The following is a 710,917-nucleotide window of genomic DNA, read 5'->3' on the forward strand; positions in this document are numbered from 1 at the left end:
CCGTGTAAGAAGCGGTGTGGGCGTGGGACCACATGACAGTGCCCAAAGTTGCGGCACTTGTCATCCGGTTCATGTTCCAGCCTACGAGCGCCGGCGTGACCGCACGTGAACGCGGGCCGCCGGGAAGCACCGGCAGCGCCTGCTGGCGCCGCCGGAGACAGCGCGGATTTATCTGCCAGGCGCCCGGGGCGGTCAGGCGGCGACGCCTGCGCCGGCGGCCTGCTGGTCGGCGTGGTAGGACGAACGCACCATCGGGCCGGAGGCCACGTGGCTGAAGCCCAGCTCGTAGCCGTAGACCTCCAGCGCCTTGTACTCCTCCGGCGTCCAGTAGCGCATCACCGGGTGGTGGTGCGGGGTCGGCTGCAGGTACTGGCCGATCGTGACCATGTCCACGTCGTGCGCGCGCAGGTCGCGCAGGGTCGCCTGCACCTGCTCCAGGGTCTCGCCCAGGCCGAGCATGATGCCGGACTTGGTCGGGATCGACGGGTGCTGCGCCTTGAACTGCTTGAGCAGGGTCAGCGACCACTGGTAGTCCGCGCCCGGGCGCACGTTGCGGTACAGGTCCGGCACGGTCTCGATGTTGTGGTTGAACACGTCCGGCGGATTCTGCGCCAGGATCTCCAGCGCGCGCTCCATGCGGCCCTTGCCGCGGAAGTCCGGCGTGAGGATCTCGATGCGGGTGCCGGGCGAGCGCTCGCGGATCGCGGCGATGCAATCGACGAAATGCTGGGCGCCGCCGTCGCGCAGGTCGTCGCGGTCGACGCTGGTCACCACCACATACTTCAGGCCCATGTCGGCGACGGTGTTGCCGAGGCTGGCCGGCTCGTTCGGATCCGGCGGCTTGGGCCGGCCGTGGGCGACGTCGCAGAACGAGCAGCGGCGGGTGCAGACCTCGCCGAGGATCATGAAGGTGGCGGTGCCGTGGCCGAAGCATTCGTGGATGTTCGGGCAGCTGGCTTCCTCGCAGACCGTCACCAGGCGGTTCTCGCGCAGCTTGGCCTTGAGGTTGGCCACCGCGTTCCCGGACGGGATGCGCACGCGGATCCACGAGGGCTTGCGCAGCACCGGCGCGTCGGCGAACTGCACCGGCGAACGGCTGATCTTGTCGCCGCCCAGCTGCTTGGCCCCGGCCTGCAACGGAGCGGACGGGGCGGTCTCGGTCGAGACCACCTGCAAGGGAATGGAACGGCTGATCGGCTGGTTCATGGCGATATGCGCGGCCAGGCCGCGTCAGGAAATTGGGACCCCGCACGTGGACGTGCGGACTCTTGCGAGGGACTCGCATCTTGAATCCCTGCACATGGATGCGCAGGCTCTTGCGAAGGACTCGCCAAATCGACCGGCTCGGGAGCGTCGCGCAGCTCCAGGCCGAACTGGCGGCCCAGCTGCTCCAGCAGCACGCGCTGCACCGCGTCCATCCCGGAGGGGCCGCCCAAGTCTAGCACCGACGTCACCTGCAGGCCCTGGTAGCCGCAGGGATTGATGCGCTGGAACGGCTCCAGGTCCATCGCCACGTTGAACGACAGGCCATGGAAGGTGCAGCCGCGGCGCACGCGGATGCCGAGCGCGGCGACCTTGGCGTCGCCGACGTACACGCCCGGCGCGCCCTCGCGGCGCACCGCCTCGATGTTCCATTCGGCCAGGGTATCGATGATCGCCTGCTCGATCCGGCAGACGTACTCGCGCACGCCGATCTTCAGCCGGCGCAGGTCGAGCAGCGGATACACCACGATCTGGCCGGGGCCGTGGTAAGTCACCTGCCCGCCGCGGTCGACGTGGATCACCGGGATATCGCCGGGAGCCAGCACGTGCTCGGGCTTGCCGGCCTGGCCCAGGGTGAACACCGGCTCGTGCTCGACCACCCACAGCTCGTCGGGCGTGTCCTCGCCGCGCGCGTCGGTGAAACGCTGCATGGCGCGCCATACCGGGACATAAGGCTGGCGGCCGAGCCGGCGGACCCGACCCGGCAGGACCGCCGCACCGCGCCCGGCGGCATCGCAGGCGGCTACAGCGTCCACTTCACTTCCGGATGGTCGCGCAGGGCCTGGTGGGCCGCGTCGTACTGTTCGCGCGATTCGGCGCGGAAGCCGATGCGTACCGAGACGTACTTGCCGTTGCTGGAATGCTTCCAGCTGATGCTCTCTTCCAGCAGTTCCACGCCGGTGGAGGCCAGTAGCCGGGGCAGTTCCGTCTCAAGGCCCTTGTCGGCGCCGCCCATCGCGCTCAGTTCGAACACGCCGGGAAACTGGAAGCCGTGCTCGGGGTTGTCGGATTTGATCTCCATGCGGCCCATTATCGGGCCGCCCCCGGCCAAACCCAAGCCCGGGACGCGGAAGGGCCGCTTGCGCGGCCCCTCTGCACGGCGTCGGCGGCCCTTACTTGGACAGTTCGACCAGGGTGGACGACACCCAGCCCTTGTTGCCCAGTTCGTCCTCGACTTCCCACATCACGCCGTCCTTGTTGCCGGTCGGGTAGAGCATCATGCCCGGGTCGAGGCTGCGGACCGGGGCGCCCGAACCCTTGGCATTGGCCAGCAGGCGGCCGGGCTTGGTGACCGTCACGGCCTGCTGCGCATTGGTCGCCGCGGGGTTCTCGGACAGGCCGCCCAGCTGGCCCACGATGTCGGTGAAGGCCTGCAGGTAGGCCAGCGTGATCACCTGGCCGATCTCGGTGTTGGCGTAGCCGCCGGCGCCCATCCCGCCCAGGCCGCCGCCGCCGAACAGGCCGCCGCCGGCGCCCCAGCCCAGGTCGGTCTTCTTGGCATTGCCCTCGGCCGTCGCGACCTGCTCGGACGAGCGCACGTCGGTGACCGTCAGGGTCACGTCGGCGGTCTTGCTCTTGAGGTTGAGGCCGCCCAGCAGCGCCCCCGCCTTGCCGCCGACCAGGCCGCCCAGCAGGCCGCCGATGGCGTTGCCGCCGGCATCGCTGTTGTGCGAGATCAGGTCCGGGACCATCACGTAGTCGGCCGCCTTGATCTGGCCCTTGCCGACGTTCGACTTGACCCGCAGGTCGCCTTGCGCCGCCAGGTCCCGCTCGTACTGCGCGGCCGCCATGCCGGCGCCGCGGTCGACCAGGGTGAAGCAGCGGGACTTGCTGACGAAGACCTTGATCAGCTTGGACGGCGCCGGCAGTTGCTGCCCGGTCCACCAATCCACGCCGTCCTCGGGCTCGATGATCGAAATGCTGCCCAGGTTCTTGCTGCAAACCGGGATTTGCGCTTCCGCCTGCTTGCGCTGCTCCTGCGCGGTTCCCTTCTTGGTGAATGCATCCTTGAAACCGGCCGACGCCGGGGGGCTGACGGCCGCCAACACGACGCCCAGCACGCTGCCCATCAGCGCGGCCGAAGCGGAGATGCTCCTGCTCATTTTGGTGTTCCCCTAGAGAGTACCTACGCCCCTTTCCGGGGCGCGATCCGTTGGTAGACGAGGGCTCCCGCAGGAGCCCGGTTCCTTGGAACGTGCGTTCCGGGCGCGATCATACGCATGTGAGCCCGATCACGCCACAGCCCGCCGGGGCGAGGGCACCGGCAAAACGATGTGTGCCCGTCCCGGCCTCGTCCCCGGGCATCGCTTGCCACTAGCATTCGTTGTTTGGCACGCCGGCCACACCGCTGCCATAGACTCGTGGCGTACAGGCCCATTGCCCCCTCCCCCGCCCCCCCCAACAGGAACCGTCATGCCCGTGCTGCGTACGTTGGTCCCCCTGCTCGCTGCGGCCCTGGCCGTCCATGCCCCCGCCGCCCTGGCTGCCGACGCCGACCAATGCCGGGAAAGCACCCTCCGCCAGACCCCGCCCGCGATCAATTTCCGCGTCGACAACGACCTGTTCGGCGGCGAACACCAGGACGAGGGCTATACCAACGGCGCGGTGCTGACCTTCGTCTCGCCCAACCTGGCCGACTACACCCAGGACCCGTGCCTGCCGGCGCCGGCGCGGTGGATCAACCGCTACCTGGAGAAGCTGCACCCGGGCGAGTTCGAGCAGCAGAACATGGTGTTCTCGATCGGCCAGGGCCTGTTCACGCCGAAGGACTTCACCCGCCGCGACGTGATCCCGGACGACCGCCCCTACGCCGGCATTCTGCTGGCCAGCTTCGGCTACAACGCCCGCAACGGCGACCACCTGCGCACCACCCAGCTGCAGCTGGGCATCGTCGGCCCCTGGGCGCTGGGCAAGCAGACCCAGGACGCGGTGCACGACGTGCTGGGCGACGAGAAGTTCGAGGGCTGGGACAACCAGCTCCACAACGAGCCGCTGATCGGCCTGGTCCACGAGCGCATGCGGCGCTGGCCGCGCGATGCCACCCTCAATGCCGGCGGCTGGGGCTGGGATGCGATCACGCACTGGGGCGGGACGGTCGGCAACCGCGCCACCTATGCCAACCTCGGCGGCGAGGTGCGCTTCGGCTGGAAGCTGCCGGACGACTTCGGCAGCACGCCGATCCGCCCGGCCGGCGAGAACACCGCGCCGAGCCATGGCGGCCGCCCCAGCGGCTGGTCGGGCCACTTCTTCATCACCGCCGACGGACGCTGGGTGCTGCGCGACATCACCCTGGACGGCAATACCTTCCGCGACAGCCACAGCGTGGACAAGCGCCCGTTCGTGGCCGACCTCGGCTACGGCATCGCGGTGATGTACGGCCGCTGGAAATTCGCGATCGCGCGCTACCACCGCACCCGCGAGTTCGACACCCAGAAGGAGACGCCGGTGTACGGCAGCTTCACGATCAGCCGGATGCTTTGAGGGCCGGGATTCGGGATTCGGGATTCGGGATTCGGGATTCGGGATTCGGGATTCGGGATTCGGGAAAGCGTCTTCGCCCGGGCTCGGCCGTCAAGCGACCCGATGCTTTCCTGCAGGCTTCTCGCTTTTCCGTGGGAGGGACTTCAGTCCCGACGGAGGGCCGGCAAAGCCTCGCCGGGACCGAAGTCCCTCCCCCGGCGACATTCGATCCGGAACAAGAAAAAAGCCGGCTTGCGCCGGCTTTTTTCGTTCACTCGGATTCCCACCACATCCAGAAGCTGTCCCACAGGCGCTTGAAGAAACCGCCTTCCTCGACCGCCGCGGTGGCGACCAACGGCGATTGCGCCACGACCTTGCCGTCGAGGGTGACCTTGACGGTGCCGATCTGCTGGCCCTGCTTGATCGGCGCGATCAGCTGCTTGGGTACCTCGATGCTCGGCTTGAGCGCGTCGTAGCGGCCGCGCGGCACGCTCACCAGCAGCGGCGCGGCCACGCCCAGCTGCACCTGGTCGCCCTTGCCCTTCCACACCTTCTGCTGGGCCACGACCTTGCCAGGCTCGTACAGGCGGTGGGTCTCGTAGAAACGGAACGCCCAGTTCAGCAGCGCCAGCGAGTCGGTGGCGCGCTGCTTCTCCGAGGTGTCGCCGAAGATCACGGTGATCACGCGCTGGTCGCCGCGGATCGCCGAGTTGATGATGCAGTAGCCGGCTTCGGAGGTATGGCCGGTCTTGATGCCGTCCACCGACGGATCGCGCCACAGCAGCAGGTTGCGGTTGGGCTGGGTGATGCCGCCGACCGTCAGCTCCTTGATCTTGTTGTAGGCGTAGGTCTCCGGGAAGTCGCGGATCAGCGCGCGTCCCAGCAGCGCCATGTCGTAGGCGCTGGAGTAATGGCCCTCGGCCGACAGGCCGGTGGCGTCCATGAACTGCGAATCCTTCATGCCGATGCGCTGGGCGTAGCTGTTCATCAGCGCGACGAACGCTTCCTCGCTGCCGGCGACGTGTTCGGCCAGGGCGATCGCGGCATCGTTGCCGGACTGCACCACCATGCCCTTCTCCATGTCCTCCAGGCGCGCGGTCTTGTTGACCGGGAAGCCGCTGTAGCTGCCGTCGGTACCGGCCCCGCCCTTGCGCCAGGCGTTCTCGGTCATCATCACCTGGTCGTCGCGGCTGATCTTGCCGTTCTTCATCTCGGCGGCGATCACGTACGAGGTCAGCACCTTGGTCATGCTGGCCGGCGCGAGGCGCTCATGGATGTTCTCGCCCGCCAGCACCTGGCCGGAGGCGTAGTCCATCACGATCCAGGCCTTGGACACGGCCGGCGCCGGCGCCGGCGGGATCTGGACCTGCGCAGGCGCGGCAGGCTTGGCGGCGGCAGGCTGCGGGGTCGGGGTCTGCGCGGAGACCAGGCCGATGGCCAGGGTGGCCAGGGCGACGCCGGCGAGCAGCAGAGTCCGCGCACCCGGGCGTGCGCGCTTGCGGAGGGATGCGACGTGCTCCTGTGAGGGACTCGCAAAACGGGATTTCATCGAAGAACAACTCCTGGGGCCTGGCGGCCTGGCTGACTGGTGGGCCGGAAGGCCCGGGCGGAAACGATCATTGTAGGCCGGCCGCTCCGGTGCAGCGCGGCGTGCGAGCGATTCAGGGCGCCACGATCTGCGGGCGCCCGAATCCCAGACCCGCGATGCGGCTGGCAAGTTCCGTCGCGTTGTCGTGGTCGCGCGCGTTCACGCGCAACCGCCACAACGTACGGCCGCCGCTGGCGATGTCGCTGATGCTGGCGCCGACGATGCCGGCCGAGGCCAGCTGCGCCAGCGCGCGGTTGGCATTCTCGCGGCTGGCGAAGCTGGCGACCTGCAGCAGGATGCTGCCGAGCGCGGCCTCGGCCATGCCGGGCTTGTCCGCGGCAGGCTCGCCCGCGGCGGCAACGGCGGCCGGCCTTTCCGCGGCGGCGACGGTCGCGGCCGCGGCCGCGGCCGGCGCACGCGCCGTCGAAGGCGCCACCGCGGCCGGCTTGCCGGTGGCCACGCGCACGCCTTGCGCCTTCATCCAGGCATCGAAGTTGTCGGCACTGCCCGGCGTCTTGGCGTCGGCGACCCGGTAGCGCCAGCGCTCGGCGGAAGAGGCGCCGGCCGTCGCGGCCGCCACGGCCGGCGCCGGTGCCGGCACCGGCTTGGCCGGCAACTTGCCGACCAGCTTATCGATCTCGCTGTCCTTCGGCTTCGGCTCCACCTTGGCCACCACCGGCGCCGGCCCCGCGGCGCCACGGCCCTGGCGCCGCGCCAGCAGCATGGGATTGTCGGCCTCGGTCAGCCCGCGCACCTCGACGTTGCCGGTGCCGCGCGCGGTGATGCCGAGCTTGACCGCCGCGGCATAGCTCAGGTCGATCAGCCGACCGTCGTGGAACGGACCGCGGTCGTTGACGCGCACCACCACCGACTCGCCATTGTCGAGGTTGGTGACCAGCGCGAAGCTCGGCAGCGGCAGGGTCTTGTGCGCGGCGGTGAAGGCGTACATGTCGTACACCTCCTTGTTGGAGGTGAGCCGGCCGTGGAACTTGGCGCCGTAGTACGACGCCGTGCCGCGCTCGACGTAGCCGTCGGCATCGTCCATCACCTTGTACTTCTTGCCCAGCACCTCGTACGGCGACTTGTTGCCTACCGGCGAGCGCGGCTCGCGGGTGACCAGCGGCTCGGGGATGCAGGCCACGTTGGGCACGTAGTCCGGGGTGGAATCCTTCACGCCCGGCTTGTACAGCCCGCCGGCTACGTAGTCGCCGCGCGTGGAAGGATCTTCCTTGGCGGGCGCGTACGGCGAGGTCGACGGGCATCCCGTGGCGACGTGCGCCTGGCCCCTGCCCTCCACCTTCACCCCCTTGCCGGCGGAGGCCGGGGCGGGCGATTTCTTCGGCGCGCTGCTGCACGCCGCCAAGCCCAGGATCATCAGGATCGGAACCAGCGCCTTGGTGTTCATGCCGGAGGTAGCTCCTTGCCGGCGATGGCCTCGGACAGTTGGAACACGGCCATCGCGTACATCTTGGAGATGTTGTAGCGGGTGATCGCGTAGTAGTTCTGGAAGCCCAGCCAGTACTGCTTGCCGGCGCTGCCGTCCAGGCTGACCGGCGTGGCCAGCGTGCCGGCCACCACCGGCGCGGCCGGGTGGTAGCCGCGCTGCGACAGCTGGGCCAGCGTCCAGGTCGGGGTCCAGTCGGTCGGGTTGAATTCCTCGTGCCCGGGCGCCAGCGTGGCCGGGACCGCGACCTGCCCGCCGCGCACCCAGCCGCCCTTCTTGACGAAGTAGTTGGCGATCGAGGCGAAGGCGTCGTCGAAGCTGTTGAACAGGTCGCGGCGGCCGTCGCCGTTGCCGTCGACCGCGAACTGGCGGTAGCTGGACGGCATGAACTGGCCCAGGCCCATCGCGCCGGCGTAGCTGCCGGTCAGCGTGGCGATATCGAGCTTTTCTTCCTTGCCGAGCGCGAACAGCTGCGCCAGTTCGTCGCGGAAGAACAGTTCGCGGCGCACCTCGCGCTCGAGCTTGGCCGGGTCGCCGCTGCGCGGATAGCGGAACGCCAGCGTGTACAGCGCATCGAGCACGCGGTACTTGCCGGTGTTGGCGCCGTAGCTGGTCTCCACGCCGATGATGGCGACGATCACCTGCGCCGGCACGCCGGTGGCGGCTTCCACGCGCGCCAGCTCGTCGCGGTGCTGCGCCAGGAAGCGGCGCCCGCCGTCGATCCGCGCCTGGGAGATGAAGATCGGCCGGTACTCGCTCCACGGCTTGACCCGCTCGGCCGGGCGCGACATCGCCGCGACGATCGCGTCCTTGAACTGCGCCTGCGCCAGCGTGGCCTCGATCGTCGCCGGGTCGATGCCGTACTTGGCGGCGGTATCGCGCACGAAGTTGGCGCGTGCGGTCTCGAACGGCACCGGCGTGAGATCGACCGGCGGCAGCGCCGGAGCCTCGGGCGCCGCCTCGGCGGGCACGGCCGCCGGGCGGCCGGAAACGACGGGAGCCGGGGGCGGCGACGGCGGCTTGGCCTGGCTGGCGCAGGCCGCCAGCGTCAGGGAGGTCAGGCAGATCAGGGCAGGTCGGATCATGCACCGGAGATTAGCAGGTTAAAGATGAATTACCAGCAATAAGGCCATGAAACAAAAGAACTTTGTCGGCCAGCAGGCAATTCGACCCGCGCTCCCGCATTCAGCTCGCGCCGGCATCGCGCCGTAACAGGTGAAGCCTCCGCCCGGGATCAGGCACGCACGCAAGGCGGCCACGGGCCGGATCAGTACCCGCCATGCACCGGCCGGTGCGTCTTCACCGCCATCACCAGGCCCAGGCCGGCCAGCAGCGAGACCGCCGAGGTACCGCCGTAGCTCATCAGCGGCATCGGCACGCCGACCACCGGCAGCAGCCCCGAGATCATGCCGCCGTTGACGATCACGTAGACGAAGAAGGACAGGCCGGTGGCGCCGGCCAGCAGGCGCGAATAGGTGTCGCGGGCCTGCGCGGCGATCCACAGGCAGCGCGCGATCACCACCAGGTACAGCGCCAGCACCGTGGCCACGCCGATCCAGCCGAACTCCTCGCTCAGCACCGAGAACGCGAAGTCGGTGGTCTGCTCGGGGATGAAGTTCAGGTGCGACTGCGAGCCCAGCCCCCAGCCCTTGCCGCTCAAACCGCCCGAGCCGATCGCGATCTTGGACTGGATGATGTTCCAGCCGGCGCCGAGCGCGTCGTTCTCGGGGTTGAGGAACATCATGATGCGGTCCTTCTGGTAAGGCCGCAGCAGCCAGAACCACGCGACCGGCGCCACCGCCGCGACGCCGCCGACGCCGATGCCGACCCACCACCAGGGCAGCCCCGCCAGCAGCAGCACGAACACGCCGGACGCGGCGATCAGCACGCCGGTGCCGAAATCCGGCTGCAGCATGATCAGCGCGGTCGGCACGCCGATGATCACCGCGCTGGCGAGCACGGTCGGGATCCGCGGCGGCAGCGGCATGCGGTGCAGGTACCAGGCCACCATCATCGGCAGGCTGATCTTCAGCAGTTCGGCCGGCTGCAGGTAGAACAGCTTCAGGTCCAGCCACTGGCGGCCGTACTTGCCGGTGCCGAGCACGAACACCGCCAGCAGCGGCAGCATCGACAGGGCATAGACCAGCGGCGTCCAGGCGCGCAGGCGCAGCACCGACACGCGCGAGATCGCCCACATCGCCACCAGGCCGATCGCGAAGCGCACGCCCTGCGCGGCGACCAGCCGCCCGCTGCCGCCGGTCGCCCCGCCCGCGCTGTGCATCACCATCAGGCCGATCGCCATCAAGGCGCCCAGCGCCAGGCACAGCGGCCAGTCGAGCGTGCGGGCGAAGCGCGCGCCCAGGTCGAGCAGCCAGCGCAGGAAATCCTTCATTGCCCGTCCTCCGGCACCGCGTCCGGGATCGGCGGCGGCTCGGCCGGCCCCGCCGGGGCCGGCGCCGGATCCAGGCGCAGCCGGGCCGTGCCGACGCTGACCGGCAGCGGCTCCAGGGCCAGCGCGGCCTGGTCGCCGGCCTGGCGCACCTGCGGCGCCTCGGCGTCGAACTGCACCACGCCCACCGCGGTGCTGCCGCGCTCGGCGTCCAGCGGCTCCAGGCCGTCGGGCAGGCGGCCGAGCAGCCAGGCATCGAAGATCTTGCGCGCGATCGGCGCGGCGGTACTGACGCCGTAGCCGCCGCCTTCCACCGCGATCGCCACAGCGATGGTCGGGTTGTCCGCCGGCGCGAAGCCCTCGAACAGCGAACGGTGCCGCAGGTGCATCGGCAGGCTGCGCGGGTTCACCGCGGCGGTGCCCTTGCGGCTGACCACCTGCGCGGTGCCGGTCTTGCCGGCCATCTGGTAGGGGGCGCCGATCGCCACGGAATAGGCGCCGCCGCCCGGGCGCATGGTGTCCATCATGCCCTCGCGCACCCATTGCAGGTTGCCCGGGTTGTCGCTGATCGGCTTGGTCGGGCCGGGCGGCAGCGGCGTCCACGGCTGGTCGAAGCCGCCGCGCTGGGCCATCACCAGCCGCGGCGTGCGCAGCTGCCCGTCGGCGATGCCGCCGACCGCGCGCACCAGCTGCAGCGGCGTCACCTTCCAGTCGCCCTGCCCGATGGCGATGTTGACCGTGTCGCCGGGATACCACGCCTCCTTGCGGGTCTTCCGCTTGTAGTCGGGCGAGGGCACGATGCCGCCGGTCTCGCCGACCAGGTCGATCCCGGTCGGCGAGCCGAAGCCGTACTTGTACATGTACTTGTCGACCTGGGTGATGCCCATGTCGAGCGCCAGCTTGTAGTAGTAGGTGTTGACCGACTGCGCGATGGACTTGCGCAGGTCGGTCCAGCCGTGGCCGCCGCGGTGCGAATCGCCCCAGCCGCGGCTCACGCCCGGCAGGTAGAACATGCCGGTGGACAGGATCTTGTCCTCGGGCCGGCGCGCGCCGCTGTCCAGGCCGGCCAGGCCCATCAGCGGCTTGATCGTCGAGCCGGGCGCGACGCCGCCCAGCACCAGCCGGTTGAACTGCGGCCGCGACGGGTTCTCGTTGAGCGCCTTGAAGTCGGCGTGCGAAATGCCGTTGACGAACAGGTTGGGATCGTAGGACGGCAGGCTGACCATCGCCAGGATCTCGCCGGTGCGCGGATCCATCGCGACCGCCGATCCCTCGTACTCGCCGAACGCGGCCACCATCGCGCGCTGCAGGTCGGCGTCGATCGACAGGCGCAGGTCGGCGCCGGACTGCGCCGGAACCCGCCCGACGGTGCGGATCGCGCGCCCCTGCACGTTGGTCTCGACCTGCTCGTAGCCGACCTTGCCGCGCAGTTGCTGCTCGTAATAGCGCTCCAGCCCGGACTTGCCGATATGGGTGAGCGCGGCATTGCCCTCGCCCAGCGTCTCCAGGTCCTTCTCGTCGACCCGCCCGACGTAGCCGATCACATGCGCGAACAGGTCGCCGAACGGGTAGCGCCGGGTCAGGTAGGGCTCCAGCTCCACGCCCGGGAAGCGCCAGCGCTCGACCGCGAAGCGCGCCATCTCCTCGTCGCTCATGCGCAGCTTGATGGTCACCGGCATGAAGCTGCGCCGCCCCTTGCGCTCGCGCTTGAAGCGCTCCAGGTCCTCCGGGGAGATCGCGATCACCTTGCCCAGCTCGGCCAGCATCGCGTCCATGTCGGCGACCTTGTCCGGGGTCACGTCCAGGCGGAAGGCCGGCACGTTCTCGGCCAGCAGCCGGCCGTTGCGGTCGTAGATCATCCCGCGCCCGGGCACCACCGGGCGCAGCTTGATCCGGTTCGCCTCCGAGCGGGTGGCGTAGACCTCGTGGTCGAGCACCTGCAGCTTGAAGTACCAGCCCGCCAGGCCGGCCAGGCACAGCACGACCGCGGCGAAGCCCAGCACCGCGCGGCGGCGGAACTGTTCGGCCTCGGCATGCGGGTTCTTGACCTGGCGGCGGGAGGACATCGGCGCTACCTGCGGGCCCTAACCGCGCTTGCCCAGGCGCAGCGCATCGAGCAGCACGAACAGCGGCAGCCACAGCAGCATGCCCAGCAACGGCGCCCACCAATAGCTCCATGGCAGGGTGGGTTCGCCCACCGCCAGGTGCACCGCCGCCGAGACGATGCGGTCGTTGACCAGCAGGCCGCCGATCGCCAGCGCCTGCTGCGACATCGGGAAGAACCGCAGCCGCGCGCGGAAGCGCTGCAGGATGAAGGTCATGATCACCAGCCGCAGCGCCTGCTCGCCCAGCAGGGTGCCGTAGACCATGTCCGCGGCCAGCCCGGCGATGAAGGCCAGGCCGAGCCCGGCCTGGTCGGGCTCCTCGATCACCCAGTAGGTCAGCACCAGCGCCAGCCAGTACGGGCGCAGCGGCTGCACCGGCAGCGGCAGCGGCAGCAGGCCCAGCAGCAACGCCACCACCAGGCTGACCGGCAGCACCCAGGCCTTGCGCTGGCGGCTCATGGTTTCGGCTCCCTTGGAGCTGGGGATTCGGGATTCGGGATCGGGGAAGGCGCCTCCTCGCCCTTGGCCGGCGGTCGGCCCGCCAGGATCGGCGCAGGTGCGGCACTCCCGCTTCCATCGGCTCCCGAATCCCGGATCCCGAATCCCGCTGCTGCGGAACGCAGCAGCAGCACGTCCCGCCCGCGGTCCAGCTTGGCCGCCGGGGTGATCTCGCCGACCAGGAAAGCATGCGAATCGTCCGGCCGCAACGCCGAGACCGTGCCGACCGGGAACCCGGCCGGGAAGCGCCCGCCGAGGCCCGAGGTGACGATCTGGTCGCCGACCTCGATGCCGGCGCTGAGCGGGATGTCGCGCAGCTCCAGCCGGTCGCCGCGGCCGTAGACGATCAGGCGCACGCCGGTGCGCGCGACGCTGACCGGCACCGCATGGTCAGGATCGGTCAGCAGCAGCACGGTCGAATGCAGCACGCTGACCTCGATCACCTGGCCCATCAGGCCGCCGGCATCGATCACCGCCTGGCCGACCTTCACGCCGTCGCGGCTGCCGGCATCGAGGATCAGGCGCTGCCGGGTCGGGTCGAGGTCGACGTCGAGGATCGGCGCCAGTTGCACGTCCAGGCCGTTGCGCTCGGCGACGTTGAGCAGTTCGCGCAGCTGGGCGTTGTCGAGCGCGGCGGTGCGCAGGCGGGTCAGGCGGGCGTTGGCGATCAGCAGCTCGTTGCGGAGCCGGCGGTTCTCCTCGACCAGCTGCGCGTGGGTCGCCGCGTTGTCCTTGACCTGGGTCCCGATCCGGCCTGGCAGTCCGGCCAGCGCCCAGACCGGCTGCACCAGCACGTTGGCCTGCGCGCGCAGCAGCGACAGCCAGCCGCCCTGGCTGTCGAGCGCGATCAGCACGATCGCCGCCGCCAGGTAGGCGAGCAGACGGACGGTGCTGGCGACTTCGCCGCGGGAGGCAACGGGAGGACCGGCGTAGGGAGGCATCTTTCGTGATTGGTGATTCGTGATTTGTGATTCGCAACTGCTGCCGGCGATCCGCTACCCGGGAAGAAGCGGCCTTGCCGCCCCGGACCGGTCACGAATCACCAATCACGAACCACGGCTTCACTCGGGCGCGAAGAACTCGTTGCCGTGCATGTCGACCAGCTCCAGCGCGCGGCCGCCGCCGCGGGCCACGCAGGTGAGCGGGTCGTCGGCGACCTGCACGTGCAGGCCGGTCTCCTCGGAGATCAGCCGGTCCAGGTCGCGCAGCAGCGCGCCGCCGCCGGTCAGCACGATGCCGCGCTCGGCGACGTCCGCGCACAGCTCCGGCGGGGTCTGCTCCAGCGCCAGCTTGACCGCCGAGACGATGCCCGACAGCGGCTCGTGCAGCGCCTCCAGCACCTCGTTGGAGTTGATCTTGATCATCTTCGGCACGCCCTCGGCGAGGTTGCGGCCGGAGATCTCCATCTCCTGCACCTCGGTCTGCGGGTAGGCGCAGCCGATCTCCAGCTTGATCCGCTCGGCGGTCGCCTCGCCGATCAGCATGCCGTGGTTGCGGCGCACGTAGTTGGTGATCGACTCGTCGAAGCGGTCGCCGCCCACGCGCACCGACTGCGAGTAGACGATGCCGTTCAGCGAGATGACCGCCACCTCGGTGGTGCCGCCGCCGATGTCGATGACCATCGAGCCGCGCGCCTCGGTCACCGGCATGCCGGCGCCGATCGCCGCGGCCATCGGCTCCTCGATCAGGTAGACGTCGCGGGCGCCGGCCTCCTCGGCCGACTCCTTGATGGCGCGGCGCTCGACCTGGGTCGAGCCGGCCGGCACGCACACCAGCACGCGCGGGCTCGGGCGCAGGAAGCGCGACTTGTGCACCTTCTTGATGAAGTGCTTGAGCATCGCCTCGGTGTAGGTGAAGTCGGCGATGACGCCGTCCTTCATCGGGCGGATGGTGGTGATGTGGCCCGGGGTGCGGCCGAGCATCTGCTTGGCCTCCGCGCCGACCGCCGCCACCGAGCGGGTGCCGCCGATCGCGCGGTCCTGCCGCACCGCCACCACCGACGGCTCGTTCAGGACGATGCCCTGGCCGCGCACGTAGATCAGGGTATTGGCCGTGCCCAGGTCGATGGACAGGTCGTTGGAAAACATGCCGCGGAGCTTCTTGAACATCTGGGAGGTCGGTCCTGAGGAGAGTGCGCGCCGGAGTGCCGAGTGGCGAAAAAATGGGCAGAAAACGAAGTCGGCTAGCCTAACAATCCCCCTGCATGCGGGCAAGGAAAAATCCGGGGAAATCCGCGCTTTTCCCGGCCCGGCCCGGCCCGGCCGGCGTCCGCGGTTCTGGCCCTCGACCGCCCCACCCGTTAACCTTTGCGCCGCGGCGCGCCCGCCGCCCCCTGGCCACGTCCCACGGCCGGCGGGATTTCCCATTCGCAAAGGCCTGCTCGATGTCCGCTTTGATTTGTGGTTCCCTTGCCTACGACACCATCATGGTGTTCCCGGACCAGTTCAAGAACCACATCCTGCCGGACAAGGTGCACATCCTGAACGTGTCGTTCCTGGTGCCGCGGATGCGGCGCGAGTTCGGCGGCTGCGCGGGCAACATCGCCTACAACCTGCACCTGCTGGGCGGCAAGCCGATCCCGATGGGCACGGTGGGCTCGGACTTCGGCCCGTACCGGGCGCACTTCGAGGCGCTGGGCATCGACCTGTCGCGGGTGAAGGTGATCGAGGAGCTGTTCACCCCGCAGGCCTTCATCACCACCGACCACGACAACAACCAGATCACCGCCTTCCACCCGGGCGCGATGATGCGCAGCTACGAGAACCACGTGAAGGACGTGCCGGGCGTGACCATCGGCCTGGTCGGCCCGGACGGGCGCGAGGGCATGCTGCAGAACGCGGCCGAGTTCCGGGAGATGGGCGTGCCGTTCATCTTCGACCCGGGCCAGGCGATGCCGCTGTTCAACGGCCCGGAACTGCGCGAGTTCATCGAGCAGGCCGACTACGTGGTGGTCAACGACTACGAGTCCAACCTGCTGCAGGAGCGCACCGGCTGGTCCGAGAAGGACATCGTGCAGCGCGTGCAGGCCTACATCACCACCCAGGGCCCCAAGGGCGCGCTGGTGCACACCCCCGGCAAGACCTACGACATCCCGCCCGCGCACGAGCGCCGCGTGGTCGACCCGACCGGTTGCGGCGACGCGTTCCGCGCCGGCCTGCTCTACGGCATCGAGAAGGGCTACGACTGGCTGACCATCGGCCGCATGGGCAACCTGATGGGCGCCCTGAAGGTCGAGCATCCGGGCACCCAGAACCAGCGCTTCGACTTCGCCGAGTTCAACGACCAGTTCCGCCAGCAGTTCGGCTACTCGCTGTAGCCGCGCCTGCCCCCTCCCCCGTCGGGGCGAGGAGGCACGGCTTGCGCGCCCTTGGCGCGCGTGCCCTCGGGGCGGGGACGGGCAAAGCCCCTTGCGATGCCCGACTGCACGAGGCTCCCCCCTCGTCCGCCCGGTCCGGGGTTCCGCGCCTTCGCGCTCCCCCTCCGGCGGACCAGGGGAAAACGCTCACCACCCCGGCATCTGCGTGCCGTCCACGCCCGCCGTCTCGAACACCGCGGTACGCGTGCCGCCGGCCTTGACCGGGAAAGTAATGGACAGGGCCTTGGCCTGGCGGGCCAGCTTCCACAGGGCCTTGTCGTCGTCGATGAACATCGCGATCGCCTCGTCGGTGTCGGGGCGGTGCGCGGGCAGGGCCCGGGGCTTGCCCCCGTCGACCGCGACCTGCACCTTGCAGCCGCGATAGCAGTCGAAATCCCCGGCCTGCAGCACCAGGTAGGCGTGGCGCTTCCATTGCGGGTGGTCGCGGAACACCAGCTGCACGCGCTTGGCGCCGCTGCCGTCCACGTCGACCGGCTCCTTGGCGTCGATCATCGCCGAGCGCTGGGTACCCCCCTTCACCGCCACCTGGTTGTACTGCCACAGCGCCTGCAGGCGGCGCTGCTCGCGGGCCTCGTCGCCCTTGGCCTTGACCTCGGCGTAGCCCGGCTCGACCTTCCGGGCGGCCTCGGTACCGGGATAGCTCTGCAGCAGGTCGGCGCCATAGGAGCGCGCCATGTCCCAGTTGCGGTCCTGCACCGCGCGGTCGTAGCGCTGCGCCAGCTCGGCGGCGGCCTGCTCCTTCCGTTCGGCCTCGGCGGCCAGTTGCGCCTGGCGTTGCGCCTCGCGGTCGGTACAGGCCGACAGCAACAGCAGGGACAGCACGGCAACGGGCAGGTATTTCATGGCGTACTCCGGCGATAGACGATGTCGAAACGGCAGGAGAGACTGCGTGGGAGGGACTTCAGTCCCGACCGGCCTTGCCGGTACCGCCTGCGGGGACCGAAATCCCTCCCACGGATGGCAAGGAAGCCTTTACTGCGCCGGCTTCTCCGCCTTGGCCAGCATTTCCTCGACCGAGGCGGTGGTGATCGGGTGGTAGCCCGGCCTGGCCTTGGCGAAGGCCTGCTTGGCGAAGGCCAGCCCTTCCGGCGTCTTCACCAGTTCGGCGTAGACCGGCAGGATCAGCTTGCGGCGGCCGACCCGCTCGATGAACTCGCCCGCGGCCGGCCAGACCTCGGTGTAGCCGCTGCGGATCGCCAGCGGGTACCAGCGCATGGCGATCTCGCCGTTCGGGGTGCCGGTGAAGTGGTAGGCGGCGTCGAGCTGCTTGAGCTGCTCCGGCTTGAGCGTGGCGCCCATGCCGCTGAGGAAGTGCACCCACTGCTGGGTCACCCACTCGCCGGTGACCTGGCTGCTAGGCAGCGTGCCCGACCCGGACCAGGCGATGCGGGCGGTGTCCACGATCGCGAAGCCGCGCGAACGCGCCTTCTGCGCGAACGCCGGGATGCCCGGCTGGTTCAGCCAGGCGTCCAGCTCGGCCGGGGTGACCGCGTTGGGGCTCTTCGGCAGCAGGTGCTTCTTGAGGTAGTCGACGAACTGGTCGGTGGTCGCGCTCTGGAACGCGTGGTCGTCGAACCAGCCGCGCAGGAACGGATCGAACGTCTCGCGGCCGAAGCGCTGCTCCAGGAACTGCAGGAACCAGGCGCCCTTGACGTAGGCGACGCTGCTCAGCGCCTCGTCCGGGTCGCGCTCGGTCAGCGGCGGCAGCGCCAGCGCCTGGTCGGCCGGGCTCATGTCCTTCACCTCGGCCAGCAGGTCGGTCTGGTCGATCTCGCGCTCCATCTCGGCCATCTCCTGGCCGTACAGCGCCTCGGTGATGCGGCCCTGCACGTAGGTGGTGAAGCCCTCGTTGAGCCAGATGTCCTTCCAGCTGGCATTGGTCACCAGGTTGCCGGACCAGCTGTGCGCCAGCTCGTGCGCGACCAGCGACACCAGCGACTTGTCGCCGACGATCACGGTCGGCGTGGCGAAGGTGAGGGTCGGGTTCTCCATGCCGCCGAACGGGAACGACGGCGGCAGCACCAGCATGTCGTAGCGGCCCCAGCGATACGGGCCGTACAGCTGCTCGGCCGCGCCGATCATCTTCTCGGTGTCCTCGAACTCCTTGGCGGCCTTGTCCGCCATCGCCGGCTCGGCCCAGACGCCCGAGCGCGCCGAGATCGGCTTGAACACCAGGTCGCCGGCGGCGATCGCCAGCAGGTAGGACGGGATCGGATGCTCCATCTTGAAGCTGTAGTCGCCGTCGCGCGCCGCATCCGGGTCGCTGTTGGCGCTCATCAGCACCATCACGTCGGGGCGGCTGGTCACGTGCGCGCTGTAGGTGAAGCGCACGCTCGGCGTGTCCTGCAGCGGCACCCACGAACGCGCATGGATCGCCTGCGACTGGCTGAACATGAAGGGCAGCTTCTTGCCCTCGGTCATCGACGGCTCCAGCCACTGCAGGCCGGAGGCGTCGGGCGAGGTGCGGTAGGCGATCTGCAGCTTGGCCGGGCGGTTCGGCGCCTCGATCGTCAGCTTGCTGCCGAACACCTTGTCGGCCGGCGCCAGCGCGTACTGCAGCGGCGCCAGCGCGCCCTTGCCGTCGTCGCCCTGCACGCTCTCGATGGCCAGGTCGCGGGTATCCAGCACCAGTTGCGTGGCGGAGCGGTCCTTCCAGTCCAGCGTGTAGGTCGCGGTGCCGGCGATCTCCTTCTTGTCGAAGTCGATCTTCAGGTCCAGCGCCAGGTCCTTGATGACGGCCTTGTCCGGCTCGGCGTAGGAACTTTCGTCGTGGCCGCGGACGGGCGCCTTCGCGGCGGCGGGCTTGGCGGGCTGGGATTCGGGCATGGACGCCGGGTCTTTGGAACACCCGGCCGCACCGACGGCCATGGCCAGGGACAGCAACAGGAACGAGGAGCGCATGGGAAGAACCAGGACAGGAAAGCCCGGAATTCTACCCGGAGAGCCGGGATTGGGGATTCGGGACCGGGGATCCGCAAGAGCGCCCTGCCCTGGCGAATCCCCGGTCCCGGCCTCGATCAGACCTTGTAGCCGGAATGGATCGCGACGATGCCGCCGGTCAGGTTCTTGTAGTGGCAGCGCGCGAACCCGGCGTCGGCCATCATCCCCTTCAGCTCGTCCTGCGGCGGGTGCTTGCGGATGCTCTCGGCCAGGTACTGGTAGCTGTCGGCGTCGCGGGCGAACAGCTTGCCCAGCCGCGGCAGCACCTGGAACGAGTGGAAGTCGTAGATCGGCTTGAACCAGTCGGCGGTGACCTCGGAGAACTCCAGCACCCGCGCCTGCCCGCCGACCTTGAGCACGCGGTACATCTCGCGCAGCGCGGCGTCCTTGTCGGTGACGTTGCGCAGGCCGAAGGAGATCGTCACCAGGTCGAAGCTGGCGTCCGGGAACGGCAGCGCCTCGGCGTTGCACTGCACGTAGTCCAGGCCCGAGACCAGCCCGCGGTTGGTCAGGCGGTCGCGCCCGACCGAGAGCATGCCGGCGTTGATGTCGCCCAGCACGATCGAACCTTCCGGCCCGACCCGGTCGCGCAGCAGCACCGCGATGTCGCCGGTGCCTCCGGCCAGGTCCAGCACGCGGTCGCCCGGCTTCACCTGCGCGGTCGCCACGAAGTAGCGCTTCCAGGCCCGGTGGATGCCCAGGCTCATCAGGTCGTTCATCAGGTCGTAGTTGCGCGCGACCGAGGTGAACACCTGGCCGACCAGCTTCTGCTTGTCCTTGGCGGCGACGTCGCGGAAGCCGAAATGGGTGGTGCCGGTCTTGTAGGGGGATTCGCTCATGGGCCGGATTATCGCACCGCTGACGGGATCGTGACCGGCCCGTGCCACAATCGGCCGCACTGACCGCGATCCAGGGCCTGGACCCGCCGTGAGCGACAAGTACGTCCCGCGCCAGTGGCAACCCCACGAGAAGCCGACGCTGCCCGGCTCCGCCTCGACGCCGCTGCACCCGGTCCCGCGGCGGATCGCCTACGGGCTGGTCGGGATCGTGGTCGCGCTGACCGGCGGGCTGAGCAACGCGCTGGTCACCGCCAACCTGCCCTACCTGCAGGGGGCGCTGGGCGCCTACGCCAGCGAGATGGCCTGGCTGCCGGCGGCCTACGTGATGACCAACATGTCGGCCAACCTGATCCTGGTGAAGTTCCGCCAGCAGTTCGGCCTGCGCAAGTTCACCGAGATCTTCCTGTGGCTGTACGCGCTGATCGCGCTGGCGCACCTGTTCGTGCACTCGCTGGGCTCGGCGATCGCCGTGCGCGCCGCGCACGGGCTGGTCGGCGCCGCGCTCAGCTCGCTGGGCCTGTACTACATGATCCAGGCCTTCCCGGCCCAGCACCGGCTCAGGGCGGTGGTCACCGGCCTGGGCCTGACCCAGCTGGCGCTGCCGCTGGCGCGGGTGTTCTCGACCGAGCTGCTGGAACTGGGCGAATGGAACGGCCTGTACCTGTTCGAGTTCGGCCTGGCGATGTTCGCGCTGGCCTGCGTGATCGCGCTCAAGCTTCCGCCCAGCGATCGCTACAAGGTGTTCGAGAAGACCGACTTCGCCACCTTCGCGCTGTTCGCCGCCGGCGCGGCCGGGCTGGCCGCGGTGCTCTCGCTCGGCCGCTACCTGTGGTGGACCAGCACGCCCTGGCTGGGCGTGGTGCTGGCCGCCTCGATCGCGCTGCTCGCGGCGGCGGCAGTGATCGAGCACAACCGCCGCAACCCGATGATCAACACCCGCTGGCTCGCCAGCGCCGACATGCTGCGCCTGGGCATCGCGATCCTGCTGATCCGGCTGGCGCTGTCCGAGCAGAGCACGGGCGCGCTCGGCTTCTTCCAGGCGCTGGGCCTGGGCAACGAGCAGATGCACGCCCTGTTCTGGCTGATGCTGCTCGGCGCGGTATGCGGGGTCGTCGCCAGCGCGCTGTTCATCAAGCGCGAGCACATCACCCAGCACCTGGTGGTCGCGGTGGCCGCGATCTGCATCGGCTGCTTCCTGGACGCGCGCTCCAACAGCCTCACCCGCCCCGAGCAGATGTACCTGAGCCAGTTCCTGCTGGCGTTCGGCGGCACCTTCTTCGTGGCCCCGGCCATGGTGGCCGGCATCAGCCGCGTGGTGACCCAGCCCGGCAACCTGATCAGCTTCATCGTGCTGTTCGGCATGGCCCAGAACCTGGGCGGGCTGGTCGGCAGCGCCTTCCTCGGCACGCTGCAGATCGTGCGCGAGAAGTTCCACTCCAGCCAGCTGGTCGAACACCTGGTGCTCACCGACCCGCAGGTGGCCGCGCGCGTGCAGGCCTACGCCGGCACCTACGGGCGCGTGGTCGGCGACCCTGCCTTGCGCCAGGCCGAGGGCGTGCGCCTGCTCGGCAGCGTGGCCACCCGCGAGGCGACCGTGCTGGCCTACAACGACGTGTTCCTGGTGATCGGCAGCATCGCCATCGCCACCCTCGCATGGTTCCTGTGGTACCTGTTCTGGCGCCGCCTGCACGGTACCGACGCCGCACCGCCCGTTCCGACACCGACCACGACCCGATGAACACACCCGCCACCGCACCGCCCGCCGGCGACCGGCGCAAGCGCATCGCCGTCAGCGCAGGCATCGTCCTGCTGGCGCTGGCCGGCATCGCCCTGGTGCTGTACGCCTGGCGCCTGCCGCCGTTCACCAGCGCGATGCAGTCCACCGAGAACGCATTGGTGCATGGCCAGGTCACGGTGATCGCCCCGCAGGTGAGCGGGTACGTGGTCTCGGTGGACGTGCAGGATTTCCAGCACGTGCAGGCCGGGCAACTGCTGGCGCGGATCGACGAGCGCATCTACCGCCAGCAGCTCGACCAGGCCCAGGCGCAGTTGCAGACGGCGCAGGCCAATCTCGCCAACTGGCAGCAACAGCTGCGCAGCGCGCAGGCGGGCGTGGCCGAGGCGGAGGCCGGGCGCGCCAGCAACCTGGCCGCGCGCGACCGCACCCGCTCGGCGCTGCGCCGCGCCGAGGCGCTGGCCGACCGGCAGCTGGTCTCCGAACAGGACCGCGAGACCGCGCGCGCGAGCGCGGCGCAGGCGCAGGCCGCGCTGCGCCAGTCCGAAGCGGCGGTGCAGGCCGCCACCGAGCAGGCGCGCAGCGTCGAGGTGAACCGCCAGGCGCTGGAAGCGGCCGTCGCCAGCGCCACCGCCGCGGTGGAGCTGGCCCGCATCAATCTCGACAACACCCGCATCGTCGCGCCGCGCGCCGGCCAGCTCGGCCAGCTCGGCGTGCGCCAGGGCGCCTACGTGACCAACGGCACCCAGCTGATGTCGCTGGTGCCGGACACCCTGTGGGTGGTGGCGAACATGAAGGAGACGCAGATGGCGCACGTGCGCATCGGCCAGCCGTCGAGCTTCACCGTCGATGCGCTGGACGGCGCGCGCCTGCACGGCCACGTGCAGGAGATATCCCCGGCCACCGGCTCGGAATTCGCCGTGCTGCCGGCGGACAACGCCACCGGCAATTTCGTCAAGATCGCCCAGCGCATCCCCGTGCGCATCGCCATCGATCCCGGCCAGCCCCTGGCCGGCCGCCTGCGCCCCGGCATGTCGGTGGTGGTCTCGATCGACACGCGCGACCGGCGCGGAGAGTGAACGGGCGACGCTATCATGCGCGCATGCCCGCCACCGCTCCCACCCTGCACTGGCAGACGCTCGCGTTCGATGCGCTCGACGCGCGCCAGCTCTATGCCCTGCTGAAACTGCGCTCGGAGATCTTCGTCGTCGAACAGGCCTGCGCCTATCTGGATCCGGACGGCAAGGACACCCATCCCGACGCGCTGCACCTGCTCGGCCACCACGGCGACGCGCTGGCCGCGTACCTGCGCATCCTGCCCGCCGGGGTCGGCCACCGCCACCCCAGCATCGGCCGGGTGGTGGTCGCCCCCGCCTGGCGCGGCACCGGCGTGGGCCATGCGCTGATGCGCGAGGGCGTGCGCGCGTTGCTGGCGCGCTGGCCCGGCAGCGAGATCCGGCTGGGCGCCCAGGCCCACCTGAGCGGCTACTACGCCGCGCACGGCTTCGTCCCGGCCTCGCCGATCTACGACGAGGACGGCATTCCCCACGTCACCATGCGGCGCGACCCCGGCGTCGCCCTCGAGGACCCACGATGATCGCCACCCCCGACTACCGCGCCCTGCTCGACACCGCCATCGCCGAGGCCCGCCAGGGCCTGGCCGAGGGCGGCATCCCGATCGGCGCGGCGCTCTACCACAACGACGGCCGCCTGCTCGGCTGCGGCCACAACCGCCGCGTGCAGGAAGGCGATCCGTCGGTGCACGGCGAGACCGACGCCTTCCGCAAGGCCGGCCGCCAGCGCCGCTACAAGGACACCATCATGGTCACCACGCTGGCGCCGTGCTGGTACTGCAGCGGACTGGTGCGCCAGTTCGGCATCGGCACCGTGGTGGTCGGCGAGTCGGTGACGTTCCGGGGCGGCATCGACTGGCTGCGCGAGAGCGGCGTCGAGGTGATCGACCTGCACAGCCAGGAATGCATCGACCTGCTCGGCGGCTACATCGCCGCCAATCCCGAGGTATGGAACGAGGACATCGGCGAGGATTGATCTCCATCAATCCGCCTTGACGCCGGCTGCACTAGCATCGATCGCGACCGCGCATGCGGGGAACAGCGCAGCGATGCAACGCGACCAGGGAAAGCCATGTCGTCCCAGCCGGCCACCATAAGCCTCGACGTCGTCAGCCTGACCGGTTCGCTCTGGAGCGGCCAGGTGCGCGAAGTCAGCCTGCCCGGCCGCGAAGGCCGCTTCGGCGTGATGGCCCGGCACGTCCCGATGCTCGTCCTGCTGCGCGAGGGCATGCTGCACCTGCAACCGCTGCAGGGCGAGCCGGAGGACATCTACATCTCGGGCGGCTACGTCGAAGTGCAGCCCGACCGCGTCCTGGTGGTGGCCGACCTCGCCGAGCGCAACGAGGACCTCGACGCCGCCCGCGCCCAGGCCGCCCGCGACCGCGCGGCCTCGCTGATGGCCAGGAACTTCACCGACGAGACCTACGCGCAACTGCACATGGAGCTGCTGCACCGCTACAGCGCGAACCTGCGATACCCCACGCGCCGGTAGGACGCCGAGCAGGCAACGGCACGCACGATGGACGCAGGAACGGCGCAAGCCGCGAGAGGACTTGCCCGTCTGAATCCGCGTAGACATCCTGCAGAAACCCTCGCGGCCGAAGCCGCTCCCGCAGGAAACAGAGGTTCGCAAGCCCCCGGGACGACATGTCCCAGTTGGACATCCGAGCTTGCGAATCCCTGATCAAAAATCTCGCGGAAGCTAGGTTTTGCAGTTGCCGTTGCTCCTGCTTTTGCCCTTGACCTACCGGGGCCCCTCCGAAGCGGCGGAGACGGCGGGAAAAACCCGAAGGGCGACGCACATGGATGTGCGTCGTTTTTCGCCGCGACAGGATGTCGCGTCGAAAAATCCCACCGGCTCCGCGGACCCGCAGCAAAGCTGCGGGCGCAAAGGCGGGGTGTGCTTTCTTTGGGTTACCTTCTTTGCACAAGCAAAGAAAGGTAACTCGCCGTAGGCGAAAGCTTTGAGCTTTCTCGTCAAAGCCCTGAAAGCCCCAAAGTAACGTCCCTGGATCTTCGATCCCCGGCCATCGGGCATAGCCCGATGGCGTTCAGCGCCACGCGAGCCAATGGCTCGCAAACAGTGGCGCTTCACCCCCGCCTTCGCGGGGACGACGGTAGAGGGATGGCGGGAAAGTTCGACATCCTGCATCCCCACACACCTCAACACTCCGCCAGAGCGGTCGCAACGACTTCATCGCCCCACGTCACGCCCAAACGCCAAAACCAGGAATCACAGAATGTAACGACTCAGGTCCGGATCCTGCACCAGCTCGCCCAGGTGCGAATCGACATAGGCCCGATCCACCGTGATCGACTGCCCGTCCCGGTCCGGCGCCTCGTAACTGAGCGTATCCAGCAGGCGCTCCAGCACCGTATGCAGGCGCCGCGCACCGATGTTCTCCTGGCGCTCGTTGACCAGGAACGCGATCTCGGCCAGCCGGTCGATCGCGTCCGGCGCGAACGTGATGTCCACGCCTTCGGTCTTCAGCAGGGCCTGGTACTGGCGGGTCAACGCCGCCTTGGGCTCGGTCAGGATGCGCACGAAGTCGGCCTTGGTCAGCGCCCCCAGCTCGACCCGGATCGGGAAGCGGCCCTGCAGTTCGGGGATCAGGTCGCTCGGCTTGGCCAGGTGGAACGCGCCGGAGGCGATGAACAGGATGTGGTCGGTCTTCACCGTGCCGTACTTGGTCGACACGTTGGACCCTTCCACCAGCGGCAGCAGGTCGCGCTGCACGCCCTCGCGGCTGACGTCGCCGCCGCCGATGGTGTCGCTGCGCTTGGCGACCTTGTCGATCTCGTCGATGAACACGATGCCGTGCTGCTCGCAGGCCTCGATCGCCTGGGAACGCACGTCGTCCTCGTTGACCAGCTTGCCGGCCTCCTCCTCGATCAGCAGCGGGCGCGCCGCCTTGATCGTCAACTTGCGCTTCTGCGACTTGCCGCCGCCGAGGTTGGAGAACATCTGGCGCAGCTGCTGGCCCATCTCCTCCATGCCAGGCGGGGTCATGATGTCCATGCTGACGTTGACCGACACGTCCAGCTCGATCTCGCGCTCGTCCAGCTCGCCGTTGCGCAGCATGCGGCGGAACTTGACGCGGGTGTCGTTGTCCTGCGCCGACGGCTCGTTGCGCGCGGCCTCCGGGTCGAAGCCGATGCCGCCGCTGCGGCGCGGCAGCAGCGCGTCGAGGATGCGGTCCTCGGCGCGCTCCTCGGCCTGGGTGCGCACGCGCACCTTGGCCTGCTCGCGGAACATCTTGACCGCGGTGTCGGCCAGGTCGCGCACGATCTGCTCCACGTCCTTGCCGACGTAGCCGACCTCGGTGAAGCGGGTCGCCTCGACCTTGACGAACGGCGCGTTCGCCAGCGTCGCCAGGCGGCGCGCGATTTCGGTCTTGCCGACGCCGGTCGGGCCGATCATCAGGATGTTCTTCGGCATCACCTCGTTGCGCAGCTCGTCCGGCAGCTGCATGCGGCGCCAGCGGTTGCGCAGCGCGATGGCGACCGCGCGCTTGGCGTCGTGCTGGCCGACGATGTGGCGGTCGAGTTCCTGCACGATCTCGCGCGGGGTCATGGTGGAAGAAGAGCCGTGATTGGTCATTTGTGATTCGTGATTCGTAGTTGGATGTCGGAAGGATCGGGATGCGTCGTGGCTGGCCGTGAATCGCTCTTGCGAATCACCAATCACGAATCACAGCTCTTCGACCACCACGTTGCGGTTGGTGTAGATGCAGATGTCGCCGGCGATGCCGATCGCCTCGGTGGCGATGGTCCTCGCGTCCAGTTCGGTGTGCGCCAGCAGCGCGCGCGCGGCCGACAGCGCATAGCTGCCGCCGGAGCCGATCGCGATGATGCCGTCCTCCGGCTCGATCACGTCGCCGGTGCCGCTGATGACCAGCGAGGTCTCCTTGTCGGCGACCGCCAGCAGGGCCTCGAGCTTGCCGAGGCGGCGCTCGGTGCGCCAGTCCTTGGCCAGCTCGACCGCGGCACGGGTCAGCTGGCCGTGCTTCTCCAGCTTGGCCTCGAACAGCTCGAACAGCGTGAAGGCGTCGGCGGCGGCGCCGGCGAAACCGGCCAGCACCTGGCCGTCGCGGCCGAGCCGGCGCACCTTGCGCGCATTGCCCTTCATCACGGTGTGGCCGAGCGTGACCTGGCCATCGCCGGCTATGGCCACCTTGTCGCCGCGGCGGACGCAGACGATGGTGGTGGCGTGGAACACGTGGGGATTCTGGCTGGGGTCCATGAGGGGCTCCGGAAACGTTCTTCCTCAGGTGGGGACGCGCCCGGAAGGTTCAAGCACTGCGACACAAGCGCGCAGTCAGCGGCGGTTGCCTCCCGCCTCCGGACCGATGCGGGACAATATCCGTCCCCCCTGGCCCGATTCCGTGGATGAATACGATCGTCACCGAACCCTGCTGCAGCGAGGACGAGGTGGTCCGGCTGGTCCACGCGTTCTACGCCCGGGTCCGCCGCGACCCCGAGCTGGGACCGATCTTCGAGCGCCACGTCGCCGACTGGGACGCGCACCTGCGCCACCTGGTGGATTTCTGGTCGGCGATGCTGCGCGGCACGCGCCGCTTCTCCGGCGCGCCGATGGCGCGCCACCTCGCCCTGCCCGGCCTGAGCGCGGACCTGTTCCGGCGCTGGCTGGCGATCTTCGGCGAAACCACCGCCGGGCTCGGCAACCCGGCGATGAAGGCCCAGGCCGATGCGCGCGCGGCGCAGATCGCCAACCGCTTCTGGCAGCACTACCAGCTCAACCGGCGCGCACCGGCCGGCTGAGCCTCAGGGCGCGGCGCGCTCGGCCCTGCAGGAATAGCAGCCATGGCGCGCGCTGTGCAGGTGCACGTAGGCGACCGCGGGATCGCCGAACGCCTGCCGCAACCACGCCGCCATGTCGCGGCCCTCGCGCACCTCCGCCTCGACCATCATCCCGGCCGCGTCGTAGGCCCGCAGCGACATCAGCCGCGTCGACACGCAGGGAGGCACCTCGTCCACCTCCGGCCGCGCCGTCGCCGCGCCACGGCGCACGAAGATCGGGCCGCTGGCGCGATACGGCGACGCCACCGCGTGGTGCTCGAACGGCAGCAGCAGCACTTCCTCGCCGATGCGGGCGTTCTCCAGGCTGACCCGGCACGGCGTGCCGCGCTCGGAGGCGACGATGCGACGCACGATGCCGCGCGCCCCCAGCGCGGCATCGTCGAGCGCGAACAAGGGAGCGAACAGCGAGGCATCGAGCGCGTACAGGCGGAAGGCGGTCATGGGCAACTCCACGGGAAACGGCCTGCATGTTCGCCGCCGGCGCCACCGGCCGCCCGCCGTTCCCGGACATCGCATTCCGTCGCCGGCCATGGCCGGCGGCGCCCTCAGGGGCCGCCCTTCTTCCGCTTCGCGCGCGGGTGCGCGGCGTCGTAGACCTTGGCCAGGTGCTGGAAATCCAGGTGGGTGTAGATCTGGGTGGTGGCGATGTCCGAATGCCCCAGCAGCTCCTGCACGCCGCGCAGGTCGCCGGAGGATTCGAGGATGTGGCTGGCGAAACTGTGCCGCAGCATGTGCGGGTGCACGTGCTTGAACATGCCCTGGCGCAGCGCCAGCTGCTTGACCCGGATCTGCACCGCGCGCGACGTGATCGCCTTGCCGCCGCGCCCGGGGAACACGTGGCCGTCCGCCGTGCCGCCGCTGTCGGCCTTCCATTCCTGCAGCGCGCGCAGTGCGTGCGATCCGACCGGTACCTGGCGCTGCTTGCTGCCCTTGCCGAGCACCGTCACCGTCGCGCCGGCCAGGTCCAGGTCGCGCCAGCGCAGCGCGCACAGCTCGCTCAGGCGCAAGCCGGAGGAGTAGAACAGTTCCAGCAATGCGCGATCGCGCAGGCCGAGCGGGGCATCGGTCGGCACTTCGACCAAGCGCACCGCCTCGTCGGCATCGAGCACCTGCGGCAGCTTGCGCGGCGCCTTGGGCGCGCGCAGCTTGGCCGCGGGACTGGCGGCGATCCGCCCCTGCTTCAGCAGCCAGGCATAGAAACTGCGGCAGGCCGACAGGCGCCGCTGCAGGCTCTTGGGCGAGAGCCCGCGCCGGTGCTCGGCGCTGGTGAACTCGCGCAGGTGCGAAGCGTCGAGCGCGGCCACCTCGCCGGCGCCCGCCGCGGCGGCCCATTCGGCCAGCGCCGCCAGGTCGCGGCGATAGGCGTCGAGCGTGTGCGGCGACATGCGCCGCTCGACCTGCAGGTGCGAGAGGAAATCCTGGATCGAGTCGGGGCCCGGAGGGGCGCCGGCATGTTCGCCGGGAACCGACTGCTTTCCCGGCTCCCGGCTCATTCCCCGAACCGCTGCAACGCCACCGCCAACGCTTCGCCCATCATGCGCAGGAACAGCGTGCCCATGCCGGGATAGAACCGGTTCGGGTCGCGGCTGCCGACGGCGATCAGGCCGACGCCGGGCAGCGGCAGCAAGGCGGTGGACTGCACCTCCGCGGCCTGCCCGCCGTACAGCACCGCGTGCTTCTCGGCCTGCAGCCGGCCGCAGATCGGCTCGCCGTCCTTCAGGCAATCGCGGAACGGCGCCATCCGCGGATCGTCCAGCGCGATCGCCTGCAGCCACTCCGCCTCCTCCAGCCCCGCGACCGGTTCCAGCAGCACGATCCGCACCAGCTCGCCGTTGAAATCCTCGGCCAGCGATGCCGCCATCGCGCGCAAGGTATCGGCGGCGGTGGCCTGCTTCATCAGCGCCAGCGTCAGCTGGTGCGTGCGCACCGCCAGCCGCTCGTTGACCTGGGCGTTGCCGGCCAGCTCGGACAGCCGCCGTGCCAGCTCGCGGTTCTTGTCGCGCAACACTTCCAACTGGTAGCTGGCGAGCGAGGCGGTCGGGCCATCGTCGCGCGGCACCACCAGCGTCAGCGCCAGGTCCGGGAACTGCTTGAGGAAGGCGGGATGCCGCCGCAACCAGACGGCCACCTCGTGCGCGCCGATCTTGTCCTGTGTCTCGCTCATCCGATCCACTCTCCGTCGAAGACGAATGTCGCCGGCCCGGACATCACCACCTGCGCATCCGGCGCCGGCCAGCGCACGCGCAGTTCGCCGCCGGGCAAGGCGATGCGCACGTCGCGTTCGACGCGGCCGCGCTGCATCAGCGTCACCGCGGCGGCGCAGGCGCCGCTGCCGCAGGCCAGGGTCTCGCCCGAACCGCGCTCGTACACCCGCAGCCGGACATGGCCAGGATCGACCACCTGGGCGAAGCCGACGTTCACCGATTCCGGGAAGGCCGCGTTCTGCTGCAGCAGCGGGCCCAACCGCTCGACCGGCGCGGCATCGACCAGGCCGACCTCCAGCACCGCGTGCGGGTTGCCCATCGAGACCGCGCCGAAGCGCACGCTCTCGCCCTGCAGCGGCAACAGGTACTCCTCGCGAGGATGGGCGAAGCCGGCCAGCGGGATCTTCGCCGGCTCGAACTCCGGAACGCCCATCGCCACGGCGTAGTCGTGCTCGCCGAGCCGGTCCACGCGATGCGCGGTGACCGGGCTGTCGATCACGAAGCTGTCGCCCTGCGCGGTGCCGTCGCGCACCAGCCACGCCGCCACGCAGCGCGCGCCATTGCCGCACTGCTGGGAGTGGGAACCATCGGCGTTCCAGATCCGGTACGAAGCCACGGCCTGCCCGCTGCGCGGCGGCTCGATGGTCAGGATCTGGTCGCAGCCGACGCCGAAATGGCGGTCGGCCAGCTTCGCGGCGAGCGCCGCATCGGGCGCGGGAGTGCCGTCGCGCAGGTCCAGCACCACGAAATCGTTGCCGGCGCCGTGCATCTTGGTGAAGCGCAGGCGCCCGGCGGAAGCGGAACCGCTCATTGCCCGTCTTTGCCGTCGACCGGCGCCGGCGTGCCGTCGGTCGGCGCCGGGGTCGTCGGGCTGGCCGGCTCGGTCTGCGTCGGCTCGGTCTGCGTCGGCTCGGCCTGCGCCGGCGGGGTCTGCTCGGGCACCGGCGTCGCCGGCTGGGCCTCCACCGGCACCGGCTTCTGCGGCATCACCAACGGCCCCTTGTTGCCGCAGGCGGCCAACGCGAGGAAGGTCGCACCGGCCAGTGCGATACGGACGGAGGAAGACTTCGTACTCATGCGTCGAGTATAGCCACAAGGCCATGAACCCCGCGTTCCGCGCGGGGCCGGCGCACGCTTCGCGGGCGGCTACGGCCCATCGCGCCTTGGCGGCTCGGGGCGCAGCCACAACCAGATCGCGACCACCGCCATCGGCCCGATCGACACCGCCCACACCCACGGCCTGTTCACGAACGCCAGCACGATGGCCGCGCACGCGGCCATCGCCAGCGAGGCCATCCACTTGCCGCGCCGGCTGACCGCGCCATGGTTCTCCCAGTCGAGGATCGCCGGGCCGAAGCGCGGGTGGGTGACCAGCCGGTGCCGCAGCTTCTCCGAGCCGCGGGTCGCGGCCCAGGCCGCGACCAGGATGAACACCGTCGTCGGCAGGCCCGGCACGAAGATGCCGACGATGCCGGTGCCCAGGCTGGCGTACGCCAGCAACCACCACGCCCAGCGGAAGCGCACCGGCCGCACCGCCGGAGGGCCGGAATCCGGGGCGGGAGATCCGGGATCGGTCATGGCCCTGGCGTCCTCACCCGCCCTTTGCCCGGGTCACGGCTCCTTGACTTCGAGCTGGTCGAGCACGAACGCATACGACTCGGCCAGCTCGCGATAACGGCGGAAACGGCCGGACTTGCCGCCATGGCCCGCCTCCATGTTGGTGCGGAACACGATCGGCCGCTCGCCGGTGTTGTCGTCGCGCAGCTTCGCCACCCACTTGGCCGGCTCCCAGTACTGCACCTGCGAATCCCATAGGCCGGTGCCGACGAACAGCGCCGGATAGGCCTGGCGGCGCACGTTGTCGTAGGGCGAATAGCCGAGCATGTAGTCGTAGAACGGCTTCTGCTCGGGATTGCCCCACTCGTCGTATTCGTTGGTGGTGAGCGGGATGCTGGGATCGAGCATGGTCGTCACCACGTCCACGAACGGCACCTGCGCGACCATCACCCGGTAGTCCTGCGGCGCCATGTTCGCCACCGCGCCCATCAGCAGGCCGCCGGCGCTGCCGCCCATCGCCGCGACCCGGCCCGGCGCCGCGTAGCCCCGCTTCACCAGCGCCTCGGTGACGTCGATGAAGTCGGTGAAGGTGTTCTTCTTGTGCAGCAGCTTGCCGTCGTCGTACCACTGCCGGCCCATCTCCTGGCCGCCGCGGATGTGCGCGATCGCATAGACCACGCCGCGGTCGAGCAGGCTCACCGCCGGCAGGTTGAAGGCCGGATCGGACGAGATGCCGTAACTGCCGTAGGAATACTGGTACAGCGCGGCGGTACCGTCCTTCTTGAAGCCTTTCCTGTAGACCAGCGACACCGGCACCTTGGCGCCGTCGCGCGCGGTCACCCAGACGCGCTCGGTGACGTACCGCGACGGGTCGTAGCCGATCACCGGCTGCTGCTTGAGCAGGCGGCGCTCGCCGGTGGCGACGTTCAGTTCATAGGTCGTGGCCGGCGTGGTCAGCGAGGTGTAGCCGTAGCGCAGCCAGGGCGTGTCCGGCTCGGCGTTGGTCGACAGCCCCATCGAATAGGCCGGCTCGTCGGCCTTGACGTACTCGTGGCTGCCGTCGGCCTTGAGCAGGCGCACCCGCTCCAGCCCCTGCGAACGCTCCTCGATCGCGGTGAAGCCGTCGAACAGCGCGTAGCCCTCGATGAACACCGCGTCGTCGTGCGCGACCCAGTCCTTCCACTGCTTGCGCGAGGTGCCGTCGCTCGGCGCGGTGACCAGCTTGAAGTTCTTCGCGCCATCGGCGTTGGTGCGGATCACCCAGCGCCCGTCGAAATGGTCGGCGCCGTACTCGACGTCGCGCTCGCGCGGCGCCAGCACCACGAAGGCCCGCGGATCCGACGCCGGCGCATAGCGCAGCTCCGAGGAGACCGTGCTGTCCAGCTCGATGGTGATGTACTTGTCGTCGCGGGTGCGGCCGACGCCCATGTAGAAGCTGTCGTCGTGTTCCTCGTACACCAGCGCGTCGTCCTTGGCCGGCGTGCCGAGCACGTGCTTCTTCACCCGCACCGTCAGCAGCGTCTCCGGGTCGTTCTCGACGTAGAACAGGGTCTTGTTGTCGTCGGCCCAGACCAGGTTGGGCGACACGCCGCGGATCTCGTCCGGATAGACCTCGCCGGTTTCCAGGTTCTTGAAGCGGACCGTGTACTGGCGGCGGCCGACGTCGTCCTCCGCCCAGGCCAGGATGCGGTTGTCGCGGCTCACCTCGGCATCGCCGACGCTGAAATAACCCTTGCCCTCGGCCATCGCGTTGACGTCCAGCAGCACCTGCTCGCTGGCGAAATCGCCGGCGGCATTGGCCTGCTGGATCGAGAGGGCATCCACGCCGGTGCCGTCCTTGCGGCGCGCCTGGACCGGGTAATCCTTGCCCTTCTCGAAGCGAGTGTAGTACCACCAGCCGCGCTCGCGGTACGGCACGCTGGCGTCGTCCTGCTTGATGCGCGCGACGATCTCCTCGTAGAGCTTGTCTTCCAGCGGCTTGAGCGGGGCCATCACCTGGTCGGTGTAGGCGTTCTCGGCCTCCAGGTAGGCCAGCATCGCCTTGTCCTTGCGGGTGTCGTCGCGCAGCCAGTAGTAGTCGTCCTGGCGGGTCGCGCCGAACGGCGCCTTGACGACGTGCGGACGCTTCTCGGCATCCGGCGGGGTAAGGGCGGCGGCAGCGGCGGAACTGGCGGGAAGGCTCATCAGGCTGGCGATCAAGAGCGGAAGGGCGTTTCTCATGTTGGGGATTCCCTGGACGAACGCAATGGCGTCCCTGCCCGCCCAGTCTGTCCACAGGCTCGGCCCAGGAGCAAGTACCGCAAGTACCGGGCGCGCGCCCCCCCGCGGAGCCCCAAGCCACCGGCATTTCGGCCGGCGCTGCCCGCTTCTGCCCTCGTCTTGGTTTTTCGCTTCTCCGGGCCCCATTCGCAGCGGCGGAGCCAGCGGAAAACCCGAAGGGCGACGTACATGCCGGAGCGCAGCGCAAAGACCCGGGGCGTGCTTGACCAGCCGTCCGGCTGCTGCGAAGCGCTTCTTCTGGTTACTTTTCTTTATGCGGCACATCCATGTGCCGCACTCTTCGGCTCCGCCGTGCGGCGCCGCTTCCGCGGCGCGCGTGCACGAGCAAAGAAATTGATTCGCCCGCAAGGCCGAAAGCTCCTTGCTTCTAGAGCCGCTCAAACAACACCGGCAAAGCCCGTCGGGACTGGCGTGGAAGTCCTTCCACGGGAGCCTCGCCCGGGACGCGATACCCGTGCCGCAGGCGTCGTTATCAATCGCCTAATCCACCCCGATCGGCGCGAACCGACGGACCGAACGGCCATCGACCAAGACTTCCTCGCAGAACATCGCATACGGGCGCACCCACAACCCGCCCTCGCCATAGAGCGCGCGATAGACCACGACCGGTTCCAGCGTCTCGCTATGCCGCGCAACCGCCACCACGTCGTACTCGTTGCCCTTGTAGTGGCGATAACGGCCAGGCTGCAGCGGCGGGAGCGGAGGGAGATCGGACATGGACGCGGACCGGCATCGTTTCGGCGCACGAGTATGCGGCATCCGCGCGGCCGGAGCGCCAAGTGGCCTAACATCCACACATGGACATCCGCACCGCACCGCTGCCCGGCTACAGCCGGCGCAGCCAAGAGATCGCCCCCTTCCACGTGATGTCGCTGCTGGCGCGCGCGCAAGCGCTGGAAGCCGCCGGCCACGACGTCATCCACCTGGAGATCGGCGAGCCCGACTTCACCACCGCCGCGCCCATCATCGCCGCCGGGCAGGCCGCGCTCGCCGCCGGGCACACCCGCTACACGGCCGCGCGCGGCCTGCCGGCGCTGCGCGAAGCGATCGCCGGCTTCTACGCCACGCGCTACGGCGTGTCGATCGATCCCGAACGCATCCTGGTCACGCCCGGCGGCTCCGGCGCGCTGCTGCTGGCTTCCAGCCTGCTGGTCGACCCCGGCCGGCACTGGCTGCTGGCCGATCCGGGCTATCCCTGCAACCGCCACTTCCTGCGCCTGGTCGAAGGCGCCGCGCAGCTGGTGCCGGTCGGCCCGGACAGCGACTACCAGCTCACGCCCGAACTCATCGCCCGGCACTGGAACGCCAGCAGCGCCGGCGCGCTGGCCGCCTCGCCGGCCAATCCCACCGGCAGCGTGCTTTCGCGCGACCAGTTGGCGGCACTGTCGCAGGCCCTGCGGGCGCGCGGCGGGCACCTGGTGGTCGACGAGATCTACCACGGCCTGACCTACGGCATGGACGCGCCGAGCGTGCTGGAAGTGGACGACGACGCCTTCGTGCTGAACAGTTTCTCCAAGTACTTCGGCATGACCGGATGGCGGCTGGGCTGGCTGGTCGCGCCGCCGGCCGCGGTGCCCGAACTGGAAAAGCTGGCGCAGAACCTGTACATCAGCGCGCCGTCGGTCGCCCAGCATGCGGCGCTGGCCTGCTTCGCGCCGGACACCATCGCGATATTCGAGGCCCGCCGCCACGAGTTCCGGCAACGCCGCGACTACCTGCTGCCGGCGCTGCGGGCGCTCGGCTTCCGCATCGAGGCCGAACCCCAGGGCGCGTTCTACCTCTACGCCGACGTCGGCGGCTTCACCGACGATGCCCAGGCGTTCTGCGCGCATTTCCTCGAAACCGAGCACGTGGCGTTCACCCCGGGCCTGGATTTCGGCCACCATCGCGCGAACCAGCACGTGCGCATCGCCTATACCCAGGCCTTGCCGCGGCTGCAGGAAGCGGTGGAACGGATCCGGCGCGGGCTGGCGCGCTGGCCGGGCTGAAACGCACGGGGCCGGCGATCCGCCGGCCCCGTGCGTTCGGGCATGGCGACCGCTTACTTCGCCAGCCGCTCCCACAGGAAGCTGTACGCCAGCGCCGACATGTGCGCGGCCTGCGCGTTGTCGGCCGCGCCGCCGTGGCCGCCCTCGACGTTCTCGTAGTAGGTCACGTCCTTGCCGGCATCGATCATCTTCGCCGCCATCTTGCGGGCATGGCCCGGGTGCACGCGGTCGTCGCGCGTGGAGGTCAGGAAGATCACCGGCGGATAGGTCTTGCCGGGATCGAACAGGTGGTACGGCGAGAACGTCTTGATGAACGCCCAGTCGGCCGTGTCCGGATCGCCGTACTCGGCCATCCACGAGGCGCCGGCCAGCAGGTGGCTGTAGCGCTTCATGTCGAGCAGCGGCACCTGCACGACGACCGCGCCGAACAGTTCCGGGTACTGGGTCAGCATGTTGCCGGTCATCAGCCCGCCATTGCTGCCGCCCTGCACGCCCAGGTGCCGGGGCGAGGTGATCTTGCGCGCTGCCAGGTCCTTGGCGACCGCGGCCATGTCCTCGTAGGCCTTGTGGCGGTTCTGCTTCAGCGCGGCCTGGTGCCAGCGCGGGCCGTACTCGCCGCCGCCGCGGATGTTGGCGACCGCGTAGACGCCGCCCTTCTCCAGCCAGGCCCGGCCGAGCCCGCCGGAGTAGCTCGGGGTCAGCGAGATCTCGAAGCCGCCGTAGCCGTACAGCAGCGTCGGCGCGGTGCCGTCGAACTTCAGGTCCTTGGGACGCACCAGGAAGTACGGCACGCGCGTGCCGTCCAGGCTGGTGGCGAAGTGCTGCTCGATCGCGTCCTTGCTGGCGTCGAAGAACGCCGGCATGGTCTTCAGCGTCTCCGGCGCCTGGCCGATCTCGGCCAGCGCGAGCGTGGTCGGCGTCAGGTAGTCGGTGACGGTGAGCCAGACCGCATCGGATTCGTCGCTGTCCACCGCACCGACCTGCACGGTGCCGAACTCGGGGGCGCCGGCGAAGGCGCTCTTCTTCCAGCGGTCCCTGGACGCGCCCTGCGCGTCGCCGGGCGTGAGCACGCTCAGGCGGCTCTTGACGTCCTCCAGCACGTTCAGCACCAGGTGGTGCCGGGTCCAGCTGAAGCTCGCCAGCGAGGTGGTGTCGGTCGGCTCGAACAGCACGTCGAACTCGCGCTTGCCGGCCATGAAGTCGTCGAACTTCGCCGCCAGCAGCGAACCGGCCTTGTAGGTCTTGCCGCCGACCGTCCACGGCTCGCGCAGTTCCAGCGTCAGCCACTCGCGCTTGACGCTCTTGTTGGCCGAGTTCGGCGCATCGACCTTGGCCAGCGTGCCGTCCGCTTTGCGCAGGTAGAGCTCGTCGTTGTAGAAGGCCAGCGTACGGCTGACGAAATCGCGCTCGAAGCCCGGCGTGTCGTCGTGCATCGCCGCGATGTACATGTCGGTCGGCTTGCCCTCGTACACGACCGCGGCCGAATCCAGCGGCGTGCCGCGCTTCCAGCGCTTGACGATGCGCGGGTAGCCGGAGCTGGTCATCGAGCCGTCGCCGAAGTCGGTATAGACGTAGACGGTGTCCTGGTCGATCCAGCCCAGCCCGCCCTTGGCCTCGGGACGGAAGAAGCCGTCCTTGACCCACTGCTTGCTGGCCAGGTCGAACTCGCGGGTCACGTCGGCATCGGCGCCGCCGCGCGAGAGCGCGATCAGGCAGCGCTGGTACTTCGGGCGCAGGCAGTCGGCGCCGTGCCAGACCCAGTTCTCGCCCTCGGCCTTGTTCAACGCGTCCAGGTCCAGCACCGTTTCCCACTGCGGATCGGCCTTGCGGTATTCGGCCAGCGTGGTGCGGCGCCACAGCCCGCGCGGGTGCTGCTTGTCCTTCCAGAAGTTGTAGTAGTACTCGCCGATCTTCTGCACGCCGGGGATCTTGGCGTCCGAGTCCAGCACCTCGCGGATGCTCGATTCCATCTGCTTGAACGCCGGGGTGCTGGCCAGGCGGGCCTCGGTCCGGGCGTTCTGGGCCTTGACCCATTCCAGCGGCTTCTCGCCGGTGACGTCCTCGAGCCAGGCATAACGGTCGTTCTGCACGGCATCCTCCGCGGCGACGGCTCCGGTGGTGATCAGGCCTGCCACCAGGCAGGCCGAGGCGAGTTTCGACATTGACGCTCCAAAGGCGGACTACAAACCGTGGACGCTAGCACAGCCCCCGGAGACGGCCTTATGCCGAAGGTCAGGCCGTGCGGGCGGAAACCGTCTGGACCGTCCGGCGCCGCCAGCGCCGGGCCTGGGGCGCGCGCCGGCGGCGCTCCGGCGCGCGCAGGATCGTCCGCCCCAAGCGCGGGAGCGGGAACCCGTACAGGGCCCACCAGGCCATGCACGGCATGCCGACCAGCCACAACGGCAGCCAGCCCAACCATAGGGCGTGGCCCCGCGCGGCCGGCCAGACCATCACCAGGGCCAGGCCGGCCAGGGCGAGCTGGCGCACGGGGCGCAGTACGCGCGGATCGGGGCGACGGGCCGGGGAACGGGGCGTGGAACGCATCGCAGGTCTCCAGGGTGAACGTGGGGATCACCTTCCCCCATCGCCATCTCACCGATTGCGACCTACCATTGCCATGAACTTCACTCCTGCACCGTATAAGGTGCGGGCCTACCGTTCCAACCGACCTTCGCGATGCGCCTGACCGCCCGGATTGCCCTAGCACTGTTGTTCGCCGTCATCGCTCTGCCCCAGGCGCAGGCGCAGGAAACCCCGTCTTCCTCCGAACAGGCGCCGCTGGACCTGCAGAAGCTGATGGGCACCTGGTACGTGATCGCCCGCACCCCCAATCCGCTCGAGCGCGGGCACGTCGCCAGCCGCGACGAGTACACCCTGCGCGAGGACGGCAAGGTCGGGATCCGCTATGTCTACCGCGAGGGATTCGGCGAGCCGGAAAAGGAAACCCGCGCGCGCGCCTCGGTCGCCGAGGACAGCGGCAACCGCGACTGGCGGGTGTGGTTCTACCGGATCGTCCCGACCCGCCAGCGCATCCTGGAAGTGGCGCCTGACTACTCGTGGATGCTGCTGTCCTGGCCGGGCCGCGACCTGGCCTGGGTCTTCGCCCGCTCGCCGGACATGGGCACCGAGCAGTACCGGCAGCTGGTCGCCAAGCTGCGCGACGAATACGGCATCTACACCGACAAGCTGCAGCGCGTGCCGCAGCGCCCGGACCAGATCGACAAGCTCGGCTTCGCCGCGCCCAAGAAGCTCTGAAGCCCCTCGCCCGCCGGGGCGGGCGAGCGCGGACGGGGGATTAGGCCGCTGACGGACCCGCGGGTCGCGAGCAACACGCCCCTCCCCGAGGGGGGCGACAACACCCTTCCCTATTCGTAATTGCTCAACGCCAGTTGCAGCAACGCCTTGGCCTGCTCGCGCAACGACCTGGGCTCGACGATCTCCGCGTCCGAGCCGTAGTGCAGCACGTCCATCAGCAGCTCGCGCGAGACGCTGTACGGCACCTTCAGCTCGTAGCGGCCGTCGGGCAGGAAGCGCCCCTGCTGCTTGGAATGCCAGTGCTCGTCGGCCACCCAGCGCGCGGCCTTGGCGCTGAACACGATGGTCGCCCAGCCCTTGGGCGCGCCGGAGAAGATGCCGTAGCTGGCCGCCAGTTGCTCGTCCAGTTCGCTGTCGGGCACGTCGCGCGCGGGCGCATCGAGCAGCCGCGCATGGTGGATGCGGTCCACGGCGAAGCTGCGCACGCCCTCGCGCCCGTGGTCCCAGGCGTCCAGGTACCAGTTGTCGCGGTAATGGGTGATCCGCTGCGGCGAGACGGTGCGCTTGGTCGCCTCGTCGGTCGAGCGCGCCCGGTAATCGAAGCTGAGCTGCTTGCGCTCGAGCACCGCCGAGGCGACGGTACGGAAGCTGGCCTCGTCGAGCTTGCGGCCGCGGTGCGGCACCACCCGTACCCGCTCCACCGGCCAGCTGGAAACCCCGGCCTGCGCGGCCAGCAACGATTCGATGCGCTGCTGCAACGGCGCCAGCATCGAGGACAGCACCCCGCCGCCGGTACGCGCGAGCAGCTGCTGGGAAGCCAGCAGCGCGTGCAGTTCCTCGGAGCTGAGCCACAGCCCCGGCAGCTCGAAACGGTCGCTCTCGGCGGCGGCATAGCGGAAGCCGGCCTCGCCGTCGCCCTCCACCGGCGCCATCAGCGCATCGCGCAGGAAGGCCAGGTCGCGGTAGACGGTGGCGCGGGAACAGCCGAGTTCCTCCTGCAACCGCGCCACCGTGATGGGGTAGCGGGCCGCCTTGAGGTGGCGGTGCAGTGCGTTGATGCGTTCGTAGCGGTCCATGCGCCGATTATGTCCGACTCGTGCGGCAATGGCGTGGCCGGAGCGGCCGATCGCTTCGGCTATCCTGGGCCGCCCGCCCCCCGTCGTGCCGACCATGCCGATCGCCCGCCCCGCCATCTTGCTCCTGTGCCTGGCCCTGGCCGCCTGCTCCCGGGCGCCGCAGGCCGGCGCGCCGTCCGCCGCGCTGCCGGCGGCCGCGGTCGAGCGGAACGCGGCCGATGCGGTGCTCGCCTCGATGGACCGCTTCCTCGCCGCGCGCAGCTTCCACGCCAGCATGCGCCTGGACGGCGGGCCGCAGCCGGTCCGCAGCGAGATGGATTTCGTCGCGCCCGACCGCTACCGGCTGCAGCTGCCGCAGGGCACCCAGACGATCATCGGCAACACCCTGTACCTGGAAGCCGGCGGCAAGCGCCAGACCTTGCCGCTGCCGGAAGGCACGCTCGCGCAATGGCGCAACCCGTTGAACCTGGACGAACGCCGCGACGGGCTGAAGGCGACGGCGCTGGGAGAGGACCGCATCGGCGGGCAGCCCGCGCGCAAGTACCGGATCGAGCAGGCCGATGCCGGCCAGCCGGGCATGCTCTACTGGATCGGGAACGACGGCCGGCCGCTGCGCATCGTGCAGGCCGGACAGACCGGGCAACATGCCTATACGGTCACGATCGACTACTCGCGCTTCGACGATCCGGGCATCGCGATCGCCGCGCCGTGAGCGTGCGCGATCTCCGCGAGCCATGCGGCGCCAGCGCATTCATCATGCCTTGCCGGCCGAACGGCGCGTGAAAACCCGCGGTTCGTGCCGCGGGAGCGGCATGAAGGTTCCGTTATGATGCAAACGCTTCCACATTCTCGTTCCTGAACCGCCCGGGGGAAATCTCGCCATGTCACGTCGCGTTCCGCTGTCCGTCCTTTCGTTGCTGCTCGTCGCGCCGGCCGCCTGGTCGCAGGTCGTGGCACCGGCGACGCCTACGGATCCGGCCGCGGCGGTGATGCCTTCCCCCTGGAGCGGCAGCAGCGGCGAACTCGGCTATGCCTCCGCGCACGGCAACAGCACCACCGACAGCCTCAACGGCCGCATCAAGCTGCGCTACACCGACGGCGACTGGATCCACAGCTTCGACGCCACCGCGCTGCGCTCCAGCGCCGAGTACACCACCACCAACGACGACGGCAGCGTCACCCGCAACCGCCAGACCACCGCCGAACGCTATACCGCCGCCGCCGGCAGCGCGCTGCAGCTGGGCGAGCACCGCCAGCTCACCGCCAGCGGCCGCTACGAACACGACGACTTCGCCACCTACGACCGGCTGGCCACCTTCGGCATCGGCTACGGCACCCGCCTGATCGACCGCGAGCGCTTCTACCTGGACGCGCAGCTCGGCCCGGGCGTGCGCCGCGCGCACAACCGCGAGGACGACCGCGAGGAAACCGGCCTGATCGGGCGCGGCCTGTTCGACCTCAAGTACGCCATCACCGACAACACCGACCTGACCAACACCTTGCTGGTCGAGTCCGGCAGCTACAACTCCTACGCGCAGAACGACTTCGGCGTGCAGGTGGCCATGAACTCGCATTTCGCGCTGAAGGCCGCATGGCAGATGCGCCACAACAGCCACGTCAACGACGACGACAAGAAGACCGACACGCTGACCACGGTCAACCTGGTCTATACGTTCAAGTAGGCCCCGGATCCGCGGGCCGGCCCGTCCACCCGCCCGGCCGGCTCAGTCCGCCGGCAGGCTCCCGCCGAGGAGATCGCCGGCCCCCGCGGCCAGCAGCTGCCGCGCGACCTCGCGACCGAGCCGTTCCGGATCGAGCCCCAACCCCTCGGCGCGCACCAGCGTGCCATCGGTCGCGTCCCCGACCAGGCCGTGCAGGCGCAATCCGTCCGCATCCGCCTGCGCGAACGCCGCCACCGGCACGTGGCAGCTGCCGTGCAAGGCGAGGTTCATCGCCCGCTCGGCCTCCACGCACAGGCGCGTGCCGGCGTCGTCGAGCACCGCCAGCAGCGCCCCGACCTGCGCATCGTCGCCGCGGCATTCCACCGCGATCGCGCCCTGCGCGGGCGCCGGCAACCACGCCGGCGGCGCCAGCCGGGCGCTGATGCGCTGCCCCAGCCCGAGGCGCTGCAGGCCGGCGCAGGCCAGCACGATCGCGTCGTAGCTGCCGTCGTCGAGCCTGGCCAGGCGGGTGTTGACGTTGCCGCGCAGGTCCAGCAGCCGCAGGTCCGGGCGCAGCGCCCGCAACTGCGCCTGGCGCCGCAGCGAGGACGTGCCCACGCGCGCGCCGGGCGGCAACGCCTCCAGCGAGTCGTGGCGATTGGAGACCAGCGCATCGGCCGGATCGGCGCGTTCCAGGATCGCCGGCAGCGCGAACGGCGCTTCCAGCTCCATCGGCACGTCCTTCAGCGAATGCACCGCGCAATCGGCCTCGCCGCGCAGCATGGCCAGCTCCAGTTCCTTCAGGAACAGCCCCTTGCCGCCGATCGCGGCCAGCGAACGGTCCAGCACCTCGTCGCCGCGCGTGCTCATCGGCACCAGCACGACTTCCAGGCCGGGGTGATGGAGCCGCAGCCGGGCGGCGACGTGCTCGCTCTGCCAAATGGCGAGCGGGCTCTTGCGGGTGGCGATGCGCAGGATGCTCATCCGCGCATTATCGCCGAGCGCGGCCTAGACGTAGCGCAGCTGCTCGCGCAGGACGGCCACGCAGCGCCGGCTCACTTCCAGCGGCTGCGCGACGTTGCGCAGCACCGCGTGGGTCTGCCCGTCCGCGCCGCGCCGCAGTTCCACCAGTTCGCTGCGCGCCACCAGGCAGTTGCGGTGGATGCGCACCAACCGCTCGTGGAACTCGTCCTCCAGCGCCTTGAGCGACTCCTCGATCAGGTCCTCGCCGCGGGCGTGGTGGACGACGACATATTTCTCCTCGGCCTGCAGGTAGCGGATGTCCTCGACCGGGATCAGGCGCAGGCTGCCGCGCAGGCGCGCGCACAACTGGGTGCGCGGCCGCGCCGGGCCCGCCGGCGGCGGGGAAGGTTCGCGCCCGGCCAGGAAGGTGCCGGCGCGGTCCAGCGCCGCCGCCAGCCGCTCCGGGCGCACCGGCTTCATCAGGTAGTCGATCGCCGCCGCGTCGAACGCCGACAGCGCATGCTCGTCGTAGGCTGTGCAGAACACCACCGCCGGCCGCGGCTGGACGCCGAGCAGGCCGTGCGCGGCCTGCAATCCGTCCAGCCCGGGCATGGCGATGTCGAGCAGGACCAGGTCCGGCCGCTGCTGCTCGCACAGCCGCAGCGCCTGGTCGCCGTTCTCCGCCTCGCCGACGACCTGGACCCGGGCATGCGCCGCCAGCAGCGAGCGCAAGCGCTCGCGCGCCAACGGTTCATCGTCCGCGATCAGCACCCTCAACGGTTTCCCCTCGTTTCAGCGGCAACACGATCTCGCAGGCATAGTAGCCGTCGGTCCAGCCGGCCGTCATCCTCGCCAGCGGCCCGAACCGGTAGGCCAGGCGGTGCGCGATGCTGGCCTGCGCGTGCCCGGCTCCCTGGGCCAGCGCCGGCGGCGCCTGCGGCGGGGGCGCGGGATTGACGATGCCCACGTACAGGCGCTCGTCCGCCGCGCGCAGGCGCAGGCTCACCGTCCCGCCCTCGGGCAACCGCGAAATGCCGTGCAGGACCGCGTTCTCCACCAGCGGCTGCAGCACCAGCCGCGGCATCGCCAGCGACCACGGCAGCGGCTCCTCGCGCTGCCAGTCCACCGCCAGGCGCCCGCCCAGGCGCAGCGATTCGATCGCCAGGTAGCGCTCGGCCAGCTCGCATTCCGCGCGCAACGTGGAGTTGCCCTCGCCGGCGCCCAGCGCGGCGCGGAACAGGTCGGACAGGTCGAGCACCGCCTGCTCGGCCACCTCCGGGTCGCGGCGCAGCAGGCCGGCGATGAGGTTCATGCTGTTGAACAGGAAATGCGGGCGGATCCGCGCCTGCAGCGCGTCCGCCTCGGCGCGCGCGATCGCCTGGAGCTGCGCCACCGAACGGTCGCTGACGTAGAAGTGGCGCAGGGCCAGCGCCACGATCAACATCACCGTGGAGGCGCTGCCGACGACGAAGCGCGCCAGCCCGACCTGCGCCCCCAGCGGCGCCTGCCCGACCGCGCTGTAGAGCGCATGCACGACGCCGGCCGCGAGCATCGCGACCAGCCCGGCCATCGCCACCGCCAGCAGGGCGCCCAGGCGCTGCGGCAGCGAGGACAGCCAACGCCGCGACAGGCACAGCAACGCGGCCACGACCAGCGCCAGCCAGAGCGCGAACCCGCTGGCGGACAGGAACCGCCCGATCGTCCAGACGCGCGCGCCATCCGGCACCAGCGCCACCACCAGTACCACCAATTCGGCCAGTCCCAGCATCGCCGCGATGCGCGGCAACCGGCACAGGTCCGGCATCCACGGCTGCGGGCTGGCCGGCACGGACATCGGCTATGCGGCGGCGAAGCGCCGCTCCATCCAATCGCCGAGGGCCCCGATCTCCTCGGCGCAGACCTGGTGCGCCATCGGGTAGTCGTGCCACTCCACCTCGAACCCCAGCGCGCGCAGCGCCGCCACGCTCCGTTCGGCATGGGGGTAGGCCACCACCGGATCGCCCTTGCCGTGCGCCATGAACACCGGCTGGCGCTCGCTCCCCGGCACCCGCCACTTGGCCGCGCCGGCGGCATCGGGAAGATAGGTCGACAATGCGATCAGGCCGGCCAACGGCGTCGTCCGGCGCAGCCCGGCCGCGAGCGTCACCGCGCCGCCCTGCGAGAATCCCGCCAACAGCAGCCGCTCCGGCGGAACGCCGCGCTCCTGCTCGCGCGCGATCAACGCCTCCACCTGCGCCACGGACTCGTCGATGCCCTTCGCGTCGGCGCGCGTGGCGAAATCCATGCCCACGATGTCGTACCAGCCGCGCATCCGCACGCCGTTGTTGATCGTGATCGGCCGCACCGGCGCGTGCGGGAACACGAACCGCAGCGCCGGCCACTGCGGCCGCACCAGCTCCGGCACCAGGGGCGCGAAATCGTATCCATCGGCACCCAGGCCATGCAGCCACACCACGCTCCACGCCGGCGCAGGCCCGGTCTCGCGCTCAAGCACTTCCAGCATTCGGATTTCCCGGAGATCAACCAGGCCGGATTATGCCTGTGACCGAGAGGGCAGTTCATTCCGGCCTGTCATTGACCGCCCCAACGGGATGCTAAGGGTGTTGCTGTTGCTCGTGATTTTGCGCGAGATGGGCAGCACCTCCCGCGCGGCGGCGCGCCAACCTCCATGGCCTACGAATGTCACTGCGGCGCGGCCCCTCCGAAGCGGCGGAGACGGCGGGAAAAACCCCGCAGGGGCGACGTGCATGGGCTCGCCGGAAAAAGGCGAAGCACTGCTTCGCCCCGGCGGGCGGGCATTCGCCGCGCGGCGATGCCCCGGACTCGGCCGCGTAGCGGACGAGCCCCGTCGAAAAATCCCGCCGGCTCCGCGGACCCGCAGCGCAGCTGCGGGCGCGAAGGCGGGGTGTGCTTGATCAGCCGTTCGGCTGCTGTGAAGCGCTTCTTTTGGTTACTTTTCTTTGCACAAGCAAAGAAAAGTGACTCGCCGAAGGCGAAAGCTTTGGCCTTTATTGCTATTGCCAAAGGCTCCAAGAGCCAAAGCAACGTCCCTGGATCCCCGCCTTCGCGGGGATGACGTTAGTAAAGAGCGCGAGGCTTCGCCCGTACCCCTCATCCGCCCCTCCGGGGCACCTCGCTTCGCGCCCCGGCCTGGCGTAGCGCACCAGGCGTTCAGGCGTATGCGAACCCGTGGTTCGCATGCAACACGCCTTCACCCCGCAGGGAGAAGGGAACAGTCGCTAGATCTTCGATCCCCGGCCATCGAGCATAGCCTGATCACGCTTAGTGCCGCGCGAGCCAGTGGCTCGCAAGCAGCAAGCCCTTCGCGGGGACGACGGTACATGACGGGTCGAACCATCGAGAAATCCCCGATTCAACCGGGACGCCCGACTCCCCCCTTAAAACAACGGCGGCAACCGCGCAGCCTCCCTGCGCAGCTCCGTCGCCCGCACCAGCACCTTCGGCGGCGCGGTCTCCTCCGGGATCCGGAACACCCCCCACCGCGACAGCGCGTCGCCGACGCTGCGCAACGACGTCAGCGCCACCACCGGGATCGACAGCACCATGCCGATGATCACCGGCGCCATCCACGCCGCCAGCGCCGGCGAGACCTCGTAGGCCATCCACCCGACCATCAGGCCGAACAGGGTCAGCCCGCCATAGCTCTGCACCAGCGCCGGCCAGGAAATCTTGCCGTCGTCGCGCTGCTGCGCATCCCAGCCGGAGTCCTTGCCGGCCAGCACCTCGGCGACGCCGCGCGACTGCCGGTACATCACCACCGGCGCCATCAACGCCGCGAGCAAGGTCTCGATCAGGATGCTCAGCAGCGCGCGCACCGCGCCGCCGCAGGCGCGGCGCTCGTTGCGGTCGACCAGCAGGGCCAGGTAGCCCAGCACCTTGGGCGAGAGCAGCACCGCCATGGTGAACACGAACACCCACATCACGCCGCCGTCGCCGCGCGAATGCCAGTAGCGCAGCGGCGAGAACGGCAGTTCGGCGGTGAGGTCGAGGGCGCCCTGTCCCAGCAGCGGGATCGCGATGCCGATCAGCATCAGCATCGCCCACATCGGCGCGGTGAAGTAGTGGCCGATGCCGATCATCATGTGCATGCGGCTGACCCAGTGCAGGCCCGGCGCGGCGACGATCTTGGCGTGTTGCAGGTTGCCCTGGCACCAGCGGCGGTCGCGGATCAGCAGGTCGGTCAGCGTCGGCGGGCCCTCCTCGTAGCTGCCGGACAGGTACGGCACCATGTGCGTGGCCCAGCCGCCCCGGCGCATCAGCGCGGCCTCGACGAAGTCGTGGCTGAGCACGTGCCCGCCGAACGGCCGCCGCCCCGGCAGCGCCGGCAGGCCCGCGTTCTCGGCGAACGCCTGGGTGCGGATCACGGCGTTGTGGCCCCAGTAGTTGCTCTCGGCGCCGTGCCACCAGGCCACGCCGTAGGCCACCACAGGCCCGTACACGCGCCCGGAGAACTGCTGCATGCGCGCGAACAGGGTGCGTCCGTTGACCACCTCGGGCAGGGTCTGGATCAGGCCGACGTCCGGGTTGCGCTCCATGCCGTCCACCAGCCGCACGATGGTGTCGCCGGTCATCAGGCTGTCCGCGTCGAGGATCAGCATCTGCGGATAGGCCGCGCCGAAGCGGCGCACCCAGTCGGCGATGTTGCCGGCCTTGCGCCCGCCGTTGTCCGCGCGGCGCCGGTAGAAGATGCGGCCGTGGCCGCCGACCGCGTCGCACAGCTCGGCGTAGACCTGCTCCTCGGCGCGCCCGATCGGCTCCTTGGTGGTATCGCTGAGCACGAAGAAATCGAAGCGGTCGAGCTGCCCGGTGTCCGCCACCGACTCGTAGATCGCCCGCAGGCCGGCGAGCAGGCGGCGCGGGTCCTCGTTGTAGGTCGGCATCAGCAGCGCGGTGCGCGTGCGCAGCCGCGGCAACGGCGCGTCGGGATCGATGCCGAGCTTGCGGCCGGCCCCGACCACCACGGTGACGAAGCCCGCCAGCGCGCTGGCGAAGGACATCGCGATCCAGGCGAACAGCGGCACGAACAACACCAGCAGGCAGGCCTCGAGCACGTTGATGCCGCCGGGCCACATCACGTTGAGCATCATCCAGCTGGCCACGGCGGTCATCGCCGCGGTGCCGCCGACCAGGTAGAAGCGGCGCAGCGCCATGCCCGGCGGCGAGGTGCGCTGGTGCGGCACCCGCAGCTCGCCCTCGCGCAGCGATTGTTCCGGCATCTCCAGCGGCGCTTCCGACGGAAGCACCGCACGCCCGGCATCGAGGCGCCGGGGCTCGGCCGTTGCCGACGGGCTCCCCTGTTCCATCACGGCACTCCTCCAATCACGGCAGGTGCCAGCATCGCATCGTCGCCGGCAGGCCGCCAGGCGCGCGGGACATGCCGGCATCGCAGGCCGGCCCGGACAGACGCTTCACCACTTCGACGCACACATGCTCCTCGAGCGCGACACGGAATCGCCGCCCATCCTAAGTACTCGATCGTAAGACGGACGCGAAACGCCGCGCCGCCGCCGCGGAGCTCCCCTCCCCGGCGCTCCGCGCGGCAGACTACGCCCGATTGCCCAAACGCTGCCCCAACGCGGCGATGGCGGCATCGCGCGGCAGCACCCGGCAACGCTGCGGAGCCGGCGGCGCGATCGCGCATTCCCCCGATGGAAACCCCTGGGCCCGGCACCTTCGCCGTCCATCTCCTGGCCGCAACGACCGCGGCAGCGCTGGCCGGCATGTGATGCGGCAACACCGTCATGGTCATGGACGGCCTGCCGTTTCCCCGACCGGCCCGGGCGGCGCTACACTCGGGCCTCCAGGCGGGCGGCCATCGTCCTTCCGACGGGTCGCAGTTGCAGGTCTGCACCGATCCCGCGCCTGGCCCGCGGCATGGCGCCCGATGCGCGCCACGCGCGCCTCTCACCAGCGAGCCGATCACGGCCGAGGTCCGGCCGTTCCTGCCCATTGCTGCCTGGAGATCCCATGACGCCATCGTTCCTGCAAGCGCTCGAATCCATCGTCCGCGACGTGATAGCTCCCGCCGCCGAGGCCACCGACCGCGAGGCGCGTTATCCGCGCGCGGCCCTGCAGGCGCTGGGCCAAGCCGGATTGCTCGGCCTGCTGAGCGCGCGGGACGTGGGCGGCCAGGGGCTGGGCCTGGCGGAAGCCTCGCAGGTGGTGCAGCGCATCGCGCAGGACTGCCCCTCCACCGCGATGGTGCTGACCATGCACTACGCCGGCACGGTGCTCATCGAGAAGTACGGCCCCCGCGACCTGCGCGAAGCCATCGCCGCCGGCCGCCACGTCACCACGCTGGCATGGTCGGAAACCGGATCGCGCAGCCATTTCTGGGCACCGGTAGGCAGCGCCCGCCTCGAGGGCGACGAGGTGGTGCTCGACGCGTCCAAGAGCATGGTCACTTCCGCCGCGGAAGCGGATTCCTACGTATGGTCCTCGCGCCCCGTCCAGGGCGAGGAGGCGTCGAGCATCTGGCTGGTCGACAGCAGGCTGCCCGGCCTCGCCCGGCCGCAGCCGTTCGACGGCCTCGGGCTGCGCGGCAACGCCTCGGCCCCGGTCAGGGCCGAGGGCGTGCGGATTCCCCATGCCAACCTGCTCGGCGAGGACGGCAAGGGCGGCGACCTGATGAACGCCGATACGTTGCCGGTGTTCGCCACCCTGGTCGCTTCCGGCTGCATCGGCATCATGGACGGCACGCTGGCGCGCGCGGTTGCGCACGTCGCGCGCAACCGCTTCGCCGAAAGCGGCACGTCGTTGTCCGAACTGCCCACCATCCGCGCCTATCTCGCGCGTGCGCAGATCCGTGCCGACCAGGCCCGCACGCTGCGCGACGACACCCTGGCCGCGATCGCCGGCGGCCGCGCCGATACCCTGCTGCGCGTGCTGGAAGTGAAGGCCAGCGCCGCCGAGGCCGCGCTGGAGGTCACCGACATCGCCATGCGCGTCTGCGGCGGTGCCGCGTTCCGCAAGGACGTGGGCATCGAGCGCCTGTTCCGCGATGCGCGCGCGGCCTCGATCATGGCCCCCACCACCGACGTGCTGTACGACTTCATCGGCAACGCCTTGTGCGAAGCCGCGGCGGCGCAGTGAACGGGAGCCCGCGATGACCCGCCCCTACATGCTCGGCGCCGTGGCCTACGCGCCCAAGGTCGTCACCATCTGGGAAGGCTTCAAGGCCTACCTGAGCCAGCGCGGCTTCGCGCTGGACTACCTGCTCTATTCCAACTACGAGGCCCAGGTGGAGGCCCAGTTCGCGGGCGACATCGCCTTCGCCTGGAACTCGCCCCTGGCATGGGTGCGCGCCGATCGCATCGCGCGCGCCCGCGGCCAGGCCGTGCAGTCGCTGGCGATGCGCGACACCGACCAGGACCTGCAATCGGTGCTGGTGGTGAAGGCCGACAGCCCCGTGCGGACGCTCCCGGACCTGCGCGGCAAGCGCGTGGGCTTCGGCGCCATCGACTCGCCGCAGGCCACGCTGATCCCGCTGGACCACCTGCAGCACGAAGCCGGCCTGGTCCCCGGCCGCGACTACGAGGTGCGCCGCTTCGACGTGCTGGGCGGCAAGCATGGCGACCACGTCGGCGGCGAGCGCGATGCCGCCGCGGCGATGCTCGCTGGCGAGGTGGAGGCGAGCTGGATGATCGCCGGCAACCACCTCGCCTTCGCCAGGGAAGGCCTGCTGCCGGCCGGCGGCACGCGCGTGCTCGCCACCACCGGGTCGTACGACCATTGCACCATGACCGTCAGCCCCGGCGTGGACGCCGAGGCCGCGCGGCGCTTCGGCGAGCTGCTGCTGGCCATGGACTGGAACGACGCGCAGGTACGCCCGCTGCTGGAACTGGAAGGACTGAAGCAATGGCGCAACGGCCGCACGCAGGGATTCCGCCTGCTGGAACGCGCCGCCACCGAACAGGGGTTCTATGACGAGCGTGGGCACATCGTCGCCGCCGACTATCGATATTGAGTCGCTGGGGTTCGACGCCGGCGCGCACCTGCTGGTCAAGCACGCGCTGGCGGCCCTGGCCCCGGGGCAGGCGCTGCGCGTCGTCGGGCACGCTCCCGGCTGGCAGGCGCACCTGGCCGACTGGTGCCGCGCGCAGGGCCACGCCTTGCAATGGGAAGACGACCTGCGCCGCCAGGCCCGCGTGGTGCGCGGCGATGCCGAGTCCGGACGCTGGCACGATGCCGCGCACACCGGCCACGCCGACCCGCGCCTGCCCGGTGCCGTGGCCGAGCGCGCCGCGCCCGGATGGGGACTGGCCGCGCGCGGTGCGCGGGTGGAGGCGGGCTCGCCCGCGTTCGCCTTCCGCCTGGACCGCAAGGACGAACTGTGGACCGACAATGCGGCCATGCTGTACGCGCAGGCGGTGAGCGCGCAGTGGGATCCGGAGACGGCGCTGGACTGGAACGTCGCCTTCGCGCATCCGCCGGAGGTCGAAGCCGCGATCCGCCAGGTCATGACCTACATGGTCGAGAACGAGAACGCCGCGCTGCTGGTGCCGGCGCGTTTCCTCGGCCAGATCCACCCGCACTACCGCGAGCTGCAGGCCGCCTTGGCCATCCAGGTGGCCGACGAGGCGCGCCACATCGACGTGTTCACGCGCCGCATCCGCATGGGCGGCGCCGAACCGGCGCTGTCCACCGCCGGCGGCCAGGCCTCGCTCAAGAGCCTGCTGGACGAACCGGACTTCTCCGTCGCCGCCTTCCTGCTTTCGGTGCTGGGCGAAGGCACCTTCGTCAACCTGCTGCACTTCCTGCGCGAGTGCGCGCCGGACCCGCTGACGCGCGACATCGCACGGCTGGCCGCGCGCGACGAGGCGCGCCACGTCGCGCTGGGCATGGCCCACCTGCAACACCGCCTGCAGCAGGAACCCGCCTTGCGCATCCGGCTGGCGCGCGCGATCGAGCAGCGCCACGAACACCTGTCCGGCACCGCCGGCCTCAACGAGGAAGTGTTCGACGCCTTGATCCTGATCGCCGCCGGTGCGTTGGCGCCCGCGGCGATCGCGCGGGGGTTCGCGCAAGTGCAGGCCCTGATGCGCGAAATGGCCGACGGCCGCTATACCCGGCTGGTCCGGCTCGGCTTCGAACCCGCCGAAGCCGAACGCCTGGCCGCGTTGCACACGCGCAACTTCATGTAGCGCCGCATGAACGCTTCACGCGCGCGATGAACCGGCGGCCATGCGCGGCGTGCGGACGAAGCCGGCGACCGTCATCATGGGATCGGATCCCGTACGTCTTTCCGAACGCCGGTTCTGTTGCAGTGCATCGAGAAACGCCTCCGTCCGCATCCCGCTCGATGCTTGCCGTCCGCGAACGCCGCGCTCCCGCGTCGATCGGCATGCGCGCCCGCGCGCGCGCCACCATGCGTTCGCCCGCGTGTCGCCTGCATCGAACCGCGCAGGATGTTGTGCTTTGCAGCACAAAGTCGCGCCTCGCAGGCCTTGCAATCGGTCGTTTCGCTGCTTATCGTGCAATCGATTGCATCCAGACGAATTCACAGGATTCGCGCCGGTTGGGAGGCCGGTAGCCGATGGATATCCGTTCGACCCGCTCCACCCATCGCATCCAGCGCCAGGCCCCGCCCGGTGCCCTCGCACGATGCTTCCTTCGCCGATCGAGGAAACCGGGATGAGCTTCTCCGAGCATAGAACCACGCGCCGCGACGCCCTGCGCGCGGCGGTGATCGGCGGCCTCGGGCTGACCATGGCCGGGGCGGTCCCCGGGATCGCCGCCGCGAAGCCGCTCAAGGGCAACCTGAAGCATTCGGTCGCCCGCTGGACGTTCAACCAGCAATCGATCGCCCAGCTTTGCCAGACGGTGAAGAGCCTCGGCTTTTCCGCCATCGACCTGGTCGGCCCGGAAGACTGGCCCACCTTGAAGGCGCACGGCGTGGTCAGCTCGATGTGCAATGGCGCCGAGCTGGGCCTGGACAAGGGCTTCGCTGCCACCCAGTTCCACGACCAGCTGGTGGAGCGCTATACCCGGCACATCGACCTGGTCGCCGATGCCGGCTATCGCAACCTCATCTGCTTCTCCGGCAATCGCAACGGCATGGATCCCCAGGAAGGCCTGGCGAACGCCGAGGCGGGGCTCAAGCGCATCCTCGGCCATGCCGAGAAGCGCGGCGTCGTGCTGGTGATGGAGCTGCTGAACTCCCGGGTGGACCACCCCGACTACCTCTGCGACCACTCCGAGTGGGGCGTCGAGCTGTGCAAGCGGATCGGGTCGAGCCACTTCGGGTTGCTCTACGACATCTACCACATGCAGATCATGGAAGGCGACATCATCGCCAGCATCCGCCGGAACCACCAGTACTTCGTGCACTACCACACCGCGGGCGTGCCGGGCCGGCACGAGATCGGCGAGAACCAGGAGCTCTACTATCCCGCCATCTGCCGTGCGATCCGCGAGACCGGCTTCGACGGCTACCTGGCGCAGGAGTTCATTCCCGAGGCGCCGGATCCCGTCGCCTCGCTGCGCGAGGCGATACGCCTCTGCGACGCCTGACACCACGTATCCACCAGGGAAACACACCCATGGCAGACAATCACTACGACGCAATCGTCGTCGGATCGGGCATCAGTGGCGGTTGGGCCGCCAAGGAGCTGACCGAGAAGGGGCTCAAGGTCCTCATGCTCGAGCGCGGGCGCAACATCGAGCACGTCAAGGACTACGTCAACGCGATGAAGGAGTCGTGGGACTACCCGCACCGCAACGTCCCGACCCAGGCCATGAAGGCCGACTACCCGGTCCTGAAGCGCGACTACGGCCTGTCCGAAAGTACGCTGGGGATGTGGGCCAACGAGAAGGAATGCCCCTACACCGAGACCCAGCGGTTCGACTGGTTCCGCGGCTACCACGTCGGCGGCCGCTCGCTGTTGTGGGGCCGGCAGAGCTACCGCTTCTCGAACATGGATTTCGAGGCGAACGCCAAGGAGGGCATCGCCATCGACTGGCCGATCCGCTACCCCGACCTGGCGCCCTGGTACGACCACGTGGAGAGGTTCGCGGGCATCGCCGGCACCGTCGAGGGCCTGGACGTGCTGCCCGATGGCCAGTTCCTGCCGCCCATCCCGTTGAACATCGTCGAGAAGGACGTGGCGGCGCGGATCAAGAAGGCGTTCGGCGGCACCCGCCACATGATCCACTCGCGCACCGCGAACATCACCGAGCCCAAGGTCGAGCAGGGCCGCGTCAACTGCCAGTACCGCAACAAGTGCGTCCTGGGCTGCCCGTTCGGCGCCTACTTCTCGACCCAGTCGGCGACGCTGCCGGCGGCGATGAAGACGGGCAACCTCACGCTCCGCCCGTTCTCGATCGTCAAGGAAGTGCTCTACGACAAGGACCGCAAGCGGGCGCGCGGGGTCGAGATCATCGATGCCGAGAACGGCCAGACCTACCAGTACACGGCCAACGTCATCTTCCTCAACGCCTCGGCCTTCAACTCGACCTGGGTGCTGATGAACTCGGCCACCGACGTGTGGGAGGGCGGCCTGGGCTCGTCTTCCGGCGAACTGGGCCACAACGTGATGGACCACCACTTCCAGGTCGGCGCCTCCGGCGTGGTCGAGGGCTACGAGGACAAGTACTACTTCGGCCGTCGTCCCTGCGGTTTCTACATTCCGCGCTTCCGCAACGTCGGCGGCGACAAGCGCGACTACCTCCGCGGGTTCGGGTACCAAGGCGGGGCCAGCCGCGCCGGCTGGTCGCGCAGCGTCGCCGAGCTCAACGTCGGCGCCGGACTGAAGGAGGCGCTCACCATGCCCGGGGACTGGACCATCGGCATGACGGCCTTCGGCGAGATGCTGCCCTACCACGACAACACGATCAGCCTCGACCGGACCCGCAAGGACAAGTGGGGCCTGCCCGTGCTGGCGATGAACGTCTCCATCCGCGAGAACGAGCGGGCCATGCGCAAGGACATGGGCGCCGATGCCGCCGAGATGCTGGAGGCCGCCGGCGTCAAGAACGTCAAGGCGTACGAGGGCGACTACGCCCCGGGCATGGCCATACACGAGATGGGCACGGCGAGGATGGGCCGCGACCCCAAGACCTCGGTCCTGAACAAGCACAACCAGGTCTGGGACGCGCCGAACGTCTATGTGACGGACGGTGCATGCATGACGTCCAGCTCCTGCGTGAACCCATCGTTGACCTACATGGCCATGACGGCGCGCGCCGCGGACCATGCCGTGCGCGAACTCAAAGCGGGGAACCTGTGATGGAACGTCGTGAGCTCCTGAAAATGATCGCGGCCGCCACCGGCGCGGCGATGATCGGCCTGCCGGCCTTCGTCTACGGGCAGTCGCCCCTGCCCAACGGCAAGCCTGCGTTCTCCGAGCGCGACGTCGCCCTGCTCGACGAGATCGCGGAGACGATCCTGCCGCGGACCCAGACGCCGGGGGCGAAGGATGCCGGCGCGGGCCTGTTCATGGCGCAATTCGTGACCGACTGCTACACGCCCGAAGACCAGGCGACGTTCCGCGCCGGCCTGGCCGATATCGACAAGCGCGCCGGCGGCCGCTTCATGGCGATGGCGCCGGAAGCCCGCACCGCGCTGCTGAGCGCGCTGGACAGCGAGGCCAAGGCGCCCGCCGGCCCGGGCCAGGCGAAGCCGCACTACTTCACGATGATCAAGCAGCTGGTCATCTTCAGCTTCTTCACCTCCAAGGCGGGAGCGACCGAGGCACTGCGCTACGTCGCCGTGCCCGGGCGCTACGACGGGGACCTGGCCTACGAACGCGGCACGCCGGCCTGGGCGACCAGCTGAGGAAAGCCGGCTACCCGCGCGATTCGATTCTCCTGGAGGGAAAAGATGCTGAAGAAACCTGTCGTGATGGCGGCCTGCGTCCTGGCCGCGGCCCCCGTGTCCGCCCAGGTACCGGGCGATCCGGCCAAAACCGAGGTCTGGAAGCCGGTGCCGGCGGTGGTGGCCACGCCCGAGGGCGCCGCGCCATCCGACGCCGTGGTGCTGTTCGACGGCAAGGACCTCTCCGCCTGGGAGAGCGAACAGGGCGGCAAGGCGCCCTGGACCGTGGCCGACGGGGCGTTCACCGTGGTACCGGGCAGCAAGGGCATCCGCACGAAGCAGCGCTTCTGCGACATCCAGCTCCACATCGAATGGCGCAGCCCCACCCGGACCAAGGGATTCGATGGCCAGAACCGCGGCAACAGCGGCATATTCCTGCAGGAGCTCTACGAGCTGCAGGTACTGGACAGCTACGACAACCCGACCTACTCCAACGGCCAGGCGGCCTCGATCTACAAGCAGGCGATCCCGCTGGTGAACGCCTCGCGCGCCCCGGGCCAATGGCAGGCGTACGACGTCATCTGGAAGGCGCCGCGCTTCTCCGAAGGCGGCGGGCTCGTCTCGCCCGCCCGCATCACCGTGTTGCACAACGGCGTGCTCGTGCAGAACGACACCGTCCTGTCGGGCAAGACCGAATACATCGGGGCGCCCTCCTACGCGCCGCATGGCTGCGCTCCGATCTATCTCCAGGACCACGATTCCAAGGTCAGCTTCCGCAACATCTGGGTGCGCGAGCTGTAGGAAGGAAGCCCCGCCGTTCCCGCTTCCGCGGGAATGGCGGCGAAGCTGATTTCCGGCATCCGCCGGAGACGGAGGGCGAGGCGCGCGCCTCGCTCCCGTTCACTGCTTCAGGAAGGCCGTGATGTCCTCGACATCCTTTTCCGACAGTTGGGGGAAGGGCGGCATCAGCCCGCCGCCCTTCCTGATCTTTTCCTTCATCTGCTTCGGGTCGAGCCGCTTGCCGACGTCGGTCAGGGCCGGGAACGTCCCGGCCATGCCGCTGCGATCGGCGCCATGGCAGGCGGAGCAGTTCGACGCGTAGAGCTTGGCGCCCGCCGCGGCATCCTGCGCCGAGGCAGGCATGCTCGCGAGCGTCGTGGCGAGGGGCAGCAGGATCGCTGCCAGGATCGGCTTCAACATGGCATTCCCCACGGCGTCAGCGTCCCGCGCCCGCGGGCAGGTGTTGTTCGAGGTAGGCCGCGCCGGCCTTGATGACGGCGGCCGGATCGCGCGGCTGGTCGTGCTCGATGATGTACCACTTCCCCCCTGCCTTGGCCGCGGCGGGGAGGATCGCGTTCCAGTCCAGGACGCCCTTGCCGACGGCGGCGAAGCCTCCCTCGTCCTTGGCCTGCCCTTGCGGGGCGTTGTCCTTGGCATGCACCGCGAACACGCGCCCGCGCAGCTCGCCTAGCAGTGCCACCGGATCGTGGCCGGCACGCCCGACCCAGGCCAGGTCGAGCTCGGCTTTGACGCCGGGACCGGCCGCCTCGAGCATGTGTTCGAGTGCGGTCTTGCCGCCGAAATCGACGATCTCGAAATCGTGGTTATGGTAGGCGAGCGTCATGCCCGCGGCCTGGACCTTCTTCGAGATCTCGCCCAGCTCCTTGCCCAGCGCGGCCCAGCCGGCGGCGTCGCGCGGGCGCTCTTCTTCCTGCAGGTACGGCACCACGAGCGTGGCGTTGCCGATCGCCTTGTTGAACGCCACCACGCCATCGAGGTTGCCGCGCAGCTCGGCCAGCTGCACGTGGGCCGAGATCGCCTTGATCGAATACTTGTCCAGCAGCCGCTTCAGCTCGCCGGCGGAGACGTTCTGGGTGCCGACGGTCTCCACCGCGCGGATGCCCGCGTCGTGGACGATCTTAAGCTGGTCGTCGAGCGAAGCGACGTTGCGCAGCGTGTACATCTGCACCGCGATGGGCTTGTCCTTGGCCCCGGCGTCCTTCGCGAAGACAGGCAGCGCGACGCAGAACATGAGTACGGCGGCCGCGAAGCTGCGCGGCAGGGTGATCGTCATGGTTTCCTCCCGAGATTCTGATGACGGTGATGGCTCGCGTTCATGGCGTAGGAGTGGTCGTCGGCGCGTTTCGGCCCGCTCTCGCGTTCGGTGGCCGGGTCAACGCTGGCCGTGGTCCGCGCCGGCGATCGGCGTCCACGCGCGCGTCCTGGACGATGCGATGACGCCGTCGACGATCAGGGCCGAGCGCAGCCCGTCGTCGAACGTCGGCAGCCCTTCCGGCCGCTCGCCCGCGATGGCGCGGTAGGTGTCCTGGACGAAGGCCTCGAAGCAGTTGCCGTAGCCTTGCGCGTGGCCGGCCGGCAGCACCGCGAGCCTGCGCTGTTCGGCGCTTCCCGCGCCCGGGCCGCGGACGAAGACCTCCTCGCGCTGGTCGGGGAAGCCCATCCAGAGCCTTTCGCTGTCTTCCTGGTCGAACGCCACGCTGGACTTGGCGCCGTCGATCTCGAACCAGAGGCGGTTCCTGCGCCCGGCCGAGACCTGGCTCACGGTCAGCGACGCCAGGACGCCGTTGCCGGTCTTGAACATGGCCGCCGCCACGTCTTCGCTCGACACGGCGTGCTTCTCGCCGCCGGCCGCCGGCGTCGTGAAGCTCTTGCTGGTGGCGGCGCCCCGCTCGGCGATCACGGTCTCGAACACGGCGCTGACCTCGGCGAACCGCTCGCCGGTGAGCCATTCCACCAGGTCGCACCAGTGCGAGCCGATATCGGCGAACACGCGCGAAGCGCCGCCGAGCGCCGGATCGACGCGCCAGTTGTTGCTGGCCGGGTCCAGCAGCCAGTCCTGCAGGTAGCTGCCGTGGATGAGCCGCAGCGGGCCCAGGTCGCCCTGGGCGATGCGCGCGCGCGCCTCGCGCACGACCGGGTGATAGCGGTAGACGAAGGGCACCGTGGCCACCAGCCCGGTGGATGCGGCCAGCTCCGCCAGCGCCCGCGCATCCTGCGCGGTCGTGGCCAGCGGCTTTTCGCAGACCACGTGCTTGCCCGCCTCCAGCGCGGCCTGCGCCATCGCCCGATGCAGGTGGTTGGGGGTGCACACGTGCACGACCTGCACCTGCGGGTCGGCCACGGCCTCCTCGATGTCGCGATAGGCGCGCGGCACGTCCCAGGCCTGCGCCACTTCCCGGGCGCGCTCCGGCGACGAGGCGCCCACGCCCCTGACGACGGCGCCGGCCAGCAGCGCCGCGCGGCGGTGCACGGCGCCGATCATCCCGGTGCCCATGATGGCGATTCCAAGCTTGCTCATCGATCCGGATCCTCAGTGCGCGGAAGGCGTGGACGGCGCGGCGGCGGCGGCCGGCCGTTCGCGGAACAGGAACAGGAAGGCGACCAGCACGACCAGCGCGACGCTCGCCGGGAACAGCCAGATCTGCCGCCAGTCCGGGCCGGCCGCGGTGGTGTAGTGCTCCACCACCGCGCCGGACAGGAAGGTGCCGATCAGCATGCCGACGCCGTACGTCGCCAGCGTGATGAAGCCCTGCGCGCTGCTGCGCGAGTCGGGGCCGGCGTGGGCGTCGGTGTAGATCTGGCCGGTGACGAAGAAGAAGTCGTAGCAGATGCCGTGCAGCACGATGCCGATCACCAGCAGCGCGAAGCCGGAGCCGGCATCGCCGTAGGCGAACATGCCGTAGCGCAGCACCCAGGCCCCCATGCCCACCGCCAGCATGGTCTTGACGCCCAGCCGCGCGAACAGGAACGGCATGGCCAGCATCAGCAGCACCTCGGACACCTGGCCCAGCGACTGCAGGCCGGCGGCGCCGCGCACGCCGAGGTCGTTGAGATAGGGATTGGTGAAGTTGTAGTAGAACGACAGCGGGATGCAGATCGCGATCGAGGCCAGGAAGAACACCAGGTAGGAGCGCGACTTCAGCAGGCGCAGCGCGTCCAGCCCCAGGATCTTGCCCAGGCCCGCGTTGCGCTGCTGCGCCAGCGGCGGCGTATGCGGAAGGCTGAGCGCATACAGGCCGAGGACCAGCGAGGCGAGCGCGGCCATCCGGAAGGTGAGTTCGAGCCGATGCGCCTGCTCCCAGCCCAGCCAGCCGATCAGCACGCCGGCGACGATCCAGCCGATGCTGCCGGCCACGCGCACGGGCGGGAACTGCTTCTCCGGCGCCTGCATGTGCCGCATCGCGATGCTGTTGGCCAGCGCCAGCGTCGGCATGAACAGCAGCATGTAGACCATGACGCAGGTCGCGAACGTGCCGAAGTCGGTCGCCGTGGAGGCGATCCACATCAGCACCGCGCCGGCCAGGTGCAGCACCGCCAGGATGCGCTGCGCGGCGAAGTAGCGGTCGGCGATCAGCCCGACCAAGAACGGCGCGACGATCGCGCCGATGGACTGGCTGAGGAAGGCGGTCGCCACCTGGCTGGCGCTGGCCTGCAGCGGGCCCTGCACCAGGTACGTGCCCAGGGTCACGAACCACGCGCCCCAGATGAAGAACTGCAGGAACATCATCGCGCTCAGGCGCGACATGGCGAACGTCATGACTTCCCCTCCCAGATCGGTATTGGTTCAGATCCCCAGCACGCCGCGCAGCGCTTCCGGGCTGGTGCCGCTGCCGGCGAAGTCGTCGAAGGCGCGCTCGGTCACGCGGATGATGTGGTCGCGGATGAAGGCGGCGCCCTCCCGTGCGCCGTCTTCCGGATGCTTCAGGCAGCACTCCCACTCCAGCACCGCCCAGCCCGGGAAGTCGTACTGGGCCAGCTTGGAGAAGATCGCCTTGAAGTCGACCTGGCCATCGCCCAGCGACCGGAACCGCCCCGGGCGATCGATCCAGTTCTGGTAGCCGCCGTAGACGCCGCTGCGCGCGCTGGCGCGGTATTCGGCGTCCTTGACGTGGAAGATGCCGATCCGCTCGTGATAGCGGTCGATGAAGCCCAGGTAGTCCATCTGCTGCAGCAGCAGGTGGCTGGGGTCGAAGAGGATCTTGGCGCGCGGGTGGCCGTCGACGGCTTCGAGGAACCGCTCGAAGGTCGCGCCGTCGTGCAGGTCTTCGCCGGGATGGAGCTCGTAGCACAGGTCCACCCCGCAGGCATCGAACGCATCCAGGATAGGGCGCCAGCGGCGGCCGAGCTCGGCGAAGGCCTCTTCCACCAGGCCGGCCGGCCGTTGCGGCCACGGATAGAAATAAGGCCACGCCAGAGCGCCGGAAAAGGTGGCGTGCGCGGCGAGCCCCAGGCGCTGGCTGGCCTTGGCCGCGAGCATCAGCTGCTCGACCGCCCAGCCCTGCCGGGCGGCGGGATCGCCGCGCTTTTCCTGCGGGGCGAAGCCGTCGAACAAGGCGTCGTAGGCCGGGTGGACCGCGACCAGTTGCCCTTGCAGGTGCGTGGACAGCTCGGTGATCCGTATGCCGTGCCCGGCCAGCATGCCGGCGATGTCGTCGCAATAGGCCTGGCTCTGCGCGGCCTGGGCGAGATCGAAGAGGTGCGGCGCGTTGGTGGGCACTTGTACGCCAGAATAGCCAAGCCCGGCGGCCCATCCGGCCAAGGTGCCCAATCGATCGAACGGAGGCTTGTCACCGATGAACTGCGCGAGGAACAGCGCCGGACCCTTGAGCGTTTTCATGCCATTCCATCTTGATGCAATCGATTGCACGATCCTAGCATGGGAACCCCGGAACAATCGTTGTGCACCGCATCGACGGAGGCCAGACTAGGGCATGCCCACCATCTACGACATCGCAAGGCATGCCGGAGTCTCGGCAGGCACCGTGTCCCGCGCGCTCTCCCGGCCGGAGAAGGTCCTGCCGGCCACGCGGCAGCGCATCGAGCAGGCCGCCGCCGTGCTGGGCTATGTCCCCAACGCGGCGGCCAGGACCCTCAAGACCCAGCGCAGCGGCAAGATCCTGGTCACGGTGCCCGACATCGCCAATCCGTTCTTCGCGCAGATCCTGCAGGGGGCCGAGGAAGCCGCGCAGGCGGCCGGCTACGCCGTCCTGCTCGGCGATACCCAGCACCTGCCGGAGCGGGAGGAACGCTACGCGCAGATGCTCCGCCGCAACGAGGCGGACGGCCTGATCGTGCTGGGGCACCGGCTGCCACCGACGGCGCGGGAGATCGTCAGGCAGTTCGGCGCCACCGCGCCGGTCGTCAACGGATGCGAGTTCGACCCGGCGCTGGGCATCCCCAGCGTCCATATCGACAATGCCGCGGCCTCGCGCGCCGCGATGGAACACCTGTACGCCCTTGGGCATGAGCGGATCGCCGTGGTCGGCGGTCCACCCGACAATCCGCTGCACCAGCAACGGCTGGAAGGCGCCCGGGCCGCCGCCAGGGCGCGCGGCCGGCTGCGCCTCATGACGACCGTGCCGGGCGACTTCTCGGTCGAATCCGGCTACGCGGCGGCACGCAAGCTGCTGGCCCAGTCGCCCGCGCCCACCGCCGCGTTCTGCTTCAGCGACCAGATGGCGCTGGGCGTGCTCGCCGCGTGCCGGGACCTGGGCATCCGCGTGCCGGAGGACTTCTCGATCGTCGGCTTCGACGACCTGGCCTCCTCGCGCTACCTCACGCCGCCGTTGACGACGATCGCCCAGCCCATGCGCGAGATCGGCATCCGGGCCGTCAACCTCCTGCTCGCCATCGTCGAGGCCGTGGAAGTCCCCCACCAGCAGACGCTGGATTTCAACCTGATGCTGCGCGGGTCGACCGCGGCGCCCAGCCAAGCATCCTCAAATTCGGCGTGAGGCCTGACAGAACGGCTGTCCGGCCGATGGCTTGAGCGTCGTGATGGCGACCAAGCGGCACAGGCCCCGCTGCCGGCGCAGTACGCATGAGGTTGACGGGGGCCTGCTCGGAGCGCGCGTTATCGGTTGCGATGGCTCTGTGATGCTGACCGGTCGGCTACCGCCGCCGTCAGTACCGGGTCCATCAATACTGCCATCGCACTGAAAGCCTCGGTCAGGCAGGTGGGCTCGACGGCGCGCTCTTCGTTCGATGCCAAACGGCGCAACACATGAAACACTCCGCGAGATCCACCTTCGCGGCAAGGTCTTCCATCGGCATTCTCCAGCAAGAGGGATCTGTTCGAACTGCTCGCGATGGATGTCACTGGAATAGCGGAATCCCATTGCCTCCCGATGTCGTTGGCACTTGCGTGCCGTTGCTGCTCGACTCGCTGGCCAGCGCGACGGACACGAACGTTCTGTCCGTTGTAGACGGGGTCTGCCAAAAGGAGCCGGCGCCCGTACGCTTGTCGAGCATGAACACATCGAAGGACGAGGTGACGAACTTGTCGGCCGCGCTCTGTTTGGCATAAAGCGTACTCAGCAGCTCAATGTGATACCGGTTGAAGGCATCGATATCCTCGAAGAAGCATGACGGCCGCAGGAGGCCGTTGATCGATTGGTAGGCACTTTCGTCCAACGCGGCTTCTTTCCGCAGCGAAAAATGCGTACTGATCGGCTCGATGATCTCCAGGCTGATGGTGTCCCGCTCTATGCACAGGCCCTCCAACCGGAAGCCTTCGCTTGTAGGCAAAGTAAAGAAGATGTTTCCGGTGGATTGGTCTGGCGTGATCCCGTTCAAGGAACGCGCCGCCTTCGCTTTCCGGGCGATCCGCAACACATCGAGGGGGAGCCCTGACGCATCGTGCCGCAGAAGCAACCGGTGGAAGTACGCCATCATGAATACGTCACCGGAGGCAACGATACCCCCGTACTTCCAGGGATGGACTTTCCTGTAATTATCCAGCACCAGGTCCGGCAAGCCCTGGTTTGACACCCGCGAGAGCACCGCGCAATGATCTCCGGCCAAGATCAGGTGGTCTTGCACGTCAGCGGCTACGATCAGCGTCATTGCTGGCCATTCTCCATGGAAGTCACATCGCGATAAGGGACTATCACGTGCCAGGTAACTTCATCGTCAAGGCGTCCCAGCACCCCTTCCTTGCCGGGGAGTACAAAGCCGCCGAAATTCCGGCGCTACCAGTCGGACTGACTCCGAAGGTTCTCGAACTCAAATACGCCTACAAGGATCTGAAGCCCGTTGTGGACGCACCTTACCTGGTGCTGTTCGACAACGGTACGCAGAACGCGGGCACGCTCGATGCCAACGGCGAAGCCAAGATCCCCAATCCCCCCGGGCCCGGCAAGGTGTTCTTCGGCTACGACCAACGCGATGCCTTCCCGTATCCGGAGCGGCCCGCAAACCCGATCCTCGGGTTCAAGCCGACTTCATGGAGGACAACTATTTCCCGGACGAGGTGGCCGCGATCTACAGCGGCGAGGAAGACTACGATGACCTGCTGTCGGACTACGAGTACGACAGCGAGTCGGTCATCGAGGAATTGGACGACGCGACGCCAGGGAAACATGACGAAGTAATGCTGGACGACCACGGTACGGAGGGCGTCGCATGAGCGCCAATGTCGCCCTGCAAAAGGCCGAGGACGACACCCTGGCCGAAATCCTCTCCTGGGTACAGGAAGTCGTCGAAGGACGCGGCAACTCCGCCGCGCAGATGATCGTGACCGTCGTGCTGGGCTGTGTGCCTTATGTCGGCCAGGCGATCGACGCCTACAACATCCTGCGCTCGCTCTATGCCCTCACCAAGGCTCCCTCCGACGCGAACAACTGGATAGGGCTGGTGCTGTCGCTGGTTGCCCTGGTGCCGCTGTTCGGCGATGCGCTGAAGAACGTATTCATGATGATGCGCAACGGCAAGAAGATGGGGCGCATCCTCGACAGCCTGCCCAACAAGGTGCGCGGCAACGTCGAGAAATGGTTCCGGGAGCTGAACTGGGTCCAGTACACCCGGGAACTCTCGCGTTCGGTGGACGACATCCTGGCCGGCATGATCGACGTTCTGGAATACCAGGTCACGCGCTGGGTGCTTGGCCGCCAGGGAGTGCAGCGGCTGATCCGGCAGCTCGATGATCTCAAGCAGATGGCCGCGCGCAAGATCGACGAGGCGATGGATTCCCTGCGCCAGTTGCACCAGCAGGCATTGCGCGATCCGCTCCCCAGCACCGCCGGACACGCGCCCGCACTTCCCGGCCGCGCGCCCAATGCCCGCCCCACACCGGGAACGCAGGCGCCTGCCACCGTTCGGAGAACCACGGCAGGCACCGACACGCCAGCCAGCGGCACCGCCACCACCAGCAAGCGCCAGAGCCAGCGTTCGACGCAGAACCGGACACAAACGGGGGTATCAGGCGAGCATATTGCCGATTACTACTTCGCCCGCCGCCAGCGCAGCCGCGAGAAGGTCAGCCACCAAGGCGTGCTGTTCGAGATGAGGCAACCCGGCCACACCGGCATCGATCATGTCTGGCATGGCAGCCGGCTACCCCATGGCTACCGGGTGAGCGACACCAAGGGTACCGCCGGGGCGTTCCACAAGCTGGAAACCGCCAAGGCGGTGTGGGAGGCCCTGGAATATGGCATCGATGCCTACCTGGGGGATGAGGAGGAAGCCAAGGCACGCGGCGCGGTGAACTCGAAATCGACCCGAAGCGGCAAGCAGATGAGTCATCGCTGGATTGCCGACAGGATCGATAAGTGTGGCTTGCTTCCACAACATGCGGCAATGCTAGAACCGCATGTCGAGGCGTGGGAACGCAATAGTTTCAAGCTCGGTGCGCAGACCACCTTCGAGAACGGGCAACTGCAGCGTAGCCTGGTGAAATGCCCTTACGACCGCAGCATCATCACCGTGGTCGGCCCCAATCTCAATCAGCACGAAAGAGCCAGGGGGGCGGTGTCCGGTCGATGCGCAAAACCGGCATCCAGCCACCAGATCGGCACTGAGTTCGTGCTGCCCAATACCATTTTGCTGGAGTAACTCTTCATGTCCCTTCCGATGCCGGACTGGCAACAATGGTTCTCTTGGAAGATTCCTGAAGCCTCGTTTGAAAAGCGGCGGGAGCCATATCTGCGCTTTACTGTCTACGACAAACGGTTCAACGACAAACTGGGCGGCATCGCCATGGTCACCACCGATCTGCCGAAATATCTTGGCAAAGCAGATAAAGGCGGGTTGATGACCTCCACTCGGCGACGGTTATGGGACGCGATGGATTGGATGAGCTACCAGTACTCCGCCGGCGCCCCCGTATCCCAACTGGCTGAAGTGTGGCCCTATGCGCTGGAGTGGGCCGAGGAGTACGGTCGCTTCCATGAGGCGTACCACCAGTCACCGGAAAACAAGTCGGGGGACCGCACCCCGCACGTCGCACTGGAAGAAAACGAATACTGGCGGGCCGCCTTGCGCCCCGTATGCTTCGGGCTGTTGACCGGACACGCGCAAGAGATGCCGAGGGTCATGGCGTTCCTGGATTACGTCAACGCCGAGCTTGGCATCCACGATGGCCTGCTGGAGCGCCTGGTCGCCCCCTGGGTACCGGGCCGCCCGATCCCGGACAAGGCCACCCGCCATCTGCCGTATCGCAAGCTGTTCAAGGTATTCGATGCCGCGCCGGAGGACCGGCCGGCCCTGATGGCCAAGTACCTGGATGAGTGGTATCACGCCAGTCGCCGTGAGCCCTATGAAGGGCAACATGAAGGAGCAGGCGTATCCTTCTACGGTTACTGGTCCTGGGAAGCCGCCGCCACGACGTTCGTGCTCGGCATCGACGACAGCCGCTACCGCGACATGCCGTTCTATCCCAGGGACCTGGCCGACTATGCCCGGCAGCACGCCGCCGGCGCGGCAGAACATGCTGCCCAAACACCCGGCCGCGTGCCCGCCGGTGATCCGGTTCCGCAGACCGGCTGGTGGTACACCCCGGCCCAGATCGGTTCACGCCGCCATTTCAAGCAAGGCGAGGTGTTCCCGGAGATCGAGGGCACCGACTACGGCAGTACCTTCTGGCTATGGAGTCCGGATCAAACGACGCCGAAGCTGGCCTGACGGCAGATGCCTGGGCAACCGCCCAGGCCCTCCCGCAGGCATTGCGCGATCCCTTCAGCGGAAGAGCTTCTGCGCGAAGTAATAGAGATTGTTGGCCCAGCTGTCGCCGTCGTGGCCGTGGTCGTCGACGTTCCAGACGTGCGGGATGCGGTGCTGCTTCAGGTAGGCCTGCACGCCTTGCGCAACGTTGATCAAGCCATCGCGGTTGCCGCACGACAGGTACAGCAGCGCGAACCGCGAGCGCGCATCCTCCGGATCCGGCAGCAGCTCCGCCGGCGGCCGCGTGTTCGGGGCCGGCGAGAACGCGCCGATCCAGGCGAAGGTATCGGGATGCCCGAGGCCGAAGTTCAACGCCTGCCCGCCGCCCATCGAGAGCCCGGCGATCGCGCGGTGTTCGCGGTCGGCCTGGACCGGGTACTTCGCCTCGATCGCCGGGATCAGGAAGTCGAGCAGGTCGCGCTCGAACCTGGCGAAACCGGCGGCGTTCTCCGGGGTGAACACGCGGTCTTCCGGCGGGCTGCGATCGTCCGGCAGCGCGCGCCCATTGGGCATCACGACGATCATCGGCACGGCCTTGCCGTCGGCGATCAGGTTGTCCAGGATCGCTTGCGCGCGCACATAGCCCCGCCACTCGTCCTGGTTGCCGCCGATGCCGTGCAGCAGATAGAGCACCGGGTATTTGCGCTTGGCCGAGTAGCCGGCCGGCAGGTAGACGTTGGCCTGGCGCGTGGTGCCGGTAACGCCGGAGTGGTAGGCGAAGGTCTCCACCCTGCCCCGTGCGATGCCGGCGCGCTCGTCGCGGAACCCGGCCGGGGCCTCGGGAAACGCGCGTACGTCGTCCGGACCGAGCACGATGGGCCGGGCGAAGTTGGCGCGCGCCTGCTCGGGCGTGACCTGTACTTGATCCGGCGCGCGATCCTGCGCGAACGCGGCACCCGCGATGGCGAACAGGCAACAGGCCAGCGCCGCGATCACCCGCATGGACCACCCGGCGATCGGGGACGCGCTGGAGAACGCGATGTGTACTGAACGGTTGTGCATGTCGGAACCTCATTTTTCGGGCAGCGCTATCACCCGCACCTCGCTCAGTGCGGCAGGGTGCTCGGGCGTGACGTCGGGGAAACGGATGCGCAGGAAGGCCGCGGCGTGAGGCTTGTCGAACAGCGCGAAGTCGTAGCTCCTGCGCCCGCCCTTGCCCTCCCCGACCTGTTGCCATTCGGTGTTGTCCTTGCTGATCTCGACGACAAAGTCGGCGCCCTGGTCGTCGGGCATCACCAGGGCCAGCCAATGCAACGCGTAGACGTTCTCCAGGTGGATCAACCAGAAGGCGGAACCGTCCTTGGCGCTGGCCTTCCACCAGGTCTGCTCCTGGTCGTCGTTGGCCTTGGGGCCTTCGTGGCCGGGCTCGGCGCCGCTGCTGGCGGTCGGCCGGTTGATCGCGACGTTGACCGGATCGCCCGGGAACGCGATGCGGGTAAACGGCGGATAGGCGACGACGGGCTGGTCGGGGGCGAGCGGCGACTGGCCGGGAACGAAGCGGTCCGGCCCGGTCGTCGTGATCGTCATGCGTGCCGGCTTCAGGCCCGGCGAGGTCGCCTCGATGACGCTCTCGCCGGCGTAGTAGGAGCGGAAGCTGATCGCAGCCTGGCCGTCGCGGATCGCGACCAGCGACTTGTTGCTGAAGGCGATGCGGCGGCCGGTGGGGAACTTGCCCGGGCCGCTGACGATGGCCAGCGTCACGTCCGGCGAGTTGCTGAGCGCACGGCCATGCTCGTCCTGCACGGTGACGACGAGCTGGGTATCGTCCAGGCCTTGGGTGCCATGGATGACGGTCTGGCTGGCGCTCAACTGCAACTGCGCGGGCGTGCCGTCCACCGGCCAGGCCGGCGGCGGCACCCCCGCGTAGGTGCTGCGGTACCAGTAGTACTGGCGCTTGGGCAGGCGGAAGTAGTCGATGAAGCCCATCGAGCCGAACTCGATGGAGGCGATGGAGCCGTGGTCGAACGCGCACCACAGCGCTTCGCCCGAGCGCCAGGGATAGCGCCACGCGTACGGCCGGGGGTTGTCCTTCTGGTCCGGCGTATCGGGCATGAGCCCGAAGCCGGGCGCGTAGTCGCCGGGACGGTTGACCATGGTGGAGCCGTATTCGGACACGACCGAAGGCACGCCGGGATCCAGGAACAGCGTTGCGCCGTCGCCGTTGTAGCCGGCCACGTCGCCCAGCTTGTCGATCCCGCCGCGTTGCGCGCCGCCGATGGCGACCGGCCGCGTCGGGTCGATGCGGTGGAAGAACGCCACCTCGCGCTTGAGGAAATCCCGCATCGCCTCCATCGCATCGCCCTTGGTGAAGAAGGGTTCGTTGCTGGCGCTCCACACGAAGACCGACGGGCGGTTGCGGTGGATGCGCACCATCTCCTCGACCTGCTGCAACACGCTGGCCTCGAACGCGGGCCTGTCCGCCGGGTCCGGCGGATAGGCGCTGGACAGCCAACTGCCGTCGGCGCCGAAGCCGCCGATGCCCCAGAACGGCGCTTCCGACCAGAACAGGATGCCAAGTTCGTCCGTCGCCCTCGTGAAGGCCGGCGAGTGCGGATAGTGCGAGCCGCGGATGAAGTTGAAGCCGGCGTCCTTGACCATCTTCACGTCGCGCCGGGCCGCGCCGTCGGTCACGCCGTCGCCCCAACCGGCCTGGTCCTGGTGCACGTTGGCGCCGACCAGGTAGAGATGCTTGCCGTTGAGGAAGAAGCCCTGGTCGGCGGTGAACTTGACCGTGCGGATGCCGAACGGCGTCTCGAAGCGGTCGACGAGCCGGCCGTCCACGTAGAGCTGGCTGAGCAGCATGTACAGATAGGGCTGGTCCGGCGACCACAGCCGCGGCCGGACGATCTCGGGCAGGGTCTGGTCGTAGTCGAACATGCCGGTGGCGGGCACGGCCTGCTCGCTGCGCTGCGTGGCGACGCGCTTGCCGGTGGCGTCCAGCACGTCCGAGACCAGGGTCACCCGGGCTTCCCTGTCGCGTCCGAGTGGGTGGAAGGAAAGGTGAGAGGGCGCGCTTTCGCGATGGCTTCCCGCGTGCTGGGCACCGCGGCTCCACGCAACGCGTGCGTCGTTGTTCCGGGCATGGTCTTCAATCGCCCCGCAGCAAGCGCAGGTCGAACAGGCCGCTGGTGCGCCGTCCGGGCGAGGCGACCAGCTTCACTTCGATGCCCTGGCCGAACGCCGCCCGGGCCAGGTCCTGTGGCAGGGCGATCCTGCGCTCGACGAACGTGCCGCTTGCGCCGCCTTGCAGCGCGATCGTCTCCAGCCTGCGCCCGTCGACCAGCAGGTCGAAGCCCGGGTTGCGGTCTCCCCCGTCGAAGGCGAGCAACAGTTCCACGGCGGCAGCCGGGGCGCTGCCGTCCCGCGCCTTCAATCGATAGGAAATCCACCGCCCCGTATCGCGCCAATGGCGCCCCAGGTGGATGCCGGTGTTGCTGTCCTGGCCTTGGTACCGGTGCTCCACCTCGGGTTGCTGCTCGCCGGGCGCCACGTGGTCCAGGGTGCGATCCTCCAGCGCCTGCCGCTGGCGTTCGTCGTCCTCGATCCTGCGCAACAGCGCCGGATAGGCGGACGCGGTGGCGGTACGCCAGTACACGACGTATCGCGCGTCATGCACCTGCGACAGGGGCTCCAGCCGCAGCGACTTGAAGGCGGCGGGCTGGATCAGCTCGCCGGCCTCGAAGGTGAGCGGGCGCCCCGGCACGGGCCTGACCCGGGCCGCCAGTTCATCCCGGTCGCCGACCAGCATCGGCGCGCGATCCAGGGACAGCAACGGACCCGCCGCGACGTGGCTGCCGCGGCCATCGTCGGCGATCAACCCGGCCAAGTCCTCGGTACCGGTGCGCGCGGCCAGCACGACCGGGCCGTGCAGGATCGCCACGTAGTCCGAGCCATCCGGCAATCCCTCGATCCGGGTGCGCATGGGCAAGTCGATCTCGACGACGTCTCCGTCGGCCCACTCGCGCTCGATGCTGGCATAGGAGCAAGGCGTGGACTGCAGTGGCCAGGGCTTGCCGTTGACGCGCACATCGAGCGGCCCTTCCAACCAGTGCGGATGGCGCAGGCGCAGCCGGAAACGCTGCGGCTTGCGCAACTGCAGCGACAGCCGGCTCGATGGCGCTTCCGGGAAGCGCGTGTCCTGGCGCACGACCAGCCCGCGCTCGCGCCACTGCAGCTGCGAGGCCATGTACAGGTTGACGGTCAACGCGTGCGCGTCGTGGGCGTAGGCGAACGCACCGTGGCGGCCGTGGTTCTCCATGCCGGTGCCGACGCAGCACCAGAAGCATTCCTGCGGCTGCGAATAGACCCGGTAGTGGCGCGGGCGGATCGGCGTGAAGTAGACCAGCCCGCCATGCCGCGGATGCTGGCTGGAGAGGATGTGGTTGAACAGCGTGCGCTCGTAGAAATCGGCATAGCGCGGCTGCGGGTCCAGCCGGTACAGCTGCATGCTCAGGCGCAGCATGTTGTAGCTGTTGCAGGTCTCCGGCCCTTCCGGCGATGCCACCATCGTGCCGAAGTCGCCGACCGGATTGAAATGCTCGCGCGTGCTGTTGCCGCCGAAGGCGATGCTGCGCCGCTGGACCACCGTGTCCCAGAAGAAGGCGGCCGCGTCGATCCAGGCCTGGTCGCCGTCCAGTTCGCCGATGCGGGCGAAGCCGATGACCTTCGGGATCTGGGTATTGGCGTGCAGGCCGTCCAGCGCGTCCTCGCGGCGCAACAGCGGATCGAGCAGCGCACGATGCGAAAAGCGGCGCGCCAGCGCCAGGTAGCGCCGGTCGCCGGTGATGGCGAAGACGTCGGCCAGCACCTCGTTCATGCCGCCATGCTCGGTGGCGAGCAGCGCCTGCATCTGCCGGTCGTCGAGCCCGGCCACCAGGCGATCGGCCCAGTCGGCGAAGGCGATGAGCATCTCGCGGGCCTGGCGCTGGCCCGCATGCAACCAGGCATCGCGCAGGCCGGCGAACATCTTGTGCAGGTTGTAGAACGGCACCCACGCGTTGCCCAGCGAGAAGGAACCGGCATCGATGGTGCCCGCCGCGACGCTGCTCCACAGCGCGCGGCCGTTGGGCACGGCGCCGACGTAACCGTCGCCGTTGGCCTGCTGGCAGGCCGCCAGCTCCGCCACCATGTAATCCAGGCGCCGGCGCATCTCCTCGTCGCCCTGGGCGGCCTCCTGCGCCAGGGCCGACAGGTAGTGCCCGGCCGTGTGCCCTTCCAGGCCCATCGACTCCCAGTTCGGATACTTGGGCGCGCGCGGCGCCAGCGCCGCTTCGATCCGGTAGGGCGCGACCAGGCGATCGACCTCCAGCGCGGCCAGGTAGCGGCGGTTGAGCGCATGCGAACGCGCGAACACGCCGTCGCCGAGCTGGACGTCGGCGAGCGCGAACATGCGGACGCCGCCGCCCGCACCGCCGGCATCGCCGGCCCACGCGAGGCGCGGGATCGCCGCGGCCAGAGCCACGGACTTGACGAAGTCGCGCCGGCTGAGCCCGTGGGTGCGATCGACGTTCATGGCAACCGATGCCGCAAAGGACGGCGGCCACCGATGGCAAGCGCCGCTGCGCGTGCCCCCCACATGGGCAGCGTGGCCGCGACGGCGGCGGACTGAACGAAAGATCGGCGGGACAGCTTCATGGTAAGAAGAGTGCCTCCTGGCGAATGCGCAGACGCCCGTGCGACTGAAACGCCGCTGAATTCTGTGGCCTGCATGCATATGCCACAAATGCGCAAATGTCGGGCACATATACATAAACCCATATACGCCGTGGTCTTCGATATTCGCGGCTCGACGATGTCCGCATCGATGGGAACGATCCCGTTTTTTATTTTTCAAATATCCATATCGTCACTAATGCATCGTTGCCGCGCGAGATCTGCGGCTATGTCGGCCGTTCTCCCCGCGCGCCGGTGCGATGGAGCGCATCCGCTTCGCGATGTTCGCTTGCGCAGAGCGCCCCATGGATTTTCGTTCGGCATCGGCGCTGCCGCTCTCGGGTGGCAGGCTTGTTCCGCGATGCCTTGGCGATCTGCGATCCGATCGTTCTTTGCCTGCTTGCCGCGACGGAAGGCATCGAATCCGATCCCCAAAACAAAAGAGCCTTGGTTTCCCAAGGCTCCAGTGCTTCCTGCAAGCGCGAAGTATCCGCGTATCAGCGCTCCGCTTCATCGGCGGCTCGGCTTCCTCACTCATGCACGGCCGCGGCGGCGTAATCCATTCGTTTCAGGTCGTCGATCAGCCCCGGTCCTTCGGGCCGCCAGCCGAGCCGTTCGCGCGTCAGCGCGCTGGAAGCCCGCAGGTCGAGACCGACGAACATCGCCAGCCAGCCGAAGTGCTCGGCCGCCTTTTCCGGTGCGAGGGAGACCACCGGGACCCCGAGGCCTTCGCCGAGCACCTGCGCGATCTCGCGCACCGGCACGCCTTCCTCGGCGACCGCGTGGTAGCGCGCGCCGGGCTCCCCTTTCTCCAGCGCCAGGCGATACAACCTCGCCACGTCGAGCACGTGCGCCGCCGGCCACCGGTTCGTGCCTTCGCCCAGGTAGGCGACGACGCCCTTTTCGCGCGCGAGCGCCACGTAAGGCGTGACCAGGCCCTGCTTCACCGTGTCGTGGACCTGCGGCAGCCGCACGACGGATACGTTGACGCCCGCTTCCAGCAAGGCGGCACCGGCCAGTTCGGACGCCACGCGCGGATTGGGATGTTCCGTGTCGAAGACGTCCTCACTGGCGAGCCGCCCGGCACCGGCACCGCCCATGCCGGTGCCCGAGGTGATGAGCAGCGGTCGGTTCGAACCCTTGAGCGCGGAGCCGAGCGCCTCGATCACGCGCCGGTCCTTCTCGCAGTTCGCGACGAAGTTGGAAAAGTCGTGGTCGAAGGCCGTATGGATCACGGCATCCGCCGCGTCGGCGCCGGCACGGAGGCTGCCCGGATCCTCCAGCGTGCCGCGGTACGCCTTCGCGCCGGCCGCGGCCAGCAGACGGGCCCCTTCCTCCGACCGCGTCAGGCCGACGACCTCGTGCCCGGCCGCCGTCAGCTCGGGCACGATGCGGGACCCGATGAAACCCGTGGCCCCAGTGAGAAATACGCGCATGCAGATGCTCCCGGTGTTGTACGGACGGGCACTATCGGCCTACGCTGGATCCCATAAAAGCAGTGTCTTTATCATGGTATACCGACTAACAGGTTGCGCATGAGCACCGATTCCGGCCACTCGCTCGGCCATTTCCTGCGCGAACGCCGCACCCGGCTCGATCCGGCCACGTTCGGCTTCAACGGCGGCCGCCGGCGCACGCCCGGGCTGCGGCGCGAGGAGGTCGCGCAGCGCGCGAACATCAGCCCGACCTGGTACACCTGGCTCGAACAGGGCCGCGGCGGCGCGCCTTCGCCCGAGGTCCTCAATCGCCTGGCGGCCGCGCTGATGCTTACCGAGACCGAACGCGAGCACATGTTCATGCTCGCGCTCGGGCGCCCGCCGGAACCGCGCTACAAGGGCTTCGACGGCGTCGCGTCGCGGCTGCAGAACGTGCTCGACGCCATGCCCGCCAGCCCCGCCATCCTCAAGACCGCGACCTGGGACGTGGTGGCCTGGAACCGCGCGGCCGCGACGCTGCTGACCGACTACGGCAAGCTTCCGCCGGAACGCCGCAACATCCTGCGCCTGATGTTCTCGGATGCGCGCGTGCGCGCCGCGCAGGAGGACTGGAGGAGCGTCGCCCGCTTCGTGGTCGGCACCTTCCGCGCCGATGCCGCGCGCGCCGGCGCCGGCGCCGAGATCGACGATCTGGTCGAGGAACTCTCGCGGACCAGTCCCGAGTTCGAGGCGCTGTGGCGCGACCACGACGTCGCCGACTACAGCGAGGGCCGCAAGCGCCTCCACCATCCGCAGGCGGGCCGGCTCGAACTGGAATTCTCAGTCTTCGCCGTCGATGGCCGACCGGACCTGGCGATGATGGTCTTCAACCCCGCCACGCCCGCCGACGCCGAACGGATCCGAGCGCTCCTGGCCTCGCCTCCCGCCCAGGAATCCTGATCCGCGGACACGCGCCTCCGGCGCGGCCAGTGGAAGGAAGTGAACCTGGAACTGTTATTTCCCTGGCTCTGCGATGCGCCCGCGCAGTGTCGAGGAGAAAGGCGTCATTGCCCATGATCTTGTCGACCAGGTGTGGCCGCTGCTTGCGCAAGGAGTGGCGCGCCCGCAAATCGCACGCGTGTTCGAGTTGAATCAGGTGGCGGAGGCTCACCGCATGATGGAAGCCGGTGGTTATGTGGGGAAAATCGTGATGCGAGTTTCGCACTGATGTTCCCCCTCGGTTCACTGGCCGATAATGCCGTTGCGGATCGCCACCGTGACCGCTTGCGCTGTGGTGGCCACACCAAGTCGCGCACGAATGCGCCGCAGGTGGTTCTCAACCGTGCGCTCGGATAATGCGAGCGTCGCTGCTACATCGCTCTGCCGCCTGCCGCCCGCGATCAGCGACAGCACTTCCTTTTCGCGCTTCGACAGCGTTACTTTCCTTTCCGCAACCTCACCCGGAGCCAGGAGTTTGCGCGTAGTGCGGAAGGCGGCTAGCGCCACCAACTCCATTCCGAAGCGAGCCCCCGGCGAGGCATCGATGCGCTCGCCACCAGCGCTCATAGCACCTTCCAGGCCTGCCGGGCCGAATACCGGCACCTGAATGCCATGGATGCCCTCGCCGCGTGGGCTAGCGGTTATGCGATATCGCTCACCGTTCGATCGCCACACCTTGGTCCAGAAAAACGGCTCAGTGGCCGCCGCTACATGCCTCGTGACCGGGCAGTGGCGGATGTATGTCTCCATATCTACCGCCTCGCCGGTGCCCAGCCAGTCCCCATCGACCCAATAGATCTGTTCCACGGCCCCTTCGTCCAACCCCGAGGCCGAATACAAGACAAAGCGGTCGTATCCCCACTGGTGACCAGTCGTGCGTACTCGTTCGTGGATGTCCGACATCCGACGGCAACGTTCGATTGCGAGGGCCGAGGACAAGGCGTCCATACGGTGATCAAGCCTTGGCCACGGCATCCAGCAGGGTTTGGGCTGCAAGCTTGCCCAGCGCATTGCCCGCCAACGGGCTGTCGCCGGTCAGCAGATCGCGATCGCGATGCACCTGTCCCGAAATGTCGCTATTGAGGATCTTCAGGCCCATGCCCTCCAACGTCTCGCCGAACTTCCAGGTGAGATGGCCGGGCATGTAGCCGATGTCCGGAGTCTTCGCATCCAGCGCATCGGGGAACGCGCAGATCTCGTAGCCGCTAAAGATATTCTTTCCACTTTCGTCCACTGCTGCGATCAATGCAGCCGGACCATGACACAACGAGATAGTGAACTTGCCGGCTGCATGCGCCCACTCCAGCACCTTCCTCACGTCCGGGCTTGCCGGCAATCCGATCAATGCACCATGGCCCCCAGGAATAAACACGGCGATATAGTCGGAATCGTCGCCAAGGCCCTGTTCGACGACATCGGAAAGCTTCTTGGGCTGTTTGAACTGCTGGTGGTATTTGGTAAATAGCCCCTTGACCTCTTCATCTTCCGATGGCATTGCCCAGAACTCGAACTTGACCGGGTTGCCGGACACGGTCGCGATGTCAAACGTGAACCCCGCCTTGTCCAAGTGGTACATCGGCAGCAGAGTCTCTACCGGATGGTTGCCAGTCGAGAAAAAGGCACCATTGTCGGTCATCAGGTAGCGCTCATCTGCTCCGATCACCAGAATCTTCCAACGCCCCCCAGTGTAGGGCTTCGGATAATCCGCACCCGAGAGATCGGACTTGGGCCTGGTGAATTGACTAAGCGAATAAGGGGAGGGGAAAAAGGCGTTGTTCTCCGCCGGATCCGGCTTCGGTCGCTTGTCGTTCTTGTCGTGGTCAGTCATGGGGGGGCGTCCTCTGGTTGACGGTTGCCGTCTTATGCTAGCCCCATCGGAGCACCCCACAATGAGGGATTTCCCGCAATGCTGTGCCCTGAGTTGGCGAAGGAACGGTTCCAGGTTGACTTATCCTCCCACCAAGGAAGGGCAGCTTTGGGTCGGAACGGCCATACGCGTGGGATGCGTGCGCTATCGACTTCGACACAAGAACTTCAGTCCAGCAGGGGCCGTTTGGCTTGCATGCCGCCATTGCTCGCCTTAGCGTTTGCATAGGCTGTCTAGGCGTGAGGTGGCGAAAATATTGAAGAGTGCGAGTGATTGCGCTTGTCGGGGCCGATGCCAACCTTGTCCCGCGGTCGCCGCACCGGCCCCCTGTCGCGGCCTGACGGACAACTTATGCTTACAAGAACAAGACGAGGCAGCGCCTGCGAAGCAGTGGTGGGCCCACCAGGACTCGAACCTGGAACCAAAGGATTCGCTTGTTCCGGAGTTTCCCCCGGCGCGGACTATCTCTTCACCCGCAGCTTGCGCTGGTGGGGTGCGGGACGCTCTAGCCTGTCATCAAGGGCACTGTAGCCCTCAGGTAGTCTCTGCACCTTCCGACGGTGTACCGCCGGCTTGGCTCAGGATTGCCGCCGGCCAGACCGCTGCGGTTCCCCTGAATTCATCCCGTTTTTCCACCGGCCCTTTCGATGCCGGGGTCACCTTTCGATGAGTCCTCTGCTCTAACCATTGAGCTATAGGCCCGTAACGACATCCTACCAATTTGTTGTGATAGGGGCATCCCTTTTACCGGGGACGCTTATGATCCTCGAATGAAATCCGATAGGCTTTGCGTTATCTGTGACGTCCCACTCAGCGGACGCCAGCGACGCTTCTGCTCGCTCGCCTGCAAGAACGCCGACACCAACAACAGGCATCAGAACTACGTAGCGCAGAGCGCACGAGGCTTACGCCGCAAGCAGGAATTGCTAAAGGAAGCAGCCGGCCCCTGACAGCACTGCGGCCGCATACGCGGCCGCAATGTCGATCAGAAAGCGAAGAGCAGAATCAATCGATGTCGAGGAAACTGCGCAGCTGCTCCGAGCGGCTCGGGTGACGCAGCTTGCGCAGCGCCTTGGCCTCTATCTGGCGGATGCGTTCGCGGGTGACGTCGAACTGCTTGCCGACCTCTTCCAGTGTGTGGTCGGTGTTCATGTCGATGCCGAAGCGCATGCGCAGCACCTTGGCTTCCCGCGGGGTCAGGCCGGCCAGCACTTCGCGCACGGTTTCCTGCAGGTTGATGTTGGTGGTCGTGTCGATCGGGGACTCCACGTTGGTGTCCTCGATGAAGTCGCCCAGATGCGAGTCCTCGTCGTCGCCGATCGGGGTCTCCATCGAGATCGGCTCCTTGGCGATCTTCATCACCTTGCGGATCTTGTCCTCGGGCATGTCCATTTCCTTGGCCAGCTCCTCCGGGGTGGCCTCGCGGCCGAACTGCTGGAGCATCTGGCGGGAAATGCGGTTGAGCTTGTTGATCGTCTCGATCATGTGCACCGGGATGCGGATGGTGCGCGCCTGGTCGGCGATCGAGCGGGTGATCGCCTGGCGGATCCACCAGGTGGCATAGGTCGAGAACTTGTAGCCGCGGCGGTACTCGAACTTGTCCACGGCCTTCATCAGGCCGATGTTGCCTTCCTGGATCAGGTCGAGGAACTGCAGGCCGCGGTTGGTGTACTTCTTGGCGATGGAGATCACCAGGCGCAGGTTGGCCTCGACCATTTCCTTCTTGGCCTTGCGCGCCTTGGCCTCGCCGTAGGCCATCGCGCGGCTGATCTCCTTGATCTCGGCCAGGGTCAGGTAGTTGGCCTTCTCCAGCTCGATCGAGGCCTGCTGCTCGGCGATGATCTGGTCCTTGACCTCGCGCAGCGCCGAGGACCACTTCTGCTTGCGCTTGAGCGCGTCGTCCACCCACTCCAGGTTGGTCTGGTTGCCTTCCCAGGAACGGATGAAGTCCTTGCGCGGCATCTTGGCGACGTTGGTCGCCAGGTGCAGCACCTTGCGCTCGTGGTCCTTGATCGCGTTGACCTGGCCGCGCAGCTGGTTGACCAGGGTGTCGGTCAGGTTGAGCGGCAGCTTGAGGGTGACGAAGATCGCGGCCACGTCCTCGCGCGCCTTGGCCACGGACTTGTGCTCCGGGCCGTGCTTGGCATAGGCCTTCTTGAACTTGGCGTACTCGGTGCCCAGCGCCTCCATGCGGACGGCGACCTCGGCCGGGTCCGGACCGGTCGGCGCGGCATCCTCGTCGCCGCCGCCGACGTCGTCCTCGTCCTCGTCGTCATCGCTGTCGGCGTCGGCCGAGGTGTCCTCGGCCAGTTCGGCGGCGGCCGCCGCGGCGGCATCGGCCTCCTCGATCAGGTCGTTGAAGCCGACGATGACCTCGGCCAGGCGCTTGCGGCCTTCCTTGTGCTCCTCGTAGTCGCTCAGGAGCATCTCGATCGACAGCGGGAAGGTGCCGAGCGCGGCCTGGACCTGGCTCAGGCCCTCCTCGATGCGCTTGGCGATGGCGATCTCGCCCTCGCGGGTCAGCAGCTCGACCGTGCCCATCTCGCGCATGTACATGCGCACCGGGTCGGTGGTGCGGCCACCCTCGGTGTCGAGCGCGCTCAGCGCGGCCGCGGCTTCTTCGGCCGCGGTGTCGTCGACCTCGCGGCCGCCGGTGTTGCCGTCGTTCAACAGCAGGGTTTCGGCATCGGGCGCAACTTCATGGACATCGATGCCCATGCCGTTGATCATGCCGATGATGTCCTCGATCTGCTCCGGGTCGACCAGGTCGTCGGGCAGGTGATCGTTGACTTCGGCGTAGGTCAGGTAGCCCTGTTCCAGGCCCTTGCTGATCAGTTGCTTGATATCGGATTGCTGGGCAGGACGTTCGTTCGCCATGAGTGATCGCGCCACCGGCTGGGAAGAAATAAGGAGAACCTAGCATTATACCGCGCCAGGCGGAGAATAGTTCATCAACAAACCGTCCCCGCCGCCGTGCGCCGGAATGCAGGGCGACTGGGCCATCCCCCTTGCGGCGTTTCAGGGCCGCAACAGGAAGGTCACCGGGCCATCGTTGACCAGGCTGACGACCATATGGGCACCGAAGCGTCCGGTTTCCACCCTGCCGGCGTGTTTTTCGCGGCAGATCGCCACCAATTCATTGAACGCGCGTTCAGCCTCGGCCGGCGGGGCGGCGGTGCTGAAGCCCGGGCGCATGCCGGAGGAGGTATCCGCGGCCAGGGTGAACTGGCTGACCAGCAGCAAGCCGCCCCCGGTATCGGCCAGCGAGCGGTTCATCCTGCCCGCGTCGTCGGCGAACACCCGGTAGCCCAGCAGCCGCTCGGCCAGCCTGCGGATGCGGGCCGGATCGTCGCCGGGCTCGACGCCGACCAGGGCCAGCAGCCCCGGCCCGATCTGGCCGACGATGTGCCCGTCCACCTCCACCGAGGCCTGCGACACGCGTTGGATGAGGGCAAGCACGGCCTGGCTCCTGTGCATTCCGGGCCGGCAGCATGCCGATGCGAGCGGCGACTGTCACGCCCGCGCCGGGGCCCTGTTTAGAATTCGCGGATGAAAGCCGAATTCAGTGCCCGGTGGCTGTACCGGGGCGTCTCGTTGCTGGCCCACCTGCCCTGGTCGTGGCTCAAGCGCCTGTCCGACCTGCTGGCCTGGACCTGGCTCACGCTGAATACGCGCGAGAGCCGCGTCGTCCGCCGCAACCTCGAACTGGCCTACCCCGAGCTGCCCCCCGGCCAGCGCGAGGCCCTGCACCGCGACATCCTCTACTCGACCGCCCGCCAGGCGCTGGAAATGCTGCGGACCTGGACCTGGCCGGCCAAGGACAACCTGGCGCGGCTGAGCCGCCACAACCAGGACCTGTACGACGCCGCGCTGGCGGCCGGCAAGGGCGTGATCGTCGCCGCCCCGCACTTCGGCAACTGGGAACTGCTGAACCAGTGGCTGGCCGAGCGCGGACCGATCGCGATCGTGTACCGCCCGCCCGAATCGCCGGCCTGGGACGGCTTCCTGCAGATCGTGCGCGGCGCCGACAACGTCACCCAGGTGCGGGCGGAAGGGCCGGCGGTGCGGCAGCTGTTCAAGGTGCTCAAGGCCGGAGGCGCGGTCGGCATCCTGCCGGACCAGCAACCCAAGGTGGGCGACGGGGTGTTCGCGCCGTTCTTCGGCGTGCCCGCGCTGACGATGACCCTGGTCAACCGGCTGGCCGAGCGCACCGGGGCCGCCGTTCTCTACGCGTGGTGCCAACGCACCAGCCCGGAACTGGAGTTCGCCCTGCACGTGGAGCCGGCCTCGCCGCTGCTGGCGGACCCGGACCCGGTCGTGGCTGCGACCGCGCTCAATGCCGGGATCGAGCACATCGCCCGGCGCGACCCGGCCCAGTACCAGTGGACCTACAAGCGCTACACGCTGCGCCCGCCGGGCAGCGGCGAGCCCAACCCTTATGCCACCGAACGGCACCCGCACTGACCGGCGGCCCGGCGATTGCGGTCATGCGCGCGACGCAGTGTCACGGCAGGCTGATACCGATCACGATTGAGACCGGCCTCCGGCGCCCTCATCAGGAATCCCGATGACGACTTCCCCCTCCCCTTCGTCCCATCCCGCCGCCTTCGGCGACCCGGCGGCGATCCGCGCCGAACGCGCTGCCTCGGAACTGCGCGCCGGCCGCCCGGTGATCGTCACCCACGCCGGCCAGGCGCGCGCGGTGCTGGCGCTGGACAGCAGCACCGAGCGCAGCTACCAGGCCTTCGCGCAGGCCGCCGGGCAACGCCACTACCTGTACCTGACCCCGACCCGTGCCGGCGTCCTCGGCCTGGCCGCGCCGCAGGGCGCCCGCATCGGCCTGGCGGGCGTCTCCTACGACCGGCTCGCGTCGCTGGCCTACCTGCGCGACGCCCAACTGCCGCCGCAATGGCATCCGGGGGACGCGCTCGACGCCGGCGCCGCCGAGGCCGCGCGCCTGGGCCTGCTGCTGCCGGCGATGCTGGCGGTGGAGATCGCCGCCGACGATGGCGCCTTCGCCGGCTGCCAGCAGCTCGCCCTCGCCGACCTCGACGAAGGCTGCGCCAAGGCGGCCGCCAGCACGTACGAACTGGTCATCCGCACGCCGGTGCCGCTGCGCGACATCGGCACGAGCGAGTTCGTGGTGTTCCGCGGCGGCGTGGCCCAGCGCGACCAGGTGGCGATCGTGGTCGGGCAGCCCGACCTGTCGCAACCGGTGCCGGTGCGCGTGCACTCCTCGTGCCTGACCGGCGACCTGTTCGGCTCGCTCAAGTGCGATTGCGGCGACCAGTTGCGGAACGGCCTGGCCAAGCTCAAGGAACTCGGCGGCGGCGTGCTGCTGTACCTGGACCAGGAGGGGCGCGGCACCGGCATCGCCGCGAAGATGCGCGCCTACGGCTACCAGCACGCCGGGCTCGACACCATCGATGCCGATGCCCAGCTGGGTTTCGGCCCCGACGAACGCCGCTACGGCAGCGCGGTGGCCATGCTGCGCGGCCTGGGCATCGCGCGCATCCGCCTGCTGACCAACAATCCCTCGAAGGTGGAGCGCCTGCGCGCCGCCGGCATCGAGGTCACCGAGCGCGTCCCCGTCACCGGCGAGATCACCCAGGAAAACGAGCAGTACCTGCGTACCAAGGCCGCCCGCGCCGGCCATGCGCTCGACGTCGACGCGCTGATCCTCGCCTCGCAGTAGCCGGTCCGCCGCCGCGTCGGGCACGCGTGCCTTCGCGCGCCGACGTTATGCTGTGCGCACCTTCGCGAACCTGCGGCGCCACGTGCACCCGACGTCCGATCCGGTCCTTCCCATTCCTCCGCCGCTGCCCGATGGCGACGTGGGCTGGCATGCGCTGCCGGCGCAGAGCGTGCGGCTCGCCGCCGCTGGCGGCGCGCTGTCGGCCGGCGCGTTCGCGGCCATCGCCTCGACCGCGCTCCTGCTTTCGCTCGCGCCGCGCCTGTGGTGGCTGATCCCCGTGCTCGCGCTGGCCGGGGCGGCCATGGGCGGCTGGCTCGCCGGCAAGCGCCAGCGACTGACGCGCTGGCGCCTGGATGCGGACGGGCTGGCGCTGCGCCGCGGACGCTGGTGGCAGACCGAGACGCGCGTGCCGATCACGCGCGTGCAGCACCTCGACCTGCGCCGCGGGCCGCTCGAACGGATCGCCGGGCTGACCACGCTGGTGGTGCACACCGCCGGCACGCGGCTCAATACCGTCGCCATCGCCGGGCTCGACCAGCACGACGCCGAACGCCTGCGCGACCGCCTGGCGCGCCAGCTCGACCAGGACGACGACGCGCTGTGAGCGCCCTCCCCCCCGACGCCGCCCCCGAACAGCGGCTGCACCCGTTGTCGTGGCTGTTCGTGCTGCTGCAGCAGCTGAAGCAATTCCTCGTGCCGATCGTCGCGCTGGTAGTGTTCGGCGGCCGCGGCGAGCGCTACGAATGGATCTCCCCGCTCGTCACCCTGGCCGCGATCCTCGGGCTGGTCGCGGTATCGGTGCTGCGCTACCTGACCTATCGCTACCGCATCGACGCCGACGGCATCGCCATCCGCAGCGGCTGGCTGCACCGCAGCCGGCGCGACATCCCGTTCGCGCGCATCCACAACGTGGGAGTGCACCAGTCCGCGCTGCACCGCCTGTTCGGCGTGGCCGAGGTGCGGCTGGAATCGGCGGGCGGCGACAAGCCCGAGGCGGAAATGCGGGTGCTGCGCCTGGACCAGGCGCTCGCACTGGAACAGCTGGTCCGCCATCGCGGCCAGGCCGCGCCCGCGGAAGGAGGGCAGGCGCCGGGCGAGGAACTGCTGGCGCTGTCCCCCGGCGAGATCGTGCGGCTGGGCCTGATCTCCAATCGCGGCATGGTGGTGGTGGCCGCGGCGTTCGGCGTGCTTTACCAGATGTTCCCGGAACGGCAGATCTCGGACTTCGTCGAGCACCATGGCGAACAGGCCTACCGCTACGTCGAACAACTGCATCCCGGCATGGAGGCCACCGCGCTCTTCGCCGCGTTCGCGCTGGTCGTCGTGCTCGCACTGATGCGGCTGCTGTCGGTGATGCTGGCGTTACTGCAGTACCACGGCTTCCGGCTGAGCGAATCGGAGCGGCGCCTCACCGTGGAGCGCGGCTTGCTGACGCGGCTGCGCACCAGCGTCGCCCGCCGCCGCATCCAGGCCTGGACGTTGCGGGAAGGCGTGCTGCACCGCCTGTTCGGGCGACGCCAGCTGCGCGTGGACACGGCCGTATCGGAAAGCCAGGGCGAAGAGGGCCGCGCGCTGAAGGAACTCGCCCCGATCGCCACGCCGCAGGCCTGCGACGCGCTCGTGCACCGCCTGTTGCCGGGCGCGCACTGGCCACCGCCGTCGTGGCACCCCGTGGCGACGCGCTGCTGGTGGCGGCTGAGCCTGCCCTCGCTATGGCTGCTGCCGCTGGCCGCCGTGCTGTTCCTGCGCTTCGGCGCGTGGTCGCTGCTGGTGCTGGCGTGGTGGCCGTGGTCGATGTTCCGCGCCTGGCACCAGGTCCGGCGCATGGGTTATGCGCTGGACGAGCGCTATGTCGCGGTACGTGGCGGCTGGTGGACCCGCTGGTGGCGCTTCGCCGAGATCGGCAAGCTGCAGGCCCTGCGGCTGGTGCGCTCCCCGCTCGACCGCCTGACCGGCACCGCCACGCTATGGCTGGACACCGCCGGCGCCACCGGCAACGTGCCACCGCTGCGCCTGCGCTTCATCTCCCTGGCGGAAGCGCAGGCACTGTACGCACGCCTCGGCACCAGCCTCGCACGCCGCCGGCTGGAATGGTGACAGCGGCTGTTGCTGTTGCTGTTGCTGTTGCTCGTGATCTTGCTTTGGATCGGGTAACGCCTCCTCGCGCGGCGGCGCGCCAACCTCCACGGCCCACGAATGTCACTGCGGCGCGGGCCCCTCCGAAGCGGCGGAGACGGCGGGAAAAACCCGAAGGGCGACGTGCATGGGCTCGCCGGAAAAAGGCGTCCAAAGCAACGTCCCTGGATCCCCGCCTTCGCGGGGATGACGGTAGATAGATGGCGGAGAACAGACCGATAGCGTGAAAGGCAAAGACGCTAGGTCCCCGCCTTCGCGGAAACGACGGTAGTAAGGATCGGTGAGGCTTCGCCCGTACCCTCATCCGCCCCTTCGGGGCACCTTCCCCCCAAAAGGGGGCTGATGTCCCGGCGGGAGAAGGCCCCCCCCCCTTCCTTCGCGGGGACAACGGCGGCAGGGACTGCGCAAAGGAATCACAGACTCCGATTCCCACGCCCAAACCACACAACGGCAGCGAAAACGCCCCGCTAGTACCCCGCCCGCCCCCAATACCCGATCCGCTTGCGGATCTTGAGCTTGCGCCAGAGATTGGCAGGCTTCGGCTTCGGATTGCGGCCGCCCGCCGCGACGAACTCGTCGATCGCCTCCAGCACGCGCTCGCTCGAACGCCCGTCGCGGTACGGATGCAACTGGTCGGCGAACTCGCGGATCGCCGCCATCAGTTCCGGCGGCCGCCTCAGCGCGCGCCGGATCGCCGGCTCGAACTGCGCCGGATCGTCGATATCGATCAACTGCGGTCCTGGCCGGCGGTTCTTGAACGTCACCACCGGCTTGTAGGTCAGCAGGAACTCGTTGAGCGCCGACGACGTGTCCGAGCACATCATGTCCACCTGCGGGAACAGGTCGAGGATGTTGTCGTTCTCGGCGAAGGTCAGGTACTCGTTCTGCAGCGCCTTGTACCGGGCGACCATCTCCGGATCCATCTTCGGGTGGAAGGTCACGATCCAGCGGAACTCGCCGGTGCGCGACAGCCGCTTGACCTCGTCGTACAGGATCCCCGCCGCGCTCCACGACGGCGAGAACGTGGAGTGGTACAGGATCACCGGCGGCTGCCGCACCGGCTCGGGCGCGTCGCCGAGCCGGCTCATGAACGGATCGATCTTGGGGAAGCCGGTTTCCCTGACCGCGAAGTGCCCCAGCTCGCGCGCCAGCGCGCCGAACGCGGCCGTGTCGCGCGGACCGGTGGTGCAGTACAGGTCGAAGAAACCGCGGATGTAGATGTGGCGAGGCTTGCCGGCATCGAAGCCATGGAAGGTCTCGACCTTCACGCCCGGGAAGAAATGCGGTACCGCGTTGCTGGAGGTGATCACCGCATACGGCTTCCACTCGCGCACCTGGCGCACCGTCAGCAGCGTCTCGTCGGGCGCGAGGTCCTCCGCACCCGGGCCGTCGAAGAACCAGGCCGCCTCGTCGCCGCGCGCGCGGATCGCCGCCTGGATCGGGCGCAGGATCGCCAGTGCGTAGCGCTCCGAGCCGTAGAGAAGGTAGTGCTTGGGACTTGGCATGGGCTTTCTCACGAAATGCGTTGGTCGTCGGCGGCACCGGGCCGGTGCTGCATGGTGCGGCCTGGGCGGGCAACCGGGGCAAGCGCGCGGTGCCGGGCGACCAATCCGCCGGGAAGCCGTCCGGGGCGCGCCGATACTGCGTCACGCCCCCGCCCGAATGGCTTCGCACCTTGGGAACAATCCACGCCGCGCTGCATCGTCAACGTTCCAGATCGTGCTTGCGCAACTGCGCGGCGGCGAGTTTGACCGACTCGGGGTTGCGGCGCATCTCGTAGTAGCGCATGCGCTTGTAGACCGCATAGCTGGCCGCGGTCTGCGCCACCACGTAGCCGCGCCAGCCGTCCAGCATGCCCAGGCGGACGACGTAGTCCTTGAAGAAGGCGGCGGCGAACACGAACGGGCACTGCCACATCCGCACCGGCTTGCCCTTGTCGCGCCAGTCCAGCGCCTTCAGCTCGGCGTAGCGCAGCACCTTCAGGTCCTTGTGCACCAGGGTCGGGTTGTGCAGGTGGTTGAACGGCACGCGCAGTTCCTCGCCGCGGCCCTGCATCTGCAGCGATTCGTGCACGCGCGCCTCGCTCCAGCGCGCGCGGCCGCGATGGTAGATCCGCGCCAGCCGCTCGCCGACCATCGGCCGGTACCAGCGCATCGGCGCGCCCATGTACCAGGTGCTGCGGCGCATCCACACCGCCGCGGCGTCGCCGGCGAGGATCGCCGGCAGCCGCTGACGGCATTCGCGCACGCCCGCTTCGGACAGGAACTCGTCGGCATCCAGCACCAGGATCCAATCGTGCGCGGCCTGCGCCGAGCCGAAGTTGCGCTGCGGGCCGAAGCCGAGCCACGGCTGCACGACCACGCGCGCGCCATGCGCCCGCGCGATCGCCACGGTGTCGTCGTTGCTGCCGCAGTCCACCACCAGCTTCTCGGCGGCGAACGGCACGCTGTCCAGGCAACGGGCGATGTTGTCGGCCTCGTTGTAGGTCATCACCACCAGGCTGAGCGGAAGCCGCTCGCCCTCGATGCCGGTGCCTTCGTGCATGCTGGGAATCCGTCGCGCCGCGCCGCGGCCTAGGGCCTGTTAACGCTATTGGGGCAGGTCACGTTGCCGTGCCCGGCGCCCAGGCGGTCGTGCGTGGCGCCGCGGCAGGCTGGCCGCCTGCTCAAGCCGCGCGCGGCCGCCTGGGCGCCGGGCACGGCAACCCGAAGGGCCGCGCCTGGGCACGCACGGTGCCGCGTCATCACTCGGTCTCTTATCGACATAAGCTTCCTCGTCCTTCCTTGCCCCGCACGCGTCCAGGCGCGGCGCGACCTGTCTCAATAGCGTTAACAGGCCCTTGGCGCATTATAGGTTCGGCGCCCGCGCCGCGGCCCGGCGGTCGTGCACCTCGCGCAGCGCCAGGCCGGCCAGGAGGCCCACCAGCGAGACGTACAGCCCGGCGGTGAGATGGTGCGCGAACATCGACTGGGTCATGCCGCACAGCACGTAGCCGATCACCACCATGGCCCCGGCCGCGGCGGCGCCGCGGAACCTCGGCGACGGCCCGCGGGCCCGGTGCAGCCGCAGCAGGAGCAACAGCGGCAGGCCGTACACGCCGACCAGCAGCAGCAGGCCGGGCACGCCCTGGGTGGCGCTCCACTCGGCCAGGTCGTTGTGGGCGTGGCCGAGGTTGCAGTACTCCAGCCCGGGATCGGCACGGCATGCCGGCTGCGCCCTCATCGCATCGTCGAAATGCCCGATCCCGATCCCGGTCAGCGGATGCGCCAGGAATTCCTCGTAGGCCACGTGCCACAGCTCCAGGCGCGCGCCGGCCGAGGAATCCACGTCGCCATGCTCCATCCGCTGCACGTCGGACTGCAGTTCGACCAGGCGCATCTGCCGGCTCAGGCCGGGCACGGTCAGCACCAGCGTGGCCGCCAGCACCGCGGCCCCGCTCAGCACCAGCAGGCGGCTGCGGCCATTGCGCCAGCGCGCGTTCCAGGCCACCACGACCAGCAGGCACAGCAGGCCCAGCCAGACGCCGCGGCTGCCGCTGAGCACGATGGTCACGCAGCCGGCCAGCAGCGCCAGCACCAGCAGCGGCCAGCGCCCATGCGGGCGGCAGAACACCGCCAGCATCATCAGCACCAGCACCACGTCCGCGAACACGATCGCATTGGTCCAGCCTTCCGCGCGCGGCGCGCCGTCCAGCACCTGCCACAGCGCGAGCGCCAGCGCGCCGGCGATGCCGGCCAGCGCCCCCCACCACAGCCACACCAGGCGCGGGCGCAGGCTGTAGGCCCAGATCGCCGCCCATGGCAGCACGATGAAGCGCGAACGGTTGTCCACGTCGCGCAGGCCGTGCTCGAACAGCGCCACCGACACCAGCGCCATCGCCATCACCACCAGGGCGAGCCAGGTCATCCAGCGCAGCGGCTGCCCCATCGCGCGGGCGCCGCAGCGCAGCGCCCCGAAGGCCAGCAGCGAGGAGCCCAACAGGCACAGGCCGAACGGCAGCAGCCCGCCCGGCATCGCCAGCGAGGTCGCCCCCAGCGCGAACAGGCCGAATTCCGCCACCCCGACCGCCACGCGCGAGCCGCCCTGGGCGAGCGTCGCGGCATCGGAGGGGCGGGATTCGAACAGCATCATCGGCGGGGCGGTCGGGAACGGAGGGGGCTGATCTTCGAGGGGTTTCCACTAACGGCAGCTAAGCGGCGATCCATGCCCTGCCCGGCCGGGACGTCGCGCTGCATGGGCATCATTCCTGGTCGATCTTGCCCTGCTCGCGGCGTTCGCGTTCGCGCTCTTCCGCGTTGGCCTCGCAAGCCCCCCGGATCGCGCCGGCCGGTACCAGCCACCAGCCGCGCCGGTTGGCCACGCCGACCAGGCTCGCGCGCTCGCGATCCACGCAATGCAGCAGGGCCGCTTCCTGCACCAGCAGCCAGCGCCGGTCCGGGCGCTGCGCCTGCCAGGCCACGCCGCGACGCAGTTGTTCCTCCCACGGCACCCGGAAACCGAACGTCTCCACCGGACGCGGCGACATCAGCAGGTTCTGCTCCTTCCACGCCACCAGCCCGAGTTCGCCGTCGGCCGGCACCCGTTCGCTGGCCAGGCGCATGACCCCGCGCGCCGAACTGGAGTCGTTGAGCACCGGATAGATCGCCAGGCCGTAGGCCACCCAGAACGCGGCCAGCAGCGAGGCCACGCCGATCGCGCTGCGGCGCACGCGCCACAGCAGCAGGCCCGCCACGCCCCAGGTGCCGACCGCGGCCGCGATCCAGCCCAGCGTATGCGTCACGTCCGAGCCCACGCCGCGGCTGTCCATCAGCTTCTGCTCGAAGCCCGGATGCCCCAGCAGCATCGCCAGGCCGCCACCGATGAAGGCGCACGACAGCAACGCGGTGAACGCGAACAGCAGCCACTGGTATCCGCGCTTGCGCATCAACCCCGGCAGCAGCGGCGCGAGCGCCAGGCACACCATCGGCAAGGCGGGCAGGATGTAGACGTCGCGCTTGCCGCTGGGGATCGAGAAGAACAGCACCACCATCGCCCACCACGCCAGCGGCAGCAGGTAGCGCGCGTCGCGGCGGCGCAGCCGCCGGCGCCAGGCCGGGATCGCCCAGGGCAGCGCCAGCACCGTCGGCACCCACATCGTCGCGATCGTGCCGAAGTGATACCACCACGGCTGCGCATGGTCCCAGGACTTGGCGTAGCGCCCGGCGGTCTGGCGGAACAGGATGTCGTCGAGATAGGCGCGGTACTCCGGCGCCTGGGTCGCCAGCGCAGCGGTGACCACCGGCACCAGCCAGGCCAGGATCGCGGCCAGGAACGCCACCGGGCCCAGCCAGAAGCGCGGGTCGCGCACGTGCAGGCGCACGCGCCGCCACTGCATGGCCGATGCCGCCGCCGCCGGCAGCAGCACCAGCAGCGCGATCACGCCCACGCCCTTGGTGATCACGCCCAGGCCGGCGGAGAACCAGCCCAGCAACCACCAGCGCCAGTTCGGCCCCTGCAGCAGGTGCCGCAGCAGGCCATAGTTGGCCAGGGTGATGAAGAACACGACCAACGGGTCGATCTGCGCCTTCTTGGCCTGGAAGGTGAAGTGCAGCGTGAACAGCAACGCCCAGGCGGCGTACAGGCCTACCCGGCGCGTCCACAGCCGGCGGCCGAGGTCGTACACGCAGGCCAGCGTGCCGAGCGCGGCCAGCAGCGAAGGCAGCAGGAACGCCACCCGCCAGTCGCGCAGCAGCGTGTAGAACGTGGCCTGCAGCCACATCAGCATCGGCGGCTTGTCCGAGTACAGCTCGTGGCCGCGGTGCGGGAACAGCCAGTCGCCGCTCTCCACCATCTGCTTGGCGACCAGCGCGAACCGCGGCTCGTCCGACGGCCATGGATCGCGCAATCCCAATCCCGCCCCGATCACCAGCAACGCGGTGATCGCCAGCAACCAGAACTCCCTGGACGAACGTGTCTTCAGCATGGGCGCAGATGATAGTGGACGGTCCATCCGGAAATATGCGGATTCTCAACCGATCCTGGCGAGACTGGCATAGAAGAAACCGTCGCAGCCATCCTCGCCGGGCAGCCGCTGCCGGCCGGCGCCGCTGGCATGGCCGAAGCGTTCGGGCAACGGGCGCACCGCCGCGTCCGGCGTGCGTGCCAGGAAGGCCTCGACCTGCTCGCGGTTCTCGCGGGCCAGGATCGAACAGGTGGTGTAGAGCAGCTGCCCGCCCGGGCGCAGCGTGGTCCACAGCGCGTCCAGCAGCCGCGCCTGCAGCGCGACCAGCGCGTCCACGTCGCCGGGCCGGCGATGCAGCAGCACGTCGGGCTGGCGGCGCACGATGCCGGTGGCCGAGCACGGCGCGTCCAGCAGCACCGCATCGAACGGCACGCCGTCCCACCAGGCGCGCAGGTCGGCGGCATCGGCCGCCTTCAGCTCCACCCGCGCGCCGGGGCAGGTCCGCGACACCGTCTCGCCGACCCGCCGCAACCGGCGCGCGTCCACGTCGAGCGCGACCAGGCGCAGCGCCGGGTCGCGCTCGAGCAGGTGCGCGCTCTTGCCCCCCGGCGCGGCGCAGGCGTCGAGCACGCGCGCGCCGGGCGCCGGCGCCAGCGCATCGGCGACCTGCTGCGCGGAGCCGTCCTGCACCGAGGCCAGGCCGGCATCGAAGCCCGGCAACTGCGCCACCGCGACCGGCGCGTCGAGCAGCACCGCATCCGGCAGCAAGGCCGAGCCCTGGCCGGACAGGCCGGCCTCGGCCAGCGCCGCGACGTAGTCCGAGGGCGTGCCGTGGCGGCGGTTCACCCGCAGCCACATCGGGGCCGGCAGCGCGCTCGCGGCGAACACCGCCTCGGCGCGCTCGCCCCAGTCGGCGCGCACCTGCCGCCGCAACCAGTCCGGCCAGGCCGCATCGGCCGGCACGTCCGGGAAGCCTTCGCGCAGCGCGCGGCGCAGGACCGCGTTGACCATGCCGGCCTGGCGCGGGCGGCCCAGCGCGCGGCAGGCCTCGACCGTCGCCGACAACGCCGCGTGCGGCGGCAGCTGCAGTACGTCGAGCTGGGCGAAGCCCGCCATCAGCAGCGCCTGCAGGTCGGCATCGCGGCGGCCCAGCGGGCGCTGCAGCCACCCGGCCAGGGCGGCCGCATACGCCGGATGGCGGCGCAGCGCGCCCAGGCAGATCGCCTCGGCCAGGGCGCGGTCGCGCGCATCGGCCAGGCCCGGCAGCGACGCCGCCAGCTCGGCCTTGAGCGAGCGGCCGTGCGTCATCACGGCCGCCAGCACGCGCGCGGCGATCAGCCTGGGCGCGACGCCGGCGGGCAGGGCGGCGCCCGCCATCAACCCGCGACCGGCACGTCGCGGCGCGCGTTGAGGTAGTCGGCGGCGGTGATCGCCTTGCCGCCCTCGCGCTGCAGCACGCGCAGGCGCAGCGCGCCTTCGCCGCAGGCCACGTCGATGCCTTGCTTGGACGCGGCCAGCACCGTGCCGGGAGCCGCGGGAGCCGTCCGTTCCAGCGCCACCGCGGCATGGATGCGCACGCGCTCGCCCGCGAGCTGCGCCTCGGCCACCGGCCACGGGTTGAACGCGCGCACCTTCCGCGCCAGCACGTCCGCCGGCTGGCTCCAGTCCAGCCGCGCCTCGGCCTTGTCGAGCTTGTGCGCATAGGTGACGCCCTCGGCCGGCTGCGGCCGCGGCACCGGGCGGATGCCGGCGCGCAGCAGGCCCAGGCCGTCGGACAGCACCTGCGCGCCCAGTCCGGCCAGGCGGTCGTGCAGCTGGCCGCCGGTCTCGTCGGCACCGATCGGCGTGCGCTGCTCCAGCAGCACCGGGCCGGTGTCGAGCCCGGCCTCCATCAGCATCAGGCCCACGCCGGTCTCGGCATCGCCGGCCTCGATCGCGCGCTGGATCGGCGCCGCGCCGCGCCAGCGCGGCAGCAGCGAGGCGTGCACGTTCCAGCACCCGTGGGTCGGGATGGCCAGCACCGCTTTCGGCAGGATCAACCCGTAGGCGACCACCACCATCAGGTCCGGCGCGAGCCTGCGCAGGGCGTCCTGCGACTCGGGCGACTTCAGCGTCTCGGGCTGCAGCACCGGGATCCCGCGCGCGATCGCCTCCAGCTTCACCGGCGAGGGCGTCAGCCCGCGGCCGCGGCCGGCCGGGCGATCCGGCTGGGTATAGACGGCGACGACTTCATGGCGCTGCGCGGCGGCGCGCAGCGAGGGCACGGCGAATTCCGGCGTGCCGGCGAATACGATTCTCATGGGGAGCTGTGATTCGTGATTGGTGATTGGTGATTCGGAAAGGCGGCTTCATGCGGGCGCGAGCAGCCCAAGGCCAACCGCTTTGCCCGATCGCGAATCACCAATCACGAATCCCGGCTTTTCAGGCCACGTGCCGGCGCGCCTTGGCCAGCTTCTTGCGCACCATCTCGCGCTTGAGCGGCGAGAGGTAGTCGATGAACAGCTTGCCGTCCAGGTGATCCATCTCGTGCTGGATGCACACCGCCAGCAGGCCGTCGGTGGTCAGTTCCTGCGCCTGCCCGGTGCGGTCGAGGAAACGCACGGTGATCGAATCGGCGCGGGTCACGTCGGCGAAGATGCCGGGCACCGACAGGCAGCCTTCCTGGTAGACCTGCCCGCCCTGCTTGTCGACGATCTCCGGGTTGATGAACACCTGCGGGCTGTTCTTCTCCTCGCTGACGTCGATCACCATGAAGCGCTTGTGCACGTCGACCTGGCTGGCCGCCAGGCCGATGCCGGGCGCCTCGTACATCGTCTGGAACATGTCGTCCAGCAGCGTCTGGAACGCGGGCGTGCCCACCTCGGCGGCATCGACCGGGACGGCCTTGGTGCGCAGGCGGGGATCGGGGAATTCGAGAATGGGGAGCAGGGCCATAGCATTACCCATGTAGGGACGCCGGCACGATCCGGCAAGGCCTTCCAATTCTACCGCCAATGCTTGCGCGGCGCCCCGGTCCCTGGACTATAGTGCGCGGACCTGTTGGGGAATCAGGCAGACCGAAATCATGTTCAACCGACTTCGTACGGTCGTCGCCGCGGCGATGCTGACCGTAGCGACCTACGCCGCTGCCGTGGAAATGGCCGGCGACCACCCGGATACCTATGTCGTCAGGAAGGGCGACACGCTGTGGGACATCGCCGGGCGTTTCCTCGGCAAGCCGTGGCTGTGGCCGGAGATCTGGCAGGCCAACCCGCAGGTCCAGAATCCCCACCTGATCTATCCCGGCGACGTGCTGAGCCTGGCCTACCTGGACCGCGTCGGCGTGCAGCCGGGGCCGCGCCAGGAAGCCCCGATCGACGCGATCCCGCTGGCCGAGGTCGAGCCGTTCCTGAAGAACCTGCGCGTGGTCGACAGCTTCAAGGAGCTGCCGTACGTGGTCGGCTTCGAGGACAACCGCCTGCGCGGCAGCGATGGCCAGCTCGCCTACGTCAAGGGCCTGGCCGGCGCGCAACCGGGCCAGCGCTACGCGGTGGTGCGCCCGACCGTGCGCTTCGCCCTGCCGCGCCTGGCCGAGGACCTGGACGCGCGCGGCGACGTCACGCCGGGCACCGGCAACCTGTGGAAGGACTACGTCGCCCCGGACGCGCGCCGCGAATCGCTCGGCTACGAACTGGCGCAGGTCAACGTCGGCACGATCACCGGCGGCAATGCCGAGGTGTCCACGCTGCTGCTGCAGGATAGCGGCCGCGAGGTGCGCGCCGGCGACCGCCTGATCGCGGTCCAGGCGCAGCCGTACGACCTGCAGTTCGTCCCGCACCCGCCCTCCGCGCAGGCCGCCGAGGCGCAGCTGCGCGTGCTGGCGGTGGCCGACACCTTCACCTCCGGCGGCCCGCGCGACGTCATCGCCATCTCCGGCGGCAGCCGCGAGGGCATCGACAACGGCACCGTGTTCTCGATCTGGCGCCAGGGCAGCCGCGCCAGCGATCGCATCGCGCACAAGCACTTCTCCCGCGCCGACGACGGCTACACCGGCGGCAAGCAGACGACCGTGGGCCTGCCGGACGAGTACGCCGCGCACGCGATGGTGTTCCGCACCTACGACAAGGTCAGCTATGCGCTGGTGATGGAAGGCGTCAAGCCGGCCCGGGTCGGCTACGCGCTCAAGCACCCCGATGCGCAGTAGGGCGAATCCCTACAGGTGAACCGGACGGCGCCCTAGGGCGCCGTTCTTCGTCGCGGCCTAGCCTGCCGCGATGGACATCCCGCCTCCCCACGACCCCGAATCCACCCGCGCCCTGCTCGCCCTGGTCCTGGCCGAAGGACCGCTCGCGCCGCGGCGGCACTTGCTGGAACGCCACGGCGACCCTCGCCAAGCGTTGCGCGAGGGCGCCTCCGCAGGGACCGCGGCCGGCTGCGACACCGGGCAGGTCGCACGGCTGCGGCAGCCCGACCACGCCGCGATCGACGCGATACTCGCCTGGCGCGACGGCGGCCGGCGGCATGTCGTGGGCCTGCACGATCCCGACTACCCGGCCCTGCTGCGGCGGACCGCCAACCCGCCGCTCGCCCTGTTCATCGAGGGCGACCCGGCCCTGCTCTGGCACCCGGCGATCGCGGTGGTCGGCAGCCGCTCGCCGAGCGCGGGCGGGCGCGACCACGCCCGCAGCTTCAGCCGCGCGATCTGCCGCGCCGGGCTCGCCATCGTCAGCGGCATGGCCGCCGGCATCGACGCCGCCGCCCACGGCATCGCGCTGGACATGCACGGCACCACCGTGGCGGTGCTCGGTACCGGCCCGGACGTGGCCTATCCCGCCCACCACCACGAACTGCGCGAGCGGATCGCCGCACAGGGCGCCATCGTCAGCGAATACCCGCCCGGCACCGGCCCGCGCACCGGGCAGTTCCCGGCGCGCAACCGCATCATCGCCGGGCTCGCGCTCGGCACGCTGGTGGTCGAGGCCGCGCACCGCTCCGGCGCGCTGATCACCGCGCGCCTGGCCAGCGAGGCCGGCCGCGAGGTGTTCGCCATCCCCGGCTCCATCCACAACCCGATGGCACGCGGCTGCCACCGGCTGATCCGCGACGGCGCCACCCTGGTCGAACAACCCGGCGACGTCCTCGACGGCGTGGCGGCCCTGTCGGCCGAACTGGCAGCGGCGCTGCAGGACCGCCTCGACGAAGCTGAACGGGCCCTCACTCCTAAGCCGGCGGCGCCGGCCTTCCCCGACCCGGACTACCACACGTTGTGGACGGCCCTGGGCCACGACCCCACCCCTATGGATTCATTGGTCGAGCGCACCGGATTGACGGCTGCCACGCTGTCCTCCATGCTGCTGCTCATGGAACTAGAAGGGAGGGTAGTGGTCGAACACGGCCGTTACGCGCGTCATTCCTAGTTTCTTCACCTCCACAGCGTCCCCAGCGACGCAGGCCGAGGGCAATGAAAGAGAGCATTCTGGATGTCCTGCTGTACCTGTTCGAACACTACTTCAGCGAGGATGCGGATCTCGTCCGCGACCGCGACTCCCTGCAAAATGGCCTGATCCAGGCCGGATTCAGCCCCTCCGAGATCAGCAAGGCGTTCGACTGGCTCGATGCGCTGGCCGAGCAGCGCCCGAGCGTGGCCACGCCGAACGTGGACGGCCCGGTGCGCGTCTACCACGGGCCGGAGCTGGACAAGCTCGACGTCGAGTGCCGGGGCTTCCTGCTGTTCCTGGAACAGCACGGCGTGCTCGACGCCGACCAGCGCGAACTGGTACTGGACCGGGCGATGGCGCTCGACCAGGACGAGCTGGACCTGGACGACCTCAAGTGGGTCGTGCTGATGGTGCTGTTCAACCAGCCAGGCGCCGAGGCCGCCTACGCCTGGATGGAGACCCAGATGTTCGTCGACGAGCCCGAACCCGTACACTGACGCGGACTTTTTCGCTCGCGCGGGGACAAGGATGACGAACGGGTGGTACTACGCCGAGGGCAATCGCCATCGGCAGGGGCCGTTGCCGCCGGAAAACATCGTGGAGCTGTACCGCTCCGGGCGGATCGGGCTGGATACGCTGGTCTGGCGCGATGGCTGGGCGCAGTGGCAGCCCCTGGCGGAGGCCGCCGCCGAACTGGGCATCGCCATGCCCGCCAGGGACGCGGACACGCCGCCGCCGTTGCCCCCGCCGCCCGCGCAGCCGACCGCCACCGCACCCTCCACGACCGCCCCGCCTCCCAGGAAGGGCCTGTCCGGATGCGCGATCGCCGCCATCGTCGCCGCGGTCGCCGGGGTGTTCCTGATGATCCTGCTCGGCATCCTCGCGGCCATCGCCCTGCCCGCCTACCAGCAGTACGTCCTGCGCAGCAAGACCGCCGGCGCCGTGGAGCTGATGCGGGCGCACGAGGACGCCATCGCCGGGTTCCATGCCCGCGAAGGCCGCTGCCCGGTCAACGGCGACGAAGGCTTCGGCGCGCCGGAAAGCTACGCCGACAAACCGCTGGGCGCGCTGCGGATCGGTCGTTTCGACGACGGCCACTGCGGCATGGAAGGCCAGGTCGAGGCGGCCGGCGAGGCGGAGATCGACGGCAAGGCGATCTGGCTGGATTACGACGAGAGCACCGGCAACTGGCACTGCAGTTCGGAGATCGACGACCGCTACCTGCCCAGCCAGTGCCGCGGATGACCGGGCATCGCTGAAGACCGCCGGCCGGCCCGCCCGGCCATGCTGCGGCGCGGACGGGAACGCCGTCGCGCCGATGCGACATGGCCACATCGGCGAGCACGAACGAAGCGCACGAATCGACGCAGATCAGATGGACGCACCATGACGAACTGGTACTACGCCGACGCCTGGCGTCAGCAGCAAGGACCGCTGGACGGAGACGAACTGCGGGCCCGTTTCGAACGCGGCGAGCTGGACCGCACCAGCCTGGTCTGGCGCACCGGCATGCCGGGCTGGCAACCTCTGGCGGCCTGCGCGGCCGAACTCGGCATCGCGTTGCCGTCCGCCGAAGCCCTGCCCGCGGCGGACGGGACCACCCTCGTCCGTGCCGCGGACGAGGACGTGGTGTATGCCGGGCTCTGGCGGCGCGCGGCCGCCAGCATCATCGACGGCTTCGTCACCTCGATGCTGACCTATGCCCTGCTGATCCCGCTGGTGCTGGTGCTCGGCCTGGGCCTGGGAACGCTGGCCGGGCAGGCCGGTTCGCCCCCGGACGCCGCCACGCTGCTGTTCGGCGGACTGGCCTACGGGCTCGGCCTGCTGATACCCGCGGTGTACTTCGGCTGGATGCAGGCCACGCGCCACCAGGCCAGCCTGGGCAAGCTCGCGGTGGGCATCAAGGTGGTGCGCGGCAATGGCGAACGGATCGGGTTCTGGCGCGGTTTCCTGCGCTACGTCGCCTACGTGCTGGTGACGGTGCTGACCTGCGGCATCGGTATCGTGGTGACCGCCTGCATGGCCGGCCTGACCCGGCGCAAGCAGGCCCCGCACGACTTCTTCTGCGACACCCTGGTGGTCGACCGCTGGGCCTATACCGACCAGCCGCAGCACCAGCAGCGCGGGTTGGACACGGTGACGATCGTGGTGCTGGGCCTGTACGCCGTGCTGTTGCTCGTGGCCATCGTCGCCTTGATCGCGCTGGCGGTGCTCGTGCACGCGTCGCGCTGACCCGGCCGCCGCGGCCGGGCCGGGCCGCTTGACAGCCGGCGACCGGCCGTGATTTGACTATAAATACCGCGACAGCGTGCGCCCGGGGCCTGGCCGCCCCGGGCGTCTACGTCTGCGAAACACGCGTTCTGCTTCCCTCCACGGGCCAATTAGGCCACCCTACCGCCCCCGCCGGGGCGTCCGCCCCCTTCCAGAACCCGCCTCCACCATGCCCAAGCACCTGCTCATCGTCGAATCGCCCGCCAAGGCCAAGACGATCAACAAATACCTCGGCAAGGACTTCACCGTCCTGGCCTCGTATGGGCACGTGCGCGACCTCGTCCCCAAGGAGGGCGCGGTCGATCCGGACAACGGGTTCGCGATGCGCTACGACCTGATCGACAAGAACGAGAAGCACGTGGAGGCGATCGCCAAGGCGGCCAAGGCGGCCGACGACATCTACCTGGCGACCGACCCGGACCGCGAGGGCGAGGCGATCAGCTGGCACATCGCCGAGATCCTGAAAGAGCGTGGGCTGCTGAAGGACAAGCCGATGCAGCGCGTGGTGTTCACCGAGATCACGCCGCGCGCGATCAAGGAGGCCATGCAGAAGCCGCGCGCGATCGCCGGCGACCTGGTCGATGCGCAGCAGGCGCGCCGCGCGCTGGACTACCTGGTGGGCTTCAACCTGTCGCCGGTGCTGTGGCGCAAGGTCCAGGCCGGCTTGTCGGCCGGCCGCGTGCAATCGCCGGCGCTGCGGATGATCGTCGAGCGCGAGGAGGAGATCGAAGCCTTCGTCGCGCGCGAGTACTGGAGCATCGCCGCGGAATGCGCGCACCCGTCGCAGCCCTTCAGCGCCAAGCTGGTGAAGCTGGACGGGCAGAAGTTCGAGCAGTTCACGATCACCGACGGCGAATCGGCCGAGGCCGCGCGGCTGCGCATCCAGCAGGCCGCGCAGGGCCGGCTGCACGTCACCGACGTGGCCAGCAAGGAGCGCAAGCGCCGCCCGGCCGCGCCGTTCACGACCTCCACGCTGCAGCAGGAGGCCTCGCGCAAGCTCGGCTTCACCACCCGCAAGACCATGCAGGTCGCGCAGAAGCTGTACGAAGGCGTGGCGCTGGGCGAGGAAGGCAGCGTCGGCCTGATCACCTACATGCGTACCGACTCGGTCAACCTGTCGCAGGACGCGCTGGCCGAGCTGCGCGACGTGATCGCGCGCGACTACGGCACCGGCGCGCTGCCGGACAAGCCGAACGTCTACACCACCAAGTCGAAGAACGCGCAGGAAGCGCACGAGGCGGTGCGCCCGACTTCGGCGCTGCGCACGCCCTCGCAGGTCAACCGCTACCTTTCCGACGACGAGCGCAAGCTCTACGAGCTGATCTGGAAGCGCACCGTCGCCTGCCAGATGATCCCGGCCACGCTCAACACGGTCAGCGTCGAGCTGGCCGCCGGCAGCGCGCACAGCTTCCGCGCCAGCGGCACCACCGTGGTGGTGCCGGGCTTCCTCGCCGTGTACGAGGAGGGCAAGGACAACAAGTCCGCCGAGGACGAGGACGAAGGCCGCAAGCTGCCGGCGATGAAGCCCGGCGACAACGTGCCGCTGGAGCGCGTGCTCACCGAGCAGCACTTCACCCAGCCGCCGCCGCGCTACACCGAAGCGGCCCTGGTCAAGGCGCTGGAGGAGTACGGCATCGGCCGCCCCTCGACCTACGCCTCGATCATCCAGACCCTGCTGTTCCGCAAGTACGTGGAGATGGAGGGGCGCAGCTTCCGCCCGACCGACGTCGGCCGCGCCGTGTCCAAGTTCCTGGCCGGGCACTTCGCCCGCTACGTGGACTACGACTTCACCGCGCGGCTGGAGGACGAGCTGGATGCGGTCTCGCGCGGCGAGGAGGAATGGATCCCGCTGATGGCCAAGTTCTGGGGGCCGTTCAAGGAACTGGTCGAGGAGAAGAAGGATTCGCTCGACAAGACCGATGCCGGCAGCGTGCGCGTGCTGGGCACCGACCCGGCCAGCGGCAAGACGATCAGCGCGCGCATCGGCCGGTTCGGGCCGATGGTGCAGATCGGCACGGTCGAGGACGAGGAGAAGCCGCGCTTCGCCTCGCTGCGCCCGGGCCAGAGCATCTACACCATCAGCGTGGAGGAAGCGCTCAAGCTGTTCGAGATGCCGCGCGTCCTCGGCGAGAGCAACGGCGAGCAGGTCAGCGTCGGCATCGGCCGCTTCGGTCCGTTCGCCAAGCGCGGCAGCACCTACGCCTCGCTGAAGAAGGAGGACGATCCGTATTCGATCGACCTGGCGCGCGCGGTGTTCCTGATCGAGGAGAAGGAAGAGATCGCGCGCAACCGCGTGATCAAGGACTTCCCCGGCAGCGACATCCAGGTGCTCAACGGGCGCTTCGGCCCGTACATCAGCGACGGCAACCTCAACGGCAAGATCCCCAAGGACCGCGACCCGGCCTCGCTGACGCTGGCCGAGGTGCAGCAATTGCTGGCCGAGACCGGCAAGCCCGCGCGCAAGGGATTCGGCGCCAAGAAGGCCGCCGCCAAGAAGGCGGCCGCCAAGGACGAGGCACCGAAGAAGACCGCCGCGAAGAAGGCCCCCGCCAAGAAGGCGGCAGCCAAGAAAGCGGCCAAGTCGCCTGCGAAGAAGACCGCAAGGAAGACCGTGGCGAAGAAGGCCGCCAGCTGACCCGCCGGAGCCGACCGCAACGCTTCCATCTCGCTTCCACGCCATGACCGACCACGCGCTTTCCCTGGATGCCGCCGTCGCCGCCCTGCATGCGGGCGGCGTGATCGCCTATCCGACCGAAGCCGTCTGGGGCCTGGGTTGCGACCCGCGCCAGGAACCGGCGGTGATGCGACTGCTGCAGATCAAGCGGCGGCCGGTCGAGAAGGGCGTGATCGTCGTGGCCGACGACCTGGCCACGCTGCACGACTGGCTCGACCTGGCCGCCCTGCCGCCGGAACGGCTCGCGGTGGTCCGCGCCAGCTGGCCCGGCCCGAACACCTGGATCCTGCCCGCTAGCGCGCAGGCGCCCGCCTGGGTCACCGGCCGCCACCCCGGCATCGCCGTGCGCATCAGCGCGCACCCGCTGGTCGAGCGGCTCTGCCGCGCCTGGGGAGCCCCCCTGGTATCCACCAGCGCCAACCTGGCCGGCATGCCGCCGGCGCGCAGCCGCGGCGAACTGGACCCGGCCCTGCTGGCCAGCATCGACGGCCTGCTCGACGGCGAGACCGGCGGCCTGGCCCAGCCGACGCCGATCCGGGTCGCGCTCACCGGCGAGGTCCTGCGCGACTAGGCCTGCCTCCCGGGGCGTCCCGGGCGGCCTCCGCGCTCTCTGGAAGGCTTCCGGGACCCGCGCAGGCACTTTGCTTCGGCGCGCGTATTGCGCACCATGCGCGCATGTGCCTCCTCGCCGTCCTCGTGCCGTTGTTGCTGCTTGCCGCGCCGCAGGCGCGCGCGGCCGATGCGGACAGCGTGCGCATCTACCGCTGCACTTCCAGCAGCGGCGCGGTGGCCCTGCAGAACACCCCGTGCGACAACGGCCGGCAGCAGGTCCTCGACATGCAGCGGCCGAAGGACCCGCCGCCGCGGGCGGCGGCGCCCGAGCCGGCAAGACCGGCGCCGGCGCCTGCCGTGCGCGAGATCCGCATCGTCGGCGTGCAGCCGCCGCAACCGATGTACGAATGCGTGTCGGCCGACGGCGATCGCTATACCAGCGACACCGACGAAGGCAATCCGCGCTGGGTGCCGGCCTGGGTCCAGGGGCACGTAGCGGGACGCCCGCGGCCGGGCCCTGCGTATCCGCCGCCCGCACGTCCCGGCAGGCCCGACGGCTTGGTGTCCGGCGTGATCGTGCCCTACGGCAGCGTGCTGGTCCGCGACGCCTGCCATGCGCTGCCCCAGCGCGAGGTCTGCGCCCGCCTGTCCGACCGGCGCTGGGAGCTCATCAGGCGCTACAACAGCGCCCTGCAGAGCGAGCGCGAGCAACTGGTGCGCGAGCAGCGCGGCATCGAGGCGCGCATGGAGCAGGATTGCGGCGGTACCTGAGGCGCGCGGGACCGCCAGGTCGTCCACCGTCGCCGCGGCACCGCCGCGATGCCGGCGGCGTCAGAAGCCGTAGCGCAGGAATCCGCCGTCGACCGCGATGCATTCGCCGGTGACGTAGCTGGCGGCCGGCAGGCACAGGAACGCCACCGCCGCGGCCACTTCCTCCGGCTCGCCGATGCGCCCCATCGGCGTGCGGTCGATCACCTGGTCGTAGTAGTCCGGATCCGACAGCGGCCCGGAGGTGCGGCGGGTACGGATGTACCACGGCGCGACCGCGTTGACGCGGATGCCGTCCTCGGCCCATTCGCAGGCGAGGTTGCGCGTCATCTGGTGCAGCGCCGCCTTGGTCATGCCGTAGGGCGCGCCGCTGCGCACGTGGACCAGGCCGGACACGCTGCCGACGTTGACGATCGCCGAGGACGCGTGCCGCGCCAGCAGCGGGTGCGCGTAGCGCGACAGCTCGAAGGCGGAGAACAGGTTGGTCTCGAAGATCCCGCGCCATTCGTCCTCGGTGTAGTCGATCGCGGCGCGGGTGACGTTGCCGCCGGCGTTGTTGACCAGCAGGTTCAGGCCGTCGGCATGGTCCTCCACCCAATCCAGGATCGCGCGCCGGTCCTCGTCGTCGGCCACGTCCGCGGCCAGCCCGTGCAGCTCGCGCTCGGGGAATTCGTCGGCCAGCTCGTTGCGGACCTGTTCGAGCAGGTCGGCATCGCGCGCGACCATCAGCAGGTCGGCGCCGAAGCCGAGCAGCTCGCGCGCGATCGCCAGGCCGATGCCGGCGCTGGCGCCGGTGATGAGGGCGGTCTGTCCGTCCAGACGCCAGCGGGATGAGGTCATGTGATTCTCCAGCGAGGGCCGTGCCGCGAGCGCGTCTCATCGCCCATACGGCATGCGGCGTAGGATAACGCCACACCGCATGAGGGTCCGCCGATGAACAAGATGCTGTGCATGGGTTTGCTGATCTTGCCGTTGCTGGCAGCGTGCAAGCGGCCCGAGCCGCCATCGCCCGAACGCCCGCCGGAGCCGCAGGCGACCGCGCTGCGCGATGCGATCCGGCAACCGCTGGACAAGGCCAAGGCGGCGCAGCAGGTCACCGATCAGGCCGCGGAGCAGCAGCGCGCGGCGATCGATGCGGCGACGCGCTGAGGCAGGCTTTGGATCCCTTCGGACGCCTGATGGGCGTCGCGCGCGAGCTGCCTGAAGCCCCTCTCCCGGAGGGGAGAGGGGCTTCAGGTGCTTTTCAGAACCCGCAGAAGCAGTAAGCCAGCGCCTTCACCGGCGCGCCGCCCTGCTTGGCTTCGCCGACCGCGTCCTCGACGAAGCGCAGCTGCGTATCCATCTCCGGCAGCGAGCGCGCCAGCATCGCGCGGGCCAGGCCGGAGTCGCCCAGCATCCAGGCGCCGATGCGGCTGCCGGCGAAGCCCTGCATGAACTGCGCGAACGGAGAGGCCGGCTTCTCGACGTAGCGCACGCGGAACTTGCCCTGGGACAGCTTGGCGCGGGCAGCGGCATCGGCCACCGCCTCCTTCATGCCGCCGAACGCATCGACCAGGCCGCGCTCCTTGGCCTGCGCGCCGCTCCACACGCGGCCGCGCGCGACCTTGTCGATCGCCTCCACCGGCTGCTTGCGCGCCTGCGCGACCTTGCCGGTGAAATCGGCGTAGCCCTTGTCGATCACCGACTGGATCACCTGCCCGACCGCCGGATCCAGCGGCCGGCTGATGTCGAATGCGCCGGCGAAGCGCGTGGTGCCGACGCCGTCGGTATGCACGCCGATCTTGCCGAGCGAACGATTGATGTTGGGGATCAGCCCGAAGATGCCGATCGAGCCGCTGATCGTGGACGGGTCGGCATAGATGCGGTCGGCATCCATGCTGATCCAGTAGCCGCCGGAGGCGGCCAGGTCGCCCATCGACACCACCACCGGCTTGCCGGCCTGCTTCAGCGCGACCACCTCGCGGCGGATCTGCTCGGACGCGAACACCTCGCCGCCGGGCGAATCCACGCGCAGCACCACCGCCTTCACGTCCTTGTCGTCGCGCGCCTGGCGCAGCAGCGCCGCGGTCGACTCGCCGCCGATCTTGCCGGCCGGCTGTTCGCCGCCGCTGATCTCGCCCTCGGCCACCACCACCGCGACCTGCGGGCGCGTGTCCATCGCCGAACGGCGCGCGTCGAGCTGGGCCAGGTAGCCGTCGAAATCGACGCTGCGGAAACCGGCGTCCGCGTCGTCGTCGGCCACGCCGCGCTCGGCCAGCAGCTTGTCGATCTCCTCGCGCGTCTTGAGCCCGTCCACCAGCTTCTGCCGCAACGCGTACTTGGCCAGGTCGCCACCCGAGGCGGCGATGCCCTCGGGCATCGTGTCGATGCCGGCGGCGATCTGCGCCGGGTCGAGCTTGCGCGCCTTGCCGACGTCGGCCAGGTAGCGCTGCCACACGTCGTTCATCCAGAACAGGTCGGCTTCCTTGGCGTCGGCCGAGGCGGCATCGAGGATGTACGGCTCGGCGGCGGACTTGTACTCGCCCACGCGGAACAGGTGCACGTCCACGCCGAGCTTGTCCTGCAGGCCCTCGCGGAAGTACTGGCGGTAGCGCCCGAGCCCTTCCAGCACCAGCCCGCCCATCGGGTCGAGGTAGACCTCGTTGGCCTGCGCGGCCAGCAGGTACTGGGCCTGGGTCATGTTCTCGCCGAAGGCGACGACCTGCTTGCCCGAGGCCTTCAGTTCCTGCAGCGCCGCGGCGACCTCGCGCAGCGAGGCGAAGCCGGACGGCTGCAGCTTGTCCACGTCCAGCAGCACGCGCTCAATCTTCTTGTCGTCCTTGGCCGCCTCGATCACCCGGACCAGGTCGCGCAGCTGGATCTCCTCGGCGCCCTTGTCGCCCACCGCCTTGGCCAGCGCGCGGCTGACCGGGTCGGCGCTGAACTGCTCGACCAGCTTGCCTTCCGGCGCGATCACCAGCGTGGTGCGGTCCTGCAACGGCTTGACCCCGTTGCCGCGCGCCAGCGCCGCCACGAACACCAGCAGCATCAGGAACAGCAGGCCGAAGAACAGCAGGTTCAGGATCAACCGCCGGGTGAAATTCATCACATTCCACAGGCCGACGAAGAAGACGGCGATGGGATTGCGACGTGCGGGTTGGTTCATGGAGGGCTCCATCCAGGGAAACGTCTTGGGGACACCGGCACGCGGACGTGCCGCGTCCCTTGCGAGGGACTCACGACAGGGTCAACGCCCCGCACACGGATGCGCGGGCTTTCGCGGGCGACCCGCGAAAGATTCGGGGCCAGCATAGCCCCACGCAAGGGGGCTGGCATGCGCTGGAAGTCAGGGCCGGAACGTGCCAAGCCCTTCGCGGCGGCCGCGACGCGGCCCGGGCCGCTCTTCCGGCAAGGTCGGCCACCAGCGGCACGGGCATGGCCGCGCTAGGCGGCCAGCAGCCGCCGGCTGCTGACCCGGAAGCGCCAGCCCATCAGCACCGCGGCGGCGGTCAGGCCGAGGATCAGGCCGATCCACATGCCCTGCGGCCCCCAGCCCAGTCCCAGCCCGAGGCCGGCACCGAGCGGCATGCCCAGGCCCCAGTAGGCGAACATCGCGATGAACATCGGCACGCGGGTGTCCTTCAGCCCGCGCAGCGCGCCGGCCGAGAGCACCTGGAGCCCGTCCGGGAACTGGAAGGTCGCCGCGAACAGCAGCAGCGTCGAGGCCAGCGCCGCCACCGCGATGTCGTCGGTGTAGACGCCGACGATGGCGTCGTGGCCGAACAGCAGCGTGGACGCCGACAGCGCCTGCGTCGCCAGCACGATCGCATAGCCGGCCCAGGCCGCGCGGCGCACGCCGAGCGGGTCGCTGCGGCCGACCGCATGGCCGACCCGCACCGTGGTCGCCTCGGCCACGCCCATCGGGATCATGAAGCACAGCTGCGAGACGTTGATCGCGATCTGGTGCGCGGCGGCCTGCAGCGCGCCGAGCCGGCCGATCAGCAGCGCGGTGACGATGAACAGGCCGCCTTCCATTAGCACGGTGATGCCGATCGGCAGGCCGGTCCGCAGCAGGTCGCGGATCGGCTTCCAGCGCGGCGGCTCGAAGTGCGCGAACAGCTTCAGGTGCGCGAAACGCTTGGCGCGCCACAGGTACAGCGCGAACGCCAGCGCCTGCACCCACATCGTCGTGGCCGAGGCGATGCCCAGGCCCTCGGCGCCGTGCTCGGAAAACCCGAAGCGGCCGTAGGTCAGCGCATAGCCCAGCGGCGCCAGCACCAGCAGGCCGCCGAAGCCGAGCAGCATCGTCGGCAGCGTCCAGTGCGTGCCTTCGCTCAGGTAGCGCATGCAGAAGTACAGCGTCAGCGCCGGCACGCCCCAGCGCACCGCGTGCAGGAAGGCGGTCGCGCCCGGCACGATGTCCGGCGCGATGCCGAACGCCGGCAACAGCGGCGGCACCAGCGAAAGGAAGGCGAACATCGCCGCGCTCAGGCCCAGCGAGAGCCACAGCGCCTGCCGGAACAGCGGCGCGATCTCGTTCTCGCGGCCGGCCCCTTGCAGTTGCGAGACCGAGGCGGTCAGCGAGATCAGCGTGCCGATCGGCACCAGCATCGGCAGCCACAGCAGTGCCGTGCCGATCGTGACCGCCGCCAGCGTGTCGGTGCCGTGGTGGCCGGCGATGACGTTGTCGACGAAGCCGATCAGGCCGGTGGAAACATGGCCCAGCACCAGCGGCAGGGCGAGCAGGAGGGTGGCGCGCACTTCGCTGCCGAAGCGTGGCGTCGCCGGAAGGGATGCAGCAGACATGGGAAACACGGGCGCGTACTGCGGCCGCGCCGGGAGGGCGCTCGTACCGGGTAGCGTGAACCGTCTATTGTACCGCCGCTCGGCGGCCGGCCGGTGACACGGCTTCGCACGCCGGCTGCCGTTGCGGCGTGCCCGGCCCGCAGGCGGCGACACGAAGCCGCACGCAAGGCTTTCGCGCCGGTCAGCGCCCGAGCTTGCGACGCAGCCACGCCGCGCGCGCGGCCGGGGCCTGCGCGAGCAACTCGTTGCGCAATGCATCGCGCTCCTGCGGCGGGGTGCGTTGCGAGATCACCGCCAGTTGCTGCAGCTGTTCGGCATCCAGGCTGCGCAGCAGGCCGAGCAGCACGTCGCGCTGCGCCGGCGGCACGTAACCGAACAGCGGCTGCAGGTGCGCGTAGTGCGCGCCCAGGGTCGGGCCGAGCCGCCAGCCATCGCGGTACAGGCGGTCCATGGCGTCGAACCGCACGCGCTGCGCGCGTTGCTGCTCGGCCGGCAACGCGGCCAGGCGGTCGCGCGCCTGTCTTATCCGCGCACGCTCGGCATCGTCGAGCTCGCGCCAGGCGCGGTAGCGCGCGCGCAGGTCGGCGCGCTGCGCCGGCGTCATCGCTTGCCAGTCCACGCGCGGCGATGCCAGGGCGCCGCCGGCGTTCTCGTCCAGCGGTGCCGGCAGGGCCTGGGCGATGGCCGGAGCGACGGGCAAGCCCAGCAGCAGCCCGACAGCCGCCGCGACGGCGCGCGATCCGCGCCGGTGCCCGGGATCGCGGCCGGCGCCCCGCGGGAGGCCCGCGCGATTCCCCGTCCCGCTGCCTGCGCGGAAGAAAAGCCGCCGGCTAGTTTTCGTCATCGACCGTCTCCAGTCCTGCCGAAGCCGGCTCGCCGGCGACCGGGCGGGCTTCGGACTCGTCCGCGGGTACCGGCCCGCCGGCGGCGGCCCAGGCGTAGAAGTCGGCCTGCCGGGCCAGCCCGAGTTCGGGATCGGCCAGCATCGCCGCATCGGCCGGATCGATCGCCGATACCGCTTCGGATGCGGGGCGGTCATCGTCGGCCGGCAGTTCCTCGACCAGGACCGGACCGGCATCGACGACGTGCAGCGCGCCCGGCAGCGCCTGCGAGGCCGGCTCCGGCGGCAGCACCGGCGCCTGCCGCTGCCACCACCACCACCCGCCCAGCGCCGCCAGGCCCGCCAGGACGACCACGATGGCCGCGACGGCCCAGCCCGTGCGGCCGCGCCGCACCTGGCCGCGGCGCGGCTCCGCCCGGCCGGGGGCCGGTGCCTGGCGCGCAGGCGCGTGGGTATCCGTTGCCGCCATCGCCGGGGCGCCGGCCAGGGCCGCCTCGCGCAGCCGCACCAGGCGCTCCAGTTGCTCCGGGGCCAGGTCGCGCACCCGGGCTTGCGCGGCCTCGGCCAGCGCGCGCCACGCAGCGGCATCGGGTTGCCCGGCCGCATTGCGCGGGCAGGCGCGTCCGAGTGCGGCGCGGTAGTCGTCCTCGCTCACGCCGAGCACGTCGGACGCCATCGGCTCGTCGAGCCCGGCCACGATCCGCAACAACAGGGCCAGCCGGTCCTCCGGCGTCGCCGTCGCCAACGCCGCGAACGGCTCGGGCCAGGTCCCGGCATGGGCATGGCGCAGGCCCGGGGTCGCCGACAACAGGCTCCAGAAACGCACCGGCCAGGCGGCCATCAGCTCTTCGTTGGCGTGGTTGCGGAAGGCCCGCTGGGCGGCGGCGAGCGCGCGTTCCGCCAAGGCCCCGTCCCCGCCCTGCAGCAGCGCCACCACGAAGCCGCGCCGCTCGACGCCGCGCAGGAAAGCCGACAACGCCGCAGGGGTGACGGAAGGTTCGGAAGGCGGCGTTGCGGTCATGGGTACTCCGTCATCGGACGGCATGATAGCGGCGGCCCAGGCGTTCCTGCCCCCTTGACAGGCGGCTTCGCTCACGGCCCGCTCACGTACCGGACGGCGGCAGGTTGTGCACAGCAGTAAAGATCGGCCCTCACAAATCCTCGCCAAGCGCGGAAAACCCTTGTTTCAGCGATATTTCACCACTAAGTTCCTGTTTCCAAAGAAAATTTGTGCAGTGGCGAAAATTTGTCCAACTTGTGGCAGAGGCCGATGGGCGCGCCTTTGCGGGCAGCAGTGCAGGGGAAACCCACAACCTTATCCACAGCCAGTGTGGATAACGCCAATTCCCCAACCGGGACGTGGATTTACATCCCATTTATCAAACCCCGGCACAGGAACAGGGGCCAAGGGGCCGGCGCCACGGGCGGCGCAGGCCGCCCCGGAACGCCCTCTTCGTCCGGCCGCACACCGTGCCGCATGAGGATTGACGACACCCCTAAACTGGTCCGATGCCGATCCGCACCCTCCAGGTCGCCCTGCCGGTCCCGTTGCCGCAGCTGTTCGACTACCTGCCGCCGTCCGGCACCGCCGTCCCGGACGACGCGATCGGCCGCCGGGTCGGCGTGCCGTTCGGCCCGCGCGAACTGGCCGGCGTGGTGGTCGGCCTGGGCGAGCAGGCGGCCCCGGACGGCCTGCGCGAGATCCTGGCCTGGCACGACGACGTCCCGCTGCTGACCGGCGAACTGCCGCGGTCGCTGCAATGGCTGGCGCGCTATACCCATGCGCCGCTCGGCGAGGTGCTGGCCACCGCCCTGCCCGGCCCGCTGCGCCGCGGCGAGGCCCTGCCGGATACCCGGACATGGGCCTGGCGGCTGACCGAAGCCGGCCATACCGGCCGGCCGGGACTGCGCCGCGGCACCCGTCCGGCCCGGCTCGCGGAGCTGCTGGCCGCCGCCCCCGTCGACGAAGACCGCCTGGACCTGCAGTTGGAAGGCTGGCGCGAAGCGGCGCGCAGCCTGTCCAGGCGCGGCCTCGCCGAGCGCGTCGCGGTAGCGCCACCGCCGCCCGATGCGATCCGGCCGGGACCGCCGCTCAATTCGGAACAGCAGGACGCGGTGGCCGCGATCGCCGCCCAGTCCGGCTTCGGCACCTTCCTGCTCGACGGCGTCACCGGCAGCGGCAAGACCGAGGTCTACCTGCAGGCGATCGCCGATTGCCTGGCACGCGGCCGCCAGGCGCTGGTGCTGGTGCCGGAGATCGGCCTGACCCCGCAGACGCTGGCGCGCTTCCGCGCCCGCCTCGGGGTGACGGTGCACGCCTTGCATTCGGGATTGCCAGATGGCGAGCGCGCGCGGGTGTGGACCGCCGCCGCGCGCGGCGAGGCACGGCTGGTCGTGGGCACCCGCTCGGCCGTGTTCACGCCGCTGCCGCAGGCCGGGCTGATCGTCGTCGACGAGGAGCACGACGGCAGCTACAAGCAACAGGACGGCATCCGCTACCACGCCCGCGATTTCGCCCTGGTGCGCGCCAAGGCGCTGGACGTGCCGGTGATCCTCGGCAGCGCCACGCCGTCGCTGGAATCGCTACACAACGCGCTCGGCGGCCGTTACCGCCACCTGCGCCTGTCGCGCCGCGCCGGCGAGGCCAGGCCGCCGCGCGTGCGCGTGCTCGACGTGCGCAAGCGCCTGCTCAAGGACGGCCTGTCGCCGGACGTGCTGGCCGGCATCGGCGAGGCGCTGGCGCGCGGCGAGCAGGTACTGGTGTTCAAGAACCGGCGCGGCTATGCCCCGGTGCTGCTGTGCCACGACTGCGGCTGGACCGCGCCGTGCAACCGCTGCAGCACACCGCTGCATGCCACGCCGATGACCGTGCATGCCGGCGGCCGGCGCCTGCAGTGCCACCACTGCGGCGCGCGCCAACCGGCACCGCTGGCCTGCCCGGCGTGCGGCAGCCTGGCGCTGCAGCCGCAGGGCATCGGCACCGAGCGGCTCGAGGAAAGCCTGGTCGAGGCGTTCCCGGGCCAGCCGGTGGTGCGCATCGACCGCGGCACCACCCAGCGCCGCGACGCGCTGGAAACCCAACTGGCCCGGCTCGGCGATGCGCCCGGCATCCTGGTCGGTACCCAGATCCTGGCCAAGGGCCACGACCTGCCGAAGCTGACCATGGTGGTGGTGGTCGGCATCGACGAGGGCCTGTTCTCGGCCGATTTCCGCGCCGCCGAGAAACTGGCCCAGCAGCTGATCCAGGTCGCCGGCCGCGCCGGCCGCGCCGAGCGTCCCGGCGAAGTCTGGCTGCAGACCCATCATCCGGAACACCCGCTGCTGCAGACCCTGATCAACGGCGGCTACCACGCCTTCGCCGAGGCCGAACTCGCGCAGCGCGAAGGCGCCGGTTTCCCGCCATCCGCGCACCTGGCGCTGTTCCGCGCCGAGGCCAAGCACGTGGAGGCGGCCAACGACTTCCTGCGCGCGGTGCGCGGGCTGCTCGGCCACGGCGCGGTCGAGGCCTACGGCCCGATGCCCGCGCCGATGCCGCGCCGCGCCGGCTTCCAGCGCACCCAGTTGCTGCTCTCCTGCGCGCAGCGCCCGCCGCTGCACGCGCTGCTCGACCAGGTATTGCCGCAGGTCTACGCACTGCCGCAGGCACGGCGCGTGCGCTGGTCGCTCGACGTCGATCCGATGGACCTGTATTGACGGCATCGGCCTGTGGATGCCGTCCCGCATAGCGGGCCCGGTCGGCAAGCGGATCAATTGGGCGCAGTAAGCGAACGAAAGATCCTGAGGCTTCGCCCGTACCCTCATCCGCCCTTCGGGCACCCCGCTACGCGCCCCGGCCTGGCGCAGCGCGCCAGGCGTTCAGGCGTGTGCGAGCCAATGGCCCGCAAGCAACACGCCTTCACCCCGGCGGGAGAAGGAAACCGCAGCGCCTCAAACAACACCGGCGAAGCCCGTCGGGCTGAAGTCCCCCCTACAGGAAAAGCCATCGCCGCCGCAACAACGGCGGCGGCGCGCCATCACTCACCAAGTACGCCGCAACGGATGCGCCTCGGTATTGAACACCACCCCGTCGAAATCCAGCGCGGTCTTCGGCGCGAACAGCAGGTAGTAGTACTTGAAGGTTTCCGCGAACAGGAAGCTCTCCATCGAATCGTCCTTCTCCTTGCTGCGCACGTCCTTCAGCGCGGCGAAGCCGTGCTCGGTGCGCGTATCGCGCACGAAGTCCTCGAAGAACACCTTGCCCATGCCGCGATACCGCGCATCGCCCGTGTAGTGGTACAGGTAGTAGGCCGATTCGACGATCTCCGGGCGCAGCGCATAGCCCGGCGAACGCACCTCCATCGCCGCGTAGTCCAGCGATTCCGGCTCGATGCCGTGCAGGCGCCACATCTTCAGCCCCGACTCCTGCAGGCGCTTGGCGCGGTCCAGGTCGCCGCCCAGCGCCAGCAGGCCCGGCATGAAGGCATCCAGCGCGCCGTACAGGGTGGCGGTGCGCTTGCCGCTGTCCATGTCGGCATGGCCGTACCACAGCTCGCCCCCGCGCACCTCGTCGGCCAGGTAGCGGTTGACCGGCCCGATGCTGTCCTCCCACATGCGCTTGCAGTCCTCGTCGCCGAACAGCTTCCAGCACTTGAGCAGGTACTCGTAGTACGAATCGATGCCGCCGGCGATGGACGCATCCTTGTTGGTCCATTCGCCGGTCTCCACGTCGATGTTCAGCCCGACCAGGCCAATCTTGGAGCGGCGCTTGTAGGTCTCCACCAGCGCGCGCTTGGCCTTGTCGTAGTACTCCTGCTTGCCGGTCAGCTTGGCCAGGGTGCCGAACTCCAGCAGCAGCGTGCCGGTCTCGGCCGGGTTGCTGATCTTGCCGCGGGTCTTGCCGGTGCGCAGGTTGACGTGGGTGTACGGCAGCCCGGTGGGACTGTCGAACACCGGCGACAGGCGCCGCCCCAGGTCGTCGGCGAGCTTGAGCAGGCGCTCGTCGTGGGTCATCTGGTAGGCCGACAGCAGGCCGCCGAGTAGGCGGATGGTCACCTCGAAGTTCTGCACTTCGATGTCCTGGTCGAACGACAACTGGCCGACGATCAGCTCGCGCGCCTCGTTGGCCTCCTTGTCCAGGCCGAGCAGCAACAGCGTGTCGAGCGCGTCGACCGGCGACATCAGCAGCGGCACCGGATACCAGTCGCGCGGCTTGCCGCTGAGCGGCTTCAGGTCGTCGTGGCCCTTGGCGTACTGCATGTAGCCCTGCCAGGCATGGCGGGTCTGCTCGCGCACCTGCTCGGCCAGGCGCGCGGCCTCGGCGTCGTCCACGGCCGGCACCTCGGCCGGCGTGGCCGGGCTGGCCGCGGCCGGCGCAGCGGCGGGGGCGGCATCGGCAGCGGGCGGGGCCTGCTCGCCGCCGCAGGCGGACAGCGCCAGCGACAGGGCCGCGATCAGGGGAGCATTGCGCAGGGCACGGATCATCATCGAGTCCTCAGGATGGAAGCGTCGTCTGGTTCGGTAAAGAGGCGTCGTCAGCTCGGCCGGGCCGCGCTGCTCTCGCGGATGCGCAGCTGCACCGGCGCGACGGTCCGCATCGGTGGCGCATCGGGGTTTTCCACGCGCTGCAGCAGCAGCGCGGCCGCCTGCCGCCCGCGTTCGCGCGGATCGGCGGTCAGGGTGGTCAGCGGGGGCACCGCCATGGCGGCCTCTGAAATGTCGTCGAAGCCGGTGACCGCGAAATCGCCGCCGGGGCGGATGCCGCGCGAGGTCAGGCCCAGCATCAGGCCCAGGGCCACCGTGTCGTTGTAGCAAACCGCCGCGCTGGGGTGTTCGCTTCCCGCGAACAGCTCGCCGGTGCGCGCGGCCGCCTCGAGCCGGTTCGGGGCCGACTCGATCAGCCATTGCGGATTCGCCTGCAATCCCGCTTCGGCCAGGGCCTGCTGGTAGCCCGCGCGGCGGTGGTGGCAGGAGCTGGAGGTGGCGTGGCCGCCGAAGAAGGCGATGCGCCGGTGCCCGCGCTCGATCAGGTGCCGGGTGGCCATGTAGGCCCCGTTGCGGTTGTCCAGCGTCAGGAAGTCCCACTCGGCGCCCGCCAGTTCGCGGTTGAACAGCAGCACGTTGGCATGGGCGCCGAGCACCTGCTGCAGCTGTTGCGCATCGCTGCCCTCGGCCGGCGAGAGGATGAACCCGGTGGGCGTGTGCTCCATCAGCGTGGACAGCACGGCCTGCTGGCGCTGCGGCGATTCGCCGGTGCTGCCCAGCAGGGTCACGTAGCCTTTCGCGCCCAGCGCCTCGTCCACGCCGGAGGCGAACTCGGCGAAGAACGGGTTGGACAGGTCGTTGATCACCAGCGCGATCGAGGACGACGTGCGCCGGCGCAAGTTGGCCGCGGTGCGGTTGTACACGTAGCGCTGGCGGCGCAGTTCGGCCTCGACCTTCGCGCGCGTCTCGACATTGACCAGCGGGCTGCCGCGCAGCACCAGCGAGACCGTCGCGCGCGACACGCCCGCCGCCTGCGCGATATCGGTCACCGTGACCGCGCGCTTGCCGGCCTTGCGCGGCGCCTTGCCGATGCCTGACGTCTTTTCGTTCATCGCCTCATCCATTCGCGCAGGTATGCCACATCCGGGGAATCGCCGCGACGCCGGCCGCACCCGCGTTCCATCGCGAGCGGCGCCGCATGCGTCATTGCAGGGCCGTGCCTGGCGTGGCGCAGTACGATGCCGGCAGGTCGGCGACCGCCGTCCCCCAGCCCTGCACCGGCGCCTCGTCGCCCAGTTCGAAGCGCAGCGTGCCGCCTTGGCGCAGGCGTTGCCAGTCCAGCCACACCGCCTGTTGCGGCTTGCCGTCCAGGCGCACGCCCTGGATGTACTGCAACCGGCGTCCATCGGCTCCCGGCGCCTGCAGGCGCAGGCGGCGTCCCTCGCCCAACGCGACCTCGACCTCGGGGAAGCGCGGCGCGTGCAGCAGCAACTGGCCCGTGCCCGGCACCGCCGGGTACAGCCCCAGCGCGCTGAACAGGTACCACGCCGACATCGTGCCCAGGTCGTCGTTGCCGGTGACGCCGTTGGGCGCGTTGACGAACAACTGCTGGGCGGCGCGGACCACCACGGCGGTCTTCCAGGGCTGGCCGATCAGCGTGTACATCCAGGGCGCGTGCAGGTCCGGCTCGTTGTTCGGGTTGTAGCGGTACTGGCTGTAGTAGCTGTACGGGCCGACCACCCATTCCTTGCGCGCGGCGGTGAGCGGCGACCGCAGCAGTTCGTCGTAGGCGAAGAACGCATCCAGGCGCCGCGCGGCCTGCTCGCGGCCGTGCATGGCCGCGACCAGCCCCGGCACGTCCTGCTGCACCAGCCACTGGTACTGCCAGGCGGTGCCTTCGTGGAAGCCATGCTCCGAGCGCGGGTCGTAGTGGCCGTTGGCCGGCGTGTACCACTGCCCGTCCTCGCCGCGCGGCCGCGGGAAACCGCCGAAGCCGGTGCCGGCATCGCGCACGTCGGGGTCCCACACCTTGTGCCAGTTGCCGCCGCGTTCGCGCAGCAACCTGGCGTCGTCGGCGTGGCCGAGGCCGGCGGCCATCTGCGCCAGCGCGCAGTCGGCCAGCGCGTATTCCAGCGTCGCCGAGCCTCCATGGCGCGGGTCCACGTCCATGCCCTTGGACGGGAAGGCGCGGTCGTAGGCCACGTAGCCATTGGCCAGGTAGTTGGCATTGCCGGAGCGGCCCGCATGGCGCGAGTTCAAGGGCGGCATGCCGAAGGCATTGCGGCGCAGCGCCGCCCAGGCCTCGGCCTCGCGGCCCGCCAGCGCGCCGAAGCGCCACAGGTCGACCAGGAACGGCGTGACCGGATCGCCGGTCATGACGTTGGTCTCGAAATTGGCATAGCCCCAGCGCGGCAGCCACCCGCCTTGCGCGTCGATCGCCAGCACGCTGCGGGCGATGTCGCGCGCCACGTCCGGGCGCGTCATCGCCAGCCACTGGTTCTGCGCGCGATAGGTGTCCCACAGCGAGAAGTACTCGTAGTAGGTCCAGCCATCGGCGCGATGGATCGCGTCGTCGTAGCCGCGATAACGGCCATCGGCATCGCTGCCGGTCAACGGCTGCAGCAGCGCGTGGTACAGCGCGGTGTACAGCACGGTGCGATCGTCGCGGCTGCCGCCGGCCACGCGCACGCCCTCCAGCTCGCTTCGCCATGCCTGCTGGGCCAGCGCGCGCATGCGTTCGAAACCGAGAAGCCTGCCGTCCTGCATGCCGTCCGCGCGCAGGTTGTTGCGCGCGCCTTCGGCGTCGACGTGCGAGATCGCGCTGGTGGCGGTGACCGCCTGGCCGTCGGCCAGGTCGAAGCTCAACCACGCCCCGTTCGGCTTCAGCTCGCCTTCCATGCTGTGGCGCGCGCCCGGCACGCCGCCTTCTTCGCCCCAGGTGCCGAACGCCTTGAACGGCCGGTCGAACTCGATGCGGAACCAGGTGGTGTACTGGTGCCCGCCGCAGAAGCTCTGGGTTACCAGCCGCCCCTCCACGGCGCGGTCGCCGACGACGTCGATCACGCTGCCCACCACCGTATGGCGCTCGTTCGCCTGGCCGACGTTCACCAGCACATGGCCCTGGCCCCGATGGGCACTGAAGGTGTAGCGCTCCGCGGCGGCGCGCGGGCGCGCGGTGGCCTCGACGTCGATGCCGCCGTAGTCGGTCAGCCGCACCTTGTAGTAGCCGGCCTGCCCGATCTCGCCCTCGTGGGTATAGGACGACGCGTAGTTCCTGTGGTCGAAGCGCTTGGCATCGCCGGTATCGAAATCGCCACCGGGCCCGATGCTGCCGGTGACGGGCAGCACCGAGACCTGCCCGCCCTGCTCCCAGCACCCGGCGCCGGACAGGAACGAGTGCCCGAAGCCGCGGATCTTCTCGTCGTCGTAGCGCCAGCCAGCGTAATGGCTGCCGATCGGGCTAACCTGGATCATGCCGAACGGCGCCGACGCGCCCGGGAAGGTATTGCCCTCGTCCTTGCTGCCGATGAAGGTGTTGACCTCGCGCTCCAGCGCGACCGGCGCGGCCTGCACCAGCGGCGCGATGGCCAAGGCCAGCAGGCAGGCCAGGCCTGCCAGGGGACGGCGCGGAGAACGAGGGGCGATGAGGGGCGGCAATCGGCTCATTGATGGTCCTGCGGGTCGATGTCGTGTGCTGCGGAGGCCGCCCGGCGGCAGGTGCCGGACGGCGTGGAGGACGTTGCGGACGGCAGGGTCGCGGAGCCGCCAAGGAGCGGGCCGGCAGGCACGGAAGGGCGAAACGCCCCGGCGGAAACCCCTTTCCCCATCGTCCCAAGTCCACTGCGCTTGGTTTAGATCGATCCAAGTAAATCACGCCCCTTTTCGAAAATGCATTCCGCGCTGCACCATCGGCGGCCCTGCGACCGCCGGAAAGCCGCGCCTACCCGCATGGCCCTGGCCTGCGCCAGGTATTCCCAACGCCACGGTTTCGTATTGCGCAGCAGCATGCGTCCCCTCGTGCCCTGTGTTAAAAATTTATTGCCGATTGTTTAGATCGATCTAAACCAAGGAGATCGCGGAGTCGTGGGCGGGACGGAGGGGCGTGCCGCGAGGCGCACCGGCCGTTGGGAAATCGGCAAATTTTGGATCGATTCAATTCCAGCGATTTCAATCAGGTGAGGGAGAAAGAAATGGGGTACATGTCACGCTTGCACGGCCGCGACGGTCTGTCCGCGGCCATTGCCATCGCGCTGGCCGCGGCCATCGCGCCGGCCGACGTTCTCGCACAACAAGCCGGCACCGCCGCGTCGACGACGACGCCGCCACCGGACGCGACCACGCTCGACAGCATCACCGTCACCGGCTATCGCTACGCGATCGAGAAGAGCCTGGACCAGAAGCGCGAAGCCAACGCCATCGTCGACGTCGTCAACGCCGAGGACATCGGCAAGTTCCCGGACAAGAACGTCGCCGACGCGCTGCAGCGCGTGCCGGGCGTGATCGTCAGCCGCGACGGCGGCGAGGGCAAGAACGTCAGCGTCCGCGGCCTGTCCTCGGAACTGACCCTGACCGAGTTGAACGGCAACTACATCGCCACCGCCGAATCCAACGGCGATCCCACCCGTTCGTTCAACTACACGCTGCTGCCGTCGAACATGCTCTCCAGCGCCGAGCTGTTCAAGTCGCCGGAGGCGCGCCTGGACGAGGGCGGCATCGGCGGCACCGTGATCCTGCACACGCGCCGTCCGCTGGACATGGAGGCCAATACCGGCTTCGTTTCCGTCGAAGGCACCCGGGCCGACACCACCAAGAAGACCGACGGGCAGTTCTCCGGCTCGTACGCCTGGCACGACAAGGACGACCGCTTCGGCATCTTCGTCGGCTACACCCAGCAGAAGCGCACCACGCGCACCCTCGACGCCAGCACCGAGAACTGGCAGTGGTACGGCGACGACTACGACGGGCATCCGGCGACCGACGTCAACGGCCGTCCCTCCGGCATGACCAGCTACTGGTGGGGCGAGTCCGGCTTCTACGACCAGGGCGGCCGCTACTACACCAACTTCATGATGCCGACCTCGGTCAACCTCAACGTCAAGGAGGAAGAACGCGAGCGCAAGGGCGGGCAGGTCACCCTGCAATTCAAGCCGAACGACAACCTGACCTTGACGGCGAACTACTTCCGCTTCGACCTGTCGCAGGACTCGCAGACCAATACGCTGAAGATCCCGGAGTGGAACCTGGCCCGCTACAACGGCGACGGCAACTGGCCGGGCGGCCGCATGCTCGACGGGCTGGCCCTCGACCGCAGCGGCACCATCGTCACCGGCGCGCAGTACAGCGCGCACGCCGGCAAGACCTACTACTGCAGCGAGGCCGCCGCCGCGGCGGGCGGAATGGCCCCGGGCGGCTGGGGTCCGGACGACTGCACCATCCCGACGCCGCAGATCACCGGCAGCTACAACCTCGAGAGCGCGCTGTCGCAGACCGCCGACTTCGAGGCCGCCTGGCGCGGCGAATCGATGGACATCACCTTCAAGGGCGGCCGCACCTGGGCCAAGGGCGGCCCGGACCTGCAGTTCGCGGTGCCGCTCAAGCCGCGCCGCCAGAACGCGGACGGCAGCTGGACCCTGGGCAACTACGCCAGCGCCTGGGACGTGACCGGCACGCCGACGATGGCGTTCTCGCCGGAGCTGATGCAGAACCTCAAGGACGGCATCCTGCAAGTCGACCTCGGCTCGACCGGCTCGTCCTGGACCCGCAACACCACGCAGCAGAAGTATTTCCAGCTCGACACCACCTGGTACAACGACGAGGGCTTCCTCGACTCGCTGCAGTTCGGCGTCAAGTACCGCGACGGCGGCATCCATCGCAGCACCGGCAACAGCTATTGGGTATGCCCGGGCACCGATCCGGGCGACTACGAGAACCGCTACTGGAACGGCCGCTGCAACAGCCTGGCCACCCAGTTCTCGCCGGACTTCCTCTACGCGATGGGCAACCTGGCGGGCGGCATCGACGCCAGCGCGTTCCCGGCGATCAACTACCCCGCCTACATCGCCTACCTGAACCGGACCTACGGGCCGATGCAGACCCGCAACGAGGACAACTTCGTCTACAACGTCGACGAGAAGATCTACGCCACCTACCTGCAGGCCAACTTCAGGACCGAACGCCTGCGCGGCAACGTCGGCGTACGCGTCGTCAGCACCCGGCAGCATGCCGACTCGACCGACAAGGTCACCTCCTACAACGACTACTTCTACGACGGTGCCGACGGCAATCCACTGGCGTGCCAGGAAGGCGCCAGCGTGCCCGGCGGCGCGCCCGCCGACACCTACTGCGGCACCGAAGGGTATTGGAGGCTTTCGGACAGCCAGCAGCGCGTCGAATCGTTCGCGATCAGCTCGCTCGACCGCAGCTACACCGACGTGCTGCCGAGCTTCAACCTGGCCTACGACCTGACCGAGAACCTGCTGCTGCGCGCAGCGGCCTCCAAGGTGATCTCGCGCCCGAGCTACAGCGACATCGCCGCCCCCGGCAACCTGGAATACTTCAGCCAGGAGTACATCAACGACCGCCGCCTGACCGGCGGCGCCGACGAGGCGGGCTGGTACGGCTCGGGCAGCAACAAGAACCTGGAGCCGTACAAGGCCACCCAGTACGACATCGGCCTGGAGTGGTACTTCCATCCGGGTTCCGTGGTGGGCCTGGACCTGTTCCGCAAGGACGTCAGCAACTTCTCGGTGCCGGTGGTCCAGAACGTGTCGATGGACATCGGCGGCGAGACCGTGACGGTGCAGAACTACTCCACCACTGCCGGCGGCCGCGACGCGGTGTCGGAGGGCGTGGAGTTCTACGCCCAGCACACGCTGGACTTCGGCCTCGGCTTCCAGCTCAACTACACCTACAACAAGACCAACGAAGCGGCCATCACCCTCGAGGACGGCACCGAGATCGGCAAGTCCCCGCTGGTCGGCAGCGCCAGGAACCAGGCCAACTTCACCGTGTTCTACGAGACCAGCAAGTGGTTGCTGCGCGCTTCGTACAACCGCCGCGGCGAGGTGGTCGACGGCTTGGTCAACGGCCTGAACGTCTACGAAGAGCCCTACGAGCAGATCGATCTCAACGTGGCGTACAACATCACCCCGGACCTGAGCCTGACCGCCTCGGTGCTGAACCTGACCAAGGAAGAACAGCGCATGCACCTGGGCAACGACACCAAGGACCGCTTCTACTCCAACAGCTACGCCGGCCGCGTCATGTACATGGGCCTGACCTACAAGTTCTGAGCCTGCCCGGTCCCGGCACCACGGATACGCCAGCCGCATCGTCGCGATGCGGCTGGCGTTCTGCTTGTGGGCTCCCGTATCAGCGCGCCGCGTTCGCGCTCATCGTCGCGTTCCGGCTCGCGTCGAGGTATTGGGCCGGGTCGCGCATCCCGGTGGTATGGCACTGCCCCGTGGTATGGCCCATGTTGTTGCCGCCGGGCAATTGCGCATTGACCTGCTCTACCGTGCCGTCCTCCGGATCGCTCAGCACCAGGTCCGACGCCGCATTGCAGTAGTCGTTGGTCCACCAGTTCGTCGAAGCGAACGAGGTCGTGTAGTAGTAGACCTTCGCGCGCGCCGATGCCGGGATGCCGGCCAGCCACGCCTTGGCGCCGTCGTAGGTGAGGTCGGTATTGCTGCCGCAACCGACGCCGAACCACGAACCGACCGTGGCGATGATGCCCGCCAGGTTGGTGCCCTGGTAAGGCGTGCCGACCGACTGCAGCAGACGCGCGCCGGTCGCGTTGTCCAACCCGCTCCAGTAGTACGCATACAGGTGCAGCGCGGCCATGCCTCCCTGGCTGTGCGCGACCATGCCGAACGAATTCCACTGGCTGCCGAATTGCGCCAGCAACTGCGCGAACTGGTCGTTGCTGCGGCTCTGGTTGGCATCCAGGAACGCAGAGGCGTTGCCGAACTGCGCGACCGGCCACACCCCGCCGGAACAGTAGCCATGCACCAGCACCAGCCGCGAACCGGTCGCCTGGATCGTCGCATCGGCCGTCGCCTGCCGCAGCGACGCCGGGCGCGGGCCCATCCGCATCGCCTCGTCGATCGCGATCGCATTCGCCGGGTTCGCGCTGGCCAGCGCGCGCAGGCGCGTGGCCGGCAACGGCAATGCCAGCTCGGCCTTCTCGAGCAACGGAACGTAGTGGTCCGGATCCTCGATGCGCAGGTTGCGCAGCGCGAACGGCGCACGCGCACCCGAACGGGCGATCCAGCGCTCGTCCAGGCCCAGCGACAACCGGCCGTCCGCCGGCGCGACCATGCCGCCCACCCAGGCCACCGGCACGTCTTCGCCCGTCGCGCCCTTGCCCCATACCTCGGCCAGTACGCGATAGTGCGAAGGCGCATCCGCGCCACGCGCGGCCACCGGCAGTTGCAACGCCAGGCGGCCGGCCTGGCCCGGCTGCACGCCGATGCCGCCCACCAGGCGGAGCCGCGCATCCAGCACCGGCAGCACGTGCTCGGCGGTACGCACGAACGGCTGGCCGTCGCGGTCGCGGCCGTGCACCACGGTCTGCGCGATCCATGTGCCGGAGCGATCCGGAACGAACCCCGCGCCGTACACGCCGTCGCCGGCCGCACCATCGCTGTGGAAACCGTCGTCGGCCATCGCGACGGTGGAGAGGCTGCCATCGGGCGCGACGATGCGCAGCTCGGCGCGCTCGATGCGGCCTGCATCCATCCCGAGGCGCGCCTCGCCCGCGGCACTGTCACCGGTCAATACCGCATTGAGCGCAAGCGGACGGCCGAGCTGACGCTGGCGATCGCGCGGATAGGACGCCAACTGCGTGCGCTCGTCGCCCTCCAACAACACGTAACCGCGCTGCGCCTGTGGCGTCGACGCGCGCAACTGCAGGTTCCACTGGCCGTTGCGCGCCCCCTCGAGCGCGTATCGCACGCCCCTGACCGAAGACGCCTGCATGCCCAACGTGGCGGCCGCCGCCTGCAGCGGTGCCGCATTGGCGGCATCGGCGCGCAGCGTGCCGCCCGGCTCGCCCGCGGCGACCTGCCAGCCCGCGCCGTTGTCGAGCACCATGAAGCGCAACCTGCCGTTCTCGACCGGCAGGTTGCCGCGCCACTGCGCTCCCCCGGCCTGCGGGGCCAGCTCCACCGGCAACAACGCACTCTTGGACAGGATCGCCGCCGACGCCGGATCGGGGACCCGCATCTGCGCGAACTCCTCCGGCGGACCGGCCAACTGCTTGGGAACCAGCTCTGCAGCGTGACCGCTGCAGGACCACCACGACAACGCGGATACAACGAACAGCGTCATGGACCTGGACATGCCGTCTTCCTCCTTGGACGTTGCGGAATGCAACGCAGGCCCACGCCCCCTATTCCAGGCATCCAGCCCACGCCGCGAATCGCCCAGCGCCCCCTCGCCGCGACGTGCCTGGTTTATAGCGCCGCCATATGACCAAGCCACGACGCAGCGCAGCAGCGCGGTAATGCTGTTGCTGTTGCTGTTGCTGTTGCTGTTGCTGTTGCTGTTGCTGTTGCTGTTGCTCGTGATTTTGCTTTGGATTGGGTAACGCCTCCTCGCGCGGCGGCGCGCCAACCTCATGGCCCACGAATGTCACTGCGGCGCGGCCCCCTTCGAAGCGGCGGAGACGGCGGGAAACACCCGAAGGGCGACGTGCATGGGCTCGCCGGAAAAGGTGAAGCACCGCTTCGCCCCGGCGGGCGGGCATTCACCGCGCGGCGAATGCCCCGGACTCGGCCGCGTAGCGGACGAGCCCCGTCGAAAAATCCCGCCGGCTCCGCGGACCCGCAGCACAGCTGCGGGCGCGCAGGCGGGGGGTGCTTGATCAGCCGTTCGGCTGCTGTGAAGCGCTTCTTTGGGTTACTTTTCTTTACGCGGCACATTCCTGTGCCGCGCCCTTCGGGCGGGTTCGCCGTGCGGCGCTGCTCATGCAGCGCGCGTGCACAAGCAAAGAAAAGTAACTCGCCAAAGGCGAAAGCTCTGGCCTTTCTCGCCAAAGCCTCAAGAGCCCAAAGCAACGTCCCTGGATCCCCGCTTTCGCGGGGATGACGCTAGAGAGACTACGTGAGGCGGTGAGATAGCGTGGACGCCGGTCCGTCGGCCATTGGGCATAACCCGATACCGCTAACCCACTACCCCCGCCCCACCTTTCCCCGCACCCGGGGCTTGTCCCGGATCCAGATCACCAATCCATCCTGCCTGATCTCGAACAACCCGATCGCCTTGACCAGGTCGCTCAACTTCCGGTACCCGTAATTGCGCGGGTCGAACGACGCCTGGTTGGCGATCTGCTTGCCCACCGCCCCCAGGTGCGCCCACCCGTCGTCCTCCGACTCCGCGTCCACCGCCCCGCGCAACAACTGCACCAGCCGCGCATCGTTGCGCAGCTCCTTCTCGCCCCTGCGCGTCGAAGTCGCATCCTGCTCGTCCACCGCATCCGCGCCCAGCGCCTCCAGGTAGGTGAACTTCGAACAGGCGTTGACGAACGGGGACGGCGTCTTCTTCTCGCCGAAGCCATAGACCTTCATGCCGTCGGTCAACAGGCGCATCACCAGCGGCGTGAAATCCGCATCGCTCGACACGATCGCGAAGGCGTCGAGGTTGCGCGCGTACAGCAGGTCCATCGCATCGATCACCATCGCCATGTCCGAGGCGTTCTTGCCGCTGCTGTAGGCGAACTGCTGGATCGGGCGGATCGCGTACTCGTGCAGCACCGACTCCCAGCCCTTCAGGTGCGGGCTCTTCCAGTTGCCGTAGGCGCGCCGCACGTTGGCCACGCCGTAGCGCGCCACCTCGGCGAGCACCACGTCGATCTTCGCGGCCGGCGCATTGTCCGCATCGACCAGCAGCGCGATACGCGTCTCGGATCCGTTGCCCGATGCCATCGGCCATGCTCCTCGCACGGGCGCCATGCCCGTCCCGCGGCCGAGCATACACAGGCGGCTCGCCCGCGCATGTGCACGCGGCGCGAACACCCCGCGGTTCCTCCCGAGCTGCTACGTTAGCGGGCGGTCGCGGCGGCCAGCCGGCCAGGCCGCTCCCACGATCCTCCCTTGCCCGATACAGCACGATGGCTCCCACGCTCCCCCATCTGATCGTCATCGGCGGCGGCTTCGCCGGGCTCTGGGCGACCCGCGCCCTGGCCGACGCGCCGATCCGCATCACCCTGGTCGATCGCCATAACCACCACCTGTTCCAGCCGCTGCTGTACCAGGTCGCCACCGCCGGCCTGTCCGCCCCGGACATCGCCGCGCCGCTGCGCCATATCCTGCGCGGACAGCGGAACGTCGAGGTCCTGCTCGGCGAGGTCGACGCGGTCGACCCGGACCGGCGCCAGGTCGCCCTCACCGACGGCCACCGCCTCGGCTACGACTATCTCCTCCTGGCGACCGGGGCCACCCACGCCTACTTCGGCAACGACCAGTGGGCCGGGCACGCGCCGGGCCTGAAGACGCTCAACGATGCGCTGTACCTGCGGCGCAAGCTGCTGGTGGCGTTCGAACGCGCCGAAGCCGAGCCCGATCCCGCCGCCCGCGCGGCCTGGCTGAACTTCGCGATCGTCGGCGGCGGCCCGACCGGCGTCGAGCTCGCCGGCACGCTGGCCGAGATCGCCCGCCACACGCTGAAGGACGAGTTCCGCAGCATCGATCCGCGCGACGCCCGCGTGCGCCTGATCGAAGCCGGCCCGCGCGTGCTGCCCTCCTTCCCCCCCGACCTCACCGACAAGGCCGAGCGCCAGCTGCGGAAGCTCGGCGTGGAGGTCCATACCGGCACGCCGGTGACGCATATCGACGAGCACGGCTACCGGCTGGGCGACGAGTTCGTGGCAGCACGCACCGTGGTATGGGCCGCCGGCGTGGCCGCCTCGCCGCTGGCGCGCACCCTCGGCGTGCCGTTGGACCGCGCCGGCCGCGTGCTGGTCGAGCCCGACCTCAGCGTGCCCGGCCATCCCGAGATCTTCGTCGGCGGCGACCTGGCCTCGGTGCAGCAGGACGGCAAGCCGGTGCCCGGCGTCGCCCCGGCCGCCAAGCAGATGGGCCGGCACATCGCCGCCACGCTGCGCGCCCGCCTCGCCGGCCGGCCGGCGCCCGCGTTCCGCTACAAGGACTACGGCAACCTCGCCACGATCGGGCGCATGGCGGCGATCGTGCACCTCGGCCGGCTCAAGCTGTCGGGGCCGCTGGCCTGGTGGTTCTGGCTGGCCGCCCACGTGTTCTTCCTGATCGGCTTCCGCAATCGCTTCGTGGTGCTGGTCAACTGGGCGATGGCGTACTGGAGCTATCAGCGCGCCGCGCGGATCATCTTCGGCCGCCCGCACGAGGAAGACCCTCCGCAACGCCCCTGAGGCCGGTGCCGCCGGCCCGGCATCGCCATGAACGCGAACGGCCCGGATCGCTCCGGGCCGTTCGTCCATTGCCGCTGTCGTGCCGGTCAGGCGGCGAACAGGGCGCGCATCTTTTTCAGCGCGTTCGCCTCGATCTGGCGGATACGCTCGGCCGACACGCCGTACTCGTCGGCCAGCTCCTGCAGCGTCACCTTCGACTCCGAGTCCAGCCAGCGGCGGCGGATGATGTCGCGCGAACGCGCATCCAGCCCGGCCATGCCCTCGCGCAGCAGCTCCAGCTGGTGGTCCTCGCTGTCGGCGCGCTCGTAGGCCATCGACGGATCCTCGTCGTTGGCGACGAGGTAGCTCACCGGCGACGGCGGCGCGTGCTCGTCGTCCTCGTCGGACGGCGCATCGAAACCGATGTCGCGGCCGGCCAGGCGCGATTCCATCTCCAGCACCTCGCGCTCGGACACGTTCAGGTCCTTGGCGACGGCGCTGACCTCGGAGGCATTCAGCCAGCCCAGGCGGGTCTTGGACTTGCGCAGGTTGAAGAACAGCTTGCGCTGCGCCTTGGTCGTGGCGACCTTGACGATGCGCCAGTTCTTCAGGATGAACTCGTGCATCTCGGCGCGGATCCAGTGCACCGCGAAGGACACCAGGCGCACGCCCATGTCCGGGTCGAAGCGCTTCACCGCCTTCATCAGGCCGATGTTGCCTTCCTGGATCAGGTCGCCCATCTGCAGGCCGTAGCCGTTGTAGCCGCGGGCCACGTGCACGACGAAGCGCAGGTGCGAGTGCACCAGCTCGCGCGCGGCGTCGAGGTCCTCGTGGTCGCGGTAGCGGCGCGCCAGCTCCTGTTCCTCATCGGCCGACAGCACCGGGATCTGGTGCACGGCATTGATGTAGGCATCCAGCGAACCCAGCGCGCTGGGGACGGGGAGGTTGTTTGCCACAAGGGCAGTGGAGGCGTTCTGGCTCATAGGACCTCATCTTAGCAGTCGGGCTATTGGACTGCCGGGTACAGAAAAAGTTCCAGCGTTCCATGAATGGAATGGTTAACCGGGCTTGGCCTTTTCCGTTCTGCCGCCGTCCTCGGGAAACCCCGGCCGCCACCCTATCACCGTTCCGGCGGCGGCGCCGTGACGGTCTTGGGTCCGTTGGCGTCGACTCAGGTTGTCCCGTCCAGCGCCTGCCGGGGCGGCAGCCGCCAGTCGATCGGCGTACCGCCGTGCCGGGCCAGGTACTCGTTGGCCATCGAGAAATGCCGGCAGCCGAGGAATCCCCGGTGCGCCGACAGCGGCGAGGGGTGCGGCGCTTTCAGCACGCGGTGGCGGCGGGTGTCGATCACCTTGCCCTTGGCCTGGGCATAGCTGCCCCAGAGCATGAACACCAGGCCCTCGCGCTCCCGGTTGAGGGTATCGACCACGTGGTCGGTGAAACCCTCCCAGCCCCGGTTCTGGTGGCTGCCGGCCCGGCCTTCCTCCACCGTCAGCACCGCGTTGAGCAGCAGCACGCCTTGCCGCGCCCACGGCATCAGGTAGCCGTGGTCGGGGCGGGGAATGCCCAGGTCGTCCTCGATTTCCTTGTAGATGTTGACCAGCGACGGCGGGGTGGGCACGTCCGGCAGTACCGAGAAGCACAGCCCGTGCGCCTGGCCGTAGCCGTGGTAGGGGTCCTGGCCGAGGATCACGACCTTGACCTGCTCGAACGGGGTGGCGTCGAAGGCGGCGAAGATCCTCGGCCCGGGCGGGAAGATCCGCGCGCCGGCCGCCTTGCGCTGGCGCAGGAACGCCGACAGCTCGCGCATCTCCGGCCGCAGCAGCCAATCCCCCACCCGCGCCTTCCACGAAGGCTCCAACTGGATCCGCGACTCCGCGGCCTCGTTCACGACTTCGTTCATAGCGTTACGGCCCGGTCTTCCAGCCGTGCCAGCCTCAGCTGGAACAGCACCTTGGTCACCAGCAGGCGCTCCTCGATCGGTTTCTGCACCAGGTCGTTGGCGCCGGCCTTGAGCAGTTCGGACTGGTTGTGCGCATTGCCGTCGCCGGTCATCACCAGCACCGGCAAGCGGCGCTTGCCGTAGGCGAAGTCGACGCGGATACGCTGCACCACGTCGCGGCCGTTGAGCTCGCCCTTCAGGGTCACGTCGGTGAGCACCAGGTCGATGCGCCGCGGGGTGCGGCCGAGGGACTCGGCGGTCAGCAGCGCGAACGCCTCTTCGGCGGTCAGCACGTGCACCACCTGCAGCCCCTGGCGCTCGAGCATGCGCTTGGTGGCCTCGGCGACGACCCGGCTGTCCTCGATGTAGAGCACGCTGGCGCCGGGGACCGGCTCGGGTTGCACATAGCCGCGGATGAAGGTCGCCAGCGCTTCGTGGCCGAGCGCCTTGTCGAAGTAGTCGGTGACGTACTCGGTGAAGCGCCGCTCCACCAGGTGCTGCTGGGCGTCGCCGGACACCACGATCACCGGCACGTAGGCCTGCCCGGCCGCCTCGCGCACGCTGCGCGCCAGCGCCAGGCCGTCGCCGTCCGGCAGCGCCAGCGAGGTGGTGACCAGGTCCACCGAGCCGGCCTCCAGCGCTTCGCGCGCCTCGGCGATGCTGGCGCACCCGACCACCTGCACCGCCGGCAGCTCGCGCGTGAGCACGTCCGCGATCAGCTTGCGCACCAGCTTGGAGCCGTCCACCACCATCACGCGGGGCGCCTCGTTGACTAGGTGCTTGAGGTCGGGCGTGCGCATGGGGCTAGGGCCTGTTGGCGCTGTTGGGATGGGCCACGTTGCCGCGTGCGGCAACACGAAGGGCCGCGCCTGGGTGCGCACGGTGCGGCGTCATCACTCGATCGTTTATCGACATGAATTCCCTCGTTCTTCTTTGCCCCGCACGCACCCAGGCGCGGCGTGGCCCATTCCAACAGCGCCGAACAGGCCCTAGGTCTCGGTCGGGCGGGTCTGGCGCAGGAAGTGCCCGGTCACCAGCCAGGCCCCCAGCCAGCCGAGCACCAGCGTGCCGACCAGCACGAAGCCGGAATGCAGCAGGTCCAGCCCATGCAGCGCGAAGCTGCTGCCGTAACTGTCGGCCAGCGCCGCCAGCGGCCCGCGCAGCGCCAGCCCGGACAGGCCGACCAGGCCGAGCGCTACCAGCCCCGCGCCCAGTCCGTACCAGGCGCCCAGGTACAGGAACGGACGGCGGATGAAGCCGTCGCTGGCACCGAGCAGCTGCAGCACGCCGATCTCCTCGCGCCGCGACTGGATGTCCAGGCGCACGGTGTTGCCGACCACCAGCACGGCACCGGCGCCGAGCAGCGCCGACAGCACCTGCACCAGCCGCTCGCCGAACTTCAGCCAGCCCTCCAGGCGCTTGCGCCACAGCGCATCGTGCTGGACCTGGTCGACCTGGGCCATGCCCTGCAGCGACTCGGCCAGGCGCGCATCGTCGCCGTCGGCGGCCGGGGTGACGATCAGCAGCGTCGGCAGCGGGTTGTCGCCGAGCGCGTCGATCGCCGCGTCCAGCTTCGCGCTTTCGCGCAGCTCGGCCAAGCCCTGCTCCGGCGTGCGCAGCGCCACCGCCGCCACATCGGCGCGGCCGCGCAGCGACTCGGCCAGCAGGCTGGCGGCGGATCCGTCCACGCTGGTCTTCAGGAACACGTTGATGTCGCGCGACTGCTGCACGCTGCCGGCCAGGTGCTTGAGATTGTCCAGCGCGATCGACAGCCCCAGCGGCAAGGCCAGCGCCAGCGCCATCACCAGCACCGTCAACAGCGTCGCCCACGGCTTGCGCAGCGCGCGGCCGAGGCTGAAGACGATGCTGTGGAGGTGGTGGTCGAACCAGATCCCCAGCCTCGACGGGGCACGGGCCTCGATGTTGTTGGGCTTGTTCACGGGCGCGCTCACTCCGCCAGGTCCTGTGGCGAGATGTCGTCGGCCAGGCGCCCGTGGTCGAGGATCAGCACGCGCTTGCGCATCTTCTTGAGCAGCGCCAGGTCGTGGCTGACCACCAGCACGCTGGTGCCACGCGCCGGCAACTCTGCGAACAACTGCATGATCTCGGCCGCCAGGGTCGGGTCGAGGTTGCCGGTCGGCTCGTCGGCCACCAGCAGGCTCGGCTCGCCGACGATCGCGCGGGCGATGCCGACGCGCTGCTGCTCGCCGGCGGACAGTTGCGAGGGCAGCGCCTTCTCGCGGTGCGCCAGGCCGATCCGCTCCAGCGCCGAGCGCACCCGCTTGCCGATCTCGCCGCGGCGCGTGCCGCGCAGGATCAGCGGCAGGGCGACGTTCTCGGCGATGCTGCGGTCCATCAACAGGCGGTGGTCCTGGTAGACCACGCCGACCTCGCGCCGGTGCAGCGGCACCTTGCCGCCGCGTACCTTGAGCAGGTTGCGCTCGCCGAAGATCACCGCGCCGCGGGTCGGGCGCTCGCTGAGATGGATCAGCTTCAGCAGCGTGCTCTTGCCGGCGCCGGAGTGGCCGGTGACGAAGAGCATCTCGCCCTGGGCGACCTCGAAGCTCACGTCCTCCAGCGCGGTGTGCCCGCCCGGGTACTGCTTGCTGACATTGTCGAATCGCAGGACGCTCATTCAGCAATTATGCCGGAGCGCTCCATGAATGCACCGCCGACGGTCGGCCCGGCGGTGCATTCGTCGCGCCCCGGCTCAGCCGCCGGAGACCAGCGCGCGGATCTTGCGGCCCAGCCGCGACAGGAACGAATCGTTGGCCGCGGCCTTGACCGGCGTGGCGACCACCTGGACCGGCCTCGGCGCGGCCGCCGGTGCCGGACCGGCGGCGGCCTCGCCCGCGCCCTCGACCGGACGGCCGCGACGGCGGCGCCGGCGCTTGCGCGGCGCGCGCTCCTCGCCCCCTTCGGCCACGACCGGCGCCGGGGCGCTGGCCGGCCTTGCCGGCTCAGCCGCCGCGGCCGCCTGCGCCTGCCCCTCGCCTTCCGGCTTCGGCTTGCGGCGGCGCGGACGGCGCTCGCCCTCGCCACGCGCGCGTTCGCCGCTGCCGGAACGGCCACCGCGGCCACCGCGGCGCTGCTCGTCGGCGGCGCGCTGTTCGCGCGCCTCGCGGAAGATCTCGCCGACGCTCTCGGCCTCCTCGCCCTCGGCCGGCGCGGCGCGCTCCGGGCGCGGCAGCGCGGTCAGCAGCTCGGTGGTGACCGCCTCGACCGGGATCTTCTGCTCGATGTAGGCCTCGATGTCCGGCAGGCTCATCGCGTAGCGTTCGCAGGCGAAGCTGATCGCGTCGCCCTCCTCGCCCAGCCGCGCGGTGCGGCCGATGCGGTGCACGTAGTCCTCGGCGTCGAACGGCAGGTCGTAGTTGTAGACGTACTTGACCCCGTCGATGTGCAGGCCGCGCGCGGCCACGTCGGTCGCCACCAGGATCTCCAGCTGCCCCTTCTGGAAGCGGTTGAGCAGGGTCTCGCGCTTCTTCTGCGGCACGTCGCCGGAGAGCACGCCGACCCGGTAGCCGGCCTTCTCCAGCGCGCGCGCCACCCGTTCGACGAACGCCTTGGTGTTGACGAACACCATCGTGCGCGCGCCCTCGCCGCGCGAGAGCAGGCCCAGCAGCAGCGGGATCTTCTCCTCGTCGGCCGGGAAGTAGATCTTCTGGCGCACGCGCGCTGCGGTGACGGTCTCGGCCTCGACCACGAGCTTCTCCGGCTCGTTCATGTGCTCGTAGGCCAGCTCCAGCACGCGGTGGCTGAGCGTGGCCGAGAACAGCAGGGTCTGGCGGGTGCCGCGCTCGGGCATGCGCCGCAGCAGGAAGCGGATGTCCTTGATGAAGCCCAGGTCGAACATCCGGTCGGCCTCGTCCAGCACGCAGATCTCGCACGCGTGCAGCGAGACCACCTTGTGCTGCTTGACGTAGTCGATCAGCCGGCCCGGGGTGGCGATGATCACGTCCACGCCCTTCTGCAGCAGCTCGCGCTGCTTGTCGTAGTCCACGCCGCCGTAGACCAGCGCGAAGCGCAGGCCGAGGTCGGCGCCGAACTTCATGGCGTCCTTGTGGATCTGGATCGCCAGCTCGCGGGTCGGCGCCAGGATCAGCGCGCGCGGGTCCTCGGGCTTGCGGTCGGCCAGCGCCGGGCGGCTCAGCAGCCGGTTCACGACCGCCACCAGGAACGCCAGGGTCTTGCCGGTGCCGGTCTGGGCCTGGCCGGCCACGTCGCGACCGGTCAGCGCGACCGGCAGGGTCAGGGCCTGGATCGGCGTGCAGCGGGTGAAACCGGCCCCGTCCAGCCCCGCGAGCAGCGAGGGGTGCAGCTCGAACGAGGAAAAAGTCAAATCTGTCAGCGGTTTGTCGCTCATCATTCCATCTTCGTGGGGCGCCTGGGGCCACCCCGGCGCGGCTTGCATCGATCCCGGCAGCGTCGCACACTGCGGCCCTTGCGCCGGACAGCGCGGCTTCAGGAGATGCCATTGAATCCGCCGCGCAATGCCCCAGTTTAACGCAATGCGGCGGCAAGCCCGTTTTCCGGGTTCCGCCAGGGTTCCAGGAGACCGAAAGTGAGCAACAAGGTTCTGCACGTCGGCGATGCCGACTTCGACGCCGCCGTACTCAAGTCCGGGGAACCGGTGCTGGTGGATTTCTGGGCCGAATGGTGCGGCCCGTGCAAGATGATCGCGCCGGTGCTGGACGACCTGGCCGACGCCTACGACGGCAAGCTGAAAGTGGCCAAGGTCAACGTGGACGAGAACCGCGCCCTGGCCGTGAAGTACCACGTCCGCTCGATCCCGATGCTGTTGCTGTTCAAGGATGGCCAGGTCCAGGCCACCCAGATCGGCGCGGTCGGCAAGGGCCAGCTGACCCAGATGATCGACAAGAGCCTGGGCGGCGCGGTCGCCTGAGCCGTCGCGGGGGGGCTGCCGGCCGACGGTCGCGCGGTCCCCCGGGTTTGCTGGCAGTTGAACCGCCGCGCCCGGCGCGGCTTGCGCCGCTCCGCGGGCGAGTGTTAGTGTCGATCCATCCGGCCGCCTTCCCGGGCGCCGCGTCCTCTAGAACACCTTCTAGACCTCCATTTCCCAACCACTGTCCGCCCTGCCGGGCGCTCGCATCTCACAGCGAGGAACCAAGCACTTGTCCGAGAATACTTCTTCCGAAACCGGGAGCGTCGACGCCCCCGTCGAGAAGCGCGTGCGCAAACCCCGTGTTGCCAAGGCCGCCCCCGCCGAGGGCGCCGATACCGCTACTCCCCAGACCCACCTGCCGTTGCCGCCGACCCCGGCGCCCGAGTCCTCCGGACCTGCGCCGGCCGCGACGGCTTCCAATCCGCCCGCGGCCGCTGCCGGCGGCGAAGGCGGCGGCGCCGAACCGGCGCAGCAGCGCGAGGGCGGCCAGTCCGGCCAGTCGCAGCAGCACCGCTTCAACAACCAGAACCAGCAGGGCGGCCAGGGCAACAACCGCCGCGACCGCTTCCGCAACCGCCGCGACCGCAATCGCGAGCGCTTCGGCAACAACAACGACGGGCTGCCCCAGGACAACGGCAACGAGCCGTTCGTGCCGCGCCCCCACCCCAGCGTGCCGGAAGGCTTCCCGCAGTACTCGCTGAGCGACCTGAAGAAGATGCCGGCGCACAAGCTGCTGGACATCGCCGAGCAGCTCAGCATCCACGACGGCGTCGCCCGCGCGCGCAAGCAGGACGTGATCTTCGCGCTGCTGAAGGTGCTGACCCGCCACGGCGAGGGCGTGGCCGCCGATGGCGTGCTGGAGATCCTGCCGGACGGCTTCGGCTTCCTGCGCGCCGCGGAGGCCAGCTACCTGGCCGGCCCGGACGACACCTACATCTCGCCCAGCCAGATCCGCCGCTTCAACCTGCGCACCGGCGACTACCTGTCCGGCCGCATCCGCTTCCCGAAGGACGGCGAGCGCTACTTCGCGCTGTCGACGATCGACACCATCAATGGCGAGCCGCTGGAAGCGTCCAAGAACAAGGTCCTGTTCGAGAACCTGACCCCGTTGTTCCCGCGCAAGCGCTTCCGCCTGGAGCGCGGCGACGGCTCGACCGAGGACATCACCGGCCGCATCCTCGACCTGATGGCGCCGCAGGGCAAGGGCCAGCGCGCGCTGATCGTCTCCCCGCCCAAGGCGGGCAAGACGATGATGATGCAGCAGGTGGCGACCGCGATCACCACCAACCATCCGGAAGTGCACCTGATCGTGCTGCTGATCGACGAGCGCCCGGAGGAAGTGACCGAGATGCAGCGCACCGTGCGCGGCGAGGTCATCTCCTCGACCTTCGACGAGCCGGCCGCGCGCCACGTGCAGGTCGCCGAGATGGTGATCGAGCGCGCCAAGCGCCTGGTCGAGCACAAGAAGGACGTGGTGATCCTGCTCGACTCGATCACCCGCCTGGCGCGCGCCTACAACAACGTCGTGCCCAGCTCCGGCAAGGTGCTGACCGGCGGCGTGGACGCCAACGCCCTGCACCGCCCGAAGCGCTTCTTCGGCGCGGCGCGCAACGTCGAGGAAGGCGGCTCGCTGACCATCATCGCCACCGCGCTGGTCGATACCGGCAGCAAGATGGACGAGGTGATCTACGAAGAGTTCAAGGGCACCGGCAACAGCGAAGTGCACCTGAACCGCCGCATCACCGAGAAGCGCGTCTACCCGGCGATCGACATCAACCGTTCCGGCACCCGCCGCGAGGACCTGCTGATCGAGCCGGAACTGCTGCAGAAGATCTGGATCCTGCGCAAGCTGCTGCATCCGATGGACGAGATCGCGGCGATGGAGTTCATGCTCGACAAGATGAAGAACACCAAGTCCAACGACGAGTTCTTCGCCTCGATGAAGCGGTAAGGCGCTTCCCCACAATCCGACGATAGCGAGTTCGGTGCCCTCGACCGGGTACCGGAGCAAGCCGAGCCCCACGACACAAAAGGGCCGGAGTCACGCACGCGAAAGCGATGCCGACTCCGGCCCTTTTCGTTTTTCCCTTTCCTGCCGCCCTCCCATGAACAAATCCCTCCTGGTCATCTTCGCCACCATCCTGCTCGACGCCGTCGGCATCGGCCTGGTGTTCCCCATCCTTCCCTCGCTGCTGCGGGAGGTCACCCACGACGCCGACGTCGCCCCTTGCATCGGCCTGCTGGTCGCGCTGTACGCGGCGATGCAGTTCGTGTTCGCACCGCTGCTCGGCGCGCTCAGCGATCGCCTCGGCCGCCGTCCGGTGCTGTTGGTCTCGCTTGCGGGCGCCGTGGTCAACTACCTGTTCCTGGCCTTCGCACCGAAACTGTGGATGCTGTTCATCGGCCGCGCCATCGCCGGCCTGACCAGTGCCAACAGCTCGGTCGCGCAGGCCTATCTCACCGACGTCACGCCCGAGAACGAGCGCGCGCGCCGCTTCGGCCTCTTCAACGCGATGTTCGGCATCGGCTTCATCCTCGGCCCGGTGCTCGGCGGCGCGCTTGGCGACGGATGGCTGCGCCTGCCCTTCGTCCTGGCGGCGGCACTGAACGGTTGCAATCTGCTGCTGGCGCTGTTCGCGCTGCCCGAGTCGCGCACGCCGGTCCGCGAGCCGCTCGCCCTGGCCTCGCTCGATCCGCTGCGGCCGCTGCGGCCGCTGCGCTGGGCGTTCTCGATGAAATCCCTGTGGCCGGTCATCGCGATCTATTTCCTGTTCAGCGCCACCGGCGAGGCCTACGGCACGTGCTGGGCACTGTGGGGCAACGACGCATTCCACTGGAACGGATTGTGGATCGGCCTTTCGCTCGGAACCTTCGGCCTTTGCCAAGCGTTGGCGCAGGCTTTTCTTCCCGCTCCGGCGGTGCGCCTGTTCGGCGAACGCGCCAGCATCCTGGTCGGCCTCGCCGGTGCGGGCATCGCGCTCGTGGTCATGGCGTTCGCCCGCCAAGGCTGGATGGTCTTTGCGATCATGCCGGTGTTCGTCCTGGGCGGCATCGGCGTCCCGGCGCTGCAATCGCTGGCGACGCGGCAGGTCGACGAAGCCCGGCAAGGCCAGTTCCAAGGCGTGCTGGCCTCGACGACCAGCCTTGCATCCGTGATCGCACCGCTGGCGTTCTCGTCCCTGTATTTCGTCCTACGCCCGCAATGGCCCGGCGCGATCTGGCTGACGGTCCTCGTCCTCTACGCGCTCGCGGTGCCGATGGCGCTCGGCCTGGAGCTGCACAGGCCGGAACGTTGAAGCGTGAAGGTGCTCCCCGCAGGAAGGTGCGGGTACGAATCCAGGCCAGCTTCGGCGCGTCGGCACAGGGCGTCGCGTCCGGACAGTCGTCCTCGCGCAGGCGGGTTTGCGGATCGCATCACCACGACGGATCGAACAGGTCGGCGTGGACGCGCGCACCGCTTCCAACTGGAGGCAGGCAGTCCATGAACACTCCGAGCCGGTCGCAGTGGAACGCGACGGCGCGCTCCAGGCCCGCGACCGACAAGGCGAGATGGTGGATCCCCTCAACGCCGGGTGGCGAAACCGTCAGCCGCCCTGCAGCGGCGTCAGCAGGCGCGGGCCTTCCTGGTTCGCCATGTAGACGCCGCCCTCGGCCAGCGCATCGGGCGAGAAACCTGCTCGATCGTCTTGCGAGCCCCAGGACACAGGCTCACGCGGTCCCGGCACGTAGCTGTTCCAGCGTCCGTACTCGTCGAAGCGGGTCTCGCTGTTGAGCCGATAAGAAATAGGCATGCGCACCACCCAGAAGGGGGCATCGGCGCGTTTGCCTTCCGATGGGGGATGGAACGTCCAGAGCCGCGCGGCCGCGATGGAGCTATCGGCGAACACTTTCCTCAGCTTCCGCATTTCGCCCTCTGAGGCCACGATGCGCAGGTTGACCTGCTCGGCCACGACGTCCTGGACGGCTCCGTCCCGGCCCACCTTGACCAAGAGGTACACGTCGCCGCCAATACCCGCCTTCGCCGGTCCCATCGGATAACGCGGCGGGACCATCACGTTCTTGGTAATGCTTTCGCGGCTATCAGGATCATAGGTCTCGAAGCTGGCGCTGCGTATTTCGATCTTGTACCTGTCGTCCTGCAACTTCTTGGCGACCACGCGCACGTTCATGGGCGCACGCGCCCTGGTCGGCCGGCCATCCACCACGATCGGCTCGAACTTCCATTGCAGCGCCGAATCGCGCACGAATCCCACCACGCCTTCGGGCAGCTTCTCCTGTTGTTCGAAAGTGACGTTCGACACGGAGCCGTCCGGTTCGATATCGATCTTCCCGGCCACCAGCAGACTCGACTCGATCTGCTTGCGTACGGCGCCGGGCCCGTTCGCCATGGCCGGCATCGCTCCCACCGCAAGCGCGACCAGCAACAGCCCGCTCCGCCACATCTTTGCATTCCGCTCCTTGTTCCCCATGCGGCACTCCTTGTGTGATGGAAGCGGATTAGACCCTACTCCAGTCCGCCCAGGCAATCAGGCCAGCTTCAGCGCGTCGGCATAGGGCGGCGTGTCCGGATAGTCGTCCTCGCGCAGGCGGGCTTGCAGATCGCGCCACCATTGCGGATCGAACAGCTCGGCGTGGACCGCGCGCACGGCTTCCAACTGGGCGGCAGGCAGGCCCATGAACAACGGGAAACGCTCGGGGAACACGTCGCGCGGGGCTACGTGGAACCAGGGCTCGGCCGCCATCTGCTCCTCGTACGTGGTCGGCCTGGGCCAGTCGCGGAAGTTGCATTCGGTGATCAGGCACAGCTCGTCGTAGTCGTAGAACACCGCGCGCTGGTGGCGGGTGATGCCGAAGTTCTTCAGCAGCATGTCGCCGGGAAAGATGTTGTTGCGCGCCATGTCCTTGATCGCCTGCGCGTAGTCGATCGCCGCGGCACGCGCGCTCTCGGCCGGCTGCTCGCGCAGGTACAGGTTGAGCGGCCGCAAGCGGCGCTGCACGTAGCACAGGGCGATGATCAGGTCCTCGCCATCCTCGGCGATGCTGCCGGCGCAACTGCCCAGCAATTCCTCCAGCAGCGCCGGGGCGAAGCGCGCGCGCGGGAAGCGCAGGAAGTGGTATGGCTGGGCGTCGAGCAGGCGACCGATGCGGTCCAGCTGGAAGACCAGTTCGTACTTTTCCTCGACCTGTTCGCGGCTGACCTGCTTGGGATAGGCGAAGCGGTCGCGGATCACCTTGAACACCAGGGGATAGCTCGGCAGGGTGAACACCACCATCACCATGCCCGGCGTGCCCTCGGCATGCACCAGCTGCTCGGCGGCGTTCGCCTCGAAATGCCGGAAGAACGTGCGATAGCGCTCGGTCTTGCCCTGCTTGGCGCGCCCGAGCATCGTGTACAGCTCGTCGATCGGCTTGTGCGCGAGCAGGCTGCGCAGGAACACCACCGCGTCGCCGACGGTTCCCAGGTCCGCGTGGAAGTAGCTGCGCGAATTGCTGAACAGCTGCGCGACGTCGCTGCGGCGCGTCAGCACCGCCTCCGCGCGCAGGCCGCGCTCGTCGTTGACGAGCGCGATCACGAACGGCGAGAAGCGATGCTCGCCGAACACCCGCCCGACCAGGTAGGCACGGCGCTCGCGGTAGAACACCGTCTCCAGCAACTCCACGCTGCGCACCGGGTGTTCGCCCCAGTGCGCCAGGTCGTCCTGCAGCCGTACCGCGATCGCCGCCGCGCAGCGCGTGCGGTGCGCATAAGGCTCCTCGAACGGGTAATCGCCGAGCACCCGCACCAGCATTTCGGTCAATCGCCCGGGCGAGACCGCGTACGCATGGCGGGCGACCGGGTGGGTGATCGCGTCGGTGGGCTCGATGTCGAGCGCGACGAACTCGATGCGCGGGTCGACGCCGCGGGTACGGAAATAGCGCCGCGTCAGCGTGTTGTAGAAGGTCTTGTAGAGCTCCTGGTCCAGCAGCGACGCGATCGACGCCTGGTAGTGCTCGCGCGCGCGGATCCACAGCGCGCGGTCGTGCGCTTGCCCCATCAGCACCGCGCGCAGGCGCAGCATGCATTCGGCGATGCACTGGTCGTACAGGGCGATGCGCTCCACCGCATCCTCGCGCGCCCCGCTCCAGTCGCGGGTCTCGAAACGGCGCCGGGCCCGCGCGGTGATCTCGGAGAAGCGCGCGTTGTAGTCCTCGAACGCCTCGAAGATCGCCCGGCCGATGGCCTCGGCACGGCGTTCGGACTGCGGCGGGATCGGCGCGAGGTTCATGCCGGCAGTGTACTAGGCCGTGCCGACGTCCACGGATGGCCAGCGCGGCCATCCGTGAGCTCGCCGCGCCCGGGAAAATACCCGCGTCCGCCTCCTGCGGCCCCGTCCACGACCCCACGCCCCTTCGCCTAGCGCCGGCGTGGACGCGACGGCTTTCGCACCGGTTCCTGCATGTGCCGCGCATGCTCGCGCGCCTGCGCGTGCAACCACTCGCGGAACGCCATGAAGCCCCGGTGCCCGGCCGAGCGCGGCGGATAGACCAGATAGTGCGACCAGGCGGTCTTCAGCCGCTGCGGCGAAAGCGGCACCAACTGCCCGGATTCGATCAGCAGCCGCGTGCGCGTCACTCGGCCCAGCGCCACTCCCACGCCCTCCATGGCCGCGCGGTGGTGCGATTCGGAATCGTCGAACACCGCGGCATAGCGCGCCGGCGCCTTGCCGCCGAACTCGGCGAACCAGCGCTCCCACTCGCCGTCCGGATCGCCCAGCAACGGCCATTCCGAAAGCGGCCGCTTGCCGATTCCGCCCATGCGACGGACCAGCGCCGGGCTGGCCATCGGCACCAGCCAATCGTCGAACAGCGGCTCGGCGGTGACGCCCGGCCAGCGCCCGCCGCCGATGCGCAGCGCGGCGTCGACCTGCAGTTGCCGCTCGAAATCCACCAGGTGCTCGCTGGAGAGCAGGTTGATCTCGACCTGGGGATACGCCGCCAGGAAATCGCCCAGGCGCGGCACCAGCCAGGCCGATGCCATCGACGGCACGATGCTCAAGGTCAGCACGTCGTCGTGCCGCGCCGCGAACGGACGGAACGCCTGCGCGATCGCGTCCAGGTGCGGCGCGACCTGTTCGAGCAGGCGCTGGCCCTCCGGCGTGGGCGTCACGCCGCGCGCCTGCCGCACCAGCAACGGATAGCCCAGCCGTTCTTCCAGGCCGCGCATCTGGTGGCTGAGCGCGCTGACCGTGAGGTTCATCGCCTCGGCCGCCCGGGAAAGATTGCCCAGGCGCGCGGCGGTCACGAATCCCTGCAAAGCGTGGAGCGGTGGTCTGGCCATGGCGAGCCTTGAGCCGTCTTCAAGTATGGGTTGCGCAATTGTCGCTTTTTGCCTGCCAAGCGTGCGCTTATCGTCGATTCCACTCAAGTGGAGGCAAGGACATGGGCATCTTCAGCGGATTGCTTTTCATGCACGGCCATATCGCCAGCGCCGAGCTTGCGCGCCAGCTTGCCGAACCCTCGGGCCTCGCCGGCGAGCGCGAGCGAGGCCGCGCGCGGCGGCGTCGCGAGCGTGCCCAGCGGCGGCGCGCGGCGCTGCTGGTCCGTGCGATGACGGCGCTATCGCCGTTCCGGTGAGCAGTAGCGGCGACACGGAAGGGAGCCGATTCGCCCGGCAACGCGATGTGGGAGGGACCTCGCCCGACGCCTTGTCGGCAGGGTCGTGGCATCGATCGAGAGCGGCCCAAAGAAAAAGCCCGCCTCTTTGGAGAGGCGGGCTTTCCCGTCCGGCGCATCCGGCGAACGACGCCGGATCAGCCCTCGAGCGTCGCCAATGCGGCGTTGAGGGTCCGGCTCGGACGCATCGCGGCCGCGACCTTGGCCAGATCGGGGTGGTAGTAACCGGCGATGTCCACAGGCTTGCCCTGCGCGCCATTGAGTTCGCCGATGATGGCCTGCTCGTTGTCCGCGAGCGTCTTGGCCAGCGGCGCGAACTTCGCCTTCAGTTCGGCATCCTGGTCCTGCGCGGCCAGCGCCTGCGCCCAGTACAGGGCCAGGTAGAAATGGCTGCCGCGGTTGTCCAGCTCGCCGACCTTGCGCGCCGGCGACTTGTTGTTGTCCAGGATCCGGCCGTTGGCCGCGTCCAGCGCCTGCGCCAGCACCTTGGCGCGGGCGTTGCCGCAGGTTTCGCCCAGGTGCTCCAGCGAGGCGGCCAGCGCCAGGAACTCGCCGAGCGAATCCCAGCGCAGGTAGTCCTCCTCGACGAACTGCTGCACGTGCTTGGGCGCCGAGCCGCCCGCGCCGGTCTCGAACAGCCCGCCGCCGGCCATCAGCGGCACGATCGACAGCATCTTGGCGCTGGTGCCCAGTTCCATGATCGGGAACAGGTCGGTGAGGTAGTCGCGCAGCACGTTGCCGGTGACCGAGATGGTGTCCTGGCCCTTGCGGATGCGCTCCAGCGAGAACTTCATCGCCTCCACCGGCGGCAGGATGCGGATGTCCAGGCCGGCGGTGTCGTGGTCCTTGAGGTACTTCTCGACCTTGGCGATCACCTGCGCGTCGTGGCCGCGCTGCGGGTCCAGCCAGAACACCGCCGGGGTGCCGCTCAGGCGGGCGCGGTTGACCGCCAGCTTGACCCAGTCCTGGATCGGCGCGTCCTTGGTCTGGCACATGCGCCAGATGTCGCCGGCTTCCACCGCGTGCTCGAAGACCGTCGTGCCGGCCTCGTCGACCACGCGCACCACGCCGTCGCGCGGGATCTGGAAGGTCTTGTCGTGGCTGCCGTATTCCTCGGCCTTCTGCGCCATCAGGCCGACGTTGGGCACGCTGCCCATCGTGGCCGGGTCGAACGCGCCGTGCAGCTTGCAGTCGTCGATCACCGCCTGGTAGATGGTGGCATAGCTGCGGTCGGGGATCAGCGCCAGCGTGTCCTGCAGCTTGCCCTCGGCGTTCCACATCCGGCCGCTGTCGCGGATCATCGCCGGCATCGAGGCGTCGACGATCACGTCGCTCGGCACGTGCAGGTTGGTGATGCCCTTGTCGGAATTCACCATCGCCAGCGCCGGGCGCTTGGCGTACTCGGCCTGCACGTCGGCCTTGATCGCCTCCTGCTGGTCGGCCGGCAGCGCGGCGATGCGCGCGTACAGGTCGCCGATGCCGTTGTTGGGGTCGAAGCCGACCTGCCTGAGCACGTCGGCGTGCTTGGCCAGCACGTCCTTGTAGAACTCGCCGACCACCACGCCGAACATGATCGGGTCGGAGACCTTCATCATCGTCGCCTTCAGGTGCAGCGACAGCAGCACGCCCTGCTCGCGCGCCCGGGCGATCGCATCGTCGACGTACTGGGCGAGCGCCTTGCGGCTCATCACCGCGGCATCGACGATCTCCCCGGCCTTCACCGCGGTCTTCTCCTTCAGCACGGTGACGACGCCGTCGCTGCCGAGCAGCTCGATGCGCAGGCTACCGGCGCTGGCGAGCGTGGCCGACAGCTCGCTGCCGTAGAAGTCGCCGCCGGCCATGTGCGCCACCGCGGTCTTCGAGGCCTTGTCCCAGGCGCCCATGCGGTGCGGGTGCTTGCGCGCGTAGTTCTTCACCGACAGCGGCGCGCGCCGGTCTGAGTTGCCTTCGCGCAGCACCGGGTTGACCGCGCTGCCCTTGACCTTGTCGTAGCGGGCCTTGACGTCCTTCTCCCTGTCGTCCTTCGGCTCGTCCGGATAGTCCGGCAGCCGGTAGCCCTGCGCCTGCAGTTCCTTGATGGCCGCCTTCAGCTGCGGCACCGAGGCGGAGATGTTCGGCAGCTTGATGATGTTGGCTTCCGGCCGGGTCGCCAGTTCGCCCAGCTCGGCCAGGTGGTCGCCGATCTTCTGCGCGTCGTCCAGGTAGTCGGGGAACTGCGAGAGGATGCGGCCGGCCAGCGAGATGTCGCGCGTTTCCACCGCGATGCCGGCGGTGCCGGTATAGGCCTTGATGATCGGCAGCAGCGACTGCGTCGCCAGGAACGGTGCCTCGTCGGTGAGCGTGTAGATGATCTTCGGGGTATTCGACATTTCTGCGTGGACTCGTACTGGTTCGGGAGGGAAACCGCGGCGAAGGGATGGAGCTGCTGCACCGGGCCGCGGAGGCGTTGCCGTCTGCCTGCCGCTTGTGCCCGCCGTGCCGGCCGCAGCCGGGAACGGGGTCGATCGAGCGTTTCATTGTCGCGTCTGCGGGGCGATGGGGTAAAGCCGAGTCCGCCATGAACCCAGCGTTCCATCCATGCGGATAGGTTGCATCGAAAACCGATCCGCGGCCCTGAAGCGCGAATGCCCCCGTACTTCACCGTAGGTCCCCGCCCATGGACGCGTGGGCTTCGCGAAGGGATCGCACGAACGATCCATAAAAAAGAGGCGCAGCTTGCGCTGCGCCTCCAGCCGAGAACGCCCGCCGGGAGAGAGACGGCGGGCGTGCTGCTCCCTGAGCCCTACTTCACCTCGAACTGCTGGCTGCCGGCCGGCTTGCCGTCCACGGTCACGTCGGCGGTGTACTTGCCCGCCGGCCAGTCGCTGGCCTTGGTGAACTCGACGTTGGTGGTTTCGGCACCGGTGGCGTTGATCGTGGCGTTCTGCTCGCCGGCGACCTGGCCGTCCTGGTAGGTCAGCTTGACGGCCACCGGCACGTTGTTGGCGGTACCGTCGGTCTTCACCGAGACGATGATCTTGTCCTTGGCGCCGAGCGTGGCGACCGGTGCGACCGACTTGTCGGCGGCGGCGTTGTTGCCCACGGTCACGCCCGTGACGCTCACCGCCGCCGCGGCCGGTGCGGGCGCGGGCTCGGACGGTGCAGGCGTCGCCGGCTGGCTGGCGACCGGGGCGGTGCTGTCGACGTTGGCCTCGTCCTTCTTCTTGCAGCCTGCCAGGGCCAACGCGGCGGTCAGGCCCAGGATCACGGCGCCGGAAAGCGGGGTCTTCTGCATGGTGGTTCTCCTTGAGTGGTCGGATCAGGACTTCGCGGGGATGCGCAGGTTCTGGCCGGGGAAGATCTTGTCGGGATCGTCGAGCACGTCGCGGTTGGCCTCGAAGATGCGCTTCCAGGCGTTGCCGTCGCCGTAGAAGTACTTGGCGATCTTCGACAGCGAATCGCCCTTCTGCACGGTATAGGACTGTTCGCCCACGATTTCGGCGGTGCTGTCCACCCGCGCGGAGACATCGGAAAAATCGGCCTTCTGCACTACTTGGGCGGTGCTGTCGACCTTGGAGGTGACATCCGAGAAATCGGCCTTCTTGTCGTTGCTCATCGCCAGCGGTTCCTTGTTACCGGACTGGCGGGTACGGTCGCACGGCGGATGTTAAGAAGGGATCGCGCCGGCGTGAAACCGGCTTACCGCGCATGCCGGCCGCTCACCCGGCCGGCATGCGGGGACCGCCGGTCATTGCCGGGGGTCGCGGAACGCCGGCAGCGGCGAGGCCAGCTGCGGGCTGGCTCGCAGCGGATTGATGTCCAGGCCGCCGCGGCGGGTATAGCGCGCCTCCACCGCCAGCCATTGCGGCCGGCAACGCTGTTGCACGTCGTGGAAGATGCGCTCGACGCACTGCTCGTGGAACTCGGCATGGTCGCGGAAGCTCACCAGGTAGCGCAGCAGCCCCTCGCGGTCGATCCGCTCGCCGCGGTAGCGCAGGGACACGCTGGCCCAGTCCGGCTGGCCGGTGACCGGGCAGTTGGATTTCAGCAGGGCCGACACCAGCGTTTCCTCGACCGTGCCGCCGGTGGGATCGGTGTGCAGGTAGCCGGCATTGGGCGGGCCGTAGTCCTCGATGGCCACGTCCAGCGCGTCGATCGACTCGCCCTCGCCGACCGCATCCACCGGCGGCAGGCCGAACTCGACGATCACCTCCCGGCCGGCGCGCGCCGACAGGTCGGTGGCGATGCGCGCGCGCACCGCTTCGGCGCTGTTGAAGCGCTCGCCGTTGAGGGAGTTCAGGTAGAGCTTGAGCGACTTGGACTCGATCAGGTTGGGCGAATCGCACGGCACCTGTAGGGTCGCGGTGGCGACGCAGGGCTTGCCGCGCGCGTCGAGCCACCCCAGTTCGTAGGCATGCCAGCGATCGTGGCCGGAGAACGGCAGCGCCGCGCCGATACCGATCTCGGCGCGGGCCGCGGCGCGCGGGATCGGGAACAGCAGGGCCGGATCGTAGCGGTCCGGGTACGCGACCTCGCGGCCGAGGCTGGAATCCTGGGGGGTGTTCATCCGCCGATTCTACGGGGCGGCGGCTGGCCGGAAGGTGTATGGAACGCTTGAACCGTGGGGGCGGCCTACCTGGCCTCGGGCCATCGGCCGCGACGGGCTTTCCCCTTGAATCGCCCGCACATGGACGTGCGGGCCTTGCGTGAAATTCGCACGAAAGCCCATCGCGGCCGGAGCCGCTCACGCGAGGTGCCGACTCAGCCCGGCCGGGCGCCTTCCAGGTAGTCCAGGGAGACCTGCAGCAGCGCGCGCAGGCCCACGTCCAGGGCCTTCTCGTCGAGCAGGAACTTCGGCGAGTGGTTGCTGGGCGCGGTGGCCGGGTCGATGCCGGGGCTGGTGGCGCCGACGAAGAAGAACAGGCCGGGCACCTCGCGCGCGTAGAACGAGAAGTCCTCGGCCCCCATCTGCAGCGGCGGCTCGTAGACGTTGTCCTTGCCGACCACGGCCTGCAGGCTGGGCAGCATCCGGGCGGTCAGCGCCGGGTCGTTGACCGTGGCGGGGTTGCCGTCCTGGTCGGGCACGTGGGCCTCGGCGGTGGCGCCGTGCGCGGCCGCGGTGTGCTCGGCCACGGTCTTCAGGTCGGCGAAGATCTGCTGGCGCATGCCCTCGTCGAAGGTGCGGATGGTGCCGACCATCTCCACGTCGTCGGGGATGATGTTGTAGCGGATGCCGCCCTTGATCGCGCCGAAGCTGACCACCGCCGGCTGCCTGGCGATGTTGGCGCGGCGGCTGACCACGGTCTGCGCGGCGCCGATCAGGTCGGCCGCGGCGACGATCGGGTCGATGCCGTTCCACGGCGCGGAACCGTGGGTCTGGCGTCCGACGACCTTGATGTTGAAGCGGTCCGAGGCGGCCATCAGCGGGCCGCCGCGCACCGCGATCTGGCCGGCCTGGACGCTGGAGAACACGTGCAGGCCGAACACCGCCTCCGGCTTGAAGTCGGCGAACAGCCCCTCCTTGAGCATCAGCGACGCACCGCCTTCCTCGTTGCCGGGCGCGCCTTCCTCGGCCGGCTGGAAGATCAGCATCACCTCGCCCGGCAAGCGTTCGCGCATGGCGACCAGCGCGTCGGCCACGCCGAGCAGGATCGCGGTATGCGCGTCGTGGCCGCAGGCGTGCATGACCCCGACCGTCTCGCCCCGGTACTCGGACGTGGCCTTGGAGGCGAACGGCAGGCCGGTCTGCTCGGTGACCGGCAGCGCATCCATGTCCGCGCGCAGGGCGATCCTCGGGCCGGGCCTGCCGCCCTTGATGATCGCCACCACGCCATGGTGGGCGATGCCGGTCCGCGGCTTCAGCCCGAGCTTGCGCAGGTGCTCGGCGACCTTGGCCGAGGTCCGCACCTCGCGGTTGGACAGTTCGGGGTGCTCGTGGAAGTCGCGGCGCCACTGCACCACCTGCGCCTGCAGCTTGTCGGCGGCGGCGGTCACTTCGGGGCGCTCGGCGGACTGGGCCAGGGCGAGCGAGGGGGCGGCCAGCAACAGCGAGCAGGCCAGCAGACGAGAGGGACGCATTCGGGCTCCTTGGGGTGGCAAGCCGCTCCACTGTAGGCCATGTCCGAAACCGGCCATAGACCGGCGTCGCTCTGTGTCTTGCCCGACATCGCGGCGCAAACGGCTTCGGTCACCATGGGGCTCGGTGGAGCCCGTCGCGGCCTGAGCCGCTCCCATGGGTCGCATCCCCCGCCGTCCCGGCCGTCAACCGATGCCGCAGCGATGCGTTTGTCGGGTGCCGGTCCACGGCTGAACCAACCCGGCGGATGGAGGTCTACGGCCTATCCCATCCGTCATGGTCCAAACGACGGGGGCCGACGATATGCTTCCACCGCCCAGCCAGCCGGGCCGTGCCGATCGCGCGTCCCCCCCGCCATCAGGAGTTGTCGAATGTCGCGTTTCTGGAAGATCTCGCTGCTGGTCGTGGCAGTGGTCGTCGTGCTGGCCGTCGGCGCGCGGATGCTGCGTGGCGGGCCCCAGGGCAAGCCGCCGGGCGCGCCCGACGCCAGCGGCGACCAGAACTCCGCCCCGGTGCCCGTCACCGCGGTGGCGGCGACCACCCAGGACGTGCCGGTCTACGCCACCGCGCTGGGCACGGTGAAGGCGCTCAACACCGCCACGGTGACGCCGCAGGTGGGCGGCCAGCTGCTGAGCATCAACTTCAAGGAAGGCCAGGAAGTGAAAAAGGGCGACCTGCTCGCGCAGATCGACCCGCGCACCCTGCAGGCCAGCTACGACGAGGCCGCCGCCGCCAAGCGCCAGAACCAGGCGCAGCTGGCCACGGCCCGGTCCAACTACGCGCGCTCCAGCGCGCCGGAGTACCAGCCCTACGTGGCCAAGACCGACCTGGACACGCTGCGCAACCAGGTCAGCCAGTACGAGGCTGCGGTGGCCGCCAACGACGCCTCGATGCGCGCTGCGCAGGTGCAGCTGCAGTACACCCGCATCACCGCGCCCATCGACGGCATCGCCGGCATCCGCGGCGTGGACGTGGGCAACGTCGTCTCCACCAGCTCCACCATCGTCACCCTGACCCAGATCCACCCGATCTACGTCTCCTTCAACCTGCCCGAGAACCAGTTGCAGGCGGTGCGGGACGGCCAGGCCAAGGCGCCGCTGCCGGTGGCCGCGCTCGACCGCGGCGACGCCCACGTGATCAGCGCGGACGGCAAGCTCGACGTGATCGACAACACCATCAGCAGCGACAGCGGCACCTTCGCCGCGCGCGCGGTGTTCGCCAATGCCGACAACGCGCTGTGGCCGGGCCAGTTCGTCAACGTGCGGCTGCAGCTGCGCACGATCCCCGGCGGCGTGGTGGTGCCGGCGCAGGCCGTGCAGCGCGGCCCGGACGGCGACTACGTCTACGTCGTGCAGCCCGACAACACGGTCAGGATGCAGACGGTGGTGCAGGGCGTGGAGGTCGACGACAGCCACGTGCAGATCGCCAGCGGCCTGAAGGCCGGCGACAAGGTCGTCACCGAAGGCCAGTTCCGCCTGAAGCCGGGCAGCAAGGTCAACGCGCTGGCCCCGGGCGAGACGCCGGCGCCGCCGACCGAGGCCGAGCTGAAGGCCGCCCAGCAGAAGCAGGGCCGCGGCCCGGGCGGCCGCCGTGGCGGCGGTGGCCCGCGCTGATTCCCTCCCGGCGGCGGCGCGCAGCGCCCCGCCCGCGTGCCGGCGCCATGCGCGCCGGCCCCGACTGACGTAAGGACGAGCCACGTGGGCTTCTCGACGATCTTCATCCGCCGACCGATCGCCACCTCGCTGCTGATGGCCGGCGTGCTGCTGCTGGGCATCCTGGGCTATCGCCAGCTGCCGGTCTCGGCGCTGCCGGAAATCGACGCGCCGAGCCTGGTCGTCACCACCCAGTATCCCGGCGCCAACGCCAGCACGATGGCCTCGCTGGTGACCACGCCGCTGGAACGCCAGCTCGGGCAGATCTCCGGGCTGGACATGATGACGTCCGACTCCTCGGCGGGGCTGTCGACGATCATCCTGCAGTTCTCGATGGAGAAGGACATCGACATCGCGGCGCAGGACGTGCAGGCCGCGATCCGTCAGGCCACCCTGCCCTCGTCGCTGCCGTACCAGCCGGTCTACAACCGGGTGAACCCGGCCGACGCGGCGATCCTCACCCTCAAGCTCACCTCCGACACGCTGCCGCTGCGCGAGATCAACCGCTACGCCGACGCGATCCTGGCCCAGCGCCTGTCGCAGGTGCCGGGGGTGGGCCTGGTCTCGATCGCCGGCAACGTGCGCCCGGCGGTGCGCATCCAGGTCAATCCCGCGCAGCTGTCGAACATGGGCCTGACCATGGAGTCGCTGCGCAGCGCGCTGACCCAGACCAACGTCAGCGCGCCCAAGGGCTCGCTCAACGGCAAGACCCAGTCCTACAGCATCGGCACCAACGACCAGCTCACCGACGCGGCCGAATACCGCGACACCATCATCAGCTACAGCAACGGCCGCCCGGTGCGGCTGTCGGACGTGGCGCAGGTGGTGGACGGCGTGGAGAACGACCAGCTCGCCGCCTGGGCCGACGGCAAGCAGGCGGTGCTGCTGGAGATCCGCCGCCAGCCCGGCGCCAACATCGTGCAGACCGTCGAGCAGGTGCGCGCGATCCTGCCGCAGCTGCGCGCGGTGCTGCCGGCCGACGTCAAGCTGGACGTCTTCTCCGACCGCACCGAGACGATCCGCGCCTCGGTGCACGAGGTGAAGTTCACGCTGATCCTCACCATCGGCCTGGTGGTGGCGGTGATCTTCGTGTTCCTGCGCCGGCTGTGGGCCACGATCATCCCGTCGGTGGCGGTGCCGCTGTCGCTGGCCGGCACCTTCGGCGTGATGGCCTTCGCCGGCATGTCGCTGGACAACCTGTCGCTGATGGCGCTGGTGGTGGCGACCGGCTTCGTGGTCGACGACGCGATCGTGATGATCGAGAACATCGTCCGCTACATCGAACAGGGCAAGAGCGGCCGCGAGGCGGCGGAGATCGGCGCGCGCCAGATCGGCTTCACCGTGCTGTCGCTGACGGTGTCGCTGGTGGCGGTGTTCCTGCCGCTGATCCTGATGCCGGGCGTGACCGGCCGGCTGTTCCACGAGTTCGCCTGGGTGCTCAGCATCGCGGTGGTGATCTCGATGCTGGTGTCGCTGACGCTGACGCCGATGATGTGCGCCTACCTGCTCAGGCCCGACGCGCTGCCCGAGGGCGAGGACGCGCACGAGCGCGCCGCCGCGGCCGGCAAGACCACGCTGTGGTCGCGCACCGTGGCGCTGTACGAGCGCACCCTGGACTGGGTGCTGGGCCGCCAGCGCCTGACCCTGTGGGTGGCGATCGCCACCGTGGCGCTGACCGTGCTGCTGTACGTCGTCATTCCCAAGGGCCTGCTGCCCGAGCAGGACACCGGCCTGATCACCGGCGTGGTGCAGGCCGACCAGAACGTCGCCTTCCCGCAGATGGAGCAGCGCACCCAGGCGGTGGCCGAGGCGTTGCGCAAGGATCCCGCGGTGACCGGCGTGGCCGCCTTCATCGGCGCCGGCTCCATGAACCCGACCCTCAACCAGGGCCAGCTGTCGATCGTGCTCAAGGAGCGCAGCGAGCGCGAGGCGCTGGAGGACATCCTGCCGCGGCTGCAGGCGGCGGTGAAGGACATCCCGGGCGTGGCGCTGTACCTCAAGCCGGTGCAGGACGTCACCCTGGACACCCGCGTGGCCGCCACCGAGTACCAGTTCTCGCTCTCCGACGTGGACAGCGCCGAACTGGCCGAGTGGGCGACGCGGATGACCGAGGCCATGCGCAAGCTGCCGCAGCTGGCCGACGTCGACAACAACCTGGCCAGCCGCGGCAACGCCCTGGAAGTCACCGTCGACCGCGACAAGGCCAGCATGCTCGGCGTGCCGATGCAGACCATCGACGACACGCTCTACGACGCCTTCGGCCAGCGCCAGATCTCCACCATCTTCACCGAGCTCAACCAGTACCGCGTCGTGCTGGAGGTGGCGCCGGAATTCCGCACCAGCACCGCGCTGATGAACCAGCTCGCGGTGGCCAGCAACGGCACCGGCGCGCTGACTGGCACCAACGCGACCAGCTTCGGCCAGGTGACCTCGTCCAACTCCTCCACCGCCACCGGCGTGGGCGAGCGCAACACCGGCATCACCGTCGGTTCGGGCAGCATCATCCCGCTCTCGGCGCTGGCCACGGCGAAGATGGCGAGCACGCCGCTGGTGGTCAGCCACCAGCAGCAGCTGCCGGCGGTGACGATCTCCTTCAACCTCGCGCCGGGCTATTCGCTGTCGCAGGCGGTCAAGGCGATCGAGCAGGCCAGGCAGGACCTGAAGCTCCCGACCCAGGTGCACGCGCAGTTCGTCGGCAAGGCCGCCGAGTTCACCGGCAGCCAGACCGACGTGGTGTGGCTGCTGATCGCGGCGATCGTGGTGATCTACATCGTGCTCGGCGTGCTCTACGAGAGCTACATCCACCCGTTCACGATCATCTCCACGCTGCCGCCGGCCGGCGTCGGCGCGCTGCTGGCGCTGATGCTGTGCGGTCTGAGCCTGTCGGTGGACGGCATCGTCGGCATCGTGCTGCTGATCGGCATCGTCAAGAAGAACGCGATCATGATGATCGACTTCGCGATCGAGGCGCGCCGCGCCGGCGCCAGCGCGCACGACGCGATCCGCCGCGCCTGCCTGCTGCGCTTCCGCCCGATCATGATGACCACCGCCGCGGCGATGCTGGGCGCGCTGCCGCTGGCGCTGGGCACCGGCATCGGCTCGGAGCTGCGCCGCCCGCTCGGCATCTCGATCGTCGGCGGCCTGCTGCTGTCGCAGCTGGTCACGCTCTACACCACGCCGGTGATCTACCTGTACATGGAGCGCTTCTCCGAGCGCGTGCGCGCCTGGCGCGCGCGGCGCGCGCCGGTGCCGGCGGAGGGACGGGCATGAACACGGTCGCCGGCGGGACCCGGGGCCCGGCTTCCCCGCGGGTCCTGGCCCCATGAACCTCTCCGCGCCCTTCATCAAGCGCCCGATCGGCACTTCGCTGCTGGCGATCGGCCTGTTCGTGATCGGCCTGATGTGCTACCTGCGCCTGAGCGTGGCGGCGCTGCCGAACATCCAGATCCCGGTGATCTTCGTGCAGGCCACGCAGGCCGGCGCCGACGCGGCCACGATGGCCTCCACCGTCACCGCGCCGCTGGAACGCCACCTCGGGCAGTTGCCCGGCATCGACCGCATGCGCTCCTCCAGCTCGGAGAGCCGGAGCATGGTGTTCATGATCTTCCAGAGCAACCGCAACATCGATTCGGCCGCGCAGGACGTGCAGACCGCGATCAACGCCGCGCAGGCCGACCTGCCCTCGGGCCTCGGCACGCCGTCGTACCAGAAGGCCAACCCGAACGACGACCCGGTGATCGCGCTCGCGCTCACCTCCGACACCCAATCCGCCGACGACCTGTACAACGTCGCCGACTCGCTGCTGGCGCAGCGCCTGCGCCAGATCACCGGCGTGGCCTCGGTCGACATCGCCGGCGCGTCCACGCCGGCGGTGCGCGTGGACGTGGACCTGCGCGCGATGAGCGCGATGGGGCTGACCCCGGACGACCTGCGCAACGCGGTGCGCGCGGCCAACGTCACCTCGCCGACCGGCTTCCTGTCCGACGGCAAGAGCACCACCGCGATCGTGGTGAACGATTCCGTCGCCAAGGCCGCCGACTTCGCCCAGCTCGCCATCGCCAGCCAGTCCAACGGCCGCGTGGTGCGTCTGGGCGACATCGCCCGCGTCTACGACGGCCAGCAGGACGCCTACCAGGCCGCCTGGTTCGGCGGCAAGTCGGCGGTGGTGATGTACGTGTTCACCCGCGCCGGCGCCAACATGGTCGAGACCGTGGACCGCGTGAAGGCCGCCATCCCGGAGCTGCGCACCTACCTGCAGCCCGGCACCACGCTGACCCCGTACTTCGACCGCACTCCCACCATCCGCGCCTCGCTGCACGAGGTGCAGGCCACGCTGCTGATCTCGCTGGCGATGGTGGTGCTGACCATGGCGCTGTTCCTGCGCCGGCTGGCGCCGACGCTGATCGCGGCGGTGACCGTGCCGCTGTCGCTGGCCGGCTCGGCGCTGGTGATGTACGTGCTCGGCTTCAGCCTCAACAACCTCAGCCTGCTGGCCCTGGTGATCGCGATCGGCTTCGTGGTCGACGACGCGATCGTGGTGATCGAGAACATCTCGCGCCACCTCGACGAGGGCATGCCGCGGATGCAGGCCGCGCTCGCCGGCGCGCGCGAGATCGGCTTCACCATCGTCTCGATCACCGCCTCGCTGGTTGCGGTGTTCATCCCGCTGCTGTTCGCCAGCGGCATGATCGGCGCGTTCTTCCGCGAGTTCACCGTCACCCTGGTGGCGGCGATCGTGGTCTCCATGCTGGTTTCGCTGACGCTGACCCCGGCGCTGTGCAGCCGGTTCCTGTCGGCCCATGCCAGCGCCGAGCCCGGCCGGGTCGGCGCGTGGCTGGAACGCATGCACCAGCGCATGCTGCGCGTGTACACGGTGGCGCTGGACTTCTCGCTGCGGCACGCGCTGCTGCTGTCGCTGACCCCGCTGGCGCTGATCGGCGCCACCGTGTTCCTGTTCGGCGCGGTCAAGAAGGGTAACTTCCCGCCGCAGGACACCGGCCTGGTCTGGGGCCGCGCCAGTTCCAGCGCCACGGTGTCCTTCGCCGACATGGTCGAGCGGCAGCGCCGCATCACCGACATGCTGATGGCCGACCCGGCGGTGAAGATCGTCGGCGCGCGGCTGGGTTCCAGCCGCCAGGGCTCCAGCGCCTCGTTCAACATCGAGCTGAAGACCCGCGCCGAGGGCCGGCGCGAGACCACCGACCAGGTGGTGGCGCGGCTCAGCGCCAAGGCCGACCGCTATCCCGACCTGGACCTGCGCCTGCGCGCGATCCAGGACCTGCCCAGCGACGGCGGCGGCGGCACCAGCCAGGGCGCGCAGTACCGCGTCTCGCTGCAGGGCAACGACCTGGCGCAGCTGCAGGAATGGCTGCCCAAGCTGGTGGCCGCGCTGAAGAAGAACCCCAAGCTGCGCGACGTCGGCAGCGACGTGGATACCGCCGGCCTGCGCCAGAACATCGTCATCGACCGCGCCAAGGCCGCGCGGCTCGGCATCTCGATCGGCACCATCGACGGCGCGCTGTACGGCGCGTTCGGCCAGCGCTCGATCTCGACGATCTACTCGGACATGAACCAGTACAGCGTGGTGGTCAACGCGCTGCCGTCGCAGACCGCCACGCCGGCCGCGCTGGACCAGATCTACGTGCCCAACCGCAACGGCGAGATGGTGCCGATCACCGCGGTCGCGCACCAGGAACCCGGGCTGGCGCCGCCGCAGATCACGCACGACAACCAGTACACGACGATGGACCTCAGCTACAACCTCGCCCCGGGCGTGAGCATGGGCGAGGCGCAGGCGATCATCGACGCGACCGTGAACGGGTTGCGCATGCCCGGCGACATCCGCATCAGCGACGGCGGCGGCTTCAACGTGCAGCTCAACCCGAACTCGATGATGGTGCTGCTGCTGGCGGCAATCCTCACCGTCTACATCGTGCTCGGCATGCTCTACGAGAGCCTGATCCACCCGGTCACGATCCTCTCCACGCTGCCCGCGGCCGGCATGGGCGCGCTGCTGGCGCTGTTCGTCACCAATACCGAGCTTTCGGTGATCTCGACGATCGCGCTGGTGCTGCTGATCGGCATCGTCAAGAAGAACGCGATCATGATGATCGACTTCGCGCTGGTGGCGCAGCGCGAGCACGGCAAGAACCCGCGCGAGGCGGCGCGCGAAGCGTCGATCGTGCGCTTCCGCCCGATCATGATGACCACGATGGTGGCGATCCTGGCCGCGGTGCCGCTGGCGGTCGGCCTGGGCGAAGGCGCCGAGCTGCGCCGCCCGCTCGGCATCGCGATGATCGGCGGCCTGCTGATCTCGCAGAGCCTGACCCTGCTCAGCACCCCGGCGCTGTACGTGATCTTCTCGTGCCTGGCCCAGCACTGGAAGGATTGGCGCGCCCGCCGCCGCGCACGGCGGCAGGCAAAACTGGCACTGCAGAACTGATGCAGCCACGGCCGCCCAAGAGCGGCCGTTTTTTGCTTGAGATGCCCTGGTCTTGGGTGTTTTTTTCGTTCCCGTGTGAGTGGAACGCAATGATGCTTGCGACCAAGCCGGCGAAAGCCGCTGGGTCTGCGCCCCCGGCCCTCGCACATGGCGCTCCGACGTTCAGACGGGTGCAAGCGTAATGGTTGCGGCTGCGGCAACAACTGCGATTGCAGCTGTTGCCGTTGCCGTTGCCGTTGCCGTTGCTCGTGATTTTGCTTCGAGCTTTTGACTTTGACTTATCGGGGCCCCTCCGAAGCGGCGGAGACAATGGGAAACACCCGAAGGGCGGTGCACAAGGATGTGCGCCGTTTTCGGCCGCGACAGGATGTCGCGTCCGAAAATCCCATTGACTCCGCGGACCCGCAGCAAAGCTGCGGGCGCGAAGGCGGGGTGTGCTTTCTTTGGGTTACCTTTCTTTGCACAAGCAAAGAAAGGTAACTCGCCGCAAGGCGAAAGCTTTGGGCTTTACTCGCCAAAGACCCAAAAGCCAAGAGCAAAGTCCCTGGATTCCCGCCTTCGCGGGAACGACGATGGAGAGATTCCATAGAACGGTGAGATTGCGTGGGCCGGCCAGATAACGTCAAAGTCGCTGGATCTTCGACCCCGGTCATCAGGCATAGCTCGATGGAACTCAATGCTGCCCGAACCAGTGGCTAGCAAACAGCGACCCTGCGCCCCGCACCCCACATTCGCGGGGACGACGCCAGAGACGGCCAAGGACGGACCGATCACGCCCTAACGCGATCGCCCTGCCCCAGTGCCGCCAGCGAATCGCGCTCGATCCCCGCATAGATCGCGAACTCGTCCGCCACCGGCGCGCCCAGCGCCTGCTCGAACGCCTCGCGGTTGGCGTGCGCCGCATACGCACGCTGCTCGGTACCGCCGAGATTGGACTGGAAGATGCCGGCCGCGCTGACCGGCAGGAAATCCTCGTAGACCACCGGATCGGCGCCGACCAGCCCCGCCGCGATCGCCGCCTCGGCCGGCAACGCCGCCGCGGCGGCGGGATCGGCCCGGCCCGCCTCGGTGAGCCGATAGCGGAAATAGCCCAGGCCTTCGCGGCGCAGCGTGTCGTAATCGTCCGGGAAACCCGCGAACGCGCTTTCCAGCCGGGCCACGTAGTCGTCGCCGGTGCTGCCGGCGCGGCCGGCGTCGCGCGCCTGCGCCAGCAGCGCGTCGTACAGCGCGCGTCCCTTCGGCGTCAGCGCCAAGCCGCGCTGCTCGATCTCGCCGAAGCGCGCGGTATGGGTACCGGCGCGCGCGCCGCCCGATTCCGGGAAGTCCACCGCCTCCTCCAGCGCCTTGAAGCTGGTCTGGCGCAGCAGGATCGGGCAACGCCGGCGCGGCGGGCCTTCGATCACCGCCTTGGCATCGATGCCGCGGCGCTGCATTTCCGCCTGCGCGGCATCGATGTCGAGCGTGCGCGGGGTGAGATGGTTGATGTGCGGGCCATGGAAGCAGACCACGTCGGCGATCAGCCGGTGCGCATCGCTCAGCGCGCGGTAGGTCTGCAGCGAGACCGTCGCGTCGCGATGCCAGCGGAAGGTCTCCAGCGCCTCGGCGACGAACCGCTCGGCGTCGCCGCGACGCAACCCGCCCTCGCGCTCGGCCTGTTCGACCAGCGCCAGTGCGCCGTCGGTGAAGATCCGGCGCTTGGCCAGGATCGCCGCCGCCTGGGCGCGCAATGCCTCGTCCTCGATCAGCTCCAGGCGCAGCAGCGAGGTGAACACGCGGAACGGATTGCGCGCCAGCGACTCGGCCCGCACCGGGCGGAACGCGGTGGAATGCACCGGCACGCCGGCCACCGACAGGTCGTAGTAGCCCACCGGCTGCATGCCCATCACCGCGAACAGCCGCCGCAGCGTGGCCAGTTCCTGCGCAGTACCGACGCGGATCGCGCCGTGCCGCTCCAGGTCCAGCCGCGCGCGCTCGTCGTTGCGCTGCAGCCGTTCCGCCAGCGCCGGGTCGGACGCCAGGGTGTCGGCGTTGACCTGCGCCACCAGTTCCAGCAGCGTGCCGTACAACGGCACTTCGGCACGGTACATGTCCGACATCGCCTGCGCGAACAGGCTGCGTATCTCGTCGGGGGAAACGAAGGAGGTGTCGCTCATCGAACCACTCGGGCGAAGCCGGATATCCGGCAGGGACCGCCATTTTCGCCGAGGCGGCCGCGGCCGGGCCAGCCGCACAGCAGCAAACCCGGCCCTAGAGCCTCTGCTTGTCGGCCGCCTCGGCGGCCTGGGCCGCCTGCCGGGCGCGTTCGAGGCGCTGCGCATGGTCGCCCAGCTGGCGCAGCAGCACCGCATCGAGCCGGATGGGGCGGTCCCAGCGGTCGTAGCTGGCGACGATGGCGTGGCGTACCGCGCGGTAATGCAGGTTGTCGGGCGCGATCGGCAAGCGCCCGACCACGCCCTTCCAGCCATCGCGATGGTCGCGGCTCCAGGCGCGCACCGTCTCGCGGCAGGACAGGTTCGTCGCGAACGCCCAGGCGCAGGCGAAGTAGATGTCGCCCGGCGGCCAGCGCTGCTGCTCCAGCAACGCCTCGACGTAGCCGCGGCGGACATTGGCGTAGCGCGCCACCTCGTCCAGGAAACTGTCCGGATAGCGGCGCGCGTAGGCGTCGATGTCGCCGAGCTGGCGGTCGATCCAGGCGTCGCCGGTGTCGGGCGCGTAGATGGCTACGGGCGCCGGCGTGGTCCCTGCCGTGGCCTGCTGGGCCCACGACGCGCCCGGAGCGGACGCCAGCGCGAGTGCGGACACGACGGGAAGCATGCGGAAGCTCATGTAGCAATAATGCCGCACGAACCGCCGGGTGTAAGCCTGGAGCCTGTCCTGGACTCGGGGATGGGGAAAGCGGCCTGGGGCGTATCGGCGCAACAACCCAGGCTGGCCGCCTGGCAAGGCGCGCAACGCAGCATCGGCACGCCCAGGCCACTTCCCGGAGGGCGGGACATCGGCGGAGCCCGCGCCGCGCGACTCGCCTGGCCGCCGGCCAGGCCGCACCACGCGACATCGGTCCCGCACTGCCGACGCCCGCGCATCCCGCCCCGAAAGTTCATGACACGCCCCGGAGCGCATCCATCGCCGATCCGCTTCGTGATCTGCCGTTTCCCAACCTGCGCGCGCCCCGATTCCCCGCCTGCCGAACCGTGATGACACTCACGGACACTTGCAGACCAGTGTGCGGGCCGTCGCGTTATTGCATTCATGCTTCGTGCTATTTCTTACGGCGCTGCGAAGGAGCCGTTTTTCTACAGAAACGCGCGGCGCAGGCGGCGCCCCCACGCGGGTGTGGCGTACGACACGGGGAATCATGGACAAGCTCGTCGATATAGAACTGAAGATCGTTTCCGATCGTCGGGATGGTTTGCTGATAGCGCTGGGCGAGGTACTGATCGCCAATCGCTTCAACCTGCTGCGCCACCGCCGCGCCAACACCGAGACCGGCGTGGTCATGATCATGGTCGTGCAGGGGCCTGAGGCCAATCTCATGCAGATGGAGGAACAACTGGGCACGCACTGGATGGTGCAGAGCCTGGAGGCCAACGCCTACGACGCCAGTGCTCCGGCCACCTTGCAGGCAGCGTCGCCGCTGCACAGGGAAGCCCCCGTTGCGGCTGCCGTGGCGCCTGCCTCGCCCCCCATGCAAGCCCAGGCCTCGGCCAAGATGGCCTTCGACCAGAGGCGGGTCGAGTCCCTGTTGCAGCAGATCGCCAAGGACTATCCGCAGGTGTTCGGCCAGGTACTGAGCCTCGAGCGCAGCCTGGAGCCGGCCCAGCGCGAATCGACCCTGCGCTATATGGGCACCCGCGTCGGCGCCTGGGTGTACAAGCGCGATTTCGCCCTGGGCGCACGTCTACCGATGGCCGGTTCGATCCGCCACATCGCGTTGCCGGCGCTGCGCCAGTTGCTGCCCGCAGAGCTGGAGGAAGACGCGCTGAGGACCCACAGCAGTCCGTTCGCCATCCCGGGGCCGGCGGTCACCGCGCCGCAATGCCATTTCCTGCGCGGCTTCCTCGAGGGCGCACTCAACGAGGCCGGCAATCTGGGCCTGGTGCGGGTCAGCGAAGTGTCCTGCCGCGCCAACGGCGCGAGCTGCTGCAAGTTCGTATTCCACGTCTGACCAGGCCTGTCCCTGGCCAGCCACCACCGCAACGAGCCGAGGGGAAATCCACCATGCCGCACGACCATGCGATCCACTGCGTCCACGATCCGATCCTGATGCTGTTGTCGTACCTGGTTTCGGTCCTCGGCTCGTTCACCGCGCTGCAGATCGCGATCGGCATCCCGGCCGCGCGGACCGGTGCGCAACGCTGGCAGGCGGTGACCGCCAGCGGCGTGGCGTTGGGCGCCGGCGCGATCTGGGCCATGCACTTCATCGCCATGCTGGCGTGCCGGATGGAAATCCAGGTGACTTACGACCTGGGCCTGACCGCGCTGTCGGCGGTGGTCGGCATCGCCTCGTGCATGGTCGGCCTGGTCCTGGCGGGCTCCGGCGTATTCGGCTGGGGCAAGCTGCTGATGGCGGGACTGTGCATGGGCCTGGGCGTGGCCGGCATGCACTACACCGGCATGGCCGCGATGAAGATGCCGGCAACGACCCATTACGACATGGGCATCGTCGGCGTGTCCGTGGTCATCGCCGTGGTCGCCTCGACGGTGGCGCTGTGGCTGGCCTTCAACCTGCGCGGCTGGGTGCAGATGCTCGGCAGCGCGCTGGTGATGGGCGTGGCCGTGTGCGGCATGCACTACACCGGCATGTACGCCGCGAGCTTCGTGCCCAATGGCGAGGATGTCGCGCTGAGCACCGCTGGCGGGCTGGGCGGCGACTACCTGGGCATGGGCATTTTCGTCGTGGCCACGGCCTTGCTGACGGTGATGCTGCTGATGACCATGCAGCGCCGGCAACAGCGCGCCTCGGTTTCGATCTGATCGGCTTGCTTGCGGCGCGCGCCGTCAGCCGCATCGTCGACGTTCGTGACGCATCATGCGCCTGTCGAACCAGGCGCTCGACGATGACACGCCGACGGCGAGTGCTTCCGGGCTCGGCGGCCGAATGCATTTGCCCGGCGGCCGGCGCCGCTGCTCCGGCAAGGCCTGGACATAGCCGTGGCGGACACTGGCATAACGCGCCGCCTCGTCCGGGAAGCTGTCCGGATGGCGGAGAGCGTAGGCGTTGATGTCGCCGAGCTGGCGTCGATCCGGGCATCGCCGGCGCCGGGCGCACCGGCCTGCGCCGGCAGCGGGGCGCGCGGGGATCATGGCCGATGATGCCGCAGCCCGCGCGTACGGCCAGTCCCGCGCGGGCGCCGATGCCAGGACCTCAGTACGGATATCCGTAGACCGGCACCAGGTAGTGCACCTCGCGGCACCCCCGCCAGTCGCAGCTGCCGTAGTAGCCCGGCCCGGAGTAGTGCTTGCGCGCGTCGCGGTTGTAGGGGCTCTGGTAGTAATCCGGCCCGTACAGGCCGGCGCCGTAGTAGCGCACGCGGCTGCTCGCGCGACCGGCGGCGAAGCCGCGGATCGGCGTCTGCGGCGACACGTAGTTGCCGTCGGCGGCGATGCTGCGGCCGTCCTGGTCCACGTAGCCTTCCTGCGCGTCGTAGCGCACCAGCCGGTAGTAGATGGTCTCGCCGCCTTCCTGGCGCGTCTTCAGCCGTACCGGCCTGCCGCCTTCGTAGTAGACAGGCACTCCCTTCTCGAAGGTGACCTCGCTGGGGTTGACCCGTTCTTCTTCCAGCTCCGCCGCCCACAACGGCTGCACCAGGGCGATCCCCAGCAGCAACGTCCATATCCTTGCCATGGCATTCTCCGTCTGTCTTCCATTACGCGGGCCGGACGTGCGCCGGCCTCGGCATCCTTCGGTTCGGGCGTGCGGCTCAGCCGCCGGACGCCCCGGCCGCCAAGTCTAGCGCATGTACGGCCGCGGGCCAGCCCGAGGCGGCAGGCACCTCGCGCAGGCGCGGGTCGCCGGCGACCACGCCATGCTCGCTCTCGTGCGCCCAGGTGACGTGGTAAGGGGTATGGATGCCCCACCCGCCCAGCGCCAGCACCGGCTCGATGTCCGAGCGCAGCGAGTTGCCGATCATCGCGAAGCGCCGCGCCGGCAGGTCGAACTCGGCCAGCACCCGCGCATAGGTCTGCGGGTCCTTTTCCGATACCACCTCGATGCGCCGGAACAGGTCCGACAGGCCGGACTGGGCGATCTTCTGCTCCTGGTGGAACATGCACGTTCCGTATGTTGCTGATTTTGCAATCGTTTCAGTGTACATTTCGGTAATCGGGGCAAATCTGGGGCAACATCGTGACACGTCCTTCCAAGGCTGTTATGGCTGCCAGGGCCAAGTCCAAGGCGCTACTGGCTCAGGATTGGCAGTCATCCGTACCCGGCGTGTTCTTTATAGCCGTTGGCGAGCCCCGATGGGCTGCCCGTATCCGGTGGCAGAAGGACAATGCCGTTTATCGCGACAAGACCCATGTCTGGAAGCTGTCGATCAGCCCCAAGACCGGAGGCTACACCGAAAAGGACCTGCTCCATTGGCAATCGCAAGCCGAAGCGTGGGCCAAGGCCGAGTGGTATGCGTTGGAGAAGTCCGGCAATGAACCGCTACTCGGCCATGCGTCGCAGTGAGGCGGTCAAGCTGGACTGGGAACGGGTCGCTGCGGACAACACGTTCGCCAAACTCACGAACACCAAGAGCCGACGGGTCAAGGGCGTGGAGCTGAGGCGCGAGCGCACCGTTCCTTTCGCCCCTGCCGTAGTCGAGATGCTGGCGCGTCGCCGCGAAGCCAGCGATACCCAAACCGGTGCTGTGTTCTTGACTGCTGCTGGCAACCGTATCTGGCCGGACGCCGTCACCAAGGCCTGGGAGCGCGCACGCCGACGCGCCGCCAGAAAGCACAATCGCCCAGACATACTGAACAAGCGGCTGCACGACCTGCGGCACACCCGCATTACAGAGCTGGGCGAAGACATGCCGGCTGCCATGATTGCAAAGATGTCAGGGCACGACGACTTGGCGTCCTTCATGAGGTACTTCAACCCGAAACCGGAAGCCATCCGGCGCAAGATGGCCGAAGCTGACCGCAGGCGCCTGGCTGCAGGTGGTACGGCGGGCCCATCAGCGGTTGAGACGGCATTGGCCGTGTTGTCGGAGCTGTCGCGCGACGAAATGGCCCAAGTCATGGCCACACTGTTTACCAAGCAGACTGCGGCGTAAGCCCTACTTCTTCTCGATCCACTGCTCAATCAGATCACTGATCCGCGCCTGCTCCTTCGGGGGGAGGCGCCCCACCATCAGGATGATCTTGGCCAATGGGTCGGACGTGGCATGGAAGTAGGCCACCGGCAGGCCCAAAGCCTCAGCGATCTTGACCATGGTTTCCTGGTCGGGCTCATGCCGACCGGTCTCATACCGACTGACGCGCGGCGCGCCCGTATTCTGGTCGTCCAAGCCCAGCACCCTTCCCAAATCTGCCTGCGTCAAGCCAGCAGCCACCCGCGCCGCCCGAAGGCGACGGCCGAATAGCGTGGCGGGAGACTTGGGCTGCATGGGCGGACGACAGGAGGCGACCGCATAGCCTGACCCAAACCCCCGGTAAAGGTCATTTGCGATTATCGCAAATTGCATGCGACGATTCCCTCTGAGCTACTACCCAAGGGGGAACCATGAAATCAGTTGCTCTTACGCCCGTACTTCTTGTTTGCTTCCTAGCCGCTTGCGGCAAGCCCGAAACTGCCGCCTCCGCCTCACAGCCCGAAGGCAAACCAGACGCCCCGGTGGCCAGCCATGCTCCTAAGCCCAAGGCAGCCACGAACGTGCCGCTGGAGCAGTACGTCGAAGTGTCCAACGGCATCTACAGCTTCACGCCCGAGCAGGGATTTGAGGTCATCGCCTTCAATGCGGCCATCTCACAGGTCGATCCAGATCGGGGGCGTAGGTTTGAGCGTTCACCGCGCCGGCCGTCAGACCAAGCGCCAAGAGAAGTGCAATCTTTTTCATGGGGAAGGGAATGTGGGGAGACCACACCCAACCTAGAAACGATGCCGATTTCGGCAACCCCTTCCAAACGAAGGGGCGGTCGTTCCGCCCCTCGTTCTCCCAGTTCTGCGAACCCATCCGTCAGAATGGAATGTCGTTGGATTGCTCCCTGCCCTTATCTTTGGCCTTGGCCTGCGACCGTTCGCGCTTCGGACGTGGCTCACTGGCGGGCTTGACCGGCTGTTGCGCCATCTCCTTCCTGGGCACGCTCGCGTAGACCAGCGGCTCGATACCGACCTCCTTCAATGCCGCATAGGCGTCATCCAGGGCACGAACGACTTCCTGAGGGTGGGGCCGGTGCTCGATGAAGGGCTTCAACTCCCGGGCCAGCTCGGGTTCGACTTCCCGTGGCAGCCCTAGCCGAGCTTGCCCAGTCATGATCGCGTACTCGCGGCGCAGAGCCATTCGGGCGTTGTCCTGCACGTCCTCTTGGGCCGGAAACTTCTCGGCCATGACTTCCTTGAGGCGAGCGTTGTACTGCTCGATCGTGGGCGTCTTCTTGCGCGGCGCAATCAAGGCATCCAGCCCGGCTTGCCGCGTGGCTTGCTGCTCGGGCGTCAGACCTTTTTGCCTGGGCAGGTTCAAGCCCTTGATCTGGTCAGCGTTGAACACGGTAGCCGGCACCCGCTCGGACAGCTGGCCATCCTTGCGGATCCATTTGAGGATCTTCGTGCCGACTTCGCCCTTGCGGATATAGCCGCCGGCCGCGTTTGCCTCCTCGGTGGACAGCCAGTAGGGGCTCTGGAAGCCCGTGCCTTAGCGGCCATGGCCAGCTGCAGGGCGTTGTCGGCTTCAAAGCAGTAGCCCGACACACCGCGAGGCTCGCCACCGATCTGCGGCAGTGGCGTATCAGGGTCTTGCCATCGAAAGAGCGGAGGTGCCACGCCCTCCCGCAGATTGTCGTAGAAATTCTTGGCTTGCAGCCTCTGGTATTCGTGTCGATCCATCTTTCACCTTCCACTTGATGTGTACGTCATACCCTCGCTCTAACGCGGATCTGGCGTACTTGCAGCACGTCTCGATGGTCGAGTGGTGCTTGCCCGGCACGAACCATTCGTCAGCCAACTGCATACGGATCGTGTGCTTCTCGCACACGATCTCGAAGCGGTCGGCCGCCATCAGGATTTCGTCGTCGGTGAAGTTCGGATCAGACATGGGACGGGTTCTTCTATGCCCCGTCCAGTCTGCGGCACGTTGGCGGGCACGCAAGTTGAGGAATGCGAACCGGTACGGCTTCACGCCAGTGAAGTGAGTACGGTGGCGGCGCTATCGCGCCGTGGACGGCCGCCTACGGCGTCCGGTGATCTGGGAAGGGCAAGGGACCTGGCGGCGCGGCCGCGCCGCGGCTACGCCCTGGGCTGGTGTGGTGACTGCGCCATGTTTCAGGCCGTAGGCAGATGACGTAACGTTTCTTGCGCACATTTGACGAAGGCGGTGGCCCACGATGACGTTTGGGACTGCGACGTTCCAACCACCAACGAGGACCACCACCATGAACGAGTCTACGCCCGGACTGGGCAAGGTGATCAAGATCGACGAGGCCCGGATCCAGGACCACCTCGGACAGGTCGTGCGCAGTACGATCGAGGAGACGTTGAACGGGCTGCTGGATGCGGAGGCCGACCGGGTGTGCGGCGCCGGGCGATACGAGCGCAGCCAGGAGCGGCGGGACACCCGGGCCGGTCACTACGAGCGGACGCTGCACACCCGGGCCGGGGAAGTGCGGTTGAAGGTGCCGAAGCTGCGCAAGCTGCCGCTGGAGACGGCGATCATCGAACGCTACCGGCGGCGGGAGGCGTCGGTGGAGGAGTCGCTGATGGAGATGTATCTGGCCGGGGTGTCGGTGCGGCGGGTGGAGGACATCACCGAGGCACTGTGGGGCACGAAGGTCAGCGCCGGGGCGGTGAGCCGACTGAACCAGAAGGTCTACGCACGGATCGAAGCTTGGCGCAACGAGCCGATCAGCGGCCACTACCCATACGTGTACCTGGATGGGATCGTGCTCAAGCGCACGTGGGCGGGCGAGGTGCGCAACGTCTCGGTGCTGGTGGCGATCGGGGTGGATGCCGAGGGCTACCGCAAGGTGCTGGGCGTGGCCGAGGGAGCCAAGGAGGACAAGTCGGGCTGGAGCGGCTTCCTGGCCTATCTGAAGGGCCGCGGGCTGGCCACGCCGGCGCTGTTCGTCTCCGACGCCTGTGCCGGACTGGTGGAGAGCCTGGGCGAACACTACCCCGAGGCCCGCTGGCAGCGCTGCGTGGTGCACTTCTACCGCAACGTGTTCAGCGTGGTGCCCAGCGGCAAGGTGCGCGAGGTGGCAGCCATGCTCAAGGCGATCCACGCGGCCGAGGATATCGAGGCGGCGCAGCTCAAGGCCGATCAGGTCGTGGCCAAGTTGCGGCAGATGAAGCTGGGGGCGGCGGCGGACAAGGTCGAGGCCCACATCGCCGAGACGTTCGCCTACTACGCCTTCCCGGAGACGCACTGGCGACGGATCCGGACCAACAATCCACTGGAGCGGATGATGCGCGAGATCCGGCGACGCACCCGCGTGGTCGGTGCGTTCCCGGACGGACATGCCGCCCTGATGCTGGCCGCGGCCCGCCTGCGCTATCTGGCCGGCACGCACTGGGGCGTCAAGCGCTATCTGTGCATGGAGGAATTGAACAAGCGCCAAGGCCTCGCGACCGTCGCAGCGTGAGGGGGCGGGGCCACCGCCAAGCCAAAGTGCGAAAAAATCGTTGCGCTACCCGTAGGCAGGCCGCCGCCAGGCGGCCAAGGTCCTGGCCCCAAGGCCAGTGGTCCGCGCCCATAGGGCGCGTTGGAATGAAGCAGACACATCCGCTCCGCAGGCCGGCGGGGCGAAGCCCCCGGCGCTGTTGCTGTTGCTGTTGCTGTTGCTGTTGCTCTTGGCTTTTCCTCAGATCCGAAAGGATCCGTGCGCCTAGGGCGCACCCTCAACCTTTAGGTTCCAAAAGCCTAAAGCTCTAAAGCCTAAAGCCTGTAGCTGATTTCGGCGGGCGCTTGGCACAGATTTCTTTCGTTGAATCAACGTGTTGCCGCGACTCAGCTAAAAATCTAGCGTCATCAATCACCGCCCCATCTGTCACTGATCACCGCCCCTCGGTGTCACCGATCACCGCCCCTGTCTTGGAGAAGTGTCACTGATCACCGCCCCATTCGTCACTGTGACCTGAGTATGGAACTTGTAGCCAATCAGGCAGTGAGTCCGGGGTTGATGGTATCGGGTTTCGACCAGTTCCGGCGAACGCTCGCCGGGGGTTTGTAACCATGGGCGCTGTGCGGCCGCTGCTCGTTGTAGAACTGCCGCCAGCGTTCGATCAGTACCTTCGCCTCGGCGCGGCTGCGGAACCATTCGCGGTTCAGCAGCTCGTCCCGCAGCTTGCCGTTGAAGCTCTCGACGAAGCCGTTCTGCCACGGGCTGCCCGGCGCGATGAACGCCGGGCCGATCGCCGCGTCGCGCAGCCAGCGCATCACCTTGGCTGCGGTGAACTCGGCGCCGTTGTCGGAGCGGACAAAGGCCGGCTTGCCGTAGAGCCGCATCAACCGCGACAGGGTCAGGATCACGTCCTGCGCCCGCAGGCTGGCCCCGACCTCGATGGCCAGGCACTCCCGGGTGTATTCGTCGATCACGCACAGCATCTTCAAGGCGCGCCCGTCGACCATCTGGTCGTGGACGAAGTCGTAGCTCCAGACGGCATTCGGGCGAACCGCGCCCGGAAGGCGGATATCGTTGCCGGATCGGCGGCGACGCGGCCGGCGGCGGGGAATGTTCAAGCCCAGCCGACGCCACAGGCGCCGCACCCGGGCCTCGCCCAGGTCCAGCCAGGCCGCCATCCGGCGATACCCGAACCGCGGCACCTTCGGCGACGCGGCCAGCAAGCGCTCGGCCACCGCCTGGTCCTTGGCGGCCTGGCGCGGGGCGTAGCTGGCGATGCGGCGGCTCAAACCCAGGTAATGCAGGGCCTTCCGCTGCGAGATCCCCCGACGGACCAGCACCTGGACCGTGTCGCGTCGTTCCGACGGGGTCGTCATTTTTTTCGGACGATCTCCTTCATCCCGTCGATGACCAGCATCTGCTCGGCCACCAGCCGCTTGAGCCGGGCGTTCTCGGACTCCAGGTCTTTGAGCCGGCGGGCGTCGGGTACATCCAGGCCGCCGAACTTGTTGCGCCAGCGGAAAAAGGTCTGCTCGGTCAGGTTGTGTTTCTTGCACAGCGCCTTGATCGACATGGCGCCGACCTCGGCCTCACGCAGGATGCCGATGATCTGTTCGTCGGTGAATCGCTTCTTCATGGAGCTCTCCTTGCCTGTTAAGGGTAGAGAACTCACCAGCCAACTGGCTACACGATCCGTCTCAGGTCATCCCCCCTGACCACCTATCAATATCCACCTGACTCCATGGTCAGCTTCGATAATCAGCCTGTTCGCCGGTAACGAGCGCGTCGCCAAGGTCAGGGGATATGATCAGCTGGAATTTCTGTCGCGGCATATCAACTTCAAGGCGATTGCACGTGCTGCGGATGCGGAGCTATATCGGGCCGGAGGCCCAAGGTGACCGCCCGGCGTGGCCGACAAAAGAGATGGTTCGGCTGCCGTTGCCGCAGGAGTTGCATAACCTGTCCGACGAGTCGCTGAAGTACCAGGTGCTGGATGATCGCAGTTCTGTGCGCTTGGCTTGCAGCACAGCGGCAAGGTGCCGGACGCGAAGGCGATCTGGGTGTGGCGCGAGCGTTCGGAGGCCAAGCACGTGATGGGCGAGGTCAAAACGGCGATTAGGGACCAGTGGCGCGCGATGGCTTCATTGCGCGCAACAGTCAGATCATTGAGGCAAGCGGCATCAGCGACCCATCCAGCGCACGCGCGAGGAGATCGCGCAGTTCAAGCAGGATGAAGTGCCGCAGGGTTGAAACGCCACCAAGCGTGCGCAGAAAGACGTGGACGCGCGCGGGGTGTAGGAGCCAGGCAAGTAGTCCTATGGCTAGGCGCTGCATGCGAGCACGGAACGGCACTGGCGCTTCATCCGCACGCACCAAGTGAGCGAGGATTGGATGATAGAATGCCGAAGAAGCCGGAGGAAGCTGATCGATGCGCTACGACGCCGACCATAAACAACGGACGAGAGAGCTAGTCTTGAAGGAGGCCTCCAAGGCGATCCGCCGGGATGGCCCGGGAAAAGTAGGCGTCGCAGCGCTTATGGCGAAAGCCGGATTGACCCATGGCGGGTTCTATGCGCACTTCGAGTCAAAGGATGATCTGGTACGCGCAGCGATAGCGTATATGTTCGACGAACAATACGTGCGTCTTTTGCAGCGCATAGAGAACGAGCGTCCTGAAGAAGGATTGAGGGATTTTATCGTTCGTTACCTGAGCCTGGCCCATCGCAATCACCCCGAGAAAGGGTGTCCCGTAGCAGCTCTATCGAATGACGTCGGACGCATGAGTGCGGTAATCCGCAAGCAATTCGATGCCGGGATGGCCAGGATGCTTGGTGTGGTCGCTGGAGCGCTCCGTCATTTATCGGTGCCGAGTCCGGATGTCTTGGCCGCGTCTATCCTTGCCGAGATGGTGGGAGCCATAGCTATGTCGCGCGCGCTCAAGGACGAGGAACTTTCAGAAGCTGTACTTTCGGCATCGCGCCAGAGCATCCTTGAGCGAGTGGGGATTGGCTGATTTGGTCGATCCAACCGGGAGGGCGCGATCGTTCTATCCCTGTGATGCTTGATGACCCCATCTCGTCGCCGGACCGGCGGTTTGAGGAGGCGGTGCATCGAGCGCATTCGCGTTGAGCTCACGCAACTCGTTGCTCGCTTATAGCTTTTTCAACAGCCGTAATGCCATGGATCGTCTGGCATTTGAGAGCCCATTGGAACGGTGGGCTCACCGGGCTTGAGAATCAATGAGAGCGGTCCTCTGTCGTGAATTCCTGATTGGCCCGGTTGGCCAACGATTTCCGATGGCGTCGAGCACTTCGGTACAACCACGAAGTCTAAACAGTCCACGCGGCAGCAGAACGCGCACATGGGCCTCGGGGTAATCGCGCAGATTCTTAACGACCATTTTCAGCTCTTCGCCCAGCATGGCCTCCCGAACCAATGCTTGCCGTCCTCTCATTGTGCTGCTCAGCCTGGACAAAGCAGACATGCCAAGGTGCCTCCCAGTAGGCCGCTCGGAAGAGGGGGCCAGCCCCTGACCGGCGACCGCGGCACCGACTGCAAGTTCTACAGTGAGCAACCTTGCGGCCGAATGAAAGCCATCGGTCGCATACGTGGTCGCCGCCGCGCCCCCGGGAAGACTCAAGTCCCGCCCGATGAGGCCGGACTGCTCCAGCTTCTTGCCGAGGTAATCGCGGTCCCGAAAGGTTGACCGCAGTGCCCCAAGCACGGTGGGCACCCACTGCACGGCACTGGCCTATGACATCTCGACCAACGCCGCAGGCCGGTCCTGCAATGGGCCGAGCGCTCTTTTCTTGATACCTCCCCCCCGAGCGTGATCGAACCTCAGCCCTAACAGACAGTCGCTTCAAGCTAACGAGCGCCGTTGGCATGCCTTCCGATCGACCGAATTTCCATACCAGCGTCTCGAACCGTCGCAACAACACTTCGAGTCAACTTCCGACTACGCGACATGGCGCAACTCCGTCGGATCACCGAATCTCGCTTCCGAGATCGTGTCGTTACAGTTACCGCACCAAGGATCGTCATGGACCTCGAGCAGAATCCAACGCTCTTCCTCGGCGTCCCACTCAACTTGGCCGTCGAACGAAACATCCGTACTTCCGCAATTCGGGCAGTAGTAGGTGTGCTTGGGATTGCAGTTACGTTGCATGGCGCACGTCCTCCATCCGCTGGTTGAACAGCTCCGTGTTCAGGACCCTCGGGTGATGAACCACCATCGGCGCTTTCGTCTGGTACTCCGTGATCGCATTGGCGTGCCAGATCGAGACGTGCGCGATGGCCACTTGGTGGATAAGGCAGTTCCAAATGACCTGAACCGCCGTTGCCCGTGCCATGCCCACATCCAGATCCACCGCATACACGCCCACCGACGGAAGCAACTCTGGCGCATGTTTACGCAGCTCATAAAGAAGTGCCAAAAGAAGCGAACCGGTTCCCGAACCCGTCGGATCGGACACTTTCACCAGTTCACCCGCTGCGGCTTGCTGCCGCAACTTCGGCAACTGGCCGCTCAAAGCCAACTGAGCGGTCAGCAAAGCGAGATCCCGAGGCGTAAAGAACTGACCCATCGCCTCACCACCCCGCCCCATGAATTCACTGGCCAGGTCGGTCAGCACGTCATGGAACGGCTGGTTGGCCTTCACCACTTCGAGATAGGCTGTCGTCATGGCCGAAATCGACTCGATTTCCTTCATGCGCTCCGGTGCCTTGAAGTTGACGTAGTAGCTCTCGTCGATGGTGTGATACATCGACAAGGGCCGGCACCCCAGGATGTTGAACAGCCCCGCGATCATGGTGTTCAGTGCTTGAGCGGGCGAACGGTCAAGCTTGGACACGCGGGCGTGATAACGGATGGCATCAGACAGCGCCTTGCGAGGATTACGCGACATGACTCACCTCCTTCCGCAGCGGCGCGGTGGTGCGCTTCGATCGACCGGACAACAGCTTCGCGCCGCCCCGGACGGTCTCCATCCGTGGCCTTGCTTGGCGATAGGCCTGCGTAGGCAGCGGATCCGGCCTGCCCTTGTGCGCGCAACGGATCCGGCGACGTGCAATGGCCATGTACTGGGCGTCAAGCTCAAAGCCGATGAAGTTGCGCCCGCACCTCACAGCTGCCACGCCCGTGGTACCCGAGCCCATGGTCAGGTCAAGCACCGTGTGCCCCGGGTTGGAGTAGGTCCGGATCAACCACTCCATCAACGCCACGGGCTTTTGCGTGGGGTGCCATCCGCGTTCCCAAGAAAAGAACTGGACGGAACGCGGATACCGCGTGCCGGTGTTCTTGGCAGCCTTGCGCGGCATACCCGCCATGCCGCCAGCCTCCCCGCCCTTGAACATGCCGGTCGAGCCGGCAAACGGCTTGCCGGAAACCATCTGCGGGTTGTAACGCGCCTGCTTGCGGCAGAACACCAGGATGTCTTCGTGCACTTTCATCGGCTGGCGCTTGGCCAGCAGCGGATTGGTGCCGTTGGACTTCTCCCACACGATCGTGTGGCGCAGGTGCTTCAACCCGTAAGGGTTGGACTGGGCCAGAACGAAGGTGAAAGGAGTCTGCGCCGTGAAAACGAACACGCATTCGGGCGTGCCCACGCGATACAGCTCACGCCACATGGTGGCCAGGTCGATGACCGTGTCCCATTTGCAGCCCGTGGTGCCATAGGGCAGGTCGGTCAGCACCAGATCGACCGAAGCGTCGGGCAGCTTTTTCAGCTGGGCGAGGCAATCGCCCTTGGTCAGGTGAATGGATGAGCCACCGCGATGGGTGGAGCGACGGGCAAAGTGAGAAGTGATCTCCACGAGTAAGGGCCTTAGATCGACCCTCCGCGCTTTGGGCGGAGGGGTCCCCGCCTTTCAGCGAGGGGAGCGATCTAGGCAATCGCGGAATGGGCATTCGCCCTTGCTGGTGAACTGGCCAGCCGCCGTTAGCGCCTCGTCATTAGCCGCCCTTACGGGTTCCGGACATGCCTACCTTGCGGTGTGGGCGCGGCGCCCCATGCGTCGCATTGGTTCCCCTGTGGGGTGCCAACGGATGGAATGCTACGCCTGTTCAGGATCGGATTTCCACCACCCCGCCAGCAGATCGTTGCGGAAGGGCGAAACACCGTTGTTCTGTAATAGGGTCAGCGTATTTTTCAGGCCTGAAACAGGGTGCAACTCAATGACTTACGCAAGACGCAAACAATTCATGGGCCGTTTATCTTGGCCCTCAAAAGAGGGCCAGTTGCGGCAGGGCCAAGCGGTCCTGCTCGGCCGAGAGCCACGCGATCTGGGCCCTCACCCGACCGATGTGGTTGCGCACCGCGTCCAAGGCCTGGAACAGGCCGTTCTCGGGGCCAGCCTGGCGGTAGGCAATGCCTAGGTCGTAGTTGGATAGTGCATCCAGCCGGCGTGTCCGCAGGTCATCGTACCGGCGGATGTAGCGCCGCAGCTCGTCCTGGTACTCGTCCAGCACTGCGGGGATCTGTGCCCGACGGGTGTCCTCGTACTCGGACAGCTCTGGCCACAGCAGCGAGTTGAGGTGAGCCCATGGCTCGATGTCGTTGGCGGGACCGTAGTAGCCCACGATCTGATCCAGCACGGCGCTATTGGCGTTAGCCCGAAGGTTTGAAACGTCTTGCTCGAAGGTCATGGTGCGTCTCCTGGGTGGGAGACCCAACAGGCTCGGGCGAGCCAGGGCGGGCGCACCGCAGGGGGAAGCGAAGTGGACCAGGCGCAAGCCTTGCGCCCGAACGCGACCGGGCCAGGGTGTGGTCAAACCCCAGAACGAACCAGGGTCAATAGGCGCGCCGATAGAACAGCGCCATGGCCAGCGCCGCAAGCCAGCCAATGCCGGTCCAACCGAGGAAGACATTGAGCATTGAAATGCGGGTGCTATGTCCGGCCCCACGGTGTGCGCCAATCATCGACGGCAGGAGGTACATCCCGCCCGCCCAGGCGACGAACAGGCCCGCCCAAGAGTCGTTGTAGCCGGCCTTGGTGGTCAGGCCCAACAGGCCACCGGCCCAGACGAACCAGATCAGGAAAAGGTAGTAGCAGAGGAAGAAGATGTGCTTCATGGGGAAGTAGACGGTGGATGACATCACCAACATCCGTGATGTGTCATTCCCGTCAAGGACCCATGTGCGAACGATTACAGCGTGCCGCTAGCGCTTCGCGGATGTTGGCTTCGGCCAGATGGACCGTTCTTTGTGACTGGGCCACGGCGTCTGTCAGGTCGCTGCTGGGCCCCCAGACACCAGGCCGATACTGGCTCTTTTGCAGCAACCTTGTGCGATGGGTCTTGATCTCCGCAAAGCACAGCGCGCCAACTCGTCCACGCGTACTGAGCAGCCCGTCCGCTCGCTTTCCTGGGCCTACCACGCTTGCCCCGGCCACCACACGTTCCAGCTTGCCCTCATCGATTGCGCCTGCTGCGTTGAAAAACAGCGAGCCGCCAAAGATCCAGTGGTTGGCCTCAAAGAACCGCTGCCAGACCTCCTCGGGGCCTCGCACCTGGCTTGCTTGCTCGTCGAAGAACGTGTCGTCGGACAGAAGTCGCTCGAACAGGTCGAGTTGCCGGCGCCTGTAGGCAACGGTGACCAGATCACGCTCAGTGACTTCGCTGGTCAGGATGTCTTCCAGCAACTGCTCGTTCTTGCCGATGAGCTGCTTGGCTGCGTCCCTGGATAGCGTGAAGCGGCTGAGTTGATCGATCCCGATCCTGAACTTGTCTTCGGCCCGGAACTCGGCGTTGACGGCAAGCATGGCCAGCTCAACCAGCTCATCGATCTCTTTGCCCGTGATCAGGAAGTGCGCATTCCGGCTCGGGCTATCCTTTCCTTCGCTCATGTCAAACGACTGCAGGAGGATCGACTTGATCCGCCGGGGGTCCTCCACCAGCAGCATTTTGATCTGCCTTTTGCCGGTTGGCGTGGTCCGAAGAACCACCTCGTGCTTGACCACTCCAAGCGCGTCGCCTTCGATGTCGGGGAAGACCCTATCCAGGTACCGCAACTTCCGAACCACCTCCGTGAAGCGCTCGCCGTCCTTGACCAGCCCCTTTACGGGGAACGCGGACGAACCATAAATGCGCCCCGGCACCTTGTTGGCAACGTAAATTCCGTCTTCCTCGCTCACACCTGGCCCTCCTGACTCGCCGTGTATCGTCCCGCCCAAGCGCCCCTGACGTCAGTCAGCTTTCTATGCCGCCTCTTTCACTAGCTCGTAGTAGGGGTGACGTACGGCCAATGGAAGATCCTGATCCTTGACTTCGTTCTTCGGGAAGAAATATGCCGCAAAAAGCAGACCGTCAAACCGGTCACCCAATCGCAAAGGGTCCTTCCGGGCCGTCAGAACCGCCCTCTTGTAGCTATCTTCCGGCGAAAGTCATACCAAGTTCTTCCCTTCAACCATCATTTGCAGCCCTGTCGTTAGGCCATCTACTTCCGCTCGCTCAAAGGCGGCAGAGCCTCGTCGCAGACAATCAGGTCGAACTCCCCTACCCCGTGCTTCTTCTGGGCCTGGGAAATGACATCGATCGATTGGTAGGTGGAGAAGATCACCGTGCGGCGCGTGTCTGCTGCAGGCCGCGTGGCCATCACCTGACCCAACCGCTGCGCGTCGGTGGTGGCTGGGAATGCCAAGTCGTGGACAGCGATGTCCTCGCTGTGCTTGCCGACCTTGGTGTCCGAGCACACGGCGAAGGCCCGGATCTCGTCGGTGGCCTGCGCCGTCCATTCCTTGAGCGTCTGGGACAGCAGCGAAATGGAGGGCACCAGGAACAGCACCAGGCCGTTGCTGGGCGTTTCCTGCTCCACGATTTTGAGCGAGGTGAAGGTCTTGCCCGTGCCGCAGGCCATGATCAGCTTGCCGCGCTCGTGATTCTGGAAACCTTCGTGAACCGCCTTCAGCGCAGCTTGCTGGTGGCGGAACGGCTTCTTCTTGGTGCGCAGCACCACCTGGTCAGGCTTGGCCAGGCTGAACTTGGACCAATCAACGGCACTGTCTTCCAGGTCCGCCACGCGCAGGCGGGCGCACGGGATCTGCTGGGCTTCCAGGGCGTCTTCGGCGTGCTTGCTCCACTTGTCGGTGGTAGACACGATCAGGCGGCTGGCAAACGGCGACTTGCCCGACGCGGTAAAGAAGCTGTCGATGTCGCCCTTCTGCAGCGTGTAGCTGGGCGCATAGAACTTGCATTGGATGGCCACCAAGGCACCCGTATCGCGCTCCTGGGCCACCAGGTCTATGCCGGTGTCAGCCTTGCCCTTGCGGTCGGGCCACTCGTTCCACAGCCACACCTCGGAGAACCGCGACACGTACAGGGGGTCAGTGAGGAAGTACGCCTTCATCAGGCGCTCGAACTTCCCGCCCTTGTCGCGGTGGTCGGTGGCGGCCTCGGCAAGCTCGTCGAGGATGTGGTGGATGGTGGTTTCGGCCATGGTGTCCCCAAAAACGGTGGGGGACCGGCGCATGGTCTTTCGGCCCCCGAAAACAGTGAGCGCAAGGGCGGGGCGTAGCCGTCCCTAGAGCGTGTTATGAACTTTGATCCGGCTCGGCTATCGTAAGCGGATGAAGCCGCCACGCCCGTATCCGACCGACGTCACCGATGAAGAGTGGGCGTTCGCCGCGCCCTACCTGACGCTGATGGACCCGCAAGCACGGCAGCGCAAGTACGAGCTGCGCTTGATGTTCAACGCGTTGCGCTGGATGGCCCGGGCCGGCGCGCCCTGGCGCTTGATTCCCCATGAGTTTCCGCCGTGGGAAGCGGTCTACCAGCAGACCCAGCGCTGGCTGCAGGCGGGCTGCTTCGAGGCCATGGTCAACGACCTGCGTTCGGTCTTGCGGGTGGCGCAAGGCAAGCAAGGGCAGCCCAGCGCCGTGATCCTGGATGGCCGCACGCTGCAGTCCACGTGCGAGAGCGGTCCGCGGGCCGGCTACGATGGCTACAAGCGCAAGAAGGGCAGCAAGGTGCACATGGCGGTGGACACGCTCGGCCACCTGCTGGCGGTGCAGGTCACGCCGGCCAACGCGCAGGAGCGGGCCCAAGTGCGATCGCTGGCGCAGGAAGTCCAGCATGTCACCGGCGAAACGGTGAAGCTCGCCTTCGTCGATCAGGGTTACACCGGCAAAGACCTGGCCGAAGCCGCGCAGGAGGAAGGCATCGAACTGCACGTGGTGAAGCTGCCGGAGGCCAAGAAGGGCTTTGTGCTGCTGCCACGCCGCTGGATCGTGGAACGCAGCTTCGGCTGGATCAACCGCTTCCGCCGCTTGGCCCGTGACTACGAACGCCTGCCTGAAACCCTCGCAGGACTCCACTTCGTCGTCTTCACCATCCTCATGCTCAGTAATGCCGCTTCGATACTTCAAAGTTCATAACACGCTCTAGCGTTGGGCGCAAGAAGCCGCCCGGTCAGGGCCAAATCATCGCCGCGAGGCGGACTGCCTACAAGTCGCCAGGCGATTCGCTAGACGCCGCAAGACCTCTGGCCCGCCTGGCTGTGCCCGCCAATAGCAATCTGCGCCGCTCAGCGCGCTCAACCAGGTACTCCCGTACCTCGCCGTCGTACAAGTCCTGAGCCGCTTGATCCAGCATATCGGCGGTCTCCATGTCGCCCAAGGCACGGGCCACCTGCGCCCAGAAGCGGTCGCGGTGGTAGTTCATGACGACCGCCTTGCGGCGTCGGGCGCCGCCCACGATGACTGGAGGCGACGGGATCTGTGGCGCCTTGGGCGTGGGCTCCAAATGCTCGGCCAGGTCAGGAAGCGGCATCTTCCAAGTGCCATCGCGCTTCACGGCCCCTGGAAGCTCGCCGTTACGCATCCGCTCGCGCACCGTGTACGGGTGCTGCATGAGAACCTTGGCCGTCTCTTCTGCCGACAAATGCGTCTTTCCCGGCCATTGCCGGATCAGCAGATCGAGCATGCGTTCGGACATCAGGCCCCCGACATCATCCTGTCCAGAGCCTCGCTGATCCGAGCTGCGCCGTCCACTTCCACAACACGGCCCGCCCCGTCGAAGTCGTGCAGGACCTCATGCTCCCAGGTGGCGTGATACGGCATGTACACGCCCCATCCGCCCAACTCGACCACGGGTGCGATATCCGATTTCAGGGAGTTGCCCACCATGGCGAACTCGTGGGGCTGGACCTCGAACTCTTCCAGCAGCCGGCGATAGGTGGCCACGTCCTTCTCGGACACGATCTCTATGCGCTGAAACGCGGTCAATCCGCACAGCGCCACCTTCCGCTCTTGGTGAAACAGATCCCCCTTGGTGATCAGGACAACGCGGAAACGCTGGGCGACCTGCTCGACGGCTTCGGCAATCCCCGGCAGCAACTCTACGGGGTGAACCAGCAGGTCCTTTCCCATGTCCATGATCGTGCGGATGTCCTTGGCTTCGATCCGCCCACCCGTGAGGTCAATGGCCGCTTCGACCATCGACAGGATCATGCCCTTCACGCCATAGCCGTACTGGGCCAGGTTGCCGCGCTCGGTGGCCAGAAGCGTTGCGCGCAGTCCCGCGGAGTCCAGGTCAATGTAGCGGGCGATGATCGCCTCGAAATCCAGCTGCGCCTGGTCGTAGAACTCCTGGCTGCGCCACAGGGTGTCGTCCCCGTCGAACCCCACGATCCGGATCATGCCGCCCCCGAAATCGTGGCAAAACCGAGGCAATTTTGGCTTACATCGGGCTCCATCGGACTACATGAACGCCTTTGTTTCCGGCGCCCTTGCGCGATGTAATCCTTCCTATTCAATAACTTGCACTGATTGGCACGCCTCCTGCTTGGGGGTGCCTTTCGTTCCTGGTGGAACAGGTCGCCCTTGGTGATCAGCACCACCTCGAACTCGCGCGCGATCTCCGCCACCGCCTCGCGCACGCCGGCGATCACCTCCACCGGGTGCTGCAGCGTGGCGCGGCCGATCTCCAGCACCTTCTGGATGTCGCGCGCGGAGATGCGCGCGTCGGTCAGCTCGATCGCGGTCTCGATCATCGACAGGGTCATGCCCTTGGCGCCATAGCCGAAGATCTTGAGGTTGCGCCGTTCGACCGCGAGCAGGTGCTGCTGCATGCGCTGGTCGCGCAGGTCGATGTAGTGGCCGAGCACGGCCTCGAACTCCGCCTCGGCGGTGCGGTAGTAGTCCTCGCTCTTCCAGAGCGTGTCGTCGCCGTCGAAGCCGACCAGTTGGATCGCGTGGCCGTCGCGTGTGCCGATGCTTTTCATCGGTCCATTGTAGGGCGCGGCCCCGCGCGCGGGGAGCCGATGGCGATCCCGGGGCGGGCCGGCGGAAAAAAAGGGAGTGGCCAGGCCACTCCCGTTCGATCCTCCTGGGCCCGGGGAATCAGTTCTGCTGCTGCGGCGGCGCGCTGTTGTCGCCGCTCTGCTGCTTGGCGACGAAGGCCTTGTACTCGTCCGGCGTCAGCTTGCCGTCGCCGTTGCTGTCGGCCTGGTCGAAGATCTGCGCGAGGCCGGCGTTGACCTGGGCCTCCTGCTTGCTGATGGCGCCGTCGCTGTCGGTATCGACGCTGGCCCAGGTCTGGCCGCCACCCGAGGACTGGCCCGACTGGGCCGACGCCGCCGCAGCGGCCGGATCCTGTTGGGCGGTGCTCTGGGCCATGGCCGGCAGCGCCAGGGCCGCGGCCAGCGCGGCGGTGATGGCGATCAGCGACTTGCGATTGCGGGTGTTCATAGGTGGTCTCCTTCGATTCGTGGAATGCACGGCGGCCGTGCACGGGAGCAACGTACCGCCCGCGCATGAACGTGCCTTGCTGCCCGGTCGAAGGCAGAACAGGGTTTTAACCACCTCGCCCGCGAATGCGGCTAGGCCGAAGTTAGCGACAGGTGAGCCATCGGTAACGCGCGCATTCAACGCTTCCGCAATTGCGAGCCGGCGCGCATTTTTCCAGGCCGGATTCCGCCCTTTCAGCGTTCGTCGGTTCCTGATCGGGCACTGAACAAGCGCCAGCCGAGGGCGACGCCGGCGAGCGCGCCGATCACTTCCAGCACCACGCGCGCGCCCAGTTCGTCCGGGTCGTGGATGCTGGCGAGCGCGATGCGGGCGTACAGCGGCGACTCCAGCCGCACGATGCTGGTGTAGAACAGGTTCCAGATGTCCCAGCCGGCGGCGATCGCGGTGGCGATCACGCAGGCCCAGCCGAGCGCATGCCCGTGCGAGAGCCCGGTGCGGCGGCACAGCCGTTCCCACAGGGCGAACACCAGCAGCCCGACCAGGAAGGCGATCAGGCCCGCTTCCAGCGATCCGAGCAGGCCATAGTGCAGCGGCAGGTTCATTCGCGAGCATCCGGAGGGAGGAACGCCATTGTAGGGGCGACACGCGGCCGCGAGGCTCAGGCGTCGTCTTCCGAACGCGCCGTCACCCCGATCTCGCCGTCCTCGTCCACGGCCACGTCGACGACCATCGGCCGGCAGCACACCTGGCAGTCCTCGATGTAGCGCTGGCGCTCGACCGAGGCATCGACGGCGATGTCGATCGACTCGCCGCAGTACGGACAGGAAATGGCAACGAAGGCGTGCATGCCAGGCATGGCGGTCACCGGATCGGGAAGTCGTAGGCGGTATCCGGCGCCGGTTCCGGCCTGTAGGTGAAGTGCCACCACTCCATCGGGTAGTTGACGAAGCCCTCCGCCCGCATCGCCTCCAGCAGTTGCCGGCGATGGCGATGCTGCGCGGGCGTCGCGCGCGGCGAGTCGGTGTTGGCCAGCGGATCGAAGAAATCGAAGCCGGTGCCCATGTCCACGTCGCGGCATGGCCCCTGCCGGCAATCGAGCAGGCCGAGGTCGACGGTGGCGCCGCGGCTGTGGCCGGAGGTTTCGGCGATGTAGCCGCGGGCGAACAGGTCGCGCTTGTCCACCCCGGGATAGTGCACCGCCTTGGCGGCCCGGTCGTCGGGCGCGCGTGCCCAGGCGACGAACGCCTGCACTGCGCGCACCGGCCGGTAGCAGTCGTACAGGCGCAGCGCATAGCCCTGGGCCTGCAGCGTGCGCTGCACGCGCGCCAGCGCCTCGGCCGCGGGCTCCAGCAGCAGGCAGCGCGGCGCTTCGTAGCCCGGCACGGTGCGGCGGGTGAAGTTGTCCGGCGTGGCATAGCGCATGTCGACGACGAAGCCGGGTGCGAGCGTGGTCACGTCGAGCATGCCGGCCTGCGCGGCGTCGCGCGCGGGCGAGACCGCCGGCGCTGCATGGGCCGCACCGGCGAGCGACAGGGCGAGAAGGTAGCCGGCACAGGGACGTGCCGCGCTCTTGCGGAGGATCCGCATGCTAGGGGCAGTCCGCCACGCGGGTGAAATGCAGGTCGGCATAGTCGTAGCTGAAGTCGGCGTCCGGATCGATCGCGGCGAGCCTGATCGTAGCTCCCGACGAGGCATCCGCGCCGGCGAACGCCAGCCACGGCTCCGCATCCACGCTGGCCTCGTCCCAATCCACCAGCCAGCGCCCGCCCGAGCGCATCACCTTGCCGCGCAGCATCGGCGAGCGCACCGCGGCGAAGCGTACGCCGCCGCCGGCGGGACACAGCGAGGCCTCGCCGAACCAGGGGTCGCGGTACACGCCCTGCCAGCGCGCGAGTTCGGCCGGCGTCGCATCGCGCCGGTCGGAGATGTCGGGCGCCCGCGCCGCGGCGGGCTTCGGCGCCTCGCGCTCGGCGCGCAGCAGGCGCGCATAGTGGCGCACGTCCAGTTCGGGCGAGCCGGGCCGGGTGAAGGTCTTCTGCAGGGCTTCGCCGAGCGCGGTGCGCGCCGCCTCGCCCTCGCCGTTGATCAGGATCACGAAGCCGCTGCGCCGGTCCGGCAGCAGCACCAGCGAGGAATACATGCCCATCAGCGTGCCGGTGTGCGCGATCTTCCACTCGCCGTCCACGTCCGAGAGCCGCCAACCGTAGCCATAGCCGTACAGGCGGGTGCCGTCCCAGTCGCGCATGCGCTGGCTGATCGGCATCGGCGTGGCCAGGCTCCAGACCGCGCGGCGCTGCGCCTCGGAGAGCCAGGGCGCGGCCGGGTCCGGTGCCAGCCAGGCACGCCGCATCCAGGCCAGCATGTCGCGCAGGCTGCAGCGGATGCCGCCCGCCGCCATCGACGGCATGTCGGGGATATGGGCCCCGTCCACGCGCACCGGCACGTTGCGCGCGCCGTCGCGGCCGTGCGGCTGGGCGACGTTGCCGACCGCGTCGCGGTCCCAGGCGCCGACCTGGCAGCGATCCATCCCGAGCGGGCCGAACACCTGTTCGCGCACCAGCCGCTCGTACGGCTGGCCGCCCGCCGCCGCGGCGACTTCGCCGGCGACCACGTACAGCAGGTTGTCGTAGGCGTAATGCGCGCGGAAGCTGTGGGTCGGCCGGAGGTGGGCGAGCCCGGCGAGGATGTCGGCCCGGGTGAAGTCGTTGGGCTCCGGCCACAGCATCAGGTCGCCGGCGCCGAGGCCCAGGCCGCTGTTGTGGATCAGCAGGTCGCGCACCTGGATGTTGCGGGTCACCCACGGGTCGTACATGCGGAACCGCGGCAGGTACTTGGTCACCGGATCGTCCCAGGCGAGCCGGCCCTGGTCCACCAGCCGCGCCAGCACGCCGGCGGTCATCGCCTTGCTGTTGGAGGCGATCTTGAACAGCGTATCGGCATCGATCGCCTCGCCGCTGCCGGCGACGCGCTCGCCGGCGGTGTGCTGGTAGACCACGCGTCCGTCCTCGATCACGCCCACCGCCAGGCCCGGCAGGCGGTACTCGGCCATGGCCTGCTCGAACAGGCGGTCGTACGCGGCGGTGCGCCCGGGACCGGCCATGGCCGTCGCCGTCGCGGCCAGCGCCAGCAGTCCCGCCCAGGCGTGCCGGTACCGGCGCCGGCGTTCGGATGCGCTCATCTTCGTCCTTTCCCGCGGAGGCCGCCGGACGATAACCCGCCGGCGGCCGCCGCGCCCGCGCTCAGTAATCCAGCGACACCACAAGTTGCGCGTAGCGCGGCGCCTGGAAGCTTTCCGGATACAGGAACAGGGCATTGCGGCCACCGACCGCGCCTTCCAGTTCCTGGTTCACCGACAGCTTCTTCTGCTGGTTGGTGAGGTTGTAGACCGCGAACTTCACCTTCAGGTCGGCCTCGCCGAACGACTTGAGCCAGGTCACGCTCGCGCCGAGCTCGTAGCTCCAGGGCAGGCGGCCGTAGCCGCCGCGGCCCGAATGCGCGTAGACGCGCTCGGCCGAGTACGGCGAATCGCAGTTCTCCACGCACACGTAGTAGCTGTGGTAGACCGTGGCGTCGTAGGGATTGCCGACGCCGAAGCCGGTCACCGGCCCGCCCGAGCGCGCATCCAGCGTGGCCCCGACCAGCCAATGGTTGGTGATGGCATAGGCGCCGCGCAGCTTGACCTGGTGGCGGCGGTCGTTGGCCAGGTAGCCGTAGCCGCGGAGGTTGACGAAGGGATCGTCGAAGTTCTCGGTGCGGCCGGTGTCGGCGAAGTCGGTGTCCGAGTTGACCGGCCCCTCGGCGTTGCCGCGGCCGTAGGCCAGCGTGTACGAGGCGTTCATCGACCACTTGCCGTCCCAGGCGCGGTCCAGTTGCAGTTCCAGTGCCTTGTAGTCGCGCCTGGGCTTGTCCCAGCCGCGCTGGCCGATGTAGGTCATGATCGGGTCGCCGTCGGCGTCGACGCCGTCCTGGCGATACATCGCCCAGCCTTCCTTGGCCGTGTCCACGGTGACCCAGCCGTCGGCATCGCCATCGCAGTTGGTGTCGCCCCAGACCGTGACCTTCTTGCCCGGGTTGGCCATCACCCAGCCGATGTAGCCGTCCGGCCCGCAGGCGCCGGTGGCGCTGATCTCCATGTCGTCGATGGCGTTGTGCAGCTTGCGGTAGATCGCGCGCACGCCGTACGACCAGGCCTCGTCGATCGATTGCTGGAAGCCGAGGATCGCCTCGTCCTGGTAGACCGGGTCCATGTCGCGGTCCACTTCCGAGCGCAGGTCGCCGACCGTGCCGTCGCCCTGCGAATCGTCGACCGGGCCGATCTGCGCGCCCAGCACCGGCACCTGGTAGCGCGAGCCGTTGAGCTCGCGGGTCTCCCAGCCGGCCAGCGCGTAGTAGGTGCGTTCGTCGAGCAGGCCGCCGGCCTGCTTGATGTTGATGACGTTGGCGACCGGCAGGAAGTAGCGGCCGACGTTGCCGAACAGCTTCATCGTGCCGTCGCCGCGGATGTCCCACGAGGCGCCGAAGCGCGGCGCGATCATGTCGTCCATCTTGATGTAGCTGCGGCCCTCGCTGTCCTTGTTGTCGAACTGCTCCAGGCGCACGCCCAGGTTCAGCAGCAGGTTGGGCGTGACCGACCAGTTGTCCTCCAGGTAGTAGGCGGAATTGTCGGTCTCGAACTCGCCGGCGATCTCGTAGCGGCGCGCGCGCACGTAGGCGTTCACGCCGGCCGGCACGGTGCCGCCGTTGACCAGGGTGGCGCCGGGGCTGGTGCCGTACACGTTGTAGTAGAACCCGCCGGGGCCGGGATACCGGCGCTGGTAGTCGGAGGTGTTCTTCTCGCGGTCCAGGCCGAAGCGCAGCAGGTGGTCGCCCAGCGTCCACTCGAAATCCAGGCGCGCGGCCTGGCGTTCGTCCAGGCGCGATTCCACCGCCGAGTTGGTGGTGCAGCCGAGCGGGATGCCCGCCGGCGCGATGCCGGATTCGGAGACCACGCGGTTGCACTCGATGTCGGTCTGGCTCTTGTTCGAGTAGTCGCGCTTGTTGTCGCCCACCATCGCCTTCATGACGAAGTTGTCGCCGAGCCGGCCGTTGTAGGTGAGCGCCCAGTTGTTGCCGCCGGTGTTGGTGTAGATCCGGTTGCTGAGACCGCCCTTGGTGGCGGTCGCGTAGTCGTAGCCGTAGACCTCGGCGGTGGTCTCGTTCTTGTCGGAGAAGGCGAGCAGCGACAGGCTGTGGTCGTCCGTGATCTGCCAGTCCAGCTTGCCGCCCCAGAAGCCGTTGTCGGCGCTGGCGTCGTTGAAGGTCGCGCCGTCGTTGCTGGTGTTGAAGTCGCGGTTGTCGCGCGCCTCGTACATGCCGAAGAAGAACAGGCGGTCCTTGACCAGCGCGCCGGAGGCGTAGACGTTGAGCTTGTTGTGGGTACCGCCGTCGCGGCTGGAGATGTAGTAGGGCTCGCCGTTGTCCAGGAAGTAGTCGCGCCCGCCCAGGCCCCACGCGCTGGGCTCGGCGGTCATCTCCACGCCGGCATGGAAGTCGTTGGTGCCCGAGCGGGTGACCGCGTTGATCACGCCGCCGGTGGTGCGGCCGAATTCCACCGAGTAGCCGCCGGTCTTGACCTGGAATTCCTGGAAGAACGCGAACGGCGCGGAGGAGAAGCCGACCCGGTTGTAGAAGTCGGTGACGTTCAGGCCGTCGATGTAGACCGAATTCTCCGCCACCGAGGAACCGCCGAAGGAGATGCCCTGCGCGCCCAGCGAGGACTTGCCCGACACCACGCCCGGCGCGAGCATCGCCACCGACTTCAGGTCCTGGTCCACCGGGATGCGGGCCACGTCCTGCCGGCTGACGTTCATCGCCGACTCGGTCGAGCTCACGTCCACCATCGACACCACCTGCGGCGCGCGCACCTCCACCGCGCCCAGCGTGCTGATCGCGCCGACCGGCACGTTGACCGTGGTCGCGTTGCCGAGCGTGACCGTGACCTCGCCGACCGCGACCGGCGCGGCGCCGTCCACCGACAGCGTCATCCGGTAGCGGCCCGGCGAAAGCGCCGGAATGCGGTAGCTGCCGTCGGCATTGACGCTCGCGCTGCGCGCGAACCCGGTGGCCGGGTTGCTCACGGTGACCGTGGCCCCGTCCAGCGAGCGCCCGCTCTCGTTGAGCAAACGCCCGATCACGGCGCCGTCCTGGGCGGCGGCCATCGGCGCGACCGCCCCCAGACATGCCCCCAGCGCGACGTACAACGCCGCCTTGTGCAAACGCTTGCCGTTCATCCCCTGCTCTCTCCTGCAGTCGTTGAAGTGGTGGCCGTCGCCGGCCCTAGCCGCCCGGCAGCAGCTGCCAGTCGAAGTGGTAGTCCCACTGGTCGAAATAGAGGTTGCCGCCGCGCCATTCGGCCTCGCCGCGCTGCGAGTCGACGTCGTCGGAGCGGAAATGCGCCTTGGCCGGCCACAACGGCTGGCCGTAGTCGTCGTTGAAGGCGATGCGGAAGCCATCCAGGCCGCCGAAGTAGAAATCGCGCAGTGCCGGATCGTCGCTGTCGAGCGCGCCGGTGGTCACGTCCATCGGCACCCAGCCGTAGGGCGCCAGGTACAGCCAGCCCCAATCGTGCAGGTTCGCGTAGCCGGTGGCGTTGTCGGAGAACGTCCATCCGGACTGCCAGCGCGCCGGGATGCCGTTCATGCGCAGCAGCGTCATCAGCAGCAGGGTCTGCTGGCCGCAGTCGGCATGGCCGGCATGCAGCGCGTAGTCGCTGATGTTGCTGATCGTCGAGTACTCGCGTGCACCGGCCCAGGGGATGCGGTCCACCGCCGCGAACAGCTTGCGCGCGATCCGGTAGGGGTTGGTCTCCCCGCCCACGACCTGCCGCGAGAACGCGCGCAACGCCGGGGTGAACACGATGTGCGGCGGGCGCTCGGCCAGGTAGGGCCGCAGCGCGGGATCGGCCGGCGTCGCCTGCACCTTGCCAGGATCGATCGCGAAGCGGCGCGCCTGGATCGTCGCTTCGTAGCTCACCGAGAACTCGGTAGGCGTGCCGGCCACGGCCTTGCGCTCCAGGTAGGCGGTGCGCTGCATCGCCGTATCGGGCGCCACGCGCGCGTCGGCCGGCACGCTGGCGAGGAAGCGGATGTCGTCCTGCTGGCCCGGGATCGCGCGCGGATACGGGATCCAGGCACGGATCGTCTCGCCGGCCGGCACCGCGTCGGCCTTCACCGTCAGCGACTGGGTGATGCGCACCCGCTGCGGCAGCACGCTGGTCGCGCCCGGCCGCGCGGCCGCCGCCGCGACCACCGTGCGGTGATGCGGGTTCAGGCGTTCGTAGGGGCCGTCGGTCATCTTCGGCGCGTCCGGTCCGCGCCGCGCGCGCGCCGCCGCGTCGAGCCGGAACAGGTTGGAGGGCGCGCGGTTGAAATAGCGGCGCTCGCCGTCGATGTCGAGGTGCTCGAGCAGGCCGGCGGCATCCCAGGCCGCGAAATCCGAATCGCGGAAATCCGGGATCCACTTGCGCAGGCGCTGCTTGACCGCCGCCTCGTCGAGGCCGAAGTCCAGCCGCATCCGGCGCATGCGCTCGCGCTGGAACAGATAGGCGTCGCGCTGCGCCGCGCTCAGCCCGGGCTCGGCCAAGGCCTGCTCGATGCGCGCCTCGGCCTCGCGGAAGTGGCCGGCATCGACCCGCGCCACCAGCTCGGCCGGCGCCTGCGCCCCGGTGGCTCCCAACGGCGCCGCCGCCAGCAGCAGGGCGCAGCCCAGCGCACGGATTCCGCGCAGGGCCGGTGGGCAATGCTGGTCACGACGCAGATCCACGACGACACTTCCCCGGTGCAGGTGGTAACGGCGGTGTAACACGCACCGGCACCGCTGGTCAATAATTTATTCTTGCAATTACAGAAGTATCGAATAAATATTCTTGAACACGCTTCGGGGGCTGCCATGACGATTCAAGCGAAACCACGCCGCGGGATCCTCCGTTGGACGCGCGCGGCGGCCGGATGGCTGCTGGCCGCCTGCCTGCTGCCCGCCAGCGCCTGCCAGGCCGCCGTCCCGGCGCCGGCGATCGATCCGGCCACCGGCGTGGTGGCGGTCGCGCCCGCGCAGCTGTCGCCGGACTACTGGATCGCGCGCCAGCCCGAACCCGACCGGGTGATCCTCGACCGCGCCGGCATCGCCGCGCAGAACGCGCGCATGCGCGAACGGGACCCGGCCATCCACGACCTGCGCGCGCTGCCTTCGCCGCTGCCGGCGGCCTGGGTGCGCGAACAGGTCGGCAAGCTCTCCGCGCGTCCCGCACGCACGCTCTACGACGCGCAGGGCCGGCCTCTGGACGCGGCCACGCTCGACGGCCTGGTCGACGCGCTGGCGCTCGACGCCGTGCCCGCCGCGCGCCCGCTGCAATACGGGCTGGTGACGCGCCGCGCCGCGCTGCGCACCTTCCCCACCGCCCTGCGGGCGTTCAGCCGCGTCGGCGACACCGACATCGACCGCTTCCAGGAATCGGCGCTGTTCCCGGGCGATGCGGTCGCCGTGCTGCACGAAAGCCGCGACGGCCAGTGGCTGTTCGTCGCCAGCGAGCGCTACTTCGCCTGGACCGAGAAGCGCAACGTCGCCCTCGGCAGCGCCGAGCAGGTGTTCGGCTACGGCCGGCAAGGCCCCTACCGCGTCGTCACCGGCGCCACCGCGTTCACCGCCTACACGCCGGAACAGCCGCAGGTTTCGCGCCTGCAACTGGACATGGGCGTGCGCGTGCCGGTGCTGGCCGATTGGCCACCCGGGCAGCCGATCAACGGGCAGATGCCCTACACCTCATGGGTGATCCAGCTGCCGGTCCGCAACGACGACGGCAGCCTGGCCTTGGTGCCGGCGCTGCTGCCGCGCACCGCCGACACCGCCGCCGACTACCTGCCGCTGACCCCGCGCAACCTCGTCGCGCAGGCCTTCAAGTTCCTGGGCGAGCGCTACGGCTGGGGCCACGACTACGGCACGCGCGATTGCAGCGGCTTCGTCTCGGAGATCTACCGCAGCTTCGGCGTGCTGATGCCGCGCAACACCAGCGCGCAGGCGGTCAGTCCGGCGCTGGACCGCATCGCCTTCGACAAGCGCGACGGCAAGGCCGTGCGGATGGCGGCGGTGAAGCGCCTCCAGGTCGGCGACCTGGTCTACATCCCGGGGCACGTGATGGTCGCGCTGGGCCACGATGGCGGCCTGGCCTACATGATCCACGACACCGCCGGCGGCGGCTGGGCCGGCCCGGACGGCAAGCGCGTCGCCGGCCACCTCAACGGCGTGTCGGTCACCCCGCTCGAGCCGATGCTGGCCAGCGACACCAGCGACTACGTCGACCTCATCACCAACATCCAGCGCATCCGACCCCGCACCCACGAATGAAGATCACCGACATCCAGCTCGGCATGCTGCGCGTGCCGCTCAAGACGCCGTTCAAGACCGCCCTGCGCACCGTGGAAACGGTCGAGGACGTGGTGGTGCTGATCCGCACCGACAGCGGCCATGTCGGCCATGGCGAGGCGCCGCCGACGCCGCCGATCACCGGCGACACCCTGGGCTCGATCGTCGAGGCGATCGAGCGCCACATCAAGCCGCGCCTGATCGGCCAGGACATCGCCGACCTCAACCGCATCACCGCGCTGGTGCAGTCGTCGATGGAACGCAACACCAGCGCCAAGGCGGCGGTGGAGATCGCCGTCTACGACCTGTGGGCGCAACTGTACGGCGCGCCGCTGTACCGGATGCTCGGCGGCGGCGACCCGGTGATCACCACCGACATCACCATCAGCGTGGACCACATCGACAAGATGGTGGCCGACTCGCTGTCGGCGGTGGAGCGCGGCTTCGACTCGCTGAAGATCAAGGTCGGCAAGGACATCGGCCTGGACGTGGAACGGGTCAAGGCGATCCACGCCGCGGTCGAGGGCCGCGCCCTGCTGCGGCTGGACGCCAACCAGGGCTGGACCGCCAAGCAGGCGGTGCACGCGATGCGCGCGCTCGAAGACGCCGGCGTGGTGCTGGAACTGCTGGAGCAGCCGGTCAAGGCCGCCGACATCGACGGGCTCAAGTACGTCACCGAGCGCGTCAACACGCCGGTGATGGCCGACGAGAGCGTGTTCGCGCCGCAGCAGGTGTTCGAGCTGATCCGCAAGCGCGCCGCGGACATCATCAACATCAAGCTGATGAAGACCGGCGGGCTGTCCAACGCGATCCGCATCGCCGACATCGCCGGCCTGTACGGCGTGCCGTGCATGATCGGCTGCATGATCGAGTCGAGCATCAGCGTCGCCGCGGCGGTGCACCTGGCGGTGGCCAAGTCCGACGTGATCACCAAGGTCGACCTGGACGGCCCGTCGCTGGGCCAGTTCAATCCCGTCGAGGGCGGCGTGATCTTCAACGAATCGGAGATCAGCATCACCGACGCGCCGGGCCTGGGCATCCGCGAGATCCGCGGGCTGGAGATGTTGAAGCCGTGACCTAGCCGCGCCCGTAAGCCGCATGCTGCGAGCGCGCAGCGCAGCGCTGTTGCTGTTGCTGTTGCTGTTGCTGTTGCTCGTGATTTTGCTTTGAGCTTGTGACTTGCCAGGGCCCCTCCGCAGCGGCGGAGACAATGGGAAAAACCCGAAGGGCGGGACACATGGGCTCGCCGGAAAAGGCGAAGCACTGCTTCGCCCCGGCGGGCGGGCATTCGCCGCGCGGCGAATGCCCCGGGCTCGTCCGCGTAGCGGACGAGTGCGCCGTTTTCGGCCGCGACAGGAGGTCGCGTCCGAAAATCCCATTGACTCCGCGGACGCGCAGCACAGCTGCGGGCGCGAAGGTTGGTTACTTTTCTTTGCACATGCAAAGAAAAGTGACTCGCCGAAAGGCGAAAAAGCAGTTTCATCGACTACGACGCCGCTGCCGCGGAAGATAAGCAACAGCGATACCACCAAAACCGTTAGATTGACCCGATGCCACGCGGAGACCCCATCCCTCCCATGCCGCCCCTGGTGAAAATCCGCTCCGAGCGCGACGGCATGTCGGCGATCGAACGCCGCATCGCCGATTTCATCCTCGACAACGCCCACCTGCTGCGCGACTACTCGTCCCAGCAACTGGCCAGCGCCCTCGGCATCAGCCAGTCCAGCGTGGTCAAGTTCAGCCAGAAGCTCGGCTTCAAGGGCTACCCCGACCTGAAGTACTCGATCGGCGAGGCCGTCGCGCGCGCCGGCAACCCGGCGCCCGGCCAGGCCGCGCGCGAGGAGAACGGCGACGCCTACCACCGCCTCGACCTGGCCTTGCGCGAGAGCAAGGCCGCCTCCGAGGAAGAAACCCGCCTGCTCAACCCGCGGCCCGACGTCGAGGCCATCGTCGGACTGCTCGACCGGGCCGGCAAGGTGTTCGTCTGCGGCATCGGCGACGACGGCCTGTTCGCGCGCGAGTTCGCCATGCGCCTGTCGCTGCTCGGCGTGCTCAGCGTGCACCACGCCGACCCGATCCTGCTGATGTCCAACCTCTCCGCCGTGCGCGACGGCGACGTGCTGCTGATGTTCTCCGAATTCGGCCAGCTGCCCCAGCTCACCCACGTCGCCCGCGAGTTCAAGGCCGCCGGCGGCAAGCTGGTCTCGATCACCCGCCACACCGCCAACCCGCTGCGCGCGATGGCCGACGCCTCGCTCGCGGTCTCCGCGCACGACCCCGCCGCGCACATCGCGCAACTGCTCTATCGTGCCTCCCTGCAATACCTGCTCGACTTCGTGTTCGTGCTGCTGTGCCAGGCCAACCCGGGCCGACACCACGAACTGGCCACCAACCTGGCGCGGGTACAGCGCCTGCTCGAATCCTGACGCCCCGGAGCCCGCATGATCCGCCACGCCTTCCTGCTGCTGCGCCTGCTGGCCCCGCTGGCGATGCTCGCCTGCGCCCCGGCCCTGGCCGCCACCGCGCCGACCGCGGCCGCCCGGCAACTCGTGGTCGTGGTCACCACCGATTGGGACGCGCCCCGGGGCGAGCTGCATGCCTTCGAGCGGCAGGGCGACGGCTGGCGCGCGGCGGCCCCGGCGTTCGCGGTGGCGGTCGGGCGCAACGGCAGCGCCTGGGGCGACGGCGTCCACCCGCCGCAGTCCAGCGGCCCGCGCAAACGCGAGGGCGATGGCCGCAGTCCGGCCGGCGTGTTCGATCTCGGGCCTGCGTTCGGCTACGCCGACCGCATCGACAGCGCCATGCCCTACCAGGCGATGCGGGCCACGCACTGGTGCATGGACGTGCCGGATTCGCCGCTCTACAACCGCATCGTCGATGCCGCGCAGGTGGGCGCGGATGCGGTCGAGGGCTCCAGCGAACCGATGCGGATGGACCTGCACCGCGACGGCGACATCCGCTATCGCGAAGGCTTCGTGATCCAGCACAACCCGCGCGCCGTGCCCGGCCATGGCAGCTGCATCTTCGCCCACCTGTGGCGCACGCCCGGCGAGGCCACCGCCGGCTGCACCGCGATGGAACCGGCCGACATGCAGCGCCTGCTCGCCTGGCTCGACCCCGCGGCCCGGCCGCGCTTCGTGCTGCTGCCGCAGGCCGAATACAGGCGGCTGCAACGCGCCTGGGCGCTGCCGGCGCTGGAGGCCCGGCCATGAGCGCCCCCGCCACCGGCGACAAGCCGCAACTGCTGCGCGCGGTCAGCCGCTGGCAGATCGTCGGGCTCTCGATCAACGACGTGATCGGCAGCGGCATCTACCTGATGCCGGCGCTGGTGTTCCTGCACCTGGGCGCCTTCAGCCTGGCGTCGGTGGTGCTGGCGGGGCTCGCGGTCGCGCTGCTGGTGTCGTGCTATGCGCAGGCCGCCAGTTATTTCGACAAGCCCGGCGGCAGCTACCTGTACGCGCGCGAGGCATTCGGGCCCTTCGCCGGCTTCCAGGTCGGCTGGACCATCTGGCTGACCCGCATCAGTTCGGCCGCCGCGCTCGGCAACGCACTCGCCGATGCAGTCGCGCGGTTCTGGCCGGCCGCGGCCGAGGGCGGCGGCCGCCTGCTGGTGGTGGTCGGCTCGCTCGGCGCGCTGACCGCGATCAACGTGATCGGCGTGCGCTCGGCCGCGCGCACCGGGGTGGTCCTCGTGATCGGCAAGCTGGTGCCGCTGCTGGTGTTCGTCGCGCTCGGGCTGTTCTACGTCGATTGGGGGCAGGCGCTGGGCGGGCCGCGCCCGGACCTGCACGACTACGGCAATCTCGGCCAGGCCGCCTTGCTGCTGCTGTTCGCCTATGCCGGCTTCGAGAACATCCCGGCCGCCGCCGGCGAGTACCGCAATCCGCGCCGCGACGTGCCGTTCGCGCTGATGGTGATGATCGTCACCGTCACTTCGCTCTACGTGCTGGTGCAGGTGGTCGCGCAGGGCACGCTGCCGAACCTGACGGACTCGGCCACGCCGCTGGCGGACGCCGCCGCGCGCTTCGGCGGCGAAGGGCTGGCGCTGCTGCTCACCGTCGGCGCCACCATCTCGATCCTCGGCACCACCAGCAACACCGTGATGCTCGGGCCGCGCTTCCTGTTCGCGCTGGCGCAGGACGGCTACGGGCCGAAATGGGTGGCGGCGGTGCACCCGCGCTTCCGTACGCCGTACGTGGCGGTGCTGATCCAGTTCGCGATCTCGCTGGCGCTGGCGCTGAGCGGTTCCTTCGAGCAGCTCGCGCTGCTGTCGATGGTCACCCGGCTGCTGGCCTATCTCGGCACTGCCGCGGCGGTGCTGGTGCTGGCGCGCCGCTACCGCGACCGCAAGGACGCGGTACGCCTGCCGGGCGGCCCGCTGATCCCGGTGCTGGCGCTGTTGCTGACGCTGGCGCTGCTGGCCAGCGCGAGCTGGCAGAACCTGCTCGCCGCCGCCGTGGCGATCCTGGTGGGGACGGTGATCTACCTGTTCCCGCGGCGCTAGGCCCCGGCGCCCTCGCACGGGGCTCACGCCGCATCACGGGCCGGTAACCCCGCGCCGATGAAGGTGGCCGCATCGTCCCGATGCGGAGGAGCCTCGATGAAGACCCGCCGTGTCTACAGCGCACCCGACGTGGACACCGCACAGCGCGCGTTGCAGTCGGCCCGCGAGGCGGGCGTGGACAACGACGCCCTGTCGTTGATCGCACGCTCGAACATCGAGCTGCAGGCGATACCCGACGACCGCAAGGAAGCCAGGACGGATTTCCTGCCCGCGGCGTTGCGCGGCGCCGCGGGCGGCGGGGCCGCAGGCCTCCTGGCCGGGCTGGTCGCGGTGGCGGTCCCGCCACTCGGCCTCACCCTGGCCGGGGTCGGCGTGATGACCCTGGCCGGTGCCCTGGTGGGCACCTGGTCCTCGGCGCTGGTGGGCGCGACCGTCCCCGATCCGGTCCGGCGCCGCTTCGAGGGCGAGATCGAAGCCGGCCGCATCCTGCTGGTGGTGGACGCCGAGGACGACGTACTCGCGTCCGCCGAGCCGGCGATCCTGTCCGCCGGCGCCACCGCCTTGCCCTACGAAGCCGCCTCGGCCGCTACCTGACCGCGGCCAGCGCCCGCATCCGGCCCAGCAGGCCGATGCACTGGGTCAGCGAGTAGGCGACCAGCGCCGTGGCGAGCGCCAGCGTCAGCGGGCTGGCCTGCGCAGGCTGCTGCAGGCCGCCGGACAGCTCGCCCTGGCTCCAGCGCCAGGCCAGGCGCGCCAGCAGCAGCACGCTCAGCGCACCGCCGATCCACGGATTGGGCGTATAGCCGGGCACGCCGTCGCGCAACTCGACGCGGGTATGGCGCAGGGCCAGCAGGCCGAGCGCCACGCCCGCCAGCGCGCCCAGCGCCATGCCGGGCACGAGGCGCGGCAGCGCCCAGCCGACCAGCGCCAGGCACACGATCACCACGCCCAACAAGGCCACCCGGAACCAGGTGCGCCGCGGTTGCCAGCGCTGGTAGCCGAAATGGCGCCGCAGCCGGCGGTAGTACAGCCAGCCCACGCCGGCCATGGCCAGGTACGGCGTCAGCATCGTCAACGGTTGCGCAGCCATCGCGGAATCCTCGGGCGGTGCGGCGATGCTACGCCGACCGGCCGCCGCGCGCCCGCGGGCTTCATTGCGCCGTCACCCGTCCTGCCGCCGGGTTTAACCACCGGCCCTCTAGGGTGGAAGCCCGTCCTCGCGGAGGAATGCCGCCATGAATGTTTCCTACCAGGTCCCCGGGCGCGTGCCGGAAGACGGCACCCGCGAACTGGTGTCGCGCTACTGGCGCGAACGCTTCAACGGCGAGCCGTACTACACCGACGGCGAACTGTTCGAGGATTACGAGCCGGCCTACCTGGCCGGCCACGAGGCGCGCATCCGGGGCTCGGAGCGCGCCTACGACGAGATCGAACCGGAACTGCACCGCAACTGGGATGCGCAGCGCGGCCCGCGCTCGCTGTCGTGGAGCAAGGCCCGCCACGCGGTCCGGCGGGGTTGGGAGAGCGCCCGCGAGATCGCCGGGCAGGACGGCCGGCGCTGAGCCGGCCGGATCCTCCGGCTCAGTCCAGCGGCGGCGATACGCGCTGCGCCGGCTCGCCTTCTTCGCGCTGCGCTAGCGCGTCGCGGGTGTTCTTCTGCACGGCCACCGCACCGAACAGCGCCAGGGCGAAGGACATCGCGTAGAAGCCCTTCTCGCTCGGCAGCAAGGTGGCGTTGAACAGGCCGATCGCCAGCAGCACCAGCGCCGCGAGCAGGCCGAACCAGCACAGGGCGTAGTAAAGGGCGGTGACCGGCACGCCCTCCAGCCGGTCGCGCACGCTCTTCTGCAACGACACGGCGGCGAACAGCCCGAACAGCAGCAGAGTGAAGTAGTAGCCCTTCTCGTTCAGCTGCATCTGGGCGTTCCACAGGCCGACCAGGTAGGCCACGCTGCCCAGCAGCAAGGCGACCCACGAGGCGGCGATGAAGGCCGGCGAGGTCCGTGACACGTTCTGCATGATCGAAACTCCGTTTTCCGTGGCCGATGCCGAGGCCTCACGGGCCCGGCGGGGCGTGTAAGGTAAACCACCTCCCCTGCCGGCGCATCCGTCGCCGGCGTCGCGGCCGCCCCGTCCGCCAATCCATCCCTTGATTGCCTCCGGAGAGACCATGACCCGCGCTTCGATCATCGCCTTGTCCGCCCTGCTTGCCCTGTCCACCGGCGCCTGCGCCGCCGAAACGGTCGCGCCGGCCGCGGTGGCGCGCGCGCAATGGCCGTTCGCCGCCACCGAGTTCGGCAAATTCGACGAGCCCTGGGCGATGAGCTTCCTGCCGGACGGCACGCTGCTGGTCAGCGAGAAGCGCGGCGCGCTCAAGCGTTTCGACCCGGCCACCCGCCGTACCGGCGAGGTCACCGGCGTCCCGGAGGTGGCCTACGGCGGCCAGGGCGGCTTCGGCGACGTGCTGCCGCACCCGGACTTCGCCCGCAACGGCTGGATCTACCTGAGCTACGCCGAAGCCGGCGAAGGCGATACCCGCGGCGCGGCGGTCGCCCGCGCCAGGCTGGCCTTGGACGACGCCGGCGGTGGCGCGCTGTCGGACCTGCAGGTGATCTGGCGGCAGGTGCCCAAGGTCGAGGGCCGCGGCCACTACGGCCACCGGCTCGCGTTCGGCCCGGACGGCAAGCTGTGGATCACCTCCAGCGAGCGGCAGAAGTTCGACCCGGCGCAGGACATGGGCGGCAACCTCGGCAAGATCGTCCGCCTCGAGGACGACGGCCGGGTACCGGCCGACAACCCGTTCGCGTCCCGCGGCGGCGTGGCCGCGCAGGTCTGGTCGCTGGGCCATCGCAACGCGCTCGGCATCGCCTTCGACGCGCAGGGCCGGCTGTGGGTGCACGAGATGGGGCCGCAGGGCGGCGACGAGCTCAACCTGATCGAGCGCGGCGCCAACTACGGCTACCCGATCGTCTCCAATGGCGACCACTACGGCGGCCGCCCGATCCCCGACCACGACACGCGTCCGGAATTCGCCGCGCCGAAGATCACCTGGAACCCGGTGATCTCCCCGGCCGGTTTCGTGATCTACAGCGGCACGCTGTTCCCGCAATGGAAGGGCGATGGCTTCATCGGCGGCCTGTCCTCGCAGGCGCTGGTGCGGGTGGCCTTCGATGGCGAGCAGGCGCGCGAAGCCGAACGCTACGACATGGGCGCGCGCATCCGCGAGGTCGAGCAAGGCCCGGACGGCGCGCTCTGGCTGCTGGAGGACGAACGCGACGGCAGCCGGGGGCGCTTGTTGAAGCTCACGCCGAAGGCCCGAACCACGTAGGAGCGGCACGCGCCGCGACGAGCCTTGCCGGTGCCCGGCCCGCGAACCGGCCGTAGTCTCCCGCGCGCGCCGGCCCATGGGCCGGGGCGGACCTCGAGAGCGGTCTTTCCTGCACATGCGGGAGCGGCGTCGGCATTGTCCCGCTCCGGACCGCGGGCGCGGTTTACGCCGCGCCCGCATTGCGGCGCGGCGACCGCCCGCCTCACTCGGCGAGCAATTCGAACTGCACCGGCTCCCCGCTCTTCGACGAGGCGCACACCCACAGGTCGAACACGCCCGGCTCGGCGCCGGACTCGCCCTTGGGGTTAGTGAATGCCAGCGCGTGGCGGTCCAGCGAGAACACCACCTCGGTGCTCTCGCCCGGCTGCAGCAGCACCTTGCGGAACGCCTTCAGCTCGCGCACCGGCCGCACCCGGCTGGCGACGCGGTCGTGCACGTACAGCTGCACCACTTCCTCGCCGGCGCGGGCACCTGTGTTGGTCAGGCGCGTGGTCACCACCAACGTGTCGTCCCAACCCAGCTTCTCGCTGGACAGCCGCGGGACGCCGTACTCGAACGTGGTGTAGCCCAGGCCATGCCCGAACGGGTACAGCGGCTCGTTCGACATCTCGCGCCAGCGTGCCTTGTACTCGGACATCGTCGGCAGTTCCGGACGGCCGGTGCGCATGTGGTTGTAGAAGAACGGCTGCTGGCCGGTCGCCTGCGGGAAGCTGACCGGCAGGCGGCCGGAAGGGCTGTAGTGGCCGAACAGCACGTCGGCCACGCCATGGCCGGTCTGGGTGCCCAGGTACCAGGTCACCACGATCGCGGCGGCGTTGCGCACCGCGCCGGCCAGCGCCAGCGCGCGGCCGTTGCGCAACAGCACCACCACCGGCTTGCCGGTCGCCGCCACCGCCTCGGCCAGCGCCTGCTGCACCGGCGGCAGCACGATGTCGGTGCGCGACTGCGCCTCGCCGCTGTAGCGCTGCGGCTCGCCCAGCGCCAGCACCACCACGTCGGCCGACTGCGCCGCCAGCACCGCCGCCTGCAGGCCGCCGTCGATCGCCTCCTCCATCCCGCAGCCCGGCTCGATGATCAGGTCGGCCGGGTCGCCGATCGCCGAGCGCATGCCGGCCTCCAGCGTCACGTAGCGCGACTTGTCGCCGAACAGCGTCCAGCAGCCTTCGATGTTGTCGCGGTCGCGCACGAACGGGCCGATCAGCGCGATCTTCTGGCCGCTCGACCTCAACGGCAGCACGCCGCCTTCGTTCTTCAGCAGCACGATCGACCGCTTGGCCGCCTCGCGCGCGAGCAGGTCGTGCGCCGGGATGTGCGAGGCGTCGGCTTCGCGCGCCGGGTCGAGCGAGCGGTACGGATCGTCGAACAGGCCGATCCGCTCCTTGAGCCACAGCACGCGGCGCACTGCGGCATCGAGGGCTTCCATCGGCACCTCGCCGCTCTCGACCAGGCCCGGCAGGTGCGCGGCGTAGAACCCGCTCTGCAGGCTGATGTCCAACCCGGCCAGGAACGCCTTCCGGGTCGCGTCGCGGTCGTCGGCGGCATAGCCGTGCGCGACCAGTTCCATGTCGGCCGTGTAGTCGGAGACCACCACGCCCGGGAACTTCCATTCGCCGCGCAGGATATCGGTCAGCAGCTCGCGGTTGGCGCTGGCCGGCACGCCGTTGATGTCGTTGAAGGAGGTCATCACCGCGATCGCGCCGGCATCGAAGGCGGCCTTGAACGGCGGCAGGTGCACGTCGCGCAGGGTCTGCGGGGCGATGTCGACGGTGTTGTACTCCATGCCGGCGGCGACCGCGCCGTAGGCGGCGAAGTGCTTGGGGGTCGCCAGCAGCGAATCGGGCGCGCGCAGGTCCGTACCCTGGAAGCCGCGTACGCGCGCGACCGCGAACGCGGCGCCCAGCACGGTGTCCTCGCCGGCGCCCTCGGCACCGCGGCCCCAGCGCTGGTCGCGGGCGATGTCCACCGCCGGCGCGTAGGTCCAGTGGATGCCGGCGGCGGTGGCCTCGACCGCGGTGGCGCGCGCGGTCTTCTCGGCCAGCTCCGGCTCGAAGCTGGCGGCCTCGCCGAGCGGGATCGGGAACACCGTGCGCATGCCGTGGATCACGTCGGCCGCCAGGACCACCGGGATGCCGAGCCGGCTCTCCTCCACCGCCACCTTCTGGATCTGCCGCCCCAGCTCGGCGCCCACGCCATTGAACAGCGAGCCGACCCGGCCGGCACGGACCTGGGCCAGCACCTCGTCGGCATTGCGCACGTTGGCCTCCGGGTTCACGTCCGGAGCGAACGGCCGCACCATGTCGGCGAATGCCCCCAACTGGCCGACCTTCTCCTCGACGGTCATGCGGGCGATCAGGGCTTCGATTCGGTCAGCAGCAGCCATGGCTTCCTTGAGAAAACGTTTACATGGCCGCCGATTCTAGCCTTCCGGGCAGGCCAAGGGGTGAATTGTGTTCGCCTTTCCGGCCCCCGCCGGCGGGCGGCGGACGCAGGGCAACGCAGCCGTCCAGCATACGCTTACGCACTGAGCGGCATCCAGATGCCGGGCCGGACACCGGAAGCCGGTCCTCGGGGGCAGCGCTCCCGTGGGAGGGACTTCCGTCCCGACAAGGGCGTTCTCGACCAAGGCTCCCACCCACCGAACGCCACAGGTGCAAAACGGACCCCGGCTCGTCCCCGCGCGCCTACGAACTGAAGTACGCCTCGGCGATCGCCCCGTGCAGCTCGCCCAGCCGCAGCTGGATCTCGTCCATGAACACCGTCGGCTCGTGCGCCGCCAACCACACCGGATCGGCGTTGCGGATCATCCCCGACACCCGCATCAATGCGCGCTCGACCGCGGGCCGCGGCGGCATGCCCGGCAGGATGTGCGCCGCGCGGCTCAGGCAGAACTGCACGCTGCGCGGGAATTCGTTGTTCTGCAGCAGGAAGCGCAGCGCCTGCTCGCCGCTGACCCGCTGGCGCACGTGGCGGCGGTACATCTGGTAGGCCGCCAGCGCGCGCAGCGCGTTCATCCACTGCATGTTCCGGTACGCCTCGCGATCGTCCGCCTGGCGCGGCGTGACCAGGCCGGAGGCGGCCGCGTCGATGATGCGCGTGGTCATGTCGGCCTGTTCGATCGCCGTGCCCAGGCGCATGAACTGGAAGCCGATGTCGCGGCTGACGTTGGCGGTCAACAGCCCGGACACCTTCAGGCAGGCGTCGGTGATGCGATTGAGGAATTCCATCCGGTAGCGCCGGCCGACGCAGCGCTCGCCCTCCGCGCCGATGTGCAGGTGCAGGTCGTTGACCGCCTCCCAGGCCTCCTGCGGCAGCGTGTCGCGGATGCGGCGCAGGATCTCCCGCGCGTTCTCCAGCGAGCTGCGCAGCGAGGAAGGATTGCGCTCGTCCAGCAGCAGGAATCGCACCACGTCGGTATCGCCGACGTCGTCGCCGGCGTTGGGAAACCACAGGTTGAACAACTCGCCCGCGCCGACCGTATCGATCATGGGCCGCCACGCGAAGCGCACCGAGCGCGGCAGGTCCAGCTGCAGCAGGCTGCCCACGCTGACCAGCCGCGCGGTGTTCTCGGCGCGGCGCAGGTAGCGGCTGAACCAGTAGAGGTTGTCGGCGACGCGCGAAAGCACCGGCTCAGCCCCCTTCCTCTTCGTCCAGGTCGACCACCCAGGTGTCCTTGGCGCCCCCGCCCTGCGAGGAATTCACCACCAGCGAGCCCTCCTGCATCGCCACCCGGGTCAGCCCGCCGGTGGTCACGTAGGTGTCCTCGCGCGAGAGGATGAACGGGCGCAGGTCCAGGTGCCGCGGCGCCGGCCCGTCCTCGGTGACGATCGGCGCGGTGGACAGGTTCAGCGTCGGCTGCGCCATGTAGTTGCGCGGGTCGGCCTCGATCAGCCTGCGGAACTGCTCGCGCTGGCGCTTGGTCGAGCGCGGCCCGATCAGCATGCCGTAGCCGCCGGATTCGTTGGCCGGTTTCACCACCAGCTCCTCCAGGTGTTCGAGCACGTATCGCCGGTCCTCGTCGTCGTGGCACAGGTAGCTCGGCACGTTCGGCAGGATCGGTTCCTGGTCGAGGTAGTAGCGGATCATCGCCGGCACGTAGGCGAACACCACCTTGTCGTCGGCCACGCCCGCGCCGGGCGCGTTGGCCAGCGCCACCTTGCCGGCGCGCCAGCTGCGGATCAGCCCCGGCACGCCCAGCACCGAGTCGGGCCGGAACGCTTCCGGGTCGATGAAGGCATCGTCGATGCGCCGGTAGACCACGTCGACCCTGCGCGGGCCGTACACCGTGCGCATGTAGGTGCAGTCGTCGTCGGCGACGAACAGGTCGTCGCCCTCGACCAGCTCGATGCCCATCGCCTGCGCCAGGTAGGCATGCTCGAAATAGGCGCTGTTGAACACCCCCGGGGTCAGCAGCGCGATCACCGGCACGTCGCCGGGACGCGGGCTGAGCGCGGCCAGCGTGTCGTACAGCTGCGACGGGTACTCGTCGACCGGCAGGATCGCCGTGGTCTCGAACAGTTCCGGGAACACCCGCTTGGCCACCTGCCGGTTCTCCAGCATGTAGCTCACCCCGGAAGGGATCCGCAGGTTGTCCTCCAGCGCATACAGGGTGCCGTCGGCATCGCGCACCAGGTCCGAGCCGCAGATGTGCGCCCACACGCCCAGCGGCGGCGCGATGCCCACGCATTGCGGGCGGAAGTTCACCGACTCGGCCAGCAGCATCGCCGGGAACACCTTGTCCTTGACGATGCGCTGCGCGCCGTACAGGTCGCCGATGAACATATTGAGCGCCTGCATGCGCTGCTTCAGCCCGGCCTCGGTGCGGCGCCACTCGCTGAGCGGGATGGTGCGCGGGATCAGGTCGAACGGCAGCGTGCGATCGACGTTGCGGCCGTCGGAATAGACCGTGAAGGTGATGCCCATGACCCGCGCGGCGACGTCGGCGGCGAGCTGGCGTTCGGAGATTTCGCGCCCGGAGAGGCTGGAGAGGTATTCGACGACCGGCCGGGCGGCCGGGCGCGAGGCGCCGTCGGCCTGGATCAGCTCGTCATAGGTGGCCGTACGGTACCTGCTCCAGTCCATCGCGCCCCATGCTGTCCGCATCCGGCGGCGCGGTGCCGCGCGGCATGCTGTGCTGCAACATGCACCTTGCCCGCCGGAGCGTCAAGAGCCGGGCGCGGCGGCCTGGACCCGCGCGCCGGCCATCAGCATGGCGTCGCTGGATTCCTGGAACACGCGCAGGCCGAACAGCGGCAGCATCGCCAGCAGGTGGTCGAAGATGTCCGCCTGGATCTGCTCGTACCGGGCCCAGCGCGTGTCGTTGGCGAAGCAGTACACCTCCAGCGGCAAGCCGGTGGTGGTCGGCTGCAGCTGGCGCACCAGCAGGGTCATCTGCGGATGCACCTGCGGGTGCGCGCGCAGGTACTGCTCGACGTAGGCGCGGAACGTGCCCAGATTGGTGACCCGGCGCGCATTGACCCGGGCCGCGCCGCGGCTGTCCAGCTGCGCGTTCCACTCGGCGATCTCGCCGCGCTTGCGGTCCAGGTAGTCGCGCAGCACCTCCAGCTGGCGCATCCGCTCGACCTCCTCGTCCTCGAGGAAACGCACGCTGTGCTGGTCCAGGTAGAGGGAGCGCTTGATCCGCCGGCCGCCGGCCTCGGTCATGCCGCGCCAGTTCTTGAACGAATCGCTGATCAGCTTCTTGGTGGGGATCGTGGTGATGGTCTTGTCGAAGTTCTGCACCGTCACCGTGTGCAGGGCGATGTCGATCACGTCGCCGTCGGCGTTCTGGCTCGGCATCTCGATCCAGTCGCCCAGGCGCACGCGGCCGTCGTTGCTGATCTGCACGCTGGCCACCAGCGACAGCAGGGTGTCCTGGAACACCAGGATCAGCACCGCGGTGATCGCGCCCAGGCCGGTCACCACCTTGGCGAAGTCCACGCCCGCCAGCGTCGCCACGATCGACAGGCCGACCAGGGCGAACAGGATGATCTTGGCCACCTGCAGGTAGCCCTTGATCGGCCGGTCGCGCGCGTCGGCACGGCGTTCGTAGGCCTGGTTGGCCACGTCCAGCGCGCGCGAGATCGCCAGCGCCACCGTCAGCACGATGAAGGCATGGCACAGCTTCCCGACCGCGGCCACGACGATCTCCGGCAGGTGCGGCGCCGCGCCGATGCCGGCCGACAGCACCAGCGCCGGCACCACGTTGGCCAGGCGCGGCACCACCTGCAGGCGCACGCCCTGGTCGTGCTGCGAGGCGCCGCCGGCGATCCGGCTCAGCAGCTTCTGCAACCCGCGCAGCAGCACGCGCTTGGTCAGCCAGTTGGCGCCCCAGGCCAGCAGCAGCAGGCAGGCGACCACCAGCGCGTCGTAGGCCCAGGGATAGGGCGCGAGCCATCGTTGCAGGCGCTCCAGGCCGTGCACGGGCATGGCGATATCCAGCATGAAAACCTCCTTTCCTCGCCCGCCTGCCGCGCCATTGCAGCCGGGCGGGCCGATGATGCCTGGCGCCGGCGGCGCCTCTCGGGCGGGTCGCGGCCGGTCGGCCGCGGGCGTCAGTCGCGGCTGCGCTCGATGACCACGCCGACCGCGCTGGCGCCGCGCACGGCGCCGGGCTTGCTCAGCTTCAACCGCAGCCAGCGCACGTCGAACTCGTGCAGCACGATCTGCGCGCACCGCTCGGCCAGCGTTTCCACCAGGCCGAAATCCGATCGTTCGACGAACTCGACCAGGCGTTTGCTCACCGCCTTGTAGTTGAGCGTGTCGGCGATGTCGTCGCTGGCCGCCGGCCGGCGGTTGTCGAAGCCCATCTCCAGGTCGAAGCGCAGCGTCTGGCGGATGCGCCGCTCCCAATCGTAGATGCCGATGAGTGCGTCGATTTCGAGACCTTCGATGAAGACTTTGTCCATGGGGAGCAGGGATTGGCAGACTCGGGATTGGAGAGGGGACGAGGGCAGGAGCGGAGCGTTCTACGAATCACGGATCCCCGGTCCCGTATCCCCTGCCGCCAACGGCGGCAGCATCGCCATGTCCCAGCGCGGCGTGACATGGATCGCCGCATCGTTGCGCTGGCCCGCCTGCAGGCGCAGCGCGCCGGCGAAGGCGATCATCGCGCCGTTGTCGGTGCACAGCGACGGCCGCGGGAAACAGGCGCGGCCGCCGCGCTGCGCGCACATCGCCTGCAGCTTCGCGCGCAGGCGCTTGTTCGCGCCGACGCCGCCGGCGACCACCAGCGTGTCGCAACCGGCTTCGTCCAGCGCGCGCTCGCACTTGATCGCCAGCGTATCGACCACCGCGTCCTCGAAACCGCGCGCGATGTCGGCCCGGGTCTGCTCGGCCTGGTCGCTGGCCTGCCAGGCCAGCAGCACCTGGGTCTTCAGCCCCGAGAAACTGAAATCCAGCCCCGGCCGGTCGGTCATCGGCCGGGCGAAACGGTACTTGCCGGGAGTGCCGCGCTCGGCCAGCGCCGCCAGCTGCGGGCCACCCGGGTACGGCAGGCCCATCAGCTTGGCGGTCTTGTCGAAGGCCTCGCCAGCCGCATCGTCCAGGGTCTCGCCGAGCAGGCGGTAGCGGCCGATCGCCTCCACCGACACCAGCTGGGTGTGCCCCCCGGAGACCAGCAGCGCCACGAACGGCGGCTCGGGCGGGTCGTCCTCCATCAGCGGCGCCAGCAGGTGGCCCTCCATGTGGTGCACGCCGATCGCCGGCAGCTCCAGCGCCCAGGCCAGCGACCGCGCCACCGCCGCACCCGCCAGCAGCGCCCCGACCAGGCCCGGGCCGGCGGTATAGGCCACGCCGTCCAGCTCGTGGCTGCCCAGCCCGGCATCGGCCAGGGTCTGCCGCACCAGCGGCAGCAGCTTGCGCACGTGGTCGCGGCTGGCCAGTTCGGGCACCACCCCGCCGTACTCGGCGTGCAGGGCGATCTGACTGTAGACGTGGTGGGCCAGCAGCCCTTGGCCGGGGGGCTGCGCGATGTCGTAGACCGCCACGCCGGTCTCGTCGCAGGAGGATTCGATGCCCAGGACTCTCATGGACGCCATTCTGGACCGGTTCGCCGCGTGCGCCAAACCCGGGCGCTTGCAGTGGCGGTGCGAGCCGCTATAATGCACGGCTCGCCGGGGAAACCCGGACATTTTCGTCATGCGAGTCCGCTCGCACCGCCCGGCCCGCCGGTCGGATATGCCATCCCTGGAGAACCCATGCCCAGCGTCAAAGTCCGCGAGAACGAGCCCTTCGAGTTTGCGCTCCGCCGTTTCAAGCGCACCTGCGAGAAGGCCGGCGTCCTGGCCGAGACCCGCAAGCGCGAGTTCTACGAAAAGCCGACCCAGGAGCGCAAGCGCAAGGCCGCCGCGGCGGTGAAGCGCCAGCTGCGCCGCTCCTCGCGCGACGTCACCAAGCGTCAGCGCCTGTACTGATAGACCCGCCGTCACGGCACGCGTCGCGCGATCCGCGCGGCACGACCGTCGAGCGACGCCAAGGGGCCGGCACGCGCGAGCGTCGCCGGCTTTTTGTGTTCGTACCTTCCGGCCATTGCGCCTTTCCGAACCCAGGAAAACACCCATGAGCCTCAAGCAGCAGCTCACCGACGACATGAAGGCCGCCATGAAGGCCGGCGACAAGCAGACCCTGGGCGTGATCCGCCTGATCAACGCCGCGATCAAGCAGCGCGAAGTGGACGAGCGCATCGAGCTGGACGATGCCGCCGTGGTCGCCGTGCTCGACAAGATGGTCAAGCAGCGCAAGGACTCGGTGTCCCAGTACGAGGGCGCCGGCCGCGAGGACCTGGCCGCGATCGAGCGCGACGAGATCGTGGTGATCGAGCGCTACCTGCCGGCCAAGCTCGGCGAGGCCGAGATCGCCGCCGCGATCCAGGCCGCGATCGCGCAGACCGGCGCCACCGGCCCGGCCGACATGGGCAAGCTGATGGGCGCGCTGAAGCCGAAGCTGGCCGGCCAGGCCGACATGGGCCTGGTGTCCCGGCTGGTCAAGCAGGCGCTGGCGGGCTGACCCCCGCCCCGGTGCGCGGCGCCGCGGCCTGCGGCGCGATGACGCTGCCGCCGGCCCCACGACCAGCGACAACAAGAATCATTATCATGTAAAATTTCCGTGATGGACGCCGGCACGGCCGCGGCGTCTGGCCCACAACCCATCCGGAAATCCCTCCATGTCCGTTTCCTCCCCCCGTACTGCCGGGCTGCCGCGCGCGTCGCTGCTGGCCATCGCCCTGCTGGCCGCCTTCCACGCCCACGCGCAGACCGCCGCGAACGCCACTCCCGCCGACCTGGATGCGGTGCTGGTCGTCGCCCAGCGCGCCGAGCGCGTCAGCAACGGCGCCACCAACCTCGACCTGACGATCAAGGACACCCCGCAGTCGATCAGCGTGGTGAGCGGCGAGCAGATGCGGCAGTTCGGCGCCACCAGCGTCAACGACGCGCTGAAGCTGGCCACCGGCATCCAGGTCGATGAGTGGGAAACCAACCGCACGACCTATTCCTCGCGCGGCTTCGACATCCAGAACACCCAGATCGACGGCGTCGGCCTGCCCAACGGCTGGGGCATCGCCACCGGCGCGCAGGACGCCTACGGCTACGAGAAGGTGGAAGTGATCCGCGGCGCCAACGGCCTGCTCACCGGCGTCGGCAATGCCGCCGGCACCATCAACTACGTGCGCAAGCGCCCGACCAACGAGGAACAGGGCGAAGCCGGCATCAGCTACGGCTCGTGGGGCACCGTGCGCGCGCAGGCCGACTACTCCTCGCCGCTGACCCAGGACGGCCGCTGGGCCGCGCGCTTCGTCGCCGCGCATGAGGACGGCGAGTCGTACCTGCGCGCCAACGAGAACAAGCGCGACTTCTTCTACGGCGTGGTCGACGGGCAGATTGGCGAGAACGGCACGCTGACGCTGGGCTATTCGGCGCAGAGCGCCAAGTCCGACGGCATCATGTGGGGCGCGCTGGCCTGGATCTACAGCGACGGCACCCAGGCCGAGTGGCCGACCAGCGCCACCACCACCCAGGACTGGACGTTCTGGAACACCAACAACCAGAACGGCTTCGCCGAATACACCCACCAGCTCGGCGAGGACTGGCAGTTGAAGGTGGCGTACAACTACCGCCGCAGCACCGGCACGGAAAAGATGTTCTACGCCTACGATGGGACCGGCACCGGCCTCGATCCGGAGACCAACCAGGGCTTGGTCGGCTATCCGTGGGCGGGCAGGGACAGGGTGGTCGCGCACCTGGGCACGGCGACCTTGAACGGGCATTTCGAGGCGTTCGGCCGTGAGCACGACGCGATGCTGGGTGTCAGCCTCGCCCGCAGCGAAACCAACAACTGGGAGCGCAGCGCGCTGGATTACGCCTGGGGGGAACTCCTGCCCAGTTTCCCGTACGCCACCAGCGCCATCGCCGAGCCGACCTGGAGCGATGAGGCGCTCTATGCCGAATTGACCCAGCGCCTGAAGCGCGCGTTCGGCGCCACCCGGATCGCGCTGAACGACCGGCTCAAGGCCATCGTCGGCGTCAACTACGCCGAATACATCCGCGAGGGTGTTTCCTCGGGAGTCAACGCCGACCTGACCACCAGCCACACCAGCCCCTACGGCGGCCTGACCTTCGATTTCAGCGACAACGTCCTTGGCTACGTCAGCTACTCCGATCTCTACCAGCCTCAGGACCAGGTGGGCGCGGATGATCGCTACCTCGATCCCAGCAAGGGCGTGAACTACGAGGTCGGCGTCAAGGCCGACTGGCTGGACAAGCGCCTGCTGACCACGCTGGCCGTGTTCAAGGCCGACCAGGAAGGGCTGGCCACCGCGACTGGCGAGTACAACGAATTCGGCCAGAGCATCTACGCCGGCGTCGACGTGAAGTCCAAGGGCGTCGAGTTCGAGGCGGTCGGCAAGCTCACCGACGACCTCGACCTGGTCTTCGGCTACACCGCACTGAAGCTGGACGGCCTGAATGGCGACGACACCTACTCGTGGGTGCCGCGCCGCACCGCCAACCTGCTGCTCAGCGGCCGCCTGCCGAACTACAAGGCGCTGTCGCTGGGCATCGGCGGGCGCTGGCAGAGCGAGATCTTCAACGTGGAATCCAGCGGTCATACCGTGCGCCAGGGCGGCTACGCGGTGCTCAACGCGTTCGCCGCCTGGGACTTCCTGCCCAATGCCACGGTCCAGGTCAACGTCCACAACATCACCGACGAGAAGTACATCAACACCCTGCGCTACAGCGGCTACTACGGCGCACCGCGCAACTACACGCTGAGCCTGAACTGGCGTTTCTGAGCGGCGGCCGGGGGCGCGAACCCGGGCTTCAGCCATCCCCTGTGGGAGGGGCTTCAGCCCCGACAGACGGCCGGGAAAGCCTGTCGGGGCTGAAGCCCCTCCCACAATCGGCGCCAATCGAGTGCGCGAAACCCGCCATCCCGGCGGGTTTCGTGCTTCAGGCGCGATTTCATCCGCCCTTGTGCCCGCTCCTGCTAGAACCTGCACGTCGCCCGCTTTCCGGTTTCGCGCATGGTTCCACGCCTGTCCCCGCGCCTGCTGCGGCTTTCCGAGCGCGCCCGGCGCAGCCTCCCGGCCGCGCTGGCGCAACGCTTCGCCGAGATCGACCTGATGACCCAGGCCGCCTCGCTGTCGTTCTACGCGCTGCTGTCGCTGGCGCCGCTGCTGGTGCTGCTGCTGTGGCTGACCGCCTCGCTGTATCCGCCGGCGCAGCAGTCGCTGGTGGAGCAGATCGGGCAGATGGCCGGCGCCAACGCCGCCGCGGTGGCCGCCACGGTGATCCGCAACGCCACCGAGCGGCCCGGCGTCGGCACCCTGGCCGGGCTGTGGAGCACGCTGCTGCTGTTCGTCGGCGCCACCGTGGTGTTCGCGCAGCTGCAGGGCGCGCTCAACCTGATCTTCCGTTCCGACCGCCAGCAGCTCAACGGCCTGAAGGCCTGGCTGAAGAAGCGGGTGTTCTCGATGGGCGTGGTGCTGGCGCTGGGCTTCCTGCTGATCGTCTCGATGATCGCCACCACCGCCCTGCAGGTCGCCTTCGCGCGCCTGCCCTCGCTGCTGCCGGCGCTCGGCTACGCCACCACCCTGCTGCTGTACGCGGCCGCGTTCGCCTTCCTCTACCACTACCTGCCCGACCGCCGCGTGGCCTGGCGCCAGGCCCTGCTCGGCGGGGCGATCACCGCGGTGCTGTTCGCGCTGGGCCGCTACCTGATCGGCCTGTACCTGGCGCAAGCCGCGCCGGGCAGCGCCTACGGCTCGATGGGCGCGCTGGTGCTGCTGCTGGTGTGGCTGTACTACGCCGCCCTGGTGTTCTTCGCCGGGGCGCTGATCACCGCGGTGATCGACGAAAGAACACTGGCGCGGGCCGAGGCGCCAGCGGAGCCGGCGTAGGAGCGACGTGAGTCGCGAGGGCTTTCCCGGGAAAGCTCCATCGCGGCTCACGCCGCTCCTACCGACATGGCATCCTATCGGCCTGCATGGCACGTATCCCCGACGCTTTCATCGACGACCTGCTGGCCCGGACGGACATCGTCGAGGTCATCCAGGCGCGCGTGCCGCTCAAGCGCCAGGGCAAGGAGTATTCGGCGCGCTGCCCGTTCCACGACGAGCGCTCGGCCTCGTTCACGGTCTCGCCGACCAAGCAGTTCTACCACTGCTTCGGCTGCGGCGCGCACGGCACCGCGATCAGCTTCCTGATGAACTACGACCGCCTCGAGTTCCTCGACGCGGTCGACGAGCTGGCCAAGCGCGCCGGCATGGAAGTGCCGCGCGACACCCAGCAGCGCAACGCCGCGCAGCAGGACGACGGCCGCGAGCTGTACCTGGCGCTGGAGGCGGCGTCGAAGTTCTTCCAGCGCCACCTGGAAGGCAGCGACAAGGCGCGCGCCTACCTGGACGAGCGCGGCGTCGATGCCGAGAACCGCGCGCGCTTCCAGATCGGCTACGCCCCGGACGGCTACAGCGCGCTCAAGGACGCGCTGGGCACCGACGAGCGCCGCATGAAGCTGCTCGACCGCGCCGGGCTGTTCTCCAAGAACGACCGCGGCCACGTCTACGACAAGTTCCGCGACCGGGTGATGTTCCCGATCTTCGACCGCCGCGGCCGCGTGATCGCCTTCGGCGGGCGCGTGCTCGACAAGGACGACGGCCCGAAGTACCTCAACTCGCCCGAGACCGCGCTGTTCCACAAGGGCCGCGAACTGTACGGCCTGTGGCAGGTCAGGCAGGCGCACCAGAAGATCGAGCGGCTGGTCGTGGTCGAGGGCTACATGGACGTGGTCTCGCTGTTCCAGTTCGGCGTCACCCAGGCGGTGGCGACGCTGGGCACCGCGACCACGCCCGAGCACGCCGAGCTGCTGTTCCGCAACGCGCCGGACGTGTACTTCTGCTTCGACGGCGACAACGCCGGGCGCAAGGCCGGCTGGCGCGCGCTGGAATCGGTGCTGCCGCGGATGAAGGACGGGCGCCAGGCGTTCTTCCTGTTCCTGCCCGAGGGCGAGGACCCGGACACCATCGTGCGCAAGGAAGGCAAGGACGCGTTCGACGCGCGCCTGAAGCAGGCCACGCCGCTGTCGCAGTTCTTCTTCGACGAGATCGCGCGCGAGATCAACCTGGCCACGCTCGACGGCAAGGCGCGCCTGGCCGAGCGCGCGCGCCCGCTGCTGGCGCAGATCCCCGATGGCGCCTTCGGCGACCTGATGCGCCAGGAACTGGCGCGGCTGACCGGCGTCGGCGCGCCGGTCCCCGGCAATCCCGCGCCGCCGCCGGCGCGCGCGCCGCGCGCGGTCGCGCCGGCGCAGAAGCGCAGCCTGGTGCGTGCGGCGATCGCGATCCTGCTGCAGAAGCCTTCGCTGGCGCTCGCGCTGGAAGGCCACCATGCCTTCGCCGGGCTGCGCCTGCCGGGCGTGGAGCTGCTGATCGAGCTGCTGGAACTGGTCGAGCAGCGCCCGGACATCAGCACCGGCGCGCTGCTGGAGCACTTCGCCGGGCGCGAGGAACAGGCCGCGCTGCACAAGCTGGCGGCGCAGGCACTGCCCGGCGACGAGGCCAGCTGGTCGCAGGAACTGCACGACGCGATCGCGCAGCTGGAGCGCCAGCTGCTGCAGCAGCGCCTGGAGGAGCTGCAGGCCAAGCAGCGCACGCAGGGCCTGGACGAGACCGACAAGTACGAGCTGCGCGAACTGCTCAAGGCCCGCGCGAACCAGCGCTGAGGAACGGGCTCGCCCTGCACGCCCGCGCCGCAGGAAAGGCGCGGGAAAGAATGGCCTTTAGAATGCCCGGACCCCGTACCTCCAAGGACGCCCGATGAAGAACTGGCTGGCGCGGTTGCGCATCGATTCCTTCACCCTCGCGCTGCTGTGCACGATCGCCCTGGCCTCGCTGCTGCCGGTGTCCGGGCGCGCCGCCGTGGCGATGGACGGCTTCACCGACTTCGCCATCGCCGCCCTGTTCTTCCTGCACGGCGCGCGCCTCTCGCGCGAGGCGGTCAAGGCCGGCGCGCTGCACTGGCGGCTGCACCTGGTCATCCTGGCCTGCACCTTCGTGCTGTATCCGCTGCTGGGGCTGCTCTCCAAGCCGCTGTCGCACGCGCTGCTCACCCCGGACCTGTTCGTCGGCGTGCTGTTCCTGTGCGCGCTGCCGTCCACCGTGCAATCCTCGATCGCGTTCACCTCGATGGCCGGCGGCAACGTGCCGGCGGCGGTCTGCGCCGCCTCGCTGTCGAGCCTGCTCGGCGTGTTCCTCACGCCCTTGCTGATGACCCTGCTGGTCGGCGCGCAGGGCAGCATGGAGCACCCGGCGCAGGCGATCGGCAAGATCCTGCTGCAGCTGCTGGTGCCGTTCCTGGCCGGGCACTTCCTGCGCCCGTGGATCGGCCGGTGGGTGGAACGCCGCCGCGCGATCCTGCGCTACACCGACCAGGGCACCATCCTGCTGGTGGTCTACACCGCCTTCAGCGAGGCCGTGATCGAAGGCCTGTGGCACAAGACGCCCCTGCCTGCGCTGCTGGGCGTGCTGGCGGTGGCGGCGGTGCTGCTGGCGGTGGCGATGGTGCTGATCACCTGGATCGCCCGCGGGCTGGGCTTTGCGCGCGCCGACGAGATCCCGATCGTGTTCTGCGGCTCCAAGAAGAGCCTGGCCACCGGCGTACCGATGGCCAAGGTGATGTTCGCCGGCGGCAGCCTGGGCGCGATCGTGTTGCCGGTGATGATCTACCACCAGCTGCAGTTGATCGTCTGCGCGTTCGTGGCCGCGCGCTACGCCCGGCACAAGGCCTGACGCCGCCGGGGGCTCAGGCCAGCGCCAGCAGCCAGTGGTCGACCAGCAGGAACGCGAACAGCGCCATCAGGTACACCACCGAGTAGCCGAACGTCTTCATCGAGAACAGCTCGTCCGGCGGATCGAGCATGCGCCAGGCATACCAGAGGAACACCGCGTCCAGCACCAGCGCGCCGCCCAGATAGAACACCCCGCTCATGCCGGTGGCGACCGGCAACAGCGTCACCACCGTCAGCCCGATGGTGTAGGCCATGATCTGCCGCCGCGTATGCTCCACGCCATGGGTGACCGGCAGCATCGGGATCGCCGCCTTGGCGTAGTCGGCGCGGCGGAAGATCGCCAGCGCCCAGAAATGCGGCGGCGTCCACACGAAGATGATCGCCACCAGCAGCGCCGAGTTGATCCAGTCCGCCGCGCTCGGCAGCCCCGTCACCGCGGCCCACCCCAGCATCGGCGGCATCGCGCCGGCCAGCCCGCCGATCACGATGTTCTGCGATGTCGCCCGCTTGAGGTACACGGTGTAGATCACCGCATAGCCGATCAGCGAGGCGAAGGTCAGCACCGCGGTGATCGTGTTCACCCACAACACCAGCATCGCCATCGAGACCACGATCAGCACGCTGGCGAACACCAGCACCTGCCACGGCTTGACCTTGCCCACCACCAGCGGGCGCCACGAGGTGCGCGCCATCTGCGCGTCGATGCGCGCATCGAGCAGCTGGTTGATCGCCGCCGCGGCCGCCGCCGCCAGCCAGATGCCGAAGAAGCCGACCGCGCCCGCACGCGCCTGCTGCGCGCTCGGCATGCCCGGGATCGCCAGCGCCATGCCCACCAGCGCGGTGAACACGATCAGGCCGACCACCTTGGGCTTGGTCAGGTCCCAGTAGTCGCGGACGCTGGCGCTCATGCCGGCTCCGGCGCGCGCAGCCGTGCCACCAGCGACACCAGCACGAACATCAGCGCGACCGCGCCCCCGTTGTGCATCACCGCCACTTCCAGCGGCAGCGCCAGCTTGACGTTGAGGACGCCCAGCGCGACCTGTACCGCCACCAGCAACGCCAGCGCCACCGCCCAGCCCCGCAGGCCCGGCTGGCGATACAGCCGCCATGCCAGCCACCACAGGTACAGCGCGGTCGCCACCGCCCACAGCCGGTGCGCCATCTGGATCGCGATGCGCGAGGCGCCATCGAGCACGCCGCCTTCGTAGTCCACGCCGATGCCGCGCCACAGGGTGAAGCCTTCGGCGAAGTCGTGCGGCGGCCACCACTGGCCGACGCAGCGCGGGAAGTTGTCGGCCGACCAGGTGCCGCCGCCGCAGGCCAGCGCCGCGTAGTTCGCGCTGACCCAGCCGCCGAGCGCGATCTGCAGCGTCAGCACCGCGATGCCGGCGCGCACCAGCCACTTCAGTCGCCCGGCATCGGCCACGGTGATCGGCAGGTGGGTCGCGCGCCAGGCCATCCAGACCAGCAGCCCGAACATCAGCAGGGCGCCCAACAGGTGGCCCATCACCACGATCGGCTTGAGCAGCCAGGTCACCGTCCACATGCCGAGCAGCGCCTGGAAGATCACCACCGCCAGCGTCAGCACCGCCGCGCGCGCCATGTCGATGTTGGACCAGCGCAGCGCCGCCAGCAGCAGGATCGCCTCGCCGGCGATCGCCAGCGCACTGGCGGCGACGTGATCGCCATGCATGTAGATCGGGATCGCCGCCGCCACCAGCAGCGAGGCGGCCACCACCTGGGCCACGCCGAAGCGCCGCCGGCGCACCGCCAGCAGGGTGATCGCCAGCACTTCGATCCCGAGCGACCCGGCCAGGAAGCGGTGCACCTGCTCGCGCCAGGCCTTGTGCGTCTCCAGCGGGCGGATCCTGGTCGCCGCATGGTCGGCCACCTCGGCCGGCGCCGCCGGCCAGGTCGCGCGGCCGTAGCAGGTCGGCCAGTCCGGGCAGCTCAGTCCGGCATCGGACAGGCGCACGAACGCGCCGAACATGATCGTGGAGGCCGTGAACAGCGTCGCCAGCCAGACCATGCGGTGGAAGTGCCGGGCCAACGCCGGACGGGAAATCGGGTTCATCGCGGGAGAGGGCTCACATCAGTTTCAACAGCTTCGCCAAGTCCGCGCGCAGGCCGGCCGGGTCGAAGCCGGGCGCATAGCGCAGGATCACGAAACCGTTGGGGTCGATCACGTACACCGGCACGCCGCCGGCCTCGTCCAGGCGTGGCAGTTGCCGCCGCAGGCGCGGATCGTCGCGCACCACGCGCAACTCCGGCAGCGCCGGCAGGCCCGCCGGCGGCGTCCCGATCCACAGCACGTGCACCTTGTCGGCATTGTGGCCGAGCAGCTGCCATACCTTGTCCAGGTCCTCCGCCAGCGCCAGGCAGGCCTGCACGCAGTCCGCCGGCGGCGCCAGCGCGATCCGCCACAACCGCTCGGACGGCGCCCAGGCATAGTCGCCGCCGCCGGCCAGCTGCGGGGTCAGCGCACGCAGGTCGCCGGGCGGCGACAACAGTTCGCCGTGGTTGCGCATGGCCGCCGGCTGCCAACCCGAGAAGCGCAGCGCCCCGGCCACGAACATCGAGCCGAAGAACAGCACGAACAGGGCGATCAGCATCCTGCGGCCGCGCTTGACCGAACGCGGCATGGCCGTTGGGGAGGAAGTCATGCCGGGGATTTTCTCATGCCGTGGATTTCGCCGCCCGCCTCGCCTGGCGCCGCCGGCGCCCCTCCAGCACGCCGGCGGTGACCAGCACCGCCAGCGCCAGGCCGAACCACTGCACCGCGTAGGCCAAGTGCCGCGCGGGCGGCAACGTGTTGGGCAGCAGGTCGAGGTCGCGCGCGTAGCCGAGCGGCAGGGCCGGATCCAGGCGCAGCACCTGCGACGAAATGTCGCGCCCGCCCAACGCCTGAGCGACCGCGTCCGGGTCGATCCGCGTCGCCAGCCAGGTGGACGCCTGCCCGGCCGGGGCCATCGCCGGGCCCAGCGCCAGCCCGGCCGACGGCGGCGGCGCCAACAGGCCGCGCAATTCGGCCGGCCCCGCCACGGGCGGTATCGAAGGCAGGCGCCGGTCCGGCGGCAACGCCAGCCAGCCCAGGTCGACCAGCACCAGCGCAGGGGCGCCTTGCACCTCGAACGGCTGGTAGACACGCACGCCGGCCCGCCCGTCGCGGGTCTGGTTGTCCAGCAGGATGCGCTGCGGCAGGAACCGGCCGCGGCCCTCGACCCAGGCCAGCGCCGGCGGTCGCGCCAGCGCCTGCGGCAACGCCACGGTGCGGTCGCGCACGTGCGCCGCCGTGTCCAGCAATCGTTGCTTGGCCTGCATGCGCTGCCACTGCCAGTGGCCGAGCCCGGCGAACCCGGCCGCCACCGCCAAGGCCAGGAGCCACAACCCCATGCGCGTGTGCTGGCGCATCATGACAAACGTCCCGAAAGCGGCTGCAATGGCTCCACCGCACCGGACACCGGGACCACCGTGAACGATTCGCTCAAGACCCTGCTGATTGTCGCGTTCCTGATCGCCATCGTCTGGAACCTCGGCGCCGGCCTGTACTACCTGCTCAACGACCGCGGCCAGACCAAGCGCACGGTCAGGGCACTGACCTGGCGCATCGGCCTCTCGGTGGCGCTGATCCTGCTGGTGGTGCTCGGCATCTATACCGGCTTGATCAAGCCGCACGGGATCGGCGGCTGAAGAGGCCGCCGGCGGGGCGGGCGCAGGGATCCGCCAGAGCGCTTGCCGTCTTCCATCCCGTATTCCCGGCCCCTGCCCTCAAAGCACGTACACGAACAGGAACAGCGCCAGCCACACCACGTCGACGAAGTGCCAGTACCAGGCCGCCGCTTCGAACGCGAAGTGGTTGTCGCGGGTGAAATGGCCGCGCGCGGCGCGCAGCCACATCACGATCAGCATGATCGTGCCGAGCGCCACGTGCATGCCGTGGAAGCCGGTCAGCATGAAGAAGGTCGAGCCGTAGATGCCCGAGCCCAACGTCAGGTTGAGCTCCTTGTAGGCATGCATGTACTCCTCGGCCTGGAAGTACAGGAAGACGCAACCCAGCAGCACCGTCGCCGCCTGCCACACCAGCAGCTTCGTGCGCTGCCCGGCCTTCAGCGCATGATGGGCGATGGTGAGCGTCACGCCGGAGCTGAGCAGGATCAGCGTGTTGACCAGCGGCAGGCCCCAGGCCGGGATGGTCTGGAACTGCCCGCCGATCTGCCCCGGCCCGTTGGTTGGCCAGGCGGCCGAGTAGCCGTTCCACAACAGCTCGTTGGTCATCACGCCGTCGCCGCTGCCGCCCAGCCAGGGCAGCACGAAGGTGCGCGTGTAGAACAGCGCGCCGAAGAACGCGCCGAAGAACATCACCTCGGAGAAGATGAACCACACCATCCCCATCCGGAACGAACCGTCCACCTGCCGGTTGTAGGCGCCGGAATTGGATTCGCGGATCACGTCGCCGAACCACATGAACAGCGTCGCCGCCAGCATCGCGATGCCGGCGAAGAACGTCCAGCGCCCCCAGGCCGCATCGTTCAGCCAGCTCGCCACGCCGATCATCGTCACGAACATCGCGATCGAGCCGACGAACGGCCACCGGCTCTGGCTCGGTACGAAGTAAACGTTGGCGTCGGAAGTGTGCTGGGCCATGGTGGTTCCCGGTTCGGTCTGCATCCGTGGTGGTCAGGGCGCCGCCTTCGGCACGCTGCCGGCGTTGCCGCCCTGCAGCTCCGAGGTCAACGCGTCGTTGCGGTAGAACGCGTACGAAAGCGTGATCGTCTTGACGTCGTCCGGCAGGTTCGGATCGACGATGAAGCGCAGCGGCATGTCGCGCGTCTCGCCAGCCTGCAACGTCTGCGCGGTGAAGCAGAAGCATTCGGTCTTGCTGAAGTAGCCCGAGGCGCGCGCCGGCGCCACCGACGGCGCCGCGCTGCCGACCACCGCGTGGTCGCTGTCGTTGCGCGCGAAGTACAGCGCCTCGTTGAGCTCGCCGGGCACCACTTCCATCGACTGCTGCTCGGGATAGAACGACCACGGCAGGCGCGAGTTGACGCTGCCGTCGAACTCCACCCGCACCGTGCGCTTGCCCGCCAGCGGCTTGCCGGCCTGGTAGGCGCCCGGCCCGCGCTCGATGCGGATCCCGAACACCTTCTCGCAGGCGATCCGGTACAGCGGCACCAGCGAGAACGTCAGCACGAACACCGCCAGCACCACGCCGAGCAGCCGCATCAGGCCGGCGGTCGGGGAACGCGGCGCGGGCTGCGGCGCGTTCATCGCCCGATCACTCCCGAGAGGATGAAGCCGGCGTAGATCGCCAGCGCGACCAGCCCGACCGCCCATGCCGTGCGACGGGCCGCGCGGCGCTGCTGCGCCTGCCGTTCCGCCGCCGAGAGCAGCCTCGTCACCGTGCTCGCCTGCGCGGGCGCGTCAGTGGCCGACGTCTTCATGCGCGAGGTCTCCCGGCTTGATCACCGGCGGCACGGTGAAGGTATGCGCAGGCGCCGGCGAGGGCACGGTCCATTCCAGGCCGCGGGCGCCTTCCCAGGCGCGGTCGGAAGCCTTGGCGCCGCCGCGCAGCGAGGACAGCAGGATGCCGGCCATCAGGAACGGCGTGACGAACATGCCGAACGCGCCGATCGAGCTGACCAGGTTCCAGTCGGCGAACACCACGTTGTAGTCCGGGATGCGGCGCGGCATGCCGGCCAGGCCGAGGAAGTGCTGCGGGAAGAACAGCAGGTTGACGAACACCACCGTCCACCAGAAGTGGAACTTGGCGGCCGCCTCGTTGTACATGCGCCCGGTCCACTTCGGCCACCAGTAGTACACCGCCGCGATCAGCGCGAACACCGCGCCGGTGACCAGCACGTAGTGGAAATGCGCCACCACGAAGTAGGTGTCGTGGTACTGGAAGTCCGCCGGCACGATCGCCAGCATCAGGCCGGAGAAGCCGCCGATGGAGAACAGGATCACGAACGCCACCGCCCACAGCATCGGCGCCTCGAAGGTCAGCGAGCCCCTCCACATCGTGCTGACCCAGTTGAACACCTTCACGCCGGTCGGGATCGAGATCAGCATCGTCGCGAACATGAAGTAGATCTCGCCGCCCAGCGGCATGCCCACGGTGAACATGTGGTGGGCCCAGACGATGAAGCTCAGGAACGCGATCGCCGCGATCGCGTACACCATCGCCTGGTAGCCGAACAGCGGCTTGCGGCTGAAGGTCGGGATGATCTCGCTGATCACGCCGAACGCCGGCAGGATCATGATGTAGACCTCGGGATGCCCGAAGAACCAGAAGATGTGCTGGTACATCACCGGGTCGCCGCCGCCGGCGGCATTGAAGAAGCTGGTGCCGAAGAACTTGTCGGTCAGCAGCATCGTCACCGCGCCGGCCAGCACCGGCATCACCGCGATCAGCAGGAACGCGGTGATCAGCCAGGCCCAGCAGAAGATCGGCATCTTCAGCAGGTCGATGCCGGGCGCGCGCATGTTCAGCACCGTGGCGATGATGTTGATCGCGCCCATGATCGAGCTGATGCCGGCCACGTGGATCGCGAACACCGAGAACGCCACGTTGTAGCCGCCCTGCAGCGACAGCGGCGGGTACAGCGTCCAGCCCGCGGCCGGCGCGCCGCCGGGCAGGAACAGCGTCAGCAACAGCAGGGTGAACGCCACCGGCAGCAGCCAGAACGACCAGTTGTTCATGCGCGGCAGCGCCATGTCCGGCGCGCCGATCTGCAGCGGGATCATCCAGTTCGCCAGCCCGACGAACGCCGGCATCACCCCGCCGAAGATCATCACCAGCGCATGCACGGTGGTCATCTGGTTGAAGAACTCGGGCCTGACGTACTGCAGGCCCGGCTGCATCAACTCGGCGCGGATCACCACGCTCATGGCCGCGCCGATGATGAACATCACGAAGGAGAACAGCAGGTACAGCGTGCCGATGTCCTTGTGGTTGGTGGAGAAGAACCAGCGCTCGAAGAAGCCCTGCTGGTGGTGCCCGTGGTGATCGACTGCGGTATGTGCCATGGCGTGCGACTACCCTTGCGAAGTCGGAGCGTGCGGAGAGGGGATCAGGTGCCGGTCGGTTCCGGCGCGGGAGCGTCCGGCGCCGCCGGCTGCGCCGCGGGGGCCGCCGGGGCGGCCTCGGCGGGCGCCGGCTTGCGCGCGGCCAGCCAGCGCTTGAACTCGTCCTTCGGCAACGCCTCGACCACGATCGGCATGAAGCCGTGGTCCTTGCCGCACAGTTCGGCGCACTGGCCGCGATAGACGCCGGGCACCTCGATGTTGGTCCAGGCCTCGTTGATGATCCCGGGGATGGCGTCCTGCTTCCAGCCCAGCGCCGGCACCCACCACGCGTGGATCACGTCGTCGGAGGTGATGACGAAGCGGATCTTGGTATCCACCGGCAGCACCAGCCGGTTGTCCACGTCGAGCAGGTAGTGCGGCTGCGAGGCCGCGGTCGGCCGCTCGCCGCTCTGGCGGATGCGGTCGGATTCGCGCGCCAGGCGGCTGGTGAACTCGACGTTCTCGCCCAGGTACTCGTACTTCCACATCCACTGGTAGCCGGTGACCTTGATGGTCATTTCCGAATCGCGCGTGTCGTACATCGCGATCAGCTTGGCGGTGGCCGGCCAGGCCATCGCGATCAGGACCAGCACCGGGATCACCGTCCAGACGATCTCGGCCTTGGTGTTGTGGCTGAACTGCGCGGCGACCGCGCCCTTGGACTTGCGGAACTTGAAGATCGCATAGCCCATCGCGCCGAACACGATCACGCCGATCACCACGCAGACCCACAGCGCCACCATGTGCGCCTCGTAGGCCATCCGCGCCGTATGGGTCACGCCGCGGCCCATGTTGAGCTGCCATTCCTTCGGGTCGGCGGCCTGCGCCCATGCGCCCGACGCCCACGACGCCAGCCCCGCCGCGATCACCGCCCTTCCCCACCTGCCGCCCCAGCCGTTGCGTTGCTTCATTGCCTAGACCCTTGCGTCATCGGTTGCGGCCATCGGCGGCCGCGAGCAAGCCTTCAAGCGTTGTCGCCAGTTCGCTGCGTTCGGCCGGACCGAGGAAACTGCCGACCTCGACCTGCCTCCCGCTGCTCACCAACACCAGTTTTTCGTCACCTTCCAACTGCAGCCGCACCCAATGCGGATGCGCCCGGAACGTGGGGGGAGATCGGGGGGGCTGGAAGACTTCGACTACGGCCGGCCCCACCCGGATCGCCTCTTCACGCTCGCCACTGCGCCACAGTTCGCGCAGTGCATATGCCACCAGGACACTGTGCAGCAAGGCGAAGAGCGGCGCGAACACGTTGCCGGCCCACCAACCCAGGCCAGCCACCAGCCACATCGCCCCCGTCAGGGCGGCAAACAACATGACGAACTGCCGGGCCGTCATCGCCCGTGGGGGCCGCAGCCGCAGCTGCGTACCTGATCCATCCGCTGATACGGGCAGCACCTCGATCATGTCGCAACCGCGCTTGCCGCGGGAAACGGGTTCGATGTTAGCCCCGGCTGAACACGCGGGGCAAGGCTCCGGGGCCGCTTTTCCATGCTGCACCGCAACCAGAAACCCGCCGCGAATCAGTGCTTTCCCCGGCGGCCCGCCTTGCGCCCCGGGCGCGGGCGCCATGCACAAAACGTCAGGAAAGCTGCCGTTTCCGCACAAGTGGAGGCCGCGGCCCCGGTCCTAGAATTGCGCCCATTCCATTGGCGGTTTTTCGCATGAACGCATTGCCCGAACCCGGCGCGCCCCAGCCTGGCGCCCCGTCTGCCCTGCTCGCCCCCGAGCTCTCCCCCTCCCCGCCGGCGTTGCGCGCGGCGATCACCGCGGCCTGGCTGAAGGACGAGACCGAACACGTCCGCGAACTGCTCGAGCAGGCCCGCCTCCCCGCCGCCGAGCAGGCCAAGGTGCAGGCGCTCGCCGCCGACCTGGTCACCCGCGTGCGCGCCCGCGCCGCCAACCAGAGCGCGGTGGAAGCCTTCATGCGCCAGTACGACCTCGGCAGCGAGGAGGGCGTGCTGCTGATGTGCGTGGCGGAGGCGCTGCTGCGCATCCCCGACCAGGAGACCGCCGACAAGCTGATCCGCGACAAGCTCGGCGACGCCGACTGGAAGAAGCACCTCGGCGGCAGCGATTCGGTCCTGGTCAACGCTTCGACCTGGGGCCTGATGCTCACCGGCCGCATCGTACAGATCAACGACCTCACCCGCGCCGACGTGCCGGGCGCGTTCAAGCGCCTGGTCGCGCGCATCGGCGAGCCGGTGGTGCGCCTGGCCGTGCGCCAGGCAATGAAGATCATGGGCCACCAGTTCGTGATGGGGCGCACCATCGAGGAAGCCCTGGCCCGCTCGCACAAGGGCGAGAACGCCAGCTACCGCTATTCGTTCGACATGCTCGGCGAAGCCGCGCTGACCATGAAGGACGCCAAGCGCTACCTCGACGACTACCGGCGCGCGATCCACGCGATCGGCAGCGACAACCTCGCCCGCGGCGGCAAGGCCGATGGCGACGTGACCGCCTCGCACGGCATCTCCATCAAGCTGTCCGCCCTCTACCCGCGCTACGAGCACGCCCAGCGCGCCCGCGTGATGCGCGACCTGGTGCCGGCGGTGCTCGAACTGGCCCGGCTGGCCAAGTCCTACGGCATCGGCTGCACCGTCGACGCCGAGGAGACCGACCGCCTGGAGCTGTCGCTGGACATCATCGAGGCCGTGGTCAGCGATCCGTCGCTCGCCGGCTGGGAGGGCTTCGGCGTGGTCGTGCAGGCCTACCAGAAGCGCACGCCCTACACGATCGACTACCTGGCCGACCTGGCCCGCCGCATCGGCCGGCGCCTGCAGGTGCGCCTGGTCAAGGGCGCCTACTGGGACGCGGAGATCAAGCGCGCCCAGATCGAAGGCCTGCCCGGCTACCCGGTGTTCACCCGCAAGCAGAACACCGACGTCTCCTACCTGGCCTGCGCCAAGCGCCTGTTCGGCCACGCGGACGCGATCTACCCCATGTTCGCGACCCACAACGCCCACACGATCGCCGCGGTGCGCACGATCGCCAACGGCCGCACCTACGAGCACCAGAAGCTGCACGGCATGGGCGACGACCTGTACGCCGAGGTGGTGCCGGCCGACCGCCTCGACCTGCCCTGCCGCGTCTACGCGCCGGTCGGCTCGCACGAGGACCTGCTGCCCTACCTGGTGCGGCGCCTGCTCGAGAACGGCGCCAACTCCAGCTTCGTCAACCGCATCAGCGACGAGAAGGTGCCGATCGAGGACCTGATCCGCGACCCGGTCGAAGCCGTGTCCTCGTTCGCCTCCATCCCGCATCCCAAGATCCCGCTGCCGCTCGACCTGCTGCGCAGCCAGAACCAGAACAGGAAGAACTCCATGGGCGCCAACCTCGCCAACGACAACGAACTGCGCCAGCTCGCCGAGCAGCTCAACGCCGCGGTCAAGCCGTGGAAGGCCGCTCCGCTGGTGCCGGGCGCCGTCGTCGCCACCGACGCGCAAACGGTCACCAGCCCCGCCGACCGCCGCCAGGTCGTCGGCCATTGGCAGCCGGCCGATCCCGCCACCGTCGAGAAGGCCCTGGTCAACGCCGTCGCCGCGCAGCCGGCCTGGGACCGCACCCCGGCCGCCAGCCGCGCCACCATCCTCGAGCACGCCGCCGACCTGCTGGAGGCGCGCATGCCCGAGTTCATGGTCCTGTGCGTCAAGGAAGCCGGCAAGACCCTGCCCGACTCGGTGGCCGAGGTCCGCGAAGCCGTCGATTTCCTCCGCTACTACGCCGGCCAGGCCCGCGCCCAGTTCGGCACCCCCGAGCGCCTGCCCGGGCCGACCGGCGAATCCAACGAGCTGCAGCTGCACGGCCGCGGCGTATTCGTCTGCATCAGCCCATGGAACTTCCCGCTGGCGATCTTCCTCGGCCAGGTCAGCGCCGCCCTCGCCGCCGGCAACGGCGTGATCGCCAAGCCGGCCGAGCAGACCAACCTGGTCGGCTTCGCCGCGGTCAAGCTGCTGCACGAGGCCGGCGTACCGGAAGCCGTGCTGCAGTACCTGCCCGGCGACGGCGCCACCGTCGGCGCCGCCTTGACCCGGGACCCGCGCGTGGCCGGCGTCGCCTTCACCGGCTCGACCGAAACCGCACGCGCGATCAATCGCGCCATGGCCGCGCGCGACGCCGCCATCGGCGTGCTGATCGCCGAGACCGGCGGCCAGAACGCCTTCATCGCCGACTCCTCCTCGCTGCCCGAGGCGGTGGTCAAGGACGCGATCGCCAGCGCCTTCATCTCCGCCGGCCAGCGCTGCTCGGCCGCCCGCGTGCTGTTCGTGCAGGACGACATCGCCGACAAGGTGATGACCATGCTGGCCGGCGCGATGGCCGAACTGAAGGTCGGCGATCCCGGCCTGCTGTCCACCGACGTCGGTCCGGTCATCGACGCCGATGCCCTGAAGATCCTGCAGGACCACGCCGCGCGCATGGACCGCGAGGCCCGCCTGATCGCCCAGGCCCAGGCGGGCGACGAGCTGGCCCACGGCACGTTCTTCGCGCCGCGCGCCTACGAACTGCAGTCGCTCTCGCAGCTGCAGCGCGAGGTGTTCGGCCCGATCCTGCACGTCATCCGCTGGAAGGCCGACCAGCTCGACGCGGTGATCGACCAGATCAACGCCACCGGCTATGGCCTGACCCTCGGCATCCACTCCCGCATCGACGAGACCGTCGAGCGCATCGCCAGTCGGGTCGCGGTCGGCAACGTCTACGTCAACCGCAACCAGATCGGCGCCGTGGTCGGCGTCCAACCGTTCGGCGGCCAGGGCCTGTCCGGCACCGGCCCCAAGGCCGGTGGCCCGCACTACCTGCAGCGCTTCGCCACCGAAAAGGTCGTCACCATCAACACCACCGCGGCCGGCGGCAACGCCTCCCTGCTCACGCTGGGCGACTGAAGATCCCACCGCCGACATCCAGGGGCGGGACCACCATCCCGCCCCTTTTTTGCGCCGTGCTTTTGTACCTCAGGGAATCAACAACTTACCGAGGCCATCCGCAAAAGGGTTCTCGCGCTCCCGACACCTTCAAAGCTAAGATCCACAAGGTCCTGACAGCAATGACGCTCTAGTTCACTGCCGCATAGGCAGCTCAGAAAAAAGGCCGTGGGGGCTGGAATGATCCCGAAGTGTTCACTGCCGCATAGGCAGCTCAGAAACCCTCGAGGCAGCCCAACTTGCGTGCCAGCAGGTTCACTGCCGCATAGGCAGCTCAGAAAAACTCGGCGACCAGGACGCCGGACACCGGCTCGTTCACTGCCGCATAGGCAGCTCAGAAAATCCAGTCCGCGCGAAAGGCCCGCAAGCGGGAGTTCACTGCCGCATAGGCAGCTCAGAAAAGGCGTCGATCAATCAGTCGCAGACCATTGCAGTTCACTGCCGCATAGGCAGCTCAGAAAAGGTCGAGGATCGCGTTCACGACCTTCGCCGTGTTCACTGCCGCATAGGCAGCTCAGAAATATCGCCGGCACCGTCACCAGCCGCGCGGACGGTTCACTGCCGCATAGGCAGCTCAGAAATGCACGCCGAATGTGCAGGTCGATGACCTGGCGTTCACTGCCGCATAGGCAGCTCAGAAACATGAATCCTCGCGCCATCTTTGCCCGCTTCAGTTCACTGCCGCATAGGCAGCTCAGAAAACGTCCTCAGCGTCACGCCGATCTGCTGTCGAGTTCACTGCCGCATGGCAGCTCAGAAATTCCAGTCCCGGCGGAAGTTTGACGGGTCCTTGTTCACTGCCGCATAGGCAGCCCAGCAACCGCGGCTCGGCATCAGGCGCGAGATGTGTCTCTGGCACGCTCTGCCATGTAGATGACACGCGACCTGCGCGAAGTGTTTTTAATATTAAAGTGCGGGAGGGGTTGGTGCTGTTTTTGTTTTGCGCAAAGAACAACCCCCCAGCTTTAGGGCTGGGGGGTTGTGGGGTAAAGCCCCTGGCGATGACCTACTCTCGCATGGTTTAGACCACACTACCATCGGCGCGGCTGCGTTTCACTTCCGAGTTCGGGATGGGATCGGGTGGTTCCACAGCGCTAATTTCACCAGGGAGACGGTTGGAGCGTCGCCAGAGTTTGCTTCCATCCTCGGGGAAGGGAAGCGCATACGGCGCTCGGTCTCGCATGGGGACTTGTGACGTAGCGTGCATTGGGTATCTACCAACGTGTTCGTTGGGACCAAGGCAACTTGAGGTTATATGGTCAAGCCGCACGGATCATTAGTATCAGTTAGCTCAACGCCTTGCAGCGCTTACACACCTGACCTATCAACCACGTAGTCTACATGGTTCCTTTAGGGGGCTTGAGCCCCGGGAGATCTCATCTTGAGGCGCGCTTCCCGCTTAGATGCTTTCAGCGGTTATCGCTTCCGAACATAGCTACCCGGCAATGCCATTGGCATGACAACCGGAACACCAGAGGTTCGTCCACTCCGGTCCTCTCGTACTAGGAGCAGCCCCTCTCAAATCTCCAACGCCCATGGCAGATAGGGACCGAACTGTCTCACGACGTTCTGAACCCAGCTCGCGTACCACTTTAAATGGCGAACAGCCATACCCTTGGGACCGACTACAGCCCCAGGATGTGATGAGCCGACATCGAGGTGCCAAACACCGCCGTCGATATGAACTCTTGGGCGGTATCAGCCTGTTATCCCCGGAGTACCTTTTATCCGTTGAGCGATGGCCCTTCCATACAGAACCACCGGATCACTAAGTCCTACTTTCGTACCTGCTTGATCCGTCGATCTTGCAGTCAAGCACGCTTATGCCTTTGCACACAGTGCGCGATGTCCGACCGCGCTGAGCGTACCTTCGAGCTCCTCCGTTACTCTTTAGGAGGAGACCGCCCCAGTCAAACTACCCACCATACACGGTCCCCGACCCAGATCATGGGCCCAGGTTAGAACGTCAAGCACGACAGGGTGGTATTTCAAGGATGGCTCCACCACAGCTGGCGCCATGGTTTCATAGCCTCCCACCTATCCTACACAGACGAACTCAACGTTCAGTGTAAAGCTATAGTAAAGGTTCACGGGGTCTTTCCGTCTTGCCACGGGAACGCTGCATCTTCACAGCGATTTCAATTTCACTGAGTCTCGGGTGGAGACAGCGCCGCTGTCGTTACGCCATTCGTGCAGGTCGGAACTTACCCGACAAGGAATTTCGCTACCTTAGGACCGTTATAGTTACGGCCGCCGTTTACTGGGGCTTCGATCAAGAGCTTCGCCTTGCGGCTGACCCCATCAATTAACCTTCCAGCACCGGGCAGGCGTCACACCCTATACGTCCACTTTCGTGTTTGCAGAGTGCTGTGTTTTTGATAAACAGTCGCAGCGGCCTGGTCACTTCGGCCTTCGTCAGCTATAGCCCGCATGGGCCACCAACAAAGGCGCACCTTCTCCCGAAGTTACGGTGCCATGTTGCCTAGTTCCTTCACCCGAGTTCTCTCAAGCGCCTGAGAATTCTCATCCTACCCACCTGTGTCGGTTTACGGTACGGTCTTCGTGAGCTGAAGCTTAGGAGCTTTTCCTGGAAGCGTGGCATCAGTGACTTCGCCCAAAAGGGCTCGTCTCGGTGCTCGGTCTTGAAGGATCCCGGATTTGCCAAAGATCCAAACCTACCGCCTTTCCCCGGGACAACCAACGCCCGGTACACCTAGCCTTCTCCGTCCCTCCATCGCACTCACGCGAGGTGCAGGAATATTAACCTGCTTCCCATCGACTACGGCTTTCGCCCTCGCCTTAGGGGCCGACTCACCCTGCGCCGATTAACGTTGCGCAAGGAAACCTTGGGCTTTCGGCGTGCGGGTTTTTCACCCGCATTATCGTTACTCATGTCAGCATTCGCACTTCCGATACCTCCAGCGAGCTTCTCAACTCACCTTCGCAGGCTTACGGAACGCTCCTCTACCGCGCATACGAAAGTATGCACCCCAAGCTTCGGTTCTGTGCTTAGCCCCGTTAAATCTTCCCCGCAGACCGACTCGACCAGTGAGCTATTACGCTTTCTTTAAAGGGTGGCTGCTTCTAAGCCAACCTCCTGGCTGTCTGTGCCTTTCCACATGGTTTTCCACTTAGCACAAAATTTGGGACCTTAGCTGTGGGTCTGGGTTGTTTCCCTTTTCACGACGGACGTTAGCACCCGCCGTGTGTCTCCCATACAGTCCGTCTCGGTATTCGGAGTTTGCAATGGTTTGGTAAGTCGCGATGACCCCCTAGCCATAACAGTGCTCTACCCCCGAGAGGATACATATGAGGCGCTACCTAAATAGCTTTCGAGGAGAACCAGCTATCTCCGGGTTCGATTAGCTTTTCACTCCTAATCACACCTCATCCCCTACCTTTGCAACGGGAGTGGGTTCGGGCCTCCAGTTGATGTTACTCAACCTTCACCCTGGGCATGACTAGATCACCCGGTTTCGGGTCTACTGCCCGCGACTATGCGCCCTTATCAGACTCGGTTTCCCTTCGCCTCCCCTATACGGTTAAGCTTGCCACGAACAGTAAGTCGCTGACCCATTATACAAAAGGTACGCAGTCACCCTTGCGGGCTCCTACTGCTTGTACGCACACGGTTTCAGGTTCTATTTCACTCCCCTCTCCGGGGTTCTTTTCGCCTTTCCCTCACGGTACTGGTTCACTATCGGTCGGTCAGGAGTATTTAGCCTTGGAGGATGGTCCCCCCATGTTCAGACAGGGTTTCACGTGCCCCGCCCTACTCGTCTTCACTGCCATGGCCCTTTCGAATACAGGGCTATCACCTTCTATGGCCGGCCTTTCCAGACCGTTTTCCTAAAACCATAGCAGCTTAAGGGCTAGTCCGCGTTCGCTCGTCGCTACTGACGGAATCTCGGTTGATTTCTTTTCCTCTGGTTACTTAGATATTTCAGTTCACCAGGTTCGCCTCCAGCAGCTATGAATTCACTGCAGGATACTGCCGAAGCAGTGGGTTTCCCCATTCGGACATTGCCGGATCAAAGCTTGTTGCCAGCTCCCCGACACTTTTCGCAGGCTGCCACGTCCTTCATCGCCTCTGACCGCCAAGGCATCCACCGTGTGCGCTTATTCGCTTGACCATATAACCCCAAGTCGCCTCGGAGTCATCTGTGCCGTGGGGTACAACGCCACGACGCGAATGTAACGACTCAATATTAGGGACTTTCGTCCCCGCCTTAGCCTCAACGACACGTTTAGATAGATATCTCAAACGCTCGCTACGTCACAAGTTATTAAAGAACACGTACCGGCCTCAACGCCGATCCGTCTAAATTCTTCGTGTGCGCCATACATTCAGAGTGGTGGGTCTGGGAGGACTCGAACCACCGACCTCACCCTTATCAGGGGTGCGCTCTAACCACCTGAGCTACAGACCCAAAGTGCTGCTTTTCCTTAGAAAGTCCGCACATGGATGTGCGGGCTCTTGCGGAGGGATCCGCATACTGGTGGAGCCTGTCGGGATCGAACCGACGACCCCCTGCTTGCAAAGCAGGTGCTCTCCCAGCTGAGCTAAGGCCCCGTGACGGGACTATCGGCACCGGCCCTGGCCGGTACTGAACTCTGAATGCAGGTAACTTGTGAGGACGCCCGACAGGACGATGCTGTCATGCTCAAAAGGAGGTGATCCAGCCGCACCTTCCGATACGGCTACCTTGTTACGACTTCACCCCAGTCATCGGCCACACCGTGGCAAGCGCCCTCCTTGCGGTTAAGCTACCTGCTTCTGGTGCAACAAACTCCCATGGTGTGACGGGCGGTGTGTACAAGGCCCGGGAACGTATTCACCGCAGCAATGCTGATCTGCGATTACTAGCGATTCCGACTTCATGGAGTCGAGTTGCAGACTCCAATCCGGACTGAGATTAGGTTTCTGGGATTGGCTCACCCTCGCGGGATTGCAGCCCTCTGTCCTAACCATTGTAGTACGTGTGTAGCCCTGGTCGTAAGGGCCATGATGACTTGACGTCATCCCCACCTTCCTCCGGTTTGTCACCGGCGGTCTCCTTAGAGTTCCCACCATTACGTGCTGGCAACTAAGGACAAGGGTTGCGCTCGTTGCGGGACTTAACCCAACATCTCACGACACGAGCTGACGACAGCCATGCAGCACCTGTCTCACGGTTCCCGAAGGCACCAATCCATCTCTGGAAAGTTCCGTGGATGTCAAGACCAGGTAAGGTTCTTCGCGTTGCATCGAATTAAACCACATACTCCACCGCTTGTGCGGGCCCCCGTCAATTCCTTTGAGTTTCAGTCTTGCGACCGTACTCCCCAGGCGGCGAACTTAACGCGTTAGCTTCGATACTGCGTGCCAAGTTGCACCCAACATCCAGTTCGCATCGTTTAGGGCGTGGACTACCAGGGTATCTAATCCTGTTTGCTCCCCACGCTTTCGTGCCTCAGTGTCAATGTTGGTCCAGGTAGCCGCCTTCGCCACGGATGTTCCTCCTGATCTCTACGCATTTCACTGCTACACCAGGAATTCCGCTACCCTCTACCACATTCTAGTGACCCAGTATCCACTGCAATTCCCAGGTTGAGCCCAGGGCTTTCACAACGGACTTAAATCACCACCTACGCACGCTTTACGCCCAGTAATTCCGAGTAACGCTTGCACCCTTCGTATTACCGCGGCTGCTGGCACGAAGTTAGCCGGTGCTTATTCTTTGGGTACCGTCAGAACAACCGGGTATTAACCGATTGCTTTTCTTTCCCAACAAAAGGGCTTTACAACCCGAAGGCCTTCTTCACCCACGCGGCATGGCTGGATCAGGCTTGCGCCCATTGTCCAATATTCCCCACTGCTGCCTCCCGTAGGAGTCTGGACCGTGTCTCAGTTCCAGTGTGGCTGATCATCCTCTCAGACCAGCTACCGATCGTCGCCTTGGTGGGCCTTTACCCCGCCAACTAGCTAATCGGACATCGGCTCATCTAATCGCGCAAGGCCCGAAGGTCCCCTGCTTTCACCCGTAGGTCGTATGCGGTATTAGCGTAAGTTTCCCTACGTTATCCCCCACGACAAGGTAGATTCCGATGTATTCCTCACCCGTCCGCCACTCGCCACCCAGAGAGCAAGCTCTCCTGTGCTGCCGTTCGACTTGCATGTGTTAGGCCTGCCGCCAGCGTTCACTCTGAGCCAGGATCAAACTCTTCACTTAAAACTGCATGCCCGAAGGCAAAAGCTTTTAGCTGCAGATGTCCAATCTCTGGCAACGTATCGCTTGCAAAGCAATTGACTTGTTGCTTGATTAAACGTCTGCAAGATGGACAATCATCCTTCCTGCAGGCGTCCGCACAAATTACCTGCGCACACTTTCAAAGAACCTCGGGGCCGGCCTCAGCGCCTTTCCCGCATGCCCCGAAGTTTCCTTCGAAGCGAGCCGCCCATTATAGCCGGCTTTTCGTTTCCGTCAACACCTCGTTGCGGGCGCCGACTTCAACCTGCCGCCCCAGCCACCCGAAGGTTTTTGCCGAAGCGAGCCCGCCATCATAGCGGACTTTCCTACCTCGTCAACCCCTCGTCGCCGAGGAGGTTGCCGCCACTTCAATCCGGTCCGAAGACCTCTCGAAGCGAGCCGCTCATTCTGCGGCCACTTCCTCGAATCGTCAACACCTTTGTCACTGAAGTCGTTGATTCGAGGACCCTTCCGTTTGCCGCGCTTTGCGAGGCGCCCGTGTCGGGAGGAGCGGAAGTATGGGCGCTTTTGCCGCGCTTGGGAAGAGGCGGCGGGAAATATTTTTCCGCGCCGCCCGCCGCTCAGCCCGCCACCAACGCCACGCGCGCGAAATTGCGCTTGCCGACCTGGATCACGCCCTCGAAACCCGGCGCGAACTGGCGCTGCGGATCCTCGACGACTTCGCCCTCGACCCGTACCGCGCGCTCCTTGAGCTTGCGCATCGCCTCGGAGTTGCTGGGCGTCAGCCCGGCGGCGGTCAGCAGCGCGGCGATGCGCAGGCCTTCGGCCGGCACCTGGACCTGCTGCAGCGGCAGCAGCGAGGTATCGCCCTGCCCGGTGACCACCGCATGCCAGCCGGCGACGGCCTGCTCGGCGGCGGCCGCGTCGTGGAAGCGCGTGGCCAGTTCGCGGGCCAGGCGCAGCTTCACGTCGCGCGGGTTGAGCTGGCCGCTCTCCACGTCGCCGCGCAGCCGCTTGGCCTCGGCGGCGGAGATCTCGAAGCTGAGCAGTTCGATCCAGCGCCACATCAGGTCGTCGCCGATCTTCATGGCCTTGGTGACGATGTCGATGGCCGGCTCGCTGATGCCGATGTAGTTGCCCAGCGACTTGCTCATCTTGTTGACGCCGTCCAGGCCTTCCAGCAACGGCATGGTCAGCACGACCTGGGCAGGCTGGCCATGGTGCTCCTGCAGCCCGCGCCCCATCAGCAGGTTGAACTTCTGGTCGGTGCCGCCGAGTTCGACGTCGGCCTCCAGGGCGACCGAGTCGTAGCCCTGCACCAGCGGGTAGAGGAACTCGTGGATGGCGATCGACTGCTGCGCGGCGAAGCGCTTGGCGAAGTCGTCGCGCTCGAGCATGCGCGCGACGGTGTGCTGCGCGGCCAGCTTGATCATGTCGGCCGCGTTCATCCGGCCGAACCATTCGGAGTTGAAGCGGACCTCGGTGCGCCCGCGGTCCAGCACCTTGAAGACCTGCTCCTCGTAGGTGCGGGCGTTGGCCAGCACGTCCTCGCGGGTGAGCGGCTTGCGGGTGACGTTCTTGCCGGTGGGATCGCCGATCATGCCGGTGAAGTCGCCGATCAGGAAGATCACCTGGTGGCCGAGGTCCTGGAACTGCCGCATCTTGTTGAGCAGCACGGTATGGCCCAGGTGCAGGTCGGGCGCGGTGGGATCGAAACCGGCCTTCACCCGCAACGGGCGGCCGCTTTTCAGGCGGGTTTCCAGCTCTTCGGGCTTGAGGATCTCGTCGGCGCCGCGGCCGATGAGAGCGAGCGAATCTGCGATCGAGGACAAAGGAGGGCTCCAGCGGCGCTGCGCCGCACAAAATCGCCGGCGATGTTAAACGGGGGTTAATTCGACGACAAGGCAAAAAATGAACAGGCTCAATGGTTTGACGCGCTGTTGATGGGTCTCTATGGTACCGGCGTTTGAGCTCGCGCTTCGAGCAGAGGAACCGGTAGATGCATAACTCCGAACAGGGCCGCGCACGCAAACAGCGCATCCGGGAACGCCTCCACGTCCTCCACGACACGGCCCTGCATCGAAGGCTCAAGCAGCATCTCCCCGCCGCATTCAACGAGCGCTGGACGCGCCGCCACTGGATCCACGCCAGCCTGTTCGCGACCATCGGGGCCCTGGTGGCGACGATCGTGCCGGGCTTCTCCAACGCGATCGACCCGTCGCTGGCCAGCCGTTCCACGCTGCCGCTGCCGTTGCCGCCGCTGTCGCTGGCCGAGAAGGCCCCGGCCCACGGCGACAGCTGGCAGATCGTCCACATCAAGCCGGGCCAGACCCTGAGCAGCCTGTTCGGCGAGCTGGGCATCCCGACCGTGGTGATGTACCAGGTGCTGGAGCACCCGGGCGTCCGCGACGTGCTGACCAAGCTGCGCCCCGGCGCCGAACTGGCGTTCGACCTGCCCAAGCAGGGCCAGTTGCGGGCGCTGCGGTTCGATCGCGATCCCAGCCACCGGATCGAGCTGCAGCTGCAGGGCGACGCGATCCGCGAGAAGGTGACCGAGCGTGCGACCGTGACCCGCACCGTCGTCACCAGCGGCGAGATCACCAGTTCGCTTTACGCCGCCGCCGGCAAGGCCGGGTTGCCGCTGTCCGCGGTGGCGACGATGACCGACGAGATCTTCAAGTACGACATCGACTTCGACAAGGATCTGCAGCCGGGCGACCGCTTCAGCGTGGTGATGGACGAGACCTGGCGCGAAGGCGAGCGCATCGACACCAGCAAGATCCTGGCCGCCACGTTCACCACGGGCGGCAAGACCTACACCGGCTTCCGCTTCGAGCGCGCCGGCAAGCCGGCCGAGTACTTCGACATCAACGGCCGCCCGCTGAAGAAGAGCTTCATCCGCATGCCGGTGGCGTACAGCCGGATCAGCTCGACCTTCGGCGCGCGCAAGCACCCGGTGCTGGGCACGATGCGGATGCACAAGGGCATCGACTACGCGGCGCCGTCGGGCACGCCGATCATGGCCGCCGGCGACGCGCGCGTGCAGTTCGTCGGCCAGCAGCGCGGCTACGGCAACGTGGTGATCCTCGACCATGGCCGCGGCTACAGCACGCTGTACGGGCACATGTCGCGCTTCGGCAAGGTCAAGGCCGGGCAGCGCATCAACCAGGGCACGGTGATCGGCTACGTCGGCATGACCGGCCTGGCGACCGGCCCGCACCTGCACTACGAATTCCGCGTCAACGGCACCCAGCGCAACCCGGCGTCGGTGACGATGCCGCCACCGGAGCCGCTGAAGGGCGCCGAGCTGGCCGCGTTCCGCGCCCAGACCACGCCGGCGATGGCCCGCATCAAGGGCATGGAGCAGTTGATGTTCGCCGACGCCGGCGGCGAGAAGCCGGCCCGCAAGGGCGAGAAGAGCCGCGGTTGAAGAGCCGCCGGGCGCAGCGCGCGTCCGGTGCTTGCCGCCATCCGCCGCGATTGACCCGAGGCGCGCGCGGGCCGAAGCTGCGCCGTCTCCCCTGCCCGGTCCACGCATGCCATCCGCTCCCTTCTTCATCGGCCTGATGTCCGGCACCAGCGCCGATGGCATCGATGCCGCGCTGGTCCGCTTCCACGAAGGCGACGGTCCGCGCTGCGAACTGGTCGACGGACTGACCGCGCCCTGGCAGCCGGCGCTGCGCGAGGAACTGGTCGTCCTCGGCCAGGGCGGCGATGCCGGCTCGCTGGACGTGCTGGGCCGGCTCGATGCGCAGGTCGGCATCGCGTTCGCCGATGCGGCGAACCGGTTGATCGCGCAGAGCGGGGTGGACCGCGCGCGCATCCGCGCGATCGGCTCGCATGGCCAGACCGTGCGGCACCGCCCGCTGGCCGATCCGGCATTCACCTGGCAACTGGGCGATGCGCACCGCATCGCCGAGCTGACCGGGATCACCACGGTGGCCGATTTCCGCCGCCGCGACGTCGCTGCCGGCGGCCAGGGCGCGCCGCTGATGCCAGCCTTCCACCTGGCGATGCTCGGGGCCGCGGACGAGGACCGGGCCGTGCTGAACCTGGGCGGCATCGGCAACCTCACCCTGATCCCGCGCACCGGCACCGTCCTCGGCTTCGACACCGGGCCGGCCAATGCCTTGCTCGACAGCTGGTGCCAGCGGCATCTCGGGCAACCATTCGATGCCGGCGGCGCGTTCGCGGCCAGCGGCCAGGTGGACGAGGCGCTGCTGTCGGGCCTGCTCGCCGATCCCTGGTTCGCACTGCCGCCGCCGAAGAGCACCGGCCGCGAACAATTCCACCTGGACTGGGTGGAGGCGCGCCTGGGGGCGACGCCGCGCGCCGCCGCCGACGTGCAGGCGACGTTGCTGGAACTCACCGTGGCGACCGTCGCAGAGGCCTTGCACCGGCAGCAGCCGGATACGCGCCGGGTCCTGGTCTGCGGCGGCGGCGTGCGCAATCCGGTGCTGATGGCCCGGCTGGCGGCCCGGATGCCGGGCACGGTGGTCGAGTCGAGCGCGGCGCACGGGCTGGACCCGGACTACATGGAGGCGATGGGCTTCGCCTGGCTGGCCGCCGAGGCGCTGGCAGGACGCCCGGCCAACCTGCCTTCGGTCAGCGGCGCGCGCGGGCCGCGCATCCTGGGCGCGATCCATCCGGCCTGAGCCGCGCCGGGCCGGATGCGCAATGGCCCGTCCCTGCCCGCGCAGGGACCGCACGGATCAGAAATCGCTGCCGGCCGGCAGGGCCTTGAGCGCGGCGATCGCCTCGGCGAGGGCATCCACTTCCGGGTGCCGCAATCCGCCATGGACTTCCTGTTCGCTGGCGAACAGCCCTTGTTCGAGCAGATTGACGACCGTCTGGTACTGGGTCCAGCCCCGCGCCACGGAAATGCGCCGGATGCGGTCCACCAGCATCGGGTCGATGTCGCGCAACACCAGATCGGTCATGTCACTCCCCAGCGACGACGTACCGGATCCCCCGGTGCGCATGATCGGCAACTGGGCAGCGTCTTTCAATCCGCCACCTCGCCGGGCGAAGAGCGTTCGCGGATATGCGGCCACAGCCACGCCAGCAGCAGCAGCGTGGGGATCACTGTCAACGCGCTCAGGACGAAGAAGGTGCTGTAGGAGGTCGCCTCGACGATGAACCCGGACGCGCCGCCAACGAACTTGCCGGGCAGGTTGGCCAGCGATGCCAGCAGGGCGTACTGGGTCGCGGTGAAGTTGCGGTCGGTCAGCGACGACATGAACGCCACCAGCACCGTGCCGGCGAACCCCTGCGACAGGTTGTCGGCACCGATCGCCGCGAAGAACGCCCACTCCTGGCCGGGGTGCTGCGCCATCAACAGGTAGGCCACGTTGGACAACGCCACCGCCAGGGCCGCGACCAGCAGCATGCGGCGGAACCCGAACGCCGCCAGGCACACGCCGCCGGCGAAGGCGCCGACGATGCCGATCCACACGCCGAACAGCTTGGAGACGGTGGCGATGTCGGCCTTGGTGTAGCCCGAATCCAGGTAGAACGGCCCGGCCATCACCCCGATCACCTGGTCCGGGAACTTGAACAGGCCGACGAACAGCAGCAGCGCCAGCGCCAGCACCACGCCATTGCTGCCGAAGAAGCTGCCGACCGGCTGCCAGAACGCGCCGACCACGTCGATCCGGCGCGCCACCGTCGCCTCCGGCGCGACCGGCTCGCGGCAGGCCAGGGTAGTGGCGACCGGCAGCAGCATCAGCCCCGACATGGCCACGTAGGCCCAGCTCCAGCCGAGGAACTCGGCCAGGTACAGGGCGCCGGCGCCGCCGAGGATCAGGCCGATCCGGTAACCCAGCGTATAGGTGGCGGCCAAAGCGGCCTGGGCGCTTTCCGGGGCGATCTCGATGCGGTAGGCGTCCACCACCGCGTCCTGGGTCGCACCCCAGAACGAGGCCACCAGCACCCAGGCCACCAGCCCGGCCACGCCCAGGTCCGGCCGCGAGAACGCCAGCGCGAACAACCCCGCCATCACGCCCAGCTGCGATACCAGCAGCCAGGAGCGGCGGCGCCCCAGGAACGCCGTGAGCGGGAAGGCGTAGCGGTCGATCAGCGGCGCCCACAGGAACTTGAGCAGGTAGAAGAAGCTGGCGAGGCTGATCAGGCCGATGCTGCCCAGGTCCAGGCCGACGTCGCGCAGGCGCGTAGACAGGGTCTGCGAGGCGATCAGCAGGAACGGCAGGCCGCTGCCGAAACCGAGGAAGGCCATGGCCGCCGCGGACGGCGTGGCGAAGGCACGGCGGATGCCCTGCCAGCCCTTGTAGGAGACCGGCTGTGCGCCCCCGGCGGGATCGGCTTGGCTCACGGCGCGTAGTCCACCGTGAACGGCGCATGGTCGGAGAAGCGCTGCTCGCGGTAGATCGAGCAGCTCCGCAGCCGCTCGCGCAGCCCCGGGGTCACGAACTGGTAGTCGATGCGCCATCCCACGTTGTTGGCGCGCGCCGCGCCGCGGTTGCTCCACCAGGTGTAGTCCTCGCCGGTGGGATGCAGCGCGCGGTAGCTGTCGACCCAGCCGCGCCCGGCGGCGAGGTCGGCCTGCTCCGGGAGATCGGCGCAGAGGCCGTTGAGCCAGTCGCGCTCGGGCGGCAGGCAGCCGGAGTTCTTCTGGTTGCTGGTCCAGTTCTTGATGTCGAGCCGGCTGCGCACGATGTTCCAGTCGCCGCACAGCACGTAGTCGCGGCCGCTGGCCAGCCATTCGTCGAGGATCGGCCTGAGCCAGTCCATCACCTGGAACTTGTAGCCCTGGCGCAGCTCGCCGGAGGACCCGGACGGGATGTAGAACGAGACCACGCTCAGGTTGCCGAAGCGCGCCTCCAGGTAACGCCCCTCCTCGTCGAATTCCGGCCAGCCCAGCGCGGTGCGCAGCTCGTCCGGCTCGCGCTTGGCATAGATCGCCACGCCGCTGTAGCCCTTCTTGGTGGTGGCGTCGCGGAACCAGGCCTTGTAGCCGGCCGGCAGGAATTCCGGGCCGGCCAGCTGGTGCTCCTGGGCCTTGGTCTCCTGCACGCACAGCACGTCGGCCTGCTGGCCGGCGAACCATTCGAAGAAGCCCTTGCTGGCGGCCGAGCGCAGGCCGTTGGCGTTGAAACTGATGATGCGCATGGGGACGGCGATTGGAGATGGGGATTCGCGGAAGCGTACCCCATTCGGCCCCCGGCGCCCGGACCCGCTATGCTTTCGCGCATCCAGAACCCCACTCCGGAATTCTCCTCCATGTCCGACCACCGCCACCGCTTCCTGCAGCTGGCCCTGGACGCCGATGCGCTGCGCTTCGGCGAGTTCACGCTGAAGTCCGGGCGCGTCAGCCCCTACTTCTTCAATGCCGGGCGCTTCGACTCCGGCGCCCGCACCGCCGCCCTGGCGCAGTGCTACGCCGACGCGATCGACGCGGCCGGGCTCGAGTTCGACCTGGTGTTCGGGCCGGCCTACAAGGGCATCCCGCTGGCCACCGCGCTGGCCTGCGAATACGCCCGGCGCGGGCGCGACCTGCCGTTGGCGTTCAATCGCAAGGAGGCCAAGGACCATGGCGAAGGCGGCACCCTGATCGGCGCGCCGCTGGCCGGGCGCAAGGTGCTGATCGTCGACGACGTGATCACCGCCGGTACCGCGATCCGCGAAGCGCTGGCGATCATCCGCGCCGCCGGCGGCACCCCGGCCGCGATCGTGGTCGCGCTGGACCGGCAGGAGATCGCCTCCGAGGACGACCGCCGCTCGGCGGCACAGGCGGTGGCGGCCGAGGCCGGCATCCCGGTGGTGGCGGTCGCCAACCTGGGCGACCTGCTTGCATTCGCCGCCGGAAACGCCGACCTTGTCGGCTTCCGCGAGCCGCTGCTGGCCTACCGCGGGCGCTACGGAACCGACGCGTAATCGCGCGTCCCGCGCATCCGTGCGCGGGGACGCAAACCGACAGACAGCAGGGGGCTGCCATGAAGTCGAACCAATCCCGCCGGGCGGCGCTGGGTGCCGCGCTGGCCGCCTGCATGGCCGTTCCCGCGGCCGCGCAGGACAAGCCGGCGGCGAACAAGAAGCTGTATTGCTGGAACCAGGACGGTCAGCGCATCTGCAGCGACACCCTGCCCCCGGAAGCCGTGAACCAGGCCCGCGACGAGTTCAACGCCAGGAGCGGCCTGCGCAGCGCCGAGGTCGAGCGCGCGCTCAACGCCGAGGAGCGCGCCGCCGCCGCCGCGGCCGAAGCCCAGCGCCGCGCCGACGAGGCCGCCGAGCAGACCCGCAAGCGTACCGACCAGGCGATGCTGATGTCCTACCAGACCGAGGACGACCTGCGCCGCGTGTTCAACGAGCGCACCACCATCATCGACAACAACGTGCGCACCGCGCGCTACAACGTCGCCAGCCTGCGCGAGGGCCTGGTGACCCTGCTGCGCAGCGCCGGCGAACGCGAGCTGGCCGGGCAGAAGGTCAGCGACAAGCTCGCCGGCGACATCCGCCAGCGCCATGCCGCGCTGGTGTGGCAACAGCAGATGCAGGCGAATTTCGAGCGCCAGCGCCGCGAACTGGATGGCGAGATCGACGGCATCCTGCAGCGCTACCGGGCGTTGAAGGGCGCGTCGGCCGGAATCCCGGACGTGCCTGCCCGGGGCTAGGCGCCGTTCGCGACGACCGGGAACCGCAAGCAGGAGCCCCGGCGTCCTCGCGAGAACGGGAATGACGGCGAGAGAAGGCGTGGGCGGTAGGAGTGCGTGAAAGACGCGGGATCTTCGATCCCCGGGCATCGGGCATAGCCTGACGACGCTCGCCGTGCGAGCGAGTAGTTTGCAAGTGGCGATCCGCCTTCGCGGGAATGGCGGTAAAGGGATCGCGTGCGAACTGAAGCACACCCGCAATCCCCCGCCGCACTCAGAACATCACCGCCCCGTCCGGCAACAGCGGCCGCAACTGCGCACGGAACACCTCCTGGATCCGCGCCAGTGCCGTCTCGTCGTCGGCCTCGAAGCGCAGCACCAGCACCGGCGTGGTGTTGGAAGCGCGCAGCAGGCCCCAGCCATCGGCGAAATCGGCCCGGAGCCCGTCGACCGTGGACAGGCGCGCACCGGCGAACGCGCCTCCCTCCTCGGCGCTGGCCGCAGCGACGAAGCGCTCCACCAGCACATGCGGAGACGCCTCGACCGGCACCTTGATCTCCGGCGTCGCCACGCTCGACGGCAACTCGGCCAGGATCTCCGACAGCGGCTCCTCGCGCTGCGCCAGGATCTCGAGCAGGCGCGCGGCCGCGTACAGGCCGTCGTCGAACCCGTACCAGCGTTCCTTGAAGAAGAAATGGCCGCTCATCTCGCCGGCCAGTTCGGCGCCGGTCTCGCGCATCTTGGCCTTGATCAGCGAGTGGCCGGTCTTCCACATCATCGGGCTGCCGCCGTTGCGCAGCACGAAGTCGGTCAGCCTGCCGGTGCACTTCACGTCGTAGATCACCAGCGCGCCGGGATTGCGCTGCAGCACGTCGGCGGCGAACAGCATCAGCAGCCGGTCCGCGTACACCATCGCGCCCTCGCGGGTGACCACGCCCAGGCGGTCGGCGTCGCCGTCGAAGGCGATGCCGAGGTCGGCGTCGAAGCGCTGCACCATCTGCGCCAGGTCGTCGAGGTTGTGCGGCTCGCTCGGGTCGGGATGGTGGTTGGGGAAGGTACCGTCGATGTCGCAGTACAGCGGAATGACGTCGGCGCCGATCGCCTCCAGCAGGCGCGGCGCGATCTCGCCGGCGGCGCCGTTGCCGGCATCGGCCACGACCTTGAGCGGGCGGTCCAGCTGCACGTCGTCGGCGATGCGCTGGATGTAGTCGTCGCCGACGTCCCGCTGTTCCAGCGCGCCCGGTTCTTCGGCGCGATGAAGGCGGCCCTCGCTGATGCGCTGGTACAGCTCGGCGATGGCCTCGCCGGCCAGGGTCTCGCCGCCGACCACGACCTTGAAGCCGTTGTATTCCGGCGGATTGTGGCTGCCGGTCACCGCCACGCAGCTGCCGGCATGCAGATGATGGGCGGCGAAGTAGACCACCGGGGTCGGCGCCAGGCCGATGTCGATCACCCGGCAGCCGGCACGGCGCAAGCCTTCGATCAACCCGCCCGACAGCTCCGGCCCGGACAGCCGGCCGTCGCGGCCGACCACGACTTCGCGCAGCCCTTGCGCCTGCATCACGCTGCCGATGGCCTGGCCGATCAACGTGGCCACGCCCGCGGTGAGTTCCTTGCCGACCACGCCGCGGATGTCGTACGCGCGGAACATGCCCGGCTCCACCTGCACCGGCGCGGGCGCCGGCTTCTGCTCCGCCTCGGGAGCGCCGGCGGCAGGCGCCGCCGGTATTTCCTGCATGGCCTCGCGCAAGGTCGGTGCATCCTGGTCGCCGCCCGCGTCCGGACGGCCCCGCGCCAGGCGGATGCGGCCGCGCTCGAGGGCCATCACCAGGACCGCCACCAGCACCAGCAGCGCGGCGACGACCAGGCTCGGGAGCGCGCCGATGCCCAGCGGGCCGCTGTCGGGTTCTTCGGTCGCCGCGGCGATGCGCAGCCCGCTCTTGCCGACCGGGCGGGCCATCGATTCGCCGCCGGCCCCGAGGGCGGCAACGCCCTTTTCCACCACGTTGTAGCCGCCCTGGCGCAGCGCCAGGTAGGCCTGCGACGGCAGATCGACCCCTTCCAGCGGGGCGGTCAGCTTCGACAGCGGCAGGCGCGCGTAGACCAGCGCCGGCGCCGATCCCAGCGCGACCGGCGCCGCCACGCCGAGTTGCGCCTTGCCGCCGTCGCGCACTACCTGCGCCAGCGCCTGCCCGCTCGCCTGCGCGCCTTCCAGCAGCGCCAGCCGGGCATAGCCGAAGCGCTCGGGCTGGGCGTAGGCATCGGCCAGGTCGGCCGGCAGCACCTGCACGTCCTGGACGCCGGGGAACCCGCCGTGGATCGCGGCGGCGGCGGCCGCGGCATCGCCGCCGGCCAGCGCCGCCGCCACGCGGGCGTCCTTGAGCAAGGCATCGAGCTGGCGGGTCTGCGCGGCCAGGGCCTGCGCGACGCCGTCCACGGCCTGGTCGCGCGCCTGCCGGACCCGCTCGGCGGTCGCGTCCGCGCGCCATTGCGCGTAGCCGCTCCAGCCCAGCCAACCAGCCAGCAACACCAGCAGCACCGCCAGCAGCGGCGCAGCCTTGCGCAACTCAGCAGGCCGGAGCCTGCCTTCGTGTGCCTTGCTCATGGTGACGATCCCCTGTCAGCGCACGCCGGTGTGGCCGAATCCACCCGCTCCTCGTGCGCTGTCGGCGAAAGTATCCACCACCTGCAAGGCAACGCGCACGATCGGCATCACGACCAGCTGGGCGATGCGGTCGCCCGGCTCGATCGTGAAGGCCTCGCGGCCGCGGTTCCATACGCTGATCAGCAGCGGCCCCTGGTAATCGGCGTCGATCAGGCCGGTGCCGTTGCCGAGCACGATGCCGTGGCGGTGCCCGAGCCCGGAGCGCGGCAGCACGATCGCGCACAAGCCGGGGTCGGCGACATGGATGGCGATGCCGCTGGGAACCAGCGCGGCGTCGCCCGGCTGCAACGCCAGCGGCGCCTCCAGGGCGGCGCGCAGGTCCATGCCGGCGCTGGCCTCGGTGGCGTAGGCCGGCAGCGGCCAGGCGTCGCCGAAGCGCGGGTCGAGCAGCTTGACCTGCAACGGCTGGGGCGCGCTCATGCCTGCAGCCTCTCGGCGATCAGGTCGAGGAGCCGCTCGGCCAGTTCGGTCTTGCTGCTGCTCGGGAACGCCCGCTCGCCCCCTTGCCAATAGGCCGTGGCGGCGTTGTCGTCGCTCTCGAAACCGCCGCCGGCGATGCCGACCTGGTTGGCGATGATCAGGTCCAGGTGCTTGGCGGCCAGCTTGCCGCGCGCGTACTTCTCCACGTCGTGGGTCTCGGCGGCGAACCCGACCACCAGCTTGAGCGTGCCGGTCTGCGAGGCGACCTCGGACAGGATGTCGGGGGTGCGCACCAGTTCCAGCGTCAGCGTGTCGCCGGTCTTCTTGATCTTCTGATCGGCCACGCGCCGGGGGGTGTAGTCGGCCACCGCGGCCGCGCCGATGTAGATGTCGGCCGGCAGCGCGCCGAGCACCGCCTCGCGCATCTGCGCGGCCGAGCGCACGTCCACGCGGGCCACGCCGGGCGGCGTCGGCAGGTGCACTGGCCCGCTCACCAGCACGACCGTGGCGCCCTGCGCGGCGGCCGCTCCGGCCAGCGCATAGCCCATCTTGCCGCTGCTGCGGTTGCCGACGTAGCGCACCGGGTCTAGGTCTTCGTAGGTGGGGCCGGCGCTGATGACCACGCGCAATCCCTTCAGCCGCCCCGCGGGTGCGGCGGGCACCGACGCGGCCTTGGCCGAGGCCGCGTCCGCCAGCGCGGCCACGATCGCGTCCGGCTCGCTGAGCCGGCCCGGGCCGGATTCGCCTTCGGCCAGCGGGCCGTCCTCCGGCCCGACCACCTGCACGCCGCGCGCGCGCAGCGTGGCGAGGTTGGCCTGGGTCGCCGGATGCAGCCACATGCGGTGGTTCATCGCCGGGCACACGGTCAGCGGCGCGGTGGTGGCCAGGCACAAGGTGGTCACCAGGTCGTCGGCCAGGCCGTGCGCCAGGCGCGCCAGCAGGTCGGCGGTGGCCGGCGCGACCACCACCCGGTCGGCCCAGCGCGCCAGTTCGATATGCCCCATCGCCTGCTCGGCCGCGCTGTCCCACAGCGTGGTGCGGGTCGGCTGGCCGGACAGGGCCTGGAAACTGAGCGGGGTCACGAACTGCTGCGCGCCCTCGGTCATCGCGACCTGGACCTGCGCCCCGGCGTCGCGCAGGCGCCGCACCAGTTCGAGGGATTTGTAGGCGGCGATGCCGCCGCCGACGCACAGCAGCACGCGCTGTCCGTCCAGTGGGCGTGCCTGAATGGAGCCGGTCACGTCGGGGATTTCCTACCGTTTCAAGGACAACTAGATTAGCCCAAGCGCCATGGCGGCCTGATGCCCCGGGCGCATGAGCAGCGGCAATCTGGCCATATGCACATCCGCGACTGGCCCTCCACCGAACGTCCCCGCGAAAAACTGCTGGCCCGCGGCGCCGGCGCGCTGTCCGACGCCGAACTGCTGGCGATCTTCCTCGGCTCGGGCCTGAAGGGCCGCGACGCGGTGCAGACCGCGCGGGACCTGCTGCAGGCGCACGGCCCGCTGCGGCGGCTGCTCGATCGCGCCCCCGCCGAACTGGCCCGGTTGCCCGGGCTGGGCCCGGCGCGGGCCTGCAAGCTGGCCGCGGCGCTGGAACTGGGGCAGCGCCACGTGGCGGCCGAACTGGAACGCGGCAGCACCCTGAATGATCCGTTCAGCGCCGGCCAGTACTTCGCCCGGCGCCTGCGGGCGCAACCGCAGGAGGTGTTCGCCGGGCTGTTCCTGGACAACCGCCACCGCGCCCTGGCCTTCGAGGAGATGTTCCGGGGCACGATCGACGGCACCGAGGTGCATCCGCGCGAGGTGGTGCGCCGCGCCCTGGCCCACAACGCCGCGGCGGTGATCGTCGGCCACAACCACCCCTCCGGCAACCCGGAGCCGTCGGCGGCCGACCGCGCGGTCACCGAGCGGCTGCGCAACGCCCTGAACCTGGTGGACGTGCGCCTGCTCGACCACTTCGTGATCGGCGACGGCCCGCCGGTGTCGATGGCCGCGCGCGGCTGGATCTGAAGGTGCCGGGGCTCGAGGCTCGAAAAGCAAAAGCCCGGGGGAGCAGTCTCGCTCTCGATTCCCGGGTCCCCCGGCAGCTGAACCGTCCCCCGGGCCCCGCCTCGCCCGGTCGGTTAAAATCTCCCGTTTCTTGCTCCAAGCAGACCCCGACGTGAAACCCCAACTCCGCGCCCTGATTGGCCAAGGCATCGAAGCCTTGCGCGCCAATGGCACCCTGCCCGCCGACACCCTGCCGCCGGACTTCGTGGTCGAGCGCCCCAAGACCCGCGAGCACGGCGATTTCGCCACCAATGCCGCGATGCTGCTGGCCAAGGCCGCCCGCACCAATCCGCGTGCCCTGGCCCAGGCGCTGGTCGATGCGCTGCCCGCCAGCGACGACGTGGCGCGCGTGGAGATCGCCGGACCGGGCTTCATCAATTTCCACCTGGCCCCGAGCGCCTACCAGCGCGAGGTGGTCACGGTAATCAAGCAGGGCCACGACTACGGCCGCGGGCTGGCCGGCAAGGGCCATACCGTCGGCGTGGAATACGTCTCGGCCAATCCGACCGGGCCGCTGCACGTGGGCCACGGCCGCGCCGCGGCGATCGGCGATTCGCTGGCGCGCCTGCTGGAAGCCAACGGCTGGAACGTCAAGCGCGAGTTCTACTACAACGACGCCGGCGTGCAGATCGAGAACCTGACGCGCTCGGTGCAGGCGCGCGCGCGCGGCCTCAAGCCCGGCGACGCCGACTGGCCGGCAGAGGCCTACAACGGCGAGTACATCGCCGACGTCGCCCGCGCCTACCTGGCCGGCGAGACGGTCGACCTTGAAGGCATGCTGGTCACCGGCGCCAGGGATCCGGAGGACCTCGAGGCGATCCGCCGCTTCGCCGTGGCCTACCTGCGCAACGAGCAGAACCACGACCTGGCCGCGTTCCGGGTCGATTTCGACATCTACTTCCTGGAAAGCTCGCTGTACAAGGACGGCAAGGTCGAGGAAGCGGTGCAGAAGCTGATCGCCTCCGGCCACACCTACGAGGAAGGCGGCGCCCTGTGGCTGAAGACCACCGACTTCGGCGACGACAAGGACCGCGTGATGCGCAAGTCCGACGGCACCTACACCTACTTCGTGCCGGACGTGGCCTACCACCTGACCAAGTGGCAGCGCGGCTACGAACGCGCGATCACCGAACTGGGCGCCGACCACCATGGCTCGCTGGCGCGGGTGAAGGCCGGCCTGCAGGCGCTGGAGGTCGGCATCCCGCAGGGCTGGCCGGAATACGTGCTGCACCAGATGGTGACGGTGATGCGCGGCGGCGAGGAAGTGAAGCTGTCCAAGCGTGCCGGCAGCTACGTCACCCTGCGCGACCTGATCGAGGAGACCAGCGCCGACGCGGTGCGCTGGTTCCTGATCGCGCGCAAGCCGGACTCGCAGCTGACCTTCGACATCGACCTGGCCCGCCAGCAGAGCAACGACAACCCGGTGTTCTACGTGCAATACGCGCATGCGCGCGTGTGCAGCCTGCTGCGCCAGGCGCAGGAGAAGGGCCTGGACTACGACCAGGCAGCCGGCATCGCCGAGCTCGCGCGCCTGGACGACGAGACCTCGCTGTGGCTGATGATCGAGCTGTCGCGCTACCCGGAAGTGGTCGAGGCCGCCGGCCAGGCCCTGGAACCGCACCAGGTCGCGCAGTACCTGCGTGAATTGGCGCATGCATTCCACACGTGGTATCACGGCACCCCGGTGCTGGTGGACGATGCCGGCGAGCGCAACGCCAAGCTCACGCTGGCGCTGGCCGCGCGCCAGGCGCTGGCCAACGGCCTGGAGATCCTCGGCGTCAGCGCACCGGAAAAGATGTAACGGGCCGCGAGGCCCTTCGCAGTGATCGGAGAGAAAGCGAGTCATGGCAGCACGACGCGGTAAGAGTCAGGCACGGCGCAATACCGGCAACGGCACGCCCGCCTGGGTGTGGCTGGTCGCCGGCGCGGCGATCGCCGCGGTGGTGTTCCTGGCCGCGCCCGGGTTGTTCAAGAAGGAAGGCGACGGCTTCCTGCGCGCCGGCCCACGCCCCAATCCGGACGCGCAGCCGGCGCCGGTGGCCGATGCCGACGTGGACGCGCCGGCCGAACTGCCCAAGCCGGCGGTGACGCAGCCCGCGAAGCCGGCCAGCGGCCAGCCGACGCAGTACGACTTCTACACGCTGCTGCCCGGCAAGGAAGTGCCGATGTCCGATGCCGAGCTGGCCGCCAGCGCGCGCGCCGAGGAGGCGGCACGCGCCAAGGCGGCGCTGGAAGGTAAGCCGGTGTCGCCGTCGCCGGTCGCCGCGGCCTCGACCGCGCCGGCCCCGATCCCCGAGACGCCAGCCAACGCCGCACCGGCCCCGCAACCGGCACCGGCACCGGCCCGTACCGCCGCCGCCACGCCCGCATCGGCGGCTTCCGGCCCCGCGGCCACGAACCCGCCGGCGGCCCCGGCGGGCAGCCCGGCCGCGCCGGCCGACAACGCGCGCTACATCCTGCAGGCCGGCTCGTTCGGCGCGTCCGGCGATGCGGAGTCGACCAAGGCCAAGCTGGCGATGCTGGGCCTGGCCGCGCGCGTCGAATCGGCCGAGATCGGCGGCAAGACCGTCTATCGCGTGCGGATGGGGCCGTACGGCACTGCCAGCGAACTGGCCGAAGCCAAGCAGAAGCTCGCCGGCACCGGGCTGCCGGCGATCGCGATCAAGGCGCAGTAACACCGCCTTGGCGGTGTTACCCCAAGGTTTGCGGAGCAAACCTTGGGCCCCATGCCCTTTATCCCCATATCCCCGCGCCTGTCGGCGCGCCCCCTTGACTCAAGGGGGCTGTTTCCTCGATTGGCATGCAGGGGGAACACCGGGAAAACTTCCTGTAGGACAGTGGCCCCATGGGACCGCCGTCCCGCAATGGTGAGAGAATCGGCGGGTTTCTCCCACAAGGAATCCGCGATGACCAAGACCGCTTTCATCACCGGCGCCACGTCGGGCTTCGGCGCCGCCGCCGCGCGCCGCTTCGCTGCCGCAGGCTGGAACGTCGTCGCCACCGGCCGCCGCGCCGAACGCCTGCAGGCCCTGGCCGCCGAGCTGCCGCCGGGCCAGGTGCACGTCGCCGCGTTCGACATGCGCGACGGCGACGCGCTGGAAGCGGCGATCGCCGGCTTGCCGGACGCCTTCGCCGGCGTCGACGTGCTGGTCAACAATGCCGGCCTCGCGCTGGGCACCGCGCCGGCGCAGCAGGCCGACCTGGCGCAGTGGCGGCAGATGATCGACACCAACGTGACCTCGCTGGTGACGCTCACCCACCGCCTGCTGCCGACCCTGATCGAGCGCAAGGGCGCGATCGTCAACATCAGCTCGGTCGCCTCGACCTACCCCTATCCCGGCGGCAACGTCTACGGCGGCACCAAGGCCTTCGTGAAGCAGTTCTCGCTGGGCCTGCGCTCGGACCTGCACGGCACCGGCGTGCGCGTGACCAGCATCGAGCCCGGCATGGCCGAAACCGAGTTCACGCTGGTGCGCACCGGCGGCAACCAGGCCGCTTCCGACGCGCTGTACCGCGGCGCCGACCCGATGACGGCCGAGGACATCGCCGAGCAGATCTTCTACGTCGCCACGCTGCCGCCGCACCTCAACATCAACCGGCTGGAGATCATGCCGGTCAACCAGTCGTTCGCTGGATTCCAGGTCGCAAGAGAGAACGTCTGACCGCGTGGTTCCGGGCACCTTCTTCCACCTATGGGAGAAGGTTGTCTTGGCCGTGGCAACATCGGCAAGGCCCGTCGGGACTGAAGTCCCTCCCACAAACCGAAGTCTGTCCACAAAAGGCCGGCTTCAATCCGGTCCGCCCCGCCCCCTGTCGGAACCGGATCACCCGGTCTACGCAGGCTGCGCCGACGCATCGATTTCCGCCGGCGATGCCGCTTCCTGCGGCTGCCGGGCCGGCAGCAAGTTCCAGCGCTGCAGGTGCCCGATCGCGGTGGCGACGCCGTCCTCGGCGCGGATGCGCTCGCCCAGCTGCCGCGCGGCCTCGCGCATGCCGGACCGCAACGCCTGGCGCAAGGCGATCGCCAGCGCCGGCGCGTCCAGCTTGCGCCGTTCCAGCGCCGGTGGCGCGACGCCACGCTGGGCCAGGCAATGCGCCCAGAATGGTTGATCGCCGTAGAACGGCACCACCACCGAGGGAATGCCCGCCGCCGCCGCCGCGCCGGTGGTGCCGGCACCGCCGTGGTGCACCGCCACGGCCATGCGCGGGAACAGCCAGTCGTGCGGCGCGTGGTCGATGTGCAGGACCTGCGGGTCGGCCTGCGACGTCGCGCTCAACCCGCCCCATCCGCTGGCCAGGACCGCGCGCACGCCGCAGGCGCGCACGGCCTCGGTCACCACCGACGTGAGCGCATCGGCGTCGCGGCTGGTCATGCTGCCGAAGCCGACGTAGACCGGCGGCTCGCCCGCGTCCAGGAACGCCTGCAACGCCGGCGGCGGCGTCCAATGCGCGTCGCGCAGCTGCCAGTAGCCGCAGACCTGCACGCTTGCCGGCCAGTCCTGCGGGCGCGGCAGCACCTGCTCGCTGTAGCCGTACAGCACCCGCATCGACTCGGGCCGGCTGAAGTACGGTCCATACCAGGGATAAGGGCGAAGCCCGAGCTGAGGCCGCACGATCCCGTCGATCGCCGGACGCATCGCCTGCCACGCCAGCAGGCGCAGCAATTGATAGGCACCGGCGTTCAACAGGCCAGGCAACCGTTTGCCGGCCAGCGCCACCGGCGGCAGGTGGCGCGAGGGCGTCAGCGGCTGCAACTGCGTGAACGCGACCGGGATCGCGTACACCTCGCCCAGCGCGGCGGCGAGCAGGCTGGCGCTCCCGGTGCCGAGGATCAGGCCGGCGTCGGCGCAGGCGGCGCGCCCCTGCTCGGCCCAGTCCCGCGCCCAGGCCGACATCTGCGCGCGGAACACGCGCAGCATCGCGCCCATGTCCAGGCCGCGCTCGGCGATGCTGCGGTCGCCACCCAGCAATGCCTGGAAATCGCCGGTGAGCGGGCAGAACTCGATGCCGTGCGAAGCGATCATGCCGGCGAAGTTGGCGCTGGTCAGGATGCGCACCGCCTGGCCGTGGCGCTGCAGCCCGCGCGCCAACGCGAGCAGCGGCCGGATGTCGCCCTGGGTACCCAGCGTGATGATGACCACCGGCCCTTCGCGCTGCGCCATCGTCGCGGACTCAAGCATAGGACACGTCCGCGATGGCTTCGTCCGCCGCCGGCACCGCGGCGGTGGCGGCCTGGCGATCGTCCTGCCGGGGCCGCTGCAGGTGCTCCCGCACGAACCCGGCGATCGCCGGCGCGTGCTGCGGGCCGAGCATCGACTGGTGGTCGCTGTCGATGGCGCGGCTGCTCAGCGAACGCACGTGGCCGCGCCAGGCGTCCGGGCGGTAGTCCATCGCCGCGGACAGGTCGATCTGCGGGCGTACCGCCGCTTCGACGAACAGCAGGTCCACGTCCAGCCGCGCCGGGCGATAGCGCCGGGCCAGATCCAGGTGGCGGTGGGTGAGCGTGCCGATGTTGTCGAGCAGTTGCGGTTCGCGTTCCAGCAGTTGCCGTACCAGCGGCAGCGACAGGAGCCCGTAGTGCTCGCACACCAAGGCGGCCATCTCCGCGGTGGTGGCCGGCACCGGCTGCCCGGGCGCGGGCTGCAGCCCGAGGAAGCGCACCGCCGCCTGCACGCGCTGCGATTCGTCCAGCGCCTCGGCCTGCTCCAGGTGCGGGTAGGCGTCCAGCATCGCCAGCAGCTCAACCTCTTCGCCTTCGGCGCGCAGCAAGGTGGCGATCGCGTGGGCGATCAGGCCGCCCAGCGACCAACCCAGCAAGCGGTAGGGACCGCGCGGCTGCACGCCGCGGATCCTGGCCAGATAGTCGGCCGCGATGTCCTCGATGCGCTCCGGCAGCGCCTCCACGGCTCGCAGGGCGGGCGACTGCAGGGCGTACACCGGCCAATGCGCGTCCAGCGAGCCGAGCAGGGTGAGGTAGGACCAGCCCAGGCCCACCACCGGATGGATGCAGAACAGCGCGGTACGCCCGGGCTCGCCTTCGCGCAGCTTGAGCACGCCCGCGAGCGGGTCGCCCTGCGGGCCTTCCGCGCGCCGCATCGCCGCGGCCAGGCCCGCGATCGTGGAAGCGTGGAACAGGCTGCCCAGCGGCAGCTCGACCCCGAACCGGTTCGGGAACTGCGCCAGCAGCTCGGCCGCGGTGAGCGAATCGCCGCCCAGCTCGAAGAAGCTGTCGTGGATGCCGATCCGCTCCACGCCCAGCAGCGACTGCCACAGCTCCGCCAGCTGCCGCTCCAGCGCGTCGCGCGGCGCGACGAAGCTGCGCACCTCGCTGCGTTCCGGCGGCGGCAAGGCCTTGCGGTCCAGCTTGCCGTTCGGCGTCAGCGGCAGCGCCGGCATCGGCACGAACGCCGAGGGCACCATGTAGGCCGGCAGCTCGCCCTGCAGGTGCGCGCGCAGCGCTTCGGCGCTCGGGGCCAGGCCGTCCCTGCCGACCACGTAGGCCACCAGTTGCTGCGCGCCCTGCCCGTCGCCGTGCCCGACCACCAGCGCGGCGGCCAGTTGCGGGTGGCGCAGCAGCACGCTCTCCACCTCGCCCGGTTCGACCCGGTGGCCGCGGATCTTGAGCTGGGCGTCGGCGCGGCCGACGAATTCGAGCACGCCGTCCTCGCGCCAGCGCACCAGGTCGCCGGTGCGGTACATGCGGCCCTCGCCGCGGAACGGGTCGGGCAGGAAGCGCGCCTGGGTCAGTTCCGGGCGCCGCCGGTAGCCGTGCGCCACGCCCTCGCCGCCGATGTACAGCTCGCCCACCGCGCCGGGCGGCAACAGGCGGCCGCCGGCATCGAGCACGTACAGCCACGTGTTGCGCAGCGGCCGGCCGATCGGCGGCAGCGCCGCGTCGATCGCCTGCAACGGCATGATCGTCGACCAGATGGTGGTCTCGGTCGGCCCGTAGAGCTGGGTGACGCGCGCGGCGCGCTGCAGCAGCCGCGTGGCGAGTTCGCCGCTGAGGGCCTCGCCGCCGACCAGCGCATGCACCGCTCCCAGCTCGGCGTCCTCGTTGGCCAGCAGGATGCGCCACAGCGACGGCGTGGCCTGCACGAGGCTGATGCGTTCGCTCGCGAGCAGGCGCGCCAGCGCGCGCGGATCGTGCGCCAGCGCGGCCTGCGCGATCACGGTGCGCGCGGCAGTCAGCAGCGGCAGGTACAGCTCCAGCCCGGCGATGTCGAAGGTGATGGTGGTCAGCGCCAGCACGCGGTCGTCGGCGTCCAGCGCAAGGTCCTCGCGCATCGACAGCAGGAAGTTGGCCAGCGCGCGATGGCCGACCTCCACGCCCTTCGGCGTCCCGGTCGAGCCCGAGGTGTAGAGCACATAGGCGACGCCGTCGGGGTCGGCGCGCAGCGGCGCGACCTCTTCCGCGTCGCTGCGCAGGTCCAGCCATTCGACGCCGCCTTGCGCATAGCGCTCGCTCAACGCGGGTTCGCACACCACCGCGATCGCGCCGGCATCGGCCAGCATCCGGCGGTTGCGCTCGACCGGTCCGTCCGGGTCCAGCGGCAGGTAGGCGGCGCCGGTCCACATCACCGCCAGCAGCGCCACCAGCAGGGACTCGCCGCGCGGCAGCATCACCGCGACGACGTCGCCGGGCTGCACGCCGTCCTCCATCCACTGCGCGGCCAGGCGCCCGCCGCGCTCGTACAGCGCGCGCCGGCCCAGCGTGCGCTCGCCGTCCTGCACGGCGATCGATTCCGGATCCGCCGCCACCTGCCGCTCGAACAGGTGCAGCAGCGTGGCCGGCTCCGGCAGCGCGGCGGCGGTGTCGTTCCAGTCGTGCAGCAGGCGGCTGCGCTCGTCCTCGCCCAGCAGGTCGATCGATCCCAGCGGCTGGCCGGCGTCCTGCAGCACCGCATCGGCCAGGCGGACCAGGCGATCGCAATGCGCGTCGATCTCGGCGCGCTCGTACAGCGCCGGGTTGGCGTCCAGGTCGAAGCGCAGCGGCTCGCCGTTGCCGCGCTCGTAGAAGAAGATCGTCAGGTCCTCGGCCGAGCCGTTGGAGAGGTTGTGCGGGATGGCGCGCGCACCGCCGAAATCCAGCGCGTAGTCGAACGCCTCCACGTTGACCGCCAGACGCGCCAGCTGCTGGTCGTAGCCGACCAGGCCCAGGTCGCGGCGGATGTCCTCGTAGCGGTACTGCTGGTGGCGCAACGACTGCCGCACCACCGAGGCGACCTGTCCGAACAGCGCATGGAACGGTTCGTCGGCGCGCATCGCCAGGCGGATGAACACCGCGTTGGCGACCATGCCCGGCGTATTGCGGTACTGCGCGTTGACGCGACCGGTCACCGGCATGCCGAAGATCAGGTCCTCCGCGCCGGTCAGGCGGTGGTAGTACGCCCCGACCAGCGCGATCAGCACTTGCGGCAGGCTCGCCCCGTGCGCGCGCCCGAGCTCGCGCAGCCGCTCGACCTGGTCGCTGGAGAGATGGCCCGTACCGCGCAGCAGCCCGCCCTTGGTGAAGTCCTGCCGCCGGGCCAGCGTGACCGCCGGGGGAGGATCGGCCAACTGCTTCAACCAGTATTCGCGATCGCGGCGATTGCGGTCGGAGGCACGATACGCCTCTTCCAGCTCGACCAGCCCGGCCATCGGCAGCGCGGTGCACGGCGGCGGCTCGGCGTCGGCGACCAGCGCGCTGTACACCTCGGCCAGGCGCTGCGCCACCATGCCGCCCGCGTAGCCGTCGACGACGAGGTGGTTGACGATCTGCACCCACAGGTAATGCTCGTCCCCGAGCCGGAACAGCGCGCAGGTCCATAGCGGGCCGTTCCGCAGGTCGTCGGCGCGTTCGAGTTCCCCGGCGATCCAGCGCTCGGCCGCCGCGCGCGGCCTGGGCTCGGTGGACAGGTCGAAGTACGGGAACGTATGCAGGTACTCCGGATCGACGATCTGCCGCGGCACGCCCTGTTCTTCGACGATGCGCACGCGGATGTTGTCGAACTCGTCGGCCACCCGGTGCGAGGCGCGCAGCAGCAGTTCGGGGTCGATCGGCCCGAGCAGCTCGAGCGCCTCGGCCATCTTCAGCGACGTGGCCGGATTGATTTTCTGCCCGACCCATAGCCCGCGCTGGGCCGTCGTCAAGGGCAGGGAAGCGCGGTGAACTCCGTTCATGGGGCGTCCTCGTATGTGCGGGGGGAGAGATGGCCCGCACCGGCCCCGACGCACAGCCTTCTCTGCAATGCGCATCGCGCACCGGCTCGATCATCCGTGTGGCATTCGCGAACGGAATGGCACCACAAGCATGGGCGCCGGCGCCCCGGCGAGGCGCCGCACGAAAACGTTCAAACCCATTCCCCGAAGCATCATTCTGCGCCCAGCCCTGGCGCGCGGATGCGGCTTGGCCTGGAGCACGCTCGCCACCAGATCATCGATAGCGGGTCCGCTGGATCGAAGCACGCCGGCGACATCGGCAATGTGCATTTTCGGCAACGCCATCCGCGCCTCCCCAGTTAAGGACGAGGCCGCGATCGCAGTCACGATTTCGCCGGCCGTGCTGCACATTCGAATGCGGCATTGCGTCGATCAGTCACTGTTTTTTCGTGCTTTTTTCGCGCGCATCGCGCCGGCGCGCGCAAGCTTCACGCCGCTGTCACGCGCCATCCGCGTCGTGCCGGGAACTTCGCGCCATGCCAGTCGCGCGCACGGCACGACCTCGGTCGCGGACGGCGAGATGCCCACGGCGAACCGAGGAACAACGGGTGCGATCTTCGCGTTGGACGATGCGCTTCCGGCCGTCCCCCGTTCAAGGGGATCGGCGCAGCGCCTAGAGATAGCGCAACCAGGCCAGGTCGCGCCGGCGCGCCTTGAACTGGGCGAAGGCGCGCGCCGGCCAATACAGCGCCAGCGCCAGCAGCAACGTGCAGGCCGGCAGTGCGGCGATGCCTTCGAACCCGTACTGGCCGCCGTGGTTGGCCCCCAGGACGGCTTGCGCCCCGAGTTGCAGCAGCCTCAGCACGTACAGGTGCAGCAGGTAGAAGAACATCGGCGCGGCGCCGAACAGGGCGAGCCAGCGCTGGCGCTGCAACGGCGCCCACTCGAACACGCACAGCGCCAGCAGCACGATGCCCAGGGTGAGCGACAGGAACAGCAACGACGGCGGGTACTTGGTGACGTTGAAGAAACTCATCGCCGTGCGCACCGGGTCGGCAAAGGTGGTCCATGGCTGGTCGCCGTAGCCGTTCCAGGCGCGCACCAGCACGAACACCGCTAGCGCCGCCACGCCGGCGGCGAGCAGGCGGCGTTGGCGCGCCCGCGGCGCCGGCATGGCGTACCAGGGTCCCATCGCATAGCCGAGCGCGATCACGCCGATCCAGGGCAGCACCGGGTACGAGGTGCGCAGGCGCACGCCGTCGGCCAGCACGATCCAGTCGCGCTGGTGCAATACCTTCCAGAGCACCGCCAACGCCCCATCACCCTGCACGCGCACGCCGTCCAGCAGGTTGTGCCCGGCCACCAGCGCGAAACCGAACGCCGCCAGCCAGGGACGCGGCATCCACAGCAGCACCGACAGCGCCAGCATGCTCAGGCCGATCGCCCAGATCACCTGCAGGTAAACGGTCCGGGGCGGGAAATCGAAAGTCCAGGCGAAATTGACCAAGGTCAGTTCCAGCACCACCAGGAACAGGCCGCGCTTGGCCAGGAAGATCGCCGTGGCGCGGCACGGATCGGCCTGGCGCTGCCCGTACAGCCATGCCGACAGGCCGGTGAGCAGCACGAACGCCGGCGCGCACAGGTGCGCCAGCAACCGGCACAGGTACAGCGCGGGCGAGACCGTCTCCACGTCCATCGGATCGGCGACCTGCTGGTGCAGGTAGAAGGTCTCGCGCACGTGGTCGAGCAGCATCAGCAGCATCACGCTGCCGCGCAGTTGGTCGACGGAAGCCAGGCGCGGGGAGCGAGGGGTCGTGTCGGGCATTACGGCAGGGCAGTCTCTTATTGATACTTTATAACATGTTTACGGTGTCGCCCGGCATGCCGCCCTGCACCTTGCCCGACCTGCGGAAATGCCCCGGGTTGCCGCGCAGCGCCACGCCGTGCGCGCCCGGCCCTGAAACCGGGCACGCATGCACCCGCGATGCCACGCGCCGTCGCGGTTCTACGCGTACTGCGCCTCCCCCAGCCCGAACGACCAGTTCTCCCGCGAGGTCTCCACCAGGTTGATGAACACGTCCTCCGCCCGCAGCCCGGGCGACTGCACCAGCTTCTCGACGATGCGCCGGTACAACGCCTTCTTCTGCGTCACGCCGCGCGACGCCGAGCACGTGATGCGCACGAACACCAGCTCATCGCTGCGCTGGATGCCGAGATAGCCCGGGTCGTAGAAGAATTCATCCGCCTCGTGCTGGTTCACCACGACGAAACGATCGTTTTCCGGCACCTCGAAGGTTTCCCGCAACGCCGCGTAGACGCCCTCCTGGATCGCGTGGAGGCGCTCGGAGGTGGTGCGGCGCAGGTCGATCTGGATCAGGGGCATGGTCGTGACTCCGTAAGCAGGAACGAAAGGAAGGGGAACGTTCAGCGCGCCTCGGCATCCGCCGCCGCGAGCCGTTGCAAGGCCGACACCGCCGCAGGCCACCCCGCATAGAAGGCCAGGTGGGTCATCGCCTCGCTCAGCTCGGCACGGGCCAGCCCGTTGCGCTCGGCCAACTCCAGGTGGAACGGCAACTGCGCGGTCCGCCCCAGCGCCGCCAGGGCGGCCACGGTGACCAGGCTGCGATCGCGCGGCGACAGCCCGGGCCGCTGCCAGACTTCGCCGAACAGCACGCGCTCGCTGAGGTCTATGAAGGCCGGCGCGAGCGTGCGCAGCGGTTCCAGGGAAGGGGATGTGGCCGGAGGGGACATGGCAAACGCTCGGTGGATGGGAGAGCCACGTTAGGCCTGGCCAAACGTCCTGTAAAACGGATAATTCTGAAGACAATATTCCGAAAAACGGGATGATCGATGCGAGAGCCCACCCTGGACCTGGACGCCTTGCGCAGCTTCGCCACCGGCATGGCGCTGGGCAGCTTCGCCCGCGCGGCCGAGCGCCTGCACCGCTCGACCTCGGCCGTCAGCGCGCAGCTCAAGAAGCTGGAACAGCAAGCCGGCGTGCCCCTGCTGGCGCGCCAGGGCCGCGGCCTGGCGCTGACGCCGGCCGGCGAGACCCTGCTCGGCTATGCCCGGCGCCTGCTCGCGCTCAACGACGAGGCGATGGAGGCCCTGGCCGGCCCGCGCTGGCATGGCCAGATCCGGCTCGGCCTGCAGGCCGAGTTCGGCGAGCAATTGCTGCCTGCCGTGCTCGGCCGCTTCGCGCGTGCGCATCCGCAGCTGCAGGTCGAGGCGCAGATCGGTCGCGGCGCCGCCTTGCTGGAAGGCGTGGCGGCGGGGCGCTTCGACCTGGTGCTCGCCTGGCACGACGAGACCGCCGGCCCGGTCGTGCACGACGATGCCCAGGTCCTCGCGGACGTGCCGATGTGCTGGATCGCGGCGAGCCCGCCGGCTTGGCAGCCAGGCACGGCGTCGCCGGTGCCGTTGGCAATGCTCGACGCGCCCTGCCCACTGCGCAGCGCGGCGATCGAAGCGCTCGACCGCGCCGGCCTGTCATGGCGGCTCGCCTTCGGCAGCGCCAGCCTGGCCGGGGTCTGGGCGGCGATCGAGGCGGGCCTGGGCATCGGCCTGCGTACGCCGTTGTGCCTGCCGCCCGGGCTGCGCCCGCTGCCGCCGGCCGCGATGGGCCTGCCGCCGCTGGGTTCGATCAAGCTGCGCCTGCACCGTGCCTCGGGCGCACCGGCGGTCGCCCATCTCGCCGAGCTGATCCGGCAGGCGGTGGGCGATCGTTTGGAACGGGACATGCCGAAGCAAGCGCCGGGTCTCGCTTCCACCGCGTCTCCCGCGCCGGCCAGCGCCCATTGACGTCCGTCGCGGCCCCGTCGTTCCCGCCGGGACGGGAACGACCATCGAAGCCGCCTGCGCTCGCGCGACTCCCGGGAGCGCGCCGGCCGCCGCTCAACCCAGCGGTTCGTCCGACAGGTAGGTGTAACCGGTCAGCCCGGCCTCCAGCGCGGCGGCCAGTTCCTGCGCCTGCGCGGGCGGCAGCTGCGCGGCGGCCACGCGCGCGGCATAGGCCGCGCGCAGCTCGTCCAGCTTGTAGCCGACGTAGTCGAGCATCACGTCGGTGGTGTCGCCGCGACGCTGCTGCGAGATGCGGTAGCGCCCGTCCTCGACCGTGACTTCGACCGCGTCGGTATCGCCGAACAGGTTGTGGATGTCGCCCAGGATCTCCTGGTAGGCGCCGACCAGGAAGAAGCCGATCCGGTAGCTCTCGCCGTGCCGCAGCGCGTGCAGCGGCAGCGACGAGTCCAGGCTCTCGTTCTCGACGTAGGTCTTGACCATGCCGTCGGAGTCGCAGGTCATGTCGCAGACCACGCCGCGGCGGTCCGGCGCCTCGTCCAGGCGCTCGATCGGCACGATCGGGAATACCTGGTCGATCGCCCACACGTCCGGGATCGACTCGAACACGCTGAAGTTGACGAAGTACTTGTCGACCAGCCGCTCGTTGAGCTCGTCCAGCAACGGCCGGTGGCTCTTTTCCTCGTGACTCAGGCGCGCGCGCACGCCGTGGGCGATCGCATAGAACAGGTCGTCGATGCGGGCGCGGTGGACCAGGTCGATCTGCCCCAGCGCGTAGGCCGCCAGGCCTTCGGCATGGAAGTGCTGCGCCTCGTGGAACAGCTCCACCGCCGGGCGCACGTCGAGTTCGTCGTGGATCTCGCGCAGGTGGCGGATCGCCGCCGGCTCGTCGGCGTGCGCGTCCGGCACGCGTCCTTCCGGCGCCTGCTCCACCTCCGAGACGTTGGCGATCAGCACCGCATGGTGCGCGGTCATCGCGCGCCCGCATTCGGTGACGATGCGCGGCGGCGGCAGCCCGTGCTCCTCGCAGGCGCTGGCCAGCGGCTGCACGATGTTGCTGGCGTAGGCGTTCAGCCCGTAGTTGATCGAGCAATAGCTGCGCGAGCGCGTGCCCTCGTAGTCGATGCCCAGCCCGCCGCCGACGTCGACGTGGCTGATCTTCGCGCCGAGCCTGGACAACTCGACGAAGTAGCGCGTGGCCTCGCGCATGCCGTTGGCGATGTCGCGCACGTTGGAGATCTGCGAGCCCATGTGGAAGTGCAGCAGGTTCAGGCACGGCGCGTACTCGGTGTCGCGCAGGCTCTTCCACAGGTCCAGCACCTGGCGCGGCGACAGCCCGAACTTGGCCTTGTCGCCGCCGCTGTTCTGCCACTTGCCGGCGCCCAGCGAGGCCAGCCGCATGCGCACGCCCAGGCCGGGCAGCACGTCCAGCGCCCTGGCTTCCTCCAGCACCAGCTTCAGCTCGGAAGGCTTCTCGATGACGATGAAGGTCTGCAGGCCCAGCTTGCGGCCGATCAGCGCCAGGCGGATGTACTCGCGGTCCTTGTAGCCGTTGCAGACGATCAGCCCGCCCGGGCGCGACAGCGCCAGCACCGCCATCAGCTCCGGCTTGCTGCCGGCCTCCAGGCCGAAGCCCTCGCCCTGGTGGCCGGCCAGGGTGCCGGCCACGCCGCGGTGCTGGTTGACCTTGATCGGGTAGACCGCGGTATAGCCGCCGGCGTAGTCCCAATCGGCCTGGGCCTGGGCGAAGGCCGCCTGCAGCTTGCCCAGGCGCTGGCCGAGGATGTCCGGGAAGCGCACCAGCAGCGGCAGCTTGGCGCCGGCCGCGCGCGCGGCATCGACCACTTCCGGCAGCGACACCGCCGGGCCGTCGCCGCCGGTCGGCCTGACCACGACATGGCCGGCGGCGTTCACGTCGAAGTACCCGTCGGCCCAGTGCGGGATCGAGTAGGTCTTGCGGGCTTGGTCGGCGGACCAGGTACGGCTGGGGGTCATGGCTATTCGCTGTGGCAGGCGCGTGGCGGCGCGATGATGATGCGATTCCCTCGCAGGAACCCGCACATCCCGTGCGGGGGATTCGTTTCCATTGCCGCAGCGGAAGGGCCGGCGCGGCGCGGACGCGCATTCTACAAGCAGCGGTCACGCGCGGCCGTTACAATGCGCGCCCGCTGAAGCCCCTCTCCCCCCCGGGAGAGGGGCTGGGGTGAGGGTCGGGCCAAGCCCCTTGCGATGCCAGGCGGCACAAGGCTTCGCTCGTACCCTCATCCGCCCCTTCGGGGCACCTTCTCCCGGAGGGAGAAGGGAACGCATCCCACCTTCCTCCAAGGATCATCCGCAATGACCACCAACGACAACTGGTACATCGAACACTTCCAGCCGACCGGTTCGGCCATCGGTTTCCGCATCACCGGCAAGCTGGACGAAGTGCAGTCGCCGTTCCAGAAGATCGAGATCTACGACAGCACCGATTGGGGCAAGCTGATGGTCATCGACGGCGCGATGATGCTGACCAGCAAGGACAACTTCTTCTACCACGAGATGATCAGCCACCCGGTGCTGTTCACCCACCCGGCGCCCAAGCGCGTGGTGATCATCGGCGGCGGCGACTGCGGCACCCTGCGCGAGGTGCTCAAGCACCCGGGCGTGGAGAAGGCTACCCAGTGCGACATCGACGAGCAGGTCACGCGCATGTCGGAGAAGTACTTCCCCGAACTGTGCGAATCCAACGGCGACCCGCGCGCCGAGCTGCTGTTCGACGACGGCGTGGCCTACATGGCCAACTGCGAGCCGGGCAGCGTGGACGTGGTGATCGTGGACTCCACCGACCCGGTCGGGCCGGCCGAAGGGCTGTTCAACAAGGCGTTCTTCGAAAGCTGCTTCCGCGCGCTCAAGGACGACGGCCTGCTGGTGCAGCAGTCCGAATCGCCGCTGGCGCTGCTCGACCTCATCAAGGACATGCGCGCCGAGATGGGCAAGGCCGGCTTCCGCTCGTTCAAGACCCTGCCGTTCCCGCAGCCGTGCTACCCGACCGGCTGGTGGAGCGTGACCCTGGCCAGCAAGCAGGCCGGCTTCGGCTTCGGCTTCCGCGAGGCCGATGCGCAGGCCAAGCCGTTCCAGACGCTCTACTACACCGCGCACCTGCACACCGGCGCCAGCGTGGCGCCGCCGTTCGTCGCCCAGGCCCTGGGCGAGTGATCCCCCGCGAGGGCCCGGGAAACCGGGCCCTCGTCCGTTCCGGGGGCGCCCGGGGCGCTTCGACGCCGGCACGGCCGGGCCGCCAGGGGTTTTTTCCAGGCCGGCCCGGCACTAAGGAGCCGTTCCTGGCCGCGCCGGGGAGAGTGCGCGACCGAGCTCTGCCGGGGACCAGGGACGCCTCGGCGTTCCAGCAGCGGAACATTTCATTTTTTTAACAATAAGCATTCCAATACTGGCAAGTTCTAAAATTCTCCGGCGCCTTCCTCGCATGGACCGCGCCTCGACCCGCCGCCGTGACGAACCCCGGCCGGGTCCCCTGGAGAAAACCGCCCATGAACGCCATTCCCAGCGCCGGCCAGGCCGTCGCCCCCCTGGACGCCCCCGTCCTGCTCAAGCAAGGCACCCGGCTCCTGGAGCCGGACGTCTATCGCACCCACCTCAACGGCCAGCTGGCCGTGGTGAAGGACTACAGCCGCTACAAATGGACGCCGCTGGCGCCGATCGCCCGCCTGATGGTGCGCCACGAGGCCAAGATGCTGCGCCGCCTCAGCGGCTGGAAGCATGCCCCGGCGCTGCTCGGCACGCTCGGCGGCCTGGCCCTGGGCATGGAGTTCATCCCCGGCGACACCCTGAGCGCCAGCGCCGCGGTCGGGCAGGATGTCTTCCAGCAATTGCAGGTCGCGCTGCGCAAGCTGCATTCGGCCGGCATCACCCACAACGACCTGCACGGCACCAACGTCGTGGTCAGCGCGGGCGTGCCCGTGCTGATCGACTTCACCTCGGCGATGCGCGTGCCGCGCTGGCTGCGCCGCAACCCGATCTCGCGCCAGTTGCTCCGCGGCGACGTCGCCAACTTCCAGAAGATGCGCCAGCGCCTGGCCGGCGTCGCCCCGACCCCGGAAGAAGCGGCGATGGCCGCCGAACCCCGCTGGGTGCGCGGCATCCGCGATGGCTGGAAGCGCTTCTACCAGCGGATCAAGCGCGGCAGGCCCTGATTCGGGACTCGGGACTCGGGACTCGGGACTCGGGACTCGGGACTCGGGACTCGGGAAAAGCATCTTTGCCCGACTTCGGCTGTCAATCGATCTGATGCTTTTTGCGGCTGTTTGCTTTTTTGTGGGAGGGACTTCAGTCCCGACAGAGGGCCGATAAAGCCCGTCGGGACTGAAGTCCCTCCCACATCGCCACCCGATCCGAAGCAGGCTTGTTGCTTTTCCGGGTCCCGGGTCCCGGCTTCCTTGGTAAAGCCCGTCGAGGCCGAAGCCTCTCCTACAACGGCACGCGATCCGAAGCAGGCTTGTCGCTTTCCCGGGTCCCCGGTCCCGGGTCCCGAGCCCCGGCCTCACCAGCGCATCACAGCGCGTCGGCATCCAATTCGCCGGTGCGGATGCGCACCACGGTGGCCAGGTCGTAGACGAAGACCTTGCCGTCGCCGATCTTGCCGGTGCCGGCCGCGCGCACGATGGCCTCGACCACCGCGTCCACCTGCGCGTCGGTGACCGCCACCTCGATCTTCACCTTCGGCAGGAAATCCACCACGTACTCGGCGCCACGGTACAGCTCGGTATGCCCCTTCTGCCGGCCGAAGCCCTTGACCTCGGTCACCGTGATGCCGGCCACGCCGCAGCCGGCCAGCGCCTCGCGCACGTCGTCCAGTTTGAACGGCTTGACGATGGCCATGATCATCTTCATCGCGTAATGCTCCGTAGTTCGAACCTCCCGCGCGAACGCGCGGGCGCTTGCGAGGGTTCGCCCGGTCGGCGCCCGCGCAGGACATGGAGGCGCTCGCGGAGGGCTTGCGCCAGGCCGGCAGGATAACGTGCCGCCGCGCAAGTCTCATCACGCCGCGCGGCTAGGATTATCCTTACCTGCGGAAGCACGACTTGCCGATGGTCCGCGTGGCAGGCACCGACTAGCTTCGTTGCAGGACCCGGAGAACCCAGATGATCGACCTCAACCACATCGACGACCTCGCCCGCCGCCTCAGCGACCTGGTGCCGCCCGGCCTGCGCCAATCGCGCGAGGAGCTGCAGAGCACCTTCAAGGGCGCCCTGCAGGCCGGCCTGGCCAAGCTCGACCTGGTCACCCGCGAGGAGTTCGAAGTGCAGCGCGCGGTGCTGCTGCGCACCCGCGAGAAGCTGGAAGCCCTGGAGAAGACCGTGGCCGCGCTCGAAGCGCGCGCCGCCGGCGACATCCCTCCCGCCGCCTGATCCCCGCCACCATGAGCCTGGCGCTGGTGCACAGCCGTGCACGGGCCGGCGTGCATGCGCCGGCGGTAAGGGTCGAGGTCCATCTCGCCGGCGGATTGCCGGCCACGCAACTGGTCGGCCTGCCGGAAGCGGCGGTGCGCGAGTCGCGCGAACGCGTGCGCGCCGCGCTGCTGTGCGCGCAATTCGAATATCCCGCGCGCCGCATCACGATCAACCTCGCCCCGGCCGACCTGCCCAAGGACGGCGGGCGCTTCGACCTGCCGATCGCGCTGGGCATCCTCGCCGCCAACGGCCAGATCGACCGTGGCGTGCTGGACGGCTACGAATTCCTGGGCGAACTCGCGCTGACCGGCGAGCTGCGCGCGGTCGACGGCGTGCTGCCTGCCGCGCTGGCCGCCGCGCGGGCCGGCCGCAAGCTGGTGGTGCCGGCCGGCAACGGCGCCGAGGCGGCGATCGCCGGCAACGTCGAGGCCCATACCGCCCGCACCCTGCTGGAAGTCTGCGCGGCCCTCAACGGCCAGGCCGAGCTGCCGCGCGCGCAGCTCGCGCACCCGGCCGGGCCCGCCACGAACGCGATGCCCGACCTTGCCGACGTGCGCGGCCAGCCGCATGCGCGCCGCGCGCTGGAGATCGCCGCGGCAGGCGCGCACCACCTGTTGCTGCTCGGCAGCCCCGGCTGCGGCAAGACCCTGCTCGCCTCGCGCCTGCCGGGCCTGCTGCCGCCGGCCGCGGAATCCGAAGCGCTGGAAACCGCCGCGATCGCCTCGGTCAGCGGCCGCGGCATCGACCTGGGCCGCTGGCGCCAGCGGCCCTATCGATCACCGCACCACACCGCCAGCGCGGTGGCGCTCGTGGGCGGCGGCGCGCAACCGCGTCCCGGCGAGATATCGCTGGCGCACAACGGCGTGCTGTTCCTCGACGAACTGCCCGAATGGAACCGCGCGACGCTGGAAGTGCTGCGCGAACCGCTCGAGTCCGGCGTGGTGACGATCGCGCGCGCCGCGCACAGCACCGACTTCCCCGCGCGCTTCCAGCTGGTCGCGGCGATGAATCCCTGCCCCTGCGGCTGGGCCGGCGACGCGAGCGGGCGCTGCCGCTGCAGCCCCGAGGCGATCCGGCGCTACCGCGGGCGCATCTCCGGCCCGCTGCTCGACCGCATCGACCTGCACGTGGAGGTCCCGCGCCTGCCGCCGCACGAACTGCGCACCGGCGCGCCGCCGAGCGAGGACAGCGCCAGCGTGCGCGAACGCGTGGACCACGCGCGCCGGATCCAGTTGCAGCGCGCCGGTCGTCCCAATGCGCAGCTCGACCAGGCCTCGACCGACCGCGATTGCCGGCTGGCGCCCCCCGACCAGCAGCTGCTCGAACGCGCGATCGAGCAGCTCCAGCTCTCGGCGCGCTCGATGCACCGGATCCTGCGCGTGGCGCGCACCATCGCCGACCTCGCCGGCAGCCAGGACATCGCCACCGCGCACCTCACCGAAGCGATCGGCTACCGGCGATTGGAACGCGGCGGCTGACGCGACTCAATGCGGCCGCGCGACGCCCCGCGCGACCACGCCGCAGGCCATGTCCTCGCTGTGCGCCATGTTCGAGAGCGAGACGATGCCGACCAAACGCTTGTCGCGATCGACCACCGGCAGGCGGCGGATCTGCAGCGAGGCCATGTTGGAGGCGATGCTGTCGACGTCGTCGTCCTCGAAGCAGTACTTGATCGAGCCGGACATGGCTTCGCGCACCGGGCTGTCGGCGCCGGAACCGGAGGCGAGCGCGCGCACCACGATGTCGCGGTCGGTCAGCATGCCCACCAGGCGGTCGTGCTCGCCGACCGGCAGGCTGCCGATGTCGTTCTGCCGCATCAGCACCGCCGCTTCGCGCAAGGTCTGCTCGGGGCCGATCACGGTCACGTCCCGGCTCATCACGTCTTTGATGATCATGTGTGGTTACCTGCTTGGCTCAGGAACCATGGACGCTAGCGCCGGCGTGCTTCGACCCGGGTGAAGCCGGCGTGGCGGGCGGCTTCACGCCGAATTCGCGAATGCCGTATTCAGCCGGCCTGCGTCGCCAGCGCCCGCACGGCGCGGCGCGGCCGGCTCGGGAACGCGTGGCGCAGGATCCGCCACGCCACCTGGCCGAACTGCCGCGGCAGCGAACCGGTGTTGTAGTGCTGGCCGTAGCGGGCGCAGATCGCCTTCACCTCGACCGCGATCTCAGCGTAGCGGTTGGCCGGGATGTCCGGGTAGAAATGATGCTCGATCTGGTGGCTCAGGTTGCCCGACAGCACGTTCATCAGCCAGCCGCCGGTGAGGTTGGACGAGCCGCGCAGCTGGCGCAGGTACCAGTGGCCGCGCGATTCGTCGCGCAGGCATTCCTTGGGGAACGTCTCGGCATCGGCGGTGAAGTGGCCGCAGAAGATGATCACGTAGGTCCAGACGTTGCGCAGGCCGTTGGCGGCCAGATTGCCGAGCAGCACCGGCAGGAAGAACGGGCCGGCCAGCAGCGGGAAGAACACGTAGTCCTTGAACAGCTGCCGGCCCATCTTGGCGCCGACCGGGCGGAACGCGCGCCACAGCTGCTGGCTGCTCATCTTGCCCTTGAGCCAGCGGCCCAGGCGCAGGTCCTGGATCGCCACGCCCCATTGGAACAGCAGCGCGAACACCGGCGCGATCAGCGGCTGCAGCAGGTAGAACGGCCGCCAGCGCTGCTCGGGGAAGATGCGCAGCAGGCCGTAGCCAATGTCGTCGTCCATGCCGCGCACGTTGGTGTAGGTGTGGTGCCGGAAGTTGTGCGTCTTGCGCCAGTTGTCGGCGGTGGCGACGATGTCCCACTCGTAGGTGTTGCCGTCCAGCCGCGGATCGCCCATCCAGTCGAACTGGCCGTGCATCACGTTGTGGCCCAGTTCCATGTTCTCCAGGATCTTGGACAGCGCCAGCAGCAGCACGCCGGCGATCCAGGCCGGCACCAGCGCGCCGTGCACGAACGCGCCGAGGAACAGCAGCGCGCGCCCGAGCAGCCCGGCCCAGCGCACGGCGGCGGCGACGCGGCGGATGTAGCGGGCGTCGCGCGCGCCCACGTCGGCCAGCGTGCGCGCGCGCAGCGCGTCCAGTTCGTCGCCGAACGCCTGCAGCTCGGCCGGTGACAGGGCGCGGTTGTGGGGGCGGCTCATGCGGTGTTCCTCACAGGTCCAGGATCAGGTCGGTGCTCGGCGCGTTCACGCACAGGCGCACGGGTACGGCGGGTTCGTCGCTGCGCTCGCCGGTCAGCACGTGGCGGGTGGTACCGGTCTGGCGGCCGCAGGCGCAGCTGTTGCAGATGCCCATCCGGCACCCATGCTTGGGCTTCAGGCCCTGGGCCTCGAGCCCTTCCAGCAGCGACAGCGCGCGCGGCAGGCGCAGGCGCCGGCCGCTGCGGGCCAGCTGCACTTCGACCTCGCCGTCCTCGCCGGCCAGCGGGGTTTCCGGCGTGAACGCCTCGGCCTGGAAGCGGGCCACCTGCCCGTCCAGCGCCTGGCGCGCCGCGGTCGCGAAGCCAGCCGGTCCGCACGCCATGGCGTGCCGGCCCGACAGCCCGGCCACGCGCTCGAACGCGTAGCCGCCGATCCTCGGCGCCGATGCCTGCGCGTCGCGCGTGGCGAGCAGCTCCAGGCGCAGGCGCGGATGGGCCCTTGCCAGCGCCTGCAGCTCGTCGGCGAAGCAGAAATCCTCGCGGGTGCGCGCCCAGTACAGCAGGTCCACGTCCACCGGCATGCCGCGCGCGGCCAGCTCGCGCAGCAGCGCGCGCATCGGCGTGATGCCGCTGCCGGCGGCGAGCAGCAACAGCGGCGCGGGCACGTCGGGCAGCACCATGTCGCCGAACGCCGCTTCCAGCGTGAACACCTCGCCCGGCACGGCCCGCTCGACCAGGTGGCCGCTGACCTTGCCGCCCTCGACCGCCTTCACGGTGATCGCGACGTGGCGCGCGTCCAGCGGCGTGGGGCTGTAACTGCGCAGCAGCCGGCGGCCTTCGATCTCCACGCCCAGGTTGACGTGCTGGCCGGCCCGCAGGCCTTGCCAATGGCGGTTGGTCCGCAGCACCAGCGTCGCCGCGCCGCGGCCGGCCGGCTGGCGCTCCACCAGGCGCGCGAGCGGGCGGTCCAGCGACCACAGCGGGTTGACCTGGCCGGCCCAGAAGTCGAACAGCTTGGGCGAGATCCAGCGCTGCAGGCCTGCGGGGCGACGGGAGCGGGGGGAGGGTTTCATGACGATGCACTATACACATGAGAGTACATGTGTGTATACAAGTGTATATTCAGGGACCGAGGGTATGATTCAGCCAGCCCGCCATGACCTGCCCATGACTTCGACCGCCCTGTCCCCGTCCGACGACTCCGCCCCGTCCCGCCGGACGGTCACGCGCGAGGACTTGCTGGCGGCCGCACTCAAGCTGATCGGCCCGCACCGCAGCCTGTCCACGCTCAGCCTGCGCGAGGTCGCCCGCGAGGCCGGGATCGCGCCGAACAGCTTCTACCGGCAGTTCCGCGACATGGACGAGCTGGCGGTCGCGCTGATCGACCTGGCCGGCCGCTCGCTGCGCACGATCATCGGCCAGGCGCGCCAGCGCGCGACCTCCACCGACCGCAGCGTGGTGCGGGTATCGGTGGAGACCTTCATGGAACAGCTGCGCGCCGACGACAAGCTGCTGCACGTGCTGCTGCGCGAGGGCGCGGTCGGCTCGGACGCGTTCAAGCACGCGGTCGAGCGCGAGCTGCACTATTTCGAGGAAGAGCTGCAGCAGGACCTGGTGCGGCTGGCCGCCGCCGATGGCGCGGTGCTGCACGAGCCGGCGCTGGTGTCCAAGGCGATCACCCGGCTGGTGTTCGCGATGGGCGCCACCGCCATGGACCTGCCACCGGAAAAGGATCCGGAACTGGTCGAGCAGATCTCGACGATGCTGCGCATGATCATCGTCGGCGCGCGCACGATGGGCGCGCAGGGCGACTGACGCCCGGGCGTTTCGCCGGCGTGCACGTTCCGTGCACCGCCTGGCCGCGCTCCTCACCGGAGGCCGGCTAACCTGGCGGCGTCCGCTTCCCGGAGCCGCCGTGACCCGCTCGCCTCCGATCCCGCTCGCCAAGCCGGTCGACGAAGTGCCCGCCGGCACGTTGGCTGCGCTGCGCCGGCAAGCCCGCGACTGCCGGCGCTGCCCGCTGTGGCGGGACGCGACCCAGACCGTGTTCGGCGAAGGCCCGCCGCATGCCCGGCTGATGCTGGTGGGCGAACAGCCCGGCGATCGCGAGGATCGCGAGGGCCATCCCTTCGTCGGGCCGGCCGGCCAGCTGCTGCGCAGGCTGATGCTCGAGGCCGGACTGGATCCCGCGCAGGTGTACCTGACCAACACCGTGAAGCACTTCAAGTTCGTGCCGCGCGGCAAGCGCCGGTTGCACCAGCGCGCCTCGGCCGGAGAGCAGGCCGCCTGCCGCCCGTGGCTGGCGGCGGAGCTGTTGAGGGTTCGGCCGCATGCGGTGATGGCGCTGGGGGCGATGGCGGCCCAGACCCTGTTCGGCGCCGGCTTCCGCATCAGCCTCGAGCGCGGCCGCTGGCGCGAACTGCCCGGCGGCGTGCAGGCGCTGGCCAGCTGGCATCCGTCGGCGATCCTGCGCATGCGCGAGCCGGAGCGCGAGGCCGCGCAACGGCAGTTGCTGGCCGACCTGCACGCCGTCGCGGCGCGCGGCCAGGCCGCTTCGCGCCCGCCTCGGGACGCGTCCTAGGACGCGGGCACCGGCCCCACCGAGCCGCGCAGGCACATCGAGTGCGGCATCCGCACCATCGTGCCCGAGCCGGGCGCACGGATCGACTTGATCAGCTCGATGGTCACCACCCGGCCCATGTCGCGAGCCGGCTGGTGCACCGTGGTGAGCGGCGGGAATATCTGCCGCGACACCGGCATGTCGTCGAAGCCGCAGATCGAGATGTCCTGCGGAATGCGCAGCCCGCGCTGCTGGACCGCGCTGAACACGCCGGCGGCCATGTCGTCGTTGGCGGCGAAGATCGCGGTCGGCGGGTCGGGCAGGTCCAGCAGCCGCCGCGCCGCGTGCACGCCCGAGTCGAACGAGAACTCGCCCGGCACCACCAGCGCCGGATCGAACGGCAAGCCGTGTTCGGCCAGCGCGTCGCGGTAGCCGTCCAGCCGCCAGGCGCTGGCGCCGTGTTCCGGATGTCCCTGGATATGGCCGATGCGCCGGTGCCCGTGCGCGACCAGCAGGCCGACGATCTCGTGCACGGCCTGGCGCTCGTCGAGGGTGGCGCCGATGTTGCTGTCGCAATCCTTCGGCGACACGCAGGAAAAGGCGATGCCGGCTTCGCGCAGCGCGCCCAGCAACGCGTCGCTGTCGGTCAGCGGCGGCGTCAGGATCAGGCCGTCGAGCTTGGAGAAATCGACCAGCGCCTTGATCGCCTGCACGAAGTCGGGCCGCTTGAACGAGACCGGCTGCACCAGCATGCCGTAGTGCAGTTCCTCGCAGGCTTCGACCACGCCGCCGATCAGTTCCATCAGGTAGTTCGCCGACGGATTGTCGTAGACGAAGCCGACCAGGTACGAGCGCTTGCCGGCCAGCCGCCGCGCCGACGGATCCGGCCGGTAGTTCATCGACCTGGCCACCTCGTTGACGCGCTCGCGGATGTGCGGTCGCACGCCAGGCTCGCCGTTGAGCACGCGCGACACGGTCTTCATCGACACCCCTGCCGCGAGCGCCACGTCCTCGATTCTTACCCGCACAATCCCCGCTCCCTTGACTCCCTTGCCAAGCATACCGGCCGGGAGCGCGGCCGCCGAGCAGGGCCAAGGCCGGCTCCGGCGACGAACCGTGTCCGCCGTCGCTATCCGGGCGCCGCGTGCCCCTCCCCCGTCACTTCACCGACACGGCGAACACCACGATCCCCACCGCCACCAGGACGACCGCGAGCACCGAGCGGAACGCATGCGACGCCATCAGCGCCCGCCACCACGTCGCCGCCTCGGCCACGCCACTGCTGCGTTTGTCGCCCTCGCGCCGGTCATCGGCCATGCATACCTCCCACCCGGTGCCGCCCATCGCGGCATCGCCATGCACGGCCGACCTTCGCTTGCGGCCCGTTAGCACGATGTTTGGCGGGACTTGCGATTGCGCTAATCAGTGCGGTGCCTCACATACGACCGATCACGACGCTGACGCGTTCATGCGCTCGACGAGGCGTATGCAGCGAAAACGACTTTCCGATGATCTCCCGTTGACGCTGCGCTCGCTACGGTGATGGGCCATCGCCCACGACCTCAAGGAGGCACAAGGCCATGAACAGAGACCCCGCCGTCATCGACGTACAGGCAGAAATCGCGCATTGGCAATCGCGCCATGCGGAGGGCAACCTCGGCATAGGCAAGTTCAGCGAGCTGTCGCCGGTGGTGAAGATGGCGTGCGACATCTACCTGCAGGCGCCGCATTCGAGCGAAGTGGAGCGCCTGCGCTTGTTCCGCCGTCGCATCGAGCACCATTTCATCTCGTCGAGCACGCAGGAGAACTACGAGCAGCTCGCTACCGACTGCTGGCAGCGGCTCAGCCGGCGCAGCGCCTGACCCACGCCGGGCCGGACCGCCATGGAGCAGGCCCGCCACGACGTCGAGCAGGAACCGGCCCGCCTGGAGCGGCGGATGTCCCGTTTCGCCGGCGACCGGGCCGCCAGGCCCGCCCGGCGCTGCCGCGGCGCAGCGGCCACCCCGATGGCACGGCCGGCCTGACCGGCACCGTACTGCGCCGCACGCGGTATCCTCTCCCCGGTTCCTGGGAGGGAAAACCATGCAGACCAGCGCGCGTCCGATCGAGCGGTATTTTTCCAGCTACTCCGGCGACCACCGCAACGCCACCAACCAGTCGATCCACGTGGTCGCGGTGCCGGCCATCCTGTGGTCGGTGGTGGCCTTGCTGTGGTGCATCCCGGTCGGCGGCACCTGGTTCCGCAGCGGCGTGTGGGCGGCGCTGGCGATGTTCGCGGCGTGGATGTTCTACAACCGCCTCTCGCGCCCGCTCGGGCTCGGCATGCTGGCGGTGTTCTTCTTCTGCGGCTGCCTGTGCCGGCTGCTGGAAGCGAACCTCGGCATCGCCGGCCTGCTGGCCACCGCCGTGGGCGTGTTCGTGGTCGCCTGGATCGCCCAGTTCATCGGCCATCACATCGAAGGACGCCGCCCGAGCTTCCTCACCGACCTGGTCTACCTGCTGATCGGCCCGATCTGGGTGCTGGCCAAGTTCTACCGCCGGATGGGCTGGCGCTACTGACGCGCCGGAACGATCCGCCGCGCTACGCGTGCACGCCGAGCTCGCCTGCGGTGGGGGCGAACGCCCGCGGCGCGTAGCCGAAGTCCCGGCGGGCCGGCTCCAGGTCGAACACCAGGTCTTCCCGCATCCGCTGCAGGGCGGCCGCATTCATGCCTTGCAGGCGGCCCAGCGCGTGCGCGCCGTGCAGCGCGGAGGCGAACAGCCAGCGCGGGATGCGCCACAGCCTGGCCGGCCGCGGCAGCGCCGCCAGCACGCGCCCGACCATGTCCTCGTACGCCAGCACCTCGCCGCCACCCAGCGCATAGCTGCGCCCGTGGGTCGCCGGTGCGGCCAGCACCGCGCACGCGGCCCCGGCCAGGTCCTCGACATGCACCGGCTGGCGCCGCCCGGTCGCCCCGCTCGGCAACGCGAAGTGGCCGGTGCGCTGCGCCAACGCGGCGATCCGGCTCAACGTCAGGTCGCGCCCGGCGCCGTAGACCAGGGTCGGGCGCAGCACCGTCGCCGCCGCGCCGCGCGCCCGGGCCGCGGCGAACAACTGCTGCTCCGCATCGGCGAGGCGGCGTGCCAGGTCGCGCTCGTGCGCGTCGCCGGAGGCCTGCTTGACCTGCAGGCTGGTCGAGCCGAAGGCGACGATGCGCGCGGCTTCCGTTTCCGCCCCGGCATACCAGCGCGCGAAATGGTCGAGCGGACCGCAGCTGACGATGGCCGCGAACGGCCCCGGCGGCGGCGGCATCGAGAGATCGCTCTGCAACCAGGCCAGTCCGGGCCGCGACGCGCGCGCCTGGCGCGACACCGCGACGACCTCCCAGCCTTGCCTGGCCAGCCGCTCGAGCACGCGCTCGCCGATCTGGCCGCTGGCGCCGAACACCAGCGCGCGGCGGGACGGGGTGGAATGGGACGGAACCTGGACATCGCTCATCCGGCAAGGATACCGGTTGGCTCCGCACAGCCTCCCGCCGCTCCGGCAAAGGCAGCGGCCGCCCAACCCGAACGGCCGTTCATCTGGCGGACCAGCCATGTGAAGGTGTTTGTTAGACTCGGGCATCTGCTCGCGAATCCCGGATTCCCTGCATGATCCTCCTCGACCTCCTGCTGGCGCTGCCATTCCTGATGGCCGCCGCCGTGGCCGCGCTGCGCCATGTATCCCGCGCCACCACCGCGTGGCTGGCGGGCAGCGCGCCGTTGCTGGGGCTGGGATTGCTGGCGGCGATGACGCCGGCCGTGCTCGCCGGGGAAGTGCCGCGCGTCGTCCACGCCTGGCTGCCGCAGATCGGCCTGGACTTCGCGCTGCGCCTGGACGGGCTGGCCTGGATGTTCGCGCTGCTGGTGCTGGCGATCGGCGCGCTGGTGGTGATGTACGCGCGCTACTACCTGAGCGCGCGCGACAGCGCGCCGCGCTTCTACGCCTACCTGCTGCTGTTCATGGGCGCGATGCTGGGCCTGGTGCTGTCCGGCAACCTGCTGTTGCTGATGATCTTCTGGGAACTGACCAGCATCAGCTCGTTCCTGCTGATCGGCTTCTGGTCGCACCGCAAGGACGCGCGCGACGGTGCGCGCATGGCGCTGGTGATCACTGGCGGCGGCGGCCTGGCGCTGCTCGGCGGCGTGCTGTTGATCGGGCGCATCGTCGGCAGCTACGACCTCGATGCGGTGCTGGCCGCGGGCGACGTCATCCGCGCCAGCCCGCTGTATCCCTGGGCGCTCGCGCTGGTCCTGGCCGGCGCGTTCACCAAGAGCGCGCAGTTCCCGTTCCAGTTCTGGCTGCCGCACGCGATGGCCGCGCCCACGCCGGTGTCGGCGTACCTGCACTCGGCCACGATGGTGAAGGCCGGGGTATTCCTGCTGGCGCGCCTGCATCCGGCGCTGGCCGGCAGCGACCTGTTCTTCTACACCGTGACCTCGGTCGGCGCGGTCACGCTGGTGATCGGCGCCTGGTACGCGATCTTCCAGCACGACCTGAAGGGCCTGCTGGCCTACTCGACGATCTCGCACCTGGGCCTGATCACGATGCTGTTCGGCCTGTCCACGCCGATGGCCGTGGTGGCCGGCGTGTTCCACGTTCTCAACCACGCGGTGTTCAAGGCCTCGCTGTTCATGGCCGCGGGCATCATCGACCACGAGACCGGCACCCGCGACATGCGCCGGCTCGGCGCGTTGCGGCGCTACATGCCGTTCACCAGCGCGCTGGCGATCATCGCCTCGCTGTCGATGGCCGGCATCCCGCTGCTCAACGGCTTCCTGTCCAAGGAGATGTTCTTCGCCGTCGCGCTGGAGACCCAGGCCTCGCAGCCGATGCGGGTGTTCGCCACCGTCGCGGCCCTGCTGGCCGGCGTGCTCGGCGTGGCCTACAGCCTGCGCTTCGTGCACGACACCTTCTTCGCCAAACCGGCGCGGCCGCTGGATCCGGTGCCGCACGAACCGCCGCGCTGGATGAAGATCCCGGTGGAGGTGCTGGTCCTGATCTGCGTGATGGTCGGCATCGTCCCGGCCCTGACCGTCGCCCCGGTGCTGCGCGCTGGCGCCGGCGCGATCCTCGGCGATGCCCTGCCCGACTACAGCCTGGCGATCTGGCACGGGTTGAACTGGCCGCTGGCGATGAGCGCGCTGGGCGTGGTCGGCGGCGTAGCGCTGTACGTGTTCCTGCGGCGGGTACTGGACCTGCATGCGGTGGAGACGCGCTCGCAGGGGCGCTCGCTGTTCGATTGGCAACTCCGCTCCCTGTTCGGCCTGGCCTCGCGCTTCACCGACGGCATCGCCAACGGCAGCCTGCAGCGCATGCTGATGCTGCTCGTGCTCGCCTCGATCGCGGTGGCGGCGGCGCCGTTCCTGGAAGGCGGCTCGCTGCCGGCCTGGGGCGAGCCGCAGGCGATGCCGCTGCTGGGCTGGGCGCTGTGGCTGCTGATGATCGTCTGCGCGATGGCCAGCCTGTTCCTGTACCGGCAGCGCCTGCTGGCGGTGCTGGTGCTGGGCGGCACCGGACTGGCGGTGAGCCTGGCCTTCGTGTTCCTGTCCGCCCCGGACCTGGCGCTGACCCAGTTGCTGGTGGAGATGGTGACGCTGGTATTGATGCTGCTGGCGATGAACTACCTGCCGGAGTTCTCGCTGCCCGAGCGCGGCCGCCTGCGCCGCTGGCGCGACGCCGCGCTCGCGATCGCCGCCGGCACCGGCATCGCCGTGCTCGCCTACACGCTGATGACCCGCCCGGGCAGCACGATCGCCGGCGAGATGCTGGCGCGCTCGCTGCCGGAGGCCTTCGGCCGCAACGTGGTCAACGTGATCCTGGTGGACTTCCGCGGCTTCGACACCTTCGGCGAGATCACCGTGTTCGCCATCGCCGGGCTGGTCGTGCACGCGCTGCTGCGGCGCGCGCGCATGGCGCCGGAGCGGGTGATGCCGGGGGGGCCGGTCAAGCTGCCGGTGCCGGCGGACCTGGCCCAGATCATGTTCCCGCTCACGCTCACCGTGTCGCTGTTCCTGTTCGTGCGCGGCCACAACGCGCCGGGCGGCGGCTTCATCGCCGGCCTGGTGCTGGCGGTACCGCTGCTGATGCAGTACGTGATCCAGGGCGCGGCCTCGGTGGAATCGCGCTTCGGCTTCGACTACATCCGCCTGGTCGGCGTGGGCCTGCTGGTGGCGATCGCCAGCGGCGCGGCCTCGATGCTGTTCGGCGTGCCGTTCCTGACCAGCGGCCATGCCACGCTGCACCTGCCGCTGATCGGCGAGATCGAGCTGGCCAGCGCGATGGGCTTCGATACCGGCGTGTACCTGGTGGTGTTCGGCTCGGCGATGCTGATGCTGTCGATGCTGGGCACGATCAAGCCCTCGCGCACGCGCGATTCGCTGCGCGGCGCGCTCGATCCCAGGCAGCGCTCGGCTCGGACCGGGGAGGCGCACTGATGGCGCGATCCGCGGCCGGCTCCATGCGCGTCGTTCCCGCGCCGGCGGGGACCCGGCGACTTTGGGCGCCCGTGGGAAAGCCAAGGCACGAGGTCCCCGCCGGCGCGGGAACGACGGCAGATGGATTCGGAGGCATCCCCTGATGGAACTGGCCCTGGCAAGCGCCATCGGCGTGCTGACCGCGATCGGCATCTACCTGCTGCTGCGCGCGCGCAGCTTCGACGTGATCCTCGGGCTCACGTTCCTGTCCTACGCCACCAACCTGCTGATCTTCGCCGGCGGCCGCCTGCGCGTCGGGCAGGCGCCGGTGCTGCGCGACGGCATCCCCGCGACGCTGACCGAGCACACCGATCCCCTGCCGCAGGCGCTGGTGCTGACCGCGATCGTGATCGCCTTCGCGATGACCGCGGTGAGCCTGGTGCTGGCGATGCGCAGCCGTGCCGACAACCGCAGCGACCACGTCGACGCGCACGAGGACGATCCTGACGCCACCGCGCCGGTAGGCGAGGCGGAGGCGCGCGAATGAGCCACCTGCCGATCCTGCCCATCCTGATCCCGATGCTGGGCGCGGCGGCATCGCTGTTCGTCGAGCATCGCCGGTACGGCCACCGCGCGCGCCGCACGGCCGCCTGGATCGCGCTGGCCGCGCTCTCGGCGGCGGTGCTGGCGCTGTTCGCGCGCACCGCGGACGGCGCGATGCAGGTCTACCTGCTCGGCGACTGGCCCGCGCGGCTCGGCATCGCGCTGATGGCCGACCGCCTGTCGGCCTGGATGCTGCTGACCACCACGCTGCTGGCGGCGGCCTGCCTGCTGCACGCCTGCGCCGGCTGGGACCGGCGCGCCCCGCACTTCCACGCGCTGTTCCAGTTCCAGCTGATGGGCCTCAACGGCGCCTTCCTGACCGGCGACGTCTTCAACCTGTTCGTGTTCTTCGAGGTGATGCTGATCGCCTCCTACGGCCTGCTGCTGTCGGGCGGGCGCGGCCTGCGCATGCGCATCGGCCTGCACTACGTGGTGTTCAACGTCGCCGCCTCGACCCTGTTCCTGATCGCGCTCGGGTTGCTGTACGGCCTGCTCGGCACGCTCAACATGGCCGAGCTGTCGCTGCGCATCGCACAGACGCCGGCGCACGACCTGCCGCTGCTGAAGGCGACCCTGGGCCTGCTCCTGCTGGTGTTCTGCAGCAAGGCGGCGCTGTTGCCGCTGTACCTGTGGCTGCCGGAAACCTACTCGCGCGCGCCGGCGGCGATCGCCGCGCTGTTCGCGATCATGACCAAGGTCGGCCTGTACGCGGTGCTGCGCGTGTCTTCGCTGTGGTTCGGCGACCAGGCCGGCGCGATGGCCGGCTTCGGCCAGGTGGCGCTGCTGTGGGCCGGCATCGCCACGCTGGTGCTGGCCGGGCTCGGCGTGATGGCCGCGGCGCGCCTGCGCGTGCTGGTGTCGTACCTGGTGATCTTCTCGGCGGGCACGCTGTTCGTCGCCTTCTCGCTCGGCAATGTCGGCGCGATCGGCGCAGGCCTGTACTACCTGCCGCACAGCACGTTCATCGCCGCCGCGCTGTTCATGGTCTCCGACCTGATCCGCCGGCGCCGCGGCAGCGCCTCCGACCGCAAGGAGATCGTCGCGCCGCTGCCGGGCCGGGCGCTGCCGGGCACGATGTTCCTGGTCGCCGCGATCGCGGTGGCCGGGCTGCCGCCGCTGTCGGGCTTCCTGGCCAAGGCGGCGCTGCTGCAGCACGTGCCGGACGCCTGGCTGCCGCCGGTCTGGGGCGCCGTGCTCGGCGGCAGCCTGCTGGTGGTGATCGGCCTCTCGCGCGCCGGCGTGCGCCTGTTCTGGCGCGTCCCCGCCTCGGCCGAGGACGAACCCTCGCGCGCGCCGCCGCGGCGCGCGCGCATGCGTCCGGTGGAAACCGCCGCCACCGTGCTGCTGCTGGGCTACGTGCTGGCGATGACCGTCGCCGCCGGCCCGCTGATGCGCATGGCCGATGCGGCCGCGCAGCAGCTGCGCGATCCGGGCCGCTATTTCGAGCAGGTCCGCGACACCACGCCGGAAGTGAGGGTGCCATGAGCCAGGACCGCAAGCCGCTGCTGCGCCGCCTGTTCCCTTCCCCGCCGCTGAGCGCGACGGTGTTCGTGTTCTGGCTGCTGCTGAGCGACAGCCTCGGCCTGGGCGCGGCGGTGGTGGGCATGCTGCTCGGCGTGGCGGTCCCGCTGGCGGCGGCGCGGCTGGACCGCGAGTTCGCCCGGATCGGCTCGCTGCGCTCGGTGCCGAAGATGCTGTGCGTGGTGGCCTGGGACATCGTGCGCTCCAACGTGAAGGTCGCCACGCAGGTGCTGGGCCCGGAGTCGCGCATCCGGCCGGGCTTCATCTGGATTCCGCTGGACATCGGCAACATCCACGGCATCACCGCCCTGACCAGCATGATCACGCTGACGCCCGGCACGGTGTCGGTGGCGCTGTCGGACGACCGCAAGTACCTGCTGGTGCACGTGCTGCACCTGGACGACCCGGACACGCTGATCGCCGAGATCAAGCACCGCTACGAGAAACCGTTGATGGAGATCTTCCCATGACCGGCCACATGTTCATCGAGACCACGATCGTCGTGTGCATGCACGCGGTGGGCGTGGCGATCCTGCTGGCGCTGTGGCGGCTGCTGCGCGGGCCGACCGTGCCCGACCGCATCCTGGCGCTGGACACGCTCTCGATCACGGCGATCGCCGAGCTGATGCTGTTCGGCATGCACCTGGACTCGCCGATCTACTTCGAGGCCGCGCTGGTGATCGCCATGCTCGGCTTCGGCAGCACCGTGGTGCTGAGCAAGTACGTGCTGCGCCGGGACATCGTCGAATGATCGCCTTCACCGAATACCTGCTCGGCGTGCTGCTGATCGTCGGCACCTTCTTCATCGTGATCGGCGCGCTCGGGCTGGTGAAGCTGTCGGACTTCTTCAAGCGCCTGCACGCGCCGACCAAGGCCAGCACGCTCGGCGTGGGCTGCGTGCTGCTCGCCTCGGTGGGCTACCACCTGTTCCTGGGCGAGGACCCGCAGCCGCGCGAGCTGCTGATCACCGCGTTCCTGTTCATCACCGCCCCGATCAGCGCGCACCTGATGGCCAAGGCGGCGCTGTCGCTGATGCTGGCCGACCGGCCGCAGGACCCGCGCGGCGACGATCGCGACGGCGGCACGCCTCCGCCGCAGGAAACCTGACCGCGCCGGCGATCACGGCTCCGCCGGCGCGGCCGCGCGCGCGTCGCCGCGTTCGCGCAGGCGGTCGAACGCCAGCAGCAGCGCCAGCAATGCCAGCGCGTACAGCGCCTGCCAGCCGAGCATCGCCAACACCGCCAGGCACAGCACCGCTCCCAGCAGCGCCAGCCCGCGCCAGGCGCCGCGCAGCAGCCGATAGCCGCTCGCCATGCTGAGCAGGTAGATCACCACGAAGCTGCCGTTCGCGTAGCGGATCAGGCGATCCAGCGACAACCCGAGCGCATCGGCCGCCAGCAGGCTGCAGGCGCAGACCGCGACCACCAGCAGCAGCGCCCGCCCCGGAACGCCGTGGCCGTTGAGCCGCGCCAGCACCGGCGGCAGCTTGCCCTCGTCGGCCAGGCTCCAGATCAGGCGGGCGAATCCCTGCAGGTAGATGTTGATCGAGGCGAAGCACGCCAGGTAGCCGACCAGCGCCATCCACCAGGCCGCGTGCGGCCCCAGCAGGCGGCCGAACAGCCTGCCGACCGCGCTGGCGTCGGCCACCGGATCGCCATAGCCGCCGAAGGTGAGCAGCGCCACCGAGCAGGCCCAGTACAACAGCCCCGCCAGCAGCACGCCGGCGATCAGCGCCAGCGGGAAGTCGCGCTCGGGGCGGCGGAATTCCTCGCCCATGTGGCTGAACGCCTCCAGCCCGACGAAGCACCAGAACATCACGCCCAGCGCCGCCGGCAGCAGGTGCCAGGTGCCGTCCAGCGAAGGCAGCAACGGCTGGTCCGCGCGCGGCAGTCGGCCGGCCCACCAGATCGCGGCGATCGTGGCGACGATCGCCACGGCGATCAGGCCCTGCACCAGCCCGGTGGCCCTGGCCGGCCGCTGCCCCAGCACCAGCACCACGAGCAATGTGCCGAGCTGCACCGCGAGCGCCTGCAGGCTGCCCAGCGCAAGCACCGATTGCCAGAAGCCCACCGCGATCTTCAGCGCCGCCGGCACGCCGACCGGCATCACCGCCAGGAACAGCATCGCGCTCACTCGTTCCAGCCGCGTGCCGAACGCCCTGCCGATCAGGTGCGGAGCGCCGCCGGCATGCGGGAACCTGCGTCCCAGCTGCGCGAAGGTGAAGGCGATCGGAAGCACCAGCACGATCAGCAGCAGCCAGGCCCACAGCGACGCGGCGCCGGCCGCGGTCGCCGCCAGCGCCGGCACCACGAACACGCCGGTGCCGAGCAGCGACGTGCTGAGCAGGGCCATGCCCTGGAACAGGCCAAGCTGCTTTTCGAGTCGACTCATTCGGCTATGCTCTGCGCGATCCGGGGCGGGAATTCTAGAGCGTGTTATGAACTTTGATCCGGCTCGGCTATCGTAAGCGGATGAAGCCGCCACGCCCGTATCCGACCGACGTCACCGATGAAGAGTGGGCGTTCGCCGCGCCCTACCTGACGCTGATGGACCCGCAAGCACGGCAGCGCAAGTACGAGCTGCGCTTGATGTTCAACGCGTTGCGCTGGATGGCCCGGGCCGGCGCGCCCTGGCGCTTGATTCCCCATGAGTTTCCGCCGTGGGAAGCGGTCTACCAGCAGACCCAGCGCTGGCTGCAGGCGGGCTGCTTCGAGGCCATGGTCAACGACCTGCGTTCGGTCTTGCGGGTGGCGCAAGGCAAGCAAGGGCAGCCCAGCGCCGTGATCCTGGATGGCCGCACGCTGCAGTCCACGTGCGAGAGCGGTCCGCGGGCCGGCTACGATGGCTACAAGCGCAAGAAGGGCAGCAAGGTGCACATGGCGGTGGACACGCTCGGCCACCTGCTGGCGGTGCAGGTCACGCCGGCCAACGCGCAGGAGCGGGCCCAAGTGCGATCGCTGGCGCAGGAAGTCCAGCATGTCACCGGCGAAACGGTGAAGCTCGCCTTCGTCGATCAGGGTTACACCGGCAAAGACCCGGCCGAAGCCGCGCAGGAGGAAGGCATCGAACTGCACGTGGTGAAGCTGCCGGAGGCCAAGAAGGGCTTTGTGCTGCTGCCACGCCGCTGGATCGTGGAACGCAGCTTCGGCTGGATCAACCGCTTCCGCCGCTTGGCCCGTGACTACGAACGCCTGCCTGAAACCCTCGCAGGACTCCACTTCGTCGTCTTCACCATCCTCATGCTCAGTAATGCCGCTTCGATACTTCAAAGTTCATAACACGCTCTAGGCCGCCGGTTGCCGCCATTGCGTCGGAACACGCCTGCGTTGCGTCGGATGATCCCGTCCTTTCTGCCGCCGAGCCCCATGGACAAGTTCGATCAACGGATCCTGGCCCTGTTGCGCCAGGACGCGCGCATGCCGGTCAGCCGGATCGCCGAAGAGGTCAGCCTTTCGCGCCCGGCGGTGAGCGAGCGCATACAGCGCCTGGAACGCAGCGGCGTGATCCGCGGCTACCACGCCCGCGTGGCGCCGGCCGGGGAATCCTCGGTCAAGGCCTTCTTCGAGATCTTCCACCAGCAGAACCAATGCCAGGACTACGTGGAACGCCTCGGCGCGTTCCCGGAAGTGCGCCATTGCTACGGCATCAGCGGTGAGACCGACATGCTGATCCAGGTCGAAGCGGCGACGATGCAGCGCGTCAACGAAATCCTCGAGCAGATCGAACGCTTCCCCGGCATCCGCCGGGTCCGCACCCACATGGTGATCCGCGACTGGCCCTTCTAGGGCCTCGCGACCAGGACCCGCGATGCCCGTCGCCGCTAGGCGGCCAAGGCCAGCTCCAGCCCGATCCAGCCGCAGAACGCCGCCAGCAGGACCGCGCCCTCGCCGCGGCTGACGCGCAAGTCGCCGCGCAGCATCGGGTACAGCATCAGCGCGAGCACGATTGCCGCCGGCAGCTCCAGGCGCACGAACGAGGCCGGCAGCGGCAACGGCCGCAGCGTGGCCATGCCTCCGACCACCACCAGCAGGTTGAACACGCTCGAACCGATCACGTGCCCGGCCACCATGTCGCCCTAGCCGCGGCGTGCCGCCGCGATCGCGGCCGCCGCCTCGGGCAGGGCGGTACCGATCGCCACCGGCAACAGGCCCATCAGCAGCGGGCTCCACCCCCAGATGCCGCCCAGCGCGACCGCCGAATCGACCACCCAGCGCGCGCCGAACCCCAGCAACAGCAGCGCGATCGCCAGGCGCTGGAGGTTGAGGCCGAGCCCGGTCCTGGTGACCGCATAGCCGCCGACCGCGGCCTGCACCCCGTCGCTCTCGCGACGCGCCCGGCGCACCAGGAACGCCAGCACGCCGGCGAACCCGGCCAGCATCGCCAGTCCCTCGATGCGGCCGATCGCACCGTCCAGCCCGAACCCGATCAACGCCAGCGAAGCGACCACCAACACCACCAGCAGCGGCGCCAGCAATCTCATCCCAAGCAGCAACGGCGCGGCGAGCGCGGCCAGCGCCAGCGTCAGGCCCACGTTCGCGATGTTGCTGCCGACCGCATTGCCCAGGGCCAGCTCCTGCGCCCCGACCATGAACGCACGCACGTTGACGGCCAGTTCCGGCAACGAGGTGCCGAATGCCACCAGCAGCAACCCGGCCATGAACGACGACGCACCCCAGCGCTGCGCCAGCCCGGAGGCCGCCTTGATGATCGAATCGCCCCCCAGGCCCAGCAGCACCAGTCCCAGCACCAGCCATGCGATCGCAGCTGCCATGAGCGTCCCCTCCCTCGCCTCGATGGGCCGATTCTATGCGCCAGGACGCCCGCGGGCGTCTACGGTCCGGCCCGGTACGGCGCTGTCATCGGCGTTTAACCGCCCGCGCGCAGCCTGATGGACGTTCCGGAAGTCCCCCCATGCATCCCCGCAAGACCGATCTCGCCCGTCGTGCGCTCGACTCGCACCGCACGGCGCTGGACCTTCGCCAGCGCCGCACGCTGATCCTGTGCGACGGGCAGCGCAGCGTCGCCGAGCTGACCCGGCTGCTGGGACCGGAAACGCCGGCGCTGGTGCGGCAATTGCGCGAACACGGCTACCTGGAGGGCGGCGACGACGCGCCCGGCGCCCCCTCCGCCACGGCGCCCGCCGCGCAATCCGGCGGCGCACCGGCGCGGCGGCGCTCGCTCGGCGCCGCGCGCATCTACGTGCAGGACATGCTGGAGCTGCAGCGCAACGAGGCCGCCCAGTCGCTGCGCCGGCGCCTGATGATGGCGCACGACGAACCGTCGATCGTCAGCGCGCTGCTGGAGGCGCTGGCCGAGCTGCCGCGCATGACCGCGGCCGGCTACGCGCGGCGCGTGCGCGAACGCGTCGCCGAAGTGCTGCCGGAACCGCACCTGCCGGCACTGGCCGCGCTGGAAGCGCGGCCGGGATCGATCGGCACGTAGCCGGACGGCGCGGCCCGTGCCTCACGGCGCGCGGAAGTGCTTGCGCAGGCCCGCCCAGCACTGCTGGTAGTCCGCCTGCCGGTGCGGCGCGGCCAGCGCCTGCCGGGTCGGGCGCAGCACCGTGCGCGTCTCGAACATGAAGGCCATCGTGTCGGCGATCACGTCCGGCTTCGACAGGTCGGCCTGCGAAGCCTTTTCGAACGTCGCCGCGTCCGGGCCGTGCCCGCTCATGCAGTTGTGCAGCGACGCCCCGCCCGGCACGAACCCCTCGGCCTTGGCATCGTAGGCGCCGTGCACCAGCCCCATGAACTCGCTGGCGACGTTGCGATGGAACCAGGGCGGACGGAACGTGTGCTGCGCCACCAGCCAGCGCGGCGGGAAGATCGCGAAGTCCATGTTGGCCGTGCCCGGAAGTTCGCTCGGCGAGGTCAGCACGGTGAAGATGCTCGGATCGGGATGGTCGAAGCTGATCGAGCCGATCGCGTTGAACCGGCGCAGGTCGTAGCGGTACGGCGCGTAGTTGCCGTGCCAGGCGACCACGTCCAGCGGCGAGTGGTCGATGTCGGCGCGCCAGAGGTGGCCGTCGAACTTGGCCACCAGCTCGAACGCGCCGTCGAGCGCCTCGTAGGCCGCCTGCGGCGTCTGGAAGTCGCGCGGGTTGGCCAGCCCGTTGGCGCCGATCGGTCCCAGGTCGGGCAGGCGCAGCAGGCCGCCGAAGTTCTCGCAGACGTAGCCGCGCGAGGGCCCGTCCGGCAGTTCGACGAGGAAGCGCACGCCGCGCGGGACCACCGCGATCTGTTGCGGCTCCAGCTCGATCACGCCCAGCTCGGTGCGCAGCACCAGCCGCCCCAGCTGCGGCACGATCAGCAGTTCGCCGTCGGCATCGTAGAAGTAGCGCCCCTGCATCGAGGCGTTGGCCGCGTACAAGTGGATGCCGACGCCGGCGTGCGCGCCCGGCGCGCCGTTGCCGGCCACGGTGTAGAGGCCGTCGATGAAATCGGTCGGCGCGTCGGGGAGCGGCAGCGGGCTCCAGCGCAATTGGTCCGGCGGCACCGGGCCGCCATCGCCGAAGTCGTTGTGGAAGCGCGGCTGCGCCAGCGGCGAGAAGGCGCCGTGCACGGCGGCCGGCCGCATGCGGTACAGCCAGCTGCGCCGGTTCTGCCCGCGCGGCGCGGTGAACGCCGTGCCTGACAGCTGCTCGGCATACAGCCCATGCGCCACGCGCTGCGGCGAGTTCTGCCCGGCCGGCAGCGTGCCCGGCACGGCCTCGCTGGCGAACTCGTTGCCGAAGCCGGTCATGTAGGTGGATGCAGTGTTCATGGATATCTCGCTCTTTGAGCCCCTCTCCCCCGGGAGAGGGGCTAACTGCATTGCCGGCATCTTCCCCACGTGGGCATCAGAGCACCCCGCGCTTGATCTGGTCGCGCTCGATGCTCTCGAACAGCGCCTGGAAGTTGCCCTCGCCGAAGCCCTCGTTGCCCTTGCGCTGGATGATCTCGAAGAAGATCGGGCCGATGCAGTTCTCGGTGAAGATCTGCAGCAGCTTGCGCTTCTTGGTGTCCGGGTCGGCGTCGATCAGGATCCTGTTGCGGCGCAGCCGTTCCACGTCCTCGCCATGCTCGGGAATGCGCAGGTCGATCACGTCGAAGTAGGTGTCCGGCGTGTCCAGGAACACCACGCCCGCCTCGCGCATCTTCTCCACCGTCGCGTAGATGTCGTCGGTGAAGCAGGCGATGTGCTGGATGCCCTCGCCGCGGTACGCGTCCAGGTATTCGTTGATCTGGCTCTTGGGGTCGGAGGACTCGTTGAGCGGGATGCGCACGATGCCGTCCGGCGCGGTCATCGCCTTGGACACCAGGCCGGTCTTGGCGCCCTTGATGTCGAAGTAGCGGATCTCGCGGAAGTTGAACAGCCGCTCGTAGTAGTCCGACCACTTCTGCATGTTGCCGAAGTAGAGGTTGTGGGTGAGATGATCGATGAAGGTCAGCCCGAACCCGGCCGGATGCGGCTCGGCGCCCGGCACCGGCTCGAACTCCTCGTCGTACACGCTGCCGGCCTCGCCGTAGCGGTCGACCAGGTACAGCATGCAGTCGCCGATGCCCTTGACCACCGGGACGGACACCGCCCGCGTGCCGGCCTTGTGCGCGACCGCCTCGCCGCCGTTGCCGACCACCGCCTCGAACACCTCGCCGGCCGGCTTGCGGAAGCGGATCGCGAAACCGCAGGCGCACGGGCCGTGCTGGGCGGCGAAATCGGCGGCGAACGAATCCGGGTCCTCGTTGACCAGGAAGTTCACCCCGCCCTGCCGGTACAGGGTGATCGGGCGGCGCTTGTGCTTCATCACGGCGGTGAAGCCCAGCTTGCGGAAGTAGTCGTGCAGCTGCCCGCCCTGCCCCGCGGGGGCGGCGAACTCGACGAACTCGAAGCCGTCGATGCCCATCGGGTTCTCGAAGGTGGTCACCTGCATGCCCGGGTCGGGCCGGACGCCGGCGGTATGGGGTTGTGCGCTCATGGTTGTTTGCTCCTCTTCCAGGCCGCCAGGGCTATGCGCGGCGGCAGAAGACCCGCGAGAATGGCAGGCCACGTGCCCTTTGTAGTTTCATATGAAACCACCATCAAGACGCAGCGCAGCATGAGCGAATCCGACTACTCCGCCTCCAGCCACCATCCCGTCCTGATCAACCTGGAACAGTTCCTGCCGTTCCGGATCAGCGTGCTCTCCAACCGGGTCAGCGCCAACATCGCCAAGATCTATGGCGATCGTTACGGCATTGCGATCCCGGAGTGGCGCGTGATCACGATCCTGGCGCTCTACCCGGGCTCCTCGGCGAGCGAGGTGTCCGACCGCAGCGCGATGGACAAGGTGGCGGTGAGCCGGGCGGTGGCGCGGCTGCTGGAACGCGGCTTCATCCGCCGCGAGACCCACGGCGACGACCGCCGCCGCTCGATGCTGGCGCTGTCCTCGGCCGGGCGGCAGGTCTACGAGACGGTGGCGCCGCTGGTCAACGAGATGGAGCGGCGGCTGATGTCGGCGCTGTCCGAGGAGGAGCGCCGCACGCTGGAAAGCCTGATCGACCGGCTGGCGAAGGACGGCCTGCCGCGGATGGTGCAGAAGGGCTGAAGCGGGCCCGCGCATTTCGCGGGAGCGGCTTCGGCCGCTCCCGCTCCCCCGGGCCCGGGGCTCACGCCTTCGGCGGCGCCCACTGCTTGAGGAAGTCGAAGAACTTCTTGCGGTCGTAGCCCTTGCCCTTTTCCAGCTCGGCGGTGAACTGCGAATGCAGCAGCTTGCCGTCGTTGTCGAGCACGAACAGGTGCGGATAGCCCTGGATCGCCGGGTACTGCGAGAGGAACGGCTTGTTCTCGTTCTCCTCGCTGTAGTTGACCTTGAGCCAGACGTAGTTCTCGTCGCGGAAGCCGCGGATCTCCGCGTCGCCGCCGATGAACTCGTCCAGGGTGTGGCACCACGAGCACCACTCGCCGCCGACGTCGATCAGGATGCGCTTGCCGCCGCGCTTGGCCTCGACCTTGGCGGTCTCCAGGTCGGCGAACGGGTCGCGCGCAGGATCGAAGCCGGCGCTGAGCGCGGCCACCGCGGCGATGTCCGCGGCGGCCGGGGTGTTGCCGGAGGCCACCGGCTGGGTCGGATCGGGCGATGGCGGTTTCTGGACCGAGGTATCGAGCGGCCGCGGCGCGGGCGGCTCGGGAGCCTGGCCGCAGCCGGCCAGCACGGCCGCGCACAGGGCGGCGGCCGCCAGTGCGCGGACGGTGTGCGGGGTCTGGTTCTTCGCCATCGTGGGGGTCCTCACTAGGTCACTTCACGCCATGCATCAGCCTGTTGATCAGCGGGGCGATCAGGAACAGCAGCGCGCCGGCGCCCAACAGCAGCCAGAACCCGAAGGTATAGCCTGCGAGCGAAGATTGCACGGTCATGCCGCCCTCGCCGCTGACGTGGCCGGCGAAGATGCCCGACAGGTTGTTGCCGATGCCGGTGGACAGGAACCAGCCGCCCATGCCGAAGCCGACCAGGCGCAGCGGCGCCAGCTTGGTCACCATGGACAGGCCGATCGGCGAGAGGCACAGCTCGCCCACCGACTGGATGACGTAGACCATGAACAGCGTCCAGAACGGGATCTTGCCGATGTCGCTGACCAGGGAGGACAGCGCGAACATCAGCAGCAGGAAGGCCAGGCCGTTGAAGATCAGGCCCAGGCCGAACTTGCGCGGGATCGACGGATTGGCGCGGCCCATCCTGACCCACAGCCAGGCCAGCAGCGGCGCGATGGTGATGATCGCCAGCGAGTTGACGGACTGGAACCAGGCCACCGGGAAAGTCCAGTCGCCGAACTCGCGGTTGACGATCTTCTCGGCCAGGAAGGTGAACGAGCTGCCTGCCTGTTCGAAGAACATCCAGAACAGGATGTTGAAGACGAAGATCACCAGCATGGCCAGCGCGCGGTCGCGCTGCACGGCGCCCTCGCGGATGCCCTCGGCGACGATCAGCGCGCACAACAGCAGGAACATCGGGGTCAGCACCCACCAGTTCAGCGTTGCCGCCTCGATGGTGAGCAGGAAGTACACCGTCGGGATGGCGACCAGCGCGCCGATCAGGGTGTACAGCACGCGCGCGCGGCCTTCGCCGCCGGCCGGCGGACGGCCGATGCCGGCCAGCTGGCGGCGGCCGAACCAGAACCACACCAGGCTCAGCAGCATGCCCACGCCGGAGGCGATGAACACCACCTTGTAGTCCGGCATCGCCTCGGAGCCGAACACCTTGCTGGCCAGCGCGCCGGTGAGCACCGGCGAGATCATCGCGCCCAGGTTGATGCCCATGTAGAAGATGGTGAAGCCCGAGTCGCGGCGTTCGTCGCCCACCTTGTAGAGCTTGCCGACCATGGTCGAGATGTTCGGCTTGAACAGGCCGTTGCCGGCGATGATCGTGGCCAGGCCGAGCTTGAACAGCTCCTGGCTGGAGGTGGCGATCAGGAACAGGCCTGCCGACATGATCGCCGCGCCGAGCAGGATCGAGCGCTGGTAGCCGATCACCCGGTCGGCCACGTAGCCGCCGAAGATCGCCGCCGCGTAGACCAGCGCCAGGTAGGCGCCGTAGAGCTGGTTGGCCGGCTGCTCGCCGGTGCCGCTACCGGCGTAGAACTGCTGCACGATGTACAGCACCAGGGCCCAGCGGATGCCATAGAACGCGAAGCGCTCCCAGAACTCCGTCATGAACAGCATCCACAACGGCTTGGGATGGCCGAGGAGGGTCTTGAACTCGGGGATCTGCGGGGGCGTTGGGGTGGCGGGGTTCGGCGCGGCGGCGTCGACGCTCATGAAGGGTTCCCTTGCGTATTCAGTCAATGGCTTGCACGCCCGCGGGCGGGCCGGGGCGACGGGCGAGGATCACCGACCGCGGTCTTCACGTCAAATTGATGTCAATTGAGACGGATGCCGGCGACGTTGGGGGCCTTTACCGGCAAAGCCCCGTCGCGGCTGAAGCCGCTCCCACAAAAGCCGCTCCTACGGGGAAGGCTCCGGCGGCATGCCGATCGAGGTTCTTACCTCGAACAACTCGGGGAAGAACGTCAGCTCCAGCGCCTGCCGCAGGAAGCCCACGCCGCTGGAGCCGCCGGTGCCGCGCTTGAAGCCGATGATGCGCTGCACCGTGCGCATGTGGCGGAACCGCCACAGCTGGAACTGGGTCTCCAGGTCCACCAGGTCCTCGGCCAGCGAGTACTCGCGCCAGTAGCGGTCGGTGTGCTCGTAGATGCGCTCGAACACCGGCCGCAGCGCGGGGTCGGAGACGTGCGCCAGGGTCCAGTCGCGCTGCAGGTGCTGCGGCGGGATCGCATGGCCCCAGCGCGACAGGTAGAGCAGGAACTCGTCGTACAGGCCCGGCGCCTCCAGCACCGAGCGCAGCTTCGCCTGGCCGGCCGGGTCGTGCTCGAACACCCGCAGCATCTGCGCGTTCTTGTTGCCGAGCAGGAACTCGATGTAGCGGTACTGCAGCGACTGGAAGCCCGAGGCCGGCCCGAGCGTGTCGCGGAAGCCCATGTACTCGCTCGGCGTCAGCGTCTCCAGCACTGACCACTGCTCGGTCAGCAGCCGCAGCACCTGCTTGCTGCGCGCCAGCACCTTGCGGCACTGCCACACCTCGTCACGCTGCAGGTGGCCGATCGCCGCGCCCAGTTCGTGGGCGAGCAGCTTCAGCCACAGCTCGGAGGTCTGGTGCTGGATGATGAACAGCATCTCGTCGTGATGCGGCGGGTCGGACAGCGGCTGTTGCGCCGACAGCAGCTGTTCCAGCCGCAGGTAGCCGCCATAGGTCAGGCGGCCTTCCAGGTCGGTGTGGATGCCGGCTTCCAGTTCACGCAGGTTCTTGTCGACGGACATGGCCGGGAGGCAGGGCCGGGTTCGGGGTCGGCAAGGGTAGCGCAACGCGGCCGCTGTCACGAATGCGTCAGGAACCCGACGCACAGTGCACAATCCGGCCGGGAGCGGCAGGGGGGCCGGCTCCGGCAAGGCAGCTTCATCCTTCTCGAGGATTCCTGGGGGAACCACATGCATCACAGACTGCTTCGAGCCGCGGCGCTCGCGTGCGCGCTGGCGTACGCCGGCAGCGGCCAGGCCCAGGTCGTCATCAGCCAGGTGTACGGCGGCGGCGGCAACAGCGGGGCCACCTACAAGAGCGACTTCATCGAGCTGCACAACAACGGCACCAGCGCGGTCGACCTGGCCGGCTGGTCGGTGCAGTACGCCTCGGCCGCCGGCACCAGCTGGCAGGTGACCCGCTTGTCGGGCAGCCTCGCGCCCGGCGCCTACTACCTGGTCAAGCAGGCCGACGGCAGCGGCGGCAGCGTCGACCTGCCCACGCCGGACGCGACCGGCACCATCGCGATGAGCGGCACCGCGGGCAAGGTCGCGCTGAGCCGCTCGTCCACCGCGCTGAGCGGCGCCTGCCCGACCGGCAACGTCGACCTGGTCGGCTTCGGCGGCACCGCCAGCTGCGCCGAAGGCAACGCGCCCACCCCGGCGCCGAGCAATACCCTGGCGGTGCTGCGCGGCAACGGCGGTTGCACCGACAGCGACAACAACGGCGCCGACTTCGCCACCGGCGCACCCACGCCGCGCAACAGCGCCAGCAGCCTGCACCCGTGCGATGGCGACGGCACGCCGGTGCTGACCGTGGCCGATGCCTCGGCCGCCGAGAACGCCGGCTCGCTGGTGCTGCAGGCCGTGCTGAGCCGGCCCGCGGGCAGCGGCGGCGTCCGCGTGGCCTATGCCACCGCGGACGGCACCGCCACCGCGGGCAGCGACTACCAGGCCGCCTCCGGCACGCTGACGATCCCGGAGGGCCAGAGCAGCGCCACGCTGGCGATCGCGCTGGTCGACGACACCCTCGTCGAGGGCAACGAGACCTTCCGCGTCGACTTCAGCGACGCCAGCGGCGCCCGCCTGGGCACCACGCGCGCCACCGCGACGATCGTCGACGACGACTTCGACCGCATTCCGATCCACGCGATCCAGGGCAGCGGCGCCCGCTCGCCGTACGAGAACCAGGTGGTGGCCACCTCGGGCATCGTCACCGCGCGCCGCGGCAGCGGCTTCTTCCTGCAGGCGCCGGACGCCGAGGCCGATGGCGATCCGCTGACCTCCGAGGGCATCTACGTCTACACCGGCAGCGCGCCGCCGGATGCGGCGATGGTCGGCAACCGCGTCACCGTGCAGGGCACGGTGCAGGAATACGTGCCCAGCGCCGATCCGGCGCAGCCGCCGCTGACCGAGATCGGCGGCTCGCCGACCGTGGTGCTGCAGTCCACCGGCAACGCGCTGCCGGCGCCGGTCGCGCTGACCACCACCTTCCCGGACCCGAATGGCGCCTACGACCAGCTCGAACGCCTGGAAGGCATGCGCGTCACCGCCGCCAGCCTGACCGTCAACGCGCCCACCGGCGGCGGCGTCACCGAGTCCAGCGCGACCGCGACCAGCAATGGCGTGTTCCATGCGGTGGTGACCGGCCTGCCGCGCGCCTGGCGCGGCTCGGGCGTGCAGATGCCCGATCCGCTGCCGGCCGGTTCCCCGGCCGGCGTGCCGCGCTGGAACACCAATCCGCAGGTGATCGCGGTCGCCAGCGCCTCGCTCGGCGGCGCGCGCATCGACGTGGCCTCCGGTTGCATCGTCACCGGCGTCACCGGCCCGCTCGACTACAGCTACCGCCGCTACACCATCGCGCCGGAAAGCGCCCCGCAGGTCGATTGCAGCCGCGCCGGTCCGACCCCGGCGCCGCAACCGTCGGCCGACGACGTCAGCGTCGCCACCTACAACATGGAGCGCTTCTTCGACGACCAGAACGACCCGGCGATCGGCGAGCCGGTGCTCAGCAGCACCGCCTACCAGGGCCGCCTCAACAAGGCCTCGCTGGCGATCCGCTACTACCTGCACCTGCCGGACATCCTCGGCACGGTCGAGGTCGAGAACCTGGCGGTGCTGCAGCAGATCGCCGCCAAGGTGAACGCCGACGCGGTCGCCGCCGGCCAGCCCGACCCGCAGTACGCGGCGTACCTGGTCGAGGGCAACGACGTCGGCGGCATCGACGTCGGCTTCCTGGTCAAGCAGGCCGAAGTCGCCGCCGGCCTGGCGCGCGTGGAGGTCAAGGCGGTCAGCCAGCAGGGCAAGGACGTCACCTGGACCGAGCCGAGCGGCACCGTCAGCCTGCTCAACGACCGCCCGCCGCTGGTGCTCGAAGCGGTCGTGCACTTCGCCGACGGCCGCCAGCTGCCGCTGACCGCGATCGTGGTCCACCAGCGCTCGCTCAACGGCGCCGAGACCAACGACGCGGCCGGCCAGCGCGTGCGCGCCAAGCGCCAGGCGCAGGCGGAATGGCTGGCCAACCTGCTGCAGGCCCGCCAGCTCGCCGACCCGGGCGAGAAGGTGCTGGTGATGGGCGACTTCAACGCGTTCGAGTTCAACGACGGCTACGTCGACGCGATGGGCACCGTCACCGGCAAGCCCGCGCCGGACGAGGAGACCGTGGTGGCCGGCGACGGCGCCGACCTGGTCACGCCGGACTACACCGACCTGACCTGGCTCGACACGCCCGACCTCAGCTACTCCTACGCCTACGACGGCAACGTGCAGTCGCTGGACCACATCCTCGCCAACCACGCGCTGATGAACGCGCAGGACGTGGCCACGCTGGTGCTGGGCCATGCCCGCATCAACGCCGACTTCCCGGAGACCGCGCGCAACGACTTCGCCGCGCCGACCCGGCTGTCCGACCACGACCCGGCCCTGGTCCTGCTCCGGCTCAAGCCGGTGCAGCGCGCGGACCTGGGCGTGGCGGTGAGCGCGGCCAACGATCCGGTCTACGCCGGCGACGCGGTGTTGTTCACCGTGGATGTCGCCAACCGCGGGCCGGAGGCGGCCGAGACGGTGGCGGTGGCGTTCGCGATCGATGCGCAGGTCGCGCCGGCCGTGACCGCCGCGCCGGGCTGGAGCTGCCAGGCCGCGCAGCCGGAAGGCGCCAACACCAGCGTCACCTGCACCATCGCCCGCTTCGCCAGCGGCGCCGCGCAGTCGTTCGCCATCAGCGTGCCGAGCGAGGCGACGATGGCCGGCCGCGCGCTGACCCTGGCCGCCTCGCTGCGCTCGCAGACCCAGGACCCGCAGCCGGACGACAACGAGCACCAGGCCACGGTCACGCTGCAGGCGCGCCCGGCCGGCAACCTCGCGGTCGCGATCCAGGGCCCGGCCACGCTGCCGATCAATGCGGTCAGCGCGCAGTACGCGATCACCGTGGCCAATCGCGGCACCGCGCCCGCGCGCGGCGTCGGCCTGGACGTGGAAGGCGACACGCTGTCGCTGCTGTCGAGCCTGGCCGCGCCGCGCGGCTGGACCTGCCAGAAGCAGCTGCAGGGCGGGCCGCGCTCGGCACGCTTCCAGTGCGTGGCCGCGCGCGACGTGGCGGTGGGCGCTTCCGTCTCGTTCGCCCTGGTCACGCCGATCGTGCCGCCGCCGGCCGACGGCGTGGTGACGATCCGGGCGAGCGCGCATTCCCGCTCGGCCGATGCCGACCCGAGCGACGATGCGGCGAGCTGGAGCACGCGGATCCAGCGTCCCGGCCGCGGCCGCTGAGCGAGCGGCGTGGGTCCGAAGGGGCGCGGCGCGAGCCGCGCCCCTTTTCTTTGGGCGTTTGCCCTGCGCCTTGTCGACGGCGTATTCCGCGGGAGGGACTTCGTTCCCGACGAGGCGTCACCGGCACGGCCTCGTCGGGACTGGAGTCCCTCCCACAAGGGCATCGCCAGCTGGTCCGGCCCGCAGGGGATGGTGCGAAGGCCCGCGGCGCATGCCAGCTCTTTGCAAGACTCCCCTGCTCGATACCTGACCATCCGAGGGTGGGAGTGCACGATGGGAGTGCATTTTTGGGACTTCAGTCCCGACGGAGCCTTACCGGTCACCCTGCCGGGTTGGAGCCCTCTCGCGACCCGTGCCCTGCCCGCCAGCACCAATGTGCCGGGCATGGCGTATCGTGCCTCCGAACGCCGCAGCGCAGCACGGCGCAACTGCCTGCGCCGCCGGGATCGCGCGCGCGAAACCGGCCCATTCATGGTGCACGCCAGCATGAAAACGTGCTGCAGCGCAGGACGGGTTCCCGCTACGAGTTCCTTAACATGGCACTTCATATCATCTGAAACTTCTTGATGAAGGTGCCGTACGCAATGACCGTTGCCGCGCAGTTCGAGATCGAGTTTCTCCAGTACCTGGACGCGGACGGCAGGCCGCTCCGCGACGACCTCCCCGCCGATGCCGCCAACCCGCGCCGGCTGGTGGAGCTGTTCAAGCGGATGCTGTACGTGCGCACCTTCGACAGCAAGGCGATCGCCCTGCAGCGCACCGGCAAGCTCGGCACCTATGCCGCCTGCCTGGGCCACGAGGCCTCGCACGTCGGCATCGGCGCGTCGATGAAGGACGGCGACGTGTTCGCGCCGAGCTACCGCGAATACGGCGCGCTGTTCGAACGCGGCGTGCGCCCGCGCGACGTGCTGTTGTACTGGGGTGGCGACGAGCGCGGCAACGACTTCCCGCACGACACCCCGGCCGGCATCGACTTCCCGTTCTGCGTGCCGATCTCCACCCAGTGCCTGCACGCGGCCGGTGCCGCGCTGGCGTTCAAGCTGCAGAACAAGCCGCAGGTCGCGGTGGCGGTATGCGGCGACGGCGGCAGCTCCAAGACCGATTTCTACGCCGCGCTCAATTCCGCCGGCGCCTACAAGCTGCCGCTGATCCTGTGCGTGGTGAACAACGGCTGGGCCATCTCGGTGCCGCGTTCGGCGCAGACCGGCGCGCAGACGCTGGCGCAGAAGGGCATCGCCGGCGGCCTGCACTGCCTGCAGGTGGACGGCAACGACATGATCGCGGTGCTGGAAGCGATGCGGCAGGCGCGCGAGCGGGCGCTGGCCGGCGAAGGCGGCACCGTCATCGAGTTCCTCACCTACCGCCTGTCCGACCATACCACCGCCGACGACGCGCGCCGCTACCGCGACGACGCCGAGGTCAAGGCGGCCTGGGCGCGCGAGCCGATGCACCGCCTGCGCAACTACCTCGTCGCCCAGGGCGCCTGGGACCAGGCGCAGGAAGACGCGTGGAAGGCCGATTGCGCCGCGCGCGTGGACGAAGAGGTCAATGCCTATCTCGCCACGCCGGTGCAGCCGGTCGAGGCGATGTTCGACTACCTGTATGCCGATCCGCCGCCGGAGCTGTTGTCCCAGCGCGCCGCGGCCCTCGCACTGGAGCAACGCCATGGATGATCTGAAGCAGCGTCCGAACGACAGCCACGCCCCGCACGACGCAGGCACTTTCGACAGCGCCGCCGGTGCGCGGGGAGAGACCCAGATGACCACGACCCCCATCACCCTCATCGAAGCGATCACCCAGGCGCTGGCCTGGGAACTGGAACACGACCCGTCGGTGCTGGTGCTCGGCGAGGACGTCGGCGTCAACGGCGGCGTGTTCCGCGCCACCGCCGGCTTGCAGCAGCGCTTCGGCGCGCAGCGCGTGCTGGATACCCCGCTCGACGAGACCACCATCGCCGGCCTGAGCGTCGGCCTGGCCGCGCAGGGCATGAAGCCGGTGGCCGAATCGCAGTTCGACGGCTTCGTCTACCCGATGCTCGACCACCTGATCAACCACGCCGCGCGCCTGCGCAACCGCACCCGCGGGCGCCTGCATTGCCCGATGGTGCTGCGCGTGCCGTGGGGCGGCGGCATCCGCGCGCCGGAGCACCACAGCGAGGCCAACGAGGCGCTGTTCACCAACGTGCCGGGCCTGCGCGTGGTGATGCCGTCCTCGCCGCAGCGCGCCTACGGCCTGCTGCTGGCGGCGATCCGCGACCCGGATCCGGTGATCTACTTCGAACCCAAGCGCATCTACCGCCAGTACAAGGAAGTGGTCGCCGACGACGGCGAGGCGCTGCCGCTGGACGTGTGCTTCGTGCTGCGCGACGGCACCGACGTGACCCTGGTGGCCTGGGGCGCGCAGGTGAAGGAAGCGCTGGAAGCGGCCGACAAGCTGGCCGGCGAAGGCATCAGCGCCGAGGTGATCGACGTGGCCACGCTGCGCCCGCTGGACTTCGACACCATCGCCGAATCGGTGGCCAAGACCGGCCGCTGCGTGATCGTGCAGGAAGCCCCGCGCACCGCCGGCTTCGGCGCCGAGATCGCCGCGCGCCTGGCCGAGCGGTCGATGTACGACCTGCTCGCCCCGGTCGAGCGCGTCACCGGCTACGACACCCACATCCCCCTGTTCCGGCTGGAGATGAAGTACCTGCCGAGCGTGGAACGCATCGCCGCCGCCGCGAGGCGGGCCGTGGCCGCGGGATAGCGCGTGGCACGCTCCGACATGCTGCGCGCCCGACTGCTCTGCGACTACCGCACGTCCTATCCCAATCCGATCCGCTTCGACGCCGGCCAGGTGGTCGAAGTGGGCGTGCGCGACGAGGAATGGCCGGCGTTCGCCTGGGTGCGCCTGGACGGCGGCAACGCCGGCTGGGCGCCGCATGCCTGGCTGCGCCCGCTCGGCGACGGCCGCGCCGAGGCGTTGCGCGACTACGATGCGCGCGAGCTCGACGCCGACCGTGGCGACACCGTGCTGCTGCATCACGAACACGGCGGCTGGTGGTGGTCCGAACGCGCCGACGGCGCGTTGGGCTGGCTGCCGGAAGCCGACCTGGAACTGCTCGAAGAACCTCTGCTGGAATGCGAAACACCATGAGCGAGACCAAGAATTTCAACCTGCCCGACCTCGGCGAAGGCCTGCCCGACGCCACCATCGTCGAATGGTTCGTCAAGGAGGGCGACACGATCCGGCTCGACGAGCCGCTGGTGTCGATGGAGACCGCCAAGGCGGTGGTGGAAGTGCCCTCGCCGGTTTCCGGCAAGGTCGTCAAGCTGGCCGGCGCGGCCGGCGACGTGGTCGTCACCGGCGCGATGCTGGCGCAGTTCGAGATCGACCCGAACCTGCCGCAGCGCGCCGAGGGCCAGGACACCGGGCACCACCATGGCGGCGCCTCCGCCACGCACCAGGACCCTGCGGGAGGGGCTTCAGCCCCGACGGCGCCTTCCCGGGAAAGCACCGGCGCCGAGACGGAAGCGGCCGACGCCGGCACCGTGGTCGGCGCGATGCAGAGCTCCAACGCGGTGCATGCCGAACAGGCGGTCGCGGTCGGCGGGATCAAGGCGATGCCGGCGGTACGCGCGATGGCCAGGAAGCTCGGCGTCGACCTGGCGCGCGTGCGCGCCAGCGGTGCCGACGGCACGGTGACGATGGCGGACGTGAAGCAGGCGGCAAATGGCGGTGCCTTGCTCCCCTCGCCCTCCGGGGCGACGGCGCATGGCTCGCGCGCCACTGGCGCGCATGCGTCGGAGCGCTCGCGCGACGAGCGCGAGCCGGGGCGCGGAGCGGGGGTCGGGGGTGAGGGTGCGGCTGCCCGTATCGCCCCCGTGTCCACCGAACCCTCGCCCCAACCCCTCTCCCGGGGGGAGAGGGGCTTGGAAGCGCAGCGCCCGCCCCTGTCCGCCTCCGGCAAGCCGATGCGCACCCAGCCGCCGGGCGTGGCCGCCAAGGGCCAGCCCGAACCGCTCAAGGGCGTGCGCCGCAACATGGCGCGAGTGATGGCCGATGCGCACAGCAAGGTCGTGCCGACCACGCTCAACGACGATGCCGACGTACACGCCTGGCTGCCGGGCAACGACGTCACCGTGCGCCTGGTGCGCGCGATCGTCTCCGCCTGCCAGGCGGTGCCGGCGCTCAATGCCTGGTTCGACGGCGAGACCCTGACCCGTACCCTGCACGGTCATGTCGACGTCGGCATCGCCGTGGACACCGACGACGGCCTGTTCGTGCCGGCGCTGCGCAATGCAGACATGCTCGACGCGCGCGGCATCCGCGAGGGCGTCAACCGCCTGCGCGAGCAGGTCGGCAACCGCAGCATCCCCGCCTCGGAGCTGACCGGCTACACGATCTCGCTGAGCAACTTCGGCATGTTCGCCGGCCGCTATGCGACGCCGGTGGTGGTGCCGCCCTGCGTGGCGATCGTCGCGGCCGGCCGCGCCCGCCACCAGCTGGTGCCGGTGATGGGCGGGATCGAGACGCACAAGGTGATCCCGCTGTCGCTGACCTTCGATCATCGCGCCTGCACCGGCGGCGAAGCGGCGCGCTTCCTGCGCGCCTTGATCGACGATCTCGCGCTGGCACAGTAACGGCCGATTCCTCGTCGGCAGGGCCCGGGCATCGCGCGATGCCCGGGCCCTTTTTCATCGCGGGCGCGGTTCAGCGCGCCGGCGCGGCCAACGGCTCGCCCAGCTCGAACCGCATGCTGCGGAAATCCAGCGTCCAGCTGTCGAACGCGTTGAGCATGTCGCCGCCCAGCACGCCCTGGCTGCGCGCCTGCACGTCGGTGGAATCGCGCAGCGCGACCGGCAGCGAGCCCAGGCGGTGGCGGCGCCCGCCGACGGCGACCTCGACGTCCTTCCATTGCGCGACTTCCTGCTCGGTGGCACCGCCGGCGCCGGCAAGCCGCTGGCGGCTGCGCGGCAGCGGCCGCACCAGCTCCGGGTGCAGCGCGGCGAAGCGCGCCGACAACGACGAGCCGTTGCCGCCACTGTCCAGGTGCAGCGGCACGGCGATGCCGCCGACGCCCGCCTCCACGAACAGATCGCTGCCGGCCAGCGCCAGCGGGCTCCCGGCCACGGGGCCGGCGTGCTCGCCCCCCGCGCTCAGCACGCCGTCGTGGCCGAAGCGCACGCGCTGCATCGCGCGGAACACCGGGAAGCCGACGATCGCGTCGATGCGATAGCCGCCCGGGACCGGCATCTCCAGCTGTGCGTCCTCCAGCACCAGGAAGACCACGTGCTCGAGCACGAGCCCGGCCAGTTCCAGGCGATCGGCCACCGCCACGCGGGTCGCGATCGAGCTGCGGCTCGACGTCCCCACGCGGGCCTGGCCGAGTTCGCGCAATCCCAGCCGGGCCGCGGTCGAGGCCGACACCACCGACAGGTTGGCGCCGGTATCGAGCACGGCCTCCTGCGCATGGCCGTTGATCGCGACCTGGGCGCGCGGCAGGCCCACCTTGTCGCGCGCGAATCGCGCCTGGCCGGGCTCGAACGCCACCACCCGCTGCGCAGGCGCCGCGGCGAGGCTGCCCGCCAGGCCGGCCAGCGTACTCGCCCCCTCGATCTGCGCCGCGCCGCCATCGCAGCGCCGCAGCAGGGCCAGGCGCGCGCGCCCGGCTTCGGCGGCACGGGCGTACGACCCGGCGGCGAATGCGGCATCGGCGATGACGCCTTGCGCCAGCGCCGCGTCGCATCCCTCGCCGTCGCGGCGCAGGAAATCCTCGGCCAGGGCGATGGCATGGCGCTCGTCCAACCGTGCGGCGGCCAAGCGGGCCTGCGCCAGGGACTGCCAGCGCGGCTCCAGGGAGGGCGCGGAGGCGGCCAGCGCGGCCACATCGCCGTCCGCGGCCTGCTGCAGGAGGGTGCGCGCTCGTGCGTCCGCGTCCGCCGGCGGAATCGCCCAGGCGGCGCAGGTCATCGCTACCAGCATCGCGAACAGGCCGGCACGGACCGGCCGGATGGTACGAGAGGACATATAGGGGTATCCTGATTCAAGACAATTGCTTTCTGTAAAACAGAAATTAATATGCAAAATACGAAAAAGTCAATGCAGCTCATCCGGGCCGCGCGCCGGCTGCGCTGGGCGGTCTGGCTGGGCGTGGTCCTGGCGCCGCTGCTGACGCTGTCCGGCGTGATCGGAGCCTGGCAGGGCGGGGCCGGCTGGGGTGGCGCGACGCTCCATCCGGGCAACCTGAGCCTGGGCTGGGCCACCGCGCTGGCGATCGCGCAGGGCGGCCTGGTGGCAGGCGCGCTCCACCAGTTGGCCGTGCTGCTGGGCCAGGTGGCGCCCGGCCAGGTGTTCCCGCCCCAGGCGGCGCGCCGCTTCGGCCGCTTCGCGGCGCTGCTGTTGTGCGCCGTGCTGGTGCACGGGGTGCTGTCGGCGCTGCTGGAGGGCTGGTCGGCCTATGCGCGCGACGGTGGCCGGCTGGTGCTGGACATCGATGCCGCCGACCTGCTCGCGTTGCTGGTGGCGGCGGTGTTGTGGCTGGTGGCGCGCTTCTTCGCCGAGGCCTCGCGCCTCGAAGAAGACCAGCGCTCGATCGTCTGAGGCGCGCGGGCATGGCCATCGTCGTGCGCCTGGACGTGATGCTCGCGCTGCGCAAGGTCCGTTCGCGCGAGCTCGCCCAGCACGTGGGCATCACCGAGTCGAACCTGTCGCTGCTCAAGTCCGGGCGCGTGCGCGGCATCCGCTTCGAGACGCTCTCGAAGATCTGCGAATACCTGCAATGCCAGCCCGGCGACCTGCTGGTCTACGAGCCGGGCGACGATCCGCCCGGCGACTCCGCCGGCGAGGATTGACCCGGGGCCCGTCGACGCGACGCGCCCCCGGCTACCCCCTCGCGCCGGCAGGCCCTGGGCTCAGCCCACCACGCGCACGGGCGCATGCACTTCGCGCCGGTTCGCCGCCCCGCCGGCATCCTCGAGCAGGTGCCGGACCAAGCCGCGCGCCGCGACGCGCAACTCCGGCACCGCCGTGATCTCCCACAACGCGCCGCGCAGCAGCGGGCCGACGCAGTACAGTCCTTTCACCGGCGCGCCCGCGGCGTCCAGCACGTGCAGCGACGGGTCCACCTCCAAGCCGAGGCCGAGCGGATCGGGCCGCACCAACCCGCCCTCGCGCAGGCTCGAGACCAGCGGATCGCTGGTGCGATCGACGTCGGTATCCAGGCCGGTGGCGCGGATCAGCACGTCGTAGCGCTCGGCCACGGCCTGCTCGCGGCCGCGCTCGCGCAGCACCGCTTCCAGCCCGTCCTCGACCAGCCGGGCGCGCAGCAGGCGCGCCGCGCGGATCTGCAGCCGGCCCAGCTTCTGCAGGATCTGCAGCCGCGCGTACGCTTCCGGCGCGACGCGGTGCCGCGCGACCTCCCAGTACGGCCGCAGATGGCGCAGGAAACGCGCCCGTTCCGGCTGCCCCAGCCCGCGCCAGAACGGTTGCAGGTACGGGCGCAACGCATCGATCACGCGGCGCCAGTCGTCCAGCACCGCCATCAGCTGGCGCACCCCGCGCAGCACGCCGGCCAGGTCGTGCTCGCGCAGCGCGCGCAGCACGTTCGGCGGCAGCTCCAGCGACGGCGCCGGCAGCGCGGTATGCGGTTGCGGCGCCAGTCCCCGCCGCGAGATCGCCGTGATGGTGCCGCGGTGCCCGCGCGCCGCCAGCGTCGCGGCCACGTCCACCATGGTCAGGCCCGCCCCGACCACGAGGATGCGCGCGTCCGGCGCGATCGCCTCCAGCACCGGCCCCTGCCACGGCCAGCCGATGTAGCGCGGATGCACGCCGAGGCGCGGGCCGATGCCGGGCAGCGATTGCGGCGGCAGCGCGCCGAGCGCGAGCACCACCACGTCGCTGCGAAGGCCCTCGCCGCTGGCGAGGAAGATCCGGAAGCCGCCGCCCGGCGCCCGCTCGATCGCCACGGCCTCCTCGCCGATGCGCTCGACCTCGAACGGCGCCTGCTCCACCGCGGTTTCCAGGTGCGAGCGCAGGTAGTCGCCATAGGCCAGGCGCGGCAGGAACTCCAGGCGCCCGCCCTCGCCCAGCTTCAGGAAATCGGAGAATCCGCCGGGCTCGTCCGGATCGATGCCCAGGTCCTTGGCGCGGACGTTGAGCAGGTGCTCGGGCCGCGCGGCGCCGTAGGCCACGCCGCTGCCGAAGGTATCGGCCACGCCGACCAGGCTGACGCGGATGCGCGCGCCCTGCGCCTGGCGAGCCAGCTCGCGGACCAGCGCGGTGCCGCAGAAGCCTGCGCCGATGATCGTGACATGGGTGGTCATGCGTATTCCCCGTCGTTGGACCGGCGGACGTTTTCGCCCGATGCCCAAGGCGATGTGTAAAGCACGGGTTAATGCCCGGCTGGCGATCGATCATGAGCTTATGCCGCATGGCGATGAGCCTGCCGCGGCAAGGCCCGCCCGCGCGCGGATCGCGCCGGCGGCGATAATGGCATTTGGCTATCTGGACCGAGGTACTGCATGAATCCAGCTTCCCTGCACGGACTGCGCGCGCTCGTCGCCGGCGGCAGCCGCGGCATCGGGTTCGCCATCGCCGATGCGCTCGCCGATGCCGGCGCGGCGGTATCGATCTGCGCGCGCGACCGCCAGGCGCTCGGCACCGCCGGCGAGCGCCTGCTGCGCCACGGCCGGCAGGTGCACTGGCATGCTTGCGACCTCGCCGACGACGCCCAGGTCCAGGCCTGGATCGCCGCGGCGGCCGACGCGCTCGGCGGCATCGATGCGGTGGTGAACAACGCATCCGGCTACGGCAACGGCAGCGACGACGCGAGCTGGCGCGCCGGATTCGAGGTGGACCTGATGGCCGCGGTGCGCGTCAACCGCGCGGCGCTGCCGCACCTGCGCCGGGGCCATGCCGCGGCGATCCTCAACATCAGCTCGATCAACGGCTCGCGCCCCACGCCGCGCGCGACGGCCTATTCCACCGCGAAGGCGGCGCTGAACTACTACACGGTCACGCTGGCGGCCGAGCTGGCGCGCGAACGCATCCGGGTCAACGCGATCGCGCCCGGCTCGATCGAATTTCCCGGCGGGCTGTGGGACCGCCGCCGCGAGCAGGAGCCGGAGCTGTACGCGCGCATCCGCGCCAGCATCCCGTTCGGCAGCTTCGGCGCGGTCGAGGACGTGGCCGATGCCGCGCGCTTCCTGCTGTCGCCGCAGGCGCGCTGGATCACCGGCCAGGTGCTGGCGGTCGACGGCGGCCAGTCGCTCGGCGCATAGGACGAGCAGCCGCGGGAGACGGCACCGGAGCGTGCGCGCTCAGGCCAGCGCAGCCGATCCGATCACCTCGACGCCGGGCCTGGGGGCCAACGCGGCCGCGACCATGGCCGCGGCGATGCGCGGCGCGGGATTGATCCGCCATGCGCGCGGCAGCAGCGGTCCCAGCGCGCCCAGCACGAGGCCCGACACGCGCTCCAGCGTCCTGGGCCGCTCGCGCTCGCCGCCGATCAATCCCGGCCGCACCAACGTCAGCGAATCGAAGCCGAGCGCGCGCAGGTCGCGCTCCAGTTCGCCCTTCACCCGGTTGTAGAAGAACCTCGAGCCCGGATCGGCGCCCATCGCGGAGTTCAGCACGAAGACCGGCACGCCCGCTTCGCGCAGGGCCTGCGCCAGCCACAGGGGATAGTCGTGGTCGATGCGGAAGAACGCCTCGCGCGAACCGGCCTGCTTCATCGTGCTGCCCAACGCGCAGATCGCCGCGTCCGCCTGCCAGTCGCGCGCCGCCGTGCGTACCCGCTCGAAGTCGATCACCGGATTGCGCAGCTTCGCCGCCAGCGGCGGCGGCAGCGCACGGCGGGTCGGCGCGATCACCTCGGCCACCCGCTCGTCGGCCAGCAATCGCGCCAGGACATGGCCGCCGACCAATCCGGTGGCTCCCGCCAGCACGATCCGCTTCGCCACCGGTGCGATCTCAGGTCAGCGGGGTCATCACGCCGGCCCGGTAGGCCGGCCGCTGCACGAGCCGTTCGTACCAGGCCTGCAGGTGCGGCAACTCGGGACGCTCGATCGGCATCCCGAACCAGGCATAGGCGAATGCTCCCAACGGGATGTCGCCCATGGCGAAGCGCTCGCCCGACAGCCACGGCTGCCTGGACAACGCGGCATCGGCGCGGGCGAGCAACTGGCCCGAACGCTCCAGCGCCGCGGCGATCGCGGCCGCGTCCCGCTGCTCCGGCGCGGTGCGCAACACGCCCCAGAACAGGTCGCGGAACGCCGGCGCGAAGCTCGAGGTGGTCCAGTCCATCCACTTCTCGCCGATCGCGCGTTCGGCCGGATCGGAGGGGTACAGCACGTCGAGCGCGTAGCGCGCGCAGAGATAGCGCACGATGGTGTTGGACTCCCACAGCGGCAGGCCGTGGTCCTCGATCACCGGCACCAGGCCGTTGGGATTCATCGCGCGGTAAGCGGGCTCGTCGGTGCCGCCGTATGCGCCGCCGACCTGAACCGATTCGTACGGCAGGCCGATTTCCTCCGCGCACCACAACACCTTGCGCACGTTGCTGGAATTGTGACGTCCCCAGATCTTGAGCATCGTTTCGCCTCCAAATGCCGGATTCTAGACGCAGAAAGGCGCCGCGCGGACCATGTTCCATGCTGTCTGGCGCCTGACTTCGGCGGCCGCCCGCTCACATGCCCTCAAGGAAACGGCATCGAGAATGGCATCACCGATCCAGCAGGAAACGTTGATGGCCCGCGAGAGCCGCTACGAAATCGAGACCTATCTGCTGCACGACATCCGCGTGCGCGCGCACCGCGAACGCGCCGGGGATGCATGGCGCGTGCGCGTCGACGTGCGCCGTCCCAATGGCGAGCATTGCCGCCGCATCGAGGACGACACGCCATGGCCGCAAGCCGAACAGGCCGTACTGGAAGGCTTCCGCCTCGGCCGGACCCTGGTGAACAACGGCGAATGCTGAGCATCCGCACCGCGGCCGCCGCCTGAGCGGAACGGACGCGTACGCGTTCCGCGCCGGGTGCCACCGTACCCATCGCATCGACAAGCAAGAACGACGCTGCTGGAGCCCCTGCGTCCTGGATCCGAAGAGCCAGCCGCTTCCGTGGCGGAACGCCTAGCTTCCACTGCGGCTCGACACCACCTTCGCCGTGCTCGCGATGCGGTCGCGCTCCACCGCCAGCAGCACCAGCGCGCGCGACGCCACCGTCAACACGCTGCCGCCGGCCACCGCGCGCCCTCCGTGACGCGCGGTATCGACGAGCACCTTCCAGTGCTCGTCGTGCATCGCCGGCAGCGTGAAAGACAGTTCCTCCTCCGACGCGTTCAACAGCATCAGCAAGGTCACGTTGGCGGCGATCTGGCGCAGCCCGCTGGCCGGGGCGCGGCCGTCCAGGCGCACCATCAGCGCGCGCTGCTCGCCATTGCGCCAGTCCGCGTTCCGCATCTCCTCGCCATCCGGGCGCAGCCAGGTGACGTCCTTCAATCCGAGCGCCTCATCGTACTCGCCGTCGAAGAAGCGCGAGCGGTGCAGCAGCGGATAGCGCCGCCGCAGCGCCAGCAACCGGCGCACGAATCCCGACAGGTCCGAGGCCGGCGGCCGCGCGGCGGCCTCCCAGTCGATCCAGGTCAGCTCGTTGTCCTGGCAATAGGCGTTGTTGTTGCCGGCCTGGCTGTGGCCGAACTCGTCGCCGGCCAGCAGCATCGGCGTGCCCTGCGAGAACAGCAACGTCGCCAGCAGGTTGCGCATCTGGCGGCGGCGCAGGGCGTTGATGGCGACGTCGTCGGTCTCGCCCTCCACGCCGTGGTTGCAGGACAGGTTGTGGTTGTGGCCGTCGCGGCCGTCCTCGCCGTTGGCTTCGTTGTGCTTCTGTTCGTAGGTGACCAGGTCGTGCAGGGTGAAGCCATCGTGCGCGGTGATGAAGTTCACCGACGCGGTCGGCCGGCGGCCGCGGTGGTCGAACAGGTCGGCCGAACCGGTCAGGCGCGTGGCCAGCTCGGCCAGCGTGCCCCGGTCGCCGCGCCAGAACGCGCGCACGTTGTCGCGGAACTTGTCGTTCCACTCGGCCCAGCCGGGCGGGAAGTTGCCGACCTGGTAGCCGCCCGGGCCGATGTCCCACGGTTCGGCGATCAGCTTGACCTGGTTGAGGACCGGGTCCTGGCGCACGGCGTCGAGGAAGCTGCCGGACGGATCGAAGCCGTAGCGCTCTCGGCCGAGGATCGTCGCCAGGTCGAAGCGGAAGCCGTCCACGTGCATTTCCTGCACCCAGTAGCGCAGCGAGTCCAGGACCATGCGCAGCGCGCCGGCGTTGGTCAGGTCGAAGGTGTTGCCGGTGCCGGTGTCGTTGATGTAGAAGCGCCGCTCGTCGGCCAGGCGGTAGTAGCTGGCGTTGTCGATGCCGCGGAACGACAGCGTCGGGCCGAGTTCGTTGCCCTCGGCAGTATGGTTGTAGACCACGTCGAGGATCAGCTCCAGCCCGGCCGCATGCAGGCGCGCGACCATTTCCTTGAACTCGGCGACGGTGTGGGTGGAGAGATAGCGCGGCTGCGGCGCGAAGAACCCGATCGTGTTGTAGCCCCAGTAGTTGCGCAGGCCTCTTTCCAGCAGCGGCTGGTCGTCGACGAAGGCATGCACCGGCAGCAGTTCGAGCGCGGTGACGCCGAGCTCGCGCAGGTGGCCGACCAGCGCCTCGTGCTTGAGCGCGGAGAACGTGCCGCGCTGGTCCTGCCCGATCTCCGGGTGGCGCATGCTCAGGCCCCGCACGTGCGCCTCGTAGATCACCGTGTGGTTCCACGGCGTGCGCGGCGCGCGGTCGGCGCCCCAGGTGAACGCAGGATCGACCACCACGCTGCGCGGGACGAACGGCGCGCTGTCGCGGCGGTCGAAGCTCAGGTCCTTGTCCTTGTGCCCGAGCGTGTAGCCGAACACCTGCGGCGCCCATTTCAGGTGGCCGACGATCTGCTTGGCGTACGGATCGAGCAGCAGCTTGTTGGGGTTGAAGCGATGGCCGGCATCCGGCACGTAGGGGCCGTGCACGCGATAGCCGTACCGCAGGCCCGGGCGCGCTTCCGGCAGGTAGCCGTGCCAGACCTCGTCGGTGTACTCGGGCAGCACGATGCGCTCGGTCTCGCGGCCGCGCACGTCGAACAGGCACAGCTCCACCTTGGTGGCGTTCACCGAGTACAACGCGAAGTTGACGCCCAACCCGTCCCAGGTCGCACCGAGCGGGAACGGCCGGCCTTCGCGGATGCGCGAGCGCTGGCCCAGCTTGCGCGGCGGCATCTCAGCGCTCTCCCGGCGGCGGCGCGGCGTCCTGCTCGGCCGCGCGGATCTCCGCGTCCACCAACCGCTCGGCCATCGCCCAATGCCGCAGCTCCTGGCCGTCCGGGCGGCCCTCGGCCTCCCATATTTCGCGCGCGAGCTGCTGGATGCGTCGCTTCCGTTGTTCTGCGTCCATCGGTTTTCCCGTCATGTCGAAAGCAACACGGCGACCGGCCCGCCCGCGAACAGCGCCGGGGCGGCGAGCCGCCCGCCACGCGCGTCGAGCTCGGTGCCGGCCAGCACGTGGCGATAGCGCCCCGGCGGCAACGCCAGCCGGGCGTCGCCCCAGGTCCTGGCCGGCAGCGGCAACGCGGGATCGGCGCCGGCGCCGCTGGCGCGCGCGACCGCCACCACCAGGTCCCGGCCGCCCTGCCGGCGCCGGAACGCCAACAGCTGCGCGCCGGCGATGCGCGGCGTGGGCAGCGGTTGGTAGTCGCCCTGCGAGAATAGCGCCGGATGGTCATGGCGCAGTCGCAGCAGCCGCGCGACCAGGCGCGCCTTGACCGCCCCGTCACGCCAGTCGTGGAGCAGCGCGCTCCAGCCACGCTCGTCGTGCAGCCAGGCCTGGCGCAGGCCGTAGTCCACCGCGCGGCGATTGTCGGGATCGACCAGCGACAGGTCCCATCCCTCGCAGCCCTGGTAGAGATCCGGCACGCCCGGCACGGTCAGGCGCAGCGCCGCCTGCGCCAGCCCGTTGCATGCACCGGCCGGGCCGATCGCCTGCGCCGCCCGCCACAGAGCGCGCCGCAACGGCTGTCCGCGCGGCTCGCACAGCAGGGCTTGCACGCCCGCTTGCGCGGCCCGTTCGTAATCCGGGCACGGATCGATCCAGCTGGTGGACAGCTTGGCCTCGCGCAAGGCCTTGCGCTGCCATGCCACGATGCGCACGGCCAGATCGCGCAGCGCGTCCGGATCGTCCGGGCGCAAGGGCGGCGGCCAGGCCGCCACCAGCGTCTGCCACAGCATCCAGCGGTCGCCGCCGTGCAGCGCCTGGAGCCCGCAGCTCGCCGCCAGCGCTTCGAAGCGCTCGACCTGCCCGATCCACCAGCGCGGTCGCGCGGACAGCACCGCCAGGCGCGCACGCACGTCCTCGCCGCGCTTGTGGTCGTGGGTGGCGGTGGTCAGCAGCGCGCGCGGATGGCGCTTGGCGCGGGCACGGCAGGCGGCATGGAAACCCGCCGCGTCCAACGCGAAGTTCGCCGCGTCCGGCAGGCTGCCCACCTCGTTGCGCGAGAGCAGCACGCCATGGCGGTAGTACGCGGTGTCCTCGATCGCCTTGGCGTTGAGCGCGGTCGCGAGCTGTTCGATGCGCAGGCGCGCGGCGCGGCGCGATGCGACCTGCGCGGCGGGCGCGCCGTCGTCGCCTTGCAGCCACGGCAGGACCGCCGCGATGGCGGCGCGCACCGCTTCGGGCATGCCCTCGCCGACGGCACGAGCGGCCGCCTGCAGCCGCTCGCGCGCGTCCGCGGCCAGCCCCGCGCGTCCATCGGCGCGGTATCCGGGCACTCCGCACAACAGCGTGGCCAGTCCGCGCGCCAGCATCTGCGGGCTGAAGTCGCGTGCGTCGGGCTGGTGCCGCGCCGCCGCCGACAGCGCCGCCACGGCGCGCATGAACTCGGCCTGCAGCGGGCCGCGCAACAGCTCGGCGCGCGCCTGCCGCACTTCCGCGTCGAAGTCGCCGTCGCGCCCGCTGAGGCGGCGCCACGCGGCGGCGAGCGGGGCCCGGCCGGAGGCGGCATGCAACCAGCCGCCGACCTGGTCCATGAAGTCGTAGCCGGTGGTGCCGTCGCAGCGCCAGCCCTGCGGCAGGTCTTCGCCGCGGGGCAGGATCTTTTCCACGTACAGCGCGATGCTGCCGGCGGGCAGGCCCCGCCCGCGGCCGGCCGCATCCAGCGCGGCGCGCAATCGCCGCAGGTACCGGCGCGGATCGGCCAGGCCATCGATATGGTCGATGCGCACGCCATCGACATGGCCCTCGGCCACCAGCCGCAGCGGCAGCGCATGCACGGCCTCGAACACCTCCGCCCGCTCCATCCGCAACGCGACCAGCGAGGCGATGTCCAGGAACCGGCGGTAATTGACCAGGTCGCTCCCGGCGCGCCACCACAGCAACCGGTACGGCTGCCGCTCGATGAGTTGCCGCAGCCGCTCGCCGTCGACGGGCATGCCGGCCCCGTCCGTCTCCAGCGGGAAGCGCTGGTCGTCGTAGGCCAGCTGCACCTGCCCGTCCGCGTCCACTGCCTGCAGCCGTCCTTCGCGCAGGGCCTGGGCCAAAGGCCGGTCGAGCACCGGCAGCAGCAGCTTGCCGTCGCAGCCGGGCGCCTGCCAATCGATGTCGAACCACTGCGCGTGGCGGCTACGCCGGCCGTGGCGCAGCACGTCCCACCACCATGGATTGGTCGCGTGCGTGGCCATGTGGTTGGGCACGATGTCCAGCAACAGGCCCATGCCATGCGCGCGCGCCGCCCGCGACAAGCGCACCAGGCCCGCTTCGCCGCCGAGCTCGGGATTGACCGTGCCCGGATCGGTGTTGTCGTAGCCATGCGTGGAGCCGGGCACGGCCTGCCCGATCGGCGAGAGGTACAGGTGGCTGACGCCGAGCGCGGCGTAGTACGGCACCTGTGCGGCGGCGGCATCGAAACCGAAGGACGCCTGCAGTTGCAGGCGCGCGGCGGCACGCAAGGGGATCATCGGGTCGCCTCCTCCGGCAACGGCAGGCGCCGGGCTTCGGCGAAGGCCTGCACCGCGGCGTGCAAGGTTTCCGCCGGCACGGGATCGGGCAGGCGCCGGCGCCAGTTGGGATGGCCCGCCACGGTGCCGGGCAGGTTGGGTTGCTCGGGCAAGGCGAGCGCGTCCTCCACCGGCAGCAACGCCAGCGGAGCCGGTCCGCGCGCGGCGTAGGCCAGCGCATCGCGCCAGGGATGCCCGGTATCCAGGCCGGCCAGCGCGATCGCGCGTTGCAGGGCGACCAGGTCGGCCTGGCGCCTGCGCGGCGCGTCGTCCGGCTCCGACAGGCCCAACCGTTCGCGCCAGGCGATGTCCACGCCCTGGCGCCAGCCGACCAGGGTCGGCAAGTCGTGCGTGGTGGTGGTGGCGACCGCGTCGGCGCGCCATTGCGCCGGCGGCAGGAACGCGCCGTCGGCGGCGCGGGTGAACATCAGCACGTCGATGCCCATCACGCCGCGCGCCGACAGCGCCTGGCGGATGCCGGGCGGCACCACGCCCAGGTCCTCGCCGATCACCACCGCCCGGTGCCGCCACGATTCCAGCGCCAGCAGGTTGAGCAGGTCGTGCAGGGGGTAGTCGAGGTAGACGCCGTCGCCGGAACCGGCCCCGTCGGGCACCAGCCACAATCGCTGCAGGCCGAGGATATGGTCGATGCGGATCCCGCCGCGGTCGCGCATGACCGCTCTCAGCAACGCCAGGAACGGCGCGTACCCGGCATCGCGCAGGGCATCGGGCGAATAGGTGGCCAGGTTCCAGGCCTGGCCGTCGGCATTGAACGCATCCGGAGGCGCGCCCAGGCCGACGCCGCGCAGCACCTCCCGCGGCCAGGCCGCGGCTTCGGCGCCATGCGGATCGAAGCCCACCGCCAGGTCGGCGATCAGCCCGATCGCCATGCCGCGCTCGCGCGCGTCGCGCTGCACGCCCTGCCAGCTGCGCGCGGCCAGCCATTGCCCGAACGCATGCAGCCCGGGATCGCCATCGCCGAAGTCGGCGGCGGCGAAACCGGCGTAATCGGCCAGCGCCGGCCCGGCTTCGCGCCGGAACGCGGCCAGGTCGTCGCGCAGGACCGGCGCGGCTTCGCCGAAGGCGGCATGCAGCGCGCGCAGCCATCGCCCCTTCGCATGCGCCGCGCGCGGCCAGTCGATCAGCTCCGCGTCCTGCAGCTGCCGCAACGCCGAGGACAGGCCGGGATCGCGCGCCAGGACGTCCTGCGCGAGCCTGCCGAGCACGCGGCGCGGCGCGGCATGCAGCGGATCGAGGAAGCGCCGGTCGCTCGGCGAATACGGGCTGTAGGCGGTGCGTATCGGCCGGGCCGCATGGACCGGGCTCAAGGCCAGCGCATCCGCGCGTGCGAGCGCGGCGCGGCGCACCCAGTCGTCGGCCCCGCCGGCGTCGCCGATCCCGCCATCGCCCTCGCTGCGCGCCGAATAGACCTGCAAAGCCAACCCCCAGGCGCGCGCCGGCGTGCTGCCGCAGGCATCGGCCACCGAGAAGCAGCGCGCCGGCGCCACCGCCACGGCCTGCGCCTGCGTGCCGTGCAGCAAGGTCCAGTAGCCGGGGCATGCGGGCGCGCGCAGGGCACCGCCGGCATCGCGCACCGCATCGCAGGCGTTGCCGTCCTCGTCCACCCATTGCGCCGGGGTGCCGCAGGCGAGCTCCAGCGCGGCCCCGGCCTGCACGGTCGGCAAGGGCGGCGGCGTGGCGGCACCGCCGAGCCTGCGCAGGCTGTCGCGGCATTGCCGTGCATCGCGTGCGGGCCGGCCGAGCGCTTCGAGCACGGCCCGCAACGTCGGCGGCGCGACCCGGCGCGGGCGGCCGTCCACGTCGGTCCAATCGACCCGCAGGCCGGCCGCGCGTGCCAGGGCGTGCAGGTCGTCGGTTTCGCTCATCGCGTGGCTTCCTGGCGGATTCTTTGCCCGTGCCCCGATCCGTCATTCCCGCCGGGCGGGAAGGATGGATGCCGACGTTCCGCGCGGCACGGCACTATCTCTCCGCCTGCAGGTACAGCGTCGCCAGCGGAGGCAGCTGCAGTTGCAGCGATTGCGCATGGCCGTGCATCGGCACCGGCTCGGTGCGCAGGCCGCCGCCGTTGCCGGCGTTGCTGCCTCCGTAATGGCCGCTGTCGGTGTTGAGGATCTCGCGCCAGAGCCCGGCGCGCGGCACGCCGACCCGGTAGCCGTGGCGCGGCACCGGCGTGAAGTTGCTCACCGCCAGCAGCGGCGGCGCGGCGCCGTCCGGATCGTGCCGGACGAAGGCGAAGGCGCTGTTGGAATGGTCGTCGCCGACGCTCCAGTCGAAGCCCTCCGGCAGGTGGTCGCCGCGGTGCAGCGCGGGATGCCCGCGATAGACGCGGTTGAGGTCGGCCACCAGCCGGCGCAGCCCGGCATGCGCCGGGTGCGCCAGCGCGCCCCAGTCGAGCGTGCCGTCGTGGTCCCATTCGCGCCACTGGCCGAACTCGCCGCCCATGAAGAGCAGCTTGCTGCCCGGGTGCGCCCACATGAAGCCGAGGTAGGCGCGCAGGTTGGCGAAGCGCTGCCAGTCGTCGCCCGGCATCTTGGCCAGCAGCGCGCGCTTGCCGTGCACCACCTCGTCGTGCGAGAGCGGCAATACGAAGCGTTCGGAGAACGCGTACACCAGGCCGAACGTCATCTCGCTGTGGTGGTGCGAGCGGTGCACCGGGTCGCGCTGCAGGTACTGCAACGTGTCGTGCATCCAGCCCATGTTCCACTTGTGGGTGAATCCCAGCCCGCCGCGCGCGGTCGGCGCGGTGACGCCCGGCCAGGCGGTGGACTCCTCGGCGATCATCATCACCCCCGGGAAGCGCCGCGCGATCTCGTCGTTGAGCCTGCGCAGGAAGGCCACCGCCTGCAGGTTCTCGCGGCCGCCATGCTCGTTGGGGATCCATTGCCCGTCCTCGCGGCTGTAGTCGCGGTAGAGCATCGAGGCGACCGCATCCACGCGCAGGCCGTCGACGTGGTAGCGCTCGATCCACTCCAGCGCGCTGCCGATCAGGTAGGCGGCCACTTCGTGCCGGCCGTAGTTGTAGATCAGCGTGTGCCAGTCGCGGTGGAAGCCCTCGCGCGGATCGGCATGTTCGTACAGCGCGGTGCCGTCGAAGCGCTGCAGGCCGTGCTCGTCGCCGGGGAAGTGCGCGCTCACCCAATCCAGGATCACGCCGATGCCGGCCTGGTGGCAGGCGTCGACGAACCGCGCGAACGCCTCCGGCGAACCGTGCCGCGCGGTCGGCGCGTACATGCCCAGCGGCTGGTAGCCCCACGAACCACCGAACGGATGCTCGGTGACCGGCAGCAGCTCGATGTGGGTGAAGCCCAGCTCGCGCACGTACGGCACCAGTTCCGCGGCCAGCGCATCCCAGTCCGGCAGGCCGCCATCGGCGGCGCGGCGCCATGAGCCTGCATGCAGCTCGTACACCGATAGCGGCCGCCGGTCGAAGCCCTGCGCGCGTGCGTCCAGCCAGTCGCCGTCGCGCCAGGCGAACGCCTCGCCGGCCGGCACCACCGAGGCGGTCGCGGGCGGCGCCTCGGCCTGCCGCGCGAGCGGATCGGCCTTGTGCGGCAGGCGGCTGCCGTCGGCCGCGGTGATCTCGTACTTGTAGCGCGCGCCGGCGGCCACGCGCGGCACGAACAGCTCCCACACTCCGGCGGTGTGGCGCAGGCGCATCGGGTGGCGGCGCCCGTCCCAGCCGTTGAAGTCGCCGACCAGCGCGACCCGGCGCGCATTCGGGGCCCACACCGCGAAGCGCACGCCGGGCACGCCGTCGCGCCGTTCGTGGTGGGCGCCGAGCGCGCGGCGCAGCGCTTCGCCGTCGCCCTGCACGATCCGCTGCAGGTCTTCTTCGGCGATCACCGGGCCGTAGGCGTAGACGTCCTCGATTTCCTCCACGGCGTCCGGCCAGACGATCCGCAGGCGGTAGCCGGCCGGCTCCCGCAGCACGCCCTCGAACAGGCCCGGGAACTCGCCCGGGTGCAGCCGCGCCAACAGGCGGCCCTGCGCATCGACCAGGCCGACCGCCTCGGCTTCCGGCAGCAGCACGCGCACCTTGAGCGTGCCGTCCTCCTGCCCGTGCGGTCCCAGGAACGCGAACGCGTCGGCGGGCTCGCCGCACACCAGGGCCCGCAACGCCGCAGGCGGGGCCGCCGCGCCGTCCTGCCCGATCGCCACCATGCCCGCCTCGCCCTCGCCGCCCACCGTCCCCTGCTCGCGCTCGCTCATGCGTCCACCGCGGTCGTGCGTTCGTACAGGGCGATGTACTTGCTCGCGGCCACGTCCCAGCCGCTGGGACGCAACATCGCCGCGCGCCGCATGGCGCCCAGCAGGCTGGGCAGGCGGAAGGTGCGGAACGCGCGCTGCAGGCAGCGACGCAGCGCGTCGGCGCTGGCGCCGTGGAACAGGAAGCCGGTGACGCCGTCGTCGACGGTGTCGATCAGGCCGCCGGTGGCATGCGCGATCGGCAGGCAGCCGAAGCGTTGCGCGTACATCTGGCTCAGCCCGCACGGCTCGAAGCGCGACGGCATCAGCAGGAAGTCGGCCCCGGCGAACATCCGCCGCGCCAGCGCCTCGTCGAAGCCGATGTAGGCGCCGACGTGACCCGGATAACGGCGCGCCAGCGCCGCCACCTGCTGCTCGATCTGCGGTTCGCCGCCGCCGATGACCACGATCTGGCCGCCGGCCGCGACGATCTGCGGGGCGACCTCGCAGATCAGGTCCAGCCCCTTCTGGTGCACCAGCCGCGACACCACCGCGAACAACGGGCCGTCGCCCTGCGGCAGGCCGAACGCCTGGCGCACTTGGCGCGCGTTCTCGTTGCGGCCCTGCCACTGGTTGACGCTGAAATGGCTGTGCAGGTGGCCGTCGGTGCGCGGGTCCCAGCTGTCGTCGATGCCGTTGACGATGCCGGACAGCGCGCCGCTGGCGGCGCGCCCGGCGAGCAGGTCGTCCAGCCCGCAGCCCTGCGCCGCGCCGGTGATCTGCGTGGCATAGCTGACGCTGACCGTGTTGACGTGGTCGGCATGCACGATGCCGCCGCGCAGGAACGAGAGCTGCCCGTAGAACGCGAGTTCGTGCACGTGCTCGGGCGGGATGCCGAGCACCGGCGCCAGCGAGTACGGGAACAGGCCCTGGTAGGCCAGGTTGTGGATGGTCAGCAGGCACGGCGTGGTGCCGCCGGCCCAGCGCACGTAGGCCGCGGCCAGCGCGCACGGCCAGTCGTTGAGGTGCAGCAGGTGCGGTTGCCAGTCGAGCCCGGCATGGCCGGCGGCGATCTGCGCGGCGGCGTGCGACAGCGTGGCGAAGCGCACCGCGTTGTCGTCCCATTCCTGGCCGTCGCTGGCGACGTAGGGCGAACCCTCGCGCTCGAACAGCACCGGGCACAGCAGGATGTAGACCGGCAGGCCGTCGGCCTGCTCGATGCGCCCGATGTCGCAGGCCGGCAACCCGGCATGCGCCACCACCCGGCCGACCACCTCCACCCGCCCGGCGCGCGCCAGTACCGCGCGGTAACCGGGGATCAGCACGCGCACGTCGTAGCGCCGCCGGAGTTCGCGCGGCAGCGCGGCGGCCACGTCGCCGAGCCCGCCGGCCTTGACGAAGTCGGCCATCTCCGACACCACGAACAAGGCGTTGCGGGTATCGGGCTGCGGGGGCGGCAGGGCCTCGTGGTGGCGGACGAAACGTCCGCGCGCATCGCGCGTGCGCGCCGTCGGCGGAGGCGACGGGGGAGCGTCGCGCAGCAGCGCGACGGAACTGTCGAGCGTAAACAGGGCGACCATCACTACATCCGTCAGTGTGGGGGAAAGACGGAAACAGCCGGTGCAACGGTGGAGCAACCGCCATCGCCGGCCTTGCGGGCGGGCGATCTGGATCGAGTAACGGGTGGAGGGCCGGCCGGTGGACACCGCGTGCCCTCTGTCGGCGAATCTACCGGAGAACGCGAAAGAATGCGTGAAGCGCGGCGCGATGAATGCGACGCCCGCTCCACCCGCCTTGTGTCAGAACGTCGCCCCCATCGCCGCGACCAGGTTGTCGTGGTCGGCCAGCACGTCGTATTCGTTGTCGCCGAGATAGCGGGTGTAACCGAGGCTGGCGAAATAGCGCCCGGACTTGCCCGCCACGCCCACCGTGACGACGCGGCGATGCGCGACCAGCGCACTGTCCACCGAGTAACCTCGCACGTCGTGGCCCCAGGCCAGGCTGGGCGAGACGGTGGCGCCGCCGACCGCGTAGTCGAGCTGCCCCTTCAGCCGGTAGCCCCACGCCACCCGGGTGAAGTAGCCCTCGTTCACGCACCCGTCCGGGTTCTGCACCGCCGCGCAGCTGCCGTCGAAACCCTGCGGCGAGTACCCCCAGGCGAAGCCGCGCCCGTAGCGCGCCACGCCCAGCGACGGAAGGTCCACGTGCTGCCAGGCGACCTCGCCGGCCAGCATGCCGCCCCGTGCCCCCCACAGCGGGCCGAGCGTGCGGGTGGCGTTGAACTGCAGCTGCACCTTGCGGAACCGGTCGTAGCCCTCGAGCAGGAAGCCGCCGGGCTGGCCAAGCGTGCGCGCGCCGATCGGGCCGCCGCTGACGGTCAGCGCGCGGAACATGTCGGCGGTGTTCAGCTGCACCGGCAGGTCGTTGGCGAGGCTGGCCTCGGCACCGAACTTCCATTGCCGCCAGTGCGTGGACGCGGACAGCCCGAACAGGCGGATGCCGCCCGGGTATTGCCACGATTCGGTGATCGTGGACAGGCGCGTGGACAGCTGCGCATAGGCCGGCGGCACGCCGGCGGCGACCAGGCGCGCGGCCAGGCCGGGCTGGACCAGCGCGGCGTCGGGCGTGGTCGCGTCGAGGATCGGCGTGCGCGCGTTGTAGCGCATGAAGTAGGCGCCGAACTCGGTGCCGAGCGCGGCCGCGTCGTAACGCAGCGCCAGCCCGAACTGGCCGCCGTCCTTGCCGGGGATGTCGGTGCCGCGCGGCAGGTAGGCGCCCGCTGCGTTCATGAAACCGTCGCTGAGCCACGGCCCGGCCTCGGCATGGCCGGCGTTGATCGGGTAGTAGGCATTCGATTGCAGGCCGGCGCAGCCGGCGTCGATGCCGATGTCGGTGCCCGACCAGAACGTGCCGCACGGGTCGAGTTCGGCGGCACGCCACTTCCACTGCCAGAACCCCTCCACGCTCAACCCGTTGTCGAAGGCGAAGCGGTTCCAGACCATTTCCACCGGCAACTGCGCCTCGCTGGCGGCATCCGTGCCCGGCCGGCGCAGGGTCGTGTAGTCGAACGGGTTGGCCTGGTCGATGCCGGCGAAGAACAGCCCCTCGCCCCACTTGATGCGCTGCCGGCCGATGCGGGCGTCCCAACGCACCGACGCGCCGAGCGGGCGGCCGCCATGGACATAGGCGTCCAGCAGCATGACTCCGGAGAACCGGTTGGACGTGGAGAAGCCGCGGTCGCCGAGCGGCGCGTCCGGCCTGAACCCGTTGGCGACGTTGCCCTGCGGCACGTCGCCGTCCTTCTGCACCGCGTCGTACCAGGCGCGGCCGCTCACCGCCAGGCCGAGATCGCGCCAGCGCGCCTCGATGCGGCTGCTCAGCTTGAACAGGCCCGAGTAGGCGTCGCCGGCACCGTAGTTGAGGTTGCCGTCGTCGGAGGTGTCGCTGCCGTCGCCGCCCTTGGGCACGCCATCGGAACGGAAACCCTTACCGACCAGGTGGCGCGAGGCGCCGGTGGTGCGGATGCCGGCACCGGCCACGGCGCGGGCGGTCCAGGTCAGTTTGCCTTCGCCATCGGCGAAGTCGAATTCGGCCGCCTGCAGCGGCAGGCTCGCGAACAGGCAAAAGCACGGCACGGCGCCAAGCAGCGCACGGGAAGGGAACAGCGTCACAGCGGGGGACGTCCGACGTCGGGGGCCGGCGTTATACCACCCCGGTCCGCCCGCGGCACCCGTTGCAGCTGCAAGCATCCCGCCGCGCGGGGGCTCAAGTCCGCGCGCGCATGGCCGATCACCCGATATCGGGCGCATGGCCCGGTTCTTTCCCCGCCAGACCCCGCCTGCCATGTCCGACCGACGCGAATCTCCCCCCGGCACACGGCGCGGCCTGCGTCGGCTGTTGCCCTGGGGCAGCACGGGCGGGCCATCGGTGCATCCGCGCCACGGCGAGGCCGATGCACCGCCGGAGGCGGACTACCGGCCGCTGCTGGCGCCCAAGACTTCCCTGCCCGCCGACCCGGCGGCCGCCACCGCGCACCTGATCCGGCTGTTCGGCCACGTGCACAGCCCGGAGGCGCTGCTGCTCGCCTTCGCCGAGGGCCTGGCCAGCCTGCACGGCGAACTGCGCGACCTCGGCAAGCGCCTGCTCGCCGCCTACGCGGCCGCCGACTGGCCCGGCTATGGCCGCGCCATGCGCCAGCTGATCGACAAGTACATCCGCACCATCGACATCGCCGACTCGCTGGCCGATGGCCGCACCGAGGCCGAGCAGCTGCGCGACCTGCTGCGCCATGCGCTCGGCAACGCGATGGTGATCCTGCTGCAACGCACGCCGCAGCTCGCGCGCGAGGCCGACACCCTCGCCGCGGCGCTGCGCCACTGGCGTCCCGGGCACGAGCTGGTGACGCTGGAGCACCGCCTGCGCGAGCTGACCCACCAGATCGGCCTGCGCGTGGACGACGCCGCCGAGCAGCAGAACATGCTGCTCGGCCTGTTCGACCTGCTGCTGGAGAACGTCGGCGAACTGCTCGACGACCGCAGCTGGCTGCAGGGCCAGATCGGCGCGGTGCGCGAACTGATCGCCGGGCCGCTCGACAACGGCGCCATCGAACAGGCGCGCGGCCGCCTGCGCGAGGTGATCTACAAGCAGGGGCTGCTCAAGCAGGGCATCGCCGACTCCAAGCAGGCGATGCGCGAGATGATGGTGTCCTTCGTCGAGCGCCTGGACGGCATGGCGGCCAGCACCGGGCAGTACCACGAGCGCGTCGCCGGCTACTCGCAGGCGATCGGCCAGGCGCGCAGCATCGCCGACCTCAACCGCCTGCTGCAGGAAGTGCTGCAGGACACCGCGACGATGCAGGCGCAGGCGCTGGGCGCGCGCGACGACCTGCGCCTGGCGCAACGCCGCGTCGAGGAAGCCGAGCAGCGCATCGCCACGCTGGAGCGCGAACTGAAGGACGTCGCGGTCCTGGTGCGCGAGGACCCGTTGACCGGCGCGCTCAACCGGCGCGGCTTCGACGACCTGTTCCGGCGCGAAGCGGCGCGCATCCGGCAAGGCGGCCAGCCGCTGTGCGTAGCCCTGCTGGACGTGGACGACTTCCGCCACGTCAACCGGACCCACGGCCACGCCGGCGGCGATGCCGCATTGAAACACCTGGTGGAGGTGGCCCGCACCGTACTGCGCGCCACCGACGCGATCGCCCGCCTGGGCGGCGAGGAATTCGTACTGCTGCTGCCGGACGCCACCATCTTCGAGGCCGCCGCCGCGGTGGGCCGGCTGCAGCGCGCCCTGTTGCAGCGCTCGCTGGTGCACGACGACGTGCGCGTGATGCTCACCTTCAGCGCCGGCGTGGCCATGAGCCGCCCCCACGAAACCCAGGACGAACTCCTGAAGCGCGCGGACCACGCGATGTACGAGGCCAAGCGGGCTGGCAAGAATCGGGTCGTGAGTGCGGATTAGGGAGATTGGGCGTTTGAGTCGCGCTGAGCGCGATGTTTGCGCAGCCTGGGCCTAATGGTGTGCGCGCCAGCCGGATCAAGAACGGCTGAGCCAACGACTGCAATCGTTGCTGTTGCTGTCGATTCTGCGTTGGGCTGGGCAACGCTTCCTCGCGCGGCGGCGCGCCAACCTCCACGGCCTACGAATATCACTGCGGCGCGGCCCCTCCGAAGCGGCGGAGACAATGGGAAAAACCCGAAGGGCGGCGCACATGGGCTCGCCGGAAAAGGCGAAGCACTGCTTCGCCCGGCGGGCGGGCATTCGCCGCGCGGCGAATGCCCCGGGCTCGTCCGCGTAGCGGACGAGTGCGCCGTTTTCGGCCGCGGCAGGATGCCGCGTCCGAAAATCCCATTGGCTTCGCGGACCCGCAGCAAAGCTGCGGGCGCGCAGGCGGGGTGTGCTTGATCAGCCATGACCAGCCATTCGGCTGTTGTGAAGCGCTTCTTTTGGTTACTTTTCTTTACGCGGCACATCCTTGTGCCGCGCCCTTCGGGCCGGCTTCGCCGTGCGGCGCCGCTCCTGCGGCGCGCGTGCACAAGCAAAGAAAAGTGACTCGCCGTAAGGCGAAAGCTTTGGCCTTTATTGCCAAAGGCCCCAAAAGCAAAAGCAAAGTCCCTGGATGATCAGCCGTTCGGCTGCTGAACAGCGCTTCCCGCCTTCGCGGGAATGACGGTAGATAGATGGCAGAGAACGGACTGATAGCGTGAAAGACAAAGACGCCGGATCTTCGATCCCGGCCATCGGGCATAGCCCGATGGCGCTCCGTGCCGCGCGAGCCAGTGGCTCGCAAGCAGCGGCCCTTCGCCCCGCCTTCGCGGGGACGACGACGACACGGATTCAATGCTCCCCAGAACGCCCCCGGACCTTCTGCAGCAGCATCACCATCCCCAGCACGATCATCCCCGCGACCAGCCCCGCCACCAGATTGCCCAGGTTCGAGACCAGCACCCCGACCGCCCCCGGCGGCGCGATGGCCTCCACCAGGTGGTGCACCACCGGAATGTTGTGCACCAGGATGCCGCCGCCGACCAGGAACATCGCCAGCGTCCCCACCACCGACAACGTCTTCATCAACCACGGCGCCGCCGCCAGGATGCCGCGCCCCAGCGCCGCCGCTGCCCCGCCCTTGCGCGACAGCCACAGGCCCAGGTCGTCCAGCTTCACGATCCCGCCGACCAATCCATAGACGCCGGCGGTCATCGCCAGCGCGATCAGCACCAGCACCAGCACCTGGTTCAGGAACGGCTGCGGCGTGCCCGCGGTCATCACCCCCAGCGACAGCACGATGATCTCCGCCGACAGGATGAAGTCGGTGCGCACCGCCCCCTTGATCTTGTCCTTCTCCAGCGCGACCAGGTCCACGCTCTCGTCGGCCAGCGCCTGGCGCTGGCGGGCATGCGCCCGCTCGTCCTCCTCCTTGGAGTGCAGCAGCTTGTGCGCCAGCTTCTCCACGCCCTCGTAACAGAGGAAGGCGCCGCCGATCATCATCAGCCACGGGATCGCCGCCGGCAGCCAGGCGCTGATCGCCAGCGCGGCCGGCACCAGGATCGCCTTGTTGACCAGCGAACCCTTGGCCACCGCCCATACCACCGGCAGTTCGCGGTCGGCCCGCACGCCGGTGACCTGCTGCGCGTTCAGCGCCAGGTCGTCGCCGAGCACGCCCGCGGTCTTCTTCGCGGCGACCTTGGTCATCACCGAGACGTCGTCGAGCAACGTGGCGATATCGTCAAGCAGGGTCAACAGGCTGGCACCGGCCATGCGCGGCTTCCGTTCGAGGGGATCCAGCCCGGATTCTCGCCGATCGCGCGCGCCCGTGGCATCCCCGCCGCGCCAGTTCACCGCGCCACCACCGGCGCCCGGCCACACTCCGGTCTCTTCCACCCCGTGGAGGCGATCTTGACCGCACCATCCGACCTTCCCCGCAACGGGGCCGAGCACGGCGCCGTCGTCGGCGGGATGAGCCGTCGCACGCAGATCCTGCGCCTGCTGCTGCGCTACCGGAACTCCGGCGTGTTCTCCGGCATGAAGCTCGAACCCGGGATCGAGCACGAAGTGCCGGCCGACGGCACGCCGGAGCAGTTCGTGCGCGACCTGGAAGCGCTGGGGCCGACCTTCGTCAAGCTCGGGCAGATGCTGTCCACGCGCCCGGACATCGTGCCGCCGGAGTTCGCCACCGCGCTGGAGCGCATGCAGGAACAGCTCGCGCCGGTGCCGGTCGAGCGCATCCGCGCCACGTTCGAGGAGGAACTCGGCGTCTCGGTCAGCCGCGCCTTCGTCGAGTTCGACGAACGCCCGGTCGGCAGCGCTTCGCTGGCGCAGGTGCACCGCGCGGTGCTGCGCAGCGGCATCGAGGTCGCGGTGAAGGTGCAAAAACCCGAGGTCGCCGCGCAGGTGCGTTCGGACCTGGAGGTGCTGCGCAGCTTCGCCAGCGCCGCCGACCGGTTCACCGGCATCGGCCGGCGCGTGCACTTCGGCGACTGGCTGGGCGAGTTCGCCAAGACCCTGCTGGCCGAACTCAACTACCAGATCGAGGCGGAGAACCTGGTGCGCTTCGGACAGCACCTGCTGCCCTTCCCGGAGCTGTGGATCCCGCAGCCGGTCTGGGACTTCACCAGCCGCCGCGTGCTGACGCTGGCGTTCGTGCAGGGCGTGCGCGTGGACGCGATCTCCGGCTTGCGCCGCACCGAGCAGCCGATGGCGCCGCTCGCCAGCGCGCTGATCCGCGGCTATCTCGACCAGATGTTCGTGCACGGCGAGATCCATGCCGATCCGCATCCGGGCAACCTGCGCGTCACCCCCGACGGGCGCCTGGCGATCTTCGACCTGGGCATGGTCGCGCACGTGCCGCCGCGCCTGCGCGAGCGCCTGCTCAAGCTGCTGTTCGCCGCGGTGGACGGACGCGGCGAGGAAGTGGCCGACGAGACCATCGCGCTGAGCACGCGGCTGGAGGACTACGACGAAGAGCGCTACCTGCGCGAGGTCGGCCAGATGATCGCGCGCTACGCCGCGCACGCGGCCACGACCGAAGGCCAGGTGGTGCTCGAGCTGGTGCGCATCGCCACCGCGACCGGGCTGCGCACGCCGCCCGAGCTGAGCCTGCTCGGCAAGACGCTGCTCAACCTGGAAGCGGTCTGCCGCGCGCTCTCGCCGGAGCTGGACATCCGCTCGGTCGTCGAGAAGCACCTGCAGCACGTCATGCGCGCGCGCCTGAAGAAGTCCCTGTCCGCCGCCAACCTCGCCAGCGAGGCGATGGAGGTGCAAGCGTTGCTGCGCGAGGGCCCGCGCCGCGTGACCGACATCCTCTCGCTGCTCGCCGAGAACCGCCTGCAGATGCGCGTGACCGGACTGGAGGAGTCGCGCCTGATGGAGAACCTGCAGAAGATCGCCAACCGGATCGCCGCCGGCGTGGTCACCGCCGCGCTGATCCTGGCGTCCGTCCAGATGATGCGGATCGAGACCGGATTCAGGCTGTGGGGCTATCCGGCCTTCGCGCTGGTGCTGTTCGTGCTCGCGGTGGCGCTGGGGCTCGGGCTGGTGGGGAGCGCGCTGCTGTTCGATCGGCGCGCACGGGCGCGCGAGGAGCGCGGCCACCGCTGAGGCCGGTCCGTCCTGCTTGCCCGCACGGGCAAGCCGATTTGTTGCGTCCGTGTCAACGCGCCAACAAACATTTCAGTCAGGTTCGCCGCGGCATATTCCGTCATACGGCGGTCATGCAATCGTGCTTGGCGCCGATGGACCTGGCGAGTGTTGCGGGATTGCGGGCTTGCCACCCTTTTCACCGGGAGCAGGCCCCATGTCGTGGATTCTCGCGCTGTCGCTGCTGTTGCTGTTCTGGTTGCTGCTCGCCTCGCCGCGGCCGGCCTGGATCAAGGCGGGCCTGTTGTCGTTGCTGCTGTTGGCGTTGAGCGCGTGGAGCCTGATCGACCGGCTCAGCGGCGACGGCATCAACGCCGCCACGCTCTACCACCTGCGCTCGGACATGGAGGGCGCGGGCGTCGGCGATTTCCGCGGCTACATCGCGGTGTTCCTGGCGATGGCGCTGCTCTCGCTGCTGCCGTTGGCGCTGGTGAAGGTGAAGCGGTGGCGCTGGCGACGCTTCGGCGCGGCCGCTTCGGCGGGATTCGCCATGGCGTTCGTGGCGGCCCTGGTCGCAAGCCCGCTCTACGCCGACGGCAAGCGCCTGTGGTACCAACTGCGCCCGGTCGACTACGCCCGCATCGCGCCGGAGTACGAAGTGCCGCAGCGGCCGCTGCAGCAGCGCAGGAACATCGTCTGGATCTACGGCGAGAGCCTGGAGCGCACCTACTTCGACGAGAAGACCTTTCCGGGCCTGATGCCCAACCTGCGGCGCCTGGCCGGCGAGGGCCTGGATTTCCGCGACATCGCCTCCCCGGACGGCAGCGGCTGGACCATCGCCGGCCTGGTCGCCTCGATGTGCGGCGTGCCCCTGACCACCGCGCCGGGCGACGAGAACAGCATGGACCGCATGGGCCGCTTCCTCCCGGAGGCCCAGTGCCTGGGCGACTACCTGCGCACGCAGGGCTATCGCAACGAATTCGTCGGCGGCGCCAACGCCGCCTTCGCCGGCAAGGGCCAGTTCCTTACCAGCCACGGCTTCGACGTGGTGCGCGACGTGGCCTACTTCCAGCAGAAGGGCATCGCCCGAAAGCATTTCTCGGCCTGGGGCGCGCACGACGACGTGATGCTCGAGGAAGCCTGGGACAGCTTCCAGCGCCTGTCGCGCGCCGGCCAGCCGTTCATGCTGACCGCACTGACGATGGACACGCACCATCCGGCCGGGCACCTGCCGCTGGCGTGCAAGGGCCAGCACTACGACAGCGACCTCGGCCGCATCGGCATGCTGGACGCGCTCAAGTGCAGCGACCGCCTGATCGGCGAGTTCGTCGAGCGCGTGCGCTCCAGTCCCTACGGCAAGGACACGCTGATCGTGATCGCCTCCGACCACCTGGCGATGCCGAACGATCTCAGCGACGTGCTGGCCCGCGAGAAGCGCGAGAACCTGCTGCTGTTCCTGGGCGAGGGGATCGAGCCGCGGCAGATCGCCGCCAAGGCCGGCAGCACGCTCGATTCCGGCGCGACCCTGCTGCAGCTGCTGGACCCGGGTTTCCAGGCGCTCGGCTTCGGACGCTCGCTGCTGGCGGACCACGCCGCGCCCAGCGCCAGCGCCGCCGCGATGCGCGAACACGGCAAGGATTACCCGCGCTACCTGGCCTTCGCGCGCACGCTGTGGACCGGCGGCGACACCCACAGGCTGCGCATCGACGACAGCGGCCAGGTGCTGGTCGGCGTGCAGCAGGTCAGGCCCCCGGTGCTGCTGGAGTACGACCGCAAGTGGAACCTGAAGTCGGTGTACCTGGAGAACACCTCGCGCAAGTTCGACAATGCGCGCCCCAAGAACACCTTCGCCTACGTGGACCGCTGCACCGCCTTCGAGGACGGCTCGGCCGACGGCGACTGGTGCGCGCTGCTGGTCAACCGCGAAGGCGGCATCAGGCTCTACCGCGACCCCGATCTCCGCCAGGGCATCGCGGTGGACGCGCCGCTGGACGGCAAGCTGCAAGGCCCGCCCCCGCGCGTGCGCCAGCCGATCATGCTCACCCGCGAGAGCCGCAAGACGCTGCCGGGCCAGTACGTCCTCGACATGTACGCCAAGCGCCTGCCCTCGCGGCCGTTCTGGGTCGAGGCGGTCGCCTCGGGACGCAACGTGGTGCTCGCCCAGCAATGGGTACAGCCCGACGCCGACGGCCGCATCCGCATCCCGCTGGGCGTGGACCACGAAGTCGACGACCTGGAAATCCGCGCCTGGCTGGACTACACCGAAGCCGTGACCCCCGACGACGTGGCCCTGGCACTGGTACGCACCGCGCGGGGCGGCAAGCGGTCGTGACGGCCGGAAGCGGACAGTAGCGGCGCTCTGTTGCTGTTGTACGAGATGGGCAACATCTCCTCGCGCGGCGGCGCGCCAACCTCCATGGCCTACGAATGTCACTGCGGCGCGGCCCCTCCGAAGCGGCGGAGACGATGGGAAAAACCCGAAGGGCGGCGCACAGGGGCTCGCCGGAAAAGGCGAAGCACTGCATCGCCCCGGCGGGCGGGCATTCGCTGCGCGGCGAATGCCCCGGGCTCGTCCGCGTAGCGGACGAGTGCGCCGTTTTCGGACGCGGCAGGATGCCGCGTCCGAAAATCCCATTGGCTTCGCGGACCCGCAGCAAAGCTGCGGGCGCGCAGGCGGGGTGTGCTTGATCAGCCATGACCAGCCATTCGGCTGTCGTGAAGCGCTTCTTTTGGTTACTTTTCTTTACGCGGCACATCCCTGTGCCGCGCCCTTCGGGCGGCTTCGCCGTGCGGCGCTGCTCCTGCAGCGCGCGTGCACAAGCAAAGAAAAGTGACTCGCCGCAAGGCGAAAGCCATTGCTTCCTGAAAAAAAAGCAAAGCAAAAGCAACGTCCCTGGATCCCCGCCTTCGCGGGGATGACGATAGAGAGATGGCGTAAACCGGATGGATGGCGAAGAAGTTACTGGATGATCAGTCGTTCAGCTGTTGAAAATCGCCCCCCGTCTTCGCGGGAATGATGGTAGAGAGATTCCGCAGAACAGCGAGATTGCGTGGGCTGGACAGATAACGTCAAAGACGCTGGATCTCCGACTCCCGGCCATCAGGCATGGCCCGATGGCGCTCGGCGCCGCGCGGACGACTGGCCCGCAAGCAGCAGCCCTTCGCACCGCTCACACCACCCAGCTCACTTCTCCCCAACCACCCCGTCGTCAACCCGATGGATCCGCACGTCCTGCGGCGACTGCAACGCGATCCCCTCCTCGGCCATCCGCCGCAACAACGCGAAGAACAGCTGGCTGCGCACCCCGTACGCCTCGCGCGGACTGCCCACGTAGACGAAACTGTTGAAGTTCGCCATCCCGTTGGCCAGCGAATCGATGAACACCGACGGCGCCGGCTCGCTCAACGTCCGCTCGTGCGCCGCATAGATCTCCAACAGCAGCGAGCGCACCCGTTCCATGTCCTCGCCCAGCGGCACCGAGAACTGCAGCTGCACCCGCCCGAGCGGATTGGACAGCGTCATGTTGCGCACGCTCTTGGTGATCAGCTCCGAGTTCGGCACGATCAGCGTCGAGCGATCGCCGACCTGGATCTCCGTGGCGCGCACGTTGATCTTGCGCACGTCGCCCTCCTGGTCGCCGATGCGCACCCAGTCGCCGATCTTCACCGGCCGTTCCGCCAGCAGGATCAAACCCGAGATGAAGTTCTGGGTGATCGCCTGCAGGCCGAAGCCGATGCCCACCGACAGCGCGCTCACCACCAGGGCCAGCTGGCCCACGCCCACGCCCAGCGCCGTGAGCGTCCACAGGCCCACCGCCACCCACCCCACATAGCGCGCCACGGTGCTCACCGAATTGCGCGAGCCCGCTTCCAGCTCGGTCTTCGGCAGGTAGGTGTGCACCAGCCAGTGCTGCACCATGTGCACGATCCACAGGCCCACCGCCAGCACCAGCGCGGCCCGGCCGAGCTTGACCGGGGTCAAGGTGAACTCGCCGATCGTCAGCCCGTGCGCCAGCACGTCCAGCCAGCCGGTGAACACCGCCAGGTTGGTCCCGTACGGCGCCACCAGCGCCATCAGGCTGGCCAGCACCAGCACCACCCGCAGCACCGCCGACAGCAGCACGCCGGCCTGCTCCAGCCGTCCGCTGCCCACGCCCAGCGCATGCGACAGCGCGCGGCTGAAACGACCGTCCGGCTTGAACAGCCATGTCGCCAGGTCGTCCACGAAGGCCATCAGCAGGCCGGCGAAACCCACCACCACCGCCACCCAGATCACCTGGCTGACCAGCAGCAGCGCCAGGTTGAGATAGCCGAACAACGCGGCGGCCAGCGCGGCGATCACCACCAGGTGGCCGAGCAGGCGCACCAGCACGATCACGCCGCTGCGGCGGCTGGTGACCGGCGCAGGCCCTTCCTTCCCTTCCGTCCCGGCCTGCGTCGCCGCCGACGAACGCGCCAGGCTCGACAGCGCCGACAGGATCAAGCCGACGTACAGCAGCGCGGCCACGCCTTCGATCGCCACCGTCAGTGCGGTGCCGGTACGGGCCGAGCGATTGAGTTCCAGCGCCAGCGTGCTGGCCCATGCCAGCAGCGCGGTGGCATGGCAATACCAGCGCAACCGCCGCGCGATGTCGTCGTCGAGCGGGAACAGCCGCCACGACGGGGTTTCCGGCATCAGCAGGCTGGTGCTGAGCGAGCTGATGAACGCGGCGATGAAGCTCGCCACCACGAAGGCGTCGGCCATGTCCGACAGCGATTCCGGCACCGCATCGATCGCATGCAGGCATTGCACGAGCACCAGTGCGGCCAGGCCCAGCGTCATCGTGCCGACGGCCAGGAACCACAGCGCCAGGCCGGACCGGCGCAGTCGCCCGCCGGGCGCGCGCGAGGCCGCGTAGCGGCGGCCCAGGTGGCGCAGGAACAGCCGCAGCGGCAACACCAGCACCAGCGCAATCGCCAGGCCGGTGATCAACAGCCCATAGCCGCGCGTGGCCACCGCGTCCTGCCCGGTGCGGACCGCCTGCGCGTACAACCGCAGCAGCTTGCCCCAGTCGTCCGGGAAGTTCCGCGCCAGCTGGCTCCACAACGCCGGCGACAACGGCGAGGCCACGCGCGTGGACAGGCGCTCGCCGAACTGCTGCGCATGCGCGCGCTCGATGTCGTCGAGGGTCTGCTGCGCCTCGGTGGCGACCAGGTTGGCGCGCTTCAGGGCCGAATCCAGCGCGCTCTGCTGGCTGGCCAGGTCCTTGCGCTCCCGCGCGATATCGGGGGCTTCCTTGACGCCTTCCGGTACCGGGCCGAGCTGGGTCAGCCGCGCCTTGATCTGGTCGAGCTGCGGCGCGATCGCCTGGGCAGCGGCCTGCGCATCGCGCTGCGCCGCCAGCGTGCGCGCGGAGAGCTCGCCGAAGTCGTCCTCCTTGGCACCGTTCTCCAGCTTGGCGCGAACGTCGTCGAGCGCCTTTCCCGCGCCATCGAGCAGCGCCTGCGGGTCGTCCTGCGACGGCTCCGGCTGGGCCTGCGCGGCGGCCAGCCACAGGCCCAGCAGCAAGCCCAACGAAAGGCGGGTCAACAGGGAACGGAACCGGATGCGGGGCACGGGCGGGACGTCGGGAAGCGCGGACCACCGCGCGTGGCGCGCACTATATGCCAGCCCGCCGGAACGGCGCGACGACGCGCCCGGCTCAGTAGTGCAGGTTGAACTCCGGCACCTGCGGGCGCACCGCGGCGTACAGCGCCTGGAACTCCTCCTCGTTCAGCTCGTCCGGCGCATAGACCGCGACCGGCTCCCATTCGCGGTCGGTCGGCAACGGCGTGCGCGGCCCCGCGCGCAACGAATAGCTCACGCCCTCGTGATCGATCAGTTCCGGCGCATCCTCGCGTCGCTCGCGGCTGAAACGCGTGCCGCCATGCAACAGGATCAGCTGGATCATGCCCATACCTCCGACCTGAAAGATGCATGCAGGTTAACGCGGTGCCCGAGCTTTGTGGGAGACGGCGGCACCACGGGCATCCGCTCCGGGACCGCAGTTCCTTCCGCAGGAGGAAGGCTTCTCCCGGGAAAGGAACTCGCACGCGCACGGCTGCAGCCGTGCGGCATCCCGATCATGAGAGGCCAAGATGCCGGCAGCACCGCGCCTGCGCGGTACTTCCGCTGCGCGTGGAAACAGTTGGCCAGCGCCTCCATGTCGCAGCGCGTCACCGCTGCGTGCAGGTGCGCGATCGCGCGCTCGATGTCCGCGACCGAAACCGCGCGGCTCCCCCGCAGGATCTCGGGATGGCCCGTCGCGCCCGGGCCGCCTCCGCGGAACATCGCATCGCGATGGAGGCCGGCGCGAGCCAACAAAAAAGCCGGACTCCCGGGTATCGCGGGTCGTCCGGCCTCTTTCGTGCCGCAGGGACTTCGATGGCGCGCCCGGAGGGATTCGAACCCCCGACCAATGGCTTCGGAAGCCACTACTCTATCCGGCTGAGCTACGGGCGCGTGGCCGGCCATTATGCCAGAACCTGGCCCGCGCGGGCCATGCACCCAGCGAACCGCCGCCCGGCGCACCCCGCCGTGCCCGATGGAGCCCTCGACCGCCGCGCCGTGGCCGCTTCGGGCATGGGCTGCTACGCTTTCGCGATGGCTTACGAACGTTTCGAAACCGCTCCGCCGCCGCAACCGTACTGGCGGGACCGGCTCGGGCTCTACTGGAAGCTGGTCCGTGGCGACCGCCCCATCGGCAGCCTGCTGTTGCTGTGGCCCACCTGGTGGGCGCTTTGGCTGGCCTCCGGCGGCGTGCCATCGCTCTGGACGCTGTTCGTGTTCACCGCCGGCGTCTGGCTCACCCGTTCGGCCGGCTGCGTGATCAACGACTACGCCGACCGCTGGCTCGATCCGCACGTCGAGCGCACCCGGCAGCGCCCCCTGGCGACCGGCGCGGTGTCCGGGCGCGAGGCGCTGGTGGTGTTCGCGGTATTGATGCTGGTCGCGTTCGCGCTGGTGCTCACGCTGAACCGGCTCACCGTGCTGTTGAGCGTGGTCGGCCTGTTCCTCGCCGCCACCTATCCGTATCTCAAGCGCTACACCTACCTGCCCCAGGTCTACCTGGGCATGGCGTTCGGCTGGGGCATCCCGATGGCGTTCGCCGCGGTACAGGGCGAGGTGCCGGTGGTCGGCTGGCTGTTGTACCTGGCCAACATCCTGTGGTCCACCGCCTACGACACCTGGTACGCGATGGTCGACCGCGACGACGACATCAAGATGGGCTCCAAGTCCACGGCCATCCTGTTCGGCGACCTGGACCTGGTCGCGCAGGGCGTGCTCTACGCGTTGACGTTCGCGGCCGTGGCGCTGGTCGGCCAGCGCATGCAGCTCAACCTGTACTTCTGGATCGGCCTGCTGGTCGCGATCGCCCTGGTGGCCTACGAGTTCGTCATTGCCCGCCGGCGCGAACGCGGCCCCTGCTTCCGCGCCTTCCTGCACAACAACTGGGTCGGTGCCGCGCTGTTTGCCGGTATCGCCGTGGCACTCGCGACGGCCTGACGCCGCCCCCGTTCGACCGAAGCCGCAACGGCCCCGGCCGCAGGAGCCGCGCTCTTGCAGGAAGGACATCGGTCCCGACCAGGCCGCACCGGCAAGGCATCGGACGCGGATGAAACCGCCCCGATCCGATCACGGCACCCGCGCACAGACCCAGGCATCCACGCGCTGCACACCCGCCTTGCGCAGCGCGCGCGCAGCCGCATGCAAGGTGGCGCCGGTCGTCATCACATCGTCCACCAGCGCCACGTGGTCCGGCAGCGCCGCCTGCACCCCAAACGCGCCGCGCACGTTGCGCGCGCGTGCGCCGGAGCCCAGTTCCGATTGCGGCCGCGTCGCGCGGATCCGCACCAGCGCCGGCACGCAGGGCAGGTCGAGCGCACGCCCCAATGGCCGCGCCAGTTCCAGCGCCTGGTCGTAACCGCGCTGGCGCAACCGGGCCACATGCAGGCTCAACGGCACCAGGGCTTGCGGCCGCGGCGCCTGCCGGCAGCGCTCGGCCAGCAACTGCGCCAGCAATCGCCCGGCCGCGAGATCCTGGTGGAACTTGAAGCGCCGCAGCAGGCCATCGACCGGCCAGCCATAAAGGAACGCCGCCGTCGTGGCCTCCAACGGCGGCGGCGCGCGTTGGCAGCCGCCGCACGCGGTCGTCCCCTGCTCCGCCGGCCCCAGCGGCAACGCACAGCGCGGGCAGGCGGCCTGCAGCCAAGGCATCGCGGCCAGGCAGGCCGCACAGGCGTCCTGCCCTGCCATGCCGGCCTCGCCGCAGACCAGGCAATGCGTCGGCATCCAGGCCGCGATCCGGCGAGCGAGCCAACCGTAAACCAACCACACCTCCGCCAGGTTGACAGACATTCCCGTGCCCACCAGACTGCCGCGCTTCCGAGCCGCTTTCTGTCAGGAAACCCCGATGTCCGCTGTCATCCGCCACGACTGGCAAGCCCAGGAACTGCATGCGCTGTTCGACCTGCCCCTGACCGAACTGCTGTTCCGCGCCGCGGCGGTGCATCGCGAACACTTCGACCCGGCCGAAGTGCAGGTTTCCACGCTCCTGTCGGTGAAGACCGGCGGCTGTCCCGAGGATTGCGCCTACTGCCCGCAGGCCCAGCGTTACGCCACCGGCGTCGACGCGCAGAAACTGATGGACACCGAAGCCGTGGTCGCCAAGGCCCGCCAGGCCAAGGCCGCCGGCGCCTCGCGCTTCTGCATGGGCGCCGCCTGGCGCTCGCCCAAGGATCGCGACATCCCCAAGGTGGCGGCGATGATCGCCGAAGTGAAGTCGCTGGGCCTGGAGACCTGCGCCACCCTGGGCATGCTCACGGCCGGGCAGGCCCAGGCGCTCAAGGATGCCGGCCTGGACTACTACAACCACAACCTCGACACCTCGCCGGACTTCTACGACTCGATCATCCACACCCGCCAGTACCAGGACCGCCTGGACACGCTCGGACACGTGCGCGAGGCCGGCCTGAAGACCTGCTGCGGCGGCATCGTCGGCATGGGCGAGACGCGCGAACACCGCGTCGGCCTGCTGCTGGCGCTGGCCAACCTCCCCGCACATCCCGATTCGGTGCCGATCAACCGCCTCGTACAGGTCGCCGGCACCCCGCTGCACGGCACCGCCGAACTGGATCCGTTCGAGTTCGTGCGCATGATCGCCGTCGCCCGCATCGCGATGCCCAAGTCGATGGTCCGCCTCTCGGCCGGCCGCGAAACGATGAGCGACGAACTGCAAGCCTTGTGCTTCCTGGCCGGCGCCAACTCGATCTTCTACGGGGAAAAGCTGCTGACCACCGGCAACCCCGACACCGAACGCGACATGGCCCTGTTCCAGCGCCTGGGCCTGCGCCCCATGCAGGTGACCGTCGAGGCGGATCACCACGACCATCCCGGCACCGTGCATGCGGATATTACCTGTCCGACGGAGTGCGGAAAGGCAGCTTAGCCGGCGCCTCGGTTCGTGGAATCGCATGGATTCCGACGCTCCATGTGCCCATGATCACGCCGGACAGCGCATCATCGTGATGCCACGATGGAGCTGCACATCGCCACGACTGACGTGGATCGACCTCACAAATGTCCATTCGGCGCTGGTTCGTCGCCACCGATCAGCATCGGCTCGGGCCAGCGCGATCTTTCGCTCGTCTCATTGGTTGCATCGAACAATTCCGCGGGCCAATGCGGCATTCGACAGGTCTTGAAAATCAGCCAGCGCCAAGCCGTCATGATCGTCAGCACTGTGTAATAAAAGGGAGCCAGAACGTAGCGCAATCGCGCTGCTCCCTCGCCCAGCATCAGCAGCTTCCAGCGCCAGCAATTCCGCCAGCTGGGCCGGACCGACAGATCGATTCTGGGGGCCACACCACACGCGGCCAGCGCGTCCGGCCCCCCCTGCATGTAGGTGCAGATGAACGACCACAGCGAGCGCACCCGCTCCTCGCCATTAGCTTCGAAATACTGACCCACCGCGAACATATGCACGATGCGGTCTCCTTCTAGCACCGCACCCCGCAAGTCGTACAGAAAGTCCATGCGCTCGCCACGGCCGATGAACCAGTACACCTCGTCGAACGGCACAGAAAGCACCCCACCCTTGCCATTATGGCGAAACACATGCACCTGCTTCCGGACACGGTCGAACCGCACCGGATAATAGACGTACGCAAACAGCTCACGCCCCAGACCACGGCGCCACAAACTGGTCAGGATGAGGGCAAACACCACCGTCATTATTGAAACCATCGTAAGCAACGTGCCGGCACTATGCAGCCCCTGCCTGTTGAGTCCCCACACCACGCTGACGACATATACAAAAGCGCCAACGATGATTGATGAACAGGCCAGCGCAAAAAGGGTCACCACGCTTCCACGCATGCGAAAAGCACGATCGATGAACTCTGCGAACGTGCCGTTGAGTTTGACCAGGCTTAATTGCTCGTCCGGCCCCGCACACCACACATCGGCACTGGTCAACGCAGCCTTCCGCTCCTGCGGCGTCAGTGGACGCTGGGTATCGAACGGTTTCAGCCATCCAGTGAACATCACTTGCTCCTATCAGTTGCTAATGCATACATCTCGCCCCATGACATCTCTCATCCCACCAATGGCCAGCCCCGCCAAGGCAGTACAAGATTCTTGCTAGAGCGTGTTATGAACTTTGATCCGGCTCGGCTATCGTAAGCGGATGAAGCCGCCACGCCCGTATCCGACCGACGTCACCGATGAAGAGTGGGCGTTCGCCGCGCCCTACCTGACGCTGATGGACCCGCAAGCACGGCAGCGCAAGTACGAGCTGCGCTTGATGTTCAACGCGTTGCGCTGGATGGCCCGGGCCGGCGCGCCCTGGCGCTTGATTCCCCATGAGTTTCCGCCGTGGGAAGCGGTCTACCAGCAGACCCAGCGCTGGCTGCAGGCGGGCTGCTTCGAGGCCATGGTCAACGACCTGCGTTCGGTCTTGCGGGTGGCGCAAGGCAAGCAAGGGCAGCCCAGCGCCGTGATCCTGGATGGCCGCACGCTGCAGTCCACGTGCGAGAGCGGTCCGCGGGCCGGCTACGATGGCTACAAGCGCAAGAAGGGCAGCAAGGTGCACATGGCGGTGGACACGCTCGGCCACCTGCTGGCGGTGCAGGTCACGCCGGCCAACGCGCAGGAGCGGGCCCAAGTGCGATCGCTGGCGCAGGAAGTCCAGCATGTCACCGGCGAAACGGTGAAGCTCGCCTTCGTCGATCAGGGTTACACCGGCAAAGACCCGGCCGAAGCCGCGCAGGAGGAAGGCATCGAACTGCACGTGGTGAAGCTGCCGGAGGCCAAGAAGGGCTTTGTGCTGCTGCCACGCCGCTGGATCGTGGAACGCAGCTTCGGCTGGATCAACCGCTTCCGCCGCTTGGCCCGTGACTACGAACGCCTGCCTGAAACCCTCGCAGGACTCCACTTCGTCGTCTTCACCATCCTCATGCTCAGTAATGCCGCTTCGATACTTCAAAGTTCATAACACGCTCTAAGAGTCCGCAACCATCCCAACCTTCCGGTTGCCACGCGACTCAGCATCAATCTCCATCGGCCATCTGACCTCGGGCGCAACACGCATCGCGATATAGTGACCGATTCCAGAAGGAATAAACAACCAGAATCCTGCCACAAAGATCGGAATATTTACCAGCCAGTCCCATATACTCATACGCGAACGTACTTTCCGCCCTTCCTCCGTCGGGTCGAGAAATCGGATGTGCTCGAATAGGCTACGCCGGAACGAAATTCCCTGTGGGCGTGGCGCATACTGTGGAACCTCGTTAATTCCGCATTTCATATAGGCCTGGCAATACGCCCACGTATTATATAGCTCCGCTGTTGTTGGCATATTTCCTTTAAGAGCGGCTAACAAAACCGCCTTGTACACCTGAGCGGTGATGACAAAATCGCCTGCATGGCACGTCGCAAAGAGATTCCCGCCGCGCTGTGGAAGCGCATCGAACCTTTGATCCCGCCCGTGAAGCCCTCGCCCAAGGGAGGGCGACCGCGCGTGAGCGACCAACAAGCCCTCAACGGTATCGTCTATGTCCTGCGCACCGGCATCCCGTGGGAGGAGTTGCCCCAGGAACTGGGCTACGGCAGCGGCATGACCTGCTGGCGGCGGTTGCGCGACTGGCAAGCCGCCGGGGTCTGGCATCGTCTGCATCAGGTCCTGTTGGCCGAACTGCGCCGGGCCGACAAGCTGGACCTGAGTCGAGCCAGCCTGGACGCGGCCAGTGTGGCCGCCCCCCCGGGGGGCGCCTACACCGGGCCGAACCCGACCGATCGCGGTAAGCTCGGTAGCAAGCGGCACCTGATCACCGACTGCAACGGCATTCCCTTGGCGTTCTGTGTCACCGGAGCCCACCGGCACGACTCGGTGGTATTCGAGGAGTTGGTTGATGCACTGCCCCCGATCGCTGGCAAGCCGGGGCGTCCGCAACGCTGGCCGGGCAAGCTGCACGCCGACAAGGCCTACGACATCGACCGCTGCCGCGATCACCTCAACCAGCGAGGTATCACCCCGCGTATCGCCCGCAAGGGGATAGAACGCAACGATAGGCTGGGACGCTATCGTTGGGTAGTCGAGCGCACTCATGCTTGGTTCGCGGGCATGGGCAAGCTGCGCATCCGTTTCGAACGCCGGATCGATATCCATCTGGCCCTGCTGTCTCTCGCCTGCTCGGTCATCTGTCTTCGCCATCTTCCCGGGTTTTGTTAGCCGCTCTAAATATAAAGCTGGGCACTGGCGCCGGCACCCGCGCTGACCGCCACATCCAGGCTCAACTTCGCGAAGCTCACCGGCTTGGTCTGCTGTGGCGGTAGCCACTGCAGTTCACCGGAGGGGGTGATACCGCCTTCCGCGCCGGCGAACGCCTCGGCGGTGAGGCTCATGCCGTTGATGTCCTTGGGCGGAGCCTCGTTCAGGGCAGCCGGCACGATCCTGGAAGATTTCGCACCACCCGGTGGCGGCGGATCTCCCATGTCGGCCCTGGGCAGGCCCCTTCTCTCGTCGTAGTTGGCAGCCAGGCTGTCCGTGCGGTCGCGCGCCTGTGGCACGATTTTCGCCTTGCCGCCCTGGATGGAGATGCCCACTGCACCGGTAAGCGATGCCTTGGCTCCAACGAAGCCGTACAGCTCGCATGCCAGCTGGAACACGATGGCGCCCAAGTCGATGCCGCCATAGTTCATCTGCCACCCCTTGGCCGAAGGAATGGACCAGGTGTGAATCCACTTGCCTTCGAACAGCACCAACTTGGCCTGCGCGTTCGCCGAAGCCTGGGCGCTGACCGTACCTTTCTTGGGATCCCAGTTGGCTTCCGCGCTCGCGCCCGCACCCGCCACGCAGCGCATCCACTGGGCGGCCTTGTCGACCGAGTAGCTATCGGACTTCTTGACCGTTTCGGCGAACTCGTTGCCGCCGATATCGATCATGTCCCAGACCCATGGATCGGTCTGCGTGCTTCCCTTGGCCTGCACCTTGAGTTTCGACAATGATTCCCTGAACTTCTTCGCGTCGAAAGTCTTGCGGTCAGAGCGCTCGCCCTTGCCCTCGTACTTGGCCGAGGCGGCTCCGTCCTTGACCTTGGCCGAAACGCTCATCTCGAGCTTGGTCGGTATTCCCTTCAGGCGACGACTCTTGTACTGCTCATACTTCTTGCGGGGAATGTATCGCCGCCGCATGCCGACGCGATCAGCCCCCACCTTGCCGGAATGCGCACCCTTGTCGTAGCTCTCGAAGGTCACTACTTCCACCAAATCCGCCTTCTTGGCGAAGTCCTTGTTCAGCAGTTTTGCGACCTTGTCTTCGGCGAGCCCGAGGTCCTTCTCCGCTTGCCGGATCGCTTCGGCACTGCGCGCCTGCAACGCGTCGCTCAGGTTCTGGCGTGCACGATGCACGCCCGCCATCGTGTTCTCGATGTAACCGCTGACGGCTTCGAACTCCTTCCAAACATCGGGGGTGAGCAACAGCAGCTCCTCATCCTCTGCGTTGAGGATGACGGGCGCGCTGACCTTGCCCGATACATCGGCCACCTTTCCCTTGCCAGGCGCGCTCACGGCGACTTGGCCCTTGGCAGTGACCTGCTGCAACTGCACGGCCGCCCCCGATACGACGGGTTCGACGGCCTTGCTCATAAACTCTGCCTGGGTACCGGGCAGATTGAACACGAACCATGCCTTCTGCTCGCAATAGATCCGCGGCGTCTGCCCAGAACGGTTGGTATTGCCCTTGATCGGCTTGCCGTCGATGTCCACGGCCGCGACCTTCCTGCCGTCCTTGTCGTAGGTGTAGGCCACGTACGGCGCATTCGGCAGCCGCTTGCGCGACTGCTGCATCATGAACTCGAACTGGTGGTATGGCTTGAGGCGCAATGGCTTGACCGTCGCGCCCTGCATCAGCGCCCAGGCGGCCGGCAGGTTATCGGTTCGGCTGCTGACGGGTAGATCAAGCTGCGCGTTGCGTGTTTCCGGATGCAGCACGGGTTCGATCCACTTCCCGGTGATCGAATCCCTGACCTGGAGAACATAGCGGTTGCTGTGCAATGGCAGGAGCGGCGCAGGCCGATATCCCTGCCCTCCCATCGCTGCCGCAGGCATCGGCGTACCTGCGCCGGCCTGCTGCTGTTGCGCCCGAGCAACGACGGTTGCGGTATACCCGTTCTCGTCCGTGATCCCGAACGTGGCAAGAGTACCGTCCATGACGCTCATGATCCGGTAGGTAATGCCGCTGCAAGGCACATCGTTGCCCGCCGCATCCTTGCGATAGAGTTGGAACTTTCCGGAAGACATCAGGCCGCTTCCTCACCACACGGTAGTTTTCGGGGACAGCTCGGTCCAGCTGCGGATCCGCTGTTACTTTTCTGACAGGTAATAACCTTCATGGCCCCCGTCCTGTACGAACAGGTCGATGGCTTCTGGTCCGGAGGTCACGACCTCCTCGGTCTCTCCCGCTCCATTGGTCCTGCCGGAGCGGGTCGTACCATCTCCCATGACCAAGGCGTATGCCGCGTTCTGCATGGGCTTGCCTTGATGATCGCGCAGGACGTACTTGAGCTTGTACGGGGCAGTGCCCGGCGTCGGCAGCGGATAGTCCTGCTGCGCCGGTCCCAGGAACGACTTCTTGGCGGCATGCACGGTGATCTTGCCCGGGCAGGCGATGCTGATGTTGCCGCCCTCGATCGTCACGCTCGCCCCGCCCGCCGTCGCCAGCCGCATCCGCTTGCCCGCCGCCAGTTCCACCGCCGCGTTCGCGCTGACGACCTTCAGCCCCTGCCGCGCCTGCAGCCGCACCTCGTCGTTCTGCGCCTGCAACTCCAGCTCGCCCTCGCCGCTGACCACGCTCAGGGTGTGGCCCTGCGTGTTGCCGCCTTCCACCGCCGCCGCCAGCACCCCGATCGCCTGGCCCGCATGCAGCCGCGCATCGCCGGCCACCGCCACCTCGCTGCCTCGCCCACTCGCCAGCGTCAGCGTCTCCCCCGCGCTCCAGTGCAGCGCCTGGCCCGCCACCAGCCCGATCCCGGCCGGGGCCGCCAAGCCCAGCAGCGGATCGCCCGTGTGCGGCACCCGGTCCGCCCCGGGGCTGGCGCTGCGCTCGTGCGCCGCCCCTTCGGCCTCGCCGTAGGCCGTGCCCGGCACCGTCGTCGACACGCTCGTCAGCGTCGCCTGCAGCGGCGCCTGGTCCGGGACCAGCTGCGACACGCCAGCCTGCTTGACGCCCTCGGCCGCCGCCAGCCGCGCGGTCTGGTGCGTGCCGGCCGCCTGGGTGAAGGTCTTGCCCAGGGTCTGCAACTGCTTCAGCAACGCCGCCGGTTGCGCCGCCGTGCCGGCCGGACGGGTTCCGTCATGGCCGTACGCGCTCAGCCACAGCCCGCGTTCGGCCCGGACCGCGCCCCACGCGTCGGTGCGCAGTTCGAAGCCTTCGCCGCGGAAGCTGCCGCGGTAGTTGTCCGCCTGGTGGATCAGGTGCCCCAGGTTGAGCTGGCTGGCGTACTGGCTGCTCGACAGCTGCAGGCGCAGCTGCCCGTCGCTGTCGTCGAACAGCAGCCGGTTGTGGCCCGACCCGCCCCATTCCTTGGACTGCACGCCCCACAGGGCGCCGGCATGCCGGTGCGCCTGCTCGCCACCGCCGGCCGCATGCCAGGCCGGGGCGTGGCCGCCGGCCAGGTTGGCCTGGGCGCTGGCGCGCGCATCCGTGGCCTGGGCGTACAGGCTGGCCGGGTCCTGCCCGGCCGCCTCGCTGCGCCCGCCCGGCGTGGCCGCCACCCCGGCCTCGCCGCGGCCGTTGTACAGCGCGCCCAGCACCACCGGGCGGTCGATGTCGCCTTCCAGGAACCCCACCAGCACTTCCTGGCCGATCCGCGGCAGGAACTGGCTGCCCACGCCCGGGCCGGCATAGCGCTGGCTCACCCGCAGCCATGCCGTGTCGCGGTCGTCCGCCGCCTGGCCCTGCTGGAAGTGCAGCTTCACCCGGATCCGGCCCTGCGCATCGGCATACACCTCCTGCGCGCCGTTCGGCGTGGTCGCCCCGTCCGGGCCGACCACGATCGCGCTCTGGTAGCCCGGCGCGGTCGGCCGCGGGTTCGTGCGGGCGCCGGTCTCGTCCTCCAGCACCGGCCGCCATGGCCGGTCGCGCTCCACGGCCTGGAACCGGTGGGCATAGCCGACCCGGGCCGCCAGCGCTTCCACCTCGGCCGGCACCGCCAGCGGCGGCGTGGCCGGGGGCAGGGCCTGCTCGAGCGCTTCGCGCGCGTCGGTGGGCAGGTTGTTCACGCCCACGTGTTCGATCCGGCTCAGCCACAGCTGCGCGGCCCCGCCCGGCCACTGGCTCACGGCGAACCACTGCCCGGCGGTGAAGCTGCGCACGGTGCCGCGTCCTTCCCAGGCCGACCAGGACGCTTCCTGCGCCTGCGCCATCAGCCGGGCGTAGCGTTCGGCCTCGGCGCTGCTGGCGTAGGCGTATTGCCCGGCCGGCTCGTACAGCTCGCGCGGCGTGGCGTCCCCGCCGGCCAGCGGCAGCTGCGCGCTCAGCGCCCGGCTGCTGCGGTAGTCGTGGCTGAGCACGGTCAGCTGGCTCGAGCCCAGCGTGCGCCGCCGCCCCAGCGCCAGCACGCTGTCGCTCGCCTCGGTCGCATCGCCGCGGTGGAAGCGCACCCCGCCTTGCGCCGCCGAGGCCGCCTCCTGCGGTTGCTCCCCGCTGGCGGCGAAGATCACCAGCCGGTGGCCGCTGGCCGCCTCCCCGTCCGTCTCCCAGCGCCAGCCCAGCCCTTCCTCGGCCAGCAGCCGCGCCACGAACGCCAGGTCGCTCTCGCGGTACTGCACGCAGTAGCGGCGAGGCCGCGCCTCGGACAGGAACCCGGCCACCTCCTCGCTCCAGCGCCAGCTCGCCTGCGGCGCATACCCGGCGAACACCGCCTCGACGATCTCCACCACGCTGCGGTCCTGGAACACCCGGCTGTGGCGGCCCTGCGAGAGCCACCAGGTCCAGCCCACCAGCCGCACCCGGTAGCGCGCCAGCCCGCCTTCGCTGTCCAGCAGCGTCGCCTCGTTCACCAGTCCGCTGCGGGCGACCTGCCCGCCCCGCGCATCGCGCGTGTACAGCGTCGCCCGCTGGCCCAGCCAGCCCTCCAGCGCCAGACCCGCGTCCGCGGACAGCACGTCCACCCAGTAGTCGTACCCCCGCGAGACCTCCTCGCGCCCGTACCACCGCTCCACCACCTGCGCCGGCAACCCCGCCAGCTCCAAGCGGTGCAAGCGGCTCGCGTCGGTCAGACGCGCCGACTGGGCCAGCAACTTCTGCAGCGATTCCATTTGCTCCACCTGACTGTCCGGGCCAGACGAGCGCCGGCCGATCCTGGTCCTCATGCCTGGGAAAGCGGCGCCCCAGGCACCTCCATCCGCCGAACCATGCCTGGTCGGCCGGCGCGGCAACCTGCGCTACACCGTTCGGGCACATCCTTTCATGGCCCCCGGCAGGCATGCGCCATGCCGTTTGGCCCAAGCCTTGCATGATACTGGATGGCGGCCGATCGCACAGGCCACGACAGGCTAGAATCGGCGCCTCCGTTCCCTGTGAGACCCGCCATGCTGGATCTGGATGCCCTGCTGGCCCCGATTTCGGACGACGCCCCTGCGGGGCAGGACCTGTCCTTCTCCACCGAGTTCGACCGCATACAGGAGTACCGCCGCGCGGACGACCCCACGCTCGACCAAGGCGAGTGGCAGACCGAGATCAAGTACGCCGACTGGTCGAACGTGCTGCGGTCCTGCACGGAGCTGCTGCAGACCCGGACCAAGGACCTGCGCCTGGCAGGCTGGCTGGCGGAAGCCGCCACGCAGGTCCGTGGCTTCCCCGGCCTGACCGACGGCTACCGGCTGATGGCCGGACTGTGCGAGCGCTATTGGGACCAGGTGCACCCGGTGGCCTACGACGGCGACCAGGAGGAGCGCATCGGCAACCTGAGCTGGCTGTTGTCGAACTCCCTGCAATGGCTGCGCAACGTCCCCATCGCCGCCGCGCCGCAAGGCCGTTTCTCCCTGGGCGACTTCGAGGCCGCCCACTCGCGCCATGGTCACGAGGATGCCGGCGACGGCCGTCCCAGCCTGGAGCAGTTGGACGCGGCGCGCCGCGACACGCCGGCCGAGTTCTACCGGCAGGTACTGGCCGCGCTGCCCGAATGCGGCCAGGCACTGGCGGCCCTGCAGGCGGCCGTGGACGAACGCCTGGGGCTGGATGGCCCGAGCTTCAGCGCGGTGCGCGAGCAGATCGAGCATCTGCAGCGGACCGTGCAGCGGTTCGCGCGCGAATCCGGCCTGCTGCTGGATGGCGACACCGGCGCGGACGAAGCCGACGCGGATTTCGCGTTCGCGGGATCGGCCGCGGACGAAGCCGCGCCGCCGGCACCGGCGCGCGGCGCGGCGCGGCGGGAGCGCCGACCACGCGCAAGGAGGCCTTGGCGCAGTTGCGGCAGGTCGCCGAGTTCTTCCGCCGCACCGAACCGCACAGCCCGGTGGCCTACCTGGCCGAAAAAGCCGCGCGCTGGGGCGAGATGCCGCTGCACGTCTGGCTGCGCCGCGTCATCAAGGACGACATGGTGCTGAACCAGATGGAAGAGATGCTGGACCTCGACCAGAACCGCGACGGCCAATAGGCGCCGCGACGGGGTGCAGGCCCGCTGCCGGAGCGGTGCTGCCGGCAGCGCCGCCGTTGCCCGGCGGGGCCGCGCTTCTACTGCACCTTGAACTCGATACGGCGGTTGCGTGCGCGCCCGTCGGGAGCGTTGTTGTCCGCGACCGGCTCGTCCGGGCCCTTGCCGAGCACGTCCATGCGGGCACCGGCGATGCCCTTCTGCACCAGGTAGGCCTTCACCGCCTGGGCGCGCGCATGGCTGAGTTCGAGGTTGCTCTCGCGCAAGCCGACGTTGTCGGTGTGGCCGATGATCAGGAAGCGCGCATCCGGCATCTGCGACATCTTCTCGACCATCTCGTCGAGGATGCGCATGCCCAGCGGAGTCAGGCGGGCGCTGCCGCTCTGGAACTCGATGATGCGGTTGGCCAGGGTCTGGTCGAGCACCTCCTGCGCCGAGCCGTCCGCGCGCAGTGCGTTGGTGACGGTATAGGCGGTGTTGCTCGCCAGGCTCAGGTCGCTGGCGACCTGCTGGCGCTGCGCCTCGTTCACCACCTGCCCGCTGATGCGCACGGTCTGGCCGTTGACCTCCAGCTTGCCCGGCGAGACGCGGCGCAGGCCGGGGGTGATCATCGCCCCCACGTACTCGCCCCAGTTCGGCGGGGTGGGAATGGATTCGACCTGCACGCGGTCCACCACGCGCGCGTCGCCGTAGACGCTGCGCAGGTTGCCCAGGATGCGCTCCTTGGTGGCCTGGTCGGGCACGACGCCCTCGGCTATGACCGTGCGTTCGCCGCTGCCGGCGGCGGTCTGCGCGTGCGCGGCCGGCAGCCACGTCACGGACAGGAACAGGGCGGTGAGAAGGTGGAGTCGCATGCTCATGTTCCCAGGAAGGTTTCGCCGAACAGCTTGCGGGCGGTACCCAGCGCGAGCGTGTCGCGCTCGAGGTAGCTGGCGAAGCGGTTGAGGTTGTAGTCCGCCTGCAGGTAATCCTCGACCCACTCCGCGGCCTGCACTTGGATCAGGAAATCGCCGGCCTCGCGCGGGTCCAGCGCTGCACGCAGGACCTGGTGGTCGGCGCCGTTGAAGCCGACCAGCATGCGCGGCGCCACATCGTTGCGGATCAGCACGGCCAGTTCGAAATCGCCGCGCGCGACGAAGCAGGCGACCACGTCCAGCCAGAATGCGGCCACCAGCGGCCGATACAGCGGGTCGCGCGGCAGCGGGAAGTCCAGTGCCTTGTCCACGCTGACGTTGCCGCCGGCCAGGATCGGCTGCAGCAGCAGGCCCAGGGCGGGCAGGACCTGGCGCAGTTTCACGTCCGTGTGGCCTGCCGCGTGCAGCAGGCCCTCGAGCGAACCCAGCGTCTGCATGTCGAGGAAGTCGGCGAACGTGGCGTTGTACGCCTTCGCGTCGGGGTTGAGCACGAAGCGCGTCTCGGCCATCTCGGCCAGCACCGCGGTGGCGTCTTCCTGCGCCACCGCTTGCGCGGCCAGGCGCGAAAGCCCGGCCCAGGCCTTGTTCATCGCCAGCGGCGCGCGGCCGATGAAGGCGAGCGGATCGCCCACTTCCAGGCGTACCGCCGACAACAGCGGGAACCGCCGCTGCGAGGCGTCGCGGCTGGGTTGCAGCTGCCCGCCCAGCACGGTGCGGCTGCGCGATCCGAGGAAGGCGAAATGGATGTCCGCCGCGTCGTCGTAGATGCGCTTCCAGTCCGGGTTCTGGCTGAGCAGTTCCACGCCCAGTCCCGCCCAGCGGTCGAGCCAGGCCAACAGCTGGTGGTTGTCGGCGGCGCGCACGAAGTCGCCGCGCGAAGGCACCTTGCCGAAATAGGAAACCGCCGCGCTCACGTCCCGGCTCACCGGCCACCTCCGCGGGTTGCCTCGGTCGGCGCGGAGGCCGCGGGCGCCTGCGGCGCCGGAGCGGCCGCCGGCGAACCGGCCACCGTGGCCGGCAACTGCAGGCCCTTCTGCCAGTCCGAACCGCCGCCACCGTTGTCCGACGGCTTCTGCACGATCCGCATCTGCACCGGCACGGAGATGCTGTCCGTCGACCAGGTCATGTTGTAGGTCGAATCGCCGGCACCCTCGGTCTTGGCGGCCTGGAACAGCTTGCTCAGGCCCTGGCGGCCAGGACCGTCGAACACCGTGATCGTCCGCCCGTCGGTGCTGACGGCGGTGATGCGCGCGCCCGGCGCCCCGGTGGGATTGGGGTACTGCATGGTCATCGGCTGCGGCGGCGTGTTGCGATAGCGCAGCACCTGGCCATCGATCTCGATGGTGTACTCGATCGCGCCGACCGCCGGCGAAGGCGTGAGCTGGAAGATGTAGGTGTCGTTGGCGCCGGCGCCGCCCTGGCTGCTGACCCAGTTGCCGTAGTTGGCGATCAGCTCGCTGGACAGCGTGATTCCCATCCCGGCCCAGCGGCGCGGCTCGAGCAGGCTGCCGCGCTGCAGGACCAAGGTGCCGAGCGCGTCCTTGTTGAAGGCCGAGATCGCGCCGCTGCTGCCGAAGATCGTGGCGATGTCGCTGGCGGCCGCATCCACGTCGCTGTTGAGGTTGAACGGGTATTGCTTGCCGATGCCGTTGCGGAACGGGTCGTACACCTGGGCCACCCAGCCGCGGTTGATCTCGGCCTCGGTCGGCGGCACCAGCGCGGCGAAAGTCTGCGTCAGCGGCCGCAGCAGCAGCGGCCGGATCGCTTCGCGCTGGTCGTCGTCCAGCCCGGTCAGCACCTGCTCGTCGACCAGCGCCTGGGCGGCGCTGAGCTCGGAGCCCTCGTTGCCGAAGGTGTCCTGCATCAGCTTGCGCGTGCCCACGCCGACCTCGCCCTGATTCTTGATCGCGTTCAGGCGGGTGCGCAGCTTGGACAGCGTCTGGAAGTAGGCATCGATCACCGCGGGCTGGTCCTGGCGCGGCGTGGTCAAGCGGGCCAGGCCGTCGAAGGCCTTGCCGATCGGGCCGACCGGCAGTTGCTGCGCGGCGGCCTCCGGATCGCGGCGCAGGATCGTGCGCTGGAACCAGGCGACGAAGCCGCTGGCGGCCTTCTTCGAACGCGCCTCGGCGATCGGGTTGTCCCAGACGGTCTGCTCGTTGATCTTCTGCAACAGCAGCTTCAACGGCGAATTCGCCGGGTCGCCGATGCGGTTCATGCGCTGCACCGCCTGGTCGAAGTCGCCGAACGACGCCACGCTCAGGCCGGCGACGAACTTGCGCCATTCCTGCGCGTATTCCTGCTTGTACAGGCCGACCAGTTCGCGCGCGATGTGCTCGGGACTGCCGGCCAGCGACAGGTCGCTCTGCTCGGTGGTGCCCAGCACCCAGTCGGTGGTCGACAGCTGGGTGTTGGAAGCCTCGCTGATCGCGTCCTTGACGTACTCCTCCCAGGCCTGGCGCGAGAACGCACCGGAAATGGCGTAGCTGCCGGCGATGGCGTCGCCGTTGCGCTCGTCGCCGATCAGCGAACCGACGGTGATGGTGGGGAAGCGGGCCGCCGCGCGCGCCTTGATCTGCGCGAACACCCGCTGCATCGCCGGCTGGCCCTTCATCACCTGCGCCAGCGCCTCGCGGCTGTCGTTCACCAGCGCGACCTTGGTCTGGACTTGCGGCCAGGCCGGGTCGTCGGCATGCGCGACGTAGAAGGTCATCAGCTTCTCGCCGGCGCGCAGCATCTCCTCGCGCGTCATCTGGCCGCGGTTGGCGTCGAGCCAGTTGCGCCAGAACAGGGTCAGCTGCTGGGCCAGGTGGGCGCCTTCGACGTACTTGCGGTTGCCCAGCATCAGGTAGGTCTTGAGCGCGTTGTAGGCGTCGTTGGTGCTGGTGGGCGAAGCGTCCTGGTAGAGCGTCTCGCTCTCGGCCGCCTTGGGCGTGGACTGGCCGAGTTCGGCGCGATGGCTCACCACCTGCGACAGGAAGCTTTCCAGGTTGGCCACGGCGGGATCGAGCATCACCTGGCGCATGCCCTGGTAGTACTCGGCCATCAGCTTCTTCTCGATGTTGCCGCCCTGGTAGAGGCCGAGGCTGGTGGTGATGCCGCCCTTCTCGCGGTAGCGCTGGAGCTGTTCAAGGCGATCCTGCAGCAGCAGCAACGCATCGATGCGGGACTTCAGGTCGACCCGGCCTTCCTGCAGGCGCACGGCCTGCTGCAGGTCCTTGGTCGCGTTCTCCACCAGTTGCGCGTTGGTGGTGTAGGACCAGGTCCACAGGCCGAGCGCCAGCGCGAGCACGCCGACCGCGCCCAGGAACACGCCGTAGCGCAGCCGGTTCTGGTGCGGGCTGGAGTACTGCCGCACCAACTGCTTGTCGGCGAAGACGACCTTGCGGAACAGGTCCTTGAGGAAGTACGCGGTCTGCCCGCTCGGCGCCACGTCGGCGCTGTTGCGGCCGGCCTGCAGCGCGAACTGGCGGCCGACGCGCTCGGAGGCGTGGTGCACCGACTGGCCCTCCTGCAGGGCGCTGCTGAAGTAGAAGCCGCGGAACACCGGCTTGAACTGGTACGGGTTGTCCTCGAACAGCGTGGCGATGAACGTGCGCAGCGCCGGCTTGATGCCGACGAACTCCAGCGGCAGCGTCAGCAGGCCCGGCGAGACCTCGCGGCCGCGCTGCATCGCCATGTGCGACAGGCTCATCTCCTTGACGCCGTCGGCCAGTTCGTCGAAACCGGCGTCGAAGGCCGCCAGCGCATCGGTCTGCGAGTTCGGGTCGTACGGCAGGGTGGTGCCCCACACGCTCTCGCGCTCGGACGGGTCCAGGTGCTGGAAGAACTCGGTGAATCCGGCGATCAGGTCGGCCTTGGTGAACAGCACGTAGACCGGCGCGAACACCTCCAGGCGCTCGGTGATCTCCTGCACGCGCTGGCGCAGGCTCTTGGCCAGCTCGATCGCGAACTCCGGCTTGCTGCCGGACAGCTCGGCGATGCTCGCGGCGATGATGATGCCGTTGATCGGCGCGCGCGGTCGGTTCTTCTTGAGCAGGCTGAGGAACGTCAGCCACTCCATGCGGTCCTCGACGCTCACCGAGTAGCGGCCGGCGGTGTCGAGCACGATGCCGGTGGTGGTGAAGTACCAGTCGCAGTTGCGGGTGCCGCCGATGCCCTGGATGACGTTGCTGCGGTTGTCCTGGAACGGGAACTGCAGGCCGGAGTTGAGGATCGCGGTGCTCTTGCCGGCGGCCGGGTTGCCGATGATCACGTACCAGGGCAGTTCGTAGAGCGCGGCCTTGCCCTTGAGCACGCCGATGCGAGAGGACTTGATCGCCTTGACCGCCTCCATCATGCGCGTGCGCAATGCCTCGGTGTCCGCGCGCTGCGCCGGCTGCGCGGCGGCCACGGCCTTGTCGGCCTGGTCCTGCACCATCGCGTCGAGGCGCTTGGCCGCGCGCCGCGCCAGCAGGCGCCGCACCAGCCATACCAGCAGGGCGACCAGCAGCAGCGCCGCCAGCGCGATGGCCGCCCAGACGCCGATCTCGCGCAACCCCTCCGCGCCGAAATAGGCCATCGCTCCCGCGCCTATCAGACCGAGCACCATCCACATGCGGTAGTCGCTGAGGTAGTACCTGAAATTGCTCAACATCGCTTGGCTTTCCGGGTTAGGCGGCCTCGGCCTGCTCGGGCCGGACGTGCGTTTCGGGGGAAGAATAAGGGTGGAGGACGGTCGCCCAGCGACTGTCCGGATGATCGACGCCCAGCACCAGCACGGCACCGCCGGTCTGCTGCTGGCGGGCGTGCGCGATGGCCAGCAGGGCCAGCGGCGAGGCCAGTTCGATCGCGCCGGTGCTCGCCGGCAGCGACAGGCATTGGCTGGGGATGTCCAGGTCGGGACACAGCGAGTGCGCCACCTGCCCGGCCTCGGCCGCCTGTTCGGCCTGCGCGCCGGCGTCGCTGACCACGAAATCCACCGCCTGGGCGTCCAGCGCGATGGCCTCCAGCACCTCGCCGGCCAGCTGCACGCCCAGGCGCGCGCGCTGCAGCACGCTGGCCGCGGCCTCGCCCGGGACACGGCCGTCGGGATGGCGGTTCCGGTACAGCTTTCCCTGCAGTTGCCAGCGTTCGATCACGTCCGGGTCGATCGCCGAATAGGCCGACAGCAGCAGGTGCCAGCGCGGCACGCCGGCATCCTCGTCGGCCAGGCGCTGCAGTCGCTCCCACACGCGGTTGGCGTCGTAGGCCGGCACCACCTCCACGGCGTAACGCCGCGGGTCGACGCCGGCGTCGGCCAGCTGCTGCGACAGCCAATCGTGCAGTGCCGCGCGCAGCGGCTCGTGCATTTCCGGCTCGACCAGGCATTCGACCGACAGCGTGCGGTCCACCGCCATGGGCCGCTGCTGGCGCCAACCGGCCACGACCCGCTCTTCCGCCTCCGGCAGCGACGGCAACGCTTGCAGCACCTGCAGCAGCAACTCGTCCAGTACCGGCTCGAGCAATGCCATGGCACGGCGCAGGCGCGGTGCCGCCGCATGGTCCGGCGGCAGCGCCGATGGATCGGGCAGGTCGGCCACGTAGCCGGCGAACACCGGCAAGCCGTCATGGTCCTTCAAGCGCGGATGCAATCCCGGGCGGGGTGCGGCCACCGGTTGCGACAACAGCACGGGCACGTCCAGGCCATCCGGCAGGCGCAGTGCCGAGCCCAATACGGCCAGGCCGGTCGCTGCGGGCGTGGCATCGCCGGCGGCAGGATTGGGCGTGGCGCGCGCCGGCTCGCCCTCGCCCTCTCCTTCGGCGATCCGCGCAGCCGCGCGCTCGGCCGCACGCGTGGCCATCGAGCGCACCATCCAGCCACCGCCGAGCAGGCGGTAGCGCAACGATTTTTTCGCACTTTGGCTTGGCGGTGGCCCCGCCCCCTCACGCTGCGACGGTCGCGAGGCCTTGGCGCTTGTTCAATTCCTCCATGCACAGATAGCGCTTGACGCCCCAGTGCGTGCCGGCCAGATAGCGCAGGCGGGCCGCGGCCAGCATCAGGGCGGCATGTCCGTCCGGGAACGCACCGACCACGCGGGTGCGTCGCCGGATCTCGCGCATCATCCGCTCCAGTGGATTGTTGGTCCGGATCCGTCGCCAGTGCGTCTCCGGGAAGGCGTAGTAGGCGAACGTCTCGGCGATGTGGGCCTCGACCTTGTCCGCCGCCGCCCCCAGCTTCATCTGCCGCAACTTGGCCACGACCTGATCGGCCTTGAGCTGCGCCGCCTCGATATCCTCGGCCGCGTGGATCGCCTTGAGCATGGCTGCCACCTCGCGCACCTTGCCGCTGGGCACCACGCTGAACACGTTGCGGTAGAAGTGCACCACGCAGCGCTGCCAGCGGGCCTCGGGGTAGTGTTCGCCCAGGCTCTCCACCAGTCCGGCACAGGCGTCGGAGACGAACAGCGCCGGCGTGGCCAGCCCGCGGCCCTTCAGATAGGCCAGGAAGCCGCTCCAGCCCGACTTGTCCTCCTTGGCTCCCTCGGCCACGCCCAGCACCTTGCGGTAGCCCTCGGCATCCACCCCGATCGCCACCAGCACCGAGACGTTGCGCACCTCGCCCGCCCACGTGCGCTTGAGCACGATCCCATCCAGGTACACGTATGGGTAGTGGCCGCTGATCGGCTCGTTGCGCCAAGCTTCGATCCGTGCGTAGACCTTCTGGTTCAGTCGGCTCACCGCCCCGGCGCTGACCTTCGTGCCCCACAGTGCCTCGGTGATGTCCTCCACCCGCCGCACCGACACCCCGGCCAGATACATCTCCATCAGCGACTCCTCCACCGACGCCTCCCGCCGCCGGTAGCGTTCGATGATCGCCGTCTCCAGCGGCAGCTTGCGCAGCTTCGGCACCTTCAACCGCACTTCCCCGGCCCGGGTGTGCAGCGTCCGCTCGTAGTGACCGGCCCGGGTGTCCCGCCGCTCCTGGCTGCGCTCGTATCGCCCGGCGCCGCACACCCGGTCGGCCTCCGCATCCAGCAGCCCGTTCAACGTCTCCTCGATCGTACTGCGCACGACCTGTCCGAGGTGGTCCTGGATCCGGGCCTCGTCGATCTTGATCACCTTGCCCAGTCCGGGCGTAGACTCGTTCATGGTGGTGGTCCTCGTTGGTGGTTGGAACGTCGCAGTCCCAAACGTCATCGTGGGCCACCGCCTTCGTCAAATGTGCGCAAGAAACGTTACGTCATCGAGCAGGCCGGCCGGGAGCAGGCCCAGCATGCCCAGGATCTCCATGCCGCCGGGCGTACTGCCGCTCTGGCGCCAGTACGCGATCGTGCCGGCCCAGGTAAGGCCGAACACCAAGACGACCGAAGCAGCCCTGCGTATAAAAGCGGACATGATGATCAAAAGCGCCTGTCAGGGTGCTGGAGGGCAGCCGGGCACGATGCAGCGTTCGGCACGAATGATGAACAAGCCCCCTTCATCTTGCATTTCCCGGTGCGACCGGTGAGCCGAACAGACGATGACAGGTCGCCGCTGTGATCGCGCCAGGCGTCCGCGGAACTTGAACCACCTGCAAACCATCGTCCATGTGCCTTATACAGAACTTACCATTGTAGTTACGAGTACCGTACTTCCCCACCTGGGGCGACCTAATGCTAAAAGAGTAGGGCCACCCATCCTTCAAGCCAGCAGGTTGGACCGTATCGACATAACCGGGTGGCAGTCGATGGGATGCCAAACATTCGCCAGGCCCAAGCCGCAAAGGGGGGCTCCCGACATCCAGGACTATTTGCCATGAAATTACTCCCCGGTGATCGCCTTCCTCGCCGCCCGAAATGATTCCCGCAGCATCAATATCCACAGAATCTCCCTCATCCCTGGGAATGCATGCAAGTACTGTCTCGCCTTCGGCTCGGATATCCAGAGACCTTGCACCCTTAGAAGTAGCACATGTTGACCCTGTCGAGAGCAGAAGCGCCAGTGCAATGCCCATGCGCGATGTGCGGGCAATCGTAACCTTCCTGTGAATGAAACCAGACATTCTCAGTCCCGATTCTTCTTCATTCACCGCTCATCGCATCGGGTGGCAACAGAACGAGAGAACGGCACTCGTTCGCCACGCACCCCCAATAACGCACTTCGCCAGCAGCCTTCCATTGGGCCATGCCTCCACCATTAATTTCGTAGTCCCATACGCGACCTCCAACCTGGAGCTTGCCGGTGATGGAGCACTCCACCTGATAAAACTCCTCATACGGACTTTCCTTGTACGAATTGCTTAACTGGAAGAAGCGCTTCACATCAAGCTTGGAAAGCGACCAGCCGCCGCAAGCCTTCTGCAAGGAATCGCCTTCGCGTCCGGTGTAACTAGGCGCATTGACTTCAAGGACCTCGACCCCCCCATTTTCATGGGACTGGCTTGCCAGGCTGCACGAGAGAAGCAGCCCCGACAGCATCAATGCTGTAAAGCCCTTCCCCTTCTCCTGAAGTCTTGTATGAAATCTTGTCGTGTTCATAGATGTCACTATCCTGGATCCCATACTCCGCTTTGAGAACAGAGATCACATGTCGGATCGATTTCGATTGTTCCGCTGTCGGCGCCTCCCACTTGGAACCGTCGTGATCTGCAACCACTTCAATCCCGACGCTGTCCTCGTTCATTGGATAGCGCGAGGGGTAGTCCTTCACCTTTTCGTGGTCATGCACTTTTGTCGGCGCCCATCCCCACGACTTGATCAACTTCGCTTCATCGGCTGGGCAGGCACCGCCCTCATAACAGCGTGATTTTATTTTCCCGACGTGATGAGTCTTCTTAAGCAAACTCGCGGTTTGATAGACAGTCCCGTCCTTGTCGACTATGAAGTGTGTACCGATACCCTTTTCGAATGACTGCAAGGGCGACGCCAGCGTTTTCGAATCGGTGCGATGGAGCACAATGGCCTTTGGTCCATCCATGCTCCCTTTTTCCAGTGCAGGAATCTTCTTCAGAACAAAACCGGCGTTTTGGACATACCCGTTCTCGTCGACGTATGTTTCAACGTCGATTGTGGCTCTTTCAGCTTGTGCGACTGGCGTCGTAGTCGCCTGCCCTACGGGAACGGATTTTGTGCTCATGTCGCCTGCTCCTCCAATAACTCAACACGGAGTACCTGAGGGAGCTCGGTCGCCACCAAATGTGTTCTTCCCCCGTCATCCGTTACACCCTCCTCGACTCCCCCGTCTTCACGAAGAATTCGATATTGCCGATTTGCAAGAGGTTTTCCTGTCAGCTTTGACTTGAGAATAAATCCCTCGTCGTATTGACCTTGCTGGATCGCCGCCGCGCCGGCCGTCGCAACGGAAGCCACCGCGGCCGCGGCCGCCGCTGTACTCGAACCGCCCTTTCCGGCGCCGCCGCCACTGCCTCCACCGCCGCCACCCGAATCGACCGTGGCGACCATCTGCGAGGAGATCAGGGTGCCGCCGCAGGCGGTCTTGTCGCCATGGCGGGCCACCGGGCTACCGTCGATGAGCAAGCTGCCGTCCCCGCTGACGATGGAGGTCTGGCCGTGCTTGCTGCACACCACGCGGTCGCCCACGCGGGCCACCTGCTTGCCGGCCACGTCGGTCGCGCCCGAGCCGGAAACGACGCTGCCGCCGTGGTCGAGGCGGTCGCCCACAAGAATGAAGGGTCGTGACATCGGCAATGCTCCTTGTTCGAATCTCCCCGGCCATCCATCGCCAGCCTGAGTCACGGCGATCCGGTGAGGCGTAAACGATACCAGCCCACCCGGGCCACTTCACCCCTGGGCCTGCCCGGCGCGCCGCGCGGCGCGGGCGGCCCGGCAGGCCGAAGCCATTTCCACGTGGACGTAGTCCTTGATGCTGCGCCAGTCGCCGCCCCACTCCAGGCCGGCCTGGCGGGCGAGCTCGCCGTACAGGTGGTAGCCCCGGCGGGTCCATTCGTCGCCCATGTCCCATTGCAGCCGCCCGTCCCGGATCGGCGCGCTGTCGACCGCCAGGCCGTACTGGTGGCAGCTCTGCCAGGCGCCGGCCCGGGTCGCCTTGCCGGCCCCCATCAGCTCGGCCTGGCGCTCGGGGCTGCGGTAGCCCTCGACCAGCACCATCTCGTAGCCGTACTGGCGGCGCATGACCTCGTAGATGGCCAGCACCCGCTGCTGCAGCGCCGGGTCGATGCGCTCCCAGCGCCGGTCGGCGGTCACGACCTCGGGGCGTTCGCGCCGGATCTCGGCGGTGGTGAACACCTCCGGCGGCGGCGGCGGCGGCGGCACCAGGCGTTCCCCGCGCAGCAGCTGGGCGATCATGGTGCGCGACTCGGACAGGTCCTCGCCCTGGAAGTCCTCTAGCACCACATGGCGGCGCAGCGACAGGATCAGCAGTGGCGGCACGACCAGCAGCAGCAGCGCCGCCACCAGCACCCAGCGATGCCGGGACACCGAATCGCCCAGGTCGCCCACCGCCGTCGCGACGCCCGCCGCGCGACGGCCAGGACGCGGTCGCCGCCAGCCGTCCAGGCGCGCCCGTACGCGCCGCAGCGCCTCCGATACGCGCTCGGCCAAGCCCGGAAACAGCAACCATGCGCATAGCGCCGCGAACGCCAGCACGAACGCGACCGCCATCAAGACCACCCCGACCATCCTTACCCGCCCGGCTCCTTTGGTTGACGCCCCCAAACCAGCCAATAGAATGCGGAAGGTTCGGGCATCGGTCCGACAATCCCCTTCTGCAAGGGCTGGAAGCGCTTGAATAATGGCGGAATGAATCGTCCAAGTCTCCTCTCGGGGAACTCGACCGGCACCGGCCCGGGCGCTCCCAGCCGGATTCTTGCGGACATGGAAGGTCGCTCGGTCGAACGCACCGCGCCGGCCGAGGCCGTCGCGCGGATGCGCCAGGCCTCCTGGCGGCTGCCTGCGCTGGCGGCCGGCGTGGTGCTGGTCCTGCTCGCGATCTGGTGGTGGAGCCGCAGCGGCGTGCCCTCCCATGACGACGCACCCGCGGCCTTCGCCGGGCCCTCGGCCGCCGCTCCCACGGCGCCTGCACCGGCCCCGGAGGCCGGCGGCGCCATGATCGTCGATGCGCCCGAGGCAGCCCCGGCGGCCCCGCACGCGGGAACGGCGAACGCGCCCGCCGCGACGCCTGCGGCCGCCGGCCCGGGCGCGGCGCCGGCCTCGCAGGCGCCGGCTTCGGCGTCCGTCGCGGCCTCCGCCGCCGCATCGGCCACGGCCAGCACGACCGGCAAGCCACGCGCGCAGGCATCCAGCCGTACCGACGGCGCCCAGGCCCGCCGCACCGGTGCCAAGGACGAGGAAGACCTGCTCGGCACGCTGATCGGCATCATCAAGCAGAAGCCCGGCGAGTCGCAGCCCGAGTCGATGGACGCGCTGATCGCGCGCATCCAGGCCGAGAACAACGCCGAGGCGGCCAACCGCAAGGCGTTCGACACCATCGACCAGAGCGCCTCCACCCAGTCCAACATCCAGGTGCAGCTGCGCCGCTGCCCGGCCGCCAATACCGCGCAAGGCCTGGAGTGCCGGCGCAAGATCTGCGCGAAGATGGCGGGCAAGGATCCCGCCTGCCCGGCACGCTGACGCCATCCGTCCCCAGGAACCTCCCGTGGCCCGACCCGACCTGCACGAACGCATCCATGCGCTGCGTGCGCAGCGCGCGGCCCAGCAGCGGATCCGGGTGCGCCGCGCGATCGGGCGCCGCGACGGCGTGCGCCTGGAGGTCGACGGGCGCTGGCTGACCGGGTTCTGCTCCAACGACTATCTCGGGCTCGCACAGCAGTTCGAGGTGGTGGCCGCGCTGCAGGACGCCGCTGCGCGCGAAGGGGCCGGCTCCACCGCATCGCACCTGGTCTGCGGCCACCATGCGCTGCACGAGGCCCTGGAACGCGAGATCGCCGACTGGCTCGGTTACCCGAGCGCGCTGCTGTTCGGCAGTGGCTTCATCGCCAACCTCGCCGTGCAGCAGGCGCTGCTGAGCGACGAGGACGACGTGTGCGTGCAGGACCGGCTCAACCACGCCAGCCTGCTCGATGCCACCCGGCTGGCCGGCGCGCGCCTGCGCCGCTACCCCCACCTGGACGCCGAAGGCGCGATGCGCCAGCTCAAGGGCGCCGCCGAGGGCGCGGCGATGCTGGCCAGCGACGGGGTGTTCAGCATGGACGGCGACGTCGCGCCGCTGCGCTCGCTGAGCCTGGTGGCGCGCATGCAGCAGGCGCTGTTCTACGTCGACGACGCGCACGGCGTGGGGGTGCTCGGCCCGCAGGGCCGCGGCAGCGTCGCCGAAGCCGGATTGGGCGTGCAGGAAGTGCCTTTGCAACTGGTCACGCTCGGCAAGGCGCTGGGCAGCTACGGCGCCGTGGTGGTCGGCGAGGAGACCTTGGTGCGGCACCTGGCCGAGACCGCACGCCCCTACATCTACACCACGGCCCTGCCGCCGGCGCAGGCGGCCGCGTCGCTGGCGGCGACCCGGCTGGCGCGCCGCGACGAGTGGCGCCGCGAGAAGCTCCGCGCGCTGATCGCCGCGTTCCGCGAAGGCGCGCGCCGCCATGGCCTGGAGCTGATGGCCTCCGATACCCCGATCCAACCGCTGCTGTGCGGCGACGAATCCACGACGATGGCCATGTCGGCCGCGCTGGAGAAGGCCGGCTTCCTGGTCGGCGCGATCCGCCCGCCGACGGTGCCGGAAGGCAAGGCACGGTTGCGCATCACGCTCTCGGCCCTGCACGCGCCGGCGCAGGTCGAAGCGCTGGTGGAGGCCACCGCGCGGGCGCGCGACGAGGTGCGACAGCCGCGGCAGGTGGCCGCGCTTGGCGGCTGATGGCCGCGGAAGCGGCATGCTGCGCCCCTTCATCCGTCCTCCTGGATCTTCTCCCGCGAGGGAAGAGGTGATCCGGCGCGGCTCTCGATCTATCCCGGAACGACCACGATGCATATCGAAACCATCGGCCAAGGCCCGGCACTGGTGCTGATCCACGGCTGGGCCCTGCACGGGGGCGTGTTCGCCCCGCTGGCCGAGCGACTCTCCCCGCACTTCGAACTGCACCTGGTGGACCTGCCCGGCCATGGCCACAGCCGCGACGATGCCACGGCGTTGTCGCTGCCGTTCGTGGTGCACGACATCGCCGCGGCCACGCCGCCGGCGGTGTGGCTGGGATGGTCGCTGGGCGGCCTGTTCGCGTTGCAGGCGGCGGCCACGCTGCCGCAGGTGCAGGGCCTGGCGATGATCGCGGCCACGCCGCGCTTCGTGCGCGGCGAAGCGTGGCCGGACGCGGTCGAACCGAGCGTGTTCGAGCAGTTCGGCCGCGATCTCGCGCAGGACTATCGCGGCACGCTGGAACGCTTCCTGGCCCTGGACACGCTCGGCTCAGAACATGGCCGTGCCGAACTGCGCACGCTCAAGGACATGCTGGTCGCGCGCGGCGAGCCGGCCCCGCGCGCGCTGCAGGAAGGGCTCCGCCTGCTCGAACGCAGCGACCTGCGGCGCGCCCTGCCCGGCCTGCGCAAACCGAGCCTGTGGATCGCCGGGCAGCGCGACCGGCTGGTACCGGCGCGCGGCATGCAGGCCGCGGCCGCGCTGGCGCCGGGCGCGCAGGCGATCACGATTGCCGGTGGCGGCCACGCGCCGTTCCTCGGCCATGTCGACCAGGTGGCGGAGGCGGTGCGGGGTTTCGCCGCCGCGCTGTACTGAACTTTGTGGGAGGGACTGAGGTCCCTCCCACAACGAAGCTTCCCTGTTCATCACGAGGAACGACATCATGGATCTTGGGATCGCCGGCCGATGGGCGCTGGTGTGCGGCGCCAGCAAGGGCCTGGGACTGGGCTGCGCCCGCGCGCTCGCCGCCGAGGGCGTCAACCTGGCGATCGTCGCGCGCCATGCGGAGGACCTCGCCATCGCCGCCGCCGGCTTGCGCGAACTCCCCGGCGCACGCGAGGTGCGCACCGTCGCCGCCGACATCGCCAGCGAGGCCGGGCGCGCCGCGGCGCTGGCCGCCTGCCCGCGCGTGGACATCCTGGTCAACAACGCCGGCGGCCCGCCGCCCGGCGACTTCCGCGACTGGCGGCGCGAGGACTGGCTGGCTGCGATCGAGGCCAACATGCTCGCGCCGATCGAGCTGATCCGCGCCACCGTGGATGCGATGCAGGCGCGCGGTTTCGGCCGCATCGTCAACATCACCTCCAGCGCGGTGAAGGCGCCGATCGACATCCTCGGGCTCTCCAACGGCGCGCGCGCCGGCCTGACCGGCTTCGTCGCCGGACTGGCGCGCAAGACCGTCGCCCGCAACGTCACGATCAACAACCTGCTGCCCGGTTCGTTCGACACCCAGCGGTTGCACGCCACGCTGGTCGCGCGCGCCCGGGCGCAGGACCTGAGCCTGGAGGACGCCACCCACCAGGCGCAGGCGAAGATCCCGGCAGGCCGCTTCGGGCGCCCGGACGAGTTCGGCGCCGCCTGCGCGTTCCTGTGCAGCGCGCAGGCCGGCTACATCACCGGGCAGAACCTGCTGATCGACGGCGGCACGTATCCCGGCACGTTCTGAGGGGCCGCCACGCAAGGCTCGCGCCGGTGCCGGCAAACGCGCGACAATAGGCCGGCAATGACCCCGATCTTCGATTCCCGCCACGTCCGCCGCGCGTTCTCGCGCGCCGCCGGCAGCTACGATGCCGCCGCCGCCCTCCAGCACGAAGTGGAAAAGCGCCTGCTCGAGTCGCTCGACTACCTCGACGGGCGCACGCCGCAGGTCGTGCTCGACGTCGGCGCCGGCACCGGGCATGCCACCGCCACCATGAAGAAGCGCTGGCCGAAGGCGCAGGTGATCGCCATGGACATGGCATTGCCGATGCTGCACGAGGCGAAGAAGCAGGCAGGCTGGTGGAAGCCGTTCGCGCGCGTGTGCGCGGATGCGCGCGCGCTGCCGGTCGCCGACGGCAGCGTCGACGTGATCTTCTCCAACCTGTGCCTGCAATGGGTCGAGGACCTGCCGGCGGTGTTCGCCGGGTTCCGGCGCGCGCTCAAGCCGGGCGGCCTGCTGCTGTGCTCCACCTTCGGCCCGGACACGCTGGTCGAACTGCACGAGGCGTTCTCGCAAGTCGACCCGGTCCCGCACGTCAGCCGCTTCGCGCCGATCGCGCAGTTCGGCGACGCGCTGATGCTGTCCGGCTTCCGCGACCCGGTGCTGGACCGCGACCTGTTCACGCTGACCTACGACGACCTGCCGGCGCTGATGCGCGAGCTGCGCGCGATGGGCGCCACCAACGCGCTCAGCGCGCGCCGCGGCACGCTGACCGGCAAGGGCCGCTTCGCCGCCGCCGCTGCCGCCTACGAGCCGCTGCGCCGGTCCGACGGCAAGCTGCCGAGCAGCTGGGAGGTCATCTACGCCCACGCCTGGGCGCCCGACCCCGGCGCCCCGATCCGCGAGCGCGGGCAGGACGTCGCCTCGGTACCGGTCGGCTCGATCCCGATCCGGCGCCGTCCGCGCGACTGAGCGTTGCCGGCCGGGCGGCAGTCAGCCAGCCGCCGCCGGAAGGACTAGAATCGCCCGGCTGGCGCCTCCGCGCCCCTCCATCGGTTCCCCTGCATGATCAAGTGGCTCATCATCGCGCTGTTCCTCGCGTCGGCGCTCTACATCCATTTCCGCGGCCGCGTGCGGCACCGGCTGAGCCGGCAATTGCTGGACCACTCCACCTTCATGGCGCCGATCAACGCGCTGATGTACCTGTGCTCGCGGGTGCCGACCACGCCGTTCATCGATCCCGGCAAGGAATTCCCCGAGCTGGCGCCGCTGCGCGAGCAATGGACGGCCATCCGCGACGAGGCGGTCGCGCTGGCCGAACTGAAGAAGATCAAGGCCGCCGACGGCTATACCGACGTCGGCTTCAACTCGTTCTTCCGCCGCGGCTGGAAGCGCTTCTACCTGAAGTGGTACGGCACAGCGCATCCGTCCGCGGCCGAGCTGTGCCCGCGCACCACCGCGCTGCTCGCCTCGATCCCGACGGTCAAGGCGGCGATGTTCGCCGAGCTGCCGCCGGGCAGCGAACTGCGCCCGCACCGCGACCCGTTCGCCGGCTCGATGCGCCTGCACCTGGGCCTGGCCACGCCGAACGACGACCGTTGCTTCATCGAAGTGGACGGCCAGCGCCACAGCTGGCGCGACGGCGAATGGACCATGTTCGACGAGACCTACATCCACCACGCGCGCAACGACACCGACCGCGACCGCATCATCCTGTTCTGCGACATCGAGCGGCCGATGCGCTGGCGCTGGGCGCAGGCGCTGAACCGCGCGGTCGGCAAGACCCTGCTCGCCGCGGGCGCCTCGCCCAACCAGGACGGCGACAAGACCGGCGGCATCAACCGCCTGTTCCGCTACTTCTATGCGGTGCGGCTCAAGGCCAAGGCGCTGAAGGAACGCAACAATCCGCTCTACCAGACGCTGAAGTGGGGCATCTTCGCGCTCGTCGTGGTGGCGATCATCTACCTGTGATCGCCTCCGGGCGTTCCGGCTTGCGCACGACCTCGAAGAACAGCCGGCCGTAGTACGGCCGGCCCAGCGTGCGGGCACCGTAGCCGCGCGCATGCAGCGCCGCCAACACCTGGGGCCAGTCCTGCCGCTTGCAGATCCACAGCTGGTCCGGCTCGTGTTCGGCCAGCTCGTGGTCCAGGTCCGAGTCGTATTCCGGATTGAAGCGCCCCCGCGGCGGCCATGGCGCCAGCGAGATTTTCTCGACCTCGGCATCCAGTTCCAGGCGCAGGCCGTAGCGCGCCATGTCCTGCACGAACACCACCTCGCGCAACGGTGCCGGATGGATGCGCCGGATTTCCCGCGCCCAGGCCGCCGAGTCCTTGTGCGTGGGCATCCACGCCACCGCCAGCTTCAGCCCGAGCAGCAGCGCGCCCCAGGCGAACAGCCAGCGCCAGCGCGGCAACGTCCGCCCGTCATGCTCGCGCTGCACCGCCACCAGCAGCGCCAGCGGCGCGAACAGCGGCAACAGGTACAACGGCAGGCGCGAGCGCGCCAGGCAGAACACCGCCAGCGGCAACAGCCACCACAGCGCCAGCAACAACCGCGCCGCCTCGCGCTCGCGCAGCCGGCGGTCGCGCCATGCGTCGCGTGCCAGCCGCGGCAACGCGCGGACGGCACGCAGCAGCGGCCAGGTCCACGGCAGCGTACCCAGCAGCAACGTGGGCAGGTAGATCTTCAGCCAGCCATACCATTCGCCGTTGCGGCCGAAGTCGTCGGTGGCGATGCGGCCGACCACCTCGTCGCCGGCCAGGTAATGCAGCAATCCCGGCGTATCCAGCACCACCGCGACATACCACGGCAGCGCCAGCAGCACGAACACGGCCAGGCCCGAAACCTGCAGGGTGCGACGCCTCGGCCCGGGCATCAGCGCGTTGTAGACCAGCATCACCGCCAGCGGCAGCAAACCGGGCGGCCCCTTGGTCAGGAAGGCCAGGGCCAGGCCGGCCCACATCAGCGCGGTCCAGGCCCGGCCATGCACGGGCGAAGGCGCCGTGCGCGCGCGGACGAAGGCCCACATCGCCAGCGTTTCCCACAAGGCCAGCAGGTAATCGGTGGTGATCTGCTGGGACGCCGCGAACGGCATCAGCATCGTGGCGTAGATCGCCGCGGCGGCCAGTGCCAGCGGTCGACGCCCGGGGAACAGCGCGCGCGCCAGCGCGAACACCAGCCCGATGCAGCCCAGATAGGCCAGCGCCGCGGGCAGCCGCGCCGCCCATGGCCGCTCGCCGAACGCACCGACGCTGGCGGCGATCGCCCAGTAGGTCAGCGGCGGCTTGGTCCAGTGCCCGGTCTCGTGATTGCGGCGCGGCGTCAGCCAGTCGCCGCTGTGCAGCATGTTCAGGCCGACGTTGGTATAGCGCCCTTCGTCGGGCTCCCAGATGCCGCGCGCGCCGAGAAAGGCCAACGCGAGCAGGCACGACAGCACGGCCAGCGTCGCGACCGGTGAGCGCAGGGACAGGCGCATGCGGGATTCGGCAGGGGGAGCCGCATGCGACCGTAGCCGCCGCCGGGTCGGAGAATTGTCGAGGACGCCGGTGCCGCTACGCCGCGGCGGAGACCTGCTCGATCCAGTCCTGCAGGTTGTAGTAGTTGGTCACGCGGGCGATGCGGCCATCGCGGACGTCGAAGAACGCCCCGCCGGGCAGCACGTAGCGCTGGCCGCGCGCCTCCGGCAGGCCCTCGTCGGTACGGTGGTACTGGCCATGCACGACGTATTCGGCGCCGACCCGCGTGCCATCCGCGTTCGCCATCAGCGCGATGTCGCGCAGTTGCTCGCTGTAGCAGGCATTCATCCGCTCGAGGAAGGCCGAGAACGCCGCCCGGCCGGTCTCGCGCGGCCCCTGGTTGAGATCGTGCGCCACGTCGTCGGCGAGGCAATCGAGCATGCCGTTCCAGTCGCCGCGGTTGAAGGCGTCGTAGTAGCGCTGCACCAGTTCGAGGGCGGCTTGCCGGGTCATTGTCGGGAGCATTCCGGGGAGAACCGCCATCATAGTGACGATCCAGGAACCGTGCACACGCGCTCTCCCGCCTCCAACGATGCGACCGGAGCAGACGCCACTTCAGTAAAGGGGCGCGCCGGAGGGGACTGGAAGCCGCGCCATCCCCGCGGTTGCGATCTCAGGCGGCGCGAAAGAACAGGTCCCGGTGGAAGAAGTAGACCTCCTGCAGCAGGAACCGCCAGCTGGTATGGAAGCTGCGGAAGCGCGTGCTCGGCGTGGACGAGGCGAGCGCGTCGATGCCCAGCTCGCGGCACAGCCGCAACGCGCGCGCCATGTGCAGCGGGTCGCTGACGATGATCGCGCGGTGCATGCCGTGCGCCTGCATCAGCGCGCGCGCCTGTTCCAGGTTCTGGCGCGTGGTGCGCGACACCGTCTCGATCAGGATGTCCTGCTGCGGCACGTCGTGGCGCAGCGCATAGCGGCGCGCCACCTGCGATTCGGAGAAGCGCGCGCCGCTGCCGCCGAATCCGCCGGTGAAGATCAGCTTGGGCGCATAACCGGCGCGGTACAGGTCCAGGCCGTGGCGGATGCGTTCCTCGAACACCGGCGAGGGGCGCGCGTCGTAGGCGGCCGCGCCGAGCACGATCACCACGTCGGCCTGCGCCGCCTGGTCGCGCTCGCCCACCCACACGATCCAGACCGCGACGCCCAGCAGCCACAGCACCGCCAGGACCAGCAGGCGCCACAGCCAGCCCCAGGGCCCGAGCCGCTTGCGTGCTGCCATCACGCCGCGGCCGCCCATGGCAAGGCGTCGAGGTCGACGTTGCCCCCCGACAGCACCAACCCGACCCGACGCCCGGCGAAGCGTTCGGGCACCGACAGCACCGCCGCCAGCGCGATCGCGGAGGACGGCTCCACCACCTGCTTGAGCACCTGCCAGAGCAGGCGCATCGCCTGGACCGTATCGGCATCGGCGACGGTGACCACCTCGGCCCCGGCCGCCTGCAGGATCGAGAAATTGGGCCCGCCGAGCGTCCCGCGCAGGCCGTCGCAGACGGTATCGGGCACGAAATCGATGCGCCGCTCGCCCGCCGCCAGCGAGCGCGCGGTATCCGCCGCACCGGCCGGTTCGGCCAGCACGAGCTCGCACCCGGGGGCGGCGCCGCGCAGCGCCAGCGCGGCGCCCGAGGCCAGCCCGCCGCCGCCGACGGGCACCACCAGCACGTCCAGGCCATCGGCCTGGCCCAGCAATTCCAGCGTGGCGGTGCCCTGTCCGGCGATCACGGCCGCATCGGTGTACGGATGCACCAGGCAGGCGCCGGTATTGGCCTGGACCTCGGCGCAGGTGCGCTCGCGCGCGGCGATCGACGGCTCGCACCGCCACAGCGTCGCTCCGTGGCGGACGATATTGCTCAGCTTGGCCGCGACCGCGCCGTCCGGCACCACCACGTGGCAACCGATGCCGCGGGTGCGCGCCGCCAGCGCCAGCGCCGCGCCATGGTTGCCGGACGAATGGGTGACCACGCCCCGCGCGGCCCGTGCCTCGTCCAGCGACCACACCGCGTTGCAGGCGCCGCGGAACTTGAACGCCCCGCCGCGCTGCAGGTGCTCGGCCTTGAAGTGCAGCCGCGCCCCGCTGAGCGCGTCCAGGGCCCGTGATCGCAGTACCGGCGTGACCTCCGCATGGGGGGCGATGCGCGCCGCCGCCAGCAGCACGTCGGTGAAATCAGGCAATCCGGGTTCGATCATCCGCCAAGGTTAACGTATCGTCCCCGGACGCCAGGAGCCCGGCGCGGCGCCCGCCGCCACCGGGCGACATGAAACATTCATCGCGACAACGGGAAGTTAAGGACGGATTCAATGCGTTACGCCGACATTGGCAGCATGCTCAAGAGGAGGGGTCCACCAATGAAAACCCGCATGCTCCTGGCCGCCGGGATGCTGGCCCTCCTCGGCGGCTGCGCGACCTACGACTACACCGGCGGCGCCAGCGGCGGCTACTACCGCGGCACGCCGAGCGTGCAATACCGCTATCCGCCGGGCTACTACGGCGGTTACTACGGTGGCTACGGCCCGTACTACGGCCCCGGCTGGATAGGCCTGTACGACTATCCGGCCTATCCGGGCCGCTACTACTACCGGCCGCCGCCGGTCCGCCGCCCGCCGCCGGGCAATGCCGGCCCGCGGCCGCCGCGCCCTTCGCAACCGGCCCCGCCGCGTCCGAGCGTGCCGCGGCAGTCGTCGCCCTCGCCCTGGCGCGACCTGAACCGGATCAAGCAGCCGGGCCGATCGGGAGTGCGGACCCAGGAACCATAACTTTCGGGACTTGCGACGACAGCCACAATTCGTGTTGCGGAAAAGCTTGCTTTTGATCGGCGCTTGGCGCGAAGCTACGCCTCGGTCGTGACGCGACGCGTCGCATTCTGACGCGAGCCGTTACACAGCCGTTTCAATGTCGATGTCCGACAGGGAAATCTGGATCCCCCCTGTTCCGGCCCTGTCGGATATCGGCGCCTACAACGCGAAGCCCCGGCCCTGCCGGGGCTTCGTCTTTGGGTTTCCCGCTCCGGCGGAATCCCGGCCCCATGCCCCTCCGGTGCGCGGGATTTCCCTCCGGATCCGCGCAATGGCCATACGGGCTTGCGAAGGATTCGCGCCAAAGAAAAAGGGCCGGCAGTCCCCCGACTACCGGCCCCGTGCTACCCCGGGGTGCGCATGGCTGGCCCCTGTTCCAATTCCAGCCGTTTGCGCCATGCAGGCGCAGTGCCACACCAGGTGCAATCGGGTTATCTGCACGAAGCATGCCAGCTTGAGGGTGCGTTGCTTAAAATGCGAACCAGCGCCCAGAAATCCCCCTCGCCGCGGTCGGCCGCGGCCCCTCCGTCCACCTCCGTACCCGTTTGCCATGACCCGCTCCTTCCATCGCCATGACGTGATCGTGATCGGCGGCGGCCATGCCGGCACCGAAGCCGCGCTGGCGGCCGCGCGTGCCGGCGCGCGCACGCTGCTGCTGACCCACAACATCGAGACCGTCGGCGCGATGAGCTGCAATCCGGCGATCGGCGGCATCGGCAAGGGCCACCTGGTCAAGGAGATCGATGCCCTGGGCGGGGCCATGGCGCACGCGGCCGACCTGGCCGGCATCCAGTGGCGCACCCTCAACGCCTCCAAGGGCCCGGCGGTGCGCGCCACCCGCTGCCAGGCCGACCGCGCGCTGTACCGCGCCGCGATCCGCCGCATCGTCGAGGCGCAGCCGAACCTGACCGTGTTCCAGGCCGCGGTCGACGACCTGGTCATCGAGGGCGACGCGGTGCGCGGGGCGATCACCCAGACCGGCCTGCGCTTCGAGGCCGGCGCGGTGGTGCTGACCGCCGGCACCTTCCTGGCCGGCAAGATCCACATCGGCCAGACCCAGTACACCGCCGGGCGCATGGGCGATCCGCCGGCCACGACCCTGGCCGCGCGCCTGCGCGAACGCCCGTTCGCGATCGACCGGCTCAAGACCGGCACGCCACCGCGCATCGACGGCCGCACCCTCGACTACGCGGTGATGGAGGAACAGCCGGGCGACGACCCGCTGCCGGTGATGTCGTTCCTCGGCCAGGTCGCCGAGCATCCGCGCCAGGTCAGTTGCTGGATCACGCATACCTCCGAGCGCACCCACGAGATCATCCGCGGCGCGCTCGACCGCTCGCCGCTGTACACCGGCCAGATCGAGGGCATCGGCCCGCGCTACTGCCCGTCGATCGAGGACAAGGTGGTGCGCTTCGCCGAGAAGACCAGCCACCAGATCTTCGTCGAGCCGGAAGGGCTGGACGTGGTCGAGATCTATCCGAACGGCATCTCCACTTCGCTGCCGTTCGACGTGCAGCTGGAACTGGTGCGCTCGATCCGCGGCTTCGAGCAGGCGCACATCACCCGGCCGGGCTACGCGATCGAGTACGACTTCTTCGATCCGCGCGGGCTGAAGGCGACGCTGGAGACCAAGCTGGTCGAGGGCCTGTTCTTCGCCGGCCAGATCAACGGCACCACCGGCTACGAGGAAGCCGCCGCGCAGGGCCTGCTGGCCGGGCTCAACGCGGCGCGCTTCGTGCGTGGCCGCGACGGCTGGTCGCCGCGCCGCGACGAGGCCTACCTGGGCGTGCTGGTGGACGACCTGATCACCCACGGCACCACCGAGCCGTATCGCATGTTCACCAGCCGCGCCGAATACCGGTTGCAGCTGCGCGAGGACAATGCCGACGTGCGCCTGACCGCGGCCGGCCGCGAACTGGGCGTGGTCGACGACCGCCGCTGGGCCGCATTCCAGGCCAAGCAGGAAGCGGTCGAGCGCGAGAGCCAGCGCCTGCGCGCGCTGTGGGCGACGCCCGGCAACGCGCTCGGCCGCGAGGTCGAGGCGACGCTGGGCGTGGCGGTCAGCCGCGAGACCAACGTGCTCGACCTGATCAAGCGCCCGGAGCTGGACTACGCCAAGCTGATGACGGTGCCCTCGCTCGGCCCCGGCGTGGACGACGCCAAGGTCGCCGAGCAGGTCGAGATCAGCGTGAAGTACGCCGGCTACCTCGATCGCCAGCGCGACGAGATCGCGCGCCAGCAACGCCACGAGGCCACGCCGATCCCGGAGGGTTTCGACTACGCCGGCGTGCGCGGGCTCTCGGCGGAAGTGCAGCAGAAGCTGGAACGCGTGCGCCCGCAGACCATCGGCCAGGCCCAGCGCATCCCCGGCATGACGCCGGCGGCGATCTCGCTGCTGCTGGTGCACCTGGAACGCGCGCGGCGCGTGGCGTAGCGCGCCCGTCCACGCGGCGGCTCGACGCGATCCTCACGGTACCGGCGGGGGCGCCAGCCTCTCCTTGAAGCGGACTGCACGCCGCCCGGACGCGGGAATCACGATCCGCCGGGCACGCTGGCCCCACCTTACACCGGAGGGGCCGCCATGCCTGCCCGTACTCTCGCCAGCACGCTGTTCGTTCTCCTCGCCGTGACCGGAAGCGGCGCGGCGCAATCCCCTTCCAGCGCCCGCGGCGCGGCGCTCGATCAATCCGCCGCGCTCGGCGTCCTGAGCGCCATCAACACCTCGGAGATCGACGCCGGCAACCTGGCGTTGCAGAAGCAGGTCACCGGCCCGGTGCGCGAATACGCGACCCGCATGGTCAAGGAACACGGCGAGAACAACCGCAAGGTGGCGCTGCTCGAACCGGACCTCGCGGCCGCGCCGGCCAAGGCGCAGATGGCGAAGGGCCAGCAGGAGCTGGCCACGTTGAAGGCGCTCGACGGGGCGGCCTTCGCGCAAGCCTATGTCGCGGCGATGGTGAAGGACCACACCGAAGCGCTACGGGCGCTGGACGCCCAGCTGATCCCCGCGGCGTCGACGCCCGCGGTCGTCACGCACCTGCAGACGACGCGGCACCATGTCGCCGACCATCTCGAGGCGGCCAAGCGGCTCCAGAGCGGGGACAGGTAGGCGCATCAGGCGCCGGCCTGCAGGAAGTCCTGCAGCACCCGGTTGAAGTCCTGCGGCGATTCCAGGTTGCACAGGTGCCGCCCACGGACCTTGCAGAAGTGGCCCGCGGCCACGTTGTTGGCGACGTACTGCAGCTCATGCGGCGGGCACACCGGATCGTCGTCGCCGGCGATGGCCAGCAAGGGCGCGGCGATGCCTGGCAGCGCGTGGCGGAAGTCGGCCTGGGCGACCGCGTGGCAACCGCCGATGTAGCCCTCGCGCGAGGTCTCCAGGAAGCTGGTGACGACCTCGTCGATCACCAGCGGATGGGCGGCGATGAAGCCCGGGGAGAACCAGCGCTGCACGGTGCCGTCCACCAGCGCGGTGAGCCCGTCCTGCTGCACCTGCCGGATCCGCTGCGCCCAGGTCTCCGCCGTGCCGATCTTGGCCGCGGTAGAGCAGACCACCAGCCGCTGCAAGCGCGCGCCGGCGTTCAGGCCCAGCCATTGCCCGGTCAGGCCGCCGATCGACAGGCCGCAGAAATGCGAGCGTTCCACGCCGAGCGCATCCCATAGCGCCAGCACGTCGCGCCCCAGGTCGGCGACCTCGTAGGGCCCGGGCGGCGTGTCGGACTGGCCGTGCCCGCGCCGGTCGTAGCGCAGGACCCGATAGTGCGGCGCCAATGCCTCGACCTGCGGATCCCACATGTGCAGGTCGGTGCCGAGCGAATTGCAGAACGTCAGCCATGGCGCATCGTCGCGCCCCTCGATGCGGTAGTGCAGGCGATGGGTGGGCAACTCGATCAGCGGCATGGGCGGGACTCCGTGGGCAGGAAGCGACGTGCCGAACAGAGACCAGGAACGCAACCGAAGCCTGTCCGGGAAGCGAAGCATGCCGGACGAGGAGTTAGAAGCGCGTGGCCGGCCTTGGCAACCGTGCACGCCGTCGCTGTTTCCGCCGCTCGCGCGAACCGCGCGGCGGCGATGCGCATGCCAGGCGTTCCACAAAGCGCCCGCGCATGCCGGTTATCATCATGCCGTACCGCCCCGTATCCGGAGAACGCCGTGCCCTCGATCCGCCCCTTCCTCGACAAGGTCCCGCGACTCGGCGCGCGCGTCTACGTCGACGATGCCGCCACCGTGATCGGCGACGTGGTGCTGGGCGAGGACGTCTCGGTGTGGCCGGGCACGGTGATCCGCGGCGACGTCAACCACGTGCGCATCGGCGCGCGCAGCAACCTCCAGGACGGCACCATCGTCCACGTCAGCCACCACAGCCCCTACAACAAGGCCGGCCATCCGACCCTGGTAGGCGAAGGCGTCACCATCGGCCACGGCTGCATCATCCATGCCTGCACGATCGGGGACTACAGCCTGATCGGCATGGGCGCGTGCATCCTCGACGGCGCCGTCGTGGAGAAGCACGGCTTCGTCGGCGCCGGCGCGGTGGTCGGGCCCGGCAAGGTGGTGCGCTCGGGCGAGTTGTGGCTGGGCAACCCGGCGCGGCCGGCGCGGCAGCTGTCCGACCAGGAGATCGAGAGTCTGCACTACTCGGCCGACCACTACGTGCGGTTGAAGGACAAGTACCTCGGCATGGAGGCCGCGCGATGAGGTTCGAAGGCACCGCGCGCTACGTCGCCACGCCGGAGCTGATGCAGGCGGTCAACGCCGCGATCGCGCTGCAGCGCCCGCTGCTGGTCAAGGGCGAGCCCGGCACCGGCAAGACCCTGCTCGCCGAGGAGGTGGCGGCCGCGCTCGACGCGCCGCTGCTGACCTGGCACGTGAAGTCCACCACCAAGGCGCAGCAAGGCCTGTACGAATACGATGCGGTCAGCCGCCTGCGCGACTCGCAACTGGGCGATCCGCGCGTGCACGACATCGCCCACTACATCCGCAAGGGCAAGCTGTGGGAAGCGTTCGAGAGCGAACGCCGCGCGGTGCTGCTGATCGACGAGATCGACAAGGCCGACATCGAGTTCCCCAACGACCTGCTGCACGAACTGGACCGCATGGCCTTCGACGTCTACGAGACCGGCCAGAGCGTCGTCGCGCGGCACCGTCCGGTGATCCTGATCACCTCCAACAACGAGAAGGAACTGCCGGACGCGTTCCTGCGCCGCTGCTTCTTCCACTACATCGCGTTCCCGGACGAAGCCACGCTGCGGCGCATCGTCGACGTGCACTTCCCCTCGATCGACCGCACGCTGGTGTCGCGCGCGCTGCGCGCCTTCTTCGAGTTGCGCGAGGTGCCCGGCCTGAAGAAGAAGCCCTCGACCTCCGAGCTGATCGACTGGCTGCGCCTGCTGATGGCCGACGAACTCGCCGCGCGCCAGCTGGCCGACGCCGAGCCCTCCAAGGCGCTGCCGCCGCTGGCCGGCGCGCTGGTCAAGAGCGAGCAGGACGTGCAGCTGCTGGAGAGACTGATGTTCCTGCACCGGCGACAAGGGCGCTGAACCATGCAGAAGATCGCGTTCGACAAGGACGAGAAGGCCGCGCTGGTGGGCAAGCTCCAGCGGTACTTCGCCGAGGAGCTGCGGCAGGACATCGGCCGGTTCGATGCCGAGTTCCTGCTCGATTTCGTTTCCGGCGAACTCGGCGCGCACTACTACAACCGCGGCCTGCGCGACGCCCAGGCCGCGTTGGCGGCGCGGCTCGACGAGATCCAGGACGCGATCCACCAGCTGGAACGACCGACGGACCACGCCAGGTGAACACGCCCATTCGCCCGCACGATACTCGCCGGGGCCATGCCGCCCCTGCCGGTTGAGCGGGAGGCACCGCGATGTTCCTGCGCCTGTTCCATGCCTTGCGCGCCGAACGCGTCCCGGTCACGCCGCGCGAATGGCTGGACCTGCTCGGCGCGCTCGAGGCCGGCGTGGCCGATCCTGAGCCGCAGGCCCTCTATGCCCTGGCTCGCACCGCGCTGGTCAAGGACGAACGCCACTACGACCGCTTCGACCGGGCCTTCGGCCGCTACCTCAAGGACGTGGCGGCCGCGCCGGCGCAGGCCTTGCAGGCGGCGATCCCCGGCGATTGGCTGCGTGCCGCGCTCGGCCGCGAGCTGACCGAAGAGGAGAAAGCCGGGGTGCAACGGCTCGGCTCGCTGGAAGAGCTGATGCGGCGCTTCCTCGAGCGCCTCGGCGAGCAGCACGAACGCCACGAAGGCGGCAGCCGCTGGATCGGCACCGGCGGCACCAGCCCGTTCGGCAATGCCGGCCATCACCCCGGCGGGCTGCGCGTCGGCGGCGAAAGCCGCGGGCGCATGGCGGCCAAGGTGTGGGAGCAACGCAGCTTCCGCGAACTGGACGGCGATGCCGAGCTCAGCCCGCGCAACCTCAAGCTGGCGCTGCGGCGACTGCGCCGGTTCGCGCGCAGCGGCGCCGCCGACGAGTTCGACCTGGAAGCCACCGTCGCCGCGACCGCCCGCGAGGGCGGCCTGCTGGACGTGCGCATGCGCCCCGAGCGGCGCAATGCGGTCAGCGTGATCCTGCTGCTGGACATCGGCGGTTCGATGGACGACCACGTGCATGCCGCCGAAGCCCTGTTCGGCGCCGCGCGCGCCGAGTTCAAGCGGCTAGAGCATTTCTACTTCCACAACTTCCTCTACGAGCACGTGTGGACCCATGCGCGCCGGCATCCTTCCGATCGCGTCGCCACCTGGGACCTGCTGCATCGCTATCCCGCCGGCCATCGCGTGATCGTGGTCGGCGACGCCTCGATGCATCCCTACGAGATCAGCCATCCCGGGGGCGCCAGCGAATCCTGGAACGCGGAATCCGGCGCGACCTGGTTCCAGCGCCTGGCGGCGCACTTCCCCCACCTGGCCTGGATCAACCCGCTACCGCGCGAACGCTGGGACTGGACGCCCTCGGTCGGCATGGTCCGGCACCTGCTGGAGGAGCGCATGTTCCCGCTCACCCCGGACGGCATCGGCGATGCGATGACGCGGCTGTCGCATTAGCCCGCCGGCATCGCCGGCAAGCATCGCGCTCTCCCCGCGGCGCATTGTCCGCGCCGCGCATTTGCGCGACACTGCGCGCCTTGGCGTGGGGACGCCGGCGAAAGGAATCACCGATGAAGACATCGACGTTGGGCCGCGGCCTGCTGGCCGCCTGCGTGTTCGCCCTGTCCGCCTCCATCGCCTCGGCCGAGCCGGCCGGCGAAGGCGAAATGACCGCCGAGCAGTTCCTGCAGTCGTTGCACTTCCGCGACGGCCACATCGAGATCCCGCAGGCCAAGGCGCACTTCGACCTTGGCCAGGAATTCCGCTACCTCGACCAGGCCGACGCCCGCCGCGTCCTGGAGGAGTTCTGGGCCAACCCGCCGGACGAAAGCGTGCTGGGCCTGGTGGTACCGCGCCATCCGGCGCTCGACGAGGACGGCAGCTGGGCCGTGGTCGTCACCTATGCCGACGATGGCTACGTCTCCGACGCCGATGCGGCCAAGATCGACTACGACGAGCTGCTGTCGGACATGAAGCAGGGCACCGCCGAGGACAACCAGGCGCGCCGGGAGCAGGGCTATGGCACCGTCGACCTGGTCGGCTGGGCCGTGCCGCCGCGCTACGACGCCGGCAGCAAGAAGCTGCACTGGGCCAAGGAGCTGCACTTCGAAGGCCAGCAGGACAACACGCTCAACTACGACATCCGCGTGCTCGGCCGGCATGGCTACCTGAGCCTCAACGCGATCGCCGACATGAACGAGCTGGAGCAGGTCCGCGAAGGCATGCAGAAGCTGCTGCCGATGACCGGGTTCGACGAAGGTGCGCGCTACGCCGACCACAATCCCTCCACCGACAAGATCGCCAGCTACGGACTGGCCACGTTGATCGGCGGCGGCCTGGCCGCCAAGGCCGGGCTGTTCGCCAAGCTCGGCCTGGTCCTGGCGAAGTTCTGGAAGCTGCTGCTGATCGGCGTGATGGCGGTGGGGGCCGGTATCCGCAAGCTGTTCGGCGCGCGCAAGGAACGGCAAGGCACCGTGCGCTGACGCGGCGGGAAAGCGGCGCACCGCAGCATCCCATCGCTGCGCTTGCGGGGGCGTACCGGGCCGCCTACGGTACGTCCGCCCAGCCGTGGAGGAATAGCCGATGTCCCAGTCCGCCCATCCCGATGCCGGCCGGCGCCGGTTCCTGCACGGCGCGGCGATGGCCGGCATCGCGCTCGCCCTGCCCTGGGACGTGCGGGCACGCACGCCTGCCCGCACATCGCCGATCGACGACGCCATCGACCGCGCCCTCGCCGAGCACCGCCTGGTCGGCACGGTGGTGCTGGTACGACGCGATGGCAAGCCGTTCCACCAGCGCATCGCCGGGTTCGCCGACCGCGAGGCGAAGCTGCCGATGCGGGCCGATGCGCTGTTCCGCTTCGCCTCGGTCAGCAAGCCGGTGGTGACCACCGCGGCGATGGCGCTGGTGGCGCGCGGCAAGCTCGAACTCGACGCGCCGGTGGCGCGCTGGCTGCCGGAGTTCCGCCCGGCGCTGGCCGATGGCAGTCGTCCGGACATCACCCTGCGCCAGTTACTCGTGCATACCTCCGGGTTGACCTATCGCTTCGAGGAAACCGGCGCGGATCGCGCCTATGCCAGGCTCGGCGTATCCGACGGACTGGACCGGCCCGGCTTCGACCTGCAGGAGAACCTGCGCCGGCTCGCGCAGGCGCCGCTGCTGTTCGCGCCCGGCACGCGCTGGAACTACTCGCTCGGCATCGACGTGGCCGGCGCGGCGATCGAGCGCGCCTACGACGGCACGCTGGCCGAGGCGGTGCAGCACCTGGTCGGCAAGCCGCTGGGCTGGCGCGACACCACGTTCCACGCCACCGATGCCAAGCGCCTCACCACCGTCTACGTCAACGACGGCCAAGCGCAACCGCACCGCATGGCGGGACCGGAGCACGTGCCGCTGGTGCCCGGCGCCGAGGGCGTGTCGTTCGACCCGGCGCGCGCGCTCGATCCGGCCGCCTATCCCTCCGGCGGCGCCGGCATGGTCGGCCGCGCCGACGAATTGATGCGGTTGCTCGACACCCTGCGCAGCGGCGGCGGCGACGTACTGCCCGCCAGGCTCGCCGCGGAGATGGGGCGCGACCAGGTCGCGCCGCTCGAAAGTTCGCCGGGCACAGGCTTCGGCCTCGGCTTCTCGGTGCTGCGCGACCCGGCCGCGGCGAAGTCGCCCGAGTCCCCCGGCACCTGGCGCTGGGGCGGCGTGTACGGCCACAACTGGTTCGTGGATCCGGCACGCAAGCTGAGCGTGGTCGCACTGACCAACACGCTGTACGAAGGCATGTCCGGCCGCTTCGTCAACGACCTGCGCGATGCGGTGTACGCGCAGGTGGGCAGGGCTTAGCGCGGGAGTCGGGAGTCGGGAGTCGGGAGTCGGGAGTCGGGAGTCGGGAGTCGGGAGTCGGGAGTCGGGAGTCGGGAGTCGGGAGTCGGGAGTCGGGAGTCGGGAGTCGGGAGTCGGGAGTCGGGAGTCGGGAGTCGGGAGTCCAAAACAGGCTCTTTGACCTCGATTACCTGTCAAGTGTTTTCAGGTTTTTTGCGCTGATTTTTGCTCTTTTGTGGGAGGGACTTCAGTCCCGACAGAAGGCCGGTAAAGCCTGTCGGGACTGAAGTCCCTCCCACAACTGCACTCGGTCCGAAGTGAGCTTGTCGCTTTTCCGGGTCCCCGGTCCCGGGTCCCGCGTCCCGGCTTCTCCGATAAAGCCCCATCGCGGCTGAAGCCGCTCCCACAAAAAAGCCGCGCCTGCGTATTTCTACTCAATCCGGCTGCGTCGCCCGCTCCAATTCGCCCAGCAACCGCAGCGCCTCCTCGCGCGAGCCGCCGCACATGTCCGGCGCAGGACGCAGCCGCCCGCAAAAACCAGGCCGCTCCGGCTTGCCGAACACCTTGCAGCGCATCTGCGCATCGAGCTGCGCGCAAGCCACGCCCGCGGGCTTGCCACCCGGCATGCCCGGCAAGGGCGAGGCGATCGACGGCGCGATGCAGCAGGCGCCGCAGCCGTCGCGGCAGCTCAGGCAGGCGTCCACGGCAGGCCGTGGCCCCGCGGGAGGGACCTCGATCCCTTGCATCGGATACCGCTCACGCATACAGCGTCGCCGGCGCATCGTCCTCGACGATCGCATGCGGCACGAAGCGCGCGCTGTCGCGGGTGATCGGGCTGTCGTCCTCGCGGATGCCGATGCCGCAGGCGCTATCGCCGACGATCCAGCTGCCCACCAGCGGATAGCCGCCATCGAAGGCCGGCAGCGGATGCGCCGCCTGGCGGATGCACGGGCCCGCGTACGGCCCGTCGCTCTCCAGCCGGCGACCATCCGCGAGGTGCATCGCGACGTTGGCGCCCTCGCGCGAATGCAGCGGCTTGCGCACCCAACCCGGCGGCAGCGCGCCGCCGTCGTCGAAATGCGCCTCGAGCAGGTTGGGATGGCCACGGTGGCGTTCCCACAGCAGCGGCAGCACGCCCTTGTTGCTCAGCAGCGCCTTCCACGGCGGCTCGAGCAGGCGCAGCCCGGAGCGCGGCAGGGCGCGGCCGAACTCGTCGGCGAACAGGTCTTCCAGCGGATACAGCTTGAACAGCGAGCCGATCACGACGTCGTCCAGGTCGGTGAAGCGCCCGTCCTCGGCCAGCCCGACGTCCTCGATCGCGATCGCCGCGCCATGCAGGCCCGCCTGCGCCGCGCAATCGCGCAGGTAGGCCACGGTGCCCTGGTCCTCTTCCGATCCGCGTACCGCGGCGAAGTACAGCGGCGGCGGCAACTGCGCCGACAGGTCGCCGAAACGGCCGACCAGCGCTTCGTGGATCCAGTTGAACTGGTCCGCCCCCGCCGGCAGGCGCCCGGCGCCGCGCTGGTCCTCCAGCCACTGCCACTGGAAGAACGCCGCCTCGAACAGCGAGGTCGGCGTGTCGTAGTTCAACTCGTACAGCTTGGCCGGGCCACGGCCGTCGTAGGCGAAGTCGAGGCGCCCGTACAGGTGCGCTTCGCCGCGGCGCCAGCTGTCGGCGATCCAGTCGCGGAACGGCCCGGGGATCGCCAGCCGCGCCATCAGCGCCTCGCTCGCGACGATCTCGCCGACCAGGTCCATCGCCATCGCGTGCAGCTCGGCGCTGGGGTCCTCCAGGTCGTCCTCGATCTGGCGCAGGCTGAACGCGTAGTACGCGCGCTCGTCCCAATAGCGTTCGCCGTCGATGGTATGGAAGCGGAAGCCGCACTCGGCCGCCAGCGCACGCCAGTCGCCGCGCTCGATGATGGGAACGCGCCGCATCAGGACGCGCCCTGCCCGTGAACCGCCCGCACGCCTCAGCCGCCGGAACCGATGCGGCTGCCGCTGCTGCCGCCGAAGCCGCCGCGGCTGACGGTCACCGCGCGGTTGGGCGTGCTGGTGAACGGCGTCAGCGCCGACTTGCCGGTGCCGATCCCGCTGGCGGTGTTGAGCCCCCCGGTCCCCGGCGCGGTGGCCGGGCGCGCCCAGCCGGCGTTGCGGTCCTGGTACGCCGGCGCGGCCGCGGGCTGGGCCAGGCCGGCGCGGTTGTTGAGCATCTGCGACATGAAGAAGCCGGCCATCATCGGGCCGATGAAGGAGTGGCCCGCGGAGGTGCGCTGCTCCACGCACTGGTCGGGCGGGTAGTCCTTCTCGCACTCGGCGCGGCTGGCGTACTTGGGCGCGGCGTCGGCGGATTGCCGGCGCGCCTGCTCGAACGCGGTGCGGCAGGCCGACGGATTGCCGGTGGCCTCCACGCAGCTCTCCACGGAGGTATACAGCCCCTCCTGTACCTGAACCGGCTGCTCGCGCTGGCAGGCGGTGAACAGCAGCGGCGCGGTGCTCATCAGCAGCAATGCGGTGGTCTTCGATCGCTTCATGCGTCTGTTCCTGTCGTTCCAGCCGCACATGATGCCCGTTCCTCCCCGGGCACGCACTTCGCGCGGCCCGCGGATGCGCCACGCCGGCGAAGTTGCAGGCGCAACCAAGGAAATCCCGTATAAAGGACCGGTATTTCCCGCCAGCCACTGGCCCGCCAGACCGCAGCACCCATGCCCGAGTATCGCTCCAGGACCTCCACCGCCGGCCGCAACATGGCCGGTGCCCGCGCGCTGTGGCGCGCCACCGGCATGAAGGACGACGACTTCCACAAGCCGATCGTCGCCATCGCCAACTCCTTCACCCAGTTCGTGCCCGGGCACGTGCACCTGAAGGATCTCGGCCAGCTGGTCGCGCGCGAGGTCGAACGCGTCGGCGGCGTCGCCAAGGAGTTCAACACCATCGCGGTCGACGACGGCATCGCGATGGGCCACGACGGCATGCTGTACTCGCTGCCCAGCCGCGAGATCATCGCCGACGCGGTCGAGTACATGGTCAACGCGCACTGCGCCGACGCGCTGGTGTGCATCTCCAACTGCGACAAGATCACCCCCGGCATGCTGATGGCCGCGCTGCGGCTCAACATCCCGACCGTGTTCGTCTCCGGCGGCCCCATGGAGGCCGGCAAGACCCGGCTCGCCGACCACAAGCTCGACCTGATCGACGCGATGGTGATGGCCGCCGACCCGAACGCCAGCGACGAGCAGGTCGCCGCGGTGGAGCGCAGCGCCTGCCCGACCTGCGGCTCGTGCTCGGGCATGTTCACCGCCAACTCGATGAACTGCCTGACCGAGGCGCTGGGCCTATCGCTGCCGGGCAACGGCACCGTCGTGGCCACCCATGCCGACCGCGAACAGCTGTTCCTCAAGGCCGGGCGCACCGCGGTCGAGCTGTGCCACCGCTGGTACGGCGCCGAGGACCCGACCGCGCTGCCGCGCGGCATCGCCACCTTCGCCGCGTTCGAGAACGCGATGACGCTCGACATCGCCATGGGCGGTTCGACCAACACCATCCTGCACCTGCTCGCCGCCGCGCAGGAAGCCGAGGTGCCGTTCACCATGCGCGACATCGACCGCCTGTCGCGGCGCGTGCCGCAGCTGTGCAAGGTCGCGCCGAACACGCAGAAGTACCACATCGAGGACGTGCACCGCGCCGGCGGCATCATGGCGATCCTCGGCGAGCTGGCGCGCGGCGGCCTGCTCGATACCGGCGTGGCGACCGTGCATGCCAGGACGCTCGGCGACGCCATCGCCCGGTGGGACGTCGCGGCGACCCAGGACGAAGCCGTGCACACGTTCTACAAGGCCGGCCCGGCCGGCATCCCGACCCAGGTCGCCTTCAGCCAGTCCACCCGCTGGCCGAGCCTGGACGCCGACCGTGCCGAAGGCTGCATCCGCGACGTCGAACATGCGTTCTCGCAGGAAGGCGGCCTGGCCGTGCTCTACGGCAACATCGCGCTGGACGGCTGCGTGGTGAAGACCGCCGGCGTGGACGAATCGATCCACGTCTTCGAAGGCACCGCGCGCGTCTACGAAAGCCAGGACGCGGCGGTCAAGGGCATCCTCGGCGACGAAGTGCAGCCGGGCGACGTGGTCGTGATCCGCTACGAGGGCCCCAAGGGCGGCCCCGGCATGCAGGAGATGCTGTATCCGACCAGTTACCTGAAGTCCAAGGGCCTGGGCAAGAAGTGCGCGCTGCTGACCGACGGCCGCTTCTCCGGCGGCACCTCCGGCCTGTCGATCGGCCACGCCTCGCCCGAGGCCGCCGCCGGCGGCGCGATCGGCCTGGTCCGCGACGGCGACCGCATCCTGATCGACATCCCCAAGCGTTCGATCGACCTGCTGGTCCCCGACGAGGAACTGGCCGCGCGCCGCGCCGAGCAGGACGCCAAGGGCTGGAAGCCGGCGCAGCCGCGCGCGCGCAAGGTCAGTACCGCGCTGAAGGCGTATGCGCTGCTGGCCACCAGCGCCGACAAGGGCGCGGTGCGGGACCGGGCGCTGCTGGACGGCTGAGCCCCCCCGGCTCAGCGCCCGCCACGGTCGAGCGGGCTGCGTACCGCACTGGCTCCCCGACCAAGCACATGCGTATACAGCTGGGTGGTCGCCACATCCTTGTGGCCGAGCAGCTCCTGCACCGTGCGGATGTCATGGCCGGCTTCCAGCAGGTGCGTGGCGAAGGAATGCCGCAGCGTGTGGCAACTGCTCGGCTTGTCCAGTCCCGCCTGCCGGCAGGCCGCCTTGACCGCGCGCTGCAGCCCCTTCTCGTCCACATGATGCCGCCGCACCGCGCCGCCGCGCGGATCGACGCTGCGCCGTGGTGCCGGGAACAGGTACTGCCAGCCGATCTCGCGCGCCGCGTTCGGATACTTGCGCGCCAGCGCATGCGGCAGCCAGACCTCGCCGAAGCCGGCCTCGATATCGCGCGCATGCACGCGCCGCGCCTCTTCCACCTGTGCCAGCAAGGCCTCGCGCAACGACTGCGGCAGGATCGTGCGGCGATCCTTTCCCCCCTTGCCATCGCGCACCACGATCTCGTATCGGCCGAAGTCCACGTCCTTGATGCGCAGGCGCACGCATTCCATCAGGCGCATGCCGGTGCCGTAGAGCAGCGCGGCCATCAGCCAATGCCGCCCGTCCATCTGTTCCAGCAGCATGCCCACCTCCGCCTCGCTCAACACCACCGGCAGCCGGCGCGGGCGCTTGGCGCGCTGGATCTCGTCCATCCAGGGCAGCTCTCGCCCCAGCACCTCGCGATACAGGAACAGCAATGCGGCCAGCGCCTGGTTCTGCGTGGAGGGTGCCACCTCGTCGTGCACCGCCAGCCGGGTCAGGAACGCCTCCACTTCCTGCGCCCCCATCGTGTCCGGGTGGCGCTTGCCGTTGGCGAGGATGAAGCGGCGTATCCAGCCGACGTAAGCCTCCTCGGTCCGCTTGGCCCTGCCAAGCCGCCGCAGGCGCTCGCGCACCTGATCGAGCAGCCTCGGCGGCGGCCCGGCCGCCGAAGAACGCGAGCGTGCAACATCCTTGGCGAGCGCCTGATCCGGGTGATACCGTGACATCCGAGCCTGTCCACAGGGAGGAGGCGACATGTTTACGCACGGGGGTTACACACCACAGCCAGCGGAATGCCAGGCAGGGCGTGGGGGGCGGATGGAAAATCAGGTAGGGATTCCCGGACCACACACCGGGGCTATTCCCAATTTTGTCTTCGAATAGTAGTTAGCGCTCATGAAAAGCACCGCCACGATTTCCGAATGCCAGAAATACCGCTATGAGTTGCGCCGCATCTGGGACTCATCAAAGCCTCCCGTTCTGTTCATCGGTCTGAACCCATCTACCGCTGACGCGGAAACAGATGACAACACTTCACGCGTTTGCATCAACTACGCAAAGCGTTGGGGATATGGCGGCCTGCTGCTTGGCAACTTATTTGCGTTCCGCTCTACAGATCAGTCGGCTTTGTTCACCGCCAAAGATCCTATCGGGCCTGACAATGACAAATGGCTTCGCAAGCTTCAATCAGAGGCACCGGTAGTTGTTTGCGCCTGGAGTGCAACTGGCAGCTATCTGGGCAGGGACAATCAGGTTCTTAGCTTCATCAAAGCGCCGCATTGCCTAACTAAGCTAAAAAGCGGCCACCCGGGTCATCCTCTTTATAAAAGTGCAGCGCTCCAACCTATTCCGTATGAGCGCTAACAATTCATTCAAGCCGACGCCGCTTCGCGGCGCGGCTTAATTCAGGCGTTAGCGAGCAAAGGGGGAGATCATCGCATGTTGAAAAATTGTCCAGAGTGCGGCGGCACCACATCAGATCAAGCTACGAGCTGCCCACATTGCGGCCACCCACTCATCCCATCGTCGCCGCCCATACCACCGGCACCGGCACCGGCACCGGCACCGGCACCGATTAAAATCACTCAAAATCGAAGCCCGGTATTTACCGTTCTTGCTGCGTTCGGCCTTCTTCTCTGTCTATTCACTCCACGCCTAATCCTTGTCTTACCGCTCTTCGGAACAATCGCTTGCGCAGTCATAGCTCTGTTCCGCCGCGAGCGGGCGCGCGCCGCCTCAATTATTGTTCTTTTGTTAACGCTTGGACTATTTCTGCTGAGTGCCATTGACTCCCCTTCCAGCAGTACGCGCAATTCCACTGCCTTGTCTTCGGTCAAGATTGAAGATTGGAACTGGAGTGTAGATCCAGACTTTGCCGGGAGAGGAACAGTCAAATGGAACGTAAGTGTCCGCAATTTAACAGATAAATATATTGACAATGTCCGGGTAGAACTAACCACTTACGACAAGGATGGAAAACTCATCACGACTAGCTTTACATACGTTGGAGCAATTCCACCTAGCGGCACACGCAACACAGAAAGTTTCGCGAACTACTATGGGACAGAAGAAAAAGCATCCATTCAGGTCACAGATGTCCGATTTGCTCGCTAACAATTCATTCAAGCCGACGCCGCTTCGCGGCGCGGCTTAATTCAAGCGTTAGGCAGCAGACCAACTTATTAGCGCCATAAAGGAAAGCGAAGATGACCGACTGTGTACCGGATGATCAAGGCAATATTACTTGTCCACACTGCGGCAACGTTTACCCTAGTGACGACAATTGCCATTCAACTCCAGCACCAAGTGGGAGTGGTGGCTGCACCAAAAGATGCCATTGTCCAGCTTGTGGCGAGACTTGTTGCATGGAACGTGATCGTCCAAGGCCTAGGCCTTAGTAACGCATCTTCTGCCTAACAATTCATTCAAGCCGAAGCCGCTTCGCGGCTCGGCTTAATTCAGGCGTTAGCCCTCTTATGAAGCTCCGCGCCACTCATGACCAAGCCGTGATCGATCAGTGGGCCGCAAAGATTGCTGCGCATGACAAGGGTCATGGCCGCATCCAGATCATCTTGCTTATCGCTCTGATGGCCGGCTTTATCTCTATGTTCATTTGGCCGAGTGCACCACTGTTCATTGCCACGTGCGTCATTTTCTTCTGCGCCTTCATCAGCCAGATCACCGAAAAAGCAGCCCTTACGTGTCCCCACTGCGGCAATCCGCCCGTGACCGGCCGCTCATCCCCACGCAGCGCTGATTTCTGCGCCCACTGCTACTATTGGCTTAAAAGCCCCTTTGGCCAAGGTGATCGGTCAGAGGGCTAACAATTCATTCAAGCCGAACCCGCTTCGCGGGTCGGCTTAATTCAGGTGTTAGGTCACAATGGAGTTCACTCGCAAATGAAGCACTATTTCTTAGGAATCGCCGCATCCATTGCATTGTCCGCATGCTCGGCACCTCAAGAGCCACAGCAGCCCATCCAATCGCAACGAGCAGCAGAATCGCAGAGTGTAGAGCCTTCGCCTCAGCCGGTTCCAACTGAAGTTAATAGCATGAGCGACTATGAAAAGATTGAGCAAGCTGCTCTTTCTGGCGATTATCAGGCTCAAAGAAATCTGGCTTATACCCTTACTACCAGCATTCCTCACGATCCAATTCTCGGTTGCGCCTGGCGCATCGTTATCGTTGAATCTGGCTCAGAACAAGTTGACCAGAGCGACACTGGCAATAAAGCTTCTGACTGCGATCAGAAGTTGAATGCTGATGAGTTGACCGCGGCCAAGGCGCAGGCAAAAAAGTTGCAGGCGCAGATTGCTGGCAAGTGACCTAACAATTCATTCAAGCCGAAGTCGCTTCGCGGCTCGGCTTAATTCAGGCGTTAGGCGCCATGAACAAGATCATTTGGCCTTTGATGTTTACGGCAATGCTCCTAGCGACGCCGCGCGCGTTGCCCCAGGAAACCGGACCCGTGGCGTCCATACGGAACGCAACGTGGGAGGCGTACAGCCATGAGTATCCCGGCAGCCCTCTGTGCACTAAGGAAGAGATCACCCTCTGGTCCTGCTCGGCGGGCAAGCGGGAGTATTCGCTCTGCGCCTCGCGTGTGGTGAACCGCACACAGGGCTACATGCAGTACCGGGCATCCAAGGCAGGCAAGACCGTGTTTACGTTCCCGGCAACTAGGCGCCCACCGGCAGGAGCGTTCACATACACCTCGTACGCGAACGGCAACGCGTCCGTGGAGTTCGTGAACCAAGGCTACCGCTACACCTTGTCGGACCCGCTGAGGAGCGAGTCCTCCATACTGGTCGAGGCGCGGAGCGGGAAGACCACCGAGGTCAGTTGTGGCGGCAACCAGACCCTGCAGGTCAACTACACAATGCGACTCATGTATGACTCAGGCGTATGGGACAGGTAGCAGGCATGGCGCCTAACAATTCGTCCAAGCCGACGCCGCTTCGCGGCGCGGCTTAACTCAGGTGTTAGGCCTTCCAACAAGGTGCCATGTGGCAAGAAGGAACAATCCGCTCGGAGGGAGCTTTCTCAATCGGCTTTCCTTCTTCAATTCCAAGCCAATTGATCGTGATGCACGCAAGCTGGTTGAGCCACTTGATCCGTCACGTAAGAAGAAGAAAAAGTCGAAGCCCCAAAAAGCCAGACCCGAAAAGATTGAACGTGCAGACAGGCAGCCGCCGCTAGAGAGCCCCCGCAAGCAGGTCTTTAAGAGGAACGGATCCATTGTCAAAGTGCCCGAGAGAAAGGCCTAACAATTCATTCAAGCCGACGCCGCTCCGCGGCGCGGCTTAATTCTGGCGTTAGGGCTTACAGGAGAGATCATGGTTGATGAAGCATGTGAGCCGCCAAAAAAGCCGCCCGGCGAGTATCGGCAATGGTTGATAAGCGCTGAGCAAAAGGCTCAGGATGACTTTGACAAGGCAGTTCTATCTCTATCGGGAGGCGCCTTGGGCATATCGTTCGCCTTTGTCAAAGACATCATAGGTCCCGGTGCAATCCATCACCCCGCATGGGTCCTTATAGCATGGTTCTCATGGGCGCTTAGCTCGCTGGCCATTCTCTCCTCATTCTTTGCAAGCCACCTCGCATTGAGACAGGCAATCCAACAATGCGATGATGGAAGCATCTACAAGCAAACCCCCGGTGGCATATTTTCAAAGATCACACGAAATTTGAATGCCTCTGGAGCGTTGCTGTTCGTGGTAGGCGTTTGTTTCATGGCAGCGTTCATTTATTCCAACCTATCAGCAAGGGATGCCGCACATGTCAGACAAGAGACCCAGCAATCCACCAAGCAGGCCGCCCCCGTCACCGCCGACGCCGCCAAGCCGTCCGCCGGGCGACAGACCAAATGATGGTGCACGCACTCCGGGCAAAGGCTATATACCGCCGCCTCCACCGCGTAAGCCCTAACAATTCATTCAAGCCGACGCCGCTTCGCGGCGCGGCTTAATTCAGGCGTTAGGTGTCACATGAGAAGTCTGTCGAAGCTTCGAGAATGGATAAACCGTGATGACGGCCGCCTCTTCCAAGTCGGCAACGAGTCAATTGGTGTCTGGACAGTTATCGGGGCGCTTTCTCTCGTTGGCGCTTTGGTTCTCTGGCAGCTTCACACTCATGTCGGGGTCAATAGTGCTTGGGCTATCGTTGACCTGAGTATGGAACTTGTAGCCAATCAGGCAGTGAGTCCGGGGTTGATGGTATCGGGTTTCGACCAGTTCCGGCGAACGCTCGCCGGGGGTTTGTAACCATGGGCGCTGTGCGGCCGCTGCTCGTTGTAGAACTGCCGCCAGCGTTCGATCAGTACCTTCGCCTCGGCGCGGCTGCGGAACCATTCGCGGTTCAGCAGCTCGTCCCGCAGCTTGCCGTTGAAGCTCTCGACGAAGCCGTTCTGCCACGGGCTGCCCGGCGCGATGAACGCCGGGCCGATCGCCGCGTCGCGCAGCCAGCGCATCACCTTGGCTGCGGTGAACTCGGCGCCGTTGTCGGAGCGGACAAAGGCCGGCTTGCCGTAGAGCCGCATCAACCGCGACAGGGTCAGGATCACGTCCTGCGCCCGCAGGCTGGCCCCGACCTCGATGGCCAGGCACTCCCGGGTGTATTCGTCGATCACGCACAGCATCTTCAAGGCGCGCCCGTCGACCATCTGGTCGTGGACGAAGTCGTAGCTCCAGACGGCATTCGGGCGAACCGCGCCCGGAAGGCGGATATCGTTGCCGGATCGGCGGCGACGCGGCCGGCGGCGGGGAATGTTCAAGCCCAGCCGACGCCACAGGCGCCGCACCCGGGCCTCGCCCAGGTCCAGCCAGGCCGCCATCCGGCGATACCCGAACCGCGGCACCTTCGGCGACGCGGCCAGCAAGCGCTCGGCCACCGCCTGGTCCTTGGCGGCCTGGCGCGGGGCGTAGCTGGCGATGCGGCGGCTCAAACCCAGGTAATGCAGGGCCTTCCGCTGCGAGATCCCCCGACGGACCAGCACCTGGACCGTGTCGCGTCGTTCCGACGGGGTCGTCATTTTTTTCGGACGATCTCCTTCATCCCGTCGATGACCAGCATCTGCTCGGCCACCAGCCGCTTGAGCCGGGCGTTCTCGGACTCCAGGTCTTTGAGCCGGCGGGCGTCGGGTACATCCAGGCCGCCGAACTTGTTGCGCCAGCGGAAAAAGGTCTGCTCGGTCAGGTTGTGTTTCTTGCACAGCGCCTTGATCGACATGGCGCCGACCTCGGCCTCACGCAGGATGCCGATGATCTGTTCGTCGGTGAATCGCTTCTTCATGGAGCTCTCCTTGCCTGTTAAGGGTAGAGAACTCACCAGCCAACTGGCTACACGATCCGTCTCAGGTCATCCCCACTGCGGCAATCCGCCCGTGACCGGCCGCTCATCCCCACGCAGCGCTGATTTCTGCGCCCACTGCTACTATTGGCTTAAAAGCCCCTTTGGCCAAGGTGATCGGTCAGAGGGCTAACAATTCATTCAAGCCGAACCCGCTTCGCGGGTCGGCTTAATTCAGGTGTTAGGCCGCGCACTAATGAATATGGTCAATCAGCCATCGCTCTACTTCGCCCTAAGCTTCGTAGGCATGTTCATTTGCGCGTGGCTTTTTGACCACGCTCAAAAACGCTATTTGCCTGACGCAGGCGACAAACCGGAGTCAGCAAAGCCCTCTCTCCTCCGTGCATTGCTTTACATGGCCAGCGCGATTGCTGGAGCAATCACTCTCTGGCTCGCCCTTTACAAGACTAATCTAGTCATTGCGGACGCCCTTCTTGTGGCGGCGCTTGTATGTGCCGCTGTTGGTTCGTATAGGATTCGCCTGCGTCCACTACTGGCTCACGGGCTGACTCGCCCGCACCTTGCATTGTTGGTTGCTGCCCTTTGCTTGTGGGGCGTTCCAATCTTATGGTTCATGCACCTACATTTGGCCGCATCGTATGGCGCGGCCTAACAATTCATTCAAGCCGAACCCGCTTTGCGGGTCGGCTTAATTCAGGCGTTAGGGCGCATGGGCAACATTTCCTGCACATTGAAGTCAGTTCAAGGCGACACCTCGCTCACGCTCTCGGACTTCCATCCCGAGTATCAAGACGCGGGTGCCGACGTCTTCATTGTTTCGGTCGTCTCTGGCTCCTGGCGCGGAGAGATTCGTGCTTCCACGTTCATGGCGGCCGACTTAGGTGACTTCTTTCGCGATCTGGCGCTTAGCTGGAAAGGCTGGGATGGAGAGCGCCACTGGAGCACCTTAGAAGGAGAGTTCTCCCTTTGCGCAACTTCAGACCATCTCGGGCACATCCGGCTGGCCTTTGTTCTTACACAGCCGCACACTGGGCTTGAGTTGCAGCTAAAGGGAGCCTTGGAGCTAGAGGCCGGCATGCTGGACTCGATTGCAAATCAGGTGTCGGCCGCTTGGCGTCAGAATGCAGCCTAACAATTCATTCAAGCCGAAACCGCTTCGCGGTTCGGCTTAATTCAGGCGTTAGACCGTGGTGCAATACGTGCGGTGCGGCTTCCCTCTTCGGCAATCTCACTGGCGCTTTGGCGGTCGGCCCCGGGGCGCCATCCTCTCGTTTCCCGCCATCGGGTTGGCCACCGTGCCCGACAGGCGTCGCTTGCCGGTTGCGCGCTGTTCCTCGTGTACCTCGCATTGCGCTACTTTGCGTAGGTACCCGGCGGTTGTTCCAGGCCGAGCCTCGCTTACCGCCCGGGCCAGGAATCGAGGCGATATCGCGGAGCTCGTTTGGTCTTCGGCTTGTTGATCGCAAAGGACGAGTATCGACAATGAAAGCGCTGCTTGTTTTTCTTTCGGCGGCCATCCTGGCCGGGTGCGCCACTGCCAAGAACTGGGCGGCAACCGGCGGCAGTCGCGCGGATGCGACCGTAACGAATACGGCGCGCTCGAGAAGCCCCGCGCGGACGAGGCGCAGGCCCGCGAACTCGCCTTGGCACGTTGCCGGGCCTGGGGTTATACCGGGGCGGAAGCTTTCGGCGGGGCCATACAGCAATGCAACCTGCCGGACGGTACAGGTGGTTGCAATCGTTGGCTCGTCACCAAGGAATACCAGTGCACCGGCCCCGGATTGCCGGAACAAACCGGCAGGTGAGACGCCACCGGCATCCAGACTGACGCTGCTTGGCCGCCAGGGTCCGATTGGCAACCCGACGACGAAGAGCGTTCATGGAAGCCAGGATGTTCGTCACCTTCGGTTGGCCGGGCGACCAGGGAGGATCTCCGCAGCGCACTGGCCTCCGCCGGGCGGTGTTCGCCGGCCACGGGGGTCCAACGGTTCACGCGCGAGTTCCAGCGCAACGCACGGGATGCGGCGGCGCACCTTCGTCCGTGGCCGACTCCTGGATCACTCGAACAGTTCTCGACCGACTCGGCATTGATCATGGCTCAGGTGCAGATCCGCCCCTACCTTGCAGAAGACTGGCCGCGCTTGTGCGCGATCCATGACGCGGCCCGGCTCGACGAGCTGCGCCTTTCCGCGGGCGAGGATTCCTTTCTCACCCTGGAGCAGACCGCGGAGAACGAGGGGCTGTTTGCCGGAGAAGTGGCCGTGGCGCTCGTGGACGGCGAAGTACAGGGCTTCGTCGCCTACAGGCCGGACGAGCTGAGCTGGCTCTACGTGTCCCCGGCGGCCTATCGGCGCGGCGTGGGCCGCGCCCTGGTCCGGCATGTCCTATCCGCGTCGCGGCAACCGCTGACCGTCGAGGTCCTCGAAGGCAACGAGCCCGCCTTGTCGCTCTATCTCTCCGAGGGCTTCACGGTCGAGCGCAGGATTGCAGGCCGGCTCGAGGGCAACGAAGCATTCCCCGCCGTGGGGTTGGTGCTGCGGCATCCAGGGCGCAGCGGCGACGAACCGGACGCGGCCATCCTGCCGTAGGATCCGGTGATGCCGTCCGTTTTCCTCTCACCCAAGCGATGACCATGACCACGATGCATGGACCGGAGGATGCGCCCGCCGCGTTCCAGGCTGCCTGGAATGCCCATGACATGGAGGCGCTCGGCCGTCTTTTCGATCGGGATGCCACGTTCGTGAATCGTTTCGGGCACTACGTCCGGGGCGTCGACGAGATCGTGGCGCTCCACGCTCCAATCCACGAAACGATCTATAGCGACTCCACGCTAGAGAACGAGCTGATCGATGTCGTCCACCTGGCGGATGGCGTCGCGGTCGTCCATTTCTGGAGCCGCCTGGCGACCGGCGCCGCACACCCGGCCGGCGCGCACCAGGTGGATACGCTGATCCTCGCGGTGCTGAGCCGGCAGGACGGAACCTGGCGCATCCGCGCCCTGGAGAACGTGACGCTCACGAATCCCAGGACCGGGGAGGCGATCTTGCGGGACTAGCAACGATCTCCGGCCCCTCCGGTGGCCGGGCACGCACCTCGGCTCCCGATCGGCCATACTCGAACGGCCCGGCGTCTTCGAGGCCTCGTCTGCCGCTTCCGTCGTGGCTGCCGTTTACCGACCTCAGGCAGGCTTGGGGCGTATTGCCTACCAGGCCGGACGCACGGCCCGGGCATCAGGTTCACAGGAGGATTCATGCCGATCCATTGGACGCAGTCCACCGACACGGTCGACTGGGACGAGCTGTCCGAGCTCTATCGCATCGCGCCGCTCGGGACCAAGAGCGGGGAGTGGCTGAGGACTGCCTATTCGAACAGCATGTTCAAGTGCATGGCGTTCGACGAGGACAAGGTCGTCGCGGCCGGGCGCGCCGTGGCCGATGGCGTGGACTGCTCCTATCTTTGCGACATCGTGGTCCATCCCGCCTACCAGGGTTCCGGGCTCGGCAAGGAGCTCATCCGCAAGTTGATCGAGCTCTCCAAGGGCCACCGCAAGATCATCCTGTACGCGGTCCCCGGCAGGGAACCGTTCTACGAGAAGTTCGGCTTTCGCCGCATGAACACCGCCATGGCCATCTTTGCGGACCCGGCAAAGGCGGCCGCGGACGGGTATACGCAGTGACGCCCGTGGGCCCGGCCGGCGGGCGGCATCCCTCGGCTCGCGCCCGTGCGCACGTCGGCATGGCGTCGTCCCGAAGAAGTCCCCCCGGGCTCGCTCAGGAGCCCGGGCCGATGCTCCGGCGGTCTTCGCGAACATGCGGGGTAGCGGATGTTCGCGGCCCTGGCCACCGTGCCTCGGAAGGTTGTTGGGCCACGAGGACATCATCCCGCGATCGCCAACCGCTCCTGGTGGTAGCGGCGCACCGCGGCGTACCACAGCACCGCCGCCAGGCCGAAGCCGGCGACGAGGTAGACCGCCCAGGTCTGGCCGTCGATGGCTTCGTGGCGCGTCACCTTGAGCAGCATCTGGTTCTGAGCCAGGAACGGCACGGCGAACTGCCACAGCTGGGTCTTCAGCGGATACACCATCAGCGCGTAGCCGGGCAGCATCGGCAGCAGCATCAGCCAGGTCATGTGGCTCTGCGCCTCCTTCATGCTCTTGGCCGCCGCGGCGAGGAAGGTCAGCAGGGAGGTGCCGATGAACACCATCGGCAGCAGGATGAAGAGCATCTGCACCATCGCCAGGTAGCCGACGTTGAGCTGGCGGCCGATGCCGGTGGCAAACTGCGCGCTGAACTTGAAGGCGAGCAACGTCAGCAGCAGCGAGGCCATGCCGATCACGCAGGCCGCGGCGATCTTGCCGCTCACCACCGCGCTGCGCGGCGCGGGGGTCGCCAGCAGCGGCTCCAGCGAATGGCGCTCGCGCTCGCCGGCGGTGGCGTCCAGGATCAGGTAGGCGCCGCCGAGGAACGAGGTGATGATCAGCAGCACCGGCAGCAATGCCGACATCAGCGCATTGCGCTTGGCCTCGGCGGTGGCGAGGTCCTGGGTGGCGATGTCGACCGGCCGCGCGATCTGCGCGTCGATGCCGCGCGCCAGCAGGCGCAGCGCGCCGACCTGCTGGCTGTAGGCCGACAAGGCGGTCTGCAGGCGCGTGGTGGGGATGTCGGCGTCGCGGCGGGTGCTGTCCCGGATGATCTCGACCAGCGCCGGGCGGCCGTCGCGCCAGGCCTGCGCGTAGTCGTCGCTGATGCGCAGCGCCACGTCCACGTCCTGGTTGCGGATCGCGGCGGTGAGGTCGGACGGGGGATCGACCGCGTTCAGCCCCTGCGAGGCGAGGAACTGCACCAGGTTGGGGGCGTTGGCCTTGCCCACGACCGGGATGTCCAGCGGCTTGTCGACCTGGGTCTGCACGCGGCTCTCGGCCAGCCTGCCCATGCCGAGGATCAGCACCGGGTAGAGCAACGGCGCCAGCAACAGCGACAGCATCAACGTGCGATGGTCGCGCGAGATGTCGCGCAGTTCCTTGCGCATGACGGTCCACAACGTCGAAAACAGACTCATGCGTGCAGTCCCTCGTCGGAGCCGATCGCCTTGACGAAGGCGTCTTCCAGGTTGTCCTCGCCGGTGTAGCGGCGCAGTTCGTCGGCGGTTCCCGCGGCCACCACGGTGCCCTTGGCGATGATGACGATGCGATCGCACAGCGCCGCCACCTCCTGCATGATGTGGCTGGAGAAGATCACGCAGCGCCCTTCCTCGCGCAGCTCGTGCAGGAATCCGCGCAGCGCGCGCGTCGTCATCACGTCCAGGCCGTTGGTGGGCTCGTCGAGGATGACGTTGCGCGGGTCGTGCACCAGCGCGCGCGCGATCGCGGTCTTGGTGCGCTGGCCCTGGCTGAAGCCCTCGGTCTGGCGGTCGAGGATGTCGTCCATGTCTAGCGCCGCGGACAGGATCCGCGTGCGCTCGGCGATCTGCTCGCGAGTCATGCCGTGCAGCTCGCCGAAGTAGGCGATGTTCTCGCGCGCGGTGAGGCGCTTGTACACGCCGCGCGCGTCCGGCAGGACGCCGAGCCGGCGCCGCACCGCGATCGGGTCGCGGGCGGCATCGATGCCATCGACCGCGACCTGGCCCCGGTCGGGCGACATCAAGGTGTAGAGCATGCGCAGCGTGGTGGTCTTGCCGGCGCCGTTGGGGCCGAGCAGGCCGGTGATCTGGCCGTCCGCGGCATGGAAGCTGACGTCTTCCACCGCCTTCACCAGCCCGGTCCGGGTCTTGAACGACTTGTACAGGTGTTCGGCCGCGATCATGCGGTGGCCTCCTGGGCGACGAGGGCGGTCATGGTTCCCACCCGTTGAACGAGGTGAAGGCGGGCACGCGGCTGAGCGTGCCCACGCACTGCGCGTCGAGCGACTTCGCGTCGGCCTGGTCGATGAACTGCCCGATGAGCTTGGGGATGCAGCCCAGCGCCATCACGTTGTGCCCCTGCCCCGGCGCCACCAGGTGGCGGCCGTTGGGCAGGCCCTCGAGCACCCGCTCGGCATAGCGCGGCGGCGTGACCGGATCGAGCTCGCCCGACAGCAGCAGGGCCGGCACGTCGCTGCGCAGCGGCTCGGTGAATCCGGCCGGGCGCGTGCCGATGGGCCATGCGGGGCAGGCGGCGAAGAACATCTTGGCCACGTCCGGGCCGAACAGGGTCTGTTGCGCGCCCTCGGGGGCGCGGTAGCGATCGGCGTCCTCGGCGCAGATCACCGACCATTGCATCGCGCGGTTCATGGTGTCGCCGAACTGGCGGCTGGCCAGGCCGGCCAGCGACATCAGCGGCCCATAGCGCCCCTGCGCGGCTTCGTCGAGGATCAACGGCAGCAGGGAAGCGGTCTGCGGCGCATACGAGAACGCGAACGCCAGCCCGGTCACGGTGTCGGCGGTGACCTTGCCGCGTTCGATCTCCCCGGTGCCGGGATTGCGGTATTCCACATCGACCGGCGCCTGCCGCAGGCGCGCCATCACGTTGCGCAGCTGCTCGCGCGTATCGGTGGGAAAGCGCTTGGCGCAGGCCGGGTCGGTCCGGCACTGCTCCGCCTGCAGGCGGATCGCGTCCTCGAACGTGGTGGCGAACTCGCCGCCCACCACCAGGTCGTTCGGCGCCACGCCGTCGATCACGATCGCGCGGATGTGCCGCGGATGGGCCGCCGCATAGTGCTGGACCACCCGCGTGCCGTAGGACACGCCGATCAGGTCGATGGTCTCCGCGCCTATCGCCCGGCGCACGGCATCGAGGTCGCCGACCGCTTCCGTGGTGGTGTAGAAGCGCGGGTCGGCCCGGCCCTGCAGCGAAGCCGCGCAGCGCCTTGCGTAGTCGGCGACCGCCTCCGCCGAGGCATCCTCCTCGTCCGGCAGCGACAGCGGCTTGCCGTCGGCGCCAGTGCAGGCGAGCGCGTTCGAGCCGCCGGTGCCGCGCTGGTCGACCAGGAAGATGTCGCGCTTCTTGCGCACCTCGGCCAGCGCCGGTGCGACCAGGCTCGCCGATTCAGTGGCCGACTGGCCCGGCCCGCCGGCGATGAAGAACACCGGGTCGGCCTCGCCGGGGCCGTCGCTGTCGGCTTCAAGCCAGGCGATCTTCAGGGCGATGCGGCGCCCTTGCGGCGCGGCGGGATTCTCCGGCACCTGCAGGGTCGCGCACTTCGCTTCGACGTTGCCCGGCGCCTGCGGATGGGTGAGCGTGCACGGCTGGAACTCCAGCGCGCCATGCCTGCGGGCGGCCTGCCCGGCCGCCGCACCGGCAGCGTCGGCGGCGGGCCTGGCCGTGGGCGGCGGCGCATGCGCCTTCCAGTAGCGATGGCCGACGAAGGCCACCACCACCAGCAGCGCCAGAACGAGCCTGATCTTCTTCGACATCTCCCGCGTTCCCCCTCTGCAGATTCCACAAGCCATGACGCGCAAGCGCGCCGGACGTGACGGCGCCACACCGCCCTTTATCGCTCAATCCCCTCCGTCGAACAGGAATATCCGTTCGATCGGCTCGCCGAACAATGCTGCGATGCGGAAGGCCAACGGCAGGCTCGGATCGTACTTGCCGGTTTCCAGCGCATTGACGGTCTGGCGCGACACCGCCAGCCGCTCGGCCAGTTCCCCTTGCGACCAGCCGCTGGCCTCGCGCAGTTCGCGCATGCGGTTGTTCACGCGTAGCGGCTCGCGATGGCGATCTTGATGAAGCCGTAGCCGACGCACAACATCGGGAACACCCACAACATCGCCACGCTGGCCGGTATCGCGATCAAGCCCGCCGATTGCAGGAACCCCCCGGCCATGTAGACCGCGGCCACGCCCCCCGCGGCGATCGCCACCGATTCCAGTTCGATGCGACGCTGCATCTCGTCGGCATCGCGCATGAAGCGCGCCACCGCGCGGATCGCCAGGACCACCAGCAAGGCCGGCAGCAAGGCCACCACGACGCGCAGCCAGGTCGGCCCGACGGCGTCGAGCAGGGGCCGCCACGTCGGCATGACGGCCACGTAGGCCAGCATCGGGGGCAGGAAATCGCGGTAGTAGCGCCGCACCAGCGCCGGTGGCGCGGCGTCGCGCAACCATGCCGGCGCTCGCCACATCATCGCCGCCGCGGCGAGGAGGCCGATGCCGGCCCCGATCAGGCCGGCGCCTCGGCCGCTTCCCGGTGCGAGGTCCGCAACGCCGAAACCGAGCACCGCCAGCCCGGCGGCGAGCATCGCGATGGCGCCCCGACGGCCGGCGCTCACGAGCGTCGCTCCCACACGGCCCCGTGGAAGCCCGGTCCGGACAAGGCCATGCCGGCACCGGACGGCGCCGGCGGGCGCGATCCCGCGGCGATGACGACCTCGCCTGCCGCCCGCGGCCACCCGGCCGCGACGTTGCCCGACGAACGATGCTTCATGGGACCTCCCTGTCAAGCGTACTTGACACGGAGGATGGGGCGGGATCGCCATCCTGTCAAGCGACCTTTACACCAGGTCGCCCCGGGAACGGCCAAGGCCGGCGCGCCTACTTGTTGCTGACGTACTTCTCGCGACGGATCTGCGCGTTCGGCAGCCCCGCCTGCTTCAGCGCCTCGAAGCAGGCGTCCACCATGTCCGGGTTGCCGCACAGGTAGGCGATGTCGCGCTGCGGGTCCGGCGCGAGTTCCGGCAGGAACTGCTGCACGTAGCCATGGCGCACGCCGGGGTGCGGGTGCTCCGGCAGTTCGCGCGAGAAGCACGGCATGTAGCGGAACCCGGGGTGCGCGTCGGCGAAGGCGCGGAAATCCTCGCCGTACAGCAGGTCCTGCGGCGTGCGCGCGCCCTGCAGCAGCACGACCTCGACGCCGCGCTCGCGCATCGCCTCGGCCAGCAGCGGCAGCATCGAACGGTAGGGGGTCACGCCGGTCCCGGTCGCGATCAACAGGTAGCGGCGGTTCTGGTCGCCCGGCATCAGGCAGAAGCGCCCGTACGGGCCGCTCGCCGACAGCTCCTGCCCGATGTCCAGGCTCTCGAACAGCGCGGTGGCCGCCCCGCCCGGGACGAAGCTGACCGCGATCTCCACGGCCTCGCCCGGCCCGAGCGCATGATCGTGGATGGTCGCCAGCGAATAGCTGCGCTTGGCCGCGGCGCCGTCGGCGTAGTGGAAATGCACCTGGATGAACTGGCCGGGCTGGAAGTCCAGCGGCTGTCCGTCGGCGCGGACGAACTGGTAGTGGCCGACCGTGGGCGCCAGCATGCGGCAGCCGACGAGCTTGATGGGGAATTGGGCGAGCACTGGAGAGGTTGGGACAGTCTGTTTCCGGGGCCGGGCCCGCGTGGCCTTCTATAATACCGGCTGCATTCCGGCGGCGCCGCCCATCCGGCGCGAGGACAACAGATTGAATTCTTCTATCGCAACCGGCGCGCCAGCGTTGCGCGTGCGCGACCTGCGCAAGACCTACGACAACGGCGTACAGGCCCTCAAGGGGGTCTCGCTCGACGTCGAACCCGGCGATTTCTTCGCCCTGCTCGGCCCGAACGGCGCCGGCAAGTCCACCCTGATCGGCATCGTCTCCTCGCTGGTGAACCTCAGCGAGGGCTCGGTGCAGGTGTTCGGCACCGACCTGTCGGCGCATCGCAGCGAGGCGATGCGGCTGATCGGGCTGGTGCCGCAGGAGATCAACTTCAACCTGTTCGAGAAGCCGTTCGACATCCTGGTCAACTACGCCGGCTTCTACGGGATGCCGCGCGCGGAGGCCAGCCAGCTGGCCGAGGCCGAGCTCAAGCGCGCGCACCTGTGGGAAAAGGCCCAGGTGATGAGCCGCACGCTGTCCGGCGGCATGAAGCGCCGGCTGATGATCGCCCGCGCGATGATGACCCGGCCGAAGCTGCTGATCCTGGACGAACCCACCGCCGGCGTGGACATCGAGATCCGCCGCGACATGTGGCGGGTGCTGCGCGAGATCAACGCCGCCGGCACCACCATCATCCTGACCACGCACTATCTCGAGGAAGCCGAGAGCCTGTGCCGCAACCTGGCGATCATCAACCACGGCCGCATCGTCGAGCAGGGCCCGATGCGCGCGCTGCTGGCCAAGCTCGACGTGGAGGGCTTCCTGTTCGACATCGACGGCGAGCTGCCGGCGCAGCTGCCGGCCATCGACGGCACCTCGCTGGTCGCGCTCGACGCGCACACGCTGGACCTGGACATGCCCCGCGCGATGGACCTCAACCGCGTGTTCGCCGCGCTCAACGCGGCCGGCATCCGCGTGCGGTCGATGCGCACCAAGAGCAACCGGCTGGAGGAACTGTTCGTGCGGCTGACGGGCGAAGGCCGTGATTCGTGATTCGTGACGGGTGATTCGCAAAAGCAGCCTCCCGCCACCTGACCGATCTCCACCGACGACGATGAACACTACGAATCACGAATCACGAATCACGAATCACGGTTCCCGCAACCTGACCGCGCTGGGCACCATCGTGCGCCGCGAGGTGCAGCGCATCCTGCGCATCTGGGGCCAGACCCTGGTGCCGCCGGCGATCACCATGACGCTGTACTTCCTGATCTTCGGCGGGCTGATCGGCTCGCGCGTCGGCGAGATGGGCGGCTTCTCCTACATGCAGTTCATCGTCCCCGGGCTGGTGATGATGAGCGTGATCCAGAACAGCTACGGCAACATCTCCTCCTCCTTCTTCGGCGCCAAGTTCGGCCGCCACGTCGAGGAGTTGCTGGTCAGCCCGATGCCGAACTGGGTGATCCTGTGGGGCTACGTCGCCGGCGCGGTGATGCGCGGGCTGATGGTCGGCGTGATCGTGCTGGTCATCGCGATGTTCTTCACGCCGGTGCGCATGCCGCACCCGCTGGTGACGCTGACCACGGTGCTGCTGGGCGCGACGATCTTCTCGCTGGCCGGCTTCATCAACGCGGTGTACGCGAAGAAGTTCGACGACGTGGCGATCGTGCCGACCTTCATCCTGACCCCGCTGACCTACCTGGGCGGCGTGTTCTATTCGGTGAAGCTGCTGCCGCCCTGGGCCGAGGCGGCCACCCACGCCAACCCGATCTTCTACATGGTCAACGCCTTCCGCTACGGCCTGCTCGGCAGTTCCGACGTGCCGCTGTGGGTGGCGTACGCGCTGATGCTCGGGTTCGTCGCGGTGCTCAGCGCGCTGGCGTTGTGGCTGCTGCGGCGCGGCGTGGGCCTGCGCAGCTGACCGGCACCGCAACGACGAAGAGAGCGACATGCGTATCCTGATCCTTGGCGCCGGCGGCACCGGCGGCTACTTCGGCGGGCGCCTGGCCCAGGCCGGCGCGGACGTGACGTTCCTGGTGCGGCCCGCCCGCGCCGCGCAACTGCAGGCGGACGGGCTGAAGATCCGCAGCCCGCTCGGCGATGCCGACCTGGCGGTGCGGCACGCCGTGGCCGGGGCGTTGCCGGCGCTGGTCGCCGAACGCCCGTTCGACCTCGTGATCCTCAGCTGCAAGGCCTACGACCTGGAGGCCTCGATCGAGGCGATCGCCCCCGCGGTCGGCGCGGACACCACCGTGCTGCCGATCCTCAACGGCCTGCGCCACTACGACGCGCTGGATGCCCGCTTCGGCCGCGAGCGCGTGCTCGGCGGCTTGTGCTTCATCAGCGCGACCAAGGGCGAAGGCGGCGAGATCCTGCACTTGGGCAAGCCGGCCTCGATCACTTTCGGCGAGCGCGACGGCGGGGCCGGCAGCGCCCGCGTGCGCGCTTTCGCCGCGGCCTGCGCGCAGGCCGGCATCGACCACACGGCCTCGCCGCGGATCGCCCAGGAGCAGTGGATCAAGTACACGTTCCTGTGCGCGCTGGCCGCGGCCACCTGCCTGGCGCGTTCGCCGGTCGGCCGCATCGTCGCCACCGAGGACGGCCGCGCCTTCATCAACGGCCTGTACAACGAGTGCCTGATCGCCGCCGACGCGGCCGGCGAACCGGTGCCGCTGGCCGCGCGCGAGAAGGCCCTGCTGACGTTGCTGCAGCCCGGCTCGGACCTGAAGGCCTCGATGCTGCGCGACCTGGAGGCCGGCCAGCCGGTCGAGGCCGAGCACATCGTCGGCGACATGCTGGCGCGGGTGCGCGAGACCGGCCGCAACGCGCCGTGGCTGATGGCCGCGAACGTGCACCTGCAGGCGTACCAGCTCGCGCGCGGCGGCTGAACCGCGCGCCGGGCCGACGGCCCGCGGGCCCGGGCGCGGCCCGGCCTTCGCGCGGTACTGACGGGCCCGGCCGGATGCTCTGGCTTCCTTCCGGTTGGGCCCGGCCATGAAGTTCCTGAGCGTCCTGTTCCGCGGCGGTCACGTGGTGATCCTGGGCTTCTTCGTGCTCTGCGCCGCGGGCCTGGTGACGATGGCCGCGATGGAGCTGTGGCACGGGCTCTCGCCCGGCGGCGACATGGCGGTCCGCATTCGCTTCAACGTGGTGCTGGAGGCGATCGGCCTGCTCACCGTGGCGCTGGTGACGCTGGAACTGGGCCAGACCATCTTCGAGGAAGAAGTGCTGCGCGACGTCAAGGTCAGCGGCCCCACCCGCGTGCGGCGCTACCTGTCGCGCTTCTTCGTGGTGATCGTGATCGCGCTGGCGATCGAGACGCTGGTGTCGATCTTCGAGCTGATGCACGACGATCCCGCCAAGCTGCCGTACGCGGCCACGACCGGCCTGTGCGCGGCGATGCTGCTGCTGGCCTGGGGCGTGTTCGTCCGGCTCAACCGCAGCGCCGAGGAGCTGGAGCCGGAAGCGATGGAGGAAGCCAAGCGCGAGGACCGCGACGTGGCCGAGTAGCGCCGTCGCCCCGCGGCGCGGGGCGGCTCAGGCCCCTGCGGCGGGCAGCGGCCTCACCGGCGTCGGCTTGCCGTCCGGGCCGAGCGCGATCATCACGAAATGGCCGCGCGTGCACAGCTTGCGCTCGCCGCTGAGCAGGTCCTCGGCGATCAGCTCCACTTCCACCCGGATCGAGCTGCGCCCGACCCCGACCACGCGGCCGATCGTCTCCACCATCTGGCCCTGGCGGATCGGCAGCTCGAAATCCACCTGCTCCGAGCGCGCGGTCACCACGGTGTGGCGCGAATAGCGCGCCGCCGCCAGGAACGCGGCCTTGTCCATCCACGCCAGTGCCTGGCCGCCGAACAGCGTGCCCATGTGGTTGGTGTTGTTCGGGAAGACGATTTCCGCCATCCGCACCTCGGTGGGCGGCGCCTGTTCGGGGGTGTCCATGCGATGGGCCCTGGATCGGAGACGCTACGAGCTTACAGGCTGCCGCGCACGGCCGCCTCGACCTGGGCCGGCGACTGGAAACCGGGCAGCCGCGCGACCTCGGCCCCGTCCTTGAACAGCGCCAGCGTCGGGGTCTGGCGCAGGCCCAGGCCGCGGAAGAAGTCCTCGCCGATGTCCTCCAGCTTCACCTTCAGCAGGGTCAGGCCGTTAGCGGCCTCGCTGGCGGCGAACTTATCCAGGGACATGTCGAGCATGCGGCAGCCCGGGCAATTGTCCTTGTTGAAGTCCACCAGCAGGCGCGGATGGGCCGCGAGCGCGGCGGCGTAGTCGTCAGGCGACGTGGCGGTAATGGTCTGCATGTTCGTGTGTGTCGTTGTTGTCGGGGCAGGTGGCGAGCACCTGCGCGATCCAGCGGTCGATGGCCTCGGCGTCGCGTTCGCCGTGCGGCATCTGCTCGATCGCCAGCCGCGGGAACGGGCTGGCGAAGAAGGCGGCCATGCGGTGCACGGCGCCGCAGAAGTATTCCTCGCCCCACTGGGTCTCGCCGGTACCGAACACCGCCACCCGCGGCGGCTTGCCGGCCGCCTCTACCAGTTCGGCGATGAAGCGCTTCATCTCCGAAGGCGTGCGGCCGGCGTTGTCGGTCCAGGAGCCGAGCAGGAACAGGTCGTAGGCCTGGGCCGGCAAGGACGCGTCGGCCAGCGACTGCAGGTCGGTCTCTATCCAGTCCAGCGCGTGCCCCGCCTCCTCGCAGCGCGCGCGCACCCGGCGCGCCACTTCGCGCGTGTTGCCGCTGAGCGAGGCGAGGGCCAGCAGGATGTTCATAGGGGCGTGATTTGTGATTCGTGATTCGTGATTCGTAAAAGCCGATCCGGACGGCCGGTGCTTTTGCTCCTGCCCTTGCCAATCACGAATCGCAAATCACGAATCACGGCTCCTCAAAGATCATCGAATCCGTTGTCCGAGTTGGTCTTCTTGTAGCTGGCGTTGCGCATCTCGAAGAAGTCGGTCTTGGTCTCGGTGAAGTTGTCGGCGTAGGCCTTGATCCACGGCATCACGTTGTCGGTGGTCTCCGCGTACAGCTTCTCGATGCCGAGCATGCCGGCCATCTTGTTGGCGCGGTACTTCACGTAGCGGATCATCTCGTCCACGTCGATGCCGTCGATGCCGTCGAGCACCTCGCCGGTCCACTGCGTCTCCAGCTCGATCGCGTGCGCGAACGCCTTGTGCACGTAGTCGGTCAGCTCGTTGGTCTGCAGCTCCGGGTTCTCGCCGACGATGGCGCGGATCACCTCGCTGATGAACTTGGTGTGGGCCAGTTCGTCGCGGTTGATGAAGCTGATGATCTTGCCGGTGCCGGTCATCCGGTTCTGGCGCACCAGGTTGTAGAAGTAGGCGAAGCCGGAATAGAAGTTGATGCCCTCCAGGATCGAGGACTGGATCAGCGAGCGCAGCAGGGTCTCGGCGGTCTTCTCGCGCATGAAGTCGTCGTAGGACGCCATGATCGGCGCGTTGCGCCTGAGGATCGTCGGGTGGGTGCGGGCGATCTCGAACACCCGGTTCTGGTTGTCCAGGTTGGTGATCGAGGCCAGCACGTAGCTGTAGCTCTCGTTGTGGATCACTTCCTGCTGGCCGATGATCGCGGCGTTGGCGTGCGCGGCCGGGTCGGTGATGTACTCGGCGACGTTGTAGATGAAGCGCGTCTGCGGCGAGTCCAGCGTCGCCAGCAGGCCGATGATCGAGTCGTAGGCGTTCTTCTCGCGTCCCGACAGCTCGCCGTACTGGCGCGCGTCGATCTTCATGTCGACCTCGTCGGGGATCCAGAAGTTGGTCGACAGCTCCTTGTACGCCCGGTAGAAGGACGGGTACGGGATGTCGTTCCAGTTCAGGATGCCGCTGGTCTTGCCGTTGATGATGCCGGTCGAACGGTTCGGGTTGCGCGGCTCGAGGATCTTGATGCGATCGAGCGGGGTGGAGGTGACGGACATGATGGCTTCTCGTGTTTCTTCTACGCAGCGCCGCGGGACGTTCTGGAGAAAAGCCCCCCTGAGTCAGGGGGGCGCGCCGCAGGCGCGGGGGTGTGGGTGCAAGGTGAAGCAGGGTCCAAGGTTCGCAACGCGAACCTTGGAAGCGACAGCGCGAATGCGATGTCAGCTACTGCACCATTCGCACTCGCTGATGTCGATGTCGTTGGAACGCACGTAGTAGGTGGTCTTCAGGCCTTCGCGCCAGGCGGTCATGTGCAGCTCCAGCAGGGTGCTGGCGCGGATGGTCGACGGCACGTAGAAGTTGAAGCTGATCGACTGGTCGACGTGGCGCTGGCGGCGCGCGTTCTGGCGCACCGAGGCGAACTGGTCGACCTTGTAGGCGCCCTTCTCGTAGTACGGCCAGGTCTCCAGCGACAGGCCGGGCGCGGCGACCGGGCGGCGGAAGTCCTTCTTCTCCTCGTAGTAGAACGCCGAGTAGATCGGGTCGATCGAGGCGGTCGAGCCGGCGATCTGCGCGGTGCTCATGTTCGGCGCGACGGCGACCATGTAGGCGTTGCGCACGCCGTTGACCGCCACCTGCGCGGCCAGGTCCAGCCACTGCGGGCTGTTGTAGCCGCGGTCGCGGAAATAGGCGCCGGTATGCCAGTCGCTGCCGCGGAACACCGCGTAGGTGCCCTTCTCCTTGGCCAGCGCCATGCTCGCCTGGATGGTCAGGTAGTTGATGCGCTCGTACAGCTCGTCGCTGAACTGCTCGGCTTCCGGCGAGTTCCAGTGGATGCCCTTCTGCGCCAGCAGGTGGTGCCAGCCGAAGGTGCCCAGGCCGATCGCGCGGTACTTCTGGTTGGTGATCGTCGCCTGCGGCACCGGCAGCAGGTTCAGGTCGATCACGTTGTCGAGCATGCGCACCTGGATCGGGATCAGGCGCTCGAGCACGTCGGTGATCAGGTCGCCCTGGCCCGCCTGCGGCACCACCGCCCGGCCCAGGTTGACCGAGGACAGGTTGCAGACGACGAAGTCGCCGGCCTGCTTGGTCGTGACGATCTGGTTGCCGCTGATGATCTCCTGCATCATGCGCGTGGGGCTCATGTTCTGCAGGATCTCGGTGCACAGGTTGGACGAGTACACCATGCCGACGTGCTTGTTCGGGTTCTTCCGGTTGACCTCGTCGCGGTAGAACATGAACGGATTGCCGGTCTCCAGCTGGCTGACCATGATCCGCTTGAAGATGTCGATCGCCTTGACCGTCTTGCGGCTGATGCGCTCGTCGGCGACGACTTCCTCGTACTTCTTGCGGAAGCTGCCGTCGCCCTTCTTCTCGTCGTAGAAGTCCTGCAGGTACCAGCCCTTGATCCGCTTCACCTCGTGCGGGTCGAACAGGTACCAGTCGCCGCGGCGCTCCACCGTCTCCATGAACAGGTCGGGGATGCACACCGAGGTGAACACGTCGTGCGCGCGCAGGCGCTGGTCGCCGTTGTTCAGGCGCAGGTCCAGGAACGCCTCGATGTCGCGGTGCCAGATGTCCAGGTACACGGCGATGGCGCCCTTGCGCTGGCCGAGCTGGTCCACCGACACGGCGGTGTTGTTGAGCTGCTTGATCCACGGCACCACGCCGCCGGACGAGTTGGCCACGCCGCGGATCGCCGAGCCGGAGGAACGCACGTAGCCCAGGTACGCGCCGACGCCGCCGCCGTGCTTGGACACGCGCGCCACGTCGGTGTTGGAGTCGTAGATGCCCTGCAGGCTGTCGTCGACCGTGTCGATGAAGCAGCTCGACAGCTGGCCGCCGACCTTGCCGGCATTGGCCAGGGTCGGGGTCGCCACGGTCATGTACAGGTTGGACAGCGCCCAGTAGGCCTCGCCGACCAGCTGCATGCGGCGCTCGCGCGGCTTCTCGTCCTGCATCAGGTACAGCGCGATGGTCAGCCAGCGCTCCTGCGGCAGCTCGAACACGCCGCGCGAGCTGTCGGTGGCCAGGTAGCGCGTGGCCAGCAGGTACAGGCCGTTGTAGGCGAACAGCTTGTCGCGCTCCGGGTCGATCATGCGCCCGGCTTCCTGCAGTTCGTCCTTGGAATAGGAGCGCAGGATGTCGTTGGAGTAGACGTTGCGGTCGGCCAGGCTCTCCTGCAGGCCGACGAACGAGCCGTACTTCTGGCTCGCGTCGTAGAAGCGGTTGCGGCTGGCGCGCTTGTACAGGCGGCGCAGGTACAGGCGCGCGGCGAAGAACTCCCAGTCCGGCGCGGTCAGGTCCACGCGCGCCTCGGCCTCGCGGATCAGCAGGTCGACCAGGTCGTCGGCGTTGACGCTCTCCTTGCGCTCGACGAAGCCGAACACGGCGCGCTTGTAGTCGCTCACGTCCAGGTGCGGGAACTCGGCATGGACCGAATCGATGCTGCGCTCCAGGCGCGCGCGATCGAACGGGATGCGGCGGTTGCCGGCTTCCTTGGTGATCCAGGTGGAGACAGCGGATTCGTCGAGGGTCTGAACGGGCATTGCGGCTGCTTGTGGGGGCGGCGGAACCAGGTCCGCGGAATCGGGGGTGGTCTCGGCCGCGGCGGGGGGAGCGACGCGGGTGGGTGCGGCGGGGGTGGACTGCGAAGAGGTGGCCGCGGCGGCGGCGAGGATGTCGTTGCTTGTCATACGTCCTCCATGTGGTGCACGGACCCGCCCTTCGCAGGCGAGGCGGGCCGTGTCGGCGGAGCGGACGGCGGTGTCGCGGGGGCCGCGGCGCGCGCGGGCCCAGGCCCGCGGGCAGCTCCCGCTTCACCGGCCATCCCCCTCCGGGGACGTCACGGCCGGCACCGCGCGATGTGCATGCGCGCGGCTGTCGGCAGGTCTTCGGACTGATGGGTACGGCCGACGCGAGGGTCGGCCACCTCGGCCGTCGCTTCCCGGGAGGATCCCAGTGCGTTGACGGCGTCGTTCCCAATTACCGCTGCGGGGCAGTGCCGGAGTGGCCCATCGGGGGCGTCACCGGCTTCCCTCTTCGCCTCCGCCCTCGTGAGCGGAGACACCGACCGCCCCAAGATAGTGGGGTCCCCACCGGGGGTCAACACGAAATATAGGCAAATTCGGAAAAGCCTTGTGGGACAAGCGCGCGGCCGGAAATCCCCGTGAACCGTTTCCAGCGCGCGGCCGGGCACGTCCAAAAACACTGCGCAGTCAAGCACCGGAGGGGCGGTTCCCGGGGCGGGGTTCCGGTCCGTTTGGGTCGTGGGGCGCCCCCCCCTGGACCGGAATGGAAAACGGTGTTCCGCGCCCCGTGCCTTTGGCCGGCGCTATTGCCAGTGCACCGCGTCCAGCGCCTGGTGCAGCCGCGCCACCGCGGTGCCCGTGTCGAACGGCGGCTTGCGCGGCGGGTCGTAGACCTCCGGGCGGGTGCCGCTCACCATCAGGTCGATCGCCACGCAGCGGCCGTTGCGCACGCTGCGGTAGCCCTCGACCTGCAGGAAGTGGCTCATCGCCGCGTCGCCGGCGCGGAAGTGGACGAAGGCCACCCCGCCGATCTCGACCTGGTCCGGGTCGCCCTGCGCCTCCGGCGGCGGCTCCAGGCAGCGCGCGGCCTCGCGCAGGCTGTCGCTGCTGCCGATGCGCAGTTCGGCGGCGGCGAGATCGTTGGAACCGTCCAGCACCAGCGCGGCCAGGGGCTTGCCCTCGCTGTCGCCGGGCGCGAACGCCTTCCAGCCGTCGGTATCGAGGTACTCGCGGTCGAAGTCCCGCTCGAGCGTGGTGCCGGGCACCGGCATCAGCCGCAGGCCGATCGACGCATCCGTGAACACCGGTGCGGGGCCCGCCGGCGGCGACGGTGCCGGATCGGCGGTGGCATCCGCTGCCGGTGGCTGGCGCCCGCAGGCCGCCAGCGCCAGCACGACCGGTAGGCAGACGACGGACAGGATCGGGCGCTTGGACATGCGGGCGGGCTCCGGGCGGTTCGGTGCCGCCCATGCTGCACCCGGCAAGGTGAATGGCGCTCCACGCCACGCCGGCCAGGCCCCGCGCGCGGCATGCGGGCACGCTGTCGCGTCGCCGGCAAAGCCCCGCGGGGACCGGAGCCCTGCCCGCGGGAACGACGGCCACGCCGCGGCGCCGTTCAAGGACGCAGGGATCCCGTCCCCACCGGCAGCAGCACGTTCATCAGCGACGCATCCTCCGGATCGGGCCTGACCTGGAATCCCAGGCTCTCGCACATCGCCAGCATCGTGCGGTTCTCGCGCAGCACCTGCCCCTCCACCGCCTTCAGGCCGAGCCAGTGCGCGTACTCGATCATGATCCGCATCAGTTGCCAGCCGATGCCGTGGCCCTTGAGGTCCGAGCGGATCAGGATCCCGTACTCGCCCTTCTCGTAGTCGGCGTCGGCGTGCAGCCGCACCGCGCCGAGCATGTCGCCGCCCTTCGGGTCGATCGCCACCAACGCGATCGAGCGGGCGTAGTCGAGCTGGGTCAGGCGCGCGATGAACTCGTGGCTGAAGTGCTTCACCGACTGGAAGAAGCGCAGCCGCAGGTCCTCGTCGGTGACGCGGGCGAAGAACGCGCGGAACAGCGCATCGTCCTCCGGCCGCACCGGGCGCAGCCATGCGGTGGATCCGTCGCCGAGCACCAGGGTGCGCTCCCACTCCTTCGGGTACGGGAAGATCGCGAAGCGCGGATGCCCACGTCCCTTGTGCAGGATGCGCGAACGCGCCACCGCCACGCGCGCGTCCAGCGCCAGCACGCCGTCGCGGTCGGCCAGCAGCGGGTTGATGTCCAGCGCGCGGATCTCGGGGATGTCGGCGGCCAGCTGCGCCAGCTTGACCAGCACCAGCGCCACCGCGCGCTCGTCGGCGGCCGGCACGTCGCGGTAGCCCTTGAGGATGCGCGAGACGCGGGTGCGGCCGATCAGTTCGTGCGCCAGGCGCAGGTCCAGCGGCGGCAGCGCCAGTTCGCGGTCGTTGATCACCTCGACCGCGGTGCCGCCGCGGCCGAACACGATCACCGGCCCGAACACGGGGTCGTCGGCGATGCCGGCGATCAGCTCGCGGGCCTTCGGCCGCAGGATGGTCGGCTGCACGATCACGCCGTCGATGCGCGCCTGCGGCCGCACCCTGCGCGCGCGCTCCAGGATGCCTTCGGCCGCCAGCCGGACCGCCGCCACGCTCGGCAGGTTCAGGCGCACGCCGTCCACGTCGGACTTGTGGCCGATGTCGGGCGAGACGATCTTCACCGTGACCGAGCCGCCCGCGGCCAGGATCGGGTCGGCCAGCAGCGCGGCTTCGTTGGCCGTGGTGGCGACCTGCAGCGGCACGCACGCGATGCCGTAGGCCTCCAGCAGGCGCTGGGTCGCCACCGGGTCCAGCCAGGCCTGGCCCGCGGCGAGCGCCTGCTCGACCAGCGCGCGCGCCGTCGCGGCATCGACGACGAAATCCTCCGGCAGGCTCGGCGGGGTCTCCATCAGCGCGGCCTGCGCCTCGCGGTAGCGGACCATGTGGGTGAAGCCGCGCACCGCGTCGGACTCGGTCGCGTAGGTCGGCACGCGCGCGGCGTTGAGCGCGGCGATGGCCGCATCGTCCTGGCCCAGCCACACCGCGAACACCGGCTTGTCGCGCGCGTGCTGGCCGCGCGGGCCGAGCGAGCGGGTCAGCGCCTTGGCGGCGTCGGCCGAGGAGGTGAAGGCGGTCGGCACGTTCACCACCAGCAACGCGTCGTTGCCCGGGTCTTCCAGCAACGCCTCGATCGCGGTCGCGTAGCGCTCGCCGTCGGCATCGACCACGATGTCGACCGGGTTCTCGCGCGACCAGCCCTGCGGCAGCGCGCGGTCCAGGCGTTCGATCGTCTGCGGCGACAGCGCGGCGAGCGTGCCGCCGCGCAGGGTCAACTGGTCCACCGCCAGCCGGCCGACGCCGCCGCCGTTGCTGAGCACCGCCAGCCGGCGCCCGGGGAAGGTGCCGATCCGGCCCAGCGTCTCGGCCGCGGCGAACAGCTCGTCGAGCGCGCCCACGCGCAGCAGGCCGGCGCGCGCGAAGGCCGCGCCGTAGACCGCATCCGGGCGCGCCAGCACTTGCGAGTGGGTGTCGGCATTCGGATCCGGGCGCGCCTGGCGCCCGGACTTCACCACCACCACCGGCTTGGCGCGCGCCGCCGCGCGTGCGGCCGACATGAACTTGCGCGCGTCGCGGATCCGCTCGACGTAGAGCAGGATCGCGCGGGTGCGGTAGTCGGTGGCGAAGTAGTCGAGCAGGTCGCCGAAGTCCACGTCCACCGCGTCGCCGAGCGAGACCACCGCGGAGAAGCCGACCGAGCGCGCCACGCCCCACTCCACCAGCGCGGCGGCGATCGCGCTGGACTCGGAGACCAGCGCGAGGTCGCCGGCCTGCGGGCAATGCGCGGCGATCGAGGCGTTGAGCCGCGCATGCGGCGCGATCACGCCCAGGCAATGCGGGCCGAGGATGCGCAGGCCCTTGGCGCGCGCGGCAGCCTCGGCGCGCGCGGCCGGCGAGCCGGGCCCCTCGCCGAGGCCGGCGGTGAGAATGATCGCCGCGGCCACGCCCTGGCGCGCGGCCAGCGAGACCACCCGCGGCACCATCCGCGCCGGCGTGGTGATGACGACCAGCTCCGGCACCCAGGGCAGGTCGGCCAGGCGGCGCACCGTGCGCATCCCGTCGATTTCCGGATAGCGCGGGCTGACCCAGCCGATCTGGCCCGGGAACCCGGCCGCCCGCAGGTTGCGCACCACCGCGCGCCCGGCCGAGCGCTCGCGCGGGCTGCCGCCGACGATCGCCACGGACTTGGGCCGGAACACGGACTGCAGGTGGTAGGTACTCATGCAACGGGCGGTTGTCGGCGAGGGATCCCACGGTACACGGCAGTCCCGGGACGCGACATGACGCAACGCAATCGCGGCAGCGCTTCACTTGTTCATAACGATTCTCATTTGCGGTAGAATCGCGCCGTCAGCCAGCACGCGACGCCCGTCCGGCCAGCGATCTTCGACTACGGACCGGGGAACCCCATGAAACCGCTGACCCTGCTGGCCGCCGCCGTGCTCGGCGCCACCTCCATCTTCGCCGCTTCGGCCCACACGCCCTACCTCGTCCCCAGCGACTTCGCGCCGCGCGCGGGCCAGACCGTGGCGCTGGACGCATCCTTCGCCGAGACCTTCTTCGTGCCCGAGGCGGCCTTCGACGACAGCCGCTTCGTCATCGTCCGGCCGGACGGCGGCAGCGCCGCACCGGACGCGGTGCACGCGATGAAGACCCGCACCGTCGCCGAATACACCCTGCCGCCCGGCACCGGCACCTACCGCCTGAGCACCGGCCCACGGCTGGGCGCCCGGTTCCGCACCTGGGAGGTCGACGGCAAGCGCGAAAGCTCGCGCGATGCGTCGGCGAAGATCCCGGCCGGGGCCAAGGTGGTTTCCGATTTCCAGTCGCTCACGCTCGCCGAGGCCTACGTCAGCGTCGGCGCGCCGGACCGCACCGCGCTGGCCGCGCGCGGCCGCGGCCTGGAGTTCGTGCCGGTCGCGCACCCGAACGACCTGTACGTGGGCGAGCGCTTCGAGTTCATCGTGCAGTACGACGGCAAGCCGCTGGCGAACCAGAAGGTCGAGGTCACCGAGGCGGTATGGACCTCCGACCGCAAGCCGCAGGTGGACACGCTGCAGACCGATGCCGAGGGCTGCGCCCAGCTCGACCTGAAGCGCGCCGGCACCTTCGTGGCCCTGAGCCGGCATCGCGCCCCGGCACCGGCCGGCGCGCCGGTGGCCGAGTACAGCCACAGCTACACGCTCGCCTTCCGCGTGCTCGAGCCGTAAGACTTCTTTCCAACCCCGGAGACATCCCATGAAAACTGGCGTACTCGCCGGCGCGTGCCTGGCCGCGTTGCTCCCGCTCGCCGCCCGGGCGCAGACCCCTTCCGCGGCTCCCCGTCCCCTGGTCGGCGGCCACGGCGACAATGTCGCGGCCTTCATCGCCGAACACGACGCCGATGGCGACGGCAAAGTCGGCTGGGCCGAGTTCGAGGCGTTCCGGCGCGCGCGCTTCGACGCCACCGACCGCAACCGCGACGGCGTCGTGGACGAGGCCGAGTATGTGCAGGAGTTCGATGCGCGCCTGCACGAGCAACTCCGCCGCGAGCGCGCCGCGCAGGTCGAGCAGGCCCGCACGCGCTTCGCCGCGCTCGACGCCGACCAGGACGGCAAGGTCTCGCGCCGGGAATTCGACCAGGCCGGCGGGAAGACCTGGGAAGGCGGCCAGCGGGCGCTGGCGGGCGAAGGCAAGGCGGCCCCGGCGGACGCATCGAGGACGCGTTCCGGCCAGGCCGGCCGGTTGCTGCGCATGCCGACCAGCCACACCGCCGAGGGCTTCCTGGCCCTGTACGACGAGAACGGCGACGGCAAGGTCGAGCGCGCCGAGTTCGACCGCGTGCGCGACGCGCAGTTCGACCGCGCCGACGCCGACCGCGACGGCGCGCTGGCGCTCGACGAATACCTGGCCGAGTACGAGGCGCGGCTGGACGAACGCATCGCCACGCTGACCCGGCGCGAGGATCGCCAGGTGCGCGTGCGCTTCGGCGTGCTCGATGCCGACAAGGACGGCCGGATGACCTTCGCCGAGTACCAGGTCTCCGGCAAGCGCCTGTTCGAGACCGCCGACCGCAACCGCGATGGCGTGGTGGATGCATCCGACCTGCACGTGCCGGCCACCGAACGCCGCCGCAGCGACTGATCCGCGCCTGCCGCCGGGCGCCACCCGGCCGCCCGGCGCCGCCATTCCCGTCCATGCCGCGGCCCCGGCCGCGGCTCGATCTTCCTTCTCCTAGCGACGCACCGCGCACATGCGCCCGCAGCCAGGTCCGCGCCAGAACGGCGCCCCGTCCTTTTCCTGACTGTGGAGAGAAATGCCATGAGATCCACCCACCACGCGCTGGCGCTGGCGATCGCCGCCGGCCTGGCCTTGCCTGCGCATGCCGGAACGCCCGCCGACGCCCGCGACTTCGACCCGGTCGAGGTGCGGGCCAAGCGCGAGAAGCAGGCCTCCGCCAACCAGAACGTCACCGTGATCGGCGCCACGCAACTCGAGCAGGAGCAGGCCGAGAGCATGGAGGACGTGGTCCGTTACGTGCCCGGCGTGAGCATCGCCGACCTGGGCCGGTTCGGCGACAACGGCTTCAACATCCGCGGCATCGAAGGCGACCGGGTGGCGATGACCCTCGACGGCCTGCCGATGGCCGAGGGCCTGGAGACCGCGCGCAGCTACGAGTTCTTCCGGGCCGGCCGCGGCGGCGTGGACATCGATTCGCTCAAGCGCGTGGAGATCGTCAAGGGCGCCGACTCGATCGGCGCCGGCAGCGGCGCCCTCGGCGGCGCGGTGGTGTTCACCACCAAGGACCCGCACGACTACCTCGCGCCGCAGGGCGACGATCGCTACTTCGGCCTGAAGACCGGTTACACCGGCTACAACGAGCAGGCGCTGGGCAACGTCACCTTCGCCAACCGCACCGGCCGGATCGAGTCGATGCTGACCTATACCAAGCGCAAGGGCCACGAGGCCGAAGGCTGGTACTCGGATACCGAGGTGGCGACCGGCAGCGGCCGGCGCACGCCGGACCCGATCGACCACGACAGCGACAACGTGCTGGCCAAGGTCGATTTCGTCGCGGACGAGGCGCATCGCATCGGCGTGGTCTACGAGCGCAACCGCGCCGACAACACGGTCGACAACCTCAGCCGGGTGGCCTCGCCCGGCTACCTGACCCGCGTCGGCGACGACAGCAACGACCGCGACCGCTATGGCCTGCGCTACACGTGGCGGGCCGGCAACGCGCTGTTCGACACGCTGGAAGCGCACGCCGACCACCAGAAGACCGCCAGCCGGGGCATCACCCGCATCAGCGCCGGCAGCGGCACCTCCGCCAATCCCACCGCCAGCGCGGTCACCACCGCCTGCACGCCGGCGCTGCCGTGCCAGCGCGCCGAGGACCGCCGCGACGAGCAGAAGCTCGACCGCATCGCGCTGGACCTGGACAAGGCGCTGCAGGGCGAGGGTTGGCGCCAGTCGCTGCTGTACGGCGCGGCCTGGCAGCGGCGCAGGATCGACTACACCGCGATCGACTACCGCTGGAACAACGCCGGCGTGCTCGACAGCGCCACCGTCGACCCGGCGCAGGTGCCCAGGACCGACGCGACCTCCTGGAACGTCTACCTGCGCGACCGCATCGGCCTGTACGAGGACCGCCTGCAGCTGACCCTGGGCGCGCGCTACGACCATTACCGCTACTCGCCGAAGCTGGACGACACCTTCGTCGATCCCACCGGCACGGTGCGCGCGGTGAGCTTTTCCTCGCCGACCTGGCAGGCCGGCATCAGCTACGCCTTCGCCCCGCGCCAGACCGTGTGGTTCCAGGCCGGCCGCGGCTTCCGCGCCCCGACCACCGGCGAGATGTACGCGCCGACCAGCACCACCACCCTCACCGAGGCGGATACCGGCGCGAGCGTGACCGTGCCCACCGTCGCCGCCAACCCGGACCTGGACGCCGAGAAGAGCCTCAACCTGGAACTGGGCTGGCGCTGGGAGAGCGAGCGCGCCCGCATCGGCCTGTCGGTCTTCCGCGACCGCTACGACGATTTCATCGATACCGTCACCCTGACCGCGAACGCAGGCACCCGGTACCTGAGCTGCACGCGCGGCGCGTGCTCCACCCGCAACGGCTACAGCTATACCTCGGTGGTCAACGTCGGCGAGGTCACGGTCAAGGGTGCCGAACTGGAAGGCTTGTGGAAGCTCGGCGAGGCCTGGCTGCTGCGCGCGGCGTGGTCGCACAACGAGGGCGAGCAGAAGGACGGCCGCCCGCTGGACAGCATCAACCCGGATCGCGGCGTGCTCGGCGTGAGCTGGCAGGGCCTGGACGAGCGCCTGCGCATCACCGGCAACCTGACCCACTCGCTGGCCAAGAAGCGCAAGGACGTCGATGCCGTGACCACGGTGTTCGGCACCGAGGCCGAGCCGTTCCTGAGCGATGCCTACACGGTGTTCGACCTGTTCGGCAGCTACCGCGTCAACGACCGCCTGCGCATCAACGCCGGCATCTACAATCTGTTCGACGAGCGCTACTACCAATGGGCCCGCATCCGCAACGTGGTCCGCGGCGACTTCTACCTGTACGGCTACGCCACCGACTACGGCATCGGCCGCTACAGCGAACCGGGCCGCAATTACCGGGTGACGCTGTACTGGACGTTCTGAGCATGCGCCGCCTTGCGCCGCGCCGGTGACCGGCCTTCCCCGCGTGCCGGGGAAGATGCCCGGAGCGGCGTTGCGGGAGACGGCCGCTTCCGCCGGGGCAGCCTGCCCCGGCGGGAAATCCCGGGGCACGGATGAAGGGCTCCGCCCGCTACAGCAAGGTGCCGCTGAGGATCAACGCCGCGATGCTGAAGTAGATCACCAATCCGGTCACGTCCACCAACGTCGCCACGAACGGGGCCGAGGCGCTGGCCGGATCGAAGCCGAGCCGCTGCAGCACGAACGGCAGCATCGAGCCGGACAGCGAACCGAACATGACGATGCCGACCAGCGCCGCACCGATGGTCAGCGCGACCATCGCCCAGTGCGGGCCGTAGTCGTAGAAACCGGCGTTCTGCCAGACCGCGATGCGCACGATCGCCAGCACCCCGAGGATGCCGCCGAGCACCGCGCCGGTCGGGATCTCCCGCAGCGCCACCTTCCACCAATCGCGCAGGCGCAGCTCGCGCAAGGCCAGCGAGCGGATCAACAGCGACGTGGCCTGCGACCCGGAGTTGCCGCCGGAACTCATGATCAGCGGGATGAACAAGGTCAGCACCACCGCCTTGGCCAGCTCGTCCTCGAAGTGCTGCATCGCGCTGGCGGTCAGCATCTCGCCGAGGAACAGCACGCTCAGCCAGCCGGCGCGCTTGCGGATCATCTCGCCGAAGCCGATCTGCATGTACGGCTTGTCCAGCGCCTCCACGCCGCCGAACTTGTGCACGTCCTCGGTCGATTCGGCGATCAGCGCATCCAGGATGTCGTCGACGGTGACGATGCCGAGCACGTGGCGCTGCGCGTCGACCACCGGGATCGCCAGCAGGTCGTGGCGCCGGATCAGCCGCGCGACCTCCTCCTGGTCCAGCTGCGCATCGACGGTGATGGGCGGATTGACCTGGGCGACGTCCAGGATCGGCGCGTCCGGCTCGCCGGTGATCAGCCGGCGCATGGTCACCACCTGCACCAGCGTGCGCTCGCGCGGGTCGAGCAGGTAGATCGCGTAGACCGTCTCGCGGCTGCGCTCCACCTCGCGCACGTACTGCAGGGTGCGGCCGACGGTCCAGTCGGCGGGCACGCCGACGAACTCGGTGGTCATCAGCGCGCCGGCGGTGTTGGGCGGGTAGTGCAGCAGCTTCTGGATGGCGCGGCGGGTCTCCGGGCCGAGCCGCCACAGCAGCTGGTCGCGGTCGTCCTCGTCCAGGTCCTGGAAGATGTCGGTGGCCCGGTCGTCGGCCATCAGCCCGAGCAGCTCGGCGGCGCGGCCGGCGTCCTGCATGGCCACCAGCGCGCTGGCATCGCGCAGTTCGGGTTGTTCCAGGATCTTGACCGCGCGCGGCAACGGCAGCACCGCCAGGATGGCGGCCACGTCCTCGCGGTCGATGCCGTTGAGGTATTCCACCGCGTCGGCGGTGTTGAGCTCGGCCAGCGGCGCGATCAGCGCATCGGCCGCCTCGGGGGGCAGCCGCAGCAGGTTCTCGTTGTTCATGGGGGTTCGCCTCGTTTCGGCCACGGCCGATGCAGCGGCGGCGAACCGGTCCCGATCGCTCAGGCGGTCGCCAGCCCTGTCATCGACCCCGGTCTAGGGTGACTGTCGCTGGACATGGTGTTGGGACTCCAAAGAGGGATGCCCGCACCTCGGAGGCGCGGCGCCTTGGCGGGGGACCCGCAAGACGCGCTGGCGGGTTCGGCCGCCGGCGGCGGCGCGAAGTCTGCGCCGATGGGCCCGCAGGGTCAATGGGATGGCCGCACGCGCGGGCTCCTGCGAGGGCGCACGCGGCGAGCGCCGGCCGTGCAGGCCGGGGTCGCGCGCGCGGAGCGCCATACGCGAGCCACGAGGGACGATGCCGCCCATAATGGGCCACCCGATGGAGAACGCAGATGCATAGCGGCGGCCTGGAACTGGCCTTGGTCCTGATGCTGGCGGCGATCGTCGCCGTGCCGGTGTTCAAGAAATTCGGCCTGGGCGCGGTCCTGGCCTACCTGATCGCCGGCCTGGTGCTCGGCCCGGACGGGCTCGGTTTCGTGCAGGACACCAACCGCATCCTGAGCGCGGCCGAGATCGGCGTGGTGATGCTGCTGTTCGTGATCGGCCTGGAACTGTCGCCGGCGCGCTTGAAGCTGATGCGGCGCTCGGTGTTCGGCGCCGGCACCGTGCAGGTGGCGCTGACGGCGGTGGTGCTGGGCGCGATGCTGATGGCCGACCACTTCGGCTGGAAGAGCGCGCTGATCGTCGGCCTGGCCCTGGCCCTGTCCTCGACCGCGGTCGGCCTGCAGGTGCTGTCCGAGCGCAAGGCGCTCAATACCGACTACGGCCGGCTGGCGTTCGCGATCCTGCTGTTCCAGGACCTGATCGCGATCCCGCTGCTGGCGGCGATCCCGCTGCTGGGCGGGGCGAAGAACGATGCGCTGGAGTGGCAGGACGTGGCCAAGGCGCTGGGCGCGCTGGCGCTGGTGGTGCTGTGCGGGCGCTTCGTGCTGCGCCACCTGTTCCGGATCGTCGCGCGCACCCGCATGCCCGAAGTGTTCACCGCCAGCGCGCTGCTGGTGGTGCTGGGCACGGCCTGGTTCATGCAGGAGGCCGGGCTGAGCCCGAGCCTGGGCGCGTTCCTGGCCGGCGTGCTGCTGGCCGACTCGGAGTTCCGCCACGAGCTGGAATCGCAGATCGAGCCGTTCGAAGGCCTGTTGATGGGCCTGTTCTTCATCGCCATCGGCATGGGCATCGACCTGGAGCGCGTGACCCGCGAGCCCGGCCTGATCGCCGGCGGCGTGGCGTTGCTGCTGCTGGTCAAGTTCGCGCTGCTGGTCGGGGTCGGCCGATGGGCGAAACTGCCGGTGCGCAGCTGCCTGATGCTGGGCAGCGTGCTGTGGCTGGGCGGCGAGTTCGCCTTCGTGGTGTTCAACGAGGCCCAGCGCGTGAACCTGCTCGGCGCGGCCGACCATGACCGGCTGATCGCCATCGTCGGCGTGTCGATGGCGCTCACGCCCGTGGTGTTGCTGGCGATGCAGCGCATCCTGGTCGGCGCCGAGCGCGCGGCGGCGCCGAAGGACGACAAGCCTTTCGACACGATCGAGATCCAGGCGCCGCAGGTGCTGATCGCCGGCATGGGCCGCTTCGGCCAGATCGTCGCGCGCCTGCTGACCGCGCAGCACATCCCCTTCGTCGCGCTGGAGAACAACCCGGAGACGGTGGAGGACCTGCGCCGCTTCGGCAGCCAGCTGTACTACGGCGACCCGACCCGCCCGGACCTGCTGCGCGCGGCCGGCGCCGAGCGCATCAAGGTGTTCGTGGTGGCGATGGACGATCCGGACACCAACATCAAGGCGGCGCGGCTGATCCGCCGCCTGTATCCGCAGGCCAAGGTGCTGGCGCGCGCGCGCAACCGCCAGCACGCCTGGAAGCTGATGGACCTGGGCGCGGAACCGTTCCGCGAACTGTTCGGGTCCAGCCTGGAACTGAGCGAGCAACTGCTGGTGGCGCTGGGCATCGATGCCGGCCTCGCGCGCGATCGCGTCGAGCGCTTCCGCCATCACGACGAGGAGCTGCTGCGCCGGCAATACCTGGTCTACGACGACGAAGCCGCGGTGATCCAGGCCTCGCGCGATGCGCGCACCGACCTGATGAAGCTGTTCGAGGCCGACGTGGATGCGGAAACACCTACCGCCGGAACAGCCCGGGGACAGGCCGGCACAGGACAGAACGCGCCCGGCTGACGCCGGGTTTCCATGCCGGGCCGCGCGTCGCCGGATGCCCGCCGCGGTTCCGGGCGCGCATGGCGTGCTGGACGCCGGCGCGCCTGCGCACTCGACGGACTTGCCTCTGCTTCGGAAACGAGAGCCTCTGCCTCTCTCCAGCTATCGCTTCTTCGCCGCCTTGGCCGTCCGCCTGCGCGTGGCTCCCTCGGCCTTCTTGGTCCCGGCCTTGGCCGGAGCCCGCGCCTTCTTCGCCGGTGCGGGCTTGGCTGCCGACCGGCTCGCCGGCGGCGGCCGCCGTCCCGGTGTCAGCGGCCGCCAGGCATGGCCGCCGTTCAGGGCCAGCAGCGCGTCCGCCGCCGCAGGACCGGCGCTGCCCGCGGCATAGTTGGGAAAATCGTTCGGCGGCTCCTTCCAGGCATCGAGGATCGGCTGCACGATGCGCCACGCGCCCTCCACCATCGCCGCATCCTGGAACAGGCCGGACTCGCCGTTCATGCAGTCGCGCAGCAATTGCTCGTAGCCGACGGTGTATTCCTTAGGGAACCAGTCGCGATAGCGGAAATCCATGCGCACCGGCGCCAGCGCCACCTGCGGGCCGGGGCGCTTGACGTCGAACTGCAGCGAGATGCCCTCGTCCGGCTGGATGTGCAGCACCAGCCAGTCCGGCCCGTAGCCGCCGATCTCGGTGCTGCGGAACGGCGCCAGCGGCGCCGGCTTGAAGCGGATCGCGATCTCCGTGGTGCGCTCGCGCATGCGCTTGCCGGTGCGCAGGTAGAACGGCACGCCGGCCCACCGCCAGGTGTCCACCTGCAGCTTCATCGCCACGTAGGTCTCGGTGTTGGAATCGTCCGGCACCGTGTCCTCCTCGCGATAACCACATACCGCGGTGCGGTTGACCGCCCCGGCGGCGTACTGCCCGCGCACCACGTCGGCCGGCGTCAGCGGCCGCACCGCCTCGATCACCTCGGCACGGCGCCGGTGCATCGCCTCGGTGGTGAACGCCGACGGCGGTTCCATCGCGATCATCGCCAGCAACTGGAACAGGTGATTGGGCACCATGTCGCGCAGGCAACCGGTCGGATCGTAGAAGCGCCCGCGCCCTTCCACCCCGATCGTCTCGGCGACGGTGATCTGGATGTGATCGATGCGGTCGCGGTTCCATACCGGCTCGAACAACCCGTTGGCGAAGCGGAACGCGAGGATGTTCTGCACCGTCTCCTTGCCGAGGAAATGGTCGATGCGGAACACCTGGTCCTCCTCCAGCACGCGCGCGACCACCTCGTTGAGATGGCGCGCGCTGGCGACGTCGTGGCCGAACGGCTTCTCGACGATCACCCGCCTCCAGCCGCCTTCTGCGCGCTGCTTGGTCAACCCGGCCTGCCCCAGGTTGAGCAGCGCGGTCTCGAAGAACCGCGCGGCCGTGGCGAGGTAGAACAGCACGTTGCCTTGCGCGCCGTAGCGCGGCTGCAACTTGTCCAACAGCGCGCCGAGCCTGGCATAGGCCCCCGGATCGGTGAAATCGCCGCGCAGGTAGTGCATGCGCTCGCGCAGCCAATCCCAGGCCTGCTCGTCGAACCCGTCCGACTGGAACTCGGCATCGCGCGCACCGATCAACCCGCGCATGGTGCGGCCGATGTCGGCCCGCCAGGCCCGCTCGCTGACATCGCCGTGGTCGACGCCGACGATCGCGAAGTGGTCGCTGAGCCCGCCGGAGCGCCGCAGGTTGTACAGCGCCGGCATGACCAGGCGGCGGGTCAGGTCGCCGCGCGCACCGAACACCACGACGATGCAGGGCGGGACGGATGCGGGATCGCTCATGGACGACGCTCCTTCCGGCCATCGATAGACAAGTATCGGAAGCATCAGGCCAACGATGTGATCGCCCGGTCAATCCCGCTACCAGGCCAGTCGCCTCCATCTGGATGAGGCACTTCCATCCGCTTCCGCGCCTCAATCTCGTGTAACTCTTCGACGTTATGGAAAAGGTGATCGCTGTTAGCGTTCCATCGCAAGCGCCGCAAACAGATGGGTCAAGGCTGGCCCCCCAGCCCACCCGGGAAGTCATCCACAAGCTGGCGCTGGCCTTGGCCGTGCCGGCCGATGCGCTGGTATTAGACTCGGACGAACGCGGGCCAGCGATGATCTCAAACTGCAATCGAGGCGGTGCGGCATCTGCCGCCCGAAGATCAGCAGGCCATCAAGGCCATGCTCGACGGCATGATCGTCGAGCATCGCACCAAGCAGATCGTTGGCGAACTGCGCAGCTGACAGCAGCGGCTACCGTCGGGTTAGGGCGGCGGGACTTCGGTGGGCTAATTCCCTCTGCATATCTCAGCTTGATCTGGATAGTTTGAGCGACACCATTCTATCCACTTATCGCGATTCTCTTCGCGCTCTTGTGGCGTGGCGCCGTTGTAAACAAAGACGAAGTTCTGACCAGTGATCTGATTGAGGATTGCAGCTAAGGCATCGTGCACCGTTCGAGGGCCGTAGTGCCGCGCTCCTTCAAAGGCGTCCGATGCTTTGTTCTCAAAGCTGATTTCTTGTGCAGCCAAAGGCCGCATGTCACCAAGATGGCCGACTAAGTACGGCACGGCTTGGTTCCCAAGGGATTCCAACTCACTAAACGCCTTCCTCTCCGTCCTTTCTGATTTCGTCGTTTGGTCGACGAGCTTAGAGATACGGCTTTCAAACGATTCATTACCACGGCCGCTGGCACAACCAGGCAAAAGGCCGAGAATGGCCAGAGCAATAGCACCATGCCTGAAGATACTCATTGGCCACCACCGCATTGGCAATTGCAACCAAGTGCATCCAGCACACCCTGACGATCTGCTGGGGTTACTGCACCCATATGCTGGGCCATGATCGTTCCTTCCCAGCCCGGCTGGGGAACAGTTGTCCCGCGAACAGGCTCGGTGTATCGATCATCCAGCTTCATGAGATGGCCAGCTTCGTGCGCTGCCACCCATGGGTCTTCACCTCCGTACCAGGTACCGCCATTTCCGCGCACAAACGAGCGGCCATTTCCTGCCGGGACGTTGATCTTTGATGCGCCCCAACCGCCGATGCTTGTCGTGACAGTGAAGCCGCGAGCTGACCAACGACTTTCAATTGACGATCGCATTGCCGAGACCACATCCGGCGTAGCGCCATCGCCCTTAAACTTGAAATTGATGTTGATCTCTGCGCCGTTTTCCGTGCACTTGCACACAGCCCTCAATCCAAGTGGATCGATGCGCGATATTGGATTCCCCCCGACATAGGCATATGTATTGAGCCCCCCACTCAATCCAATCGGGTCACTCTGCAAATACCGTCCAATGCCCGGATCGTAATCCCGGAATCCGTTGTACCAGAGCCCTGTCTCCTTGTCGTAGTACTGCCCCGGGAAGCCCAGATTGAGTCCGCCGATGCTGTCCTGCTGCACGGTACGACCATAGGCGTAGTTGTAGGCACGCCACACCACCGTCTTACTCGCATTGGTGGCGATCTCCGGTCGGCCCAAATGGTCGTTATGCGTCCAATAGGTCTGTCCGTTACGTACCACGCCCACTAACTCATCGCCCAGCCAAAGATAGTCCACCCACCCGCCACCGGGCTCCTTCTCCGTGAGCAGTTGGTTCTGGCCCAGATAGCTGTAGTAGCTGGCACTCCCACTCGAGGCATTGACCTTGCCTACGCGTTGCCCAAGGGCGTTCATCCGGTATTCGGTCGTCGAACCGTTCACGGTTACGGACTTGAGTCGGTTGAAAGGGTTGTAAGCATAAGTGCGTGCGTCGCCCGGAGCTTGCTCGCTGATACGATTGCCGAGCACATCGTAACCGTACTGGCGGTTGGTATCGCCAGTCTTGTTGCTGGTATAGCCGAGCAAGCGGTTGTTGTTGGCGTCGATGTTATAGCTGCGTACGGAACTGCCCTCGTCGTAGATCGTCCAGTTGCCATTGGCATCATAGGACATGGCGTGCGTGGCGCCATTGCGCTGCAGTTGCGCCAACCGGCCTAACGCGTCATAGCCGATGTCCTGGGTCAGGGCCCCGTTGACGGCATCGGCAATGCGGGTGATCTCGTCGCTCTTGCTGTACCCGTAACTGAGTTGCTGCACGACCTGGCTACCGTTCTTCACCGTGAACCCTTGCAGCCGCATATCCTGATCGTAGGCAAGTTCCTTCACCAGACCGTTGCCATAGGCCTGCCTGAACGGAGACTCGCTCATCGCCACGTACTCGACGGAATTGACCACATGGGTGACCACGCCGTCCTTGCTCGTGCTCAATGCGGAAAGGCGCCCGTCCTTGTATCCGTATCCGACGGACAGGCCACTCGGATAGGTGATGCTGCTCAGACGTCCCATGCCGTCATAGGCATAGCTACTCCTGAGCTGCTGCACCGTCGAACCGATCTGGACGTTGTCTATGTGCTCGGCGATCGCCCCCTGGGGCGTATAGGCAAAGGTGGCCGACTCCAGCGGGCTTTCCGCCTTGCATAACCGCCCCTTGCCATTGCTGCAGGCATCGTAAATGAATGCCTGCCTCTGGCCGCCCGCCGTGACGCTGGTCAAGCGCCCCAAGCCGTCATATCCGTACTGAGTGACGGCATTGTCCGCGCGGGTCATGGAAACGCGTTGGCCGACGGCGTCGTAGGCAAACGCGGTCTTCCCGGTGTCCGGGCTGACTTGCGACCACAGCTGGCCAAAGCCGTCGTAGCTGTAGCTCGTACTCTTGCCACGGGGATCGACCACCTGAGTGATCCGGTCGCCCTTGTCGTACGAGAACGTGGTGGCCTTCCCCGCGGGATCGGTCACTTTCGTCAACCGTCCGCGCGCATCGTACTCCATGGTCGTGCGCCGTCCCTGCGCATCCGTGGACGCCGTGCGTCGCCCTTCCTGGTCGTACTCGTAACGATATTCCTGGCCATTGTTGCCACGCTCCGCGATCACGCGACCAAGCTCGTCGTATTCGGTGGTCGCGCTAAAGACCACCGCCGCGCCCAGCATCATTTCCGTGATCATTGCGCACCTCCTTGCGCGTCCAGGATGATCTTGTCGCCCGTCGATGAAGGTCGAGTGCACCGAACCCCGGTGCATCCGCCGCTACCACCACCGCCTGCGCCGCCTCCATCGACACTGATGGATTCGGAAGCCACAGGTCCCCACGCCACGCCATCCGTCGCCATCTGGCCCGTCATCATGTAACGCGTGGTGTTCACTGGCCTGGTGGCAACAAACACCCAGGTAAATGTTGTCTGCTGACCGGGTGCTACCCGGCCACTCAGTCCATTGGTCGCACTGCTATCCATGGGAGCCGTGGTCGTACCGATGGAGTACGTCCTGCGCGCGAGATACGTATTGCCTGAGCCCTCGCTGCCCCATACCACATTGCCGGTATTGCGGATCGTCAGGGAAACGGTCGCGCTATCCCCGGGGGTCAGCATGCCACCACCCTGCCAGCCAACGATCTCGGCAGACCATTGCACAGGTGGAACGCTCTGGCTTCCGGAATTGGCCAACGATTGATCACCAATATTTCCATTGGGAGCTTTGCCTACCAGGAAGATGCCCTTGCCCGCATGGGCTCCACGCAACCCGATCCCCAAGGGAATCCGGAACGCTCGCGCCTGGCTCGGCGTTTGGCAATTGGTTGCCACCGCTGCGTCGGCAGGTTGATCCGCACGCACGCTGGCCACATACGTACCGACTCCTGCACCGCCCCCCACAAAAGCCTGCACTTCGATGGCGCCTTGCTCGCCTACCGCACATGCCCATCCTTTGGCGAAATAGTTCCAATCGGCATCCCGTTCGACACCTTGGAACTCTCCGATCACCGGAGCAGCCGGGATCTTGTATGTACCGGAGTTTCCAATCGTCAAGTTGCCGCTTCCGGCAGGCGAAATTCCGTGGACGTAGATCGATTTTCCGCCAAACCGCTGCCGCGCATCCAAGCTCAGTGGAATACGGAACCGATATGCCGTGCCATTCGTTTGGCAACGCTGTGCCACCGCAGGCTCGCTGGCGAGATTGGCCCGCGCCGAAGTCACCATCTGCCCGCTTCCGGCAGCGCCTCCCGCGTACAGGTGAACATCGATCTGGCCGGCGTAAGCCGTCGAACATGCCCAGCCCGACACGTACCAATTCCAGTTGCCGTCGTGATCGACACCGTCAATGTTGCCGACGATCTGCGTATTGCCGGGATAAGCCGTGTCCAGTATCTCGACACGTACCGGCTGGGATGCATTGTTGTACTGATAGCGTTTGCGTTCGTACGCCGCTCCCCCGTTCCTGGCCTGGAACTCCTCGGTCACCCTCAGCGCGGCATCGTAGAGATACTGCCGCGCGACCCCATCCGGCTGGCGGACGGCGGCGAGTTTGCCGGCGCCCGTATAGCTATAGCTTGTGGTCTGGTCCACCCCATTGACCACGTCGGCCCTTGCCGTCACGCGGCCACGTGCGTCGTAACTGTACTGCGTGACATCGCCATTGGGTCCCGTCACTTTTCCAGGCAGGCCAAGCCCGTTGTAGTTCTCGTACGTGGTCTTGTGGCCAAGCCCGTTGGTGATGCCGACAAGATCACCGGTGGGCGAATAATCGTACGTGATCGCATCGGTGCTACCGGGCAGCGGCCCATCGATGACCACCCTGGAAAGCAGACCGTTACTGTGCTTGCTGTAGCCATAGGTCGTGACCTGGGAGCGCCCTTGACCATACTGGGTCAGGTCGGCGACCGTCTTCTTGGCTACTCGGCCATCACTGGTGTACTCATAGCGAACCTCGTGATCGCCAACGACGGTTTCACGCACCAATCGATTGTTCGTCGTATCCCAGGCATACGTGGTGGTGCGCTCGGCACTGGTTCCCTTGGCCTCCACCTTCTTCAGTAGGTGGCCTTGCGGGTCGTAATCGAAGTCGGTGTAGTTATCCGAGAAATCGCTGACGATGTCCTCGTAACCGTTGGCGTCGTACGTCTTTTCCTTATAGCTGGCTGGGCAGTGGCTGGTGGCGTTACCACTCACCTCGGTCAGCCTGTCGTCTACGTAAACATAGGTCGTCTCACGACCCAAGGGGCTGGTTTCGGTCACCGACAGCTTCTTTGGGATGTCCTTGGTCGTGCTGGTAGCCGCAGCACTTGCCTGCAAGGACATCGGCACAGCCCCCCCAACCGACTTCGGCTGGTAACAGACCCTTCCACCAGTCGGTTTGTAATCGCAGTAGCCATTCGATTCACCAGAGACGAAGCCGCCAGGCGGCGTCGGCTTCGGTGGCGGTGTCACCGCTTGGGTCGAAGCCACGACGTAACGGAACGAGAAACGTTCCACACCACCAGCATGCTCGGTCGAAACCGCTCTGCCCTGGTCGTCGTAAGCGAATGTGGAATAGCGTACGCCATTGAAGGATTTGCCAGTCAGCGCGCCTGGGAAGCGGCTATCTTCATAGTGATAGCTGATCGTGGTTTCAGGCGTTCCCGGCAGCGTCGCGCTTGCCAAGCGGCCCTGCCCCGTCCCGCTACCGAACACGTTGGCAACGTAGGAGTAGCGATAGACGTTTCCAGCAGGATCGATGACTTGGCTTACCACGCCATCGGACCAGACGAACTTGACCGTCCGGCCGGAGCTGTGGACTACCTGCTGCAGGTAGTTATTGGAGTACGTGAAGTTCCAGCCGACGCCCTGCTCGTTGCGAAGGGACAAGATATAACCGGCAGCACTGTAGCGCTCGATACCATTGTCTTCGTTATGGAGCTGGTAGCTACCATCGCCTTCTCGAATTACATAAGCGATCGGGCCCGCCTTCTCCTCCAGGTAATGTCCGCTGGCATCGTCCAGCAAGTACTTGATGCGCCGCCCGTCGGGACGCTGCGCCCATAGCATCCTCCCATCGCTGGATGGCACAAGCGTATAGTCGAAGTTGCTGAGCCAGTAATTGCCGAACAGACCGCGCGCGCCCCAGTAGGCGTTGTAAGTGCGCTGCAAATAGAGCCCCATTTCGCCACCGATGGAGAAATCCAGCTCCGGCTCGACCTTGTTTCCCGTGGAGAGAACCACGGGATTACCACTGACATTGCCGCCCCCGCAATCCGCCTCTTTGTCTAGCTTCGACTGAGTCTGCTGTTCCTTGGCGCTGGGAGTACGGACGCGGCCAATATCTTCCCGATAACTGCGCCTTACCCCTTCAAACGGCCCACCCGCGCTTCCACCAAAGACGGGTCCAGCCACGTACTGCCAATCAATCGGTGGTCGCACGGTTATCCTATCCAAGGTTTTCTGAGCCTTGGCCGGTGCGACACTCAGAAGAATTATCAATGGCAACGCGAGCCCTGCTGCCACTCCCTTGCAGCAGCGAGTTTTATTTGCCGTTGAACCGAATACTTTGCATACCCCGCGGCCGACCGTCGTCTTAGCCGGTTCACATCGCCCCAATCGCATTCAATTCTCCTTTCCCGGAGCGATCCTCGCTCCTATCCTTGGTGTCTCCTACTCGGATGCGCCCCTGCGCACGCGTCCAAGTGAACGATCCATGATGTATCGCAATCCGGTTGAATGTCACCCATTGACAAGATGAAATAGATCGGTCCAACACTTCGACTACAAGAAGTAGACCATTTCAAGTCAATGGGGCTGCGCATGGAGTGGTACAGCAATCCATGTCCCTATCGAAAGGAATCGACCGGAACGCCATTGGGCGAGTTGCGCGGCTGTGAGACCCAGGACTCCGGCGCCGTGATGTCCGAAATGCACCACGGCGTCCTGGCTTAGAGCGGCTAACAAAACCGCCTTGTACACCTGAGCGGTGATGACAAAATCGCCTGCATGGCACGTCGCAAAGAGATTCCCGCCGCGCTGTGGAAGCGCATCGAACCTTTGATCCCGCCCGTGAAGCCCTCGCCCAAGGGAGGGCGACCGCGCGTGAGCGACCAACAAGCCCTCAACGGTATCGTCTATGTCCTGCGCACCGGCATCCCGTGGGAGGAGTTGCCCCAGGAACTGGGCTACGGCAGCGGCATGACCTGCTGGCGGCGGTTGCGCGACTGGCAAGCCGCCGGGGTCTGGCATCGTCTGCATCAGGTCCTGTTGGCCGAACTGCGCCGGGCCGACAAGCTGGACCTGAGTCGAGCCAGCCTGGACGCGGCCAGTGTGGCCGCCCCCCGGGGGGCGCCTACACCGGGCCGAACCCGACCGATCGCGGTAAGCTCGGTAGCAAGCGGCACCTGATCACCGACTGCAACGGCATTCCCTTGGCGTTCTGTGTCACCGGAGCCCACCGGCACGACTCGGTGGTATTCGAGGAGTTGGTTGATGCACTGCCCCCGATCGCTGGCAAGCCGGGGCGTCCGCAACGCTGGCCGGGCAAGCTGCACGCCGACAAGGCCTACGACATCGACCGCTGCCGCGATCACCTCAACCAGCGAGGTATCACCCCGCGTATCGCCCGCAAGGGGATAGAACGCAACGATAGGCTGGGACGCTATCGTTGGGTAGTCGAGCGCACTCATGCTTGGTTCGCGGGCATGGGCAAGCTGCGCATCCGTTTCGAACGCCGGATCGATATCCATCTGGCCCTGCTGTCTCTCGCCTGCTCGGTCATCTGTCTTCGCCATCTTCCCGGGTTTTGTTAGCCGCTCTTAGTGAGTGCGTAAGTTACCGCTTGGTAGTCAACGAGTGCAGTGTCCTCCATCGAGTGCCGCAGCAATCCAACCACATCGTGACCTTGGAGGTTCTCTAAGATGTCTTGGATTTCTTCTTCCGAAGGCTCCTCCGCGTCTCCATAAAGATCGCCCGCGTCTCGGAACATCTGAACCACGGCATCTCTGTCAGTCAAAAGATCCTCATGCCCAACGAGATGATCTTCCCTGTAGCGGCCGATCGGAATGATTTGGGTCTTTGCAGACTGAAGCGTTAGGCCGTGCCTGGTGTAGAGCCACTCCCCTAGGGTAAAGAGAACGGATTGAGCTTCGTACTCGCTCTTCGTGAACATGACGAAGTCATCGACCCAGCGCGCGAACTCGATCTTTGCCGTATCTAGCTGCGTATCTACGTCAATGAGTAGCGCCTCAGCGAGAAGTCTCGACGCATACGGCCCCACAGGTATGCCATAGCTATCTTTCCCCATCAGGTTGCCGATCAACTTCCTGACGAGAACTCTTGCGACGTCACGTACGCGCTGCGTGGTTGCTACGCTTTCAATTACATTCTCGAGCCTATGCTGATAAATCCTAGCGTAGAAGTCCGCTATATCCGCTATGGCGACATATTTGAACGCAGGCCGCTGCGCTAGCTCTGCAAGTCTGCGTTTAAGAGCGGCTAACAAAACCCGGGAAGATGGCGAAGACAGATGACCGAGCAGGCGAGAGACAGCAGGGCCAGATGGATATCGATCCGGCGTTCGAAACGGATGCGCAGCTTGCCCATGCCCGCGAACCAAGCATGAGTGCGCTCGACTACCCAACGATAGCGTCCCAGCCTATCGTTGCGTTCTATCCCCTTGCGGGCGATACGCGGGGTGATACCTCGCTGGTTGAGGTGATCGCGGCAGCGGTCGATGTCGTAGGCCTTGTCGGCGTGCAGCTTGCCCGGCCAGCGTTGCGGACGCCCCGGCTTGCCAGCGATCGGGGGCAGTGCATCAACCAACTCCTCGAATACCACCGAGTCGTGCCGGTGGGCTCCGGTGACACAGAACGCCAAGGGAATGCCGTTGCAGTCGGTGATCAGGTGCCGCTTGCTACCGAGCTTACCGCGATCGGTCGGGTTCGGCCCGGTGTAGGCGCCCCCCGGGGGGCGGCCACACTGGCCGCGTCCAGGCTGGCTCGACTCAGGTCCAGCTTGTCGGCCCGGCGCAGTTCGGCCAACAGGACCTGATGCAGACGATGCCAGACCCCGGCGGCTTGCCAGTCGCGCAACCGCCGCCAGCAGGTCATGCCGCTGCCGTAGCCCAGTTCCTGGGGCAACTCCTCCCACGGGATGCCGGTGCGCAGGACATAGACGATACCGTTGAGGGCTTGTTGGTCGCTCACGCGCGGTCGCCCTCCCTTGGGCGAGGGCTTCACGGGCGGGATCAAAGGTTCGATGCGCTTCCACAGCGCGGCGGGAATCTCTTTGCGACGTGCCATGCAGGCGATTTTGTCATCACCGCTCAGGTGTACAAGGCGGTTTTGTTAGCCGCTCTTAATCCCTACCGACCCTCGCGCAGGAACCGCGCCATCGACGATACGCCCGGCACGGTGGGTTCGAACTGCCCGGCGACGTCGATGAAACCGCGCATGATCGCGATCTCGCGCGGGGTGCGGTTGAGCGCGTCGCGGCGGTCGGGGTCGGCGCCGGCGCGCAGCAGCCGCTGCACCAGCAGCGGCAGGCCGTGCAATGCGGCCAGGTGCAGCGGGCCGAAGCCGCGCGGGTCGGCCACGTCCAGCGAGACGTCCTCGTCGAGCAGGCGCTCCACGCCGGCCAGCACGACCTGTTCTTCGCACGGCGTGCCCGGTTCGGCGCGCGCGCCGAGCAGCAGCAGCAGCGGGCTGACCTTGCCGGCGGCCACGGCCTCGGGGTCGGCGCCGGCCAGCAGCAGCGTGTCCAGCAGCGCCAGCAGGCGGGCCTTGTCGCGCGCGGTGAAGCCGTACAGGGCGGCGCAATGCAGCGGCGACAGCTCCTGCGCGTCGCTGGCATGCACGTCGGCGCCCGCGGCGAGCAGGCGCGCGACGATGTCCGGCAGGCCCAGCGCGCTGGCCAGCATCAGCACGGTCACCCCGCCCGGCAGGCGGTGCTCGATCTGCGCGCCGGCGGCGAGCAATGCGGCGACGATGCCGGCATTGCGCATGCTGACCGCCGCCGACAACGGCGTCGCGCCGCTGTTGGCGGCGTGTTGCGGATCGGCGCCGCGCGCCAGCAGCAGGTCGACCACGGCGATGTGGCCGCCGCCGGCGGCGCGCAGCAAGGCGGTGCATCCCTGCGCATCGATGGCATCGACCGGCAGGCCGAGGTCGATCAGGCGGCGCACCGCGTCGGCATCGCCACTGGTGGCCGCGGCGGGCACGTCGGCCGGGCGCAGGGTGCGACGCGGCAGCGTCCAGACCCGCCAGTCCAGCCAATCGGCCAGGTCGCGGCGGCCGCTCGACAGGGCCACGCCCAGCGGGGTCTGGCCGTCGGCGGCGCGCGCTTCCGGCGAGGCGCCCTGCACGACCAGCAGCTTCAACGAGGCTTCGCGGCCGAGCGCGGTGGCCAGGTGCAGCGCGGTCATGCCGTGGCTGTCGCGCGCCTCGCGGTCGACGCCCCGCTCCAGCAGGGCCTGCTGCAGGCGCAGCCAGCCCAGCCGCACCGCCAGCGAAAGGGGCGGGTCGCCGGCCGGCGACGGCGCGAACGGATCGGCGCCGCGCTCCAGCAGTTCCAGCGCGAACTGTTCCAGCCCGCGCGAGGCGGCGTCGTGCTGCACGCAGGCGGCCAGGAACCGGCCCAGTCCGCCGGCGCCGGCCGGCGACACGCCGTGGCGCAGCAGCACCTGCAGCACCGGCACCGCGTCCACGCCGCGCGAGAGCAGCGCGAACATCGGCACGTCGCCGCAGGCGTCGCGCACTTCCGGCTGGGCGCCGTGGCCGAGCAGCCAGTCGACCGCCTCGGGATTGAGCGCCAGGTGCGGGTCGTGCAGCAGCCCGCCCATCTCCTGGGGATCGCACAGCCGGGCCAGCGCGGACAGGCCATCGCGCTGGCCGAGCTGCAGGCCTTCGCGCAGCAGGACCAGCGGCGGGCGGTCCGGCAGCGCGCGTGGCGCGGTGCCCGGCGCGGGCTCGGCATCGCCGCCGGCGTCGGCGACCGCGCTCGGCAGCGGATAGCCGGGATCGAGCAGCGACACGATCGCCCAGCGGCCGGCCTCGGCGGCCAGGTCGACCGCGCGGCGCCCGGCATGGTCGGGCTGGTCGGCGGGAATGCCCAGCTCCAGCAGGCGCTGCACCAGCGCCGGCGGGACCTGCTCGGCGCCGCAGGCCAGCAGCACGGCGTTGCGGCCTTCGGCATCGACGGCGGTGAAATCGGCCTTGCGCGCCAGCAACGCCTCGATCACCGCGCCGCGGGCGTTGCGCGCGGCATCCAGGAACGGGGTGCGCGCCAGCGTGTCGCGCGCCTCGATGTTCGCGCCGGCGGCGAGCAGCGCTTCGACGATCTCGCCGTGCCCGGCCAGCGCGGCCTCGTGCAGGGCGCTGCGGCGCTGGCGGTCGCGCGCGTCGATGCGGGCCTTGTGCTTGAGCAGCAGCTGCACGCCGGCCGGATCGTCCTCCTCGGTGCCGGCCGCGGCCAGCAGCACCGGGACGCCGCCTTCCGGCTCGGGCCGGGCGCCGCGTTCGAGCAGGAACTTCGCCAGCCGCCAGTTGCCGACCTGGCAGGCGGTGGCGAGCGGCGAATGGCCCTCGTGGTTCAGCGCATCCAGCTCCGCGGCGGCATCGCGCAGCAGCGCGGCCACGCCGGGGTCGGAGCTGCGCGCGGCGTGATGCAGCGGGGTGTTGCCCTCGGCATCGGTGGCGCGCGGATCGGCCCCGTTGGCGAGCAGGGTCATCACCGCCTCGGGGCGGCCGTGCCAGCTGTCGCGGGTGGCGGCCAGCAGCGGGGTCATGCCGCGATGGGCATGGTTGACGTCGACCCGGCGCACGATCAACTCGCGCAGCAGGCGCAGGTCCGGGAGCACCGCGGCGAGCACCGCCAGGCTGCGCTGGTCGCGCGCGTCGGGCGGCGGCAGCGCATGCGGGTCGGCGCCGGCTTCGAGCAGCTGCAGCGCGCGATCGACGCGGCCGTTGCGGGCGGCTTCGTACAGTTCCGGCAACAGGCGCTCGCGCGCCATCGGCTCCAGCGGCTGCGGGGCGCTGGCCGCCTCTTCCAGGAGTTCGTGCGCCTGCGGGCGGCGCGGCGCCTCGGGCGCAGGCGCGGCCACGACCCGCTGCAGCAGGCCGTGCGCGAATGGCAACAGCACCGCGGCGGCGATCGCCAGGGTCCAGCGCGGGGTTGGCGGGAGCAGCGCGGGCCAGGCCAGCGCGACGCCGCCGGCGCAGGCGGCCAGCACCAGGGCGGCCACGCCCAGCCCCGGCCAGGATTGCAGTTCCTGCCCGGCCAGCGCCTGCCAGCGCGTGCGCAAGGGGCCGGCCTCGCGTTCGGCGCCGCTCCACAGCGGCCAGGTGCGCCACAGCGCGAGCAGCGCGGCGCTGACCGCCACGCTCAGCGCCAGCGCGGCGGCCAGGCTGCCGCTTTCGCGCAGCGCCGCCAGGGGCCAGGTCACCAGCAACGCCAGCGCCGCCAGCGCCGCGCCCCACAGGCCGAGCAACGGCAGGACGTCCTGCGCGAGCGCGCGAGGATCGGACGGCAGCGCGCGGGTACCGCGGCGCCAGGACACCGCCAGCGCGAACGCCGGCTGCGCCAGCCATGCGGCGAGCGCCGCGGCCACGCCGCCGAGTCCGGCCAGCAACGACAGCGCCACGCCGGCGGCCAGGGCCATCGCGGCGGCGCGCGAACGCCGGGGAGCGCCGTCACTCATCGCCACGCCCGATGCCGGCCAGCGGCGACGGCGGGAACTGCACGAAGAAACCGCGCTCGGCCAGTTGGCGGCGCACCTGCTCCGCGTCGGCCTGCGCCAACCGCCGCTCGGGGGTCAGCGCCACCTCCAGCACGAACGCGAACGGCGCCAGCTGCGCGTGCATCGGCGCGGGCATCGTGGCGAAGTCGTCGCGCCGGGCGAGGTAGACGTAGGTGTCCTGTTTGCGTTGGCTTTTGTAGACGTAGGCTTGCATGCGCGCGGGGCCGCGCCCGGCGTAGGGAGATCGAAGTGGCTTGAGATTGTGTCGGAAATACGGCACTGGCGAAAGCTTCGCCAGCATGGGCGCCATTCATCTGGCGCGACGTCACGTGAATGTCATCGACGACGGGAGCTTGATGCACCGCCGATATACTCCCCGCCAGCTTTTCCGACGCGAGCCACGAGTGAACCCAGCGCTGTCGCCGACCCGCATGGTCCCCCTCCCCATCACCGCCTTCACCGCCACCACGGCGCTGGGGGCGGGACTCCAGGCGCAGGCACGAGGCCTGCGGGAACGGCGCAGCGGATTGCGACCCAACGATTTCGGCACGCAACCGCTGCCTTGCTGGATCGGCCGGGTCGACGGCTTGGAAGAACTGCGCCTGCCCGATGCGCTGGCCGAATGGGACTGCCGCAACAACCGCCTGGCCTGGCTGGCGCTGCAGCAGGACGACCTGCGGGTGCGGCTGGAGGCGGCGCTCGCCCGCCACGGCGCCGATCGCGTGGCGCTGGTGCTGGGCACCTCGACCTCCAGCATCGGGGCGACCGAAGAGGCCTATGCGCGCCTGGAGCCGGACCGCGAGGGCACGCCGCATTTCCCGGCCGACCTGGCCCGGCCGGCGCTGCACACGCCGCACTCGCTGGGCATGTTCGTGCAGGCCGCCACGGGCGTGCGCGGGCCGGCGGCGACGGTGGCGACCGCCTGCTCGTCCAGCGCCAAGGTATTCGCGCAGGCGGCGCGGCTGATCCAGGCCGGGCTGGCCGACGCGGCGCTGGTCGGCGGCGTGGATACGCTGTGCGGCAGCGTGCTGTTCGGGTTCAACTCGCTGCAGCTGGTCGCGCCGGATCCATGCCGGCCGTTCGACGCGCGCCGGGTCGGGCTGTCGCTCGGCGAGGCTGGCGGCTTCGCGCTGCTGGAACGCGATGGCGAGGCGCTGGCCCACCTGTGCGGCTACGGCGAGTCCAGCGACGCGCACCACATGTCCGCCCCGCATCCGGAAGGCCTGGGCGCGCGCCTGGCGATGGCCGAGGCGCTGGCGCGCGGCGGCGTCGAGGCGGCGCAGGTCGGCTACCTGAACCTGCACGGCACCGCCACGCCGGCCAACGACAGCGTGGAGGCGGCCGCGGTCGCCGCGCTGTTCCCGGATACGCTGCACGCCAGTTCGACCAAGGCCTGGACCGGGCATACGCTCGGTGCCGCCGGCATCGTCGAATCGGTATTCGCGCTGCTGGCGCTGCGCGACGGCGAACTGCCGGGCACGCTCAACAGCGAGCAGCCGGACCCGGCCTGCGGCCCTCAGATCCGCTTCGCCCCGGCCGCGCGCCGGATCGACCATGCGATGAACAATTCGTTCGGCTTCGGGGGCAACAACTGCACGTTGTTGTTCGGCCGCGCATGAGCCGGCCCGCCTCGCTGCTGCAGGCCACCGTCGCCGGCGTCGGTTTCTGGACGCGCGGCCTGCCGGACTGGGCCGCCGCGTGCGCCTTCGCCCGGGGCGAACCCGCACCGGCGGACGCCCCCGCCCGACCCTCGCCGCAGTTGCTGCCGCCGAACGAGCGCCGGCGCGCGCCGGAGACCGTGGCGGTGGCGCTGGAGGTGGCCCTGGCGGCCTGCCAGGCGGCCGGGCGCGATCCGGCCTCGCTGCCGTCGGTGTTCGCTTCCAGCCACGGCGACCTGGCGATCACCGACTACATGGCGGCGACGCTGGCGGCCGAACCGCTGGCGCTGTCGCCGACGCGCTTCCACAACTCGGTGCACAACGCCGCGGCCGGCTACTGGACCATCGGCACCGGCGCGACCCTGCCGGCCACGGCGATCAGCGCCTACCGCGCCAGCTTCGCGCAGGGCCTGCTCGAAGCGCTGGTGCAGCTGCACGCGGGCGCCGACGCGGTGCTGCTGGCCGGCTACGACGGCGGCGGCAGCGGCCCGCTCGGCGAGATGGCGCTCAGCGACGGCCTGCTCGGCGGCGCGCTGGTACTGGCCCGCGACGGCGAAGGCCCGCGCCTGCACGTGCAGTGGCAGGACGGCGAAGCCGACGCCGCGCCCGGCCCGCTCGCCGCGTTCGCGGCGGGCAACATCATGGCGACGATGCTGCCGCTGTTCGACGCGCTGGCGCTGCGGCGGCCGCAGGCACGCCTGCATGCCGGCCCCGGCCGGGTACTGGCCCTGGGCCTGGCATATGACTGAGCCCACGCCCGCCCGCGACACCGTGGCGGTGGTGATCCCCGCCTTCAACGAGGCGCTGCGCATCCGCGAGGTCGTGCAAGGGGCGCTCGCGCAGATGCCCCAGGTGATCGTGGTCGACGACGGCTCCGAGGACGCCACCGTGGCGCAGCTGGAAGGCCTGCCGGTCACGTTGCTGCGGCATCCGCGGCGGCGCGGCAAGGGCGCGGCGCTGCGCAGCGGATTCGCCGAGGCGATGCGGCGCGGCTGCGCGGGCGTGCTGACCATGGACGGCGACGGCCAGCACGATCCGGCCGACCTGCCGCGGCTGCTGCAGGCGGCGATCCGGCATCCGCGCTGCATCGTGATCGGCGCGCGCCTGCGCCAACGCGCCCAGCAACCGCGCCACCGCCGCATGGCCAACGCCTTCGGCGACTGGGGCATCGGCTGGGCCTGCGGGTTCCGCATCGCCGACAGCCAGAGCGGCCAGCGCTACTATCCGGCCGACGTGTGCCGGCTCGGCGACATCCCGGGCGAGGACTTCGTGTTCGAAGCGCAGTTGCTGATCTCGGCCGCGCGCGAGCTCGGCCTGGGCGTGGTGTCGGTGCCGATCGAGACCCGCTATGGGCAGGCCGCGGCCAAGGCGCAGTTCCGCCGCAGCCACTTCCGTCCCCTGCGCGACCTGTACCGCATCACCTCGCACGTGGTCGGGCAGGTGATCGCCTATGGCCACGTCGGCGCCCGCTACCGGCTCACCCGCGACACGCCGGCCCGCATCGACGATCTCGGCGAAGAGCGGCCGGACATCGGGATCCAGGCCAAGGAGCATCGCGGCTGAGGTTCGCCGCGATTGCGATGCCGGCAAGGCCGCGGGACCGAAGTCCCTCCCGCAGCGGGGGGAGCCTCCGCAGGCACGCTCCCGCCAAGGCGCCTCATCCCATCCCGCCGTTGACCCCGATCACCTGGCCGTTGACGTATCCGGCCAGGTCGGAGCACAGGAAGCCCACCAGCGCCGCCACTTCCTCCGGCCGGCCGGCCCGGCCCGCCGGCACCATCTGCTTGATCGCCTCCGGCGCGAACGCCTGCGCCGCCATCGCGCCCTCGATCACCCCGGGCGCGACCACGTTGACCGTGACGCCGCGGCTGGCCATCTCGCGCGCCAGCGATTTCGACGCGCCGTGCAACGCGGCCTTGGCCGCCGCGTAGTTGGTCTGCCCGCGATTGCCCAGCACCGCTGCCACGCTGGAAACGCTGACGATGCGCCCCCAGCGCGTGCGCACCATCGGCAGCAACAGCGGCTGGGTGACATGGAAGAAGCCGTGCAGCGACACGTCGATCACCCGCTTCCACTGCGCCTCGCCCATGCCCGCCATCGGCGCGTCGTCGTGGATGCCGGCGTTGTTGACGACCACCTGGACCGGCCCGCCCTGCAGCAGCGCCTCGATCGCCGCGGCGCTGGCGGCCGCGTCGGCCACGTCGAACGCCACCGCGTGCGCGCGACCGCCAGCGGCCGCGATCTCCCCGGCCAGGGCCTGCGCGCGGGCGAGATTGCCGTTGGCATGCACGATCACCTCCAGGCCGTCGGCGGCGAGCCGGCGGCAGATCGCGCCGCCGATGTCGCCGCTGCCGCCCGTGACGAGCGCGCGCCGGATCGTCTGGTTCATCGTGGGTTCTCCGGTTGCAGGATCACCGCCGCGCGCCCCTCGGCGAGCAGCCGTCCTTCGTGGTAAATGCGGAACAGGTATTGCTGGCCGTCCTCGCTGGCGACGAGTTGCTCGGCCTCGCCGAGCAACTCGCCTTCGAGGTCGTCGATGCGGGAGGCATGCAGTTCCACGCCGCGCAGCGACACCAGCATGCCCGGGCGCGGCGCGCGGCCGTGTTCCTGCCCCAGCAGGCCGCCGTGCACCGCCATCGCCTGCGCGCCGTACTCGCACAGGTGCACCGCCGAGAGCCGCCCGGCGCGCCGCAGCGGGTGCGCGCGGTCGCGGTGGTTGCGCGCGGCCAGCACGATGCGCCGCGCGTCCCACGCGCGCACCTCGTCCCACAGGCACATCGCGCCGGCATGCGGCACCAGCGCCAGGATGCGATCACGCCCGAGCATCTTCGATCTCCTTGGCCGGATGCCGCGACACCAGCAGCGCCAGCACGAAATTGCCGACCACGCCCAGCGCGACGGTGGTGCCGATCGCGCGCAGCACGGGGATCGACGACCATCCCAACAGCGCGAACACCACCAGCGTCATCACGCTGCACACGACCAGCCCGTGCAGCGTGCGCAGCTGGTCGGCGCGGCCGTCGCCGGCGTGCTCGAAGAACAGGCCGTAGTCCAGCCCGAGCCCGGCGCCGAGGATCAGCCCGATCAGGTGGAACAGGTTCAGCTCCACCCCGGCGGTGCGCAACACCGCCAGCGTGAGCAGCGTGGTCAGCGCCATCGGCAGCAGCACCCGCGCCACCCGGCGCGGCGAGCGCAGCGCGATCCACACCGTCGCCACCAGCAACAGCGCGGCGACGCCGAGCGCGAGCAGCAACCGCACGCGGTAGGCGGCCACCAGCGATTCGGAGGCCTGCTTCAGGTCGATGAGTTCGGCGCCATGCCGCGCGGCCAGCGCCGCCAGCGCCGCCGGATCGGACAGCGTGCCCAGCGACACCAGCGCGGTGGCGTGGTCGCCCGAGCGCAGCAGCAGGCCGTCGATCACGCTCGCCAACGGCGTCCGCGCGAAGTCCTGCGCGCGCAGCGGCGGCGCGGTACGGGCGCGCTCGATGTCGGCCAGGAAATCCTCGAACGCATCGGCGCGGAAGGGCGAGTCGGCCACCGCCTGCGCGAGCGCCGCGCGCAGCATGTCCGGCGCCGGCAACGCCGCCTGGCGCGCCCGTTGCGTGGCCGCGCTCGGCAGGTAGCGCGCGGCCATGTCGTAGCCGCCGAGCCGGCCGGCGGCCACTTCCCGGTCCAGCCACGGCCGCAGGCGCTCGGAGGCGGCCAATGCGCGTTCGGCGTCCGCACCGCGCAGGGCCAGCACGTAGCGCACGTCGGGCGCGCCCAGTTCGCCGCGCAGTCGTTCGTCGCGCAGCAGGTCGGCGCGATCGACCGGGGTCAGCCTGGACAGGTCGTTCTCCCAGAACGGCTGCGGCGCGCGCCATGCCAGCGCCATCGCGACGAGCGCCAGCGCCAGCAACGACCAGCGCGGGCGCGGCAGCCGTTCGATCCGCGTCCACAACCGCGACAACCGCGCCGAATCGGCGAGGTCGCGGCGCGCCGGGTCGACCAGCGCCGGCAGCAGGAACCGCGTCGCCAGCGCGGCGGCGGCCAGCGCGGCGATCGTGAACACCGCCAGCTGGCGCAGGCCGTCCACGCCGGAGAACAGGAAGGTCAGGTAGGCGATGCACGTGGACGCCACGCCGGTGCCCAGCGTCGGCCACAACTGGCGCACGTTGCTCCACGCCGATTGCCCGGGGCGCTGGTGGCTGAGGAAATGCACCGGATAGTCCTGCACCACGCCGATCAACGTGAAGCCGAACGCGATGGTGATGCCGTGCACGCCGTCGAACAGCGCCGCCACCGCGGCCAGCCCGGCCAGTCCCGCGCTGGCCAGCGGCAGGAAGCCGAGCAACGGCGCCTTCCAGCTGCGATAGGCGAGCAGCAGCAGCAGGATCATGCCGACCGTATCGAGCGTGCCGATCGTGCCGGCCTCGCTGCTGGTGCGCTCGCTGATCTTCACCGCGAACGCGCCCGGGCCGGTCATCTCCAGGCGGCTGCCGGTCCCGGCCGAGATCCCGGCGAACGCCTGCCGGATCGCCTGCACCGCCTCGGCCTGCCCGCTCGGATCGAACCCGGGCGCACGCGTCTGCACCAGCAGCAAGGCCTGGCGGCCGGCGCGGTCGAACCACACCCCATCGACCTGCTGCGGCTGCCGTGCCGGCTGCAGCGCCTGCGCGACCTTGAGCGTCTGCAGGGTCGGGTCGCGCCCGAGCAACGGCTCGACCAAGTCGCCCGCCGGCGATGCCAGGTCCTGCACGCGCGCCTGCAAGGCCTCGCGCAATGCGGCGGCGGAGAAATCGCCCGGCTGCGGCGCCGGCGCCAGCAGGTAGCGATAGGCCAGCAGCGCCTCGGGGACCGCATCCAGCCCGGGCGTTTCGCCGTTGGACACCCCGACGAACAGCAGCTGCGCCTGCAGCGCGGTACGCAGCGCACGCGACTGCCCGGCCAGTACGTCGGGCGAAGCGCCGGACAGCGCCAACAGCAACAGGCGCGAACCCGGGCCTTCGCCGAGCTCGTCGATCAACAGCTTCTGCGCCGGCGTACGCGCCTCGGGCATGAACTTGCGCAGATCGCCCGACAGCGTCAGCCGCGTACCGAGCCACCACCCGAGCACGCCAAGCAGCACAAGCCACAGCAACGCCAGCGAGGTGCGCTGCAACGAAGTCAGGCCGGATCGCATGGTGCCACCGCTGTTGCTCGTGATTTTGCCCCGGATCGGGCAACGCCTCCTCGCGCGGCGGCGCGCCAACCTCCGTGGCCTGCGAATGCCACTGAGGCGCGGGCCCCTCCGAAGCGGCGGAGGCGATGGGAAAAACCCGAAGGGCGATGTGCATGGGCTCGCCGGAAAAAGGCGAAGCACCGCTTCGCCCCGGCGGGCGGGCATTCGCCGCGCGGCGAATGCCCCGGACTCGGCCGCGTAGCGGGCAAGTCGCGTCGAAAAATCCCGCCGGCTTCGCGGACCCGCAGCAAAGCTGCGGGCGCACAGGCGGGGTGTGCTTTCTTTTGGTTACTTTTCTTTACGCGGCACATCCCTGTGCCGCGCCCTTCGGGCGGCTTCGCCGTGCGGCGCTGCTCCTGCAGCGCGCGTGCACAAGCAAAGAAAAGTGGCTCTCCAAAGGCGAAAGCTTTTGCCTTTCTCGACAAAGGCCCCAACAGCAACGTCCATGGATTCCCGCTTTCGCGGGAATGACGATAGAGAGATGGCGTTGGTCGGACACGGAATGGGAAAGACACTGGGTCCCCGCCTGCGCGGGGACGACGGTAGAAAGACAACGTGGATCGGGTAGAGGGCGGAAAAGTCGCTGGATTCCCGCTTTCGCGGGAATGACGATAGAGAGATGGCGTTGGTCGGATACGGAATGGGAAAGACACTGGGTCCCCGCCTGCGCGGGGACGACGGTAGAAAGATAACGTGGATCGGGTAGAGGGCGGAAAAGTCGCTGGATTCCCACTTTCGCGGGAATGACGATAGAGAGATGGCGTTGGTCGGATACGGAATGGGAAAGGCACTGAGTCCCCGCCTGCGCCGGGACGACGGTAGAAAGACAACGTGGGTCGGGTAGAGGGCGGAAAAGTCGCTGGATTCCCGCTTTCGCGGGAATGACGATAGAGAGATGGCGTTGGTCGGATACGGAATGGGAAAGGCACTGGGTCCCCGCCTGCGCGGGGACGACGGTAGTAAAGACCATGAGGCTTCGTCCGTATCCCCATCCGCCCCTTCGAGGCACCTCGCTCCACACCCTGCCCCAAAGGGAGAAGGGAAAAGGCACTGCGTCCCCGCCCGCACGCCAGCAAGGCTTCCAGTCCCGCCGCCACTCAGCCATCACTCCCGCACAACGCCCGCAATGCCCCCGCATCCAGCGACGGCGGCGCCGCCAGCGCAGCGCCGCCCAGCAAGGTGCGCTGCACCTCGCCGCGCGCCGGCGTGGTCTCGATGCAACGCAATTCGTTGCCGGCCCCGTGCAGCGCCACCTGGCGCACGCGCCTGGCGAGCGCGGCGTCCTGCGGTTGCAGCGTCAGCGTCCATCCATGTGTCCCGCCCGTCGCCTGCACCCGGTACTCGCGCTGCAACGCATCCGCGTCGCCGGCCAGCAACGCGCTGAAGCTGGCCTGCAATCCCGCCAGCTCCGGCACCCGCGCCAGGTCGAAGCGCTGCGCCGGCTTTCCGTCGCGCTCGATCGTGGCCTGGCCGCCCCGGATCGTGGTGGTCTCGTGGTAGGGCGCGCGCACCTCGCGCACCAGCGTGTCGGCATCGGGCCGGCGGTACTCGCCGCTCACCCGCAGCGGCTGCTTGAGCAACGCCGAGCCGCGCAGTTCGACGAACGCGGTCGCGCTCGGCGCGGGCCGCGCGAGCGCATGCACGATCGCGCTCGCGTCGGCGCCGTCAGCCGCTGCGGCGGGCAGCGGTGCGGCGGCGCAGATCAGCATCGGCGTGAACAGGCGGCGCATCGGTCGAACCATCGTCTTGCCAATAGTCGTAGAAGTTGAACCAGTTGAACGGCGCATCGAGCGCGCGCGCCTGCAGCACGCCCGCATAGCGGCGCATCACTTCGGCCAGGCGCTCGGCGCGGCGCTCGCGCGGCAGCGACAGGGCGTCGCAGAACGGCTCGAACGAGAGCTCGTAGCGATTGCCGCCGCGGTACACGCCGAACGCCAGCATCACCGGCACGCCGAGCGTGGCGGCGATCAGCCAGGGCGTGGTCGGCAGCGGCGCGGCCTTGCCGAGGAACGGCAGCCACAGCGCCGGCTCGCCGGGCTGGGCGCGATCGGCCAGCATCGCCACCAGCGCGCCCTCGTCGACCGTCTGCTTGATCGCCAGCGCCACGCTGGCGCCGTCCTGCCCGGCGTCGATGATGCCGGCGGCCAGCGCGGGATCGAGCGCGTCCAGGGCCTGGCTGATCGCGGGGTTGTGCTTGCGATCGAGCACGACGCGCAAGGCGATGTCGCCGCGCAGGCGCTTGAGCACGCGCAACGCGTCGAAGCTGCCCAGGTGCGAGCCGACCAGCAGCACGCCGCGGCCGCGCGCAAGCGCGTCCAGCAGCGTCTCGGCGCCGCGCACGTCGATGTCGAACAGGTCGGTCCGCCCGCCGAGCAGGAACACGCGGTCCAGGATCGTCGAGGCGAAGGTGTGGATGTGGCGCGCCACGTCGGCCAGCGTCGCCGGCCGTCCCAGCGCGCGCGCCAGATAGGCGCGCGAGGCGGCACGCTCCGGCCCCCGCACCAGCAGGAAGTAGGCGGTGATCGGATACAGCAGCAGGCGCGTGGCGCGCCGTCCGCAGCGCCGCGCGATCGCGACGATCAGGCCGATCGCGAAACGGCCGCCGCCTTCCGGGCGCTGCTTCCAGTCGCCGCTCATGCCTGCGCCTGCACGCGCACGCTGCCGCTGGCGAGCACGCGCTCGCCGTGGCGCACCGCGAATCGCCACTGCGGCCCCTCGCCCTGCAGCTCGATCGTGGCTTCCTGCTCCGGCAGCAGCGGCTGCACGAACTTCACCTGCGCCAGTTGCAGCGCCGCCGGCGCATGGCCGAGCCGGTCGGCGACCAGCGCCACCACTTCGTCGAGGATCACCACGCCGGGCACGACCGGATTGCCCGGAAAATGCCCGGGCAGGCAGGGATGGTCGGAAGGCACGCGGAATCGCATCGCGGCCGCTCAGCGCAACAGCTCGCGCCAGAACGCCGGGCCCAGCTGCACCAGCTGGCGCACGAACTGGACCGGCGTGCGGTACGGATGTTCCTCGACGCGGCGCTGGCGCACCGCGTATTCCACCGCGGCGAAGCCGCCGATCAGGCCCCAGCACGCCAGGTTGGCGAACCACGACCACTGCGCATGGGTGATGGCCCAGCGCGACCGCACGCCCAGGGACCACAGCACGCCGTCGGGCGCGGCGATCAGCGCCAGCGCCAGGTTGATCGCCGCCAGCGTGGCCAGCAGCAGCGCCCAGGCCGCGGTCAGCCGGCGCGTGTAGCGCTCGGTCGCCTCCGGCATCGGCATGCGCGCCTGCTCGTGCAGCGCCCGCACGATCCGCGTGATCAACGGCACCTGCCCGCGCCGCAGCGTGCGCGCGAAGCCCCAGGCCACCACCAGGGTGAACAGCACCGGCGGCGCCAGCAGCGTCATCCAGGCGAAGCGCGAGCCGGCCAGGGCGTACAGGCCGGCCAGCGCCGCCGCCAGCGCGCCCAGCGCCCACAGCCGGCGGTGCAGCAGCGGCCCCAGCAGCATCAGCAGGACCAGGCTGGCCAGCGCCAGCGCCGACCAGCGGCCGTCGTCGCGCAGGCTGGCCAGGTGCGATAGCACCGGATAGGCCAGCAGCAGCAGCATCCGCAGGCCCAGCGCCAGGCCGGTGTCCTCCGGATGCGGCGCTTCAGCGGGTGCGATGCGACTCGACATACGCCGACAGCGTCCTCAACGAGGCGAACACGCGCCGGTTGCCCTCGCTGTCCGAACGCAGCTGGACGCCGTACTGCTTGCCGATCGCCAGGGCCAGTTCCAGCGCATCGATCGAGTCCAGGCCGAGGCCGGTGTTGAACAGCGGTGCTTCGGGATCGATCGAGGCAGGCTCCACGCCTTCCAGGTTCAGGCTTTCCACGAGGAGCTCGGCGAGCGCGCGTTCGGCGTCGTTCTGTTGCGACATTAGGTACTTCCGTAGGGGCAAAGGGCGCAACGATCCGGGATTGCGCGCCCTCAGGCAAGCCGGCCCCCCGACCGTGCCGGGCTATCATGCCCGCTTCGCAATCACTCCGCAGTGAACACATGATGTCCAGCCGCCGTTTTTCCGGGTGGCGTTCGTGAACGGTTCCAACGCTCACGCGCTGTCCGTGGACTACGCCGATCCCGCCGAACTGCCCGCCCTGCTTGCCGATCCTCGCGTCCTGGCGGTGTTCGGCTTCCGCGCCGGTGCCGCGGCGCCCCCCAGCGACGATCCCCGCTACCTGCAGGTCGGCCTGCGGCTTCACGGCCGTGAACGGCTGGAGGTCTGGCGCAGCCCGGGCCCGGTCCGCCGGGGCCGCGACGGCGACCTGGCCTGGGCCGAGGGCGAAGCGCTGGCGTTCGGCGCGCTGCAGGTCGACGAGGCCGCCCACGGCGGCATCGCCGGCGCCGCCGAGTACGCCTACCGGCGCCTGGGCGAGCACCTGAACGGCCATCCCAAGCCGCACCTGCTGCGGATCTGGAACTACCTGGACGCCATCGTCGAAGGCGAGGGGGACGACGAGCGCTACCGGCATTTCTGCGTCGGCCGCGCCCGCGGCATCGGCGCGATCGATACCGGCCGGCTGCCGGCGGCGACCGCGATCGGCCGCACCGACGGGGTGCGCACGCTGCAGGTGTACTGGCTGTCCGCGCGCGAGCCGGGCACGCCGCTGGAGAACCCGCGCCAGGTCAGCGCCTACCACTACCCGCGCCAGTACGGACCGCAATCGCCGAGCTTCGCCCGCGCGATGCTGCCGCCGGCCGGCGCGGCGATGCCGCTGCTGCTGTCCGGCACCGCCAGCGTGGTCGGGCACGAGACGCGCCATGGCGGCCAGTTGCTGGCGCAATTCGGCGAGATCTTCGCCAACTTCGACGCGCTGATCGGCACCGCGCGGACGCGCTCGCCGGCGCTGCCGGAAGCGATCGGCCCCGGCGCCCGGCTCAAGGTCTACGTGACCCGCGCGGAGGACCTGCCGGCGATCGAGCGCGCGCTCGAGGAACGCCTCGGCGATGCGGTGCCGCGGATCCTGCTGAACGCCGTGGTCTGCCGCCGCGACCTGATGGTCGAGATCGACGGCGTGCATGGGTGAACCGGGATCGGGACCCGGACAGAACGTTCAGGGAGAGGACGCTTTTCCGGGCCCCGGCTCCAACAGCGCAAGCACCCGGTCCCGCGGCACCTTGCCGGTCTCGTTGCGCGGCAGGCGCTCGACGAAGCGCAGCCGGCGCGGCAGGAACACCGGGTCCATCGCCTGCCGCAGCGCGGCCAGCAGGCCGGCCTCGTCCAGCGCCGGCGCCACCACGACCGCGGCGATGCGGCGCACGCCGATCTCGTCCGGCGTTTCCAGCTGCACCATCACCCCGTCCTGCACCCCGGGCACCGCCAGCAGGCGGCGGGTGAGATCGCCCAGCGAGGCACGCTTGCCGGCGATGTCGAGCAGGTCGGCCTGCCGGCCCTTGACCTCGAAACGCCCGTCGGCGTGGATCTCCATCAAGTCCGCCAGCGCCACCGGCTGCGGCAGCTGCGGCGCATGCACCAGCGTGCCGTCCGGCTGCGGCGTCAGGCGCACGCCCGGCAGCGGGGTCCATGCGGTCTCCAGCGCGGTCCGGCGGCGCGCGAAGACGCAGGTCTCGGTCGAACCGAACACCTCGCACATCGGCCCGCCGAACCGTTCTTCGGCCTGCCGCGCCAGGTCCTGCGGCAGCGGCGCGGTGGCCGAGACCATCCCGTCCACCGGCGGCATCGCGACCTGCGCGGCCACCAGCGTGCGCAGGTGCACCGGCGTGGTGACCAGCAGCCGCGGGCGCGGCAGCGCCGCAAGGGCGTTCGCCACGTCCTGCGGGAACAGCGGGCGCCCGTTGGCGACGGCGAGGCCGCCCAGCAGCGGCAGGATCACCGACATCTCCATCCCGTACATGTGCTGCGGCGGCACGGTCGCCAGCACCGCCGGCGGCGTGCCGGCCCACAGATGGCGCAGCGCCTGCAGGTTCTGGCCGCATCCGTCGCGGAACTGCGCCCAGGTCTTGGGATACGGCTTGGGCTGGCCGGTGCTGCCGGAGGTGAAGCCGATCACCGCCACCGCACCGGCCGGCACCCGGGGGGGCTCGCCCGCGGCCTGCGGCAACGCGTCCGGCAGGCGGTGGTAGCGCGCCGGCCCGGCCTCCAGCACCTCGTCGCCGAGCGCATAGGCGCCGGCGTGGCGCTGCATCACGTCCTCCACCACCGCCGAGGCGCGCGACGGCGGCAGCAGCGTGGTCTGCCCGCGCAGCGCCACCGCGCACAGCGCGACCAGGAAGCGATAGCGGTCCTCGCACAGGTTGACCGCGTGGCTGCCGGCCGGCAGCCAGGCCGCCACGCCGCGCACATGCGCATGGAACTGCGCCAGGTCGATCGCGGTGGCGCCGTCGTAGACCAGGATCCGGCCGGGATCGCCGCTGCCCAGGGTCAGCGTCGGTGCGGAAGGGCTGGCGCTTTCGAGAACTGCGGACATGGGAACGGAAATCCAGGACGAAATGACCTGCTCGGCATGCCGCCGCCGTTCCCTCCTCCCCCGGGAGAAGGTGCCCCGGAGGGGCGATTGAGGGTACCGGCGGAGCCTCGTGCACCGAGCACCGAGGGTTCCACCCCTACCCTCATTCCAACCCCTTTCCCGGCGGGAGAGGGGCTGTGGCTGCGGCGTCCGAACCTGGGCCGGGACGGGATAACGGCCGCCACAATGGCCGAAGCCCGGCCGCGCTGGCAAGCCGGCCATGACCTGTGGCCCAGCCGGCGGACGCGGGGGGACTGCTAGGCTTGTCCGGTTTTCCTTGCCGCTGCCTGCCATGCCCAGATTCCTGCCCCTGTCCCTGCTGCTGTTCGTCGCCACCGCCTCCGCCCAGGCGCCTTCGGCGCCGCTGACCATCGAACAGACGATGGCCGACCCGGACTGGATCGGGCCGCCGGTCGAGAAGGCGTGGTGGTCGTGGGACGGCCGCCAGGTCGAATACCTGCTCAAGCGCGACGGCAGCCCGGTGCGCGACACCTTCCGCCAGTCCATCGACGGCCGCGGCGCGGCCGCGCGCGTCGGCGACGAGGCGCGCGCCACGCTCGACGCCGACGACCCGGTCTACGACGCCCAGCGCCAGCGCATGCTGTTCGTGCGCAACGGCGACGTCTTCCTGCGCGACCTGCGCAGCGGCGCGCTGACCCAGCTGACCCGCAGCAACGAGGCGGAGTCGCGCCCGCGCTTCGCCAGCGACGGCAGCGTCACCTGGCGCGCCGGCAACGATTGGTACCGCTGGACGCCGGGCGGCGGCACCGCGCAGGTCGCGGTGCTCAAGGCCGCGCGCGACCCCGGTGCCGATCCCAAGCCCGACGTGCTGCGCGAGCAGCAGCTGGCGACGCTGGCGACGCTGCGCAACGACCGCGCCCAGCGCGAGGCGCTCAAGCAGCAGGAGGACGCCTGGCGCAAGGCCGACCCGACCCGCGCGCCGGGCCCGGTCTACCTCGGCGAGGACGTGGAGATCGTCGACAGCGCGCTCTCGCCCGACGGCCGCCACCTGCTGGTCGTCACCCAGGCCAAGGGCGCCGACGAGGGCCAGGCCGGCAAGATGCCCAAGTACGTCACCGAGTCCGGCTACGAGGAGTTCCAGGAAGTGCGCACCCGGGTCGGGCGCAACCCGCCGGTGCCGCAGGCGCTGTGGCTGGTCGACGCGGCCACCGGCAAGGCCAGCAAGCTGGGCTACGACGGCCTGCCGGGCATCGCCACCGACCCGCTGGCCAAGCTGCGCAAGGCCGCCGGCAAGGAGCCGCTCAAGGGCGATCGCGCGGTGCGCGTGGGCGTCGAAGGCTTCGGCGGCGATCCGGCGATCCATTGGAGCGCCGACGGCCGCAACGTCGCCGTGCTGCTGCGCGCGGTGGACAACAAGGACCGCTGGATCGCCACGGTCGACCTCGACAAGGCCACGCTCGCCTCGCGCCACCGCCTGCACGACGACGCCTGGATCAACTGGGAATTCAACGATTTCGGCTGGCTGCCGGACAACCGCACGCTGTGGCTGCTGTCGGAGGAATCCGGCTGGTCGCACCTGTACACGATCGAAGGCAACGGCAAGCCGCGCCAGCGCACCTCCGGCAAGTGGGAAGTCTCCGCCCCGCAGGTGGCGCCCGACGGCCGCGGCTTCTACTTCCTGTGCAACCAGAAATGGCCGGGCGACTACGAAGTCTGCAAGCTCGACCTGGCCAGCAACCAGGTCAGCGAGCTGACCTCGCTGGACGGCGTGGAGGATTTCAGCGTTTCCCCCGACGGCAGCCACCTGCTGGTGCGCTACTCCGGCGCCTACCTGCCGCCGCAACTGGCGGTGCTGCCGGCGAGCGGCGGCCAGGCCACCGTGCTGACCGACACCCGCACGCCGGCCTTCAAGGCGCGGCAGTGGATCCAGCCGCAGTACGTGCAGGTCCCGTCCAAGCACGGCGCCGGCACCATCTGGGGCAAGTACTACGGCCCGGCCCGGCCCGAGCCCGGCAAGCGCTACCCGATCGTGATGTTCGTGCACGGCGCCGGCTACCTGCAGAACGTCTCGGCGCGCTACACCAACTACTTCCGCGAGCAGATGTTCCACAACCTGCTGGTGCAGAAGGGCTACATCGTGCTCGACCTGGACTACCGCGCCTCGGAAGGCTACGGCCGCGCCTGGCGCACCGCGATCTACCGCAACATGGGCCACCCGGAGCTGGAGGACTACCTGGACGGCCTGGACTGGCTGGTGGATACCAAGCAGGGCGACCGCGACCGCGCCGGCATCTACGGCGGCAGCTACGGCGGCTTCATGACCTTCATGGCGATGTTCCGCGCGCCGGGCACGTTCAAGGCCGGCGCCGCGCTGCGCCCGGTCGGCGACTGGATGCAGTACAACCACGAGTACACCTCCAACATCCTCAACACCCCGGACATCGACCCGGAGGCGTACAAGGCGTCCTCGCCGATCAACTACGCCGAGGGCCTGCAGGGGCACCTGCTGATCGCGCACGGCATGATCGACGACAACGTGTTCTTCAAGGACTCGGTCGACATGACCCAGAAGCTGATCGAACTGCGCAAGGACAACTGGGAGATCGCTCCGTACCCGCTGGAACGCCACGGCTTCATCCGCGCCGACTCCTGGCTGGACGAGTACAAGCGCATCCTCAAGCTGTTCGAGGAACAGGTGAAGCCGGCGCCGTGACCGTCGCCGCCGGCATCGGCCCGATCCGCATCGTCGCCGCGCTGATCGGCGACGATGCCGGTCGCGCGCTGCTGGTGCGCAAGCACGGCTCGTCCACCTTCATCCAGCCCGGCGGCAAGCGCGAGCCGGGCGAGGAGGCGCTGGCGACCCTGGCGCGCGAATTGCGCGAGGAACTGGACGTGGGCATCGTGCCCGGCAGCGCGCGCCGCCTGGGCGAGTTCGAGCACGACGCGGTCAACGAGGCCGGCCGGCGCGTGCGCGCCGAGGTGTACTTCGTGCGCATCGACCGCGCGCCGCGCGCGCAGGCCGAGATCGCCGAACTGGCCTGGCTGCCGGCCGCGCCGCCCTGGCCGGTGCCGGTCGCCCCGCTGAGCGCGGTGCACATCCTGCCGCTGCTGGCCGCCGTGCCCTGAAGCGGGTACCTTCCCCGCCTCCTCCACTCCACAAGGACGTCGCGATGGGTTTCCTCAGCCGCCTGTTCCGGCGTGCCCGCCCCGATGCGCCGCCCGCGCCGCCGGCCGCTCCCGACCAGACGGAGGGAGCCATCGATCCCGCGCTGGCCGAAGCCCTGGACGCCTTCCAGGGCGAGCGGCACGAACAGGCGTTCGCCCTGGCCTCGCGGCAACTGCAGGCGGGCGCCGATGCCTACCGGCTGTGCGCCCTGTCGTTGAGTGCGCTGGGACACCATCCGGAGGCGTTCGATTACTGGCTGCAGCTGTTCGAGCGCGAGCCGAGCGCCCACAACGCGCTGCAACTGGCCACGGTGTCGGTGATGTGCGGCGAGCCCGGCCGCGGCGAGGCATGGCTGGCCAAGTTCGACCAGGTCAACGCGCAGACCCGGGAGATGTCCGCGGCGCTGGCGCGCGGCAATTTCATTTCGGCGCTGGAGCAGGCGGGCTACGGGCAGCGCACGCTGCCGCACCTGGAATGGCTGCGCGAAGCCTATGCGTCGCTTTCGATCACCGACTCGCACTTCCTGTACGTGCGCGGGCTGCCGTTCTTCGACACCTTCCTGGAACGCAGCCTGCCGTTGCTGCACGCGCAACTGCCGCCCGCGGCGATCGCACCTTGGTACCGGGCGATCCATGCCCACCTCGATGCCGAGGGCCAGGCCATGCTCGATGCCCACCTGGCCCGGTTGCCCGCCTGAGACCACCCGCCCCGTCTATGCCCACGACCCCCACCCGCAGCAGCTTCGTCACGGTGATGGCCGCGATCTCGCTGGCCCTGGGCGGATTCGGCGTGCTCGGCAACCTGCTGCAACTGCTGCTGGCCTGGACGCTGCCCTCGGCAAGCCTGGCAGCCGGCCTGCTGCCGCCCGGGACACCGGTGCCGGCGCCGCTGCTGTGGCTGGACGCCCACCTGGCCGGCTTGTCGCTGGCCGGCGCACTGCTCTCGGCGGTGCTGGCCTGGGTCTCCTGGGGCCTGCTGCGCCGGCGCGAATGGGCGCGGCAGGGCTTCATCGCCGGCCTGGTGCTGGCGGCCCTGGCCAACTTCGCCGGCCTGCCGCTGGTCGATGCGCTGTTCGACGGCCTGCTGCAAGGCATGGCCGGCCCGGACGCGGACCTGCGCGAACTGCAGGCCATGACCCATGCGCTGCGGCAGATCCTGTTCTGGTCGTGCCTGGCTAGCGCACTGCTGGTCGCGGCGCTGCACGGCTGGATCGCCTGGAAGCTGTGCCGGCCGGAGATCCGCGCCGAGTTCCGGCGCGGCCCCCTGTAGGAGCGGCTTTTTGTGGGAGCGGCTTCAGCCGCGATGGGGTTTTCATGCAGATCCCTCTGCAACAGCCTGCACATCCCTGTGCAGGGGTTCAAAAGGAAAGCCTCTTCGCGGCTGAAGCCGCTCCCACAAAGGCCGCTCCTGCAAGTAACACCCGCCGCTTAGAATCACCGGCATGAACGAATTCGAGCGCGTACGCGACTACCTCACCAACCTGCAGGACCGCATCTGCGCCGCCGTCGAGGCCGCCGACGGCCGGGCCCGCTTCGCCGAGGACCTGTGGCAACGCGCGGAAGGCGGCGGCGGCCGTACCCGCGTGCTGCGCGAGGGGGCGGTGTTCGAGCAGGCCGGGATCGGCTTCTCCGACGTCGCCGGCACGCGCCTGCCGCCCTCGGCGAGCGCGCACCGCCCCGAGCTGGCCGGCGCCAGCTGGCGCGCCTGCGGCGTCTCGCTAGTGTTCCACCCGCGCAATCCCTACCTGCCGACCACCCACGCCAACGTGCGCTACTTCCGTGCCGAGCGCGACGGCGAACCGGTGGCGGCCTGGTTCGGCGGCGGCTTCGACCTGACCCCGTTCTACCCGTTCGACGAGGACGTGCTGCACTGGCACCGCACCGCGCAGGCGTTGTGCGCGCCGTTCGGCGAGGAGCGCTACGCCGCGCACAAGCGCTGGTGCGACGAGTACTTCTTCCTGCGCCACCGCAACGAGACGCGCGGCGTCGGCGGCCTGTTCTTCGACGACCTGCATGGCGACTTCGAGCGCGACTTCGCCTACCTGCGCGCGGTCGGCGACGGCTTCCTCGACGCCTACCTGCCGATCGTCGAGCGCCGCAAAGACATGCCGTACGGCGAGCGCGAGCGCGAGTTCCAGCTGTACCGGCGCGGGCGCTACGTCGAGTTCAACCTGGTCTACGACCGCGGCACGCTGTTCGGCCTGCAGAGCGGCGGGCGCGCCGAGAGCATCCTGATGAGCCTGCCGCCGCGCGTGCGCTGGGAGTACGGCTTCCAACCCGAGCCGGGCAGCGCCGAAGCGCGCTTGGCCGACTACCTGGTGCCGCGCGACTGGCTGGGTTGAGGGCTTCGATCGCCGGCGGTTTCGTCGGTTGATTCCATAAAGGGGTCCGTTTCTTTGTGGGAGGGACTTCAGTCCCGACAGAGGGTCGATAACGCCCGCCGGGACTGAAGTCCCTCCCACAACAGGTGCCGGCGTCCCGACAGAAGGCAGACAAGGCCCGTCGCGGCCGCAGTCCCTTTCACGGAAAGCACAAGGCAACCCCGGTACCGGCCTGCATCCGCCGGGCCTCGCCGGCTCGATCCGGTCACGCCGGCCAACGCCGCCTGAAGACATTCGGGACCGGGAAATCCCGGAAAGGAGCCCGAAAGGTTGCCCGCCTACGGTGGCGTCCACCTTGCACGGCTCCGTGAGTCCCATGTCACCCCAACCCCCCTTGTCCTGGAGCGTCCTGTGCGACTTCGACGGGACCATCGGCCTCCAGGACGTGATCGACACTCTGCTCGACCGCTTCGGCCTGCCCGGCTGGGAAGCGCTGGAGGCGGACTGGCAGGCCGGCCGCATCGGATCGGCCGCCTGCATGCAAGGCCAGGTCGCCCTGCTCGACATGGGCCCCGAGCAGTTCGAACGGCACCTGGACGGCCTCGCGATCGACCCGTATTTCCCGCGCTTCGCCGCCGCCGTCGCCGCGCGCGGCCTGCCGCTGCAGGTCGTCAGCGACGGCCTGGACCAGCCGATCCAGGTCCTGCTCGCCCGTCATGGCCTCCGGCACCTGCCCACCGTCGCCAATCGGCTGAGCCGTGCCGAACGACCGCGCCGCTGGCGCCTGGACTCACCCTACCAGGCGCCCGGCTGCACCGCCGGCACCTGCAAGTGCGCGCAGGTCCGCCAGCATCGCCCGCACGCGCACAGCCGCGTACTGCTGATCGGCGACGGCACTTCCGACTTCTGCGCCGCCGGGCGCGCCGACTACGTGTTCGCCAAGCGCAAGCTGATCGATCACTGCCGCCTGCGCGGCATCGCGCACAGCCCGATCGACGACTTCCAGGACGCGCTCGCTCTGCTGCCGCGCCTGCTCGACGGCCGCCTCACCGATCCCGCACCGCTGCCTGCGCTTGCCCTTGCTCCGCTGCCGGCCTGAGCCGGCCTCATCCACCTTCCGGATACGCGACCCATGAACCTGCTGCACACTCCTGCCCTGACGCTCGACGACGATGCCCAGCTACTGGCCGACGAGGCGCGCTACAGCTCCTTCGGCGACACCGTGCACTACGTCGACCCGCCCAAGGTCTTCCGCCGCTGCGAAGGCAGCTACATGTTCGACAGCGCCGGGGTGCCCTTCCTCGACCTGCAGATGTGGTACTCGGCGTGCAACTTCGGCTACTCCAACCCGCGCCTCAACGACGCGCTGAAGCGCCAGATCGACACGCTGCCGCAGGTCGCCAGCCAGTACCTGCACCCGACCCGCATCCAGCTCGCCAAGACGATCGCGCAGGACGTGGAGCGCAAGTTCGGCGTGGAAGGGCGCGTGCACTTCAACGTCGGCGGCGCGCAGGCGATCGAGGATTCGCTGAAGCTGGTGCGCAACGCGCGCAACGGCAAGAGCCTGATGTTCGCCTTCGAGGGCGGCTACCACGGGCGCACGCTCGGCGCCTCGTCGATCACCTCCAGCTACCGCTACCGCCGCCGTTTCGGCCATTTCGGCGAGCGCGCGATGTTCATTCCGTTCCCGTATCCGTTCCGGCGCCCGAAGGGCATGACGCCTGAAGAATATTCCGATCATTGCGTGAACCAGTTCGCGCGCCTGTTCGAGACCGAATACAACGGCGTATGGGATCCCAAGGTGGGCCAGGCCGAGTACGCCGCGTTCTACGTCGAGCCGATCCAGGGCACCGGCGGCTACGTGGTGCCGCCGCCGAACTTCTTCCGCGATCTGAAGAAGGTGCTCGACAAGTACAACATCCTGATGGTGGTCGACGAGATCCAGATGGGCTTCTGGCGTACCGGCAAGCTGTGGTCGATCGAGCACTTCGGCGTGACCCCGGACGTGCTGGTGTTCGGCAAGGCGCTCACCAACGGCCTCAACCCGCTGTCCGGCCTGTGGGCGCGCGAGGAACTGATCAACCCGACCGTGTTCCCGCCGGGCTCGACCCACTCCACCTTCAACTCCAATCCGCTCGGCACCTCGCTCGGCCTGGAAGTGATCCGGATGGGCTACGAGATGGATTACGAGCGCACAGTGCCGCTGAAGGGCGCTCACTTCCTGGAGGGTCTGAAGGACTTGCAGAAGCGCCATCCGGAGATCGGCGACGTCGATGGCCTCGGCCTGGCACTGCGCGCGGAGATCTGCGAGGCCGACGGCTACACGCCCAACAAGGCGCTGCTCGACCGCATGGTCGACATCGGCCTGGCCGGCGATCTCGCCCACGGCGGCAAGAAGATCGGCCTCGTGCTCGACGTCGGCGGCTGGTACAAGAACGTGATCACGCTGGCTCCGTCGCTGGACATCACCCATGAGGAGATCGACCTGGCGATCGCGCTGCTGGACCAGCTGCTGACCAAGGCCAAGGCCGGCTGACGCGGGTTCCGGGCCGCGCCATGCGCTACTGCACCCAGCTCGAGCCGGAGGCGCTGCTGAGCAGCTTCCTCGCGCATCCGCCGCAGGGCTTCAGGGCCGAGCGACTGGACAGCGGTCTGCCGCTGTTCTGCGCCCGGCTGGACCTGCTGACCACGGCCGACGACGCGCTGCGCGCGCGCGTGGCCGCGTTGCCCGGCTACCGCTGGTGGCGGCGCTGGCTGGAGTGGAACGCCTGCTTCATCGGCTGCACCGTCACCGAGTACGCGCCGCTGCCGCTGGCAGGCCACGTCGAGGCGCTGGCCGACGAGACGCTGGCGCAGGCACGGCGCGCGCCGCTGCTGATCGTCAAGGACCTGCCGTGGGAATCGCCATTGCTGGACGTGCACGGCAACCAGCGCGCCGAGGCGTTCGCGCAGGCGCTGGCCGAGCGCGGCTTCGTGCTGATGCAGGGCATGTCGCTGGCCTGGGTGCCGATCGACTTCGCCGGCGAGGACGAATACCTGGCGCAACTGTCGTCCGGGCGCCGCCGCGACATCCGCCGCAAGCTGCGCGCGCGCGCCCGGCTGCGCGTGGAGTGCCAGCCCACCGGCGCGGCCTGCTTCGACGATCCGGCGCTGTGCCAGCGCTACTACGCGCTGTACCTCAACGTCTACGCGCAGAGCCAGATCCACTTCGACCTGCTCGGCCCGGAGTTCCTGGCCGAACTGCTGCGCGACGGCGGCAGCGGCGGCCGCGTGTTCGCCTACTACCACGGCGAGGCACTGGTCGGCTGGAACCTGTGCTACGAGCACGCCGGGATGCTGGTGGACAAGTACGTCGGCTTCGCCTACCCGCAGGCGCGCGAGCACAACCTCTATGCCGTGAGCTGGATGCACAACCTGGAATACGCGCGCGGCCAGGGGCTCAGCCATTACGTGGCCGGCTGGACCGACCCGGAGATCAAGCGCTACCTCGGCGCGCGCCTCAGCCCGACCCGGCACGCGGTCTACGCGCGCAATCCGCTGCTGCGCCTGCTGTTGCGCCGCAATGCCCATCGCTTCGAGCACGAGGCCGGCGACATGCCGCAGGCCGAGGCGATGGGATGAACGCGCCGCTGATCCTCGACCTGGACGCGTCCACCGGTGCAGTTCCCGAGGCGCGGGTGCTGCCGCTGCGGCACTGGCAGGAAGCGGTCCGCTTCGGCTGCGGCCATGCGACCCTGCACCGCTTCGTCGGGCAGGTCCGGCCGGCGCTGGAACGCGGGCACGGCACCGTGTTCCTGGGCAGCGGCGACTTCCACCACCTGAGCTGGCCCCTGGTACGGTTCGCCGCCGAGCGCAGCGACCGTCCGCTGCAGGTGATCGTGCTCGACAACCATCCGGACAACATGCGCTACCCGTTCGGCATCCATTGCGGCTCGTGGGTACGCCACGCCACCGCGCTGGCGCGGGTCGCGCAGGTCCACGTGGTCGGCATCTGCTCGCCGGACGCCGGCACCGCGCATTGCTGGGAACAGCACCTCGCCCCGCTGCGCGCGGGACGGCTGCACTATTGGTGCCTGGGCGTCGACACGCGCTGGGCGCGCCCGCTCGGCTGCGCCGGTGCGGTCCACAACTTCGACGACGTCCCCAGCCTGCTGGCGGCCTTCGCCGCCCGCCGCGACGCCCGCTTGCCCATCTACCTGTCGATCGACAAGGACGTATTCGCCGAGGACGTGGCCCGCACCAACTGGGACCAGGGCCGCTTCCGGCTCGCCGACGCACAAGCGCTGATCGCCGCCCTGGCCGGACCGATCGTCGGCAGCGACATCACCGGCGAGATATCGCACCACCGCTACCGCAGCCCGTTCAAGCGCCTGCTCTCCTCGCTGGACGGGCAAACGCCCCCCGACCCGGAAACCCTCCCCGCCTGGCAAGCCGGACAACACGCACTCAACCTGGAACTGCTGCGCGCGATCGGAGATCGGTAGGCGCTATTCGCGCCGCACATTGATGGTTTCCCCTGGAAAGCCTCAAAGACACTGGGTCCCCGCCTTCGCGGGGACGACGGTGGGGAGATGCGTGCGAGCGTGATGATTGCGGCTACGGCTGCAATTGCAGCTGTTGCTGTTGCTGTGCTCGTGATCTCGCTTTGGATTGGGTAAGGCCTCCTCGCGCGGCGGCGCGCCAAGCTCCACGACCCACGAACGTCACTGCGGCACGGGCCCCTCCGTAGCGGCGGAGACGGTGGGAAAACCCGAAGGGCGGCGCACAGGGGCTCGCCGGAAAAGGCGAAGCACTGCTTCGCCCCGGCGGGCGGGCATTCGCCGCGCGGCGAATGCCCCGGACTCGGCCGCGTAGCGGACGAGTGCGTCGTTTTCGGCCGCGGCAGGATGCCGCGTCCGAAAATCCCGCCGGCTCCGTGGACCCGCAGCAAAGCTGCGGGCGCGCAGGCGGGGTGTGCTTTCTTTTGGTCACTTTTCTTTACGCGGCACCTCCTTGTGCCGCGCCCTTCGGGCCGGCTTCGCCGTGCGGTGCCGCTCCTGCGGCGCGCGTGCACAAGCAAAGAAAAGTGACTCGCCAAAGGCGAAAGCTTTTGCCTTTCTCGCCAAAGGCCCCAAAAGCAACATCCATAGATGATCAGCCGTTCGGCTGCTGAAAAGCGCCTCCCGCTTTCGCGGGAATGACGGTAGTGGGGAATTCCGGGGAACAGTGAGACGGCGTGGGTCAGCCCGCCAACCCCTCAACCACCTTTCCCCGCGCACGCGCATCCAACCAAACCCCATTGCCCACCGTAAGCGTGCAATCCGCCAACGCCCGCGCCTGCGGCACCTCCGCCGGCACCACGCGATCGCCCAGGTACGCGTAGTCCGGCAACGCATGGACGAACATCCGGCTCACTCCCAGCCCCGCCGTCCACAACCTGCGCAGCGCCGCGTCCCGCCGCGTCCGGTCCGGCAGCCGCAACCACAGCACCGGCCACGTACCGCGTTCCCCGTCACGATCGCCGTAGACCGTCACGCCCGGCAACGCCGCCAGTTCCTCGCGCCAGGCCAGCGCCCGCTCGCGCGCAGCGTCCAGGAATCCCGGCAACCGCGGCACCGCATTGGCACCGACCGCGCGCCGCCAGCGGCCGACCCGGTGCACGGGGATGTCCGGACCGAACAGGTCGCCGACCGCGCGCACCGGGTCGCCTTCGCGCAGCGCGCGCCGCAGCGGCATGCCGTAGGCCAGCGCCAGCGCGCGCGGTCGGTACAGCAGCGCCAACCCGAGCAGCTCGGCGCTGCGCCGCAGCTCCCAGAGCGGTCGCGCCGGCACCCGCGCCAGCTCGCGCGCCAGCAGCACGCGCAGGTTCGGGTCGGTACTGACCAGCACGCCGCCTTCGTACAGCGACAGGCCCTTGCCCGCCGCCAGGCTGAAGAAGCCGATGTCGCCATGCAGCCCCACGCTGCGGTCGCCGACCCGGGCGCCCAGCGCCTGCGCCGCATCCTCGATCACCCACGCGCCGCAGCCATGCGCCACCGCGCACGCCGCCGCCACGTCGGCGATGCGGCCACCGAGATGGGTCGGCACCACCGCCAGCGTGCGTGCCCCGCAGGCGACGCGCAGGGCGTCCGGATCGAACTCGAAGTGGCCCGCGCGCAGGTCGCACAGGCGCAACTTCAGGCCCGCCGCATGCACCGCCAACGCCACCAGCGGGCAGGTGTAGGCCGGCACCACCACCTCGTCGCGCCCGGGCGCGAGGCGCCGCAGCACCCGCAACGACAGCAGCAGGGCGACCGTGCCCGAGCAGGTCAGCAGCGGCTCCGGCAATCCGAACAGCGCCTGCAGCCGTGCCTCCAACGCATCGCCGCGGCGCGGCCACAGGTCGCCGAGATGCAGCGGCAGGCCGGCGGTCGGCGGCAGCTCAGATCGCGGCATCGGCCATCGCCGCGTCGATGCGCTGCGATTCGGCGCGCGCCAGGCAGGCCACGCCGGCCAGGATCAGGCCGGCACCGAGCAGGTGCACGCCGGTCACCGGTTCGCCCAGCAGCCAGGCCGACAGCACCAGTACCGTCACCACCTCCAGGTGCGAGGCGGCGAAGGCCGGGCCGATCGGCGCGCGTTCCAGCAGCGTCATCCAGGTGAAGAACGCGCCGACGTAGCCCAGCAGCGAGCCGTAGATGTAGGGCTGCCCGAACAACCGCTCCAGCCACGCGACGCCGAACTCCAGCGGCAGCGCATGCGCGCCGGCCAGCTTGAAGCACAGCTGCGCCAGCGTGTCGAACGCCATCAGCAGCGGGAACCCGATCAGGTACAGCTTTCTCATCCGCCCACTCCCACGACCATCACGCCCAGGCCGATCAGGCTCATCCCGGCCAGCCGCAACGGCGTCAGCCGCTCGCCGAAGAACACCCGCCCGGCCAGCATCAGCGCCAGGATGTTGACCGAGCCGAGCAGCACCCCTTCCGACAACGGCACCAGCGACAGGAACGCGATCCAGGCCAGGAACTCGACCACGTAGCTGGCCACGCCGACCCACAGCCAGGGCCGCGCCAGGCGATGGCGCCAGCGCGCCACCACGTCGCCGCCGGCCGCGATGCCTTCCACCGCCGCGGTCTTGAACGCCAGTTGCCCGGCGGTATCGACCACCACGGTCAGCAGCCACAGCGTCGCCGCGAGCAGGCTCATGTCGGCACCGCGACCGGCAGCGGCAGGTCCTGCGCCTGGGTTCCATGGCCTTCCCCGGCGATGCGCCGGAAGAAGTGGGCGGTGCGGTCGGTCAACAGGCGCCGCTGCCGGTCCAGGGTCAGCATGTGGTAGCTGTCCTCCATCAGCAGGAACTCGGTCGGCCCGGACACGCCGTCCAGCACCCACTCGGCGTTGCGCAGGCTGGCCACGTCGTCCTCGGCCGCATGCGCCACCAGGCACGGCGCGGTCACCCGGGGCAGCGCGCGCCGCACCCGCGCCGACAGCGCGTACAGCTCGGCCAGCGCGTGCCAGGGATTGCCGGGCAGGCCGGCGACGCTGCTGTCCTCGCCCTGCATCGCCGCGCCGATCTGCGCGCGCAGGCGCTCGTCGCGCAACCCGTACGGCGGCTCCTCCATGAACATGCGGTGGCGGCCGATGCCGAAGCGCTTGAACCACGGCAGCAGGAACGAGAGGTGGCGCGTCCACGGGATGTTCCAGCCGTCGTAGCGGAAGGTGGCACCATAGACCCCGACGCCCGCCACCCACTGCGGCCGCTCGCTCGCCAGCAGCAGCGCCAGCAACGCGCCCATCGACAGCCCGGCGACGAACATCCGGTCGACCGTGCCGGCCAGCGCCCCGGCGGCGTTGTCGACGCTGGCATACCAGTCGCGCCAGCCGGTGGCGAGCAGGTCCTCCATGTCGCCGCAGTGGCCGGCCAGTTGCACGCCGTGCACGGTGAAGCCGGCGCGGTTCAGGCCCATGCCGACCCGGCGCATCTCCGCCGGGGTGCCGGTCAGGCCGTGGACGAGCAGCACGCCGAGGCGGCCGCCTGGGAAGAAGAATTCGCTGGAACGGATCACGTCGGGCACCTCCTGGAAGGCGGCCAGCATCCCCGTCGAGGTTTTCCCGAAGCTTTCGGCGGCGCGTCCGGGCGCGTGCGTTCAGGCGACGTATCGGTTTGCGGACGGATCGCGCGGCAACGGGAAACGGATCTCCACCCGCAAGCCGCCTTGCGCCCCCCGCAGGAACTCGACCGTGGCCTGGTGCCGGCTGGCGATGCCCTGCACGATCGCCAGCCCCAGGCCGGAACCGTCGCCGCCCGCGCCCGGTGCGCGGAAGAAGCGCTCGCCCAGGCGCGCCAGCAGCGCATCGGGCACGCCCGGGCCGTCGTCCTCGACGCTGAGCACCGCCTGCGCGCCGGCCGTGGCCAGCCCGACGGTGACGCTGTGGCCGGGCCCGGCATAGCGCAGCGCGTTGTCGATCAGGTTATCGAGCAGTTCCTGCAGGTCCGAGGCATCGCCGGGCACCACCAGCGCCTGCGGCTCCCCGCCTTCGGCCTGGTAGCCCAGGTCGACGTCCGCCGCCAGCGCTTCCGGCACCCGCGCCGCCACTGCCTGCGGCACCAGCCGGTGCAGTGCGACCGGCGACTGGGCGTCGGCGTCGCGGTGCGGCGACTGCACCCGGCTCAGCGCCAGCAACTGGCTGGCGGCGCGCGCCGTGCGCCCGGTCAGCCGGCGGATATGCGCCAGCGAATCCCGCAGCTGCTCCGGGTCGGCGCCCATCGCGCGCTCGGCATGCAACTGCAGGCCGGCCAGCGGCGTGCGCAGCTGGTGCGCGGCGTCGGTGATGAAGCGCTCGTGCAGCGCCAGCGTGCCGCGCACGCGCGCGAACAGCGCATCCAGGGTCTGGGTCAGCGGCAGGATCTCCAGCGGTACGTCCGGGCCGGTGACCGGCGCCAGCGCCTGCTCGCGCTCGGCCAGGCGCCGGGTCAGCGGATCGAGCACGCCCAGGCCGTGCCTGACCCCGAACCACACCAGCCACATCACCGCCGCGATCAGCACCGCCTGCACCGGCAGGGTCAGCTGCAGGATGTCGCGGGCGCTGCGCTGGCGGTCGATCAGGGTCTCGGCCACGGTCACGGTCAGTACGTCGCCGGCCTCGTAGGGCGAGGGCACGCCGATCGAGGCGGCGCGCAACCGCCGCACGCCGTCGTCGATGTCGTACAGCAGCGGCCCGGTCCCGGGTGCCGGCTGGTGGACCCGGTGCAACCCGGTATCGCCGTAGATCAGGCCATGCCGGCGGCTGGACACGGAAAAGTAGTTGGGGCCGTCGGGATCGTAGCGGAGCAGGAACTGCGCCTGCGCCGACAGCACCCGCTCGCCCGGGCTGTTGCGCAGCATCGCGGCCAGCGCGCTGAGGTCGTCGGTCAGATTCTTGTCGTGCGCGCGATTGGCGTAGCCGAGCGCCATCCGGTAGGTCACCGCCGCGTCCAATGCCAGCAGGATCAGCATCGGCACCGCCAGGAACAGCAGCAGGCGCCGGCGCAGGCTCGGCCGCGCCACCGCGCGCTCAAGGCTCATCGCCGCCATCCTGGCATTCCTGCAGCAGATAGCCGAGCCCGCGGATGGTCCGGATGCCCACGCCGCTGCCGTGCAGCTTGCGGCGCAGGCGGTGCATGGCGATGTCCAGGCCGTTGTCGCTGATCTCCTCGTCCCATCCGCACAGCGTCTCCACCAGCTGCGCCCGGCTGGTGACCCGCCCGGCGCGCACCGCCAGCGCATCGAGCAGCCCGAACTCGCGCGCGGTCAGCTCCAGCGCGTCCTCGCCCACCCAGGCGCGGTGGCCGGTCAGGTCCAGGCGCAGCCGGCCCAGCCGCAGCTCAGGCGCGCCCTGGCTGATCGCACGCCGCAGCACCGAGCGCACCCGCGCCTCGAACTCCTTCAATGCGAACGGCTTGACCAGGTAGTCGTCGGCACCGAGATCGAGCACCTGCACGCGCTCGTCCAGTCCTTCGCGCGCGGTGATCACCAGCACCGGGGTGTGGTTCCCGCGCCGGCGCAGCCGTTCCAGCACGCGCACGCCGTCCATCTCGCCGAGCAGGCCCAGGTCCAGCACCAGCAACTGGTAGTCGGTGCTGCGCAACGCGGCATCGGCGTGGCCGCCGTCGTCGACATGGTCCACCGCATGCCCCTGCTGGCGCAGCGCGGTCACCACCGCGTCGGCGATCGACGGCTCGTCCTCGGCGATCAGTACGCGCATGGCAGGGGTTCCGGATGCGGCGAGCGGCCGCAATACGGCCGTGCGGGAGAACGGGGCGGGACCGATGGGCGCATGGGAATCGGGCGATGTAACGGGTGCGGCACAGTCTGGGCGAAAGCGGATGCCTGCACATGCCGCGCCGCGATCCCCCATTCGGCACCGGTTTATCCCGGCGCCGCATGCGTGGCATTCGACAGGCGACGCCGCCGGACACGTATTTACCTTGGTGAAACATTTCGCGCGGACAATAAAAAGCCCCGCGGACCAGGGGGAGGTCGGCGGGGCCAGGGAACGGGAACTTGGGGAGGAGTTCCGTTCCGAGATCTGCTCCAGGGGATGGGAGGAGATCTACAGACAGGCGTTGCGCCTGTCGAGGGCTATAACACCACTCCGCACATTGATGGATCGTGAAGATTCCGGTTAAGAAATCGTCGGATTAAGGACGGATTCATTCCGACGCCGCTGCGCCGATCGCTTGCATGGCGCCAGGCCCACTGCTTGCTGGCATCTCGCTTCGGCGCTTTTGCACGGGCAAGGAAAAAGTGGTTCGCCAATAAGAGCGAAAGCCATTTCTCCGGAAACTTTTGTTTCTGAAAACGGAAACAAAAGCCAACTCACCGCCCGGCAAGACCGACCTGTACCGGAATCCCGCCCACAACGAGCGAAGCGCCCGTCCCCGCCGCCGGGGACAGGGCTCGCCGCGCCTTAATGCGCCTCGTCCCAGTTGTCGCCCACGCCCGCATCGACCACCAGCGGCACCCGCAACCGCGCCGCGCCGGCCATCCGCTCGACCACGTTGCGGCGCAACTCCTCGACAAAGGCCTCCTCGACCTCGAACACCAGTTCGTCGTGCACCTGCAGGATCATCAGCGCGGGGCTTTCACCGGACTCGTTGCGCTGCCCGGCCAGCCAGCCGTCCACCGCCACCATCGCGCGCTTGATGATGTCCGCCGCCGTGCCCTGCATCGGCGCGTTGATCGCGGCGCGCTCGGCGCCGGCCCGTTGCGCCTGGTTGCCGCTGGCGATGTAGTCCAGGTACAGGCGGCGCCCGAACACGGTCTCCACGTAGCCCTTCTCGCGCGCCTGCTGGCGGGTGTTCTCCATGAAGTCGCGCACGCCCGAGAAACGGCTGAAGTACAGCGCGATGTAGTCCTGCGCCTCGCCGCGGCCGATGCCGAGCTGGCGCGCCAGGCCGAACGCGCTCATCCCGTACATCAGGCCGAAGTTGATCGCCTTGGCGGCGCGGCGCTCGTTCGCGGTGACCTCGTCGATCCTGCGCCCGAACACCTCCGCCGCGGTGGCGCGGTGCACGTCGGCGCCGGACTCGAACGCGGCGACCAGGCCCGGGTCGCCGGACAGGTGCGCCATGATCCGCAGCTCGATCTGCGAGTAGTCGCAGGCGACCAGCTTGCGTCCCGGCGGGGCGACGAAGGCGCGGCGGATACGGCGGCCGTCGTCGGTGCGGATCGGGATGTTCTGCAGGTTGGGGTCGGACGAGGACAGCCGCCCGGTGGCCGCGCCGGCCTGGTGGTAGCTGGTGTGCACGCGCCCGGTCTGCGGATGGATCATCTCCGGCAGCTTGTCGGTGTAGGTGCTGCGCAGCTTGGCCAGGCCACGGTATTCCAGGATCACCCGCGGCAGCTCGTGCTGGTCGGCGATCGCCTCCAGCGCCTCCTCGTTGGTGGACGGCTGGCCCTTGGGCGTCTTCACCACCGCCGGCAGCTTCAGTTCGTCGAACAGCAGCGCCTGCAACTGCTTGGGCGAATCCAGGTTGAACGCGCGCCCGGCCAGCTCGGTGGCCTTCTGCTGCGCGGCCAGCATCCGCCGCGACAGGTCCGCGCTCTGCCGGCGCAGCTCCTCGGCGTCGACCTGCACGCCGTTGGCCTCGATCCGTTCCAGCACCGCCACCAGCGGCATCTCGATCCCGCGGTAGACCGACTCCAGGCCCGGCTCGGCCGCCAGCTTGGGCGCCAGCACGCGGTGCAGGCGCAGGGTGATGTCGGCGTCCTCGGCGGCGTAGCGGGTCGCCTCGTCCAGGCCGACGTGCGAGAACGGGATCTGCTTGGTGCCCTTGCCGGCCACGTCCTCGTACTTGACCGTCTCGTAGCCGAGGTAGCGCTTGGCCAGGCTGTCCATGTCGTGGCGGGCACTGCCGGAATTGAGCACGAAGCTCTCCAGCAAGGTGTCGTCGGCATAGCCGGCCAGGGCGATGCCGTGGCGGCGCATCACGTGCAGGTCGTACTTGCCGTGCTGGCCGAGCTTGCGCACCGAGGCGTCTTCCAGCAGCGGGCGCAGCAGGTCCAGCGCCTGCGCACGGTCCAGCTGGGCAGGCGCGCCGGGATAGTCGTGGCCCAGCGGCAGGTAGGCCGCCTTGCCCGGTTCGGCGGCGAAGCTCAGGCCGACCAGGTTGGCCTGCATCGCGTCGAGGCTGTCGGTCTCGGTGTCGAAGGCGAACTGGCCGGCCTCCCGCAGGCGCGCGATCCAGGCCTGCAGCTGCGCGGCGGACAGGATCGTCTCGTACTCGCCGGGCGCGGACAGCGCCGGGTCGAGGTCGGCCGCGGTGGCCGGCACCGGCGCGGCGACGAAGCCGGTGCCGCGCGCGCGCCCGGGCTCGGTCTCGCCGACCGCCGGCGCCGCGGCGCCGCCGTCCAGCTCCTTCAGCGCCTGGGTGAACCCGTAGCGCTGGTACAGCCCGCGCAGCGCCTCGGTGTCGCGCTCGCGCAGCACCAGGTCCTGCGGGCGCTTGTCCAGCGCCACGTCGGTCTTGATCGTCACCAGCTCGCGGTTGAGCGGCAGCCGCGGCAGCGCCGCGCGCAGGTTGTCGCCGATCTTGCCCTTGATCTTGTCCGCGTTGGCGACGATCGCGTCGAGCGAGCCGTATTCGCCCAGCCACTTGGCCGCGGTCTTGGGCCCGCACTTCTCCACGCCCGGCACGTTGTCCACCGCGTCGCCCATCAGCGCCAGCAGGTCGACGATCTGGCCGGGGTTCACCCCGAACTTGCCGAACACCGCCGCGTCCGAGTCCATCCGGCTGCCGCTCATCGTGTTCACCAGTTCGATGCCGGGCCGCACCAGCTGGGCGAAGTCCTTGTCGCCGGTGGAGATGGTCACCGCGATGCCGTCGGCCGCGCCGGCCAGCGCCAGCGTGCCGATCACGTCGTCGGCCTCCACCCCGTCCACGCGCAGGATGTCGATGCCGAGCGCGTGCACGATCTCGCACATCGGCTGCACCTGCGCGCGCAGGTCGTCCGGCATCGGCGGCCGCTGCGCCTTGTATTCGGGGTAGAGCTCGTCGCGGAAGGTCTTGCCAGGCGCGTCGACCACGAAGGCGACGTAGTCGGGCCTTTCCTTCAACGTCGCGCGCAGCATGTTGACCACGCCGAACAGCGCGCCGGTGGGCTCGCCCTGGGCGTTGCTCAGCGGCGGCAGCGCGTGGAACGCGCGGTACAGGTAACTGGACCCGTCGATCAGGACTAATCTGCTCATCGCGCCATTCTACGCGGCCGCCCCGCGCACGGCCGCGGCGACAGCGCGCATAATCGCGGGTACCCCGCATGGAGTCCCGACGATGAAACGAGCGAGCCTGCTACTGGCGCCCCTCCTGTTGCTGGCCGGCTGCGCGACCCTCGGGTCCGACGGCGCGCCGCTGGACCTGCGCGACGCCGACATTTCCAGCAAGACCATGGACAACGGCGACAAGATCGACGAGTACCGCGTGGCCGGCCAGCTGCGCATGGTCAAGATCACCCCGGTGCGCGGGGCGCCCTATTACCTGTACGACAAGGACGGCGACGGGCATTTCGACGGCGATCGCAACGGGGTGTCGCCGGTGTACTGGAAGCTCTACAGCTGGTAGGGGAGCGCCCTTTGCCGGAGCCCAAATCTAGAGATAACTCTCGGCGGTTTCCATCAACGCCACAATGTTGATCAGAAACGAGACCGGAAGATGTTTGGACAGCGCAAACATCCTGGACTCAAGGCTTGATCGGGCACTCCCATCATGGCTCGCCGACGATATCTCATGGCCGGTGAGAAGCCAGGAGAGACTCACGCCCATAATCCGACTCATGTCTTGGAGATGGCTGACGGTCGGGGAGAATCCCTGTTCCCGCTCCCAGTGGCCGACCGTGGATCGGTTGACGTGCAAAGCCCGCGCTAGATCCGTCTGGGACAACCCGCTGCTTACCCTGGCTGAACGGATTCGTCCGGACAGCGTATCAACAGGCATATCCATAACATATCTCCAATCCAGCGACCATCCTCCCCGCCTGCGAGTCTCCAAAATCGGCGCCTTGCAGTCAACTGCGGAATGGCGCCGCCTGAGCTGCTAGGCCGCTTCGCTTCTGGTTGAATCATTAGAATGGCGCCCACCTCACCCGCCGCTGTGCACAACACAGCAGCAGGCTTGCCTGCACGGCATTGACGTTGATGTACTCGAGTTGGCTGCAGCGTTGTTCAACAACTAAGGAAAAGCTGATGAAGATCGAAGACGCTCCCGAGATTCTTCCTTTCCAGTCGCCGGCAGAGGAAGTCGCCAACTTCCTAATGGGCTTTGCGCTGGATTTCGACGCGCGAGAGCTGTTCGAACAGGATAAGGCAGCGTTCCTGAAGACAAGCGATCTTACCAGGGAAGCCCAGGCGATCCTGGCCGAACCCAATGCCAACACATTCCTCGGCAAGCTCAATGCAACAGAAGTTGCCGCTGCCATTGTCGTGCTCATTCTTGAAACCGTAACGACAGACATCATCGTTCTATAACAAGGAAGAACATCCGAACATCTCTTGGATAGAGGAATGACAATGCCACATGGATCTTTGTATGTCGTTGGAACCGGCATCCAGGCCCCTGGCCAGATCACTCTCGAGACCGTGGAGGCAGTCAAACGGGCCGATAAGGTGTTCTACCTTGTCCCGGATCCATTTGCCAAGAAGTTCGTCACCGGCCTGAACGAGAATGCCGAAGATCTGCACCATTTCTACGTGAACGGTCAGCCTCGCATCATCACCTACGACAACATGGTCGACAGGATCCTGTCCGAAGTACGTGCTGGCAAGCGAGTTGTGGCCGCGTTCTACGGCCATCCTGGTGTGTTCGCCTATCCCTCCCACAAGGCGATCCACGTGGCACGCTCCGAAGGCTTCACCGCACACATGCTCGCTGGCGTTTCTGCCGAAGACTGCATTGTCTCCGATCTCGGGCTGGATCCTTCCATCGGCTGTCATTCGTATGAGGCAACCAGTTTCATGGTCAGGCCCGTTCCCGTTTTCACTTCCTGCATGTTGATCCTGTGGCAGGTGGGCGTGATCGGGGATCTCAAGTACACACCGAAGTCCAGCGCCCCTTCGGATGGAATGAAGAAGCTGCAGGAGCGTCTGCTTGAATACTATCCTGAGGACCACGATGCGATCATGTATGAAGCATCGTTCTCTCCAGCATGGAAATCGCGCGTCGACGTAGTACCGATTTCCGAACTTGGGGATCTGCCAGTGAACGGAATTTCGACCCTGGTCATTCCACCGTCCACTACATTGCCCATTGATCGTGAAATCGCAGCGATGATTGGCATCGAAGCTAGCCAAAGCGGGCAATCGACGCATTCAACCTCGTTGAAGCTTTATCGTGGTGTCGCGACGAATCGTGTCGCCTGACGTGGGGCCCCGGCTTGCCGATCATTGAGCTCAAAGAAGTGACCCAGCGCTACGGTAGTAAGGTAGCGCTCGAGAATGTCTCACTGATGGTTGCCACCGGGACATTCTTCGCCTTGCTGGGTCCCAATGGAGCCGGTAAAACGACCACCATCCGCCTGATGTCGACGCTGACGCGCCCCACCTCTGGCTCGGTGGTGGTAGGCGGCTGCGATGTCGTCAAGGATGCCATCGGCGTTCGTCGCCAGATCGGCGTGGTCTTCCAGAACAACTCACTGGATGACGAGCTCACGGTGGGCGAGAACCTGCATGTTCATGCGTTGATTCAGTCATTGGATAGCCGAGATGCCGCCCGGCGCAGCGAGGAGTTGCTGGAACTGGTCGGCATGGCGGCACACAGGCGGAAGATCGTCAGGGGGCTGTCGGGAGGCGAAAAAAGGCGTATAGAGATCGCACGTGCGCTCCTGCACCGGCCGAAGATCCTTTATCTGGACGAACCCACCGTCGGTCTGGATGCGCAAGTCAGGAACGTGCTATGGAGTTATCTCAAGCAGTCCTCGGCAACAGAGGGCGTCACAGTCGTGTTCACCACACATTACCTGGAGGAAGCCGAAGCGAACGCCGACACGGTGGCAGTGATCAAGGGCGGCCAACTGCTGGCCTGTGACACGGCCCATGCATTGCGTCAGGCCCATGACGCAAACGGACTGACCGAAGCCTATCTCAGGATGACGGGCGGAGCACCCGCATGAGCATCCTCAAGCCTATCCAGGGCCTATGGCTGCGTGACATCAAGAAGTTCAGTCGAAGCCGCTGGAAGATCATGAGCGGGCTGGCCCAGCCCGTGCTGTATCTGGTCGTGATGGGCATAGGCATGGACAATGTGTTCCAGGCTGCTGGCTACGGCAGCTACTCCCGCTTCCTGTCGCCTGGCGTGGTGGCCATGGCCGTCATCACCGCTTCGTTCATCAGTGGGTTCTCGGTGCTTTGGGACCGGAAGTTCGGCTTCCTCAAGGAGACGCTGGTCGCTCCGGCTGCACGCTGGCAGTTGGTCGTGGGTCGCTGCTTGGGCGCTGCAACGACGGCTGCACTTCAAGCCTCGCTCATTCTGGTGCTGGTATATCTCATGCTGGGGCAATGGCCCGGCGTGCTTGCCGTGATCAGGATGGAAGCCGCCATTCTCGCGGTCGGTTTCCTGTTCGCAGTCGCCGGGGCATTCTGTGGCGCCGTGATCGATGATTTCCAGGCGATCCAGGTCATCATCAGCTTCATCCTCATGCCGCTGATCTTTCTGTCCGGCGCACTATTCCCGATCCCGCAAGGCGATAGCGAAGGGCTGGTAACCTTCATGAAGCTCAACCCTGTCACCTACATGGTCGATCTGATCAGGCACGCAATGGGTCTATCGGGCAGCTTCCCGCTATCCGTATCGGCTGCCGTGTACGGAGGGCTGCTCGTGGCCCTGCTGGGCTTGTGCATCCGTGCCTTCATGAGGATCGACGCTTCCTAGTTCTCGTCCTGCCTATTCCACGCGGCTTTGCCTCCCCCCGGCAAAGGGGGGAAGGCATGTGCGCCTACAGCCACCTCAGCGTACCACCAGCACCGGCACCGTGCTGCCGGTCAGCACCTCGATGGTCTGGCTGCCCAGCAGCACCCGGCTCATGCCGCGGCGACCGTGCGAGGTCATCACGATCAGGTCGCTGCCGCAGTCCTTGGCGGTCTGCAGGATGCCTTCGGCGGCGTAGCGGTCCAGTACATGGTGGGGAGTCGCGGCTACCCCGGCCGCGCCGGCGGCCTCCAGCGCCGGCTTGAGGATGGCCTGCGCGCCTTCCTCGCGTTCCTTCCTGTACTCGGGGCTGGCCTCGTAGCCGACGCTCCAGCCCATCGCGTCGTACATGCCCATGGCCCAGGGCTCGGACACGGTGACGAGGTCGACCGCCGCGCCGGTGTCCTTGGCCAGGGTCAGGCCCTGCTGCAGACCGCGGTTGGCCAGTTCGGAGCCGTCGATGGCGATCAGGATGCGCTTGTACATGTCGATCTCCGGTTACGCCGTCGATGACGGCGGCCTACCATCGCACACCCTGCCTAAAGGCAGCGTTGATCCCGATCAAACGACCGTCAGGTTGGCGTAGGCCATCACCAGCCACTTGGCGCCGTGTTCGTCGAACTGCACCTGCACGCGGGCGTGCGCGCCGCTGCCCTCGTAGTCGGTGACCACGCCGTTGCCGAACTTGGCATGCACCACGTTGGCGCCGAGCCTGATCGGCGCGGCTTCGACCACGCCGTGCACCGGCCCGCGCACCGCGCCCAGCGAGGCCTGGCGCGAGACCTGCACCTTCGGGCGCACCTCGTGCAGCAGCTCGCGCGGGATCTCGCGCAGGAAGCGCGAGGGCACGTTGTAGTTGTCCTGGCCGTGGATGCGGCGCGACTCGGCGTAGCTGAGCACCAGCTTCTGGCGGGCGCGGGTGATGCCGACATAGGCCAGCCGGCGCTCCTCCTCGAGCCGGCCGCTCTCCTCCAGCGAACGCGCGCTCGGGAACAGCCCGTCCTCCAGCCCGACCAGGAACACCAGCGGGAACTCCAGGCCCTTGGCCGAGTGCAGCGTCATCAGCTGCACGCCTTCCTCGCCGGCCTGGGCCTGGCCCTCGCCCGCCTCCAGCGAGGCGTAGGACAGGAACGCGACCAGCTCGGTCATGCCCTGGACCTCCTCGTCGCCCTCGGGCAACACGAAGCGCGAGGCCACCGAGACCAGTTCGTCCAGGTTCTCGGTGCGCGATTCCGAATCCAGCCCGCCGCGGCTCTCCTTCGACCAGTGCTCGCGCAGGCCGGAGCGCGCCAGCACGTGGTCGATGCGCTCGGACAGGTGCATCTGCGCGCTTTCCGCGCCGAGCTGCTGGACCAGGTTGAGGAAACCGGCCAGCGCGTTGCGCGCGCGCGCGGCCAGTCCGGACGACTGGGTGCAGGCCATCGCCGCCTCCCACAGCGACAGCTGCTGCGCACGCGCCAGCCGCCGCACTTCGTCCAGGGTGCGCTCGCCGATGCCGCGCGCCGGGGTGTTCACGGCGCGCTCGAACGCCGCATCGTCGCTGCGGTTGGCCAGCAGGCGCAGGTAGGCCAGCGCATCCTTGATCTCGGCGCGCTCGAAGAAGCGCATGCCGCCGTAGACGCGGTACGGGATCTGTTCGGACAGCAGCGCCTCTTCGAACGCGCGCGACTGCGCGTTGCTGCGGTAGAGCACCGCGAGCTCGCCGTAGCTGCCGCCGTCGCGCACCCACTGACGCGCGCGCTCGACCACGTAGCGGGCCTCGTCGACCTCGTTGTAGGCCGCATACAGGTCGATCGGCTCGCCCTCGCCGGACTCGGTCCACAGCTGCTTGCCGATGCGGTCCGGGTTGTGCGCGATCACCGCGTTGGCGGCGCCGAGGATGTTGGCGCTGGAACGGTAGTTCTGCTCCAGCCGGATCACCTGCGCGCCGGCGAAATCCTTGAGGAAGCGCTGCACGTTCTCGACCTTGGCGCCGCGCCAGCCGTAGATCGCCTGGTCGTCGTCGCCGACCACGAACACGTGGCCGGAATCGCCGGCGAGCACGCGCACGAACGCGTACTGGATCGCGTTGGTGTCCTGGAACTCGTCCACCAGGATCTCGCGGAAGCGCGCGCGGTAATGCGCCAGCAGCGCCGGGTTGTCGCGCAGCAGCTCGTGCGCGCGCAGCAGCAGTTCGGCGAAATCGACCAGGCCGGCGCGGTCGCAGCGTTCCTGGTAGGCGGCGTAGATGCGGCGCTGGGCCTCGGTCCAGTCGTCGCGCGCCTCCGGCTGGATGTGCTCCGGCCGGCGGCCCTCGTCCTTCTGCGCGTTGATCCACCACATCGCCTGCTTGGGCGGGTAGCGCGACTCGTCCAGCTCCAGCGCCTGCACCGTGCGCTTGACCAACCGCAGCTGGTCGTCGCTGTCCATGACCTGGAAGCCTTCCGGCAGCTTCGCGTCCTGCCAGTGCAGCCGCAGCAGCCGATGGGCCAGGCCGTGGAACGTGCCGATCCACATGCCGCGGCTGCCCTGCCGCAACTGCAGGTCGGTGCGCTGGCGCATCTCGCCGGCGGCCTTGTTGGTGAAGGTCACCGCCAGGATGCCGTGCGTGGGCACGCCGTGGACTTCGTTCAGCCAGGCGATGCGATGCGTGAGCACGCGCGTCTTGCCGGATCCGGCGCCCGCCAGCACCAGATAGTGCCCGGGAGGAGCGGAAACGGCCTCGCGCTGGGCGGGGTTCAGGTGATCGAGCAAATGAGAGACATCCACCCGCGCATTTTACGCGAAGCGGGACCCGGGACCCGGCGGAGCGGCAAGCCAACTCAGGAGGGTGTTGTGGGAGGGACTTCAGCCCCGGCAAGGCTTTACCGAGAAAGCGGAGTGGGGTCCGGGCACCCGGATTCCGGAAGAGCGACAAGCCAGCTCCGGATCGGGTGTCGTTGTGGGAGGGACTTCAGTCCCGACAAGGCTTGCCGGCCACCTGTCGGGACTGAAGCCCCTCCGACGGGAAGCGAAGAACTGCAAAGGAGCATCGGATCGCCCGGCAACCGAACCCAGGCAAAGATGCTTTCCCGGCCCGGCCTCACAACGCCAGCAATCCCCTCGCCACGTCCCGCGCCTGCTCGCGCAGCTCCGGGATCGCCAGGCTCTCCCACAACCGGCCGATGCGCAGGCTGCCGATCACCCGGATGCGCGGGTCGGCCTCGCCATCGGCATCGACCAGGCATCCCTCGTCGTCGGTATCCACGCCGATGCCATGCGGCCCCGCCACCGCGAGGCCGCTGCCCAGCAGCTGCTGCAGCAGCGGATTGCGCATCGCCTGCACCCGCATCTCCACGCCGGTGGCGTTGACGACCTGGTGCGCATCCAGCTGCAACATGCCGCCCTGCGCGGAACGCGCGCCCAGCTGCACGCAATTCGCGACCGGGAACACCGTGTCCAGGCGCGCGCGGTGCACGCGCAACTGGCCGCTGGCCTGCATGCCGCGCAGGCGCGCATGGACTTCCGGCGCGATCCGGTGCCGGTGCACGTCCCAGTAGCGCACGACATGGCGCAGGAAGCGGCGCTGGTCGGCGCAGGACAGCGACCGCCACAGCGCCTGGCCGTGCGGGCGCAGCGCATCCATCACGCTCTGCCACGGCGTGCCGAGGGCGGCCGCGGCGCGCGCGCGCGCGCGCAGCGCACGCATGCGCCTGCGCAACGGCATGGCCAGCAACGCCTGCACGTCCAGGTCGGCAGCAGCGCCTTGCGCGTGCGGCAACGGCATCAAGCCGTGGCGCGAGACCACGTGCACCGGCCCGCGATGGCCGCGCGCATGCAGCGTCACCACGCTGTCGGCCATGCTCAGTCCGGAGCCGACGATGCATACCGCCGACTCGGGCGGTATCCCGGCCAAGGCCGCGCTGTCCCACGCCTCCACGAGGTGCCGCCGCTCCAGGCCGGTGGCGCCGCGCGCCGGCAGCGGCCGCAGCGCGTTGCCGACCGCCAGCACCACGCGCCGGGCCCGCAGTTCGCCCTGGCCCGCGAGCCGCAGTCTCATCGCGCCGCCGGCCTTCTCCAGCTCGACCACGCGGTCGTGGATCGCCTCGAACGTCGCCACGCTGCCTTCCCGCGCTTGCCGCAGGCGTTCCCGCAGGTAGTCCGCGTAGGTCCGGCGCGCGACGTAGCGCTGCTCCAGCCGGGAGTCCGGCGCCTGCCCCGGATCGGCCCGGCCTTGCAGGAACGCCACGAAATCGCCCGGCAGCTCCGGGAACGCGCTCATCTTGCCGGCCGGAACGTTGAGCAGGTGCTCGTCGCGGCGCGTCGAATAGGCCACGCCTTCGGCCAGCGCCGCCGCCGTTCCCACCATGACGACGTGGACCGCACTGCGGGCCTGCCGCAACAGCTGGATCGCCGCGAGCACGCCGGAGGCGCCGCCGCCGATGAGGGCGATATCGCAATCGCGGCCGGACATCTGTTCGTTCATCCCCGCGATTGTAGAGGATGGCGTTCGCCGGCCGCGCCGGCTACATCATCGCATCGGCCAGCCGCGCGATGCCCTCGCGGCTGCGCCGCCATGCCGGGCGCGCACGCCACTGCGCCAGGTCGAGCTGGACCGCATCGGCCAGGTAGTCGCGTTCGACCTCGCGCAGGCGCGCCACCACGCCGCGGTCGTAGCAGAGCATGCCGATCTCGGCGTTGAGCGCGAACGAGCGGATGTCGAGGTTGATCGAGCCGACCAGCGCCACGTCGTCGTCCACGCTCATGTGCTTGGCGTGCAGGAAATGCGGCCGGTACAGCGCGATCTTGACCCCGCAGCGGAGCAGGTCGTCGTAGTACGCCTCCTGTGCCCAGGCAGTGAGGCGCTGGTTGTTGCTCTCCGACAGGATCAGCTGCACGTCCAGGCCTGACACGCCGGCGATGCGCAAGGCGCTCAGCGTGGCCTCGTCCGGCACGAAGTAGGGCGTGACCAGCACGATCCGGTGGCGCGCCAGGTGGATCAGCGCATTGACCGCATCGCGCGCGTTCTCGAACGGATACGCCGGCCCGCTCGGCAGCAGCTGCGCGGCCACGTCCTGTGGGTACGACGGCGCGTCGGGCAGCACCTGCAGGCGCTCGCCGGTCTCGACGAACCAGTCGCTGGCGAATACCGCCTCCAGGTGGTTCACCGCCGGCCCCTGCACCCGCGCGACCAGTTCGCGATTGGGATGCCCGCGCACGAACCCCGGTTCGGCCAGGTTCTGCGAGCCGACGAAGCCGATGCGGTTGTCGACCACGGCGATCTTGCGGTGGTTGCGCAGGTCCATGCGGCCGCTGCGGCGCCAGCGCAGGCCGCCCGGCAGCACCGCGTGCACCTGCACCCCGCCGCGGACCAGCGCGCGGCGATAGCGACGCAGGCCGCGCTTGGCGCCCACCGCGTCCAGCAGCAGTCGCACCTGCACGCCGCGCGCGGCGGCCCGCAGCAATGCGTCGGCCACCGCCTGGCCGACCGCGTCGTCGAACATCAGGTAGTACAGCAGGTGCACGCGCTCGCGCGCGTCGTCGATGTCGGCGATCAGCGCCCGCAGCGCGCCGTCGTAGTCGTCGAGCAGTTCCACCGCATTGCCGCGGGTGGGCATGAAGTCGCCCTGCCGCTCCACCAGCGGCACCATCTCCGCCGCCACCGTCGCCTCGCCCGGCGGCCACCGCAGCGAAGTCAGCGCCACCTGCTGCTCGCGGATCACCTGCGAGGCCTGCGCCTGCCGCTGCAGGCGCTGCCGCGACAGCCACGGATGGCCGAACAGCAGGTACAGCGGCAATCCCAGCAGCGGCACGAAGCCGACCAGCAGCAGCCAGCTGCGCGCCGCGCCCGGCGTGGTGCGCGTGGGGATCCACAACAGCGCGACCAGGCGGATCACCCAGTCCAGCGCCAACAGCCAGGTCCCTTCCCACCAGTGCGGCAGCATCCGTCGTCCTGTCGAGAGCGTCGGAGGGATTCTGCGGGAGAACGTGGCCTGGCGCACCGGCCGGGGAACAGCCGGTGCACGGCCGCCGGGAAAGCCCGGTCGCGACCGGAGTCGCCCCACGAGAAGCACAAAGCCCGCCTTGCGGCGGGCTTTGCTTTTCAAGGCACTGGATCTGCGATCCCCGGCCCTGGCGAAAAGCGCAAGGGCGGGCGCTGGCGCCCGCGCCATTGCGTCACTTGATCTTGCCTTCCTTGTAGATCACGTGCTTCCGGACGACGGGATCGTACTTCTTCATCTCCATCTTGCCGGGGGTGTTCTTCTTGTTCTTGTCCGTCGTGTAGAAGTGGCCGGTGTTGGCCGAGGAAATCAGACGGATCTTGTCGCGCTTGCCTGCCATGATTGCTTACTCCTCAGACCTTCTCGCCACGGGCGCGCAGTTCGGCCAGCACGGCGTCGATGCCGTTCTTGTCGATGGTGCGCAGGGCATGGGTGGAAACACGAAGCTTGACCCAGCGGTTCTCGCTGGCGACCCAGAAGCGGCGCTCGTGCAGGTTCGGCAGGAAGCGACGGCGGGTCTTGTTGTTCGCGTGGGAGACGTTGTTGCCCGTCTGCACACGCTTGCCGGTAACTTGGCATACGCGGGACATTGCGCACCTCGATAAGTTTGCGGATCGATCCGCAGGCTGGTGCCTTCCATAGCCCGGAAGGCGGCGGCCCCGGCGGCCGGGAGGCCACCACGCGATCAAGGGAATCAAGCACTTACGCTGACGAAAGCCGGCCCGGGGATCGCGCTCCCGGGCTGCCGCCGGCATGGACCGGACACAGCGAGCCGCGCATTATGCGGGACTTTTCCTTCCCGCGCAAGGAGTTAGCCGGCCATGGCGGCCCGGGGCAGCTCCGCCCATGCCGCCCGCGCGACCCGCCATGCCGAGCGCAGGAACAGCAGGAGCAGCGCCGCGGCGATCAGCAGGTCCGGCCAGCCGGCGCCGAAGAGCCATACCGCCACGCTGGCGGCGATCACCGCGCAGCCTTCGTAGACGTCGTTCAGCGAGCAGGCCCAGGCCGAGGCCAGGTTGATGTCGCCCTGCCGGTACGGCCACAGCAGCCGCAGGCAGGCCAGGTTGGCGGCGAGGTTGAGCAGCGCGGCCACGCCCATGCTCTCGAACACCGGCAAGTGCGGGTGCAGCAGCTTCCAGCCGATGCCGGCCGCCACCGCCAGCGCCGCGGCCAGGATCAGCGCGGCCTTGAACAGCGCCACCCGCGCCTTGGCGGCCACGCTGGCGCCCACCACGGCCAGGCTCAGCGCATAGGTCAACGCATCGCCGAGGTTGTCCAGGCTGCCGGACAGCAGCGAGGCCGAGCCGCTGTGCCAGGCCGCGGCCATCATCATCGCGAAGGTCGCCGCATTGATGGCCAGCACCCAGCGCAGCACGCGGCGCTGGCGCGCCTGCATCGCCTCCACGGCCAGGGTCTTGCCGCAACCGCAGCACTCGCTCATCGGCTTGTCCGCTCGGATCGGGTCCTGGCGCATTGTCGCGCCAACGCGGCCGGCGCGCACCCGCGGCATGCCTGCCGTTCGCACGGGCAAGCCGCCGCGGCCGGCGCCGCTCCGCGCGGCGCGGCGCGTCAGGAGGTCCGCGCCTTGGCCTTGCTGTCGGCCACGAACTGCCGGACCTGCCGCTCCAGCACCGGCAACGGCACCGAGCCCTGCTTGAGCACGGCGTCGTGGAAGGCGCGGATGTCGAACTTGTCGCCCAGCTCCTTCTCCGCCTCGGCGCGCAGCCTGACGATGGTGATCTCGCCGAGCTTGTAGCTCAGCGCCTGCGCCGGCCAGGAGATGTAGCGGTCGACCTCGGTGGTGACCTCGTGCTCGGACAGCGCGGTATGGTCGCGCAGGTAGGCCAGCGCCTGTTCGCGGCTCCAGCCGTAGTGGTGCACGCCGGTATCGATGACCAGGCGACAGGCGCGCCACATCTCGTAGGTGAGCTTGCCGAACTCCTCGTAGGGCGTCTCGTAGATGCCCATCTCCTCGCCGAGCTTCTCGGTGTACAGCGCCCAGCCCTCGCCGTAGGCGGAGATGTAGTTCTCGCGGCGGAACGCCGGCTGCTCGCCCTGCTCCAGCGCCAGGGCGCCCTGCAGCGAGTGGCCGGGCGAGGATTCGTGCAGGGTCAATGCCGGCAGGTTGTACAGCGGGCGCGACGGCAGGTTGTAGGTGTTGACCCAGTAGGTGCCCACGCCGCCGCGGCCGGCGGTCCAGAACGGCGCGATGTCGGCCGGCACCGGCTTGATCGTGAAGCGCCCGCGCGGCAGCGTGCCGATGAACTTGCCGACCACGCCGTCCACGCGCTTGGAGATCCAGGCGGCGCGGTCGAGCAGTTCCTGCGGGGTCTTGGCGTAGAACTGCGGGTCGGTGCGCAGGAACTGCAGGAAATCGGCGAAGCGGGTCTGCGGGCTGCGGCCCTTGAAGCCGACCCGGTCGATGATCGCGTCCATCTGCTTCTGGATGCGCGCCACCTCTTCCAGCCCGACCTGGTGGATCTGCTCCGGGCCCAGGTCGAGCGTGGTGTACTCGCGGATCTGCTGGCGGTAGAACGCCTTGCCGTCCGGCAGCGCCTCGGCGGCCAGCGTGGTGCGCGCCTGAGGCACGTATTCGTCGCGGAAGAACGCCAGCAGGCCGGCGAAGGCGGGGATGACCGACTTCGAGATCGCGGCCCTGGCCTCCTCGCGCAGCTTGGCCTGCTCGGCCGCCGGGATGGTCGCCGGCAGTTGCTTGAACGGCGCGTAGAACGCCGATTCGGCCGGATCCTTCAGCTCGGCGACCGTGGCGATCGACACGTCGCGCCCGTCCAGCACCGCGCGCGGCACGCTGAAGCCGCGCTTGAGCCCGGCGCGCATGTTGTCGATGTTCTGCGCGAAGTAGCGCGGCACGTCGTTGAGCCGCGCGATGTAGGCGCGCAGCTCGGCGGGCGTGTTGAGCGGCCGCTGCGCCATGAAGCCCAGGTTCGACCAGAACGAGCTGTCGGAGTTGAACGGCATCTCGTAGGCCTTGAAGCGCACCTCGGCGGCGAGGTTCTCGACCTGCGGGCGATAGATGGCGTAGTTGACCTGGTTGTCGGGCGAGAGCCGCTTCACGTCCAGCGCATCGAGTTGCGCCAGCACGTCGTCCCATACTTTCAGCCGCGCCTGCTGCGCGGCGGGGCCCACGTCGGGCAGGCGGGTCTTGTTGCCGGAGGCGTCGCTGTCCTCGTCCGCCCCGCCGGTCTGGACCTGGCGCCAGCTCCACTCCTTCTCGTAGATCGCCCGGAACCGCGCGTCGGCGGCGCTTTCCGCCGGCTTGGCGGCAGTGGCGACGGACATGGGCGCTTCGGCAGCCAGGACGGCGCCCAGCGGGGCCGAGAACAGGGCCAGGGAGAGGGCAGCGGCAAGCGACGATTTCATCGGAGCACGACGGGCGATGGATGGAACCGGGGATGATCGCATCCGCGATGCCCGTGGGAACCGGCCAGAAGTCCTATAAGGCCGGCGAATCCTGTGGGAGGGACTTCAGTCCCGACAGGCCTTGACGCGGCCCCCTCTGCAGAAGCCCGTACATCCATGTGCGGGATCGAAGCTCTCCTTACTTGGGACTATGGGATCATGGCCTTTCCCGGCCTTCGAGCCATATGGCATCCCAATACGGATATTGACCGATGCTCCCCACCAGGCCCGCACGCAACGGATTGGCGATCACATAGCGGGCAATTGCACGAAGGTCTTCCTCCGCACGCACTGCACGGTCATGGAAACCCTCCATCCAGACCGCACCGCCACGGCCACGTGCGCGATTCACTTCCCGGGCGGCGCGTCCCTTCATGCGCTTCATCACGCGGGCCAGGGAAGCATGTCCCTCCAGTTCCAGCAGACCATGCCAGTGGTCGGGCATCAGCACCCAACACAGCAAGCGCGCCTCGATCCAGGTGTCCTTGGAAATCAGGCAGGCCGCGACGGCCTGGGCGCAGCGCCAATCCGCGAACAGGGGCACGCGCCCCTCGGTGACGGTGGTCAGCAGATAGATGCGGCCGGGCCCGCTGCACCGTCCGCGTCGCAATGAGGAATAGCCAGGCGAAATCGATTGACCGGGAATATCCATCCCCAGATCGTGCCGCCGGGTGCGAAAGACCACAGTCGGGGCATGTCGTGTCGCGCCGTCGGGATTCCCCGCTTCGGACGGCGCACCGGCGCGATCTCTTCGGAACGGATTTCAGCCTCGGCAAGCGTTCCGTTTAATCCTGCGCATGGAGGTGCGGGATTCTGCGGAGAAGGCCGCACAAAGGCCCGTCGGGACTGAAGTCCCTCCCACAAGGACCGCACGAGACCTTGGCTAGTGCCCGGCCTTGTCCCGCTTCCAGCCGCGGTGCTTGATGTCCAGGTACAGGCTGTAGAGCGCAGTGAAGGCGGGAAACAGGTTCTGCAGCACGCCGACCGAGTCCTGCTTGGCCGAGAACATGAAATAGCTGAGCGTCATCAGGCTGCCGACCACGCTCATGTACCAGAACAGGCGCGGGATCACCGGCTTGCCGGCGCGCTTGGAGGCGATGAACTGCACCAGCCAGCGCCCGCCGAACATCAGCGCGCCGACATAGCCGATCAGCTTCCAGCCGGTGACGTGCAGGCCGGTCCAGAACAGCCAGGTCAATGGCTGGTCGAGGATGTGCAGTTCCATCTCAGCGCTCTTCCACCGCGGTGCGCTTGCTGCGCGCGATCAGCCAGGCCACGCCGCGCAGGTCGCGGATGCCGACCAGGGCGCGGTTGAGGTTGTTGTACTTGGACACCCCGGCGGTGCGATGGCGATGGTTGACCGGCACGCTCACCGTCTTCCAGCCGGCGCGCTGCATCAGCGCGGGCAGGAAGCGGTGCATGTGGTCGAAGTACGGCAGGTCGAGGAACGCGGCGCGCTCGAACAGCTTGATGCCGCAGCCGGTGTCGGGCGTGTCGTCGCGCAGCATGCGCGAACGGATCGCGTTGGCCCACTTGCTGGCCCAGCGCTTGGACCCGGAATCCTGCCGGTTGACGCGCCAGCCGGCGAACAGCTTGACCTGGGGACCGGCGGCATCGCGCGCGGCCAGCAGCTTGGGGATGTCGGCCGGATCGTTCTGGCCGTCGCCGTCGAGCGTGGCCACCCAGGGCGCGCGCGCGGCCTTCACGCCGTTGCGCACCGCGGTGCTCTGCCCGCTCTGGTGGACATGGTGCAGCACCCGCAGCTCGGGCGCGCCCGGCTTGAGCGATTGCAGCACGGCCAACGTGTCGTCCTTCGAATCGTCGTCGACGTAGACGATCTCGAAGTCCACCCGCCCGCGCAGCGCGGCGACGATCTCGCCGACCAGCGGCGCGACGTTGTCGCGTTCGTTGAACACCGGGACGACGACGGACAGTTGCGGTTCGCTCATGGTTTCCGGCCAGTCGCTGGATCAATGGAAAAAGACCGCGCATTTTCCCCGGTTCGCGTGACCCGGGGATGAAGCGTCATGCCCGGGCGCCGAAATAATCGCGGCACCAGGCCACCACCTGCGGCAGGCCGGCCTCGATCGGCGTGGCCGGATCGAAGCCGAACGCGGCCTGCGCGCGCGTGGTGTCGGCCATCGTGGCGATCATGTCACCCGGCTGCATCGGTTTGTAGACCTTCTCGGCCGGGCGCCCGGCGGCCTGCTCGACCACCGCGATGAAGCGCTCCAGCTCCACGGGGGTGTGGTTGCCCAGGTTGAACACCCGGTGCGGCACCTCTTCCCCGGAAGGATGCGCCAGCGCGCCGAGCACCCCCGCGACGATGTCGTCGATGAAGGTGAAATCGCGCTGCATCCGGCCGTGGTTGAACACCTCGATCGGGCGCCCTGCCAGCACCGCGCGGCTGAAGATCAGCGGCGCCATGTCCGGCCGGCCCCAGGGGCCGTAGACGGTGAAGAAGCGCAGCCCGGTCGCGCGCAGGAAGTACAGCTGCGCGTAGGTGTAGGCCATCAGCTCGTTGGCGGCCTTGGTCGCCGCGTACAGCGAGCGCGGCTTGTCGATGCGCTGGTCCTCGGAGAACGGCGGCACCGCCGAGTCCCCGTACACCGAGCTGCTCGAGGCGTAGACCAGGTGCGCGACGCCGCGGTGGCGGCACAGCTCGAGCACGTTGACGAAGCCGGCCAGGTTGGACTCGACGTAGGCGTGCGGGTTCTGCAGCGAGTAACGCACGCCGGCCTGCGCGGCCAGGTGCACCACGCGCGTGGGCCGCACTTCGTCGAACAGCGCGGCCAGGCCGTCGCGGTCGGCCAGGTCGAGCGTGCGGATGTCCACGCCCGGGCACAGCGCGGCGACCCGGTCGCGCTTGAGCTGCGGGTCGTAGTAGTCGTTGTAGTTGTCCAGGCCAACCACGCGCTCGCCGCGTGCGGCCAGCGCGCGGCAGGTGTAGGCGCCGATGAAGCCGGCCGCGCCGGTGACGAGGATGCTCATCGGGCCGGTCCCGGAAGCGCGGCGGCGCCTGTGGCGGGCAGGGTCATACGTGAAATCCGAAGCAATGCCTGCGGGAAAGAACGCTTACTCGACGCGGCCGCGCAGCTTCTCGAGCACGCCGTCGAGGATGTCCAGGTCGGTGTAGTGGATGACCAGCTTGCCCTTGCCGCCGCGGCCGTGGTTGATCGCCACCTTGGTGCCCAGCGTTTCGGACAGCTCCGTTTCCAGCGAGGCGATGTCGGCCTGGCGGGTCTTCGGCGCCGGCGCCGGCCGCGTGCTCGGCACCTTGCCCGCGGCGAAGGCCTGGGCGCGGCGCTCGACCTCGCGCACCGACCAGCCCTCGTCGGCCGCCTCCTGCGCCAGCTTGCTGGCCAGTTCCGGCGCCAGCGTCAGCAGCGCGCGCGCGTGGCCCATCTCCAGGCGGCGCGACTCCAGCAGCACGCGCACGCCGATCGGCAGCTCGAGCAGGCGCAGCAGGTTGGACACCGACGCGCGCGAGCGGCCCACCGCCTCGGCGGCCTCGGCATGGGTCAGCGAGAACTCCTCGATCAGCCGCTGCAGCGCCTGCGCCTCTTCCAGCGGATTGAGGTCCTCGCGCTGGATGTTCTCGATCAGCGCCATCGCGATGACGGTGCGGTCGTCCAGTTCGCGCACCACCACCGGCACTTCGCCCAGGCCGGCCAGCTGCGAGGCGCGCCAGCGGCGCTCGCCGGCGACGATCTCGAAGCTGCCCGGCGCCAGCTCGCGCGCGACGATCGGCTGGATCACGCCCTGCACCTTGATCGATTCGGCCAGCTCGGCGAGCTTGGCCTCGTCCATCTCGCGGCGCGGCTGGTACTTGCCCGGCTGCAGCTGCCCGACCGGCAGGTTGCGCAGCGAATCGCCCGGCTGCAGTTCCTCGACGGTGGTGACCGGCGCCGCGGCGGCCGCGCCCTTGGGCCCCAGCAGCGCATCCAGGCCACGGCCCAGTCCGCGCTTCTTGGCAGGGTTCGGCTTGTTGCTCATCAGGCGATCTCCACGGGCCGTACGGTTCTGTTGCGTTCGGCCTGGCGGCGGATGATCTCGCCGGCCAGGCCCAGGTAGGCCACGCCGCCACGCGAGGTGCGGTCGTAACCGATGATGCTCTGGCCATGGCTCGGCGCTTCGGCCAGGCGCACGTTGCGCGGCACGATGGTGCGGAACACCTTGTCGCCGAAGTGCTCGGTCAGTTCGGCCGAGACCGCGTTGGCCAGGTTGTTGCGGATGTCGAACATGGTGCGCAGCACGCCCTCGATCTCCAGCGAGGGATTGAGGCTGGCGCGCAGCGCCTCGATGGTCTCCAGCAGCGCCGACAGGCCTTCCAGTGCGTAGTACTCGCACTGCATCGGCACGATCACCGAGTCGGCCGCGGTCAGCGCGTTGAGGGTCAGCAGCGACAGCGCCGGCGGGCAGTCGATCAGGATGAAGTCGTACTCGTCGCGGATCGGCGCCAGCGCGCGCTTCAGGCGCTGCTCGCGCTCGCCCTGCTCCATCAGCTGGATCTCGGCGGCGGTGAGGTCGATGTTGCCCGGCAGCAGGTCGTAGCCCTCGGCGGCCTCGACCCGGATCTCGGCGGCGCTGTTCTCGCCCAGCAGCAGGTCGCAGGTGGAGGCGGCCAGCTCGCGCTTGTCCACGCCGCTGCCCATCGTCGCATTGCCCTGCGCGTCCAGGTCCACCAGCAGCACGCGCTTGGGCGCGCGCGCCAAGCCGGCCGCCAGGTTGACCGCCGTGGTGGTCTTGCCGACGCCGCCTTTCTGGTTGGCAATGGCGATGATCCGGGCCATGCAGGGGAGCCTCGCGGGCAGGAGTTAGGACCGGGCATTATGCGGGCTGGGGGCGGGATCGGGGAAATCCCGGCGCGGCAGGCGCGGCGGATCGCATTCCCTGCCGCGGTCCATGGGGCCGGCTCCTTCAGGGTCCCTTTGGGAGGGGCTTCAGTCCCGGCGGGCTTTGCCGGTAAAGCCCCGTCGGGACTGAAGTTCTTCCCGCAACGGCACTGCCTTCCGCTTCACGCCTGCTTGCCCACCACCACCAGGTGCCGCTCGCCGTCCAGGCCCGGCACCTGCAGCGGGTGCACGTCCTGCACGCGCCAGCCGGCCGGCAAGGCGGCGATCTCCTCGTGCGGGTACACGCCCTTCATCGCCAGCAGGGTGCCGCCGGGCTTCAGCAGGTGGCCGCCGACGGCGACGATCCCGTCCAGCGTGTCCAGCGCGCGCGCGGTCAGGTGGTCGTAGGCGGCCGGCTCGTCCAGCGCCTCGGCGCGCGACTCGGCCACGCGGGCGTTGCCCAGGCCGAGCTGGCGCACCGCTTCGCGCATGAAGCGGGCCTTCTTGCCGTTGCTCTCCACCAGCGTCACCCGCAGTTGCGGCCGGGTGATCGCCAGCGGGATTCCCGGCAGGCCGGGGCCGGTGCCGAGATCGGCCAGGGTGCCGGACTCGATGTACGGGCGCATCGCCAGCGAATCGAGCAGGTGCCGCACCACCATCTCGCGCGGGTCGCGGATCGCGGTCAGGTTGTAGGTGCGGTTCCAGCGCGCCAGCAGCGCCAGGTAGGCCAGCAGCGGGCCGGCGAAGGCGGCATCGAGGCCGAGCTGGTGCAGGCCGTGCGCGAGGTCGGCCTGGACCTCGGGGGGGAGGGAAGCGTCGTTCATCGGCGGATTATCGCAGGCGCGCTCCCGATCCCGCCTGCCCGCCGGACTTTTCCGGGCAAGAACCCCGCGCTATACCGGGAGCCCCACCCCGCGGAGTCCGCCATGCCACCGATCGCCACCCGCCGCCGCCTGTTGCAGGGTCTGGGCGCCGGCCTGCTGCTGCCGACCCTGGCGCGCCGCGGCTGGGCGGCGCCGCTAGGCCGCCCGGCGATCACCGACGGCGTGCAGGCCGGCGACGCGCTGGGCGACCGCGCCATCGTCTGGAGCCGCTGCGACCGCCCCGCGCGGCTGTGGGTGGAGTGGGACACCCGCGAAAGCCTGGCCGGGGCGCGCCGCATCGCCGGGCCGGTCGCCACGCCGGACGGCGACTTCACCGCACGGCTGGACCTGTCCGGCCTGCCGCCGGGCCAGACGATCTGCTACCGCGTGCGCTTCGAGGACCTGCACAACGGTGCGCTCAGCGAGCCGGTGGCCGGGAAATTGCGCACCGCCCCGGACCGGCCGCGCGACCTGCGCGTGCTGTGGAGCGGCGACACCGTCGGCCAGGGCTACGGGATCAACCCCGACATCGGCGGCATGCGCATCTACGAGGCGATGCGCCAGCGCCAGCCCGACCTGTTCGTCCATAGCGGCGACACGATCTACGCCGACGGCCCGGTGCCGGCCGAACTGACCGTCGAGGACGGCAAGCGCTGGCGCAACCTGACCCACCCCGCCAAGGACAAGGTCGCCGAGACCCTGGACGAGTTCCGCGGCAACTACCGCTACAACCTGCTGGATTCCAACCTGCGCGGCTTCAACGCCGAGGTCGCCCAGGTCTGGCAATGGGACGACCACGAGACGGTCAACAACTGGTCGCCGGGCAAGGTGCTGGGCCCGGAGTACGCCGCGGTGCGCGACATCGCCACGCTGTCGCGCCGGGCACGGCAGGCGTTCCTGGAGTACGCACCGCTGCGCCGCATCGACGCCGACGGCCAGGGCCGCATCTATCGCCGCATCCCCTACGGCCCGCTGCTGGACGTGTTCGTGCTGGACATGCGCAGCTACCGCGGCGCCAACGGCGCCAACCTGCAGGCCGGCCCCGCTCCCGCCGCCTGGTTCCTGGGTCCGGAGCAGCTGGCATGGCTCAAGCGCGGACTGGCGGCCTCCCGCGCCACCTGGAAGCTGATCGCCGCCGACATGCCGATCGGCCTGCAGGTACCGGACGGCCGCGGCGACGACGGCCAGCCGCGCTGGGAGGCCATCGCCAACGGCGACCCGGGCGCACCGCGCGGGCGCGAGCTGGAGATCGCCGATCTGTTGCGCTTCGTCTCCCGGCGGCGGATCCGCAATACGGTCTGGATCACCGCCGACGTGCACTACTGCGCGGCGCACTACTACGACCCGGGCAAGGCCGCGTTCTCCGACTTCGAGCCGTTCTGGGAGTTCGTCGCAGGCCCGCTCAACGCCGGCAGCTTCGGCCCCAATGCATTGGACGCGACCTTCGGCCCGCAGGTGGTGTTCCAGAAGGCTCCGCCGGCGCCGAACGCCTCGCCGCTGGCCGGTTTCCAGTTCTTCGGCGAGATCGAGATCGATGCGGCCAGCGCCGCGATGACGGTGACGCTACGCGACCTGGACGGAGCGGTGCAGTTCAGCAAGGCATTGACGGCATGGGTCTGAGCCGGCATGACGTGATGACCGCGGCTAAGGCTGCAATTGCGGCTGTTGCTGTTGTTGCTGTTGCTGTTGTTGCTGTTGTTGTTGTTGTTGTTGTTGTTGTTGTTGCCAGTGATTTTGCTTTGGATTGGGTAAGGCCTCCTCGCGCAGCGGCGCGCCAACCTCCACGGCCCACGAATGTCACTGCGGCGCGGGCCCCTCCGAAGCGGCGGAGACGGTGGAGAAAACCCCGAAGGGGCGGCGCACATGGGCTCGCCGGAAAAAGGCGAAGCACTGCTTCGCCCCGGCACGCGGGCATTCGCCGCGCGGCGAATGCCCAGGGCTCGGCCGCATAGCGGACGAGTCGCGTCGAAAAATCCCGTTGGCTCCGCGGACCCGCAGCAAAGCTTCGGGCGCGCAGGCGGGGTGTGCTTGATCAGCCATGACCAGCCATTCGGCTGTTGTGAAGCGCTTCGGCTGCTGTGAAGCGCTTCTTTTGGTTACTTTTCTTTACGCGGCACATCCTTGTGCCGCGCCCTTCGGGCCGGCTTCGCCGTGCGGCGCCGCTCCCGCGGCGCACGTGCACAAGCAAAGAAAAGTGACTCGCCAAAAGCGAAAGCTTTTGCCTTCTCGATAAAGACCCAAAAAGCCAAAAGCAAAGTCCCTGGATGATCAGCCGTTCGGCTGCTGAAAGGCGCCTCCCGCCTTCGCGGGAATGACGATAGAGAGATAGCGTAGATCGGATAAAGAACGGAAAAGTCTCTGGAGGATCAGCCATCCAGCTGCTGAAAGGCGCTTCCCGGGAATGACAGTAGTGGAATAACGGAGACCGGACGGCCAGAAAGCCGCTGCCTCCGCCACCCACACCTTCACGGCAACAACGAGAGAAAAACGACTCGTCAGAAAAGCGAAAAACCCCACTATCCATCCACATCCGGATACCAAGCCAAGGCCGCCCGATACTCCGGCGTCGCCTGCCACTCCTGCAGATGCCAACGCCTTGCCTCGCCCAACGCCGGATCGCACCAATCCAGCTCCAGCGCACCGTCGCGCTCGACGAAGCGCAGCCGATGCAGCCCGAACGACAGCCCATGGCCGTGCGCCTTCAACAGCGCCTCCTTGGCACACCAGAGCCGGAAGAACCAACCCGCGTGGGATTCGTCGTCGAGCCCGGCCAGCCACGCCGTCTCCTCCGGGTGGAAGAAGCGCTGCGCCACCTCACGCATGCGCGGACGCGGACGCAACCGTTCCAGGTCCACGCCCAGCCTCATCCGCTCGCCCAGCCCCACCAGCAACTGCGTGCCGCTGTGGCTCCAACCGGTGCCGACATGCGCCAGCGGCGGCAGGAACCAGGGCCGGCCGCGTTCGTCGCGCGTCAGCGGCAACGCTTCCGGCGCCATCGCCAACGCCTGGCCGAGCAGCACCCGCGCCTGCGGCTCCCCGCGCTCGCCGGGCACGTGCGGCCGCAGCCAGACCCGCACCGGGCCGAACGTCCACTCGCCGGACCGCGCCTGCATCGCCTTCACGCCGGCTCCACGGCGGCGAGCCGCCGGCCATGGTGCACGGCGCCATTCGACGGGCACTTCACGAAGGCGCGCGTTGAATGGCGGTGCCGCACCCGTCCCGGGGCGGAACAACGAGGAGGAGATTCGGGCATGGGCATCATCATCTGGCTGATCGTAGGCGGCATCGTGGGCTGGCTCGCCAGCATCATCATGCGCCGCGATGCACAGCAGGGCATCATCCTGAACATCGTGGTCGGCATCATCGGCGCGTTGATCGCAGGCTGGCTGTTCGGTGGCGGCATCAACGAAGCGATCACGCTATGGACCTTCATCTGGTCGATCGTCGGCGCGGTGATCCTGCTGGCCATCGTCAACCTGTTCACGCGCGGCCGGGTGCGCTGACGGCCACCGCGCGGATGCATGGAAAAGCCCCGGCACGCCGGGGCTTTTCCGCTGCACCGCCTCACCGGTCCGCAGGGTGGTGCACGCCGTCCTCGACCGGCACCGCCACCGCCAGCGCGTAGGGATCCACGCCTTCCAGGCAGCCTACGTTGTAACCGTACTCGTTCGGGTTCGAGCGCCGCCGGTGATGCGTGTAGATGCCGCAGGTGCCGCAGAAGTAGTGCTCGGCGGTGAAGGTGTTGAACTGGTACTTGCGCAACGCCTCACCGCCCTGCAGCACGGCCAGCCCGGACAGCGGCACCGAGGCGACGATCGCGCCGCGGCGCCGGCACATCGAGCAATTGCAGCGGCGCGGGTCGACGATCCCATCGGGCAACTGCAGTTCCAGCACCACCGCGCCGCAATGGCAGCGCGCGAGGTGCACCGGCCCGACCGGCACGCCGCCGACTTCGCGTACCTGCACGCGTTCGCGCGGCATCGCTCAGCCCTCCAATTGCACCCAGGCCGGCGCATGGTCGCTGGGACGGTCCCAGGTGCGCGGCTCGCGATCGACGCCCGAGGCGATGGCCCGGGCCCTGAGCGCATCGGACACCAGGGTCAGGTCGATGCGCAGGCCGAGGTCGCGGCGGAAACCCGCCGCGCGGTAGTCCCACCAGCTGAACACCCCGGCCTGGTCGTTGTGCAGCCGGAAGCCGTCGTGCAGGCCGAGCGCGAGCAGCTTGTTCAGCGCGCCGCGCTCGGCGGTCGAGGTCAGGATGTGGTTGTCGTTCCAGATCGCCGGGTCGTGCACGTCGCGCGCATCGGGCGCGATGTTGAAATCGCCCAGCACCACCAGCTTGGGATGGCGCTGCAGCTCCTCGCCCAACCAACCGCGCACCGCGTCGAGCCAGCGCAGCTTGTAGGCGTACTTCTCGGTATCCACGTCCTGGCCGTTGACCACGTACAGGTTGACGATGCGCAGGTCGCCGACCGTCGCGGCGATCGCCCGCTTCTGCTCGTCCTCGAAGCCGGGAATGCCGACCTGCACGTCCTGCACCGGCTCGCGCGCGAGGATCGCCACGCCGTTGTAGGTCTTCTGCCCGGCGAACACGCTGCGGTAGCCCAGCGCGGCCAGCTCGCTGTCCGGGAACTTGTGGTCCTCCAGCTTGGTTTCCTGGATCCCGACCACGTCCGGGGCGAAGTCCGCCAGCCAGCGCTCCAGGTGCGGCAGGCGCACGTTGAGCGAGTTGACGTTCCAGCTGGCGATGCGCATGGGCGGGTATCCGTTGTGCGTATGAAGGAGTGCGCCGGGGGCGGCGCCGGGCGATTCTGCCAGACCCGGCGCGTCGCCGGACCGATCGCGTGCCGTCCGGCGGGACTCAGCTGCGCGGTTCGTCCGCTTCGCCGAGGTCCGATGCGTGCGCGTCCAGCATCGCGGCGAGGTCGTCGCGCAGGCCCGGGTCGTCCAGCTGCGGGACCAGTTCGCGCAATACCGCGACCGCCCGGGCTCGCTCGCGGGCGAGCAGGCGCAGGCGCTCGCGCGGGTCGATGGCGTCCAGGGCTGCGCTGCCGGAAGCGCCCGTCGCCGTGCCCGGCGACGCCTGCAATCCGCGGATGGCGCGGACCAGCCTGGCGCATCCTGCCACGGCGTCGCGGTGAATCGCCATCAGGGCAAGCTCCCGTGCTTGCTCGGACTCGGCGGCGCAGCGCAGCGCGAGTCGCGCGACGATGCGCTCGGCATCGAGCAGGGCCCGCAGCGAGGCGACGATCCGGCCGCGGCGGGCGCGGGCGTCCTGGTCCAGGCCGAGTTCGGTGAGATAGCAGGCCGGCGAGGCCACCTCCACCTGGGTTTCCTCCATGCGCCGCAAGCGCCTGGCCGCCTCGGTGGCCAGGCGCTCGATGCGTCCCACCACCGGTTCGCCCGCGAGCGACGGCGGACCGAGCAGCGCCGCCTGCGCGCCGTGCCGGAGCGCATCCGCGATGCCGGCCGCGTCGTCCGTGCGCACGCAGGCCGCCACGGGCGTGCCGGCGATGGCCAGTACCTGCTCCAGCCGGGTCCATGGCCGCGACGGGTTTTCGTCCGGATCGTCGCGGACGATCAAGAGGTCGATCCCGGCGTCCTGCGCCAAGCAGGCCTCGGTCGCCGAAGCGACGCACCGGGCCGCGAGGATGCCGGCATCGTGCAGCCGGGCGACCGCGGCGCCGGGCATCCCGCCGAGGACGCAGGCGACGTCCTGTTCGATGCAGGCGTCGAGCCACGGCCCCGCATCCACCGCGGGGAGCTGCACGCCGAACCGGCGGCCGATCCGGCCGCGCAGGCACGCGATCTCCGCGCCGAGCCGCCCGGCCGGCACGCCGCCCGCGTCGAGCAGGCCGAATCCGCCTGCTTGCGCCATCGCCGCGACCGCTCCGGCTGGCGCACCCGCCAGCAGCAGCGGAAGGCGGCAGCCGAGCGCGCCGCACAGCGGCGTGCGCAGCAACACGGGTTCGCTTTCGTCGCCTTGCGGCATGGGCATGCCCTCGCGGTCGTTCCGGATCGGACTGCGGGGATCGGACTCCGATTGACCAGGAATCGCCAAGAAAGAGCGCCGGCCCTCGCGGGCCGGCGCCGGGACGACCGGAACGGTCCGGCCGCGGCCGCTTACTTGCTGATGTCCTCGTCCTTGGTCTCGCGCAGGAACAGCCCGCCGATCACCACCGACAGCAGCGCGATGCCGATCGGGTACCACAGGCCGTAGTACATGTTGCCGGTGGCCGCGACCAACGCGAACGAGATGGTCGGCAGGAAACCGCCGAACCAGCCGTTGCCGATGTGGTACGGCAGCGACATCGAGGTGTAGCGGATGCGGGTCGGGAACAGCTCGACCAGGTAGGCGGCGATCGGGCCGTAGACCATGGTCACGTAGATCACCAGGATCCACAGCAGCACCAGCGTCATCGGCTTGTTGATCCGCGCCGGGTCGGCCTTCTCCGGGTAACCGGCGGAGGTCAGCGCGCCCTTGAGCTCCTTGCCGAACGCATCGGCCTTGGCCTTGGCCTCGTCCTTGCCCAGGCCGGCGCCCTCGTAGGCCGCGACGGCGGTGCCGCCGATGCTGACCTGCGCCAGCGAGCCTGGCGCCGCCGGCTGGATCTCGTACGGGATGCCGGCCTTGGCCAGCGCCGCGGCGGCGATGTCGCAGGAGTTGGTGAACACCTTCTTGCCGATCGGGTCGAACTGGAACGAGCAGGTCGCCGGGTCGGCGATGACCAGGGCCGGCGACTGCGCGCGGGCTTCCTCGATCGCCGGGTTGGCGAAGTGGGTCAGGCCCTTGAAGATCGGCATGTAGGTGACCGCGGCCAGCAGGCAGCCGGCCAAGATGATCTTCTTGCGGCCGATCTTGTCCGAGAGCCAGCCGAACACCACGAAGAACGGGGTGGCCAGCGCCAACGCCGCGGCGATGAGCAGGTTGGCGGTGGTGCCGTCGACCTTGAGCGTCTGGGTGAGGAAGAACAGCGAGTAGAACTGGCCGCCGTACCACACCACGGCCTGGCCGGCGGTGGCGCCGAGCAGGACCAGCAGCATCATGCCCAGGTTGCCGCCCTTGATGCTGTCGCGGAACGGCGTCTTGGAGCCCTTGCCCTCGGACTTCATCTGCTGGAACAGCGGCGACTCGCTCAGCTGCAGGCGGATCCACACCGACACGCCCAGCAGCACGATCGACACCAGGAACGGGATGCGCCAGCCCCAGGCCTCGAAGGCCTCGGTGCCCAGCCACATGCGCGTGCCCAGGATCACCAGCAGCGACAGGAACAGGCCGAGCGTGGCGGTGGTCTGGATGAAGCTGGTGTACAGGCCGCGCTTGCCGTGCGGGGCGTGCTCGGCCACGTAGGTGGCCGCGCCGCCGTACTCGCCGCCCAGCGCCAGGCCCTGCGCCAGGCGCAGCACGATCAGGATGATCGGCGCGGCGATGCCGATGCTGGCGTAGTTGGGCAGGATGCCGACGATGAAGGTCGACATGCCCATCAGCAGGATGGTGACCAGGAAGGTGTACTTGCGGCCGATGCGGTCGCCGAGGCTGCCGAAGAACGCCGCGCCGAACGGACGCACCGCGAAGCCGGCGGCAAAGGCCAGCAGCGCGAAGATGAAGCCGGTGGTCTCGTTGACGCCGCTGAAGAACTGCTTGGCGATGATCGCCGCGAGCGATCCGTACAGGTAGAAGTCGTACCACTCGAAGACGGTGCCCAGGGACGAGGCGAAGATCACCTTCTTGTGACCCTGGGTAAGCACGGCCGGCTGGCCGGTATTGGCGGTAGTGCTGGACATGGGAGCTTCCCCTCCGAAGCGTTATCTAGCGAATTGTGGAAGTCGCGAAGGTCGTGGCGGCGGCGCTGCGCCGCGCCGCCGCCGGGAACCTCAGAAGCTGTACTTGGTAGTGAACTGCAACCGGGTGATGTCGCCCTTGGCCCCGCTCTCGATCTCGCGCTTGCCGTACATCAGCTCGGCGCCGACGTCGACCTTGGGCAGGGGCGAGTAGAAGATGTTGCCGCGGATGCTCTGCACGCTCTTGGTCACGCCGGTGCCGGTCAGGGCGACGTCGTTGTCGTAGTCGCTGCGCGCATAGATCAGGTTGGTGCGCAGCTTGGGCGTGAACTGGTGCCGCCAGCCGACGAAGCCGGCCAGAACCCCGGTCGAATCCAGGCTGCGGTCGGCCGCGTCGTAGACCGCGTCCTGGGTGATGCCCAGGCCGATGTAGCGGGCGATGCCCTCGCCGCCGGTCAGCTGGTAGACCAGGCTGTCGCTGTCCCCGGCCACCCACTTGCCGCCCAGGGTCAGGCCGCCGGCGATCTTGCTGTCGTCGGCGCCGGTCGTGTTGTTGTCGACCTTGAGCTGGCGCACCAGGCCGCCGATGCCGAACGTGCCCCAGTCGCCCTTCCAGCCGTAGCGCAGGGTCAGGTCGGGCAGCGCGCCGCGGTCGGAGCTGGAGCCGCCGATCAGCGTGGTCTCCGGGTTCTCCAGCGCGATGCTGAAACCGCCCTTGGTGTAGCGGACCTGCGCCTGCCGCACGAAGATCACGCCGTCGGTGGGGCCGATGAAGTCGGCCGCCTCCGGCAGCGAGGCCGGGTCCATGAAGTTGGACCAGGTCTGGCCGGCCAGCCAGTTGTTCCAGTACATGTAGGCGTGGCGCAAGGTCGCGCCGTAGGTGTTGGTGGCGGTCTGGTTGCCCAGCGAATTGCCGAAGAAGTCCAGCTCGACCAGCGCGCCGGCCTTGTTGCCGCCCTCGGTCACGCTGTCCACGCCGAAGTTGATGCGCGAGAACTTGGCGTGCGCGTTGTAGTCGGTGCCCGAGGACCTGCCGCCGACCGGGGTCTGGCCTGGCAGGTACAGCGCGCGGCCGGTGGCGTCGTCGGCCAGCTGGCCGTCGCCGGTGCGGGTGGCCAGGAAGTCGGCCTTGATGAAGCCGCCGACCTTGAACGTGGTGCCGGGCGCGGCCCCGGGCGTGATCGTGGTCACCTGGATCGGCTGCTTGCCGGCCGGCACCGCCGGCGTGGCGGGCTGGGCGGCCTGCGCGGCCTTGACCTCGGTGATCTGGCTCTGGGCCTGCGTGATCTGCCCTTGCTGTTGCTGCTGCGCGGACAGCAGCAGCTGCACCTGGCGTTCCAGTTCGGCCACGCGCGCCTCCAGCGCCTTTTCCCTCGCCGTCTCGGCGAATGCGGCCCCCGGTGCAGCCAGAGCGAACAACAACGCGACGGCCAGCGGCCGGCGCGCCTGCGACGCGATGCGGATGTTCATTACTCCCTCCCGAATAATGGCTCGCCGCGCCGGGGGCGCGGCTTGACGGAGCGTGCGGCCCGTCCCGGTCCGCGCCTATTCGCCTTTGGTCGAACCAATCGCCCCTGGACCGGCCTTTACGACCATCGTCTAACGCCTTCTTCGCTCAGGCCCCGGGGCGATGCGGCAAACTGAACGCCTGAGTCGGCCGCAACCGGCCGCCGGTTCCCATAAAGCTGAGTGCTAGTGAGGGTGTCATGGCTGATCTGTATCCCGTCCCGCCCGATTTCGCCGCCAAGGCGCGCGTGGACAAGGCGCATTACGACAAGCTCTACCGCGAGTCGGTGGAGGACCCGGATGCCTTCTGGGGCAAGGCCGCCGAGCGGCTGGACTGGTACGTCAAGCCGACCAGGATCAAGAACGTCAGCTACAAGCTGGACGATTTCCGCATCAAGTGGTTCGAGGACGGCGAGCTCAACGCCTCGGTGAACTGCCTGGACCGCCAGCTGGCCAAGCGCGGCGACAAGACCGCCCTGCTGTTCGAGCCGGACAGCCCGGACGCGCCGAGTTACGGCGTCACCTACCGCGAGCTGTACGAGCGCGTGTGCCGGCTCGGCAACGCGCTGCGCAGCCTGGGCGTCGGCAAGGGCGACCGCGTCACCATCTACCTGCCGATGATCCCCGACGCGGCGGTGGCGATGCTGGCCTGCGCGCGCATCGGCGCGATCCACTCGGTGGTGTTCGGCGGCTTCGCCCCGAACTCGATCGCCGACCGCGTGATCGACTGCGGCAGCAAGCTGATCATCACCGCCGACGAGGGCCTGCGCGGCGGCAAGAAGATCCCGCTGAAGGCCAACGTCGACGCGGCCCTGAAGATCCCCGGCACCAACTCGGTCGAGACCGTGCTGGTGGTGCGCCATACCGGCGGCGCGGTGAACATGCAGGCCCCGCGCGACCGCTGGTTCCACGACGTGGTGGACGGCCAGCCGGCGCAGTGCGAGCCCGAGCGCATGAACGCGGAAGACCCGCTGTTCATCCTGTACACCTCCGGCTCGACCGGCAAGCCGAAGGGCGTGCTGCACACCACCGCCGGCTACCTGCTGTTCGCCAGCTATACCCACGAGACCGTCTTCGACCTGCGCGAGGACGACATCTACTGGTGCACCGCCGACGTCGGCTGGGTCACCGGCCACAGCTACATCGTCTACGGCCCGCTCGCCAACGGCGCCACCGCGCTGATGTTCGAGGGCGTGCCGAACTATCCGGACGTCTCGCGCTTCTGGAACGTGATCGACAAGCACAAGGTCACGATCTTCTACACCGCCCCGACCGCGATCCGCGCGCTGATGCGCGAGGGCGAGGAACCGGTGAAGAAGACCTCCCGCGCCTCGCTGCGCCTGCTCGGCAGCGTCGGCGAGCCGATCAATCCCGAGGCGTGGCGCTGGTACTACGAGGTGGTCGGCGACGCGCGCTGCCCGGTGGTGGACACCTGGTGGCAGACCGAGACCGGCGGCATCCTGATCTCGCCGCTGCCCGGCGCCACCGACCTCAAGCCCGGCTCGGCCACGCTGCCGTTCTTCGGCGTGCGCCCGGCGCTGGTCGACGCCAACGGCCAGGTCCTGGAAGGCGCCACCGAAGGCAACCTGGTGCTGCTGGATTCCTGGCCGGGCCAGATGCGCACCGTGTACGGCGACCACCAGCGCTTCATCGACACCTATTTCCGCACCTATCCCGGCACCTACTTCACCGGCGACGGCTGCCGCCGCGACGAGGACGGCTACTACTGGATCACCGGCCGCGTGGACGACGTCATCAACGTCTCCGGCCACCGCATCGGCACCGCCGAGGTCGAGAGCGCGCTGGTGTCGCACCCCAAGGTGGCCGAGGCCGCGGTGGTCGGCTTCCCGCACGACATCAAGGGCCAGGGCATCTACGCCTATGTCACGCTCATCGCCGACGAACAACCCAGCGAGGAGCTGCACAAGGAACTGATCGCCTGGGTGCGCAAGGAGATCGGCCCGATCGCCTCGCCCGACCACCTGCAATGGGCGCCGGGCCTGCCCAAGACCCGCTCGGGCAAGATCATGCGCCGCATCCTGCGCAAGATCGCCGAGAACGCCCCGGACCAGCTCGGCGACATCTCCACGCTGGCCGACCCGTCGGTGGTCGATTCGCTGGTGAACGAGCGGCTGGCGCGCTGAACGGCCGGGATTGGGGATTCGAGATTGGGGATTCGCAAGAGCGGCTCCCTTGCCCGGCCTGGCTTCCCGCTATTGCTGTTGCGAATCCCCAATCCCCCCATCCCGAATCCCCGCCCCATGCCTACCCTGCTGATCGCCGACGACCATCCGCTGTTCCGCGAAGCCCTGCGCGGCGCGGTGCAGCGGGTAATGCCCGGCGTGCAATTGTTCGAGGCCGACAACGTCGATGCGTTGTACAGCCTGGCCGATGCGCACGCCGATGCCGACCTGCTGCTGATGGACCTCAACATGCCCGGCGCGCAGGGCTTCTCCGCGCTGGTGCACCTGCGGGCGCTGCATCCGCAGTTGCCGGTGGTGGTCGTGTCCGCGCGCGAGGAACCGACCGTGATGCGCCGCGCGATCGACCACGGCGCGTTCGGCTTCATCCCCAAGTCGGCCGATTCGGACACCATCGGCCAGGCGCTCTCCACCGTGCTCGACGGCGAGCGCTGGATCCCCGCCGAGGCGCGCAACCTGCCGCCGACCGACCACGAGGAACGCGAGGTCGGCCAACGCCTGCGCGAACTCACCCCGCAGCAGTTCCGCGTACTGCAGATGCTCGGCGCCGGCCGCCTGAACAAGCAGATCGCCTACGACCTGGGCGTGTCCGAGGCGACCATCAAGGCCCACGTGACCGCGATCCTGCGCAAGCTCGGCGTCACCAACCGCACCCAGGCGGTGCTGATGGCCGGCAAGCTCGCCATCGACGCCGACGGCATCGTGCTGCCGCCGGAAGAGGACTGAGGCCGGCCGCAGGAAGGAACACCTGTGTGTGCACTGTGGGAGGGACTTCAGTCCCGACAGGCGTCACCGGCAAGACGTCGGGACTGAAGTCCCTTCCACGAGATCGTGGGCAGCAGCGCAATGCGGCGCGCGTCGACACGCCGATCCGGCCGCTCACGCGGCCTGGAACGCCGAGGACTCCTGCGGTTGCACCACCGCGAAGCTGGCGGCCGCCTCGGCCAGGGCGTCGGCCTGTTCGAGCAGGTGGCGGGCGGCGGCCGAGGACTCCTCGGCGAGCGCGGCGTTCTGCTCGGTGCCGTGGCCCATGCGGCGCAGGCGTTCGTCGATGCCGCGCACCGCGGTGCCCTGCCGCCCGGAGGCCTGGTGGATCTGCTCCACCACTTCGGCGACGCGCTGGGCCTTTTCGAGGATCTCCTCCATGGTGGCGCCGGTGGATTCCACCAGCCTGGCGCCGGCCTCGACCTGCTGCAGGGATTCGTCGATCAGCCTGCGGATCTCCTGCGCCGCCTGCGCCGAGCGTTGGGCCAGGTTGCGGACTTCGCCGGCGACCACCGCGAAGCCGCGGCCGTGCGTGCCGGCGCGCGCGGCCTCCACCGCGGCGTTGAGCGCGAGCAGGTTGGTCTGGAACGCCAGGTCGTCGACGGTGGCGACGATCTCGCCGATGCGCCGCGACGAGCCGCGCAGGCGGCCCATGCCGTCCACCGCCGAACGGGCGACTTCGCGGCCGTGGCGCGCGGCGTCGCTGGCGGCGGCCGCCATCGTCGCGCTGGCCTGGGCGCGACCGATGTTCTCGTCCACCTCGGCCGAGACGTGCGCCATCAGGCCCATCGCCGCCTGCAGGTCGCTGGCCTGGCGTTCGGTGCGGGTGGACAGGTCGGAAGTGCCGCTCGCCATCTCGTCGGCCGAGGCGCGCACGGCCTGCGCGGAATGCTGGATGTCGGTGACCATGCCGTTGACCTGCCCGATCGCGGCGTTGAGGCCGTCGCGCAGTTGCGCGTAGACGCCATGGTGCTCGCCGCGCATGCGCTCGCGCAGGTCGCCGCGCGCGAACGCGTCCATGACCCGGGTGACCTCGAACAGGCGCGCCTGCATGCTGCCCAGCAGGCGGTTGATGCTCTCGGCCAGCACCGCGACGAAGCCGCTCTTGCCCGCGGTGGCGATGCGCTGGTCGAGATGGCCCTGCGCCGCGCGCGCGACCAGTGCGGAGACCTCGCCTTCGATGATGCGTTCCAGGCGAAGGTCCTGCCATTCCAGCACCAGGCCGATCAGCGCCGCGTCCTCGAACACCGGGCTGATCCGCAACAGGAACCAGGTATCGCCGAGCGCGATCTCCTCCTGGCACGAGGTGCCTTCTTCGGCCACGCGCCGGGCGATGGCCGCGGCCTGTTCGCCGAGCAGGTCCAGGTGCGTGCCGATCCGCCCTTCCGATTCGACGCCCGCCGCGGTGAACGCCGCCTGCAGCGCGGCGTTCGCATAGACGATGGTGCCCTCGCCGTCGGCCACCATCACCGGCGCCTGCGCGGCATCGAGGGCATGGCGCACGCGGCTGTTCTCGCGGGCGACCGCGCGCCCGGCCTCGATGCGCTCGCGCAGGCTCGCCTGCATCTGCAGCAGCGTGCGCGAAAGCAGGCCGATCTCGTCGCGCGGGTCGCGCACGGCGAGCGCGCCGTCGAGGCGTCCATCGGCGATGTCGCGGGCGAAGTCCACCGCCGCCGCCAGCGGCCGCACGATCGCCCGCAGCAACAGCACCAGCATGCTGACCAGCACCAGCGCGACCGCCAGCAGGGTCGCGACGAACACCAGGTCCATGTGCGCGCGTTCGCGCGCCTGCCGGACGCGGCCGTCGCGCAGCGCCGCCTGCTGCTGCGCGCGCAGGGCGGCCAGCGCCGGCTGCACGCGCGCGGCGATGTCGTCCAGCGCCTGCGACTCGCTGTCCATGCCGAAACGGGAGGCGGCATAGGCGGTGAAGCGCTCCTGGTACTGCTGCATCAGCGCGCGGATCTCGTTCTTGCGCGCGTCCGGGATGCGGGCCTTCTGCAGCAGCAGCTCGAACGCCATGCTCTGTTCGCCGAACCGGTCGGCGAACGCCTGCTCGCGGCGCAGGACGAAGTCCTTCTCGTACCGGCGCATCGTCAGCATCGAGGCCTGCAGCCGCGGGTTGTCGTATCGCGCGAGCAGGTCCTCCACGCCATGCACGGCATCGCGCAACTGGCCTTGCAGGCCGTCGTCGGCGGTGTGGCCCAGTTCGGCGACGCGCGCGTCCAGCGAGCGGCCCGAGTCGGTGTAGTCCTTCAGCGCAGCGCGCAGCGGATCGGGCTTCTTCGCCGCGACCGGCAGCGCGGCGGCGGCGCGTTCGAGCGCCTCCAGCGCCGCGCGGAAGCGGGCACCGCTGTCTTCCGAGAACGAAAGCGCATACTCCGACTGCAGCCGGCGCGCCTCGGCAAAGGCCTCGGCCACGCGCTGGGTACGCGCGTCTTCCTGCTGGAAGCGCTCCACGCGCGCGTCGCCGGCGGCGATGCCGGCGCCGACGCGCCAGTAGGCGAAACCGATCAGGCTCAGGCCCAGCACCAAGGCGACCAGGCTGAAGCGGAGCTTGCGGGCGATATCCATCGAGAGCGTCATGGGGGAGACCGGAGCAGAAATACGCACCCGGTATCGACGCTGGAAGTGGATTCTTTAGCCCGGATGCCGGGGCTTTCAGGAGCGACCGCGGCGGATGCCGCCCGAACCGGCGGCACGGCCTGCGCAAGGGCACGATAGGCCAGGCGCGATGGCGCCATCACACCACCGGGCCATGTCGATTGGATGACGCGGATGCGACGGCCAGCGCGCCGGATTGGCCGCGCTGCATCGCAACATGATTTTTACCAGTGACTCGTATATTCATATACGAACATCACCGACCAACCGGTCCTGCGGGGTTCTCCAATGCACGACAGCGCGCCCGCGCTTCCATCGCAGGTATCCGCTCCGGCCGCGGACGCCGCGCGCCGGATCGGCGCGACTTCGGTGCGGGTGTCTCCGCTGGGCTTCGGCGCCGCGCCGATCGGCAACCTCTACAGCGAGGTGGACGAGGTCGACGCGCTCGCCGCGGTGCGCGACGCGCATGCCGGCGGCATCCGCCATTTCGACAGCGCGCCCTACTACGGCTACGGCCTGAGCGAAGCTCGGCTGGGCCGCGCCCTGGCCGGGCTGCCGCGCGCGGGCTACACGCTCTCGACCAAGGTCGGCCGCCGCGTGATCGAGGACCCAGGCGCGCCTGCCGGGCGCGACGGCTTCGCGGTGGCCGGTTGGCGCGCCGAGTTCGACTACAGCCGCGACGGCGTGCTGCGCGCGTTCGAGGGCAGCCTGGAACGCCTGGGCACCGATCGCATCGACATCCTGCTGCTGCACGACATCGGCCGGCTCACCCACGGCGAGCGCCATGCCGGCGTGCTGCGCCAGGCGCTGGACGAGGCGTTGCCGGCGATGGCCGAGCTGAAGGCGCAGGGCGCCTGCGGCGCGATCGGGCTGGGCGTCAACGAGCAGGACGTGGCACTGGAAGTGCTGGCCGAGTTCGCCCTGGACTGCGTCATGCTCGCCGGCCGCTACACCCTGCTCGAACAGCAGGGTGCGCGCGCGTTGCTGGAGGAGGCGCAACGCCGCGGCCTCTCGCTGCTGGTCGCCGGCCCCTACAACTCGGGCTTGCTGGGCGATCCGCGCGGCCCCGGCAGCACCTACGACTACGCGCCCGCCGATGCGGGCACGCTGGCGCATGCGCGGCGGCTGTACGCGGCCTGCGCTGCGCACGGCGTGGATACCGGCGCGGCGGCGCTGCAGTTCCCGCTGGCGCACCCGGCCGTGGCCACGGTCGTGGCCGGCCTGCGCACGCAACGGGAAGTGGAGATCGCCGTGGCGCGCCTGCGCGCGTCGCTGCCCGCCGACCTATGGCGCGACCTGCGCGCGCAGGGCCTGCTCGAGGACGACCTGCCCACGCCATGAAGCGCGTCGATGCCCACCTGCATTTCTGGCAGCTGTCGCGCGGCGACTACGACTGGCTGACGCCGGCGTTGGCGCCGCTGTATCGCGATTTCCTGCCGGAACACGCGGGCGCCGCGCTGGAAGCGGCCGGGGTGGACCGGGTCGTGGTGGTGCAGGCGGCGGCCACCGAGGCCGAGACGCGCCATCTGTTCGCGCTGGCGAAGTCCGAGCCGCGCATCGCCGGCGTGGTGGGCTGGACGGATTTCGAGGCGACCGACGCGCCGGCCCGCATCGCCGCGCTGCGTGCCGACGGCGGCGGGCTGCTCAAGGGCCTGCGGCCGATGGTGCAGGACCTCGCCGATCCCGCGTGGCTGGCGCGGCCGGCGCTGGATCCGGCCTTCGATGCGCTGGTCGCGCACGACCTCGCCTTCGACGCGCTGGTCCGCAGCGTCCATGTCCCGGCGCTGGAAGCGCGGCTGCGACGCCATCCGCAGCTGCGCGTGGTGATCGACCATGCCGCCAAGCCGGACATCGCCGCCGGCGAGTTCGATGCCTGGGCGGCGGCGCTGGCCGCGCTGGCGCGGCATCCGAACGTGCACTGTAAGCTCTCCGGCCTGCTCACCGAAGCCGCGCCCGGCGCCGACGCCGATACCCTGGACCGCCATGTCGCACACCTGTTCGCGCAGTTCGGCCCGCGGCGCGTGCTGTGGGGCAGCGACTGGCCGGTACTGACGCTGCGCGCGGACTATGCACGCTGGCTGGCGATCGCGCGGGCGCTGCTGGAGCGCCATGCGCCGGGCCACGAAGCGGCGGTGTTCGCCGACAACGCCGCGGCGTTCTACCGGCTGCCGCCCGGGGCGCCGGCATGAGGTCTTTTTGGCGAGTCCCTCGCACAAGCTCCGCACATCCTTGTGCGGGGTCCCTGTTTTGGCGAGTCCCTCGCACAAGCTCCGCACATCCTTGTGCGGGGTCCCTGTTTTTGCGAGTCCTTCGCAAAGGCGCCGCACGTCCCTGTGCGGGGTCCCTGTTTCTGCGAGCCCTTCGCAAAGGCGCCGCACGTCCCTGTGCGGGGTCCCTGTTTCTGCGAGCCCTTCGCAATAGCCCCGCGCGTCCATGCGCGGGGTCTTTTCTCCACTTCCCACGAGGTCTCCGATGAACCGTCTGCAAGGCAAGCGTTGCCTGATCACCGCCGCCGGCGCCGGGATCGGCCGCGAGAGCGCGCTGGCCTGCGCGCGCGAGGGCGCGCTGGTGCTGGCCACCGACGTCGACGCCGCCGCGCTCGATGCGCTGGCCGCCGAGCATCCGGCGATCGCCGTGCAGGCGCTGGACGTCACCGATCCGGCCGCGATCGCGGCGCTGGTCGAGGCGCAGGGCCCGTTCGACGTGCTGTTCAACTGCGCCGGCTACGTGCACCAGGGCAGCATCCTGGACTGCGATGCCGAGGCCTGGCGGCGCTCGTTCGCGATCAACGTCGACGCGATGTACCACACCTGCCGCGCGGTGCTGCCGGGCATGCTGGCGCGAGGCCGCGGCAGCATCGTCAACATGTCCTCGGTCGCCTCGAGCATCAAGGGCGTGCCCAACCGCTTCGCCTATGGCGCCACCAAGGCCGCGGTGATCGGCCTGAGCAAGGCGATCGCCGCCGACTACGTCGCGCGCGGCATCCGCTGCAACGCGATCTGCCCGGGCACGGTGAAGACGCCGTCGCTGGCGCAGCGCGTGGCCGCGCTCGGCGGCGACGAGCAGGCGGTGTGGAAGAGCTTCACCGACCGCCAGCCGATGGGCCGGCTCGGCGACCCGCGCGAGATCGCGCAGCTGGTCGTCTACCTGGCCTCCGACGAATCGTCCTTCACCACCGGCCAGACCCACGTCATCGACGGCGGCTGGTCCAACTGATCCCGCTCCAGGAAGAGGAACCCCATGAAACTCGTACGCTACGGCGCACCCGGCCAGGAACGCCCCGGCCTGCTCGACGGCGAGGGCCGCATCCGCGACCTGTCGGGCATCATCGACGACATCGCCGGCGAGCACCTGACCGCGCGCGGCCTGCAGCGGCTGCGCGCGCTCGACTCGGCCTCGCTGCCGAAGGTGGACGGCGAGGTGCGCTACGGCGCCGCGGTCGGCCGCGTCGGCAAGTTCATCTGCGTCGGCCTGAACTACGCCGACCACGCCGCCGAATCCGGCATGGAAGTGCCGAAGATGCCGGTGCTGTTCATGAAGGCCACCACCGCGATCAGCGGGCCCAACGACACCGTGGTGATCCCGCGCGGCTCGAAGAAGACCGACTGGGAGGTCGAGCTGGGCGTGGTGATCGGCGACGTCGCGCGCGACGTGCCGCTGGAGGAGGCGATGAAGCACGTCGCCGGCTACGTGGTGGTCAACGATTTGTCCGAGCGCGAGTTCCAGCTCGAGCACGGCGGGCAATGGGTCAAGGGCAAGAGCGCCGACACCTTCGGCCCGATCGGCCCGTGGCTGGTCACCGCCGACGAGGTGCCCGACCCGCAGGACCTGTCGATGTGGCTGGAGGTCAACGGCCACCGCTACCAGGACGGCAGCACCCGCACGATGGTGTTCGGCGTGGCCGAGCTGGTCAGCCACATCAGCCGCTACATGACGCTGATGCCGGGCGACGTCATCAGCACCGGCACGCCGCCGGGCGTCGGCCTGGGCCAGAAGCCGCCGGTCTACCTCAAGCCGGGCGACGTGATGGAACTGGAGATCCAGGGCCTGGGCCGGCAGCGCCAGGCCGTCGTCGCGCATCCGCGCGAGGCGTAATGCCGCTCGAAGCCCCTCTCCCGTCGGGAGAAGGAAATAGCATCTCCCTCCACCTGGATCCCCATGAACACCATCGTCGCCCTCGAAACCCACGACGTCCGCTTCCCCACTTCGCGCGAACTCGACGGTTCGGACGCGATGAATCCCGATCCCGACTACTCCGCCGCCTACCTGGTGCTGCGCACCGACGCCGCAGACGGACTGGCCGGACATGGCCTGGTGTTCACCATCGGCCGCGGCAACGACGTGCAGACGGCCGCGGTGGCGGCCCTGGCCGACCACGTCGTCGGCCTGCGCGTGGAAGATGTGGTCGCCGACCTCGGCGGCTTCGCGCGCCGGCTCACCAACGATTCGCAGCTGCGCTGGCTCGGCCCGGAAAAGGGCGTGATGCACATGGCGATCGGCGCGGTGATCAACGCCGCCTGGGACCTGGCCGCGCGCCGGGCCGGCAAGCCGCTGTGGCGCTACATCGCCGAACTCGCGCCGGAGCAGCTGGTCGACACGATCGACTTCCGCTACCTCACCGACGCGCTCACCCGCGACGAAGCGCTGGCGCTTCTGCGTGCCTCCGAGCCGCACAAGGCCGAGCGCATCGCCGCACTGGTCGAGCAGGGCTACCCGGCCTACACCACCTCGCCCGGCTGGCTGGGCTACTCCGACGAGAAGCTGGTGCGGCTGGCGAAGGAAGCAGTGGCCGACGGCTTCCGCACCATCAAACTGAAGGTGGGCGCCAGCGTCGAGGACGACATCCGCCGCTGCCGGTTGGCGCGCGAGGCGATCGGCCCGGACGTCGCGATGGCGGTGGACGCCAACCAGCGCTGGGACGTCGGCCCGGCGATCGAGTGGATGCGCCAGCTCGCCCGGTTCGACATCGCCTGGATCGAGGAGCCGACCAGCCCGGACGACGTGCTCGGCCACGCCGCGATCCGCCGCGGCATCGCGCCGGTGCCGGTATCCACCGGCGAGCACACCCAGAACCGCGTGGTGTTCAAGCAACTGCTGCAGGCCGGCGCGGTGGACCTGATCCAGATCGACGCCGCGCGCGTGGGCGGCGTCAACGAGAACCTGGCGATCCTGCTGCTGGCGGCCAAGTTCGGCGTGCGCGTGTTCCCGCATGCCGGCGGCGTGGGCCTGTGCGAGCTGGTGCAGCACCTGGCGATGGCCGATTTCGTGGCGATCACCGGGCGCAAGGAGGACCGCGCGATCGAGTTCGTCGACCACCTGCACCAGCACTTCGTCGACCCGGTGCGGATCGAGCGCGGCCGCTACCTGGCGCCCCAGGCGCCGGGGTTCTCGGCCGAGATGCATGCGGCATCGATCGCCGAGTTCCGGTATCCGGACGGGCGCTTCTGGGTAGAGGATCTGGCGAAGGGTTGAGTCCCCTCGGAGCATCCCTCGTCATTCCCGCGAAAGCGGGAATGACGAGTTCGGCCTGATGGCAGGCCCTGCTCGCAGCGCTTACGCCGTCGCGCGGCCGCCCTGCACCATCACCGCCTCGCTCAACGCGAAGATCCGCAGAGCCTCGCGCCACTTCTCCCCAGGCGCGGAACCCGGCAACGGCTTCTGGAAGCGCCACATCAGTTCTTCCCAAGCCTGCACGCGCGGGTTGGCCGCATCGGCCTTCGCCTTGGCCTCCGGCGAGTAGTCCTCGTCCACGTCCATCAGCATCACCAGCCGGTCGCCGCTGCGGAAGATCTCCAGCTCGCGGATGCCGGCCCCGGACAGCGAGGCGACGATCTCCGGCCATACCGTGTCGGCGCGATGCCAGCGTTCGTACTCGGCGATCAACGCCGGATCGTCGTACAGGTCCAGCACGTAGCAATGGCGCGGCATTCGTCAGGCTCCGGAAGCGGCGGGCACGGCGCGGCGCGCGCGCAGCGCGAAGGCGAGGATCACCGCGAAGCACAGCGCCGGCACCGCGATGGCCCAGTGGATGCCGGCCAGGTCGGAGACGCCGCCCATCAGCGCGGTCAGCAGCGCGCCGCCGATGATCGCCATCACCAGCAGCGAGGAACCGAGCTTGCGGCGGTCGTCGTCCAGCCCGTCCAGGCCGAGCGCGAAGATGGTCGGGAACATCACCGACATGAAGAGGCTGGCGGCGACCAGCGCGTACAGGCCGATCCAGCCCGGCAACGCGATGGCCACCGCGCACAGCGCCAGGTCGATCGCCGCGAACGCGGCCAGCAGGCGCGCCGGCGGCACCAGCCGCAGCAGCGCCGTGCCGATGAAGCGCCCGGCCATGAACAGCACCAGCGACAGGGTCAGGAAGCCGGCCGCGGTCTTCTCGGGCGTGCCCGGCACCGCGTCCTGCAGGTAGCGGATCAGGTAGCTCCAGATGCCGACCTGCGCGCCGACGTAGAAGAACTGCGCCGCCACCGCGAACACGAACAGGCGGTTGCGCAGCAGCGCGCCCAGCTGCGAGCGGCCGGTGGCCGCCGCCCCGGCCTCGCCGTGCGTGGCCGGGAATTTCACGCAGGCGACCAGCACCGCCCACAGCACCACCACGATGCCGATCGTCAGGTACGGCCCCTGCACCGCCGCGGACTCGGCGGCGAAATAGGCCTCGCGCGCGGCGGGCGCCATCGCCGCCAGCTCCTGCGCGCTGTGCTCCACCCCGGAGAAGATGAAGTGCTGGCCGATCAGCACGCCGGTGATCGAGCCGAGCGGATTGAACGCCTGCGCCAGGTTCAACCGCCGCGCCGCGCCTTCGGCCGGGCCGAGCACGGTCACCAGCGGGTTGGCGGTGGTCTCCAGGAACGCCAGGCCGCTGGCGATCACGAACAGCGCCAGCAGGAACAGGCCGTAGGCATGCTCCTGCGCCGCCGGGTAGAACAGGAACGCGCCGGCCGCGTACAGCAGCAGCCCGAGCACCACCGCCGCCTTGTAGCTGTAGCGGCGCATGAACATCGCCGCGGGCATCGCGAACACGAAATAGCCCAGGTAGAACGCGCTCTGCACCAGCCCGGCCTGCAGGTCCGACAGTTCGAAGGCCTTCTTGAATTGCTTGATCAGGATGTCGTTGAGGTTGTTCGCCACGCCCCAGAAGAAGAACAGGCTGACGATCAGCACCAACGGCACCAGGGCCGTGCGGGCCAGGTTGCCGGACGCAACCGTGGCGTTGTCGCTGTAATGCATGCGCCCGCCCCTCCCAAGGCCTGCGGCACTGCTGGAATGTGGTCGGAGGGTAATGCGGCCGGCCGCATCATGCAAATATAAAATGTTCGTTCATATGTGGACGAACGGACCACGCTCCGCCTCCGCTTTCCGGGGATGCTTCCGGCAGGCGGCCCGGAAGACGAAGATCGGATCCGGCCGGAGAATCCCATGGTCCGCCGCATCGATCCTTGTACGCTATCCCGAACCACGACCTGCCTGGCGGATGAACAACCCTTCCCTTCCCAAGTACCGTGCCCCCGCCCTCGACAAGGGCCTGGACATCCTGGAGCTGCTGGCGCACTACGGCCGGCCGCAGACCATGGGCGAGATCGCGCAGGGCATCGGGCGCTCGCGCGGGGAGATCTTCCGGATGCTGCAGGTGCTGGAGGAGCGCGGCTACCTGACCCGCGACGGCGAGGGCAGCTACGTGCTGACCAACCGGTTGTTCATGCTCGGCATGCAGCAGCCGCAGGTGCAGAACGTCACCGAGGCGGCGCTGCCGGTGATGCGGCGGCTGGCCGACGAGATCGCCCAGCCCTGCCACCTGGTCGCCCCGTCCGAGGACCAGATCGTGGTGATCGCGCAGATGGACGTGCCCAGCGACCTCGGCCTGGTGGTGCGGCCGGGCCATCGCCGGCCGCTGGCGCATTCCACGTCGGGGTTGGTGCTGTTCGCGTTCCAGCATCCGGACGTGCAGGCGCACTGGCTGGCGATGCTGGATGCCGGCCCGGTGCCCTACGACCGCGAGGCGTTCGTGCAGGCGGCACGGGCGGTGCACGAGGCCGGTTACGCCATGCAGGCCAGCGAGGCCGTGGTCGGCGTGGTCGACCTCACCGCGCCGATCCTGCAGCACGGCAGCGCCACCTACACGCTGACCGTGCCCTTCATCGAACGCCGTCCCGAGCGCGTCGGCGCGCGCACGGCGCTGGACGCCCTGCGCGCCGCCGCCGCCGAGATCTCGCGCGCGCTCAGCTACGCGCCGCCGCGCGCCTGAAGCAGGCGTCCGTATTGCCCATCCCCGGGAGCATCGGGAACACCTTTCCTGGCAACACGGGAATCACGGGCGTCGTGTCATCCGGTCCTCGAGCGACCAACCGACCGCTTGCATCGCTGGCGATCGTGGGAGGGACTCCGGTCCCGACAGGACTTTACTGGCCATCTGTCGGGACCGGAGTCCCTCCCGCAGGAGCATCCGTTCGAACGACGCTTGAACGTAGGCGCCTTCTGGAAGCCGTCCGCGTCCCACGCGAACGGTATCGATAGCCAAGGCTATGAAGATCAGACCGACCTTCGCGTTTCGGCGAATCGGTTTTTTCCGGCGATTGCGCGGTTAGACTGCGCGTCCCTTCTGGGGAGTAGCCTGCTTCCTGCACCAGGAAGCGCCCGCGTCAACACACTCGGCCGATGCGCCGTGGCGCGGGCAACCATCCGGGTTGGCGAGACCAGCGGCACGCGTGCGCAACGACGGTTGGGCGCGGACGCGCGCCGTTGCCGCTTCGCCCGACCGCGTTGCCCCCATGTCCTTCTTCTCCATCCTGCTCATCGGCCTGGCCATGTCGACCGACGCGTTCGCCGCGGCGATTGGCAAGGGCGCGGCGATGCGGCGCCCGCAGCTGCGCGACGCGTTGCGCGCCGGCATCGTCTTCGGCCTGATCGAGGCGATCACGCCGCTGCTCGGCTGGCTGCTGGGCCGCGCCGCCTCCCAGTACGTCGCATCGTTCGACCACTGGATCGCGTTCGGCCTGCTCGGCGCGCTCGGCATCCACATGATCGTCGCCGGCCTGCGCACCGACCACGACGACGATGAAACCGGCAATGGCCGCCACGGCTTGCTGGCGCTGGCGACCACCGGCATCGCCACCAGCATCGACGCGATGGCGGTCGGCGTCAGCCTGGCGTTCCTCGACGTGCACATCGGCGTGGTCGCCACCGTCATCGGCCTGTGCACGCTGGCCATGGTCACGATCGGCATCATGCTCGGCCGCGCGCTCGGCGCCCTGGTCGGCAAGCGCGCCGAGATCGTCGGCGGCGCGATCCTGGTGATCGTGGGCAGCACGATCCTGTACGAACACCTGAGCGGGGTGGCGTAATGCCGGGATTCGGGATTCGGGATTCGGGATTCGGGATTCGGGATTCGGGATTCGGGATTCGGGATTCGGGATTCGGGAAAAGCGTCTTTGCCCGGGTTCGGCTGTCAAGCGGCCTGATGCTTCTTTGCGAGCAACTCTTGCTTTTCTGTGGGAGGGACTTCAGTCCCGGCGGAAGGCCGGTAAAGCCCTGTCGGGACTGAAGTCCCTCCCACAACGACACTCGATCCCGAGCAGGCCTGCCGCTTTTCCAGGTCCCGGGATCCGGCCAACGGCCCGGCTCTCCCAATCAGGGGCCGCGCTCCTTCAACACATCGTGGAAAGCCGTCAGGAACGCCCGCAGCGAGGCCGGCTTCACCGGCTTGGTCAACAACCGATAGCCCCGCTCGCGCGCCAGCTGCTTCAACTCGTCGCGGCCATCGGCGGTCAGCAGCGCGCCCGGGATGTGGCGCGGCGAGGCGGCGTTGAGCGCGTCCAGCGTGTCCAGGCCATCCAGGCGATCGTGCAGGTGGTAGTCGACCAGCATCACGTCCGGCTGCGCGCGCACCTTTTCCAGCGCGTCGTCGACGGTGCTGGCCGCGATGACCTGCACCTGCCAGCGGCCCAGCAGCGCGCGCATGCCGTCGAGGATCTCCTGGTCGTTGTCCACGCACAGCACGCGCATGCCGGCCAGCGAGTCGCCGTTGCTGGCCGAGCGCACCGGGTCGGCCGGCGGCGCCGCGGCGCGTACGGCCGGCGCCACCCGCGGCAGCAGGATCGAGAACATGCTGCCGCGGCCGACCTGGCTGCGCGCGTTGAGCCCATGCTCGAGCAGCCGCGAGATGCGCTGGCAGATCGACAATCCCAGCCCGAGGCCCTGCTCGCCCCAGTCGAACGGCTGCTGGTAGCGGTGGAACTCGTCGAAGATCTGCTGCATGTGGTGTTCGGGGATGCCGGGACCGGTATCCCAGACCTGCAGCTCCACCTGCGCGCCGCGCCCGCGCGCGCCGAGCACGATCCGGCCCTGGCGCGTGTAGCGCAACGCGTTGGCGATGAAGTTCTGCAGCACGCGGCGCAGCAGGCGGCGGTCGCTGCGCACCCACAGCGCGCGCGGATGCACGTGCAGCTTCAGCCCGCGGCTGGCCGCGATCGGCGCGTACTGCGCGGCCAGCTCCTGCAACAGCGTGCCGGCATCGAAGACCTCCAGCGTCGGCCGCAGACCGCCGGCATCCAGGCGCGAGACGTCGAGCAGGCCGTCGAGCAGTTCCTCGGCCGCGCGCAGCGAAGCGTCCACGCGCTCGGCCAGGTGGCGCTGTTCCTCGTTGTTCTGGTGGCTGTCGCGCAACGCCGAGGCGAACAGCCGCGCCGCATTGAGCGGCTGCAGCACGTCGTGGCTGATCGCGGCCAGGAACCGGGTCTTGGACTGCTGCGCGACCTCGGCCTCGCGCGAGCGCTCGGCCACGCGCTGCTCCAGGGTCTCGTTGGCCTCCAGCAGGGCCTGCTCGGCGCGCTTGTAGTCGGTGATGTCGTTGTAGCTGGTGACGTAGCCGCCGCCGGGCAGCGCCTGGCCGCGCATCTCGATCACCTTGCCGTCGCTGCGGGTGCGTTCGAACACGTGCGGCGTGCCGGCGCGCATGTGGTTGATACGGCGGCTGATCTGCGCCTCGACGTCGCCCTCGCCCAGTTCGCCGCGCTCGGCGTTGTAGCGGATCAGGTCGGCCACCGGGCGGCCGACGTAGAGCATGCCGTCGGGATAGCCGAACAGCTGCTGGTAGCGGCGGTTCCAGGCGGTCAGGCGCATCTCCGGATCGACCACGCTGACGCCCGCGCTGATGTTCTCCAGCGTGGTCGAGAGGATCTCCCGGTTGAAGCGCAGTTCCTGCCCGGCCTCGTCCAGCACCGCCATCACTTCGCCCAGTTCCATGCCGGAGCCGCGCAACAGGCTGGTCAGCACCAGCCGCGCCGAGGCCGCGCCGATCGAGGCGGCCAACAGGCGTTCGGTGAACTGCACCCAGGCGCGATCGGCCGCGGCGCTGGACTGCAGCTCGCGCCCCAGCAACTGCGCCTGCTCGACGAACGCGCGGTGCGCATGGCGCTCGCCGACCACGCGCTCGGCCAGGGCGAGCAGGTCGTCCACGCGCACCTGGCCGGGCCAGTCGCCGGCCACCACCGGGCGCTGCGCGTAAGGATCGAGGAACGGCGCGGCGCGCAGGCGCTCGTCCACGCCGGGGCGCCAGCGCGCCGAGACCACCATCATCGCCCCGGTGTTGATCAACAGCGACCAGAACGTGCCGTGCGCGAGCGGGTCCCAGCCGCTCATGCCGAACAGCTGCTGCGGGCGCAGCCAGGCGATGCCGAACGGCCCCCGCTGCAACCATGCAGGGTCGAGCACGCCGGCGTGGGTCATCGCCGGCAACAGCAGCGTGTACATCCAGGTCGCGAAGCCCAGCACCATGCCGGCTTCCACGCCCTTGCGGCTGGCGCCGCGCCAGTACAGCCCGCCGATCACGCCCGGCGCGAACTGCGCCACCGCGGCGAACGCCATCAGCCCGTACGACGCCAGCGTGCTGTCGTCGCTGGAGCTGCGGTAGTAGGCGTAGGCGACCAGGGACAGCAGCAGGATTGCCAGGCGGCGGATCCACAGCACGCGGTCCGCGGCGGCGGCGCGGCCGCCTTCGCGGCGCAGCAGCACCGGCATCACCAGGTCGTTGGAGACCATCGTCGCCAGCGCGATCGAGGCGACGATCACCATGCCGGTGGCGGCCGAGAATCCGCCGACATAGGCGACCAGGGCCAGCAGCGTGCTGCCTTCGGCCAGCGGCAGCGCCAGCACCATGGCATCGTCCACCACCTGGCTGTCGCCTCCGAACAGGGCGATGCCGGCCGAGGCGATCGGCACCACCATCGCCGAGATCAGCACCAGGTAGATGCCGAACAGCCAGCGCGCGCGGCGGATGTCGCCGACGTCGCTGCATTCGACCACCGCGACGTGGAACTGGCGCGGCAGGCAGATGATCGCGAAGAAGCTGAGCACGGTCTGCGAGATGAACCCGACCGAGGGGGTGTGGTCGAACAGCGTGCGCGCCGAGTCCACGATGTGCAGCTGGTGGTCGCCCAGCCACATCCAGGCGAACAGGCCGACCGCCAGCATCGCCGCCAGCTTGACCACCGATTCCAGCGCGATCGCCAGCATCATGCCGTGGTGGTGCTCGGTGGCATCGACCTGGCGGGTGCCGAACAGCGTGGCGAACAGCGCCATCAGCAGCGCCACGTACAGCGCCGGGTCGGTGAAGAAGCCGCGCTCGGTGCCGACCTGCCCGGTCAGCACCTCCAGGCTCATCGCCACCGCCTTGTACTGCAGCGCCAGGTACGGAACGATGCCGACCAGCGCGATCACCGCCACCAGCGCGGCGAGCCGGCGCGACCGGCCGTAGCGCGAGGAAATGAAGTCGGCGATGGAAACGGTGTTCTCGCTGCGCGCGATCAGCGCCAGCCGTTCGATGATGCGCCAGCCGAAGATCAGCAGCAGCAGCGGGCCGAGGTAGATCGGCAGGTAGCCGATGCCGTTGCGCACCGCGGTACCGACCGCGCCATAGAAGGTCCACGACGAGCAGTACACCGCCAGCGCCAGGCTGTAGACCGCCGGCCGCAGCCACGGCCGGTCCGGATACAGCGGACGGCGATCGCCCCACCACGCCACGCCGAACAGCAGCGCGGCGTAGCCGACCGATACCAGCAGCAGGATCCAGCTCGAGACCAAGGCCCCTCCGGCGTTGCGCGAGGAGGCGAGTTTAGCCTCGGGCGGCCTGGGCCGGGACGCGGATGGCGACGATTTGCCCGGGTTCGGGAACCTTGCGCCCGCGTGGGGGCTCTGCCGGGTTACTTCGTCTGGCGCCCCCGCATAGCCGGAGCCAGAGGGCTTTGCCCGCGAAAAGCCAAGGCACTGGGTCCCCGCCTTCGCGGGGACGACGGCGGAAGGATCCGGGGAACTGTGGCGATTGCCGCTTCGATTGAGAGTGCAATTGCAGTTGTTGCTGTTGCTCGCGGTCTTGCTTTGGGCTGGGTAACGCTTCCTCGCGCGGCGGCGCGCCCACCTCCATGGCCTACGAATATCACTGCGGCGCGGCCCCTCCGAAGCGGTGGAGACAATGGGAAACACCCGAAGGGCGGCGCACATGGGCTCGCCGGAAAAGGCGAAGCACTGCTTCGCCCCGGCGGGCGGGCATTCGCCGCGCGGCGAATGCCCCGGGCTCGTCCGCGTAGCGGACGAGTGCGCCGTTTTCGGCCGCGGCAGGATGCCGCGTCCGAAAATCCCATTGGCTCCGCGGACCCGCAGCAAAGCTGCGGGCGCGAAGGCGGGTGTGCTTGATCAGCCGTTCGGCTGCTGTGAAGCGCTTCTTTGGGTTACGTTTCTTTACGCGGCACATCCCTGTGCCGCGCCCTTCGGGCGGCTTCGCCGTGCGGCGCTGCTCCTGCAGCGCGCGTGCACAAGCAAAGAAAGGTAACTCGCCGCAAGGCGAAAGCTTTTCTTCATGCACGAAAGGCCGAAGCCAAAGCAAAGCAACGTCCCTGGATGATCAGCCATTCGGCTGCGGAAAAGCGCTTCCCGCCTTCGCGGGAATGACGATAGATAGATCGTGAGGCTTCGCCCGTGCCCTCATCCGCCCCTTCGGGGCACCTCGCTTCGCGTCCCAGCCTGACGCAGCGCGCCAGGCGTTCAGGCGTGTGCGAGCCTGTGGCTCGCGAGCAACACGCCTTCACCCCAAAGGGAGAAGGGAAATAGTCCAAAGCCACCCAGAACAAACCCTATCCCACTCACCCAACTCCCACCACAACCGGCAACACCACCTCCACCCGATAACTCGCCCCCCGCACAACCGGCCCGATACGCCCACGCGGGCAATCCTCCCCATCCACACGCACCCGCACCTCCGTACAGGCCACATCACGCCGATACTCGACCTCGAAACGCGCCCCCCGAAACTCCCGCACCGCCCGCGCCCACTGCCAATGCGAAGGCAACTGCGGCGCCACCACCAGCGCATCGCCTTCCCCACGCAGGCCGAACAGGCTCTCCAGCACGCAGCGATAGACCCAGGCCACCGTGCCGGTATTGAACAACTGGCTGGAACGACCGGCGGTGCGCGGGAACTCGCGCCAGGCGCCGCGATAGTAGTTGGGCAGGTAGACCGGCAACTGGCCGCGCTGCAGCACGTCCTCGCGCGATGGCCCGGGGATCATCGCGCGCAGCACCGACCAGGCGCGGTCGGCCTCGCCGACGTGGTACAGGCCGTGCAGGTAGAACGCCGCGGCATGGTTGTAGACCGCGCCGTTCTCGGCCGAGCCCGGATGCTTCTGGGTCAACCGGCCCACGTCCTCGCGCATGCCGGTGTAGGCCGGCGCCAGCATCACCGGGCCGTACGGCGTGTGCAGCTGCGCCTCCACCGCGGCGAGCAGGCGCGCGCGCCGCTCCGCATCGGCGGCGCTGGACAGCATCGCCCAACTCTGCGGGTTCAGGTAGATGCGTCCCTCGGCATCGGCGGACACGCCGAAACGCACGCCGTCGTCGGTGATGCCGCGCGCGTACCAATCGCCGTCCCACAGCTCGCGGTTGGCGTCGGCGTTGACCGCATCCGCCGCGCGGGCGAACTCCTCCGCCTGGGCGGCGCGCCCGTGCCGTGCGCACAGGCCCGACCACAGCCGCAGCGCGTACGCGGTGGCCAGCGTCAGCCAGCCGGACACGCCGGTGCCGCGCCAGCCGACCATGTTCATCGGATCGCACCAGTCGCCCTGCGCGATGTAGCTCAGGCCGCGCCCGTCGCGCGCCTGCAGCAGGTGGCGCATCGCCGCGTCCACGCGCTCGGCGACGCTGCGGCGTTCGCCCGCGGCATCGGCCACGGTCTCGTCCAGCACGCCGGCATCGCCGGTCTCGCCGAGGTAGGCCTCGAGGAAGATCGGCAGCCACACGCAGTGGTCGGTGTGCGGCACCTGGTTGATGTATTTCAGCTCGGCGCCTTCCTCGAGCAGGATGCCGTCGGGCATCGCGCCGCCGGGCTCCTGCTGCGACAGCGCGTGCAGCAGCGCGGCCCGGGCCACCTGCGGCCGCAGGTAGCTCATGCCCATGTGGTCCTGCAGGTAATTGCGGGTCTGCGGGTCGGTGGTCAGGCGGTTGACGTCGCCATGGTAGAACACCTGCCGCGGCAGCCAATGGTTGACCAGGTTGTCGAGCGCGGGGTCCGGCGTCTCGATGCGCAGGCAGCCGCGCCCGGCCTCCAGGTGCGCGGCATGTTCGCGCCGCGCGCGGGCGAAGCCTTCCTCCGACAGGTAGCGCGCGCGCAGCGCGGCGATCTCCGCCTCGTCGCGCGCCGGGCCGAACAGGAAGCGCTGCGTGGCGGACTCGCCGTCGGCCAGCGCCAACCGGTACTGCAACACGGCGGTGGGCGTTTCGTAGCGGGCGTCGCTGCCGCCGAGCCGCTCGCCGAGCAGGGCCGAGGGCGCATGCAGCCCACCCTCGCCCTCGAAGGCGTCCTGGCGCGCCTCCCAGGCCAGCGCCGGCTGCTCGTGCAGCAGGAAGGTGCAGTCCTTGAAGTCGCGCTGGCGGAAGTAGTCGGCCACCTTCTGGTACGGCGCCACGCTGCGGCAGACGATGCCGCCCAGGTCGGGCCGGTACTCGCCGGACTGGTTCATCCACGACATGTAACCGACCGGGAAGTACGGGTACAGCGACAGCCTGCGCGCCCGCCCGGAGCGGTTGCGCACCGTGCACTCCCACAGTTCGAGCGGATCCTCGGCCGGCAGCGCCAGGCGCAGCTCGAGCACGATCCCGTCGTACTCGACCTCCCAGGCGATGTCGTGCTTGCCGGCCGAGAACGCGAAGCGCTGCGGGCGCGCGCGCACCGGCTCGTAGGGCGCCGAGTACAGCGCGCCGCTTTCCTCGTCCTTGAGGTAGAAAAAGCGCCCGGGATGGTGCGCGTAGTACGGCTGCTCCGGCTGCATGAAGGTGCGCGCCTCCAGGTTCGGCGCGTGCGCGTACTTGGCCGGCTCGGGCTGCATGAACTGCGCGGTCGCGTAGCCGCGGCAGGTCGCCTGGATCATCATCCGGCGGTTCCACAGGAAGGCGCCGGCCTGCGGCATCGCGGTGGGGCTGTGCAGCACGTAGCGCTCGCCGTCCGGACTGGGGGCGAGCAGGTCGTCGAGTTCGGTCATGGAGGGGTTTCCTGGGAGTGCCGGCGCGCGGCCAGCGCCTGCTGGATCTCGGCCAGGCGCGCGTCGTCGAGGGGATAGAAGCGCATCGTCGCCGCCGCCAGCAGCGCGACCAGGCCGGGGATCACCGTCATCAGCAGCACGATGCCGTGCTGCGAGGCGTCGCTCTGCGACTGGTTGGCGACGTAGCCCATCGCCGCCAGCACCCAGGCGATCGCGGCCGAGGCCAGCGCGCCGCCCAGCTTCTGCGAGAACGTGGCCGCGGCGAAGTTCAGGCCGGTGGCGCGCCGGCCGGTGCGCCACTCGTTGTAGTCGGCGGTATCGGCGTACATCGAGAACGCCAGCGGCGACTTCGGCCCGAGCGCGAACCCGATCAGCATGTTGAGCGCGAACGCGGCCGCGATCGCGTCGGGCGGCAGCAGGTACATCGCGCAGCTGAGCACGCCGACCAGCGCCATCAGCAGCATCAGCAGGCGGCGCTTGTCCAGCCAGCGGGTCAGCAACGGCGTCGAGGCGGCGCCCAGCGCCAGCGCCACCGAGTAGCTGCCGAGGAACCAGCCGGTCAGCTCCGGCCGCCCGAGGTAGTACTTGAAGTAGTACACGCCGGCGCCGCCGCGCATCACGATCGTGACCATGATGACCAGCGCCAGCACGAACAGCACCAGCCAGGGCCGGTTGCCGATCAGGTCCGAGACGTCCTGGCGCAGCGGCGTGCGCTGCGTCGACACCGGTTCGATGCGCTCGCGCGTGGTCGCGAAGGCCGTGGCGAACAGCGCCGCGGCCAGCACGCCGTACAGCAGCATCGTGCGTTGCCAGCCCTGCGCATCGTCGCCGCCGCCCAGCCAGCGCACCAGGTCCAGCGTCGCGTAGTTGACCAGCGTGGTGCCGGCGAAGGCGGCGATGAAGCGCATGCTGACCAGGGTGGTGCGTTGCTGGCCGTCGGCGGTGATCACGCCCGACAGCGCCGAGTACGGGATGCTCACCACGGTGTAGGCCAGCATCATCGCCGAGAAGGTGGCGTAGGCCCAGACCAGGCGGCCGCCCTGGTCGAGGTCGGGCACCGTGTAGGTCAGCAGGCCGGTCGCCGCCAGCGGCAGCGCGCCCCACAGCAGCCAGGGCCGGAACCGCCCCCAGCGCGTGCGCGTGCGGTCGGCGAGCATGCCCATCAGCGGGTCGCTGACGGCATCGCCGATCTTGGCGACCAGCATCATCGTGCCCACCGCCGCGGCCGGCAGGCCCATCGTGTCGGTGTAGAAGATCAGCAGGAAGGCGGAGATGTTGGCCCAATAAAAGTTGAGCCCCAGGTCGCCGAGTGCGTAGCCGGCCTTCTCGCGCATCCGCAACGGCTTGGCGGCGGGTTCCGGACGCGGCGTTGTCGGCATACGATCCTCCCTGGCGCAGGACGGCGGTTTCCCTCGGGGACGCACACGCTACACCAGCGACGGCGCATGCGCCCGCACCATGTCGAATCGATTTGCACGTATAACGTCCCGTGATGAACCCGACCCAGCTCTCCCCCGCCCGCGCCATCGTGGTGATGGGCGTCTCCGGCAGCGGCAAGTCCACCGTCGCCTCGGCCCTGGCCCGCCACTACGGTTTCGATTTCCTCGACGCCGACGACTTCCACAGCGACGAGGCCAAGGCGCAGATGGCCGGCGGCACCCCGCTCAGCGACGAGCAGCGCGTGCCGTGGGTGCGCCGCCTGGGCGAACGGCTGCGCCAGCTCGCCGACGCCGGGCGGTCCTCGGTGCTGGCGTTCTCCGGACTGCGCCGCGAGCATCGCGACCTGCTGCGCGGCTGCGGCGTGCCGATGCGCTTCGTGTTCCTGCACGGATCGGCCGGGGTGATCGCCTCGCGCCTGTCCGCGCGCGGCGGGCACTTCATGCCGTCCTCCCTGCTCGACAGCCAGTTCGACGCATTGCAGCCGCCGGCGGACGAGCCGGACGTGATCGCGGTGGACGTCGCCCGGCCGCCGCAGGAGGTGGTGGCCGAGGCGATCGCCAAGCTGGACCAGGCACCGCCGGGAGCGCGCAAGGCCCTGCCGGCGTGAACGCGGGAGCCCGCGCGGATCAGGCCGCCGGTACCCGGCGGGTGCGGCGTTCGCCGAGGGCGCCCGATGCGGCGGCCTTCAGCAGCTTGCGGAACGTGGGGCATTGCGCGTGGTTCGGCGCGCGGCAGGCCGCGGCATGGCGCAGGCCTCGGCTCATTGCGCGCAGTCGTTCGACCCTCGCATCGATTTCGTCGGCCTTCGCGGCGAGCTTTTGCCGGTCGATCCCCGCCACCGGCAGGTGCGGAAGCATCGCGCCGATCTCGTCCAGGCTGAAGCCGGCGAGCTGGCCCAACGCGATCAGCGCGAGTTGGTCGAGCACGTCCGGCGCGAACTGGCGCCGCGCTCCCTGCCGGCTGGTCGGCCGGATGAGGCCTTTCTTCTCGTAGAAGCGCAGCGCGGAGGCGGCGATTCCCGAACGCTTCGCGACTTCGGAAATGTCCATGGCGAAACCCGTTGACTTGAAGTTGACTTCAACTTCTACGATGCGTCCGCCGGATCTGCCGGTCAACGTCCCACAGGCGCAACCATGGCAACCCTCGCGCAGCAAGCGGTCCACGTCGTACTCGTCGGCCTGGGCGCAACCGCCTTCATGGATCTCTGGCTGGCCTGCCTGAAGCGGCTCGGCGCCAGGACCCAGGCCATGGCCCTGATCGGACGCTGGGTCGGCCACTGGCGGCGCGGCATCTTCTTCCATGCCGCCATCGCGGACGCGCCGCCGGTCCGCCACGAGCGCGCCCTCGGCTGGGCGGTCCACTACATCGTCGGCATCGCGTTCGCCGCGCTGCTCGTGCTCCTGGAAGACGCCGGCTGGATGCACCGGCCGACCCTTGGGCCGGCCATCGCCCTGGGCATCGCCACCGTGGCCGCGCCCTGGCTGGTCATGCAACCCGCGATGGGCGCCGGGATCGCGTCCGCCAGGACGCCGGCCCCGTTCCGGAACCGCGCCAAGAGCCTGGCCACCCATTTCGTCTTCGGCCTCGGCCTTTACCTGGCCGCGTGGTGCCTTGCGCTGCCGGAGTGAGCCGGACCCGGCAGGCGCCAGGCCCGGCGAAGACGCGCCTCAGCGCGCCGGTGCGGCGTTCGTCGCCCCGGCCACGCCCATCTCCTCCAGCAAGCGCGGCGCCGGGTAGACCTTGGCCATCAGCCAGCGCAGGTAGCGCATGTCGACGTGGATCGCCCGCTTGTAGCGCGGGTCGTACCACCAGCTCGCGCTCACCGATTCCCAGTTGCTGTCGAAGTTCAGGCCGATCAGCTCGCCCTTGGCGTTGAGCACCGGCGATCCGGAGTTGCCGCCGGTGGTGTCCAGGTTGGTGAGGAAGTTCACCGGCTGCGTCTTCAGCGCCGGATCGGCGGTGTCGCCGAAGTCGCCCCTGGCGATCGCGTCCAGCAGCTGCCCGGGCGCATCGAACGGCACCTTGCCGGTGTTCTTCTCGACGATGCCGGCCACGGTGGTCACGGGCGCGTAGGCGACCGCGTCGCGCGGCGCCAGCGGCTCGACCCGGCCGTAGCTCACCCGCAGCGTGCTGTTGGCGTCCGGATAGACCGCCCGCCCCTGCTTGCCGCGCCAGGCGACGAGCGCGCGCATGTAGGCTGGCCGCAGGCGCAGTTGCTCGCCCTCGCGCGCCTTGCGGCCTTCTTCCAGCCGCAGCTGCGCCGGTATCAGCCGCTGGGCCAGCGCGATCAGCGGATCGGGCGCCAGCGCCTTGCCCTCGCGCGCGGCCGCGAACCGCGACAGGCGCTCGCCCTCGGTGCCGAGCCGGGTGGTCCCGTACAGCGTGTCCAAGGCCTGCGCCAGCTGCGCGGGCGTGCGGCCGAAGGCGGCGTCGAACTCCGGCACGCGCTGGGCTTCGGGCAGTTGCTGGTAGCGGGTGAGCAGCGCGGTCAGCAAGGCCTTTTCCACCGCCGGGTCGTAGCGGCGCTGGACCTGCTTGAGCACGCCCTCGATCAGGGCCTGGTCGCGCTGCTGGTAGCCGGCCTCGCGCTGCGCGTCGGGCTTGAGCGACTCCACGCGCAGCCGCTCCAGCAGCAGGGCCGAACGCATCAGCTGGGTCTGGCTGCCGAACAGGCCGAACAACAGCTCGCGGCCATGCAGCGCCGAACCCTCGGCCAGCGAGGCCTGCAGCGCGGCGATGTCGCGCGCATCCTGGCCGGTGGTCGCCGCCAGCATCCCGCGTTCGTCCTCCGCGCGCAGGCGCACCGCATCGCTGCGCAGCAATCCTTCCAGTTCGCCGGCGGCGCGCTTGCGGTTGTTCTTCAGCGACTGCAGCTGCGAGGCGTAGCGGGTCCTGGCCTCGGCATCGCCCTTGCCCGCGGCCTCGATCACCCCGATCAGCTGGTCGAGCACCGCCACGCGCTGCGGCAGCGTCCAGTTGACCTGCTCGTCGAACTCGGCGGCGGTGCGATGGCGATAGGTGATGCCGGGATAGCCGGCCAGCATCGCGTAATCGCCGACCCTGGGCCCTTCGCGCGAGATCTGCAGGTGCGCCGGCGGCTGGTACGGCACGTTGTCCGGGCTGTAGTCGGCCGGTTTGCCGTCCTTGCCGACGTAGGCGCGCAGCAAGGTGAAATCGCCGCTATGGCGCGGCCACATGAAGTTGTCGATCTCGTCGCCGTAGTTGCCGATCGCGCGCGGCGGCGCGTAGACCAGCCGCACGTCGCGCAGCTCCAGCTGGCGGATGCGGTAGAAGTCGGTGCCGTAGTACATGTTGGCGACGCTGCAGCGCACCTCGCCGGATGCCTCGCAGTCGGCCACGATGCGCTTGCTGGCCGCGTCCACCGCGTCGTAGTAGGCGCGCCCGGTCTTGCCGCGCGCGCCCTTGAGCACCTCGTCGGTGACCTTGTCGAACCCCACCGTGACCAGCACCCGGAAATCGGGATTCGCGGGACGTTCGTCGCCACGGTCCTTGGCGATGAAGCCGTTGTCGATGTAATCGTGCTCCGGCGTGCTGTTGTACTGGATCACGCCCATCGCCACGTGGTGGTTGGTCAGCAGCAGGCCATCGGGCGAGACGAACGATCCGGTACCGCCGCCGACCTTGACCACGGCGCTGAGCGGCGGGCGGACCACGTCGGCGAGCGAGGCCGGATCGCCCTGGAACCCGGCCTGGCGCAGCGTATCGGCCAGCTGCGGCAATTGCGACGGCATCCACATGCCCTCGTCGGCACGTGCATGGGCGGACAACGCCAGCCCGACGGCCAGCGAGGCGGAAAGCGTATTGCGCATGGGCATGGAATCCCCTGAAAACCAGCGCAGACCATAGCCGCAGGCGCACACGCGCGGCAACGGTGGCGTGCGCAAAGGACAAGTCGGCCTAGCTGTTGTTGCAGCTGTTGCTGTTGCTGTTGCTGTTCGTGATTTTGCTCTGGATGGGACAGCACCTCCTCGCGCGGCGGCGCGCCAACCTCGTATGGCCTGCCAGCGTCGCTGCGGCGCGGCCCCTCCGTAGCGGCGGAGACGATGGGAAAAACCCCGCAGGGGCGACGCACATGGATGTGCGTCGTTTTTCGCCGGGGCAGGATGCCCCGTCGAAAAATCCCGCCGGCTCCGCGAACCCGTAGCGCAGCTGCGGGCGCGCAGGCGGGGTGTGCTTGATCAGCCGTTCGGCTGCTGTGAAGCGCTTCTTTTGGTTACTTTTCTTTACGCGGCACATCCTTGTGCCGCGCCCTTCGGGCCGGCTCCGCCGTGCGGCGCCGCTCCTGCGGCGCGCGTGCACAAGCAAAGAAAAGTAACTCGCCAAAGGCGAAAGCTTCTGCCTTTATTGCCAAAGGCCCCAAGCCAAAACAAAGCAACGTCCCTGGATGATCAGCCGTTCGGCTGCTGAAAAGCGCCTCCCGCCTTCGCGGGAATGACGGTAATGGGAGATCGGAGATCGGAAGAATGGCAGAGGATCGCTGGATGATCAGCCGTTCGGCTGCTGAAAAGCGCTTCCCACCTTCGCAGGATTGACGATAGTAAAGATATGAGACTTCGCCCGTACCCTCGCCCGCTCCTCGGACACCTCGCTTCGCGCCCCGAACCAGCGCAGCGCGCCGAGTGTTCAGACATGCGCGAACCAGTGGCTTGCGAGCCGCGCATCCTCACCCTGTAAAAGGATGAGAAAAAGCCTCCTATGCCATACCGCAATCGAGGTATGCGCAGACTTCCGCCGCGCCACCTGACAAGCTTGGCGCATCCCTCGCCGAGGGGCCAACGGGAAGGAACCGACATGAAACGCCTCATCCTGGCGCTGCTATGCAGCATCGCCATCCCCGCTGCATCCGCCGAAGCCCTGTTCACCGAGATCGCCTACCGAGGCGACGACGGCGGACCGGTCCCGACCGCCACGCAGTACCGCAACCCCGTGGTCGCCGGGTTCTATCCCGACCCCTCCGCCATCCGCGTCGGCGACGACTTCTACCTGGTGAACTCCACCTTCGGCTACTTCCCCGGCCTGCCGGTGTTCCATAGCCGCGACCTTGTGCACTGGACCCAGATCGGCAACGCGATCGACCGCCCCGGCCAGATCGACTACGGCCACAACGAACTCTCGCGCGGCCTGTTCGCCGCCTCGATCAGCCACCACGACGGCACCTTCTACATCGTCAACACCTGCTTCTACTGCGACCGCGGCAACTTCGTCATCACCGCGAAGGACCCCGCCGGCCCCTGGTCGGACCCGCACTGGCTCAAGTTCGAGGGTATCGACCCCTCGCTGTTCTTCGACGACGACGGCCGCGCCTGGCTGGTCAACAACGGCATTCCCCAGGGCAAGATGCGCTACGACGGCCACCGCGCGATCTGGCTGCAGCAGTTCGACGTGGCGACGATGTCGCTGGTCGGCCCGCGCACCGTGCTGGTGGACTCCGGCGCCGATCCTTCGACCAACCCGGAGCACGTCGAAGGCCCGCACCTGTTCCGCCGCAACGGCTGGTACTACCTGACCGCCGCCGAGGGCGGCACCGGCGAGCAGCACGCGCAGATGGTGTGGCGCAGCCGCGCCGTCACCGGGCCGTACGAACCGTTCCCGGGCAACCCCGTGCTGACCCAGCGCGACCTCGATCCGTCGCGGCCCGACCCGATCACCTCGGCCGGCCACGCCCAGTTCGTCGAACTGAAGGACGGCAGCTGGTGGGCCGTGTTCCTGGCCACGCGTCCCTACCGCGGCAACCAGTACAACCTCGGCCGCGAGACCTTCCTGCTGCCGATGCAATGGCACGACGACTGGCCGGTGGTGCTGCCGCGCGGCGAGCGCATACCGGCGGTCGCCACGCGGCCGAACCTGCCGGCCGGCAAGGCGGCGCAGCCGACCACCGGGCCGTTCGGCTGGACCGAGCGCTTCACCGGCAGCGCATTGCCGTTGCCGTGGATGACGATCAACGTGCCGCGGCAGCGCTGGTACGGCACCGGCAAGCAGGGCTTGCGCATCACGCCCTCGGCCACGCCGCTGGGCGAGTACGCCAGCGGCCAGCCGGCCTACATCGGCCACCGCCTGCAGCACCACAAGGCGACGATCGACGCCACCCTCGATCCGCGGCAGCTCTCCGCCGGCGAGCAGGCCGGGCTGGCGCTGCTGCAGAACGAGACTCACTTCTACGCGGCGATGCGCGTGGACGACGCCGAGGGACCTGCCGTGGTGCTGTACCGGCGCGCGGGCAAGGAACAACCGCAGGCCGGCGTGCCCGTCGCCCGGATCGCCCTGGCCGACGCTAAGCAGGCCCTGCGGCTGCGCTTCCAGCTGGACGGCCCCCGGCTGGATGCGTTCTACGCGAGCGGCCGCGGCGACTGGCAACCGCTGGCCCGCGACCTGGATGCGAGCCTGCTCAGCACCGACACCGCCGGCGGCTTCATCGGCGTTACCTTCGGGCCGTACGCGTACGACGCACGCAAGCAGTAGCGCCACCGGCGCGCGCCTGCGAGGCGAGGCTCCATCGCCTCACAGGCGCGCGACATGGCACAGCCGCACCTGCCCGGGCTCGATGCCATGGGCCTGCGCGGCGCGCGCCCGCAGCGCCTCGATCAACGCCTGCGGGTCGATGTCCTCGTCGCGCTCCGCGTGCATGCTGTAGGTCACCTGGCCCCACAGCACCGGCCGGCCGCCGGAATAGGCCTCGAAATCGGCGAAGTAATGGCGTTCCATGGTCAGGTCCCGACGTGGACGCTCTCGCTCCATCCGCTGCAGCCCAGGTGCTCGAGCAGGATGTACGCGGCAAGCATGTAGCCCTGCATGCCATAGCCCCGTACCCGCGCCAGGCAGCCATGCTTCGCGTCGTCAGCGAAGCCGGCCGTGCGGGCCGCCCGCACGTCCACGTCCACGCGCGGCAGCTGCAGCGAGGCGAGCACGCGCGCCAGGCGGGCGCTGCCCGCGGCGGCGCCGGCATCCAGGATCAGCGCATGCCCGCCGCTCGGGTGCGCCAGGCGCAAGGCATCGAGCAATTCCCGCTCGTCGCCGCAGGCGCGTACCGACAGCGCATGCCCCGCCTCGCCCACGCTCGCCACCAGCTGGCCCAGCAATCCGCGTGGCAGCGGCACGGGTCCACGGGCGCCCTGTCTCGCCGGGCCGCGCACGATCAGGATGGACATGACCGGTCCGCTCCTTCTGCATCTTCGATCGACGCCAACCGGCGCGCTGCGATGCCCAGCGACATCGCATAGCCGCGCGCACGGTCGTGCGGCGTGACCACCACCGCCATCGGGCCGTGCTGCGGATGCAGCCACGCCTCCAGCTCCGCGCCGCCATCGGCGTGCAGCTCGATATAGGGCACCGGCAGCGCATCGAACGTGCGCCGCAGCGACGGTATCGCCGACCGCGGCACCTGCAACTCGCCCGGTTCGATGAGGACCAGCGCCGCATCCGACGCCGGCACGGCACGCAGCGCCGCGGCCATGGCCTCCACGTCCTCGCACGACACGCGCCCGATGCCATGTCCGGCGCATCGGGAAGGCAGCACGGGCGGCAGGCCCTCTGGTGGAATGCCTGGTCCCTGCAAGATCAACAGCGACATCGTCGTCACACTCGCATGCACCCCAAGGTGCGGAGCGGCCACGATAGGAAACCACCGCGTAAAGCCGCCATTCCCGCGGCGCGGCGGCGGCGTAAATTGTACGTATCGCCGCCTCCGGCCGTTCGCCGTCCTTCGGCTACCGGCCGCGCATGCCGGCTCACGGCGATGCCGGCCGCGCGGTGAACTCCAGGTAGGTCGAAAGAATGTACTTGTCGCCGCTGCGCGGCGGCAGCGCCGCGTGCATGTACATCCAGTACGGCGGGAACACCAGCAGCCGCCCGGCGCGCGGAACGATGTCCAGGTCCAGGTCGACGAAGCGGGTCTGCCCGCCCTCGGCGACGTCGTTGAGGTACCAGAGGAACACCAGGTAACGGCCGGTCTCCTCGTCGCAGGCATCGAAGTGCGGCTGGAACGCATCGCCCGCCTGCGCGCGGTATTGCTTGATCCGCAGGTCCGCCAGCCGCGGCCGCCACGGCACCTCGGCGGACAGGCCGATATCGCGGTTGTAGCGCGCCAGCGCCTGCTGGACGCGCTGAATGAAGAAGCCCTTGAACGCTGGATCGGCCAACCTGGAGACGTTCAACTCGGTCCACGCGCTTTGCTCCAGCCCGGCGCGCGCGCCCATGCCATTGCGGCTATGCCAGCCCGAGGACGCATGGAACGAAGCGATCAGCTGCTCGCAGAACGCCGGCTCCAGGTCGCCGTCGTAGCAGCGTACGTAGTGCTTGAGGTCGGTCGCGCTCATGCGGTCTCCGTGAAAGAAGACGGCGCGCCCAAGGGCGCGCCGTCTAGGTGCTTCGTTCCAGAAAACAGCCGTCCTCAGAACCGGTAGGTCGCGCGCATCCAGTAATAGCGGCCGATCGTGTCGTAGGTGCTCACGTCGGTATTCGCGTTCAGGACGTTGTTCTGGTACATGACCGGCGGCTGCTTGTTGGTCAGGTTGTCCACGCCCAGGTCGAAGCGCAGGTTGGCTGCGGTCATGTCGTAGCCCACCTGGAACGAGTGGTACATGTAGCTGCCGTAGTTCAGCACCACGCCCTTGTCCACGGCATCGGCGGACATGTTCTGCGACAGGTCTGTGCTGCCGACCTGTATCTTGCCGATCCAGCGCGAGGTCCAGGTCGCATCCCACGAACCCAGCTTCCAGCCGATCTGGCCGCGCGCGCGCCAACGGGCATAGTTGCCGTAAGCCGAGTTGTACCGCCCCGCCATGTGGATCACCGTGTCACCGGTGTCGATGTCGTAGCGCTGCAGGTAGGTGCTGTCCAGGGCGAAGTTGAAGCGGCCCCACTGCGTCTCGGGCAGTGCATAGTTCACGCCGAAGTCGATACCCTGGGTATCGAGCTTGCCGATATTGATCACCGGAGTCTCGATGTAGTCAATGTTGCCGGCGCTGACCGAGGTCGACGGGTAGCGGTGGAGGTAGCTGCAGTACGGGCTGCTCTCGTCGTTGTAGCAGAGGTCTGCGACGGTCTGCGCGGAGATCTCCTGGATCAGGTCCTTGAGCTTGACTTTCCACCAGTCCAGGCTGACCGACAACCCGGGTACGAAGTCCGGGCTGTAGACGATGCCGTAATCGTACGAGGTGCCCTTTTCTGGCTTGAGGTCGTAGCCGACGTAGCGCGAGCCGGAGGTGACCGCGTCGGTCTGCGACAGGCCCGAACCTTCCCAGCCCACCGGTACGCCGGCACAGGCGTTCTCGTGGCCCGAGCCGCTATAGCCGATGCACGGATCGGTGAAGGTCGGCTGGTTCGCGCCCGGCCCCGCGTAGATGTCGTTGAGGGTCGGCGCGCGGAACACCTGCGACACCGTGCCACGCACCATCAGATCCTGGATCGGGCGCCATTCGAGCTGGAACGAGGCGCTGTTGTTGGTGCTGTCCACGCTGCTGTAATCGGACACGCGGTCGCTCACGGTCGCGCTGAGCGCACCGACCGGCGAGGACTGATCCAGCAGCGGGACGTACAACTGCGCGTAGGCCTCCTTGACGTTGAAGCCGCCGCTCATCGGAGAGGAACAGGCCTCAGATGAGATCGCGCAGGTAAGGTCCTCGTTCATCAGCGCGTTGCTCGAGACCGTGTAGTTCAGGCTCTCCTTGCGATACAACGCGCCCACCGCCAACTGCATCGTGCCGGCCGGCAAATCCCACAGGCTGCCGTTGGCGCTCGCCTCCCACTGGCGCTTGATCGTGGTGGTGGAGTAGCGCGGGATCGACTCGTGGCTGTTCAGCCAGGTCGAGGCGGCTTCCTGGTCGAAGATGTTGATCTCGCCGTTGTCGATCGCCTGCTGCAGCGTGGCGTAGTCCACGTAGCCGTGGCTCCAGCTCTTCTGCTTGTAGTGGCCGTAGTTGTAGTTGACGTCCCAGGCCCAGCTGCTGTCGCCGAAGGTGCCCTTCAGGCCGGCGACGACTTGGTCGGTGCTAGTGTCGTAGAAGCCTTCGCGCTGGCCCAGCGAGATGAAGCGGTTGCGGTACTCGTAGCCGTTCGGCCCGAACTCGACGCCGAACGGGTTGTACGGATTGTCGGCTGCGATGGTGATGCCGTCGCTCTGCGCGTCGAACGGCAACGGCGCGATCGCGAAGTGCGCCATCGTGTGGTTGTGGTAGGCGTTGACGTACGCCTGCATGTTGTCGGTGATGTTGAAGCTGCCGAGCACGAAGCCGCTCACGCGCTCCTGTGGCGTCATAAGCAGGTTCGCCGCCTGGTAATTGTAGGCGTCGGAGGAGGAGTAGCACTTGTAGCCGCCGCTTCCGTCGCCGGTCATCGCGCCGTTGGCGCTGCAGCCGTTGGCGGCCAGCACGCTCGACGGCAGCTTGTAGTAGCCGGTCGGCGTGCGGCTCGATCCGCCCTTGTAGGCGCTGCCGCTGGACAGGTACATCGCGTACTTGGAGTAGTCGCGGTTCGCCGACGACACTTCGTTCTGCTTGTTGTAGTCGAGGCCGACCACGACGTTGCCGCGGTCCCAGGTCTTGCCGAAGGTGAAGGTGCCGCCATGGCGGGCGCCGTCGCCGGCGCTGGCCTGGCCGTAGTTGGCGGTGACTTCGCCGCCCTCGAAGTTCTTGCGCAGGATGAAGTTGACCACGCCGCCGATCGCGTCGGAGCCGTACACGGCCGACGCGCCCACCTTCATCACCTCCACGCGCTCGATCATGTTGGCGGGGATCGAGTTGACGTCGTTGTTGAGGATGCGGTGGCCGTCGATCAGCAGCAGCGTGCGCTGTTCGCCCAGGCCGCGCAGCGAGATCGTCGAGGCGCCGTCGCCGCCGCCGTTGTTGACCTGCGGGTTGGTGGCCGCGCCGGCGATGCCCGGCAGCGACTGCAGCAGGTCGCCCAGCGTTTGCTTGCCGCTCTGCTGGATCTGCTGGCGATCGACCACGGCCACCGGGCTGGCGGTCTCGACATCGACGCGGCGGACCAGCGAACCGGTCACGGTGACGGTATCGAGGCTGGTCGGCGTCTTGTCATTGGAGGTGTCAGGGGTCTGTGCATACAGCGCGACGGGCGCGAGCGCCAGGCCGAGCGGCAGCGCGAGGCGGACGGCGTGGGCGAGCTTGCTGGTTCTTGCGGGCATTGCAACGGCCTCGATGGAAGAAAGCACGAGTTGCGGAAAGCAGGTTCCGGCTCGTGGCGCCCAGGGGCGGGCAGGTGTAGGGTCGCGTGCGACCACCGCCATATGACCGGGGATGTGCACACTTGGTTAAATTTTTATAAGACGAGGCGGGCATCCGCGTGCCGCTTGGTTGTCCACATGTGTCAGACATGACACGCAATGTCTTGCCAAGGAATATTCGAGCGATAAACGGCACCGGAACGGGCCGGGAAGCCCGTTCACGTGTCGGTCCGGTGCAAGAAGCAGGTCTCGTGCATCGCTTTGGTGCGGACACGGGTTACGAAGCCGTTATCCGCGATTCATGTAGTCATGGCAGGGACGGCGATCGGCTTGGAACCTCCTGCCACTCGCCATTTCCTCGCCGGCTGCATCAACCGCCGTAGCCCCACCGTTCCAGGTAGGGCCGCAACACCGGCAACACCGGTTCGAAATGGCGCCGGTAGGGATGCCAGCGGTCCAACCCGCGCCGGTTGATGCCTTCGACCACCTGCGCGTAGCTGGGCGTGCTGATGAACCCCTTGCCGCGCGCATGGCGCTGGAAGTCGAGCAGGCGCTCGGGCTGTTCCAGCTCCAGGAAGGTTCCCAGCTTGCCGACCTGCCCGGCGACGTCGTCCACCAGGTCTTCGTAGCGGCTTTCCATCGCGATCGGCGCGAGCAGGCGCGCATGGTGCAGCCAATGGTCCATCGCGTCGGCGTAGCCGCGCGCCAACCGGTCCAGGTCCGAACACAGCATCGCGAACGCGGGGGAACGGAACGCCTGCATGTAGCAGCTGAGCAGCACGTCGCAGGGATGGCGCAGCGCGAGGATCACCCGCGCCTGCGGGAACAGGCGATGGATCAGCGGCAGGCGCAGCAGGTTCAGCGGGTTCTTGTCGACCAGGCGCTGGCCCGGCATCGGCGAGGCCACCTCGCGCACCCGTCGCCAGTACTCGCCGCGCAGCGCCTCGCAGGCGGCATCGTCCAGCTCGCCCAGGCCGTCGGGCCAGGCCAGGCCCTCGCGTTCCAGCCGCTCCGCCAGCTCCTGCAGGAACGGCCGCTCGTCCATCGAGCACAGCGCCGGATGCGCATCCAGCATCTGCTCCAGCAACGTGGTGCCCGAGCGCGGGAAGCCGACCACGAAGACCGGCGAATCGGCCATCGCCGGCCCCGCCACCGGGCGCGCGGCGGCATGGCGCTGCGGCGACCAGCGCTGGCGCGCGACCGGCAGCGGCGCATCGCTGCGCTTCATCGCTTCCGGCACCAGCGGCGCGATGCCGGCCAGCTGCGCGGCGTGGGCCTCGGCGCAGGCGCGCATCGCCTCGTCCGGCTGCCCGAGCCGGTCGTAGCAGCGCGCCAGCGCGAAGTAGAGGTTGCTGCGCTTGCGCTTGTCGCCGGGTTCGGCCAGCAGGGTTTCCAGGGCCTGGCTGGCCTGGGCCCACTCGCCTTCGCGCATCGCCAGCACGGCCCGGGCGTTGAGCACGTCCTGCCGCACGTCGGCATCGGCGACGGCCTGCGCGGCAGGCAGGCGCGCCGCGGCGGCGCGCGCATCGTCCAGGCGATTGGCGCGCTCCATCACCATCACCCGGCGCGCCCACGCCCGGGTCGGATCGGGCGACCGTGCGATGCAGTCGCCCAACAGGGCATCGGCCTCGTCGGTGCGGCCGTCCTGCGCCAGCAGCCACGCCAGGTCCTGCGTGCCGTCCGTATCCAGCGGCGGCCACTGGCGCCACGACGCGAGCAACCGCTGCTCGCGCTGGAAATCGCCGCACTCGTGGCAGGCCATCGCCGCGTGCAATCGCGTCAGCGGCGCCGATGGATCCAGTTCGTGCGCATCCAGCAGATGCTCGCGCGCGGCGGCGTAGTCGCCTTCGTCCATCGCCAGCAGGCCGAGGTTGTGGTGCGTGAGCGGATCGCGCGGTTCCAGCGCGCAGGCGCGCCGGTACGCCGCCCTCGCCTCGTCGATGCGGCGCAGCTCGCGCAGCGCGTTGCCGAGGTTGTTCCAGTGCGCCGCCTCGCCCGGCTGGCGCCGGGCCAGCTCGGCATGCACGTCGGCGGCCTCGGCCACCCGCCCCTGCATCTGCAGGCTCGCGGCCAGCAGGCTGCGCGCCAGCACGTCGTCGGGAAAGCGCTCCAGATGGCGCAGCGCACCCCGCTCCAGTTCCCCGGCACGGCCGGATTCCAGGGCCGCGAGCAGCGCCGGGATCGTGGGCGATGCAGCGTCGTGCGAAGAAGGAGAAGTCATTGCATGTGGCCGCGGCGCTGGGGAAGCGGACCATAACGGCCCGGCCGGGCGTTCCGCAATGGACCGGGCCGTCTCCGTGCCGCCCCGCCCGGTCCGCCGAACCAGGAGCTTATTTCTCCTTCCGCCAATTCACCGACCCCTTCGTCTCCACCGTGCTCGATTCGACTTCCACGTCGAAGCCGCGGGTGAGCAGGTACTTGAGGGTCAGTACCGAGCCGCTGCCGACCATCGAGACGCCGTAGCCGACGTAGAGCCTGGGCGAGAGGTACTTGCCGAAGCCCAGCACCGAGCCGCCCAGGGTGCTGGACTGCTGCACGCCCGCGTCGTCCAGGCCGAGCTTCGCGCCCAGCTGCGAGGCGAGCAGGCCGCTGCCGGCCGACAGCGCCGCGGAGGCGGCGGTGACCTGTTCGGTCTCGCTGCTGCTGGCGGTCGCCAGGCCGCGACCGAGCACCAGGTAGGACATCGCTTCGGACTGCGACATCGCCGGGTCCGACCAGACGTCGGCGCGCGGGGACTCGGCGCGGCCGCTGACGTCGATGCCGGCGGTGACGTCGCCGATCTTGCGCTCGGCGCGGATGTTGATGCGCGGGTCGGAGACGATGTTGTTGTTCCAGGTCAGCTGGCCGCGGGTGATGGTCAGGTCCTGGCCGTAGGCCTTGTAGCGCCCGCGTACGTCGAGCCCGCCATTGGCGGTCATCTCGTAGCCGGGCCGCGCGCGGATCTGCATCTGCCCGGTCAGCGAGCCCTTGAGGCCGAAGCCGCTCATCTTGACCTTGTCGCCGAGCGCGACGGTCAGCTGCATGTCCAGCGGCGATTCGGGGGTTTCCTCGGGGTCGACCGGGTCGAGCACGACCACGTCCTCGGACACGGAGGTGCCGCGGTCGAGGCGCTCCAGGTCGATGTCCGCCTCGGGCACCGTGACCTGGCCGCGCAACTGCATCACCTTGCCCTGCATGCCGAACTGCAGGTCGGGATTGGCGACGACGCGCAGCTCGGTGGTGTTGTAGGCCAGCACGTTCTGGCCGCGGATATCCAGCTGCAACGGCGTGCCCTCGCCGTACCAGGACAGGCCGCCGTCCACGTTGAGCGTGCCGTCGCCGGACTTCACCGAGGCGGTGATCTTGGCCGAGCCGTCCGGCAGCGCATCGAAGCGCCCCTTGCCCTCGCTCAGCGACAGGCCCATCGACGGGTACTCGGCGGTGAAGTCGCTGAGCGTGGCGTCGCCGCCGAGCAGCGGCTTGCTGCGGGTGCCGCGCAGGCTCACATGGCCTTCGACCAGGCCCCTGGGGCGGTCGATCTCGGCGACGAACAGCTGCAGCCAGTTCATCCGCGAGATGTTCATGTACAGCTCGCCGTTGAGCGGCGCGTAGTCGTCCCAGCCGGTGTCGAACTTGGCGTCGACGAAGCCGTTGCCCTGGAAGCCGACGCCCAGGTAGCCGTTGATGTGCTTCGGGTCGAAGGTCGCGCGCAGGCTGAAATGGTCGTAGCGGATCAGCTCGCCGCGATTGGGGTTGCCGCCCAGGTCGACGCGGAAGCGCGGTTCGCCCAGGCGCACGCCGCCCTCCATCGACACGATCTCGAAGCCGCCTTCCCAGGCGTTGCCGCGCGGCCGGAAGCGGCCGTCGATGGCGACCTGGCCGCGCAGGATGATCGGGCGCCCGTCCTGCTTGGGCAGCCATGGGTGGACCAGCGACAGCGGCAGCGCATCGCTCTTCACTTCCACGCCCTCGCGCGGCCAGTCCACCTTGGCGCACAGCGCGCCGGCGCCGGCCGTCGCGAGGCAGGCATCGGACAGCGTGAACGCCGGGCCGTCCACCGCGAACTGCGCCGGCGCGCGCAAGGCCCAGGCATCGCCCTTGGACGGCACGATCCGCAACGCCGCCAGCTGGCCCTGCCAGCGTTGGCCATTGCGGCGCATGTCGCCGCGCAACGACAGCGAGGCCATCGCATTGTTCACCTCGGCATCGAGGTCGAGGTTCTCCACCGCGCCGCGCGCCTGCACGCGCACGCTGTCCAGCACCGTGCCGACGCCGACGGCGGTGCCCTGCAACGCCAGCGAGCCGCCGTCGCCACGCCACGGCAGCCGCCCGCGCAGGCTCAGCGCGTCGGCGGTGTAGCCGTCCCAGCGCAGGCCGCTGCCGGCGAGGTCGGCGGTGATGTCGGGCGCGTCGCGGCGGCCCTTCACCTGCAACGTGCCGCTCAAGGTGCCGGCACCGCCGGGCAGCAGGTCGTCGAGCTGCAGCGGTTGCAGCTGCGCGTCGATGTCGAGCGCATCGCCGACCTTGCCCTGCGCGACGACGCGGCTGTTGCCGAGCGACAGCGACACCCGGCCTTCGCCTTGCGTTCCCTGCAGGGCGAACTTGCCGCTGGCGTCGAGCGCACGCTGGCGCAGCTGTCCCTTGAGCGCGTCGATCTGCGCGGTGAGCTCGTAGCCCGGCGACACCCCGCCGGCCGGCGCCGGCAGTTGCCGGCCCTTGGAGGCGATCTTCCCGGACAGGCTGCCGTCCCAGCCCGGCGCGAAGTAGCCGGGATCGAACTTGGCCAGCATCGCGGTCGCGTCCCAGCTCAGCTCCGGCGTCCACGCCACGTCGCCGGCGACGTCGAGCGCGCCGCCCGGCGTGGTGGCCTGCAGTTGCTGGATGTGCGCGCGCTGGTCGTTGCCGCGCACGTCGAACGTCAGCGCGGCCCGCTGCGCGTCGCGCTCGACGTCGGCGCGCCCGATCGCGGCCCAGGCCTTGAGGTTGCCCGCGACGCCGAGCCGCGCTTGCTTCAGTTCGACCGGGACGCTCGGCGCCTGCGGCGTGGCCGGGTCCGGCGCCGGCACGAAGCGCAACCCGCTCGCGTTGACCGAGAAACGGAAGTTGGCGTTGTCCGGATCGCGGAAGTCGGCGCTGCCTTGCAGCCGGGTGCGTCCTTCGAACGCATCCACCACCAGCGGCTGCACCTGCAGCACCTGGTCCTCGAGCACGACATGCGAGGGTTGCAGCGTCGCCTGCAGTTCGCCGCGCTTGAGCGTGCCCTGCAGGCGCGCGTCGCCGCCCTTGCCGGTGGCGCTGAGATCGAAGGCGAGCGGTTCGCCGGCGGCGGCCTCGCCTTCCGCCGGCGGGACCAGCAGCGACAGGTCCAGCGCCTGGGTCGCGGCCTTGAATTGCCAGGCGGGATCGGTGCGGCCGGTCAGCACCAGCGTCGCGCGCAGCGGTTCGGGCGCACGCCCGGCCAGCGCGACCTCCATCCTCGACAGGTCGCCGCGCGCGACCAGCCCGATGCTGGCCGGCGTGCGCCCGCGCGGCGCCGGCAGCACCGCGGTCGCGGTGAGGTCGGCGCGGTAGTCGTTGCGCGGCAGGTAATCGCCGTCGATGCGGAAATCGCCGCGGTCGCTGTCCACCGCGAGCTGGCGCGCACGCAGTTCGCCGTTGGCGATTTCCAGCTCGCCGCGGATGCGGCGCAGCGCGATCACCGGCTGCTGCAGCTGGGTGATGCGCAGATCGTCCACGGCGATGCGGTCGGCCTGGATCGCCAGCGGCATTTCGATCTGCGGCAGCGATCCCGGCCAGCTCGGCAGCTCGAACGGCTCGTCGCTCTTGCCGAGGTTGAGCGTGGCGTTGCGCACTTCCAGCGCGTCCAGGCGCAGCTTACGCCCGAGCAGCGGGCGGATGTCCGGGTCCAGGTACACGCGCTCGGCGGCGAAGTGGATGTCCTGGTAGCGGAAATCGACGTTGCGCAGCGTCAGCGGGCCGGCCAGCGGGCCTTCCGCCTCGCCCCAGGTGAAGGTGGCCCCGGCCGGCAGCCGCGCCACCACCTGCGCCAGCAACACGTCGCGGCCGGCCACGGTCTGCAGCAGCCAGTACAACGCGACCAGCAGCAGCAGCACGAGGCCGAGCACGCCCAGGCCGGAACCGATCCAGAACCGGCGGCGGCGATAGAAGCGGGGACGCGGCGCGGGAGCGTTCTGGTTCACAGGTTCGCTCCGATGTTGATGTAGAGCTGGATCTGCGAATCGGGATCGTCCAGGCCGTGCCCGATGTCCACCCGCACCGGGCCGACCGGCGACTTGTAGCGCACGCCGACGCCGACGCCGGTGTGCCAGTCGGGCGTGTCGTCGAACGCGCTGCCGCTGTCGACGAACACCGCCATGCCGAGCGGGCCGCCCTTGAAGTAGTGCTCGTACTCCGCGCTCATCGTCAACAGCTGCTTGGCGCCGAGCGCGAACCGGTCCGGCCTGGGCGTGCGCGGGCCGACCTCGCGATAGGCGTAGCCGCGGATGCTGTCGTCGCCGCCGGCGAAGAAGCGCAGGCTCGGCGGCATGGAGACCAGGTCGTTGGTCCAGGTGCTGCCGGCCTCGCCGCGCAGGATCATGCGCCCGTCCGCGCCGGCCGGCAGGAACCAGCGCAGCTTGCCGTAGGCCTGCACGAAGCTGGTGTCCGACCCGGCGCCTTCCACGCCCCCGCGCAGCTGCATCGTCGCGGCGATGCCGTTGCGCGGGAACGTGCGGTCGTCGACGTTGGTGTAGTTCGCTTCCAGTTGCGGGTACACCAGCGTGGAGTACTGGTAGGCCAGCGGCCGGTCCCGGTCTCCGTCGTCGGTGTAGTAGCCCCAGCGCTCGCGCAGCGCGTTGATCGAGGCGATCGCGGTCCAGTGCTCGTTGATCTGGCCGCTGCGCGCGGCGCTGAGCTTGATGTTGCGCAGGTCGATGTAGTCGGTCTGCTCGTCGTACACGCGCGCGCCGAATGCGTACCAGCCGTCCAGCCAGCCGAACGCGGGGATGCGGTAGGTGGTGCCCAGCGACTTGCGCTTCTGCGCGTAGTCCAGCTGCGTGTCCATCTTGTGGCCGCGCGAGTTGATGTAGCGCCGCTCGACGCCGCCCCGCACGCCGGGGCCGCTCTCGCTGCCGTAGCTGAGGCCGGCCGTGTAGATGGTGCGCTTGGCGCGGGTGAGCTTGACGTCCACCGGCACGCGGCCCTGGTCGTCGGCCTCCTCCGGCTTGGGCTGGATGTCGATGCTGCTGAAGTAGTCGAGCTTGGTCAGCGACTCGCGCAGGCGGTCGAGCTTGCCCTCGTGGTAGTAGCTGCCTTCGTCCCAGTACACCAGCGGGTCGAACAGGCCTTTCTCGAAGTAGTCGTAGTCGAAGCGCACCGGCCCCATGTCGTAGCGGCGGCCGCTGTCCCAGGCCAGGTCGATGTCGGCGGCGTGTTCGGCGCGGGTGACCTCGACCCGGCGCCGGGTGAAATCGGCATCGAAGTAGCCGCGCTCGGCCAGGCGGCGGGTGATGCGGACCTTGCTGGCCTCGTAGTCCGGGTGGTTGAACACCTCGCCGGGCTTGGGCCGGAACCCTTCCAGGTCGCGCCTGATGTACTGGTCGTCCTCGGCCCAGCCCGCCATCTCGATGCGCGAGTCGCGCACCCGCGTCGGCTCGCCCTTGTCGACGGTGATCACCACCGTGAGGTGGTCGTCCTGGCGCGGCGCCTGGATGTCGATGTTCGGCGTGTAGTAGCCGAACGGCTCCAGCGCGGTACGGGTCTGCGCCTCGGCCTGGCTGAGCAGGTATTCCAGCCGGGATTCGCCCTGCACCTTGCCGATCGCCTCGTACAGCGACAGCGAGACCTCGATGTTCTCGATCATCGCCGCGTCGTCGTCCTTGTCCAGGCCCTTGATCTGTACCTTGTCGATGGTGCCGCGGGCATGGGCCATGCCGGCGCAGCACAGGGCGGACAGGAGGACGAGGACCTGGGGATTCAATCGCATGCAACGAGGATATCCGGATGTGCCGCCACTGGCTGTTAATGCGGTGTCGAGGATGTCGGGACTTGCAAGGACGGCTCCCCCCTCTTCCTGCGGGGCGAAGGCGTGTTGCTTGCGAGCCGCCGGCGCGCGAAGCGAGGTGCCTGTGGCAAGGAGGAGCTTATCCCTTCTCCCCCGGGAGAAGGTGGCGCGGAGCGCCGGACGAGGGTACGGGCGAAGCCGCGCAGCAAGGACTCGGCAGCCATCGCATCGAGGAACGCGCCACCGCGCGGCAGCAAGGCAAACCCATGCTGCCGCCGGGGGAGCCCGCGGCGCGGCTTCGCCTTCGCCCTCGCACCCTCACCCCCGATCCCAGCTCCGCGCCCCGGCCCACGCCAGCGGCGTGGGCGCTCAAGGACACGCGCGCCAGCGGCGCGCAAGCCGTGCCTTTCGCCCCGGTGGGAAGGGGCCTCAAAGCGCGGGCTTCAGGGCGCTCAGTTCGACAGGTGCTCGATCGCGGCGACGCTGCCGAGGCGGTCGCCGAGCTTCTTCAGCAAGGCGAGGCGATTGGCGCGCAGCTTCGGGTCCTCGGCGTTGACCATCACCCCGTCGAAGAACGCATCGACCTGCGGGCGCAGCCGCGCCAACCGCGCCAGCGCGGCGACGTAGTCCTTGTGGTGCAGGCTGGCGCCGGTGTCGCCGATCGCCGCCTCCACCGCCTCGGCCAGGGCCTCCTCGGCCGGCTCGGCCAGCAGCGCGCGGTCGATGTCGCCCGGGATCTCCACCTCGCCCTCGGCCTTCCGCAGGATGTTGCGGATGCGCTTGTTGGCCGCGGCCAGCGCCTCGGCTTCCGGCAGCTGCGCGAAGGTGCCGATCGCGTCGATGCGGCGGTCGAAGTCGTACAGCGAATGCGGCTTCAGTTCGGCCACCGCGTTGAAGTGCGTGGCCGGCACGCCCTTGTCGGCGTAGTAGCCCTTGAGGCGATCCAGGACGAAGTCGTAGATCTCGGCGGCGTCGGCCTGCACCTTGCGGCCGGCGAGCGCGGTGTTGGCCGAAGACAGCAGCGCCTTCAGGTCCAGGTCGAACCCGCTCTCGATGATCGTCCGCGCCAGGCCCAGTGCATTGCGCCGCAGCGCGAACGGGTCCTTGTTGCCGGTCGGCTTCAGGCCTGCGGCGAAACCGCCGGCCAGTGTGTCCAGGCGCTCGGCGATCGCCAGCACCTTGCCCACCGGCGAGAGCGCGATGTCGTCGCCGGCGAAGCGCGGCTGGTAGGCCTCGTCGATCGCCAGCGCGACCTCGGGCGGCTCGCCCGCCGCCAGCGCGTAATGGCGCCCGGCGATGCCCTGCAGTTCCGGGAACTCGCCGACCATGCGCGACTGCAGGTCGTTCTTGGCCAGTTCCGCGGCACGGCGCGCCAGCTGCGGATCGACCCCGACCTGCGCCGCGATCGCCTCGGCCAACGCGGCCACGCGCGCGACCTTGTCGGCCACGCTGCCGAGCTTGGCCTGGTAGGTCACGCTTCCCAGGCCCTCGCCCATCGCCACCAGGCCCTGCTTGAGGTCCTCGTCGAAGAAGAACTTGGCGTCGGAGAAGCGCGGGCGGATCACGCGCTCGTAGCCCTTGGCGACCTCGGCTACGTCCTTGGACTCGATGTTGGCGATGCCGATGAACTTCTCGGTCAGCTTGCCGCCCTCGTCCAGCACGGGGAAGAACTTCTGGTTGATCTCCATCGTCTCGATCAGCGCTTCCTGCGGCACCGCCAGGAACTCGCGCTCGAAGCTGCACAGCACCGCCGACGGCCATTCGACCAGGTTCACCACCTGCTCCAGGTTGTCGTCGGTGATGCGCGCGTTGCCGCCGGCCTGCCTGGCCGCGGCCTGCACCTCGGCGACGATGCGCGCGCGGCGCGCGTCCGGGTCGACCAGCACGCGCGCGGCTTCCAGCGCGGCGACGTAGTCCTGCGGCGCGGCCAGCGGCACCGCCGCGTCGTGCATGAAGCGGTGGCCCCGGCTGGCACGGCCGGCGCTCACGCCCAGCACGTCGGCGGGCACCACGTCCTGGCCGAGCAGCAGCACCAGCCAGTGCACCGGGCGCGCGAACGCGTAGTCGTGGCCGCCCCAGCGCATCGGCTTGGGGATCGGCATCGCCGCGATCGCCTCGCGCAGGATCTCCGGCAGCAGCTCGGCGGTGCGCGCGCCCGGCTTCACCGAACGGTGCACAAAGCGCTCGCCCTTGGCGTCGCGGGTGCGTTCGAGCTGGTCCCAGGCGACGCCGGCCTTGGCGGCGAAGCCTTCCAGCGCCTTGGTCGGCGCGCCGTCGGCGCCGAGCGCGATGTTGAGGTACGGGCCGAGCACTTCCGAGCGCTGCTCGGGCTGCTCGGTGGCCACGCCCGGCAGCAGCACCGCCAGCCGGCGCGGCGTGGACAGCGGCTTGGCGTCGCCGCGCTCGTAGGCGATGCCGCGCTTGTCCAGCCCGGCGATCACGCCATCGAAGAACGCCTGCGCCAGACCGGGCAGCGCCTTGACCGGCAGTTCCTCGGTGCCGAGTTCGATGAGGAGGGACTGCATCATGGGGACGTGACCTGTGTTGCGGAACCGGAAGTGGGAGTGGGGGCGTCGAACGGAATGTAGTGCTGGCGGAACACCGGCAGCGCCTCGCAGCGGTCGACGTGCGCGCGCAGCGCCGGCCAGGGCGCGAGGTCCAGCGGCAGCGCTTCGCGCAGGTGGGTGGTGAAGCAGGCCACGGCGATGTCGGCGTGGCCCATCGCGTCGCCGACCAGCCAGGCGTGGCCGGCGCGCGCGGCGCAGGCCTTGTCGAGTTCGCGCAAGGCGCCCTCGACCTGGGTGCGGCAGCGCGACAGCCACAGTTCGCTGTGCGTCTCGGCCGGGCGGAAGACGCGCTCGAGCACGATCAGCACCGCCTTGTCGATGGCGCCGATGCCCAGCGCGATCAGGCGCTGCGCGTCGCGGCGGGCGATCCCGGTCGCGGCCATCAGCGCGCGCTCCGGGCCGACCCGGTCGTCGAGGTAGTCCAGCATCGCCGCGGACTCGGTCAGCACCTCGCCGTCGTCCAGCACCAGGGTCGGCGCGCGGCCCAGCGGGTTGTACTGGCGGATGCGGTCGAAGTCCTTGCCGACCGACCAGGCGCGATGCTCGAACGGCAGCCCGTACAGCGCCATGGCGATGGCCACCCTCCGCACGTAGGAGGAGTCGTACATGCCGATCAGGATCATGCGGTCTCCGGCGCGCGCGCCTTCAGCCCGGGGAAGCCCAGCTTCTCGCGCTGCGCGTGGTAGGCCTGCGCCACCGCCTGCGCCAGCGCGCGCACCCGCAGGATGTAGCGCTGGCGCTCGGTGACGGAGATCGCGCGGCGCGCATCGAGCAGGTTGAAGGTGTGGCTGGCCTTCATCACCTGCTCGTACGCGGGCAGCGGCAGGTTGGCCTCGACCAGCTTGCCGGCCTCGCGCTCGCAGGCGTCGAAGCGGTGGAACAGCTCGGCCACGTCGGCATGCTCGAAGTTGTAGGCGCTCTGCTCCACCTCGTTCTGGTGGTAGACGTCGCCGTAGGTCACCGGCGTGCCGTCCGGGCCGTAGGTCCAGATCAGGTCGTAGACGTTGTCGCAGTTCTGCAGGTACATGCAGAGCCGCTCCAGGCCGTAGGTGATCTCGCCCAGCACCGGTTTGCACTCCAGGCCGCCGGCCTGCTGGAAGTAGGTGAACTGGGTGACCTCCATGCCGTTGAGCCAGACCTCCCAGCCCAGGCCCCAGGCGCCGAGCGTCGGCGATTCCCAGTTGTCCTCGACGAAGCGCAGGTCGTGCACCAGCGGGTCGATGCCCAGCGCCTTCAGCGAGCCCAGGTACAGTTCCTGGATGTCGTCCGGGTTGGGCTTCATCGCCACCTGGTACTGGTAGTAGCGCTGCAGGCGGTTGGGGTTCTCGCCGTAGCGGCCGTCGGTGGGGCGGCGCGAGGGCTGCACGTAGGCCGCGTTCCACGGCTCGGGACCGAGCGCGCGCAGGAAGGTGGCGGGATGGAAGGTGCCGGCACCCACTTCCAGATCCAGCGGCTGGATCAGCACGCAGCCCTGTTCGGCCCAGTACTGGTTGAGGGTCTGGATCAGGCCCTGGAAGGTGATCGGAACGGACCGGGTTTCGGACATGCTGCAGAGGCCGGCGGATTGAGGGGTGCGCTAGTATAGCGGCCGACCTGCGGGCCTCTCCGCACCGGGGATACAGTCGATGGAACAGCGCCAGCCTGCCGCCGCCCGGTCGGTGCTCGCCGCCGCGACCCTGCCGCGCGGCCGGCTGGCGTTCGAGCGCGTGGTCGCCGCGCTGCTGGCCGACGACATGGTCGACCCGGCCGACCGCGAGCGCATCCAGTTCTCCGCCTCCGGCGCGCGCAACGCCAGCGAGGTGCACCCGCTGGTGCTGCTGGCCAACCTCAAGCTCAGGGCCGGCCAGCCGCCGGCCGGCGAACTGGGCCTGGAACGGCTGACCGAATGGCTCGCCACCCGCACCGGCATGCGCTACCTGCGCATCGACCCGACCCGGGTCGACGTGCATGCGGTGGCCGGCGTGGTCTCGCACGCCTACGCGCGCCGCCACCGCATCCTGCCGCTGGCGGTCGAGCCCGAGCACGTGCTGGTCGCCACCAGCGAGCCGCTGGCGCTGGACTGGCTCGCCGACGTGCAGCACCTCACCCGCCGCCGGATCGACCTGGTGCTGGTCAATCCGCTCGACCTGCACCGCTACACGATGGAGTTCTTCGGCGTGACCCAGTCGGTGCGCGGCGCGCGCAACGACGTGCGCGGCTCCGAGTCCTCCAGCGGCCTGCCCAGCTTCGAGCAGCTGGTCGAGCTGGGCCGCGCCGGCGACGTCACCGCCGACGACCAGCACGTGGTGCACATCGTCGACTGGCTGCTGCAGTACGCCTACGAGCAGCGCGCCAGCGACATCCACCTGGAGCCGCGCCGCGACATGGGGCGGATGCGCTTCCGCATCGACGGCGTGCTGCACAAGGTGTTCGAGGTGCCGCCGAACGTGATGACCGCGGTGGTCAGCCGGATCAAGGTGCTCGGGCGCATGGACCTGGGCGAGCGCCGGCGCCCGCAGGACGGCCGCATCAAGACCCGCTCGCCCGGCGGGCGCGAGGTCGAGATGCGCCTGTCGACGATGCCGACCGCGTTCGGCGAGAAGTGCGTGATGCGCATCTTCGACCCGGATGCGGCGTTCAAGGACATCGAGCAGCTCGGTTTCAGCCCCGACGAGGCGGCCGGCTGGAACGCGCTGGTGAACCGCCCGCACGGCATCGTGCTGGTCACCGGCCCGACCGGCTCGGGCAAGACCACCACGCTGTACTCCACGCTCAAGCGGCTGGCCACCCCGGACGTGAACGTGTGCACGGTCGAGGACCCGATCGAGATGATCTCGCCGGAGTTCAACCAGATGCAGGTCCAGCACAACATCGACCTGGACTTCGCCGCCGGCGTGCGCACCCTGCTGCGGCAGGACCCGGACATCATCATGATCGGCGAGATCCGCGACCTGGAGACCGCGCAGATGGCGGTGCAGGCCTCGCTGACCGGGCACCTGGTGCTCTCGACACTGCATACCAACGACGCCCCCTCGGCGATCACCCGCCTGCTCGACCTGGGCGTGCCGCACTACCTGGTCGCCTCCACCCTCAACGGCGTGCTGGCGCAGCGCCTGGTGCGCACGCTGTGCCCGCACTGCAAGCGCCCGCACGCACTGGACGACGCCGACTGGGCGGCGCTGCGCGAGCCGGGCGAGGCGTTGCCGGCGCGGGTGACGACCTACGCGCCGGCCGGCTGCCTGGAATGCCGGCGCACCGGCTACCTCGGCCGGGTCGGCCTGTACGAGCTGCTGCCGGTCACGCCCGCCCTGCGCGCGCTGATCCGCGCCGACATGGACCTGGCCAGCTTCAGCCGCGCCGCCCGCGGCGAAGGTCTGCGCACCCTGCGCCGCACCGGCCTGGAGAAGGTCGCCGAAGGCCTGACCACCATCGAGGAAGTGCTGTCGGTGCTGCCGCCGACGGAGTAGTCCCGGCGGCGTTCGCCCTGGAGGGCCCCGCCATCCCCCGACCGACGGCAGGCCGCCACGAAGCCGCGAGCACAACGATTCCAGCGGAAACGGTTGAAGCCGGTCGCTGCGGACGCTCTAATCGACCGCAGCAAGCCGTTCCCCCACCCAGCGTCGATGATCCAACTCCCCTTCCTGATCCTCGAGACCGGCCAGCCCGTGCGGTCGCTGAAGCGCTATGGACGCTTCCCGCACTGGATCCGCGTCGCCGCGGGGCTGGCCGAACGCGACACCGTGGTGGTCGACGTCGAATCCGGCGCGGCGCTCCCGGACCGCGGTCGCTTCGCCGGGGTCATCGTCAGCGGCTCGGCCGCCTTCGTCACCGACCGCGCCGACTGGAGCGAGCGGTCCGCCGACTGGCTGCGCGAGGCCGCGCACGCCGGCATGCCGCTGTTCGGCATCTGCTATGGCCACCAGCTGTTGGCGCACGCCCTGGGCGGCCAGGTCGACTACAACCCGGCCGGGCGCGAATCGGGCACGATCGAGCTGGAACTGCACCCGCCGGCGGCCGAGGACCCGCTGTTCGCCGGCCTGCCGCTGCGCTTCCCCGCGCACGCGACCCACCTGCAGACGGTGCTGCGCGCGCCGGCCGGCGCCGTGGTGCTGGCGCGCTCGACGCAGGACCAGTGCCATGCCTTCCGCTGGGGCGAACGGACCTGGGGCGTGCAGTTCCACCCCGAATTCGCCACCCACCACATCCGCGGCTACGTCAACGCCCGCGCCGACTGCCTGGCCCGGCACGGCCGCTGCGCCCGCACCATCGCCCGCGAGGTCACCGCCGCGCCCCTGGCGCGCAAGCTGCTGCGGCGCTTCGTGCAGCATGCGCGCGGCCTTCGCCCGGCCGCCGGCGCCGGCGGATAGGGGCACCTGCCCGCGGATGTGCGGGCCGTTGCGAGGGACGCACGAAAAGCGGCGATAATCCGCAGGCGCCGGAGCCTCCGGCGCGATCCCCCACCCGGAATATCCATGAGAGAGATTCACAAGGTGCCGGCGTCCTCCGGCGCGGAATGGTTGTTGACCGGCTTCTCGCTGCTGCGGCGCGCGCCGCTGGCGCTGGGCTCGCTGGGCGTGACCTGGGGCCTGATCGCCTCGCTGGCCTTGCTGCTGGCCGGGCTGGTGCCGGCGCTGGGCACCGCGGTGCAGTTCCTGCTGGTGCTGGCCGGCCCGCTGTTCATGGGCGGGCTGCTGTGGGCGGTCCGCGAGGTCGACCAGGGCCGCCCGGCCAAGCCCTCGCACCTGCTGCACGGACTGCAGGACGGGCGTGCGCCGCACCTGCTGGTGGCGCTGTTGCCGCAGATCATCGCCGGCCTGCTGCTCGGCATCGCGCTGCTGGTGCTGATCGGCACCAAGGGACTGCAGCAGCTGTCGGACGTGATGGTCCAGCTCAACGCGATCAGTGCCTCGGGCGCGCAGCCCGACCCGGGCGAGATCGAGGCGCTGGCGGCCACGCTGCCGGCCGGGCGCATCCTGTTGTGGCTGCTGCTGGTGCTGGCGACCTTCGCCGCGCTGACGCTGGCGCTGTTCGTGATGCCGCCGCAGGTGATGTTCGACCAGAGCGGCGGCTGGAAGGCGCTGCGCAACAGCCTGCGCGCCAGCATCCACAACCTGCCGGCGATGCTGGTGTTCTTCGTGCTCGCCTTCATCGCGCTGTTCGCGATCTACTTCGCGGTGATGATCGTGGCGCTGGTGATCGGCCTGGTCGCGGGCCAGGGCGCGGCGATGTGGGTCGCGCAGCTGCTGCTGATGGGCGTGCTGATGCCGGTGTTCGCCGGCGCGGTCTATGCGGCCTGGAAGCAGATGTTCACGCCCCCGGGCAGCGGCCCCGCAGGCACGGGCACGCCCCCGCCCGGCAACGTCTTCGCGGCCTGATCCGTTCCCTGCCGCGCGGGGCCGCATCCCGCGCAGATCCCAGGCGATGTGCCCGCGCCCGCCCTCCGGCGGGCGCATTCGCATGGGCGTTCCGGTGGAAAAAAATGCAAGTTCGCCATGCTGGCGCCCTTGGCTCCCGCAGCCAGATTTTGCATTAGAAAACCATATACATAACGGCGAATATTTCATTGGTATTGCATAGCTTCGTCGCCTAGCCTCGTTTTTGTGCCGGCGGTCGCAATGTCGGCGGTCCCACCGGATGTCACCGCGGGACTGCCGTGACACGTGGGACATGGCGTTTGCAGCAACCGGCCGACCACGCCGGACCATCTCTGACATCCCGGCGGAGCCATGCCTGCGGGCGATACCGCGTCGGCAAGGGGCGGCCGCTGAACGATCCATCGGTAACTTTGTCCTGGGAGGGAACAAACGATGCCGTTGCAACCCGAGCGCCGTCCGCACGAGCTGCGGGCACGCCCCGCTTTTGCCCGCGAACTGCGCCTCTCCGTATTGGCCCTGGCCCTGACTGCCTGTTTCGGCGCCCGAGCGCAGGCGCAGGCGCCGCCCCCATCCACCCCGCAGGCGGCTTCCGGCGAGCAGCCGGTGACGCTCGACGGCGTCGTGGTCACCGGCCAGCGCGCCGCTCTGGACAAGGCGGTATCGGTCAAGCAACTGGAAGACCACGTGGTCGAGGTGATCTCGGCCGACAACATGGGCCAGATGCCCAATGTCACCGTGGCCGAAGCGCTGGCTCGTCTGCCGGGCGTGACAGCCACGCTCGATCGCGGCAACGCCAGTCTGGCGACCGTGCGCGGCCTCGGCCCGCGCATGACGATGGGCACGGTCAATGGCCGCGAGATCGCCTCGTCCGAGCCGGACCGCGCAGTGCGCTGGGAGGTGTTCCCGACCGAGATCGTCTCCACCGTCAAGGTCTACAAGACGCCATCGGCCGACCTGATCGCCGGCGGCATTGCCGCCACCGTGGACATTTCCACGATCGCACCGCTGGACTACACCGGCCCGCAGTTCGTGGGCACCGCCGGGCCGGTGTTCTACGACCAGGGCAAGGACGTGGACGGCTACAGCCCGTGGGGCAGCCGCTTCGGCGCCAGTTGGGTGCACAAGTTCAACGACAACCTCGCCATCGCCATCGGCGCCACCTACCAGAAGCAGAAGAACGCCAATGCGTTGATCGGTAGCTGGGGCTACACCGACGACACCAGCGCGATGGACGTGGATGGCGACGGCGTCAAGGACTACACACCCTGGGGCGCAGCCGACCAGCTCAAGCTGATCGACCAGACCCGCACCGGTGCTACTGCCACGCTGCAGTGGCGCAGCGGCAACTTCGAACTCAAGGCCGACGCACTGTACTCACGGGTGCGCATCGACGAGGACCAGATGCAGACCTGGTTCCGCAACTGGGACTACAGCATCTGGTCGTGGTGGAACCCGTATGCCCAGCCCGGCTCGTCCGTGCGCATGATCGACCACAACGTGGTCGGCGGCACCCTGATCAATTCCCAGTGGGGTACTCCGCTGGAAATGGACCAGGTGATCGCCAAGTACAACGAGGTCAAGACGCTGACGGCCGGTGGCCTCAACGGCAAATGGACCGGCGAGGTGTGGACGGTCGAGGCCGACCTGTCGGCCTCGCAGGCCAAGCGCGACAATAGTTGGCGTTCGGTCTCGTTCGGCCTGAATCCCGACAGCATCTCCTGGGACTTCGGCCCCGGCCACGCACCGTGGATCTCGGCGAGCTCGTCCGCGCCGACCTGGGGCGTGTCCGGCAGCAACGAGCCGCAATCGCTGCGCGACCGCATCGGCGCCTTCGCCATCGACGCTACCCGCCAGCTGGAAGGCCCGGTCAACCAGATCCAGTTCGGCGCGCGTGCTTCGGACCGGGTCAAGCAGAACCGCCATTATCTGGCCGACTACTCGGGCTTCGACCAGCCGATCTCCGCCTACGACGGGCTGATCCGCGAATCCAGCATCCCCGGCCTGAACGTGCCGCCGGTCTATTCGGGCAACCTCAACGCAGTCGCCGATCTCGCCTTCGGCGGTTACGATCCGTCGGCACTGAACGAGCAGATGCTCGACCACTGGAAGGTGCAGGAAAAGGTGCAGGAAGCCTTCGCCAAGGCCAGCTTCAGCAGCACCTGGTTCGGCATCGACGTCACCGGCAACGCTGGCGTGCGCGTGGTCAACACCCGCACCACCAGCACCGGCTACGACACACTGGACGGCAGCACCTATTCGCCCAGCCGCGCCAGCAACCGCTATACCGACGTGCTGCCGAGCGCCACGCTGAACTTTCTGATCGCCGACGACAAGATCCTGCGCCTGTCGGCGGCCAAGGTCGTGGCCCGGCCGCCGCTGGACGAGCTGCGCACCGGGCGCCAGCTCGACAATCCGGCCACGGTCAGCGGCCAGCTGACCGGCAGCGGCGGCAACCCGAAGCTGGATCCGTTCCGCGCCAAGCAGCTCGACCTGTCCTACGAGTGGTACTTCCGCAAGGAGGCGCTGGCGGCACTGGCCGTGTATCGCAAATGGGTGGATTCGAGCATCGGCTACAAGACCGCGCACGAAACCATCAACGGCCACGACTACCTGATCAGCGGCCCGTTCAACGGCGGCGGCGGCCACATCAACGGCGTGGAGCTGACTTTCCAGACGCCGTTCTGGTTCATCCCGCACATGGAGAACTTCGGCATCTATTCGAACTTCTCCTATGTCGATTCCGACCTCAAGGAGTTCGCGCCGGCCAACAACCCGCTGCCGTTGAGCGGCCTGGCCCGCAAGAGCGGCACCGCCGACCTGTGGTACAGCAACGGCAAGGTGGAGGCGCGCGTGGGCTACAGCTACCACAGCCCCTACACCACCGTGTATGGCTGGAACGCGGCGCGCCTGGTCCGCCTGGACAGCATGGGCACCTGGGACGCGAGCGTGGGCTGGCAGATCAACGACCACTGGGGCGTGAAGCTGCAGGTCAGCAATCTCACCAACGAGTCCATGCGTGCCTACACCGACAACCTACCGTACCGGCTGGCGAACATGGACGACGGCGGCTACCAGCTGTTCGGACGGCGGTTCGCGCTGGAAGCGACGTTCAAGTTCTGAGTGTCGCCGTGCGAGGAGCGATATCCATGGCAACTCCGATGACAGGATGGCGGCGCGCCTTCCTGCTGACCGCAGTGCTGGCCGCGTTGCCGGCCTGGGCCGCCGAGCCCGCCAAGCCGCTCTATTTCGGCGCCGACCTGTCCTACGTCAACGAGATGGAAGACTGCGGCGTGCGCTATCGCGAGAACGGCGTCGAGAAGGACCCGTTCGTGGTCTTCAAGGAGCACGGCACGAATCTGGTACGGGTGCGCCTGTGGAACGACGCGCGCTGGACTAATTACAGCGATCTGACCGACGTCAAGAAAACCATCCGTCGCGCACGCGAACAGGGCATGCAGGTGCTGCTGGATTTCCACTACTCCGACGATTGGGCCGACGGCGACAAGCAGCTCATCCCCAAGGCCTGGGCCGACATCGACAACGTGGATGATCTGGCGCGCACGCTCTACAACTTCACCTACGACACGCTGGCAGCGCTGGATCGATCAGGATTGATGCCGGAACTGGTGCAGGTCGGCAACGAAACCAATCCGGAACTGATGTCGCGCGTGCCGTGGAACAAGAAGAGCCCGATCGACTGGACCCGCAACGCCAAGCTGTTCAACGCCGGCATCAAGGCGGTGCGCGATGCCGGCGCGCGCGCGAAGATCCAGCCAAAGGTGATGCTGCACATCGCCCAGCCCGAACATGTCGAGCCGTGGTTCGCCGATGCCGCCAAGGCCGGCGTAACCGATTTCGACGTGATCGGCATCAGTTATTACCGCAAGTGGTCCACCGAATCGATGCCGGAACTGGGCGCAACGATCAAGCGCCTGCGCGGGCGCTACCCTGCCGACGTGATGGTGGTGGAGACCGCGTATCCATGGACGCTGGAATCGGGCGACGAGTTGCACAATCTGCTGGGTGAGGACTCGCTGATCGCCGGTTATCCGGCCACGCCGGAAGGCCAGCGCCGCTACATGATCGATCTCACTCAGCTGGTCGTGGACAACGGTGGCAACGGCGTCGTGTATTGGGAACCGGCCTGGACCAGCAACCGCTGCAAGACCCGCTGGGGCACAGGCTCGTCGTGGGAGAACGCGAGTTTCTTCGACTTCCGCAATGGCAACGAACTGCTGCCCGGGATCGACTTCGCCCAGCATGACTACCTCCGGCGCGAACCGCGCTGAGCAGCGCTGCCCCTGGCCACTGTGGGAGGGGCTTCGGCCCCGATGGGCCTTTGCGGAAAAGCGTCGGGGCTGCAGCCCATCCCGCAGCCACTCCCGCTCGGGCAGGCGATACAGATTAAGGAGTCTCCATGACTGAACTCAGCCGACGTGAACTTCTCCGGGCGATGCTTGCCAGTGGCGTAAGCGCATCCATGCCCATCGCGGGCATCGGACTGGGCGCGGCATCGGCCGCCAGTGCGGCGCCACCTTCGCGCACACCCGCACGCCTTGGTGCCACCAGCGCCAGCGCGCGCGAGCGCCTGCTGTTCGACTTCGGCTGGCGCTTCCATCTGGGACACGCAAACGACCCGGCACGCGACTTCAATTTCGGCACGTTCCAGCGCACCTACGCCAAGGCCGGTGAGAAGACCGCCGACGCGGCGATGCTGGAGTTCGACGACAGCAGCTGGCGTCTGCTCGACCTGCCGCACGACTGGGCAGTGGAGCTGCCGTTCCAGCCCGATCCGGCCTCGGCCGGCATCAACGGCGAAGACCCGGCCGCCGCGCACGGCTACAAACCGCTGGGCCGCACCTTTCCCGAGACCAGCATCGGCTGGTACCGGCGCATCTTCGAGGTCGCCGCATCCGACCTGGGCAAGCGCATCCACCTGGAATTCGACGGCGTGTTCCGCGACTGCACCGTGTTCTGCAACGGCCACATCGTCGCGCACCACGCCAGCGGCTACACCGGCTTCGAGGTCGACCTGAGCGACGTGCTCGACTACGGTGCGCGCAACGTCATCGCCGTACGCGTGGATGCCACGCTCGGCGAAGGCTGGTTCTACGAAGGCGCCGGCATCTACCGGCATGTCTGGTTGCGCCGGACCGATCCGCTGCACGTGCCCACCGACGGTGTGTTCGTGCGTAGCGAAGTGCGCGATGGTCGCGCCATCGCCCAGGTTGTCAGCGAGATCCGCAACGACGGTATCGAGCCGATCGAATGCACACTCGTCTCACGCGCGATCGCCCCGGATGGTCGCGAGATCATTCGTCAGGCCGCACAACCTCTCACGGTGCGCCCCGGTGAGACACGCAACGTCGAGCAGGCGCTCGTGCTCGGCGCACCCGCGCTATGGTCGTTGCAGACACCGCAGCGCTACCGGCTGATCACCGAACTGCATGCCGGCGAAATTTGTTGCGATGCGGTCGATACCCTGTTCGGCATTCGCAGTATTAACTTCGACCCGCAGCGCGGTTTTCTGCTCAACGGTGAGCCGGTCAAGCTGCAAGGCACCTGCAATCATCAGGACCATGCCGGCGTCGGCACCGCGATCCCCGATCGCCTGCAGGAATGGCGCATCGAGCAACTCAGGACGATGGGCTGCAATGCCTATCGCAGTGCGCACAACCCCGCCACGCCGGAGCTGCTGGAAATCTGCGATCGGCTGGGCGTGTTGGTGATCGAGGAAACCCGGCGCATGTCATCGGACAGCGAAGCGCTGCACGAACTCGAATCGATGATCCGGCGCGGCCGCAATCATCCATCGGTGATCGCATGGTCGCTGGGCAACGAAGAGCCGCAGATGGTCACCGAACGCGGCGCGCGCATCGTCGGCAGCATGAAGCGGCTGGCACACCGGCTCGACCCGACCCGGCCCAGCACCTTCGCCATGGACAAAGGCTGGGACCAGGGCGTGGGCAAGGTCGTGGACGTGGTCGGCTTCAACTACCGCACCAACCAGATGGACGAGTTCCACGCGCAGTTCCCCGGCATTCCGGTGTACGGCAGCGAGACCGCCAGCGCGGTATCGGTACGCGGCGAATATCTCAACGACGACGCGTGCGGCTACACCAGCGCCTACGACGTGAACTACCCGTGGTGGGCGTCCTCGTCCGAATCGTGGTGGGCCTTCGTTGCCGAGCGGCCCTGGGTGGCGGGTGGCTTCATCTGGACCGGCTTCGATTACCGCGGCGAACCCACGCCCTACAACCGCTGGCCCAACGTCGCCTCGCAATTCGGCGTGCTCGACAGCTGCGGTTTCCCCAAGGACAACTATTGGTACTACCGCGCGCAATGGACCCGCGAGCCGGTGCTGCACCTGTTCCCGCACTGGAACTGGGACGGCTTGCTGCCCGAGGTCGCCAACGGCCAGGTCGACGTGTGGTGCCATACCAACCTCGACGCAGTGGAACTGATCGTCAACGGCGTCAGCCAGGGCATGCAGCAGGTACCGCGCCACGGCCACGTCGAATGGCGCGTGCGCTACGCCCCCGGCGCGATCGAAGCGCGCGGCTATCGTGATGGTCGTGTCGTACAGACGCAGATCCGCCGGACCACCGGCGCGGCCGCTGGCATTCTTCTGCGTACCGATCGTCCCATGCTATCGGCCGATGCGGAGGATGTGAGCGTGGTGGCGGTGGAGATCGTCGATGCACAGGGCAATATCGTGCCGACTGCAGACAACGCCGTGCGCTTCGCAATGCAGGGACCGGGACATCTGCTTGGTGTCGGCAACGGCAATCCGACCAGTCACGAAGCCGACAAGGCTGACATTCGCCAGACCTTCAACGGCCTGTGCATGGCGATCGTCCAGGCCACCCGCGACACCGGCACGATCACGCTACGGGCGACCTCGCCAGGGTTGAAGCCGGCGACGCTGCGAATTCCGGTACAGGCCACCCGGGCGCGGCCTTTTGTGGTTTGAGAACTGACCGACCCCAACTGCTCTCGGCACCCGGCGCCACCCACAAGATTCGCCATCCCCGCGAAGGCGGGGATCCAGGAAGTTCGTTGCTCACCATGCAATGCCACTGGGTCCCGTCCCCGCGAGGCGGCAGTTGTGATTTTTCAGCGACTCCAAAGTAAATGCCGAGAACAACGAGGCCCGCCATCGCGGACCTCGTTGTTTCGTCCGTGCATGAAGGCACGTCAGTTGAAAGCATTCATCGCCTGCGTGAACTGGCCGCTGGCATTGACCGCGCCCATCGTATAGCCCTGCCACCCCGGATATGCCTGCGGCTCCCAGTAGAAAACGCCGAGGCCATTCGAGCCGAGCGCCTTGTTCTTGGCGATCAGGTCGACCAGCATCGAGTAGGACGTACTGGCCTGCTGCCAGTCCATGCCCACTTCGCTCACCATCACCGGCTTGCCATAGCGAGACACCATGTCCTGCATGTTCGTATTGATCTGACTGTTGCTCGTCTGCCAGGAATTCGCGGCCGGATAGTGCGACATGCCGATCACGTCCCACTTGCCGCCGGCGGCCTTGAACGCGTCGAAGAACCAGCGGAAGACCGCATTGTCATAACCATTGGCCAGATGCACGATCACCGGCGCGTTCGGATACACCGCCTTGGTCGCGTTGTAGCCACTGTTGATCAGATTGGCGATCGTGCTGAAGTTGTTGACCTTGCCATCCGGCCACAGCAGACCGCTGTTGATCTCGTTGCCCACCTGCACCCAGCTCACGGTGATGCCGTTTGACTTGAGGTAGTTCAGGATGCCGTAGGTGTGCGCGTACACGTCGTTGACCAGCGTCGAGCCCGTATGACTGGCCCACGCCGCCGGCTTGGTCTGCTGGCCCGGATCGGCCCAGGAGTCGCTGTAGTGAAAGTCGATCATGATGCGCATGCCTTGCGCAGCCGCGCGCTTGGCCTTGTAGAGCGTATCGGCGCCATCGCACCAGCCGCCGGACGGGTTTACCCACACGCGCAGACGCACCGCATTGACGCCGGTGTTCTTCAACAGTACGAAAGCATCCGTCTGCACGCCCGACGCATTACGGAACACGTAGCCATTCGATTCTTCCTCGCTAATCCAGCTCACGTCCGTGCCCTTGGCGAACTGCGCCATCGCCGAGCTGGCCTGGAATGCGAGCGGCAACGCCAACAACCAGGCGGCTTTTACCATCTTCGAAAAAAACATGAGAAATCCCTCCCGAGATTGATTTTGAACACAGCATCGATCGGGCCGGTCTGGCTACGCCGCTACGCGGCGCAGTCCGGTGGCCTGCACCTGGATTTCACGGATCGTTCGTTTGACGCATCCCATCGCGACTGCGCAAAGCCTCCACTCTCGCAGTACTTCCATGCACGAGAACCTGCCGCCTCCCAATGCGCTTCTCATCCGGCCAGGGATCCTGCCAGGCAGGACATGGGGCGCATGCTCCGTTATGTCGCCCTCGCTACGAGGCGAGAGTAGGAATGCCCCCAATGCCGTACAAATGAATTGTTGGGTCAGAACTATGCGGTGCGGAAATACCCGCCCATATGCAGGTCCTCAGGCTGGGAATAGAGGTGCGGCGCAGAAGAATCCATACGAAGAATCCCGCGACATCCGGCTTCGCTCGTGCCCTCGTCCGCCCCTGCGGGCACCTTCCTCCGGAAGGGAGAAGACAGAGCGCCAATGCGTTCTTGCTCCAGGCAATTACGAGTATCGGGATCATCGTAGGAGCAGCGTGAGCCACGATGAGGCTTTGGCTAGGCGCTATCGCGGCTCGCGCCGCTTCCACAGCCCTCCATGCGTGCTGTTACTTGGCCCCCAGAGCGGACGAGAGCGCCGTTTTCGGCTGCGACAGGGCTCACCGGGAAAAAGCGAAGAACTCCTTCGCCCGGCGGGCGGGCCTTCGCAATGCAATGGAAAGCACGAAGGCGGAGTGTGCTTTCCTTGGGTCTATCTTTGTGCAAATAAAGATAAAGTCACTCGCCAAGGGCGAAAGCTTTTGGCTTTATTACCACGGGATGATCAGCCGTTCGGCGGCTGAAAAGCGCTTCTCGCTTCTGCGGGAATGACGATAGAGAGATGGCTTGGGCTGACAGGCAACGAAAGACACGGGGTCCCCGCCTGCGCGGGGACGACGGTAGCGAGATGACGTACCCACCCCACCGTCACTCCCGCCGCACCAACCACCGCGAAGCCACGATGCCCAACTCGTAGAGAAGGCACATCGGAATCGCCAGCATCAACTGCGACACCACGTCGGGCGGCGTCAATATCGCCGCCAGCACGAAGATGCCCACGATCGCGTAACCGCGGCCCTGCCGCAGCTGCTCCGGCGTCACCCAGCCGAGCAGCACCAGGATCACCAGCGCCACCGGCAACTCGAAACTGCTGCCGAAGGCAAAGAAGATCACCAGCACGAAGTCCAGGTACGAACCGGCGTCCGGCGTGATCGCGATGACGTCCGGCTTGAACGTGGTCAGGAAGTGGAACACCGCCGGCAGCACCAGGAAGTACGCGAACGCGCAGCCCACGTAGAACAGCAGCACCGCCGAGAACAGCAACGGCATCGCCAGCCGCTTCTCGCGCTGGTACAGGCCCGGCGCCACGAACGCCCACGCCTGGTACAGCAACCACGGCACCGCCAGGAACACCGCCAGGAAGAAGGTGAGCTTGAGCGGCGCGAAGAACGCGCCGGCCGGGTTCATCGCGATCATCGTCTGCCCGGCCGGCAGCTGCGACACCAGCGGGTGCGCCAGCCAGCCGTAGATCTTCTGGGTGAACGGCAACAGCGCGACCAGCACCACCGCCAGCCCGGCCAGGCCGCGCACCAGGCGCGCGCGCAACTCGATCAGGTGCTCGATCAGGCTGCTCTCGGCCTGCGCCTCGTCGTGCGAACTCAATGCGGCTTCTCCTGCGTGCCGGCCGGCGGCGGCGCGGCCTCTCCGGCCGGGATGCCCGCGTCCGGCTCCGCCGCCGTCCCGGCGCCCGCCTCATCGGGCTTGCGCGCATCGGCGGTGCGGATGTCCACGTCGCGGTCGACCTCTTCCCGCAAGGCGCGGGTCTGCTCCTGGAGGTGCTGCTGGCCCTCGCGCAGCTGCTGCTCGGCCTCGCGCAGCGAATCCTGCACGTTGCGCAGGTTGCGCTTGAGTTCCTCGGCCTCCAGTTCGCGCTCCAGCTCCTGCTTCACCGACTCCCATTGCTGGCGCGCGCGGCGTACCCACAGCCCGGCGAAGCGCGCCGCCTTGGGCAAGCGCTCGGGGCCGAGCACGACCAACGCCACCACCGCGATCAGCAGCAGCTCGCCAAACCCGATGTCGAACACGGCGCCCGGCCTGGATCAGCGCGCGTCGCGATCGCGCTCGGCCTGCGACTCGCGGGACTGCTCGTGGCTGCGCGAATCGTCGCCGATCTGCCCGGCCGGCTTGTCCTCGTCGCGCATGCCCTTCTTGAATTCCTTGACTGCGTTGCCCAGGTCCTTGGCGCCGCTGGTCAGGCGCTTGGTGCCGAACACCAGCAGCACGATCACCAGCACGATCAGCCAGTGCCAGATGCTGAAACCGCCCATGATCCACTCGCCATTGCTTGAAATAGGGTGATCAGGATAGCGCACCCTGCGTTCCAGGGCGCGCGCACCGGCTCAATTGTGGCCGTCGAGCGGCTCGGTGCGGATCTCGCCCTCGGACACCGGCTGGAAGCCCTGCTGCTGCGGGGCCGCCGGCGCCGGCTGAATCGGCGCCGTGGTCGCCTCGGCGGGCGGCGCGGTGGGCACCGAGGTGGTCACGCTCGGGGCCGGTTCAGGTGCACGGCGCGGCGCGGCGGCGGTGTCGGTGCCGCGCTTGCTGCGCGCCGCATAGGTCGCTTCCTCCAGGCGGTCGCGGAACGCCACCACGTCCGCCGACGGCGGCTCCGGCGTGCGGCCCTCGAAGATCATCCGCGGCGTGCTGCCGGTGCCGTAGACGTCGAGGTTGGCGGCGTTGTCGATCTGCAGCACCGCGCCGTCCAGCGCCACGCCGGCGAACAGGCCGCGTGCGCGCGACCACGACCAGATCTCGGCCTTGAGCTGGCCGTCGGTGGCGGCCGCGGCGTTGCGGCCCACCGGCCCGGCCGCCACGCCCGCATCGGCGCCCAGGGTGAACTTGCCGTTGACGATGTTGTCGAGGCTGCGGTCGTTGCGGAACACTAGCACCACGTCGGACGACTGCACGCCGGCCTGGAAACCGATGCTGCCGCCGGTCAGCTTGACGAACGACGGCTGCGACCAGCTGCCGTCGGGGTTCTTGACCGACATCAGGCCGTGCCCGCGGCGCCCGCCGATCACCAGGCCGGCCTTGAGCGTGTCGGGAATCACCACGATCGCGCGCGCTTCGTCGAGCAACTTGTCCGGGATCGCCTGCTCCGGGATCTCCTGGATCTCGGTCAGTACCCGCACCGCGTTGCGTGCGCGCTGGTCCTCCTCCGGACCGGCGGCGGCGTGGCCGGCGGCGAAGGCGAGCGACAAGAGCAGGGCGAGGCGCGGAAGGCGTGGCATGACGGGCTCCAGGTGGCGATCTGCCGAAGATAAGCCAAGCGGAGAAATTAGTCGCCCGGCAATGAATCACCGGTGAGTGCGACGGCCCGCCTATCGGTCCGATCGCGGATGCGTACCGCAGCCGCGCGCGGGCCTCTGCCACAATTGGTGGATGACCTCGACCGCCGATACCGCCCTGCTCATCGTCAACCTCGGCACGCCCGACGCGCCCACCGCGCCGGCGGTGCGGCGCTACCTCGCCGAATTCCTCGGCGACCGGCGCGTGGTCTCGATCCCGCCGCTGCTGTGGAAGCCGCTGCTGCACGGGGTGATCCTGCCGCTGCGAGGGCCGCGCTCGGCGGAGAAGTACGCGCAGGTCTGGCTGCCGGAAGGCTCGCCGCTGGCGGTGCATACCCAGCGCCTGGCCGAAGGCATCGCGCGCGAGCTGCCGGGCAACTGGCGCGTGGGCGCGGCGATGCGCTACGGCAACCCCGCGCTGCGCCCGGCCCTGGACGCCCTGCATGCCGAAGGCGTCCGCCGCATCGTCGTGCTGCCGCTGTATCCGCAGTACTCGACCACCACCACCGCCTCGGTCGAGGACGTGGTGGACGGCTGGCGCCGGGCGCATCCGGACACCCGCGTCGGCCTGATCAACGACTACGCCACCGACCCGGCCTGGGTCGCGGCGGTGGCCGCCTCGATCCGCGAGCACTGGCAACGCAACGGGCGCGGGCAGCGCCTGATGTTCTCGTTCCACGGCCTGCCGCAGCGCGTGGCCGACAACGGCGATCCCTATCCGCAACGCTGCGAGGCCAGCGCGCGCGCGATCGCCGCGGCGCTGGAACTGGAAGACGAGGCCTGGGAGATCGGCTACCAGTCGCGCTTCGGTCGCGAGCGCTGGCTGCAGCCCTATGCCGAGCCGGCGCTGTGGGCGATGGCCGAGCGCGGCATCCGCGAGATCGACATCGTCTGCCCGGGCTTCGCCACCGACTGCCTGGAAACGCTGGAGGAAGTGGCGATGGGGTTCTCGCGCACGCTCGCCGAACGCGGCGCGCGCCTGCGCTACATCCCCTGCCTCAACGACCGCGCCATCCATGCGCAGGCGCTGGCCCAGCTGGCGGTGCGCGCGCCATGAGCCTGCAGGAATTCGCCTGCGGCATCCGCCTCGGCCAGGTGCGCGGCCTGCGTGCGGAACGCCCCGGGGGCCGCAAGGTGCTGGCGCTGCACGGCTGGCTCGACAACGCCAACAGCTTCGCGCCGATGGCGCCTTACCTCGACGATCTCGACCTGGTGCTGCTGGACCTGCCCGGCCACGGCCACAGCGATTCGCTGCCCGCCGGCAGCGAGTACACCATGATCGGCGCGATCCACAGCGTGCTCGACGCCGCCGACGCGCTCGGCTGGGAGCGCTTCACCCTGCTCGGGCATTCGATGGGCGCCGGCATCGCCAGCTTCGTCGCGGCCGCCGAGCCGGCGCGGGTCGAGGCGCTGGTCGCGATCGAGGCGCTGGGCGGGCTGGGCGAATCGGTGGAGAACACCGTGGACCGCCTGCGCCAGAGCGTGACCGCCACGCGTTCGCTGCCGCAGCGGCCGCTGCGGGTGTTCCCGACCCTGGAGACGGCGGTCCGCGCGCGCATGATGGCCAACCAGCTGAGCGAGGCCGCCGCGCGGCTGCTGGTCGAGCGCGGCGTCCAGACCGTACCCGGCGGCTACAGCTGGCGCACCGACCAGCGCCTGACCTTGCCCACCGCGGTACGCATGACCGAAGCCCAGATCGATGCCCTGGTGGCCGCGATCGAATGCCCCACCCAGGTGATCTTCGCCACGCCGGCGCAGCCCTACTTCCCCGAGCCGCTGCGCAGCCGGCGCGTGACGCTGCTGCCGCGGGGCCAGCTGGCGACGTTGGCCGGCATCCACCACCTGCACATGGAAGAGCCGGCCGCCGTGGCCGCGATCGTGCGCGAGTTCCTGCAGACGCTACCGGGCTGAGTTCCCGGTCGCAGTAGCGACTTTTGTGGGAGCGGCTTCAGCCGCGATAGGGTTTTACCGATAGAGCCCATCGCGGCTGAAGCCGCTCCCACAAAAGCCGCTCCTACGGCGAATCCGCTTCGGAGGAGGCGGGTTGCAGGAGATGGCGCAGCTGCGCCTTGAGCTGGCGGCCGTGCTGGTGGAAGTAATCGCGCTCTTCGCGCCAGCCCGGGAAGCGCTTGCTCACCTCGCGCCAGAACGCCGGCGAATGGTTGGCCTGGATCAGGTGGCACAACTCGTGCACCAGCACGTACTCGAATGCCGCCGGCCGGCCCAGCACCAGCGCCAGGTCCAGCGCCATGCTGCCGTCGGGGGCGAGCGATCCCCATTGCGAGGACATCACCTTGTAGCGCACCGTGCGCGGCGCGCGCGGCAGCGTGGGCAGGTACTTCGGCAGCCAGCGGCCGACGTCGGCGCGGGCCTGCGCCTCGTAGAAGTCCTTCAGTGCGCGCCGCAGCGCCGGCTCGCCCGCGCGTGCCGGCAGGTGCAGGTGGACCGCGCCGTCGGCGGCCTCGATGCGGGTGTAGCGCGCCTCGTGCCAGTGCAGCGGCAGCAGTTCGCCGCGCAGCGGCAGCGTGCCGGGCTGGCCGCGCTGCAACGTCACCAGCGCGTGCGCCTGCCGGTAGCGCGCGAGCTGCTGCGCCAGCCAGTCGCGATGCTCGTGCAGGAAGCGCTCGCCGGCGACGAGGCTGGCGCGCGGCGGCAGCGTCAGCCGCGCGCCGCGCTCGTCGACGCTCAGCTTGATGCGGCGCGCGCGCGGATCGCGCACGCGCAGCACGACGATCTCGCGTTCCTCCAGTCGCAGGCGGACGTGGTCGCGTTCGACCACCTGCGGCGGGGGCGCGATCAGGCGGCGGAGGACGTTCGGCATGGCCGGTACAGCATACGACGGGAGGTTTGCAGATGGGTGTCGAGGAATACCCTTCTTCCTCCGGGCCCGGGCGCGGAGCATGGTGCGCCGGCGGGGTGGGCACGGGCGAAGCCGCGGCGCACCGGGCCGGTGGACATCGTGATGGAGAACGCGCCGCCACGCGCCGGCCAAGGCCGACCACCGCCGAGCGGATGCCCGGATCGCCGGCCGGTCGTGCGCGCGGCGACGCGCTCGTCCGTGCCGCTACCGATCGAGCACTGCGGCACGGCTTAGAGGCTCCGATCCATGGCGCGCCCAGGCCGTGCCATGGGCGCTCCAAGGCACGCGCGCCCGTGGCGCGCAAGCCGTGCCTCTCGCCCGCGGATTCAGGTATCCGCCTTGCTCAGCTTCAACGCCTGTTCCAGCAGCAGGAACAGCCGGCGCACCTCGCCGCTCATCAGCGCGAAGCGGGCGTCCAGCTCGGCGCGCGCGCCGTCCTCCTCGCTGTGCTCGAGCTGGTCGAGCGCTCCGTCGAGGAACTTGAGCTTGCGGATCACCAGGTCATCGCCGAGCACGAAGGAGACGTGGTCGTCCAGCACCAGCGCCAGCTTGGTCACCTGCTTGCCGGCCTCCAGGTGCTTGTCGATCTCCTCGCAGCGCAGTTCCTGATGCTGGCACTTGACCACCGCGCCGCCCTCGATGGGGTCCTTCATCTCGCATTCTTCGCCGAGGCTGAGGCCTTCCGGCAGCGGCTCGCCGGCGATCCAGCCGGTCAGCACCGAGCGCGGCGCCACTTCCGCGTTGAGCGGCAGCGCGGGGAAGCTGCCGAGCAGGCCGCGGATCTCGCTCATCACGTTCTCGCCGGTCTTGCGGCTGGAGGTGTCCACCGCGACGTAGCCGTGCTGCAGGTCGAGCATCGCATCGGTGCGCGAGGTCTTCACGAACGCGCGCGGCAGCAGTTCGTGGATCAGGTCGTCCTTCAGGCGCTTGCGCGCGCGGCCGCCGGGGCGGCGCCCTTCCTTCTCCTCGATCTCGGCGACCTTGCGCGCGAGCAGGTCGTTGACCACCGAGCCGGGCAGGATCTTGTCCTCCCCGCCCACGGTCAGCCACAGGAAGTCGCCGATGCGATGGCTCAGCGCCTCCTGTTCGTCGCGCCCGAACGGCGAGATGAAGCCGCGCGAGGTCATCTCCAGCGGGCCGACCGGGCGCAGCAGCGCCTCGGGCAGCAGCTTGTCGATTTCGGAAAAGTCGATCGAGGTGGGAAAGCGAAACAAGGTCAGGTTGCGGAAGAACATCTGGGATCCGGGATGAAGGGGAATTCGGGACTGGTCGGGATCCGCCGTTCCCGCCAGGGCGGGCATCGGGCGTCCTGCCCGCGCGGGACGCGGTCCGGACGACAGTCGCTGGGTTCCCGCCGGGGCGGGAACGACGGTGGGAACATCGCCACCCGCTCAGGCCACGCCGTCTTCGGCCGCCGCGGTGGGTTCGCCCGCGAGCCAGGCGTGCGCGTCGGCCCGCACCGCGCCTTCGCGGTGGCCGAGCGAGAGGAAGTCGAACAGGGTGCGGTCGGCCAGTTGCGAGGGCCGGATGTCGCCGAGCGCGCGCGCGATCTGCTCGACGCGGCCGGGATGGTCCTTCTCCCACTGCTTCAGCATCGCCCCGACCTGCTTGCGCTGCAGGTTCTCCTGGCTGCCGCACAGGTTGCAGGGGATGATCGGGAACGCCTTGGCCTGCGCGTACTCGACGATGTCGGCCTCGCGCACGTAGGCCAGCGGGCGGATCACCACGTGCTTGCCGTCGTCGCTGCGCAGCTTGGGCGGCATGCCCGACAGCTTGGCGTGGTGGAACAGGTTCATGAAGAACGTGGCGACCATGTCGTCGCGGTGGTGGCCCAGCGCGATCTTGGTGAAGCCGTTCTGCTCGGCGTAGCCGTACAGCGAGCCGCGGCGCAGGCGCGAGCACAGCGAGCACATCGTCTTGCCTTCCGGGATCACCCGGCTGACCACCGAATAGGTGTCCTGCTCGATGACGTGGTACGGCACGCCGATCGAGGCCAAGTAGTCGGGCAGTACGTGCTCGGGGAAGCCCGGCTGCTTCTGGTCCAGGTTGACCGCGACCAGCTCGAACGGCACCGGCGCCTTCTTCTGCAGCTGCAGCAGGATGTCCAGCATGGTGTAGCTGTCCTTGCCGCCGGACAGGCAGACCATGACCTTGTCGCCGGCCTCGATCATGCCGAAGTCGGCGATGGCCTGGCCGACCTGGCGGCGCAGGCGTTTGGCCAGCTTGGCATGTTCGCGCTCGACCGCGCGGGGATCGCGGCGGGTCGGGGAAGGATCGGGGAGCGGGATGACGGCGGCATTCATGGCCCGCGCATTCTACTCGGTCGCGGCAACGGCCTTGCGGCGGCGCCCGCTCCTGGCGGGAGCGGTCCGGCCCCGGCGGGCGCGATGGCGCAACGCAGCAAGGCCTTTGCACGAACTGCTGCTAGAGTTCGGCCGACTCCCGACGAGCCGTCGCTCCGATGCAAAGCCCCCGTCCCGCCCTTGCGGTTTTTTTTGCTGCGATTCCTGGTAGCGCTAACATCGCGGTCCGCGCCGGAGGCCCGGCATGAGCGCGCTCTACGTGGGCCTGGACGTAGGCACGCAGAGCGTGAAGCTGGTGGCCTACGATCCCGAGGCGGGGGAGGTGGTGTCCACGCAGTCGTCGGCGCTGGCGCTGACGAGCGCGGAGGACGGCACGCGCGAGCAGGAAGCGGCGTGGTGGATCGAGGGGATCGTGGCGTGCTTTGCCGGGATGCCGGCCGGGCAGCGGGCGCGGGTGCGCGGGATCGCGGTGTCGGGCCAGCAGCACGGGTTCGTGCCGGTGGCGGCGGACGGGACGGTGACCGCGCCGGTGAAGCTGTGGTGCGACACCAGCACGCAGGCGCAGGTGGAGGCGCTGATGGCGGCGGTGGGCGGGGTGCCCGGGGCGGTGGCCGCGGCCGGCAACCCGATCCTGGCCGGCTACACCGCCTCCAAGCTGCCGTGGACCCGGGTCCACCGGCCCGCGGCGTACGCGGCGATGGCCACGGTGATGCTGCCGCACGACTACGTGAACTTCTGGCTGACCGGCGAGCGCTTCATGGAAGCCGGCGACGCCTCGGGCACCGGCTGGCTGGACGTGCGCACGCGCACCTGGTCCGAGCCGATGCTGCGGGCGATCGACCCGGAGCGGGACCTGCGCGCGGCGTTGCCGCCGCTGGTGGAGCCGGGCACGAGCTTCGCGCTGTCGGCGGCGGCGGCGCAGGCGCTGGGCCTGCCGGCGGGGGTGCGGGTGACCACCGGCGGCGGGGACAACATGATGGCGGCGATCGGCACCGGCAACGTGGTGCCGGGGCGGCTGACGATGAGCCTGGGCACCTCCGGCACGCTGTTCGCGCATGCCGAGCGGCCGGTGGTGGACGCGGCGGCGCGCTGGGCGGCGTTCTGCGACTCCACCGGCGGCTGGCTGCCGCTGATCTGCACGATGAACTGCACGGTGGCGACCGAGGCGGCGATGCGGCTGGGCGGTCTGGACCGGGCGCAGGCCGAGGCGGCGGTGGCCGGCACGGCCCCGGGCGCGGACGGGCTGGCGATGCTGCCGTTCTTCAACGGCGAGCGCACCCCGGACCTGCCGGCCGCGCGCGGGATGCTGTTCGGCATGGAGCCGCACAACACCACGCCGGCGCACGTGTACCGGGCGGCGATGGAAGGAGCGACCTACAGCCTGCGCAACGGCTATGACGCCTTCGTCGAGGCCGGGCTGCGCTTCGACACGGTGCTGCTGACCGGCGGCGGCTCCAAGAGCGCGCAGTGGCGGCAGATGGTGGCCGACGTGTTCGGGCTGCCGGTGCGGGTGCCGAGCCAGCCGGAGGGTGCGGCCTTCGGGGCGGCGCTGCAGGCGCTGTGGGCGTGCGCGGGCGGCGGTGCGACGCTGGCGGAGGTGGTGCTGGCGCACCTGCAGTTCGACGAGGCCCTGGCGGCCACGCCCGATCCGGGCCGCACGGCGGCCTATGCGCAGGGCTACCGGAGCTTCCAGCGCTACCTGCAGGCGGTGACGCCGCTGTACCGCGGTGCGGTCTCATGAGTGCCGCGGGAGGAGCCTTTGTCACTTCTACACACGATTTCCCCAGACGTTTCCCTTTCCCTTTCCCCCTGATCAGCAGCAAGGACCCGACATGAGCAGCAACGTTTTCATCGGCGCCAAGGAATATTTCCCGGGCATCGGCCGGATCAAGTTCGAAGGCCGCGACTCGGACAACCCGCTGGCGTTCAAGGTCTACGACGCGGACAAGAAGATCGGCGGCAAGACCATGGCCGAGCACCTGCGCTTTGCCACCTGCTATTGGCACACCTTCGGCAACGCCGGGGCCGACCCGTTCGGGCCGGGCACGCGCAAGTTCCCGTGGGAGGCCGGCACGCCGATGGCCACGGCCGAGGCCAAGGTCGATGCGGCGTTCGAGTTCTTCACCAAGCTGGGCACGCCGTTCTGGTGCTTCCACGACGTGGACCTGGCGCCGGACGCGGACGACATCGGCCAGTACGAGAAGAACCTCAGGCACATGGTGGCCCAGGCCAAGGAGCGCCAGGCGGCGACCGGGATCAAGCTGCTGTGGGGCACGGCCAACCTGTTCAGCCACCCGCGCTACATGAACGGGGCGGCGACCAACCCGGACTTCGCGGTGGTGGCGCGCGCGGCGGTGCAGGTGAAGGCGGCGCTGGAGGCGACGGTGGAGCTGGGCGGGGAGCACTACGTGTTCTGGGGCGGCCGCGAGGGCTATGCGAGCCTGCACAACACCGACATGAAGCGCGAGCTGGCCAACTTCGCGCGGTTCCTGACGATGGCGCGCGACTACGGCCGCAGCATCGGGCTGAAGGGCAACTTCCTGATCGAGCCCAAGCCGATGGAGCCGATGAAGCACCAGTACGACTTCGACAGCGCCACGGTGGCCGGCTTCCTGCGCGAGCACGGGCTGGAGAAGGACTTCAAGCTCAACATCGAGGCCAACCACGCCACGCTGAGCGGTCACACCTTCGAGCACGACCTGCAGGTGGCTTCCGACCACGGCCTGCTGGGCAGCATCGACGCCAACCGCGGCAATGCGCAGAACGGCTGGGACACCGACCAGTTCCCGACCGACCTGTACGACACGGTGGGGGCGATGCTGGTGGTGCTGCGCCAGGGCGGGCTGGAGGGCGGGTTGAACTTCGACGCCAAGCCGCGCCGGGAGTCGACCGACCTGCAGGACCTGTTCATCGCGCACATCGGCGGCATGGACGCGTTCGCGCGCGGGCTGGAGGTGGCGCACGCGCTGCTGACGGCCTCGCCGTGGGAGCAGTGGCGCCAGCAGCGCTATGCCAGCTTCGACAGCGGCGCGGGCAAGGACTTCGTGGACGGCAAGCTGGACCTGGCGGCGCTGGCGGGCCTGGCCGCCCAGCACGGCGAGCCGAAGCAGACCAGCGGCCGCCAGGAGGCCTACGAGAACCTGCTCAACCAGTACCTGTTGCGCTGACCGCGCCTGAACGCCTGGCGCGCTGCGTCAGGCCGGGGCGCGAAGCGAGGTGCCCCGAAGGGGCGGATGAGGGTTCGGGCGAAGCTTCATGTAGCGAGACATCACAAGAGGCTGCGCCCTTACCCTCACTCGAGCCCCCGCTCCGCGCCCCGGCCCACGCCAGCGGCGCGGGCGCCCAGGCGCACGCGCGCGACGGCGCGCAAGCCGTACCCCTTCGCCCCGATGGGAGGGGGCTCGCAGAGCTTTACCGGGGGCGTTTTTTCGCGGTCGACGCCGCTCCCGCGGCAGCAACCCGCTTGCGCGGCGGCGCCACCGATTCACGCTGCACCAGTTGATGGGCCACGACATGATCGAACACCGTCCGCGTCACCTTCCCTTGGTCGCGTATCTCGCGCAGCAGCAGGTCGATGGCGGTGTCGGCCATCGCCGCGATCGGCTGGTGGACGGTGGTGAGCTCGGGCCAGACCGCGGTCGCGGTCGAGGTGTCGTCGAAACCGACCACCGACAGGTCGCGCGGCACGTCCAGGCCCTGCCGGTGCGCGACCGAGACGGCGGCCGAGGCCATGTCGTCGTTGCTGGCGAAGATGGCGGTCGGCGCGGGCGAGACCGCGAGCAGCTTCTCGGCCGCGGCCAGCCCGGAACGGTAGGTGTAGTCGCCGTACTCGACCAGGGCCGGATCGAAGGCCAGGCCGGCCTCCTCGAGCGCGGCGCGGAAGCCCTCGAACCGGCGCAGGCTCGCGCTGAGGTTGCGATGGCCGTGGATGAAGCCGATCCGGGTATGGCCCTTGGCGATCAGGTGCGCGGTGATCTCCATCGCGGCGCGGTACTCGTCGATGCGCACGCACGAGACCTGCCGGTTGAAGCGTCCGGAGGCGATCGACACCACCGGCACCTTGGCCTTCACCAGTTCCTGCACCGCCGGCTCGGACTCGCACAGCGGCGGCGGCAGGATCACGCCGGCCACGCTCTTGGCCAGCGCGCGCGCGGCCTTGCGCTCGGCCTCGGGCGTGAGCCCGTCCCAGTAGTCGATCACCAGCTGGATCGAGGTATGCGAGACGGCGCGCAGCACGCCGAGCAGCAGCTCGCGCAGGTAGGCGCCGCTGGGATCGCTGTGGATCAGCGCGATGCGGGTGTTCTGCGCGGCCGCCAGCGCGCTGGCGGCGAGATTGGGCTGGTAACCGAGCTTCTTGATCGCGGCCAGCACCTTCTCGCGGGTCGAGTCGCGCACGTTGCCCTTGCCGTTGACCACGCGCGAGACCGTCATCGGCGACACCTTGGTCAGGGCCGCGACCTGGTCGATGGTGACCGCCTGTCCCTTGCGGCGGATCGATTTGCGATTTTTTTCCAAATGCGTTCCCTTCCTCTGGCAGGCTGCCGCCATCGGCAGGCAGGCGATGTGCACGATCCCCGGCCAGGCAGCGCCACTGCGAACGGCCAGCGTCTTGCGCGGCCCATGGTAGCGTTAACCCGTTGTGCCGGCGACAAGCCGGGCATGGCCCGGGCGCCCCGGATCCTGCCCGCGCAGGGAGGGAACGGGCGATGACGGGCATCGGCACGATCCGGGCAACGGCCTCGCGCATCGGCCGGCATTGCGGCGGCGGATGGCTGCTCGCCGCGCTCTGGCTGCTGGCGCCGGCGCTGCACGCCGAGGACGGCTATGCGCTGTGGCTGCGCTACGTGCCGCCGGGCGACGCGCAGGCCGCCGTGCAGGTCACCGCGCTGGCGGCGCCGGCCGCCATGCCGACCCAGCAGGCCACGCGCGCGGAGCTGCTGCGCGGGCTGTCCGGCCTGCTCGGCGCGCGCCCGCCGTCGGTCGAGCGCCCCGATCGCGACGGCGCGCTCGTGGTCGGCACGCCGGCATCGTCGCCGCTGCTGGCCGCGCTCGGGCCGGAACTGGCCGGACTGGGCCGCGAAGGCTACCTGATCCGCCGCATGCGGCTCGGCGGCCATGCCGCCACGGTGATCGCCGCCAACGAGGACATCGGCGCGCTGTACGGCGCCTTCCATTTCCTGCGCCTGCTGCAGACCGGCCAGCCGCTCGCCGCGCTGGACGTGCGCGAGGCGCCGCGCGTCCGGCTGCGCGTGCTCGACCATTGGGACAACCTGGACCGCTACGTCGAACGCGGCTACGCCGGCGAGTCGATCTGGGACTGGCACAAGCTGCCGGACTGGCTGGACCCGCGCTATACCGACTACGCGCGCGCCAACGCCTCGATCGGCATCAACGGCGCGGTGCTCAACAACGTCAACGCCAGCGCGCAGAGCCTGGCCCCGATGTACCTGGACAAGGCCGCGGCGCTGGCCGGAGTGCTGCGGCCCTACGGCATCAAGGTCTACCTCAGCGCGCGCTTCTCCGCGCCGATCGAGATCGGCGGCCTGAAGAGCGCCGACCCGCTCGATCCTGCGGTGCGACGCTGGTGGCGCGACAAGGCCGACGAGATCTACCGGCGGATCCCGGACTTCGGCGGCTTCCTGGTCAAGGCCAACTCGGAAGGCCAGCCCGGCCCGCAGGACTACGGCCGCTCGCACGCCGACGGCGCCAACATGCTGGCCGACGCGCTCGCGCCGCACGGCGGCGTGGTGATGTGGCGCGCCTTCGTCTACTCGCACGAGCAGCCGGACGACCGCGCCAAGCAGGCCTACGACGAGTTCAAGCCGCTGGACGGCACGTTCCGCGACAACGTGCTGGTGCAGGTCAAGAACGGCGCGATCGACTTCCAGCCGCGCGAGCCGTTCCATCCGCTGTTCGGCGCGATGCCGAAGACGCCGCTGATGATGGAGTTCCAGATCACCAAGGAGTACCTCGGCTTCGCCACCCACCTGGCCTACCTGGCGCCGCTGTTCGCCGAGACGCTGCGATCGGACACCCACGCGCGCGGGCCGGGCTCGACGGTGGCGAAGGTGGTGGACGGCTCGCTGGAAGGCGACGCGCCTGGCAGGAGCCGGCTGACCGGCATCGCCGGCGTGGCCAACATCGGCAGCGACCGCAACTGGAGCGGCTCGCACTTCGACCAGGCCAACTGGTACGCGTTCGGCCGGATGGCATGGAACCCCGATGCCGATGCCCGCGCGATCGCCGAGGACTGGGTGCGGATGACGTTCTCCACCGACCCGGCCGTGGTCGCGCCGGTGGTGGCGATGATGATGGGCTCGCGCGAGGCGGTGGTGGACTACATGACCCCGCTCGGCCTGCACCACCTGATGGGCCGCGGCCACCACTACGGCCCGGCGCCGTGGGTCTCCGGCGGCCCGCGCGCGGACTGGACCTCGGTCTACTACCACCGCGCCGGCCGCGACGGCATCGGCTTCGACCGCAGCGCCAGCGGCAGCAACGCGGTAGCGCAGTACGCTCCGCCGGTGGCCGCGCGCTTCGGCGACGTGGCGACGGTGCCCGAGAACTTGTTGCTCTGGTTCCACCACGTGCCGTGGGACCACCGCATGGCTTCCGGCCGCACGCTGTGGGACGAGCTGGTCGCACGCTACGATCGCGGGGTCGACTACGTGGCCGCGATGCGCCGCACCTGGGACGGGCTGGCCGGACGCATCGATCCGGAACGGCATGCGCAGGTGGCGGCGTTCCTGGCCATCCAGGAGAAGGAAGCGCGCTGGTGGCGCGACGCCAGCATCGCCTACTTCCAGACCTTCTCGCAGCGGCCGCTGCCGGCGGGCGCCGCGCCGCCTGCGCATCCGCTCGATTACTACGAGTCGCTGCAGTTTCCTTTTGCCCCGGGGGACGGGAAATGAGTTTGGATCGGTTGGGGTTGAGCGCGATGCATGAAACCCGTCATTCCCGCGAACGCGGGAACCCATGGACGTTGGTCCGAACGATCACGGTCCGTGCGAAAGGCAAAAGTCCATGGATGATCAGCCCGAAGGGCTGCTGTAAAGCGCTTCCCGCGTTCGCGGGAATGGCGATGGAAGGGTTAATGACGACGGTGGGATTGCGGATAAGACACTGGGTCCCCGCTCTCGTGGCGGCGCCGGTCGGGTTGTTGGTCGCTTCGATCCTGGCGATACCCGTCGCGCAGGCGCAGGACGCCAAGGCGCCGCTGCTGCAGGCGCTGTTCCAGGACCATGCGGTGCTGCAGCGCGGGCAGCCGATCCCGGTCTGGGGCCAGGCCGGACCGGATGAGCAGGTGCGTGTGGAATTCGCCGGCAAGCACGTCACCGCACGTGCCGATCACGAGGGACACTGGCAGGCGCAGCTGCCGGCCGTGCAGGCAGGCGGGCCGTACACGCTGACCGCAAGCACGGCCACGGCCCGGCAGACCGCAACCGACGTGCTGGTCGGCGATGTCTGGCTGTGCTCGGGCCAGTCCAACATGGAGCTGCAGGTGCATCGCACGCTCAACTCCCGCGCCGAGATCGCCGGCGCCACCAACGACCGCATCCGCCTGCTGAAGGTGCCGCAGGCCGCGCGCCCCGCCCCGCAGGACGGCTTCGCCGCGCCGGTGCAGTGGCAACCGGCCACCTCGCAGTACGTCGGCGATTTCTCCGCGACCTGCTACTACTTCGCGCGCGAGCTGCAAAAGCAGGTGGACGTGCCGATGGGCCTGATCAACGCCTCGCTCGGCGGTTCGCGCATCGAGGCCTGGCTGAGCGATGGCGCGCTGCGCGGTGCCGGCGACTACGCCGATGCGCTCGACACGCTGGCGCTGTACGCGCGCGATCCGCAGGCCGCCTATGCGCGCTGGGGCGAACGCTGGGCGGCATGGTGGCGTTCGTTGCCGGGCGTGGCCGAGGGCGATGCGCCGTGGGATCCCGCGGCGACCACCACCGGCTGGCGCGCCGCGCCGAAGCAGCTCGGCAACTACCGGCAATGGGGCGTGCCGGAACTCGCCGGCTTCACCGGCATGCTCTGGTATCGCGCCAGCGTGCGCTTGAGCGCCGAACAGGCCGCGCAAGCCACGTCGCTGGCGCTGGGCGCCGACGAGATCGACCAGACCTGGGTCAACGGGCGCGGTGTCGGCAGCGACTACGGCGGCGGCGAGCGGAACTATCCACTGCCGCCCGGACTGCTGCATGCCGGCGACAACCTGGTCGTGGTCAACGTGCTCAACACCTATGCCGACGGCGGGCTGTCCGGGCCGGTCGCGCTGCACCTGCGCGACGGCGGCACGGTGCCGCTGGACGGCGCCTGGGAGTACCGCCAGGTGCCGGAACGGGCCGGCACGCCGCCGCTGGCGCCGTGGCTGTCCGCCTCCGGCAAGACCACGCTGTACAACGCCATGGTCGCCCCGCTGGGCCGCTACGCGCTGCGCGGCGCGCTGTGGTACCAGGGCGAATCCAACACCGGCGAGGCCGGCGCCTATCGCGGCCTGCTGCGCGCCTACCGCGCCGACCTGCGCCGGCAGTTCGGCGCCGGCCTGCCGCTGCTGGTGGTGCAGCTGCCGAACTTCGGCCCGCCGCCGACGCAACCGCAGGAAAGCGGCTGGGCCGAGCTGCGCCGGGCGCAGCGCGACGTGGCCGGCGAGGATGCGCGCAGCGGGCTGGCGGTGGCGATCGACCTCGGCGAGCGCGGCGACATCCACCCCGCCAACAAGCAGGACGTCGGCCGGCGCCTGGCGCGCACCGCGCGGCACGTGGTGTACGGCGAGGCGTTGCCGCCGTCCGGCCCGGTGCCGGCCTCGGTGCGGCACGAGGGCGACACGGTCGTGGTCGGCTTCGGCGACGTCGACGGCGCACTGGTCGCCTACGGCGCCGACGGCCCGGTCGGCTTCGAGCTGTGCGGCGCGCAGCCGGGCAGCTGCCGCTACGCCGGCGCGCGCATCCGCGGGCGCGAGGTGGTGCTGCAGGCGCCCAACGCGGCCGCCGCCACCCGCGTGCGCTACGGCTGGGCCGACAGCCCCGTCGTCACCCTCTACGACAGCGCCGGCCTGCCGGCCGGGCCGTTCGAAACCGCCATCCCCTGACATCCCACCCAAGATCCGCACGATGAACACGCAAGTCGTCACCGAAACCGCTACCCATGGCTCCAAGCGCGAGCGCGAGATCGTCGATGCCAAGGTCATCGTCACCTGCCCGGGCCGCAACTTCGTCACGCTGAAGATCGTCACGCGCTCGGGCGTGTACGGGCTGGGCGACGCCACGCTCAACGGACGCGAGCTGGCGGTGGCCGCCTACCTGCAGGAGCACGTGGTGCCGAACCTGATCGGCCGCGACGCCGGCCGGATCGAGGACATGTGGCAGTTCCTGCACCGCGGCGCGTACTGGCGGCGCGGCCCGGTGACGATGACCGCGATCGCCGCGGTCGACGTGGCGCTGTGGGACATCCTCGGCAAGATGGCGGGGCTGCCGCTGTACCAGCTGCTCGGCGGCCGCTCGCGCGAGGGCGCGCTGGTGTACGGCCACGCCAACGGCCGCGACATCGCCGAGGCGAGCGACGCCGTCGGGCGTTTCATCGAGCAGGGCTTCCTGGCGGTGCGCGCGCAGTGCGGCGTGCCGGGCGTGAAGAAGGCCTACGGGGTCTCCAGCGCGCGCGGCTACGAGCCGGCCGAGAGCGAGCTGCCGGCGGAGACGGTGTGGAACACGCCGCGCTACCTGGAGACCGCGCCCCGGCTGTTCGAGCAACTGCGCAAGGACCACGGCACCGGCGTCGAACTGCTGCACGACGTGCACCATCGCCTGACCCCGATCGAGGCCGCGCGGCTGGCGCGCGACCTGGAGCCGTACCGGCTGTTCTGGCTGGAGGATTCCACCCCGGCGGAAAACCAGAAGGCGTTCGAGCTGATCCGCCGGCACTCGGTCACCGCACTGGCGGTCGGCGAGGTGTTCAACTCGATCTGGGACTGCAAGTACCTGATCGAGAACCAGCTGATCGACTACGTCCGCACCACCATCGTGCACGGCGGCGGCATCACCCACGTGCGCCGGCTGGCCGACTTCGCCGCGCTGTACCAGGTGCGCACCGGCTTCCACGGCGCCACCGACCTGTCGCCGGTGACGATGGGCGCGGCGCTGCACTTCGACACCTGGGTGCCGAACTTCGGCATCCAGGAGTACATGTTCCATACCGACGAGACCGACGCGGTGTTCCCGCACGACTACGTGCTGCGCGCCGGCCGCCTGCACGTGGGCGACACGCCGGGCCATGGCGTGGACATCGACGAGAAGCTGGCCGCGAAGTATCCGTACGCCCCCAAGCAGCTGCCGATCGCGCGGCTGGAAGACGGCTCGATGTGGGATTGGTGAGGAGGGGTGATGAAGCGTCCGTACGCATTTTTCCCGTTGTTCCTGCGCAAGTGGACTGTTGGCCAGGAAGGTTCGTCGCTGTTGCTTGTGATCCTGCCGTTGCTTTCCGCCTTTGCTCCGTCGGGGCCCCTCCGTAGCGGCGGGGACGGCGGGAAAAACCCGAAGGGCGACGCCCATGGATGGGCGTCGTTTTTCGCCGGGGCAGGATGCCCCGTCGAAAAATCCCGCTGGCGCCGCGAACCCGCAGCGAAGCTGCGGGCGCGAAGGCGGGGTGTGCTTTCTTTTGGTTACTTTTCTTTGCACAAGCAAAGAAAAGTGACTCGCCGCAAGGCGAAAGCTCTTGCCGCTGCTCTCATAAAGACAAGAAGCCCAGGCATGACCGAGCCTCGCCCAGCACTGGGACATCGAGGGTGGGGGCTCCTGCTCGCCGCACTGACCGCTCCCGCCTTCGCGCAATCACCCGCGTATTTCGACTGGTTCGAATACACCGGCCGCGATGCCGCGTTCGAGGCCCCGCTGCCGACCGGCCACTACCGCAACCCGGTGCTGGCCGGGTTCCATCCCGACCCCAGCGTGGTCGCGGCGAACGGCAAGTTCTACCTGGTCAATTCCAGCTTCGCCTACTTCCCCGGCATCCCGGTGTTCGAGAGCGCCGACCTGGTGCACTGGCAGCAGGTCGGCAACGTCATCGACCGGCGCACCCAGCTGGACTTCGACGGGCTCGGCGTGTCGCGCGGCATCTTCGCGCCGGCGATCTCGTACCACGACGGCACCTTCTACGTGGTCACCACCGCGGTGGACAGCGGCGGCAACTTCATCGCCACCGCCACCGACCCGGCCGGGCCCTGGTCCGACCCGCACTGGCTGCCGGGCATCGGCGGCATCGACCCGTCGCTGTTCTTCGACGACGACGGCAAGGTCTACCTGGTCAACAACGACGCGCCCGAGGGCACGCCGCGCTACGACGGCCATCGCGCGATCTGGATGCAGCAGATCGACCTGGCGCGCTTCCAGCCCGTCGGCCCGCGCAAGGTGCTGGTCGATGGCGGCGTGGAGCCGGAGAAGAACCCGATCTGGATCGAAGGCCCGCACCTGTACAAGCGCGACGGCTGGTACTACCTGTCCGACGCCGAGGGCGGCACCGGGCCGAACCACTCGCAGGTGGTGCTGCGCAGCCGCGACGTGTGGGGGCCCTACGAGCCCTATGCGCACAACCCGATCCTGACCCAGCGCGACCTGCCGGCGGACCGCCCGCTGCCGGTCACCAACGCCGGCCACGCCGATCTCGTCGAGGGCCCGGACGGGCGCTGGTGGGCCGTGTTCCTGGCCAGCCGCAACTACGCCCGCGTCCACTACAACACCGGTCGCGAGACCTACCTGCTGCCGGTGGAATGGAAGGACGGTTGGCCGGTGATCCTCGAGCACGGCCGCGCCATCCCCTACGTCGCGCCCGGCCCCGCCTATCTGCAGGCCGGCCTCGACCAGGCCCCGAACACCGGCAACTTCACCTGGCGCGACGAGTTCGATGCGGCCAAGCCCGGGCGCGAATGGCTGTACGTGCGCGTTCCCAAGCGGGATTGGGCCGACCTGCGCGCGCGCCCGGGCCAGCTGACGATCCATCCGCTCGCCGAAGGCCTGGATACGCTGCGCAACCCCTCGTTCCTGGCGCGCCGCCAGCAACACCTGGCGTTCGATGCCAGCACTGCGCTGGAGCTGCCGGCGGCCGGCACCGCTGCCGGGTTGGCCGCGTTCCAGAACGAGCGCTACTGGTATTTCCTCGGCGTGCGCCGCGATGGCGAGCGCATGCAGCTGTTCCTGGAGAAGCGCGCCGGCGAGGCGGCCGCCCGCGTGGTGGCATCGCGCACGTTGCCGGCATCGGCGGCGTTGAAGCTGAAGATCTCCGGCGACGGAGGCGATTACGGTTTCGCCTTCGACGCCGGCGAGGGCTGGCAATGGCTGGCGCAACGCCAGGACGGCACCGTGCTCAGCACCGAGGTCGCCGGCGGCTTCGTCGGCGCGATGGTGGGGCCCTACGCCAGGGATGAAAGCCCCTGACCATATCCGGACCCCGGGGCTTCGCCCGTACCCTCCTCCGGCGCTGCGCGCCGCCTTCTCCCGTAGGGAGGAGGGCATGTCGCTCCGATCTGATATCCATGACGTCACAAACAAGGAAAGACCGATGACCACCCACCGCACGCGACGCACCAGGCTCGGACAATGCTGTGCCCTCGCCCTGCTGGCCCTGCTTCCGCTGGGACCGGCGGTGGCGGACGAGGCCGCGCCCTGGCTCGATACCCAGCGCAGCTTCGAGGACCGCGCCGCGGCGCTGGTCTCGCGCATGACGCTGGAGGAAAAAGCCGCGCAGATGCAGAACGCCGCGCCGGCGATCGAGCGCCTGGGCGTGCCGGCCTACGACTGGTGGAACGAGGCGCTGCACGGCGTCGCCCGCGCCGGCGGCGCGACCGTGTTCCCGCAGGCGATCGGCATGGCCGCGACCTTCGACGTGCCGCTGATCGGCCAGGTGGCCGACGCGATCAGCGACGAGGCGCGCGCCAAGCACGCGCGCTTCGCCGCCGAGGGCAAGCGCGGCCGCTACCAGGGCCTGACCTTCTGGTCGCCCAACATCAACATCTTCCGCGACCCGCGCTGGGGCCGCGGCCAGGAGACCTACGGCGAGGATCCGTATCTCACCTCGCAGCTGGGCGTGGCGTTCGTGCGCGGCCTGCAGGGCGATGACCCCGCCGTGGATCCGCATGCGGATCCCCGCACCCGCCAGAAATTCCGCAAGCTCGACGCCACCGCCAAGCACTTCGCCGTGCACAGCGGCCCGGAGGCCGACCGCCACCACTTCGACGTGCGCCCGTCCAGGCGCGACCTCTACGACACCTACCTGCCCGCGTTCGAGGCGCTGGTGAAGGACGGCGACGTCGATGCGGTGATGGGCGCCTACAACCGCGTCTACGGCGAGTCCGCCAGCGCCAGCAAGTTCCTGCTGCGCGACGTGCTGCGCGATCGCTGGGGCTTCAAGGGCTACGTCGTCTCCGACTGCTGGGCGATCGTGGACATCTGGAAGAACCACAAGATCGTCGCCACGCCCGAGGAGGCCGCCGCGCTGGCGGTGAAGAACGGCACCCAGCTCGACTGCGGCAACACCTACGCGCCGTCGATCCCGGTGGCCGTGCGCAAGGGCCTGCTCGACGAGGCCGAGGTCGACAAGGCGGTGACGCAGCTGTTCGCCGCGCGCATGCGCCTGGGCATGTTCGACCCGCTGCGGGACGTGCGCTGGACGCGGATCCCGTATTCGGTGAACCAGTCGCCTCGGCACGACGCGCTGGCGCGCAAGGTCGCGCAGGAATCGATCGTGCTGCTGAAGAACGACGGCGTGCTGCCGCTGTCGCGCACCACCCAGCGCATCGCCGTGGTCGGGCCCACCGCCGACGACACCATGGCGCTGCTGGGCAACTACTTCGGCACCCCGGCCGCGCCGGTGACGATCCTGCAGGGCATCCGCGAGGCGGCGCCGCAGGCGCAGGTGCTGTACGCGCGCGGCACCGACCTGGTCGAGGGCCGCGACGACCCGGCCGCCACGCCGCTGATCGAGCCGCAGTACCTGCGGCCCGCGGCGGGTTCGAGCGAGCGCGGCCTGCGCGGCGAGTACTTCCGCAACCGCGACCTGTCCGGCACCCCGGCGCTGGTGCGTGTCGATCCGCAGATCGCGTTCCGCTGGGACCGCGGCTCGCCGACCGACACGCTGATGGCGCGCGGCGAGGCCAGCGAGGAGCAGGCGCTGCCCAGCGACGGCTTCAGCATCCGCTGGAGCGGCCAGCTGCTGCCGCCGGTAACCGGCGACTACCGGCTCGAGGCCGCCGCCAACGACGGCTTCCGCCTGTACCTGGACGGCAAGCTCCTGCTGGACCACTGGAGCGACAACGAACGCCTGCGCGCCGACAGCGTGCAGGTCGCGCTGCAGGCCGGGCGCAGCTACGAGATCAAGCTGGAGTACTACGAAGGCGAGCGCGACGCCGGCGTGCGCCTGGCCTGGGACCTGCCCGGCGCCAAGCCGCCGTTCGAGGAAGCGGTGGAGGCGGCGCGCAAGTCCGACGTGGTGGTCTTCGTCGGCGGCCTCACCGGCGACGTCGAGGGCGAGGAGATGACGGTCAACTATCCCGGCTTCGCCGGCGGCGACCGCACCGACATCCGCCTGCCCGCCACCCAGCAGAAACTGCTGGAAGCGGTGCACGCCACCGGCAAGCCGGTAGTGCTGGTGCTGACCACCGGTTCGGCGCTGGGCGTGGACTGGGCCAAGGCCAACCTGCCGGGCATCCTGGTGGCCTGGTACCCCGGCCAGCGCGGCGGCAGCGCGGTCGCCGACGTGCTGTTCGGCGACGCCAACCCGTCCGGGCGGTTGCCGGTGACCTTCTACAAGGCCGACGAGAAGCTGCCGGCGTTCGACGACTATGCGATGGCCAATCGCACCTACCGTTACTTCGGCGGCGAACCGCTGTATCCGTTCGGCCATGGGCTGTCGTACACCACGTTCGGCTACGCCGGACTGAAGCTGGACCGCACAAGCGTGGCGAAGGACGGCACCGTGAAGGCCAGCGTCGAAGTGCGCAACACCGGCACGCGCGCCGGCGACGAGGTGGTGCAGCTGTACCTGCGCCCGCAATCGCCCGCGCCCGGGCAGGCCTTGAAGAACCTGCGCGGCATCCAGCGCGTGCATCTGCAACCGGGCGAGGCCAGGCAGGTCGTCTTCGAACTGAGCCCCGCGAAGGACCTGCGCCGCTACGACGAGAAGGCGGGCGCCTACGTGGTCGAGCCCGGCCGCTACGAAGTCCAGATCGGTGCGTCCAGCGCGGATATCCGTGCGAGCAAGACCTTCGACATACAGAACGACTGACCACGTTCCCTTCTCCCGCAAGCGGGAGAAGGTGCCCCGAAGGAGCGGATGAAGGCACCGCGCCGCCCTCACCCCAACCCCTCTCCCGCAAGCGGGAGAGGGGCATTCTTCCTCCGCGAATTGTCCGTATCCGCGATGACCGACCTGCCCCGTCTCTCCGATGCCACGCTCGCGGCGTTGCCGCCGGACATCGCCGCGCCCGTCTACGACCGCGCGCGAACCCGCATCGGCATCGTCCACTTCGGCCCCGGCGCGTTCCATCGCGCGCACCAGGCCGCGTACATCGACGCGCTGCTGGCCGACGAGCCCGACTGGGCGATCAGCGCGGTCTCGCTGCACAGCACCGAGGTGCGCGATGCGTTGCGTCCGCAGGACGGCCTCTATGCCTTGGCGCTGCTCGGCGAACGCACGCGGCTGCGCGTGGTCGGCGCGATCCGCGAAGTGCTGTGCGCGCGCGACGAACAGGCCGCGGTGTTGGCGCGGCTGGCCGATCCCGGCGTGCGCCTGGTCACGCTGACCATTACCGAGAAGGGCTACTGCCTGGCCGGCGACGGCCTGGATTTCGCCCACCCCGACATCGTCCACGATCTCGCCGCCCCGGATGCGCCACGCAGCGCCATCGGCCATCTCGTCGCCGGCCTGCGCGCGCGCCGGCGGCTGGGCCTCAAACCCTATACCGTGCTCAGCTGCGACAACCTGCCCGACAACGGCGGCAAGCTGCGTCGCGCCACGCTGCAGTACGCGCAACGCATCGACCCGGCGCTGGCGGCCTGGATCGAGGCCGAGGCCACGTTCCCGCGTTCGATGGTGGACAGCATCACCCCGGCCAGCGACGACGCCCTGCGCGAGCGGGTATCGGCGCAGCTCGGCATGCGCGATGCCTGGCCGGTCCAGCGCGAGACCTACACGCAATGGGTGGTCGAGGACGCGTTCTGCAACGGCCGCCCGGCACTGGAACGCGCCGGCGTGGTCCTGAGCGGCGACATCGCCGGCTACGACCGCGCCAAGCTGCGCCTGCTCAACGGCCCGCACTCGACGCTGGCCTACCTCGGCTCGCTGCTCGGGCTGGAAACCGTCGCCGACGCGATGCGCCACCCTCAGCTGTCCGCCTTCGTCGAAACGCTGATGCGCGAGGACATCGCGCCCACGCTGCCGGCGATGCCGGGCTTCGACCCACAGGCGTATGCCGGTGCCATCCTCGACCGCTTTCGCAACCCGGCGATCCGCCACCTGCTCTCGCAGATCGCCTGGGACGGCTCGCAGAAGCTGCCGGTACGGATCCTCGCCACCCTCCGCGACGCCCTGGCGATCGGCCATCGCATCGATCGACTGTGCCTGCCGGTCGCCGCATGGATGCAGTTCGTGCGACGGCAGGTGCACAACGGCGTGGCGCTGGTCGACCCGCTTGCCGAGGCCCTGGGCCGGATCGCACGAAGCGCCACCGGCGATGCCGCGCACGACGTCGAGGCGTTCATGGCCTTGGATGCGGTGTTCGGACCGGTATCGGGCGATGCGCGCTTCGTCGATGCCCTGCAGGTCGCGTATGCCGCGCTGGTGGAGCCGATGGCCATCGCACGGCATATCGACGTTCGATCCGGAGAATGAGGCCAGCGATCAAGGGATTCTCCGTAGCCCTGTAGGAGGACTTCAGTCCCGACGGGCTTTCCCGATCATGCCCAGCGAAAGAAACAACGACGATGCAAAGCAGGCCAAAGCCTTCGACCATCGCCGCTTGGTCCTTCAACAGCATCCGCAAGGTCCGTCGGGACTGAAGTCCCTCCCACAAGGAACAACGACAGCGCAGAACAGGCCCAAGCCTTCATCGCTGCCATTACGTGATCCTTCCGCAGCATCGGCAAGGCCTCGCCAGGACTGAAGTCCCTCCCACAACGGACCGGCATCGCGCAATGCGCGCTTCGCAGACGCTCTGCCAGTCGCATCTGCGGCATTGGCGGATGCAGCGATCATCGCCGGGACACATCGGCGGCATTCCCTCCGCAAGGAGACAAGAACGGCCCCCAGGTACTCCTGTGGGAGGGACTTCAGTCCCGAAGGGCCTTCCCGGCCATGCCCAACGAACAAGGCGACGGCACGCAAGCCGCTGACCGCACGCGAAGGCTCACGCCGCATCCGCAGCGAGCGGCCGCAGGTCCGGACCGGGCCGCTTCGCGCTCGGGAAGCACATCGCGATCGCCGCCGCGGCCAGGCCCAGCGCCATCGAGCCGATGTACATCCACGCATAGCTGCCGTAGCGGTCGTACAGCCAGCCGCCGATCAGCGGACCCAGCGCCATGCCGAAGCTGGAGAGCAGCGTCGCCGCGCCGAGCACCGAACCCAGGATGCGCGGATCGAACGCATCGCGCGCCAGCGAGGCATACAGCGGCATGGTGCCGCCGTAGGCCATGCCGAACACGATCGCTACCGCATAGAAGCCTTCGAGCTGGTTCACGCCCAGGTACGCCACCGCGCCGATCCCCTGCAGGATCAACCCGGACACCAGCACCGGCTTGGCGCCGAAGCGGTCCGCGAGCAGGCCGAACAGCAGCCGGCCGCCCAGCCCGGCCGCGCCTTCCATGCTGTAGATGGTGACCGCCGCGGTCAGCGCCAGCCCGCAGCCGAGCGCATAGCTGACGGTGTGGAAGATCGGCCCCGAGTGCGCCGCGCAGCAGGCGAAGAACGCGCCGGCCAGCACCAGGAACGGCCTCGAGCGCAGCGCCCGCCCGAGCGGCGGCTTGCCGGCCGCGCTCGCTTCGCCCGGCATCGGCGCCGATGCCGGCGCCGTGCGCACGAACCAGACCGCCGGCAGCGTCAGCGCCCACGCCACGCCGCCGACGATCAGCAGCGTGGTGCGCCAGTCGTAGTGGCCGACCAGCCACGCCACCAGCGGCGACATCGTCATCGGCGCCACGCCGACGCCGGCCGACACCAGCGAGATCGCCAGGTTGCGGCGCCGTTCGAACGACGCCGCGGTAGCCGCGATCACCGGCGTGAAGAAGCTGGAGACCGCGATGCCCATCAGCACCCCGTAGCTCAACTGGAACATCAGCAGGCTGGTCGCCCGGCTGGCCAGCACGCAGGCCAGCCCGAGCAGCAGCGCACCCGCCAGCACCACCGGCCGCGGCCCGAACCGGTCGCTCAACATCCCCCAGCCGAACCCGCCCGCGCCCATGCTCAGGAAGGCCAGCGTCATGGCGCCCGACAAGGCGCTGCGCGACCAGCCGGTGGCCGCGCTCATCGGTCCCAGCAATACCGCCAGCGAGAACACCACGCCGACGGCCACGCAGCCCATCAGCGCGCCTGCGGCCACCAGCGGCCAGTTGCGGTCCAGCTCGGGGGAAGGGGAAACGGCGGTGCGGCTCATGGACGGACTCCCAGGGTTCTTATCCCTCCGACGAACGAGGGCGCCGGAAATCGACAATGCCCTCGTCCGGCGACCGGGCGCCCCCGCCCGCTCAGGCCCGCGCGCCGGCGCGGCGACGCCCGCGCCACCTCGCGGCGTACGGCAGCGCGAACAGGCACAGGCCGCTGAACATCAGCAGGAACAGCGGCGGCAGCGGCGCGTAGACCACCCAGGCGGGCGGCTTGCCCAGGGCCACCGCCGCGAAGTTGGCGGCCACCGTCGCCGTGAAGAGCAGGCCGAGCCAGCGGTGCAGCGGCCGGAGCCAAGCGTTCCGGTGCATCGGGATGCCCTCCGCCGCTCAGCCTTCGCCGGGACGCGACTGGACCAGCTTCCAGCCGTTCCCGGACGGATCGCGGAAGCTGGCATCGACGCTGCCGTAGCGCTCGAGCGGTTCCTGGGTGAATTCCACGCCCTGCGCATGCATCCGCGCATGCGCGGCGCGGCAGTCGTCCACCAGCAGCACCAGCGGCGGCATGGCGCCCTTGGCGACGATCTCGTGCAGCGCCTGCGCGGTGGCCGCGTCGTGCACCGGCGGCCCCGGCAGGAACAGGCCGAGCTGGAAACCCGGCTGCTCCGGATGCTGCACCGTCAACCGGCGGTAGTCGCCGTTGCGCGCATCGGTATGGACCCGGAACCCGAGCTTGTCGACGTAGAACCGCAGCGCTTCGTCCTGGTCGCGGACGTACAACCCGACCACCCCGACGCCCTGGCTCATGCAACCTCCGTATGTTTGGACGCGGGGATGCTATCGGCCACCTCGCGCCGCCGCTTCTCCGAAACTGCGGTGATGAGCGCCGGCCGGTGCGCGGCGGCGAGATAGCAGGCCGGCACCTGCGCCAGCGCCGCCGTCGCGGCCTGCTCGCGCGCGCGGCGTGCGCCCGGGCTTTCGCCGGTGACGTCGCGGAAGGTGCGGCCGAACGTGCCCAGGCTCTTCCAGCCGGTCCGGAACGCGATCTCGGTGACCGGCAGGTCGGTATCGCGCAGCAGCGCCGCGGCCCGCTCGATCCGGCGCGTGAGCAGGTAGCGGTGCGGCGGCACGCCGAAGGCATCCTTGAACGAACGCGCGAAGTGCGCCCCGGACACCCCGCTCACCCGCGCCAGCCGCCGCACCGGCCAGTCCTCGTGCGAGGCCGCGTCCATGCGGTCCTTCGCCCGCAGCAGGCGGCGCAGCAGGCGCGGGTCCTGGCCCGTGCCCAGCGCGCGCGGTTCGCTTGCGGGTGCCGCCCCCGCGGGGAGCCGGCCGGAGTTCTTCGCCATGGGCGTAGTTTGCCGCCATCGCGCGCGACGACGCGCGTGCGGCGGCCGAATCCGCCGCGACCGCTGCTCCGGCCGGCCCGGCCTGGCGGCCTCAGGCCGCCTCGGCCGCCCAGGCGAGCGCGTCGGCGCCGGCCGGCAGGCGCATCGGCGCGGCCGGGTCGGTCACCGCGCGCCACACCGCCTCGGCCACGTCGCGGGCCTCGGTGATCGGCCCGCCGGCCTGGACCCCGGCGACGAAGCGCTCCATGAACCCGGCATAGGCGTCGTGGTCGAAACCGGCCATATGCGGCCGCGCGTTCTCGCCGAAGCGCGTGCCCGGCGCCCGGCCCGGCAGCACCAGCCGCACCCGCACGCCGAACTGCGCCATCTCCTCCGCCAGCGATTCGCTGAAGGCGTTCACCGCCGCCTTGCTGGCCCGGTACGCGGCCAGCAGCGGCAGCGACTTCAGCGTCACGCTCGAGGTGACGTTGACGATCGCCCCGCTGCGGCGCTGCCGGAACTGCGGCAGCAAGGCCTGGCTCAACGCCATCGTGCCGAAGGCGTTGGTCTCGAACAGCGTGCGCACCGTGTCCATCGGCATGCACTCGAACGGCGCCGCCGCGCCGAGGCCGGCGTTGTTGACCAGCGCATCGACCGTCCCCGCCTCCGCTACCGCGCGCTCGATGCTGCGCGGATCGGCGACGTCGAGCGCGAGCACCCGCAGGCGCTCGGACGGCGGCAGCAGGTCCTCGCGCGGCGTGCGCATCGTGGCCACCACCTGCCAGCCGCGGTCGAGGAACAGGCGGGCGGTCTCCAGGCCGAAGCCGGAGGAACAGCCGGTGATCAGGACGGTTTGCATGGGGGACTCCTTACGTGAGGTGGACAAGCGAGAGGAGCCACGATAGGCCGCTTCGCCCGTACTCACTACAATCCAAAGTCCATATTCCTTTCGCAGGAGTCCGGCATGGCCGACCCGCTCGCCGAAGTGGTCACCCTGCTGCAACCCAGCGCCCGCTTCTCCAAGTCCGTCGCCGGCAGCGGCCCCTGGGCGATCCGCCGCTCCGATGCCGGCCAGCCGTTCTACTGCGCGGTGCTCGAAGGCGGCTGCCACCTGGCGGTGGACGGCCAGCCGCCGTTCGCGCTTCGGGCGGGCGACTTCGTCCTCGTCCCGGCGGCCTACGGCGTGGCGATGACCAGCCTGCAACCGCCTCCGCCCGGCACCGAGACGCAGCCGCAAGCGCAGGGCGCCGGCCGCTACCGCATCGGCCATGGCGAAGGCCCGGTCGACCTGCGCATGCTGGTCGGCCATTGCCACTTCGGCTCGCCCGACGCCGCCCTGCTGGTCTCGCTGCTGCCGCAGGTGGTGCACGTGCGCGACGAGCGTCGCCTGGCCACCCTGGTGGAACTGGTCGGCGACGAATCGCACGAACAGCGCCCGGCGCGCGAGGTGGTGCTGGCGCACCTGCTGGAGGTGCTGCTGATCGAAGCGCTGCGCTCCGGCGCCGGCACCGCCGCCTCGCCGGGCCTGGTGCGCGCCCTGGCCGATCCCCGCCTCGCCGCCGCGCTGCGCGCGATGCACGCGCGCCCCGCGCACCCATGGACCGTGGCCGAGCTGGCGAAGGGATGACGTAACGTTTCTTGCGCACATTTGACGAAGGCGGTGGCCCACGATGACGTTTGGGACTGCGACGTTCCAACCACCAACGAGGACCACCACCATGAACGAGTCTACGCCCGGACTGGGCAAGGTGATCAAGATCGACGAGGCCCGGATCCAGGACCACCTCGGACAGGTCGTGCGCAGTACGATCGAGGAGACGTTGAACGGGCTGCTGGATGCGGAGGCCGACCGGGTGTGCGGCGCCGGGCGATACGAGCGCAGCCAGGAGCGGCGGGACACCCGGGCCGGTCACTACGAGCGGACGCTGCACACCCGGGCCGGGGAAGTGCGGTTGAAGGTGCCGAAGCTGCGCAAGCTGCCGCTGGAGACGGCGATCATCGAACGCTACCGGCGGCGGGAGGCGTCGGTGGAGGAGTCGCTGATGGAGATGTATCTGGCCGGGGTGTCGGTGCGGCGGGTGGAGGACATCACCGAGGCACTGTGGGGCACGAAGGTCAGCGCCGGGGCGGTGAGCCGACTGAACCAGAAGGTCTACGCACGGATCGAAGCTTGGCGCAACGAGCCGATCAGCGGCCACTACCCATACGTGTACCTGGATGGGATCGTGCTCAAGCGCACGTGGGCGGGCGAGGTGCGCAACGTCTCGGTGCTGGTGGCGATCGGGGTGGATGCCGAGGGCTACCGCAAGGTGCTGGGCGTGGCCGAGGGAGCCAAGGAGGACAAGTCGGGCTGGAGCGGCTTCCTGGCCTATCTGAAGGGCCGCGGGCTGGCCACGCCGGCGCTGTTCGTCTCCGACGCCTGTGCCGGACTGGTGGAGAGCCTGGGCGAACACTACCCCGAGGCCCGCTGGCAGCGCTGCGTGGTGCACTTCTACCGCAACGTGTTCAGCGTGGTGCCCAGCGGCAAGGTGCGCGAGGTGGCAGCCATGCTCAAGGCGATCCACGCGGCCGAGGATATCGAGGCGGCGCAGCTCAAGGCCGATCAGGTCGTGGCCAAGTTGCGGCAGATGAAGCTGGGGGCGGCGGCGGACAAGGTCGAGGCCCACATCGCCGAGACGTTCGCCTACTACGCCTTCCCGGAGACGCACTGGCGACGGATCCGGACCAACAATCCACTGGAGCGGATGATGCGCGAGATCCGGCGACGCACCCGCGTGGTCGGTGCGTTCCCGGACGGACATGCCGCCCTGATGCTGGCCGCGGCCCGCCTGCGCTATCTGGCCGGCACGCACTGGGGCGTCAAGCGCTATCTGTGCATGGAGGAATTGAACAAGCGCCAAGGCCTCGCGACCGTCGCAGCGTGAGGGGGCGGGGCCACCGCCAAGCCAAAGTGCGAAAAAATCGTTGCGCTACCGGCGAAGGAAGCCGCGCTGTCGCGCTCGGCGTTCTTCGAACGCTTCCAGCGCGCCGTGGGCCTGGCGCCGATGGAATATCTGCTGGCCTGGCGCATGGCCCTGGCCAAGGACCTGCTGCGCCGCGGCGGCACCCGCATGGCCGAGATCGCCGAACGCGCCGGCTATCGCACCGCCAGCGCCTTCAGCGTGGCGTTCTCGCGGCACGTGGGGATGACGCCTACGCGGTATGCGAAGGGAGGCGGGGAAGCTGGAGTTCGGGTACCGCCGGAGGCGATCGGGTAGCTATTTGTGGCTGTCTGCTTTCGGCCAGGGGCTGCCATCATGACGATCGCTGCCTAGCCAGCTTAGTGGGCCGGATGTTGGCGAGTTACAGCGCAAGAGGCACTATCGGCCGCACACATCACGCCATCGATCCAAGGGATATATCGCGATATACGGACGTTATAGACCATCTGGCCATAGAAGCCAGCCTCCAAGGCATGTTCTGGAACCGCTGTAATCCATGATCCCAGCCCTACCAGGTGCCAAGCGCCCTGACTTTGCACAACGAGCGGGCCACCACTGTCGCCGCTTCCCAGTACACCCTCAAGCGGTAGTCCTTGTGCAGGGGGATCGAACCGATACCAAAGATAGCGCTCGTTGGCTCCAGTGATGGCGTTGTAGGCGCGTCGCAGCGCGCCACGATGCGGGGAATTCGCAATCTGACCATCGATGCCGTTACCAGTTGCGCCCTTCCCTACCAACATGGCGACTTTGGTGACTTCATCGCCGCCTCGATAGAGAGCCACCGGCGCAACTTTTTCCACTGGATACTTCAACTCGATCAGCGCGATGTCGTCCGAGCCCGCCAGAAAAGCGTGAATTCTTGAGGGATCGCCTGACTTCATGGCCTCCTGTCCCAACGCATCTGGCATGCGCTTGTAACCAGGATGAATGAACACCCGAGCAACTTTGTATGCACTTCCGTTGATGTTTACCTCGGCTCCCATGTCTTCCATGGGAGCGGCATGTGCGGCGGTGACCACCCACTTCGGCGCGATAAGAACGCCATGTCCTTCGCCTGGCATATCCGCGAGCGCGCCAAACTCTGATCCATCAATCCGATATTCTGAATCGTCAATGTCATCACGAATGACGACGCCGTTCGCTGCGAATGGCAGGATAAGAGAAGCGGCCAGAATCCAACGTTTCATGTCTCCGTGCCTCCTTTTGAGCATTGATCTAATGTCCACCCGCAATGCGTTTGCGAGGCCCGCCGCAAGATAGCCGATCAGGCTCGAAGCAAGATCGGAAATCCGACAAACCAAGGCGGGAAGCGACGAAAGCCCAGAAACGGCACCTGAGACAGGGGTAGCCGCCAGTTAGCGTTCCAGCGCGCGGGACGACCGTTCAAGCGATCTTGGCGAGATACCCCAGCAGCGCTTGCGGCATTTGCCCGGCCGCTTCGCGCGGGGGCGCGTCCTGGCGCAGGTCCACGTACATGTCCGTCGCCGCCATGTAGGCGTTGCGCACCGATGCCGCATCGAGGGCCGCCACCGTTTCCGCCAGCCTTCCGGCGTGGAGCGCATCGAGCGATTCGATCCGGCGCACGCCGCGCTGCGGGCGCCCCGCGCGCCGGTGCAGCAGCGGTCCCAGGACCTGTTCGCGGAAGAACGCGAGCATCCCGAGGGCCTCGTACAGTTCGCCGCGGGCCAGCTTGGCCGCTCCGTAGTGCAGCCATATCCACGCCCGCTGCTCGAACCAGTCCGGCGAGGCGTTGGGCCACGCGATCGAGGCCGCGTCGAGCCGGGCCTCGATCCAGGCCGGATCGCGCGCGAACAATACCGCCGGGCGCTCCACGCGCCGGTCCAGGTCCGACGCGGTGACGAATTTCAGGTCCACGTGGATCAGCGGCGGGCCGTAAAGGCAGATCAGGAGCCTGGGCTCCCCGACGTGCTCGCCGGTGAACGCCGCGAGCAACCCGCCCACCTTCTCGGCGAACCGGCGCCGCGACGCCATGACGTCCTCGTACTTGTCCTCTTCGACCAGGACCACGAAATCCAGGTCCGAATGCTCGTCGAAGCCGCCGTGGACGTACGAACCGCCGGCCAACAATGCGGCCAGCCTGTCGTCGCGCTCCACTTCGCGGCGGACCCTCTCCACGAACTCCGCGTGCAACTCGGGCAATGTGCTGGGCATAGCGATTCTCCAAGCCAGCAGGCCAGACTAATCCGGTGCAGGCCAGGCGCACAAGCGCGCTCCCGGCCAGCGGGCCGCCGTCGAACAAGGATGCGAACCGCGTCATGCGGTCCGCATCCGGGCTGGCGGCTACTCCGTTGCCGAGAACGCCGCGTGGTACGACACCTCGCCGCGCGGGATGCCGTGCCCGAGCGGCAATGCCTGGAAATACCGCGCCGGTACGCCGGGCAGCGAAAGGTCCGGCCAGGTCTTGAAACCGAAGCGCGCGTAGTAACCAGGATCCCCGAGCACCACGCAGCCTCGGCTCTTCAGCCGTCTCAGCCGGTCGAGCGCGGCGCAGACCAAGGCCGAACCTACGCCTTGCCTTTGCCAGCGCGGGTGCACCGATAGTGGTCCGAGGCCATGCCAGTCCGTCTCCCCCGTCGAGAGGCCCACGGGAGAGATTGCGACATGACCGATCAGCTCAGGGCCATGGGTTGCGACGAGCGAAACCGTCAGCCGGTCCGCACGCCTCAGCGCGGCGACGATGAACTGCTCGGTGCCGCTCGAATGCGTCGCTTGCATGAAGGCCAGCCGCGTCAGGATGCCGATGGCATCGGCATCCTTTGCCGCCTCGTCGCGGATGCTCACGCCAGGATTCGAGCCAAGGTGCGGCTGTGTGGTGGTGTCATGATTCGATGTCATGGAAAGGACTCTCGATAGTGGCCACGGCGACAGCGCGGATCGCGTACGACCATCGCGCCGGCGCGATGGCGATGGTCAACGGTTGTCGAGTTGCGGCCGGACCGCTCTCAGGCCCGCCGCATTGATGCGGTAGGGCTTGCTCGATACCGAGCTTATGAGGCGCTTGGACTTGAGTTTCTTGAAGACGGCAAGCGTGCAGTCCGCGAGGACGTACCCGTCGATGGTGCGGCATTCGACCGCGACGACGCGCCCCGCCTCGTCTCGATGGTGGGCAATGGCGCCGCCCTTGGCGAGCACGTGCAGTGTCCGCTGCTCCGATCTGGAGATATTCATTGGGTGCTGGACTCATCCGAATAGGCAAAAACGGACGGACACGTCGTGCCCGCCCACGGATTCGCTTATCGATAACCGGCCGACCGGAACGGTCGGCATACGGTTATCGGATGGTCACAAGCTCCAACATACGCGCTCTTCCGGACGGCCTCGGGCCGTCGACCAGGAAAACGGATTGGGCCACACCGGACGGCGGCCGGTCAACGGCATGGCGCGTGCCATGAGGCCGCGCGATGCAGGAGTGACACAGGCTACCGCCGATAACGGCCCCCGATCCATCGCTCGCGATGGCGACCCTCGCGGAAGGCCTACGCGCCGCTCACGCCGGCACGTAGGCCACCCAGCCCTTGAAGGTGAAGCCGGCGTAGAACAGTTCCACGTCGCGAAAACCCGCCTGCTGCAGCAGCGCGACCTCCTGCTCGGGCGACAGCAGCGGCAGGCGCGCGCCCATGGCCTCGATCGCCGCGCTGGCGTTGGAGGCGGGGATGCCGGAGGCGACCGCGAAGGCTGCATAGCGTTCCAGCCAGCGCGTCTTGTCCGGACCGGACTGGGGGAAGCTGTGGTGCGCGACGACCAGCGGTGCGCCGGGCTTGAGCCGTCGTTTCAACTCGACGAGCGTGTGCAACCGCTGCTCCGCCGGCAGGAAGTGCAGGGTCAGCAGGCAGGTCGCGCCGTCGAACAGGTCGTGCGGGGCATCGTCGATATGGCCTTCGAGCAGTTCCGCATGCCCGGCGAGCGGGCCCAGTGTGGCCCGTGCCAGTTGCAGCATCTCCGCGGACGGGTCCACGCCCAGCAGGCGCCAGCCCGGCCGCGCCTGCGCAAAGGCCTTCAGTTCCAGCCCGCCTCCGGCGCCGAGCACCAGGACGTGGCCGTCGTCGGGTACGCGCTCGGCCAGCAGCAGGGTCGTCATCCGGTGCAGGGCATCCAGCCCCGGCACCTGGCGGGTGGGGCCCTCGGCATAGCGGGCGACGGCGTCGGGATCGGAGAACGAGAACAAGGCGGGCTCCAGCGGCGATGCGATGCCGTCCATGCTATCGCGTCGCCGGCATGTACCGGTCTACAGATCAGTCGGTGCCGAACCCCAGGCCGGTGGCGAGTACCCGCACGCGGGCGAGGAACGCGCCGGAGGTCATGTAGAGCGAATGGCCGTCGTCGCCGAAGGCGCAGTTGGAGATCGCGCCGCCGGTCTCGATGCGGCCGAGGCGCTTGCCGTCCGGGCCGAACACGATCACGCCGCCGGGACCGGTGGCGAACAGGCGGCCGTCGCTCGCCACGGCCATGCCGTCGGGCAACCCGGGCACGTCCTTGCCGGCCAGGTCCGTGGCGTCGGCGAACACGCGCCTGGAGACGACTTCGCCCTTGGCATCGAGCGTGTAGGCCATCCAGATCGGGCGTGCCGGATCGGAGTTGGAGACGTACAGGGTGCGTTCGTCGGGCGAGAGCGCGATGCCGTTCGGGTAGGTCAGGCTGTCGTCCAGCAGATGCACGCTGCCGTCGTCGTCGAGGCGGTAGACGCCGTTGAACGGCAGTTGCTTGGCCTTGGATTCGTTCCCGTCCTTCAGGCCATAGGGCGGATCGGTGAAGAACGCCACGCCGTCGAGGCGGCGGACCACGTCGTTGGGGCTGTTGAAGCGCTTGCCCTGGAACCGGCTCGCCAGCACCGTCTTGCGCTTGGTGGCCGGATCGAGGCGGGCGAGGCTGCGGCTGCCGGAGTCGGCCAGCAGCACGCCGCCGTCGGGCTCGGGATACAGGCCGTTGGCGCCGGGCTCGCGCAGGGTGTCCAGCTCGGGACCGGTGTAGCCGGACGGCGACAGGAACACCGACAGGCCGTCGCGCTGCGACCAGCGGTAGAGCTTGTTTTCGGGCACGTCGGTGAACAACAGGTAGCCGCCCTTGCGGACCCAGGCCGGGCCTTCGGACCAGGTGAAGCCTTCGGCCAGCTTCTCGATGCGCGCATCGGGCGCGACCGCATCGCGGAAGGCAGGATCGAACGTGGTCAGGCGGCCGAGCGCGGCGGCAGGCGCCGCCGGCGTGTCGGCCTGCGCGCAGGCGGCCAGCGCCAGGAAGGAAACGGCCAGCAGGAGGCGGGGCAACGTACGCATCGTCGGGGTCCGTGGTTGCGAGAGGGCAATGATGCCATCCGGTGGGTGGGCTGAGCCTCTGTTCGCGATGTGGGTGGGTGCTGCAGGAGAAGCCTGCCCACCCTCGCCTGCTTTGCGCGCGCTCCCTCTCCCGCCTGCGGGAGAGGAACCGGGGCGTGCTATCGGCCTCCGCCCTGCGGCACGGCGAGCACGGCTTCCAGCGCGGGCTTGGGTTGGCGTTGCCGGTCGAACAGCAGCGGATAGTTGGTGCGGCCCGGCACCGGATAGTCGTTCTTCCACGACATGCCGTCGTGCACGCCCCAGACGCTGACGCGCGCGATCGCGTCGCGCTTGCGATGGAACAGCGCGAACAGCTCGGCGTAGCGCCGCGCCAGCTGCCGCTGCACGTCGTCGGGCAGGCCGCGCGGCCATGGATCGAGATAGCGCTTGAACTCCGGCAGCTGGAACTGCGGGTGTTCCATCACCGTGCCGACGACCTGGCCCTCGCGGGTCAGCGGCAGCACGTCGATGTCCAGCTCGGTGATCATCACCTTGACGCCCAGCGCGGCGTAGGCGTCGATGGCGGCCTCGATGTCCTGCAGGCTCGGGTAGTCCAGGCCCCAATGGCCCTGCATGCCGATGCCGTCGATGCGGATGCCGGCGGCCTGCAGCATCTTCACCATGCGCACGATGCCGTCGCGCTTGGCCGGGCGCCAGGCGTTGAAGTCGTTGTAGTAGAGCTCGGTACCGGGCGCGGCGCGCGCGGCGGCCTCGAAGGCGGTGCGCACCACGGTGTCGCCGTCGCCCACGCTGCGGGTCCAGACGGTGTCGCGGTACTTGCCGTCCTCGTCCATGATCTCGTTCACCACGTCCCACGCATCGACCCGCCCGGCATAGCGGCCGGCGACCTTGGCGATGTAGTCGCGCATGCGCTGCAGCTGCGCCTGCGGCGTGTTGGGTCTTCCCGCGGCATCCCGGAAGAACCAGTCCGGGGTCTGGTTGTGCCAGACCAGCGTGTGGCCGACCACGAACATGCCCTGGCGCTTGCCGTAGTCGACGAACGCGTCGGCCGCGGCGAAGTCGTAGACGTCGGGGCGCGGATGGATCACCTCGACCTTCATCACGTTCTCGGCGGTGATCGCGTTGAAGTGGCGCGATACCAGCGCGGCGCTCGCCGCGTCCTCGCCGGAGACGATCTGCGCGTTGACGGCGGTGCCGACCAGGAAATCGTCGGCATAGGCCTGCTTGAGCGAACCGGCATCCGCGGCTCGCGCGCCGGCCGAGGCGATCAACAGGACCATCGATGCGATTACGTGTTTCATTCGGTTCTCCTTGTGGGACTCCCGCCATCGCCGCCGTACAGGCCGAAGCGACGGCAAGGCAGGTACATCAACGGACGACATCCACCGGCACCGCCGCGCCCTGCACCCCATCGGCGCTCACGCGCAGCGTCGCCGGGCCCGACGCGCCGGGCCGCCCGCGCACGATCGCCAGCGCCAGCCCGCCGAACGCCGCGCGCTCGCGCGAGGGGAACGGGGTCATGTCGGTCGGATCGCCGTTGTCGGTGGCGACGATCTCGCCCGCGCCCTCGATGTCGAAGCGCAGGCGCAGGTTCGCGGTCGGCACCGGCGTGCCATGCGCATCCAGGACGAGTACCGTCGCGAACGCCAGGTCGCGGCCGTCGCCCTGGATCGCATCGCGGTCGACGCTGAGCGCCAGCCGGGCCGGCGCGCCGGCGGTGCGCACGCTGTCGCTCGCCCACGGCTTGCCGTGCCTGTACGCCTGCACGCGCAGTTCGCCGGGCTGGTAGGTCACCTTGTCCCAGCGCAACCGGTATTCGTACGGCGCCTTCTTCTTGCGTCCCTGCGAGACGCCGTTGACGAACAGCTCGGCCTCGTCGCCCGAGGTGAACACGTGCACCGGCGTGACCTGCCCCTCGCGACCGGGCCAGGTCCAGTGCGGCAGCAGGTGCGCCATCGGCAGGTCCGGGCGCCAGCGCGACTGGTACAGCCAGTAGCGGTCTTTGGGGAATCCGGCCAGGTCGACGATGCCGGAGTACGAGCTGCGCGCGCTGTAGTACGGGGTCGGTTCGCCCAGGTAGTCGAAGCCGGTCCAGACGAACTCGCCCGCCACGAACGGGTGCCGGTCCAGCGTGGCGAACACCTTGTCGGCGGTGGAGCCGAAGTCCACCGCGTGCAGCTCGTAGGCGCTGACCTGGCGGCTCGCCGGATCGCCGCCGCGGCCATCGCGCACCGGCGCGCTGGCCAGCGGCGACACCGGGAACAGGTACACGCCGCGGCTGCTCAGCGCCGAGGCGGTCTCGCTGCCGATGATCGCCTTGCCCGGGAACGCCCTGTGGAAGGCGGGGTACTGCGGCGGCGTGCGGATGCGGTCGGTGCCCTCGAACTCCGGCTCCTGGCGGATGCCCTCGCCCTGGTAGTTGAGGCTGACCAGGTCGAACGCGGCGGCGAACGGCATGTCCGGCTTGGCCCAGTTCATCGAGGCGGTGGTCGGCCGGGTCGGGTCCTCCTCGCGCGCGATCGCGCCCAGGCGTCGGCCGATCGCCGCGCCGGCCTCGCCGGTGTACTGCTCGCCGACCTCGTTGCCCACGCTCCAGGCGATCACGGAAGGATGGTTGCGGTCGCGGCGCACCATCGCGCGCAGGTCGGGCTCGTGCCAGTCGGGAAAGACCAGGTGGAAATCCAGCGGCGTCTTGCGGCGCTCCCAGCTGTCGAACACCTCGTCGATCACCAGCAGGCCCATCGCGTCGGTCAGCTCGAGCAACTGCGGATCGGGCGGGTTGTGCGCCATGCGGATCGCGTTGGCGCCCATGCGCTGCAGGATCTCCAGCTGGCGCTGCGCGGCGCGCCGGTTGAACGCGGCGCCGAGCGCGCCGAGGTCGTGGTGCATGTTCACGCCCTGCAGCGGCACGCGCTCGCCGTTGACGATCAAGCCCCGTTGCGCATCGAACCGGAGCGTGCGGATGCCGAAGCGGGTCTCGTAGCGATCGACGACGCGGCCGTCGCGGGTCAGCGTGGTGACGGCGAGATAGCGGTTGGGCCGCTGGTTCGGCGGTGGCCCCCACAGGCGCGGCTTGTCGATGCGCGTGGCGGTCTCCACGTAGGCGCCGCGCTCGCCGGCGGCCAATGCCAGGCGCGCGCGCGGGATGCGCGCGACGGTGGCGGCGCTCGCCTTGCCGTCCGCATCGAGCGCGAAGATCTCGGTATCCACGAAGACCTGCGCATCCTCGCGACCGTCGTTGTCGACCGCCACGCGCAGCTCGACGGTGGCGGCCTGCGCGGAGGCCTCCGGCGTGGTGACGTGGGTCCCCCAGTGCGCGACGTGCACCGGCGCCGTGGTGGTCAGCCATACGTCGCGATACAGGCCGCCACCGGGATACCAGCGTGCGGATTCCGGCGGGTTGTCCAGGCGGATCGCCAGCTGGTTGCGGCCGCCGAAGTTCACGTACGGCGTCAGGTCCAGGCGCCAGCCGTTGTAGCCATACGGCCAGCCGCCGACCAGGTGGCCGTTGAGCCAGACCGTGGCGTACGACATCGCGCCGCCGACATCGAGGAACACCAAGCGGCCCGCGGCGGCGGCGGGGATGTCCAGCGTGCGCCGGTACCAGCCCACGCCCCAGCTCGGCAGCCGGCCCATGCCGCCGTACGGACCTTCGGCGAGGAACGGCCCGGCGATGGCCCAATCGTGCGGCAAGCTCACCGGCGTCCAGCCGCTGTCGTCGAAACCGGCCTGGACGAACTTCACGTCGCGGCCGGGATCGCCGGGCGGACGCGCATGGCGGCGCGCAGGATCGGCGATCAGGGGATTGGCGGTGGGCAGGATCCATGGCTTGAGCACCGGCCGCGTCGCCCGCACCTGCGCGGCGGCCTCCGGGCGCGCATCGGCGTCCTTGCCGTCGACGTTCCGCCCGGTCTCGGGCCGCACGTCGTAGTCGAGCCTGCCCTCGATGCCGGGCGGGTCGCCGCGATGGAAACGCCAGCCGGTGTCGAGCAGGACGCGCTCGCGCGGCGCCTGCGCCTGGGCATTCGGCACGGGCGCCAGCGATGCGAGCACAAGCGCGAGCAGGCACGTTGGCGACCTCATGTTTCCATCCCTCGAATCTCTGTTATCCGCCTGATTACCCGCAGGAGCGGTTTTGGCTGCGATGAGGCTTTCTCATCTGAGCCCCTGCACATGGATGTGCAGGCTGTTGCAGAAGGAGCTGCATGAAAGCCCCTTCGCGGCTGATGGCCCTAGGCCACCTAGACCCGCTCCCACAAAAGCTGCTCCCTCTGCTCTTCGACGCGATCTCACAGCCGATAGGCCCGCTTCGGCAGCCGGTAGGCCAGGTCGACGGCGACCTCGGCCGCTTCGTCCTCGTCGAGCCGGTGCTCGGCCACCAGCTTGGCGAGCACCGCGCAGTCGATGCGGCGCGCGACGTCGTGCCGCGCCGGGATCGACAGGAACGCGCGCGTGTCGTCGTTGAAGCCGACCGTGTTGTAGAAGCCGGCGCTGCTCAGGGTCTGTTCGCGGAAGCGCCACATGCCTTCCGGCGCATCGTGGAACCACCAGGCCGGGCCGAGCAGCAGGCTCGGGTAATGGCCGGCCAGCGGCGCCAGCTCGCGCGAGTAGGTGCTCTCGTCGAGCGTGAACAGAATCAGCTTGAACGCCGGCTCGTTGCCGAAGCGGTCGAGCAGCGGCTTGAGGGCCTGCACGTACTCGGTGCGCAGCGGGATGTCCGCGCCCTTGTCGCGGCCGTAGCGCGCGAACAGGCCGCGATTGTGGTTGCGGAAGCAGCCCGGGTGGATCTGCATCACCAACCCGTCGTCCAGGCTCATCGCCGCCATCTCGGTCAGCACCTGGGCCCGGAACAGCTCGGCCTCGGCGGCGTCGAAATCGCCGCGCACGATCTTGGCGAACAGCGCGCGCGCCTGCGCCGGCGGCAGGTCGGCGGTGGCGCAGCTGGGATGGCCATGGTCGGTGGAGGTCGCGCCCATCGAGGCGAAGAACGCGCGTCGCTGGCGATGCGCGCGCAGGTAGCCGTCCCAATCGTGCACGTCCTCGCCGGTCATCTCGCCGAAGCGGCGCAGCGCATCCGGGAACCGCTCGTGCTCCGGGTCGACCACCGGGTCCGGCCGGTATGCGGTGATCACGCGGCCCTTCCAGCCGCTGTCGCGGATCGCGGCGTGGTGCCGCAGCTCGTCCAGCGGCGACTCGGTGGTGGCGATGACCTCGATGTTGAAGCGCTCGAACAGCGCCCGCGGGCGGAACGCCGGGGTCTGCAGCGCCGCGGTGATGGTGTCGTAGTAGCGATCGGCGCTACCGGCATCCAGCCGCACGTCCAGCCCGAACACGTCCACGAACACGTGGTTGAGCCACATCGAGGACGGCGTGCCGCGGAACAGGTGGTAGTGCTCGGCGAACGCCCGCCACGCCGCACGCGGATCGACCGCGGCACGCGAACCGTCGGCACGCGGGATGCCGAGCGCATCCAGGTCCACGCCCTGGCTGTACAGCATGCGGAACACGTAGTGGTCCGGCACCAGCAGCAGCTCGGTGGCATCGGCGAACGGCGCGTCCTCGGCGAACCAGGCCGGATCGGTATGCCCGTGCGGACTGACGATCGGCAACCGCGCGACCTGCGCATACAGGCGGCGGGCGATGCCGCGCTGGACCGGATCGGAAGGAAACAGGCGGTTCTCGTCGAGATGGAGGGGCTTGGCGTTCATTCGGGGCATCGTCGCATGTCGGTCCGTCGTCCCGGGCAAGGCCCCGGACGGGAACGGGAAGGGAAGGTCAGCGTTCCGGGCTCTCCGGCGCACCGAGGTGGCTGTCGTCGCGCGCGCCGCCGCGCAGCACTTCCACGCGCTGGAACACCACGCCCGGGTCGATCCGCCACAACCTGAGGGGCTGCGCCCCGGCCGCGGCGCGATGGCGGGTCACGGCCACGTAGGCGCGCTCGGACACCGCTCGGGTCCAGGCGACCTTGGCCGGCGTGTCGGCACCGGTGGGAGCGGGCTCGAGCGCCATGCGCACCACCTGCGGCGGTTCGTCGCCGAGGGAGACGCCGAAGCGCAGGCCCTCGCCGCCGCGGAAATCGAGCGTCGGCGACACGGTCACGCGCACCTCGACCTCGCCGGCGCCGCGCAGCCACAACGGGTACTCCAGGCGCGGGCCATCGGCCGACAGCGGCGACTCCGGCGCCGTCTGCGGCCAGGAAGTCACGCCGGACAGGGTGCGTCCCAGGTTCGGGATCGTGATCCAGTCCACGCCGTCGCCGCCCACGGCGCGCGCATGGTGCTCGGCCTCGACCGCGACGATGCCGTGGCACTCGACGAAGCCTCGCGCCTGCGGCGGGATCGCGCATGCCGGCACGGCCGGTGCCACGGCCGGCGGGGCCGCCGCGGCCTTCGCGTCCACCCGCTGCACCGCCGGCGGCACGTTGCGGTCAGGCTGCTGCCAGCTCGTGTAGCCGATGCGGGGCTGCGACATCATGTGCCGCCATTTGCCGCCGGCGATGTCCTGTTCGTAGTGGCGCTGCAGCTCCGCATCGCGCTCGAAGCGTCGTTGCACCTCGTCGGCCCAGTGGTTGGCCGAGGCCAGCCCCAGCGCGGCGTCGCGCCGGTTGCGGGCCTGGGCGATGTACATCGCATCGAGGTTCGACAGCGCCAGCACCGGGTATTCGACCAGCTGGAAGAACGCATCATGGGCGTCGGCCGGGAGTTCGCGCTTCACCGCGTCCATGCGGGCGATCAGTGCGTTCCATTCGGCCTCGATGCGGTCGGCCTCGCCGCTGGCCAGGTCCCAGGTGGTGGCATCGGTCAGTTCCGGCGTGCGGCGGGCGCTGTACTGCGCATAGCGGGTCAGGATCTCCCCGATCGCCTCGGCATGGCGCTCGCCGAACTGCGCGGCGGCCCAGCGCGCCGGATAGGCGGCCAGCCGGTCCAGGGTCATCGCCTCGGGCTTCCATGCCTGGTCGAGGAAGAAGCTGATCGGCCACTCCATCGGCTTCAGGTCGCCGACGTTGACCACCCACAGCTGCCGCACGCCATGCGACCAGGCCAGGTTCATCTGTTCCCAGGTGCGTTCGATCTGCGTGGTGTTGAGCCACTTGTAGTTGCGCGGAGTGCCGACGTAGTCGAAGTGGTAGTACACACCGTAGCCGCCCGCCCGCGCCTGACCCGGCTTCGGCAGGCGGCGGAGGTTGCCCCAGTTGTCGTCGGCGAACAGCAGGGTCACGTCGTCGGGCACCTGCATGCCCTGGTCGTAGTAGTCCTGCACCTCCTTGTACAGCGCCCACACCTGCGGGGTCCGTTCGGCCGGCTTGCCGGTGACCTCGGCGAGGATGCGGCGCTGGTCGGCGACGATGCCCTCCAGCAGGGAGATCGCGGTGCCCTCGGACATCGGTTCGTCGCCGTCGCCGCGCATGCCCAGGGTGACCACGCCTTCGCGGTCGCCCATGCGCTCGATGCCCTTGCGCCAGAACACCTGCAGCGCCTCGCGGTTGCGGGCGTAGTCCCAGGGCCCGCTGCCGTAGCGCTTCCACTCCACGTGCGCGCGCATCATCGGCTCGTGGTGGCTGGTGCCGACCACCACGCCGTACTCGTCGGCCAGTTCGGCATTGCGAGGGTCGTCGTCGTAGAAGGCGCGCCCCCACATCGCCGGCCACAGGTAGTTGCCCTTCTGCCGCAGGAGCAACTGGAACACGCGCTCGTAGAAGCGGTGGTTGGGGCCGCCGTAGGTCGCCTTCATCCAGCCGCCCAGCGCCGGGTCCTCGTCGTTGATGAAGATGCCGCGATAGCGCACCGCCGGCGCATCGGCGAAGCGGCCGGGCGCCACGTACGCCGCGGCTTTCCTCGGCACGGGCACGTCGGCCCACCACTGCCAGGGCGACACGCCGAGCCGGCGCGACAGCTCGTAGAGGCCGAAGATGGTGCCGCGCTTGTCGGCGCCGGCGATCAGCAGCGCGCGTTCGATTCCCGGTTCCGGGTTTTCCACCACTTGCAGCAGATAGGCTTCCCATCGTCCGGCCACGCCGCGCGTGTCGATGTTCCTCTCGCGCACGATGCGGTCCACGCGCGGGCTACGGCCCAGCGTGCCGGCGATGATCGCGGCAGGCAGCGGCGCGGCGGTGTCGTTGGCGAACACCGCTTCCAGGCCGGCGACGTTGGACAGATCGTCGCGCAGGTCGCGCGCGGCGCGCAGCACGCCCGGGAAATCGCCCGCGTCGGCAAGGACCGCGACCGGATGGCCGCGCTCGATCAACGGCAGCGCGCCGGCGACGGTGCGCTCGCATACCGCGGCCGGTTCGTTGCAGCGGGCTTCGTCGGGCGCTGCCGCCTGCGCGGGCGGCGCCCACGAGGCGAACGCGAGCGGGAGCAAAGCGAGTATCCAGGCGCGGTAGGCAGGCATCGTCATCTCGGAAAGTCGTCCCTCGTTCCCGCAGGAGCGGCGCGCGCCGCGACAGGACCTTCCTCATCGCGGCACGGGCCGTTCCTGCGCATGTTCATCGCGCTTCCAGCCGCGCCGGTTCCAGCGCCGGCGCCAACGCGTGCACCACCAGCAGCGCGAGCAGGTAGGCCGATCCCGCCATCAGGAACACCGGTACGTAGCTGCCCGTGGTTTCCAGCAGGAAGCCGGTGAAGGTGGCGATCATCATGCCGCCCACCGCCCCGGCGAACCCGCCGATGCCGACGACGGAAGCCACCGCGTGGCGCGGGAACATGTCCGAGGTCAGCGTGAACACGTTGGCGGACCAGCCCTGGTGGCCGGCGGTCGCCAGCCCGATCAGCAGCACCGCCACCCACAGGTCGTCGGCCCTGGCGGCGAACACGATCGGCACCACGCACAGCGCGCACACCAGCATCGCCCCCTTGCGCGCGCGGTTGACGCTCCAACCGCGCTTGATGAAGCGCCCAGCGAGCCAGCCTCCGGCGATGCTGCCCACGTCCGCCAGCAGGAAGATCGCCACCAGCGGCAAGCCCAGGCCCAGCAGGCTGAGGCCGTACTCGGCGTGCAGGAACTTGGGCAGCCAGAACAGGAAGAACCACCAGATCGGGTCGGTGATGAACTTGGCGGCGACGAACGCCCAGGTCTGGCGGTGGCGCAGCAGGCGCGCCCATGGCACGCGCACCGCCGGCTCCGGCGGATCGCTGCGGATGTGCGCCAGCTCCTCCGCCGACAGCCGCGGGTGCCGTTCCGGCGCGCGATACAGCAGCAGCCAGGCGACCAGCCAGGTCGCACTCAGCAGGCCCGTGCACAGGAACGCCGCCTGCCATCCCCAGGCCACCGCCACCACCGGCACCAGCAGCGGGGCGACGATGGCCCCGATGTTGGAGCCCGAGTTGAAGATGCCGGTGGCCAGCGCGCGCTCGCGGCGCGGGAACCATTCGGCCACGGTCTTGATCGCGGCCGGGAAATTGCCGGCCTCGCCCAGCCCGAGCATGAACCGCGCTAGCGCGAAGCCCATCACGCTGCCCGCCAGCGCATGGCCCATCGCCGCCAGGCTCCAGACGCCGATCGCGATGGCGTAGCCGACACGGGTACCGAGCCGGTCGATCACCGCGCCGGCGCACAGCAGGCCCAGCGCGTACGCCGCCTGGAAGGCGGTGACGATGTAGCCGTACTCGATCTCGTTCCAGCCGATGTGTTCCTGCAGGAACGGCGCGAGCACGCCCAGCACCTGCCGGTCGATGTAGTTGATGGTGGTCGCGGCCAGCAGCATCGCGCAGATGCGCCACCGATAGCGGCCGACGCGCGGCGGCGCCTCGCTCGACCGCACTTCGGCAACGCCGCTCGCACGCTGTTCCATCTCGTCTCCCCGGGGGCGCGGCCGGGCCACGCGTTGATAGCGCTATCACTATCACAGCCATCCTGCGGGAACCATCTGCACTGCAGCGAAGCTGCAGGATCGCAGTCACGTGGTCCGTATGAAGCGATGGCGAGGATCGCGATTTCCGTCGCGCATGCCATCGATATCCATTTTCCCGGGGATTTTTCGTCCCCTGCGTCCAGGCGGCTCATGGCAGCGCTGTCATTCCCCGGTCGCGGCAGCCCCGGCGATCGCGTTTGCTGCTGCGCAGCGTGACGCTCCTGGTGATAGCGCTATCATCCGCCGCACCGTCAAGAGCCGGTTTTTCGGATGCGCGTTGCATCCACGCATAGGGGACATGGGCGGCTCGCGGCACGCAGGTCACCAATCCGGAGGGAGTGAGGTGAAGCAGCACTTGAACGTCAGCGCGCTCGCGCGTGCATTGAGCATCGCGTTGCTCGCCGGCACGAGCGGCCATGTCCTGGCGCAACAGGCGGCACCGGCCGACCAGGCGCAGCCGGCCTCGCCCCCGGCATCCGGCGTCACCGACCTCGACAAGGTGCAGGTCACCGGCTATCGCCGCAGCATCCAGTTCTCCACCGACGCCAAGCGCGATTCGACCGGCTTCACCGATTCGGTGTTCGCCGAGGACATCGGCAAGTTCCCCGACACCAACATCGCCGAGTCGCTCAACCGCATTCCCGGCATCCAGCTCGAACGCGACGTCAACGGCGAGGGCCTGAACATCGCCATCCGCGGCCTGCCCAACAGCTTCACCAAGACCGTGATCAACGGCAACCCGGTTGCCACCGCCTCGATCGGCCTGAACAACCAGAGCCAGAACCGCGAGGTCGACCTCAACCTGTTCCCCACCGAGTTCTTCACCCAGCTCACGGTCAACAAGACGCCCAAGGCCAGCCTGGTCGAAGGCGGCATCTCCGGCGTGGTCGACATGCGCACCGCGCGCCCGTTCGACCGCCCCGGCACGCACCTGACCTACCAGATCCAGGGCAGCTACAACGACATCAGCGACAAGGTCACCCCGCTGGGCTCGGCGATCGGCAGCTGGACCAACAGCGAAGGCACCTTCGGCGTGCTCGTCGGCGTCACTTCCACGCGCGGCAAGATCGGCGTGGAAGGCTACGAGACCGTCGGCTGGACCAATCCCGGCCTCAGCTACACCCAGTGCGGCCTGGCCGCGCCGGCCGGCACGGATCCGAACACCGGCCGCCCGGCCGCGTGCAACGTCGGGGGCGGCGGCAATTGGCTGATCCCCACCACGGTACCGGACAACGCATCGGCCATCGGCGCCGGGCTGACGCCCGGCGCGGTGATCGACAAGGACATGCTGCTGGCGCTGAACCCCGGCCTGAGCATCGACCAGATCAGCGAGGCGCTGATCCCGCGCCTGGGCCGCCCGGTGCACATGTCCGGCGACCGCGACCGCGACGGCGCGATCGCCTCGCTGGAGTGGCGGCCGAACGACCGGATGAACTTCTATTTGGACGCGATGTTCACCAAGGCGCACCGCACCAACGAGCGCATCGACGTCAACCTGGTCGGCCGCAACTTCGCCGCCAACGGCATGATCCCGATCGACATGCAGGTCGACGGCAACGGCGTGGTCACCGACGCCACGTTCGCCAACGCGCAGTTCTTCCTGGAAGCGCGCCCGTACATCGAGGACGTGAAGTACTGGAGCGTCAACCCCGGCGGCACGTTCTGGTTCGGCTCGGACGGCAACGTCAAGCTCGACGTGCAGGCCAACGCCACCCGCAGCTGGATGTTCCGCGAGTCGCCCACCATCCTGGTCAACTCGCCCTACACCACCGTGCAATACACCAACGACGGCGGCGTGCCGCGCTGGACCACCGACCTGGACCTCAACGATCCCAACATCGGCTGGACCTGGACCGGCGGCCGCGTCAACGTGCAGAACGAGAAGCGCGTGACCGAGACCAAGGGCGCGCGCGCCGACCTGCAGCTCGGCGAGGACAAGCGCAACGTCAAGGTCGGCGTGGCCTACGACGAGAACATGCGCCGCATCCAGGGCTTCGACAACAGCACGGCCTGGCAGACGTACGTGCTGTCGACCGTGTCCGACGCGCAACTGGCGCAGTACCTGCGCCCGGGCCGGTACGGCTTCATCACCGCCGACTTCGACGCCTTCAAGCGCGCCACCGATTACTACCAGTACCGCGACGACGCGCCCGAATCGGCCGGTCCCAACACCGGCGCCTCCACCGGCGGGCTCGAGGAACGCACCTGGGCCGCCTACATCGAGATGAACGGCGAGACCGAGATACTGGACCGCCTGCTGCGCTTCAACGCCGGCGTGCGCTACGCCTCCACCAAGCAGGAGATCAGCGGCCCGGTCACGCTCGGCGGCGTGCGCCGCTGGCAGACCCTGAAGGGCGACTACGACGAGTACCTGCCGTCGTTCAGCGCCGCCTGGGACGTGGCCGACAGCGTGGTGCTGAGAATGTCCGCCTCGCGCGCGATGACCCGGCCCAATCCCAGTTCGATGCTGCCGGCCACCTCGCTCAGCTGGCCGACCGCGGACCTCGCCACGCAGGGCAACCCCAACCTGAAGCCGTACACCTCGACCAACCTCGACCTGGGCGGCGAGTGGTATACCGGCGGCGAAGGCATGGTCGGCCTGACCTTCTTCAACAAGCGCATCGAGGGCTATACCTACCTCGGCACCACCACGATGCCGTTCTCGCAGCTGGGCATCCCCTTCGACGAACTGGACGCGGTCCAGCAGAGCGCGATCAACTCGCGCGGCGGCCCGAACAGCGCGCTGGTGGCGGTCTCGCAGCAGGTCAACGCCAACGCCACGCTCAACGTGCGCGGCTGGGAAGTGATCTGGGTGCAGCCGCTGGACTTCGTGTTCGACGGGCTGGGCATCCAGGCCAACTACACCGACATCAACCTGTCGGCCGACGGCGACGACGCCGACAAGCTCAGCGGCAACCTGTACGGCATCGCGCCCAAGCTGTGGAACGCGACCGCGTACTGGGAGAACAAGGGCCTCTCGGCGCGGGTGTCGTACACGCACACCGACTCGGTGATCGGCACCGGCCCGAACCAGAACGGCATCCCGTACGCGCAGATCATCGGCGAGTCGCGCGGGCAATGGGACATGTCGGCGAGCTACACGCTGCCGTGGATCAAGTCCTCGCCGCAGATCACCCTCAACGTGATCAACATCGCCGGCAAGGCGCGCCGTTCCAACTTCTACTGGGACAACGCGGTCAACGACATCTACGACCCCGGCCGCACCATCATGCTGGGCCTCCGCGGCTCGTTCTAGGATCGACGGCCCCTCTCCGCGGAGAGGGGCTCCCAAGGATGACTTCCCCCCCACTGCCGGCTTCCATGAACGATCGCACCCAAACCCTCTCCATCGGCGAGAAAGTCGGCTACAGCCTGGGCGACCTGGCCGCCAACCTGATCTTCCAGACCCTGGTCACCTTCCTGGCGTTCTTCTACACCGACGTCTACCGGATACCCGCCGGTACCGCCGCCAGCATCATCTTCGTGGTGGGCCTGCTGGGCGCGTTCGTGTTCACGCCGCTGATCGGCCTCGTCGCCGACCGCACCCGCAGCCGCTGGGGCAAGTTCCGCCCCTGGCTGCTATGGACGGCGCTGCCGTTCGGCGCGCTGTCGCTGCTCGCGTTCTCGACGCCGTCGCTGGGCGAGACCGGCAAGGTGGTCTACGCGCTGGCCACCTACACGCTGCTGATGCTGGTGTACGTGGCCAACAACCTGCCATACGCCGCCCTCAGCGGCGTGCTCACCGGCAACATGGCCCAGCGCAACAGCCTGTCCTCGTACCGCTTCGTCGCGGTGATGATCGCGCAGTTCATCATCCAGGTGCTGCTGCTGCCGCTGGTGCTGATCCTGGGCGGCGGCGACAAGGCCAAGGGATTCGAACACACCATGGCGCTGTTCGCGGCGATAGGCACGGTGTTCTTCCTGATCACCTTCTTCTCCACCCGCGAGCGCATCGTGCCGCGCCCGGAGCAAACGTCCTCGGTGCGCCAGGACCTGCTCGACCTGGCCGGCAACGGGCCGTGGCGGGTGATGCTCGCGCTCACCGTGCTGGTGTTCGTCACGCTCGCCCTGAAGGGCGGCATGTACGTCTACTACTTCAAGTACTACCTCGATCCGCAGGCGCTCGCCGGCTTCATCGACCAGGTAGGCCTCCACCGGCTGATCGCCGGCATCGACGCCATGCTCACCGGCATGGGCCTGGAGAGCCTGCACTGGCCCGAAGACCCGGCGACCTCGGCGTTCAGCCTGTTCAGCGCCGCCGGCATCATCTTCATGATCGTCGGCATCGGCTTCTCCAAGCCGCTGGCCGATCGCTTCAGCAAGCGCAACGTGTTCGCCGGCGCCTTGCTGCTGGCCACGCTGTGCCTGCTGGCGTTCTGGTTCTTCACCCCGCAGGCGATCTGGGCGGTGGTGTTCGCCTACATCCTGCACGGCTTCTTCTACGGCATCACCACGCCCTTGCTGTGGGCGATGATCGCCGACGTCGCCGACTATTCGGAATGGAAGACCGGCCGCCGCGCCACCGCGATCATCTTCTCGGCGATGCTGTGCGGGCTCAAGGTCGGCCTCAGCATCGGCGGCGCGCTGGTCGCCGCCATCCTCGCCAGCTACGGCTACGACGCCGCCGCGCCGGTGCAGTCGCCGCAGGTGGCGCACGGCATACGCCTGACGGTCAGCCTCTACAGCGCCGTGCCCTTCCTCGCCGGCATCGCCCTGCTGGCCCTGTACCGCATCGACAAGCGGATGGAAAGCCGCATCGAACAGGAACTGGACGCACGCCGCGCCACCGCTTGATCCTCCCACCACCGCACGCCCCCATGAGCGAACCACTCGATCCCGAACGCCTGAAAGCCCTCAATGCCAGCGCCCTGTCGCCGCCGCTGGTGACCCACATCCACACCGCCGATCCCTCCGCGCACGTGTTCGAGGGACGGGTCTACGTCTATCCGTCGCACGACATCGAGCGCGGGGTCGGCTTCAACGACAACGGCGATCACTTCATGATGGAGGACTACCACGTCTTCCGGCAGGACTCGCCGGAAAGCGAAGCCGTCGATTGCGGCGTGGCCCTGCACCTGGACCAGGTGCCGTGGGCGCACCGGCAGATGTGGGCGCCGGACGCGGCGGAGAAGGACGGCACCTACTACCTCTACTTCCCGGCCAAGCGCGAGGACGGCCTGTTCCAGATCGGCGTCGCCAGCGGCCCGCGCCCGGAAGGCCCGTTCGTGCCCGAGCCGGAACCGATCGCCGGCAGCTATTCGATCGACCCGGCGGTGTTCGCCGACGAGGACGGCGCGTATTACCTGTACTTCGGCGGCCTGTGGGGCGGACAGCTCCAGCACTACCGCGACAACCGCTACGACCCGGCGCTTGCCGAGCCGGCCGCCGACGAGCCGGCGCTCGGCCCGCGCGTGGGCCGCCTCGCCGACGACATGAAGCGGTTCGCCGAGCCGCCGCGCGAGGTGCTCATCCTCGACGAGCACGGGCAGCCGCTGCGTGCCGGCGACAACGCCCGCCGCTATTTCGAGGCGCCGTGGCTGCATCGCTACAACGGCCGCTATTACCTGTCGTACTCCACCGGCGACACCCATCTATTGTGCTACGCGGTGGGCGACAGCCCGTACGGCCCGTTCACCTACAAGGGCGTGCTGCTCACGCCGGTGGTCGGCTGGACCACGCACCACTCCATCCTCGAGTTCGGCGGGCGCTGGTGGCTCTACTACCACGACTCGATCCTGTCAGGCGGGCTGACCCACCTGCGCAACGTCAAGGTCGCCGAGATCTTCTACGAAGAGGACGGCAGCATCCGTACCCTGCATCCGTACGGCGGCTGAGACCGATGCACGTCGACATCGCCCAGCGCGCGCTCCCTCCCGGCGCGCTGCTGGAGCTCCGCCACGGATCGATCGCCGTCGAGGTGGCGCCCGAGGCCGGTGGGCGCATCGCCCAGGTCCACCGCCACGGCACGTCGTGGCTGGTCGGCCACGACGAGGGCAACGCCGCCGCCATCGCCTGGGGCTGCTATCCGATGCTGCCGTGGGCCGGGCGCATCCGCCACGGCGAGTTCCGCTTCGACGGCCACGACTATCGGCTGCCGCGTACCTTCGGCGCGCATGCGATCCATGGCGTCGGCTTCCTGCGGCCGTGGCAGGTCGAGTCGCACACGGCGGCGCGATGCCGCCTGTCGCTGGCGCTTCCGGAGGACGAGCAGTGGCCGTTCGGCGGCGTGGCCACGCAGGTCATGGAATTGCACGACGACGGCCTGCTGCTCACGATGTCGATGCAGGCCGTGCAGCGCGCGATGCCGCTGCCGGTGATCGGGTGGCACCCCTGGTTCCGCAAGCCGGATCGCCTGGATTTCGTGCCCGAGGCCATGTATCCGCGCGACCGCGAAGGCCTTGCCACGCGGCCGCCCGTGGCGCCCTCCGCGGGCCCCTGGGACGACTGCTTCATCCATCCCGGCCCGGTCCGCCTCCACCGCGGCGGCGACGAACTGGTCCTCGGTTCCGATTGCCGGCACTGGGTGGTCTACGACGAGCCCGGCCATGCCACCTGCGTGGAACCGCAGACCGGCCCGCCGGACGCCTTCAACCTGCAACCGGACGCGCGCCTGCTGCCGGGGCAATCGGTCCAGGCCTGGTTCCGCTGGCAGTGGCGGTGACGGCGTCCGCGGCAGGTGTGTATGCTCGCCGCGTGGAGACCCTGACCCCCGCCGACATCGCCGAACGCGTCGCCCGGTTGCGGATCGAACACCGCGAACTGGACGCGCACATCGCCGCGATGATCGAGGACGCGCAGTCCGACGAACTGGCGATCAAGCGGCTGAAGAAGCGCAAGCTGCAGCTCAAGGACTGCATCGCGCGCCTGGAGAGCATGCTGATCCCGGACGAGCCGGCCTGAAGGCGCCGGCAACGCCCGTATGGGATCGCGTATACCGGATCAATCTTCGTCGCCGCCAGCCAGCATCGCGCGAACGCCATCTTCCAGCGGCCAAGGATGCCGGCCGACAAGCCGGCCACCTTGACGGGATCGAAGGTCCCAAGCAGTTGCGGACCAGGATGTTGCGGAAACCGCTGGTCTCGCGCCGCGAATGCGCGGGAACCGCCGAATTGGCGGCCCGGCCTGCAACTGCCGTCCTTCCTGGAGCGCAGATCGCCCAACAGCATGGCGGCGTCCTCTCGTGCGCGGCCCTTGCGCCGCGCCATCCCACCCCGACCTCCGCAGGGCCTCAGTCGACCGGCGCGCCGGTCGTTTCCGCCTCCACCTTCGCCGCCGCCGGGCTCACCCGCTCGATGGTGTGTCGCAGCTCGCGGCCTAAGATGAACTTGGCGTCCTTTGCCCACGCGTCCAGGCGCTCGTCGAACACCAGCTTGCTGTTCTCGTCCGGCCACACCAGCTTCAGCTCGCGCAGCTTCTGGATGAAGCCGCGGAACAGCGCCTTGTCGAAGAACTCCGGCGCCGCCGGCGCGTACAGCAGGCTCAAGCGCTGCGCGGCCTGCTGGCACAGGCTCTCCAGCTCGGCGGCGCCGAGCGTGCCGGGTCCGTTCTTGGCCAGCACCGAGATGGTGATGTAGTAGCGCTCGAACGCCTGCTGCAGCGAGTGGCCGATGGCGCGCAGCCGGAACACCTCGTCGGTCTGCCCGGTGTTGCGCGCGAGCAGGCCGTCGCCTTCGTCGTTGACGTGCAGCAGCAGGCCCTCGCGCACGAACACCTCGATGGTGCGGTCGATGCGCTCGGCGAACTCGTCCTCGCTCCACGGCAGGAACAGCTCGGCCTGCAGGAACGGGTACACCGAGCGCCCCAGCCGCAGCAGGGTACCGCGGTTCATGCGCCGGTTGTTCTGGAAGCAACACGCCACCCACGAGGCCGCGGTGAACAGGTGCAGCACGTTGTTGCGGAAATAGCTCAACAGCACCGCGGTGTCGCCGCTGACGCCGAGCACGTCGCCGAGCGGATGCGGCGTGCGCGTGAGCACGGCGATCTCCTCGGCGTGGGCGATGATTCGCTCGGGCGAATGCGGGGTGACCGTGACCCGGTCCGAGTACGGCAGCTCGGCCAGCAGCTTCTTGCACAGCTCGATCTGCGCGATCAGGTCGGCCTCGCCCATCGCATGCTTGGGCGTGGACAGCAGCGCCAGCGCCAGCAGGTTGATCGGGTTGACGTCGGCGGCGCCGTTGACGTGCACCTGGATCCGCTGGGCCAGCGTGTCGACGGCGCGCGCCAGCCATGCCGGCTTCTCCTCCTCGGAGACCGGCTGGCCGTTCCACTCCGGCGCCTGCTCGGCCAGCACGTCGTCCAGCGCGATCGGCTCGCCGAAGTTCACCACCACCTGGCCGTAGTTCTGCTTGAGCACCTTGGGGATGCCCCACAGCAGCGCCCAGATCGACTCCTTCTCCTTCGGCCGGCCGGACAATTCGTCCAGGTAGCTGCGGCCTTCCATCAGCTTCTCGTAGCCGATGTAGACCGGCTGGAACAGCACCGGGCGCCGCTGCTGACGCAGGTAGGCGCGCACCGTCATCGCGATCGATCCGCCCTTGGGCTGGAGCAGCCGGCCGGTGCGCGAGCGCCCGCCCTCGATGAAGTACTCGATCGAGTAGCCGCCCGACACCAGCTGTGCCATGTACTCGCGGAAGACCGCCGAGTACAGCGCGTTGCCCTTGAAGGTGCGCCGCGCGAAGAAGGCGCCGCCCTTGCGCAGCAGCGTGCCGACCACCGGCAGGTTGAGGTTGACGCCGGCGAAGATGTGCGGCGGCACGATGCCGCGTTCGTACAGCAGGTACGACAGCAGCAGGTAGTCCATGTGGCTGCGGTGGCTGGGCACGTACACGATCTCGTAGCCCGGCGCGGCCTGCTTGAACTTGTCCAGGTGGTGCACCAGCACGCCGGCGTAGATCCGGTTCCAGACGTGGCTGAGCAGGAAGCTGGCCGAGCGCACCACCGGGCTGGAGTAGTCCGCGGCGATCTCCCAGGCATAGGCCTGGGCCTTGCGCCAGGCATCGACCGGCTTGCTGTTGTCGCGCTTGGCCTGCGCGGCGATCGCCTCGCGCACCGGCTCGGCCGCCAGCACCTGGTCCACGAGCGTGCGGCGGGTCGACAGGTCGGGCCCGATCACCGCCTCGCGGATGCGGCGGAAGTGGGTGCGCAGCACGCGTTGCAGCTTGCGCAGCGTGCGCTCGGGCTGCAGGCCCTCGTCCACGGTCTGGCGCAGCGAGATCGGCGGCGAGAAGCGGACGATGGTGGTGCGGCCGTTGAGCAGCACCGCCAGCAGGCGGCGGAAGCGGCCGACCAGCGCCCAGTTCTCCGAGAACAGCACCGCGAACCAGCCGCTCTGCCGGTCCGGGGCGCGGCCGACGAAGATCGACACCGGCACCAGGTGCACGTCCAGGTCGGGCCGGGTGCGGTGCGCCTGCAGCAGCTTGGCGAGCGAATCGGAGTGGGTCCTGGCGCCGCGCTGCTCGGGGATCAGCGAATTGCTGGAACTGCGCCGCGACAGCGCCAGGTAGGCGCGCTTGCGCTGCAACGGGTCGCCGGGCAGCGGCACCAGCGGCGACGGCAGCCCGGCCTGGCGGCAGGCCTTGTCGAGGATCAGCGCGTTGGACAGGCCGTAGTCCTCCAGCACGTACACGACCGGGCGGCCATCGTTGTACTGGCCCGGCTGCTCCGGCTCGATGGTCAGCTCCAGCCAGGGCTCGGCCAGCCGGCCGAGCAGGCGCGCCCACAACGGGCGGCGCTCGCTCTTCTGCGGCGCGACGGCCGGTACCGGCGCGGTCGCGGCCGGGAGCGGATCGGAGGTGGGCGCGGGCTCGGCGGCGGTCGCGGCGTCCTGCGGCGCCGACGTGGCCGGACGCTCGTCCGGGAAGGGCAACGGATTCTGTTCTGGCATCGGCGGCATTATCGCCCAGCCGTCGGGGCGGTGTCCGGCGGCGACGGCGCCGGCACCGGGCTGGCCAGCAGCTGCGCGACCTCGTCCTGGGTCTGCCGCAGGTACCAGCGGCCTTCGCGCCGCACCAGGCTGGCGGTGGTGTCGATCTCGGCGGCGGCCAGCGGATAGTGGATGCGCACCTGCGCCTGGTCGCCCTGTTGGCTGACCAGCCCGCTGCGCAGCTCGTCCAGGGTGGTGTCCAGCGGCAGGTCGTAGCGGGCCAGCACGGCCTTGACCGTGGCGAAGAACGGACCGAGCCGGCGCAGGCTTTCCTCCATGCCGGCTTCGCGCAGCGCGGCCTCGCTGCCGAGGCCGGTCTTGCGCGCGGCCGCGGCCAGCTCGGCGATCGCCTGCCGGGCCAGGCCGCGGTCGGCCAGGGGCGCCGAGGCCGCCCATTGGCTGAGCGCGGTCACCAGTTGCACGTAATGGCCCCGCTGCTCCGGGCTGTAGCTGCCCTGGTTGCGCAGGTACTGCACGCCGAACATGCCCAGCGACTGCGCCGCCTCGCGGATCCCGGCGGCCTGACCGGCGAACTGCTGGTCGAAGGACTTCTGCAGGGTCTTCTCGGCGTCCGGCCGCGACAGTGCGGCCAGCAATGCCGGCAGTTCGTCCGACAGCGGCAGTTCGGTCAACGGCCAGCGGCTGCGGCCTTCGCGCCAGGCGGTCTCCAGCTGGCCGTACTGGGCCGGGGTCACCATCGTCTTGGCATAGGCGACGAGATCGTTGTTGCGCAGGTGCACCACGAACTGGTGCACGGCCGCGGACGGCGCCGCGTCGGCGCCGGGCAGGGGCTCGGCGGAATGCCGGTTGCACCCTGCCCCCAGCACGGCGGCGGCCAGCAGCAGCCAGGGCAGCAGGGACGGCGGGCGGAGCCGGGCAAGCGAAGGCGGCATGGGCGGTTTCGATTTCCCCGATCGATCCGCCATCTTGCGGGTTGGTGATGACCGCGGCAAGGCAACGCCCGGACCGGCGCTGCGACCCTTGTCCGCGCTGTCTCCGCCGCGGACAAATGTGGACAGGCATGTCCGCGCATGCCCAAGTGTTTCATTCCCATGGCATGCCCCGGCGAATATTGCAGTGCATCATGTAAACGCTTGCAGTTCCTGATAGCGTGCGCGCCGCCTCATTTCCGGGGCCTCGGTGGAGAGCGAGGGCGGGGAGTGACCGGAACACGCGCCAATTGCCAAGCAGTCATCACCAGGCCAGCCCGCCGGCTCGGCCTTGCATTCGCCCTGCTTGTCCCGGCCTGGGCCGGCATGGCGCAGGACCTGCCGCCGCGCGAGCAGTGGCGGGCCAGCAGTTCATCGCAGCAGGTCCAGGCCATGGCGGTCGAGCACCTGATCGATGGCGATCCGGCGACCCGCACCGGCGGCGCCTTCAGCCCGGGCCACTGGTTCCAGATCGACCTGGGCCATGCGGCGATGCTGGGCGGCGTCCGCCTGCAATGGGACCTGGCCAATCCCGAGGGCTACCGCCTCCAGACCTCGGTCGACGGCACCCGGTGGCAGGACGCCTACGCCATGCCCGATTCGCTGGGCGGCACCGAGACCGTGTTCTTCTCGCCGCGCAGCGCGCGCTATCTGCGCCTGGCCAGCCCCGATCGCACGGCCGACTGGGGCGTGTCGATCTACGAGATGGAGCCGCTGGCCGCGTCCGCCAGCGCGCGCGTGGCCGGGTTCGACCCGGCGCAGGCCGCCGCGCTCTGGCAAGGCGGCGGCGCGGTCGCGATCCCGGCCGCGCGCGATCGCGGGCACGCGCTGGAGATCGCGCTACCGCGCGCCCTGCCGACGGCCGGCCTGGCCGTGGACTGGGCCGGCCCGCACGGCGCGGCCCGGCTGCAGGCCCAGGACGCACGGGGTCGCTGGAGCGAACTGGCACGCGATCCCCAGGCCGGCAGCCGCCAGAGCAGCTGGCTCGCCGGCAACGCCGCGGTGACCGCACGGGCCCTGCGCCTGGTGGTCGAGGGCGACGCGCCCCGGGTGGCGCGCATACGCCTGCTGGGACCGGCGGCGACCATGACGCCGATGAAGCGCTACCAGATCGCCGCCACCGGCGCGCAGCGCGCGTTGTTCCCGGCCTCGCTGCACCTGCAGCAGACCTATTGGACCGCGGTCGGCGTGCATGCCGGCCGGCAGAAATCGATCTTCGACGAATACGGCAACCTGGAAGCGTTCAAGGGCGCGCCGCTGGTGCAGCCGATCTGGCGCAATGCCGACGGTACCGCCGCCGGTGCCGCCGACCGGCCGGTACGGCATGCGCTGCGCGACGGCTGGAAGCCGATGCCGTCGGTCGCCTGGACCCCGCAACCCGGGCTGGAGCTGCAGAGCGAGGCGTTCGCGGTCGAGCTCGGCGGCCAGCCGGTCACGTTCGTGCGCCATCGCCTGCGCAACACCGGCAGCGTCCCGGTGGACGGCACCCTGTCGCTGGCGGTGCGGCCGATGCAGATGAACCCGCCGTGGCAGAACGGGGGACTGTCGCCGATCCGCGACGTCGTCATCGAAGGCCAGGCCGTGCGCGTCAACGACCGGCGCCTGCTGCACTCGCTGACGCCGGTGGATGCCGCCGGCGCCGCGCCGTTCGGTCCGGACGGCAGCACCGAGATCACCGCCGCGATCGCGGCAGGCCAGTTGCCGGCGACGCCGAAGGCGCACGATCCCGACGGCCTGGCCGCCGCCGCGTTGGCCTACCGGGTCCGCCTCGCACCGGGCGCCAGCCGCTCGGTGGTGGTCGCCTTCCCGCTCGGCACCGCGGCCGCGGCCGCCGACGGCACGCTGCCGGAAGCGCCGGCGCCGGACCTGGGCGACGCGCCGCGCGACCCGGACGCCGCCTTCGATGCGCTGGCCGCGCGCGCCTCCGCCGACTGGCAGGCCCGGCTCGGCCAGGTCGGCCTGCGCCTGCCCGATCCCTCGCTCGTGGACATGCTGCGCGCGCAGGCCGCGTACATGCTGATCAACCAGACCGGCCCGGCGATGCAGCCCGGCCCGCGCAACTACAACCGTTCCTTCATCCGCGACGGCATGGCCACCTCGGCGGTGCTGCTGCGCATGGGCGAGTCGAAGGTCGCGCGCGACTACCTGGCCTGGTACAGCGAGCACGGCGTGCATCCCAACGGCCTGGTCTCGCCGATCCTCAACGACGACGGCACCGTCAACACCGGGTTCGGCTCGGACATCGAGTACGACAGCCAAGGCCAGTACATCGCGCTGGTCGCCGACGTTGCGCGGTTGGACGGCGGCCCGGAAACGGTGCGCGCCTACCTGCCGAAGGTGAAGGCCGCGATGCGCTTCTTGCAGGAATTGCGCGAACGCACGCTGGTGCCGGGCTACATGGCGGGCCAGCCGGCGCCGGAACGTTTCGCCGGCATCCTGGCGCCGTCGATCAGCCACGAGGGCTATCCCTCGCCGACGCACAGCTACTGGGACGACTACTGGGGCCTGAAGGGCTGGCACGACGGCGCCTGGCTGGCCGAATCGCTCGGCGACCACGAAACCGCCGCGTGGGCGCGCGAACAGTACCGCGCGCTGCACGATTCGCTGGCCGCGTCGATCCGCGCGACGATGGCATGGAAGGGCGCCGACTTCATCCCGGCCTCGGCCGACCTCGGCGATGGCGACCCGACCAGCGTCTCGATCGCGCTCGATCCCACCGGCGCGCAGGACGTGCTGCCGCAGGACGCATTGCGCACCACCTTCGCGCGCTACCTGGACGACGTGCGCAAGCGCACCCGCCCCGGCGCGCTGTACGCCTACACGCCGTACGAGATCCGCAACGTGCTCAGCTACGTGCACATGGACCAGCCGGCCGTGGCCGACGAGCTGCTGCAGGACTTCCTGCGCGACCGCCGCCCGCAGGAATGGCAGGTGCTGGCCGAGGTGGTGCACTCGCGGCCGCGCTTTCCGCGCTACCTCGGCGACATGCCGCACACCTGGATCGGCGCGGAGTACGCGCGGACCCTGTTCGGCATGCTGATGCGCGAGGACGACGACGCCTTGTCGCTGCTGCCCGGCGCGCCGCCGGCGTGGCTGGCCGGCGAGGGCCTGGCCATCGATCGCCTGCCCACCGCCTATGGCACGCTGCGCCTGCAGGCGCGCCAGGATGGCGGACGCCTGCGGCTCTCGCTCGGCGAGGGCCTGCGCGCGGACGCGGCGCTGCGCGTCTGGTGGCCGGCGCGCACGCGCCCGAAACAGGTGCGCGTCGACGGCCGCGTCGTGCGCGACTACGACGCCAGCGGCGTCCTGCTGGAACGTCCCTTCCGCACGCTGGAGGCGCAATGGTGATCCGCGCACGCAGGGCCCGCGGCGACGGCGGCGTCACCATCCGCGACGTCGCCCGCCAGGCCAACGTCTCGGTGGCGACGGTGTCGCGCACCATCAACGGCCAGCAGCACGTCGCCGAAGCCGTGCGCCAGCGCGTGATGCAGGCGGCGCAGGCGCTGCACTACGTGCCGCACCATGCCGCGCGCAGCCTCAGCAGCCGGCGCACCCACACCATCGGCGTGGTGTTGCCGGACCTGTACGGCGAGTTCTTCTCCGAGCTGATCCGCGGCATCGACCAGGGCGCGCGCCAGCACGGCTACCACCTGCTGGTATCCAGCCACCACGGCCGCATCGACGAGCAGCGCAGCGCGCTGCAGCGCCTGCCCGGGCGCGTGGACGGCGTCCTGATGATGGCGCCGTGCAGCGACGAGAGCGGATTGTTCGACGGCCTGCCGGTCCACCTGCCGGCGGTGCTGCTCAACAGCGGCCCGCACTCGGCGCGCTATCCCGCGCTGGGCGTGGACAACTACGGCGGCGCGCGCGCGATGACGCGCCACCTGATCGATGCCGGCCATCGCCGCATCGCCTTCGTCGGCGGACCGCAGGACAGCTTCGACGCGCACGAACGCCTGCGCGGCTATCGCGACGAGATGGCCCACGCCGGCCTGCCGCCCTGGGACCTGCCGGGCCTGTTCGACGAAGCCTCCGGCTACCGCGCCGGCCAGTCGCTGGCGAGCGGCGAGCGCCCGGACGCCGTGTTCGCGGCCAACGACACCATGGCGCTGGGCTGCCTGTTCGCCCTGAACCACGCCGGCCTGCAGGTGCCCGACGACATCGCCCTGGCCGGTTTCGACGACGTCCCGCTGGCGCGCTACGTGCACCCCGCGCTGACCACGATGCACGTGGACATCGCCGGGCTCGGCGCGCGCGCCCTGCAACTGCTGATCGACCAGCTTTCTCTCCCGGCAGATGACGCGAATCCTACGGCGCCGTCCACCTCCGGGATCGTTCCCGAACTGATCGTCCGCGCCTCGAGCGCCCCCCGGAGGCCCCGCATGGCCTGATCCCTTCGCACCCGCGTCACCCGCCCACTGCTTTTTTGCATCTTCGATTCGCTCCAGTTCCAAACCACCCGTCTTGCGCTGTCCCTTGGGAGAGGGTTGCCATGAAGAAGAATCAAAATCCGTTGTCGAGCCTGCCCGCGCGCAGCCTGCTGTACTGCGCCCTGGCCACCGGCCTGTTCGCCGCCGCGCCGCTGGCGCTGGCGCAGACCAGTACCGCCACGCTGCGCGGCCAGGTCGCCGCCGCGCAGAGCGGCGCCGAAGTCACCGTCACCAACGTCGCCACCGGCTCGGTGCGCCGCGCGCCGGTCAACGCCGGCGGCAGCTACACGATCGTCGGCCTGCCGCCGGGCACCTACACCGTCGAATCCGGCGGCGTCAGCCGCACCGTCACGCTGTCGGTGGCCTCCACCGCCACCGTCAACCTGGAGGCGCAAGCGCAGGCGCCGGCCGGCGACGCCACCACGCTCGCGGCCGTGAACGTGTCCGCGCCGCTGATCCGCGACGTGAAGACCTCCGAGGTCGGCAACACCGTCTCGCTGCGCCAGATCCAGCAGTTGCCGCAGGCCACGCGCAACTTCCTGGAATTCGCCGACACCGTGCCGGGCATGGTGTTCCAGATCGACGGCGACGGGAACACCAAGCTGCGCGGCGGCGCCTCCAACGCCAGCTCCGGCAACCTGTACATCGACGGTGTCGGCCAGAAGAGCTACGTGCGCAGCGGCGGCATCGCCGGCCAGAGCGACACCCAGGGCAACCCGTTCCCGCAGCTGGCGATCGGCGAGTACAAGGTCATCACCTCGAACTACAAGGCCGAGTACGGCCAGGTCAGCGGCGCGGCGATCACCGCGGCGACCAAGTCCGGCACCAACGAGTTCCACGGCGAGGTGTTCTACCGCTACACCGACCAGGACCTGCGCGACAAGCGGCCCGACGAGGAGAAGTCCGGCAAGATCGACTCGCAGACCAAGGAGTACGGCTTCGCGCTGGGTGGCCCGATCATCAAGGACCGCATGCACTTCTTCGTGGCCTACGAAGGCAAGGACAACGTGGTGCCCAAGAGCGTGCAGCCCGATGCCAATGCGGGCCCCTATGTCGGCTACCTGCCTTCCAACATCAGCAGCCAGTACGGCGCGGCCAACATGCCGTTCTCCGAGGACCTGTACTTCGGCAAGATCGACTTCGAGCCGACCGACCGCGACCGCTTCGAACTGAGCGGCCTGTACCGCGACGAAACCCAGGTCGGCAATGTAGGCGACACCGATGCGCCGGACCATGGCGTCAACAAGATCAACAAGGACAAGCGCGCCACCCTGCGCTGGCAGCACAGCGCCGACGCCTGGTACAACGAGTTGATCGTCGGCACCGAGGACTCGGAGAACAACCCGACGCCGATGAGCATCGGCAATGGTGTCGTCTACAAGTACCTCAACTACAACGATCCGAACATCGGCGAGTACACCTACCTGGCGACCGGCTCGGCAGGTGGCCTGAACGTGCAGCGCAAGCAACAGAAGGGCTGGTTCCTGCAGAACGACCTGACCTTCACCAGCTTCCAGTGGCACGGCGACCACACCATCAAGATGGGCGTCAGCTACAAGGACGTCGAACTGACCGCCCAGGACGCGGCCGCGCTGAATCCACAGTTCGCCTACTCGGTCGACGCCAACGGCGTGGCGTCGACGCCGTACCGCGTGGACTTCGTCGCGCCCTTCGACACGCCCGGGCAGAAGGCCACCGTCAAGTCGCCGTCCAAGCAGTACGGCATCTACATCCAGGACGATTGGGCGGTCAACGACAAGCTGATGCTCAACATCGGCGTGCGCTACGACTACGAGGACACCCCGGCCTATACCGACTTCGTCACCTCGCAGGCGTACGTCGACGCGCTGTACTCGGACGACCCGCAGAATCCGGGCCATCCGTGGGCCGACCGCCTGCTTGCCACCGGCATCAACGTCGCCGACTACATCAGCACCGGCCACAACCGCAAGAACTTCAAGGATGCCTGGGCACCGCGCTTCGGCTTCTCCTACGACTTCTTCGGCGACGAGACCGCGGTGCTGCACGGCGGTGCCGCCCGCTCCTACGACCGCAACCTGTTCGAGCAGCTGGCGCTGGAAACCAGCAAGTCCGCGTTGTCGCCGGTGGTGGTGTATTTCCAGAACCCGGCCACCGGCGCCTGCTACAAGGCCGACAACACCTGCGTCGCGTGGGACCCGCGCTTCCTGCAGGGCGTGGACCAGCTCAACACCATCCCGGGCGTCGGCAAGAGCGCCGAGCTGTTCCTGTTCAACAACAAGCTCAAGACGCCGTACAGCGACCAGTACAGCATCGGCATCAGCAACCAGGTCGGCGAGTGGCTGACCGACGTGACGTTCCAGCGCATCCTCAGCTACGACGGCTTCGCGATGTCGCTGGTCAACCGCTTCCCGGACGGCTCGTACTTCAGCCCCACCGGCGGTGCGCCGTGGGACCAGCCGGTGCCGGGCTACCGCAACAGCATCCTCGGCATGAACGGCCTGGAGCAGCGTTCGAGCCAGGTGCTGCTGTCGGCCGAGAAGCCCTACACCAAGGAATCGGGCTGGGGCCTGACGCTGTCCTATACCCATACCAGCGCGCGCCAGAACCGCAACATCGACGAGCCGTATGCGTTCGACAAGCCGACCATCCACGACTATCCGTTCGTGAAGTCCAACGCGGTCTCGGCGCACCGCTTCGTCGCCTCCGGTTCGATCGACGGCCCATGGGGCGTTACCTTCGGTGCCAAGCTCGTGCTGGCCACGCCCATGCCGCAGAACACCATCGCCTGCTTTGGCCACACCGATCCCGATGGCGCGACTTGCCAACAGATCGGGTTCGTGCCGCCGGGCAGCGGCAAGTTCCTGTTCGGCGGCAATATCTGGGGCTACCGCACGGTTGATTTCCAGGCCACCAAGGAGTTCACCGTGTACAAGGACTTCAAGATGTCGGCGCGCATCAACCTGCTCAACGCCTTCAACTTCAAGAACTACAACACGTACGTCTACGGTGGTCCGAACGGAGCCGGCAACTACTTCGGCACCGGGGGCGCGCTGGATACCAGCTACGTTTCGATCAACCGGAGCGGCGAAATCCTGTACGTCCCGCGCACGGTGACGTTCGAGATCGGCGCGAAGTTCTGATCCGATCCATCGCGATCCCGGCCCATGCATCGCATGCATGGCCGTTCTTCGACGGGGCCCACGGGCCCCGTCGTCGTATCCGCCCCGCAAGCGCATCTGCCGCGCCGCCGGCCATGATCGGCGAACAAAAAAAGAGGCCGCGCACCCGGAGGTATCGCAGGCCCCTCGAAACCGGCTTTGAGCCGGAGGACGGTGTTGTGGCACATCTCCGGCCGTACGGGCCGGACGGCGGCATCGTACGCCGCCGGCGAATCTAAGGCAACACTTAATTTATTACACGCAAGTAGCTGTTTTAAATAGAAATTGCGTCCACGATCTCGCGCTGGATGGCCTCCGCGGCCACCCGGGGATCGGCCGCCAGCCGGATCGGGCGCCCGACCACGATCGCATCGGCACCGTCGGCGAAGGCCTGCGCCACGCCGACCGTGCGCTGCTGGTCGTCGCCCACCGGGCCGCCGGGACGGATGCCCGGGCAGACGATCGAGAAATCCGCACCCGTGGCGCGACGGATCGGCGCGGCCTCCTGGCCGGAGGCGATCACGCCGTCGATACCGGCCGCCTGCGCGGCCAGCGCGCGCTCGACCACCACCTCGACCGGTTCGCGGTCGATGCCCATCTGCATCAGGTCGGCGCGCCCCATCGAGGTCAGCACCGTCACCGCCAGCAGCCGCATTTCGCCGCCGTTGGCCTCGGCGGCGGCCTGCATCATCGCCGGATGCCAGCCATGGATCGTGCAGTAGTCCACCGGCCATTGCGACAGCCGCCGGATCACGCCCGCCACCGTCGCCGGGATGTCGAAGAACTTCAGGTCGACGAACACGCGCTTGCCGCGCCGGGCCAGCGCGTCGAGCACGTCGAAATACTCGCCCGAGGCCAACAGCTCCATGCCGATCTTGTAGAACGACACCGACTCGCCGAGGCGATCCACCCACTCGATCGCCTCGGCGCGGCCGGGCACGTCGAGCGCGAAGATCAGCCGCTCGCGCGCACCCAACGGCAACGGGCCGCGGCTCATGGCGCCACGTCCAGCGCGGCGCGCTTGGCGTCGTGGCGGGCCTGCCACGGCTGGCCGTAGTCGTTGTTGAACTGCGCCGGCTCCCAGCCGCCGTAGCTCGGGTTCGGCAGCATCCACCAGCGCTCGCCGAACCAGTCGTGATATTGCTGCAACAATGCGCCGCGACCTTCCGGCGTATTGGCCGCCACCTGCACGAAATCGCCGAGCTGGTCGCCGAACTGCATCAGCACGCGGTACTTCTGGCCGGCGAGGCGGCGGCGGCAGTTCTTCTCGCTGCCGTTCTGCTCGCAATCCTTCACGAAGGTGCCCAGGCCCAGGAACACGCCGTCGTCGGCCACCGGCATGCCTACCGCCTTGAGATTGGCGAGGGTCGCCTCCTTCAGGTGCACCGCGCGATTGGAGATGTACAGCACGGTGACGCCCTTGGCGTTGGCGGCCCTGGCGAAATCCACCACGCCGGGGATCGCCCTGGCCTTCTTCTCGGCCACCCAGGCGTCCCAGCTCACTTCGTCGTATTCCTTGCCGTTGCGCACCAGCCGCGCCTGATAGGGCGAGTTGTCCAGCACGGTCTCGTCCACGTCCATGATCACCGCCGGCTTCAGGCCGTCGGCGGCATTGGCGCGCTCTTCCGGCACCAGCGCATCCCAGTGCTTCTCCTTCAACGCGGCATCCAGCCTGTCGGCGGCGGCGCGGTAGGTCTGCTCGGCCAGCGCCTTGTACTCCTCCGAGCGCTGCATCCACAGCACGGCGTTGAGATTGTCGTCGCCGGCAGGGAGCGCCGCGGGCTTGGCGGAGGCGGCATCCGCCGGTTTCGCCTCGTCGCCGGCCGGTGCGCTGGCCGGCTGTGCCTGCGACGCGGCATCGTCCGCGCGCTTGCAGGCCGGCAGCGCCAGCACGGCACCGATCAGGAGCGGTAGGGTCAGGGAAGCGGAACGGCGCATGGCATCCAACCGAAGTAAAGACCCGCAATTCTACCGGCCGGGCTTCGGCGGTTCGACATCGGCGTCGGCTATCCTGCGCGCCCAGCCTTCCGGAGCCCGCGCGCATGCATACCGACTCCCTGCCCGAACTGCCGGTCCTCGACGCCGCCCAGGCGCGTGCCCTGGGGTGCCTGATCGAGAAGGAAGCCACCACGCCGGACGCTTACCCGCTCACGGTCAATGCCACCCACGTCGCCGCCAACCAGAAGACCGCGCGCGACCCGGTGCTGGCGCTGGAGCCGGGCGAGGTCCACAATGCGCTGCGCCGCCTGGAAGCCCTCGGCCTGGTGCGCCAGCAGTTCTCCTCGCGCGCCGAGCGCTACGAGCACCGGCTCGGCAGCGCGCTCGACCTGACCCAGCAGCAGGTGGCGCTGCTGGGCCTGCTGCTGCTGCGAGGCCCCCAGACCGCCGGCGAACTGTTCGCCCGCAGCGAACGGTTGGCCCGCTTCAACGACCTGGACGACCTGCGCCACCACCTCGACCGGCTGGTGCAGCGCGCGCTGGCGGTCGTGGTCCCGCGCGCCAGCGGCCAGCGCGAGGACCGCTACATGCACCAGCTGTGCGGCGCGGTGGACGTCGCCGCATTGGCCGCCGCCGCGCCGACCACGCATGCCGGCGTCCCCGGAGGCAACGACCTGGACGCTCGCGTGCGGGTCCTGGAAGACCAGGTGGCGCAGCTGCAGGAACAGCTCGCGCTGCTGCAGGAGCGGCTACAGGGCACCGTCTAACCGCTTTCCGTGAAGGCGGGAATGAGGACGGGTCGCTTGCGCGCCATCGGCTCGCACCCGGCCAGGCCTTCGCAGGGACGACGGGCGGCTCCGCTCCGAACGGAGTCGCCCGGCTCAGAAGATGAGCTCGTAATACGCCCGCGGCTCGCGTTCGGCCGCGATCTTGTACTCGCCCTGGCGACGCAGCCCGAGCTTTTCCAGCAATCGCACCGAGGCGGTATTGCCCGGCCAAACGATGCCGCACACCCCGCGCATCCCGAGTACGTCGCGCGCATGCGCCAGTACCGCGCGCGAAGCTTCCTCCGCGTAGCCGCGGCCATGGTGCTCGTCGAGCAGGGCGTAGCCGATGTCGGCCAGTTCCAGGTCCGCCCGCTGGATCAGGCCGGCGGTGCCCAGGAACGTCCCGGCATCGCGCAGCTCCAGCGCGTAATGGCCGAAGCCGTAGGTCGCGTACTGCGCACCGAGCCATTCCCGCAGGTAGTCGGCCGCCTGCTCGACGGTACGCACGCCGCGATCGGCGATGCCGCGGATGAAGCCGGGCTCGTTGAGGAGTACCAGCATCGCCGCCGCGTCGCGCTCCGGTTCCAGCTCGCGCAGGCGCAGGCGCTCGGTTTCGATCACGACGGGCACGATCCGCTCCTATGGGAAGGCAGTGCAGCCTGCCGCACAGGAACGAGGCTGGCAAGGTCCCGGCGCGCCTCCGCCCGGAACCGCCATGCCGTCCCTTCGATCAGTCGAACAGCGCCTGGATCGCCGCCAGCCCGGCCTTGGCGCGTTCCTGCTTGCGCTCGGCATCGGCCACCGGATCGGCGCCGTCGCGCTGGATCTCCTCGGCCGGGATCTCGTCGAAGAAACGGCTCGGCTTGAGCCGGATCTGCTCGCCGAACTTGCGCGTCACCCGGCTGTAGCTCATCCACAGCTGCTCCTTGGCGCGGGTGATGCCCACGTACAACAGCCGCCGCTCCTCCTGCAGGTTGCCCTCGTCCAGGCTGACCTCGTGCGGCAGCACGCCGTCCTCGCAGCCGACGATGAACACGTAGCGGAACTCCAGGCCCTTGGACGCATGCAGCGTCATCATCCGCACCTGGTTGCCGCCGTCGTCCTTGTCGTTGCGCGACAGCAGCGCCAGCTGCGCGGCCAGGTCGCCCGCGCTGGCGCCGCGCGGGCCGCCCTCGAACCACTCGGCCAGTTCCTCCAGGTTGGCCTTGCGGCGCTGGAACGAGGCCTCGTCCTTGGCCTGGTTGCGCAGGTCGGCGACCAGGCCGGATTTCTCGGCCAACAGCCGCACCAGGTCGGCGGCGGGCAATTTGCCGGCCGCCTGGCGCAGCTCGCGCAGGATGTCGGTGAACGCGCTCAGGCCGTTGGCCGCGCGCGGCGGCAACTGCTGCAGCGCGCCCATCGACTCGGCCGCGCGCGACATCGGCACGTGCTTGGCCGCGGCCAGCTCGGCCAGCTTGGCCAGCGAACTGGCGCCGACCTCGCGCTTGGGCGACTGCACCGCGCGCAGGAACGCCGCGTCGTCGTCCGGATTGACCAGCAGGCGCAGCCACGACAGCACGTCCTTCACTTCCTGCCGCTCCAGGAACGCCGTGCCGCCGGTCAGGTGGTAGGGCACGCGCAGCAGCTGCATCGCCTTTTCCAGCGGACGCGACTGGAAGTTGCCGCGGAACAGGATGCAGAAATCGCTCCACGGCACCTGCTTGCTGGTGGCGATGAAGGAAATCTCCGCGGCGACCTTTTCCGCCTCGTGGTCGCTGTCGCGGCACTCCCATACGCGGATGCGCTCGCCGTCGGCCTGGTCGCTCCACAGCGTCTTCAGGTGCTCGTGCGGGTTGTGCGCGATCAACGCGTTCGCGGCGCGCAGCACGCGGTTGGAACACCGGTAGTTCTGTTCCAGCTTGATCACTTCCAGCTGCGGGTAGTCCTTGCCCATCTGCAGCAGGTTTTCCGGGTTGGCGCCGCGCCAGGCGTAGATGCTCTGGTCGTCGTCGCCCACGCAGGTGAAGTTGCCCTTCGGCCCGGCCAGCATCTTCAGCAGCCGGTACTGCGCGTCGTTGGTGTCCTGGCACTCGTCCACCAGCAGGTAACCGATGCGCTCGCGCCAGGCCTTCACGATCTGCTCGTTCTCCTCGAGGATCTGCACCGGCAGGCGGATCAGGTCGTCGAAGTCGACCGCGTTGAACGTGGTCAACCGCGCCTGGTAGCGCGCGTACAGGCTGGCCGCCTCCATCTCGCGCGTGCTGCGCGCCACCGCCATCGCCTGCTCCGGCGACAGCCCGGCGTTCTTGGCGCGCGAGATCAGGTTCTTGGCGTCCTCGATCGCGTCCGGCTTGGCGCCGTGCAGCAGGTCCTTGATCTGCGCGGTGGCGTCGTCGGTATCGAAGATCGAGAAACCGCGCTTGAGCCCGGCCGCCTCGTGCTCGATCTGCAGGAACTTGAGACCCAGCGCGTGGAAGGTGCAGATCGTCAACCCGTCGGCGCCGTCGCCGCGGATGCGCTTGGCCACGCGTTCGCGCATTTCCTTGGCCGACTTGTTGGTGAAGGTGATCGCCGCGATGCGCCGGGCCGGGTAGCGCCCGGTACCGATCAGGTGCGCGATCTTCTCCACGATCACGCGCGTCTTGCCGCTGCCGGCGCCGGCGAGCACCAACAGGGGACCTTCGCAGTGCAGGACCGCGGCGCGCTGGGGAGGATTGAGACCGTGCATGGGCGAACTTCCGTCGGCCGCGCATTGTAGCCAGCCCGGAGGGACTGGGCCGAGCGTTGACAACCCCCGTCGACTGGTCTATCCCTGAATTCTCGGCCGTGGGCGCGGCCAGTCGCACTGGAGCCCGACAATGGATGTTCGTTCTCGCATCATCGGCTATCTGTCGTCATCGTTGCTGGTTTTGGCCTGCGCTGCATCGGCTGCCACGCCGGAAGACTGGCAGGACCGCATGATCCGGCAATCCAACACCTATCTGGACAGCCACCCAGACCAGCGCCTTCGCAAGCAAGGGCTCAATGCGCTGAAGGCCGGACGCTACGAGGAAGCGGTGCGCAGTTTCACGCGCGCGGCGGGCTACGCCGACAAGGCCTCGCAGGTGATGCTGGCCGAAATGTACTGGGACGGGCACGGCGTTCCGCAAGATCGCGCCCTGGCCTATGCCTGGATGGACCTGGCGGCCGAACGAGGCGGACAGGGGGTATTGGCGCGTCGGGAACATTACTGGGCCGCGCTTGGCCCGGCCGAGCGTACACGCGCCGTCAGCCTCGGCAAGCCTCTGTACGCCCGCTATGCCGACGATGTCGCCCAGCCCCGGCTGGAGCGCAACATGCGCGCGACGCGCCAGCAGGTGACCGGCAGTCACGCCGGTTATGTCGGCGATGTGACCGTGTGCATCCGCAAGGAACAGGTCGTCCACCAGAATGCCATCATCGCCGACACTTGCCGGAACGGCGCCTCCGGAGAGGCGTTCTTCGCCGACCGGCTCTGGGAGCCGGCCAGATACTGGGCCCGGCAGGACGAATTGCTCCAGGCTGCCCTGTCCCCGCGGGTCGACGTGGGCCCGCCCAATGCCACGGCCGCGCCTTCGTCTCCGGGCGACCGAACCGCGCGGTGAACCACTGGGCAGGCCGTGGTACCGGCGCGCTCGGTAGAATCCGCCGATGGCCAAGCTCTACTTCTACTACTCGGCGATGAACGCCGGGAAGACCACCACCCTGCTGCAGTCGGCGCACAACTACCGCGAGCGCGGCATGCGCACGCTGATCCTCACCCCGAAGCTGGACCATCGCGCCGGCAGCGGCGTGGTCGCCTCGCGCATCGGCCTGAGCGCCGAAGGGGTCCCCTTCGACCAGGGCACCGACCTGGAGCGGCTGGTCGAGGCGGATATCGCCGCGCACGGCAGGCTCAATTGCGTACTGGTGGACGAAGCGCAGTTCCTGCGCCGCGCGCAGGTCTGGCAACTCAGCGAAGTGGTCGACCGGTTGCGCATCCCGGTGCTGTGCTACGGCCTGCGCACCGATTTCCGAGGCGAGCTGTTCGAGGGCAGCCAGTACCTGCTGGCCTGGGCCGACGAGCTGCAGGAGATCAAGACCATCTGCCACAGCGGCAGCAAGGCCACGATGACCGTACGCGTGGACGAACACGGCCATGCCGTGCAGGACGGCCCGCAGGTGGAGATCGGCGGCAACGAGCGCTACGTCTCGGTCAGCCGCGCCGAGTTCAAGAAGATCATGCGCGGCGAAGGCCGCATCGAGCCGCTGCAGGAATCGTTGCCGCTGCGTTGACGCCCCGCGTCTGTGGGAGCGGCTTCAGCCGCGACGGGGCTTTTCCGCTCAAATCCCGCACAGGGGCATGTGCGGGCTCTGCAGAGGGGCCTGCATGAAAGCCCCATCGTGGCTGAAGCCGCTCCCACGGGAATCGGGCCTCAATACAACTTGCGCTCCGCCACCGGCGGCGGCGTCCATTGGTACAGCCAGGTCTCGGTCAACGGCCGTCCGTCCGCGCCGCGCAGGTACAGGCGGATGTCGATCTGCTCGGTCGATTCGTCCGGCGGTACCACGTCGAACATCGCGCGGTAGCCGGAGATCTCGTGCAGCGGCCGTGCCGAGACGATCTCGGCCTTGCCGCGCGTGAGCTGCAACACCGCCTCGACCTTCAGGTCGTTGGCCTTGGCCAGTTTCGCCAGCTCGCCGCCGGCGAAGTCCACGGCGAAGCGCCACGAGAAGTACTTGCGCTTCTGCCCGACCACGCCGCCCAGCCCGGTGCGGGTCGCCACGCAATGCGCCAGCGGCGAGGACGCCGGCGGCTGCGCGCCCCAGTACAGGCGATAGCCGTACAGCAGCTCCTGCCCCGCCTGCGGCTTCTCGGCCGGGTTCCAGAACGCGACGATGTTGTCGAAGGTCTCGTCCACCGTGGGGATCTCGACCAACTGCACCGAACCCTTGCCCCATCCCTGCTTGGGCTCGACCCACAGGCACGGGCGCTTCTCGTAGAACACGCCGTCGTCCTGGTAGTGGTCGAAGTTGCGATCGCGCTGCAACAGGCCGAATCCCTTCGGGTTGTCGTCGACGAACATGTTGAAGCGCAGGTGCGGCGGATTGCACAGCGGCCGCCACAGCCACTCGCCGCCGCCGGTCCACAGCGACAGGCCATCGGTGTCGTGGATCTCCGGGCGCCAGTCCCAGGCCATGCGGCGGTCGTTCTCGCCGTACTGGTACATGCTGGTGCATGGCGCGATGCCGAGCCGCTCGATGGCCTTGCGCGGGTACAGCGCGGCATCGACGTCCATCAGCAGCACGTCGCCGTTGGTGATCGCGAAGCGGTACGCACCGGCCACGCTCGGCGAGTCGAGCAGGCCATAGACCACCACCGTGTCCGAGTCCGCCGCCGGTTGTTCGAGGTAGTAGGCGATGAAGTCCGGGAATTCCTCCGGTCCGCCGCTGCCGGTATCGATCGCCAGGCCGCGCGCCGACTGCCCGTACTGCCCTTCCTTGCCGACCGCGCGGAAGTAGCTGGCGCCCAGGAACGCGGCGAAATCGCGGTCGGTATCCTGCCGGGTGTTGAGGCGGAAACCGGCGAAGCCGAGATCCTTCGGCAGGCCCGCCCCGCTCAGGCCGCTGCTGCCGTAGTCGAAGGCGGCCGGATCGTACGCCAGCTCCTGCGCCTTGCCGTCGACCACGTCGAACATCCGCACCGGCGTGTGGAAGTACAGGCCCAGATGGAAGAACTTCGCCTGGAACTTGCCGGGCACGTTGGCCCACAGCGCGTGGTCCTGGCGATAGCGGATCGACTGGTACTGGTCCCAGTCCAGCGCCTCGACCGGAGCTGGCAAGGTGCGCTTGTGGCTTTGGTAGTCGCGACTGGCGAGCGCGCGGGCCTGGCCCTTCAGCCAGGCATAGTCGAAGGGTTGCGGCTGGCCGAGGCGGCGCAGGCCGACCGCCTGGGCGGCCAGCGCCCATTGCGGGAGGGCGGGCAGCCCCAGCGCGGCGAGAGCGGCGGCGGCATTCTTCAGGAAGTCGCGTCGTTGCATGGGCTGTCTAGCTGGGCATCGGGAGGCACATGATAGCCAGCCGCCGGTGATGACGAAGGCCAGGGCCTACCCGGGCGGGCAGGCACCTGCCAGCGCGAGCGCATCCGCCTGCTCGCACAGGAAGCGCCGCTGCGCCGCCGCCTCGTCCGGGCCGTCGTAGCGCAGCAGCGTCCATCGCTCGGCCGCCTGCATCGACGCGCCCGGCGCGAGATGCCGATAGGGCGCGTGCACTTCCATCTCCAGCAGGCCCGCGGGCGCATCCCCGGCGGGAGCATCCACGTACAGCTCCACCTGGCCTTGCTCGGGATGGATGCGCTCGCGCGGCTGGTGCGCGAAACGGATCACCAACGCCTGCCGTCCCTGGAACCCGGCCATCCACCCCGCCGCCGGCTGAAGCAGGAACTTGCCGCGCTGCGCCGCGCGATCATCCTTGGCCGACAGCACGAGCATGCCGTCGGCACGGACGTGGGCGGGCACGCTGAATCCTTCGCCGGCGGGCTGGATGCGCACGTCCGCCGGCGCGGAGGAGACCGGCACGAACACGCGCGTGGCGGCCGGCACCCGCGTGTTGAACCACAGGTCCCAGGCCACCGCTTGCTTGCGCACGTTGCGGGCTTCCACCTGCAGCTCGACGCTGTCCGGCCGCTCCCTGGACAGCGCAAAGCGCTTGCGCAGCTGCACGCCGCTGACCGGGCTTTCCACGCCGAGCAATGCGAGCGAAGCCGGCGTGCGCTCCAGCGTCCGTGTCGTGGCGAAGCCGAGATACGGGTCCGGCGGCCAGTTGGCCCGCGCCTGCCGGCGTGCCGGGTTCGCCTGCTGGTGCAGCCACCATTCGCTCTGCGGCCCCACCCAGACATCGTGGCCCAGATAGGCGATGTCGCCGGCGTCCGCGCTCACCGGGGGATCGGGCCGGTCCTTCACCGCCTCGCCGATCTTCAGGAAGTTCGGTTCGCCATCGCGCTGCAGCCCCAGCACGCGCCCGCCCAGTCCGGGCGTGACGGTCAGCCGGAGGGTACCGTTCTCCAGCGCGATCTCCTCCACCGGCGCCGGGCCCGCCAGCGCGGAGGCGCACCAGCAGGCGAGCAGCGCAGGGAAGGCAAGCAAGCGGTGCCTGGACATGTCGAAGATCCTCCCTCGGAAGCCACCGATTGTCGCACCGGCCTGGCGCCTGCCGGCAAGCGGCGCAGAGGCGAACCGGTGCCGGGACTCAGCGCTGGCAGCGACCGCACCATACCGTGGCGCGCTGCCCGATCGTCGCATGCCTGAGTACGCGTCCGCAGCGCACGCAGGCTTCGCCTTCGCGCCCGTACACCATCAGTTCCTGTTCGAAGTAACCGGGCGCGCCATCGGGACTGATGAAATCCCGCAACGTGGTACCGCCGCGGGCGATCGCATGGCCGAGGATCTCCTTCACTGCGGCCGCCAGGCGCTCGTAGCCGGCCCGCGACACCTTGCCGGCCTCGCGGCGGGGATCGATCCCGGCGCGGAACAGGCTCTCGGCCGCATAGATGTTGCCGACGCCGACCACGATGCGCTGGTCCATCAGGAAGGTCTTCACCGGCGCGCTGCGGCCCTTGGCGAGCCCGTGCAGGTAGCCGCCATCGAAATCGTCCGAGAGCGGTTCCGGCCCGAGTTCCGCCAGCAGCGGATGCAACTCGCCCGCCGCTTGCCAGAGCAGGCAACCGAACCGGCGCGGGTCGTTGAAGCGCAGCACGTGGCCATTGGCCAGGCAGATGTCGACATGGTCGTGCGCGCGCGGCAGCACGTCGCCGGGCAGCACGCGCAGGCTGCCCGACATGCCCAGGTGGATGATGGCGCTATCGCCCCGATCGGTGTCCAGCAGCAGGTATTTCGCGCGGCGCCGGATGCCGGCGATGCGGGAACCGGGCAGGCGGTCCTCGATCTCCGCGGGAATGGGCCAACGCAGGTCGGGGCGCCGCAGGATGACGCCATGGATGGCCTGCTGCAGCAGGTGCGGCAGCAACCCGCGACGCGTGGTTTCGACTTCGGGGAGTTCGGGCATGCAGGGATTGTAATCCCGGGCCTCTTGGCCCGGACCTTTCCGGCGTGCGGCATCGTGGCCCGCGCCGGGCAAGACGTGTCGCACGGTCTGCGCGAAGTGTTTTCAATATTAAAGTGCGGGAGGGGTTGGTGCTGTTTTTGTTTTGCGCAAAGAACAACCCCCCAGCTTTAGGGCTGGGGGGTTGTGGGGTAAAGCCCCTGGCGATGACCTACTCTCGCATGGTTTAGACCACACTACCATCGGCGCGGCTGCGTTTCACTTCCGAGTTCGGGATGGGATCGGGTGGTTCCACAGCGCTAATTTCACCAGGGAGACGGTTGGAGCGTCGCCAGAGTTTGCTTCCATCCTCGGGGAAGGGAAGCGCATACGGCGCTCGGTCTCGCATGGGGACTTGTGACGTAGCGTGCATTGGGTATCTACCAACGTGTTCGTTGGGACCAAGGCAACTTGAGGTTATATGGTCAAGCCGCACGGATCATTAGTATCAGTTAGCTCAACGCCTTGCAGCGCTTACACACCTGACCTATCAACCACGTAGTCTACATGGTTCCTTTAGGGGGCTTGAGCCCCGGGAGATCTCATCTTGAGGCGCGCTTCCCGCTTAGATGCTTTCAGCGGTTATCGCTTCCGAACATAGCTACCCGGCAATGCCATTGGCATGACAACCGGAACACCAGAGGTTCGTCCACTCCGGTCCTCTCGTACTAGGAGCAGCCCCTCTCAAATCTCCAACGCCCATGGCAGATAGGGACCGAACTGTCTCACGACGTTCTGAACCCAGCTCGCGTACCACTTTAAATGGCGAACAGCCATACCCTTGGGACCGACTACAGCCCCAGGATGTGATGAGCCGACATCGAGGTGCCAAACACCGCCGTCGATATGAACTCTTGGGCGGTATCAGCCTGTTATCCCCGGAGTACCTTTTATCCGTTGAGCGATGGCCCTTCCATACAGAACCACCGGATCACTAAGTCCTACTTTCGTACCTGCTTGATCCGTCGATCTTGCAGTCAAGCACGCTTATGCCTTTGCACACAGTGCGCGATGTCCGACCGCGCTGAGCGTACCTTCGAGCTCCTCCGTTACTCTTTAGGAGGAGACCGCCCCAGTCAAACTACCCACCATACACGGTCCCCGACCCAGATCATGGGCCCAGGTTAGAACGTCAAGCACGACAGGGTGGTATTTCAAGGATGGCTCCACCACAGCTGGCGCCATGGTTTCATAGCCTCCCACCTATCCTACACAGACGAACTCAACGTTCAGTGTAAAGCTATAGTAAAGGTTCACGGGGTCTTTCCGTCTTGCCACGGGAACGCTGCATCTTCACAGCGATTTCAATTTCACTGAGTCTCGGGTGGAGACAGCGCCGCTGTCGTTACGCCATTCGTGCAGGTCGGAACTTACCCGACAAGGAATTTCGCTACCTTAGGACCGTTATAGTTACGGCCGCCGTTTACTGGGGCTTCGATCAAGAGCTTCGCCTTGCGGCTGACCCCATCAATTAACCTTCCAGCACCGGGCAGGCGTCACACCCTATACGTCCACTTTCGTGTTTGCAGAGTGCTGTGTTTTTGATAAACAGTCGCAGCGGCCTGGTCACTTCGGCCTTCGTCAGCTATAGCCCGCATGGGCCACCAACAAAGGCGCACCTTCTCCCGAAGTTACGGTGCCATGTTGCCTAGTTCCTTCACCCGAGTTCTCTCAAGCGCCTGAGAATTCTCATCCTACCCACCTGTGTCGGTTTACGGTACGGTCTTCGTGAGCTGAAGCTTAGGAGCTTTTCCTGGAAGCGTGGCATCAGTGACTTCGCCCAAAAGGGCTCGTCTCGGTGCTCGGTCTTGAAGGATCCCGGATTTGCCAAAGATCCAAACCTACCGCCTTTCCCCGGGACAACCAACGCCCGGTACACCTAGCCTTCTCCGTCCCTCCATCGCACTCACGCGAGGTGCAGGAATATTAACCTGCTTCCCATCGACTACGGCTTTCGCCCTCGCCTTAGGGGCCGACTCACCCTGCGCCGATTAACGTTGCGCAAGGAAACCTTGGGCTTTCGGCGTGCGGGTTTTTCACCCGCATTATCGTTACTCATGTCAGCATTCGCACTTCCGATACCTCCAGCGAGCTTCTCAACTCACCTTCGCAGGCTTACGGAACGCTCCTCTACCGCGCATACGAAAGTATGCACCCCAAGCTTCGGTTCTGTGCTTAGCCCCGTTAAATCTTCCCCGCAGACCGACTCGACCAGTGAGCTATTACGCTTTCTTTAAAGGGTGGCTGCTTCTAAGCCAACCTCCTGGCTGTCTGTGCCTTTCCACATGGTTTTCCACTTAGCACAAAATTTGGGACCTTAGCTGTGGGTCTGGGTTGTTTCCCTTTTCACGACGGACGTTAGCACCCGCCGTGTGTCTCCCATACAGTCCGTCTCGGTATTCGGAGTTTGCAATGGTTTGGTAAGTCGCGATGACCCCCTAGCCATAACAGTGCTCTACCCCCGAGAGGATACATATGAGGCGCTACCTAAATAGCTTTCGAGGAGAACCAGCTATCTCCGGGTTCGATTAGCTTTTCACTCCTAATCACACCTCATCCCCTACCTTTGCAACGGGAGTGGGTTCGGGCCTCCAGTTGATGTTACTCAACCTTCACCCTGGGCATGACTAGATCACCCGGTTTCGGGTCTACTGCCCGCGACTATGCGCCCTTATCAGACTCGGTTTCCCTTCGCCTCCCCTATACGGTTAAGCTTGCCACGAACAGTAAGTCGCTGACCCATTATACAAAAGGTACGCAGTCACCCTTGCGGGCTCCTACTGCTTGTACGCACACGGTTTCAGGTTCTATTTCACTCCCCTCTCCGGGGTTCTTTTCGCCTTTCCCTCACGGTACTGGTTCACTATCGGTCGGTCAGGAGTATTTAGCCTTGGAGGATGGTCCCCCCATGTTCAGACAGGGTTTCACGTGCCCCGCCCTACTCGTCTTCACTGCCATGGCCCTTTCGAATACAGGGCTATCACCTTCTATGGCCGGCCTTTCCAGACCGTTTTCCTAAAACCATAGCAGCTTAAGGGCTAGTCCGCGTTCGCTCGTCGCTACTGACGGAATCTCGGTTGATTTCTTTTCCTCTGGTTACTTAGATATTTCAGTTCACCAGGTTCGCCTCCAGCAGCTATGAATTCACTGCAGGATACTGCCGAAGCAGTGGGTTTCCCCATTCGGACATTGCCGGATCAAAGCTTGTTGCCAGCTCCCCGACACTTTTCGCAGGCTGCCACGTCCTTCATCGCCTCTGACCGCCAAGGCATCCACCGTGTGCGCTTATTCGCTTGACCATATAACCCCAAGTCGCCTCGGAGTCATCTGTGCCGTGGGGTACAACGCCACGACGCGAATGTAACGACTCAATATTAGGGACTTTCGTCCCCGCCTTAGCCTCAACGACACGTTTAGATAGATATCTCAAACGCTCGCTACGTCACAAGTTATTAAAGAACACGTACCGGCCTCAACGCCGATCCGTCTAAATTCTTCGTGTGCGCCATACATTCAGAGTGGTGGGTCTGGGAGGACTCGAACCACCGACCTCACCCTTATCAGGGGTGCGCTCTAACCACCTGAGCTACAGACCCAAAGTGCTGCTTTTCCTTAGAAAGTCCGCACATGGATGTGCGGGCTCTTGCGGAGGGATCCGCATACTGGTGGAGCCTGTCGGGATCGAACCGACGACCCCCTGCTTGCAAAGCAGGTGCTCTCCCAGCTGAGCTAAGGCCCCGTGACGGGACTATCGGCACCGGCCCTGGCCGGTACTGAACTCTGAATGCAGGTAACTTGTGAGGACGCCCGACAGGACGATGCTGTCATGCTCAAAAGGAGGTGATCCAGCCGCACCTTCCGATACGGCTACCTTGTTACGACTTCACCCCAGTCATCGGCCACACCGTGGCAAGCGCCCTCCTTGCGGTTAAGCTACCTGCTTCTGGTGCAACAAACTCCCATGGTGTGACGGGCGGTGTGTACAAGGCCCGGGAACGTATTCACCGCAGCAATGCTGATCTGCGATTACTAGCGATTCCGACTTCATGGAGTCGAGTTGCAGACTCCAATCCGGACTGAGATTAGGTTTCTGGGATTGGCTCACCCTCGCGGGATTGCAGCCCTCTGTCCTAACCATTGTAGTACGTGTGTAGCCCTGGTCGTAAGGGCCATGATGACTTGACGTCATCCCCACCTTCCTCCGGTTTGTCACCGGCGGTCTCCTTAGAGTTCCCACCATTACGTGCTGGCAACTAAGGACAAGGGTTGCGCTCGTTGCGGGACTTAACCCAACATCTCACGACACGAGCTGACGACAGCCATGCAGCACCTGTCTCACGGTTCCCGAAGGCACCAATCCATCTCTGGAAAGTTCCGTGGATGTCAAGACCAGGTAAGGTTCTTCGCGTTGCATCGAATTAAACCACATACTCCACCGCTTGTGCGGGCCCCCGTCAATTCCTTTGAGTTTCAGTCTTGCGACCGTACTCCCCAGGCGGCGAACTTAACGCGTTAGCTTCGATACTGCGTGCCAAGTTGCACCCAACATCCAGTTCGCATCGTTTAGGGCGTGGACTACCAGGGTATCTAATCCTGTTTGCTCCCCACGCTTTCGTGCCTCAGTGTCAATGTTGGTCCAGGTAGCCGCCTTCGCCACGGATGTTCCTCCTGATCTCTACGCATTTCACTGCTACACCAGGAATTCCGCTACCCTCTACCACATTCTAGTGACCCAGTATCCACTGCAATTCCCAGGTTGAGCCCAGGGCTTTCACAACGGACTTAAATCACCACCTACGCACGCTTTACGCCCAGTAATTCCGAGTAACGCTTGCACCCTTCGTATTACCGCGGCTGCTGGCACGAAGTTAGCCGGTGCTTATTCTTTGGGTACCGTCAGAACAACCGGGTATTAACCGATTGCTTTTCTTTCCCAACAAAAGGGCTTTACAACCCGAAGGCCTTCTTCACCCACGCGGCATGGCTGGATCAGGCTTGCGCCCATTGTCCAATATTCCCCACTGCTGCCTCCCGTAGGAGTCTGGACCGTGTCTCAGTTCCAGTGTGGCTGATCATCCTCTCAGACCAGCTACCGATCGTCGCCTTGGTGGGCCTTTACCCCGCCAACTAGCTAATCGGACATCGGCTCATCTAATCGCGCAAGGCCCGAAGGTCCCCTGCTTTCACCCGTAGGTCGTATGCGGTATTAGCGTAAGTTTCCCTACGTTATCCCCCACGACAAGGTAGATTCCGATGTATTCCTCACCCGTCCGCCACTCGCCACCCAGAGAGCAAGCTCTCCTGTGCTGCCGTTCGACTTGCATGTGTTAGGCCTGCCGCCAGCGTTCACTCTGAGCCAGGATCAAACTCTTCACTTAAAACTGCATGCCCGAAGGCAAAAGCTTTTAGCTGCAGATGTCCAATCTCTGGCAACGTATCGCTTGCAAAGCAATTGACTTGTTGCTTGATTAAACGTCTGCAAGATGGACAATCATCCTTCCTGCAGGCGTCCGCACAAATTACCTGCGCACACTTTCAAAGAACCTCGGGGCCGGCCTCAGCGCCTTTCCCGCATGCCCCGAAGTTTCCTTCGAAGCGAGCCGCCCATTATAGCCGGCTTTTCGTTTCCGTCAACACCTCGTTGCGGGCGCCGACTTCAACCTGCCGCCCCAGCCACCCGAAGGTTTTTGCCGAAGCGAGCCCGCCATCATAGCGGACTTTCCTACCTCGTCAACCCCTCGTCGCCGAGGAGGTTGCCGCCACTTCAATCCGGTCCGAAGACCCTCTCGAAGCGAGCCGCTCATTCTGCGGCCACTTCCTCGAATCGTCAACACCTTTGTCGCTGAAGTCGTTGATTCGAGGACCCTTTCCGAAGCCGGTTCCTTCCGAAGAAGGAGGCCGATGTCGGCGAGGGCTGCGCAGTTTAATCGGATTCCTGAATCCGTCAACACTTTTTTCGCGCGGCTTCGAGAAACGTCCTCCCGCCTGCGCATCCGGCGATCGTCGGTGAGAATGCAGCTCCCCCTCTTCGCAAGGAGCTGTCGATGTCGATGCCCGGCCGGACCTCGATCCTCGGCGATGTCTCGCTGTCCACGCTCGCCGCCGGATTCGTCACGGTCCTGGTGGGTTTCGCGAGCTCGGCGGTCATCGTGTTCGAGGCCGCACGCCACCTGGGCGCGAGCCAGGCCGAGATCGGCTCGTGGATGTGGGCGCTGGGCATCGGCATGGGGGTGACCTGCATCGGGCTGTCGCTGCGCTGGCGGATGCCGGTGGTCACGGCATGGTCGACGCCGGGGGCGGCGATGCTGATCGCCAGCGCCGCCGCGGTGCCGCTGTCCGATGCGATCGGGGCGTTCGTGCTGGCCGCGCTGCTCGGCGCGGCGGCGGGATTCAGCGGGGTGTTCGCGCGCGCCATGCGGCGGATACCGGTGTCGCTGGCCTCGGGCATGTTGGCCGGCGTGCTGTTGCGGTTCGGGCTGGACCTGTTCGTGTCGGTGCAGGCGCAGCCGGGCATGACGCTGGCGATGTTCGTGGTCTACCTGTGCGGCAGGAAGCTGTTCGCGCGCTACGCGGTGATCGCGGCGCTGCTGGTCGGCCTGGCGATCGCCGCGGGCACGGGCGCGATGCACTGGAACGAGGTGCACGTGGCGGTGGCGCGCCCGCTGTTCACGATGCCGTCGTTCTCGTGGGCGGCGCTCTTCGGCATCTCGCTGCCGCTGTTCGTGGTGACCATGGCATCGCAGAACGTGCCTGGCGTGGCGGTGGCCCGCGCATCGGGTTACGCGTTGCCCATTTCGCCGGCGATCGGCTGGATCGGGGTGGTCAATACGCTGCTGGCGCCGTTCGGTGCGTACGCGTTGAACCTGGCGGCGATCACCGCGGCGATCTGCATGGGGCGCGAGGCGCACGAGGACCCATCGAAGCGCTACATGGCGGCGGTGTTCGCCGGCGCGTTCTACCTGCTGATCGGGTTGTTCGGCGCGACGGTGGCGGCGCTGTTCTCGGCCTTTCCCAAGGAGCTGGTGATGGCGATCGCCGGCATCGCGCTGCTGGGCACGATCGGCAACAGCCTGGCGGCGGCGTTGCGCGAGGAACACGAGCGGGAGGCGGCGCTGGTGACGTTCCTGGTCACCGCTTCCGGCCTGACGATGGCCGGCATCGGCGCCGCGTTCTGGGGCCTGATCGCAGGCGGCGCGGTGCTGTTGGCGCTGAGGCGGCAAGGCGCCTGAGATTCGAGCGCTCCGCGACCGCTCAGCGGTGGCTCACGCCGGTTTCGCCACGGCCTTGCGCCAGGCCACGCACCAGCCGGCGGCAAGCAACGCACCGGCCAGCAACCAGGGGGCGCCCGGCAGGTGCAGCGGAGCCTGCTTGCCGATGAACCAGGCGAAGACATTGGCGAACAGCAATGGACCGATGATGCCGGCGAGGCTGACCAGGCTCATCAGCGCGCCCTGGATGCGCCCTTGGACTTCGGCGCCGACCTGGCGGGTGATGAGCGCCTGCGCGGCGGGACCGGCCACCGCCCACAGCGCGCTGATCGGAATGCCGACCAGGAAGGCGCGGCCGCTGTCGGCCAAACCGTAGATCACGAAACCGGCCACGCCGGCGGCCACCCCGATCAGCAAGGCGCGGCGCTCGCCGAACCTGCGCACGATGCGCCCGACCAGCAGCGCGTTGACGACGATGCTGCATGCGCCGACCAGCGCCAGCACCCAGCTCACCTCGCGCGGCCCCCAGTTGTAGAGATAGCCGGCGAACAGGACGAACACGCTGGGATAGACGTAATGCGCCAGGTTGACCAGGAACAGTACGGCCGCCAGGCCGAACACCTGCGGGTAGCCGCGCAGGAGTTGCAGGGCGCCGAACGGGTTGGCATGCGACCAGTCGAAGCGGCGGCTGCGCTTTTCCGGCGGCAGCGATTCGGGCAGGACCAGCAGCCCGTAGAGCAGGTTCAGCAGCGCCAGGGCGGCGGCGGCGAAGAACGGCAGGCGCAGGTGGATGTCGCCGAGCCAGCCGCCGATCAACGGGCCGGCGACGAAGCCGATGCCGAACGCCGCGCCGATCATGCCGAACGCCTGCGCACGTTTCTCCGGCGGGGTGACGTCGGCGATGTAGGCGTTGGCGGTGGAGAAGCTGGCGGCGAACACGCCCGACACCACCCGCGCCAGCAGCAGCAGCGGCAGGGTGTGCGCCACGGCCATCAGCAGGAAGTCCACGCCGAGGCCCAGGCAGGAGAGCAGGATCACCAGGCGCCGGCCGTAGCGGTCGGACAGCGCGCCCTGGATAGGCGAGCAGAAGAACTGGATCGCCGCGAACAGGAAGCCGAACCAGCCGATCCACTCGGCCGCCTGCGCGTAGTCGCCACCGGTGAACTGGCGCACCAGGCCGGGCAGCACCGGGATGATCACGCCGAAGGCCAGCACGTCGATCAGCACGGTGACGAAGATGAAGATCATCGCCGCGCGGCGCACGCCGGGGGCGGAGTCGATCGGGGCCATGCGCGGCTGCCTTGGTCGGAAAGCGGCGAAGTTTAGCGGTGATCGAGGCGATGCCGCACCCGTTGGCGCCGCCCTTCACGGCGCCTGCATGCGCGTCCGCCGGCTACAAGGGCTCAACCGCGATCGTCTGCTTGAGGGTGTGGCGGCCGCCGGGCGCAAGTTCGATCACGTCGGGGCCGGCATTGGCCGCTTCCAGGCAGACGTACTCGCGCCAGTGCTCGCCGACGTCGGCCATCTTGCGCCCGGCGTCCTCGCCGGGATTCCAGGCCACCAGCGTGCGGCTGCCCTCGGTGGCGATGGCGATGCGGCGGCCGAGCACCGGGTCGACCAGGGTGTAGCGGCCGCCGGCGCCGGTGTAGATGCGGTCGCTGCGCCCGGGATCGCGCGGGTCGCGCAGGTTCCAGTCGCCCTGCTGGCGGTGCGCGGTGGCGTAGTTCTCGTACTTGTCGAGGTAGTCCAGGCCGTCCAGGCCTTGCACGTCGACCTTCAGCGCGTCGCCGACGCGGAAGTAGTTGTGCAGGGCCTGGGTGAAGCGGGCCGGCGCGGTGCTGGTGTTCTCGGTGACCAGTTCCTGTTCGAGGGTGCGGCCGATGCGCAGGTGCATGCGCAGGCGCAACGGCAGGTCGTCGAAGGCCGGCGGCGCCAGCACCAGGCGCAGCGTGCCGTCGGCCTCGCGGCTGGCCTCCACCAGCTGCCACGGCACGGTGCGCACGAATCCGTGCGAGGGCACGTCGCCGGTCTGGTCCTGCCGGCCGAAGTACGGCCAGCACACCGGCGTGCCGCCGCGGATCGGCGTCGGCGGCTGCTTGGCCAGCGGCGAGAGCCACATCGCGTCCTGTCCGCCCTTCGGCACGAACGACAGCAGCTGGCCGCCGAACAGGCTGATGGCGGCGCTGGAGAACGGGGTCTGCACCAGCAGCGAGGGAAATCCTTGGTAGTCGCCGGCGCTCAGGCCGGGAAGATCGGGCAGGGCCATGGTCTTGGTCACGAGGGGGGATTGCAGGAACTGGGGATAGCGCGCCGGCAGCGCGAAGGCGGTGCCGCGGCGCGGGGAGACGGCGGGAGCGGCGCGCAGGGCGTCGAGGATGCGCTGGCCGGCGCGGCCGTCCGCCGGTTGCAGGCCGAGGCGCTGCTGTTCGGCCTGGATGGCGCGGCGGGTGGCGCTGCCGACCATGCCGTCGGCGCTGCCGATGTCGTGGCCGCGCGCGATCAGCAATCGCTGCAGTTCGCGCCGTTGGCCTCGGCCGAGGCCGGGATCGTCGGTGGGCCAGGCGGCCCGCAGGCCGGGTCCGCCGCGCAGGCGGTCGGACAGCAACGCGATCGCCAGCGCGTAGCTTTCGGCGGCGTTGTAGCTGTAGATCGCATCGTAGTTGCGGAAGACCAGGAAAGCCGGGCCACCGGGACCGGCGGGCAGCAGCAGCGCGGCCGGCGCATCCGCGGCCAGGCCGGGAACCGCCAGGGGCTGGCCGGCACCGTCGCGCAACCCGCCGGCCCGCCACGCGCTCAACGGGCGGCGCGCGGTGCGGCCGGTCCGGGTCGTGTCGAAGCCCGGCGGCAGGCGTACTTCCATGCCCCAGGGTTCGCCGCTGCGCCAGCCGGCGCGCGCGAGGTAGTGCGCGGTGGAAGCCAGCGCGTCGGGGATGCTGCCGACCAGGTCGCGGCGGCCGTCGCCATCGCCGTCGACCGCGATGCGCGCGTAGGTGGACGGCATGAACTGTGTATGCCCGAACGCGCCGGCCCACGAGCCGGTGAGGCCTTCGCCCTGGAGGTCGCCGGCGTCGATCAGCTTGAGCAGCGCGAGCAGTTCGCCGCGGAAGAACGCCTGGCGGCGGCCCTCGCAGGCCAGCGTGGCAAGCGATTGCAGCAGCGGGCGCTTGCCGAACACGCGGCCGTAGTCGCTTTCCACGCCCCATACCGCGACCACGGTGGCCGGATCGACCCCGTATCCACCGGCGATGCGGTCGAGCAAGGCGCGATGGGCGGCCAGCATCGCGCGGCCGTCGGCGACGCGTTCGTCGTCGACCAGCGCGGTGAGGTAGTCCCAGATCGGCGTGGTGAACTCCGGCTGGGCATCGAGCAGGCGCAGTACCTCCGGGTCCGGCTGCAGGCCGGTGGTGGCGCGTTCGAAGGTCGCGGCCGACACGCCGGCGCCGGACGCCTGCGCGCGCAGGGTGCCCAGGCACTGCCGGAAGGCCGCATCGTCGGCCTGCGCCGCGGCCGCCAGCGGCCCGGCCAGCAGCGCCAGCCATGCAAGCCTTGTGCGCCGCGGCGCGGCGCGTTCAGGCGCCATCGCGCAGCGCGATCCCCACCGGCCGGGCCGGCTCATCGGCACGCCCCGCGCGCGCCGCCGCGGACCGCGCGGCCGGCCGCAACCAGATCATCCAGGCCGCCAGCAACGCCGGCACCACCAGCCCGAACAGCACCGCCACCGCCATCACCCACTGCCAGAGACTGAGCGTGTTCATCGCTTTTGCCCTGCCAACCTGCGGCATTCCACCCCGCGTTGCGCGCTAGCTTAGCGTCCGGGCGCGAACGCCGTGTCGAGGCCGCCGTCACAGGGCGTCCAGGTAATACCAGCGGCCGTCCTCGCGCACGAAGCGGCTGTGCTCGAGCATCCGCACCGCGCTGCCGCCGCCGATGCGGTAGCGCGCGAGGAATTCCACTTCGGCGGTGTCGGGGCCGGTCCGGATGGCCTTCTGCACGCTCAGGCCGAACCAGGTGGTGCACCCGCCGGCGGCTTCGTCCAGCGACAGCGCGGCCGGGCGCGTGGACGGATGCCAGCTCGCCAGCAGGTAGTCCGCGTCGCGGCGGACGTAGGCGCTGTAGCGCGAGCGCATCAGCGACTCGGCGTCCGGCGCGGGCTCGCCGCGGTGCCAGCGACCGCAGCAGTCGGCGTAGTCGAGGGATCGGCCGCACGGACAGGGATCGCGCGGCGGGCGTGAAGCGGTCTTGCTCATGGCCCGATTGTGCCGGCTGCCGGGCGCGGGCGCATCCAGGCGGGCGCGCGGCTATGCTGGCGCGCCCCGGATCCGGTCCCCCACGTGTTCGACGCCCTGCCCGACGTACTGCCCTGGCTGCTGTGCCTGTCCTTCGCCGCCGGACTGATCGACGCCGCGGTCGGCGGCGGCGGCCTGGTCCAGTTGCCCGGCCTGTTCGCGGCCCTGCCGCAGCAGGCGCCGGCGGTGCTGCTGGGCACCAACAAGTTCAGCGCAATGGCCGGCACCGCGACCGCGGCGTGGCGCTACGCGCGCAACGTGCGCTTCCCGTGGCGGCCGGTGCTCTACGCGGCGGTCGCCGCGTTCGTGTTCTCGTTCCTGGGCGCCACCGCGGTCAGCCTGATGCCGAAGCAGGCGGTGCGGCCGCTGATCCTGGCGCTGCTGGTGGCGATGCTGGCCTACACGCTGGCGAAGAAGGATTTCGGCGCGCTGCACCGGCCGCGCCAGATCGGCCGGCGCGAGCTGGCGATCGCCCTGGCGGTGGGCGCGGCGATCGGGTTCTACGACGGCTTCTTCGGGCCGGGCACCGGCAGCTTCCTGATCTTCCTGTTCATCCGCTTCTTCGGCCTGGATTTCCTGCGCGCCTCGGCGGCCTCGAAGGTGGTCAACCTGGCCACCAACCTCGCCGCGCTGGGCTTCTTCGTGCCGACCGGCAAGGTGCTGCTGGCCGCGGCGCTGCCGATGGCCGCGGCCAACATCGCCGGCGCGGTCACCGGCACGCGGCTGGCGTTGCACGGCGGCACGCCGCTGATCCGCAGGCTGTTCCTGGTGCTGGTGGTGGTGCTGATCGCGAAGATGGGGTGGGACACCTTCGCGGCGTGAGTCGCCTGCGGCGGCTCACGCCTTTAGCTCCCATCCCCCATCCGCGCTACGCGCGAATCGCCCCCAACCTGGGGGCGGGTTCGATAGCCGAGACGGCCTTGAACACCTTCAGCGCTTGTCGCGAGGCTTGGCGGCTGCGCGCTTGGCCGCGGCCTTCTTCGCCGGCCCGGGCTTGGCGGATGCGGCTTTCTTGGCGTTCCTGGCCGGCTTGCGCGCGGCGGATGGCGGTGCGACCACGGGCCCGACCGGGGCCACGACCGCTTCCGCCGCGGGTTCCGCTTCGATCGCCGCGGCCGCCGCTTCCTCGCCGCGCGAGCGCTCGGGCAGCTTGAGGCGCTGCTCTTGCTCGTCGTATTCGATCAGCAGCACGCCCGAGTGATGGCGGCCGCTGATCTCGACGAAGCAGGCGCCGCCGATGAACGGTTCCAGGGTCATCACCGACTTCAGCGGGGTGGCGACGACCATCTGGAAGCCGAAGTTCTCGAAGATGTTCATCGCCAGCGCGGTGAACTCGTTGTCGGCCTTGTCGAACGCCTCGTCCAGCACCACCGCACAGTAGCGCGGCAGTTCGCCGTCCTCGCCGCCGAGCTGGTAGCGCAGCGCCGCGGCCAGGCAGGTGGTGGCCAGCTTCTGGCGCTGGCCGCCGGACTTGCCGGCGCCGCTGCGGTAGATCTCCACCTGCTGGCGGGTCTGCGCGTCCAGTTCGACGCCGATGAACTCCACGTGCTGGCGCACGTCCAGCACCTGCTCGCGCCAGCGCCGCGCGTCCGGCTCGGTCGAGCCGAGCCGCGCCACCAGCTGGCGCAGCGTGGCGAACTGCGCCTCGGCCAGCGCGCGGTCCTCGGTCTGCTGGTGCGAGAGCACGGCGCGCAGCCATTGCTGGAACTCCTGCACCTCGCCCAGGCGGCGGTCGCCGACCTCGATGGTCAGGATCGTGCCGCGGTTGAACGGCACCTGTTCCAGGCTGGCGTTGACCTCGTCCATGCGCTGCTTGATGCCCTTGTGGGCCTCGGCGATGTGCCGCTGCAGGGCCAGCAGGTTGTTCTTGCTCTGGGTCTGCAGCAGGTCGAAGAAGCGGTGCTCGTGGCGCGGCAGGCCGTCGCTCTCCAGCCGCTCCAGGCGGGCCAGGAAATCCTCGGCGCTGGCCAGGCTGACGGTGAAGTCGCCGCTGTCCTCGGGCCACTGCTGGCAATAGCGGCGGAAGCAGTCCAGCAGCTGCGCCGACAGGCGGCTGTCGCGACCCTGGCTTTCGGCGAGCTGCTCGGCCAGGCCGCGCTCGACCGTGCGGAAATGCGCTTCGAGATTGTCCAGGCTCAGCGTCGGCAGCGCGGCCAGGCGCTGCTGCAGGCCCTCCATCTGCAGGGGCGTCAACGCGGTGCCGGTGCCGCGCGCGCGGCAGGCCTCGTACTGCTGCTCCAGGCGCGTCCGTTCGCGCGCCAGCTGGGCGCGCTCCAGGCGCACGTCCTCGTAGGTCCGCTTGGCCTGGTCGCGGTGCGCGCGCGCGCTTTCGATCGCCTGGCCGAGCGCACGCAGGCCGGCATCGCCTTCGCGCAGCTGCCGCAGCTGTTCGTCGATGTCGCCCAGGCGCTGCAGCTGCGGCACCACGTCGATCTCGTCCCACTCGCGGCTGGCCAGCGCATGCGCGGCCAGCTGCTTCTCCTGGCCCTGTTCGCGCTGGCGGCGCAGCGCGGCGACGTCCGCCTCGCAGGCCGCGATCCGTTGCGCCAGCGCCTGGCCCTCGCGCTCGTAGACCTTGAGCTTGTCGCGGTTGTCGTAGCCGAGCAGCCAGCGCTTGCGGTCGTTGATCGCGTGGCGGTCGTCCTTCTCGTAGCGGTCGCCGGGGTGCTTGATCTGGCCCTCGCGGGTGATCGCGCGCTCGGCGTTGCGCAAAGCCGCCACGTTGTCGACGCAGTCGTAGTCGAAGCGGCGCTGCAGCTCGTTGCGCAGCCAGTCGGCGAAGGCGTGCTCGCGCAGCTGCAGCTTGCCCGGCAGCGAATCCGGGTCCGGCTTGCGCGCCTGCAGCGCGTCGTTGCGGCGCACCCGGAAATAGACCAGGCGGACGCCGAGGTGGGTGCGGTTGACCCACTCGCCGACCTGGGCGTGGTGGCGCTCGTCGACCAGCAGCGACTGCGCGAAACCGCCCAGCACGCGCTCGATCGCGCCGCGCCAGGCGATCTGGTCGTCGCGCACCTGCACCAGCTCGCCGACGAACGGCAGCGCGGATTCGGCGATTCCGGTATCGGCGGCCAGGCGCGCGCGCAGTTGCTGCAACGGCGCGGGGATGCTGGACGGGGCCTTCTTCAACGCCTCGATCTCGGCACGGATCTCGGCGAAGCGGCGCTCGTCCTCGCGGCGCTCGGCCATGCGCTCGGCGATCGCCTCGTCCACCGACAGGGCGTTGGCCGCGCTGCCCTCCAGCAGCGCGCGCGCATGCGCCACCTGCTCGGCGAAGCCGGCCGCGGTGGAGGCGAGCACGGTGCCGAGCTGGCGGCAGGCCTGCTCGGCCTGCGCGCGCCGGCGCAGGCGCTCGTCGCGCTCGCGCCCGATCCGGTCGCGCTCGCGCTCCAGCGCCTCGATGCGTTCGCCGCCGGCGGCGCGCTGGTCGCGTTCCAGTTCGACCAGCTTCTGCTCGTGGTTGTCCAGCGCCTGCCTGCGCTGGCCTTCCTCGCCCGCCAGGCCGCGGTCCTGCACGTCCAGTTCCTGCAGGCGCGCGGCCAGCAGTTCCTCGCGGCGCCGCTCGCGGTAGCCGTCCACGCCGAGCTGCAGCTCGCGCAGTTCGCCGACGCTGCGGCGCAGTTCCATCAACGCGGCGTGGTGTTCGCGCGCCGGGCTGAGCGTCTCGACCTGGCGGCGCGCGGTGACCACGGCGTGGTGCGCGCCGTCGAGCTCGGCGAAGTCCTCCACCAGCCGGTCGGCGGCCTCGAAGGTGCGCGGTTCGTCGAGCATGAAGCCGCGCAGGAACGCGTTGAGATCGCCCAGGTTCTTGGCCGACTGGGTCTTGTGCAGCAGCCGCAGCGCCATCTCGTTGCCGATCCCGAGCAGGTGGCGGAAGCGCTCGGCATAGCCGGCGAAGCTGTCGAAGTGGTGCACCCCGTCGCCCAGGCGCGCCTTGAGCCGGCGCAGGTCCAGGTCGAAGCCGTCCAGCTCCGCGACCAGGTCGAAACGGCGCGTGGCGACCATGTAGTGCTTGCGCACGTCGGCGGCGGCGTTGCCGCTGCCGGCGATCCAGAACAGGCGGACCAGGCTGACGGCCTCGCCGTGCGCGTTGCGGTATTCCAGCGCCAGCGCCGACCAGGTGGTGCCGCGGCGCAGGTACTGGGTGGCGATCTCGCCGGACTCGCTGTCCTGTTGGTCGGCCCAGGCGCCCCGCACGTACGACACCAGCGAGCGGTCGCGGCCGGAGCGCTCGGCCTCGCGCGCGGCGGCGTTGAAGTCGACGATCGACGGCGGGGTCAGCAGCGCCGACATCGCGTCCAGCAGGGTGGACTTGCCCGAACCGGAGCGGCCGACGAACAGGAAGCCCTTCTCGGCGATCGGCACGTCGGTCAGGCCGTTGAAGGTGCCCCAGTTGTGCACCTGCAGGCGGCGCATGCGGAACTGGCGGGCGCGCTGCTCGGCCACGGTCTCGGCGAACAGCGAGGGGGCGATCTCGCCGGTGGGGATGTCGATCTGGGCGTTCATGCGGTCCTCGCTCAAGCCTCGGCCTCGGCTTCTTCGTCGTCGCGCAGCACCGCGCGGCCCTCGCGCAGCTCGCGGTAGGCCTCGGCCAGCGCCTGCACTTCCTCGGCCGAGAACAGCAGCTTGAGCACCGGCGACACTTCGTAGCGGTCCTCGCTGCCGCGCAGGCGCGAGAGCAGCTGGTTCTCGCGCATCTTGTTGATCGCCGCCGCCACGCGCCGGGCGAAGCCGGCGCGGTCGGTGGACAGGTGCCGCTCGTAGACCGACAGCGCCTCGACCAGTTGCGCTTCCTCGACCACCGCGCGCTCGCCGCGCGTGTCGGCCTCGGCCAGCTGCTGGCGCAGGAACAGCAGCAGCACCGACTCGATGAAGGTCAGCGGCGCGCTGCGCAGCAGGGTCGGCGATTCCAGCTCGGCGGTATCTGCCTGGCGCGCGAACGCCACGCCGTCCTCGCGGTCGATCACCAGTTCCAGGAACAGTTCGCACAGCACGCGGCGGATGTCGGCCTCGTGGCGCAGCAGCGCCGGCCACAGCGCGCCGTGGCGCTGCGCGTCCACGCTCGGTCCGGCCAGCAGCTGGCACAGCGCGCGTCGCGCGTCGAACGGCAGCGTGCCGGTATCGCCGAGGAACAGCTCGCCGCTGCGTTCCTCGCCCTTGGGATCGGCCGGCTCGGCCCGATCAGACCAGTTCATCGCGTTTCTCCTGGGTGAACCACACCAGCGGGATGCGCGCGCGCCGCGTGGCGCCGTCGCCGCCCTCCCACTGCACGGTCTCGTGTTGGTCCTGGATCACCATGCCATGGCGGGTGCCCAGGGACAGGTAGCCGATCACGCTGCCCAGGCCCTGCGCGGCCGGGCGCTGGCGCAGCGTGTCGCCGATGCTCAGGCGCGGGTGCCGGCCGAGCAGGTCGTGCAGGTCCTGGCGCAGCGCGCGCACGTCGATCTCCGACTGCGCGACCAGGTCGCCGATGCTGTCCAGCGAGATCTCGGCCTCGTCGGCGAACTCGATGCTGCCGTCGATCTGCACCACGCGCGGGTCGTGCAGCCGCCACTGCGACAGCGAGCGCAGCCGCGCGCCGCTCAGCGGCAACGTGTAGCCGGTGGCGGCGGTGGCGTGCAGCTTCTCGCGCAACGGCAAGGCCTCGGCCTGGGCCTGCTTGAGCAACTGGTTGAGGCGGCGCTGCTCCAGGTAGCCGCGGCTCTGCACGAAGCCGCGCAGGCTGCGCGCGAAGTGCTGCATCACCGTGTGCACCTCGCCGCCGCGCTCCAGCAGGGTGGTGGTCAGCCCGCGCAGGAAGGCCCGCTCGCGACGGTCCAGCCGGCGCGCGAAGCCGCGCGCCAGCAGCGCTTCCAGCGCGGCGTCGAGCTGGCTGCTCTGCTGCGGGTCGTTGAGCAGGTTCCAGAACGCCTGGAAGGTGCGCCCGGCCTCGCTCTCGGCGATCACGTCGACGCCGTCGAACAGCTTCTCCAGCACGTCGCCGCGCGCGCCCTCGTCGTCGATGATGCGCTCGCGGAACTCGCGGTTGAGCCGCTCGAAATCGTCGCGCACGCGGTGGAAGTCCTCGACCAGCTCGTCGGAGAGCTGGATCAGGTCGCGGGTGCGTTCCAGCGCGCGCTTGCCGTCGAGCGCGGCGACCTTGCCGGCGGCCACGCGCTCGATCTCCGCGTCGATGCGCTCGCGCTCGGCGCGCAGCGCGGCCAGGCGCGCGTCCGGATCGGACTCGGTCTGGCCGGCCAGCTGCACCAGCTGCTGGATCACCAGCGACAGCCGGCTCTCGGTGGCGGTGGAGCCGTATTCGCGCAGCCCGGCGATGAAGCGGATCGCCTGCCCGGCCGCGCGCGAGAGTTCGTATTCCTCTTCCGCCGCGCCTTCGGGCAGGCGCCGCTCCAGCCAGCCCTGCGCCAGCCAGTGCGCGATGTAGGCCTGGGCGGTGCGCGGCAGCTCGCGCGACAGTTCCTCGGCGCGCAGCGCGTCGAGCTGGCGCTGCAGGCGCTCGTGCAGCACCGCCGCGCCGAGCCGGCGCTCGCCGTCCAGCAGCAGGGTCTGCAGCAGGCCGATCAGCTCGGGCGCATGGTCGGCGGCCAGCAGCTTCCACAGCGGCTGGTCGCGCAACTGGCGGTAATGGGCGATCCGTGCCGCGTGCTTCATGCCGACAACGACATCGACCGCATCAACGCTTGCCGCCCACTTCGATGAAGCGCAGGAACTCGGCGCGGGTGCGCGCGTCCTCGCGGAAGCTGCCGAGCATCTTGGAGGTCACCATCGACACGCCGCGCTTGTGGATGCCGCGGGTGGTCATGCACTCGTGCGAGCCCTCGACCACCACGCCCACGCCGACCGGCTGCAGCACGTCCTGGATGCACTGGGCGATCTGCGCGGTCATCTTCTCCTGCACCTGGAAGCGGCGCGCGTAGGCCTCGACCACGCGCGCCAGCTTGCTGATGCCCACCACCTTTCCCGCCGGCAGGTAGCCGACGTGGACCTTGCCGATGATCGGCGCCATGTGGTGCTCGCAATGGCTTTCGTACTCGATGTCGCGCAGCACGATCAGCTCGTCGTAGCCGGCCACTTCCTCGAAGGTGCGCTCCAGGTAGGCGCGCGGGTCCTCGCGGTAGCCGCTGAACCAGTCGCCGTAGGCCTCGGCCACGCGGCGCGGGGTATCCAGCAGGCCTTCGCGGGCCGGGTCCTCGCCGGCCCAGCGCAGCAGGGTGCGCACGGCCTCTTCGGCCTGGGCCTGGGTGACGGGGGAGGCGTTGTCTTTCTTGGAATCGTTCATGCGACGGCACCCGTTACGGGGCGTGCATGGTACCCGAGTGACCGGATCGTCGCCGGGAATGAACGGCAACGAACCGGAGGACTCGCCGACGTGGGCCCGAGTTGATTCATTCCTGAAACAGTAGCATCCTATCGATCACCGATGGACACGCTCCCTCCCCTCACCCAGCTCAGCAGCGGCCTGCTGCTCGCCAGCCGGCAATGGCAGCGGCTGGTCGATGCCGCGCTCGAGCCGTTCGGCATCTCCGGCGCCTGCACCGCACCGCTGCTGCTGATCGGCCGCTCCGGCGGCGGCATCCGCCAGGTCGCGCTGGCGCAGAAGCTGGGCATGGAAGGCCCGTCGCTGGTGCGCCTGCTCGACCGGCTCGGCGAGCAGGGCCTGGTGCGGCGCGAGTGCGACGCCCACGACCGCCGCGCCAACCAGCTGTGGCTGACCGAGGCCGGCCAGGCGCTGGTCGGCCAGCTGGAGGCCCGGCTGGTGGAGCTGCGCCGGGACGTGCTCGGCACGCTCTCGCCCGCCGAGGTCGAGGCCGTGCTGAAGCTGTGGCGCCTGATCGGCGACGCCAGCGAAAAGCACGACTGATCCATCGTCCGATCCCTCCCGCAGGCGCGGCGCATGCCGCCGCTTGCCCGTTCCGCAACCGAAAGAAACACAGACGACGATGTTCGGAGAATTCAGTCTCTACGGCGTGTTCATCCCGACGCTGCTGGCGTTGATGACGTTCGCGTACCTGTTGACCGGCGCGCTGGGCTACGCGCTCACCCGGCTCGGCGCCTATCGCCATATCTGGCATCCGCCGCTGTTCAACCTCGCCCTCTACATCGTGCTGCTGGGCGGCCTGTTCTCCCTCCTGCGCTGGACGCAACCATGAAGACTCTGACGAAGGCGGCCGGGCCGGCGTTGCTGACCCTGGCGATGGTGGTGGTCGCGCTGCTGGTGCTCCGGCACCTGTGGCACTACTACATGGACGAGCCGTGGACGCGCGACGCGCACGTGTCGGCCGACGTGGTGCAGGTGGCGCCGGACGTGTCCGGCCTGGTCGAGCGGGTCGAGGTCGCCGACAACGCCGAGGTGAAGCAGGGCCAGGTCCTGTTCGTGGTCGACCACGCCCGCTACCGGTTGGCGCTGGACCAGGCCAGGGCCGCGCTGGCCGAACGCCGCGCCGCGGTCGCCCAGGCCGAATCCAGCGCGGCCCAGCTGCGCCGCGAGATCGCGCGCGACCGCAGCCTCAAGGACCTGGTCGCCACCGAGGACGCCGAAGTGCGCCGCGCCAAGCTGCAGGCCGCCGAATCCGCCCTGCAGGCGGCGCGCTCGGCGGTGCAGACTGCGCAGGCCGCGGCCGACCTGGCTGCGCTGAACCTGGAGCGCACGCTGGTGCGCAGCCCGAGCGCCGGCCGCGTCAACGACCGCACCGTGCGCGCCGGCAACTACGTCGTGGCCGGCAAGCCGGTGCTGGCGGTGCTCGACACCGGCTCGTTCCGGGTCGACGGCTATTTCGAGGAAACCCGCCTGCGCGGCGTGCACCCGGGCCAGCCGGTGGAGGTCCACCTGATGGGCGAGCCGGGCGTGCTGCGCGGGCACGTGCAGAGCATCGCGGTCGGCATCGAGGACCGCTACCGCAGCGACGGCAGCAGCCTGCTGCCGAACGTCACCCCGGCCTTCGACTGGGTGCGGCTGGCGCAGCGCATCCCGGTGCGGATCGCGCTGGACGAAGTGCCGGAAGGCGTGCGCCTGATCGCCGGCCGCACCGCCACGGTGAACATCCTGCCGGACCGCGGCGCCGGAGCGCGGCCATGAAGCTCGCGTTCGCGCGCCGGTCGGCCGCGGCGCTCCTGCTGGCGAGCCTGGCCGCCTGCACCACGGTCGGCCCGGACTACGCGATCCCGAAGGACGCGGCCTATGCGCGCCCCGAGGCCAACGGCGCCTTCCTGGACACCGGCAACGACCGGGTCCAGCCGAGCGCGCCGCTGCCGGAGCGCTGGTGGTCGCTGTACCGCTCGCCGGTGCTGGACGCGCTGGTGCAGGCCGCGCTGCGCGACAACGTCGAGCTGAAGGTCGCCGCCGCCAACCTGCGCCGGGCCGACGCGATGTACCAGGTCGCCGAGGACGCCGCCGGCCCCGACTTCGAGGTGGACGCGTCCGCCCAGCGCGCGCGCATCTCCGGCGAGAGCTTGCTGCACGAGGAGCAACTGCCGGTGATGAACCTGGGCGACGCCAAGGCCGGCGTGTCCTACCTGTTCGACATGTTCGGCAAGCTGCGCCGCGGCGAAGAGGCCGCGCGCGCCGACAGCGAGGCGGCGCAGGCCGCGCTCGACCTGGCCAGGATGGCCCTGGTGGCCCGCGTGACCGGCAACTACGTCGCCATCTGCCATGCCAACCACGAGCTGGCGGTGGCCGAGCACTCGGTCGAACTGCAAAAGCGCGGGCGTTCCGTGGTGCAGCGCCTGGTCGCCGCCGGCCGTGGCACGCCGCCCGACCTGGCGCGCGCCGAGGCCCAGGTGGCCACGCTGGAAGCGGCGCTGCCGCCGCTGCGCGCCAAGCGCGAAGCCGCCGAGTATCAGCTCGCCGCCTTGCTCGGCCGCACCCCTGGCCAGTTGCCCGAGGGCGTGGCCGACTGCCGGCAGGCGCCGGAGATCAACCGGCCGATCCCGATCGGCGACGGCCGCGCCCTGCTCGCGCGCCGGCCCGACGTGCGCGAGGCCGAGCGCAGGCTGGCTGCGGCGACGGCCCGGATCGGCGTCGCCACTGCCGACCTGTATCCGCAGATCCGCCTCGGCGCCTCGGTCGGCGCCATCGGCACCCTGGGAACCTTCGGCAGCCCGGCCACGCAGATGTTCGGCTTCGGTCCGCTGATTTCCTGGTCGATCCCGGGCAAGGCGGCGCATGCGCGGGTACGCGCCGCCGAGGCCGGCGCCGATGCGGCCGTGGCGCAGTTCGACCATGCCGTGCTGCAGGCCTTGCGCGAAGCGCAGACCGCGCTCAGCCAGTACGCGCAGGACCTGCAGCGGCTGCAATCGCTGCAGCAGGCGCAGCGCCAGGCCGACCTGGCCGCCGGGCAGAACCGGCGCCTGTACCAGGCCGGGCGCAATCCCTACCTGTCCAGCCTGGACGCCGACCGCACCCTCGCCAGCGCCGACATCGCCCTGGCCAATGCCGAAGCGCAGGTGGCGCAGGACCAGATCCAGCTGTTCCTCGCCCTCGGCGGCGGCTGGGAGGAGGCGGACGCTTCCTCGCATGCGCGATGAAGCTCCCGAGGATCGCCTGGCGATCCTTGCGCCCCCTCCCGGCACGCCCCGATCCCCGGCGGCTGCCGCCGCGCTCCCCTTGCCGGGGGAGCTGTTCCACTGAGCTATCCCGAGACCGAAATGCCGCTTTCCCCTCTTGCCCGGATCGTCGCCATCGCCTCCCTTGGACACGGGGGCCGGTGATGCTGCTGCTGGACAGACAGGCCTGGCTGTTCTCGGTCAAGACGTTCCTGGCGTCGATCGCGGCGCTGTACATCGCCCTGGCCGGCAACCTGTCGCGCCCGTACTGGGCGATGGCGACGGTCTACATCGTCACCCAGCCGATGCTCGGGCCGACCCGCGCCAAGGGCCTGTACCGCGTGGCCGGCACGCTGATCGCCGGCGTGGCCACGCTGGTGATGCTGCCGAACCTGGTGGAGACCCCGTTGCTGCTGAGCGCGGCGATGTCGCTGTGGTTGTCGCTGTGCCTGTTCCTGGCGCTGCTCGACCGCGGCCCGCGCGGCTACGCCTTCATGCTGGCCGGCTATACCGCCGCCTTCATCGGCTTCCCGGCGGTGACCGCGCCGGAGACCATCTTCGATACCGTGGTGGCGCGCTGCGAGGAGATCGTCCTCGGCACGGTGGTGGCGGTGCTGTTCGCCGCGCTGGTGTTCCCGGCCTCGGTGCGGCCGATGCTGGCCACGCAGGTGGGCCGCTGGATGCGCGACGCGGCGCAATGGTGCCGCGAGATCCTGGCGCGCGGGCACGCGGCCGGCCCGCGCAACCGCCTGGCCGCCGACCTGGTGCAGTTCGAGACCCTGATCGAGTTCGTCCGCCACGACGACCCGCGCCACGCGGAAGCGGCCCGCGCGATGGAGCACCTGCGCGAGCGCATGCTGCTGCTGTTGCCGGCGCTGAACTCGATCGCCGACCGCCTGCACGCGCTGCGCGCCCGCGGCCGGGCGCTGCCGGCCGACCTGCAGCCGCTGATCGCCGACATCGCGGCCTGGCTGGACGTCCCGCCCGACGCCGGCCTCGGCCAGTACGCGGCGCTGCGCCAGCGCATAGCCGCGCTCAAGCCCGAGATCGACCGCGACTTCGACCGGCTGCTGCTGGCCTCGCTGCTGCTGCGGCTGGAGGAACTGCTGGACCTGTGGCAGGACTGCCGCACGCTGGGCGACGCGATCGAGCACGACACCTCGCCGCGCGAGACCAGCCACTATCGCATCCGCACCGAGCGGATCGGCCCGGCGCGCCACGTCGACTACGGCATGACGCTGTTCTCCGCGCTCAGCGCCGGCGCGGCGCTGATGGCGTACTGCGTGCTGTGGATCGGCATCGGCTGGGAAGGCGGCGGCATGGGCGCGATGATGGCCGCGGTGACGGCGGCGTTCTTCGCCGCGCAGGACGACCCCGCGCCGAGCATGCTCTCGTTCCTGCTCTGGGCCACGGTCGCCAGCCTGGTGGCCGGCGTCTACCAGTTCGGGATTTTCCCGGCGATCCACGACTTCGGCATGCTGGTGCTGGTGCTCGCGGCGGTGTTCCTGCCGCTGGGCCTGATGCTGCACCGGCCCAAGACCGCGCTCATCGCGCTGCCGCTGACGGTCAACCTGGTGGCGCTGCTGAGCGTGCAGAACACCTACAGCGCCGACATCCAGAGCTTCGTCAATTCATCGGTGGCGATGATCCTCGGCATCGGCTTCGCGGTGGTGCTGACCCGCCTGTTCCGCTCGGTCGGCGCCGAGTGGACCGCGCGGCGACTGGTACGCCAGGGCTGGACCACCCTGGCCGAGGCCGCCGAAGGCCACGGCCAGCAGGACCGCCGCCGCTTCGCCGCGCGCATGCTCGACCTGCTCGGCCTGCTCGCGCCGCGCCTGGCCGCTACGCCGGAGGGCAGCGACCTCGCCTCGGTCGACATGCTCGGCGAGATCCGCGTCGGCCTGAACATCCTGCAGCTGCGGCGCGCGCGCCTGGAACTGCCCGAGCGCAGCATGCACGCGGTGGACGCGATCCTCGACGAGGTCGCCGCGCACTACCGGCGCCAGGCGCGGGCACGCCGGCCGTTGCCGGGCCCGGCGCAACTGCGCGAGCGCCTGGACGCCTCGCTGGGCCGCGTCGGCAGCGTCGCCCCCGGCAAGGCGCGCGACGAGGCGCTGATGGGCCTGGTCGGCCTGCGCCATGCCTTGTTCCCGGCCGAGATGCCGGAGGCGGGGGACTCCATGCCTGCGCCTTCGCGCTAGCGTTCCGTCCCATCACCTACAAGCTTCGCCCGTCCGTCCTCCGGCAGCCCGCCGCGTCCCGACCCGGCGCAGCGCGCCGGGCGTTCGCGAGCCAGCGGCTCGCAAGCCGCGCTTCTTCACCCCGTGAGCGGGAGAAGGGAACGAAAGCTACCTGGGCGGCCGTCGGCAAGGCCCCTCGGGACTGGAGTCCCTCCCGCGGAAAGCGCGCGCCTCCACGGAGAACTCAGCCGCGCCCGGGCACGCGCCTGCGCATCGCGGCCTCGTCGTCGAGCCAGTTCGAGCCCTTGTTGGTCAGGAAGAACATGTACACCACCAGCGAGACCGCGATCATCGCCGTCGCGTAGATCACGAACGTGGTGACGTGGCCGGTCTTCAGCGACGCCTGGTACAGCAGCGGCGCGGTGCCGCCGAAGGCCGAGTTCGCCAGCGCATAGCCCAGGCCGACGCCCAGCGCGCGCACGTGGGTCGGGAACAGCTCGGCCTTCACCACCGCGTTGATCGAGGTGTAGCCGGTCAGGATCACGAAGCCGACGGCCAGGATCGCGAACGCGGCGAGCCAATCGGTCTGCCGGGGCAGCTCCAGCACCAGGAACCAGGTGTACAGCACGCCGCCGATGCCGAAGAACACCAGCAGGGTCTTGCGGCCGACGATGTCCGACAGCCAGCCGCCGACCGGCTGCATCAGCATCAGCAGCGTCAGCGCGGCGAGGTTGATGATCGTGCCGGCCATCACGTCGTCGCCGGCGAACGCGCTCTGGATCATCTTCGGCCCGTTGACCGAGTAGGTGTAGAACGCGACCGTGCCGCCGGCCGTGACCAGGAAGCACAGCAGCAGCGGCTTCCACTGGTGCAGGAACAGCTCGCGCATCGAGCCGGCCGCGCGCGCGCGGCCCCGCCGCGCCTCGGCGATCGACTCCGAGTGCAGCGACTCGTCCATGGTCCGGCGCAGCCAGAACACCACGATCGCGCCGATGCCACCGATGCCGAACGCCACGCGCCAGCCCCATTCGGAGATCTGCGGCACGTCGAGGAACTGCAGCATCACCAGCAGCGTCGCCTGCGCCAGGACGTGGCCGCCGACCAGCGTCACGTAGTGGAACGAGGACAGGAAACCGCGCCGGCCCGGGATCGCCGCCTCGGACATGTAGGTCGCGCTGGTGCCGTACTCGCCGCCCGTGGCGAAGCCCTGCAGCAACCGCGCCAGCATCAGGATCGCCGGCGCGGCGATGCCGATCGTGGCCACGGTCGGCGTGACCGCGATGATGAACGAGCACGCCGCCATCATCGACACCGACACGGTCAGCGCCAGCCGGCGGCCGTAGCGGTCGGCGAAGCGGCCGAAGTACCAGGCGCCGATCGGCCGCATCAGGAACGTCATGGCGAAGATCGCCCAGACGAACAGCGTGGCGTTCTTGTCTTCCTTCGAGAAGAACTGCGACTCGAAGTAGACCGCGAACACCGAGTACACGTAGACGTCGTACCACTCGACGAGGTTGCCGGCCGATCCCTTCAGCGTGTTGGATACCGAACGGCGCAGGCTGCCCAGCGCGGCGGGATTGGTGGTGGCCGGAGACGGCGTGGGTGCACTCATGCGTCGAGCCCCTGGAAATGGACAAACCCCGAGTATAGAGGGCGCCCGTATCCGGCCCGTCTACTCAGAAAGTAGTAGGCGCGTGCGATCTCCCAGCCCCGGAGGGGGCCTGCGGTGCAGGCCATCGCCGCCGCCCGGCGATGCCCCGCAACCCGGGAGAACGGACCGGCCTACCTGCGCCGGGCGCGCGCCGCGGCCGTGGCCGCGCGCTTGGCCGGCTTGCGCTGCGGCCCGGACTCGCGCCCTTCCACCTGCGCGATCAGCGCCAGCACGTCGTTGATGATGGCGGCCATCGCCGCCTGGGCCGCCGGCGCATCGCCGGCCTTGATCGCGTCGTAGACCCGCCGGTGCGCCGGGATGCTCGCCGTGTGGCCATGGATGCGGTTGGTGAGCTGGATGGAGAAACGCAGCGCCGCATGCACCAGTTCGTGCAGCTGGATGTAGAACGGATTGCCCGTGGCATCCAGGATCGCCACGTGGAAGGCCGCATCGGCGGCATGGTGGTCGTCCTCGCCGCGCTCGGCGGCCACCATCCGCTCCAGGCCATGCTCGATCCCGCGCATGGCCTCGGGGTCGGCATGGCGCGCGGCCAGCGCTGCCGCGGTGGGTTCGATGCCCAGGCGCATCTCGGTGAAGGAGCGCAACAACTTGTAGGAGAACTTGCGCTCCAGCATCCAGCGCAATACGTCGGCGTCCAGCAGGCTCCACGCGCGCTCGGGCTGCACCAGGATGCCGCTGCGCGGGCGCGCGGACAGCATGCCCTTGGCGGTGAGCATCTTGATCGCCTCGCGGGTCACGCTGCGGCTGGTGGAATAGGCCTCGGAGATTTCCGCTTCGGTGGGAAACGGCCGGCTTTCGAAACGCCCAAGCACGATTTCCCGACCCAACGCCTCCAGCAACTGTTCCGTCAACGTCATGCGGCCGGCCAAGCGCGAGCGTCCGGCGGGCTGGAGTGGGGCCATCTTCGATAAACCCGTTGAAGAGAAGTACAAGCCTGGGAAGCTGCCCAGCTCCTGGAAACCCCTATCGCGTTTCCGGCCGGACGATAGCACGCCGGTTTATGTGCTCCAAGTCACGCGCGGCACGTGCTCGCTGCGATTGCGCGTTGCAGCATGGACGTTCGCCGCATCGCGCCTTGACGCTACATGTCGCCTTATTTATATGATAAATCCCATAAAAGCCAGACAGGGGATCTGCATGCGCATCGCGACGCTGGTTGCATCGGGCTTGGGGTTGTTGATCGCGCAGGCGGGCGCCATCGAGGCGGCACGCGCGGCGGCGCACTACGACGCGCGCACGCGCGTGTTCCGGCTCGATGGCGGGCAGGTCACCTATGCCTTCGGCATCAACCCGCAAGGACAGCTGCAATCGGCCTACTGGGGCGGCCGCCTGGCCGATGGCGACCCGCTGGGACCGTTGGCGCCCTTGCCCGACGCGGCCAGCTTCGACCTGTCCGCATCGGTCACGCCGCAGGAGTTTCCCGCCCAGGGCGGCGGCGTCTTCAGCGAGACCACGCTCAAGGTGGCCTACGCCGACGGCGGCCGCGACACGGTGCTCAAGTACGTTTCGCACCGCATCCAGGGCGACACCATCGAAGTGGTGACCCGGGACATCGCCCAGCCGCTGCAGGTGACATTGCGCTACAGCATCGATCCGGGCACCGGCGTGCTGGCGCGCTCGGCTTCGATCCGGAACCTGGGCCAGGCGCCGGTGCGCATCGACCAGGCCGGCTCGGCCTCGTACACCCTGGCGCCGGAAGGCGACTACCGGCTGCACTACCTCACCGGGCGCTGGGCCAGCGAGTGGACCCTGCAGCAACGGCCCGTGACCGAGGGCGCGACCGTGCTGGAGAGCCGCCGCGGCTCCACCGGCCACCAGAACGCGCCGTGGTTCGCGATCGACCGCGACGGCAGCAGTACCGAGGAAAGCGGGCCGGTGTGGTTCGGCGCGCTGGCCTGGTCCGGTTCGTGGCGGATCAGCATCGACAAGGACCAGGCCGGCGCGGTGCGCGTGGTCGGCGGCTACAACCCGTTCGACTTCGCCTACCCGCTCGCGCCCGGCGAGACGCTGGACACGCCGGTGTTCTACGCCGGCTACTCCGACCAGGGCATGGGCGGCGCATCGCGCCTGATGCACCGCTTCCAGCGCGAACGCATCCTGCCCGGCGACGGCAAGCCGCCTCTGCGCCCGGTGCTCTACAACAGCTGGGAAGCCACCGGGTTCGCGGTGGACGAGGCCGGCCAGATGGCGCTGGCCGAGAAGGCCGCGCGCCTGGGCGTGGAGATGTTCGTGATGGACGACGGCTGGTTCGGCGCGCGCGACAGCGACAAGGCCGGGCTCGGCGACTGGCAGGTCAACCGCGGCAAGTTCCCGAACGGGCTGAAGCCGCTGATCGACAAGGTGCATGGCCTGGGCATGCAGTTCGGGCTCTGGGTGGAGCCGGAGATGGTCAACCCGGACAGCGACCTGTATCGCGCGCATCCGGACTGGGTGCTGCATTTCGACGGCCGCCCGCGCACGACCGCGCGCAACCAGTTGGTGCTCAACCTGGCGCGCCGCGAGGTGCGCGACCACGTGTTCAAGGTGCTGGACGAACTGGTGAGCACGCACGACATCCAGTTCCTCAAGTGGGACTACAACCGCAACTGGTCCGAACCGGGCTGGCCGGAGGTCGCGCCGGACCAGCAGCCCAAGCTGTACGTGGAATACGTGCGCAACCTGTACTGGATCCTCGCGGAACTGCGCCGCCGGCATCCGGGACTGGAGATCGAATCCTGCTCCGGCGGCGGCGGCCGCGTGGACCTGGGCATCATGGCCCTGACCGACCAGGTGTGGCCCTCGGACAACACCGATCCCTACGACCGGCTGAGCATGCAGGACGGTTTCAGCCGCGCCTACACGCCGGCGGTGATGATGGCGTGGGTGACCGACTCGCCGAACTGGCTCAACGGCCGCCAGACCTCGCTGGAGTATCGCTTCCTGTCGTCGATGCAGGGCGGGCTGGGCATCGGCGCCAACCTCAACCACTGGCAGGAGGCGGACTTCTCCACGGCCAGGCGCATGGTCGAGGCCTACAAGCAGGTCCGCGCCACCGTGCAGCAGGGCGACCTGTACCGGCTGATCTCGCCGTGGGACGGCGGCCGCCGCTCCGCCACCCTGTCGGTATCGCAGGACCGCCGCCAGGCCGTGCTGTTCGCGTTCCTGCACAGCGGTACCAAGGGATTGCCGGACCCGGCCATCAGGCTGCGGGGCCTGGACCCGGCCAAGCGCTACCGCGTCGCCCGCCTGGGCGGCGGCGAGCTGCCCGCCGGGTTGCCCACCGAAGCCAGCGGCGCCTACTGGATGCAGCACGGCCTGCCGGTGGCCCTGCGCGGCGATTTCCAGGCGGCGGGGTTCGTGTTCGAGGGTGGGTGACTAGCCGCGGGAATGGATGGGGGATATCCCGTCGAAGAAGTCCCGCAGGCGCAACCAACCGGAGCGCAAAGCGCGGAGGACGCGAAGACCGGGCGTGCTTGATCAGCCACATGGCTGATCAAAGAGACTCGCCCAGGGTGAAGCTTTGCTCCAGGCGAGGAAAGCAGAAGCCAAGCAACCTCCCTGGATGATCAGCCATTCGGCTGTTGTGGGATCGCTCCGCTGCTGAGAAGCGTTTCCTGCTTTCGCGGGAACGACGATAGATGGATGGCGGATGGAGCCTGCATATGGCTTCGCCCATACCCTCATCCGCCCTCCGGGCACCTTCTCCCGCAAGCGAGAGAAGGAAAAATCCGCGTCGCCAGACAACGCTGGCAAGGCCCGTCGGGACTGAAGCCCCTCCCACAGAAGACAACCTCCCGAGGACCATCCAAACTCCTGGACCAAAGTCCGCCTGGGCTTATTCCGCCGCCCCGACAGAATCACTCACCAACTGCGGCTGCAAGCGAAACCGATACCGCGAGGGCACCACCGGGATGCGGTAGGCCTGGTGCGGCTGGCCCCAGCGGCTCCATTGGTCGTCGCCACCCACGCCGATCTGGCGCTGGTCGATCATCAGGCTGACGTGTTCGCGCGGCCGGATGTCCGAGCTGTGCGCCTGCCCCACCGGCTTGCGGTCCAGGTCCGAGTACGGGAAGGCCAGCGCGTTGACCGACAGCGGTTCGGCGCCGGTGATCTTCAGCCCCGTGCCGCTGGCCGGCGCCACCGCCAGCCAGCGCACGTCCACCTTGTTGCCGGTTTCCTGCGGCCGGATGTAGTCGTGGTTCTGCTCGGCGATCCTGCCCGAGTACAGCGCGATCTCGCCGCTGGTGTAGCGGTCGGCGTAGGTTTCGTGCGGGCCGCGTCCGTACCAGCTCAGCCCGGTCATGCGGCTGGGCGCGGTGAACATCAGGCCGAGCCGCAGCGGGTCGGGCAGGCCGGCGTACAGCGGGCGGAAATCGCCGGTGACGGTCACCGAGCCGTCGCGCGCCATCTCGTAGGTGACGTCGTACTGCACGTCCGGCGTGGCGTCGCCGCCGATGTCGAAACCCACCTGCACGCGCGCGCCGCCGTCCTGCGACCTGGACGCCTGCACGCCGCGGACGCGGCGGGTTTCCGAGAGCGTCTTCCAGACCAGGTGGCTGGCATATAAACCGGTGCCGATGTCGTTGTCGGTCGGTGCGCGCCAGAAGTTGGGCGTGCCGCCGCTGAGCAAGGCCTGGCCTTGGTAGGCATACCGCGCCACCTGCCCGGTGCCGCGATCGACCACCAGTTCGGCGCCGGCGGCGCGCAGGCGGATCTCGCCCGCGGTCTCGCTCATCGCCACCGCATTGCCGGACGTGGGTGCGGGCGGCAGCGCGGGCGGCGGCGAGAGCGCGAACTGCTCCCACGACACCACCTGCCCCGCCGGCACCAGCGGCACGGCGCCGTCGCGGGCCAGCGCGCGCAGGGTCAGGAAATACTCGGCGCCGGGCTTGCGCTGCACGGGCGGCAACGTGAACTGCACAGTCTCCTGTCCGTCGGCCGGCGTGGACAGGGCCGGCCCGCCGCCCTGCGCGACCACGCGCCCGTCCTCGCGCAACTGCCAATCGAAGTCGAACCGGCCCAGGTCGATGAAGTTGTGCCGGTTGCGCACGATGAAGCGACCCGCCGCTGCATCCACCGCCTCGAACTGGACCGGCCCGTACACCTTGGCCAGTTCATGCAGGTGCGGGTTGGGCGTGCGATCGGATTGCAACAGGCCATCGCCGAATTCGATGGCGTCCTGGCCGGAAGGATTGGGACCGTAGTCGCCGCCGTAGGCCCAGTACTGCCGGCCGTCGGGCGTGGTCTTGATCATGCTCTGGTCCACCCAGTCCCAGACGAAGCCGCCCTGCAGGCGGTCGTGGGCATAGATGGCGTCCCAGTAGCGCTTCAGGTCGCCCAGGCTGTTGCCCATCGCATGGGCGTATTCGCACTGGATCAACGGTATCGGCGGCGAATCCGGGTTGGTGACGAAATCGACGATGCGCTCCACCGAGTCGTACATCGGCGCGTAGAAATCCACGTAGGGCTCGGGCAGGTGCTGGGCGTACAGCGTGCCGTGGCCCAGGTAGCTCACCAGGCGGGTCTTGTCGTAGCCGCGTATCCACGCGGAGGCCTGGGCGAACGCCGGGCCGGTGCCGGCCTCGTTGCCCAGCGACCAGAAGATCACCGACGGGTGGTTCTTGTCGCGCTCGACCATGCGCTGGACGCGCTGCAGGTGCGGCAGCGCCCATTTCGGGTCGTAGCCCAGCTGCACCTTGTCGCGCGCGCGCATGCCCTGGTCGCCCTTCTGCATGTACTCGTGCGACTCGATGTTGGCCTCGTCCATCACGTACAGGCCGTACTCGTCGGCCAGCGCGTACCACAGCTCCGCGTTGGGATAGTGCGAGGTGCGCACCGCGTTGATGTTGTTCTGCTTCATCAGCTCGATGTCGCGGCGCATCGAGGCTTCGGAAACCACGTGGAAGGTGTACGGATCGTGCTCGTGGCGATTGACGCCGCGGATCTTGATCGCCCGGCCGTTGACCTTCACCAATCCGCCGCCGATCTCCACCGTGCGGAAGCCCACCCGCGTGGCGGTGGCCTGCACCAGCTCGCCGCCCGGCCCGTAGACCTCGAGCAGCAAGGTGTAGAGGTTGGGGGTTTCGGCGGTCCACGGACGCACGCCGGCGATGCTGCCGGCCAGCGTGGCCTTGCGCGGCTTGGCCGAGCCCGCCAGTTTCGCCTCGCGCTCGAGCACGACGCGGTCGCCGTCGAGCACGCTGGCCTTCACCCGGACCGGCGTGGCGGCGCCGCTCACTTCAACGTCCAGATCCAGCACGCCGTCGCGATAGGCCTTGTCCAGCGTGGTGCGGGCGAAGAAGTCGCGCAGCCAGACCGGCGGTGCGGCGACCAGGTAGACGTCGCGCTCGATGCCGTTGACGCGCCAGAAGTCCTGGTCCTCCAGGTAGCTGCCGTCGGACCAGCGGTACAGTTCGATCGCCACCGTGTTCCTGCCCGGTCGCAGCTTCGCGCCGACGTCGAACTCGGCCGGCAGCTTGGAGTCCTCGCTGTAGCCCACTCGCTCGCCGTTCACCCACACGTAGTAGGCCGCGCCGGCCGCGCCGATGTGCAGCATCACCTGGCGTCCGTCCCAGCCGTCCGGCAGGGTGAAATCGCGCCGGTAGGAACCCACCGGATTGGTCGCGTGCGGGATGAAGGGCTGGTTGGCCGGGAACGGATAGGTGATGTTGTTGTACAGCGGCTGCCCGTAGCCTTGCGCCTGCATCATCGACGGCACCGGGATGGTGGCCCAGCCCGACACGTCGTAGCCGGGGCGGTAGAAATCCACCGGGCGCTTGTCCGGGTTTTCCGAGTAGGCGAAGTGCCAGGGACCGTTGAGCGACAGGAAGTACCGCGAGTCGCTCATGCGGCCCGCCCGCGCCAGCGCCACCGACTCGTAGGGAAAGCCGGTGGCGCGCATCGGCGCGCGGCCGATCTCGTTGATGTCCGGGCGTTCCCACTCGCGCACGCCGGCCGTCGAATCGGCAGCCGGCGCTGCCAGGGCGAGCACCGGCAGCACCAGGAGCAGCAGCGAGGCCAGGCCCTTGCGCGATCGGGAAAGCAGGGATTCCAACGTCGTTCTCCTTACCACGAACCCCGGATGCCCAGCGACAGCGTCCGGCCGTTCTTGGCCATCCATTGCACGCGATCGGTGTAGCGCGAGTAGGCTTCCTCGGTCTCGTTGGTCAGGTTGGTGGCCTCGGCGAACACCGAAACGTTGTCGTTGATCTTCAGGTTGGCGCTGAAATCCAGCTGCCCATAAGGCTTGACCGTAGTCGGCTGGCCTTGCGAACCGCGCACGGCGGCCAGGTATTCGTCGCGCCAGTTGTAGGCCACGCGGAAGCCGATGAGATCCTTTTCGTAGAACAGGACCAGGTTGCCGGAATCGGCCAGCCCCACCACCGCGAACTGGCCGGTGGCGATGGCCGGGTCGAAGGTCTGCGCGCTGTCCACGTAGGTGTAGTTCGCTTGCACGCCCAACCCGTCGAACGGCGTCGGCAGCCGGTCGAAGGTGTACTGGAAGGACAGCTCCGCGCCCTTCACCACCGCCGTGTTGGCATTGACCGGCTTGGTCTCCAGGAACGGGTAGCCCTGGATGGTGGTGGGCTGGGTAATGGACGTGATGAAGTTGTCCACCTTCTTGTAGAAGCCGGCCAGGCCCAGGTAGCTGGTGTTGTTGAAGTACCACTCCGCGCCCAGGTCGTAGTTGCGCGCCTTGTACGGCTTCAGGTCCACGTTGCCGGTGTCGTAGGAGCCCGGGCCGGGCGGACGCACGCCGATGCTCTCGCTGATGCGCAGGCTGGTCAGGGTGGGGCGGGTCACCGTTTCCGAGGCCGAGGCGCGCAGCACCAGGTCGTCGCGCAGGTTGATGCGGAAGTTCAGCGAAGGCAGCCAATCGTCGTAGCTGGCGCTTCGCGAGATCGGCACCGGCGGGGTGAAGTGCACGACCGCATTGGTGGGGTCGCCCGGGTTGCCGGTGATCGACTCTATCTGCGAGGACACCGCATCGGACACCACATCGGTTTTGACGAAACGCACGCCGACGTTCAACACCCATGGCATGCCGCGGAAGCTGTTTTCGAAGTTGGCCATGGCGTAGGCGGCGTAGGTCTTCTCCCGCACCTGCCACGGACTCTGCGCGACCGGCACAGCCGTGTAGCCGCCGTACTTGGCGATCGCCTCGGCAACTTTTTGTGCGCTTTCCGGATCAAGCTGGTTGTAGGCGGCCGGGCTGGAGAGGAACTGGAAGTAGCGCTCCGCGTCGTAAGTGAGCCACTGCGTCGGCGCGCCGGTGGAAATCCCGTTGACGATGGAGCCGGCATTGAACACGCTGGCCAGCTCCGCCGGTACGCGTACCGCGTAGCCGCAGTAGGCGCAGTTCAGTTCTTCGTCCGAGCTGCGCAAGGTGACGCTGCTCTTGGTGCGCTTGGAGCCGGAGACCCCGAACTTCAGCATCGACAGCGTCCCGTCGGTGAAGTTTCGGGTGAAGTTGATCTTGCCTTCGTACATCTCGTCGCGGCGGTTGTCGCCCTCCCGGCCCACGTAGTGCGCGCGCAGGTCGGAGGTATCGACGGTGGACAGCAGGTTGGAGTAGCTGGGGAAGCCGCCGGGATTGAGGTTCCAGGTCGGGTTGGTGCCCACGTTGCGCGTGCCCATCACCATGAAGTACTGCTTGCCGCCGTCGTTCTCTTCGGCCTTGGAGTAGGCGCCGTCGAAATCCAGCGTGGCCTGCTCGCCCACTTGCCAGGCCACGTTGATGCCGGCCTGCTGGTTGGTGGAGTCGCGTGGGAAGCTCGCCACGACGTAGTCGTTGGCCAGCCCACCGGTGTCCCTGCGCACGAACGAAGTGGCCGTGCCGTTGGCATCGGCGGTGATCGACTGGATGTCGGCCGGGTCGTCGAACAATCCCAGGGCGTTGTAGTGGGACTTGATCTTGTAGTGCGAGTACATCGCATCCAGCGTGACCGTCACCGTGTCGCTGGGTTTCCAGTCGATCGCGCCATTGATGCCGGTACGCGTGCGTTCTTCTTCGGTCACCCGGTATTCCGTCGTACGTGGCACTGCAATGCTGGTCGATGTGGCCTCGTCCTTGTAGCCGTTATCGCCGGTCAGCCAGCCATCGGTATTGACGAACTCGGACCTGTGGTTGCGCTGATAGCGCACCACGCTCAGCAGCGCGCCGAACGTGTTATCGGCATTGGTATCGCTGATCAGGGCCGATACCTTGGGCTTGGTATCGCCGGACATGCTGCCCTGTACGCCGGAAACGCTGCCGGCCACGTGGAAGCCCGGGTTGTCCAGCGGCCGTTGGGTGCGGATGTTGACCGTGGCCCCGATGCTGCCCTCGCTCAGGTCGGCCTGGGAGGTCTTGAACACCTCGGCGGTATTGATCAGCTCCGAAGGCAGCGTGTCGAAACTGAACTCGCGCCCGGCATTGTCCGTGGCCATGGTGCGGCCGTTGAGCAGTACCGTGTTGAATTCCGGGCCGAAGCCGCGCACGGTGATGAACCGCGCCTCGCCGTTGGAACGATCCACGGAAACGCCCGCAATGCGCTGCAGGGCATCGGCCACGTTCTGGTCGGGAAACTTGCCGACGTCCTCGGCCGAGACCGCGTCCAGCGTGCCTACCGCGTCCTGCTTGAGCGCCTGCGACTTGCGGATGCTGGCGCGGATGCCGGTGACCTGCACCGCATCCAGGTCGGTGACGCCCTGCGCGTTCCTGTTCTCGGCCGGTGGGCTGGCGGCAGGCGCGCTGTCCTGCGCGTTGGCCGGAAAGGCGGCGGAAGCGGCGACGGCCGCCATCGCCAGGAGTCCGTTGCGGATTGAAACGGTTAATGCCGACTGATCCATTTCCCCACCCATTGGCTTGGACGAAACGATGGTGTACGGCAGCGCTCCCCCCGGTGCGCCTCTCGCCTCCGTCCTCCTGCGGCCATTGCCGGCCATGCACGTCGGACGCGTGGCGAGTCATTTGTAAGATAAATCGTATTTATGTCATCGAGCGGCACGCAAGCTGCATCGCAACATGGGCGCGAGATCCCGATGGCCACCGCCGCAGCGCACGTGCCGGCCTTCCCGCGATGGGCTTGGAGACCGGGAAAAGCACGGAAAAAGAGCGTTCGTGGCGCGCATGGCATCCTGCGCGCGCATCGGGTGTCTTCGTTGCAGGAGGGCGCAGGTGGCCCAGCGTCATCGGCCCGTGGCCGATTGCAGGCTTCTTCTTGTCAGCAGCGGCACGAAGAAGCGCCTCGCCGGCGATGGCGGCCCGGCCGGCTCGTGCCCGCCGGCGCGCCGAGGCCTATTCCGCCGCTTCCGGCGCCGCGAAAGCCTTGCTGTAGATCCCCGAACGATCGAAGCAGCAGGCGCGGCGCTTGCCGGAGGCGAGCATGTCGCAAGCGGTGTGGATGCGCTTCACGCGCGTTTCGGCCTTCTTGCCGGAGGTGATCCAGTGGATCCAGTCGCGCCGCGCCACCGGCGTGATGTCGTCCCAGACCGCACGCGCGGCCGGATGCGCGGCCAACGCCTGGCGCAGGTCGGAAGGCACCTGGGGTTCCGGCTCGACCGCGGCCGGCGCGAGTTCGAGCGCGACCGTGGCGCCCGCCTCGATGCCGGCGGCCTCGCGCAATGCCTGCTCGACCTTGAGCCAATGGCTACCCTGCCCATCCGGTTCCAGGGTGGCCTGGAACGGATGGCCCGCGATCGTGCCTTCGACGCTGATCATGCTGCGTGCCGGCAACTTCGCGCTGGCATCCTTGGGTAGCACGAGGAACGCCCACGCCGCGCCTTTCGGCGTTGCGGGCCGCAACAGTTTCGCCTCGAATCGGATCTTGCCCATGGCGAGACGATAGCACTGCTGCCGGCGCGAAGGCCCCGGGGATCTACATGCCGCCCTGCACGAACTCGACGTTCGGGATCCAATGCGTCGCGCGCCTGGCCAGGCGGCTCGCCTCATCCTCTCCGTCGTAGGAGACCGGCACCTGGCGGAGCCTGGCCGGATCGACGTCGTCGAAGGCCAGCACGCTGACCACCGCGTGGAGGCGGCCATCGATCCGGCTGCTGACCACCGGCACCGCCCCGCAGGACGCGCATACGTGGAAGTCGGCGGTCTTCGTCCCGAACCGGTAGGCGGACACCTTCGCGGGGTCCTTGATCCGCACGGTCAGGGCACCCTCCGGGCACGCCGTCCATACCCCGCCATGCTTCCTGCAGAAGGAGCAGGAGCAGGCCCGGGCCGGGATGTCCTCCGGATCCGGCCGCCAGTCCAGGGCGAACCCGATGTTTCCGCAATGGCAACTACCCCGGACAAGCATTCGCGTCCTCCCGGCCAAACGACGAACATGCAAGCATCCTGCCGGGCGCGGCAGGCGTTTGCGGGCCGCGGCTCAACGCTCCCGCTGCCGGACGCCCGTCAGCGCGATCAGCCGCGACACCACCACCGCGATGTACATCACCCCGGCGAACATCGCCAGCATGGTCAGCGCGCGGGCGGCCGGGGTGACCGGCACGATGTCGCTCAGGCCCACGCCCGACATCAGGCTGAAGCTGAGGAACAGCAGTTCCAGCCAGCTGCGCGCGTGCGTGGGATCCACCGCCCCGCTGAAGCTGCCGGGCGCCAGCGCCTGGCACGCCGAGAACGCGAAGGCGAAGCCCCAGGCCAGCAGCGTGAACGTGGCGCCGGCCGCGAGCAGTTCGTCCATGGTCACGTCGTGGTCGCCGAGCATGTAGAACATCAGGCCCGCCGCCGCGTAGAAGTACAGCAGCGCCTCCAGCACCTGCGCGAACGCCTGCAACGGCCACACGTGCATGAAGTTCGCCAGCAGCGACAGCACGACCGAAGGCACCGCCAGCGCCCAGGCCACCCAGTCCGACGCGCTGCCGCGATCGACCACCCAGATCACCAGCGCCAGCACCAGCATGCCGAACGCGCCGAACAGCGCGCGGCCGAGCGAGGTGTCTTCCATCAGCGGGTACAGCAGCAGGCCCAGCAACTGCACCGCCAGCAGGATGCCGGCCGGGTGCCGGCGGAGCGTGACCAGGCCCTGCCGGAGCGAGCGGTTCATGCGTGCCGTCCTGTTCGTTGCATGCCGGGACATGCGGGCCGTTCGGGCGGGTGCGATGGTCTCATCGGGCGCGGCATCCTGGGTTGGCCACGGCAGCCTGCCATGCCGCCGCAGGTCCGCCAAGGGATGCGCGCGGCCGGGCGCGGGCGATCCGCGGACCGCCGTGTTCCACCGCGACACGCGGATGTCCGGGCCGTGGCGCTAGACTTGGGGATCGTGCTCCACGGCGTCGCGACATGTCCCCCCTCAAGCAAGAAGCGCACAAGCTGATCGACGCGCTGCCCGACGCGGCCGGCTGGGACGACGTTGCGCGTGCCGTGGACGAGGCCCGTTTCCATGGTGCGGTCCGGGACGGCATCGAAGCGGCGGACCGGGGGCAGCTCGCCGGCCCTGAGCGGATGAAGGCGACGTTCGCCAGATGGGGCATCGATGTTGCGGCGTGAGTGGACCGCCCCGGCCGCCAAGCGATTCGAACACGCCCAGGACCACTACCACGCCCTCAACCCGGTGGCGGCCGCGGCGATGGCACGGCAGGTACTGGAGGCGACGCGGAGGTTGGGCGAGCAACCGGGATTGGGCCGGCCTGGACGGGTCGCGGGAACGCGGGAATGGCGGGTCGCGCGCACGCCGTACCTGCTCGTGTACCGCGTGCGCGACGACGCGCTGCAGGTGCTGCATGTCGAGGTGGACGCGCGCGACTGGATGCCGCGGACCGAGCCCTGGATCGAGCCCCTGGAACCGTGGCTCGCGGCGCTGGCCAGCGCGCTGCTGCACGTGCTGATGGTGTTCGCCTTGCTGCACGCTTCCACGCCGACCATGTCCACGCCGCAGGGCGCCGTCGCCGGCGGCCGGATGAAGGTGGACTTCCTCGGCGAGACGTCCGAACCGGAGCAACCCGCCCCGCCGAGCCCGCCCCCGCCTTCGGCCACCTCGCCCGTTCGCTCCACCGTGGTCAAGGACGCCAAGGATCCGTTGCCTCCCGACGTGGCCGCCACGCCGCGTCGCGTGCCGGCTCCCCGCCCCGTCGTGCAGCGCCCGAGCCAATCGCCGTCGCCGACGCCCGCACCGGTGCAGCGCCGTCCCGAGACCTGGACCGGCCGCCCGCCGGGCATGCTCGACGAGGACGTCGCCGAGGACGACGGGCTGGCCGACAGCGCCGCCTTCGAGCCCGGCTACCGCAACGATCGCCGCTCCGCCGAACCGAGCCTGGACGTGGGCGGCTACCAGGTCTACTACGACCTGCGCAGCGAGACCCAGCTGCGCGCGTGGAAGGAGCAGGGCATGAAGGAAATCGCCATCCTCCTGCCCGGCACCCAGAACCGCATGGTCTGCCCGCTGGAGATCGCGCTGCGGCGCGGTTCCGGCAAGTGCCGCCTGCTGCCCCCGGATTCCCCGGAACTGCAGTCCATCGGCGACGCCCGCGAGGTCATCAACATGATGGAGGTCTACCGCCGCGGCGAACCGGTGTGGCGCGGGCCGGGGCCGTATCGGTGAGGTAAAGGGGTACTTGGGCCGCGGTCCCGGCTACAGCCGAACGGCAAGCCAAAGACGCGACCGAATCACCGGACACTCCGTCTTCGTGTGCAGGCATGCCGCCGAACCGGCAACATGCCTGCACGACCAATCAGCACCAATGCCAATACATGGGCACGCTGCGCAACGATTCACCACGTGTCATGGCGCAGATCGCATTCCTCGCTTGCGCAGGACCGGCGGCGAGCTCGTTCGAAGCGACTATGGGCTCCCCCTATTTAATCCAGAAGGGCTCGCATGACCGCCGCCGCATCGAAGATCACAATGTCGTGTCAACGGTGAGAAGCAGTCCGAGAGAATTTCTAACGAAGTATATAGAAGTACACACCCCGTCGCTTGCTTTACCCTTTGTCGTCGGGCGACTCGCTACCTTAGCACCCTTCTCGGTCAGTACCCTAAAGAGGCGTGTCATGTTGAAGACAGGCTCTTGGCAACACGAGTCCAAGTCCCTACCCAAAAAAAGCCCTCGGTGAACCGAGGGCTTTTTTTTAAGTTGATCTAACAGAGAGAAATAATCCAACAAAAACCACAACAATAGATACTCCCGTTAAGAAATACGAATACCTCCTCCTCGAGAAATAATCATACCTACCTATTTTAATAAGATGATGTACTGGGAGCGCAAGATATATCAATGAGAATAGGAAATAATAGACATTGAGTCCAACCCCATCATTCCCAATGGATTTGCCTATGGCCGCAATCACTACCGATCCAAGTAATATAAGAAAAGATCGGAAAGCAAAATAATTATTGACTCTTGCATTATTCATGGTGATAGATATCGAACTTGGCATCTGACGCCGCTTGGAGTTGATGCGCAAGCAACAATGTAACTCACGTTCACCGGTACGTTGCGCGGCCCGTCCCAACCAACACCCAAGTTGGATAGGTGATTGATCATTTCCCCGCCAGCATTGGAGGCGGAGGAGACGTTAGGATAGACGTAATTTCTAGTACCTTCATCATCCGTCACCTGATCTCTTGTTTCTGGAATTGGATTACCGGCTGCATCAATAGCCGAACCCTTTACATACGAATAATCTCGCGCACTCCAATTCCATTGTATTTTAAAGTAAGAACCATCGGGGAATTTTATAATATTTACAACTTTGAATGGATTTTCAAGTGGATTCTTGCTCAATACACTCATAAAATCGACGAGTGTTGTGCGTAACTTATCCACAAAATAGTAGAAGGGCCCGACCTGTTCATAGCTCAGCGCTGCCCTTATAGCAGTATCGCGATAAGTCGGGGTAGTTACAGCATCCATCGCTGTCATCGGCCGAGTCCCGACAGCTGCGACCGTTGCTCGAGCCTGTGCGCTTACTACAGTTGGCACCTGAACGGCTACAGAGAATTCATGTGTTGCTGTCGGAGAGCCTCCATTGGCGTCATAAACCGCCAGTCCCGCACTTAACACACTCCGTTCACCACTGGTCAGACTAACTTCTTTAACAGTAAGAGTGGTCGTTGCAGTGACAGCCAGCTCGCTCGAGGTAATCCGAACATAATCCGCAGCCGGCGCATTCGTTGGCACTGTTCCTCCGCCACCGCCGCTACTCGAACTAGTAACACGCATGTGATAAAGCGTACGCCGCGATAGATCCCACAAATAGTGATCGCCAACACCAAGTTCCCGCGACATGGTTTGTTTCTTGCCCAAGTCGCAGTCATTGCAGATTGCCGCTGCGGCATGGGCTGTAGACGTCGATCCAAACAGTACAGCTGCTAGAAAAATCGCTGATTTAACCCTATCCATTGCTTGCATTCCTGTGCGTGCGTGGGGATGTCCCCACGTTGATTTTTCACATTGCCTGCATTGGTAGCTTTGCCGAGTTTGGCCGCATGGCAGAAGTTAGGAAAAACTTCGCAAGAAATAGCTCCGCTGGGACTTGCCGCCGTAGTGGCCGCATCTGCATCGACTTAGGATATACAAAAGAGCGCTGCTCTCTATTCCGTTGAGGCGTGGTCCACGACCCTACTGCCTATCAGGAGGCAGGACAATTTCTTCCCTGCAACCTGTGTCTCAGCTTCCATCAAGTGGGCGGATATATATGAGCACTTCGGGAAAGTGATCTAGTGGTTCTCCGATATTCTTCAGAAACTATAGCGAAGAGCCGATAACTGACAGCAAGTCCAGATCGGCCAAGCTCATCTCGACCTGATTGGCCTGCTTGATTGCCGCCGGATTGCCCAAATCCAGGACTTCGGTAGCAAGGATAAGGGTGCCGTTACCTTGACGCTCCAATCGTGCCGCATCGGGAACCTGTTCAGCGGCAAGGGGACTGTTTACGTACCCCATCCATCCCAGAAACTCCCGATGGGGAAACGGAGCACGGTCAATACTGTACAGAAGCAGATCGTTTCCTACTCGCTGTTTCACATTGGTTTGGGCGAACCAAACACCTGGGACCTTGCTCAGCTCTTTCAGGATCCCCCAAATGATCTCCGTTGGGCGTTCGAAGGCCTGCTCCGGATTTCCAATACTCAGCCGCATGTCTCCAAAACTGGGATTGATGGTCCAACCTATTCGGCCACGCTTTTTCCAAGTCTTTTCGTCTCCAGCGTTCGTCAACAACAGGCCAGGAGCTCCTTTCTCCTTGAGCTCGGGAAACTCCTCATCTTCCTCCATACGGGCGATGATCCCCTTCCGGTCGCCGAAGGGAAGAAAAGCATCTTTAGGGCCCCGAGGGTTGGACCACCATTCGCGAAAATCAGGATGCACTTGAGCCAATCGCCCTATCAGTACTGCGGCGGCTGCATAGGCCTCGGGCAAGGACAGCCTTTCCGGCCGGGACTTCACCACCAAGGTGATGCCCATGTCAGATTCGCCCCAAGATGTAGAGAGTAAAGCAAGCCGCTGTGGATGGAATTCCGGCCTCGACTCCTGCCTTGCATGCGTCCATTTCCATGAAGTGCCATTCGGGCTTCCCCTGGGGTTTTGCCGACATGATGATTTCCTCCTGAGCCATATAATTCTTGAACCACGACGCGACTACTGCTCTGGTGAAGGGCTTGGCTGCATCCGATGCCTTCGGCGTGATGCTCGACAACCGTGTCATTGACGAGGCGAAGCGTCGCGAGAATCCGCTGGGATTGATCAACGATTTCATCAAGGCCAGGCGCTATCTCCGTACATTCGAGAATGGGGCCTTCGCACTCCTTCCTGCCGAGAGCGAGTCAAAAGCCAGCGAGCAGGCCAAGAAAGACCACTCCAAAAGGAAAGGCAAGTGGATGGGACTGTCACTATTTGCCATGCCGGTTTTTTCGTTCATTGCGATGCTTATCCCGTCGTTCTTCGGGCCAGCGACCGATCTCAAGGCTTTCCAGTTGTTGATCCTCGTTTGCCAAATAGCTTCCTTGCCCTTCATCTTGCCGATGATTTCGGCATTGACCGCCATATACGCCGCCGACAGGCTATTCAACGAGCTGGACCTGCATTACCCGCGCAGATCCGGATGCCCGGTACAGGAGAACAGAGCGATGCTCGCTCCGCCTTCGCTCTTCGGCAACGGCTTGGCCTCGTGTGCGGACAGCATGGCGGATGAAACCACGCACCTTTCCTAGAACAACGTACCCTGCTCTGGTTTGCGTGGCGGCCCAGCGACAACGTGGTCGGGATGCAACCCCTCGCCTTCTCGCTGCCCCAGCCTCCACCCCAACCCAGAAACCCGCGCTGCATGCCTCGCCAGCGCGGCGCGCAGCACCGCCTCGCTGGCGGCCAGGTGCAGCGTGCGGCGGGCGCGGGTGATGCCGGTATAGACCAGCTCGCGGCTGAGCACGCGTGCGTCGCGGGTGGGCAGTTGCAACCAGACTTCGTCGAACTCGCTGCCTTGCGCCTTGTGCACGGTCATCGCGAAGGCGCTCTCGTGCGCCGGCAGCGCCGCGGGGTGGAAGCCGCGGACCTCGCCGTCGCGGCCGCCTTCGAACCAGGCGACCAGCGCGCCCCGTGCGTCCCTGAGACAGATGCCGACGTCGCCGTTGAACAGGCCGTGGCGATAGCTGTTCTCGGTGACCAGCAGCAGGCGGCCGTGGAACCAGGGCGAGGCGGTGCCGAGGCGGCGGCCGGCGGTGCCGGTTTCGGCCAGCAGTTGCTCGATGCGGGCATTGAGGCCGCGCGCGCCCTGCGGCCCGTTGCGCACGGCGGTGAGCAGGCGCAGGCGGCCGGCCACGCGCAGGGCCTGGGCCGGATCGCTGGCCTCGGCCAGCGCGCGCCAGTGCGCGAGCAAGGCGTCGCGGCGGGTTTGCAGCGGGTCGTCGGCGTTCTCGTGGAAGTGCACGCCGGCCAGCCGGCCGCCGCGCAGCAGCGCCAGCGCGGTGTCGGCATCGCCGCCGCGCACGGCCTCGGCCAGCGGCGCCAGGTCGAAATCCCGGGCCTGGCGCCAGCCGCGGCGCAGGTGGATGCGGTGGCCGGCCAACCCGCCTTCGGGCGTGGCGACGGGCACCGGGCCGAGCAGCGGGCGCAAGGCGATGGCGTCGTCCGGCGCCAGTGCGTCGCCGGGACCGGCGGCGCCGAGGATGGCGGCGAGGACGTCGCCGGCTTCCACCGAGGGCAGCTGGTCGGGATCGCCGAGCAGGATCAGCTGGGTGCCGTCGGCCACCGCTTCGGCCAGCTTGCACATCAGCGGCAGGTCGACCATCGAGGCCTCGTCCACCACCACGATGTCGAACGGCAGCGGGTTGTCGGCGTCGTGCCGGAAGCGCGGCGAGTCGGGAAGGGTGCCCAGCAGCCGGTGCAGGGTGCTGGCGCCTTCGGGCAGCGCGGCGCAGGCGGCGGCGTCGACGCCGGCCGCGCGCATCGAGGCCACCGCGGCGCGCAGGCTCTCGGCCATGCGCTCGGCGGCGCGCCCGGTCGGCGCCGCCAGGGCGATGCGCGGCGGCGCCGCGCCGGCGCGCAGGGCCGCGGCCGCACGCAGCGCCAGCAAGCGCGCGATGGTGGTGGTCTTGCCGGTGCCGGGGCCGCCGATGACCAACAGCAGCGCGCGGCGCAGGGACAACGCGGCGGCCTGGGCCTGGCGGTCTTCGGTCCAGTTGCCCCCCTCCGTCCTCCGGACACCTTCCCCCGCGAGCGGGGGAAGGGAAGGAGCAGGGAACAGGGCGTCGAACAGCGGCGCCAGCGCTTCGACGTCGAACGCCGGCGGCGGCATGGCGGCGATCCGGCGCAACGCCAGCGCCAGCCGGCGCTCGTACTCGCGGTAGCGACGCAGGTACAGCAGGCCGCGCTCGAGCACCAGCGGCTTCGCTGCGGTCGCCGCGTCCTCGTCCACGCTTGGCGCATCCACCCATGGCGAGGCGGCCAGGAGCGCCTGCCAGGCCCGCGGGTCCGGCCATGCCAGCTCGGCGTCGGCGAGCAGGCGCGGGCGCGCCGGGTCGAAGCCGGCATGGCCCTGCGCCACCGCCAGCGAGGCCAGCGCCGCGGCGGCCAGCACCTCGTTGGGCGTGCCCGGGTCGAGCCGGCGCAGGCTCTGTGCGAAAGCATGGTCGAGCGTGCGCAGGATGCCGGCGCGCTGCAGGTCGGCGAGCAAGTTGGGGACGTTCATGGCGAAGGCGCTCCGGGCGCGGACGTCTCCTCGCCCCGCCCCCTCTCCCGGGCAGAAACGGGCTCGAGTTCGGCACCGGCGAACAGCGCATCCAGCGCGTGGACCAGCGCCGGGTCGAAGCGCTGCGCGTGCACGCCGGGCGAGGGATCGCGCGTGGCATCCAGGCCGCGGCAGAACAGGTAGCGCACGCCGCCGAAGTCGCGCGCGTAGTCGTAGTCCTCGCCGAGACGGAAGCGCAGCCAGCGGTGCAGCGCCAAGGTGTAGATCAGCGCCTGCAGGTCGTACTCGCTGTGGCGCATGGCCTGCGCCAGCGCCGGCGGGTCGTAGGCGGGCAGGCGGTTGGACTTGTAGTCGAGCACGTACCAGCGGCCTTCGTGGCGGTAGGTGAGGTCGATCAGGCCGGTCATCAGCCCTTCCAGGCGCTGGCGCAGGCCGAAGCCGTGGCGATCGCCGACCACGCCGTGCGCGTGCAGCAGGCGCAGCAGCGCGTCCACGCGGGTGGGGCGCAGCGCGAACTGGAACTCGATCTCGGCGCGGCGCTCGACCGCCGGCACGTCGCACAGGCGCACGCCCTCGGGCAGCGCGACGGTGAGGGTCTGGCCGATCAGGCGCGCCAGCAGCGCCGCGCCGTCGCCGAGGTCCCCGGCCGCGTAGCCGCCCTCGCGCAAGGCCGCGGCGATCGTTTCCGCTTCCGCGGCCGGCGCGGCATCGCCCGGGCGCCAGCCGCGCCAGGCGGCGAAGTCGCCGTGCTCCAGCGCGGCGTGCAGCACCACGCCGAAGCGGTTGCCGGCGAAGCGCGGATCGAAATCGTCCTCGAGCGCGACCGGTGCGGCCGGCTCGTCGTGGCCGCCGGCGGATTCGACCGTGGCGCTGGCGAGGGTGTCGCCACCGCCGTCGGCGTTGGCGAGCTGGGTGAAGCTGTAGACCCACCAGTCCGGCGCGAGCCGGCGCGTGGCGACGCGCGCCGGCGGCGGCTCGCCCTCGCCGGGCGGCGGCAGCCACGGCAGCGTGGCCGGGAGCGGGCGCTCGTCGAGGACGATGCCCGGCTGCGCCGCCAGCGCGGCCGGGTCGGCCAGCATCGCTGCGAGCGGGCTGCGAGGGGCGTTGTAGAACGCGCCGAAGGCGATCCACAGCGCGTGCTCGGCGCGCGTGAGGCCGACGTACAGCAGGCGCGCGTCCTCGGCGTGCTGGGCCTGGATCCAGGCCGCGCGCGCGGCGCTCCACTCCGGCGTTTCCGGCGAGGGTTTCCAGAACAGCGCGCGCGTCCCCTGTTCGGTCGGCGCCACGCAGGCGCGGCCGGGATCGGGCGACTTGCCGCCGATGCCGACGAACGGCAGGAACACCAGCGGGTACTCCAGGCCCTTGCTCTTGTGCAGGGTGACGATCTGCACGCGGCGCGCGTCCGATTCCAGCCGCAGCAACTGGGTCTCGTCGTCCGGGTCGGCCTCGGCGATGCGGCGGCCGAGCCAGTCCACCAGCCCATGCAGGCCCAGCGCGCGCGCGTCGGCCTGTTGCAGCAGTTCGCCCAGTTGCAGGTAGTTGGTCAGGCGGCGCTCGCCGTCGAGCAGCCCGAGCAGGCGCTCGGCGTTGGCCGCGCACAGCTCGTCCACCAGCGCCAGCGGGCCGCCGCGCTGCAGGCGCTCGCGCCAGTGCTGCGCGCGCAGCTGCCATTGGCGGTGGAGCTCGCCGTCGCGTTCGAGCGCGGCGATGCCGTCGGCGTCCACGCCGACCAGCACCGTCGCCAGCGCCGCGCGCAGGCGGCCGTCGTCGGCGCCGTGCAGCAGCGCGAGCAGCAGCGCCAGCAGTTCCCGCGCCTGTTCGCTGGCGAACAGGCTCTGCTTGCCGGCCGCCACGGCGGGGATGCCGGCCTCCGCCAGCGCCTGCTGGATGCGCGTGGCCTCGCCGTGCTTGCGCACCAGCACGGCGATGTCGCCCGGTTCGACCGGACGGCCCCGCAGCGATGCCTGGCCGGCGCGCGCCTGCGCCAGCACCTCGTGGATCGCGGCGACGCAGGCGGCGGTGGCGAGCTGGCGCGAGCGCTCGGCATCGTGCGGCTTGTCGCCGGCAGGCGGCGGCGCGCGCCACAGCGTCAGGGCCGGCGCGGGCGCGCCGTCGCGCAGGAAATCGTCGTCGCCGCGCACGCCGCCGGGCTGCACGTCGTGGAATCGGATGCCTTCCTCGACGAAAGCCCGCTCGCCGGCCTGCCGGTACAGCGCGGCGATGGCTTTCAACAACGAGGGTCGCGAACGGAAGTTGCGCTCCAGCGGCGGTGCGCGTTCGGCCTGCCCGGCCGCGGCCAGGTAGGTGTGCACATCGCCGCCGCGGAAGCCGTAGATGGCCTGCTTGGGGTCGCCGATCAGGGCGAGAAAGCGCGCTTGCGAACCACTGGTTCGCGCGCTTTCGAGCGCCGCCGGGCTATGCCCGGTGGCCGGGTGCTCGCACTCGCGACGTTCATCTGGAGAATCAGGACCGAACACGCGCTCGAAGATGCTCCACTGGCGCGCGTCGGTGTCCTGGAATTCGTCCACCAGCGCGACCGCGTACTGCGCGCGCAGGCGCTGCGCCAGGGCCTCGGCGTGCGGGCCGGACAGCGCGGCGGCGACGTCGTCGATGAGATCGTCGTAGGTCTGCACGCGGCGCAGCCGCTTGAGCGCGGCGAGGCGCTCGCGCGCTTCCTCGCGCAGGCGATGCAGCAGCGCGATGCGGCGCTGGCCCTGCCACAGGCGCACCGCGTCGTCGGCCTGCAGCCAGGCGTCGAGCGCGTCGAACAGCGGCGAGCACGGCGGCTCGTGGCCGTCCTTGCACAGCTCGCGCAGGCGCGCCGGCACCAGCTTGTCCAGGTGCGCGGTGCCCTCGCGCGACCAGGCCTGCGCCTGCAGGCCATCGAGCAGCGCCTGGAACGCCTTGTCGAAGCTGGGCCGGCGCGCGCGGCGGCCGTCGAAGCGCTTGCGCTCGAAGGCCTCGGCCACCGCGGCGCGTGCGTCCTCGAGATGCGCGGCGATCGCCTCGGCCAGGCGTTGCGCGGCCTGGCGCAGCGCCGGCCGCGGGTCGTGGGCGAGGTCCACCGGTGCGGGCAGCAGCAGCGGCTGGCGGATCAGCACCGGCAGGTCGCGCGCCAGCGCGGCCGGGCCGGCCGGCCACAGCGCCGGCAGATGCTCGGCCTCGCCCGCTTCGGCGGCGTGCGCGCGCCACAGGTCGGCGGCCAGTTCTTCGAGCAGTTCGCGGTCGCTGGCGAGCAGTTCGGGCGGGGCGAAGGTCTGCCCGCTCTCCAGCGCGTGTTCGCGCAGCACCCGCGCGCAGAAGCCGTGGATGGTGAAGATCGCGGCCAGGTCGATCTCGTCGGCGGCCTGGCGCAGGCGGCGGCGCAGGGCGTCGGGGGATTCCCCCGACGTGGCGAGGTGGGCCGCCAGGAGGGTGCGGGTCAAGTGGATTTCGGGCGAGTCCTGTGGGAGGGACTCTGGGTGGCCTAGGGCCATCAGTCCCGACGCTTCCTCGGCAAGGCCCGTCGGGACTGAAGTCCCTCCCACAAGGACGGTCTCTCCAAGGGAAGTTTCGGGCACCAGCGTGGCGGCCAGGGCCAGGCGCTCGCGGACGCGCTTGCGCAGTTCCTGGGTGGCGGCCTCGGTGAAGGTCACCGCCAGGATCTGGCCGACACGCAGGCCACGCTCGACCACCAGCCGCGTCGCCAGCGTGGCCAGGGTGAAGGTCTTGCCGGTGCCGGCGCTGGCCTCGATCAGGCGCACGCCGTGCAGCGGCAGGCCCAGGTAGGGATCGGCGGGGACGTCCATGCTCACTCCTCCTCGCCCCCGTCCTGCTCGCCGCGCGCGACCCAGACCGCGTCCAGCGTCGCCTCGTCCGGTTCCAGGTCGGTGCGTCCCTCGCAGACCGCATCGAACACGGCGAAGCTGGTGCGGGCGAAGGCGATGAACGCCGTGCGGTCGGCGAACGGATCGCGCCCGCGCAGGGCCAGCCGGGTCGCCTCGCCCTGTCCTTCGGCATAGCCGCGCGTGCCGTGCCAGCGCTCGAACGCGGCCTTGAAGGTCTTCTTCGCGTCGGCGCCGTCCATCAGGTGGCGGTAGAACTCCCAGCCGCTGTAGGGACCGAACGCCAGCGGTTCGCGCAGGCCGCGAGCGCGCAACGCCAGCAGCGCGCGCAACGCGTCGCGCGCCTGCGCCGGCGGCAAGGCCTCGCGCACGTGCGGGCCGGTGCCGGCCTCGCCCGCGTCGTCGAAGCGCACCAGCGGACGCGGGTCGCCGGCGGCGCTGGCCAGCAGCCAGTCCAGGCCGTTGCGGATCGCCGCCGGCCCGTTGCGCACGCCCGGCCGCACCCGCGCGATGCCGTGCGGGTACAGCGCATCGACGCGGCCGTGCAGGTGCAGGCCGTCCAGTTCGATGTCGTAGCGCTGCGACTGTGCGCCGGCCCCGGCGCGCCATTGCGCGAAGCCCCGCGCGTACGGGCGCAGCTGCGCCAGCAGGTCTTCGAGCTCGCGCTCGCCCAGCGCGCCGGACGGCAGCAGGGCGCGGGCGCGCAGGCGGCGGTACAGGGCCTGTTCGTCCTCGCCGTCCAGCAGCGCCTCGAACGCCTGCATCTGCAAGGCGTGCTTCTCCAGCCCGCCGCCGGGCAGCAGCAGCGGTTCCAGGTCCTCGGCGCGCTCGATCTCGTCGGCCAGGCGCAGGCCCAACCGCAACTGCAGGAACTGCGCGGCGGGCGCGAGCAGGAAGCGCCTGAGCGCGTCCAGCGGCAATGCCGGCTCCGGCTCGGACGCGGGCAGCGCCTGCCCGAACCACGGTTCCAGCGCATGGCGCTCGCTGCCGAGGCGGCCAGCGGCCGGGCGCCACGCCGCGCGGTAGCTGAAGCGGCGCGGTTCGCCGTCGCCGCCGAACGCGGCCGGCGCGAACGGCTGCAGCGGATGCCGCACCACCAGGTCGCGTGCGGCGGCGGCCGGATCGGCGTGGTAGGCGGCGGCCTCGGCGAGCAGTTCGGCGACCAGCACCGAGGGTTCGCGCTCGCTGCCGTCGCGCGGGTCGGCGCCGAGGTAGCTCAGGTAGAACACGTCCTGCGCGGCGGCGAACAGTTGCAGGAACAGGAAGCGGTCGTCCTCGCGGGTGGAACGGTCGCCGGGGCGGCGGCGCTCGCTGCCCAGTTCGGCGGTCAGGCGATTGAGGCCGGCGGCCGGGTCGCGGCGCGGGAAATCGCCGTCGTTCATGCCCAGCAGGCAGATCGCGCGGAACGGCAGCAGCCGCATCGGCACCATGCGGCCGATGCTGATGCCGCCGGTGAGCAGCGGCGCGCGCGTGTCGGCCTCGCCCAGCACGGCGGCGAAGTGCGCGCGTACCGCCTCGGCCGGCAGCGGTGCATCGAAACCGGCACGCGCGGCACTGTTGGCAAAGCCGTCGACCAGCCAGCGCAGGCGGTCGAGCGCGCGCTGCGTGGACGGTGCCGATGGCGGCTGCGGCAGCAGCGCGTCGAGCAGGCCGATCAGCCGCTCGCGCCAGGCCGACGGCGGCAGCGCCTCGCCCAGCGTCTGCTGGTGCCGCGCCAGCACGCGCAACAGCCGGATCAGCGTGTCCAGCGCGTCCAGCGCGCTGCCTTCCAGCTCCGGCCACGGCGCCACCCCGGCGATCTCCGCATCGCTGCCGCTGGCGTGGCCGAGCAGCAGCCGGTCCAACGCGAACGCCCAGGTGTAGGCGTCATCGCGCGGCGCCGCGTGCTGCTGGCGGTGCGCCGCATCCAGGCCCCAGCGCGCGCCGGCCGCCTGCAGCCATCCGTGCAGGCGCTCGAACGCGGCCGCGTCCAGCGCGGCGGCCTCCGCCAGCGGCGGGCTGGCGAGCAGGTCGAGCACCTCGTTGAGGCCGAAGCGCGATACCGGCAACCCGAGCAGGCGCACGAACACTTCCGCCAGCGGCTCGCCGGCCAGCGGGCTGGCGTCGGCCAGGGCGTAGGGCACCGGGTCGTCGGGGCCGCCGAACACCGCGTCCAGGTAGGGAATGTACGGATCGATGTCCGGCGCCAGCACCGCGATCTCGCGCGGCTGCAGCGGCGGGTCGAAGCGCGGGTCCTCCAGCAGCGCGCGCAGCTGGTCGTGCAGGACCTGCAGCTCGCGCAGGCGGGTGTGGCAGGCGTGCACCTGCAGGGTCGGATCGTCGCGGCGCAGCGCCGGCAGCAGCCCGCCCGAAGGCCGGCCGCGCCGGTGGAACAGGTCGGCCTGCAGCCGCTTCAGCAGGCCGTCGCCCAGCCCGCCCTCGGCCAGCGGCTTGCCCGGGCGCCGTTCCGGGTCGGCGTAGGCGGCGATCTCGCCGGAGGGGTGCACCACCTCGTAGCCGCCCAGCACCGCCATGAAGTCGCGGCCGGCCGCGCCCCAGGCCTGCAGCAAGCGGTTCTCGCTGGCATCCTCGCCGAACGGGTCGGCATCGCCGGCTTTCAGGCGCGCGCCCAGGGTCTGCAGGTCGCCCCAGTACGACGCCGTAGGCGTGGGCAGGTAGAAGTGCAGCGTGCCGGTCCGCGCCTGGGTGGCGAGCACGCGCAGCACGTCGGGCGAAACGTTGAGGGTGGCGAAGGCGAACAGCCGCGGCGGCAGCCCCGCCGGAAGCGCGCCGCCGCCGGCATGGCGCGCCAGGTAATCGTTGATGCGCCGGGCGCGGTGCGCGCGGCCGCCGGCGATGCGCCGCCACAGCAGCGCCTGCGGATCGTCCGGGTCGGCCCCGGCCTCCCAGCGCAGCAGCCAGTCGCGGCGCCAGGCCTGGTATTTCTCGAACACCGACGCCAGCTCGCCGGCCAGCGCCCACGGCTTGAGCGCGTCGCCGTCGGCCAGGTAGGCCTGCAGCGCGCGCATCGCCGGCCGCGCCAGCAGCTCCGGATCGACCAGCGCCGCGTACAGGCGCCAGCGCAGCGTGTCCGCGTCCAGGTCGTCGTCGGCCGGGCCGAGGTTGGCCTCCAGCGCGTGCGCGACGAACTCTCCGGGGGTCAGGAACTCCAGGTTGGCGGCGATGCCGTACTCGGCGGCCAGGGTCGATTGCAGCCAGCGCCGCATCGCCACCTGCGGAATCAGCACCGTCTCCGGCGTCAGCAGCGACTGGCCGGGTACCGGCCGGCGCAGCTCGTGCGCCAGCAGCGATGCCAGCACCTCGAGCGAATTGGAATGATAGAGGCGGAAGTCCGGTGCAGCGTCGGCCATCGCGCCATAGTGCCGCAGCGCGGCATGGGCGATAAGCCCGGGGGCGCGGCGGCTGAATGGGCGGCCCGCCCGCGCGGCCGGTCCTCGGCGATAATGACGGAATCCTCACGCGGCGCCGGGTGTCATGCGCATTCATGCACCTGAGCAGTAGTCGAACGAGCCGCGGAGTGACACAATACTAGACCGCCCAGTTCTGAAAAACTTAGTCCAACTGAGTTCAGCCAGCCGGCGCGAAATTAACCTGTTCGTTATTTGTTAACGGTGGCGATGTCGGATTCCGCTTCCCCTGTCGTGCAGTTGTCCGGCGTCCGCATCGACCGTGGCGGGCGCACGATCCTGCGCGACGTTTCGCTCGACGTGCCGCGCGGCAGCATCACCGCGGTGCTCGGCCCGTCGGGCAGCGGCAAGTCCACGCTGCTGGCGGCCCTGACCGGCGAGCTGCGCCCTGCCGCCGGCACGCTGGCCCTGTTCGGCGCGCCGATCCCGACCGGCACGCGCGCGCTGCTGGAGACCCGCCGCAACGTCGGCGTGCTGCTGCAGGGCAACGGCCTGCTGACCGACCTCACCGTGGCCGAGAACGTGGCGCTGCCGCTGCGCACCCACACCCGGCTGCCCAAGGCGCTGATCGCGCGCATCGTGCAGATGAAGCTGCACGCGGTCGGCCTGCTCGCCGCCGCCGATGCCTGGCCGCGCGAGCTGTCCGGCGGCATGGCCCGGCGCGTCGCGCTGGCCCGCGCGCTGGCGCTGGACCCGCCGTTGATGATCTACGACGAGCCGCTGACCGGGCTGGACCCGATCGCCTCGGGCGTGATCATGAGCCTGATCCAGCGCCTCAACGACAGCCTGGGGCTGACCAGCATCATCGTCAGCCACCACGTCCACGAGACGTTGCCGATCTGCGACCAGGCAGTGGTGATCGCCAACGGCGGCATCGTGTTCTCGGGCACGCCGGCGCAGCTGGAAGCCAGCGCCGATCCGCTGGTGCGGCAGTTCCTGCACGGCCAGCCGGACGGTCCGATCCCGTTCGACGCCGCCGCGCGCACGACCAGGAGCGCCGCCTGATGGCCTTCGCCGAATCGATCCGCTCGCTCGGCCGCGCCGGCCTGTTCTCGCTGACGGTGGCGCGCGGCTCGCTGCCCACCGCCGACTTCCTGGCCGAGCTGACCCGCGAGATCTACAAGATCGGCGCGCGCTCGCTGCCGATCATCGCGGTGGGCGGCGCCTTCGTCGGCCTGGTGCTGACCCTGCAGGGCTACCGCACGCTGACCACGTTCGGCGCGTCCGACGCGCTGTCCACGCTGCTGGGGCTGTCGCTATACCGCGAGCTGGCGCCGGTGCTGACCGCGCTGCTGTTCATCGGCCGCGCCGGCAGCTCGATCGCCGCCGAGCTGGGCCTGATGCGCGCCACCGACCAGATCAAGGCGCTGGAGCTGATGGCGATCGACCCGGTCGCCAAGGCGGTGGCGCCGCGCTTCTGGGCCGCGGTGCTGACCGTGCCGCTGCTGACCGCGGTGTTCTGCTCGCTGGCGATCAGCGGCGGCTACTTCGAGGCGGTGCACGTGCTCGGCGTGGACAACGGCACGTTCTGGTCGGGCCTGCGCAACAGCGTGGACCTGTGGGACGACTTCGGCGTGGCGCTGCTCAAGTCGGCGATCTTCGGCGGCACCGCCGCGCTGGTCGCCGCCTACGTCGGCTTCCATGCCGAGCCGACCATCGAGGGCACCTCGGTGGCGACCACCCGCGCGGTGGTCAACGCCTCGCTGCTGGTGCTGATGTTCAACTTCGTGCTCTCCGCATTGCTGTTCCAATGAGGCGGGCCCGGATGCGGCGAGTCCCTCGCAAGAACCCGCGCGTCCACGCGCGGGAACTCAATGAAAAGCCCGCTGCGGCGCATGTCGCGGCGGCAGTTGGACGAAAGGTGGAATGACATATGGCCATGCGTGGACCACGACTCGAATTCGCCGTCGGCGCCTTCCTGCTGCTGACCCTGGCCTCGCTGCTGGTGCTGGCGGTGGCCTCGACCAACCAGCGCTGGGGCCTGGGTTCGGACGGGTACGACCTGACCGCCCGCTTCACCCAGATCGGCCAGCTCAAGAAGCAGGCGCCGGTGCGCATCGGCGGCGTCAACGTCGGCCAGGTCAGCAACATCACGCTCGACCCGAAGACCTTCGAGTCGGTGGTGACGCTGAGCCTGGACGGGCGCTACAAGGACCTGCCGGCCGACACCTCCGCCGGCATCTTCACCAGCGGCCTGCTCGGCGAGAGCTACATCGGCCTGCAGCCCGGCGGCGACCCCGACGTGCTCAAGCCCGGCGACGAGATCGCCTTCACCCAGCCGGCCGTGGACCTGATCCAGCTGGTCGGCAAGTACATGTTCAGCGGCGGTGGCGGTAACTCCGCGTCAGGCGAAGCGCCTGCCGCGTCCGACGCGACCACGCCCTCTTCCACGGAGCCCCACAAATGAAGACCCCGTTGCTTTCGACCGTACTGGCCGCGGCGCTGTTCGCCGCCGCGCCGACCGCCGCGTTCGCCCAGGCCGCCCCGGCCGCGGCCGCCAGCCAGGGCGCGGCCACCAAGACCGTGATCGACGCCAGCAGCAACGTACTGACCACGCTGCAGCAGCGCCGCGCCGAGTTCAAGCAGAACCCGGCCGCGCTGCGCCAGTACATCGACACCCAGCTCAACCAGCTGTTCGACCGCGACTACGCCGCCCGCCTGGTGCTGGGCGTGCACGGCCGCGGCGCCTCCGACGCCGACGTCAAGCTGTTTGCCGACGCGATGGCCGACAGCCTGATGCAGCGCTACGGCTCGGCGCTGCTGAGCTTCGAGGGCAAGCCGACCTTCCGCGGCAAGTCGGAGACCGCGCTGCCGGGCAACCGCGGCGTGAAGGTGTCCACCGAGCTGCTGCGCCAGGGCGACGACCCGACCCCGGTCGACTACCTGATGCGCAACGTCAACGGCCAGTGGAAGATCTTCGACGTGGTCATCGAGGGCATTTCCTACGTGCAGACCTTCCGCAACCAGTTCGATGCCCCGCTGCGCCAGAAGGGCATCGCCGAGGTCGCCAAGGAACTGCGCAGCGGCACCCTGGCCGCGCAGCCGGCGAACAATGGCAAGTAACGACGCCCGGCTGTACCGCGAAGGCGACGCGCTGCTCGCCACGGGCACGCTCGACCGCGCCGCGGCCACCGCGCTGTGGCCGCAGCTGGCCGGGCTGCTGGACGGCGCCGCGCGGCTCGACCTGGGCGGCGTCACCCGGCTGGACAGCGCCGGCCTCGCGTTGCTGGCCGAAGCCGCCGCGCGGCTGCGTTCGCGCCGGGGCGGCGACGTCGCCGTGCTCGGCACGCCTCCCGGCCTGGAGGAACTGCGGGCCGCCTACCGTCTCTCGCCCACCCTGGATTTCCAGGCCTGACCGGAACCGACATGAACGTCCTCCGCCCCCTCGTTCTCGTCCCGCTGCTGTTGCTGGCGGCCTGCGCCGGCCAGGCGCCGAAATCCGCGCCGCCCGCGGCGGCCTCGGTCGTCGCCGCGCCCGCGGCGGAGGCGACGCCGGCGGCGGAGGCCCCCGCATCCGCCCCGGCCGACGCGGGTGAAGCGCCTGCGGCCGCCGCACCGGCGGAGGCGCCATCGGCCAGCGCTGCCGGCACCGCACCGACCGCGGCCGAAGACGACTATGCCGCGCTGTACGGCGGGCCGGCGCCGAGCGCCTCGGCCGACGCCGCGCCGGCCGGCCAGGTCGCCTACGATCCGTGGGAGCGCTACAACCGCGGCATGCACCGCTTCAACCTGGCGGTGGACAAGTATTTCGCGCGGCCGGTGGCGACCGCGTACGTCAACGTCACGCCCGAGCCGGTGCGCCTGGGCGTGACCAACTTCTTCGACAACCTGCGCTCGCCGGTGACCCTGGTGAACCAGTTGCTGCAGGGGCACCCGGTCAGGGCGCTGCAGACGCTGGGCCGGTTCGTGATGAACACCACGCTGGGCATCGGCGGCCTGTTCGACCCCGCCAGCGCCGCCGGCATCCCGCGCGGCAACGGCGACTTCGGCCAGACCCTGGGCGTGTGGGGCTGGCGCAACTCGCGCTACTTCGAGCTGCCGTTCTTCGGCCCGCGCACGCTGCGCGACACCTTCGGCCTGGCCGGGGACATGCCGCTCTCGCCGCTGCGCCAGGTCGAGAACGACAAGGTCCGCATCGGCCTGCAGGGCGTCCAGCTGGTCAACACGCGCGCGCGCCTGCTGTCGCTGGACGAGATGCGCAACGAGGCGCCCGACGAGTACGCGCTGACCCGCGACGCCTGGCTGCAGCGCCGCAACTACCAGATCCAGCAGAGCCTGCACCGCAACCAGAAGGATGGCGAGCAGTTGCCGGACTACCTGCGCGACGACAACACCGTGCCGGCGGATGCGATGCCGGTACCGCAGTGGGGTGGTTGATCCTGTCGCCAGGAAGGACCCGCAGAAAAGCCCGGGAGCGATCCCGGGCTTTTTCGTGGGTCCCTCACAAGAGCAGCGCACATCCATGTGCGCGGACTTGTCTGGGTTCTTCGCGGCGCCGCGCATTCCTGTGCGGGTGTCCCCTGCCGGGCTGTGATGTTGTGGGAGGGACTTTGGTCGCGACGTGCCGTACCGGTAGCGCGTCGGGCTGAGGTCCCTCCGGCAAGGAAGCCCTTCCGGCCGCCAGGCCCTTGCTGCAACGTTGCGCGTTTACGCCGCCAGCGCGGCGTCGATCGCCCCGCGCAGGCGCGCATCGTCGGCGTCCACGTCCGGCGCGAAGCGACCGACCACCCGGCCGTCCTTGCCGACCAGGAACTTCTCGAAGTTCCACAGCACGCCCGGCGCCGGGTTGGCCTCGATGCCCAGGCCCTGCAGGCGCTCGCGGAACGGACCTTCGCCCGCCGCTTCCGGCTGCGCGGCGATCAGCTCGCGATACAGCGGATGGGTCTGCTCGCCGGTGACCGCGATCTTGGAGAACATCGGGAAGGTGACGTCGTAGGTCAGCGTGCAGAACTGCTTGATCTCCTCCTCGCTGCCCGGCTCCTGGCCCTTGAAGTCGTTGGCGGGAAAGCCCAGCACTTCGAAGCCGGTGCCCTGCTTCTCGCGATAGAGCCGCTCCAGCCCCTCGTACTGCTTGGTCAGGCCGCACTTGGAGGCGACGTTGACCACCAGCAGCACCTTGCCGGCGTGGTCGGCGAGCGTGGCCGGGGCGCCGTCGATGGTGGTCAGGGGAATGGCTTGGATCGGGGTGGACATGCAGGGGACTCCAGGTAGAGGGATTGCGGCGACAGGATAAACCCGGCGCCGCGCATTTCCGCGCGGCGCCGGGACGATCAACCTTCGGTTTCGTCGTCGGCAGCGGCCGGTTCGTCGAGCGCGGCGTCTTCGCCCAGCAGCGCGCGCGAGTCGTCCGCCGACAGCGATTCCACGCCGCGCAGGCGGCGCTCGATGGTGCGGGTCTTGCGGCTGGCCTCGCCGAGGCTCTTGCCGACGGTGTTGATCTGCTTCTCGGCCTTCTCGAGGATGCCGGCGAACTTGCCGAACTCGCTCTTGACCGCGCCGAGCAGGCTCCACACCTCGCTGGAGCGCTGCTCGATCGCGAGCGTGCGGAAACCCATCTGCAGGCTGTTGAGCAGCGCGGTGACCGTGGTCGGGCCGGCCACGACCACCCGGTGCTCGCGCTGCAGCAGGTCGACCAGGCCGGGGCGGCGGATGACTTCCGCGTACAGGCCCTCGGTGGGCAGGAACATCACCGCGAAGTCGGTGCTGTACGGCGGCACGATGTACTTGTCGCCGATCGACTTGGCCTGCACGCGGATCGCGCGCTCCAGCTGCGCGCCGCTGGCGAGCACCTGCTCCTGGTCGCCCTGCTCCTGCGCGTCGAGCAGGCGCTCGTAGTCCTCGCGCGGGAACTTGGAGTCGATCGGCAGCCACACCGGCGCGTCGTCGCGGCCGCGCCCGGGCAGGCGCACCGCGAAGTCCACCGCCTCGGCGCTGTCGGCGCGCAGGCGCACGCCGCGCGCGTACTGCTCCTGGGTCAGGGTCTGCTCGAGGATGTTCTCCAGCTGCACCTCGCCCCAGCCGCCGCGGGTCTTGACGTTGCTCAGCACGCGCTTGAGGTCGCCCACGCCGGTGGCCAGCTGCTGCATCTCGCCGAGCCCGCGCTGCACCTGCTCCAGGCGCTCGGACACCAGCTTGAAGCTCGAGTCCAGGCGCTGGTTGAGCGTGCTCTGCAGCTTCTCGTCGACGGTGGCGCGCATCTGCTCGAGCTTGGCCGCGTTGTCGTTCTGCAGGGCCTGCAGCTGCTGCTCGAGCGTGGCGCGCATCTCGCCGATGCGCAGCTCGTTGCGCTGGGTCAGCTCGAGCAGGCGCTGGTCGAGCGACCCGGCGAAGCGCTGCTGCGACTCGCCGGCTTCCTGGCGGCCGCGGCGCGCGTCCTCGGTCAGGGTTTCGCGCAGCTGGTCCAGGCGCGCATCGGTGCGGGTGGACAGGTCGGCGAGGCTGCGGGCGAAGGCGTCCAGCCGCACTTCCTGGTGGCGCGCGAACGATTCGAGCTGCTCGCGCAGTTCGCCGCGGCCGGCGCGCGCCTCCTCGCGCAGCGATCGTTCGAGGCGGGTGCCGTCCTGGCGGCGCAGCAGCGCCGCGATCTGCAGCACGATGACGGCACAGAGCAGGCCGCCGAGGATCATCGATTCGGGAGTCATGCCGCCAGTGTAGCGGCGCGCGTCTCACCGGATGCGCCGGCTACACTGGCCGGCCCGTTCCCGGAGACCTGCCGTGCTGGAACTGTTGGGCCATTCGCGCTCGATCAACGTGCGCAAGGTGCTGTGGCTGCTGGACGAACTGGGCCTGCCGTTCGCCCACGACGAGGCGCCGGCGCCGGAAGCGCTGCGCGCGCTCAACCCGAACGCGCTGGTGCCGGTGCTGCGCGACGGCGCTTTCGTGCTGTGGGAATCCAACGCGATCTGCCGCTACCTGGCGGCGCGCGCCGGCCGCTTCGACCTGTTGCCGGCCGAGGCCGCGGCGCGGGCACGGGTGGAACAATGGATGGACTGGCAGGCGACCGATCTCAACGGCGCCTGGCGCTACGCGTTCATGGCCAAGGTGCGGCGCAGCGCGGCGCATGCCGACCCGGCCGCGATCGCCGCCAGCGAGGCGCAGTGGAACCGGCACATGCGCATCCTGGATGCGCAGCTGGCGCAAGGCGGGCCCTACGTGCTGGGCGCGGGCTTCACCCTGGCCGACATCGTGCTCGGGCTGTCGACCCAGCGCTGGCTGGCCAGCCCGATCGAGCGCCCGGCGCTGCCGGCGGTGCAGGCCTACCACGCGATTCTGGGCGAACGCCCCGGCTTCCGCCGCCACGGCGCCAACGGGATGCCCTGAGCCGCCGCGCGCGGCTGCGCTACGATGGCCGCCCCGCCGCCGCCGATCCCGTCGCGCGCCCGATGAAATCGTTCCTGTTGCTTTCGATGGCCATGCTGCCGGCCGCCCATGCGGCCACTCCGCCCACCCCGTCGCAGACCCTGACCTCGCCTGCGCCGCTGCCGGCGCACGATGCGCGGATCAAGGTGTTCCTCGCCGGCAGCATCGAGATGGGCAAGGCCGGCGACTGGCAGCAACAGGTGCAGGACGCGCTGCGCGACGAGGGCGTGCTGCTGCTCAACCCGCGCCGCCCCGACTGGAACCCGGCCTGGCGCGCCGAGGCCGACGAGCCGGAGTTCCGCCGCCAGGTGCAATGGGAGCTGGCGGCGCTGGAGCAGGCCGACCTGGTGCCGATGTACTTCGCGCCCGGCACGCAGAGCCCGATCACGCTGCTGGAGTTCGGCCTGTACGCACGCTCCGGCAAGCTGCTGGTATCGGCACCGGCGGGGTTCTGGCGCAAGGGCAACCTGGACATCACCGGCGATCGCTACGGGGTGCCGCGCTACGACTCGCTGGAGGCGCTGATCGCGGCGCTGCGCGAGCGCATCCATGCGCTGCGCCGGGCCCGCGCTACGGCGCCCTGAACCCCGGCGCGGCCGATGCCCGCGCCGGGTCGGGGCGCATCGCGCGGGCAGGAAGATCAGAAACCTTCCAGCACGATCTTGCCGCGGGCGCGGCCGCTCTCGATCAACGCGTGCGCGCGCCGCAGGTTCTCCGCGCTGATCTTCCCGTAGTGCTCGCCGAGCGTGGTGCGCAGCGTGCCGGCATCCACCAGCGACGCGACGCGTTCGAGCAGCTGGTGCTGGGCGATCATGTCCTCGGTGCCGAACAGCGGGCGGGTGAACATCAGTTCCCAGTGCAGCGAGATGCTCTTGCGCTTGAGCAGCAGCACGTCCAGCCCCGCCGGATCGTCGATCAGCGCGAACCGGCCCTGCGGCGCCAGCGCCTCGACGATCTGCGGGTAGTGCACGTCGGTATGGGTCACGCCGACGACCAGCGGCACCTGCTCGATGCCCAGGCGCCTGAGGCCCTGGGTCAGCGGCTCGCGGTGGTCGATCACGTGGTGCGCGCCGAGCGTGCGTACCCAGTCCTGGGTCTCCGGGCGCGAGGCGGTGCCGACCACGGTCAGCCGGGTCAGCTGGCGCGCGAGCTGCACCAGGATCGAGCCGACCCCGCCGCCGGCGCCGACCACCAGCAGGGTCTGGCCTTCGCCGCCGCCCTCGGCGACCCCCAGGCGGTCGAACAACAGCTCCCAGGCGGTGATCGCGGTCAGCGGCAGCGCCGCCGCGGCGGCATCGTCCAGGCTGCGCGGGGCATGGCCGACGATGCGCTCGTCCACCAGGTGGTACTCGGCGTCGCTGCCGGGGCGGGCGATCGAGCCGGCGTACCAGACCCGCTCGCCGGGCTTGAACAGGCTTACCTCGGTGCCGACCGCATCGACGATGCCGACCGCGTCCCAGCCGAGCACGCGCGGGGCCTCGGTGGCCATGTTGCGGCGGACCTTGGTGTCGACCGGGTTGACCGAGACCGCATGCACCTTGACCCGCAGGTCGCGCGGGCCCGGTTCGGGGACCGGCAGGTCGATCTCGACCAGGGCCTGCGGGTCGTCGATCGGCAGGCCGTGGCGGGTATAGGCGATGGCTTTCATGGCGGCACTCCAGGAGGGGGCAAAGCGGACATGGTCGGCCGTGCCGGTCGCGTCGGAAACCCGCAGAATGCACCAGCACTTTCATTGCTGGAGTGAAAATGATCCGGTTCGACGACCTTGCCCTGTTCGTCCGCACCGCGGCGTTGGGCAGCTTCTCGCGGGTGGCACGCGAGGTGGACCTGCTGCCGGGGCAGGTCAGCGCCGCGATCGCCCGGCTGGAACGCGAACTGGACCTGCGCCTGTTCGTGCGCACCACCCGCAGCCTGCGCCTGACCGCCGAGGGCGAGCAGTACCTGCCGTACGCGCAGCAGGTGCTGGACACGCTGCGCGAGGGCCGCGAACGCCTGGGCGGCGCCGATGCGGAGCTGCACGGGCTGCTGCAGATCGCCGCGCCGTCGGACCTGGGCCGCAACCTGCTGCTGCCGTGGCTGGGCGAGTTCCACCGCATGCACCCGCGCCTGAACCTGCGCCTGCACCTGTCCGACCAGGTCGCCGACGTGTTCCGCGATCCGGTGGACGTGGCGCTGCGGCTCGGCCGTTTCGACGAGGCGCGCTACGTGGCGCTGCCGCTGGCGCCGGAGAACCGCCGGGTGCTGGTGGCCTCGCCGGACTATCTGCGCCGGCACGGCCGCCCGGCGACGCCGGACGCGCTGCGCGAGCACGCCTGCCTGACCTACATGCTCGGCGGCCGCGCGCACGACCGCTGGAGCTTCGACCTCGACGGCCGCCGCCATACCGTCGACGTGCGCGGCGCGATGCTGTGCGACGACGCGGAGGTAGTGCGGCGCTGGGCGCTGGCCGGCGAAGGCATCGCCTACAAGTCGTGGCTGGACGTGGCCGAGGACGTCCAGGCGGGACGGCTGCAGGCGCTGTTCCCCGCGCACGGCGAAAGCGTGCCGCTGAATCTGGTGTGCCCGCACCGCAAGCAGTTCTCGCCGGCGATCCGGCAACTGCACGACCTGCTCGCGCTGCGCCTGCGCGAGCACCTGCGGCGTTTCCCGCTGCCGGGGTGATCGTTCCATCGTCATTCCCGCAAAAGCGGGAAGTGCTTTTCAGCAGCCGAAGCGCTTCACAACAGCCGAATGGCTGGTCATGGCTGATCATCCAAGGCCGTTCGGTCCGGCATCGCGATTGATGGGGCTATCCAGTCCAGGCTCGAATTGGAAGTGTTGCATCTGCCATGACAAAGCAACGCCCATGGACTCCCGCTTTCGCGGGAATGACGATGAAGGGATGGCGAAGACCGGAAAGGAAGTAAGAAGCAGCAAGTAGAGCGAAGGCTGCGACAGCGAAGCCTTCACGACGTACCATCGCTTTCCTCCCCACCGACCTCACCGCCATGCCGTGGATGGGCATCCAGAACCCATGGGCCTTCGCCGCCGCCGTGCTGGTGTTCCTGGCGCTGCCCGGCCCCGGCACCTTCACGCTGCTCACCGCGACCGGGCGCAGCGGCATCCGGGCCGGCTACACGACGCTGGCGGGGCTGCTGCTCGGCGACCAGGTGCTGATGTGGCTGGCGGTGGCGGGCGTCGCCGCGCTGCTGAAGGCCAACCCGCTGCTGTTCCATGGCGTGCAGTACCTGGGCATGGCCTACCTGATCTGGATCGGGCTGCAGTTGCTGTGCACGCCGAAGCCGGGCGCGCCGGCCGGCCTGGTCGCGCTCAAGCCAGGCCATTACTTCCGCCAGGGATTGCTGGTCACGCTGCTCAACCCGAAGGCGATCGTGTTCTACATGGCGTTCTTCCCGCTGTTCATCGACCCGGCCACGCATCGCGGCCTGCCCACCTTCGCGACCATGGCGGCGCTGATCGCGCTACTGGGAGTGGCCTGGTGCTCGCTGCTGATCCTGCTCGGCCATGCGCTGGCGCGGCGATTGTCGCGGCATCCGCGCACGGGCGCGTGGCTGCGGCGCGGCGCCGGGGTGTTCCTGGTCGGGTTCGGGGTGCGGCTTGGGATGAATGGGTAGTCGCTAAGCCGAACCTTCGTCATTCCCGCGAAAGCGGAAATCCATGGACGTTGTTCTTCGTAGGCTTAACGTCCTTGGATTCCCGCTTTCGCGGGAATGACGAGCAAAAACCAACGCGTTTGGCTTGCCCATTGTTCAATCGCGCGTGCTGATCTCCCACGTGGCATGGGCGACGCCGGGATGGCGCTCCAGTTCGTCGACCACCGCGTCCATCTCGTTCGGATCGACCGCGGTGCTGACCAGGGTGGCGACCACCTCGACCTGTTCCTCGCCGCGTTCGTGCAGTTCCACGTCGCCCACCGGGTAGTCGGCCGCCTCCAGGTGCTCGACCAGGCGTTCGCGCACGTGCGGCAGCGCCTCGGTGTCGGTGGTCAGGCGCACCTCGTAGGTGGCCTCGGTCGCGCGCTCGTTGATCGGGATGCGGTTGATCGCGTTGACCAGCGGCCGCAGCACGGTGTTGCCGGCGATCACCAGCCCGGTCAGCAAGGCGCCCTCGGCCAGCATGTCCGCGCCGGTGCAGCAGCCGACCGCGGCCGAGCACCACAGCGTGGCGGCGGTGTTGAGGCCGCGCACGTTCATGCCCTCCTTCATGATCACGCCGGCGCCGAGGAAGCCGACGCCGGAGACCACGTAGGAGATCACCCGCACCGCCTCGGCGTTGCCGGCGATGCGCATGCCGAGATCGACGAACGCCGCCGCGCCGACCGCGACCAGCACGCAGGTGCGCAGGCCGGCGGTGCGCTGGCGGTACTGGCGCTCGACGCCGATCAGGGTGCCGAGCACGAACGCGGCGGCCAGGCTGACCACGGTGTCGAGGAAGGGGCCCGCCTGGAAGGTCTCGATGAAACGCATGGTCGGCTCCGCTCTCAGGTCGGGTTGTCCAGGGTGAGCAGGCCGGCCTGCTCGTCGTAGGCGAAGTATTCGCCATAGCGCGCCCAGCTGATCACCGCGCGCAGGGTCTGCGCGGCATTGTCCTCGGACATGTGGTCCTCCAGCTCGTCGCTGAAGCGGCTCAGCGGCGCCTGGTGGCTGGCGCGGTCGTCGAGCACGCGGCGGATGTGCGCGGCCAGCGGCACGTAGGTCGCCAGCTGCTGGCTGAGCAGGTGCTTGCGCGCGTCGGTGCCGGCCTCGACGAAGCGCTGGCCGGTCGCGGTCAGGCGCAGGTCGCCGCCTTCCAGCTCGGCCAGCCGCAGCAGCTGCAGCACCTCGGCGATCGGGAACAGCTCGTCGATCTCCAGCTGCAGGCTGGCCGCCAGCGGCGGCAGGTCGGCCTGGCCGCGATAGGGCTCGGCGGCGACCGCTTCGAGCAGGCCGGCCAGCAGGTTCGGCGACACGCGCGGCAGCGTCATCGCGATGCCGGTGCCGGGGAACAGGCCCTCGCGCGCCGGCGCCGCCGGGCGCGCGGTCATGCGCGCATAGATGTCCTCGACCAGCGCGCGGAACGCGGGGTCGAGCCGGTTGCGCGGCTGCGGCAGCGCCACCGCGATCTCGCCGATCACCCGGCCCGGGTTGGAACCGAAGATCACGATGCGGTCGCACATCAGCACCGCCTCCTCGATGTTGTGGGTGACCATCAGGATCGACTCGATCGGCATGCGGCCCTCGCTCCACAGGTCGAGCAGGTCGGTGCGCAGGGTCTCGGCGGTGAGCACGTCCAGCGCCGAGAACGGCTCGTCCATCAGCAGCAGCCTGGGATGCACCACCAGCGCACGCGCCAGCCCGACGCGCTGGCGCATGCCGCCGGAGAGTTCCTTCGGGTAGGCGTTCTCGTAGCCGTCCAGGCCGATCAGGTCGATCGCCTCCAGCGCGCGGCGGCGGCGTTCCTCCGGCGCGACGCCGCGCGCCTCCAGGCCGACCTCGACGTTCTGCTGCACGGTCAGCCACGGGAACAGCGCGAAGCTCTGGAACACCATCGCCAGTTCGTCCGGGCCGCCGTCGCGGTAGGCGATCTCGCCGGCGCTCGGCTGCAGCAACCCGGCGATCGCGCGCAGCAGCGTGGACTTGCCCGAGCCGGAACGGCCGAGCAGCCCGACGATCTCGCCCGAGCGCAGGCTCAGGTCGACGTTCTCCAGCACCACCAGTTCGGCGGCACCCTTGTCGTAGGTCTTGCGCACGCCGCGCACGCTGACCAGCGGGCGCTCCAGGGCGAGGTTGGACACGTTCATCGGCAACTCCTGATCGAAAGCGGAAAGGTGGGTCAGTCCAGGCGCAGGCGGCGCTCGGCGTACACGTACAGGCGGCGCCACAGCGCGCGGTTGAAGGCGGTCACGAACAGCGACATCACCAGCACGCCGAGCACGACGCGCGGGAAATCGCCGGCGGCGGTGGCGCGGGCGATGTAGGCGCCCAGGCCGTAGGCCTCGACGTGCCTGTCGCCCCAGCTGGCCAGTTCGGCGACGATGCTGGCGTTCCAGGAGCCGCCCGAGGCGGTCAGCGCGCCGGTCAGGTAGTACGGGAAGATCCCCGGCAGGATCACCCGCCGCCACCATGTCCACGAGCGCAGCCGGTACACCTGCGCGGCCTCGCGCAGGTCGGTCGGGAACGCGCTGGCGCCGGCGATCACGTTGAACAGGATGTACCACTGGGTCCCGAGCACCATCAGCGGCGACAGCCAGATGTCCGGATCGGCGCCGGTGGCCACGATCGCCACCACCGCGAACGGGAACAGCACGTTGGCGGGGAACGCCGCCAGGAACTGCGCCAGCGGCTGGATGCGCTGCGCCAGCGCCGGGCGCAGCCCGATCCACACGCCGACCGGCACCCACACCAGCGAGGCCAGCGCGATCAGCACCGCCACGCGCAGCAGCGTGGCCAGGCCGCCGCCGACCGCCTCGCGCAGGTCGGCCAGGCCGAGCGTGCGGTGCGCATAGTCGAACACCAGCCAGGTGCCCGCCAGCGTCGCCGCCCCGATCGCGCCCAGCCACAGCCGGTCGCCCCATGCGCCGCCGCGCGGCGCGCGCCCGGCCCGTATGCGCGCACCGCGGCGGCGCGGCCAGCGCAGCATCAGCGCGCGCTGCCACAACGCCGCCACCGGCGCGGCCAGCCGGCGCAGCAGGCGGGTGCGGCGCAACAGGTCGTACAGCCACGAGCGCGGCACCACCTGGCTGGCGGTCTGCTCGACGCGGAACTTGTCGGCCCAGGCCACGATCGGGCGGAAGAACAGCTGGTCGTAGAGCACGATCAGCAGCGCCATCGCCAGTACCGCCCAGCCGACCGCGGCGAAATCCTGGCGCTCGATCGCCAGCGCGAGATAGGAGCCGATGCCCGGCAGCGTCACCGTGGTGTCGCCGACCGTGATCGCCTCGGAGGCGACCACGAAGAACCAGCCCCCCGACATCGACATCATCATGTTCCAGACCAGCCCCGGCGCGGCGAACGGCGCTTCCAGCCGCCAGAAGCGCAGCCACGGCGAGAAGCCGAAGCCGCGCGAGACTTCCTGCAGGTCGCCCGGCACGGTGCGCAGCGACTGGTAGAACGAGAACGCCATGTTCCAGGCCTGGCTGGTGAAGATCGCGAACACCGCCGCGCACTCCGCGCCGAGCTGGCGGCCCGGGAACAGGCCGAGGAAGAAGGTCACCGTGAAGCTGATGAAGCCCAGCACCGGCACCGACTGCAGGATGTCCAGCGCCGGCACGATCACCTTCTCGGCGCGGCGGCTCTTGGCCGCCCAGGTCGCGACCACGAAGGTGAACGCCAGCGAGGCCGCCATCGCCGCGAACATGCGCAGCGTCGTGCGCAGGCCGTACTCGGGCAGCTGCCACGGATCGAGCGACACCGCCTGCGCCGACAGCGCGGCCAGCGGCGCGCGCGCGTCCTCGGCGCCGTGCACCAGCAGTACGCCGAGCGCCAGCAGCAGCGCCATCGCGGCGAAGTCGTGGAGATTGGGCCATAGCCGCGGACGCGCGAGCGACGCCACGGGAGGTACGGAACGATCACGGAATGCGAAGGCCATGACGACGCCTCGGGAGGAAGTGACAGGATGGGGCCCGCTTATTGCGGGAGCAGGACGTTCAGGCCGAGCGTAAGCCAGCGCGTGCCATCGCCATCGGTGCGATGGCGGCCGGCGAGCAGGTCGAGGCTGGCGTTCGGGCCGAGCGCGCGGCGCAGGCCGAGTTGCCCGCCGGCGCCGCCGCGGTCGTCGCCGCGCAGTTCCGCGAGCAGTGTCCAGCGCGGATCGAGCACCCGTTCGAGGCCGATGCCGGCGGTCGCCGCGCGGCGTGCCCGGTCGGGCGCCTCCCAGCCCAGGTTGAGGTGGACCAAGTTCCGCTGCGCGGGATCGAGCGCGATGCTGGCCGGCAGCGCCAGCACCCAGCCCGGGCCCTGCCCCGGTTCGTGGCTGGCGCCCGCGGCGATGGCCAGGCCCCAGCCGCGCCCGTCGAACGCGCGCAGCACGCGCTTCAGCCCGAGCGACAGGCCGGCGCCCCCGGTGCCTGGATCGCGCCCGAGCACGCCCAGGCTGACCTCGGTGGCGGCCACGGTGCACGCCGGCACCGCCACGGCCTGGCGCTGCGCGCTTTCGCGGCGCAGCCAGCTTTCGACCTGGCAGCGGCCTTCGGGGGTGATCGCGGCGTCATCGATGTCCAGGCTGGCGCCGGCCCACGCGGCAACGGGCCAGGCCAACAGGACGACCGGCAACAGGACGAGCACGAACAAGGGCGGCATCGGCGACCTCCGTAATGCAAAGGCGCGCCAAAGACCGGCCTCCCGGGTATCCGGAAGAGGTTCGCTACAGCTGAGGGGGAATGCAGGCGTGGCGGTCGCCACGCACGAGGCCCCGGTCCCGAGTCACGGAACCGGCCCTGGAATCGGACGGTCCGTCGGCTCAGGCGCCGTATCGAGATCGACTACAAGATTCCAAGGAGGGGCCTCTGGAGCGGAAAAGGTGGCGCACGATAGGCCGATCGCCGGACCGCGTCAACCAAGCCGGGGCTTCATTTTCAAGGTGGGAATATCGACGTTCAGGGACGGCGGCGCGACGGCCGCGTTCCGGCCGGCCATGGCTTTGCTGCACTGCATTCGGCGAAACTCGCGCACTGTTCTTTTTTACCCGAGGTCCGAATGCAGTCCTGGCTCCGGCGCAAGCCCATCGATCAGGTCACCACGCACGAAGCCGGCCGGCGCCTGATCCCGACGCTCAGTTGGCCCCACCTGGTAGCGCTCGGCATCGGCGCCATCGTCGGAACCGGCATCTACACCCTGATCGGCGTCGGCGCCGACAAGGCCGGTCCCGCGGTGCTGCTGTCGTTCGTCGCCGCCGGCCTGGTCTGCGCCTGCGCGGCGCTGGCCTACGCCGAGATGGCCACGCTGATGCCGGCCGCCGGCAGCGCCTACACCTACAGCTACACCGCGCTCGGCGAGACCATCGCCTGGGTGGTCGGCTGGAGCCTGGTGCTCGAGTACTCGCTGGTGGTCAGCACTGTGGCGGTGGGCTGGTCTGGCTACTTCGTCGGCTTCCTGCAATGGGCCGGCGTGGACCTGCCGCACAAGCTCGTCGCCGGCCCCCACGCCGGCGGCGTCATCAACCTGCCGGCGGTGGCGATCACCTTCGTGGTGGCCGGCCTGTTGATGGCCGGCACCAAGGAAAGCGCCACGCTCAACGCGGTGCTGGTGGTGGTCAAGCTGGTCGCGCTGGCGGTGTTCGTGGCCTTGGCGCTGCCCGCGTTCAACGACGCCAACCTGCAGCCGTTCATGCCCTACGGCTTTCCCAAGTCGATCGGTCCCGACGGCGCCGAGCACGGCGTGATGGCCGCCGCGGCGATCATCTTCTTCGCCTTCTACGGCTTCGACGCGATCTCCACCGCGGCCGAGGAAACCAAGAATCCCGGCCGCGACCTGTCGATCGGCATCATCGGCTCGATGATCGGCTGCACGCTGATCTACGTGCTGGTGGCGCTGGCCGCGGTCGGCGCGATGAGCTACACGATCTTCGGCAAGAGCGCCGAGCCGCTGGCGCTGATCCTGCGCGAACTCGGCCACGGCAAGGCCGCCGCGGGGATCGGCATCGCCGCGGTGATCGCGCTGCCGACGGTGCTGCTGGCGTTCCTGTACGGCCAGAGCCGGATCTTCTTCGTGATGTCGCGCGATGGCCTGCTGCCGCGCGGGCTGTCCACGGTCAACCCGCGCACCGGCACGCCGATCGCGACCACGCTGTTCACCGCGATCCTGGTCGCGGCGCTGGCCGGCGTGGCGCGGCTGGACGAGATCGCCGCGCTCGCCAACGCCGGCACGCTGGCCGCGTTCATCGCGGTGGCCGCCTGCCTGCTGGTGCTGCGCAGGCGCGAGCCGCAGCGGGCGCGGCTGTTCCGCACGCCGCTGGCCTGGCTGGTCGGTCCGGTCGCGATCCTCGGCTGCCTGTACCTGTTCTGGAGCCTGCCGGGCAAGACCCAGCTGTGGTTCCTGGCCTGGAACGCGTTCGGGCTGGTGGTCTACCTGCTGTACGGGCGCGGGCACGCGCTGCTGGCGCGCAAGGGCTGAATATTGCGTCGTGGCGCCAAGCATCTGATCGATGAGGTGGAAGCCTTCATCAAACCGCATCATTCCCGCGAAAGCGGGAACCCATGGACTTTCGCATCGGAAAGGGCGCCGCTGAACGTCCTTGGGTTCCCGCTTTCGCGTGAATGACGAGGGAAAGATTTTCGGACCGATGGGATGGCGAGAAAATCAGTTCGCCCCATCCAGCGCGCGTCGCAGCGCCGCCACGACGGCGGCATCGGACGCCTGCCAGTCGTGTTCCAGGCCCTGCAGCGCGGGATTGCGCCAGCGCATCGCCGAGCGCACGACCTGCTTGGCCGAGGCATGCAGGTCGCGCACGCCGGTGCTGCGCGCGAGCGCGGCGATGTTGCCGGCGGTGACGCCGGCGCCGGCCATCACCTCGATGCGCCCGGCGGCCTGGCGCACCAATGCGGCGATCGTGTCCACGCCTTCCGGCGCGCTGGCGCGCGCGCCGGAGGTCAGCACGCGCCGGCAGCCGAGCGCGATGGCCTGCTCCAGCGCCTGCGCCGGATCGCGCGCGGCATCGAGGGCGCGGTGGAAGGTCACGTCCAATCCGGCGGCCGCATCGACCAAGCGCCGGCACAGCGCGACGTCGACGTTCCCGTCGGCGTCGAGCGCGCCGATCACCACGCCGTCGCAGCCCAGCCGCACGCACAGCTCGACGTCGCGCAGCATGGCCTCGGCTTCGTGCGGTGCGTAGAGGAAGTCGCCGGCGCGCGGCCGCACCAGCACGTGCAGGCCGATGCGCAGGCGTTCGCGCGCCAGCGCCAGCGTGCCGTACGACGGCGTGCAGCCGCCCTCGCCGAGGTTCTCGCACAGCTCGACGCGGTCGGCGCCGCCTTCCTGCGCGGCCAGCGCCGAGCCCAGCGAATTGGCGGCGATCTCCAGCCGCAGCGGGACCGGCGCGCTCATGCCTGCGTGGTGGCGTAGACCGAGGACGAATCGCGCAGGTCGTCCTGGCGCTGCGCGTCGCAGACCGCGTAGACGAAGCCCTGGTGCAGCGCGAACGCGCCGACCTCGCCGTGCTTGTTCAACGCGAGGAAGCAGACCTGCAAGGTCTTGCTGGCCTCCGGGCGCTTCTTTACCACCCGCGCGATGGCCTCGCGGCAGGCCTCGGCCGGCGAGCGGCCCTGGCGCATCAGCTCGACCACCAGGAAGCTGGCAGCGTTGCGGATCATCTCCTCGCCGACGCCCGACGCGGTGGCGCCGCCGACCTCGTTGTCGACGTACAGGCCGGCGCCGACGATCGGGCTGTCGCCGACGCGGCCGTGCAGTTTCCAGGCCATGCCGCTGGTGGTGCAGGCACCGGCGAGCCGGCCCTCGCGGTCGATCGCGAGCATGCCCAGGGTGTCGTGGTTCTGGCTGTTGCCCGGGATCAGCCGGCGCTCGGCGTTGATCTGCGGCTGGTACCTGGAGGTCTTGCGCCACGCCTCCCAGGCGCGCCTGGCCTCGGGCGTCAGCAATGGCTTCTTCGCGAACCCCTGCTCGACGGCGAACTGCTGCGCGCCCTCGCCCACCAGCAGCACGTGCGGGCTCTTCTCCATCACCGCGCGCGCCACCGAGATCGGGTGCTCGATGTCCTCGATCGCCGCGACCGCGCCGCAGCGCCCGTCGCCGTCCATGATGCTGGCATCCAGGGTCAGCACGCCGTCGCGGTCGGGATAGCCGCAATGGCCGACGGTCGGGTTGCACAGCTCGCTCTCGACCCAGCGCGCGCCGGCCTCGACCGCATCGAGCGCACTGCCGCCGGCCGCCAGCACCTTCCATGCGGCCTGGTTGGCCGGCACGCCGAAATCCCAGGTCGACACCACGCGGGCGCCGCCGGCGGTGGAGGAAGCACGCACGCGCGGAAGCGCGAGCGCGCCGGCCGCGGCCAGTCCGGCCTGCAGGAACTGCCTGCGATCGGTCATCGGGATCTCCTGTGGTTAGAGCGCGTCATGGACTTCGGGATGGATGCGAAGCGGCCTGGGGCGCGTCGAGACAAAGCATGCAACGCAGCATCGGCGCGCCCCACCCGGCACCGGCTCATCGCCGGCGGCCCGCGCATTTCCCCCAAGGTCCATGACACCCCCTGGAGGTCACGCGCCCGTGCCGCGGCGCCAGGCATGCCAGGCGGCCGCGCCGAGCACGCCGAGTTCGCCATGCTCCACGCGCCAGACCGGTACGTGCGCCAGCACTTCGCCGAGCACGCCCTTGGCCAGGAAGCGCTCGCGGAAGCTGCCTCGCAGCAGGAACGGCTCGATGTGCGCGGTGATGCCGCCGGCCAGGTACACGCTGCGCGCGCCGAAGGCGATCGCCAGGTCGCCGCACACGCTGCCGAGCCAACCGCAGAACACGTCCAGCGTCTCGGCGGCGAGCGCATCGCCGCCGCGCAGCGCGGCTTCGACCAGCTCGCTCGGCGTGTTCCAGCGCGGGGTCGCGCCGCGGATCTCGCACAGGCATGGATACAGGTTCATCAGCCCGGTGCCGGACAGCACGCGCTCGGTGTCCACGTGCGGCCAGCGCCGCATCAGCTTGCCGAGGATCTCCAGTTCCAGCGCGTTGGCCGGCGCCAGCGCCGAGTGTCCCGCTTCGCTGGCCAGCACCGGATGCTCGCCGTCGGGCAGGCGCAGCGCGGCGCCCAGGCCGGTACCGGGGCCGAGCACCAGCGCGGGCCACTGCAGGCTGCGCGGCTGCTCGCCATTGAGCGGCACCAGCGCCTGCGCCGGCACGTGCGCGATGGCGTGCGCCACCGCCTCGAAATCGTTCATCAGCTCCAGCCACGCCAACCCGGCCTCGCGGCGCGTGGCCTGCAGCGACACCGGCCACGGCAGGTTGGTGTTGACCAGGCGGTCGCCGTCGAGCACGCCGGCGATCGCCACGGTCGCGCCGTTCACGGCACGGCCCTCGGCCTGGCGGAAGTCGCGCAGGATCGACGCCAGCGAAGGATGCTCGGCGCAGGCGTAGCGGCGCAGCGCGAGGATGCGCGGCTCGCCGCGGCGGGGGATTTCCGCCAGCGCCACGCGCGCGAAGGTGCCGCCGACGTCGGCCGCGAGGATCGTCGATGCCGCCGCCGGCACGGGCGTATCGAAGGCCGGAGGAGCTGCCTCCGCCGCGGAGGGCTGCGACGCCGTATGGTCCATGCGCTGCTTCACTACCTTATTCGGGAAAGCGGCCGCGCCGCTCGTCTTCGTAGTCTAAGCGGACGGCGGCTTTCGGGGCCGGATGGCATGCGCAATTGTGCGATGGATCCCCTGCATCGAGGGAAGGCCCGCAGAAGCGGCGCGGCCGAGCCGCGACCGGGCTTTCCCCTGGAAGCCCGCCGCGGCTTGCCTCGCTCCTGCAGGGACACGCGCGTGGACAGGGAAAGTCCGTGCAGGTCAGCGCCGGCTGGCCGCCCAGTCCTGCGCCTGGCGCATCACCCGCAGCACGTTGCCGCCCCAGATGTCGGCGATCTGGCGCTCGCTGTAGCCCTTGCGCAGCAGCCAGGCGGTGATCTTGGGCAGGTCGCTCACGTCGCGCATGCCCTCCACGCCGCCGCCGCCGTCCCAGTCCATGCCGATGCCGACGTGCTCGGGGCCGACCAGGTCCAGCACGTGCTCGAAGTGGGCGAAGAAATCGTCCAGCGTGGCCTTGCGCACCGGATAGCGGGCGTCCAGCGCCTCCAGGTCGGCGGCCAGGCGGGCCCCGTCGGCCACCTTCATGTGTTCCCAGTCGCCGTACTTCGCCTGCAAGGCCGCCAGCGCCGCCTTGCGCTGCGGCGTGGCGCCGTCGTCGACCAGGTAGCCGCCGTAGGAGTTCATCTGGATCACGCCGCCGTGCTCGGCCAGCCGGCGCAGGCGCGCGTCGTCGAGGTTGCGCGGGTGGTCGTGGACCGCGCGGGCGCCGCTGTGCGAGAGCAGGATCGGCACCGGCGACATCGCGATCAGCTGGTCGAACACCGCGTCGGAGGCGTGCGACTGGTCGATCACGATGCCCAGCCGCTGCGCGCGCTCCACCAGCGCCTTGCCGGCCGGGCTCAGCCCGTGCCACTCCGGCCCCTTGGGATCGGTGGCCGAATCGGCGAACTCGTTGTTGGCGAAGTGCACCGTGCTGAGCAGGCGCAGGCCCTGCTTGTAATAGAAGTCCAGCAGCGTGGGGTCGGCGACCAGCGGGCTGGCGTTCTCCATGCTGATGAAGACCACGCGCTTGCCCTCGGCCTTGATCCGCGCCGCATCGTCGGCCGTGGTGGCCAACGCGAACTTGTCCGGGTGCGCGGCCAGCAGTTGCTTGATCACGATCAGGCGCTGCAGGCCGGCATCGCGCTCTTCGCGGTGCGCCCGGTCGCTGCGGTCGCCCTGGCCGGTGTAGATCGCCCAGAAGCCGCCGTCGAGTGCGCCCTGCAGCATGCGCGGGTAGTCCACCTGCGCGAGCGCGTTGCCGGCATGCGTGGCGAGCACGTCGAAGTCGGCGCGCTCGAAATTGGCCGGCGTGTCCAGGTGCGAATCCAGCGTCAGCAGTTTCTTCTGCAGTTCGGTGGCGCGTTGCAGTTCGGCCTGCGAGAACTCGACGGCACGGGCGGGCAGCGCGGCGGCCAGCGCCAGCGACAACGTCAGGGAAAGACTCAGCACTCGCGACATCGGCGGACGGTCCTTGAGGGGGTCCGGTCGATCATAACGGTGCGCTCCGCGCCGTGGGCGCCGATGGCAAGCGGCCCTAGCCGCTACCGCCAGCAGTTGTCGGTAGCGTCACTCGGTTGAGCGCGGGAGCGGCGCAAGCCGCCGCCAGCTTTCCCAAGGGTCCCCTGCGGGGATTCCCGCGGCAAGGACTTCAGTCCCGACAGGCTTTACCGGGAAGGCCCGTCGGGACTGAAGTCCCTCCTACAAAAGTCCTGCCCACAAAGGTCCTGACCATTGCCCGGGAAAGCCTGGCGGCTCCTGCGAGAGAAACCAGCCGCGGCTCAGTCCACCACGCGGCAGAACACCGCCTTGAGGTAGCGCGACTCCTGCACGTGCGCCATGAACGGGTGGTCCGGGCCGGCACCGGCGACCTTGAGCACCTGGATCGTGCGCCCCGAATAGAACGCCGCGCGGCGCAGCATGTCGAGGAACTGCTCCTCGCTGACCAGGCCGGTGCACGAGAACGTGGCGAACAGCCCGCCCGGCTTGACCACGCCCAGGGCCAGCTTGTTCATGTCCAGGTACTTCTTCAGCGCATTGATCACCTGGTCGCGGTCGCGGGTCATCTTGGCCGGGTCGAGGATCACCACGTCGTACTGCTCGCCGCGATTGGCCGCATCGCGCAGGTACGGGAAGATGTCGGCCTGCACGAACTTGGGCCGCACGTTGTTGAGCTTGGCATTGCCCTTGGCGATCTGGATCACGTCCTGGTCGATGTCCACGCCCAGCACCTCGCTGGCGCCGCGCGCGGCCGCGTACACCGCGAATCCGCCGGTGTTGCAGCACAGGTCGAGCACGCGCTTGCCCTCGACCTGCTGGCTCAGCCACTGCCGGTTCTCGCGCTGGTCGGCGAAGAAGCCGGTCTTGTGCGCGCCGGCCGGGTCGGCGCGGAAGCGGATGCCGTGCTCGGTGATCACCGCCGGCTCGGTGCCGCTGGTGTTGTGGAAATCGAAGCTCTCCTGCTTCTGCACGTGCTCGTCGGCGAAGCTGTGGAAGCGGCAGCCGGGGAACTGCCGGCGCAGTGCGGCGTAGATCCATTCGCGATGGCGGAACATGCCGGCAGCGAAGAACTCGACCACGATCAGGTCGCCGTAGCGGTCCACGACCAGCCCGGACAGCCCGTCGCCCTCGCTGTGCACCACGCGCCAGGCATCGGACACCGCGTCGAGCTTCAGCACCTCGCGGCGCAGCTCCACCGCCTCGGCGATCCTGCGCGCGAACCAGGCCTCGTCCACCGGCACGTCCTGGCGGGTCTCCAGGATCCGCACCGCGATGCGCGAGTGGCCGTTGTAGAAGCCGCGGCCGATCCACTCGCCGTCCACCCCGACCACGTCGACGATGCTGCCCGGCTTGGGCCGGACGCTGGGCTTTTCCACCAGCTTCTGGAAGATCCAAGGATGGCTGGAGCGCCAGGCGTTCTTGAGGCGTACGACGGGATTGGCAGTATTCATCCGCCTATTCTACCGGCGGCCCCCTGTGGGAGCGGTTTTTGTAGGAGCGGCTTCAGCCGCGATGGGGCGTTCCCATTTGAACCCCTGCACAGGGATGTGCAGGCTGTTACAGAGGGATCCGCCTCATTTGAACCCCGCGCATGGATGTGCGGGCTGTTGCAGAGGGATCTGCATGAAAGCCCCATCGCGGCTGAAGCCGCTCCCACAAAAACCGCTCCTCCGGGGACGGTAGAGCGGTGGCATTCGTCAGATACCCCTGTGGGGGGGGACTTCAGTCCCGACAGGCTTTCCCGGGAAGACCCGTCGGGCCTGAAGTTCCGCTCACACATCGCCAGCCCGGCGATTGACTCGTCCCTCCGGCACCGCCAGAATGGCCCCCAGAAGGGGAGTAGCTCCCAGACGTTGTCGCCGTCATTTCGAGCCCGCAGGCTCCGGTGCAACGGCAACCGGCCCGGTCCACCGGCGGTTGCGAGCAAGACCTTCGCCGTCCAGGCGAAGGTCCGTCACCCGGAATCCATGATCTCCGTGTAACAACGCCTCGGCCGGACGGTTCCCGAGGCGTTCTCGACTATTACCCGGAAGAAAAACGATGGAAACGATAGGCAATGTCTGGTTGTGGGGCGGTTTCGCGGTCGTCGTGGTCGCCGCCCTGCTGGTCGACCTGGTGCTGATGCGCCACGGCGGCCCGCACAAGGTCACCTTCAAGGAAGCCGCCTGGTGGAGCATCGGCTGGGTGGCCCTGGCGCTGCTGTTCAATGCCGGCCTGTGGTGGTACCTGCGCGGCACGATGGGCGATGCGGAGGCGCACCGCATCGGCCTGGAGTTCCTGACCGGCTACCTGGTCGAGAAATCGCTCGCGGTCGACAACATCTTCGTGTTCCTGATGCTGATGACCTACTTCGCGGTGCCGGAGGAGCAGCGCCAGCGCGTGCTGATCATCGGCGTGCTCGGCGCGATCGTGCTGCGCGCGATCATGATCTTCGCCGGCACGCTGCTGCTGGCCAAGTTCCACTGGCTGCTGTACGTGTTCGGCGGGTTCCTGCTGCTGACCGGCATCAAGATGTGGTTCTCGGCGGGCAAGGAGCCCGACCTGGAGGCCAACCCGGTGCTGCGCTGGATGCGCGGCCACCTGCGCCTGAGCCCCACCTACGAAGGCAACGCGCTGAGCGTGGTGCGCGACGGCAAGCGCTGGTTCACCCCGCTGTTCGTCGTGCTGATCCTGATCGCGGTGATCGACGTGATCTTCGCGGTGGACAGCATCCCGGCGATCTTCGCGATCACCACCGACCCGTTCATCGTGCTCACCTCCAACGTGTTCGCGGTGCTGGGCCTGCGCGCGATGTTCTTCCTGCTGGCGGGCATGGCGGATCGCTTCCACCTGCTGCCGTACGGCCTGGCGGTGATCCTGGTGTTCATCGGCGCCAAGATGCTGATGATCGACGTGTACAAGATCCCGGTGCTGGTGTCGCTGGGCGTGGTCGCGGCGATCCTGGCGGCGACCATCGCGCTGAGCCTGGCGCGCCCGCCCAAGCCGCAGCACTGACGACTCGCGGCGGCGGATTGTCCCGCCGGGCGCCAATGTCGTCCCATCGCGGCGGCCTTGCAAACCGCAGGGCCGCCGCCATCCGATCCCCATGGACATCCGCGACCCTGAAACCAGCGCCCTGGATCCCGCCGTGCAGGGGCGTTTCGACCGCAGCCGCCTCCTGCGCGCGTTCAACCTGAGCCTCGGCGCGGTGCTGCTGCTGGTGGCGGTGTTCGCCAGCCAGGGCATGTTCGACTGGCGCCCCTGGGCGGTGGCGCCGCACGAGGCCGGGGGATTGCGCGGCCTGCTGACCGCGCCGTTGTTGCACGGCTCGCTCGAGCACCTGGGCGCCAACAGCTTCGCCCTGCTGATCCTCGGCACGCTGGCGGGCAGCGTCTACCCGCGCGCCACCGTGTTCTCGCTGCCTTTGCTGTGGGTGGGCTCGGGATTGGGCGCCTGGCTGCTGGGCGATGTCGGCAGCCGCCACCTCGGCGCCAGCGGCATCACCCACGGGCTGCTGTTCCTGGTGTTCGTGCTCGGCGTGCTGCGCCGCGACCGCGCGGCGATCGCCACCAGCATGATCGCGTTCCTGTTCTACGGCGGCATGCTGCTGACGATCCTGCCGCACGAGCCCGGCGTGTCCTGGCAGTCGCACATGGGCGGCGCCATGGCCGGCGTGATCGCGGCGCTGCTGTTCCGCCTGTGCGATCCGCTGCCGCCGCGCAAGCGCTACAGCTGGGAAGACGAGGACGAGGATCTCGACGGCGAGCGCCTGGACGAGAAGGACGGCCTGGAGCCGCCGTCCCCGCGCGAAGTCCCGGTGCTGTGGCAGCGCGATCCGGGCTCGCCCGGCGGCGTGGTCATCCGCTTCCGGCCGCGCGGCGAGCCGAACGACTAGCGGCGCAGAGGAATCCTATAGGAGCGGCTTTCTGTGGGAGCGGCTTCAGCCGCGACGGGGCTTTCTCATTTGAACCCCTGCACATGGACGTGCGGGCTGTTGCAGAGGGATCTGCATGAAAGCCCTTCGCGGCTGAAGCCGCTCCCACAGAAAGCCGCTCGCTGCGATGAGCCGGCATCACCGCCGGTCGCGCGCCGCCGCCGTACCATGTTGGCCGTCCCGTACGAACCGGAGCAGTGCCATGGACCTGAAGTTCTCCGTCTCGGCCCACATCGACAAGCCGGTCGCCGAGGTGTTCGAAGCCGTGGCCGATCCCGCCCGGCTCTCGCGCTACTTCACCACCGGCGGCGCCCAGGGCCGGCTCGAGGGCGGCACCACGGTGTGGTGGGAGTTCGCGGATTTTCCTGGCAAGTTCCCGGTGGATGTCGTGGAAGTCGAGCCCAATCGGCGGATCGTGCTGCGCTGGGCCTCGCAGGAGGCGCCGACCGAAGCCGACGACCGCGAGCGCCAGACCACGGTCACGTTCGACTTCGAGGCGCTGCCGGATGGACGCACCCGCGTCGACATCCGGGAAGAAGGCTGGCAGCACACGCAGACCGGCCTGCAGGCCTCCTACGGCAACTGCATGGGCTGGTCGCAGATGCTGTGCGCGCTCAAGGCCTGGCTGGAATACGGCATCAACCTGCGCCAGGGCATGTACGTCTGAGGCGCGCCGGATTCAGCGCGCCAGGCCGTCGACCGCGCGCCGCCCGAGCGCCGGGTCGTCGGTGAAGAATGCATCGATGCCGGCTTCCAGGTAGGCGCGCATCTCGGCGACCGAGCCGTCGTCGCTGCGCCTGGCCGGATCGGTGCCGTCGCGGAAGTCGGCGGCCAGGAAGTGGTTCTCCGGGCGGAACGTGTACGGCTGCACCTGCAGCCCGGCCGCATGCGCCTGGCGCACCAGCGCGGTCGGCGTCCCGAGCCGCTTGTCCGCATCGAGCGGGATGATCGCGCGCAGCTCGGGGCCGATCGCATCGGCGTACTGCGCGATCGCGCGCAGGCCCTCGGGCGTGAGCATGTCGGCATAGCGCGCGGTCCCGCCCTGCGCGCGCACGTCGCCGGGCACGTCGTCCGGGCGTGCGATCAGCTGCAGCAGGCGGATGTTCGAGCCGCGTGCGATGCGCCCGCGCAGGTAGCGCAGGTTGTCGCGCTCGAACGACTGGATCACCACCGGCGCGCTGCGCGTGTAGGCGTGCGCCCGCAGCGTCGCCAGCACCTTGTCCTCCATGCCCAGGCCGAGCGACTGGAAGTAGCTGGGATGCTTGATCTCCGGGACGATGCCGATCGTCCGCCCGCGCGCGGCCGCTTCGGCGGCGACGAAATCGATGATCTCGTCGAACGTGACCAGCTGGAACTGCCCGTCCCAGCGCGTGCCGCGCAGCTGCGGCAGGCGCTCGCGCGCGCGCAGCGTCTTCAGCTCCGCCAGGGTGAAGTCCTCGGTGAACCAGCCTTCCACCCGCTCGCCGTCGATGGTCTTGGCGGTCTTGCGGCCGGCGAACTCGGGATGCCCGGCGACGTCGGTAGTCCCGCCGATCTCGTTCTCGTGGCGCGCCACCAGCACGCCATCCTTGGTCGAGACCAGGTCCGGCTCGACGAAATCCGCGCCATCGGCGATCGCCTTGGCATACGAGGCCAGCGTGTGCTCCGGCCGCAGCGCACTCGCCCCGCGATGCGCATACACCTGCGGCTTGGCCACCAACGGCGCCTCCGCCAGGACCGGCGAAGCCAGGATCGAAAGCATCATGCACACCAGAATTCGACGCATCGTCATCGCAGCACTCTACTCCAAGGTTCGGTGATTCGAATCAACCCAAAGATCAAAGCCAGGCCTACTGTTGCTGTTGCTGTTGCTGTTGCTGTTGCCCGTGATTTTGCTTTGGATTGGGTAACGCCTCCTCGCGCGGCGGCGCGCCAACCTCCATGGCCCACGAATGCCACTGCGGCGCGGGCCCCTCCGAAGCGGCGGAGACGGCGGGAAACACCCGAAGGGCGGCGCACATGGGCTCGCCGGAAAAAGGCGAAGCACTGCTTCGCCCCGGCGGGCGGGCATTCGCCGCGCGGCGAATGCCCCGTCGAAAAATCCCCCCGGCTCCGCGGACCCGCAGCGCAGCTGCGGGCGCGAAGGCGGGGTGTGCTTGATCAGCCGTTCGGCTGCTGTGAAGCGCTTCTTTGGGTTACCTTTCTTTACGCGGCACATCCTTGTGCCGCGCCCTTCGGGCCGGCTCCGCCGTGCGGCGCCGCTCCTGCGGCGCGCGTGCACAAGCAAAGAAAGGTAACTCGCCGGAGGCGAAAGCTTTGGCCTTTTTTGCCAAAGGCCCAAAGCCAAAAGCAAAGCAACGTCCCTGGATGATCAGCCGTTCGGCTGCTGAAAGGCGCTTCCCGCCTTCGCGGGAATGACGATAGAGAGATGGTGCGGGCTGATAGATAACGTCAGAAGCAAAGATACTGGTGGGCCCCGCCTTCACAGGGACAGGGTCAAAGAAGTGCGCGGGAGGAAACCCTCCCGCACAACACCCCACTAGAACTTCGCATCCAGCGTCAAGAACACCTGCCGCGGCGCACTGGCATGGAACGCCAACACCCGCCCGTTCGGGTCGCTGTTGGTGAACCCGCTCAGGTCCGCCGCATACCGCTTGTCGGTCAGGTTCGTCACATTGACGCTGAGCCGAAGCGCCTGCAGCGCCGACACCTGCCCGAAGTCGTATCCCGCCCCCGCATCGAACGTCGTGAATCCGCCGAAGCCCTGGTCGTTGGTGTACGTGTAGTAACGCTGCCCCACGTACTTCGCGCGGAGATTCGCGTTCCAGCCCGCGTAGGTCCAGGCGATCTCGCTGGCGAACATGCGCTTGGGCGTATCCACCGTGGTCTTGCCCGAGGTCGGCACCGTCACCCCGTTCTGCACGTAGTCGTCGTCGTAGGTCGAACGATTGAACGAGGCCGAGTTGTACCACTGGAAATGCTCGCTCGGCTTCCACAGCACCGTCAGCTCGGCGCCGCGGCTGGTCACCGAACCGACGTTGTAGAAACGCGTCGTGCACGCCGGCGTCGTGCCCTGCTGGATGCTCGGGCACGGGTTGAGCGACAGCAGGCGGTTGTCGAACTTGACGTCGTAGGCGGCCAGGGACGCCTCGACATCGCCGCGCACGAAGCGGTAGCCGCCTTCGATCGTGCGCGATTCCTCCGGCTCCAGGTTGCCGCGGGTCGCGTCGAACGAGGCCTGCGTCACCAGCAGCGGGCCGCCGGCGCCGCCGCCCTGGAACGCGGCGATGTTCTTGGCGTACGACAGGAACACTTCCTGCCCTTCGGCCAGGCGATAGCTCAGGCCGGCCTGCGGCAACAGCGCCTTGCTCGCCTTCAGTTCGCCGTTGGCGACCGGCGATTCCACCGCGATCCCCGGCGTCTCGCGCGCGGTCATCGTGGTGTGCGGGCTCTTCACGCCGACGTCGACGCTCAGGCGTTCGTCGAGCAGCTTGAAGCTGCCCTGCACGTAGGCCTGCTTGGTGGTGATCACGTAGTCCTGCGAGAACAGCCGGCGGTCCGGGCCGTCCAGGAAGGTGTCGTCGTCGACCGGCCCGTCGATCCAGTAGAAGTTGCGCTCGACGTGGTGCTTGTTGCGCTCGTACCAGACGCCGGCCTCGAGATGGTGCGGGCCCAGGTCCCAGCCGACCGAGGCGATGCCGCCGGTGCGGTTGATCCTGTAGTTGGTGCTGCGGATCGAGATCGGCAATGCCTGCGGCGTGCCGGGATTGGAGGCCTGGCCGGGCGCCCACCAGTGGCCCTGGCCGGCATTCTCGTGGTGGTAGACCTGCGCATGCAGCGCGACCGCATCGGCCGGCTGGAAATCGCCGGCCAGGTAGTACAGGTCGTCGTCGCGCAGCGCGCGGCTCTGGTAGTAGGCGTCGTCGATGTTGTCCACGCCGCCGCTGTAGCCGCAGCGGCTGGCGTCGAAGGTCGCCTTCGCGCAGTAGGCCGCGGCCAGGGCGCGGTTCCAGTCCGGCGCGTACAGGTTCCAGTCCCAGCCCAGCCCGCGCTGCATGCCGCTCTTGGACAGGTAGGCGTAATCGGCCTGCGAGGTGCGCGAGGTATCGACGAACGCGGTGATCTTGCCTGCGTCGAACTGGTACACCGCCTTGCCGTTGAACTGGCGGGTGGTGGTCGGCGAATACGGGCGCGCCCACATGTCGGCCTTGGCGTCGATGCCCGACAGGTAGGCCGAGAAGCCGTTGTATTCGCCGGTGTCCACGCGCAGGTAGGTGCGCCGGTCCGAGTCCGAACCGACGGTCTGCGCGATGCGCCCGCCGAACACGCTGGCCGGGTCGTCCGAGTAGTACTGGATCGTGCCGCCCAGGTTGCTGGTCGAGGCGGTGCCGAGGCTGCCGATGCCCGAGGCCAGCTCGACGCCGCCGAAGTTCTCGGCGATCAGCGCGCGGCTGACGTTCAGGCCGTTGTAGTTGCCGTAGGCGTTGTCGCCGAGCGGGAGCCCGTCCAGCGTGTAGCCCAGGCGCGTGCCGTTGAAGCCGCGCAGGCTGATCTTCTGCGATTCCTCGTTGGCGCCGAACGCGTCGTTGGATTGCACGTTCACGCCCGGCATGCGGCCCAGCAGCTTCTGGATGCTGGTGCCGGCCGGCAGCACTTCCACGTCCTGGCGGGTGATGCGCTGGACCTGGCGGGTCTCGCCCTGGCCGATCACCGAGACCGCGTCGAGCTGGCGTACGTCGCCGCCATCGGCCGGGGCCGGGGCGGCGTCTTCGGCGGCGCGGGCGCAAAAGGAGGACATCAGGGCGACGGCGATCGCCGCCTGCAGGACGGTGGGTCGGAGCATGTAGGGTGCGGGGGAGAGGGGGAAACCGGTCCGCAACACTGCGACTGCGATCTTTCCGCTATGCGACACGCCGGTTACACCCGTAAAACAGTGTGACCCCGTGCCATGGGCCGGCGACCGGCGCGACTTGCCGATCGGGGCCGGCACGCGGCGGACCCGGCCCTACTTCCCGATGCAGAAACTGGAGAAGATCCTGCCCAGCAGCTCGTCCGCGCTCATCCGCCCGGTGATTTCGCCCAGCGCTTCGTGCGCCAGCCGCAGTTCCTCGGCGGCCAGCTCCAGCCGCTCGTGGTCCAGCTCCGCCGACGCGGCCGCGACGTGCCCGGCCGCCCGCGCGATCGCCTCGACGTGGCGCGCGCGCGCGGTGAACTCGCCGTCGACGCTCTCGCCGGCATCGCCTTCTGCCAGCGTGCGCAGGCGCGCGTGCAGCGCGTCGAGCCCCTCGCCGGTGACGGCGGAAACCGCGATCTCGTCCTCGGCCAACGTCGCCGGTACCCCGAGCAGGTCGCGCTTGTTGTGGATCCACAACCGGCGCGGCACGCCTTCGATCGCATCGGCGACCGCGGCGCGGCCGGCCTGCGGGTCGCGCGCGTCGATCACCACCAGCGCCAGGTCGGCGCGATGCAGTTCGTCGCGTGCGCGGCGCATGCCCTCGCGCTCGATCGCATCGCCGCCCTCGCGCAGCCCCGCGGTGTCCACCAGCACCAGTTCGAGGCCGTCGATGCGGATCGTCTCGCGCAGCGTGTCGCGGGTGGTGCCGGCGACCTCGGTGACGATGGCGCGCTCGCTGCCCGCCAGCGCGTTGAGCAGCGAGCTCTTGCCGGCATTGGGCGGACCGACCAGCACCGCGTGCAGGCCGTCGCGCAGCTTGCGGCCGCGTTCGGCATCGCGCCGCAGGCGCGCCAGCACCTCGGCGGCCTGCGCCAGCCCCGCGCGCACCTGTTCGCCGCCCAGCGTGTCGATCGGCTCGTCGACGAAATCGATCGCGGCCTCGACGTGGATGCGCAGCCGGGTGATCTGCCCGGCCACCTCCTCCACGCGCCGGGAGAACACGCCATCCAGCGAGCGTCGTGCCGCCCGCGCGGCGCGCTCGTCGCCGGCGGCGATGAGGTCGGCGATGGCCTCGGCCTGGGCCAGGTCGAGCTTGCCGTTGAGGAACGCCCGTTCGCTGAACTCCCCGGGCCGCGCCTGGCGCGCGCCCAGCCCGATGCACCGCGCCAGCAGCCGGCGCAGCACCACCGGGCTGCCGTGTCCCTGCAGTTCCAGCACGTGCTCGCCGGTGAAGCTGCGCGGCGCCGGGAACCACAGCGCGATGCCATCGTCGATCGTCTCGCCGCGCGCATCGAGAAAGCGCGCGTAGCGCGCACGCCGCGGCTGCAGCCCGGCGATGCCGAGCCCGGCCGCGACCTCCATGGCCCGCGGCCCGGAAACGCGCAGCATCCCCACCCCACCGGCTCCGGCCGCAGTGGCGATGGCGACGATGGTGTCGTTGTTGGTGGTCATGGCGTCGTGGGTCAAGGCGTATCGCTATCGATCAGTAAAGTTGCTGTTGCTGTTGCTGTTGCTGTTGCTGTTGCTGTTGCTGTTGCTGTTGCTCGTGATTTTGACTTGGCTTTCCGCTTTTGACTTACCGGGGCCGCCATTCGCAGCGGCGGAGCCAGCGGGAATAACCCCGCAGGGGCGACGCACATGGGCTCGCCGGAAAAAGGCGAAGCACTGCTTCGCCCCGGCGGGCGGGCATTCGCCGCGCGGCGAATGCCCCGGGCTCGTCCGCGCAGCGGACGAGTGCGTCGTTTTTCGCCGGGACAGGAGGTCCCGTCGAAGAATCCCGCTGGTGCAGCGGACCTGGAGCGCGCCACGCGGAAGGCGCGGAGACCTGGGCGTGCATTCTTTGGGTTGCTTTTCTTTGCACGAGCAAAGAAAAGTGACTCGCCCAAGGGCGAAAGCTTTTGCTCCTAAAGCAGGAAGCAAGAAGCCAAAGCACCCTCATCCGCCCTCCGGGCACCTTCTCCCGCGAACGGGAGAAGGAAAGCGCATGATCCCACATCGCCGGGCCCCGCTGGGCACCTACAACTCGTGCAGCCGACCGCGCACCTGTTCCGCCACCGCCCCCTGGGGCTGCAACTCCAGGTATGTCGCATAAGCCGTGCGAGCCTTCGCATGCTGCCCGGCCTGGTAATAGGCATCGCCCAGGTTGAGATAGGCCACCGCCCGCGAAGGATCGATCTTCAGCGTGTTCTCCAGCCAGCGCGCCGCCTCCGCGTAACGCCCCTGCCGGTAATAGACGAAACCGAGGTTGTTGGCCGCCAACGCGAAATCCGGCCGCAGCTTCAGCGCCTCCGCGAACTGCGCGGCGGCCTCGTCGTAGCGCTTCTCCTTGTACAGCTGCAGCCCACGCTCGTTGGCACGCTGCGCGAGCTGGCGGTCGCCGAGCTTGGCCGCCGCCGGCACCACCAGCCTGGATTCGCCGCCTTGCAGGTCCTTCACCATCACCGGCGCCGGCGCGGCGGCATCGGCCGGCCGCGCCTTGTCCACGCGGTTGTTGAGCGCGATCGCGTCGGCCGGCAGCTGCGCGGTATCGGCGGTGAGGAATTCCTCGGCTTGCGGCACCTGGAACACGAACTCGCCGCCCTGCGACCCCGGCAGGCTGCCGAACGCCGGAGTCTGCTGCGATACCGCCGACACCGCCGGCGCGACGTACGCGGCCAGCTCGGTACCGGTGATCAGGCCATCGCCATTGAGGTCGGCCTTGCCCGACAACGCCTGCAGCAGCACCCAGGTGAACACCGAATGGCCGTCCGGCCCGCTGTCGGCGACCTGCTGGTCGGCGCCGCCGGCGGTGAGCATCTGCCGTCCCACGCGCCGCGCGTTCTCGCGCAGGTAGGCGTTGACGCCGCCACCGCCGCGGGTGAGGCCGAGCCCGCTGTAGCAGGCGTCCATCACGAACAGCACGTGCTTGGCCTGCAGGCTCTCGGCGATGTTCTGGATGTCGCTCATCGCGATCGCGTCGCTGGCGAACTCGGCCGGATCCGAATCGGCCGGGATGATGTAGCCCAGCTCGCGCCCGGAAGCGAGCCGGCGCGTGGCGCCATGCCCGGCGAAGAACACGAACACGCGGTCGTTCTTCTGCGTGCGCCCGTCCGCCAGGCGGTCGTGGAACGCGGCCAGGATGTTGTTGCGGGTCGCCTCGCCGTTCTTCAGCACGATCACCTGCGAGGACGGGAAGCCGAAGCGTCCGGTCAGCGCATCGGCGATCGCCTGCGCATCGTTGGCGGCGTATTCCAGCCGGGGCCACTTGGCGTAGTCGTCGATGCCGATCACCAGCGCCCACGACTTCTCGTAGCCGGTGGTGACCGTGGCATCGGCCGCGGCCTCGCCGCGCGGGCGCGCCACGGTGAAATCGCGCCCGTTCCAGCCGGCGAACTGGTAGCCGTCGGCGGTGAGCTTGTCCAGAATCTGCGGCAGCGCCTTGACCGCGCGATCGTGGATGTCGTGGAACAGGATGATGCCGCGTTGCTCCTTGGCCACCTGGCCGAGCACGCGCTGCACGATCGAGTCCGGCACCGGGTCAGCCCAGTCCAGCGAATCGATGTTCCACATCACCGATTTCAGCCCCGCCTCCTTCAGCACCTGCAGGCCTTCGGCGTTGCGCGCGCCGTACGGGAAGCGGAACAGCGGCGCGCGCTTGTCGTCCACCGCGCGCAGCAGGGTATCGGCGTCCAGCACCTGGCTGCGCAGCGCGGCGCCGGTGGTCTTGGACAGCTGCGCGTGGGTGAGGCTGTGGTTGCCGACCGCGTAGCCTTCTTCCATCAGCCCGCGGCTGACCTTGGCCAGCGGCGCCAGTCGCGGCTTGCCGTCGGCGTCGAGCCGGCCGAGGTTGCGCCCGACCTCGAAGAACGCGCCGGGCACGTCGTAGCGCTTGAGGATCGCCACGATCTCGTCGGTATAGGCGCCGTGCGGGCCGTCGTCGAAGGTCAGCGCCACGGTCTTCGGCGGCAGGTCGCGCCCGAAGATCTCGCGCTCGCCGTCGCCCATCGGCATCGGGTACGGCTCGACCACGCCGTAGTCGCGCAGGATCGCCTCGCGTGGGTACAGCGTGCGCAGGTGGGCGACGTAGTCCTCCCACTTCTCGCGCTTCTGCGCGATCGCGCGGGTGGTGTCGAAGCGGCTGAAGATGCGGGTGATCTCGCGGTTGTAGGTGCGCTCGATCTCGTCGAGCGCATCCAGGTCCTCGCCGATGCGCTGGTGCAGCTTCACCGCCGGCAACGCCGAGTCGCGGCCGATGCGTTCCTGCAGGTCGCGCAGCACCTCGCGGAACGCCAGCCGGTCGGCGTCGTACAGGTCCGGCGCCGATTCGATGTAGTCGAGCAGCGAGGCGACGCCGTCGAGCCGGTCCGGCGCGCCGGATTTCAACAGCGCGTCGAACGCCGCGTCGATGGCGGCGCGCTGGTCCAGCCCATCGTGGAAAAGCTGTTGCCCGACCATGCCGGAGGTCGCGCGGTCGCGCTCGGATTGCGCGTCCTCGTCGGCCAGCAGCACGATGATCTTGCGATGGCCGGCCAGCAGCGCCTGCAGCTGGGCGCGCAACGCGCGCACCTGGGCGTTCTCGCTGGCCGTCGTCCCGGCGCTCGCGGCCGGCGCCGCGGCGGGATCGGCCGCAGCCTGCTCCGCGGCCTTCTTGCCGCAGCCGGCCAGCAGCAGCGTGCAGGCCAGGACGACCGACAGGGAACGCAGGGCAACGGGCATCGCGGGGACTCGTCCATGTTGAGTGCGCGCGATTCTACGGCACCTCCGCGGGAAGACGCCGGCCCCGGCGCCTTGCCGCCCGCGCTTGCCGGGACTGAAGTCCCTCCCCCGGCGGGTCCCGCAACGAAAAGGCCCGCCTTGCGGCGGGCCTTGGATCACTTGGCGACGTTGTCGTGGATGATCTTGCTCGGCGACTCGCCGTGCTGGCGGATCATCCACCACTGGATCAGCAGGCCGAGGCCGCCGTTGACCACCCAGTACAGGGCCAGGCCGGACGGCACGAAGGCCATCATCACGCCGAATACCAGCGGCATGAACTGCATCATCTTGACCTGCACCGGATCCATGCCCGGGGTCGGGGTCAGCTTCTGCGTCGCCCACATGATCGCGATGTTGATGATCGGCAGGATGAAGTACGGGTCGCGCGCGGTCAGGTCCTGGATCCAGCCCAGCCACGGCGCCTGGCGCAGTTCCACCGACTCGACCAGCACCCAGTACAGCGCGAAGAAGATCGGCATCTGGATCAGCACCGGCAGGCAGCCGCCCATCGGGTTGATCTTCTCCTTCTTGTACAGCTCCATCATCGCCTGGTTGAGCTTGGCGCGATCGTCGCCGTAGCGCTCCTTGAGCTGCTGCAGGCGCGGCTGGAACTTGCGCATCTTCGCCGCCGACTTGTACTGCGCCGCGGCCAGCGGGTACATCGCCGCACGCAGCAGCACCACCAGGCCCACGATCGCCCAGCCCCAGTTGCCGATCAGCCCGTGCAGGTGGTTGAGCACCCAGAACAGGCCCTGGCCGATGACCGCCATCAGCGAGAAGCGGCTGTAGTCGACCACGCGGTCCAGGCCCTTCACGTCCTCCTTGGCGATCGCCCCGACCAGCTTCGGGCCGACCCACAGGCGCGCTTCGGTGCTGGCGCTCTGGCCCGGCGCCACGGTGAAGGCCGGGCCGCGCAGCTCGGCCACGTCGCGCGGGCCGTCCTGCGCCAGCACGTACAGCGAGGTCTGGTCCTTCTGCGGGATCCAGGCGGTGAAGAAGTGGTGCTGCAGCAGCGCGATCCAGCCGCCGGCGATCTGGCGGTTGAGGCCGCCATCGTCGGCGTAATCCTTGAACGCGCGGCGCTCGTAGCCCTCCTGCGGGCTGTACCAGGTCGCGCCGTTGAAGCTGAAGGAGTCCGGGTTGGTCATGTTGCGGCTGAGGATCGCCGGCACGCGGCTCAGCTTGCGGAACACGTAGCCGGTCCACGGCGCGCTGCCGCGGTTGACCACCTCGTCCTTGATCGTGATCGCGTAGCGGTTGCGCTCCAGGGTGAAGGTGCGGCGGATGCTGACGCCGTCCGGGCCGTTCCAGACGAACGGGATCACCAGCTTGTCCTGGCCCTGGCCCAGCGTGAATTCGCGGGTATCCGCCTGCTCCAGGCGGAAGCCGCCGATCCCCGGCACCGGCGAGTTGCCCTGGCTGGCCCAGCCGCTGGTGGCGCTGTACGGATGCGCCGGCTCGTCGGTCAGCAGGTCCACCGGCGGTGCGCCCGGTTCCTTGCTTTGCGGGAACTCGAGCAGCTGCGCGTCGATCACGCTGCGGCCGTCGAGCTTCAGGCGCAGCACGTCGGTGGTGACGGTGACGATCGGTGCCGCGGCCGCGGGACCGGTCTCGGCAACGGCCGCCGCGGCCGGCGTGCCGGTGGCCTGCGGCACGGCCTGCGCCGGGGCGCCCGGCACGTCGGCATCGCGCGCGGCCGGCACGGCCTGGGTGGCGGCCGGCGGGGCGGGAGGAGCGCTCTTCTCGCGGTTCCACTCCATCCACAGCAGCGCTGCGACCATCAGCCAGGCGAAAATCAGGAATACACGGGTCTGGTTCATCAGGCAGCAACTCGGCTCAGTCGGAACGGCGTTCCGGCTCGTTCGGTGAAGGGGAGGCAGCGGCCCCGGTGGGCGGCGGCATTGTGCCGTCCGCGGCAGGCACGGGCAATGCGCCGGCGCGGCGCAGCAGGCGCAGCAAGGCCTGGCGGATCTGTTCGTTGCTGGCCTGGGCGGCGCCCTGGCGTGCGACCACGACGTAGTCGCCGCCGGCCAGCGACGGCAGGAGGTGGCGGACCGTCTCGCGTAGGGTGCGCTTGATGCGGTTGCGGCCCACGGCCCGGGCATCGACCTTGCGCGACACCGCCATTCCCAGCCGGGGCGGCGTGTCGGCGGATCGCCAGTGCAGGCTCAGCAGCGGATCGGAACAGCGGCGCGCCTGGTCGAAGACGACCGTGTATTCGGCGCGTGTGCGAACCCGCGCAGAGCGAGGGAATCGCCTGCGCGGGTGGGATTCGATCACGGTAGGGATTGCCTTGGCCGCGTTCAGCGGCAGGGCAATCAAGCGCTCAGGCGCTTGCGGCCCTTGGCACGGCGACGAGCCAGGACCTTGCGGCCGTCGGCGGTCTTCATACGGGCGCGGAAGCCGTGGTCGCGCTTGCGCTTGAGGTTGCTGGGTTGATAGGTGCGCTTGGTGGCCATGGGGGCCTCTGCATGAAGGGATACGAAAGAACCGGAAATTCTATAGAGGTTGAAGCCCCTGGGTCAAGCCATTGATTGCGCAGCGTTTCCACGGGGCCATGCACGCTGTGGATGTACCTGTGAATAAGTCTGGGAAAAACCGGGGTCCGGTGGTAGTCTGGCCCATCCGTTTCTTGACTCACCGGGCGACCCGCACGGCGCATTTCTGCGCGCTTTCGCCCGGCTCTGGATGAATACACTTTG

The 710,917-nt window shown here is 69.1% G+C and carries 567 protein-coding genes, 5 tRNA genes, 6 rRNA genes, 12 pseudogenes, 1 CRISPR repeat array and 2 riboswitches; of the genes and pseudogenes, 239 read left to right on the forward strand and 351 right to left on the reverse strand.

From position 1 onward, the window contains the following. Positions 1-192 precede the first annotated feature (192 nt). The 4 genes and pseudogenes from lipA to M3M27_RS17065 all read right to left on the reverse strand — a co-directional run bounded on the left by lipA (position 193) and on the right by M3M27_RS17065 (position 3,365). Positions 193-1,206, reverse strand: a complete 1,014-nt coding sequence (gene lipA / locus M3M27_RS17050; RefSeq protein WP_140726819.1) for a lipoyl synthase — start codon at positions 1,204-1,206, stop codon at positions 193-195. Positions 1,207-1,319: 113 nt separating this feature from the next. Continuing rightward, positions 1,320-2,018 (reverse strand): annotated as a pseudogene (gene lipB / locus M3M27_RS17055) (lipoyl(octanoyl) transferase LipB); the annotation flags it as partial. Beyond that, entirely contained in the window at positions 2,006-2,284 is a 279-nt protein-coding gene (locus tag M3M27_RS17060; protein ID WP_140726811.1) for a YbeD family protein, read from the reverse strand. The pseudogene lipB and the gene M3M27_RS17060, both read right to left, overlap by 13 nt. 91 nt (positions 2,285-2,375) lie before the next feature. After that, positions 2,376-3,365 (reverse strand): CsgG/HfaB family protein, encoded by a 990-nt coding sequence (locus M3M27_RS17065; protein WP_140726808.1) that lies wholly within the window; start codon positions 3,363-3,365, stop codon positions 2,376-2,378. 310 nt (positions 3,366-3,675) lie between these two features. Between M3M27_RS17065 and M3M27_RS17070 the strand changes: the two genes are divergently transcribed. Then, positions 3,676-4,743 (forward strand): lipid A deacylase LpxR family protein, encoded by a 1,068-nt coding sequence (locus tag M3M27_RS17070; protein WP_140726805.1) that lies wholly within the window; start codon positions 3,676-3,678, stop codon positions 4,741-4,743. 250 nt (positions 4,744-4,993) lie between these two features. On the opposite strand, the gene M3M27_RS17075 is transcribed toward M3M27_RS17070, so the two are convergent. From M3M27_RS17075 to M3M27_RS17110, 8 genes are all read right to left on the reverse strand, one after another. Then, entirely contained in the window at positions 4,994-6,271 is a 1,278-nt protein-coding gene (locus M3M27_RS17075) for a D-alanyl-D-alanine carboxypeptidase family protein (RefSeq protein WP_434026374.1), read from the reverse strand. 112 nt (positions 6,272-6,383) lie between these two features. Then, positions 6,384-7,715 (reverse strand): septal ring lytic transglycosylase RlpA family protein, encoded by a 1,332-nt coding sequence (locus tag M3M27_RS17080; RefSeq protein WP_434026375.1) that lies wholly within the window; start codon positions 7,713-7,715, stop codon positions 6,384-6,386. After that, positions 7,712-8,839: a lytic murein transglycosylase B gene (mltB, locus tag M3M27_RS17085; protein ID WP_140726795.1), complete on the reverse strand. Its 1,128-nt coding sequence runs from the start codon at positions 8,837-8,839 to the stop codon at positions 7,712-7,714. The genes M3M27_RS17080 and mltB overlap by 4 nt, the downstream gene beginning before the upstream one ends. A gap of 182 nt (positions 8,840-9,021) precedes the next feature. Further along, on the reverse strand, positions 9,022-10,146 hold the full coding sequence (gene rodA / locus M3M27_RS17090; RefSeq protein ID WP_434026376.1) for a rod shape-determining protein RodA: 1,125 nt from the start codon (positions 10,144-10,146) through the stop codon (positions 9,022-9,024). Next, a complete protein-coding gene (gene mrdA, locus M3M27_RS17095) occupies positions 10,143-12,209 on the reverse strand; it encodes a penicillin-binding protein 2 (RefSeq protein WP_140726789.1) in 2,067 nt (688 codons plus the stop codon). Before mrdA ends, rodA begins: the two co-directional genes overlap by 4 nt. Positions 12,210-12,227: 18 nt before the next feature. Then, on the reverse strand, positions 12,228-12,707 hold the full coding sequence (mreD, locus tag M3M27_RS17100; protein WP_140726786.1) for a rod shape-determining protein MreD: 480 nt from the start codon (positions 12,705-12,707) through the stop codon (positions 12,228-12,230). After that, positions 12,704-13,687 carry a rod shape-determining protein MreC gene (mreC, locus tag M3M27_RS17105; RefSeq protein WP_434026377.1) on the reverse strand — a complete coding sequence of 328 codons (984 nt, stop codon included), beginning with the start codon at positions 13,685-13,687 and terminating at the stop codon, positions 12,704-12,706. The genes mreD and mreC overlap by 4 nt, the downstream gene beginning before the upstream one ends. A 120-nt stretch (positions 13,688-13,807) precedes the next feature. Next, positions 13,808-14,854 carry a rod shape-determining protein gene (locus tag M3M27_RS17110; RefSeq protein ID WP_140726779.1) on the reverse strand — a complete coding sequence of 349 codons (1,047 nt, stop codon included), beginning with the start codon at positions 14,852-14,854 and terminating at the stop codon, positions 13,808-13,810. A gap of 275 nt (positions 14,855-15,129) precedes the next feature. Here M3M27_RS17110 and M3M27_RS17115 point away from each other — a divergent pair, with 275 nt between their 5' ends. After that, positions 15,130-16,062 (forward strand): carbohydrate kinase family protein, encoded by a 933-nt coding sequence (locus M3M27_RS17115; protein ID WP_140726776.1) that lies wholly within the window; start codon positions 15,130-15,132, stop codon positions 16,060-16,062. A 186-nt stretch (positions 16,063-16,248) separates the two neighbouring features. Here the strand turns inward: M3M27_RS17115 and M3M27_RS17120 are convergent, their stop codons facing one another. The 3 genes from M3M27_RS17120 to ubiE form a co-directional block, all read right to left on the reverse strand. Beyond that, the gene (locus M3M27_RS17120) at positions 16,249-16,965 is read right to left on the reverse strand and encodes a hypothetical protein (protein ID WP_434026378.1); all 717 of its coding nucleotides are present in this window, start codon (positions 16,963-16,965) and stop codon (positions 16,249-16,251) included. A gap of 129 nt (positions 16,966-17,094) precedes the next feature. Continuing rightward, positions 17,095-19,023 carry a M1 family metallopeptidase gene (locus M3M27_RS17125; RefSeq protein WP_434026379.1) on the reverse strand — a complete coding sequence of 643 codons (1,929 nt, stop codon included), beginning with the start codon at positions 19,021-19,023 and terminating at the stop codon, positions 17,095-17,097. 116 nt (positions 19,024-19,139) lie between these two features. Beyond that, positions 19,140-19,901, reverse strand: a complete 762-nt coding sequence (gene ubiE / locus M3M27_RS17130) for a bifunctional demethylmenaquinone methyltransferase/2-methoxy-6-polyprenyl-1,4-benzoquinol methylase UbiE (RefSeq protein WP_140726765.1) — start codon at positions 19,899-19,901, stop codon at positions 19,140-19,142. Between the two features lie 88 nt (positions 19,902-19,989). On the opposite strand from ubiE, the gene M3M27_RS17135 reads away from it, so the two are divergent. From M3M27_RS17135 to atpC, 5 genes are all read left to right on the forward strand, one after another. Further along, entirely contained in the window at positions 19,990-21,639 is a 1,650-nt protein-coding gene (locus M3M27_RS17135; protein ID WP_434026380.1) for an MFS transporter, read from the forward strand. After that, on the forward strand, positions 21,636-22,715 hold the full coding sequence (locus M3M27_RS17140; RefSeq protein WP_140726757.1) for an HlyD family secretion protein: 1,080 nt from the start codon (positions 21,636-21,638) through the stop codon (positions 22,713-22,715). The genes M3M27_RS17135 and M3M27_RS17140 overlap by 4 nt, the downstream gene beginning before the upstream one ends. Before the next feature lie 23 nt (positions 22,716-22,738). After that, a complete protein-coding gene (locus tag M3M27_RS17145) occupies positions 22,739-23,233 on the forward strand; it encodes a GNAT family N-acetyltransferase (RefSeq protein ID WP_140726753.1) in 495 nt (164 codons plus the stop codon). Further along, complete coding sequence (locus M3M27_RS17150) at positions 23,230-23,685, forward strand: nucleoside deaminase (protein ID WP_140726751.1); 456 nt, start codon at positions 23,230-23,232, stop codon at positions 23,683-23,685. The genes M3M27_RS17145 and M3M27_RS17150 overlap by 4 nt, the downstream gene beginning before the upstream one ends. 96 nt (positions 23,686-23,781) lie before the next feature. Next, the gene (gene atpC / locus M3M27_RS17155; RefSeq protein ID WP_140726748.1) at positions 23,782-24,201 is read left to right on the forward strand and encodes an ATP synthase F1 subunit epsilon; all 420 of its coding nucleotides are present in this window, start codon (positions 23,782-23,784) and stop codon (positions 24,199-24,201) included. A gap of 741 nt (positions 24,202-24,942) precedes the next feature. On the opposite strand, the gene hslU is transcribed toward atpC, so the two are convergent. Both hslU and hslV read right to left on the reverse strand, forming a co-directional pair. Continuing rightward, entirely contained in the window at positions 24,943-26,310 is a 1,368-nt protein-coding gene (gene hslU / locus M3M27_RS17160; protein ID WP_140726745.1) for an ATP-dependent protease ATPase subunit HslU, read from the reverse strand. Positions 26,311-26,400: 90 nt separating this feature from the next. Next, the gene (hslV, locus tag M3M27_RS17165) at positions 26,401-26,952 is read right to left on the reverse strand and encodes an ATP-dependent protease subunit HslV (protein ID WP_434026381.1); all 552 of its coding nucleotides are present in this window, start codon (positions 26,950-26,952) and stop codon (positions 26,401-26,403) included. A 146-nt stretch (positions 26,953-27,098) separates the two neighbouring features. Here hslV and M3M27_RS17170 point away from each other — a divergent pair, with 146 nt between their 5' ends. Continuing rightward, entirely contained in the window at positions 27,099-27,491 is a 393-nt protein-coding gene (locus tag M3M27_RS17170) for a group III truncated hemoglobin (RefSeq protein WP_140726739.1), read from the forward strand. 3 nt (positions 27,492-27,494) lie between these two features. On the opposite strand, the gene M3M27_RS17175 is transcribed toward M3M27_RS17170, so the two are convergent. The 8 genes from M3M27_RS17175 to M3M27_RS17210 form a co-directional block, all read right to left on the reverse strand. After that, complete coding sequence (locus M3M27_RS17175) at positions 27,495-27,971, reverse strand: DUF1203 domain-containing protein (RefSeq protein ID WP_434026382.1); 477 nt, start codon at positions 27,969-27,971, stop codon at positions 27,495-27,497. Between the two features lie 104 nt (positions 27,972-28,075). Then, positions 28,076-28,915: a tyrosine recombinase XerC gene (gene xerC, locus M3M27_RS17180; protein WP_434028033.1), complete on the reverse strand. Its 840-nt coding sequence runs from the start codon at positions 28,913-28,915 to the stop codon at positions 28,076-28,078. Between the two features lie 104 nt (positions 28,916-29,019). Then, on the reverse strand, positions 29,020-29,694 hold the full coding sequence (locus M3M27_RS17185; RefSeq protein WP_177497871.1) for a DUF484 family protein: 675 nt from the start codon (positions 29,692-29,694) through the stop codon (positions 29,020-29,022). Next, positions 29,691-30,545: a diaminopimelate epimerase gene (gene dapF / locus M3M27_RS17190; protein ID WP_434026383.1), complete on the reverse strand. Its 855-nt coding sequence runs from the start codon at positions 30,543-30,545 to the stop codon at positions 29,691-29,693. The genes M3M27_RS17185 and dapF overlap by 4 nt, the downstream gene beginning before the upstream one ends. Further along, positions 30,542-30,811: an LPS translocon maturation chaperone LptM gene (gene lptM / locus M3M27_RS17195; protein WP_434026384.1), complete on the reverse strand. Its 270-nt coding sequence runs from the start codon at positions 30,809-30,811 to the stop codon at positions 30,542-30,544. Before lptM ends, dapF begins: the two co-directional genes overlap by 4 nt. Before the next feature lie 69 nt (positions 30,812-30,880). After that, positions 30,881-31,312, reverse strand: a complete 432-nt coding sequence (locus M3M27_RS17200; RefSeq protein WP_434026385.1) for a YbaN family protein — start codon at positions 31,310-31,312, stop codon at positions 30,881-30,883. Positions 31,313-31,345: 33 nt separating this feature from the next. Continuing rightward, positions 31,346-33,511 (reverse strand): S9 family peptidase, encoded by a 2,166-nt coding sequence (locus tag M3M27_RS17205; protein WP_434026386.1) that lies wholly within the window; start codon positions 33,509-33,511, stop codon positions 31,346-31,348. Positions 33,512-34,051: 540 nt separating this feature from the next. Beyond that, entirely contained in the window at positions 34,052-34,288 is a 237-nt protein-coding gene (locus tag M3M27_RS17210) for a DUF1653 domain-containing protein (protein WP_434026387.1), read from the reverse strand. Positions 34,289-34,368: 80 nt separating this feature from the next. Here M3M27_RS17210 and M3M27_RS17215 point away from each other — a divergent pair, with 80 nt between their 5' ends. After that, positions 34,369-35,559: a pyridoxal phosphate-dependent aminotransferase gene (locus M3M27_RS17215; RefSeq protein ID WP_434026388.1), complete on the forward strand. Its 1,191-nt coding sequence runs from the start codon at positions 34,369-34,371 to the stop codon at positions 35,557-35,559. A gap of 53 nt (positions 35,560-35,612) precedes the next feature. Here the strand turns inward: M3M27_RS17215 and M3M27_RS17220 are convergent, their stop codons facing one another. Together M3M27_RS17220 and M3M27_RS17225 are read right to left on the reverse strand one after the other, a co-directional pair. Further along, entirely contained in the window at positions 35,613-37,721 is a 2,109-nt protein-coding gene (locus tag M3M27_RS17220) for a prolyl oligopeptidase family serine peptidase (RefSeq protein ID WP_434026389.1), read from the reverse strand. A 70-nt stretch (positions 37,722-37,791) separates the two neighbouring features. Beyond that, positions 37,792-38,103 (reverse strand): hypothetical protein, encoded by a 312-nt coding sequence (locus M3M27_RS17225; RefSeq protein WP_434026390.1) that lies wholly within the window; start codon positions 38,101-38,103, stop codon positions 37,792-37,794. 132 nt (positions 38,104-38,235) lie between these two features. Between M3M27_RS17225 and M3M27_RS17230 the strand changes: the two genes are divergently transcribed. After that, positions 38,236-38,814 carry a lipocalin family protein gene (locus tag M3M27_RS17230; RefSeq protein WP_434026391.1) on the forward strand — a complete coding sequence of 193 codons (579 nt, stop codon included), beginning with the start codon at positions 38,236-38,238 and terminating at the stop codon, positions 38,812-38,814. A gap of 110 nt (positions 38,815-38,924) precedes the next feature. Here M3M27_RS17230 and M3M27_RS17235 read toward each other — a convergent pair whose 3' ends face one another. Continuing rightward, positions 38,925-39,890 (reverse strand): helix-turn-helix transcriptional regulator, encoded by a 966-nt coding sequence (locus tag M3M27_RS17235; RefSeq protein WP_434026392.1) that lies wholly within the window; start codon positions 39,888-39,890, stop codon positions 38,925-38,927. Positions 39,891-39,984: 94 nt separating this feature from the next. Here M3M27_RS17235 and M3M27_RS17240 point away from each other — a divergent pair, with 94 nt between their 5' ends. Then, positions 39,985-40,602 (forward strand): hypothetical protein, encoded by a 618-nt coding sequence (locus M3M27_RS17240; protein WP_434026393.1) that lies wholly within the window; start codon positions 39,985-39,987, stop codon positions 40,600-40,602. Positions 40,603-40,771: 169 nt separating this feature from the next. Next, positions 40,772-41,572, forward strand: a complete 801-nt coding sequence (locus M3M27_RS17245; RefSeq protein WP_140726691.1) for a DUF481 domain-containing protein — start codon at positions 40,772-40,774, stop codon at positions 41,570-41,572. Between the two features lie 42 nt (positions 41,573-41,614). Here M3M27_RS17245 and hemC read toward each other — a convergent pair whose 3' ends face one another. From hemC to mdoH, 5 genes are all read right to left on the reverse strand, one after another. Continuing rightward, the gene (gene hemC / locus M3M27_RS17250) at positions 41,615-42,535 is read right to left on the reverse strand and encodes a hydroxymethylbilane synthase (RefSeq protein WP_434026394.1); all 921 of its coding nucleotides are present in this window, start codon (positions 42,533-42,535) and stop codon (positions 41,615-41,617) included. 24 nt (positions 42,536-42,559) lie between these two features. Beyond that, positions 42,560-43,291, reverse strand: a complete 732-nt coding sequence (locus M3M27_RS17255; protein ID WP_140726685.1) for a LytR/AlgR family response regulator transcription factor — start codon at positions 43,289-43,291, stop codon at positions 42,560-42,562. Further along, complete coding sequence (locus M3M27_RS17260; protein WP_434026395.1) at positions 43,266-44,348, reverse strand: sensor histidine kinase; 1,083 nt, start codon at positions 44,346-44,348, stop codon at positions 43,266-43,268. Before M3M27_RS17260 ends, M3M27_RS17255 begins: the two co-directional genes overlap by 26 nt. 3 nt (positions 44,349-44,351) lie before the next feature. Then, positions 44,352-45,017: an alpha/beta hydrolase gene (locus tag M3M27_RS17265; RefSeq protein WP_140726679.1), complete on the reverse strand. Its 666-nt coding sequence runs from the start codon at positions 45,015-45,017 to the stop codon at positions 44,352-44,354. A gap of 895 nt (positions 45,018-45,912) precedes the next feature. Beyond that, positions 45,913-47,838: a glucans biosynthesis glucosyltransferase MdoH gene (gene mdoH, locus M3M27_RS17270; RefSeq protein ID WP_434026396.1), complete on the reverse strand. Its 1,926-nt coding sequence runs from the start codon at positions 47,836-47,838 to the stop codon at positions 45,913-45,915. Between the two features lie 664 nt (positions 47,839-48,502). Here mdoH and M3M27_RS17275 point away from each other — a divergent pair. The 7 genes from M3M27_RS17275 (at position 48,503) to M3M27_RS17305 (ending at position 56,090) form a co-directional block, all read left to right on the forward strand. Next, complete coding sequence (locus tag M3M27_RS17275) at positions 48,503-49,627, forward strand: acyl-CoA dehydrogenase family protein (protein ID WP_434026397.1); 1,125 nt, start codon at positions 48,503-48,505, stop codon at positions 49,625-49,627. Between the two features lie 13 nt (positions 49,628-49,640). Beyond that, the gene (locus M3M27_RS17280) at positions 49,641-50,501 is read left to right on the forward strand and encodes a phosphate/phosphite/phosphonate ABC transporter substrate-binding protein (RefSeq protein WP_177497869.1); all 861 of its coding nucleotides are present in this window, start codon (positions 49,641-49,643) and stop codon (positions 50,499-50,501) included. After that, on the forward strand, positions 50,467-51,678 hold the full coding sequence (locus M3M27_RS17285; protein ID WP_434026398.1) for a ferritin-like domain-containing protein: 1,212 nt from the start codon (positions 50,467-50,469) through the stop codon (positions 51,676-51,678). The genes M3M27_RS17280 and M3M27_RS17285 overlap by 35 nt, the downstream gene beginning before the upstream one ends. A 565-nt stretch (positions 51,679-52,243) precedes the next feature. After that, entirely contained in the window at positions 52,244-53,047 is an 804-nt protein-coding gene (locus tag M3M27_RS17290) for a hydroxypyruvate isomerase family protein (RefSeq protein WP_434028034.1), read from the forward strand. A 29-nt stretch (positions 53,048-53,076) separates the two neighbouring features. Next, positions 53,077-54,762 carry a GMC oxidoreductase gene (locus M3M27_RS17295; protein WP_140726625.1) on the forward strand — a complete coding sequence of 562 codons (1,686 nt, stop codon included), beginning with the start codon at positions 53,077-53,079 and terminating at the stop codon, positions 54,760-54,762. Beyond that, positions 54,762-55,310 (forward strand): gluconate 2-dehydrogenase subunit 3 family protein, encoded by a 549-nt coding sequence (locus M3M27_RS17300; protein ID WP_434026399.1) that lies wholly within the window; start codon positions 54,762-54,764, stop codon positions 55,308-55,310. The genes M3M27_RS17295 and M3M27_RS17300 overlap by 1 nt, the downstream gene beginning before the upstream one ends. Before the next feature lie 66 nt (positions 55,311-55,376). Further along, positions 55,377-56,090 (forward strand): 3-keto-disaccharide hydrolase, encoded by a 714-nt coding sequence (locus tag M3M27_RS17305; RefSeq protein WP_434028035.1) that lies wholly within the window; start codon positions 55,377-55,379, stop codon positions 56,088-56,090. 99 nt (positions 56,091-56,189) lie between these two features. On the opposite strand, the gene M3M27_RS17310 is transcribed toward M3M27_RS17305, so the two are convergent. The 5 genes from M3M27_RS17310 to M3M27_RS17330 form a co-directional block, all read right to left on the reverse strand. Beyond that, positions 56,190-56,486, reverse strand: coding sequence for a c-type cytochrome (locus M3M27_RS17310; protein WP_218569811.1), 297 nt, complete (start codon positions 56,484-56,486; stop codon positions 56,190-56,192). Between the two features lie 19 nt (positions 56,487-56,505). Continuing rightward, on the reverse strand, positions 56,506-57,363 hold the full coding sequence (locus M3M27_RS17315) for a sugar phosphate isomerase/epimerase family protein (protein WP_434026400.1): 858 nt from the start codon (positions 57,361-57,363) through the stop codon (positions 56,506-56,508). Positions 57,364-57,462: 99 nt separating this feature from the next. Further along, a complete protein-coding gene (locus tag M3M27_RS17320) occupies positions 57,463-58,608 on the reverse strand; it encodes a Gfo/Idh/MocA family protein (RefSeq protein ID WP_434026401.1) in 1,146 nt (381 codons plus the stop codon). A gap of 12 nt (positions 58,609-58,620) precedes the next feature. Then, positions 58,621-59,847: a nucleoside permease gene (locus tag M3M27_RS17325; RefSeq protein WP_140726613.1), complete on the reverse strand. Its 1,227-nt coding sequence runs from the start codon at positions 59,845-59,847 to the stop codon at positions 58,621-58,623. A 27-nt stretch (positions 59,848-59,874) separates the two neighbouring features. Further along, positions 59,875-60,927: a sugar phosphate isomerase/epimerase family protein gene (locus M3M27_RS17330; protein ID WP_434026402.1), complete on the reverse strand. Its 1,053-nt coding sequence runs from the start codon at positions 60,925-60,927 to the stop codon at positions 59,875-59,877. Positions 60,928-61,021: 94 nt separating this feature from the next. On the opposite strand from M3M27_RS17330, the gene M3M27_RS17335 reads away from it, so the two are divergent. Further along, on the forward strand, positions 61,022-62,044 hold the full coding sequence (locus M3M27_RS17335) for a LacI family DNA-binding transcriptional regulator (protein WP_434026403.1): 1,023 nt from the start codon (positions 61,022-61,024) through the stop codon (positions 62,042-62,044). 361 nt (positions 62,045-62,405) lie between these two features. Here the strand turns inward: M3M27_RS17335 and M3M27_RS17340 are convergent, their stop codons facing one another. Continuing rightward, a complete protein-coding gene (locus tag M3M27_RS17340) occupies positions 62,406-63,155 on the reverse strand; it encodes a hypothetical protein (protein ID WP_434026404.1) in 750 nt (249 codons plus the stop codon). A gap of 379 nt (positions 63,156-63,534) precedes the next feature. Here M3M27_RS17340 and M3M27_RS17345 point away from each other — a divergent pair, with 379 nt between their 5' ends. From M3M27_RS17345 to M3M27_RS17355, 3 genes are read left to right on the forward strand one after another with little or no spacing between them, the layout of a single operon-like run. Continuing rightward, positions 63,535-63,717, forward strand: a complete 183-nt coding sequence (locus M3M27_RS17345; RefSeq protein ID WP_434026405.1) for a hypothetical protein — start codon at positions 63,535-63,537, stop codon at positions 63,715-63,717. After that, positions 63,714-65,141 carry a hypothetical protein gene (locus tag M3M27_RS17350; RefSeq protein WP_434026406.1) on the forward strand — a complete coding sequence of 476 codons (1,428 nt, stop codon included), beginning with the start codon at positions 63,714-63,716 and terminating at the stop codon, positions 65,139-65,141. The genes M3M27_RS17345 and M3M27_RS17350 overlap by 4 nt, the downstream gene beginning before the upstream one ends. 6 nt (positions 65,142-65,147) lie before the next feature. Beyond that, positions 65,148-66,209, forward strand: coding sequence for a PoNe immunity protein domain-containing protein (locus tag M3M27_RS17355; protein WP_434026407.1), 1,062 nt, complete (start codon positions 65,148-65,150; stop codon positions 66,207-66,209). Positions 66,210-66,263: 54 nt separating this feature from the next. Here M3M27_RS17355 and M3M27_RS17360 read toward each other — a convergent pair whose 3' ends face one another. The 4 genes from M3M27_RS17360 to M3M27_RS17375 form a co-directional block, all read right to left on the reverse strand. Then, positions 66,264-67,250 (reverse strand): alpha/beta hydrolase, encoded by a 987-nt coding sequence (locus tag M3M27_RS17360; protein WP_434026408.1) that lies wholly within the window; start codon positions 67,248-67,250, stop codon positions 66,264-66,266. A gap of 9 nt (positions 67,251-67,259) precedes the next feature. Beyond that, positions 67,260-69,209 (reverse strand): glycoside hydrolase family 2 TIM barrel-domain containing protein, encoded by a 1,950-nt coding sequence (locus tag M3M27_RS17365; protein ID WP_434026409.1) that lies wholly within the window; start codon positions 69,207-69,209, stop codon positions 67,260-67,262. Between the two features lie 127 nt (positions 69,210-69,336). Then, positions 69,337-71,760 carry a beta-L-arabinofuranosidase domain-containing protein gene (locus tag M3M27_RS17370; protein WP_434026410.1) on the reverse strand — a complete coding sequence of 808 codons (2,424 nt, stop codon included), beginning with the start codon at positions 71,758-71,760 and terminating at the stop codon, positions 69,337-69,339. A gap of 670 nt (positions 71,761-72,430) precedes the next feature. Beyond that, positions 72,431-73,336, reverse strand: a complete 906-nt coding sequence (locus tag M3M27_RS17375; RefSeq protein WP_140726585.1) for an SDR family oxidoreductase — start codon at positions 73,334-73,336, stop codon at positions 72,431-72,433. Between the two features lie 99 nt (positions 73,337-73,435). On the opposite strand from M3M27_RS17375, the gene M3M27_RS17380 reads away from it, so the two are divergent. Together M3M27_RS17380 and M3M27_RS17385 are read left to right on the forward strand one after the other, a co-directional pair. Beyond that, a complete protein-coding gene (locus tag M3M27_RS17380) occupies positions 73,436-74,275 on the forward strand; it encodes a helix-turn-helix transcriptional regulator (protein WP_140726582.1) in 840 nt (279 codons plus the stop codon). Positions 74,276-74,348: 73 nt separating this feature from the next. Next, positions 74,349-74,543, forward strand: coding sequence for a zinc-binding dehydrogenase (locus M3M27_RS17385; RefSeq protein ID WP_434026411.1), 195 nt, complete (start codon positions 74,349-74,351; stop codon positions 74,541-74,543). 14 nt (positions 74,544-74,557) lie between these two features. Here M3M27_RS17385 and M3M27_RS17390 read toward each other — a convergent pair whose 3' ends face one another. The 4 genes from M3M27_RS17390 to dtd all read right to left on the reverse strand — a co-directional run bounded on the left by M3M27_RS17390 (position 74,558) and on the right by dtd (position 79,640). Continuing rightward, on the reverse strand, positions 74,558-75,289 hold the full coding sequence (locus M3M27_RS17390; protein ID WP_434028036.1) for a PA1136 family autoinducer-binding transcriptional regulator: 732 nt from the start codon (positions 75,287-75,289) through the stop codon (positions 74,558-74,560). After that, positions 75,270-76,142: a glyoxalase III HchA gene (hchA, locus tag M3M27_RS17395; protein ID WP_434026412.1), complete on the reverse strand. Its 873-nt coding sequence runs from the start codon at positions 76,140-76,142 to the stop codon at positions 75,270-75,272. The genes M3M27_RS17390 and hchA overlap by 20 nt, the downstream gene beginning before the upstream one ends. 1,044 nt (positions 76,143-77,186) lie before the next feature. After that, positions 77,187-79,058 carry an RNA polymerase sigma factor RpoD gene (gene rpoD, locus M3M27_RS17400; protein WP_434026413.1) on the reverse strand — a complete coding sequence of 624 codons (1,872 nt, stop codon included), beginning with the start codon at positions 79,056-79,058 and terminating at the stop codon, positions 77,187-77,189. A gap of 141 nt (positions 79,059-79,199) precedes the next feature. After that, on the reverse strand, positions 79,200-79,640 hold the full coding sequence (dtd, locus tag M3M27_RS17405) for a D-aminoacyl-tRNA deacylase (RefSeq protein ID WP_434026414.1): 441 nt from the start codon (positions 79,638-79,640) through the stop codon (positions 79,200-79,202). A gap of 90 nt (positions 79,641-79,730) precedes the next feature. Here dtd and M3M27_RS17410 point away from each other — a divergent pair, with 90 nt between their 5' ends. The 4 genes from M3M27_RS17410 (at position 79,731) to M3M27_RS17425 (ending at position 83,973) form a co-directional block, all read left to right on the forward strand. Then, a complete protein-coding gene (locus M3M27_RS17410; protein WP_140726539.1) occupies positions 79,731-80,645 on the forward strand; it encodes a lauroyl acyltransferase in 915 nt (304 codons plus the stop codon). 103 nt (positions 80,646-80,748) lie between these two features. Continuing rightward, the gene (ribA, locus tag M3M27_RS17415; protein WP_434026415.1) at positions 80,749-81,876 is read left to right on the forward strand and encodes a GTP cyclohydrolase II RibA; all 1,128 of its coding nucleotides are present in this window, start codon (positions 80,749-80,751) and stop codon (positions 81,874-81,876) included. A 52-nt stretch (positions 81,877-81,928) separates the two neighbouring features. Then, the gene (locus M3M27_RS17420; protein ID WP_434026416.1) at positions 81,929-82,480 is read left to right on the forward strand and encodes a PH domain-containing protein; all 552 of its coding nucleotides are present in this window, start codon (positions 81,929-81,931) and stop codon (positions 82,478-82,480) included. Next, positions 82,477-83,973: a PH domain-containing protein gene (locus M3M27_RS17425; RefSeq protein ID WP_434026417.1), complete on the forward strand. Its 1,497-nt coding sequence runs from the start codon at positions 82,477-82,479 to the stop codon at positions 83,971-83,973. Before M3M27_RS17420 ends, M3M27_RS17425 begins: the two co-directional genes overlap by 4 nt. 506 nt (positions 83,974-84,479) lie before the next feature. On the opposite strand, the gene M3M27_RS17430 is transcribed toward M3M27_RS17425, so the two are convergent. The 7 genes from M3M27_RS17430 to def form a co-directional block, all read right to left on the reverse strand. Then, positions 84,480-85,517 (reverse strand): CDP-glycerol glycerophosphotransferase family protein, encoded by a 1,038-nt coding sequence (locus M3M27_RS17430; protein WP_434026418.1) that lies wholly within the window; start codon positions 85,515-85,517, stop codon positions 84,480-84,482. Positions 85,518-85,716: 199 nt separating this feature from the next. Next, positions 85,717-86,556 (reverse strand): glycosyltransferase family 2 protein, encoded by an 840-nt coding sequence (locus tag M3M27_RS17435; RefSeq protein ID WP_434026419.1) that lies wholly within the window; start codon positions 86,554-86,556, stop codon positions 85,717-85,719. Between the two features lie 303 nt (positions 86,557-86,859). Continuing rightward, a complete protein-coding gene (locus tag M3M27_RS17440) occupies positions 86,860-88,143 on the reverse strand; it encodes an O-antigen ligase family protein (protein WP_434026420.1) in 1,284 nt (427 codons plus the stop codon). Between the two features lie 109 nt (positions 88,144-88,252). Next, entirely contained in the window at positions 88,253-89,974 is a 1,722-nt protein-coding gene (locus M3M27_RS17445) for an ArnT family glycosyltransferase (RefSeq protein ID WP_434026421.1), read from the reverse strand. A gap of 45 nt (positions 89,975-90,019) precedes the next feature. Next, the gene (gene rsmB / locus M3M27_RS17450; protein ID WP_434026422.1) at positions 90,020-91,330 is read right to left on the reverse strand and encodes a 16S rRNA (cytosine(967)-C(5))-methyltransferase RsmB; all 1,311 of its coding nucleotides are present in this window, start codon (positions 91,328-91,330) and stop codon (positions 90,020-90,022) included. Next, entirely contained in the window at positions 91,330-92,253 is a 924-nt protein-coding gene (gene fmt / locus M3M27_RS17455) for a methionyl-tRNA formyltransferase (protein WP_434026423.1), read from the reverse strand. The genes rsmB and fmt overlap by 1 nt, the downstream gene beginning before the upstream one ends. 121 nt (positions 92,254-92,374) lie before the next feature. Further along, positions 92,375-92,887, reverse strand: a complete 513-nt coding sequence (gene def, locus M3M27_RS17460; RefSeq protein WP_140726514.1) for a peptide deformylase — start codon at positions 92,885-92,887, stop codon at positions 92,375-92,377. Positions 92,888-93,017: 130 nt separating this feature from the next. Between def and M3M27_RS17465 the strand changes: the two genes are divergently transcribed. From M3M27_RS17465 to M3M27_RS17500, 8 genes are all read left to right on the forward strand, one after another. Further along, the gene (locus M3M27_RS17465; protein ID WP_434026424.1) at positions 93,018-94,136 is read left to right on the forward strand and encodes a LysM peptidoglycan-binding domain-containing protein; all 1,119 of its coding nucleotides are present in this window, start codon (positions 93,018-93,020) and stop codon (positions 94,134-94,136) included. Positions 94,137-94,206: 70 nt separating this feature from the next. Further along, positions 94,207-95,349, forward strand: a complete 1,143-nt coding sequence (dprA, locus tag M3M27_RS17470) for a DNA-processing protein DprA (RefSeq protein ID WP_434026425.1) — start codon at positions 94,207-94,209, stop codon at positions 95,347-95,349. A gap of 44 nt (positions 95,350-95,393) precedes the next feature. Continuing rightward, positions 95,394-95,867, forward strand: coding sequence for a DUF494 family protein (locus tag M3M27_RS17475; protein ID WP_140726505.1), 474 nt, complete (start codon positions 95,394-95,396; stop codon positions 95,865-95,867). A 31-nt stretch (positions 95,868-95,898) separates the two neighbouring features. Continuing rightward, on the forward strand, positions 95,899-96,615 hold the full coding sequence (locus M3M27_RS17480; RefSeq protein ID WP_434026426.1) for a pilin: 717 nt from the start codon (positions 95,899-95,901) through the stop codon (positions 96,613-96,615). Between the two features lie 141 nt (positions 96,616-96,756). Further along, positions 96,757-97,602 (forward strand): RDD family protein, encoded by an 846-nt coding sequence (locus M3M27_RS17485; RefSeq protein WP_434026427.1) that lies wholly within the window; start codon positions 96,757-96,759, stop codon positions 97,600-97,602. A gap of 208 nt (positions 97,603-97,810) precedes the next feature. Further along, entirely contained in the window at positions 97,811-100,276 is a 2,466-nt protein-coding gene (locus M3M27_RS17490; protein WP_434026428.1) for a DNA topoisomerase I, read from the forward strand. Between the two features lie 43 nt (positions 100,277-100,319). Continuing rightward, positions 100,320-100,886, forward strand: coding sequence for a Sua5/YciO/YrdC/YwlC family protein (locus tag M3M27_RS17495; protein ID WP_434026429.1), 567 nt, complete (start codon positions 100,320-100,322; stop codon positions 100,884-100,886). A 104-nt stretch (positions 100,887-100,990) separates the two neighbouring features. Beyond that, a complete protein-coding gene (locus tag M3M27_RS17500; RefSeq protein ID WP_434026430.1) occupies positions 100,991-101,638 on the forward strand; it encodes a DUF4124 domain-containing protein in 648 nt (215 codons plus the stop codon). A 60-nt stretch (positions 101,639-101,698) separates the two neighbouring features. On the opposite strand, the gene M3M27_RS17505 is transcribed toward M3M27_RS17500, so the two are convergent. Further along, complete coding sequence (locus M3M27_RS17505; RefSeq protein WP_434026431.1) at positions 101,699-102,475, reverse strand: SDR family oxidoreductase; 777 nt, start codon at positions 102,473-102,475, stop codon at positions 101,699-101,701. Between the two features lie 102 nt (positions 102,476-102,577). Between M3M27_RS17505 and M3M27_RS17510 the strand changes: the two genes are divergently transcribed. Continuing rightward, positions 102,578-102,784, forward strand: a complete 207-nt coding sequence (locus M3M27_RS17510) for a hypothetical protein (RefSeq protein ID WP_434028037.1) — start codon at positions 102,578-102,580, stop codon at positions 102,782-102,784. A 94-nt stretch (positions 102,785-102,878) separates the two neighbouring features. Here M3M27_RS17510 and sppA read toward each other — a convergent pair whose 3' ends face one another. The 4 genes from sppA to M3M27_RS17530 all read right to left on the reverse strand — a co-directional run bounded on the left by sppA (position 102,879) and on the right by M3M27_RS17530 (position 108,282). Next, a complete protein-coding gene (gene sppA / locus M3M27_RS17515) occupies positions 102,879-104,780 on the reverse strand; it encodes a signal peptide peptidase SppA (protein WP_140726481.1) in 1,902 nt (633 codons plus the stop codon). A gap of 278 nt (positions 104,781-105,058) precedes the next feature. Beyond that, positions 105,059-106,420 carry an MATE family efflux transporter gene (locus M3M27_RS17520; RefSeq protein ID WP_434026432.1) on the reverse strand — a complete coding sequence of 454 codons (1,362 nt, stop codon included), beginning with the start codon at positions 106,418-106,420 and terminating at the stop codon, positions 105,059-105,061. 181 nt (positions 106,421-106,601) lie between these two features. Then, positions 106,602-107,129 (reverse strand): DUF3106 domain-containing protein, encoded by a 528-nt coding sequence (locus M3M27_RS17525; protein ID WP_434028038.1) that lies wholly within the window; start codon positions 107,127-107,129, stop codon positions 106,602-106,604. Positions 107,130-107,250: 121 nt separating this feature from the next. Then, on the reverse strand, positions 107,251-108,282 hold the full coding sequence (locus tag M3M27_RS17530; RefSeq protein WP_434026434.1) for a hypothetical protein: 1,032 nt from the start codon (positions 108,280-108,282) through the stop codon (positions 107,251-107,253). A 488-nt stretch (positions 108,283-108,770) separates the two neighbouring features. Here M3M27_RS17530 and M3M27_RS17535 point away from each other — a divergent pair, with 488 nt between their 5' ends. Next, on the forward strand, positions 108,771-110,954 hold the full coding sequence (locus M3M27_RS17535; protein WP_434026435.1) for a primosomal protein N': 2,184 nt from the start codon (positions 108,771-108,773) through the stop codon (positions 110,952-110,954). 324 nt (positions 110,955-111,278) lie between these two features. Here M3M27_RS17535 and M3M27_RS17540 read toward each other — a convergent pair whose 3' ends face one another. From M3M27_RS17540 to M3M27_RS17550, 3 genes are all read right to left on the reverse strand, one after another. Continuing rightward, on the reverse strand, positions 111,279-112,724 hold the full coding sequence (locus M3M27_RS17540; protein ID WP_434026436.1) for a glycoside hydrolase family 47 protein: 1,446 nt from the start codon (positions 112,722-112,724) through the stop codon (positions 111,279-111,281). A gap of 47 nt (positions 112,725-112,771) precedes the next feature. Continuing rightward, positions 112,772-113,833 (reverse strand): LacI family DNA-binding transcriptional regulator, encoded by a 1,062-nt coding sequence (locus M3M27_RS17545; protein ID WP_434026437.1) that lies wholly within the window; start codon positions 113,831-113,833, stop codon positions 112,772-112,774. A 91-nt stretch (positions 113,834-113,924) separates the two neighbouring features. Continuing rightward, positions 113,925-116,387 (reverse strand): GH92 family glycosyl hydrolase, encoded by a 2,463-nt coding sequence (locus M3M27_RS17550; RefSeq protein WP_434026438.1) that lies wholly within the window; start codon positions 116,385-116,387, stop codon positions 113,925-113,927. Between the two features lie 524 nt (positions 116,388-116,911). On the opposite strand from M3M27_RS17550, the gene M3M27_RS17555 reads away from it, so the two are divergent. Continuing rightward, positions 116,912-120,013 (forward strand): TonB-dependent receptor, encoded by a 3,102-nt coding sequence (locus M3M27_RS17555; protein WP_434026439.1) that lies wholly within the window; start codon positions 116,912-116,914, stop codon positions 120,011-120,013. 79 nt (positions 120,014-120,092) lie between these two features. Here M3M27_RS17555 and M3M27_RS17560 read toward each other — a convergent pair whose 3' ends face one another. Next, complete coding sequence (locus M3M27_RS17560; protein WP_434026440.1) at positions 120,093-122,063, reverse strand: choice-of-anchor X domain-containing protein; 1,971 nt, start codon at positions 122,061-122,063, stop codon at positions 120,093-120,095. 830 nt (positions 122,064-122,893) lie between these two features. Beyond that, on the reverse strand, positions 122,894-123,646 hold the full coding sequence (locus M3M27_RS17565; protein WP_140726448.1) for an NYN domain-containing protein: 753 nt from the start codon (positions 123,644-123,646) through the stop codon (positions 122,894-122,896). Between the two features lie 185 nt (positions 123,647-123,831). Between M3M27_RS17565 and M3M27_RS17570 the strand changes: the two genes are divergently transcribed. Further along, positions 123,832-125,106, forward strand: coding sequence for an NAD(P)/FAD-dependent oxidoreductase (locus tag M3M27_RS17570; RefSeq protein ID WP_434026441.1), 1,275 nt, complete (start codon positions 123,832-123,834; stop codon positions 125,104-125,106). An 86-nt stretch (positions 125,107-125,192) separates the two neighbouring features. Here M3M27_RS17570 and rpoH read toward each other — a convergent pair whose 3' ends face one another. From rpoH to rhlB, 6 genes are all read right to left on the reverse strand, one after another. Continuing rightward, positions 125,193-126,068 carry an RNA polymerase sigma factor RpoH gene (gene rpoH / locus M3M27_RS17575; RefSeq protein WP_140726442.1) on the reverse strand — a complete coding sequence of 292 codons (876 nt, stop codon included), beginning with the start codon at positions 126,066-126,068 and terminating at the stop codon, positions 125,193-125,195. Positions 126,069-126,256: 188 nt separating this feature from the next. Beyond that, positions 126,257-126,988 (reverse strand): uracil-DNA glycosylase, encoded by a 732-nt coding sequence (gene ung / locus M3M27_RS17580; RefSeq protein ID WP_434026442.1) that lies wholly within the window; start codon positions 126,986-126,988, stop codon positions 126,257-126,259. Further along, positions 126,985-127,827, reverse strand: a complete 843-nt coding sequence (locus tag M3M27_RS17585; RefSeq protein WP_177497863.1) for a response regulator — start codon at positions 127,825-127,827, stop codon at positions 126,985-126,987. Before M3M27_RS17585 ends, ung begins: the two co-directional genes overlap by 4 nt. A 189-nt stretch (positions 127,828-128,016) precedes the next feature. Beyond that, positions 128,017-128,967 (reverse strand): permease-like cell division protein FtsX, encoded by a 951-nt coding sequence (ftsX, locus tag M3M27_RS17590; protein ID WP_434028040.1) that lies wholly within the window; start codon positions 128,965-128,967, stop codon positions 128,017-128,019. An 8-nt stretch (positions 128,968-128,975) separates the two neighbouring features. Next, positions 128,976-129,662 carry a cell division ATP-binding protein FtsE gene (gene ftsE, locus M3M27_RS17595; RefSeq protein WP_140726436.1) on the reverse strand — a complete coding sequence of 229 codons (687 nt, stop codon included), beginning with the start codon at positions 129,660-129,662 and terminating at the stop codon, positions 128,976-128,978. 75 nt (positions 129,663-129,737) lie between these two features. Beyond that, positions 129,738-131,393 (reverse strand): ATP-dependent RNA helicase RhlB, encoded by a 1,656-nt coding sequence (gene rhlB / locus M3M27_RS17600; RefSeq protein ID WP_434026443.1) that lies wholly within the window; start codon positions 131,391-131,393, stop codon positions 129,738-129,740. Positions 131,394-131,591: 198 nt separating this feature from the next. On the opposite strand from rhlB, the gene trxA reads away from it, so the two are divergent. The 3 genes from trxA (at position 131,592) to M3M27_RS17615 (ending at position 135,229) form a co-directional block, all read left to right on the forward strand. Continuing rightward, a complete protein-coding gene (gene trxA, locus M3M27_RS17605; protein ID WP_140726428.1) occupies positions 131,592-131,933 on the forward strand; it encodes a thioredoxin TrxA in 342 nt (113 codons plus the stop codon). 229 nt (positions 131,934-132,162) lie between these two features. After that, positions 132,163-133,884: a transcription termination factor Rho gene (gene rho, locus M3M27_RS17610; protein WP_434026444.1), complete on the forward strand. Its 1,722-nt coding sequence runs from the start codon at positions 132,163-132,165 to the stop codon at positions 133,882-133,884. Positions 133,885-133,918: 34 nt separating this feature from the next. Further along, a complete protein-coding gene (locus M3M27_RS17615; protein ID WP_434026445.1) occupies positions 133,919-135,229 on the forward strand; it encodes a TCR/Tet family MFS transporter in 1,311 nt (436 codons plus the stop codon). A gap of 288 nt (positions 135,230-135,517) precedes the next feature. Here the strand turns inward: M3M27_RS17615 and M3M27_RS17620 are convergent, their stop codons facing one another. The 3 genes from M3M27_RS17620 to M3M27_RS17630 form a co-directional block, all read right to left on the reverse strand. Next, on the reverse strand, positions 135,518-136,402 hold the full coding sequence (locus tag M3M27_RS17620) for an energy transducer TonB (protein WP_434026446.1): 885 nt from the start codon (positions 136,400-136,402) through the stop codon (positions 135,518-135,520). Between the two features lie 57 nt (positions 136,403-136,459). Then, on the reverse strand, positions 136,460-138,199 hold the full coding sequence (gene aceK / locus M3M27_RS17625; protein WP_434026447.1) for a bifunctional isocitrate dehydrogenase kinase/phosphatase: 1,740 nt from the start codon (positions 138,197-138,199) through the stop codon (positions 136,460-136,462). A gap of 128 nt (positions 138,200-138,327) precedes the next feature. Next, on the reverse strand, positions 138,328-139,251 hold the full coding sequence (locus M3M27_RS17630; RefSeq protein WP_140726415.1) for a LysR substrate-binding domain-containing protein: 924 nt from the start codon (positions 139,249-139,251) through the stop codon (positions 138,328-138,330). Between the two features lie 101 nt (positions 139,252-139,352). Here M3M27_RS17630 and M3M27_RS17635 point away from each other — a divergent pair, with 101 nt between their 5' ends. After that, positions 139,353-139,547, forward strand: coding sequence for a hypothetical protein (locus tag M3M27_RS17635; RefSeq protein ID WP_140726412.1), 195 nt, complete (start codon positions 139,353-139,355; stop codon positions 139,545-139,547). Positions 139,548-139,723: 176 nt separating this feature from the next. On the opposite strand, the gene M3M27_RS17640 is transcribed toward M3M27_RS17635, so the two are convergent. The 5 genes from M3M27_RS17640 to M3M27_RS17660 form a co-directional block, all read right to left on the reverse strand. Further along, on the reverse strand, positions 139,724-141,955 hold the full coding sequence (locus M3M27_RS17640; RefSeq protein WP_434026448.1) for an NADP-dependent isocitrate dehydrogenase: 2,232 nt from the start codon (positions 141,953-141,955) through the stop codon (positions 139,724-139,726). Positions 141,956-142,368: 413 nt separating this feature from the next. After that, on the reverse strand, positions 142,369-142,860 hold the full coding sequence (locus tag M3M27_RS17645; RefSeq protein WP_434026449.1) for a hypothetical protein: 492 nt from the start codon (positions 142,858-142,860) through the stop codon (positions 142,369-142,371). 24 nt (positions 142,861-142,884) lie between these two features. Further along, positions 142,885-143,181 carry a LysM peptidoglycan-binding domain-containing protein gene (locus M3M27_RS17650; protein ID WP_434026450.1) on the reverse strand — a complete coding sequence of 99 codons (297 nt, stop codon included), beginning with the start codon at positions 143,179-143,181 and terminating at the stop codon, positions 142,885-142,887. 132 nt (positions 143,182-143,313) lie between these two features. Beyond that, on the reverse strand, positions 143,314-144,132 hold the full coding sequence (gene queF, locus M3M27_RS17655) for an NADPH-dependent 7-cyano-7-deazaguanine reductase QueF (protein WP_434026451.1): 819 nt from the start codon (positions 144,130-144,132) through the stop codon (positions 143,314-143,316). A 194-nt stretch (positions 144,133-144,326) separates the two neighbouring features. Then, positions 144,327-145,643, reverse strand: coding sequence for a M20 family metallopeptidase (locus M3M27_RS17660; RefSeq protein WP_434026452.1), 1,317 nt, complete (start codon positions 145,641-145,643; stop codon positions 144,327-144,329). A 369-nt stretch (positions 145,644-146,012) separates the two neighbouring features. Here M3M27_RS17660 and M3M27_RS17665 point away from each other — a divergent pair, with 369 nt between their 5' ends. The 3 genes from M3M27_RS17665 to M3M27_RS17675 all read left to right on the forward strand — a co-directional run bounded on the left by M3M27_RS17665 (position 146,013) and on the right by M3M27_RS17675 (position 153,735). Further along, the gene (locus M3M27_RS17665; RefSeq protein WP_434026453.1) at positions 146,013-147,254 is read left to right on the forward strand and encodes an efflux RND transporter periplasmic adaptor subunit; all 1,242 of its coding nucleotides are present in this window, start codon (positions 146,013-146,015) and stop codon (positions 147,252-147,254) included. An 84-nt stretch (positions 147,255-147,338) separates the two neighbouring features. Beyond that, positions 147,339-150,563, forward strand: coding sequence for an efflux RND transporter permease subunit (locus tag M3M27_RS17670; RefSeq protein ID WP_434026454.1), 3,225 nt, complete (start codon positions 147,339-147,341; stop codon positions 150,561-150,563). A 52-nt stretch (positions 150,564-150,615) separates the two neighbouring features. Next, positions 150,616-153,735 carry an efflux RND transporter permease subunit gene (locus tag M3M27_RS17675; protein ID WP_140726387.1) on the forward strand — a complete coding sequence of 1,040 codons (3,120 nt, stop codon included), beginning with the start codon at positions 150,616-150,618 and terminating at the stop codon, positions 153,733-153,735. 770 nt (positions 153,736-154,505) lie between these two features. Here M3M27_RS17675 and hglS read toward each other — a convergent pair. Next, positions 154,506-155,888: a 2-oxoadipate dioxygenase/decarboxylase HglS gene (gene hglS / locus M3M27_RS17680; protein WP_434026455.1), complete on the reverse strand. Its 1,383-nt coding sequence runs from the start codon at positions 155,886-155,888 to the stop codon at positions 154,506-154,508. A gap of 94 nt (positions 155,889-155,982) precedes the next feature. Next, positions 155,983-156,549 carry a hypothetical protein gene (locus M3M27_RS17685; protein WP_218569800.1) on the reverse strand — a complete coding sequence of 189 codons (567 nt, stop codon included), beginning with the start codon at positions 156,547-156,549 and terminating at the stop codon, positions 155,983-155,985. A 541-nt stretch (positions 156,550-157,090) separates the two neighbouring features. Between M3M27_RS17685 and M3M27_RS17690 the strand changes: the two genes are divergently transcribed. Both M3M27_RS17690 and M3M27_RS17695 read left to right on the forward strand, forming a co-directional pair. After that, positions 157,091-157,900, forward strand: a complete 810-nt coding sequence (locus M3M27_RS17690; protein ID WP_434026456.1) for a V4R domain-containing protein — start codon at positions 157,091-157,093, stop codon at positions 157,898-157,900. Between the two features lie 53 nt (positions 157,901-157,953). Then, positions 157,954-158,709, forward strand: a complete 756-nt coding sequence (locus tag M3M27_RS17695; protein WP_140726368.1) for an MHYT domain-containing protein — start codon at positions 157,954-157,956, stop codon at positions 158,707-158,709. Between the two features lie 391 nt (positions 158,710-159,100). Here the strand turns inward: M3M27_RS17695 and M3M27_RS17700 are convergent, their stop codons facing one another. Both M3M27_RS17700 and M3M27_RS17705 read right to left on the reverse strand, forming a co-directional pair. Then, entirely contained in the window at positions 159,101-159,580 is a 480-nt protein-coding gene (locus M3M27_RS17700) for a hypothetical protein (RefSeq protein WP_140726365.1), read from the reverse strand. A 76-nt stretch (positions 159,581-159,656) separates the two neighbouring features. Beyond that, a pseudogene (locus M3M27_RS17705) lies at positions 159,657-160,004 on the reverse strand (HAD family hydrolase); the annotation flags it as partial. A gap of 101 nt (positions 160,005-160,105) precedes the next feature. Here M3M27_RS17705 and M3M27_RS17710 point away from each other — a divergent pair. Both M3M27_RS17710 and M3M27_RS17715 read left to right on the forward strand, forming a co-directional pair. Beyond that, positions 160,106-160,408, forward strand: coding sequence for a hypothetical protein (locus M3M27_RS17710; RefSeq protein WP_434026457.1), 303 nt, complete (start codon positions 160,106-160,108; stop codon positions 160,406-160,408). Beyond that, positions 160,377-160,997, forward strand: coding sequence for a tyrosine-type recombinase/integrase (locus M3M27_RS17715; RefSeq protein WP_434026458.1), 621 nt, complete (start codon positions 160,377-160,379; stop codon positions 160,995-160,997). Before M3M27_RS17710 ends, M3M27_RS17715 begins: the two co-directional genes overlap by 32 nt. A 3-nt stretch (positions 160,998-161,000) precedes the next feature. On the opposite strand, the gene M3M27_RS17720 is transcribed toward M3M27_RS17715, so the two are convergent. The 3 genes from M3M27_RS17720 to M3M27_RS17730 all read right to left on the reverse strand — a co-directional run bounded on the left by M3M27_RS17720 (position 161,001) and on the right by M3M27_RS17730 (position 162,974). After that, the gene (locus M3M27_RS17720) at positions 161,001-161,276 is read right to left on the reverse strand and encodes a helix-turn-helix domain-containing protein (RefSeq protein WP_434028041.1); all 276 of its coding nucleotides are present in this window, start codon (positions 161,274-161,276) and stop codon (positions 161,001-161,003) included. Between the two features lie 624 nt (positions 161,277-161,900). Then, positions 161,901-162,431: a hypothetical protein gene (locus tag M3M27_RS17725; protein WP_434026459.1), complete on the reverse strand. Its 531-nt coding sequence runs from the start codon at positions 162,429-162,431 to the stop codon at positions 161,901-161,903. Positions 162,432-162,668: 237 nt separating this feature from the next. Beyond that, the gene (locus M3M27_RS17730) at positions 162,669-162,974 is read right to left on the reverse strand and encodes a hypothetical protein (protein ID WP_434026460.1); all 306 of its coding nucleotides are present in this window, start codon (positions 162,972-162,974) and stop codon (positions 162,669-162,671) included. Between the two features lie 101 nt (positions 162,975-163,075). On the opposite strand from M3M27_RS17730, the pseudogene mprA reads away from it, so the two are divergent. Next, positions 163,076-163,123 (forward strand): annotated as a pseudogene (gene mprA, locus M3M27_RS17735) (MprA protease, GlyGly-CTERM protein-sorting domain-containing form); the annotation flags it as partial. Positions 163,124-163,311: 188 nt separating this feature from the next. Next, entirely contained in the window at positions 163,312-164,517 is a 1,206-nt protein-coding gene (locus tag M3M27_RS17740) for an IS256 family transposase (protein WP_434026462.1), read from the forward strand. 515 nt (positions 164,518-165,032) lie between these two features. Here the strand turns inward: M3M27_RS17740 and M3M27_RS17745 are convergent. Then, positions 165,033-166,132 (reverse strand): IS3 family transposase gene (locus M3M27_RS17745; protein ID WP_151023642.1). Its coding sequence is split into 2 segments (ribosomal slippage): positions 165,033-165,883 and positions 165,883-166,132, totalling 1,101 coding nucleotides; the frame shifts between segments, so codons are not numbered across the junction. Positions 166,133-166,924: 792 nt separating this feature from the next. Between M3M27_RS17745 and M3M27_RS17750 the strand changes: the two genes are divergently transcribed. Beyond that, positions 166,925-167,509 carry a TetR/AcrR family transcriptional regulator gene (locus tag M3M27_RS17750; RefSeq protein ID WP_434026463.1) on the forward strand — a complete coding sequence of 195 codons (585 nt, stop codon included), beginning with the start codon at positions 166,925-166,927 and terminating at the stop codon, positions 167,507-167,509. Between the two features lie 1,144 nt (positions 167,510-168,653). On the opposite strand, the gene M3M27_RS17755 is transcribed toward M3M27_RS17750, so the two are convergent. From M3M27_RS17755 to M3M27_RS17780, 6 genes are all read right to left on the reverse strand, one after another. Next, positions 168,654-169,403, reverse strand: coding sequence for an N-6 DNA methylase (locus M3M27_RS17755; RefSeq protein ID WP_434026464.1), 750 nt, complete (start codon positions 169,401-169,403; stop codon positions 168,654-168,656). After that, the gene (locus tag M3M27_RS17760; RefSeq protein ID WP_434026465.1) at positions 169,393-170,310 is read right to left on the reverse strand and encodes a DNA-methyltransferase; all 918 of its coding nucleotides are present in this window, start codon (positions 170,308-170,310) and stop codon (positions 169,393-169,395) included. Before M3M27_RS17760 ends, M3M27_RS17755 begins: the two co-directional genes overlap by 11 nt. 409 nt (positions 170,311-170,719) lie before the next feature. Further along, positions 170,720-171,142, reverse strand: coding sequence for a hypothetical protein (locus tag M3M27_RS17765; RefSeq protein ID WP_434026466.1), 423 nt, complete (start codon positions 171,140-171,142; stop codon positions 170,720-170,722). Positions 171,143-171,287: 145 nt separating this feature from the next. Continuing rightward, on the reverse strand, positions 171,288-171,593 hold the full coding sequence (locus M3M27_RS17770; protein WP_423171078.1) for a superinfection immunity protein: 306 nt from the start codon (positions 171,591-171,593) through the stop codon (positions 171,288-171,290). 28 nt (positions 171,594-171,621) lie between these two features. Next, complete coding sequence (locus tag M3M27_RS17775; RefSeq protein ID WP_434026467.1) at positions 171,622-172,629, reverse strand: Shedu anti-phage system protein SduA domain-containing protein; 1,008 nt, start codon at positions 172,627-172,629, stop codon at positions 171,622-171,624. A gap of 302 nt (positions 172,630-172,931) precedes the next feature. Then, complete coding sequence (locus M3M27_RS17780) at positions 172,932-173,930, reverse strand: DEAD/DEAH box helicase family protein (protein ID WP_434026468.1); 999 nt, start codon at positions 173,928-173,930, stop codon at positions 172,932-172,934. A 130-nt stretch (positions 173,931-174,060) separates the two neighbouring features. Here M3M27_RS17780 and M3M27_RS17785 point away from each other — a divergent pair, with 130 nt between their 5' ends. Then, positions 174,061-174,867 (forward strand): IS5 family transposase, encoded by an 807-nt coding sequence (locus tag M3M27_RS17785; protein ID WP_434026469.1) that lies wholly within the window; start codon positions 174,061-174,063, stop codon positions 174,865-174,867. A gap of 67 nt (positions 174,868-174,934) precedes the next feature. On the opposite strand, the gene M3M27_RS17790 is transcribed toward M3M27_RS17785, so the two are convergent. The 10 genes and pseudogenes from M3M27_RS17790 to M3M27_RS17835 form a co-directional block, all read right to left on the reverse strand. After that, complete coding sequence (locus M3M27_RS17790) at positions 174,935-175,414, reverse strand: hypothetical protein (RefSeq protein ID WP_434026470.1); 480 nt, start codon at positions 175,412-175,414, stop codon at positions 174,935-174,937. Between the two features lie 11 nt (positions 175,415-175,425). Continuing rightward, on the reverse strand, positions 175,426-176,130 hold the full coding sequence (locus M3M27_RS17795; RefSeq protein ID WP_180890708.1) for an HAD family hydrolase: 705 nt from the start codon (positions 176,128-176,130) through the stop codon (positions 175,426-175,428). 143 nt (positions 176,131-176,273) lie between these two features. Beyond that, positions 176,274-176,714, reverse strand: a pseudogene (locus M3M27_RS17800) (HAD family hydrolase); the annotation flags it as partial. 118 nt (positions 176,715-176,832) lie between these two features. Further along, a complete protein-coding gene (locus M3M27_RS17805; protein WP_434026471.1) occupies positions 176,833-177,180 on the reverse strand; it encodes an EF-hand domain-containing protein in 348 nt (115 codons plus the stop codon). 233 nt (positions 177,181-177,413) lie between these two features. After that, positions 177,414-177,782: a hypothetical protein gene (locus tag M3M27_RS17810; protein ID WP_140726355.1), complete on the reverse strand. Its 369-nt coding sequence runs from the start codon at positions 177,780-177,782 to the stop codon at positions 177,414-177,416. Between the two features lie 56 nt (positions 177,783-177,838). After that, positions 177,839-178,036, reverse strand: a complete 198-nt coding sequence (locus tag M3M27_RS17815; protein ID WP_434026472.1) for a CPXCG motif-containing cysteine-rich protein — start codon at positions 178,034-178,036, stop codon at positions 177,839-177,841. 5 nt (positions 178,037-178,041) lie between these two features. Beyond that, the gene (locus M3M27_RS17820; RefSeq protein ID WP_434026473.1) at positions 178,042-178,767 is read right to left on the reverse strand and encodes a M15 family metallopeptidase; all 726 of its coding nucleotides are present in this window, start codon (positions 178,765-178,767) and stop codon (positions 178,042-178,044) included. A 1-nt stretch (position 178,768) separates the two neighbouring features. Beyond that, positions 178,769-180,358, reverse strand: a complete 1,590-nt coding sequence (locus tag M3M27_RS17825) for a serine hydrolase domain-containing protein (RefSeq protein ID WP_434026474.1) — start codon at positions 180,356-180,358, stop codon at positions 178,769-178,771. Positions 180,359-180,419: 61 nt separating this feature from the next. Further along, on the reverse strand, positions 180,420-183,449 hold the full coding sequence (locus M3M27_RS17830; protein ID WP_434026475.1) for a TonB-dependent receptor: 3,030 nt from the start codon (positions 183,447-183,449) through the stop codon (positions 180,420-180,422). 46 nt (positions 183,450-183,495) lie between these two features. Next, positions 183,496-184,980, reverse strand: a complete 1,485-nt coding sequence (locus M3M27_RS17835; protein ID WP_434026476.1) for a transglutaminase-like domain-containing protein — start codon at positions 184,978-184,980, stop codon at positions 183,496-183,498. Positions 184,981-185,106: 126 nt separating this feature from the next. Here M3M27_RS17835 and M3M27_RS17840 point away from each other — a divergent pair, with 126 nt between their 5' ends. The 6 genes from M3M27_RS17840 to M3M27_RS17865 all read left to right on the forward strand — a co-directional run bounded on the left by M3M27_RS17840 (position 185,107) and on the right by M3M27_RS17865 (position 191,674). Then, entirely contained in the window at positions 185,107-186,558 is a 1,452-nt protein-coding gene (locus tag M3M27_RS17840) for an SH3 domain-containing protein (protein ID WP_434026477.1), read from the forward strand. Continuing rightward, on the forward strand, positions 186,555-187,652 hold the full coding sequence (locus M3M27_RS17845) for a dipeptide epimerase (protein WP_140726338.1): 1,098 nt from the start codon (positions 186,555-186,557) through the stop codon (positions 187,650-187,652). Before M3M27_RS17840 ends, M3M27_RS17845 begins: the two co-directional genes overlap by 4 nt. A 501-nt stretch (positions 187,653-188,153) precedes the next feature. Continuing rightward, a complete protein-coding gene (locus M3M27_RS17850; RefSeq protein ID WP_434026478.1) occupies positions 188,154-189,002 on the forward strand; it encodes a MurR/RpiR family transcriptional regulator in 849 nt (282 codons plus the stop codon). Positions 189,003-189,017: 15 nt separating this feature from the next. Continuing rightward, on the forward strand, positions 189,018-189,788 hold the full coding sequence (locus M3M27_RS17855) for a L,D-transpeptidase family protein (RefSeq protein ID WP_434026479.1): 771 nt from the start codon (positions 189,018-189,020) through the stop codon (positions 189,786-189,788). After that, on the forward strand, positions 189,785-191,080 hold the full coding sequence (locus M3M27_RS17860) for an APC family permease (RefSeq protein WP_140726329.1): 1,296 nt from the start codon (positions 189,785-189,787) through the stop codon (positions 191,078-191,080). The genes M3M27_RS17855 and M3M27_RS17860 overlap by 4 nt, the downstream gene beginning before the upstream one ends. A 96-nt stretch (positions 191,081-191,176) precedes the next feature. Then, complete coding sequence (locus tag M3M27_RS17865) at positions 191,177-191,674, forward strand: hypothetical protein (protein ID WP_434026480.1); 498 nt, start codon at positions 191,177-191,179, stop codon at positions 191,672-191,674. Here M3M27_RS17865 and M3M27_RS17870 read toward each other — a convergent pair. Further along, entirely contained in the window at positions 191,667-192,170 is a 504-nt protein-coding gene (locus M3M27_RS17870; RefSeq protein WP_434026481.1) for a hypothetical protein, read from the reverse strand. The genes M3M27_RS17865 and M3M27_RS17870 overlap by 8 nt on opposite strands. Before the next feature lie 145 nt (positions 192,171-192,315). On the opposite strand from M3M27_RS17870, the gene M3M27_RS17875 reads away from it, so the two are divergent. Further along, positions 192,316-192,642, forward strand: coding sequence for a hypothetical protein (locus M3M27_RS17875; protein WP_434026482.1), 327 nt, complete (start codon positions 192,316-192,318; stop codon positions 192,640-192,642). A gap of 19 nt (positions 192,643-192,661) precedes the next feature. Here the strand turns inward: M3M27_RS17875 and yiaA are convergent, their stop codons facing one another. Next, positions 192,662-193,099, reverse strand: a complete 438-nt coding sequence (gene yiaA, locus M3M27_RS17880; RefSeq protein WP_140726314.1) for an inner membrane protein YiaA — start codon at positions 193,097-193,099, stop codon at positions 192,662-192,664. A gap of 151 nt (positions 193,100-193,250) precedes the next feature. On the opposite strand from yiaA, the gene M3M27_RS17885 reads away from it, so the two are divergent. Next, positions 193,251-194,408 carry a PQQ-dependent sugar dehydrogenase gene (locus M3M27_RS17885; RefSeq protein ID WP_434026483.1) on the forward strand — a complete coding sequence of 386 codons (1,158 nt, stop codon included), beginning with the start codon at positions 193,251-193,253 and terminating at the stop codon, positions 194,406-194,408. 202 nt (positions 194,409-194,610) lie between these two features. Here M3M27_RS17885 and M3M27_RS17890 read toward each other — a convergent pair whose 3' ends face one another. From M3M27_RS17890 to tsaD, 6 genes are all read right to left on the reverse strand, one after another. Next, the gene (locus M3M27_RS17890; protein WP_434026484.1) at positions 194,611-196,788 is read right to left on the reverse strand and encodes a glycoside hydrolase family 3 N-terminal domain-containing protein; all 2,178 of its coding nucleotides are present in this window, start codon (positions 196,786-196,788) and stop codon (positions 194,611-194,613) included. Between the two features lie 301 nt (positions 196,789-197,089). Further along, complete coding sequence (locus M3M27_RS17895) at positions 197,090-198,031, reverse strand: alpha-E domain-containing protein (RefSeq protein ID WP_140726304.1); 942 nt, start codon at positions 198,029-198,031, stop codon at positions 197,090-197,092. A gap of 4 nt (positions 198,032-198,035) precedes the next feature. After that, complete coding sequence (locus M3M27_RS17900) at positions 198,036-199,487, reverse strand: circularly permuted type 2 ATP-grasp protein (RefSeq protein WP_140726301.1); 1,452 nt, start codon at positions 199,485-199,487, stop codon at positions 198,036-198,038. An 81-nt stretch (positions 199,488-199,568) separates the two neighbouring features. Then, positions 199,569-200,849: a mechanosensitive ion channel family protein gene (locus tag M3M27_RS17905; protein WP_434026485.1), complete on the reverse strand. Its 1,281-nt coding sequence runs from the start codon at positions 200,847-200,849 to the stop codon at positions 199,569-199,571. Positions 200,850-200,959: 110 nt separating this feature from the next. Beyond that, entirely contained in the window at positions 200,960-201,313 is a 354-nt protein-coding gene (gene folB, locus M3M27_RS17910) for a dihydroneopterin aldolase (RefSeq protein ID WP_434026486.1), read from the reverse strand. A gap of 60 nt (positions 201,314-201,373) precedes the next feature. Next, a complete protein-coding gene (gene tsaD, locus M3M27_RS17915) occupies positions 201,374-202,435 on the reverse strand; it encodes a tRNA (adenosine(37)-N6)-threonylcarbamoyltransferase complex transferase subunit TsaD (RefSeq protein WP_434026487.1) in 1,062 nt (353 codons plus the stop codon). A 168-nt stretch (positions 202,436-202,603) separates the two neighbouring features. Here tsaD and rpsU point away from each other — a divergent pair, with 168 nt between their 5' ends. From rpsU to M3M27_RS17945, 6 genes are all read left to right on the forward strand, one after another. After that, complete coding sequence (gene rpsU, locus M3M27_RS17920; protein ID WP_002808376.1) at positions 202,604-202,819, forward strand: 30S ribosomal protein S21; 216 nt, start codon at positions 202,604-202,606, stop codon at positions 202,817-202,819. A 145-nt stretch (positions 202,820-202,964) separates the two neighbouring features. Next, entirely contained in the window at positions 202,965-203,411 is a 447-nt protein-coding gene (locus M3M27_RS17925) for a GatB/YqeY domain-containing protein (protein WP_434026488.1), read from the forward strand. Between the two features lie 157 nt (positions 203,412-203,568). Beyond that, positions 203,569-205,692, forward strand: coding sequence for a TonB-dependent siderophore receptor (locus M3M27_RS17930; protein ID WP_434026489.1), 2,124 nt, complete (start codon positions 203,569-203,571; stop codon positions 205,690-205,692). A gap of 231 nt (positions 205,693-205,923) precedes the next feature. Beyond that, positions 205,924-206,799, forward strand: a complete 876-nt coding sequence (locus tag M3M27_RS17935; protein ID WP_434026490.1) for a YihY/virulence factor BrkB family protein — start codon at positions 205,924-205,926, stop codon at positions 206,797-206,799. 86 nt (positions 206,800-206,885) lie between these two features. Then, entirely contained in the window at positions 206,886-208,619 is a 1,734-nt protein-coding gene (dnaG, locus tag M3M27_RS17940; RefSeq protein ID WP_434026491.1) for a DNA primase, read from the forward strand. Between the two features lie 94 nt (positions 208,620-208,713). Continuing rightward, positions 208,714-209,685 carry a bile acid:sodium symporter family protein gene (locus tag M3M27_RS17945; RefSeq protein WP_140726274.1) on the forward strand — a complete coding sequence of 324 codons (972 nt, stop codon included), beginning with the start codon at positions 208,714-208,716 and terminating at the stop codon, positions 209,683-209,685. A 13-nt stretch (positions 209,686-209,698) separates the two neighbouring features. Here the strand turns inward: M3M27_RS17945 and cyoE are convergent, their stop codons facing one another. The 4 genes from cyoE to M3M27_RS17965 are packed head-to-tail and all read right to left on the reverse strand — an operon-like array spanning position 209,699 to position 213,098. Next, positions 209,699-210,592, reverse strand: a complete 894-nt coding sequence (cyoE, locus tag M3M27_RS17950) for a heme o synthase (protein WP_434026492.1) — start codon at positions 210,590-210,592, stop codon at positions 209,699-209,701. Then, positions 210,589-211,758, reverse strand: a complete 1,170-nt coding sequence (locus M3M27_RS17955; RefSeq protein ID WP_434026493.1) for a COX15/CtaA family protein — start codon at positions 211,756-211,758, stop codon at positions 210,589-210,591. The genes cyoE and M3M27_RS17955 overlap by 4 nt, the downstream gene beginning before the upstream one ends. 13 nt (positions 211,759-211,771) lie before the next feature. Continuing rightward, entirely contained in the window at positions 211,772-212,347 is a 576-nt protein-coding gene (locus tag M3M27_RS17960) for a hypothetical protein (protein WP_140726264.1), read from the reverse strand. Positions 212,348-212,360: 13 nt separating this feature from the next. Beyond that, positions 212,361-213,098, reverse strand: coding sequence for an SURF1 family protein (locus M3M27_RS17965; protein ID WP_140726261.1), 738 nt, complete (start codon positions 213,096-213,098; stop codon positions 212,361-212,363). A gap of 57 nt (positions 213,099-213,155) precedes the next feature. Here M3M27_RS17965 and M3M27_RS17970 point away from each other — a divergent pair, with 57 nt between their 5' ends. Beyond that, positions 213,156-213,374 carry a twin transmembrane helix small protein gene (locus M3M27_RS17970; RefSeq protein ID WP_140726258.1) on the forward strand — a complete coding sequence of 73 codons (219 nt, stop codon included), beginning with the start codon at positions 213,156-213,158 and terminating at the stop codon, positions 213,372-213,374. Between the two features lie 78 nt (positions 213,375-213,452). Here the strand turns inward: M3M27_RS17970 and M3M27_RS17975 are convergent, their stop codons facing one another. The 6 genes from M3M27_RS17975 to M3M27_RS18000 are packed head-to-tail and all read right to left on the reverse strand — an operon-like array spanning position 213,453 to position 218,153. Beyond that, complete coding sequence (locus tag M3M27_RS17975) at positions 213,453-214,328, reverse strand: cytochrome c oxidase subunit 3 (protein WP_140726255.1); 876 nt, start codon at positions 214,326-214,328, stop codon at positions 213,453-213,455. Between the two features lie 33 nt (positions 214,329-214,361). Continuing rightward, complete coding sequence (locus M3M27_RS17980) at positions 214,362-214,952, reverse strand: cytochrome c oxidase assembly protein (protein ID WP_434026494.1); 591 nt, start codon at positions 214,950-214,952, stop codon at positions 214,362-214,364. Beyond that, on the reverse strand, positions 214,949-215,125 hold the full coding sequence (locus M3M27_RS17985) for a hypothetical protein (RefSeq protein WP_177497861.1): 177 nt from the start codon (positions 215,123-215,125) through the stop codon (positions 214,949-214,951). The genes M3M27_RS17980 and M3M27_RS17985 overlap by 4 nt, the downstream gene beginning before the upstream one ends. Continuing rightward, positions 215,106-216,710 (reverse strand): cytochrome c oxidase subunit I, encoded by a 1,605-nt coding sequence (gene ctaD / locus M3M27_RS17990; protein ID WP_434026495.1) that lies wholly within the window; start codon positions 216,708-216,710, stop codon positions 215,106-215,108. The genes M3M27_RS17985 and ctaD overlap by 20 nt, the downstream gene beginning before the upstream one ends. Positions 216,711-216,754: 44 nt before the next feature. Further along, complete coding sequence (coxB, locus tag M3M27_RS17995) at positions 216,755-217,618, reverse strand: cytochrome c oxidase subunit II (protein ID WP_434028042.1); 864 nt, start codon at positions 217,616-217,618, stop codon at positions 216,755-216,757. 58 nt (positions 217,619-217,676) lie between these two features. Beyond that, positions 217,677-218,153: a DUF2244 domain-containing protein gene (locus tag M3M27_RS18000; protein ID WP_140726239.1), complete on the reverse strand. Its 477-nt coding sequence runs from the start codon at positions 218,151-218,153 to the stop codon at positions 217,677-217,679. A 257-nt stretch (positions 218,154-218,410) separates the two neighbouring features. Here M3M27_RS18000 and putA point away from each other — a divergent pair, with 257 nt between their 5' ends. Then, complete coding sequence (gene putA, locus M3M27_RS18005; protein ID WP_434026496.1) at positions 218,411-221,626, forward strand: bifunctional proline dehydrogenase/L-glutamate gamma-semialdehyde dehydrogenase PutA; 3,216 nt, start codon at positions 218,411-218,413, stop codon at positions 221,624-221,626. A gap of 172 nt (positions 221,627-221,798) precedes the next feature. Further along, positions 221,799-222,366: a CRISPR direct-repeat array (repeat unit 28 nt; unit sequence GTTCACTGCCGCATAGGCAGCTCAGAAA). Positions 222,367-222,658: 292 nt separating this feature from the next. On the opposite strand, the gene rrf (M3M27_RS18010) is transcribed toward putA, so the two are convergent. The 6 genes from rrf (M3M27_RS18010) to tyrS all read right to left on the reverse strand — a co-directional run bounded on the left by rrf (M3M27_RS18010) (position 222,659) and on the right by tyrS (position 229,688). Continuing rightward, positions 222,659-222,773 (reverse strand): 5S ribosomal RNA (rrf, locus tag M3M27_RS18010). Positions 222,774-222,920: 147 nt separating this feature from the next. Beyond that, a 23S ribosomal RNA gene (locus M3M27_RS18015) occupies positions 222,921-225,798 on the reverse strand. Positions 225,799-226,018: 220 nt separating this feature from the next. Beyond that, positions 226,019-226,095, reverse strand: a tRNA-Ile gene (locus M3M27_RS18020). A gap of 67 nt (positions 226,096-226,162) precedes the next feature. Then, a tRNA-Ala gene (locus M3M27_RS18025) sits at positions 226,163-226,238 on the reverse strand. A 94-nt stretch (positions 226,239-226,332) separates the two neighbouring features. Next, positions 226,333-227,877, reverse strand: a 16S ribosomal RNA gene (locus M3M27_RS18030). The 16S, 23S and 5S rRNA genes sit together here with 2 tRNA genes alongside, the layout of an rRNA operon. 599 nt (positions 227,878-228,476) lie before the next feature. Continuing rightward, the gene (gene tyrS / locus M3M27_RS18035) at positions 228,477-229,688 is read right to left on the reverse strand and encodes a tyrosine--tRNA ligase (protein WP_140727747.1); all 1,212 of its coding nucleotides are present in this window, start codon (positions 229,686-229,688) and stop codon (positions 228,477-228,479) included. 167 nt (positions 229,689-229,855) lie between these two features. Between tyrS and M3M27_RS18040 the strand changes: the two genes are divergently transcribed. Then, a complete protein-coding gene (locus M3M27_RS18040; RefSeq protein ID WP_434026498.1) occupies positions 229,856-231,286 on the forward strand; it encodes a peptidoglycan DD-metalloendopeptidase family protein in 1,431 nt (476 codons plus the stop codon). A 106-nt stretch (positions 231,287-231,392) separates the two neighbouring features. Then, the gene (locus M3M27_RS18045; protein ID WP_434026499.1) at positions 231,393-232,511 is read left to right on the forward strand and encodes an anhydro-N-acetylmuramic acid kinase; all 1,119 of its coding nucleotides are present in this window, start codon (positions 231,393-231,395) and stop codon (positions 232,509-232,511) included. 57 nt (positions 232,512-232,568) lie between these two features. On the opposite strand, the gene M3M27_RS18050 is transcribed toward M3M27_RS18045, so the two are convergent. From M3M27_RS18050 to M3M27_RS18060, 3 genes are all read right to left on the reverse strand, one after another. Further along, positions 232,569-232,796, reverse strand: a complete 228-nt coding sequence (locus M3M27_RS18050; RefSeq protein WP_140727753.1) for a hypothetical protein — start codon at positions 232,794-232,796, stop codon at positions 232,569-232,571. A 65-nt stretch (positions 232,797-232,861) separates the two neighbouring features. After that, positions 232,862-234,187: an AmpG family muropeptide MFS transporter gene (locus M3M27_RS18055; RefSeq protein WP_434026500.1), complete on the reverse strand. Its 1,326-nt coding sequence runs from the start codon at positions 234,185-234,187 to the stop codon at positions 232,862-232,864. After that, a complete protein-coding gene (locus M3M27_RS18060) occupies positions 234,184-234,984 on the reverse strand; it encodes an exodeoxyribonuclease III (protein WP_140727758.1) in 801 nt (266 codons plus the stop codon). Before M3M27_RS18060 ends, M3M27_RS18055 begins: the two co-directional genes overlap by 4 nt. Positions 234,985-235,095: 111 nt before the next feature. On the opposite strand from M3M27_RS18060, the gene pyrE reads away from it, so the two are divergent. After that, a complete protein-coding gene (gene pyrE / locus M3M27_RS18065; RefSeq protein WP_140727760.1) occupies positions 235,096-235,749 on the forward strand; it encodes an orotate phosphoribosyltransferase in 654 nt (217 codons plus the stop codon). 113 nt (positions 235,750-235,862) lie between these two features. Continuing rightward, positions 235,863-236,486, forward strand: a complete 624-nt coding sequence (locus tag M3M27_RS18070) for a hypothetical protein (protein ID WP_434028043.1) — start codon at positions 235,863-235,865, stop codon at positions 236,484-236,486. Between the two features lie 253 nt (positions 236,487-236,739). On the opposite strand, the gene M3M27_RS18075 is transcribed toward M3M27_RS18070, so the two are convergent. From M3M27_RS18075 to coaBC, 3 genes are read right to left on the reverse strand one after another with little or no spacing between them, the layout of a single operon-like run. Next, positions 236,740-239,070: a phosphomannomutase/phosphoglucomutase gene (locus M3M27_RS18075; RefSeq protein ID WP_434026501.1), complete on the reverse strand. Its 2,331-nt coding sequence runs from the start codon at positions 239,068-239,070 to the stop codon at positions 236,740-236,742. A 15-nt stretch (positions 239,071-239,085) separates the two neighbouring features. Next, on the reverse strand, positions 239,086-239,550 hold the full coding sequence (gene dut, locus M3M27_RS18080) for a dUTP diphosphatase (RefSeq protein WP_140727765.1): 465 nt from the start codon (positions 239,548-239,550) through the stop codon (positions 239,086-239,088). Beyond that, complete coding sequence (coaBC, locus tag M3M27_RS18085) at positions 239,547-240,791, reverse strand: bifunctional phosphopantothenoylcysteine decarboxylase/phosphopantothenate--cysteine ligase CoaBC (RefSeq protein WP_140727768.1); 1,245 nt, start codon at positions 240,789-240,791, stop codon at positions 239,547-239,549. Before coaBC ends, dut begins: the two co-directional genes overlap by 4 nt. A gap of 96 nt (positions 240,792-240,887) precedes the next feature. Here coaBC and radC point away from each other — a divergent pair, with 96 nt between their 5' ends. The 4 genes from radC (at position 240,888) to M3M27_RS18105 (ending at position 245,263) form a co-directional block, all read left to right on the forward strand. Continuing rightward, complete coding sequence (gene radC, locus M3M27_RS18090) at positions 240,888-241,562, forward strand: RadC family protein (protein WP_140727770.1); 675 nt, start codon at positions 240,888-240,890, stop codon at positions 241,560-241,562. Between the two features lie 151 nt (positions 241,563-241,713). Then, on the forward strand, positions 241,714-243,402 hold the full coding sequence (gene argS / locus M3M27_RS18095; protein ID WP_434026502.1) for an arginine--tRNA ligase: 1,689 nt from the start codon (positions 241,714-241,716) through the stop codon (positions 243,400-243,402). A 43-nt stretch (positions 243,403-243,445) separates the two neighbouring features. Next, a complete protein-coding gene (locus M3M27_RS18100; protein WP_434026503.1) occupies positions 243,446-244,276 on the forward strand; it encodes an SPOR domain-containing protein in 831 nt (276 codons plus the stop codon). Positions 244,277-244,507: 231 nt separating this feature from the next. Next, positions 244,508-245,263: an SDR family NAD(P)-dependent oxidoreductase gene (locus tag M3M27_RS18105; protein ID WP_434026504.1), complete on the forward strand. Its 756-nt coding sequence runs from the start codon at positions 244,508-244,510 to the stop codon at positions 245,261-245,263. Between the two features lie 171 nt (positions 245,264-245,434). Here the strand turns inward: M3M27_RS18105 and M3M27_RS18110 are convergent, their stop codons facing one another. The 6 genes from M3M27_RS18110 to M3M27_RS18135 form a co-directional block, all read right to left on the reverse strand. After that, the gene (locus M3M27_RS18110; protein WP_434026505.1) at positions 245,435-246,781 is read right to left on the reverse strand and encodes a glycosyltransferase; all 1,347 of its coding nucleotides are present in this window, start codon (positions 246,779-246,781) and stop codon (positions 245,435-245,437) included. Then, positions 246,774-250,763: an amino acid adenylation domain-containing protein gene (locus M3M27_RS18115; RefSeq protein ID WP_434026506.1), complete on the reverse strand. Its 3,990-nt coding sequence runs from the start codon at positions 250,761-250,763 to the stop codon at positions 246,774-246,776. The genes M3M27_RS18110 and M3M27_RS18115 overlap by 8 nt, the downstream gene beginning before the upstream one ends. A gap of 411 nt (positions 250,764-251,174) precedes the next feature. Further along, on the reverse strand, positions 251,175-251,330 hold the full coding sequence (locus M3M27_RS18120) for a hypothetical protein (RefSeq protein ID WP_434026507.1): 156 nt from the start codon (positions 251,328-251,330) through the stop codon (positions 251,175-251,177). Positions 251,331-251,415: 85 nt separating this feature from the next. Next, positions 251,416-252,567, reverse strand: a complete 1,152-nt coding sequence (locus M3M27_RS18125; protein ID WP_434026508.1) for a DUF1624 domain-containing protein — start codon at positions 252,565-252,567, stop codon at positions 251,416-251,418. A gap of 180 nt (positions 252,568-252,747) precedes the next feature. Then, positions 252,748-253,125: a tautomerase family protein gene (locus tag M3M27_RS18130; protein ID WP_140727785.1), complete on the reverse strand. Its 378-nt coding sequence runs from the start codon at positions 253,123-253,125 to the stop codon at positions 252,748-252,750. Between the two features lie 41 nt (positions 253,126-253,166). Further along, complete coding sequence (locus M3M27_RS18135; protein WP_434026510.1) at positions 253,167-253,493, reverse strand: carboxymuconolactone decarboxylase family protein; 327 nt, start codon at positions 253,491-253,493, stop codon at positions 253,167-253,169. Between the two features lie 99 nt (positions 253,494-253,592). On the opposite strand from M3M27_RS18135, the gene M3M27_RS18140 reads away from it, so the two are divergent. Further along, on the forward strand, positions 253,593-254,543 hold the full coding sequence (locus tag M3M27_RS18140; RefSeq protein WP_434026511.1) for a LysR substrate-binding domain-containing protein: 951 nt from the start codon (positions 253,593-253,595) through the stop codon (positions 254,541-254,543). A gap of 93 nt (positions 254,544-254,636) precedes the next feature. On the opposite strand, the gene speA is transcribed toward M3M27_RS18140, so the two are convergent. Beyond that, entirely contained in the window at positions 254,637-256,535 is a 1,899-nt protein-coding gene (gene speA, locus M3M27_RS18145) for an arginine decarboxylase (RefSeq protein ID WP_434026512.1), read from the reverse strand. Positions 256,536-256,877: 342 nt separating this feature from the next. Between speA and speE the strand changes: the two genes are divergently transcribed. Both speE and M3M27_RS18155 read left to right on the forward strand, forming a co-directional pair. Next, positions 256,878-257,735 carry a polyamine aminopropyltransferase gene (gene speE / locus M3M27_RS18150; protein WP_140727793.1) on the forward strand — a complete coding sequence of 286 codons (858 nt, stop codon included), beginning with the start codon at positions 256,878-256,880 and terminating at the stop codon, positions 257,733-257,735. A gap of 332 nt (positions 257,736-258,067) precedes the next feature. After that, complete coding sequence (locus tag M3M27_RS18155; protein WP_434026513.1) at positions 258,068-258,730, forward strand: RIO1 family regulatory kinase/ATPase domain-containing protein; 663 nt, start codon at positions 258,068-258,070, stop codon at positions 258,728-258,730. 358 nt (positions 258,731-259,088) lie between these two features. Here M3M27_RS18155 and M3M27_RS18160 read toward each other — a convergent pair whose 3' ends face one another. Further along, a complete protein-coding gene (locus tag M3M27_RS18160) occupies positions 259,089-259,427 on the reverse strand; it encodes a P-II family nitrogen regulator (protein ID WP_140727797.1) in 339 nt (112 codons plus the stop codon). Positions 259,428-259,678: 251 nt separating this feature from the next. Here M3M27_RS18160 and ubiK point away from each other — a divergent pair, with 251 nt between their 5' ends. Both ubiK and M3M27_RS18170 read left to right on the forward strand, forming a co-directional pair. After that, complete coding sequence (gene ubiK, locus M3M27_RS18165) at positions 259,679-259,945, forward strand: ubiquinone biosynthesis accessory factor UbiK (protein ID WP_434026514.1); 267 nt, start codon at positions 259,679-259,681, stop codon at positions 259,943-259,945. Between the two features lie 11 nt (positions 259,946-259,956). Next, on the forward strand, positions 259,957-261,465 hold the full coding sequence (locus M3M27_RS18170) for a YifB family Mg chelatase-like AAA ATPase (RefSeq protein WP_434026515.1): 1,509 nt from the start codon (positions 259,957-259,959) through the stop codon (positions 261,463-261,465). Between the two features lie 6 nt (positions 261,466-261,471). Here the strand turns inward: M3M27_RS18170 and M3M27_RS18175 are convergent, their stop codons facing one another. The 3 genes from M3M27_RS18175 to M3M27_RS18185 form a co-directional block, all read right to left on the reverse strand. Further along, complete coding sequence (locus tag M3M27_RS18175; protein WP_434026516.1) at positions 261,472-261,882, reverse strand: CBS domain-containing protein; 411 nt, start codon at positions 261,880-261,882, stop codon at positions 261,472-261,474. A 110-nt stretch (positions 261,883-261,992) separates the two neighbouring features. Continuing rightward, on the reverse strand, positions 261,993-263,111 hold the full coding sequence (locus M3M27_RS18180; protein ID WP_434026517.1) for a fatty acid desaturase family protein: 1,119 nt from the start codon (positions 263,109-263,111) through the stop codon (positions 261,993-261,995). Between the two features lie 10 nt (positions 263,112-263,121). Continuing rightward, on the reverse strand, positions 263,122-264,183 hold the full coding sequence (locus M3M27_RS18185; RefSeq protein WP_140727808.1) for a ferredoxin reductase: 1,062 nt from the start codon (positions 264,181-264,183) through the stop codon (positions 263,122-263,124). 94 nt (positions 264,184-264,277) lie between these two features. Between M3M27_RS18185 and fabR the strand changes: the two genes are divergently transcribed. Both fabR and M3M27_RS18195 read left to right on the forward strand, forming a co-directional pair. Beyond that, positions 264,278-264,925 carry an HTH-type transcriptional repressor FabR gene (gene fabR / locus M3M27_RS18190; protein ID WP_140727810.1) on the forward strand — a complete coding sequence of 216 codons (648 nt, stop codon included), beginning with the start codon at positions 264,278-264,280 and terminating at the stop codon, positions 264,923-264,925. 100 nt (positions 264,926-265,025) lie between these two features. Next, positions 265,026-265,691: a UdgX family uracil-DNA binding protein gene (locus M3M27_RS18195; protein ID WP_434026518.1), complete on the forward strand. Its 666-nt coding sequence runs from the start codon at positions 265,026-265,028 to the stop codon at positions 265,689-265,691. Here the strand turns inward: M3M27_RS18195 and M3M27_RS18200 are convergent. After that, the gene (locus M3M27_RS18200; protein WP_434026519.1) at positions 265,688-266,677 is read right to left on the reverse strand and encodes a LacI family DNA-binding transcriptional regulator; all 990 of its coding nucleotides are present in this window, start codon (positions 266,675-266,677) and stop codon (positions 265,688-265,690) included. The genes M3M27_RS18195 and M3M27_RS18200 overlap by 4 nt on opposite strands. A 151-nt stretch (positions 266,678-266,828) precedes the next feature. Beyond that, positions 266,829-266,987 (reverse strand): hypothetical protein, encoded by a 159-nt coding sequence (locus M3M27_RS18205; RefSeq protein ID WP_434026520.1) that lies wholly within the window; start codon positions 266,985-266,987, stop codon positions 266,829-266,831. A gap of 263 nt (positions 266,988-267,250) precedes the next feature. Here M3M27_RS18205 and M3M27_RS18210 point away from each other — a divergent pair, with 263 nt between their 5' ends. After that, entirely contained in the window at positions 267,251-267,532 is a 282-nt protein-coding gene (locus M3M27_RS18210) for a hypothetical protein (protein ID WP_140727816.1), read from the forward strand. A 220-nt stretch (positions 267,533-267,752) separates the two neighbouring features. Continuing rightward, complete coding sequence (locus tag M3M27_RS18215; protein WP_434026521.1) at positions 267,753-268,229, forward strand: DUF962 domain-containing protein; 477 nt, start codon at positions 267,753-267,755, stop codon at positions 268,227-268,229. 22 nt (positions 268,230-268,251) lie between these two features. Here M3M27_RS18215 and M3M27_RS18220 read toward each other — a convergent pair whose 3' ends face one another. Then, positions 268,252-269,148 (reverse strand): NAD-dependent epimerase/dehydratase family protein, encoded by an 897-nt coding sequence (locus tag M3M27_RS18220; RefSeq protein ID WP_434026522.1) that lies wholly within the window; start codon positions 269,146-269,148, stop codon positions 268,252-268,254. 152 nt (positions 269,149-269,300) lie between these two features. Between M3M27_RS18220 and M3M27_RS18225 the strand changes: the two genes are divergently transcribed. From M3M27_RS18225 to M3M27_RS18250, 6 genes are all read left to right on the forward strand, one after another. Next, positions 269,301-272,126: a monovalent cation/H+ antiporter subunit A gene (locus M3M27_RS18225; RefSeq protein ID WP_434026523.1), complete on the forward strand. Its 2,826-nt coding sequence runs from the start codon at positions 269,301-269,303 to the stop codon at positions 272,124-272,126. Between the two features lie 142 nt (positions 272,127-272,268). After that, positions 272,269-272,652, forward strand: a complete 384-nt coding sequence (locus tag M3M27_RS18230; RefSeq protein WP_140727826.1) for a Na+/H+ antiporter subunit C — start codon at positions 272,269-272,271, stop codon at positions 272,650-272,652. Continuing rightward, positions 272,649-274,193, forward strand: a complete 1,545-nt coding sequence (locus M3M27_RS18235) for a monovalent cation/H+ antiporter subunit D (protein ID WP_434026524.1) — start codon at positions 272,649-272,651, stop codon at positions 274,191-274,193. Before M3M27_RS18230 ends, M3M27_RS18235 begins: the two co-directional genes overlap by 4 nt. Then, on the forward strand, positions 274,190-274,699 hold the full coding sequence (locus M3M27_RS18240) for a Na+/H+ antiporter subunit E (protein WP_140727831.1): 510 nt from the start codon (positions 274,190-274,192) through the stop codon (positions 274,697-274,699). Before M3M27_RS18235 ends, M3M27_RS18240 begins: the two co-directional genes overlap by 4 nt. After that, positions 274,696-274,980: a K+/H+ antiporter subunit F gene (locus M3M27_RS18245; protein ID WP_140727833.1), complete on the forward strand. Its 285-nt coding sequence runs from the start codon at positions 274,696-274,698 to the stop codon at positions 274,978-274,980. Before M3M27_RS18240 ends, M3M27_RS18245 begins: the two co-directional genes overlap by 4 nt. Then, complete coding sequence (locus tag M3M27_RS18250) at positions 274,977-275,336, forward strand: Na+/H+ antiporter subunit G (protein ID WP_140727835.1); 360 nt, start codon at positions 274,977-274,979, stop codon at positions 275,334-275,336. Before M3M27_RS18245 ends, M3M27_RS18250 begins: the two co-directional genes overlap by 4 nt. 12 nt (positions 275,337-275,348) lie before the next feature. Here the strand turns inward: M3M27_RS18250 and yjeH are convergent, their stop codons facing one another. Continuing rightward, a complete protein-coding gene (yjeH, locus tag M3M27_RS18255) occupies positions 275,349-276,620 on the reverse strand; it encodes an L-methionine/branched-chain amino acid transporter (protein ID WP_434026525.1) in 1,272 nt (423 codons plus the stop codon). A gap of 80 nt (positions 276,621-276,700) precedes the next feature. On the opposite strand from yjeH, the gene M3M27_RS18260 reads away from it, so the two are divergent. Next, positions 276,701-277,507 carry an IS5 family transposase gene (locus M3M27_RS18260; RefSeq protein ID WP_434026526.1) on the forward strand — a complete coding sequence of 269 codons (807 nt, stop codon included), beginning with the start codon at positions 276,701-276,703 and terminating at the stop codon, positions 277,505-277,507. 87 nt (positions 277,508-277,594) lie between these two features. Continuing rightward, positions 277,595-278,014, forward strand: a complete 420-nt coding sequence (locus M3M27_RS18265; protein WP_434026527.1) for an Lrp/AsnC family transcriptional regulator — start codon at positions 277,595-277,597, stop codon at positions 278,012-278,014. Positions 278,015-278,049: 35 nt separating this feature from the next. Here the strand turns inward: M3M27_RS18265 and M3M27_RS18270 are convergent. Then, positions 278,050-279,000: pseudogene (locus tag M3M27_RS18270) on the reverse strand (sodium:calcium antiporter). A 140-nt stretch (positions 279,001-279,140) separates the two neighbouring features. On the opposite strand from M3M27_RS18270, the gene M3M27_RS18275 reads away from it, so the two are divergent. Beyond that, on the forward strand, positions 279,141-279,671 hold the full coding sequence (locus tag M3M27_RS18275; RefSeq protein ID WP_434026528.1) for a hypothetical protein: 531 nt from the start codon (positions 279,141-279,143) through the stop codon (positions 279,669-279,671). Between the two features lie 21 nt (positions 279,672-279,692). Here the strand turns inward: M3M27_RS18275 and hmgA are convergent, their stop codons facing one another. Together hmgA and hppD are read right to left on the reverse strand one after the other, a co-directional pair. Beyond that, on the reverse strand, positions 279,693-280,991 hold the full coding sequence (gene hmgA / locus M3M27_RS18280) for a homogentisate 1,2-dioxygenase (RefSeq protein WP_434026529.1): 1,299 nt from the start codon (positions 280,989-280,991) through the stop codon (positions 279,693-279,695). A gap of 76 nt (positions 280,992-281,067) precedes the next feature. Continuing rightward, on the reverse strand, positions 281,068-282,183 hold the full coding sequence (hppD, locus tag M3M27_RS18285) for a 4-hydroxyphenylpyruvate dioxygenase (protein ID WP_434026530.1): 1,116 nt from the start codon (positions 282,181-282,183) through the stop codon (positions 281,068-281,070). 120 nt (positions 282,184-282,303) lie between these two features. Here hppD and M3M27_RS18290 point away from each other — a divergent pair, with 120 nt between their 5' ends. Next, the gene (locus M3M27_RS18290) at positions 282,304-282,792 is read left to right on the forward strand and encodes a MarR family winged helix-turn-helix transcriptional regulator (RefSeq protein ID WP_140727850.1); all 489 of its coding nucleotides are present in this window, start codon (positions 282,304-282,306) and stop codon (positions 282,790-282,792) included. Between the two features lie 61 nt (positions 282,793-282,853). Here M3M27_RS18290 and M3M27_RS18295 read toward each other — a convergent pair whose 3' ends face one another. The 3 genes from M3M27_RS18295 to M3M27_RS18305 form a co-directional block, all read right to left on the reverse strand. Further along, entirely contained in the window at positions 282,854-283,462 is a 609-nt protein-coding gene (locus M3M27_RS18295; RefSeq protein ID WP_434026531.1) for a thioredoxin family protein, read from the reverse strand. A gap of 19 nt (positions 283,463-283,481) precedes the next feature. Then, a complete protein-coding gene (locus tag M3M27_RS18300; protein ID WP_140727854.1) occupies positions 283,482-284,999 on the reverse strand; it encodes a peptide MFS transporter in 1,518 nt (505 codons plus the stop codon). 186 nt (positions 285,000-285,185) lie between these two features. Further along, the gene (locus M3M27_RS18305) at positions 285,186-286,058 is read right to left on the reverse strand and encodes a tryptophan 2,3-dioxygenase (protein WP_140727856.1); all 873 of its coding nucleotides are present in this window, start codon (positions 286,056-286,058) and stop codon (positions 285,186-285,188) included. Positions 286,059-286,226: 168 nt separating this feature from the next. Between M3M27_RS18305 and M3M27_RS18310 the strand changes: the two genes are divergently transcribed. The 5 genes from M3M27_RS18310 (at position 286,227) to M3M27_RS18330 (ending at position 294,421) form a co-directional block, all read left to right on the forward strand. Beyond that, positions 286,227-289,799, forward strand: a complete 3,573-nt coding sequence (locus tag M3M27_RS18310; RefSeq protein WP_434026532.1) for a Calx-beta domain-containing protein — start codon at positions 286,227-286,229, stop codon at positions 289,797-289,799. Between the two features lie 584 nt (positions 289,800-290,383). Next, positions 290,384-291,472 carry a pyruvate dehydrogenase (acetyl-transferring) E1 component subunit alpha gene (pdhA, locus tag M3M27_RS18315; protein WP_434028044.1) on the forward strand — a complete coding sequence of 363 codons (1,089 nt, stop codon included), beginning with the start codon at positions 290,384-290,386 and terminating at the stop codon, positions 291,470-291,472. Next, on the forward strand, positions 291,465-292,544 hold the full coding sequence (locus M3M27_RS18320) for an alpha-ketoacid dehydrogenase subunit beta (RefSeq protein ID WP_434026533.1): 1,080 nt from the start codon (positions 291,465-291,467) through the stop codon (positions 292,542-292,544). The genes pdhA and M3M27_RS18320 overlap by 8 nt, the downstream gene beginning before the upstream one ends. A gap of 21 nt (positions 292,545-292,565) precedes the next feature. Beyond that, positions 292,566-292,934, forward strand: coding sequence for an SH3 domain-containing protein (locus M3M27_RS18325; RefSeq protein ID WP_140727937.1), 369 nt, complete (start codon positions 292,566-292,568; stop codon positions 292,932-292,934). After that, positions 292,931-294,421, forward strand: coding sequence for a dihydrolipoamide acetyltransferase family protein (locus M3M27_RS18330; protein ID WP_434026534.1), 1,491 nt, complete (start codon positions 292,931-292,933; stop codon positions 294,419-294,421). The genes M3M27_RS18325 and M3M27_RS18330 overlap by 4 nt, the downstream gene beginning before the upstream one ends. Positions 294,422-294,491: 70 nt before the next feature. Here the strand turns inward: M3M27_RS18330 and M3M27_RS18335 are convergent, their stop codons facing one another. Further along, on the reverse strand, positions 294,492-295,808 hold the full coding sequence (locus tag M3M27_RS18335) for an aspartyl protease family protein (protein ID WP_434026535.1): 1,317 nt from the start codon (positions 295,806-295,808) through the stop codon (positions 294,492-294,494). A gap of 72 nt (positions 295,809-295,880) precedes the next feature. Between M3M27_RS18335 and M3M27_RS18340 the strand changes: the two genes are divergently transcribed. Then, on the forward strand, positions 295,881-296,381 hold the full coding sequence (locus M3M27_RS18340; protein WP_434026536.1) for a hypothetical protein: 501 nt from the start codon (positions 295,881-295,883) through the stop codon (positions 296,379-296,381). 11 nt (positions 296,382-296,392) lie between these two features. Then, positions 296,393-296,632 (forward strand): helix-turn-helix domain-containing protein, encoded by a 240-nt coding sequence (locus M3M27_RS18345; RefSeq protein ID WP_140727883.1) that lies wholly within the window; start codon positions 296,393-296,395, stop codon positions 296,630-296,632. Positions 296,633-296,692: 60 nt separating this feature from the next. Here M3M27_RS18345 and M3M27_RS18350 read toward each other — a convergent pair whose 3' ends face one another. After that, complete coding sequence (locus tag M3M27_RS18350; protein ID WP_140727886.1) at positions 296,693-298,102, reverse strand: FAD/NAD(P)-binding protein; 1,410 nt, start codon at positions 298,100-298,102, stop codon at positions 296,693-296,695. On the opposite strand from M3M27_RS18350, the gene M3M27_RS18355 reads away from it, so the two are divergent. After that, a complete protein-coding gene (locus tag M3M27_RS18355; protein ID WP_434026537.1) occupies positions 298,080-298,304 on the forward strand; it encodes a hypothetical protein in 225 nt (74 codons plus the stop codon). The genes M3M27_RS18350 and M3M27_RS18355 overlap by 23 nt on opposite strands. Further along, a complete protein-coding gene (locus M3M27_RS18360; protein ID WP_140727890.1) occupies positions 298,301-299,059 on the forward strand; it encodes an SDR family NAD(P)-dependent oxidoreductase in 759 nt (252 codons plus the stop codon). The genes M3M27_RS18355 and M3M27_RS18360 overlap by 4 nt, the downstream gene beginning before the upstream one ends. Before the next feature lie 39 nt (positions 299,060-299,098). Here M3M27_RS18360 and M3M27_RS18365 read toward each other — a convergent pair whose 3' ends face one another. Together M3M27_RS18365 and M3M27_RS18370 are read right to left on the reverse strand one after the other, a co-directional pair. Further along, a complete protein-coding gene (locus M3M27_RS18365) occupies positions 299,099-299,740 on the reverse strand; it encodes an NAD(P)H-binding protein (RefSeq protein ID WP_434026538.1) in 642 nt (213 codons plus the stop codon). Positions 299,741-299,750: 10 nt separating this feature from the next. Continuing rightward, a complete protein-coding gene (locus M3M27_RS18370; RefSeq protein WP_140727894.1) occupies positions 299,751-300,371 on the reverse strand; it encodes a glutathione S-transferase family protein in 621 nt (206 codons plus the stop codon). 124 nt (positions 300,372-300,495) lie between these two features. Here M3M27_RS18370 and M3M27_RS18375 point away from each other — a divergent pair, with 124 nt between their 5' ends. After that, the gene (locus M3M27_RS18375; RefSeq protein WP_140727896.1) at positions 300,496-300,756 is read left to right on the forward strand and encodes a hypothetical protein; all 261 of its coding nucleotides are present in this window, start codon (positions 300,496-300,498) and stop codon (positions 300,754-300,756) included. Between the two features lie 153 nt (positions 300,757-300,909). Here M3M27_RS18375 and glgX read toward each other — a convergent pair whose 3' ends face one another. The 7 genes from glgX to M3M27_RS18410 all read right to left on the reverse strand — a co-directional run bounded on the left by glgX (position 300,910) and on the right by M3M27_RS18410 (position 313,721). Further along, positions 300,910-303,075 (reverse strand): glycogen debranching protein GlgX, encoded by a 2,166-nt coding sequence (gene glgX / locus M3M27_RS18380; protein ID WP_434026539.1) that lies wholly within the window; start codon positions 303,073-303,075, stop codon positions 300,910-300,912. A 1-nt stretch (position 303,076) separates the two neighbouring features. Next, positions 303,077-303,250: a DUF2934 domain-containing protein gene (locus tag M3M27_RS18385; RefSeq protein ID WP_140727900.1), complete on the reverse strand. Its 174-nt coding sequence runs from the start codon at positions 303,248-303,250 to the stop codon at positions 303,077-303,079. A gap of 11 nt (positions 303,251-303,261) precedes the next feature. Continuing rightward, on the reverse strand, positions 303,262-305,805 hold the full coding sequence (gene treY, locus M3M27_RS18390) for a malto-oligosyltrehalose synthase (RefSeq protein ID WP_434026540.1): 2,544 nt from the start codon (positions 305,803-305,805) through the stop codon (positions 303,262-303,264). After that, positions 305,802-307,730: a 4-alpha-glucanotransferase gene (locus tag M3M27_RS18395; RefSeq protein ID WP_434026541.1), complete on the reverse strand. Its 1,929-nt coding sequence runs from the start codon at positions 307,728-307,730 to the stop codon at positions 305,802-305,804. Before M3M27_RS18395 ends, treY begins: the two co-directional genes overlap by 4 nt. 94 nt (positions 307,731-307,824) lie before the next feature. Then, positions 307,825-310,074, reverse strand: coding sequence for a 1,4-alpha-glucan branching enzyme (locus M3M27_RS18400; protein ID WP_434026543.1), 2,250 nt, complete (start codon positions 310,072-310,074; stop codon positions 307,825-307,827). Then, positions 310,071-311,594 carry a glycogen synthase GlgA gene (gene glgA / locus M3M27_RS18405; RefSeq protein WP_434028045.1) on the reverse strand — a complete coding sequence of 508 codons (1,524 nt, stop codon included), beginning with the start codon at positions 311,592-311,594 and terminating at the stop codon, positions 310,071-310,073. The genes M3M27_RS18400 and glgA overlap by 4 nt, the downstream gene beginning before the upstream one ends. A 255-nt stretch (positions 311,595-311,849) precedes the next feature. Then, on the reverse strand, positions 311,850-313,721 hold the full coding sequence (locus M3M27_RS18410; RefSeq protein ID WP_434026544.1) for a DUF1302 domain-containing protein: 1,872 nt from the start codon (positions 313,719-313,721) through the stop codon (positions 311,850-311,852). A gap of 334 nt (positions 313,722-314,055) precedes the next feature. On the opposite strand from M3M27_RS18410, the pseudogene M3M27_RS18415 reads away from it, so the two are divergent. Beyond that, positions 314,056-315,507 (forward strand): annotated as a pseudogene (locus tag M3M27_RS18415) (diguanylate cyclase); the annotation flags it as partial. An 876-nt stretch (positions 315,508-316,383) separates the two neighbouring features. On the opposite strand, the gene M3M27_RS18420 reads toward M3M27_RS18415, so the two are convergent. After that, complete coding sequence (locus M3M27_RS18420) at positions 316,384-317,304, reverse strand: DUF808 domain-containing protein (RefSeq protein ID WP_434026545.1); 921 nt, start codon at positions 317,302-317,304, stop codon at positions 316,384-316,386. Positions 317,305-317,502: 198 nt separating this feature from the next. On the opposite strand from M3M27_RS18420, the gene M3M27_RS18425 reads away from it, so the two are divergent. Further along, complete coding sequence (locus tag M3M27_RS18425; protein ID WP_140727938.1) at positions 317,503-319,143, forward strand: ABC1 kinase family protein; 1,641 nt, start codon at positions 317,503-317,505, stop codon at positions 319,141-319,143. 196 nt (positions 319,144-319,339) lie between these two features. Next, positions 319,340-321,454 carry a phosphoglycerol transferase I gene (locus M3M27_RS18430; protein ID WP_434026546.1) on the forward strand — a complete coding sequence of 705 codons (2,115 nt, stop codon included), beginning with the start codon at positions 319,340-319,342 and terminating at the stop codon, positions 321,452-321,454. An 852-nt stretch (positions 321,455-322,306) separates the two neighbouring features. On the opposite strand, the gene M3M27_RS18435 is transcribed toward M3M27_RS18430, so the two are convergent. From M3M27_RS18435 to M3M27_RS18445, 3 genes are all read right to left on the reverse strand, one after another. Then, complete coding sequence (locus tag M3M27_RS18435; protein WP_434028046.1) at positions 322,307-324,772, reverse strand: DUF3772 domain-containing protein; 2,466 nt, start codon at positions 324,770-324,772, stop codon at positions 322,307-322,309. A gap of 31 nt (positions 324,773-324,803) precedes the next feature. Continuing rightward, positions 324,804-325,052, reverse strand: coding sequence for a hypothetical protein (locus M3M27_RS18440; protein WP_140727911.1), 249 nt, complete (start codon positions 325,050-325,052; stop codon positions 324,804-324,806). Positions 325,053-325,526: 474 nt separating this feature from the next. Further along, positions 325,527-325,603: transfer RNA gene (locus M3M27_RS18445), tRNA-Arg, on the reverse strand. A 141-nt stretch (positions 325,604-325,744) separates the two neighbouring features. Here M3M27_RS18445 and ubiA point away from each other — a divergent pair. Continuing rightward, a complete protein-coding gene (gene ubiA, locus M3M27_RS18450; protein WP_434026547.1) occupies positions 325,745-326,647 on the forward strand; it encodes a 4-hydroxybenzoate octaprenyltransferase in 903 nt (300 codons plus the stop codon). A gap of 129 nt (positions 326,648-326,776) precedes the next feature. Here the strand turns inward: ubiA and M3M27_RS18455 are convergent, their stop codons facing one another. Next, entirely contained in the window at positions 326,777-327,499 is a 723-nt protein-coding gene (locus M3M27_RS18455) for a ComF family protein (protein ID WP_140727913.1), read from the reverse strand. 55 nt (positions 327,500-327,554) lie between these two features. On the opposite strand from M3M27_RS18455, the gene bioB reads away from it, so the two are divergent. After that, a complete protein-coding gene (gene bioB, locus M3M27_RS18460; RefSeq protein WP_434026548.1) occupies positions 327,555-328,589 on the forward strand; it encodes a biotin synthase BioB in 1,035 nt (344 codons plus the stop codon). Positions 328,590-328,714: 125 nt separating this feature from the next. Here the strand turns inward: bioB and M3M27_RS18465 are convergent, their stop codons facing one another. Beyond that, positions 328,715-329,686 carry a hypothetical protein gene (locus M3M27_RS18465; RefSeq protein WP_434026549.1) on the reverse strand — a complete coding sequence of 324 codons (972 nt, stop codon included), beginning with the start codon at positions 329,684-329,686 and terminating at the stop codon, positions 328,715-328,717. 142 nt (positions 329,687-329,828) lie between these two features. On the opposite strand from M3M27_RS18465, the gene M3M27_RS18470 reads away from it, so the two are divergent. Next, positions 329,829-330,635 (forward strand): IS5 family transposase, encoded by an 807-nt coding sequence (locus M3M27_RS18470; protein WP_434026526.1) that lies wholly within the window; start codon positions 329,829-329,831, stop codon positions 330,633-330,635. A 6-nt stretch (positions 330,636-330,641) separates the two neighbouring features. Here the strand turns inward: M3M27_RS18470 and M3M27_RS18475 are convergent, their stop codons facing one another. Beyond that, the gene (locus tag M3M27_RS18475) at positions 330,642-331,001 is read right to left on the reverse strand and encodes a DUF6708 domain-containing protein (protein ID WP_434028047.1); all 360 of its coding nucleotides are present in this window, start codon (positions 330,999-331,001) and stop codon (positions 330,642-330,644) included. A 66-nt stretch (positions 331,002-331,067) separates the two neighbouring features. Here M3M27_RS18475 and M3M27_RS18480 point away from each other — a divergent pair, with 66 nt between their 5' ends. Then, positions 331,068-331,874, forward strand: coding sequence for an IS5 family transposase (locus M3M27_RS18480; protein ID WP_434026550.1), 807 nt, complete (start codon positions 331,068-331,070; stop codon positions 331,872-331,874). A gap of 5 nt (positions 331,875-331,879) precedes the next feature. Here M3M27_RS18480 and M3M27_RS18485 read toward each other — a convergent pair whose 3' ends face one another. Continuing rightward, a complete protein-coding gene (locus M3M27_RS18485) occupies positions 331,880-333,943 on the reverse strand; it encodes a hypothetical protein (protein WP_434026551.1) in 2,064 nt (687 codons plus the stop codon). 63 nt (positions 333,944-334,006) lie between these two features. Next, positions 334,007-336,961 (reverse strand): type VI secretion system Vgr family protein, encoded by a 2,955-nt coding sequence (locus M3M27_RS18490; protein WP_434026552.1) that lies wholly within the window; start codon positions 336,959-336,961, stop codon positions 334,007-334,009. Positions 336,962-337,234: 273 nt separating this feature from the next. Between M3M27_RS18490 and tssA the strand changes: the two genes are divergently transcribed. After that, the gene (gene tssA / locus M3M27_RS18495) at positions 337,235-338,251 is read left to right on the forward strand and encodes a type VI secretion system protein TssA (RefSeq protein WP_434026553.1); all 1,017 of its coding nucleotides are present in this window, start codon (positions 337,235-337,237) and stop codon (positions 338,249-338,251) included. A 127-nt stretch (positions 338,252-338,378) separates the two neighbouring features. Here tssA and M3M27_RS18500 read toward each other — a convergent pair whose 3' ends face one another. From M3M27_RS18500 to M3M27_RS18545, 10 genes are all read right to left on the reverse strand, one after another. After that, positions 338,379-339,152 carry an OmpA family protein gene (locus tag M3M27_RS18500; protein ID WP_434026554.1) on the reverse strand — a complete coding sequence of 258 codons (774 nt, stop codon included), beginning with the start codon at positions 339,150-339,152 and terminating at the stop codon, positions 338,379-338,381. A gap of 2 nt (positions 339,153-339,154) precedes the next feature. Next, positions 339,155-340,138 (reverse strand): type VI secretion system-associated protein TagF, encoded by a 984-nt coding sequence (tagF, locus tag M3M27_RS18505; RefSeq protein WP_434026555.1) that lies wholly within the window; start codon positions 340,136-340,138, stop codon positions 339,155-339,157. Further along, positions 340,135-343,845 (reverse strand): type VI secretion system membrane subunit TssM, encoded by a 3,711-nt coding sequence (tssM, locus tag M3M27_RS18510; RefSeq protein ID WP_434026556.1) that lies wholly within the window; start codon positions 343,843-343,845, stop codon positions 340,135-340,137. Before tssM ends, tagF begins: the two co-directional genes overlap by 4 nt. Before the next feature lie 16 nt (positions 343,846-343,861). Then, positions 343,862-345,073 carry a hypothetical protein gene (locus M3M27_RS18515; protein ID WP_434026557.1) on the reverse strand — a complete coding sequence of 404 codons (1,212 nt, stop codon included), beginning with the start codon at positions 345,071-345,073 and terminating at the stop codon, positions 343,862-343,864. Positions 345,074-345,113: 40 nt separating this feature from the next. Next, entirely contained in the window at positions 345,114-346,319 is a 1,206-nt protein-coding gene (locus tag M3M27_RS18520) for an IS256 family transposase (RefSeq protein ID WP_434026462.1), read from the reverse strand. Between the two features lie 66 nt (positions 346,320-346,385). Then, positions 346,386-346,574, reverse strand: a complete 189-nt coding sequence (locus tag M3M27_RS18525) for a hypothetical protein (protein ID WP_434026558.1) — start codon at positions 346,572-346,574, stop codon at positions 346,386-346,388. A gap of 656 nt (positions 346,575-347,230) precedes the next feature. Beyond that, the gene (locus tag M3M27_RS18530) at positions 347,231-347,626 is read right to left on the reverse strand and encodes a hypothetical protein (protein WP_140728017.1); all 396 of its coding nucleotides are present in this window, start codon (positions 347,624-347,626) and stop codon (positions 347,231-347,233) included. Further along, the gene (locus M3M27_RS18535) at positions 347,577-348,284 is read right to left on the reverse strand and encodes a peptidoglycan recognition protein family protein (protein WP_434026560.1); all 708 of its coding nucleotides are present in this window, start codon (positions 348,282-348,284) and stop codon (positions 347,577-347,579) included. The genes M3M27_RS18530 and M3M27_RS18535 overlap by 50 nt, the downstream gene beginning before the upstream one ends. Next, positions 348,281-348,850: a PAAR domain-containing protein gene (locus tag M3M27_RS18540; protein ID WP_434026561.1), complete on the reverse strand. Its 570-nt coding sequence runs from the start codon at positions 348,848-348,850 to the stop codon at positions 348,281-348,283. Before M3M27_RS18540 ends, M3M27_RS18535 begins: the two co-directional genes overlap by 4 nt. 99 nt (positions 348,851-348,949) lie before the next feature. Further along, positions 348,950-349,807 carry a M15 family metallopeptidase gene (locus tag M3M27_RS18545; RefSeq protein ID WP_434026562.1) on the reverse strand — a complete coding sequence of 286 codons (858 nt, stop codon included), beginning with the start codon at positions 349,805-349,807 and terminating at the stop codon, positions 348,950-348,952. Between the two features lie 195 nt (positions 349,808-350,002). Here M3M27_RS18545 and M3M27_RS18550 point away from each other — a divergent pair, with 195 nt between their 5' ends. The 6 genes from M3M27_RS18550 (at position 350,003) to lpxO (ending at position 355,659) form a co-directional block, all read left to right on the forward strand. Continuing rightward, positions 350,003-350,758, forward strand: a complete 756-nt coding sequence (locus tag M3M27_RS18550) for a hypothetical protein (protein WP_434026563.1) — start codon at positions 350,003-350,005, stop codon at positions 350,756-350,758. Positions 350,759-350,783: 25 nt separating this feature from the next. Then, entirely contained in the window at positions 350,784-351,995 is a 1,212-nt protein-coding gene (bioF, locus tag M3M27_RS18555) for an 8-amino-7-oxononanoate synthase (RefSeq protein ID WP_434026564.1), read from the forward strand. Positions 351,996-352,103: 108 nt separating this feature from the next. Then, positions 352,104-352,865 (forward strand): pimeloyl-ACP methyl ester esterase BioH, encoded by a 762-nt coding sequence (gene bioH, locus M3M27_RS18560; protein ID WP_140728011.1) that lies wholly within the window; start codon positions 352,104-352,106, stop codon positions 352,863-352,865. A 67-nt stretch (positions 352,866-352,932) separates the two neighbouring features. Continuing rightward, positions 352,933-353,715: an SDR family oxidoreductase gene (locus M3M27_RS18565; RefSeq protein ID WP_434026565.1), complete on the forward strand. Its 783-nt coding sequence runs from the start codon at positions 352,933-352,935 to the stop codon at positions 353,713-353,715. A 57-nt stretch (positions 353,716-353,772) separates the two neighbouring features. Next, positions 353,773-354,660 (forward strand): malonyl-ACP O-methyltransferase BioC, encoded by an 888-nt coding sequence (bioC, locus tag M3M27_RS18570; protein ID WP_434026566.1) that lies wholly within the window; start codon positions 353,773-353,775, stop codon positions 354,658-354,660. Positions 354,661-354,753: 93 nt separating this feature from the next. Beyond that, positions 354,754-355,659: a lipid A hydroxylase LpxO gene (gene lpxO / locus M3M27_RS18575; RefSeq protein ID WP_140728008.1), complete on the forward strand. Its 906-nt coding sequence runs from the start codon at positions 354,754-354,756 to the stop codon at positions 355,657-355,659. Here lpxO and M3M27_RS18580 read toward each other — a convergent pair. The 4 genes from M3M27_RS18580 to M3M27_RS18595 all read right to left on the reverse strand — a co-directional run bounded on the left by M3M27_RS18580 (position 355,646) and on the right by M3M27_RS18595 (position 359,372). Next, the gene (locus M3M27_RS18580) at positions 355,646-357,163 is read right to left on the reverse strand and encodes an ArnT family glycosyltransferase (RefSeq protein WP_434026567.1); all 1,518 of its coding nucleotides are present in this window, start codon (positions 357,161-357,163) and stop codon (positions 355,646-355,648) included. The genes lpxO and M3M27_RS18580 overlap by 14 nt on opposite strands. A 76-nt stretch (positions 357,164-357,239) precedes the next feature. Continuing rightward, a complete protein-coding gene (locus tag M3M27_RS18585) occupies positions 357,240-357,656 on the reverse strand; it encodes a ketosteroid isomerase-related protein (RefSeq protein ID WP_434026568.1) in 417 nt (138 codons plus the stop codon). 160 nt (positions 357,657-357,816) lie between these two features. Beyond that, complete coding sequence (locus M3M27_RS18590; protein ID WP_434026569.1) at positions 357,817-358,440, reverse strand: YdcF family protein; 624 nt, start codon at positions 358,438-358,440, stop codon at positions 357,817-357,819. Next, entirely contained in the window at positions 358,422-359,372 is a 951-nt protein-coding gene (locus tag M3M27_RS18595) for a pyridoxal-phosphate dependent enzyme (RefSeq protein WP_434026570.1), read from the reverse strand. Before M3M27_RS18595 ends, M3M27_RS18590 begins: the two co-directional genes overlap by 19 nt. Before the next feature lie 174 nt (positions 359,373-359,546). Between M3M27_RS18595 and M3M27_RS18600 the strand changes: the two genes are divergently transcribed. The 3 genes from M3M27_RS18600 (at position 359,547) to M3M27_RS18610 (ending at position 363,102) form a co-directional block, all read left to right on the forward strand. Then, the gene (locus M3M27_RS18600) at positions 359,547-359,954 is read left to right on the forward strand and encodes a hypothetical protein (protein WP_434026571.1); all 408 of its coding nucleotides are present in this window, start codon (positions 359,547-359,549) and stop codon (positions 359,952-359,954) included. 589 nt (positions 359,955-360,543) lie between these two features. Beyond that, positions 360,544-362,427 (forward strand): tRNA uridine-5-carboxymethylaminomethyl(34) synthesis enzyme MnmG, encoded by a 1,884-nt coding sequence (gene mnmG / locus M3M27_RS18605; protein ID WP_434026572.1) that lies wholly within the window; start codon positions 360,544-360,546, stop codon positions 362,425-362,427. 147 nt (positions 362,428-362,574) lie between these two features. Then, a complete protein-coding gene (locus tag M3M27_RS18610) occupies positions 362,575-363,102 on the forward strand; it encodes a DUF4142 domain-containing protein (protein ID WP_434026573.1) in 528 nt (175 codons plus the stop codon). Between the two features lie 5 nt (positions 363,103-363,107). Here the strand turns inward: M3M27_RS18610 and pcaD are convergent, their stop codons facing one another. Then, positions 363,108-363,893, reverse strand: a complete 786-nt coding sequence (pcaD, locus tag M3M27_RS18615; RefSeq protein WP_434026574.1) for a 3-oxoadipate enol-lactonase — start codon at positions 363,891-363,893, stop codon at positions 363,108-363,110. Positions 363,894-364,145: 252 nt separating this feature from the next. Here pcaD and M3M27_RS18620 point away from each other — a divergent pair, with 252 nt between their 5' ends. The 6 genes from M3M27_RS18620 to M3M27_RS18645 all read left to right on the forward strand — a co-directional run bounded on the left by M3M27_RS18620 (position 364,146) and on the right by M3M27_RS18645 (position 369,417). Continuing rightward, positions 364,146-364,691, forward strand: coding sequence for a gamma carbonic anhydrase family protein (locus M3M27_RS18620; protein ID WP_140728000.1), 546 nt, complete (start codon positions 364,146-364,148; stop codon positions 364,689-364,691). Beyond that, positions 364,688-365,533: an AAA family ATPase gene (locus M3M27_RS18625; protein ID WP_140727999.1), complete on the forward strand. Its 846-nt coding sequence runs from the start codon at positions 364,688-364,690 to the stop codon at positions 365,531-365,533. Before M3M27_RS18620 ends, M3M27_RS18625 begins: the two co-directional genes overlap by 4 nt. Positions 365,534-365,536: 3 nt before the next feature. Further along, on the forward strand, positions 365,537-365,791 hold the full coding sequence (locus M3M27_RS18630; protein WP_434026575.1) for a DUF2164 domain-containing protein: 255 nt from the start codon (positions 365,537-365,539) through the stop codon (positions 365,789-365,791). A gap of 71 nt (positions 365,792-365,862) precedes the next feature. Continuing rightward, a complete protein-coding gene (locus M3M27_RS18635; RefSeq protein WP_434026576.1) occupies positions 365,863-367,041 on the forward strand; it encodes a vWA domain-containing protein in 1,179 nt (392 codons plus the stop codon). Between the two features lie 113 nt (positions 367,042-367,154). After that, positions 367,155-368,066 (forward strand): DUF2167 domain-containing protein, encoded by a 912-nt coding sequence (locus M3M27_RS18640; protein ID WP_434026577.1) that lies wholly within the window; start codon positions 367,155-367,157, stop codon positions 368,064-368,066. A 157-nt stretch (positions 368,067-368,223) separates the two neighbouring features. Beyond that, a complete protein-coding gene (locus M3M27_RS18645; RefSeq protein WP_434028049.1) occupies positions 368,224-369,417 on the forward strand; it encodes a serine hydrolase domain-containing protein in 1,194 nt (397 codons plus the stop codon). 413 nt (positions 369,418-369,830) lie between these two features. On the opposite strand, the gene M3M27_RS18650 is transcribed toward M3M27_RS18645, so the two are convergent. Genes M3M27_RS18650 through M3M27_RS18660 form a run of 3 tightly spaced genes read right to left on the reverse strand, consistent with a single transcriptional unit; the run spans position 369,831 to position 371,930 of the window. Further along, complete coding sequence (locus tag M3M27_RS18650; RefSeq protein WP_434026578.1) at positions 369,831-370,142, reverse strand: YkgJ family cysteine cluster protein; 312 nt, start codon at positions 370,140-370,142, stop codon at positions 369,831-369,833. Positions 370,143-370,152: 10 nt separating this feature from the next. Continuing rightward, positions 370,153-371,334 carry a glutathionylspermidine synthase family protein gene (locus tag M3M27_RS18655; protein WP_434026579.1) on the reverse strand — a complete coding sequence of 394 codons (1,182 nt, stop codon included), beginning with the start codon at positions 371,332-371,334 and terminating at the stop codon, positions 370,153-370,155. 35 nt (positions 371,335-371,369) lie between these two features. Continuing rightward, positions 371,370-371,930, reverse strand: a complete 561-nt coding sequence (locus tag M3M27_RS18660) for a DUF1190 domain-containing protein (RefSeq protein WP_434026580.1) — start codon at positions 371,928-371,930, stop codon at positions 371,370-371,372. A 171-nt stretch (positions 371,931-372,101) separates the two neighbouring features. Here M3M27_RS18660 and ilvD point away from each other — a divergent pair, with 171 nt between their 5' ends. Then, positions 372,102-373,940 (forward strand): dihydroxy-acid dehydratase, encoded by a 1,839-nt coding sequence (gene ilvD, locus M3M27_RS18665; protein ID WP_434026581.1) that lies wholly within the window; start codon positions 372,102-372,104, stop codon positions 373,938-373,940. A gap of 11 nt (positions 373,941-373,951) precedes the next feature. On the opposite strand, the gene M3M27_RS18670 is transcribed toward ilvD, so the two are convergent. Then, on the reverse strand, positions 373,952-374,905 hold the full coding sequence (locus M3M27_RS18670; RefSeq protein WP_434028050.1) for an integron integrase: 954 nt from the start codon (positions 374,903-374,905) through the stop codon (positions 373,952-373,954). Between the two features lie 250 nt (positions 374,906-375,155). Here M3M27_RS18670 and M3M27_RS18675 point away from each other — a divergent pair, with 250 nt between their 5' ends. Next, positions 375,156-375,623, forward strand: coding sequence for a DUF1643 domain-containing protein (locus M3M27_RS18675; RefSeq protein ID WP_125108736.1), 468 nt, complete (start codon positions 375,156-375,158; stop codon positions 375,621-375,623). A 75-nt stretch (positions 375,624-375,698) separates the two neighbouring features. After that, the gene (locus tag M3M27_RS18680; protein WP_434026582.1) at positions 375,699-376,373 is read left to right on the forward strand and encodes an FxLYD domain-containing protein; all 675 of its coding nucleotides are present in this window, start codon (positions 375,699-375,701) and stop codon (positions 376,371-376,373) included. 344 nt (positions 376,374-376,717) lie between these two features. On the opposite strand, the gene M3M27_RS18685 is transcribed toward M3M27_RS18680, so the two are convergent. Further along, positions 376,718-376,969 (reverse strand): hypothetical protein, encoded by a 252-nt coding sequence (locus M3M27_RS18685; protein WP_434026583.1) that lies wholly within the window; start codon positions 376,967-376,969, stop codon positions 376,718-376,720. A 189-nt stretch (positions 376,970-377,158) separates the two neighbouring features. Here M3M27_RS18685 and M3M27_RS18690 point away from each other — a divergent pair, with 189 nt between their 5' ends. The 3 genes from M3M27_RS18690 to M3M27_RS18700 all read left to right on the forward strand — a co-directional run bounded on the left by M3M27_RS18690 (position 377,159) and on the right by M3M27_RS18700 (position 379,129). After that, complete coding sequence (locus M3M27_RS18690) at positions 377,159-377,584, forward strand: hypothetical protein (protein ID WP_434026584.1); 426 nt, start codon at positions 377,159-377,161, stop codon at positions 377,582-377,584. A 62-nt stretch (positions 377,585-377,646) separates the two neighbouring features. After that, positions 377,647-378,177, forward strand: coding sequence for a hypothetical protein (locus M3M27_RS18695; protein WP_434026586.1), 531 nt, complete (start codon positions 377,647-377,649; stop codon positions 378,175-378,177). Between the two features lie 418 nt (positions 378,178-378,595). Further along, positions 378,596-379,129, forward strand: a complete 534-nt coding sequence (locus M3M27_RS18700) for a hypothetical protein (RefSeq protein WP_125076202.1) — start codon at positions 378,596-378,598, stop codon at positions 379,127-379,129. Between the two features lie 320 nt (positions 379,130-379,449). Here the strand turns inward: M3M27_RS18700 and M3M27_RS18705 are convergent. Then, a protein-coding gene (locus tag M3M27_RS18705; protein WP_151023642.1) for an IS3 family transposase occupies positions 379,450-380,549 on the reverse strand; the annotation gives its coding sequence in 2 pieces (ribosomal slippage) (positions 379,450-380,300 and positions 380,300-380,549; 1,101 coding nt in all). 727 nt (positions 380,550-381,276) lie between these two features. Between M3M27_RS18705 and M3M27_RS18710 the strand changes: the two genes are divergently transcribed. The 5 genes from M3M27_RS18710 to M3M27_RS18730 all read left to right on the forward strand — a co-directional run bounded on the left by M3M27_RS18710 (position 381,277) and on the right by M3M27_RS18730 (position 384,243). After that, positions 381,277-381,699, forward strand: a complete 423-nt coding sequence (locus M3M27_RS18710) for a DUF6228 family protein (RefSeq protein ID WP_434026587.1) — start codon at positions 381,277-381,279, stop codon at positions 381,697-381,699. 394 nt (positions 381,700-382,093) lie between these two features. Then, on the forward strand, positions 382,094-382,372 hold the full coding sequence (gene yecR, locus M3M27_RS18715; RefSeq protein ID WP_434026588.1) for a YecR family lipoprotein: 279 nt from the start codon (positions 382,094-382,096) through the stop codon (positions 382,370-382,372). 288 nt (positions 382,373-382,660) lie between these two features. Continuing rightward, a complete protein-coding gene (locus tag M3M27_RS18720; protein WP_434026589.1) occupies positions 382,661-383,155 on the forward strand; it encodes an N-acetyltransferase family protein in 495 nt (164 codons plus the stop codon). A 44-nt stretch (positions 383,156-383,199) separates the two neighbouring features. Further along, on the forward strand, positions 383,200-383,622 hold the full coding sequence (locus M3M27_RS18725) for an SgcJ/EcaC family oxidoreductase (RefSeq protein ID WP_434026590.1): 423 nt from the start codon (positions 383,200-383,202) through the stop codon (positions 383,620-383,622). Positions 383,623-383,817: 195 nt separating this feature from the next. Beyond that, positions 383,818-384,243: a GNAT family N-acetyltransferase gene (locus M3M27_RS18730; RefSeq protein WP_434026591.1), complete on the forward strand. Its 426-nt coding sequence runs from the start codon at positions 383,818-383,820 to the stop codon at positions 384,241-384,243. Positions 384,244-384,443: 200 nt separating this feature from the next. Here M3M27_RS18730 and M3M27_RS18735 read toward each other — a convergent pair whose 3' ends face one another. The 6 genes from M3M27_RS18735 to M3M27_RS18760 form a co-directional block, all read right to left on the reverse strand. Then, positions 384,444-385,625, reverse strand: a complete 1,182-nt coding sequence (locus M3M27_RS18735; RefSeq protein WP_434026592.1) for an ABC transporter permease — start codon at positions 385,623-385,625, stop codon at positions 384,444-384,446. Then, entirely contained in the window at positions 385,622-386,368 is a 747-nt protein-coding gene (locus tag M3M27_RS18740; RefSeq protein WP_140727678.1) for an ABC transporter ATP-binding protein, read from the reverse strand. Before M3M27_RS18740 ends, M3M27_RS18735 begins: the two co-directional genes overlap by 4 nt. A gap of 28 nt (positions 386,369-386,396) precedes the next feature. Beyond that, positions 386,397-387,956, reverse strand: a complete 1,560-nt coding sequence (locus M3M27_RS18745) for an alpha/beta hydrolase (protein ID WP_434026593.1) — start codon at positions 387,954-387,956, stop codon at positions 386,397-386,399. Between the two features lie 84 nt (positions 387,957-388,040). After that, entirely contained in the window at positions 388,041-388,241 is a 201-nt protein-coding gene (locus tag M3M27_RS18750; RefSeq protein ID WP_140727673.1) for a helix-turn-helix transcriptional regulator, read from the reverse strand. Then, positions 388,238-388,813, reverse strand: coding sequence for a hypothetical protein (locus M3M27_RS18755; protein ID WP_434026594.1), 576 nt, complete (start codon positions 388,811-388,813; stop codon positions 388,238-388,240). The genes M3M27_RS18750 and M3M27_RS18755 overlap by 4 nt, the downstream gene beginning before the upstream one ends. A 262-nt stretch (positions 388,814-389,075) precedes the next feature. Continuing rightward, positions 389,076-389,825, reverse strand: coding sequence for a ferredoxin--NADP reductase (locus M3M27_RS18760; protein ID WP_434026595.1), 750 nt, complete (start codon positions 389,823-389,825; stop codon positions 389,076-389,078). A 103-nt stretch (positions 389,826-389,928) separates the two neighbouring features. On the opposite strand from M3M27_RS18760, the gene M3M27_RS18765 reads away from it, so the two are divergent. The 4 genes from M3M27_RS18765 (at position 389,929) to M3M27_RS18780 (ending at position 393,333) form a co-directional block, all read left to right on the forward strand. After that, positions 389,929-390,876: an ABC transporter ATP-binding protein gene (locus M3M27_RS18765; RefSeq protein ID WP_434026597.1), complete on the forward strand. Its 948-nt coding sequence runs from the start codon at positions 389,929-389,931 to the stop codon at positions 390,874-390,876. A 61-nt stretch (positions 390,877-390,937) separates the two neighbouring features. Next, positions 390,938-391,744 (forward strand): ABC transporter permease, encoded by an 807-nt coding sequence (locus M3M27_RS18770; RefSeq protein ID WP_140727649.1) that lies wholly within the window; start codon positions 390,938-390,940, stop codon positions 391,742-391,744. Between the two features lie 28 nt (positions 391,745-391,772). Beyond that, the gene (gene panE, locus M3M27_RS18775; protein ID WP_434026598.1) at positions 391,773-392,711 is read left to right on the forward strand and encodes a 2-dehydropantoate 2-reductase; all 939 of its coding nucleotides are present in this window, start codon (positions 391,773-391,775) and stop codon (positions 392,709-392,711) included. A gap of 106 nt (positions 392,712-392,817) precedes the next feature. Then, positions 392,818-393,333 (forward strand): hypothetical protein, encoded by a 516-nt coding sequence (locus M3M27_RS18780; protein WP_140727644.1) that lies wholly within the window; start codon positions 392,818-392,820, stop codon positions 393,331-393,333. A gap of 27 nt (positions 393,334-393,360) precedes the next feature. Here M3M27_RS18780 and M3M27_RS18785 read toward each other — a convergent pair whose 3' ends face one another. The 7 genes from M3M27_RS18785 to M3M27_RS18815 all read right to left on the reverse strand — a co-directional run bounded on the left by M3M27_RS18785 (position 393,361) and on the right by M3M27_RS18815 (position 402,549). Beyond that, positions 393,361-393,765, reverse strand: a complete 405-nt coding sequence (locus M3M27_RS18785) for an acyl-CoA thioesterase (RefSeq protein WP_140727641.1) — start codon at positions 393,763-393,765, stop codon at positions 393,361-393,363. Between the two features lie 32 nt (positions 393,766-393,797). After that, complete coding sequence (locus M3M27_RS18790) at positions 393,798-394,124, reverse strand: thioredoxin family protein (protein WP_140727639.1); 327 nt, start codon at positions 394,122-394,124, stop codon at positions 393,798-393,800. Continuing rightward, positions 394,096-394,590 carry a flavodoxin gene (locus M3M27_RS18795; protein ID WP_140727637.1) on the reverse strand — a complete coding sequence of 165 codons (495 nt, stop codon included), beginning with the start codon at positions 394,588-394,590 and terminating at the stop codon, positions 394,096-394,098. The genes M3M27_RS18790 and M3M27_RS18795 overlap by 29 nt, the downstream gene beginning before the upstream one ends. 113 nt (positions 394,591-394,703) lie before the next feature. Continuing rightward, complete coding sequence (locus M3M27_RS18800) at positions 394,704-395,753, reverse strand: ribonucleotide-diphosphate reductase subunit beta (RefSeq protein WP_434026599.1); 1,050 nt, start codon at positions 395,751-395,753, stop codon at positions 394,704-394,706. 162 nt (positions 395,754-395,915) lie between these two features. Next, positions 395,916-398,390: a ribonucleoside-diphosphate reductase subunit alpha gene (locus M3M27_RS18805; protein WP_140727632.1), complete on the reverse strand. Its 2,475-nt coding sequence runs from the start codon at positions 398,388-398,390 to the stop codon at positions 395,916-395,918. A gap of 172 nt (positions 398,391-398,562) precedes the next feature. Beyond that, a riboswitch (cobalamin riboswitch) is annotated at positions 398,563-398,783 on the reverse strand. Between the two features lie 245 nt (positions 398,784-399,028). After that, a complete protein-coding gene (locus M3M27_RS18810) occupies positions 399,029-399,661 on the reverse strand; it encodes a hypothetical protein (RefSeq protein ID WP_434026600.1) in 633 nt (210 codons plus the stop codon). Between the two features lie 179 nt (positions 399,662-399,840). Next, positions 399,841-402,549: a bifunctional acetate--CoA ligase family protein/GNAT family N-acetyltransferase gene (locus M3M27_RS18815; protein ID WP_434026601.1), complete on the reverse strand. Its 2,709-nt coding sequence runs from the start codon at positions 402,547-402,549 to the stop codon at positions 399,841-399,843. 186 nt (positions 402,550-402,735) lie between these two features. On the opposite strand from M3M27_RS18815, the gene M3M27_RS18820 reads away from it, so the two are divergent. The 3 genes from M3M27_RS18820 to M3M27_RS18830 all read left to right on the forward strand — a co-directional run bounded on the left by M3M27_RS18820 (position 402,736) and on the right by M3M27_RS18830 (position 406,966). Continuing rightward, a complete protein-coding gene (locus tag M3M27_RS18820) occupies positions 402,736-403,536 on the forward strand; it encodes a DUF4198 domain-containing protein (protein WP_434026602.1) in 801 nt (266 codons plus the stop codon). 28 nt (positions 403,537-403,564) lie between these two features. Next, positions 403,565-404,449: an EF-hand domain-containing protein gene (locus M3M27_RS18825; protein WP_140727622.1), complete on the forward strand. Its 885-nt coding sequence runs from the start codon at positions 403,565-403,567 to the stop codon at positions 404,447-404,449. Between the two features lie 177 nt (positions 404,450-404,626). Then, complete coding sequence (locus M3M27_RS18830; protein WP_434026603.1) at positions 404,627-406,966, forward strand: TonB-dependent hemoglobin/transferrin/lactoferrin family receptor; 2,340 nt, start codon at positions 404,627-404,629, stop codon at positions 406,964-406,966. A gap of 148 nt (positions 406,967-407,114) precedes the next feature. Here M3M27_RS18830 and mgtE read toward each other — a convergent pair whose 3' ends face one another. Next, on the reverse strand, positions 407,115-408,488 hold the full coding sequence (gene mgtE / locus M3M27_RS18835) for a magnesium transporter (RefSeq protein WP_434026604.1): 1,374 nt from the start codon (positions 408,486-408,488) through the stop codon (positions 407,115-407,117). 392 nt (positions 408,489-408,880) lie between these two features. Between mgtE and M3M27_RS18840 the strand changes: the two genes are divergently transcribed. After that, complete coding sequence (locus M3M27_RS18840; protein ID WP_434026605.1) at positions 408,881-410,713, forward strand: monovalent cation:proton antiporter-2 (CPA2) family protein; 1,833 nt, start codon at positions 408,881-408,883, stop codon at positions 410,711-410,713. Between the two features lie 150 nt (positions 410,714-410,863). Here the strand turns inward: M3M27_RS18840 and zwf are convergent. The 4 genes and pseudogenes from zwf to M3M27_RS18860 all read right to left on the reverse strand — a co-directional run. Beyond that, positions 410,864-412,513 (reverse strand): annotated as a pseudogene (gene zwf, locus M3M27_RS18845) (glucose-6-phosphate dehydrogenase); the annotation flags it as partial. 494 nt (positions 412,514-413,007) lie between these two features. After that, positions 413,008-413,472 (reverse strand): hypothetical protein, encoded by a 465-nt coding sequence (locus M3M27_RS18850; protein WP_434026606.1) that lies wholly within the window; start codon positions 413,470-413,472, stop codon positions 413,008-413,010. Continuing rightward, complete coding sequence (locus tag M3M27_RS18855; protein WP_434026607.1) at positions 413,469-415,706, reverse strand: RHS repeat-associated core domain-containing protein; 2,238 nt, start codon at positions 415,704-415,706, stop codon at positions 413,469-413,471. Before M3M27_RS18855 ends, M3M27_RS18850 begins: the two co-directional genes overlap by 4 nt. Further along, the gene (locus M3M27_RS18860; protein ID WP_434026608.1) at positions 415,703-419,113 is read right to left on the reverse strand and encodes a DUF6531 domain-containing protein; all 3,411 of its coding nucleotides are present in this window, start codon (positions 419,111-419,113) and stop codon (positions 415,703-415,705) included. The genes M3M27_RS18855 and M3M27_RS18860 overlap by 4 nt, the downstream gene beginning before the upstream one ends. Before the next feature lie 384 nt (positions 419,114-419,497). Between M3M27_RS18860 and M3M27_RS18865 the strand changes: the two genes are divergently transcribed. After that, positions 419,498-420,303 (forward strand): IS5 family transposase gene (locus M3M27_RS18865; RefSeq protein ID WP_130531530.1). Its coding sequence is split into 2 segments (ribosomal slippage): positions 419,498-419,828 and positions 419,828-420,303, totalling 807 coding nucleotides; the frame shifts between segments, so codons are not numbered across the junction. On the opposite strand, the gene M3M27_RS18870 is transcribed toward M3M27_RS18865, so the two are convergent. The 4 genes from M3M27_RS18870 to M3M27_RS18885 form a co-directional block, all read right to left on the reverse strand. Then, on the reverse strand, positions 420,300-420,995 hold the full coding sequence (locus M3M27_RS18870) for an RNA-directed DNA polymerase (protein WP_434026360.1): 696 nt from the start codon (positions 420,993-420,995) through the stop codon (positions 420,300-420,302). The genes M3M27_RS18865 and M3M27_RS18870 overlap by 4 nt on opposite strands. Continuing rightward, a protein-coding gene (locus tag M3M27_RS18875) for an IS5 family transposase (RefSeq protein ID WP_130531530.1) occupies positions 420,989-421,794 on the reverse strand; the annotation gives its coding sequence in 2 pieces (ribosomal slippage) (positions 420,989-421,464 and positions 421,464-421,794; 807 coding nt in all). The genes M3M27_RS18870 and M3M27_RS18875 overlap by 7 nt, the downstream gene beginning before the upstream one ends. A 62-nt stretch (positions 421,795-421,856) precedes the next feature. Beyond that, positions 421,857-425,189 carry an ankyrin repeat domain-containing protein gene (locus M3M27_RS18880; RefSeq protein WP_434026609.1) on the reverse strand — a complete coding sequence of 1,111 codons (3,333 nt, stop codon included), beginning with the start codon at positions 425,187-425,189 and terminating at the stop codon, positions 421,857-421,859. Beyond that, positions 425,182-425,442, reverse strand: a complete 261-nt coding sequence (locus tag M3M27_RS18885; RefSeq protein WP_140727608.1) for a YcgL domain-containing protein — start codon at positions 425,440-425,442, stop codon at positions 425,182-425,184. Before M3M27_RS18885 ends, M3M27_RS18880 begins: the two co-directional genes overlap by 8 nt. 217 nt (positions 425,443-425,659) lie before the next feature. On the opposite strand from M3M27_RS18885, the gene M3M27_RS18890 reads away from it, so the two are divergent. Genes M3M27_RS18890 through M3M27_RS18900 form a run of 3 tightly spaced genes read left to right on the forward strand, consistent with a single transcriptional unit; the run spans position 425,660 to position 428,449 of the window. Then, the gene (locus M3M27_RS18890) at positions 425,660-426,847 is read left to right on the forward strand and encodes a beta-ketoacyl-[acyl-carrier-protein] synthase family protein (protein ID WP_434026610.1); all 1,188 of its coding nucleotides are present in this window, start codon (positions 425,660-425,662) and stop codon (positions 426,845-426,847) included. A 14-nt stretch (positions 426,848-426,861) separates the two neighbouring features. Then, entirely contained in the window at positions 426,862-427,635 is a 774-nt protein-coding gene (locus tag M3M27_RS18895; protein WP_434028051.1) for a beta-ketoacyl synthase chain length factor, read from the forward strand. Next, on the forward strand, positions 427,628-428,449 hold the full coding sequence (locus M3M27_RS18900) for a glycosyltransferase family 2 protein (RefSeq protein WP_434026611.1): 822 nt from the start codon (positions 427,628-427,630) through the stop codon (positions 428,447-428,449). Before M3M27_RS18895 ends, M3M27_RS18900 begins: the two co-directional genes overlap by 8 nt. Before the next feature lie 94 nt (positions 428,450-428,543). On the opposite strand, the gene fabG is transcribed toward M3M27_RS18900, so the two are convergent. The 8 genes from fabG to M3M27_RS18940 all read right to left on the reverse strand — a co-directional run bounded on the left by fabG (position 428,544) and on the right by M3M27_RS18940 (position 436,001). Then, a complete protein-coding gene (gene fabG, locus M3M27_RS18905) occupies positions 428,544-429,275 on the reverse strand; it encodes a 3-oxoacyl-ACP reductase FabG (RefSeq protein WP_434026612.1) in 732 nt (243 codons plus the stop codon). After that, complete coding sequence (locus M3M27_RS18910; RefSeq protein ID WP_434026613.1) at positions 429,272-429,712, reverse strand: phosphotransferase; 441 nt, start codon at positions 429,710-429,712, stop codon at positions 429,272-429,274. Before M3M27_RS18910 ends, fabG begins: the two co-directional genes overlap by 4 nt. Next, complete coding sequence (locus tag M3M27_RS18915; RefSeq protein ID WP_434026614.1) at positions 429,699-432,047, reverse strand: MMPL family transporter; 2,349 nt, start codon at positions 432,045-432,047, stop codon at positions 429,699-429,701. The genes M3M27_RS18910 and M3M27_RS18915 overlap by 14 nt, the downstream gene beginning before the upstream one ends. A gap of 1,136 nt (positions 432,048-433,183) precedes the next feature. Next, positions 433,184-433,816 carry a LolA-related protein gene (locus M3M27_RS18920; RefSeq protein WP_434026615.1) on the reverse strand — a complete coding sequence of 211 codons (633 nt, stop codon included), beginning with the start codon at positions 433,814-433,816 and terminating at the stop codon, positions 433,184-433,186. Next, positions 433,752-434,723 (reverse strand): acyltransferase, encoded by a 972-nt coding sequence (locus M3M27_RS18925; RefSeq protein ID WP_434026616.1) that lies wholly within the window; start codon positions 434,721-434,723, stop codon positions 433,752-433,754. The genes M3M27_RS18920 and M3M27_RS18925 overlap by 65 nt, the downstream gene beginning before the upstream one ends. Then, the gene (locus tag M3M27_RS18930) at positions 434,720-435,010 is read right to left on the reverse strand and encodes a hypothetical protein (protein ID WP_434026617.1); all 291 of its coding nucleotides are present in this window, start codon (positions 435,008-435,010) and stop codon (positions 434,720-434,722) included. The genes M3M27_RS18925 and M3M27_RS18930 overlap by 4 nt, the downstream gene beginning before the upstream one ends. A 9-nt stretch (positions 435,011-435,019) precedes the next feature. Further along, positions 435,020-435,757, reverse strand: a complete 738-nt coding sequence (locus M3M27_RS18935; RefSeq protein WP_434026618.1) for a ketosynthase — start codon at positions 435,755-435,757, stop codon at positions 435,020-435,022. Then, the gene (locus M3M27_RS18940; protein WP_140727590.1) at positions 435,732-436,001 is read right to left on the reverse strand and encodes a phosphopantetheine-binding protein; all 270 of its coding nucleotides are present in this window, start codon (positions 435,999-436,001) and stop codon (positions 435,732-435,734) included. The genes M3M27_RS18935 and M3M27_RS18940 overlap by 26 nt, the downstream gene beginning before the upstream one ends. Positions 436,002-436,155: 154 nt before the next feature. Here M3M27_RS18940 and M3M27_RS18945 point away from each other — a divergent pair, with 154 nt between their 5' ends. Continuing rightward, positions 436,156-437,148, forward strand: coding sequence for a pteridine-dependent deoxygenase (locus tag M3M27_RS18945; protein ID WP_434026619.1), 993 nt, complete (start codon positions 436,156-436,158; stop codon positions 437,146-437,148). Between the two features lie 27 nt (positions 437,149-437,175). Here M3M27_RS18945 and M3M27_RS18950 read toward each other — a convergent pair whose 3' ends face one another. Continuing rightward, positions 437,176-438,549, reverse strand: a complete 1,374-nt coding sequence (locus tag M3M27_RS18950; protein WP_434026621.1) for a class I adenylate-forming enzyme family protein — start codon at positions 438,547-438,549, stop codon at positions 437,176-437,178. Positions 438,550-438,880: 331 nt separating this feature from the next. On the opposite strand from M3M27_RS18950, the gene M3M27_RS18955 reads away from it, so the two are divergent. The 9 genes from M3M27_RS18955 (at position 438,881) to M3M27_RS18995 (ending at position 448,519) form a co-directional block, all read left to right on the forward strand. Next, positions 438,881-441,262: a prolyl oligopeptidase family serine peptidase gene (locus tag M3M27_RS18955; protein ID WP_434026622.1), complete on the forward strand. Its 2,382-nt coding sequence runs from the start codon at positions 438,881-438,883 to the stop codon at positions 441,260-441,262. Beyond that, entirely contained in the window at positions 441,259-441,675 is a 417-nt protein-coding gene (locus M3M27_RS18960; protein ID WP_434026623.1) for an NUDIX hydrolase, read from the forward strand. The genes M3M27_RS18955 and M3M27_RS18960 overlap by 4 nt, the downstream gene beginning before the upstream one ends. Positions 441,676-441,719: 44 nt before the next feature. Continuing rightward, positions 441,720-442,412: a hypothetical protein gene (locus M3M27_RS18965; RefSeq protein WP_434026624.1), complete on the forward strand. Its 693-nt coding sequence runs from the start codon at positions 441,720-441,722 to the stop codon at positions 442,410-442,412. A 17-nt stretch (positions 442,413-442,429) separates the two neighbouring features. Then, positions 442,430-442,984 carry a hypothetical protein gene (locus M3M27_RS18970; RefSeq protein ID WP_434026625.1) on the forward strand — a complete coding sequence of 185 codons (555 nt, stop codon included), beginning with the start codon at positions 442,430-442,432 and terminating at the stop codon, positions 442,982-442,984. A gap of 172 nt (positions 442,985-443,156) precedes the next feature. Further along, the gene (hemF, locus tag M3M27_RS18975) at positions 443,157-444,056 is read left to right on the forward strand and encodes an oxygen-dependent coproporphyrinogen oxidase (RefSeq protein WP_140727580.1); all 900 of its coding nucleotides are present in this window, start codon (positions 443,157-443,159) and stop codon (positions 444,054-444,056) included. A gap of 373 nt (positions 444,057-444,429) precedes the next feature. Next, positions 444,430-445,134: an HAD-IB family phosphatase gene (locus tag M3M27_RS18980; protein WP_140727732.1), complete on the forward strand. Its 705-nt coding sequence runs from the start codon at positions 444,430-444,432 to the stop codon at positions 445,132-445,134. 33 nt (positions 445,135-445,167) lie between these two features. Beyond that, positions 445,168-446,571: an aspartate aminotransferase family protein gene (locus M3M27_RS18985; RefSeq protein ID WP_434026626.1), complete on the forward strand. Its 1,404-nt coding sequence runs from the start codon at positions 445,168-445,170 to the stop codon at positions 446,569-446,571. 20 nt (positions 446,572-446,591) lie between these two features. Continuing rightward, entirely contained in the window at positions 446,592-447,656 is a 1,065-nt protein-coding gene (locus M3M27_RS18990; protein WP_140727576.1) for a peptidogalycan biosysnthesis protein, read from the forward strand. Continuing rightward, positions 447,653-448,519, forward strand: a complete 867-nt coding sequence (locus M3M27_RS18995) for an arginase family protein (protein ID WP_434026627.1) — start codon at positions 447,653-447,655, stop codon at positions 448,517-448,519. The genes M3M27_RS18990 and M3M27_RS18995 overlap by 4 nt, the downstream gene beginning before the upstream one ends. Before the next feature lie 736 nt (positions 448,520-449,255). Here the strand turns inward: M3M27_RS18995 and M3M27_RS19000 are convergent. From M3M27_RS19000 to polA, 7 genes are all read right to left on the reverse strand, one after another. Beyond that, positions 449,256-450,449, reverse strand: coding sequence for a DegT/DnrJ/EryC1/StrS family aminotransferase (locus M3M27_RS19000; RefSeq protein ID WP_434026628.1), 1,194 nt, complete (start codon positions 450,447-450,449; stop codon positions 449,256-449,258). Further along, positions 450,436-450,837 carry a DMT family transporter gene (locus M3M27_RS19005; protein WP_434026629.1) on the reverse strand — a complete coding sequence of 134 codons (402 nt, stop codon included), beginning with the start codon at positions 450,835-450,837 and terminating at the stop codon, positions 450,436-450,438. The genes M3M27_RS19000 and M3M27_RS19005 overlap by 14 nt, the downstream gene beginning before the upstream one ends. Next, entirely contained in the window at positions 450,834-451,199 is a 366-nt protein-coding gene (locus M3M27_RS19010; RefSeq protein WP_140727568.1) for a hypothetical protein, read from the reverse strand. The genes M3M27_RS19005 and M3M27_RS19010 overlap by 4 nt, the downstream gene beginning before the upstream one ends. After that, entirely contained in the window at positions 451,196-452,059 is an 864-nt protein-coding gene (locus tag M3M27_RS19015) for an alpha/beta hydrolase (RefSeq protein ID WP_434026630.1), read from the reverse strand. Before M3M27_RS19015 ends, M3M27_RS19010 begins: the two co-directional genes overlap by 4 nt. A gap of 81 nt (positions 452,060-452,140) precedes the next feature. Further along, positions 452,141-453,559 (reverse strand): ATP-binding protein, encoded by a 1,419-nt coding sequence (locus tag M3M27_RS19020; RefSeq protein WP_434026631.1) that lies wholly within the window; start codon positions 453,557-453,559, stop codon positions 452,141-452,143. Next, the gene (locus M3M27_RS19025) at positions 453,549-454,238 is read right to left on the reverse strand and encodes a response regulator (RefSeq protein WP_140727564.1); all 690 of its coding nucleotides are present in this window, start codon (positions 454,236-454,238) and stop codon (positions 453,549-453,551) included. Before M3M27_RS19025 ends, M3M27_RS19020 begins: the two co-directional genes overlap by 11 nt. A 705-nt stretch (positions 454,239-454,943) precedes the next feature. Further along, the gene (polA, locus tag M3M27_RS19030; RefSeq protein ID WP_434026632.1) at positions 454,944-457,724 is read right to left on the reverse strand and encodes a DNA polymerase I; all 2,781 of its coding nucleotides are present in this window, start codon (positions 457,722-457,724) and stop codon (positions 454,944-454,946) included. An 82-nt stretch (positions 457,725-457,806) separates the two neighbouring features. On the opposite strand from polA, the gene M3M27_RS19035 reads away from it, so the two are divergent. Further along, a complete protein-coding gene (locus M3M27_RS19035; RefSeq protein ID WP_434026633.1) occupies positions 457,807-458,094 on the forward strand; it encodes a DUF2782 domain-containing protein in 288 nt (95 codons plus the stop codon). A gap of 27 nt (positions 458,095-458,121) precedes the next feature. On the opposite strand, the gene M3M27_RS19040 is transcribed toward M3M27_RS19035, so the two are convergent. After that, positions 458,122-458,472: a helix-turn-helix domain-containing protein gene (locus M3M27_RS19040; RefSeq protein ID WP_434026634.1), complete on the reverse strand. Its 351-nt coding sequence runs from the start codon at positions 458,470-458,472 to the stop codon at positions 458,122-458,124. A 242-nt stretch (positions 458,473-458,714) separates the two neighbouring features. Between M3M27_RS19040 and M3M27_RS19045 the strand changes: the two genes are divergently transcribed. The 4 genes from M3M27_RS19045 to M3M27_RS19060 are packed head-to-tail and all read left to right on the forward strand — an operon-like array spanning position 458,715 to position 461,394. Next, positions 458,715-458,996, forward strand: coding sequence for a hypothetical protein (locus M3M27_RS19045; RefSeq protein WP_434026635.1), 282 nt, complete (start codon positions 458,715-458,717; stop codon positions 458,994-458,996). Between the two features lie 36 nt (positions 458,997-459,032). Beyond that, positions 459,033-459,887: an SAM-dependent methyltransferase gene (locus M3M27_RS19050; RefSeq protein WP_434026636.1), complete on the forward strand. Its 855-nt coding sequence runs from the start codon at positions 459,033-459,035 to the stop codon at positions 459,885-459,887. Between the two features lie 38 nt (positions 459,888-459,925). Further along, complete coding sequence (locus M3M27_RS19055) at positions 459,926-460,636, forward strand: ABC transporter ATP-binding protein (RefSeq protein ID WP_434026637.1); 711 nt, start codon at positions 459,926-459,928, stop codon at positions 460,634-460,636. Continuing rightward, positions 460,633-461,394 carry an ABC transporter permease gene (locus M3M27_RS19060; RefSeq protein WP_434026638.1) on the forward strand — a complete coding sequence of 254 codons (762 nt, stop codon included), beginning with the start codon at positions 460,633-460,635 and terminating at the stop codon, positions 461,392-461,394. Before M3M27_RS19055 ends, M3M27_RS19060 begins: the two co-directional genes overlap by 4 nt. 75 nt (positions 461,395-461,469) lie before the next feature. On the opposite strand, the gene M3M27_RS19065 is transcribed toward M3M27_RS19060, so the two are convergent. The 15 genes from M3M27_RS19065 to rsmG form a co-directional block, all read right to left on the reverse strand. Beyond that, positions 461,470-461,916, reverse strand: coding sequence for a universal stress protein (locus tag M3M27_RS19065; RefSeq protein ID WP_434026639.1), 447 nt, complete (start codon positions 461,914-461,916; stop codon positions 461,470-461,472). Between the two features lie 75 nt (positions 461,917-461,991). After that, on the reverse strand, positions 461,992-464,178 hold the full coding sequence (gene uvrD / locus M3M27_RS19070) for a DNA helicase II (protein ID WP_434026640.1): 2,187 nt from the start codon (positions 464,176-464,178) through the stop codon (positions 461,992-461,994). A gap of 313 nt (positions 464,179-464,491) precedes the next feature. Beyond that, positions 464,492-465,874, reverse strand: a complete 1,383-nt coding sequence (locus M3M27_RS19075; RefSeq protein WP_140727553.1) for an FAD/NAD(P)-binding protein — start codon at positions 465,872-465,874, stop codon at positions 464,492-464,494. Positions 465,875-465,914: 40 nt separating this feature from the next. Beyond that, entirely contained in the window at positions 465,915-467,333 is a 1,419-nt protein-coding gene (cls, locus tag M3M27_RS19080) for a cardiolipin synthase (RefSeq protein ID WP_434026641.1), read from the reverse strand. Positions 467,334-467,565: 232 nt separating this feature from the next. Further along, positions 467,566-467,733, reverse strand: coding sequence for a 50S ribosomal protein L33 (gene rpmG / locus M3M27_RS19085; protein WP_218569866.1), 168 nt, complete (start codon positions 467,731-467,733; stop codon positions 467,566-467,568). A 10-nt stretch (positions 467,734-467,743) separates the two neighbouring features. Next, positions 467,744-467,980 (reverse strand): 50S ribosomal protein L28, encoded by a 237-nt coding sequence (gene rpmB / locus M3M27_RS19090; RefSeq protein ID WP_140727547.1) that lies wholly within the window; start codon positions 467,978-467,980, stop codon positions 467,744-467,746. 221 nt (positions 467,981-468,201) lie between these two features. Next, positions 468,202-468,831: a cation transporter gene (locus M3M27_RS19095; RefSeq protein WP_434026642.1), complete on the reverse strand. Its 630-nt coding sequence runs from the start codon at positions 468,829-468,831 to the stop codon at positions 468,202-468,204. Between the two features lie 128 nt (positions 468,832-468,959). After that, complete coding sequence (locus M3M27_RS19100; protein ID WP_434026643.1) at positions 468,960-470,771, reverse strand: DUF885 domain-containing protein; 1,812 nt, start codon at positions 470,769-470,771, stop codon at positions 468,960-468,962. A 196-nt stretch (positions 470,772-470,967) separates the two neighbouring features. After that, the gene (locus tag M3M27_RS19105; protein WP_434026644.1) at positions 470,968-471,462 is read right to left on the reverse strand and encodes an REP-associated tyrosine transposase; all 495 of its coding nucleotides are present in this window, start codon (positions 471,460-471,462) and stop codon (positions 470,968-470,970) included. Between the two features lie 231 nt (positions 471,463-471,693). After that, a complete protein-coding gene (locus M3M27_RS19110; RefSeq protein WP_140727540.1) occupies positions 471,694-472,035 on the reverse strand; it encodes a lipid-A-disaccharide synthase N-terminal domain-containing protein in 342 nt (113 codons plus the stop codon). A gap of 1 nt (position 472,036) precedes the next feature. Further along, entirely contained in the window at positions 472,037-472,759 is a 723-nt protein-coding gene (locus M3M27_RS19115) for a glycosyltransferase family 2 protein (protein WP_140727538.1), read from the reverse strand. A 76-nt stretch (positions 472,760-472,835) separates the two neighbouring features. Then, the gene (locus M3M27_RS19120) at positions 472,836-473,801 is read right to left on the reverse strand and encodes an NAD-dependent epimerase/dehydratase family protein (protein WP_434026645.1); all 966 of its coding nucleotides are present in this window, start codon (positions 473,799-473,801) and stop codon (positions 472,836-472,838) included. Between the two features lie 84 nt (positions 473,802-473,885). Next, positions 473,886-474,806, reverse strand: a complete 921-nt coding sequence (locus M3M27_RS19125; RefSeq protein WP_434026646.1) for a ParB/RepB/Spo0J family partition protein — start codon at positions 474,804-474,806, stop codon at positions 473,886-473,888. Beyond that, positions 474,806-475,603 carry a ParA family protein gene (locus M3M27_RS19130; RefSeq protein WP_140727532.1) on the reverse strand — a complete coding sequence of 266 codons (798 nt, stop codon included), beginning with the start codon at positions 475,601-475,603 and terminating at the stop codon, positions 474,806-474,808. The genes M3M27_RS19125 and M3M27_RS19130 overlap by 1 nt, the downstream gene beginning before the upstream one ends. A gap of 224 nt (positions 475,604-475,827) precedes the next feature. Further along, positions 475,828-476,469, reverse strand: a complete 642-nt coding sequence (gene rsmG, locus M3M27_RS19135) for a 16S rRNA (guanine(527)-N(7))-methyltransferase RsmG (RefSeq protein WP_434026648.1) — start codon at positions 476,467-476,469, stop codon at positions 475,828-475,830. 102 nt (positions 476,470-476,571) lie between these two features. Here rsmG and M3M27_RS19140 point away from each other — a divergent pair, with 102 nt between their 5' ends. Next, complete coding sequence (locus M3M27_RS19140; protein WP_434026649.1) at positions 476,572-478,128, forward strand: alkaline phosphatase D family protein; 1,557 nt, start codon at positions 476,572-476,574, stop codon at positions 478,126-478,128. Positions 478,129-479,024: 896 nt separating this feature from the next. Here M3M27_RS19140 and M3M27_RS19145 read toward each other — a convergent pair. Further along, positions 479,025-479,621 carry a 4'-phosphopantetheinyl transferase family protein gene (locus tag M3M27_RS19145; protein WP_434028052.1) on the reverse strand — a complete coding sequence of 199 codons (597 nt, stop codon included), beginning with the start codon at positions 479,619-479,621 and terminating at the stop codon, positions 479,025-479,027. Between the two features lie 138 nt (positions 479,622-479,759). On the opposite strand from M3M27_RS19145, the gene M3M27_RS19150 reads away from it, so the two are divergent. Then, entirely contained in the window at positions 479,760-480,011 is a 252-nt protein-coding gene (locus M3M27_RS19150) for a GlsB/YeaQ/YmgE family stress response membrane protein (protein WP_140727524.1), read from the forward strand. A 61-nt stretch (positions 480,012-480,072) separates the two neighbouring features. Here M3M27_RS19150 and M3M27_RS19155 read toward each other — a convergent pair whose 3' ends face one another. The 5 genes from M3M27_RS19155 to M3M27_RS19175 all read right to left on the reverse strand — a co-directional run bounded on the left by M3M27_RS19155 (position 480,073) and on the right by M3M27_RS19175 (position 485,760). After that, positions 480,073-480,489, reverse strand: coding sequence for a GFA family protein (locus M3M27_RS19155; RefSeq protein WP_140727522.1), 417 nt, complete (start codon positions 480,487-480,489; stop codon positions 480,073-480,075). Between the two features lie 3 nt (positions 480,490-480,492). Then, positions 480,493-481,263, reverse strand: coding sequence for an exodeoxyribonuclease III (gene xth / locus M3M27_RS19160; RefSeq protein ID WP_434026650.1), 771 nt, complete (start codon positions 481,261-481,263; stop codon positions 480,493-480,495). Between the two features lie 106 nt (positions 481,264-481,369). Beyond that, a complete protein-coding gene (locus M3M27_RS19165; RefSeq protein WP_434026651.1) occupies positions 481,370-482,506 on the reverse strand; it encodes a DUF6306 domain-containing protein in 1,137 nt (378 codons plus the stop codon). Positions 482,507-482,631: 125 nt separating this feature from the next. Continuing rightward, positions 482,632-484,293, reverse strand: a complete 1,662-nt coding sequence (locus tag M3M27_RS19170) for an MFS transporter (protein ID WP_434026652.1) — start codon at positions 484,291-484,293, stop codon at positions 482,632-482,634. Positions 484,294-484,383: 90 nt separating this feature from the next. After that, a complete protein-coding gene (locus tag M3M27_RS19175) occupies positions 484,384-485,760 on the reverse strand; it encodes a DcaP family trimeric outer membrane transporter (protein ID WP_140727512.1) in 1,377 nt (458 codons plus the stop codon). A gap of 236 nt (positions 485,761-485,996) precedes the next feature. Between M3M27_RS19175 and acs the strand changes: the two genes are divergently transcribed. Together acs and M3M27_RS19185 are read left to right on the forward strand one after the other, a co-directional pair. Then, positions 485,997-487,940 (forward strand): acetate--CoA ligase, encoded by a 1,944-nt coding sequence (acs, locus tag M3M27_RS19180; RefSeq protein ID WP_434026653.1) that lies wholly within the window; start codon positions 485,997-485,999, stop codon positions 487,938-487,940. A gap of 117 nt (positions 487,941-488,057) precedes the next feature. Then, on the forward strand, positions 488,058-488,723 hold the full coding sequence (locus tag M3M27_RS19185; protein WP_140727508.1) for a response regulator transcription factor: 666 nt from the start codon (positions 488,058-488,060) through the stop codon (positions 488,721-488,723). A 153-nt stretch (positions 488,724-488,876) separates the two neighbouring features. On the opposite strand, the gene M3M27_RS19190 is transcribed toward M3M27_RS19185, so the two are convergent. Next, positions 488,877-491,345 carry a methyl-accepting chemotaxis protein gene (locus M3M27_RS19190; RefSeq protein WP_434026654.1) on the reverse strand — a complete coding sequence of 823 codons (2,469 nt, stop codon included), beginning with the start codon at positions 491,343-491,345 and terminating at the stop codon, positions 488,877-488,879. Positions 491,346-491,651: 306 nt separating this feature from the next. Between M3M27_RS19190 and M3M27_RS19195 the strand changes: the two genes are divergently transcribed. From M3M27_RS19195 to M3M27_RS19215, 5 genes are all read left to right on the forward strand, one after another. Beyond that, the gene (locus tag M3M27_RS19195; protein WP_434026655.1) at positions 491,652-492,704 is read left to right on the forward strand and encodes an aldo/keto reductase; all 1,053 of its coding nucleotides are present in this window, start codon (positions 491,652-491,654) and stop codon (positions 492,702-492,704) included. After that, positions 492,701-493,552 carry an amidohydrolase family protein gene (locus M3M27_RS19200; RefSeq protein WP_434026656.1) on the forward strand — a complete coding sequence of 284 codons (852 nt, stop codon included), beginning with the start codon at positions 492,701-492,703 and terminating at the stop codon, positions 493,550-493,552. Before M3M27_RS19195 ends, M3M27_RS19200 begins: the two co-directional genes overlap by 4 nt. Before the next feature lie 244 nt (positions 493,553-493,796). After that, positions 493,797-494,579 carry an SDR family oxidoreductase gene (locus tag M3M27_RS19205; RefSeq protein ID WP_434026657.1) on the forward strand — a complete coding sequence of 261 codons (783 nt, stop codon included), beginning with the start codon at positions 493,797-493,799 and terminating at the stop codon, positions 494,577-494,579. A 24-nt stretch (positions 494,580-494,603) separates the two neighbouring features. Beyond that, complete coding sequence (locus M3M27_RS19210) at positions 494,604-495,458, forward strand: fumarylacetoacetate hydrolase family protein (protein ID WP_434026658.1); 855 nt, start codon at positions 494,604-494,606, stop codon at positions 495,456-495,458. A gap of 63 nt (positions 495,459-495,521) precedes the next feature. Further along, positions 495,522-496,835, forward strand: a complete 1,314-nt coding sequence (locus M3M27_RS19215) for an L-fuconate dehydratase (protein ID WP_140727483.1) — start codon at positions 495,522-495,524, stop codon at positions 496,833-496,835. 81 nt (positions 496,836-496,916) lie between these two features. Here M3M27_RS19215 and M3M27_RS19220 read toward each other — a convergent pair whose 3' ends face one another. Beyond that, positions 496,917-497,291 (reverse strand): L-rhamnose mutarotase, encoded by a 375-nt coding sequence (locus M3M27_RS19220; RefSeq protein WP_434026659.1) that lies wholly within the window; start codon positions 497,289-497,291, stop codon positions 496,917-496,919. A 3-nt stretch (positions 497,292-497,294) separates the two neighbouring features. Continuing rightward, positions 497,295-498,593, reverse strand: coding sequence for an L-fucose:H+ symporter permease (gene fucP, locus M3M27_RS19225; protein ID WP_434026660.1), 1,299 nt, complete (start codon positions 498,591-498,593; stop codon positions 497,295-497,297). A 244-nt stretch (positions 498,594-498,837) separates the two neighbouring features. On the opposite strand from fucP, the gene M3M27_RS19230 reads away from it, so the two are divergent. Together M3M27_RS19230 and M3M27_RS19235 are read left to right on the forward strand one after the other, a co-directional pair. Beyond that, on the forward strand, positions 498,838-499,608 hold the full coding sequence (locus M3M27_RS19230) for an IclR family transcriptional regulator (protein ID WP_434026661.1): 771 nt from the start codon (positions 498,838-498,840) through the stop codon (positions 499,606-499,608). Positions 499,609-499,958: 350 nt separating this feature from the next. Beyond that, positions 499,959-500,084, forward strand: a riboswitch (yybP-ykoY riboswitch). A gap of 47 nt (positions 500,085-500,131) precedes the next feature. After that, positions 500,132-500,704, forward strand: a complete 573-nt coding sequence (locus tag M3M27_RS19235) for a manganese efflux pump MntP (RefSeq protein ID WP_140727475.1) — start codon at positions 500,132-500,134, stop codon at positions 500,702-500,704. 286 nt (positions 500,705-500,990) lie between these two features. On the opposite strand, the gene M3M27_RS19240 is transcribed toward M3M27_RS19235, so the two are convergent. The 3 genes from M3M27_RS19240 to M3M27_RS19250 all read right to left on the reverse strand — a co-directional run bounded on the left by M3M27_RS19240 (position 500,991) and on the right by M3M27_RS19250 (position 509,265). Next, positions 500,991-504,440, reverse strand: coding sequence for a hybrid sensor histidine kinase/response regulator (locus tag M3M27_RS19240; RefSeq protein ID WP_434026662.1), 3,450 nt, complete (start codon positions 504,438-504,440; stop codon positions 500,991-500,993). Between the two features lie 1,055 nt (positions 504,441-505,495). Next, on the reverse strand, positions 505,496-507,886 hold the full coding sequence (locus M3M27_RS19245) for a GH36-type glycosyl hydrolase domain-containing protein (RefSeq protein WP_434026663.1): 2,391 nt from the start codon (positions 507,884-507,886) through the stop codon (positions 505,496-505,498). Continuing rightward, positions 507,883-509,265, reverse strand: a complete 1,383-nt coding sequence (locus tag M3M27_RS19250; protein ID WP_434026664.1) for an MFS transporter — start codon at positions 509,263-509,265, stop codon at positions 507,883-507,885. Before M3M27_RS19250 ends, M3M27_RS19245 begins: the two co-directional genes overlap by 4 nt. 113 nt (positions 509,266-509,378) lie before the next feature. On the opposite strand from M3M27_RS19250, the gene M3M27_RS19255 reads away from it, so the two are divergent. Further along, positions 509,379-509,933, forward strand: coding sequence for a gluconokinase (locus M3M27_RS19255; protein ID WP_434026665.1), 555 nt, complete (start codon positions 509,379-509,381; stop codon positions 509,931-509,933). A gap of 19 nt (positions 509,934-509,952) precedes the next feature. Here the strand turns inward: M3M27_RS19255 and M3M27_RS19260 are convergent, their stop codons facing one another. Then, positions 509,953-510,489: a helix-turn-helix domain-containing protein gene (locus tag M3M27_RS19260; protein ID WP_434026666.1), complete on the reverse strand. Its 537-nt coding sequence runs from the start codon at positions 510,487-510,489 to the stop codon at positions 509,953-509,955. On the opposite strand from M3M27_RS19260, the gene M3M27_RS19265 reads away from it, so the two are divergent. Then, entirely contained in the window at positions 510,460-510,954 is a 495-nt protein-coding gene (locus tag M3M27_RS19265; protein WP_434026667.1) for a DUF2938 domain-containing protein, read from the forward strand. The genes M3M27_RS19260 and M3M27_RS19265 overlap by 30 nt on opposite strands. A 39-nt stretch (positions 510,955-510,993) precedes the next feature. Here M3M27_RS19265 and M3M27_RS19270 read toward each other — a convergent pair whose 3' ends face one another. Further along, positions 510,994-513,162, reverse strand: coding sequence for a S46 family peptidase (locus M3M27_RS19270; protein ID WP_434026668.1), 2,169 nt, complete (start codon positions 513,160-513,162; stop codon positions 510,994-510,996). Between the two features lie 976 nt (positions 513,163-514,138). Here M3M27_RS19270 and M3M27_RS19275 point away from each other — a divergent pair. Continuing rightward, entirely contained in the window at positions 514,139-515,806 is a 1,668-nt protein-coding gene (locus M3M27_RS19275; RefSeq protein ID WP_434026669.1) for a glycoside hydrolase family 43 protein, read from the forward strand. A gap of 39 nt (positions 515,807-515,845) precedes the next feature. Here M3M27_RS19275 and M3M27_RS19280 read toward each other — a convergent pair whose 3' ends face one another. The 11 genes from M3M27_RS19280 to glyQ form a co-directional block, all read right to left on the reverse strand. Beyond that, positions 515,846-516,049: a hypothetical protein gene (locus M3M27_RS19280; protein ID WP_140727458.1), complete on the reverse strand. Its 204-nt coding sequence runs from the start codon at positions 516,047-516,049 to the stop codon at positions 515,846-515,848. Between the two features lie 2 nt (positions 516,050-516,051). Next, positions 516,052-516,492, reverse strand: coding sequence for a 3-dehydroquinate dehydratase (locus tag M3M27_RS19285; RefSeq protein ID WP_434026670.1), 441 nt, complete (start codon positions 516,490-516,492; stop codon positions 516,052-516,054). Then, complete coding sequence (locus M3M27_RS19290) at positions 516,480-516,914, reverse strand: hypothetical protein (protein ID WP_140727718.1); 435 nt, start codon at positions 516,912-516,914, stop codon at positions 516,480-516,482. Before M3M27_RS19290 ends, M3M27_RS19285 begins: the two co-directional genes overlap by 13 nt. A gap of 157 nt (positions 516,915-517,071) precedes the next feature. After that, positions 517,072-517,659: a 2OG-Fe(II) oxygenase family protein gene (locus M3M27_RS19295; protein WP_434026671.1), complete on the reverse strand. Its 588-nt coding sequence runs from the start codon at positions 517,657-517,659 to the stop codon at positions 517,072-517,074. A gap of 74 nt (positions 517,660-517,733) precedes the next feature. Continuing rightward, positions 517,734-520,484: a TonB-dependent receptor gene (locus M3M27_RS19300; protein ID WP_434026672.1), complete on the reverse strand. Its 2,751-nt coding sequence runs from the start codon at positions 520,482-520,484 to the stop codon at positions 517,734-517,736. Between the two features lie 409 nt (positions 520,485-520,893). Beyond that, positions 520,894-522,744 (reverse strand): sulfotransferase, encoded by a 1,851-nt coding sequence (locus M3M27_RS19305; protein ID WP_434026673.1) that lies wholly within the window; start codon positions 522,742-522,744, stop codon positions 520,894-520,896. 109 nt (positions 522,745-522,853) lie between these two features. After that, a complete protein-coding gene (locus M3M27_RS19310) occupies positions 522,854-526,702 on the reverse strand; it encodes a translocation/assembly module TamB domain-containing protein (RefSeq protein WP_434026674.1) in 3,849 nt (1,282 codons plus the stop codon). Then, entirely contained in the window at positions 526,699-528,486 is a 1,788-nt protein-coding gene (locus M3M27_RS19315) for an autotransporter assembly complex protein TamA (RefSeq protein ID WP_434026675.1), read from the reverse strand. Before M3M27_RS19315 ends, M3M27_RS19310 begins: the two co-directional genes overlap by 4 nt. 470 nt (positions 528,487-528,956) lie before the next feature. Beyond that, entirely contained in the window at positions 528,957-531,032 is a 2,076-nt protein-coding gene (gene glyS / locus M3M27_RS19320; RefSeq protein ID WP_434026676.1) for a glycine--tRNA ligase subunit beta, read from the reverse strand. Then, on the reverse strand, positions 531,029-531,694 hold the full coding sequence (locus M3M27_RS19325; RefSeq protein ID WP_140727444.1) for a glutathione S-transferase family protein: 666 nt from the start codon (positions 531,692-531,694) through the stop codon (positions 531,029-531,031). The genes glyS and M3M27_RS19325 overlap by 4 nt, the downstream gene beginning before the upstream one ends. Continuing rightward, complete coding sequence (gene glyQ, locus M3M27_RS19330) at positions 531,691-532,617, reverse strand: glycine--tRNA ligase subunit alpha (protein WP_140727442.1); 927 nt, start codon at positions 532,615-532,617, stop codon at positions 531,691-531,693. Before glyQ ends, M3M27_RS19325 begins: the two co-directional genes overlap by 4 nt. A gap of 79 nt (positions 532,618-532,696) precedes the next feature. On the opposite strand from glyQ, the gene M3M27_RS19335 reads away from it, so the two are divergent. The 6 genes and pseudogenes from M3M27_RS19335 (at position 532,697) to galA (ending at position 543,398) form a co-directional block, all read left to right on the forward strand. After that, positions 532,697-534,517: a GspE/PulE family protein gene (locus M3M27_RS19335; protein ID WP_434026677.1), complete on the forward strand. Its 1,821-nt coding sequence runs from the start codon at positions 532,697-532,699 to the stop codon at positions 534,515-534,517. 156 nt (positions 534,518-534,673) lie between these two features. Next, complete coding sequence (locus M3M27_RS19340; RefSeq protein ID WP_140727438.1) at positions 534,674-535,417, forward strand: glutamine amidotransferase; 744 nt, start codon at positions 534,674-534,676, stop codon at positions 535,415-535,417. A gap of 105 nt (positions 535,418-535,522) precedes the next feature. Further along, entirely contained in the window at positions 535,523-536,425 is a 903-nt protein-coding gene (locus M3M27_RS19345) for a BPSS1780 family membrane protein (RefSeq protein WP_218569844.1), read from the forward strand. Between the two features lie 432 nt (positions 536,426-536,857). Continuing rightward, a complete protein-coding gene (locus tag M3M27_RS19350; protein ID WP_434026678.1) occupies positions 536,858-539,545 on the forward strand; it encodes a TonB-dependent receptor in 2,688 nt (895 codons plus the stop codon). Between the two features lie 26 nt (positions 539,546-539,571). After that, positions 539,572-540,693 (forward strand): annotated as a pseudogene (locus M3M27_RS19355) (glycoside hydrolase family 53 protein); the annotation flags it as partial. A gap of 149 nt (positions 540,694-540,842) precedes the next feature. Next, entirely contained in the window at positions 540,843-543,398 is a 2,556-nt protein-coding gene (gene galA / locus M3M27_RS19360; protein ID WP_434026679.1) for a beta-galactosidase GalA, read from the forward strand. Between the two features lie 224 nt (positions 543,399-543,622). Here the strand turns inward: galA and M3M27_RS19365 are convergent, their stop codons facing one another. The 5 genes and pseudogenes from M3M27_RS19365 to M3M27_RS19385 form a co-directional block, all read right to left on the reverse strand. Continuing rightward, a complete protein-coding gene (locus tag M3M27_RS19365) occupies positions 543,623-544,618 on the reverse strand; it encodes a glycoside hydrolase family 53 protein (RefSeq protein ID WP_140727431.1) in 996 nt (331 codons plus the stop codon). Positions 544,619-545,580: 962 nt separating this feature from the next. Further along, positions 545,581-546,315 (reverse strand): twin-arginine translocase subunit TatC, encoded by a 735-nt coding sequence (tatC, locus tag M3M27_RS19370; protein WP_140727429.1) that lies wholly within the window; start codon positions 546,313-546,315, stop codon positions 545,581-545,583. 2 nt (positions 546,316-546,317) lie between these two features. Then, a pseudogene (tatB, locus tag M3M27_RS19375) lies at positions 546,318-546,737 on the reverse strand (Sec-independent protein translocase protein TatB); the annotation flags it as partial. Positions 546,738-546,752: 15 nt separating this feature from the next. Next, complete coding sequence (tatA, locus tag M3M27_RS19380) at positions 546,753-546,980, reverse strand: Sec-independent protein translocase subunit TatA (protein WP_140727424.1); 228 nt, start codon at positions 546,978-546,980, stop codon at positions 546,753-546,755. 72 nt (positions 546,981-547,052) lie between these two features. Next, positions 547,053-547,943 carry a lipid-binding SYLF domain-containing protein gene (locus M3M27_RS19385; protein ID WP_140727422.1) on the reverse strand — a complete coding sequence of 297 codons (891 nt, stop codon included), beginning with the start codon at positions 547,941-547,943 and terminating at the stop codon, positions 547,053-547,055. A 151-nt stretch (positions 547,944-548,094) separates the two neighbouring features. Between M3M27_RS19385 and hemH the strand changes: the two genes are divergently transcribed. Together hemH and M3M27_RS19395 are read left to right on the forward strand one after the other, a co-directional pair. Continuing rightward, positions 548,095-549,057 (forward strand): ferrochelatase, encoded by a 963-nt coding sequence (gene hemH / locus M3M27_RS19390; RefSeq protein ID WP_434026680.1) that lies wholly within the window; start codon positions 548,095-548,097, stop codon positions 549,055-549,057. Continuing rightward, positions 549,054-549,911, forward strand: a complete 858-nt coding sequence (locus M3M27_RS19395) for an alpha/beta fold hydrolase (protein ID WP_434026681.1) — start codon at positions 549,054-549,056, stop codon at positions 549,909-549,911. Before hemH ends, M3M27_RS19395 begins: the two co-directional genes overlap by 4 nt. A gap of 103 nt (positions 549,912-550,014) precedes the next feature. Here M3M27_RS19395 and M3M27_RS19400 read toward each other — a convergent pair whose 3' ends face one another. From M3M27_RS19400 to ttcA, 3 genes are all read right to left on the reverse strand, one after another. Beyond that, the gene (locus M3M27_RS19400) at positions 550,015-550,821 is read right to left on the reverse strand and encodes a SprT family zinc-dependent metalloprotease (RefSeq protein ID WP_434026682.1); all 807 of its coding nucleotides are present in this window, start codon (positions 550,819-550,821) and stop codon (positions 550,015-550,017) included. Positions 550,822-551,186: 365 nt separating this feature from the next. Further along, entirely contained in the window at positions 551,187-552,095 is a 909-nt protein-coding gene (locus M3M27_RS19405; protein ID WP_140727412.1) for a recombination-associated protein RdgC, read from the reverse strand. Positions 552,096-552,251: 156 nt separating this feature from the next. Next, entirely contained in the window at positions 552,252-553,163 is a 912-nt protein-coding gene (gene ttcA, locus M3M27_RS19410) for a tRNA 2-thiocytidine(32) synthetase TtcA (protein WP_140727410.1), read from the reverse strand. Positions 553,164-553,407: 244 nt separating this feature from the next. On the opposite strand from ttcA, the gene xylB reads away from it, so the two are divergent. Further along, positions 553,408-554,904 (forward strand): xylulokinase, encoded by a 1,497-nt coding sequence (gene xylB, locus M3M27_RS19415; protein WP_434026684.1) that lies wholly within the window; start codon positions 553,408-553,410, stop codon positions 554,902-554,904. Positions 554,905-554,995: 91 nt separating this feature from the next. Continuing rightward, positions 554,996-556,330, forward strand: coding sequence for a xylose isomerase (xylA, locus tag M3M27_RS19420; protein ID WP_140718572.1), 1,335 nt, complete (start codon positions 554,996-554,998; stop codon positions 556,328-556,330). 244 nt (positions 556,331-556,574) lie between these two features. Here xylA and M3M27_RS19425 read toward each other — a convergent pair whose 3' ends face one another. Next, on the reverse strand, positions 556,575-557,678 hold the full coding sequence (locus M3M27_RS19425; RefSeq protein WP_177497931.1) for a LacI family DNA-binding transcriptional regulator: 1,104 nt from the start codon (positions 557,676-557,678) through the stop codon (positions 556,575-556,577). Positions 557,679-557,869: 191 nt separating this feature from the next. Here M3M27_RS19425 and M3M27_RS19430 point away from each other — a divergent pair, with 191 nt between their 5' ends. The 6 genes from M3M27_RS19430 (at position 557,870) to M3M27_RS19455 (ending at position 570,026) form a co-directional block, all read left to right on the forward strand. Continuing rightward, positions 557,870-560,074 (forward strand): alpha-glucuronidase family glycosyl hydrolase, encoded by a 2,205-nt coding sequence (locus M3M27_RS19430; protein WP_434026685.1) that lies wholly within the window; start codon positions 557,870-557,872, stop codon positions 560,072-560,074. Between the two features lie 248 nt (positions 560,075-560,322). Next, positions 560,323-562,242, forward strand: a complete 1,920-nt coding sequence (locus tag M3M27_RS19435) for a sialate O-acetylesterase (protein WP_434028053.1) — start codon at positions 560,323-560,325, stop codon at positions 562,240-562,242. Positions 562,243-562,264: 22 nt separating this feature from the next. Further along, complete coding sequence (gene manD / locus M3M27_RS19440; RefSeq protein WP_434026686.1) at positions 562,265-563,521, forward strand: D-mannonate dehydratase ManD; 1,257 nt, start codon at positions 562,265-562,267, stop codon at positions 563,519-563,521. A gap of 375 nt (positions 563,522-563,896) precedes the next feature. Continuing rightward, positions 563,897-565,576: a glycoside hydrolase family 43 protein gene (locus M3M27_RS19445; protein ID WP_434026687.1), complete on the forward strand. Its 1,680-nt coding sequence runs from the start codon at positions 563,897-563,899 to the stop codon at positions 565,574-565,576. Positions 565,577-565,700: 124 nt separating this feature from the next. After that, positions 565,701-568,421, forward strand: coding sequence for a glycoside hydrolase family 3 C-terminal domain-containing protein (locus M3M27_RS19450; RefSeq protein WP_434026689.1), 2,721 nt, complete (start codon positions 565,701-565,703; stop codon positions 568,419-568,421). Between the two features lie 135 nt (positions 568,422-568,556). Next, positions 568,557-570,026, forward strand: coding sequence for a mannitol dehydrogenase family protein (locus tag M3M27_RS19455; protein ID WP_434026691.1), 1,470 nt, complete (start codon positions 568,557-568,559; stop codon positions 570,024-570,026). Between the two features lie 514 nt (positions 570,027-570,540). Here the strand turns inward: M3M27_RS19455 and M3M27_RS19460 are convergent. From M3M27_RS19460 to M3M27_RS19480, 5 genes are all read right to left on the reverse strand, one after another. Further along, positions 570,541-571,782 (reverse strand): MFS transporter, encoded by a 1,242-nt coding sequence (locus tag M3M27_RS19460; RefSeq protein WP_434026692.1) that lies wholly within the window; start codon positions 571,780-571,782, stop codon positions 570,541-570,543. Positions 571,783-571,873: 91 nt separating this feature from the next. Continuing rightward, entirely contained in the window at positions 571,874-572,101 is a 228-nt protein-coding gene (locus tag M3M27_RS19465; protein WP_434026693.1) for a hypothetical protein, read from the reverse strand. Positions 572,102-572,119: 18 nt separating this feature from the next. Then, on the reverse strand, positions 572,120-572,536 hold the full coding sequence (locus M3M27_RS19470) for a VOC family protein (RefSeq protein ID WP_434026694.1): 417 nt from the start codon (positions 572,534-572,536) through the stop codon (positions 572,120-572,122). Further along, positions 572,533-572,961 (reverse strand): helix-turn-helix transcriptional regulator, encoded by a 429-nt coding sequence (locus M3M27_RS19475; protein ID WP_434028054.1) that lies wholly within the window; start codon positions 572,959-572,961, stop codon positions 572,533-572,535. The genes M3M27_RS19470 and M3M27_RS19475 overlap by 4 nt, the downstream gene beginning before the upstream one ends. A 208-nt stretch (positions 572,962-573,169) precedes the next feature. Continuing rightward, positions 573,170-573,916 carry an SDR family oxidoreductase gene (locus tag M3M27_RS19480; RefSeq protein ID WP_434026695.1) on the reverse strand — a complete coding sequence of 249 codons (747 nt, stop codon included), beginning with the start codon at positions 573,914-573,916 and terminating at the stop codon, positions 573,170-573,172. A gap of 105 nt (positions 573,917-574,021) precedes the next feature. Here M3M27_RS19480 and M3M27_RS19485 point away from each other — a divergent pair. The 3 genes and pseudogenes from M3M27_RS19485 to M3M27_RS19495 all read left to right on the forward strand — a co-directional run. Next, positions 574,022-574,678: pseudogene (locus M3M27_RS19485) on the forward strand (cupin domain-containing protein); the annotation flags it as partial. Positions 574,679-574,775: 97 nt separating this feature from the next. Beyond that, positions 574,776-575,981 (forward strand): IS256 family transposase, encoded by a 1,206-nt coding sequence (locus M3M27_RS19490; protein ID WP_434026462.1) that lies wholly within the window; start codon positions 574,776-574,778, stop codon positions 575,979-575,981. 51 nt (positions 575,982-576,032) lie between these two features. After that, positions 576,033-576,314: pseudogene (locus M3M27_RS19495) on the forward strand (helix-turn-helix transcriptional regulator); the annotation flags it as partial. A gap of 62 nt (positions 576,315-576,376) precedes the next feature. Here the strand turns inward: M3M27_RS19495 and M3M27_RS19500 are convergent. From M3M27_RS19500 to M3M27_RS19550, 11 genes are all read right to left on the reverse strand, one after another. Beyond that, positions 576,377-577,225 carry a S1 family peptidase gene (locus tag M3M27_RS19500; protein ID WP_434026696.1) on the reverse strand — a complete coding sequence of 283 codons (849 nt, stop codon included), beginning with the start codon at positions 577,223-577,225 and terminating at the stop codon, positions 576,377-576,379. A gap of 196 nt (positions 577,226-577,421) precedes the next feature. Then, positions 577,422-578,210 (reverse strand): nucleotidyltransferase domain-containing protein, encoded by a 789-nt coding sequence (locus M3M27_RS19505; protein WP_434026697.1) that lies wholly within the window; start codon positions 578,208-578,210, stop codon positions 577,422-577,424. A 129-nt stretch (positions 578,211-578,339) separates the two neighbouring features. Beyond that, positions 578,340-578,840, reverse strand: a complete 501-nt coding sequence (locus M3M27_RS19510; protein WP_434026698.1) for a GNAT family N-acetyltransferase — start codon at positions 578,838-578,840, stop codon at positions 578,340-578,342. A 129-nt stretch (positions 578,841-578,969) separates the two neighbouring features. Next, positions 578,970-579,227 (reverse strand): YjhX family toxin, encoded by a 258-nt coding sequence (locus M3M27_RS19515; protein WP_140727968.1) that lies wholly within the window; start codon positions 579,225-579,227, stop codon positions 578,970-578,972. Between the two features lie 319 nt (positions 579,228-579,546). After that, entirely contained in the window at positions 579,547-580,224 is a 678-nt protein-coding gene (locus tag M3M27_RS19520; protein ID WP_434028055.1) for a class I SAM-dependent methyltransferase, read from the reverse strand. Between the two features lie 67 nt (positions 580,225-580,291). Continuing rightward, positions 580,292-581,329 (reverse strand): SMP-30/gluconolactonase/LRE family protein, encoded by a 1,038-nt coding sequence (locus M3M27_RS19525; RefSeq protein ID WP_434026699.1) that lies wholly within the window; start codon positions 581,327-581,329, stop codon positions 580,292-580,294. A gap of 158 nt (positions 581,330-581,487) precedes the next feature. Beyond that, complete coding sequence (locus M3M27_RS19530) at positions 581,488-582,609, reverse strand: endo-1,4-beta-xylanase (protein ID WP_434028056.1); 1,122 nt, start codon at positions 582,607-582,609, stop codon at positions 581,488-581,490. 88 nt (positions 582,610-582,697) lie between these two features. Then, entirely contained in the window at positions 582,698-585,412 is a 2,715-nt protein-coding gene (galB, locus tag M3M27_RS19535) for a beta-galactosidase GalB (protein WP_434026700.1), read from the reverse strand. Between the two features lie 206 nt (positions 585,413-585,618). Then, positions 585,619-587,037, reverse strand: coding sequence for a glucuronate isomerase (gene uxaC / locus M3M27_RS19540; protein WP_434026701.1), 1,419 nt, complete (start codon positions 587,035-587,037; stop codon positions 585,619-585,621). Between the two features lie 67 nt (positions 587,038-587,104). Further along, positions 587,105-589,720, reverse strand: coding sequence for a glycosyl hydrolase 115 family protein (locus M3M27_RS19545; RefSeq protein WP_434026702.1), 2,616 nt, complete (start codon positions 589,718-589,720; stop codon positions 587,105-587,107). Positions 589,721-589,814: 94 nt separating this feature from the next. Then, positions 589,815-591,119 (reverse strand): MFS transporter, encoded by a 1,305-nt coding sequence (locus tag M3M27_RS19550; protein ID WP_434026703.1) that lies wholly within the window; start codon positions 591,117-591,119, stop codon positions 589,815-589,817. 403 nt (positions 591,120-591,522) lie between these two features. Between M3M27_RS19550 and M3M27_RS19555 the strand changes: the two genes are divergently transcribed. From M3M27_RS19555 to M3M27_RS19575, 5 genes are all read left to right on the forward strand, one after another. Beyond that, positions 591,523-594,435 (forward strand): TonB-dependent receptor, encoded by a 2,913-nt coding sequence (locus tag M3M27_RS19555; RefSeq protein WP_434026704.1) that lies wholly within the window; start codon positions 591,523-591,525, stop codon positions 594,433-594,435. Positions 594,436-594,500: 65 nt separating this feature from the next. Then, a complete protein-coding gene (locus M3M27_RS19560; protein WP_434026705.1) occupies positions 594,501-595,973 on the forward strand; it encodes an MFS transporter in 1,473 nt (490 codons plus the stop codon). Between the two features lie 23 nt (positions 595,974-595,996). Beyond that, complete coding sequence (locus tag M3M27_RS19565) at positions 595,997-597,013, forward strand: glycoside hydrolase family 43 protein (protein WP_140727959.1); 1,017 nt, start codon at positions 595,997-595,999, stop codon at positions 597,011-597,013. 5 nt (positions 597,014-597,018) lie between these two features. Further along, positions 597,019-597,840, forward strand: coding sequence for an aldose 1-epimerase (locus M3M27_RS19570; RefSeq protein WP_434026706.1), 822 nt, complete (start codon positions 597,019-597,021; stop codon positions 597,838-597,840). 32 nt (positions 597,841-597,872) lie between these two features. Beyond that, positions 597,873-598,079, forward strand: a complete 207-nt coding sequence (locus M3M27_RS19575) for a YdcH family protein (RefSeq protein WP_140727957.1) — start codon at positions 597,873-597,875, stop codon at positions 598,077-598,079. A gap of 328 nt (positions 598,080-598,407) precedes the next feature. Here the strand turns inward: M3M27_RS19575 and plsB are convergent, their stop codons facing one another. Beyond that, positions 598,408-601,071, reverse strand: coding sequence for a glycerol-3-phosphate 1-O-acyltransferase PlsB (gene plsB / locus M3M27_RS19580; RefSeq protein ID WP_434026707.1), 2,664 nt, complete (start codon positions 601,069-601,071; stop codon positions 598,408-598,410). Then, on the reverse strand, positions 601,071-601,994 hold the full coding sequence (locus M3M27_RS19585) for a hypothetical protein (protein WP_140727955.1): 924 nt from the start codon (positions 601,992-601,994) through the stop codon (positions 601,071-601,073). Before M3M27_RS19585 ends, plsB begins: the two co-directional genes overlap by 1 nt. A 363-nt stretch (positions 601,995-602,357) precedes the next feature. Between M3M27_RS19585 and M3M27_RS19590 the strand changes: the two genes are divergently transcribed. From M3M27_RS19590 to M3M27_RS19600, 3 genes are all read left to right on the forward strand, one after another. Next, positions 602,358-605,378 (forward strand): galactose-binding domain-containing protein, encoded by a 3,021-nt coding sequence (locus M3M27_RS19590; protein ID WP_434026708.1) that lies wholly within the window; start codon positions 602,358-602,360, stop codon positions 605,376-605,378. Then, positions 605,372-606,421 (forward strand): LacI family DNA-binding transcriptional regulator, encoded by a 1,050-nt coding sequence (locus M3M27_RS19595; RefSeq protein ID WP_434026709.1) that lies wholly within the window; start codon positions 605,372-605,374, stop codon positions 606,419-606,421. The genes M3M27_RS19590 and M3M27_RS19595 overlap by 7 nt, the downstream gene beginning before the upstream one ends. Before the next feature lie 101 nt (positions 606,422-606,522). Next, the gene (locus tag M3M27_RS19600) at positions 606,523-609,582 is read left to right on the forward strand and encodes a TonB-dependent receptor domain-containing protein (protein ID WP_140727952.1); all 3,060 of its coding nucleotides are present in this window, start codon (positions 606,523-606,525) and stop codon (positions 609,580-609,582) included. A 292-nt stretch (positions 609,583-609,874) separates the two neighbouring features. On the opposite strand, the gene pyrF is transcribed toward M3M27_RS19600, so the two are convergent. Further along, entirely contained in the window at positions 609,875-610,597 is a 723-nt protein-coding gene (gene pyrF / locus M3M27_RS19605; RefSeq protein WP_434026710.1) for an orotidine-5'-phosphate decarboxylase, read from the reverse strand. Further along, positions 610,594-611,547, reverse strand: a complete 954-nt coding sequence (locus M3M27_RS19610; protein ID WP_434026711.1) for a 5'-nucleotidase, lipoprotein e(P4) family — start codon at positions 611,545-611,547, stop codon at positions 610,594-610,596. The genes pyrF and M3M27_RS19610 overlap by 4 nt, the downstream gene beginning before the upstream one ends. A 95-nt stretch (positions 611,548-611,642) precedes the next feature. Between M3M27_RS19610 and M3M27_RS19615 the strand changes: the two genes are divergently transcribed. Continuing rightward, positions 611,643-612,305: a YceH family protein gene (locus M3M27_RS19615; RefSeq protein ID WP_434026712.1), complete on the forward strand. Its 663-nt coding sequence runs from the start codon at positions 611,643-611,645 to the stop codon at positions 612,303-612,305. Positions 612,306-612,419: 114 nt separating this feature from the next. Here the strand turns inward: M3M27_RS19615 and M3M27_RS19620 are convergent, their stop codons facing one another. Next, positions 612,420-612,935, reverse strand: a complete 516-nt coding sequence (locus M3M27_RS19620; protein ID WP_218569889.1) for a GNAT family N-acetyltransferase — start codon at positions 612,933-612,935, stop codon at positions 612,420-612,422. Between the two features lie 100 nt (positions 612,936-613,035). Next, positions 613,036-615,012: a DNA helicase Rep gene (rep, locus tag M3M27_RS19625; protein ID WP_434026713.1), complete on the reverse strand. Its 1,977-nt coding sequence runs from the start codon at positions 615,010-615,012 to the stop codon at positions 613,036-613,038. Positions 615,013-615,142: 130 nt separating this feature from the next. Here rep and M3M27_RS19630 point away from each other — a divergent pair, with 130 nt between their 5' ends. After that, a complete protein-coding gene (locus tag M3M27_RS19630; protein WP_434026714.1) occupies positions 615,143-615,907 on the forward strand; it encodes a hypothetical protein in 765 nt (254 codons plus the stop codon). A gap of 46 nt (positions 615,908-615,953) precedes the next feature. Beyond that, a complete protein-coding gene (locus M3M27_RS19635; RefSeq protein ID WP_140727947.1) occupies positions 615,954-616,577 on the forward strand; it encodes a thymidine kinase in 624 nt (207 codons plus the stop codon). 140 nt (positions 616,578-616,717) lie between these two features. Here the strand turns inward: M3M27_RS19635 and M3M27_RS19640 are convergent, their stop codons facing one another. From M3M27_RS19640 to M3M27_RS19675, 8 genes are all read right to left on the reverse strand, one after another. Further along, the gene (locus M3M27_RS19640) at positions 616,718-618,322 is read right to left on the reverse strand and encodes a glucan biosynthesis protein (protein ID WP_434026715.1); all 1,605 of its coding nucleotides are present in this window, start codon (positions 618,320-618,322) and stop codon (positions 616,718-616,720) included. Between the two features lie 66 nt (positions 618,323-618,388). Next, the gene (locus tag M3M27_RS19645) at positions 618,389-619,441 is read right to left on the reverse strand and encodes a DUF4380 domain-containing protein (protein ID WP_434026716.1); all 1,053 of its coding nucleotides are present in this window, start codon (positions 619,439-619,441) and stop codon (positions 618,389-618,391) included. Positions 619,442-619,529: 88 nt separating this feature from the next. Beyond that, entirely contained in the window at positions 619,530-620,345 is an 816-nt protein-coding gene (gene mutM / locus M3M27_RS19650; RefSeq protein WP_140727944.1) for a bifunctional DNA-formamidopyrimidine glycosylase/DNA-(apurinic or apyrimidinic site) lyase, read from the reverse strand. A gap of 195 nt (positions 620,346-620,540) precedes the next feature. After that, a 5S ribosomal RNA gene (gene rrf, locus M3M27_RS19655) occupies positions 620,541-620,655 on the reverse strand. Between the two features lie 147 nt (positions 620,656-620,802). Further along, positions 620,803-623,680, reverse strand: a 23S ribosomal RNA gene (locus tag M3M27_RS19660). 220 nt (positions 623,681-623,900) lie between these two features. Next, positions 623,901-623,977 (reverse strand) — tRNA-Ile (locus M3M27_RS19665). Between the two features lie 67 nt (positions 623,978-624,044). After that, positions 624,045-624,120: transfer RNA gene (locus M3M27_RS19670), tRNA-Ala, on the reverse strand. A 94-nt stretch (positions 624,121-624,214) separates the two neighbouring features. After that, positions 624,215-625,759, reverse strand: a 16S ribosomal RNA gene (locus M3M27_RS19675). A 672-nt stretch (positions 625,760-626,431) separates the two neighbouring features. On the opposite strand from M3M27_RS19675, the gene M3M27_RS19680 reads away from it, so the two are divergent. Next, entirely contained in the window at positions 626,432-627,610 is a 1,179-nt protein-coding gene (locus tag M3M27_RS19680; RefSeq protein ID WP_434028057.1) for a benzoate/H(+) symporter BenE family transporter, read from the forward strand. Positions 627,611-627,643: 33 nt separating this feature from the next. Here M3M27_RS19680 and M3M27_RS19685 read toward each other — a convergent pair whose 3' ends face one another. The 4 genes from M3M27_RS19685 to M3M27_RS19700 form a co-directional block, all read right to left on the reverse strand. After that, complete coding sequence (locus tag M3M27_RS19685) at positions 627,644-628,879, reverse strand: TCR/Tet family MFS transporter (RefSeq protein ID WP_140724284.1); 1,236 nt, start codon at positions 628,877-628,879, stop codon at positions 627,644-627,646. 103 nt (positions 628,880-628,982) lie between these two features. Beyond that, positions 628,983-631,169, reverse strand: coding sequence for a lytic murein transglycosylase (locus M3M27_RS19690; protein ID WP_434026717.1), 2,187 nt, complete (start codon positions 631,167-631,169; stop codon positions 628,983-628,985). Next, positions 631,159-631,344 (reverse strand): hypothetical protein, encoded by a 186-nt coding sequence (locus M3M27_RS19695; protein ID WP_140724291.1) that lies wholly within the window; start codon positions 631,342-631,344, stop codon positions 631,159-631,161. The genes M3M27_RS19690 and M3M27_RS19695 overlap by 11 nt, the downstream gene beginning before the upstream one ends. A gap of 87 nt (positions 631,345-631,431) precedes the next feature. Next, positions 631,432-631,836, reverse strand: coding sequence for a YchJ family metal-binding protein (locus M3M27_RS19700; protein WP_434026718.1), 405 nt, complete (start codon positions 631,834-631,836; stop codon positions 631,432-631,434). An 84-nt stretch (positions 631,837-631,920) separates the two neighbouring features. Between M3M27_RS19700 and M3M27_RS19705 the strand changes: the two genes are divergently transcribed. Further along, complete coding sequence (locus M3M27_RS19705; RefSeq protein WP_372237532.1) at positions 631,921-632,697, forward strand: sulfite exporter TauE/SafE family protein; 777 nt, start codon at positions 631,921-631,923, stop codon at positions 632,695-632,697. A 240-nt stretch (positions 632,698-632,937) separates the two neighbouring features. Here the strand turns inward: M3M27_RS19705 and M3M27_RS19710 are convergent. The 4 genes and pseudogenes from M3M27_RS19710 to folE form a co-directional block, all read right to left on the reverse strand. Next, a pseudogene (locus tag M3M27_RS19710) lies at positions 632,938-636,378 on the reverse strand (ATP-binding protein); the annotation flags it as partial. Positions 636,379-636,389: 11 nt separating this feature from the next. Beyond that, the gene (locus M3M27_RS19715) at positions 636,390-637,067 is read right to left on the reverse strand and encodes a DUF4194 domain-containing protein (protein WP_434026719.1); all 678 of its coding nucleotides are present in this window, start codon (positions 637,065-637,067) and stop codon (positions 636,390-636,392) included. Then, complete coding sequence (locus M3M27_RS19720; RefSeq protein WP_434026720.1) at positions 637,054-638,523, reverse strand: DUF3375 domain-containing protein; 1,470 nt, start codon at positions 638,521-638,523, stop codon at positions 637,054-637,056. Before M3M27_RS19720 ends, M3M27_RS19715 begins: the two co-directional genes overlap by 14 nt. A gap of 22 nt (positions 638,524-638,545) precedes the next feature. Next, positions 638,546-639,151 carry a GTP cyclohydrolase I FolE gene (gene folE, locus M3M27_RS19725; protein WP_140724304.1) on the reverse strand — a complete coding sequence of 202 codons (606 nt, stop codon included), beginning with the start codon at positions 639,149-639,151 and terminating at the stop codon, positions 638,546-638,548. A 141-nt stretch (positions 639,152-639,292) separates the two neighbouring features. On the opposite strand from folE, the gene M3M27_RS19730 reads away from it, so the two are divergent. From M3M27_RS19730 to M3M27_RS19750, 5 genes are all read left to right on the forward strand, one after another. Continuing rightward, positions 639,293-639,733: a MarR family winged helix-turn-helix transcriptional regulator gene (locus tag M3M27_RS19730; protein ID WP_140724307.1), complete on the forward strand. Its 441-nt coding sequence runs from the start codon at positions 639,293-639,295 to the stop codon at positions 639,731-639,733. Positions 639,734-639,812: 79 nt separating this feature from the next. After that, positions 639,813-640,022, forward strand: coding sequence for a DUF1656 domain-containing protein (locus M3M27_RS19735; protein WP_140725268.1), 210 nt, complete (start codon positions 639,813-639,815; stop codon positions 640,020-640,022). Next, positions 640,019-640,948, forward strand: a complete 930-nt coding sequence (locus M3M27_RS19740; RefSeq protein WP_177497785.1) for an efflux RND transporter periplasmic adaptor subunit — start codon at positions 640,019-640,021, stop codon at positions 640,946-640,948. Before M3M27_RS19735 ends, M3M27_RS19740 begins: the two co-directional genes overlap by 4 nt. After that, on the forward strand, positions 640,945-642,396 hold the full coding sequence (locus M3M27_RS19745; protein WP_434026721.1) for an efflux transporter outer membrane subunit: 1,452 nt from the start codon (positions 640,945-640,947) through the stop codon (positions 642,394-642,396). The genes M3M27_RS19740 and M3M27_RS19745 overlap by 4 nt, the downstream gene beginning before the upstream one ends. 179 nt (positions 642,397-642,575) lie before the next feature. Further along, entirely contained in the window at positions 642,576-644,615 is a 2,040-nt protein-coding gene (locus M3M27_RS19750) for an FUSC family protein (protein WP_434026722.1), read from the forward strand. Positions 644,616-644,838: 223 nt separating this feature from the next. On the opposite strand, the gene M3M27_RS19755 is transcribed toward M3M27_RS19750, so the two are convergent. Together M3M27_RS19755 and M3M27_RS19760 are read right to left on the reverse strand one after the other, a co-directional pair. Continuing rightward, positions 644,839-646,206, reverse strand: coding sequence for an MFS transporter (locus M3M27_RS19755; protein WP_434026723.1), 1,368 nt, complete (start codon positions 646,204-646,206; stop codon positions 644,839-644,841). Between the two features lie 170 nt (positions 646,207-646,376). Beyond that, positions 646,377-647,123, reverse strand: a complete 747-nt coding sequence (locus M3M27_RS19760; RefSeq protein ID WP_434026724.1) for a FadR/GntR family transcriptional regulator — start codon at positions 647,121-647,123, stop codon at positions 646,377-646,379. Between the two features lie 280 nt (positions 647,124-647,403). Between M3M27_RS19760 and M3M27_RS19765 the strand changes: the two genes are divergently transcribed. Further along, entirely contained in the window at positions 647,404-649,620 is a 2,217-nt protein-coding gene (locus tag M3M27_RS19765; RefSeq protein ID WP_434026725.1) for an alpha-galactosidase, read from the forward strand. A gap of 460 nt (positions 649,621-650,080) precedes the next feature. Here M3M27_RS19765 and M3M27_RS19770 read toward each other — a convergent pair whose 3' ends face one another. The 5 genes from M3M27_RS19770 to M3M27_RS19790 form a co-directional block, all read right to left on the reverse strand. After that, positions 650,081-653,299, reverse strand: a complete 3,219-nt coding sequence (locus M3M27_RS19770; RefSeq protein ID WP_434026726.1) for a glycoside hydrolase family 2 TIM barrel-domain containing protein — start codon at positions 653,297-653,299, stop codon at positions 650,081-650,083. An 11-nt stretch (positions 653,300-653,310) separates the two neighbouring features. Further along, positions 653,311-656,028 (reverse strand): TonB-dependent receptor, encoded by a 2,718-nt coding sequence (locus tag M3M27_RS19775; RefSeq protein ID WP_434026727.1) that lies wholly within the window; start codon positions 656,026-656,028, stop codon positions 653,311-653,313. A 496-nt stretch (positions 656,029-656,524) separates the two neighbouring features. Continuing rightward, positions 656,525-657,061: a YdeI/OmpD-associated family protein gene (locus tag M3M27_RS19780; protein ID WP_434026728.1), complete on the reverse strand. Its 537-nt coding sequence runs from the start codon at positions 657,059-657,061 to the stop codon at positions 656,525-656,527. A 43-nt stretch (positions 657,062-657,104) separates the two neighbouring features. Beyond that, the gene (locus M3M27_RS19785; RefSeq protein WP_434026729.1) at positions 657,105-657,359 is read right to left on the reverse strand and encodes a hypothetical protein; all 255 of its coding nucleotides are present in this window, start codon (positions 657,357-657,359) and stop codon (positions 657,105-657,107) included. A gap of 249 nt (positions 657,360-657,608) precedes the next feature. Beyond that, positions 657,609-658,286, reverse strand: coding sequence for an ion channel (locus M3M27_RS19790; protein WP_140724338.1), 678 nt, complete (start codon positions 658,284-658,286; stop codon positions 657,609-657,611). 236 nt (positions 658,287-658,522) lie between these two features. On the opposite strand from M3M27_RS19790, the gene M3M27_RS19795 reads away from it, so the two are divergent. Together M3M27_RS19795 and M3M27_RS19800 are read left to right on the forward strand one after the other, a co-directional pair. Continuing rightward, a complete protein-coding gene (locus M3M27_RS19795; protein WP_140724341.1) occupies positions 658,523-658,729 on the forward strand; it encodes a hypothetical protein in 207 nt (68 codons plus the stop codon). Beyond that, positions 658,716-659,780, forward strand: coding sequence for a type II toxin-antitoxin system RelE/ParE family toxin (locus M3M27_RS19800; RefSeq protein WP_434026730.1), 1,065 nt, complete (start codon positions 658,716-658,718; stop codon positions 659,778-659,780). Before M3M27_RS19795 ends, M3M27_RS19800 begins: the two co-directional genes overlap by 14 nt. Before the next feature lie 808 nt (positions 659,781-660,588). Here the strand turns inward: M3M27_RS19800 and M3M27_RS19805 are convergent. Next, complete coding sequence (locus M3M27_RS19805; RefSeq protein WP_218569716.1) at positions 660,589-661,581, reverse strand: hypothetical protein; 993 nt, start codon at positions 661,579-661,581, stop codon at positions 660,589-660,591. 345 nt (positions 661,582-661,926) lie between these two features. Beyond that, the gene (locus M3M27_RS19810; protein ID WP_140724347.1) at positions 661,927-662,643 is read right to left on the reverse strand and encodes an Imm52 family immunity protein; all 717 of its coding nucleotides are present in this window, start codon (positions 662,641-662,643) and stop codon (positions 661,927-661,929) included. Between the two features lie 158 nt (positions 662,644-662,801). Between M3M27_RS19810 and M3M27_RS19815 the strand changes: the two genes are divergently transcribed. Beyond that, the gene (locus tag M3M27_RS19815) at positions 662,802-663,389 is read left to right on the forward strand and encodes a hypothetical protein (protein ID WP_434026731.1); all 588 of its coding nucleotides are present in this window, start codon (positions 662,802-662,804) and stop codon (positions 663,387-663,389) included. Here the strand turns inward: M3M27_RS19815 and recD are convergent. From recD to recC, 3 genes are read right to left on the reverse strand one after another with little or no spacing between them, the layout of a single operon-like run. Next, entirely contained in the window at positions 663,386-665,362 is a 1,977-nt protein-coding gene (gene recD, locus M3M27_RS19820; protein WP_434026732.1) for an exodeoxyribonuclease V subunit alpha, read from the reverse strand. The two genes, M3M27_RS19815 and recD, sit on opposite strands and share 4 nt — an antisense overlap. Beyond that, the gene (locus M3M27_RS19825; protein ID WP_434026733.1) at positions 665,359-669,156 is read right to left on the reverse strand and encodes a UvrD-helicase domain-containing protein; all 3,798 of its coding nucleotides are present in this window, start codon (positions 669,154-669,156) and stop codon (positions 665,359-665,361) included. The genes recD and M3M27_RS19825 overlap by 4 nt, the downstream gene beginning before the upstream one ends. Then, positions 669,153-672,536, reverse strand: coding sequence for an exodeoxyribonuclease V subunit gamma (gene recC / locus M3M27_RS19830; RefSeq protein ID WP_434026734.1), 3,384 nt, complete (start codon positions 672,534-672,536; stop codon positions 669,153-669,155). Before recC ends, M3M27_RS19825 begins: the two co-directional genes overlap by 4 nt. Before the next feature lie 267 nt (positions 672,537-672,803). Here recC and M3M27_RS19835 point away from each other — a divergent pair, with 267 nt between their 5' ends. The 6 genes from M3M27_RS19835 (at position 672,804) to M3M27_RS19860 (ending at position 676,970) form a co-directional block, all read left to right on the forward strand. Further along, positions 672,804-673,598: an ABC transporter ATP-binding protein gene (locus tag M3M27_RS19835; protein ID WP_140724362.1), complete on the forward strand. Its 795-nt coding sequence runs from the start codon at positions 672,804-672,806 to the stop codon at positions 673,596-673,598. Then, the gene (locus M3M27_RS19840; protein ID WP_140724365.1) at positions 673,598-674,347 is read left to right on the forward strand and encodes an MlaE family lipid ABC transporter permease subunit; all 750 of its coding nucleotides are present in this window, start codon (positions 673,598-673,600) and stop codon (positions 674,345-674,347) included. Before M3M27_RS19835 ends, M3M27_RS19840 begins: the two co-directional genes overlap by 1 nt. A gap of 119 nt (positions 674,348-674,466) precedes the next feature. Next, complete coding sequence (mlaD, locus tag M3M27_RS19845) at positions 674,467-675,000, forward strand: outer membrane lipid asymmetry maintenance protein MlaD (RefSeq protein WP_140724368.1); 534 nt, start codon at positions 674,467-674,469, stop codon at positions 674,998-675,000. Continuing rightward, a complete protein-coding gene (locus tag M3M27_RS19850; RefSeq protein WP_140724371.1) occupies positions 674,997-675,656 on the forward strand; it encodes an MlaC/ttg2D family ABC transporter substrate-binding protein in 660 nt (219 codons plus the stop codon). Before mlaD ends, M3M27_RS19850 begins: the two co-directional genes overlap by 4 nt. Beyond that, on the forward strand, positions 675,646-675,948 hold the full coding sequence (locus M3M27_RS19855) for an STAS domain-containing protein (RefSeq protein WP_434026735.1): 303 nt from the start codon (positions 675,646-675,648) through the stop codon (positions 675,946-675,948). The genes M3M27_RS19850 and M3M27_RS19855 overlap by 11 nt, the downstream gene beginning before the upstream one ends. 11 nt (positions 675,949-675,959) lie before the next feature. After that, entirely contained in the window at positions 675,960-676,970 is a 1,011-nt protein-coding gene (locus M3M27_RS19860; RefSeq protein WP_434026736.1) for an MlaA family lipoprotein, read from the forward strand. 270 nt (positions 676,971-677,240) lie between these two features. Here M3M27_RS19860 and M3M27_RS19865 read toward each other — a convergent pair whose 3' ends face one another. Together M3M27_RS19865 and rmuC are read right to left on the reverse strand one after the other, a co-directional pair. After that, the gene (locus M3M27_RS19865) at positions 677,241-677,786 is read right to left on the reverse strand and encodes a glutathione peroxidase (protein ID WP_434026737.1); all 546 of its coding nucleotides are present in this window, start codon (positions 677,784-677,786) and stop codon (positions 677,241-677,243) included. A 77-nt stretch (positions 677,787-677,863) separates the two neighbouring features. Beyond that, positions 677,864-679,234, reverse strand: a complete 1,371-nt coding sequence (gene rmuC / locus M3M27_RS19870) for a DNA recombination protein RmuC (protein WP_140724384.1) — start codon at positions 679,232-679,234, stop codon at positions 677,864-677,866. Positions 679,235-679,307: 73 nt separating this feature from the next. Between rmuC and M3M27_RS19875 the strand changes: the two genes are divergently transcribed. Next, positions 679,308-679,913 (forward strand): glutathione S-transferase family protein, encoded by a 606-nt coding sequence (locus M3M27_RS19875; RefSeq protein ID WP_434026739.1) that lies wholly within the window; start codon positions 679,308-679,310, stop codon positions 679,911-679,913. A gap of 62 nt (positions 679,914-679,975) precedes the next feature. Beyond that, a complete protein-coding gene (locus M3M27_RS19880) occupies positions 679,976-680,536 on the forward strand; it encodes a nucleoside 2-deoxyribosyltransferase domain-containing protein (protein ID WP_140724392.1) in 561 nt (186 codons plus the stop codon). A gap of 56 nt (positions 680,537-680,592) precedes the next feature. Here M3M27_RS19880 and M3M27_RS19885 read toward each other — a convergent pair whose 3' ends face one another. Further along, positions 680,593-681,600: a zinc-binding alcohol dehydrogenase family protein gene (locus M3M27_RS19885; protein WP_434026740.1), complete on the reverse strand. Its 1,008-nt coding sequence runs from the start codon at positions 681,598-681,600 to the stop codon at positions 680,593-680,595. Positions 681,601-681,698: 98 nt separating this feature from the next. Between M3M27_RS19885 and M3M27_RS19890 the strand changes: the two genes are divergently transcribed. Both M3M27_RS19890 and M3M27_RS19895 read left to right on the forward strand, forming a co-directional pair. Continuing rightward, positions 681,699-682,613, forward strand: a complete 915-nt coding sequence (locus tag M3M27_RS19890) for a LysR family transcriptional regulator (protein ID WP_434026741.1) — start codon at positions 681,699-681,701, stop codon at positions 682,611-682,613. A 326-nt stretch (positions 682,614-682,939) separates the two neighbouring features. Then, positions 682,940-683,566: a LysE family transporter gene (locus M3M27_RS19895; protein WP_434026742.1), complete on the forward strand. Its 627-nt coding sequence runs from the start codon at positions 682,940-682,942 to the stop codon at positions 683,564-683,566. A 135-nt stretch (positions 683,567-683,701) separates the two neighbouring features. On the opposite strand, the gene M3M27_RS19900 is transcribed toward M3M27_RS19895, so the two are convergent. Genes M3M27_RS19900 through M3M27_RS19915 form a run of 4 tightly spaced genes read right to left on the reverse strand, consistent with a single transcriptional unit; the run spans position 683,702 to position 688,228 of the window. Beyond that, complete coding sequence (locus M3M27_RS19900; protein ID WP_434026743.1) at positions 683,702-684,418, reverse strand: MgtC/SapB family protein; 717 nt, start codon at positions 684,416-684,418, stop codon at positions 683,702-683,704. Positions 684,419-684,432: 14 nt separating this feature from the next. After that, positions 684,433-685,731 carry an ABC transporter ATP-binding protein gene (locus M3M27_RS19905; RefSeq protein ID WP_140724407.1) on the reverse strand — a complete coding sequence of 433 codons (1,299 nt, stop codon included), beginning with the start codon at positions 685,729-685,731 and terminating at the stop codon, positions 684,433-684,435. Positions 685,732-685,763: 32 nt separating this feature from the next. After that, positions 685,764-687,518, reverse strand: coding sequence for an ABC transporter permease (locus tag M3M27_RS19910; protein ID WP_434026744.1), 1,755 nt, complete (start codon positions 687,516-687,518; stop codon positions 685,764-685,766). Between the two features lie 38 nt (positions 687,519-687,556). Further along, complete coding sequence (locus M3M27_RS19915) at positions 687,557-688,228, reverse strand: hypothetical protein (RefSeq protein WP_434026745.1); 672 nt, start codon at positions 688,226-688,228, stop codon at positions 687,557-687,559. Positions 688,229-688,624: 396 nt separating this feature from the next. Between M3M27_RS19915 and M3M27_RS19920 the strand changes: the two genes are divergently transcribed. Next, a complete protein-coding gene (locus tag M3M27_RS19920; protein ID WP_434026746.1) occupies positions 688,625-690,040 on the forward strand; it encodes an amino acid permease in 1,416 nt (471 codons plus the stop codon). A 186-nt stretch (positions 690,041-690,226) separates the two neighbouring features. On the opposite strand, the gene M3M27_RS19925 is transcribed toward M3M27_RS19920, so the two are convergent. The 5 genes from M3M27_RS19925 to M3M27_RS19945 all read right to left on the reverse strand — a co-directional run bounded on the left by M3M27_RS19925 (position 690,227) and on the right by M3M27_RS19945 (position 696,146). Then, complete coding sequence (locus M3M27_RS19925; RefSeq protein WP_434026747.1) at positions 690,227-690,970, reverse strand: copper homeostasis protein CutC; 744 nt, start codon at positions 690,968-690,970, stop codon at positions 690,227-690,229. Further along, complete coding sequence (locus M3M27_RS19930; RefSeq protein WP_140724423.1) at positions 690,967-691,968, reverse strand: N(4)-(beta-N-acetylglucosaminyl)-L-asparaginase; 1,002 nt, start codon at positions 691,966-691,968, stop codon at positions 690,967-690,969. Before M3M27_RS19930 ends, M3M27_RS19925 begins: the two co-directional genes overlap by 4 nt. A gap of 168 nt (positions 691,969-692,136) precedes the next feature. After that, positions 692,137-693,180 (reverse strand): glucokinase, encoded by a 1,044-nt coding sequence (locus M3M27_RS19935; protein ID WP_434026748.1) that lies wholly within the window; start codon positions 693,178-693,180, stop codon positions 692,137-692,139. Between the two features lie 237 nt (positions 693,181-693,417). Beyond that, positions 693,418-694,656 carry a dipeptidase gene (locus tag M3M27_RS19940; RefSeq protein ID WP_434026749.1) on the reverse strand — a complete coding sequence of 413 codons (1,239 nt, stop codon included), beginning with the start codon at positions 694,654-694,656 and terminating at the stop codon, positions 693,418-693,420. Positions 694,657-694,976: 320 nt separating this feature from the next. Continuing rightward, on the reverse strand, positions 694,977-696,146 hold the full coding sequence (locus M3M27_RS19945) for a class I SAM-dependent rRNA methyltransferase (protein ID WP_434026750.1): 1,170 nt from the start codon (positions 696,144-696,146) through the stop codon (positions 694,977-694,979). Between the two features lie 589 nt (positions 696,147-696,735). On the opposite strand from M3M27_RS19945, the gene M3M27_RS19950 reads away from it, so the two are divergent. The 3 genes from M3M27_RS19950 to M3M27_RS19960 all read left to right on the forward strand — a co-directional run bounded on the left by M3M27_RS19950 (position 696,736) and on the right by M3M27_RS19960 (position 699,275). Beyond that, on the forward strand, positions 696,736-697,689 hold the full coding sequence (locus M3M27_RS19950; protein WP_434026751.1) for a TerC family protein: 954 nt from the start codon (positions 696,736-696,738) through the stop codon (positions 697,687-697,689). A 91-nt stretch (positions 697,690-697,780) separates the two neighbouring features. Then, on the forward strand, positions 697,781-698,569 hold the full coding sequence (locus M3M27_RS19955; protein ID WP_434026752.1) for a rhomboid family intramembrane serine protease: 789 nt from the start codon (positions 697,781-697,783) through the stop codon (positions 698,567-698,569). A gap of 241 nt (positions 698,570-698,810) precedes the next feature. Beyond that, positions 698,811-699,275 (forward strand): SRPBCC family protein, encoded by a 465-nt coding sequence (locus tag M3M27_RS19960; RefSeq protein ID WP_434026753.1) that lies wholly within the window; start codon positions 698,811-698,813, stop codon positions 699,273-699,275. Between the two features lie 12 nt (positions 699,276-699,287). Here the strand turns inward: M3M27_RS19960 and M3M27_RS19965 are convergent, their stop codons facing one another. The 7 genes from M3M27_RS19965 to rpmH all read right to left on the reverse strand — a co-directional run bounded on the left by M3M27_RS19965 (position 699,288) and on the right by rpmH (position 710,674). Then, on the reverse strand, positions 699,288-700,349 hold the full coding sequence (locus M3M27_RS19965) for a glycerophosphodiester phosphodiesterase (RefSeq protein WP_434028058.1): 1,062 nt from the start codon (positions 700,347-700,349) through the stop codon (positions 699,288-699,290). A 777-nt stretch (positions 700,350-701,126) separates the two neighbouring features. After that, a complete protein-coding gene (locus M3M27_RS19970; RefSeq protein ID WP_434026754.1) occupies positions 701,127-703,430 on the reverse strand; it encodes a TonB-dependent receptor in 2,304 nt (767 codons plus the stop codon). Positions 703,431-703,592: 162 nt separating this feature from the next. Next, complete coding sequence (gene mnmE / locus M3M27_RS19975) at positions 703,593-704,933, reverse strand: tRNA uridine-5-carboxymethylaminomethyl(34) synthesis GTPase MnmE (RefSeq protein WP_434028059.1); 1,341 nt, start codon at positions 704,931-704,933, stop codon at positions 703,593-703,595. A gap of 564 nt (positions 704,934-705,497) precedes the next feature. Then, positions 705,498-708,176 carry a polysaccharide deacetylase family protein gene (locus M3M27_RS19980; RefSeq protein WP_140724480.1) on the reverse strand — a complete coding sequence of 893 codons (2,679 nt, stop codon included), beginning with the start codon at positions 708,174-708,176 and terminating at the stop codon, positions 705,498-705,500. Between the two features lie 155 nt (positions 708,177-708,331). Beyond that, on the reverse strand, positions 708,332-710,035 hold the full coding sequence (yidC, locus tag M3M27_RS19985) for a membrane protein insertase YidC (RefSeq protein ID WP_140724484.1): 1,704 nt from the start codon (positions 710,033-710,035) through the stop codon (positions 708,332-708,334). A gap of 16 nt (positions 710,036-710,051) precedes the next feature. Beyond that, entirely contained in the window at positions 710,052-710,537 is a 486-nt protein-coding gene (gene rnpA / locus M3M27_RS19990) for a ribonuclease P protein component (RefSeq protein WP_218569720.1), read from the reverse strand. Continuing rightward, positions 710,534-710,674: a 50S ribosomal protein L34 gene (gene rpmH, locus M3M27_RS19995; RefSeq protein ID WP_057649007.1), complete on the reverse strand. Its 141-nt coding sequence runs from the start codon at positions 710,672-710,674 to the stop codon at positions 710,534-710,536. Before rpmH ends, rnpA begins: the two co-directional genes overlap by 4 nt. Between the last annotated feature and the right edge of the window lie 243 nt (positions 710,675-710,917).

The sequence above is a fragment of the Xanthomonas boreopolis genome, assembly GCF_046529185.1.
Classification (GTDB): Bacteria; Pseudomonadota; Gammaproteobacteria; order Xanthomonadales; family Xanthomonadaceae; genus Pseudomonas_S; species Pseudomonas_S boreopolis.

Coding starts and splice junctions, on each gene's coding strand:
- lipA (WP_140726819.1), bottom strand. CDS start 1,206: ATGAACCAGCCGATCAGCCGTTCCATTCCCTTGCAGGTGGTCTCGACC.
- M3M27_RS17060 (WP_140726811.1), bottom strand. CDS start 2,284: ATGGAGATCAAATCCGACAACCCCGAGCACGGCTTCCAGTTTCCCGGC.
- M3M27_RS17065 (WP_140726808.1), bottom strand. CDS start 3,365: ATGAGCAGGAGCATCTCCGCTTCGGCCGCGCTGATGGGCAGCGTGCTG.
- M3M27_RS17070 (WP_140726805.1), top strand. CDS start 3,676: ATGCCCGTGCTGCGTACGTTGGTCCCCCTGCTCGCTGCGGCCCTGGCC.
- M3M27_RS17075 (WP_434026374.1), bottom strand. CDS start 6,271: ATGAAATCCCGTTTTGCGAGTCCCTCACAGGAGCACGTCGCATCCCTC.
- M3M27_RS17080 (WP_434026375.1), bottom strand. CDS start 7,715: ATGAACACCAAGGCGCTGGTTCCGATCCTGATGATCCTGGGCTTGGCG.
- mltB (WP_140726795.1), bottom strand. CDS start 8,839: ATGATCCGACCTGCCCTGATCTGCCTGACCTCCCTGACGCTGGCGGCC.
- rodA (WP_434026376.1), bottom strand. CDS start 10,146: ATGAAGGATTTCCTGCGCTGGCTGCTCGACCTGGGCGCGCGCTTCGCC.
- mrdA (WP_140726789.1), bottom strand. CDS start 12,209: ATGTCCTCCCGCCGCCAGGTCAAGAACCCGCATGCCGAGGCCGAACAG.
- mreD (WP_140726786.1), bottom strand. CDS start 12,707: ATGAGCCGCCAGCGCAAGGCCTGGGTGCTGCCGGTCAGCCTGGTGGTG.
- mreC (WP_434026377.1), bottom strand. CDS start 13,687: ATGCCTCCCTACGCCGGTCCTCCCGTTGCCTCCCGCGGCGAAGTCGCC.
- M3M27_RS17110 (WP_140726779.1), bottom strand. CDS start 14,854: ATGTTCAAGAAGCTCCGCGGCATGTTTTCCAACGACCTGTCCATCGAC.
- M3M27_RS17115 (WP_140726776.1), top strand. CDS start 15,130: ATGTCCGCTTTGATTTGTGGTTCCCTTGCCTACGACACCATCATGGTG.
- M3M27_RS17120 (WP_434026378.1), bottom strand. CDS start 16,965: ATGAAATACCTGCCCGTTGCCGTGCTGTCCCTGCTGTTGCTGTCGGCC.
- M3M27_RS17125 (WP_434026379.1), bottom strand. CDS start 19,023: ATGCGCTCCTCGTTCCTGTTGCTGTCCCTGGCCATGGCCGTCGGTGCG.
- ubiE (WP_140726765.1), bottom strand. CDS start 19,901: ATGAGCGAATCCCCCTACAAGACCGGCACCACCCATTTCGGCTTCCGC.
- M3M27_RS17140 (WP_140726757.1), top strand. CDS start 21,636: ATGAACACACCCGCCACCGCACCGCCCGCCGGCGACCGGCGCAAGCGC.
- M3M27_RS17145 (WP_140726753.1), top strand. CDS start 22,739: ATGCCCGCCACCGCTCCCACCCTGCACTGGCAGACGCTCGCGTTCGAT.
- M3M27_RS17150 (WP_140726751.1), top strand. CDS start 23,230: ATGATCGCCACCCCCGACTACCGCGCCCTGCTCGACACCGCCATCGCC.
- atpC (WP_140726748.1), top strand. CDS start 23,782: ATGTCGTCCCAGCCGGCCACCATAAGCCTCGACGTCGTCAGCCTGACC.
- hslU (WP_140726745.1), bottom strand. CDS start 26,310: ATGACCAATCACGGCTCTTCTTCCACCATGACCCCGCGCGAGATCGTG.
- hslV (WP_434026381.1), bottom strand. CDS start 26,952: ATGGACCCCAGCCAGAATCCCCACGTGTTCCACGCCACCACCATCGTC.
- M3M27_RS17170 (WP_140726739.1), top strand. CDS start 27,099: ATGAATACGATCGTCACCGAACCCTGCTGCAGCGAGGACGAGGTGGTC.
- M3M27_RS17175 (WP_434026382.1), bottom strand. CDS start 27,971: ATGACCGCCTTCCGCCTGTACGCGCTCGATGCCTCGCTGTTCGCTCCC.
- xerC (WP_434028033.1), bottom strand. CDS start 28,915: ATGTCGCCGCACACGCTCGACGCCTATCGCCGCGACCTGGCGGCGCTG.
- M3M27_RS17185 (WP_177497871.1), bottom strand. CDS start 29,694: ATGAGCGAGACACAGGACAAGATCGGCGCGCACGAGGTGGCCGTCTGG.
- dapF (WP_434026383.1), bottom strand. CDS start 30,545: ATGAGCGGTTCCGCTTCCGCCGGGCGCCTGCGCTTCACCAAGATGCAC.
- lptM (WP_434026384.1), bottom strand. CDS start 30,811: ATGAGTACGAAGTCTTCCTCCGTCCGTATCGCACTGGCCGGTGCGACC.
- M3M27_RS17200 (WP_434026385.1), bottom strand. CDS start 31,312: ATGACCGATCCCGGATCTCCCGCCCCGGATTCCGGCCCTCCGGCGGTG.
- M3M27_RS17205 (WP_434026386.1), bottom strand. CDS start 33,511: ATGAGAAACGCCCTTCCGCTCTTGATCGCCAGCCTGATGAGCCTTCCC.
- M3M27_RS17210 (WP_434026387.1), bottom strand. CDS start 34,288: ATGTCCGATCTCCCTCCGCTCCCGCCGCTGCAGCCTGGCCGTTATCGC.
- M3M27_RS17215 (WP_434026388.1), top strand. CDS start 34,369: ATGGACATCCGCACCGCACCGCTGCCCGGCTACAGCCGGCGCAGCCAA.
- M3M27_RS17220 (WP_434026389.1), bottom strand. CDS start 37,721: ATGTCGAAACTCGCCTCGGCCTGCCTGGTGGCAGGCCTGATCACCACC.
- M3M27_RS17225 (WP_434026390.1), bottom strand. CDS start 38,103: ATGCGTTCCACGCCCCGTTCCCCGGCCCGTCGCCCCGATCCGCGCGTA.
- M3M27_RS17230 (WP_434026391.1), top strand. CDS start 38,236: ATGCGCCTGACCGCCCGGATTGCCCTAGCACTGTTGTTCGCCGTCATC.
- M3M27_RS17235 (WP_434026392.1), bottom strand. CDS start 39,890: ATGGACCGCTACGAACGCATCAACGCACTGCACCGCCACCTCAAGGCG.
- M3M27_RS17240 (WP_434026393.1), top strand. CDS start 39,985: ATGCCGATCGCCCGCCCCGCCATCTTGCTCCTGTGCCTGGCCCTGGCC.
- M3M27_RS17245 (WP_140726691.1), top strand. CDS start 40,772: ATGTCACGTCGCGTTCCGCTGTCCGTCCTTTCGTTGCTGCTCGTCGCG.
- hemC (WP_434026394.1), bottom strand. CDS start 42,535: ATGAGCATCCTGCGCATCGCCACCCGCAAGAGCCCGCTCGCCATTTGG.
- M3M27_RS17260 (WP_434026395.1), bottom strand. CDS start 44,348: ATGTCCGTGCCGGCCAGCCCGCAGCCGTGGATGCCGGACCTGTGCCGG.
- M3M27_RS17265 (WP_140726679.1), bottom strand. CDS start 45,017: ATGCTGGAAGTGCTTGAGCGCGAGACCGGGCCTGCGCCGGCGTGGAGC.
- mdoH (WP_434026396.1), bottom strand. CDS start 47,838: ATGGAACAGGGGAGCCCGTCGGCAACGGCCGAGCCCCGGCGCCTCGAT.
- M3M27_RS17275 (WP_434026397.1), top strand. CDS start 48,503: ATGACGCCATCGTTCCTGCAAGCGCTCGAATCCATCGTCCGCGACGTG.
- M3M27_RS17280 (WP_177497869.1), top strand. CDS start 49,641: ATGACCCGCCCCTACATGCTCGGCGCCGTGGCCTACGCGCCCAAGGTC.
- M3M27_RS17290 (WP_434028034.1), top strand. CDS start 52,244: ATGGCCGGGGCGGTCCCCGGGATCGCCGCCGCGAAGCCGCTCAAGGGC.
- M3M27_RS17295 (WP_140726625.1), top strand. CDS start 53,077: ATGGCAGACAATCACTACGACGCAATCGTCGTCGGATCGGGCATCAGT.
- M3M27_RS17300 (WP_434026399.1), top strand. CDS start 54,762: ATGGAACGTCGTGAGCTCCTGAAAATGATCGCGGCCGCCACCGGCGCG.
- M3M27_RS17305 (WP_434028035.1), top strand. CDS start 55,377: ATGGCGGCCTGCGTCCTGGCCGCGGCCCCCGTGTCCGCCCAGGTACCG.
- M3M27_RS17315 (WP_434026400.1), bottom strand. CDS start 57,363: ATGACGATCACCCTGCCGCGCAGCTTCGCGGCCGCCGTACTCATGTTC.
- M3M27_RS17320 (WP_434026401.1), bottom strand. CDS start 58,608: ATGAGCAAGCTTGGAATCGCCATCATGGGCACCGGGATGATCGGCGCC.
- M3M27_RS17325 (WP_140726613.1), bottom strand. CDS start 59,847: ATGACGTTCGCCATGTCGCGCCTGAGCGCGATGATGTTCCTGCAGTTC.
- M3M27_RS17330 (WP_434026402.1), bottom strand. CDS start 60,927: ATGAAAACGCTCAAGGGTCCGGCGCTGTTCCTCGCGCAGTTCATCGGT.
- M3M27_RS17335 (WP_434026403.1), top strand. CDS start 61,022: ATGCCCACCATCTACGACATCGCAAGGCATGCCGGAGTCTCGGCAGGC.
- M3M27_RS17340 (WP_434026404.1), bottom strand. CDS start 63,155: ATGACGCTGATCGTAGCCGCTGACGTGCAAGACCACCTGATCTTGGCC.
- M3M27_RS17345 (WP_434026405.1), top strand. CDS start 63,535: ATGGAGGACAACTATTTCCCGGACGAGGTGGCCGCGATCTACAGCGGC.
- M3M27_RS17350 (WP_434026406.1), top strand. CDS start 63,714: ATGAGCGCCAATGTCGCCCTGCAAAAGGCCGAGGACGACACCCTGGCC.
- M3M27_RS17355 (WP_434026407.1), top strand. CDS start 65,148: ATGTCCCTTCCGATGCCGGACTGGCAACAATGGTTCTCTTGGAAGATT.
- M3M27_RS17360 (WP_434026408.1), bottom strand. CDS start 67,250: ATGCACAACCGTTCAGTACACATCGCGTTCTCCAGCGCGTCCCCGATC.
- M3M27_RS17370 (WP_434026410.1), bottom strand. CDS start 71,760: ATGAACGTCGATCGCACCCACGGGCTCAGCCGGCGCGACTTCGTCAAG.
- M3M27_RS17375 (WP_140726585.1), bottom strand. CDS start 73,336: ATGCGCGTATTTCTCACTGGGGCCACGGGTTTCATCGGGTCCCGCATC.
- M3M27_RS17380 (WP_140726582.1), top strand. CDS start 73,436: ATGAGCACCGATTCCGGCCACTCGCTCGGCCATTTCCTGCGCGAACGC.
- M3M27_RS17385 (WP_434026411.1), top strand. CDS start 74,349: ATGCGCCCGCGCAGTGTCGAGGAGAAAGGCGTCATTGCCCATGATCTT.
- M3M27_RS17390 (WP_434028036.1), bottom strand. CDS start 75,289: ATGCCGTGGCCAAGGCTTGATCACCGTATGGACGCCTTGTCCTCGGCC.
- hchA (WP_434026412.1), bottom strand. CDS start 76,142: ATGACTGACCACGACAAGAACGACAAGCGACCGAAGCCGGATCCGGCG.
- rpoD (WP_434026413.1), bottom strand. CDS start 79,058: ATGGCGAACGAACGTCCTGCCCAGCAATCCGATATCAAGCAACTGATC.
- M3M27_RS17410 (WP_140726539.1), top strand. CDS start 79,731: ATGAAAGCCGAATTCAGTGCCCGGTGGCTGTACCGGGGCGTCTCGTTG.
- ribA (WP_434026415.1), top strand. CDS start 80,749: ATGACGACTTCCCCCTCCCCTTCGTCCCATCCCGCCGCCTTCGGCGAC.
- M3M27_RS17430 (WP_434026418.1), bottom strand. CDS start 85,517: ATGCCAAGTCCCAAGCACTACCTTCTCTACGGCTCGGAGCGCTACGCA.
- M3M27_RS17435 (WP_434026419.1), bottom strand. CDS start 86,556: ATGCACGAAGGCACCGGCATCGAGGGCGAGCGGCTTCCGCTCAGCCTG.
- M3M27_RS17440 (WP_434026420.1), bottom strand. CDS start 88,143: ATGATGCTGTTCGAATCCCGCCCCTCCGATGCCGCGACGCTCGCCCAG.
- M3M27_RS17445 (WP_434026421.1), bottom strand. CDS start 89,974: ATGCTGAAGACACGTTCGTCCAGGGAGTTCTGGTTGCTGGCGATCACC.
- rsmB (WP_434026422.1), bottom strand. CDS start 91,330: ATGGCGGGCGCCGCCCTGCCCGCCGGCGTCGCGCCCAGGCTGATCGCC.
- fmt (WP_434026423.1), bottom strand. CDS start 92,253: ATGAGAATCGTATTCGCCGGCACGCCGGAATTCGCCGTGCCCTCGCTG.
- def (WP_140726514.1), bottom strand. CDS start 92,887: ATGGCCCTGCTCCCCATTCTCGAATTCCCCGATCCCCGCCTGCGCACC.
- M3M27_RS17465 (WP_434026424.1), top strand. CDS start 93,018: ATGTTCAACCGACTTCGTACGGTCGTCGCCGCGGCGATGCTGACCGTA.
- dprA (WP_434026425.1), top strand. CDS start 94,207: ATGGACATCCCGCCTCCCCACGACCCCGAATCCACCCGCGCCCTGCTC.
- M3M27_RS17475 (WP_140726505.1), top strand. CDS start 95,394: ATGAAAGAGAGCATTCTGGATGTCCTGCTGTACCTGTTCGAACACTAC.
- M3M27_RS17480 (WP_434026426.1), top strand. CDS start 95,899: ATGACGAACGGGTGGTACTACGCCGAGGGCAATCGCCATCGGCAGGGG.
- M3M27_RS17485 (WP_434026427.1), top strand. CDS start 96,757: ATGACGAACTGGTACTACGCCGACGCCTGGCGTCAGCAGCAAGGACCG.
- M3M27_RS17490 (WP_434026428.1), top strand. CDS start 97,811: ATGCCCAAGCACCTGCTCATCGTCGAATCGCCCGCCAAGGCCAAGACG.
- M3M27_RS17495 (WP_434026429.1), top strand. CDS start 100,320: ATGACCGACCACGCGCTTTCCCTGGATGCCGCCGTCGCCGCCCTGCAT.
- M3M27_RS17500 (WP_434026430.1), top strand. CDS start 100,991: ATGTGCCTCCTCGCCGTCCTCGTGCCGTTGTTGCTGCTTGCCGCGCCG.
- M3M27_RS17505 (WP_434026431.1), bottom strand. CDS start 102,475: ATGACCTCATCCCGCTGGCGTCTGGACGGACAGACCGCCCTCATCACC.
- M3M27_RS17510 (WP_434028037.1), top strand. CDS start 102,578: ATGCTGTGCATGGGTTTGCTGATCTTGCCGTTGCTGGCAGCGTGCAAG.
- sppA (WP_140726481.1), bottom strand. CDS start 104,780: ATGAACCAACCCGCACGTCGCAATCCCATCGCCGTCTTCTTCGTCGGC.
- M3M27_RS17520 (WP_434026432.1), bottom strand. CDS start 106,420: ATGTCTGCTGCATCCCTTCCGGCGACGCCACGCTTCGGCAGCGAAGTG.
- M3M27_RS17530 (WP_434026434.1), bottom strand. CDS start 108,282: ATGACCGCAACGCCGCCTTCCGAACCTTCCGTCACCCCTGCGGCGTTG.
- M3M27_RS17535 (WP_434026435.1), top strand. CDS start 108,771: ATGCCGATCCGCACCCTCCAGGTCGCCCTGCCGGTCCCGTTGCCGCAG.
- M3M27_RS17540 (WP_434026436.1), bottom strand. CDS start 112,724: ATGATGATCCGTGCCCTGCGCAATGCTCCCCTGATCGCGGCCCTGTCG.
- M3M27_RS17545 (WP_434026437.1), bottom strand. CDS start 113,833: ATGAACGAAAAGACGTCAGGCATCGGCAAGGCGCCGCGCAAGGCCGGC.
- M3M27_RS17550 (WP_434026438.1), bottom strand. CDS start 116,387: ATGAGCCGATTGCCGCCCCTCATCGCCCCTCGTTCTCCGCGCCGTCCC.
- M3M27_RS17555 (WP_434026439.1), top strand. CDS start 116,912: ATGGGGTACATGTCACGCTTGCACGGCCGCGACGGTCTGTCCGCGGCC.
- M3M27_RS17560 (WP_434026440.1), bottom strand. CDS start 122,063: ATGTCCAGGTCCATGACGCTGTTCGTTGTATCCGCGTTGTCGTGGTGG.
- M3M27_RS17565 (WP_140726448.1), bottom strand. CDS start 123,646: ATGGCATCGGGCAACGGATCCGAGACGCGTATCGCGCTGCTGGTCGAT.
- M3M27_RS17570 (WP_434026441.1), top strand. CDS start 123,832: ATGGCTCCCACGCTCCCCCATCTGATCGTCATCGGCGGCGGCTTCGCC.
- rpoH (WP_140726442.1), bottom strand. CDS start 126,068: ATGAGCCAGAACGCCTCCACTGCCCTTGTGGCAAACAACCTCCCCGTC.
- ung (WP_434026442.1), bottom strand. CDS start 126,988: ATGAACGAAGTCGTGAACGAGGCCGCGGAGTCGCGGATCCAGTTGGAG.
- M3M27_RS17585 (WP_177497863.1), bottom strand. CDS start 127,827: ATGCGCACGCCCGACCTCAAGCACCTAGTCAACGAGGCGCCCCGCGTG.
- ftsE (WP_140726436.1), bottom strand. CDS start 129,662: ATGAGCGTCCTGCGATTCGACAATGTCAGCAAGCAGTACCCGGGCGGG.
- rhlB (WP_434026443.1), bottom strand. CDS start 131,393: ATGAGCGACAAACCGCTGACAGATTTGACTTTTTCCTCGTTCGAGCTG.
- M3M27_RS17620 (WP_434026446.1), bottom strand. CDS start 136,402: ATGGGGAACAAGGAGCGGAATGCAAAGATGTGGCGGAGCGGGCTGTTG.
- aceK (WP_434026447.1), bottom strand. CDS start 138,199: ATGAACCTCGCGCCGATCCCGCCGCAGTCCGAACGCCGTGCCGAGGCC.
- M3M27_RS17630 (WP_140726415.1), bottom strand. CDS start 139,251: ATGGCCAGACCACCGCTCCACGCTTTGCAGGGATTCGTGACCGCCGCG.
- M3M27_RS17635 (WP_140726412.1), top strand. CDS start 139,353: ATGGGCATCTTCAGCGGATTGCTTTTCATGCACGGCCATATCGCCAGC.
- M3M27_RS17640 (WP_434026448.1), bottom strand. CDS start 141,955: ATGTCGAATACCCCGAAGATCATCTACACGCTCACCGACGAGGCACCG.
- M3M27_RS17645 (WP_434026449.1), bottom strand. CDS start 142,860: ATGCAGAAGACCCCGCTTTCCGGCGCCGTGATCCTGGGCCTGACCGCC.
- M3M27_RS17650 (WP_434026450.1), bottom strand. CDS start 143,181: ATGAGCAACGACAAGAAGGCCGATTTCTCGGATGTCACCTCCAAGGTC.
- queF (WP_434026451.1), bottom strand. CDS start 144,132: ATGAACACCCCCCAGGATTCCAGCCTCGGCCGCGAGGTCGCGTACCCG.
- M3M27_RS17660 (WP_434026452.1), bottom strand. CDS start 145,643: ATGCGTCCCTCTCGTCTGCTGGCCTGCTCGCTGTTGCTGGCCGCCCCC.
- M3M27_RS17665 (WP_434026453.1), top strand. CDS start 146,013: ATGTCGCGTTTCTGGAAGATCTCGCTGCTGGTCGTGGCAGTGGTCGTC.
- M3M27_RS17675 (WP_140726387.1), top strand. CDS start 150,616: ATGAACCTCTCCGCGCCCTTCATCAAGCGCCCGATCGGCACTTCGCTG.
- hglS (WP_434026455.1), bottom strand. CDS start 155,888: ATGAGCGACACCTCCTTCGTTTCCCCCGACGAGATACGCAGCCTGTTC.
- M3M27_RS17685 (WP_218569800.1), bottom strand. CDS start 156,549: ATGCTTCCCGTCGTGTCCGCACTCGCGCTGGCGTCCGCTCCGGGCGCG.
- M3M27_RS17690 (WP_434026456.1), top strand. CDS start 157,091: ATGGACAAGCTCGTCGATATAGAACTGAAGATCGTTTCCGATCGTCGG.
- M3M27_RS17695 (WP_140726368.1), top strand. CDS start 157,954: ATGCCGCACGACCATGCGATCCACTGCGTCCACGATCCGATCCTGATG.
- M3M27_RS17700 (WP_140726365.1), bottom strand. CDS start 159,580: ATGGCAAGGATATGGACGTTGCTGCTGGGGATCGCCCTGGTGCAGCCG.
- M3M27_RS17710 (WP_434026457.1), top strand. CDS start 160,106: ATGGCTGCCAGGGCCAAGTCCAAGGCGCTACTGGCTCAGGATTGGCAG.
- M3M27_RS17715 (WP_434026458.1), top strand. CDS start 160,377: ATGAACCGCTACTCGGCCATGCGTCGCAGTGAGGCGGTCAAGCTGGAC.
- M3M27_RS17730 (WP_434026460.1), bottom strand. CDS start 162,974: ATGTCTGATCCGAACTTCACCGACGACGAAATCCTGATGGCGGCCGAC.
- M3M27_RS17740 (WP_434026462.1), top strand. CDS start 163,312: ATGAACGAGTCTACGCCCGGACTGGGCAAGGTGATCAAGATCGACGAG.
- M3M27_RS17750 (WP_434026463.1), top strand. CDS start 166,925: ATGCGCTACGACGCCGACCATAAACAACGGACGAGAGAGCTAGTCTTG.
- M3M27_RS17755 (WP_434026464.1), bottom strand. CDS start 169,403: ATGTCGCGTAATCCTCGCAAGGCGCTGTCTGATGCCATCCGTTATCAC.
- M3M27_RS17765 (WP_434026466.1), bottom strand. CDS start 171,142: ATGACCTTCGAGCAAGACGTTTCAAACCTTCGGGCTAACGCCAATAGC.
- M3M27_RS17770 (WP_423171078.1), bottom strand. CDS start 171,593: ATGTCATCCACCGTCTACTTCCCCATGAAGCACATCTTCTTCCTCTGC.
- M3M27_RS17780 (WP_434026468.1), bottom strand. CDS start 173,930: ATGGCCGAAACCACCATCCACCACATCCTCGACGAGCTTGCCGAGGCC.
- M3M27_RS17785 (WP_434026469.1), top strand. CDS start 174,061: ATGAAGCCGCCACGCCCGTATCCGACCGACGTCACCGATGAAGAGTGG.
- M3M27_RS17790 (WP_434026470.1), bottom strand. CDS start 175,414: ATGCTCGATCTGCTGATCCGGCAATGGCCGGGAAAGACGCATTTGTCG.
- M3M27_RS17795 (WP_180890708.1), bottom strand. CDS start 176,130: ATGATCCGGATCGTGGGGTTCGACGGGGACGACACCCTGTGGCGCAGC.
- M3M27_RS17805 (WP_434026471.1), bottom strand. CDS start 177,180: ATGAACACCCGCAATCGCAAGTCGCTGATCGCCATCACCGCCGCGCTG.
- M3M27_RS17810 (WP_140726355.1), bottom strand. CDS start 177,782: ATGAACCTGCCGCTGCACTATGGCCTGCTCGGATCGCTGGAAGCGGGC.
- M3M27_RS17815 (WP_434026472.1), bottom strand. CDS start 178,036: ATGCCTGGCATGCACGCCTTCGTTGCCATTTCCTGTCCGTACTGCGGC.
- M3M27_RS17820 (WP_434026473.1), bottom strand. CDS start 178,767: ATGCGGATCCTCCGCAAGAGCGCGGCACGTCCCTGTGCCGGCTACCTT.
- M3M27_RS17825 (WP_434026474.1), bottom strand. CDS start 180,358: ATGAGCGCATCCGAACGCCGGCGCCGGTACCGGCACGCCTGGGCGGGA.
- M3M27_RS17830 (WP_434026475.1), bottom strand. CDS start 183,449: ATGAACGGCAAGCGTTTGCACAAGGCGGCGTTGTACGTCGCGCTGGGG.
- M3M27_RS17840 (WP_434026477.1), top strand. CDS start 185,107: ATGACGATTCAAGCGAAACCACGCCGCGGGATCCTCCGTTGGACGCGC.
- M3M27_RS17845 (WP_140726338.1), top strand. CDS start 186,555: ATGAAGATCACCGACATCCAGCTCGGCATGCTGCGCGTGCCGCTCAAG.
- M3M27_RS17850 (WP_434026478.1), top strand. CDS start 188,154: ATGCCGCCCCTGGTGAAAATCCGCTCCGAGCGCGACGGCATGTCGGCG.
- M3M27_RS17855 (WP_434026479.1), top strand. CDS start 189,018: ATGATCCGCCACGCCTTCCTGCTGCTGCGCCTGCTGGCCCCGCTGGCG.
- M3M27_RS17860 (WP_140726329.1), top strand. CDS start 189,785: ATGAGCGCCCCCGCCACCGGCGACAAGCCGCAACTGCTGCGCGCGGTC.
- M3M27_RS17865 (WP_434026480.1), top strand. CDS start 191,177: ATGAAGACCCGCCGTGTCTACAGCGCACCCGACGTGGACACCGCACAG.
- M3M27_RS17870 (WP_434026481.1), bottom strand. CDS start 192,170: ATGGCTGCGCAACCGTTGACGATGCTGACGCCGTACCTGGCCATGGCC.
- M3M27_RS17875 (WP_434026482.1), top strand. CDS start 192,316: ATGAATGTTTCCTACCAGGTCCCCGGGCGCGTGCCGGAAGACGGCACC.
- yiaA (WP_140726314.1), bottom strand. CDS start 193,099: ATGCAGAACGTGTCACGGACCTCGCCGGCCTTCATCGCCGCCTCGTGG.
- M3M27_RS17885 (WP_434026483.1), top strand. CDS start 193,251: ATGACCCGCGCTTCGATCATCGCCTTGTCCGCCCTGCTTGCCCTGTCC.
- M3M27_RS17890 (WP_434026484.1), bottom strand. CDS start 196,788: ATGGCTGCTGCTGACCGAATCGAAGCCCTGATCGCCCGCATGACCGTC.
- M3M27_RS17900 (WP_140726301.1), bottom strand. CDS start 199,487: ATGGACTGGAGCAGGTACCGTACGGCCACCTATGACGAGCTGATCCAG.
- M3M27_RS17905 (WP_434026485.1), bottom strand. CDS start 200,849: ATGCTGGATATCGCCATGCCCGTGCACGGCCTGGAGCGCCTGCAACGA.
- folB (WP_434026486.1), bottom strand. CDS start 201,313: ATGGACAAAGTCTTCATCGAAGGTCTCGAAATCGACGCACTCATCGGC.
- tsaD (WP_434026487.1), bottom strand. CDS start 202,435: ATGAGAGTCCTGGGCATCGAATCCTCCTGCGACGAGACCGGCGTGGCG.
- rpsU (WP_002808376.1), top strand. CDS start 202,604: ATGCCCAGCGTCAAAGTCCGCGAGAACGAGCCCTTCGAGTTTGCGCTC.
- M3M27_RS17925 (WP_434026488.1), top strand. CDS start 202,965: ATGAGCCTCAAGCAGCAGCTCACCGACGACATGAAGGCCGCCATGAAG.
- M3M27_RS17930 (WP_434026489.1), top strand. CDS start 203,569: ATGTCCGTTTCCTCCCCCCGTACTGCCGGGCTGCCGCGCGCGTCGCTG.
- M3M27_RS17935 (WP_434026490.1), top strand. CDS start 205,924: ATGGTTCCACGCCTGTCCCCGCGCCTGCTGCGGCTTTCCGAGCGCGCC.
- dnaG (WP_434026491.1), top strand. CDS start 206,886: ATGGCACGTATCCCCGACGCTTTCATCGACGACCTGCTGGCCCGGACG.
- M3M27_RS17945 (WP_140726274.1), top strand. CDS start 208,714: ATGAAGAACTGGCTGGCGCGGTTGCGCATCGATTCCTTCACCCTCGCG.
- cyoE (WP_434026492.1), bottom strand. CDS start 210,592: ATGAGCGCCAGCGTCCGCGACTACTGGGACCTGACCAAGCCCAAGGTG.
- M3M27_RS17955 (WP_434026493.1), bottom strand. CDS start 211,758: ATGAACCCGATTTCCCGTCCGGCGTTGGCCCGGCACTTCCACCGCATG.
- M3M27_RS17960 (WP_140726264.1), bottom strand. CDS start 212,347: ATGACTTCCTCCCCAACGGCCATGCCGCGTTCGGTCAAGCGCGGCCGC.
- M3M27_RS17965 (WP_140726261.1), bottom strand. CDS start 213,098: ATGATGCGCCAGCACACGCGCATGGGGTTGTGGCTCCTGGCCTTGGCG.
- M3M27_RS17975 (WP_140726255.1), bottom strand. CDS start 214,328: ATGGCCCAGCACACTTCCGACGCCAACGTTTACTTCGTACCGAGCCAG.
- M3M27_RS17980 (WP_434026494.1), bottom strand. CDS start 214,952: ATGAACGCGCCGCAGCCCGCGCCGCGTTCCCCGACCGCCGGCCTGATG.
- M3M27_RS17985 (WP_177497861.1), bottom strand. CDS start 215,125: ATGAAGACGTCGGCCACTGACGCGCCCGCGCAGGCGAGCACGGTGACG.
- ctaD (WP_434026495.1), bottom strand. CDS start 216,710: ATGGCACATACCGCAGTCGATCACCACGGGCACCACCAGCAGGGCTTC.
- M3M27_RS18000 (WP_140726239.1), bottom strand. CDS start 218,153: ATGATCGAGGTGCTGCCCGTATCAGCGGATGGATCAGGTACGCAGCTG.
- putA (WP_434026496.1), top strand. CDS start 218,411: ATGAACGCATTGCCCGAACCCGGCGCGCCCCAGCCTGGCGCCCCGTCT.
- M3M27_RS18040 (WP_434026498.1), top strand. CDS start 229,856: ATGCATAACTCCGAACAGGGCCGCGCACGCAAACAGCGCATCCGGGAA.
- M3M27_RS18045 (WP_434026499.1), top strand. CDS start 231,393: ATGCCATCCGCTCCCTTCTTCATCGGCCTGATGTCCGGCACCAGCGCC.
- M3M27_RS18050 (WP_140727753.1), bottom strand. CDS start 232,796: ATGACCGATCTGGTGTTGCGCGACATCGACCCGATGCTGGTGGACCGC.
- M3M27_RS18060 (WP_140727758.1), bottom strand. CDS start 234,984: ATGCGCATCATCAGTTTCAACGCCAACGGCCTGCGCTCGGCCGCCAGC.
- pyrE (WP_140727760.1), top strand. CDS start 235,096: ATGTCCGACCACCGCCACCGCTTCCTGCAGCTGGCCCTGGACGCCGAT.
- M3M27_RS18070 (WP_434028043.1), top strand. CDS start 235,863: ATGGCCGTTCCCGCGGCCGCGCAGGACAAGCCGGCGGCGAACAAGAAG.
- M3M27_RS18075 (WP_434026501.1), bottom strand. CDS start 239,070: ATGAGCAAGGCACACGAAGGCAGGCTCCGGCCTGCTGAGTTGCGCAAG.
- dut (WP_140727765.1), bottom strand. CDS start 239,550: ATGAGCGCGCCCCAGCCGTTGCAGGTCAAGCTGCTCGACCCGCGCTTC.
- radC (WP_140727770.1), top strand. CDS start 240,888: ATGCACATCCGCGACTGGCCCTCCACCGAACGTCCCCGCGAAAAACTG.
- M3M27_RS18100 (WP_434026503.1), top strand. CDS start 243,446: ATGGCAGCACGACGCGGTAAGAGTCAGGCACGGCGCAATACCGGCAAC.
- M3M27_RS18105 (WP_434026504.1), top strand. CDS start 244,508: ATGACCAAGACCGCTTTCATCACCGGCGCCACGTCGGGCTTCGGCGCC.
- M3M27_RS18110 (WP_434026505.1), bottom strand. CDS start 246,781: ATGCTTGAGTCCGCGACGATGGCGCAGCGCGAAGGGCCGGTGGTCATC.
- M3M27_RS18115 (WP_434026506.1), bottom strand. CDS start 250,763: ATGAACGGAGTTCACCGCGCTTCCCTGCCCTTGACGACGGCCCAGCGC.
- M3M27_RS18125 (WP_434026508.1), bottom strand. CDS start 252,567: ATGCCCGACACGACCCCTCGCTCCCCGCGCCTGGCTTCCGTCGACCAA.
- M3M27_RS18130 (WP_140727785.1), bottom strand. CDS start 253,125: ATGCCCCTGATCCAGATCGACCTGCGCCGCACCACCTCCGAGCGCCTC.
- M3M27_RS18135 (WP_434026510.1), bottom strand. CDS start 253,493: ATGTCCCCTCCGGCCACATCCCCTTCCCTGGAACCGCTGCGCACGCTC.
- M3M27_RS18140 (WP_434026511.1), top strand. CDS start 253,593: ATGCGAGAGCCCACCCTGGACCTGGACGCCTTGCGCAGCTTCGCCACC.
- speA (WP_434026512.1), bottom strand. CDS start 256,535: ATGACCCCCAGCCGTACCTGGTCCGCCGACCAAGCCCGCAAGACCTAC.
- speE (WP_140727793.1), top strand. CDS start 256,878: ATGACCACCAACGACAACTGGTACATCGAACACTTCCAGCCGACCGGT.
- M3M27_RS18155 (WP_434026513.1), top strand. CDS start 258,068: ATGAACGCCATTCCCAGCGCCGGCCAGGCCGTCGCCCCCCTGGACGCC.
- M3M27_RS18160 (WP_140727797.1), bottom strand. CDS start 259,427: ATGAAGATGATCATGGCCATCGTCAAGCCGTTCAAACTGGACGACGTG.
- ubiK (WP_434026514.1), top strand. CDS start 259,679: ATGATCGACCTCAACCACATCGACGACCTCGCCCGCCGCCTCAGCGAC.
- M3M27_RS18170 (WP_434026515.1), top strand. CDS start 259,957: ATGAGCCTGGCGCTGGTGCACAGCCGTGCACGGGCCGGCGTGCATGCG.
- M3M27_RS18175 (WP_434026516.1), bottom strand. CDS start 261,882: ATGATCATCAAAGACGTGATGAGCCGGGACGTGACCGTGATCGGCCCC.
- M3M27_RS18180 (WP_434026517.1), bottom strand. CDS start 263,111: ATGAGCCGCCCCCACAACCGCGCCCTGTCACCGGCCGAGCTGCAGGCG.
- M3M27_RS18185 (WP_140727808.1), bottom strand. CDS start 264,183: ATGAAACCCTCCCCCCGCTCCCGTCGCCCCGCAGGCCTGCAGCGCTGG.
- fabR (WP_140727810.1), top strand. CDS start 264,278: ATGACTTCGACCGCCCTGTCCCCGTCCGACGACTCCGCCCCGTCCCGC.
- M3M27_RS18205 (WP_434026520.1), bottom strand. CDS start 266,987: ATGGCCGATGACCGGCGCGAGGGCGACAAACGCAGCAGTGGCGTGGCC.
- M3M27_RS18210 (WP_140727816.1), top strand. CDS start 267,251: ATGAACAGAGACCCCGCCGTCATCGACGTACAGGCAGAAATCGCGCAT.
- M3M27_RS18215 (WP_434026521.1), top strand. CDS start 267,753: ATGCAGACCAGCGCGCGTCCGATCGAGCGGTATTTTTCCAGCTACTCC.
- M3M27_RS18220 (WP_434026522.1), bottom strand. CDS start 269,148: ATGAGCGATGTCCAGGTTCCGTCCCATTCCACCCCGTCCCGCCGCGCG.
- M3M27_RS18225 (WP_434026523.1), top strand. CDS start 269,301: ATGATCCTCCTCGACCTCCTGCTGGCGCTGCCATTCCTGATGGCCGCC.
- M3M27_RS18230 (WP_140727826.1), top strand. CDS start 272,269: ATGGAACTGGCCCTGGCAAGCGCCATCGGCGTGCTGACCGCGATCGGC.
- M3M27_RS18235 (WP_434026524.1), top strand. CDS start 272,649: ATGAGCCACCTGCCGATCCTGCCCATCCTGATCCCGATGCTGGGCGCG.
- M3M27_RS18240 (WP_140727831.1), top strand. CDS start 274,190: ATGAGCCAGGACCGCAAGCCGCTGCTGCGCCGCCTGTTCCCTTCCCCG.
- M3M27_RS18245 (WP_140727833.1), top strand. CDS start 274,696: ATGACCGGCCACATGTTCATCGAGACCACGATCGTCGTGTGCATGCAC.
- M3M27_RS18250 (WP_140727835.1), top strand. CDS start 274,977: ATGATCGCCTTCACCGAATACCTGCTCGGCGTGCTGCTGATCGTCGGC.
- yjeH (WP_434026525.1), bottom strand. CDS start 276,620: ATGAGTCGACTCGAAAAGCAGCTTGGCCTGTTCCAGGGCATGGCCCTG.
- M3M27_RS18260 (WP_434026526.1), top strand. CDS start 276,701: ATGAAGCCGCCACGCCCGTATCCGACCGACGTCACCGATGAAGAGTGG.
- M3M27_RS18265 (WP_434026527.1), top strand. CDS start 277,595: ATGGACAAGTTCGATCAACGGATCCTGGCCCTGTTGCGCCAGGACGCG.
- M3M27_RS18275 (WP_434026528.1), top strand. CDS start 279,141: ATGCATCCCCGCAAGACCGATCTCGCCCGTCGTGCGCTCGACTCGCAC.
- hmgA (WP_434026529.1), bottom strand. CDS start 280,991: ATGAACACTGCATCCACCTACATGACCGGCTTCGGCAACGAGTTCGCC.
- hppD (WP_434026530.1), bottom strand. CDS start 282,183: ATGAGCGCACAACCCCATACCGCCGGCGTCCGGCCCGACCCGGGCATG.
- M3M27_RS18290 (WP_140727850.1), top strand. CDS start 282,304: ATGAGCGAATCCGACTACTCCGCCTCCAGCCACCATCCCGTCCTGATC.
- M3M27_RS18295 (WP_434026531.1), bottom strand. CDS start 283,462: ATGGCGAAGAACCAGACCCCGCACACCGTCCGCGCACTGGCGGCCGCC.
- M3M27_RS18300 (WP_140727854.1), bottom strand. CDS start 284,999: ATGAGCGTCGACGCCGCCGCGCCGAACCCCGCCACCCCAACGCCCCCG.
- M3M27_RS18305 (WP_140727856.1), bottom strand. CDS start 286,058: ATGTCCGTCGACAAGAACCTGCGTGAACTGGAAGCCGGCATCCACACC.
- M3M27_RS18310 (WP_434026532.1), top strand. CDS start 286,227: ATGCATCACAGACTGCTTCGAGCCGCGGCGCTCGCGTGCGCGCTGGCG.
- pdhA (WP_434028044.1), top strand. CDS start 290,384: ATGACCGTTGCCGCGCAGTTCGAGATCGAGTTTCTCCAGTACCTGGAC.
- M3M27_RS18320 (WP_434026533.1), top strand. CDS start 291,465: ATGGATGATCTGAAGCAGCGTCCGAACGACAGCCACGCCCCGCACGAC.
- M3M27_RS18330 (WP_434026534.1), top strand. CDS start 292,931: ATGAGCGAGACCAAGAATTTCAACCTGCCCGACCTCGGCGAAGGCCTG.
- M3M27_RS18335 (WP_434026535.1), bottom strand. CDS start 295,808: ATGTCCTCTCGTACCATCCGGCCGGTCCGTGCCGGCCTGTTCGCGATG.
- M3M27_RS18340 (WP_434026536.1), top strand. CDS start 295,881: ATGCAGCTCATCCGGGCCGCGCGCCGGCTGCGCTGGGCGGTCTGGCTG.
- M3M27_RS18345 (WP_140727883.1), top strand. CDS start 296,393: ATGGCCATCGTCGTGCGCCTGGACGTGATGCTCGCGCTGCGCAAGGTC.
- M3M27_RS18355 (WP_434026537.1), top strand. CDS start 298,080: ATGATCGTGACATGGGTGGTCATGCGTATTCCCCGTCGTTGGACCGGC.
- M3M27_RS18350 (WP_140727886.1), bottom strand. CDS start 298,102: ATGACCACCCATGTCACGATCATCGGCGCAGGCTTCTGCGGCACCGCG.
- M3M27_RS18360 (WP_140727890.1), top strand. CDS start 298,301: ATGAATCCAGCTTCCCTGCACGGACTGCGCGCGCTCGTCGCCGGCGGC.
- M3M27_RS18370 (WP_140727894.1), bottom strand. CDS start 300,371: ATGCTCAAGATCTGGGGACGTCACAATTCCAGCAACGTGCGCAAGGTG.
- M3M27_RS18375 (WP_140727896.1), top strand. CDS start 300,496: ATGGCATCACCGATCCAGCAGGAAACGTTGATGGCCCGCGAGAGCCGC.
- glgX (WP_434026539.1), bottom strand. CDS start 303,075: ATGCCGCCGCGCAAGCTGGGCCAGCGCTCGCGCATCCGCGAAGGCCGG.
- M3M27_RS18385 (WP_140727900.1), bottom strand. CDS start 303,250: ATGGACGCAGAACAACGGAAGCGACGCATCCAGCAGCTCGCGCGCGAA.
- treY (WP_434026540.1), bottom strand. CDS start 305,805: ATGATCCCCTTGCGTGCCGCCGCGCGCCTGCAACTGCAGGCGTCCTTC.
- M3M27_RS18395 (WP_434026541.1), bottom strand. CDS start 307,730: ATGAGCGAAACCGACGACCTGCACGCCCTGGCACGCGCGGCCGGCCTG.
- M3M27_RS18400 (WP_434026543.1), bottom strand. CDS start 310,074: ATGAGCGAGCGCGAGCAGGGGACGGTGGGCGGCGAGGGCGAGGCGGGC.
- M3M27_RS18420 (WP_434026545.1), bottom strand. CDS start 317,304: ATGGCCGGTGCCAGCCTGTTGACCCTGCTTGACGATATCGCCACGTTG.
- M3M27_RS18425 (WP_140727938.1), top strand. CDS start 317,503: ATGAGCCGTCGCACGCAGATCCTGCGCCTGCTGCTGCGCTACCGGAAC.
- M3M27_RS18430 (WP_434026546.1), top strand. CDS start 319,340: ATGTCGTGGATTCTCGCGCTGTCGCTGCTGTTGCTGTTCTGGTTGCTG.
- M3M27_RS18440 (WP_140727911.1), bottom strand. CDS start 325,052: ATGATCCAGCTGATCCTGTTGCATGGCGGCACGCGTTTCAGCCGCGAG.
- ubiA (WP_434026547.1), top strand. CDS start 325,745: ATGGCTTACGAACGTTTCGAAACCGCTCCGCCGCCGCAACCGTACTGG.
- M3M27_RS18455 (WP_140727913.1), bottom strand. CDS start 327,499: ATGTCTGTCAACCTGGCGGAGGTGTGGTTGGTTTACGGTTGGCTCGCT.
- bioB (WP_434026548.1), top strand. CDS start 327,555: ATGTCCGCTGTCATCCGCCACGACTGGCAAGCCCAGGAACTGCATGCG.
- M3M27_RS18465 (WP_434026549.1), bottom strand. CDS start 329,686: ATGTTCACTGGATGGCTGAAACCGTTCGATACCCAGCGTCCACTGACG.
- M3M27_RS18470 (WP_434026526.1), top strand. CDS start 329,829: ATGAAGCCGCCACGCCCGTATCCGACCGACGTCACCGATGAAGAGTGG.
- M3M27_RS18475 (WP_434028047.1), bottom strand. CDS start 331,001: ATGCCAACAACAGCGGAGCTATATAATACGTGGGCGTATTGCCAGGCC.
- M3M27_RS18480 (WP_434026550.1), top strand. CDS start 331,068: ATGGCACGTCGCAAAGAGATTCCCGCCGCGCTGTGGAAGCGCATCGAA.
- M3M27_RS18485 (WP_434026551.1), bottom strand. CDS start 333,943: ATGTCTTCCGGAAAGTTCCAACTCTATCGCAAGGATGCGGCGGGCAAC.
- M3M27_RS18490 (WP_434026552.1), bottom strand. CDS start 336,961: ATGGAATCGCTGCAGAAGTTGCTGGCCCAGTCGGCGCGTCTGACCGAC.
- tssA (WP_434026553.1), top strand. CDS start 337,235: ATGCTGGATCTGGATGCCCTGCTGGCCCCGATTTCGGACGACGCCCCT.
- M3M27_RS18500 (WP_434026554.1), bottom strand. CDS start 339,152: ATGCGACTCCACCTTCTCACCGCCCTGTTCCTGTCCGTGACGTGGCTG.
- tssM (WP_434026556.1), bottom strand. CDS start 343,845: ATGTTGAGCAATTTCAGGTACTACCTCAGCGACTACCGCATGTGGATG.
- M3M27_RS18520 (WP_434026462.1), bottom strand. CDS start 346,319: ATGAACGAGTCTACGCCCGGACTGGGCAAGGTGATCAAGATCGACGAG.
- M3M27_RS18530 (WP_140728017.1), bottom strand. CDS start 347,626: ATGCTGTCGGGGCTGCTTCTCTCGTGCAGCCTGGCAAGCCAGTCCCAT.
- M3M27_RS18535 (WP_434026560.1), bottom strand. CDS start 348,284: ATGAGCACAAAATCCGTTCCCGTAGGGCAGGCGACTACGACGCCAGTC.
- M3M27_RS18540 (WP_434026561.1), bottom strand. CDS start 348,850: ATGTCACGACCCTTCATTCTTGTGGGCGACCGCCTCGACCACGGCGGC.
- M3M27_RS18545 (WP_434026562.1), bottom strand. CDS start 349,807: ATGGTCGGGGTGGTCTTGATGGCGGTCGCGTTCGTGCTGGCGTTCGCG.
- M3M27_RS18550 (WP_434026563.1), top strand. CDS start 350,003: ATGGAAGGTCGCTCGGTCGAACGCACCGCGCCGGCCGAGGCCGTCGCG.
- bioH (WP_140728011.1), top strand. CDS start 352,104: ATGCATATCGAAACCATCGGCCAAGGCCCGGCACTGGTGCTGATCCAC.
- M3M27_RS18565 (WP_434026565.1), top strand. CDS start 352,933: ATGGATCTTGGGATCGCCGGCCGATGGGCGCTGGTGTGCGGCGCCAGC.
- bioC (WP_434026566.1), top strand. CDS start 353,773: ATGACCCCGATCTTCGATTCCCGCCACGTCCGCCGCGCGTTCTCGCGC.
- lpxO (WP_140728008.1), top strand. CDS start 354,754: ATGATCAAGTGGCTCATCATCGCGCTGTTCCTCGCGTCGGCGCTCTAC.
- M3M27_RS18580 (WP_434026567.1), bottom strand. CDS start 357,163: ATGCGCCTGTCCCTGCGCTCACCGGTCGCGACGCTGGCCGTGCTGTCG.
- M3M27_RS18585 (WP_434026568.1), bottom strand. CDS start 357,656: ATGACCCGGCAAGCCGCCCTCGAACTGGTGCAGCGCTACTACGACGCC.
- M3M27_RS18590 (WP_434026569.1), bottom strand. CDS start 358,440: ATGGGCGGCCGCGGCGTGATGGCAGCACGCAAGCGGCTCGGGCCCTGG.
- M3M27_RS18600 (WP_434026571.1), top strand. CDS start 359,547: ATGAAAACCCGCATGCTCCTGGCCGCCGGGATGCTGGCCCTCCTCGGC.
- mnmG (WP_434026572.1), top strand. CDS start 360,544: ATGACCCGCTCCTTCCATCGCCATGACGTGATCGTGATCGGCGGCGGC.
- M3M27_RS18610 (WP_434026573.1), top strand. CDS start 362,575: ATGCCTGCCCGTACTCTCGCCAGCACGCTGTTCGTTCTCCTCGCCGTG.
- pcaD (WP_434026574.1), bottom strand. CDS start 363,893: ATGCCGCTGATCGAGTTGCCCACCCATCGCCTGCACTACCGCATCGAG.
- M3M27_RS18625 (WP_140727999.1), top strand. CDS start 364,688: ATGAGGTTCGAAGGCACCGCGCGCTACGTCGCCACGCCGGAGCTGATG.
- M3M27_RS18630 (WP_434026575.1), top strand. CDS start 365,537: ATGCAGAAGATCGCGTTCGACAAGGACGAGAAGGCCGCGCTGGTGGGC.
- M3M27_RS18635 (WP_434026576.1), top strand. CDS start 365,863: ATGTTCCTGCGCCTGTTCCATGCCTTGCGCGCCGAACGCGTCCCGGTC.
- M3M27_RS18640 (WP_434026577.1), top strand. CDS start 367,155: ATGAAGACATCGACGTTGGGCCGCGGCCTGCTGGCCGCCTGCGTGTTC.
- M3M27_RS18645 (WP_434028049.1), top strand. CDS start 368,224: ATGGCCGGCATCGCGCTCGCCCTGCCCTGGGACGTGCGGGCACGCACG.
- M3M27_RS18650 (WP_434026578.1), bottom strand. CDS start 370,142: ATGCAAGGGATCGAGGTCCCTCCCGCGGGGCCACGGCCTGCCGTGGAC.
- M3M27_RS18655 (WP_434026579.1), bottom strand. CDS start 371,334: ATGCGGCGCGTTCCCATCATCGAGCGCGGCGACTGGCGTGCGCTGGCG.
- M3M27_RS18660 (WP_434026580.1), bottom strand. CDS start 371,930: ATGAAGCGATCGAAGACCACCGCATTGCTGCTGATGAGCACCGCGCCG.
- ilvD (WP_434026581.1), top strand. CDS start 372,102: ATGCCCGAGTATCGCTCCAGGACCTCCACCGCCGGCCGCAACATGGCC.
- M3M27_RS18675 (WP_125108736.1), top strand. CDS start 375,156: ATGAAAAGCACCGCCACGATTTCCGAATGCCAGAAATACCGCTATGAG.
- M3M27_RS18680 (WP_434026582.1), top strand. CDS start 375,699: ATGTTGAAAAATTGTCCAGAGTGCGGCGGCACCACATCAGATCAAGCT.
- M3M27_RS18690 (WP_434026584.1), top strand. CDS start 377,159: ATGAAGCACTATTTCTTAGGAATCGCCGCATCCATTGCATTGTCCGCA.
- M3M27_RS18695 (WP_434026586.1), top strand. CDS start 377,647: ATGAACAAGATCATTTGGCCTTTGATGTTTACGGCAATGCTCCTAGCG.
- M3M27_RS18700 (WP_125076202.1), top strand. CDS start 378,596: ATGGTTGATGAAGCATGTGAGCCGCCAAAAAAGCCGCCCGGCGAGTAT.
- M3M27_RS18710 (WP_434026587.1), top strand. CDS start 381,277: ATGGGCAACATTTCCTGCACATTGAAGTCAGTTCAAGGCGACACCTCG.
- M3M27_RS18720 (WP_434026589.1), top strand. CDS start 382,661: ATGGCTCAGGTGCAGATCCGCCCCTACCTTGCAGAAGACTGGCCGCGC.
- M3M27_RS18725 (WP_434026590.1), top strand. CDS start 383,200: ATGACCACGATGCATGGACCGGAGGATGCGCCCGCCGCGTTCCAGGCT.
- M3M27_RS18730 (WP_434026591.1), top strand. CDS start 383,818: ATGCCGATCCATTGGACGCAGTCCACCGACACGGTCGACTGGGACGAG.
- M3M27_RS18735 (WP_434026592.1), bottom strand. CDS start 385,625: ATGAGTCTGTTTTCGACGTTGTGGACCGTCATGCGCAAGGAACTGCGC.
- M3M27_RS18740 (WP_140727678.1), bottom strand. CDS start 386,368: ATGATCGCGGCCGAACACCTGTACAAGTCGTTCAAGACCCGGACCGGG.
- M3M27_RS18745 (WP_434026593.1), bottom strand. CDS start 387,956: ATGTCGAAGAAGATCAGGCTCGTTCTGGCGCTGCTGGTGGTGGTGGCC.
- M3M27_RS18770 (WP_140727649.1), top strand. CDS start 390,938: ATGAACACTACGAATCACGAATCACGAATCACGAATCACGGTTCCCGC.
- panE (WP_434026598.1), top strand. CDS start 391,773: ATGCGTATCCTGATCCTTGGCGCCGGCGGCACCGGCGGCTACTTCGGC.
- M3M27_RS18780 (WP_140727644.1), top strand. CDS start 392,818: ATGAAGTTCCTGAGCGTCCTGTTCCGCGGCGGTCACGTGGTGATCCTG.
- M3M27_RS18785 (WP_140727641.1), bottom strand. CDS start 393,765: ATGGACACCCCCGAACAGGCGCCGCCCACCGAGGTGCGGATGGCGGAA.
- M3M27_RS18790 (WP_140727639.1), bottom strand. CDS start 394,124: ATGCAGACCATTACCGCCACGTCGCCTGACGACTACGCCGCCGCGCTC.
- M3M27_RS18795 (WP_140727637.1), bottom strand. CDS start 394,590: ATGAACATCCTGCTGGCCCTCGCCTCGCTCAGCGGCAACACGCGCGAA.
- M3M27_RS18800 (WP_434026599.1), bottom strand. CDS start 395,753: ATGTCCGTCACCTCCACCCCGCTCGATCGCATCAAGATCCTCGAGCCG.
- M3M27_RS18805 (WP_140727632.1), bottom strand. CDS start 398,390: ATGACAAGCAACGACATCCTCGCCGCCGCCGCGGCCACCTCTTCGCAG.
- M3M27_RS18810 (WP_434026600.1), bottom strand. CDS start 399,661: ATGTCCAAGCGCCCGATCCTGTCCGTCGTCTGCCTACCGGTCGTGCTG.
- M3M27_RS18815 (WP_434026601.1), bottom strand. CDS start 402,549: ATGAGTACCTACCACCTGCAGTCCGTGTTCCGGCCCAAGTCCGTGGCG.
- M3M27_RS18820 (WP_434026602.1), top strand. CDS start 402,736: ATGAAACCGCTGACCCTGCTGGCCGCCGCCGTGCTCGGCGCCACCTCC.
- M3M27_RS18825 (WP_140727622.1), top strand. CDS start 403,565: ATGAAAACTGGCGTACTCGCCGGCGCGTGCCTGGCCGCGTTGCTCCCG.
- M3M27_RS18830 (WP_434026603.1), top strand. CDS start 404,627: ATGAGATCCACCCACCACGCGCTGGCGCTGGCGATCGCCGCCGGCCTG.
- mgtE (WP_434026604.1), bottom strand. CDS start 408,488: ATGAACAACGAGAACCTGCTGCGGCTGCCCCCCGAGGCGGCCGATGCG.
- M3M27_RS18840 (WP_434026605.1), top strand. CDS start 408,881: ATGCATAGCGGCGGCCTGGAACTGGCCTTGGTCCTGATGCTGGCGGCG.
- M3M27_RS18850 (WP_434026606.1), bottom strand. CDS start 413,472: ATGAGTATCTTCAGGCATGGTGCTATTGCTCTGGCCATTCTCGGCCTT.
- M3M27_RS18855 (WP_434026607.1), bottom strand. CDS start 415,706: ATGATCACGGAAATGATGCTGGGCGCGGCGGTGGTCTTTAGCGCGACC.
- M3M27_RS18860 (WP_434026608.1), bottom strand. CDS start 419,113: ATGCGATTGGGGCGATGTGAACCGGCTAAGACGACGGTCGGCCGCGGG.
- M3M27_RS18880 (WP_434026609.1), bottom strand. CDS start 425,189: ATGAGTGACGGCGCTCCCCGGCGTTCGCGCGCCGCCGCGATGGCCCTG.
- M3M27_RS18885 (WP_140727608.1), bottom strand. CDS start 425,442: ATGCAAGCCTACGTCTACAAAAGCCAACGCAAACAGGACACCTACGTC.
- M3M27_RS18890 (WP_434026610.1), top strand. CDS start 425,660: ATGGTCCCCCTCCCCATCACCGCCTTCACCGCCACCACGGCGCTGGGG.
- M3M27_RS18900 (WP_434026611.1), top strand. CDS start 427,628: ATGACTGAGCCCACGCCCGCCCGCGACACCGTGGCGGTGGTGATCCCC.
- fabG (WP_434026612.1), bottom strand. CDS start 429,275: ATGAACCAGACGATCCGGCGCGCGCTCGTCACGGGCGGCAGCGGCGAC.
- M3M27_RS18910 (WP_434026613.1), bottom strand. CDS start 429,712: ATGCTCGGGCGTGATCGCATCCTGGCGCTGGTGCCGCATGCCGGCGCG.
- M3M27_RS18915 (WP_434026614.1), bottom strand. CDS start 432,047: ATGCGATCCGGCCTGACTTCGTTGCAGCGCACCTCGCTGGCGTTGCTG.
- M3M27_RS18920 (WP_434026615.1), bottom strand. CDS start 433,816: ATGCGCCGCCTGTTCACGCCGATGCTGATCTGCGCCGCCGCACCGCTG.
- M3M27_RS18925 (WP_434026616.1), bottom strand. CDS start 434,723: ATGAGCGGCGACTGGAAGCAGCGCCCGGAAGGCGGCGGCCGTTTCGCG.
- M3M27_RS18930 (WP_434026617.1), bottom strand. CDS start 435,010: ATGCGATTCCGCGTGCCTTCCGACCATCCCTGCCTGCCCGGGCATTTT.
- M3M27_RS18935 (WP_434026618.1), bottom strand. CDS start 435,757: ATGTCGAGTCGCATCGCACCCGCTGAAGCGCCGCATCCGGAGGACACC.
- M3M27_RS18940 (WP_140727590.1), bottom strand. CDS start 436,001: ATGTCGCAACAGAACGACGCCGAACGCGCGCTCGCCGAGCTCCTCGTG.
- M3M27_RS18950 (WP_434026621.1), bottom strand. CDS start 438,549: ATGTCCGCAGTTCTCGAAAGCGCCAGCCCTTCCGCACCGACGCTGACC.
- M3M27_RS18955 (WP_434026622.1), top strand. CDS start 438,881: ATGCCCAGATTCCTGCCCCTGTCCCTGCTGCTGTTCGTCGCCACCGCC.
- M3M27_RS18965 (WP_434026624.1), top strand. CDS start 441,720: ATGGGTTTCCTCAGCCGCCTGTTCCGGCGTGCCCGCCCCGATGCGCCG.
- M3M27_RS18970 (WP_434026625.1), top strand. CDS start 442,430: ATGCCCACGACCCCCACCCGCAGCAGCTTCGTCACGGTGATGGCCGCG.
- hemF (WP_140727580.1), top strand. CDS start 443,157: ATGAACGAATTCGAGCGCGTACGCGACTACCTCACCAACCTGCAGGAC.
- M3M27_RS18985 (WP_434026626.1), top strand. CDS start 445,168: ATGAACCTGCTGCACACTCCTGCCCTGACGCTCGACGACGATGCCCAG.
- M3M27_RS18990 (WP_140727576.1), top strand. CDS start 446,592: ATGCGCTACTGCACCCAGCTCGAGCCGGAGGCGCTGCTGAGCAGCTTC.
- M3M27_RS18995 (WP_434026627.1), top strand. CDS start 447,653: ATGAACGCGCCGCTGATCCTCGACCTGGACGCGTCCACCGGTGCAGTT.
- M3M27_RS19000 (WP_434026628.1), bottom strand. CDS start 450,449: ATGCCGCGATCTGAGCTGCCGCCGACCGCCGGCCTGCCGCTGCATCTC.
- M3M27_RS19005 (WP_434026629.1), bottom strand. CDS start 450,837: ATGAGAAAGCTGTACCTGATCGGGTTCCCGCTGCTGATGGCGTTCGAC.
- M3M27_RS19010 (WP_140727568.1), bottom strand. CDS start 451,199: ATGAGCCTGCTCGCGGCGACGCTGTGGCTGCTGACCGTGGTGGTCGAT.
- M3M27_RS19020 (WP_434026631.1), bottom strand. CDS start 453,559: ATGAGCCTTGAGCGCGCGGTGGCGCGGCCGAGCCTGCGCCGGCGCCTG.
- M3M27_RS19025 (WP_140727564.1), bottom strand. CDS start 454,238: ATGCGCGTACTGATCGCCGAGGACGAGCCGTCGATCGCCGACGCGGTG.
- polA (WP_434026632.1), bottom strand. CDS start 457,724: ATGAGCAGATTAGTCCTGATCGACGGGTCCAGTTACCTGTACCGCGCG.
- M3M27_RS19035 (WP_434026633.1), top strand. CDS start 457,807: ATGAAACGAGCGAGCCTGCTACTGGCGCCCCTCCTGTTGCTGGCCGGC.
- M3M27_RS19040 (WP_434026634.1), bottom strand. CDS start 458,472: ATGGATATGCCTGTTGATACGCTGTCCGGACGAATCCGTTCAGCCAGG.
- M3M27_RS19045 (WP_434026635.1), top strand. CDS start 458,715: ATGAAGATCGAAGACGCTCCCGAGATTCTTCCTTTCCAGTCGCCGGCA.
- M3M27_RS19050 (WP_434026636.1), top strand. CDS start 459,033: ATGACAATGCCACATGGATCTTTGTATGTCGTTGGAACCGGCATCCAG.
- M3M27_RS19060 (WP_434026638.1), top strand. CDS start 460,633: ATGAGCATCCTCAAGCCTATCCAGGGCCTATGGCTGCGTGACATCAAG.
- M3M27_RS19065 (WP_434026639.1), bottom strand. CDS start 461,916: ATGTACAAGCGCATCCTGATCGCCATCGACGGCTCCGAACTGGCCAAC.
- M3M27_RS19075 (WP_140727553.1), bottom strand. CDS start 465,874: ATGAACGAACAGATGTCCGGCCGCGATTGCGATATCGCCCTCATCGGC.
- cls (WP_434026641.1), bottom strand. CDS start 467,333: ATGCTGCCGCACTGGTGGGAAGGGACCTGGCTGTTGGCGCTGGACTGG.
- rpmB (WP_140727547.1), bottom strand. CDS start 467,980: ATGTCCCGCGTATGCCAAGTTACCGGCAAGCGTGTGCAGACGGGCAAC.
- M3M27_RS19095 (WP_434026642.1), bottom strand. CDS start 468,831: ATGAGCGAGTGCTGCGGTTGCGGCAAGACCCTGGCCGTGGAGGCGATG.
- M3M27_RS19100 (WP_434026643.1), bottom strand. CDS start 470,771: ATGAAATCGTCGCTTGCCGCTGCCCTCTCCCTGGCCCTGTTCTCGGCC.
- M3M27_RS19105 (WP_434026644.1), bottom strand. CDS start 471,462: ATGGATATTCCCGGTCAATCGATTTCGCCTGGCTATTCCTCATTGCGA.
- M3M27_RS19110 (WP_140727540.1), bottom strand. CDS start 472,035: ATGGAACTGCACATCCTCGACCAGCCATTGACCTGGCTGTTCTGGACC.
- M3M27_RS19115 (WP_140727538.1), bottom strand. CDS start 472,759: ATGAGCGAACCGCAACTGTCCGTCGTCGTCCCGGTGTTCAACGAACGC.
- M3M27_RS19120 (WP_434026645.1), bottom strand. CDS start 473,801: ATGAGCATCCTCGTCACCGGCGCGGCCGGCTTCATCGGCGCCTACACC.
- M3M27_RS19125 (WP_434026646.1), bottom strand. CDS start 474,806: ATGAGCAACAAGCCGAACCCTGCCAAGAAGCGCGGACTGGGCCGTGGC.
- M3M27_RS19130 (WP_140727532.1), bottom strand. CDS start 475,603: ATGGCCCGGATCATCGCCATTGCCAACCAGAAAGGCGGCGTCGGCAAG.
- rsmG (WP_434026648.1), bottom strand. CDS start 476,469: ATGAACGACGCTTCCCTCCCCCCCGAGGTCCAGGCCGACCTCGCGCAC.
- M3M27_RS19140 (WP_434026649.1), top strand. CDS start 476,572: ATGCCACCGATCGCCACCCGCCGCCGCCTGTTGCAGGGTCTGGGCGCC.
- M3M27_RS19145 (WP_434028052.1), bottom strand. CDS start 479,621: ATGCAGGCGCGGTCCGGCGAGTGGACGTTCGGCCCGGTGCGGGTCTGG.
- M3M27_RS19150 (WP_140727524.1), top strand. CDS start 479,760: ATGGGCATCATCATCTGGCTGATCGTAGGCGGCATCGTGGGCTGGCTC.
- M3M27_RS19155 (WP_140727522.1), bottom strand. CDS start 480,489: ATGCCGCGCGAACGCGTGCAGGTACGCGAAGTCGGCGGCGTGCCGGTC.
- xth (WP_434026650.1), bottom strand. CDS start 481,263: ATGCGCATCGCCAGCTGGAACGTCAACTCGCTCAACGTGCGCCTGCCG.
- M3M27_RS19165 (WP_434026651.1), bottom strand. CDS start 482,506: ATGCCCATGCCGCAAGGCGACGAAAGCGAACCCGTGTTGCTGCGCACG.
- M3M27_RS19170 (WP_434026652.1), bottom strand. CDS start 484,293: ATGTCCAGCACTACCGCCAATACCGGCCAGCCGGCCGTGCTTACCCAG.
- M3M27_RS19175 (WP_140727512.1), bottom strand. CDS start 485,760: ATGAACATCCGCATCGCGTCGCAGGCGCGCCGGCCGCTGGCCGTCGCG.
- acs (WP_434026653.1), top strand. CDS start 485,997: ATGGCTGATCTGTATCCCGTCCCGCCCGATTTCGCCGCCAAGGCGCGC.
- M3M27_RS19185 (WP_140727508.1), top strand. CDS start 488,058: ATGCCTACCCTGCTGATCGCCGACGACCATCCGCTGTTCCGCGAAGCC.
- M3M27_RS19190 (WP_434026654.1), bottom strand. CDS start 491,345: ATGACGCTCTCGATGGATATCGCCCGCAAGCTCCGCTTCAGCCTGGTC.
- M3M27_RS19195 (WP_434026655.1), top strand. CDS start 491,652: ATGCACGACAGCGCGCCCGCGCTTCCATCGCAGGTATCCGCTCCGGCC.
- M3M27_RS19200 (WP_434026656.1), top strand. CDS start 492,701: ATGAAGCGCGTCGATGCCCACCTGCATTTCTGGCAGCTGTCGCGCGGC.
- M3M27_RS19205 (WP_434026657.1), top strand. CDS start 493,797: ATGCGCGGGGTCTTTTCTCCACTTCCCACGAGGTCTCCGATGAACCGT.
- M3M27_RS19210 (WP_434026658.1), top strand. CDS start 494,604: ATGAAACTCGTACGCTACGGCGCACCCGGCCAGGAACGCCCCGGCCTG.
- M3M27_RS19215 (WP_140727483.1), top strand. CDS start 495,522: ATGAACACCATCGTCGCCCTCGAAACCCACGACGTCCGCTTCCCCACT.
- M3M27_RS19220 (WP_434026659.1), bottom strand. CDS start 497,291: ATGCCGCGCCATTGCTACGTGCTGGACCTGTACGACGATCCGGCGTTG.
- fucP (WP_434026660.1), bottom strand. CDS start 498,593: ATGCATTACAGCGACAACGCCACGGTTGCGTCCGGCAACCTGGCCCGC.
- M3M27_RS19230 (WP_434026661.1), top strand. CDS start 498,838: ATGAACAACCCTTCCCTTCCCAAGTACCGTGCCCCCGCCCTCGACAAG.
- M3M27_RS19235 (WP_140727475.1), top strand. CDS start 500,132: ATGTCCTTCTTCTCCATCCTGCTCATCGGCCTGGCCATGTCGACCGAC.
- M3M27_RS19245 (WP_434026663.1), bottom strand. CDS start 507,886: ATGACCGAACTCGACGACCTGCTCGCCCCCAGTCCGGACGGCGAGCGC.
- M3M27_RS19250 (WP_434026664.1), bottom strand. CDS start 509,265: ATGCCGACAACGCCGCGTCCGGAACCCGCCGCCAAGCCGTTGCGGATG.
- M3M27_RS19255 (WP_434026665.1), top strand. CDS start 509,379: ATGAACCCGACCCAGCTCTCCCCCGCCCGCGCCATCGTGGTGATGGGC.
- M3M27_RS19265 (WP_434026667.1), top strand. CDS start 510,460: ATGGCAACCCTCGCGCAGCAAGCGGTCCACGTCGTACTCGTCGGCCTG.
- M3M27_RS19270 (WP_434026668.1), bottom strand. CDS start 513,162: ATGCCCATGCGCAATACGCTTTCCGCCTCGCTGGCCGTCGGGCTGGCG.
- M3M27_RS19275 (WP_434026669.1), top strand. CDS start 514,139: ATGAAACGCCTCATCCTGGCGCTGCTATGCAGCATCGCCATCCCCGCT.
- M3M27_RS19280 (WP_140727458.1), bottom strand. CDS start 516,049: ATGGAACGCCATTACTTCGCCGATTTCGAGGCCTATTCCGGCGGCCGG.
- M3M27_RS19285 (WP_434026670.1), bottom strand. CDS start 516,492: ATGTCCATCCTGATCGTGCGCGGCCCGGCGAGACAGGGCGCCCGTGGA.
- M3M27_RS19290 (WP_140727718.1), bottom strand. CDS start 516,914: ATGTCGCTGTTGATCTTGCAGGGACCAGGCATTCCACCAGAGGGCCTG.
- M3M27_RS19295 (WP_434026671.1), bottom strand. CDS start 517,659: ATGAGCGCGACCGACCTCAAGCACTACGTACGCTGCTACGACGGCGAC.
- M3M27_RS19300 (WP_434026672.1), bottom strand. CDS start 520,484: ATGCCCGCAAGAACCAGCAAGCTCGCCCACGCCGTCCGCCTCGCGCTG.
- M3M27_RS19305 (WP_434026673.1), bottom strand. CDS start 522,744: ATGACTTCTCCTTCTTCGCACGACGCTGCATCGCCCACGATCCCGGCG.
- M3M27_RS19315 (WP_434026675.1), bottom strand. CDS start 528,486: ATGCGATTGAATCCCCAGGTCCTCGTCCTCCTGTCCGCCCTGTGCTGC.
- glyS (WP_434026676.1), bottom strand. CDS start 531,032: ATGATGCAGTCCCTCCTCATCGAACTCGGCACCGAGGAACTGCCGGTC.
- M3M27_RS19325 (WP_140727444.1), bottom strand. CDS start 531,694: ATGATCCTGATCGGCATGTACGACTCCTCCTACGTGCGGAGGGTGGCC.
- glyQ (WP_140727442.1), bottom strand. CDS start 532,617: ATGTCCGAAACCCGGTCCGTTCCGATCACCTTCCAGGGCCTGATCCAG.
- M3M27_RS19335 (WP_434026677.1), top strand. CDS start 532,697: ATGGAACAGCGCCAGCCTGCCGCCGCCCGGTCGGTGCTCGCCGCCGCG.
- M3M27_RS19340 (WP_140727438.1), top strand. CDS start 534,674: ATGATCCAACTCCCCTTCCTGATCCTCGAGACCGGCCAGCCCGTGCGG.
- M3M27_RS19345 (WP_218569844.1), top strand. CDS start 535,523: ATGAGAGAGATTCACAAGGTGCCGGCGTCCTCCGGCGCGGAATGGTTG.
- M3M27_RS19350 (WP_434026678.1), top strand. CDS start 536,858: ATGCCGTTGCAACCCGAGCGCCGTCCGCACGAGCTGCGGGCACGCCCC.
- galA (WP_434026679.1), top strand. CDS start 540,843: ATGACTGAACTCAGCCGACGTGAACTTCTCCGGGCGATGCTTGCCAGT.
- M3M27_RS19365 (WP_140727431.1), bottom strand. CDS start 544,618: ATGTTTTTTTCGAAGATGGTAAAAGCCGCCTGGTTGTTGGCGTTGCCG.
- tatA (WP_140727424.1), bottom strand. CDS start 546,980: ATGGGCGGTTTCAGCATCTGGCACTGGCTGATCGTGCTGGTGATCGTG.
- M3M27_RS19385 (WP_140727422.1), bottom strand. CDS start 547,943: ATGCCACGCCTTCCGCGCCTCGCCCTGCTCTTGTCGCTCGCCTTCGCC.
- hemH (WP_434026680.1), top strand. CDS start 548,095: ATGACCTCGACCGCCGATACCGCCCTGCTCATCGTCAACCTCGGCACG.
- M3M27_RS19395 (WP_434026681.1), top strand. CDS start 549,054: ATGAGCCTGCAGGAATTCGCCTGCGGCATCCGCCTCGGCCAGGTGCGC.
- M3M27_RS19400 (WP_434026682.1), bottom strand. CDS start 550,821: ATGCCGAACGTCCTCCGCCGCCTGATCGCGCCCCCGCCGCAGGTGGTC.
- M3M27_RS19405 (WP_140727412.1), bottom strand. CDS start 552,095: ATGTTCTTCCGCAACCTGACCTTGTTTCGCTTTCCCACCTCGATCGAC.
- ttcA (WP_140727410.1), bottom strand. CDS start 553,163: ATGAATGCCGCCGTCATCCCGCTCCCCGATCCTTCCCCGACCCGCCGC.
- xylB (WP_434026684.1), top strand. CDS start 553,408: ATGAGCGCGCTCTACGTGGGCCTGGACGTAGGCACGCAGAGCGTGAAG.
- xylA (WP_140718572.1), top strand. CDS start 554,996: ATGAGCAGCAACGTTTTCATCGGCGCCAAGGAATATTTCCCGGGCATC.
- M3M27_RS19430 (WP_434026685.1), top strand. CDS start 557,870: ATGACGGGCATCGGCACGATCCGGGCAACGGCCTCGCGCATCGGCCGG.
- manD (WP_434026686.1), top strand. CDS start 562,265: ATGAACACGCAAGTCGTCACCGAAACCGCTACCCATGGCTCCAAGCGC.
- M3M27_RS19445 (WP_434026687.1), top strand. CDS start 563,897: ATGACCGAGCCTCGCCCAGCACTGGGACATCGAGGGTGGGGGCTCCTG.
- M3M27_RS19450 (WP_434026689.1), top strand. CDS start 565,701: ATGACCACCCACCGCACGCGACGCACCAGGCTCGGACAATGCTGTGCC.
- M3M27_RS19455 (WP_434026691.1), top strand. CDS start 568,557: ATGACCGACCTGCCCCGTCTCTCCGATGCCACGCTCGCGGCGTTGCCG.
- M3M27_RS19460 (WP_434026692.1), bottom strand. CDS start 571,782: ATGAGCCGCACCGCCGTTTCCCCTTCCCCCGAGCTGGACCGCAACTGG.
- M3M27_RS19465 (WP_434026693.1), bottom strand. CDS start 572,101: ATGCACCGGAACGCTTGGCTCCGGCCGCTGCACCGCTGGCTCGGCCTG.
- M3M27_RS19470 (WP_434026694.1), bottom strand. CDS start 572,536: ATGAGCCAGGGCGTCGGGGTGGTCGGGTTGTACGTCCGCGACCAGGAC.
- M3M27_RS19475 (WP_434028054.1), bottom strand. CDS start 572,961: ATGGACGCGGCCTCGCACGAGGACTGGCCGGTGCGGCGGCTGGCGCGG.
- M3M27_RS19480 (WP_434026695.1), bottom strand. CDS start 573,916: ATGCAAACCGTCCTGATCACCGGCTGTTCCTCCGGCTTCGGCCTGGAG.
- M3M27_RS19490 (WP_434026462.1), top strand. CDS start 574,776: ATGAACGAGTCTACGCCCGGACTGGGCAAGGTGATCAAGATCGACGAG.
- M3M27_RS19500 (WP_434026696.1), bottom strand. CDS start 577,225: ATGAAACGTTGGATTCTGGCCGCTTCTCTTATCCTGCCATTCGCAGCG.
- M3M27_RS19505 (WP_434026697.1), bottom strand. CDS start 578,210: ATGCCCAGCACATTGCCCGAGTTGCACGCGGAGTTCGTGGAGAGGGTC.
- M3M27_RS19515 (WP_140727968.1), bottom strand. CDS start 579,227: ATGAATATCTCCAGATCGGAGCAGCGGACACTGCACGTGCTCGCCAAG.
- M3M27_RS19525 (WP_434026699.1), bottom strand. CDS start 581,329: ATGCGTACGTTGCCCCGCCTCCTGCTGGCCGTTTCCTTCCTGGCGCTG.
- M3M27_RS19530 (WP_434028056.1), bottom strand. CDS start 582,609: ATGGTCCTGTTGATCGCCTCGGCCGGCGCGCGAGCCGCGGATGCCGGT.
- galB (WP_434026700.1), bottom strand. CDS start 585,412: ATGAGGTCGCCAACGTGCCTGCTCGCGCTTGTGCTCGCATCGCTGGCG.
- uxaC (WP_434026701.1), bottom strand. CDS start 587,037: ATGAACGCCAAGCCCCTCCATCTCGACGAGAACCGCCTGTTTCCTTCC.
- M3M27_RS19545 (WP_434026702.1), bottom strand. CDS start 589,720: ATGCCTGCCTACCGCGCCTGGATACTCGCTTTGCTCCCGCTCGCGTTC.
- M3M27_RS19550 (WP_434026703.1), bottom strand. CDS start 591,119: ATGGAACAGCGTGCGAGCGGCGTTGCCGAAGTGCGGTCGAGCGAGGCG.
- M3M27_RS19560 (WP_434026705.1), top strand. CDS start 594,501: ATGAACGATCGCACCCAAACCCTCTCCATCGGCGAGAAAGTCGGCTAC.
- M3M27_RS19565 (WP_140727959.1), top strand. CDS start 595,997: ATGAGCGAACCACTCGATCCCGAACGCCTGAAAGCCCTCAATGCCAGC.
- M3M27_RS19570 (WP_434026706.1), top strand. CDS start 597,019: ATGCACGTCGACATCGCCCAGCGCGCGCTCCCTCCCGGCGCGCTGCTG.
- plsB (WP_434026707.1), bottom strand. CDS start 601,071: ATGCCGCCGATGCCAGAACAGAATCCGTTGCCCTTCCCGGACGAGCGT.
- M3M27_RS19585 (WP_140727955.1), bottom strand. CDS start 601,994: ATGCCGCCTTCGCTTGCCCGGCTCCGCCCGCCGTCCCTGCTGCCCTGG.
- M3M27_RS19590 (WP_434026708.1), top strand. CDS start 602,358: ATGGCGCAGGACCTGCCGCCGCGCGAGCAGTGGCGGGCCAGCAGTTCA.
- M3M27_RS19595 (WP_434026709.1), top strand. CDS start 605,372: ATGGTGATCCGCGCACGCAGGGCCCGCGGCGACGGCGGCGTCACCATC.
- M3M27_RS19600 (WP_140727952.1), top strand. CDS start 606,523: ATGAAGAAGAATCAAAATCCGTTGTCGAGCCTGCCCGCGCGCAGCCTG.
- pyrF (WP_434026710.1), bottom strand. CDS start 610,597: ATGAGCCGCGGCCCGTTGCCGTTGGGTGCGCGCGAGCGGCTGATCTTC.
- M3M27_RS19615 (WP_434026712.1), top strand. CDS start 611,643: ATGCATACCGACTCCCTGCCCGAACTGCCGGTCCTCGACGCCGCCCAG.
- rep (WP_434026713.1), bottom strand. CDS start 615,012: ATGCACGGTCTCAATCCTCCCCAGCGCGCCGCGGTCCTGCACTGCGAA.
- M3M27_RS19630 (WP_434026714.1), top strand. CDS start 615,143: ATGGATGTTCGTTCTCGCATCATCGGCTATCTGTCGTCATCGTTGCTG.
- M3M27_RS19635 (WP_140727947.1), top strand. CDS start 615,954: ATGGCCAAGCTCTACTTCTACTACTCGGCGATGAACGCCGGGAAGACC.
- M3M27_RS19640 (WP_434026715.1), bottom strand. CDS start 618,322: ATGCAACGACGCGACTTCCTGAAGAATGCCGCCGCCGCTCTCGCCGCG.
- M3M27_RS19645 (WP_434026716.1), bottom strand. CDS start 619,441: ATGTCCAGGCACCGCTTGCTTGCCTTCCCTGCGCTGCTCGCCTGCTGG.
- mutM (WP_140727944.1), bottom strand. CDS start 620,345: ATGCCCGAACTCCCCGAAGTCGAAACCACGCGTCGCGGGTTGCTGCCG.
- M3M27_RS19680 (WP_434028057.1), top strand. CDS start 626,432: ATGCCCGGCCGGACCTCGATCCTCGGCGATGTCTCGCTGTCCACGCTC.
- M3M27_RS19685 (WP_140724284.1), bottom strand. CDS start 628,879: ATGGCCCCGATCGACTCCGCCCCCGGCGTGCGCCGCGCGGCGATGATC.
- M3M27_RS19690 (WP_434026717.1), bottom strand. CDS start 631,169: ATGGCGCCTGAACGCGCCGCGCCGCGGCGCACAAGGCTTGCATGGCTG.
- M3M27_RS19695 (WP_140724291.1), bottom strand. CDS start 631,344: ATGAACACGCTCAGTCTCTGGCAGTGGGTGATGGCGGTGGCGGTGCTG.
- M3M27_RS19700 (WP_434026718.1), bottom strand. CDS start 631,836: ATGAGCAAGACCGCTTCACGCCCGCCGCGCGATCCCTGTCCGTGCGGC.
- M3M27_RS19715 (WP_434026719.1), bottom strand. CDS start 637,067: ATGAACTGGTCTGATCGGGCCGAGCCGGCCGATCCCAAGGGCGAGGAA.
- M3M27_RS19720 (WP_434026720.1), bottom strand. CDS start 638,523: ATGAAGCACGCGGCACGGATCGCCCATTACCGCCAGTTGCGCGACCAG.
- folE (WP_140724304.1), bottom strand. CDS start 639,151: ATGAACGATTCCAAGAAAGACAACGCCTCCCCCGTCACCCAGGCCCAG.
- M3M27_RS19730 (WP_140724307.1), top strand. CDS start 639,293: ATGGACACGCTCCCTCCCCTCACCCAGCTCAGCAGCGGCCTGCTGCTC.
- M3M27_RS19735 (WP_140725268.1), top strand. CDS start 639,813: ATGTTCGGAGAATTCAGTCTCTACGGCGTGTTCATCCCGACGCTGCTG.
- M3M27_RS19740 (WP_177497785.1), top strand. CDS start 640,019: ATGAAGACTCTGACGAAGGCGGCCGGGCCGGCGTTGCTGACCCTGGCG.
- M3M27_RS19745 (WP_434026721.1), top strand. CDS start 640,945: ATGAAGCTCGCGTTCGCGCGCCGGTCGGCCGCGGCGCTCCTGCTGGCG.
- M3M27_RS19755 (WP_434026723.1), bottom strand. CDS start 646,206: ATGAGTGCACCCACGCCGTCTCCGGCCACCACCAATCCCGCCGCGCTG.
- M3M27_RS19760 (WP_434026724.1), bottom strand. CDS start 647,123: ATGACGTTGACGGAACAGTTGCTGGAGGCGTTGGGTCGGGAAATCGTG.
- M3M27_RS19765 (WP_434026725.1), top strand. CDS start 647,404: ATGCGCATCGCGACGCTGGTTGCATCGGGCTTGGGGTTGTTGATCGCG.
- M3M27_RS19775 (WP_434026727.1), bottom strand. CDS start 656,028: ATGGCGGCCGTCGCCGCTTCCGCCGCCTTTCCGGCCAACGCGCAGGAC.
- M3M27_RS19780 (WP_434026728.1), bottom strand. CDS start 657,061: ATGGGCAAGATCCGATTCGAGGCGAAACTGTTGCGGCCCGCAACGCCG.
- M3M27_RS19790 (WP_140724338.1), bottom strand. CDS start 658,286: ATGAACCGCTCGCTCCGGCAGGGCCTGGTCACGCTCCGCCGGCACCCG.
- M3M27_RS19795 (WP_140724341.1), top strand. CDS start 658,523: ATGTCCCCCCTCAAGCAAGAAGCGCACAAGCTGATCGACGCGCTGCCC.
- M3M27_RS19800 (WP_434026730.1), top strand. CDS start 658,716: ATGTTGCGGCGTGAGTGGACCGCCCCGGCCGCCAAGCGATTCGAACAC.
- M3M27_RS19805 (WP_218569716.1), bottom strand. CDS start 661,581: ATGGATAGGGTTAAATCAGCGATTTTTCTAGCAGCTGTACTGTTTGGA.
- M3M27_RS19810 (WP_140724347.1), bottom strand. CDS start 662,643: ATGGGCATCACCTTGGTGGTGAAGTCCCGGCCGGAAAGGCTGTCCTTG.
- recD (WP_434026732.1), bottom strand. CDS start 665,362: ATGAACGTCCCCAACTTGCTCGCCGACCTGCAGCGCGCCGGCATCCTG.
- recC (WP_434026734.1), bottom strand. CDS start 672,536: ATGGCCGACGCTGCACCGGACTTCCGCCTCTATCATTCCAATTCGCTC.
- M3M27_RS19835 (WP_140724362.1), top strand. CDS start 672,804: ATGTCGGATTCCGCTTCCCCTGTCGTGCAGTTGTCCGGCGTCCGCATC.
- M3M27_RS19840 (WP_140724365.1), top strand. CDS start 673,598: ATGGCCTTCGCCGAATCGATCCGCTCGCTCGGCCGCGCCGGCCTGTTC.
- mlaD (WP_140724368.1), top strand. CDS start 674,467: ATGGCCATGCGTGGACCACGACTCGAATTCGCCGTCGGCGCCTTCCTG.
- M3M27_RS19850 (WP_140724371.1), top strand. CDS start 674,997: ATGAAGACCCCGTTGCTTTCGACCGTACTGGCCGCGGCGCTGTTCGCC.
- M3M27_RS19855 (WP_434026735.1), top strand. CDS start 675,646: ATGGCAAGTAACGACGCCCGGCTGTACCGCGAAGGCGACGCGCTGCTC.
- M3M27_RS19860 (WP_434026736.1), top strand. CDS start 675,960: ATGAACGTCCTCCGCCCCCTCGTTCTCGTCCCGCTGCTGTTGCTGGCG.
- M3M27_RS19865 (WP_434026737.1), bottom strand. CDS start 677,786: ATGTCCACCCCGATCCAAGCCATTCCCCTGACCACCATCGACGGCGCC.
- rmuC (WP_140724384.1), bottom strand. CDS start 679,234: ATGACTCCCGAATCGATGATCCTCGGCGGCCTGCTCTGTGCCGTCATC.
- M3M27_RS19880 (WP_140724392.1), top strand. CDS start 679,976: ATGAAATCGTTCCTGTTGCTTTCGATGGCCATGCTGCCGGCCGCCCAT.
- M3M27_RS19885 (WP_434026740.1), bottom strand. CDS start 681,600: ATGAAAGCCATCGCCTATACCCGCCACGGCCTGCCGATCGACGACCCG.
- M3M27_RS19890 (WP_434026741.1), top strand. CDS start 681,699: ATGATCCGGTTCGACGACCTTGCCCTGTTCGTCCGCACCGCGGCGTTG.
- M3M27_RS19895 (WP_434026742.1), top strand. CDS start 682,940: ATGCCGTGGATGGGCATCCAGAACCCATGGGCCTTCGCCGCCGCCGTG.
- M3M27_RS19900 (WP_434026743.1), bottom strand. CDS start 684,418: ATGCGTTTCATCGAGACCTTCCAGGCGGGCCCCTTCCTCGACACCGTG.
- M3M27_RS19905 (WP_140724407.1), bottom strand. CDS start 685,731: ATGAACGTGTCCAACCTCGCCCTGGAGCGCCCGCTGGTCAGCGTGCGC.
- M3M27_RS19910 (WP_434026744.1), bottom strand. CDS start 687,518: ATGGCCTTCGCATTCCGTGATCGTTCCGTACCTCCCGTGGCGTCGCTC.
- M3M27_RS19915 (WP_434026745.1), bottom strand. CDS start 688,228: ATGCCGCCCTTGTTCGTGCTCGTCCTGTTGCCGGTCGTCCTGTTGGCC.
- M3M27_RS19920 (WP_434026746.1), top strand. CDS start 688,625: ATGCAGTCCTGGCTCCGGCGCAAGCCCATCGATCAGGTCACCACGCAC.
- M3M27_RS19925 (WP_434026747.1), bottom strand. CDS start 690,970: ATGAGCGCGCCGGTCCCGCTGCGGCTGGAGATCGCCGCCAATTCGCTG.
- M3M27_RS19930 (WP_140724423.1), bottom strand. CDS start 691,968: ATGACCGATCGCAGGCAGTTCCTGCAGGCCGGACTGGCCGCGGCCGGC.
- M3M27_RS19935 (WP_434026748.1), bottom strand. CDS start 693,180: ATGGACCATACGGCGTCGCAGCCCTCCGCGGCGGAGGCAGCTCCTCCG.
- M3M27_RS19940 (WP_434026749.1), bottom strand. CDS start 694,656: ATGTCGCGAGTGCTGAGTCTTTCCCTGACGTTGTCGCTGGCGCTGGCC.
- M3M27_RS19945 (WP_434026750.1), bottom strand. CDS start 696,146: ATGAATACTGCCAATCCCGTCGTACGCCTCAAGAACGCCTGGCGCTCC.
- M3M27_RS19950 (WP_434026751.1), top strand. CDS start 696,736: ATGGAAACGATAGGCAATGTCTGGTTGTGGGGCGGTTTCGCGGTCGTC.
- M3M27_RS19955 (WP_434026752.1), top strand. CDS start 697,781: ATGGACATCCGCGACCCTGAAACCAGCGCCCTGGATCCCGCCGTGCAG.
- M3M27_RS19960 (WP_434026753.1), top strand. CDS start 698,811: ATGGACCTGAAGTTCTCCGTCTCGGCCCACATCGACAAGCCGGTCGCC.
- M3M27_RS19965 (WP_434028058.1), bottom strand. CDS start 700,349: ATGCTTTCGATCCTGGCTTCGCCGGTCCTGGCGGAGGCGCCGTTGGTG.
- M3M27_RS19970 (WP_434026754.1), bottom strand. CDS start 703,430: ATGCTCCGACCCACCGTCCTGCAGGCGGCGATCGCCGTCGCCCTGATG.
- mnmE (WP_434028059.1), bottom strand. CDS start 704,933: ATGACCACCAACAACGACACCATCGTCGCCATCGCCACTGCGGCCGGA.
- M3M27_RS19980 (WP_140724480.1), bottom strand. CDS start 708,176: ATGCCCGTTGCCCTGCGTTCCCTGTCGGTCGTCCTGGCCTGCACGCTG.
- yidC (WP_140724484.1), bottom strand. CDS start 710,035: ATGAACCAGACCCGTGTATTCCTGATTTTCGCCTGGCTGATGGTCGCA.
- rpmH (WP_057649007.1), bottom strand. CDS start 710,674: ATGGCCACCAAGCGCACCTATCAACCCAGCAACCTCAAGCGCAAGCGC.